Source organism: Eubacterium limosum (assembly GCF_000807675.2).
Taxonomy (GTDB): Bacteria; Bacillota; Clostridia; order Eubacteriales; family Eubacteriaceae; genus Eubacterium; species Eubacterium limosum.
Genome location: NZ_CP019962.1, coordinates 3,106,494 through 4,029,239, shown reverse-complemented (window position 1 = coordinate 4,029,239; position 922,746 = coordinate 3,106,494). Strand labels below are relative to the sequence as shown.

The window sequence follows — 922,746 nt, the reverse complement described above, 5'->3', positions numbered from 1 at the left end:
CCAGTCGTCAACGTCGGTTATCTAAATTATCTTCCAGATTTAAAAGGATTCACAACAGAGCAAAAAATGTTTTATTTGATTGCTATGTCTCTGAAGTATTGCAATCAGCGCAATATTATGTTAAAGGTAGATACCTTCCACATGCCTGAGAACCGTTCGGTTCGCGAGGTTACCCAGGAGGGCTACCAGCTTGTCAAGCGATTTTATGGCATTGACGGGTATGTAGCCCTTGGCGATATTAACCCGATTTCGCCGTTAACATATGATCATGATCCCATAGAAAAGCTATTGGGCATCTGTGCAGAAAACCAGCCAATCTGGATTTGTCCATGCGCTATGCCGATGATGACTGCGCCGGCATCGGTCGCTTCAATGATTGCACAGACAAACGCCGAGATTTTAGCAGGATTGACGCTTATACAGCTCATTAATCCTGGAACGCCAGTTTTATATGGAAATACTTCAGGCTCGACAAACCTTCGTACCATTCAGTTGAGTATTGGGGCACCAGAGACAGCGCTTGTCAGTTATGCTACAGCAGGACTTGCTGAATATTACAATCTGCCATTTAGAACTGGTGGCGGCTTGAGTGATGCTAAGGATATGGACATGCAGGCGGGTTTAGAATCGATGCTGATGATTCAGACAACAGAAGAGTGCAATCCTGATTTGGTCATGCATAGCTGTGGTACCATTGGATCATTCAATGTCATCAGCTTTGAAAAATTTCTGGTAGATGAGGAGATTTGGAATTATGTCAGACGCCTAATAAAAGGAGTGGATACCACTGAAAAGAAACTTTGCTTCAAAGATCTTCAAAAAGCCGGACCTCGTGGAACCTTCGTAACTGGCAGAACACCAAAAATGTATCGGGAAGAGTTTATTTTACCTAAATATCTGAATAAGGATGACCCCAATCAATGGCAGGCACAGGGAGGGACACCGCTGCGTGATACTCTTGAAGAAGCTGTTAGAAGCCGTATCTCCGGCTACATGCCGCCGGTGATCACCAGAGAACAAAATGAGCTTTTAATGCCATATCTGCCAGAAGCTTATAAGGAAAGAATTTAACAGGACAAAGAGGTTAAGTATGTGCGCTGAAAAAAATTACTTTGAAAAAAATGGGAACCTTCATGAACAATCAAAAGCCCTTTTAAAGAAAAACGGTCTGTTGTTAGAAGATACAAAACTGGCAGACTGGTTTAGGAAAAGAGGGTTTACGATAGAGAAAGGAAGAATAAAATTTAAGGATTATGAAATCGAGCATGCTCTCAAATTATGCCCTTCGATGATCCAGCTGAAAACAGATGTGTCTGATTTAGCTATTGGAAGATCAAAAAGCTATTATGGATTTACAGGTACACCAAAATTATTCTTAAAAAACAACAACGCACATACTTTTTATAAAACAGATGGTATTGATATTTTTAAGCTGATCGATACCAGCCGCATTATTAACTTTTCAACGTATTATCCCTGGTTTTCCAGTCATTGGAAACAGACCGAACAAGTAGCTTTTTTACTTAAATACAGTAATAAACCCTTGGTTGTTTTTCCAGGAAGATGTGATAATAAAACGGATTTGTATGAATCACTCAAACTCATCGGCGATTATTTTGAACAAAAAAATGTGTACCAGCTAGCTGTTCCATTGGAGGTATATGACGACAGCGCTGTTACATGGAAGCAGATGGAGTGTTTGGAGTGTGTAACCGGGTTTCACCAGGCAGTTTTATTGAGAATTCATAGCACTGTAAAAGAGAATGAATTGCTAACGGAAGAAGCCCTTTGTGTTCGGGTCAACGCTGCAGCTTTGGGTTACTGCTGTATTATCCAAAAGCTTTTTGCAGGGCATGCCGTGATCTTTACAGTATCTAATCAGATATCCTGTAGTCATAATGGTAAGAGGGCCGTAAACATTGCGAGCAAAAATGTTTTAAGGCTGGCGGCGCAAGTGTGGAGGTATTATCAAGTGCCGTTTATGATGGATAATCTTCCTTTTAGAGGACAGGAGCTGGATGCTGCTGCTGGTATTGAAGCCATGGCGCATTACCGGGAGGTGTTTGACGATCTTCAATGCGATATGATGAGCTTTTCATTGGGCAGTCTTGATCATGAGAAAATATTTTGTCTTGAAAAGTATCTGATCGATGAAGAAATTATTGAAATGCTGGCGCGGTTGTACCGTGGAATAGATTGCTCAGAGGAGACAAGCTGTTATGATGCTATAAAGAATGCAGGCCCCAGAGGAAGTTACTTTAACACCCATATGCTTAAAGTTATTAAAAAAGAATTTTATGACAGCCGTTATCTAAATAAAGAATCACTTGGAAATTGGCGTTCCGAGAGTGAACAGGATTTGATCGGTTATGTGGGGAAAGCCGTTCAAAAAAGATTGAATACCTATGTCCCACCAGAGGTTACGAGAGAAAAAAGAATACTTTTGGACAAGTACCTGAGAGATGAGGACCGTTGTATGACTCAATTTCAGAATATAAAAATTTAGAGGAGAAAATCATGGAATTATCAAAAGGGAAGAGGAATTTTCTGGTTGTACTGATCAGTTTTATGGTCGGGATCATTTACTTTATTCCATACATTCGTTTTACGTTTTATGATCAAACAATTGCCGCGTTTCAGCTTACCAATATGGAGCTTGGCAATTTAGGTGCGGTCTACGGACTTGTTGCGTTGTTTTGTTATCCAATTAGCGGTTTTTTGGCAGAAAAGTTTAGTCCTAAACTTTTATTGGCGGCGTCTTTTGTCGGAACAGCCGCGATGACCTTCTGGCAGGCAAGTTTTCCAAGTTATGGTGCATTGCTTGTTATCTATGTATTGTTTGCTTTTTTTACAACTGCAACACTGTGGTCACCATACATTGCTGTATTAAGGAATCTCGGAACTGAGGAGGAACAAGGAAAGCTTTTTGGGATCAGCGAAGCAATGCGCGGTATCGTCTCTACAGTAACTGGCTTTGTATTTGTCTGGATACTCAGTCTTTTTGCCGATGCCGTCGGCGGTTTTAGGGCTATTTTGATTATCGGGGCAGTTGTTTATATTATTTTTGCAGCTTTAGCCATCATTTTTCTGCCTAAGAATGTTTCACGCGATGTAAAAGAGACCGAAGATAAAAAGGAAAAGGGGAGTATCCTGAAAGCTTTGAAGCTGCCAGGTGTCTGGTTGATGGGACTTTTTATTTTCAGCTGTTATTCCATTATCGCTGCGGGCATTAATTACCTGGGAACGTATACCACACAAATTTTAGGAGTCTCAGCCTCTGTATCAAGCAGTCTGGCGATTATCCGCAGCTATGTCTTAACGGTTGTGGCAGGCATTGGGGCTGGAATTATCGCAGACAAGTTTAAATCACGATTGATCTTTCTGGTCTATGTTTTGATCGCGATTATCGTTTGTGCTGTCGCAACACCATTTTTGTCTAATCTCGTTACTATAGCAATCATTGTCACTATGATTTTATCATTAATGTATTTTATGATGAAATCCGTCTATTTTTCCATTATGGGAGAAAGCGGTATCCCTGTGGCCATGACGGGTATTGCCAGTGGTATTGTATCGTTTATTGGTTTTATTCCAGACGCTTTTATTACCTCTCTAATGGGATCATGGCTTGATAAAGACCCTGTAACAGGTTTTAATATGATTTTTGCCTGGATTGCAATTTGGGGTGTTATTGCAATTGTTTTGGCACTTGTTATCTATAAAAGAGGAAAAAAAGACAAGCTGATTCATGAAAAATAATGAAATTAAAAAAGCGGCCCAACTATTTGGCCGCTTTTTTCTTTAGGAGAAAACAATGAAGCATCAAAAGATTAATTTAATGGTTTTTTTACCGGCTGTGTTGCTTTTCTGTACCTGTATTTTATTAGCTTTCTTAGACAATGCGGCGTTTGTAAGTTTAACCGGCACACTGTATGCGTGGATATTGGACGAATTCGGATGGTTGTTTTTACTGACCGCTTTGGTCGTTTTTCTGGTATGTATTGGCTTGTATTTTTCACCCTTTGGAAAAATAGTCATAGGTGGAAAAGAGGCCAAACCAATGATGTCTGTTTGGAATTGGTTCAGTATTACGCTTTGTACCACTGTGGCTTCGGGCATTGTATTTTGGGGAGCGGCTGAACCCGTACAGCATATTCTTAATCCTCCGGTATCAAGCGGCATTGAGGCTCTGTCTTCAGAGGCGTCGTTATTTGCCATGGCAGCAGTTTTCAGACATTGGACTGTTCTGCCCTATGGACTCTATACAATTTTAGCGGTTGTTTTTGCGTTTGTTTATTATAATATGCGGCAGCCTTTCTCTTTGGGCTCTGTCATTGCCCCGCTTATTCCGGAAAAAGGAAGAAGCGGAGTGAGCAAAGCGGTGGATTTTATCTGTGTTTTTGCGTTGGTCACCGGTCTTGCCGCCTCTCTGGCTTCAGGCGTGCTCAGTATTAACGGTGGACTCAGTAAGCTGATGGGTGTCGACTCAAATGTGATGGTGTGGGGAATCATCATTCTTGTGATTGGAGGCATGACCGTTATTGCTGCAGTTACGGGGATCACTCGCGGTATAAAATACCTGTCGAATATAAATGTGGCAATGTATATTGTCATACTGGGGTTTATACTTCTGTTTGGGGGGACCGTTTTTATTTTCAGTTTTGGTATTGAAAGCATAGGACAGTTTATTGCAACCTTTTTCAGCGGTACACTGTTTACCGGAACGGCCGAGGGCGATCCCTGGGCCAAAAATTGGACGATGTTTTATTTGGGGAACTGGATGGCATGGGCGCCAGTGACCGCGGTATTTCTGGGAAGAATCAGCTATGGACGCCGGGTAAAGGATGTGATCGCAATGAACCTTTTTGTAACCGCTTTATTTAGTATTGTATGGTTTATGATTATCTCTGGAGCAACGGTCAATCAGCTGATGAATAACCCTGATTCGGGCCTTATTGATGCATATAATGCCGGGTATGAAAATGTAATTTATCAGTTGTTTAAAAATTTGCCTTTAAGCCAGATTTTTATTCCATTGTATTTGGTAGCGGTTTTGATTTCATTTGTAACCGCAGCCGATTCTACCACAATGGCCATTGCAGGCATTTGCAGTAAGGGAATCGCACCGGATTCGCCGGAGCCACCAACCTATTTGATTGCGGTTTGGGGTGTTATTGTAGCGGTGGTGACCTGGATTATGATGTCGGTGGGAGAAGGCATTACTGGTATTAAGATGCTCTCGAATATTGGAGGCCTTCCAGCCATGTTTTTGATTATTCTTGTGGTCATCAGTGCAATAATCATTTCGATACATCCAGAGAGATATAATCTCGTTGATAAAAACAATACAATTGATGAAAAGCATAAAACGAATTGATTTGTACGATGAACCTGTTTTTTAACGTGGTGCGGATAAGAATGTCATATCCCCCACAGCATAAGCCGTATAGGGTGTTTCCAGACAATACCCAAGACTCTCGGCAAGGTGCAGGGATTCCGGGCTGACGGCATCCCAGCTTGGATAGAGGTTTTCTTGCAGACATTCTAATATAAGGCGTGAGCCTACAATTCGCGCCAGGCCCTGTCTTCGGTAAGGCTGCTTGGTATCGATTTGGATTTCGATACCGTCGTTGTAATAAGTATAGGAGGAAGCACCAGCAATGATTTCATGGTTTTTTATGATAACAAAGCCAAGGCCGTTTTGTGTATAGTCCTGAGCATTTTTAAACTGAGAGCATAAATCCTTAGACCAATCCTCGTTTTGCAGAGCGTTATAAAGCAAATCGTCAATTTGATAAATTTCGCAGTCCTGGGGAAGCATTGCAAGATTAGCCCGCAGCTGTTCTAAATCGAAAGCTTCGGGTTCTTTTTTTAAGGCATAGCGCGTAAATTTTTTATATTGCCTATTATAGATAGATTCGATTAATGGATGCCAGTTTTCCTGGCGTGCGACTAAAGTAATAACAGGAACTTTGCTGGGATCGGGAATGTTTCTAATGAGCTCTGGATTGGGTATACCGGCAAAAAAACAGAAATCACCGATTGATATCTGAGCCGACTGGGGGTTATGTGGATCATCTGCAAAAGCCTGACCAAGATGGCCTTGAAGACAGGACCATACAGGTGTTTCACTCCAGCCTTCGAATAATGGGGCGACACACCACAGATTTTTTTTCGAAATTGTGTACAAAGCTATCCTCCTGATAATGCAAAATTAAAAAATCAGCCAGGAGAGGAATCTCCCGGCTTTGTAGTAACAAAATTGTTTTTTTAAAGGCTCTGCCCAAACGCCAGAACCTGTTCCAGCCAGCCGCTTTTCAAAATATCATCCTTTTTCCAGACATCAGAAGCGATAAAGATACCTTTATCCTCCCATTTCAAATAATCTGCGGTTAACTTGTAACTGTCAATAGCGGGAAGAAAATCCTTCAGATCACTGCTGGCGCCAGTCATCATCAGGACAGATTTTTTACCTGCCAGGGGCATCGGCTGATTACTCCTGCAAAAAGCGTACATTCGGTCGATGACAGCCTTTAGCTGGGTCGTCATATTAAAAAAATACAGCGGGGATACCAGCACAACCATGTCTGCAGCCAGAAGCATTGGGTAAATTTTCCAAAAATCATCTTTTTGAATACAGGGTGCCTCAGGCTCGGCATAGCATTGATCGCAAGCCAGACATCCGTTTATTTTCATATGACCAGCGGAAATCATTGTAACCACATGGCCATTTTGCTGAAGTCCCTGTGCAAAGGCGCGAGCCAGCAGTTCGCTGTTACCGCCTTTTCTGGGACTGGACGAAATAATTAAAACTTTCATGTTTAACCTCCTGATAACGTGAACAACCATTGAGTAAAATTATAATCCAGTACGCTGGTAAAAGCAATGAAAACGTAATAAATTATAGAGTGAATTTTAAAGCCTTCAGAGACGATAAAAGTGTTACTTACAAACACGATACATATCAAAACCACTTGTGTTTCATAATAATATAACTTATAATAAAATATAAACTGAACAAGTGTAGTTGGATTATTTGCTATGGAAAATGGAAATTAAAAGATGTTGTAAAAAATACAAAGCAGATCATACGGCTGAGGATAGTATACTTGTCAAAGGATGATTTAAGACACTTTAACCGGTATGGATGCTTATATGAGCAGGCCGGAAACATGAACCAGCTTTCAGAGGTGTTAAAGTGAATGCAGAAAAGGCGCCATGTGCTGAACGGAGGAGAACACCTTGAACGATAATGAAAAAATTATTTTAATAGCAGATGATATTGAGCTGAACAGAGCGATTATTGCTGAGATTTTCAATAAAAACTACCGGATAATAGAGGTCGAAAACGGGAAGAGGGTGCTGGACGCCATTGCTGTACATGGCCGTGCCATTAAAATGGTGCTTTTAGATATCATCATGCCGGAAATGGATGGCTATGAGGTTTTACAGGCGATGGCTGGAAATGGATGGCTGAAGCAGATACCGGTGATTATCATTACTTCGGATTCCTCGGAAAAAGCGGCATTGCGGTGCTATAATCTGGGAGTTTCTGATATGGTTAAGAAACCCTTTAATCCAGAAATTGTAAGGCGGCGTGTAGAAAACGTCATTGAGCTTTATGCGCATAAATTTGATCTTGAAACCATGATTAAAAAGCAGATTACAACCATGGAGGAACAGGAAGCACGTTTGAATCAGGCCAACAGCTTTGTCATTGATGCTTTAAGCACAGTTATTGAGTTCAGGAGTGGCGAATCTGGACAGCATATCCGGCGTATTCGTGGCCTTACGCGGTATTTAACCAATAATTTGGTCCACCAGTATCCAGAGTATGATATGCAGCCAGCGATGGTAGAAGCCATAGCCAGCGCAGCGACGATGCACGATATCGGAAAAATTGCAATACCAGATTCTGTACTTCTAAAACCCGGCAAATTGACTGATAAAGAATTTGAAGTAATGAAGACCCATACCATAAGGGGGTGTGAGATTCTCGAAACGCTGGACTATACTCAGGATGAGGATTATTTTAAGCTGTGCTATGAAATCTGTCGTTACCATCATGAAAGATGGGATGGTAAAGGGTATCCTGAAGGCCTTAGAGAAGACAAAATACCCATATGGGCACAGATTGTTTCATTGGCGGATGTTTATGATGCCCTGACCAGTGAAAGGGTTTATAAACCACCTTACAGCCATGAGCAGGCGGTGACGATGATTTTAAACGGAGAGTGCGGTGTCTTTAACCCTAAGCTGATAATGTGTTTTAAGGAATGTGTTGAACATATTCGAGATAATCTGGATGAAAATAGAGAGAAAGCCGAAGGAGAGCGGCTGGTACCTTATCGTCCCTCCTCTCATCTCAAGCCGCTCAGACTGACGGATATTGAAGAGATGGATACCATTTCTGAACGTGTAATGTGGCTTTTAGAAGTTGAACAGGAAAAATACCGGGTTTTGTCTGAAATGTCAGGTGAGATTATTTTTGATTATAATCTTTTAAATGATCGTATCGAATTTTCAGAAAAGGCCGGTGATATTTTTGGTATGGATACCCAAATTGAGCATTTTATAAAACGGATACAGGAAAGTGGATTTATAGAGCAGAAACAGCTTAAAGAATTGATCGACAGCATTAAAAAAATAACACCAGAACAGCCTTTTTTTCGGCAAGAGCTGCGGCTTAAACTGAAAGATAACAGCTATGAATGGTATGAACTGTATGCCAACGCTATTTTTGACAGTGATATGGGGCGTTGTATCAGTATTTTGGGTAAGATTACAAACATACATGAGCGCAAAAAACGTAGTGATCTATTATATCAGCAGGCAAATACTGACCCATTGACAGGGCTTTTTAATCGAAATGCTCTAAATGAGCATATTTATGCCGTTCTGGCGGATTCGGCGTTGAAAAATGCGGCGGTTATGATTATAGATCTGGATAATTTTAAGTCTGTAAATGATAATTTTGGACATTTATATGGTGATGGGGTATTGAAGGAGATCAGCAGAGAAATTCGGGAGAGAGTAAGGGAGACAGATACAATAGGTCGCATCGGTGGAGATGAATTTGTGGTTTTCATGGAGAATTACGGGGATGAAAGCGTACTGGAAAAAAGAGCCGATGCTTTCTGCCGTGCTTTGAGAAAATACTATGAGGAAGATGATGTTGAATGCACTATTTCCGGGAGTATTGGAATCGCATGTTTTCCAAGAGATGGAAAGACCTATGATGAATTGCTCGGTAAAGCGGATCAGGCGCTATATTATATCAAAAAAGAGCATAAAAATGATTATGCATTTTATCGTGACGAGATTCGCCAGATCCATTTTCATTCTGTTTTATCAGAAGTAGATGCATAAGAGAGAAGGAAATCAAAAAAGAACGGTTAACCGTTCTTTTTTGATGCTTTTGATTCTATGAGATTGCTGGATTTTGAAAATAAAGTATGTTAGAATGAAAAAAAGGAGGAGTTTTATGGCAGCAGAAAAAAGTCAACAGCAAATGATATATCATTTTCTTTTAAGGCAGATTAAAATGGGCAACTATAAGAGCGGTGACCGTTTTCCAACGGTTAAGGAGATCGCCGATCATTTTAACGTTTCCTACTGTCCGGCTCAGATAGCCCTGAAAACATTGGAAAGGGATGGATATGTTCGGTTAAGCAAGGGAAGAACAGCAGAAATAATATGGCAGCCAGATGAAAAGATTGAAGAAGCGCTGGACTTTGAAGAGCGCAGAGAGGTGCTAAAGGACCTTTATGAAAGCCTATGCCACTTTTCTCCCTTATTCAGGCTACAGGGATTAAGTCTAATGGACAAGGAACAGCTTGCTGAACTGGAACAGTTGCTTGCCAGTGATCAGGAACCGCTGTTGTTTAGTCTGTATAAGGGATTTGAAGGATCTTTAAAGCCTATGAAAAATCAAATGTTGATGTATTTATTTACAGATATTGATGCTTTTGTGGGAACTGCTCTCGTGGATCGGATGAAATATGTTAATGATGGACAGGGCGATATGGCTCTGGAAAAAGTGAGGAATTATTTACTTAATGCTATCCGCTGTATTAAAAAACAGGAATATAAAAACAGCTTTCAGCAACTTTTAGAATTAAGCCGGTATTTCAAAGGATTTTTTGATTTTGATCAGAAAAAAGCTTTCCAGCAGAAAGAGGCTGAAGTTTTTTCCTGGGAACCTCAAAAAGGCCGCAAGCGATACTGTGATGATATCGCAATTGATCTGATCTGTAAAATTAACCAAGGCGTATATCCGGTGGATAGCTATTTGCCGCAGGGCAGACTGTTGGCGGATATTTATCATGTATCCCCCATTACCATGCGCCGAACCATTAATATTTTAAATGAACTGGGCGTAGCTAAAAACATCAATGGCATTGGGACAAAAGTGGTTTACCCGGGCGACCAAACGATCTTATATAAAATGAAGGATATGACAATGGACAGAAATCTGATTCAGTTTTTAGAAGCCCTGCAGATTTTAGCCATCACCGGTGAATCAGTCGTATTTTATACCTTTCCATTCTTTAATGAGGTGGCCATTAAGAAAATCAGAGAAGCCTTAAAATTAAAAGGTGATGAGCGGTCAAAGGTACAGACCTTTGCGGCCTGTTTACAGGCCATTGTCCACTGTGCGCCATTTGCGGCTATGAGGGAGATATACAGTAAGCTGACGCTCATGACATTAAAGGGCAGCGTCCTGCGGCTGGAGAGCACCGGAGATGAAGGCATTGCGTGGTGGCCGGCAATGGCTGAACAGTTTGAGAACAGTCTGGATAATAAGGACGCAGCCTTGTTTTCCAAAACGCTTTTTAATTTGTTCTACAGAAGCTTCTGTTCAACCCGGGAGACACTATGTGAAATTGGAGTTGAACAAGCAGCCTCGGTTACTGTTCCACTTGTTTTCAGATAGGAGAAAAGGGATTTACGGTATCTTGTGTATGCTTACCGATAAAGAGAAAGATCAAGCGCGTCAGAAATAAAGCGAAGAGCCTTTTGTCCTCGGACGCTGTTGCCAATGGGGTCAAGCCTGGGACTGAAAGCAGAGAGCGCAAGCTGCCCAGGCACTACTGCCAGCAGGCCTCCGCCGACACCGCTTTTACCCGGAAGTCCTACAGTATAGGCGAAATCGCCGGAAGCACCATAGAGACCTTCCATGGTCATCTCGGCAAAAATATGAGGTAAAAATTCTGGATTTATGACAGCTTTTCCAGTGATTGGATTTACGCCGCCATTGGCCAGTGTAGAACCCATAACTGCCAGATCCTTACAGGTGATGGCGATAGAACATTGCCTGGTATAAATATCGCAGGTGGTATCCGGATCGTCATAAAGTGTGCCATAGCTCGACATGAGCCAGGCAATGCCTTTATTATGGCTGTTAGTGGCAGTCTCTGAGGTATACACAGCATCCATCACTTCCAGGCGGTGGCCGGCAAATTGGCTGTAACCATCAAGAATTTTCTGCCATTTTTCATCAGCGCTGGCGGCAGGCAGCAGGCTGACAGTAGCCATAGCGCCGGCGTTTACCAGTGGTGAAAGTGGTTTGCCACGGTGCAGCTCCAGTGCCATTACAGAGTTGAAGGGAAGCCCTGTCGGGTCTGCGCCCACCTTTTTCAACATTTCTTGCGCTCCGACAGCTTCCATGACAAGTGCCATGGAAAAAACCTTGGAAATAGATTCAATGGCAAAGGGATAGCTGCTGTCACCTGTTTCAATGACTGTGCCATCTGCTGTTACAGCGGTCAGCCCAAACAGATTGGATGGCACCTTTGCCAGAGCGGGAATATAAGAGGCGTTGGCGCCTGACTGATCACATTCTGCGGCGCTGTGGGCTTGCTTGAGAACAGCTTCAAGTTTTTTAGTATCAATGATGTTTTTCTGCATGATTAAAACCTCGCTTTCATAAATGCTATATACCCACACGATTCAAAAAAGAAAAGGAAGATAAAATGTTTAAATTTCAGGAAAAGGGTATATATTAAAATGAGCATACAACCTCTTACTTAAAAATTTTACTCTCCCCAAATTTTCCCTGAACAGGTTTCGGAGCAAAGTATCCGAGACCTGTTTTTTATACGCTGATGCATAATAAAAAAGCCCCTAACGGGGCTTTTAACTATTTATAATATTTATCCAGAATAGTAATAATTTCTTCAATCTTAATATTGCGCTCTTCTCTGCTGCCATTTTCAAAGGCATCCGTTACACAGTGATGCATATGCTGTTCAAGAATCTGCAAGTTGGCCTTTTTCAGAAGAGCTTGCACCGCCAGCACCTGTTTTGATACATCAATGCAGTAGCGGCCTTCCTCCAGCATCTTTATAATGCCATCCATTTGGCCTCTGGCGGTTTTTAAAAGATTGAGCTCCTTAGTGCGGTCAATACCTTCCATAGGATTACTCAGTAATGACAGAGGCCGGGTAGCCTGCCTCATCCAGGGCATCGCACAGCATTTTGTCGGTAACAGTATCTGTTACATCCATAGTAGCTTGGGCATCCTCCAGAGAAACCTGAACATTTGAAACGCCATCAATGGCGTTCAGGGTGTCTTCAACGCGTTTTACGCAGTGTTTGCAGCTCATGTCATTTACGTGTAATTTTTTAGTCATAATTGTTCCTTCTTTCTGTGATTCCATTATCGGATCACTGGTATTAATTTGATTATTGACAACCGTCACATCAGTATGGGCAGACGGCAGGTCATTCACAGGGATAAATTTGGGCTTGAAGCCTTTCAGGGACAGTGCGTTCAACACAACGGAAACGGAGCTTAAGCTCATGGCCGCTGCGGCAAACATTGGGTTCAGTTTGAGACCGAAGGGGAGGTAAAGAATCCCAGCGGCCAACGGAATGCCAATAGTATTGTAAATAAAGGCCCAAAATAAGTTCTGCTTGATATTTCGGATCGTCGCTTTACTTAGTTGTATAGCCGCCACGATCTGTAAAAGATCGTTCTGCATAAGGATAACATCAGCAGACTCGATGGCCACATCGGTTCCGTTGCCGATGGCAATGCCGATGTCACTTTGAGCCAGGGCAGGCGCATCATTGATGCCATCCCCAACCATAATAACCTGTTTGCCTTCAGTCTGGAGCTTTTTGATCAGGTCTGCCTTTTCCTCTGGCAGAACGTTAGCGATAACGTGATCGATATTGATTTTTGAGCCAATGGCCCGGGCAGTCCGTTCATTGTCGCCGGTCAGCATATATACCTGTGTGCCCATAGCCTTGAGCTGAGCGATGGCATTGGCTGAATTTTCCTTAAGCGTATCTGCAACGGCGATTATGCCAATCAGTTCACTGCCTTCACCGATAAAAAGAGGTGTTTTGCCAGCGTCAGAAAGCGTATTGTAAAGCTCGGTCTGTGTACTGGGATCAATTCCGGAGCCTTTCATGAGCTTTTGATTGCCGATAGAAATAAAACGGGTATCCACAGTACCCTCAACGCCGAGGCCGGGAATCGCATTGAAGTCGGACACATCCCGCAGCTCAATACCACGTTCATTAGCGCCCTCTACAATGGCTTCACTAAGCGGATGTTCGGACTTGGCTTCGATGGAAGCAACCAGCTGAAGCAGTGTTTCTTCATCCGTACTGCCCAGGGGGACAATATCTGTAATGGAAGGCTTGCCAATGGTGATGGTGCCGGTCTTGTCAAAAACAATGGCATCGGCTTTTCCAAGGGTTTCAAGGGCAGGGCCGTTTTTAAAAAGAATGCCCTGTTCAGCGCCTTTACCGGTGCCTACCATAATGGCTGTCGGCGTTGCCAGACCAAGGGCACAGGGACATGAGATAACGAGTACTGAAATACCCATAGACAGGGCAAAGGAGAACTCATAGCCAAGGAGGAGCCAGACGATAAAGGATAAGGCTGCAATACCCATAACAGCCGGTACAAAATAACGGCTGATCTGGTCGGCAATCTTGGCGATCGGGGCTTTGGAGGACTGAGCCTCTTCTACCAGATGGATAATCTTGCTGAGTGTGGTATCATCGCCAATCTTGGTGGCACGGAACTTAAAAGCACCGGTTTTGTTGATGCTGCCACAGATAACGTGGTCGCCTGTTTCCTTTTCTACTGGAATGCTTTCGCCGGTAAGCAGAGATTCATCCACGCTGGAATGGCCAGAGATAATCTCACCATCTACGGGAATACGATCACCAGGTTTAATGACAACGGTATCGCCGAGGCGCACATCATCAATGGGAATTTCGACTTCTGTATTACCGCGTTCTACGAGAGCAGTATCTGGCGCCAGGGCAATGAGCTTTTCAATGGCCTGAGAGGTTTTCCCTTTAGCGCGTGCTTCCATATATTTTCCCAGGGTGATAAGGGTTAAGATAACTGCAGTCCCTTCAAAATAAATCTCATGGGCAAAATGATGCACCATGGTCATATCACCATATGAGTAACCCCAAGCCAGCTGGTACAATACATAAATACCATAAAGAAATGAAGCACTGGTGCCGACGGCTACCAGAGAGTCCATATTTGGAATGCGTTTCCAGAGGGCTTTATAACCATCTTTATAAAAATGTGCACCCATATAAACAACAGGCAAGGTTAAAAGCATCTGTGTAATTGTGTTGACCAGGCGATTCATATCACCATCCAAAAAAGCAGGAATGGGCAGCCCTACCATGGGGCCCATAGAGAGATAGAATAAAGGAATGGTGAAAACCAATGAAATAATGAGCCGAGTCTGAAGCTCTTTCATTTGCTTTTGGGCGTTTTCACCGGCGGTGTTTTTGGCAGTACTTTTACCAGATAGAGAAGCATCTTGCTCGGGCACCGCACCATAACCGATTTTCTCGATGGCAGAAACAATCGCCGGAGCCTGAACAGCGCTGTCATTGTAGGTAACGGACAGGTTTTCTGTGGCATAGTTAACCACAGCATCCTCGACGGCGTCCATTTTGTTTACGGTTCGTTCGATGGCAGCAGCGCAGGCCGTACAAGACATCCCTTCTATTTTAAAATTTTTCTTCATATGATAACCTCCAAATGACACCCCTCGTGGGGTGGGGTATGTTCATATAATATAACAATTTAGGAGAATGGTCAAGTTCTTTTCAAAAAATTCTTACCCTGTTATCGTTAATCTTAACAAAAGCTTTAAAGTATTACTGTTGATTCAGACAATATTGACAGTCAATTAAGTAGATTTTGGCTTATAGCCGAATCTGTTGGGATGCTATAAATTTCATTATTTTTGATGAAAACGCAAAGCAATGCTTAATACTTGTTTATATTTTGTAAAATTTTCAATGAATGTTTGACGAACAGATAAAAAATTGCTATGATAATACTAAGCTAAAGTAAATCAAAATGCAGTGTAGAGATATTTTGATAAAAACAGTATAGCGTTATAATACTGTCTAAAATGATCAAAGGAGTTGGTAAAGTGAAACTGCAAGCAAATAAAGACTACGTCATTATGGCGCAGGAAAAGACGTTGGCTCTCGGAATTGAGAATGGCTCAGCCGAGAATGGTGCACTTATAAAATTACAGGAGGCTTCCCAAACAGGAGCAGACAGCCAGAAATGGACAGCGAAATATGTAGATGGTGAATGGTTTAAACTCATCAATAAACATTCGGGAAAGGCACTGGATCTGTGTATGCTGGGAACAGTAAACGGTACCTGGGTACAGCAGTGGGAATCTGTTGATACGGACAGCCAGCTTTGGACATTAGAAGAAACGGCTGAAGGCAGCTATCTGATCAGGTCACAGCGCGCTGGTATTTATCTTGACGTTGCGATGGGGGCTGCTGTACCAGGTGCACAGATGCAGATCTGGGAAAAAACCGGGAGTTCCAATCAGGTATGGCATTTTACACCGACTCAGATTGATGAGATTGCAAAGCCAGATGAAAAAATGACAGCTGAAGCAGCACCACGAAAAAAAACAGCCACGCGAAAAGCCACTGCGGCTAAAAAAACAGCTTCATCCAGAGCTAAGAAAACAACAGCGGCAAAGGAGAAGGCCACATCAGAAACAGCTGAAAAGGTAACGGTCTCCAAGACAACCGCTGCCAGAAAAACAACGGCTTCTAAAACAGCCGCAAAAAAACCTCCGACTAGCCGAAAAACCAGTACCGCTAAAAAGGCTGAAACAGTACAAGCTGTCCCGGAACCAGCTAAAAAGACAACACAGAAAACACGCTCCACCGCAGCTAAAAAAGTTGATACTGAAGCATAAAATTTTTATGAACGATTTTAAACCACCAGTTTGATTTTGGTGGTTTTTTTATGCTTAAAAATTCCGAGTGTTCTAAAAAAAATAGTCGTTTCTGAGAATAAAAGCTTGCTATTTCCTCTAAGATACGATAAAATATTATTATGTCATATAATAAAACAGTATTGTATCTTAAATAAAACACTGTGCAAAGTTTATCAAAAGAATAGCTGCCTGTAATCGTTCGGCAGATAAACAGAAGTGTGGAAAACAAGCATTCGGTATAATTAATCAATAAAGGAGTATCAGAAATGTACACGATTAAGGTCAATGGAGTTATACATGAGGTTGAACAGGATAAAAAGCTCATGCGCTTTTTAAGAGATGATTTGAGATTAACTTCAGTCAAGGATGGCTGTAGTGAAGGGGCCTGCGGTACCTGTACGATTATCATCGACGGCAAAGCGACCCGGTCCTGCATACCCATGGTATCTAAAATGGCAGATAAGGAAATTATCACGGTAGAAGGCCTTACAGAGCGTGAGAAAGAAGTTTACAGCTATGCCTTTGCAACAGCAGGCGCTGTGCAGTGCGGTTTTTGTATACCGGGTATGGTAATGTCAGGAAAAGCGCTCATTGATATTAATCCAGAACCGACGCGTTTAGAGGTAATAAACGCTATCAAAAACAATATATGCCGTTGTACCGGTTATAAAAAAATTATTGATGGTATTTTATTGGCGGCTAAAATTTTCAGAGAAGATCTCCCTGTGAATGAAGAAGCAGGTGAGGTCACTGTCGGCCAGGCTATGCAGCGTGTGGATGCCAGAGAAAAGGTGCTGGGAACAGGCGAATACCCGGATGATCTTTATCTGGACGGTATGATCTATGGCAGCGCTGTGCGGGCAGAATATCCGAGAGCCCGTGTGCTGGCCATTCATACAGATGAAGCGAAAGCACTGCCGGGTGTGATTGGTATTTTTACAGCGGAGGATATTCCGGGTAGTGTCAAGGTTGGACACCTTAAGCAGGACTGGGATACAATGATCCCTGTTGGGAAAACCACGCACTATATCGGCGATGCGATCTGTCTGGTAGCGGCGGAAACACCAGAAATTTTGGAAGAAGCCAAAAAGCTGGTAAAGGTTGAGTACGAACAGCTTGAAGGTGTCTTTGATCCGCGTGAGGCGATGAAAAAGGAGGCTCCTTTAGTGCACGAGGGCAGTGAAACCAATGTTTTGGCACATGAGCACCTGGTACGTGGAAATGCGGATGAGGTTATTGCCCGTTCAAAATATAAGGTTACACGCCATTATGAAACGCCGTGGACCGAGCATGCTTTCCTGGAACCGGAAACAGCTGTGGCAATGCCCTTTGATGGCGACGGTGTCTTTATCTATTCAACAGACCAGGGAACCTACGACACTCAGCATGAGTGCATGGCGATGCTGGGGCTGCCTCCCGAAAAGGTCATTGTAGAAAATAAGCTGGTTGGCGGCGGCTTTGGAGGGAAGGAAGACGTATCGGTCCAGCATCATGCTGCGCTGATTGCTTATCTGACCAAACGAACTGTCAAGGTCAAGCTTACGCGCAAAGAAAGCATTATGATTCATCCTAAACGCCATCCATTTTATATGGATGTCACATCTGCCTGCGATGAAAAGGGACATTTGACAGCATTAAAAGCAGTAGTCGTGTCCGATACGGGTGCTTATGCCTCTTTGGGGGGACCGGTACTTCAGCGGGCCTGTACACACGCTGCCGGACCTTATAATTTCCAGACCATTGATATTGACGGTAAAGCTGTATATACGAACAACCCGCCAGCAGGTGCTTTCAGGGGCTTTGGGGTAACTCAGACCTGCTTTGCCTCTGAGATGAACCTTAACCTTTTAGCTGAAATGGTGGGGATCACACCATGGGAAATCCGTTACCGCAACGCAGTACGGCCGGGTGAGGTGCTTCCAAACGGACAGATTGCCGATTCGGCAACGGGGATTGCCGAAACATTAGAAGCCGTTAAGGAAATTTACGACAGTGAAAAATACGTGGGCATTGGCTGTGCGATGAAAAATGCCGGAGTTGGCGTGGGTCTTCCAGACTGGGGACGCTGCCGGCTCCTGGTAAAGGGCGGACGTGTCGAGATACATGCTGGAGCTTCCTGTATTGGTCAAGGTCTGGGTACAGTCTTAACGCAGGTGCTTTCTGAGACCGCTGGCCTTACTCTGGACCAGATTGCCTATATGCCGCCGAATACAGCGAATGCACCGGACTCTGGCACAACCTCTGGTTCCAGGCAGACATTGGTAACGGGTGAAGCTTGTAGACGGGCAGCGGAGGATTTGAAGGCGGCAATGAAAGATAAAACACTGGCCGAGCTTGAAGGACAGGATTTTATGGGAGAGTATCTGGCAAAAACAGACGCCATGGGTACACCTGTGCCAAACCCGATTTCGCATGTAGCCTACGGCTATGCGACACAGATGTGTGTGCTGAATGAAGATGGTACCATTAAAAAAATGGTTGCGGCTCATGACGTGGGCAAGGCTGTAAATCCTATCAGTGTCGAGGGGCAAATTGAAGGCGGTGTAGTTATGGGCATGGGCTATGCGCTTACAGAGCAGTATGAGCTGGATCACGGTATTCCGAAGTCAAAATTTGGTACACTTGGCCTTTTTAAGGCAGATAAAGTGCCGGAGCTTGACAGTATCGTTGTTGAAAAACCAGGCATTGATGTGGCCTATGGTGCCATTGGTATTGGCGAGATTACCTCCATACCGACAGCGCCGGCCATTGCGGATGCATACTATCGTTTAAACGGCGAATTTCAGACGGTTTTACCGCTGAAAAATACACCTTATGAGAAAAAGAAGAAAAAGTAATGATCAGATACATCAAAAAAGCCAACATTGCGTTGGCTTTTTTTGCTGCTTTATAGTTTTGTTTAAAGCTGACAGATCCCCCGTGGGATATACTGCCCTTTGTTTTCAGCAATAACCCTGCCTTTTTCGACAACGGTTTCTCCGTTTAACAGGACAACTTCTGCTCGGCCCTTGGTTTTGACACCTTCGTAGGGTGTATAGTCAACATTTTGGTATTGGTCCTTCTGAGTAATAGTGCCCTCATATTCTGGATCCCAGATAACAATATCGGCATCACTTCCAGGTTTTAAGGCTCCCTTCTGCGGATACATGCCAAAAATTTTCGCTGGTGTTTCTGAGAGCTGGGCCGTCATCTGATTCAGTGTCATTTTGTTTTTACACACGCCAAAGGTATACATGAGTATCGGGCGGGTTTCCACACCGGGCATGCCGTTTGGAATTTTACTGAAGTCATTTTTACCAAGATCCTTTCCGCCTTTCATATTAAAGCTGCAATGATCACTGCCGATGGTATCAACAATTCCAGAGCTAACAGCTTCCCAAAGCGCTTTTTCGTCTGATGGTTTGCGTGCCGGAGGCGCAAAAACATATTTCGCACTCTCGAAACCCTCCAGTTCATAACAGCTGTCATCAAGCAGTAGATATTGCGGACAGGTTTCAATAAAGACTTTTTGTCCTCGCCGGCGGGCATTCAGGCACTCTGAAAGCCCCCGTTCAGTACTAAGGTGTACCACATAAACAGGAGATTCAGCGGCTTCTGCGATGGCTAAAAAGCGGTTGACAGCCTCTGCTTCCACAAAATCAGGCCTGGAAAGGGGATGGGCGGCAGGGCTCATGCGGCCTTGGCGTTTTTGTTCGGCAATCAGTGCGTTGACAAGATCGCCGTTTTCACAGTGCATGGAGACAAGCCCGCCATAGGTTTTAACAGCTTCTAAAATCTCAAAGATTTCACGGTCATTGGAGCGCAGGTTATCATAGGCCATATAGAGCTTAAAGGAGGTTACCCCTGAATCCTTCATTGTTTTCAGCTCTTTGCGTGTCGTTTCATTCCAGTCGGTAATGGCCATATGAAAGCCATAATGGCAGGAGGAGCGGTTATCCGCCAGCCCATGCCAGTTTTTTAAAGCCTCTGTCAGGCTGTGCCCTTTATCCTGAGTGGCAAAATCAATGATGGTGGTGGTACCGCCGGAGACAGCACCTTTTGTCGCGGAGACAAAATCATCTGCTGTGTGGGCTGTTCCGGTGTCCATATCCAGATGTGTGTGTGGATCGATAAAGCCTGGGAAAATGTACTTTCCAGCAGCGTCGATGATATTGGCTTCGGGGGCTTCGAGATTTTGGCCTATTTGAGCGATTTTACCATTTTCCACCAAAATATCGGCGTTAACCGTATCTGTGGAAGAAAAAAGAATACCGCCTTTGATGATTGTTTTTTTCATAATAACACCTCATTTTACATTGGAAATTTGCGTATGAAACAAGATCAGGGACGTCTTATAAGACGTCCCTGATATAAAATTTTTAAAGGAGATAGCTGTAATTATTGACTACCGCTTTAATAATATCATTGATACCCTGGGGCAGTGTACTGTCACCGATAGAGGCATCAATAACATTGCCTTCAAGGCGGACTTTAACACAATTGTCACCAGTGACCAGAAAACCACTGTTACTGCTGTCTTCAAAGTCGGAAAGGGTGTGATAGAGGGTAAACTTATCCTTGTAAGGCGCACTGTCATATGGACAGAAGGTCTGGCAGTTACCACATTCGTTACACATTCTGTCAACATGTACGATTTGGCGCATCTTATGGTGCGGTACAAAAAGGGCTAAATTTGCACGGTTTGGACACACATCCATACAGGATTCACAGACAGTTGAGCATTCCAAACAACGGCTGCATTCTGTTGATTCGCATTTTGGTTCAGCCAGAATTCCCCGTTTAGCCAGAGCTCTGTCATAATCGCCGGTATTTCTAGAATAGGTAGAAACGGCTTCGAGTGCTTCGGCCTTTACAATGGTATCGGTAACTTTGCGCGCGTCTGCAATGGCCTGTACAACGGTGGCAGCGCCTAATTGAGCGTCACCGGCTACAAATATATTGTCACGGGCTTCCAGCGTGTCTTTGTTCACTTCGACACGGCCACGGTCTGTCACAGCGATTTTATTCTGAGCAAACCATTCTTTGTCAATTTTTGCGCCAACTGAGGCAATGACAGTATTAGCTGGAATATCCATGAATTCATCTGTGTTTTCGGGACTTCTTCTACCAGACACATCCGGTGCGCCAAGTACCATCTTACGGCAGGAAAGGGTGCTGCCATCAAATTTTTCAGGTGAGAGAAGCTCATAGAATTTCACGCCGTCTTCCAATGCCATTGCAAGTTCTTCTTCGTCGGCTGGCATATAACGCTTTGTTCTGCGGTATACCAGATGGACATTTTCAACGCCCGGCGCTTTTTTGGCAGCTCTGGCGGCATCCATGGCGGTATTACCGCCGCCGATCACCACAACGTCCTTCCCGAGTTTCAGGCTGGACGCATCTTTTCTGAAGCTTTGTAAAAAGTCAAGTACGTTGATTGCCTGTTCACCCTCCAGCTTATACGGGCTTGGCCCCCAGGCGCCGGTAGCGGCAATAACATATTTGAAGCCTTTACTTTTCAGTTCTTCTACGGAGCCGATTTCTTTGTTTGTAATAACTTCTACACCATAGGCTTCCATGAGCTTTACATCATTTTCTACGATTTCGGCATCAACACGGAATTCAGGAACTACATGGCGTACAATCCCCCCCAGACTTTCATTGCGTTCAAAGATCGTGGCAGAGACTCCATTTCTTGTCAGGAAGTAAGCGGCGGAAATCCCGGTAGGGCCGCCACCGACAATGGCAACCTTGGCATCCGTACGTTTTTCAACGGGTTTGATCTCTTTGAGTAAATCATCATAACCCAGCTCGGCAGCATTAAGCTTTACATCGCGGATACACAGAGGAGATTCATAGAAATTACGTGTACATTTATCCATACAGCGGTGATTACAGATGGTACCGGTGATGAACGGAAGTGGATTTTTCGCAGTGATAACTTTAAGCGCTTCCATAGGCTTGTTTTCGCCCAGAAGTTCAATATAATCCGGGATATCCTGAGAAATTGGACAGGCTTCAGAACAGGGGGCTGCAAAACAGTCAACTAAGGGTACTTTTTTGTCGAATTTTCTGGATGGCAATGGTTTTATTGCGCCTTTTACATTATGAGGGTTGGTTCTGGCACGTTTTGCGAGCATGGATAAAGCCGAAGGCTTCAGATTTTGTACTTCCTTGAAATTATAAGAAACAAGATCCTCTGCCATTTGGTCAAGGCGGTTGTATCCGCCTGGTTTTAAGAGGGTGGTAGCCAGGGTGATCGGCCAAATGCCTGCTTTAAAGATGTCTTTAATGTTAAAGATATCCGCGCCGCCAGAGTAAGAAATACGCAGATCGCCGTCAAAGGCTTTTGCCAGGCGGTTTGCCAGTTCGATTGAACAAGGGAACAGGGACCGGCCGGACATATACATATCTTCACTTGGCAAAATACCGTCAACAACCTTCTGAGGGAAGGTATTCGTGATTTTCACCCCAAAGGCAACGCCTTTATCGGCGGCTTCTTTTTTCAGTCGGGTAAACATGGGTACAGCGTCCTTGAACTGAAGGTCATGAAGGAAATGATAGTCGTCAAAATCCATGTAGTCATAACCCATGCTGTCCAGAATTTCGCGAGCAGATTCGTAGCCTAACATGGTGGGATTACACTTAACAAAAGTATTCAAACCTTTTTCGTTAATCAGGTAGCTGGCGATTCGTTCAATTTCATCGGGTGGACAGCCGTGGAGGGTAGAAAGCGTGATGGAGCGGCTGACAACCGGAGTAATACTTCTGACATAACCAGCGTCAATATTATCAAACTGATCTAAATGAGTCAGGGTATAATCCATACATTCTTGCCATACAGCTGAGTTTTCAGCATTTTTCATCCCCTCGATATAATGATCAATTTTTTCAGTCTGAACGCCAGCAAAATCATAGCCGACACTCATGTTAAAGATAAACCCGTCTGGGCTTCCGAAGCCCATTTCCTTGGCTAAAAGCTTGATGGCAAACCAGGCCTTTACATATTCGTCATAGGCTTCTTCTACGCGCAGTTCGGTAGACCATTCACAGTTGTAGCATTCATCACCGGCTGTGATGCAGGGCTTGGAAACAAGCGCGGCAAGGTCTTCGCCGTCTACAGGCTGTACGGTTTTTAATTCAAAGAAACGGGCGCCGCCCACATAAGCGGCGATGATGTTCTGCGCCAGCTGGTTGTGTGGTCCTGCTGCCGGGCCAAAAGGGGTTTCCAGCATCTCGTCAAAAATTGAGAGTGTCTGCTGGTCGTTTTTTTTGTAAAGCTTGTGGACACCGAAAATACTTTTTTCTTTTTTGTATTCACTTAAGATCCAGTTGATCATTTCGCCAAAGGGGATAGGGTACATTTTATCGCTCATTTTGATACTCCTTTTTATGGTGGAACATATTTTTTTTATAACAGGGCAGTGGTATTATCTATGGTTAATGCGATCAGCTAATTTTTTAGCGGCTTCGCGTGATTTTGCCAGAATGGCTTCTTCGTCGATGTTCAGCAGCTCGCGGTCTTTCATAAGAACCTTGCCGTTAATCATAGTGGTGATGACGGAACGTCCGCACATACCAAACAAAATGTGTGAATTATAATTGTCAGCGTTCATCGGGGTAGTTGGGTTGTAGTCTGTTACGATGATGTCAGCAGCGGCTCCCGGGGCAAGAACACCTAAGGTTTTGCCAAAAAGGCGTTTTGCGATGGCTGGGTTATTATTAAACAGCATCTGTGGAATTTCACCCCAGGCCACGTTTGGATCACAATTAAAATGCTTGTGAAGGATATTAGCCACCTTGTAGGATTCGATCATATCATTGGTGTAGCCGTCTGTTCCAAGACCGAGGAGAATACCGCGCTTTACTAATTGAAGCACTGGCGGACAGCCAACAGCGTTTCCCATATTGGACTCTGGGTTATGTACTACCATAGTGTTGGTATCTTTGAGAATCGCCATTTCTTCGCCATTGATGTGAATGCAGTGTACAGCAATGGTATTTTCACCTAAAATATTTTTATCGAATAAGCGGTTGACCACACGTTTGCCATATTTTTCTAGAGAGTCATAAACATCGTCCAGTCCCTCGGCAACGTGCACATGATAACCGGCGTAATCCGGTTTCTCGGCGTTGCAATAATCCAGCGTTTCGTCGGTCAGGGTAAAGGCGGCGTGCAGGCCGAGCATACCGTGAACCATGCCGGTTTTATCCTCGTGGGCGGCCTTGATAAAATCGATGTTTTCCTTAACAGCGGCTTTCATTTTATCGGCACCGTCTCTGTCAGAAACCTCATAGCAAAGGCTGGTACGTACGCCCAGCTCCTTGGCGACATCAGCAATTGTAAAGAGGCTGTCTTTAATCTCGCCATAGCTGGCGTGGTGATCCACCACAGTGGTAACACCCTGCTTAATACAGTCGATATAAGTATCGTATGCGCTGTATTTATTGTCTTCGTTTGTCAGGTTGCGGTCAATGGTCCACCACTGGCCGTCTAGAATATCCATGAAATTTTGGGGGTTAAAGCCTTCAATGGAAAGTCCTCTTGCAAAGGTGCTGTAAATATGGTTATGGGTATTGATGAGCCCTGGCATGATGACGCCGCCTTTGGCATCAATAAATTCAGCATCGGGATACTGCTTTTTCATTTCTTCTGTAGAAGCAACGTTTACAATTTCATTACCTTCCACTGCAACACAACCATTATCTAAATACGTATTCTTTTCATCTCGGGTGATTAACCGACCATTTCCAATTAAAATCATTGTTCTCTCCTTGATTATTGTTATTTTTAATGGATATAGAGGGTAGTGAGTTTTTCTATATCACTGATAAATACTGCAAAACATTGAATATGCGAAGGTTTTTATATGAGATGCAGCAACCTTTTAATGGACTTACGAGACAATAATACTTTATTATCCTAACGATAATTTATCATGTTTTAAAACAAAAAGCAAGTCTTTTTTAAAAAATTTTATTAAATCTATTTTGGTGATATAATAAATTTTTATTTTTTTTAAAAATAGGGGTTGCGCTTCTTCAAAAATGGTGTTATGATAGACACATAAACCAAACAAATTGTCAGGTTACCTGATAAACTGTTTGATTATATGAAAAAGTCGATATGCGAAGGAATTAATTAAGATGCAAGGAGAAACACTGGATTTATTAAAAAATTTGGCCCATGGCATTGCTACCCAGTTTGGCAGCAACTGTGAAGTGGTAGTGCACGATCTTACGACTGAAAATAAAGAGAGCACGGTTGTCTATATAGAGAATGGACATGTTACCAACCGTAAGCTGGGAGACGGGCCCTCCCATGTTGTGCTGGAAGCTCTGAAAAAAAGCCCTGAAGATTTACAGGATCATCTGGATTATATGACAAAAACGGCAGATGGCAAAATTTTAAAATCAAGTACGGTTTATATCAGAGATCAAGGCAATAAGGTTATCGGTATTTTTTCGATTAATTATGACATTACAGGCTTATTGATGGTGGAAAACTCACTTCAGTCTCTTATCGGAACCAAAAAAGAAAAAGAGGAGGAAGTGGAGAACATTCCCACAAATGTTAATGACTTACTGGACGACCTGCTTGAGCAGTCTGTTCGTTTGGTTGGAAAGCCGGTGGCCTTAATGAACAAAGAGGATAAGATTAAGGCGCTTAAATTTTTAAATGATGCCGGAGCTTTACTGATCACCAAGGCAAGCGAAAAGCTGACAGCTTACTTTGGAATATCCAAGTACACGCTGTACAGCTATATAGATCAGAGCAGTTCTGATCCGTCAGAAAAGAAATAGGCGAGGACCATCACGGCCCTGAAAACAATTTAGTATTACACTTCAACAGGAGAGAACAATGGAAAAAATCAAATGGGTATCCAATGAGATGCCAAAAACGAACGATAAGGAATTATCGGTGATGTCCATCGAATCGGTTAAAAAGGCAAAAGCTTTTCATGAAAGCTTTCCGCAGTATTCACAGACGCCGCTTGTAAAGCTTGACAAAATGTCAGAGTATCTGGGAATTGGCAGCTTGTTTGTGAAAGATGAATCTTACCGTTTTGGTCTCAATGCCTTTAAGGTTTTAGGCGGTTCCTTTGCAATGGCGAGATATATTGCACAAAAACTGGGCAGGGATGTTTCCGAGCTGGACTATGATTATCTGACGTCCGATAAACTGAAAGAAGAATTTGGACAGGCCACTTTTTTTACAGCTACTGACGGCAACCACGGACGTGGCGTTGCGTGGGCGGCCAATAAGCTCGGACAAAAGGCAGTCGTCTATATGCCTAAGGGTTCCAGCCCGATTCGGTTGGAAAACATCTTAAAGGAGAACGCTGAGGCGTCTATTACAGATGTAAACTATGATGAATGTGTCCGTATAGCGGCGGCTGAAGCAGAAAAAACAGAGAATGGCGTGGTTGTTCAGGATACGGCATGGGATGGTTATGAAGAAATTCCAGCCTGGATCATGCAGGGCTACGGGACAATGGCGCTGGAAGCCGCCGAGCAGTTAAAGACTGCTGGCTGTGAACGTCCGACACATATTTTTATTCAGGCAGGCGTTGGATCTCTGGCCGGAGCAGTACAAGGATTTTTCGCAAACCTGTTCCCGGGAAACTGTCCCACAACGGTTGTGGTTGAAGCGGATGAAGCAGCCTGCTTATATAAATCGGCCTCTGCTAAAGACAGTAAGATCCGTTTTGTGGATGGAGATATGCAAACGATCATGGCCGGTTTAGCCTGTGGTGAGCCGAACACCATCTCATGGGAAATTTTAAAAAACAACAGCTCCTTTTTCGTTTCCTGCCCGGACTGGGTAGCGGCAAAGGGCATGAGAATGCTGGCGGCCCCAGTAAAAGGGGATATGCCTGTAACCTCCGGTGAGTCCGGAGCGGTATCCATGGGATTAATCGCAACCTTAATGGAAAGCGACGACTATAAAGAGCTGAGAGAGAGCATTGGTCTGGACCATAATTCTAAGATCATTATGTTTTCAACGGAAGGGGATACAGATCCTGAAAATTACCGCGCTATTGTCTGGAATGGCGCACACCCATCAATTTAAATTAAACAGGAGGCAATTGAAAATGGATTTTGAAGCAATCAAAAAAGCGGCACAGGGTTATGAAGAGGATATGACAAAATTCCTCCGCAATATTGTGAAAAACCCGGGCGAAAGCTGTGATGAGGAAAAGCATATTAATACCATTGCTGAAGAAATGCGTAAGCTCGGTTTTGACAAAGTGGAAATTGACCCACAGGGGAATGTCTTGGGATATATGGGAACCGGCGATACCCTGATCGGTTTTGACGCTCATATTGACACTGTTGGCGTTGGCAATATGGATAACTGGGATTTTGATCCTTATGAAGGGTTTGAATCGGATAGCGAAATCGGAGGGCGTGGAACCTCTGATCAGCTTGGCGGGATTGTATCCGCTGTATATGGCGCTAAAATTATGAAAGACCTTGGGATGCTGAATGACAAATACAGCGTGCTGGTAACCGGTACAGTTCAGGAAGAGGATTGCGATGGTCTGTGCTGGCAATATATCATCAATGAAGACAAGGTCCGCCCCGAATTTGTCGTTTCTACCGAGCCGACAGATGGCGGTATCTACCGTGGACAGCGTGGCCGTATGGAAATCCGGATCGACGTTGCAGGTGTCTCCTGTCACGGATCTGCTCCGGAGCGTGGCGACAACGCCATTTATAAAATGGCGGATATTCTTCAGGATGTCCGTGCCCTGAATGAAAATGATGCTGAAGAAGGTACTGAAATCAAGGGTCTGGTTAAAATGCTGGATGAAAAATACAATCCGGAGTGGAAGGAAGCCCGTTTCTTAGGCCGTGGCACTGTCACCACATCGGAAATCTTCTTTAGCTCACCAAGCCGCTGTGCAGTAGCGGATGGCTGTTCGGTTTCTCTGGACCGCCGTATGACTGCCGGGGAAACCTGGGAAAGCTGTCTGGAAGAAATCCGCAATCTGCCGAATGTAAAAAAATACGGGAATGATGTGAAGGTTTCGATGTATGAATATGACCGTCCTTCTTACACCGGATGTGTTTATCCGATCGAGTGCTATTTCCCGACATGGGTTATTCCAGAAGACCACAAGGTTACTAAAGCATTGGAAGAAGCTTACAAAGGAATGTACGGTGAAGAACGTATCGGCTCTTCTGAGACAGTGGCAGAACGTAAAGCCCGACCGCTGACAGATAAATGGACCTTCTCAACTAACGGCGTGTCCATCATGGGACGTAACGGTATTCCGGTAATCGGTTTTGGCCCTGGAGCGGAAGCGCAGGCTCATGCACCAAATGAAAAAACCTGGAAACAGGATCTTGTGACCTGTGCCGCTGTTTACGCTGCTTTACCGACTGTTTACACCAAATAAAAAACTTCGGCTGTGGATAAAGGATAATTTGCGACGTTGTACGTTTTATCCTTTATCCTGGGCTTTAAACTATGAGCATTAATTTATAAAAACCAAGGAGATTAAAAAATGGATAAAACTTTACAAACCTATATCGATAAACTGAATGCGTTGAATTTTAAAGAAATGTATGAAAATGACTTTTTCCTGACCTGGGAAAAAACACCGGAAGAGCTGGAAGCTGTGTTTACCGTGGCTGACGCTTTAAGATATATGCGTGAAAATAATATTTCGACTAAAATCTTTGAGAGTGGTCTGGGAATTTCTCTGTTCCGTGATAATTCAACCCGTACCCGTTTCAGCTTTGCTTCTGCCTGCAACCTGTTAGGTCTGGAAGTACAGGATTTAGATGAAGGTAAGTCTCAGGTAGCCCACGGAGAAACTGTGCGTGAAACTGCTAATATGATCTCCTTTATGGCAGATGTTATCGGTATTCGGGATGACATGTATATTGGCAAGGGTAACGCCTATATGCACGAAGTGGTCGACGCTGTGACTGAAGGACACAAAGACGGTATTTTGGAACAGAAACCAACCTTAGTCAACCTGCAGTGCGACATTGACCATCCAACACAGGCAATGGCCGATGCCCTCCACCTAATCCATTATTTTGGCGGTATTGAAAACCTTAAGGGTAAAAAAGTCGCTATGACCTGGGCCTACTCCCCATCCTATGGAAAACCGTTATCTGTACCGCAGGGGATTGTCGGTCTGATGACCCGTCTGGGCATGGACGTTACTCTGGCACATCCGGAAGGATATGAAATTATGTCTGACGTAGAAGAAGTGGCTAAAAAGAATGCAGCTGAAAGCGGTGGATCTTTTATAAAGACCAACAGCATGGCAGAAGCTTTTAAAGACGCTGACGTTGTTTATCCAAAGAGCTGGGCACCCTTCTCCGCAATGGAAGAACGGACCATCTTATACGGCAACGGTGACCAGGAAGGCATCGATCGCTTAGAAAAAGAACTGCTCGCTCAGAATGCAAACCATAAAGACTGGGAATGCACCGAAGAGTTGATGAAAACAACCAAAGACGGCAAAGCGCTTTATATGCACTGCCTCCCAGCTGACATTACTGGCGTTAGCTGTGAAGAAGGCGAAGTTGAAGCCTCTGTATTCGACCGCTATCGTACAGAATTATATAAAGAAGCCAGCTACAAACCATATATTATTGCCGCTATGATCTTCCTGGCAAAGGAAAAAGATCCTCAGGCAACCCTAAAGGCTCTGGAAGAAAGAGGTATTGACCGCTTCTTTACCAAATAAAAGCGAGCCGAAAAATAAATTTGAGGATGGCCGGGCCCTTTGCTCAGCCATCCATCCATTTTTCATTTAAAGGAGAAAACCATGAGCAAGAAAATTGTGATCGCCCTAGGTGGAAACGCTTTAGGCAACAATCTACCAGAACAAATGGCGGCGGTTAAAAATACGGCTAAAGCCATCGCGGATTTAATAGAGGAAGGAAATGAAGTTGTTATTTCTCACGGAAACGGGCCGCAGGTCGGTATGATCAATCTGGCCATGGGTGAGCTGGCAAAGGCAGACCCGGGAAATCCGGTGGCGCCTTTATCTGTTTGTGTGGCGATGAGCCAGGGATATATTGGTTATGATCTTCAGAATGCGTTGAGGGAGGAGCTCCTTAACCGGGGAATTCACAAACCGGTTTCAAGCATTATTACCCAGATGCGCGTCGATCCTGACGATGAAGCCTTCAGCCATCCAACAAAACCCATTGGCCGTTTCATGACAAAGGAAGAAGCGGACGAAATGGTCCGGGAAAGAAATTATGATGTTGTGGAGGATGCGGGGCGGGGCTACCGGCGTGTTGTCGCCTCACCCAAACCCGTTGAGATAATTGAAATTGAAACCGTTAAAGCTCTGGCAGACGCCGGGCAGGTCGTTGTGGCAGCCGGGGGCGGCGGAATCCCTGTTTATGCTCAGGGAAATCATTTAAAAGGCGCTGCCGCTGTCGTGGACAAGGATTTTGGAAGCTGTCTGCTGGCAAAGGAAATCGGCGCAGACTGTCTGATTATTTTAACTGCTGTCGAAAAGGTTGCCATTAATTTTGGCAAGCCGAATGAAGAATGGCTGTCTGAAATCAGTGTTGAAGAAGCTCAAAAATACGCTGATGAGGGACAGTTTGCTCCTGGTTCCATGCTGCCGAAAGTTCAGGCGGCAATGGAATTTGCAAAATCGGGTTCAGACCGTTTTGCGTTGATTACTCTGCTTGAAAAGGCAAAGGACGGTATCCAGGGAAAAACAGGAACTATTATTAAATAGATAAGTTAAATTTTTAACAAGTAACAAGAAGGAGAATATTATGAGTAAAACAGTTATCAATGCGGCGAAAGCACCAGCCGCTGTCGGACCTTATTCACATGCCAATGCCGCGGGAGAAACTATTTATATTTCAGGACAGCTGGGTCTGGATCCGGAAACCGGTGTTCTGGCAGAAGGTTTAGAAGCCCAGGCTAAAACAGGTTTTGAAAATTTAAAAACCATTTTAACCGAAGCAGGTGTTTCTTTTGAAAACGTTGTGAAAACAACGGTCTTTTTAACAGACATGAATGACTTTGCTGCGGTTAATGATATTTATGCGCAATACTTTACAGCCGACTACCCGGCGCGTTCCTGCGTTCAGGTTGCAGCATTGCCAAAAGGGGCTTCTTTTGAGATTGAAGCCATTGCAGCAAAATAACGATGCGTTAACACACCGTGCACAAAGTGTTCTTGGAGGGCTGCCCTTAACGGTCCTCTAAGGTCATGAGGAGAAAATCATGAATAACGATAAAGATAATGTCATTTATCAACTTAAGGGAATGCCGAAAATTAAAGAAGCGATCCCGTTGGCACTGCAGCATGTTGCAGCGATGATTGTTGGCTGTGTAACTCCAGCCATTATTGTGGCCGGTACGGGAGGCTTATCGCCGGCCGATACCCGGATTCTTATTCAGGCGGCGCTTATCATCTCCGGTATCGCCACGCTTATTCAGTTATTTCCACCCTTCAGAAAGGTTGGCTCTGGTCTTCCGGTTATTATGGGGGTCAGCTTTGCCTATCTTCCAACGATGATTGGTATTGTCAGCGATTATAATATTGCGACCATACTAGGCTCCCAGGTTATTGGCGGCGTTGTGGGAATACTGATTGGTATTTTCATTAAAAAGCTTCGAAAACTTTTTCCGCCGGTAGTTACTGGTACCGTGGTTTTTACCATTGGTCTGTCATTATATCCTACCGCCATTAAATATATGGCAGGGGGCGCGGGAAGCGAAAATTTCGGTTCTCCCATGAACTGGATCATCGCCATGATCACATTGGTACTGGTTATTTTCTTTAATAACTTTACCAAGGGCTTTGCCCGTCTGGCGTCCATTCTTTTGTCGATGATCATCGGTTATGTCATCGCCCTGTTCTGTGGAATGATTGATTTCACAACCGTACAGGAGGCCAGCTGGTTTATGCTGCCGGCGATAGGGCATTTTGGATATGAATTTCATTTGCCTGCGATTATATCCATGTCGATTTTGTTTGTGGTCAACTCGGTGGAATCCATCGGGCAGTTTTCCGCACTCAGTGTGGGCGCCATGGACCGTGAACCTACGACTGATGAACTGTCAAGAGGCCTGATGGGCAATGGTGTCTCCAGTATTATCGGTTCGATCTTTGGTGGGCTTCCGACTTCTACCTTTGGGCAAAATGTTGGTATTGTTGTAACGAACCGGGTTATTAACCGTGTGGTCATCGGATTTGCCGCAGGCTTTATTGTCCTGGCCGGTCTTTTTCCAAAATTTTCAGCTTTAATGATGACCATCCCGTACTGTGTACTGGGCGGCGCGACAATTTCAGTTTTTGCTACCATTACCATGACCGGGGTTAAGCTTTTTATGCAGAGTGAACTGACTCAGAGAAATGCAACCATTGTTGGTCTATCGGTTGCGCTTGGCATTGGCATTTCCCAGGTTCCCGGCGCGATGGAACAGCTTCCGGCCTGGATTGACAGTCTTTTTGGAGAGTCGGCCGTTGTGGTTTCAACCCTGTCTGCAATCCTTTTAAACTTAATTTTACCAAAGAATACACCCTTTGAAAATGAGGATCTTTAAAAAAATCGACACAATAATAAATTATTATTGAATTTTTCTCCGAAATCTGCGATAATAGGAATATAACATTTTTAAACAATGATTATAAGCGTTCTTTGTTTATATGAATTAAAGTTCAGAAGGAGAATAATTATGGCAAAAGATCTTGAATCCTACAAAGTACTGGTAGACTTTTTAGCAGATTATTTAGGAGAAAACACAGAGGTGGTACTGCACGACCTCTCGGACTGTCAATCATCGATTGTGGCAATCCGAAATGGCGATATCAGCGGACGTGAATTAGGGGCTCCGGTTACGGACTATGGCCTTAAGCTCATTAAGAATGAGGCCTACAAAGAAGCACCATACCGTGTAAACTATCGGGGAATGTCTCCGAGAGGCAACATTATACGTTCGGCAACGTATTTTATTAAGGATGATGACGGCGAGCTGATCGGCCTGCTCTGTCTGAATATGGATTGTCAGAAATTTGCAGAAGCCCGGGATATCCTCGAATCGCTCATTACGGTTGAACCACTCAGAAAAGATGAAGAGACTGAAGAAAACTTCAATATTAACGTCAAAGAACTGGTCATCAATAACATGAGCCGTGTGCTGCCAAGCAATCACGGAGACCTTAGGAAAATGGGCAAGCAGGAAAAAATTGAAGTGGTTGAAAGACTTCAGGGACTTGGAACCTTTATGGTTAAAGGGACCATCTGGCATGTGGCGGATATGCTCGGTGTTTCGGTACCGACCGTTTACCGCTACCTGGCTACCATTAAGAAGGAAAATGAATAAAAAACTTTGTGTGCAAAATGAGAACATGAAACTGTCAGCGCTGTTCGGTATCGAACAGCCTGACTTTGTTACGGTCACCGGAGGCGGTGGTAAGACGTCTTTGCTCTCCTGTTTAGGCAGTGAGCTTAAGGATAAGGGCAGAACCCTTTTAACCACCACCACAAAAATGCGTTATCCATATGCCTTTGACGGCGAGGTGATCATAACAGCGTCGTATAAGGCGCTGTTGAGCCGTTTAGTGAAACAGGACAGTGACCTGTATTATTTTGCAGAACGCTGTATTGAGGATCATAAGGTAAAAGGGGCGGCACCCGAGCTGTTGGACTGTCTGTTTAAAGAGCTGGAGGACTGGATTTTTCTGAATGAAGGAGATGGAGCTGGAGGAAATCCCTATAAAATATACAGAGAGTGGGAACCGGTTATTCCCCAAAACACAACGAAGCTGATTCATGTGATTGGCTGTGAGCTTTTAAACGAATCCATGAGCGATGTGAACCTGCACCGCTGCCCTCGGAATTTGAAGGGAAAGCGTTTTGATCTCGCTTTTTTCAGGGAGAGTATGGACTGGTTCGTGAGTGAGAAACTGAAAAACTTTAAAAATCCAAAATTTTTGCTTGTTAATAAGGCAGATAGTGGAAATGAAAAGAAAGCAGAGATGCTTTGTGAAGCGGCAAAACCTTATTTTGACGGTTGTATTGCTGCGTCTTTGCGTGAAGGGACCTGGTATTTATGTTAGGAGCTGTTATTCTTGGAGCAGGATTGTCACGCCGCATGGGCAGTGAAAAGCTTCTTTTGCCCATCGGCAGAAAAAGGATTCTGGAAAAAACCATTGATGGTGTGGCAGAAAGCTTTGGGGATGTAATCGTTATTGTAACGCGAAATGCCATTCTTGGCAGTATTGAGACGGGTAAAGGGCTTATTTATTTAGTCAATGATCAGCCAGAGCTTGGACAGTCGACTTCTTTAAAAATAGCAGTCGCTTATCTCGCGAAGCATTATCCGGAGTGTCAGGGTATTCTGGTGTTCCTTGGTGATCAGCCTCTGGTCAGCAGGAAGCTGGTGGGGCAAATAGAACAGGCGATTATGAAAAATCCGACGAGCATAATAATGCCGGAATATAAAGGCCAGAAAGGGCACCCCGTAGCTTTTGGAAAATGCTGGTTTAAGGAGCTGTTGACAGTCTCAGGTGATGCCGGGGGCCGGGGGATTATAAAAGAACACACCGAGGCGCTGATAAAAATTCAGGGAGACAGAACCTGCGTCATGGACGCTGACACGCCTGAGGACTATCGGCGTTTACTGGAATATTATGAAAAGGAATGGTCTGAGAATGAAAATTAGTGAAACGATTATTGTGCGTGGAGCCGGAGATATTGCCACCGGTACCATATACCGGCTTTATAAAGCGGGATTCAGAGTGATTGCCCTTGACATTGAAGCCCCTACTGTTATCCGGCGCACTGTTGCGTTTGCCCAGGCCATTCACGATGGTACGGCTGTTGTGGAAGGAGTGATGGCGAGGCGCTGTGAGTCCATTGAGGAGGCGTGCTATTGTTTGAAAAGGGATGAGATACCCGTCTGTGTCGATCCAAGAGGTGATATGATCCGGATGGTCCGTCCGGATGCGGTGGTTGACGCAATACTTGCAAAAAAAAATCTGGGAACGACCAGGGATATGGCAAAAGCCGTTATTGCTCTGGGACCTGGCTTCACTGCAAAAGAGGATGTTGACGCTGTGATTGAAACCAACCGGGGGCACCACCTTGGAAGAATTTTGTATGAGGGAATGGCGGCAAGAAATACCGGTATTCCTGGAAATATTGGCGGTTACACACACGAACGGGTAATACACGCGCCAGATTCTGGAGCGATCCGGCTGTGCCATGATATTGGGGATTTGGTAAAAAAGGGTGAATGTCTTGCCTTTATCGGAGAAACCCCGGTTATATCTAAGCTCGACGGTGTGCTGCGCGGTATGATTTCCCATGGTACGAATGTTAAAAAAGGATTAAAAATAGCCGATGTCGACCCACGAGGTGATACAGCCTATTGCCATACAATTTCGGATAAGGCCCGTAACATCAGCGGTGGGGTACTGGAGGCAGTTATGCATTTACTGAAGGAGTAGAAGCGGCGGTAATAGGGCAGCGAAAGCTTAAGGAGCGTGCAGGATGAAAGGGATTTATTTTGACAATGCCAGTACCAGTTGGCCAAAAGCTCCGGGAGTGGCGTCTGAAATGGCAGGCTATCTGGAGAATATTGGCTGTAATGTGGGACGGGGGAGCTATGGACGGGCGTATGTGGTGTCAAGAAAGGTTTATGAAACCCGTGAGAAGCTGCGCTGCCTGTTTGACGCCGAGGATAATAAAAACGTCATTTTTACAGCAAATGTCACGCAGGCGATCAACACGGTGCTTAAGGGTTTTCTGAGACGGGGAGACCATGTGCTTATTTCTGGTTTGGAGCATAATGCCGTGGTGAGACCGCTGGAACATCTGAAGCAGACAGGTGTTACCTACGATGTGATTCCATGTGACAATCTGGGTAACTTAGAAGTAACGTGTATTGAAAAGATGATAAAGCCAGAAACCAGGGCTGTTGTTATGACGCATGGTTCTAATGTAAGCGGAAATATTCTGCCCGTTGAGGCTGTGGGGCGGATATGCACAAGCCGTGGCCTGTATTTTATTGTGGATACGGCCCAGACAGCCGGTCTGCATGACATCAGTATGAAAAAAGCCAACATCAGCGCCCTGTGCTTTACCGGGCACAAAGGGCTGATGGGGCCACAGGGGATTGGCGGTTTTCTGGTGACAGACGAATTGGCAGAGCAGATGGTCCCACTGTTAGACGGAGGCACAGGAAGTGTATCAGACCAGCTGGATATGCCGGGATTTTTGCCGGATCGGTTTGAGGCTGGGACGCTGAATCTTCCGGGAATTTATGGACTCAGCAGCGCGTTGGATTATCTGAGCTCAGTTGATAAAAACGAGCTCCTTATGATTGAAGAACAGTTAATGGGTGCTTTTATCCGTGGTGTCGAAGCCATTGACAGCCTGCGCCTTGTCGGAACTGCGGATCACCGGAACCGTTGTGCCCTGGTTTCGGTAGATTGCCTGACAAAGGACAATGCGCAGATAGCTTTTGAGCTGGACAGGGATTACGGCATTATGACGCGGGTGGGAATGCACTGCGCTCCGCTTGCGCACAGGTCCTTGGAAACCTATCCCCAGGGAACACTGCGCTTTTCCTTCAATCATTTCAATACACGAGATGAAGTGGACTGCGCTTTGGAGGCTCTTCAAAAAATCACAACAGAATGAAAGGATAAATGCCATGTCAGAAAATAAACCGAAACGCTTGACCGAAATGGTCAGAAATTGCGGATGTGCCGCGAAGCTTGGACCAGGCGCTCTGTCAAAGGTCTTAAAAGACCTTGAACTTAAAGGCTGTGACAGCCTGATCATCGGGCTGGAAAATTCGGATGATGCTGCGGCTTACAGGATTAATGACAAGCAGATCCTGCTCCAGACCCTGGATTTTTTTCCACCCATTGTGGATGACCCTTATCTCTTTGGACAAATTGCCGCGACCAATGCCCTGAGCGATATTTACGCAATGGGCGGAAAGCCGCTGACCGCGATGAATATTGTCTGTTTTCCAGAAAAGGAAGACAAAGGAATTTTATCCGAAATTTTGAGAGGCGGCGCGGATAAGATACAGGAGGCCGGAGCTGTTTTGGTAGGCGGACACTCAGTCGATGATACTGAGCCCAAATATGGCCTGTCAGTGACTGGCATAACGGACTGCCTGCATCTTTGTGGGAACTGCCATGCGCGGGAGGGTGACAAGCTCATTCTTACCAAGCCTGTCGGTACCGGGATTATCGTATCCGCGATCAAGGGCGGCATTGCAACGGATGAATCGCGTGAAGCAGCGATTTTGTCCATGACGACGCTGAATAAGACAGCCTGTGAGGTTATGGGCTTATACGATGAGGTGCACGGCTGTACCGATATTACCGGTTTCAGCCTGGGTGGTCATGGAATTGAGATGGCCAAGGCCAGCCATCTGAGTATGGAGCTTGAGGCTTCGGCCATTCCGCTTCTGCCTGGAGTCATCGAACTGGCGGAGATGGGTATTGTGCCTGGCGGCACATATCGGAACAGGGAATACTTTGGACCAGATTACAGATCATCGGTGAGTGGACAGATGGAGGACATCATTTTTGACCCCCAGACTTCCGGCGGTCTGCTGATCAGCGTAGCGCCCTCTGAGGCGGAGAATCTTTTGAAAACCCTGAAGGTTGAGCTGAAAACAGACTGCGCGCTTGTGGGACAGCTTACAGACAGGCAGGACAAGGCCCTGATCATAAGAGAATAAAGGAGAAAGCATAATGACAAAAATAATTGATGCCATGGGTAAGGCGTGTCCCATGCCGGTCATCATGGCCAAAAAGGAAATTGAAGCAAATCATGACAGCTTTATCATAACCGTTGACAACGCCATTGCGGTGGAAAACCTGAAAAAACTGGCAACAAGCAAAAACTATGACGCTGCAGTAAGCGGTAGTGGAGAACGCTTTGAAGTCCGGTTTATTACAGATGGCCGGGAAATACCAGAGACAGAGATGAATGTAATGCCTGATGGCAGCTCCGCTGCCTTTGGAACAGGTAAGTGGGTCGTCTTTATGGGAAAGGACTATATCGGCGAGGGCGACTATGAACTGGGAAACGCCTTGGTAAAAATGTTTTTTTATACCCTTTCCCAGGCCGATGATGTGCCGGAGAGCATCTTGTTTATGAACAGCGGCGTTAAGCTGACAAGCCTGGATGAGCAGGTGGTTGCCCATTTACAGGCTCTGGAGGACCGGGGTGTAAAAATATTGGTCTGCGGAACCTGCCTTGACTATTATAAGCTCAAGGATAACCTGAAGATTGGTGAAATCAGCAATATGTATGACATTACAGAAAAGATGTCTGCCGCCTCAAAAGTCATTACACTGTAATTATGAAAGAACAAGATTATTATTTGCTGACCTTTGCCAATACCCATGCGGCAATGATGGCCGAAGGAATTTTAAAGGGCCTTTTTGAAATCACGATTATTCCGACGTTAAGGGAGATTTCAGCGGGATGCGGTATTTCAATCGCTATTAAGGCATTGGATATAGAAAACGTATTAAAACAGCTGAAAACAGCGAAATTTGATGAAGCACTGATGGACACCTACGCAGTGCACCACAGAGATGGAAAAATCTGTCCAGAACCAGTGTGTTCCAAATAAAACTAAACGAGGCAGTGAAAATGGAAAGTGTAAAAACAACAGAGGCTGTAGGTCTGATACTATGCCACGATATGACACAAATTATAAAAGATGCGTTTAAAGGCCCGAGGTTTCGGAAGGGCCATGTGATTCAGGAGGAAGATATACCGGTGCTTTTATCCATGGGAAAGGAGCACGTATATATTTGGAAAAACGACCCAGGCATGGTTCATGAGAATGCCGGGGCCGAGGTGCTGTACCGGATATGTGCAGGCGAGCATATGTCGCCTTCGGAGGTAAAAGAAGGAAAAATTGAGGTGATCGCAGAGATCGACGGATTGCTGAAGATAGACAGCGGAAAGCTGAAAGCGCTCAATGCACTGGGTGAGCTCATGATTGCCACCAGGCATGGGAATTTTCCAGTTAAAAGGGGCGATAAGCTGGCAGGAACCCGGATTATTCCACTGGCCATTGATCAGGATAAACTGGACCGCGCGGTAGCCCTGGGGGGCGGAGAGCCCATTCTCAAGCTGCTGCCTTTTAAAAGAAAGAAGGCGGCTGTCATCAATACTGGGAGTGAACTTTATGCGGGACGGATTGAGGATGCTTTTGGTCCTGTGATCAAGGATAAGCTGGATGAATATGGAGTCGAGGTTATAGCACAGGAGATTCTTCCCGATGATGAGGCGCTGGTTTCAGGAAAAATCAGTGAATTCATTGAAAAAGGCGCCGAAATAGTCATCTGTACCGGAGGCATGAGCGTGGACCCCGACGATATTACGCCAAACGCCATTCAAAAGACTGGCGCTGAGATTGTCAGCTATGGTGCGCCGGTATTGCCGGGGGCAATGTTCTTATTGGCTTATGAGGGCGAAATACCCATCATGGGGCTGCCGGGATGCGTGATGTACGCCAAAAGAACGGTGTTTGATCTGGTGCTCCCAAGGGTATTGGCAGGGGAAAAACTGATGCCGGAGGATTTGTCCTCTCTGGGTGAGGGCGGTTTGTGCCTGAACTGTGAAGTCTGCACCTACCCAAACTGTGGGTTTGGAAAGTAGAGGACGACATGAAGAATTTTTACAAAGCGCTTAAGCTTTCAAAAAAGAGAAATGAACCCCTGGCATTCGTTACGATCGTTAATTTTCATGGCTCTGCACCCAGAGGGACGGGTGCCTGGATGGCTGTTTATAAGGATGGCACCACCATTGGTACCGTGGGTGGTGGTGCCATGGAATACGATGCCCAGAAGGAAGCTCAGAAACTGTTTGAAACCAAAACTTCTTTTATGAAAGAATACATACTGAGGCCAAATGAAGCCGGTGATCTCGGCATGGTATGCGGCGGCAACGCCACACTGTATTTTCAGTATTTATCTCCCGATAATCGACAGACAGAAAATCTGATAGAGGGGCTGGGAAGAGTCTTTGAATCCAATGAGGATGCCTGGCTGTTAACTAGCTGGGAAAAGCCTGCGGCATTTGAGATGATCGTGGTTGATGAAAGGATGAAAGAAACAGCGCCTTTCGATGACGAATTGTTTCAAAAAGAAAGTCGATTGTTTAGGAAGAATGAAACCTGTATTTTTTCACAGCCATTGCTGCAAAACGAACGGGTTTATGTGTTTGGCGGCGGGCATATCGCTAAAGAGCTTGTGCCGGTGCTCAGCCATCTGGACTTTAAATGTGTAGTCATTGATGATCGGGAGGTGTTTGCCAACAAAGAGTCCTTTCCAGACGCGGAGGAGGTCTTTGTCAGTGATTTTAAAAATATCAGCACATTTTTAAAGATTGGCCCTTCAGATTATGTGGTCATCATGACCAGAGGACACCAGAACGATTATCTGGTAGAGGCGCAGGTCCTTAAAACAAATGCCCGCTATATAGGTGTTATTGGCAGCAAGAGAAAAACAGCAGCTGTTAATGAAAAGCTCATGAGGATTGACGGCTTTACGCAGGAAAGACTGAGCATGGTTTATACACCGATTGGAAAGGCAATCAAAGCAAAAACACCAGCAGAAATAGCGATCAGTATTGCAGCAGAGCTGATTGAAGTGAGGGCATCCGACAATGTATAAAAGCTTTTAAATCATGGAGGTGATTGTATGGCAGAGGGTTATTCGCCCCTTCTGATTTCATTAAAAACAGCCATTCTGGCAACGGCTGTTACTGTTGTCCTCGGAATTCTGGCAGCCCGGCTGGTTATCCGTCTTCCAGAAAAGGCCCAGTGGCTGACCGATGGCATCCTGACGCTGCCGCTGGTTTTGCCCCCCACAGTTATTGGTTTTTTTCTGTTGATGATTTTTGGCAAAAACAGCCCTTTGGGACAGGTACTGCTGCAGTTAGGGATACGCGTTGTTTTTTCGTGGAGCGGAGCGGTTATCGCCGCCATTGTCGTTTCCTTTCCGCTTATGTACCGCACGACCAAGGCTGCTTTTGAACAGATGGATCAGAACCTTATTGATGCCGGGAGAACGCTGGGGCTTTCAGAACGCTATATTTTCTGGCGAATCAGAGTTCCGGTAAGCCTGCCGGGGATTGGAGCTGGTATGGTACTGGCTTTTGCCCGGGCGATTGGCGAATTTGGGGCGACACTTATGATTGCCGGGAACATTCCAGGCAAGACACAAACCGTTCCCCTGATCATCTACACGGCGACAGCGGCTGGAGATATGCATTTAGCCATGCAGTGGGTAGCCGTTATCGTCGCCATCTCACTGCTTTCCATCGGAGGCATGAATATCTGGCTGGCCCGGCAGGAAAGAAAGGCAGGCGGAGCATGAGTATACTGGTAGATATTGAAAAGCAGTTTAAAGGGTTTAATTTGAAAGTACAATTTGAAAGCGGTGAGGGAGTGAACGGTTTGCTGGGTGCCTCCGGGTCGGGAAAAAGCATGACCCTGCGATGTATTGCAGGGATTGAAAAGCCAGATAAAGGACGAATCATAGTCGATGGTGTTACCTACTTTGATGCTGAAAAGAAAATCAATCTGTCGCCTCAAAAAAGGAACGCCGGCTATCTTTTTCAAAATTACGCGTTGTTTCCGAATATGACGGTAAGGCAGAATATCACAGCCGGTATGAAGAAAGGCGCGGAATGTACACAGAAAATCCTGCAGCAAATGCTTGAGCGCTTTCAAATTAATGAATTAGAGAACCGTTACCCGGCACAGCTTTCAGGCGGACAGCAGCAGCGTGTGGCGTTGGCAAGAATTTTTGCGCGCAGCCCGAAAGTACTCATGCTGGATGAACCCTTCTCTGCTTTGGACACCTTTTTAAAGTGGGAACTGCAATGTGAGGTTTCAAAAATTTTGAAGGACTATGAAGGGACTACGCTTTTTGTCTCGCATTCGAGAGATGAAGTCTTTGCCATTTGCGAGTGTGTTGCAGTAATCAACGACGGAAAAATCGATCGATTTGGTGCGTTGCGAAATGTTTTTGCTGATCCCATATCCATTTCTGCTACGAAACTAACTGGTTGCAAGAATATTTCAAGAATAATCCCTTTGCAAGACCATTGCTTTGAGGCAGTGGACTGGGGTTGTGTGCTTTGCTCGGACGTTTCACTTTCGAAGGATATTACCCATGCGGGTATCCGGGCGCATTTTTTTGAACCGACAGAACATCCTGGTGAAAACACCATTCAGATAGAGATTGAGAATGTTATCGAATCCCAATTTAAGGTGTCTGTTTTATTCAAACCTTATGGAAAGGAGGTGAACCGTCCGCTGTGCTGGGATTTTGAACGTGTTCACTTTGGAAAAGAACCTGGGCGTGAATTTCCCCAATATTTAAAAATTTCACCCCAAAATATCATATTAATGAAAGGATAAAAAACATGAAAAATGTAAAAAGATTAATTATTACTGTTTTGACAGGCGCCTTAGTTTTTGGATTTACCGCTTGCAGCACACAAAACAATGCACAAACAGGAGACAGCACAGACAATATCAACCTGACCATTTCGGCAGCTGCCAGTTTAAAAAATGCCATGGAGGAACTGACACCAATGTACCAGGAGGCCAATAAAGGGCAGACATTAACTTTTAATTATGGCGGTTCTGGTGATCTTCAGAAACAGATTGAGAATGGTGCGCCGGCAGATGTTTTTATCTCTGCTGCACAAAAGCAGATGGATGCTTTGGAACAGGAGGGGCTTTTGGCAGGTGGAACTCGTGAAGATTTGCTGAAAAACAATCTGGTTTTAATTGTGCCCCAGGGAAATACGGAGATCACGACCATTGAGGATCTTGGTACAGATAAGGCTGTTCAGGTGGCGTTAGGTGAACCGAGCGCAGTACCTGCCGGTCAATATGCTGAAGAAGCGCTGACCAACCTTAATCTTTTAGACAGCGTAAAGACAAAAGCTGTTTATGGTAAAGATGTTACACAGGTATTGACCTATGTAGAAAATGGGGAAGTGGATGCAGGGCTGGTCTACGAAACGGACGCAAAATCAGTCCCAGATAAGGTTGCTATTGTCAGCAAAGTTCCGGAAAGCAGTTACAAAACCGTTATTTATCCGATGGCTGTTCTTAAGGACAGTACCCAGCTGGACGCGGCTAAAAATTTTGAAAGTTTTTTAAAAAGTGATGAAGCTAAAGTTGTTTTTGAAAAATATGGCTTTGAGCCATTATAAATGGGAATAAAACTTTTTAAGAGGAAAACTCACCATTAAAAAAGCCCGGAGAATGCCGGGCACATGTAATGTGTGTCTAACGAGGGGTTCGCGGTTAAACAAATCAAGGAGTTAGGGAGAAAACCGCGTGTTGCTCATGAAGTAAGTTAGACTCATCGAACTCGTTTATATTATATCGGATTGTCAAAGAAATATCAAGCTGTTATTTTGAATTTTTTTAAAATATTTTGTTTAAAAAAACGATTCGAGGATATAAATATTTTCGAGCAATCATACTTCAATTAAAAATCTACCTCCCAAATTTTCTCTTTAGTAGTCCCCTGTCAAAAGACGGGGGGCTTATTTTATATTAAAATGATAAACAAAAACTGTGGTTGATTTTAACGCATTGTATGGTTTTGTATGAAGGCTGGCGATGGATTTATTTTCAAATGATTATTGCCATCACACTCTTTTATATATATTTAATAGGAAGGTAAATTTAATTTTTCGTGGATTTTCAGTGTAAAAGGGTATAAAATATCAACAGAGTGAATATAATTTCATTCTGGGAATCTATTATTTATAAAAAGCCACGCTATTATTACCGATTAGCGACAAAAGATACTACAATGATGGGCTTTTGTCTAAAATTTGCATTTAAAACCATTTCAAAAACAAAAATAGTGGTTGCTTTGTATACACAAAGTGCTATAATGGGTTCAGACTAGAATTAATTTTTGAAGAAGGAGGTCGTTATTAGGATGATAAATGAAGTGCTTCATCAGATTATCGATCTGGACAACCGGGCCAAGAAAATTAAAGCCAGCGCCACAGCCCGTGCGGAAAAAATCGTATCCGATACCAAAGACGAATTGAAAGAAGAAGAAACGAATGTTATCACCACTGCAAAAGAAGAAAGTAAACACAATTATGACGTTGAAATCAGGAAAGCTGAAGAAGAGAAAGATAACGCCATAAAAGAAATGTCTAGCTCGATTAAATCATTGCGAGAGCAGTACGAAAGTGCAAAACAAGAAAGTGCAAAAAGAGTTTTGGACGAACTGTTTCAGTCGATCTGATTCTTGAAAAATTTAAAGAAAAGTAGTGAAGATTAATGGCGAATAGTAATCATGCGTGTGTGAACACGAAATTATTGGCAATGAAGTCAAAGATGCTTGGAACTCAGGATTACGAGGCGCTGATTAAAGCCCCTTCGCTGAATGACCTTTTTTATTACCTGAAGGACAATACCTATTACGGGCCATTTCTGGAGGAGGTTCACACGGACCATCTTCACCGCCTGGAACTGGAAGTGCCCCTCACCCGGATGAAGATTTATGAAATTGAGAAGCTGATGCATTATCTGCAGGGAGAAGAAAAGACCTTTGTAAAAACTTTGCTGATCCGTTCAGATATTGAAAGCCTTCGTGTTTTGATCCGCGGGATTGCCCGCGGCGACAATCTTGAAGAACTCGCCGGGTTTTTGGTCTATTCAGAAAAGTATACCAACATACCCTTTGACAAATTGGTAAAAACAAAAGATTGGGACAGCTTTAAAAAAGCCCTGGTCGGCACAGATTATTATCGTCTTCTCGAAATCTACAAGCAGGTAACCGTAGAGGATGACCTCTTTCCCATTGAAAAAGGGCTGGAACGTTATTACTACGATAAGCTGAAGAACAACCTGAACAAGCTGGATCAGAAGAAGAACAAGGACCTTATCAAGACAACGCGCGAGGGCATTGATCTTTTAAACCTGGTTTGGTTTTATCGTGGGAAAAAGTTCTATCACCTTTCCCGTGAGGAGCTGCTGGCCTATGCGCTGCGCGGCGGTCTTAAGATTAAAGAGAAAGATATTCAGCATATGAGTGAGATCAAAAACATGGATGCCCTCCATGAAGTCATGAAATCCTACAGTGAATATGCTTTTCTGTTTAATCATTCGAAAACACTGGACCTGTATATGGAAAGAAGACGTGAACGATTTATGTACTATGCCTATCTGAAGCTGTTTAGCGGAACAGAAGCTGGCCTGGGAAAAGTCGTTGCATTCATACGGCTCATTGAATACGAAATTGAGGACATTACCTCCATTATCGAAAGCAAGCGCTACCGTATGTCTGTAGAAGAAACAGAAAAATTTTTAATCAGATCTTTTGAGTAAGATGTGAAAGGAAGTATTATATGGCTATAGAAAATGTTATGATGATGAACGTTGTAGGCAAAATAAACTACGTCGACCGTTTCGCTAAAGACATTTTTCTTTTCAATGATATCCAGATTGTTGATGCCATGAACGAAATTGATACCGGGCGTTTTACTTTGCCAGTCTGCGAAGAAAACATCGGTGAGCTGCTGGGATTTGCCCAGCTCGTTCCTGGCGAGAACATGGTGGATGAGAAGATTTTTGTGCAGAAGGTGCAAAAATTAAATGAGCTTTACGACAATAAGCTGACCCTGGATACAAAAGCCCTGTCCAAAAAGGAATACGACCTTGGTGAAATCCTTGAAAAAACCGATCGTTTCCAAAACTATCTGGATACGGAATTTGAAAATCTTGGAAAAGCGCGGGAAGAACTTAAAAGAGTTAACACGAGTATCGAAGCCTACGAATACATCAAAAATATTGATGTGAAAATGGAAAATTTAAACAACATGGAATACTTCACCTATACCATCGGCTCTGTCTCTAAAGACAATGCGGCCCGGTTAAAGAGTATTTACAACACGGTTACTTCCATTGTGTTCCATGTGGGGGACACCAGCCAGAACGAAGAAGTCTTTATGATTATTTCGCCTAAGGATTTTGAGGTGGAAACCAACCGTATTTTAAAGGCGCTGAATTTCAAGCTGGTTGAAGGCTATGATGATGCTTATGTAAAAGCACCGGGTGACATTTTAACAGACCTGGGGCTCGAAAAAGTAAAACTGGAAAAAACAATTTCCGAAAATGAAACGCTGCTTGAAAAGCACCGTGATGAAAACAAAGTGGAGGCCGAAGAAGTTTTTAATGTGCTCACACTTTATGCAAACTTGAATATTATTAAAAAGTACATGGCTTTCAGTGAAGAAAACTTCTATTTTTCCGGTTGGGTCTCCAAAAAAGACAGAGCGGCCCTGGAAAAGATCGCTGCGCAGTATGACAATATGATTGTCATGTTCACCGATCCCGACGCCGCTAACAAACCGCCGACAAAAATGAAAAACAACTGGGTTTTCAGGCCCTTTGAGACACTGGTAAAAATGTACGGGGTGCCAGCGTATAACGAGTTAGATCCCACCCCATTTCTCAGTATCACATATTTATTTTGCTTTGGATATATGTTTGGGGATGTAGGCCAAGGTCTTGTCCTATTACTGGCCGGCTATATCTTAGGCAAACGGGGAGTAGAACTGGGGCATGTTATTGCACGAATGGCATGCAGTTCCATTATTTTTGGCTTCATATACGGAAGTATATTTGGTAATGAGTCGATTCTGCCGACACTTTGGGTCAGGCCCTTTGAAAACATCAATACGGTGCTTTTGACGGCAGTCGTGCTCGGTGTAGTCATGCTGTTTATTGCTTATCTGTACAGCATTATCAACAAGCTGCGAGCGGGGGACATTAAAGAAGGACTCTTTGGCAAGAATGGTATTGCCGGCTTTGTCCTTTATATCAGCATCTTGTTGTGCGCGCTCTGCGCTACGGGAATTATCCCGGGCGGCAGTGCTTTTACACCGTTTTTGGCAGTTCTTGCAGTCGCTTTGGTCATCTTGGTGCTGCTGCGTGAGCCTATTGCCAATACCATCAGAAAAAGAAAATTATACGATACATCCGCAGGGGATTATTATGTGGAAAGCGGTTTTGAGCTTTTTGAGATGCTGCTGGCCATGCTCAGCAACACCCTGTCGTTTATCAGAGTCGGGGCCTTTGCGCTGACTCACGTTGGACTGTTTATGGCATTTGAAACCCTGGCCACAATGGTGGGCGGCGGTTTCGGTGGTGTGATTGTTCTGATCATTGGTAATGTTTTAATCATCGTGCTGGAAGGTCTGATCGACTTTATCCAGTGCCTGAGATTACAGTTCTATGAACTGTTCAGTAAATATTACACAGGCGACGGGGAAGAGTTTGTTCCTCTGAGCAGTGAAATCAGAAACACACTTTAATAAAAATAACATGATCAATATTTCTATCCCTGATGGGATACACGAAGAAAAAGGAGTTTAAAATGAGTATTTTAACAATTATTACAATTTTAGCTGGTCTTTTAGTTCTGGCAACCATTGCCGGTGGTGTTTATTTTATTTATAAGGACTGCACCTCTGAACAGAGCCGTCTGAAAAAGTTTTTGAGATTTAATTTAGCCGGATTCATCCCGACTATGGCGGCTGCTTTAATTATGTTTGCTCCATCTGCTGTTGCTGCTGCTACCAATCCTGCTGGCATGTCTGACGCTGGTCTGGGTTACATTGGCGCCGCACTGTCTACCGGTTTAGCCTGTGTGGGTGCAGGTTACGCTGTTGGTGTCGTTGGTTCTGCCGCTCTTGGCGCTGTATCCGAAAATGAAAAGATTCTTGGTAAAACTCTGATCTACGTAGGCCTGGCTGAAGGGGTTGCCATTTACGGATTAATTATCTCTATCATGATCATCGGTAGCCTCTAAGCCTTTAAGGATATGACAAAATGAAATCTTTTGTGATCAGCGAAAATCGTGATTCCTATTTAGGCATGAAATTAGCTGGAATCGAAGGCGCCTACGTCAGAGATCAGGAAACCATTGAAAGTACGTTTAAAGAAGCCCTGAAGAACAAGGAAATCGGCATTATCTTTCTGACCGAAAAGGCTTATTTAATGATCGAGGATCTCGTACTGGATACCAAAAAAAAGGTTCTCTTCCCTTTGATCACGGTCATACCTGACCGCTATGGTTATCAGAGAGAGCAGGGAATCATCACCCAATATATTAAAGAATCCGTAGGATTGTAAGGAAGTGAACACATGATATCAGTTGAAGAAAAACTTGGTGTCTTTACACAATATCTCCTAAGGAAACAACGCGAATGGGGCAAGCAGACCATCAATACAGCGAAGGATAAAAAGCTGGAAATGGTGAAGGCTTCTGGTGAAAAAATCAAGGAAGAAAAACGCAGTATCGAAGAACGCGGTTACCACGTTATTTTCCGTGATAAGAATAAAATCATCGCCCAGGGTAAAAACACTGCAAAAACAGAGCTTTTGGAAGAAAAAAGCCGTATTTTGGAGGATTTTAAACAGGCGGTGCTGGATGAAGCCAGAAATTATGTCGGCACAGAAATCTACCGCGGTTACCTTGTAAAATGTCTGGAAAAGGTTCCGAGCATTTTGAGAGACCGCAGGGATATTATTATTTTTGTAAATGACCCCGACAGTGCGTTTGTCAAACAAAACGCCTCAAGGGTTCTGCCCGATTACACCATCACATTTGATGCATTACCTGCAGGCACCATTGGAGGCATTGTCGTCAGAGACACAGACAATCGTATAAATTGTGACTTTACCGTTGAAAATCTTGTTCGTACCAACTACAAGACAATCGGTATGTACTTAAACGAAGTAATGGAAAAGCAGGTGGGTTAATTGAGTAATGAAGTAAAGAATGAAGTAAAAGGCGTTATTTCAGGCATCAACGGACCCGTTGTTACAGGGACCAATATGACCGCCTTCCAAATGCGTGAAATGGTCATGGTTGGCAAGAAAAAGCTGATCGGTGAAGTCATCGTTCTGGACGGCGACATTGGAACCATCCAGGTATATGAAGAAACCGAAGGCCTGATGCCCGGCGAGGAAATCCTGTCAACCGGGATGCCTTTAAGCGTTAAGCTTGGACCGGGGATGCTAAAAAATATGTTCGATGGTATCCAGCGGCCGCTGGAAAAAATTCAGGAAATCTCACCGGTGTTTATCCCGGAAGGGATCGGCCTGATGTCCATTGATGAAGAAAAATTGTGGGATTACAAAGCCAGACTGAGTGTTGGCGATACCGTAAAACCCGGACAGATCTTTGGGACTGTCCAGGAAACCCTGATGATTGAGCACCGCCTCATGGTGCCGCCGAACGTAAAGGGCACCGTCGTGGAAGCCAAAGAAGATGGCAGCTATAATATCGAAACAGTTTTAGTCGTTGTTGAGGATGAAAGAAAAAGACGCCATGAGCTCAAAATGTACCAGGAATGGCCGGTAAGAACACCGCGTCCAACCAAGTTCAGAAGAGAGCCGGAAAAACCACTGGTCACTGGCCAGCGTATCATCGACTTTTTCTTCCCCATCGCCAAGGGCGGTACAGCAGCCATCCCTGGTGGTTTCGGTACAGGTAAAACAACAACCCAGCATCAGCTGGCCAAATGGTCCGATGCGGATATTATCATTTACATCGGCTGTGGCGAACGTGGTAATGAAATGACCGAGGTTATCGAAGATTTCCCAGGCCTCATCGACCCGAAATCCGGCGAATCCATCATGGAACGTACGGTTATGATCGCCAACACCTCAAATATGCCGGTTGCGGCCCGCGAAGCCAGCATCTATACAGGTATTACCATGGCAGAATATTTCAGAGATATGGGTTATGACGTGGCCATGATGGCAGACTCGACCTCTCGTTGGGCAGAAGCCCTGCGTGAAATCTCCGGCCGTCTGGAAGAAATGCCGGCTGAAGAAGGTTATCCGGCCTATCTATCATCCCGTATCGCAGAGTTCTACGAACGTGCAGGCTCTGTAGATACCTTGTGCGGGGAAGAGGGCTCCATCAGTATTGTCGGCGCCGTATCACCGGCCGGCGGGGACTTCTCAGAACCCGTTACCGAAAATACCAAGCGTTATGTCAATACTTTCCTGGCGCTGGATAAGAACCTGGCCTACGCCCGCCACTATCCTGCCATCAACTGGATGGAAAGCTATTCCGGCTATGTGAAGCTGCTGACCGACTGGTATGAAGACAACGTGGCAGAGGACAGCATCCAGCTGCGGAATAAAATGCTGGATCTCCTGTTCCAGGAAAACAAGCTGCAGGAAATGGTTATGCTCATCGGTGAAGATGCACTGCCAGACGACCAGCGCTGGGTACTCAGTATCGCCAAGCTCATCCGAGTCGGCTTCTTACAGCAGAATACCTTTGACGATACCGATACCTATGTACCGCTCGAAAAACAGTACCGCATGTTAAAGATTATGGATTATCTCTATGAAAAAGGGCTGGTAGGCCTTAAGCAGGGGATACCGACATCCGTGCTGTACAATGAAAAAATCTTTGATGATGTCATCAAGATGAAATACAATATTCCGAATGATGATTTCAGTGGTATTGATGTCCTGAGACAGGATATTGATGAATACTACGATGATCTCATGCGCAGATATCAGGATTAAGGAGGCACAGTATGCAGAGAGAATATCTAAAAATAGACAACATTAACGGGCCTCTTATTCTGATCACAGACGTTGAGGATGTTTTTTACGGCGAGGTTGTAAACATTCAGGACCAGGCCACTGGCGAAGTGAAAAAGGGGAAGGTCATCAAAATTGACGGCACGACCATCACCGTCCAGGTGTTCCAGTCCACAGCCGGCCTGGCAGCAGAAAACAGCGTTACCCGCTTTACAGGCGACGCCTTTAAGATCCCAATGTCCATGGACCTCATGGGCCGTGTGTTTAACGGGATTGGAGAGCCCATTGATAACGGTGCGGATATCTTCAGTACCATTGAATCCAATATCAACGGTGCGCCCATCAACCCCATGAGCCGTGAATACCCGCGTAACTTTATTCAGACGGGCATTTCCGCCATCGACGTGCTGATGACCCTTATCCGTGGCCAGAAGCTGCCGATCTTCTCCGGAAATGGTCTGTCACATAACGAGCTGGCCGCACAGATCGTGCGTCAGGCAAAGCTGAGTGACGATGTGGACGAACAGTTCGCCATTGTGTTTGCCGCCATTGGTGTTAAGCACGATGATGAAAAGTTCTTCCGCAAAACCTTCGAGGAAGCCAATGTCATGGATCGGGTTGTCATGTTTGTCAACTATGCCGATGACCCGGTAGCAGAGAGAAACACCGCGCCGCGGTGTGCGCTGACGGTTGCCGAATATCTGGCTTTCCAGAAAGACATGCACATTCTGGTCGTCATGAGCGATATTACCGCTTACTGCGAGGGTTTACGTGAAATTTCGTCCGCCCGTGAAGAAGTACCAAGCCGTAAGGGCTACCCTGGCTACATGTACTCCGACCTGGCAGCACTGTACGAACGCGCCGGCATGCTAAAGAGCAGCAAGGGTTCTATCACCTTCCTGCCGATTCTGACCATGCCGAATGATGATATCACTCACCCGATTCCTGACTTAACGGGTTATATTACCGAAGGTCAGATCGTATTGGGGCGTGATTTGTTCCAGCGGAGTATTTATCCGCCGATTGACGTTCTGCCATCCCTTTCTCGTCTTATGAAGGACGGTATCGGGGAGGGATACACCCGTGAAGACCATCAGGATCTTGCAAACCAGCTGTTTGCCGCTTATTCCAGAGTTCAGGAAGTCCGTGACCTCTCCCAGATCATGGGTGAAGATGACCTTTCCGAAACCGATAAGCTGTATATGGAATTTGGCCGTGCCTTTGAAGATGAATTCCTGAGCCAGGACTTTGATGAAAACCGGACCATCTATGAAAGTCTGGACCTTGGCTGGAAGCTGTTAACCATTCTGCCAGTCACAGAGCTTGACCGTCTGAGTCCAAAACTGATCGAAAAATATCTGCCAAAGAAGAATGCGTAGGTGATCATTTATGGCCATTAAAATCACGCCGACTAAGGCAAATTTAATCAAGTCGAAGTCAAGCCTGGCCTTTTCAACCAAAGGGTATAACCTGCTCGATAAAAAGCGGACGGTTCTGATTCAGGAAATCATGAAGCTGGTCAAGCAGTCCGAGGAGATCGAACAGCAAATTACCGAAATTTTTAAGGAAGCTTATATTGCATTACAGCAGGTAACCATCAGCATGGGACTCAACCACGTTGAGGAATATGCTTTGTCTATCCCGCAGGAGGAAGACTTTGACGTTCGTACCCGAAGCGTCATGGGCGTCGATATTCCAGAGATCGTGGATAACGTGGACAAGAACAAAAATTTCAGCCTGCCCTATGGCTTCCATGAAAATAATCCGGCCCTGGATGTGGCCATCGAGAAATTTAATGAGGTAAAGCACCTTTCCTATAAGCTGGCAGAAATCGAGAGCACAGCCTTCAAGTTGTCCATTGAAATCAAAAAAACACAGAAAAGCGCCAATGCTCTGGATAAAATTCAGATTCCAAAGCTTAAGGATCAAATTAAATACATCGAAGAAAGCATCGAAGAAAAAGACAGGGAAGAGAACTTTCGTATTAAAAAGGTCAAAAAACACAATCAATCATAACGTAACGTTACAAAAACCACCGTTTTCGGTGGTTTTTCTTATTTTGCCTGTTTTTTAGGTCATCTTTACAAAGTCGACCAAATTTTTTGAAATTGTTACAATATTAAGATTTATTGACACTTTAGTTGAATTTTGATAAAATTTATAGTGAAATTATTATTTTTTCTATTATACTTTCAACCGTTTTTCCAAAAGAAGAACACAAGAAAATGAAAGGAAGCAATTATTTATGAGTGAATTCATGAGCAGTCATTGGAAAAAGATCGTCGGTATGATTTTCTTAATCGTATTGACCGTTGCCATGGGCATTGCCTGTGCCTTTACAATGACCAAGAACATTGAAGTATCACTGGACGAAAACACCGGAAACGGCAGCGTCCAGACCCAGACACTGGCCAGCCAGCGTCAGTCCCAGATCGGCGAAGTGCTCAAGCAAAAGGGCTATCCTGTCGATACCAGTGAGTACACTGTCAGCGTCCCCCTTGATACCAAGGTGAAAGACGTCGACAATGTTACCATTAAAAAGAACGCCAAGGGAACCTTAAACGTGGACGGAAACGGCCATACCTATGATTCCACAGCCGACACGGTCGGAGACCTGTTAAAGGATCAGAACATTACTCTGGGTGCGAGCGACGTCGTGGTGCCATCAGCGGATACCGCCCTGACCACAGAGGTTAAGGAAATCAAAATCGTCCGCCGTGAGGAAAAGGAAGAAAGCCGTATGGAGGCCATTCCCTTTGAGGTTAAACAGAGTGTTAATCCTGAGCTTGAAGATGGAAAACAGAATATCGTAACCGCAGGCGTAAATGGCAGCAAAAAAATTACTGATAAGCTAACCTATGAAGATGGCATTCTGGTCAGCCGTGAAACCGTGTCGACTCAGACCGTGCTGGAGCCCGTGACCGAAGTCATTGAAGTCGGCAGCAAGGTAACCACCGAAGTAAAACAGGAAACCCGTGAAGAAGCCATTGCCTTTACCAGTCAGAAGGTCGAAAACCCAGAGCTGGAACAGGGAAAAACCAATGTAAAAACCGCCGGTGTTAACGGCACAGCCAGGATCACCGAAAATGTAACCTACGAAAATGGCAAGGAAATTGCCCGTTCAGTCGTCTCTAAGGAAACCATTAAGGAGCCGGTGACCGAGGTCGTAGAGGTTGGAACAAAAGCCGCAGAACCGGTGCCAACCCCGACGCCTGAACCCACACCCGAAGCCACACAGCCAGAAGCTCCCGCAGAACAGCCTGCTCCTACACCGGAACCAGCTCCAGCCCCAACGCCAGAGCCCACCCCGGCACCTGAGCCAGAACCTGAACAGCCTGCAGAAGAAAGCAATGGGATTGATCTGAGTAATGCGACCCATTTTACCGCAAACTGTACCGCTTATGTGGCAACCGGTAACGCGACAGCATCCGGCGCATGGCCCACATCCGGCCATACCATCGCAGCCGATCTGACCAATTATCCCATTGGCACCAGAATCTATATTCCATATTTTGACACTGTATTTACCGTAGAAGACAGTGGCGGCGCTGTAAAAGGCAATGTCATTGACATCTTCTTTGACAGCTACGCCGAAGCCATCAGCTTTGGACGCCGGAATCTGGATGCTTATGTGTTAAATTAAATCGAAATTGTAAACCTCTCTGCGCACCGGGTAATCCCGGTTTTGCAGAGAGGTTTTTTTGTTGAAGAATATTGATGAAAGCTTTAAAGTGTACCCGGTCCTGAATTCTTGGAACGGTTGAGATATACTCATTATAAAAAGAAAAAGACTCGTGGACTATTCAAGGTCTACGAACAATACATTTAAAGGCCAAGCAATTACATGCTTTTCCGTTTCGCTGACCATATTTTTGACCAAAGAAGATTTTAGAATTTAAAAATAAAAGCATAAAGAAAACAGCATAAAATCAAGATATTCAAGCTTTACTCTGACCATGTTTTGACCACATCGGTCTTTTATAAATAAGAAACGAAAATTTGACGAAAAACACTTTTATTGTTAAAATATAGACATAAATTGACTTTGAAGAAAAATATTTAATTTTTTTAAAAAAGTTGATGCTTTTTTCATTACCTAATGTTATAATAGGTATCGCAGTTAAATTATAAAAAAGTGAAATTAAAAAAAGACTCGCAGACCTTGAATAGTCTGCGAACAAACGGAGGCCCCAAAATGAGTGCGGGATACGCCATCACGACGTACAAAATACAGCTAAATTACAAGCATTTAGACTGGTTTAAACAAACCCAGTCTCTCTTTGACGCTGTCCTGGCATTCTACTACAAACTGCTCGAGAAGCAGCCCGAAGCACTCAGTCTCTCCAATCAGAATTTACTGCGTCATTTAGAGCTGCAGACAATAAAACAGCGAGACGGCACCCCGCCCGAAACGCCCCTGCCCTTTGAGAAAATCCCCCTGTACTTCCGGCGCGCCGCCATCAACGCGGCCATCAGCATGTATAGAAGCTATGTGGGAAAGCTCAAGGCGTGGCAGGAAGGCCCGATAAAAAGCGGAAAGCCCAGACCGCCAAAGTGTCTGCATATGTCCATGCTCTACTACAAGGGCATGTACAAAGACTTTGACGAGAAAAGCATACTGCTTAAGCTCAACACCGGCAAAACCTGGGCCTGGGTCAAGCACCGTTATACGGGAAGGCCCTTTCCAGAAAACGCCGAGCTTATGAGCCCGACCATTGTCATTAAGAAGAAAAAAGTCATGCTACACATCCCCGTCAAGGAGATCGTGGAAGACAGCCGGACCGCCAAGGAGCGTGTACAGCAAAATGAAAAGTTTGTCGCCGTGGCCCTCACCGGTTCCGACAGTCTCGCGGTTTGTACCACCATCGAAGCAGACGGTCGCGCCACCGCCCCATATTTCATCAAGGGCGGAAAAGAACTGGCCCACCGTAGGAAGCTGCTTCTGGGGTATACCAAACGCGGCCTTGCTGGGAACAAGGCCCCCAGGCTTATAAAGCAACCTGAGGGGAACGAAGCCCTCGAGGTCTGCCCCCGAGGCTTGTCGTCTTATGGACAAGCCGAAGCGGGTATCGTTCCGCAAGGTCATCAACCAGGCCGCCCCAATGCAAAATATTATGACAAAATCACCCGCCTGACCGACCACTACGCTCATGAGGTAAGCCGTAAAATCGTCGATTACGCCATTAAGCAGGGCGCCAAACTCATCGTTCTGCCCGAGCTAAAAGAAAGCTTCAATCAGGCGAAAAAGCCCTATCTGGGCAAAACACTCTACGACTTTATCGGAAGGCGCATTGCCCGCTATGTCCAGTACAAATCCTGGCAGCAAGGCCTGGTCGCAATGACCAGCAAACCCTACTACGCCAGCACCCGGTGCTACCACTGCGATGCCCCCATCGCCAAGCACAACACCGAGTACCAGAACCCCAGCCCAAACTTTTACGGTGGGAAGAACTTCATGTGTAAAGAAGGGCACCGGGGGAGTACAGCGCTGAACAGCGCGAGAAATCTGGGGAAAGGGTTTTATTACAAATTTTATCAGGGTGTTGCCTGATAAACATAGTGGTTGAGCTAATTATAATTAAATCCTGTGAAGAAATTTATAGGTGTGCTTTTCGTCTATAAGGCCAGAAGTACAGGTTTAGCACCACCTATTTTTATTTCACATCGCATTGTGTTTGTCTTTTTCCTTATAGAGAAAGCAAACGCAATGCGATGAAAGTAAAGATCAAAGATCAGTTTTGATCATGAGTGCTACGAGTTTTAAATTATTGAATGAAATGTAGGGAATGCTACCCCCAGCGTTCCGAAAAGAGGATGCAATATGGAACAAGAAGAAAAGCTGAAAGAACCAGAAGAAGTCATAGAGGAAGAAGAACCAGAATACAGCTTTGAAGTAGGAGTGTAAGATGATCTATCAGAAATATCTCAAGCGAATACTGGATTTTACACTGTCCACGGTTGGACTGATCATCCTTTCACCCGTGTACGGTATCCTTGTGATCGCCATCAAAGCCGATTCCAAAGGACCGATACTTTTCAAACAAAAACGTGTTGGAATCCATAAACAGCACTTTAATATTTATAAATTCCGGACCATGTCCATCGATACGCCAAAAGATACCCCTACCCACATGCTCAAAAACCCCGATCAGTACATTACAAAGGTCGGCAAGTTTTTAAGGAAAACAAGTTTAGATGAGCTGCCACAGATTTTTAACATCATCAAAGGCGAGATGAGCATCATCGGACCACGCCCGGCACTCTGGAATCAGGAAGATTTGATTGCAGAACGAGACCAGTACAAGGCCAACGACGTGCGGCCAGGGCTTACCGGTCTGGCACAGATCAGCGGCCGGGATGAACTGGAAATCCCAATCAAAGCAAAGCTGGATGGACAATATGTAAAAAACATCAGCTTTCCCTTTGACTGTAAAATGTTCTTTAAAACCATCACCTCCGTTTTAAAAAACGAAGGCGTACAGGAAGGCGGTACCGGGGCCATGGGCATTGAGGAGGACTTGAAATGAAACGGATTTTAATCACCGGAAAAGACAGCTATATTGGCACCTCCTTTGAGAAGTGGGTGCGTCAGTGGCCAGAGGAGTACCCGATCGATACCCTTGATACCAAGGAAGACTGGCAGTCCTATGATTTTAGCGACTACGACGTGGTCTTTCACGTCGCAGGCATCGCCCATGTGGACGCCAAAGCCAACATGGAGGATCTGTATTATCAAGTGAACCGAGATCTGACCATTGAAGCCGCTAAAAAAGCCAAAGCCGAGGGCGTGAAGCAATTCATCTTCATGAGCAGCATCATTGTCTATGGCGACAGCAGCAAGCTCGGTGAAAAGCGCGTGATCACAAAAGACACCATCCCCACACCGACCAACTTCTACGGCAACAGCAAGCTGCAGGCCGAACAGGGCATCCAGCCCCTTCAGGATGAGCACTTTAAGGTTGTGATCCTCAGACCACCCATGATCTACGGCAAAGGCTCCAAAGGGAATTACCCAAAGCTAGCCAGATTAGCCAGAAAAACACCAGTATTCCCAGACATTGAGAATGAGCGGAGTATGCTCTACATTGAGAATCTCTGCGAATTTATCCGCTTGATGATCGACAATGAAGCGAGAGGCATTTTCTTTCCACAAAATAAGGAATACGTCAAAACCACTGAGCTGGTCAAAACCATCGCCGAGGTTTATGGAAAGAAAATGCGTTTAACCAAAGTGTTTAATGGATTGATCCGATGGGGCTTTAAAGAAGTGCCCATGATTAACAAAGTTTTTGGAAGTCTGGTGTATGAAAAAGAAATGTCCAATTATCAGAACTTTAAATATTGTATCTGTGATGTAAAAGATTCGATTATAAAGACAGAGAGTAAAGCGACAGTATGAAGAAAAGAATAATGCTTATTGGAAATCACGATATTGTCATCTACAACTTCCGAAAAGAAATCATTGAAAAACTTTTAGAAAAAGGGTTGGCGGTAGCAATCGTATTGCCGTATGGAAAAAAAGTCGATCGATTAATCCAAATGGGATGTACTTATTATGAAACCCCCATTGACCGCCACGGCACAAATCTCGTCACCGATATGAAGCTCCTTCAAAATTACAAAAAAATTATGCAAGAGTACAACCCCGATGCGGTTCTAACCTACACCATCAAACCCACAATCTACGGAGGCATGGCCTGTCAAAAATTGGGCATTCCTTACATTGCCAACATCACCGGATTAGGTACAGCCGTTGAAAATCCAGGTATCATGCAAAAAATAACCGTGGCACTTTATAAAAAAGCCTTTCAGAGTGTACGTTGCGTTTTTTTCCAAAACAAAGAAAACAAACAGTTTTTTTCAGAACGTCAAATCGCTAATGACAAGCATCGCCTCATTCCGGGATCAGGCGTCAATCTAAAACATTTCATCCTTTTACCATACCCGCCCGATGACACCATCGAGTTTTTATTTATCGCCCGAGTAATGAAAGAAAAAGGCATTGATCAATATTTAGAAGCCGCAGAAATCATTCGCGAGAAATATCCCCATACGCGTTTTCACGTCCTGGGTTTTTGTGAGGAAGCCTATGAGGACATTTTAAAGGCCTATGAAGCGCGCGGTGTGATTCAATATCACGGACTTCAAGACGATGTGAGGGTATTCCATCAAAGAGCCCATTGTACCATTCACCCATCCTATTATCCAGAAGGGATGTCAAACGTATTGTTAGAAAGCGAAGCTTGCGGACGTCCCGTGATCACCACCAACCGGAGCGGCTGTGGCGAAACCATGGAGGACGGAAAGACCGGGTTTCTTTTTGAGGCAAAGAATACAGAAAGCTTAGTTCAGGCCATCGAAAGATTTTTAGCCCTTTCAAATGAAGAGCGTGTACAAATGGGACTAAACGGCCGCAAAAAAGTAGAACAGGAATTTGACCGCCAGATTGTGGTTGACGCTTATATGGAAGAAATTGAAAAGTTTTTAATTGATAAAAATAAATAAGCATCAAATATTTGAGACAAAAAAGGAGTTTATATGTATAAAATCGCAGTAGCAGGCACTGGCTATGTCGGCTTAGTCGCCGGCGTGTGTTTTGCCGAAGTGGGACATCAGGTGCTCTGCGTGGACGTTGATGAGAATAAGGTCCGGCAGATGCAGTCTGGAAAAAGCCCGATTTATGAACAGGATTTAGAAGCCCTGATGGTTAAGAATTACAAAGCCGGACGTCTTGACTACACCACCGATTATCAGAAAGCCTACCGTGAAGCCGATGCGATCTTTATCGGCGTCGGTACACCCGAACAGCCAGACGGTTCCGCCGATTTAACCTATGTGGCCATGGTTGCCAGGCAGATTGCCGAGAGCATTGAGCATGACTGTCTGGTCGTTGTAAAGTCCACCGTGCCGGTTGGCACAAACGATAAAGTTGAGCAGTTTATCAAAGATTCACTGGAAAAAGACGTTAGCGTGGAGGTGGCCAGCAATCCCGAGTTTTTAGCCCAGGGAACCGCGGTGAGAGATACGCTGCAGGCCGCAAGAATTATCATCGGGACCGAAAGCAAAAAAGCAGAAAAAATACTGAAAGAAATCTATGAGCCTTTTCACCTGCCCATCGTATCCGTCAGCCGACGAAGCGCAGAAATGATCAAGTACGCCAGCAATGACTTCCTGGCACTCAAAATATCCTATATGAACGATATTGCCAATCTGTGCGAACGGGTCGGCGCAAATATTGAAGATGTGGCAAAAGGTATGTCTTATGACCAAAGAATTGGCCAACGGTTTTTAAATGCCGGCATCGGATACGGCGGTTCCTGTTTTCCCAAAGATACCAAGGCCCTCAAATACCTGGCCCGTCAGAATGGTTATCAGTTGAAAACCGTTGAGGCCGCTGTGGATGTGAATCAGGCGCAAAAGGTGCGGCTCTTTAAAAAAGCTTGTGAACGCCTGATTACCTTTAACGGATTAAAAGTCGCTGTTCTCGGTTTAACCTTTAAACCTGGCACCGATGATCTAAGAGAAGCTCCATCCTTAGAAAACATACCCCTGCTTTTAAAACAGGGCGCCCAGATTTTTGCCTACGATCCCGTAGGGAAAGAAAATTTTAAGAAAAAATACCCTGAAGGAAAAAATGATAAGGGAACGATCACCTATGTCTCCACCCCAGAGGAAGCCCTTGAAGACGCCAGCGTTACCTTTATCTTTACCGAATGGACAGAAATAAAAGAACTTCCTCCTGAAATTTATACAGCGAAAATGAAAACACCCCTTGTCTATGACGGCAGAAACATCTATGACCTGCAGCGTATGAAAGAAACAGGCGTTGAATACCACAGCATTGGGAGACCAAGCTTAAAGTAACGACACATTAAAAAAGAGAGTATAGAAATAATGGAAAATATCCTTGTTACCGGAGCAGCTGGCTTCATCGGATTTCATCTGTCAAAAAGGCTGTTGGACGAAGGGAAAAAAGTCATTGGGTTTGACAATATGAACCCTTACTACGATGTCCGCTTAAAAGAGAGCCGTTTGAACATTTTAAAAGAATACAGCAATTTTATTTTTATCAAAGGCGATCTGGCAGACAAAGAAGCCATAGACCGTATTTTTGAACAATATCAACATGAAATTGTCGTAAATTTGGCGGCACAGGCAGGCGTGCGCTACAGCATCAAAAATCCAGAGGCCTATATTGAATCCAACATCATTGGATTTTTCAATATTTTGGAAGCCTGCCGCTACCACAAACCAAAACATTTAATCTACGCATCCTCAAGCTCCGTTTACGGCGCTAATAAAAAAGTGCCCTTCTCAACCGAAGATAAAACCGATCAGCCCGTCAGCCTTTATGCGGCCACCAAAAAGAGCAATGAACTTCTGGCCTATGCCTACAGCAAGCTGTACAGCATCCCATCAACCGGCTTAAGATTCTTCACCGTCTACGGCCCTTATGGCCGGCCAGACATGGCCTACTATTCCTTTACAGAGAAGATCCTCAAGGGAGAGCCCATCAAGGTTTTTAACAATGGAGAGATGTACCGGGATTTCACCTATATCGACGATATCGTTGAGGGAATCTTCAGGCTTTTAACCTTTGCTCCAAAAGAGGACGAAAACAACGTGCAACACAAGGTCTACAACATCGGAAATAACCATCCGGAAAAGCTGATGGATTTTATTGAAATTCTGGAAGAGTGCATTGGGAAGAAAGCTGTTAAGGAATTTTATCCGATGCAGCCGGGGGATGTTTATCAGACGTTTGCGGATGTGAAGGAGTTGGTGGAGGATATTGGATTTAAACCGTCGATAGGATTGAAGGAAGGTGCGATTAAATTTGTTGACTGGTATAGCGATAGTTTGTTGACTTAAGCATAAAAGACCACTGGTAAATGCGATTAAATGTTCGCAAAAAATAGTGGTGGAAAATATATTTCGGAGATTAGATGATGGATTATAAAAAAATTATAAAGACACCTGAAGCAAGAGCAATTATTTTGAATGCATTGCGTTTTGTTCCAGATAAACTTATGTTAAAGTTTCAGTACAAAATTAAAACGGGAAGAAGTTTAAATTTAGAAGATCCTAAGCGATATACAGAAAAATTGCAGTGGTATAAGCTTAATTATAAAAATTCAATTATGCATCAATGTGTAGATAAATATAAAGTACGAGAATATGTAAAAAGCAAAGGACTAGATAATATACTGGTAAAATTAATTGCAAAATACGATTCTATTGATCAGGTAGAGTGGGAAAGATTACCAAATCAATTTGTAATTAAAACGACAAATGGTGGCGGTGGATTAAATGTAGTTATTTGTAAGGATAAAAAAAAACTTGATATAACGGAATTGAATAAGAAATTAAAACCCCAAATATTTAAAACAAGGACAGGAGGACGAGAATGGGCCTATTATAACCTTATACCAGGTATCATATTGGAAGAACTATTAGTGAATGAAGAAAACCCTGAAGCTGGAGTTAACGATTATAAGATTTTTTGCTATAAAGGGAACCCCAAATATATAATTGTGGATGTTGATAGATATGTAGGACACAAGAGGAATTTTTATGACACAGAATGGAATAATATAGCTGTTAAAAGCGATTGTCCTTCCGCGGACAGAGTACTGGAAAAACCAAAAAATTTCGAAAAGATGCTAGAAATAGCAAGCAAATTATCTGAAGAATTTCCGTATGTTAGAGTCGATTTGTATAATTGTAAAGGAAAGATATATTTTGGAGAACTAACTTTTTATCCATGGAGTGGTTATGTGCAGTTTGATCCAGACGAATTCGATTTTATTTTGGGAAAAGAATTTAAATTGCCTAAAAAATTAATAGATACTAATTAACTTAATAAAAACATAATTTATGCAATAACGATAATGTAACAAGAGATATATAATGATAAATAAAAAAGTATTAGTAGTTATTTTTGCATATATAGGGGTTTTCCAGAAAGACTCTCTAAAAAATAAAATTTTAGCAAGATAAACATTGTAATTGAAGAAAATAGTTATAATTATATAAAAATTAACTTTTATAGAATGGATAAAAAATGGATAAAGTAGTAGTGCTTATGTCTACATATAATGGCGAAAAGTATTTATCGCAGCAAATAGATAGTATTCTTTGCCAAAAGAATGTAGATATTTGTTTATTGGTAAGAGATGATGGGTCGTCTGATAATACAATAAAGATACTTCAGAAATATCAGGAGAACGGGAAATTAGAATGGTATTCTGGTCAAAATATCAAACCGGCAAAGAGTTTTATGGATTTGATATATAATGCACCGGATGCAAAATATTATGCTTTTAGTGATCAAGATGATTATTGGTTACCAGAAAAATTAAGTATATCAATTAGTGCATTAAAAAATATGAATGAAGATGAGCCGGCTATGTATTATAGCAATACAATATTAGCGGATGCTGAATTAAACTATATTTCAATGGCATCTAATGATAAAATTTTCACTAGTTTTGAAGAAGCAGTGGTTAGTAGTAATGCTACAGGATGTACGATGTGTTTTAATCGTAAATTGTTAGAAATGATAAAAATTTACAAGCCAAAATATCAAATAATGCATGACGGGTGGTTGCATAAAGTCTGTTTGGCTTTGGATGGGAATTTGTATTATGATAAAAATTCGTATATAAAATATCGGCAGCATGGAAATAATGTGATAGGTGGGAAGGCGTCACTGATTAAAAAATGGAAAAGAAGATACGGTACTATAAAAAAGGAAAAATGTCCAAGAAGTCGTGCAGTCGAAGAATTGCTATCGGGGTATGAGCAGTATATGTCCACTGAAAATATTGAACTGTGTCGACTTGTTGTTGACTATAAAATGAGTACTCGTGCGAGATTTAGACTTTTATTTAGTAAAAAAATTTATTCACCAAATTTTAGAATAGATATTATATTTAGATTAACGGTGCTATTGGGTCTATTTTGATAATCGTTATAGTTATAATAGATAGGAGACAGAATGATTCAATCATTGATTATTTATACATCTATCTTTTTTGCAGAATTGCTGTTGGGATTGTTTTTAGAAAAAAAAAATAATGGAAATAAAGATGTCTTGAATAGCATATATTTTGAAAAAAGAGAACCTCATTTGCGTGTAACTAATTTTGCGATTACATTGATTATGATTTTGATCCCGGCGATTGTATCGGGAATTAGATATAAAGTGGGCTCTGACTATAATACTTATGAATTAATATATAATACCTATATTAACGTGTCAAACTTTCATGATGTACATTCATTAAGTATGGAAATTGGTTTTTTCTATCTATGCAAAATTGCATTTATAATATTCAACGAATATCATGGTGTTTTATTTTTAAGTGCATTTTTGATATATTTGCTGGGAACTAAAGGGATAAAATATTATTCACAATTTGCAAGTGTTGGATTAATGACGTTTATTATGTTTGTCTTATATTGGGGGCCTTCATTGAACATTATAAGACAAATTATTGCTGTTATGATAGTTTTTGTAAGTCTTAGATATGTTGAAACACGGTGTCTGTTGAAATACTTGCTTTTAATTTGCATTGCGACAACGTTTCATAGTAGTGCATTGTTTTGTCTACCAATATATTTTCTGTATTATAAGAAAGAATCGACATATTCAGTTAGAGATGTTTTTACTATAATTTTTGTATTGATGCTTCCATTAGGATTTGAATATTTTTTTAATGTGATTTCCTCATTTAAGTTCTTTTCAAGTTATGCAAATGACTATTCAAACATGTTTGTGATGGATATTAGCTTTGGGAATCTACTATTTCGTATACCGATTTTTATCTTGATTGTATTAAATATACGTAGACTAATTATAGTAAGAGAAGAAAATAGAATATACATATTTATGTATATTTTGGAGTTTACGGCACTCATCATGAGTTTTTATATGCACTGGGCAATGAGATTGATCTATTATTGTTTTATCTCTGAGGTTGTACTTGTTCCGCAAATTGTTAAGTATAGCCAGAAACGTAAGAAAACTGTAATTGCTTTATACTCTATTGCCTATTATATGTACTATTTTTATATGAGTTATTATGTTTGGTTAAATGATAAGATTTTTCCATACAGAATATTTTTTTGAGTAAGAGAAGAGGTGAAAAATATGGAATTAGTTTCTGTAATTATCCCCACATATAATAGACAAAAGTTGATAAAAAGATCTATAGAAAGCGTATTGAATCAAACCTACAAGGAATTAGAAGTCATCGTGATAGATGATTGTTCTTTTGATAATACGGAGAAAGTCGTTAAAAATATTTTGGATAAACGATTAAAATATATAAAGTTAGATAGAAATTCAGGGGCTTGTGTTGCTAGGAATGTTGGAATTAATGCTTCAAGAGGAAGCTATATTGCTTTTCAAGATAGTGACGATGTCTGGCATGAAAATAAGTTGGAAATACAAATAGAATTAATGAAAAAGAAAAAAGCGGTAATATCGTTTTCAAATATGAATGAGTACAGAATAGGTAAAAATTGTACTAGAGTTATCCCAGTTAATTGTAAGGAAGGTTTTTTAGATTATGATTTTTTACTTCAAAAATCTGTTGTGAGCACTCAATGTATGGTTGCAAAAAAAGAGTGTTTTTCTAAAATACAATTTGATTCGAGACTTCCTAGATTGCAGGACTGGGATATAGTGCTACAATTATCTAAGAAATATCCGGTTTTACATATAAATATTCCATTAGTGAATATGTATCTTCAAATGGATAGTATTAGTAATAGTCCTGAAAAGGGAGTTCAGGCTATAAAAATATTATGGGAGAAGAATAAAGAGGGGTTGTCTATTAATCATAGTGCAAGGAAGAACTGGTATGTATATTTAGGGAATTATAAGCTTGCTTGCTTTGAAAATCCTGCGAATGAGTATAGAAAAGCACTAAAAATTAAATTTGATAAATCTTTATTTTTAAAATTTTTAATGGCAAAATTTTGTATAATCATACCAATATATAAAAGAAAAGGGATAATTTAACATGAAAAGTAAATATGCGGATTTGTTTTCTGTAGGGAAAATAGATATATGAGCAGTGTAAAAAAGAATTTTGCATATAATTCAGCCTACCAAATTTTAATCATGATTTTACCTTTGATGACTGCGCCATACATTGCGCGGGTCATCGGCGCAGAAGGGATTGGGATTTATTCCTTCACTTATTCTATTGCTTTTTATTTTTCCATGTTTATTATTTTAGGGCTTAATAACTATGGTAACCGTAGCATCGCAATGGTTCGGGACGATCCTGAAAAGCTAAGTAAAACATTTTGGAATATTTATGCAACGCAGTTTATGATGGCCGTTTTAGTTATTGCATTTTATTGTATTTATCTCTTTTGCTTTGTCAATCCGGCATATTTCACCATTACGGCCATTCAAGCCATATTTCTTTTAGCATATGCTTTTGACATTAACTGGTTTTTCTTTGGTGTTGAGCAGTTTAAACTAACCGTTACTCGAAATGCCATCATCAAACTTATTACTGTGGTCTGCACTTTTATTTTTGTAAAGTCCAGTGAGGACCTGTGGCTTTATACACTTATCCTAGCGTTGGGAATGTTTTTCAGCAATCTGATTTTGTGGCTATTTTTAAAGCGCTATATCTATTTCAGTAAACCGGAATGGAAGGAAATGAAAAGCCATATTAAACCCAATTTGGTTCTGTTTATTCCAGTGATTGCCATTAGTTTATACAAGGTCATGGATAAAATTATGCTAGGCGCCATGAGCAGCATGACACAAACGGGATTTTATGAAAATTCTGAAAAAATCATTAACATTCCTCAAGGCATCATCACAGCGTTGGGAACGGTTATGCTGCCAAGAATGTCGAATCTTGCAGCAAAGGGAGATAAAAAAAACAGCCAGCGATACATGAATCTATCTATGGAAATGGTGATGCTTTTAGCCTGTGCGCTGTGCTTTGGTATCGCGGGAATTGCACCAATTTTTGCACCAATCTTTTTTGGCGAAGCATTTCGAGTTTGTGGGGAATTGATTAGTTATTTAGCCATAATTATTTTATTTCTTTCCTGGGCCAATGTCATCCGAACCCAGTATTTAATTCCACAATGCCAGGATCGGGAATATATTGCTTCTGTATTCTTAGGGGCAGTTGTAAATCTTATCATTAACTTAACCCTTATTCCTAAGTACGGAGCATTTGGCGCAGTTGTTGGAACAATTTTTGCCGAGGCCGCTGTAGCGCTTTATCAAACGGTTATTGTCCGCAAAGAATTGCCGATTGGAAAATATTTTGTGAACAGTATTTATTTTCTTTTCATCGGCATTGCTATGTTTGGAATCATCCGGTTTATCGGCGTTAAACTTGGAGAATCTATTTTTACCATATGTATTGAAATAATAGCAGGTGGCGCTTTCTATCTGATTTGCACATTCGTATATTTTATCAAAAGAAAGAATCCTGTTGTTTTAAATATACTTAAGCAGTTTAAGTTTTTTAAAAATTAATCATGGTTTCCGGGACACATACCAATCAACCGGCAAACGAAAGCATAGCAATATGCCTTTCGCTTGCCGGTTTTTATTTTTTGCAAGCCCCAACCCAAAAACATTAGAAAACCCCGCCCATCCACTGTCCATCAAATTAAAAAACTCAAAAAACACCCTGAACCTACCGCAAATCTTAACAAAAATAACCCAAAATAAAACCAAAGGAGCGCCCATCATGACCATCCACCTACCCGAATCCCACTACACCCTAACCACCCTCATCACCCCAGAAGACATGCCGGATCAGGCCCTTCTCAAAGCGCCCACCCAGGCTGCGCAGGCGCTTGTGGAAACGATTATCAGCCGGACCGGCAAGGCTCCTTGCGTGAAAGAGTTAAACCTCAAAGAAGGGCTGGAGCTGCACTGCCAGAACGATATTTGGGTGGACAAAGAAGTTTTAAAGGACATGGAACCCGAGCCCGGGAAAGAGCGAAAAGAATCAAAACCGCCAAAGCGTAAAAGAAAGCGAAAACCCCGCTTAAAACGGACCGCCAGCGGCAAAAAAGTATTGACCAGCTACAACAAAAAATTGAAAAAACGGCTCAGGAAGAAAACACGCAAGTGTCTTAGAAAGCTGAACCGTAATGGTTTTGCGGTGCGCATTGTAATCAACCGGTATGAGGAGATCACCATCTTCCTCATACCGGTTCTTTTTTGCCCCGACTGTAAAAAGCGGCGGGAGTTCGAATGTTTTAAGAAGCTCCAGTACTGCCACCGGGTGCTCACCCTTGAGATGATCAAGCACTGCCGTTACGATTCCGAGGTTTATGAGAAGCTTTTGACCGAGGATATTCTGGAGCTCCTGGAGGCTGGCGAGCTGGTGGTTTACTTCGAGGAGGAGCAGGCTGAGGCCCGAAAACGGGATTTCCAGAAGAACGTTGCCTATGCGAAGCGGGTTGTTCAGGGGCCTATGGGTCTGCGGCCAGAGGTAGACCTTCCCGCCCCTAAAAAGGGCGAGAAGCCTGACCGCAAGGATGCTAAAAGAAACCGGCTGCGTCAGCTGGCAGTCTGGGCCCAGGCTTTTGCCGCCGGATTTATAGAGGAAATCACTTGTGTAAAAAACTGGTACAGCCTGCTGCGCCTGAAATGCTCAGACACCAACGGCGATCCGCTCTGGAAAAAGCCGGTTCCCAGAAGAAAGTCCAACTCTGAGTATATTCTCACACCGTCCTTCAGGCTGTAGAATAGAGTCAAGGTCAGCGCAGGAAAGCGCGGATCAATAATTGAATGAGGAGGTACTGAGGATGAAAAAATCAGTACAAAAGAAACAAAACACTTTTTCCAAAAAAACAGCGGAAAAAAGGGCGGTTCCATGCGGTCAAAATAACCACGGTTCCCAGCGGGAGCATTTTGTCGCCAAACTTTCGGAAAAAGTAAAAAGAGTTCTCCAGAGCTACCATAAGCTGGAGCACAGCGCCTATGGTAAGGTGGATACTCTGTGTGTAGGAGAGGGAAAAGTATTTTATTCTACTACCGATGTGGAACGGGTATTGGGTTTTAAAAAAACGAGGCGCTATACCAGCCGGCATTTTAAGAGGCTGGGTATGCAGGTTTTACCCATCCCACATCCGGGAAATGCAGAGCGGGTTCAGTACAAGAACTTTGTAGATGAAACGGGGCTGAGAAAAATGCTTGAGGCCAAACGCAGAACTGTGAGAAAAACCAAAACAGACCATCAAATTTTTAGAGAGTGGCAGACGCTGCGCAGCTGGCTGCTTAGTCTGGAGCCGGAGAAAGCGGGCATTGAGGTACGCTGTAATGTATCGGTTCCGGTTGTTTTAAAAGTGGATTAAAAGGTTAAAAGGAGAGTTTACAATGAACAGAATATTAAACCGAAAAATTGACGAAGAGACCATAATTTTGGAAGAAAAAACCCTGAAATCATCCGAATATGCAGATGTACGCTGTGTTTTGATCCAGGAAAAGCGCGAGCTGCACGTCTCTGTTTTACACCATGAGATATCAAAGCTTAAAAAGCGCCTGATGACCGCCCATGACAACGAGTCGGGCGCTTTGATGGATCAGATCATTCATCTCAAAAAGCTGATTAACGGCATGAAAGGGGATTATGATATCTTTGAGGTCAGGGCTTACTGGTATGTGGCAACAGACCTTTGTGATTATCTGGAACTTCGCTGTCATAGAGATTTTCTGGAGAAGATTGCACTCCCCGGCGGCCTGAGAATGGAACGGGTTCGGTGCTCGGACGGAAAGCGGCATTGGGCCTATCTGGTCAGCGGCAATGAGCTTCAGCTCATGGGTGTAGCCAGCTTCAGGGATGAGGCAAGGCGTTTTTGTTCGATCATTATGGACTATTATCCGCCCCTTGTGTATCTGGAAGCTCTGGGCAGCGTTGATTACGCTAAGGATAAAACTATATCAATTCTGACAGAAGCCCTTGAGAAGCAAGCGTCTACAAACGGGGCGCTTCACCGCAATCTTGCCCATCTTGACAAAGAGATCAGCCGCCTTAAGCATAAGGAAGCGCTGTTTGAGGATATCCGTTTTATTGTGGAGTATGGGGCTTGAGCTTTTTCAAGGAGATCCGCTATCTGTTTGAGTGGCTGGAGGATCACGAGCTGAGCCCGGGCGCTTTCTTCTTATGGGTGGTGCTCATGGTGTTTAACAGCTGGTGTGCGCTGCTCACTACCTCGGGCGAATGGCTCTGGCGGGTGGAATTCATTATCGGCAACAAGCGGATTATTGATGTGATGCACTGTTCGGAGCGGCAGATGATGCGCTACCGGCAGGAGCTTGAAGCTAAGGGGCGGATCATCTATCAAAAGGGCAGTGCCCAAGGCGCAGGGATTTACACGATGATCCCTCTGCGCCCCAATGTGGAGCCCCGGGAGATCAGGCATGTGTTATCCGAAAAGGTGACCATTGTTTACGATTACGTGGGTAATCCAGAGTCCTTTTCCCTGGAACCGGGGAAGGATGCCGGAAAAAGTTATCCACAGGCATGACCGACATCGGTGTCGGCAAATTTTGGCAAAAACAAAAAGTGGACGCCAAATCACCGACACCCGTGTCGACATAAATAACAATAACATTATTATTTTTATATATTATATATATACATACAGGAGGTGCGCCATGCACGCGCAGAATTTTTATGGAACCGGCCCGGGGATCATCGGGCGGAGACGAGCTTACCGGGTCAAGGCAGAATGTTTCTTGGATATGGGCTTTTTCGCGAGGAGTGACGAGGAGGCCGAGGATCTGTTTAACGAGTTTTCGGATTCGGTGGAGAGCCGTTATCCGGGGATTGTGCTGGAGCTTAAGAGCATCCGGGAGGAGGAATGAAGGAGGCGCGTTTGAAACAAAACGATGATTCAGAAAACTACATCGGCTTAGAGCGGCTGGTAAAAAAAGCGAAGGCGGGCGATCAACAGGCAAAGGAAAAGCTGATCTTTGCCTTCAGGCCGCTGATTTTAACGACCATACAAAAGTATGTGTATGATCAAAAGGAATATGAGGACGCTTACCAGGACGCTGTCTGCGTTTTTCTGGAAGCCCTCCGTGATTTTGAGCTGGACGCCCGGGTTTACTTTCAGGTGTTCATCCGGTTACGGCTCACCAACTACTTTAAAAAGCGGCGGGAGGGGCGGTTTGAAAGATCCGTCAAGCCAGAGGAATCCCTGGACCGGCAGATAGAAGGAGAAGGCGGAGCCATAGCGCTGATCGAGTTGATTATAGATGAGAAAACCGATGTGGCAGAGGCATATCTGCGAAAAGAGAAAAACCAGCGGCTGGTCCAGGTCTACGAGAAGCTGCCGCCCCGCCAGAAGGCAGCTTTTCAGTATTTTTACCAGCAGAAAGGGGATCTGACAGAGCTGGCAAGGGCAGAAGGTGTGAATCCGTCCATGATGACCCGGGCCTGCCGAAGCGCTTTTAGAAAACTCAGAGAAGTTCTCTAAAGCTTAATAAAAACTTAAATTATATTTTTTTAACCCACCATGTCCTTTTTGTACCCCAAAAACGGATTGTATAAGTGTAAGGCAAAACGCCAGACACAAAAAACAATTCAGGAGGTAAGAAAATGGCAACCATTGAAAAAAACATTGAATCCGTTGGCATGAAAGTCACCGTGAACCACGGCGAAAGAGAAGGGAAGATCGTCAAGTCCTCAAAAACCTATGGCGACGTCGATCCAGCAGTCACCGACGAAGCCTTTATAGGCACAGCCAAAGCCATCACCGGTATGCAGGAACCCATTCGGGAAAAGCAGGTAAAGGTGACTGCGGAAGAATTTATCGAAGTAGCGTAGTGGAAAAGCAGCGATTTAAGCCAGAACCACAAAATTTAAATTTAGAAGGAGACTAAAAAATGCCAACAACCAATAAAGATTTAACCATCTATTTCCAGCGAGCGGACGGGAAGGAATTCAAAATCACCATTCCCGATTATAAGGAGGGCATCACCGACGCCGAGATCAAGGCCGGAGCCCAAGCCATTGTGGACCAGGGCGCCTTTCTGCCCGACGGATTTGGGCTGGTCAAGGTGACCGGGGCCGTGAAGGTCGACACCACCAAAACCGACGTGGTCATTGAGGAAGCAGCATAAAAGAAGGGGCGAAAGCCCTTTTTTTAATAGCGAGAGGGACAAACTAGAGAAGAAATCCAGAAAAGAAAGGAAAATCGAATGAACACATATAAAAAAGGTGTGACTTTCACACTGATAGCTGCCTGCGCATTGACCGCCCTGGTCTTTTTGGGGCGGCTGGACAGGGAGGCAGCCCCGCCCGCACCCACAGCAGAGCGGGCAGTGGAGCAGACCCTAAAGGCGCCGCCCGCTGAGCCGGAAATCCCGGCCGGAGCGACAGAAGAACCAAAAGCGCCAGAACCCGAAGAAAGAGAACCCCTCATGGCATCCCCCCATTTTGCCATGGAAGAATATCGATGCGACTGTACAGGCTACTGTGATGGCTGGCCCTGCGCCATGCGGCCCGAGCTTTTGGAGAAGATTGAGGCGCTGCGGTGCAGTTATGAACGGCCAATCATCATCACCTCCGGGGTGCGGTGTGAGGCGCGCAACGAGGAGGTGGGGGGCGTCAGCTGGTCCTTCCACAAGCGGGGCTGCGCGGCGGATCTCTACTGCCCGGGGATCGGGGTTGGGGATCTGGCCCAGACTGCCAAAGAACTGGGCCTGAACGTGCTGCCCTATTACGGCAGCGGGTATATTCATGTGGAGATCATTCCCTGAGGTCAGAGCGTCCGGTTTGTTAAAAAATGTCTGAAAAAGCTCAAGATTTTTCTATTTTTTGCTGTTTTTTAAAACATATTGGGTGCAAAATATTTGGCGTTTTTTTAAATTGCGGTTTGTAAAACGTTGACAATGGCTTTAGTAGGGAGGGTGTCATATGATTTTGCGTGTAATGGGTTTATGCAGTAAAAAAGGTCTGTTAAAAGAATAAGCAGTCTGTTTTTATAAAATAATTGTGATTTTATAAGATATTTTAGGTATGATGAAAATCAGACTTTCCTTGAAAATATTGAAGGAACTGGCACGAAAATTGCATTGGTATAATGTCAGGAAATTTAGTTTGTTTTAGGCAGAAAAGGCTTGTTTAAAACAGGGAAAGGAAAGTATAATGAATGTAGAAAAAAAGCGGTTTAAAAAACCTCCATAAAACATAAACAGGCTATGAAGAAATGGTATGCGACGTTATAGAGACGCAGATTCCGGAGAGTTGGGAATCCGCGGATATTTTTAAAAACTGAATGACAGAAGGAAGGGATTATCATGACTGAAAGACGCAGAGAGCTTATTTATGTCTGCTGCCTGACAGGCTTTATCACGATTACCTTTGCTTTTGGAAGATATATTTTTTCGATGATTACCCCGGATATTGTCAGAGAGCTGGGGATTGACTATGAATTTGTAGGCCGGATTAACGCCTTTCATCAGGGCGCCTATCTGTTGTTTTCACTGCTTGGCGGGCTGCTCTGCAGCGTGGTCAGCGTCAGGCATTTGATTGGAGGCTCGGTAGTGCTCTGCGGCGTCAGCGTCACACTGCTGGCGTTTGTGAATAACCCATGGGTACTGCTCTGTATTGTTACCCTCCAGGGGATTTTTGCCGCAACCTCCTGGATACCCATGGTGGCCTTTGTGGCAGAAAATATCCAGGAGAAGAACCGGGGAAAGAGCCTGGGGATTATCTCAAGCGGAACCTCCTTTGGCTTGATTTTAAACGGTGTGCTTATTCCGTGGCTCCTTAAATACGGCACATGGCACACAGTGTGGCTGGTCTTTGGGATGATCAGTCTTATTCTGGGGGCCGTAGGAATTTATGCAGTTACAGCGCTCGGGAAAAAGAGCCCAGAGGGTCCTGGGCTGGCGGAGTCAGGGCATGAGCCCGGACCGGTTGCGCAGGGAGGACAGCCCGCCGGCAGTGTCTGGCGGCATTACTTGCTGCTGGTGGCTCTGCTTGTGGTTTCGGGTCTTTATCTGATCCCCTTTCAAAGCTACATTGTTCCCCTTATGCAGGAGGATCTGGGACTCAGTGAGCAGGTTTCAGGACTTTGCTGGAGCGTGTTTGGCTTTATCGGTATTTTCAGCGGTCTTATGGCCGGTATGCTGGCGGACCGCACCTCGGCTAAAACAGCCATGATCATAACCTACGGGATATCGGTGCTGTCCATTGCCTCAGTGGTCTTTTTAGGCGGTGCGGCTGCTGCGCTTTTGGCCTGTGCTATTTTTGGGCTGACCTACAATGGTATTTTTGGACTGCATCCTACCTATGTTTCAAGAATTTTGCCGCCGGATAAAACAGCCCGCCTGTTCGGGCTGTTAAACCTTTCGCTGGGGCTGGGCTCCATGATCGGCAATTATGCGGGCGGCGCAATTAAAAAGGCAACAGGCAGCTTTACTCTGGCCTATCAGCTGATGCTGGTAATGGCAGTTTTAGCCGTGGTAATCTGCTTGATGATAAAAAGTGATCGCGAGAAAGGCGGAAAACAAAATGGAAAAAATCGTATTTAATCCCATGGAAATTTTTTATGACATCGAGGCTTTTGCAGAGGATAAAAACATTGATCCCCAATCACAGGTTTACAGCGAGCTTCTACGATGGGCAGCAGCGGCCGAAAAGATTGTGAGGCCCAGGGCCATCATTAAATGGTGCGCTGTAAAGGCGCTTGGCGATGACCGGGTGCAGGTTGCGCATAAAACTTTTGAAAGCCATCTGCTGGCGGAAAAGCTGAAGGGAATCGAACGGGTTTTTGCCACAGTGGTAACTGCCGGCGACGAGCTGGACGCCCTCCGGCAGCCCTCAGATGAGGTGCGTAATCTGTTAAAATATGCCGCGCTCAGAGAGGCTCGTGCGGCGGTGGACCGCTATTTAAAAGAGCATTTTGCCTTTGACCATATGGGACGCTTGAATCCGGGCTCACTGCCAGACTGGCCGATCGCCAACAATCCTGCTCTTTTTGAGATCATCGGAGACGTGACGGAGACCATTGGGGTCCGGCTGACAGAAAAAAACTATATGGAGCCGGGATACTCGGTGTCGGAGCTGCTTTTTTCAAGCGATGCGGATTATGATAATTGTAGTCTGTGCAAGAAATATGACTGCATCGGGCGCAAGGTCCCCTTTGATCCAGAGGCCTATGAACGGATATTTGGATAAAATGGAGGTAAAAAATGAAAGGCGAAGAAACAGGAACACGTGACTTAAAGGAAGCCCTTCATGCCTATGAAAAAGAGCTTTTATTGGATGTGCTGGCCGAGAACTGCTACAATATTTCCAAAAGCGCCAGGATTTTGGGGATATCCAGACAAAACCTGCAGCATAAAATAAAGCTCTATCACATAGCCGTAAAGCACCGTCTGGCCGGCGGCAGCCAGGGTTGAGAACCATTGGGAATACAAGGACTTTATAGCAGCCTATTTGTTTACTGTGGGGGAGGCCAGCTCGTGCATTTGCTGTCCCCACATGGCAAGCTGAGAAAGAATAGGAATTAAGCCTTCGGCCAGCTCGGCCAGACTGTATTCTACCCGGACCGGCATTTCATCATATTGTCTTCGGTAGATCAGGCCGCTGCTTTCCAGTTCTTTTAATGAGCTGGCCAGCATGGTGTTGGTAATACCGGATATCTTTCGTTTCAATTCGTTATAACGTGTGGGGCCGTCCTGCTTCAAGGCACAGATGATCGGAATCTTCCATTTGCCGCCAATCAGGTTAAGCGCAATGGTCAGCAGGCAGTATTCGCCGCAGGGGCAATTGCCAGTACAGGTTTGGCTTTCAGTGTTTTTCAGGGTACTCATTTTTTTCTCACCTACTCATAATAAACTGCGTAATTGATTACATCTTTTTATGGTAGTATAATTATACCAGATAGTAAATCCGGAGTAAACAGCTGTCAATAAAACAAAGGAGTATTGTGATGAAAATACAGGAAGATGTCAAAAAAGTAATTGAAGGTTCCAGCTATGTAACCATCGTAACGGTTGGTGAAGCAGGAGAGCCCCATCCGATCATTGTGGGAAATGTCAAAGCAGGTGAAGATGCCATTATTATTGGCATATATAAAATGGAAGTTACCCAGAAAAATTTACAGAAAAATCCAAAGACCTGGATATTGGCAGCAACTGTAGACGGCGGCCCAAAGGGCTACCGTCTTGTCGGAAATGCAGTGGTTAAGGATAAAGAAGTCATCTTTACACCTGAGAGTGCGGAACTGTTGCTTTAATGTTTGAAATTTTGGATTCAAAAAAATCACAGAGCGAACGCCCTGTGATTTTTATTTTAGTCTTTAAAGCAATTTCAATCGACCTGATAGACATCTTCCTTTGGCAGAACAATAACGCCAGAGTTCTTGAGCACCTCGATGGCTTTTTCCTGGTCGCTTGTTTTCATGATGACCAGGGGCATGGCGCTCTGATTGCGCATGACAAAGGAATAGACGTATTCCACATTGATGTCGTTATCGGATAAAGTGTCAAAAATGCGGTACATGGCGCCGATTCGGTCTTCGGGCTCAACCGCCAGCACATCGGTCATTTTGGCCACGTGACCGGCCTCTTTCAGTAGCTCAGCGGCTTTGTAGGGTTCGTTGACGACCAGGCGCAGTATGCCGAATTCCGAGCTGTCAAAAACCGAGATCGCCCGGATATCAATTCCGGCGTCACAGATCACCTTTGTGATGCTGGCAAGATGTCCTTTTTTGTTTTCGATAAAAATGGATAATTGTTTGATTAACATATCGGGCCTCCTTATTTTTCATTGCGAAGGTCAAGGACACGCTGGGCCTTTCCTTCGGAACGTTTTAAGCTCTTTGGTTCAACGAGGTGGATGGTTGGGTGAATCCCCAGGATGGTATGAAGCTTGGTCTTGATTTCGGCATAGAGCGCGTCCAGCTTGGTGACAGAATCCAGCAGATCGTGGTCGATTACCTCCACATCAATTTCGATTTTATCCAGATACCCCTTCTTGCTGACGGTAATCAGATAGTTGGAGCCAATGCCGTCAATACTCAGCAGCACTTCCTCGATCTGGGACGGGAAGACATTGACACCGCTGATGATGAGCATATCATCGGTACGGCCTTCAATCTTGGCCATGCGGGCAGTGGTACGGCCACAGGCACAGGGGGAATAATCGAGATGGGTGATATCCTTTGTGCGGTAACGGATCAGCGGCAGTGCCTGCTTGGTGATAGGCGTGATGACCAGCTCGCCGGTTTCGCCTTCTGGCAGAACCTCCAAGGTCACAGGGTCAATGATTTCTGCGATAAAGTGATCCTCATTGATGTGCATGCCAGTGAGCGCCTGGCATTCGCCGGAAACACCAGGGCCGATGAGCTCGCTCATCCCGTAGTTTTCAGTGGCAAACAGGCCAAAGGCCTCGTTGATCTTGGCGCGCATGGCCTCGGTGGAGCCTTCACCGCCAAAACAGCCGACCCGCAGGTTTAAATCCGTCGCCGGGTCCAGGCCCATATCCTGAGCCACCTCAGCCAGGCGCAGCGCGTAGGAAGGCGTGCCGATGAGTACAGTGGCGCCAAAATCCTTCATGATTTTTATCTGCTTCTGGGTATTGCCGCTGGACATGGGCACAACGCCGGCTCCAACCTTTTCAAGGCCCTGGTGTAGGCCAAAAGCGCCCGTGAACAGGCCGTAGCCAAAGGATACATGCGCAGTATCCCGTTTGGTAACGCCACCCATGGTAACCAGACGGGCAATACACTCGGCCCAGGTTTCAAGATCCTTCCTGGTGTAGCCTACAACAGTGGGGTTGCCGGTGGTGCCGGAGGACGCATGGTAGCGCACGATTTTTTCCTTCGGCACTGCGAACAGGCCGAAGGGATAGTTCATCCGAAGATCCTCCTTGGTGGTAAAAGGCAGAAAACGCAGGTCCTCCAGAGAACGGATATCATCGGGCTTGATTTTATTGGCCTTAAACAGGTTTCTGTAGTAAGGCACATTTTTATAGACGTGCTTGAGTGTTTTTTTCAGACGTTTGAATTGAATTTCGCGAATTTCTTCGCGGGGCAGGGTTTCTTTTAATGACCAAATCATATTTACTCCTTATGATAAACGCGATTGAATGCGGATTACTTACCTGGACGCCAGGAACTTTTAAGCGGCACGACCTGATTAAAGACCGGATTTCCCTCGGTTGAATATTTAGGGTCAACGGAGAAATAACCCTGGCGGACAAACTGGAACTTGTCATAGGGGCTGGCTTCCAGCACACGCGGTTCTACCCAGGCGGTGATCTTTTTCAGTGAGTCCGGGTTAATTTTATCAAGGAAGGTGTCAGCGTCAAAGCCTTCTTCATCCTTAAGCAGCGGGTTCAGCATATGAACCTCAACCTGTTCTCCTTCGGAGGCTGATACCCAGTGGATGGTTCCCTTGACTTTGCGGCCTGTAAAACCGGAGCCGGATTTTGTTTCTGGGTCATAGGTACATTTAAGCTCGATGACCTCGCCGTTTTCATCCTTGATAACCTCGTTGCAGGTAATGAAATAGGCGCCTCTCAGGCGGACTTCATTGCCAGGGAAGAGACGGAAGTATTTTTTAACCGGAACTTCCATAAAGTCTGATTTTTCAACATAGATTTCACGTCCAAAAGGCATTTTGTGCATGCCCATTTCCGGTACATCCAGATTTGTCTCAATTTCAAGCCACTCGATCTGATCCTCAGGATAATTGGTAATGGTAACCTTGAGCGGATCGAGTACAGCATTGACACGCGGGGCTTTCAGCTTTAAGTCGTCGCGGATAAAATGCTCCAGCATGGCGATGTCGACAGTGGAGTTTGCCTTGGCGACGCCGATCTCCTCACAGAAAGCCTGAATAGCCTCCGGTGTATAGCCACGGCGGCGCATACCGGAGATAGTCGCCAGTCTCGGGTCATCCCAGCCATCCACAATGCCTTCATCGACCAGTCTTTTCAGGTAGCGTTTGCCCATAATGGTACCGGACAGGTTCAGCTTTGCAAATTCGATCTGGCGGGGGTGCTCGGCCTTAAAGTCGTCCAGGTTGGCCAGAACCCAGTCGTAGAAGGGACGGTGGTCTTCAAATTCCAGGGTACAGAGGGAATGGGTGATGCCTTCGATGGCATCCTCCACCGGATGGGCAAAATCGTACATGGGGTAGATGTACCAGTCTTCGTCGGTATTGGGGTGCTTGGTGTGCAGGATACGGTAAATGACTGGATCGCGCATGTTCATATTCGGGCTGGCCATGTCGATTTTAGCCCGGAGTACTTTAACGCCCTCGTCAAATTCGCCGGCTTTCATTTTTTCAAAAAGTTCAAGGTTTTCGGATACAGAGCGGTTGCGGTAGGGGCTTTCCTTACCGGGCGCCTTGAGTGTGCCGCGGTATTCACGAATCTGGTCTGCGTTTAAGTCATCTACAAAGGCCAGGCCCTTTTTAATGAGCTCTACGGCGTATTCCGCCATTTTTGAAAAATAGCTGGACGCAAAGTAGAGGCGGTCTTCCCAGTCAATGCCCAGCCAGGATAAATCCTCTTTGATCGAGTTGACATATTCAATGTCTTCCTTGACAGGGTTGGTGTCGTCAAAACGCAGGTTGAACTTTCCGTTGTATTTTTTGGCAATGCGGTAGTTCAGCAAAGAGGCCTTGGCGTGGCCAATATGTAAATAGCCATTGGGTTCGGGTGGAAAACGGGTGTGTACGCGCTCGTCGGTATACACATGGTTTTTGTTATCCTCATCAATGGCGTTGATAATAAAATTGGTTTTTTCGTTTGTCTCCATCTATTCTCTCCTGTTGTGATCCTTAATTTTTATACTTCCTAAAATAATATCATAAAATTGTGCAAAAGCCTATAGTTAAGATGGGATATTGTGGGAGAAATTGCGGCGGATTTCCATAATTTCGAAAAACGTAAAATATAGAATTTTTAAAATTTTGTCTTGACAAACGAAATTAAACGAAATATAATTTGAGCATACTCAAATTTAATCACGCTCAAATAATTGAAGGGAGTAAAAAAGTGTGTTACATAAAGAGGAGCAGAGGTTAATGCAGTAAATCAAGTATTAAGGAGAGAGTGTTATGTCAGTGGAAATGTCACAGTCAAAGAAAACGTTGGCAGTCATTGCCATTATGGCCACAGCCATTGCCGTTATGGCGGATCTGGCCATTAATCCTGTAATTGGTCTGTTATATCAGGCCTATCCGGATTCAATGGGGTATATTAATTATTTTATTTCGGGACCAATGTTAATTGTTGTCATTGCGTCTTTATTAACCGGCGTGGTTCTGAAAAAGGTTAACAAGCGGACCGTTATGATTGCGGGCGGCGTTGTTTTTGCCGTTGGGGCGATCTTAGGCGTTTTAGTCGATGATTTTTTATACATGTGTATCATGCGTACTCTGGTGGGGATTGGTTCAGGTGTTGTCAATGTGGTGGCTGTCGCCCTGATCGCGGATCTCTATGAGGACGAGACGAAAAGGGCTAAAATTACAGGCTATTATAATGCGGCCCTGAGTCTCGTAGGGGTTATCTTCAGCTATGCGGCCGGTATTCTGGCAGCCAGCGGTGTCTGGCAGAATGTCTTTAAGATTTACTGGTCAGCGGTGCCAATGGTAATTTTGCTGATCGTGTTTATTCCCAGTATCCGTCCAGAGAGCCAGGCCGCGCAGCAGTCCGGCGGCAAGGCTGAAAAGGAATCCCTGGGCTGGCGGTTTTGGTGGATGAGCTTTGGATGGTTTGTGATGAATGTGGTATTGGGGGGGACGGTCCTCTATTATCTGTCCTCCTACATTATGGAAAATGGTATTGGCGGGACCGAGCTGGCAGGAATTTCGGCCTCAGTTAAATCCCTGGCCGGGTTTGTGCTCTGCCTGGGCTTTGGATTTGTTTACAGCAAGCTCAAACGGCAGACCATTACCCTCTGTTATCTTGTAGCCGCGCTGTCCCTGTTTATTCTGATTCTTTTCCCATCAGTGGCAACGGTTCTGGTTGTGGGTACTATAGGGGGCTGTACCTACAAATATGCTTTCTCATATGCTTATGCCCAGGGATTTGCGATTGTACCAAAATCCCGGTATGACGATTCAGTATCCATCTCGACAGCGGTTTACGGCATTGGCTCTTTTGCCAGTACTTACTACGCAACATGGCTGACACAGATCATGCACACCGATTCCTTCGTAAAAACATGGATTATTTCAGCCATCATACTGGCAGTACTGTTTGTGGCAGAAATATTTGTATCGGCAATTGAAAAGAAACGTTTTACAAAGACCAGTGAAGCGTAAAAGCATCGGTTTAACAAATCAAAAGGAGATTAAAATAAATGAGAGATGACGTAAAAAAAACATGTGAAGAACGAACACAAAATATCAAAGATGTATTTGACAATAAAATTCCGAAACGGGTGCCTATTTCGGTCAGCCTGCCTTTAACAGCAGTGGCAGATTATGGTAAAGTAGACCGAAAGGCCGCCTACTGGGACCCTTCACTGCTTGAGCCGGCAGCGGAGGAGCTGTGCGAAATGATCCCGACCGATACCTGTATTTATGCGGGATCTGTCTACGCACCTTACTCATCCCAGACTCTGGACGCCAAAAACAAGCTGATGTCCAATACCGGGATCATGCAGCACCCCAACACAGAGTGCATGCAGGCCGATGAGTACAGCGAGCTCATCGAAGATCCCTATGCCTTTTTAATTGATAAATGTGTTCCGCGGCTTTATAAAAACCTTAATGTGGAGGAAAGTGCGGGAAAGGTTTTGTTTTCATTGTATGAGGAGATGGTTCTGGAGGGCGACTACTATGCAAAAACAGGGTCCATGGTAGAGAGGCTTAACGAAAAATACGGCTACCCATCAGATGTCGGCATTCAGGGCTTTGGCCGTGCCCCGATGGACTGGATCGGGGATCAGCTCAGGAGCTTTTCAGGAATCTGCATGGATGTCCGAAGACACCGGAAGGAGCTGTCAGAAGCCCTTGACGCCATTTATCCAATGATGTACAAAATGGGAAAATGCACAGACAGCCGTCAGATCAACCGCTATAATCCAACCATGTTCCAGCTGCATATGGCAACCTATATCCGTGAGAAGGATTTTGCAGAGGTGTGGCTGCCTTCTTGGAAACGCCTGGTAACAGATTACGCGGCCCTCGGAATGCGCTGCGGCGCCTTTTTAGAGCACGACTGGACAAGGCTGCTGGATTATCTGTATGAGCTGCCAACGGGTATGTACTTTACCTTTGAACTGACCGACCCACGCGAAATCAAGAAAAAACTGGGCAAAAAGTTTGTTTTGGGCGGCGGCTTCCCGCTGAACAATCTTTTAACCTGTACAAAGCAGGAGGTTATTGATAAAACAAAGGCCTGGCTGGATATTATGGCGCCCGGCGGACAATATATTTTCGGCTTTGACAAGGACCCCATCACACTGGCGGATATCAAGCTTGAAAACCTGGCGGCGGTCTGTGAAACAGTGCGGGATTATGGCGTATATGAAAATGACGGAACCGCCACGGGCGAAGTCTTCAGGAAGGAAGACTATCACCATTCAGAGGTTCCGGCATTTAAAAGCCGCTATTACCAGAGCTGGGACGATTATCTGAAATACTATCCCAATACGCCAGATAACGCCAGGGCATTGGTAATGGCAGCCCAGGACGCAGTATTTGAAAAATTTTTCTATATGAGCTGCTAGACCTATTCTTGAGGACAGGGTGCGATGGAGAGCTTGAAGTCCTCGGATATCCGGATATCCAGAGTGCCCAGATCCTCATAAACGCGGGATATGCGTTTGGAGAAATCCATTTTTTCCAGGAAGGAGTAGTGCAGCTCAATATAATAATTAAAGATTTCATCAAAGGTCAGATGGTCAATGTCCCGGTCGATATAGGACTCCAGGTAACCGTCCATTCCAATCATAGCGGCAAAGTAGAACAGGGCTTTCTGTTCGCTCATGTACTCCTTGGCGACAAGAAAGGGTTCCGAATAGCTGTAGACAAAACGTGACAGCTCCTTGTCATAAGCGCGCTGTGTGCAGACCTCGGCCGAAAAACGCCGGTATTTGGCGTTGTCATAAAGCAGACGTAAATGCATGGCAAGTGCCAGCATGCGCTGCTGTGTCAGATCGCTGTCGGGAAAAAGTGCCTTGGATTCGTTTGAGAGCGTCTCCATGATTTCCTGATAGATCAGCAGGGCAATGTTAATCTTGCTTTTAAAATGGTAAGAGACTGAGCCGGGGTTTGTATTTGTCGCTTTACAGATTCCAGCAAAGGTTACGGCAGAAAACCCTTCTTCATAAAACAGATGCCTGCAAGTGCTGAGAATTTTCTTTCGTGTCGAAATCCCGTTTTTATTTTCTGTTGCCATTTTGATTACGCCTCCTTTTTTAATCGCGGTCAAATAATAATGTACCATTATGATAACACAAAATATACAGAGATTAAAACAGAAGAATTATTTTATTTAAAGGATAAATCATCCAGAATCAGAGGTCTATTATGTTAGAGGCGTTCTCCAGAACAAGAAGGCTGCTGGCTTATGTCAGTATCTTGACCACCTCCTTTGCGGTGATGTACACCACCATTTTTCAGGTGATCAATTATAATATCTACGAAGCCTTTCCAGAACAGGCAATGGCTGTCAATTTCTTTATTTCCGGTCCATATATTGTAATAATGTGCGTATCCTTTATCTCACCAGCGATCTACAGCCGGACAAACCGGAAAAAAGCCCTGCTGACAGCCTGTGTGATCTTTACCGTTTCAGCGCTGCTTTTTACACGTCAGGTTAGTATTTATGGTTTTATCGCAGTAAATCTGATCTGTGGGACAGCCTCTGCTTATATCAATGTCGCGGCAGTTACGATGATCGCGGAGCTGTATGTCGATGAGCGTATCCGGGCAAAATACATGGGATATTACAATTCTGCCATGGCAGCGGCGGGGTCTCTTTTTTCAGTGGCGGCAGGCTATCTGGCACACCGGTCATGGGTCGGTGCCTTTAATGTTTACTGGACTGCGGCTTTGATGACTCTGATGGTGGCTTTGTTTATCCCAAGCCTTCCCAAAACGCTTTTCGACCAGGAGAAAGACAAAATGGAAAATGGCACGGGCATTGCCAGATTAGGCTCCAGGTTCTGGATAATGCTTTTAAATTTCATCGTGCTGGGCATAACCTATTTTGTTCCGGGTTTCTTTTTATCCTTATATATTGTAGAACATGGTCTGGGCGATGTCGGTTATGCCGGCATCGCACTTTCAGTCGATACCCTGGGCGGTGCCGTCTTTGCCTTTTTCTTTGATCGGACCTATCGAAAATTGGGAAGCTTTACCTCGGTTGTATCGGATGTCCTCATGTCTGTTGTACTTTTACTTTTATATCTTTTTCCGAACCGTTTTCTGCTGATTATAATTGTAACCCTGATGGGAGGGGCCTATATGACGTCCATTGCCTATGTCTATCAGGAGGTGACAGAGGTGGTACCCTCGGTATGTATGACACGCGCCATGGGAATTGTGGTCGGGGTCCAGTACATCGCCACCTTTTTGGCTACATATATCACCACCGGGTTGATGAAGCTTCTGGATACCGCTGAGCTCACGCCAATCCTTATTTTTCCAGTCATATGGATTCTGCTGTCTGCCCTGATGGAGTACCGCAGCGTAAGATGTGATCAGGCTTCCCGTTTCAGGGAGACTACTAAAACGAGCCATTAAAACTGAAAGTTTTCAAAGTGCCGGGTACTGTGATATAATAATCCTGAAAAACGAATCAGGAGGAGTATGATCATGAGCTGCAACACATGTCAAACACCCGAAACTGCCGAAGAGCGTATCTGCCGGAAGGATAAAAATGAACAGGGCTGTACCTGTACCGAATTTGGCTGTAAACAGCATGGCTACTGCTGTGAATGTATCGCCAAGCATCGGGGCCGGGGACAGATACCAGGCTGCCTGTTTTCCAAAGAAGGAGAAAAGCTCCACGACAGAAGCCTGGAAGCATTTTTAGAGGATGTAAAGAGAAGGCAGCAGGCTTAGGCCGCCCATTAAAAAGACCGATGGTTTTCTTTGGAAAAACCATCGGTCTTTTTCTTTTTGTGCCCGTGCTAAAACAAGCTTGACAAAAAAGAACGGCTTATCTATAATACTAAACAGATATAAAATGATAGGTACCTAACGATAATAAGCGTATTTATAAACTAAAAAAAAGAGGAGACTGCTTTGAATATCACAGATAATGAAATCATTGAGCTGTTTTTTAATGTTGCGAGAATGAACCGTTATATTCCATCCCGGGATACTGAGGGAGACAACCTGAGGCCATTTATGGGGCAATACCGGTGTTTGTTCTTTCTCGAAGACAAACATGAAATCAGCCAGAGAGAAATGGCTGATGCCCTGCAGATTCGCCCGCCTTCTTTAAGCGAGCTGCTGTCTAAATTGGAGGAGAAGGGATATGTGCAGCGTGTCCCGTCTAAAAAGGATAGGCGAAGCTTAATGGTCTCCCTGACCGCGGAGGGGATAGAGGAAGTAAAAAAAAGCCGAAAAAAGCAGAAGAAAGTACACAGCGATATGCTGGCGTCTTTAACAGATGATGAAAAGCGGACATTTTATGCTCTTTTAAATAAGATAAACAATCACAGCGCAAGAGGGGAAGAACATTGACCAACACCATTAACATTACCGACAGGAAAAGAACCCTGATTTTTATCAATATATTAATCACCTGTATTGCCTCGTCCATGCTGGCAACAGCCCTGACAACGGCTCTGCCGCCTATTATCAAAGCCTTCGACATCAGTGTGACGACAGGACAATGGCTCACAAGCGGTTATTCGCTGGCCATGGGAACCATGATGCCGCTGACAGCTTTTCTCATAACCCGTTTTCCAACCAGAAAACTTTATCTGTCCGCTATTGGCTGTTTTATCTTAGGATTGCTGCTCTGTGCTGCCGCGCCTAATTTTCAGTTCATGATGTTTGGAAGAATTCTTCAGGCCTGCGGAAACGGCGTCCTGACCTCCATGGCCCAGGTTATCCTCCTGACCATCTATCCGGTTGAGAAAAAGGGGAGCATCATGGGGTGGTACGGCCTCTCGGTTGGCGCCGCTCCGGTAATTGCGCCGACAATTGCAGGGCTTCTGGTAGACTCAGTGGGATGGCGGATGATCTTTTGCATTGCTATTTTTATTATGCTCATCTCGCTGGTCTTTGCCGTTTTTGTTTTTGATAATGTGCTGGAGAATGTTATTACCCGGTTTGACTTGCTGTCCTTTATCCTCAGTGCCTTTGCCTTTGGCGGCATTACACTGGGCATCGGAAATATGGGAAGCGGCGCTTTCGTCAGTTTTAAAATCCTCTTGCCCCTCGCGGTTGGCTGTACGGCCTCGGTCTTTTTCGTTCATCGGCAGCTCCATTTAAAAGAGCCCTTCCTGGAGCTGCGCGTTCTTAAAAATAAGGAGTATACCCTGAGTCTGATTGGCAGCATGCTGTTGTATTTTGTGATGATGGGGTCGTCCATCATCATGCCTCTTTACGTTCAGTCCATTATGGGCTATTCGGCAACACTCTCCGGGTTAGTCACCCTTCCCGGGTCGCTGGTTATGGCTATTGTGAGCCCTTTTGCCGGGAAGATTTATGACCGGATCGGAATCAAAAAATTATTTGTTGCCGGCGCGCTTTTCATGCTGACCAGTAATATCGGCATGTTCTTTATCACGATGAATACCTCTGTCTGGGTCGCGTCCCTTTACAATACGATTCGCTGTGCCGCCATTGGCTGCCTGATGATGCCGTTGGTAACCTGGGGCATCAGTGGGGTTAAAATTGAGCTGACCGCCCACGGCACCGCCCTCCTGACTTCGCTCCGGACAATTGCCGGCGCCATCGGTTCGGCTGTTTTTGTAGGTATTATGACCGCTGTGACAAACAGCTCCCTTACCAGCTATGGCGCGCGTGCGCCGATCCATGGATTAAATGTCACCTTTCTGGCCATGGCGCTCTCCACAACGGTTTTGCTGGCGGTTGCTGTATTTTTAGTGAAGCCGGGTAAAGAGTAGGCTTTATTGAGACAGACCGCTTTTTATCTTTGATTTTTGCTGAAATTCTTTGGCGTAAGGTGTATAATAGACGAGGAAAATTGACAGAATGAGGTGGAATGGATGGAATTTAGATTTGAAACAGAGCTGGGTGGTAAAAACGCCATGTTTGAACTTCGTACAGCCCCTTTAACCGATGAGGATGCCGCCAAGAAAACGACTTTGCGCGGTTATAAATGTGAGCAGGTCATGGTAAACGGTGAAGCCCTGAAAAATCCGGCTTTTATCAGCTGTTATGCCGAAACCAACAAAAAAGAAGGTCCTGCGCTATGCTTTAAGTTTGGTATGGCCAAGTGGATGGAAGAGCAGTTCGGCATTGAAAATAAAAAGGGACAGGCCCTCTATGTGGGTATCCCCGAAAACGTGCAGGCAGCTTATCTGGAGCAGATTGAAAGTCTTGATAAAGAGATAGAGGACCTGCAGGCAGAGGCCGAAAAACGGCGGGATGAAAATGACAAAAACGTGCGGGATGACGATATTATTGAGCTGTCCTACAGCCCGCGCTTTGTGGGGGTTCGTTACCCCTTCGATTCAAATAGGGAAAAGGCCGAGTCAAAAATATGGTCTCAGTTTGATGGTAATCTGGACCTGGACGACTGGATAGAAGTGAATTTGGAGCCATACTGCGTAGGGCTTGGCTGTGGCTGCGCAAAGAAGTACAAGGTTCCCTACAGGGAATACGCAGCACTGCTGGATGCGTATAAAGCACAGCTCTAAAAAAACCAGGACGCCTTCGTTAAAAGCGTCCTGGTTTTTTTAATACTAGTCATCAATACCGATCATGACAGAGGTCGCTTTGATCACCGCATAGGCGTCAGAGCCAACCTGTAAGCCCAGTTCCCTGATGGAATCCATGGAGATGGTGGAGGAAATCTGGTTTCCGCCGCCGATATCTAAAACAACAATGCCGTTTACGGCGCCTTCTTTAATCGAGACGACCTTTCCGGCCAATTGGTTGCGAGCACTTAATTTCATAAGAAATGCCTTCTTTCTATGGTTTATTTTATTATTATCATAATGAATATAGCTTAAGAATGACTTTAAGGAAAAGCGGAGTCCGATCTTTCAATGCTATCGGTCAACGGATGCCGGCAGCGCGGACAATCTCGGAAATGTCTGCCCATTTGTTAAGGGAGTAGATGTGCAGCCCGTCGATTCCGGCACTTATAAAGCGGTGAATCTGTTTGACGGTATACTCCATGCCGGCTTTTTTAAAGTCTTCAGGATTATCGCCATAGCGGGCAATAATTTCAGCCAGGTCTCTTGGAATGGAGCTGCCGTTGGATACCGCCATGCGGATGGTCGGGTCTTTAGCCAGAACGGGCATAATACCGACATCAATCGGCAATGTGATATGCGCTTTCCGGATTTTCTCGACCCACCACTCATAATGGGCAACATCGTGGCAAAGCTGTGTCATAATAAAATCAGCGCCGGCATCCTGCTTTATGCGCAGATGGGCAATATCTTCATCAAAGCTGCTGGCTTCAAAATGCTTTTCTGGATCTCCGGCCATGGCAATGCTGAACTCTGGAAACGCTTCTTTTATAAAAGAGATCAGCTCGTTGGCATAATCAAAATCTCCGCCCGTCGAAGCACTGCCCTTTGGAAAGTCGCCCCGCAGCGCCAGAATATGATCTACGCCCAGTGACAGATAATTTCTGAGTTCATCGCGGATCTTATCCTTAGAATTCCCAATACAGGTAAAATGGGTGATGGGGATCGTTGCGCCGCTGTCCTTAATGGCTTTACAGATTTCTACATTTCTGCCCGCGTTGGTTCCGCCGGCACCATAGGTACAGCTGATAAAATCCGGCTTGAACGCATAGAGATGATCAAGTGTGTCAAGCAGCGGCTCGAGTGGCTGGCCCTCCTTTGGCGGAAAAACCTCAAAAGAAAAACACATCCGATTCTTCATAATTTCTGGTATTGTCATAAAATCCCTCCATTTTTTTGATTTCTACTGAATGCGTAGAAGCTTAAAGCTTTGTATAAAGCATATCCCATTTCTCTGCGAATAAACAGTGTAAATGCAACGGAATTTAATCTAAAAGCTTAAGACGTTCATAAGTTTTTTTTATGGTTTGTATTTTGGTTTGAGGGAGGATTTTCTGGCAGTGTATCAAAAGCGAACAAATAAGTTGTTATACTTAAAAGAAAACGGTATAATGAAATTATAGTAATAAATTTAGAAATTTAAGACAGCGTGCATAACTATAGATAATAAAAATCAGTTTATTGTCAATAAAGTAATCATAAATGGAAAAATAAAAGGACTGAAAGGATGCAGGTGAACAGAGTGACCGTTAAAGTACAATATTCAACGATGATCGTAAAGAGTTTAGAGGAATCTGTGAAGTTTTACAGAGATGTTTTAGGTTTTAAAGAAGGGTACCATGTCGATCTTCCAAACGGCGGGTGCATTACCATCATGGAAAGTGAAGGTGCTAGTGTCGAATTGATCGAGAATACCAATTTTCCAGTAGGATTGTATTCAATCGGAACAGATGTGGATGATATTGATGAAACGATCCGACATCTTGAAAAAAACGGCTACCAGACAACCGGTCCTGTAATTCCCACTACAGTCGGAAAACAAACCTTTGTCTTAGACCCGAATGGCGTACGAATCTGTCTGATTGAGCACACAGATGAATATAAAGAAAAATATATGTTGGATGATTAAAAGAAAGCTGTCCAGATAAAAGGTAAGCCGAAATGGTGGGGTGCATTATTAAGCACCACCTGGAAAGTGTATCATAATTCCGTTATAAAAATAAGGAAAGACAAAAATTGGGGTATACTATCGGTTTAAAAACCAAAATCAGGGTATATTATTAATGCATACCTCTTACTTACATCTCCCCAAAATTTTCCTTATACCTTTTATTGTTAATATCCCCGGCTCCCCCAAGCCGGGGATATTTTCGTTTGATGTACTTTAGCCCGATTTAACAGAGCTTTAACCTTTTCTTTACCGATCCAAAACCAAAGTCACATTTTTCTCTGGTATGATTAATCTCGTAGTTAAGCACAACTTAAGAAATTAAATTTCAAAGGAGAAGAAATTAAATGGGATTAAAAAAACGTTTAGCAGGCCTGACCATGGCTTTAGTTGTCGGAACATTTGCATTTGCAGGATGCAGTGGCGGGGGAGACAGTACTGGAAGCTCTTCAGCGGCCATTTCTGGTGAAATCAATGGCGGAGGTTCCACCTCAGTCCAGAAAATCATCGAAGCGGCAGGCGATGAATTCGCGGCCCAGAATCCAGATGTCAAATTTACATACAGCGGTACTGGCTCATCTGACGGGATCAAGGGAGCAACGGAAGGCACCTATGCTTTTGGCTGTGCTTCAAGAGAACTGAAGGATGAAGAAAAATCCGGTTTGACCGAGCTGGTATTTGCCTATGACGGTATTGCCATGATCACACATCCATCCAACCCAGTCACCAACATCAACTCAGCAGACTTAACAAAGATTTATACTGGGGAAATCACGAACTGGAGCCAGATTGGCGGTAATGATGCCCCGATCGTTGTCGTATCCAGAGAAGATGGTTCCGGAACCCGTTCCGCGGTCGAAGAGCTGTTAAAATTTGAAGATAAACTAAAACCAGATGCTACCATCAAAGAAGGTAATGGAAACGTACAGTCCACAGTCGCTGGAAATGAAAATGCCATTGGCTATGTATCCTTAACCTTTGTAGACAACACCGTTAAAAAGGTAACGGTTGACAATGTCGAAGCTACCGTCGATAATGTTGTAAACAAAAGCTATCCGGTATCCAGACCGTTCCTGGCCGTTTATAAGACAGACAGCCTCAACAATCAGACAAAAGCCTTTTTAGATTTCTTAATGACAGATGAAGGACAGGCCATTGTAGAAAAAGAAGGCGGTATCAAGGTTGCGCTTGAACAGTAAATAAACACGCCACCTTCCCTCGTCCCCGGTTCGCCGGGGGCTTTTTTTGATGTTGGAAGCCTGTCTGGCCATTAAAAAGTTTAATGTTGTTTTTTGTAACAAAAAAGCATATGATAGGGGTAAGATTTTAAGAAGGAGGGAAGAAATGACAACCCTGAAATTGAATGCCGGCCCCTGCGGCTTTAACACAGTCATTAAAGCTGAAACCGAAAAGCCCTACAAGGTTAAGGTGACCGTTGAATCGGAATGCCCTCATTACAAGACAGTAAATGAGGACCTGAAAGAGCCGTTGGATGCTCTTGGAATCTGCTGTAAAGAAAAATATGACAGCAATACAGTTTATAAGATCTTTGCAAAGCATATGAAGCACCCGGCCTGTCCGGTAGCTGTTGGCGTGGTCAAGGCCATGGAGGCTGAAGCGGGACTGGCCTTAAAGACCGATATTGAAATGAAGTTTGAGTAGAACAGCATAAAGCCTGCCGGGTAAAAAGGCAGGCTTTTTTAAAAAGTTTTAAAACAGTGCTTGACTTTCCAGTAACTGGAATGTGTATACTTAAGTCATGTTCGAACAATGAATTGCAAAGGGAGGAACAAAAATGCTGACCATTGGTGCATTTTCAAAAATCAGTAATGTTACCACTAAAACTCTCCGGTATTATGATGAAATCGGCCTGATCAAACCGGTTTATGTCAATGATGAGAACGGATACCGTTATTATTCAACCAGCCAGCTGGAGACAGTTTTGCTCATAGGCAAGCTGAAATGGTATGGTTTCTCGCTGGACGAAATTGCCGAAGTGCTTAAGAATCCCGAGGATAACACCTTTATTCTCTCGCGGATCAGAGAGAAGGAGGCAGGTCTGAGGGAGGCGGCGCAGCATTATCAGATGCTTCTCTCTCTGCTGGAAAAAGATATTTCAAACTTAGAAAGAGGTAAACACATTATGGCCTATTTAGAACAGATTGAAGTCAAGCTCGTTGAAACAAAGCCCACGCCCATTTTATCCATAAGAAAGAAAATGAATGTCAGGGACTCACAAAAATATATGATGGAACTGATGACAACCGTTCAGGAAAAAGGATTGACACTTACAGCCGGCCCCATGAGCATTTTTCACGATGAGGTCTATGATCCTGAAAACTATGATATGGAGGACGCTGTCGCCATCAGGGAGGCGGAGGAAAGCACCCGCATCCTGGAGGGCGGCTTATGTGTCATGTCCGTATTAAGGGGAGCTTATACTGAACTGCCCTCTGTTTACGCAAAAATAAGAGAGTGGATTGAAGAGGAAGGCTACACTGTTTCGGGAGCCCCCTATGAAATTTATCAGACGGACCCCTCACAGGTACTGCCTGAAGAGAATATTACAGAGATTTATGTCCCTGTAAAAAAATAAACGTGAAAAGGGCCCTGGCTGTTTCGTGACAGCCGGGGCCCTTTATTACGGAAAACTATGCCAGATCACCGGCCGCCTTAACCTTCAGACGGCTGGTATTGCCGGGATAGTAGGCCAGAGGAACATCCTCAACATCAATGATGGCTACAGTCCCGGGGATGGCCCCGGCCGCAACAGCCAGGCTTGAGGCCTCTTCCCTGGCATTTTCCAGGGCTTCATCTCTGGGAACTTCATCGTAGGATACCAGTTTTTCATAGGTACCGCTGACCTTGGAGATGGCAGAGCCGATGGCATTGGCAATGCCAAAATGCTCTGGCTTTGCCACCTGGCGGGTACCCGCAAGCTCTTCCGGGACAATGATGGAGCCGCCTCCCACCAGCACCACGTCGATATCGTCGTTGGAAATTTTCATCTGATCAATACTGTCTTCGATCATTTCACGGATAACGGACATGGCCCTCTCGGCAAAATCCTGTTCAATGATATCCGCCTTTGATGGATCGCCCACCTCAGCCATACCCAGACGGACTGCGATGTCGGTGGCAGTTATGGTATTTCCGCCGAAAACCAGGGCTTTCTCAGTTATCTGATAGCCTACACTGTCTGGCCCGATTGTTATTTCACCGTTTTCTTCACGGACAATGGACCCGCCGCCAAGGCCGATGGATATAACATCCGGCATGCGGAAATTTGTCCGCACACCTCCGATGGTGGCGGAAACGCTGCTTTCGCGTGGGAAGTCATGCTGAATGACACCAAAGTCTGTTGTAGTGCCGCCCACGTCGATGACAACAGCGTCGTGGAGACGGCTCAGATAGGAGGCGCCGCGGATAGAATTGGTAGGCCCGCAGGCGATGGTGAGGATGGGATACCGTCTTGCAAAATCCATGGTCATGAGGGTCCCGTCGTTCTGGCTTAGAAAGACATCGGCGTTTTCGATGCCTTCGTCGGCCAGGCTTTTGGCAAAGCCCTCCGTAAAGCTCTCGGCAACTTCGTACAGGGCAGCGTTCAGGATGGTCGCATTTTCTCTTTCGATAAAGCTTAGTGTTCCGATTTCACTGGATTTTGAAATGTGAACATCAGGTCCCAGGACTTCCCGGGCCAGCTCGGCACAGCGCTCTTCATGCTCATTCCGTACGGGGGAGAAAACACAGGAAATGGCAATGGACTGGGTTTTATCCCTGATCTTTTCAAAGAATGTGCGCGCGGCGGCTTCGTCAAATGGGGCAATTTCTTTGCCGTCAAACTCGTAACCACCGGCTACTGTCGCAGTGGCAATGACAAAATCTGTCAGATCCTCTGGCCAGTCCACCATGGGCATGATTCCCTGCATGGCCGGTGCTGCCAGGCGGATTACGGCTACCGGAGCCAGTTTTTTACGCTCTACAATGGCGTTGGTACACTGTGTAGTACCAAGCATGGCATGATGGACCTGTGTGCGGTCAATATCGGCTTCACGGAGAACATCCTTCAAGGCGCCCAGAATGCCAGAATAAATATCTTCAGAGGTAGTGTGCTTAATACCTGCGATGATGTTCCGGTTTTCATCTACGATAACCGCATCGGTATTGGTGCCGCCAACGTCAATTCCTATTTTGTACATGATGCGTTCTCCTTTCCAGATAATCGTTCTTCCAGAGGAATATAGTCTGTATCACAGCCAAAATAACGCGGGCCGACCATCTCAAGCCCCTGTGGTGTGCGCCATAGATCATAGCAGGGCAGTCCCACAGCCATAACCCGTTTGCCGTATTTTAAGGCGTCAGTGGTCACCGGAATAAAGGTTTCCGTATCGACCAGGCAGATCAGGTCTGGAACCGTTGCCTTTATATGGCCGTTGACTGTTGCGGTCAGATTTTCATTTTGGAAGGTTACTTCGGCCTGCTGCCCCCGGTATTCAGAAATGCCGTCCAGCATAATCTGGCCAAGGTTAAAGGCGCCGGTGGTCTCACGCAGCACATCAGTAATTTTGCCTTTGAAGATTTTATACCCGCCGGTCTGCGTAAGAAAGCTTGCTTCGGGTGTTTGGCTTTTATCAAGCTGTTTAATGCCCCGGATAGCAGCGCCCAGCTTCTGGGAGCGGGTGATGATATTTTTGACTCCCCATTTTTTCATGGTGGCTCCATCCATGCCATACAGGGCAATACAGACAGACCCGCCGCAGGTCATAGTGACCGCCCGGGCAAGGTCTTCGGTCCATTTGTTTGTGATGGTTTCAAAAATACAGGTATTGCCTTTTTCATCGGTCAGGGCCATGGGTGTTGCGCTGACGCCGCCCAAGGTAAAGGTAACCATCTGGAGTTCTGGAAAGGCTCGCCCCATACCGTCAACATCCACGAGAGGGATGCCAAGCCGGGCCGAAGCCGCAATGGGCAGCATACTGTTGACACCGCCGGCTTCGATGGGGAAGAAGCCCTTGATTTCTCTGCCATAGAACTGGCTGACCATATCATAAAGGCGTTTGTACTCACTGCCGTTGATGCCTTTTTCGGCAAGTACAGTGGGTGCTCCCATCATGGCGATGGGAATAACCAGGTCATCGTCGGCGATTTCCTCAGGGTCAAGCATGGTGACATCGCCGCAGGTTTTGATGGCGTCCATAGCCATGAGCTTGCCAATATAGGGATCCCCCCCGCCGCCAGCCCCTAAAAGGGATGCGCCCAGAGCGATATCTTCAATTTCGTTAATACCAAGCGTTCTCAATTTTATTCTCCTTTTATCCGATTTATCTGCAATGGTTACAGTATAAACAAAGTGAAAATAAAAGTAATGGGCCAATGGGATAAAATAAAAAAGATGCTTTTGTCCAAAAGGACAAAGGCATCTACTGGCCATCTAACAGCCGCCTGACTGCCAGGGCTGTATAAAGCTGGTTGCTCTCCGGCATTTTAGTCACTGGATAGCCCAGAAGGCTGTTAATTTTATGGAGCCGGTACTTCACTGTGTTTTTATGCAGGTACAGAAGTTCAGCCGTCCGGCTGACATTGGCCTGGGTGTCGAGGAGATAGACTGACAGGGTTGCCAGCAGATCTTCCTGTATGGTGGAATCAGTATGGAGCAGCGGCTCAAGGGGAGCGGTGACCTGCCTGACCATGGCTTCACCCCTGGCGATAGTCTCGGCACAATCGGCGGTAAAACTCAGCTCTGCCTGGGAGAGAAAGGCGCTGGCAGGGTAGAGGATACGGGCGTTTTTTAGATGATTTTGATAGAGTAAAAAGCTTTTGCGCACACTGGAAGTATCGGGCTGGTTTGTAAAAAAGCCAAAGCTGACCGGAAAGGCTTCTTCCTCCAGACAGGCCATCAGGTTTTCGGCATGGGCCAGCATTTGTGAGGATAAAGGCGTGTCCTGGATAAAAAGCACCACTGTGTTGTCATAAATATCTGAGGGGCCTGCCAGATGCTGGCGCTGCATAAAATCGCGGCAGATTTTTAAAACCTGTTCGTTGAGCTGTGCCGAAGTGGTGGGTTTGAGACCATTTTCGGGCCGGACAAGCCACATGGTGTGAATCGACGCGACGTCAATGCCAAGAATATCGGCAAGGCGGCGCATTTTCAGAGGTTCGTCATTTAAAATGGAACGGATCAGCTCACTGTAGCCAATGGTGCCCTCTTTTTTATTCCAGATGTTGATAAAAAGACATAGAACCTCAGCAGCGTCCTCAAGAGCAGCCGTGCTTTGAACAGGATTTTCAGATACCAGCACCAGATTCATTTTGGGCGTATGGTCGGTCATAACCGGCAGGACAGTGCTGTACAGCGTTAGGTTTTCTTCCGCTAATACAAGGGGGCCGGAACTCAGGCCTTCCCTGGTGAGTTCTGGAAGAACATTGGCGATATACTCCGCTGCTGAAATAGGCCAGGCAGCAATTTCAGGGTGGGTGAGGGTATGGTCAAAAAGGATGAGAGAGGAACGCAGGCGGTCGCTGAGCATGCGCAGCACATTGCCCAGAGTACGTCTGTTGTCAGGAAGCTGGGTAATACGTTCCAGCATGGCGCTCACAAAATGCGGATCTTTGTTCTGATCCATAAAGATGGTTTCCATGGTCTGGGTAATAACCTCGCTGTATCTGAAATCCAGCCGGTTTTCCGGCATGCAGATAAGGGGAAAGCCCAGAGTGTCAGCCAGATCAACAAGCCTTTTATCAATGGAGGGCAGGTAAATACCAACATAATAAAGAATAAGGGCAGCCTCGCCCCCTTCACTCAGCCGTTTGAGCACACGGCACTGGGTATCGACATCGTCCTTTATATTGATAAAACCGCTGACCACAACCTCACTGCCCGGCACAAAGGATGGATTTTCAAAAAAGCTGTCCACTAGGGCGCCTGGATCGGCGTACTCCAGAACAGAGATGGAGCCCACAAAACGGCCAAGACCCGTGTGGCCGCCTGCCACGCGGGCTTCCCTGAGACAAGGCAGCTTTAATAAATCTGCTACAGTGACGCTCATTGTAAAACCTCCTAAGTGTTAATGCGATTATTATAACATAAAACGGCTTTTTATGCTTTCATTCAGCTTTAGCGTTAAATTTAAGACAATCCATCAGTTTTGTCACTTTTTTTGACAAATGTCCGGACTCGTAAGGTGACAGCCGGGCATTTGGGGTATTATACTTACCGTAACAAAAGTGAACAATCGAAGGGAGTTATGAATCATGAACAAAGATAAATTAGGTAAAGCTCTGGCTGCTGGTGCCGGTGCTGCTGCAGCAGCAGCGGTGGCGGCAACAACAGTGGCAGCAACTAAAAAAATGCGCAGACAGCAGGAAGAAGAAATCGAAAATGCGGTACAGAACCGTGATTACGGTGATAAACAGGTCTATTTTGTGGGTGGCGGCATTGCCAGCCTGGCCGGCGCTGCCTATCTGGTGCGCGATGCTAACTTTAATGGCGAAAATATCCATATTCTTGAGGGTATGGATATCCTCGGCGGGAGTAATGATGGTATCGGCACACCGGAAAAAGGCTTTGTATGCCGCGGCGGGAGAATGCTGAATGAAGAGACTTATGAAAATTTCTGGGATTTGTTTTCGTCTATTCCATCTCTGGACAACCCGGACCGTGATGTCACCACAGAAATCCTGAATTTTGACCATGCCCATCCAACCCATGCGCGGGCCCGTCTTATTGACAAGGATGGAAAAATTTTAGATGTTTACAGCATGGGCTTTAACAACGAAGACCGTATGGCCATGGCCAGGCTTTTGGCAACCCCGGAAAAGGATCTGGATAACCTGACCATTGAGGACTGGTTTAACCGTACCCCTCATTTTTTTGAAACCAATTTCTGGTATATGTGGCAGACCACCTTTGCTTTCCAGAAATGGAGCAGCCTGTTTGAGCTTAAACGCTATATGGAAAGAATGATTCTGGAATTCAGCCGTATCGAGACACTGGAAGGGGTTACCCGTACCCCTTACAATCAATATGACAGCCTGATTCTTCCTCTTAAGGCTTACTTAAAAGATCACGGCGTTCAGTTCGAGGTTAACACCAAGGTTGTCGATATTGACTTTAAAGACGGCGAAGGGATTACTGCCACTGCCATTCATGTGGAAAAGAAGGGTAAACCGGAAGAAATCACCCTGAAGGATGGCGATGTGTGCATTGTCACCAATGGCTGTATGACAGACAGCGCAACGCTTGGCGATATGAAAAAACCAGCGCCGGAGCCGGAAGAACCCTCCATGTCTGGTGAGCTTTGGGGTAAAATTGCCGTGAAGAAAGCCGGACTTGGCAATCCAGAGCCTTTCTTTGGTAACGTGCAGGAAACAAAATGGGAAAGCTTTACAGTTACCTGTAAGGGCAATCAATTCCTTAAGATGATCGAGGACTACTCCGGCAATATCCCTGGAAGCGGGGCCTTAATGACCTTTAAGGATTCCAGCTGGCTTATGAGCATTGTTGTGGCTGCTCAGCCGCATTTTAGAAACCAGCCCATGGACACCACGATCTTCTGGGGCTATGGTCTGTACCCTGACCGGGAAGGCGATTATGTTAAGAAACCGATGAAGGATTGTACCGGTGCGGAAATTTTGAAAGAGCTGATCCACCAGCTTCATTTTGAAGAACATGAAAAAGAATTGATGGACTCCGTTGTCAATGTGGTACCGTGCATGATGCCTTATATTGATGCCCAGTTCCAGCCAAGGGCCATGAGTGACCGGCCCGCTGTGGTTCCGGAAGGCTCCACTAATTTTGCCATGATCAGCCAGTTTGTAGAAATTCCTGAGGATATGGTCTTTACAGAAGAATACTCTGTAAGAGCAGCCCGGACCGCGATCTATACCCTGTTCGACATTAAGAAGCCCATTATCCCGGTGACGCCTTATAAGCGTGACCCCAAGGTTCTGGCAAAAGCGTTGAAGACAGCATACCGTTAAAATCAAAAAAGAAACGCCGATTTCTATGGCAGGCTTTTGCCTGCCTTTTGAGTGTCAAAAAACTGAGAGACGGAGCCTTTTACCTAAGGAAGAAAAAAGTGTCCTGCGGGCATTCCCCTCACAATAGTAACTTCTTCTCTAAAGTTGATGCTTTATCTCTCCAGTGTCCGGCTGTTCCGGTAGCGTGGCACGATTCCTGGCCGTTATCCACAGCGTCTGGACCTTTTTTCTTATCTGGATAAAAGGCACAGTCTCGGACTACGACACTTTTGACAGTCTCTGGCAGGCTTTTGCCTGCCTTTTTTATTGTGTAAAAGTAATATTCCCGGTATAATAGAGAGTAATAATAAAAAGGAGACGGTGTGGATGTTTAAAAAAATCATTAAAGTCGTATTTGCAGTGGTGATCGTCATAACCGTTGGGCTGGTAGGGGTATCCTTCTTCACCCCAAAGGATAAGGACGCCGTTACGGATGAACGGTTAAAACAGACAATGGCAGAGGATCACTTTTTATCCAACCCTTACAGCGGCTTTTCACAGCTGAATGAAGATGAGAGGAAAGCCTATCTTCGATTGACCGACAAGCTGGACAATTATGAGAGTACGGTAGAGCTTGGCGATAACAAAATATCGGTAGATAGCCTGAACCGTGTCTGGACAGCCATTCAACAGGATAAACCAGAGTATTTCTGGCTGGACAGCTACACCTATCACTATGACCAGGAAACAAGTATGGTGACAGATGTCAATTTTAATTATAATTATAATACCGATGAAATCAAACGGCGCCAGGGTGAAATTGATGCGGCGGTAACACAGATCAAGTCCGGTATTACGCCGGAAATGGATGACTATGCCAAGGTCAAGACCGTCCATGACGCTATCGTCAGCCATACCGAATACGATCTGAACTCAGAGGACAACCAGAATATATGCTCAGTTTTTTTAAATAACCGTTCTGTCTGTGCCGGTTACAGCAAGGCTCTGCAGTATGTGCTCAAAGACATGGGTATCTTTTCAAATTATGTCACAGGCAACGCGGTGGGCAGAGGCCCCCATGCCTGGAATTTGGTACAAATGGACGGTGAATACTATTATGTGGACGCAACCTGGGATGATCCAAGCTTTGACGACATAACCTGGGAGGACCCGGCCCTTCGTGCAGACCCACCGCTGAACATCGAGTATGTCTATTTTGGCCTGACAACAGAAGAACTTTTGAAAAACCATACCTTTGATAATACCCTGAGTACCTACCCGAGCTTCACGGCAACAGCGGATAATTATTATGTCCGGGAAAATATGCTTTTCGACTTAAATAGCGCAGATGAACAGACACGATTTATTGATACCCTGAGGGATACCCTCGACAACGGTGGTGTGATGGAGGCCCGGTTTACAGAGTCTGGCATGATGGACCGCGCCCTGACCGGCATTGAGGAAAGTGATATTTTAAATGAGTCTGGAGTCCGCTACCTGAGATATGATGAAAATCACGTGCTCATTATCTGGCGCCCCTGATATTACTTTTAAATTTAAGCTGAAAATGCTAAAATATGGCAAAATGCTTGAAAGAAAGGTGCCCCGGACTGATGATCCGGGGCGTGGCATGTCTTATGCAGTTAAAAGTAAAAAAAATAATGTCTCTTTTGGGCGTATTTCTGCTTATATCACCTGTTTTATTTTCACAGATGGTCATGGCGGAAGAACAGCCCACAGATACCCTGAATATTGAAAACGGCAATATCTCCATTTCGGAAGTGGGAAGAGCGACACAGGCGGGAAATACCTATACCTTTTCCAATGATAAAGGCCTCAGGCTGACCGGTACCAGTGACCAGTACGGTATCACCGTCCGTTACGGTGTCGGCACTGGCAACCCTGTCAATCTCAAGTTTGATAATCTTCAGATTGATACCAGTAAAAATGATTTGTGTGCCTTTTCAATTTTGGAAAATGCTTCGGTTGTCATTGAGCTGATGGACGGAACCGATAACCGGCTGGCCAGCGCGGATTATTATGCCGGCCTGCAGGCTCAAAACCTTGGCGGAAAGGCCGGAGAAGTCCGAATAACCGGAACAGGCGCCCTGACCGCCATTGGCGGCAGAGGCTCTGCCGGCATTGGCGGTGCCCAGAACATCACACACTGGTACGGAACAGGGGGAAACATCACCATTGAAAGCGGAACCATTACTGCCACAGGCGGTGAGGAAGGCGCTGGCATTGGCGGCGGCTACAAGGGAGACGGCGGTGTGATCCGGATTTCCGGCGGAACGGTAACCGCCCAGGGCGGCAAGAATGCTGCTGGTATCGGCGGTGGACATTATGGACTTGCAGGTAGCCTTGACACCACCTCTGAGAATATAACGGCCCTGGGCGGTGACGGCGCCGACACCATCGGAAATGGGGCGGACTACACCGAAAAGAACGCCGGTGAAACTGTCATTGATGTTCAGCAGTCAACAGATGTGAAGGTAGATGCAGCCCCAACAGCACGGCCCGCCCAGACAGCAGCGCCCAGGCAGGAAGAAGCCATACAGGATACCTCCGAGGCCGTCAGGAAAGCCGGGGCAGGCAGTATTATTCTCTCCTTTGGTTTGCTTTTGCTTCTGATGGGAGCAGAGCTTGGCCTGTGTAAAAGGATGGAAAAACACCGTCTGGAAGATGAGAACAGCCAGGGGCAATAGGGACCCTTAACAACCTAAATATAAAAAGTAAGGTAAGAAATGAAAGCAAAAGAAATTTTCAGCATTCCCAACATTTTATCCTATGTCCGCATTTTACTGATCCCGGTGTTCATCGGCGTTTATATCAATGCCCAGACGCCCCGGGATTATTATCTGGCGGCGCTTATTATTTTGATCTCAGGATTGACAGACTTTGCGGATGGTCAGATCGCCAGGCGGTTTAACATGATCACTGAGCTCGGAAAGGCGCTGGACCCGGTGGCAGACAAGCTCACCCAGGCAGCCATTGTTTTCAGCCTGATGTTCCGATATCAGGGCATGATCTTTGTGGTTGTTTTATTTGTGATCAAGGAGCTTTTCATGCTAATCAATGACCTTGTCCTTATGCGCAAGGGTAAGAAGCTGGGCGGCGCCATGTGGTACGGCAAAGTGTCCACGGCGGTATTTTATGTGCTCACCTTTATTCTCATTGCGTTTCCGGAAATCAGCACGGCCTGGGCTAATGTGCTTATGGGCGTCACAGGCTTTTTTCTGCTGCTGTCCTTTATTATGTATGGACGTGTATTTTTACAAATGCACCGTGAGGCGGCTGAGGAGAAAAAGAAACAGTAAAAAAACCGTGAAGTATTTTTAAATATGGTATAATGATATAGAAATGACAGAGACAGGAGGCATATATGCAGGAAAACAAAATTGGACGAAACGATCCCTGCTGGTGTGGCAGCGGTAAGAAATATAAAAAGTGCCACGAGGCAATAGATGAAAGGATAGCGGGCTTTGCCCTTAAGGGACATATGGTGCCCAGGCGGGGTATGCTCAAGACACCTGAGCAGATCGAGGGGATCCGGGTCAGCGGCAAGATCAATATCGCTGTTCTGGACGAGGTGGCCAGCCAGATAAAAGCCGGTATGACCACTGAGGAGATTGACAGGATCGTTTATGACACGACTGTTAAAATGGGCGGAAGGCCTGCGCCTTTAGGCTTTGAGGGCTTTCCAAAGAGTGTCTGCACCTCCATCAACGAGGAGGTTTGCCATGGTATTCCGTCAGAGCATATTGTGCTTAAGGATGGGGATATCATTAATGTGGATGTGTCTACCGAGTATAAAGGCTATTACTCAGACTCCTCCCGTATGTTTTGTATCGGAGAGGTAAGCCCCGAGAAGAAAAAGCTGGTCGAAGTGACCAGGGAGTGCATTGAAAAAGGATTGGAGCAGGTAAAGCCCTGGAATTTTCTGGGCGATGTGGGTTATGCGGTGCACCAGCACGCGCTTGAAAATGGCTATACCGTGGTTCAGGAAATCGGCGGACATGGCATTGGGCTCGATTTCCATGAAGAGCCCTTCGTCAGCTTTGTAACCAAGCCCGGCACAGAAATGCTGCTTGTCCCCGGCATGGTTTTTACCATTGAGCCAATGGTCAATATGGGAACTGATGAAATATACCAGGACGATGAAAATGGATGGACTATTTATACCGATGACGGCAAGCCCTCGGCACAATGGGAGGTTACCGTTGCCGTGACCGGGACAGGCCATGAAGTGCTGGTATATTAAAAGCAGGAGAACTAAAAAGGAGAAGGACCAGTGAAGCTGAAAAAAACAACCCTAAGCGCAGTTTTAGAACATTTTGATCTGAAACCATCCGATTTTGGAAGTGCGGTTGCCCGCGCCTCCGATGGCTACGCCATTGAAATTTCAGAGGATATGCTTTGGCAGAAAGATGTGATGCTGGTCTTTGAGGCCGATGACAGGCGGCTTTCCCTGCGGGTATATGTCCGCAGGGAAAGAGCTATGTACTGTGTGCGTGATGTGGTGAGCCTGACTCTGCTGCCCCGGGCTGTGGCAGTACCCGTGGAGTCGGTTCTGTTCTTTGATACGGCCGTGAAGGCCATGAAAAAGGAACCCTACGCAGCCTATGATGAAGAGGCTGAGGCCATTAAAGTATCTGATTTTCTCGATGGCTATTTTGAGGAGAAGCCAGAGTTTATCAAGGCAGAAATGATCGACGGACTGGTCAAGCGGGAGCAGTACTCTGTTTTTAGCAAGGGGTTTTTAAAGCTGACGGGAAAAAACGCCGTTCAGTTTACAGCGCCTGACTTGCCAGCCGGTATGCGGATGAAGGGCATACAGAACCTGCACATCGGCAAAGAAGTGTCTGTCAGCCTGAAGATGGCGTTTGAAAAAAGCGAGTGTTCGGAACTGCCGGGTAAAGACTTTCTGGAAGACATACTGCCAGAGACGGACTGTTTAAAGCTTATCGGCTCAGACAGCACTTTAGTTGAAATCGAACGTCAGGACGTGCTTGAGGCGCGGTTTTACCAGGAGACAGACGGGGCGGTATCCTGTGAAATAAATGGAAAAGTCTATAAAAATATCCTCAGGCTGGATTCTGGCAGGGAACGGCCAAAGGCCTCAGATCGTTCTGACCTTCCGTCTGGAAAAAAGCTGGTTATGCGTCTGGAGCCATCCTCTCAGATCGAGCCCTTTGGTGTCATTGACGGAGAAGCCTCAGAGCTTTACACACCAGGAGTCCTTTATCAAAAGGCCGGTACCCTTATGTTTTATCCACAGTGGGATGAAACAGGCGGACTCTGCGCAGTGGTCCCGGGAACCACTTTGACAGACGGCGCTTTCACCGGAGGGGCAGGCCGGAGCCATGCGGTTGGAAAGGATGGCGGGATGTTTAATATTGGCAGTAATCCCATTGAGCTTCGGGGAAATACGGTTTTTGGACGGCGTTTAGACGGCAGTCTTTTTGAGATGGCCGGCCTTTTCGTGAACGAACCGGAAACCACTGTCATGAGTACAGCCTGGGACGCCCTTGAATGTCTGAAAAATCATGAAAAAATCATGATTATTGAGCTGGACGGCTTTGGGCTGAATATTTACAGAAGGGCGCTGTCCTCAGGCAAGCTGCCCTTCCTGTCATCGCAGCCCATGCGGCCTGCCATGACAGTATTTCGGCCGGTATCGCACTCTGGACTGGCGGCTATGCTTACAGGAACAACGCCAGATGTCAATGGTATTCATAACCGAAAGGGCCGCATTCTTTTAATGCCCGATCTCTTTGAACGCTGTATGGCCATGGGGAAGGAGTGCGCCTATATCGAGGGCTACAGCAAGCTGATCAACACCTCAGAGGAGCCAGTGCTCAATCCCAGCAGGGGTGGCACCACAACAGATAAAGCTGTTTTTGAGTCTGCACTCAAGGCGGCGGAAAAACAACCCAACCTCCTTTTTATCCATTTTCACGGGATCGACGATGACGCCACCACCTATGGCCCCTATGCCAGCGAGACCATGGAACGGGTCTTGAAAAATGACATTATGGTCAGCCGTCTGGCAGAGGAATGGACTGGCAGCATTATAGTCACTGCCGACCATGGGCTTCATGAGGAGACAGGCTATGACAGCAGGGGAAGTCATGGCATATTCTGCGCAGAGGATATGCTGGTTCCCTATATTTATATTAAAAAGGACACTACAGAATGAAGATAAAGACAGAGGATGTGTGCAGCGCAGGCCTGATGACGGTTTGCGCGAGTTTTAAAAAGAGCGGGCAGGCTCCGGAAAACCGGCAGTATACTGGCGTTCCATTTAAAAGACTGGCAGAATACGCAGGACAGCCCCTATCAGAGGAAAGCGTCTGTGTTTTTAAAGCCCTTGATGGTTTCAGCATTGCCCTCGCCGGTGAGGAAGCAATGGACATAGAACAGTGCTTTATCGCGGTGAGCGAGGGAGGAGAAGCTTTGACGCTGGAGGATGGCAGGCCTTACTGTATGATGCTTATGCTGAAGGATACCACCAGCCAGCGTTGGTGCCGCTACCTTGATGAAGTAGCTGTCCGGGAATGATTGGGAGGAAAAAAGATGAAGGTAATATCCATCTGTGGTATTTCAGACAGCGGAAAGACAACGACCGCTGAGCATATTATAAAAGAATTGAGGCGGCGCGGCTACAGTGTGGGCTCAGTCAAGGAAATCCATTATGACCAGTTTAAAATGGATACAGAGGGCAGCAATACGGATCGTCACAGGCGGGCAGGTTCTCAACTGGTGACCGCCAGGGGAAAATATGAAACAGATATTTTATTTCAGGAAAAACTGCCGATTCGGGATATTCTGTCCTTTTATGACTTTGATTATGTGGTGCTTGAGGGCGTTGCCGACGCCGGGGTGCCAATGATACTAACGGCCCACGAAACACCTGAGCTTGACAATCGGTGGAGCGATTATGTTATCTGCTGTGCAGGGCGGATTGCCGGAGATTTGGACACCTACAGAGGCCTGCCTGTCTTTGATGCCAGAACTCAGGCGGAAGCCCTGGTCGATCGGATTGAGTTAAAAACCTACCATATCCTTCCGGATTTTGATAAAGACTGCTGTGACGCCTGCGGCTATGGCTGTGCTGGGCTTGGCCCTGCGATTTTAAAGGGCGAGGCCCGGGAAAAGGACTGTGTGGTAAGAACCCGGCCCGAGGTGGATGTGAAGATCAATGGACAGCCCCTCGAGATGGTTCCCTTTGTCCAGGATATTATCAGGAGCGCAGTGACCGGCATTGTGGGAAAGCTGAAGGGCTATGAGGAAGGGGCTGTCATTGAGATCAGCATTGGAAAAAAATAAAATCTTTGAAAGCCGACGAAATACTGTGAGCCTGGAAAAAGGGCAGATCAAAAAAGTTTTTAGCGACGCCGAAGCAGCACAGCATGAGTGGAACGTCCTCACACTTCTCCAGCTAAGAGGGGTGACGGTGCCGGAAGTTCTCGACTTGCGGGAAAATGTGCTGTATCTGCAGTACTGTCCCGGCCCATTGCTGCTTGACCGAGTGCTTGAGCTGGAGGAAAAAAACAGCGCGGAAGGTCTGTATGGTCTGTTTGCAGAGTTGGCAGACTGGTTTAATCAGTTTTACCAGGCAGTGCCTGGACATATCCGTGGCGATGTCAACTTCAGAAATTTTATTGTCGGCGTTTCAGGCATAACCGGCATTGATTTTGAGACGCTTCCAATCGGACAAAAAGAGACGGATATGGGAAACCTGCTGTCTTATTATGCAGCCTACAGTCCAGCCTTTACCACCCAAAGGACAAAGGGCGCAGTCATAATGCTCAACGCTTTTTCAGAAAAAATTACACTGGATAAAAGCAAGGTTTTGAAAGAAATGCGTTTTGCCTTTAAGCGTATGGAAATGCGGAGAAAGTGTTTTGATGTCAAAAGAGCGGAAGGATGGCTGAGAGGCTTTGAGAAAGAGGTTTGAAATGAAGGACAAACGATACCAGAAAAAACAAGTGCTGTATTTTTTATATAGAGGCGTAATGTGGACGCTTTGGCTCTTGATGTTTTGGAATATATTAATGCTTTTTAATGAAGCGCTGGCGATTGTTTATTTTCCGGCTTTGCCGGTATGGAATTTGTTTGTATTTCTTTTTATGCTGACAGCAGATTTTCTTCTTACACATTATTTTTTTAAGCGGTTTGAAAAATGGATTGGAAAGCACCGTTCGTTTAAAAACTATTTCAGGGAATTTCTGATTTAAAAAATGAATACTTATGTTATTTTCAATTGAATAAAAACCGCATGAACACCAATATTTACGGCGTTCGTGCGGTTTTTTATATTGCATCTTCTTTTTCATCGCGAATGTATTCCAGAATATCGCCGGGCTGGCAGTCAAGGACATCACAGATTGCGTTGAGGGTCGAAAAGCGAATGGCTTTAACCTTGCCGGTCTTTAAATTGGACAGGTTGACATTGGAAATGCCAACCTGTTTTGCCAGCTCGTTGAGGGATATTTTTCGATCTGCCATCACACGGTCCAGTCTTAAAACAATAGCCATAACAGCCTCCTATAAGGTTTCATCGGATTCCTGCTGAAGGTAAGTACCGTAGCGGAAGATGTAGGCAATGGCAAGAATGACAATACCGAAAAGCATAATAAGCATAGGCGTTGAGTTGTCCGAAAACCAAAGCGTGCTTTTAAAAAAGAGATTGGCAGCATAAATTTCCAGATTTCTTGGAATAATGGCCATAGCAACAACAAGGATACCTGTGAGACGGAGTTGATAAAAGGTTTTTATCTGAAACGGACTGATTTCTCTATTGATGCGCCGGAGAATTTGCCATACCAGAAAAAGTGAATAAAAAAGAAGTCCGTTTTTTAAAAGTTTGGTCCATATTTCGATTAGATAAGCAGCTTTTGCGGGATCAGGCGTCTCAGAAGGTATAAACAGAAGTGGGTCAAGGATAATTGTCCGCATGGATGTGAGAGAAAGCAGTTTAGTCATTGCGGCATTCTCTGGCAAAGAAATACTAATTGCAGCAAAATACTGATGATTTCTTTGAAAATTTGCTATTCCAATAAAAGCCTGATCATCTAGAAAGCTCATATAGACAGATAAAAATATCTGAACCAACAAAATACAGATACCAATAATTAAAACAAGTGCCAGAATATCACCGATTACCCAGCAGGAACGTTTTAAAGCTTTTAATTGTTTATCAATCATAAATTCTTCTACTATTTTCAAACAGGCAAATCCCAATGATCAAAAGAATAAGTGAAGGAAAACTGCCAATAACAGAGAATCCAGAACTGCCGATATTACCCAGGTCGATGAATGCAATATCAGCAAAAGAACCAAAAAACCAGTTATAAAGAAATGTCTCTAACGTATGGGGAACGGTGGCGATGATCATTAACAGGATGGAGACACAACGCAGTGCTTTTATTTTTTCTGCTGGAAGAGGCGGTTCAGCAGAAGTCATTTTGCTAAACAGTTTTCTGAGCTGCCACCAGATGACTCCAGATAAACAGGCGATGGACAGGTTGCTCCATAAAACAAGCTGAAACACAACCTTTGGATTTGAAGGTATATTTTTTGCAGAAAAGCTAACATGGTAGGATGGGTTTATCCAAATGGCAATTCTGCCAATAGCCTTAACAATAGGCTGAACAGACTCCGGATAATACTGGATAACCGTTTTTGTAATATCCGACGGTTTGGTAATTTCGGCCGCTTCATAAACCTCGCTGGGAACTGAAAGACTGAGGCCTGTAAAAGTTAATCCCGCAATTAAATTAAAAATACAAAGGGCAAGAAAGACTGTGACAATAGAGCGCAGAAGAATATAACGCTTTTTTAAACCGTTTTCCATAAGAACACCTCCTTTGTTTTCTTAAGTTCATTATAAAGCTTTAGTTGATGTGTGTCAAGTAAAAATTAATGTTTATCATTAAAAATTAAATGATAAAAATAAAAACATCCGAATTGTCATAAAGAAAACTTTTAAAAAAGCCATTCTTCAGACAAAAATCGAATGTTTATATTTATCATTTCAAAGAAAACTGCAAATGTATGCCAAACACATCATCGTCAAGCGACGCACTAATGCTGCCGCCCATGCGGGTGGCAAGGCGTTTGGCGATGGAAAGGCCCAGGCCGGTGGTCTTACGGCTTCTGGACACATCGGTTGTGTAGAAGCGGTCAAAAATACATGGAAGATCGTCGGGGGTAATGCTGTGCGTACTGTTCTCAAAGGTAATGTTTATGGCGCAGTCCGCTAATACGGCTTTTATGGAAAAATGGCCTTCGCCGTGGGTCAGGGCATTGCTTAAGATGTTGCTGAAAATCCGTTTGAAGGCATCGGCATCACCGGTGACGATAAAGGGATCATCAGGAATCTGGATTTCCGGTTCGCTGTCCTGACTGCAGAAATCATTGTAAAACAAAGCCAGCGTATCGCGCAGCACATTGCCGAGGTTGACTGGTTCCTCGGCAAGAACCAGCTCATCCGCCTCGATGCGCGCAAATTCAAAAAGCTGGTCTAAAAGCTTGCGCACTGCCTGAATCCGCTGCTGGACAATTTCCAGATACTCGGCTCGGGTTTCCTCAGGCAGATCAAAATCCTGGAGCATCTGGATATAGCCTGAGGCAGAAGTGAGCGGGGTACGCAGGTCGTGTGAAATGCTTGTGATGCTGTTTTTAAAACTGCGGTTTGCCTGAGTCATGCGGATTTCAAACTGGCGGTGGGTCTCCAGCAGAGTATTGATGCTTTCGATCAGAGCCTCCACCTCCTTATCGGGCATGGCGGCAGTGATGGGCAGGTTGGTATCCTCATTTTGTATAAAATGATTTTGCCGTATAATATCCCGGATCTGCCTTTTCAAAAGCAGACTGTGAATAATGGAAAAGAGGGCGGCTGCCCCGAGGATAATGCAGAGTATAATGAGTGATACTTCCATAAAAACCTCACATAATGTCCCGTTTTTTGAAAACGGCAATGCCTGCCAGCGTGGGCAATAAAATATAAACCACCATAAGCGCCAGGGCTTGAAGTACGACCAGGCCGCTGACTGTGTCAAATTCAAGGCTGGAAAGCGCTTCGGCGATCCAGATGGTGAGCAGGTTAAAATCTGTGGCGTGAAAAGCGTTGCCGACAGATAAAAAGGCGGTGACAAAAATAAGCAGACAGATGTTGACGGCTACGGTGGGGCCGGTCTGTTTGATGAATACAGCGGTCATGACAAAGAAGGAAGCCAGCCCGAGGTGCAGCAGGGTCTGTAAAAAGAGCCGGTAAGCCAGCAGACTGACAGTCTGTGAATCCAGGGAGCTAAAGCCCCAGCACAGGCCGCTGAACAGAACAGCGCTGAGTATGGCCAGCACAACGAGAAAGAAGGTTGCGGCCATGACGGTGATGAGTTTTGAAAGATAGATATCGCGTCTTTTAAAGCCCTTCGACACAGTGTTGCGGAGCGTTCCATCCCTGAAATCTGCACCGATGTACAGGGAGATAAAAACTGCCATTAAAACCGTGGTTACACTGCCGGAAAGAGCAGTTTCGATGAAGGAACTGGCATTGTAATTTTGCATGGCTTCAATCGTTTTAGCCAGATTTTCCGAGCTGTTCGACAATCCGAAACGGATGCCAAAGCTGTTGTTCTCTTCAATACGGTTCTCAGATTCCTGGAGGGCGGCAGGGGACATGTTTGAAAAAAGATCGGCGGAATAGAGCTGTCCAACAGCGACAAAGGCCATGAGCGCCACACAGAGGATCATGCAGACCCTGAAGGATTTTGCCTTAAAAAGCTTGAAAAGGTCAGAGCGCAGCAGGTTAAGCACGGTCTTCACCTCCCATCTTCGACATAAAATAAGCCTCGATATCCTGCCCGACCGGCGTGATGGATTCGACCAGGATGCCGTTTTGGTTAAGCTCCCGGTTGACAAAACCGCTCTGGTCCACATAGTCGAAAAGACGGATGGTGTTTTCTGGCAGAATGTCATAATTGTCCGTGCCCAGAAGGGTCTCGATGAGCATCGCGGCTTTTTTAGGCTGGTCCACAACCATTTTCAGGCAGCGCTGACAGCGTGTTTCCAGATCCTCCCGGTTAAACTCGTCAATGAGCATGCCCTCGCGCATGATGCCGAAGCAGGTGGCCAGCTTTGACAGCTCACCGAGGATATGGCTTGAAATAAGAACGGTCACACCCCGCTCCTGGCTGAGCTGTGTCAGGACAGTGCGGATTTCCGCAATCCCCCTTGGGTCGAGGCCATTGGTGGGCTCATCCAGAATGAGAAAGTCCGGACTGCCCAGAAGGGCCATGGCAATACCGAGGCGCTGGCGCATCCCCAGTGAGAAGTGCTTGACCTTTTTGCGGTCAGTGCTGCTCAGGCCAACGGCTTCGAGGGAATCGGCAACAGCGGTGCTGCTGGTGATGCCAAGCAGACGTCTGTGGGCCTTCAGGTTATCCGGAGCGCTCATGTTGCCGTAAAGCCCGGGCGCCTCAATGATACAGCCTGTCCGCTTGCGGTGCTGTTCCAGCTCTGTACTGTCAAAGAGGGTCATGGTGCCCTCGGTCGGGGGCATGAGGCCTGCGATCAGGCGCATGAGGGTGGTTTTTCCCGCGCCATTTCGCCCGATCAGGCCGTAAATATCGCCTTTCCGGATGGTCATATTTACATGGTCGACGGCATGGCGGCCCTCGCTCTTTCGTTTTTTATGCCGGGCAAATCCCGAGGGTGGAAAGATCTTTGTAAGATTATGGGTTTTCAGGATAGTGGACATGGTTTTTGATCCTTTTCTGTTTTTATTCAGGTGGCTTTCAATTTTATTGTAACACGCTGTTTTTTAAATTCTGTAAGCCAATCCTAAAGAAAAGATAAAGATTGACGCTATTTCATTTTAAAGCCAATGCCCCAGACCGTTTGGATATAGGCTTCGTCGGGGTCGATTTTAGCCAGCTTCTGGCGCAGGTTGCTGATGTGCACATTGATGGCGTTATCCTCGCCCAGGAACAAATCCTCCCAGACAGTCTCGTAGATGACATTTTTGGAAAAAACACGCTGTGGGTTTTGCATCAGAAGCTCCAGAATTTTGTATTCGCGCTTAGTCAGTGACAGGGGCTGCCCTTTCAGGTAGACTTCATAGGTAGAGGGGTTGAGGGTGAGCCCTTTATAGGTCAGGGTTTTGCCTGAAAGGCTTGTATTTCCTGAATTACGGCGCAAAAGAGCCTCGATACGGGCCAGAAGCTCTTCGTTGTTAAAGGGCTTGGTAATATAGTCATCTGCGCCGTTTTTGAGCAGGCTGATCTTGGTGGGAGAATCGTCCTTTGCGGACACGGCGATGACCAGGGTGTCCGAGGTCTGGCGCAGGCTTTTCAGCACTTCCTCGCCGCTCATTCCCGGGAGCATTAAATCCAGAAGGATTAAAGCATAGCTTTTCTTTTCAAGGCAGAATAAGGCCTCGGTACCAGAATAGGCGGTATCTGCCGTATAGCCGCTGTGTGTCAGCAGATCCACGAGCATGTTGCTGATGTTGACATCGTCCTCGACGATCAAGATATTGATGGATTCCATTTTGTTTGTCCTCTTTATTTAAATAGATTGATTTTCTGAAGCTGCCGGTACAAAAGGTTCGCCGCTACGCCTACCACGATCCCTGTCGGGATGGCGAGCAGCATAAGAAAGGGCAGATAAGACCAGAACAGGTTCATATTTTGTACCACAGCGGCCGCTACGGCCAGCTGGCCCAGGTTGTGGGACACTGCGCCGAGCAGGCTGATGGTGATGAGGGAGAGCTTTTCTCTGGCGGCCTTTAAAAGCAGGGCCATCACCCCAAGGCTCAGGAGTCCTCCGGCCAGGGAGTAGAGAATCGCGCTCATGCTGCCAAATAAAAAGCCGGATAAAAAGATCCGTGCGGTGACGATGAGCAGGGTCAGGGGAGTACCCAGAGTCAGCAGTGAGATGAGGGTCACGATGTTGGGCAGGCCGACCTTGGCTCCGGGCACAGGCATGGGGATGGGCACCAGGGATTCCAGATAGCTGAGAATTAAAGCCAGTGCGGTGTACAGGGCAATGACGACCAGGCGGCGCGTTTTGTTTTCCATTTTAAGGCTCCTGTATGATTTCAAGAATCAGCCGGTGGGGCAGGCAGGCAATGGTCTCTCCAGGGGACTGGATCGCCGGGCTGTGCACACACACCTGGTTATCGCAGTCTGCGCTTTCGACCCGGGCGCTGCGGTCTTTAATGACAATGGTGTTGCTGCCGAGATCGCTGGTGATGGTTTCGGTATGGTCCTGACTAAGCGGCAGCGTGCGGATAACCTCGCCGTTCTGGCTGACCCGCAGCATAAGGCCGGAGCTCTTGTTGTTCATGAGGTGGAAGATACCGAAGGCGATGAGGGCAACGGCCACAACCCCGGCAATAATGATCAGATCACGTTTTTTCATGTTTGATTTGTCCTTTGGTTCATTCTAAAGTCCATTTTAACGAAAAAAACAGTCTTGGTAAAGAGCAACTTTTTTGATATAATCACTTCTTAAGACGGGAGGCGACGATTTTATGGAAAATTATGATGATATCCGGCAGCTTAAGGTGACCACCGACGGCTATGTGGGAGATGGCTATGCGGCCTGTATTGATTTTGAAACAGGTAAGGCATGCTGGTCTGCCAGTGCGCTTTTTTATCAACCCCCCAAGTATTTAAAAACACTGGATACCGAGGCGCTGGACGCCTTTAAAAAAGGGATGGCGGAAGCTGGCGTACTGCAGTGGAAGAAAAAATATTATGATCTGAGCTGTCTGGACGGCCCAATCTGGGAGATGACGTTGGTTTTTGAAGATTCTGAGAAAAGACTGGGAGGCACCGCGGCATATCCTGAAAGCTGGGAAGATTTTTGCGTACTGCTCAGTGAAGCGCTGGGAAAAGACTTTAAATAATGGAGAATGAAAAATTCTCCATTAAAAAAGTGGCGTAGTCTGAGACTGCGCCTTTTATCCAGATAAGAAAAAAGGTCCAGGCGCCACGGTAAACGGCCAGGAATCATGCCACTTTATCGGAAGAGCCGGACACTGGAGCGATCAGGTATTTGCCTTACCTAATAAGAAGTGTGTGTAAAAGCAGTGGCCGCAGGACGCTTTTTTCTTCCTTAGATAAAAGGCTTCGTCTCTTGAGGTTTTTTGACACACGGTAATGGAGAATGAAAAATTCTCCTTTTTTTATATGTAAAAATCTGGCGACAAGGAAAGGCGGCGGCTAGAGTGGCGATTGGGGTGGCAAAAAATAAAAAAGCAGATGTTATTTTAACATCTGCCTTGTCACCAATTAAATGGTGCGAGAAACGGGAGTCGAACCCGTACGTGCGTAGCACACACGCCTCTGAAACGTGCTTGTCTGCCAATTCCAACACTCTCGCACAGCGCTCTTTTTTTTCTGAGCGGCGACTCATTTCCTGAGTGCTTGTATATAATAACTTTTTTTGTCCGCTTTGTCAACACTAATTTTAAAAATTTTTAACTTTTTTTTCGAAAATGTTTTTCAGCATAAAAAAATATGATTTTTCTGCATTTTAGCTTCAAAAATAAAGCGCTGCATTTGAAGAAAATCAATTAGTAATTGTAAAGTAGAGCAGGCTGAGATAAAATAGCCCTATAGCAAAAGGGAGAAATAATAATGAAAAAATGGGAAGATTTTTTTACAAAAGATATTTTAGATAATGGATATGAACTTTTTACAAACGACCAGGTTCTGGAGGCAGTGCGCTGTGATAATGGCTATGAGGCAGTGGTGCGCGATACAAAAGACTACCGGGTGATGATCGAAACAGAATTTGGCGAGGTCGCTGCCATGCACTGCGATTGTACCTATGCGTCAGAGGGCACTCACTGCAAACATATGGCGGCAGCGCTTTTTGCCCTGACGGAAAGTGTATCCGAGACGTTCAGGGACCCATGGCAGTTTGAAAACACTGAGCTGTACGCCCTTGTACAGGGGGCGAGAGAAAATGAGCTCAGAGATTTTATCTACGAGCTGGCCTGCACGGACAGGAACCTTGCAAACCGCCTCTGGCTCCGCTTTTTTAAGGGGGAGAGCATTGAGGAGCTTCGCCCTCTGGAACGCTCTCTAAACGCCATTTGCAAGAAATATCTGGGGCTGGAGCAGTTTATTCCATACTGGGATGTAAAAGACTTTTGTGAGGAGGTTGAGCAGTTTTATAATGATAATCTTGAGGCCCTGATGGTCCGGGAGCACTATGGGAGTGCCTTTGATTTTACCGCCATGGTTTACACCAAGCTCTGCCAGATAGAGATTGATGACTCCGACGGAGATATTGATTTTATTGCCCAGGACTGCGCAGAGGGATGGATGAAAATCCTGACTCATATCAATGATGAGGCAGAAGAGCGGAGGATGCACCATTGGTTTATGAATCGTCTGGGCGGCGACACGCTCGACTATCTTGAGGACTATGTCTTTGATGTCTTTATGAAATGGAACTGGAAGCCGGTGCTGCTTGCCGAGAGCATGAAAACCGTGGACTGGCTCATCCGGAACGCCACACAGGAGCGGCTCGATTACTGGCTTGAAACCTATGTTGTCTGCCGGGTACAGCTCATGGAAAAAATGGAGCTGCCAAGGGAAGCCATCGAGGCCTACCAGAAAAAATACTGGCGTTTTTCCGGAATACGGAATACCGCCATTTCCCTGAAAATCAAGTATGGTGAGATGGACGCCGCCATTGGGATGATCAATGAGAGTATGGAGATGGACCGGGATGACCCAGCCAAAATTGATGAATATCAGCGTGTGCTGGTTTGGCTGTATGAAAAGTTGGGCAGGCCCGAAGCCCTGAAAAAGGCACTGGCAGAAATGCTGGTGGGCGAGGATTTTGTCAATCTGGAGGATTTCAAAAAGCTAAAGGCTCTCTGCGGCGAGGCGGAATGGCACGAGCTTCGTGAAGAAATATTCAAAGCCGTGGATTATGGACATAATCTGCGCGACCTGTATGAGGAAGAGGGACTGTGTGAGCTTCTTCTGGAAAGCATCCGCAGCCAGGGAGAGCTTTCCGACTTGGATTACTATGAGGAAACGCTTAAGGCAGGATGCCCTGAGGACACTCTGGAGCTCTACGCCGAGCTTTTAAAGGCGATGGTTAAGAAGGCGGCAAACCGAAGAAAGTATCAGCAGATCGTGGATTATCTGAGAAAAATGCAGGACTACCCCGGCGGGCCAGAAAAAGTAAGGATCCTGACTGCGGATTGGCGTCTCCGTTATGCTAAACGGCGCGCACTTATTGAAGAGCTTGAAGAACTTTGACAAAATTTAGAATGCCATGGTGTTCCAGTGGGAGTACCATGGCATTTTTTGTTTAAAGAAACCATTCCGGTTCGGCCCGGCGCTTTAAGCCCTCCTCAAGCTCGTGCTTGTGGTAAAGGTAACCCGCGTCATCATAGTAACGCGCGTGAACCGGACATTTTTTTATACAGGCGCCGCATTTTATACAAATGCCTGTGTAAATCCGCACATCATCGTGGCTGATGGAGCCCATGGGACAAACCTCAGAGCATAGCTTACAGTCGGTACAGGTGTCGTCTGTAAGCGGTTTAACCTTGCGGATATCTACGGGAGTGCCTTTGCGGTCCCGCGGCTGATAATAGCCACGGTATGGGGCTGGTGTGCCCTTGACAGCCACAGGTGAGGCATCCTGGATATTGGTGATGGCAGCGGCTTTCTCATAGGTTAATCCGGCGAACACCCGGGCTTTTTCCATATCCTGCCCGTCCGGGCGTCCGGCTGCCAGTACATCAGAAAAAGAGTGTTCACCGATAAAGGCCCCTGCTGTAAACGTGTGAAAACCGGTTTTTTCAAGGATATCCCGAAGCTCGATCAGGGCATCGTCATAGTCTCTGTTGCCATAGAGTACCAGAGGAACAGCCGCGGCGCCGCCTCCCTCCAGGGTCATCAGGTATTTCAGCAGTACATTGGGCACACGCCCTGCGTAGACCGGTGTGCCGAATACCACCAGATCGTCAGCTTCAAAGCTTTTTGGCGCTTTTCGCTCCTCAGGCAGTGTAAAGTCAAAGATTTCACAGGGTCCCCCAAATTTTTGTGACAGGTTATCGGCAACCGCTGTTACCAGCCTTTTGGTGGTGCCGGTAGCGCTGAAGTACACGGCCCATACTCGATTGAATTTCATGATTTTTCTCCCTTGCGTAAAAAGAGTGGTTTTTATGCCTTAACTATATCAGAGGGTGAGATGGTTTTCAAGTAAAAGCCAAAAAAAGCTGGCAGTTTTCAGCTTGGGCCTCTGAAACCACAGGTTTGCGGTTTTCTTTATCCGAAGTTAATTTAAAAACAACAGCAGATACGTCGAAACGGCGTATCTCTATTGCTAATCTGTGGATAAGTAACAAAAAAAGGGGGTCAAAGGACATATATGTCCGCTATTTTGCCAAAAAAGCAAAAGTGGCGGCAGAATCACGGACACCCGTGTCCACCATTAATAATATATTAATAATATTATATATTAATCTTTTATTATTCATGAGTCGTAAGTTATCCACAGATCAGAATAGTTATGAAGTCTGCCTGGGCGCGTAAATAAGGTCGGTGATGCCATTATAGCTTTTAGTTTCGAGAAGCCTCAGCTTTATGGCTGTGCTGGCTGTTTCAAAGAGAGGGATGCCGTCTCCAAGGATTGTTGGAATCATTGAAAGATGAAACCGGTCGATCATGCCAGCGCGTATAAGGGGCTGAACCACACCGGCTCCACCGCAGATCCAGATTCCGCTGCCAGTCTCCTGTTTTAAGGCCCTTACAAGGCTACAGGTGTCTTCATTGGCAAATTTGACTGCCTTGGTCGAAGGAATACTTCTGTGGGTCAGGACATAGGTGGTGAGGCCGGTGTACGGCCAGTCCCCGGGCGAAAGCTCTGTGACAATCTGGTGATAGGTGTTATAGCCCATGACAACAGTGTCGATGTCCTTGATAAATTCAGAATAGCTGGTCATATCGTCTGCGTCTGGGGTATGGCCGCTCAGCCAGTCCACTTTTCCGTTTTTATCGGCAATATAGCCATCCAGGCTCATGGCAATAAACAGCGTTGTATCTCTCATGTTTTCCTCCTGCTGTGCGCTGTTTTTACGGCACACAGATTTTTATTATAACACATACCCAGAAAGGGACAGAACCTTAAGCATTTAAGTTTTTTGAAAATTTTGGGAACCTTTTGGAATTTTTTGCGATTGTATTAAGTGTAGGGCAGAATATAAAAGAATCCCGCTGTTTTCATTACAGCCAGCGGATGTTATAATGCAGGTAAGCAAGAAAAAGATTAAAGCCGAAAGGAGCAGTACCGATGAAAATGCCAGATACCATTGATGCCGACATGTTCGCTCCCTGTGGAATGAACTGCATGGTCTGTTATAAGCACTGTTACCATAAAAAGCCCTGTGCGGGCTGTCTGAACAGTGACAAAGGAAAGCCAGAGCACTGCAGGAAGTGCAGGATCAAGGCATGCGCCATGGAAAAGGGGGTTCAATATTGCTTTGAATGCGCAGCGTATCCCTGCAAGCCTGTAAAATCCCTTGAAAAAAGCTATAACACCCGATACCAAGCCAGCCTGATGGAAAACAGCCGCCGGGTTAAGGAATCAGGGCTGGAGGCTTTTATGGCACAGCAGAAGCAGTTGTTTACCTGTCCAGACTGCGGCGGGGTCATTTCATTACACGACGCAGAATGCAGTGCGTGCGGACAGAAGCTTGAAACAGCGGGCGGGGAATAAAAAAACTGCCCGGCCGCGCGGACAGTCCTTTATAAAAATCGGGCACACCGGTTAGATGGGCTTACCGGTAAAGGGGTTTCGCCCCCTGACAAAACAAAAAACAATGTGAATCATGCCCATTACAATACCGACAATCGCAATGCCTTCGGCAAAGCCAAGCCAGAAATCGGGCAGAAGGCGGCTCATAAACAGAGACATTGTAAAGCACAGCATTCCCACGAAATATAGAACCATCACGAAAGAGCAGTAGCCTTTCTTTTCAAAAAATTTCATCAGAGAATCCCTTCCTTTTCATCTTTCCTTTATGTTTTTTATTATAGCACAGAGAAGCCGAAAAGTCTAAAGCGATTTCATAAGGCTGTTTTGGGTATTTTATACCATAAATTCAATCAAATGCAAAGGAGAAAAAAATGACAGGCGTAGAAATCGATATGGTTGTGACCGACAGCCTGAAAGCCCTGGAGCTGTATGAAAAACTATTTGAGGTTAAGCGTATAGAGGTGACCGATTACCCGAAAGGTACCAATGAAGCAGTCTTTACCATCTACGATACCCGCTTCCACATGCTGGACGAAAACCCTGAGTACCAGCTAATCGCGCCAAAGCCCGGCCAGCCCCAGTCTGTCTGGTTTAATGTGCTGGTGCCAGACATTCAGGCGGTCTACGATAAGGCCATGGCAGCTGGCTGTGCTGAGATCCAGCCCGTTACCGAGATGCCTGAAATGGGCGCCGCAAACGCCATGTTTTCCGACACTTTTGGCTATGTCTGGATGCTCCACCAGATCCACCGGGAGGTGAGCTTTAAGGAGCGCTGTAAAGCCATGGAGGAAAAGCAGAAATAATAAAAAAGCAATCGGATTTCCGGTTGCTTTTCCAGGTTTTGCATTGAGGGAAAGCTTTATTCAGCACACCCCTTATCTGTTTTCAGAGATTAATCCGGTTGCTTATCCCTGTGTTCATGCAGCTTCCGCATAACCAAACGGGCGATGGGCTGTGCGAAGAGCGCCTCCACAGCAAAAGAGATGGCGAAATTGCGGGGCCATTTGTAAAAAAACAGGCGGATCGGCTCAAGGCTTATCTGACGGCTTCCAATCCAGGTACCGATAACGGTCAGGAAGACAGACATCAAAAAGACAGTGCACAGAATATTGACCACGATGTGGGCATTAAAGCTGTCATCCTTATCCACGATCTGCCCGGTCATCCAGTCGGCCGGTCTGTACGTCAGCAGCACCAGAGCGACAACGCTGAGCCAGATAAAAGGGATAACACGCAGGGTATCGGCCCATACCCCCAAATGAAAGCCAAGCTCAAAACAAGTGATAATCGGAGCAATAATGTTTACAGACAGGATGGAGATCACCCCAATAAACAGCACAAACTCTTTTTTGCTCCGAGGGAGCTTCATGTAAAATTCCATTTTTATTTCCTCACTTCTTAAATATTAAAACCAACGCAAAAAAATAAGCGTAAGACGAGAAATTGTCTTACGCTGAACCATTATACGCGTTTGTTAAGTTTTACAGTTATTATTATATCAAAAAGTCCAAATTTAAACAAGCTGTTTTCAGGTTTGAAAATCTGTTTTTTTATTGGCAAAAATGAACCGGCTTCCGATGACAGCAATAACAGCGGCCAGAAGCACATAGGCCAGACGAAGCTCAAAAACCTCAGACTGCTTCATGAACAGGGTGCTGAGCGCAATGGCGTAGCAGGTCATATAGGTGGCGCGGAAAAGATAGTTATCCACCGCGTAGCCAAGGAAGGTGCCAATGGAGAGAATGATCATATGTCCGGTAAAGCCGGTGATATAGTGGAGCAGAATGGCTGAGATAAAAACCCCGGCGATATTGCCGCCCACACGCTGTTTGATTTTGACCATGCTGTCCTCATAAAAATTGAGGGTCATGATAAAAACATTGAGGGGAAGCCAGTAGCCTTTCGGAATATTAAACACCTGCTCCAGGAAAAAGCTGAAGGTTACCAGCAGAGAGATGCGGATGGCAAAGCGGGTGAGACGGAAATCAAAGGTGCCGGATTCAAGGGGCTCGGAAGGGTCCCAGAACAGATGAAAGCGCAGCATGGCAGCCAGATTTTTAAAGGCACGGGCAGTCCCCTTTAAAAAATCGCGGGTCTTGCCGCCGAGGCGGACAAAGGGATTAAAAATGCGCGGATCAAGCTTAAAGCCCGTCTGCCTGCGCTTCAGAAAATACATGACCACAAGGCCAAGGGTCGCGATGGCACTGGAGACAACAATGGCCATCAGGCGCAGCCTGAGCTCAGGCACAGTGGTGGAGAAGCTCTGGTACAGCACAAGACCAAAGCCATAGCTGTAGTAAGCCTTTGAGGTGTCGGAGTCGGTGAGAAGAAAGACCATGAGATAGGTCGCGGCAAAGTCCAGGGTAACGCAGAGCCAGACGTTCATATCGGCCAGGTGGGCGGTGGTCGCCAGCACAAGGTTGATGAGCATGACGCTGTAGGGGTGCCAGCGGTCTGGCGAAAAGTCCTTGAGTCGGTTGAAAATAATGGTGAGTGGAACAGCGATGACAGCATTTTTATAGCCAAATAAAGCCATGTTCATAAAAAAGAGCAGCAGGCAGAGGGTGGTGGCTGGTATGGATTTCTTAGTTCCTTTCCAGGCTGCTTGCCACAGATGCTTAAAGTTCAGGCGTTTTATTTTTTCACTCATGACAGACTTCCTTTCATCATCATCGCTACCATAGTTTTTACCCAAAAAGGGAATTTTATTCGATTTATGTGCGTTAAACAGGCAGAATTGTGGTACAATAATTAACAGCCCCTTTTTCAGGGAATCCAAGCATCATTGATTGTAAAAGGAGATATTTAACATGCAAAATACAAACGATATTCCAAAAGGCCCCTTACAGCGGGTGGCCGCGATTCATGATATATCCGGCTTTGGAAAGTGCTCCATGACCGTCGTGCTGCCCATTTTATCTGCGGCAGGCATCGAGGTGGTCTGTATGCCTACTGCGGTTCTTTCGACCCATACCGGCGGCTTTGAGGGCTTTACTTACCGCGACCTCACCGAAGACCTCCCGGCCATTACCGAGCACTGGAAATCGCTGGATCTGCACTTTTCGTCAATCTACAGCGGCTTTTTAGGCTCACCGGAGCAGGTGGACATTGTATCTAATTTTATGGATACCTTTAATTCAGACAACACACTGGTCTATGTGGATCCGGTTATGGCTGATGAGGGTGAGCTTTACAGCGTTTTTGACGACCATATGGTGGATAAAATGCGCGAGCTCTGCGAAAAGGCAGACTTGCTGCTGCCAAACATCACCGAGGCATGCTTTCTTTTGAAGCAGCCTTATCAGCACGGTCCATACACCAGGGATTATATTGAAAAGCTTGTGCGCGGCCTGTCCGACATGGGCCCTGAAAAGGTCGTGCTGACTGGCGTGTATTTTGATAATGAAAAGCTGGGCGCCGCCTGCTATGACCGCGCCGAGGATAAGGTAGAGTACGCCTTCTCCGAAAAAGTGCCCGGACAGTTCCACGGGACGGGTGATATTTTCGGAAGCTTCTGCCTGGCAGCTCTGCTGAACGGTAAATCTCTGCTGGATTCCACACAGTTTGCTGTCGATCTGACCACAGAATGCATCCTCAGAACGGTTGCCCGTGAGACTAATCGCCGCGAAGGTGTGGATTTTGAAGGCGTGCTGCCAGAGATGATGAAACGTCTTGAGCTGGTCTAGAACAGAGAAGTAATTTAAAAAAAGAAAAAGCAGGTACGTCGTTTCGACGTACCTGCTTTTGTTCTGGGCAAAGCCAGTCTTTGTTTATTGTTCATCGAGCGTTTTAATCAGAGGGATCAGCTCGCTCAGATCCTGGATAACATAGTCTGCGCCGGCATCTCTGAAGGTTTTGGTTACCTTGTTGATGGCAGCGGCTTTGTCATCATCACAGAGATGATTAAATTCTTCCTCGGTCAGCCCCATCTCAGAACTTCCGCGCACAACTCCGATGGAGACAACGCCGGCGTTTTTTCCTTCCAGAATATCGGAGACCGTGTCGCCGATTTTTACAGCATTATGGACAGAATGAACGCCCAGAGTCTCCAGGTTTTTGAAAAGCATAAAGGGGTAGGGGCGGCCATAGTTTTCCACAGCGTTTGGGCTGTACCAGCAGTCCGGCGCATAACCCTTATCGGCAGCGATACGGGTGACTACGGCCATCATTTCATCGGTGTAGCCGGTGGTTGAGCCGATTTTCAGGCCCATGTCACGCAGGGCCGCAACGGTGTCCAGCACGTGAGGCTTGGGATCTGCAAACAGATCCAGAATGCTCATGAGCTTTTCCTCGAACTGGGCGTACAGGGCGTCAATATCCTCTTCGGTGTAGCCGCGCCCGTATTTTTCCTGCCAGAGACGGCTGATACGCGGCATATCCATCATGGTGTGGATATGGTCACGCTTGAGCATCCCCATGGGTTTTCTTGTTTCCGCCATGGTGGGCTCAATGCCGAAGCTTTTAAAAACCTCCATAAATGCCTGTACTGGAGCAAAACATCCGTAATCGACCGTTGTGCCGGCCCAGTCAAAAATAACCGCTTCAATCTTTTTCATCAATATGGCCTCCTAAGCGTTCTGTTTTAAATAATCATAAAAGATATTGTAGAGATTTTCAACATCTTCTTTATAAATTTCTCCGATATTGCCCATGCGGAAGGTGTCCACCTTGGTCAGCTTGCCGGGATAGATGGCATAGCCGCGTTCTTTGACAAAGTTGTACATATCGGTAAAGTCAAAGCCCTGCTCGGGATAGAGGAAAGTAGTGATAATGGGGGAGCGGTAGGCTTCATCAATATAAGCGTTGATGCCGAGCACTGCCATTTTTTCAATCAAAAGCTTATTGTTGGAGGCGTAGCGCTGATAACGGGCTTCGACTCCGCCGCGTTCCTCTAACTCATCTAAGGCTTTGGAGAAAGCCAGAACCGTATGTGTCGGGGAAGTAAATCGCCATTTTCCATCCTTGTTCATGGTCTTCCACTGGTCGTAAATATCCAGCGACAGGCTTCGCGCATTGCCCTTTGAGGCCTCGAGGGCGGCTGTGCGGGCCAGGATAAAGGAAAAGCCCGGTACGCCCTGGATACATTTGTTGGCGCTGCTGATCATAAAGTCGATATGGTCATCCTCTAACGGGATATCAATGCCGCCAAAGCTGCTCATGGCATCGACAATATAGGTTTTGCCAAATTCTGCGCAGAGCTCGCCGATGGCATGGATGTCGTTGAGAATGCCGGTGGTGGTTTCGCAGTGTACCATGGCCACATGGGTGATGTCTGGGTTTTCTGTTAAAATCGCGCGCACTTTGGTGGCGTCAGGGATTATGTTGTATTCCTCGTTGTAGGCAAGGTAGTTCAGACGGTGGTAGTCCGCGATGTCCAGCATGCGTTCGCCGTAGGCGCCGTTTGTGATGAACAGCACCTTATCCTTATCGCCGATCACGCTCGAAAGTACGGCTTCCACGCCAAAGGTGCCGCTGCCCTGCATGAGGATGGCGGTATATGCAGCCTCGCTGACATGGGCCAGCTTTAGCAGCTGAGCGCGGATTTTCTGTGTGATGGTTTTATATTCATTATCCCAGGTACAGTGGTCAAAGAGCATTTCTGCCTTTACCGCATCGCTGGTTGTCAGTGGGCCGGGGGTGAGTAACTTGTATTTTTTCATGAATGTTTTCTCCTCTGTAAGATATATCTTTGTATAAAATTTGTTTTTACTTGTTAAGTTTGCATTTCTCTGAAAACTCCTGGTGTTTTTGTAAAAGATCCACGGTCAGGGGCTCTGGGAATGTTTTGGGGTTTTTGGTGCACAGGGCAGGGTCGGTTGTTTCGCCGGGATACAGGGGCAGCGGATAGGTCTTGAGCAGCTCGGTTCGGGCGCTTTTTACAATACATTCAGCCATTTCTATGGCTTTGGCATTGGTTTTATCCCCTTTATTAATGACGGCGATGGATTCCGTGAGAGCATAACTGCCCTCAGACGGGTCGATGTAGTCGATGGGAAGACCTTCTTTTTTGGCCGCGACGGCCTGATGCCGAAGGCCGAAGGCCAGTGCGACCTCGCCGGCTTTTACCTTTTTAAAGGGGCCGGAGCCGGAGCTTTCCATGTGCGGCCCGGCATTTCGGATGATCCCTGTCATGATTTCAGCGCCTTCCGTCTCGCCGTAAGCGTCGATGACAGCCTGTACCAGAATCCAGCCAGTGGAGGAACCTTCAATATCCGGTATGGATACCTGGCCCGCGTACTTTGGATCAGCCAGATCCTTGATGGAGGCCGGTGCAGACAGGCCCTGTTCCCGCATCACCTCAGTGTTGACCATGACAGCGCCTTCCTGGGCTGTGATGGGGGAAGAATAGGATGGGCAGTCACCGCTCAGGGTGGTATGGTCAAAGCTCAGGTCAGAGAACATTTCGGATTCCTTTTGGGCAGTGTCCAGATAGTATGTGCTCATGGTCACCAGGTCGGCTTCGATTTTAGAGCCTTCGGCCATCATCCGGCCGCCCAGCTCGGAGGTGGCAAAGCTTTGGATGATATACTGGCCTTCGTAGCCGCCGGCAGTCAGAGCGTTTTCCATGGCGGTCAGGGCTTCGTCATCCGCATTGGAGTAGATAACGACTTTGTTATCCGCGTTTCCTGTACTGCACCCCACAGCGGTGAGGGCTGTGGCGGCAATGAGCAGTCCGGCAGCCAGGGCTTTTATAAGTTTATTCATCAGGCGGCCTTCCTTTCTGTTTTTTTCGACAAGGCTTTCAGGATCAGCTTGACAGCCAGGTTGGTGGCAAGAATAAGCAGGGATAAGACAAAAATCTGTTCAAAATCGCCGAAGTGCTGAAGCTGTTTGATTTTGGTGGTAACGACCATGGTGCGCGCGCCAACGATAAAAATGACAGCGGAGATGGTTACCATGGCGTTGATAAAATAATAGCTGAACATTTCAAAAACAGTGGACCAGGAGTTGGGGATTACAACTCTGAAAATGGTTTTTGTCCAGCTGTCACCCATGAGCATGCCGGTGGTTTCCCAGGAGGCGTTCATCTTTGACAGTGAGTTTTTGATCATCAGGTAAGGGGTTGAGAAATAATGGATAATGTTACAGATGATCAGTATAATAAAGGTACACTGGAGGCTGGTGCCGGAAAAAGCCAGGAGAAAGGCGATGCCAAGCACCATGCCCGGTACGGTGTTGGTGGTCTGGACCAGGCCGTCGATGGCGGCTTTGGAGGGCTTGCCCATTTTACTGCGGGCAGTGACCAGTGCGCTGAGGTAGGCAATGGCCGTCCCTAAAACCGCTGTGAGCGCCGCTACCAGAATGGAATTGAGGTAGACACTGGTCAGCTGGCCGCCAAAAAGAGTTTCCTTGATGTTGTCAAGCGAAAAACCAAGCTCATAGGGCCAGCTCTGCACAAAGGGAACAATAAAGATAACCGCGAAAATGGACAGAATACCGATCATTACCAAAGCGGACAGAACCGTGAAAAGGCCATCGCGTCCTTTGTTTTTTGTGAGCTCGATCTGGGAGATCTTGTTATAGCGGAAATTATATTTTTCCAGGTAGCGCAGGATCAAAATGCTGAAAACCGATGGGATCAGCATCATCATGGCAACAACAGCCCCCTTGCTGAAATTGGGGATAGAACCCAGCATCTGATTGTACAGCGTGGTGGCAACCACCTTGTACTCACCGCCAACCGATGCCGGAATCCCAAAGTCGGTGAAGCTCAGGAAAAAGGCCTGAATAAAAGAAGCCCCCAGGGTGGCGATCAGTGGCTTAAAGGTTGTGGTGAGAAAGGTTTTAAAGCTGTTGTCACCAAGCACACGGGATACCACAGAGAACTTCTTGTCAATGTACTTAAAGGTATTGTTAATGAGCATAAAGGCAATGGGAACCGTGTAGATTACATAACCCAGCAGCAGTCCGTTAAACCCATAAATCTCAAAGGGCTGAAAGCCCAGCAGCCGGGTGATCAGGCCCTGGCGGCCAAAGGAATAGATGATGGCGAAGCCATAGGTAATGGTGGGCAGGAGCATGGGCAGCACTGCGACACTGGAAACGGCGCTCTTGTACCAGCCGGGTACATTGGTGCTGTTGACTGTGTAGGCCAGCATAAACGCGATAACCGTGGTGACGAGCGCGCTGGTCCCGGCGATGATGAAGCTGTTAAGCAGGGCGTTCAGAAAGCCTGCGCTGCTCAGCACAGCGGCATAGCTTGCCAGGCTGAAGCTGCCGTCCACGTTAAAGGACTTGATGAGCAGCAGTGCCAGTGGAGCGGCAAGGAACACCGCGAAGATGGCGATGATGATCCAGAAAACAACCTTCAGCTCCAGCGGGGTACCCGTAACAGCCCGGCTCCGCAGCCTCGGCCGCGTTTTATCGGTGGCGGAATTACTGGGCATAGCATTCTCCGAACAATGAGAAGATATTGTTGCGCTTGATCATGAGCTGGTTGAGAATAAACTCCTGAACAAAGCTGTTGCCGGGCTTCGTGATGATTTCCTGCGGCTCGGCGTATTGTGAAATTTTGCCGCCGTTTAAAATGAGCACCCGGTCCGATAAGGTAAGGGCTTCTTCAGGGTCATGTGTTACAATAATGGTCGTCAGATCAAATTCCTTGGCAACTGTTTTGATCCGCTCCTTGATGGATTCTTTGATAACCCCGTCCAGCGCGCTCAGCGGCTCGTCCAGTAATAACACCTTTGGCTTCATGACCAGGGTACGGGCCAGGGCCACACGCTGTTTTTGCCCGCCGGAGAGCTGGTCAATGGGTTTGTCCAGATGCGGTCTGAGATCCAGAAGGTCGATGAGTTCGTCAACCTCCTCCTGGGTGGAAATACCCGGCTTGTTTTTGAGTCCGTATACGATATTATTGTAGGCATTCAGGTTGGGGAACAGGGCATAGTCCTGAAAAACAATGTTGAAGTCACGCTGTTCCATGGGTACATGGGTGATATCCTCACCATCGTACAAAAGCTGTCCCTCATCAATGTCGGTGATGCCGAGAATCAGGTTGAGGAGGGTGGTTTTACCGCCGCCGGATGGGCCGAGAATGGAAACAATTTCGCCCTTTCCGATATCGAGTGTGATGCCTTTCAGGATTTCTGTGCCGTCATAGGCCTTCTTTACATTTCTTAAACTTAACATAGTGTTATACTCCTTAACATTTTGGTTAAAACAAATGGCTTATTGGATAAAAGCGTTCTTTCAAAAGCCTAGGCGTATTTTAAATCTAAAAATCCCACAATTCAATAGACTTAACAAAGAGTTAACGGAATTTAACCGAAGCTTTACAAAATCATTGGTTTTACAAATCGCAGTCAGATTGGTATAATAATGAGAGAAAAGAATGAGAGAAAAGAATGGAATCTAAAAAATTCTTTATAAAAAATAAACAAATTCTTTGGTGGGGTATCCCTTTTCTGGCAGCTTTGGCAGTGGTGCTGCCCTTGCTTCTTAAGGATGGCATCCCCTTTGGAAATGATGCAAGCTTCCATCTTTCCAGGGTCGTCTCGATCGCAGAAGGTCTTAAAAATGGCATTTTTTTACCAGGAGTCTATGCCGATTACTTTAATGGCTACGGCTATGGCAACGGGCTTTTTTATCCGGATTTCTTTTTGTATATTCCGGCAGTACTGTCGCTTTTGGGCATGCCGGCCATCACGGCCTACAAGGCTTTTCTGATTTTGCTCACAGGCGCTATGGCCTGCACCATGTACCTTTCGGTCAAATCGGTATGGCGGTCTGATTTTGCGGCCTCGGCTTCCACTGTGCTTTACCTCCTATGCTCCTTTCACACCACTGACCTTTATCAGCGGTCGTCGGTGGGGGAGCTTCTGGCCTTTGTCTTTCTGCCGCTTATTGTGGCAGGCTTCTGGCAGGTGGTTTACGGCGAGAAGGAGAAGTGGCCCTTGCTGTTCAGCGGTTTTAGCGGTCTGGTGCTTTCACATGTCCTGACCGCCGTGCTGATGGGGGGATTCGCCGCTGTCTTTCTGCTGTTCAATATACCAAGGCTGGCGGCACTTGGGAAAGCAGCGCTTTGGAGCATTGTCCTGACTTTGTTTTTTCTGCTGCCCATGCTGGAACAGCTGGTGGTTAATCCTGTTTGGGGCGACACCGGACTGCTCGGGAGTATTTCGGACTGGGCCGTGCCTTTTAAAAATTTAATTCTGGCAATACCTCAAAGTATCGGCGAAAAATATGTACCGCCGGCGGGGATTGGTCTGGCGCTGACACTACTGATAATAGCGGGTTTGTTTTTTAACAGAAGTGACAGGTTGGTTCAGATTCTTTCGCTGTCAGGCCTGTTTTTACTGTTCTGCGCGTCAGTATATTTTCCCTGGCATTTGTTTGAGAATGTACTGTCAACCCTTCAGTTTCCATGGCGGTTCTATCTGTTTATCTCGGTGTTCTGGTGCTTTGCTTCTGGCAGGATTATTGAGAGCATGACAGAAAAAAGGGAAAACCAGGTGATCATCGCAGCCATCGCTGCTGGAATTATGTTCATAGCATATTTTGCAAATGTTGCGTATACTTATAAAAATTATGCGCAGATGGTTGTCAATACATACCCCACTTTTGCAGCAGGATGTGAGTATTTACCGGAGGATGTCACTTTATCACACATCCAGGAATCACAGAAAAACCATCAAAGCACTGTAAAACGCACTAATTATAGTTTGTATAAAATAGAATTAGAACGAAACGGTTCAAATGAACTGCCGCTCATTTATTATAGTGGGTATGAAGCCATGCTTAATGGCAATCGCGTCGAGGTTTACCGAAACGTAAATGGCATGGCAGAAGTAGCAGTTAATGAAACCGGTATGTTAATTGTCCAATACAAGGGAACGCCTCTCCGGCGTGTCAGTGAGACCATCAGTCTCATGGGCGTCATTGTGGGGATAGCCCTGCTCTTTAAAAATAGAAGAAAGGAAAATGATCAGAATGACAGAAAAGTTTTATCATCTCAGTAAAAAGGAAATCATTTTTCTGGTGGCAGTAATCCTGATTTACAGCGTTGTAGGCTACTGGAATCTGGGCTCAAGAGTTGAGCCCCAGACCTATTATGATATGGAGGAGGGGACACCCGCCGCAGAGTTTGAGCTTCAGAAACAGCCGGCGTCCATCGCGCTGTATCCAACGGTTAATGATTCCTCAAAATATGTGGGCATACAGATATTATGCTCAGATGATGGCGTGAACTGGAAACAGGCCTTTGATACCCGGGACGACGACACCGACTATACAGCGGCCATGATCTGGTACCACTACCCGCTGAACACGGATGAGAATACCCGGTACATCAAAGTTAAAAAGCTGGATACTGCCAACCGTCTGGTATTAAGCGAGGTAGCATTCTTTGACGAAAACGGGAACAGGCTGGCGGCAACGCCCCTTAACGAAGGTTCCGCGAGGCTTCTGGATGAGCCGGAGACAGTGCGGACCACCTCGGATCGGCTGAACAGCGCTTACTTTGATGAGAGCTATTTTCCCGCCTCGGCGCTGGAAATGCAGGATGGCCTGAGTGTGGCCGAGATGGATCATCCTCCGGTGGGCCGGCTGATCATTGGCCTGGGGATGGATCTTTTTGGCAGAACGCCCTTTGGATTCCGCTTTATGCAGGTGCTTTTCGGTATCGCCATGTTGCCGCTGATCTATTTCTTCGGCAAGGCACTTTTCAAATCACCGCTGTGGTCCGGTATTGCCACATTGCTGCTGGCTTTCGATTTTTTGCATTATACACAGACACGGATCGGAACCCTGGACGCCTTTCTTGTCTTTTTTATCCTGGCCATGTATGCCTTCCTGTACTTTTTTCACATCAGTACATCAAGGCCAGCCCGGTATGTGTTTTTGCTGCTCAGCGGGATTTTTACCGGCCTTGCCATTGGCACTAAGTGGTCAGGCTGTTACGCGGCCCTTGGACTGGCAGTTCTGTATTTTTACTGGCTCATCCGGGATATGGTAAAGGGCGATAAAGGTGTCCGGCGGCAAAGACTCGGCGAGTCCTTTTTCTGCTGCCTGGCTTTTATCGTCGTTCCGGTGACCATTTACACCCTGTCCTATATTCCTTATGCGGGCACCATACCCGATAAGGGGTTTTTCGAGGTGTTTTTCGGCCATCAGCAGCAGATGTTCGGCTACCACACCGGGGCTTCGACCCATTACCACCATCCCTATTCCTCCAAATGGTATACCTGGCTTCTGGCTTTAAAACCAGTGTTTTACTATTATCAGAAGGCGCCGGAAACCATTTATCTTTACGCGACTGGCAACCCGATGGTCTGGGGAATTGGCCTTTTCGGCACAGCCTTTGCGTTGGTCCACGGGATATGGAAACGCCATTCTGCAGGTATCGTCATCGGTGTTGGTTACTTTTCCCAGATGATTCCCTGGCTTTTTATCACGCGGGATACCTTTTTATATCACTATTTCCCGATGATTCCTTTCCTGATGCTGGGGGTGGCCTATCTGTTTAAGTACATGGGCTGTACGCCCCAGGCAAAGCCCTGGAAAAAAGCATATATCGGGCTGTTTATGGCCTTTACGGTCTTTTCATTTATCTGTGCTTTTCCGTTTATCTACGGCAGTCCCATGAAGTGGGAGACGGTGCTGTTTATGCGCCAGCTGTTTATGGTATTTGCCGGTGTGATGGGCGGCGCCCTGCTGCTGCTCATGGGCTATGATGTGTATCATCTGCGGCGCAAAAAGAAAGAAAGCGCCCTGCTGGATGAAAATAATGGAGATATGCTTTAAGACAGGGACTGATTATGGTATAATGCAGTGGGAACCATAAACAGGAGGAGACAATGCAACATAAAATTCAAAATAAGCTTTTGGGCTTTGTGCGGGTACTGGAGATTTTTATCGCCATCCTCATCGCCATTGCCATTATTATTTCAGCCCTTGCTCTGATTCCCGATCTTTGGCAGTTTATAGGAAATTATGGCGATTCGCAGGCCTTCCGGGTGTTTTTGGGTTATGCCTTTAACACGCTCATCGGCATTGAGTTCCTTAAAATGCTGATCAAGCACTCCACCGCGTCGGTCATAGAGGTTTTGCTGTTTGCCATTGCCAGGGAGCTGATCGTTGAGCACACCACGCCCTTCGAAAATTTGATGAGTATTATATCCATCGCCATCCTGTTTGCCATCCGGCGTTTCCTGTTCGTCTCAACCTTTGATGACGGAGAGGGCGGAGAAGGTATGTCCCAGGGTGGACTGATGTGGTTTAAGCATCGCTTTAAAAAGCACGAAGCACCAGCAGATGACAGCATTTTAGCTGTTTCTGAAGGCGCGGAAAACATTTTAAGTGACGACAAAGGAGAGAACAATCATGAAAACAAAAGTAGCAACAGATAAAGCCCCTGCGGCCCTTGGCCCATATTCTCAAGCGCTGGTAGTAGACGGCACTCTGTACGCCTCCGGGCAGCTGGGGATTGATCCGTCCACAGGCGAAATGCCGGAAGCCTTTGAGGCCCAGGCGAAACAGGTGATGCTCAACATGGGCGCAGTGTTAAAAGAAGCAGGATATGACTATTCTGATGTGGTTAAAACCACAATTTTTGTCGATGATCTTGCCAATTTTACTGTGCTGAACGACATTTACGGCGAGTATTTTACAGAAAACCAGCCGGCCCGTTCCTGTGTGCAGGCAGCCAGAATACCCAAGGATGCCAAGGTCGAGATTGAATTTATTGCGGTGAAATAATGAATGGAAAGCTGCTGCACAGAGTGCGGCAGCTCTTTTTTAACTGAGAAAGGAAGTAATTAATGACCCGTTTACTGGTACGCCTGTTTATTAAAGAGGGCGATAAAACCGGAGACCCGGATGTCCGACAGGCCTACGGTGTATTAAGCGGCGGTGTAGGCATTGCCTGCAATCTGCTGCTGTTTTTAGGAAAGCTTTTGCTGGGCTTTGTGACAGGCGCCATCTCTATTGTGGCCGATGCGGTCAACAACCTGTCGGATGCCGGCTCCTCCATCATCACGCTGCTGGGCTTTAAAATGGCGGGAAAACCTGCTGACCACGGGCACCCCTACGGCCATGGACGCATCGAGTACCTCAGCGCGCTGTTTATATCCGTTGCCATTATTCTTATGGGGGTTGAGCTGCTTAAATCGTCCGCAGAACGGATTTTAAACCCGGCGGAGACCTCGGTAAGCCTTGTGGTTTTTGTCATTTTGATCGCTTCGATTTTAGTGAAGCTCTGGATGTTTTTGTTTAACCGGAAGCTGGGCCGGAGGATCAATTCCTCAGCCATGGAGGCCACAGCCCTGGACAGTATCAGCGACAGCCTGGCCACGCTGGTGGTACTGATCGGTATGGCCATCAATTATTTTACAGGCTATGATCTGGACGGCTATATGGGTGTAATTGTGGCGGCCTTTATCCTGATAACAGGTATTAAATCTGCAAAGGACTCGGTTCAGCCTCTGATTGGCGCTCCTCCCGATGAGGGCTTTGTGGAGAAAATTCACCGCATCGTCATGTCCCATCCAGAGATAAAGGGAATGCATGAGCTGCTCATTCACGACTATGGCCCGGCACACGCCGATGTCTCCCTGCATGTGGAAATGTCCAGTCAGCTGGACATGGTCACCGCCCACGAGATTATTACCAGTATTGAGGACGAGCTTAAAAGCCAGTGCCACTGTGATGTCACAATCCATATTGACCCGATCGTGGAGGAAAAAACAGAGGAACAGTAAATCCATCGATGAAGGTACGTCGAAACGACGTACCTTCATCGTCTGCGCCCCTTGACTTTTAAAATAACTTAGGCTATGCTTAACCAATAGAGGAGGGAGAACGTTGAAAAATCCACGATTAGAACAAATTATTCAGCTATTGCAACAGCAGGGGACCGTTAGCGTTTCCCAGCTCAGTGAAATTTTTCAGGTAACCACGAAGACCATCCGCCGTGATTTGGAGCTTCTGGAATCCGAGGGAGAGCTTTTGAGAACCCATGGCGGGGCACAGCTTGTCAAGGAGGATATCCTCAGAGAAAAGCCTCTGGAGCTTCGTCTGAACATCGAGGCAGAGAAAAAGAAACGAATGGGGCTCAAGGCCACAGGCCTCATCGAGCATGGTCAGAAGATTTTTATCGGCGCCGGTTCATCACTCTATCATTTTACAGAGCATATTGACAATACCAAGCGGCTTTATGTTGTAACTGATTCGGTCACAGTGGTCAACCAGCTCAACAGCCGCAGTGAGATCGGTATCTTTCTGGTGGGTGGAGAAATCACAAAGCATACCCTCAGCACTTCGGGCACCATTGCGGAAAACACACTTCGGGATTTTTACTTTGACCTGGCCTTTGTATCCGCCACAACAGTGGATGAGCAGGGAAACCTTTTCCACCGCGGCCCGGCGGAGTACGGTGTATACCGGCAGTTGGCGAGCCATTCCAAAAGGCTGGTGGCACTCATGGACTCTGGCAAGCTTTTTAAACGTGATTTTATTAATGTGTCAACACTGCGTCCAGGCGATGTCCTGGTGACCGATGCAGAGGCAGACAAAGAAATGGTCAAGCACTATAAAGAAATGGGGCTGACCGTCATAATTGCTGAATAACAAATGATAAAACCGGTATGGGAAAATACGGAAATTTCCCATACCGGTTTTTTTAGTGCAAAAAAACTTAAGAAATGTTCAAAAAGGAAATATAAACCAAAAAAGCCTTGACAAAAAAGAAAAAATGTCCTAATATGTCCTTAAAAATAAACCTAAATGGACACAAACGGCTGACGTGGGAGAGAGAAGTATGAACAGCATAAAAAACACAGTAGAAAAAGCGCTCAGGGAAGCGTTCCCTGGGCTTGAAATCAAGGTTTCAGTCGACGAAAGGCAGATCGTAACACTGGCAGGAGAGTGCGGGGACTGGCAGCAGTTAATTGATGTGGGACACAGGGCAGCCAATGTGCCGGGAGTGAAAAATGTCGTCAGTGATATGTGGGTAAAAGGACTGGAGATTCCCAGAAAGGACTACCAGACCGGACGGGCAAAGGGCTATGAAGCCGGACTGGTGGGGGAAGCGGACATTGTCATTGCCGGAGCCGGTGTCATCGGCTGTGGAATTGCGCGGGAGCTGGCTAAGTATCCTCTGAAAATTATTGTTGTCGAAAAGAATGATGACGTCTGTACGGGTGCGTCTAAGGCCAATAATGGAAATATTCATCCGGGTCACGCGGCCAAAACAGGAACCCTTAAAGCCAGGCTCAATATATTGGGAAACCGGATGTATGACAGGTGGGCAGATGAGCTGGGGTTTGTATTTCAGCGGAACGGCCTGATGTACATTGCATGGGAGGAGGCTTACATCCCGGCCCTTAAGGAGCGCTATGACAAGGGTGTGGAAAATGGTGTGGACGGCATTGAAATGCTCGACGGCGAGCAGGCAATGGCCATCGAGCCAGAACTCAGAAAGCTGGACAATCCACCCATTGCGGCAGTCTGGCTTCCAAGCCTGGCTCATGTAGAGCCCTATGACGTCACCGTGGCACTGGCTGAGAACGCGGCCCATAACGGTGTTGAATTCTGGTTTAACACGCCGGTCTGTGATGTGCTGAGACATGACGGCAGAGTTGAAGGCGTGGTCACGCCAAAGGGTATGATCAAGGCGGGCTATGTCATCAACTGCACCGGCGTTTACGCCGATGATCTTTCAGAAATGGCGGGAGATCGTTCCTTTACCATTCATCCAAGAAAGGGGACCATCGCGATTCTGGATAAGGCCAAGCAGTATCCCTACAGGCCCCAGATGGGCTTTGTGGGAAACGCCCTTGAAAACCGGATGAAAAAAATCAAAAACGCTGAATCGAAGGGCGGAGGCTGCTGCAAAACACCAGAGGGAAATTACCTGCTTGGCCCGTCAGCCAAAGAAGTCTGGAATAAGGAGGACACCGCGACCGACCCGGATGGCCTGGAATATGCCATGAGCTGTAACCAGCACAAGAATGTGGGGCAGCAAGACCTTATCCGCGTTTTTACAGGAGTGCGGGCAGCGGATTTTAAAGAGGATTTTATCATTGAGATGTCTCCGGTGACCAACGGCTTTATCAATGTGGCGGGGATCCAGTCGCCCGGGCTGGCTTCAGCGCCAGCCATCGCCGAAATGGTCGAGAACATCGTGTTGGAGGATTCTGAGAAGAAAAACAGAAAACTCGAAGTCCGTCAGGACTATCAGCCGCGCGAAAAGCCAAAAACACTTTTCAGAAAGCTGCCGCCGGATGAGAAGAGGAAGCTGATCGAGAGAGAGCCTTCCTTTGGAAAAATTGTCTGCCGCTGTGAAACCATCACTGAGGGTGAGATATTGGAGGCACTCGACAGTCCGGTCATGCCGGCATCCATCGAGGCCATAAAACGGCGGACAAGAGCCGGGATGGGAAGATGCCAGGGGGGCTTCTGCCAGCCGCGGGTGATCGAGATCCTTGCCAAAAAACTTGGCAGGGACTGGAGTGAGATCAATTTTTCAGAACAGGGGACCAATTTTCTGGAAAAGATGAATAAATAGACACAAACGCAATGAGGGGAAAAGAGTAATGGATAAAAAATATGTGGTAGGTATTGACAGCGGCACACAGAGCACCAGAGTGATCATTTTTGATACCAGAGGCCAGAAGGTCTGTATGGGCATAGCCGCCCACCCGCCGTTAATTGCTGAAAAGGCAGGCTATGCAGTACATGACTATGACGATCTATGGAACGGCCTCTGCCATGCCTGCGACGATTTGTTTTCAAAATTCGAGGGTGACGTTCATGAAATTGCTGCGATCGGCTTGTCCGGGCAGCGGGGAACCACCTTTTTTGTCGGAGAGGATAACCGCCAGCTTTGCAGGCCCATCAGCTGGATGGATTTGCGGTGGCGTGAGAACGCTAGTCATTTACCGCCGTCCACTGAAGCGATGGACCCTTGGTGTGATTATCTCAGGAATTATTCAAGAATGAACTGGATGAAAACGAATTCTCCAGAGCTTGCCGGAAAAATACACAAATATCTGACGGCTCCGGGCTACATGGGCTATCAGCTTTTTGGCGGCTATGTGGATACCCTGGCCAACAATCTGGGAATGCCTGTAGACCGGGAGCAGTGGGCGCTTTATGAGGATGATGAGGTTTTTGAAAAAATGGGACTGAAGCGCAGTCAGCTGGCGCGGTTTGTGGAGCCTGGGCAGGTGATGGGTCATGTCACAGCGGAGGCGGCAGCGCTTACAGGCTTTCCAGAGGGCTGCCCGGTGGTGGCCTGTGCGGGTGATAAACAGTGTGAGGTTTTAGGCTCTGGCTCCATCAGTGACGGGCAGGCATACATTACACTGGGAACCCTGAGCGGCCTGGACATCGTAGGAGAAAAGTATATCCCAGATGCTTACAAAAAGCTGAAGCACCGCACCTATCTGGCATCTGTTCCAGGCACATGGCATGCTGAGGCGGCAATATCAAAGGGGTTTTGGCTGGTGTCATGGTTTAGGGACAATCTGGCTGAAGGGCTTGACGCCAAGGCGGAGAAGCTAGGTATGACCATTGAAGCCTACCTTGACAGGGAAGCAGAGAGCATTCCGGCAGGCAGCGAGGGGCTGGTGACGATTCCAGACTGGAAATCCAACTGGGATAAGCCTGCCGCCAAGGGTATGTTTATTGGTTTTGACCACCGCCATAAAAGAGCCCACATGTTCCGATCACTGATCGAAGGCATTGTGATGCAGCTTAAAGTCAGCACAGATGAAATGTGCGGCATCATTGGAAAATCCATCACAGAGCTTCGCGTGGGAGGCGGCGGGAGCAAGAGCGTCACAGCCGTACAGACCATTGCGGATGTATTCAATATTCCGGTTAAAAAATCTGTCGAAACAGAAACCTGCTCTTTAGGCTGTGCTATCTGCGCGGCGGTAGGCGCAGGGATCTTTCCGGATTTTCAGCAGGCTGTCGAAGCCATGGGGCAGCAGACAGAAACCTATACCCCGATCGCAGAGCACCATGCCGTATACCAGAAGCTGATGGACCGCGTGTTCAGCCAGTGCTACACCATTAATGAGGATTTATTGAAGGAAATCGCTGAAATAACGGCTTAGCCGTTTTAAATAAAATACACAACAGATTGGAGAAAGCGCATGAAACAGGAAGAGTTGATTTTAGGTCTTAAAAAGGTGGTCGGCGACGATCGGGTAATCACAGACGATGCCAGTATTGAGGTGGCATCCAGAGATTATATTGGTTTTCGCCGTTATCACAGGTCAGATGGGAAAATATGGGTGCCAAAGGCCGCCTGTGTTGTAAAACCCGCTGACACCCAGCAGGCTTCAGAGGTATTAAAATTTTTAAATGCAAACAAGGCCGATGTGGTGCCCAGAACCGGCGGTTCCAGCGTTACCATGGGCTTGGAGCCCGTGGAGGGCGGTGTGATTTTAGACGGCTCAGATATGAATGAGATTATTGAGATTGATGAGGAAAACCGGATTGTAACCGCCAAGTGCGGCACACCTCTGGAATACCTTGAAGAGGTGCTGAACAAAAAGGGCTTTACCACCGGGCACTATCCACAGTCCCTGCCCCTTGCCAGCCTGGGCGGCCTGGTGGCAACCCGGAGCATCGGCCAGTTTTCAACCCTTTACGGCGGTATTGAGGATGTGATCGTCGGGCTGGAAGCTGTGCTGGCAGACGGTACCATTGTCCGTATAAAAAATGTGCCGAGACGTTCCACCGGGCCAGATCTCAGACACCTGTTTATCGGCAGTGAGGGGATGCTGGGCTTTGTAACAGAGGTTTCCTTAAAGCTGTACCCCTACAAGCCAGAGAATAGATGGATGCGTGCTTATGGTGTTATCGGCATGAAGCGGGGGCTTGACTTTATCCGGGAAATTATGATTGCTGGCTACAAGCCGGCAGTGGTGCGCCTTCATGACAAATATGAGGTAGCGGAACGTATGGGAGCGCCAGCGCCAGAGGGTTATGCCATGCTTCTCTTTATCGCGGAGGGACCAGCGGAAATCGCGAGGGTTACAGGCGAAGCCATTGAAAAACTGGCAGGCGAATACGAGCTGTTAGATTTGGGTACCAAGCCAGTAGAGGTCTGGCTGGAAACACGAAACGATTCCTGCCCGAACATTGACAAGCCCATCAATTACAATAAGGGGCTGGTTTCAGACACCACTGAAATAGCAGCCAACTGGTCTGAAATCGGGGACATCTATGAAGCGATGATCGAGAGAATTCGGAATGAGATCAGCAATATTTCCTTTGTCGGCGCGCATTCCTCACACAGCTACCTTACAGGGACAAATATTTATTGCCGGTTTAATTTCTTAGCGGATAAGGGGGTCGATGCCGTACAGAAAGATTATATGGATCTGGTCAGCATTATTATGGAAGAGACACTGAAGCGGGGCGGAAGCATCGCACATCATCACGGCTCTGGGAAATACCGGACAAAATGGATGCCGCAGGAGCACGGCTCATCCTATGAATTGATGTATCGCCTCAAGGATGCACTCGATCCAAACCATATTATGAATAAGGGCGTATTGTTAGTCGAAAGATAATTTTAGGGGTAAAATTAAATATTTATATGAGGAGAGATAAAATGGGGAAATATGTATTAGTAATTGATGAAGGCACTACCGGCACCCGGGCTTTGATTTTTGATTCGGATTTTAACATTGCCGCCCAGGCCTATCAGGAATTTACGCAGTATACACCGCAGGAAAACATGGTTGAGCATGACGCCATGGAAATCTATGCCAAGAGTGTGGGCGTCTGCCGCGAGGCCATCGAGATGGCAGGACTTAGCAGTGATGATATTGCCTGTATGGGCATTACCAATCAACGGAATACCTGTGTTATCTGGGATAAAAATACCGGCGAACCGCTGTACAATGCCATTGTATGGCAAGACAGCCGAACAGGACAGGCCGTAGACGCCATTAAGCAGACCGAATGGGCGGAAAAGATTTTACAGGAGACCGGCAAGGTGATCGCGCCGCACAACAATGCCCTGATCATCAAATGGTACATGGACAATGTTCCGGAAATCAAAGAAAAAATCGAAAATGGCGAGGCGCTGTATGGAACCATGGATACATGGATGATCTGGAAACTGACGGGTGGAAAGACCCATGCCGTTTCCTGCTCTAACGCCTCCAGCAGCGGCTGTATTGATTTGAGAACCGGCGAATGGCACAATGAGTTTCTGGATTATATCGGTGTCCCGAAGGATATTTTTCCAGTTATTCAGTCAGAATCCTCCGACTATGGGACCACCGATCTTTTTGGCAGCGCAATCCCGATCACCGGGGCGGTTGCAGATCAGCAGTCCGCATTGTTTGCCCAGGGCTGCCTTGAGCCCGGGACCATGAAATGTACCAATGGTACTGGCAGCTTTATGGATATTAACATCGGCCCAGAATTTAATATTGCCTCAGGCGGTGTGGATAATCTGATCGCCTGGAAGCTTGGCGATACCATTACCTATGCGGTTGAAGGCTTTGTGTCTGTTACCGGCTCAGCAGTCCAGTGGCTGCGTGATGGCCTGAAAATCATTCGTAAATCATCAGATATTGAGGCTTTGGCGGCTTCGGTTCCAGATACCAACGGCGTTTACTTTGTACCGGCTTTGGTGGGACTGACCACGCCGCACAACGATCCCTTTGCCCGAGGTATGCTCATCGGCATTACCCGCGGAACCACAGAAGCCCATATCGCCCGTGCAACCCTTGAATGTATCGCCTTTGGCATCAAGGATATTCTGGATGTGGTAGAACGGGAATGCAGTGTAAAAATTGAGGAAATCAAGATTGACGGCGGCGCTTCTGAAAACAATCTGCTGGTTCAGATGCTGGCAGATTACTGTGACGCAAGGGTCTCACGTCCGGATACACTGGAAGCCACCAGTCTTGGAGCAGCGCTGATGGCAGCATTGTACGTAAATATGATCGGCCTGGAGGATGTCAAAAATGTATTGAACACAGACCAGGTCTTTGAGCCCAAAATTGACCCTGTGCTTCGTGACACCCGCAGCCAGGAGTGGAAAGAAGCCGTAAAACGTTCGCTGAATTGGATTAGACACTAACACTTAACCCCTGTTAGTATTTTATAAAAAAGGTTTTTGCTGGTTAATCGCCAGCAGAAACCTTTTTTAAATTGTTATGCCCAGGACAGGATACGTCGTTTCGACGTATCGTCAGTCTGTCAAAGAAGTGGAGCAACCCGAGACTGCGCCTTTTATCCAGATAAGAAAAAAGATCCAGGCGCTGTGGTAAACGGTCAGGAATCAAACTGCTTTACCGGAACAGCCGGACATTGACGAGATCAGGTATCAACATTCATGAAAAAGATACAGATGAGTAGGCAGTGCCCGCAGGACGCTTTTTCCTTCCTTAGGTAAAAGGCTTCGTCTCTCAGGTTTTTTGACCCGCTCAGGATACGCCGTTTCGACGTATCCTGTCTACGATGTGGCGGTGTCTCGCTTTGTAAGACGGCGGATTGCCAGCCCTGTGAAAACAAGGGTATACGCAGCGCAGAGGATAAAGAACAAAATATGCTCAAGTGGGCTGAGGGCTGCCTGGTTCAGCGCGCCAAAGCCCTTGACCAGCAGGGAAGTAGGATAGAGCATCCACAGGCCAGTGACGCAAAGCCCCAACCCCAGCACACAAGTGCCCAAACAGATGCCGATGGGCAGAGCAAAGCTTTTAACGATCATGGATAAATAAAGCTGAACGGCCGCTACTGCGATGGAGGCTGCAAGGCCGCAGAGGCTGAAATTTACAATATCCAGTGGAAAGCCGCCTTTGACGCCGAGGAGCAGTCCGGCTGTCAGATAGAGTATTACCAGAAAAGCCTGGACAATCAGGCTGACTGTGGAGGTGACAATAAGCTTTGACAGGATAACAGCTCCCGGTCGAACTGGGCAGGTCATCATTGCGTTCCAGTTATGGTTGCTCTTTTCAAGATGTATAGTGTACGCACAGCAGATGGAAATAATGATTGGATAAAAGAAATAGCCGTAAAACAGAGCGACCTGTGTCCAGAGACTGTACCACCCGTTGGTAAGCTCGTGAGGATTGGCAGCAAAGTTGCCGCTGCCAAGCAGAACACTGATCAGGGGCAGAAGGATTACAGGCAAAGCGATTTTTGAGCCCTTAAGCTTCAGGCTTTCAGCTAAAACAGCATTTTTAAACATAACAGACTCCTTTCAAAACTCTTTTTTGCTAAGGCAGTAACGCCCCGCAAGATAGAGGATAATGCCCAGAAAAAGCGCGACGGCAAATGGCCAGACAGGCACTGCTGTCAGCTGGATTTCCCCAGAGGGATATGCCATGACAGCCGGGGATAAATCCAGATAGTAGCAGGATAAAACCAGATGCCTCAAAGCGGAGGGAAGCAGGCTCCCCATGATTCCCAGAAAGCCGAAAACAATGCCTGCGACCATCACGATGAGCTGGTTTTTAAAATACAGCGCGATCGCCTGGAAAAGGGCGAGCAAAGCCGCGTTAACCAGAGCTGTCCCCACAAGGGTGGTCAGAAAGGCTGTGACGGGAAAGGAAACTGAGAAAGCCTTGACGAAAAAGCCATAGACGATCAGGGTACCAAAGGTGATGAAGGAGGATATTAAGAGCAGCAGGTTGCTGGCAGTAAATTTGGCAAGGTAAAGGCGGCTTCTGGTTTCAGAGGTGGTTTCCAGCCATTTCAGAGTATTGCCCATATGTTCAATATCGCATATGCGGCTGCTGAGCACTGCGGCGGCAATGGGAAAGAAAATCACCTGCATGGAGGTAAAGGTCATGAGCAAGGATTCCCAGGGGAAATCAAGCATTCGTCCTCTCGATAAATATTGGTCTGTAGCGGCAATGACCCAGACAGCCTGGATCAGCAGAATGGCTGTCGTTGTCAGAAAGATCCTGCGGCGTTTCAGTTTGTAAAATTCCAGTTTTAAATAGGTCATTATAACGCGCCTCCTTTACCGGTAAGCTTCAGGAAAATATCCTCGAGGCTCAATGCGTGTGTTTCAATACGGTAGACATCAATACCTTTTTCCATGAGCAGGCGGTTGATCCGCGCGGTCATTTTATCGTCAATACCATGGACAAGAACAGCGTCATCATCTATTTGTGGCTTCATACGGTGCAGAAGCGATTTTGTACCGACCGGATTGCTGGTTTTAAAAGCCACACTGGGGCTGCTGTACGCGTGCAGAGATTTCAGGCTCCCCTGAAAGATAAGCTCTCCATGATTGATAATGCCGCAGGTGGTGGCCATCTGGTCGATTTCGCTGAGCAGATGGCTTGAAATCATTACAGAAATGCCGTACTTTGAGGGAAGGGATTTGATTAATTCGCGGATTTCCTCGATTCCCGCAGGGTCAAGGCCGTTGGTAGGCTCATCGAGGATCAGAAGCTTCGGGAAGCCCGCGATGGCCATGGCGATGCCAAGGCGCTGCTTCATGCCAAAGGAGAACTGGCTGACTTTTTTGTCCAGCTGGTTGTCAAGCCGCACGATGCGCAGGGCCTCAAGGGCATCCTTTTCGGAAATATTTGAAAGCTTCTGCAAAATATGCATGTTCTCGCGGGCGGTCAGATGTCCATAATAGGACGGGGACTCAATGAGCGAGCCGGTATGCTTTAAAATATCCAGGCGGTTCTCTGCTGTGAAGGGTTTGCCGAAAACCGTAATATCGCCAGAGGTGGGATGCGCCAGGCCCAGAAGCATCTTCATGGTAGTGGACTTTCCGGCGCCGTTTGGCCCCAGAAAGCCATAAACCTCACCCTCACGTACTTGGAGATTTAAGTGTTTAACACGATAGATTGAATCGTATTCCTTGCAAAGTTTTTTTGTCTCAATAATATTTTTCATTTTTTCTACTCCTTTTTCTAAGCTGTTTATAGCTTACCATCGTCATACCACAGCTGCTTTACAGCCACTCTACTTTTAGTCTACTTTTTTGTCTGTGGCGTCGGCAGGCCCTTAGAATGTGGTATAATCCCTTTAGAACAGGAGGTAAAATTATGGATTACATCAAAGATAAAGGCATTCTTCTGGTTGACGATGAACCAGAGCTTTTAAAGCTGGTGCTTAAGATACTCAAAAATGAAGGCTTTGTGAAGGTTTATACAGCGTCGAGCGTGGCCGAGGGAATGACCGTTTTCCTGGAAAAAGCTCCTGATATGGCCGTGCTTGATGTGATGCTGCCAGATGGTGAGGGTTTTGAGCTGCTCAAATTCATCCGTGCCTCTTCGGATATCCCGGTGCTTTTTCTATCAGCCAGAGGCAATGCCGAGGACCGGTTCACCGGCTTTGGACTGGGAGCGGATGATTATATTATTAAGCCCTTTCTGCCGCAGGAGCTTGTGTTTAGGATCAATGCTATTTTAAAACGTGCCTATAAAAATGAAGCGCCGACCTTTACTCTGGCTGATGCCACAGTAGATCTGGACCGCGCTGAGATTATCAGGGGAGAGGAGCTTCTGCCCCTTACGGCCAAAGAGTATGCCATTCTTCAAAAGCTCTATGAAAACGCAGGGAAAATCGTAACCATCGGCGCCCTCTGCGATTTTGTATGGGAGGGCGACAGCTATGGCTATGAAAAACCGCTCATGGCTCATATCGGGCGTATCCGGGAAAAAATCGAGGCTGACCCCAGCCATCCAAAGTCACTTATTACAGTCAAAGGGCTGGGCTATAAAATGTTAGTAAATAAATAGAGGAGCAAGATTATGTTTAAGCATATCCGCTTTTTTTTCAGACGCTATATGGTTTTGATCATGCTTTCCATCGTTGTGCTCTTTGTCCTCAATCTGTATTTGGGCTATGCGGTCGCAGTCCATCCGGTAACTGGAAATCTGAAGGAGTCGCCAGGCGCGATTATCGAAAAGGTATCCGATGGCCTGCTGAAAAGCGAAAGTGGTACACTTGAGCTTTCGGAGGAGGGAAAAACCTTGCTTGCAGAGAGTGGCGCCTGGGCCATACTCATTGACAATGTAACCAGTAACGTTATCTGGAGTGACCACGCGCCGCCGGAAATACCCAGCCATTTCAAACCAACAGATATCGCTGGTTTTTCGCGCTATTACCTGAAAGACTACCCGGCCTTTACCTGGGAAAATCCCAATGGCTTGTTGGTTTTGGGCTTTCCAAAGGACAGCTATATGCGTCTCGGGGACAAGTATTACAGCATACCAGTGCTTCAAAAGACCATTACCCAGGCTCTGCCTCTTATGCTGGCGCTCAATCTGTTGGTGATCATGGTGATTTATATCATCAGCGGAACCCTGATGATGCGCCCTGTTAAAAATGTAGTAGCAGGATTAGAGGCACTATCCAGAGATCGTCCGGTTAACCTCAAAGAAAAAGGGGCATTCTCAGAGTTGTTTGCGAGCATTAATCAGACCTCGGTCATTTTGTCAGAAAAAAATGAAGCCCTTAAAAAAAAGGACAGCGCCCGCGCAAACTGGATTGCCGGAGTATCCCATGATATCCGAACGCCGTTGTCCATTATCCTTGGCTACGCCGAAGGGCTTAAGACAAGCGATGATACCGAAACCCGGCAGGCAGGGGAAACCATCAGCCATCAAACCCTGCGTATCCGTTCACTGGTCAATGATCTGAACCTGGCGTCAAAGCTGGAATATGAAATGCAGCCCCTGTGCCTTGAGCCCATAGATGTTATGGAATGCCTGCGCCAGGTTATCAGCGATACTTTAAACAATGGTCTTCCAGAGCAGTATACCATTGATTTTGATTACAGTGACGACTGCAGTGGATGTCTGGTAAAGGGGGATGCCAGGCTCTTTGAGAGGGCCCTTGTCAATCTGATACAAAACAGCATCCGGCATAACCCGGATGGCTGTGACATTCTGGTGAAGCTAGAAAAAAGAGCAGAGAATCTGGAGCTGGTAATATCGGATAACGGGATTGGGACCGGGCCCGAAAAGCTTGAGCAAATCCGAAACGCCACCCATTATATCCAAAACGAGCAGGAGAACGCTGTGCAGAATCACGGCCTTGGCCTTTTCATTGTAAAAAAGGTGGTGGGCGTTATGGCTGGCAAAATAACTTTTGAGAGTAAGAAAAACAAGTGCTTTTCTGTCAAAATTGTTCTGCCAGTGTTTCTCACTGCGCAGGGAAGCGATACAGAATTACCACGGGAGGAATAGCGCGTATTAAAAAACGAACGCTGACACAGTACAAAACTGCTCAGCGTTCGTCTCATTATTTTTCTTCTGTGATCCGTACATAAAAATGGCGGTTTCGAGGACCATCAAACTCACAGAAATAAATATCCTGCCAGGTTCCCAGCAGTAAACTGCCGCCCACCAGCATAATTGTCTCGCTTACACCAAGGGTGCTTGATTTTAAGTGGGCTGTGCTGTTACCCTCCGCGTGCTGGTATTCGGGAAGATCGGGATAGGTATGGCGCAGTCCGATAAGCATATCATGAACCACATCCGGGTCAGCGTTTTCATTGATGGTAATGGCGGCTGTGGTATGTGGCGCAAAGACTGTTACAGTGCCATCCTTAATACCACTTTTTTGAATGGCCTCCCAAACCTGAGGCGTAATATCGTGCATATTTTCACGGTCTGTTCTTAGCTTAAATTCATAGAGCATTGTCAGGAACCTTCTTTCATTTTAATTATCCGTTCATTCTTCTGGATTTATATTTTGCTGAAATAAAATAATTTTTTAATATTATACAATGTATTCTTGAAAATTATCTTTAAAAGGACGCATGCTTTTTCAGGAAAAAAGAATTGACATCTTGGATAAAGTGGATTAGGATATTATAAGATAAATATTGTCTGGAGAAGTATCGAAGTGGTCATAACGAGCCGCACTCGAAATGCGGTTGCCTTCCGGGGCACGTGGGTTCGAATCCCACCTTCTCCGCCATAAACTGCCTGAAATCAATGATTGAGGGCTTTTTTGTTTTCGCGTGACGGCAGCGGTCCCGGTGATATGAAGAGGTAAATAAGAATGTACAACATATTAGTCGTTGATGACAGAGAAGTTTTTCGAAGAAAGCTGAAGCGTATGCCCTATTGGGAGGAATGTGATGGAAAATTCAGGATCAGCGGCGAGGCTTCAAACGGCCTTGAGGCTCTTGAACTTCTCAGAAAACAGAAAATTGATCTGGTTCTCACAGACATCCGGATGCCGATGGTTGATGGGATTTCACTGCTTAAGCAGATCAAACAGGAGAAGCTTTGCAGCTGTGTTATTCTGCTGAGTGAATACGCTGAATTTTCATATGCAAGAGAAGGTATTTTAAATGGTGCCTTTGATTACATTGTAAAGCCAATTGATAACGCTAAGGTGGAGGATTCTTTTGAGCGGGCTTACACCTTTCTTTGCAGTATCAGCGAAACGGTGCCCTCCAGTGTACATTATATCGATGCCCTGGCAGAATATATCCTGAGCGGAAATCTGGATGACACCATGGTTTATGCGCGGTATCTTGATGATGAACTGGAAAAGGACACGCAGAGCAGAGAGGCGCGGGCTATCTGTATGAACGACCTGCTTAAAAAGCTCGAGGAGTCTCTTCTCAGCATAAAGCCTTATTTGAAAAAATATTTTATGATGAAGGATTTGTTTCATATCGACCTTCAGGAAGGAAGGTATGAAACAGAGGCGTTTACCTTTGCAGAATGGATTTCCCGGATATTTAAAGAGTTGAAGCCTTTTATCCCAAAAACCGGCAACCGAATGATTAGGGAGATGTGTGAGCTTGCACTTGAACAGCCAGAGGAAAAGCATAGCCTTGCTTGTTTGGCCAACACCTATTTTGTCAACCAGAAATATCTGGGAAGCTTATTTAAACAGGAAATGAAGGTCAGCTTTTCACAATATCTGACATTCTTAAAAATGCGGCGCGCAGAAATACTGCTGTCGGATAAATGCTTGAAAATATATGAAATAGCAGAGGGGCTTGGTTATGAGGATGTAGAGTACTTCAGTCGTATTTTTAAAAATACGACAGGCCATTCGCCAAGCAGCTATAGAGAGAATCTGCTCAGAAAATAGGCAGCTTTAATTACATTGTTATGGCGTGGGCACGCCTGACTTATTTCTGGAAAAAAGACAGATTTTGCATGGAATAATTTCCAGAGCACGTTTTCATCCTGTCTTTTTGAAATAATCTTTTGCCTAAATTGCATTCACTTTTGATAACCTTTCCAGTATCATTTAACCATAAGAAGTACATTGGTTATTAAGTTTTATTTTTCAGGAGGTAATTAAAATGTGTGATACTTTTGTAGCGTTGTCTGACGTTTCGGCATTGAATTCAGTTATTCTGGCAAAAAATAGTGATCGCCCGGCTTTTGACTGTCAGCCGATGGCTTATCATGAAGCAAAAACATTTGGTGATGGAGAAAAACTGCAGCTTGCGTACGTGGCAATTGATCAGGCTGGAGAACGGTATCGGACCTTTGGGTCGTCACCTTACTGGTGCTGGGGATATGAAGAGGGCATGAATGAGTTTGGTGTGACCATTGGCAATGAAGCGGTTTATACAAAAGATCTGACTGAAAATACAGAATCCGAGGAAGCAGGAAAGCCGGTCGACAAGGGAATTCTGGGTATGGAGCTTATCCGGTTAGGACTGGAACGGGGTAAAACCGCAGAAGAAGCCCTGGATGTTATGACAAAACTGGTTGAAGCGTACGGGCAGTGGGGCTCTGGCGTGCCGATGTCGGACACGGTTTCGGGCTCTTACAATAATTCTTATATTATCGCAGATAAAAAAGAGGCCTACATTCTTGAAACCGCTGGTAACCGTTGGGCTGTACGTAAAATTGAAAAAGGCTATGCTGCCATTTCAAATGAGGTCAGTATTCGCACAGATATGACAAGCGGCTGCAGTGATCTTATTGACCACGCGATTGAAAAGGGCTGGTGGCCAGAGGAAAAACGAGATGCTTTTGATTTTGCAAAGGCATATATCAATCAGAACAACCCACGCCAGCTTTCTCATATCCGCGTTCAGCGTGCCCGGCAATTACTTTCACAGGCAGCAGGCCGTGATGAAAAAATTGGTGTTACAGATATGAAACGTATTCTGCGCGACCACTATGAGGACACCTTTTTAGAAGGGCCATATTTCAATGCGTCGTCACCGGATTTTCTTACGATCTGTATGCACGATTCTCCGGCAGGATTCACCTGGGGGAATACTGCCTCCTCGATGGTAGCGGTTTTACCCGATGATGGCAAGAAGCTGCCTGTTATGTGGTGGGCGCCAGTGGTTCCATGCTGCAGCATTTATATCCCATTGTTTATTGACGCCAGAGGCTTGCCGGAATATTTACAGAAGGCAGGAACCTTTGGAAAAACCATGTGTGCACCGTCAGATGTCGACCGTGAAGACACCCATAAGGAAGGTTCATTCTGGTGGGATATGCGTTCACTGCTGGATGAAATCAACGGTGACGCAGATGGAGAAACCTACGAACAGCGCCATATGATTGTAAGAAGCTTATTTGATGAACTGGAAAGTAAATGGCTGACCGAGGTCGATGCTGTTGAGATGAGAGCGGCGGCATTGAAAAATGATGGAAAAGTGCAGGAAGCGGCAGATATGCTTTATGCTTATACCGAAAAATGTGTTGCGGAAGCGCAGGCAGCTATTGAGCGTGCTAAAAAGATGTTCCGCGTTTAAAAACAGATTCTAAGATCTGTGGAATAGCAGGATAAGCATAGCGATCCGGAAATATCCAAAATGAAAACAGAGGTTAAGAAAATGCCAAGTATCAGAGAAGACGCAGATTATATTATAAAAAAATCAATTGACGCCGTTTTGCCGGATGAAGCAGTCAAAAGGGCTCTTGAAAATAAAAATTTTGGAAATGGCCGGGTGCGGTTGGTAGCGGTAGGTAAGGCGGCTTGGCAAATGGCGCAGGCAGCAGATAAGGTGTTAGGAAAACGCATTGAGGCTGGCGTAATTGTGACAAAATACGGCTATAATAAAGGCCCTGTCGCCGATTATACCTGCATTGAGGCGGGACATCCTGTCCCGGATGAGAATTCTTTTAAAGGCACACAGGCAGCCCTTGAGCTGGTTAAGGGCTTAAGTCAGGAGGACACCGTACTGTTTTTACTCTCAGGAGGTGGATCGGCATTGTTCGAGGATCCAGTGATTCCAGGAAGAGAACTGGCTGATTTGACAGAACAGCTGCTGGCCAGTGGTGCGGACATCGTTGAGATGAACACGCTTCGCAAGCGTATGAGCAGGGTGAAAGGCGGGCGATTCGCCCTCGCCTGTAAGCCTGCCCAGGTATACTGTATTGTTCTGAGTGATATTGTGGGTGATCCGCTGGATATGATTGCCAGCGGACCAGCTTACCCGGATTCCTCAACAGCCGATGACGCTAAGCACGTAGCACGGAAGTATGGGCTGAAGCTTTCATCAGCTGCATGGGATGCTTTGGAACGGGAGACACCAAAGCAGCTTGACAATGTTGAGACAGTGATAACCGGAAGTGTGCGTGAACTCTGTACAGCGGCCAGAAATGCTGCAGAAGAGCTCGGCTATAAAACAGAGCTTTTAACAGATCATCTCGATTGCGTTGCGCGGGAAGCTGGAACACTGCTGGGGGATATTGCCCTGACACACCAGGAGACAACAAAAAGCTGTGCCTGGATCGTTGGTGGAGAGACTGTTGTCCGACTGACAGGTAAAGGAAAAGGAGGTCGCAACCAGGAGATTGCTCTGGCGGCAGCTGATAAGATTTCAGATTGTCTTGATACGGCTGTTTTCAGCGTCGGCTCTGACGGTACAGATGGGCCGACAGATGCCGCAGGTGGATTTGTGGATGAAAACACAAAATCAGCGTTATCCGAATTGGGAATTTCGATATTCGATACCCTTCAGGAGAACGATGCTTATAACGCCCTTAAGGCTTGTGGAAGCTTAGTGATGACCGGGGCGACAGGTACGAATGTCAATGATGTTGCAATGGTTTTGGTAAAACGTTAAGATAAGCTGTTGCCTGGAAGCATGAAGCGTGATACAGTATCATCAGGACTTAACAGCCTGAAAAAGCAGTGCCGGTGTTGAGCCGGCATTTTTTTGTTTGTATTTGGTCGGTTTGTTTGTGCAATTAACAAAGTATATGGAGATACAAGCCATGGAAGATAAAAAACAAATGGAAGAAAAAACGGCTGAGCAGCTCAATTCTTTTATCTATACCGTTGCCCACGAGTTGAAAACACCAGCCCGCGAAATCAGCCTATATGCTGAGTTTATTGAAGAAGATAACAGAGACCGGCTTGCGCCGCAGTCCATTGAGGACCTTCATGCCATTCGCAGAACCTGTGAGGGAATGACTGATATGGTGAAACGACTGATGGAGTACTCTAAAGCCGATCTTAAAAATATTGATCGGATACGCATTAATACACAACTGCTCATCCGCCAGTGTTTTGAGGAATTGATGCGGGCAGAGCCGGAACGGAAGGTTATCCTAAGTATGGAAGATTTGCCGGAGATTACAGGCGATCTGTTTCTGATCAAGCTGATGATCGTGAATATTCTTTCAAATAGTATTAAGTTTACAAGAAACAGAACAAAAGCGCAGATCAGGGTTTTTGCCACAGTACGTGATGGCGGTGTGGCGTTTCATTTTCGTGATAACGGCATTGGTTTTGATATGAACTATGCGGATCGCGTCTTTGAAGCATTTGAACGGCTTGAGAGCAATGAAACCTACGAGGGAAATGGTATCGGTCTGGCGACTGTTCGCAGGATTGCAGAGCGGTTTCATGGAAAGGCGTCGATTATAGGACAGCCTGAAAAGGGCTGTGAGGTGACCATTTGTTTTCCAGAAGAAATGACTTACCTGGATATAAAAATCGGACAGGACAGCCCTGTGGTTAAAATTGGCATTATCGGAGATTTGACAGGCATCGCCTCAAAGGAAGAACGGAGCAAGCAGGCGGCCTATCAGCTGGCAGTAAAGGAGATTAATGAGGCAGGCGGCATCGATGGAAAACAGATTCAATTATTGATTCGTGACGACCGTTCTCAGTCTGACCTGACAAACAGGGCGGCTCTCGAGCTCACTCAACAGAAGCATGTGGATGTACTGATGGGGTCAACACTGTCTCCCTCACGAGATATCATGCAGCGCTGTGCTCAGCAGACAAAGACGCTCTATCTCAATACCCAGCAGACCGAGGGTGGTGTTTCAGGGCACTATGTTTTCTGCTTATCGGCCATGCCGGAGCAGCAAATGGAAAAAATGCTGACTTACCTGTTTAAAAAGTATGGTTCAAAATGCTATATTGTGGCAGCAGATTATAATTATGGTATTTTATCTGCTGAGTGGGTGAAATACCTTGTGCCCAAACTGGGGGGAGAGGTTGTTGGTATCGAATATCTCGATGAAAAAATGATGGATTTTACATCAGTCATTGATCGTATTCTCCAGGTACAGACCGATGTTCTGTTTTCTATGTGCGTTTACCCCAACCAGGATCGTTTTTATCTCCAATGGCATGAGCGCGGACTGAATTATATTCCCAACGCAACCACACAGGTCGCCGCAGAGTACCCATTGAATGTTGAACTGAAAGCGCCAGTCCTTGAGAATATGTACGTGATGGCATCGTTCATTGAAGAATTAAAAACCCCAAAAGCGCAGCAGTATGTAAAGAAATTCCGCTCTGTCTACAACCATCAGAATGTACCATACATGAACATGGATACCGAAACCGCCTATACGGCCATGTACCTGTATAAACGGGCTGTGGAGATGGCCGGGACAACAGAAACCGAAGCGGTTATCTCAGCACTTGAGAGCGGAAATGTGTTTTTTGATGGCCCAGGCGGCCGTGTTACGGTCCGTGGGGAGGACCACCATACTATCCGCACTATGTCCTGCTTCCGCATTGATGAAGACCACCGTGCAGAGGAAATATTCCGAACAGGGCCTCAGCACTCCGATTATATCGAGTCGATGATCAAAAAGAACACTGGTGTGCAGGGAGGCATCAAATCACTGGGAATCAATGCAGAAAACCGCCAGTACAATATGCTTCTGGATAAGATCCGTTAGGCTGGCAGTGTGAGGTTATAGCGGTATTCTTCTCTTGACTTGAAGTGAATGCTCAGCGATATAATGACGAAAAGTTTTTCTTTTTCTTTTGAATTATGGAATTAAGTTCTATTATATAAAATGTCTCAATTAAAGCGGGACAGAGGCAGGCATTTGACAAAAACGAAAAATCATAGTATACTCTCTAGCTAGCTGGAATTTGTACTGCAAATTTAGTTTTAGGAGGAAATTTATGAAAATTGAAAAGATTATGACAGATGAAGCGAATATTGCAGTTGTTTCCAGTGAAGAGAGGATCATTGTAGATACGAACTCCGCACTTGATTTAATCATGACGGTACAATACGAAACCGGTGCGGACAGAATTGCGATTGATAAAGATGCTGTTTCAGAAGAATTTTTTATACTGAGTACAGGAATTGCCGGTGAGATCCTTCAGAAATTTATTAATTATCATATCAAAGCAGCGATATTTGGCGATTACTCAAAATATACGAGTAAGCCTTTGAAAGATTTTATTTATGAAAGTAACCATGGCAGAGATTTCTTTTTCGTGGCAACACGGGAAGAAGCCGTTGACCGGTTAAAGGAAAAATTATAGTATTAAGTGCAAATTCCAGATTTTTTAGAGAACTTAAACCTAAGGAGTGGCTAATGGCGTATATTATTTCAGGCGAGTGTATAGCCTGCGGCGGATGTGTGACAGAGTGTCCAGTCGAGGCAATATCAAAAGGGGATGACAGATATGTCATTAACACAGATGAATGTGTAGATTGCGGTGTGTGTGAGGAAACCTGTCCTACTGGCGCGATTATATCTGAGTTGGAAGCATCATCGCGTTAAATCGCGTAATAAAAAATGATTGAGCGTGTATTTTTAATATGCACGTTCTTTTTTGTTTAAAATAATAACGATAAACAGAATAGATATTTTCAACATGAGCTTGACTTGGAGTTCACTTCAAGTGTTAAAGTAATATAGAGGCCTGAAAGCACAGGTTGACGTTAGAAATTTTATAAGGAGTGTAAAAAATGAACGAAAATGATTATAAAAATCCAGGTATATTTCCAATTGGAGAAAAGAATGACGTCTTTGCGGAATACTTTGTTGGCCAAAGCTATCTGAGTATGCTGTCGACATCGGGTGTAGTGATTGGAAATGTTACCTTTGAGCCAGGCTGCAGAAATAACTGGCATATCCATCATGGGGGAGGCCAGATTCTTCTGGTCACCGGTGGTAAGGGATGGTACCAGGCATGGGGAGAACCCGCGCAGAAATTAAATCCAGGAGATGTTGTGAGCATTCCGCCAGAGGTTAAACATTGGCATGGAGCGGCAAAGGACAGCTGGTTTTCCCATTTAGCCATTGAGGTTCCGGCAGAGGACGCGGCAAACGAATGGCTTGAGCCAGTGGAGGACGAAGAATACGAAAAGCTTTGAGAAAAAAGAAACACAGCGCGAGATTAGAGACATCTCTTTCAGATATTCATAACTGGATAAAGAATATCCAATAGTATCCGCAAAAAACCGCTGGAATAGCAATCAGGCTATTGACAGTCAAAATAAACCGTGCTATACTACAAAGCAATTGAATAAGCAATCTTCAGGGCAGGGTGCAATTCCCTACCGGTGGTACAGCCCACGAGCCGTAAGGCATGATTCGGTGAAACTCCGAAGCCGACAGTACAGTCTGGATGAAAGAAGATAAACGATGGTTATGTTTTATTTGCTCTGGAATGATTTTATCATTTCAGAGCTTTTTAATTTTAAATATACCTTGAGTACAGGAAATTGACATCAAATGCCTTGAATGATTTTATTCAAGGCATTTTTCTTTTTAGGAGGTGTTATATTTGAACGACCAGGATTACATGCGGCTGGCTCTTGAGGAGGCTTGGAAGGGCTGTGGTTTTGTAAACCCCAATCCTATGGTGGGTGCAGTGATTGTAAAAAATGGCCGCGTCATTGGGAGAGGTGCCCATGAGCGCTATGGCGGCCCCCATGCAGAGCGCAACGCCATTGCTCACTGCACTGAGAATTTACAGGACGCCACCCTTTATGTGACCCTTACCCCATGCGGCCATTTTGGGAAAACGCCGCCTTGTACCGATGTTGTTTTAGAAAACGGCATCAGGCGTGTAGTGATCGGCTCTCATGACCCTAATCCTCTGGTGGCGGAAAAAAGTATAGAGATCCTTCGGCAGCATGGCGTTGAGGTAACGACCGGGATTTTACAGCAGGAATGTGACGCGCTGAATGACGCTTTTTTCCATTTTATCAGAACACATAGGCCCTACGTTGTCATGAAATACGCAATGACCATGGATGGGAAGGCCGCAACTGCTTCTGGAAAATCGAAATGGATCACTGGTGAGTTGGCAAGGGAGAGAGTACATCTGGACCGCAAGCGTTACACGGCGATTATGACAGGCATTGGAACAGTTTTAGCAGATGACCCGCTGCTCACCTGCCGTATACCAGGAGGTCGGAACCCCATTCGTATCGTCTGTGATACAAGACTGCGCATCCCATTGACAGCGAAGATAGTAAAAACGGCTGAGAAAACAAAAACCATTATTGTGACAGGAAGTGGTGATGATAAAAAAAGATTGCTTCTTAATCAGGCAGGGTGTGAGGTGCTCACGGTGACAATAGAAAACGGCAGAATTGACTTAAAAGCTCTGGTGAGACGGCTCGGTGAAATGAATATTGACAGTATTTTGTTAGAAGGTGGGCCACAGTTGAACAGCGCAGCCTTAAAAAGTGGGATCGTCAATAAAATACAGGCCTACGTTGCCCCAAAACTATTTGGAGGACAGCAGGCAAAAACGCCAGTTGGAGGAACAGGGGTCGATTCACCGGAGGCAGCGTGGCGTTTATCCGCACCAGTAATGACAAAGCTTGGAGAGGATATTCTTTTAGAAAGTGAGGTGGTTTCATGTTCACAGGAATTATAGAGGAAATGGGCACAGTCCAGTCTATCCGCCGGGGTGCAGCCTCAAGCTTACTGACGCTTGGGGCCAGGACTGTTTTGGAGGATGCTCAGGATGGTGACAGTATTGCGGTAAACGGTGTCTGCCTGACGATAACAGACTTTTCAGATTCATACTTTACAGTAGACGTCATGCATGAGACGCTGAAACGTTCCTCGCTCAGCAGCCTGTGTCCCGGAGATGCTGTTAATCTGGAACGCGCCATGCCCGCGTTGGGACGGTTTGGTGGTCATATTGTAGCGGGACATATCGACGGAACCGGTAAGATAACAGCCGTTAAAGAGGATGATAACGCCATTTGGTATACCATTCAGGCCAGTAGTGATCTTTTACGCTATATCGTTGAAAAAGGCTCCATTGCAGTGGATGGTATCAGCCTGACCGTTGCGGGCATAACCGGGAAGCAGTTCAGTGTCTCGGTCATCCCACACACCGTAAAAAATACCACATTATCTCAAAAAGGCGCTGGAGATTGCGTGAATCTTGAGAATGACTGTATCGGAAAATATGTTGAAAAGCTGCTGGGCACAGCGCCCCAACAGAGCGGCATTACAAAAGATTTTATAATGAAATTCGGCTATTAGGAGGCAGAAAATGATTGAATTTAATACGGTTGAAGAGGCGTTGGAGGATCTGCGTCAGGGCAAAATTATCTTAGTGACAGACGATGAGGACAGAGAAAATGAAGGCGATTTTGTATGTGCCGCAGAATTTGCGACAACAGAGAATGTCAATTTTATGGCAGTGTACGGTAAAGGGCTGATCTGTATGCCAATGGGTATTGAGCTGTGCAAAAAACTTCAGTTTCCACAGATGGTTTCTGATAATTCTGACAACCATGAGACAGCCTTTACGGTATCCGTTGACCATATTGATACGACCACAGGTATCTCAGCTGAAGAGCGGGGATTTACTGCACGCCGATGTGTGTGTGATGAAGCAAGGCCCGAGGATTTTCGAAGGCCAGGGCATATGTTTCCACTCATGGCAAAGAAAAATGGTGTACTGGAACGCAATGGACATACTGAGGCCACTGTTGATTTAATGCGCCTGGCAGGACTGAAGGAATGCGGACTCTGCTGTGAAATCATGAAGGATGATGGCTCTATGATGCGTACAAAAGAGCTGGCTGAGCTGGCCGGGAAGTGGAATATGAAGTTCATAACCATTAAAGCTCTGCAGGCTTATCGAAAAAGACATGACAGGCTGGTAGAGTGCGTCACCTCCACAGACATGCCCACAAAATATGGTGATTTCAGAGCTTTTGGATATGTGAACAGGATGAACGGTGAGCATCATATTGCGCTGGTTAAGGGCGATATCGGGGATGGCAGAGAGCTTCTCTGCCGTGTACACTCTGAATGTCTGACAGGGGATGCCTTTGGATCAATACGCTGTGACTGTGGGCAGCAATTTGCGGCAGCCATGACACAGATCGAAAAAGAAGGACGCGGTATTCTGCTCTATATGAGACAGGAGGGAAGAGGCATTGGTCTGATCAACAAGTTAAAGGCCTACGAGCTGCAGGACCGGGGAATGGACACCCTTGAAGCCAATCTGGCCCTGGGGTTTGCCGGTGATATGCGGGAGTATTTTATCGGGGCACAGATACTGCGTGACCTTGGCGCAAAAACCTTACGGCTTTTGACCAACAACCCGGATAAAATCTATCAGCTTTCGGATTTTGGTATGGATATTATTGAACGCGTACCAATCCAGATCGCCGCCACAGATTATGATTTGCGGTATCTAAAGACCAAGCAGACCAAAATGGGACATTTATTAAATTACTAAAATATTAAAGGAGAAAAACAATGAATGTATTTGAAGGAAAATTAGTATCAAAAGAAATCAAGGTGGGCATTGTGGCATCACGTTTTAATGAATTTATAACATCGAAGCTTCTTTCAGGCGCGTTGGATGGGTTAAGGCGGCACGAAGTTAAGGATGAGGACATTGATGTTGCCTGGGTGCCGGGTGCATTTGAAATCCCGCTCATTGCGTCTAAAATGGCAGGCTGCGGTAAGTACGATGCGGTAATCTGTGTGGGCTCCGTTATCAGAGGCAGTACATCCCATTATGACTATGTCTGTAATGAAGTATCCAAGGGCATTGCCCATGTATCCCTAAACAGTGAAATTCCTGTAATGTTTGGCGTACTCACCACTGAAAATATTGAACAGGCCATTGAACGAGCCGGTACAAAGGCAGGGAATAAAGGCTTTGACTGTGCCACCGGCGCCATCGAGATGGTTAATCTGATTCATGAAATTGAAAACTGAAGCCCCGCTGCTCATCTTTGATTATGACGGTACCCTGCATGACAGTATTGAGATCTATGCACCAGCATTCCGAAGAAGCTATAAGACACTGGAAAGACGGGGATGCGTACCGGAAAAACAGTTTACAGATATGGAGCTCAGCCGATGGCTGGGCTTCTCAGCTCAGGAAATGTGGCAGCTCTTTATGCCAGAGATGCCGCAAGAGTTCAGGAAAGAATGCAGTCAGATGATCGGTGAGGAAATGGTTCGTCTTACAGAAGAGGACAAAGCTCTTTTGTACCCTGGAGCCCTAAATATGCTGGAGCAGCTAAAAGCAGACTATCGACTCATTCTGTTGAGCAACTGTAAACGGCGATACATGGAAGCGCACCGCCGCTGCTTTGATCTGGATAAATATTTCGATGACTTCCACTGTGCGGAGGAATATCATTTTATCCCTAAATGGAAAATCCTCTGGACGATCCGAAATAACGCCGAAAAAGGCAAAGCTGTTGTAATCGGGGACCGGCTGCAGGATATGGAGGCGGCGCAGAAAAATGGACTGCCAGCCATTGGCTGTGCCTACGGGTATGGAAACAGAGATGAGCTTATTGGCGCCGCCAGAATTGTGAATGATTGTACGGCTCTTTATACAGCCATAAAAGAGACAGTGAGTCTCTGTACTTAACCTGAAAATTAAGATATTCAAATTGATGTGCATTTTCAATCGGGAATCTGTTATAATAAAAATCTAAGAAAGAAGGAATGTTATTTATGAGAAATGCACAAGAGTATAAAGGTTATTATTTGGATATTTTTTACACCGATGGATTAGTTAATGGAATTATCCAGCAGACTGAGGAAGAACTTCAGGGACTTACCTTTGAAGAGGTCATAAGAGAGTTTAAAAAGAAAGTAAACATGATCAGCTGATTCAGGGTTAAAAATTCACAAAAAGATATCCGTTACATAAAAAATTTATTACATCACATTGTTTTTTATGTTAGTATGGTTCTGTAAAACAATTGAATAAGAGTTGAAACTTTTTGGTATTTAATTGGAAACGACACATCTGTAAAATTGACAGATGACAACGAACAACACAGCTGTCGTTTTCAAACTTTTTTCGTTTTGTCAGAAAAGGAGAAATTTAAATGCCAAAAACAAAATTACAGAACATTATTTTTACACTTTTAATGGCCCTGGTTATGGTCTATGCCCTGATCTGCTACAATATTTCGCTGGACAAAGGCGGTCTGAGCAATGAGGTATTCCTGCTCGCTTTTCACGAGCTGATAATCATGTGGCCCATCGCAGTAGTTCTTGAGTTGTTTGTGGTTGAAAAACTGGCGCAGAAACTGGCATTTCAGGTTATTGCCACTGAATCCGCTGAACCGTTTTTTATCATTCTTGCCATATCAGCAGTGACGGTTTGTCTAATGTGCCCGATGATGAGCCTGATTGCGACTATTTTGTTCAAAAATCTCGGAAGTGAGATTATTGCCGCATGGTTTCAGACAACCGTCATGAACTTTCCAATGGCTCTGTTCTGGCAAATTTTTTTTGCAGGACCTATTGTGCGTTTCGTTTTCGGAAGGTTGTTCAGAAAGCAGCTGGCTGAAGAAATTGAATAAGTAATTATCTGAGTATCGGCAGGCCGAGAAGCCTTCACGGTGCTCTTTTTTATGGGCAGTGATTAATAGGAAAGAGCGCGGTCAGCAAACACAATTCCCTGTAAATGGTCGATTTCATGACAAAGGCATTTTGCCATTTCACCGCTGACATCCAAATGGATTACGACGCCGTTTTCATCCTGCGCGCGCACCTTGACAGCCCTGGGCCGCAGTGTCCTTATGTGACGCCCTGGGAAGCTCAGGCAGGATTCCATGCATTCCTGTGATCCCTCTGTGCCCAGAATTTCAGGGTTTACAAGCTTCAGGTGGTAGCCTGCGTAATTAATGACGATAAGCTGGAGAAGAATACCAGCCTGATTAGCGGCTAAGGCGGCAGCGCCAGGGGTGAGCTGCAGGGTGTCCATCATGGCATTCAGCAGACCTCGGATTGAGTCATCGACTACCTGAACCTTTTGGCATTTTTTCTTTAAAACAGGATCATCGTTATAGTGAAGCGGAAGTTTTGGCATGATGGTCTCCTTTGGCAGTTATTCTGAAAATATTGTATACCGAGGGATCAATGCTGTCAATGTTTCCCCTTTGCGTGATAAAAATGAAAAGTATGCTATAATAAGGTTAAAAATGAAAGCCTTGGGGAGGAAAGAATTTTGTACTATCGAAAAGCGACGATTGAGGATATTGACCTCTTATGTGAAATCCGAAAGACACAGTTAATTCATGAGGGACTGGATCCTGCAGTCAATATTGATGATGAACTTCAGGCCTTTTTCAAAAAGAGCTTTGAGGACAATACAATGATCGAGATACTGGCAGTGGAGGATGAAAAAATTGTCGCTACAGGTGCAGTCATTTTTTATGATTACCCTCCGAGCTATTCAAATAAGACTGGAATGTCTGCCTACATTACGAACATGTTTACAGACCCCGCATACAGAGGACAAGGCATTGCCACAAAAATATTAGATATGATGGTAAGGGAAGTAAAAAGCAGCGGTGTTACCATAATACGTCTTCGAGCATCAAAATTTGGAATGCCCGTCTACAAAAAATATGGTTTTGTCGAGGAATCGGACTGGCTGTGTATCAAGTAAATAAAATCATACTTGATTTTGGCAGAAAAAATATGATAGAATAAAGCTACCGAGTGGCAAATGCGTAAATCCAGGATTGGATTTACGCATTTTTTGTTGCAACGGATTAAGAGTTTATGGCAGCTTTTCTTAAAAGTCTCCAAAATATGAGCAGAGCTCAAAACAGGAGGTTGCTTTGAAAGCAGAGATTACAGAAAATAAAATGGGTGTGGCGCCAATTGGCAGGCTGATGTTAACAATGGGTGTTCCCATGATTTTATCCATGGTATTGCAGGCCTTTTATAATATTGTTGACAGCTATTTTGTGAGCTGTATGAGTGATACAGCCGGCATTACAGGAATGGGGGAATATGGTGTCAACGCGCTGACTCTGGCATTTCCAATACAAATGCTGATGGTCGGTATTGGTGTGGGAACGGGTGTAGGGATCAATGCCCTGTTATCCCGTTATCTTGGGGAAGGAAACAGGGAGAGAGCGAGTAAAATTGCAGGGAATGCCGTGTTTTTGGGTTTTTGTACCTACGCGGTATTCTTATCGGTAGGGTTATTTGGCATTGAGGCCTATATGAAATCCCAAACAAGCGATCCGGTTATTCTGGAAATGGGGGTTGGCTATCTTAAAATCTGTACGATTTTATCCTTTGGTTCGATTTTGTTTATGATTTATGAAAAGTTGCTGCAGGCCGTCGGCAGAACGGGACTTTCAACAATTGCGCAGATCGTTGGCGCGGTAACCAATATTATTCTTGATCCGATTTTTATTTTTGGCTATTTTGGCGTACCGGCCATGGGAATCGACGGGGCTGCCTACGCAACGGTTATTGGTCAGATGGTTTCACTGGTCCTGGGGTGTATCTTTCAGTATGGTTTTAATAAGGATGTGGATCCTGGCCTTAAATATCTGAAGCCGGAGGGAAAGATCATCTTGGAAATCTATAAAATTGGTATTCCTGCGATATTGATGCAGGCTTTGATGTCCTTTATGACCTATGGAGTCAATATTATTTTTGGCCGTGTATCAAGTTCAGTTGTAACGGCTTATGGGGTATATTATAAAATACAGCAATTTGTATTCTTTGCTGCCTTTGGTCTGAATAATGCACTTATTCCTATCATTGCTTTTAACTATGGTATGCAGGACAGGCAGAGAATAAAGGAGGGCATAAAATACGGAATGCTTTATACTATCGTTATTATGCTCATTGGGGCAGTCTGTCTCCAGATTTTTGCCTATCCACTAATCGGAGTTTTTGCGCTGTCTGCAGAGACTCAGGGCCTGTGCATCCGTGCTATCCGCATTATTACGTTCGGGTATCTTTTTGTGGGTGCGAACGTTGCTTTTCAAGGGATTTTTCAGGCGTTTGGCAATGGTGTGCGCTCGCTGATCATCTCGTTGATCCGTTTAATGGTGGTTGTCCTTCCCTTGGCCTACTATCTTACGACGTTTCCAAATGCACAGGATGTAATCTGGTGGGCATTCCCAATAGCTGAGGGGATCGCACTTTTGGTGGCATTGGTTTTTATGAAAGGCGTTGCGAAAGAAAAAATAAATGTGATACCAAAAAAATATTGACAGGAGAAGAATCATGAAAAAAATTACTACGATCAGCCGTGCCTGAGCAGGCGTGAGGAATGTCCCAGAATTACCACCTATCTTTAGACAGCGGGGAATTCGGCATTGGTAAATGTGTCGATATCATCGTGAATCTTGCGGAGAGCATTCAACGTCCGTAAAGTATAAAATTAAAAAGATGACTGGTGTTAAACACAAAACAAATATTCTCTTAAAAAAAGAACTGACAATAATTTTCTGTGAATGTTAAAATATAACTAAAGATCATACAAACGACAATAAAAAGCCTGAACTGAGTGAAAATCATAAAGATTAAAAAAACAGATTATATCTAATGCGATTTAACAGAAAGGATGAGAGGATATTGCTTAAAATTAATGACATTGTTTTGTATGAGGCAGAAGGCGTTTGTAAAATAAAAGACATCACCAAAGAAAACTTTGGCGAAGGAATAATGGAATATTATGTTTTACAGCCAATATATAAGGACAGTCTTATGATCTTTGTCCATACGGGCAATGATCATTTAATTTCAAAGATGCGCCGGGTTTTATCCAGAGAAGAAATTGAGAAAATTATCCTTACCATGCCGGAAGAAGAGCTGCTGAGCATTGAGGATGAGAGTGAGCGAGAAATAAAATATCAGGAAATTATTAACAGCGGTGACCGCAGAGCTGTTGTGAAGCTGATCAAAACCATTTATCTTCGTCAGAAAAATCGCAAAGAACAGAAGAAAAAACCCTACGTTATCGACGAACGTTTTTTAAAAGAGGCTGAGAAGCTTCTTTATGATGAGTTTGCACTTGTCTTAAATGTAAAGCCAAACCAGGTTTTACCCCTTATTATCAAACAGATTGAATATTCAAAAAAGGAGAAAGGCCAATGTATGCAGCCGGCGATTATATAATACTTGAAAAAGATGGAATCTGGCAGGTGTCAAAGCTTGAGACAGATGCTAAAAGCGGCGAGGTACTACGCTACATCCTCAAAAGCCCAAAGGAACCAGACAATACTAAAAATATTAAAGCGGACTCCAAAATGCTGCTCAGAAAGGTAATTTCAAAGGATGATTTGACAGATATTCTGAGCAGAATCCCATATACTCGAACCATTCAGGCGCCAAACAATAAAATTCGTGAAGAGCTATACGAGACAGCCATGGCGGCCTACGATGAACTGGAATGGATCCGTGTGATCAAAACGGCATATCTGAGAAAAGAGGAGGGTAGGCAGATGCCCTTTGAGGAAAAATACAGCCGTCAGGCCAAAAATTATTTTCATTTGGAGATTTCTGTGATTATGGACATTCCTTTTGATAAGGTGGAAGATTATATTGCATCGGCCATTGCGGATGATTTATGGTAATGTAGGCAACCAGAAAGACGGCTCTGTTATCCTAAAGCTTAAGAGACCGTATAATGCCTATGCCGTTGGCGATTATATGAACTAAAAATTAAGGTTAAAACGCACTCATGAACTGTTGTAGATCAGGAGTGCGTTTTTATTTTTGTTTATTAAGGATATTTTTAAACGTTAAGGGTAAGAATCTATAAAACAAAAAGCTGAATTCAAATAGATCTTTTTTGCTTTTATAAGCACGGCTCAATCTATAAATCTGCTGTTTTGTGTTATAATGGAAATACTATTTGAAAGCCAGGAGGAAAACATGAAAAAGAAGTCAATTTTCTCTTTGACATTGGTATTATTATTTTTTGTATCAACCGTTCTTTCGCCGGTTTATGCTGAATCTGAGGAAGAGCTTCAGAAAAAAAAGGCAGAAGCCAGTCAGAAGAAGGCAGAATACGAGTATCAAATTGATATGAAGCAGAATACTGCCGAAGGAATCGAAAATGAGATCAATAAGGCCGAGGAAAAGATTAAGACCATTACAGAAAAGGTGAACAGCTTTGACGGCCAGATCAGCGAGATCAATACAAATCTGGAAGCGAAAAACCAGCAGCTCGCTGGTACTCAGGCAAAGCAGGCTGAACAGGAAAAAGACCTGGAGGAACGCCTGAGAGTCATGTATATGTTTGGCAATGAGGGATATGCCAGCGTTCTCTTCTCTTCAACCAGCTTTACAGATTTTATCGCCAAGGCGGATATGGTTCGCCTGATTGCCCAGGCTGACCGAAACGCCGTCAACGCTCTGGAGACCACCGTAAAACAGGTCAAGACCCAGCAGGAAGAGATAAAAGCTGATAAGCAGAAGTTGGAATCCTTGAAACAAGAGCAGGAAATTGCCTTAGCCAGCCAGAATGATATTAAGGAACAGGAAAAGAAGCTCTTAGCTGAAAACCAGCATGTGCTTGATGAACTGCAGGCTAAAGCAGATGCTGAACAGGCAGTCTATGCTGCTGCGGATAACAGTTTAGCTGCCATTGCGGCTGAAAAAGAAGCTGAAGCACAGAGGAAACTGGAGGAATGGAAAAACAGCCAGAACGGCGGTAACAACAGTGGCAGCGGCAATGAATCCGGTAATACAAACGAGGGCTCCGGTTCAACGGAAGAGCCTGCGCCGGCTCCAGGTCCTGCCCCGTCTGTTGGTCTTATCTGGCCTATTGCTTCGCAATACCACCCCATTGAATGGGATGATATGTACGGCGATCGAATTCACCCAATTACAGGCGTTTGGACATGGCACAGCGGTTACGATATGGCAGCGCCTGAGGGAACCTCTGTCTTTGCACCAGGCGATGGTATTGTGACCTATGCTGACTGGAATGGTGGCTATGGTAAATGCGTTATGATTGCTGTGGACGGCGGAACCGTTTTGCTTGGTCATTTAAGCAGCATTGCTGTTTCTGAAGGTCAGTTTGTACGTCAGGGTGAACATGTCGGCGGTGTCGGCACAACAGGCAATTCAACCGGTAATCACCTTCATTTAAGTTTTCTGGTCAATGGGAACTATGTTGATCCATTAAACTATATGCACTGGTAATAAGACAACAATAAAAAACAAGGTACTGGATAAAATCCGGCACCTTGTTTTTTACTTTATCACGAGAGTTATTTGTTTTTGTACCAGACAGAGGCATTCAGGCAGAGTGCAAAAGAAACCCAGAGAATGTAGGGAATCATGAGTTTTGCGGCCGTTTTGCTTATCTTAGCGTATTCTTTAGAAGTATAGAGAATTGTCAGGAGAAGGATGGTCATTTCTATCAAAGCTGTGCCCCTTAAATGAAACTTGAAAAACAAAAAAGACCAGATGAAATTAAGACTGAGCTGAAGTCCGTCGGCTTTTTGAACAGTTGTTTCCTGTTCTTCATCAGCGGCTTCGAGAGCTTTGTATTTGGCAAGTCCCATCAGTGTATAAAGCGTTGTCCAGGCAACTGGAAATGCCCATTTAGGCGGTGCGAAATTAGGTTTATCCAACTCAGAGTACTCTTTGACATCTTTAGATATGGCCTTCCCAACTACAGAACCAATTGCCAGAGGGACAGCTAAACAGGCAGCCAGGCGTTTTGTGTTTGTTTTTTTTAGTAATTCAGACATGATAATCAATCCTTTCGATAATGTTTATAAATAATTTACCCCGAGTCTTTCCAGTAAAACTAAACGTACTAATAATCTGAAGTTTTACTAAAGCATGAGTTATCCTGAGCGCAAAAGGTATATATAGTAAAGAAAGTAAATAGAAAGCGAGTGGAAGAGCATGTATATATTGATCGGATCAGGAATTTTTTTAGCTGGCGTTTTTGCCGGTATTGTAATTACATCATTAATGGTCGTCTCAGGACAAAGTAATCGCAAACGGTTTTAATTTATACTATATAGAAAACAGAAGCAGATGGACTGCTTCTGTTTTTTTGCACAAAATTGGACTTAGCCGCAGGAATATGGGATAATAAATAAAAACATCACGAGGCAGAAATGAGAATAAATAAAATCGCATTAATCGGCGCTGGCGCGCTGGGTGTCCTGTATGGAAACCGTTTGACCGAAGCTTTTGGAAATGAACGTGTTTATTTTATCGCTGATCATGAGCGTGCAGCGCGTTATCAGAAAAATCCTTTTACTTGCAATGGAAGGATATGTGACTTTCGCTATGTTGAGGATGCTGTAAAGAATGAAACTGCGGATCTTATTATTATTGCGGTAAAATATACCGGCATTGACAATGCAGTAAAAAGTATCCGTAATTTTGTTGGTGAGGAAACCGTGATTATTTCTCTGCTCAACGGTATTGCCAGCGAGAAGGTGATCGCCGAGTCCTTTGGGCAGGAGCATCTGCTTTACTGTGTAGCCCAAGGGATGGATGCGGTGAAGGAAGGGCCGCATCTACACTATGATAACGGCGGTATTCTATTGCTTGGGAGCCAGGATAATACTAAAACAGCGCATTTGGAGGCCGTCGCAGAGATATTGGAAGAAGCAGATATTCCTTATAAAATTCCTCAGGATATTCACTATTGCCTATGGAATAAGCTCATGCTGAACACTGGTGTCAACCAGATTGCGGCGGTTTTTGCGACAAATTATGGAGGGCTGCAAAAAGAGGGCGAGGCCAGAAAACTTATGCTGAAAGCCATGGAAGAGGTAAGAACAGCGGCAGCGTACGAGGGAGTTCGCCTGACAGAATCGGATATTACAGAGTGGATGCGGGTTTTGGACACCCTGAATCCTGAGGGAATGCCCTCTATGCGGCAGGATACCAAGGCACACCGTAAAACTGAGGTGGATTTATTTTCGGGAACTATCTGCAGGCTTGGGAAAAAATATGGCTTTGAGACGCCAGTCAATGATTTTCTTTATGAGCAAATACTTAAAATAGAAGCATCATATGATTAAAAAGCCTTCATAGGGGTAAAATAAAAGCAGCCGTTTAAAACGCGGCGGGATCGAAGAGATCTCTGGGATACCCTTCAGTGTGACTGAGGGGTATTTTTTCGTGAAAAAAGCCAGCTTAGGCTGGCTTCTATAATCGGAAAAGTCTATCCATTAACGACTTCTCCGCCGTTTACATGAATCACCTGCCCAGTTACATAGCTTGAGTCACTGCTGGCAAGGTAGACATAAGCCGGCGCCAGCTCGTAAGGCTGTCCAGGGCGCTCAAGAGGAACATCTTTGCCGAACCGTTCAACGTGCTCTTGGCTGAAGGTAGCGGGGATAAGCGGCGTCCAGATGGGCCCAGGGGCAACGCCATTTACGCGGATCGATTTATCCAGAATCTCCTGATTACCTGACAGCGCACGGGTAAAGGAGACGATAGCCCCCTTTGTGGAAGAATAATCCAGAAGGGTAGAACTCCCGCGATAAGCAGTCACAGAGGTTGTGTTTACAATGGCTGCCCCTTTGCTGAGATGGGGAAGTGCAGCCTTAACCATGTAAAACATGCTGAAAATGTTTGTTCGAAAGGTTCGGTCAAGCTGGGCTGGCGTAATGTCAGTAATACTTTCTGCCACGTGCTGTTCACCCGCGTTGTTTACCAGGACATCAATACGGCCATACTGGTCAACGATCTGCTGGACGGCTTTCTGTGCAAAGGTATCATCACCGACATCGCCCTTTATTGAAAAACACTCTGCTCCCAGCTCCTTCACCCGCCTGACAATGGCTGCTGCGTCATCATCAGAGTCCAGATATAGAATGGCGAGATTGGCGCCTTCCTTGGCAAAAGCAATGGCTACAGCACCGCCGATTCCACTGTCTCCGCCAGTAATGACAGCGACTTTGTTTTTTAGCTTTCCGCAGCCCTGATATTCCGGGTTTTCCATTAAAGGCTCAGGGAAAACATTTTTTGTAGAATCGTCGATATAATAGCCCTTTTGAGGTACCTGAGTTTGTATGTTTACATGATTTTCATTTTCTTTTTTCATAATAGTATGCCTTTCTTTTAAGATATTTATATTAATTGGATACCCGATTCACCTTTTAAAGCGACAATAAAGTTTTTTGATTTTAGATTCACTAAAGCTTTTCCGTTTCTGAATAAAAGCTTGAACATTTGTAAGAAATGATAAAAGGACATGAAATTCGGGTAAACAATAGTTAACAATTATTAATGGAGGAACTTATTATGAAAGATGATAAAAGAATTGAACCAACCAATGACGGCGAAGGTGTAATTGAACAGCGTGCCGGTGAAAAGGAACGCCCGACCAATGATGGTAAGGGTATGGAAGGCAATGACAAGGATAAAAAATTCTTTGGCGCGAGAGCCTTAGAAGAAGACGAAAAGGAATAATTCTTAAGAGATACAAGCTGCGCGGCTGCGCAGCTTTTTTGATACAAAAAAAGAAGTCTGTCAGGACTTCTTTTGCTGAGGATCATAAATCCAAAAGCTGCCGATAGGCGTATTATTGTTATCAACCTGACAGCCAAGGGCTTCGGCTGCCTGCTGAACATCCTTTTGCGAGAAAATCTCAAAAATATTTACCTCTATCTGCCCATTTTCGTTAAATGCGTTTTTTACCATCTGGTCGGAGAGGTATTCTTTTAAAAATGTAGTTTTGTCCATGTTCAAACACTCCTTTTTCAAGTATAAATAAATCATACCCAAAACAGGTGAGAACAAAGCAGACGAGTCAGGTATTATTGGTTTTTCTCTTTTTCTTTCTGATATTTATAAACCTTCCAGCCAATGGGGATGGCAATAATGGCCAGAATGATTAAAATAAAGATAAGCCAGGTAAATGCTCGCTGCAGATAAAAAACAGAGGACTGAACAGCAAAACTAAAGCGAATGCCGACAACCATGCCAATGACAAAAATAATGGCGATTCCTACAACATATAAAATAATCTTTGTTTTAAAGTTGTTTTTCTTTTCAGGCTCTTTTTCCTGTTGGGCTTTTTCCATTTCTTGATCCTTCATAGGGACCTCCTTCTAACGTTTGATTTTAGTATAACCAATTTAGTTTAAAATTAACAGAAATTTCTAGTCAAACAGCGTTAAAATCTTAATAAATCTGTTGGTTAAATTTAAGAATTTTTAAGTTGTCTGTCGTGAGAGACAGGATTATACTGAAATTAAACTTAATGAATGAGGAAGAAAAAATGCGAGAGAGAATATTGATAATTGATGATGATGTGGAGCTTTGTTCCCTGCTTTTAAGATGCCTTGAGCGCGAGGGCTACGAGGTGTGTGCTGCCCATACCGGGGCTGCGGGACTAAACCGTCTGGATGAGAAAGAAGCCGTATTGGTTATTCTGGATGTGATGCTGCCCGAGATGAGCGGGTTTGCTGTTCTCTCCGAGCTCCGAAAAACAAAAAGTATTCCGGTATTAATGCTGACGGCCAGGGATAGTGAGAATGATAAGGTGCAGGGCCTGAAAACCGGCGCAGATGATTATCTGACAAAACCCTTTTCCATCAATGAATTCATGGCCCGCGTAGAATCCCTGATCCGGCGGTTTACTGTCTTAAATCGTGAAAATCCCTGCAAAGAAAAGAGCCTTATCTTTAAAGGCGGTTTGTTGATCAATCCGGTGGAGAGAAGCGTCAGCGTACAGGAAAAAGGAATCGAGCTGACGAACAAAGAATTTGACTTGCTTTATTTTCTGGCAAAAAACCCTGGACAGGTTTTTACGAAGAAACAGCTATACACACAGATATGGCAGGAGGATTATGCCTTTGATGATGGAAATATGATGGCTTATATCAGCAAGCTGCGAAGAAAAATTGAGAAAAAAGAGCAGGAGACAGCTTATATCCAAACTATCTGGGGGGTGGGTTACCGTTTTAACAAAGGGGCTGTTTTATGAGCGTCACAGCTTTAACCATCCTGTGTCTGGTACTTGCCGCGGTTGTTTTGATTCTGTGTAACCTGCTACTTAAAGTTAAAAAGCGCTTGATAAAAGCCTGTGCCATTCTTGAGGAGGTCGAGGTAGGCAACTTTAACCGACGAATTTTAGCAAGAAAAGGGGATATGACCGCAGAGCTGTGCTATAAAATCAATAAAATTGTCAAAAACAGTGAATGTGAGATTGCTTCGCTGAAGAAAAATGAAAAGGCAAACAGGCAGCTGATGACCAGTTTGTCCCACGATGTCCGTACCCCTCTCACTTCCCTTATCGGCTATTTAGACGTACTGAACAGCGGAAAGGTAGAAGCAGAGGAGCGAAAAAGATATCTGGGTATTGTCTGGTCAAAGGCTTATGATCTCAAGGACTATGTGGACATTCTCTTTGACTGGTTCAAGCTGGAATCAAAGGAATATCATTTTTATTTTGAAGAGCGCGGCATATGTGAGCTCACCCGAGATGGGATCATTGGCTGGATTCCGTTGTTTGAGGAAAACGGCCTTGATTACACGTTTCATATTCCAGATGAAGAATACAAGGTTTGGATTGATGCACGCTCTTGGAATCGTATTCTGAATAATCTTATTCAAAATGCTGTAAAGCACAGCGGCTGTTCCGCGCTGGAAATCGGCGTTGAGCGAACTCAAAACAGCATAAAGCTATGGGTAAAAGATGATGGAAGCGGCATTGTCCCCGACCAGCTTCCCTATATTTTTGAAAGACTGTACAAATGTGACACATCGAGGAGTGGTGGGGGCAGCTGCCTTGGACTGGCCATCACAAAAGAACTGGTTCAGGCAAACGGGGGAACCATTCAGGCAGACAGCGCTTTATGCCAGGGAACCATTTTTACTGTTACTCTGCCCTTGTGTTAAAAGTTAGAAAAAAGCAAGGTTTTGGCAATGGTTATACAAGCTGTTTTTCCTATACTGATAAGTAGAAAAAAACGAGGAGGAAAGCAGATGCAAAAACTGATCATTCAAACAAAAGATTTAACCAAAATCTATGGGGAGCAAACCGTAGCAGATCGTGTCAACCTTCATATAAGACAGGGCAAGATTTATGGCCTTTTAGGCCGAAATGGTGCGGGCAAAACTACGATTATGAAAATGATGATGGGCCTTACCCGTATAACGAAAGGAGAAATTGAAATTTTCGGCCAAAGAGTTGAGACGCATCAGAAAGACATTTATCCCCGTATTGGTGCGATCATTGAAGCCCCAGGCTTTTATCCAAATCTTACAGGAGCAGAAAACCTTAATGTGTTTGCCAGGCTTAGAGGAACAGTAAGTCTGAATGCAGTTAAGGAAGCGCTGGAGCTTGTGGGGCTTCCCTATAATGATAAGAAGCTTTTTTCAAAATACTCACTGGGCATGAAACAGCGCCTCGGAATCGCAAATGCCATCATACACGATCCCGAGCTGCTGATTCTCGATGAGCCAACTAATGGACTGGACCCCATCGGCATTACTGAAATCCGGAAGTTTATCCGTTTTCTAAGTGAGGAACGTGGAAAAACCATTTTGATATCAAGCCATATTTTGTCAGAAATCGCGCTTCTGGCCGATGATATTGGCATACTCCATAATGGTGTGCTTCTGGAGGAAAGCAGTCTGGCTACTTTGCAGAAAAAGAACGAATGCTACATTGCCTTTAGAGTCTCCTCGACTGCCAAAGCCGCCAGAGTGCTGGAGGAGTTTTTCGGAATCACATGTTATGTTATAGAGAACGACCACAATATGAGGGTGCTGGACACGAGCATGGATATCGCAGAGATTAATAAAGCCTTTATAATGAATGAAATCGCAGTGAGCCGGTCGGATCTGTGTGAGGAAACCCTCGAGGATTATTTTAAAAAAATTACTGGAGGTGAGGGGATTGCTTAGACTGATACAGGTCGAATTTATGAAAATCAAACGGCAGAAATTTATTATTTTGACCCTGCTGGCATCGCTTTTGGTGCCGTTTCCGTGGTGCATAGTGTGTATTCGTGACAACCTGGGCTTTCAAAACCTTTTTCAGGGTATGCTGGTTTACGGAGGTTTGCTGTTTCTGCCATGCGTGCTTTGTATTGCGGCGGCCACTTTGTTTTACAGAGAGGAAGATTATGACACCCTCAAAAATATTTTAATGGTGCCAGTGAGTAAAACCTCTCTTGTTCTATCCAAGATGACAGTACTGCTGGTCTTATCTGCGGTCTACTGTTTTTTAGGGCTGTTGGTCTGCATTCTTCTGAGTTTTTTTCTGCTGAACAGCGGACTGTCAGAGTTCAGAATAACAGCGGTGCAGGATACGCTGATGCTGGCTGTGTTTGTATTTTTGGCCATCACCCCTATGATTACAATCATGCTGCTGTTTAAAAAAGGATATATCTTTGCGGTAATCATATCCTTTATTTACGCCATCGTCAGCTTTTCGCTTCTTTTAATCGGTGTAAAAATTATGTTTCCCATGATGGCGGTTTTTCAGCTTGTTATCATGCAGCATAATTTGAATATCGAAAGACTGCCACAGGAGAGTATTGAATTTTACCATTATCTTATGTATCCAACCGGGGTATCGCTTGCCTGTTTGATTGCAGTAGCTCTGGCCTCGATCGGGCTGGCCGTCTTTATTTATAAACGACAGGAAGTTTAGGAGGGATTATATGAGTACTTTAATAAAGGTAGAAATTCTCAAGCTTAAGCGCTATGATATTTTAATTTTGGGAGTATTTACCACCTTCGGAACTGTGATGATCGCAGTATACCAAGCATGGAGTATGCGTTTTTATGGTATGGATTTTTCTGGGATAGCCGATTTTGTGCTCTGGGATGGGCTGACCCTGTTAATGCCCTTTACAATTACACTCATCGGTGGTTTTATTTTGAAGCGAGAACTCACAGACCACACTATGCCCGCTGTATTGATGGTGCCGGTTTCAGAATCAAAGCTGCTGGCAGCTAAGCTTATTATTACCGCTATTGTCACTGAGTTTTTAGTGCTTTTTGAGTACATCATGACCATTGGCGCGGCTTTTATGCTGGGCGTTGGCGGGAGTATCACAGGTATACTGCTGCTCAGCTATTTTTCTAAATTTATGCTCATCGGGATTACTACTTTCATCGCAGTGCTGCCCCTTTTTGTTGTCACAGCTTATTTTAGAAAAGGGTATCTGGGCAGCACCATCGTGGCTTTTTTTATGGGCTTTCTGGGAATTATGGCAGCAAACAGCCCCACCTTTGTAAATTTGTGGCCGTTGACCACAGGCCTAAGTCTCATTGATTATCGGAGCTCTGGGGCAAAATATGATTATTATAATCCCATCGTTTCCACGATGGTTCTGAGTCTTGTTTTGCTCTTCACTGTGATCATGGTACGCAGGACAGGGAAGCGGAAAAAGGACTTTTAAACCCAAAAAGGTGCCGGCATTTAAGCGCTGCCAGCACCTTTTCAGATTTCAGATTAACGGATAGCTTTATGCTTAATAAAGGTACCTTCTTCCAGCTCCTCAAAAGCATGCATAAGCTCATCGCGGGTATTCATAACAATGGGGCCGCCCCAGGCGACTGGCTCATCAAGACGTTTGCCGGAGAAAAAGACAAACCGGGAATCCTGTCCATCTGGAGCTTTAACTGTGATGGCATCACCAGAGCCAAACAGTACGGCCGTCTTTTCATCAATATTTTTCCCTTCGATCACTGCGTCACCTTGAATCAGGAAAATAAAGACATTGTCTTCCGTTTTAGTGGGAAGGGTAAGTGATTTTCCCGCCTTTACTGTAACATCGTAAAGAGTTGCCTGAATGTGACGGGGTTCTACGCCTTTGACACCTTCATATTCACCGGAAATCACACGGATCACTGCTGTATCACTTTCCTTTATTCTGATCATGTCGCCTGTGATATCAAAATAAGCGGGATCGGCCATTTTTTCATCTTTCGGAAGGTTAATCCAGAGTTGAAGCCCAAGCATGTGATCTGAAGGCTGTGGCATTTCCTGATGAAGAATACCACTTCCCGCAGTCATCCACTGGCTTTGACCAGATTTGATTGAGCCTTTATTGCCAAGGCTGTCCTGATGCTCAATATCTCCTTCGATAAGATAGGTGACCGTTTCAATGCCTCTGTGGGGATGGAAGGGAAAACCTTTTATATAATCGTCCGGATTTTTTGAATCAAAGGAATCCAACATTAAAAAAGGATCAAAATCCTGGACGTCATTGTTACCCAATACTCTTACCAGATGAACACCTGCGCCGTCAATGGCGTGCTGCCCTTTTACTGTTTTGGTTATTTTACGTTCTGACATAAAAACACCTGCTTTCGTGGTTTAAAATCATTTGTATTCCGTAATGAATACATCATGTAAGAATAGATTTACCCATAAAGCGAAGGTCTAATGGCTGCTTAAGAATTTATTAAGGTTTAAAAAGAAAATAATAGCTGGGCTTAGAAACCGTTTAAAAGGGTTGTGTCGCAGAGACCTTGCCCAGTAAGCGAATTTATGATATAATTTATAATCATTACGAAGTGTGGAGGAAGGGTAATGGATAAAAAAGATTATGAATTTGTTGACAAGCCTATGAAGAAAGCTTGCATTGATCCTGAACGTTATTATGGCGAAATGATGGCTATTATAAGATCCGGTGAAATCATTCCGTATCCCGCATATGCCGCCTTTACAACAACACCGGTGATTGAGCGTATCCAGAGGGCGTCTGAGGATGATAAGATCTGCATTGCACGGTATCTGTTTAAAAACGCACATAACGAACTGGAGGTCAACAATATTACAGAATTGCCCATGGCGATGATTAAAGAAATAAAAAAAGCCTTAGACTAGATAAAAAAGAGATGTACTCAGCTGCACATCTCCCGCAGGACCGTTTCAAACGGCCTTTTTTAATTGATACGGACGGCGCCTTCCACAACGCCTAAAATTTGTATAGTCTCTTTGGGGTAGGTCTCATCTTCATAAAACTCGGTGTTGAGCGGCTTTAGGATGATCGTATCCTCTGTAATGCATATCCGGCGCAGCCGCACGCTTCCATTTTCGAGAAGAACCAGTGCGTCCTGGCCATCGCTGCAGGTTTCCTGAAGGCAGACATTTAGAATATCGTCTTTATAGTAACGGTCAAACATGCTGTGGTCACGCAGAGTGACCATGATATAATCGCGGCCGTTCCGGCTTTTCCTGGGCAGGGTTTCCGCAGTGTATTCAGGAGGCTCTGGCGTTTCAACAGTGCCGTCAATATTGACGATGGCTGAGGTGATGTTAGAAGGAATAAAAAGTTCTACATTGTCATTCCAATTCATGTTTTAGTGACCTTTCTTTATAAAAAAACAACCTGTAAAAATATGTTTTCCACAGCGGCGTCCATCAATACCTGTCGCAGCTTTTCGGCATAAGGGCCCAGATGGGCTTCGGCGGCATTGAAATGAATTATTTCAAGTCTGGTGCTGGTACCGATGCCTGTGAGGGCGTCCCAGAGAGCATCAAGGTTTTTGCCGTAATAATCATGAATTTTAAGCTTTTTTTCAATATAAGTATGGGTGTCCTGGATGGTAACCATGTGCTGACCGTCAAGGGTAATAGTTTTCATGCTCAATCACTCCTTTAAAATGTAATTTCATCAAAGCTGTTGTAATGATCATCGGTATAATAAATCAAACCATCGTTTGAGTAAATGATCCGTTCCGCGCCCCGGTAGCCGCCTTCATAGTTGATGTCGCACTCTTTCCAGTTGCGGCTTTTAGCGTCAGGAAGTTTTTTATCATAGTTTCCAAACCGGTCACCGCCGATGCTTTTGCCCTTTGCTACCTTATCCAGATTTCCTTTCTGGCTGTCCCAGCCCAGCTTTTGAGCTTCTTTTTTAGTAATGAAGTTGGAGGGTAGCTTCTGATATGTGTGTATATAAAGCGCGACGTCCTCCTTGGAGGTGTAGGTGCCGTTTTCTGTAATTTGCGGGGTATTGCCGCTGGTAGTGCCTGTACCTGTTGATGATGTGCTGCTGCAGCCTGTTATCAGAAGTGCGATCATCAATAGCGGCAGGAGTGCTCTAAATAAACGCTTTAGCATTAATGATTTCCTTTCTTTAAAGTTTGCATCAATTATATCATAGTCACACTAAAATTTGAATGCTGTATATCCTATTGGATTTAAGGGGTTTTTAATAATCCCTCGTTATACTGTAACAAGTGTTAAAATTTTGTGAATACATAAGGGGAAAATGATGACTGAAGAAAGCTTTTTTGAAACAGCCGATGAGACATCCTTTGACGAAGCCTTTGAGATATTAGATGCTTCGTTTCCAGATACTGAAAAACGCTCCTATGAGGGGCAGAAAGCACTTTTAGAGCAGCCTGATTATAAGCTTTTGATTAAACGAACCGATATGGGCAGAACCATTGCGCTGTTGGGCGTCTGGGTTTTTGACGATTTTGATTTTATCGAGCATGCTGCAGTGTCTGAGAAGGCAAGAGGCGGTGGCATCGGAAGCCGGATATTCAAGGAATACTTTAAGGAAAATGACCGGATGATTTTTTTAGAGGTAGAGCATCCCAACGAGGAGGATGCTAAACGCAGGATCAAGTTTTATAAAAATCTTGGTTTTCATCTTAACCAGTATGAGTACTATCAACCGCCTTTGAGATCAGGCATGCCTGAGCTGCCGCTCTATGTCATGACCTATCCGGACCCAATTGATGAGGAACGTTTCGAGTACTGTAAAAGTGTTTTAATGGATACCGTTTATCACAAATCATTAAAACCGTGATTGTTAATACAAAAGCCTGCTGCTGTAGAATCTTACAGCGGCAGGCTTTTTATGTATCATTCGGCTAAAACATTCTTATAGGATGGGTTGTTTGCGAATTCGGATACGGCAAAGGAACAGAGCGGTGTAATTTTTTTACGCCTGTCTCTGGCGTACTGAACGGCCTTTTCCACCAAAGCGCCGCCGAGTCCTCTTCTGCGCGCGGCAACAGATACGCCTACATGCGTAATGATCCATTCGTCACCATTTTGAGTAAAATTCAATTCACCCAATTCGGTGCCGTGTTCATCAGTTGCCAGAATACGATTTTCTTCCAGTTGATACGTCATTGTAAAGACCTCCTTGGGATGGTTTATTAATGCCAAAAGGCATTATGCTTATTATTATACCGAAAATCCTTAAACTTAACCATAAAATGTGATATAATCATTTCAGGAAGAGGTAATCGGCTTCATATGGAAACATATGTATTGTATTTTTCAAAGAAGGGAAAAAACAATGAATGCGGAATACAAAAAAACAATGGACAAAAAGAAGCTTTGGATGCTGTTGGGGCTTATCGCTGCGGTGCTTATACTGTGTATTGCGGCAGTGATCATTTTTAATGTAAATAATACACCTGAAAAGGCTTTAAACACTTATGTCGAGGCAGTCAATCAACGGGATTATGAAAAAATGTACAGTCTGATCAGTGACGAAAGCCAAAATAGCTATTCTAAAGAAACGTTTATTGAGCGGAACAAAAATATATACGAGGGTATTGAAGCACAGAATCTGACCGTTACAAAGATACAAAACACCGAAAAAATTGATTCCGAATATATGAGAGTCACTTACGATTCTTCAATGGATACAGTGGCAGGGACACTCAAGGATCTGAATTTTGTGAATTTTAAAAAGAACGGCATGTTTAAACCTTACCAGATTGTCTGGGATTCTTCGGTCATTCTGCCAGCACTGCAGGATGGTGATAAGGTTAGTGTGGACACGAATGCCGCAGACCGTGGAAATATTGAGGATCGTAATGGAAATCTTCTGGCAACAACCGGTGTAGCTTCTTCTGTAGGGTTGGTTCCAGGGAAAATAAGTACAGAGACGAGGGACGCGGACCTGGCAAAGGTTGCAGAGCTTCTCGGTGTAACAACTGAAAATGTCCAGACCGCTCTTTCTGCGGGATGGGTAACCGATGAGACCTTTGTCCCCATAAAAACCGTGACTGCTGGCAATGCGGAGCTTGAAGCTGCACTGCTGCAGATACCGGGCGTTATGATCAATGATAAAACGGTCCGGGTTTATCCTTACGGAGAAAAGACATCACAGCTTACAGGTTATATACAAGGGATCAGCGCCGAAGAGCTTGAGGAGAAAAAGGACCAGGGCTATACTGAGGCCAGTGTTATCGGAAAAAGTGGTCTTGAAAGGCTGTATGATAAGCGGCTGAGAGGTCAGGAAGGAGCGACCATCTCTATTAATCATACTGAAAATAACGGTGAAGTAAAGGATATTGTTTTGCTGGAAAAAGCAGCTATCAGTGGAGAGAATATCAAAACTACCATCGATGTGAATTTACAGAGTACACTTTATGATCAGTTTGCAGGGGATAAGAGCGCATCTGCGGCCATTAATCCCAAAACAGGCGAAGTGCTGGCTCTTGTCAGCACACCGAGCTACGACGCCAACGCCTTTATTCTGGGGCTCAGCGATGAGCAGTGGCAGAGCATGAATGCCGACCCGGCCAATCCGCTGCTCAACCGCTTTGAAGCCACTTACGCGCCAGGTTCCTCCTTCAAGCCGGTGACTGGCGCCACTGGCCTGCAAACCGGTGCCTTTACGGCGGATGAGGACTTTGGCGCAAGCGGTCTTGTATGGCAGAAGGACAGCAGTTGGGGAGACTTTAATATCACCACGCTGGAAGAATACAGCGGATCGGCAAATCTGGAAAATGCCTTTGTCTATTCGGATAATATTTATTTTGCTAAAGCAGCTTTAAAAATCGGAGGAGACCGTTTTGCTGAAGAACTGAAAAAAATGGGCTTTGGTGAGGCTCTTCCCTTTGAGCTTGATATGACTGCCTCCCAGATTTCTGAAAGTGGCACCTTTGACAGTGAAGCTCAGCTGGCTGCAAGCGGATTTGGACAGGGACAGGTTCTGGTGAACCCGCTGCATATGGCTTCAATCTATTCGGCTTTTGTCAATGACGGTAGTATGGTCAAGCCTTACATTGAATACAGGGACAATGCGCAGGCTGAGTATTGGAAAACACAGGTTCTGTCAAAGGATGTGAGCAATACCATCCGCGATGACCTGGTACAGGTAGTGGAAAATCCGGCGGGCACAGGCCATGAAGCTCTAATTGAGGGCTTGAGCATTGCCGGTAAAACGGGAACTGCGGAAATCAAAGCGTCTCAGGAAGATACCTCCGGGACAGAGCTTGGCTGGTTTAATGCCTTTACAGCCGACCCTTCAAGCCCACAGCAGCTTATGGTTATCAGTATGGTCGAGGATGTTAAGGACCGCGGCGGCAGCCATTATGTTGTCCCCAAGGTTAAGACAGCCTTTGAGATGCTGGCGCGTTAATTTTTGGATTTTTATGAACATGGATTGACTTTTCAGTGACCGGATAGTTATACTTAAAAATACAACAGAGTGAAAGGACATTTTTAAAGATGAGTAAAGCACAATGGCGGGGTGCTACCCTGCTGGCGCCGGTACCGGCCGTAATGGTATCCTGTGGTACTATGGAGGAATCCAACATTTTAACCATAGCCTGGACAGGCATTATCAATTCGAATCCACCTAAAACCTATATTTCCATAAGGCCAGAGCGCCATTCCTATAAGGTCATAAAAGAAACCGGGGAATTTGTTATCAACCTGACCACTTCATCACTGGTGAGAGCTACGGATTTCTGCGGTGTGCGCTCGGGCCGGGATTTCGATAAGTTTGAAAAAATGGCGCTGACAAAGGAGTCTGCGGTGCATCTGAACTGCCCCATGATTGAGGAAAGCCCTGTGAATCTGGAGTGCCGTGTGACAGAGATAATCCCTTTGGGCTCTCATGATATGTTTTTAGCGGATATTCTGGCAGTTAATGTGGATGAACAATATCTGGATGAAAGAGGCAAGCTTCATTTGGATAAGGCGCAACTCATCAGCTATGCCCACGGTGAATATTTTGAACTTGGGAAAAAACTGGGCAGCTTTGGCTACACCGTTCGGAAGAAAAAGAAAAAAATCCGAAAAAAGAATGTAAAAAAATAGCAGAAAGTCTTCAATGTCGACTATATTTTAAAATAAGGTTGACAATGGAGACTTTTTCTTTTATACTTTTTTTAATTAAAGCTTAGGAGATTAAGATGGAAACAACGTTGACAAAAACCCGGTCTATGGTGCAGTGTGCATTGTTTGCTGCGTTAGTGGCGATCGGCGCCTTCATACAGGTTCCGGTGCCCTATATGGATTATTTTACGCTGCAGTTTTTGTTTGTGCTGCTTGCAGGTATGCTTTTGGGTTCTGCTCGAGGCGCCTTATCGGTAAGTGTTTATGTATTGGTGGGCCTTGTGGGATTTCCGGTGTTTGCGGCAGGCGGCGGCATCCAATATATTTTCAGGCCGAGCTTTGGCTATCTGCTCGGTTTTATCCTTGCGGCGTGGGTTGCAGGCTTTATCATCCAGAGAGGGCAGAAACAGAACTATGGCCGCTTTCTTTTGGCTGCCTTTGGTGGACTTTTGGCCACCTATGCTATCGGTTTGGTTTATAAGTATATGATCCTTAATTTCTACATGGCAGAGCCGACACCGTGGAGCATTGTTTTTTTGTCCTGTTTTCCCCTTGATCTTCCCGGAGATATTCTGCTCTGTTTTATTGGCGCGGGGCTGGTGCGCAGGATAAAACCATTATTGAGGAGAATATGATGAATATTGGTGATTTAGCAGAGAAAATAAAATACGGTTATGAGATCAGCAGGGAGGAAACACTGGAACTGGCGTACAGTTCCAGTACTGAAGCACTGAGTACATACGCAGGCGAGCTTAGAGAACAATTTTGTGGCAGAGATTTTAATCTGTGCACCATCATCAATGGAAAGAGTGGCCGCTGCAGTGAAAACTGCGCTTATTGTGCCCAGTCTGCATGGTTTAACACCTGTGTGGAGGAATATCCTTTACTTCCAGAGAAAACCGTGGTGGAAAGCGCTAGGTCAAATTACCGCCAGGGTGTTCATCGTTTTTCGATTGTGACCTCTGGAAAACGGCTTGAGGATGAGGAAGTGGACGCAGTCTGCCGTATATATAGAAAGCTTGCAAAGACCACCCCAATGGGGCTCTGCGCATCTCATGGTCTTCTGAGCTATGAAGCGCTGTTGAAGCTCAAAAAAGCCGGTGTAACACGTTATCATAATAATCTTGAAACCTCAGAGAGATTTTTTGGAAAAATCTGCACAACACATACTTATTCGGAGAAAAAGGCTGTCATCAGGGATGCCCAGAGAGCAGGCCTTGAAGTATGCAGCGGGGGAATCATTGGCCTTGGTGAATCCATGGAGGATCGTATTGACATGGCTTTTACTCTGAAACAGCTCAGTGTGAGCTCGGTGCCGCTCAATGTATTAAGCCCGATCCCCGGGACGCCTCTTGAAGGTAAGACAACCCTTGCCTATGATGAAATAGTCCGTACAGCCGCCATTTTCCGCTTTATTTTACCAAAAGCACAACTCCGTCTGGCCGGGGGGCGTGCACTGTTTCCAGATAAGGGAAAGCGCCTGATGAAAAGCGGTGTGAATGCAGCGATTTCAGGAGATATGCTTACCACAGCCGGGATTGCCACGCATGAAGATATTGCTATGATTAAGACCCTTGGATTTGAGGTGAAAGCAAATGTGTAAGGGGATTTTTATCACAGCTACCGGTACTGATGTAGGAAAAACCTATATCACGGCCAGAATTATTAAGGGGCTCATCGCGCAGGGGATAAACGCCGGATATTATAAAGCCGCGATCAGCGGCACAGAATTTGAAACTGGAACGAGGATCGCAGGCGACGCGGCCTATGTATTCCGCTTTGCCGGGCTTAAGGGTGATCCTAACCAGGCAGTGACGACATTGCTTGATTATCCAGCGTCACCACATCTGGCGGCACAGATGGAGAATAAAAGTATCACACTGGCGCCTATTCTACAGGATTTTGACAAAGCAGCCTCAGTTTATGACTATGTGGTTATGGAGGGGAGTGGTGGTATTATCTGCCCCTTAAACCTGGAGGGATCGACGCTTATGCTGACGGATGTAATAAACGCTTTGGCATTGGATATTGTGATTGTCGCAGATGCGGGACTTGGGACCATTAACAGTACGCTCTTAACTCTGGAATATGCCAGAAGCTTGAAAATAAATACACGCTGCATTGTGCTGAACCGGTTTGATAAAAACTCGACCATACACTGCGATAATAAAAAGGTGCTTGAAGCGATGACCGGCTTGGAGGTGCTGGTCTGCGAAACTCAGGGGAGCCTTGATATTTTGTCAATTAAAAAAATTTTACTTGCAAATTTACTTGACAGTATTTGAGACCTCCGATATAATTGATATTGTTAAAAGGGAGTAGTTGAAACGGTAAAGTCAACATACTGGTGCAGAGCATCTGGTTTTACCGCCTTTATTTATTCAAAGGTAATGAGACTTTTAGCGTATTTTTAGAATACGCTGGAGGTCTCTTTTTTGATGTTGAGCTTATTTTTTTGGAAAAATGGCAGCGAATAGGAATAGTAACGAAACAAATGCAGATTTCCAAGAAATTTGTGATCCCTATACGCTCTTTTAACAGGGTAAAAATTTAAAAAGGAGTATCGTTGATGAAAGCATTTCAAGAAACGACAAGTCAGACGCTTGAACGGTTAAATGTTGATCCGGAATTGGGGCTAAGCAAAAACCAGATCAAGGAAAGCCGTTTAAAGCATGGGGTTAATGCGTTCACCAAAGGAAAACCAAAATCTGTTTTCAAAAAGATATGGGATGCGGCAACAGAACCCATGATTGTTATGCTGTTGGTGGCAGCTGCAATTACTCTGGGTGTTAATTTTGTCCGCTATTTTACCGGAGGACAAACCGAATTCATTGAATGTATTGGTATTTTTGCCGCTATTTTTCTGGCGGTCGGCGTTACCGTCATTATGGAAGGGCGGAGCGAAAAAGCGTTCGAGGCGTTAAACCAGATTAATGAGGATGTGCAGGTCAAGGTCATGCGGGGGGGCAGCGTCACCCTGATATCCCAAAAAGATCTGGTGGTCGGGGATATTATGGAGGTAGCCACCGGTGATATGATCCCTGCTGACGGCCGTGTGATCGAGTCGCTGGGGCTGAGAGTTGATGAATCCTCTTTGACGGGAGAGAGCCTTCCGGTTAAAAAAGAAGCCGGATTGGTTTATGGTAATCCTAAGACTCCGGTAGCCGAACGTGCCAACATGCTCTACTCTGGATGCTTTATAACCGGAGGCAGCGGTACCATGGTTGTGACTGAGGTTGGGGATGGTACTGAGTTTGGAAGTATTGCACGTGAGCTATCCAAAACTGAAAAAGGTTCTACACCACTTCAGGAGAAAATGGACCGATTGGGGAAGCTCATTACAATTCTGGGTGCGACTGCGGCAGCGATTGTTTTTGTTATTCAGCTGATCATTTTTGCTTCAACAGGTACCTTTAATCTGGATACAGTATCTGAAGCTTTTATTACCAGTATCGTTCTGATCGTTGCAGCGGTACCTGAGGGGCTTCCGACCATTGTGGCGGTTTCACTGTCCATTAATATTATTAAAATGGCCAGACAAAACGCTCTGGTTAAAAAACTGATCGCCTGTGAAACTATTGGCTGTATCAATGTGATCTGTTCGGATAAAACAGGCACGCTGACTGAGAATCGCATGACGGTTACAGATATTTACTCAGATGGACACCTGATCACACCAAAGATTCTCGACAATGATGCTTTGATCCAGAATTTTACCATCAATAGCACAGCGGATATAGAGCAGGGGGACCAGCCAAAATTTATTGGAAACCCGACAGAATGTGCGTTGATCATGGCCTATGAAAAAGCAGATGCGCACCGTGCATCTTACAGCGATCTGCGAAAAAATGCAAAGATTAACTTTGTTTTCCCATTTTCTTCGGAGACAAAAAATATGACGACCATTGTAGAACGGGATGAGGGAAGTGTAGCCTACTCCAAGGGAAGTCCTGAAAAGATCATCAGCCAGTGTAGTCATATTATGATTGATGGACAGCCTGTTCCTTTTTCGGAAGAGCACATCCAGCAGATTGAAAAAGAAATGACTGGTTTTGAGAAAAAAGCCCGCCGTGTGCTTGCTTTTTCACACAAATCGCTTTCTGGTGTTCGGACAATAACCGAGTACGAGGAACGCCGTACACATATCGAGTCTAATATGATCTTTGATGGTTTTGTCGCTATTACAGACCCACTGCGCGAGGATGTCTATGAAGCGGTTAACCGCTGCCGTAAGGCGGGAATCGAGTTAAAAATTCTGACAGGGGACAATATTGTAACAGCCCGTGCCATTGCCGATGAGCTGGGCCTTCTGAAACCTGGAGACGCAGCGGCCGAGGCCCACAAGCTCGAGGATCTGAGCGAAGAACGCCTCATTGAGCTTCTGCCAAGGATCAAAGTTATTGCCAGAAGCACTCCTGTCGTTAAAATGCGAGTGGTAAACGCCTTAAAGAAAATGGGGAATGTGGTCGCTGTAACCGGTGACGGTATCAATGACGCACCGGCCATTAAAAACGCTGATGTGGGCATCGCTATGGGGATTACCGGAACTGAGGTTTCAAAAGAAGCCAGTGATATTGTGTTGCTTGACGATTCCTTTTCCACTATTGTCAAGGCTGTTCAGTGGGGACGTGGGATCTACGAGAATTTCCAGCGTTTCATCCAGTTTCAGCTTACTGTGAACCTCTCATCGGTTATCGTGGTGTTATCCTGTATTTTGCTTGGATTAAAATCACCATTTACCGCACTTCAGCTTTTATGGATTAACATTATTATGGACGGACCGCCAGCCCTTACGCTTGGCCTTGAACCGATCCGTGATGACCTCATGAACCGTCGGCCCATCTCCCGGGATTCCAATATTGTGAGTAAAGGTATGCTCTCACGCATTGCCTGTAATGGGATTTTTGTATCGATTGTTTTTATGATGCAGGCCCTGTTCAATATTCTGGGCGGCGCCGAGGGAGAACAGTATACCATTTTATTTACACTCTTTGTGGTCATGCACCTGTTCAATGCCTTTAACAGCCGTGAACTTACCGACACCAGTGTCTTTTCAAACTTCTTCAGCAATCGTCTGATGCTGCTGGTTTTTGGTCTGACTTTCATGCTGCAGGTGGTCATCACTCAGTTTGGTGGAATTCTTTATAATACCGTGCCGTTATCCTTAGGCATGTGGGTTAAGATCGTTACTTTAGGTTTATCGGTTATTGTTGTTTCTGAATCCTTTAAGCTTATCAAGAGAAAACTGTTTAAAACAGCATAAAATAAAAAGACTCTGTTTTTCTTTAATGGACAGAGTCTTTTTTTCTACGCTTTTTTAATTCTTTTCGTATGTTCAGCCAGATACGGATACTTGAGGAGACGATAATGATCCCCATGGCGAGTGCGCCGGCAATGCCAAGGGTATGCAGGCCTGTATTGATGGCATCATCCACACGTCCATTGATGAAATGTTCCATTGTATAGTAGATGCCGCCTCCGGGAACAAGAGGGATAAGGGCTGCTGCCAGATAAATGGTGGCTGGAGCTTTGAAACGCCTTGCCATGATTTCGGCGTAAAGCGACACAGCTAATGTCGCAATAAAATACTGAGGAATATCGTTGATAAAAAAGCCCTGCAGACCCATATACAAAAACCAACCTAAGGCACCGCCAAATCCAGCGATGACCAGTGCCCGACCGCGGATATTAAAGACGACACCAAAGGCGACCGTAGCGGCAAAGGCATAGAAGCATTGAAGTAAAAGACTGCTTTCCATAATCTATACCCCCAGAAAAGGACGCAGGAAGGTTAAGGGAATAGCGGCGCCTACAGCAATTCCGGCTCCGATCAGCAGAGCCTCTGTCGTTTTTGTCACACCGGCCAGCAGATCACCAGCGATAATATCCCGCATGGAGTTCGTGATAGCCAGTCCGGGTACCAGAGTCATGATGGTGCCAATAATGATTTTGTCCATATTAGCGGCAAAACCAGAGCGGACGAACCCCAGAGCGCACAGAGCAATCATTGCGCCGCAGATGACATTTTCAAAAAAAGCGTTGGTTTTGATTTTCTCCAAAGCGTTAAAAATCACCTTTGTTAGAGCGCTGATAAAAAATGCGGCAAAGGCGTCTGACAGCGTTCCTTTAAAAAGCAGAGTGAAAAAGAAGGCTACAAAGGAGAAAGCCAGTACCTGCTTGATAAGAGAGTAAGGAGGAAAACGGCGGATCGCCTCAATGCGCCTCTGAACCTCTTCGTAAGGCGGGATAGTCGCACACATTTCGCGGGATAGTGAATTCAGGCGCTCGACCTTATACAGGTCGGTTCCACGGCTGAAGATCCGCTTAGTCAGCGTCAATGGGGGATTGTCGCCGACACGGATCGTAATGATAATAGTTGTAGGAACCGCGAAAATCTCGGCGTTATCAACGCCATAAGCCTGGCAGATACGGCGCATGGAGTCCTCAACACGGTAGATTTCCGCACCGCTTTCCAAAAGCATATCGCCGATTTCCATGGCCACTGTGATGAGATGTGTAGGTGTCATGGCAGGCATTCCAAAATTGTGTCAAGAATCTGTCCCGCAACATTCTCCTTTGTCTGCTTTGGAAGTTCTGTAGCACGGTCTTTTGTGATAACAGTTACGACATTTGTATCCCCACTGAATCCAGCGCCTTCTACCTTTAGATTGTTTGCGATCATCATGTCAACATTTTTGCGTATCAGTTTGGCTTGAGAGTTTTCCAGGAGATTTTGTGTTTCCATGGAAAAGCCGCAGAGAAACTGCCCCGGTCGTCTGTTTGCGCCCAGCCAGGCCAGAATGTCCTGGGTGCGGTTGAGAGCAATGTTCATGGCACCTTCTTTTTTCTTTACCTTTTCATCAGAATAGTCGGAAGGGGTATAATCTGCTACAGCCGCAGCTTTGATGATAATATCCTGTTGTTCCGACCGGCTGGTGACCGCCTCAAACATATCTTTTGCGGAAACGATATCGACCATATTTACAAAAGGGACTGGAGGCAGCGCGGTTGGGCCGCTGACAAGGGTGACCTCAGCCCCACGAAGCATGGCATTGCGCGCCAAAGCATAGCCCATTTTACCACTTGAATGGTTGGTAATGTAGCGGACCGGATCAATGGCTTCACAGGTAGGCCCAGCAGTTATCAGTACTTTTTTTCCAGCAAGATCTTTTTCAAAAGCGATTTCCTTTAGAATATGATCGATCAGGACTTCTTCCTTAGGGAGCTTGCCATCGCCGATATCCTTACAGGCGAGAACACCGCTGTCTGGCTGAACGATTTCAAAGTTATATTTTCTTAAAATATCCAGATTGTCCTGGACGACCGGATTGTGAAACATGTTTGTGTTCATAGCTGGTGAGACGATTTTTTTGCAGGTGCAGGCCAAGGCGGTTGTGGTCAGCATATCGTCTGCCAGGCCATGTGCCAGCTTTGCAAGCACATTGGCTGTGGCTGGAGCGATCATGAGCAGATCAGCGCGTTTGGCCAGCGAGACGTGTGCAACATTGTAGTTGATGTTTTTATCAAAGGTATCGACGATACAATTGTTGCCTGTCAGGGTGGAGAAGGTCATTGGCGCAATAATTTCTGTTGCGTTGGGTGTCATGATAACATGGACGTCACATCCCCATTTTGCCAGAGTACTGGCGACATTTGCCATTTTGTAGGCTGCAATACTGCCACTGACACCAAGGATAACTGTTTTATTTTTTAAGTTCATCTTTTATGTACTTCCTTCGTTCAAATTTACTAGGAGATTATATCAAAAATAGAACCTTCCGTAAATGCAGTTTGGGTAAAAAAGACTTGAAAGCTGATCTTTTTTCATGTTAAAATAGTCACGATTAAGCATTGTATCCGGCTTGACTGGAACGATAGCAGGAGGAAAATCGAATATGAAAACACGAACGACCAAGGAATTGGTCCAATTGTCACTTTTTGTGGCAATCATTGTCCTGATGGCAGTTGTCCCATTTTTGGGATACATTCCGCTGGGTTTCACCCGTGCGACCATTATCCATATACCCGTAATCATTGGAAGTATCATACTCGGTCCAAAATACGGAGCATTTTTAGGATTTGTTTTTGGTCTCACCAGTCTCGTGAACAATACTTTTAACCCAACGGTAACCTCTTTTGTATTTACCCCATTTTATTCACTGGGAACTTATGATGGTAATTTCTGGAGTCTTGTTATTTGTTTTGTACCCAGAATTTTAGTGGGGGTTATTCCTTATTATATTTACAAGGGATTGAAGAAGGTAAAGGACAGCGATGCACTGGCTTTGGCTTGTGCCGGCGTTGGCGGCTCGCTCACCAACACACTGCTTGTTATGAACATGATTTATTTCTTTTTTGGACAGAGCTATGCATCTGCAAAGGAAATGGACATCTCAGCGCTTTATGGGGCCATTCTGGCAGTTATCGGTATTAACGGTGTTCCAGAGGCAATTGTTGCCGGGGTATTGACGTTGGCTATTTGCAAAGCGCTTTTAAAATATGGTGTTAAAAAGTAATAAATTATTTTATTTACCGCATTTTTTTAGAATGCGGTTTTTTTATTGTAAGAAGACCATTTACAATGCAGATAGTCTGGAAAAGGTAAGAGCGAAAAAATTTTATCGTCAGAATAATAAAGTAATATTGTTATATACTATTTGCTATTTGCAAGATAACCTATCTTAATCAATTTTTGAGTAAAATATTGTATAATTATTATAAAACTAAAAGGGATGTGATTGTTATGAATAATGAATTATGGATAAAGGCTGTTGAATTTCACGGACACGAATGTCCCGGGCTGGCCATTGGCGTCCGTGTCAGCGATGCGGCAAAAGAAATGCTGCGCATCGGTTCATCGGAAGATGAAGAGATTGTATGCGTTGCTGAAAATGACTCTTGCAGTGTGGATGCGGTACAGGCTTTGCTTGGCTGTACTTTTGGAAAAGGAAATCTATTGTACAGAAATACCGGAAAACAGGCTTTTTCGTTTTTTAACCGTGCCACAGGTGAAAAGGTGCGTATTTATCTGAAAGCCCGCAAAAAAGGGTTAATGAGTAAGCCTGAATATCAGGAGTACCTGTTAAACGCTTCGCTCGATGATCTGTTTGAGTATTCAACGCCAAAATTTGAACTTCCCGAAAAAGCCCGGCTTTTCACTACTGTCTTTTGTGAACTTTGCGGCGAAGGTGCTCCAGAGCATAAAATGCATTTACAGGAAGGAAAAATTGTCTGTGAGGACTGCTTCAAGCCTTACATCAGAGGCTGGTAAAAAAAAGAAGGCACCGGAATAAAAAATCCGGCGCCTTCTTTTTAATTTCGGCTGAGTTGGCGGTATCGGCTGATCATCAGGCCAACTGCGAAGATAGCAACGATAAAACCTGTCAGAACCAGCATATCGGCCAAAATAGGGGACAAGGCTTCCATGCTGAAGCTCTTCAGACCAATAATGGCATTGTTTGCTTTAATGTACCAGTAGGTTGGAGTAAAGCTTGCGATGGCCTTAACCGAGTCGCCCAACAGGTATTGAGGAACAAAAACACCGCTTAGGAAGCAGAGCCCGAGTGAGACCACATTGGCAACGGCGCTTTGAATATTATAGCTTTTTATAAACTGGCCTGTCAGAAAGGCAATGCCAAGTGCAGTAAAGGTCATGAGCAGAGCATTGACACTACAGAGCAAAACCAGCGGCAGATTGTCTGTCGTAATGTCGTAAAGCACAAAAGCAACCAGAAGCATAAAACCCCAGACAATGATACCAAAAATCGTGCTGGCGATTGCCAGCTGAGCATTAAAATTTTTAAGGCGCATAGGAGCACAGCTGTTACGGCGTTTGATATCCTGATTATTAAAGACCATCATAATCGATGAGATACCAAGAATCAAAACAGCCAGCAGGGCATAGGCCAGATAATTAAAGTAATAGGAATAGCTTGGAATCCCCTCCTCAATGGAAATTTGATCCAGAGTGACAGTTGTCTGATCATCCATACTGGCGGCTGTCTTTTTTGATAGCTCTGACTGGCTGATATCCGGAATCCCTTTTAGATAGAGCTGGGCCGTATTAAAATATTGGTTGACAAGCTGACCCGTCTGATACTCAAAATCACTGTCGGGAACTGTGCTTTCAATGATTTCGGGTTTTTCTCCTGCCATAAAGGCCTGAGTAAACCCTTCAGGAATAGTTGCGATATAGACGACCTCTCTGAAAAAAAGTGCATCCTTGAGTGTTGACGGATCATCCTTCAATGGGACAATGTCAGCATTCTGGTCGAGATAATCGGTAAAGCCACGGAGAAGCTCGCTGTTTTCATCGTGATTGATAACGGCCATCAATGGTTTTTGAGGTGTAAAACTCGTACTGCTACTTGTCTGTGACATTATTGAAAATAAAACAGCCAGACCGATAAAAATAACGATATAGATCATCATCTGCATGAGATTGCTTTTAATGATTTTAAAATAGGTTCTAAAGACTTGCATATTGCTGCCTCCGGGTAACATAGTATGTAACGGTAGAAAAAATCACTGCAAACATGCACAGAATAGCGATGCAGGTATAAAACTTTGGCCCACCGTCATAGTAATAAATACTGTAAAATGCGTTGGTAATCTGACTGACAGGGTTAACCACTTCAGCCCAAGGAGCACTCAGACGAATGCTGTACTTGATATCTGGCGACATCATACCAGCCAGAAACGACATGAGCATGGTGATTGCTACGAGGATGCCGGTCTTAAGGCCTTCGCTTCCTTTTACCAGAACACCGATCATTGTGCCGAAGGTAATGCCGCAGACCGATCCGACCAAGCTGATCAGAAGGATTTCAGGAATATGATTTCCCATCTCAACATCCAGCATAAAGACCATGTAGGCGATAAGGATAAGTATCTCAACAAAGTGGATAGTCAGTGTCGCGCAGAAGTTGATGCCCAGTAATTTGAGCTTATGTGTGGGAGCGACGGCCAGACGAGAAGCCTTGTCGGATAAATTTGCCTGAATATCAACCATATCCTGAAGTCCCAGAAATGCACCGTAAAAGCAGGCCATTGCCAAGAGCGCGTAATAGCTGATGAGAAGTGTGTTCAGGCTTTTGTCTGTCAGAGACCCAGCGACAGTGTAGTCTTTGGTGCTGCCAATCTCATCCATAAATCCCTGAGCAAAGGCCTGTGGATTTGACTGAGCAACATCAGCAACTGTGTGGTAAACCCGAATATACTGGTCTAGCACATTTTTGATAATCGTCTGATCGACACCAGATTCAGTCACTGTGAGCTCAGGTTTATCCCCGGTCATGGCAATGATGCCGGATACTGTACCATCAGAGAGCCATTCCAGTGCTTTGCTGGTATCTGAGGTCAGTGAGATCTTTAAAATAGACTCCTCCTCACTGGACACAGCTTTCATGGTTTCCTTGAAACTTTCGCTGTTTTGATAATCTTCATTATCAATCACAGCAACAGGAATTGCCTTGAAATTATGACCTGAGAAAATGTTGCTGAATGCAAAATGAAACAGGGTAGCTAGTATCAGCGGGAAGAGGAGGGTCCAGAAGACCAGTGCCTTGTCCCGTAAAAGGCATTTTATACGGTTGGTATATAAAAAGGAAAACATGTAAGGCCTCCTAATCTCTCAGCTCTTTACCCGTGATTTCGAGGAATACGTCGTTGAGTGTTGGCTCCTCAGAAGTGACACGGCCAAAGCTGATCCCATTATTTTGCAGATAGTTAAGCAGCTGCATCAGATTATTTTTCCCACCGGAATAATGGATTTCCAGAAAATTGTTCTGATAGTGTACCTTTGAAACAGAGTCTTGCGCCTCAATGATGCGAAGGTGCGCGTCAGAAAGATCAAAAATTTCGACATGTACGGTTTCTGCTGATCGAATCATGGCTTTCAACTCTTCCTTTGTGCCCATGGCCAAGGTTTTCCCTTTGTCCATAATGGCAATGCGGGTGCATATCTGCTCGACTTCTTCCATATAATGTGAGGTATAGACGATGGTTGCACCCTCCGCATTGAGCTTTTGGATACCTTCCAGAATAGCATTTCGGCTCTGGGGGTCGACAGCAACGGTCGGTTCATCCAGAATGATGAGCTTTGGCTTATGTGCAATACCGCAGGCAATATTTAAACGCCTGAGCAAGCCTCCGCTGAGTTTTTTTGGCAGAAAGCGTTTGAAGTCCTCAAGGCCGACAAAACGGATTGCCTCCTCGACCAAAGCTCGGCGTTCTTCTTTATCCTTAATGTAGAGACCGCAAAAGTAATTAATGTTTTCATAAACGGTCAGCTCGTTAAACACCGCGACGTTCTGCATGACAATTCCAATGTCCCTCTTGAGTGCATAAGAGGTGGGAGTCATGGGCTTTCCAAAAACCTCAATGCTGCCTTTGTCGTATTTGAGTAAGGATAAAATACAATTGATGGTGGTGGACTTTCCCGATCCGTTTGGCCCGAGCAAACCGAAAATTTCGCCTTCTCTTACCTGAAGATTAAGATGATCAACGGCGACGAGTTCACCGTAACGCTTAACTAAATTTTGAACATTGATGACCATGATGGTGCCTCCTGTATGTGATGCTTTTATTTTACGCTGCTGTATCGGCTTTCGGTAGTGTCTTACATCAATAAAACGTATGACAAATGTAATTAAGAAAATAAATTTGTGTAAAAACTAAAAGAGTGGTATAGTAAAGTATTAAGAATTTTATTGAGGAGGAAGTTTATGAACAGCCTGTTTAACCGTGTTACGCTATTGGTTTGTTCCTGCGCGCTGGTCGCTCTCGGCAGGATTAGTATCCTTTCAGTCGCTTCTTTTTTGGCTGCAGTGACAGTTTCGGCACTGAACTATTATTTTTCAAACCGATACTTTAAAATTGCGGCTATCGGCGTATTTACAATTGCTTCCTTTTACTGTACAGATTTTTTCTTTTATTATCCGCTTGTATATTATGATGCTTTCAGCAAGAGCGGCATTGGATTGTTTTTTCTGGCCGGTACAGCCCTTGTGGTTAATTTGAAAAGCTTGCCCTTTAATATTGGGCTGATCCTGATTATTCTCTTTGGTCTGTCAGGCCTGCTTCGCAGAAATGAGGAGCTGGTCAACCGGATGAACCGAGATTACCGGACACTTCGGGACACGACGCGTGAAAATGCAATGCTGTTAGAAAGTAAGAACAAAGACCTGATGGAAAAACAGGATTATGAGATCAATCTGGCGACTTTAAATGAACGAAACCGTATCGCTCGTGAAATACATGATAATGTTGGTCATCTGTTATCACGTTCTATTTTACAAGTGGGGGCGCTTATGGCAGTCCATCCAGAGGAGCCGCTTCAGGAAAATCTGGTTGAAATCAAGGATACGCTTTCCCAGGCTATGGACAGTATCCGGGATTCGGTGCACGACCTTCACGATGAATCCATTGACTGCCAGACACAGATATGCTCACTGATCGATGATTTTGATTTCTGTGAGGTTTTCCTTGATTACGGAATCGAAGGGAATCCCTCGAAGGAGCAGCGTTATGCCTTTATTACGATCGTAAAGGAGGCCCTTTCAAATGTTATGCGCCACTCGGACGCCAGCAGGGTAAAGATCTCTTTGAGAGAGCACCCAGCATTGTATCAGCTTATTATCGAGGATAATGGCACTAAAATGGTCTCAGGCCACAGCGGAATAGGCCTGCAGAATATCGCAGACCGGGTAGAGGCTCTAAACGGAAATCTGAACATTCGAAAAGAGCGTGGCTTTCACATTTTTATTTCTATTCCAAAGGAGGAACCCCATGAAAGTAATCGTCATTGATGATGACCGTCTGGTATCAGTATCCCTTAGAACTATTTTGGAGGCAGATCCTGAAATCGAGGTTGTAGCGCTGGGAAACAGCGGAGGAGAGGCCATCGCTTTATACGATGAGCATAAACCGGATATCCTGCTCATGGATATACGGATGGACGGTATGACCGGTCTTGAGGCCGGTGAGCTTATCCTCGCTGAGGACAGGGATGCCCGTATTTTATATCTCACCACTTTTTTAGACGATGAATATATTATCAAAGCGCTCAAAATAGGTGCAAAGGGTTATTTGCTCAAACAGGCCTTTGAGAGTATTGTGCCGGCGATAAAAGCAGTTTACAGTGGACAGAGTGTGTTTGGCGATGAAATTGTGACGAAAATCCCTACACTTCTTGGCGGCAAAGCGGCTGTAAATTTTTCCGCTTACAGCATCAGCGAACGAGATCTGGAAATTATTGAGGGAGTGGCTCAGGGACTGAGCAACCGGGAAATTTCAGAAACCCTTTTTCTGAGTGAGGGGACAGTGCGCAATTACATCAGCAATATTTTAGATAAACTGGAGCTGCGTGACAGAACCCAGTTGGCCATCTTTTATTTCAACCATAAATAAGGAGGTTCTCTCCATGGATGATGAGCTATTGAAAAAACCGGAAGAAAATAAAATCTTTTCTGGAGAAATTACACCTGAGGATATGGATGACTTATTGTATCCTCAGGAAGGTAACTCTGAAAAAAATAAAAAGCAAGTTAAAGAAACATTCAGATGGAAATTAAGCAGTGAAAAAGAGGAGCCCCGGGTTCGGCAGATGACCGACTCAGCAGCTCTCAGACTGATGGACCGTTACGCGGAAAAATCGAAAAATGCCGCTCTGGAGGCCGGCTCCGGGCAGAACGTTCGCCTTGAGCCCACGCTGATGATTACTGACAGCTATTGGTATGGCTCGTCCGCCAAGCTAGCTTTTAAGATTGGTGAAGACCGGCTTTACGTTGTAAAAGATTTGAGTGCTTTTATGGCGGCTTTTGAAAATGGAGATGAAATTAGGTATGGTAAATCCCTGATATTACGCCATTTTGAAGAAAATTTTGATGAGCGCGGCAGAAAGTATCTTCATTTTCTCAAAAGCTTTTATAACGAGAGCAACAACCGGGCTTTAGCCGTTTACAAAAAGAGCTTTAATGATAACGTAAAGTACATGTACCTTAACGGACCAACGCTTGACGCATATATGGCAATCTGGGACGAGGACCCAGAGATTCCCGTTGATATTGAAGGCTCGGCTATGTCCGCCACGATTGTTCATTCTAACGCACAGATCAGCATTCGGATTTCAGATACAGGTAAGTCCTACACCATCGAGCTTTTAAATGATGAGGCACTGGTATTAGATGGGCAGGAAAGGCTCTATATTTTCGAAAAAGGAAAGCTTTATTATTGTGACCCTTCCTACAGCCGCAATACGAGAGATTTTCTGAAGGCTATTATCCGCAATAAGCTGACGATGACTGTGATGAAAGAGGATATGAAGGGGTTCTATAATACGGTTTTATCCAATCTTGAACAGTATTTCTCCTTTATTTCAGATTGTGACATGAGTGCCTATGAGCCTAAACCTCTGGTGACTAAGGTCTATTTTGATGCGCCACAGGAGGACTTTGTAATGGGAAAGGTATTTTTTAGCTATGGCGATGAGGAGCATGAAGCATTTAAACCCAAAGACCTGATTAAAAGCCAGGATCTGCGCGGTGAGTATCGGGTAGAACAGCTTATAAAAAAATATCTGGACAGTTATGATGCCATCGGTAATTTTGCGTATATTGACGGTGATGAGAATAAAATCTTTGATCTTTTTAGTGAGGGACTGGAGACTATATCCTCAACTGCTGAAATTTTTGCGACGGATCAGTTTAAAGGCTTTAAAATCAAGCCGCCTGCTTCTGTCCGTGTAGGCATAAAAGTAAGCGGCGATCTGCTTGATCTGGAATTTGATTTGGACGGATTGGACATACATGAGTTGACCGAGGTGCTGAATTCGTATCGCCAGGCTAAAAAGTACCACCGGTTAAGGGATGGCAGTTTTATTAATATTCAAGATAATGCTTTAGGCGAGTTTTCAGAGCTGGCAGATGTATTAAACTTGAGCGCAAAGGAGATTGAGCGGGGGACCGTGTCGGTTCCGAAGTTCCGAGCGCTGTATCTGGATGCTCTGTTTAAGCAGAGCGAGGGAATTAAATATAATCGGGATACTGTTTTCAAGCAGATTGTCAGAGATATCAAGGATGTTTCTGATTCTGACTTTGAAGTGCCAGCCACGCTGAAGCCCATTTTGCGAAATTACCAGAAAACAGGTTTCAGATGGCTTAAAACCATTGCGGCATATGGATTTGGTGGTATCTTAGCGGACGATATGGGGCTTGGAAAAACGCTGGAAGTAATTTCTCTGCTGCTGTCTCAGAAAGAAAGCGGGGTTCAGACGATATCTCTGGTCATTTGCCCATCCTCGCTGGTATTAAACTGGGAAAGTGAAATCGCACGTTTTGCACCTGAACTTAAAGCAATTGTGGTCATGGGAACTGCTGCGGAGCGCCGAGATAAAATCGCCGGGGCGGCTGAGGCAGATGTGCTTATTACCTCATATGATCTGCTCAAAAGAGATATTTTGTATTATGAAGATTTGCATTTTCATTATGAAATCATCGATGAGGCCCAGTACATTAAAAATCATAATACGCAGAATGCTAAATCTGTTAAGGTGATTAACAGTGAGATTCGGTTTGCTTTGACAGGTACGCCGGTAGAAAACAGCCTGGCAGAGCTCTGGTCCATCTATGATTTTTTAATGCCGGGATATCTTTATACCTATCGGAAGTTCCGTGAAAAGTTTGAAATACCCATTGTCCGCGAACAGGATAAAAAAATTCTGGAACGGCTTAATAAGCTAGTGTCGCCCTTTATTTTACGCCGTTTGAAAAGTGATGTTCTCAAGGAGCTCCCTGAAAAGACTGAGACGACCATGTACGCATCTATGGATGGTGAACAGAAAAAGCTCTATCTGGCAAATTTGGCAAAAAGCAGAGAGGACCTTGCATATGAGCTGGACGGAGGAAATTTTGAACGCCGGAAGCTTATCATTCTGGCAATGCTGACTCGGCTTCGCCAGATTTGCTGTGATCCGTCACTTGTCTATGAAGATTATACAGATGTAAGTGCCAAGCTTGAGCTCTGTCTGGAAATACTCGAAACCTCTTTAGCTTCTGGACACAAGGTGCTTTTGTTTTCACAGTTTACCTCGATGCTGGAGATCATTGAAAGGGAGCTTGTTAAACGGGAAATTGGTTTTTACAAGATTACAGGACGAACAAAGGCTCAGGAGAGACTGCGTCAAGTCAATGCCTTTAACGAGGATAATACGCCAGTATTTTTAATCTCCCTTAAAGCTGGGGGGACAGGCCTCAACCTGACGGGCGCTGATGTAGTTATCCATTACGATCCGTGGTGGAATCTCAGCGCACAAAATCAGGCGACTGACCGTGCCCACCGTATAGGCCAGACAAGCAGCGTCCAGGTTTATAACCTTATCGCAAAAGACAGTATTGAAGAAAAAATACAAAAAATGCAGCAGGCTAAAGCTGAACTGGCAGATTCGATTATCCGTGAGGGTGAAGGAGCCATTGCCAGTATGTCTAAAGATGAGATTGTCGGACTTTTCGAATAGCTTAGAAAGGAAGTTCATATGGAAGAATACATGGAAGAATACATGGAAAATCTGGAAAAAAGTGCACTTTTTAAATCCGTTCAGAGGGATAATCTTTCTGCTGTGCTCAAGTGTCTGGGCGCTGTTTCAAAGCACTATGATAAAAATGAGCGTATCCTCAACAGCGGGGATGAAGTCATTGGTGTGGGAATTCTGGCTAAAGGGCATGCCCAGCTTATCAAAGAGGATGCCATGGGGAACCGCAATATTATCGGCGAGATAGAAGGGGGCGAGCTTTTCGCAGAATCCTTTGTCTGTGCGGGTATAAAGGAAAGTCCTGTAACCGTCGTGGCCCTTGAAAGCTGTGTGGTCCTTTTTGTTCAGGTTAATAAAATCATTGATGTCTGCAGTAATGAATGCAGCTTTCACAAGCAGATTATCAATAACCTTCTTAAGATTATTGCCAGAAAAAATCTGAATCTGAATCGAAAACTGGATTATCTGAGTTTGAGAACTACACGCGAAAAGCTTTTAGGATATTTAAATGACCAGCAGCGCCGAGCCGGGACTAACCCCTTCACGATCCCTATGAACCGGGTACAGCTGGCAGATTATCTGTGCGTTGACCGAAGCGCGATGTCGAGAGAGCTTGGCAGGCTGAGAGATGAAGGAATTCTTCGGTTTAAACGCAGTCATTTTTATCTGAGGAATATCGAGAATGACGCCCTATAGAGTACAAAAAAGCCGTCGTAAAACAATGGCGATCCCGATGGACAGGTGGAAGTCAGGGCGCCGTTAAAGACACCCAAAGCATTTCTGGACCGTTTTGTGATGGAAAAGTCAGAGTGGATTGAAATGGCCAGCGCAGAGGCCCGAAAAAGGCATGAAAAACGCCAGGCATTTATATTAAAAGATGGCTGTTCACTGCTTTATATGGGAGAAAAACTGCCACTGGTATGCTGTGAACTCAAAAAACCTCTTTTTGATGAGGAGTGCTTTTACATACCCGATAGATTCGCAGAAGAAAAGATTAAAGAGGCCGTTGTGAAATTATATCGCTCCGAAGCCAAAAGGGTTTTAAATGAGAAGGTCCATTATTATGCCGAGCAGATGCATGCGAGACCAACGAGTGTAAAAATTAATAACGCCCGTACACGATGGGGCTCATGCTCTGGAAAAAACAGTCTGAATTTTTCATGGAAGCTTATAATGGCTCCCGAAAGTGCCATCGACTATGTGGTGATCCACGAACTAGCCCATACCTTTGAGCATAATCATTCGGCAGCTTTTTGGAACATTGTCGCTGCATTCATACCGGATTATAAAATGCAGCAAAGTATTCTTAAAGAATTAGGGATTCTGTTGAGTACACAAAACTGGGAGGTCTGATCATCATTGTGTTTAAGGAATTTGCTCCCAGGTATATCAACAGAAAATTATTTTAAGGAGAGTAATAGTGAAAGAATTGTACGAGTTTGAGGCAGAGATTAAGAAAGTACCCGATATCAATGGTGCTTATATTGAAATACCATTCGATGTTAAAGAAACTTTTGGCCGTGGGAAGGTGAAAGTGCATGCTACTTTTGATGGCGAAACTTATGATGGAAGCCTGGTACGCATGAAAACACCTTGTCACATCCTTGGTGTTCGAAAGGATATTCGTGAAAAAATTGGGAAACAGCCTGGTGATATCGTCCACGTAACGCTCGAGGAACGAGAGAACAAATAGAAAATAAAATAATTTGCTTTAAAATACGAAAAGTTTTAACGATTTAAAGTGCCAAAATAAACTTTTGTGTTTGAAGGATTTGAAAAATAGTCTTTCAAATTTAGGTTTAAAAATTTCAAAAATTCATAAAAACTTAAGAAATATGCAAAAACAACAGATAAAGATTCATCTGTTGTTTTATTTTTTATCTTATTTTAAGGTTTGGAGGTTATAATAGATATATTATAATCTGATAAATAGACGAGGGAGAGTGAAAAAATGACAAATGTATTTTCAGAAGAAAAACCCGAAGTGCTCGACTATATTGAAAAATTAGAGAAAAACAATCATATTGATCCGGAATTGTTCGATAAATACAAGGTAAACAGGGGTTTACGTGACTTGAACGGAAACGGTGTTCTCACGGGATTAACAGAAATTTCTGAGATTATGTCCTTTATTATGGATGGAGACCAGAGAATCAACTGCGACGGACAGCTTTACTACAGGGGAATCAATGTTCAGGATCTGGTGAAAGGTTTTGTAAAGGAAAAACGTTTTGGCTTTGAAGAAGCGACCTATTTGCTTTTATTTGGCGAGCTGCCTAATAAACAGGATCTGGATATTTTTGTGAAGGTATTGTCGCATTACCGAACACTGCCAACAAGCTTTGTTCGCGATATCATCATGAAAGCACCCAGCCGCGATATGATGAATACTTTGGCTAGAAGCGTTCTCACACTTTACTCCTATGATGACCGTGCCAGTGATACGTCAATCCCCAATGTATTGCGTCAAAGCCTGGAGCTTATTGCTTTGTTTCCATTGCTCGCAGTATATGGTTATCAGGCTTACTGCCATTATGAGCTGGGACAAAGTCTTTATATCCATTCGCCGCAGCCAGAGCTTTCAACAGCCGAAAATATTCTGTATCTTTTAAGGCCAGACAGCAAATATACTGAGCTTGAAGCCAGAATTCTTGATATAGCCCTGGTACTTCACGCAGAGCATGGCGGTGGGAACAACTCAACCTTTACCTGTCATGTCGTTACATCCTCAGGTACGGATACTTACTCTGCCATTGCGGCAGCTCTGGGATCGCTTAAAGGTCCAAAGCATGGTGGGGCCAACATTAAAGTTTGTGAAATGTTTGAGGACATGAAGAAAAATGTCAATGATTGGAACGATGAAGAGGAAATCAGCATTTATCTGAGAAAGCTCCTGCATAAGGAAGCCTTTGATAAAGCTGGGCTAATTTATGGGATGGGCCATGCGATTTACTCTAAATCTGATCCGAGAGCCGAAGTTTTTAAAAAATTTGTACGTAACCTTGCGGAAGAGAAGGGACGTATGGACGAGTTTGCGCTGTATTCCAATGTAGAGCGTCTCGCGCCGCTTATTATTTCTGATGAAAGAAAAATGTACAAGGGGGTCAGCGCTAACGTTGACTTTTACAGCGGTTTTGTTTATCATATGCTGGAACTTCCTACTGAGCTTTATACACCGATTTTTGCAATCGCGCGTATTTCAGGATGGAGCGCTCACCGAATCGAAGAGCTTCTCAATGCCGGAAAAATCATCCGTCCGGCTTACAGAAATGTGCACGAGCGCAGAGAATATATTCCAATTAATGAACGTTGAAAATACTAAAAAGCATCAGGTTACAATCCTGATGCTTTTTTTAATTGCGGATCGCAACGGAACCCTTGTTGTAATACCTGGCAACACTGATATTCCGCCAATCATTTTTATCTGTCTTGATATCGTCGTAATAAAGAACATAAGGTTTTACTGTATAGGCAAGTACATCAGCATGATTAATGGACTGATTTTGGTAGATTTCCTTTCGTTCATTGGCTTCTAAGGCATACTGTGATGCAGAGCCGTCAACGAGTGACTGCAGAGCACTGAGACTTGTTACCGGTGTTTTAGCCATGGGAAGAGTCAAAACGAAAAGTATTATAGCAGCACTGCTATAGTACACTGGTCGCAGCGCTAATTTTTTTAATCGGGCGCGATTTATCCCGTTTTGAGCTTTTTTATTTTTTGGTCTTCGGTGGAATATCCATCCTGAAATATAGAAAAGCATAAAGCACCAGAGCCATAAAAAGTTAAAATACAAAATATTCATAATCCGCGTTTCCCAGATTAGGCTGCCTGCTCCCAGTGCATAAATAGGCGGTGTAAATCCGGCTGCAAAGACACAGAATGCGAGAATTAATACTGCAAAGGGATACCGGAAAGAAAAATGACTTTTGTACGCCAGTTTGACCAGAAGGACAGAGAGGATAAAAATACCTGCCGTAACTGGGATAGACATCCACTGCAGAAAATACTGTCCAGCATATTGAAAGGACTGTAAAATAGCAGAAATTGGAGAGGGTTGTGACGCAAGGGTCTTAAGTGTATCGGCCTGCCGTACGCCGTTACCGGGAGCAAGAGCGGAAATGAATAAGCCGACGAGTGAAAAAACAAAAACCAAAACAGTGCCAAAACAGTGTGTGTTTTTACGGTACCATAGTATGGTGGCCATTGCGGCCAGAAGTATAAGGTTCACCAGTGAGGATATAAAGTTACCTCCGGAAATAAGAAAACCGAGGATACATGCGCTGGCAAGGGCAAGATATTTGTGTCGCACAGGTCTTTTTTGATAGTAGATAAGCAGCAGCGCAAAAAGGGTCAATGACATAGCGTAAATAAAGGTATAGGAAACAGCGCCGTCAAACCAGTATAATCCCTGAACAGCAGAAGGCAGAAATTGAAGCTCTAATATTAAGAGTGCACAGCCGATGAAGAGCGTTGTATTTCGATCTGCGTTTAAATAATTTTCCAGCAAGACTTTTAAAAAGAAAAAAGTACCGAAGATAACAGATAATACCATAATGACCGGGACCCAGTGGTACAATCCGAAAACAGATGGCTGAAGCGCGCCCAGAAAGGTTGCGAAGAAATTGCCATCCCAAGTCATATAAGAGTGCACCATTTGATTCCAGGCAGTGAGCAGAGTCTGAAAAACAGAGCCGGTGCTCTCCCAGGTTTGTCGTGTCAGCAGCCCATAGACATAATCGTCTGCAGAAGGCTGATCATAAATCGAGATAGAGAAAATTGGAAGAAGCGTGGTTAAAAAAGCGAGAACGATCAGGAAATTTCCACCATTTTTTTTAGAGACAGGTGTCAGTAAAGCATATCTGTTCATAGCATTCTCCAGTTATAAATTATTTTTCCCATCATAGCACTTGAAAGATGAAAAAAGCTTAATCTTAAAACAGTTTAATATTAATTTTTTCATACAAAGCTTGACACAGTCACAAAAAGGTAATACACTACGTATATTAGATAATACATTACATAAAATAAGGAGAAAAAATGTATCGTAGAGAGTTAGAAACGATGGATCCTCGTTTTCGAGTTTTTGGAAGTCTTTTTTCGTTGGTAACAAGGCTGGAGGTCATGGGGAACAGTCAGGATTTCCTGGGAGAACTGACAACAAAGCAGTGGTATCTGCTTATTCATCTCATTACTTTTTTTAGAGAGCCGCCGACTTTGTCCGCACTGGCCGCTGAGATGGATACCTCACATCAGAATGCCAAGGCCATTGCCTTAAAGCTTCAGGAAAAAGGTTACCTTGAGCTTGTGAAAGATAAAAAAGATAAGAGGACCCTGCGGGTCATACCAGACAAAACAAAAATTGAAGCCTATGAAGCAGAAATGGGCGGTGAGAACAACGCCTTTGTCGAAAAATTTTTAAGCGCTTTGTCCGATGAAGAGCTTGAAATATTTGATCGCGCTCTGGTCAAATTAATGGAGAAGGCAGAGGATATTAGAAAGGAACGGATGATAAAATGAGTAAAATAGCAGTGGTTTATGCATCTGAATATGGAAGCGCAGAGACATATGCAGAATGGCTGGCGCAGGAGCTTGACGTACAGGCGCTTTCCATAAAAAAGACGAAGCCGGAATTGTTAAGCGAAAGTACTATTTTAATTTATGGTGGCGGTCTTTACGCCAGCGGTATTAAAGGGCTCAAAGAGTTCAAGAAAAAATGTGGGACATTTCAGAATAAAAAAGTAGTTATTTTTACAGTTGGGCTGGCCGACCCGCAGAAAACCGACTATAGTGAAATATTAAAAAATAGTTTTACAGAGGAGGAGAGGGGAGATTTTAAGTTTTTTCATTTACGGGGAGCTATCGATTACAAAGCGCTTTCACTGCCGCACCGTGTCATGATGGCGATGATGATGAAAATGCTCAAATCAAAACCTGAGTCCATTCAGGAAAATGAAGAGTTTTTTGCCAGCTACGGGAAAAGAACCGATTTTAAAGATAAAAAATTCATCATCCCTATCCTTGAATATGTTAAGCAGCTATCAGATTAAAAACAGAATTTAAGGGACAGCATCGTTATAAATATGTTATAATGCTTCCAGAATCCAACATACGAGAGGAAATACTATGAAAGTTATTATACAGGATTTGTCGGCGGAAGCTTTCAGTACGATCTGTCCGCCGTCTCTTGAGAATATTCAGGTAATCACAAACGAAAGTGATCGGATCAAACATTGCATTGGCTGTTTTGGCTGCTGGGTAAAGACACCGGGATTCTGTGTTATTAAGGATGGATACGGTGAGCTTGGAAAGCTGTACGCGAAATGTGACGAGCTGATCGTTATCTCAAAAGTGCAATACGGAGGATACAGCGCTTTTGTCAAGAATGTAATGGACCGGAATATTGGCTATCTACTGCCCTTTTTTAAGGTTCGTAAAAATGAGATGCACCATGCTGACCGCTATCCCAATCGGCTTAAAATGACAGTGATTGGTTATGGGGAAGACATTAGCGAGGAGGAAACCGAAACCTTTAAGAATCTGGTTTCTGCCAATGCTGTAAACCTTAATACGCAGGGCTATCGTGTGATTATGGTAAAGAGCCCTGAGGACATTAAAAATGTACTGGAGGCTCTGAAATGAAAATAACACTGATAAATGCCAGCCCTAAAAAGCGTGGCAGCTTTTCGAATTACATTCTGAATGAGCTGATGCCGCTTGTCAAAACAGAGGCTGATCCGGAAATTTTATCCATGTCTCTGTGGGATGATGATTTTTTCGATGATCTCTGCAGCAGTGACGCACTGGTCTTTGCGTTTCCCCTGTATGTGGACAGTCTGCCAGCAAGCTTTTTGCGTCTTTTAATACACTTTGAGGAAAAGCTTAAGGCTTCTCCGGCAGATATCTGCGTATATGGCATCGTGAATGCTGGATTTTTGGAAGGACATCAGAATCGTTACGCGCTTGAGATTTTATCACATTTTTGCCGCAGGGCAAAGCTAACCTGGGGCGGTGGCCTGGGGATTGGCGGAGGGCCTTTTCTTCATGGTATGGCGAATATCTCGTGGAAATTTTCTGCCAAACGTCCGGTTTATGAAGGGCTGGTTCAGCTTTCGAATGCCATTAAAAACGGACAGGCTCTGGAAAATGACCTGTTGATCACCCCAAAGATTCCGAGAAAAATATATATGGCCGCTGCAAACCATCAGTGGGTTACAGAAGCTAAAAAAAATGGGTTGAAGAAAAAAGAGCTTTACAAAAAGTAAAATATCCTAAAGTACCGGGTTTGTCTGCCGGTACTTTTTTAGGTTGACAGCAGACTTGACATGAGCTTCAAAATGCCGTATGCTGTTCTCATCATTGTTAAGGGAGCCCACAAATGAAGTATAAATTTCCAAAAGTAGGAATGCGAATGGTAAAAACAGCGGTAGCAGTTTTTATCTGTCTGCTTATTACCTTTATAAGACCTGAGAGTGTGCCGATATATTCAACCATTACGGCGGTACTTTGCATGCAGCCATATTTGTCAAATACCAAAGAGATTGCCATTAACCGAATCGTGGGAACATTGATCGGCGGTCTTGCAGGTATGCTTGTGCTTATGTTTATGCGGAGCTATGTACCGTGGCCCACGGTACAGTTTATCATTGTTTCATTGTGCATGATTCCACTGATCTATGTGACGCTGGTCATCAATCATTCGTCAGCTTCTGCTTTTACCTGCATCGTGTTTCTTGGGACAACCATTGCCGCAACACCGGGTACCGCGCCTTATATCATTGCCTCTTATCGCATGATTGATACACTGATCGGCATCCTGGTTGCTCTGGCAGTTAATGCATTTCATCTGCCGGTACACCGTAACCGGAGTGTCCTTTTTGTTTCAGAGCTTGACAATACTCTGCTGCATTCTGATGGAAAAATAAGCTCATATGCAGAATTTCATATCAACCGCATGATTGATGACGGAGAGTGGTTTACGATTGTTACAGACCGTACACCAGCCACACTTGTGCCTATTCTTGAAAATCTAAACCTGAATCTGCCCGTAATCGCGATGAATGGCGCTGTACTCTATGACGTTCAGGATCGTTCTTACTCTTTTTCACTGCCAATGGATCGCGAGGTGAGTGATGCAATCGAGAGCGTCTTTGAGGAGGAGGGCCGCAACTGTTTTGTGCACGCTATCATTAACGAGACCATGCACATTTATTACGGCGATTTTAAAAATACGGCTGAAGAACGTTTTTATCACCGGCTGCGCCGTACAAGCCATAAAAATTATGTTTTTGGCGGCTTGCCAGAGGATCAGCAGGCTGTAAACATTACCTCGGTCAATGAAGCATCTGTGAACAATCGAATCCGGAAAAAGATTGAAGCCTTGGAAATTGGCAACCGTATCGAGATTATAAATACACCCAGCCATGACGCAGAGGGTTACACGGTTATGGATATTTACAGTGCTGAGGCTACAAGGGAGAACGCGATCCTTAAAATGAAAAAAGATTTGTCGGTGGATCAGATTGTAGCCTTTGGCAGTTCAAGTCTGAACGTGCCGATTTTTAAGCTCGTCAATCGCGCATATGCGGTGGATAATGCAGCGCGTGCGTTAAAGGAGGCTGCGACCCAGACCATCAGCAATAACGACAGTGACGCAGTCGTGAAAATGATGGAAAAAAAATTTTACCGTAAAAAGGGTATTTAGCCCAATTCCGGCAGTATAAACAGGGAAGGAATGTTAAATGGAACGAAGAAGACTGTTGATGGCGACAAATATTCCACTTGAAAGCCTTAGTATTGTTATTTCAATTTTACTGATAATCTGTATTATTGCAAGCAGGGAGCATACAAAACTCAACCGCCTTTTTTTGTGGATGCTGGCCGTAAATGCTTTTATTTTGGGCTGTGATATTTTTATTTGGGTTGCTGGCGGCCATCCACAGCTTGTATGTGCGATGAAAGTGGCAAACTTTTTTGTGTTTAATTTAGGATATCTTCTTGTAGCACTGTTTACCGCATATATGGTCACCTACATACGCGGAAAGGGAAGTATTGTATCTGACAAGATCGTTCCGGCAATCACTGCTCTTTGTGGTGTGGCTGTTCTGCTGGTAATCATTTCAATGTTTAATAATATGTTTTTTTATTTTAGCGAAAAGGGTTATTTTATGCGGAGCCCGCTGCATTGGATCAGCCTGGTATACCCTATTATCATAATCTTGCTGGACATGGTAATCATCCTCAAGCATAGCAGAAAGCTTGGCATAAAGGATACTTTTGCGCTTTTATCCTATGGCATTTTACCAGCTGGAGCCATTGCTGTACAGATTTTTATAAATGGCCTTGCACTGGCTTATCCAGCTACTACGGTTTCTCTTTTGATCATTTATGTCAATATTCAGGTAGAGCAGAGCAAGCGGCTTCGTGAAAAGGAACTGGAGCTTACCCAAAATCGTATTGCGATGATGTTGAGCCAGATACAGCCCCACTTCCTCTATAATTCACTTACTTCCATCGCTCAAATGTGCAAGGAAACACCTGATAAAGCTGGCGAAGCGACCATTGCATTTGCAAATTATCTGAGAGGGAACTTGGACTCTCTTACGCAGAAAGGCATGGTACATTTTGATAGAGAACTGAGGCATATCAAGACCTATCTTTCGTTAGAAAAAATGAGGTTTGAAGAAAACATACAGATCGTTTACTCAATTGGTACAACAGATTTTATGCTGCCTTCTCTGACGATACAGCCATTAATTGAAAATGCAGTTAAACACGGAATCTGCAAAAAAGAAAACGGCGGCACTATCTGTCTTGAAACAATGGAAACGGCCGAAAACTATACCATTAAAGTATCAGACGACGGGGTCGGATTTGATATAACGGCACTTCTTCCAGATGAACGACAGCATGTTGGTATTGAAAATGTGCGTTTTCGTCTTGCAGCCCAATGCGCTGGAACGTTGAAGATTGAGAGCCAGCCCGGAAAGGGAACTATATCAGTTGTTACGATTCCTAAAACTAAATAAAAATATGGCAGTAAGTTTAAAAAGAGCTTACTGCCATATTTTTGTTAAAAGGTTAATTCGATATGGTCCTTATTACAGTTTTTACACTGAATTATTATAGACTTGAGTGCATTATTTTCGATGGTTGTCTCGTCAATGGAAAATTTGTGTTCATTAAGAATTTTTTTAAAATCTACCACGCTGTTTGGCTTTTTATCAATTTCGACTTTGTTTCCGCAGACACTGCATTGAATAATAATTTTCATAGAAATCCTCCATTTATTATATAGGGTTAGGTAAGCTTACAACTCTATATCTACCCTTTAAACAGAGAAAACAACAGAATCAAAGCCTTTGGTCCAAAACGATCCGTTCGTTTTTTCCAGACATAAAAGCAGATAATGCGCGGTAATTTTTAGAGAAAATGCTGCCCTTTTTCCAGATGAATGCAAAATCATGGGTGATATCAAACCCCTGGATAGGGATTTCCCTTAGCGTTTTGCCTGCCAATTCCCGGCCAGCAGCCACTTCGTACAAAAAGGTGACTCCGCAGTTTTTTTCGGCCATTTCTTTTAAAGCATTGACATTATTAACCTCTATAACTTTTGAAAAATCTGTAATAGCATAATTATTCAGTTTCAGGTATTGTTCAAGGATATTACGGCTGCCAGAGCCAGGCTCCCGCACTAGCAGCGGTTTTAAAAATAAGGCTTCAATGGGGCATTGGGCTGGCAGTGCCTCAGCGTCTGCGCTTTGGACGGCAATAAAACGCTCGGTCGAGTAGACCGCATAGTCATAATTTTCTTTGGGAAAATAGCCTTCGATGAGAGCAAAATCAAGATCATTGTTGTCCAGCTGCTTGAGCAGTGACTGGGTATTATCGACCGAAACACGTATTTTGGCTTTGGGATACTGCTCCAGACAACGTGATAGGATACCGCTTACCACGAATTCACCAATGGTAAGAGTTGCTCCAAAATTTAATGATCGAATATGCAGACGGCTGTTTTTCAAATGTTCTCTCAAAATCAGATCATCATGCTTCATGGCAGAAGCGGTGTGGAGCAGGGCAGTACCCTCAGGTGTCAGTTCCATTTTTTTGCCATGAAATTCAAAAAGACGAATGCCGTAATCCTCCTCGATGAAATGAATATGCTGTGAAACAGCAGGTTGTGTTATGCTAAGTGCTTCTGCGGCACGGGTATAATTCATGTATTGACAAACTGTTAAAAAGGTATTGATTCTAAAATCTAACATTTCGGCCTCTTTCTTGTACTTTTGTTTAACTATAACATATTTTTATGGCAGTATAAAGATAAATAATTTTTCATTATTGATAAGACGTGATATCCTTCTATCATAGCATAAAACATATTTACGAAAGAGGAAAAGACATATGAATTTTATCACAAGAAGCTGGAAAGGTATCCTGCTCTGCCTCGTTATCGCAATACCAGCATGGTTTGCAGGACAGGCGGTTCCCGTTATTGGCGGCCCCGTCATTGCGATTCTGGCAGGAATGGTGATCACACTCTTACTAAAAAATAAAGAGCCTTTACAGGAGGGCATCACTTTTGTCTCAAAAAAGATTTTGCAATATGCGGTTATCCTGCTTGGTTTTGGTTTAAATCTTTCGGTTGTTCTTGAAACGGGACGGCAGTCTCTGCCCATTATTATTGCGACGATCTCGACTTCTCTGATCCTTGCTTTTGTTCTGCACAAAGCGTTGAAGATTCCGGGGAATATCTCCACACTGGTGGGAGTTGGCTCCTCAATCTGCGGCGGGTCAGCCATTGCTGCGACTGCCCCGGTTATTGAGGCCAGTGATGAGGAAGTGGCGCAGGCCATTTCAGTTATTTTTCTGTTTAATGTACTGGCAGCGGTTTTGTTTCCGGCCTTTGGCACCATGCTTGGCTTTTCAACCACTGATGGTGGAGCCTTTGGTGTGTTCGCCGGTACAGCCATTAATGACACTTCGTCCGTTACTGCAGCGGCTGCAACATGGGACAGTATGTATCATTTGGGAACAGCGACGCTCGACAAAGCCGTTACGGTGAAGCTGACAAGAACCCTGGCCATTATTCCGATTACACTGGTACTGGCTTTCTGGAGAACACGGAAGGAGGAGGAAGCCGAGGGCGGTAAGGTAAGCTTTAAACAAGTCTTTCCGTTTTTTATTCTGTTCTTCATTCTGGCCTCGGTCATTACAACCGTAATGACCTCCTTCTTCCATGTTCCCATAGAATTCTTCACGCCGCTTAAAGAGCTGAGTAAATTTTTTATTGTTTTTGCCATGGCAGCCATTGGCTTGAACACCAATATCATTAAGTTGGTGAAAACAGGTGTGAAACCAATTTTTCTGGGGCTTTGCTGTTGGATAGGCATTACTTTTGTTAGTTTAATAATGCAGCATTTTCTTGGAATATGGTAATAAATTAAGGTTAAGTTTCTTTGAATCAAGGAGGTTTTCAAAGTGAGTTATGCATTAAGTTTTTCTGAGGCAAACAGTATTTTCAATGCACTGCAAAAGGAGTATGAAATCTGGGCGCCTAAACGCTTTATCGGAAAAGGACGATATTCTGATACGGATATTATCCGTTACGATAAGGTAGGCTGTGTTGAAGAAATTGAATTTAATGGAAAATCTGATTTCCCGGCCAAGGAGGTATTGACACCTGTTTCCGAATCGCTGTTTTATTTTACGGAGGATGCGTTCATGGAAAGCAGGGAAACCTCAAAAAAACTTTTGATTTTCATGCGTCCCTGTGATGTTCATGCAAAGTACCATCAGGAAAAGATCTACCTGGAAAATGGCGGGTTTGAGGACAGCTACTACAAGCGTATGAATGAGAGAGTAAAAATTGTTTTGATGGAATGTAAGGAAGGATGGGACACCTGTTTCTGTGTAAGTATGGGGACTAACAAAACAGATGATTATGCTGCGGCTGTTCGCGCGGAGCAGAATACTTTAAGCCTTGAAATCAAGGATTCTGAGCTGCTTCCTTATTTTGAGGGCTGTGCGTCCTGTGATTTTAAACCTGAATTTATTGAAAAAAACGATCTGACATTGGAGGTTCCGGAAATTAATGACCGGGAGGTTCTGGCTAAACTGAAAGTTCACCCCATGTGGAAGGAATTCGATAAGCGATGTGTCTCCTGCGGTGCCTGTACGTTAGCATGCAGCACCTGTACCTGCTTTACAACAACTGACGTCATTTACAATGAAAATACAAATGTCGGTGAAAGAAAGCGTACTTCTGCGTCCTGTCAGATCAGCGGATTTACCGATATGGCTGGTGGTATGTCTTTCAGACCAACTGCTGGTGACAGAATGCGCTATAAGGTACTCCATAAATTCCATGATTATAAGGCACGGTTCAAAGACTACCATATGTGTGTAGGCTGTGGGCGTTGTATTAGCCGTTGTCCAGAATTTATTTCAATCACAGCTACAGTTAATAAGATGGCCCAAGCTATTGATGAGATACAAGCTGAAACAAAAGCACAGGAGGTACGTTAAAATGGCAAACATTATGCAGCCACAGGCCTGTAAAATTATGGATATCAAAAGAGAGAGCCAGCACGAGTATACATTTAAGGTAAAAACGGATATACGCCCAAAACATGGCCAGTTTTTTCAGCTTTCACTGCCCAAAATTGGTGAAGCGCCTATTTCGGTGAGCTCATTTGGAGAAGGCTGGTTGGATTTTACAATTCGTTCTGTTGGTAAGGTAACAGATGAGATTTTCGAAAAACAGCCTGGTGATGAGTTGTTCCTGCGCGGCGCCTATGGCAATGGCTGGCCGATTGACCAGTTTAGGGGAAAGCATATGGTCATTATTACTGGCGGTACTGGTCTCGCGCCAGTTCGCAGTATGCTTCATTTTTTTACCAAAAATCCAGATTATGTTGAGAGTGTTAACCTGATCTGCGGTTTTAAAAATGAAGCTGGGATTGTTTTCCATCAGGAGTTAGAAAGCTGGCGTCAATCCTTTTCGACTCTCTATACCCTTGACAATGAAAAAATCGATGGTTGGCATAAAGGTTTTGTAACAGAATTTGTCTCACAGGTGCCTTTTTCAGAATTTGGTGATAATTATGAAGTCGTACTTGTAGGTCCGCCACCAATGATGAAATTTACAGGTATTGAATGCAGCAAAAACGGCGTACCGGATGAAAAAATCTGGCTTTCTTTTGAACGCCGTATGTCCTGCGCAGTAGGAAAGTGCGGACATTGCCGGATTGATGAGGTTTATGTCTGTCTGGATGGTCCTGTATTCAATTATACTCAGGCTAAGTACCTGGTAGATTAGTGAAGGGAGCTGCAAAAAATGAATCATGATATCGACGTTAAAAAAGTACGTACAAACTGCTTTAGACAGTCTAAAGTACCCGGTGAATTTATGCTGCAGATGCGTGTGCCAGGCGCAGTGATTGAGGCAAAGCATCTGAAGGCGGTAGCCGAAATCTGTGAGCGCTGGGGCAATGGCTCCTTTCATATGGGAACCCGGCAGACTCTGGATATTCCAGGTGTCAAATACGAAAATATTCCTGAAGTAAATCGTTATATCAAATCATATATTGAAGAGGTTGATGTGAAAATCTGCGATTGCGAGATGGAGGCAGACGATTACGGATATCCCACCATTGGAGCCCGGAATGTAATAGCGTGTATTGGAAATACACATTGTATTAAAGGAAATACCAACACCTATGAGCTCGCAAAAAAAATTGAAAAACTGATTTTTCCCTCACACTATCACATTAAAGTTGCTGTTGCAGGTTGTCCAAATGACTGCGCAAAGGCTAATTTTAATGATTTTGGTATTATGGGTGTTAACAAACAGGTTTATGACTATGATCGCTGTATTGGCTGTGGCTCCTGCGTGGATGCTTGCCAGAGTCATGCCACCGGCGTGCTTACACTCAATAAAGACGGAAAAATTGATAAGGATGCCTGCTGCTGTGTAGGCTGTGGTGAATGTACTCTGATCTGTCCTACTGGAGCTTGGACAAGAGATCCCAAGAAATTATACCGCGTGACCCTGGGGGGACGTACCGGCAAACAGAGCCCACGCTCGGGAAAACTGTTTATGAACTGGGTAACAGAGGAAGTCGTATTGGGAATGTTTTCAAACTGGCAGAAATTTTCAGCCTGGGCACTGGATTACAAACCTGAATATCTCCATGGCGGACATCTTATTGACCGTGTTGGTTACAAAGAATTTATCAAACACATTTTTGAAGGAGTTACCTTTAATCCTGAGGCAAAGGTTGCAGATGACATTTATTGGGCAGAAAATGAACAGAGAAGCAATATACATGTCATGCCTTTATCACAGCATAAACACGCAGGGCCACAGGAATCCAAATAAAATTTTAAAATCTCTGTATAAGAGGCGCGGGTATTTGTCCCACGTCTCTTTCTGTGTTAAGATAAGAGTAATCGGTAAACAGGAGGTAGAAGCATGAGAGTCATATCATTGAGGGAAGAGCCCGCTTATACACAAGCTGCCATCGGTTTTTTTCAAAGCCGGTGGGCGACAGAGCGCAGTAAAATGATTTATGAGGACTGCATTGTTCATGGACTTACAACAGAATCACCGCTGCCGCGTTGGTATCTTTTGCTTGAGAATGATACAATTATCGGCGGAGCTGGACTGATTACCAATGATTTTGTGAGTCGTATGGATCTATGGCCATGGATCTGCGCTGTTTATATTGAAGAGACACACAGAGGACATGCCTATGCGTTGCGTCTGCTTGAAAGGGCTCGCGAAGATGCCGGGAAGGCCGGATATTCTTATGTCTATGTCTGTACAGACCATGTCGGCTTTTACGAGCATTACGGTTATGAGTGTATTGGCACAGGCTATCATCCCTGGGGAGAATCCTCCAGAATTTATCGGGCCAGCACCGAAAAGGCAGAAAATATAAACGGTGCCGGAATATAGGTGAAACTGGTGGAAAATTTAAAGGAGAAAAAGCTAAATGGTAAAAAATGAACGAGCGTATCCGCAGTTTTCTATGTGCGGTCTTAATTGTGGCCTGTGTCCTATGTACCATGTGAGAGAAGCCGGCTGTCCCGGCTGTGGAGGAAAAGGACATCATTCCTGTGCGATTAAGAGATGCGGCCAGGAACATAACAATGTCGAATTCTGCTTTCAATGCAGAGATTATCCCTGCGAACGCTATGAGACAGTCAGTCCATATGACAGCTTTATTACATATCGCCACGTGTTAAAGGACTTTCAAAAAGCTGAGCATGACGGCCTGGAAAACTATAAGATAATGCTGAATGAAAAGATTGAAATTCTGCATTATCTTTTAGAGCATTATAATGACGGCAGACGGAAATCCTTTTACTGTACGGCTGTGAACCTTTTAGAACTTGAAGATGTAAAAAGTGTGATGGCGCAGATAAAGGAAAAAATTACCGGAGAGACACCAATAAAAGAGAGCGCTAAACAGGTTGTCAAATTATTTCAGACCATGGCGGAAGAAAAAGGAATATCATTGAAATTGAATAAAAAGAAAACAGAAAAGGCAAAATAATCTTGAAATTAAAATATCAGAGGGGTGAAAATGTATCTTCGTGAAACTGAATTTAATGATTTAGAAAAAATATGGAATCATTACGACAAAAAAGTCCTATTCAGGACTTTTTTTATTATACTTTTTAAGTTTTGGCATAAAGCGTTTTACAAAGGTTCCCTTACCACGTCCTTTAATGTAAAACAGACCAAAGATTGAAAAAACGACCGCCCCGATAAAGTTAACAAAGAGATCGGACATGGTGTCGATCAAGCCAATGTCAATATAGCCGCCATAATTCCATGTTTGTCCATTGACGACGACACTCTCAATTGGAATGGTGACCGCGACATTTTTACCATCAGGATTAAAAATCACCGAACTGATACTGTGGATAATGGTATCCTTCTGCATATCCGTATGAAAAAACCAATCCGCTGCAAATTCAAAAAATTCCCAGAGAACGCCGACCGTCATCGAAAAGCAAAACGCAAAGACTGCCACAAAGACGGGGGACAGGCTAAGGCTGAAATTTTCATTCTCGTTAAGAATATCGATGAGTGAAAAGCCAATTGCAGCCATCAGAAAGCCGTTAATAGTATGCAGCATTGCGTCCCAATGGTCAAAAATGAGGTAGTATTCCTGAATTTCACCAAGGATTTCAGCAGAAAAGATAAAAAGAAGTATAATAACCTCCAACGTGGTAGGCATTTTGATATGCAGCTCTTTATCTACAAAGGAAGGAATCATAAATAAAACCAGCGTAAACAGGCACAGAAACACATTATCCCAGTTTTTATTTATAATTTGAGCAATCATCACAACAACAACCATGGCTCTCAACAGCAAGTACAGCAGAAATTTTCCCTTGTTTTCCTGAATGTTTTTAACAGATTTTTCTTTTGATGTCTTATCCTTTTTCACAAAGTGCTCCTTTTATGTAATCTAATGATAGCATTATATCACAAAGGAGCAGAAAGCAATATTTATTTGTCCCGTTCTGTCATTATAGGTAAATAGTATGTTTTTAAAAATCTTGACAAAGCCGTTAAAGTCGGCAATAATGAATTTATTCACTGATACTACTGGAGGCCTATTATGTCACAACGCCGAAATCATATGCATAATCATAGAGGAAGCGCACCCAACAGCCCAACCCGCCCGCGCATATCAAAAAAACCGATGGAGCGCCGTCAGGAAATTATTCGAACGGCCTTTGGGCTGTTTTCTGAGAAGGGGTTTGAAAATACCACGATTCAGGATATTGCGGCACAGATGAATGTATCTGTGGGGCTGTGTTACAGATATTTTAAATCGAAAACAGATATTTTTGAAGCCGCCTGTGAGTTCTATGCGACCGAATCGCTCCGCGAGACTCAGATTCTCAATGAACCTGATATGCCTGCGGTTGATAAGCTTCATTATTTTATACAATATCTTTTTGATTATACTCTGAAGCATAAGGAGTTTGAAGCAAACTATCACGAAAACAGTGAAATAAGAGCCAGCCGAATTGATAAGGTAGCGGCTAAAATGGTGGAAGATCTGATTCCGGTTATACAACAAGGAATTCGTGAGGGGACATTTCATTGTGAAAACCCGGAGACGACCACAAGGTTTATCGTTTTTGGTATGCTGCACACCTTTCATGAGGAGATTCCAGCAGAAAATATTGAAGCTTACATACACCATTTCGTTATCTTCATCCGAAAAATGCTGGTCGACCTGTTAAAAATTGACAACCCTGAACAGCTGCTGGTATGGGATGAGAAGAATAAAAACTGATTTGTGAAGCCGCTTGGTAAAAACTGAGCGGCTTTTTCATTCTTTAATGAGTGAATATATTCATTTTTTATTGACAATAAAATCAAGCTGGGTTATCCTATAAATGAATGAATTCACTCGAATACAAAGTGAGGAGATTATCCATGTCAAATTATTCAGCAGGAGAAAATTATCTGAAGGCTATTCTGATTCTTCATCAGCGACTCGATAAAGTGCGAAAAACAGATATAGCCGATTTTCTGGGCTATACCAAAGCCAGTGTCAGCTATATGATTAAGCTTTTGGAGGAGAGTGATCTGGTCAGCGTGAAGAGTAATAATGTTTGTTTAACACAGACGGGACTCAAAAGGGCATTAAATATTTATGAGCGCTATCTGCGTATTCGTGATTTTCTTGTCTATTTTCTGGGAATATCAACCCAAACGGCTGAACGGGATGCTTGCCGATTGGAGCATGTCCTTAGTGTGGAAACCTTTGAAGCGCTTAAAATGAAAGAGATGACAGCATAAAAAATGGGACCTTTACAGGTCCCGACAAAAGGTATGAAGCTCTGCTGCAAAAAGCAGGTGTAGTGAAATGGTAAGCTTCACTACAATGTGATATTTGTTCCATTATAATCGATTTCATCTCTTTGTGCAAGCATTAATTCCAAGCATCAGGCAGATTAAAGCTTTATTGTTGCTGCCTGGATTTATCATTTAGAATATGGCTCATAATACCAGTTTTCTGAATGGCTGCAACCAGGACAGCCCCAAGAACCACACCGCCGATACAGCTGATGAAAAAAGGTATTACGTAGGCGAATAGAGCTGCTTCCTTTCCCATGACGATAGTCGCAATCGGGTAAGCCGCAAGTGCCCCGAGGATGCTGGTGCCCAAAAGTTCGCCAAGATAGGTGAAGGTCAGCTTTTCAGTATAACGAAACACCAAACCGCAGAGAAGCGCGCCGCACATACTACCGGGGAAGGCCAGAAGACTGCCGGTTCCAAGCATTACCCGGATAAGACTGGTGATAAAAGCCATTGAAACGCCATAAAAAGGACCGAGGAATACTGCTGAGAGAATATTGACCATATGCTGAACCGGAAAACAGCGCGCCGCCCCCAAAGGAATACTGAAGGGTGAGCAGACAACCCCTACAGCAATAAGAATACTGGCCATTGTCAATTTTTGCGTACGATTTTTTTCCATAATAGAAGCCTCCAGACAAAAAATGGGATACGCCTACGTGGCGTACCCCATAAAATACGATGTTGTCCCTACGTTGGCATTATCCAAATCAGGTTTTGAGTCGAAGCGACAGAGCTTCCTCTCAGCCCGCTGCGGCGAGCTCCCCTTGTATGATTCTATTTTTATTATAGCTTTTTTTGAAAAGAGATTCAAGCCTGTCCAGTTTTTTCTGAAGGAATCTTTGTGGTTTCAAAAGCCCTTTTAAGTGTTTCGCCAGCTCTGTGAATTTCAGTTTTAATGTGTTGCCATTTTTCTGGAGAAACGCCTTTTAAGCTTAAGTACATGCTTAAATGAACAGCTGATGCTAAAAAATGACGGCTTTTATCCATTATTTTTTTAAAGGATTCTTTTGATATAAGCTTTTGATCTTCTGACAGGCTCTCCAGCTGATTGCTGACCAGATGGAGGTTTAACAGGTTTTCGTAAAGCAAGGGACCAGCCTCCTGCTTTTCAGCCAGGTTCCACAGATTATAAAGAATAAATAAATCTGATTTAAAAAGACTCGTGAGCTCATATCGGAAGACATCCTGTTTGCGTGTTCTAAATATGAAAATCCCCCCAAGTACAGCGATAGAGACACCGCCGATAACACAGAATACTCGAAATAACACCAGATCCATGACGCCCAGCTGGGGTAAAAACATAACGGAGGTCATTTGTGTACTGATCATGGTGCTGACAATTGAACTTTTTATGGTCAGCATAAAAACCAGCCCGACTGCAACGGTGAGCGGCAGTCGTATTGAGGCGGGAATATATTGTGTGACAAGAATAAAAAATAGCATTCCCAGAATTGTACCGCTCACTTTATAAGCTGCTTTTTTTAGTGTGTCACGGATGTAAATGCTGGAAGATAAATAACCCATAAGTGGTATCCAGTAGCCGTGCCATTCATGGAGAGGAATATTAAACCAATGGGGGATAAAGTGTGCAATGATGGTGCAGACGGTGACAATAACAGCAGTCTGGAGTGCGAAACGCATCTGGAAAAAATCAAGGCTGAACCGATGCTGCAGTGTAAAGGCTTTATATTGGAGTCCCGTCTTAATGGAAGTGTTGAGATCCCTGTAATGACAGTCATCCATCAGACGCTCCCGAAGGGATTCCAACACCAGCAACAGTTCCTGATTTATCTGGTCGGTACTTAAAGTGGTTTTTTTCAAAAATGCCTGTAAATCTGCCGCCAGTGCTTTGGGATCAACGGCCGCCTCCAGCCGTTGACCTAAAATAGAGAATTGAGCCTGATCAACTTCCGAAAGCTCTTTTACAGAAGCACTTAAGGACTGCAGCACCTGTCCGAGTTGTTCGAGGCAGAGCATCAAGCCATAAGAATATTTCTGGCTGCCATTCATGAGTCCCATTTGTCTGAAAACAGCGGGATAAATATTACTGCTCAGCTTCAGAGACAGAGCATCAATTTTTTTACCAACCGCTTCGTCTTTGGAGTTTTTTTCTTGTCCCAGCGTTCTAAATCCAGCACCTGTGCAGCTGAGCGCTTCCTTTACAAGGGGATTGAAGGGGCCTGCCTTTTGACGCTTTTGCAACAGTATGCTTATTCCAATACAGATGACCAGACAATAAAGAAGTGCCAATATACGGATTGGGAGGTCTGCCAGTGTCCCAGGGCTGATCTGTACTAGGATAAATGCCATACCGGGGATGTAATAGTTTGTTTTCAAAAACTCATTGGCATCGGCATAGATCAAAAAGAAAATCAGCAGAAATCCTATAATAATCAATGTTGCAAAATGCATGGAGACCAGAGTCCCTAGAATGGCGTAGCCAACCAACCAAAGAGAATCGAGGAGCATGTTGACAATGGAGAGGCGAGTTTTAGCCATGGTCTGCGTGTATAAGAGAAAAACAAGAGCGATAACCGCATTATTTCTGCCGAAAAGCAGAATGACCGTTCCCATAAGAAACAAACCGAAGATAATGGCTGGCAATGTTTTGGGCAATGCCTTAAAGAAATTTTTGATGGCTTTTAAAATTGAAATCACTCCTTAAGGGTTTTCTTTTAGAATACCCTTTTAGGACAAAATAAAGCAATAAAAAACGGTTCTGGCATTTTCCGGAACCGTTTTTACACTTTAAAAGAAATTCATTACAAATCCCATAATCATCCCCAGCAGACCGCCGAGCCATATGATGGCATTCAATTCTTTTTTCATGATGCTCAAAATGATTTTCTCCATCTCCAACACGTCAAAGCCATTGATTTGGTCTTCTACCAGCTGAGGAATATCCAAAGCGATGAGCGCCTTGGATAAGTTGTTTTCGACCAGATTGTGATAGGCCTTAAGCAGACTCTCTTTTACCTTCGGTACACTTGAACCGAAACGATCGTAGAGCTCAGCCATACTGTAATCCAGTATTTCATGGCTCTCGCGGTCTACCAGATTGCAGATCATTTCCTCGCCGCGCTCAAAGACCATGTTGTTGACCGTATCCTTAAGCTTTTCACGGATACCGATCATGGTGTTATCACTGACCATAAAAGAAAAAGCTGAAAACAACGAATTATTCTTGATTTCATCCATCGCGGCATCGGCTACCATATCGCCGACGTCCATCTGGCATACCTTACGATACAGCAGTGCAGTTGCCTTTTCAGTAATTGTATTTGTCAGCGCTTCTGTTTTTTCCTCGTCGGTATAGTGAATAATAATTTCGCGAATGGTCATAGGGCTGTCTTTATAAGCCTCGATTTTATGATCGATGTAGCCGCTGATTTTAGCATCCATTTCCGGTGACAGAAGCCCGCGGCTCAGAACTTCTTCATTTACAAGTGTAGATCCAATGACAGCCCCCACAGATTTTGCGATTCGCGGTTTTTCTTTTGGAATGATCCCCGGTGTGAAGGGAAGCGTCCATCCTAAAATTTTGACAGGCTTCAGTGGCCGGAATAACATGCGTATGGCAATCCCGTTGGTGATAAGACCGATAACAGCACCGACCAAAGGGCCGATTAGAAAGTGTAGATCCAATATGATCGCTCCTTTAATAGAATGATTGGTTATTATAGTATTATAACGATGACGCTCATAAATGTCCATCCTCAAGTTTAACTTAAAACCATTTAAATTTACATAAATATTTTCAAAAAGGTGTTGAATCTTTTGGTGTTTAGGGGTATACTGTGTATAAATTAAACATTTAAAGATGATGACTGGGAAGAGTAAGTTAAATGAAGGTTACAGAGAGCAGGCATGGTGCTGGAATTGTCGCAACCGATATTTAATTGAAGACCATCCCACGAGTTGGCTGTCAAATGCAGTACCGGAACACTGTCCGTTATCAGTATCAGAGTGGGTATACCATGTATACCAATTTGGGTGGAACCGCGTAATGAACGTCCCATTGTCGTAGACAATGGGACGTTTTTGATATTCCGCCCCATTCAGAAAAAATATTTATTTAATCAATATTAACGTATCAATTTTATGGAGGTAATCTTATGAACATAACTTTAAAAGACGGTTCTGTTAAACAGTATGAACCTGGTATCACTGTTTATGATGTAGCGAAGGATATCAGCGAAGGTCTAGCACGCAACACAATGGCCGGTGAATTAAATGGCGAGCTGGTGGATATCCGCAAACCCATTACGGAAGACAGCACACTGAATTTATTGACCTTTGACTCTGAAGGCGGCAAACATGCTTTCTGGCATTCCGCGTCCCATCTTATGGCTCAGGCAATCAAGCGGCTCTGGCCTGAAGCGCAGTTAACCATCGGTCCGGCGATTGACAATGGTTTTTACTATGACATTGATTTAGAGCATACTTTAACCCCAGAAGATCTTGAGAAGATTGAAAAGGAAATGAAAAAAATTGTTAAGGAAGCGCCGGAAATTGAGTATTATACCAAATCCAGAGAGGATGCGCTGAAATGGGCAGAGTCAGAGGGCGAAACCTATAAAACCGAATTGATCAACAATTTGCCGGAGGATGCAGTCATTTCATTCTATGGACAGGGCGAATGGGCCGATCTGTGTGCAGGCCCGCATATCCGAAACGCATCTCAGATCAAGGCTTTCAAGCTTTTAAGTCTTGCAGGCGCTTACTGGCATGGCGACGCCAATAACAAAATGCTCCAGCGTGTCTACGGGATTGCTTTCCCGAAAAAGTCAGAACTCGATGAATACTTACAGCGATTGGAAGAAGCTAAAAAACGTGACCACCGTAAACTTGGTAAGGAATTAGATCTTTTCTCAATGCATGAAGAAGGGCCAGGTTTTCCATTTTTCCATCCTAAGGGAATGGTTCTGCGTAATGAGCTTGAAAATTTCTGGCGCAGTGAACATACGAAAAAAGGCTATAAAGAAATCAAGACACCGATTATGCTGAACGCAGATTTGTGGAGACGCTCTGGCCATTGGGACAACTATAAAGAAAATATGTATTTTACGGAAATAGACGGACAGGAGTTTGCTGTCAAGCCAATGAACTGCCCAGGCGGTATGCTTGTCTACAAAACAAGACAGCACAGCTACCGTGAGCTGCCACTGCGCATGGGCGAGCTGGGTCAGGTACACCGCCATGAGCTTCACGGTGCACTTCATGGCCTTATGCGTGTTCGTACCTTTACACAGGATGATGCACATATTTTCCTGACTATGGATCAGGTAAAGGATGAAGTCATTGGAATCATTGATCTGGCAAATGAAATCTATGATATTTTTGGCTTTAAATATAAAGTTGAGCTCTCTACCAAGCCTGAGAAGGCCATTGGCAAAGATGAAGACTGGGAAGTCGCGACAGATGCACTGCGCGAAGCGCTTGAAGCCAAAGGAATGGATTATCAGCTGAATCCGGGAGACGGTGCGTTTTATGGTCCTAAGATTGACTTCCATCTGGAAGACAGCATTGGACGCACCTGGCAATGCGGTACGATCCAGTTAGATATGCAGATGCCGGAACGTTTTGATTTAACCTATGTTGGCAGTGATGGAGAGAGACATCGCCCGGTTATCCTGCACCGTACGATCTTTGGCAGTATTGAGCGTTTCCTTGGTATATTAATCGAACACTTCGCAGGAAAATTCCCGCTTTGGCTGGCTCCAGTACAGGTACAGCTAATTCCGGTATCCGATGCACATGACGCTTTTACAAAAGAAATAGCCGCAAAACTGGAAGAAGCAGGCATTCGTGTAGAAATTGATTTCAGGGATGAAAAGATCGGCTATCGTATCCGTGAAGCACAGATGCAGAAAATTCCATACATGCTGGTCATTGGGGATAAGGAAGTTGAATCAGGACGTCTGAGTATCCGTAACCGCGATACCGGTGAGCAGGAAACTTTGAAAATTGATGAGTTTAAATATCGTCTGGCTCAGAATATTGCCCAAAAATCGCTGGTTTTAGATTAATTTTAAAAAGTGCTTGACAATTATTTATGGCTGATATATACTTATTAAGCAAACAAAGTAGAGGTGTCCACTTCTCACCTGGTCTTCTAACAAGGCGGGTTCATAGCAATTTAAGTAATTGATTGTTTAATGCAGGTGGACCATGTCTACCTGCATTTTTGTTTTAATAAATTCCTATAAATGGAGGTGTATTACTATAGCAAGAGAAGTTCAACACGAAATTAACGAGGAAATCCGCGATCGAGAAGTCCGCGTAATTGATGCAAACGGAGAAATGCTGGGCGTTATGCCAACCAAAGAAGCACAAAAAATGGCAGATGAAAAGAGTCTGGATCTCGTTAAGGTTTCTCCTAACGCGAAGCCGCCAGTCTGCAAAATTTTGGACTACGGTAAATTCCGTTATGAAGAAATGCGACGTGTTAAAGAAGCAAAGAAAAACCAGAAAGCGGTTGTTATCAAAGAAATCCGTATGTCTGTACGGGTTGAGGAACACGACATCATGGTTAAAGTCAAAAACTGTATCAAGTTCTTAGAACAGGGCAATCGTGTCAAAGTATCCATCCGTTTCAGAGGCCGTGAAATGGCTTATACGGATCAGGGTAGGGGTGTTTTACTTGACTTCGCTGAACGTGTAACTGATTATGGTACGGTTGACAAGCCACCAAAAATGGAAGGCCGCAGCATGGTCATGTTCTTATCCCCTAAGAAGGATAAGTAAGCTAAGCCTATAATGGTATAACTTGTTATACTTCATTATATAAATAAAATAAAAAAATAAGTTGACGAAGATAGGGAGGAGGAATCGACTATGCCAAAAATGAAATCCCATCGTGGTGCTGCAAAGCGCTTCAAAGTGAAAAAATCAGGTGTGATCAAACGCGCTAAGGCTTATAAAAGCCACATCTTAAATAAGAAAAGCCAGAAAAGAAAGAGAAATCTTAGAAAAGCTGGTTACTTAGTACCAAGTGACGCAAAAGTTGTCAAAAAAATGTTAATGAAATAATAGTGAGCAAGGAGGAAAATTTTAATGGCTAGAATTAAAAAAGGCGTTAATGCCAAAAAGAAGCATAAAAAAGTATTAAAACTTGCAAAAGGCTATTATGGTGCTAAAAGCAAGTTATACAGACCAGCGAACGAAGCAGTTATGCGTGCACTTCGTTCTTCTTACAGAGGTCGTAAAGAAAAGAAAAGAAATTTCAGAAGATTATGGATTACCCGTATCAATGCAGGTGCCCGTATGTATGGTTTAAGCTACAGCAAATTCATGTTTGGTCTGAAACAGGCTGGCGTTGAAATGGACCGTAAAATCTTAGCTGATTTAGCAATGAATGACATTAATGCATTCGCAAAATTAGTTGATGTTGCAAAAGCACATCAGGCTTAAGCTTTAAGAACCAAGACAAAAAACTTCTCAGTCCTTGGGAAGTTTTTTTTATGTGATATTTTCACCATGTTGGGTAATAATCTCCTTTAGAAAGATATTGGTTGCGGTAAACGGCCTTGCTTTTTTTTGACAGAATGGTACAATAGGTGAAAGCAAATAAAATATTTACTTGGAGCAGACAAATGATAAACATTGTTAAAAAAGGTGGCCGTATGACTACCTTTATGCGGCATCGTTCTCCAGCCGAAATTCTGATGTTCGGCTTTGCAGCAGTGATATTTCTGGGGGCAGTGATTCTGAACCTACCAATCTCCAGTGCCTCCGGTCAAAGTCCGGGATTTCTAAACTGTTTATTTACAGCGACCTCCAGTGTATGTGTTACAGGATTAGTAGTTGTGGATACTGGAACTTACTGGTCTTTGTTTGGTCAGATTGTCATTATTCTTTTAATTCAAATCGGTGGTCTCGGCTTTATGTCTTTAATGACTATTTTTTTCGTATTGGCGGGTAAACGCATTACGATTAAAAACCGTCTGCTTATTCAATCCTCTGTAAATTCAGACAGGGTACAGGGGGTTGTGAAATTCACCAAATACATTGTCTTTTCCTGCCTGGTGATTGAGGGAATCGGCGCGTTGCTGCTGTCCTTTGTTTTTGTTCCGGATTACGGGTTGGGGAAAGGTATTTATTTTGGTATCTGGCATTCGATCTCCTCGTTCTGTAACGGTGGTTTCGACTTGATCGGCGGCTTTCAGAGCTTTACAGGATATGCCAATAACTTTCTGCTGAACTTTACTGTTTGTGCGCTTATTATTGTCGGCGGTCTGGGTTTTGCAGTTACCAGTGAAATCGTCAGCTATCGGACAACCAGACGGTTGAGCATGCACTCTAAAATTGTTTTAAGCATCACCGCTATTTTGGTAGTGGGCGGTGCTGTCCTTTTTTATATTTTTGAGCATGCTAACCCTGAAACAATGGGGAATTTGCCATGGTACGGGAAAATTTACGCCGCTTTTTATCAGTCTGTAACGCCGCGTACAGCTGGTTCCAACACCATTAGTCAAACAGGGCTCAACCCGGTTTCTAAGGTGCTGACGATTGTTCTGATGTTTATCGGCGGTTCACCCGGATCAACGGCAGGTGGGGTTAAAACGACAGCTGTGGCTATGATGGCTATCACATTGTTTACTGAGCTGATGGGCCGGAAGGATGTCACTTGTTTTAAACGTCGTATTCCAGAGATCACGATTAAGCGGGCGGCATGTGTGCTGACCATTGGTATTTCCATCATTATTGTTATCATTATGGTTTTAATGGTCTGCGAACCTGGAGCTGACCCAATGGCCGTTACCTTTGAGGTATTCTCGGCTTACTCCACTGTTGGTCTTACCTGTGATTTAACACCGCACCTACATGCGCTCAGCAAGGTTGCGTTGATTATTACAATGTTTATCGGACGTGTCGGGCCACTCACGATCGCTTATGTTATTACGAGAAAAGAAAGAAAAGAACTTGAGAATAAAGGCCAGTTTAAGCTGCCTGAAGGCAATGTCTTGATTGGTTAAAAGGAGCATAAATTGAAAGAAAAACAATTTGCTATTCTGGGGCTTGGCCGTTTTGGCGAAGCGCTCGCCATCACTTTGAGTGAGTTAGGATCAAACGTGATCGTTGTTGATAAGAATGAAGAAAAGGTGCAGAATATTGCCAACTATGTCACCTACGCTGTGCAAGCCGACGTTTCGGATATTAATGCTCTGAAGTCTATCGGATTAAAAAATGTGGACGCGTGTGATTATCTCTATTACCTCCGATATCAACAGCAGTATCATGGGTGTTGTCAACGCGCAGGAGCTTGGGATTCAGGAAATTTATGGAAAAGCCAACAATGCCCAGCACGAAAAGGTTCTGCTCAAACTGGGGGTTAAAAAGGTCTTTTCACCAGAACGTGATATGGGGGAACGCGTCGGCCACAGTCTTTATTCCGGTGATTTTATCGATGCACTGGAGCTTGATACAGACCATTCGATCGTTGAGGTTGACGCCTTGCATAAATGGGAAAACCAGGCCCTGGAATCACTGGATATGCGTACAAAGTACGGGCTCAATGTCATTGCGATCCGGTCTCAGGATCATTTAAATGTTTCGCCGGTGGCAACAGATGTTATCCGGGCCGGCGATAAGCTGGTCGTGATCGGAGATAATGCAGATATTAATGATGTCACCCGCCTCTATCAGTCTGGAAATTAAAATGATGGGCCAAGAATTAATTACATCACGCCAGAATTTGACGGTTAAGAATGTTATCAAGCTAAAACAGAAAAAAAACAGAGACCGCGAGAAACAGTTTATTCTGGAAGGAAACAAGCTTTTCATGGAGGCTGAAGCCTGGAATGTGGCGATCACTGCGGTTTATGTAACGCCGCAGTGGATTGAGGGAGCTGAAGAGGCTGTAAAGTCAGCTTTTAAACGTCTGAAAGACATGGGTATCCCGGTTTTCACTGTTGACGCCAGCGTTTTTGAAGCCATGTCGGCTTTAAAGATGCCGGAAGGTATTTTATGTACGGCAGATAAATTTGATACCTCTGAAAAATTTTTTGAAAAAAAATGCAAAAAAAACGGGAAAAAATGTCTGAGTTATGTTATATTAGATGATGTGCAGGATCCGGGCAATGTTGGAACCATTATACGTACAGCGGATGCCGCTGGCTTTGACGGTATTATCTGCTCATCAAAAACCGCAGATATATACAATGAAAAAGTTTTGCGCGGGGCCATGGGGTCGGTGTTTCATTTGCCGGTGCTTCAAACCTGTGCCCTTGAAGAAACGGTTCTTTTTCTAAAGGAGCAGGGTACACGTATAATCGGGACTTCGCTTCAGGGAAAAACTAGTCTGTCTGCTTCGCTGGCTGCACAGAAAGCTGTGGGCATTATTCTTGGCAATGAGTCAAAGGGAATGTCAAAGTGTATTGCGGACCTCTGTGATGACTTATACAAGCTACCTATGTACGGACATGCTGAATCTTTAAATGTTTCGGTAGCGGCAGGTATTTTGATGTACGATATCGCGCGGGCGATGCACGAATAAAAAAGAATATGATAAAGACGATGATGGAGAAAGTAGGCGGCACGCCGCTCACTTACAGAGAGAAAACCCCGGCGGCTGAGAGGGTTTTGGTGAACAGTGCTACTGAAGTTCCCTCCTGAGTTTTGACTGCCAAGGCACATGGTGCTTGTAGTGGTCAACGTCAACGTGACGTTATACGTGAGGGGCTGCACCAAATAGGTTGCGGCAACAAAGGTGGTACCGCGGAATCTATTCGTCCTTTATGCAGTTTTGCATAAAGGGCTTTTTTAGTTTGCTGCCGCGATCCGATAAAATTGTTATTATGAAGAAGGAGATAAAAATGCAAGAGGAATTAAATCGCATCAGAGAAAATTGTTTGGAAGATCTGAAAACTGTCGGCGATATGAAATCGCTCGATGACATCCGCGTAAAATATCTTGGTAAAAAAGGTGTTTTAACCGCTGCCTTAAAGGGAATGGGCAAGCTTTCCAAGGAAGAGCGCCCTGTTATTGGCAAGCTGGCCAATGAGGTTCGGGAGGAAATTGAAACCGGACTGGCAGGAAAAAAGGAAGCGCTGGAGACAGCGGAAATGATGGCAGCCATCGAAAAAGAAAAGCTGGATGTTTCTTTGCCGGGTAAAAAACCTTCTGAAGGCAATCTGCACCCTTTAAATATCATCATTAACGATCTGGAAGAAATCTTCCTGGGAATGGGCTTTTCCATTGCCGAAGGGCCAGAGATTGAATGGTCAAAATATAATTTTGATTATCTTAACATGCCACAGGAGCATTCGGCCAGAGATTTACAGGAAACCTTCTATTACAATGACGAGGTTGTCTTAAGAACTCAGACTTCACCCGTTCAGGTTCGCGTTATGATGGATGAAAAGCCGCCACTGCGTGTTATCTCTCCGGGTCGCGTTTACCGTGCCGATGAAATCGACGCGACTCATTCACCGGTGTTCCATCAGATGGAAGGGCTTGTCATTGATAAGGGTATTACGATGGCCGATTTAAAAGGAACCCTTGATATGTTTGCAAAAAAACTTTTTGGAGAAACTGTTCAGACTAAATTCCGCCCGCATCAGTTCTATTTCACCGAGCCAAGTGCTGAAATGGACGTAACCTGCTTTAAATGTGGCGGCACCGGCTGCAAAGTGTGCGGCAACAGTGGTTGGATTGAGCTTTTAGGCTGTGGGATGGTACATCCTAATGTACTGCGCCACTGCGGCATTGATCCGGAGGTTTATAGCGGATTCGCTTTTGGCATGGGCCTTGAACGTGTGGCCATGACCAAATACGGAATCAACGACTTACGTCTGCTTTTCGAAAACGACATGCGTTTTCTGACACAATTCAAATAGGAGGAGCCCCATATGTTAGTATCACTCAACTGGTTAAAAGAATATGTAAAAATCGAACAGGACCCCAAAACTTTCGGGGATATCCTGACAATGTCCGGCACAAAGGTGGAAACCATTGAGCCCATTTCGGATGAAGTTTCCGGTGTTATCACTGGTAAGATTGTTAAAATTGAAAAGCATCCTGATGCTGATAAGCTGGTTGTTTGTCAGATTGATGTGGCAGCTGCGTCTCCTTTGACCATTGTCACCAGTGCGACCAATGTTTTTGAAGGGGCGGTTGTCCCGGTTGCGGTAGAAAACTCAGTGGTAGCTGGTGGGCATAAAATGAGCCGTACCGATTTTCGCGGCATTATGTCCTATGGCATGATGTGCTCTGTTGAAGAGCTGGGGATGAATACAGATTTGTTTTCCCCTGAAATTAAAAATGGTATCTATATTCTGCCTGAAAATACTGAGCTGGGTGTTGAGGTGCGTGAGCTGCTCTGGATTGATGACAGCATCATCGAGGTGGAATTAACGGCTAACCGCGGAGACTGCCAGTCTATTTATGGCATTGCACGTGAAGCTGCGGCAGCGCTTGACGAGTCAGTGGCTCCGGTTAAACTCTATGATAAAAAAGAAACTCAAAACCAAATTGCCGATTATCTGAGTGTTAAAGTCGAAACCGAGCTGTGTCCGCGCTATGTGGCTAAAATGTTCAAGGTTAAAAAAATTGAGCCTTCTCCGCTGTGGATGCAGCTTAAGCTTTTAAACAGTGGAGTCCGCCCGATTAACAATATTGTTGACGTGACAAATTACGTCATGTTAGAGCTTGGGCAGCCGCTTCATGCCTTTGATTACAAGAGCCTTAATTCTGACGAGATTGTGGTTAAAACCGGTAATAAGGAAAAGACTGTTGTCACACTGGATGACAGGGAACGTAATATTGATGAATCCATGATGATGATCACCAACGGAAAATACCCTGTGGCTGTCGCTGGGATTATGGGGGGCGCTAACTCAGAAATTACAGAAAATACGGAGTATGTTGTTCTTGAATCCGCCTGTTTTGACAAAACCAGCATCCGCTTGACATCTAAGAAGCTTGGCATGCGTACGGAGGCTTCTGGGCGCTATGAAAAGGGCATCTATCCGGGTCTTGCTGAAACCGCAGCTCTGCGTGCAACCTATCTGTTTGATCTGATCGGTGCCTGCGATGTTCTGGAGGGGATGATTGATGTTTATCACAACCCAGAAGAACCGCGTGAGGTTGCTGTGAATGTGGACTGGATCAATCGTTTCATTGGTATCGATCTCTCTGAGGATGAAATCATCCGTATTTTTGAAAGACTGTTCCTGACCGTTGAAAATATGGGCAAAGGCAATCTGGTTGTCAAGGTACCCGACTACCGACAGGATCTCGAAATTCGTGAAGACCTGGCAGAAGAGGTTGCGCGAATTTATGGCTATAACAGGATTCCAAGCACCATTATGGGCGGGACTACCCTTGTCGGTGGAAAGAGTGCTAAACAGAAATACCAGGATATGCTTCAAAGTCTTCTGGTAGGCGCTGGATATTACCAGACCCTTACCACCTCTTTTACCAGTGTCAACCGTATCAACGCTTTAAATATGGACTGCAGTGACGAGCTGGTTCCGCTTATCAACCCACTTGGTGAAGAAAACAGCATTATGCGTAATACACTGGTAGGTCACCAGCTGGAAGTGGTGAGTTTAAACCATAACCGTAAAAATCCACAAGGCCGTTTCTTTGAATTTGCCCAAACCTACCATAAAAATTCGAATAAGGATGAACTGCCTGTTGAGCGCAAGCACTTGGTCATTTCTTCCTACGGAAATACTGATTATTTTGATATTAAGGGCGTTGTTGAGCTCCTGATTGACCGTTCGGGTATTGCTGGATACGACTTTGTTCTGGCTGGACCAGACCTCTATCACCCAGGCAGAAAGGCGGAGATAAGAGTGGGGGATACCCTCGTTGGACAGATAGGGGAGATTCATCCGATGGTTGTCAAAAACTATGATCTGCCGAAACGTACATATGCTTGTGAGCTGGACTTTGACGTAATGGCCGGATTACAGCAGGACGCCATTAAATTTGTTGAAATGCCCAAGTATCCTGGTTCTTCAAGAGACATCGCTCTTGTCCTGGATGAGGACGTGCCGGCTTCAAAAATTGAGGCGACTATCAAAGCTCACGATACAGGTATTATGGAGAATGTTGAGCTTTTTGATGTATACCAGGGCGAGCAGATTGAAAAGGGCAAGAAGAGCCTGGCTTATTCGATTTTATTCCGTCATCCAGAAAGGACATTGACAGATGATGACATTAATCCAGTAATGGACGAAATTTTATCTGACCTCAAAAATGGATTTAATGCCCAATTAAGGGATTAATATGGTATAATAGTAGTGTGTTAAGATCGTATAAAGATTTTGCGAATCGCGTTAAGATTATATAAAGATTTATTTGCAGGAATTTACCGGGGCTGAAAAGCCCCGGTCTTAATGCATGAAATTTAAATACCAGGCAGCACCTTCGTCTGCCTTAGCAATAGAAGGGAAGAGAATTATGAATAAGAACGATTTAAACCGCAGTATTATAGCACTTTGCCAGCTAAAGGGCATTGGCCGAAAGAAAGTAAAAACCATTTTAAAATCCGTTGATAATCCGGCGGACTACCATCTTTTAGAGCTGGTTGAAATCGGTATATCTTTGAATGTTTTTTCACGCAATAGTACGATCGGTACCTTTTTAGATGCCCGAAAGCGTGCGGATGAGATTTTAAAATGCTGTGAAGAAAATGATATCAAGATGATCAATTCTTATTCTGAGAATTTTCCAAAAGCATTGCTTTTTGAGGATGGTCCCGATCTGATCTATTATAAAGGCGATTTGTCACCTCTTACCAATATGAACAGAGCGGCCGTTATCGGCACCCGTGTACCGTCAGACATCGGCTATCATTTTGCCTATAATTGCGGTAAAAGCCTGGCAGAACAGGGCTATACAGTTGTCAGTGGACTGGCTCTTGGCTGTGACACCGCAGCACATCTCGGTTGCCTGAAGGCCGGAGGAAAAACCGTTGCCTTTTTACCGTCAAATTTAATGACCATTACACCTCGCGAAAATATGGAGCTCGCAGAACGTATCATAGCAGGGGGAGGCTGTATCATCAGTGAATTTTCTCCTCTGTCCACTTCGAACGCCTATATGTTTATTGAAAGAGACCGGCTTCAGGCAGCGGCTTCTAATTTTGTGCTTGTATCTGAATTTGCCCGAAACAGCGGGACGCTTCATACTCTGCATTTTGCCCATACCTATGGGAAACCGATTTATGCCGATGATGCCATTGTCAAATCCGATGTCGATGGCTATGACGCCATGACGGAGGAAGGAATTGCGTATCAAGTTGGCAATATGGAAGAAATTAAGCAATTTATCCTTAAAAATCGACAATAATTGTAATATTTTAATATTTTATTTGAAATTTCTTACAAGATTACTTATAATGATAGAAAGAGAACTAATTAATTTTTATATACAGGAGGTAAGTTAATTGCCTGAAGAAAAAAAAGTTGTCGAACTTCGCATCTTAGAGAATGATTTTTCTGTAAAAGCTGGGGAAAGTGAAGATTACATCCGCGAAATCGCAACCTTTGTCAACGATGAACTGACAAAGGTTAAGGAACGCAATCCTTTCACAAACCACATCCGCATTGCAATTCTTGGCTGTATGAACATCACTGAGCTTTTATTTGAAGCTAAAAAGGATGTGATCATTGCTGAGCGTAAGCAGGAGGAAGAAGCCAATAATATTAATCTGGTAAAGGAAGAGTTAAAGACTGCTGGCGAAGAAATCAATGAACTTAAAGAGAGTAAGCTTCAGCTTGTCGAGGAAAAAGAACAGCTTCAAAAAGAAATTGAGGAAAAGAATGAGCTGCTCAATCAATACCGTGAACATCTGAAACAAGCTAAAATCGAAAGTGAATCTAACCGTAAGGCGATTCTTGATCTCCAAAACCAGCTGTTTGAAAGCCAGATTGAACTGGTAAAGGCAAACAAAAAAAATCCTGAAGAGATTGATCAGGATACACTTCAGACGGATATGGAACCAGAAGGCTCTTCGAATCGTCCGGAATTGTAAAATTAAAACCTCCAGCCAAAAACTGGAGGTTTCTTTTTATGGTTTTACATTTTGCGTAGAAGCCCGGTTACACGGCCCAGAATCTGAACCTCGGTATCTTTAAGTTCTCTCGGCTCAAAATTTGGGTTTTGAGGCTTCAGGATAACGATATCCTGATCACGGTAGAAAGTCTTAACGGTTGCCTCTTCATTTTCGAGTAAAAAGGCAACGACAATATCTCCATCGTTGGCGGTGTTCTGTTTTTTGACGATAATGTCGTCTCCGTCCAAGATTCCTGCATTGATCATACTGGTGCCTTTAACTCTCAACAGAAAATGTTCGCCGGTGCCGACAAAGCTAAGGGGAAGAGGAATCTGATCCATGACATCCTCAGTTGCCAGGATCGGGTCACCTGCAGTGATTTTACCAAGCAGAGGAAGTGTGACCATCTCCCGGTCAGTCTGGAAGTTTTCAAGACCGTCCTCGTTATCCTTGTTAATAACATCAATGGCACGCGTTTTGAGTGATGTTCGTCGAATATAAGAATGCTGCTCAAGTGTTTTAAGGTGAGAGTGCACCGATGACGTGGATTTAAAACCTACAGCCTCACATATTTCACGGACAGAAGGCGGATACCCACATTCTCTGGTCTGTTTTTTTATAAATTCTAATATTTGTTTTTGTTTTTCGGTTAAATCTTCGTACATTTTTGATACCCCCAGGTTTGTTGGGTTTATTATAACATAAAAGAAAAAAAAAGTAAACATTTGTTCTCGAAAAATGAAGCCATGTTTGTTTATTTTTTGTGTCCGGGGTTTCGTTTGGCGAGGGGATTCTGGTAGATCGCCTCCCGAACATCATCTACCTCGATGTGTGTGTAAATTTCTGTAGTGGAAATACTCTCATGGCCCAGGACTTTCTGGAGCGTACGAATGTCTACCTGTCCATATTTATGCATCAGCGTGGCGGCAGTGTGACGGAGCTTATGAACAGAGATCTTATCCGCATTCAGGCCAGCCTTTAAAACATATTTTTTTACCATCGACTGCACTGTACGGTTGGAAAGAGGGGTCTTTCGTTTGCTTAAAAATACGTAGGGCACCTCTGTATCTTCAGGCCGCACAGCCATATAAGCCTCCAGTGTTTCGACACAGGCATCGTTAAGCCTTATATTCCGCTCTTTATTACCTTTACCTACAATATGGATTGTTTCTTCCTGGATATCCTCAATTTTAAGGTTAGTTAATTCGGAAAGGCGAATTCCGCAATTTAAAAACAAAGTGATGATCGACAGATCGCGCTCATAAAATTCACCGTCAACAGCATTTAAAAGGCTTAAAGCTTCATCGAGGGTAAGATAGACTGGGTCTCGTGACTTAACCTTTGGTATTTCAAGACGCTGTGTCGGATCGTCCATTTTAGTGTCAATGACTGTTGTCAGATAGTGGTATAAGTTTTTGATGGCTGCGGTTTTTCTTTTTCGGGTTGAATCAATGTTGCTGCGTTTGGAGGTAGCGTAGCTCAGAAAAGCGTAAATATCCGGAAGCGTTACCTGTTTAATGACTCTCAGATCCACATCATCTATGGAAATGGTGTCGAATTCGGCCTCAGGATCAACCATCTGAAACCGTACCTTTAAAAAGCGGAAAAACTGCATCAGATCATTTCGGTATGAAATTAATGTGTTTGGTGAAAACCCTCGAATGGAGAGCAGATAATCGTCGAGTTCATCGAGAAGGGGATTATGTTTGAGGTCCATTTTATATATTCCTTTCAATCGCTATAATTGCGTATAACGTAGGTTATACGCAATTATAGCAAAAAAAATAACAAATATCAAGATTTTTTAATTTTATCGTCCAATTCCATTTAAAAACGGCTTTATGAAGAATTAAGTTACTTTGAGAAGCACGGCACAATTTTGCGCCGTGCTTCTTTTAAAATAAAACGCGCCTATTTATGTTTTAATTTTTCCAAGGTCTTACCTTCTCAAGCCAGCCATGTTCGGACCAGTATTTACCATCGTAGTATTCTGGATCATTTCTGCGCAGTGATTTTTGAATCATACGGCAAAAATAGAATTTCATCTTTGTGATTAGATTTGTCTGAGCAGGTTTCGTATAATTGATGCGGAGAAATTTTCCGGATAGCTTTTTCATCTTTTTATGAAACTTAGTCCGCTTTTTTTCGGTAAGCCGATCCCAGATGATATCACCCATCAACGCGCCTGTAAAGACGCTGATTTTTGATATTCCCCACCAGGAAAGGCTGTGTTTTATATCCTTTACCGCAGATTTTGCCCCGGCTCCAAGGCATTGAACGATGATGACAGCCCGCTTTCCAAACATTTCAGGAGCAGGCCGATGCGGCATCCAGCGATAGGCAAAGTGGTCAAGCAGTGCTTTCATGGCACCTGTTGTGTGAAAGACATAGGCTGGTGAAGTCATTACGATTAGATCAGCTTTTAAAAGCGAGTTTTCAATGGATTGTACATACTCTGCGTCTTTACAGGTTTGTTCTCCTTTCAGGCAGCAATTTGTACAGCCATTGCAGAAATGAGGACAGTCTCTTGGTAGATAGTATTCCATGATCTCAGCATGCTCTTTAAAAGGAGCTAAAAACATTTCTTTCAGACGATAAGTAACGCCGTGCTTTTCGGTTCCGTTTATAACTGTAATTTTCATGGGTTATATCTCCAAAATATCGTGTAATATCTGTGTATGGAATGCGCTGCGTGTTTCTTGTACGGACAGGTCAATTCCCTGGGTTTGTAAAATCACTTCACATCTTAAAAACGCCTGCTGCATCGCTGCAATCAGACAGTATGTTTTACGTTTTACAACTGTCTTGTCCCAATCTGGACGGCAGGCAGAAACAAGTGGTAGATAGGCTTTGTAAGTTCTGTGCGTATTATCGTTTTTTTCGGGCGAGCTCAAATCAGAAAGAATGGAAATTTTTGATATGGCATAATGATCAAATAAGAAAGTCAGTGTCATATTGCCAAGATAATCCAGTTTTTCAAAAGGAGCAAGCCGGTCTGTCTTTTCCTGAATCGAATGAAAGTGGTCAACGATACCACTGATCATACGCTCCACACATAATTCTATTAACTTATCCTTGTTTCCAAAATGGTAATTGACAAGCCCTAACCCAACATTTGCTTTTTTACAGATTTCTCGTACAGTTATTTCATTCAAACTTTCGCCCTTCTCACTGATAAGAGTAATTGTCGCCTCAATAATAGCTTCTTTACTATCCATTGTCGCCTCCCTGAACGTTGTTCAATTTTATTATACTGAACAATGTTCAAAAAGTCAATTTCAAGAGCTGTTATAAGTTGCTTGGGAACAAAAAAGAAGATAAAACTGATTTCAGTCTTATCCTCCTTGTATTGTTAATTTTACTTGTTATTACGACGATTCCCTATTTTATTTATCTGCCAATTTAATTCTCCTGTGAGAGAAACATGGTTTCCAAAAGGTGGATCCCTGTTCTTGTTTTAAAGAGACGGTCACGTATGCTTTCGATTTGAGAAGGTTTCATGCTGTCCTCGTAAATATTGACCAGAAAGTCCGCTTCGATGAGCACCTGGTAATCAACTGCTTGAATACTGCCGTAAGTATGATGGTTAGCGATCAAAAAGCTGACGCGTTCCATGATTTCATCGGATACGTTATATTTTTTTAAAAAAAGACGAGCCACAGGAGGTCCCTCGATTTCCTGGTAATTTCCGGCACTGGAGCCATATTTTTTCACACTTGGCTTTATACCGATATCATGCAAAACAGCTGCGATTTCAAGGGTATCTTGCGTTCTTTCATCTAAGCCCTCCTGTTCCGCAATGATTTTGGCAAAGGCATGAACCTTTAAAAAGTGTTGAACACGGCGGGGATTTCCTTTTTCATATACAATCATTTCGCTTATTAAATTATTCAAGATGTCTTTCATTTTTATGCACGTCCTCCTTTATATAAGCATTTTACCATGTAACATAAAGTCTACCGCTGACCAACCGTATTGTCAATGAAGCAAAAACAGGAATACAGGGAAAAAATTGACAAAAAAGAAAGGCCTGAGCCTTCTTTTTTTTAATAATGCTTTACTAATTTATTTTTTAAGGGTACTGGCATAACTTTAATAATGCCAAAGACCACCGAAAAGCAGATTGCCTTATCCAGCAGATCCGTAATAATCTGAGTTGAAAAAACTGAGGTGATAATGTTGACGCCGGAGTTCTTCAGAACAGCTACAATAAAGCTGGAGCCTGATGAGGTAACGCCGTTAAACACAAAGGCGACGATAACAGAGGACATGACTGAGACAAACAAGGTTACAAGCACAATTCCCAACACGGATTTTAAGCCTTCAAAACGGCCGCTTTTAAACAGCAGCCCTGTTGATACACCGGCCACTATCTGTACTGGTAAAAAGTAAAGAGAAATCGGATCAATAGTTGCGCTGTTAATCAATGCGGTCAGGCCGCCGACGACTGCTCCTGCTGCCGGTCCCATAAGCACTGCGGAAAGCAACGTACCCATAGAATCCAGATATACTGGAAGCTTAAGTACGAGCGCGACAAAGCATCCTACAAAATTTAATCCAACAGCCATGGCCATAAAAACAAGCATATTGGTTGTAAGCTTCTTCACAATAGCCACCGCCTACTCGTAGCCGTATTTCTCATTGGATAAAACGGATATTATATCCGTTTTATGCTCAGGAAAAAGGCGTGTCATAAACATTTCCATAAAGTCTTTGGCATGTACCTGGGTAAGGACAAGGCAGTTCGGGTCTTTTTTGTAAATACCACCTACGTCTACCATGCTCATCCCGATCGCCTTGCCTTCGGTGACAACATCTACATAATAGGCCTTCCCTGAACAGACGGAGGGATCAATAAAGTAAGCGATGGCCAGAGGGTCATTGATGACGCAGCCGAGAGTGCGCTCCTGTTCCCAGTGAAAATCCAAATAAAAACGGGTGATATCGACGATAAAATCTGCCACTGGATCATTAAACTGGCGTAGCAGCTCAATATAATTTGGTGTCAGAACGACTTCCCGGGTGACATCCAGCCCAACCATCGTAATGGGCCGGTCCAGTTGGTTCAGGACCATTTCAGCAGCATCAGGATCTGCCCAGAAATTAAACTCAGCCACCGGTGAGCAGTTTCCATGGCTTTTAAAAGCCCCGCCCATTAAAACAAGCTCATCCATCCGACTTAATGCAGATTTATCGGTCTGTAAGGCCAGCGCGATATTGGTTAAAGGGCCAACGGCCAGAACAGAGACATTATCTTCTGTCTTTAGAGTATTCAGAATAAAATCGACAGCCCCCTCACGATAACGGACATCTTCAATTTTTTCAAATTTAACACCGCCAAGGCCATCCTCGCCGTGTGTTTCCTCTGCAACAACCATATCTCTCAGAAGAGGGCGCGTCGCACCAAGATAAACTGGAATATCCAGACGGTCCATCACCTTTAAAATATGGAGCGCATTTTCAGCGCACTGATAACCGTTGATATTACCGGATACAATAGTAAGGCCTAAAATTTCCAATTCCGGAGAACGGCATGCCAGCATAATGGCCAGAGCATCGTCAATTCCCGGATCGCAGTCAATAATTACTTTTCTTCTTGTCATGATATTTTTCTCCTCGGTTAAGTTCAACCAGCGGATAAACGCAAAAAGGGCGCACGTGTAACCGTACGCCCTTTATAACGCTCTTTCCTTAGTTTTTTATAGAGGGATGGTTACGAACCTCTCCGTTTTAAAAACGGTTAATATGTGCAAAACAGCTTGCTTTACAGACAGCGCAAGCCATCATTTTCTATGGATACTATAGCATATTTTAAAAAATTTTACAACCTTCTTAAGCCAGGCGCTCCTCAATGAGTTTAGCCAGATCTGTGGCAATGCGGTTAAGTTCAGACTGGTCTTTGCCTTCAATCATGACACGCACCAGAGGCTCCGTGCCTGATGGGCGGATTAATACACGCCCCTGGCCGTCAAAATGCTTTTCAACCTCTGTGATTCGCTTCTGGATAATTTCATCTGTCAGGTAGTCATTTTTAGTCTGATTGGTCACTTTTGCATTCACAAGCACCTGTGGATAGGAGGTCATTAAGGACGAAAGCTCAGCTGAGGTGCGGGTTTCTTCCTTTAAGATCGTTAAAAGAGATACTGCGGTTAAAAGACCGTCGCCGGTGGTATTATGATCCAGCAAGATAACATGGCCAGATTGTTCCCCGCCGAGATTATACCCTTCTTTCAGCATTTCTTCCAGAACATAGCGGTCGCCGACATTTGTCTTAACACTTTTGCAGCCGCAGTCTTTCAAAGCGATATCGAGGCCGATATTACTCATAACGGTCACCACGACTGTATCCTTTTTCAGCCGGCCCTCCTGTTTCAGCTTTGCGCCGACCAGATGAAGGATCTTATCGCCGTCGATGATGCGGCCTTCATTGTCAACTGCCAGACAGCGGTCTGCGTCACCGTCAAAGGCAATCCCGATGTCGGCTTTTTCTGAGAGGACATGATCGCTCAGCTTGTCAAGACAGGTAGAACCGTATCCGTCATTGATGTTTTTGCCGTTTGGTTCATGACCGATCACAACCACATCGGCTCCGGCTTCCATGAAAAACTTCGGCGCAATGCGGTAGGAAGCGCCATTGGCACAGTCCAGCACCATACGGATACCGGAAAAATCGCAGGCGAATCCTTTTGTGATGTGCTCCACATAGATTTTTTCAGGCTGCTCAAGGGTTTCGACTGAACCATCGGTCCGGTCATTGATTGTAAGCTGGTCAATGATACATTTTTCAATCTGATTTTCTACGTCATCAGAGAGCTTGTAACCTGCGCCATTAAAAAATTTAATCCCATTAAACTGATAAGGGTTGTGCGATGCGGAGATGACAATCCCGGCATCTGCCTTGATCTCGCGGGCAATGACCGCGACAGCGGGTGTTGGTATAACGCCTGCCAGTACAACTTTACCCCCTACCGAGATAATACCGTCTGTCAGAGCTTTTTCAAGAGGATCGCCCGAAATACGGGTATCCTTCCCAATAACAATTTTAGGATTATGGCTGCCTTCTGATAATATATAAGCGCCATAACGTCCAAGCTGATAGGCTAATTCTGTGGTTAACTCCTCACCAAAGACACCACGAACACCATCAGTACCAAAAAATTTTCCCATTTTTTAACCTCTATTCCATAAATCAAATAAAATCAAATTCTATTATAGCTTTAAAACAAAAATAAATCAATTCATTTAAAGGATTATATCATGTTTTACTTATACTCGATGATTCCGCCGCCTAAAAGCCTGTCCCCGTCATAAAAGACTGCAGACTGCCCGGGCATAGGCGCTCGAACAGCTTTTTCACACTCCAGATAGCCTCTGCGGTCACCGGACAGGTGGAGCCTTCCCGGATAAAGGTAACCCCAGCGGCATACTTTAAATTGTATTTCTCCTGAATATAAGCTGCCGTCAATAAAGTGAAGTTCTTTTAAAAAGATTTTCTTCTGATAAAGATCGGATTCCTCACCGAGAATAACCTCATTAAATTCTGGACGCAGAGCAGTAACAACATATTTTTTTCCGGAAATCACCGGAACGCCGCGCTTTTGCCCAACCGTATAATAATAAAAACCGTTATGGCTGCCGAGAATTTTACCAAAACGATCCCGAAAACGTCCTTCGGGCATTAACGGTATTTCTTTTTTTATGAAACGGGCGTAATTTCCGTCCGGGATAAAGCAGATTCCCTGGCTTTCTTCAGATTTTGGAATCGCTATCCCCTCCTTCTCCAAAAAAGCCCGCACCGCATCTTTTGACTGAAAAGCACTCAGAGGAAAAATAAGACGGCTCAGATATTCCTGATCAAGGGTATAGAGATAATAGCTCTGGTCTTTTCTGCTATCCTCACTGGTCTTAATCTGAACCTGTCCATGACGTTTTTCAAGCCTTAAGTAGTGGCCAGTCGCGATAAATTCAGCCTCTTTTTCATTGGCGTACGCCATCAGCCCTTTGAATTTCATCCCTGCGTCACAGCGGACACAGGGGTTGGGCGTATGACCTCTGAGATATTCGCTTATAAATGGTTTTATGACCTTTTCCCTGAACTCACGCTGCCTGTTGATGCATTCATGCTGGATGCCGATTTGTTTTGCAAGGACACTGGCTTTTTCGAGAAGGTGTTCATTTCCAAAAAAATCAAAGGTTACGCCCAGTACCTCATAACCTTTGTTTTTTAAAATCAGAACAGCGGCAGCACTGTCTGCACCGCCGCTGAATCCCACAATTACTTTTTTATTTTTCATTTATCTTTTACAATTTGTCAGATGTGTTGTCTTTTTCAAAATAAACTGTTTTTTAGTCTCAAAGGATTTTTCTTCAAGCGTCATATTGACAGAGAAGTTTTCCAGGTCTGTTTCCTGATTATCTGCAATGATGCGGACAAAGGCTTCGGTCATCCAGGGATTACAGACAAGCACCGGACCAAGGGTATTTGTAAAGACCGCGTTTTTGATCTGGACGCCCTCATTGGTGTCTTTGCCGTTATTACCGTATCCATAGTTCAGCTTTCCAAAGGGCTCGTCGTCGCCGGTCAGTCTGAAATCAGCCATCTGGATCTGGTTCCCGATGATTTCCATTTGTGAGCCATTCAGGTTACAGCTGAAATAAAGATCATCACCGTAGACGGCTTTGTTTTCAGTGGTTTCCACATCAATAATGCCCAGGCCTTTGACGACACTGCCGTCATCTCTCCTGATTTCATTGCCCCAGAGAGCAATGCTGGTTCCAGTGACAAGCATGGGACGGCCAGCCTGAATGAAGCCGCGGAGTGAAAGGTCATAAGGCTCCAGATAATCAATGATGGAAGAAAAAGAAGCGATCTCTCCCGGTGAACAGAATAAGAAATCATAATCCATTGGTGTGAAATCTTCAGTGTCAAAATCAATTTTTTCGATTTCCACCTCAAACCCTGCGGCTTCGCCCATACGCTTTAAAGCCAGAACATTTCCGCGGTCACCGTGGAGGTACAGGGAATCGGGAAACATCCACCCGATCTTTAATGTTTTTTCATTCATTTAATTGCCCTCCTCGATGTATTTTTTCATTTTATTAAAGGTTTCAAGCCATGTAATCAGATAAATATTTGAAGTATCTGCTTTTTCAATTTCTTCAAAAATCGTTTTGATATCATCGGTATCCTTGATGGCGATTTTTGACGATTCAACGCCTTCGTAAATCAACCGGTTGGCGGTATCATAGCAGACATTTTGAGAGAAACAAAAATATTTTTCAACATTCGATTCCGCAAGTGGCTTGAAGTCACAGTCAAAGCTGTAAAAGGTGTTGGTATAGAATGGGATAAAATCCGAAACCGCATAGAAGCCAAAACAGACCATTTTTTCTTCCTGGTCTGAAGCCATGATGTTTAAAGCGCTCTGGAGTGTATCCGGGTTTTCCTGCTTGATTCGCATATATTTAATGGTTTTATCCTTGTAGTGAAGCACCTCAAAACGGCCGCCAATGTTTTTAAAAGAATTAAAGGCAGGGACCGCGTCCTTGACAGAGACGCCGGCAAAGCGTTCGCAAAGCGCCAGAGCACCGCTGTAGTTGTACAGCATAAACGGCAGGTCATAGGGCATATTAAAGCTTTCATCCTCAACGGTGAAAGTCTTATTTTCAAAATCAACATCCTTCACGGCATAATGGGGTGCCGCTTCACTGGAATACCCGCAGTTTGTACAGGTAAACGGACCGACGCTGTCGATGGTATAATAGTCAAAATCAACCTTATGGTAGCATTTTGGACAGGCGCAGGTCGGATAGGTTTCGTCTTTTTCAAAGGATTCAGAATGCTTTTCCACGCCATAATAAGTGACATGGTCGGTAAAGCGTTCAAAGGATTTTGTTCGAGGCTCTTCATTATTTAAATATAAATGCATTTTTGGATTCATAAAAGAGGTGAGCTTGCGATAGATAAAATCCGGGTCGCCGTTGCGCTGAACCTGATCCTTCTGCAGATTGGTGATTAACATGTTTTCAGCTGGCAGCTGGTCATAAATAAGGGGTAAATAACGCTCGTCTGTTTCAAAGACAAAATAGTCCGCCTTGAGTTTTCCGGTCATTGTCGATTCTTTTGCCAGAATGGTGGCGATGCCGGGCAGCAGGTTTGCGCCCTCCAGGTTTGATACAACGGTTTTTCCGTTTTCCCGTAAAATATGAGCCACCAGGTTGGTGGTGCTTGATTTACCATTGGTTCCTGTAATAAAAACAACCTTGGAATAGTCGATCCCCTTGAAATGCTCGACCATTCTCGGGTCTACCTTTAAGGCCTTCTCTCCAGAAAGGTTAGAACCTCTCCCCTTGCTGACAAGATTGATGAGGCCGTTAATGGCTTTAGCGTACCATAACGCCAAATAAAACTTCATACTTGTTCCTCCGTTAAACTAATCGTTAAAATATTGGTTAATGTCAGACAAATCATCTTTGTTAAAATCAGATACTAAAACTTCATGACGCTCCAGGTCGACTTTATATCCTTCTTTAATGGGCGCTCCTCCATAGCTTGAGACCGGTTCGCTTATAAAAACACCGTCCTCCCGCTCAATCACGGCTACTGTACCTTCAATCCGGTCCACAATCCCAGTCATGATGATTCCTCCTGTTTTTAACCCCTGTCCTAAGACAGAAGTATTGTTTCAGCCTTCCGAACCACAGGTATCCAGTTTGGCTTCAACTATAAAATTATAATATAAGGCAGCGGATAAGTCCAATCATATTTCCAAACTTCTTGACAAAAAAATTTACAAGAGGTATATTAGCAGTTAGCAGCTTAAAAAAGAATGATTGAAAGAAAGGAAAACCATGCTGACACTCGATAAAATCTATCATGCTTCCTATACGTTAAAAAAAGTGATTCGACCAACAGATTTGATATACGCCCCGGGGATCAAATCGGATGGAAAAATTTATTTAAAAACCGAAAATCTCCAGGTGACCGGCTCTTTTAAGGTGCGGGGCGCTTACTATAAAATTTCCCAGCTGACCGATGCGGAAAAGGAAAAAGGCGTTATTGCCTGCTCGGCCGGAAACCATGCCCAGGGTGTGGCCCTGGCCGCGACTAAAAATGGTATTAAATCCCTGATATGCCTGCCAGACGGCGCCCCGATTTCAAAAGTTGAGGCCACAAAGCATTATGGCGCCGATGTCTGTCTTGTTGAGGGTGTCTACGACGATGCGTATCAGAAAGCTCTGGAGCTCCAGCAGGAAATGGGCTATACTTTTATTCATCCCTTTGACGATGAGAATGTCATCGCCGGTCAGGGAACCATTGGCCTTGAGTTACTGGATCAGCTTCCGGATATGGATGCGGTGATTGTTCCCATTGGCGGCGGCGGGTTGATCTCGGGCATTGCCTTTGCTATCAAATCTTTAAATCCGAATATAAAGGTCTATGGCGTGCAGGCCAGCGGCGCTCCAAGCATGCTCAACTCCATCGTCGATAAACAGATCGAGCGCCTGGATGAGGTATCGACCATTGCCGATGGCATAGCGGTAAAGGAACCGGGCAAGCATACCTTTGAGATCTGCGGGCAATATGTGGATGAAATAGCAACGGTCACAGACGATGAGATATCAACTGCAATTCTTACCCTCATTGAACAGCAGAAGCTGATTACTGAAGGCGCCGGGGCTGTATCTGTCGCGGCCGCTCTGTTCAACAAGTTTCCCATCAAGGGCAAAAAGGTGGTCTGTTTGTTGTCAGGCGGCAATATTGATGTCACGATCCTTTCACGGGTTATCAAACGCGGTCTCCTGAAATCAGGCCGTACCTGTTCATTAAATATTGAGCTGGTCGATAAGCCCGGACAGCTGAAGGGCGTATCTGCTATCATCGCCGACATGGGCGGCAACGTGGTATCCATCCACCATGAACGTGCCAGCGAGAACGCAGATGTGAACGGCTGCTACCTCAGGATCGAGCTTGAAACACGAAATTATGACCATATCCACCAAATTGAAAACGCCCTTAAGGACGCTGGATACCGGCTCAAAGACAATTTACAGTAAAAACGGATAAAAAAAGAGAAGCACTTGCAGGCCTTTCAAGCTGCAGGGGCTTCTCTTTTTTTACTTTTTATCGGTTAAGCCATGGCTTTCGAACAGGGATAAAAGCGAATCAATATCAGAATGGAGATCAATGGTGGCGTTTTGTTCAAACTGGCTGATATAGTTGTTGAAAGACTCGATGATCGTGTCAAGGCTGGCCTCAATCTTTTCCCTTGCATGTCTGTTTTCAGCTGTCTCTTCCTCAGTCTGGTTGAGATTATTATAAGACCTTATAATGTCCAGTGTCATAGGAAGATAGTTGATCTCAAAAGAAAAATGATACTCCTTTGGATTTTCCTCCATATGGCCCATGATTTTTTCGGTAAGGTTTTTGATGGTTTTAAGCTTTTCTGAAACCTCGGGGTTCTTCGTGTTATGAATGGCTGTATCCAGACAATCGGTTGCTTCCTTTAAAAGCTTTTTCTGTTCAAGAACACGTTTTTTATCTGCGGAGAGGCTGTCAGATAAAATCTCATCAGAAAACAGTTCAGGACAGAGTTTATCGGTGTTTTCGTTATAGTAATTTAAAACAGCCGTTTCATTGACGGCTTCGCCGTCAGCAGCTGCGTTAAAGGGTTCGTCAGCTCCTGTCGGCAGAAGTCCGTCCTTTAGCTTAAAATCAATCATTTTTTTGATGGCATCCTGTTCGGCCTTTTTTACTGAGACAGCGGCTCTTCCGCGGTCATTGACCAGCGCAAAATTGTGCTGGTCATTAAAGCCTTCCGGATAAATGGTGTTTTCCAGCATCTGTTCCGATTTCTTGATAAAAGCAAGAGGCTCTGTAGTGAAATCTCCAGGAGTCGTTTCGACATAACCCGAGAGTCCTTTCTGGGTTTTTACAAGATAGTAGGCATTAATATAGTACAGCAGCCATGAAAAATCTTTAAAAGACAATTCTGAGTGATGCTTTTTAATGACTTCGGCACAGCCTTCGGCGGAAGGATTTTTGACCTCAGGATCAATTACCGGGTTATCGCTCAGGTCAATGAACAGGTTTCTTTCCTTGGCCCGGTACTGGACAACCAGGTCAGGCACTGCGGCGAAGCGGTTATCGCTCAGATCAAGTACAAAGGAGTAGAGGCTTAGGATGAAGCCGCCTTTATATTTGTTATTCAGACGATTGATATCCTCAAGGTTAAAGGGAATTTCCTGAATAAGGTTATGGCTCAGATCTGCTTCCTGTAGCTTGAATAAATATTCCATGCCCTCCAATGAACGAATCTCCATGCCTGACGCCTTCAGACTGCGGACTTCCTTTAAATCATCAATGGTCACAGTCTCGTTAATGTTTGATAACTTTTTTCCTGCACGTTTATTAAGCTCATTTAACACGCTGTGTGCGAGATTGACATCCGGAAAAATTTCGCCGAGCGGCATAGGACGGCTTAAATCCAGTTTTCCAGGCTTGTAAGAGGCCTTGCCGCCAAATAGTTTTTTAAAAATTCCCATATGATCGATTCCTTTCTTCGTATTCAATGCCTCATGGCTTGCAGATTCCACAGGGCGTATAGCCCTGCCCCACAGCATCATCACGGGTTTCAAAAGTGGTCTGATTATCTGCTTTTGGCAGCCCGCTGCAGCTTGTAAGATGAAATTTCTTTGTTTTTGTGTTTCCAATATAGACGATAGGTTTTACCGAGATGGCCGGGGATTCATCAGCAGGTGCCGGGTTTTCCATTTTGCCGCTGTTTTGTGTGATGAAGCTGATCCCATGGCCGTCGCTGATGGCCACCACATTGCCCTCTCTATCCGTTTGGAAAATGGTTTTTCCCTTCAGTTTGTTTAAAGTGTTTTCGCTCGGGTGGCCGTAGGTGTTATCCCGTCCAACACTGATCACCGCGTACTGCGGATTAACAAGGGAAAGAAAAAGTTCCCCTGTAGAGGTATCGCTTCCATGATGGCCGACCTTGAGAACATCGCTTTTAAGCTTTAACCCTGCCTGAGCGATGGCATCCTGCTCATCTTCATTTTCCCCGTCACCGGTAAATAAAAACGATGTCTCGCCATAGGCTACTCTGGCGATGGGCGAATAATCATTGAGCTCTGCATAGCTTTTCCCTTCAATTGGAGAAAAAAGATCAATAGAAACAGTATCGCCTGCCGGGATACTGACGCCGGCATAGGCGGCAGTGGCTTTTAAGCCTTTTTCACTCATAGCTTTCATAAAGTTTTCAAACAGCATCGTATTGTGTGCAACCTTTGGTAGATAGACGCTTCCGACAGTGTAGTTTTTTAGAATTTTTTCAGCAGCCCCCATGTGGTCACTGTGTGGATGGGTGATGAGCATAACGTCAAGCTTTTCGACTTTTTGAGCCTTCAGGTAAATGTTGATGGTATCATAATTCTCTGGATTGCCCGTATCAATCAGAATATTTTTATTGTCTGGCGTCTGGATCAGGGTACAGTCGCCCTGCCCTACATCAATATAGTGAACCCGCAGCGTTCCCTCCGCATCGACGGAAAGCCCGGGGTCATCCTTAAGCGCGGAGCATCCGAACACCGAGAATGCAAGAAAGACTGCAGTCAGCAGTAGGCCTAAAAATTTATGTTTTGTCACGATTCTTCCTCTTTTTTAATGGTTTGGTCAATTAATTTTTCCTTTGTATCTTCTTCCCTCGCCTGCTTTTCCCGGTTTTGCTGGCCGATGCTGTAAGCGCCGGAGATAATAGCGCCGACAAAGCAGGCTGTGCTGAAAATGCTGGTAACTGAAATAACAATGGCGGTAAACTGGCTGTAAAACATGCCTTCCACGCGAACCGGATAAATATCGCCATATCCGATGGTAGAAAAGGATACAAACAGATAATAGAGCAGGTCCAGATAGTCTAGAGGCCGTTCTGTGGCGTGCTGAAAGAAAAAGGGGTTGGTTTTCCAACAGCTGTAGATCATTAAATACAGGATTCCCAGTTCACATCCCATCAACGCGCCCATACCCTTTATGATACCAAAAGCCTCGCGGTTTCTTCGCCGTTCATTGGTGGGCTTCATTAAAATGTTGGGATTGATAATGGCGCGGATCATGACAGAAAAGCATAAAAACAGGGCAAAAAGGAGTCCGATAAAGGTCAGAAGAAGACTTGGCCGAGATACAAAGCTGGCAAAATAAACAAAGGAATGGCCCAATAGCAGATAAAAAATAACATCGACATAACGGCTGACCATGTCATCCTCAAATTGATCAAGCCCTACAAAAAGTTTTTGCACAAAATACATGATTACAATGAAGACGATGAAAGTAGCCACCAAACCCAGAATCTCGCGCACAGTGACCATATGGCTCATGGAGATAGCAATAACCGAGATGATTAAAAGCAGGGCGTTTACGGTCAGAAGCCCGTGACGGTCGTAATAGCGGGTTAATTTTAAGAGATAGCGGCGCACTGGACGGATCCGTGTCCCGGCTTCCATATTCTTGCGCAGAAGAGCTTTGTAGTGCTCTCTGTTGATATATAAAAACACCTCAAACAGAAAAAGACAGAGGACAAAAATATCATAAAAAATCAGAATGGCGTTGCCGTTTGCCAGAGTCTGATGCACGGTCAGATCATTTACTACATTATCCATTCTACGTACCTCTCTAATGTTTATTAATGAGCGCCAGTTTTTGTTTACGGGTGAGGCTTTTGATCGCGGCTTCACGCCGCAGCGCGTCGCTTTTATTGTCAAATTCCTCTTTGTATACCAGCTCAACCGGTTTACGGCTTTTAGTATACTTGGCACCTTTGCCGCTGTTGTGGGCTTTCAGGCGCTTTTCGATGTCGGTTGTCCAACCCGTATACAAGCTGTTATCTTTACATTTTAATATATACACGTAGTGTTTGTCCATAAACAGTATGTCATCCTTAACGATATTTTTCATTAAAAAAGATCCCCGGAGGGATCTTTAAATTCCATTTGGGACAGTCCTAGAATTCATTTCTTGGTCTTCTGGTAGACTGTTTTCTTTTAGATCTGCATTCTTTACATCTTTTAGGTTCGTTATCGAAGCCTTTTTCTTTGTAAAATTCCTGTTCACCAACAGTGAATACAAATTCAGCACCACAATCCTGACAAACTAAAGTTTTATCTTCCATTGTGTCTAGTTACCTCCATTTAAAATTTCTTGTACAGGGTCTGATTCAGTTTTTAAATGGAGTAGATGTTTCAGGACATGGTAACCATTTGAAATCAATGTAATCATTACTATACTATGGGTTTATTATACACTAATTATTTGTTGTTTGTAAAGCGATTTCTACCAGAATTGTGTTAATTTTACATTTTATGTTTTTGTTTTTTAAAGGGCACAGCGCAAAATTGTGCTGTGCTTACCATGTCTGTAAAATGAAAAAAACAGTCACTGCATAGCGTTATGCAATGACTGCCTTTGTATTTGTTGAAATTAATCACGAAACGTATTAATTTTGATTTTCCGATACCATCATTTCCTTAACCTTCATCAAACGGGTAATGTTTCCACGCTCGTTATCTTCCAGCTTCATGGTAATGTACTTGATGGTTTCCAGCATTTCCGGAATCATGACGTGTTCCAGTGCGTTGACACGGCGTCTTGTCTTTTCGATTTCATCAGCCAGCATGTTACAGGTTTTTTCAACCTCTGCCAGCTCGATGAGCAGCGGTAAAAGAGCTGCCATGTCCAGTACCGCGCCGTCCAGCTCGCCTGATGTAAAGGCAAAGCCGTACGGCAGATCTGTACCGCCTTCAATGGCTGTGTACTTGATGGTCGGCACATCGACATTCATGATGTTTTGTTTTCCAAGCTCTATGGTCGCTTCACGGGCCGGACACAAAAGCGCCTCGGTTACCGCTGCCTCGCCCATTCTGGCGCCGGCAATGGCAAAACGTCCCATGGCAGCACCCAGCTGCTCTTCAATTTCTTCCCGGAGTTCTTTATTTCTGCGGATATATCCCATAAAACGCCTTACCATTTCGTCCCGTTTATCCTTTAAGAGCTTATGGCCTCTTGTGGCTGTTTTAAGCCTTTTCTTGAGACGGGTCAGCTCCATCCGGGTAGGATTTACACGAATAGCCATGGCTTATTCCTCCTCGTCTATGATATCATTGTCTTCACTTAGCGGAGAGGGAATGTATTCATCAATATATTCGTCCTTAATACGTTTGAGCTCTGTACGCGGCAGGATGGATAAAAGCTCCCAGCCAATGGTCAGGGTTTCTTCGATGGTCCGGTTGGTCTCAAAGCCCTGGGATACATAGCGTTCCTCAAATTCTGTTGCAAAGCGCGCGTAGATTTTATCGACATCAGACAGCGCTGCGTCCCCCAGGATAACAGCCAGTTCCTTGGCGTCCTTCCCACGGGCATAGGCTGAGAACAGCTGGTTCATGGTATCAGCGTGATCTTTACGGGTCTTGCCTTCCCCGATTCCCTTATCTTTAAGACGGCTGAGCGATGGCAATACATCGATCGGAGGCTCAATCCCTCTTCTGTACAGATCTCTGGATAAGATAATCTGGCCTTCGGTGATGTACCCGGTTAAGTCGGGAATTGGGTGAGTTTTATCATCTTCAGGCATGGAGAGGATTGGAATCTGGGTGATGGAGCCTTTTTTACCTCGCATACGGCCGGCACGTTCATACAGGGTCGCGAGGTCGGTATACAGGTAGCCAGGATAGCCACGGCGGCCTGGGACTTCCTTTCGGGCTGCGGAGACTTCACGCAGTGCCTCGGCGTAGTTGGTGATATCGGTCAGGATGACCAGCACCTGCATATCCAGCTCATAGGCCAGATACTCGGCACAGGTGATTGCCATACGTGGTGTGGAAATACGTTCGACAGCCGGGTCGTTGGCGTAGTTCATAAACAGCACTGCACGTTCGATAGCGCCTGTACGGCGGAAATCCTTGACGAAGAAGTCTGCTTCTTCAAAGGTGATCCCGATGGCGGCAAAGACAACGGCAAAACCTTCGTCGTTGTCGAGAACGCGGGCCTGGCGGGCAATCTGTGCCGCCAGCTGCGCGTGCGGCAGACCAGAGCCGGAGAATACCGGCAGTTTTTGTCCACGAACCAGAGTGTTCAGACCATCGATGGCAGAAACGCCTGTCTGAATAAATTCAGCAGGGTAATCGCGGGCAACTGGGTTCATCGGTGAACCGTTGATGTCCAGTTTCTTTTCCGGAATAATTTCCGGGCCGCCGTCGGTTGGGCGTCCCATACCGTCAAATACACGGCCGAGCATATCCTTGCTCACGCCGAGCTCGATGCCGTGGCCCTGGAAACGTACTTTGGAGTTTGAGATTCGCAGGCCCTGGGAGCTTTCATAGAGCTGTACCATTGCTTTATCGCCATTGACCTCGAGAACTTTACCAAGACGTTTTTCACCGTCGGCCTGCTCGATTTCGACCAGCTCGTCGTATTTTACACCTTCTACATGGTCGACCAGCATCAATGGGCCGACGACTTCACTAATGGTTTTGTACTCTTTATTCATCGTCACCACTTCCTTCCATCAGTGCTAAGAATTCTGCTTCCATTTCGGCGGCAATGGCCGGGAAGCGTTCTTCCTTCTGGTCTTCCGGTACGTATTTCATACGGGCAATTTTTTCTCGGATATCCATGGTAATGATTTTAGCAAAAGGTACGTTCAATTCAAGGGCGGCAACGCCTTTTTCGTACCAGGCCAGAATCATACTCAGCATGGCGTATTGTTTTTCAAGAGAAGAATAGGTATCAATATCGTCAAAAGCAGACTGGTGCAGGTAATCCTCACGGATCGACTGAGCGCACTCCAGTGTCAGGCGGTCCTTAAAGCCCAGGGCGTCTACCCCGACGAGACGGACAATTTCATCCAGCTCAGCTTCTTCCTGAAGGATCTGCATGGTCTGGCGAACATGAACAGACCAGTCGGTCTCAACTGATTTGTCAAAATAAACATTCATTTTGTCACTGTACAGCGAGTAGCTCTGCAGCCAGTCAATGGCTGGGAAGTGACGTTTGTACGCCAAGTTGGCGTTCAGGCTCCAGAATACCTTAACGATACGCAGGGTTGCCTGGGATACGGGTTCGGAGATGTCACCACCCGGAGGTGATACGGCCCCTATGGCGGAAATAGCGCCATAACGATCTTCTGAGCCAAGGCATTTGACAAAGCCTGCACGTTCGTAGAATTCTGCCAATCTGGAGGAAAGATAGGCCGGGTAGCCTTCTTCACCAGGCATTTCTTCAAGACGGCCGGACATTTCACGCAGCGCCTCGGCCCAGCGTGATGTGGAGTCGGCCATAATTGCCACTTTATAGCCCATATCACGGAAGTATTCCGCGATTGTGATACCGGTATAGATGGATGCTTCACGGGCGGCTACGGGCATATCTGAGGTATTTGCGATAAGAACGGTACGCTTCATCAGGGACAGGCCGGTACGCGGGTCATGCAGTTCCGGGAATTCCATCAGAACATCGGTCATTTCATTACCACGTTCGCCACAGCCAATGTAGACAATGATGTCGGCATCGGCCCATTTTGCCAGCTGATGCTGTACAACGGTTTTACCGGAACCGAACGGTCCTGGAATAGCGGCGATACCGCCCTTGGCGATCGGGAACAGCGTGTCAATGACGCGTTGGCCGGTGACCATGGGTTCATCGGGTGCGATTTTTTCTGTATAGGGACGGCCGCGTCGCACTGGCCAGCTTCTGAGCATGGGCACTTCCACGATCTCTCCGTCCTTTTTCTTAATTCTGGCAATGGGTTCGACAATATTGGCTTCACCGTCGAAAACCCAATCAACGGTTCCTTCCAGTTTTGGCGGCATCATGATTTTCTGAAGCACTGCCGGTGTTTCCTGTACAGTACCGATCACATCGCCGGGTTTTAGCACATCGCCTTTCTGGCAGGCCGGTACAAAGGGCCATTTCTTTTCGCGGTCAAGCTTGGGAACATCAATCCCTCTGCTGATACGGTCTCCGGATTCGTTGTAAATGGTGGTCAGCGGTCTCTGGATACCGTCAAAAATACTTTCAATCAGGCCAGGGGCCAAATCAACGGACAGGGGTTCACCTGTCACATATACGGGTTCGCCTGGGCCTAGGCCGGCGGTTTCTTCATATACCTGGATAGAGGCTCTGTCACCTCTTAATTCAATTACTTCACCAATGAGTCGTTTTTCACTGACTCGGACAACGTCAAACATCTGAACATCGGCTAGTCCGGTTGCTACAATCAGCGGACCGGCAACCTTGACAATTGTCCCTACTTGCTTCATGGTTGATTGTTCATTGGGCTGAATCATCGTTCTATCCACCCCTTTCTATAGTTTATAAAATATCTGCGCCAATGGCTTTTTCAATGTTATCCTGAATCCCCTTCATGCCTAATCCGTTGGTTCCAAAACGGTTTGGAATTGGGATGATAGCTGGAAAGGGCTCTGTTTTATACTTTTCGATGGCTTCCGGCACCAGGGCAGCGGCCTGTTCGGTAATGTAAATGACAGCCGTTTCTTCTTTGGCCAGCGCGTGGATGGCTTTTTCGATATCCTTTGCTGCATTGGCATAAACGGTGCGAACCCCGAGCGCCTGAAAGACCATGATGGAATCCTGATCGCCGATAACGGCTAATTTAGCTTGTTCACTCATGATTTCCTCCTAAATAACGCCGAGTTCCGCGAGCGGTATTTTAATACCGGAGCGTTTACCCGCAAACATGACCCGAAGGGCCTTTCCTTCAGCCTGACGTTGGAACAGGTAATTCGCGATGGGGCCGATGCTGAAGGAATCACTCCTTCGTTCGTGAATCATGTTGAAAGCCGCATCTTCAAATTTCTGTTCGACTTCTGACAAATTTCCATCCTGTGCATAGCGTTCAAGAACAGACTTGATCAGAATACTGTGTTCTCCGTGTCCCAGCTGTTTTGCCAGCTGTTCATTTGGAATATCCGTTGCGTCAAGCAGTGCCTTTTCTTCGATTTCACCGCCTGGTATCAACAGGGGTTTTACCTTGAAGGTCCCCCAGTCCAGAACATTGGCTCTGAGCACTGTCAGAATATTGGTAAAATCAATTTTTGCTTTGTAATATTTTTTCAGCAGCTCACTTGAATGCTTCTGCTGTGATAAGGTTTCTAAGATCTGTGCATAAGCCGCGTTATCAATGGTCACACTGATGACTCTTGGGTCAGTGATATCCTCAAGACGCTTCAGTGGCTCTCTGAAGCATTCCGGCAAAAGACTGTAATCACCGTGCTCCAGGGCTTTCTGAAGAATATCCAGTGGAATGCCGCCGCCTTCAAGCAGAAGGTTTTCGACTTCGACCCGCTGCAGCTGTCCTTTTAAAATAGCTTTGATGTTGTGGACATCTGTTGGGATGAGCAGAAGATCCGTTACCGTTTTATCCGGGGTGATCTCATTGATGAGGTTCCGGGTCTTGGTCAGCTCTGCGTCAATCAGGTTATCGAGCTGGCTGTGGTCCTTGGCTTCTGCGCCATAGCCGATTTCATCCAGGAGCTTGAGCGCTTCGGTTTCATCGGCCTCCCAGAGGCGGTTCCAGCGTGTCCGGTCGATAAGGCCTGCTTCCTGCACCTTGATACGCCCTATTGCATAGGGATAACTGGTTTCAGACATGGCCTACACCTCCACTTCAAAAAGCATTTCTGCAACCTCTCGCTCATATTTTTCGCGGGCGTCATCGATGAGAACATCGAAGGAGCCGTTGACATCGCTCATTTCGCCGATGAGCATAACACCGGATTTAAAAGATGCCGGAGTTTCGTCAAGGGTCAGCTCTCCAATTTTTCCGGCTTCCTTAAGGGCGGCGTTCAGCTTGTTCAGCAGACCGTCCCTGTACCGCTTCATATCCTTTTCAGGGACTTGCAGTTTTTCGGTTCCGGTTTCAGAGCCATTCACGACAATCTTTGTCACGAGCGCTTCGTAGCGGCTTTCGTCAAGGGTGTCGAGAGCTGTTCTTGCTTTGTCAAAAACTTCATCAATAACCTTACGTTTGACGGCCAGAATGTTTTTTCTGGAATCCAAACGGGTCATCAGCTGGCTTCTGCGGTGGACTTCCTCCACATCGGCCTTTTCTTTATTTTTTAGCGCGTTCAATGTCAGCTCTGTACGGCGCTCAATGGCGGCCACAGAGGACTGAACCTTTTCTGCCGTTTCCTGTTCGATCAAAGCCACATCTTCATTGGCCTTTTCCAGGATTTTTTCAATAATTTTATCGGCACTCACACGCTGTCACCTCACTTTCACGTGTTTTGCAGTTCTTATAACTGGATGCTGTAGATTAACAGGATGGATACGAGCAAGGCTAAGATCGCGTAAGTTTCTACGATCGCGGTAATGGTGATCCCTTTTGCGAAAGCAGATTCATCCTTGGCGGTCATATGAATAGACGCTGCAGCGGCTTTCCCCTGGGCAATCCCGGAGAGTAAGCCAACGATGCCGATTGGGAAACCGGCAGCCAGGAAAGACATTCCCTGATATAAACTTAAATCAAGAGGGGTGCCCCCTAAAATACCGATCTGAACCATGATAAGAACCGCTGTCAGGAATCCATAGATCCCCTGTGTGCCTGGCAGTGCCTGGAGTACGAGCATTTTACCGAACATTTCCGGACGTTCCGCAACAACGCCTGCTGCGGCTTCACCACTAATCTGAACACCCTTGGCAGAACCAATACCTGCTAAACCGGCAGCGATTGCTGCACCAAAAATAGCTAATGCTAAACCTAAAGACATGATTTCATTCCTCCTAAACTTCTTTAGAATTGTCAATGACATCTATTGATTTTGTCTGAATTGCCAGTGGTTCGAAGTTATAACCACCGCCATCATAAAACTTATTAAAGAATTCAATATACTGGAGACGGCTGTCGTGTACATAAGCGGACAGGAGGCTCATTGTGATATTGAAAACATGGCCGATAAAGTAGATCACAAGGGACAAGATAAACCCAAGCACATTGATCTGCACCATTCCGGCCAGAATATTCATAACCATGGCGATAACGCCGGTGGCCAGCCCTAAAGCAAGAATACGGGCATAGGACAAAATATCACTCAGGTAGCTGGTGACATCGTAAAGGCCCATAATACCGCCGAATGCCTTGCCCACAATATTTTTCTTTTCACGGCCTGCTGTAAAGAGGATAATGACCGCACCCACAATGGCGAGGACCATTCCCACGGTTCTGGTCTGTTCTAGAAAGATCAAACCTGCGCCAGCAATCAGCAGCATCCAGCTGACCTGATCAAAGATCGCGTCCAGCACATGGCCGGCGCGGACCTGCTCTGTGATTTTGATGGCCATACCTGAGAAGATATGGAGCACCCCGATCACCAGAGAAAAGACCAGCATTGCTACCGGGTTATCCAGCGGCGAGAAGAGAATGGGATGAAAAGTTTCGCCAAAATAACTGCCGAAAAGTATCCCAAAAATCATGGTTGTAATGCTGGAATAAAACAAAAGTGTAACCAGCATACCAAACTGTCCCTTTGGTTTCATGATCTTTTTCATGAGTCCAAAGATAATGGCCATGAGCGCTCCGTAGCCAAAGTCCCCCATCATCATCCCGAAAATCACCCAAAACCACGGTGCGGACACTGGTGTAGGGTCGATAGTTCCCGGCTTTGGTGGGGAGTACATATCTGTAATTGACTCAAAGGGCTTCCAGAACTTTTTGTTTTTCAGTGCTGTCGGGGGCTGTTCGCCTTCCTCTGGGTCACTGTATTCCAGATCATATACGTCTGTTACCTGGCTGACGGCATTTTCAACCGATTCCATCCGGTCATTTCTTACCCAGCCTTCCACACAAACCGTTTCAACCGTTTCCATGAACTTTACAGACTGGCGTTCCTGCTCGGCTTTATACTGTTCACTCAGGAGTTCAAGCTCCTGCTGTGACCCGGCCAGCTCAGCCATCTGTTTTTCATAGGATTCAATATCCTTTTCCAGAAGCTCAATTTTTTCCTGATTGCTCTTGCTGATTTCAGACGCGGTTCCTGTTACTCTCGGGAGGGAAGCCTCCACAAAGCCAAGAACCTTGATACTGTCTGAAAGAGCGGCATCGTCCTCCATAAAGGAGACAATCAGAGCTGCCTGTCCTTCAGCGGTTTTTCCGAAAAGCTGAATTTCAGCATTGTGTTCCGCCACAGCGGCAACGATTTCTTCATGGACGAGAGGCGGCAGATAGCCAATATGAAAATTGGTGTACTGCGTTGGTCTCAGCTCTTCGATGGGAACATCCATCGAAAGCCATGGCTCCAGCTGGGAGCACTCGGATTTCAACGTCATAATTTCAGAATGTGCTGCTGAAAGCTTATCTGAGATCGCTGAGGTTTCCTGAACCAGAGCCTCGCCCTTTTCGTTACGCTTAATAAACTCATCGTAACCATATACCGGGCGGTCGCTGAAAAAGCTTTTCTTTTTCTGATAACGCTGCATAAACCGCAGCATGGCATCTGCCTGCTGTACGTCTAAATCAATCTGTTCATTTTTTGCGGTTTGTTCTGTCTCTTCGTCGGGTGGAATAGCCATGAACTCACCGCACCTCTGAAGTGAAAGCAGAAGAGCTTCCTTATCTTCCTTCAGGGCAATGAGCTTTGCTTTTTTCATTGGAATAATCATTGCGTTTCTACCCTTTCCAAAATAAATTCAACCGCCTTCGGGATACGAGTCCTGGCATTTGCAGCCATCTTCTCATCTGCGAGACTCGCATCGTGAAGGACGCGTTCCATTTCTTTTTCGGCCAATGCCTCCTCCTGCAGAAGAACTGCTTCAGAAGCTTCCTTGGCCTCAAGAATTAATGCGTCGCCCTTTTCCCTGGCTTCGGCCTCAGCCTGACGCAGGGTTTCGCGCGCTTTTGCTTTTGCCTCCGAACGCATTTCTGCTGCACGCTCTTCAGCCTTGTTGATTGAATCCAGAATCGACATTTAATCACCACCTTTACTCTCAAATTCACACAAATTCAGATTTTCTTTATTCTTTATGACCGCTTCTGTCTTTATACCCAGATTCTTTCAGCAGCAAAAGAAATAATTGGACTTAAAAGCAATCTTTTTTGTTGACGTTTACAGGCTTGTCTCTAAAATAAAAGACAGATAACATCTTTGACACCTGTTCGTTTCAAAAAAAAATTTAAAAGAAAACCCATGATAATATATTATCATGGGTTGAAGGGGTTTTCAACAAGAATTTATAGACATTCTCCAAAAATTTCAACGGCCCGATCAATTTCTTCTTTATTAATAGTTAATGGGGGAACAAATCTTATGGCGTCACTGCCTGCCCCTACTAAAAGAAGACCTTTTTCCATCGCTTTGTTTATAATTTCGCCAGTAGGGACTGAAACAGCGACTCCGATCATTAAACCCATACCACGCACATCCGTAATGCATTTATGTTCCTCTTTAAGTACACGCAGCTTTTCTGTCAGATAGTTTCCCTTTTCAGCTACTTCGTCCAGAAAACCATCGCCGGTGATCACGCTCAATACATAGCGGGAGGCAGCCGAGGCCAGTGGATTACCGCCAAAGGTGGAGGCGTGGGTGCCTGGTGTAAAGACCTGAGCCACCTTATCACAGGCGATGATGCCGCCCATGGGGAAACCGCCTGCGATGCCCTTGGCCATGCACACGACATCCGGTTTCAGATTGTAGTGCTGGTAAGCAAAGAATTTTCCGGAACGGCCCATACCACACTGCACTTCATCAAAAATCAAGACGAGATTTTCGTCGTCACAGAGCTTGCGGACTGCCTGTAAATATTCATGATCTGCCGGATAAATGCCGCCCTCGCCCTGGATGGGTTCAAGCAGCACCGCACAGGTTTTATCGGTCACCGCCGCCTTTAAAGCGTCAAAGTCATTGAAAGGTACGTGTGAGATGCCCGGTAGCATGGGCGAAAGGCCCTTGTGGTATTTTTCCTGGCCGGTGGCGGTGATTGCGCCGTAGGTACGGCCGTGGAAGGAATGATCCATGGCGATGATCTCAACCGCGTCTTCACTTTTAAACTGCTTGGCGTAAATCCGCGCAAGTTTTAAGGCCGCTTCATTGGCTTCGGCGCCGCTGTTACAGAAAAAAACTTTGTCCAGCCCGCTGGCCTTTACCAGCATTTCCGCCGCGTCAATCTGAGGCTCGGTCCAGTAAAGATTGGAAACATGCATGATTTTCTGGCATTGGTCCGCGATGGCGGCATTGAGGCCCGGGTGGTTATGACCCAGACAGTCTACCGCGATGCCGGCTACACAATCCAGATATTCTTTTCCGTTCACATCTTTTAAAACACAGCCATTGCCACTCTCGAAAGCAATGGGAAACCGTGCGTAGGTGGGCATGATCACTTTCTCTGCCCGATTAATCAGCTCTTCACTTTTGTTCATGTCTTTATCTCCTAAATGTTTATACTTATACCTGTGTCAGCGATTGGCGGATCATTGTCCCGCAGCCTGCCGCGGTAAAGAGTTCGAGCAGCAGCGAGTGCTCAACCTTCCCGTCCAGGATATGGACAGAATTGACCCCAGAGCGAATCGCGTCCACAGAATTTTCCACCTTCGGGATCATGCCGCCAGATATAATCCCTTCTTCAATAAGACGTTCAACCTCATCGACATCTAACCTGCGGATAATAGAGTCCGGATCATTGGCATCCATATAGACTCCGTCAGTATCTGTGAGGTAAACCAGCTTTTCAGCCTTCAGCTCTTTGGCGATGGCATAAGCCACATGGTCTGCGTTTATGTTGTAGCTCTGCCCGTATTTGTCGCTGCCAATCGGGGCAATGACTGGAATATAGTCGCTTTTGAGCAGTGTCTGAAGAAGGTCACTCTTTACCTTGACAATATCGCCGACAAAACCGATATCCAGGCCATTGACAAATTTTTTTCTCACCTTAAGCATGCCGCCGTCCTTACCGGAGATGCCGACCGCGGTGATATCACGGTCTTCCAAAAGCTGGACAATTTCCTTGTTGATTTTACCGGAGAGCACCATCTCTGCCACTTCGATGACGTCATCATTGGTGACGCGCAGACCGTCGATAAACTCAGTCTGAATATCCAGATTGTTTAAGAATGCGGAGATATCTTTACCGCCGCCGTGGACCACAATCGGGCGCAGGCCTACCAGCTTCATGAGGGCGATGTCGTCCATGACGGATTTTTTAATATCATTGTCATACATAAAGCTGCCGCCGTATTTGATGACAACTGTCTTCTTTCTGAATTGTTTGATATAGGGCAGCGCCTCGACCAGGATATTGGCCTTTTCGATGTACTGCGCCATGTTCTGTGTATTATCTGACATTTTTACTTCCTTTTCTGATTGATTGTTTTGTATGTGAATTAAGAGCGGTAATCGCCGTTGATTTTAACATAATCGTAGGATAAATCGCAGCCCCAGGCAGTCGCTTTATCTTCGCCCTCTTTGAGGGTTACCATGATGGAGATTTCTTTTTCAGACAGCACTTTTTTAGCCATATCCTCATCAAAAGCGATGGGTACCCCTTCGTTCAGGAGTGTGATCATCCCGGCGCTGCTGAAGAATACCAGGGTGACCTTAAGTGGGTCGAAAACGACCCCGGATGCTCCGAGTGACGAAAGAACACGGCCCCAGTTAGCGTCCTCTCCAAAGAGAGCGGTCTTTACCAGACTGGATTTAATAACGGCTTTCGCCAGGGTACGGGCGTCTTTATCTGTCGCTGCTCCAGAGACACTTACCTCAACAAATTTGGTTGCCCCTTCCCCGTCACGGATGATGGATTTTGCGAGGTGCTCATTGACATAATAAAGAGCCTCACTGAATACGGCGAAATCCTGTGAGGTTACGTCATTAAGAGTGATCTCTTTGTTTCCTGCCTCACCGCTTGCCATCACTACAACTGTGTCGTTTGTGCTCATGTCGCCATCTACGGACATCATATTGTAAGTATCCTGGGTGATTTTAGCGAGCAGCTTCTGCAGACATTCTGGTTCAATGGCGGCGTCGGTTGTAACGTAGGAAAGCATGGTGGCCATGTTTGGGCAGATCATCCCTGATCCTTTGGCCATCCCGCCAATATGAACCGTTTTTCCGTCCAGTTCGATCTCCACCGCAATGGTTTTGGTAGTAAGGTCTGTGGTGATAATGCCATGCGCCGCGTCATCCCCATGCTGCGCATCATCCCCGAGCTCATTTACCAGGGTCTGCACACCTTTTAAAATTTTGTCAATGGGCATCACCACGCCGATGACGCCAGTGGAGGATACCAGCACGTCCTGTGTGCTTACGCCGAGAAGCTCAGCCGCAGCACCGGCGGTCTGCTCCACATGGCGCATACCGGTTTCTCCGGTGCAGGCATTTGCGTTTCCGCTGTTGACCACGACCGCGCGCTTATAAGGTGACTCGGTCATCACTGCCTTATCCCATTGCACAGGCGCTGCCTGAACCATGTTGGAGGTGGTCATAATGGCTGTTGCAGCGGGCTTATTCGCAACCAGAAGCGCCATATCCTTATTTCCGTTATCCTTTATACCGGCGGCAATACCGGCGGCTTTAAAGCCTTTTGCGGCTAAAACGCCGCCATCAATTATTTTCATATCGTGTTCCTTTCACAATTAAACCGGGAAATCTGTAATAAAGTCGATTCCTGTTTTTTCATCAAAACCAAACATAAGGTTCATATTTTGAACAGCCTGTCCTGCGGCGCCTTTTACCAGATTATCTATGGCGCCAACGACGATCACGCGGCCTGTGCGCCTGTCAACCTTCAGGCCGATATCACAGTAATTTGAGCCTTTTACCCATTTGGTTTCCGGGAGCCTATCTTCTGTCAGCCGTACAAAGTATTCATCCTTGTAGAAGTCACGGTAAACCTGTCTCAGACTTTCCTCATCCATATCTGTGGTCAGGTTCGCGTAGCAGAGTGCCAGAATCCCGCGGTTCATGGGTGTGAGGTGCGGTGTGAAAAGCAGCTTCAGGTCGGTGCCTGAAAGCAATCCCAGCTCCTGCTCAATTTCCGGCGTATGGCGGTGTGATCCGACTTTATAGGCCTTGATGGATTCATTGACTTCACAATAGGAGAATGCGGTGTCACTGCTTCTCCCTGCTCCGGTGACGCCAGACTTTGCATCGATGATAATACTCTGCGGATCAACCAGATGGTTTTTAAGCAGCGGCGCCAGGCTCAGAATGCTGCAGGTGGTGTAGCAGCCCGGATTGGATAACAGACGCGCGCCCCGGATGTCCTCGCGGTGCAGCTCACACAGGCCATAGACGGCTTCCTTCAGCAGCGCTTTATTATAATGGTTGACTTTGTACCATTCTTCATAAATATCCACGTCCTTGAGACGGAAGTCTGCGCCGAGATCAATGATCTTTGTTTTTTTGAGGACATCTTCGGTCACTTGCTTTGAGGCAATACCGTGAGGCAGCGCCATAAAAATCACGTCAGATTTTTCGACCAATTCGTCCATATCCGCTGTTTCACACAGGGCATCTGTTACATTTTCATAGTTCCTATAGATATCTTTTAAAGGCTGCCCCGCAAAGCTCCTTGAGCCAACGGATACGACTTCCACCTCCGGGTGTCTGTAAAGTATTCTGAGTAATTCCTGTCCGGCATAGCCGGTTCCGCCGATAACTGATGCTTTAATCATAAAATCTCTCCAATTTTAGGTTTATTTTTTATCATACAAATGGTACAATAAATTTTCGATAAATCATTAATAATGAACAATTAATGCTGACCGTTTCATTTTAAGCCGGAAGACTTAATTATTAATTGTTAATGATTCATTTACAAAATAGCTTTTGTGAAAACTATTTTGTAATTATACCCCTAATCATTTGAATATTCAAGCACTTTTTATGAATATTTATAAATAATTTACGCATATTTTTTCAAATATTCCTTGCAATTTCGGTTTTGGTATTGTATAATCATTCACAGATTGTAAGTGCAACACGAGAATAAATCAAATGAAAACAATTAAGAGGAGGCACAGTGTTATGAGTGCAAAAAAAGTTATTTTAGCCTATTCAGGCGGGTTGGATACCACAACCATCATTCCGTGGTTAAAGGAAACCTATGATTATGAAGTTATCTGCGTATGCGTCGATGTTGGACAGGGTAAGGAAACCGAAGGTCTGGAAGAACGGGCTTTATCCTCCGGCGCCAGCAAATTATATATAGAAGATGTTACCGATGAATTTGTTGAAGAGTACTGCTGGCCGGCACTCAAAGCTGACGCCGTCTATGAGAAGAAGTACCTGCTGGGGACTTCCCTCGCCCGTCCGCTGATCGCCAAGGTATTAGTGGATATCGCTCATAAGGAAGGTGCAGAAGCCATCTGCCACGGCGCTACCGGTAAAGGAAACGACCAGGTTCGTTTTGAACTGGGGATCGGTGCTTTAGACCCACAGCTTAAAATTATCGCACCGTGGCGTATCTGGGATTTACAGTCCCGCGAGGACTGCATGGACTTCTGCATTGAACATGACATCAAAGTCAGCATGAGCCATGACCAGAGCTACAGCCGAGACCGCAACCTGCTTCACATCAGCCACGAAGGCCTGGAACTTGAAGATCCTTCACTGGAACCCAAATATGACCATCTGTTAAAATTAACCAAAACACTGGAAGAAGCGCCAGATACTCCGGAAGAAATCGAAATCGAATTTTTAAACGGCGAACCTATCAAGATCAACGGTGAAGCTATGAGCCCGCGCAAAATTCTTGAAACCTGCAATGAGATCGGCGGGCGTAACGCCATCGGCGTGGTCGACCTTATCGAAAACCGTGTGGTTGGTATGAAATCCCGCGGTATCTATGAAACCCCAGGCGGCACCATCCTGTACCGTGCCCATGAAGAGCTGGAGCACATGTGTCTGGACCGTGAAACCTTTGCCTTTAAGCAGCAGGCTGCCGTAAAATTCGCGGAAATCACCTACAATGGCCAGTGGTTTAACCCGCTGCGTGAAGCATTATCCGCTTTTGTGGATGAAACACAGAAAACGGTCACTGGTGTTGTAAAATTGAAGCTGTACAAGGGCAACTGTATTTTGACCTCCGTATCCTCCCCCTACTCCCTGTACAACGCAGAGATCGCAAGCTTTACCACCGGGGATTTATACGACCACAAGGACGCCGAGGGCTTTATCCACCTGTTTGGTCTGCCGCTTAAGGTGCGTGCTCTTATGCGCATGAGCCATGAAGAAAAGGAAAAAGAAGCAGAAAAGGAAAATAAATAATGAGTAAAATGTGGGGCGGTCGATTTAATAAAGGAACGGACGCGTTAACAGACGATTTCAATTCCTCTATTTCTTTCGACCAGCGTTTATATAAACAAGATATCAAGGGCAGCATTGCCCACGCAAAAATGCTTGGGAAACAGGGAATTATCTCTGTTTCCGAGTCCGAATTAATTGTCAAAACTCTGGGTGAAATTTTAGAGGATATCGAAGCCGGAAAAATTGAGTTTTCCATTGATATGGAAGATATCCATATGAATATTGAATCCATACTCACCGGGCGCATTGGTGAAACTGGAAAGAAACTGCATACTGGCCGCAGCCGTAACGATCAGGTTGCCACCGATATGCGTCTTTACGTTAAGGATATTTCCATGGAGCTCAAGGACTTGATAAGGGCTCTTGGCCTTACACTGCTGGATATGGCCAGCAAGCATACCAAAACCATTATGCCGGGCTATACGCATCTGCAGCGGGCTCAGCCCATCACCTTCGCCCACCACCTGATGGCTTATGTTGAAATGTTCAGACGGGATATGAAACGTCTTGACCAGGTATACGACATGGCAGATACGCTTCCACTCGGCTCAGGCGCTCTGGCCACCACCACCTACCCGCTGGACCGCTACTATGTTGCCAGCGAACTGGGTTTTAAAAATGTGTCCATGAACAGCCTTGACGGTGTGTCTGACCGGGATTTCTGCATTGACTTCCTGGAGGCTGTGTCTGTTTTCATGATGCATCTGAGCCGTTTTTCTGAAGAAATTATTCTGTGGTGCTCCTCAGAATTTAACTTCATCACACTCGATGATGCTTTCTCCACCGGCTCCAGCATCATGCCCCAGAAGAAAAACCCGGATATTGCAGAGCTTGTCCGTGGGAAAGCCGGCCGGACCTACGGCGATCTGTTGGGATTTTTAACGACGATGAAAGGGATTCCCCTGGCATACAATAAGGACATGCAGGAGGATAAGGAACCTGTCTTTGACGCCTATGACACGGCTAAAATATGCGCCATTACCTTTGAGAAGATGATCGGCACCATGACGGTCAACGGTGAGGTGATGTGCAAGTCGGCCGCAGGTGGCTTCTCCAACGCGACTGACGCTGCCGACTGGCTTGTCAAGCACGGCGTAGCCTTCCGCGATGCCCACGCCATTATCGGAAAGCTGGTTTTCTACGCACTGGAAAAGGGTAAAAGTCTGGATGAGCTGACACTGGAAGAATACAATGCTGTCGACCCGGTTTTTGACGAGAGCATTTACGAAGCCATCGACCTGCAGACCTGTGTTAACCAGCGCGATATTGTCGGAGGCCCGGCGGAGAGCACAGTCCGCCGCGCCATCGCCGTTAACCGAAGCTTATTTCAGAAGGCATAAAATAAACCCCAGGCACACAGTATTTAAACTGTGTGCCTGGGGTTTTTGATGTTAAAGTACTATTATAATATTTTCCTTGACTATCCCCCAGGGGGGTGCCTTACAATAGAGAAAAGACTAATCCACTAACAGGAGGAATAGACATGCATATTAAAGAGGCCTGCCGATGCTGCCGTTTGACGAAAAAATCCATTCAATATTATGAGGAAAAAGGCCTGATCTGCCCTCGAAAGCTTGAAAATGGGTATCGGGATTATAGCCAGGCGGATATTCAGACGCTCAAGGAAATCTCGGTGTTCAGGAGTCTCGGAATGAATATACGGGAGATCAAAGGAATTTTGGAAAGTGCCGATAAAAAGGCCGTCCTAAAAAAATATCAATATCTGTCTGATTTAAAACAGAAGCGACTTGAATTCCATCGGGAATCCCTTGTCAACCTTGTGGCGGATTATGATATTGAGAAATTCTTCCAAAATCTGCATATCTGCGAAAATGAATGGTATACTGTCAAAGAGAGGCTGCTGCTTGCTTTTCCCGGAAACTATGGTCTGTTTATCGCACTGCATTTCGGAAAGTTTCTGAACGGAAAAATTGACACTGATGAAAAGAAAACAGCCTACAGAGCAATACTGGAGTATCTGGACAGCATCGAGTTCTATCTGGACTCTGAGCTATCCGACCTTTTGGAGGAGATAACAAGTGACATGGACCCTGAATCGATGGCAGAAGAAACCAGCCAGGCTCTGGATACTGTCTGTCAGGACATCGACACTTATATAGCGGAAAATGGTGAGGCCATCACTGCTTATCTGAAATACAAAAAATCCGATTCCTTTCAAAAAACACCGGCTGCCAGGCTTGAACGCAGACTACGTGAGTTTCAGAATGAAAGCGGCTATACTGAGGTTTTTATCCATAATATGGAGCGGCTCAGCCCTGAGTATGAAGCTTATCTTGTCCAGCTGAAAGAAGCCGACCAGCTGTTGAAAGAAAAGTTTCCAGAGGCTGAGGATTTATACAGGGATGAAATGTAAAATGTAAAATGAGCACGGCGCAAAAATGTGCCGTGCTCAGAGTGCAGACAAATTTAATGGGATTGTCTGTTTATTGAGCCGTCCTTCTCCACAGCAATTGGTTGTTTTCAAAAAAAGCGCTAATCTCATTGGAGTCTCTCAACCATGAGAGATAAGAACGAACGGTACTGCCAATAAGAACATACTGTTCAAAATTCATCGTCAGGTTATAATCGGTAAACAGCTTTTGCAAAAGCGTTTCAAAGCATAAAGGCTCGACGCATCGCGCCGCAATATTTTCGGCAATTTCTTTCACCTTGTCGATATTGTACTGGGCCAGCGGCGCAATGTCCTCAGTGGCTTCTGCGTGGGCTGGCACAAAAATTCTGGCCTTTAGTTTTTTGACCTTCTCCAAGGTAGTAAGATAGGCGCCGACATCATAAATAAATCCGATTTGATATTTGTCCAGCGTTTCACGGCTGGAGAGACAGTCCGCCAGATAGACGACATTATCCGGCGTGCGGAAACCGACCATATCAAAAAAATGACCTGGCAGCGGAATGATTTCGAATTTATTGGGCAGTACCTCTTTGGTAAGATACTCCGAATTGCTTGCCTGTGCCATCAGAAATTTATGCCTCAAGTCTTTACATGGATACCCGCCGTACAAAAAAGAAGGTTCTAAAATGGGGTGTCGTGTAAAGTCACATTCAATTCCCGGCGCATAGATTTTACAGCCTGTCTGTCCCTGTAAATATTTATTGCCGCCTATATGGTCGGCGTTCGAATGCGTATTATAAATAGCGGTCAAATGCCATGCATTTGCTTCTAATATCTGGCGGACCTTGCGTCCGGCGTCTTTTTCGTTTCCACTGTCAATCAGACAGACTTCTGTGTCATTCAGCCTTACCAGCCCTATTTTTGCAGGACTTTGAATGTAATAACTGTTTTCTGAAACCTGAATTAATTCATACATGACAGGTAACCTCCTTTTATCCAGATAAGAAAGAGCATCAAGTTTAGTGAAGCTGTCGCGATTGTCATGTCATTAAAAGCCGAGGAGTGCGATTTCAGACAAGGCTGTATCATATTCGCCGTCCTCAGGACCCGAGTAGGTATCCTCAATGGTAAAGCCCAGGGTATCGCCGCCGTGGACGGTCACCACCTCGGGCAGTGCAAAGTACTGTGCGCCGCGGTCATTTTCCAGCTGGAGGGTACAGAGGGGCGAACCGTCATACAGGTGCACCTTCAAAAGGCGTACCCGCCCGTTTTCGGCAAAGGCTTTGTCATTTTTACAGTAGCCGTTTCGGATGAGAAAGCCCTTCATCTCCATGCTGTGGGCAGGTGTGATAAGAAGCCGCTCACCCACACCGGAGCCGGACGCGCCCTCTACCCAGGCGGTATCCAGGCTGTTATCCTTCAGATTTTCGGCGCCATAGGAAATCCCAGCCATGGGTGGCTTGGTCGAGGAAGCGCTGATCTGATAGTCCTGTGTTCTCGGGATGTTTTCTCCGCCTGAGGCAGCCCGCAGGATTCCATAATCCTCATACGCCTTGGCCGAGCCGGTGTCAATTTTCGAGGTGTCGGCAGTGGGTTCGGCTGTAGCGGCAGGTGCTGGCGTCTCCCCTTTCTCCTTTCCTTTGCCACCATCGGTGTAAATATTGACACAGCCTGAAAAACAAAGACAAGCTGCCAAAATGAGTGCTGTTGCTGTTAACCTTTTCACTTCGGATTCCTCACTTTCAAAAGATTTTCTTTTTTCATCATAGCACCTTTTCATAGACCTTGCAACTGAAAAATGAGCACGGCACACTTTTGCGCCGTGCTCATTTTTTCCGGTTTTCATAGTCCTCCATCTGCATGCGGTCCACAATTTCAAGATCACGCATGCCAGCCCTGGATTCCATGTGGTGCCGAAATTCGTGCCGGAGTGTTTTTTCCATCTGGTCTTTTAACGCCTCATCACTCAGATAGCCATACACCCGCTCAAAAGAGCCGTAGTAAATGACGATATAGCGCCCCATGACCTGGTCGCGATGATACTCCCCCATGATGTAGAGGTCGTCCCCTCTGGCTTTGGGGTGGCGTTTGGCTTCTGGAAGAAGCAAAATGCCGCCGTTCAGCTCTTCGTAAAAGGCTGGCGGCAACGTATTGGCAATGGTGTCCAGCGCTGCCTCAAACTGGTCAATATCCATCATTTTTACCCGACTCCTTTCGCTAATGCAATTTTGTATTCTTTACGGCGGTTCTTTAGTATGGTATAGTAAGAATATCATACCATGACATAAGGAGACCAGCAAATGAATTGTAAAGAAACCTTAAGCAGGCTGGATGCCCTGGGCATCATCTATGAAAAAATAGACCATCCCGCAGTTTATACCATCGAGGAGATGGATAATCTGGGGGTTACCTTTAAATGTAATGTGGTTAAAAACCTGTTCCTGCGTGACGCCAAGGGAAAGCGCCATTTTCTTGTGGTGCTCGACAAAGACAAAAAGGCTGATCTGGCAGGAATCCGCGAACAACTGGGCTGTTCAAAGCTTAGCTTTGCTTCGGAAGAGCGGCTGATGAAGCACCTTCAGCTGACCAAGGGCGCTGTCACCCCACTGGGCGTGTTCGGAAACCCTGAAGCCAATGTGGAGGTTCTTCTCGATAAGGATCTGGTGGGCTGCCCGAACCTTGGCGTGCATCCCTGTGACAATACGGCTACGGTTGTCCTCAGCTATGAGGATCTCGTTAAATGTATCGAAAGCAATGGCAACAGCATTGCATTGCTGAATCTGTAAAGGAAAGGTGAATACAAAATGCGTAAAGCAAACCGAGAGATTAAAGACGAACAGCTCATGCGCCAGACTCTTGAGACAGCGGATACCTGCCGTCTGGCATTGAATACTGGCAGTGCGCCCTATATCGTTCCGCTCAGTTATGGTTATACCCTGGAGGACAATCGCTTAATCCTCTATTTTCACTGCGCGGATGAGGGACGCAAGCTTGAGCTCATGACAGCTGATAACCGCGCCGGATTTGAACTGGACTGTGGACAAAAGCTGGTGACCGGGCCGAAAGCCTGCCATTATTCCACTCAGTTTATGAGTATTGTGGGATGGGGGCTTTTGGAAAGGCTGGCTGAGCCTGAGGCCAAAAAGGCTGCTCTCAGTCATTTGATGCGCCACTACAGCGGTCGAGACGACTGGGATTTTGATGAGAAGGTGCTGAACCACACCACCGTTTTAAAACTGACAGTCCATGAATTTACTGGCAAGGCCAACCGAAAGGAGCGCGTATGATTCTATTCAGCAGTGACTATTGTGAAGGAGGGCATCCGAGAATTATGGATGCCCTGGCCCGCACCAATTTTGAACAGACCGAGGGTTATGAGGAAGATCCCCATTGTGACAACGCGCGAGCCTTAATCAAAAGGGCGATCGGCTGTCCGGATTGCGATATTTATTTTTTATCTGGCGGTACCCAGACCAACATGACATTTATCGCCCACGCGTTAAAGCCGTGGCAGGCTGTGATTGCGGCTGAAACCGGCCATATCTGTACACATGAGACCGGCGCCATCGAGGCATCTGGCCATAAAATTATCGCTGTGCCATCAAAGGACGGAAAACTGACCCCGCAGCTCATCCAGGCCGCGGTAGATGCCCATACCGACCACCATATGGTTGCGCCTAAAATGGTCTATCTCTCGGATTCAACCGAGATCGGTACAATTTATACAAAGGCCGAATTATCGGCCATACGGCAGGCCTGCGACAGGAACAGCCTGTACCTTTATATGGACGGCGCTCGCCTTGCGTCTGCCCTCACTGCACCAGGCAATGATCTGGCGCTCACAGATTTCCCAAAGCTCTGCGACGCGTTTTATATCGGAGGCACAAAATGCGGGGCTCTGTTTGGCGAGGCGTTAGTGCTGGTTAACCCGGCATTGGCAGAGGACTTTAATTTTACTCTGAAGCAGCGCGGCGGCCTCTTTGCCAAGGGACGTATTCTCGGTATCCAGTTCGAGGAGCTTTTTAAAGATAATCTTTATCTGGAGCTTGGCGCTCACGCCAACGGGCTGGCAGCCCGGCTGAAGACTGCCTTTGAGGAAAAGGGCTTTTCCTTTCTGGTAGATTCTCCCAGCAACCAGATTTTCCCGATTCTTCCCAATGAGCTGATCGCTGAGCTGAGGCGAAAAACATCCTTCAGAGATCAGGAAACCATTGACGAGGGGCATACAGCCGTACGGTTTGTGACCTCCTGGGCCATGACCGACGACATGGTGGATTCGTTTATAAAGGATTTAGACAGGCTGTGCCATGAATAAACTAAATCGGACGTTCAGGGTATTTCTTTTGGTCACCGGGATTGCGGCGCTTGCGATCCGCCTTTCCACCCTGGTCGTTGACACTTCGCTGTCCATTGATTTTACAGAATTCCAGGCCTTTGCGCTTGTGAGTTTTGCCCTGTACGCAGCCTTTGCGGTTATCACCCTGATCCTGTCTTTTTTAGCGCTGAAAAAGACAAGCGGCTCAGCCGTTCCCGGACAGATTCTGTACATTGCCTGTCTGTTTGTGCTGCTGGCCGTTGTTTTAAACCTGCCAGCCTTTTTTAAAGCCGCCGCTTTAGATTTTTCGAGTGCCACACCAGCTTTTGTGGCGGTAAATTCGCCGTTTCTCTTTAATTATGGGAAAGGCTTTGGCAGTATTGCCATCGGTGAGTTCACCAATTATTTTCTGGGCCTTGCCGTTACAGTCAGTATGGTCATGGGGATTATTGCGCTGGTGCTGCTGGTGTATTCTGCCAGAGAAACACGCGGCTATGGCCGATCTGCTGCTTCCCGCAGCACATCGATGCCGGGCGCCCGTTCTCCCAGACAAACCAGAAGAGATGATTACCGCAGACCTCGTACAGCCGCCAGCCGCGTGAGTTCTGCGAAACAGGTGGATATCTTTGACAGCAGCAACGATTTTTTTTCGCGCCATACCGAGGATGACATCTTTTAACCTCATTTCCTGTATTTTAAGTTAAGGGCATTGCTAAGTCAATGCCTTTTCTTTATAATAAGATTAAATGAATCCTGAAAGGAGTCTTTTATATGAAATTGACTGTACTTGTTGATAATCATACCAGCATTGACCACTATTACCTGGGAGAGCCAGGCCTGTGCTACTATATTGAGGATGAGGACTCACGCTTTCTTCTGGATACAGGTTATTCAGATATTTACATCGAAAACGCCAGGCGTCTCGGTATTGATTTATCCGATATTGATACCATCGTCCTCTCCCACGGCCATAACGACCATACCGGAGGGCTTCCCGCCTATTTTGAACACTTTGACAACCCGGGGCTTAAAATCATCGCCCACCCAGAGGCCCTGTCTGAAAAACAGTTTGACGGCGAAAACATCGGGATGACCCTGTCGGAAATGACACTGCTTGAAAACAGCCAGCTGATTTTGACGAAGGCACCTTACAAGGTCAGCCCAAATTTTACTTTTTTAGGCGAAATTCCGCAGCTTACAGACTTTGAGCCGCGAAAGGCCATTGGGACGACCACGGCAGAAAACAGTGAAGGCGAATCCGATTTTCTGTTCGATGATTCCGCGTTGGTCTATACCACGCCTGAGGGGATATACATTGTGACGGGCTGCTCCCACTCCGGGATCTGTAATATTGTGGAGCACGCCAAAAGGGTTACAGGCGACAGCCGGGTGCTCGGTATCATCGGCGGCTTTCATTTATTTAAGCTGGGAGAACAGGTTGACCAGACGATCCAGTATTTTAAAGACAACCATATCAAAAGCCTGCTCCCCTGCCACTGCACCTCCTTCCGGGTGAGAGCGGCCATCCATCAGGAAGTTCCTCTTAAGCGGGAAGTTGGCGTCGGTCTGACGCTGGAGTGGTGAAGTTATGGACGATAAGGTTCGCTGGACTGCCAGCCAGAAAATTCTGCTGGCACTTACGCTGATCAGCTTTTTCGGTTTCATCATTTATCTGGTTCTGTGCTGGGACCAGATCCCGGAACGGCTGGTCTCAAAATTCAATGCCGGGGGCGAGGTGATCCGCTACAGCAAAAAAGCCTTTACGCTGGTTCCCATGATCATGATTGAGAGCATCCTGTTTGTGATCATCACCATTATCAGCTTTTTTCCGGCAGCGGTGACCAATATAAATGCCACAAAGCATATACAGGATGATCTGAACATTTATAATCAATCCGCCCTGGAGCATATACGCCTGCTGACACGCACCATTATCCTCATTTCGGATCTGCTTTTTGTCAATCTGTTTAACACGATCTTTCTGTCCATGATTTATTCGGACAGCGTTCTGGTACAGCACAGAGTGACACTCTATATTATCATTGGCTTTGCAGTTTTATTTGCCGGGGCGATCCTCTTTTATTATTTTCGTCTGCGGCAGATTATGAAAGGACATTCACGCTGAACATGAAAAAATACACGACGCTTCTCTTTGACGCTGACGGCACTCTGATGGATTTTAAAAAGACCGAGGCCCAGGCCCTGGACCAGACCTTCAGAAAATACGGCATTCACCCGACAAGGGAGATTCTGGATCTTTACGCAGACATTAACCACGGCCTCTGGAAGGATTTTGAGCACGGCCTGATCGACAAAGACACACTGGTCACCAGCCGTTTCCAGCTTTTGTTTCTGGAGCTTGGACTGGATATTGACGGAATGGCTTTTGAGGCGGATTATCAGCCAGCCCTGGGACGGGGCGCTTTTCTCATCGACGGCGCCTATGACCTCTGCAGGGCTTTAAAAAAGGATTTCAGGCTTTATATTGTCACCAACGGCGTCTCGAGCACCCAGTACAGCCGTCTTTCGGCTACAGGGCTTGACAGGCTCATGGCGGACATCTTTGTCTCTGAGGACGCTGGCGCTCAAAAACCCCAGAAGGACTTTTTCGACTATATCGCGGCCCGTATTCCAGACTATGATCCCGGCGAGGCGCTGGTGGTCGGTGACTCTTTAACATCTGACATCCAGGGCGGTATAAACGCCGGCATTGATACCTGCTGGTATAACCCTGACAGGGAGAAGAATCTTCTTGATATTCACGCTGATTATGAAATACACACCCTTGAGGAGCTTCCAGCGCTTCTAAAGCACTGAAAACCAGAGTCGGAAAATGACCGCAAGTAAAATCAAGCGGCGTACGTACAATTTCTTTATAATAGAGAAAGAGCGGATGAAACGAGGTGGACAGATACATGTATGAATGGCGAAAGCAGATTCAGACCATTGTTGATGAAATTGACAAATGCATTAAAAATTATAATGATGAAGCCCTGACACTGCGGTTTCTTTCCCAACATCTGGGCTATTCTGAGTTTTATACAACAAGGAAATTTAAAGAAATATCCGGTATGTCCTTTAGGGATTATCTGAGGCACAGAAAGCTGGCTTTTGCGCTTAAGGAGGTTCGGGACAGCGAAAAAAGCCTTTTGGATATTGCTTTCGATTATGGCTTTTCGTCCCATGAGGCTTTTACCAGGGCTTTTAAGAAAACCTATGGTGTAACGCCAAGCGAATACCGGAAAAATCCCAGGCCCGTCATTCTCCGTACAAAAATAAACCCCTTTGACCGCTACTTTTTAGGATTTGGAGAGATTGGCATGATAAAATCCACAGAAGATATTAAAATCTATTTTGTAACCATCCCCGCGCATAAATTTCTGCACATTAAAAACTATGAGAGCAACGGCTATTGGGATTTCTGGCAAAAACAAAGCCTCATTCCAGGACAGGACTGCGAAACAATCTGCGGTCTGCTCGACAGTATCAAGGGGAAGTTGGATGATGTCGGCGGGAGCGAGACCAACAGCGGCAGCGGCCAGATTATGGCGTACATCAATGACCCGGAAGGAAGACTCTGTGATTGGGGTTTTCCCCGCACGGAGTGCTATGGTGTACGGCTTCCTATTGACTATCAAGGCGAGGTTCCGCCGCAAATGCTCATGATGGATGTCCCTGAGGCCGAGTATCTTGTTTTTGAGCACGGCCCCTTTGACTATGAGCAGGAAAACCGTACGGTAGAGGAAAAGATTGAAAGGGCAATGGCAGAATTTGATTTTACGGATACCGGCTACCGCTTTGACACTTCTCCGGGCCGGATAATTTATTTATATTTTAATCCAGAACAATTTTGTAAGTATGTCCGGCCAGTGCGGCGATAAGCGGACAGGTATAAGAAAGCCGGTATCCCATAAACTTTGGGATACCGGCTTTTTTTAGTTCTGCTGATTTTTCAGGCTGTCCTTGATGGCGTTCAGGATATCTGCGCTCATGATGTTGCCAAAAACAGCGTTAACCGCGTTTGTATCAAGCTTTACGATCCATTTTCCGTTTTCCTTTACGACCGGGAGCTCAAGCTCAGTGGTATTGGTTTTTCCCTTTGCCTCCTTTACCAGGTTTAAAAAACGGTCTTCAGAGGGTTCTTCGCCAATCAGTTTATTGATGACCTGGGAGAGGTCACGGTTGGTAACCTGCACCTTAACAGTTGCTTCAACGCCGTTAGTCTGGCTGTCAAGAATCTTATAGGAAAAGTCTTCCGTCAGATTTGTGAGGAGCTCCTGGGATTCAGGGTCCTGCGCGTCGGTGAGCAGCTGATTGTCATTCGAAGTCAGGCCGCTCAGTGCGCCGAATTCGCTGCCAAGGCTTATCTTGACGTTTTCATTGAGGGTTTTTGCATCTTTGTCCTTAAGAGCGTCAAATACGATTTTTACCGTTCCCTCCGGGGTTGATGGGTCTGCTGTTACTTCCATACCGGCCGTATCGCCTGGCTGGGTCGTATTATTCTTTTTTACACAGGCTGTCAACGAGAAAACCATGAGTGCCGCAATGGCAAGGGTTAAAATTCTTTTTGCTTTCATATCATTTACTTCTCCTTATCATTTGCCTCTATTCTATCAGAATTTTCCTGAAAAAACTTATAATTTCAGATTTCTTCAGAATTCTTTAGAAATTAATCTGAAAAATAAAAAAGAGCCCGAAGGCCCTTTTTTAATAATCTTTCAATTCTGTATTGATGTTTTCTGTAATATCTTCACCGAACCATTTCTGAGACAGCTCAGCTAATTTACCGTTGTCTCTCAGTTTCTGAAGTGTTTCTTCGATTTTCTGAGCAAATTCGGTGTCGTTTTTACGCATGGTAATACCAATGGGCTCATTGGACAGCGTTTCAGAAGTAATGCTGTAAACATCTGGTTTTTTGCTGGTGTAGAACTGACCAACCGGTTTATCAGTTAAGATATAATCAATGGTCTTTCCTTCCAGCGCGGTGAAAGCATCCAGCATCGCGTCAAATTTGCTGAGGTTCATGTCAGTGCCGTTTTCAATCATTTTTTCAGCGGCATAGTCAGAGGTAGTTTCAATCTGAACACCTACTTTTTTCCCTTTCAAATCATCTGCGGTTTTTGCTGGTGTGCCATCATTTCTGGATACAATGACAATACCATTGGCAGTATAAGGTGAAGACATATTGAAAGTTTTCTGACGTTCTTCTGTGATACTGGTCCCTGCGATGATCATTTCATACTGGTTTGAGGTTAATCCATTGAAAATACCGTCAAATCCGGTATCGACCCATTCCGCTTTAACACCAAGTTCCTCTGCAATCGCATTTCCCATATCAATATCAAAACCAACCATTTCATTGTTTTCATCCCGGTATTCAAAGGGAACATAGGTTGCATTGGTACCGATTTTTAGTACACCGTCTGCCAGCGGATCTTCTGCTGTTTTACCGCCGCAGCCAGCCAGTGTCAGGGAAGCTACGAGCATCAGCGCAACAGAAACGCCGACTAGTTTTTTCTTCATTTTCATTTCTCTCCTCCTAATGATTTTAAACTCAAGTCTTATTATACAGCATTATGCATAATAATTCAAGCATTTAAGCAGATGGCGGATTCAAATGAATAAAAGTGCACTGATTATACGATTGTATACAATATTTTTACTTGCTTTTAACGGATGTTTATGCCTGCTCCAGCGCCTTTAGAGCCTCAGACAGCTGGTCCGGACAGGATGTGGTTTTATATCCGCAGGTGATACCGCTGAGTTTTGGAATGACATCCTCCACCCTCTGGCCTTCGACCAGAGCAGAGATGCCCTTGGCATTGCCATTACAGCCGCCCAGAAACTCAAGGTTCCTGATAATGCCGTCCTCCACATCAAAGCTGATGGAGCGGGAGCAAACGCCCTGTGTTGTATATTCGTATCGCATGATAATCTCCTTTGTATTTAAAAAATTCCAGAGATAACCTTACCATAAATTAATTTTTTTGACAAGCGCCTAAGTCCAAAAGAAAGCACAAAAAATAACTAGAACCGATCTGCTCTTTATGACTTCTGGCAAATCGGCTCTAGCGTTCAATCTCGGTTAGCATGTCTTTCGGACTCACTCCCTTCAATTGATTTTCAAATTTCAAAATCTTCTTCTGTTGTTAAGTAAACACCATCCCAACCTTATTCCCTATTCAATTGTAATCCTCTACTCGTATTTTTCAGTGCATCCTGTGTCTATCTTTTATTATTTATCTTTGCGAGACGCCTTACTCAACAACTTTCACATTTAAGACTCTATATGCTGTAAATGTAATACTCATTGTCCTTCAGATTTGTCTTCACACTCTTTAAGGTTACCTACTAAATTACTTTCGATTATCCGTTTCAATTCTTCACTCAACCGAAACATTAACGATAATTTGTGTTAAATAATTATGATCAAAATATATGATTAACGTGCCCTACTGTTTTATAATGAATTATTGTTTCCGAGTAAGTCACTGTTGCTCTTTATAGTTTAATCCTTGGTCGTTGGGACTTATTTACTTTTCAATGACCTTCCAAATCTGTCATTTTCAACTTCTGTTGATCTTGATCTTTGATTTATCTATATTATAATACGATTACATAGAAATGTAAAGGTTTTTCTTGTAACTAATTTGTAAAATTTAAGAAATGTTTAATTTCTACGAAATCTTGAGAACCAGTATAAAGGCCATGCCGTTTTCAAGAATCTCGGCTGACAGCTCGCCTTCCATCTGCCTGAGGTACAATCTGCTGATATAAAGACCCAGCCCGTTTCCACTCTGGCCCTTCGCATTGGCGCCTCTCCAGAAGCTGTTAAAAAGGCTGGCCATCTCGCTTTCATCTACAGGCCTTCCAGTGTTTTGGATACGGATAAGCTCATGCCCTTCTTCGAGTGCGCACCGGATTTGTATCGCGCCGCCGTCCCCGTATTTTACAGCGTTTTCCACAATGTTTCCGATCACCTCTGTCAGACGGTCGGGGTCTCCATGTACCAGCCGGTTCTCATCACAGCTCATCGTAAAAAGAATATGACGCTGCTCCAGCTGGGCGGTCAGGCTGTTCCTGATCTCTCGCATGAAATCAGCAATATAGAAATCCCGGTTATTGATCTGGACTTCGCTGATGGCTTCCGAGGAGCTTTTGATAATCTCATTGACCAATCCCTCGATCTGCACAGCCTTGTCCTCGATTAAGTGGGCGCACTCCTCCTGTTTTTCGGGTGTCTGGTATAAATGCGTGTAAAGGGCGCCTGCATAAAGGCGGATAGCGGCCAGTGGCGTCCGGATATTGTGAGACAGGGAGGCCACCAGGGTTTTACGGTCACGCTCAAGGCTCAGGCGCTTCTGCCTTTCATCGCTGAGAGCCTCACGCAGCATGTCTAGTCCCCAGATAAAACGGCCGAAATACCGGTTTTTTTCCTCTTTCAGTCCTTCACCCAGCTTTCCCTTTGCCAGCTCTTCAGGAAGCCTTGAAGCCCGGTTAAAGGGCTTTAGTATTTTCCGCTCCACATAGATAAGCATACCCACAGCGGCCAGCGTGATCAGTGCCACGGAGAGGGCGGCAGTCTTTACAAGGAGGTAAAGGCTGTCCTGTTCTGGCGTGTAGGCGAACCGGGCATAGCCGGATAAAGTGCCGCCGCGGTAAATGGGCATGACCTTGTAATCCTTAACCATGCCTGCACCGGAGAAAAATGCCGATATTTCCTGCGCATCAGCCACAGCTGGCAGCCAGTCATAGTTTTTTACCCGCTTCATCTGCGGGAGCAGCGCGCCGGCGCTGTCATCGTCCATGGAAAGAGCGTTTGTCAGACGGTTGATTTCTACAAGATATTCACGGCTGCTCTGCTCGAAATGAAGCTGTGTCTGTGAGATCAAAAATAAAACCGCGGCAATCCCGCCCAGAATCAGCGTGAGGATCAGAAGCCTATAGCGTCTCATAGCGGTAGCCTACCCCCCAGACTGTTTTGATACGCCTGGGCTTTTTGGGATCGGCCTCAATCTTTTCGCGGAGCTTGCCAATATGGACGGTTAAGGTGGAAGGCTCACTGAAGCAGTCCACGCCCCATACCATGTCAAAAAGCCAGTCCTTCTGCAGTGTTTTGCCGGCGTTTTCCAAAAGCAGTACCAGAAGCTCATATTCCTTAACCGTCAGACTGATGGGCGTTTCATTCAGACATACGGTGCGTGATGCGGTGTCAACCACCAGGTCTTTATCCCGCAAGAAAGGAGTTTCCGCCTGTTTCCCATAACTGCGGCGGAGCTGTGATTTTATTTTAGCCAGGAGCAGGCCGATGGAAAAGGGCTTGCCCATATAATCGTCTGCGCCCAGGTTAAGGCCTGTAATCTGGTCATCGTCACCGCTTCGGGCGCTGATAATGATCACTGGCAGGCTCTGGGTGCTCCGGATTTTCGTGCACACAGTAAAGCCGTCGATGTCTGGCAGCATAATGTCCAGCAGCACCAGTTTTACGGCTGTGTGCTCAAGAAAAGTTAAACCTTCCTCCCCGGTGGTGCACCACTGTACCAGATAGCCCTCTCTTTCCAAAAAGTCTTTTATCACAGCTCCCAGAGACCTGTCGTCTTCAATGAGCAGAATATCCCTTGCCATACGCCCTCCTTTGTTTTTCGTATTTTACCACCCCATGTCCATAAGCCACTGGTTCAGGCCGCGTTCCCTTTCTCTGGGATCGTTAGCTGTCTTTGCCGGATCGTATTCACCATTGATATTCCCATCTCTTATATAAAACACCCGGTCGGCCCGGGCAGCCACAGCTGGATCGTGGGTGACCACCATGAGGGCGGTTCCCTGGGCATTGACCTGATCCAGCACATTCATCACCTCCTGAGCGGCTCTTGAGTTCAGAGCCCCTGTGGGTTCATCGGCAAAGAGAATCTTTGGCCGGTTGATGAGCGCGCGGCAGATACAGGCCCGCTGAAGCTGGCCGCCTGAGGTTTCAGAAATATCATTATCGGCCAGCTCCATGATACCAAGCTGCTTCATAAGCGCGTCAGCATCGGTGTTTATCTCGGACCGGCTGCGCTTATTCGCCATATAGGCAGATAAGATGATATTATCATAAATAGAGAGATTTTTCAAAAGGTACATCTGCTGGAAGATAAACCCCATCTCTGTCAGTCTGAGAGAGGCCATGACCTCCTCCTTCATTTCGGACAGGCTTTTTCCGTCGAAAAATATTTCTCCGGCTGTGAGCCTGTCCATGCCGCTTACAGTGTAGAGCAGCGTGGATTTCCCGGATCCGGAAGGTCCCATCACCGCGGTATACTCTCCTTCCCCAATGCTCATGTTCACGTTGCGCAGCACATTGTTCTGCTGCTTATTGACAATATAAGTTTTACAGAGGTCCTTTACCTTAAGTAATGTTTTCATGCTATTCTCCTGTAATATCCCAGATATGGATCTGTTTGATTTTGCCGCAGCCGGTGAATACAGCCGTCATTACCACCACTAAAAGCGACAGCGGGCAAAGAATATAGATTTCAAAAAAGTTTCCGTTAAAGCTGATGTGTCCCCCAACGCCAAAGAGGCTGAACAGGCCGTTCATCATCGGTTCTCCAAAGACGCCGGAAAGAATACTTCCCACAACGGCTGAGGCCGCCAGCACCAGAAATACCTGAAGTGCCAGTCCGGTTTTAATCTGAGCGATACAAAAGCCGCTGCTCCTCATGATGGCAATACTCTGCTTTTGTTCCAGAATCCTCAGGCGGATAAACAGGGCGGTGATCAGGAATACAATGAGGGCGATGATCATCAGAACGATCAGGACAATGGTGTTGAGCTGGTCTGCAAAGCCGCCGCTGTACTGGGCTGAGTAGTCGGCCGGACTCATAACTTTCAGATCCTTATGGTTTTCCTTTAAGGTATTGACCATGGTTTCGTGGTCCCCTGTGGGCATCTTTCCCACAAAGTTCACATTATAACCCTGTTTGAGGGTGTTATCCGGCCCCAAGCGCAGCACATTCCCAAGATTCATGCCGCTGTTGTACAGGCCTGTAATGATAAAATCCCTTTCCGCCTGTCCATCGGTTGTGATCCGTATGGTATTTCCAACCGTTTTGCCATAGCGTTTTGCAATGCTTTCGGTGAGGGCAACCTCATTGTCCAGCCTCGGCGCTGTCCCCTTTGTATAGGAATACTGATCCAGGGGCCAGGCCATCATGGTTTCGCTGACGGTTTCCTTTGTTTTTTCATCGTCTGTACTGATTTTAACCGGGGAAATATACTCGCTCTGCAGCTCAAGCCCGGGGATATCCTTTCTAAGCTCCGTTTCCATGGATTGGCGCATGGACTCAATATCCGATGTATCCATATAGGTATTGCTGCCGGCGACATAAAAGTCACCGCCACTCATACCAAGGTAAGTCATCATTTCTGTGCCTGTAATAAAATGCCGGAGATTGAGCGGAATAATCATCACTGCGATGCAGAGCATAAAGGTGATGGCCAGTACCGTATAGCTCTTGAAACGAGACAGAAGATCGTTTACGGCCATAAACACCACTGGTGGCATTTTCTTTCTGCGGTACAGGACACTCCGCCCAACAGGTTTAAAGCGTTCCCCTGTACTGCCCTGGCGGATAGCGTCGATGGGTGAGATTCTGGCAAGCCGCCTCAGACAGATCAGACAGAACAGAAGGGTTGTGCCGATGACCAGCGCAGCCCCGAGCGCTGCCATAATTATGCCTGAACCATTTTGAGGTATGATCAGAGATTCAGAGATGCTTTTGGACATATAGCGAACAAAAGGAATACTGAGCAGAAAACCGGCCAGCCCCGCCGTAGCAGAGAGAATAATGTATTTTGAAAGGTACAGCCGCCTGATCTGGTGGTTTTTAAAGCCAAGGGCCTTCATGACGCCGATTTCGCGATAATCGTCCTCCACTGCCGAGACAATGGTGAAACGTAAAATCAAAAAACTAATGGCTATCAGAAAAACACAGACCAGAAACAGAAAAGCCGCCACAACGCCATCCACAGCCATATAGGCTACGCGTACCAGCTCTTTGGTCAGGTTGCCCACATCCGGCAGTCCTGCGTCACTGTAGCTGGTAAAAAGATCTGTGTCCCTGGTCCCCGGGGTGGTCTGCACAGAAAGCAGGCTTCCCTGCATTTGGCCGCTGTCCTCTGAGTATTGCCTCAGAAGCTCAAAATCGCTGTCAGATACCATGAGCCTTTTTACACCGACCATGGAAGCTCCCCAGGCGGCGTCCTTTGTAAAGGCCCTGATGCGGAAATCTTTCTCCGTTTTCCCAATCCTTACCTTTACGGTGTCGCCCAGTTCCAGTTCACATTGGCTTTTCAAGTATACCGGAATGGCGATCTCACCGGGGTTGAGCGTAAAGCGTGTGTCCTGCTCGTTAAAGACGAGATTCATGTCCTCCGGAATGGTCTGGAGATAAAGCATTGTGGATGAGGAGACTTCTTTTTCAGAGGCATCGCCGGTAAAAATAAGTTCCTCGGGCTTTATACTGATCACCCGGGCATTTTGATAATCTGTAATGATTGGGCTGTCTTCGGCCCACTGCTGTATTTTATCGGTCATTGCCGCTTCTGTTTCTTTTGGATAGCTTATGGTGAAGCCAGCATCCGATATTTTGGCCGTCTCAAAGAAATAATTCAGCGCTGTGGTTGTTGTGAACATGAGGTTCATGCTCCCTGCCGCCAGCATGGAGGCCAGAGCAATAAAAACCAGCAGCACAATATTGGTGGTTTTCTTTTTTCTCAGGTCATTTTTGAAAATTTTGAAAAACAAATTGACACCTCTCTCTTAAGTGATGCCCTTAGTATAGACGGAAAGTTATTAAAAAATCCTAAAGTGCCAAAGAATTTTGAAAATCGAAAACGCCCAAAACTGTTTTTTCAAATAGCTTTGGGCGTTTTCGATTATTCTGATTAATTTTTCTTGCACTTACAGCTTGCCAGAACAGCCTCTTCATTTCTGGATTCTCTGGATTCCTGAAGCGGATTGTGGTAGCCGGCGCCTGGTGCTTTGTCTACTGCGTTTTCGTCCAATAACGGATTGGCGTACATTTCAGCCTTCACTTCACTGACAGTTTTTTCTTCAGCTGGCGCTTCTGGCGCCATATCGTTTGGGTCATTCTTCTTGCATTTGCAGCTTGCCAGAACAGCCTCTTCATTTCTGGACTCTCTGGATTCCTGAAGCGGGTTGTGGTAGCCGGCGCCTGGCGCTTTGTCTACTGCATTTTCGTCCAATAACGGGTTTGCGTACATTTCAGCCTTCACTTCACTGACAGTTTTTTCTTCAGCTGGCGCTTCTGGCGCCATATCGTTCGGGTCATTCTTCTTGCATTTGCAGCTTGCCAGAACAGCCTCTTCATTTCTGGACTCTCTGGATTCCTGAAGCGGGTTGTGGTAGCCGGCGCCTGGTGCCTTGTCTACTGCGTTTTCGTCCAATAACGGGTTTGCATACAATTTTTCTTCCTGTGATCTCATTTCTCTTACTCCTTCAACTTTTTTAAATTTTACGGTAATTGTCTTTCTGATTAATTCGTAACTTTTTTTGTTACTGTTTATACTGTAATTATATTTGTTACATATAGATTTGTCAAGCATTTTTTTAAATTATTTGGAATATTTTTTAAAAAAGAATGAAAATAAAAAAAGCCCACCAATTTCACATAGAAATTAGGTTTGGCTTCAAAAAATAACTAAGACCAGTTCTACTTCGTTTCGGCGTTTCTGTAAAACCGGTCTTAGCGTTCAGATTCAGTTAGCATGTCTTTTGGACTCACTCCTTTCGAATCTTTAAACCAAATATCAAATTTTTCATTCAGTATCTCTATATCTTTTTGAATAGTTCCTCAACTTGCGATCCTTACAGTCCTTTACTGGGTTACACGTTCAAAATCCTTTTTGATATGGAACACGTTTATGTAATATCACCTACTCCATGGATTCTTCGACGCTTAAGTCTCTATATGCTATAAGTCGTGTACTCCTCCAGCTTTAGGCTATGCCCTATCTGATTTTCTACTTATGTACTTTTCAAGCCAGCAAGTGATACCATTAGATTGTTGTTATCTTAGGGTTTATTAAATTCTGAAATTCCATTCGACCATTAACATCTTGTTCCGATTATTGACTTATTGCATCAACATCTTATTATGGATATTTTTGGTTTTCCTTTTTTTCATACTTCTAATAAAAATCTTTTGGGGTTTACTTCTTTTAGGTGTTGATACAGCCTATTTTCAATAATCACCTTTTTGATTTTCATTACCAAAGCTGAGCTTCTATTCACTTGTTAAAGACCTTTCAAAGATTACTGATGTTTCTTTGATCTTTGATTTGTCTATATTATACCACGATTTCAACCTTTGTAAACGGTTTTTTCGTAAACAAAACGTAACAGTTTTGTAAACGTGCACATTAAAGTGGTAAATTACTGCAGAACCCTCTGTTTTAAAGGGTTCCGCAGCTTATGATATTGCTTAAACGTTTCTGTAAATACGATCAGGATTTAAGGTTCAGCGCTTCACGGGTCATGACAATGGTCGGGTCTATGACAAAGCAGGGTTTTACGGACTGGTTAACAGTCTGCAGAACCAGCTCGGGCTTTACGCTCTGCTGCTCAAGGTATTTAAGCCTGAGCTCAAGCTCGGCATTTCCTTCCTGTATGGAAAGAACCCGGATATCCTGGATAAAAGGCCGGATATTTTTGGGAACCAGCTTCCCCTTTTTATTTCTTTTTTCAAGTATTACCTCATCAAGGGACTTGTAGGTATTTAAAATATCCGATAGAGACGCCTCATCCATTCCGTCTTCCAACGCGACATCAATCCGGTAGCGGCTGTCTGTTAAAGATGCGCTCAGAGAGGTTTTTCCCTGGGGGATTCTTCTGGCCTCCACCACTTTCAGGCCCTCAGGCAGTGCAGCGTTCAGCCTTTTGGTAAATTCCATCAGATCAATATCGCGGGTCAGCACCACATCACCGTACTCGCTGTCGCTCATGAGCCCGACAGACATGGCCAGGGCAAAGGACAGTTTAGGATGTGGGTTAAAGCCGTTTGAGTGGGCAATATTGAGCCCGGCCCGGCGAAAGGCCCGCTGGAACAGACGCTGCTGATCTAAATGCGAAATAAAGCGCAGCTCCTCGCCGCGTGTGAATTTAAACCGTATAGTGCTCATGGCATTTCCATCCTTTACTGAATTGCATGACGCCGCAGTTGCTACAGCCCTCACGGCAATAAGGCGTCAGAGCCTCTTCTGTTGATTTTTCCCATTCCTTTTGCAGGAATTCCTTTGTCACACCGATGTCAATAAAATCCCAGGGCAGCAGTTCATCAAAGCTGCGGCTTCGCAGGGCATAGAAATCCGGATCGACCCCGGCCTCCTCAAAAACAGAGAGCCATTTTTGATGGTCGTAATGCTCCTGCCAGCCGTCAAACTTACAGCCTGCCTCGTGGGCTTTCAGGAGCACCCTGCCCAAACGGCGGTCACCCCTTGCAAACACGGCTTCCAGATAGCTCAGGGAGCCGTCGTGCCAGTTGTAGGAAATTTTGCGGTCTTTAATCAGGGATTTCAGCATTTTCTGTTTTTCGATAAACTGGTCACCGGTATTTTGTCCAAACCACTGGAAGGGGGTAAAAGGCTTGGGTACAAAACAGGAGGTGCTCAGCACAATTTTCACGGCTTTATTGCGTTCTTCTCTCGGCACAGCGTAGTATTCATCCAGAACCTTTTGCCCCAGGTCAGCGATTCCGGCAATATCGGCTTCGGTTTCTGTGGGCAGGCCGATCATAAAATAAAGTTTGATATGGCCCCAGCCGCGTTCAAAGGCGGTGCGCACTGTGCTTAAAAGATTTTCCTCGGTCACCCCTTTATTGATGACATCCCGCATACGCTGGGTACCGGCCTCCGGCGCAAGGGTGATGCCGGTTTTCCTTATTTTCTGAATCTGCTCCAGCATATCAATGCTCAGGGAGTCGATGCGCAGCGACGGCAGAGATACACCTATACATTGGTCTTCATAATCAAAAACCAGATCCTCGATCAGGGTCTCAATTTTTGAATAGTCACCGGAGCTCAGTGACGCCAGTGAAATTTCCTCATAACCTGTTGTTTTAAGCAGGGTCTTAATCCCCTCCTCGATGGTGTTCAGGCTTTTCTCGCGGATCGGGCGGTAGATCATTCCCGCCTGGCAGAAACGGCAGCCTCGGCCGCAGCCTCTGAAAATTTCATAGCTCACCCGGTCGTGGACGGTTTCGGTGTAAGGCACAACATATGCTTTGGGATAGTAGGCATTATCAAGGTTTTTTATAAAACGCTTGCGAATTTTGCGGGGCGCTTCTCCGATAAGCGGTGTGAAGGCCTTTAAGGTGCCGTCCTCATGATAAGCCGCTTCGTAAAAGGCTGGGACGTAGACCCCCTCGATGGCCGCTGCTTTTTTCAGATAATCTTCTCTTGTACCACCCTCTGACTTAAAGCGCCGGTATGCGTCCATGAGCTCAAGGATGGATTCCTCGGCCTCACCGATGACAAAAATATCCACAAAATCGGCCAGTGGCTCGGGATTGTAGGCGCAGGGGCCGCCCGCCATAATAAAAGGCATATCCTCGCTGCGGTCTTTTGAGAGCAGAGGGATGCCGCCAAGCTCCAGCATATTAATGAGATTAGTGTAGCTCATCTCGTACTGGAGGGTAAAGCCCACAAAATCAAACGCTGAAATGGGGTCCATGGATTCCAGCGCGTAAAGTGGGATCTCCCGGCTGCGCATCTGCTCCTCCATATCTACCCAGGGTGCAAAGACCCGTTCACACCAGATATCCTCTTGGTCGTTTAGCAGGCTGTACAGTATTTTCATGCCCAGATGGGACATTCCCACCTCGTAGGTATCGGGAAAGGCAAAGGCGTACCGGATCGTGGTATCCTTGAGGTCCTTATGGACGGCTCCCACCTCATTGCCCTGGTAGGTGATGGGCTTTGTCACCAGGGGCAGCACCTTTTTATTGATTAATTCTTTATCGTAATGCATTGGTTCCTCTTTGTTTTTTATTTCGTTAGCCCTCCTATCTTACAATAAGTACGGATAAAAGTCAAAAAGGATTCAAAAAAGCACAGCGCAAAAATGTGCTGTGCCCTTGTCCGGTTTATGGTTCGACAATATTGAAAAAATACTCAAAGGTCACCATGTGCTCTGTCAGTTTTTTTAGGATATCCTGATCTCCCTCGATCCGGATGGTCTCCTGCTGTTTGGCTTCATCTTTATTCAGAATGGTAAACATGGCAACCCTCGGCAGTGTCAGGGTTGCGTCTGCGTCGTCTGCCTGTACGCCTTTCTGGTACAGAAGCACACCAGAATCCACACGCAGCAGGTAGGGATCGGTATCGGTGAAATTGAGGTTGATTTTCAGGTTGACGTCCTGCGCCGCGTTGGAATCTGTCAGGATTCCCATATAATCCATCATCATCTCAGGCGTCATGGACTTTTTGAGGTCTGCACTGCTGTTGGCTTTGAGGGCTGTATCGGTTATGGTCCCCTCTCTCAGCTCTTTAGCGCCGGACAGATAAGCGTTGCGCCAGGTGCCCGATTCCGCCTGATAGCCAAGCTGCTCCAGAGCGTCAGCGCACAGATAGCGGGCTTCCTGATTGTCTGGATCGGCAAAGACCAGTACATTGGTGATCTCAGCGACCCATTGGTATTCGCCCTTGTCAAAATCGACCCTTGCCTTTTTGAGCACCTCGCCGGTATCGCCCATGTATTCGACATATTTTTTAGCGCTGTCGCTGGGTGTGAGCGGGTTCAGGTTTACCGGATTGGCGTCGTACCAGCCCATGTATTTCTGGTAGACGGCTTTGGCGTTATGGGCAACCGTGCCGTAATACTGGCGGGTATACCAGTTTTTTTCCAGAGACTCCGGCAGTGTGATCATGTTGGAAATTTCATCGGAGGTATAGCCCTGATTGATATACATCAGGGTTTGATCATTGATGAACTTATACATGGCCGCGGTGTTTTCCAGATAACGGTTGATCACGTCATTTCCCCAGTGCGGCCAGTTGTGAGACTGGAACACCACCTCCGCGTCTTTTCCGTAGCGGGTCATCGCCTCCATGATATACTCGGCCCAGGCGTTGCCGTCGCGTATCTGGGCGCCGCGCAGGGTGTAGAGATTGTGAAGGGTTCCGGTACAGTTTTCAGCGATCCAGAGCGCCTTTTTATCCGCAAACCAGGTGTTCATTTCCACAGGGGCTTCGGTTCCCGGTGTCAGCTGGAATTCCATGGTCACGCCGTCCACTGTCCGGGTTTCACCGGTCTGTTTAATGGTGTCGTTGGGTGAAATGTACGAAATGGTTCCGGTGGACTGCCCCATTCCGATACCGATGGACATGGAGCCAGTGGCGCTGTCATCCAGAATGGTGCCGTACTGATAGCCCGCGCGCCGCCCCATAGCGTTGCCGGCATAGACGTTTTCGCTGACCGCGTGTTCCTCAAAGCCCTCGGGCACAATGATGGGGATGTTTCTGGACGCAACCTCCTCCTCACTGATAATGCCCTTGATACCGCCGTAATGGTCTACATGAGGATGGCTCATGACCACAGCAGTGACGGGTCGTTCTCCCAGGTTTTCGTTGACCAGCTGCATGGCCGCTGCGGAGCACTCGGTGCTCATGAGCGGGTCGAAGACAATCCAGCCTGTATCGCCCTTGATAAAGGTAATATTGGTCATATCATAGCCCCGCACCTGATAGATACCGTCAGCCACCTCAAAGAGGCCGTATAAATGGTTAAGCTGGGTATTCCGCCACAGACTGGGGTTGACTGTGGCGGGCGCGTCCGCGTTCTCCACAAAGCTGTAGGCCTTCTGGCTCCAAACCACCTTGCCCTTTTCATCTTTGAGCTCAAGGGACTCTGGCGCCGCGATGAGCCCTTTTTCGGCAAAGGATTTTTCCTGCTCGTCGGAGAAGTCCAGCAGGGCGTAGACCTCTTTGTTTTTATCCTGAGTGGTTTTGGTGGCTTCCTTGGCTGAGGCATCAAGCGGCGTCCCTGTTTTTCCACCTGTACAGGATGAAAATGTAAACAGCGCAGCCGTAAGTCCCACGAATATGAATAGCTTTGATCTTTTCACTTTGCTACCTCCTATTTTTCTAATATTTTAAAGGCTTTTTCTCTGTTTGTCGAGCTTTTTTCGTCGTATCAGATAAACCACTGTAAACGCCGCAGCCAGAGCTGTCAGCAAAGCAGCTGGCAGTAGAGCGCCTGAGCCGGAGGTTATACTGACAATGCCAAAGAGTGAGAGATGATTTGTCACAACATGATACCGGCCGTCTGAGTCCATTTTTGCAGTGTATATCTCGGAATTTTCACTGGACTGGTGAAGAATACCGATTTTATCCGTCTCTTTGTCTGTAAATGGGAATGCCAGGTCCAGTGTCCCCTCAAAGGGCACATCACCTGTCGGCGTGGTCAGAGAGATATCGTACAGGCCGAGCAGTCCGCTGTTTTTCTCTAGCAAACTCTGATAATCCGGCGAGGAGGCTTCAATCGGTGTGATGGTCAGCACAGCCGCAGCGTGGATCTGTTCTCCGGTCAGGCTGATACCAGTGGCCGGATCCTCCAAAATACGGGAGCTGTAAGTGTTCTGATTGATATATGGCAGCCCAAGGTTGATCTTGTCATCACGGTGCCAGTAATAAGCGCCCTCTGTTACCCGGCTGTTGAGCTGGTCTTTAAAAGTATCCGTCTTCATCTCGCCTACTGGAACGGACTGAGCTGTGGCGTTTCCTTCACCGCTCGCGTCATCCATGCTGTTGTCATAATAGCAGGCGTCCAGGGTTTCAGAAATATTTCTTCCGGCAATGGCCCCATCGGCGCCACCACTGGCATGGCCGCCAAAATAGACATTGCGCATTGTCCCCTCATTGTTTCCGGCAATGCCGCCAGTATAGAGTATTCCCTCAATGTCCGCTATGACTGTGCCAAAACTGTTGCGTATTTCTCCACTGTTTTCTCCTGCCAGCCCGCCGGCAATCTGGGCGGATACCCTGCCCGCCGACGATGTGTTGATGATTACACCGCTGTTTTTTCCGGCAATACCGCCGGCAGCAGTGCCTGATTCAATGTGGATATTCATATCATCCAGATCTGGCGCGTCAGCGTTATCGGTCAGAAGATGGCCTGCACCGGCCTGGCAGTACTCAATGCGGCCCTCGTTGATGGCGGCAACAGCCCCGGCGTAAGCGGTGCCCGATCGGATATCTGTATCAAAAATTCTCAGGTTCTTTACTACTCCCTGAGGCCCGACGCGTCCGAAAAGTCCCTGAAGCCCATTGCCATCGGCGGTCATACCGCTGATGCTGTGGCCTTTTCCGTTAAAGGTGCCATTGTAGGCGTTGACTGCGGTGCCGATGGGCAGCACCCATTCCTCGCCGTCCGCGTCAATGTCATTCATAACGGTGAAGTTAGCGTGTGCATAGGTCTCGGGCTCTTCTGCCACGGCTTTGGCAACGCGTTTCAGATCCTCAAAGGTATAGATGTCTGTGGGTACGATTTCTTTTGGCCCGCTCTGGACATCCATTTTCACAATGCTGCCCCGCTCATTTATCACGGGAGTGGTCTCCTCGGTTTTTTTCCCGGTGGTAGCCCGCACCGTATAATTCTGGTAGGGCGCGGTGAAGCTGAATTTGATGGTATTGTCCTTCTTTTTAAAATATTCGAAGGCATCAGCTGTCAGCAGTGTATCAAGAACCTTTCCCTTGGAATCGAGCAGCTCCACACTTTGCACGCGCTCGTTTTCAGCCAGACCTGAACAGTCAACCGTCAGGGTCACAGGATGCGAAGCAAAGGAAGAACCATTGAGGTCATAGCCATTTTCATCGAATAACCGTACAACAGTGCCCTTTGCCGATTCTGCTTTGGCCATATAACGGGGAAGTGAACTTCCCATCATAAAGGAGAGAAGCGAGATACCCCTCAGTTCTTCTTTAAAATGTTCCTCGCTTGCCACCATACTTTTGACCCGCTTATTAATTTTTGAATCGCTGTCGTCCAGCCGATAGCCGGTGAGTCCATCAATGTAGTAGTATGTGCAGCACCAGCTGCCGTTTACCTTCACGCCGCCTTCAATGGAGGTGTGATCCGCTGCAGAATCCCATTTGTTGATTACTGCGTAATCAACACCCTGGGGCAGATGCTCAGCCTTGATGCCGCCATAGTTTACCAGATAGTCCACAATACTGGACTGTCCTGACAATCGGTAAGCCGGCGTATTCAAAAGATATCTCAAGGAGCTGGCCTGACTGATACCCGTATAATTATAATCGGCAGAGTACTCTAAGTTAAGAAAATCCTGGCTCACAGTGCTGTACTCAAAATGGTCGACCTTTCCGCCGCTTGCGTGGTGGACATACTCCTGGTCTAGCTTAAACAGGGCATCGTGAGTCAGATAATCAAACGCATTCCCCTCTTTTAGGAGTACAAAAGGGGAAGCAGCACCCAGGGCTTTCATCTGATAGGCGGGCATTTCCGGCTTTGTCCAGGAGGCGCTTCGAACAATGTCATGAGGCCGGTAGTAAAGATTTGGCCAGAGGCCCTTGCCTTTCATGTGCTCGATGCTGGAGGTTTCATAGCGCAGCGGCAGATCAATCTCTGCGTCATAAGAGCGCATCAGCCGGTCGGTATAGGTTTTTCCCTGGGAGGAAATATCATTGATGGACTGAACCGTCTCATTGATGACGGTCTCCTGCTCAGTCATGAGCTTGTCCAGTGTGTTGGTGTCCACATTGGCGGAGACATTGTATTCTACCCAGATATGGTTGACCATGGACATATAGATAAAAGGCTGGATACATTCATCCATCTGCTGAAGCAGAATATCACACTGCTGGTGCTCAAAGGCGACGGTCTGATCTGTGACGCGTTTGGCGTTATCCAACAGAGTGATACTGTTGGTAGGGCTCAGCACAGGGTTGGGTTTGCTCCGGTCATAGGAGGGATAATAGCGGCAGGCATACATCGCCATTCTGCGCAGATCGCTCTTAAAGCTGATGGGATCGCCAGTCTTGGTGGGGTCGAAATTTTCCGTAAAGTTGACGAGATACCCGTTCATCTTATGCATTTCACTGTCCATTGTCTCGGCATCCCCATCCTCCAGGGCTTTCGTATACTTCTGGGAGGCGTCCAGATAATTGGTATAATCGGTGTAGGCGCTCTCATACTTGCTCATGATTTCTGAGTATTCCCGCCGGTTATTATACCAGATGTTCTCATTGATCAGCTTTTCCAGCCCGCCAACCAGAACATCGAGTTTATCGCTGATGGCATCCATCTCTTCCTGTAGGGCGTCCAACTCACCCTTCATCTCCTGGCACAGCTTCAGAATCTGGGAGGTGTCCTTTCCGGAGGGGAAAGTCAGGAGATCGCCCATGGTCGAAAAGAAATTGACGCCGGTTTTATCCGCAGCGTAATAAAGTCCGGAAACAACCCAGCCGTCGATAATTTCAATGCTCTCATCCGCAATTTTGGTGACGATATAATCAGTGACCGGGCCTCCTGTAATCTCGTTGTTTTCCGGCTCTGCAAAAACCGGAGAAACCGCCGATAGGGTCCACATTGCAGCGAACAGCAGTGTGAAAATTTTTAAAGCTTTACGATACCGCATGTTCTCATCTCCTTAGGAATAAATTGATAATTCATTATATCGGATTGCAAAGCTTTCTTAAATCATCCGGTATGAGGTTTTGGAAAATTTTTCTTTTTTATTAAAATCGGAAGCTCTTACAATTAAACATGGATAATTTTAAACGATTATGATAAAATTTGATAAAATGACCTTAAAAGGAAATACCTATGAATAATACGACATTGAATTTTCTGAATGATAAGTTTGAACCCAACCTGCTCCCCGAGGTATGCGCACCGCGCGGCAGACTGCTGACCGCCTTGCGCAGGGCGGAAGCGGGGCGATTTATTTACATCGGGGCTCCGGCTGGAAGTGGAAAACCGTCTCTGCGCTTTTATGGCTCAACGCTTCAAAGCGGAAACCTGTCTGGATTGGTCTTGATCCCTATGACAACACGCCGCCGATATTTTATAAACAGCTGGCCACAGGGCTTTTTTCATTGCAGCCTGAAAACGAGGCCATGTACAGAGTATTGGTAAGCCCTGCCTTCTCAGCCTCGCCGGTGGAGCACACGGTGCGTCTCATATCTGAAATGCTGCCGGATAATGGCCAGTATGCGCTCGTCCTGGACGATATGCACCTGATCACCAACGCGGAAGTCTTAAAATCCCTTCCTTTTCTGCTCAGGCGGCTGCCTAAAGGTTTTGTCGTCCTTCTGCTCTCCCGCCACAATCTGCCGGAAGCCTTTACCTCGCTGGTTTCGAATGAGAACACCGGCATTATCACTCCCGAACAGCTTCGATTTTCCAGAGATGAGATACTGAGCTATTTTGAACGCCTGGGCTTTCCCATCACACAGGAGCAGTCTGCCTTTGTGCTCGATGCGACAGATGGATGGGCTATCGGTGTCAACGCCATGGCAAAATCGGGTGAAGTCCGTCCGGGAAAGGGCGGACAGGATTTTGCCTGGTATTTTGAAACCCAGCTCTGGGACAAATGGGAGCCTGAGCTGCGGGAATTTTGTCTAAAAACAGCCGTCGTCAATGAATTTGATCCCGAGCTTGCCGAGGCAATGACCGGCCGCGCGGACGCTGCGGAAGTCATGTCTTATTTGAGCCGCACCAACTCTTTTTTAAGCCTGCTTCATGGAAATACTTACCGTTTCCACCATCTTTTTCAGGATTTTCTAAGGGAACGGCTGCTTAAAAGCGGTATTAATGCTACTTCCCTGTATAAAACAGCGGCAATGTATTACAGAGACCGTCGCGACTATTCCCGGGCGCTGCGATTCTGGATGGACAGCGGTGATTATAAAGGCATTGACAGCTATCTGTATCTATTTCTCTTTGAAAATAACCGCGGCGTGGTGGCCGAGTATGCAGATTTTCTGCGCGCTTTTTTTGTAAAACCGATCCCTGAAAGGGCTTACCGTGAATTCCCGGCACTCCATGTCCTGAGCGCATGGTACTACTACCTGACCAGCTGCTATGAGGAATATGGCCGTCATATGGATGCCATTATAAGAAAGCTGCCGGCCATCGCAAAGGCAGACACCAAATTTGTGGAATACGCGATTCTGGCCTACAGCGTAGATCATCGGGTGAGTATGCGGACCAAGGTGCGCCGTTTCAGTCTTTTCAGCCGGTTTGTCCAAAAATATACGCCTGGGGGGCTGGCCACCTCCATCGCATCCTTTACTCACAATCTGCCTTACATGCACCGAAGTAATCTTGACTATTCGGAGCTGTCCGCTGACCCGGGCATCCTGGATAAAATCGATAAAACCTTTGCCCCTCTTCTGGGGGAGGAGTGGCTGTATATTCGTCCCGGGATTGAGGCCTGTTTCATGTATGAGCGCAGCCAGCTGAGCGAGGCACTGGAGCAGCTTAAGGTGACCACAGCCCATATGTCTGAGGAAAGTAAAATTGAGGGGCGTATCTGCGTGACGCTTCTCTGGCACCGTATCCTATGGCAGCTTGGAAGGTTTCAGGAGGCCGAAACTGCATCGCGTGAGCTGACGCTGCTGGTGGATCGGGAGGCACAATTTTTTCTGCCAAACCTGGCGGCCTACCAGACGCGTCTGATGCTTATGGATGGCGATGCACCATCGGCACGGGAATGGCTTGATCACTATTTTGTCGTTGAGACCAGTCACATTGAGTTGTTTCGGGTCTACCAGCACTTCACAACAGCGCGCGCTCATATTATTTTGGAAAATGCAGAGGAAGCCCACAGACTGTTAAGCCTTCTTCTGGACTACGGTGAAAATTTGAACCGTCCTCTGGATGCTGCCGAAGCAGGTACTCTGCTGTCCGTTCTAAAATGGCAGCAGGGAAGCCATGAAGAGGCTGCAGATTTGCTGGAAAAGGCGCTGTCCGTTCTTCAGCCCTACCGCTTTATCCGAGTGGTTGCTGACGAAGGCGCCGCAGTCCTCCCTGTCCTTAAACGACTGATGACCAGGGTAGAAAAAGAAAGCTACGAAGGCCGCCTGACGCGCGCTTTTGTCCAGGAGCATATTCTGGCTGCCTACAGCCAGTCCAAGACGCACAGAGGATTGCTTTCCAGGCCAGCCACCTCCCCAAAAAATATTAAACTTTCCAGACAGCAGAAGTATATGCTCGAGCTGTTGTCCCAGGGCTATAGAAACGCCGATATCGCCCGAATCACAGGTCTGGCGCTTCCAACCATCAAAAGCCACACTTCCCTTGCCTACAAAAAGCTGGAGGTAAATAACGCTCTGGATGCAGTGCTGAAAGCACGGGAGCTGGGTATCATAAAATAAAAGTAAAAAAAGCACAGCGCATTTTTGCGCTGTGCTTTTTCAATCATCAATGCCAAGCTGGGTTTTATACATGCGGCTGTAAATGCCGCCCAGGGCCATGAGCTCCTGATGGCTCCCCATCTCGGCGACATGGCCATTTTCCAGCAGGAGAATCTGGTTGGCGTCCCGGATCGTGGACAGTCGGTGCGCGATGATGAAGGAGGTTCGGCCCTCGGTAAGCCGCAGCATGGCTTTCTGTCTCCGGCTTTCAGTCCGGGTGTCGACAGAGCTGGTGGCCTCATCGAGGATGAGGATGGGCGCGTCGGCCAGAATCGCGCGGGCAATGGTGATGAGCTGGCGCTCACCCTGGCTCAGGCTTCCGCCGCCGTCGGTGATAAGGGTCTGATAGCCCTCAGGCAGGCGGCTGATAAAACCGTGGGCGCCTGCGGCTCTGGCTGCTTCGATAACAGCGCTGTCCTCTGCATCCTCCCGCCCATACCGGATATTTTCAAGAATACTCATATGAAACAGCGCTGTATCCTGAAGTACAACGCCGAAGCAGCGCCTCAGGTCCTCCAGTCGGTAATCCCTGAGGTCATGGCCGTCCAGAAGAATCTGTCCATCTGTGACATCATAGAAACGTGTCAGGAGACTGATGATCGTGGTTTTCCCGGCTCCAGTCGCGCCGACGACCGCCATGCGGGTTCCGGCGCTGGCTTTAAAGCTTACATCCTTAAGGATGGGGATGTCTGGATCATAACCGAAACAGACATGTTCAAAGGCCACGTCGCCTTTTGGACTGACAATGGGCAGTGCGTCTGGAATATCAGGAGGTTCCGGGATCTCATCAAAAATTTCAAAAATCCGTTCGGCGCCGGCCACAGCGGTCTGAAAGACGTTATAGATGCTCGCGATATCGTTGAGGGGGCGTGTAAACTGTCTTGAGTAGAGCAGAAAGCTCGAGATGGTCCCGATGCTCACCATTCCTCTGGCAGCCATGACACCGCTGGCAATGGAGACCGATATAAAGCTGAGGTTTTTAATCACATTCATGAGCGGCATGAGATAGCCGGACCACACCTGTGCCTTGGTGCCAACATCGCAGAGCGCCGCGTTATTTTTCTCAAATTCCTCGATGACCGCCTCCTCTCTGCCGTAGGCCTTAACCAGAGTGAGCCCCGAGATGGTCTCCTCAATTTCTCCATCCAGACGGCCCAGAGCTGCCTGCTGCTTTTTAAACAGCCTGCGGGTAACGCGGGTGACGGTGCGGGTCAGTAAAAAGACCAGAGGCACCACCGCCAGGGCGGCCAGTGTCAGCCACACATTGAGGGCGAGCATAATACCGAGGACTCCCGCAAAAGTAAAGACCAGCATCATGAGCTGCGCCAGCGAATCTGAGATGGTGGAGCTGATATTGTCGATATCGTTGGTCAGGCGGCTCATGAGATCACCGTGAGGGCTTCGGTCAAAGAAGGCCAGCGGCAGGTCCTTCATCACGTCGAACAGTGCTTTGCGGATATAACAGATCATGCGCTGGGATACTGAGGCCATGATGTAGTTCTGGGCAAAACGGACAGCCCAGTCACCGATGTAGGCCAGGAGCAGAAAAGCGAGGAGCATGACGGACAGGTGGCCGTTGTTGATGCTGTCAATGATCTTTCCGATCAGCAGAGGTGTCAGCATGGCAGACAGTGAAGCCAGCCCCGACAGGGTAAAAACCAGCCACAGGCCCTGACGGTGGCCTTTGGTCAGGCTCCAGAGCCTGGACAGTGTCCCTTTCATGTTTTTAGGCTTGACCACCTCAGCCATCCTGTGTTTGCCGGGAGAGCGTTTGACTGGGGGCAGTCCTGCGGGATCAGCGGCTGGCATGTTCATCATCTCCTATCTGGGATTTATAGATTTCACGGTAGACCGGGCTTTCCGCCATAAGTGCTTCATGGGGGCCGAGCCCGGAGACGCGCCCCTCATCCATGCAGAGGATTTTATCCGCCCGCATGACCGAGGCGATGCGCTGGCTGATGAGGATCACCGTGGTTCCTCTGGCGTATTCCTGGATACGGTTCATAACAACCGCCTCGGTGGTGGCGTCAAGGGCGCTGGTACTGTCGTCCATCACCAGTATGGCGGGATGGCGGATCAGCGCTCTGGCGATGGAGAGCCGCTGCTTCTGCCCGCCGGACAGGTTTACACCGCCCTGCCCCAAAACCGTGTCGTAACCCTTGGAGAAGCTGTTTATAAATTCATCGGCACAGGCCGCATGCGCTACGGCATCGAGTGCCCTATCGTCAGCGTCAGGATCTCCCCACTTCAGGTTATCCCGAATAGTGCCGGAGAACAGCAATGACTTTTGGGGGACCATGCCGATGGCTTCGCGAAGCTCGGAGGTTTTCTGGTTTCGCACATCCCTTCCCCCCACGAGCACCCGCCCTCCGATGACGTCGTAAAATCTTGGAATCAGGCTGACCAGAGTGGATTTGCCGGAGCCTGTTGCCCCGATGATACCCAGTACCTGGCCGCTTTCAAGACTGAAGGATACATTGTCCAGCGACTTTTCAGGTGAGTGAATATAGGAGAAAGAAACATTCTCAAAGGCCACGCTGCCATCAGGCCTTTCGGCTATGGGCATTTCCGGTTCGCGCATGGCGGGCTTTTCAGAAAGAACCTCCTGCACACGCTCGGCCGAGGCCGTAGCCCTCACCATTGTGTTGAGGATATTGGAAACCATGGACAGGGCAAAGAGCACCTGAGTCATGTAATTAACTGAGGCCATAAGCTTTCCCACATCCTGCTGTCCTCCGGTGCCGCCCAGCCACAGCAGCACCACAATTCCAATGTTGACCGTCAGGTTAATCATCGGCCCAAACACCGCGGTCACCCGGGTGGCTGAAATGCCAGACGCTGCCAGCTCCTCAGCGGCAGTGCTAAAACGGCCGGTCTCATAATCCTCTCGCCCAAAGGCCTTGACGACCCTTATGGAGGTCAAAAATTCGCGGCTTACGCTGTTCAGGCGGTCCAGCCTGCGCTGAAGACGGACAAATCTCGGGTAGCCAAAGCGCATATTCCCGGCGATGAGCAGAGTCGAGATGACCAGGATAACCACAATCATAGGGATCTGTCTCGGCGTCTGGGTTACAATGAGGATAATGGCGCCGATACAGGTAATGGGCGCCTTGACCAGAATACGCATGGTCCCATTGATAAAATTCTGGATCTGGGTGACGTCGTTGGTGATGCGGGTGATCAGCGAGGCAGGGTGAAATCGGTCGATATTTTCAAAGGAAAAGGACTGGATTTTCTGGTATAGCTCTGAGCGGAGCTCCTTTCCAATCTGCTGGGAAGTGCGGACGGAAAGATTGTTTCGGATCACTGCGCCCGCCGCCCCTATAAAGGCTACCCCCAGCATAATGCCCCCAAAATAGAGCACTGTGCCCACGTCCTGGTTTTTCACACCGTCGTCGACAATATGGGACATGAGCGTAGGCTGGAGAAGGTCGCTGAGGGACTCGACCGTCAAGAAAAAGATGGCGGTGAGAAACAGTCCCAGATGTTCTTTGATTTTGGTTAAGATCAGCTTCATGGTAATTCCTGCCTTTTATTTTCAGATAGATACTATTGTAGCATAAAAAAACAGTTAAGGGGGTAAAAGTAAATCCGTTATTATGCTTTTCAGGGCATTTTTATGTTTGTAACAGGCGTGGCTTTATTGATTGAAAAAATTTTTTGAGGTTCAAAAGACCTTATTCTATATATTTCCTTTAATTTGCATTAATTTTGTGTTAAAATTGGCTTGTTTGTGGAAGCAAATATAAAAAAATAAGGAGGAGTATTTATGGAAACAATCGATGTTGGTTTCTTATCGCTGTTACCACCGATCATTGCGATCGTTCTGGCGTTATGCACCAAAGAAGTTATTTCATCGTTGTTAATCGGAATACTTTCAGGGGGACTTATCTACGCGTTAAACACAGGCGGCGGCATCATTGAGATGAGCAGCGTAGCCTTCGGCGTTACTGCTGAGACCGTTGGTTCGCCTGGCAAGTTTAACATCATTCTCTTTTTGGCCCTGCTGGGGGCGCTGGTTTATGTGGTCACTATGGCCGGGGGCTCAAGGGCCTACGGTAACTGGGCTTCAACCAAGCTGAAAAGCAAGAGAAGCGCACAGCTGGCTACCAGCTTTCTGGGAATGCTGATTTTCATTGATGACTATTTCAACTGCTTAACGGTCGGTACCGTTATGAAACCCGTCACAGACAAGTACAATGTATCCCGTGCAAAGCTGGCCTATATCATCGACGCCACCGCGGCGCCGGTCTGTATCATTGCCCCGATCTCAAGCTGGGCGGCGGCTGTCGGGTCAACCCTGTACGAAACCGGTGCCTTCACCAATGAATTGCAGGCTTTCTTCGCGACCATCCCATACAATCTTTACGCTATTTTATCCATTATTATGGTACTGGCGCTGGCCGCAACTAACCTGGAATTCGGACCGATGGCTAAAGAAGAGTACAAGGCTGAGAAAAAAGGCGATCTTGGCGCTGTGAGCGATGACCTTGAAAGCAATCAGGAGGTTTCTGATAAAGGGACTGTCTGGGATCTGATCATCCCCATCGGCGCGCTGATTGTGTTCTCAATCATTTCCATGCTGTGGAACGGCGGCTACTGGGCAGGCGAAGGCCTGACCATCGGTGAAGCCTTTGGAAACTGCGACGCCTCTGCGGCTCTGGTACTGGGCGGCTTCTGGGCGCTTGTTGTAACCTTCCTGCTGTTTATCCCGAGAAAGCTTGTGACCTTTAAGGAATTCATGGGCGGCATCGGCGAAGGCGTTAAGAGCATGGTTCCGGCATACATTATCCTGACTCTGGCATGGACCATCGGTTCCTTATGCCAGGATTACCTGGGTACAGGCATTTACGTTGGCCAGCTTGTAGAAGCCAGCAACCTGCCGATGGGCCTGATTCCAGCCATTGTATTCCTGGTAGCTGCCGGCCTGTCCTTCTCGATCGGTACTGCCTGGGGAACCTTCGGGATCTTTATCCCAATCGTTGTGTTCATCTGTCAGGCATCCGCGCCGGAGCTGATGGTTGTTACCCTGTCCGCAACGCTGGCAGGCTCTGTTTTCGGAGACCACTGCTCACCGATCTCCGACACCACCATCCTGTCTTCTACCGGGGCGGGCTGTGACCATATCAAGCATGTGGCCACCCAGATGCCTTACGCCTGCCTGGTAGCGGCGTGCTGCTTTTTCGGCTACATTGTCGCTGGATTCTCGTACGGCAACATCGCCCTGACACTCGGCACCGGCATTATCCTGCTGGGCGTTACCCTGTTCGTGCTTCACCGTCTCTCCAGCAGAAAACTGGAAAGAACAGAAGTGACTGCCGAGCCGGAAGCTTAAAGCAGACCATTTGATTTTGTGGAGAATCCAGAACTTTCGGTTGTGGATTCTTCATTTTTTTACCCTTAATAAAAAGAATTTTTCAAGCAAGTCGTTTACAGATATGTTATAATAAAGAAAAAAAGGGGGCTTGAAAATGGGTGAAAAAGTATTGTTTAAAGAGTGGCTTTGTGCCAGGTACTCAGGCGACGCGTCTTATTTTGGTGACCTGGCAAAGGATGTGGCCGAGGATAAAGGCTTTCCGGACGACGGCTCAGCCGATGATTTTATCAGCTATATTGAAAGCCAGGGCGCCAGCGAGGAAGCACTGAAGGTGATGAGCGACGCCTACGCACTCTTTATAAAGGGTGATAACTAAACCAAAGAGAACCTGTCTTTTAAAGATGGGTTTATTTTTTTGCCTGGAAGGCACGGCGCAAAATTGTGCTGTGCTTCCCTACCGCCTGCGACGGAGTCTTTTTTGGATATTTCGGCCCAGATCCCTGAGCCCCGAGCTTTTCACAAGCCGGGTCGGAAAATCCGGCTCACGGTCGTAGACAATCTGAAAATACTGGCTTTTGTTCTCTGCATCCATACTGGTAAAGGCGATCCCGTACTTCAGCGCGCCCTCTTCGTTTTCAGCCACACGGGCCATCCGGGCATCCATACTGGCACGATAGCGTTCTGTCCAGACAAGAACTTCCAGCGGCAGACTTTGATCCAGTATTCTCCCGTCATCGAGCGCTATTCCCATGCCCCTTTCGGAGATATCAAGGGTGTGGCCCGAAAAACGTCCATAAGGCGTCTTTACTACGACAGGTATATTCGCGCTAAAACGCACGTTTTTCCGGCTGTTTTTCCGCCCTAAAATGAAAAATACGGCCATGATAAGGATAAAGGTGTTGAGGATCAGCCAGCACATGACCACCAGAGCTGCCACAAAGCTGGCAGGCATCCAGACCGTGTAGCACTGGTAGATGGCAAAGGCAGACAGCAGAATAAAGAACAGGTGCGGGAGCGCCAGAGTAAAATTGCGTGAGTCAGTCACTGCGTCCTTACGGGTGACAGAGAACTTCTTTTCACGTATGCCCAGGGTTTCCAGGATAATGGGAAACATCAGGTATGGAAACAGAGCGGTGTCGATAATATTGCTCCACCTTGTGCTGCGCATACTGCCGGAAAGAAAACGCAGGGACAGACCGTAGAGCAGATAGGCAGGTATTGAAAAGATCAGAAGCTCAGGCACTGTACAGTCCACGATAACGACCTGAAAAAGGGTGAAAAGGATCGGGGCAGAAATATAGACAAAACGTCTGAAAAAAGTCCACCAGTATAAAAAAGAGCTGTAATAGCTGAAGCGTGTTCTGAGAGGCAGACCCATATGCCTGAGCCAGCAGGATTGGCGGAGGGTCTGGATGCACCCTCTTCCCCACCGCCTGCGCTGGCCGATAAGATCCCGCAGGGTGGCCGGTGCCAGCCCGTGGGCCAGGACTGTCGGAATGGCATAGCACCGGTACCCGGCAGCCTGGATGCGGATACCGGTGGCAAAGTCCTCGGTGATACTGTCCGTGGCAATTCCGCCAACCTCTGTGACAGCCTGGCGTGAAATAAGGGTATTTGACCCTGCGTAAATAGGCGCGTTGGCGTAGTTTCGGTTGACATTGACCTCCTTGAAAAAATAATCCTGCTCGTTGGGCAGCTTTTCCTTAGAATACAGGTTGTACTGGAAAAGGTCGGCGTTGTAAAAGCTCTGGGGTGACTGGATAAAGCCGACGGGGCCGTTATCCAGGAAGAAGTACGGCACGGTTCTCATGAGAAAATCGTGGGTGGGAATCATATCCGCGTCAAATGTGGCGATGAGGGGGGAATGGGTTTTAAAGATCGCGTTGTTGAGATTTCCGGCTTTTGCATGCTGATTTTCACGAAGGCCAAAATAGCCGGTGTCCATCTGCTCAGCGAGCGCAGCAATCTCTGGGCGGTCAGAGTCGTCACAGAGATAGATATGGACTCTGTTTTTGTCCGGATACACCATATATTTGCAGGCGTTGACGGTTTTATAAAGGAGCTCTGCCGACTCATTATGAGTGGCGATGAAAACGTCCACCTCCGGGTAATCCGCAGCCGGATCACCGGGAGCTCTGACAGAGCGGACCGGGAATAGTTCCGGTACAGCTCGAAGGTTTCCACTGCGCCCGTAAGCTCTGTGATAAGCAGGATAATGCCAATGACTGAGGCCAGCGGGCCAAACCGGAAGGGCAGTGTAAAAAGGATCCGCCAGCCGAAATAGATGGTCATGGCAGCCATCGTGAGTATAAAAATTGTCTTTTTAATCCGTGTTTTGTTTTGTTCTTTCATGCTTTCCTCTTTAATTTTATGTCTCATTTAAAGTTTACCCTCAGACGTTGCCGGAAAACAAAAAAAGAAAAGCGGAAACCCGTTAAGGTTTCCGCTCGGTTTCCTATAGAAAAAGGGGAGTAATTCTAAAGGAAAAAGGATTATATGTGATATTTATTATTATAGAGTTATCGATCCCAAGTTGCAAGGCCAAATTTTGCAATATCGTTTGCAGATTTTAATTTGTGAACTGAGATAAATAAAAAGAAAAACCTGTGAACAGAATGCCTCTGAACATCAGGTTTTTCTTAGCTTTCAAGGGTTTTTTCGCCCCCTGTCAGATTCCAAGATTTTTATTGGCGGTTTCCATCATCAGCTTGATCCGGTTGATCTGATTAACCTCGGAAGCGCCGGGGTCATAATCAATGGGAGCGATATTGGCCTTCGGATAACGCTTGCGGATCGGCTTGATCATCCCCTTGCCCATAACGTGGTTCGGCAGGCAGGCAAAGGGCTGGACACAGACGATATTTTCAACGCCCGACTCGATGAGCTCCATCATTTCAGCGGTCAGGAACCAGCCCTCCCCGCCCTGGTTCCCCAGCGCGATGAGCTCCTTGGCTTTCTCCGCTTTTTTATAAATGGTAGAAGGCGCGTGGAAATGACGGCTCTTATCCAGGGCTTTTTTCATATTTTTACGGTACATTTCCAACACCTTAATCCCAGCGACGCCCGCAGTCTTGCCCGATTTGCTGCCGGACAGCTCGTCATACTTGTAAATCGAGTTATAACAGCAGTACAGGAAGAAGTCGATGAGATCCGGCACCACCACCTCGGCCCCCTCGTTCTCCAGCACCTCGATGAGGTTGTTGTTGGCGGTCGGATGGTACTTGACCAGAATTTCCCCGACAATGGCGACCTTGGGGATTTTTTTCTCAATTCTCGGCAGGCAGTCAAAGTCCTCGACAATCTGAGTGACATTGCGCTTAAAGACCGACCATTTCGGCTTGCGGATATCAATCTTGACCCGCTCCTTCCACTTATTATACAGGGCCATAGCGGAGCCGGGCACCTGCTCATAGGGCTTGGTGGCGTAAAGCACACGCTGGAACAGGTCGCCGTAGACCATGCCGATCATGGCTCGGTTGGCCAGGCCCGGCGTGATCTTAAAGCCCGGATTGTCCTCCAGGCCCACCAGGTTCAGAGAGATAACCGGCACCTGCTCCATGCCCGCTTCCCTCAGCGCCTTGCGGATAAAGCCCACATAGTTGGACGCGCGGCAGGGGCCGCCGGTCTGAGTCATGAGCACAGACACGTTGTCCAGATCATATTTGCCGGATTTCAGCGCCGCCATGATCTGACCAGTGGTGATGATGGTCGGATAGCAGGCGTCATTGTTGACATAGGTCAGCCCTTCATCCACAGCCTTCTCATCTACGCTCGGCAGCACCTCGACATTATAGCCGCTGGTGGCCATGGCGTCCGCGATAAACTCGAAGTGAATCGGCGACATCTGGGGCGCCAGCAGCGTGTGGCGTTTGCGCATTTCCTTAGTAAACACCACCTTTTCAGGCAGTTCTTCACACGGGAGCTTGACGTGGTTCTTTTCACGTTCCTCCATGGCAGCCTTCAGCGAGCGCATCCGGATACGGACCGCGCCCAGGTTGTTGACCTCGTCAATTTTGATGAGGGTATAGATGTTGCCCTTGCTTTCCAGGATTTCCTGAGTCTGTTCAGAGGTGACCGCGTCCAGGCCGCAGCCAAAGGAGGTCAGCTGTACCAGCTCCAGAAAATCATATCGGGCGACAACTTCTGCTGCCTTGTAAAGGCGGCTGTGGTATTTCCACTGGTCAAGCACCCGGAAGTTTTCTTCGTCGATGTCTGTGACCAGATGGGCAATGCAATCCTCGGTGAGTACCGCCATGCCAAGTCCGGTGATGATGTTGTCGAGCCCGTGGTTGATCTCAGGGTCGATATGGTACGGCCGTCCGGCCAGCACGATGCCTTTTTTATTGTTCGCCTTCAGCCATTCAATGGTTTCCTCGCCCTTTGCGCGCATGTCATCTCGGAAGCGGTCCTTTTCGCCCAGGGCCAGCTTGAGGGCGACGCTGATCTCTTCCTTTGGAATACCCAGTTCGCCAAAGATTTCGATGAGCCGTCCCTCCAGCCGTTTGTGGTCATCCAGCGCGATGAAAGGATTCAGGAAGGTCACGTCGTTTTCCCTCAGAGATTCCATATTGTGCTTGATGGTTTCTGGATAGGACATGACAATGGGGCAGTTATACCAGTTGTCCACTTTTTCAAATTCCCGTTCCTCATAAGGGATGCAGGGATAAAAAATGGTTTTGATCCCCCGGTCGATCAGATCCTGGATATGGCCGTGCACCAGCTTAGCGGGATAGCAGACCGATTCGGATGGTATGCTGGCCATGCCCTTTTCATAAACCTTACGGTTGGATTCCTCAGACAGCTCGACCCGGTAGCCGAGGCTGGTCAGGAAAATAAACCAGAAGGGATAGTTCTCATACTGGTTGAGCACACGCGGGATGCCAATCACACCGCGGGACGCCTGGTTGGTGGGCAGCGGCTGGTAATCGAAAACACGCTTGTATTTATACTGATACAGGTTGGGCAGATCCTTGTTTTTACGCCCCTCGCCCGCCCCAATCTCGCAGCGGTTGCCGGTAATGTGCCGGCTGCCGTCATTAAAACGGTTGATGGTGAGCAAGCAGTTGTTGCTGCATCCGCCGCACCTTCGGTGGCTGACTTCAACCTCAAAGCTGTAAAGCCTGTCCAGATCCAGAAGCGTGCTCCTGTCCCCCTCGGTATAGTTTTCCCGGGCGATCAGCGCCACCCCGAAGGCACCCATCAGCCCGGCGATGTCGGGCCGCACCACGTCCTTATCGGTAATTTTCTCAAAGGCACGCAGCACTGCGTTATTGTTGAAGGTACCGCCCTGGACAATGATATTCTCTCCCAGATCCTTGGGATTATGCACCTTGATAACCTTTTGCAGGGCGTTCTTGATGACCGAATAGGATAAGCCGGCGGAGATTTCTCCAACCTCGGCCCCTTCTTTCTGGGCCTGCTTTACCTTGGAATTCATGAAAACCGTACAACGTGTGCCCAGATCTACTGGCTTTTCGGCTAGGAGCGCCTGAGACACAAAGGCCTCCATGCTCAGGTTCAGGGACTTGGCAAAGGTTTCAAGGAAAGAGCCGCAGCCTGATGAGCAGGCTTCATTGAGAATGATGCTGTCAATGGTACCATTCCGGATCTTCATACATTTCATATCCTGTCCGCCGATGTCCAGGATAAAGTCGACCTTTGGCATGAAATATTTGGCGCCCTTATAGTGAGCGATAGTTTCAATTTCGCCGATATCTACTTTGAGGGCTGTCTTAATCAGCCCCTCACCGTAGCCGGTGACTGCGGATTTCCCAATGAATGCGTCGTCGGGCAGCTTGTTATAAACATCCTCCACAATCTTGATGGCCTGACCCAGGGGGCTGCCCTCGTTGCTGCCATAGTAGTGATACAGAAGCTCACCCTCACGGCCAATGAGTACGGCCTTAGTGGTGGTAGAACCGACATCGATGCCCAGAAAGCACGCGCCGGTATAGGCTTCAAGGTTTCCCCGCTCCACACGGTCCTTTTGGTGACGTGAGAGGAAGCTGTCCAGCTCATCCTGGTTTTTAAAGAGAGGGTCGAGACGATTGACCTCGCTGTCACCCGCCCCGTCAGTGTTCTGCACCCGTCTGACCAGCTCGGAGAGCGGCAGTGTGCCGTATTTATCGGAGGAGTAAGCAGAGCCCACAGCCACAAAAAGGTTGGAGCCTTCCGGGAAGATCACCTGCTCTGGCGACAGCTTCAGGGTCTCAATAAAACGCTGTCTGAGCTCAGACAGGAAGTAAAGCGGGCCGCCCAGAAAGGCGACATTTCCCCGGATGGGGTGTCCGCAGGCCAGGCCGCTGATGGTCTGGTTGACCACTGCCTGAAAAATGGAGGCCGCGATGTCCTCCTTGGCTGCCCCCTCATTGAGCAGAGGCTGTATATCAGTTTTGGAAAATACCCCGCAGCGTGAAGCGATGGGATAAATGGTCTGGTGGGTTTTCGCCAGTTCATTGAGGCCGGTGGCATCCGTTTTTAACAGGGTTGCCATCTGGTCAATAAAAGCCCCGGTTCCCCCAGCGCAGGTGCCATTCATCCGCTGCTCGATATTGCCCTCAAAGAAGGTGATCTTGGCATCCTCACCACCCAGCTCAATGGCACAGTTCGTTTCGGGAATCAGCCTTTCAACCGCGACGGTCCCGGCCACCACCTCCTGAATAAAGGGAATGTCCAGCCATTTTGAAATCATCAGCCCGCCGGAGCCCGTCACACAGACCCTGGTCGTAATGTCGCCCACCTTTTCAAAGGTTTCCTTTAAAAGCTCTGCCATGATCAGCTTGATATTGGACAGATGCCTTCGGTATTCTTTGTAGATAATCGTGTCGTTCTCGTCCATTACCACCACCTTAATGGTGGTTGAGCCTACGTCCAGGCCCATTTTGTAAGTTTTGTTCATGTATTATGCCTCATTTTTATTAATCATCAATCATTATTTGTAATGCTTGCTTATTATTGCGCGCTCTCGATTTTTCCCAGCCGTTTATAGAGCGGTTTATAGCGCTTATACGCTCTTTTGTACACCTTGCGGTATAAATCTGCGTAAAGCTTGTTTTCTTCGGAATCTGGCAGGAAACGGCGTGATTTTCGCACCATCTCCGCTCCGGCTGCCTCGAGGTTCGGGTAAACGCCTAATCCCACATAGGTAGCCATAGCGCCGCCGAGCCCGGTTGTCTCATAGGTCTGAACCCTGTAAACCTCCCGGCCAAAGACGTTGGCCATGATCTGGGCGATATTGTCGCTGCGGGAGCCGCCACCGGACAGGCCGATAGTTTCCACCCGTACGCCGGATTTCTTTTCAATGGTTTCAAGGCCTTCCAGGAGCGCGAAGGCCAGTCCTTCGATGATGCTTCTGTAAATATGGTATTTTGTGTGGCGTTCGCTGAAGCCGATAATTGAACCCTTTGCCTCAGGCTTAAAAGATTCCTGACCCCAGTAGGGCTGAAGCACCAGGCCGCCAGCCCCCGCAGGCACAGTAAGCAGCTGCTCATTCAGAAAATCGAGCAGATTCTTACCCCGCTTTTCGCAGTCTTCCCGCTCCTTACTGGCAAATGTTTCGATAAACCAGTTGATCATCCAGAAACCGTGGTAAACGGTGATTTCAGGGTTATAGGCCTCTGGGTCCACCCCGGGGAAAGGCGGATAAAAGGGAACCAGTTCGTAATAACGCTTGGAGGTCGTCTCCACAGTAGCCTGGGTGCCAAGAGATACGCTGGCGCAGCCCTCGTTCACACAGCCCACACCAATGGTCTCACAACCCTTATCGGTGCCGGAACCTACGAGGGGCAGCCCTTCTGGGAGCCCTGTTTTTTTGGCAGCCTCGGGTGTAATGACACCGATGACCTGGCAGGAATCCACCAGGTCACAAAGCTTTTCGCGCTCAATCTGGATGATCTGGCGCTTGATTTCGTAAGGACCGCACCATTTCTTATGCTTGAAATCAAAGGGAAAGTGGCCCGCGATATTGGAGGTCGCGTCCACCATCTGGCCGGTCAGTTTATTGATCAGGTAAGTCGAAAGAAAAATGTATTTATCCGCAGTACTCCAAAGCTCCGGCTCATGCACCTTGATCCAGTGCGCGTGCGTGCCTGTATTAAAGCTCTCAGTAAAGGCTTTTTTGCCAGCTATCCAGAAGGCAAAACGGTAAGGCTGAGGAATCGTCAATGGTTTTTCCAGCGTCCGCCGGTCCATCCAGCTGATAAAATCCCGCAGTCCCTCGCCTTTCTCGTCCACAATGGTGGCGATATCGCGCTGCACCGCGATATTCATACCCGAAAGCGCCGCAATGTATTCAGGATAGCGGCTTTTCATCTCCAGGGTAACCGAAGCCAGATCGTCCCAGAACATGGCCGGCGGCGCCTCCACGTAATGCGGCTTCTTAGAGTAGTATCCCTCAAACCTTTTCTCGGTTTTCGCCAGCGCCCGGCCTGTTTTGTCAAATACAATGGCCCGAACGCCCTGGGTGCCACAATCAATGGTTAAAACTAATTCCTTCTCCAAACCTTAACCTCAAAATCAAATTTCTTCTTATTTATTATATAGCACTTCTTAAACGACCACTATTATAACAAATCTTCAAGAATTTATCAAAGTTTTCTTTAGAACTATTTAAATTAGGAAAGGGTTACAATTAATTGAAGTTTTCCCCAGGTAATTAAAAACTTCTTTCAGTCTTTTCAGTTATAATAAAAAGAAACCGCAAATTACGGCGAAAAACCGGAGGTTCCCATGAAAATAAAATTTGCCTGCTGTCAGATGCCGCTGACAGCGGATAAGGAAACAAATATGAACACTGCTGAAAAAATGGTTCGTGCCGCTGTGGAGGATGGAGCCGAGATGGTGCTGCTGCCAGAAATGTATGTATGCCCCTATGCCGGAAGTGATTTCCTGACCGCGGCCGAGCCTGCGGACGGGCCTGCCAATACCCGTATGTCCGCCCTGGCCGGTGCGCTGGGAATCACTCTGTTTGCCGGCTCCATCCCCGAGGTGGAGAACGGGCATATCTATAACTCTTGTTTCGTATTCGGTCCGGATGGCAGCCTGCTTGGACGGCACCGAAAGGTTCATCTTTTTGATGTTGACGTCAAAAATGGCATCTCCTTTAAAGAGTCACATGTATTAACTCCTGGTGATTCCATCACCGTTGTAGAGACCCCCTTTGGCCCTGTGGGCGTGGCGGTTTGTTTTGACATCCGGTTCCCTGAACAGTTTCGCATTATGGCAGAACACGGGGCAAAGCTGGCAGTGCTGCCAGCCGCCTTTAACATGACCACCGGGCCGGCCCACTGGGAACTGGCACTGCGCTCCCGCGCTGTGGATAACCAGTTCTATATCGCGGCCTGCTCCTCTGCCCGGGATGAAAACGCCAAATACGCAGCCTGGGGACATTCCTGCGTGATTGATCCCTGGGGCGATAAAATCGCCGGTCTTGATGAAAAACCCGGAACGGTCTCGGTCGAAATCGACACTCGTGTCGTTGACACAGTCCGGGAGGAGCTGCCCATCCTGTCAGCCAGAAGAACAGATTTGTACAGAGTGGAAGAAATAAAGTGATTGAGCTTATTTTCGGAAACAGCTCGGCTGGGTGCCTGAGCTATGCAAAGTCTATGAAACATGGACAAGAGATAAAAGACACATCTATGCTGCGGCGCAGTGGCTATACCATCCCCACCCACTGGCCCGGCCTTTCCATGGACGGCAGCCCCGAGGACGTGGCGCCCCTGTGGCAGTCTCTGGACATCGGGGCGCTCGACAACGCTGAAACAAGAGAGGGTACCCGGCTTTCTGTGCTGAAAACCCTGTACGGCGATTCGCCCGGCGTGGCTGAGGAAATTGCGGGGCTGAACCGCAAAACCCTTGACCGGCTGGAAAAAACCAGAGAAACCCTTGAGCCTATCCGCGTCTGGCTGTCAGAAAATGATCCGGCCGAGGTTTGTGGTTTTCTTTTCATCTGTCACTTTTTCAGGGAGAGCCCGGTTCCTTTATCCGCAGTCTTTGTCTCCCGAAAGACTGTATTTGAAGGAAAAGCACGCCAATATCTGAGTACAGGCGAGGTTTTTCCCGAGGACTTCGGGATACTTGCGCAGCTTGAGGAGCCGGTCAACCCCATCCAGCAAGAAGCCTGCGCGGCGCTGTGGGAACAGCTCGTCAAAGAAAACGCCCCTTTGCGCGCGGTGGTAAACGGCCGCGTTATGAGTGTGCGCGAAGATTTCTATGACGCTGTCCTCCGGGCAAATATACCCGACGGTGACTTTTTAACCGCTGTTGCCATCGGCAGAACCCTGCTCCGCGTCAAGGGTGTGAGCGCGCAATGGCTGTTCATGCGGCTGCAGGCCATGGCTGACGCCGGGGATCTTGAGGAGGTTGCTCCGTCAAAGGATGAAAACCCATATAGCGGGGTCATGCGGCGAAAAGACTGAACAACGTAAAAACGACCGGACAACTCCGGCCGTTTTTGTTTCGTTTACGGATCTACTGGTCCTGGTGGGAATAATTATTCCGCATTTTCACATAGAACAGGCGCCAGTATATCGACTCAATCAGGTTTTTTAACACTATTTTTCCACCCTCGATTCTTTAGTTTTTGTAAACGAATTTGTACTTGTATTATATACCCTGAACTCAGAAAAATCAATTGTATTCAGAAAAATACACCCAGGCTTTAAGAGAGACCACTCTATAAGGTTGTGTTACGTAATATATGCAGAAGATACCTGCTTTAATATTGTGTTTTGCACTTGTTTGGTGTATGATATACAAAAGCGGAGGTGTACAATGGATAAAAAACATACCGTCGATAAACAGGTCTTTGGCCAGCGTCTAAAATACCTGATGACGAATTTCAATGAAACCACCTATTCGATGTCACGGAAGTTCAACCTTTCTCCCCCAAGTATTTCACGTTATACCCGGGGTGAGATGGCTCCAAAAATTACCACCATCCGGGAGATGGCAGCGTACTTTGATGTCAGCCCCCTGTGGTTGATGGGCCGTCCGGTCTCTATGTATGAGCGCGAGGTACTTAGCGACACTCAGGCCTTTGGAGCGGAGGTGACACTTTCGGTTTTCGGGAGTATCAAATATCAGCTGCCGGTTTTTTCCAACGAGAAAACAATCCACACCCTCACGCTGCCCAGCGACCAGCTGGCAAAATGGGGCCCGGTCTTTGCCATGGAGATCACAGACGCCAGCATGGAACCCACACTGATGAAAAACGATTATGTGGTGGTCAAGCTCAACACCTTTTTAAAATCCGGTGATCTGACCGCGCTGCATGTGGGCGAGTCGGACCTCAAGATCCGGAAGGTCTCTTTCCGAAAAAATCAGGTTATTCTTCAGCCCCACAATCCTGCCTTTGAAGTGGAGATTTATGACCTTAATAAGGATAATGTTCAGGTCATTGGTTCCGTTGTTTACCAGAAACGCGTCTATGAGCGCTTCTTTGAATGTTATTAATTTTATTTATAGGAGGATTTATGAAATCTTATCGAAAAGAACTGCATTTTAACCTGCCGACCCGCAGAGGTCTTGTCAATATTACACCGGATGTCGAGGCAGCACTGGCCGACAGTGGAATCCGTGAGGGCCTGGTGCTGGTCAACGCCATGAACATCACCGCCAGTGTGTTCATCAATGATGACGAGAGCGGCCTGCACCACGATTATGAGGTATGGCTCGAAAAACTGGCTCCAGAAAAGCCCTACAGCCAGTATCACCACAACGGTTTTGAGGATAACGCTGACGCGCATCTCAAGCGGACCGTCATGGGCCGCGAAGTGGTCGTAGCGGTCACAGATGGCCGTCTGGATTTTGGAACCTGGGAACAGATCTTTTATTTTGAGTTTGACGGCAAGCGCGATAAGCATGCGCTCATTAAAATTATTGGCGAATAGGCAAAGCACGGCGCAAAAATGCGCCGTGCTTTTTTAGTAAACCTCTTGTTTTTTGTAGGACCAGACTGTCAGCACGCTGAAAAGCGGGATCTCCACCGCAGCAAAAAGGACATAGGCGTAAGGCAGCCACAGGGTAAATGCGCCACCGTTTAAAAATTCCAGGCTGTTTTGAGACAGTGTCTGATAAAAGCCATTGCCAGAGATGATACCACCAGAAGGCAGCAGCGAAGCCAGCCCTCCCTCCAAAATATGGAGAAAAGAGAGAAAAGCGGGCAGCAGCGCGATCATTACACTTCCCGCCAAGGCGGCCACTGGTGATCTGCATCTTGAGGATACAAATACGGCGCAGGATGCCGTAGCCAGTAAGGTAAGAATGCCCGACAGCACTGTGGCACCCATAACGCCGCCGATCGTCATTGGTGTGATTGCGGTTGTGAAATAGCGGGTCTGAAGGGATGCCTTTAACCCCTCCCAGCCAAATAGCGTATTCAGTGAAACCAGATAAATTCCGGTACAGACCATTACCAGCAAAAGAACCAGGGTATATACTGCTAATATTCGGGCGGTTCCAAGCTGTTGCCTTCCATAGCGGCAGCAGCGCTGAATATCGTCGGCCCGGCTGCTGTAATCCTCTGAAAAGACCGGTGCGGCAATGACCGCACAGAAAAAGACCAGCACAAACAGAAGAAAAACCAGAAATTCCGGCCCATCGCTGTCGCCATAACCATAGGCGTAATAAAACGGGGTTCTAACCCTTTGGTTAATGTTTTTTACGTTATCCTGGACCGCGGGTGAATCGGGGTACTGCTCATCAACGGACTTTTCAATGATTGTTTCACGCTGCTTGTAAAAATCCGCAGCCGTTTCAACAGATACATCAAGGGTATCGTAAGTATACAGCAGCAGCCGGAGCACAGGAGACAGAGGCGCTGTTTTCTTTTCTCTTACAGCGTCCGGTATCTGGCCCTCCGGGTAATCTACTGCAGTATCCTGATAGACTTTAAGGGATGCCGCCAGTTTTTCCGGCGTAACGAAGCCATATGACGGTTTGTAGACCGTTTTTGCGTGGGCGATGGCATCCAGGCCGCTTCGATATGCCCGGCTGCCATAAACGCCATAATCAGTGTTTGATATGACCACATACACCAGCAGGACAGCAAACACGACTGAAAGGGCCGACAGCACCTGAACCGTACGGTTCAGGCACAGCCGTTTAAATTCGTGTAAAAAGACTTTTATCATGGCCGCTCCCCTTTCACCGCTCAGGCGACCTGCCGTCCCTTGTGGGACAGTATGGTCAGCAGGATAAACAGCGGGATCTCCACTGCAGCAAAAAGAATATAAGCGTAGGGCAGCCATAGGGTAAAGCTCCCAAGGTGAAGGAACTCAAGGCTGTTGAGTGTCAGAGCGTAGTAAAAGCTGTTCTCTATGGCCGTTCCGCCTGAGGGCAGCAGCGCGTACAGCCAGCTTGCCTTAATGCCCGCGAACCCCAGAAAAACAGGCAGGAGGCTGACGCAGAAGCTGACGATGAGCGCTGTTGTGGGCGATTTGCACCGGGAGGACACAAACAGGCTGCAGGAAGCTGTGGCCAGCAGGGTGAGAATACCGGCAAAAAAAGTCATACGCATCATATCGCCCACGTTCATGGGGGCGATACCCCAGGCCGCAAAGGCGGTCTGAAGGGAGGATGAAAGCCCCTCCCAGCCAAAAATGCTGTTTAAAATAATCATATAAACGCCCATGCTGGCGACTGCTATGGCCAAAACCAGGATAAGCACCGCCAATGACCGCGCGGCGCTCAGCTTGCCCCTGCCGTAGCGGGTACAGCGCTGGATATCATCGGCCCGGCTGTGGTAGTCCGCGGCAAAAACCGGCGCGGCCATGGCGGTGCAGAACAGCCCAAGAACCAGGAGCAGCAAAACAATGATATCCGGACTGGTATCCCCATAGCCGTAGGCATAATTGAAAGGGGTTTCTACCCTGCTGTTAAGTTCCAGTGCCGCCTGCTTTGCCTGTGGCGCGTTGGCGTATTTATCCGCCAGCTGGTTTTCAATATTGTGGAATCGCTGGGCGTAGAAACCTCCCACCTGGTCGGCGCTTGTGATTTCAGAATCGTCAAAGGCGCTGAAAATCCAGTTGAGGGCCGGCTGAATTGGCGCTATTTTTTCTTTATAAACCGAGGCCGGCATTTTTTCCTCATAAGCATTTGATGTATTGATATAGGTTTCAAAGGCGGACTCCAGCTTTTCAGGTGTAACCGCCCCATAAAGAGGGCTGTAGGCTTCCTTGACCGCTGCGACTGCCTCCAGGCCGATTTTGGCGTCTGGGTCATCCCGGCGGCCGTAGCTTACGTTGTCCACCACCATCACGCAAAGCAGCAGAGCAATCACCAGAGACGCGGCGCATAGTATCCATACCATACGGCTTTTGAAAAGGCGTTTAAATTCCATACAGAGTACGTTAAACATCACTGCACCTCCTCTGTTCCTGAATCTTCCGGGAAAAGCCAGAGGTATAAGTCCTCGAGACGCGGCGTTTCCGGCGCTGAGCCCGGCAGTACCGGGTTTTCGGCCAGATAACGAAGCGAGGCCCGCCCTCCGGATTCGCTCCGGATATTGGCGACACGGACAAGGCGTTCGCATTTAAACAGATCGCTTTCAGGCACCTCGGTACGCCATACGCGGCCCTTCATGGCAGCCACCAGCTCATCGGTGCTGCCTGCCGCAATAATCCGTCCCTCTTTCATGACAGCGTTTCGGGTGGCAATGTTTTCTACGTCGGATACAATATGGGTGGAAATAAGGACGATTCTCTCCTGGGCAAACTCGGCCAGTATATTTCGGAAACGCACCCGCTCGCCCGGGTCCAGGCCGCTGGTGGGTTCATCCAGAATCAAAATTTCAGGATCATTGAGCAGGGCCTGGGCAATTCCTACTCTGCGCTGCATGCCGCCGGACAGCCTGCGGATCTTTTTGTTTTTCACATCGCTCAGCGCAAGCACCTGGAGCAGGCTCTCGATTTTCCGGGAAGCGTCCTTTTTGCCAATCCCCTTCAAAGCGCTCATATATTCCAGATAATTTTTTACTGTAAATTCAGGATAAAAGCCAAAGGTCTGGGGCAGATACCCGAAGATATCCCGGTAGCTCTCCCCCAGGTCGTCAATGCTTAGACCATCGTAAAACACACCGCCGGAGGTCGGCTTTAAAATGCCTGCCACCATGCGCATCATGGTGGTTTTTCCCGCACCGTTGGCACCCAGAAGCCCCCAGATACCCGGCGTTAACTTCAGGCTGACACCGTCCACGGCCAGCTTATCCTTATATCGTTTAGTCAATCGGTTGATTTTAAGTTCCATCGTTTCACTTCCTATTCAATGTTATAATCTCTGATGAGCTTCCGGCACTGTATTAAAACAGCCGCGCCGCAGAGGATCGCGAGCACAGCCAGCGCCCCGGTCTGCTGATAGATGCCTGGTTTCAGGCTTCCGGCCAGCCACAAAGCCAGAAAAAGTACGCCGCAGAACAAAGTGCCAAGGAACAGCAGGCGCTCTCCGGGCGCATGCCGGATAATCAGGAGGCTGCCAAGGCAGGCGGATAAAAAAGGCAGCAGCAGATACACTGCAGTGTCCAGCCCGCTCAGGCTGGTCTGCCAGATGGCTGCGGCAAAGGTAATGGCCAGAATGAAAAAGTCCGCCAGTCCCAGGATGAGCAGCCGGCACAGGATGAGGCCGGGCAGGGATAAACGCGTTGCTGCCTCCATCTCAACCATCCGGTATCTGAAAGAGCGGCTGATGCCCGGCAGGCTTGTAGCTGCGATCAGCACTGCGCACAGGCTGAGCACCTCTGGCAGGTGATGTGGCTTTATGGCGTTTAAATCACCGCCGAGAATGCTGTTTAAAACCAGAAAGAGGGCAAACAAGACGCCGCCCTGCAGAAGCCAGACCCAAACGCCGCAGAAACGTACCTGCGCAAACAGGAACGCGGGAAAGGATATTTTCTGCCGCTGCCTGCGGCCGGTATAAAGCCTGTATGCAGCCTCCTTTGTCGCTTCCAGATGTTCCTCAGATACCGGAACCGGCGCTTTTAAGGTACTCCTCATTTTCTTTTCTAATTTATGATTCATGGCATAGCTCTCCTTTTAGCAGCTGTTTTTTAATTTTTTTCAGGGCTGCCCGCAGGCGTGACTGTATGGTGCGCATTGGCAGCCCGGTGACCTCCGCGATCTCCCGCAGGGTAAGGTCCTGAGCAAAGCGCAGGAGCACCAGTTCACGGACTTCATCCGGCAGATACTCCACTATACGGATAAAATCCGCGTCCGATTCCGCGAGGCCAAAGCCGGCTTCATCATAGGTGAGGTTTTCCGGCAGAGGCTCTTCATTGGATTTGCGCCACGCGTCGCGGCACACATTGGCGGCTATTTTGTAGAGCCAGGCTCTGAAATGCCCCTGGTGCCGGTAGGCATCCCAAAAACGCACCACTTTCAGAAAGGTTTCCTGGGTAGCGTCCTCAGCGGCGGTTTTGTCCCTGGTGTGCCAGAGGCAATACCGGAAAATATCCGGATAATAGTCATTAATCAGCTTATCCAGTGCCTGCCGGTCTCCATTTTCAATTTTTCTCAGTAAAATATCTTCACGCGTCAAGTTTTTCCTCCTCCGGGCGTCCCCTTGTATTATATAACGTTTGAACAGGCCATGAGGATTTAATTTAAGAAAACTTTTTTTAAAAAGAGCACAGCGCAGAAATGTGCTGTGCCCCAGCGTATCAAAAAACTGAGAGACGAAGCCTTTTACCTAAGGAAGAAAAAAGCGTCCTGCGGGCACTTCCCCTCGCATGTATCTTATTCATGAATGTTGACCCTTGATCTCGCCAGTGTCCGGCTGTTCCGGTAAAGTGGCACGATTCCGGATCGTTTACCACAGCGCCTGGACCTTTTTTCTTATCTGGATAAAAGGCGCAGTCCCGGGCTGTGCGTTACAGATATTGACGGTAAAGGATCAGGGAGAAGTGGCCGATAAAGCTTGGAGGCTCTTCTGGCAGGGGCTTACCAAAATATCGGACAAGCTGATCGAGAGTGTAAGCGCTGAGGGGATCGCCCCGCTCAGCCCTGAAGATTGTTTTATCGCTTACGCCCACAGCTTCTGCCAGCTGAGGCTGGGTAAGGCCTCTGGCGTTTCGATTGTCGCGTACCCAGCGGGCAAGCTCAATGCTCATTGTTCGTCTACCCACTGGAGCCTGAGCTTAAGACCCGGTACATTGTCCTCGGCATGCCCCAGGATATCGGCAAAGGCATCCTCGGCCTCGGAAAGGGTGCGTGCCATCAGGCTGATGTGCAGGGCACCCTCGGCCATGCAGTCATACTCGGTGTAGGCGGGGTTGGTGTCGAAGCGTTCGCCGTAAAGATCCGCGTAAGTATCTTTCAGTAAGCCCATTTGGCTTCCTCCTCTCTTGCTTTCTGTTCTCTTAAAGCCTGTTCTGCCCAGAAACGCTGAATATCATTTGGGTATTTCAGGGCCAGTTCTCTGCGCTCCTCCTCGGTGAGGGCCGGGGGAATCCAGAATCCGCAGGGATTCCCGGACTTAGCGGGCTTCCCGCCGTTATTCCCTGCCGCCGTCCATACCCGCAGACTGGTGTGGTCCTCCAGACAGATGGTGGTCTGGATTGTTCTGCGGTCAAAGGGCTTTAAGGCATATTGATAAATGCCGCCGGCCTTCCGGTAGTCGATACGATCATCCCGGATCAGCCGGCTTCTGTAGTAGGCGACCTGCCGCCGGTCCTCAATATTCAGAAAGGCCTTGAGCCCGGGATTATCCACCTCAAACCATACGGGCCAGTGCCAGTCGCCGTCTGGATCTCTGACAGCGCTCTGGTTGTTCTGGTACAGCAGATAAATCCAGAAACCCTTGTATTCCAGCCCTCTTTTGGGATGGCGGCTGAGCCAGGCAAAAAAGGCGAGAAATTCAGCGAGCAGATTCATGCTGTCCACGCTCCAGTACAGGATACAGGTTGTTTTCTGCAAGCAGATCGTACAGGAAACGCCGGCCTTTCGGTGTCCACTGCAGGCTCTCCACCACCTTGGCGGTGCCATCCTTTTTATAAATGGTGTCGGTCTTGGTAGCCGCGTAGCCGTCGGCCTGGTAGTCCGAGTAAAGATACCAGCGCTTGCCGATGCGGTACTGTACGCCCAGGCTGTGCAGGAGTCGGTTCATAAACTCGGCGGTCATACCGTAATCCTTGGCGATACCGGTAATGGGTGTCAGGCCTTTATTGTCGAGTACTTTTCTGGCATAGTCGGCTTCAGGCTTCAGGTTTTTGATGATGTCTCTTGCCTCCAGTACCGCCATGGCCATAAGGGCGTCGCCCTCGGGCAGCGCTGGCGCCTGGTTTCGCAGCTTTTCCTCCATCTGGTTAAAGGCCTGCATATAGCGGATCTTCCATTCCAGCGCCCGGGAGCCGGTAAAGCTCATGATGAGCAGGGTGAAGCCATCCCGGGTGATCTGATAAGCCTTTCGCTTTCTGCCCGCCGCGTCGGCGTAGGACCAGGGGATAAAAAGACCGGCGCAATTCTGCGCTGTGGTCTCCCGGTTAAGCTGGGCAATACGCCGCAGCACACTTTTGTGCTCCTTGCCAAAATCCACGGCTACCCGGCGGCTTGATACCACAGGCTGCTCGCCGCACAGGGTGACCACCACATTGGCGCATTCCATGTCTGTCTGCGCCGTATTTTCCGTTATTTCCTGATTTTTTGCACCATGAACAAGGCCGCGGGTGTTTCCCGGGCGCTCTCTGTTGTCTTTCATCACTGTACCTCCAGTTTGATTTAAAAATTTCATCGCTTTTAGGATGATACAGACATCTTAGCACGCAGACTCAGCCCGTGTCGTTGCATTTCCAGTACAAAGCGCCAAAACGGTTAACGGTCATTTTGAGTGCCCGGAGATACCAGCGGTCAAATCCAGCCACAGCGTTTCTTAGAATAGGCCATAAATCCATGGCTTTACACTCCTCTTTACAAATGGACAGATGAATTCCCATCTGAGTGAGAGCCCACAAAAGCATCATGAGCTGGTCTGCTATTTTTTTAAGCATCCGTTTTATCGTGCTCGGTGAACAGGGCACCTCGTTGCTGCCGTCGGCGACCGCCTGGTGCACTTCGGCGTCGTAACGGCCGTAAGGCACCAGTATGTCTGGAAGGTTGCGTTTAGGGTGGTTATGGTTGTAGCAGGCTTTATCATCACAAACGACACGGCGTATTTCGACCTTGCTGAGGGTGCCGTCCATACCGGTAAAGTTCCGTCTGTCTTTACCGCTTAAACGGTCTCTTTCGTGCATGGGAGCGCCGCAGTCCGGGCATCGGGGCATTTCATCGTAAATGAATTTATAACAGTTCAGTGGGGTTCTTCCATCCTCCTTCAGGGTCTCCTCCACCAGCTCCAGTTTTCCCTTTGAGATCAGCATTCTACTGCTCCCGGTGGGATGTTAAGTTTTTCACAATAAAAAAGGAACCGCTGGCGATCAGCCTTCAGTTCCTTTTTGGGTGACAGCAAGTGTCCCTTTAGTGTTTTATTCGATTATGCCCGGTGTGCAGTGGGAACAAAAAGATGTAAGCACTTCCCTGCATGACGATCCCCTTTATTTTAATTCAAGTATGATAATTTTCTCTTTAAGTAATGTGCTTTTATTTTAACATATCTTGATTAGAACAGGCAATCTTTTTTGGCGTAAACTGCGAAATTTCCGAAACTGCTTCAAGTCCTCGCGCTGGTACCGGGACAGCGCATTGCTTTCAGGTCTGTTCTGAATTATAATAGGGTTACTCTATGGACAGGAGGTTCATATCATTGAGAACTTTTGAATTTAACGGAGAAAGGTATGCGCGGGCTTCCAGACATCAGAAGGAATGGGGCAGCCGGCTGATATCCGGGCTCAGGCTCAGGGGTTGTGAATCCATTCTGGATCTGGGCTGCGGCGACGGAGCGTTAACAGAAAAGCTGGCGTCACTGGTGCCGGACGGTGCAGTTCTGGGCATTGACGCGTCACAGGGAATGATTGACGCTGCCAGAAAACACGCACGGGACAATCTGAGCTTTCGTCAGGAGGACATCAACAGCATGGATTTCTCGGATGTCTTTGATGTCATTTTTTCCAACGCTGCACTGCACTGGGTCAAAGACCATGACCTGCTTCTGAAAAATGCCCTGGCTGCTTTGAAGCCAGGTGGCTTGATTTCATGGAATTTCGCAGGTGACGGCACCTGCTCCCACTTTTTTGAGGTCATTCGTGAGCTAATGAAAGCAGAACCTTACAACGCCTGTTTTCAAGAATTTATATGGCCCTGGCACATGCCGTCAAGGCAGGATTATGAAGATAAAGTCCGAAGCGCCGGCTTTTCTGAGTTTGTGGTGCTGGAAGAAAAGGCAGATCGTTTCTTTTCGGATGCTGATGAGATGATCCGCTGGCTGGACCAGCCAACCCTTGTTCCTTTTATGGACGCTCTCCCCGAAACCTACAAGTCCGACTTCAGATCGAAGGCTGTTCAAGCCATGCTTCTCAAAACACAGCAGGCTGACGGCACCTGCTTTGAGACCTTTCGCAGGATCAAGGTGACTGCGGTAAAGTAAACAAACGCACACAAATCTAAAAATAAAACAGCTCCTCGAATTTCTTGTCCAGGGCAATGCACAAAATTAACGCTAATTTTGCCGTTGGGTTAAACTGGCCCGTCTCGATGGAGCTGATGGTGTTGCGGGAGACACCAACCAGCTCGGCCAGAGCGGACTGGGACAGTTTCTTTTCCTTTCGGATTTCCTTTAAGCGGTTTTTTAGAATTAATTCCTCGTTCAAGACCCTTTACCCCAGTACAGACAGTACAAAGCTTGCGAGTGATGCCAGAGACGCCACCCCGCCCGCGATGGTTGTGACAAGATAAGCCTTTTGTTTTGTAAAACGGTATTTAGGATAGGCCTCTGCTGAAAGGAAGGCCCAGAACATGGCCATGGGTGCATAATTTGGCTGGCCATTGAACAGGTTAAACAGCACAATAAAGATAAAAATAGCGGAAAATGCCATTACCCCAATTCTGCGTCCTCTGTTTTCAGCCTCAGTCATGCCCTCATCCTTTTTTTCCTGACGGCTTTTAGCTAAAATTTCTTCTTTATCCATAATGCTCATCCTCCATCTTTCTGCCAAGTTTTATTGGCACTATTATCATATCACCGCCAAGTGTACTTGTCAATATTTTCGCCGGATTTTCTGGACAAAATAAAAAAGCAGGAGAATGCTCCTGCTTCAATGTGGCAAAAACCTGAGAGACAAAGCCTTTTACCTAAGGAAGAAAAAAAGAGAGCTGCGGGCATTCCCTCTCATAACAGTATCCTCTTCTCTAAAGTTGATGTTTTATCTCACCAGTGTCCGGCTGTACCGATAGCGCGGCACGATTCCTGGTCGTTATCCACAGCGCCTGGACCCTTTTTCTTATCTGGATAAAAGGCACAGTCTCGGGCTGCGAGCCTGAAGCAGGAGAGTACATCTGTTTTTCTAAAGACTCATATTAACGCACCGGCGTATAGTTGATGTGCCCCTCCTCGTCAGTGGCTTCCAGCTTGAAAATAACCGGCCGCAGCCCGTCATTACAGCTGCAGATGGCTACGCCGGGTTTTTTGATCCAGTCGCCGTAATAAAACAGCTCTTTATCCGCGCCGTGGGCCTGAAGCAGGAGAGTACATCTGTTTTTCTAAAGACTCATATTAACGCACCGGCGTATAGTTGATGTGCCCCTCCTCGTCAGTGGCTTCCAGCTTGAAAATAACCGGCCGCAGCCCGTCATTACAGCTGCAGATGGCTACGCCGGGTTTTTTGATCCAGTCGCCGTAATAAAACAGCTCTTTATCCGCGCCGTGGGCCAGAGCAAAGGCGTACTGGTAGATCGCTTTCCAGGCCTCATCACAAAACCCCTCAGGCTTTGCGTAGTCGGCATAAAAGGTCTGTCCCTCCCTGAGCATGGGACAGGCGGTAAGGCCCTCTACCCCGTACTCCTCTGCCAGATCCTGATTCAGCATTGTTCTGAGAACAGTGATCTTTACTTTTTTCATGATGATTTCCTCCTTTAATTTTAGAATACAGTTGTTCACTCAGCTTTTTTTGCGCCCCTTCTGTTAGGCCGGACAGGCTTGCTTTTGCATGTCAGATTCGCCAGATAGACACCGCCGATGACAAAGAAAGCTCCTGCCGCCTGAAGCGTGGAAAATTGTTCCTTCAGGAAAAACACGCCCGCCAGAATGGAAACCACGGTGGATATGCCCACAAAGGACGCTGAGCGGTTGGTACTAATCGTAGCGATCGCCAGATTGTAAAGTAAAAAAGCCAGGATTGAGCAGCCAATGCCCTGATACAAAACCGCGGTTAAAAGAGCGGGATTCGTAAAAGGCGCGGATAAAAATTCCGGCAGTGTGCCGGTTCTCAGGTTCTGGACAAGGGCGGCAGCCGTAAAAGCGACGGCGCCGAAGGCGATCATCACATAGGTTTTTTCCGCGCTGGAAAAGGAAACCGCTTTTTCAGAGAAAACAGAATACAGGCTGTAGGAAATCACAGCCATGAGCAACATAAGATACCCCAGCGGGTTAAAGGAGGCCTCCATCCCCTTGGAGAGGACACAGACCATCACCCCGGCCATGGTGACGCACACTCCCGCTGCCTGCAGCTTTGTGGGCTTTTCCTTTAGAATCAATCCCCCTGCCACCAGGGTCGCTGCCGGTATGACAGAGAGGACTGCGCCGCTTTCCGAGGCGGTGGTCAGGTTGATGCCCACGGTCTCACCTACAAAATAGATCACCGGCTGGAAAATGGCAATCCAAAATAAAGGCAGCAGCCGCTTTCCTCTCAGGCTGATCTTAACCACTCCCACAGCCACACACAGATTGATGACCAGAAAAGCGATGGCAAAGCGCCAGCTCAGCAGAGTGAGCGGACTCACCGACGTGGTGGCATGCTTGGTAAATAAATAGCTCAGCCCAAATAGTATCTCACAGAAAATGGCGCACAGGCAGCCTTTGATTGTTTTCTTTTTTTCCATGATTCCCTTGTCTGACCTTTCATTATATTTTTAAATAGAGAAATAATGGGAGTGTCTGTGCTTATCGTTTCCTCAGGACGCTTATGGCAGCGTAGTGCAGGACCTTAAATTTCTCTGGCGCGGCCGTGGCCAAAAGACGTCGGTGTTCCGCATCAAAGGCGGCGATCGCCTCCTCGGGCAGAGACGCCTCGATCCCTCGGCAGGCTTTCATCCGCCCGTTCCAGCTCTCCCGGCTAAAAGGCACCCTTAAGTCAAAAACCTCCTGGTTTTCAATGGTAAAATACTGGCTGTAGATTTTGGGTATGGCAATGGGGTGTCTTTTTTCTCCGCAGCCGGTCCATTCAGGATTATACTTTAAAACAAGAGCCTCGCTCTGCCCCGCAACGGGGTCTTCAAAAGGGAGCCAGGCCATGTACAGGACAATCACGCGCCCCTGGGGGCAGAGTATTTTAGACAGTCTGGGCGCGAGGGCTTCATGGTCAAAGTAGGTGAAGCACTGACACGCGGTGACCACATCAAAACTTAAGTCTGGAAAATCCATTTCCTCGGCAGGCATACAGAAAAAGTCAATCTCTGCCCGCTGCTCCCCTGCCAGGAGGATGGCCTGCTGAATCTGGTTTTCCGAAATATCAACACCTGTAAAAGCTGCGCCGTATGGATATAAATTGCGGGGCAGCACGCCGGTGCCAGTGCCCATATCCAGCACACGCTGGCCTTTGACGCACGCGCCCATGTCCAGGATTTTCTGATAAAACTCGTGGGGGTAGATGTCCCGGTATTTAGCGTAATCCTGCGAGGTACGCCTCCAGTCAAAGCCGCGTCCGTTGTCGATCTCTGCTTTTTTAATCATGTCCCGCCTGTTCTCTCATGCCTGTAAACCGCATGTCCTTTACACTTCAAAATCTTCTGAATTAAAATTACTGTAATAGCTGCCTTTCGTGGCTGTGAATTTCAACACACAGTAGTCAGGGTCCGTAACGCCCTTACTGTAATACATGGTATCACCGTCCCGCCAGATCCGCTCCTTGGCCTCGGGCGTCTCTAAAACCTCGACGGTTCCGCTCAGGCTAGCTCCACGGAAATAACACCTGTCGACGAAATAGATACTCGCCTTAGGGTTTTGACGGAAATGCTTTACCTTATTGGAGGAGGTATTGGTGGTAAACCAGAAAGTTTTTATCCCCTCCCGCTCTCTGGGCTTCAGCATGGCCCTTGTGACCGGATACCCCTCCCCGTCAATATAGCTGATCAGAGCCATACTGGCTTTATCCGCCATATTGCCGACTGTCTGTTCTGGGTTTCTCATCATTTTTGCAGCCTCCCTGCTTTATTCGACTTTTTGACTAAGGTAAGTATAGCATAAAACAAGCCTGATAAACAGGCTATTCCTCTGTTTATCAGGCTTCTAATGGGTCAGAATATGCTGCGCACCTTTGGTACAAGGTAATGGCTTCCGCCACGGTCCTTGACATCCTCGACCATGCTTACTACCAAAAGCTGCTCTGGACTGTCCGAATCCGCAATAAAAGCGTTGAACCAACCAAGCTCAGTGCCGCTCGTATCCTCCTGTGAGGCTTTGATTTCCGCTGTACCCGTTTTACCTGCCAGGGTCACACCATCCAAATGGGCTTCATGGGCAGTGCCGGCCGGATTTTCAATGACCTGGATCAGATCGTTGCGTATGGTGTCGGCGGCCTCCTTAGAGAAAGCGTCCGGATACCAGAACTGCGGGGTTTCACTGTATTCTAACACGGGTTTAATCATACTGCCATCATTGACAAAGGCCGAATAGACTGAGGCCATGTGTACTGGATTGACCAGAATCTCCCCCTGACCATAACCGCTCTGAGCAAGCTGTCCTTCATCCGCGAAATTACCGGAATTGGAAATCTGAGACTTGGCCAGTGGCAGCGGGAAGTCCAGTTCCTGACCAAAGCCAGATTTTTCCAATCCATTTTTAAAAGCTGCACCACCCATCTGCAGTGCTGCCTTGGCAAAATAAATATTGTCTGAGTAGACCAGCGCGTTTTCAAGATTAGCCGGCCCGTCATATCCCTGGAGGGTCGTGATCAACAAGTCTCCCCAGGATGGGTCTTTCTGCCAGCTGCTACCGCTTGGGCCAAAGTCCGCATTGGGGTCAAGCTTCCCGCTTGTCATGCCTACCCCCGCGGTCAGTGGTTTAAAGGATGAGCCCGGTGTGTAGGCGGACTCAAAGCGGTTTTGAAGTGGCATGGAGGGATCCGAGCTCAGCGCGTTCCACGCCTCCTCGGAGAATCCGCTGATGAAAGTATTGGCGTCAAAGGAAGGCGTACTGACAAGTGCCAGCACCTCTCCAGTTTTGGGGTTTATGGCTACAGAGCTGCTTCTATCTGATGCAAACTGATCATAAATTTTGGTCTGGAGTGAAGCGTCAATGGTTACAGTGATATCCTCTCCCTTTTCGGCCGGGTCCTCGACCACTGTCCATATTCTGGGCCTTTGAATCCAGTTCCCCGCTTCATCCTGATAATTATCAACGCCCTGGTCAACCACAATCTTACATCCGTCCTTCCCGCGGAGCCGGCTTTCATAGGCGGCCTCCAGGCCTGTCTTTCCAATGACAGAGCTCTCCGTGTATCCTTTCTCCTTGCGGTCCTCCAGCACCTCAGGGGATATACTTTGTACATAGCCGGTCAGCTGAGAGGCCTTTTCACCATACGGATAAGTCCGCACCTCGGTTGTATCCGTATAGATGCCGGCAATGCCCAAAAGCTGTGCTTCGAGCGCCGTGTCTGACAGATCAATGGTGGCGATAGGCACACGCACATCATCGGTCACCCAGCCCTGGGAAAGCTTTGACTGGATATCCTCTGTTTTTATGTCAAGCAGAGCCGCCATAGACTGAAAGTCTGCGTCCTTCGTCTCAGCATTCAGCTTCCCAGGAACAATGCCAACCTCCAGAACCTGCCCTTTTCCCGCCAGGAGATTTCCATTGCGGTCATAAATGCTGCCGCGTTCCGCTGTGGTCGGCACCACAGAAACCGTCTGCCACTTTGAAAAGCTGGGAAGAATCATCCCCTCATTCCATTCGATGGTCCAGCCGTTTGTTTTTTTGGTGATGCGCGCACTGGTTCCGCCCTTATAATGGCCCGCGACGGTGTCCATCTCATAATCATATTTGAGATAGGTGTAATTATCTGTGCTCTCATCGCTTTTTACGATATTGCTTATTTTTATATTGCGCGCCTCAATGCCGCCGTAAATATTTTTGTACTGGTCAATAAAGGTCTGCCGGTCTGCGTAGCCCTTGGCTTTATCGGATAACAGTTTGTCATACACCGCCTCATAGCGGCCTTCATTGACATATTGGACATACCGGTTCAATACCCTTTCCGGTGTCTGCCGGTTACTCCAGACAACCAGACCGATCAATACCACCAACAACACAACGCCGCCAATCATAAAAGGCAAATACTTTTTCATACGGTGCATTTTTATCCTCCTCTATTGAATTTATAACAATTATATCACATTTTATCTCCGAAGGCACGTTGTAACTGAAGACTGAAAAAGCACAGCGCAAAATTGTGCTGTGCTCAGTTTATAACAGGTTTTTATTCCGCCCTATTCGATTATTGCAGCCCTAATTTTCTGGTTTACAGCGCCGTTCCCTTTTTAGGAATAAAAAAGCCCGACATCTCTGCTTTTTCCAGTGTAAGCAGCTTTACTTTTTTATCAATGCCTCCCGCGTAGCCTGTCAGGCTGCCGCTCGTTCCCACTACCCTGTGGCAGGGCACAATAATGGAAATCGGATTGTGTCCCACAGCGCCCCCGACCGCCTGCGCGGACATTCTGGCAGCGCCCCTTTGCTTTGCGATTTTATCCGAGATTTCCCCGTAAGTCATAGTTTCCCCAAAAGGAATCGTAAGCAGTATTTCCCATACTGCCCTGCGAAAGGGGCTGGCATCAAGCAGCAGCGGCGGTGTAAAATCAGGTGACTTCCCCTGAAAATAAATATCCAGCCATTTTTTTGCCGCATCAAAGACAGGCAGTTCCCCCGCTTCGTATTGCTCTGGCAGCGTATCCCCAAAGTATTTCTGTCCGTCAAACCAAAGCCCCGTCAGCGCTGAGCCGTCGCTGGCCATTGTAATCCCGCCCAGGGGCGAAGCGTATTGACAAGTATAAATCCTTACATCTGACATTTTTTATCCTCCTGCTTTCAATCATTCTGCGGCTTTACAAGCCTTTTTCTTTTTAACAGGCTTTCTCTTTGGCGCATAATCTTTCATCTCGGGAACCGCGCCGCCTGCTACGGCCCAAAGGTACAGGCTCGCGACACTGCAATAGGGACTGTAGCGCCTGCGGTACCGCTCAAAACGTTCCCTGTCAATCTCCCGGTGATGGTACACCATCCGCAGGCCGCGCCTGATGGCCAGATCGTCATAGCTGAAAACATCTTGACGCTCCATACAGAAAAGTAAAATCATTTCTGCTGTCCATACGCCAATGCCCTTTAAGGACACAAGGCTGGCGATGGCCTCCTCGTCGGATTTATCCCAGATTCCCTCCAGATCAAAGGCGCCGGTCTTAACCTTTTCTGCAAAGTCGGTAATATACTCCGCTTTGCGGAAGGTTATGCCAAAGCCCTGCAGCCTGTCGATGCCTGCGCCTAAAATGACGTCAGCGTTTAGCACACCGAAAGTGTCGTTAATCCGCTGCCATATCGTCGCCTGAGCCTTTGTTGAAATCTGCTGGCCAACAATATGGTGAACAACCGATGCGAACAAATCCGTATCTGCGGCGCGCTCAATTATACCAATTTTCTCAATGACTTCACCCAGTTTTTTATCCTTTTGCTTCAGATAATCGGTTGCTTCTGTGCCGTAGCGGAAATTCATTTGCCGCGCACCTCCAATCTTGACTTGTACGATTACAATATAACAAATCCAAACGATATATTACTAAAATATCGCCCAATGACTCCTCCAGACAGCTTATTTATTTAACACGTATTCGTCAATTCTGCGAACAATGCTATTTGTATATGGAGTAAAATATTTATTCCACACACCACTTGCCGTGGGATTAAAGCTTTCAAAATCAACCCCTAAGTATCGTACCCCCTGCTGATTTAACTGTCTTATCACATAATTTAACAGGTTCTGAAAAATGCCCTTTCCACGATATTCTGACAGGCAGAACGCTGCGCAGATATTTTTCATTCCTTCTACTTCTGTAACAAAATTCTCGCCAGTGTTACTGACAGCAATAAACGAAACGGGCTTCTGATCAATTTTCGCAACATACACTTTTGAACTTTTACTTTTTATTTTTTCTGTAATCCATCTTGAAAAACTCCGTTCTCCTGTATATAAAAAGCATGGACTCTTTCCTAAATGCTCGGACAGCAGTTCATACATCTCCTTAATTTCCATCATTTCTTCTATCGATAATTCTTTTAATGTAAGTTTTTTCTGTGGCAGACTTTCAATATTATTACTTATTGCTCTTATTGCATCAACGCACCGAATACCAAATCCGTACATACTAAATGCATGTAACGCTTGTTTATCGTGTGCATACATTGCAATTGCATGGTAAGTAATTTGGTGCTCTATCCATTTTTCTGCAGCCGCTTGATATAATTTCTAATAGATCAGTTTTCTTTTTTCAGATACTGCACCATGAGCGTAGATTGGTGAAAAAGTACCTTTTGCGGTTGATCCGAAAGCATGATCCCATGGGCTGTAACAGCATAAAAACCCGATCATTTTATAATCTTCAAATGCTGAGACTCCTAATCCATTCTCCGAAAAAATCCGTAAATCGGGAATCTCATTTATTCGTGGTAATTCTTTTACAGATTTTTGCTCTTCATAATAATTTTCCAGAGCAATTGCCATTGCCTCTTTGATGTGTTCCTTTTTAAAACTTAAAATTTCCATGGATACCCTCCTTGTTTAGTGACAAACGGAGAGTCAGTGCTTTTTCTCTCCATGATTGAATTGGACAATTATTATTTTCATTTCACATCGCCTCGTATGTATCACAGAATGTCAGAATTCTTCTATAAACATTAATTCCTCCGGACAGATTAAAATAATCTTTGTTCCATTAACACGACTATTAGCTCTAAGTTTAACGTTTCACAAAAAACTCAACGACTTCGATCTCTTGATCCATTCTTTTATTTCCTTTTTTAAAACCACATTTTTGGGTGTAGAAGTTTAGATTTTCTTTTTTATCAACAGGCGTAATCAGAGTGATCCGTTTCCAATCAGAACATAAGGATAGCATATACTGAAAAGCATGTGTACCAATTCCTTTTTTTTGATAGGGCGGTATAACACAAAGACAACCTAAATAATATGAACCATCCCCTTGATTTTTAAAAGAAATAACACCTACAGGCGTGCTTTGACAGCTTATAATATATTTAGAAAAGGTTGAAATTGATGTTTCCATTTCTTTTTTAGATTTTCCATAGCCAGGACATTTGCCATAATGAATATAATCTTCGTAAAATGCTGAGTTATAAAGACTTATCAGCAAAAAAACATCCTTAATACCGGCTTTTCTGTATGTCAGCATACTGAATACTGCCTCCGTTTTTGTATGAGTTTCTCAAAAAATTTCCAGTTGTTTTTTTTGCATTTCTCAATGCGTATAATCAATAAAGCGAATTTTTTCATCCTTCAGGTCTTTCTGGACAATATCCTTCATTTTCCTGGCGAATGGACATGGATAACCAATAGGGTTTCCGTTTTGGATACAGGAGGCAAAGGCGATGGTGTCCGCCCCTCTTTTCACAAGCTCTCTTGCCCTGAGAACGGCTTTCTTTCCAGGGCACCCACCACAGCTGGTAAAGCCGATAAGCTCAATATCCTCTGTTACACTTTCAAAGGCGCCTTTTCTTTCCTTAATCACTTTAAAATCCATGGTTCCCGGACAGAAATCTTCTGTCTGCATGCATCGGATAATACCTAATTTCATCGTGTGTTCTCCTTTCACCTCTCAGCGTCCTCCTAATATCTGAACCCGCTCGCCCTCGACAAAGACAGTCTGGCGGTCGTTGATTACCTTTAAATCCAATGCCTTGCCATAATCCGCCACGATCTTTTCGACACTTTTTTTAAACTCCCGGTTCTGAGCGTGGGGCAGCACATAAAAATCAATCAGGTTCAGGCCAGTATAATCCTTTAAATCCGGGGCCTTTTCCACCTTATCCATGATGGCGGAGTATCCTATGTCCGGCGCGGCCACAATGGCGCCGGCCGATTCCCCAATATACAGCTTTCCGCTGTTTACTGCCTGAACCAGCAGCTTGTCTGCGCCTGTCCTTCTCAATTCCTGAAGCAGAAAAAAGGTATTGCCGCCAGTGATGTATATACAGTCATTTTTTTCTAATTTGCCTTTTATGGTTTCATAGGACGCAGTGGAAATTTCAAGCTCATCCACCAGCATTCCAAGCTTTTTCAGGCGCCAACGCCCAATTTTCACAAAGAATCCCAGAGGTTCCACCCGGCTGGCGGTTGGAATGTAGGTGACGGTTTTATTTTTGAGCCCAGGCTCCACACGCTTTAATAAATGCTCAACGTTCTGGAACATTGAGACAAGCAGCATTTTTTTCATTCTTTTCCTCCATAATAGAAAACGAACCTGCCCGGCGCCTTAGCTTCCCAGGCCTTCATAGAAATCATTGAGGCAGTCTGCCAGTTGTTCCGGCGCGTCGGTATTGACCTCATGCCCGGCATTTTTGATGAACTGGAGCCTCGCGCCTTTTATCCCCTGCGCAAGCCGGACCGCGGCCTTTTTATTCGCTTTGTCCCGGGCACCGCAGAGCACCAGTGCCGGGCATGCGACCTTTCCCAGCTTTCCGCTGAAATCCAGGTCTGCCATGGAGCTGGTCAGCGTGATAAAATCATTTTTACTAAAACCGGTGCTCTCAAAGGAGTGTTTTGGCATGAGGCGGAAAAACCAGTTTTGCAGCTTCAGCAAATTCCCGGGCATTTTATCCTGTCCTGCGATGAGCACCAGGGTGCTCACATTCTCGGGATAGTCGATGGCGTAGTTCAGGGCCAAAACAGCGCCCAGCGAAAGGCCGCACAGGCTTATCTTATCCGGGCAGTGGCCGCAGTATTCCACAAGGCTGTGGTACAGGCCGGTGTAGGTACGCTCTTCGCCTTCCAGGAAGGTGGATAAATCCGGGCACATGATTTTCCCGGCACCAGCCGATAAATAGTAAAGCAGCGGGTCCCAGCTCAGTTCGTTCTGGCCGAGCCCGTGAAGAAACAGGGTGGACATATTCTGATTTCCTCCGGTTCAGTAAGTATGGCTTTAGTATAACATAAAACGAGAGGCACGGCGCAAAAATGTGCCATGCCTCTGTTTTGATCATTCTATAAATTTTATTTCAGCTGTCCGGTACAGCCCTTTTGTATGGCGGCGAGATTCCGGGCGATTTTTTCCCTTGGCCAGTTCCACCACCTTATTTCAAGCAGATCGGTAATGGTCTTGTCAGAAAAACGCTTTTTAATGGGCCGGGCGGGCACCCCGCCCACGATGGTGTAAGGCGAAACATCTTTTGTGACCACCGCCCGGGTGCCGATGACTGCCCCGTCACCAATGGTCACGCCGGCCAGTATGACCGCCTCATAGCCGATCCAGACATCATTGCCGATGACGATGTCTCCTTTATTGTCCCAGGACGCTGCCACGTCTCCTGGGTCGAGGCCCCACTCCTCAAAGAAAAGCGGGAAAGGATAGGTTGAGAGCGAGCGCATGGTGTGGTTGGCGCTGTTAAACAGAAAACGCGCGCCGCAGGCGATGGAACAAAATTTCCCGATCAGCAGCCGGTCGTGGTTTACAGGGTACTGGTATAAAACATTGTTTTTCTCAAACAATGCGGGGTCTCCGGTAAAGTCATTATACATGGTATAATCGCCAACCGTTATGTTGGGGTTGGTGATAACATTCTTTAAATAGATCGTTTGTCTGTCACCCGTACGGGGATAGATCTTTTTCTCTGGAATAGTCATTTTATCCTCCTGTTATGTTAAAATGATTTGCACGCTATTCCAGTCATTACAATGCAGCGTTTCAAGAAATACCACCTCTCTTTTCAGTTGCTTCAAGCATAACACAGATGCCGCTACTCCACAATCTTTATTTTACCCCAGTGCCGCTTTACTTTAACCGCATACTTGAGGGTATAAGCGGCGCAGCCACCAGCCAGGGCCTTTTGAATTTCCAAAATTTCCTGCTCAAGGGCCTCTTCATCCCGATACCAGCCCAGCACAGTAGTATTTTCTCCCCAAAAAGAGCTGCTGTCCACGCCGAACAAAGCGTACTTAGCCTCATCCTTCCTTGTCCTGAACCGAGGTGATGCCTGCACACGGTAGCAGTTCACAATTGATTTTCCATCAAAAGAGGCGATTAAAATCCGCCGGGCCTGATCGCTGCCTTTGATGCTGGCGCATTCCTCTTCACCGGCACCTGTATTCCCGCCCATCAGACGGTCCAGAGAGACCGATAACACCTCTGACAGCAAAAGGAGCTTCTCGACCTCAGGATAGCCATTTCCCTGCTCCCATTTCGATACAGTCTGGCGGCTGACTTTCAACCGTTCTGCCAGCTCCTCCTGGGAGAGGCGCTGCTCCCTCCGGATCTGCCTTAAATTATCGCTAAAGCCCATGTTTAGACACCTCCATCTTTTTTCTTCTTATTTTAACCGAAAGCGCCCCGGCCGTCTACCAGCTGCTGATTGCATATCCGCAACCTGAGGTGGCAGCCCACAGGCACAGATTTGCATCACGACTCTGCCTGCCCCGCCATGAGAGGTTCGATCTCATCGAAAATACGGTGCGTAAATAGCGTAACCCCCAGCATGATGAGCGCCGCCGCGTAGAATGGCAAGTAAGCGCTGTTTCCAATATGTTCGAAAACAATGCCGTAAATAAACTGCCCCACAGGATTAGTGCACATGCAGACACACAATACACAGGAGACTACCTTCCCGGTCAATTCCCTGGGAGTGAGCATCTGCAGACAGGTCATAAGTTGGACGGTAAACAAGGTCGAAAAGATCAGCAGCAGGCTGGACCCGGCAACCAGAACCGTATAGACAGCCATGCCGCTTAATACCTGGAGCGCCACGCCCACCACACCGACAGACAGAGCGCACCCAGACAAAAGAAACGGCATGGAGCCTGGTTTCAGCCGCTTTGCGAGAATTCCCGCGAGCAGCCCGCCAAGCACACTGCCACCTGCCATGATGCCCTGGGCAAACCCATAAAGGCGGTTTGCGATGGCCGGCTCAAACCCCAGGCGCTGGGTGATCAAAACCGGGGCTGCAATTAAAACCAGGGTTGTCAAAAGCAGATTGACGCACGCAAACACCAGCGGCATCTTCCACAGGATCGGCCGCTCATTGAAAATAAAGCCGAAGCTCTCCCGAAGATCACTGATACCTATGGAGATAATGTTTTCCCGGCTCTGTATCCGCTTAAAGGGCATGTGGATAAATGTTTCCATAACCGCTGACGCGAGAAAACAGCCGATACTCACATACAGAATGGGCGTGAGCCCCACCACAGAAAACAGGATACCGCCAATGACAGGCCCGGCCATGCTCGCCAGAGAGCTGATTAGATCGACCACTGAGTTCCCCTGCATGATGTGATCTGCCGCTACCAGATCCGGTACACAGGACTGAACCGCGGGCTGGTAAGCGCCCTGTATGCCGTACAGGACAATCATTGTTACAGCCATAAGCGGTACGATGCTGACCTTCCCAACCAGAAGGCAAAACAGCATCGTCAGCACAGCGGTACCGAAATCCAGCGCCACCATGATGTTCTTTTTATTAACCCGGTCGGCAATGATTCCCCCGATGGGAAAGAGTAGAATCATGGGGATAAAAGAACAGGCCAGGACGGTTCCAAACAGAGCTGATGAGCCAGTTTCGTTGAGCAGATAGAGCGGCAGAGCATACCTCAGAATCTGATTGCCAAAAAGCGATATGATCTGGCCAACGGCGACCAGTATAAAATCCTTGTGAAAGATTGATTTTCTGTTCATTGTTATTTATTCTCCTTTAAAGACATCTTCCATTGCAGTGGTATTTCATTTTTGATTCCTTGGAAACATATTTATCATACCATCATTATGTTTCCTTGTCAACAAAATACAGGCAATAAAAATGCAACCTACCGCGTTGGCGCCAGACTGCCTGTGCTTTTTAAGGAGTTAAACTATTTTTCTTTGCGCCCGGTATCCAGCTTTTCGATCTCTGCATCCAGATGGCCGGCATATCGTTCCATAAAGCTGAGCATGTCATTGAGCTGCTCCTCAGTGATGGTTTCAAAAACGGTCTTGTCCCGTTCCTGAAATTCACGGTGCAGGGCTTCATGGACAGCGTAAACCTCTCTGCCCTTTTCCGTCAGCCTGAAGTAGATTTCCTTTTTATTATCCGGCTTCTGATAGCTTTCGATCACACCCTTTTCCATGAGCTTTCGGGAAATCTTGCTGATGGCGCCCCGGGTCATGTAAAAAGATTCGGCGAGCCTTGTCACGTTGGCATCGGCATTCCTCCCAATATATTCGATGAAATGCACCTCGGAAGGCTTATAGCCCTTAAGTGCGACCTCCATCTTAGATTTATTGAGCCAGGTCATCTTGTCCATCAGTTCCCTGAAGCCCACCAGCACCTGTTCCTGTTTGTTCACGGCCTGTCCTCCCATTTCTCTGTTATTCACTCTATTATATTAAACTTTTGTTTCTATTTCAACAATATCCTGAAAATTTCGGTAAGAGGGCGTAATCATGATAAGGGAGCACAGCGCAAAAATGTGCTGTGCCCCGTAGATTTTCCGTCAGACTTCCAGCTCAGTCTTTCGGACAGTTTTATCAACGTATTCGTAGCTCTTGAGCTTCTGGTAGGCAAAGCCGCCGGGGTGGAAAATATTCTGTGCGATGACGATGTCGGCCGCTGCGGTGATCTGCTCATGGGTGAGGCCGTCCAGATAGTCGGGCAGGCTCAGGGTATCTGTATCACCGTTTTCTAACAGAAATTCCAGATCCAGGCTTTTTGTGGTGACAGTTTCCATTTTTTCTCCTTTCTTGTTTTTTATTTAATCTTAACACCGGGTCAGGCGGTTTCAATATTATCGTAATACATCACATTGGTAATATCGCTGATGATGGGGTCCATCAGAGTGCCCAGGGCTTTGGCGGTACGCACCACTGCCTCGGGTGTGGCAATGGCTTCATCGGTACTCAGACCGCTGAAGGTCTTGAGCTTTTTCTTGATCTTTCCGTTAATCTCTCCATAGTTCAGATTAATCTTAAGCTCGTTTTTTAGCTTCTGTCTTTCATAGGCCATCGAGGGGATCTCCTTTCGTTTTGATGGCTTTAGTATATCACCTGTTTGCTCCCACTGCCTATGGACAGCTGGCAGTGGCGGGTTTGTCGGATTTGTCGCATGCCGATACATCCCTTAAGTTATTTACTATTTACGCATTTATATTTATTCTAATAGGAAGAAAACCGCCGCGTGTCACCGGGCTGTCCATAGACGTGAAAAAAGCCGTCCGGATTTTGTTAAGGCTGGACGGCCGCTAGTGTCGTTCTGAGGACAAGCGCGGAATGCCTACTCCTGTAAGGCCCTCGGAGTTTTTAAACATCTTGCCTCTGTCCTGATTTGACATGGGAGGAGTGTCCTGTTTAACCTTCCTGCCTTGCGGGCTTTGAATTAAAGGCTGTCAAAACCGCGTCGCATCTCCTCGATGAGTTTCTGGGTTGGGTAACTTTTATTGCTTTGGCTGTATACACAGCCGCTTATAATGCGTATAATTATAACATAACATTCTTATTTTAGTTGGTATCAGGAGGTCTTTATGCATTTTCTTCAAGGGCTTACCATGGGCCTGGCCTACGTGGCGCCCATCGGCCTTCAAAATCTGTTCGTCATCAATACTGCGCTCACACAGAGCCGCAGGCGTGCTGCCGCTACAGCACTCATCGTTATCTTCTTTGACATCTCCCTGGCCCTGGCCTGCTTCTTTGGCATCGGCGCGCTCATGGAACAGTTTCCCTGGGTTCAGAAGCTTGTGCTGCTGGCGGGCAGTGTCATTGTCATTGTTATTGGCGTTGGCCTGCTGCGGGATAAGGGAACCCTGGATACCTCCGCGGAGGTGAACCTGCCGCTGCGCCAGGTAGCGGCCACAGCCTTTGTGGTCACCTGGCTCAACCCCCAGGCCATCATCGACGGCACCATGATGCTGGGAGCTTTCCGGGTCACCCTGCCCGCAGAGCAGGGCCTCGCCTTTATGGCCGGGGTCGCATCAGCCTCCTGCCTCTGGTTCCTGGGCCTGACGGTTTTCATCACCCTGTTCAGCCATAAATTTAACGACCGGCTTCTGCGGGCCATCAACGTGGTCTGCGGCGCGGTCATTATTTTCTACGGCCTGAAGCTGCTTCTCAGCTTTATCAAAATGGTGTCTTAAGCTGCCTTTTTTGCTGTGCTGGGCTTTAACCAGGTACACCCCACTGCGTAAGCCGGCTGAAAACCGCCTGGTCGCAATGGCTTTAGAATATTTTATTTCCATAACAGACCGCCGTCATACACTGCCAGAGGAAAGCAGTTATACGCCCTCCATCTCATCCAGGGCATTGCCCGGCGGTACAATGGGCAGCACATTGGACTCAGCCTCAAGCATAAACTCGATGAATGCCGGACCGGCAGCGTGGCCGATGGCTTTTTTGAGGGCCGGCTCTACATCCTCTGCTCCGGTAACCCGCCAGGCAGATATACCATAGCTCTCAGCCAGACGGATAAAATCCGGCGTGTACTCGGGACAATCCCCGGACGGCCCGGAGCAGCACTGTTTGCAGCTTCTTCTGGCCCGCAGGCAGGTGCTTGAGTAACGCTTTCCGTAAAACAGCTCCTGCCATTGGCGCACATTTCCCAGCCAGCCGTTGTTGAGCACACAGAGGATAACAGGCAGGCCGTAGACCACAGCGGTGGCCAGCTCCTGACTGACCATCTGAAGCCCGCCATCTCCCATGATAGCCACAACCCGCCGTCCCGGATTTCCCAGACTGGCTCCGACAGCAGCAGGCAGCCCATAGCCCATGGTGCCCAGACCGCCGGAGGTGATGAGCCGCCTGCCGCCGCTTTGTTCCAGAAACTGGGTGGTCCAGAGCTGGTTCTGCCCCACATCGGTTACCACAATGGCTTCAGGCAGAAGTGTGCTGACCGCTTCGATGATCTGCTGTGGCGTCAGCCCCTTACCTGCCATGCCAAGCGGATGCCGGGTCTGCCAGTCTCTGATCTGGCGCTGCCAGCATCCGAACTCCGTTTTGTCCATCTGCCTGTCCAGAGCAGCGAGGGCCTTCCCCGCGTCTGCTGTCACGGCCAGAGAGGCAAGTACATTTCTGGACAGGATCGAGGGCTCAATGTCGATATGGATAAGCTTTGCGTGTTTTGCGAAATCTGCAGTGCGCCCGGTTATGCGGTCATTCAGGCGAGTGCCCACCGCCAGGAGCACATCACATCCCGACACTGCCGAGTTAGCCGCAAAGCTGCCGTGGATGCCAATATTGCCTGCAAACAGCGGATGCCTTGTCGGCAGCGCACCCCGGCCCATAATGGTGGTGACAACCGGAATCCCGGTCTTCTCCGCAAAGGTCTGGAGCGCGGCAGAAGCACCAGCGATATGTACACCGCCGCCTGCCAGAATCAGTGGCCGCTGGGCCCTGGTTATCATACCGGCCGCCTCTGCCGCCCATGTGTTACCTTTCAGCCCTGGGTTTTCTGATCTTTTTTCAGTTCTGGAAGGTGTATAGTCTTCACTGCCAAGGGCCTGTTGTACATCCTTTGGAATGTCGACCACAACCACACCTGGCTTGCCGCTTTTAGCAAGACAAAAGGCTTTTCTGATCTCACCAGCCAGGTCCTCACGCCGTAAAACAGTGACCGCATATTTCGTGATGCTCCCCACAATACTCACAATGTCAACCTCCTGGAAAGCGTCTCTCCCCAAAAGTCCAGTTGCAACCTGGCCCGTAAAGCAAACCATGGGTACGCTGTCATAATTGGCAGTGGCGATGCCTGTGACCAGATTGGTGGCGCCGGGCCCGCTGGTCACCAGACAGACCCCTGTCTTTCCCGTAGAGCGCGCGTAGCCGTCAGCCGCGTGGGCAAGCCCCTGCTCATGCCTTGTCAGGATCACCTCGACGGACGGGTGGTCATACAGCGCGTCAAACAGGTCGATGGCCTGCCCGCCGGGATACCCGAAAACCATGTCAACGCCCTCTGCTTCTAAAGCCTTTGTAAACAAGGCCGCTCCTGTTATTTTCATTATTCCCTCCTGTATTGCAAGTGCTTGCTTGCATTATGGTTATTTTTTTGGCACCTCCGGAAAGAAGGTGCCGTACTTTACTGCTGCTCAATGCCTCTGACAAAAAGAGCGGCGCTTTTTTCGATGTAGGCCTCCTGCTCAACAGGAGACAGCCGGTTCTCGAAGGACGCAGTGAGAAAGGTATAGCCAAAAGTTGCGGAAAAGATGGTCATAGCCAGGCTGTCAAAATCCATCGCTGCAATTTTCCCCCGGGCGGCCATCTCCTTAAAATACGCCTTTAAAGCGTCCATAAAAGACTTTGGGATTTTCATTATCAGCGGGGCAGTCTCCTCATAGATCTGCGGTGCCCGCAGCCCGATGGATAGCCCCACAAATTCGGCTGTGATCCGTTCCAGATAGGTGCGCATAAAAAGCCTGAGATCCGGCTCAAGTTCATAGGACACCTTCTCTAAAATACCCGGCCCGATCTCAGGCAGCCAGCGTTTTTCCTCCATGGCGCTCAGGATAATATCCTTTTTACCTTTGAATTTGCGGAAAATAGTGCACTCGTTCACTCCGGCCTCCCGCGCGATATCTTTTGTGGTGGTAGCCGCATAGCCTTTATCCCGCACCAGTCCCATGGCCGCGTCCATGATTTTCTGTTTTGTCTCGTCCAAAGCCTCCGCCTCCAATGCAAGTGTTCACTTTCATACATTATATACGAAGGCGCATGCCTGTGTCAACAAGAGAAAAAGCACAGCGCAGAATTGTGCTGTGCTTTTCTGGAAAATGAACACTATTTGTCTATATACACAATATGAGCCTCAAATTGCTTCAGCCTTGACAAAACGATTATTAAAAATTAAAATGAGGGGTAAAAATAACCCAGAGGTGTAACGTGAAACAAATATGGAATATCTTTAAAAGGGACGTCCAGCGGCTTTGTAAAAATCGCTTTGCGCTCATTGTAACCATCGGCATTATTGTTATCCCCTCTCTTTACGCCTGGTTTAACATCGGAGCAAACTACGACCCTTACAGTAATACAAAGGGGATCAAGGTCGCTGTGGCCAACGAGGACACCGGAACCAAAAACGCAGCCACTGGCGAACTCAACGCTGGTGACGAGATCATTGCCAATCTCAAAGAAAACGACCAGCTCGGCTGGACCTTTGTCGATACTGAGAAGGCGGTCGATGGCGTAAAATCCGGCAAGTATTATGCGGCCATTATCATTCCCGAAGATTTCAGCAGCCGGCTGACTGATTTTTTAAACGGGCGGATCGAGAAATCCGAGATTATTTACTATGTTAATGAAAAGAAAAATGCCATCGCGCCAAAAATTACCGATACCGGCGCACAGACGCTGGAAGATGAGATCAAAAGCACTTTTTCCTCTGTGGCGTCCGAGAGTGTGTCAAAAGTCATGGCCGCCTCGGCAGTGGGCATATCTGGAAAGCTCAACCAGGCCAGCGCGGACATCACCGTTGCCATCGACACCACCCGGGGCGATCTGGACACCTACCGTGTGCTGCTGGAAAACTTCAGGGGAACCATCTCTGATGGCCAGGGCAGCATTGATGGCGGTAAGGCTACGCTTGACAGTCTTAAGGACGCCGCCGCCTCGGGCCAGAAAGGACTTGAAAGCGCACAGGCCCGTCTAAGCCAGAGCCGTGAAAGTGTTGGAAAATTTTCTGGCAGCATGTCAAATATCCTGAATCAGGGGCAGAGTGTGCTGGGGCAGATAGGCGGCACGGCCGCGTCTCAGTTGGGGAACCTGGAAGCACAGGCCCTTGAGATAAACGCAGGCTTTGAGAACAGTATCACCTCTGCAAAGGAGATGCTGACCCTCAACCAGGAGATTGTGGACGCGCTGAAAAAGCTTAATGAAGAACACCCTTCCCCCGAGCTTACCAGACTGATCCAGTCTCTGGAATCGGAAATCGAGAGCCAGCAGAAAATTCTGGACCGCCTGGATACTGGAAACGCCAGCGTTAAAAACATGATTACACAGACCTCGGAAACGCGCAAAAGCCTGAACCAGATCGCCACCGACAGCGGCAGGGCTCTGGGAGATGTTAACACCAATTTTCAGCAAAGCCTTCTGCCGCAGGTCAACCAGACCCTTGACAGCTTTGCCGCCCTCTCCGGGAAAACCTCTGGGATTCTGTCCGGGGTGACCCCGGCGGCGGGCCAGCTCCAGGGCATCCTCGATGACCTGGGCACCGCGCTGACTGAGGCAGAGAACGCTCTCGACAGCACCCAGGGCGCTCTGGTGGACCTCACCAGCCAGCTCAGCCGGGTCTCCACAGATTTGAATGCCATCAAAAACTCCAGGCTGTACCAGAATTTTCTCTCAACCACAGGTATAAAACCCGAGCAGGTCGCAGCGTTTATGGAATCACCTGTGGAGGTCGAAACGGAAAAGATTTATCCTGTTGCCAATTATGGTTCTGCCCTCGCGCCTTTTTACAGCAACCTGGCCATCTGGGTCGGTGGTATTGTTCTCATCGCCATCTTTAAACTGGAAGTGGACGAGGATGAAAACATTAAAAACCTCACACCCACACGAGCCTACTTTGGCCGGTGGCTCCTGTATATCACGGTTGGCCTTTTGCAGGGACTGGTGGTATGCCTCGGAGACCTGCTCCTGATGAAAATCCAGTGTGAAAGCCCACCGGCTTTTATATTCGCCGGACTGCTGGCCTCCTTTGTCTATGTGAACCTGATCTATGCCCTTTCGGTTACCTTTAAGCACATCGGAAAAGCCATCTGTGTTATTCTTGTTATTTTACAGATTCCCGGCTCTGCGGGCACCTACCCTATCGAGATGACGCCGGGCTTCTTTCAGGCGGTTCACCCTCTGCTGCCCTTTACCTATGGCATCAACGCCATGCGTGAGGCCGTGGCGGGCATCTACGCGGCGCACTACGTTTCAGACCTGCTTCACCTGCTTATCTTTATCCCTGTGGCATTGGTCATCGGCCTGGGGCTCAGGCCGATGCTTTTAAACCTCAACCACTTCTTTGACAGGCGGCTCTCCGAAACTGAGATGATGGTCAGCGAGACCGAGGGCGGTATCAAACAGAAAAAGGACCCTATCTCCATCATCGCCAGAGCTCTTGCCGTGGAGGGCCGGACGACTGAAGAACGGGAAGCACGCCAGGCGGCCTTTGAGGAGAGCTACCGAAAAAAGATAAAGGCAGGCTTCCTGCTCATGTTTATTTTGCCCCTTGTTTTCATGGTGCTCATGTTCAGCCTGGACTCGAAAATTATCTATCTGGTGCTGTGGATCATATCTCTGATTGGTATCTCAGTGTATCTCATCTGTCTCGAGTACTTCCGGGATAAAATGCGCAAACAGTTTGAGATGGAGCAGCAGCTCTGCGGCATGACCGATGAGGAAATCCGGGCAATGTTTAAGGCTGACTGGAAAGGGACTGAAAAATGAAAAAAATCTTGAAAATCTTTATGGGAGACGTCAGCCGTATCCGGAATAACACCATTGCCCTTATTGTCGTGATGGGTGTCTGCGTGGTGCCTGCCATGTATGCCTGGTTTAATATTGCGGGGAGCTGGGACCCCTACAGCAACACAAAAGACATAAAAATCGCGGTTGCCAACACCGATGCCGGCTATCAGGGCGACATTCTCTCTGTAAGCATGAACGTGGGCGATGAGGTGGTAAATGCTCTGAAGGCCAATGACCAGATGGACTGGCAGTTTACAGGCAGGGACGAAGCTCTGGAGGGTGTGAAATCCGGCGCCTATTACGCCGCCATCGTGATCCCCGAGGATTTCAGCGCCAATATCATGAGCCTGTTTTCCCCGGATATTAAAAAGAGCGCGATCATCTATTATACCAATGAGAAGGAAAATGCCATCGCGCCCAAGGTGACCGATAAAGGAGCCACCGCTGTCCAGGAGCAGGTCAACAGCCTCTTTGTGGAAAAGGTGTCCGAGATCTCCCTCGAGGCGCTGCAATCTGTCTATCAGGCAGCGGATAAGCAGGGCAATCAGTCCCTGACCGAGAGTCTCAAGACCAATCTCCAGCGCATAGAAGCTGAGGTGGAGACCTCCGCAAAAACGGTGCGGGCCTTTGCGGCCATGACTGACTCTACCCAGAAAGTTTTGACCTCGACCACTGGCTTTCTGGAAACCTCTGGGAACAGTGTCTCAGAAAGCTCAGGCATTCTGCAGGAGGCAGAGGGCACAGCCCGGGGGCTTCAGGGCGCGATGGACACGGCCTCCCAGGGCATCGAGACCGTCTTTGACGTGAGCGGTGAGAGCTACCAGAAAATATCATCCGAAATCGACAAGGCTTTCGCCTCTGTGGACAAAAATGCCGGGGAGGCTGCCAAAAGCTTAGACAGTCTGGCCGATGAAGTACAACTGCTCATCAACCATTACACCGAGCTTCGGGACACGCTTCAAAAGCTCAGCGATGAATTTCCGGATATGGCGCCCGCGCTCCAGCCTGTGATCGGCAAGCTCAATCAAATCATCAGCCAGCAGGAGGCCCTGCGGGACAAGCTGACAGAAACAGTGGAAAAAATCTCTGAAACCACCGGCATGGCAGCGTCAGATTATCAAACCCTCAAGGGGCTCACAGACCAGGCCAGTAAAGTCATCGGCGACGCAAAAACAGACTATCAGACAAATCTGAAGCCGCAGCTGGGAACCCTGTTTTCAAGCCTTGATTTTGGCAGCGGCGAGGTGGCCGGTATCCTCGGCCAGCTAAACGGCAGTATCCGCGACATCGCGTCCCTTTCCGGCGAGACTGCCTCAGACCTGGGTACGGCGAGAGATCTCCTGACCCACTCGGCCGATCAGCTGGACGCTGTGAAGGCAAAGCTGGACAGTGTTCTCAAAGAGGTTGAAAAGGCCGCCGCCAGCGGTGACATGGCTGAAATTGAGACATTGCTCTCCGGCAGCCCCGCTGAGCTCAGCAGCTTTTTGGCCGCTCCGGTCGAGCTCAAGACTGAAAAGATATATCCTGTGGCAAATTACGGTTCCGCCATGGCGCCGTTCTACACGACGCTTGCCATCTGGGTCGGCGGCGTTGTGCTCGTAGCCATGATCAGCACCACCGTTTCGGAAAAAACGGAAAAAGCCCTCTCCCTGAAGCCCCACCAAGCCTATTTCGGGCGGTACATCACCTTCCTGATTCTGGGGCTGATCCAGAGTACCATCATTGTGCTGGGAGATCTTTTCTTCCTGGGAATTCAGTGTGAGCATCCCATACTTTTCCTACTGACAGGCTGGCTCACAAGCATTGTCTATGTCAATCTGATCTATACCCTCACGGTCTCCTTCGGTGACGTGGGCAAGGCCATCGCCGTTGTCCTGATGGTTATCCAGGTGGCAGGCTCAGGCGGCAGTTTCCCCATCGAGGTGCTCCCAGAGTTCTTCCAGAGGCTCTACCCGCTCATGCCCTTCGCCCACAGCATGAACGCCATGCGCGAGTGCATTGCAGGCATGTACCAGAACACCTACTGGATCGAGATGGGCTATCTAGCCATCTTCCTGATCCCTTCCCTGCTCCTCGGCCTTGTGCTCAGAAAACCGGTTATCCGGCTGAACCACACCTTTACCGAGAAGCTGGAAAGCACACATTTAATGTAAAACATAAAAGAGAGCACGGCACATTTCTGCGCCGTGCTCTCTTTTTACTCACTTATTTTTCTCCAGCCTGCTTTTCCAAAAGATTAACCGCGTCATCATTGATGTAGCGGTACCGTTTGGAGGTGTGATGGTCGTGGTAAAATACCTGCTTGTCCGAGTACATCCTTTCATCCGCGGCGGTAACAGCTTCGTCAATGCCCGACCCGCAAGGCGTCCAGTATGCGCCGATGGCTGTGCTGATATGAGAGCTGTGGTCAAAGTAGGCGCGCAGTTTTTTAACCTTGTCAAAGAACGCTGCCTCAGTGTCTCCAAGGGCGATCACCACAAACTCGTCCCCACCCACGCGGTAAAAATTGCTCTCGCCAAACCCTTCACGAATACACCGCGCGCATTCAACCAACAGCCGGTCTCCTTTTCCATGTCCATACTGGTCGTTAACCATCTTCAGGCCGTTCATATCCAAAAAGACAATGCCCACCGAATCCTCATAGTCCGAAAAAACTTCAAGGTCCTGTGTATAACGGTTACGGTTGTAGAATGAAGTCAGGGTATCATAATAACTCAGCTTGGTCAGCTCGGCCTCATCCTCGGTACGCCGGATAGCAAGCATCAGGAAATAGCGCAGAGTTTGCAGGATCGAGACTGCATTCTGCATCAGCTCTGGAGGCGGATTGTCCACGCCGATACAGGCGTAGAGTTCGCCGTCCCGTTCCAGCGGAACCGCCACAAGCCGTTCAATGTTCTGGAATGAGAGGACTTCATATTCAAGAGGGGCAATGACCTTAAGGCTTTCGCAGTCGTCAACGACAATACATTCCTGCTCGACAAAAGCTTCAAACCAGCGGTTGAAGTAATGTCTTGGAATAGTCTGCAGCTCCTCCTGTTCCGATTCGATACCTTCGGCGCACCACTCATAAGTGTTTTTCAGAAGCTCACCTCTCAGATCAAAAATATAGCTGCGGTCTGCCCCAAGAAATTTTCCGATACGCTCCAGAAAAAGAGGAATGGCCTTGGACAGGTCATGGTTCTGGTAGAGATCACGGATACACTCCACAATAACCTGCTCGCTTTCTAGCATGTTTTTCAGGTTCTGCTTTTCCCTCATCGCCTCGGTCAGGTCAAAGGCGATCTCGAACCGGGCTGGCCGGCCCTCCCATTCGATCAAACGGTCTTTTAAGAGGTAGTGCCGCCCGGTCAGGGGGTTGGTATGCTCCCAGTTATAATATTCTTCCGGCTTCAGATTTGGCGTTGAGCAAAAAGGACAGGGAGTGTCAAACCCTTGTAGCAGTTCATAGCACTTCTTTCCCTCTGTATCCTTAAAGTTAAAGGTATCCTTACCGGCCTTGTTAATGAACAGCAGGTCATAATTCTCCAGATCAGAAACATACATGAGCTCGGGCAGCTCATCGAGCGGTGCCCGAATATCGTTCAGCATCCTGAGGATAGCGGGAAATGCCAAGGCTTCCAGTAATACCGTAGCTGTTAAAGCGCTTGTTCAGCTTTTTGCAGATGGCCGAAACACGTCTTTCAATGTCCTTCTGGTCGATGATGTCATGGAATAGGATCAGGAACTCGTCACCACCTACACGCCCCACCAGATCCGTATGACGCACGCTGCTGGTCAGGATTTCAGCCACTTCCTTAAGTACCATATCCCCAAACAGATGGCCGCGCTCGTCATTAACCGACTTAAAATTATCAACGTCGGCAAAGCAGAGTGCCGCATTCTGTACACGCCGGTCCTTGAGTACCAGAATCGACTGTTCCCGCATGGCCCTCTGGTTTAAAAGCCCTGTAAGCGGATCGCTTTCCGCTTCTTTTTTAAGCATCAGATTACGCTGCTTGCTCTCCTCAACATTGATGAGCTTGCCGATATAGCTCACGCATACCGGTTCAAACTCCATATCCCAGATAGGGTAAAGGTACACCTGATACCACTGGAAGCCCTCCCCGTCCAGATTGATGCGCAGTTCCGCCTTGCAGGTCGGCCTGTCTGGTGTAATGCGTTCAAGCTTTTTAAAAAGTCGGCTGTGATCCTCGGCGTTGACCAGCGCCTCATCTGACAATAGCCGGCTTATCTGCGGAAACACCGGATCTCTTCCGGTCAATATTTGAAAACGGTCAGAAAAAGTCAGCTTGTCTGCACGCAGATCATATTCAAAAATGAGCTCATCAGAAAGTTCGGACAGTATCTGGTACTTCTGGCGCTCCTGTTCTAACAGGTATAGGGTCCGGCTTGAAAGATCGCCGTGAGCTTCTTTTTTCTTCTTTTCGGGGATGGATACCTCACCGGGTGCAGTCACTGTCGATGTCAGCATTTCGCCGCCCTTCATAGAACGGTTAAGCTCGGGAAGCGCTGTCAGAAAGCACTTGATCAGCTGTGGGTTAAACACACCGCACTCTCCGTCCAGAATCATCTGAACAGCCGTCTCATGGGGGTAAGCGTCCTTATAAACCCGTTTGCTGGTCAGGGCATCGTAAACATCGGCTAACGATACCGCCTGTGCCCAGATAGAGATTTCGTTGCCCGACAGGCCGTCGGGGTAGCCGCCCCAGACTGTGTCAAAACACAGTCTCTTGTTGGTGACTCCGTCCCCAAACCCCTGGGTAAAGGTTGAACTTTGAAAAAAGAGCAAAAAAAGAAGCGCTATGCTCGGATTGCTTGGATTAATGGCTGGATTCCCATGATATGGATGGCTCTTTTAAGATTAAAGGCAAGAAAAGCAAGCGCAATCTCACCTTCTACCTTTTGCTTGCCTTTCAGTAAAAGATAGGAGATGCCCATTGCGCGTTTTACGGTTCCAAAGGGGTGCTCAACAATGGCCTTTCTTTGTCGAACGATCTCTTTATTTTGAAAGATGTGAACTTTTCGAAGGAATAAGTCGGAATCATCGAAGGCCTTGGTGTATTCTGACGGTTTCATGACACGCTCGGCGCGGTAATAGCGCATTTTTGTACATTTTTTAGGACAGTGTCTACAGGCTTGTGTATTATCGTATTTGGCAACATGTTTATTTTTATTATAAGTACAGGGCCTTAACACTTTTCCTAGTGGACAGATGAAAATATTACGCTCTGGAAGATAAATCGCGCGTGCAACGTTCGAATCATAGTCGGTAATCTTTTCAGTATTTGCCGCATCTGTAGGAATACAAAATTCATAATCCCCTCCAGCAACAACAGGACGATGACCACTGAGATAAAGTTGAGCCACATCACTTACACTGTCGTAGCCGTTATCTGCAACGACGGTCATGGCGGGCACTTCCAATAAATCTGCCGCTTTTTGAGCTAAAGGACCCATTAAATTTTTATCCTGAGCTTGATTTTCAACCGTGAATTCAACAATCATTTTGTTTTTACTGTCGACAGCGGTTTGAATATTCAAACAGACATCAAGCCCGTTTTTAGTTTTCATCAGACGGCTATCGGGATCGGTAAGCGAAATTTGGGTTTCGTCGCTTTCAGCGAGCTCCGCTAAAAAAGATTCATAAAGTGTTTTGCGGTCAGTGAGCTGATGAATAACTTCGCTTATATCGCTGGATATTTCAGAAGTGCTTTGATTTTCAAGTGCATCATTCTGATTTAAAGCATCAAGATAGCTTTCGATTTTTTCTTCGATATGCTGAATCCGATCCTTTAGTTTGTTTTTGGTGAAGTTGCGGTCTTTGGTATTCCAGGCTTTAAATTTGCTGCCATCAATCGCAAGCAGTTCTTTACCGTAAAGCTCCCATTGGGTACAGAGCTGTACAAAGTTTTTAAAGACATTCTTAAGTGCCGTTGGATTTTGCTGGCGAAAGCGGGCAATGGTTTTATGATCCGGGGAAAGTTTTTGAAGCAGCCAAATCACTTCGAGGTTTCGTTTGGTCTCAATTTCCAGACGCCTGGAAGAACGCACGTGATTCATATAGCCATAAATATAAAGTTTTAGAAGATCACGTGGCGAGTACATCGGGCGGCCTGTTTGATTGGGTTTCCACTTATTAAATCCGAGATTTTCGAAATCTAAGGTATCAACATAAGCATCAATGACACGTACAGGATTATTTTCATCGACATAATCCTCGATACAGTCTGGAAGTAACATCCCTTGATGACGATTATTTCCAATAATGAAATCCATAAGAATACCCTCCCGATTATTTTAAGATTATGTATTAATTATACCACGATTTTGGGGATTTAGGTGGACTTTTGACACAAACTCGCCCCCATCCCACCGTTCATGGTGGTGGCGGCAGATATCGTAGCAGTAATCATAATAAGCCAGATCCTGGACGCCGGACAGCTCCATCAAAATCTCGCTCCCCCGGGAGGTGTGAGTTTTCATGATCTCAAATTCCTCATCGGTCAAACGGCCAGGCTTGTTGAGAATATTGTCTGGTATGGCCACCTTACCAATATCATGCATGGCCGCCGCCTCAGAAATAATCTCAATCAGAGAGTCGGACAGTCCGTATTCACTGTGGTTTTTCGCAAACTCAGCCAGCAGCAACCGGGTGATCACGCGCACGTTATGTATATGGGAAACCGATTCGGTATTTTTAAATTCAATGATACTACTGAGCGTATCAATCATCTGCGCACTGTTTTCACGCATTTTTTCTGCCTGCTCCCGCAACGCCCTTGTCTGCTCAGCCACCAGCTGACGCAGGTGGAGCTTCTGGGTATACTGCTCAATGATGTTGTGGACGCGCTGGATCACAATATTGGGGTTAAAGGGCTTGGTGACGATATCCGCTGCCCCCATCTCATAGCCGCGCTGCATCACACCTTCACTGTTCTCAGCGGTGATCATGATGACCGGCACACGTCCAGTCAGACTCATACGCTCCATTTCTTCCAGGACGCCAAAGCCGTCGAGCACTGGCATGATGAGATCCAAAAGCACAACTGCAATATTATCGCTCTCCCGCTCCAGGATTTCCAGTGCGTGCGCACCGTTTTCAGCTTCATATATGGTATATTTTGTCTGGAACATCTCGCACAGCAGCGCACGGTTCAGCTCCATATCGTCAACGATGAGTATCTTTCTTTTTTCTGTCTGATTATCCATAAACAGCCCCCTTAAACGGACTTGAGTCTCTCTGTATACTGCTTTGTAATAAATCTAAATTCATTATAACTTAATCACAGAAAAAGTTCAACTTTTAGCGCACATTTAAAAAAACCTCAGGATATTTTACCGAAACAGCCCATAAAAAAAGGCCCTACAGGCCTTTTTAATCTCATCCGCTTAATTGACAGTGGCAATCACTGCGGCCACCATAACCGCCATAATATCGTCGATATATCCAACCATCTCCCGGATTATTTTGCTGTCCTGCTGGTTTTTGATGGCCTTTAGTTTTTCTTTCATCCGATCATTTTCGTGCCTTGAAAAATACGGCTTAAGATTTCTGGTTTCTTTCAAAAGGCTGGCAAGAGCCGCGTCGTGCAGCGAGAGACTTTCCGCCTGAATGGCCGCCGCTTTCAAAGCCTCGATCAATGCTTCCTTATAGGTTTTTTCAGGCACAAAGAGCTCCCGATTCCCGAAAAGCCCCCCTTTACCCTCTGTAGCGGCTCCGGCCACTCTCAGCGAATTTCCAGTGTCCGCCAGAAGCTGATTGATACGGCTGCTGGAAAAGGACATACAATAATCCTCGATCACCTTGGTAACAGAACGGGACCTATCGGCGAGGTAGGCGTAGAGCCCATCCAGATGGCCGAGGCTGTCTGGCAACGGACCGACGACTTCCACCTTTTTCCCTTCAATCTTTATAATGCCCTCCAAGAGCAGATCCATTATTCCTGCGGCCACCAATCCCGCCTTTGTCTCTGTACTATTTGTCATTGGCAGCTTTCCCTTATCGTTGGTGGTTAAAATCAAATATTCCTGTGTGAGTGCTTTTCTTTCCATAGCGCTTCTCCTTTTCTTAAATGTCTGCCTTCAGTATAGCACAGGTTTAACCAGGGCTAATATATATTTCGCTAACGGTTTATTTCATTTGTTTTCACTAGGATCCGGCTTACACGGTAAACATTCACCAGATACCCCCCAGTGACACCCCAACAGTTTTGGATGTACCTGTCTGGTAATTCTACATGATAAGCATTGTCAGAATGACTGTGTGACCGCTGTACAGCAGAATATTCCAGACAAAGCTGAACTGCTTCTCATATTGGCGTGTCCAGTCTATTTAGACACCATTATACCAAATAATGAAATAAGAAACCATAGAGGGGGGATAATCTATACAACACAGGAGCGTGGAGCACTTCAACCAATGCATCGATTCGCTGTTTTTACGATGCAAAATAACTCTAACCTGTCCTTTTATTTTGATTATCCCCTCAAAGAAAAGTGATGACATTCTTATTATACAAACATTCGTTTCAAAAAGCAAGTATTTTAAGAACGAATATTCTTCTCATGGCTTATCACTGCCAAAAATCTTCTATAACACTACATCATCAGACTTTAATGAAAGAAGCCCGTGATCCAAGATCAGAGGCTTCTTTTGGGGAGAGTAAATTGGGGGAGAGATTAATTGATTTAAGTAAGAGGTATGTGTGTTCAGTTATATTGATACCCGGAAACCTGTATTATAAACATCTTATATTGCAAAACATATCTAAACCTTAACTTAACTGGTCTTGCAAAAGCCCAGGATATCTGATATATTAAAATAGGTGCATCTAACATTTTCAATGAGCGCGATACTCTCCTATCCCTTGGTAGACCGTAGCTTTTGAATACTCCTGTTAGGTGCACTTTTTTACAATTGTTTACTTTAACAGTAATGGAAGAAATGAGATGATGTCAAAGGCAACATGCGCTGCCCAGGTTGTCCATATTGAATTGCTCTTTTTGAACGCCTCGTTTAAAATTAACCGTGGTGCCACAATTGTAATCAGTATTTGAAGTACATTGTATTCATATGAGGCAATATGCCAAAAGGCAAAAAGAACGGCACAGACCAGAGAAGCCTGCCAAAATTTCCAATTTAGTTTCTTCCAGAGCGCAAATAACAGCGTGATGCTGAGCAGCTCCTCCCCCATCAGCATAAACGGTATATGCGTCGCAACATATCCCCAGGTAATCATAGAATTAATCGCATTTTCAACTAGCGCTTCCCCGCTGATAAGCTGCCATATTTTACCGAGGGCAAAGGATGCGACAAGCAAGGAGGGAATTGTTATCAATGTCCATTTTATACTGAAATGCTTGAACCATTCAATAAACTCATCCTTTAGCACAATAAAGGCCAGTATTCCAGTCAGAAATAAATTATATACTGCAGAAATCGGGTCCAGTATTTGGTAGCTCACAGGAAGTAACCTGAGGCATTGGTATGTTACAGCGATTATGATGACGCCCAAAATAAGAATAATGGCGCTTCTGTTTTCTGCTTTTATTTTCATAAGATCCTCCGTAATATTTTTATATTGTACTATATACCGTTTTATATGTTTTATAACACACTCTTCCGGAGGAAAAGCAGCAGAATTATGCTATATGCGGATATGCTTTTACCGAAAATGACGGTGAGTGAGACACACGCTCCCCTTTTTAATATAAAAATATACAGAATTTCTTGACAGATTCATCCCTTTTACTTTAGAGTATAGAAAGGATAGCCGCCATTGGCGAATAAGCCCAACAGCAGATTATTTATATTAGCGGAGGAATTAACGCATGCAAGACTTTCTCAAAAAATTGACAAGTGAATGTAAGAATACAGAGCTGCCCGAAGAATTTAATTATTTTGGGAAGCTTGTCGGGAGCTGGAAAATCGACTATATTGATAACAGCACCTCTCGCACAATTAAAGGCGAATGGCATTTTTCATGGGTTCTTGAGGGAATGGCAATACAGGACATCATTATCCTGCCCGGTTATGAATGCGGAACGACGCTTCGCGTCTATAATCCTGGCACGCATGCCTGGGATATTGCCTATTGTTTTACGGGAAAAATCATTCGGCTTGAAGCAAAAAAAGAAAATGGCTTAATCATCCTTACGGACATTGAGAATAAAAGGAGAAAATGGGTATTTGCTAAAATCGAGGATAATAATTTTCATTGGCAGGACGTTACTGTAAAAGATGACGGCGAATGGCATATTAATTTTGATTTATATGCCGAACGCATTTAAGGAGAAAATAATATGACAGTTGCACTCGAACTAAAAAATTTAAAAAAAACCTATGAATCAGGGGTCGTAGCGCTGCGCGGCATTGATTTAGTTGTGGAACAGGGCGATTTCTACGCACTCCTTGGACCAAATGGCGCTGGAAAATCCACTACCATCGGAATCGTTACCTCCCTGGTCAATAAAACAGCTGGGACTGTGAAGGTATTTGGATACGACCTCGATAAGGATCTTGTGCAGGCAAAGCAGCAGATCGGCCTGGTTCCACAGGAGTTTAACTTCAACCCATTCGAAACAGTCCAACAGATTGTCGTTAATCAGGCTGGTTATTACGGCGTCCCACACAAAGAAGCCCTGAAACGCAGTGAAAAATACCTCAGGCAATCCGGACTGCTTGAGAAACGCCATGAACGGGCACGGATGCTTTCAGGAGGGATGAAGCGGCGCCTGATGATTGCCCGGGCATTGATGCACGAACCACGCCTGCTTATTTTGGACGAGCCTACCGCAGGGGTCGATATTGAATTGAGACGTGAAATGTGGGATTTTCTAAGAAATTTAAATGCACAGGGTACGACCATCATCCTGACGACCCATTATCTTGAAGAAGCAGAAATGCTTTGCCGCAATATCGGAATCATCCAATCCGGTGAGCTGATTGAGAATACCAGTATGAAAAACCTTTTATCAAAATTACAGTTTGAAACCTTTATTTTTGATTTAGAGCCTTTTGAAACCAGGCCTGTTATCAATGGATATAAAAATTATTTTGAGGACAGCCGTACTCTCGTCGCCGAGGTCCAGCGCGATCAGGGAGTCAACGGAATCTTCGAACAGCTCACGAATCAGGGAATAAAAGTCGCTTCTATGCGAAACAAATCCAACAGGTTAGAAGAACTGTTTTTAAAAATTACCGATGTTAAACATCAATCGGAGGAAGAAAATGTTTAAGCTTTATTTTACCGCACTAAAACGTCTGGCAGCAAAAGAAACCAACCGTTATCTGCGCATCTGGGTACAAACCCTGGTGCCACCGGTCATCACTACCTCATTGTATTTTGTTATTTTCGGAAATCTGATTGGTGGGCGGATTGGAGAGATGGGTGGCTTTTCCTATATGGAATTCATTGTTCCCGGGCTCATCATGATGTCTGTCATCACCAGTTCCTACAGCAATGTCGCCTCCTCCTTTTTCTCTCAAAAATTTCAGAAAAATATTGAAGAGCTTCTGGTTGCACCAGTACCGACTCAGGTTATTATTCTGGGATTCGTCACCGGCGGCCTGGGACGAAGCATCATGGTTGGAGCACTTGTCACTGTGATTTCGTTATTTTTTGTACCCCTTCATGTCTTCTCCTGGCCCATCATCCTCATTACCCTGCTTATGACTGCTGTTTTATTTTCGCTGGCTGGACTGCTCAATGGAATTTTTGCCAAATCCTTTGATGATGTTTCTATTGTGCCAACCTTTGTGCTGCAGCCACTGACGTACCTGGGCGGTGTGTTTTATTCCATTTCGATGCTGCCGCCGATCTGGCAGGCCGTTTCAAAGGTTAATCCCATTGTCTACATGGTCTCGGGCTTTCGTTTCGGATTTCTTGGCGTAACAGATGTTCCGATCGTATGGTCCTTAACAATCCTTGTCCTTTTCATCATTGTGCTTTACGCCATTTGCTGGTATCTCATTGAAAAAGGGGTCGGCTTGAGAAGCTAACCCCTTAACAAAAGAGAATCAAATCATTCAAAAAAGAAAAAACCCTTTCAAAAAGCCTGTTTAAGCGTTTGAAAGGGTTTTTCATTTTTGTTTAAGGTTACTGAGTCTGTCTTCAATTGGATGATCAATACATTGCTTTTCCTCATATATGATATATTAAGATATTTCATGGACTTTCTTTTTAAACTCCCGTACAACTTCCTCAACCGTCAGCCCCTGGAGTCGGTCCTGTGTCTGTTGAATAATGCCATTTACAACCCCATCCTTGTAGAACACATCCAAATAGTAGCCTTTATACTCTTGCGCGATTATCATTTTTATCCCCCATTTTAATTTAGATACTTCAGATCATTGAGTATTTCTTTTTTCTCTCCCGAAGGGTCACAGACAATGGCTGTCCAGCGTTTGGTCCTGTTGTCGAAAAGCAGCTCTGCGTTTTTTTGTCTGTTATTACAAGATAACGAAGCCCAGGCGACCCGCAGCGAATAAAACCATTTCTTACTTCCTTGATCTCCTTCATCTCGTATTGCTTTCCATCTGCGCAGAGACTTTTTGGGATGTATTTGTTACGCATTTTCAACAGATCCACTCTCACATTATTGTATTTATGCCTCGTAAGCTCACTTCGTCGGAGAACATTTGCACCTCTATTATAGAACGAACGTTTCAAAAAGACAAGCGAGTTAAATTCTATCTATTCTTAGGTTTTGTTTTTGCGAGAAGGAAAAGCGCAAATAAAAAACCCCTTCTTCATGAAGCAGATCGCTTACATTAAGAGGGGGAATAAATACTAACTAAATCCTTAATCCATAATTTCCATGGGTTTTCCGCAGCAGAAAGGGATTAATTCACCTTCTTTTACAGTTTGGATTTTATTACAGGTTAAGCAGTAAACCTGGCAATCAAAAGGTGCCCGGAGTTCTGGTGCAGCTTTTGCTTCTGCTTCTGTTAAGCCGCCAATGTGAAAGCGTGCCACATTGTTTTCAGTTGGGATATATACGCCGATCGGTGACAATTTCTTATTATCCCCTACGCAGTTCCCCATTTTAATCCAAAGTGCTTCAAGTTCAGCTGTTTCAATTGGGTTTTCTGGAATAAATTCAACAACAGCCTTATCCATATTAATTTTCATAATCTTTTCCTCCTTCGTTCTTCAATAGATGTATTTTATTGTCCTTATTATAGCACCTATTTTAATTTATGTCTATTATTAAATAGGATACATTTTAATATAATAACAATTCTGCCTTCTTTATATAAGAAGCCCTGCCCAAGGAGCAGGGACCTAAAAAAGAAAAATCCCCTTCAAACAGCCTGTTTAAGCCGTTTGAAGGGGTCTTTCGTTTTTGATTCATGTTACTAAGTCTATAAGCCGAGTTCTGTCTTAGATAATCATCTGTCTAGATCCATTGTTACCAATGGATTCAAGCGACCTACCATTTGGACGGCGACGAGCAGCCGCCTTTTTTACATCCGTTCTTGGTCTTGCACCAGGTGGGGTTTACATAGCTGACGGATTACTCGCGCCACTGGTGAGCTCTTACCTCGCCCTTTCATCCTTACCGGCCAGGCCGGCGGTTTACTTTCTGTTGCACTTGCCTTGGAGTCACCTCCACCGGGCGTTACCCGGCACCCTGCTCTGTGGAGCTCGGACTTTCCTCAGACAGCTTACGCTGCCCGCGATTATCTGGCTTAGTAGCTTAGTAAGTATACCCCAAAACGCCTGTAAAATCAACGTTAATTTTCATTTTTTTCGGCGTTATCCTCTACGATCTTCATTTCAAACCAGAAATTACTTCCCATCCCTGGCGCGCTGTTAACACCAAAACGAAGATGATGCAGCTCCATAATATTTTTAACAATGGAAAGCCCCAGCCCGGTTCCGATGGAAGCCTGCTTATGAGCCTTGTCAATTTTATAATAGCGGTCCCATACATAGGGCAACAGCGCTTCCGCAATGCCATCTCCGTGGTCCAGCACCTCAATCCTTACTGTATCTTCTAAAACGGTCTGGCGGATTATAACTTCTTTATCCTCACCTGCATAGTTGACGGCATTATTTACCAGATTGTAGATGACCTGTTCCATTTTAATCTCATCGGCTTTTACAAAGACATCCCTGTCCGCCTCAAAGCGTATATGATACCCTTCCTGCTCGATGAGCTTGGTATATCTTGTGAGAATCCGGCGGATGCTCTTGGTCAGATTATACGGGGCTTCATTTAAAACCTGTACACCGGCCTGAAGCTTGGAAATATCCAGCATATCATTAACCAGACTTGTTAAACGGTTGGCCTCATCAATGATAATCTGCACGTTTTCCGGGGTGTTTTCTCCTGGAATATCCCGCATCACCTCGGCATAGCCGGTGATCATGGTCAGGGGCGTACGCAGGTCATGAGAAACATTGGCGATCAGCTCACGCCGTAGATTTTCTACCTTTGAAAGCTCCTCAGCTGCATAATTCAAGGTATCGTTGAGCTCTGTAATTTCCCGGTAGCCTTCTCCGTCAAAGTGAACCTCCACATTACCCTTTGCGAGCTCCTTGGCACTTTCATTGATCTTGATAATAGGTTTTGAAACCTTCCTCGACATAATGGCCGCAAAGATAAGAGCCAGTACCATAAATACCACACTGATATAAAAAAGCTGGGAACGCAGGGTCTGTACGGTGGCGTTGACAGGCGAAATCATGGTGTTAAGCATGATTACATACTGGTTGCCGCTGCCGCCTGTAATGATCTGGGTGTAAATCAGATTTTCATCCCGCTCAAATTTCTTTTCGGGAATCACGCCCTGGCGGCCATCACTGCTCTGAATATTTATCAGCTGGTAGCTGTCCTTGGAAAAACTCTCAAAATAAGAGCCGCCGTGCTGCTTTGCCTGTAAGTACAGGTTCGCCAAATCCTGGGCAGTCATCTGGTGCAGCACACAGCGCGGAACAGTGTCCACATTGATCTCCACATTGTTTTGGGTATCGGTGATTTTCGCACAGATATTATTCCGCCCTGCCACCTCGGTTACAATATTACTCAAATCATTGCTGTCAATATTGGCTGAGATGGTGTTCGCCAGAGATTTGAGCTCACTGACCTTTGTCTGGCGGTAAAAGCCGTTTAAAAAGACAATCTGGAACAGCCAGATCACAAAGATCATTACCGCCGCAAAAAGGGCAATATAAGCGAAAAGCTTCCATTTAATGCTGGTATTCTTAAGCCTCAAAGCGGTATCCTACTCCACGCAGTGTCACGATGCACTTGCTGTAATCGCCCAGACTTTTTCTCAGCAGCTTAATATGGGTATCCAGGGTGCGGTCATCGCCGTAAAAATCATAGCCCCAGACATTGGTGATGAGCTTTTCCCGCGTCAGGGCAATGCCCCGGTTCCGCACCATGTAAAAAAAGAGATCATACTCTTTTGGCGTCATCTCCACCGGTTTTCCGGAAATCGTGACACGGCGTCCGGCAAAATCCACCTCCAGATCTCCGATTTTTACCACATCCTTGTTCTCCTGAACACCGCCTCTCCGTTTGAGAATCGCGCCTACACGCATCATCAGCTCCTTGGGCGAAAAGGGCTTGACAACATAGTCGTCAATGCCCAGTTCAAAACCGTGGATCCGGTCATACTCCTCACCTCTCGCGGAGAGCATGATAACCGGTGTATCCTTATATTTGCGGATCTCCTTACAGGCTGAGAAGCCGTCAAGCTCTGGCATCATAATATCCAGAATAATGATGTCAAAGTCCTGGCTCTTAGCAAGCTCCACCGCCTCCATACCATCAGCGGCCTCAACGACCTCATTGCCTTCAAATTCCGCGTATTTTCTTACAATCGCCCGTATTTTCTCCTCATCATCAACCATTAAAATCCGGTACATTTCTTTACCTCGTTTTTCTGTTAGTTATTCGTGGTTGGTGTTTCCTCTCCCAGTGTGGCGTTTAAGGTCAGCATACTGCCATTCCGCTGTACTTCTATTTTAACGGTATCGCCCACCTGATGGCTCTTGATGGCTGTCTTGACATCTGCGGCACTTGACACAGCAGTGCCGTCTACGGAAACGATCATATCGCCGGACTGAATACCTGCGGCTGACGCTCCGGAATTATCCGCCACCTTGGCCACATACACGCCCATTTCAGAGACACGATACTGCATGGCGGTTTCAGCTGAGTTGACATCCACCAGAGACACACCAAGGCTTGGGCGACCCTTTACATAGCCGTTTTGAGATAAGGATTCCACCACTGTTTTTACATCATTGATCGGAATGGCAAAACCAAGGCCTTCTACGCCAGTTCCCGTTGACTTGGCATCCACGATTCCCACCAGCTCGCCATATTCATTGAACAGGCCGCCGCCAGAGTTACCAGGATTAATGGCCGCATTAGTCTGAAGGAGGTTCATGGTATCCCCATCGATGGTGATTTCACGGTTCAGGGCAGAAACAATACCATCGGTAACCGTTCCGCCCAGCTCTCCAAGTGGGTTTCCGATCGCGACAACGGTCTCGCCCACGCTCAGCTTATCTGAATCGCCCATGACCGCCGGCTGCAGATTGCTCGCGTTAATCTTGAGCAGTGCCACATCCGAGGTAGCGTCAGTGCCGACCAGTGTGGCCTCGTAGCTCTCGCCAGATTTCAGAGTTACAGTAATCTTGCTGGCGCCGTCAATGACGTGGTTATTGGTCACCACATAGCCATCATTCGTGACGATAACGCCGCTGCCCGCACCTTCGGATACTGCCTGCTGAAGCCGGCTGTCTTTAGTCACTGTTTCAGTCTTGATTTCTACGACAGAGTTTCCCGCCGATTCAGCGATCTGCTGGGTGGTCATGGCACCGGAATTACTGGTTTCACTAGAGTTTGTGCTGGTACGCTCTACGGACTGGTACATCACGCTTTTATTGTTACCGCCAAGGTTGCTGGCCAGCATACCGCCGCCAAAACCACAGGCACCGGAAAGCACCAGGCCCACTGCCATCATGGCGCCGGTTTTTTTCGCGAATACATTTTTACCCGCAAACCATTTTTTCTTTTTCTTCTGGTCACCGTCAATAGGCACCAGAGCGTTTTCTACCTTTGGTTCTTCATCATTATTGTTTGTAAATTGATTATTCGTATATTGATCGTTCATTTGATCCTCCATTTATTTAAGTCGCATATCGCTTTTATTTTTGTTGATAGCCTTATTCTAAATGGAGAATGTGACGGTTTTATGAACGCTTCGTGAAAGGGCGCTGAAATTTGGGCTTTTTTCGCATTTTTTACACGGTTACCGCCATCTGTATCCTTTCTTCTTTATTTTACCCCAATCACTGCTTTAAATCAATGACTGGTAAATTTTTAGAAAAGCGCCACAAAATAAGATGAACGTGCTATAATAAGATTAAGAAAGGAGATATAAGAAATCAAGATGTTTGAAATGGTTATTTTAAAGGAGGTAAGCCGTGAAAATTGAAGATGTCCTGCCTTATATCCGGGATAAATCCGCCTATACATTAAAGGAAGCAGAGGAGCTCCGCCTGCTGACCTGGGATGAAATCAATAAAGTCCAGGATCTGGCGGAAAAAAACAAGAATTTTGAGACTATTCAGCTCTGCATTACCTGTAAGGTACTCATCCAGAAGCTGGCTGATAATCCCGAAACTTACAAATTAAAGATCGACCCTGACGACGCACATTAAACACAAAAATTTTTGAGAGGAAGGAAATTATCATGTTTACATTTATTATTATCGGTATTGTTATCATTGCTGTGGTTATATTATTACTAACCGGCTATAAAAAAGCCCCGCCCTCCGAGGCGCTGCTTATTTCATCGCCTTTTTCCCATCCCATCAAGGACGCGCAGGGAAATGTTATCGGCACCAGCAAGATCAAGGTAGTGCCGGGTGGCGGGGCTAAAATTGTTATTCCCTATCTGGAAAAAGCTTATCGCCTGAGTCTTTCTACAATGCAGGTAGATATAGATACCTCAGAATACATTCCTACCAAGGACTACATTGGTGTCAAGGTCAACGCTGTAGCCAATGTTAAAATTTCCAGCAAACCCGAGTATCTGCTGTTAGCCGCTGAACAGTTTTCGACTAAGCGTATTGATGAAATCCGCGATATGGTCAAGCAGATTCTGGAAGGAACAATCCGAAGTGGTATGGGCGGCCTCAGCGTTGAAGACCTTGTTCAGAACCGCGAAAAATTTGCCAACCAGTGTGTCACTTCTGCCGAAGAGGACCTTCAGAAAATGGGGATGGAAATCATTAACCTGACCATTCAGTCCTTTACAGACAACAATGAGGTTCTTAAAAACCTGGCGGTTAAAAACTCTGCCGAAATCAAAAAAGAAGCGGATGTGGCAAGAGCACAGGCTGAAAAGGAATCCCGGATCAAGCAATCCCAGGCCGAACGCGAGAGCAAGGAAATTGAACTGGCCAACCAAGTGGCCGTCGAAGAAAAAACCAAGGAAAAAGACGTACAGATTGCTGGCTATCATCGTGAGAGCGCCATCGCTAAGGCTCAGTCTGATGTGGCCTACGACATCGAAAAAGAAGAACAGAACAAGGCACTGGTCAGTAAGCAGCAGGAAGTTGAGATCATCAAGGCTCAGAAAGAGGTTGAACTGAAGCAGCAGGAAATTCGTATCCGCGAAAATGAATACATGGCGGATATTGGGAAGAAAGCCGAAGCCGACAAAGCTAAAGCAGAATTCGACGCGGACGCCAAGCTCTATGCCAGCCAGAAGGAGGCCGAAGGGATCCGTGCAATTGGCGAGGCCAAAGCCGCTGCCATCGAAAAGGAAGCTCTGGCCATGCGAAAAATGACAGGACCTTCTGTTGTCAAAATGGTCATTGAAAAGCTGCCTGAAATGGTGGAGGCAGCTGCCAAGCCGATGGAAAAGGTGGACTCTATTACCATGTACGGCAACGGAAACGAAACCAAGATGGTTCAGGATGTTACCGGCGCCGCCAGCCAGATTTTTAACGCAGTCAAGGATGGCACCGGCCTCGACCTCAAGGATCTGATCTCCAGCTGCCTGAGCGGCGAAGTTCTGGATGATCTGGAGGATACTCCGCCCGCTCCCGAGGCATCATCAGAAAAAAAGACACAACCAGATGCTGCGGCTGAACCAAAACAAACAAAGCCAGCGCCCGCTTCTGAGGAACCTGTTGAAACACTGACTCCTGATCTGGATGAAATTTCGACGCTTGACGCTTTGCGCCAGATGGCAAAGGATGTCCAGAAATATGACTCGGAGCGCAAAAACAAATAAGAAACAAATAAAAACAGCAGATTCCCGGATCTGCTGTTTTTATAATACATTAAAGTATATCGAATAAAGCACACTCATAGGACTTCAACTTTAACTTAATTTCAGGTTATACCTGTTATAACTTTAATTCAATATGAATCTGTCTCAAATAGGTGTATTATATATGTAGCGAAAGAAAACGCTGTATCGTTCTTATTACTACACCCCCGCAGAACAGTTTTGCTTTGCGACCGTGTAAACGCTATTATTTTTCTATTTACAATTGAATAAGGAGGGAATATCATGGAAGTCACTATGCTTTCATACATGTCTGAATTTATCGGAACTGCACTACTCGTATTATTAGGGGACGGCGTTTGTGCTGCTGTAAACCTGGAAAAATCTGGTTTTAAAGGCGGCGGCGCTGTTTACATAATGCTTGGCTGGGGTCTCGCAGTTATGTTGCCAGCCATGGCCTTTGGTGCACAGTCCGGTGCACATTTTAATCCCGTTCTGACAGTCGGTTTAGCCGTTATCGGTGCATTCCCGTGGGCAGCCGTCCCGGGTTACATCGTAGCACAGATGCTTGGCGGTTTAGTCGGCGCAATCCTTGTCTGGGTTGTTTACAGACCTCAATTTGCTGCCACCGAAGATGCGGATACCATTAGAGGTACTTTCTGTACAAGTCCTCAGATCCGTAATATCCCCCAGAATATCCTGTGCGAAGCTGCAGCAACCTTCGCACTGGTATTCTTTATTGTAGCTGTCGGCCATGCAGGCATGACAAATGTGAGTGATGTTGGTTTGAATTACTTCTTCGTATACGCCATCATCATGTCCTGTGGTTTCTCACTTGGTGGTACCACCGGATTTGCCATGAACCCTGCCAGAGACTTATCTCCACGTATTGCTCATGCTATTCTGCCAATTCCGAACAAGGGCTCCTCTGATTGGGGTTACGCACTGGTTCCTGTTGTTGGTCCATTGATTGGTGCAATCCTGGGTGCTCTGCTTGCCAGCGCAGTCGTTTTAGGATAATCTTCTTTTTATAAAACTTATACAGCGAACTTTCCAAAAAGACCCACCCGATTCAATCGGATGGGTCTTTTTCTTTACCCTCTGTTTTCTCCAGAGCTGTTCCGGTATAAATAATAGCGTCACCATACTTTTCTTTCAGCTTGTCCATGGCGGCCTCGACTTTTTCCAGCTTTTCACGCTTCTCAAAGCTGTCTGAACCAAAGAGAGTTATCTGTTCCGGTTCACAGGTGTCTGCGCTCACCAGGTTGATCCCCGTTACCGTAAGCATACGAATTCCTTTGGTGAAATCCCAGTATTTACCGACCAAAGTGACTGCCGCGTCAAAGATTTCCTTGAACAGCTGAGTCGGATGGCTCAGGGTCATCTGCCTCGAAATCTGACGGAATCCCGTATCTTTTATCATTACCTGCACACCGCGGCATTTCAGGTGGTAGCCTTTAAGGCGCTTGGCAACCGTCTCTGCCAAAGGATAAAGGCCTTTTTTTACCTCCTCCATATTTTCAAGGTCTTTTCCAAAGGTGTTCCCATGCCCCACAGACTTAACCTCCCGAGGCTCGGTGGCTGAACGCACTGGGCTATCATCCAGTCCATTGGCATAATCGTGGAGCATCTCCCCCATCTTGCCCATATCATGAGAAAGCACAGAACGATCTGAGACAGCCAGATCGCCAATGGTCCTTATGCCATAGCATTTCAACTTTTTGAAAGCGCTCTTGCCAACATAGATAAGATCCGTAACTGGCAGGGGCCACAGCAGTTTTTTATAGTTCTGCGGTGTAATAACGGTCACCGCGTCTGGTTTTTTATAGTCACTGCCCAGCTTGGCAAAAATTTTATTATAGGAAACGCCTACCGAAATGGTCAGTCTGGTGCGCTCCTTGACGGTTTCGCGCACCAGATCACCCACGACGGTACCGCTGCCGCCAAAAAGATGCATGGTATCTGTTACGTCCAGCCAGGACTCATCAATGCTGAAAGGCTCTACCCGATCTGTAAACTCGTTATAAATCTCATTGATTATTTTTGAGTAATGGCGGTACAAGTCGTGATGGGGCGGCAACAGGATCAACTCAGGACATTTCCGCTTTGCCTGGTATACGGTCTCTGCAGTCTGAATTTTAAATTTTTTTGCCGCTTCATTTTTAGCCAGAATAATGCCGTGGCGGTTTTCCGGATTACCACAGACGGCCACTGGCTGCTCCTTAAGTTCCGGATGAGATAAAAGCTCTACCGACGCGTAAAAGCTGTTCAGATCACAATGAAGAATTCGACGAACTTTTTCCATTTTCTCACCTCTGAGCATTAAAAGTTTACAGCAGAGCACGGCGCAAAAATGTGCCGTGCTCTGCGGGCTACTAAAAAAGGGCACATACAGGACTGTACGCACCCTTTTCTGTCAGCTTTATTATTTGTCTGCCGGTTCCCATTTACAGCGAACTGGCGATACGATGGCGCCTTCAGCTTTTAATTCTTTAAAGGCTTTATCAATCTCTTTGCGGTCAACGTCCAGCGCTTTCTGAACAGCGCCGACATTCATCGGCGCACCGTTTTCACGCATGGCTTCCAGTACTTTTTGCTTTAATTCTGCTAATTCCATATTTTCCTCCTGCTTATTCTTCCTCGAACTCATTCAGCTCAAAAAACTCATCCATATCCTCATCAGATAATTCCGCGGCCATTTCAGCCTGATCCTTGGCAAGAGCTTCCGAACCTTCCTCAGGCGCTTCGGGCTCATCCTTCTTTGCAAAATGATCACGGATTTTCTGCTCAACCGCATCGGCAAATTCCGGGTTTTCTTTAAGGTATTCCTTCACCTTGTCTCGTCCCTGTCCCAGGCGTTCCTCGCCGTAGGAAAACCATGAGCCGGCCTTTTTAATAATATTCAGCTCAACCGCTATGTCCAAAATATCCCCTTCTCTGGAGATACCCTCGCCGTACATGATATCAAACTCGGCAGTTTTAAACGGTGGCGCCATTTTGTTCTTGACAATCTTAGCACGGGTACGGTTCCCGATCATATCGGTTCCTTTTTTCAAAGTTTCAATTCTGCGGATATCCATCCGGACAGAGGAATAGAATTTCAAAGCACGGCCGCCAGTTGTAACCTCTGGATTTCCGTACATAACCCCAACCTTCTCGCGCAGCTGGTTAATAAAGATCGCCGCGGTATTGGACTTTTTGATAATCCCTGCCAGCTTTCGGAGGGCCTGGGACATCAGTCTCGCCTGAAGCCCAACATGGGAGTCCCCCATTTCCCCATCAATTTCCGCACGGGGTACCAGAGCCGCGACAGAGTCCACAACGGCCACATCGATGGCCCCGCTCCGCACCAGGGCTTCAAGAATTTCAAGCGCCTGCTCACCTGTGTCCGGCTGGGATACAATCAGGTTATCCACATCCACACCGAGGGCTTTTGCGTATACGGGATCGAGCGCATGTTCGGCATCGATAAAGGCCGCGTTGCCTCCGGCCTTTTGGGCTTCCGCCACAATATGAAGGGCAATAGTGGTTTTACCGGAGGATTCTGGTCCGTAGATCTCAATGATCCGGCCACGGGGAACCCCGCCAATTCCAAGCGCCATATCAATACCGATGGATGAGGTGGAGATAACGTCAACGTCCATCTTCGCACTCTCGTCTCCAAGACGCATGACAGCTCCCTTTCCAAAAGTTTTTTCAATATTCTTTAAAGCAGCGTTTAAGGCTTCCTGCTTTGCGCTGTTGTCAGTTTTTTCTTCTACTTTTTCTAATGGTTTGCGTTTTTCAGCCATACTTTTCTCCTCTATTTTCACAAAGCGTTCTGTGAACGTTCGTTCTATCACTATCTATATTATAAAGAAATCATTCTGTTTTGTCAAGGATTGCTTCGCGAATTAAGTGAAAAACTTTATTGGCGGTGCGCAATTGAACAATCTTTCGACTGCCTTCAAAGAGATATTTTTTAATGGTGGTTTTTCCATTGGCGCAAACCCCGACGTATACAAGTCCCACGGGTTTTTCTGGCGATCCGCCGCCAGGCCCGGCAATACCAGTGACAGACGCAGTAATATCACAGCCTGAAATTTCCTTAAGGTGCTCGCACATCTCCCGTGCGGTCTGCTCACTGACTGCGCCATAGCGTTCAAGCGTTTCGGCCCTCACCTTTAAAAGCTGCATTTTAGCTTCATTGGAGTAGGTAACCAGTCCCATTTTTAACGCCGCTGAAATTCCGGGAATCTCTGCCAGCTTTGAAGCCACGAGACCTCCGGTGCAGGATTCTGCCAGAGCGACAGTCAGGCCCTTTTCCATTAAAAGTTTACCGACCGTCACATCCAGGCTGTCCTGGGAATGTGTGAAAATATGATCGCCAAAACGTTCGATGATGATCTTCTCATACCGGTCCAGCAAAGCGTTAATGGTTTCAGGATCATCCCCGTTGGCCGTCAGGCGGATCATCACCTCGCCCAGCTTGGCATAGGTGGCAACCGTTGGATTATCCTGCCGGTCAATGATATCCATGATGGTGTCCTCAACAGTGGATTCACCAATATCCGAAAGATTGTAATAGCGTGAAATCACGAGCTGGTTTTTCAGCTGGTGCAGGATGGGTTCCACACAGTCCTCATACATGCCCATCATTTCATGTGGTGGTCCCGGCAGCATGATTACAGTTTTTCCGTCCTTCTCAATCATAATTCCCGGAGCGGTACCTCTGGGGTTGGGCAGCATGACGCCCCCCTTTGGCACGTAAGACTGACGCAGGTTATTCTCTGTCATTTCTACCCCGCGGCGGTCAAAAAACGCTTTGAGCTTCTCGACAATTTCTGGCCGCTGTTCCATTTCCATACCAAAAATTTCCGCAATGGTCTCCTTTGTCAGATCATCCTGGGTCGGTCCGAGGCCGCCGGTCGTGATAATCAGGTCACTGCGGGTCAAGGCCCGCATAATGACAGATTTCAGACGCCCCGGGTTATCACCCACTGTTGTATGGTAAAGCACCGAAAAGCCATTTATAGACAATTCCTTGGACAAAAACATAACATTGGTATTTAAGGTGTCTCCCGTTAAAAGTTCTGTTCCAACTGAAACGAGCTCACAATTCATAATTCCATCTCCTTATGTCAATTCAGCCGGGATTCATAAAACTCCGGCCCTTATCATTATACTGTTTCTGGTAAAATTCTGCAATGTTATTAAACTTTGATTCAGAGTTGTTTATCTGAATAATGACAAAGAATCCTTCTCTAGATGCCCTGATCCTGATACTCTGTGAATCTTATCGCATCCACACATCTTCTTACTTCGGTACAAATCCTTCTATATTTTTTATCTCCACCGAGATGGTACCATCTGGATTATTTCTGAATTCTACAATGTCCTCCCGCATGAGGTAGTCCGTTGGAATCGAGAGCTCTATGCCTGAGACAGTAACAAACTTTTGTTTCTTAAAGATTTTGCTCTCAATATTATCGCTTACCTCTACTTTGCGCTGGGTAAGCCCTTTTTTGGCAGCCTCCTCCCTGAAGCGTTCCTTCACTGTAAAATCATCGCCAAAGGTGGCTTGGGCAATACTGTCCATATCAATGACCGAGTCCGATTCGTAGTCGTCGGCGATGACCCGCTTGACGGTATTCAGCTTTTCAATGTCGCCGTTATATTCGCTGGCAATAATTTTTTTAACGGTCTTTTCCACAATATCAAATGTCTGTTTTTCGGAGAGCACATCCTCACATAAAACCAGACGGTTGGAGAGATAGTACTCCTTTTTGTCATCAATCTCAAACTTTTTTTCCTTTAGAAAAATCTGACCGGTATTTAAATTGATGATCACAAACTCATCCAGCCGCTGCCCTTCTGTGGGCAGTGAGCAGGGCTGACGAAGAATATCATTTAAACGGCCGTCCTCGTGATCGACATAGTGGATATAGCTATGCTTGTAATTCAGCTTTAAAACACCCAAATAAGGCTCTCCGTCGCCAATAAAATCGACCACCAGCAGATCTGCCGACGGCACCCCGACATTCTCCACCATAAAATCAAAGAGCAGGCTCGCGATTTCCTGGCTGACAGATGTAAAGCTTTCGTCATCCTTTTTATACTGCTGTACCAGCTCACAAAAACGGCTTGGCGGGTCCACAAACTGGGTTCTCTTAATATCCGGATCCTTCATCGCCCGGGTCAGATGTTTATACAAGTATTCCTGAATACCGATGGGCAGCCCCAGCAGTGTATCCGAAAGCACCGGAATCCCCGCGCCCGTATCCAGAATGTGTAAAATTGCTCTTTTAACATGAACGTCAATTTCCATAAAAACTCCTCACACAAAAGCGCGGCTTCCGCCGCGCTCGTTTGTTATTCTCATTTATTTACTTTCAAATGCCTACATACTTCTAAAGACACCCTTGTTCAGTCTGAAATAATCAATACCTGAAATAAGGGTCAGGGCCAGGGCAACATAAACCATGATGTTACCGAATAGCAGCAAGGCGGGGAATGCCATAACCGGCCAGTTGACCAGCAGCAATGCGATGATTGCAATCATCTGGGAAATGGTCTTGGCCTTGCCCCATTTGCTGGCAGCAATGACAATGCCGTCGGAAGCCGCCAGCGTCCGGAGACCTGTAATGGCGAATTCGCGGGCAATGATGATGATAACCACCCAGGACGGGATCATCTGCAGCTCAACCAGACAGATAAACGCTGAGCAGGTCAGCAGCTTATCTGCCAGCGGATCCATAAATTTTCCAAAATCCGTAATCAGATTCCGGCTTCTGGCAAGATGCCCGTCCACCGCGTCAGAGGCAGAGGCGACAATAAAAATCACCACCGCAATGGGCTCGTGGAATGGGAAATTGACCAGCAGGGCAATAATAAAGAATGGAATCATAATAATTCGGGCCATGGTAATTTTGTTAGGTAAGTTCATTTTCTACATCTCCTATCAAATCATAATCCAGTGTCTGGATTATTTTTACTTTATAGAAATTGCCAATGTCTAATACCTCTTCCCCGCTATTGGCAAAAACCATACAATCAATTTCTGGTGCATCACCATAGGTTCGCCCGGAATAGGTTCCCGGCGCCTCCATTTCCTCTATTAAAACGTCCAGGCTTCTGCCGACAAAGGCTTCATTGGCTTCAGCTGTTATGCCCTCCTGCTGTCCGTATATTTCATTCCAACGTCTTTCCATAACCGCTTCATCCACCTGATCCGGAAACTCCGCCGCAGGGGTTCCTTCCTCCTGCGAGTATTTGAACACACCCAATCGGTTGATTTTAAGCGCTCTTAGCGAGGCGAGCAGCCCCTCATGGTCTTCCTCTGTCTCACCGGGAAAACCAGTGATAATCGCGGTCCTGAGTACCGCGTCAGGCAGCTTTTCGCGGATCAGCCCGATCTGTTCAAAAAGATGCTTTTTGTTAACTGGACGCCCCATGCGTTTTAAAATTTTATCCTCAGTATGCTGGATGGGAATATCAAAATAATGGCAGAGGTTGTCATGGCTGGCGATCACATCCAGAAGCTCTTCTGTGATGCCCTCAGGATACATATAGAGCAGACGTATCCAACGGAAGGAAAAATCCTCCGACAGCCACGTCAGCAGCCCTGCCAGATTTATCTCTCCCTCCAGGTCGTTCCCATACTGGGTGATGTCCTGGGCGATAATGATCAGCTCCCTGACACCCTTTTTCTCCAGATAAGCCGCTTCTTTATAAATAGCCTCTGGACTGCGGCTCCGGTGTCTTCCACGAATTTTGGGAATCACACAGTAGGTGCAGTGATGGTCACAGCCTTCACTGATTTTCAGATAGGCTGTAACGGTGTTGTCCTCGATATAGCGGGGCATTTCTTCCACATAAGGGCGGTCGATATTTCCAGAGAGCGTTTCTCTTCCCCTTCCGCCTTCAATATCTTTAATCAGGTCAATGATGTTGTCAATATGCCCCACGCCTAAAAAGCCGTCAACCTCAGGCATTTCCTCCGCAAGCTCTTTATGATAGCGCTCTGCCATACAGCCTGCTGCTATCAGGATCTCACACGGCCCGCTTTCCTTATAGCCGGCGTATTCAAGAATATACTCGATGGATTCCTCCTTGGCCGCCTGGATAAAGCAGCAGGTATTGACCACAATCACTTCAGCCCGTGCCGGGTCGGGTTCAATGGTATAGCCGTTTTCCGCGAGCATTCCCAGCATCTGCTGAGCGTCTACGGTATTTTTATCACAGCCCAGGGTTGTGATATGGATTTTCTTCACTCTGTCACCTCCTGTAGTATTCTTCCTGTGTCATCAGCAGGGTTCGCGGTTTGCTGCCGTTTGGCCCTGAGATAATGCCCTTTTGCTCAAGGGAATCAATAAGCCTTCCCGCCCGGGCATAGCCAACCTTCAGCTTACGCTGGAGCATGGAGGTCGATACCTGATTATAGGTAAAGGCTGTCTCCACTGCCTGGTCAAACAGCGGGTCCAGGTCATCCTCTTTGGCTTCCTCTTCTTCCTGCGGCTCGTTAATCGCCTCCTCAATCTCATCATTATAGGTTGGCTGTTTTTTGGGTTTGACCGCATTGATTACGCGGTTGATCTCCGCGTCAGATACAAAGGTACACTGTACACGCAGGGGTTTTGATTTTCCGACGGGGTAATAAAGCATATCCCCCTTGCCCAGCAGCTTTTCAGCCCCGGCCATATCAAGAATGGTTCGGGAGTCTGTATTAGACGCCACCGAAAAGGCAATACGGGATGGAATGTTCGCCTTGATCAGCCCGGTGATCACATCCACCGAGGGTCTCTGTGTCGCGATGATCAGATGAATCCCACAAGCTCTGGCCAGCTGAGCAATACGGCAGATCGCATTTTCACATTCCTTGGGCGATGTCATCATCAGGTCGGCCAGCTCGTCAACCACAATGACGATCCGCGGCAGCTTTTCTCCGCCCTGGCCAGCCATCAGTTCATTATACCCGTCAATGTCACGCACGCCGTTTTCCTTAAACAGCTGATAGCGGTCTGTCATTTCCTTAATGCCCCAGTTCAAGGCATAGGATGCCTTCTTGGGGTCTGTGACCACTGGAATCAGAAGGTGCGGTATGGCGTTGTACTGGTTCAGCTCGACCATTTTGGGGTCAATCATGATAAAGCGTAAATCCTCGGGTGAAGCCTTGTACAAAAGACTGATGATAATACTGTTGATGCACACACTCTTACCAGAGCCTGTGGCACCCGCGATAAGTACATGGGGCATTTTGCTGATGTCCCCGATAATGTTCTGGCCAGACAGCGTTTTGCCGAGCGCGAAGGGCAAGGGCCCCTTGAAATTTTCAAAGGCTGGTGTCTCAATGATCTCGCGCAGCCCGACAATGACGCTCTCCTCGTTAGGCACCTCAATGCCGACCGCAGCTTTTCCTGGAATGGGCGCCTCAATACGAATATCCGAGGTTGCCAGATTCAACGCCAGGTCATCTGCCAGATTAACAATCTTATTGACCTTGACACCCGGGTCTGGCTGAAGCTCAAACCGGGTAATACTCGGGCCAACATCCACCCCGACGATTTTGGCATGTACGCCAAAATTAGAAAGTGTTTCCTCGATAATCTTCGCCTTTTTAACCACTGCGTCCTTTCTGTTTTTAGAGCCGGAGGCTGGCGGATTTAACAAAGTCGTTTCCGGAAAATGATAAACCTCGTCAGCCTCCATTTGAGGGTTTACAGGGTTCTCCCCGTCATCGGATAAATCCAGAAGCTCATCCACAATTTTATTCTGCTTCTGCTTCTTTTCAGGAAGCAGAAAAAGGCTTTCCTGCTGTTCTTCTGGCAAAGTCTCGTTGGAATCCTCCAGGGGTTCCGATTCATCCAGCTCTTTATTGACATCATCAATAAAATCAAGAATCTCTGTATCAATCGAAACCTTTCCGGTCTCTGAGCGCTGGAACAGGCCATCATAGCTGTCGCTCGCTGGCTCTTCCTGTTTTTCCTTATTCTTCTTGGCAATTTTGCTTTTTTCACTCAGTTCTTTTGAAAGCTTGCGTTCTTCTACCAGATCGTCAACCTTATTTTTCAGAGGTGCGACACCAAATTTGTTTTCCTTCATTTTCTGATAATACTCGTTAAAATTTGCCCGTACAATCAACAGGGCTTCGGCGACAGACGCCAGTATCAGAAAAACAATCGTACCGACCTTGGTCACCAACATCTGAAGGAAATAGGAAAGCAGTATCCCGATAATTCCGCCATAGCCGCCATAACTGGCCACACTGAAAAGATCGAGCACGCTGTAGGTCATAAGCCTTGGAATATTCAGGCTGAAGACCACCATCAGATTAACCAGCAGTAAAAACACCATGACCAGTGTCTGTATGTTTCCCTTATGCTTGTCAAAAAACAACATGATTCCCCAGGCGATCATATAAAGGGCAATCATGATGGTTGTATTGCCAAACATATAGGTAAAGATAACCTTCCCCACAATTTTATCTAAAATTCCGGGCGTTGCTGTCAAAAAAGCATAGCCGACATAAAGGCCCAGAACGGCCAGAACCGCACCGGTTATTCTCTGCTTGACCATCGGGCTCATGCCAGCCTGCTTTTTAACGCGGCTGCCAGCACGGGCCTTTGACACGCCTGCGCGCTTTTTAGCCGGTTTCTTTTTGCTTGCTGTTGCCACCTTATTATCACCTCACTTACTTAATAAAAAAAGGCACAGATCTTCTGTACCTTGTATTCCTACATACCGGAATGTCCAAATCCACCGTCGCTGCGTTCTGTTTCTGTCAGAGCCTCTACACTGTCGACCTCTACAAAATCAGCAGTGACATAGGATTTTATTACCATTTGCGCGATGCGGTCACCGGGATGAATGGTATGGGAAAAGGCCTTCAGATTTGTTAAAATAACCTTTATTTCACCACGGTAGTCTGAATCAATGGTACCAATCCCATTGACCAAGGCAATGCCGTGCTTCATGGCCAGACCCGAACGCGCCCGGATCTGAGCTTCGTATCCCGGCGGCAGTTCTAGATAAATTCCCGTCGGAATCGTGTAAATATTCTGGTTTGAAATCTCAATCGGTTCGTCAATATCCGCGTATAAATCCACCCCGGCGGCACCGGAGCTCTGATACTCCGGCAGCGGGTATTTGGATGCGTTGTATATTTTTACCTTGCACTTTTCCATATTATAACACTCAATCCTTAGGTAAGCACGCTTTTCTTGATAAATTGATGCGGCCCTTATCGTCAATTTCAACAACCTTGACGGTTACGACATCACCAAGCTTTACAACATCCTCTACGGATTTCACGCGTTCCTTGGCAAGCTTTGAAATATGGATCAGGCCGTCTTTACCACCTGGCAAGGATACGAAAGCACCGAAGTTCATAATCCGAACAACCTCGCCTGTATAAACCTCTCCGACTTCCACTTCCTTGACGATATCTTCAATAATCGCCTTCGCTTTATCTGCGGCAACACCGTCTTCAGAAGCGATATAGATGGTGCCATCGTCCTCAATATCAATCTTAACGCCGGTTTCCTCAATAATCTTATTGATGACCTTTCCGCCTGATCCGATAACGTCACGAATCTTGTCAGGGTTAATGGTCATGGTCATAATACGCGGTGCGTATGGTGATAACTCAGCGCGTGGTTCAGAAATTTCTTCATTCATGATACCCAGAATATGCATGCGGCCAATGCGGGCCTGTTCCAGTGCCTGGGTTAAAATCTCTCTGTCGATACCGTGGATCTTGATATCCATCTGAATCGCGGTGATTCCGTCTTTAGTACCGGCAACCTTAAAATCCATGTCCCCAAGGAAGTCTTCCATACCCTGGATATCTGTTAAAATCGCCAGCTTTTCATCTTCCTTGATCAGCCCCATTGCCACACCTGCAACCGGCTTCTTAAGCGGTACACCCGCTGCCATCAGAGCAAGACTGCTGCCGCATACGCTGGCCTGAGAGGTCGAACCGTTTGAACTTAAAACCTCAGATACGACACGGATAGCATAGGGGAATTCTTCTTCCGGAGGAATCATTGGCAGCAGCGCGCGCTCTGCCAGTGCGCCGTGGCCGATTTCGCGGCGGCCCGGGCTTCTCATTGGTCTTGCTTCGCCAACACTGTAGCCTGGGAAATTATACTGATGCATATAGCGTTTTTCCGTATCGTTGGATAAGCCATCCAGCACCTGAGCATCCCTCAGGACACCTAAAGTAGCGATGGAAAGCACCTGGGTTTCCCCTCTGGTGAAAAGGCCAGAACCATGAACTCTCGGGATATAATCGATTTTTGCAGTGATCGGACGAACTTCATCCATCTTACGGTTATCGGGACGGATACGGTCTACCAGAATCAAACTGCGGACTTCTTTTTTCTGCAGAGCAGTTAAAATTGTATCAATATCATTTAACTGTTCAGGATAAAGCTCGCCAAAATGTTCAACAACTTCAGTCTTAACCGCATCAATATTTTCAAGACGTTCTGTTTTATCTTCAGTGTGAACGGCTTCATGCATTTTACGGCCCACAAAAGCTTCTACCTCTGCGGTCAGCTCGTCTGTTGGCAGATAAAGAGTATAATCCTTCTTTTCCACGCCGACGGCTGCGACGATCTCTTCCTGGAAAGCCACGATTTTCTTAATTTCTTCATGCGCGAATAAAATCGCTTCCAGCATGGTTTCTTCAGAAACTTCGTTGGCGCCAGCTTCTACCATCATGATGGCGTCCTTGGTACCGGCAACGGTCAGGCTTAAATCGCTGACTTCGCGCTGGGCTTCTGTTGGGTTCAGAATAAATTCACCGTCGATCAGGCCGACAGCTACTGAACCGGTAGGACCGTCAAAAGGAATGTCTGAAATGCTGAGGGCAATGGACGCGCCGATCATTGCGGCGATTTCCGGTGCGTTATCCTGCTCAACAGACATAACCGTAGTGACCACCTGGACATCATTGCGGAATCCCTTGGGGAACAGCGGACGAATTGGGCGGTCAATTAAACGTGAGTTTAAAATTGCTTTTTCAGAAGGACGGCCTTCTCTTTTTAAAAAGCCACCCGGTATCTTACCAACCGCGTATTGTTTTTCTTCATAATCCACGCTCAGCGGAAAAAAATCCATGCCTTCACGGGGTTTTTTAGATGCAGCGGCTATGGCCAGAACACTGGTTTCACCATAGCGGATCATTGCAGAGCCCTTAGCAAGCTGTGCAACCTCGCCGATTTCCACGCTAAAAGGGCGACCGGCAATTTCTGTTTCAAATATTCTCATTAATACCTCCAATGATATCAGCCGATTTACGAAGCGGCTGGACTCCGTTTATTTCAAAACCATCTGCACAGATGTTCGAAAATTCAAAGAAAAAAGGCGGAATACTCCGCCTCACAGTACTATTTTCTCAAGCCTAATCTCTGAATTAATTCACGATAGCGCATGATATCTTTCTTTTTGAGATAGTTTAATAAACCTCTACGCTGACCGACCATTTTCAGAAGACCTCTTCTTGAGTGATGGTCTTTTTTATGAACGGCAAAGTGTTCATTTAAACCATTGATTCTTGCTGTTAAAATAGCAATCTGTACTTCTGGAGAACCAGTGTCACCTTCGTGTGTCTGGTACTCTGCAATAATGCGTTCTTTTTCTTCTTTTGAAATCATTTGTGTCATTTCTCCTTAAATTATAAATAGACTCCGTAATCACAGTATTTCGTTGGAGTTTCGAAAAACCAAGAGAACGGGCTTAACGTAATAATGATACCATAACCGCAGAGCGGTGTAAAGTTTTTTTATCAGAGTTCCGGGATTATTTCTCCTGCTTCATATTCTGAAATCAGTTTTTTGCAAAGCTCAATGGTTTTTTCCATCGAATGGTTTCTGGCTTCCTCGGACATATTTTCAGCCATCTGCTGAATAATGTATTTATTCTCAATGAGAAAGTCGACCATGGAAGTCAGCTCCTTGATCTTATCTACCTTGATGGCCATGCCGCTTTCCACCAGGTAATCCGCGTTCTCCTCCTCCTGTCCCGGATAATAATACGGGATAATCATCGGGATGCACTTGACAATCGCCTCTGTGCTTGTCAGGCCGCCTGGCTTGGAGATAATGGCGTCAGACTCATCCATAAGCTCGGGAATATTGTCGACAAAGCCATGAATCTCCACCACCTTATCTTCTGTTTCATAGACCTTGTTTAAAAACTCTATGGAGCGCTCAACCTTTTTATTGTTGCCGCAAACCACAATAATTTTAATTTTTTCCTGAACCTTCATCAGCGCGACAAAAGCCTTTTCCATCTGTCTGGTCCCCATACTGCCCGCCATGAGCAGAATTGTACCGCGGATGGCCGGATCTTCGATCTCGGCCTTTTTCCTGGTGTCCTCCACAAATTCCTGTCTTATGGGAATGCCAAAGGGATAAATGATATCCGGGTTTACACCCTTTTCAATCATGGTTTCTTTTGTATATTCGCTGCCTACCACATAGGCATTAATTTTTTTATGCAGGTATACGCTGTGGATTTTATAGTCTGTCACAAAAGAGAGCACTGGCAGGTCAAAGGCCCCGTGCTCTTTTAAAGTTCCTAAAATATTGGTGACAAAGGGATGAGTTGAAATCAGCAGATGTGGCTGTTCCTTCTGAATCATGGGAACGATCTCTGGATTCATTACCTTTGTCATCATTTTAAAAATATTCTGCTGAAAAGGCGTCATATGATTAAACTGGTTATAAATCTGCTCATAAAGCTTTGGCACATTTTCAACCAGCTGCTTATAGCCCTTTGTTACGATTTTGTCTAAAACGGCGCTGCTTTCCTTGAAGGCATCATAAACGTCTACCTCAAAACCATATTCGGATAAAGCCTGGGCAATAGATTTTGCCGCCAGGTTGTGTCCCGCACCGGTGGATGCTGTGAAAATAAAGATCTTAGACATTGACCCCTCCAAATTTTTCGTCTGTTTTATTTTGTTTAATGCTTGATTTTAGTCGTCAAAATCCTTGGTGAAACGGTACTGTACTTTCATTAACTTACCGCCGACTGCCTTTTCACGGCGTTTTTCTGCCACATAAAAAGCGCCCAATACGGTCAGCATACCAGCTGCTACTGCAGACAAACTAATCATTACTTTTTTTAACATTTTGGACCTCCTGTAAATCCTGTTTAATAAAAAATGTTCCTATTTCATTGCCTTCTAAAATATCATAAATCACTTTGACATCCTCACCGGATGCGATGATCGTGTCTATTCCTCGGTCAGTGGCGTATTTTGCCGCTCCGATTTTGGTTACCATGCCGCCTGTTCCAAGGCCGGAGGTAGAACATCCCGCGCTGCTCAAAATATCGGAATCAATCGTCTCAACGGTCTGGAGCAGTCTGGCATCCTCATTTTCATTGGGATTTGAGTCGTACAGCCCATCCACGTCTGAGAGAATAATCAAAAGGTCAGCATCCACAATATCAGCAGTCATGGCAGACAGAATATCATTATCCCCAAAGCACTCCTCTTGAATTTCATCCGTAGCGATGCAGTCATTTTCATTGACGATCGGGATAATATTACGGTTTTTCAGCGCCTTGAAGGTGTTGATGGCATTGTTTCTTTTAATGGAATGTTTAAAAACATCCTTGGTCAGCAGAATCTGTCCCACATTCTGGTGGTATTCATCAAAGAACTTATGGTAGATCTCCATCAAAAGTCCCTGTCCTACCGAAGCGGTGGCCTGTTTGGCCTCCAGTGTCTTTGGCCGTTCCTTTAACCCCAAACGGTTCATTCCACAGCCGATGGCACCCGAAGATACCAAAACCATCTTCCTCCCACTGTTTTCTAGGTCCGTCAAAACCCTGGCCAGCTGGTCAAGCTTTTTTAAATTGAGGGTACCATTGGCATGGGTTACCGAGGTGGTCCCCATTTTGATGACAATGGTCTCTGCTTCCTTAATTGTCTGTCGCATTTAATGCGCCTCCATTTGTCTACTGTTGTCTTCCACTCAGGCGGCTTGGTCCATCCATTCTTGATGAGTGACTTTTGCCGTCAGTCTGGTGACTATTCTGAATTCTTATCATATCAAACTTAACTTAATTTTGCAAGTTTGTTTTATCATACTACGCCGGGTAGTCCTTCTGTTTTTCCATGCGTTTTCTACTTATTTATTGTATCATAACTTTTAAACTTCTTAATACTCAATCAATAATTACTCTTTTTTCTCTCCGCTTATCCTATACAAAACTAAAGCCTTCCTTAGAAATAGTCCAGCGATTGTTTTTATCGATTGTCTGAGGGTATATAAGAACTAACAATTCTTATTAAGGAGGCTTTATTATGAGCAAAGATACAGGATTTGTCGATCAGGCAAAAGGTGAAGTGAAAGACCGTGTTGGCGGTGCAACAGGCGACAAAGGCCTACAGGCCGAAGGCATGATGGACAAGGCAGCCGGAAAAATCAAAGAAAAAGCAAATGACATCAAAGAAAAAGCAAAAGATGTTGCTGATGATGTAAAAGATCGTCTGAATAAATAAAACATTGACATAAAAAACCGGGATATTCCAAGCTGAATATCCCGGTTTATTTATTTTTTTGATTTTCACTTAATCAACTGCAGCCTGTAGTGGTGCCACAGTCCATACAAACTTTACAGGTACCGTTGCGGACCATGCGGTCACTGCCGCACTGGCTGCACACTTCCCCATAGAGTTTTTCACCTTCAATTTCCATTTCCATCTGAAGCGGCACAGTTTCCGGTGTCGGAGCCGCTGCGCTGGCGTCTATCTTTGCAAGTGGTGCCTTTGGCTTCACCTGGCATTTGGAATAATCGCCGCATTCAATATCAATCACCTTGGAGATCAAGTCAGAAATAGAGGACGCGTATTTAATGTACGGATGTCTCTGTACAAAGCCTGACGGCTCGTACTTCTGGCCTCTCAGCATAATGGAAATTTTTTCCGGCGGGATATTGTACTGAAGCATATTGGAGATGGACTTGGACAATGAAGCCAGCAGCCCTTTAACCACTGTACCATCCTTATCGGTGGATACAAAAATTTCTGCAATTTTACCATCATCGTAGAAACCGATGGTGATATAAAGCTCGATATCGCCGATTTTAGCCGCATGGGTACGGCTCATACGCATACCGTCTGGCTTACGCCGGTTGGGTACCCCCTGATTACAGTCTCGGGCAAATTCCAGGAGCTCTTTATAAGAACAATCCTCCAAATGCTTTTCGCCTTCCTCCTGCTTACCTGAGCTTAAAGGCTGTGAAGCCTTACAGCCGTCGCGGTAAACGGCGATGGCCTTGGCACCGGTAGTATATGCCAGAAGATGAATTTTCTTAACATCCTCTATCTCTGCGTTTGACGGCAGATTAACCGTCTTTGAAACCGAGCCGCTGATCATTGGCGTGATGGCTGAAACCATGAGCACATGGCCCTCTGGACGGATGGTATTAGCTGTATCAAAAACCGGAATATGCTCTGGCTTGATATGCGGCGCACCGGACAGTGTGTCATGGCGCAGATAGCCCTTTTCGTCCTTATCCAGCATATAGCCGAGAATATCGGAAATTTCTTTTGGCTTATAGCCCAGATTCTTGAGGGCAATCTCCATCACAGGGTTCACGATTTCCATGGAACCGCCGCCTACCAGCTTTTTGAACACCACATGATTGTAGAAGGGCTCAACGGAGGTTGCTCCGCAGTCCATAGCGAAGGAAATGGTACCGGTCGGTGCGATTACACTAACCTGTGCGTTGCGGTAGCCGTTTGCTTCACCATAATCAATGGCATCCTTCCAAGCGTCCTTGATACGGCTGCTGACATTCAGGAAGCCCATATTTTCTAAAAGCTCATGATTGATTTTAAGCGGTTCGTAAGTCATTTCCTCATAATCATCGGTCAGATGGCCCGCGACACGGCTGTGATTGCGGATAACACGCTTCATATAGGGGCTGTTGATCTCATATTTCGCAAAAGGACCAACTTTTCCTGCCATCATCGCTGAAACATAGTAGGAATGCCCAGTCATAATACCGCATAAAGCCGCGATCAGGTTACGTGCTTCATCAGAATCATAGGGATAGCCCAACGCCAGGATCAGTGATGCTGCATTGGCAAGGCCCAGGCCTGTTGTGCGGAAAAGGTAGCTTTTTCTGGCAACATCTTCTGTCGGGAACTGTCCCCAGTAAATGGAAGCCTCCAGCACCAGCTGGATCAGTCCTGCCAAATGAGAAAAGCGCTCGATATCAATTTTGTTGGTTTCCGGATCAAAGAAACGGAAAATATTGATGGATGCCAGGTTACAGGCAGTATCATTTAGGAAAGCATACTCTGAACATGGGTTTGTCGCATTGATCCGGTTTTCTTTTTTGGAGGTATCGCCGTCCTCACCGCCGGGACAGGTGTGCCAGGCGTTAAACAGGTCGTCGAACTGAAGTCCAGGGTCGGCGCAGGCCCATGAGGCTGTATTAATTTTCTGCCAGAGCTCTTTAACGGATACTTCGCGGTTAACCGCGTCGTCCACACGGCCATTCAAGGTCATCTTGTGATCGGGCTCGTGCTCAAGGTTGATGACAGCGTCCATGAACTCTTTATTCAAACGGACGGAGTTGTTTGAGTTCTGCCCCGCAACCGTGCGGTATGCCTCGCCATCCATAGAGGTATCATAGCCCATCTTTCCAAGGGCGCGGACTTTATCTTCTTCCTTAACCTTCCAGTCTACAAATTCTTCAATCTCAGGATGATCGACGTCTACAATGACCATTTTGGCCGCACGTCGGGTTGTACCGCCGGACTTAATGGCACCCGCATTACGGTCAAGCCCCTGCAGAAAACTCATCATTCCTGAGGATTGTCCGCCGCTTGACAGCTTTTCATTCACGCCGCGAAGCGATGAAAAGTTCGTGCCAACACCAGAGCCGCCTTTAAACAGCTTGGTTTCACTCACATAATGCTCAGAAATGGAGTGATGGCCGAGCAGTTTATCCTCGATGGATAAAATAAAGCAGGCGCTGGATTGTGTCCGGGTATAGCGGTCGTCTGATTCTTTAACCTCACCGGCTTCCTCGTCATAGTAATAAAGATCGTCCTTATCACCCTTGATACCATAGCTTCTGGCCAGACCCGTATTGAACCACTGCGGTGAATTTGGCGCCCACATCTGTTTCAGCAGGGCGTAAACCATCTCATCGTAAAAAATCTGCCACTCTTCCTCAGTCTCAATGATGCCTTCTTCTTTCAAAGCATCTGCCCAGAAGCCAACCATACGGTCAGCCACTTCACGCATGCTGTGTTCATAGCCCAGACCGTTAGGGATTCCCCGTCGTCTGAAATACTTGCTGGCTATAATATTGCAGGCATTTTGCGAATAATCAACTGGAAATTCAAGATCTTCCATGGATAAAATGGTCGCGCCCGTCTGATAATTTGTTAAATTGACGTCAACATTCTGCCACTCGAAAAGATCGTAGACAGTCTTATCACTGCCCTCCAGCTCTTTCGTAAAATGTCTTTTAAATAGATCTTTCAGCTCTTTCAATCTTAAACTCCTTATAAAATCGGTTTGTAAAGGCGTACACAAGATGTGCTGCACCGATTTCTATTATAACATATATCTGGTATAATACGTGGAATAAATTCTTGTAATCCACATCAACTTTCTTGTAAAAAGAAAACAGAAACAGTAAAAAGAGACTCTCTGCTTTGAGAGTCTCTTTGAAACACTAGTCAGAATCAGGCTTTTCGGTTTTCTTCCTGTTCTTCTAAAACATCTAAATCTACGGCAGCGTTGGTCGCCGCTTCTTCAGTTCCAATAACATCTTTTTCAAAGGTACCGGCTTCATGGGTTTCTTCCACTGAAACAGATTCCATTGCATCATCTGTCAGGGATTGACGTCTGACATCAGGCTCTGCTTCGCAGATGGATTTTTCCTGTCCAGCAACAACTACTTTTTTATGATTTGACATCTTCATGTCTCCTTTCAAAGTTTAGTTGCCTTTCTTATCGTCTCCACCCATTTTAACTTTCTGTCCTACCTTGCTCTCAGTACCAGCTGCAATCCGCTTAATGTTGGCGCGGTGCTGGAATACTGTTGAGCAGCAGAGAAACAAGGCAAAAACCAGTTCAGGTGTAAAAACAGCCCCATGTGTAATAAAAATGCTCTTAATAAGAACCGCAATCGGAAGGGATACCATCCCAATAATGGAAGTCAGTGACATCATTCTGAAAATGGCCAGGAAGATCAGACCAACGGCAATACAGATTAAAGCAATCTGCCAGTCAAATACGATAAACACGCCGATGGAGGTAGCTGTTCCCTTTCCGCCTCTAAAGCCAAGGCAGACCGGCCAGTTATGACCACAGACCACTGCAATCCCCGCAGCCGCTACCCAGGCTTCACTGAAGCCGAGCAGTCTGGCGGCAAGAATCACGACAGAACCTTTAAGCGCATCCAGAATAAAAACAGGAATGGCGTATTTCAGGCCCATTGTCCGGAGTACATTTGTTGTACCCGCGTTACCGCTTCCGTAATTACGGACATCCTCACCCTTTACAGCGCGAACCATAATATAGGCAAAATCAAGATTGCCGATAAAATAGGCCGCCACAACCAAAATCAAGCCAATAAGTATACTCATACTAAACTCTCCTCACACATAATCCTGAGCTACTGCTCTCTAACGCGCTCAATAAGGATCAGGAGTTTTTCAATGATCCGGTCATAGTTCTCTTTTTTATGGGGAACAAGGCAATTTGTACAGTTCTTTATACCCTTTTCCGTGTATTCAAAACCACCGCCGCAGTCCCTCCCCAGCGCATATAAAGGACAGTAACAAAACAAACAGTTAAACTCATCTGGGGTTTCCGTTTTGTGACAGGGAAAGTATTCACAATCCCTGTTCTGGAAAAATTTAAAGTTTTCTGTTTCAAATTCTTTTTTACACATAGCCTTTTAGTTGACGGCGTCCATTCCGACAGCCATTGCTTTAATATTCAAATCAACAAATTTAGGTTTTACATTATTTCGGATGATTTCATCCCAGTCAATATCCTGAAGCCCCATGGATTTGATGATGGCTCCCAGCAGAATCACATTCATAACCTTGAGGTTGCCCATCTCTTCTGCCAGAGCAGAAGCGTTCATCACGCGGACATTGGCCTTTTCCTGCAATGTATCCAGGATTTTTTCCGGATAAGTCGCTTTTCCTATAACAACCGGCAACGGCCAGATCTCTGCATCATTGACAATAATCTTTCCGTCTTCCTTTAAAAAATCAATATAACGCAGCGCTTCCATTTTTTCAAAGGCAACGATAATATCCGCTGTTCCCATCTCGATAACCGGTGACTGAACATCATCTCCATAGCGAACCTGAGAAGAAACAGAGCCGCCGCGCTGGCTCATGCCGTGAATCTCACTCATCTTTACATCATAGCCGGCTTCCATCAAACCAGTGGTCAGCAGCTTTGCCGCTGTGATGGTTCCCTGGCCGCCAACGCCAACCAATAATATATTTTTTGTTTTCATTCTACTTTTCCTCCTCTACATAAATGGCATGTTTCGGGCAGATTTGCAGGCAAACCTCACAGCCCAGACATGATTCTTCCAGAATACCGGATTTTTTCGGTACGGTAGAGTTAAAGGCTAAAGCAGGACAGCCGGATTTCAGGCATTTCTTACAGCCAATACAAAGATCGGTATCGACCTTGCAGTGGCGTTTGAAGGCTTCCGGGAACTCTTCCTTATCGGCCTGAGAGAAACGCTTGAGCGCACACGGCCAGCGTGTGATAATGACAGAAGCTTCATCATTGGATAGGCCCCAGTCAAGGGCCGCGTCAGTTTCCTCCAGATTGTTTGGATCGACTGTGCGGACATTTTTAACACCAAGTGCGCGGACAATGGTTTCGATATCCATAATCGGTGCTGGTTCGCCCTTTAAGTCAAAGCCACTGCCGGGATTTTCCTGATGGCCGGTCATACCGGTGATGCGGTTGTCTAGGATAACGGTCAGAACATTGCTCTTATTATAAGTAACATCCATGAGACTGGTCATTCCAGAATGGAAAAAGGTTGAATCACCGATGACAGAAACGACCTTCATGTCGTTATTCTTAATGCTCATTGCCTTTGCCACACCGTGTCCTCCGCTGATGCTGGCGCCCATACAGATCATGGCGTCTGTTGCATTGTACGGCGGTGTCAAGCCTAAGGAATAGCATCCGATATCACTGAAAATCATAATATTTTTACGGCGGCCCAGCTCATAGAAAATACCGCGGTGTGGACAGCCTGCACAGAATGCCGGCGGACGGCCGACAATCTTCTCAGGATCGGGCGCAATGGTCACTTCGCTTTTACCGTAGAGGACTTCACGGATACGTTCCGGTGTCAGCTCTCCCATGGTCGGGAACAGGTCTTTTCCGATAACGTCAATGCCCATGGCCTTGATTTCGGTTTCAAGAATGGGATCATTTTCTTCAAGGACATAGATCTTTTTAACCTTACCTGCAAATTCAGCGATCAGCTTCTTTGGCAGTGGATAAGAAAAGCCAAATTTCAGATATGAGGCTGTATCGCCAAAAACTTCCTTTGCGTAACGGAAGGCCACGCCAGACGCGATAACGCCAATTTCCTTCTGATTGTCTTCGATATAGTTCCATTTAGAAGTTTCAGTATATTCTGCCAGCTTTTCAAAATTTTGGGCAAGCTTAACCTGCATGACGCGGGCATGAGCTGGCAGCGGACAGTTTTTCATAATATCTTTTACATATTCTTTATCGTCCACTTCCACGCGGTCTTCACATTGGACAATGGATTTGGAATGGCAGACACGGGTGGTCATGCGGTAAAGCACCGGACAGTCATAGGTTTCACTTACTTCATATGCATCCTTAAGCATATCTTTGGCTTCCTGGCTGTCGGATGGTTCAAACATCGGCATTTTAGCGTGGCGCGCATAATTGCGGTTATCCTGCTCGTTCTGGGATGAGTGCATGCCTGGTTCATCGGCAGTTACGATAACAGAACCTCCGTTAACGCCAAGATAGGCAAAAGTAAAAATCGGGTCAGCCGCAACGTTTACCCCAACATGTTTCATTGCAGCAAGGGTACGGATACCGGCAATTGAAGCACCTGCAGCCGCTTCAACCGCTACTTTTTCATTTGGCGCCCATTCGGAAACAATGCCATCATAGGTCGCTACATTTTCAAGGATTTCTGTACTTGGTGTTCCCGGATAAGCAGTAGCAAACTTAACGCCGGCTTCCCAGGCTCCACGGGCAATGGCTTCATTACCTGTTAATAATTTCTTCATATTCTCTCCTCTCCTGTAAGGGCGGGAACCGCCCGTCCTTGTGACAGAATAAAATTTTACTGTTTCATAACTTATTTTTATAATTATACACTAAACCATACACGAATTCAAAGAATCAATCTCTGTTTCATGTTTTTTATAAGGCACATTAAACAAGGCCGTAGCCCTCAGGATGTCCCTGATGCCATTTCCAGGCGGTTTCTATGATGTATTCAAGTGATGAATTGACCGGTGACCAGCCCAGTGCTTTCTGTGCTTTTTCTGAACTGGCAATTAAGACTCCCGGGTCGCCTGCCCGGCGGTCTGCGATTTCAACCGTAAAGTCTTTTCCGGTAACCGCTTTAACCTTTTCAATGACTTCCAGAACTGAGAAGCCATTGCCGTTGCCAAGATTATAAACATCACTGGTTTCGGATTTCACCAGATCCTCCATGCCCAGAATATGGGCCTCCGCAATGTCCATGACATGGATATAATCGCGAATACAGCTGCCGTCTGGGGTATCGTAGTCATCGCCAAAGACATAAATCTTATCGCGAATGCCCTGAGCTGTTTTTAAAATCAGCGGGATCAGATGGGTTTCAGGCGCATGGTCCTCGCCGATCTCCCCGCTCGGGTGTGCCCCGGAAGCGTTGAAATAGCGGAACACCTTGTAGTGAAGTCCATAGGCAACCTCCATCCAATGCAGCATTTTCTCAACAGCCAGCTTTGTTTCACCATAGGTGTTGGTGGGATGCTTGGGCGTGTCCTCATCAATGGGAAGGCGTTCCGGCTCTCCGTAGGTTGCCGCGGTCGATGAGAAAATAAAATGTTTAATATCATTGTTGACCATGGAACGCAGCAGGCACAGTGTCCCGTAAACGTTATTGTCATAATACTCAATGGGCTTTTCCATGCTCTCACCCACCAGTGAATTCGCACAGAAATGCATGACACAATCAACCTCATGGCGTAAAAACAGTCTCTCAAGACAGGCGGCATCACGAATATCGCCAACCTCCAGTGCTGCCTCTTCTGGAACCGACTGGCGGTGTCCGGTGGATAAATTATCCAGTACCACGACCTCGTAACCTTTATCCAAAAGCACTCTGACTACATGGGAGCCGATATAGCCGGCCCCGCCGCAAACTAAAACTTTCATCTATCTGTCTCCTTATACTCTGTCAATTCTGCTTAATAATAGCGCATAAAATCTTCATTGTAATTTGATCGAACATACTCAATCTCCGGATCGTTCACATTTTCCCGAAGCAGGTTTTCAAGCAGGCCCACGACCATTTTTTCTGTCCCGAAGTGACCGGCGTCAATGACCCACAGGTTATTTTCAGCCGCTCTCTGGGCGTCGTGGTATTTCAAATCGCCAGTAATGTAAACATCCGCCTTTTTGACCTTTGCCAGTCCGATAAACTCTGCTCCGCTGCCCGTGCACAGAGCCACCTTTTTGACTTTTGCCGGCTCATTCCCCGCCGCCCTCACATGGGAAAGATTCAACGCTTTTTTTACATGCTCAATAAAGGCAACGGGCGCCATGGCTTCTTTTAAGGTGCCAATTTTGCCAAGGCCATTCTGGTTTAAAAGCAAACCGTTCTCAAGGGGATATAAATCATAAGCCATCTCCTCGTAAGGATGGACTTTTTTAAGCTTTTGAATGAGGGTTTTCATCATCTTACCGTCAATAATGGTTTCCACACGATCTTCTTTGACGGTTGCCACCTCACCCTCCTCACCGATAAAAGGATCTGTACCTTCAAGGGGCTTGAAGGTTCCCTGACCTACGGTGCGGTAGGTGCAGTGGCTGTAATTGCCGATAAAGCCAGCGCCGCTGTCCCCCATCACTTCAACAATTTTATCCGTGTAATCCACAGGCACATAAACCACGATTTTATAGAGCTTATCCTCATCGGAAGGGTCCAGTGGCTGGCGTTGCTCAATGCCGAGTGTTTTCGCGATATAATCATTGAGGCCGAGCTCCGCCTTATCCAGGTTGGTGTGCGCTACATACAGGCTGATATCATTACGGATCAGCTCTGCCACAATTTTTCCCTTCAGCTCATCGGTACAAATGGATTTGATGCCATTAAAAATAAAAGGGTGGTGTGCAATAATCATATCCGCTTTTTCCATAACGGCTTCCCGCACGACAGCCTCTGTAACATCTAGCGTCAGCAATACTTTCTTTACTCTTTTCTGAAAAGAGCCGATCTGAAGGCCGACGTTATCCCATGATTCCGCGAGGTTTCTCGGAGCCACAGTCTCAATCACTTTTGTTATTTCACTGCATTTTACAGCCATTTTTCACCTCCATCAGCGCAGCCGCAATGGCTGTGCTTTTATGATACTGTTTTCTGGCCATTTCTGTCTGCTTGTTTTTTGTATTCTCAATTATTTTATTTTCAAGCTCCAGCTTACGGTCGATCAGCTCTGGCAAAAGCGGGTGTTTACGCCTTTTGGCCTCATAGCCAATCAGGTAATCCAGATCGTTTTCAATGGACATTTTACCCTTTTCAGCTACTATAATTTCATAGACCCTGCGTTCTTCTTTTGCCAGATCCTCATTTACAATCATAAAGCCATTGTCCTCCAGAAAATGCCTGACAATAAAGGCGTTGTTCATGGGCTGGAGCACCAGGCGTTTTGCCGAGGCCGCCACCTCTTGAGATTCTGTCAGAAGATCTCTTATCAGGTAGCCGCCCATGCCCGCCATGACAATCGTCCCGGCTTCTCCGGGGCTTAAGACAGAAAGACCTGTACCCAAACGCGTTTCAATCTGCTTCTCATAGCCCGACCGGGCCACAAGCTGCTCTGCTTTCTTGAGAGGCTTTTCATTGATGTCCGCCGCGACGGCGCAGGGAATAAAGCCCTGCTCCATTAGATAAACAGGCAGATATCCGTGGTCTGTACCGATATCTGCCATGCTTTCATTTTTTAATACATTATCTGCAATCACCTGCAAACGTGGTGTCATCATTTTAGGTCAAATAATCCTTTAATTTTTTACTTCTGCTCGGGTGTCTCAGCTTTCTGAGCGCCTTGGCTTCAATCTGACGGATACGTTCTCTTGTAACATTGAACTCCTTGCCAACCTCTTCGAGGGTACGGGCGCGTCCGTCATCCAGTCCAAAACGCAGGCGCAGTACTTTTTCTTCACGCTCGGTCAGCGTGTTGAGTACTTCCATGAGCTGTTCTTTCAAAAGAGCATAGGACGCTGCTTCTGAAGGCGCCGGGGCATTGTCATCCTCAATGAAGTCCCCCAGATGGCTGTCTTCTTCCTCGCCGATTGGGGTTTCCAGGGATACCGGGTCTTGAGCAATTTTCTGAATTTCTCGGACCTTTTCTTCTGAGAAGCCCATCTCTTTGCCGATTTCTGCCGGCGTGGGTTCACGCCCAAGCTCCTGAAGCAGCTGTCTGGACACACGAATGAGCTTGTTGATGGTCTCAACCATATGCACAGGAATACGAATGGTTCTGGCCTGATCCGCAATGGCGCGGGTGATGGCCTGACGAATCCACCAGGTCGCATAGGTGCTGAACTTAAAGCCCTTGGTATAGTCGAATTTTTCTACCGCTTTGATCAGGCCAAGGTTTCCTTCCTGAATGAGGTCCAGAAAAGACATGCCGCGGCCCACATAGCGTTTGGCGATGCTGACAACCAGACGCAGGTTAGCCTCAGCCAGCTCTTTCTTGGCTTCGTCATCGCCAGCTTCCATACGCTTGGCAATGCCCATTTCCTGTTCCGCAGTCAAGAGCGGCACCTTGCCGATTTCCTTTAAATACAAGCGCACCGGGTCATTGACACTGACGCTATCCCCCAGGTCTATATCCTTGACGGGATCCTCCTCAATCTCAATTTCTTCCAGCTCTGCCACATCAATGTCGATATCCAGATCAATATCATCGGTCTCAATATCCATATCCTGGAAGGTTAAGTCAATGCCTTCCTTCTGTAAAAGCAGATAGATGGAATCAATCTCTTCCGGGTCCAGATCTGTCTTTTCAAGCACTTCCTCAAAATCGGCGTTGTTTAAGGAACCCTTTTCCTTGCCGCGCTTGATCAGTGTCTGAACTTCCGGCATTGCCTCCAGATCGGCGATTGCATCAACCTCGTCGAGCAATTCCTCCATATCTGGTTTTACTTTTTTCTTCTTTGCTTCAGCCATTTATATCCTCCTGACTTTCGATCATAACTTGCTACATTTCTTTTTTCAATGTGATCATTTTATCCATTAAAACGGCGGCTTCTTCCTCGCTCGCTTTACTGATTTCCTGTTTGATCCGCTCTATTTCGGCAGACCGGTAAAAATACATGATGGTCTTGATACATTCCTCAAGCTTTGCGCCTTCGATGGGGGTATCGTCCATCAAAATAGCGGATACTGGCTTCACCTGCTCCACATCCTCAAAATGATTCATGAGCGCTGCCGGCGACAGCTGCTCTCCTTTTTCAAACAGCCCTGTAATAAGCTCATAAAGCTCTCTGAAAAACCCCGGACTGAAGTGCTCTGCCCTCAGCCTTCCAGATTTAAAGACCTCCGGCTCCATCATGCCCTTTCTCAGAAAAAGAATCTGGGCTTCCTCATAGGCTTTTGGCATTTTCTGCCAGTAGTCAACTTTTTCGCCAACATCCTCTTCTGTCAGATCCATGGGCTTTTTGCGGTAAACCTCTCGTCTTATAACTTTCAGGTCAATCCCGGTTTCTCTGGCAAGGCGTTTACTGTAAAGATCAATCTGAACCTCATCGGAGAGCTGTCTGAGTACCGCGATGGCCTGATTGATATATTTAATCCGGCCATCGGTCTGGCTGAGATCAAATTTCTTTCTCAGAAGACCGATTTCGTACTCGACAATGGTGATGGCTTCAGTGATTTTTTTTTCAAAGGCATCTCTGCCATGCTTCTGGATATAGGTGTCTGGGTCATCCTCAATGGGTAACCTTAATATTTTAACATTCAACGGTGTATTTTTCAAGATCGTTATGGCTTTTTGCGTAGCGCTTTCTCCGGCAGCGTCGCCGTCAAAGCAGAGCACCACCTCACCCACATAGCGCCCCAGAAGAGCGGCATGATAAGCCGTAAAAGCGGTGCCGAGCGCAGCTACCGTATTGCGCACGCCGTGTTGATAAAGTGAGATCACATCCATATAGCCTTCGACGATAAGCATCTGCCCACCGACGATGCTGCTTTTAGCGTGATTCATATTAAAAAGCTCGGTTCCTTTTGAAAAAACCATGGTTTCCGGTGAGTTCAAATACTTTGGTCCATGATCATCCTCATTGATCCGCCTGCCGCCAAAGCCGATAATCCGGCCTGTAGCGTTCAGAATCGGAAACATGATGCGGTTCCTGAAGCGATCGTACATGCGCCCATTTTCACTGCGCATCACAAGTCCGGAATCCAGCATCTCCTGATCAGTATACCCCTTTTGGCGCAGGAACCCCAGAGCGTTCTGCCAGCCGTCCGGCGCCAGGCCCAAGCCATAAGCCTTGATGGTTTCCGGCGTGATTTTACGGCCCGCCAGATAGTACTGCGCGTTTCGGTTCTTTTTAAGACAAAGATAATAATAGTTGGCCAGCTCACGGTGCAGTTCATAGAGGCGTTCTTTTTTTCGGTATCGTTCACTATCCTCAGCACTGCTGCCGTTTTCTGGAAGAATAATATGCGCCCGTCTTGCTAAAAACTTCAGTGCATCCACAAAAGGAAGATTTTCAATGGCCATGACAAAGCCAATAACATTCCCTCCTACGCCGCAGCCAAAGCAGTGATACAGCTGCTTGTCCGGCGACACTGTAAAAGAAGCGGTCTTTTCGTTATGAAAGGGACACTTGCCCTTATAGGAGCTTCCAGCTTTTTTCAGTGTCACATATTCTGATACAACGTCGACAATATCGTTGGCCTGCAGCACCTGGTTAATAACCTCTTCACTATAACGAGGCGCCATCTTCTCACCACTTTCCCTGTAATATCTTATATTTGTACCAAAGGTACTTTAATACTATTCTTTTTTTTACATGAATATCCTTTAAAAAAGAATAACTTTTTTTAAAACGTAAAAATGCAGAGGATTTTCTTAATTTTTTTAAGGTTTAGCCGTCTTTTATTCTCTTGTGTTTGTGCTATAATATAAATACTATAAGGAGGATTACATGACCATACGCGAAGAACTGTTTTTGTTTGCAGAAGATGATTATCGCAGATTTCAGCAAAAATTACTGCCAGATTATTGCGAATTGATAGGAGTTCGTCTCTCCGTATTAAGAAAAATTGCGAAACGTATTGCAAAAGAGAATTATTTGCTTTTTTTGGCCCAAGGACCTGAAGAATATTTTGAAGAAAAAATGCTCAAAGGAATGGTAATCGGCTACCTGAACCCTGAAAAAACAGGACTGGATTCTATTCTTGAATCTGTCAATAATTTTATACCCAAAATCGACAACTGGTCTGTATGCGACAGTTTTTGCAGCGGTTTGAAATGTGCTAAAGTCTACCCGGAGCAGTTCTGGACATTCATTTATAAGACACTTCAGAAAATTATTGAATCCAGACAGGTTTCACCAGAAAAAAAGAACCGAATAAAACTGATGAAAAAAAGAGGTTAAAGCGCCCCTTCGATTTTCAAGAGCTGTTCCTTGATATTTATTCCTCCGGCATATCCCACCAGCTTGCCATTTGAGCCAATCACCCGATGGCACGGTATAATAATGCCGATAGGATTGCGGTTGTTCGCCATGCCTACAGCCCGGCAGGCTTTTGGATTACCAATGGCTGCCGCTACCTGTCCGTAGGTTTTTGTCTCACCATAAGGGATCTGGCGAAGCGCTTCCCAGACCTTTTTCTGAAACGCTGTGCCTTCTGGCGCCAGCGGTATATTAAACGCTGTTCTCTCGCCGCAAAAGTATTCCTCAAGCTGGTTAAACGTTTTTTTGATCAGCTCTGTCTCAGACACATCCGCATTTTTTCCAAATTTTTCCATTTGAAATCCAAGCCTTATAACTGCAAAGCCGTTATCTTCTATACCCAGCATTCCCAGACTGGTTTCATAATAAAATACATTTTTCATGATCTTTTCCCTCGTCCTCCTTTGGTTAACTCGTCCACCCCTCCTGCAGGTGCAGGGCTTCCCGAACGGCTGCTTCAACGGTTTGGCCGATCAGCTCTCCGAGCTTAAAATGCTTCCCGGCGTCTGTCATACGCAGTCCTGAGCCGGGCCGCGCAATAATAACCACACCGTCGGTACCGGTGCCGGTCGCTCCATTTTCTGAAACCACACTTTTGCAGCCCAGACGTTCAAGCGCGGCTGTTTTAGCCTCTGTACAGGTCATAAAAGCCTGAAGCATGGTGCCATCCGGTAAATCCGCGCCGATTGCAAGAATCACATTGATAGTTCCGCCAAGTATGAATGGCCGGCCATCCTTCTGGTCGAGGGTAGCCCGGTCACCCGCCCGCAGAGCATTCCCCGACACGCCTGCTGTCACCAGCGCCGATACCGCCATCGCACCGTAAGCGGCTTCACAGAATGCCGCATTGCGGATCTGTGCCGCGGTAGTCAGCCCGGTAGTCTGGCACGGCGGCAATTTTAAAATACTTTCCGCCACAATCTTCAGATGCTCCTCATGGGTAGGGGCCAGCATTTCACAACGCTTGGTTTTTTCTTCCTGCTCGTCATAGTTAAACACAAAACTCAGATCACTCCTCAGTCCGCCATTTAAAAGCGAGCTGCTGAGTACCCGCCGCTCATCCTCAAGAGTGATAATAGCGGCCCGGTGGTCAAGACGCGCCGTATCGCCGGTTGCCAGCTTATATTCTCTCATTCTCACTATCCTTATCCTTTACCCCATCATCTGCCGGTACCAAAAAATAACACATACCAGAAAAACTCCGTTTAAGATGTCTGCCAGCATTGCAGCCATATCGGCCACATATATATAAAAAAGGCCGAGGCAGATACTGATAACCGAGTAGATGATAATATTAATAAAGGCAGCGGTCGTGATGGCTCTGAGGTCTTCTTCATTCATCCACCCCTGAAAAACATGGAGCCCCATGGGCACCACAAGTACGATAACCTGAATGGTATAATATAAAAATAGTAAATCACCATAATCCTTAATGACCATTCCTGCTATTTTGGCATAAACTAAAAAAGCAGCGTAAAGAACGCTTATCAAGCTGATAAAGAAAAAGATTTTTCCTGTTTTTGTCATTTTTTGTAGCATTGTTCTGTCCTGATTTTTCATAAAATGTTTTTTGTGACTATTATAGCACAAAAGATTGCAGTCGGGGAACAATTCTAAATGTTGACGTATACAACATCCTATTATAAAATATAAGGAAAATAAGCTTTAGAGCTTTAAAGGAGGATTCAGAATGGCAACACCAAAATTATGGTCTCTGCTTGCAGAACTAAAATCTCCGTCCTACAAATGGGTAGACCTGACCCATGCTTTTGATGATGACAGCCCACACTGGCAAGGCTTCCCGGCCATGACAACCAAGCTTGTCTATGATTACAAAAACGGTGACATCTTTCAAACGCAGCAGTTTACCGTTGTCGGCCAGTATGGCACCCACGTAGACGCACCCATTCATTTCTATCCGGAAGGCCGGACATTGGATGAAATTGAGGTGACCGAGTTCACCTATCCCCTATGCGTCATTGACGTGCATAATCAGGTCGCCGCCAATCCCGACTACGCGCTGAGCATCGCGGATATCAAAACCTTTGAAGAAAGCTACGGGCAAATCCCAGACGGTGCCTTTGTCGCCATGCGCTCGGACTGGTGTAAACGCTGGCCTGATGAAAAAGGCTGCATGGAATTTGACGAAAAGGGAACTGTCCACTATCCGGGCTGGAGCCTTGAAGCCATTAAATTCCTCGTTGAAGAACGCAACGTCGGCGCCATTGGCCACGAAGCCTTTGACACCGCTCCGCCAGCCCTTGAAGAGGATAAACCCATGGAAAGCGAAACCTATATTTTAAGCCAGAACCGTATTCAGATTGAGGTCATGGCAAATCTTGACAAGGTCCCGCCAGCTGGCGCAATCATCTTCTGTACCTTCCCCAAGGCAAAGAACGCGTCCGGTTTCCCGGCAAGATGCTTTGCCCTCTGTGAAGCCTGACCCGTTCGAGGTACGTCGTTTCGACGTACCTCCTTTATTGTTCAATTTCCACCTGACCGTACAGATACCTCGAAGTATCCAGCAGGTGCCCGTAATCCTTAAACACCTCATCGACAATGGTGTTGGATTTTTTCACAATCTCTTTGATTTTTGGTTTTCCATAGTTTAAATCCAGCGCAAAACTGTAGGTTTTTACCATATATTCAAAATAATCCTGATAGCTTAGGTTCATTCCGTCGTTAATATTCCACTGCAGGGCCCTCTGAACGCCAAAAATTGTTCCAAGAGCCAGCTTAAGTTTCTTTTCATAGGGGATGTCCTCTTCCATCAGTTCCATCAGCGCTGCGTATTCATGCTTCTGGTTTCCGTCATAAATAGAGGCCTCAAGAATATCATCCTTCATAATCTCAGTTGTAAAGCGCGCCATCTTATAGTCATGTTCACGGATTCTCAGCGTCATATTGGTAAAACAGAGGACATAAAGCAAAATATCCTGGTCCGGTGTCAAATAATTTTTGAGATGGGCTGATAAAATAGTATAGTCCTCTTTCAGAATTGCGACAGCAATATTGCGCTTGCTGCTAAAATGATAGGCGATCAGCCCAAGGCTGACGTTAGCCTCTGTGGCAATCCGGCGGTTGCCAATGAGGTAGCCTTCCTCCAGAAACAGCCGCTTAGCTGTTTCATATATTTTCTGCTTGCTTTTCTTCCCCTTCATTCCCGCAACCTCCCTCGGTGTCTCTGTGATTTAATTTAAACATATTTTTTATCCTTAATCAAGCCTTTATTCAAATAACTGGACGCGTTCAAAAATTATTGACTTTAGTAAAAAATAATGTTATTATTATTTTATAACAAAACTGAACGCGTACAGTAAATAATCTAGGAGGGTTCTTCTATATGAGTGAAAATCAATTATCTGCTGGAGTACTTTCAAAAAACAAGCTTTTTGAAGATGTGTTTGACGGAAAGGTTCCTAAGCGTGTACCACGTCTCGTCTTTGGTGATAACGCTTTCTGTCTTGAGTATGCCGGTTATGATCTAAGAAAAGAACAGTACAGCCTGGTGAAAAATCTGGATGCCATCGACCTGGCAACAAAAGATTTTGATTCCGATGTTGTTTTTGGTATGTTTTTGAGAATGCCGCATCTTTACAAAATGCTGGAGGCCATTAACTTTGTAATGGGTACAGACGGCTTTATCCAGCATCCTGAGGTCCAGGGCTTAAAAGATGATGAGTATGATGACTTTATCGCTGATCCCATCAAAACCCTTTGGGACAAAGTGCTGCCAAGACTGTACCCTGCTTTGGCAAAACCAGGTTTTGAAGGCCAGAAGGCCCTGTCCAAGGCGTTCTACACTTTCTTTACCTCCATGGGTGTCATGCAGCAGGGCTTTGGCAAAATTGCCGAAAAGTATGACAAATCCGTCTATTCTATGGCCCCCGCCGCTTCCTGCACCCCGCTCGACATCCTTTCCGACCAGCTGCGCTCCTTCTCAGGCATCAGCACGGATATGCGCCGTCGTCCCGAAAAAGTAGAGGCCGCCTGCAACGCACTGCTTCCTGTCGCGATCAAGGCCGGCTCCGGACCAAACGCCAACCGCTATGTACGGACCTTTATTCCTCTCCATATGGCGCCGTATATGCGTGAAAAAGATTTTAAACGCTTCTACTGGCCGACTTTTAAAGCCTATGTTGAGGCGCTGGACGCAAGAGGTATCGGCGCAAACCTGTTTGTTGAACATGACTGGATGCGCTATCTTGACTATCTTAACGAGCTGCCACCGCTGACACATATGAGTTTTGAGTTTGGCGACCCCAAACTGATCGCTGAAAAAGTGGGAAAACGCCATGTTATCTCTGGTCTGTACCCGCTCACTCTGTTGAAAACAGGAACTGAACAGCAATGTATTGACAAGGCAAAGGAATTGATCGATATTCTGGCGCCGGGTGGACAGTACATCTTTGCGCTTGATAAAAACCTGCTCAAGGCCCGGGATATTAATCCTGAAAATCTAAAAGCAGTTCTGAATTTTGTAAAAGAATACGGAAAATACTAAGGAGGGTTCATTATGGAAGATTTTAAATCCGAATATTATACAGACCTTAAGGAAACCATGGAAAAATATGATATTCCGCCGGAAGCAGTCGAGTTTGCGGCTGAACCGATGCAGTCGCTCGAGGAAATGTTTTTCTCTTTTGCAAATTATCTGATTTCATAAACGAAAAGCCAGGATATCTCTCAATGAGAATCCTGGCTCTTATTGATTATTTAAATAAAATTGCTTCTTAATCATCACATTTCGCAAGTGCTTTTGCGGCTAAATCAGCGGCGATAAAACTATAGAACATCATAATAAAATCTCTCCTTTCTCAAAGCACTATTTTTTCTTTGCTTTATTAACTGAATTCTAGTTTACACTCTATTCCGCTTTTGGTCAAGCATCATTTTCATTTATTTACAATTCGTTACAATTTTTTACAAAGATGCGTAAAAAGGCGATTGCTGTTTTTTTCTTGATAATGCGTTTACAGCCGCTTTAACAAAGGCTTTGCAATATTTTTTTATTAATTCGTTAAATTTTAAACGCATTTTTTACAACAATTATAGTTAAGAATTTATTAAGTTTTTGTTTGGATATATTTATACTGGCAAAAAAACACGTCAAGGGTAAATTTATGTCTATAAGAAAAATATTTTTTTAAACTCGCTTATAAATTATTCTTCTTAGAATTTTTAGATTCCATTGTTTCACAATTTTCTATTTCTTCTTAAGCCGCCATCCATAAGGGTTTGTTCTCAACTTCCAGATAACGCAGCAGTTTTCAGTTAAAAACATTATTTCTATTTTGATCTGCTTTTGGATTCTCACCGCAAATATCCACCCCCAGGACAGCCCCTTTATTAAAAAGACAGCTTGCCATTTTTTGAAATTGTTCTAGCTCTCTGTAGAGATCGTCAAAATTAAAAATTGTTATTTTCATTTTTCACCTCACTGCAAAAAGAGGGATGTCCTAAAACATCCCCCTGGATCACTGTTCCTATTCGTCTTATATACACTATGAACTTTTCCTTTGCGGGGATTTTCACTTCATAATATACCTTTAATCTATATTAATATTATATTCAAACATAATATTAATGTCAACTCAGCCTTTATGCTTAGCAATTGCCTGTATAAACATATTCCAGATGATTCCTTGCGATCTCAGCCAGCCGGCAGACTGTTTCGATCTCAGTCGGGCCTCTGTCCAGCATTTGATAGCATGGGAAAAACCGCGACACATGCAGTGGGATTTCAGGATTAATACCGGCCAGCCACTCTGCCAGTGCGTCCATTTCCTCATCACTGTCATTTTCTCCGGGAATGACCAGCGTTGTTACCTCAACATGGCAGTGTTCTACCGCCAGGCGGATATTTGCCTTAACCGTTTTAAAATCGCCGCTCACCGCCTCATAAAAGGATTCATTAAAAGCCTTTAAATCAATATTCATGGCGTCGATCAAAGGGAAAAGCGCTTCAAAATAGTTTGAACAGATATTGCCATTGGTCACCACCACATTTTTCATGCCTCTTTCATGGATCAGCACTGCGCAGTCCCGCACAAACTCATAGCCGATCAACGGTTCGTTGTAGGTATAGGCAATACCGATATTTCCTGCTTCTTTCAGGCTTTCCGCCTTGTCCGCCAGCATCTCCGGCGTGACATGGATCGTTCGGGTGTCGCGTCCACTCATGGAAATCGAGCTGTTCTGGCAAAATGAACAGCGAAGGTTACAGCCATAGCTGCCCACTGAAAGAATTGAGGTTCCTGGAAAAAAACGCTTCAAGGGTTTCTTTTCAATGGGATCCATAGCTGCTGAGGTAAGTCTGCCATAGTTTTCACAGACAATCCGTCCGCTATTGTTGCCCCGGGCCTGGCAAAAGCCTGTCCGGCCTTCCTCAATAACGCAGTGGTGAGGGCATAAATCACAGGTTAGCTTCATGAATGACGCACCACCTCAAACCGTTCCAGTTCACAGGTTTCATCAACTGGTATTCCGGCTTTTTGCTTCACAATGGCGATCTGCTGTTCCACACTGTCTACGCCATCAAGGTTCGGCAGGAGTAATCCCCGCTTGTGCCCTTTTGTAACGATCACCCCATAGCGGCGGGTATCAAGAGCATCGGGCGAATCAATGGCCTCCGGCGGACTTAACACATCCACACTGTAGACAAGCTCTTTCAACTCTGAAGCCTTAACCTGCGGAAACCGTGGATCTGACAGCCCTGCACTGACAGCATTCCTCAAAATTTCTTCTGCCACGCTGGCCGTTACTGGAGAAATTGTTCCGATACAGCCGCGGAGCTTTCCATTTTTTTTGAGGGAAACAAAGACGCCTGCCTGCCTGTTTGTCAGCTCTTCTGGCAGGTCTTTTGGCATCTTGGCCGGCATGCCAGTCTTTATGTAGGCTTCAAGCGCATAACGCGCCAGACGGACATAAGCATCCTCCTGGCTTTTCAGGTCTTTCAGCCGATTTCTTTCCTGTTGTTCATATTGCTTTTCAAAATGGCGGTCTGAATCCTTGCTTACTGGGTAAAAGGCCGCTACCGCATAACCTACCCCAAAGGGGCCTTCATAGGACAAAAGCTCTGGGTCTACTGCCATTCCGTCCAGTGCACCCGCCATAATGGCAAAAGAACCAAGCCCACATTCGGCCGCCCTTTCACAAAAACCCGGCTCATAGGTCAAAAATCTCAAAAAATCTGCATGCCTCATGGCTGTTGTCACATCTGCGTCAAACGCTGGCCCTTCAGGCGCAAAGCCGTAAGGCCCGTCCGCCTTTAATTTATGGGACAAATCGCCGCTGGCAATGATCACAATCCGGCGGTCAAGCTTGTCGGCCGCCTTTGCAATACTCTCGCCAAAGCGGTAGTGGTCAATCATCGGCAAGCCGGACAGGCCTATACGTACCACTTCAAAGGAAAGGTTAAAAGGTTCAAGAAAACGCAGCGGAATCAGCGTGCCGTGGTCAAGCCTTGAATCCTTTTCGCCGAGCGTCCCGGCCGGGATACCATCCTCCTCTGCCTGAATGCCAATGGATTTTGCAAACACTTCGTCATAGGAGGCTTCTACCGTAACACCGCTGACACCAAAGGCACGCAGATCACCCCTGGCTCCGCTCCCCGGCGAAATATGAAAATAATCGGCATACATGATTGAATGGGGAGAGGTCATCACGATGGTTTCCGGCTTTAGCTCTGCAATGTGTTTTGCCACAGCCCTGTAAGCCCGGGCTGTTTTTTCAATCTTCTGTTCCTCGCCGCGCCCCACTTCCGGCAAAATAATGGGTGGATGCGGCACAATAAAAGTACCAACCACAGACATCTTCAACACCTCTTTTTCTTTTTAATATATCACAGCAATAAAAAAATCTCCTTAAGTTTCGACAATTTCTTTAAACCTTAATTTTTTATACAGCAATAAAGAGTACAGCCTTTTCACAGGCTGTACTCTTTGAGGTGAACATTTATAATATTTTAAAAGCTTTTAGACCATCGCAATGGGCCTTACGTACATTCCTGTCGCGCATTTAACCTTTGCGGGCAGGCAGATGAAGCAGAATTCATAGCATTTATCCTTTGCCAGCTGGTCCAGCTGCAGGTATTCGATAATATGAACAGCCTGCTGGATCAGCAGATAGTGGTGCACTGGCTGCGGGTGCTCTGGCACAGAGGATGAACCATCTGCGTTAAAGCCGTCAATACAGGCCATATCATCGCCAACAAGGAAAGCACCATTGCCTTCTACCAGGTATCTGGCGGCGGAAATACCCAGGCCGGCATCACAGCAGGCTTCAGGTCCCGGCCAGTTTTCACCGGTTCTCAGCATTACAGCGTCACCTTTTTTCAGCTCAACGCCTTCCCATTTCGCGCAGCCGTCGCAGTCCTCAGCGGTTATAATATAGTTGGGGTCCAGCCGCTCTACTCCCTTATAGCCTGCAATGTCCAAAAGCACGCCCCGCATCACCATTGGCGGAATCTTAGAAATATCGCATTTAACCGGGCCATAATTGGTGCTGTAACGGTCGGCGGAGTAGCCATTATACCAATGGTTATCCTCGCCGGTTGTCCAGTGGCACAGTGCGTCAATATGGGTGCCCGCATGGAGCGGCGCAATGAGCATTTCCGTATTGAGCCCCATTTTATAGCCGTCCTTGCTGCTGTCCAGCATTCCCCCGTCTTCAGACCAGTTGAACTCAGGACTCAGCCCGCTGCCCTTCATGTTTTTACGGCCAGACGGCGACGCGTAGGCTAATATATCGAAACCGCAGTGCCCTGCCCAGACAGGCATGCCCTTAAAACGTTCGGTCTCCAAATCATATATTTTCCCCTTTTTAATGTACTGGACTGCCTTCAGGACAAGTTCTGGTGTCAGATCATTCATGACGCCGACTTCGTCTTCTTCACCCCATTCACCCCAACGGTTGCTTTCCATCCAGCTGTTATCATAGTAATCTTTCATTTTACTTCTCTCCTCTATCTCTGTTTAAAATAATTTTTTCATATATCCCTGTTGATCCCAGTTGATCTGCACTTTTCCCATGATTTCAACCCTGCCCTCAAGCTCTGGCAGCAGTGTTTCTGAAACGATAAGCTCCTGCAGCTCCAATGTGTTTTTAGCCAGAATCATTCTTGCATTTTGAGCTGTGACATACCGGTTACAGCAATTCAGCGCGGTTTCAATCGCCTCCCGGTCGCTCTGTGCGACAACCGGCATAAATCCACGTTCCAGAAACCCTGAGGTCATTGTGTTGACATAGGTAGGCTCAAGATCAATCTTTTCATACATTCTGCGGGTAATCAAATCCGCGATTCCCACACCGATGGCATTGTGGTGGCTTTCTTCGGTCAGATCAAGGCAGACTATGCGGTAAATATCCGGAAGCTGGTCCGACATATTCCGAATAAGGTAACGGCCGACAATGTTGGGATCAATCCCTGTTCCGCTGATGTTTTTGCCCATTTCCTGTAAAACCAGAACATCCAGCTTATCACAGGGAAGCGCGGGAAGAAGCGTCTTGGCCTCCTTCAGCAGCTCACGCTCACGCGCTTCAATACACTCCACAGGAAGCACCTCAATTTTAGCTGTCCGATCCTGCTGGTTTTCTAAAATGGCTACCCCCATCAAAATCGGCATTTTATCCATGATAATCCGGGCCGATTCTGGCATGAGAACACTCAGGCCATAGACGCCCCGGCGGTGGATGGTGGATGCGCCACGCTGTTTTCCAAGCCCAATGACCATCTGCTTCATGATGCCGCTCTCGATTTCACCATGAAAATCTGTGTGCGGCTTAATCCGGTTGACCATAATGATACCATCCATTGAGCAGGCATTTTGATCAAAATGTACTGGTACCCCCTCTTTTGTATAACCGATCGTATTCGTTTCCATCGAGGAAAGAATTGGCGCGCCCATGTTCTCTTCGGTAATGCCATAGCCTTTCAGAACTTCCAGCTGCCCCTCTGCCGTGGCGCCGCCATGGCTTCCCATTGCAGGAATGATAAAAGGCTCTGCCTTACTTTCCCTTACAAAATCTACTACTGCCTTTACAATCCGGCTATAGTGATAAATTCCGCGGCTCCCTGCCGCGATACCAATCCGGCTGCCTGGCTTGATCCGCTCTTTATAGCGGCTCATCTGGCGCACAACCGTATCTTCTGGCTCCTCTAAAAAAACAGTTCTCCACTTTTGCCGTATGCGGTACAATTCTGGTATTAATGACGGTCCAAATTCAATCAACGCATCCCCTCCTTTACCTGTACGTTGTTTTCAGGAGAGGTTGTTTCATTTCAGAACACATTTGGTTCTCTACGCTCCCTCCCTTAGGTCACACGTATTCTATCACCATGATTTAGGGACTTCAAGAAAGTAAAGAGCCGAAAGTGTTTTATTATAAATCATTTTTCAGCTTTCGCCAGAGTGTGCTTCTGCTAATCCCGAGCCTTTTTGCCACCTTGGACTGGTTATGGTTTTCCCGCTTCAGTAAAATCGTAATAATATCCCGCTCAATGTCTTCCAGAGGCTGGTCGAGATTTAACCCTGTATTTTTTTTTTCTTTTTCCGCCGGATATCGGTTTTGGTTTTTTAAAAGATACCCAAGCCTGTCCTTAGATATATAGAGGGTATTGGACTCTAAAACCAGCTCCTTGACCAGATTCCGAAGCTCCTTAATATTAAAATGCCACGGAAGTGTTTCTAAGAGACTGTAGGCTTCCTCCTGAAACCCAACAATTTCTTTGCCGTATTCGCTGTTAAACTGTGTTATAAAAAGACTGCTGAGATTGCGGATATCTTCTTTGCGGTTCCGCAGTGGCGGCAAGAAGATCTGAATACCGCTGAAAAAAGTATACATTTCAGAGTGAAGAATCCCCTTTTGGATCATTTCCTCAAGGGATATTTCCGAGGACGCCAGGAGCTTCAGCCTCTTAATCGAGGCAGCCTGATGCAAAAAAGACAACAAAAGAAGCTGTGTGGACAGATCCAGATGATCAATGTCATTAAAAAAAATAATTTTGGATTTTTTATTATCAATGAGTGAAAACAGCGTGTCAAAGACTTCGTCACTCTCACTGCAGTTCAGTGCCATGCAGTTCACCTGGATGAATTCTTTGTTTTTTTGCTGTTTTTCACGGTGAATGGACAGGGCAAAATCCTCCCGGCCGGTGCCCTGCTCACCATAAATTAGAATCGGCTTATAGTTCTCGCAATTTGCCTGTGCTGTCTGTATGGCCCTCTTCATCATCGCGTTACTGCTCTCAAACCGGGAGAGAATCATCGTATTCCTGCCAAAATCATTATCCAGCTTGATAATATTTTTTTCCTTTAGCCGCTGGCTCAGGTATCGTTTTCCATATAAAAGATAGCGCTTCTCTTTCCCCTCGATCAAAGATCCCTCGACATGCCACAGCTCATCGCCCATCGTCAGATTAAAAACAACATGCCCTTTCAGATCAATCTGATCCTTGTAGCGCTGGATGTCAGAATGGGCTTTAATTCCGTCAAACATCTCCGCTTTGTCATTGGTGAAAAAGATATTCCCGCCCTCATCAAACACATCAATGCGAACTGCCTCATTGGCGATAAGCTTTTTATAAAAATTGCGCTCTTCACGGAGATAGGAAAGCTGTCCATACATTTTCTTTGCCTGCTCCAGCGCCTTGGAAACACTTTCTCGGCCAGAGGTGATCATAGCATGGTTCAGCCCGATGCTGTCCGCTGCCTTTGCTGTGATCACATCGCCGGCGACAAAATTATAGCCCTGGCTCTGCAAACTGGAAAGCATGGGAAAAAGCTCATTTTCGCTGTTGATCTCAAAACAGTCAATTTCATACTGGAGCAAATCGCACAGCACATAAATACTTTTGATAATGGCCGAAAAACCCACCACAGCTGTTTTTCCCGTATAGGTCTGAAGCAGGCGGATCAGGCGCACCATATCATAACCGGAAATATCAATATAAACAACCGGGATATGGGTCGCCTCCTCAATCAGACCAGCGGTGCGCCCCCGGGAGATCACAAAATCATAAGCGTCATCCTGATAATGCTCCTTAAATATTTTCAGGCCTTCATACATATCGCCGACAAAAAGGTCGGCCGAAATATTCGGCTCCTGCTCAAGGACTTCTGCCACTGTTTTCATCAGGCCTTTGTAAGGCAATATTCCAAGAATTTTCATAAAACGGCTCCTGTATAGGCTAACATTCTCTCAACCACATCTTCTCTTCCCAATCCACCGGCCTTTGAAATGACGCGGTAGCCTCCTGTCTCGGATAATACCACTCCCGGCTCAATTTCCTCGACTGGCCTCAGCTCGCTGAGCTTTAAATGGTTAAGCACTGCCAGAAGTGTATCCCCGCCAAAAACAGCAAGATCCTTATAGCCAAATGTTTCGGCCGCGAGCTTTGTAATGTAGCCCAGCCGGTCTGCAATCAGCGCTCTCTCTGAGCTGTGTCCAGGCCGGAAAGGACTCTCACTTTCAACATCAGAGCTCGCCAGGATCATTGTATGCCCAGCCTGGCTTTCCATATCTCTAAACAGCCGGTTCAACCCCTGATACCCATTTTCACTCAGATCAAGATAATCCGAAAGCTTGAAAAGGGGAATGCCCAGGGCCTTCGCTTGTTCAAGCTGGCGTGCCGAAACCGGACAGATGCTGCCACACATTAACAGTAAAGGCCGCGGCATCTTCAAAGCTTTTGTCGCCTGTGTCTTCATCTCCAAAAGCGACGGCAGAAAGGCTGCGAAGCCCGCGCAGCCGGAAAAAACACTGAGATGGCTGAAGACTTTTAACTGCCCGGCAATCTTTTCCATCTCTCTCTGGCTCCCGGCATCAAAAACATAGATCCCCTCTGCTTCCAGATCAAGGCGCGCAAGCCCAGTGACTGGAATTTCATAAACTGGAATCGCGCACTGGCTGTGAATGATCTCTGAAACACGACTGGAAATGACTGGATTAAAAGGATCCTGCGCAAAGGTTGTCTCTGAAAGCGGCGTCTTATCAATATACTGCAGGCCGCCCCATGTGTACCTTTTGTTTTCCGGATAGGCCGGCACCAGCATTACCTGTTCTGCTTTCATTCCCTTCATGCAGCCGTACAGCTCTGCCCCGATGTTTCCCCTGAGGGTTGAGTCTATTTTTTTATAAAGAAAAGGAACGCCCGCTTTCTTAATACTGTCTGAGATCTCATAAAGCCTTTGGCCAGCCTTTTCTTTTGTTAGATGTCTCGACTCTGTGTTGATGACCAGCACCTCGCAGTCACTGCCTGCGCACATGCAGGCATCAACCTGCTGCGTTACAATGGTATTGATCCCCAGCTTTCCAAACTGTATGCCTGTATCGAGCGCTCCGGTAAAATCGTCCGCCAGCACGACAAGCCTGATCATCGCCGTTTCTCCCTGCCGCGCGCCATAGCTGCCGCCATGTGCAGCGCGTCAATCATGGATTCCTCATTGGCTTTTCCTGTCCCTGCCACCTCAAAGGCGGTTCCATGGTCTACGGAGGTTCTTATGATTGGCAGGCCTACCGTACAGTTCACACCGCTCATACTTGTAAAAGCGCCAGTTTCAGCGTCCATCTTAAACCCGCAGAGCTTAAGCGGAATATGCCCCTGGTCATGATACATGGCCACCACCATATCATAGGCGCCGCCGAGCGCTTTTACAAAAACCGTGTCCGGCGAAACTGGGCCAATGACCCTTATGCCTGCCTTTTTAGCGGCCTCTATGGCTGGAATAATCTCAAGGGCTTCCTCATCACCAAAAAGGCCGCCTTCTGAACAGTGCGGGTTAAAGCCTGCCACGCCTATTCTGGGAGAATCAATCCCCAGGAGCCGCAGCGTTTCATTCGCCAGACAGATCGTGTCATAAATCCGGTCTTTTTTAACCATATCGCACACCTTGCGGATTGACGCATGAGTAGTCACGTGGATCACCCGAAGCTTATCACTCGTCAAGACCATACGATATGTTTTTGCGCCAGTATAATGCGCGAAAATTTCAGTATGCCCCGAAAAATGATGCCCGGCAAGGTTCAGCGCTTCCTTGTTAATCGGGCCAGTCACAACACCGTCGAGAATGCCCTCCATTGCAAGTGTAATACCCTTTTTTATAAATTGGAATCCCGCGTCGCCGCAGCCCGCGTCAACCTTACCGTACTGCCAGCCATTCTCCTTGAAAATTTCCATATCAATATATGGCAGCGCGTCTTTCTCAAGATGAGCCAGGGTTTCCTTTAGGCTGTCCTCCTTGACGGCGACCAGTTTCTTTTCAATTTTCGTGATTTTCAGAGCATTTTCCAGTACTTTTTTATCCCCGACAGCCACCGGGCTGCACACTCTCAAAATCTTCTGACAGGCCATCGCTTTCAGTGTGATCTCTGGGCCAATGCCTGCCGGATCACCAATCGTAATCCCTAAAATAGGCTTCATATTCTTCTTCCCCCTTTTTAAAACTGTTTGAATATCAAACACCTTCAGGTATATCCTTTTCTGGTTTTTATACTATCGGATTCCATATTCTTTTTCAATCCGCCACATGTTTCATAACGAAACATCTCTCAAACGTAAAGCCCGCCGAGAAAATAAAAAAGCACAAATGCTCTGAGCTCTCATACTCAGGCATTTGTGCTTTTTATTATTTATAAAATTCTAGAATACCAGGGACCGGTCCTTGAACCAGAAGGATTTTTTATCCCAGGTGTACTCCAGTTCTGTCCCCATTTTCTCAAAAAAAGTATTGATCACTTCATACAGGGCTTCATTCGCCTTGGGATCACCAGCATTGTTCAGGCTTTCGATCCACATGCTCTGGGAACCGCAGGCATCGCTCAGATGAATTTTATAATCCAGATGTTTTTCCTGTAAAAGCTGATTTAACGCGCCAATTTCTCTAAAAGTAACAATCATATAATAACCTTCTTTCCTGATTTGTATATTTTAAATTTTTATTATATTTTTTATCCTATGAATTAAGACCTGCCAGTTGAACGCTGAAGCGGTCGCCAATTTCAAAATTCAGCGTTTCTACGACCTTTCTGGATTTTCGCAGATTATCCTGAATCCGCTTTTTATCAAGTACCAGGAATCGGTAATACTCTGTCAGAAAAATATCAATCGCGTCGCCATAGGCAATATCAATCTTTTTCCCAAGAATATCTCTGAAAAACTGAATCTCCATTCCTGATGTCAGAGAGGCGATGGCGTCAAAGTAGGTCTTATCCTTAATCATCGCGCTGGTCTCAAACTTCAGACCGTTCTCGAATCGCTTCTGTATGAAATAATCTTTTAAATCAATGGTCATCTGCGCAAAACTTTCGAGAATCGAAATATCTTTATAAAAGCGCTTTATCTCCTCATTGGCGTTTATACACTCGAAATAAGCGCGGTACTCAATCATATCTACGAGCAGATAATCATTTTTAGCCGTATATTCCTTCAAAGGCTCCTCAAGCACCAGGGCAATATCATTGACAAAATCCTTGAAAATACTGATTGCCACAGATTCCTTGCCCTCAAAATAATAAGTAAACAAGCCTAATTTTGATTCTGCGTCTGTAATAATATCTTTAATGGTCGTCGCGCCATAGCCCTTTAAGTAAAAAAGCTTTTTCGCACTATTATACAGCGAAGTCTTTGTCTCAGTTCCATTTTTATAGTTTGCCATAATTCACCTCATGTTTATTATAGCATGACTTTTTGTAAAAAAAAGATAAATTTAAAAAAGACTTGACAAATTTGTACACATACTATATATTGTAATCATACAATATTGTATATATACAAATCGTGAAGGGAAAATTTGAGATGGAAGAAAAAATTGAGCGGATAAAAAGTACAATGGCTGGAAAACCCACCGACAGGGTGCCCGTGATACTGGATTTTGAAATCAGCTATGCCTGTGAGTACGCGGGCATTGATTTTCTGGAAGCAACCTGGAATTATGACAAAATCATTGAAGCCTATGACAAAATTTTAGACACTTTTGAAATGGATGCCAATCTGGGCATGGGGTGGCTTCCTCCCCAGCGCAGCGAAATTTTAGGGAGTAAAACGTGGATTCAAAACAGGAAAAACGGAACCATGCAGCATCCTGAGGTCATGAGTCTGAGTGAGGATGATTATCCTGCACTGATTAAAGATCCTCTGCGCTGCATTGTTGAGAGAGTACTCCCCGGCATGTACAGCGCCCTTGGCAAGGACAGCCTCAAGGACATTACAGCCATTTCCAAAGCTTTACTGTTTGAAAAAAGGCAGGTCGCAGATTTTTATAATAAGCTCTATGACCTTACTTACGCTAAAGGCGTTCCCATTTACTATGGCACCATGTTTTATGCCCCCTTTGATCTGCTGGGCGACCATTTGCGCGGCATTACTCAGATTTCTATGGATCTTCGGCGGAAAAAAAGCGAGTTGGAAGCCGCCTGTGAGGCTCTTGCGCCGGTTATGACCGACTATGTGGAAAATACTCTGCCCGTTGACGCCGATGGTATTTCCTGCGCCTGCTCCTGGGTACACCTGCCGCCAATGATCAGCCCCAGGCATTTCGAGAAATTTTTCTGGCCTACCTTTAAAAAGTTTTGTGACGCGCTGGCTGCAAAGGGGCATACCCTGTATTTACAGTTCCAGGGCGATTACACAGACGGACGCTATTTTGATTATTATTCCGAGCTTCCTGAAGGAAAAGTTATTTTGGCTGTGGAGCACCAGGATTTTAAGAAAACAATTGACATTCTCGGCTCAAAAAACATGGTCTGCTGCTCTTATCCTCTGGATTATCTGACGAATTATTCTACAAAAGAATGTCTGGAAAAAGCCCGTGAGCTTATGGATATTGGCATGAAAAGCAAACGGTTTTACTTTGGTTTTAACAAACCTGCCTTCAGCTTTAAGGACGCGCCGCCTGAAAAAATGAAAGCAGTGATCGATTTTGTCAATGCGTATGGAAAATATTAAGGAGATTAGCGATGCTGGAAGAAAAAGAGAAAATTGAAGTTCTGGTCAGTGAATATAATGAAATGTATCAAACACTGATCCGGGATTGTATGACCGAAACGGAAAAGGAATTTGAAACCTTTATTTTAAGCTTAATTATGTAGGGAGTCTATAAAATGAACGAAGTAAATAAAAGTAATTTTACAAAAGGAATTATCTATGGCGGGATTGCCGGTGTTTTGTGGGGAACCCTTGGCGTTTTTATCGCATTACTCCAAAATCTGGGGCTAAACGATGTGGCTGTCTCCTCTATGGGGCCAATGATTGTTATCTTGTTCTATGGGATAAAAACCCTGATCAAAAACCCAAAAGCCTTTAACATTGGGTGGAAACGCGTACTGATCGTCCTGGTGGGCGGCGGAATTGCCAACGCAGTGTTCTACTACTCCTACGCACGAGCTCTCAATTATCTGAGCACCGGTGTTTTTTCCATCCTTGAGTTTTCCCATGTTTTTATCCTGATGCTTCTGTCCTCCTTTATTTTTAAATACAAAATAACCAAAGGCAAGATTGCCTCGCTGGGACTGGCTATCATCGGTCTGGCACTGGTTCTGAATGTCTTTTCACCCGATGCCTTTATTGCACCCTCCGGTATTATGTGGATGGCGCTTAACTGGGTAGCCAACTGCGCTATTGCCCTGATCATCAAATGGGCTTTAAATAACGAGATTGACAATGATGTGGTCATCACCTATTATAACCTTGGAGCGGCTTTGATCTACTGGGTCGTCTGCCCTCCCTGGGCTGTTATTGGGCAGATCGCTTCCGCCCAGAATGTCCTGCTTCTTATTCTGATCATCGCTGCCTATGGGCTGCTGACACAGATTCTTTCATCTTATGTCTGGGTAAAATCCTTTTCGCTGGTCGATCCTGCCATCACCAACATGATGAATGCTTTCTCACCGATCACGGCCTCAATCCTCGGTTATTTTATCTTTGGACAGGTCATCTCATTGCCGCAAATCATTGGTATTGCCGTTGTCATTCTCGCGGTTGTTATCCTGAACAAGACTGGAGCGGCTGAAGAGCTTTAATCCTATTCGACATACACAGCGCTGATATAAAAAAGACATTTTCCACACAGTATAACTGGGAAAATGTCTTTTTCTATACTTTTTATGATATTAGAGCCGGATTGCTTCACCAAGGGCTTGAACAACCGCCGGATCATACAGGCTGCCGCTTTCCTTACAGATGTTTTCGTACGCTTCATCTGGCTGCCTGCCCGACTCCCGCAAATGGTCAAAAGCATTGGCAACTGCACAGACTCTGGCAATGACAGGTATATCCTGTCCGCTTACCATTTTGGGATTATCCCTGCCGTCATAACGATAATGATGGAAACGGCAGAGATCTGAAGCGACACTGCAGAAAATCTGTTCTGCAAAACAGGTCGTTTTTGTTTCATAAAGATTTCTGAAAAACTGCGCGCCCATTGTACAATGGCCAGGAGTCTCTCCTGTTTCCGCTTTTCCAATGTCGTGATAATCTATCGGAGACATTTCTTCCAACTGCCAGATTGAAAGCAGTTCTTCACGCCCCAATTCTTTTATTATTTTCCTTATCCAGCTGCCTGTACGCAGGCAATGCTGCCGAACGCTTTCTGAACAGCGCTCAAACTGAGTCTTAATCAATGCTTGCATGCTCTCTACCTTTATTGTGATTCCTTAGAATACAGGGTATATTTTTAAATGAAAGTTCGTAGAATACCATATTTCACGACAATTTACGCCGCTTTTCCATATATTGTTGAGTTTAGTTTGTCCAAAAGCACCATCTCTTGTTTTTTATGGAGATCTGTAATATGCAGATAGATGTTCATGGTGACAGCTGTTTCCGAATGGCCCAGGATTTCACTGATGATCTGTATGTCCATTCCGCTTTCCTTCGCCCTGGTCGCAAAGGTGTGCCGTAGATCATGAAAACGGTAATTATCTATTTTCAAGGCAGAAATAATCTTTTTAAAATAGCGCTGTATCGTTCTTACATCATAGGCTGAGCCACCTTTTTTTGCAATTACAAAAGCTTCCGGTTTTACACCCTTTTTTTCATATCCTTTGAGTGATTTCATTAAAATGGATGTAATGGGAATTGATCGAAAGGCTTTTGGGGATTTAGGCGTGCCAATCTGGTTAATGGTTTTGCGCTGGCCGGCTTCATGATTTTTTACACGCTGAACATTTCTGCGAACTTGAATAAACCCACTTTTCAGATCAATGTCCTTCCATTGCAGCGCCGCAATCTCACTGATGCGCATCCCCGCGAAGAGACCGAGCTGTACGGCAAGGCTCAGGCTATGCTCATGTGATAAAAGCCAGTGTGTCAGGGCTTTTTGATCCTCAATTGTTAAAATTTTTCCTGTTGTGGTCTGCCATTTTTTCTGAATGACAATGTGCCCACAGGGATTTTTATTAATCAATCCCGTTTCCACTGCCTTTTCCATAATTGATGATAACCTGCCGATAATGCCCTGAATCGTGGATGTCTTAAGGGCTCTTTTCTCCAGTTTTTTTACAAAATCCTGTACTACTTCACCGGTCACAGTATCCAGCCTCAGACCACCGAGTTCAGGTAACAAATAGCGTTCAATAATACGCTGATAATTGGTGAGTGTAGACTCCTTAATCTTTCCTTCATTGCTACGTTCTCTTATCCATTCGCGGCTGAACGCTTCCAGCGTTACTGATCTTTTTGAGAAAAAACGACGAATTGATTCTGACCACATTGAAAATGTCTTTTTCATAATCATGCCTCCCTACTAAAAATTAATTAGAATTTTGCTAGTAATAGCAATTTATAAATGATATAATAGAATCCATAAAAAGTAAAAAAATGACGTAGAATATGGTATTCTACGATCTTTATTTTTACCGCTTACATACACTTCATATGGATTGTTTTATACTAAAAGATAACTCTGTATTGATTTTTATCTTTATACTTTTAATCTGTTTTCTTCTATAGGGCGTGCAATAACACCTGTCACAAACATACCGATTTCATCAATTAATTTTATCGTTATTAAAGGACCACAAAAAAACCGGATTGCTCCGGCTTTTTAATTTTACTGTATTGTTGAACAGCGCGCTATACAAATGCTTCGGTTCTATGGTAAAATGAGGGCAACTCATGTAAATCGTGGAGGTTGGTTTTGGATCAATTCGCTTTTGCTGCACTGCTTTCACTTATTCAGCTCCTGCCGGCGCTTTTTCTATACTGCGCAGTTTTTAAAGGCAATTTTCGGTTTGGTACTGGCGTTAATATTTTGATGGTTGCTGTGCTCCTGATTTCAAGCACTGTCACCTATGCTGCTGTCTTTACGCTTAATGTCATGCCCGATTCCGGCAATGCGCGGATCGTTGTCAGTGTGTTATTTAATGTCACCATCGGCCTGATCTTTCTGTTAAGTGTTAAAGAAAATTTTTTCCTTAACTTTTTTGTGGTATTTATTATTAAGAACTATCTGGATATCGTGGTATTTTTCAGCCAGATATTCTGTAAGCCTTCTCTGCTCGCTAACCCATTTTTGTCTGCTTTTATTCAGTTTTTAATTTTTGTGTTCACGCTGCCCTTTGTTGGATTCTTCACTGTAAAAGTCATTAAGCCCACTATTCTCGAGACAGGCAATATGTCTTACTGGCGGTATTTATGGATCGTTCCCGTCTGCTTTTTTCTGCTGTACCGGTTCTGTATCTATCCCGGTTCTTTAAATCTTACATCTATTCCAGCGCATCTTTTGCCTTTTGTCTGGTTTATCGGCACTTTTTTAACCTATTATGTTATTTTAAGGCTGATCCAGGAAAACCAGCGGACTGCTGAGCTTCAAAACAAACTGGAAATATCAGATTATCAGGCCAGTATGCAGCATGAACAGTATAACCGCCTGAAAAAAAATATTGAGGAAAACGCGAAGGCCCGCCATAATCTGAAGCACACCCTGCTCATGCTCAAAGGCTATGCAGAAAACAGCGCTTTTGAGCAGATCGACACCTGCCTGAGCGTCAGCCTGCAGTCTGCAGAATCGGACAGGGAACTGCCCCTATGCAGCAATGCTGCCATTGATGCCATTGCACAGCATTATGCCGCTCTCGCACGCCAAAATGCCATCGACCTGCGGATTGACATTAAGCTTCCCGATCCGCTGCTTTTTTCTGAGGGCGATCTCTGTGTGGTTTTTGGCAACCTGTTTGAAAACGCCGTGGAGGCCTGCCTGCGCCAGAAGGGCACAAACCGCTTTATTTATGTAAAGCTCGGTATCTCGGGTAAAGGTTCGGTAGTGATTTCCATTAAAAACAGTTATGATCATACAATCTGTAAAAAGGACGGTGCCTTTATGTCCTCCAAACGCGATGCTGAGGGGATCGGTATCCACTCGGTTCGACGGATAACTGAGAAATACAGCGGCTTTGCAAAATTTAATGATGACCCTCATGTATTTGAAGCCTCTGTTCTCCTTAATCCTGCCGCGCAGACGGCAGGCCGCCGGTAAACATCATAAAAACAGCAAAGTGTTCAGACAATAAAAAAACAGAAGCGGTTTTGTGCAGCACCGTTTCTGTTTTTTGTGTTTTTATTTCAACTGTATTATCTAAATCTTTTCTTTTTCTATGAGTGTTTCCGGAGGATATTTCAGGCTATTTGGCAAAACGAAGTAAAGCAATGCGATGATACCGGCCGTGGCAATCACATCAAAAACTTTGATGACCATGGTGCCAATGAAGCAGGCCAGCACCCAGGGGATACCGGCAGACACCGCTAAATCATAAAAATAAACCTCCCAGGGATGGGTAAGCGTCCCGCCGGTCTGCCAGATACTGAGCAGGGCGGACAGGACACCAGTGACTAAAACCAGCAGGCCCATGGTTGGAACTGTGCGCTTCCAGTCGATCTCTCCGTTTCGGCGCATATTCACCCCCACCACCAGGGCGGCGGAGGCACTGACCGCATAGAAAATCAGCGAGCTGCTGCTGTAGTTAAACACTGCCAGCCCAAAATTATTCACAAGCCCCACCAGAAGCCCGGCTGTGGGCTCAAGCAGCAATGCTGCCAAGACGGTGCCGGACATGTCCAGCCAGAAGGGCAAGTCAAAATGCATTGAGAGAACATAGAGCAGCCGGTTCATTACAACGCCCAAAACCATGATGATTAAATAGCGTGTCTTATTACTCATTCTGTTCCTCCAGTTCCTCCTCGATGACTTCCTCAAGGTTCTTCCCGTCTTTTTTAGCCTTTTCAAGGCGTTCCAGCTCTTTCGCACGTCCGATTTCATCCATAAACCCTGCGGTAACAACACCGGCTGGCATTGCGATCACCGCGATACCAAAGAGTGATGAAATCATACTGATCAAACGCCCCACCTCGGTGACGGGGTATACATCCCCGTAGCCAACAGTGGTCAGGGCAGTGGTTGCCCAGTAGAGCGCCTCGAAAAAATTATCAAAGGTGTCCGGCTCATAGGCAAACATGGCCAGCGCAGATACAAAGATATAGGCCAGCGCGATGATGAGCACATAACCCAGAGTTTTGCGCTCATTTTTGAAAACATTGGCTACGTAGGAGAAGGTCTTGGAATAATACAGCACCTTAAACACACGCAGCACACGCAGAATACGGAAGCCTGCGCCCAGCAGTCCCAGGGACGGCAGGATTGAAAGCAGGTCGATCAGCGCAAAGGGTGTAAAGGGATAGGCCACAAACACCCAGGGTGAGTCTTTTTTAATCTTGTAATCATAGGTAATCCAATTAAAGATATAATCGGTAAAAAGAATATAAACAGTGATGGTGTCAATCATCACCAGCAGCGAATTGGATTCCTTAAACATGAGCGGGCAGACACTGATGAAGGCTACCACCATGATGAATACATCATAATATTTGCTGATAACATCTCCCGGCTCCGCTTTTTTAACAATTTTGTATATCTGTTCACGCATAGATCAACGCCCCGGTCCTTAGAACATATACGCAGATATGGGCAGGATGATGTTTCCGGCTACAACAAGGACGACAATGGTGTAGAACATGATGCGCCCGTAGAAGCTTGCGAAATCACGATCCTCATATTTGTTCCGAATCCGGTTGATATTGATGATTGTCATCGCCACTGCCAGAATGGTCACAATGCCGAAAATATTGACAAATTCAAGCAGACCAAGCTGAAGGGCATCCGGAAGCAGGTTTGCCCCAACCATAATATTGGTAACGGTCCCGAAAAGGGCTGCGGGAATCATGCTGAGCGGGTCGACACGGTGATAGGTACAGATAAACAGGGTGATGAGTACCCAGGTAATGGTTCCAACCAGCGCGATAAAGCATTTGACATACAATCCCATGCTGTCGCGGTTGAGCTCCAGCGCGGTAATATGCTCTGAGTTGATGATGCCTCCCGGTATCTCAGGGTCGCCGTGGTTATTGTCGTATTCGATCATGGTTGTTCCGGTTTCATTGCGCCTCAAATCATAGCCGGAGATTCCCAGCGAGCCGTTAACGCCGCTGTTTTCACTGTCGTTAACAAATACAACCTCATCCACCGGCAGTTCGGATTCCACATACATACGAAGCTGATGGGATTCCAGCGGGAAACGACGGTTCCAGTAGTTCTTAGTAATGGACACATCACACCGGACCGCCTGATAATTTTCGCCATTTTCATGATAATTTTTAACGGTTTCTGTCTTGTTAATGGTTCCTTTATAGATACGGAAATGCTTGGCCATATCCAGATTATCATTTCCCTCCCATTTAAACCAGATCAAAACCACCATGCGGAAGCTTGAAGTTTTCAGGTTGACTTCCTTTAGGTTCTCGACATAGGTACCGACCTGCACCCTGGTCGCATTCTGATCAAACTGAGCCGCCCTCTCCTCAATGTCTTTTGGCGTCTGCAGCATTGAAACCCAGTAGTCATCTTCTGCTTTTTTGTCGGTGTACATGGTTACCGCAGCGTACGCCAGAAAAACAACAATGACAATAACATAGGTTAATAAGCTGAAAAGCAGTCTCTTTTTCTGCCAACTTTTCAATTCGCCGAATTTCATTTTTCTCTCCTCTCGTCTTTTAAAATCTATTTTGAATACCTGCTTGGGTATATCAAACATAAAAAGGGAGACAACCTTTCCTGTCTGCCGCAAAGCGGAATCGGAACACCATTGTCTCACTGTTTCTAACTTCATGCAGCGCGGGCAGGGTTTACTGCATTACGATTGGATGAGAGGATATGTGTTCACACTGTGAAAGCATATTGATGTAATACAAAAACAGAGCGCCGCGTTGCTATCTTAATGGATGAAAAGCGTCTGCTTCTCATTTTCTTAAGATCTTATTAAGTAACACTATAATCATAACTGTCTAAAAAAACAGAATCAACACTCTTACCGAAAACGTCTTTTTTTTACCAATTTTGTCATCTGAATTTCCAGTCTTTTTTAACATAATGTGTTAAAATTTGATTGCAATAATTATGAAAGGGGGATGTCTTTATGAAAATCGCGATTATCGATGATTTAAGAACAGAATGTGAACTGCTCTCCGAGTACATCCACCGTTACTGCGCCGATCACCAGCTTGATGCGGAGGTTACGCTCTTTAAAAGCGGCAGCCATTTTCTTGAGTGCTTTACCCCGCACACCTTTGATCTTATTTTTTTGGATATTTACATGGATGGTTTGAATGGCATTGAAACGGCAGAAAAAATCCGTGAGACAGACAGCGATTGTCTGCTCATTTTTTCGACCACCAGCCAGTTTCACGCGGTAAAGGGATTCAGGGTCCGGGCTTTCGACTATCTGGTCAAGCCTTACAGCTATGAGGTTTTTGAAGAAACCATGCGCTATTGTGACGAAACGCTGTTCAAGCAGAGCCGCTACATTGAGGTGAAGGAAGGGCGGACCCATGTAAAAATCTTTTTAAAGGATATCGTTTATACGGATTACTCCAACCACTATATCTACATCCATACTAAACGGCGCATTGTCAAATGCTATATGCCTTTTTCAGATTTTTCGGCGCTGCTGCTGCCCTATCCTCAGTTTGTCAACTGCTACCGAAACTGCATTGTAAACATGGATGAGGTCGATGTGCTTGACGAAAAGGATTTTGTCATGCTTTCAGGCGAACGGGTACCCATCAACCGCGGGCTTCGCACAGAGATCAGGCAGCGCTATGCCAACTATGAATTTGACAAATTAAACAGGAGGCTTTGATTTTGGACGCGCGAATCGCTGTTGTGACCTGCCTTGCTCAGCTTATCCCCTGTTTTTTTTGTTTTTTTGCAGTCTTTATCGAGCATATTCGGGTTCCCAAATGGGTTTGGTTTGTTATAATGGTCTCTACCCTTGCCTTCAGCGTGTTTATTACAAATATTTATTTCACGCCAGGCAGTACCTTTTACAGTATCCGCGGTGTTCTGAGCTTTGTATTCCTGCTCTTTATCGTTGCAGCGGCTCTTTTCTGTATACGGGATAATTATTTTACGAATCTTTTTGTTTTATGCTTTCTGACCAACTACAACGACTATATTCAGCTTCTGGCAAAAACTTTTAATATTGTCTGGAGTAGTCGTTTCGGCCCTTTTGATTATCCGCTTGATTTTACAATCACCCTTGTGCTATTGGAATTGGCCGCTTTTCCATTCCTGTTTTGGTTTATGCAGAAAATTATCAAGCCTGTCATCGAGCAGACCAGCGACATGCACGCATGGCGTTACCTTTGGATCATACCCATATCCTTTTACTGCATTTTCCGAATCGGCCTGTACCCCACCTTCTGCGACAGCAGCCTTGTCTGGCACAACAGCCTTTTTTTGCTGCCTGTCGCGTGGATTATCGGTACCATCATGACTTACTACATTGTCATGCGCACTCTGTTAGAGAGCTTCACCAATTCCAGACTGCAGTCAAAGCTGAGCGTTATGGACCTTCAGATCGAGCTTCAGAAGGAACAGTACGAGCATCTTCAGAAAAATATTGAGGGGACGCGGGCTGCAAGGCATGACCTCCGGCATAACCTGCTGGCTCTCAAGGGCTATGCCGACCAGAGAGACACCACCGGGCTTCTCCGGTATATCAACCATTACCTGAAAATACTCGACACCGATGAGGTGACTTCCTTTTGTGAAAACTACGCGGTCGATACCATCCTGCGTCATTACTACCTGATGGCGCACAAGGCCGGCATTGAGGTTGGCATCACTGTCAATCTGCCAAAGGAACTCCCTATCACCGAGATGGACGCCTGCGTGGTACTGGGAAACCTTTTGGAAAACGCCCTGGAGGCCTGCCTGCTCCAGACAAGGCTGCACCGCTTTATCCATGTCAGCATCGGTATTGCCGGACAGCGGATGGTGGCCATTAACATAAAAAACAGCTACGAAAATGAAATCCGACAGGAAAGAGACATCTTTTATTCCAGCAAACGCGATGGCGAAGGCATCGGGCTCACCTCTGTCCGCCATATTGCTGAAAAGCATCACGGCTTCGCCCATTTTGACTACGCCGATCATATTTTCAAAGCCTCTGTTTTACTGATGCCGGACAGCAAAAGCAAATAAAAAACTCCTGCCAAATGCAGGAGTTTTTTTGTTTATGGCTTCAGATAAACCAGGTAAAATACATCAGGTTGAAAGCATGTCTGCCCTTTCCATGAAAATTCCCCGTTTTATGGAAAAGGCACAGCGTCAAAAATCAATGACCGGCGCTCTGGATAACACCGGCCTTCCAAAAGCATCATATATGGAGGCACGTTTTGGAATATGATCAAAATGAATCGGACCAACGTTTTCAATCAGCTTGATGCACCCGTCCCGGCTGCCAAAAATCGGAATTTTTTCAAATGATTCTGCTGTTATTTTCTGATGCCGCCCCCCAGTTTGAGATTGTGGTATATGGCCAAGGGGGGCCGGTCCGCCGGCCGCAGTGATGAAAATGATAATGTTAAAAGCGTGTTATTTTTTTGAACCAGTTCTATGGCTTCAAGGTGATGAAGCTGTCTGGAGGAGTCCCAAAATCACAGCCCCGCTGGTTCGGCAGGACTACCCCTCATGACTGTGTTCCATAGCACAGCCATTTTTACCGGCGCCATCAGAAAAATCAGAAACAGCTGATGTGTCATGAGATTTTTTTAAAAAAAGCCTCATCTCCCCATCAAAAACAATTTGCTGCATTTTTTTACAAGAACACAGCGAAAAACTTGTTTTCATTATAAAAATGAAAATAAACAGCACAAATGGAGCGTCTACAACCAGACCAGAGATTTGATTTGGTATGGATGAGAGGATTTTATACTTGCTTTCACAAATATAGTCAAACCTCTGGAATGGCAGGGTGTGCTTATCTCAAAAGGCGTGAGCATATGGGGCTCTTCCTTTTGTGATCCATCGGACAACTAAATTATAGCACTTCAAGTCACCTTATTGTAAAATATTACGGTAAAAAATTACCCGTTTCGGTAAAACCTGGGGCAACTATCACTATTTGGGTATATGGTTGACGGATACTCTAGCTCTGTATTACACTTGCTTATCCATCCCTTTTCCATTATAATGAAATGGAATACAAAGACAGGAGATGACCTTTTGAACGCTTTCAGCCAAAAAATCTATTTAGAACTGCCGGCACCGGGCCAGGTCGACATCACAGCAGACCGCGAGCGGCTTCTGCAAGGCCTTGAAGCTACCTTTTCACCGCTGGCGCTCTCTTATAAAACCTATAAAAAATATGCTGCCGTCTGTCGGGAATCCGATTTCAAGGTAACCTGCACCCTGGTTTACGCCGGAAACCACTGGGAGCTGACGCGCATTGAAGCCGGCGACACCACCGCACAAAACTACGGTCTTGCCGTGGATCTTGGCAGCACCACGGTTATCATGCAGTCCATTGACTTAAATACCGGACAGGTGCTGGCGGAAAAAAGCCGCTTTAACAGGCAGATTGACTACGGCGATGAGATATTGAGCCGCATTTTTTACACCAAGGGCAGGCCCGACCACCTTGACGAGCTTCAAGCCAGCACTGTCCGTACTTTCTGCGACCTGCTTAACGACCTCGCCGCCCAAACCGGTATTGCGCCAGAAGCCTACAGCATTATGATTGTATCCGGCAACACTACCATGTCCCATCTTTTCCTCGGCATTGACCCCTGGCCCATTTTTGAGGTTCCTTTTACCCCCATGTTCAACCATACTGATTTCATACCTGCCGACGACCTGAGCCTGCCCACCGGCGGACTGGTTTACTGTATGCCCTCAGCCGCCAATTACCTGGGCGGTGACATCATCAGCGGACTGCTGGCCGCCCGGCTCGATAAGCAGAAAAAGCCTTCCCTATTTATCGACATCGGTACCAATGGTGAGATGGTGCTGGGCGATGAAAACTTTCTGATCGCCGGGGCTGGCGCGGCAGGGCCTGCGCTGGAGGGCGGTATCAGCAAGAGTGGCATGAAGGCCGGACCGGGCGCCATCGACCATGTGTCCATCACGGAGGGCGTTCTGAGCTACACTACGATTGAAAATGCGCCGCCTAAAGGCATCTGCGGCTCTGGCATTGTAGATCTGCTGTCAGAAATGCTGCTGAATGGCTGGATTGACTTTTCCGGAAAGTTTAATCCTGACGCCACAGACCGCATCGAGGCCACCGATGACGGCTATGCCCTGCGGTACGCCGACGCAGATGTGACCGCCGACGGCGCCTCGCTTTTTTTCAACCAGACAGATATCATCCAGTATCTGGACACCAAGGCCGCTGCCAACACCATGGTGGCCTACCTTCTGGAAGCTGCGGGCCTTGGGCCAGAGGACATTGACCAGGTCTTTATCGCCGGAGCATTCTGCGCCCATATCAACCTGGAGGCAGCGGTCAATATCGGCCTCTACCCCGACCTGCCAGCCGAACGCTTTACGGTCCTGGGCAACAGCTCTTTGACCGGCGCCAGAGCGCTATTATTGGATTACACCCTTTTCGATACTGTGGGCGCACTTCAGCACAACATCCAATATCTGGAGTTTGGCGCGGCATCGGATTTTCTGACCCGTATGTTTGCCGCGCGATTTCTGCCCCACACCGATCTGAGCCTCTACCCCACCGTGCGGCAGCGCTTAAAAGAACGCGGCGTCCTGCGCTGAACACAAAAAATCCCACGAATCATTCGTGGGATTTTTTAATGCTTATTCCTATCTTTTTCCGGGCATCTCAAGGCCTTCCAAAGCCTTGTTGATAAAGTCATTAAAGGGTTTAATCCGTCTGAACACATCCACGGCCTCCTCTAAAAAGGCCTCGCGGTCCAAAAACAGGTCTTTTCCTATAGGGTACTCCACATACCATGACTTATGCTTTAAAAGTTCGCCATAAGGATGTTCTTTATCGTAACCACGCGGCACATTTTTAAGCTTTTCACCCTGGAGCGTCAGCTTTTCGCAGAAAGCCGGCGACTCTAAAACACTCTCAAAGCTGCTGCCCTCCAACACAATCTGATCTCTTATACGCCTGGTAATCTCGGGCATTTTGCCATGAAAGACGCCGCCGCCCAGAAAAATCTGGCCTGGCGATACAAAAAGATAGTCCCCCACTGGCACCATCCCCCTGCCCTCCGGCGAAATATGCGCGCGGAACGCCGGCGTGTAAGGGCTTTTATCCTTGCTGAAGCGGGTGTCCCTGTTGAGCCTGAAAACAAGGTCGCTGGGATTTATGAGGCCCAGGCCGGGCTCGTCAGGCAGCAGCTTTTCCATTAAATCTGACACAAGGCTGACAAAGGCGGCGCGGGCGGCCTTGTACTCTGGCTGATGGCTGTGCATCCATTCCAGCGAGTTATTATCCCGCAGCTGTGCCAGGAAATCCAGCATTTTTTCACAATCGTTCATCTTATATCCTCCCTGCTTCCTGAATCGAGGCCATTGAGTCTGAAGCCACCAGGCTGTCGATAAAGGCCCGGGCATTTTCCGGCACACGATACTCTGGCAGGCTTTCAAACACACCGGCCAGGGCGTCCATGTTTTCCATTTCCCTTTTACAGACCTCTAAAGCGCTGTACTCCAGTCGCGCAGGGTCCAGGCGCTTCTGTCCCACTGCGTAGCCAAGGCGCTTGTTACAGGCGCACATGCCGCTTCCGCTGAGGCCGCAGTATTTTTTCAGGAAGTCATTGACCTGTCTGCGGATGCGGGAGAGCTTCTGGCGGTAGTTTTCCGGCGTTGTGTCAAAAATATCCGCTCCCATGGCGCTGTCAATCCTGAACATGGCGCCCAGCACGTAGATGCAGCGGCTTTCTGCGTCCAGGCATTGCAGCATGACATTGGTACAGGAAAGCTTCAGCTCCTCGGCCAGAAGCTCGGCGTCCACCCCAGCCTGGGGGTCCGGGCAGCGCTCGGCCATGCCCTGCTCAATATCGCGGGCATAAAAATCAAAGGTGAGGGGCTGACGGTCAAAACGCGAACGGCGGTAATCCACCAGATAGTTTTTGGCGATGCGGTAAACCCAGGTGGAGAAAAGGCTCTCTCCCTTGAAGGACGACAGGCTTGTCATAACACGGATCATGATCTCCTGGGTGGCGTCCTCGGCGTCCTCAATCATCCCCATCATGCGCAGTGACAGGTTAAAAACCATATCCTGGACCGATTCCAGCACTGTCCCCAGTGCGTCCTTATCCCCTTCTACGGCGCGTCGGATAAAAGTGTTCATCTCTTTTTCTGAAATCATCATGTTTCCTCCTTTATGCTTATACAGGATTAGACGACCGCCAAAGTCCGCTGTGACAAAATTTAAGTATTTTTTTCGCTTTTTTGGCGCCTAAATAAAAAGAGCAGCCTCTAAGCCGCTCTCACTGCCGTTTAACCGGCGAATACATAGCCGTTTTTACTGTTTTTCTTGCGCGCGTACAGGGCCTGATCGGCCGAACGCACCAGTGCGCTGTAGGTGCTGCCGTTGTCCGGCGACTGGGCAATGCCAATGCTCACAGTGATGCTGCAGCCGGGAATATCCATGACAGGCTGTGTGACAATCTCACAGAACTTTTGCGCAGTCTGGCCGATGCCTGCCCGGTCAGCTGTCTTTTCTGCAAAGACCACGAACTCGTCGCCGCCCACACGGCCCATGATGCTCTGGCCGCCAAAGCTCTCGCGTATCCGGTTGGACAGGACCTTGAGCACAGTATCGCCGGCCAGATGGCCGAACACGTCGTTAATCTCCTTAAAATCATCAATATCAATCATCAGCAGCACACCCCTGGTGCCCTGCTCGAGGCAGGTGTTGATCTCCTGCTCGACACTGACCCGGTTCAAAAGGCCGGTCAGCGAGTCCAGCTGAGCCAGCCGCCTGAGTTCGTTGGTTTTCTGCTCAAGGGCGTGACGGAATTCCTCGTTGCGTTTTTCCGTAATGGTCTTAGGAAAGAACTCTCCCTCCAGCTGTTCTAAGTTTGGGACTGAGTGGTGCAGGTGGATAATCTTAAAGGTATCACCGCTTACCCGCAGTGTCAGGGAAAATCGGGTGTGCATGGCCGCAACCAATGGGTTGTCACTGGCCTCATGGGCGTCAAAGCCTCCAAAAACAACGACAAATTCGTCACTCATGACCCGTACCTCATACCACTGGTCATCAATGGTAAAATGGCCGCTCCACTCCTTAGTCTCACCCAAGAGCGCTGTGCGAACCTGTTCCAGACTATAACAGATTTCGCCGTCTCCGGTGCCGATATAGGAAGCGTTGTCATCAAATACACTGGTCAGCTTCAGCAGATCGCGGTTGATGAGATAATCCTCCCATATGGATTTTGCAAAGGCGACTGCCTTTTCCTCAATCTTTTTCATATACAGGCTCCTCAGTTTCTCATTATATCTATTATACAGTGCTTTTACGCCTGGGGCAAGGATTAATTAAACCATCAGAGTGAGGGTTCTGTAAGAGATTGATACGCTCCGCCTGGAGGTACGCCGTTTCGGCGTATCTCCAGTGAATGCTGAAAAAGGATGCCCCTAAAAGAGGGCATCCTTTTTTACTGTTAAGATGCTTACTGTTAAATGTTAAAAATTTTTTTGAAGGGTTATTTTCTTAAATGATTGATTCAATTGATGAGCAGCCAGCGGCAACCTGCCGCCGGCCATAGAGGGGTGATCATTTCACTTGGAGAATGAAATCATCGGGTTACGCGTCAGGCGATGCGTCAAGCTTGCCCTTTCGGTGGGCTTTAATATATTTGCTGCAATAGTTATCCTTGCCCAGGAGGGCTGTGGCGGTGATGATATCCGCCATCATTTTGCCATTGGTGGGGTCAAGGACGTAGCCGTCCATCCCCAGGGTCATTGTCTGGACAACAAACAAACGATTGAGGATGCTGCGGTTCGGCAGGCCATAGGAAATATTGCTCAAACCGCACATAAAGTGTACATCAGGGTAATCCTGCCGGATCTGCCGGATGGTGTCAAGCACTTCCTCTCCGGCGCTGGTAACGCTGCTGATGGGCTTGACCAGCGGGTCAAAATACATGTCGTCATCGGCGATGCCTTCGGCCTTAAGCTTGGCATGGAGGTTCTTTACAACCTTCATGCGGTCGGCTGAGGTTTCGGGCATACCAGTGGAGTCCATGCACAGCACGACGATTTTTGCGTTATACTTTTTAATCAGAGGAAGAACCGATTCGTAACGCTCGTCCTCGTCGGAGATGGAATTGATCATGGGACGGCCATTCTTACAAAGCGCCAGACCCACGTCCAGCGCCCTGGCGTCGGGGCTGTCAATGCACAGGGGGGTGTCGACCTCGTCCTGAACAATGTTCACAAGCCATTCCATTATTTCCAGTTCATTCTTGACCATATTACCACAGTTGACGTCGATATAGGTCGCACCGGCGTCTGCCTGCTTTCTGGCAAGCTCCCGGATGAACGCTTCATCTTTGTTGTTTACCGCCTCCTTGACTGCGGGGCGGCTGGTATTAATGAGTTCACCAACAATTGTCAGCATATAGGATGCCTCCTGTTCGTCAAAATTTTATTCGCTGTCTGCTACATTGCCATCATGCGGTCGCAAAGCTCAACGGCGGTGGAGGCGTCCTCTGAGTAGCCGTCCGCGCCCACATCATCGGCAAATTCCTGTGAGATGGGCGCGCCGCCGATGATGATCCTGACATCGCCCCGGACGCCTGCGTCGTTGATAACCTTGATGGTATCGTCAATCTTCATCATGGTGGTGGTGAGCAGTGAGGACATGCCTACAATGTCCGGCTTGTGTTCTTTGATGGCTTGTACAAACTGGTCTTCCTTCACATCCACACCCAGGTCTACTACGGTGTAGCCCCGGCTTTCCATCATTAAGACCACCAGGTTTTTACCGATGTCGTGCAGGTCACCGTTGACGGTGCCGATGATGACCTTACCCTTGGTGGGCATATCCGCATCGGTGATCAGGGGCTTAACCACCTGCATGCCTTCGTTCATGGTATCCGCGGATTCCATGACTTCCGGGACAAACATTTCACCGCTCTTAAACAGCGGCGCGACAATGTTCATGCCGCCGATCAGGCCGTCGTTGATGATGGTGGCAGGGTCGATTCCCTCATCCACTGCCTTCTGCACCAGATCCTTGATTTCATCCAGCTCGCCGTCTAACACACAGTTTTGAATATCTTCTAAAATTGCCATTTTTATATCCTCCGATTTTTGTTTTTATTCCTGATTAAAACTGCTTACCTGCTCTTCCGGCGCGCAGTGTGTACTAAGCCGCACCGGAAGGAATTATCCAATTTTTAAAAATGTTTAATAGTGAATTTTTTGTTCTGTTTTTAGATTATTAATATCAAAAGTTAAGCCTTTAAGCCGTAGCCTTCAGGATGCCATTTGTCCATGTCCAGCTCTGGTTTGATTTCTGCATAGAACTGTTCCGGATCGTCTGGAATCTTGTCCACTGCTTTTTCCATCTTGTCGAGCCATTTCATGTCGCGGCGGTCAGCCTTAACCTTTTCGGCCTGGATGGCGTCGCGCAGCTCGTTAATGGTTAATTTGGCGGCCAGTTTGGTTCTCAGGAAATTATCCTGCTCTTTCACCAGCCCGCCGGCGATCTTAATCACAACATCGGGTCTTAAAACCCATGCCTGGACATCCAGCGGCGCGTCAGATTCAACGAGCAGGTCGCGCATCATAAGGCCCTGGCCCTTTTCCTTGGCCACGTTCATGAGGCGGCAGTCGTACACAAGCTGCTCCATGCCAACTACAGGCGCCATTTCGGATAAAAGCTTAACCTGCTGGATGGATTCATTACTCCAGGTATCGGCCACCGCTGCCGCGATGTTGCCAATGGGGCTCAGGTGGGCGCCAGCAGCGCTCTTACCTTCCATGGCGATGGGGCTGCCGGTAATGGCCTTGAGGTATGGGCCTTCATAGGCGCAGTCCTTGCTCGGGCCAACCGCGCCCTGTTCAAAGGCCACCAGCGCTCTCGGCACTGCCACAACACGCATAACGGCTGCGAACACATGGGGGATAAAGCCTTTTTCAGCCAGCACCATGGCGGTGTTGGCAAAGCCGCAGGCAGAGTCGCCAGCGGCGAAGCAGCCGTTAGCGTCGGATAATTTAACCAGGTTGCCCCAGAGGTATTCCATATCACGGCAGCCCAGCACGCCCATGGCGAAAATGGCTTTTCGGATATCGGCCTTTACGAGGGCTTCGTCATTGATTTCCTTACCCCCGGTCGATTCGATGGATAAAAAGTCCGATCCATCCTTGGCGCACTGTTCGTACAGCTCCAGCATGGTATCCCAGTACTTGCCGCCGCGCATGACCGGAGGACGGCTCATTTCGCGCAGGTCGTTGGGGGTGGTCCGCAGTGATGCCTTAAGACCGTACTTGTCTGCCGCTTCCTTAATGCCATTGATTAAAATACGGTTGGCGTCAATCCCATATTTAGGATGCTCGGTAAAGTCCGGCACAGTTTCAAATTCGACCAGTACGCCGGGCGCGTAGAGCTCTGCCGCCCTTTTGAGCACACCGTCAATGATGTTTGAATAAATGCCCAGAGCCTTGTTGATGGTCGCATCGTTGACATCCATGCCTGGAAGCGTGAAGTTGATTTCCGGATAGATGGTGCCGCCGCCGATGACCATGCCGCTCTTGGTGGTGACTGGGTTCGGGCAGGAACCGTAAATAAAATCATCCAGATTATTAATTGCCAGTTTATCAAATTTCTTTGCCATTTTTGTATCCTCCACTTTTTAGTTCGTTGAATGCTGAAGGGAGTCTTTGTAACAAGGGTTGATGACAATGAACCCGGCCATTTCCACCAGGCGCCGGAAAATCGCATTCCCGTCCCCCTGTCCATCTCCATAAACAGGGCCAAGGGCAATGGCGCCAGACTTCAGGTCATCCATTTTGCTGCCGACCACAGGTTCCAGCCGTTTTTTTACCTCTTTAAAGAGCTGGCCTGCCAGTAACAAATCCCCTGCAAAGTATTCCCCAGTCTCAAAAAGTGTTCCGACCTTCTCCGTTCCCCGACGGCAGGCTTCAATCACATTTAATCCTTCTTCCCTCGATGGATCTAAAGCTAAAAATTCATCCACAAACACTATGAGCTTTTCTTCTTCCAGATCTGCCATCAGATTTGTGATTACTTTAAATTCCATAAGAGCCTCCCTAATCCTAAATTATACTTTTTTAATACATCTCTTTAACGCTTTAATACACTCCTCTTTATTAAAATATACATCATTATAACCCCGCGGGACTTATTAAATAATTATTTATGATATTATAATACACCCAGCAAGGCTTTCTGTCTTTGGACGATTCCTATACTTTTCGGTAATATCTTGCTTTTTATAATTACTATACTAAAATATCATTAAAAAAAGACATTGTTATTTTAAAACATCGTCTTTTTAAGAATTTAAATTGCGCCAGCGGTCTTGTATCCGCAGCTTTAATGGCTTTTGACTTTAGCAAAAGCATTCCGAAATTTTTCATTTTCCATTTTCAATTTTCCATTTTTATGGTGATGGCCGTGGCAGATGGGACAGTCCTCTCCATCGTGGTGATGGTGTTCATGAGCTTCCTCTGTAAAAGTTTCTGTCACCCGCATGACCACCTGGCTATAGTCCTTCTCGACAAGCAGCCAGGAAAGGTTTAAAAGCTTCCGGCTCTCCCCGGCAGTGATGCCGCTGACCAGGGAATTGATGACCATCTCCACCTGGCCCGACATTTCCTTTCCGCCGGTGTACTCGTGATGGACGCCGGACAAGGCGTTGACACAGCTGAACTTGATAAAGGCTGTGTCCGAAAGCTCTGCCAGCCCCTTGATATGGCCGATAAAGGTCTTTTCCTTTTCAGAGATGCGCTTAGCGTACACGCCCATCAGGCTGCCGATCATTTCCTCCCAATCCTCTGGCGTCATAGGGCCGTCGGATTTAAACTGAAGCTTGAAAACCGCTGGAATAAATTCATTTTGATACATTATTTTCTCCTGCCTAACGGACTAAATATGTCTTGAATGCCGGTGTCAGCCCAGTGCTGACATCCATTTTAAAGACCGGCAGCCTGTCCTCAAGCTCCCGGACCATGCCCTCCGCCTCGCGCACAGCGCACTCGGGGGCCTCATCAATCTTGTTGATCACCACCGCCCGGGCCAGCCCCAGGGAACTCCTGAGCAGGCTGTTCAGCCGCACGCGGTACAGATCTACCCGCAGCGGGTCAAAGATAAACACATTGCGGATATCCTCGGGCGTGTACCCGCAGTTTTCCATGGACGGGTACATGGAGGCCGGATCGGCCATGCCGGACGGCTCAAACAGGATATAGTCAAGGCCGTCGTATTCTGTCAGCAAATGGTTGATGGTGGCCTCCAATGTCACCTTGAGCGTGCAGCACACACAGCCGCCGAAGAGATCGAGCACGTCATAGCCCAGCTTGCGCATCTGCCGGTTGTCGATGCCCACCTCGCCGATCTCGTTGACGATGATGGCGCACTTTTTATTTTCCGCCGCCAGCAGTTTGATTGTCTTAAGCAGCATGGTTGTCTTTCCTGAGCCTAAAAACCCCGTAAACAGGATGATATCCGGCTTTTTTTCACACATTTCTCACACCTCACTTGTCCCAAAATAGCCGCTGCCCCTGCCAAGAATATGGTTGACCGTGTCGATGGCCCCAAAGATATCCTTGCCGTAGCCGTTGGCGCCCACCTCGTCGGCAAAGTCCTGGGTGACGGGCCCGCCGCCCACAATGATCTTCACCTTGTCCCGGAGGCCTTCGTCAGTCACCTCCTGGATCACATTGCGAATCTCGCCGATGGTGGTGGTCAGCAGGGCAGACATGGCTAAAATATCCGGCTGGCATTCCCGGATGGCGACCACAAAGCTGGCGGGCAGCACATCGATGCCAAGGTCGATGACCTCATAGCCCTCGCCCTGAAGGCTCCAGGTGACCATGTTCTTCCCGATATCATGCAGATCGCCGGCCACCGTGCCGATGACCACCTTACCCTTGTGATGGCTCATGGCCTTTGTGAGCAGCGGCTTGAGCACATAAAGGCTGGCGTGCATGGCCCGGGACGACATCAGCACATCGGGGATATAGATCTCCCCTTCTCTGAACTCCCGGCCGATTTTGTCCATGGTCGGAATCAGCGCCTTTTTAATGATGGCTTCCGGGCCGATTTCAAGCCCCAGGGCGGCCTCGGTTTTGCCCTTTACATACTCTGCGTCACCGTCCACCAGGCCCTGCTGTATTTCCATAATAATCTGATCCATGCGTTTTCCCCCTATCCACATGCTCTGCACGCCTACCGGCTCTGCCTGAACTGCGTCGGCGTCATGCCTTCATTTTTTTTGAACACCTTTGAGAAATAGCTCGCGTCACTATAGCCCAGCCGCACAGCGATCTCGTCGATTTTATACCGCGTGTTGCCCAGCATCTTCTTAGCCTCGTCCAGCTTGACCCGTGTCACATAGTCCATGACGGTGATGCTCTGGCTCTCCTTGAAGATCCGGCTGACATAGTACGGGCTCAGATAAACCGAATCCGCGATTTCCTCGAGGGTCAGGTTGCGGTTATAATTGTTGCGGATAAAACCCTTGATGCCCTCGATGGCCAGACGGTTCTTGGCCTTGCCGTTGGTCTGAATCTCTTTAAAATAGCGCTCCAGCACCTTCAGCGCCGCGGTATTGATCTCCTCGGTCGAATAGCAGGTGCCCAGCTCCTGCATAAAGGCCGCGTTGATGCCAATGGGCCGTTCCGAGTTGACCCCGGCCTCCACCGAGGCCCTGGACACCACGACCACCAGCTCAAAGACCCGCGCCCGGACCACGGCCAGATTACTCTGCCCGGTATCGGCAAAAATGTCGGCCAGCATGACCTTGAAAATTTTGCGGCATTCGTCAAGGTCACCCAGCTTGATCTTGCCGACCAGGCTTTTTTCCTTTTCGAGATAATAGTTCATGCTCTGGCTGTTCAGCTTTTCCTCCAGGCTTTTGCGGGTGGCGATCTCGTCATTTAAGAGCGTCTGCTGAAGCTCAAGTTCTTTTTTGCGCTGCATACTCTGCCAGGCCGCGTTCACGATGTAATTGGCCATGACCGACAGCAGTGAGGCTGCGCTCTGCACCTTTTCACCCGACACCACCTGAAGCTCCTTGGCGGCCTTAAACAGCGGCTCAAAATCGTCGGTGAGCAACCGGTTCATTTCCTCAAGCTCGATCCAGAAAAACTCCTCAGGCTCCCACATGAGCACCTGCCCGCAGATAACGCTGCCCAGGTGCTCGCCGTCCACGATGATGGGCGCCGCCCATTCCACCAGGCCGCCCGGGCACCTGAAGATATAGGGCTCGTTAAACAGGGCCGCCTGCTTGCCCGCGCGGGCGTAAGCGCCCTTGCAGCGCTGGATGCCCTTCTGCTTCTCCAGCTTCCAGATCAGCTGGCAGAAGCTGCAGTTGATCTGGGCGTCGGCCTTTGAGAAAATCGAGCGTCCTTCTGTGTCCACGATGTTGGCGGTCAGGCCTGTCACATTGGTAAAGGCGTCCAGGATCTCGACCAGCAGATTTTTATCCACCAGCTGCAAAAGGTGCGCCCGTGTGGACGGCCCGTTCCGGCCCTCCCTCGCAACGCTGTTTTTCATTTCCGCGCCTCCTTGTTTTCGTTTTCATCTTCCGCTATCTTTCTATCTATAGTTATATAACAAAAAACGCGCTGTGGATAGGAAATTTCTTGTCATTTTCTGTACTATTTTGTGCTTCCTTCATGGCGTGGAAAAAGCGGCAAAGGACACTCTGGTCTTTTACCGCCTGATTGAATTGAATTTCTATTTATTTTTGTGTGTATTTTTCAAAGTGAACCCGGTCAGCATCGTACCGTTCTTCCACCTCATAGGGCCGTTTGGCATAGCCAAAAGGAATGATGGCGTAGGGACGGATGTTATCCGGCAGGTCAAAGACCTTTGTGATGTGGTCCATGCGTTCCTTAAGTGGGGCCACACCCAGCCATACTGCGCCCAGCTCCTGGCTCACAGCCTCCAGCAGAATATTTTCGCAGGCAGCGCCCAGATCCTGTTCCCAGTGTTCCGGGAAACGCATTTCATCGGTGTTGCCAAGCGCCACGATGGCCGCCGGCACCTTGGCCACAAATTTGGCGTAAGGGTCGGTTTCGGACAGCTGTTCCAGTGTCTTTTTGTCCTCGACCACAATGAATTCCCAGGGCCGCTGGTTTCCGGCAGACGGTGCCTGCATGGCTGCCTTTAACAGCATTTCTATTTTTTCCTTTTCGACCGGCGCGTCTTTAAACACTCTGACGCTGGCGCGATTAAAAATCTCGTTCATATCATATCCTCCTATGTGTTAAGCTATTATAACTATTATATACCCAAATTCAAAAAAGGAAATGAAAATTTTTAAATTTCAAGCCGTTTTTTTCAGATAAAATCGCAGACGCGCTCAGCCAGCACACTGCTCCCTGCCGCGGGTCTCTCCTCAGCCAGGGTCTGAACGGCTGTCACCGCAGAAGCGGCCGCGCTTCCACGGCTCTGAATGAGCGACTGTGTGGATTGAAATAGCCCTGCAAGGGCAGCGGTCATTAAAATCAACAGCGCGAGGACCATAATGGTCAGCTGGTCTGTCTTTTTTGTCTTCGTCATTTCGTACACCCCCAAGGTTTATTTCCTAAGTATGTGCTTAGTATAACAAATCATTGTGATCTTTCTGTGAATAAATTCTGAAATATTTCTGAAGAATTAAATTTCCACATGGATATAGCCGCTGCTGTAATAGGGCAGCACGTTCAGCCCGCAGTCCTTTGCCCCGGCGGCCAGATCCCCGACCCCCACCCCAGGGCAGTACAGGTCCGCCGCACAGCCCCGCTTGTGGAAGGACCAGCTGACGCCTCCCACCTCCTCATTGCGGGCCTCGCACCGCACGCCCGAGGTGATGATGACCGGCCGCCCAAAATAGCACCGCAGGGCTTCGATCTTCTCTAAAAGCTCCGGTTCCACAGCGCAGGGCCAGCCGTCGCAGTAGCCCGGGCAGTCACACCGGTATTCCTCCATGGCAAAGTGGGGCGTTGCCATGGGGGGCGTCCGCGCTTCTGCATCTCCACCTGGCAGGGCGCTGTCACTGTCCTGAGGCGGCGGAAATACCGGTTCCCCGGACTTTTCGGGTACGGGAGCGTCTGTTATCCCTGCGGGCGGGGCCTCTGGGATGGCGGCATTCTCAGCTCTTTTGGGGCCAAGGCTTCCCAGAAACATCATTGAAACCACCGCGCAAACCATGACCAGCCCGATGATAAATGTTTTTTTCAATCTTTTCATGTTTTCCTCCCTGTTTGATCAATAAAAAAGGGGCTTTCGCCCCTTCTCCTACACTGCTTCCTCGATGACCACATCGGTTTTGGTGGTGTCGGTCCGGACCGCTCCGGTCACCTTGACCAGGCCAAAGCCGTCGGGCAGAAAGGCGCCCTGGTCTAAAATAGCCTTAGCCCCTGTCCTGATCTCGGCATCTGTGATGCCCTCCTTGTAATCGGGAATGGTGATTTTAAATTCCTTCCCGTCCGCGCGCTGAAAATAGATGGTTAAATCTTTACTGGTTGCTGCTGCCATGTTTGTTTCCTCCTGATTTTTAAATTGGTGGTTCTGGTTTAAATCGCTGCTTTTTTAGTGGAAGATTGAAGGTGAAAAGTGGAAGGTTCTGGTACAAATCAGCTTTGCGAATTTGCCCTGTAATCTTCCATTTTCAATTTTCAATTGGTGAAAGCGGCCTACGCCACTTCCACCATCTCCTCGGCTGTCACCTTCACCTGCTTTTCTCTGATGGGCTCCTGCATGCCGGCGATGGCTTTGGCGGTGCCTACAAAGGACGCGTCGGTGACTGCGGGATCGACATCGCCATAAGTCTTTGAGGACTTGACGATCTTTCCTTCCCTCTCGCCATGGTTGACGGTGATCTTCATGCCAACGGATTCTACACTTTTTTCAATGGTTGCCATTTGCTGTACCTCCTGATTTTTGATTTGGCGTTTCGGCCTTACACTTAATACAATCGCTCAAAAATCAAAAAGGTTCCCGGATTTTTAAAAAAATCAAAAAATTCTGTTCAGCACGAAGGATACCATTGTTTTTTTATATTCTTTTTATAAATCTGTGGTATGATTAAAAATAAATACAAACGCTATGAATTGGAGGCGGCGGCCATGCTCTATTTAAAGGCATTGAACACAGCGGATACCCGGCAGGAATACCAGTTTTTTCAGGAAATCCAGAGTGAAAGCGGCTTTTTAAACCCATATCACGGCATTTCCTACAGCGATTTTGTCCATCAGGCGGTTCCAGAGCGCATTGACGCCTCCAGAGGCATTGGTGTGGCCGAGGGCCTTGTCCCGGACACTTATTTTTTCCTGTGGGAGGATAGAAAGATCGTCGGCCTGTTTAAAATCCGGCATTACCTGAACGATTTTTTAAAAAAGGACTGGGGTCATCTCGCCTATGCCATTCTGCCAGAATACAGAGGCCGGGGCTATGGCACAAAGGGTCTGGCGCAAGCTATTGAAGTCTGTAAGGAACTTTTGCCGCCCGATGAGGATGAAATTTATCTGTCCTGCTATCTTGACAATACAGCCTCTTTAAAAATAATGCTCAAGAACGGCGCCACCATCCACCACCGCAATTCGACAGACTGTTTTACACGAATCAAAATCCGATAAAAAAGCCGGAGCCTTACACTCCGGCTTTTTCAGCTATTCCAGGGCATCCCGCTGCTGCCGCAGAGCCTGAAGCCCACGATGAAGCCGGGTTTTGACGGTGGCAGGCGCAACACCCTGAATACCGGCGATGGCCTTCAGGCTTTTGCCGCCATAGTAGTGCAGGCGCAGCACCTCTGCCCGCTCTGGCGGCAGGGCGTCTACCATGGCCCGAAGCCGGGCGCTGCGGTCAGACGCCTTGTCAAGCAGGCATTCCTCGGGCGTGGGGTCCGGGTCGGCAATAGCTTCATCCCCGGGCAGAAGCGGCCTTGTCTCCATCCTGCCGCTTCTGGCCGCTCTGCGGCCCGCGTCGGCAAAGCGGTAGCGCAGGCGGGCGCTTAAAAAGGCCGGAAAGGGCTGGCTGCTCCCGGCCCGGTAATCGGCTGCGGCCTCCAGCAGGATCACACCCCCGTACTGCACAGCGTCCTCCAGGCTGTCGTGATGGTGCCTGTATTTGGCGGCCTGCTTGTAAATCAGCGGCTTAAAGCTCATGAGAAGCATTTCCTTGGCGGTCTGGTCGCCCTCGCCGGCCCTGCGCACCCACTCATCCAGGGCGCTGTATTTTTCATCCTTCAAGTAATTCCCCCTTTTGGGCTGTTCGTTTAAAACAGCACATCATCCTCCCGGACATCCTGTATGGCAAACATCACCTCGGGATGGGTGCCCTGCAGGGCGGCCAGGTAGTCGTTAAACTGATCCTCCGCGTCCTCCGCATCTCTGGCGTGAAAGCCAACCCGGACACAGCACTCTGCCGTGACCACATAGTCTCTTTTCCGCCTCACAAGATTTCCTCCGATACCGTAACGATTTGTGGACAAACTGTACCTCCTGAATAATAAAAGATTAATATAGTATATTATTTAATATATTATTAATGGCGGACACGGGCGTCCGTGATTCTGCCGCCACTTTTGCTTTTTTGACAATATTGCGGACATAAATGTCCCTGAATCCTGTTTTGTGAAATTTTCAGCCCGACTTATCCACATGCCCGTAAACGGACACCTGCTCACCGGAAAGATTTTCAAGAATTACAGGGGCCACGTTGTCGGCAAAGGGAATCAGCGTGTAAAAACCAACCTGTCTGTTTTTAACGGCCCGCTGGTATTTCAGACGGCCCGAGGCCTCCAGCTCACTGCGATAGCGGCGGATATGGCGTTCAGAGCATTTTAATACCTGTTCCAGCTGTTTTGGCCGCACCCAGAATGCCACCCGCCACAGCCACCGCCCGTCTAAGGACGGCAGCGCGCAGGCATTACAGCGGTACAGCAGGTAATGCCACAGTGCGATGGCCCCGGGCGACAGCTTTTTCTCATCGGGCAGACTGGCGTGCCATTCATAAAAGGCGTCGAGCTCTGTGAAATAGTTTATAACGCCGCCTCCCTGTCCCGGGCTAAAAACCAGTCCACCAGGCAGGCCTGGCCTATGGGTGTGACACGGGTCACCGACCAGAGCGCCTTGCCCTCCCCGCCCAGGGGCCTGTCAAAGAAACCCTCCTCAATCTCAAAATAGCCCTGCTCCATGGTCCATTGAAGCGGCTTGTTCCAGCTGCCTTTCTGGGTGCTTAAAAAACCGCCTTTGCGCAGCTTTGTAAACAGGCGGTTCCGCCCAATGTTCACGCCGTTCTGGCGCAGGAGCTTAGCCATGTCCCCCATGGAGATGGTACCCTCGGAGGCTGTGATGGCCTCGCCGAATAGGGCGTTTGGCGTAAGCGCCTTTATCCGCATCTCCAGCTTGTCCACTTTTGCGCTCAGAGCCTTGTTTTTAGCGGTCTCCGCCCTCAGCATGTCCATCAGCTCCCGCATGGCCTCGGGGTCGTCCTGCACCCGGTCCATCACGTCGGCCTCCATATAGGCCCCGTACCTGCGGATACTCGGCAGAATGACCGCGGTCACATAGCGTTTGAAGGTCTGGGCCTCCGGTCTTGTGCTGCCAAAGATCAGCGCGTACAGGCCGCTCTCGTTGATGACCAGCATGTTCTGAGGATGCCCGTTGGCGTCGGAGATACGCCGTTTCGACGTATCTGCCGGGTTGACATGGCGCTTTACAATGCTTGAAGCGTCCTTGCTGTAGCCAAGGGCAGCGCACACATCCGCGGCCACCAGCCATTCCCGGACCTCCGTGCCGTCTGCGGCCTCCCGCTCCACCAGCGTGCGGATTTTTCCGAAAAGAGCGCTCTCAAAGGTCTGGGTAAAAATTGCCGCGGCCATTTTACATTTCCTCCTTTTCGATCATGACAAAATACTGCTCCTCATGGTCGAGGATTGTTTTAAATACCATGCGCCCCATTTCGACGCTGTCCAGCAGCAGTTCCACGTCGGTGGTGGCCCGCAGAGCAGGGTTTCGAAGCGCCTCCCAGTCCTTTTCAAAAAGATGATTTGTCTCTGTGCCCGGCACCTCGGTGACCGTACAGCACTCCCGGCTGCCGTCAGGCTTTATGTTTTCCAGAACACACCCGCCGCCAGGGGCCGTCACATAAAAATCATAGGGATTGCTGCTCACAAACATGCGAACCTTTGAGATTTCCCGCACCAGGTTCATCCCCTCTAAAAACGCCGGCGTCGCCTCAGGCTTCCAGCCCTCCGGACGGCAGACCCTGGGGTTGTCCACCGAAAAGACTGGTGGGATAAAGCCCGGCACTTCCTCCGTACTCGAAAGACCCAGGTACTTTAAAAAGCTCGGAAGCGGCGTCAGCTCTCTGGCCGGTATATGGGTCTTTTTCGCTTCGCTCGCAGCTGCCGTGGTGGATGATGGTTTGTTTTGGTTCATATCAGAACCTCCTTAAAAATTTTTCTTCAGCGCTCACCGCTGAGGTTGAGATCATTATACGAAATTGCCCCGCTGCCGTCACCTTTCATTCAGCCCCCAAAAAGGTCTCTAAAACGCAAAAAAAGCCCCATATCTGAGACTTTTTTGCTTTAAAAAGATATTATTTTGTCTAAAAAGCGGTCTTTTTGAGCTTTTTCTCTTCCTGAAGGCAAACATTAAAATACTCACACCGCAGGCACTCCCCGTCCCGCACAACGGAAAACCCACTGCCTGTCAGCAGGACCTGAGCCGGCAAAAGCGCCCTGCACAGCGCAGAACCCTGTTCGATCTTCCGCTCCATGGCCATGCTGGTGCCGGCATAACAGACCGCCATTCCGCTCTCAGCCACAACACACCCACGCTCTTGGTCGTGCTCTTTAATTAAAAAAAATCCGGTCGACGTAACTGTTTCCCGTTCCGTCACCGGGGAGGCTCGTGTGAGCAGGCATAACCTGAAGGTTCTTGCCAATATAAAAGCAGAGGTTCCGCTTAGTTTTAAAGCGCTTGGCGTTAGCCCGCCCGCAGGCCCCCATATCCTTCTTAAAGAGACGCCCGACAAGGTTAATCAGACGCTTAGGCGTGCAGGGCCAGAGCGTGACCGAGCCGTCCCGGTACACAATGCCCGTCATGGGATCAGTGACACTGCTGAGGTTGATATACGCCACCGGCAGCCCCAGCTCCGGATCGCGCACCAAACGCTCCAGCTGCTCCTCCGTCAGGTAAAACTGCCCGTCCCCCAGCCCAAAAGCCGCATGCTCCAGATCAATGCCTGGAAAGCACTCAAGATTGTTGAAATTGTACATTTTTGCTCCTCCAAAGATATAATATTTATTTGAAAACCGGTTGAACCTGTGAGGTAAACGGTTTACATATGATGAAAAAACCGGCAGGCGGGAGATGCCGCCTGCCGGGTGGGGTCTCGATAAGAATGGGGCAATTATTAACTTTTTAACAATTTTTTAATTTTAGGCTTTATCTTACGTGGAATAATTTTATTCATGTATGCTCTTAATATTCTATGCCTGTTAAATCTTTTTTCAACAGCAATATAACCTCGTTCTTTATATAATTTTAGTATTTTATCGCGTTGCTTCCCTCTTTGACTTGGATTTTTTAATTGCTGGTTGCCTTTCGCTACTTTCTCAAACGTTGACGGATATAAATACAGAACATCTTTGCACTTATCAACTTGTTTTTCCCCTTTTTCTGTATTCACCAAAATACAAGAAATTCCTAACTTTTTATCTAAGTTACCGCCGTTTATTTTCAAATATTCTGGATGCTGCTCTTCAATTCCCCAATAATCACCAATCGTGATGTCTCCTGGACGATTTCTGTTGGCATATTTGCATGAATAACAACTGTCTCTATGAATCTCTGATCTTAAAAACATTGTATAGTAAGAAGAATCTAATGAAGGAATCAATAGAGTTTGAACATCTCTTTTATCGTCATTATATATTACTTTTGCTGTATATCCTTGATTTTTACTTTTTTCTCTAAACTTAAAGTTTTGAATACTTCCTTTTATTTTATTTTGCAACATGGTTATATAATCTTGAAACATTTTTAAAGAGGGAACCCCATGACAGACTAAGTCAATCGTCAATAAATGATCATAGTCTTTTTGAAGAAAGCCTTTTAAACCGGCTACCTGGCAAGGCGTTCCTGAAAACAATATAAATTGTCCATTCATCAATTTATCTTTAATTTCTTTATATGTATAATTTATGTTGCTCTGTACATATTTTGATCCCAATAATTCATGTAAATCTTCAACATTATCGACACCTTTATGTTTTATAATTAAATTATTATTTACATAAACAATACCCGCGCCATATACAGTACCTTTTTCAGCGAGAACAGACTTTGCAATAGCAGCAAAAACACCACCGGATGCCGATTGCTTAATTTTTTCAGCATCTCTTTCTGCTGCAGCATAAACACAAATAGCACCAGAAGATTCTTCCTTATATTGAAACGCACAGACTTTTTCGCACAGGCCACAGTCAACACATTTCTCTGAATTAATTTGTGGATATAAAAATGAACAATCATCCTCAACCATTTGTATAGCGTTCTGTGGGCAGATATTCATGCATGCACCGCAAGCAGAACATAAATATTTCATTGATTTTCTCCTTTTGTTGTTGTTATTTTTTTGAGTATATTTTTTAATATTTTTTTATTCATTATTATACAAATACACATACCAAAAATCAGAGTTACAATATGTAAAAAAATATTAGTACTGTAATAACAAATAGTTGAGATACTCATGAAAAACAGAAGAATAAACAAATTTTTATTTTCAATCTTGACTTTAAAATACTTTTTCATTTGAAACATTCTAATAAGCCATTGAATAAAAAAGGACATAGCCGTTCCTAAAGCTGGTCCATAGAGTCCAATATATTTAATCGACAATGTTGCTATAATTACATTAATACCTGCTGCTATCACCGTAGTTGTAAAAGCACCATTAGTTTTTTTAAAAACTAAGTAGGCGCTACCGTAAAATTGCGAGAATGCAGAAAAAATTGCACCCAAAAGTAATAATGGATTGTAAAGATATCCTTCTTGAAAACCATCAGAAACAAGTAATGGCATAACCAATCTAATTATAGGCAAAATCACAAGATATCCCCCCAACAACAAACGCATATAAGTATTAAATGTCGTGGAATAAAAATCATCTCTGTATTTATTGTTTTTTTCTATTATTGCACTTTCTTGCCAGGCGAGTTGAAATACACTTGTTGCAAATGTTAGTAATTGTGAAAATTTACTTGCTATAGAATAGATCCCGTTAGCAGTAGCCCCCAGAAAAAAAGTAATTATATATCTATCTGATGAAGATATAAGCCACCAACAGATACTATTCGGAACTAAAGGTATGGAATATTTAAATAATTCTATAAAACGGCTTTTGTCAATATTTTTTATGGAAATTCTTTTCTCCACACGTACATAATATTCTAGATATATGCTTGCAACTAAATATGATATACAGTTGGCTAAGAGCATACCCTGTACTCCTAAATGCAAAACTAATAATGCCACAACTTGACATATTAACATTGTAAAAGTATTAATCACTCCCGAGAGAGCAAACTGTGCATTCATTTGTTCACACCTTGAGAGTTTTTGCATATAATTAAAAACTATTGCTGAAAAATAATTAATATATATATATAACAAATATTTTAAATTGGGAATCATATAATGAAGCATTACGATAATACATGCCAACACTACTAACCCAAATAATAAAAAAGCTGTTACGGTTGATACTGTTTTTTCTTTTTCTTTTTCAGAAGCATGAAATAAATATCGGAACAAACCTTCAATAAATTGTAAGGTAAACACAGGCGTTATCAAACTTATTGTTGTAATTATAATATCATAATAACCATATTCACTTGCCAGTAATGAGGTTGTAATAATAGGAAGAATAAGCATTTGTAACACTTTGCTCATTAAATTACCTAGCATATAAATTATTGTTCCTTTTGCCAGTCTCTTAGAGGCATAAACATTACCATCCATTGTATACTTTACCTAACTTTTTAATCACTTTCAAACAAGTTTAACTAACGATTAAATGTTAGAAACTTTAACAGTTATTTTTCTGAGCTTTTTCAAGATTTAAATTAATAAAGCTTTTCGATTTTTTTCTCGCATTTTCTATCCAATTATCGTAATATTTATAATCAATATCTTGTATTAGCACTTTTGTAATTTCATCTTTTTTGATTCTATCACTCATATGTATATTATCTAACAAATACTTTACTTTAAATCCATTTTTGCTAATTATTGTTACAAATTTTTTGTGTAATATAAGGGAAAAAATCGTTCCATGAAAAGTATCAGTAACGACATATTTAGCGTATTTAAACATTTCCAAAAATTCTTGTGGTGAAGCTGGAATATTTTCATCACACCAGCTATGATAATACCCACAAGATATAATGTTCAACTCTTTTTCCTTAGAAAACTTTTTAAGCTGAGATATCGTTTTTCTTTCGTTTATTAAAGAACCGTAAGCATATATTAAAATATATTTTTTCCCTCTCCATTTCTTTGAATCCCATGCAGAAATTTCTTTTTCGAAGCCGTAGCACAAAACAGGATCGATATTTTCTGTCATTTTAACTGAAATATTAAGCTCTTCACATATTTTTTTTGTATTTTCATCTCTATAACCAATAGCTTTCATTTTAGATAAACCCTCAACAATCTGGTTATAGTGGTCATCTGTTTTTATTTCGTTAATCGTTGTATATCCAAAACTGGCAGCATATGAAAAAATATAATTTGATGGTACCCCAAGTCCATACATATATGGATTATATCCTTGCGTAATATCGAACACCATATCGCTACCAATATAAACTGCATCAAGATTTTTTTCTTCATAAAATAGTTTTCCAATAGGTAATTTATTTGTCACAAATTCTTCAAAATTTTTAATTTTCTCTTTATATAGTTTCTTATGATGATAAAACCATATTGCCTTTTGAGGTGAGAATGTTTTTACTCTCCTAAAAAATTTTTGTAATTTTCTTTTATCCTCATACAAATTCCACGAATAATTCAATATTTTCGGATCATATCCAAGAACTTTAATAATTTCACAAGAAGCATAAGCTTGTAACACTGCACCATGATTAATTGCTTTATGCCAAGTTAATATTCCTACTTTCAATATATTTTCCTCTCATATGATGATTTTTTGACGTTATACTCAAAAAACTTAATTTATTTATATTATTTTTTTATTTTAATAATTTTTTTAGTTTTCTTTCATACACAATTCGTATTAACAAAAAAACAGGAATAGCTATATAGAAAAAACTTCTTATTAAACTTAAGAAATCGTTTCGAACAAACGTTAAAGTAGCATTAAAAAAAATAAGTGTCATTGCTACTTTGTCAGGTTGAATTTTAGCTGTATCTGTGTCTATCATAGTATATATTTTTCCAAATATAATTCCAATGATAACTAAAAATAAAAAACCAATTTCCCCAAAGTTTTGATATGCCTCGGCTGTAACTGAGAAGCCCGGTCCATATGTCATATTTAAAACAGACATTAACCAACTCGACCCATTTGCATATAAACGTGCTGGATGGATTGACCAAAAACCTAAATTTGGTATTATTGTTGTCAAAGCATATAAATATGTTGAACCATATTTAAACCCCAATGCGGGCATTATTGAAAACAAAGAGCATAACGGAAACATACTTCCACCAAGCTCACTAATTGTGGTCAAAAACAAATTTTCTTTCCCAAATGAGGCTATAAATTCCGTTAAATAAAGAGAAATTGATCTATTAGGGAGTCCTCTTACATTTCCAATAACAGATAACAATGAAATAAAAAAATATCCAAAAATTATTAATTTAAATACAGCTTTTTTATCAAGCTTTTTTATTAAATAATGAAATACGCAAATAATCGTAATAAGTAATTTGACAGCATCGCTACGGCCACCAATATAAAATTGCTCAACCATATATATGAACATTAATCCTAAATATATATTACGTTGCGTTTTCTTTTTTGAATCGCCAATTACTAAACAAATAAGAGCTGGCACAAAGTATGATGAGACAAAATCTATAATTCTCGATCCTAAAGCACTACTTACTACTTCTCCTCTTACACCCCCTACGCCATAATTATATAACGCGCCATAACCACCTTGTGCTACTGTTTCAATTGTCTTCAATGTATTATAAAAAAACGCTGGCATAGACACAATCAATAAAATTATTCCAGTAAATCTAATGGCAGAAAGCAATATATCACCGCTTACTTGATTGCAATTTCTTGGATTATTATTCTTTAATACTAAGTTCGGTTTTTTCTTGCATATTAAAAGAGCTCCAAAATGAAAGGCTAAAACTGATAGCAATGTATATATCTGCGCATTAACTAGTGTATTATAGCTAAAAATATTTGTTAATGCCCCCTGTTGGTCAACTGCATCAAAAACAACAACTAAGCTTTGCCCAAAGTTAAACAAAAAGAAAACTACTATCTGCGCAGTATATAAACAAATCACTTCATCTCTAATTTTATACCATGAGAAGATACACCAAAAAAGAACCCCCCATCCAATAACTCCCCAAATAATGTATGTTTTTTCTAAATTATTTACTCCTCTTAATGTGAAAAAATAATTTATTATAAAAATAACTCCACAAAAAATACACGTTAGGATACTAAAGACTACTTTTTTAGTATTAAATGATATTGTCATTTTAATTTTCTAGCTTTCTTTTAAATAATAACTATATTTACAGTACTCATCTTCTAACTTTCGAGCAACTTGCCTTATATCAAATCCTTTTTGAATAATATTTCTTTTCGAATTGATTCTTTTGTATTTTTTTTCTTTATATGCTAAAATATTGTTAGCCCATACAATTGGATTATCACTAATATCTTCAAAAAAAACATTATCGCAAATTTTCACAGATTTTGTTATATGATCTGAAATAAAACAAGGTAGACCGGACACTTGTGCTTCAACTAAAGTAACGGGAAAACCTTCATAAAAAGAAGGAAATACAAATGCGTCCATTGCTTGCAAATAATCTTCAGGATTCTCTACCAAACCAGTAAATTTTACATTATTATTTAAATCATATTTATTTACTATATCTTGGATATGAGCTTTCAGTCTTCCATCTCCTACAAGTAACAATAATAATGAAGGTTCTATTTTAAGCATTTCCTTGAATATCTCTATTACATACTCATGATTTTTGACCTCGACAAAGTTCCCAATATGTCCTACTACAAACTGATCTGATTGTATGTTCAGTTTTTTTCGTATTTGTTCTCTTTTTTTAGGGTTATAAGAGAATTTGTTTGCGTCTATTCCATTATTTATAATTTCAAAATCATGCTTCCCATACATCCATTGGCCAGCCAAGTCTGAACATGCAAAGCAACGTGTGGCTGTATTTTTATGAACTACTTGATTGTATTTATGAATATATTTATGAATTTTACTCCCACCTTGTTTTGTACTATGGCTATGCAATATACGTACTGGCACGCCAGCTTTTTTAGCGGCCTTTAAAGGTTCAATATTGCTTTGTGAACTAGCATGTTGATGAACTATTTTATATTCAGAATGCTTTTTAAAAAATGTCTCTAGACTTTTTTTATTTTTAAAAATGCTTTCTTTTCTTGGAATATAAAAAAATATTTTACCACCTAACGCTAGAATTTCTTTATCATAAGCTCCTTCTTTCTGAGCTTCTAGTAAAAAATCAAATTGTACTTCATCGCGATTAATATGACGATAGACATTCATAATAAATGTTTCTGCTCCGCCTCTATTCATTGATCCAATCACATGTAATACTCTAATCATTTTTTCTCCATTATATGTTCTCCCGATACCACTCAATCGTCAACTCAATCCCCCGCTCAAAGCTATACTCCGGCGCATACCTTAGAAGTTTTCTCGCCTTTCCAATATCCGCATTGGAGTGTTTGATATCCCCTGCCCGCTCCGGGCCATAGACGGGTTCGATCTTTTTGTTCAGCAGTTCGCTGAGCTTCTGGTAGAGCTCATTGAGGTTAACCTGGCCGCCGTAGGCGATGTTGAAGGCTTCCCCGGCGGCTTCTTTGGGGGCCTGCATGCCTTTCAGATTGGCTTCGATGACATTTTCAATATAGGTGAAATCTCTGGACTGGGTGCCGTCTCCGTTGATCTTTGGTGCTATGTTATAAAGCAGTGAACTCACAAACTTTGGGATGACGGCAGCGTAGGCGCCGTCGGGATCCTGTCTTCTGCCAAAGACGTTGAAGTAGCGAAAGCCGATGGTTTCCAGGCCGTAGAGTTTGGTGTAAAGCGCGGCGTATTCTTCATTGGTTCTTTTGGTCAGTGCGTAAGGGGAGAGCAGATTGCCCTCTCTGCCTTCTCTTTTGGGCAGGGTGGGCTCATCGCCGTACACGGATGAAGAGGAGGCGTAGACAAATTTTTTCACGTTGTTCTGTCTGGCGGCTTCGAGCATGTTGAGGGTGCCTTTGATATTGATTTCTTCGTAGAGCAAGGGCATCTCGATGCTTCGGGGCACGCTTCCCCAGGCGGCCTGGTGGGAGACGTAGTCGATGGTTTTGCAGGCGTTCATGCAGGTATCGAGGTCCCGGATATCGCCCTTGATGAATTCAAAGTTTGGGTTTTCTAAAAAGGGCTGGATGTTTTCTGCTTTTCCGGTGGAGAGGTCGTCCAGGCATCGGACAAAATGTCCGCGTTTTAGCAGGGCTTCGCAGAGGTTGGAGCCGATAAAGCCTGCGCCGCCGGTGATCAGAAATTTGGTTTCTTGGGGAAAGGTGATGTTTTCATATCCCATTTTTATAACCTCCAATAGGTATAGTTTTGCTTTTCACAGGTTTGTTTATCCAGGATGCCTTTCAGGTCCATGAGGATTTTGGCTTCTGGATTTTGATAGAGTTTGTCGAAGTCCTTGAGGGTTTTGTCTTTAAAGCTTTGGTGGGCAACGGCGATGACCATTAAGTCTAAGGCTTTCAGGTCTTTGTAGTCGGTGAAGGTGACGCTGTATTCTCGTTTGGCTTCTTCGGCGTCAGCTTCGGGGTCGCAGAGGATGGGCTCAATGCCGTAGTCTCTGAGCTCTTTGACGATGTCGATGACTTTTGTGTTTCGGGTATCGGGGCAGTCTTCTTTGAAGGTAAAGCCCAGAATGGCGACTCTGGCGTTTTTGACGGAGATATCTTTTCTCAACAGCTGCTTGACGATGTTTTCGGCCACATATTTTCCCATGTCGTCGTTGATGCGCCGTCCGGACAGGATGATCTGGGAGTGGTAGCCTAACTGCTCGGCTTTGTAGGTCAGGTAGTAGGGATCGACACCGATGCAGTGACCGCCGACGAGGCCGGGATAGAAGTTCAGAAAGTTCCACTTGGTGCCGGCAGCTTTTAAAACCGCCTGGGTGTCAATGCCCATCTTGTTAAAAATGATAGACAGTTCGTTCATAAAGGCGATGTTGATATCCCGCTGGCTGTTCTCAATGACTTTGGCCGCTTCGGCAACTTTGATGCTCTCGGCCCGGTGGACGCCGGCGTCCACCACCAGTTCATAAACTTTGGCGATGGTGTCCAGGGTTTCTGCGTCCATGCCGGAGACGATCTTGACAATGGTCTCGAGGCGGTGGACTTTGTCGCCGGGGTTAATGCGCTCTGGGGAATAGCCGACTTTAAAATCCTTGCCGCATTTTAAGCCGGATGCTTTTTCTAAGATGGGGATGCAGACTTCTTCGGTAACGCCGGGATAAACGGTGCTTTCATAGACCACGATGGAACCTTTGGTCAGGTTTCTTCCCAGGGTATGGCTGGCGCCTTCCACGGGGGTCAGGTCGGGGGTTTTATCGTCTCTCACCGGGGTTGGAACGGCCACAATGTGAAATCGGGCTTCTCGGAGTTTTGTCTCATCGTTTGTAAAATCCACGGTACAGCTTTTAATAGCTTCATCCCCCACCTCTTTGGTGGGGTCGATACCTTTTTGATAAAGACTGACTTTTTCAGCGTTGACGTCAAAGCCGATGACGTTGACTTTCTTTGAGAAGGCAACGGCAATGGGCATGCCCACGTAGCCGAGACCTATGAGGGATAGTTTTTCTTGTCTGTTTTTAAGTGCTTGATATAAATCCATTTTTTCTCCAGAATCGAATTTAATTGTTTATTTATGTTTGTTTTTTAAATTCTCTGTAAAAATCTATTCTTCTTTGATCCAATACATTTTTTGTATATTCTTGAGAAGCATAGAAATTTCTTTGTGCTTCGACTAATTTTTTTTCCGTATCGAAATTTTTTATTAATTTTACTAATTGTCGAATATCTCTTTTGGGAAATAAGCAACTCTTATCTAAAAGCTCAGGTATTCCGCCACTATCACTTCCCAAAGCTGGGCATCCTAAACTCATGCTTTCTATTAAAGCTCTAGGTAGCCCCTCCGTAAGACTGGGTTGTATATAAATATCAATTGTACTTAGCCATTCAAAAACTTTTTCATGTGGTAATTCTCCTAAAAACTTTACCTGTTTACTTACCTTTTCCTTTTGTGCTATTTTTTTCAAATAATCCTTACTTCCACCTCCAACTAATTGGTATTCTATTTCATATCCAGCTTCATACAACATTTTTATTGCTTTTATTACAAATTGTTGCCCTTTATATTTAACATTTACTGCCGCTAAAGTTCCTATAACAATCTTTTTTTTATCAGTATTTTTTATTTTTTTTAATCTATTTTGTAAAATTATTCCATTGGCCTTTTCTAATTCAACATTAGAACAATTGATTTGTCTACCATAGGTTTTATACCGTTTTTGAAGAAAATTTTTTGAAACATATAAAACATAAGGTGCTCGTTTTACAATTTTTTTCATATATATCATATATATCGGTGCTAATAATTTCCCAATAGTGTTATAATTTGATAAAGAATCAAATGGGCAACCTACGACTTCTATTAAATAAGGCTTACTGTATTTTTTTGCATACTTAATGGCTAAAAATCCTAGATCACTGGGTATTCTAGCTACAATATATTCTGCATCTCTAACACATGAGTTAACTTTTTCTTTGATTGTCTTTAGTCCTAAATACCCTTTTAAAGTTTTAAAATTATCAACCCCTTGAAAGGAAAAATTACTTTGCTCTATATGATTAGTTTTTTCTTTTAATTTTGTGTCATTTTTATAATCTTTCTTTCTTACTAAAAAAATAACATTTTGTGATATTTCTTTGTATCTTTCAATAATTTTATTATCATAGGTATCACTGTAAATTTCTTCATTAATAACACCCATGTATCCGTCATGCGCAAATAAAACGGCCATTAGCACTCTCCCAAAATTTTTCGATAGATCTGATAAATACTTTCACAGCATCTATTAATGTCCAATAAATCTCTAACCAATTCTTTTCCTTCTTGGGCGTAACATGTCATTAAATTCATATGTCCTACAGCATAATTAATTTTTTCACTTAAATCTTCTGGATTTTTCATTTTACACAGCAATCCTGTTTGATTATCGAGAACGATATCTGGAAATCCTCCAACGTCTGTGGCTATTGTAGGGACGCCTGCTGCTAAGCTCTCAGCAGCTCCACCTAAATTCTCACTATGTGATGGATGGATAGCAATATCAAGCTCACGGTATATTTTTTTCATATCGTCTCTGAATCCTGTAAAAATAATGCCATCTCCACATTTTTTATTGGCATAATCTTTTACTTTTTTTTCATACCATTCTGCATTATCCCAAGCTTTCCCAATAATAATACCTTTTACATTTTTATTTTTTTTTCGAACTAAACGAATTGCATCAATAAAATCTTCATGACCTTTCAATCCTCTTTTTTGGAATAAATATCTTTTTGGAGAATAGAAATACGCCACCATCCCAACTAAAATATCATTGTTTGATAAATTGAATTCTTTATGGAGGATATTGGTTGATTCTTCATAGGTATCACATGTTTTTCCGCCATAGCCTGAATAGTAGGTCAAAAACACTTTATCTCTACTTATATTTTCTTTTAAATAAATTTCACATGTCTTTTTACAGGTACCTATCCAAAAATCATTTTTGTTGCTTAAACAAACATCTACCTTTTTAAAAAAGAAATTTTCTAAATGTAATGGCCCAGGCACTTGAAAAATCCTCGGTATGTTTCTGCTTTTCAATGCGATTCTTAGCATCAAAATGTTTGTTACAAAATGAGTATGTATAATATCTGGTTGATATAAATCGACAATTTTCTTAATATTTTCAATTCTTTTTCGTAGTAACCAAGGCTGCTTTGTCGGTAACGAAAAATCACCTTTAACCACTGGCATTTTTGCCTCTTTATATTTTTGTGCCATCCCCTCTTTTTCATCGGGCAACACAGTAATGATTTCTATACCATACTTTTCAAAAAGAAATTTAGCTTGTTCAAATGCCCAATTGGCTCCATTATTCGTTTTAATAACTTGTAGAATTCTCACACTTTATTTTTCCTTGATATCTTTTTTATATTTGGATTTACTTGCAGGCATACCCATATAAATTCCTGATTCAAGTAAATCCGTCACTACAACGCATCCCGCACCGATGACCGTATTTTTAACAATCATTTGATTATTAATAATTGTTGCCCCGGCCCCAACATGGCATTCCTCACCCACATACACATTTCCGCACAAGCAGGCCTGTGGCGATATATGGGTATAGTCTCCAATCACACACTCATGCTCAATGACCGCCGAAGTGTTAATGATACAATGTTCACCAATGTTTGCATCGGCATTGATCACGGTACCCGCCATCACGGCTGTACCCTTACCAATACGGACACCCTCTCCGATAACTGCAGTGGGATGAATGGCTGTATAGTAGTTTAATGCTGGATTTCTTTCTGCTATTTTTTTACGGATTTGATTATCTCCAATTCCGATAATGAAACAGAAATCGTCTTTGTATTTCTGTGTATCTTCTATCTTTCCCAATACGGGAATCTGGTGGATCTCTTTCTTTGTCGGATCATCGTCTAAAAAGCCCATGACTTGATCTCCTGATTGATGGATGATATCAGCAATCACTTTTCCATGGCCGCTGGCTCCGATGATCATAACTTTTTTCTCAGGCATTGGCTTTTTCACTTCCTCTGAATACTTCCATTGTTACCGCTGTATCTGCGTTGATGTCTTCCCGCTTGAAGGCTTTGATCATGGTTTTTATGACAATACTGACATCGAGGGCAAAGCTGACTTTTTTTACATATTCAACATCATAATTGAATTTCTGCTCCCAGGTGATGGCATTCCTGCCATTGACTTGTGCCAATCCGGAGAGGCCTGGTCTTACTTTGTGTCTTTTTCGTTGTTTTTCATTATATAAGGGAAGATACTGCACTAATAAAGGCCTTGGCCCAACAATACTCATATCGCCTTTAAAAATATTAAACAGCTCGGGCAATTCATCCAAACTGGTACTCCTAAGCATCTTTCCAAACTTGGTCAGTCTGATACTATCCGGTAACAGTTCACCTTTTTCGTCCCGCTCATCGGTCATGGTTCTGAACTTGTACATGGTAAAGATTTTTTCATCTTTGCCGGGCCGTTTTTGTTTGAAAATGACCGGGCCTCCCAGCTTCTTTCTGACTAGGATGGCGGTGACGCCCATCACGGGTGACAGCACGATGATGGTTGCTCCGGACAGGGTGATGTCGAGTATGCGTTTGATATATTTCTGATAGATCATTTTGAACCTCTGTATTTCATCGGAACGATACCCACTTCGACTTGTCCATAAGGCGACAAGTCTCGGGGGCAGACCCCGAAGGCGTCGTTCCCTACACGTTTGTTATAGACTAAAACAGTGCTTTAATAATTTTGATAATACGCTGCTGGTCTGTCTCGGTCATTTTGGTATCACTTGGCAGGCAGATGCCCCGGTTAAAGATATCTTCCGCGATGCTTTGTTCACTCATTTGATCCCAATGGCTGAAGAAAACATAATTCCTAAAATAGGGCTGTAGGTGCATGGGCTTCCATATAGGGCGAGATTCGATGTTTTCTTTTTCTAAGGCTAACATGATATCTAAAGGTTTGACTGCGCTATTTTCTTTTAAAGTTATACAGCTTAACCAATAATTGGGCTTGCCTTTATCGGAAATGGGCATCATTTCAATATCGTTGATTTCTTTAAATGCTTCTCGATAGGTCTCAAAAATTTGCTTTTTCTTCGCAACTCTTTCTTCCAGCACTTTTAGCTGTCCTCTTCCGATACCGGCAACGATGTTGCTCATGCGGTAGTTGTAGCCCAGTTCTTTGTGCTCATAGTGGCGTTCATTCTCTCTGGACTGGGTGGACCAGAAGCGGGCTTTCTGAATGACCGCTTCGTCATTGCCGAGGAGCATACCCCCGCCGGAGGTGGTAATAATCTTGTTGCCATTAAAGGACAGAACAGACAAGTCACCAAAGGCACCGCATTTCTGTCCTTGATAGGTCGCGCCTAAGGCTTCGGCGGCATCTTCCAGTATTGGCGTGTGGTGGGTTTTACAGAGGGTTGACAGCTCTTCATAGTCGGCGGCCTGGCCGTATAAATCCACAATGATCACGGCTTTTGGATTAGGATATTTTTCATAGGCTTTTTTAAGAGCAATTGGACTTATGTTCCAGGTCTCGGGTTCGCTGTCAATAAAAACAGGCTTTGCCCCCAGGTAAATAATGGGGTTAGCGCTGGCTGAAAAGGTCAGGCTGGAGCAGAAGACCACGTCGCCTTCCCCCACCCCCAGTGCTTTTAAGCCGAGATGTAAGGCAGCTGTGCCAGCAGACAGGGCGGCGCCTGTCCTAACGCCTACATAGTCTGCCATTTCTTTTTCAAACTGATTGACATTTTTGCCCAGCGGAGCAATCCAGTTGGTGTCAAAGGCTTCCTGTATGTATTTCATTTCCTCGCCGCCCATGTGAGGGGAAGCGAGGTAGATTTTTTCGGATTTTTCCATGTTAGTTCCTCTTTTCGGAACGCTGTAGGCAGCGTTCCCTACATTACATCACTATTTATCATTTAATTTAAAACTCGTAGCATTCATGATCAAAATTTGATCCTTTAATCTTTACTTTCATCGCATTGTGTTTGGTTTCTTACTTATATATAGAAACCAAACACAATGCGACGCGAAATAAAAACAGGCGGTGCTAAACCTGTACTTTTGGCCTTATAGACGAAAAGCACACCTGTGCATTTCTCCACAGGTTTTAAACAACTAAAATTTCATTATTAAAACATTACTCATCTATTTATATAAACAAGACCATCAAGCAGCTTTTTCATAAAAAGCCCCATAAAAACTTTTACCGATATTTCTGGCAGTGTTCAGGGCGGTGCTGCCCTTATGACCTTCCTTACACCGGAAGTTTTTTCCGCCGTAAAAGTTTTGGCTTGGCGGTTGATATTCGGCATTGTATTTATAGATCACGCTGCCGCAATGGTAGCATTCTTTTTTGGCATTCCCCACACTGTTAAAGGTGACGACAATGCCGGCCTGCCAGGCTTTGTAACTGGTGTAACGGATGATCCGACGACCGATGAAGTCCATGACGTTTGTCTTAAGGTATGGCAGTGTGCCTTTGGCGAAGCTATTGCTGTAGCCGGGCATGACAATGAGTTTGGCGCTCTGACGGACGGCGTAGTCAACGATTTTCCTTGAGACTTCATGGGCATAGTGGTCGGTGACGCGGGTGATTTTTTGATAATATTTTGCGTTGGGGCGGCCATTCACATTCTCTGGTGCGCTGCTGCGTTTGGTATATCCCAGAAGCTGCTTCCTACGGTGTGCCAGTTCTTTTCCGCCCTTGATGAAATAAGGGTGGCTGGCGCGACCGTCAGCTTGTATGGTGGTACAAACGGCAAGGCTGTCGGAGGTGGTGAGTGCCACAGCGACAAAACTTTCGTGCTGTTTTACGCGCGCTTTAGCGGTTCTGCCATCCTCCACGATCTCCTTGACGGGGATATGGAGCATGACTTTTTTCTTCTTGATGACAACAGTCGGACTCATGAGCTCGGCATTTTCAGGAAAAGGTCTGCCGGTATACCGGTGCTTAACCCAGGCCCAGGCTCTGCCAGTGTAGAGCTTGAGCAGAATGCTTTTCTCGTCAAAGTCCTTATACATGCCTTTGTAGTAGAGCATGGACATGTGCAGGCGCTTTGGCGGGCTTGGCTTTTCATTTTTAATTTGTTTTTCTGCCCAGGTTTTTAGCTTGCCCATATAACTTCTGTACATACTGATGGCTGCGTTGATGGCAGCACGTCTAAAATACAGGGGTATTTTTTCAAAGGGCAGCGGTATTTCTGGCTTGGTGCCATCACGCTGTTTTATTGTCTGCAGCTCTAAATAACGCAGTAAATTCTGATTGGAAAGTTCGAGGGTTTCGGGCTGCTTCTCGAGCAGTTTATAGTAGAATGCCAGAACAGCGTCAAAGAGAGACTGGGTTTGCTTAAACCAGTCTAAATGCTTGTAATTCAGCTGTATTTTGTACGTCGTAATGGCGTATCCGGCTTTCATTTTTAACTCCTCTGTTCTTCGCAGACTATTCATGGTCTGCGAGCAGTTGCCTGAAAAACCAGAGGATATGAGAGCTTTAGACAATCCTGACCATTTTTCTGACCAGAGTGGTTAAGAAAGAAATTTTAAAACTAAAAGAAAAAATCAAGTAAATCAGCCATTTTTCGTATGTTTTTGACCAGACTTCAGACCAAATTCACTCTTATATAATTAGGAAGATTTGTTTGACGAAAATTTGATTTATTGGTAAAATATAGTTGTAAATTGCCTTTGAAGAAAAATATTTAATTTTTTATAAAAAAGTTGATGCTTTTTTCATTAGGCAATGTTATAATAGGTAACGCAGTTAAATTATAAAAGAATTTGGAAGTCAAAAAGACTCGCAGACCATGAATAGTCTACGAGTCTTTTTCAATTGGTTCCCAGCACACCAACCCCATTAAAAATATATCTACAAACGTTAAAAACGCCCGCTGCCTTCACAGCAGCGGGCGTTTTTTATCTTATTTTTTCTTTGTGTTTTCCGCTACCCTGAACTGGACAATCGCTGCGATCAGATCCTTTGGTAAGGGTTTGTCCAGCGGAAACTGGATCGCTCCCTTGGAATGCCGGTAGTCCTTCAGCTCTTTCTCAAAGTGCTCTATCCCGCTGGGTGTGGGATAAAAGCCAAGGTGCGCTTTGTTCATGGCAAAGTGCACCAGGTTACCGTTCAGGAAAAAAGTAGGCATATTCCAGCTGATTTTTTCACTGGCCTCTGGCGCGTTCTCTCTGATGAGCGCGCGGATTTCCTCCAGCTTTTTTCGCTTATCACCTGTAAACTGGTCGATGTAGCCATCTATTGCGTTCATTGTTTTATCCTCCGGTTTGGCATTATTTAATGCCTCTATTATACCCCGGAGCGCTCGTTTTTAAAACACATCAGATATCAGGGATAAACGCCGATTCCCATGGAAGCGCTTTTCTTTTGGCCTTTCCGGAAAGCGGCAGAGCCCATACTTCTGTATGCACTTTAGCAGCCTGGCCGCCTCGGCGGGGGCCATGTCGCACAGCGGCAGACGGCAGCCTCCCACATCCAGCCCCATAAAGTTCAAGGCCTGCTTGACCGGAATGGGATTGATGTCTGAAAACAGCGCCTCTGCCAGCTCCAGATAGTAAAGCTGGAAATAACGGCTTTTACCCACATTACCCTCAAAATAGCTGGCGCAGATCTGATGAACCTGGCCGGGGATCAGGTTGGACAGCACCGAGATGACGCCCGCAGCCCCCAGCGCCAGCGCCGGGACAATCTGGTCGTCATTGCCGGAATAAATGTCCAGGGCATCGCCGCACTCAGCAGCGATCTGCGCCATCTGGCTGAAATTGCCGCTGGCTTCTTTGACCGCGGCAATGTTGTCAATCTCAGACAAACGCTTATAGGTATCCACAGCGATATTGACGCCAGTGCGGGAGGGCACATTGTAGAGAATGATGGGCAGTCCGGTAGCCGCGGCCCCTGCCTTAAAATGCTCGTAAAGTCCCTGCTGTGACGCCTTGTTGTAGTAGGGTGTTACCGAAAGCAGAGCATCGGCTCCGAGCTTTTCCATTTTGCCGGCCAGCTCCACGCTGTGGGCAGTATTGTTGCTGCCCATATTGGCAATGACAGGGATATGCCCTCTTACCGCCTTAACGGTAAATGCCGTCAGTTCAAGCAGTTCCCTTTCCGAAAGAGACGCGGACTCACCCGTGGTGCCGCCGATAACCACCGCGTCGGCATGGTGCTTAAGCTGGTAGTCGATCAGTCCTGACAGGGTCTCGTAGGAAATGGACCCGTCGGGCTTCATCGGGGTTACCAGCGCGGTGGCTGCCCCCTTAAAAATTTTAGCTTTCATGATTTTTCCTCTTATCGTCCACTGGGCTATATTGCCGAAGCATGGTCTGCGGAACAGCGTTTCAGCTGTTCACGGCTCTGGTTTCCACTCAGCCTTGCGTAGACGCGGCCCAGGTGATAAAGCTTTTCGGCCTTGCGTGACAGGGTAAGGTTGTCGGCATCGTTTCCGGTCGCGGCCACGAAAAGCTTAATATTGTCAACCCCTAAAGAACGAAGCGCTGCCAGATCCTGGCCATCGCCCAGGAACTCTGTTCCCAGAAAATGCCGGTCAATCCTTTCAAAGGCGTGGTAATCCTTGTCCATGATCACAACCTTATAGCCTTTGTCCGATAAAGACATTGCCAGGCGGGCGCCCATCTGGCTGCACCCCACAATGACAGCTGTTTTCTTCACGCTTGTTTTCAACTTGATACTTCCTCACTTTGATAAGATTTTTGTTGTTTCTTATTATAGGGTCTTCTCTGTAAAGATGGGATTAAAATCTGGGGCGCCGCATTAAAAAGTTCTAAAAAGAAAAGGAACCGTCAGTTGCGCTTGACGGTTCCTTCTCTCAGGTAAAATTTGTCATACGATTTTATCAGAAGCCTAAGAGTGGGCCTCCGAAGAATACTACGATGCCGATAATCACGACATACACCGCGCAGAACTTCATGGTCGAGGTTAGGATCTTGCCCTCCTGACCAATTAACCCAGTGGCCGCTGTAGCAACAGCGATACTCTGGGGTGAAATCATTTTTCCGGCTGTGGCGCCAGCCATATTGGCTGCCGCGATCCAGAATGGGTCTGCCCCAATGGAACCCGCAGCCTGTACCTGCAGCTCGCCGAAAAGGACATTGGCTGAGGTATCACTCCCTGTCACAAAGGTACCGAGCGCACCGATGATGGGCGCGATAAGGGGATAAAAACTGCCTGTCACGGCCACCAGTACCATGGCGATGGAAGTAATCATTCCGCTGTAGCCCATAACCTTGGCCAGGCCTACAATGGAACAAACTGTGATTGCTGTCTTTCCCATCTGCTTGATGGTTTTACCAAACACAACGGAAATTTCTCTGAATTTTAACCCCTGCAGCAGGCCGCCCAGATAGGTGGCGAGGATGATCAGGGTTCCCGGACAGGCGATCCATGCAAAGGTGTAGGGCTTCGCGCCCTCTCCGGTATAAATGGGGATTGAAGTTTTAATGCTGCCCAGCGGCTCACTGATAAACGGGAACAGCGATGAGCAGAGAATGATAAAAACAAAAACCAGAATAAAGGGCAGCCAGGCCATGAAGGCAGTTTTCAGGGGGACCTTCACAGCCCCGGCAGCTTCTTCTCTGTTATAGAATTTTTTGGCGACCAGTACGGTCACGCCCATACAGATCAGCGATCCCACAATGGCAGGAAGCTCTGCTCCAAGGAACTTCGCCACAAAAATCTGAGGAACCGCAAAGGACAGGCCGGAGATCAGCGTGATGCCGAACACACCCTTAATGGCCTTGAATCCCCCGCCGGTAAGCATGACCAGCACAAACGGGATGATGAGTATGAGCACAAAAAGCTGAATGGAAACCGTATAGGACAGCTGCATAACGTTCAGGTCTGTTACCTGGGCCAGCGTGGTGACTGGCAGGCCGATGGCCCCAAAGGCAGTCGGCGTGGTATTCGCAATCAGGCACATGACCGCTGCCGAGACCGGGTTAAAGCCAAGGGATGCCATAATGCCGGCAGGGATGGCCACCGCAGTGCCAAAGCCTGCAATGGCTTCCAGAAAGCCGCCGAAGCCCCAGGCCAGTATGAGTACGAGGATGCGTTTATCTGAGGATACGCCGGTCATCATGTTTTTAATGGTTTCCATACTTCCCGAATAAGTGGTAAGGTTGTAGGTAAACACCGCCGCAATGATGATGTAGACAATGGGCCAAAGCCCCATGACGATGCCCTCAAGGGCACCGGTAAAGCTGTCAAGCGCCGGCATTTTCCAGACAATTATACTGAGAACCAGAGTGATCACCAGGGCCACGGGACAGGCCTTATGCCCTGGTATTTTCATCACACCCAGTGAAACAATTAACCAAATGATGGGGATGAGCGCCAATATGAAAAGAACATAAATGTTGTCCATCTCCATACCCCCTTACATCTGGCAGACTTTTTTAGGGTTCAGAATATTCTTCGGGTCAAAGGCATGCTTGATGCCGTCCATCAGACCCATTTCATATTCGCCATAATCGTTAAAGAGGTATTTTCGTTTGGCATAGCCGATGCCGTGCTCGCCCGAGACAAGCCCGTCAAACTCAAGGGATTTAGCATAGAGCTTATCCATGGCAGTATCCAGCATTTCTTCCCATTCCTTCTGGCCCAGCTCATCACGGCAGATGTAGAGGTGCAGGTTGCCGTCGCCGGCATGGCCAAAGCTCGGGATTCGGATATTCAGTTCCTTTTCAAGGTCGTGGGTGTAGTTGATAAATTCTGCCACACGGTTTCTCGGAACCACCACGTCACATTCGTCCATTTCAGTGGTAGATGCCTTGATGGCTTCCAGGAAAGCGCCGCGGGCGCTCCAGACAGAGTCCTTACGCTCGTCAGTATCGACAATATATACATCCTTTGCCCCTTCACTCAGACAGAGGTCTGCCACCACTTCGTACTCTGCTTCCACCTGTTCTTTGGTGTTGCCGTCAAAAGTAAGCAGGATGTAGGCATTGCTCTTGGTATCCGGGAATTTCTTGCCCAGGAAGTCTTCGGCAAAGAGAATGGTCTGGCGTTCCATGAACTCAATGGCTGTTGGAATAGCCTTGGATTTGATGATCTTTGGCACTACGGCAGCCGCTTCTGTAAAGGTATCGAAGGGCACCAGAAGGCTCAGGGTTTTTTTAGGCAGGGGCAGCAGCTTGAGCACAGCCCTGGTAATCACACACAGGGTTCCCTCAGAGCCGATGACCAGATCCTTCAAGCTGTAGCCAGAGCTGTTTTTAACAATCTTGCCGCCAAGCTCCAGCACTTCCCCATTTGGCATGACCACCGTAAGCCCGCGGACATAATCACGGGTGACGCCGTATTTTACCGCGCGCATACCGCCGGCGTTGGTGGAGATATTGCCCGCGATGGTCGCTGATTTTTCACCTGGGTCCGGTGGGTAGAACAGGTCGTTTTCTTCCACAAATTTGGAAAGCTCCATGAGCAGAACGCCGGGTTCGACGGTCACTGTCAGGTTTTCAGTATCCAGCTCAAGGATATGGTTCATCAGTGTGGTTTCCAGCATGATGCCGCCATAGATCGGCACGCACGCGCCCACCAGACCAGTGCCGGAGCCTCTGACCACCACAGGAATATTCTGTTCATAAGCATATTTCATGATGGCGGAAACCTCCTCGGTGGAGAGCACGCGCATCAGCACTTCCGGATAATTGGCGACAGTGCCCAGCTCGTCATGGCTGTAATCCTCAGAGATTTCATCCCCTACCAGGATGCGGTCCGCGTCCACCAGGGTTCTTAAATATTCAACGTCCTTTTCATCAACTTTTTTGTAATCCATGGTTATACAGCCTCACTTTCCAGGGTTTCGTTCACATTTTTATTGTTTCGTATTTCTTCCATCAGCTCAGGGATGACTTCGTACAAATCCCCGACAATACCACAGTGGGCAATATTAAAGATGGATGCGTTCTTATCATTATTAATGGCCACAATGTATTCGGAGTTCTGCATACCAGCGGCGAACTGGACTGAGCCGGACACACCCACTGCGATAATCAGCTTAGGCTTAACGGTACGACCGCTCAGGCCGATCTGCAGGCGCGGGTCAAACCAGCCGTTTTCAATGTTCGGGCGGGTACAGGCCATTTTCGCGCCGATGGCGTCAGCGAATTCCTGCACCATCGGCAGGTCTTTTTCACTCTTGACCCCACGGCCAACCGCGACGATGACATCGGCCTCGGAGATGTCAAAGCCTTTTTCCTTCTTGATGATTTCAAGAACCTCGATGGCTGAGGCAAAACGTTTTTCTTCTAATGCCATATTCACAATCTCACCCTTGGCCTCTTCAGAGCGTTCTGGCGCTGAGAAAATCTTGTAGCGCACTGTGCAGAACTGCGGGCGGTTGTTTTCGGTGACGATCTGAGCCATGATGTTCCCGCCGAAAGCAGGTCTTATCTGGACCAAATCGGTATTTTCCTTCATTTCCAGGATGGTACAGTCTGCGGTTAAGCCCGTGCGGAAGCGGGCCGCGACACGCGGGGCCAGCGAACGGCCAACGTTGGTAGCGCCCACCAGGATGGAGGATGGGTTTTCCTTGCGGATGAAGTCCTCAAAAGCATTGGTGTACGGCTCGATGGAAAAATGGGCCAGCCGGGCGTCGTCGTACACAAAAACCTTATCAACACCATAGTGTAACAGCTCTTTGGCCTTTTCACCGATATTATGGCCGATGAACAGGGCATATACCGGATGGTCGATGACAGAAGCCAGCTCCTTGGCTTTTCCGATCAGCTCCAGGGTTACCGGATGAATCTTGCCTTCCACATGATCTACATAGACGGTGACGCCGCGGTATTTGCTTTTGTCAATCTCTTCCTTTTCATCCTCTTCCAGCTCTACATAGCCTTCAGGGCCTTTTTTCAGGCACAGCTTACACATTTTACAGGCAGCGCTTACTTCCATCTTGTTATTTTCAAAAGTAAAGGCGCCGAAGGGACATATTTCATTAAACTGATCAAAAATCTCCTGTCCGCAGTTTTCATTGATTACTTTAATTCCAGCCATTTTATCTCTCCCCTTTTATACGTATTTCTTTTCAGCCAAAATGCCATACAGCGCCTGGGCAACTTCTTTTCCAGCACCCTCATAGGTTGTTTTTTCCACATTGCTTTCCGGTGGGAAAATTCGTTCAACCTGGGTGGCGGAGCCGTTCAAGCCATAGTTCTTTTCATCGGTGTCATACATATCTTTAAGGGTCAGAACCTTGATTTCCTGTGTTTTTTCAAGATCAAGCTTGCGCTTGTAGGAGGGCAGTCTTGGTGTATAAATGTCTTTGTCAACGGTGATCAGGCAGGGATACGGCACATGCTGGATCTCAACCGTGTCTTCCATGTTCATCTGAACCGTCAGGCCCTTTTCATCGGCCTGTAGTATTTTACCAACGTTGGTAACATGCGGGATACTCAGGAACTCTGCCATTTCCGGGCCAACCTGTGCGGTGTCGCCGTCGGTTGTCTGCTTACCGCAGATGATCAGGTCAAAATCGCCCAGCTTCTTGGCTCCCTGGGCCAGTGTATAGCTGGTGGCTACCACATCGGCGCCGCCGAATTTACGGTCTGACAAGAGGCAGCCGTCATCGGCGCCCATGTAGAAGGATTCATAAATCACTTCCTTTGTCTGCATGGGTCCCATGGACAATGTGGTGATTGTCCCCCCAAGGTCTTCACGCAGACGCAGCGCTGCTTCCAAAGCGTACAAATCATAGGGATTCATTTTTGATTCAATACCATCACGGATTAATACACCTGTTTCCGGATCGACTTCGACATTGGAAGTACCCGGTACCTGTTTGATACACACTAAAGTTTTCATAATGACTCCTTAATTACTCCTTTTTAAACTTTCAATGGTAAGTGGTCTGACCACTTAAGTTGATTTCATTATAGAATCTTTGTAAAGGAATGTCAAGACTTTTTTACTCGTTTTCATGTTTATTTTTTAACAATCTTTTGTTTTTACGAAATAAAATCACAAAAATCCGCATGATTTAGCCGTTTTCAGGCGTTTTTATTTTCTTTTAATATTTGTAAAATAATTACTCCTATGATAGAATAAGTTGATAAACTTAGGAGAATGAATGATGTATACTGAGATACCACAGAAAAAAATATATTTGCAGATTTTAGAGCAGATAAAAAATAACATCGTCACAAAGCAGTTAAAGAGTGGCGACCGCCTCCCCTCCGAACGCCAGCTGTCCGAGCAGCTGGGTGTTTCCCGCGCAACTGTGCGGGAGGCCATCCGCGCTCTGGAGATGATCGGCCTGGTACACTGCCGCCAGGGCGAGGGCAACTTTATCACCGAGGATTTTGACAACACCCTCACCCAGCCCTTATCCATTATGTTCTGGCTGAACGACGGAAAAGTCACAGAAATCCACGAGCTCAGGCGCTCTCTGGAAACCGAGGCTGCCAAGCTGGCTGCCCTCCATGCCACCAGGGAGGATATCCTTCGCCTGGAGGAAATCTGCGCTGCCATCGAAAGTGAGCCAAACGAAGCTAAAAGTGCTGAGCTGGATAAAAAGCTCCATGACTCCATTGCACTGTACTCCCGCAACAAGCTCATCAAGGATGTCTTAAACTCAGCCTCTACCCTGATCGAAGAGCTGATCAAGGACATGCGCACCCTTATCCTCATGGAGGAGGTGAGCGCTTCGGCCATCAACAAACAGCACCGCGACATCGTCGCCAATATCCGTAAGCACGACCCCGATGCCGCCGCCCGCGCCATGCTCACCCATATGAGCTTTATTGAGGATTTTGTGACTGAGGTACAAAAAGCCATCGACATTAAGAATACAGAGGAAGATTAAAAAAAGAGGGGCGTCGTTTCGACGTACCTCTTTTGCCTGTCCGCTTTATTCTATATAAAAATTTTTCAATTCAAGTCCTCGAAAGTCTGCGTATTCACCAGCCAGCCTCTCGATTGCCTTCTTTTCTGCAGCCTGAAAGGCCTCAAACAAACGTATTGAAATCTCCACGTTGTCCTTCTGTGTTTTTGCTTTCCATATACCGGCTGCCCGGCCATTCTTCAGGACAACACCCGGATTTCCAACGGTTTTCCATACCAGCTTCTGAAGGGCCCTATCCTCTAAAAGCACTGCTCTGTCCTTAATATCGAGATAAGGATCGTGCGGACCCAGTAAAATCAGCCGGTCATCGCTCTTTTCTGAACTCAGCAGACTTTCCATATCCATCGTCAGCATGCTGGCGGTTTTTTTCTCCACCATAACCGGTTCCATTTCATCCGAGATGGTATGCCACAGGCGCTTTGCCTGTCTTGGGGAACAGCCCAGCCAGGCCATCAGGCCTTCCTTGGTTGATGGCCCGTAGCAGTGCAGAAATTTACGCACCAGGGCTTTTTCAGCATCCGGCGTTTTTTCTGGCAGGCCGCCTGTCCATCTTTTGAATGAAGTAAAGTTTGGACTGTTCCCCTGCCGCTTGCCAAAGACCACCAGTGACGCAAAGGAACAGGGGCGCAGCAGGAAAGAAACTGCCGCTCCCCCAACAGTCTGCCGGTCAGGGCTGCCATACATGGACGGCGCGCGCCAGAGCTTTCGTTTTTCCTCGGGCAATTCCTTCTCGATGATTTCTGCCAGTGTTCTGTCCAGAACGTCCTTGCTTTTGATAACACAGTCGTCCAGGTGCCCTGCGGCTTTCTCTGTCCGTTCTAATAAATCCTCAAAGGACATCTGCAAAAAATCAAGGGCGGCTGTGATGCCGCGGGTATAGATCCAAGGCGACTCCCCCTCCTGTGCTCTCAGAGCGGTCAGAAAGACTGCGCTTTGCTCCGCTGGAAAGACAACAGGCGCGCCGCGGAAGCTCCAGGCCTGTATCAGACTTTTTTCCAGGTACAGCGCGTTTTGTGCAGTCTGCAGTGTGCATCCCTCCAGCCTGTTAAATAAAGCTGTTTCCCACGCGCCGGGCGGAGAGTTTTGAAAACCGCAGGCGCCGGCTGCTGCCGTCAGGCCTGTCATAGGCTGTTTTTTATCCAGATGGTGTGCCCTCAGCCGATGCCTTCGGATTTGTTCTGTCTCTATATTCATTGACTTCTCCAACAAGGTACGTCGTTTCGACGTACCTTGTTTTTTTACCACTCGATGCGTTCCACCGACATGGGCTCAGCGTTCAGGTACATGTCCTCAACCTTGCCGTTCTTCATCTTAATAACCCGGTCTGCCATGGGGGTGATGGCCTGGTTATGTGTAATAAGGGCAACGGTCATTTTTTCCCGCCGGCAGGTATCCTGCAAAAGCTTCAGAATATTTTTACCGGTGCTGTAATCCAGGGCGCCAGTGGGCTCGTCACAGAGCAGCAGCTTTGGCCGCTTTGCCAGTGCCCTCGCAATGGCCACACGCTGCTGTTCCCCGCCGGACAGCTGAGATGGAAAGTTATCCATACGATCCTCAAGTCCAACGCTCGCCAGCGTTTCGCGCGCGTCCATAGGGTCTTTGCAGATCTGTGTTGCCAGCTCAACATTTTCCACAGCCGTCAGATTCTGGATCAGGTTATAAAACTGAAAGACAAAGCCGGTATCATAGCGCCTGTAGGTTGCCAGCTCTCTGGCGTTCAGCGCTGAGACCTCCTTATCGCCCACAAACACCTGGCCCTCATCACACCCGGACATACCGCCCAATATGTTGAGTACGGTTGTCTTTCCGGCGCCGCTGGGACCAACCACAATGGCGAACTCACCTTCCTCGATGCCAAATGAAATGCCATTGGCAGCGTTGATGGTCACCTCGCCCATTTTATAGCGTTTATATACATCGTTAAATTCGACAAATTTTCTCATTTATTCTACCCCTTATCGCTGTTTTTCTTATTATACAAAAACAACCTGAATTAAAACCATATACAATATGGTTCCCACACCGATGCTGATAAGATTGTTCCGCTTCCAGACATGCAGTGCCACCACAGCTGCCATGGCAATAAACTCGGGCAGCCCAAAGGGCCACGCGTTCAGGGCGACGTTGCGGTAACAGTACACCACAAGAATCGCAATGACTGCCGGCGGCAGAATCCTTCCAAGGTACAGCACCCACTCTGGCGGGTCCTTACGCCCAAAAAGCGCAAAGGGCAGCACTCTGGTGATAAAGGTACAGACCGCCACCACCGCCACAATCAAAAAAGCCTGTGAAGTTCCAATCATTGCACACCCTCCTGTTCTTTATCTGCCTTATCGGCTTCCTCTGTTACGTCCAGCCGCGCCTTAAGCAGCATCAGCAAAAGCACCGAGCTCAAAAGAGAAGGCAGAATAAAATTGCCAGGGCCAAAGATCAAAAGGCAGATGATCCCAGCTGCCAGGCCGACCAGGGCAGGAAGATGGTTTTTTGCCTCCAGCCACTGCTCAACAAAAATAACAATGAACAGGGCTGTCATGGCAAAGTCGATCCCTGTGGTGTCAAAGGTAATGAGCGCGCCAGCCGCCGAGCCAAGCACACTGCCGATAATCCAGTAAATCTGGTCCATCAGAGCGATGGCCATGTAATACCGCTTTTCATCCACCCCCTCCGGTGTCTTTGCCGAGCAAAGCAGTGAATAGGTTTCGTCGGTCAATGAAAAGATCATGTACAGGCGTTTTTTCCCCATTTCCTTGAACTTCTGAATAAAGGACAGCCCGTAAAAGGAATGGCGGATATTGATGGCAAAAGTCATCATGGCGATGGTGAACAGGCTCAGCCCGCCGTCAAAAAAGGTTACCAGTACAAACTGCATGGAGCCTGCGTATACCACCGTGCTGATGAGCGCTGCCCACAGCACGCCGTAGCCGGCCTTGCTTAAAAGCAGACCAAAGGCAATGCCGGTAAACAGATAGCCAAACAGGACCGGAAGGGTGGTGACAAAGGCGCTTTCAAGTGTTTTTTTCATATGCCCTCCGCATTTTTTAGGATAGAGAAAAACAACGAGACCCTCAGGCCCCGTTGTTCAGATGTTTTTATAAAGCGGCGACAACGTCTGCGGCGCCGTCCAGCCAGTCTCCCTTAAAGTCTTCGATTTTGCCGGCATCCACCAGTGAGGCGGTTTCCGGGTCGATTGGCAGCTTGGCCAGAACCTTCAGGCCCTTTTCCGCTGCGACTTCGTCAATATGGCTTTCGCCAAAAACAGCAATCTTTTTACCACAGTCCGGGCATTCCACATAGCTCATGTTTTCAACAACGCCTAAAATAGGAATGTCCATCATGTTTGCCATGTTTACAGCCTTTTCAACGATCATGGATACCAGCTCCTGAGGAGAGGTCACAATGATAATCCCATTGACAGGCAGTGACTGGAATACCGTGAGCGGCACATCGCCGGTTCCCGGCGGCATATCCACAAACAGATAGTCTTCGTATTCCCAGATAACATCACTCCAGAACTGCTTTACCGCGCCGGCGATTACCGGGCCTCTCCAGACAACAGGATCGGTGTCGTTTTCCAAAAGCAGGTTCATGGACATTAAATCAATGCCGGTTTTTGTCTTAACCGGATAAATGCCCTTGTCGCTTCCCTGAGCCTTCTGGGTAATTCCAAAAGCCTTGGGGATGGACGGGCCTGTGATATCGGCATCCAGAATGCCGGTAGATAATCCTTTACGTCTGAGCAGTACCGCCAGTGTGGAGGTTACGAGGGATTTACCAACGCCGCCCTTGCCGCTGACAACGCCAATTACTTTTTTAACCTGACTCCAGGGATGCGCCTTGACCATAAAGTCCGGTGCACCGCCCTCACGGTCAGCACAGTCTGATCCGCAGGTGCTGCAGTCATGGGTGCAGTTTTCTTCATCAACCATTTCATTCACTCCTTCAAACAAAAATCTTATAAAATGACATCGCCGTCAGAAAGAGCTTCCTGACGGCAATGGTTAAACTCATTTGAGCCTTATTATAACATATCTTTCAGCTTTTGTTAACTACTTTTTGGGCATTTGCCCAAATCAATGTAAAGAACGGCTTCCTTCCGGGCCAATATAATCCGCACTTCCGAAGCCAAGCACCAGAATAAAGACAGGCCGCAGTATGATCAGACCAATGGTAAAGGCCACGTCCTGTCCAAAGGACTGCGCCAGCTTATAGCTGATGCCAACATAAAGAACGGCTGACAGAAGGTTCAGCACACCGGCAATTAAGATGAGGAGGCCCATATCGCTATTGCCGAGCAGTCTGCTCAGCACCACACAAATAAAATTGATCCAGAAAATCATTGTATTCCACGAAAATTTGTACACCGTGTACTCATTGTAGAAAGGAATAAAAGATTTCCATCCCGGCTCGCCGGCCTTCTCGAACATCTTCCATCCCGCCGCCAAAGTCAAAATATACCACAGCAGCAATAAAAGCGGTACGATTGTTATCATAGCTATTGCCCCTTTCTTTTTCAAAACCCTCAGGTTTTACTATATCAGAGCTTTTTATTTCTTTTAGCGGACACCAACAGCATCATAGGGCGCCGCATTTCATCCTTCATACCCGGCAAATCAAGCATTTCCACCGGAGGCTGGGGTTCGACAATGTGCTGCAGCTCAAAGCCATTTTGCAGCAATGTATCGAGATAGGTGGTGAGTGTCCGATGGTATTTGGTCACCTCTTCCCCCAGAAAAACAGCCTTCCTCTTACCTTCATAATAATAATTGTCTACCGGAAAATGTAAAATTTCACCCGCGTCATCATAATACCAGTCCTGCGTGCCGTAAGCGGTAAAGACCGGGTGCTCCACCGAAAAGATAAAATCGCCGCCCGGGGCAGTAAAACGGCTTATTTTCTCCGCCAGTGCAGAAAAATCCTGTATATAATGAAACGCCAGCGAGCTGAGCACCACATCAAAGGAATTTTCTGCAAAATCCAGATCCTCCATGGCACACTGTCTGTAGCAGATTCGCTCGTGGCTGTTCTTTTCCCTCGCTGTATTCAGCATCTTCTCAGAGATGTCCACGCCCAGCACGCTGGCCGCGCCGTGCTCTGCGGCATACAGGCAGTGCCAGCCATAGCCGCAGCCTAAGTCCAGCACACGCTTATCCTTGAAATCCGGCAAAAGCTTTTGCAGCTCAGACCATTCCCCTGCGCCTGCCAAGCCCTGACGGGAGCGGTTCATTTCGCTGTATTTTTTAAAAAACACATCATCATCGTATTTATTTTCTTTCATGCTCACTCCTTAAGCCTGCACACATCCACCCAGCTCAGTGCGCCGGAATACTGAAACAGGTCGTCACAGGAAAGCTCGATCATGGAATTGCTGCTGCCAGCGGCCGGAAATACTGTATCGAAGCGCTTGAGAGAGTCATCCAGATAGACCTCCACATCCGGGTTTTCAATGCCAAAGGGGCATACACCGCCAACTGCGTGGCCTGTAAATTCCAAAACCTCATCCGGCGACAGCATTTTTGCTTTTACGCCAAACTCATCCTTGAATTTTCGATTATCAATTTTTGTGTCGCCTGCTGCCACAACGAGAACGCACTCGTCATATCGTTTAAAGGACAGTGTTTTTGCGATTCGGGCAGGGATCACACCTACAGCCTCTGCGGCCAGCTCAACGGTCGCAGTTGAAGCTGTCAGCTCCTTAACCTGATCTTCCATACCGTACTGTTTAAAATATGCCTTTACCTTATCTACTGCCATTTTCTTTACTCCAATCCTTATTATACTCTACCAGTTTACCGCGAATTTACCCCAAATGCAAGCGGTATCACTTCTCCACACACAAAAAAGCAGCACGGCTTTGCCTATGTGCTGCTTTATATTTCTCTTTATTTATTTCGTAAATTCAGAAAGCTTGTCAAAGACCCCGGTCAGCGCAAAATAAGCTTCGTCAAAAATTGGCTTCATGGCACTGTAAACCGGCTGATTATCTGTATTTGGTGTCTTTGTCTCTTCAATCTTCAGGAACTTGTCAATGACGTCAAAGTTTTCAAAGACGCCGACGCCCACACCTGCTGTAATGGCTGCACCCATGGAGGTCGCCTCTTCCAGGTAGTTTGGTTTCTGGATATTGATGTTGTAAACATCCGCTAAAATCTGGAGCCATGCATCGCTCTGTGCGCCGCCGCCAATGACGATCATGTCGTCAATCGCAACGCCCTTACCCTTGAAAACATCCATGACCACGCCCAGGTTAAAGGCAACGCCTTCCTGCACCGCGCGCACCATATCCTTCTTTTCGGTTTCCATTTTAAGACCGATAAAGGCGCCCTTTGCCTTTGGATTCCAGCGCGGGCTTCTCTCGCCGATCAGGTAAGGTAAGAACAGCAGTCCATTGGCTCCTGGCTTAGAATCGTTAATTTCCTGTTCCAGAAGGTCATATTTGCTGATCCCCTGCTGTTCGCCCAGCAGGCTTTCGTACTTGCACAGCTCCTTTGTAAACCAGCTGTAGGAGCCGCCGCCGCACTGCATGGTCCCAGTTGGCAGTACATAGCCCGGCACAATGTGCGCCCAGGTAAAGGTGCGCATTTCTTCATCGTAGATTGGGTTTTCTGTGGTGATGGAAATCCATGAGGATGTACCCATACAGCTGTGGGCAATGCCTTCCTTGGTACAGCCAGTGCCAACGGCCGCGCAGACACCATCGCCACCGCCGCAGACAACAGGGATTCCAGAAACCAGTCCGCAGGCTTTTGCCGCTTCATCTGTGACGGTCCCCGCAATGTCTGTGGATTTTAACAGTGCCGGCATTTTTTCACGGTCGATCCCCATGACTTCCAAAAGGCGGTCAGACCATTCCAGCTTGTTTAAATCCAACAGGTTGGTAGAGGAGGCGTCCGTATACTCCGTGACGAATTCACCGGTAAGCTTTAGAATGATATAATCCTTGCAGTTGAGCATTTTATAGGTGTTTTCATAAATTTCAGGCTCGTTATTTTTAACCCACATCAGCTTCTGTCCGCCGTAGGACGGGCTGATCTTATGGCCTGTGAGATGATAAAAATCTTCCTCGCTGATGCGCTCACGGATCATTTCTTCTTCTTTAGTAGCGCGCATATCTGCCCAGATCAAAGCGTTTCTAAGCGCCTTGCCCTCTTTATCCACACAGATGCACCCCATCATCTGGCCACTGAAGGATATGGCGGCAATGTCGTTCACGTCGATGTCCTGCACTAACTCTTTTGTGGATACGCAGACAGCGTTCCAAAAATCCTCCGGACGCTGTTCAACCCAGTTGTTATTGCTGACAAGCATGTCATAGCTGTGAACACAGCTTTTGACCAGTTCCCCTTCTGTGCTGTACAGAGTCGCCTTGTTTCCAGATGTTCCCAAATCGTGTGCCAGTAAATATTTTTTCATTTTAACCTCTCCTCAAAAATGATTGTTATAATGTTTTTGCGTAAGCTTCTGTAATTTCAATACTGCTGCTGCTGCCGATTCTTTCTGCGCCGGCTTCGATCATTGCCAGGCAGGTTTCAAGATCGCGGATACCGCCAGCGGCCTTGACCTTCACGTCGTCACCGACAATGGATTTCATGAGCTTTACATCCTCCACGGTCGCTCCGCCTGTACCAAAGCCTGTTGAAGTCTTGATAAAATCCGGCTTCACTTCTCTGGCGATCTCGGCTACCTTTGCAATTTCGTCCTTTGTCAGATAGCAGTTTTCAAAAATAACCTTTGACAGCACGTCGTTTTCACGGCAGACTGCCACAATGGCTTCCATTTCACGTTTAATATAATCATAATTCTTATTTTTCAGCTCCACGATATTGATGACATAATCAATTTCGTCCGCGCCGTTTTCAATGGCATTTTTAGTCTCAAAAACCTTGGCTTCAATGGTTGTCTGTCCAAGGGGGAAACTGATGGCTGCGCCCACGTGCACAGGTGAATCCTTCAGGTACTCCTTACACAGCGCTACCGGAGCCGAGTTGATGGCAACCATCTTAAAGCCGTACTTGTCGGCATCATCACACAGCTTCTTAAAATCCTCATCCGTGACAAAGGCCTTTAAGAGTGTATGATCAAAATAGCCTGCCAGTTCTTTAACAGTTAGTGTTTTCATGTAAATCCTCACTTCATTTATTGTTCTTATGTATTTACATAATAACATCCTATTGTATAACTGTCAAGAGCAAAAAAGAAAAAACCAGCGAATGCTGGTCTTTTTAAGGTTAATTGCGTTTTAATCTAAACGTAAAATGGCTCCTGTCCCCGCGGTAATGGGCCTTGGAGTACTCTACCGGCGTCTCGTCGGTCAAGTAGGCGATGGTCTGAATATACTGGATCGCGGAGCCTTTGCTGATGCCCAGGGTTTTAGCCGTAGAGCTGTCCGCCAGTATGGCTTCAAGTCGCCTGGTGGCATAATCAATGGTCAACCCCAGCTCGGTCTCCATCACATGATACATGGAAACCCTGGTAAAATCCTTTTCCAGCATTTCATTGCACAGGCTGTGCGGCAGATGGCTGACCACATGGACAATGGGCTCGTCATTGGCGTAGCGCAGGCGCTCAAGCCGTACGACCTCTGTCCCCACCTCAAGCTGCAGGGCACGCCCCACCTCTTCGTCACAGGCCACTACCACCAGGCCGAGCACTTCAGTTTTAGGCGTCAGCCCTTTTTCCTCCATTTCCTCGTTAAAGCTCTGGATCGATTCCAGAAAATTCTGGTGAATCTTAGGCCGGGTCACAAAGGTGCCTTTGCTCTTTTTGCGGTAAAGCCTTCCCTCTACCACCAGCGAGTTGATCGCCTGGCGTACCGTTGGACGGCTGATTCCAAAAGCCTCACTGATCTCCATTTCCGTTGGAATAGGTTCTTCGTAACTGGTATGTTCCTTTTCAATATACTCCTCCAGCAACGTTTTAAGCTGGTAATAGAGCGGCACCGGTATATTTTTATCGAGTTGATGATCAAATAATCCCATATTATAATAGCCTTTCTTATGTCATTACCATCTAGTATAGCGCATTTTTTATAAAATGTCCATATGTCATGACATTGCGAACTCATAAAAGAAAACCCGGATGAATATCCGGGCTTTAGTGTGTCAAAAACCTCAAGAGACGGAGTCCTTTACCTAAGGAAGAAAAAAGTGCTCTGCGGGCACTGCATTAACACTTGTATCTTCTTCAATAAAGATGACCTTTGATCTCTCCTGTGTCCGGCGTTTCCGGTAAAGAGGCATGATTCCCCGCCTTTTACCGCAGCGCTTGAACTTTTTTCTTATCTGGATAAAAGGCGCAGTCTCGGCCTCCGCCACTTCTTTAACAGCCTGAAACCCGGATGAATATCCGGGCTTTAGACGTGCCATTTATTTTTCAAGAATTTTTTTCAGGTCTTCTTCCGGCGTGGAAATTGGTGTCAGACCAAAACGTTCAACCAGCACATTTAATACATTCGAAGAAACAAAAGCTGGAAGTGTTGGTCCAAGGTAGATATTTTTGATGCCAAGGGACAGCAGCGTCAACAGTACACAGACGGCCTTCTGTTCGTACCAGGACAATACCAGTGTGAGCGGAAGCTCGTTGACGGTGCAGTCAAAGGCATCTGCAAGGGCAAGAGCGATCTGGATGGCCGAGTAAGCGTCATTGCATTGTCCAACATCCATGATTCTCGGCAGGCCAGCGATAGTGCCAAGATCTAAATCGTTGAACCGGTATTTGCCGCAGGCCAGTGTCAGGACAATGGAATCGTCTGGTGTCTGCTTAACAAACTCTGTGTAGTAGTTCCGTCCTGGCTTCGCGCCGTCACAGCCGCCAACCAGGAAGAAATGGGAGATGCTGCCGCCTTTTACAGCCTCTACAACCTTATCGGCCACAGACAGCACAGTTCCCCTTGCAAAGCCCGTTGTCAATACAGAGCCGCCGTTGATACCGGTCATTTTATGATCTTCCGGATAGCCGCCAAGCTCCAGGGCCTTTTCAATAACAGGTGTAAAATCTTTATCTGGTCCGATGTGCACCATTTCAGGATAAGAAACCACTTCGGTGGTGAAAACACGATCGCTGTAGGAATCCTTGACTGGCATCAGACAGTTGGTCGTGTAGAGAATAGGCGCCGGTACACCGTCAAATTCCTTTTGCTGATTCTGCCATGCCGTACCAAAGTTTCCTTTGAGGTGCGGGTAAGCCTTGAGCTTCGGGTAGGCGTGGGTCGGCAGCATTTCACCGTGGGTGTAGATGTTAATCCCCTTGTCCTTCGTCTGTTCCAGAAGCAGATAAAGATCATGCAGGTCATGGCCTGTGATGATGATAAACGGCCCCTTCTCAATGGTCATGGAAACCTCTGTCGGCTCAGGTATTCCGTAGGTTTCTGTGTTGGCTTTATCCAACATGGCCATACACTGCAGATTGACATTGCCGGTATCCATGACCAACGCCAGCAGCGTATCCATATCTTCTTCACCGCCAATGGCACGCAGCGCAGTCAGGAAAAAGGCGTTGACATCCTCATTGTGATACCCCAGCACATCGGCGTGATAAGCGTAAGCTGCCATACCGCGCAGTCCAAACAGAATCAGCGATTTTAAGGAGCGGATATCTTCATTGGCGTTCCAGAGCTCCTGCATATCAAAATCACGGATTTCACCACCAATGGCCTTTTGCAGATTGTGCAGGTCCTCCACCTGTTTTTTAATGGTTGGATCGTTAAAATTAACATTTGTCACAGTGGTAAATAACCCCTTCATCACCAGCTTGCTGACTTCATCATTGGGCGCTTCTTCCTTTTCCATCACCCGTGCCAGACCGATCATAGCGCCTGTCAGCTCATCCTGCAGATGTGCGGTGTGATCCTTCTTGCCGCAAACTCCCTGGTGCTTGGTACAGCCCTTTCCTAAAGCAGTCTGTTCGCATTGAAAACAAAACATGGACATTTGTATTCCTCCTTGATAACTTATTTCTTTGACTTGTTATCAAGTATACCCATCTGCAGCGAAAATGTATGTTGCATATGCAATGATATTTAAAAAAGCTTGATTTTTTTAGGGTTTTTCGATATTTTGTTTTCTATTTTTCTTTTGCTACATTTTAAAATCAACTAGCCTTGACTGAAAGTTTCAAGCGATATCAATCTTTTTCTGCCCAAGATTTCTGCCCAAATATTTATTTCATATATTCTAACATCTTTTCCTGTTTTTATCAAACAAATGATAACAGGTTACTGCTTTCTGGATTATCCGGAACCTGCATCGCTTTTTCAATCGTTGATGCCAGTGGGATCATATCGGATACTTCCAAATGCGAATAAATATCAGCTGTTGTTGCAATATTGCTATGCCCAAGCCATTCCTGTATGTATTTCATTTGAACACCTTTTCTCAAAAGAATACTAGCACAACTATGCCTGAGATCATGAAACCGAATGTGTCGTAATCCATGTTTTTTTAATAGTTTTCCAAAAGAGGTCGTAAGCCAGTTTGGAGTATACAATCTTCCTACTTCATTTACGCATATGTATCCTTCCGTATCTTCATAAGCATTACCACACACCAGGCGGTTATTTAACTGGATTGCTTTTAGCTTGATCAGCTTACCCTTTACCGGATCAATCAAAGGAAGTGTCCTTCTACTGCTAATCGTTTTTGTCCTGTTTTCCTTGACATAGATATAACTTGACTCACTATATACCGGAACAATCGTATGGTTAATATTAATTAAGTTATTCTCAAAGTCAACCGCGCTCCATTTCAACCCTATAATTTCTGATCTTCTCAGGCCATAAAATGCACCTAATAATATCGGTATCTCCAGTAATGTACCTTCACTTACTTTGAATAATTTTTCGAGTTCAAGCTCATTATAACAGCTGTGTGGTTCAATTGATTTTCTAACTGAAGGTCTATATACCAGACGAAGCGGGTTAGCCAAAATCAGCTCAGAACGAACTGCGTAATTTAGTGCGGTATTCATTAATTCATGATAACACTTAATTGTACAAGGTTTCAATTTTTCATTTTCTAAATGAATATAGAACTCCTGCACATGCGCAGCTTTTAAAGACCCCAGCTTCATCTTGCGCTCATCAAAATAGGGGGCAATTTTTCTTTCGATCCTAGTTTTATACGAGTGGTAAGTTGTAATCGCAATAGCCGATTTTCTGTATTCCAGCCACTTTCTTAAATAGTCACCAAAAAGCATCTCCGTATTGAGATCATTCGCCGCATTTGGAATAATGTATTTACTTCTTACTTCCAGTAGCTTCTTTTCTGCTTTTTTCTTATTCCCCTTTACTCTTAAACCAGTTGGTATCCACTTTCTGATCCTTTTACCTGGTCGCTCATAATAACTAATAACACAATAATACAATCCGTTTTTTTCTTCTAAATGTCCTGCTACCATGAAATTACCTCCAACTCATGGACAAACAGATACTTGTTAATATCTAAAATTTTATATGAATATGGTCTATTTGTCTATGCATTTTCTTCGTTTTCTAAGATATATTTAATAACATATATTTTTGGAACCAAGTATCCCTTGCCAATTTTTTTACCTGGAATCCTGCCAGTTCTTATTAATTTGCATACATATTGTCTGCTTACATTATGAAGCATTTTTTGTATATCTTTAACATTTACAACATCATCAAGATCTTTAAACATGTTGTTTTGAAGTTTAGTATTTTCACAAGTTTGTCTATCATTATTTCGATTCATAGCTTTTACCTTATTTGTAACCAACTAATTTTAAGCCATTACCAGTTGAGGAAAAATGCAAAGTCTTCTCATTCTTTCTTTAATACCAAGATATTCAATAAACTGTTTAAACGTCATTAATGCAGGATTTAAATTTTCCATTGCACTCTCCATTCATTATTTTTACTCAAAAACATCTTCCGTTCTCCAATATAAAAAGCCACTAGATAACTCTAATGGCTTTTTTCTGTAAAACATTATTTTGATCAACGATCAGCTTCATATTCGTCTTTTTCTTTGTTTTCTCCGATGGCCACTGCCATTTCCCAACTGTCTAAATCTTTGACCGTATCGCCGGAAAGAACCGTTGTGAGAAATTTTTCAAGGTACTCACTTGTTGGCTGAATCCCTTCATTCATATTATAATAGTTTGCCCTCACCAAGGCATTTCTAAAATACAGGGAGCCTTCTTTGAAGGGCTCGTTGTTCACAGAAAAACCTAAATGGTTTAAATATTGTATTAGAAAAACAGCGATTGTCCGCATGTTTCCCTCCCTGAAGGGGTGCAACTGCCAGATCGAATTTATAAATTCTGAAATACGGCGGATAGCCGATTCGTTGTCCATTGATACGTAATTTTGCTTTTTTTCCTGCGCAAAATCATAATCCAAGGTATCCTCAAGCATACGGAAATCTCCATAGGTTACGGATTCCCCACCGAGGATCGGCTCTTTTTTCCAGATATTTGTATCCCTAAAAATGCCATTGAAATCATAAATACTATCAAATAAAATTCTGTGTATACTCTTAAGGGCTACAGGCGAAAACGAAAAACCACCTGTCTCCAGCAATGAAACGATTCGCGCAGATACTAAGTCACATTCCATTTCGTCATGATTGACAATGCTCTTTTCACGGTAATAGGCTTTTAAAGAATCTTCGACTTCCTTATTTGATGCTGCGCCATAAATATTTTTAGGAATGAGTTTCTTTAAGTATTGTGATGGTTTTAAAGCATCCACTTGATTCAACCCAATTGCAACATCCCAATAAAGCTGTTTTTCACAGGTATCATAGCTTTCATGTTTTTCTTCATAAGTGTAAGGAATGTGTTCATCCATATTTTAGCCTCCATTCAAACTGTGGTTTGCTTTTGTGAAACCACTTGCTCTCAGCTTGTCAATTACTTTATGATCCTATTATATCGATTGGAATAGAATAGTCAAGAAATTAGTGTGTCTGCTCCATTCTTATCCAAATCCAACTAACTTCATTTCATTTCCTGATGATGAAAAATGAAGTGGTATCATCGGGTTTGCCACGAAGGTATACAGATCAGTATTATTTTCTTTACAATATGTGGTTAATTGATTATTTCCATCATTGTTTTCTGTAATATTAGCAACGACAAACTTTGGATGTTTTCGCAATAAATCGCTGCAAAAATAAGCATTTTCGCCATTCTTAGCTGCAACGATCCCTGTAATACTTGAATACTTCAAGTCATCAGAGAGCAGCATTTTCGTTGCATTCTCAGGCGTTTGATCCCCCTGGTAAATTAAGCGGTCACTTCCGTGAACAACCATATATGCAATGTTATTTTCTGTAAAATCAATGGGTTTTATGACCACATCATCCATTTCATATTGCTCATCATTTGAGATCGAAATCTCATGCGCTGAAATTAACGCTGAAACATCATCATATGCGGCAAGACCACTGCTGCCGGGAAAGAAGCATTTCTCGACCGGGCAAGTGTCCAGCAAGGATGTCAATCCGCCAATATGGCCAACGTCCAGACTGGTTAGTAAAAGAATATCGACTTTCCTCCCTTGTATGTAGTCCTGCAAAAAAGGATTCTCTCCAGTCCCAGTGTCAATAACCGCAATTCCTCCGTTTGAAGTCTCGATCACGGACGCCATGCCTTCGCCGCTATTCATAAAAGTAAAGGTGACATTTCCCTGAACTTCAGTCGTCATTGCTGCCTTACTCGTGTCTTCGGAATGATTAGAGTCCTTGTTCATTAACAAAGCACTCGTTACAAGCGTAGAAAATATGACGATTAAGCCAAGGATGCTGTACAGTATTATTGCTTTTTTATCGTTCATTTTGAACCTCATGTAATATTGTCTTTCTAAGTTTATCAATAATCATCTGATCTTCACGTTTTAAAAAGCTTTTCTTATTATTTTCCTGTGACACTGTGCGGATCGGCTTCGCATCCGCGTTCTCATGAGCGGGCTTTGCTGTTTTCATATAGTGTGAATTTATAATTTTGGTGAGCTTTCCTTTGTAGTCTTTTTTATTAAAAACATCAATGCCGTGTTTTTTTATCTCTGCCAGGGTACCCGATAGATCTTTATCATTTGCGCTCGGCAGATAAACAACCGGCGTGGTGCCACAAAATGAATGCAGATTAATTAAGCTGTTGATTAACTCCTCCTGTGTGTCATGAACGACCATGATATCCAAAATCAAATATTCAAGGTTCACATATGTATTTGCTTCATCTAAAAAGCGTCGCACTGAAAACTCAGATGCAATTTTACAGTCTACTTTATCAAAATCATTTAGGAAGTCCATATCATGAGCGTTTTTTTTATTTCCACAAATATATAAGATCATTTTGTACCTCTCTCATCGTAAAAAGAGCACGATTAAAAGTAAAATCAAGTTGATCAATGATATTATTGAGCCGCCATACACCAGTGTCTGTTTCCAGCCTTCTCTACGGATTGTATCCGCCGCCTCTTCTCTGATCCGGTTTGAAACAGCTTCCATTTCCTTATTCTGATTCTTAAGATCTGTCAAAATTTCTTTAAAATCCATTTTATTCTCCTTCATATTCTCTTTAACAATGCCGAATGTATCATTGAGTGATTGAATGGATTTTTCGATCTCACAGTCTGGAAGCGACTCGATCAACTCTTTTATATTTTGATTGATCACCTTACAAGCCTCGATATTCTTTTCCAGATTATCATTGACATTTTCTAGTAACATCGTCTGCTTCACTGAAACATTCTGATTATATTCCATTTTTTCCTCCTGTTTTTCTTCATCTTTTTTGTCCTCAAAATTTACCAAGTTCACTATAAAATCCTTGACGCTTTTATTCATCTCCTTGTAGAGTAAATACTTTTTGCGTCTGATTTTTTGTTCTTCTTCCTGATCGGCAGGTTCTTCCAGATTTAAATTCTTATTATCTTTTAATAACAAATACAGATCTCGTATTAACTTTTTACTATTTTCAACAACTATATCCATCATTATCTCCTATTAATATCCATGGCCTTCTCCAAGTCCATTCAAGTTATTTCCATATCTGTTTTTTGCATAGTGCAGCGCAGCCAGCAGATTGTCGTAACCATCGAAAATATTATCATGGCCATCATGCTTGTGTCCGTTGAAGGTTTCTGGTATGGTCTGCATCAAACCGTGGCCAATATTAGTGTTGCCACAGCTGTCCCCGGCACTATTCGGACACCATGGACAGATACCATTATTAAATGGAATGGGTGCCCCACTGTTTACGTCGCTGATCCCCTGCACGGCCAATGGATTTCCACCGGATTCTGTTTCGATCTGCCTTAGTACCTTTTCAACCATTTCGTTGTCTGTGCTTAATCCGTTGGCTGCCAGTGCCTTAACAACCGTTTGTCTCCAAGACTCGATATCACCGGATGTTCCATTGTTTGCAGGATTAATTAATGGCCAGGGATTAACGGTAACATTTTCGGAGGTATCGAAAATGTCCCGATAAGCCGTGTTGCCTGCATCTGTTTTATGGCATCCAAAATGTAAATGGGCTGCATAATTACCCAGGCCATCACCAGAGTATCCCACAATCTGGCCCTTCGTGACGTGATCGCCAGCCTTAACGGTGATACTGCTCTGTGAATTCATGTGCGCATAGAAAAACCAGTATCCAGAACCATCACCGGCGAGTATCCCCACAGCATATTGGTAGCCACCGGTATAACCAGCCAGAGTGACTGTACCGTCGCAGACAGCGTATAATTCTGATCCCAGCGGACAGGACAGATCAATGCCATCATGAAATTCCATGCCATGATATTCACAGTTTCTTTGACCCCATCCACTATGAAAAACGTATGGATCGATCACAGCATAGGTTTCTGGGTCAAGACCGGCTGTGCCATCGGATATACCATATTCCGTGCTGCATGGATAACCATAAACGCCACCGCCGGTTCCGCTGTTTTTTGGTGTCAGCATTGATACAAATCCGACAAATAAAATGAACCCGACAAGTAATTCAATGATTACCTCTCGGGTTCTTCTGTTCTTCAGGAGAGCTAAGGCCGCTTTTATTGCAATGGACAAAAGATTACCTCCCGCCTTTATCTCCGAAATAACTTAATTTGAAATCGTCAATTTTAATGCTTAAATCCAACCGTCTGCTACCAATCATAAACAGAGCACGCCCTCTTGTTTTCTGCTCGATCAGCTCTCTTTCTGCCTCTTTGAGTCGATATAACCTGGCAACATCGACCAAATCCTGACCGTCCATCCCAAGAATCAGTTTGTAGGTTGGCTGATTTAGAATGGCCGATCCATATTGCTTGATGGCCGGATCGACAAAATCGTTGACCTGCTGGCTGGCTACCCAGATCGCTGCTTCATATTTTCTTGCGCGTCTTTCCTGTTGGCTGAGAGTTTTCATCGGCTGCGGGACATCCTTATCAATGATCATATGCGCTTCTTCGTAAACAATGATGGATCTCTCTTTATTCGACCGCGTCGCTCGTTGCCAGGCAAGGTTCTGCAATAGAAAATACTGAGCAGATTTGATGTTGTCCGGCCTGGAATTCAAGCCGAAGGTATCAACGCAGACCACATCAGCGTTGATCTCCAGTGTCGTATAACTGCCCCATAGAAAGCTGTCCGATCCAATGGAGATATCCCTCAGCAAAAGCGCCAGATCTGCATATTCCTTGCTAAGACCCATATTGTCACGCTCTTCCGCTTCTCTTGATTTATCGATCAAGTGTTGATGGAGGTCTTTAAAAAGCGGAAAATCTGTATTCTTTAGTTTTGAGACATCGGTGTCCCAGGTGATGTCAAATTTGAGGTAAAGCTCTTCTATTTCCTGTTTCAGCAAAGCCATCTGATATTGGGTGATTTCTTTCAGATAAAGACTTAAAAATACTTCCAAGAGCTTCATATGATTTTCCAGGTCATTCGTGATGGTTTCAGAATCATCATCGTACTCATCACCATCTTCATCATCCTTACTGAGATACTTAGTGTTTCCAATGACCTGCAAGGGATTAATCACTTTTCCGTTTCCCCCGGAAGCATTCAGCCACTCTCCATTTAGATTCAACGTCAAATCTTTGTACTCACCTTCCGGATCAACAAAAAAGATGGATGCGCCTAGTGCCCGCTCCATGATGGCCATGGCCTTGATCGTTGCCGATTTGCCCATGCCAGCGTTACCAGCTATGACATAATTTGAATTAGTTCGATCCCTTCCTCGATACCAGCTGTTAAGATAAACCGTTCCGCCAAGGCCGTCATGACCGCGGTAAAAACCAGAATGATCATTAAAGCCAGAGGATGCAAAAGGAAAGCCACCGACAAAGGATGAGATGGGCATCATCCTCCCTGTCTGCCGATGGACGTTATTTTCTTCGGTATAGGTCGGAAGTACGAACTTGACACCTTTCTTTTGTTCACTCGCCATCTTTCGACATTTACAGTTTGCAATCGACGAAGCATTTTCGACATTCTTACAAATCTTATCAAATGATTTTTCATTTTCTGCAAGCGGCATGAGCACAAAACACATTCTTCCGACAACTTCGCCGTTTTGATCAATGCGGCGCATCGCTTCCTCTGCATTCCGAATGCTTTGCTCCGCGCGCTGCCGTTCCAGTTCATCTTTTTTTCCATCATTTGCGTCCATCCGGTAATTTCTTATGTTATTATTCAGGCTTTTCAGCACTTCATCTGTATTGAGTGGCGTAAAATGAATGGCTGCCACTGTCCCATGAATATTTGTCAATCGACGGAGCCATCCATACTCTGCAAACTGCGGATAGCGAATCACACCGTAACAGCGTGCTAAATTATCGCCAATTACTGCGTTAATACGATTGAATGTTATACCGATAGGTGCGATAATACTCTTAAGCTCCTGATTTTCTGGAATGACGGCTTTACTCTTCTTTTTTTCTTTTTTTTCTTCAATAATTGGTCTTCCGTGAATATCCTTCTTTATAGCTTTCTGCTTTCTCCTAAACATTTACACATCGCCTCCATATTGTTTGATTAAAAATGAAAAATTAATCTCTGGTTTTAGATCTTCAGGAACAGCATATTGTGGATTCGCAACCATTTCGATAAACTCAACGATTTCTGTCTGGGAAATAATCTTTGCCTTAATGCCGCAGTTATCAAGTTTTTCTCGCAAGCTTTCCACACGTTTTTTGAATTCCTCATCCGTTTCACGGTCTGCCCACAGATGAAAATAATATTTACGCGTCGGCATTTCCGCATTTTGTACCTGCGTCTGCCTTTGCTGAATCTCATTACGCAGAATATTTCGAATTACTGGATCATCCGTTGACTGAATAATTTTACTGTATTGTGCCATGATGCTTCGATTATCTTCTGGTTTGCTGAGGGCGTAGTATTTAAACGGATAACGCAGCTCCGACAACTCAGCTGTCAGGCTTTCGGTTATGCTCGCCATATCTTTGTCACTCAACAGGTCGATATTTACTGGTTCGATTTCAATGTAACTGCACCTTTTATCGTCTTTAGTAAAAAGTACCTGGCGACGGATATTTTTGGTATTCATAAAATCATTCGCCGTTTCACCTTTGTACATATTTTCTTCTTCTGCTTTTTCTTTCTTTCTTTTCCGATAAAAAAAGTAAAGGCACAAGGCACCAAAAGCAATAATGATAAGATAAATAATGATATACATTATTTCACCACCCTACCTTTCAATATCATCATCCTGAGAATTATCCTTCGATAAAATATTAGCATCAATGGCTTCAATATTTTCCAATCCACTGAATATGCCATGGCTTACGACTTCTGCGTCAGCGCTTTTTTCAACGCTTTCCTGAGTATTTTCTTCTGTTTCTTCATCAAAAATCTCTTCTGCTTCATCATTTCTATCTTCGGCGTCGTCTCCCTGAATGATGTTATAAATTCGGTTCATGGACGAATCTTCTTTAATCTGTTCGGGTGATAGACCTTTAATATTTTCCAGTGCCTTTCTAATGCTGCTGTCCAGTTTGTTCAAACACGAACGCTCCGCTTTAAAGTGCGCCGTAACGGCTTTTGAAATGATACCTGGCCCCTTAATATCCGCTATCGGCTCTTTTCCCGCGATCATGCGACCAGTATTTTTGAGATGCTGCCCTGATTTATGGTATTCTTTTGTGATAGCCTCAATCTCTTTTAATGTTTGATCATTTTCGCGAAGGTTCACTGTAACATGTTCCTGGGCTTTTTCCAACGCACTGTCAATGTGCAGAAAACTCAAAAAATCTTTCAGGGCTTTCTTGCCATGTTGCTTAAAATTATCCAAAGCTTTTCGGCACCCTTCTAAAATGCCTCTCTTTAGCCCAATAACATCTTGCTGCATAACAACTACCTGGTCTTCCATGTTCCGATTTTCCTGCTGCACCATTTCTTTTTCAGGTGATGGCTGCATCTCTTTAATTTCCTGTCTTAAGCGAATCGTCTCTTCAGAGAGCGACTTTACATGCACCTCCATTGTAGAAACACACGTTAAAAGTGCTTCAAATGTTCTTCGTGTCAACGGATCATTGGCGTCAAGAACACCGATGATCGCCTTTACTTCTGGTTCTTCATGTAATTCTTTTTTCTCTGCGGGTATGTCCTGAACGCTTTTATCAGGCACTATATTTTGTTGATTTCCAACGGATTCAAGCGATAATTCTTCTGCTCTATCATTAAGTTTTGTCGTATTGCCGACCGCGGCAGTATTTCGAGGCAATTGCTGAACTTTATCCTCAATATTTGCTGTATGATCTGGATTTGTCACATGAGGATCTTCAGAAACATGTGATGCTAAATCCTGACCTTTAGCCATATTATCTTGCATTTCAGGAGCTTTAACCTCCATTGTACTTATTTTATTTTTATCCTGTTCTGTTGTGAATTCACTCTGAAGCGGCTCTCTAGATACGTCTGGTGCAGGATTTTCAGGGGGATTGGTCTTCCCTTCCTCGGCTGCTGCAAGATTCATTCTTAAATTTCCTGAATAGCGTGCTGCATTTAACAAGATATCTCTTTCCTTAATTGTATTTGTGATGTCTTCGTTGGCGATCCAGTGCCAGGAAATATCTTCCAAATCCTCAGCTTTTTCGGGATAATCTTTGTTTGCGAGGGTATCCAAAAGTGTTAATTCCAAAGGTCTGGTTTTTCGCGCTTCTTGATCTGCTGAAGCCAGCTTTTCATCGGCATTTCTGCAGATTTCCACGTAAGCGTTTATTGCTGGTCTGGAGAGTGTGAGTAAATCCGTATGCTGACCTGTTTCCGGCCACATGTTTTCCTGTGCACGATTGTATACACCTTCCATTGCTTTATTTACCTGCATTTCACTATCAATCACTTCTGCAAGTCCCTCATCAATATAATCGCCTATGGACGCTCCGTACTGCGAAACCAGTTCGTCATTTTGTTTAAGCAGGGAGTCTATTTTTTCCAGCGAGTTCCGGGTATCGTCATTCATTTTTTTTACAAGCGCTGCCTTCTCAGATTCCACTTTACTTCTTTTAACCTGTTCTTCGTTATACTGACGTTCTCTTTGCATTTGTATAACTTCCTGTAAAATAATATTTATAATCTGTGATATTTCCCGTCCTAATTCAGTATCAACTGACATTTCAATCCTCCAATCATTTTATCGCTCTAAATCTTCTTCAATTGTTATTTCTTCGACCATGTATTCCTCAATGGCCTCCTGATTTGAATCTCCGACTTCTCCAATGCCATACTCAACATCTTCTTCGAGCTCATCCTGAACACTGGCAGCTGTCGGTTGTTTTTTCTTTCCAAGGGCATTGATGGATTCCCGTGTCCCAACATCCGGATCAATCTCAGTCCGGTAATCTGTTACCTCTTCTGTATACAGATCTTCCTGCTCCATGCGATTTTCATACAACGTATCCTCAAATTGCTGCTGCAGAAAAGCGGACAAGTCGCTCCGGCTTATATAAAAATCATGGTTTGGAAGCGCCACGGCAATTTTTTCGACTGCATCTACACGTTCCCAAACTTTGGTATTTTGGTCAAAATCATAAATGGTCTGCTCTTCATTTTGAAAATGGACTGCTTCCTCACGGGTTAGCGCACAATAATCATGATGATCACGAGACAATATTCTGTCAGCCATTTGGGTCAGGTTGGTATCCCTCCCTACATGGTACCGCTCTTCGATCTGTTCTCGAAGGGCCTGTTTATACGCTGATTCTTCTTCTCTCGAACCATAATATATTTTGTTTTCAAGAATTAGGACATTTCGTTCATGAATTTCCTGGATTTTTCGGTTAACAGCGTCATCCAGCCACAGATCATGATTTTCACCAAGGAATTTTAGTTCAGCATCTGATTGATATAAGCTTTCAGTTGTGATTGCTGTATTTAACGTTAATACTTTCGCCACCTCCGCTTTTCTAGTTTCCAATCGCACTTTTTCAGATTTAAGCCACTGTAATGATAGAGCTGCCTTTTCATTCTTTGGTATATAATTTGCTGCCTTCAAATTCATGCCAGCGTTAATTGCTGGCCAGCCTTCATTCTCAATTGATTCAGAGATACTGGTATTGGGTGCGCTCATCATACTCAAAGTACGTAAATCACTTTCCTTTTCTGGATAATCCGTATTGGCCATCGTGTCCATAACGACAAATTCAAAACGCATCTGTTCCTTTGGTTCTTTAAAGGCTGTCCTTGCATGTATCGCATCCACCTCTCTCCGAAGCTTGCTGTAAACGCTCATTTCATTCTTTGTTATCGCATAAGGTCTTTCTTTTTGGCTGGCAGACTGAATCTGTCTCGGATTTGGATCTGACTCTTCTGTTTCCGGCTTTTCCTGAGATTCGTTCTGATTTTCAAAAGTATCATCCATTCCATACGTTTCGACCAGAGATTCGCTTTCAGATAAAAACGCTTCAATGCGCTCTTTCACTGCTTGAGTGTCTTTATCCATATGGTTTTTTATTTCTTTTTTTTCTTTTTTCTCGCTTTGCAGCATCGCATTTTCAAGTGCTTCAATATCTTTGATTCGGTTATCTTTATACCGGATCACTTCACCAACAAGCAAAGCTGAAATTTCGTCAATCCTCTTACTTACTTTGTTTTCGATGGCCATGTTTTTCCTCCATATCATCTAAAGTATCATAAAAAAAATACTCATATTTCTGTTGCTCACCTGCAAACCGGAACAAAACCATGAAGTAATCCACCATATTCATGTTTAGCTCGTTTTCATGAAAAGCGACCGCTAAAGCTCCAATGGTGAACATCCACAATAAAATGCCATATGAAAACTCCTTGCTTATGAGCCCTACAATTAAACAGAAAACAGAAGCAATGATCCCTGAGATAAGAAACCATTTCAGTGATCGGCTGCTAAAGCCTTTAAGCGGTTCATTTTCCACCTTAATTCTTGCTGGAATATACAATTTTTTTCGATCTTCAATTTTATTTTCCATGTGTCACCTCAAATGTTTATGTGGTAATAATACTGGAGTATCTCGCTAATAAGAGCTAATCCTCCAAGTACATTTGCTATAATCGCCGCTTTGAAGCAATTCACAATTTGCTTCATAATTTGCCCATTTTCGTCTCCTTGCGATCTTTCCATAAAAAGATAAACAATTCGCACCACGATTATAACGTCGAACAGAAAGAGAAGTGCTCTGGCTAAAAGCATAATCCCATCCTGCACAGTGCCAGCACCAAAAAAGAACTGACTGTTTTTTACCAATTCATAGTTCGGGTCCAATAATCATCACCTTCTATTTAAAAATATTGACGGCGCGAATAACATTTGCGCCAGTGTTTATTGTCGACGAGAATCCAGACGATCCACCACCCCACAACAAGAATTCCTGCAAAATGTGAGGCACTGAAAATGCTGTCCATAAGCAACAACAGGCCCATATTGTATTGGTCATTGTAATTGAAGTATTTGCATCGACAATCGGCATCAGGATTAAACCCAACGACAAGTGGAGTAATCCGATTTGAATAATAATTGACGTTGCTGCCTGAAAAAATTTCTTAATATAGGGTTTAAAAACACCATAGTCTGAATCGATGATTCCAACACAGCTGATCGGAAAGCCTATGCGCAGGAAGACCAGTTCACAGGAACGCATAATGAATTTAAAATACATGATAATGCACGAAATAATGTACAAAATCAGTAATATCGACGTAAATGGCGCTGAAAAAATATCCGCTATGTTTTTGATTAAATTAAATAATGTTTCTGTCCAATCGCCAGAAAGAAAGCTATCCTGAAAGGCTTGACCCAAGCTGCCAATTACCATGCCTGAGATCGTGCTTACAGTTCCCGCCACAATTCCAAATAAAACAAAATACAGAATGCTGTTAAATCCCACAGCAACAATAACTGCCTGCAACATTTTCTTAAAAAGAAAAATTGGGTCTTGAGACGGATCATCATCACCGAGGCCATATGTTTTATTCGCTTTATGTACTACTTTGAGTACGATCAATGCAATTGCAATGCCGAGAATCAATCCATAAATATTTCCAAACAAGGAATTGATTGAGTCCCCCAGTGAAACTTCTGGATACATAATGGTCTTTACAAGTCCAACTCCAGATGCAAGATCCTTAAATACTTGTATTATTGAGTTTTGGGCGTCACCAGAATTGACAAATTGATTTGTGATGAGTTTTCCTAACCAATCCAACTAATCATCCCCTTTCAAAGAACCTTCAGAAAAACACTTTTCTGAAGGTTCTTTTGTTCAAACATTAATATTGTAATAAGATAAAATCACGCGCAAAATAACGACACTTAGCTCTCCACCAAGTAAACTAACTAATACAGTAAACAGACGTTTTTCCCATTTCTTCTGATCCATTTCATCTGAGTGCGCTCTCCTCATCCAATAATAAGTAAAAAAACAAAGACACACTACAAAGATTACGGCCATTAGTCCGTTAAGTGCTGCATTTGCTAAATTTACTGTTCCGGTTACCAGTATTGAATTATCAAGCATTTTATCCACCTCCTTTCTTAACAAATAAAAAAAAGTGCCGTTTTGGCACTTGATTGAATGGCTCCAGATTAACTTTCATCGCCACTATTTTAATCAGTATCAGGTGAAATATCACTTACTGAAAAATAGGTCTTATTCAGTTCAGTCCGATAGATATCATCGATCCGATACTTTATGGGATCAAAATTCTGCTCGGTCATTTCTAAATAGCTAATACTCTTCAGCATTTGAATATCCCGGTAAGAATTCCATATTCCCCATGAATTGAGCTCTCCAGAAATATCCATAACCCCGCGAGCTTGATTGCGGTATTTTCGGAGTTTGATATTATGTTCTTTGTCGCCCATTCCAAACATTGTATTAAAATACCACTCGCTTAAGTCAGGTGATTCCATAATAGCTGGCTTTACGCGACTCGTAATCAAGAGATAGGGGCGATCGATTTCCTGCAATTCATTTATTTCCAGTAACTTTCTGGTCATTTTATTGGATGAATTAGAGCGGCTAAAGCTTCTGTTCCCCGCATTTGACGATGCATTATAGACGGTACAGGTATAGTTCGCAAGCTTATCGGAAATTCTCTTAAGTGTTTCTGGGTCATCGCTTCTCAGATAAGCCCACGTTTCACAGTTAGACCGAACGATACGAGATGTCTCATGGCCGTATTTTTCGTCGGTTTGTGCAAAGTCCTGAAGAAAAATACCAAAAAGAACCCCCCTTGATCCACCGGCAGTTTCCATGTTTGAAAACGCGTTTAATTTTGCAAAATTGCCGAATTCATCTAAAAGGAATCGGATACGACGATCTAAACGCCCTCCTTGCTGATCTGCTTTACGGATCAATCCATCATAGGCATTGGCGACGACCGCTGTCGCAATTTTATAATAGGTATCCTTCTGATCAGGTAAGATGATAAAAACCGCAGTTTTTTTGTCGCCCAGCTCACTCATGGAAAAATCCGAAGTATTGGACATGGCATTCATCTTTCCGGTTGAGAAAATTTTCAGTGTTGTCATTGCTGAGACAAGAAAAGAACTCACTGTTTTCGGTGATCCGGCTCCCGCCTGAATGGTCGCATATGCCAAAACGGCTTTATGATGTGGGTTCTTTCGTTTCAGGTCTTCCATGAAAAGATCCAGGATAGAAATGCGGTTCTTATTAATGACGACTTGATTATTCATTTCCGCGATAAACCGATAGATATTATAAAGATTCTGGTACTCGGGATGATCTATATTTTCCAAAACCACGGACAGAATGGCCATTTCAATGACTGCTCTCTCTCCATTTGACCATATTGGTTCAGACTTGTCATTGTCTGGTACCAGCATTTTCGCCAAATCCGCTGCACGTTCTTCCGCAGTATCAAAATCACCGTCTCTCGCCGCCTCAATCACAAATTGAAGCACGTTATATTTGTTGCTCTTTTCTGGTTCTTTATAGTCAAGAATATATACTTCATAACCCAGACGCTCCAAATAAGGACGTGTATAATCTGCCAGCTCCCCTTTCACGTCGGTTATCAGCATCGACTCACCCGATAAGGCCAACAAACCGATGGATTGCAGAACAATGCAGCGTGTTTTCCCACTTCGCGTTGCACCCAATGCCAAAAAGTGAGAATCATGGTCGATTGAATAGATAACCTCTTTTTTGCCTTTTAGCGTTCTCCCGATAACAAGCCCTGCTTCGTCGAATATTTCCTGTATTGCATCTATCTTTTTGATTTTTTCAAAGTCTGGAATCATACCATTTTCTATTTCCTCAAAATCTTTTCTGCCTTCCTTTAACAACAAACGAATGGTTCGATTGTTGGGATCAATCTCGTGTGCCCCGAATGCTCTGCCGTACTCCTTTTTACTTAAGAACCATGCGCTCCCATGCTGATATTCCCCTGAAGGAATGGGGATTGATATTCGATCTGTCACTTGATACATATCTGATCGAAGTTCTGTATCCATTTTGATAACGCACATAATGACCGTCATTAACAAGATGCATTCTGACAATAAAAAAAGCAGCCCACAAGGTTCTTTATATAGAATCTTTTGAACTGCTTCAAAATAGGAAAAATCTGATAGTGTGATGGAAGTTACTGTTCCCGATATCATGACATCAGTAAACGTAACGATCCAAGGCATTGCAAGGGTGCCTAATATGAAAAATACGATCCCTAACCGTATTTTTTCCTTTGCGTGATTTTTCATTAAATCTGTTACTCCTTAAAGCTTATTTCTGAATTTATTTAGAATTATTATATTATTTGAAAGTTTCGGACTAAAATGGTTGTCATAAACCTTTTTCCTTTTCCGGTATCATATGATCCCACACTAATTTCTCCATTTGTAACAATCAAATATTTTCCCTTCTGAGCCTCCTCAATCAGTGCTTCTGCGGTTTCTTCCATTGCATAAATTGGCACTACCATTCCTAAATTTGTGGAATGATCTTTTTCATCGCCGCCTAATGCCAATGAAAAATTACAGAGTTTCTTACCAGCATTTGAGGTTTGCACTTCAATATCCGTAATAATTTCACCAGACAGCTTAACCTCATTGTAATTATCCATACGATCAACTCCTTTTAAATAAAAAAGACCCTTGATAACTCAAGAGCCTGAATCTTTATGCCTTATTTATCTTTCTTCGTCAAAATCATCACTTACTATTTCATCAATCAATTCTTCTTGATCCTGAACCATGAAGTAGTACATAGTGATGTTTTTTTTACAGAACATACTAAGCTTTGGAATATCTTGTTCTGTGGTAGCCCAAACTGTTGATAAATCCGCAGCATTATAGTTATGTGCAAACAAGTTTCGCATTCCTTTTATGGCTTGCCAAGGAATAATTTTTTTCGTGTTTTCTCTAAAATCTTTTGAAAGATGTCCTGATAACTCTCCAATTTGGATCAGACTCATACATATCGAATTTTTATAGTCTCTGTCATTTTCAAAGTCTACAAATTTCCGCCCAAATCGATCCTTTGTCTCTTCGATCTGCTCACAATATTTTGAAATATGTTCCAATACATCAATATTCTTCTTCATAGATGAGTTGTTCTTCCTTTATAATGTTTCTATTAATCTTCTCCGTAATATCTTTATTCATTGGATGTGATAATGCTTCATCTGTAACCAGATCCACATCTGTATTAAACGCATCATTGAGATCCTCATATAAAGCCCCAAGTTCAAATAAAGTTTCTATTTTCCCTTTTTCGATTTTAATATCAATATCACTTTCTGCATTTGCTTCTCCTCGAGCATAGGAGCCAAACAGAAAAGCACGTTTAACACCATGTTTTTTTAGAATCGGCCTCGCTTTTCTTCGTATTTCATCTATTGAATACAAAACATCATTCATTTGTTGTTCACGTCCTTTGGAAGTAATATTTTCTTCATCATATCACGTTACAATCGCTTCTACAACTGATTATTCAAATTTCATTTTCACCTTATACTGATCTGAATCATCTAAATAAAGAATTGCGCTGAAAGTACCATTTCCCGACTTCTTTTTGAATCCCTTGATCTCGCCGGTATGCCCTCTTTTTATTAGCTGCTCAATCTGATTGTCTGATAATCTTTTACCACAATAAGGGTTGAAAATCATAAATTTACAGCCCTCTTTCCAACCTGAACACCCCATTCCTGCTTTATTTCTTTTCAGCGGCTTTCCGCATAAGGGACAGGCTAAATCTGTTTCGCTTTTTTGAAATTCAAATTTAATTTCATATTGATGATTCAGAACCAGCATTGCATCGAATTTAGTATCTTTTTTACTCTTAAAACCCCGGATAATCGGTGTTTTTTTGTTAATTACTAGCAGTGCTATCTGCCGATTTGACAGTGTCTTACCGGCAAAAGGATTGGCGATAAAAAAATCGCACCCGTTCCCTTCCTTTTCATAGCCGGTACAACCCACGCCACTTTTTGTTTTATGTAAGGGCTTTCCACACTTCGGGCAGCGCAGCTCTTTAATTGAAATATCTTCCCCAGCATTCAATACGGATTGTTCTGTTTCTAAAATCATTTGTACATACTCCTTTGTTTTAATTTTAACGTCTTCAAGGTAAGCCCTGGGATCTGCTTTCCCCTCTTCAATATCTTTTAGTCTCATTTCCATTTTCCCGGTTGTCTCAACATTAAAAAGAGACTTTACCGGAAATGCCTGAATCAAAGACTTTCCACGATCTGTTGTGACCAGTGATTTTCCTTTCTTTATGACGTAATCTGAATCAAAAAGCTTTTTGATCACAGCTGCTCTCGATGATGATGCTCCAATGGTAAATCCGGAAAGTATCGATGTTTCCAATTCATCCTCTGTTTTGTATTTTTTACCACACTGTAACATTGCTTTTATCAGCGTTTCCTCTGTATGAAGCGGATTGGGCTTTGTTTCGCCTTTGTTTACCATTACTCTGTCAATCGTGACACTTTCATTTTCTCGCATCCTCGTAAGCAACGTCTCTTTTTTTGTGGCGTTTCTATTCTCAATAAGCCGCCAGCCTGGACTTCTTTCTACAATAGATTTTGCCGAAAATAAAAAAGCACCATCCTCTGACGGTACTTTACCTTCAAAAGCAAGTGTTACCTCAACTTCTTCATCAATGGCTAATGGCATAAACTGTTCTAAAAAGCGATTTCGGATCGCTTCATATACAATATGTTCGTCCTGCGAAAGTCCTCTGGGTTTCTCTTTTGTTATTGTGATTGCGCTATGGCTTTCAACCTTTTCACTGTTAAAGATTCGCTTAGTATCCTTAAATTGGAGCATCTCAGCATATTGGCTCTCTATTTTATGGATATTCAGTACCATTGACATGTTTTCCTTCAGGGTTTCATCCAGATAAACGCTATCTGTTCGGGGATATGTAATCAATTTATTCTCATACAGTTTTTGTGCGATTTTTAAAACCTTGTCCGAACTCCAGCCTTCATACTTCGTTGTAATATGCCCCTGTAGTGTTGGTAAACTGAAAAGCCTTTGAGGATTCATCTTTTTTTCCGAACATTCATAACCCACGACAACAGCCGTTTCGGTGTTTATTAATCGCAGGATCTGAACCAGATGGCTGTCATGATCAAATTTATAGATTTTCTCATCACCTTCAATATATCGGAAGATGATTTCCTCACCTGATACATCCTTAACATAGGCATTTAAGTAGTAAATCGGAATGGATTTGAAGTTTTTTACATTCATTTCCCGGTCATAAACAAGTTTAAGCGTAGGAAGGATGACCCTTCCGATGTGAAGCGTATCTTTACCGGTTCCATTTTTTAAAAGCTTCAGGGTCGCCACACTGGTTAAATTAATCCCCAGGAGCCAGTCCATTTGCTGCCTTACAAGTCCCGCATAGAAAAGACTCTGCTTCGATTTATTCGGTACCGTATTTTTTAATCCGTAGCGTATGGCATCTGTTGTCCATTCATTGGTTATGAGCCGTCGTATGGGCTTTTTTACGCCCAGATAACGAAAAATCAGATCTGCTATTAACTGTCCTTCACGGTCATTATCGGTCGCAGAAATAATCTCCTGTATCTCATCAGATAAGATAAGCTCTTTGACGATCTTAAATTGTTTTCTCGTTGATTCCGCTATTTTGTACTTAAATGTATCTGGAACAAATGGATAATGGGATATTTCCCATTTTTCGCCATATTCAGGATGATAATCTTTTACATCATACAATTCTAAAAGATGTCCAATCGCAAAAGTAATCACATACTGACTATTTTCAAAATAGCCGTCTTTTCGACTGGTCATACCGACAGCTTTTGCAATATTCACAGCTACGGTTGGCTTTTCTGCTAATATTAAATCTTTCAATAAAGCTCCCCCTCATTTCGTCTCTCCAAAATAAATGCCTCCTTCATAATAAAAAAGCCAGACACATGTCTGGCTTGACAGTCAATTAGTTTCCTGAGTGATACTGCTTAGATCTCAAATAGATATTGTAGTAGGTTCCTTGATCCACCATTTCTAAATTCTCCTTTTTTCCAGGGCTAACAAAGAAACTGTCTGGTTGACTATAGATGTACATTTGAAAATTACGCCCTGCATTAATATTGTCCAGGTAGTTTTGAAGACCACTGTCTTCAATCGAAGTGGGTGTAAAAGTCAGATAAATACGCTTTGTATCAGGGCTGTAATTCAATTCATTAATTTCATCAACTCTATCCGCCTGATAAGTTCCCACTTCACGAACCAGCACCGCGTCCTCATTGGTTGAATAGACCATACCGGCGTATGTGCCGTCATTCTTTATTTCTAATACGCCATAACAATCCGGCATCGTGTTATTGTTATCTCTGATAGAATCTGTCCGCCATACATTTTCCGTTATTAGTTTATACGCGTTATCGTATCGCTCACCAATAATTTTGTCATGGCTTTTACGCGCTTCTTCAATATTTTTAAAATAAGCATATCCAGAATTTATGTCTTTTAACGATCCATCATCCTGCATGGTTAATGTACCACTCTGATCAAATAAAATCCCCTCTCGTTCTAAATAAACTGTTTTTCTATCTTCGCTTAAAGAATAAGTAATTTCATCGCTATATCCATTGGCCATAAACATAGCTTTTCCTTCATCTTTAAACTCGATACGATTTTTGTCCGGATTACTGTTTTCATACCAGTTCCCTTCAATGCTGCTCGCATTACATCCACTCATCGCAATCAAAATTCCAAACAGACATACAAGCATTAAACAAATTTTACGTTTTTTCATTTCCTTTACCTTCATTCTGACCCTACATCACCAGTTTCATGTTGTTCCTTATTTTTTTCTTTTTTATTAATTAACATTTGCTGGTATTCCATCACAAGTTTTTGTTTTTCAACTGGCAAGGATTTATATTTTTCAAAGAATGCTTCAACTTCCAAATATTCGATTTCTTTATTCATAAGTCCCCCTTTCCTCAAAAAGGCCAGTTTTGCAACACTTTTAATATGGTTATGCTCATTATTATACATTCCTTTCTAAAAGAATGCAAACTATTTGACAGATCAATTTTCTTGTGCAAAAATGAACTTAATTTGCTTGAGTGGAGGATTGATTAATGAATAATATTAAAAAAATTCGCAAGATGCTGAATATGTCGCAGGAGGAGTTCGGCAAACGCATTGGCCTTTCCCGTGCCACGGTCGGTCGTATTGAAAGCGAAGAAGCTCGACCGACAGAACGAACAATTGTTACGATTTGCTCCGTTTTTCATATCCGACGAGATTACTTACTCTATGGAAAAGAGCCTATTTGGGAAAAATCACAAGGCGGATATGGTGTTACGGAATCTTTACTGATCAGACTTCAACAAAAACATCATCTTACTACGTCCGATATCCGTTTGATCCAGGCTTTCATTGATTTATCACCCCAAGACCGTATATCAATCGTCAAATTCATGGAAATGTTCAGCGAAAAAAAATGACTATCTTTCTTCCTCCTCAATGTTTTATACGTATACAAAAAGCACAGGACTCCTCCTGTGCTTTTACTAACGTTCTTCTTCCTCTTCATAGCGATTGAATGCTATATCAATATCAGGTTCGCGATTATCCGATTCTCTTTCAAGCTTTACTTCAACCCCAAGTTCATCACATCGTGTTCTAAATACCTCGTAGTCAACATCGTTTAAAAAGTAATCTTTTCTAATCGGGTGCTTCATTTCAATATCAACATAATTGATAGCCTCTAAAGACGCTTCCTGAAGCGTTTTACTCGAAGGGTCAGGCTCATAGAACAACTCATTGGATTCGTCTGATATTATTTTTTTTAATTCTGGAATGCACCAGCCACCATCTTTTTTATCATAATTTTCAAATGCGCAATTGAAATCAAAAAGTGAATGAATTCTCAAAAGTTTACCTGTATCATTATCTCTGAAAAATCCCCAATTACCATCGTGATTATCACTGTTCCCAATCAGATAGGTCATGATATTCATAGTATAGTAACCTGTGGTATCAATTTTTTTCACTTCATTAATAATGTTATCCACATCATCAATTCCTTTACGCTTGCAAGCTGCAATAAAATGGCGATATGGCACAATGGAACGATCTTCGTTAGTCATGCACTTACACATGCTGACGCGATGGCCATCAAAACAAGCGAGCTCATACGAAACATGATCAACGCCGAAGCAATCCAGAATCTTGCTGGCGTTTACCTCCCTTATCGTTTCATTGCCTTCGATGTCATCAGCTTTATACATAATGATCTGATCATCCACACGATTCCATGCTTTGGCGTATCTTCCATTTGTCGTAATATCCGGCATACGACTGTATAAATCCTTATTTCTGAGTGTCAAGCTCCTGCCAAGTAACGAAACAGATACAAAAGCGTTAGAAAAAGAATTTGAAAATAAATTTACATCTTTCCATGAAACCTTCTCGTCTTCTTTTTTCACCCAATAACTATCTTGCAGTGAAAGACAACGGTATAGCCGTGAAATTCTTGCTTTATCCTCTGTAGACTGGCTCTGAGTTAACCCGAGTTCATTGAGTATTCGCTTTGCATATCTTCGGTCAATTGACAATACCCGTTCGGCACACCAGGCGTCAAAAGAATTGATATTCGAGATCCTTTGTTTAATGGTGCCATGGAAATCTGAAAGACTTAGATTTAAAGGCATTAATGCTTGATTAAAAATAAAAATATCGCCCGTTTCCTGATCGATTTCGCAGACTCTATGAGCTTTACATAACAATTGCATCCTCAATTTTCACTCTTAACGCTCCGGTTCTTCCTCTGCTGCTTTAGTTGGCAGTTCTTTTGCAAGTCGATCATAACCATTTAAGATAAAGGCTTTAATTGTGTCGTAATGTACGTTCATTCCTACTAATTCAAAAGCTTCATCAATCATTGATTCCGATAATTCAGGTAAATAATATGTACTGTTTGTCTGATCCAGTAAATCTAAAAAATCGTTGATAAAAAGATCATTTTTCCTCTTTATGGATACCTGCGAAGGATAGCCATTGGCAATAAGGGCCAGATTATTATCAAAATTAGGGGCCATTTTTAAATATAAGCCAGTGTCTGAATCCCTCAAAAAGCCATAATTGTGTGTGTGGCGGTCAAAATTGAAAAACAACGCATCACATGCCAGAATATCTAAATACTCCTGCGCCAATTCAGGGCTTAATGCGTGGATCGCAGTATAATTGGTAAAATAATCCACCTCTTCCCCGACTAAACTAAAAGCCGGTTCAAAATCATACTTTGCATTTTCTGTAAAGTCCAAAGTCTTCGTGCCGCTTTCCCACGGTTCAAAATAGGCCATGTCAAAACCAAGCATACTGCCCATTTCAAATATAAAAAGCTCTGAAAAAGTTTGAAACGCATTACTCAGTTTATACAGCCACCATTCCTGATTCTCCAGTTTCCAGCACTTTTCAAAGCTGCCGATATTGGTCAGTTCTGGACTCCTGCTGGTGAGAATTTCCGGATGATTGATCCGCTCAATGCTGTCCGGATCACCTTTAAGAGCAAGGTTATCAAAATAATTCACTGAAAATCGGACATCTTTGTATTTCAGACTCTCTTCTGCTGTTTGCTTGATCCACCAGTTATCGGTAATCGTAGCGGCATTGACTTTAAGGGCGACTTCGCAATCATCCGCTGCAGAAAGGCGCAAAATGCGCTTGATTAGCCTGGAATGTGGGCGATGGGCATCAATTGCCCGACTTGCTATCCATGTTTCTAAAGAGCCGTTTCGCTTCAAATATAACGGTAACAGCCCTTGGTTGATGATCTCCAATTCGTTATTTTTTATATCCGCCACTACGGTGTCTTTGTGCATTAATAAACCATTTAATTGCATAGCTTTAGCCTTTCGTATTTATTTCATTCAGATAAAAAGCTTTATTCTTCTAAGTCATATAAACTTTTGTGTCCACATAGGTTTCTTTACGATATTTTATCGCTCGAAATCATCCTGTTCCCCACTGTAAGCAATGTCTTCAGATACATCATCATGACAGTTGCTCACTGATACAAAAATTTTATGGTCATTCACGACTTCAGTCAACGACGCCACCCTCCGTTTCAAGGCTGAGCAGAGGGCATCACAACGTGCATCGTCGATGAATATCGACCCACGCATAAGCTCCCGCAGTTGTTCGTCTATACCGTCAAGTGCTTTCAGGTCGAGCCAGTCAAAAGAAGATACCAGCTTAATCTGTTCCTCATGTCGGTTCTTAAAGGGCTTGCTATTTATTTTCGACTGACCAATTAAAGCTATAGGCTTATCAAACCAAAGAGATGTACCGCTATCAAATATCGGTGCAGCTCCTTGGTATTCCAGCGTCTCCGCATTGCGAACCACACCGAAGTTATTCTGATGCCGGTCTTCATTCGCAATTAGATAGTCCAGCACAATCATTCGGTCAAGGGCTTCTTTTACACCTGAAATGTTTAGTGCATCACAGCAATTCAAATAGTGCTGATAAACGGAAACATGATTTTCCTTTTGCTGTGTCTGCATGATGTACCATGCAGAAATCAACTCTGTCTGTGGTGTGATAAAATCTATGCATACACTATAGGGATAATCATCCTGAATCATCAGTGTATAAGGTACATGCGGAATACCCAATCGCTCCATAATATAGCTTGCCAGCACCTCATTATATGGCTCTTGCTGAGTAGCGCCGCTGCCACCTTTAATCAGACAGCGTTTTTCATCGATGATTTTCCATTTCTTTTTCAACCACCCATCCGAGGTATTATCAGGCGACATCAAGCTGATTTTATCACTGGACGAGCCTTTTCCGAACAAAATATTGCCTACGTCATCTGAGAAGTCATTTTGAAAAAAATTTACAGATTCCCAACTTATTCCAGAATCGACAGGGCATATCCAATATTGATCCGACAATGACAACCCAAGGCATTTATCAAGAAGCTTTTGTGTCGAAGTGACATTTAGTTCGATTAATGCACTTTTAATACCATCACGACTGGCTGGAATCGCTCTGCTTTTCCACCATTCATTGAGTGCAGCACGGTCAACTTTTCCTTTTTTCACTGCTATGCCCACCGGCACATGTTCCGGTGTGTATATTTCGCCAATGGCAGAAATTGTCCCAGATGCATTATCCAGGACGATCTCTGCAACTGGTGTGTTTTTATGCATAAGAGTATATCCTTGATAATAATCATTTGCCATATTCCTCACCTCCAATCGTCATTTTTTATAGTATTTGTTCGTTTTATCCGTATCGTTGTGCCTATATATCTGATTTACACGATTATTTCTATACTCATCTTTTTCTGTACTAAAATTTTACCATTTTAATCAAGACTTTACAACGTTAACGCTCTTCTTCACTATCTTCAATACTGGAAAATCTTATGTCTTCTATCTCTTTATTATTTACCTCATTATCAAAGAGTTCAATCATTACTTCCTTTAACCGCTCATTTTTTTCCTCAAGTTCCTCCTCATAACCAAAAGGTGTATCCAGTAACTGACTGGCATCCTCAATTTGCTTTTCAAGGCTAACCATTGCGTCATTAATTTCCTTTTTTTGATCAACAAAAAAATCATCAACTTTGTCCAGGGCTGTAATTGCAGCAGCTGCGCTTCGGCCAAAGTCGTATTTATAAAATGATCCATGTTTTGTTCGGATCGTCATTTCCCGTTTTTCGGCCTCAAAATCGTACTTCACATAAATATCCAGACCACAATACTCCGCAATCTTCTTTTCCAGCTGCCCCACGCCTAAAAGCTCATAATGCGCTTTTTGAAAGGCTTTTCCGGCTTCCTCAGGATTAAAGTAATCATGGCCATTCACATTCAGTTTAAATTTGCTGCCCATTGACACTTTCTGTTCCAGAAAAAGGCCGTGGTCACGCTCGATATTTTTCTGTCGTGCGGTTAAAGCTGTCTGGCGTTTAGGATAAACCTTTGCCAGATTATGCTCCATTTCATACTTTTGATTCCGGTATGCTGCTTTCATTGTGTTCAGTTCGGTCAGCCGGATCTCCAGCTCCATTTTTTCTTTTACTAAAGGGTTGCTGGTAGCCAGGGCTTTTATTTCTGCATAATTCAATGTCTGGAGATCAACATCTTCAATGCTCCGGGCCGGTGAACGGCTCGTCATGATCTGGCTGATGAATTGTTGTTTCTGCTCAATGACCTGCCAGCTGTACGCGTCAAAGGTGCCCTCCGTGATATAGCGGTATACGTTCACTTCCTCATATTGATTTCCCTGTCGGACAATGCGCCCTTCCTGCTGTTCCAAATCCGCTGGCCGCCACGGACAATCCGCATGGTGCAGCGCAATTAATTTGTCCTGCGCATTCATCCCGGCGCCCATTTTTTCGGTACTTCCCATCAGTACCCGAACGTCAGCTTTTCGCACTTTTTTAAATAATGCTGTTTTCTGTTTATCGGTGCCTGCATCATGAATAAAGGCGATTTCTTTTTCGGGTATCCCCAAACGTATGAGTTTACTTTTAATATCATCATACACATTGAAGTGATCCGGTTTTGGTGTCGACAAATCACAAAACACGAGTTGTGCGCCATCCGTTTCAGACCAGATTTTAAAGACATTTTGTGCAATGGCCTGGGCTTTGCTGTACTCATCTTCAGGAAGATCGGGATCGAAGAGACGGATATCGAGCGCTGCCTTTCTGCCATCCGAAGTAATTTTTAAGAAATTATCCTCGGAACGGTCCACTGCACCGGCATGGACGCGATCCGCACGCGCTCCAAGGGATTCGACTAAAGCCTTTTGCGCCGGTGATGGTTTTAAAACGATGTTTTCAAAGTGTACCATCGGCACCGGCAGATTCAGCATATCTGGCGTTTTAATATCCGCGCTGTTCTTAAAAAAGGAAATCAGCTCAGGCAGGTTGTTATATTTTCCGAGACGCGATTTCATCCGGAAGTTATTTCCACCCTGCGGCGCCAGCTCCATTTTTGTGACTTTTTCGGTAAAGACCGATGCCCAGCTGTCAAAGGATTCCATCCTCAGTTCACGCAGCAGATCTGCCTGTAAATAGCGCATCATGGTGTGTAATTCAGAGATCGAATTGCTGACGGGTGTGCCTGTCAGAAAAGTGATCCCCCGGCCGCCGGTTATCTCATCCATATACTGACACTTCATGAGCATATCTGAGGCACGCTTTGAATCGGTCTGGTTAATACCTGCGACATCGCCCATTTTGCTGTAGGTAAACAGGTTTTTGTACCGCTGCGCCTCATCCACTACCAATGCATCAATGCCCAGCTGCTCAAAGTTAATGACCTGATCCTTTTTACTTTGATCGGTCAGCTTTTTCAGACTTGCTTCTACTCTTTTCCGGGCAGCGATTAGTTGCTTTTTCGTGTATTGGTTCTCTGAAAAATCTATCTCAAGATCAATGGCGTCGATCTGTTCGTTTAGTAACCTTTCCTGACGCTCAAAGGAAACCGGTATTTTTTCAAATTGGCTTTGTCCGATAATGACCGCATCCCAATTGCCCGTTGCGATTTTTGAGCAAAAGACTTTGCGATTAATCGGTTGAAAATCTTTTTTGGTGGATACCAGGATTCGTGAAGCCGGATAAGCGCGCATAAATTCGATTGACCATTGCTCGATCAGGTGATTTGGAACCACAAACAGCGCCTTGTGCGTCAGACCTAACCGGTGACTTTCCATGATGCCGACAATGCTGGCCAGCGTTTTACCAGCTCCGACGCAATGAAAAACGCCTGTATTCTCCCCATAAATGATCCGTGCCGCAACATCTAATTGATTTTGCCGAAGCATAATATCTGGATTGAGTCCAACACAAGGCAAATTGCTGCCATCATACTCCCTTGGCCGATTATTATTAAAAAGTTGGTTATACGTATTGACCAGATCCTCGCGCCGATCAAAGTCCTCATAAATCCAGTCCTTAAAAGCTTCACGGATTAGCTTCTGCTTATTATTGGCGAGTACCGTTTCATCCTGGTTTACAACCCTTTTATTGTCTACCAGGTCATAGATTTTGGCGTCTTTCAGGTTCATACAGGACTCGAAAAGGTAATAGGCGTTGACGCGTTCGGTACCATAGGTGCGCAGGGAGAGAATATTTCCAAAATCTAAATTCTTTCCGAGTATTTGCCAGCTGCCTGTTTCCTCAGAGTAGAACAATTCAATCTTTTCTTTGATCCGTTCCGCAGGCTGTAAAAGCTCAAACAGAAACTGTTCATAATACTTTTTATCAACCCAGGTACTCCCCATCACGATGGAAATTTCCGATGCCTTTAATGGCTCCGGCATGACCTTTTTTAAGGCTTCCACATTTTCCAGGTATGTTTCTTCTCCCTTTTCAACGGCTGCCTGAGCTGCTGAAAGCTTTTGACGAATATTTCCGGATAAATAGGCATCCGCACTTTCCCAGGCATCACTTTCAGGATTCTTAAAAATGAATCCCTTTAATCCGCTTTGCAGGGTTCCTTCATCCTCACCGGTCAGCTGCTGCATATATTCAAAATCGACACCGCCCTTTTCTGCTAGTGAGATGGATAAAGCGTCCACTGGATTGTCCGCGTGATCAATTTCTTGTTTTTTGCGGATGGTAATCTTTGAAAAAATATCAGCTTTTCTTAAAAAATTGCCCTCGCCGTCATTGACTTCCAATGACAGCAGCATCGGGTAAGTGCAGTCCTCGGAAAAAGCCAGCTTATTTGCCTGACGACCGATTCTGCCGTATTTCTTGGCGAAATGATCATAAATCCGATTCAGCTCATTCTGGTATTCTTTGATAAGCCTGGGGCTTTCACCCGAGACTTCTGCGTCGATCAACCGGTATACTGCGTCGCGTACTTCAATCAGGTGCTCGATCCGTTCGGCTTTTGTGCCGGTTACCTCCTGCTCGATCAGAACAGAATTGTTTCGATAATAGATGCTGCCGTTCACCATCGTATAGGTGAAATTTCTTACATCTGGGGTCGCTGGAATGACGTCCTGATCTTGGGTCGCTTCTGCCATTGTCCGGTTTTCATAGATATTTCGGTGCGAAACAGCCATATCAAAAATAACATCACGCACATTCTGAATGGTATCGCTGCCCTTAGCTGCCTGGCAAGCAAGCTCCGAGCCATACGGCCCTGAGATTTCCACCATTTCACCGACGACATACTCTGGGTGGTCAACAAAATAGGCATTATACTTCAGTCCGTTTTCATCTTCTTTGAGATCAATCCAGTCAATGGCATTCAAATCACGCATACTTTCCAGTTTCTGGAAAAAGAGCACATCCGCGGTTACTTTCGTATTTGCGCCGGAAAAGGCATTGTTCGGTAAGCGTACCGCGCCGATCAGCTCCGCCCGTCTCGCAATATATTGACGAACACTGCTGTTCTGCTTATCCATTGTTCCCTTGCTGGTGATGAATGCAATGATGCCGCCTGGACGTACCAGATCGAGTGTTTTGGCAATAAAATAATCGTGTATCTGAAAATTCAGTTTATCGTATTTGGTGTCTGCTACTTTGTAGTTTCCGAATGGCACATTTCCAATGGCCAGGTCAAAGAAATTGATCGGATAATGTGTATTTTCAAAGCCGTTTATGGTAATCTCTGCCTTCGGATATAGTGCTTTGGCCATGCGGCCGCTCAGCTCATCCAACTCCACACCGTAGACTTTGGATTCACGCAATGCCATGGGCATTGTGCCAATAAAACGGCCTGTTCCACATGCGGGTTCCAGCACGTTCCCAATCGAGAAACCAAAAAGCTGAACGGCCTCATACATGGCTGAGATAATCCCCGGATCGGTATAGTGGGCATTTAGAATGGAGCCCTCAGCTGCTGCATACTCACTCGGTGAGAGCATACTTTTCAGTGCTTCTTTTTCTTCCTTCCAGGTCTGTTTCCGGTGATCAAAAATATCCGCAAGGCCGCCCCATCCAACGTAAGCATTGATCACGGCTTTTTCATCATCATCTGCCATTCGGCCTTCGGCTTCAATCTGCTTCAGCATTTGTATGGCTGCGATGTTTTTTCGGATGCGCTCGGTGGGATTAAAATGCGAATCGCCAGTATCTGGCCCGATGATGAAATTCTCACCTTGCTGCGGAGTAACATCGCTCTGGCGATTCTGGGGTTCATCATTGCTTCCACCCTGGGATACCTCAAATTTTGGCGTCCATCCTGTCTCTTGTGGAGATTCCTCAGTATTTTCTTTTTTTTGATCAAAAGAAAATGCCGCTCTGTCGGTTGCCGATTCTTCTTCCGCATCCTCCGGGATTATTTCCGCTTCGGTAAAGCCAATGGTGACCTTCTCGGTCGCTTTGCCTTGACAGATGTCGTCTGCCAGTTCATAAAAAGCTTGGCGAAAAGCGTTTCGGTATTTTATCCAGGACAGGGCTGCTACATCAGCATTGGCTGTTTGAGCGTAATCCTGTTGCGCCCTGTTCATCAGGTTTGACAGTTCGCCACGATCATCCATATCCTGTTTCCCTGGCTGGTGGTGTTGCATCATGATTTCAAGGCTTTCAAAGGTCGTGCAGTTCTCTAAGCCCCAGGTTCTCATAAAGCGACGAATGGGATGCGTCGGGCTATCGCGCTCCTCCTTGATTTCCCCTGGCTCTGTGGGCAACTTGGAGATCTCCGCTGCATTAGAAAATGCTGCTTCGTCCGTTTCCTGTCCTTCCTCCGCATCCTCCGGGATGACCTCTGCCTCGGTAAAATCAATGGTGACTTCCTCGCCTTCCCGGTTGACCACCCTCTTAACCGGTTGGTATCCTTGCTCGGATATGTTATCCAGCCAGGAGGAAGAAAATTGTTGAAGGGAATGAACTAAGCCCTCGTTGATCTCTCCTTCTTCGATCACAGATTGATAGATACCTAAACCACCGTTTTCATAGGTCAATGGCACTAATGCTTTTTTTTCGACATCGAAAAGATAAACAATTTCCGGGTCTGTGACCAGATCCCCGTTTTGGCGATAATAGTGGGTCATGACAAAAGTATTGTATGAAGTATCGTATGCAATTTTTTCGAGTACCAATGGCATAAAAGCATCGTTTTCGGTCTCCCGGCGCTCATATAAGCAGTCATTATCCAGAAATTCCGGAAAAAGGCTCTGGAACTGATCAAATAGTGTTTTTGCCTGCCCGTTTGTTTGCCCATACTTGTCGATCAATTCAGTATGCAGCGCCTGTTCAGCCGCTCTTTCATCTTTGATTTCCTCAATAACCTGGCTGAGTTCTTCTTTGATCGCCTCAATATCGGTTTCCGGATCGGGTGTTTCGAACCTCTCTGCGGGTTGATCATACTCTCCGTGGTTTTCATCTGAATTCCCGGCTGGCTCCTGTTGCTCCGTTGGCTCTGCTGGCATGACTGACCGCTGCGGCTCAGGTGTCTGAAAAAGATTGTGCTCAATTAAGTAACGGATACGTTTGGCCACCTGTCGATAATTAATGTTAAGTTCTATCTTCTGGCCGTTCGGCAATCTTTTGGCGATTTCAATTCCTTTTGATGGTGCGTAATGAATATTTTCAATCGTTTTACGACCAAATGTTCCACCTTCGCCATATTCTTTTGCTAAAAAAGCACTATCATCTTTAGCATCTTTTTTATGCTGACTAAAATGATTGTAAATTCTTTTAAAACTACCTTCGACATTTCCTCCTTCTTTTAAAGCATAGTCAACTTCGTCCTGAGTAATGAAATTTTCATAAAGGAGGCTTACCTTTTCTGTTTTTTGAATCTCTTTGGGATCTTTTAATAGATCTTCAAGTTCCGCCATTATCGATTCTGGCGTATATACCAGTCTAGATCGAAGTTTAATCTCACCTGTTTTAATTTTATCTATATCGCTTTTTAGAACAGCCAGTAGTTGATTCACGCCTTGGGGTGAACTAAGCATCTTTTCAAAATATACAAAATGCTCTGGCGCACCAGAATACGGAGCAAGATCGTTAAATATATCTTTATGCATATCTGCTATGGTATCTCTGAAAACAAAATAGATTTCTTCACCGATCCTTTTAAGCTCATGCTGACGAATGGCATCAACTTCCTCAGAAGATAAATATGCTCCAGTGCGTATGAGACGGTCTGTTCTCGATGCAATTTCTGTCCATGTCAGGGTCTTCATGGGATTTTCAACAGCTGACGGAAAGTAGGATAGTCTCAAACCGTTGGAGTCATACCATGCACATAGTTTTTTGCCGTCAAATTGAAATCCCTGTCCGGCTATTCCAATTTTATCTTCTAAAAAAGCAGCAAAATCGTTGATAGAGTGCCCTTTTTGCCAGTAAGCGGCAATCTCAAGTCGACGGTCAGCTGCACCTCTTCCGCCGCCAGCGCTCATCAGAACACGATTGATTAACGCGTCTGTCATCAAGCCTTCGGATATGTCGGCTGCTTTTGGGGCCTCTGTGGCCAACGTCCCCCGCTGCTCCTCGATGCTCGGCAGCGGCTCAAACAGTGTGAGCTGTTTCTGATCCGGTTTTCCATGCACTTCGACTTCTACCGGCACACCTGGCGTAATTTCCTCCAGTGTATTTTCTTCTTTTTGATCTTCGACGTCCGGTTCATGAACCGGCGGGTTTGTTTCAGATTCGGCCTGCGGTATTTCTTCTGCTTCTGTCGTTTTTTCCGCTTCATCTCTGCGGTGCTTTATGGCCAGCTTGTTGCTTTCTTTTTCGACAAATTGGAGAATACTCTGGGCATAATCTGTGTAGATGTTCCCAAAATTGATTAAAGCGCTCTTACTGGTTAATAAAGAAACTTCTTTGAATTCCTCTCTGCTGATATAAGCTCTGGGATCTAAGCCGCACCGGCCAATCATCAAGTAGGCGGCTGAAGCTACGATCAAGGCACTTAGGCAGCTGCTTTGATCGTTTTTTTCTTTTTTCGATAGTTCTGACCCCTTAAGCGCAGTGCTATCCACCAATTCATCTACATCCTCCTGATCCGATACAGTGGCGGCCGTTACATAGTAAAAAACATCTTCAATAGCAGATTCATTCGGCACTTCGATGCCCGTGGCATTGACAATGGCGTCAGCAATCATGGCATAGTCTTCCGTTTTTTCAACTTGCCATGGATGGACTTCGTGTCCTCCGTACCACGATCGTTCGGTATCGCTTCGATCATAAACGTAACGCAGCTTTTGATTTGAATCTGTTTTCTCCGTAAAAACCGCAATTCCGGTGCTATTTTTTTTCACATAGCGTCCCATTTTTTTGTTCCAGAATGCAATATCCGCGACTGCCGTCGCATCAGGACGCTGCGCAGCGATCATCAGCTGTTCTTTAAACGAATATTTATAGATTCCCTGCGATGCGTCTAAAAACTGCATCCACTCCTCTGGGCTCTCAATTACTTTTTTGCATATGTCATTGTAAATCTCTAGCGCTTCATAGTATTTCAACTCTACACCTCTCTAAAATAAAAAAACACCACATTTCTGTGGTGTTGGCTCATTCAGTATGGTTATTCGATTAATCCGATCCTCTCAGATCATCACGCTTCTGGAAGCCAGTCAAGATCATCGTCATAGACAACTTCCTGCAGTACGACTTCCTCGGCTTCCGCTTGAATCTTTTCTAAAAGCGTTACCGCACTCCGGTAGTCGGTCTTTTTAATTTCTTCTATCTTTTCTTCCTCGCACATCCGACAATGGATATTCTGGTACATTTCCTCCGCCCGTTCACCGACTTCGTAGCAGTGTTGATTGAGGACGCCTTCCATCAGCGCAAAATCGTAAGGGCCTCCTTTCAGAATACCCCTAAAGTATTCAGCATATTGGTGACCCCAACGATTTAATTTCTTTCCTTCCTTTGGAGAATCAATTATGTTTGGAATACGATAATCTCCATTTTGAACATATTGTAATTCCGGCGCTATCTGCTCCAGGATTGTTTTCTTAGCTTTTTCCATTTAACTTCTCCTCTTTTTTATATTAATTATACACTGTTTTATTAGAAAATCCATGGCTTATCTTTCTTCATCCATTTCCGAATCAAAATTATATTTTTCATCCAATATATTCAACTGTCCGGTTTCACGCTTATATCTTTCTCTATAGTTTTCAAGCGAAGCAATCGTTTCGTTAATCAAATCATTATTAAAACTGATTTCACTGGGATTTATGGTTGTTTTATGTGCGTGATAAGCAGAAAAGTTTACCTGCTCATCTGTCAAAAGATTAGCAATACTTTTCAAGGCTTCGGGGCAATTAGAAAAACTGCTGGCAGCATTCTGAAGCGTCTCATATCGCTCATACCTTCCACCTCTCCAAAAATCAAAGAATTGGTTTTCTGTCAAGAATCCTTCAATTTCGTCCTTGTTCTCTCGTAATAGATTTGTGATAATTACATGGTTTCGATATAAATTCAAATTATCCTCTGGCATAATTTGCTTTTGAAGCAAATCAATTTTTGAATCTATGTGGGCAAGGACATATTCCTGCAAAGTGGCCACACTTGCACTGTGATTCCAGTCCTTACTCATCGTGACAATTATTTCTCCAACAAGACTGTCTTTAGTTTCATCTTCGTCGAGATACTGCTCAAAGTCCAAAGGCTTACTCTGTGTTAAGTCCACCATAAACACACTGTTCTGTGTTATTTTTTTCTTAAAAGTATCCATATATACCGGATAGGCATCATGTATATCATCATACATTTTCCGCATACATCCAAAGTTTATTGATATTTCTTTTTCTGTCTTAAAAAAGTTTACACCAACGAGCTCAGCACTACTTTCCAGCCATTTCGAAACCGCATTTAAATCACCTTTATATTGCCCGTTCGCGACTTCTTTTATCAAACGAATAACCCTGTTTTTATCCGGGTAGAAATCAATATCCATAGTCATCACCTCTCACTGTCTTTTCCATAATCATAACCTTTTGATTCCCAATCCATCTTTTCGGACGATGCCAAACGAATGGCTAATTCTTTCAGCGCCTGACCTTCCAATTGTTCGTATTGCATGCCGCCTGCAGATGCGTGATACGCTTCAATTTGATGTGCGATTTGACTGCGTACATTTCGGCAGACCCCCACTGTCCTTACATATTTTTTTCTCTCATATTCTGACTTTACAGGAGCCTTTTTCTCGTAGTAGGTATTTCGATCAAAAGTATCTTTCATCTTCGATATAGTCCAAAAATCGCCATCACCATACCGATTCAGACGCTCAATTGGCACAGTCAAATGATCGTTCACTTTGATTTCATAAGAATCGGTTGTTTTAACCATACGGTAACCCAAGTTTTGCATATGGTTAAACAATTCAGATTCATTCAGTGAATAACGCATCGATTGATTAAAGCTTGCTTTTAGCTGTTTATCTATATCATTGAAATCAAAGAGATCCTCCTGTTGATCACGATCCGGATTAATATGACTATTTTCGACTTTCAGATTATCACCTAATAAACGATTTTTTTCAAACTGCGCCATCAATTTTTCTTTGTCCCATTCCTCTGGGCGCATTAAGGTGGCTAAACGAAAGGTCTTATTCCCTTTTTTGATGGTGATATTTTTACGCTCATTGATCCAAGTCACATCATATCCTTTATTTTTGAGGAAAAGAATAAAATCTTCACGACTTGTTGCGTGCTGAATGGCATAATTGACAACTCCTTTAGCCGTTTGTGTGTCTTTAGAAAGGGCTTTTTTATCACCAAAATCACTTTTTTGCCCTTCCATTTTTGATGCTTCCTTATCTTCTTTAAGCAAATTTTCAAGTTCAGTTTTGCACCATTCAGGATTGAGGGTTGTGCTTCTACATCGGAAATTGTGCGGGTTGATAAATGTCACATAATCACGATCATCCCACCAATTCGTCCGATAGCCGAACTCCTGCATTTTAAGCATAAAGCTCCATTTATCTGAGGATTGATCAAGCGCATAGATCACGGTCTTATACATTTCCGTTTTCCAGGAAGTATTATTTTTTTGGTTTTCAAACTCACCACGTGTTTTCGTCGAAATCGTTGCTTTTCCTTTATCTTTTACCCAACTGAGGGTAATGCCCTTTTCCTCACAGAGCTGTATGGATTTTTCTTTTAATCTTCTAAGATCTTCCTTACTTTGATGCCAACGCTTACCGGTTAAAAAATTTGTTCGATTCAAAACAAAGTCATTATGCCAGGTGCCTGTGTCCATATGCGTTCCCATAATGATCTCAAAACCATTAAATATTTCCGGCAAGCTGTTGATAAGCTCAACGCCTATTTCATGTGCCAAATCTGGTGAAATGCCCTGATCATTTGGAAAACTCTGGATAAAATGAACGTACAAGAAGTCGGCATTTTGCTGATCATAAAGTCGCTGAGTAGTGCGCATAAGCTGGTAAGCTTCCGCCGGGTCATCGCTGCAATTCCATGAATGCTTAAGCTGATCCCCATTTTCCAAGCTAACTTTTGCATTTTTGACACAGTATTTTACCGCTTCAAAAAATCGGCTGGGTTTGTCTTTTGTTTTTCGTGAAATCATTCTTATTAGCGCCAAAATTCACCTCTCATCATTTTGTCTTAGCACGATTATTGGGCAGTTGCTTTGATATTCTTTCCAGCATTTTGACGATTTCGGCCAGTTCTTTCTGGCACTCCTGCAAATAAACTTCTTCAATTTTGTGCATATTGGCCAACTTCGCGATTTGGTTCAAATTGGTTCCAATTTTTCGGATCTGCATTAAAATTGGTTTGAATTCCTTGAAAATATAAACCTTTCCCTCATTCAGCACACACAATCGAATAAATTTGGATACGCAGGGCTTTTTATTCCAAATGCAATTACTATCAAGGGCTTTCTTTTCCAAATACTCTATTTCCTGATCGGTAAAACGAATGCTTACCTTCACGCTTTTAGGATCATCGGAAATGTTCATCTTAACCTCCTTTATTCGCTTTTATATTAACGTTCATCGTCTATCACCGGCATATCATTGACTTTTAAATAATCCTTATCTTCCTGAGATCTTCAACCTGCTTTGCTAAATAAATCGTTATTCGGATCAACGCCATTTCTTTTGAATTCTTTAATAAAATCAGTCACCTGATCAAGTTTATCTCCTGATAAATGATTGATTAAGTACACACTCAGATCATCATCTTTGCAGGCGTTTTGAGTCACCAATTGATACATTTCATTTCTGTAAGCCTGGTATTCCGGATTACTTTTATCAATTTCTAAAACAGGAAGATCCACATAACCATACTCTTCATATCGAACGACTTTTCCAAAATGCGCTTTTTCATGCCATTCTAAACTTTGCAATGCGTTATTCCCCTCAAAATAGCCTATTGCATCATATTCTGGAAAGCTATCTCCTAGTTTTTCATCTTTAAAAAATTGTAATACTGTATCCCATAAAAAATCTCCAGAAAGACTGTTCATATCAAGTCGTTCATCTATTTTGACTAATTCTTCACATAAAGCATTATCAGACTGATTTAAATAATCAAAAGTCTGCTCTGGGTCTTGCCGACGAAGGTATTGATACAATGCGTTTTGTATATCTTTTAACTTTAAGTTTCTGACTTGACTCATCTTCGCGCAGTTTAAAACGGCTTTTTCTTTTTGCTCCAACTTAACCAAATCGGAAACATCAAGAAAATTAAAATAGTTTACATATATTTCGCCATCTGCATCCGTTGAGCAATAAAATTGTCCATATTTTTCCCATCTCCCTTGACCCTTATCGGGATCAGGGATTATCCAGTTGTCTTCATCATCGTAAGTCATTGGTGGCATCCCGTTATTATCATAAAGCGCTTCCAAGTAAATCTGATCATCATCAAAATTTAGTCTGTGAATACTCTGTAAACCCTCAAACCAGCCTGGATGCTGTTTAAAAGGAATCAGTCGTTGATCGCTGATCATCTCAAACAAGTCGGCAATATTAGCAATCCTATGTGCCACTTCCTCGGGTAATCCTAAATCTTTGACCCACCTTTTTTCAAAATCAAAAACATTCGTATTATCCATTTTTATCCTTTCACTTTTAGCTAATAAAAAAAGCGCCATAACAGGCGCTCATAAGCTAATACAATTACAGACAAAAATATTAATATAAATCTAACGTTCTTCTTCAATGTCATATTTAGGGTATTCCCCCTCATATTCATTTTCATATTCCTGAGCTGCTTTTACAATCGCTATATGCTTTTCCAGTTGCGACATCTCGTATTCAGCGATGAGTTCCGTCATCATTTCCGGGTTCAAGTCATTAACGCGATAATCATCAAAGCACATATAATACCGTGCTGCATCGGTAACCTTAATATCTACCGGAAGGTAGCCATGCTTTACAAGTTCCAGATTTAGGATTAATCGGCCTGTTCGCCCGTTACCGTCGATAAAGGGATGAATGGACTCAAACTCAAGATGGAAGCGTGCAATGGCTTCAATTGTCGGTAACTTCTTTAGCCACTCTGAATAGTTGAGTATCAGTTTCTCCATATAGGGTTCAATTAAATATGGTTGTGACGGCTTGTGTGTTGAACTAATTATATGAACTGGTACCCTTCTAAAAACGCCTCGATTCCTTGCATCGTTCATCAAAACAAGGGCATGGATTTCCTTTATTAGCCCCTCGGTTAGCTCCCTTTCTCTTTCAGCACAATCCATGATAAAATCAAACGCATCTTTAAAACCAATGATGTCCAAATGTTCACGGAGCGGCTTCTGGCTAATGGTGATTCCCTCCTGAAGGATTAATGCTGTCTCTCTCAAAGTCAAGCTATTTCCTTCAATCGCATTTGAGTTGTAAGTGATCTCGATCGCGAACTCATCGCGAAGCCTTTTTATTTCTGTTTCATTCAGTGGTTTTAAACTACTAAGCTCATTTTTAAGTACATCGACCGTTCGCAGCAATTTTTTCATTTGATAGTCCTTTCTGAAAACATTGCTTTTATTATTCAGATAAATTTATCGTTATTATAACATAGTATACCCATACTTTTAACTTAATTCGTTTTTGATTCTTACCAGAATACCGGTTACATTATCGGTTTCTCCTGCATCACGAACACTTTTTAATAACGTTGGCAGCACTTTTTTATTTTTGCCCTTTTCAATCAGGTTGATATGACTTTGAATATCCAAACAGTTAAAAAAGCCGTCCGATCCAATAAACAAGACAGAAGGTGCCGCCAGTTTAATTTCCTGATTCTGGAAAAGCGTGACTGCTTCATTCGTCCCGATACAGCTGGTAAGGTAGCTTCGATGATTCTTTTGTTGGGTATGCTTATCGGATATACGATAGGCCTGACGCTTTTCAATTAAGTAGGCAATGCTATCGCCTACCTGTAAGATACGTCCCTCTTCATTAATAATAACAATCATGGTCAGTGTTGTCCCAAGTTTTATATTTCTCTTTTTTCCATAACAAAAAATATGTTTGTTGATCTGTTTTAGCAACTCCGTCAATTCTAATTCGAGGTTCACTGCCTTATCTGTTAAAAGATGCCGACAGGTATTTGCAGCCCAATGGTTTATTTCATCAATGGCAATACTGCTGGCCGCTTCTCCTTTATCGAGCCCGCCTACACCGTCGGCAACAGCAAAACAATAAAAAGTATTCCCCTTAATATCTTTTTCACTCCAGTAGGTAAAAGCATCCTCATACCGATCTCTTTTTCCTTTATCATCTAATTTTTCAATCGATATATTAAAACTCATATTTTTCCCTTTCAACAATAAATTCAAGCTGTCCAAGTCGAAGGTTGTCTCCTTCCTTCAACTCATAGTATTTCATGTGGTTCAAAGGCTGTCCGTTAATCCGATTGGTATTTTGCGAACAATCACCAAAATAAGCATGGTCACGATCTGTGGAATAGATCAGCCCATGGCATTTTGAAATATAAGAAAAAGCCTGTAGATCCGGTATCCTTCTTCCAATGGGATAATAATCCGTAAAGATAACCAGATCACTCACGTCACTTTGACGGCTCTTTAATATCAAATAAGGAATATCGTCGTCAAGTATTGTGGTTTTAAAATCCGAGGGCTTAAATTCAATTTCTTCTGTCAATTCTTTTTTGGGGCGTTTTTTCTTTCGCCTGAAAAAATGAAAAATCGAACGCTTTTCCGTTTTTTCCTTTATGTCTGGCTTTTTTTCGGATTCCGACAAATACACTTCACTGAGCATTGCTTCCTCTTCTTCTTTGAAACTCCCTAAATCTGGAGCCCCTGGTAAATCAACCGGGGCTCGTTTGGATGAATGTTCTTCTGAAGCACTTTTATGATCTTTGTCTTTGAAAATATCCGGCACAAAAATCGGCGGACATAGCACATTGAAAGATTTATCCTCAATGGTTATTTTCATCGGCTTTTTTTCCTTTTCTTTTGTTCATCAAAAAGAAGATCAGAAGCGTACAGAGTGCTGCAACAGCTGCAATTCCAACGTAGATTAAAGGATTTACCATACTTTCTGGCGCGGTTACAGAAATTTTTTCTGAGTTCACAGCCATTTTATAGGTTACCTCACCAAGTTCATTCCCGACTTCATCATTGGCCGCAACGGTAAGCTGGTAGTCGCCATCTTCATGCAGCTGATAGAGTGTTTTACTAATCTGATCTTGATTTTCAAGAAGGTTTACCACTTCACCTGAATCCATATTCTTTATTTCCATTTTCGTGAAATAATCTGGCTTCTCATTGCCGATCCAGATTTTATCCAGTTCAATATTGATTCGTGCATCTTTAGACAATTCGGTCTTCTTGTTTTCAGGAATCGGTGTGTTTGTATTTTTTTCAGTCACTAAGGGCTTTGGTGCAGTGCCATCGACAAAAAAGCCATACTCCAGCTGATTGGACTGGTTTTTGGCTTTATCCAAGGCACTCAGCTCCATCCCTTTTTCTCCTTCTGTATCAATGTGATCATCGAGATTCCAGGCGATGGTCTTCATTAATCCGGTTTTATGAGTTAATAAACAGTTGATTGTATCCAGATGATCATCTTTGACCAGGAAATAATCCGACAGCTTTACTCCGCTTTTATAAGCGGGCTGCTTATCTAAATCAATATTCATGGTTACAATTTCCGGTTTTGTCCGGTCAATTACAACGGTTCCACCGGTGCTTTCGCTGCGGTTACCCGCCATGTCTTCAATTTGAGCGGATATACTATATGTCCCATCCTCACTGAGTTCAACAGAGGATGTTAGCGCATTTTGGCCGCTGTTTTTTTGCTGAAGTCGATCTTGATCATTAACTTTAAATGCTGCTGTGCTGCCATCCAGATTAGAATCCTCATACACCGCATTAATGCTGATTTTTTGATTCATAAAACCATTAACAATTGGATCAATTTTGATTGTTGGAGCAATATCGTCGTAAATAATATCGGACTGTTTTTCGATTGTCCGCGTATTTCCAGCAGCGTCTTCAATCCTAAAGAATGCACCGATATTTCCCTGGCTGCCCCCTTCAAGCTGTAATGAAGCCTGAAGTGTTTCACCCTTTCCGCCAGTGTTTGCTCTAAAACCGTGCAGCTGAGCATCCGTTGCGGTTACTTCGTGATTTGCGGTAATAACGCCGCTGATCGTATCTCCTGCTTTGGCATATTTACTGTTTTTTGCATTGTTAGAAGTGATTGCAGCCTCTGCCGTGATGGGCGCATAATAGATGATTTGAACCCCGGCGTCTGCTTCTGACACAGTTACTGGCGTATTTCCTGCAAGGTCTGAAGCCACTAAAGAAAAACCAATTGCTTGCTGATCAATCAGTCCCCGGACGTTCTGGGTGGCGGTATAGGTTTTATCGTCCGCGGCGGCCGTCACGTTACTTCCGGCGATCTGACCAATACAAGTAATCCGGTGATTGGCCGCAACACTGGCTGTAAGAGTATCGCCATCTTTTGCATATTTACTCCCATCGCGCTCATTGCTTGACATAAACTTCAAATCCGATAATTGTATCGGTGCATAGTAAATAATCTGTGTTGTGTCATGCTGCGTTTTGGTCACATCCTCATTATTCGCGTCATCACCAGCAGTAATGGAAAACGGGATACTTTCCTGATCGGCTGCTAAATTACCGGTTACTTCAATTCTTGCTGTATAGTCGATCCGGTTTCCAGATTCAACTTCAACACTTTGCCCCCCTATCTGACAGTTTTTAATATTTGATTCATGGTTTGTTGAAAATGCAACGGTGAGAACATCACCATTTTTAGCCAGCTCCATCCCATTTTCATTGCTGGATTGATAGCTCAATTGATTAATCTGAAGGGCCGAATAGAAAACGCACGTCGTGAAATGATCACCGGAAACATTATATGGCGGCGTATCGTATATATCCTGTAAAGTTAACGCAGTATTGATCACAGAACGATCCTGAAGATTTTCAACCGTGTATGTACCTGTCCAGGAAAAGCCGTCCTCCGACTTCATTTCGATTCTCTGATCAGCGATACGAAGATCCGTATTGGTCAATGGCCGGTTACACTCTAAGGACACTGTAATCTGGTCATTGTTTTTCACATAGTAGGTGTTTCCAACTTTGTTGCCGGTACAAGAGAAATTCAACTTGACGATGTTATTCATTGAAAGTGCCTTATAATACGTGATAACTTCCTCTGTATGAACTCCTGCCTCCTGACCAGCTGCATCTTTCACGCTCTCAATTTTCGAATCGTCTAAAGTGATTGGGCTTGCATCCTGATAGTCTTCACTGACTTTATGATTTGCAAAATACCGGAAATGATCGCCTTCTTTTTCCATTTCTAAGGCAAGTTCGCTGTTTCCGATCACAATTTTGCCGAGATTCATTAACTCATGATTGGAATAAAAAGAAAACCTCAGTGTACTGCCATTGATGGCCACTGAGGGATTGTTGTGATCAGATTCAAACGTGACATGACTAATTTCGAGTGGTGCATAGTAAACAATTTTATCATCTGTCTCTATAGTTGCTGTATTGCCATATTGGTCTGAAACGGCATTGATCTGTGAAAGATCAAGGGGAATATCGGTGAGATCTGAGAACATATTTTCCCTCACGATTAAATGGCAGTCATAGGATATGTTTCCCTCATGCTCCGTTTCATTCATTTCCAGTGTATTTTTTCCGATCCGAATTTGTCCAAGATTGACAAGTTTTCGATTTGATGAAAAGGAAAACGTCAGCTCGCTGCCATTTACGGCAATGCCCTTTTCAGGCTGATTTGAAGTGAAATGTACATCCTGTATTGATAATGGCGCATGATAAACGATTTTTGCGTCTGTCGATACCATTGCAATATTACCGGCAATATCTTGTACAAACTGGAGCGATGATAAATCCAGGGGAATCAGCACGCCATCCTCGTACTTATCTTGCGGCACAGTATACTGAGCGCTGTAATGATTTTTTCCTTCAACCACTTCATGCTTAAGTTCTATCGACGTATCCCCTATTTTTATCATCGAAAGATCTACCAGCTCCTGATTTGACAAAAATGAAAATGTAAGAACGCTTCCATTAATAGCCGACTGTGTTTCCTGATTGTCTGAAACGTATTTTATTTCTGTAATTTCAATGGGTTTATAATATTGGATACTGTCCTTTTCCTCGTTTGAATAAATGAACTCTTTTTCTTGACCATCTTGCGTAACAACGCATTGGATCTCGTAATTTATTTTTTCAACTTTTGTGGTTTCATCAATATTGTATTCAGCTAAAAACGCTCCTGTAGCTTCAGGATTCTCAACAGGTATCACTTCCTGTCCTCCGATTTTAACAGCCTTTACGAGCGTTTCTGGTGCGATTTTATAGGATAGATTTATCTTTTCTCCTTGTTTACATATCATTGGATTCGCGTTCGTCGATTGAAACACAATTTCTGTAACGGCTTCAGCAACGGGGTTTTCCTGTTCCGGTGTAGCAGCTGCAACAGGCATCTGCAAACATAACATCAATAATGCAAAAGTAAACAGCAGAATTTTGCATAAATCCGAGGTTCTTTTTTCCTTAGTCATCTTCTCCTCCAACGATTCTAAAAATTTTTTGTTGTTCTTCATCTTCATCTAAAAGCACCGTCGGATGTAAAACATCTTTCTTTAACGGGTCGGTGCTGCTTTCATATTTTTTCACTTGCTTTTTATATTCTTTTTTTTGTGCTTTATTTTTAAAAGAGCGTCTGATTGCTCTTATAGAGAGCACATTGTACAAAATGATCGACGCAATTAAAAAAATAATGCTTAAAACAAAAAATACATTTGAAATGTCCATTTTTGTTCCTCCTTTACTTAATTCATGTTAAAAATTTGTCCACTAAATTACTAGTTCCTATTCCAAGTTTGACTCCTTTACTTTAATATATTTTTTATAAGCGCGTTGTTTAGGTAATATTTATTGAATACCAAACATTTCCAGCTGAAGCTGTAAGGCGTTATATTGGTATAAAAGATTTGCGGATAATTTTTCGTTCTGCTTTTCCTTTAACGTTTTTGCTCTTTGCCACAGATTGCTTGCCTCGCTATTATTTCCTGATTTTAGCAGGGCATCAATGGTATAAAGATAACTTAAGAGATCACTGTCGTCTTTTCCAATGGCCGCCTTAAAGCTTTCTGCTGCTTTTGGATAATCACCTTCCGCATAATAGAGCTTACCTTTTGTAATATTTTCTTCTTTTGTATATTCCGCATGAAGATGGTCTAACTTATTCCACCACGAGACAGCATCCTTTCGTAGGTTCATATCTTCTAAGTTATTTGAAAGCCCTAATGCGATCAACTTATATGAAGGTATCAGTTTCTCATGGTTATTAAGGGCTTCCTGATCCATTGCTTTGAAAGTATTCTCAATAAAATTCAGATCTGTCTCTGTCCAAGTGTTTAATTTTGAATAGACATTGAGTAAAAGAAATAATGCATCCATTTTTTCATTTGTATCATCAGATGTCTCAATCAAATTTTTAATCTGCTCAACAATTTGTCCTGTGTCACCCTCTCCACTCACAATATTCCGAAGGATTTCTACTTTTTCACCTTTCATGTTTTTTAAAAGGTCTTTTGCGTAGTCCTGGTAAACAGGACTTTCTTGTTCGATACAAAGTTCCGCTAAACGAATTCGGAGAGACTCATCCAAATTCTTTATTGCAGTTCTTTCTCTGAAGACATCAAGGAGCGCTTTATTCTTCTCCCGGAAATTCTCGTCCGTTTTCTGCGGCAGCATGAGCTGATATATCTTTTCATATACATCACTCTGCCCTGGGTCTTTAATCGAAGCATTTAAATAGGCTTCAATTGCATTGCTGTTCTCTCCGGCCTGCTCATACTTTACAGCTTGATTAAAAAAAGAATTGAACTCATTGCGATAAGCCTGAACATTGCTGTAATAGCCAAACATTCCGAGTGTAAAGAAGGCGATACACAAAATGACACTGCTCAGAAAAATGGCCAAACGTGCTTTATACCCTGAAATCGGATCACTTTTTTGTTCAATACGCTGCAAAGCTGCATAAACGTCTTCCGCACTTTTGATCCGCTGCTCATAATTAGCTTCACAACAAAGGTTCAATAAAGATACTAGTTCAGAAGGTTTTTCTTTTTCGTCAAGGAAACTGCAAATGTATTGGCCAAGCTTGCCAATTGAGTATACATCTGTATACGTGCCCACTGGTATTGAACGGTCTGCATACTCCGGCGGTGAAAACTCTGCGGTTCCAGCTCTACGGTTTGTGGTATCTCCTATTTTCTTACAGGCGCCAAAATCAATCATCTTTAAAAATTGATTGTTGATAACAACATTGTCCGGCTTAAGATCACAGTATACATAGCCCTGCTCATGGAGATATTCCATCCCCTGGCAAATCTGTTTCAGCCAATTGATCGCCTGCATAACCGATATTACATTGTTTTCTAAAAATTCACTGAGCTGTACTCCATGAATGTAATCCATGACGATATACAATGCTTCAGGTTGATCGTAAATGGTCGGTAAAACACGCGGGAACATTGGATTTGAAAGCTTTGAGAGCATGATGGCCTCTTCCTTTTGACGCTGATACCCTTGAATATTATCCTTTTTATTTAATACTTTGATTGCCCACATTGCTCCCATCTGCAGGTCGGTGGCCAGATAAACAGTGCTGGTCGCACCTTCACCGATAAGCGATATGAATTTGTAGTGATCATCCAGGGTTGTTCCAATTAATTTTTTCATAACTTTTCACGCTCAGAACTTTTCAGAAGCAGTATATTTTCTTCAATCTGCTTTCGATCTTCAAGGGATTGCGCATTTTCAACTGAGTCTTCCCACCGGTGAATGACAATCGCATAGGTTTTTCTTTTTAGTCCATATAAAGCTAAAGCTCGGTTTGCTTTTATACGAATCGCATAAGCGGTATCGCTTTTGAATTGCTCTTCATTGCTGAGCTCGCAATACTGATCATATGCTTCTCTGAAAAAACCGTCTTTAAGACTAATAGCAGCCTTTCTTTCCCGAATCATGGTGTTCAATTCTGGGCAGTGTCTTTCTGCCAGGTTGAGCATTTCGGTAAAATAGGCATTGATTCCGTTAATATCTCCAAAATGCACCGACTCTGTAAAAAATAAAAATACACCAATGTAACATCTAATCACATCGGTGTATGGAGCCTGACCACTTTTGAGATGATCCAGCTCATTCAACAGGTTAACTCCATCTGCTTTTTGATTCAGTAACATTTACACTCTCCTTTCAAATTTCAAGATGTTTCAGTATTTTCAAATTATTTGATAACTCTATCTTGTTTTGATATACTATTTCTATAAGTATTTAAAAACAAGGTGGGTGAAATAATATGCACATTGTCAACAAAAAACGTTTTATCGCCTGTGTCATTTTAATTGTCCTGATCTTCTCTCTTGGCGGTATCGCACTGTATCGAATCATCAACCGATCTCAGCCAACAAAACCCGTTTTAAATGAGATCAACCATGAATAGCGTACTTACACCGCGCAATGGAATGACACTTCTGAGCCGGTTGAAATCCGAAACAACTATATCGTCAACATGACATTAGACACGGAAGAAAAAAGCTATTCGGCAGATATTACCGTCGATGTCTACAACGATTCAGAAGATCCCTGGCAGTCCATTTATTTTCAGGATTATCCCAGCCAGTTCAGGGATATTGAAAACGGGCGGATCAGTGAGATTTCGTCCGCTTCAAATGTATTAACCGGGAGCGCTCTTGAGTTATCAAGAGAAGCTGATCCAACGGTGTTCAGCTTCAAGCTGGATGAACCATTGCCTCCTGGATATACTGCTTCGATTTCCTTTCACTATAAAGCTTTTGTCCCTGTTCTCAATGCCCGTTTTGGTTATCAAAGTGTGGGTGAGGGAGCTGCTACCGTGTGATCGGAACCGGTGATGCCATCATCGCTGACGATACTGTCATGGCAGACTATCATTTTACAGCCAATGCTGTGCGTGATGTAATCTTTGTGATCGGCAATGACTATCATGTCGCAACTGATGTTGTCGACGGTATCACAGTCAACAGCTACTATCACTCCGGCCGCGAAGAAAAGGGGCAGGAAGCACTCAATGTTGCCATGGACACACTTAAGGACTGCAATTATCGCCTCGGAACATACCCCTATTCGCGATTCAATGTGGTCGAAACCCAGATGGAAATGCTGGGAATGGAATACCCGCAGGTGGTTTTAATCACAATGGCCGATGAGGGCGTTCCCTCCTCAGTTCATGAAATCATGCATCAGTGGTTTTACTCCTTGGTTGGCAGCAACTCCTATACCAGCGCCTGGCTGGACGAAAGCCTGGCAACCTACCTTGCAAATCCTGGGCTCGTCGGTTATTCCGGTTACATCACACAGCCTTACAGCGCATTTGCCAGCGATCCGGATTACACACTGGCCATGTACTTCTGTGGCGCATCAATGTACAATCGTCTGGAGGAAGCATATGGCAAAAGCACCATGACTGATTTCATGCGCCAGATCCTTGAGCAATACGCTTATAAAGAGATCTCAACACAAGATTTAGTCAATCTTTTAGCGGATTACTTCGGCGCTGACAACGAGATTTTAAAAGAATATATTGAGCCGCAATATTTAGAAAATATACCAAAGTGATCCAATGCATTCTCAAGCCCCTGTATTCTGCGCGGGGCTTTTATTATCGAATTCAAGGTGGATTATGATGTATTCAAACCTTTTAAAAAGTTTCGGTAATCCTTAAAATCTTTGACGCGCTGTACGATAATGTAAAATCCTTCTCTGGCTTTACTCTCCTCGTCAGATAAAAACAGCTTTTTATTACAAGGCGAACACCTGTCCACCAAACGGAGAATCACAACGCCCTGAAGTGTCCCTTCCGCTAACGCAATGTAATCAGGGTGTGTTTGTTCCCATTGTGCCTGACTAAAATACAAAGTACTCTCATTCTCTGTTTTCAATACATACATGGCTCTCCCCTCAAAACTCTTAAATAAAAACAAAAAAGCCAGACTTTTTGTTAAGCCTGGCTTTCTTAATTTTTCGCTATCTTGTTAAAGACTAATTATCGCTCATTTTCCTCATCGTATGCAAGTCCATCCTTAAAAAATAATGGATTTTTTGCCTGCTGCTTTTCTGCGAGTTTAATAAAACCTGAATGGAGAATCAAGTTATATCGCAATCTCAGTATGGTTTTAATCAATTAAATACATACTATTCTTCCTTCTTTACAAATATTTTTTTCTCAGTTCTTCCGCTTGTTCCCAACTAATACAATGGTCATAGTAAGCTAAATTAATTGATCCTTGTACTTCATCATAGAGACAATCAAGGTAGTTAACATTATCGTCTATTCCCTTTTGAAGCCTGACAATATCATCGTATAAATATTCTGGTATTTTGAAGCTAAGACTGCTATCTATTTTCATTTTTATATTCAAATTTTCATTTCTCCGATATATCATTTTAGTTATAGTATACTATACAATAATTAAAAATTGGTATAAAACCCTAATCTTCATACGATCTTTCCACTTCGAAATATTTTTCCTTTTGTTGAGGACTGAGCTTCCCCAGTATATTCATCGCTCTTATTTCACCTATATTTTTTACATATAGAAAATCATAAAAGGCATCATTCGCTTTTAAATGCTGGCGAAATCTTTTCGTCATTTTTAAGGTTTGTCCGAAAGCGGGATCACTTTCAGAATTACCCGCATATATGTAATATAGATCTTTTAAAAGGGCTCTATATTCGTCACCATCAACTAATTCATATAGAAAAAAACAATTCAGTTCTCCAAGAAATATCCCAAAAGTTCGATCTGGAAGAAGCTCGCCGCCACTCTCAACCTTTTCTTTCCAGGACTTAATTGAATTTTCCAACGTTTCGACATAAAATTTTTGCCTATTATTTAAATCAATTCTTAGAAACATAAAGCTCTCCTTTCAATATTATTTATTTAGTTAATACTGTACCGGAAGACTTTGTCTTCCGGTACTTAAGGAAAAGAAATGAAAAAGTGTGGCAATGTCCAGAATTGAACTGGAATAAGCCCATCTATACGCTCATTGCCATGTCTGGAAGTGGCAGGAGGTTACCACTTCCATTAAAAAGGAAAAGATTGAGGGAACTGCCGGAATTAAACCGGCACTATCATTCAAGTTGTAGGCTTTTGCGTTCCCATATTACTTTGATGATCACTTTTGATCAATAAAAAACCGCCTGATTGCGTTCAGACGGCGTGTTATGCTATAATCATAGTGCAGGGATACCTGTGGCACCAGTGCGGTAAATTGTGCCCCAGAAATGGGGTGATGCTTATGGACAGTAACCAGTTAATTCTGATTCTGGCGTTAATCGCTTTTATCCTTGAATGCATCAGAAAAAACAAATAACCGTCGAGCCCTAAGAAAACTTTGACGGTTATTCGTTGATAAAGTATTGGGGCTACCGTGCCCGGTGTCCCTGTTTCTTTTTATATTATACCACCTTTTTCTTTATCTAACAACCTTTCTATTTCCTCTTGCGTCAATTGTCTTTGTTTATTTAAGGCTTCTATGATTGTGTCCAATGCATCTTTGTTGGACGATAGTATTTCCTTTGTTTCTTGATAAAATTCGTTTGACAATTTTATAATTTCATCGGATAATTCTAAATCTATAAGCGATTTGCTTTTTGTACAGTCATTCATGACGATGTATGCTTTAATTAATTCAGTTGCTTTTGAAAAATCGCTCTCTTGATCACTGATTGTGCCAATGCAGCCATAATGAAACTCGCCTAATACTAACTCTTCAGCAACGGCGCCTGCATATGTTATCAAAATTCGGTTTTTTACACCTTCCAAATCCTGATTTTTATAAACATAAACAATTTTAGCAGATGTATGAGCGACATATACGGAATAATACTCCAATTTTTTTAAGTAACCCATTACGGCGTGTCCAGCTTCATGAATAACCGAAATATTGATGTTATAATCCGCAATTTTATCATCCGCTTCACAAGGAACTTCCTCCATTTCTGATGCAATTGCGCCAATCCCGGTTGGTGTCATATTGTCACCATCAGATTGCTTTTCTCCAAGAAGTCTATCAATACCTAAAAAATATACATATTTTAGTGTTGTGATTGTAATTAAAAGAAAGAAGATCGCTCTTACTTCATCTATAATCACATTTTTTGAAAGTTCCTCTGTAACATTCAAAAGTTCTGTGGCTAAACCAAAGAAATTGATTAACAATGTAATGCCGCAAGCAGCAACAAAACTTTGTATTAAGTCAATAAAAGCTCCAAGCACTGTTAGTTTTTTCATATGGTTCGTAGTCTCTGTCTTTCAAATTTCATTGTTCAAATACTCTACTTCTTTTTAACTTTCTTTTGAATTATCCAATACAGAATTAAAAGAACAATCGGAACCAGGATAACCGTCGCTGCCGCTAAGAGAACATAGCTGCGGTTAACCGTTTCTTTGATTTCTTCTGCCTGCGGCTCTAAAAAAATCCGTTCCCCTCTGACCAAAAGCCGGTGGCTGTTGACACCAATGGGTGTACAGGTCAGCAGGGTCACATAATCCTTGCCTGGTACAGCCTTTAATTCGTCCGTTTGATTGGGTTCGACCACTTTGATCTGATCCACCTGATAGGTCAGAATTTCATCCAGCACATGGATCTCAAAAGTATCTCCCTCGGTGAGCTGATCCAATTCGGTAAAAAGCTTTGCCTCGTTAAGCCCACTATGGCTTGTGAGGACAGCGTGGCTGCCTTCCCCGCCGATGGGCAGTGCGGTTTCTTTGATGTGTCCAACACCTTTTTGCAGCACCTCGTCACGGGTGCCATGATAAATCGGCAGATTGATCTTAATTTTGTCAATGACAAGCGTTCCCATGATCCCATCCACGTTTAAGCAGTCCAGATAGTTTTCGGGAAGGACATAGCCACTGCCTTCGATAAACGGGTCATGTGCGACCAAACCATTTAAGCCCTGGTTGTAAGCCAGGGCTTTTTCTTTTTCTTCGGCCATGACAGAAGCGTTCATCTGCTCCACCGTGATTTGATAATCCTGAATCACTTCCCCATGCTGCCGATTTGACAGCAGATTCGCAATGATCGGGTACGCCAAAAAGCAAGCTCCGATGATGAACATTAAAGTGATGGCCATATTCGATAGAATCCGCTTCATCTGCTGTCTCCTTTCTTTTATGATGCGCTATTATTCGATTATTCAGCCTTTTTCGACTTTTTAATTCTTATTACAATCAATGCACCCGCAGCAATCAAGCAGATCCCAGCTCCAATGATGAACGTCGTACCGCCATTTGCGCCTGTAAATGGCAGGTCATATTTGGGTACATTGGTGATGGTTACGCTGTTGGCAGTTAAGTGTGAAACAGAATCGGCTCTCACTTTGAACGGTTTTTTCGAAAGCTGATAATCCACACCATTGACGTTCTGAGGGGCCTGTGTTTCCACGAGCCAGTACCAGGTGACCGCGTCTAAACTGTTATGCTTGTCGCCCATGACGCCGTACTCAATTCCGTAAAAATGTGCTTTACCCTGGGCGTCAGTTGTCACTTCCCAATCTTTGGCGTGATCGGTCGGGTCAACGATGGCATTAATCCCTTTATTCGCATCACTTTCACTGCGATAGATTTTGAACTTCGCACCCGGCAATGCGATATTTCGGTTGGTGCTGTCTACCTTCACCAGGTTAATACCGGTTGTATGTGTCTCCGGTTTTTTGTCGTCGGGTACGGATACCTGATCATATTTGACATGCAGGTTGTTGGTGTAATCCAGGGAAGCGCCATTGTAAATCGCCTGTCCCATGGAACCCTCAGCGGTTTTGTTTAAGACCGTTCGGAATTCAATGTTGATGGTACCCACATTGTTATCCTGACCTAAACTGTAAACACTTGGTTTTTTAATGTCTTGCAGGGACTGCGCGGCTTCCTTTTTGCCCGTGTCATTCAGCGTGACGGTTAATTTTCTGCCATTTGCAGTTGTTGGCTCATTGACAGTGTAGCCGCCGGTGCTCATCTTTACACGGTTTCCGTGAATATCGACACGATACAGTTCCGTACTGCCCGATACAAAATCAAGTCTTGTATCCAACACATCGGTAATCTGGTAGACATCGCAGGTGGCCATGTCATCCGGCATAGTTGTTTCGATGATCCACTTATTTTCCTGGCTGATATCGCAGGTATCATGTTTGTTGTCTAATTCGGTGATGAATTTATCAATTTCCGGGCCTGGCTTCAGTTGGTTTTTGGGATAGATATGCACATCATAGATCCATCCGTCACCTGCCGGATTCGTCAGCGGTAAACTGACCAGACAATCGGCTGCTTTGATGTCCACAGCGGGGTTGTCGATTTCCTGCACCAGATAGATCCCCATTGGGAGCTTACTGTTGCCGGTAATGGTTGCCGTTCCCTGGGCATTGGTCGTCAGCGTAACCGGTGTCCATGACGTATCCTGTTTGGTAACGTCGCTGTCCTGCATTTTCGTGATTTTAAATTGTACGTCCTGCAAAGCAACAGCGGTACTCGGCACCGTCTGAACGGTTCCGTCACACCTTACCTTTGCCTCTGTAATATCGTCCATCCGGTATTTGTGGATGGTGATGCTGCGGTCGATAGCAGGATCTGGAATCCCTTCGCCTGCCGCAAAGACACTGGCCACAGATGAAAACAGCATGGTCAGGGTCAGCGCCGCGGTCACTGCTTTTTTAAATCCTTTCTTTGATATTAATTTTTTAAATTTCATTCTACTTTTTACCTCTTTCCTCAAATTTTTTGTAACCAGCTACAAAAGCCATGCCTAATAACAATGCGCCTAACAAGCTGAAAAGCAAGCGGTTCGAATCATTTGTCCCCGCATAGGGCATTTGAGGATTCGGATAATTGACAAGCTGCAAGCCTGTAGCTGTTTTCTTGACTGCCGGGGCCAGTGGTTTTCCTTTTGCTTTAATGTCAATGGTGTTTGCTTCAGCGTCAATCGTTACCCGCCACTGTCCCTTTGGCAGCTGATACCCGGCCTTTGTTTTCACTTCAACCAGGTTATATTCACCACTCCGAAGCTCACCAAAATTGACATTTCCGTTTGTATCGGATGTCAATTTCTTAATCACAGTCGTCCAACATGAATCGTCTGCTCCTGCCAATTCGCTGTGACTGTGTTTATCGGATTCCCCTGGTTTTATTCCTGTTTGGTCTGAATATGCTTTGTCATATTTGCAGGCGTATAACTCGAATTCAACTCCCGGCATTGCCTGCCCGTTTTCATCCACTTTTTCAAAGGAAAACTCCACCTTTTTGGCCGCATTGGGGACGTCCATGGTCATGGCGTCCTCTGTCCCTGTTACGATAAAGTAAATGGGGTCGGTCGATAAAACGTGATCGTGTGGCGCTTTTGTCTCTTTAATGTAATAATCTCCCGGGAAAAGCTCCACATGAAACCGTCCCAGCTCGTCCGTATCCGCCTCTGCAACCAGTTCATCCGTGTCTTTGTTATAGATCTGAAGATGGGCGTTCTGCAAGCCGTCAAGGGTTTCTTCATCGGTTTTCGTGAATTGACTATAGACGTTCTTCCCTTTAAAAGTTGCCTTATAGCTTGCGGACATGTTCCCTGATCCCACGGCAAGGGACACAAAAAGGCGCTGTGTATTGGGAACATCTGGATAATAGATCACACAGGCATCGGGAATACTGGCATCGGTACTGAAACGCTTGGCGGTGGTTGGGGTAATGGTTGCGCTCACGTCGCCGCTATAGCTGCCATCAGCATAAAGCATAAAATCATCGTCGTCATAAATGCTAAAGCTGCCCGTATAGTCTCCATAGGTCTGTCCGGAAGTGTTCCGGGCAATCGCGTGGACACCTTGCGGCAGATTCACAGTGTATTGGCCATGCTCTGAAATATTCGAACATACTGTCTGAAACCACCCGGTTTCCTGTCGCTGGGTTGCTCTGTTCCAGGTCGCTTCCTCTCGCTCCGCGACAATGCTCCAGCTCGCATTCCAGTTGGGTGGGTCTTGATAGCTCTTGGTGTTGACCAGATCAGCGACGACAGGATCGGTCATGTAATAACTGCTGTAACTGGATATTCCGGCAAGCACACGAATGGCAGCCCAGGTCTGGACATAGTATTCTCCGCTCTGCCCATCATGGTAGCCATGATACATGACATTTCGAATTCGGTAGCTCTGTACGTTGGCGCTGTCCCGGATATAGGTGATTGGAATATTCGGCCCGGTTGTTTCAGACGGAATATTCAACGTTGGATCGGCGCAATACGCGATACCATCAACGCCGTTATCACTGATCCGGATGATCGGTGTCGTGGTGGTAATAATGTCGGTGCCGTCTGGGCTTGCAAAGTCTGAACTGTAGATCACCCCATCATCCCAGCCTGCAGCATAAGTACTGATCATAGACTTTTTGTGATCCCCAAGGGGAACCGTCTTTAAATATTCTGGATTGGCCGAGAGTGTGACAACCCCTTCTCCGGAATTTCCGACAATATAGTTGCCCTGATCATCTTTGGGAGATGCGCCCTGCGCATCCTTTGAATCCGTCTGTGGTACCGTCGTTTCTGTTGCCGGTGCCGCCTGACGCTCCGATGCAGCCCAGGCCGTATGAATGGACAGGAGAAAACCACTCAGGAAGGAAAACATTAAGAACAGACACAGGGTTGTGACCCCTATTTTCCGCAAATGTTTTTTCAATTTAGACCTCCTTATTTTTTCTTTGGGCTTAAAGAATAAATTGCTCCTTTATTGCTCATTCTTAAGCCCACCGTTTCGGTTGGTGCGGTGCATGTTGGTGCTCTCACGTAGCACATGGATCTTCTCCCCTTTCACTTTTCTTTTTGATCAATAAAAAAACAGCTCCCTGAGCTGTCTGTTATGGCTGTTTGAAGCCTGATCAATCTGCGGTTATCGTTATTTAATTTAAAAATCGGCATCACCTCCACTAAATGGTGCTTCTTTGAAAGGATTGCCGAAGCGGCGTAGCCGCCCCGGCTATTTCAAAGAAATAAAGGAAATGAATGGCGGTGTCTGGTACTGCCCCAGATACGATACAAACCAAGCGTATAATCTGTATCAAAAGACTGAATCTTCACCGCCCTGTTATCAAGGACTCTCTCGTTATCTTTGTTTCGATTAGTAACGTTAGCGGCAAATTTCTCCGCCGCATCATACAATGCCAGTTTTCCTTCCGCAGGCTATCCTCCGTTCTATAGCATTGACCACATATGACTATATATGATAGTTACTTGCATTCCCATAATTGAAAAGAGTGCCCGGAAGCACCAGGCACTCCAATGTGTGTAATAATTACATTCGCTCAGATTATCTCTTTGCTTTTCGGCGGTTATGAACACCTAAAGTGATTGCACAAACCAAGGCAGCGCCACCAATCAGACCAATGTAAAGTGGGCTATTGTTTGAATCAATCCCGGTATCCGGAATATCTTCTTTCACATTGCCCAGCGTGGCGGTTGCATTTTCATGATCCACGACTTTCAATTCATAGATGGTTGGATCAAGAACATAGCCGTCCGGTGCTTTGGTTTCATGATAGAAATACTGGCCATCTGGCAGCTTGCCGATTTTCAGGTTGCCCTGCTCATCGGATTTTCCCTTGAAGATCACCTTTTGATCCGCATCCATCACGCTGATCTCTGCGTTCGGAAGGGCTGTTTTAGCTTCGGTATCTTCTTTGTAAAGAACAATGTCTCCGCCTTTGGCTTCGTTGAAGCATTCAAGCTCAACTTCCACCAGTGGGGTTTTATTGTCTTTGAAGCTCAGCTCCACGGTATGGATGGTTTCATCCAAACGATAACCGTCCGGGGCTTTGGTTTCGACCACATCATACTTGGCCGTGCCGCTGCCAAGGAATAAAGCCGTTTCGGATTTTACCGGAACGGTCGATGTTTCATCGACTTTGGTGAGATCCATCGGCTCAACCGCTTTTGCTTCGGTGTCTGGTTTGTCAGTGCCCGGTGTCTCTGTCCCTTCAGACTTCACATCTGGTTTTTCCGGATCTTCCGTCATCCGGGCAGCCGCACCCTCTTTGGTCATGAAGAAAGCTTCTGTAACCGTGGCTTCCCCTTTTTTGTCCGTGACCATACGGGCGACAGTATCGCCTTTAAAGGCTTTGACGACACCCTCCGGTATGACGATGTCTTCCGCTGCTTTCACTGCGTATTCGGCCCCTTCAAGGTCTTTTTCTTTGTAGTTAACCTTTCCGGATGCCTCAATGGTGTAATTATTCCGGTCTTCAGCGGTTTTGTGTAACCGGATATTCCCCATGGCCAGCTCATCGGTCATGAGTGCCTGGGTTACTTTATTGTCTTTGGTGATTTCAAACGGGTATAAATCGTCCGGGCATAAGTACGGCGCCGGAGCATCGACTTCCTGATAGAAGTATTTGCCTGCTGGCAGTGTGATGGTAATTTCGCCGTTTTCATTGGTTTTTCCGGTAAAGATGATGTTCTCCCCGGTTTCGTCGTAAACATTGACGGTGACGCCCGGAATCAACATGCCATCCGAAATATCCTTTTTCGTAAATTCAAAAGGACGCTCTACATAGTAATTTTTGATAGCTTCACCTTTATTGGCCTGAACTACCACCAGCGGATCGTTGCCCTGGATGGCATAAGTGACTTCATAACGGAAATTGTTATCTTCCAGATGATCCTTGGTGCTGAGTTCTTTCAGGTAGTAGTTACCGACAGGCAGGTTTTCAACGGTGTTTGCCTGGCCTTTTTTCACGGTCTTCACCGATACCAGTGTGTCCGCGGCGATGGTGCCGCCTTTACCGTCACTCATGGCTTCTTTGGTGTAAAGGCCAAAGTCGATGTCATTGGCCGGAACATCCTTATAATGGATGGTGACGCCGTCACCTTCCTGTTCAATCTTGTCGATTTCCTGTTCCAGTTTTGTCAGTTGAAACTCAACGTTCTGGCGGTCATTATGGAAGGTCGTGTTTTCGACATTGTCGGATGCCTGAACGGTTTCACCTTTATACTTCAGGGTGACTTTCTGCTCCGTTCCATCATTGACAAAACCTTCCGGCGCAGACTTTTCGACCACCTTATATTTGCCTAAGTAAAGGTCTTTGGTAATGGCCTTTCCATTATCTCCGGTGGTCAGGGTATCCGCCAGATCGCCTTTGTGCAGGCGAACGGTGCCGTCGGGTGTCGTAATGTCTTCGTCCGCATAAACTTCAAATACCGTGCCTTTTAAGGCTTTTTCATTGAAGATAAATTCTGTGACATTGCCATATTTGCTTGGAGTGGTTTTAGTACCGTCCAGCTGGTCGCCGGTTTTGGTGACTTCAATCCGTCCTTTGGCTGGTTGATCGTAGACACTGACCGTGCTGCTGTATTCGGTTTTGCCGTTAATTTCGATTTTATCGCAGGTTGTCGGACTGATGGTGACCGGGATACCCTGGTATTCCTTGCCGTCAACCATATATTTTTGCGTGTTGTTGCTGGCGGTCAGTCCTGCGGTTAAGTATCCGTCTGGAGACGAAACTTCCACCACGGCGTAGCTGCCGCTTTTGAGTTTTTTCGGAAGGGACAGTTTCCCTTCATCGTTGGTCTTAAAGGTGTCGGTCGGTATAAACAGGGTCGCTGCGCTGGACTGTTTGACAAACTGCATGGTTGCCAGGTCAATGACCTTGAATTTGACCCCGGATACCGGGATCTCTTTCTGTGTTTCCGAATCTTTCTTCACGATAATAAGATCGCCGTACATCATTTTGTTGGTGAGCGGGATCTCAATTTCTTCGCCGCTGCCGTCAACGACAACGATCAGATCATCAATGGGAATAAAGCCCTCTGGCGTTTTAACTTCGTGAAGGACATAAGTCCCCACAGGAACATTTTCCCAGCGGATACGGCCATTTTCATCGGTTTTTCCGCTAAACAAATTGTCCCCTTCCGTCAGCTTTTCGCCTTTGTCGATGGCCGACTTTAAGGTCAGGGTAAAATCAACGTTTGCCAGGGGATTTAACACGTCATCCACATTGTCTGGATCGGTGATCGCATATTTAACAATGCTGACAGGATTGGTTTTAACATCATTGGGGATCTCCGTAACGCCCTGCATGCCTTCTGCCCATACGGTGACCGGATAGACGGTTTCATTGGTTTTATAGCCCTTACCGGCACTGATTTCTTTGTAAAAATAGTCGCCTAGGACAACCGCGCCAAAGTCAGCAATCCCATTCGTTACGGTTGCCTGAGTCACCAGCTGGGTGCATTCCGGATCTTTGTAAAGGCCAAAAACGGCTCCGTCAAGACTAGCGTCCCCGGAAGGCTGTGTTTTGCTCAGATCAAGTGCCAGATGGCGATTGTCGGTTTTTTGTACATCCGGGTAAGTCACACGCTTCACAAAGTTTGCACTGGCGGAAGCTTCCTGTCCCTGCCCCTGAACACTGGCACCGGCCACAACACTCTGTGTATCCGGTTCAGAAGCCGGAATAAACATCAGGCTTGCATAAGCCACGCCGGTGGCTTTGATCGGTACCGTGACGGTTCCATCTTTTTCCGGGCCTGCACACAATTTGAAAGCCGTTCCTACTGGAATACCTGAAGTGGTGGAAGTGATGGTGCGGCTGTCACTCAGTTTGGCAACAATACCCAGACCATCGAGTTCAAGGGTAAAGGTACCGGAGCCGCTGGTAGTGTACCAGTCTGTTTCCTGCATCTTTTCGCCAACGTTCCACCGGGTATCCGGTGAGCCACTTACCGTAATGCCCCCAACTTCAACTGGCGCGTGGTCAAGCAGCCAGCGGATATTGGGATCGTTATAAACCGCGGGGTTTGATGACGTTTCTCCACAGGCCAATCTTACTGCCCACCAGGTATCCATGAAAGCGCTCTGCGCATCGCCGCCTTCACGGGCCATGAATTCAGCCCCTCCCGGGCCGTCATAGCCGTAATAGAGCACGGTTCTCAGCTGAGCGTTATCCGTGATCTGCTGATTATAGATGGTTCCATTGGGCGTATTCTTATCGGGCTCAATACAGTACGCGGTATGCGCGACACCGGAATCGTCCACGACGGTGATAATCTGGGTGTAACTCGTATATCCCCCGTAATCTTTCGAGACAGACACGCCGGAGCTGCCGGATGCCCGCGTCATGGGATTGTAGTTAGGATCTTCAGACGAGTAAATGACCCAGCCCTGATCGGATTGTCCGACTTCGTTCACTGCGTACTGCGCCAGGTCACCCGTCGGTGGCAAATCCTCACCTTCCTCGGCTTTTGCCACCATTGAGCTCAGCGGTGACAGAAGCGTCAGCAAGGTGAATAAGAACGCAAAAAGCAGCGAAAATGTTTTTTTCAAAGCTTTGTTTTTATACATACTTTTTCTTCCTCTCTTTAATTTTTCAATTTTAGCAATAGGATTGCTGTCAGGTTGGTGCTCTGATCTTGTTGGGGCTTCTTTTGATCATCTTCTTTCACCTCCGGTGTAATGGATCTATTCTTGCCGGGAAGCTGCGGACATCAGGGACATGCAGCTTAAACCGGCCAAAAAACCAAAAAGGACAATGCCATAGTAAAAACTTGGCATTGTCCCAAATGCAGTGAGCATACCGAAAAGCCCTAAAATCAAACAGATCAATAAAAAAACGATCACTGCCAGACTAAACTTTAAGGTATGGTCTATTTTCATTTCATATCGGACGTTAACATACAGTACGACACAGGTTCCAATCAGACTGGACAAGATAAAAATTCCGATTGCTATGAGCACAGTTATAATGATATTCAAATAAATTTTCCTCCTTTTGCCCTAAGACGATCTATTCTCAGATCTAGACCATAAGAGCAATAAATCACTTCCCTACACAGAAAAAGGCCACCTTTTGAGACGCTATCAAAGGGTGGCCTTAACTTTAAATCAATTTTTCATTTTCAAGAATATGACATATATCTCGAAAATTTTCATAGGTAAAACACGAAATTTGATGTTCGACACAGTATTTCTCAAGTCGTTTATCTCGTTTTGCTAAAACAACATCTGCCGCTTCTGCACCTTCAAAATCAGATATACCATCTCCAATAAAAATCACAGGAATATTGTAACTTTGATAGTTTTGAATGATTTTTTTCTTATCGATCCCATTTTTATGAGGATACTCTGATGGATGCAATTTTAGACATCCTGACAAAAATTGGATTTGATTTGATAGGATTCTTGATGGCGGTATATCGATACTAGCAGCTTTTAAACTATAAAAAATATTTTGAAATGCTCCTGCACTAACAATGGTATAATCATATCCTTCTTTAATAAAGTCCTTGAAAGTTGGATCAATAACAATATTTTGTTCTAAAAAACGGATATAAGTTTTTTCTGTTAAATTGGAAGCTTCTAGCAATTCTTGAATATATTTAGCAATAGATATCTCTTTTTTATGGAGCCTTTCTTCATATTTTTTTTGCATTTCAGGTACAAAATGCCTGGCAATTGTTGTTGTGCTGTCATTTACAGAGATTGTACCATCAAAATCAATAATGAATTTATATTTTTTTCGATTCTTCATCTATCAGCAGACATTTGCATCTTTTCTAAATTTCTTAACCTCATCCATGAACGCTTTAACTCGCTGTTTGTCAACATGATTTTCAAATATGCCATCTTTTTTAAAGGTTGTCCCTACTACTGCACCATCGGCTAAAGAAAGTTGTTCTCGAACATTTTCCAAACGTACTCCTGTATTCGCAAAGACAACCGTATCAGGAACTGTATCTTTAACACGTTTTAGCACTGCTGCGTCCGTTTCTGTCCCCGCGGTCAAGCCAGAAACACATAATGCATCTGGACGATTGTTAAATACTGTTGATTTTGCAATTGATACAATATCGCGTTCACCCAAATAAGCCGCAGCTTCTGGAACAATATTGAACAGTAATTTTACATTCTCTGCACCAATATATCGTTGGTGACGAATTGTCTCCCCAACATTTGTATCCCACAGACCAAAATCCGACCCATAGACACCAGTAAATATCTCCCTAACAAAGCATGCGTCAACTGCCACAGCCAGATCTAAGGATTTTTTTGCATCCCAAAGTACATTCACACCATACGGAATCTCGATCAACGGTTTAATTTCTCCGATGACACGTGCCATAGCCGCAACGGTTTCTGTTTTTACATTAGTTAGATATGGTAGAGAAAATTCATTTGAAAACATTACTGCATCCACGCCACCTTCCTGAAGCGCTAAAAAATCTTCTCTTGCATGACGGATTACTTTTTCCATCCCACCTGCTTTGTCAAAATGAGGATCGCCTGGAAGTGCATCCAAGTGACACATTGCAATTACCGCTTTTTCTGTAAATAATTTATCTTTTAACCAAGTCATTCTTTATTTCTCCTTTATTATATATTATTCTTTCATTGCATATTTTTTTACAAAAACCATCAATCCGATGGTAATAATAACCAATATTCCTAAACCGGCGTATCCTAAAAATCCTAAATTTGCGATAATAAAATCAAAAACATTACCTGCCCACAGCGAACTAACCTCTTGTCCGGCTTCAGAGACACCACCTTGAACTGCCAATGTCGTAAAGTAAGGAGATACCCAGGTAGCAATATATAAGATACCGATCATATTGATAATACCGCTTATTAATGTTTTCAAAATATTTCCCTTATGGATAATGGTGGCCATACAGATATAAAACGCTGCAAAAGCCAAATCTGCCAGTGGAAGAACCTTATTGCCTGGAAGAATCGTTGCAATGACCAGTGTAATAGGAATAATAAGGGTTCCTATAATCATTGTTGTTGGATGACCAAGCGTCACAGCTGAATCCAAGCCAATGTACACTTCCCTACCAGAAAAATGTTTAGCAAAGAATCCTTTGGCTGCTTCAGAAAGAGGCATTAATCCCTCAACTATAATTTTAATCATTCTCGGGAAGAGAACCATAATCGCACAGACGCCCATAACAAGGTTCGCGCTGTCTTTAAATCCATACCCTGCCAGTAGGCTTAGAATAATACCAAGGATTGCCCCAATGATTACTGGATCTCCTATAAAGCCCACTTTATTTTGGAGTTTTTTGATATCAAGTTCTGAATTATTAATAAATGGAATCTTTGAATAAAGTTTATCTAAAATCACAAATAGTGGTACACTACTTGCAGCATAACCTTGAGGGATCGATATACCTTCTACACCAATCTCATTTTGAACACGCTTCGCTGTATAGTCAGCCGAAAGCAACGACCAAGTCGCTTGAATTAGTGCAGCACCCATCCCTACAATCACATTTCCAGTTATCAGATTAACTACGGCACCAGTAAAAGCATAATGAGAATAGTTGAAAATATCAATATTCATCGTCTTTGTAGCGCCAATTGCCAGTAAGATAACATTTAACAGAAAAACACAAGGGATGATTAATGCGCCAACCATTGTCGAAAAAGCAACGCCTGCGCCTGCAGCTGAGCCAAGATCAATTACAGTCAAATTGAACCCAAAACGTTCAACTATTAAATTTACCGCTGGTGACAAAATACTTGAAATTAGACCAACGGCTAGATTAAATCCAATAAAACCTACACCTACGGTAATGCCCGATTTCAATGAACGAAAAAATCCCAAACCAAAGAATAATCCGATCACAAACAGAACAATAGGAACAAAAACGGTCGATCCTAATGATAAAATATAATCAAAAACTGCTTCCATACTCTCTCCCCCCTGACAGTTTAATTTTTCAGAATATCCAAAATCTTTTGAGCCGCTTCATCCTCGCCAATTCCAATGAGAAACGGGGTACCAACCACAACCGGCAGCCCGTAATCCTCCTGCAATTTCATCGATGTGATAAAAAGATCCGCTCCTTTGTACATCTCAAGTTCACTCAGTTGCACTTGACTTAATGTATATTGAATATCATTTTTGTCGAGAATCTCCCGAACTTTCTCTGAAATGATCGAAGACGTAGCCATACCTGTTCCACAGGCGACAATTACTTTTTTCATGATTTTACTCTCCTTTCAAAATCAACATCTTTTCCAAAACGGGTCTTTTCATCTACACCCATTAAAAATCTTTCTAAAATAGTCACTATTCCTAAAGCATCTTCAAGGTTAATTACTTCCACTGGACTATGTGTATATCGGGTAGGTAGAGAAAGATTCGCCACCACTACCCGACTATTCTCAATCGCGATGTAGGCCGTCTCGGTCAGTATTCCGCAAGCAACTTCACGATTTAACGAAATTCCTGCATCCTTTGCTATTTCCTCTAAATGTGAAAGAAAACGCTTATTAGGAACAATCCCTGCCAAAGTACCACGGCTGTGGTGATTCATGTATGTTATTGCTGGTCCTTTTCCCAAAGCTATTTCCGACATTCCTTTAAGATCTGGCGTATCTGTCGCTGGTGTTACATCAATTCCCAAAACGATATCAGGGTCAATTGTCCGTACAGCAGGCATAATTCCTCGAGTGTTGAATTCTTCTTGAACGCTGAAGACCAAATAAATATCTGCTTTACATGCTTTGACATCTAAACATTCAGCAAGGTAAATCAATATTCCAACAGCTGCCCGATCATCCATCGATTTATTCGCAATACAATTGTTTTGGAGTTCCATAAATTCCGGTTTAAAACTTACCGGCGTTCCAACTTGAACCCCAGCTTCAAGTACATCTTCTTTGCTTACTGCTCCAATATCTATATATTGTTCCTGAACTGTCTTTTGTCCCTTTCTATCTGTTTCCGTCAACAAATGGTGCGATTTTACTCCAATGATTCCATTAACTTTTCCAAACTCTCCATCCAACTGAACCCTCTGCCCAGCAAGACATGTCGGATTTAATGAACCAAGTTTTTCACAGTAAACAAAACCATCGTCTGAAATGGCTTTAACCATCATACCTACTTCATCCGTATGCCCAAATAACATTACCTTCTTTTTTCCTACATTTTCTGGTGTCAGATGACAGATCAGGTTACCGAGATGATCAATTGTTACCTTTCCAAACTTTTCCAAGTGATCAGCCACAGAATGAATTACCGCGTCTTCATAACCGACATTGCCTTGCAGATCAGTCAATTCTCGAATGATTGTTTTTAATTTTTTCATTATTCTACTCACATTCTCTAAAAATTTCTTTCATCGTCATTACCAACTGTTTTGGTGTATTGCTTTCCTTGATTTTATGAATACACAGTGAATCTGATAAAAGTCCAGCCAAAAACGACAAGATTTTCAGATGCTCTTCACCACTTGAAAATACTAGTCCAATGACCAGATCCACATCAATATCTTCGAGTGTTTCAGCATTTTTAAATTTAATTGCGTGCTTTGGTCTGACAAAGAATAAGGTATTTTTGAGTACATATTCTGGATCCGTGTGACATATCGCAATATTTAAGCCATCCAGTTTCAATCCTGTGGGGTACTTTTTTTCACGTTCTATTATTTTTTTTCCATACATATCTGTAACAAACCCAGCTATAAACAGATCTTTTGAAACTGTGGTTAACATTTCCTCAGATGTCGAAAAATCAACATTACAATATACAAACTCTTCGTTAATCATCCCTCTCCCCCTTTCTCCAGTTTTTTAGATACGCTGCTAAACAACGTCCCTCTTTAATCTTTTGATCAAAAACATCATAAAAATTCAAGTCATTTGAAAAAGCATTAATTCGCATTACTGTATTAATTAAGAGCTCTTTTTCTTTCGATGCAATGAAAAATATCATCCGTACTTTAAGATTATCAGGAAAAATCACACCGTCCTTAATATACAATACGTGCATTCCAGAGCCCAACACACCAGCTTTCTCACCAGCATGAGGAATTGCCATGGAATTACGCAAGATAAAGTGTGCACCATATAGATGAATTGAATTTTCAATTTCTTCACAATAAGCTGTGTTAATAACATTTTTTCCAATTAATACCTGACTACATAGATGAAGCGCTTTACTCCAGTCTTCAATATGATCTATAATGGTAATATCATTTTCGGTCAAATGATCAAACAAACTCTTTTCCAACTTTTCTTCTTCAATGATCCCAGGAAAATTTTGTTTTAACTCACGAGTCAGACAATTTAAATCCGAAACTTTAACATACTTTTCCAGGACCTCTACTAATTTTTCCATCGGAATTTTTTGAGGATTTTTTCTTTGAATAATTCCAAATTCTTTTAGGTTTTTATCGTCTTCAAAGGTCAGAAAAGGAGAGATTGTCAAAACTGGAGTATCAATACCTTTTTTTACTTCAAAAGGTAGTTTAATTGTACTTATAACCACGGCAACATCATTGGTTAAATATTCAGAAATCTGATAGATTGATGCAGTTGCGACAATCGTTACATTGTAGTTTTTTTCCATAAAGTTTTTTAAAAGAACGGATGTCCCATAACCTGAAGGACAGACCAAAAGTACAACAATGTTTTTTCTGTTTTCTTCATCATGTCGTCTGATGGCTCCTAAAAAATGAATTGCAAAAAGGGCGATATCCGCATCATCATAACTAACCTTCAGTGGTTGAGATAATTTTCCAACATGTGCATTTAAACTTTCAATCAAATCCTGATAAGCTTCAGTTGCCTGAATATAAGTTTGACGATCTATTTCAAAAACACCTTTTGAACGATAAATCGTTCCCTTAACATGCTGATAGAGCCCTTCCAATAATATGGTATCCTCCGACAGATTAATCTCGAGATCTTGTCCAACCGCAGTGACCAACTTCGATACAAATATCTTAATAGCCAGTAGGTTTTTCTGATACGCACTATTGTAAAATTTATCACTATACTTAACAAGCATCGTCGTCATCTGATGCTTTTCTTCATCATTGATATCAACGTTCATTTGAGCAGCAAAGAGCTCTATGATTTTTTCAACATGCCGTTGTTCTTCTTTTGAAATCCGTTGTTGCTCTTTTTGTCTTGAGACAGCTTTGAGGCTGTATCCATATTTTATTCGATGCACATTCACTAGAATTTGTAACAAAAAATCTTCGAAAAAGCCCGTAAAAAGATAATTAGATGCAAGATCATTGATATGCATAAGCAATTTTTCAATATCCAACAAAGAAAAATCTTCAATCACCAAATGGTCTGCCGGATTAATCAATTCTTTTTTTCCTATTCCTGAAAAAAGAACCATATAAGAACTTTTATATTTGCGTGAGATGAACCTTCGTATGATTTTTTCATCCCCAGAAATCAGACGGCCAGTATCGATGAGAATTCCTTCTTTTTCCAAAATTGGTCGGATTTTTCGAAGATCAGACTTTATTGTATTTCTAGAAACTTCAAGAAAATCAGATTCTTTTCGGATATTGATCTTTCCAGTAAGGACAAGTTTAAACATTAAATAGTTTAAACGTTCCTGGGGATCAGATTTATAGATCGCCCGCAATTTTTTACCAAGTCCTTCAAAATCCTCAATTGTAGAATGGTAAACACCATTATTTGTCTTAATTATTTCAGGATATTTTAGTACAGACAGGTAGTAATTTAGATTATCCATTTCATAACGCACCGCATTTTCTGACAGACTCAGCTGATGTTGGATCTCTCTCATTGTTGTCTGAGGATGACTTTCAAAAAAATAAACCAGCTCAAGCAGTCTTTGATTCACTTTCATTGTTCCACCTCCTTTTTTCCGGTAGCGCCTTTGCACTTTAATCATAATGCCCGAGACGTATTTACACAATATTCATTTTTTTAAACTTTTTCCTGAAAAATTGACCCCTGAAAAATAAAAAGAGATCTGATATGCTGTAATCAATAAATTATCAAGGAGGTCTTTATGCAAAACTACATCATACCATCGCTGGCTTCGGCCAATCAACTCTGTCTTGGCACTGAAGCAGAATTAGTGGAACAAAAAGGGTATTCTGAACTTCATCTTGATATTGAAGATGGTAATTTTATCCATAATATCACTTTTGGAGAGAGAACATTGTTGTCCCTTCGCAATGTGAGTCCTCTTCATTTTAATGTTCATTTGATGGTCACGGAACCAGTGGCCTACCTTCCACTTCTGAAAAAGCTCAGCCCATGCAGTGTCTTTTTTCATGCTGAATCCACCCAACATATTGCAGAAGTTCTTTCTCTTTTTGAGGAAAATAATATAACCGTTGGGTTGGCCTTTTTGCCTTTTACTGCTCTTAACAATTATGCATATCTTATCCAACGTTGTCATTCGATTTTGTTAATGACTAGCGAACCTGATGGAAAAAACCAGTGTTTTATTGACACTATGGTCGATAAAATTAAAAAAGCTAGTCAAGATTTCCCTCAACAGGCAATCTGGACTGATGGAGGCATTTCTTTTAATCGAGCCAAAACCCTTTTATCTGCTGGCGTAAAAAAGGTTGTAATTGGTAGGGATTTTTTTAGTAATCTTTAGTCCAACTTAAAATCACCTTCCAACATTAACTTAGCATAGATCAAACCTTTATAATAAGAAGCCACTCTTGAAACGGATTGTTTATATTAAAAATTCTGTTTCAGGTACCTAGATTTATTATATTTTGAAATATCAAATCACTTCAACGCAAAAAATGAAAAAAGGCGCTATGCGCCTTTTTCAAGTTTTTGTCCATTTCTGCTTTTTATTTGCTGGCTTTACGTTTTCTTCTGGCGAATAAACCCGCACCGCCAATTCCGAACAATGCGAGAATGCTGGCGATTAATCCAGTGCTGCGTGTCTGGCTGATCCCGGTATTCGGACCGTTTGTACCATTATCCGTACCGTTCTGATCAACGACGGTGCCAGTGCCGGTTGTCGAACCACCAGCTCCACCGTTGCTGCCATCATTCACATTACCGGCTCCGCCATTTCCATCTTGTCCTGGATTTTGTGCGGCTTCATTATCGGCAACTAATTGATCCATCTGTTTCACCAGATCGGCTAACTTTTGTACCATGGCAGGATCAACTTTCGATTTCGCATTTTCGGAGAGTGCATTGTACATGTCTCTGGCTGCATAGACTGCGCCTTTATCATCCAATGTGAGTTCACCCGGATTTTTCAGCGCGCCGACCACTGTTTCAACCTGATCGGCTGCTTGTTCGTCTTTCAGATCGGTGATTTTATCTTCGGCCTGATCCAGTTTATCATAAACTTCTTTGTCCATCATCGCTTTGGCTTCAGGAGAAAGTGCGTCGTAGGCATCGGATGCCCGCTGTACGGCTTCTTTGTCTTCCAGTGTCAGATCATCAAGATCCTTGAGGTCATTGATGATATTCGTCACATTTTCAACGTCAAGCACATCAATCTGGTGTACCAGACTGTCAAGAGCTGCCTTGGTATTGGCATCCATGTACTGTTTCTGTTCGTCGGTCAGGGCATTATAGGCATTAACAGCAGCTTTCACAGCCTCTCGGTTTTCTAAGGTTAAATCATCGACCGAAGGTAACGCTTCAATCTGATCAGTAACCGCGTCTGCGGTATGAATATTGTCAATCACCTTAACCGCAGCTTCCAGTTTGTTAACGGCAGCTGGATCGACTAATGCTTTCTGGGTATCGGTTAATCCGTTATAGGCTTCGCTGGCTTCTGCCACCGCTGTTTCCGCATCACGATCTATAACTGAAGGTAAGCTGTTGATCTGATCAGTGACCGTTTTTGCGGCTTCAACATCAATCTTGTGTTGTTCAATGAGTTTGGCCATCTGGGTTTTTGCATCTTCTAATTTCTGAACAACGGCCTGTTCCATCATATCTTTCTGAGTGTCGGTCATGGCGTTGTAGAGATTCGCCGCGTCGTTGACCGCTACTTCATCGCTCAGCTGTAACGCGTCCGTCCCCGGTAATGCATTGATCGCCTCGGTGACCGTTTTAACCGCTTCTTCGTCCTGCATATGCTGAAGCTTGACTTCGGCCAGTTTCTTTTCCGCATTGGCAAGGGTCTTCACTGCGCCTTCTTTTTCAACAATGGCTTTCTGATCATCCGTTAAACCGGCATAAGCGGCTCTGGCAGCTACGATTTCAGCTTCATCCTCAAGCTCAATGTCATTAACGCCTGGCAGGGTATTGATCTGATTGATCACTTTGGACGCTTCTTTCAGGTCATTGGCTTCTTTTTCGAGCTGAGCAATTTTTGACTCTGCTGAGGTCAGCTTACTTACGGTCTGGCTGCTGACCATGGCTTCTGCCTTATCGTTTAGTGCATCATAGGCGGCTCTTGCTTCTTCAACCGCTGCTTTATTTTCCAAGGTAATGGTATCCGGCAGAGCATTGATCAGGTCGGTTACTTTCTGTGCCGCTGCCTGATTTTCTGCCTGTTCTTTCTTCAATGCTTCGATGGTTGATTCCGCATCGGTCAGCTTCTGGTAGTTATCGACCAGATTTTTCTGATCCTGTGTCAGCTGATCGTATTTTTCTCGAGCCGAGGTAACACTGTCTTCGGCATCCAGTGTAACGTCTGCTGGTATCTGGTTGATGGCAGCTTTTACTGCGTCCGCTGCTTTCTGATCGGCTTCATGATTCGCTTTCAGTTCTGTGACTTTCTGAACAGCTTCAGTGAGCTTCTGGACGTTGTCCTGAGAAACATAATCCTTCTGAGATGCGGTCAAGCCATTGTAGGCTGATTCAATTGCTTTTACGGGATCGTAATCTTTATAGGTAAGCTCATCTGTTGGTTTAATCCCGTTAATCTGATCCGTCACCTTCTGCGCAGCTTCCCGATCCGCTGCCTGGTCTTTAATGGCCTGCTGCAATGAGAAGAAGTTGATGGTGTAGGTGATGGTGGCCGGGTTGCCATCTTTATCAGTTAGTCCAGTAATGGTGAAAGTGAATGAATGACCGGCAAGGGCTTGATAATCGCCTAACCAGCTGTAGGACGGGTTAATGATAATGGCGGAGCCGCTGCCATAACCACCCGTGTTGACTGTCCACCAGTTATCATTAAAATCCGGATTGGAGCTTGAGCTGACATAATTAAATTCAGTGGTAGTGCCATCATCTTTTGTGATGGTCACTTTCATACCGCTTGGACTGGTGACTTTATAGTCTGTTCCCAGAGATACGTTGAAAGGTGCACCGTACATGGTTGAACTGCTGATCAAAGCTTCAATGGGGAAGAAACCGTTATTAGGGAATGCGACATTTTCCCGGTCTGGATTGTCAACTGCCGTGTAAGTCAGTACAAAATATTTCCAGCTGCTTCCTTTGGCTGCTCCAAAGCCCACAGTCTTCAAATCGGGATCGAGTAACCATCTGCGGTGACCGAGGGAAGTCCCATTTTGATCATCATCGTCACCAAACTGCATGAGTAACAGATCGTAAATGCTGTAACCATGGCTTCCCATGGAAATATTGGACGAGTGCAGCCCTTTGATCGCGTCCTCGTTTCCACTGCCATCAGCTGCATTATGTGGGTTACCGCTTTCAAAGTTTGTGTCTGCCAGATAGTCGGAACCGGCCTGGGCATATTTGTTATCCTCTTGAGAAATCGTCACTTCACCGAGTCCGCAAAGCGCACGGAAAAAGTTAATGAGTCCCAATGCGGCTTCCTGGCTCTGCTGCGACAAGGTGCCGTCTGCATTATAGGTTTCTTCAATCATTGCAAACAGGTCGCCTTCCTTCGATGCGTCATGATATGGGGACACGTACTTGTTATACAGATCCACAATATCTTTCTGGGTTAAACTCTGGCCATAGTTCTGGGCCGTCTGCATTGCGGCTTCCATGAACTGCTGCGTATTCTGGGCTGCCTGAACTTGGGCGTCCTGTACAGTTGTGTTCTGTACATTTGAATCTACTATCATATTTCCTTGTTCCTTTTCCTCTTTATTTTTGATCTCGTCTTTAACTTTATTGTCCTCAGTTACCGTTGGAGTTTTATCATCCTCCTTTACTTCGGCATCTGTTTTTTCATCCTGAATTTGTTCACCATCGGTTTTGTCTGCGTCCAGATCACTTGTGTCTTTATCTGTGCTGTTTTCATCCTGAATTGTTTTATCGGTGGACGCATCTACTGGTGGCTGCACCAGATCGTTTGCGAGATCATTCTCAATGGACTGATCGGTATTGATGTCTGTATCCGGTGTTTCCATCGTATCATCTACGATTTCTTCGTCTGCTGAAGCATTGCTGTCCTCAATCAATTCATCTTCAAAACCAGTGTCCTCAGTGTATGAATCCTCTTCCCCGTATCCGGCATCTTCCGCATAAGAGGTGTCTTCTTCATATTCTGGTTCTTCTGAACAAGAATAGTCTTCATCATTGGCGGACACTTCTGTTTGTGTGTCTGCCAAATCGGACGTCTCTGCTTCAACGTTAGTGTCTTCAACGCTGTTAGCAATGACCTCATTAGCTGCTGCCAGCTCTTCGTTTGATACGTTATTAACTTCCTGCTGTGCCTCTTCGGTTACGACCATTTCCAGGTTTGCCCGATCCGCGGGTAATTCTTCTGCTAATACTTGCCCACCTGACAATACTGAGAATGCTGCCACGCCACTAACAACGCCTGCTCCGATAGCTACTTTCTTTGCTGATTTGATTACGCTTGATACTTCATTATTGTTCTTCATTTTTTATTTCCTTCTTTCTTGAATTTAAATCGTTAATTTTTGAATTCTCGCGTAAAATCATAGTTATATTTTACGCTCATTTTGTTACATAGTCAACATAAATATGCTCTTTTTGAAACATCTCTCTTACGCTATTTTTACAATTTTCATCCCCCCTTTCTATGCTTAAATAGACCTTAGCCATTTTTTTAATATGCTTCTATGTCTTTATTTATGGGGCTTTCAAGACTTTCGGTCACGTGACCGGTTATTATCTCTCAGCCGCACATTCTATATTTTGTGTATGTATTGATAAGCTTTGGGTTTTCATATAAACTAAATCTTCATTCCAATCCTTTGTGTATTTTGGAGTATCTATTTTTAGTTCATATCTTCCAGGATATTTTTCTTCGATCAGTTCCTTGAATTTAATACAAAAATCAGGCCCTCTTCTTTTTCCAAATCTATCTGGTGGATCATTATCAACGGATAATACAACAACATTGATTTCCGGATGATTTTCCAGATAATGAAAAACTTTCTCATGTTTTAATCCGTTCATACTAAACCATGTATCTTCTAGCGCTGTTTTAAGTCGATGTGGTGCAAATGTTTTAAATATGGTCATTCTGCTGAGAAGATCAATAGGCGATTCAAAGATTCGCATCCGGTCGTTTATTCCTTTTATTTCAAAACCATATTTTTCATCATCCCCAATACATTTCTGGAATTTCTTTCCATCACGGTCATAGGTTCCTCGCAAGAATGCACCAACGACTTCCTGATTGAAATTTTTGTAAAGAAACACACAATTGTGAAAATCACCACTTTCATAAAGAACATGGTGATCTACGAGCTTTTGAACAAAAGCTTTATCCAGCATTCTTTTCTTTGTTAAATAAGCAAAAAGCCGATTGTAGGTATTGCTTTTGGGAGGCAGTTTAAATTCTTTCTTTTGATTTATTCTGCTTTCCTTGTTTTCCCATCTCTTTTTCGTATTGCCTATATTTTGGCGGATCAATGCTTGATAATCCTTTTTTGAAATTTCTTCGGACAAGTCATAACCTTTGAGTTTTACCATTTCATTGATAGCTTCTACTTGATCATAGGCTTCACCAGTTTGAACTTCATGCAGCCAACGGACAAAGAGAATCGGGCCGCCACGGTCAAATGCAACACTGTCCGGCGAGAAGTTTTTCCAACCCCAACCGTCCAAAGTAACATTAAGACCATTCCAATCCCCTTGCGGGTCTGGATGCTTATAATCACTGCCGACTTTCTTGAGCTCAAAGCCAATTAACTGACAATATTCAAAAATTGACATTGTGTTCGCTATTTGAACTTTCTCTTGATACCGCATTGATCTTCCTCCTGTATTTAGACAATAAAAAAATCACTCAACTGAGTGATAAAATTTAGTGCCAGAAAAGGCTATTTTTTTAGATTTTATTTTTACTTCCATATTTAGGGCAACAGATTATCTTAGCACGATAACTCTGTTTACAGTCAAACCTACAATCATTGCATTTAGACGCATAGGATATGTTTTTATTTTCATCAAGAAAAAAAGCATTGCTGGATACTTTTCTTATTTTTGAGCATTTATCGTTCTGTGGGTATATATCCATGAACGTTATTTGTTTCATAGTCCGGAATGCCAATATTCCTTTCTATTATTTTTAATTTACTTTCCCATGCGGATAACTGCTGTCGTTTTGCCATATAAGATTTTTGTGCTTTTCCTAACTGTTCATTAAATTTTTCGATCCTTACACTTAAAAAATCAGCTGTTTTTTGTAGTTCATTGTGTCGATAATTAAGCCCTTCTTCTCTTTTATTAAGTTCTGCTTCCCACTGTTTAAGGTAGGCTTCCTTCTCATTCAGTTGAGCTTCTTTCAGGGCCATATTCTTGTATTTCATAATGATACCTCCATAATCATTTAAACATTAAGCATTTTTTTAAACCGGCTCAAACCTACTCAAATAGCGGGATGCACGACTTCCGGTCACGTGACCGGCAGTGTATTCTACATTTTACCGCCCATCTTCATCTATCTCGTTAGAGCCGATGTATCCCTCCGATTCAAATGTTTCTCTCCATTCTTCCTGATCATTAATTTCTTTTTTAAGATTCTCAAGGCTCACTTCATAATCCCTTGAGGCTGATGCATTTTCTGATACAGCCTGTGCTGCCAATTCTATAAGATCACAGTCTTTTGATTTGAAAAGATCCATTACCTCATCTGCTTCGCAACCAAGCATGGCAGATAACACAGTGGTTAATTCTTCCTCATAACTTTCTTTGACTTTTGTCATTTTTTTCTCCTTAGGATATTGTTAGATTTTTGGGGTTTTGGGGTCTAAGGGGGAGTTTGTGTCAAAAGTCCACCTAAATCCCCAAAATCGTGGTATAATTAATACATAATCTTAAAATAATCGGGAGGGTATTCTTATGGATTTCATTATTGGAAATAATCGTCATCAAGGGATGTTACTTCCAGACTGTATCGAGGATTATGTCGATGAAAATAATCCTGTACGTGTCATTGATGCTTATGTTGATACCTTAGATTTCGAAAATCTCGGATTTAATAAGTGGAAACCCAATCAAACAGGCCGCCCGATGTACTCGCCACGTGATCTTCTAAAACTTTATATTTATGGCTATATGAATCACGTGCGTTCTTCCAGGCGTCTGGAAATTGAGACCAAACGAAACCTCGAAGTGATTTGGCTGCTTCAAAAACTTTCCCCGGATCATAAAACCATTGCCCGCTTTCGCCAGCAAAATCCAACGGCACTTAAGAATGTCTTTAAAAACTTTGTACAGCTCTGTACCCAATGGGAGCTTTACGGTAAAGAACTGCTTGCGATTGATGGCAGCAAATTTAAAGCCTGGAATACCAAAGACCGCAACTTCACCAAAAACAAACTAAAGGATCGGATTCAGCATATCGAAGAAAAAATCGAAAGCTATCTTGATGCTTTAAATCAGAATGATGCACTTGAAAATCAAAGCACTTCTGAAATATCCAGCGATATAAGCGAAGTTATTCATCAGCTCACTGACCGCAAAACACTTTATGAATCTTTTTTAGCGGAGCTCGCTGAAAGCGACGAAACCCAAATTTCGCTTACCGATCCCGATAGCCGTCTGATGAAAACTAAAAACGGGCTTGATGTCTGTTTGAATATTCAAACCGCTGTCGACAGTAAAAACAAAATGATTGTTGAATTCACGGTTGAAAATCAAGCTCAGGATAAAAATTTAATGGGTCCTTTAGCTCAAAAAGCGGCAGATTTATTGGAAGTGCCCGCCATGACCGTCGTTGCAGATAACGGCTACGACAGTGTAAGTGATGTGGCTCAACTTTATCTCAGTGGTCATCGTCCTGTTGTTGCTGGAGGGGATTATGAATTTTGTATTCCTACAGATGCGGCAAATACTGAAAAGATTACCGACTATGATTCGAACGTTGCACGCGCGATTTATCTTCCAGAGCGTAATATTTTCATCTGTCCACTAGGAAAAGTGTTAAGGCCCTGTACTTATAATAAAAATAAACATGTTGCCAAATACGATAATACACAAGCCTGTAGACACTGTCCTAAAAAATGTACAAAAATGCGCTATTACCGCGCCGAGCGTGTCATGAAACCGTCAGAATACACCAAGGCCTTCGATGATTCCGACTTATTCCTTCGAAAAGTTCACATCTTTCAAAATAAAGAGATCGTTCGACAAAGAAAGGCCATTGTTGAGCACCCCTTTGGAACCGTAAAACGCGCAATGGGCATCTCCTATCTTTTACTGAAAGGCAAGCAAAAGGTAGAAGGTGAGATTGCGCTTGCTTTTCTTGCCTTTAATCTTAAAAGAGCCATCCATATCATGGGAATCCAGCCATTAATCCAAGCAATCCGAGCATAGCGCTTCTTTTTTTGCTCTTTTTTCAAAGTTCAACCTTTACCCAGGGGTTTGGGGACGGAGTCACCAACAAGAGACTGTGTTTTGACACAGTCTGGGGGCTTGCCCCTTTCAATTTTTTCTGTTTGGAACAAACGGAAAAACAAGATTGCGATTGTTGGACGTTTTGGTGAAACCAAAATGTCCGACAATGGCGTATCTTGCCCATCCCTCTTACGAGGGTTGGTAGGCTTTGCCGATAAAATAAACCCATGCTCGGTTTTCAATGCTTCTAAAATTGTTCTGAATTTTCATTTTCTTCTCCTTTTTTATCGAATCTATTGTACAATCTTAGCGCATACTCTGGCAGATCGCCTATTGGCATATCTTTATAATTCTCAGCTTTCGCGTAAAAGCCAATTGTTGGTAGCCATATATCATCTACCGGACAGTACGCCTGGTATTCACCATAACATATTTCCATAACTAGGCTGGTACCCATACTTTCTATATAATCATGCTCGAAAATCAATTCATTTTTGACATTACGCTTTACTGTGCAGCGGCAAAGCGTTTTAACATCAATCTTGTAATTCCTAAAATCATTTTCACTACGAATGTACCATTCATTATCTATGATCAAAGGAAATCCCATAATCCACCCACTACCAACTTTTCTTTTTGCTTTGTAAATGTGAGCTTCTTTATTGATAGCCATATCTATATTGTTTTCCATTTTACTGTCCTTCATTTTCAATTTTTTAACTTAAGCATGTAATATATATTCTATTTATAACATATCTCGCACTAGATAAAGCAAAATGGCGGTTGCGATCAACCACACTAAGAAATTAAATTCTCCGCAATGCAAACCTCCGTAATATTCCTCCATTCCGAAGCGAATGTCCATCCGTTCTGATCGTGGACTATATACAAAAGTTCCTTTTTCATCTTAATCTTCTCAATTATTTTATTTCTAAAAATTCTATTTTTTCGTTGGGATTGTTAATCTTCATCTGTAGTCCAGCGGGCTGACCAAACTGTATATGACGGTCTGGAGCTGAGTAGGTACACTAAAGTTGCCTGTGAACAAAACGCTTTTTTTTTGATCTCCAAGTTCTTCAAAAAATCCCTTTTTTATTCTTTTTTAAAAAGAGGCTCAAGTATTGCCCTCTCTTCACGATACAATTCTTCTAATTTCTCGTTGTATTTTTTCAATACTTCGGCGATTTTCATTTTCTTATTTCTCCTAACAAGATTTTACAACTTTATTTTTGTACAGATAACTTTTCGGTTACCGTATTTTTATCAATTGATCCCTTTTGTCCATTCAACTCTTCGATCAGTTCGCTTTTTAATTTCGGGTATAATTTTATTTCAAAAAACATTTGGGCTGCTTTAATAACCTCCTGCTTAATTCTTTCTTCACTGCAACAGGCACGATCCACCAAATCGTGAATTGTCTGTGCTACCATTTTAATACTTTCACTTTGTTCATTGAGTCTTTTCGCATAAGCTTCTAGGCTGACTTCTTTTTCGCCCACTAAAGCCTCACGAATTCCAGCTTCAATTTCTGTTTTGTCGGCATACATAAACGCATCTCTTATTTCGTTCTCTTTCTCTAAATTAATTTGTTTTTCTTTTATTTTAAAAAGTTCGTTTTCCTTTTCTTTTATTTTAGAGTTCATTTCATGAATTTCTGTCTCATACTGTTGCTGTATTTTTGAAATTTCTTGATTATATTGTTCCGACAATTTACGGCGTTCATCTTCTAAGTTTCGGGTCTGGCTAACTGCAATGATCTGACTGTTTTTTACCATCTCATTTTGCAGATTTTCGATCTCGATATTTCTCTCACTTAACTGTTGTTCTAGCGCATCTATTTTCTTTTGCGCTGCCTGAAGCTCAAGCAAGACTTTTTCATTTTTTTCAGCTTTGATTTTTTCCCACTGGTCTTTAATTTCTTCGTGCCCTTGTTCCCTTGCAATTTCTGCAAGGAAATCTTTTAACAGCTCCTCAAGCACTGAATCAACACCATCAAAAAGACCATGCTCGTCGCTGAAGATCATCTCGTACAGTTCTTGGGTCTGTTCTTCTGTTAAAAATTTTTCTTCATTTTCATCATCCAGTTCCAATGCTGCTACTTCTTCAGCAATTTCGTAATTTACATCCATTTGTCCCTCCATAAGGATTTTTTCAACATGGCTCTAGACCAGACTACAAGCGGGTTTCAAGACTTTCGGTCACGTGACCGCTTTTCCGGAAAACAAAAAAGGGCTTGTCAGCCCGATGTTATTTCATCCATTTCATCATCATACTCATTCATATTTGCAAAATATATTTTTAATGCTTTTTCAATAATTTCTTGAATTTCTTTAGGCTTTTTCTCACTAAAATACTCATTCTTGATTTCTTTTGGCAGTTTTACACTAAATGAAGCATTTCGGTTGTTTTGCTTCTTACCTTCGAAAACTTCTCGAATCATCTCTTCATTCAGCTCTCTTTTTTCCATTTTATCTTTAAGTATTTTAGAGATTTTTTCATCAATTGGCTTTTTATATTCCCGGCTCATTTGCATGACAAATTTCTGATCTTCCAGAGAGAGTACCGATAGATTTAAAGCTACCTTCATGGCCATTTTTTTATCATCTACTTCGCCTTTTATTTCCTCGCAGCATTTGTATAACTGTAAGTATCGACGTCGTGTCCGTTCTGAGATACCATGAAACACTCCCGATTCTTCTTCATCATCCGATGATAAGCTTTGCTGTATTTTTTCACTGAGGTTTTCTTTCTTTACTTCTTCAACCAGTAAATGAACAATCTCAGCTCGTTCAGAAAACTTCAAGTCGTTAAAGCCCCTCTGTTGAATGATGGCATCCAAAGTGACGTACTGCGCATCAGCATCTGAGTATTCTTCCAGAATGTACGGGATCGTTGTCTTTCCAGCAAGCTCTGAACAATGTACTCTATTTCTGCCATTTAAAATCTCATATTTACCAATTTGAATTTTTGACTCTCTGATGAGAATTGGCTGAAGCACACCAAAAGCTTTAATGCTTTCAACCATCTCCTTCTCTTTCTCCTCACCATATAATGGTATTGGATGAAAGGGTGAAGGAACCAATAAAGATATGTCAATCTCGTCTCTGGTTGTTTTATCTTTATTATAACCTGCTATATATGTATTATCGGGTTTTGTTGCTCCCAAAAATTCTGACATATCAAAATCAAATTTTTCATCCATACAAACACCTCCTAGTAGTTTGAATCAATTTCTTCGGCTAATTGTTGATAAGCAAGCCCTACCGGGTTTTTCTTGTCATAAGCTCGCACAGCCGCCTTTGCAAGTACAGATTCAGGTGCTTTAACAGATGTTGGGATCATTGTTTTAAATACATTTAAATCTTCCCCAAATCTGTTTTTTACCTGTTTTTCTAAATCCTGAGTCAAGCGCAATCGCCCTTTATACATTGTAAAAAGTATTCCTTCAATTTCTAATTTTGGGTTAAGACCACCATGGCCGAAACCCCTTTTTATAATCTCTATGTTCTTTAATAGCATGTTGAGGCCATCAACCGCATATGGCTCAGACTCGATTGGTATAATGACAGAGTCTGCTGCTACAAATGCATTTAAAGTTAACTTAGAAAGTGTCGGTCTACAATCAATAATGACATAATCATAACCTTTGCCATATTGTTTTACTATTTCATCAAGAATTTGCTCTGTATTGGGCGTAACGTAAAGGGCTCGCTCAGCTACTTCCAAAACCACATTCGCCGCTATAAATTCAAAGCCATTTTTGAAAATAACCACTTCTTCTGCAGGCGGCAGTATATCTTCATAAGACACACCATTATCAACGCCAGTAACATAGTTAATCATGTTTTCGATCAAATTTGTCAACGTGATATGATCCTTACTGTGTGGGTTCGTACCACAATGCCGCGTCATATTTGATTGCGGATCATTGTCGATTAAAAGAACCTTTCTTCCTCTTTGCTGTAACTCATAGGTAAGGTTTATGGCTGTCGTTGTCTTCCCGACACCGCCCTTTTCGTTTGCCACCGCAATTACTTTTGTTTTCATTCTAATCTTCTCCTTTGTAAAAAAAATACACTCCCTCCCGAGTGTTATTGGTGGTGATTTCCGGTATCGAACCGGTTCAGTTATTTTCTTCCAAAGAATCACCATAAAAAATAAAAATGACGTAAGTATTGCTGCTTTATATTTGATTACTGCTATGAGATCACAAACTCGATAACAAAACAATACGCCAGGAATATAACATGGTTAGTTTTTGAACGCGGCTCATTCCACCGCCCTGGAGATTTACCCACACACCTTGCTTCACCGCCAAGCTTTGCTCTACGTCACGCCATTGATGTGCTGCCCTTTCTATATGGACACCAAGTTCTACTCCGTTATGTGTCTTCGCTTATTTGCTCAATAATGACTTATTGAAGGATTTACCATGATTATTTACTTCAACATATTGCTTGAGCTTCAAGAGTGTCCATTGGCAACTCTCTGGCTAAATACAGAACCCATTCTTTTAGCCAGGCTATATATCCCTATTGCGCTGTTGTGGTTACAATGTTTTCCACATAAATCTTTTCCCCGTCCTTCATCCGAAAGATTTTTCACCATCTAGATTCATCGATAAAATAAAGCAAATCTAATGCTGTGCAGTTGGCTCGAACCAACGCCACATGCAGGAGCGTTTCTCAAAAACTTTCTTATTAAATTTCATAAGACCAATTTATATGTGTTTTGGCAAGTGGGAGATTTGAACTCCCATTCTTTATAGCTAGAAAAATCTACAAAGCGTCTGCCATTGACTTAACTTGCCACGCAATTAATTCATTGATTCTGTTAAGTCTTCTAAATTCAGATCTAAAACTTTTGCGATTTTCACAATTGTTGTAAATCCAGGATTACGTTTACCTGTTTCCAGGTAGTTCACCGTTGCCTGTGAAATGCCGGCTTTTGCCGCCAGCTGGCTCTGATTTAGGTTTTTTTCTTCTCTGGCAGTTCTAATAATTTCACCAATCGTCATCATGTCACCTCATTTAGCAGTCATACATATAGAGCGCTTATCTTTAAACGTATACATTTTTAGAAATAAAATCCTTGACAATTTTTATAACAATTGTTATAATATGGTCATAAAGAAAATAATAAATACAAAAAAGTAGTAAACAAAATCAAAAGGGTTTGTTATAAAACAAAAAAAATAGGCGTCTAAAAAATTATAATTTTTTAGACGCCTATTTTTTTTACAGGTTATACATTTTCACTATTTTATAAAAGTGGGCACGGCTTATATCCAGCATTTCTGTGGCTTCTTCGCATGTGATCTTCTTACTCCTCCAGTCAGAAGTGATCTGCTGGAAATATTTCATGTCAATTTTCTTTTTAGGTCTTCCGAATTTAACGCCTCTTTTTTTTGCTGCTGCAATTCCTTCTCTCTGTCGTTGATTAATTTTTTCTTTTTCTAATTGTGCAAAATATGATAAAATCTGTAATACAATATCGGACAGAAATTTCCCCGTCAAACCATTTTTATTTACTCTGGTATCCAGTAATGGCATATCTAAAACGACAATATCAGCTTCAATTTTTCGATTAATTACATGCCAATTTTCTATAATTTCGTCATAATTTCTGCCCAATCGGTCGATTCCATGAATAAATAGAATATCTTCTTTTTTAATTATTTTTAGTAGTGCTTCATATCCAGGCCGTACAAATGTCCCACCTGTAATTTTATCTGTAAAGATATTTTCTTCACAAATCCCCTGCGCTGTCATTGCATCAATTTGCCGCCAAAGATTCTGATCTTTAGATGAAACACGTATGTAACCATATTTTTGAGTCATAATAAATCCCCCTTTTGACTAAGAATGTTTATTTGCACTCTATATGTACGTGTTCATTATATGCTATTTTTTTCCTTTATTAAATTCTACGCTCACGTGACTGAATCTCTCAAAAGCTATATAAGAAAAGGAATTTGGGACTTTTTATAATATTCTTACCTTCAAAATAAAATAATTATATAGTGTTACACAAATTTTCATTAAATTATAGCTAAATAGAAAAATCTATAAAAAGATATAAAATAAAAACAGCTTTAAAAATCTTGATATTCTATCTTTGTAGTTATCCAAGATTTCGAAGCTGTTTTATATTTACTATTTCAGATGCAAGTATGCAAAAATCTTATTTATATAATTATTTTTCTAACTTCTGCGTAATACAAATGAGAATATTCAGTGTTTATTTTCTTTCTTTCGCTTTCTTGCAAAACTTAATCCTAATAATGCACCAATGGAGCTAAGTAACCCAGCAACTTGTAAGCTACCATTTCCCGTGTATCCTGTGTTTGGACCAAAATTAACACTTTTATTTTCGTCCTTACTAATAGTATCTTTATTGCCAATATTTTTGTTATTATCACCTGCAACTTCTGACTGTTTTACAATAACTTTAACATTTACTTCTTCCTTGCTTCCATCTGGATATGTCACTACGATCGTTCCTGTGGTTTCTCCCGCTGTATCCGTATCCACTGGGGTCTTCCACTCATACCTTGTTCCCTCTGGAAGATCGTCTTTGTTCTTGATTCCGTCTTCTGCATTTGGCTGACTTCCTTTGCCGGCTGTGATTGCTTGCCCTGATGGGTTATATGCATCTGCTGCCAAGCCATAGTTGACCGTTACAATAACTGTATCATTGGTTCCATCAGCATAAGTTACCTTTACATTCACTGGCTGGTTCTGCCCTGTCGTTGGAATAGCATCTACTACCTCTTTCGATTTTACTTTATCAGCCGGTGCATCTGTTGTTACCTCTGCGATGACTTCATCATTCGTAGCTGTCTGTCCATATGGTTTATTTACAACTCCCCCTTGCGCCGTATACAGTTCTGTATCAGTAGCCTGTGGTGTTGTGTCAACAACATTGACTGTAACATCCACTTCTTCCTTGCTTCCATCTGGATATGTCACTACGATCGTTCCTGTGGTTTCTCCCGCTGTATCCGTATCCACTGGGGTCTTCCACTCATACCTTGTTCCCTCTGGAAGATCGTCTTTGTTCTTGATTCCGTCTTCTGCATTTGGCTGACTTCCTTTGCCGGCTGTGATTGCTTGCCCTGATGGGTTATATGCATCTGCTGCCAAGCCATAGTTGACCGTTACAATAACTGTATCATTGGTTCCATCAGCATAAGTTACCTTTACATTCACTGGCTGGTTCTGCCCTGTCGTTGGAATAGCATCTACTACCTCTTTCGATTTTACTTTATCAGCCGGTGCATCTGTTGTTACCTCTGCGATGACTTCATCATTCGTAGCTGTCTGTCCATATGGTTTATTTACAACTCCCCCTTGCGCCGTATACAGTTCTGTATCAGTAGCCTGTGGTGTTGTGTCAACAACATTGACTGTAACATCCACTTCTTCCTTGCTTCCATCTGGATATGTCACTACGATCGTTCCTGTGGTTTCTCCCGCTGTATCCGTATCCACTGGGGTCTTCCACTCATACCTTGTTCCCTCTGGAAGATCGTCTTTGTTCCTGATTCCGTCTTCTGCATTTGGCTGACTTCCTTTGTCGACTGTGATTGCTTGCCCTGATGGGTTATATGCATCTGCTGCCAAGCCATAGTTGACCGTTACAATAACTGTATCATTGGTTCCATCAGCATAAGTTACCTTTACATTCACTGGCTGGTTCTGCCCTGTCGTTGGAATAGCATCTACTACCTCTTTCGATTTTACTTTATCAGCCGGTGCATCTGTTGTTACCTCTGCGATGACTTCATCATTCGTAGCTGTCTGTCCATATGGTTTATTTACAACTCCCCCTTGCGCCGTATACAGTTCTGTATCAGTAGCCTGTGGTGTTGTGTCAACAACATTGACTGTAACATCCACTTCTTCCTTGCTTCCATCTGGATATGTCACTACGATCGTTCCTGTGGTTTCTCCCGCTGTATCCGTATCCACTGGGGTCTTCCACTCATACCTTGTTCCCTCTGGAAGATCGTCTTTGTTCCTGATTCCGTCTTCTGCATTTGGCTGACTTCCTTTGTCGACTGTGATTGCTTGCCCTGATGGGTTATATGCATCTGCTGCCAAGCCATAGTTGACCGTTACGGTAGCATCTTCCTTGGTTCCGTCTGCGTAGGTTACTTCCACGGTCACGGTCTGGTCTGCACCATCTGCAGTAGGAGTAGGAATCTCACCTTTGATCGCTTTGGATTTCACTTTCTCTGCTGGTGCCGGAGCCTCTTGGCCATCCTTGGTTTCTGTTACTGTGACTTTGTCCAGAATTGCAGCCTCTTCCGCTTTCTTTCCGTAGTCCTGATTCAGTGTACCACCTTTAGCATCGTATTTGTCCTTATCTGGTGTAGTGAATGTAAATGGGTCTCCCATAACGGGATTGTCTGCATTTGGACTATATGCAACCAGAACAACCTCTGTACCATCTGGCACTAGGTTTGCGTTAACATCCAAAAAGAAATTTCCGGCTACCAGATCCTTATATGGAATCTTGACTGTACCGTATTCATCAGTTGTGTATGTTTTCGTATCTTTATCATAGCCTTGAAGCTTGACGATCACATTTCCAGCATCTTCATTTGTGATTTGGATCAGTCTTGCCGGGTCTGCTGGATCAGCAATCAATGGCTTTGGAACAGTTCCTTCAATCGTTGTCTTTTTAGTGGAATCAAATGTTGTCGTTGTAGTAGTTGGTTTTGATACTAGATAATCGGCAGCGTTGTTTGGTTCTGTCTGATCTGTCATAAATTCCTGTCCATCAGGTACTCCATCACCATCTGTATCTACCTTAGTAGTATCGGTACCAATCTTCCATTCAACAAAATCAAATAGACCATCTTTGTCCGTATCATTCGCATCCAGATAAGCATTTGCATACGAATCATTCAACTGCTTTGGATCATCTCCATTATCATTTGTTGATATACCTTGTTTAGTGTTCAGATAGTCTGCTTCCATCCAGCTATCAAATAAGAAGGATTGCTGATTTTTCTCAATATATTCATTAGCTGCATGTGCAAAATCAGAAAGAGTTACGCTATCTTTTAGTTTATAGGAAATCGTATAGTTACGGCTTTGACCAAGCGTTCCAAAAAAGATTCGGTCCAAATTCTTTCTTGCTGCATCTAACTGCGCCTTTGTATCATTCCCGATGATGCTTAGTTCTGGAACCTGACTTGTATCCACTAAGCCTTGGTCGTTAATTGGTACCGTGAATTCTTCATGGTTTTCATTAATCTTTACGCCGTCCAAATCAGAGCAATATATTTTAATATTATCTGTATCAATATATGGAAGCAACTCTGGTGGTATCTGTTCTTTCACATACACAACCCAGCTATAATCTGTCTGTAGGAAATTCTCAGCAGGTTTGAAGATGTGTATAGAACGAATGGTCATATCATCAGCATTAAATTTAATTTTTTGATTCACTTTACCTTTTGTAAAATCTGTTTCCTTTTCATTCTTATTCTTATTATTACTTTGCAAGATATAACCATTAGAAATACTGTTTGAAGCTATAGCTCCTTTATTGGTCGTCAAAACAGAATTAAATCCAATTGGAGTATCCTGTAAATTAAGACTTTCCAATGTCTGTCCATTTTTCAGCGTGATTTTAACAGACTGTTCACGTGAAAAACCTATCAAAGCATAGTTAGGCAGTTCTGTAACTGGCAGAGACCACATCGCGCCATCGTTATGCTTTTCCAGACTAATATCATCTAAAATAACTTTATCGATTTGTTTATAAAAGGTATCGTTAGTAAAACTCAAAAGATATTTCCCAGCATATTCGTTCGCAGGGTCTGTCCCCCATCCTGTGCTTCCATTAAACCAATATGTAAATATCATAGATAAACTTCCGTCATCCTCAACTTTATTGAAAACAGTAGAGCTATAACGTAGGTTGGTCCCGTTATCAATTCCGGTTGCCGTATAATGTGTTGTAGTATCCAGTCCTCTGATTTCCTGTGCATAGACGGTACCCAAAGACGGCACCATTAGCGTGATGCCCAGTAATACAGAGCACACGCCAATACTCAGTTTTCTTATACCGTATCTTTGTCTTCTTTTGGTCAGTATCTGTAAACTTCTTTTTCTATAAATTGAGTTATTCTTCATAAAAATCAATTTCCTTTTAACTGTAAAATATCGTTTAAAGATAGTGCATTTTATATCCTCAAAAAATTTTTTTTAAAAGTTAGATACATATAAAAAAATTTAATTCTAGATTTTCATATATTTAATTTATATAATAATAAAAACTTACAAAAATGGATTTTCTATAGTCACCTTAGCCTTTCCCTTTTAAAAATAAATTTTTTTCGCATTAAAAATACATATTATTTTTTATCTTTAAACTATAAATAAAATAGTTCATAATTCATAATAAGTCTATACTATTTAGAAGTTATAGCTGTTTTTTACATATTTTTATATATTTTATACATATTTATTATTTTTCTAATTAAAAATAAATCTACTGTCTCTTAGATATATCTTCAAAAAAGGAACGCCTACTTTAACAACTATATTTTTTGCCAATTGCATTTTCCTGCTTTAATGTATAATAGATTTTGTTAAATTAAACGTCATATGATTAGCTCCTATTAGGAAAACACACTGTCAAAGGGGTATGTAGCGGGGGTTAGCCCGCTACTGCGGGTTTTGTGGTGTTGATTTCAATGTATTCTGCTATGCGTCTAAATTCATCCGCAAACTTAAATCTCACACTAATGTTTCCATTCTCATAAACCTTGATATGGTCGATCAGCTCAACGAGAAGTTCCCGGGAAAGCTGGTCGATATTTTGATGTTTTGTAAAGGCCACCAATGCGGGATGCTCACTCTTTACACCGTTTGCCAGTTCCGCCCGTTCAGCGTTCAGCCGGGCCAGAACATCCGTAAGAGCGATGGTCTGTCGTTCATAATCGGCTTTCATATCCCGGTAGTCCTGCTGGGTAATTTCCCCGTCTTTCCAGTCCTGATAAAGGGACTGCTTGTAGCGGCTGATTTTTGCCAGTTCCCGCTCTTTCGCAGCAATCAGTTCTTCCAAACGGATGGACTGGCTCTTTTTGACCGGGGCGGTGTTAATGCGGGCAATCATTTCCGAGTATGAAACAGCCAGATGGATTTGCTGTTGTACCGCAAAGAGGACAGCGGCCTCCAGACGGTTATGCTTGATTGAGTGCATTGTGCAGGCTGTCCGGGAGCGGTTCTTGTAGGTGGAGCAGGCATAGTACACATTATTGTTGTTGCCTACGCTCCGGGTAATTGCCCGCCCGCAGTCAGCACATTTCAGAAAACCGCTGAACAGGTGGACTTCCCGGCCTTTTGGAGAAGTACGGGTATCCCGCTGTAAAAGGGCCTGTACCTTATCAAAGGTTTCATAATCAATGATTGCCTCATGCGTACCAGCTACTTCCACCCATTCTTCACGGGGAACGCTTTCAACCTCGTGTACCTTATAGCTTTTTACCCGACTGCGGCCCTGTGCCAAATCCCCGGTATAGGTGGGGTTCGTCAGAATGGAGTGGATCATGCGGGCTCCCCACATAGGATCGTCATATCCTCTTGTTGAAACGGGTATGCCCTTTTGCAGTTTATAAGCCGAGGGGCTGGGTACGCCGTGTTCATTCAGATACAAAGCGATGGCCCGTTTCGATGTCCCTTTTAGGAACAAAGAGAAAATAAGTTTGACGATTTCAGCGGCATCGGGATCGATGATCAACTGGTGTTTGTCCTTTGGGTGCTTCACATATCCATAAGGAGCAAATGCGCCGATGTACTGCCCGTTGCGCCGCTTATAGTCAAATACCTGGCGAATTTTCTTTGAGGTCTGATAGCAGTATTGATCGTTCATCACATTTGTAATCGGGACGATAATACTGGAAACGCTGTCCGGGTTGAGATAGCTGTCCACATTTTCAGCAAGACTGATGAAGCGAACGCCCATCTGAACAAACAGGTTATCAATCAGACTTCCCGCATCACTGTAATTTCTTGCAAAACGGGAAAGGTCTTTTACTACCACGCAGTTTATTTTCCCGCTCATTACATCGGAAAGGAGCCGCTGGAAATTCTCCCGGTTGGCGTCCGTTCCTGTGTGTCCATCGTCTACATATTCGGAAACACTTTCAAATTCTCCGATATGCTTCTGGTAAAAGTCATTGAGCAGATCACGCTGGTTGATGACGCTGTTGCTGTCGTCCTTTCCCTTTTTCAAGTCCTCCTTGGAAAGCCGGATATATTCGCCCAGCCGCCAGCGGCGGACGGTATAAGAGGGAGAGAAACTCTGTTGCAATCCTCTGTTTTTTGCTCGTGCCATTGTTCCTCCTTCCCTATCACATTACATCTATATTATACCTCTGCCCGGGCGGGACAACAAGGATGCCTCCGCCTCGGGACACTTTGTCTCGAAGTAGAAAGGGGCCATAACCGAAGTTACAGCCCGCTTTTTTGCCGGAGCAGAAAGTCCGTCAGCGTGTCCTGCAAGGACGGCCCGCTTTCCGCAAATTCAATTTTTACACCGATCCCGCCGATGCAAAAGCAGTATGGATTTTCTACCGCCTGCAAAAACAGAGCGATCCGCTCCTCCCGGGGGAGAGAGGTGTCAAAGGCCATACCGCTCACATCCGGCAGGGACTCAGGAGCCACTGCGCCTCGGGGCCCGTGTTCAGTTTTTCATCTGCCATTCACTAACCTCCTTTTCGTGAAAGTTGCACAATTTTTGGGCTTAAATTTCTGTAATTATTTTTCTGCCTCCTTCCGGTCTATCCACGCAAAAAAGCCGCCCAAGATAGCACCTGGACGGCTTTCTGCGTAATGTGATAGATCAAATATTATTTTTTTCGGATTGCAGGCCCCGAAAAGCCTTGTATTTACAGTGTTCCTAATAAGAAACAATCATATGTCTTTTATATTTTTCTCAAGTAATTAAGAATTTTAAGTTGTTATTTTGATTTTTTTAAACACAAAAAATATTTTAGTATGTATATTCTTTTAAAAATTTTCTTATTGAAAAAACTTCATATAACGATTAATACTCTGTTTTAAAAATATTTTTTTTGGTATAAATAAAAAAAGCAAATAAAAAACTGTGGAGGTGTTAAAATGTGTACTGCAGCAACATACGTAACAAAAGATCATTATTTTGGCCGTAATCTTGATTTGGAATTTTCTTATAATCAAAAAGTAACGATTGTGCCACGAAATTATGAATTTAATTTTCGGAAAGTGAAGCCCATGAAGTCTCATTATGCTATGATTGGTATGGCTTTTGTTGTTGAAAATTATCCATTGTATTATGATGCCACCAATGAAAAAGGCTTAAGTATGGCTGGACTAAATTTTCCTGGAAATGCAGATTATAAACAAGAAGTAGAAGGGATAGATAATATAGCACCTTTTGAGTTTATTCCATGGATTTTAGGTCAATGCGCTACTATTGCTGAGGTAAAAAGTTTGCTCGATCGAATTAATTTAATTAATATCGATTTTAGCAAAGAGTTACCTTTATCGCCTTTGCATTGGATTATTTCAGACAAAGAAGTATCTATAACCGTAGAATCAGTAAAGGCAGGCTTAAAAATATATGATAATCCAATAGGTATTTTGACTAATAATCCTACTTTTGATATTCAGATGTTTAATCTTAATAATTACATTAATATTACCAAAGAAGTTCCAGAAAATCGTTTTTCAAGTAAATTAGACCTCGATATATATAGTCGTGGTATGGGTGCTATTGGCCTTCCAGGCGATCTTTCTTCATCATCTCGTTTCGTGAAAGCAGCCTTTACTAAACTAAACTCAATTTCTGGAACTTCTGAACCTGAAAGCATTAGTCAGTTTTTTCACATACTTGGTTCAGTCAATCAAGAACGCGGATGTGTTCGTCTGGCTAAAGATACGTACGAAATCACTATTTACAGTTCATGTTGCAATACAGACAAGGGAATTTATTACTATAAAACTTATGAAAATAGTCAAATAACAGGGATTGATTTGTATAATGAAAATCTTGACAGTCAAATTCTTATTTCTTACCCGTTAATTAGTGGACAGCATATAAAAATGCAAAACAGATAATAACATTTTTACCTTTATATTCGATATTAAAAAAATGAAGTTCTATGTTTTTTATCAACTATCAACAATTTGAGCATCTATTGTATGAACCTATTTTAAAAAAACTTTTATATTTGTTTAGAGTTTTCAAATTTTATTTTAACGCTTAACATTATTATACCTTTTAGAATATTTCGACATTTAATAAGTTTCATCAAAAAATCCAAAAGCATGAACCGTTTATAAAATAGATTTTTCCATTTTCTTATTTCAATGGTTCAACCGTAAACAGGTCAATATGTTCTTTCATCTTTCTATTTGGGTTTTTGGTATAGATATTAAACTTTACTTTAACTCCATATTACTTACATAAAAGGTGGTTTTCCTTACAATGCAAAACCCTCTCAATATATAAAATTGAGAGGGTTTTATGAGAGGATGAGGCGCAAATTTTAAACGTTATTATTATCTATACTACCTAAACTTCAGATGAAATAAATGGTCGATCAGTGACATTGAATTAATTAGGTTAGGAGGGCACCTCGAACTCCGATTGTTAGTAACAACATGCTTTGGAGCCATTCATATTGTTACTGAGATAATAATATATTAATTAAAACATCAAAGCAAGTAATTTTAGGTGTGAAAATGTAAAAAACAATATTTTTTTCTGTGTAAAATTTCAATATATCGATATTTTTTTAAGCTAATGTAATTATCTAATTTATCCTTTTCCATTTTTTGTAGATTAACCCTGTTGTATGTATCTTTTTTCAGTACTATAGTCCATTATTGATTGATTTTTAATGCTATTATCCGTCATTTTATCCATAAATGGCTATTTTACATTTTTATAAACAGCGGTCAGTACTTCATTAATTTATTTCTAACAAAATTATAAAAATATTCTCAATAACAATAAATACTCCTACTACTATAAAAGCTCATTTTCAGGGATAAATTATACCATCTAAAATATAATAATCTACTTTACATATGATCCTATTTGCCAAGATTCAACCTGTTTATAAATTTTTTTGTTTACTCTACTAGATAATTTATAAAAAGATATCGCTATTATACAAACCATAAACAAATTTGTTTTAATCTACTTTCTATTTTTCTGTAATATTCTTTTCGTTCTCTTTTTACACATACAAATTTTGAATATTAAAAATATTTAGTAAAAATTTATAAAATAATCAGATACTTTTAAAAAAACAAAAATTTTACTCAGTATATCCAATAACTTTAATCATAACATAAAATATTTGCTCTGTAATTTTCAACAAATATATGTAAATAATATTTCTTTTTTGTATGACTATTGAAAAGTATTTTAATTTTTTTATACTAACAATATGCCATATTATATCAATTCTTTTTTAAAAGACAAGGAAAGGAAAATACCAATGAATAATTTTTATAAGATCATAAAATCGATTCACGTAATATCTAAACTCCCAATACATGTTTTTGATAAAAAGTTTTTATTAAAAAATCTATATGTTTCAAACCAAGTATACATACTTCCATATGACTTCAAAAAGCATCTTACTCAACCTAATAGCAAGAAATCTCCTTACTTATTTTCTGGAATATTTGACGAAGTTTTCTTACAGTTTTGTTTCAAAGATATTATTCTAATACTTGGTCCATTCATAACCAACCATCTCGATGAAAATAATATACTAAAAAAAATTCGAACAATCACTCGAGACGAAAATTATGAAAACCATTTATCTCGTTACTTACATCACCTACCTGTTTTTCCTTTAGGAGATATTCGTGATATTCTTATTTTATTAAACTTTATATTTAATGGAGATGATGAATGTCCATATTCTAAAGAACTACATCAACAAGTTTCTTTAAATGAAATTAAAATCAAAAATAATACTATTAATAACTATACTAATCGTATTTTTAATGCAGAAAATTATTTATATTATTATGAAGCACAATTATTGGATCTTGTTAGAAAAGGAGATCTGAAAAGCTTAAAAGAAAATTTAGCCAAAACAAGTAACAGTATAATACCCAATGTTAGCGGAGATTTTATCCGTACAGAAAAAAATTATACAATTATCATTTTAGAAAAGCTCTCTTCCCAATCAATTCAATTGGGTCATGATATTACCAATATTTATCGACTTCGTGATTTTTATATTAAACAACTGGAAAATATAACAGAATTGATGGATGTTCTTTACGTTAGGGATACTGCAATTATACATTTCACTAAAATAATGCACGATTTTTTAAGTGGAAGTTGCTCATCTTTTGTAAAATCTGTTATTCAGTTTATTGGCCTTAATTTATATAGTTCGATTAAAATATCAGATATTGCAAACAAGTTTTTTGTATCCGAATCGACTCTCCGCTCTAAATTCAAAAAAGAAACTGGACTTAGTGTCATAGAGTATATAAATAAACGAAAAATCAATGAAGCAAAATTATTACTACGATCTGGCCTCTCCCCTCTTGAAGTTTCTGGTACTCTTGATTATTATGACTATTCTCATTTTTATAAAACTTTCAAAAAGTTTACAGGAATATCTCCTAAAGATTATCAATTTTCTACCAATCTACTTGATAAAGAAAAGATCATTTAGCAAAAAATTTCAAATTTTAGAATTCGACCGATATCATTAAAACTATACATTAATATCTACTTATGATATACTATAGAACAACTTATTTTATGTAAATAAGGCATAACTATATAATTTTTAGGTTTTTATTTCCCAAATTCTGTCCTAAAAAATTATGAGTGTTTTTCAAATGAAAGGAGCTAGCAACCTTTACTTAACAATCCGAGGAAAAGATAATATATATCTCTGAAAAAGAGCTGAAATTAATTTAATAATCTAGCTGTGTGATTATATAATTATTAATCTTATAAGTATTTTTTAAATATAATTATGGTATAACTGTGCTGTGACAGCGAGCTTATTATATATATAATATTGTATGCAATTGTGATTGTCAATGTAAAGTAAATCATGCTATGAGAAAAAAATATCTTCAACAAAATGTGTATCAAGCCTTATTAACTCGACTCCATTTTATATTTAAGGAGTTCGATACTATTTATATATCTTTTTCAGGAGGGAAAGATAGCGGTTTATTGTTGAATATTCTTTTAGAATTTCGAGATCGTTACTATCCTTTACGAACAATTGGTGTATTCCATCAGGATTTTGAAGCACAGTATAGCATGACAACAGAATATGTAGAAGAAACTTTTCATACCTTAGAAAAGCGCGTAAATGTAGAGTTATACTGGCTTTGTTTACCTATGGCAACACGAACTGCTTTAAGTAGTTATGAAATGTACTGGTATCCTTGGGACGATACAAAAAAAGACTGTTGGGTACGCCCGATGCCACAACATGATTATGTCATCAATTTAGATCATAATCCTATAACAACTTACCGTTATAAAATGCACCAAGAAGACTTAGCTAAACAATTTGGCCGTTGGTATCGACAATCACATGGACATAAAAAAACGATTTGTTTGTTAGGAATCCGTGCGGATGAGTCGTTGCAACGTTATAGCGGTTTTATTAATAAGAAATATGCTTATAAACAAAAATGTTGGATTACGAAACAGTTTAAAGAAGTTTGGACAGCATCACCATTATATGACTGGTCAGTTGAAGATATTTGGCATGCGTATTATCTTTTTAACTACCCTTATAATAAGCTATATGATCTATACTACAAAGCCGGTTTAACGGTTTCTCAGATGCGTGTTGCTTCCCCTTTCCAAGATTATGCAAAAGATTCCCTTAATCTTTATCGAATAATCGATTTTCAGATGTGGGTAAAACTATTAGGAAGAGTTCAAGGCGCAAATTTTACTATGATTTATGGTAAGACTAAAGCAATGGGATATCGTAAAGTTACTCTTCCTGAAGGTCATACATGGAAATCTTATACACAATTTTTGCTTGCTACACTTCCAACACGGTTACGTCAGAACTACATAAAGAAATTTAATAAATCTATTACGTTTTGGCATACCGTTGGTGGTGGTCTTGAAGAAGAGACCATCCAAGAGTTGGAAGAACATGGCTATCGAATCAAAAGGAATGGGATTTCTAATCATACAATTTTTAAGAATTCAAGAATTATTTTCTTAGACAAGATTCCAGATAATACAGACGACATCAAGTCAACCAAAGATATCCCTAGTTGGAAACGGATGTGTTTTTGTATTTTGAAAAACGATCATATTTGTCGATTCATGGGATTTGGATTAACTCGAGAACAACAGAGGCAACTAAATTATCTTAAGGAAAAATATAATAGTTTGGAGGAACTAGGTAATGAGTAAAAGTCCTGTATATAATATTCAAGCGGTTCCAGTAGAAAAAATCGTACCAAATGATTATAACCCAAATGCTGTTGCACCGCCTGAGATGAAATTATTGTATGATAGTATTAAATCGGATGGCTACACAATGCCTATTGTTTGTTATTATGACAAGCTAAAAGATTCTTATATCATCGTCGATGGCTTTCATAGATATAGAATTATGAAAGAATATACAGATATTTATGAACGAGAGAATGGGCTGCTGCCTGTTTCTGTCATCGATAAACCTCTTGATCAGAGGATAGCAAGTACGATTCGACATAACCGCGCTAGAGGAACTCATGATGTTGATTTAATGAGCAATATCGTGAAAGAACTCCATGAATTCGGACGTTCAGACACATGGATCGCTAAACATTTGGGAATGGAGAAAGACGAGATTCTTCGTCTGAAACAGATCACAGGCGTTGCAGCCTTATTTAAAGAGGTCGACTTTGGACAAGCTTGGGAACCCCTGGAAGAGGAAGAACTGTTAATGGATAGTTAATCCCAAAGGGGTGAATAAGAAAAATAGATATATTGAAGCCGATGTGCTTTTTGTGCTAAATTTATACGATAAGCTATACACTCATACATAAACCCAAAATTAAGGCGTTTTTCCTCATCTGATAGTGATTCAATGGCTTTCTTTTAGCTACGTATCTCGTAGTCTAGTACTTACAAGGTGTTATTGGATAGCTTTTAACAAGTATGATATACTTCTTTGGACTATATTCTGGGGACAACGAAAAATATTTTGCTAAAAAACCGTACATCATCGTTCTTTTGTTTTTGCGAAAGCTTTCTAAAGAGTTTTAATATATTTAAAATTTTTTATCCGACAATTAAATGCCCTCTTAGTAAAATATGTTTTAAACCAGACAAAAAGCACACACTCTTATAACTTTTACCATCTAGATACTTTTCTTGTATCCTTCAATATTAATATAAGCGGCCTTTAAAACCATGCTGTTGCAAAATTTTGCATCCCATTGCTTTTTAAGCAAATTTCATCTACATAGACATAATGATAAGTTTTGAGAGTTGGTTAAATCCACTATGTCACAATTTGTTCATAATCTTTTTTCTTCAGATCCCTTAGGATACCGTACTGTCTCAGAGATCTTCGAAAACATCTTCAATCCGGTAAATAGAAAAGTTGGCTAGATACTATACTATCTCTAACAAACAGCATGGGATTATGTCTTTTTTATTTTGCAAAACTTCCCCTAACATCCCTTTTTTAAAAACTGAATATCACAAACATCCCCTTATTTACTTAAACTTTTGTAATAATAAGAAACGCGGTAACAAAAATGCCTTTATCTCTATATTCAACAAATACGTTGTTTTTTCTTGTAGTATCTATCGGTTTGATATGAGCCTCTAATTTGATTAATTATTACCTTACATACGAGCAAGTTATCTTCATGTTTGATTAGTATCAGTTTACTGCTATATGCTCTCTATCAACAACAAATATCATGGACATATTGAATAAATTACGTAAATACAATTATTTTTTACACAAAAAATTTTCAAATACATGACAAAAAACTTTTTTAATAATTTATAAGACAAGTACTACCAAACCAGGTATTTTAAACTCACCTATAACTCTATAATAGTGTACTTTTAGAAAGCTACACAACTAGAAGTATGGCGAGTAAAATATAACAATATTCATACTTTTAAATAGTTAAATTGTAGTGATTTTATTAATTTAAATTAATAATTATATATTTTACGATAATATTTTTTAGTATTTTATAATTTATTTAAATAATTTCTCATAAATAGTCATTTGATATCTACGATAATCTTATCTTTTATATGAAATTTAATTTTACGAGCTACTAGGTTCACGGGATAGACAGTAGCCTATAACTTATGTTATACTAGCCATGCAAAAAAAAGATTTTCGATATTTATCCATATTTACAATGATCCTGTAAAAAGCAAAAAGTATTCCCGCTTTAAGTACTCAGTCATAACATAATAAATTTTCAAAAATCAGAGCATTTTGTTTTTAAATATATTTCAAGGAAAAGAATTAAGAAAAAGGAGGTAAACACATGGTTATTGATCGGTTTAATGGAGATGATGAAAGTTATATTCTATACTATTTGGAGGTACATAAACGTGTATCTAATCGCGATCTTTGTGAAGCATTACATTTATCGACTTCAACCATTCGTAAAAAGCTTGCTAAAATGGAGGAAAAGGGTCTTCTCATAAGAACTCATGGTGGTGCTGCTAGTATTGATGCCGACCGCGATGAAACCATGAAGCGAAAATCCAGAATCAATATTTTAAATAAAAAAGCCATCGCAGCAGAGGCTTGTCGATTAATCAATGATGGTGATGTCTTGGCTCTTGGAGGTGGCTCCACAGTAGCAGAGATGGCACCCTGGCTTTTAAAGCTAAAAGAAGCTGTGATTCTAACAGATTCCACCGTTATGTCGACACTTACCATTCCCAACCAAAAATTGGAGGTACACATTAACAGTGGGATTGTTCGAGGACGTACCGGTTGTGTCGTTGGTCCAACATCGGATATTCTTTTTCAGTCGTATAGCGCAGACAAAGCATTTATTGGTTGTGATGCTTTTGATATTGAATTCGGTGCAGGAAGCGATAATATTCTTGTGGGAAAAGTAGAAAAGGTGATGCTAAAATGTGCAAGAGAGCGCTATATTCTCTGTGACAGCACAAAACTCAATCAAAATGCCCTTTGTTCTTTTATCAAAATTTCAGAGATCACAGCGCTGATTACGGATGATGACGCAAACCCAGAATATATCAAACGGATGAGAGACGCTGGGCTTAAAGTAATTCTTGCCACAATTCCGCGTTTGTCAGAGCCAGAAACGGACATTAAGGGAAAAGATGTCCCCTTAGAGAGCAAAACGCTCAAAAAAACGGAATAAATCTCGATATGACCTTTTTGAACGAGTTATTATCAAAAGCCTGGAAACCTTTTATTTTAAAGGGTTTCCAGGCTTTTTGGTTTTCTTGACATTTTAAAAAAATCCATTCATAATAAAAGTAATCGATAACCCCAAACAGACATTTTGGACAATTCAAACATCCAAAAGAGGTGATATTATCGAAATTTTACATGAAAAATATCGAGTAAATCAAGATGCAAATGCGCTGATTTCTCAAATACAAAATTTTGCATTAGACATGGATGGAACCATTTATCTGGATGAAACATGGATTGATGGTGCCAAGGTTTTTCTGGAACGAATTGAGCAAACGGGCCGGAATTATTGTTTTATGACAAACAACTCATCTAAAAATGCAGAAATTTATGTGGAAAAATTACATAAAATGGGTCTCGACATCGATCCACAAAAACAGTTGATCACTTCTGGGCATGCTACCATTGACTACCTAAAACGAAATTTTCCCGAGAAAAGTGTATACCTTTTTGGAAATAAGGCACTTATGGATGAATTTGAAAAAAATGGCATCTGTCTGGAAGAAGACCATCCTGATGTATTGATTTCTGCATTTGATACTTCTTTCAACTATACAAAACTATGTAAATTTTGTGATTTAGTACGCGAAGGCCTTCCATACATTGGTACACATCCAGATTATAACTGTCCAACCCAAAATGGATTTGTCCCAGATATTGGAGCCTTTCATGCCTATGTAAGCGCATCGACAGGACGAATGCCGGATAAGATCATCGGAAAGCCAAACAAAGAAATAATCGACTATACCTTAAATGTGTTGAGTGCTAAACCTGAAAATACAGCAGTTGTAGGTGACCGGCTGTATACTGATGTAAAATCTGGTGTTTTCAACGGCCTTTTTGGTATTTTGGTACTTAGTGGAGAGGCCCGATTGGCTGATCTTCCGGGATCGGATGTAAAACCACATCTCGTTTTCGATTCCGTGAAAAATATCACACCATTATTGTAAGGTGGCCATCAGGCGAGATCGGAGGGAAAAAATGTATGTAATAGGAATCGATTTGGGAACACAAAGTTTAAAAGGCCTTTTGGTCGATATAAATGGAAAAATCATAATGGAGGCAAATTGCGTACATGATCCGGTATATCCATACCCAGCATGGGCAGAACAAGTCGTAGCAGACTGGATCCATTCTTTTAAGAAAGTGGTACATGAATTAATACAAAAAAGTGGAGTCGCACCAGAGGAAATTGGAACAATCGGGATGGATGCGATTAATGACAGTATTGTTGTCATTGATCACGAGGGAAATCCGATGATGAATTCAATTATCTGGCTAGATCGTCGCGCTGAAACAGAAATTAAAACAATTGAAAAAAAAATTTCTTCAGAACGCGTATTTGAAATCACAGGTTTAAACCTGGATTCATCTCATACTGCTGCAAAGATGCTATGGGTTAAAAAACATCATCCAGAGATATATGAAAAATGCAAAAACATCCTAAATGTGGATAGTTTTATGGTACATTGGATGACCGGAGAAAGTGTGGTGGATTATGCCCAAGCGTCAGCATCAATGTTATACAACGTTACAGATAAATGCTGGGACGCTGAGATGGCAAAAGTCTTTGATATTGATCCACAGCTATTAGGCAGAATCGGAAAACCGGAGGAAGTTTGCGGTCATTTAACAGAGCAGGCCGCAAAAGAGCTAGGTTTGACCACAAAGACGAAAGTGATCATCGGTACAGGTGACGAACATTCTGCCTGTGTAGGATCTGGACTCGTGAAACCAGGCATGGTGTGTGATATCACGGGAACTGCAGAACCTGTGGCAGCTGTGGCGGACAAACCAGTATTTGATAAGATTGGAAATTTAGTGGAAACTCATCATCATGCGGATGCAAGATGGTGGCTAATCGAAAACCCTGGCTTCGTATCTGGCGGCTCCACACGTTGGTTCCGCGACAATATTATGCGATATGACAATTACGACATAATGAATGTTATGGCTGCGACATCTCCAGTAGGTTCTAATGGCGTTATTTTTCTCCCATGCATGCAAGGAGCAATGACGCCGACTTGGAATGGAAACGCAAGAGGAACCTTTACCGGATTAACATTGAACAATAATTTTGATGATTTAGCACGAGCTGTATTTGAAGGCATTGCATTCGGTCTCAGGGACAATGTGGACCGCTTTGAAGAAATCGGTATGGATTGTTCAAATGTACGTATCGTCGGTGGCAGTACAAAATCACCTTTATGGTGTCAGATGAAAGCAGACTTACTGGGTAAACCCATGACGGCAACTAAAAGCGCGGAAGGTGCGGCGATTGGTGCAGCAATGTTAGCAAGCGTAGCAGAAGGTAATTTCAAAGATCTGGACGAAGCAGCAGAAGCCATGGTCGAACTAGGCGCAACCTATGAACCAGACGTACAAAAAAAGGCATCCTATGATGAAGCTTATGGCCGCTACAAAGAGTGTTATGCTGCGATGGAACTATTTTTTGATAAATGTTACAGCTAGAAAGGAACAAAATGATCATGGCAGATCCAAGACTGATTTATGCAGATCCTAGAGATTTAGATACGCTCAGAAATGCATTAAAAGACAATGATCCTGAGGGTAAACTCTGCCCTATTTTAATGGATCAGATTTATATTCAAAAAAAAGCGATAGAATTACTGCCTGAGATTATCTCAGAGCATACACGTGGCAAAAAGATACTCATGGTATCCGACATGACCCCCTACTTCCGTGGAAAAGATAGTTTAAAGGAGCAAATTTATTATCTGTTAAGTCAAAATTTCGATGTACTCTGGCTAACTTTAGATAATCATGACCATGTATTGCACGCAGTCGATGAAGAAAGTACTCGAATCCAGGAAGTAATCCGCACACATCAGGCAGACTGTGTACTAGGAATTGGTGGAGGCACTATAACAGATCTTTGTAAAGATGCATCGCACGCCGTCGACGATTCTATTCCGCTAATCATTGTACAAACGGCATTATCCGTAAATGCTTTTTCGGACGGAATTTCAATTATGCTGAAAAATGGTGTAAAATGTTCACTCCCAACTCGTTATCCTTCTGTTCTGGTGATTGACTTAGACGTAATCGAACAGGCACCTATGGAAAGAAACCTTGCAGGATACGGTGATGTACTGGCAACTTGGACTGCACCGGTGGATTGGTATTTATCTTATAAATTAGGAATGAACAACACCTACAATGATCCATCTTGCGACATCTTACGCACGCAAAATTCAGAGTTGTTAGAACAATCTGCACGGTTGGCAGCAAAAGACCAGGAAACATTTGAACTGTTGGCCAAAGTGCTTACATTAAGTGGTTTGGCCATGGGAATTGCAGGGGAATCCAGCCCTTCCTCAGGAACAGAGCATATCATCACGCATTTACTGGATATGGCCGCAGATAAGCAACATCGTGATGTCGCATTCCACGGTGCCCAGGTGTCCATTGGCACAATTTTTACTGCAATCGCTTGGGATATTTTGTTAAATGAATTTGATCCCACATCCGTAGATCTTGAAAAATGCTTTCCTACAGAGGAAAAAATGAAATCCATGGTCTATGAGTCCTTTGAATGGATTAAGAAAGAAACTGCCGACGAATGCTGGAAAGGCTATCAAAAAAAGCTGGAAAACTGGAAATCAAACAAAGAAAATTTCAAAAAATTTTTACGCAACTGGGATATTATTAAAACAGAAATTCAAAATGTTGTCGTGCCACCGCAACATTTATGTGAACAGATGCGTGCCGCCGGAGCCCCCACCCATTATTCTCAAATGACACCGTCTATTGATGAAAAAACAGCTCGCTGGGCGCTTCGCAATTGCCACTTATACCGGAATCGTTTTACCCTGTCCGACTTGCTTTTCTATATAGGATGGTGGAACGATGATTTTATTGAACGCTTGATTCAGCGTGCATCGGAACTAGATGCAGGTTTGTAAAGCGCGAGAAAATTCTTTTTATTGACCCCCTTTTATTTAAAAAACACCCCTGTGGAATTTTTATTCCACAGGGGTGTTTTGATATATTATATTTAATCTCCAAAAATTTCTTTGTGAATAAAAGCAGCTACTCCATCTTCGTCACAGCTAGGAATGATTTCATCAGCTAGTTCTTTCACAGAGTCCAGAGCGTTGCTCACAGCATATCTCCGATCAGCCACTTCAAACATTGATAGATCATTCAAATTATCTCCGAAAACGACGACTTCATCACAATGTAACATGCTTTTCAGTTCGAGTAGTGCATTCTTTTTAGTTGCCTGATCTGAAAAAATTTCAATACAGTAAAGCCCATTATAAATATTTAAATAAAAAGCACAGGATACGCCTTTTATTTTTTGTATAGCTGTATAAATTGGCTTGAGCTTTTCTTCAGTATCAGTGCATGCAAGATACACAATGTCTGACACGGAAACAAATGATTTAAGGTCTGGTTGACAGTCCACTTTTGAACAACATTTCAAGGCTCTATCGCTGTAATATTGCGTCTGCTTTATCATTGCCTCCCGATTATAATAAATCTGAATCTGGTTCTGTGAGAAGCTGTAAAGAAAAACGCCTGTGTCCATTTCATTAAATACCTCCAAAACATCAAAAACTGCCTCAGGGTACATTTTTTTTGCTTCAAGATACGAATGCGTACTAAAATCGTAAAGAAAGACACCATTCGTTAAAATGGACGGCGTAGTTAAATTAAGAGGCTCCAACCGATAATCACAACCATATGGCATACGTGCTGTCGCAACTGCAAAGTTCACATTCTTAACCAAACAATCGTTCAAAAGCATGATTGTTTTTTCGGACAAACTTTTTTTTGTCGTAAACAGAGTTCCATCCAAATCAGATAAATAAAGTGTGCTCATAAATATCTCCTTTTTCTTTGAATGCTTATTTCCTAAAATAAGCATCAAAGAATAACTTCTTGAGTAGCAATAATATCTGTTCCACTGCCACAGACATCCGAAATAATTACATCACCCACATGAATGGGAAGTTTTGAACGCTCAACCGGATTTGAAAAAATTTGCTCAATGCAATCAAAAAGCATACGTTTAGGAATCGGTGAAGATGTTTTGACACTGAATGGCTTTTCATACCCTTCAATTCGCATCAAAGAAGTCAAAATTCTAAGCGGTTCCAACGCCTCCTGAAACGCAAACTTTTCACCGCGCTTACAGATATTACCATTAACAGAGAGAACGCGGCTTTTATCTATCTCAACATTTAAGCGACATCCCATAGGACAGTTGATACAAATTAACTGCTTTGTTTTCACCATTTTCATACCTCCAACCGAACCGTAATATCTTGTTCTGCCTGATTAAGCAAAGTGCGTTCAACCCTAAATGAGCACATTTCTCCAGGCGTCACCACCATTTTTTTCATCTCCTTAATACAGTTCCCATCTACATCAATACATATTTTGCAGTTTTTATACTTATTCTTTGGTCGAAACATAAACTCTACCTCATCATCGCCATCAAAAAGAATCTTTTGTGGAACGACACCATTGACACCAAATCCATCCTTTACAGAAACAGCTTTGTTTTCAACCGCCCCCATTTTCAGATAACGCGCAGCATTTCTGCCTGCTTTTGTCCCTTCCATGCTCACAAAATCTACTAAATCATGTACATGGAGCACATTTCCACATGAAAAGACTCCCTCAAGAGAGCTCATCAGATTATCATCAACAACTGCACCTTTAGTCGTTTCGGATAATTCAATACCGGCAGCTCTAGTTAACTCATTTTCTGGAATCAAGCCAGCTGAAATCAAAAGTGTATCACAGGGGCGTTCAAACTCTGTACCTGGAATTGGACAGCGATTTTCATCCACTTTAGCGATAGTCACCTGTTCCACACGCCCTTTTCCTTGAATGTCAACAATGGTACTATTATAACTAATCGGAATGTCAAAATCCTCTAGACATTGGGAAATATTTCTTGCTAAACCTCCAGAATAAGGCATAATTTCTACAACATGTTCTACACGGGCTCCTTCCATAACAAACTGTCTCGCCATGATAAGCCCAATATCACCAGATCCTAGAATAACAATATTTTTCCCTGGAAGATAACCATCTATATTTAAATAATGTTGGGCCGTCCCCGCCGTGATAATACCGGCAATACGTTTTCCTGGGATCATTAGGGCGCCTCGGGAACGTTCCCTACATCCCATGGCAAGAATAATCGCTTTGGCCTGAATCTCAAAAAGTCCTTTTTCTGGATGAATGACACTGATAACTTTTTGATGAGAAATATTTAAAGCAAAAGTGTTTGTAAGACACTCAACGTCGGCATTAAGTGCCTCCGACGAAATTCTATAGGCAAACTCAACACCCGTCAAATCCTCTTTATACTTGTGAACGCCAAATCCATTATGGATACACTGTCTCAAAATCCCTCCGAGATAGGGACTACGTTCAAGAACAAGGATATCTCGAATTCCCTGCTCTTTAGCTTCCACGGCTGCTGAAAGGCCTGCGGCACCTCCACCAATAATTACTAGATCTTTTTTCATGATCAGACATTTCCTCCGTTTTTCATACATGCTTTTTCCATTAAAATATAAGAATTGCCACCTGACTGGGTGATTTCCAAAGGTGTTTTTCCCAATTCCTCACAAAGGATCTCCATAACCCGGGGGCTACAAAATCCACCTTGACATCGTCCCATTCCGGAGCGTACCCGCATTTTTACAGCTCCAATACTACGTGCCCCTACCGGACGTCGGATTGCATCACGAATTTCCGCTTCGGTGATCTGTTCACATCGACAGACGATACGCGCGTAATCAGGATCTTTAGCTATGGCTTTTTTCCGCTCTTCTACGTTCATGGTACGAAAAGTTTTTTTGACCTCACGGCCGATTTTATAATTTGGATTTACAGGAGGCTGTTCACGTTCAACCAGTATTTTAACCATATCAATCGCTATCGCAGGAGCCGCCGTTACACCGGGCGATTCAATTCCAGCCAAATTGATAAAATTCAACGCATCCTCCGGTTCGCCCAAAATAAAGTCATCACGGTCAGGGTGTGCACGACTCCCGCCGTAAGCTGTGATCACAGCATCTCGAGGAAATTTTGAAACATGCTTGCTAATTGGAAGATATTGCCATTTTTTTTCAAAATAATTGAGAATTTTGTCCATCCCTTCTTTAGTATTATCAGAAAAATCAGGATCCTCCACATCATCAGCATTACAGCCAAGGATAATTGTGCCATCCACGGAAGGCATCAATCCCATGCCTTTGGTATGCCCACCAGTTGTAAGTTTTTCCGGAGTCTGACAAATGGTTGTTTTAGTGTATTGCGAAAGATCGCGATCTAAGATTAGATGTTGTCCCTCACGTGGAATAATCTTGAACGTATCTCTTGATACCATATTATTAAATTTATCTGCATGTGTACCTGCACAATTAAAAATGTAGCGAGTTCGTTCTTCACCCTCAGAAGTTGTAACAACCCAGACGTCATCACTCATTTTTACTTTCAGAGCTGCACAACCTGTTTTAAAAACCACACCATTTCTAGCGGCATTTTCAGCCATCGCGAATACCAGATTGTAGGGACAAACCATCGCACTTTCTGGAACCCAAAGACCTCCAATAACGCCTTCCCCCATATCCGGTTCAATTTCCAAAACGCGCTTTCTATCGCATATTTCTGTTTTTACGCCATTTTGACATCCCACTTTGTAAAGCCGCCTTACTTCCTCCATTTGCTCATCGTTAGTTGCAAAAACGATCATACCATTTTGAACATAAGGAACATCGAGTTCTTCACAAAGTTTTTGATACATACGACTGCCTTGTACATTATAAATCGCTTTATTGGATCCAGGATCAGGATCATATCCAGCATGAACAGTCGCAGAATTTCCACGGGTTGTGCCAGCGCATAGATCATGCCCTTTCTCTAAAACCAGAACTTTCAGATCATATCTGGCAAGTTCTCTTGCAACAGAGCATCCACTAATTCCCGCTCCGATTATAACTGCATCCCACATGAATATGTGCCTCCTTCTTAATCTTGAGATTTGTCTGTTTGGTTGATTTCATCATATCGGAGTCCCCTTAAAGCGTCAAGGAAGATCCCCATCCAAATACGTCACGATTCAGATGGAAACGCTCATAAAGAGCTTATTCTTATCGTTTTGGTAAAAATGGAAAAATATAAATCACTTTAGGCAACCGTTATTACATAAAAGAAAATTGAAGAAATCTTAAAAAATCATGATGTTAAAACCAAAGGATTTTTTTAATTTCAACCGGATATATTTTCATTTTTTAATCAAAACGAGAAATTATCCTATTAGTGTGAGCGATTCATACAAATTTTTTTCCAGCACGACCGATTCAGGACAATTTGACTGTTTGACGGGTGTGAAAAATTTATGTATATTTTTTGTAGCGGGCGAGTTTCCTATTTGCTCAGAAGAAATCGTCTGCTGATGTCTGTTTGGGTTTTGAGATTTTAATAAAAATGCACCGCGGCTTAGCCCGCAGAAAGAGAGATACTAAAATGGCAAAACCAAATTTAATTGTAATGCTGACACATAATGATGTAACCGTAAAGGACGCTTACGATATCTTCGAATCATGTAAGGACATTGATAGCGTACAGCACTGGGGTTTTAAAAATGTCGGACTCCCTAAAGATGAAATGAAACGAATCGTACAAGCAATGAAGAAAGCTGGAAAAACAACATATCTTGAAGTTGTTACCTATGACGAAGCTTCATGCTTGGAAGCTGCAAAAACTTGTATTGACTGCGGATTTGATACCCTAATGGGAACTGTTTACTATGAGTCCGTGCACAAATACCTGAATGAACATAATATGACGTATAGTCCATTTGTTGGAAAAGTTTCTGGTTCTCCTAGCATCCTAGAAGGAACTAACGAGGAAATCATCCAAAATGCCAAGGATTTGATGGCAAAAGGTATCACCGCTTTTGATATTTTAGCTTATCGTCATGTTATCGATGGCGAAAAACTTGCCAGGGATTTCTGTGCAGCGATTGACGCACAGGTTGCTGTTGCAGGAAGTATTTCCAATTACGAACGTATTGATACCATGTTTGATATTGGCCCTTGGGGCTTTACAATGGGTAGCGCTTTGTTTACAAAGAACTTTGTGCCAGATGGGAGTTTTAAAGAAAACTTACAGGCAGTTGCCGATTATATGGATAAAAAATAAATAAGGATACAGGCTGCCGCGCTGTCAAAAGCCATCAAGCGGCAGCCCTTAAAATAGGAGGGTAATATGATTAGTCAAATAATTGTTTATATTATGGTCATCTTCATGGCGGTTGCTGCCATTGATCGGATGTTTGGGAACAGACTCGGTCTTGGTCAGGAATTCGAAGAAGGCTTCAACGCCATGGGTGCTCTGACTCTTGGAATGGCTGGGATCATGGTTACAGTAGACTTAATTGGCGCTGTGCTCACACCAACTGTTGGGGCTCTGTTTTCAGCGATCGGAGCTGACCCAAGCATGGCGGGATCACTAATTCTCTCTATTGATACCGGAGGATATGCATTAGCTCATGCCATTCAACCAAACAACGCTGACATTGCGAACTTTTCAGCCATCATTTTGGCATCAATGATGGGACCAACGATCGCTTTTGGAATTCCCGTTTGTCTTGGAATTATGCAACCAAGTGATAAACGTTTTCTAGCTATTGGAACTATGTCTGGAATTGTCTGTATTCCTTTCGCATGTATAGTCGGTGGCTTAGTTGCTGGCTTTGATATAGGGATGGTATTGATCAACATGGTACCTGTGCTGATCTTTGCAGTTTTGATTGCGTTAGGACTAAAATTTATTCCGACAGGCATGATCAAAGGTTTTAATATTTTCGCAAAATTTATGATTGCATACCTAAGCTTTTTCCTCGGTTTAGCAATTGTACAAGAACTGACTCCAATTCACCTGATTGAATTACGTCCATTATCTGAAGTATGGGGCGTTATCGGATCAATTGCCATGATGCTGGCCGGTGCTTATCCACTGGTTAAAGTCTTAACAAAAGTCTTAGGCAAACCGCTCGGTAAACTCGGTGCGATGATCGGTATTAACGATGTTGCCGTAGCAGGACTGATTGCCTGCTGTGCCAACTCAATTCCTGCATATAGTATGCTAAAAGATATGGATAATAAAGGTAAGGTCATTAATATTGCTTTTGCTTGTTGTGCAGCCTTTGCACTCGGCGATCATCTAGGCTTTTGCGCAGGTGTAGAACCCGATTTAATTGCAGCGATGGTGGCCGCAAAACTTTTTGGTGGTGTTCTTTGTGTACTTTCAGCGATTTTCTTTATGAATTTAGATAAAAAACAGTTGGAGGATATTCCCGAAGCAACCATTTGAAAAAATAATTTATTATTATAAAAGGTAAACGATATTAAATGAAAAGGAATTCTACATTATCGAATAAAAAATATATTCTGCTTTTATTGGGAGTTTTTATTGCTGCCATCGTCCTGTTCTTTCTCCTTAAGGGAACAATTGATCTGACAGAGCTTGGTAAAACAGTAAAAAGTCCAACCGATACGGAAGATAATCTCTCTTATGGAAAAAAATACCACCCATCCTCCAATCATATACTTGAAAGGGATAAAATTGTCATCAAAAATTTTGGTTCCGAACTGAAAGCACAGGATCTGGCGACGGGCACCTGTGTGGAGGCATGCAGTATTGCTGAAAAGAGTAATGAAACTATTTGTTATTTTTCAGAATACTCAGGATATTTTTATATGTTTGACGGAAAAAATGTGTATCGTGCCGTGGTCAACACGCCACAGCAACTTAGAACAACGGTAGAAAATTGTATAAAGTTTGAACCAATGGGAAATTATCTTTATTCACTAAAAGAACATCACGGAGAGCGTCATCTCTTTCGTTGCAGTATCACAGGAGCCTACGAAGAAATGCTCTTCCAAGATACAATAGAGAATTTTTGGGCCAGTGACGGCAATCTACTCATGCAGCTTTCCAACGGGCACTACCGCTGGTATAATCTCATATCACAAAACAATTTAGAGCATACCTTGCCAGAATCCGCACAAAATATTAGTCTGAATGGCGATTATATGTTTTATTTATCAAAAGCAGATGGTGTTGTATATCGACGGTTCTGTAATTCAACCGAAGATACTGCTCTTCCCTTTTCGTCTGTTACGAATTATAACGCTGCCAATGGGAAAGTTGGGTTGCTTATATCGAATTCAGATAGGCGTATACAGGCCGCTTGGTGTCAAAGCGATGGTTCAAGTGCACATATTTTTGAAGATCGCTTCTTTTCTCAGGAAAGCATTATAGATATAGCAGAAAATCATCTTTTTGTAACAGAAGAAAATGGTGCAACTTGGGCCACATCGTTAGATAACGAAGAATGGTATCAATTATTCGATGATGCAGATTCAAATTAGGAGGTATATATGAATCCGTTGATTGCAGGCATTGACCTTGGCACTACTGCCATGAAAATTGCCATTTTTGATACAAAAGGTAAAATACAAGGTAACGCAACAATAGAGTACCAGCTTTATACACCACAGAGTTATTTCGTAGAATCAGACCCAACCATCTATATGGCTGCCATTGAAAAAGGGTTTAAACAGCTTGAAGAACAGGGAGTGAATTTAAATGAAGTGACCGCAATTGGCTTTTCCTTACAAAGTGAAACAATGTTCTTTGTAGATGGAAACTGTAATCCGTTGCGCAACTCTATTAGTTGGATGGATAACCGTGCAGTTAAACAATCCGAATATTTAACACAAAAATATGGTAATGAACTTTGCTATAAACATACCGGGCAAGTAAGTTGGGGAGCAAATTGGCCAATCACGAAAGCACTGTGGGTAAAAGAAAATGAACCGGACGTCTTTGCTAAAACAAAGAAAATTCTTCTGATTGAGGATTTCATAATCCATCATCTAACAGGCCGCTATGTATCAGATTGTTCAATGCTCAGCTCTACATTATACTGGGACATCACTACAAAAAAATATTGGCAGCCAATGTTGGATGAGTTGGGCATGACAGAAGAAAACTTTCCTGAAATCTTAGAACCAGGTGAAGTAGCAGGTACTATCTTACCAGAAATGGCCGAAAGGCTAGGTTTGAATTCCAACGTAAAAGTTTGTACTGGTGCTATGGACAACGCCATTGGTGCTGTAGGCGTTGGTGCAGTTCGTCCTGGTATGTTTTCGGAAAGTATCGGATCTACTCTGGCAGTATGTGTGCCAACCAATAAAATCATTTATGACGATAACCGCCAGATGCCAATCCATTATTATCCAGTCAAAGATACATATATGATGCATACTTTTACTTCAGGAGGAATATGCCTGCGTTGGTATCGTGATAATTTTTGTCAGCTTGAAATGGCCTGTGCAAAAATGCTCAAAGAAGACAGTTACGATCTGATGACAAAACAGGCGGCGCAAACACCCCCAGGAGCAGAAGGGTTAAGCTTTCTGCCGCATTTAAGTGGCTCTCTTGCGCCCGATGTGAATCCCCACGCAACGGGAATTTTCCTTGGACTTACAATGATACATAAAAAAGGACACTTTATCCGCGCGATTATGGAATCCTTGGGTTATCTTGTCCGTAGAAATATCGAGGCGCTCTCTGCAATGGGAATCGAAGTGGAAGAAATTCGTGCCTTTGGCGGCGGATCCAAGAGTTCTGTATGGAACCAAATTAAAGCTGATATTCTTCAGAAACCTATTTGCATCACGAACAGCAAAGAAGCGGCTTGTTTAGGTGCTGCAATTTTAGCCGGTAAAGCTATTGGATTATTTGAAAGCGTAGAAGAAGCTGCTGATAATATGGTAGAAGTAGTTGAACGGTATGAACCAAACCCAAATAATCAATCGATTTATGATAAAGGTTACGCCATTTATAAAGAAATGCAAAGTGACTGCGTAGATCTTTTTGAAGCGATTGTACAAGAATAAAATTCAAAAAATATAATTATATTCCCTATGGACCGCTTTATGGTCAAGGACATTCTTTAAAATATTGAAAATTTAAAGAATGTCCTTATATTTTTTTATTTATTATTTTTCCATATATTATGTGGAACCATCATCTGTTTCAAATACTCTTATCGTTTCAATCTCTCCAATATGGGTCATCAATCTATCGCTTTTTCCAGCTTGTTTATTGGAATATTCTTCTCATATTCTTCTAAATATTTTATTTCCACAAAAAGTCTGTGTTATCCATATGAACTTGACGTGTAGTTCTTTTATTAACGCGATACTTTTTCAACGCCTGATCTGCTGCTTCTTTGGAGGTAAAACTTTCTCACTTTGACTGTGTTCCGGGCCCTGTTCAATTTCAAAAGAACACTCAAAATACTTTTGAGGTTGATGCACCAGTTCCTTTCGATGCGAAAGTATCAGCATCCTTCCACGGCGGGGAATTTGTGAAAACATAACGGTCTTTCCCAGCCCTTTCGCCATACGGACTAAAACCGCATCTTCTTCTGGTAACGCTTCAATGTATTTTTTTTGATAGGGCCTCAATGTGTATTCATTCACTCTTCTCCCTCACAGCTTTTTCCTCTTTTTCTTTCATTATATCCTATCAACACCCTCTGTAAAAGCTTTTCAGTGGTTTTTTTTCAGGTTTAAAGTTCGTAAAAATCTCTGTATATTATGCATATATATACAAAAGCATATAGGATGAAATTTTCGTTTCACTCAAATTTCTCCAATCAGATCATCCCAACAGTGTTTTTTTCCTTCGTCAAAAACCCCCCCTAAATATCACGAAAAAATTATACTTATATTACTGTGCTAATCAGCGATATATATAAGTAATTCTATATTTTTTTCGTGTTATTTAGGTAAAGTATTTCGACATTCTATGTTTTCTTAAATCAAACACCCGCTTTGCTTCAACAGAAAGTATCTCTCCTTCTTTCCTCCACATCAGCAACCCACAAGAGATCCCGCCCATGCTTTTGAATCATTTCAGATTTGGATGCATTCTCCTACGTCATTCTTTGTTTAAAAGAAAACTCATGTCAAAAGATGATACGTACATAAAAAAAGAGAAAACCAATGTACGGACTGAGTGACGGGCAATTCTCTGCATGGGCTTGCCAAACCCCGATGGCTGTTCTTTTTATCCCGGCAACAGCATTGCTCTGGAACCCGGGTTTACCACACATAAATGCCCGGTGCAAGCCGATTTTCTTAAAATCGGCTTGCACACTATTGACAGATTTATACATACGCTATATAATAATTACATGTAACTATAGCGTATTTGTTTTTTCTGTGTGCTAAAACAAATATTAAGTTGTCGCCGCTGTTCCAGCAGCGGCTTTCTTTTTTATATGGTTTTTCTAGTATTTCTAATTCCTATTTGTTCACCTCCATCATATTATTTCCTTCTTATTGCTTAACCTTTCTTTGATTAATCGAACAAACTTGAACACCTGCACATTCTAAGGCACCATTCCACGAACCAAACCGTCGAATAATTGTCCAATATCTTGGAACCTCTCGGCATTTTGGCGTTCTACCTAACTCTTCAGTTTTAAATCTCAAAATATTCAGCAAACATTCGTCACTATACTTTTTTTCTCTTCGCATATTAATCTTTTCCTTAATCAATATTTCATTAACAAGTATCTTATTCGTTTTTCTGCCCAATCTTCTGCCCAAATAATTTTTTTGCACTCAAATTTACGCTACCTAAATATTGGCATAAAAAGAAGGGCATCAGAATTATTCTTCTAAAACCCTTTTAAAACTGCGCTTTTTTACACAGGTTACTTGTATTATAAAAAAACATGCCAATTCAGGAAGGTTTACTAAATAACTCATGCCATCAAAACATGGACATTTGTATTCCTCCTTGATAACTTATTTCTTTGACTTGTTATCAAGTATACCCATCTGCAACGAAAATGTATGTTGCATATGCAATAACTTTTAAAAAAACAAAAAATTTTTTGTCGCTTTGTCAGAATTTAGGCATTATAATCGTATTGTAGGTAAGTAACGTTACTGACACGGCCAACCGGCCGATTTAAAGGAGTTGAAAAACCCATGAAATCATTTGACAAGGACGAGGCCGAACGGATTGTAAATGCTTATTCCGATTTAATCCTCAGGCTTAGCTATACATATCTTAAATCGACACATGACGCAGAGGATATCTGCCAGACCGTCTTACTAAAGTTTATGACAAACGAAAAAGCCTTTGACAGCCCTGAGCATGAACGCGCATGGATCATCCGGGTCACTGCCAATGCCTGTAAGGATCTGCTGCGGAGGCTTCAGCGCTGCCACACAGTCTGCCTTGAGGACGTCGCTGAAATTCCTGCGCCACAGGTGCCTGAAAGTGATGTGCTGGAGGCGGTAATGGCACTGCCGCTAAAATACCGTGAGGCCATCTATCTGTATTATTACGAAGACTATACAGCACGCGAAATCGGAAAGGCACTTGGCCAGAGTGTTGCCACTGTCAACGCACATCTGAGCCGGGGCCGTAAAAAATTACGCACTATATTAGGAGGCGAGTATTATGAAAAAACCATTTGAATATGAAAAAGAATACACCGAAGCTTTAAACGCGCTTCATTTTTCAAAAGAAACAAAGGAACGCCTGGCTGAAAAACTGATAAAGGAAGAAACATCAGGCGGTACAAAAAAACACAAACAACATACACATCGCCTTCCAAAGCTGGCAGTAGCTGGCCTGGCGGCAGCTCTGGTGCTGTTTGTCAGCGCCAGCGCCTACGGTATAATGGATGCCAGCGAGGCGTTGCGCGGTGTGTTTGGTCCAACTGCGGACACTGAAATCATCGACAAAATTGGCCGCCCCATCGGTGCATCTGCTACAGACAACGGGGTGACAATTACCGCCGACGCCGTTATGTGTGATGGGTATAATTTCGCAATCACCTACTCCATTGCCAGAGATGACGGAACCGCCTTTGACATTGCCCAAGTAGATGGCAGCAGCGGTCTGCTGGATGTGTTCTTCGGGATGGAAAACACAAATTTTGGTACTTTCAGCGGTTCACACGGCAGCTCATATTTTTATGACGCAGATCCAGGCGACCACACTATCCAGTATGTTGAAAAGTGGTCCTATGACGAGCCGGTTAATCCTGGAAAAACCGTGAAGGTCACATTTACCGATCTTAAAACCTCTGCGGACACAGGTGATAACAGCGACAGCTTCCGCACAATCGCCCAAGGTACCTGGACCCTGAAATTTGAGATGAATTTTGAAACCCTTTCGGCAGAACTACCGGCCGGACAATCCTTTGAACTGAATAGTATGGTCGGGACCATCAACTCCGTTATGGTCTCTCCTCTCGGCTACCGTTTTGAATACACCCTCAATGATAAAGCCCGTTTTGATGAAGCGCCAAACGGAAAATCGCCAGACCAGCACGGACAGGAGTGGGCAAAATTCGATGTGCCAAGATCTCTTAACCTGTCCGACGGCACCGTCTATGATTTATCTGAGGGCGGTGGTAGTATTGACACCACTGGCGATAAGACCGTCTGTATCCGCAGCGGTGTATTTGACGAAATCATTCCCCTCGAAAAAATTGTATCCGTCAATATCGGTGGTGTGGATATCCCTGTACAATAATGATTATCAGACAGAAAAGACAGAAGAACTGTCTTTTCTGCTTTTAGCTTCCAAACGCCTTTTATATTTTTCCCGAAACCTTGACATAAGCCTTTTTAAGGGTTATCCTATTAAATTGTGATGCTTTAAAAATAATTGAGGAAAATGTATGATGTTAAGGAGGTTCTGAGTCCGGCTGTGCAGCGCCGGGCCAGTAAAAGCTATGGAAAAGAAAGAGGAACAGACAAAAAAATATGAAATGGATATGTGCAGCGGTTCCATCCTGAAAAAGATGCTGATTTTCGCAGTGCCTTTAATGTGCTCAGGGGTGTTACAGCTGCTTTTTAATGCTGCGGATATTGTAGTGGTTGGTCAGTTCGCCGGCAGCAACTCTCTGGCGGCAGTGGGGGCAAACACCTCGCTTATCAATCTTCTGACCAATCTATTTCTGGGTATGTCCATCGGGGCGAATGTACTGGTCGCCCGCTACTACGGGGCAAATCAGCAGAGCCAGCTGTCAAAAACCGTTCACACCGCCATTGTGCTCAGCATTGGAAGCGGTGTGATCCTGACCTTTCTGGGTATATTCGGGGCAAAACAAATTTTGATCTGGATGCAGACCCCGGCGGAGGTTCTCGATCTTGCGGTGCTTTATCTGCGGATTTACTTTATCGGCATGACCGGCACCATGCTCTATAACTTTGGCGCGGCCATTCTTCGGGCCGTTGGTGACACCAAACGGCCGTTATATTACCTTATGGGCGCTGGTGTTGTCAATGTTGTTTTAAATCTTATCTTTGTCATTGGTTTTAAAATGGATGTGGCAGGTGTCGCTGCGGCTACCGCCATCGCTGAGTGTATTGCTGCGACACTGGTAATCCGCTGCCTCATGCGTGAACAGAGCGGTATCCGCCTGATTCCGGGAAAACTTCGTATCGACCGCGGCAGCTTCATCAAGATTTTACAGATTGGCTTGCCTGCCGGGTTTCAGGGTGTGATCTTCTCGCTGTCCAATGTGGTTATCCAGTCCTCCATCAATCTGTTCGGGCCTGTGGTGGTCGCTGGCAACTCGGCCTCGGCCAATATCGAGGGCTTTATCTACATTGCCATGAATGCTCTGCACCAGGCTACCATCTCCTTTACCAGCCAAAATCTGGGTGCCGGACAGTACAAGCGGCTTGACCGCATCGTCATCACCGGCGAGGTTTGTGTTCTGGTGGTCGGGCTTGTTCTCGGCAACCTGACCGTGTTCTTTGGAAACGGTCTTCTCGGTATTTATTCCTCCAGCCCAGAGGTCATTCAGGCAGGCATGCAGCGTCTTCTGGTCATTGGTACTGCCTATGCCATCTGCGGGATGATGGATGTCATGGTTGGGGCGCTCAGAGGGATCGGCTACTCGGTTGTTCCGATGGTGATCAGTCTCATCGGCGCCTGTGGCTTACGGCTTCTATGGATCGCCACAATCTTTCAGATACCGCAGTATCACTCGCCAGCGGTTATTTACTACTCTTATCCCATCACCTGGATCATTACTCTCGGCGCGCTGATTGGCTGTTATGCTTATTTAAGGCGGAAGATGAATCAAAAACTCGCCTATTCTGCCCACCAAAGTACAAAAGAGCCAGCGTTTTAACGCATAAAACGCTGGCTCTTTAAATTTATCTTATCCTTTTTTCTTTTCTTTTTTCACACGCTCATGCTTATCCTTGTAAAACAACAGCACCGCGAGGGCAAAGGCTGATGCAATGGCAGTGGTCATGTAAACCTGCTTAAAGCCTGTTTCCATGGTTTTCTGGTAGACATTCTGAATCTGAGCCCCCATGGCCTTCACTTCACCCAGATAGTTCTGGAAGCCCTGGTTTACAGCGTCGGGAAGTGCGTTTTTCAGCTCTGTCATCTGTGACACCATCGTGCTGACGCCCTGTGTTACCTGAGCCGGAACCTCTGGCGAAGCGGTAATCCGGTTAAGACCGTCAATACCGTTCTGTACACCGGACTCTGCCTTTTCAATGACCATGGGCTTCATGGTATCTGCCATGTAGGCTACCATGTTATCCACTGCCTGGTCGATGTTCGTGACATCGGCGTCAGAGAGCTCTTTTGTCAGATTTGCAGGCAGCTTCATATCGCTGACGCCGCCATGTGCATCCAATGAGATTTTTTCCATGGCCTCAAAATCTGGAAATTGTACGGATGAGAGATAGGTCTTTCCGAAATCCGAATCCTTCAGAGCTGTAGTTTCCTCATCCAGCTGTGTGACATAGGGCAGAGAGGGCAATACCAGTTCCTTCGGCAACTGGGCGGTGATATTGGCCTCTGCGGTTACACCCGCGTGGGCGATAAATCCAACCATGACTGCCGGAGCAATGGCCGTACCTACCGAACGGATCAGGGAAAGCGTCGCCAGCGCTGAGTTGGAATCGGCTTTTTTCGTATTGTCAAGCATCATGTAATTGAGCGGCGTCCCCATGGTAAAGCCCATACCAAGGCCGATAAGAATCAGACAGATGGCCACTGTCAGCAGGTTGGGATAGCTGGTGGTGATAAGCACCAGGAACAGCGAGCCGATGATGGAGAGCAAAAATCCCGCTCCCATGATCAGCTTCGGTCCATAGCGGTCGATGAGCCGCCCTGAAACCGGCGCGCCGACACCTGCGAAAATCCCAAGCACCATGACAAAATATCCGCCGCTTCCCTGCTGCATGCGCAGCGCATTTTCGGCAAACTGCGGCACAAAGACCATCCCCATCATAATAACACCAGTAATAAAGGAAATGATCAGTGTAATAACTATGGGCGCTTCCCTGAAATAGTCAAGATTCATAATGGGATCGGCCGCCTTCTTTTCGGCAAAAATGAAAAACGGCAGCAGCACAATAAAAATAATCAGGAATGGATACACATCCGTGCTGGTAAAGGATTTGACAAAGTTAAAGAAATCAATATTGCGAAGCCCATACAAAAGGGATAGAATCATCATGACTAAAAATAATGTGCCCCACTTATCAATTGGTTTTACATCATCAATCTTGGTATTGGGTAAAAAGATGAACCCGCAGATAATAATAAAGAGAGATATCGGTATATTGATAAAAAAGATAAAGCCCCAGTTCTGAAGCCCAAAGGCGCCTAAAATGGCGCTTCCCAGAGAACCGCCGACAACAGTGGCGATGCCGTAGACGCCGCCGACCATGCCCAGGGCCATACCCCGCTTATCCTCAGGAAAAGTCGTCCCAAACTCGGCCGAGGCGATGGGCATAATACCGCCGCCGCCGATGGCCTGTATGGCCCGCGCCATTAAAAAGAATCCAAAATGACCGATATACTGAGACAGGCCCGCCAGCAGTGAGCCGGTACCGAATAAAATAATACAGATCAGATAAATGGTTTTACGCCCCAGCCGGTCCGCCAGTTTACCCATAATAGGGATGCTGGAGGCGTAAGCCAGCGTATAAATAGTGATCATCCAAATGCCTGTCTGGTCGCCTACCCCCAGGCCGTTCTGGATAACGGTTCTTGCCGGGGTCACCACGCTGGTATCAATGGCCCCCATAAAAATACCGCACAGATAGATGACCATGATCAGCCCAAAATGCAAAGGCTTTGGATTAGTTGCTGTTTTAGCTTGCATTGTCTGCTCCTTTCATTGCAAAATACAACTTTCATTAAACTAGAAAAAGTTATACCCAAAACAGCCGCTTTCAAAGCAATAAAAAGGGAGATACGTCGTTTCCACGTATCTCCCTTTTCTTTATTTTGTATTATCAATGGCATACCTTACGCCATCCCAGTATACACGGTCTCGCACCACGGCCTTGTCTGGAAGGACGACATCCTTAAAGGCCCACTTTTTCCACTTTTCAAACCCGGTACGGTCGATGATGTAGCCGATGTGTTCCTTTCCGCCCGGCGCGTCCAGGTCAATGTATTCCTTCACGTAATCATAAGTGTTCAGGATGATCCTGATAATGCTTTCCTCATCGGCCCAGATAATAAAATCTTCGCCCAATCTTGGATTTTTCTTGCCTGTACGGCCCATGAGGGTCAGACGGTAATATTTCTTTTCGCTTCTGCGCCACGCGCCTACCGGGCAGGCCAGCACGCATTCGCCGCAGCCGATACACTTGCTCTCGTCGCGGACAATCTTATAATTTTCCATGCGCAGCGCGCCTGTGGATTTCCTGCTACATGCCTTGACACAGGCATTGCAGGACACACATTTATCCTTGTTGTACTGCGGCTCCGTCATGCCCATAATTCCAAAGTCGTGCATACGCACCTTCATACAGTCATTGGGACAGCCTGTCAGGGCAACTTTGAAATGCAGATCGTTCGGGAAAATGGCTTTTTCAATCTTTTTGGCAAAATTAGTGGTATTGTAGCAGGCGTAAGGGCAGACATTATTCCCGATGCAGGCCGACACATTGCGCGTACCGGATGCTGGATAACCTGTGCCCGGGTCGGTCTGGTTGATATCCAGCTTTTCAATGATCGGCTGGAGCAGGGTATTGACCTCTTCCATATCCTTCAGATCGATCCCTGGAATCTCAAAGCCCTGGCGGGTGGTCAGATGGACGGTTCCATTACCGTAGGTTTGTGCAATCTCCTGAATTTGCGAAAGAAGCTCAGCATTCAGGTAACCGCCTGGCACACGCACACGTGATGCGGTTTCACCGCGGTGCTTTGACACACGAAAAGCGTTCTTTTTTAGTTTTTTAGTGTTGATATCCATGAAAGCCTCCTAATCCACAAGATTTTTTCCAAAACTGTAATTGAAAACCGGACCGTCCAGACAGACGTAGGTGGAGTCGATCTTACAGTGTCCGCATTTTCCCAAACCGCAGCACATTTTACGTTCCTGGGATATCCAGATTTTATCCTCAGAGACTTCCCGTTTCAGGAATTCCGCCACTGTAAATTTCATCATAATCGGCGGCCCTACCGCGATAACCGCCAGATTATCCTTATCACCGAGTACAAGTCCTGGAATGTACTCTGTAACCAGACCCACATTGCACACATAGTCATCACTGTCACAGTCTACGGTCAACACGACGTTAATGGTCTTTTTCCAGCGTTCGATATCATCTTTAAAAAGCACATCCGACGGCGTTTTAAAGCCCGCGATCAGCGTCACAGAGGCGGCTTCCTCAGGGTGTGCGGCAAAATAATCGACCACACCGCGTACTGGTGAAAGGCCAGTACCGCCCGCGACCACGATGATATCCTTGCCGCGGTATTCATCAAGATCAAAACCATTGCCGTAGGGGCCTCTTAAAAAGAGTTTTGAGCCCACATAGTTTTTGAAAATCTCACCTGTGACTTTCCCAACCTTACGGATGGTCAGATCCACAGTGTCCTCACCAATGCCGCTGACAGAAATAGGCGCTTCACCAAATTTAGGCAGAGATACCTCAAAAAACTGTCCTGGCTTTACATCGCCGGTATAACGCATCCGAAAGGTATACTCGATTTCGGTGTGTTTAATCACCTCTACAATTTCCGATAAAAACGGGATATACTCATTCTTCATTGTCATCGGTCTCCTTCTCTTTTATTGCATTGTTCAGCTTGTTAATACAGCCCGAAAAAGAAATATATTCCGGGCAGATATCATCACAGCGTCCGCAGCCGACACACATGTGATAACCAAACCGTTTTTTATAATCATTCACCTTATGCATGACCTTAAAGCGCATTCGTTCCGCTTTGCTGTTTCTGAAGCAGTGCCCGCCCGCCATATCGGTATAGCCGTCCACATGACAGGAAGCCCATACGCGGCGGCGCTCACCGACCTTGCCGTTTTCCTGATAGAAGATATCCTGCATGGTAAAGCAGGTGCAGGTTGGGCAGACAAAATTACAGCGCCCGCAGGCAATGCAGCGGTTGTTGTATTCTTCCCACATAGGCAGTCCCAGCACATCCTTTAGCTCGATGCCTTCCGGGATTTCAACATGCACAGGATTTTCCTGAACGAACTCCGGAGTAACCGAAACCACTTTGGATTTGCCCTCCAGTTTTTCAGTAAGCGCTTCCCAGCCGCTGTCCACAAACACAAAATCTTCGTCTGCTTTGACATAGGCGTCATAGGCGTCGCAGGTATTGGTGCCCATATCCACACAGAAGCAGTTTTCAAAGCTCTTTGGGCAGCCCATGAGTATAAATTTTGTCTTATTACGCAGTCTTGCGTAGTATAAATCCTCAAAGTCATTTTTTAAATAGATTTCGTCAAACCGGCGCACGGCGTGCAGATCGCAGCTTCTCAGGAAAATAATATTTCCCTTTGGCTCCTCGCTGGCTGTTTTCACCTCATCCTCTGTAAAGTAAAACAACACCTCTGACTGAGGAAACAGTACCTCCTTAAATGAAAAATCGCTCTTTTTGTCAAATTCAATGTCCCCAATACTGCCAATCTCACCGTACTCCACGCGGTCTGTGTCCGAAAAAGCCCCGGCTCCCGCATACAGGCGCGGCGCAAAAATCCGGTAATTCTGAGACAGGTCTTTTAAAACCGCATCAAAATCTTCTGTTTTGATCTGATAACCCATAGCAACCTCCTTTGGATCAACTCGTTCTTTACGTTAATTTTATAACGAAATCAAAAAAGACACCGTGACAATTATCACGATGCCTTAAATTTATACCCCTATTTTCGCTTTCCATTCTCGTCAAAGGTATCTTTCAACGCTTTTTCTACGGGAAAAAACGATAAAATCAGCAATACATCCTGTGAAATCTGGATATAGAGCGATGCTTCTGCGTACTGTTCCCTAAAAAGCAACAGGGCCAGTCCGAGCACCGCCAGCATGACCAGGCCCATGATCAGCCAGATTTTGCCGCAGACCGCGTGGGCAAAGGCCCAGGTGTCCTCATTCTTCATGGAGCGGGAAGTGCGGTAGCCATACAGGCCATTGATGTCTTTAGGCGGATGCCACAGAAAGAGCGCGCCAAAGACAATACAGACTGCGGGAATTAAAAAGGTGAAAGGTGTCAGATCCATGAAATTCTCCTTTGCTACTTGATGAAAAAATTGTCAATTTTCATGTTTTGATCAAAACCGATGGTAAACTGGGCTTTGCCATTTTCGTACTCCGCAACAGCTACCACCAAAGCGCTTTTGTTATTCGGCGCTGTTTCTGTCTGTTTGATGCTTCTGAATTCCCCCAGCTTAGGCATGGTTTGATTCCAGGCGTCCTTCAAGACATTGGCATTTAGTTTATCTTTAAAATTCTCGGACACTTCAGCCGCTATGGCATCAAACTCCTGGCTGTTCCACTCGTCAATAACCTTTTCTGCCGACTGCTTCAAGGTATCCTCACTGAAGGCAGGGTCGAGCTTCTGATTGGAGGCTGACCCGCCTGAACAGGCCGACAACACGGTCAAAAGCATTAATACAGCCAAACCGATAGCAATTATCTTCTTTTTCATCATAAATTCTCCTCTCCATTTATAAACACCGGACGTATTTTTACTGTCCAGATCATTAACCCTGCCGCCGCAAAGAATAGCACCACTTCTATCCAGACGCTCGATAAGCCAAAGGCGCCTGGTAGAATGACAATGGCGGCGTCTACAACGGTATGTATGACCAGAGCATACACAAGATAACGCCATTCTTTCGACCGCACAGAGTAAAATACCAGCATTGAAAGGCCGACCTGCAGAGCCATGGCACAGACACGCTCAAAGACCGCTGTAAAAACAGCCGCATAGCTCAGCTGTGCAGCAATGACTGGCGCTAAAAACGATTGGCCATCCAGCAAAACAATCAAATTCGCAATATTATTCACACCGATGAGCAGCATTGCCTCTATACCGCCATGCCCCAGCCCATAGGCAATGCCGTCTGCATAGCGCCGGTTCTTTTTTAATAAAAACCGAACAGCAATATAACGCCCGAATTCCTCCGCAATGGCCGCTGTACCGCCCATAAAAAGGCCGTAAAGCCAGGGATTGTGGCTCATGGATAAAAACCATGCTGTCTGCGGCAGTACAATCTGTATAATCGGCAGACGGATCACCATCTGAAAAATAAAGAACACCAGCATACCGATAAAGAAAGGCTTAGCGACACGCTTTTTCTTGACACTTAGATAAATAAATCCTCCGACAGGAATGGCAAAGCATAAAAAAATCAATACGATCAGACTGGCAATAATCCCTGAATCAACCATCATTTTTCACCTCTGTTTGAACTGGAATGAACAGGCTTACTTTAAAGGTATTCTCGCCTGTCTCGATACGCAAATGTCCATTGTACTTTTCCAGGGCGCGTTTTACATTTTCAAGGCCATAGCCCTGATGCCCCTCCTTGTTTGAGTTCAGCCAGCTTTCGTTTAAAGCCGGGCTTTTTTTCATACTGTTCTCGACAGAAATCACAATAAAATCCCGCACATTATCGGCCTTCAGCTTTGTCCAGGGCTCTCTGGCCTCACAGGCCGCCTCAATGGCATTATCTAACAGGTTAGCAAAAATCGTTGTGATATCCATCTCTTTCATAAACGACAGATCGATCTGGTTCAGGGCACAGTCTACCGGGACAGATGACATTTTGCCGCGCTTTGCCTTGTCGTTGATCACAATATTCAGAACGCGGTTGTCCGTATAATAATCCTGGCTGAAGCTGTTTAAAAGCTGTCTTAAATCATCGCCGTATTGTCTGCCTTTTTCCGCCTCGCCGGTCTGGTACAGCCGCTCCATGGCCTGGAGGTGGTTTTTCATATCGTGCACTGTTTTTCTGGAATCCGCCAGCTTTTGCTCCATTTCCTGATAGTAACGGTACTGGAGGCCCGACGCCTGATCATACAGGGCCAGCTGCTTTTTCATCTCGTTATTTTGAACCACCTTGTTAAAAAGATAGAATAAATACAGGTTTAAAAACGGCACCATAAAGATATCACAAATCAGGAAAAAGGTGATCAGCGGCGGCAAGAGATAGGCTGCCAGAAAGTACATCAACACAATGTTCATCACACTGAATACTGGCAAGATGATAAAGCCAAATATTTTGATACTACCATTTACCAGGATTTTTTCTTTGTGGAAACGCGTGACAAATATGCGGTAAAGAAGAAAGATAATCACCTGATTCAGGAGTATCCCCAACCCGTTCTGCCATGGATTAAATGGAATGAACGTGATAAACATACCCAGTAAAAACGGCATGACAATACATAACAGAAAGTCAAACAAACCTAAAAAGCAGCTGAAGGCAAATATATAATAGAGCTTTACTTTTTTTCGATTCTGGTACAGGGCTGCTCCAAGCAAGACACTGAAAACAGGCATTGCTGCAATCTTGACAAAAGGATAAATAAAATAGCTGGCAGCTGTCAGAATAATTTCATAGGCGGCGACCAGCGCTATCTGAACACCCCGGGAACGGTCAAAGGGGCCCAGTAGCCAGCGCATAAAATCGAAGGTCATATAAACCGTAAAAAAATTAATAACGACCGCAAAGCACATAAAAATGAATGCATCCGTTTCTGACATTTTGAATTCCCCTCCTATCCGATCAAATGCTCCAGATAAACATTGAGCTGCTCCCTGAACGCCGCAGACTTCTTTTGCGACAGCGGTACCACATCGCTGTTTGTCATCTGGATATCATAGCCCTTGATGGCTTTGACGTGGAAAAGATTCACACAGAAGCTTTTGTGGGGCTGGCTGAAAGCATAGGGCTTCATCACTTCTGCAACCTCACCCATTTTACGGCGCAGATAAAAGGTGCCCCTCTGGGTGCACATGCGTACCTTGCGTTCTGTGTACTCGAAATAAAAAATATCCCTTATATCGAACCGCACAATTCCTTCCTCTGTCTTAAACTCAAGAAATAAAGGCTGCTCTGTTTCCTGCTTGTACGCCTCCACTTCCTGGAGAATGGCTTTAATGTCACTCTGAGTCACAGGCTTTTCAAGATAGCCAAAGGCATGCACATCCATGGTATATTTCTGGTAATCGGGCAGATGGGTCACATAGACAATATAGACCTGCTTATCCCATTTTCGGATTCTGCGGCCAGTCTCGATCCCATCCATGCCGCTCATATCAATGTCTAAAAACACCAGATCATAGTGACCCCGCTTCTGAAGAAAGGCTTCTCCGCATTCAAAACAATCGATGGCTTCTACATTGGGGTAATTCTTTAAAAACCCACAGATTATTTCCCGCATTTCTTTTTCATCGTCACAAACCGCTACCCTCAGCATGATGCATTCTTCTCCCTTCGATGTAATTTCATTATAAGTCATTTTATCTGCAAAAGCAATAAGGTTTGCCTGACAGACGGATTTTCAGTCTGAAAGACAGAAAAGGCAGGCTTTAGCCTGCCTTTTACTGCTTAAAATAATCGGATAGAATGTCCATATCCACAACTGTAATCCGGCCTTTATCCTGCCGGATAAGCTTTTGTGTATTCAAAAGCTTTAAGGCTCTTGAGATTGTTTCTCTGGGCGAGCCCATTAAATCGGCCAGATAAGTGATGCTGATATCCAGGTCAATTGTACGGCCCTGCGGGGTATCCACGCCGTAGTCATTGGCTAGCTTCCACAGCTTTGCGGCTACACGTCTCTCCATTTTCAGTACACCGGTTGTGTTTTTCAACTGGCGGTACAGCCGCCGGATCTTTCGGTTGCCCGCGTTCAGTATGATCTCTGTCAGTCCAAAATCCCGCTTCATCCACTCTTTCAGCTCTGTTTTTTCAATGCACAGAACCTCCAGGTTCTCAAAAGCCTCACAGCTCACAGAGGAGGTGGTCTCGGGGTGGATATCCTCATTGATGAGCTCACCCGGCCCCAAAATAAAAGCAACCTTTTTCTGCCCGCTCTCTCCAATTTTATAAAGGGACGCCTTGCCCGATAAAATCACAAACACAAAGGGCGTTGCCTCACGGTCTCTGAAAAGATGCTCCCCCTTTCGGTAGCAGCGCACCTTTCCAGGCTGCATCAGGGATCTAAGCGTATCACTGCATACTCCCTCAAAGGTTTTGGCAATCATTTTATCCATCCGTTTTCTCCCCTCAGCGGCTCTAAAATCACACGATAGGCCTGCTTTAGATCTTCATATTTTAAGCGGCAGTTGGCCGGGCTGGTGGATGGCAGCAAAATGGAAGGCACACCCGTTGTGGGATAGCAATATTTTTTATAGAGCGACGTTGCCTTTGCCCCGGTTGTAAAAACAGCTTTTATCTTTCCCCTGCCCAATACCTCTGTAAAATCATTGGGAACAGGATTTTTAATGCTGCTGTCACTGGCTCCGTCGATATTACAGGAAGCCAGCACATCCCAGAGGGCGATGTTATTTCGCTTCAGAAAATCCTTCTTTTCTTCGTTGGTCTCTGGCCTGGGCTGGTTTAGAATATCGGACAGCACCCGCCAGAAACGGTTTTGGGGATGTCCGTAATAAAAACCAAACTCTCTGGATTTAGGCGAAGGTATGGTGCCTAAAATCAATATCCGCGCGTCTGGCTGGCAAAAGGGCTCGATGGTATGCGTCACTAAATTATTCATTGGGGATCACCTTGTTTCTTTAGCATATTGCTATTATACCAAATTTCCATTTCAACGGTCAAAAAAAGAGCTGTTTAAAACAACTCTTTTCAGGCTTCACGGCAGCACTGCTTCGACGCAGAGCCTGCCTTTTGTGCCTCTTCTCCATCTTTGTTCAGATGAATGTATTTATTTTCCCTGAGCGTTTCAAGAAAACGGATCAGCCGTTCATAGAGAGGCTCTGCATTTTGCCCAAAGCGCTCTTTCATTACACAGGCCAGGGCCTGCACATCCCTCTTGCCGTCTATCTGCTCCCAGACATAACTGCCATAGGTGTCCAGGCGAATAGTACTGACTTCCGGCATACCAAAGAACCGCTGCGCCACCCGGTTAATCCATCCGGTATTTGGCACACGAATGGTTATGAGTCCACGCTTGTTTTTAGTATAGGTATATGCGGCATTGTGTACTGGAATATAATCCAGATAATTTGCTTTTTTATGTAAATGTCTGCGTTTTATTTCAAACACCTCCAATTTATTTTTATTGTACTGCTTTTTTATCCTTATTCCAGATTGAGAACTTAAAAACAGATAAAATCAGGAGGATAAAAAAGGCAATGGAGCCTGCGCTCCCCAGCGAGAAGCGGCCAGAAATGTTTAAAACATCGCCAAGGTAGCCGGCGCCAAAGGGAACCACAGCAAAAACAGCCAGCAAAATCCCCACAAGGCCTTCCCCCGCGATCATGCCTGAGGTGTAAAGCAGACCTTTGTTTAAGAATTCTTTTCGCTGATCCTCGGTCACCTTTTTTTTCTTTTCAAAAAACAGGCGCACCAGCCCACCGATCATAATGGCTGTGTTTAAGTGTACCGGCAGGTACAGCCCAACAGCAAAAGGCAGTACAGGAATACCAAGGATTTCAACCACCACTGCGATACCCGCGCCGATAAAGACAAGGGTCCACGGAAGATTCCCATCCATAACACCCTCAACCACCATTTTCATTAAAACAGCCTGCGGCGCGGGAAGCTCGGCAGAACCGTAGCCCCAGGCCGCGTTGAGCAGATAAAGAATCCCACCGATGGCCAAGGCTGAAATGATCACGCCCAGCAGCTCGCCGATCTGCTGCTTCTGAGGCGTCGACCCCACAATATAGCCGGTTTTTAAATCCTGCGAGGTGTCACCGGAAATCGCTGCGATAATGGCAATAATCGAGCCCACGGCAATAGCGCCAGTCATTCCAGACTGTCCGGTCATCCCAATGGCTTTAAAGATAACCGTCGCGATAAGCAGTGTGGCAATGGTCATCCCAGAAACCGGATTGTTGCTGCTGCCCACCAGACCTACGATTCGAGAGGCAACCGTTGCAAAGAAAAAGCCGAAAACGGTAATGATCAGCGCGCCAAAAATATCGACTGGAATCACAGGCACCAGCCAGATAACTAAAATAATGACTAAAACCATGGCTGCAACCAGCTTCATATTCAAATCACGATCTGTCCGGATCTGTACCTCTGGACCGTTGTTGCCCGAATAGCTTTTCATAGCCTGCTTAAAAGTGCTGACAATGAGGGGCAGCGATTTCACCAGGCTGATTATCCCACCGGCTGCCACCGCACCAGCGCCAATGTAACGGACATAGTTACTCCAGATTCCAAAGGAATCCAGTGTTGAAATGGGCACTGTCCCCGGGAAAATCACCGCATCACCGGCAAACATACTGATAAGGGGCATAATGACCAGCCAGCTTAAAACGCCGCCGGAAAACATATAGGATGCGATCTTCGGGCCACAGATATAGCCAACGCCCAAAAGCGCCGGCAGCACATCACATCCAAAGGCTGCACCCTTGTAGCCCTTAATCTCCCATGAGATTTCAGATGGAAACAGCTTCAGTCCATCTGTGATAAATTTATAGACACCCGCGATGCCAAGACCAGCAAAGACGATGGACGCTTTGGAGCCTCCCTCCTCACCGGCAAGTAAAACCTCGGCGCAGGCAGTGCCTTCCGGATATGGTAAAACACCGTGCTCTTTGACGATCAAAGCCCTGCGCAGCGGAATCATGAACAATATCCCAAGGAAGCCGCCGCAGACAGCAATGAGGGCGATCTCAAGCAGCGAAGGGCTGGCGGTTCCCCATTCCTGGCTCCACATAAACAGAGCAGGCAGCGTAAAAATCGCACCCGAAGCCACCGATTCGCCCGCTGATCCAATGGTCTGCACAATGTTATTCTCTAGAATAGAATCTTTTTTAAGAATAAGACGGATGACCCCCATCGAGATAACCGCTGCCGGAATTGACGCCGAAATGGTCAGTCCAACGCGCAGGCCAAGGTATGCATTGGCTGCTCCAAAGACCACTGCCAGTATCAACCCGAGGATAATAGAGGTGGCTGTAAACTCTGGCATGATCCGGTCCGCTGAAATAAAGGGCTTAAATGATGATTCCTCTTTCATTACAGACCTCTTTTCGATACACCAAGAGCCGCCAGAGCACCCGCAATAATCTGAAGATTTATCATCATATCCTCTACGCTCCAGTATTCATCCACCTGATGGCACATATCCGGTTCATCCGGAAACAGCACGCCAAAGGCCACAGCATTATCAAAAGCCCGGGCATAGGTACCGCCTCCGATGGCGATGGGCTCTGTCCTGTCACCGGTAATATCCCGGTACACGCCCAGCAGTGTCTGTACCAGCGGGCTGTCCTTCTTAACATAGAGTGGCGGTACCATCTGCATTGTGTCTACCTCGTAACCGACAGGGTCTACAGACTGGCGGATACGCCCAACAATATCGTCAACATCTGCTGTTACCGGATAGCGGATGTCACACTCCAGCCTTGAGCCCTGCGCATCGACCCTGCCGATGGCTGGGTTAATGGTCAGCTCACCGGAGATCTCGTCTGAAATTGCAATATTGAAGCCCTCTACATTGGCTTTGTCCAGCAACTCTAAAAATGGATGTACAATTCCAGCCTCTTTAAGCTCACGCCCCAGCTTTAAAAGAGCATTGACGCCATTTTGCGGTTCCATGGCGTGGGCAGGCCTGCCCTTTGCTGTAAACCTTCGCCCCTGGACTTCTGCCTCTGCGAAGTCCGGTACAATATTGATCTGTTTTCCGGCTTTCAAGGTCATATCCTCGCCGGTAACATCAGTCTTGTTGTGAATCTGAATCTTGAGAATGCCCTTTTCGGCAAAAATAACCGGATAGGACGCATCTGGTGAAAAGGCATAATCCGGTATAATCTCGGTTTCCTTATAACGATCCATACAGCGCCAGGTTCCGCTTTCCTCGTCACCGCCAACGATCAGGCGAATACGCTTATTTACTGGCACACCACTGTCCTTCAGCGCCTTCATCGCATACAGTGCCACCATAGCTGGCCCTTTGTCGTCATTGGTTCCTCTGCCATAAACCTTGCCATCAATCACCGTTCCGTCGAAGGGGTCAACACTCCAGCCTTCACCAACCGGAACTGTATCAATGTGCACAAGAACGCCGACCATTTCCTCTCCCTCTCCCATATCAATAATGCCGCAGCAGCCGTCCAGATTCTGGGTTTCAAAACCAAAACGCTTTCCAACAGCCAGCATATAATCAATGGCGTCGTTAATATTTTTGCCGAGCGGTGTCATTTCATCGATGGCGCCGGCATCTCCGTTTGTACTTGCGATGCTTAGCAGCCCCTTGAGATCACGCAGCATTTGTTTCTGATCCACCTTAAAATTCATCGTGAATACTCCTTTCCACGTATCATTTTCATCCTACTTTTTAAAAAGTCCTTAAACTAAATAAAACACCGTTTTGATATACCCAAAAACGGTGTTTAAAAAACATGGTGATGACAGAAACGCCCTCATTCCATTATATATTTTCTTTAATTGCTGCTATTCTGCCAGCACACTGCTCAATGGCCCGCTCATCAATAGACGCGAGAGGATGACCGCTTCCCTGTGACTGGCGGGCTACGGTTGTCGCAATCATGCGGTCCGAGCCTGTTAACCGCGCAAGATCCATTTCACCGCCGAAGTTAAAACAGCCCAGCGTACGCTTCCTGAGCTTTTCAGAAATATTATCCTTATAATATTTTTCCCTGTTTTCCGGAAAAGCACAGTTGATGAAATAGATCACCTTTTTCCGTTCCAGAACATCTTCATACTTCTTGAGAGCCTTTCGCACCGGACGCGTATACATTCCCATGCGGATGGAGCCGCCAATAACAATAAGATCATAGGACTCAAAATCAGGTGTCTTTTTCTTAAGATCGGCCAGGTCTGCAGCCCCCACCTGCTTTAATAAAAGCTGGGCGCATTTCTCAGAGGTTCCGTTTTTGCTGTGATATGCGATCAATATTTTCATCTTAAGCTCCTTTATCCATATTTAAAAGCATCGCTTTACCCATAACCCGAACCATTATAACATAAGTTCAGCTTTAAAAATATGCTTTCTCTGTAAAATTTATTTTCTTCCTGCGTAAAAAAGATGCGGCATAACGCCGCACCTTTCTGCTCTGTGTCTAAATCTTTTCGTTCTTTAATGCATTGGGCGCTGTATCCGGCTGTACCTTTCCAAGAAGCCTGTTGTCCAGCAGGCTCAAGCCCTTGGTCACCAGCGTAACCAGGCCGATCAAGGCCGGCGCCACAAGAAGCCAGTACCAGGGATAGGGAATCTGGTCGATCACCGGGACACCATGTGCTCCCAGCATCAGAAGATAATTTTCGTTCAAAGCATGTGACATGATAAAAGCGATAACCGCAATGATACCAAGTCCGATCATCGGCTTCCATGCCCTCCGCACTTCCGGCCTGTAATCCGCCGCAAAAGGCATGGTCAGGGCAATTAAAACCATGAGGCCATGAGACACCATGCTCTGTACTGCCATAGTGTGAATACCGCCATAATCATAGAAAACCCACAATGGGTAGATAAGTACCATGAGCCCGCCCATCACAGCCAAAACGTCAATGTAAGGGTAAGCCTTCTCCCGCTTAAACAATACGATCAGCGGCAGGGCGATACACACCTGGTTACACCAGTCAAAGCGGATATTCCTGAGGTCAAAACCAAAATAGCAGGTTCTCCAGCTGATTCTGAAAATCTCCAGGGCCAGCATAACGGCGGCGAGAACCCGGATCAGCTTCTGGCTGAAGCGCCGGTCATGTTTTTTGGTCTGTATGACCATAACGGTCACGATAAAAATCATCAGCAATGATGACAGGATAAGATGCTCCGGTGAAAAAATGCGATTGTGCGGCTCAACGTTCTGTGGTGCAAAGTAATGTTCGTAAAAATAATCCATGCTGCTTCCTTCTCTATTACATAATGTGCACAGTATAACATACCCCAAAAATTAATTCATTAAAATTTTAAAAAGCATGCGACAGAAAAGCCCCCGGCACCTTGGTACCGAAGGCTTTTCTGGTTAAGATCTCCTACTCAATCCCATATGTATGGGCAAGCACATCAGCCATGCTCTTCTTACGGCAGCTCTCACAAAGGGAATTGGTCTCCACACCTGCCCTTTCTCCCGCAAAACGAAGCTCAGCTTCTGTACTTATAATACTACCACAAGATTCGCATTTTGCCAATGCAAAATTTTTTCCCCAAATCGTCCTTGTTTCGCCATCTTCAGACCATTCAATTGCGCCGGTAGGGCAAACCTGAGCACAGCTTGTGCAGCCTATGCAATCAACCGAAGGATTTTCGTAGGGTGTCGCAACTTTTTTAGTGACTCCACGGTTAATGGTTGAGATCGCGCCAGTGCCAAGGGCATCACAGGCTTTTGTACAAAGCCCGCATAAAATACACTTTTCACCATCCACAGGTTTCAGTCTTGATGTTTCAAAGGCGCCGTACTTGTCACACATCGCCTGTATTTCAGAGCTGGCAGGCGCCCTTGTTTTGAGCAGCATCAGAATAACTGAGCGTTCCTCTTTTATCCTTTCACTGTCTGTGTAAACCTCACAGGGACGCTCTAACGGGTAAACACAGGAGACAACTACCTTGCTTCTTCCATTTTCCACTACTTCTACAATACAGACTCTGCAGCACCCCTGTTCCGCAAGACCAGGGTGATGGCACAGCGTTGGAATATCAAACCCATTACGTTTCGCAACTTCTAACAGAAATTCGCCCTTTTCACAGGTACATTCTTTGCCATTGATGCTGATTTCCATTATGCTTCACCCCTTTTCACTGCAACCACCGCATCAAAATTACAGGCCTCACGGCAGCTGCCGCAAGCAATACATTTAACCGGATCAATGTGATGCGGCTTTTTGACTTCACCGCTCACCGCTGCGGCAGGACAGGCTTTGGAGCAGCGCATACAGCCTTTGCAGGCTTCCTCATCGATCACAAAGGCTGTCAATTTTGGACAGACACCGGCAGGGCACCGTTTTTCATGGATATGCGCCTCATACTCGTCCCGGAAATATTTTATGGTTGTCAAAACTGGATTCGCAGCGCTTTTTCCCAGACTGCACAGGGATGCGTCCTGCATGGTATGGCAGATTTTTTCCATCAGCTCAATATCGCCTTCCTGTCCTCTGCCTTCACAGATATCGGTCAGTATGGTTAAGAGATGACGCAGTCCCTCACGGCACGGCGTACACTTACCACAGGATTCATCACACAGGAATTCAATATAATAGCGGGCAACCTCGACCATACAGCTTCGGTCATCCATGACAATCACACCGCCTGACCCCATCATGGCGCCATAGCTGGTGAGGGTATCAAAATCCATGGGCAGGTCTAAAAGCTCGGCAGGGATACAGCCGCCCGACGGGCCGCCGGTCTGCACCGCTTTAAAGGGCCGGTCTCCCGGAATCCCTCCGCCAATGTCATAGATTAAATGCCTCAGGGTACTCCCCATTGGTATTTCAACCAGGCCGGTACGTTTGACCTTGCCAACCAGGGCAAAGACCTTTGTACCGCTGCTCTTTTCTGTTCCTAATTCCTTAAATTTCGCGCCGCCATCCTGGATAATTCTCGGAATATTCGCCAGGGTTTCAACATTATTCAATACGGTCGGCTTGTTCCACAGCCCTCTCTGGACAGAACGGATATATTTTGCTCTCGGCTCACCTACCCGGCCCTCTACCGACGCCATCAGCGCAGTGGATTCGCCGCAGACAAAGGCGCCGCCGCCTCGAACGATCTGAATATCAAAGGATTTGCCTGTTCCCATGACAGAATCTCCCAGGAATCCTTTTTCTCTGGCCTGCTGCAGCGCGATTTTGCAGTTTTCTACTGCCAGGCCGTACTCATCACGGATATACATATAGCCTTCCTGCGCATCAATGGCGCAGGCACAGATAATCATGCCTTCAATAACAGAGTGCGGGTCGCCCTCCAGTATTGACCGGTCCATAAAAGCCCCGGGATCACCCTCGTCGCCATTACATGCCACATATTTTACATCCGAATCATATTTTAACGCCTGGCGCCATTTGGTTCCTGTCGGGAACCCTGCACCGCCGCGGCCCCGGATACCTGAGGCTTCTACCTCCCCAATGATCCTGTCCGCATCCATGGATAAGGCTTTTTTTAAAGCACTGTAGCCTCCCCTGGCGATATAATCGTCGATATTGGTCGGGTCAATCTCCCCGATGTTATGCAGTACCCACTTTTTCTGTGGGGCGTAGAATGGATTTTCATTCTGCGAGCGCACGCGTTTTCCATCATTTCCTTTATACAAAAGCTTCTCAATGATTTTTCCGTCAAGCACTGTATCCTTTATGATGCTGTCCGCGTCCTCTGGTTTAACCTTGTAATAGGAGATATCCGCCGGCTCAATTTTAACAATCGGGCCGTTTTCACAAAAGCCGTTGCAGCCAGTGGACTTGATCATAGGGGATACCTCAATATCAGATTTATGCTTTCTGGCAGCTTTTTGAAGCGCTTCTAAAACCAACAGACTCCCATTGGCCCGGCAGCCGGTACCGCAGCAGACTAAAACGTTTTGCTTCATGCTTCTGCGCCCCCTTCCGAAAGCTCCCTGTACTGGTTCAATATCTCGGGCAGCTTTTCAAGCGTTACCTTTCCGTAATATACACCGTCGATCACCATTACCGGCGCCAGCGCACAGGAGCCGAGACAGTTCACGGTTTCCAGCGAGAAAAGCCCATCTCCCGAGGTTTCACCCGGACTGATGTCCAGCTCACGCTTAATACCGGTGATCAGATTGATAGAGCCTCGAATATGACACGCGGTTCCGTCACAGAGCTTAATGATATGCTTTCCTTTTGGCTTTAAGCTCAGCGCCCGGTAAAAGGTTGCCATTGAGTATAATGACGATAACGGGCAATCCAGATATTCGGCCAACGCTTGCATTCCTTGCTCTGGAATATAGTTAAAATGATGCTGCATATCCTGCATCATTGCCAGAGAATGCCGCTGGTCCCTGGGATATGCTGATAAGATTTTGTCGATTGATTCTTTTGTTATTTCCTGCATGGGCTCACTCCCCTTCCTCATCCTCCCGCAACAACGGGAAAAATTGCCACAGCACTGTTTTCGTTCAGAGGTGTCTTAAGCCCCTGCAAATGCTCGATATGACGACCGTCGACCATCAGGATAATCTCTTCTCCGGGCGCCTCCCCATCTGGACTTAAAACATGATTCCTGAAAGCATCGCCATAGGTTTCAGAGAGGGTATGCAAAAGTGTGTACATATCCTTACAGACCGGTACCTCTGCCTGACGGCAGCCTGTATAATTCCGGATGGTAGCGAAAAATTTTACTTTCATTTTAATCTCCTCTTTGCGTTATGATGCATGAAAGGAGACAGGGCTGTGCCCCATCTCCAGTATCTGTCGTTTAAAGTCCTAGCTCCTGAACTTTTTCCTCGGTTGGCACACCTTCCGTGCTCCAGCCGCGTACTTCATAGTATTCTTTCAGCATGACGTCAAGCTCAGCCACTTTGCCTTTTGCCGGGCCTTCCGGCAGGGCTTCGCGCAGCAGTCTTGGCGGCAGAGTATCCTTCTCAACACCTGCTGCAATATTAAACTGCTTTTCAATGTTCCAGATGCGTTCTCCTTTTAACAGGAATTCCTCATCCGTTTCATCTGAGCCTACAGCCTCGCGGTACTGCGCCGCAATCTCAGGCAGGCCGATGCCAAAGGTGGTGAACAGGCAGATGCCGCTGGAATCCACCGCTGCTGTGAGATCCTGGAAGGTCTTGAGAAGCGGTGCCTTGCCTTCAGTTACAAGCGGGTCCGTCTTTAACGGAATGCCCAGAACCTCGGGTGAGGTCAGGTAACCACGGACATGGCAGCCTCCACGGTTTGAGGTAGCATATTCAAGAGCCATCCCCTGGACAGCACGTCCATCATAAGCCGGCATTTCCTGTTTTTTAACAGACATGGACAGCTCTGGCGCACCGTGTTTTTCTGCCAGGCGGTACGAGCCCTGAGCCAATTCAACACCAAAGCCCTCCATTTTTCCCGTGAGTTCTGTCAGATCAACTACTGCCTGTGCGTCGCCAAAGGGCAGCGGACGGCCAATCTCTTCCTCACTCAGAAGTCCCTTTTCATAAAGCTCCATGGCACAGGCGATGGTTGAACCGAGTGTGATCGGGTCCATACCATACTGGTTACAGAGGAAATTCGCCTTGCAGATAGCAGCCAGATCATTGACACCGCAGTCTGCACCATAGGACCAGCCGGCCTCGTATTCCGGGCCTTCACCCATGGACTTAAATGGCCCGTCTGGTATTCTGGTCACACGGCCGCAGCCAATGGAGCAGCCAAAGCAGCCCTTGTTTTTAACCAGATAAGAATCGACCAGCGCTTCACCGGAGGTATCATCGGCTTTATCATAGACGCCGCCGTCACGCCAGTTGCGAAGCGGCAGACCACCGACTTCGTTGATCATATTGACCAGAACCTCTGTGCCGTAGGTCGGCAGGCCTCCACCGGTAACCGGGTGTTCCTTGAGCTTGGTGCGGGCATCGGTCATCGCTGCCATAAAGCCCTCAGGCCGCGCCACTGTTACCCCGCCGCTTCCGCGGACCACAACAGCCTTTAGCTTTTTGCTGCCCATTACAGCGCCCATACCACCACGGCCTGCTGCACGGTGCTTGTCATTCATGATAGCAGAATACAGGCAGCCCTGTTCACCGGTCGGGCCAATACAGGCGACACGTGCGCCTTCTCCGCAGGCTCCCTCCAGTGCTTCGGTCGTTTCATAAACGTCTTTGCCCCAGAGGTCTGAGGCGTCTCTGAGCTCCACTGTGTCGTCATTGATATACAGGTAAACCGGACGGTCGCTCTGGTTTTCAAAGATAATCCCGTCATAGCCTGCAAATTTCAGTTCGGGGCCAAAATGCCCACCGGAGTTTGAAGCACCAATGGTTCCCGTCAAAGGCGCCTTTGCCACGACCTCATACCGTCCGCTGCAGGAAGCAGCCGTACCGGTTAACGGCCCTGTCATAAAAATCATTTTATTATCCGGACCAAGCGGGTCTACCTGCGGGTCTACCTCGTCGCAGAAATATTTTGTACCCAGGCCACGCGCGCCAATAAAATCATGGGCGGCCTGCATGTTAAGCGGTTCCTTTTTGATGGTTCCTGCTGCCAGGTCAACGCGGATTAATTGTCCCATCCATCCATTCATCGTTATCCCTCCAATCCATAAACGTCTTTCAGCTGATCCGCAATGGCCTTCTTGCGTTCCATCTCAACCGCTTCGCCATAGACAATGGCGCCGGACGGACAGAACTTGGCGCATTTTGGATCGCCGTCACACAGATCGCATTTAAACACTTTTCTCTTAACCGGATTAAAGCTGATGTTGCCGAGTGGGCAGGCGTTCATACACATTTTGCACACGATACATTTTGCTTCATCCATAACAAACGCACCGTTTTCATTCCTTGAGATCGCGCCCACCGGACACACCTTCATGCAAGCTGGTTCCTCACATTGCATACACATCACAGGAATGGTTATGGCTGCTTTTTCATAATCCATGACTGTTACATTTGACAGTTTTGGATTAAATTCCTGATAGTGCCCAAAAGAGCAGACCAGTTCGCAGGTTCTGCAGCTTATGCACTTTTCAGGTTTAATCATGAGTTGTTTGCTCATACGCTTCCGGATACTGCTGACGCAGTACCCTCACACCTCCTTTGTGGTAAGTTTACAAAATGAGAATCGCTTTGTGTTTTGGAATTCTGGAAAACACAAAGCCCGCAGAAATAGCTTTGTATATAATACAAACAGTTTCTACGGGCTCCTTTGCAAAGATGGCAGACAACAGGGTTGCCCCTGTTACCCATTGGCTGAAAAGGCCCCGGAAGGGTCTTTCCAGCTTCAGAGCAATTCTATTGTTATCATTATCATAGCACATTTTCAAATCCTTGTAAACGTTCTTAAAATTTTTTAAAGATTTATTATGCTTTCATTTTTATTAAATTTTTGTTTGACAAATATTTTTGTCAATGTTAAACTATTTTTGACAAGAATATTTGTCAAGATGACAAAAATCATATACAAAGGAGGCCTAAGCATGCCCCTCGAAAACCGATTAAAAGAGTTCCGGGCCCGGGATAAAATCAATCAGTCAGAGCTTGGTAAGCTGGCCGGTGTATCCAGACAAACCATCAGTTTAATCGAACGCGGAGATTACTCTCCTTCCGTCACGCTGGCACTTAAAATTGCCCGAATTTTTAATACAACCGTTGAGGACATCTTTACCTATTCAGAAGAGGAGGAATCGCAATGAACACGCACAAAAACCACCTGAAAGATTACAGAATCCAACAAAAGCTTACGCCCGCACAGCTTGGCAAGCTGGCTGGTGTATCCAGGCAAACCATTGTTTTGATCGAGGAAAACCATTATTCTCCCTCTGTCCGGCTTGCCGCAAAATTCGCGGATATTTTTAATACCACCATCGATTCCCTTTTTACCCATACCCTCGAGGAGGAAAACTGACATGAAAGCAAAAGAAAGCAAACACATTTACCTTAAATTTTTTACCCTGATCATCATATGCGGCTTTTTAGGCGGGCTGGCTAGTTTCCTGCTGAACTATCCAGGCTTTGACGTTGTTGATAGCGTACAGCTGCTGCAAAACAATATTCTGGCTTACGGGCTTTATATTTCCTCTGCCGGTTCTGCTGTTTTAATGCTTATCACCGCGCTGTTTTACCTTTCAGCAAGAAACACTTACAGACAGCTGGAAACAAACGATTCGGATGCGCTCTATGAAAAAGCTGACCATCTCTGTGATACAGGGATAATCTTTGGCAATATCACGCTGATCTTCACCTTTGCTTTTTACGGTATCAATGTCAGCAGCATACACAATAGCAGCTCCACTTCCCTTTTATGGGCACTCGCGGCATTTTTACTGCCGATTATCTTCTGCGTTATTCTCCAGATTCTCTTTGTGAATCTGACCAAAAAGATGAATCCGGAAAAACAGGGAAACCCACTGGATTTAAACTTTCAAAAGGTATGGATGAACAGCAATGATGAGGCGGAAAAATTCATTCTCTACAAGGCTGCCTATAAAACCTTTCAAATTATGCAGATGGCCTTTCTCATTGTCATGATGCTGCTCATGTTTGCGGCCCTGACCACCCCCATTGGCGCGTTCCCCTTTATTATCATCGGTATTTTATGGGGACTGCAGAGCACACTGTGCTGTATCTTTTCCATGAATCTTCAAAAAAGTAAAAAAATAGACAGAGATGGCTGCTAAACCAAAAGGGAGGTACGTCGAAACGACGTACCTCCTTCGTTTTTGTCAGGCCTTCACGGCGTTCTTAATGCTTAAATCCATCCATTTCCTGCGTTTCCAACGGACTAAAAACATGGCGGCTCTCAGGATTTCATCACAGGCCATGGCGATCCATATCCCGACCAGTCCCCAGCCCAGTATAATGCCTAAAACATAACACAGAACCACCGACACAAACCATTGTGAGCTAATACCAAGGGCAATGGGAAACAAAATGTCATTGGCCGCCTGAAGTGAGCGGACCATCACCATATTTACCGCACGTCCGAGCTCCAGAAAAATATCGATGAACATCACCTGCTTGCCGAGGGCTATGACTTCCGGGTCTGAGGTGAAAAAACCAAAAATCTGATCACTGAACACAAAAAGCAGAAGCGCCACGCAGAAGGATACCAGCACAGATGACCGGAGTGTAGCTTTCACACGCCTGTCCGCGCTGTCATATTCCCTCGCTCCGATCATATAGCCTACTAAAACCTGGGAGGACTGGGAAATCGCATTGCTGTACAGGTAAGTGATCATGGCAAACATCACCGCGTACACACGGGTTGTAATGACCACCGCGCCGCAGAGATTCACAAATCCCATTGTCACGGTCTGGCTCAGCGTCCATGAAAGTGTCTCACCGCCCGAGGGAATCCCGATAAACAATAATCTTTTGAGCATCGCAGTTGGGAAAGGCCTCAATGTTTTTAAAGACATTCCCGGTTTGATTTTTTTAACGAACAGACAGACGACAATCACCACCCCGACAAGCTTGGCGATGTTGCTGGAGATGGCAGCTCCGGTTACACCAAGGGGGCCTGGCAGGCCAATGCCGTTAATCAGAATGTAGTTTCCACCGATGTTGAGCACATTCATAATAATGGAGACAAACATGGTTTCCTTCATCAGGCGGTTGCTCCTGAAAATAGCCGAAAAGGTCAGAAACACAGCCTGCAGAAAAAGACCCGCGCCAATGATTCGCGTATAGGCAACCGTTTCGGGCATAATGGTGTCTGGCACCTGCAGCATATGATAGATGGACTCTGTAAAAAACAGCAGAATCGCACTGATGATCACTGAGAAAATCAGGTTGACGATCAGTGCCAATGTATAGATTGTCGACACATTTTTATAATTTTTTGCGCCCATATTCTGAGAAACCAGAATTGTGGTAGCCAGTGATATGATGCTGAAAGAAATCAGCAGGACATTGATAATCTGGTTAGCGTTCCCGATGGCGCCCACACCAGTCTGTGACACCTGCCCCACCATCATCTGGTCCGTATTCCCCACCAGCATCTGCAGAAAAAGCTCCACAAAAATGGGCCATGTCAGCTTGAATAAGGATTCCTGTCTTGTATTTTCTGGAAAAGTTGTGGTCATTTTTACTCCTGTCATATAATAAATTGCTTTGTTATTATAGCATAAACAAGGGTCAGATAATGCTTCCAGTTTAAATTTGTGCACGTTTACTGTCATTAAATTATCAATTTTTAACCTTTGTGATTTTTCGTTTTGTTTTTCTTTCATTTAAGAGCAAAATATTTTCATTCTTTCCGCTTTGCAAAAACACTTGCCATTTACAGATGAAAACGTTAATAAATATTTGCATCAAATGAACATTAATCTATCTTGAGAATTTTACGAAAATTGAATAAAATAATATTAATTTTATTAGTTAAGGGAGATTACTATTATGGCAAATCGATTCGTTCTAAATGAAACATCATATCACGGCAGCGGCGCAATCAATGAAATTGCAACCGAAGCAAAGGCGCGCGGCTTTAAAAAGGCCTTTGTCTGTTCTGACCCTGATTTGGTGAAATTTAATGTGACAAAAAAGGTAACGGATATTCTTGACGAAGCAGGACTTGATTATGACGTTTACTCTGAAATCAAACCGAATCCCACCATCGAAAACGTACAGACTGGTGTTGCAGCCTTTAAGGCTTCCGGCGCAGACTATCTGATCGCCATCGGTGGCGGCTCCTCCATGGATACCGCAAAAGCCATTGGTATTATCATTACCAACCCTGAATTTGAAGATGTCCGCAGTCTGGAAGGTGTTGCCCCGACAAAGAATCCCTGTGTTCCGATCTTTGCCGTTCCAACCACTGCCGGTACCGCAGCAGAAGTCACCATTAACTACGTTATTACCGATGTCGAAAAGAAACGTAAATTTGTCTGTGTCGACGTACATGACATCCCGGTCGTTGCCTTTGTAGATCCGGACATGATGTCCAGTATGCCAAAGGGTTTGACCGCTTCCACAGGTATGGATGCCCTCACACACGCCATCGAAGGCTATACAACCTTGGGTGCCTGGGAGCTTTCAGATATGTTCCACTTAAAAGCCATTGAGATCATCGCACGTTCCTTAAGGGGTGCTGTCGAAAACACTCCTGAAGGACGCGAAGACATGGCACTCGGCCAGTACGTCGCGGGAATGGGCTTCTCCAATGTCGGTCTCGGCATTGTCCACTCCATGGCCCATGCCTTGGGCGCTGTTTATGACACGCCACACGGTGTTGCCAACGCGATCCTTTTACCCTCCATCATGGAATATAACGCGCCTGAAACCGGCGAAAAATACAGATACATCGCGCAGGCCATGGGTGTTGAAGGCACTGAGAGCATGTCTCAGGAAGAATACCGCAAAGCCGCTGTGGATGCGGTTCGCCAGTTGTCAATCGACGTCGGTATTCCTCAGGATTTAAAGGAAATCGTCAAGGAAGAAGATATTCCTTTCCTCGCACAGTCCGCATTTGATGATGCCTGTAAACCTGGCAATCCAAAAGATGCCAGCCTGGAAGACATTGTTGAACTGTACAAAGCTCTGATGTAAATCCTTTTTTACCATTCATTCTCCAACAATACCTCATCAAAAAAGAACCCACCGGATCATCCCTCCAGTGGGTTCTTTTAATATTTATTAACTTTCCTTTTTAAAACGTGCAAGACCAAGCCGCAGGGTAAGGCTTCCCCATTTAAAAAGCTTTTCTCTCAGTGTTACCGGAACTTTTCCATTGAAAAAAGACATGTCTCTGGAAATAAATCGATCATAAAATAGCTCCCGCTGCTCACATCCTTGACAGAGCTGTGAGCACTGCGCCAAGAGTTCGTAGCATTTATGCCTTTTCGCTTCAACTTCATCTACCCTTAGTGCTCGCAGTAATGCTGTATTACAATAGATAATGTCGTAAGTCTCCGCATTGATGATATAAACAAAGCTGTCTAATTCGTCCAGGATAGCTGTGTCCATATTAAAATAAGCATGCTGCTTTTGAAACTGCAACGCATGATAAACTGCATAGGTGTTTTTACCTCTGCATTTCGCCACATACAGAGCCGCATCTGCGTTTTGGTAAAGCGTTTTAAAGTCCCTTATCGCTTCCTCTACAAAAGCAATCCCCACAGATACCGTAATCTTTTTATCCTGAACCTCCAGCTCGCTAAGACGCTCGCAAAACTTTTGCGTCAGACTGCAGATATCACTTTCATAATCCTCGCCCGTCACAAAAACAAGGAATTCATCACCACCAAGGCGCCCTGTAAGTGCCTTGTCACCAAAAACCTCTGGGATTATCCGTCCAATTTCCTTTAAAACGTGATCCCCCTCTGTATGTCCGTAAAAATCATTAATCTGTTTAAAATTATCAATATCCGCTATGAGTATAGCCGACACACCCTTGTCCAAAACGCTGATCTCTAAGCTCTGCTTTACCATTTCTTCAATGGTTTCTCTGTTATAAAGCCCTGTCAAAAAATCCTTCTGTGCTTTGAGTAAAAGTTTGTCAATACGTTTTTGTTTTCGTTTTTCCTCCTCAATATTTTCGGAGGTACCGATGGCTTTCATGGGCTGTCCGTCCTCGTCCAGCACCATCGTATAGGTAATGCGGTACCAGCAGTACTTGCCGTCTGGTTCCTGAATCTGTACCTCCGCCGAGGTTTTGAGCTTGCCCCCGCTGATATCCTCATAAAGCCGCAGATACTCACCGAGAGATTCAGGGGACACATAGCCCTTTGTCACGCTTTCGTCAGGCATATTGGGATACACCAGGCGCCGGCTTCCTTCTTTGTTCCACTTAGTTTCCTTTATCAGGCACTTTGTCTTTATATCATATTCCCAAATGCTTATATCCAGATGCTCAATGGCGGCTTTAAAGCGTTCTTCAGAAAGCTTCAGCTTTTCTTCTTTTTTCTTGAGCTCAGAAATATCAGTAAAAATACCATGGTAGACCATACAGCCTTCATCGGTTCCGTAAAACTCAGCCGAAAAATTGATCCAGCCAAATCCACCGCCTCTATTTACTGATCTGAAATCAATGTTGATGGGCAGCCGCTCCGCTGCGCTTTTATAAACTGCGTTAAAATAGTACGCCCTGTCCTTGGCATATATCAGTTTCAAACCGTCCTCACAGGTCAGCAGCCTCTGGTACTCCTTTTCCTCATAGCCCAGAACCTTTGCGAGTCCAAAGCTCATGTACTTTGTTTTAATATTTTCCCCATTAATTTTTAAGACGACAACATCACCTGGCGTACTGTTCAGCACAGTTTCAAACTCATTCTGAAGCTCAACCTGCTCGGTAATGTCAATACAGGCGCTCACGATAGCCAGCCGGCCATCCTCCGCGCGCACCACCCGCCCCCGGTCAATAACCCAGAAATAACTGCCGTCCTTGCGCAGCGTGCGGTAGCGGACAGTATACTCGTCGCCTTCCTTATCTTTTGGCCCGACTATCTGTGCAACATACTCGTGATCATCGGGATGAATCGTATTGTTGACAAAGCCGCCAGTCCCCTCTATAAAATCATCATAGGAATCATAGCCCATGATCTCAAGCATTTCCTTATTGATGAAGTAGAGCGGAAAGCCAGGCTCACAATAGCCGCCGATAAGTCCATTTGGTGATGACTCGCCCAACAAAGAGAGAACAGCCTGCTGGTTTTCCTTTTTTAAATTTGAAAGGGATTTTTCTTTTTGAAGAATTTGGTTTTCCATTTCCTTTTCTCTGGAAATATCCTCAACCAGGCCAACTGCCCTCACTGGCTTTTGCGTTGAATCATAGATATTGGTCAGCGTGATCCTGTTCCAGAGATAACTGCTGTCATATAGTTTAACCCGCACCTCGCAGCTTGCTTTGGGAGCGCCTTTAAATATCTTACGGTACATCTCCAAAAAGCACACCTTTGAATCCGGATGGATCACACCTTCATCGACCAGGCTGTTCGGCACATTGACAAGGTGTGGCTTCAACCCGTATTTTTTCGCAAAATAATCTGAATAATCAATGGTTCTTTTCTCAATATCAAAATCAAAAATCGTATTGTTGGTCGCCTCCATGGCGATCCGGAACCGCTGCTCCGAAAGGCGGAGCGCCTCCTCAGACTGCTTCTGCTTTGTCACATCAATAATCGACGCATAAAAGAGCTGGCGATCTCCCCGATCCGCCAGGAAAAAGAGGCGCATGTACATCCACATGTATTCACCGTTCAGCCGTTTCCGCCTGAACTGAATATCTATTCCCTTTTCAGGCGTTTTTGGCGCTCTCTGCAATGCGTTGAGGACAATAGGCTTATCTTCATCAGGTACGCGGTCCAGAATATGACGTCCGTTCGTTTTTAAAGCCTCCGCATTACAGCCCGTCGCCTGGTAATACCCCTCATTGACCCTTAAAACCTCAAGATTGCCCTGGAAGTACTCATAAAAAGCCACACCGCCTATCAGATTATTTAAAAGCGATCGGGTCATACTGTCCGAATGCACCAGCTCATCATAGCTGATCGTATTGCTCTTTTCACGTTCCATTCCCGAAAAATCAAGTTTATCGGCATCCTGTAATAACAGCGCTTCAAATTCATCTGTGGGCATGGGCTTATAGTAGTAATATCCCTGGGCGTAGTGACAGCCGATATCCAAAAGAAAATCAACCTGCTCTTTTGTCTCTACCCCTTCTGCAATCACACTGAGGTCAAGCCATTTTGTCATCCGGACCACCGATTCCAGAATATTGCCGGCACGGCCCTTTAAATGTTCCATGTCGGAGAGAAAGCGCATGTCGATCTTCAGCACATCGACATTGATATCCTTCAAAATGTTGAGTGAAGAATAACCGCTGCCAAAATCATCCATCAAAATGGTAAAGCCCAGGTCGCGAAGCCTGTTCACAAGGCTCAGCAGCTGATCCAGATTTTTGGTGTAAGCACTTTCGGTAATCTCCAGCTCCAGCAGATATGGAGGCAGATTATACTTCTTCACCATATTTGCCAGCAGGTCGCTCAGCCCCTGATGGTACAGATTAACCCTCGAAACATTTACCGAGGTTGGTATGGGCTGGTGTCCATTATCAATCCAGTTTCTCATTAAACGGCAGACTTCTTCCCATACATAAGCATCGAGCTTTAAAATAAAACCATTCCGTTCAAAAACAGGAATAAAGGCCGCAGGACTGATAATGCCCTTTTCCGGATGAATCCACCGGACGAGGGCTTCACAGCCGACAATTTTATTGGTGCGCATATCGCATTTTGGCTGTATGTACACCTGAAACTGGCGTTCTGCCAGAGCATGAGCCATCTCGTTAACAATTTCCTGTTCCTCAATCAGCGAGCTTCTCAGATGATTGTCATAAACGGCCGCACGTTTCAGGTAGTTTCCCTTTACAGAGTTGAGCGCAAGGATCGCCCGGTCACACATCCTGCTGACTGGGAGGTTCACATCATCAATATGATATAGGCCTGCAGCTATGGATATCTCCATATCCAATGGGTATTGCTCCAGACTATCCGTCAGCCTCTGCGCAGTACTGTCTGCATCACCCTCCATATCCGGCAGCAGGATAGCAAATACATCTGCCACAATGCGCCCGGCACAGCCTGCCTTTTCCGCTGCCCAGGTATTCAGCTCATCGCCAATATACTGGAGCAGACGATCCCCCTCCTCTGCACCGAACAGGTCATTGATAACCTTGAAACGCTCAATGTCAAAACAGATAATGCTGTATGCTTTTTCAGGAAAACCCATTAAAATTTCATGGACATTTTTGTAAAAGGTATCTTTGTTCAACAGCCCTGTCAGAGAATCATATTCTTCCAGAGTTTTTAAATTACTTTGAAGCGAGGTATTTCGGACACGCTGCCTGATCATACGCGGATCAAGGGGCCTGGGCAAAATATCCGTCGCGCCAAGTTTGAGGGCCTGCTCCTCCATGATGGGATTGTCCGCATCTGTCAGCACTAAAACACCTGTCCCCCGCGATGCCTGTATGTCCCATAGAACAGTCCGAAGCGCCGTCGGCATTTCATTAAACAAAGCATAACTAAAAATAATCACTGCCACCGTTGACTTATTCTGTTGGAGAAACCTCAAAGCGGCATCGTTTTCTTTTGAGACAACAACTTGGTAGCTCTTGTTTAAAACATTGTCCAGCAAAGTGTTTTCAGCAGGATTTTCATCGACAACTAAAACTGTCTTACCAATCATTACTTTACCCCCGGCGTCCATCATGCCAATAAATTTCAAATATTAATTATATTATAGTATAAATAACCCTCAAAATAAAGTTAAAACGATTCTGATGCTTTGTATGTCTTAATTTTTGCTGTTATTCCATCATCGGCTGTGTTAAAATAGTGTACAAGTCTAAATTTGAAATTATTGACAGGAGCCTTTTAAATGAAGTCTTTTAAAGCATCTGTATCGAACGATCTCCAGGATCTGTTACTGCTCAATAAGAAATATAACCGTTTCAGCATGGGGCCTTCCGAGCCGCTGCGCATTGTGAGCTATTTTGTTCTTATCTATACTGTCTATGCCCTCTTTATGGTCTATCTGCAGATCAAGCTTTTTGCAGGCGGTTATTTTGTCTATCTCGGCCTGTTTGCTTTTCGCCTGATCAGCGGTGTGCTTGGCGCTTTGTTCTTCCTCGGAAAATTCAACCCGCTGCTCATCAGGCTCTTGGCTCATTTCTGGCCAGACCGTTACTTTTCAGTAAGAACCTTTACCTTTACACCCAAAAAGCTTGAAATTCTCTTTCGCGATAAAAAGGTGATCTTTGCCTATGGCGAAATCATTAAATGCGACATGACCGAAAGCCTTATCACACTGCAGACAAAATACCAGAACTTTGTGATCCATGAAAATGACATGACCCAGGGCACCTGGGCCGAATTCAAGAGCTTTCTGAAAGGCAAAAAGGATCAGTTCAACAAAGACCCAAAACTGTTCCGGAAAGAGGCTTTAAAGGATTTATAGAAAAGCCGCCGGCAATTTAATATGACCCCTTCAAAACTTTACTTCGTAAGTACCCGCATCTTATTCTTAAGAGCAAGATGTTTTACTTTAGAAGGAACAAAATTGTGATGAAATTAATTGTAATCGTATGGCAAACCATGTATAATATAGTTGTTAGTATCTGTTTGGCAAATTGGTAGATTATATTAGAAAAGGAGATTAAAATGACTCAGACAGGTAAACTATTGGAAATGGCCAAAAAAATGGCCGAAGCAGCCGAAAAAAAGGCTGTTGAAATTGATGTACCCATGGTAATTGCAGTATGCGATATGGGCGGAAACACCGTTTTAGTCCACCGCATGGAGGATTCTTTACTGGCAAGTATCAGTATTGCTCAAAACAAGGCCTACACAGCCGCTTCATTAAAAATGCCGAGCTCTGTTGCAGGGGATGCTGCAAAGGAAGCCGGAGAACTCTTTGGTCTTGGTAATTGCTGTGAAGGCAGAATTGTGACATTTGGTGGTGGATTCCCGATTATAGACGGAGATCGCATCATTGGCGCCATTGGTGTCAGCGGCGGCAGTGTCGCTGAAGACGAGAGCGTTGCCCAGGCAGGACTTGCGGCTCTCTAAGATATTCTTTTGATATAAAAATCTGCCCCCAACCTCAAAATTTCAAGTCTGAGGTTGGGGGCAGTTCTTTTAACCGCATTTTCACCCCGCCAGCAGCAGTCCAAAAGTGCCGCTCTTCAACAAAATATAAAGCCCCAGCCCGATAAAGACAAGGGGGATCAGCATATCCTTATATTTTTCAAGAAACACCTTAATCAGGGGATACTGGCCTATTTTCATTCCCAGAAAACACCATACGCCAATCAAAACCACAAAAATCACGATAATTGTTATGATTTCTCCAGCCCCCAGATTCGTGAACAAGGGGATATAAACACTCACATTGTCTGCACCGTTTGCCAGAGTTAAAAAGTAAACGTACAAAATATCTGCCGGAAATATTTTCTCGAGAAACTGTCTTAGCCTTCCGGGTTCCCTTTGCGCTTTGTCTGTCTGCTGGCTTTGATCACGCCCTTTATTTCTGAGCTGCCGCACTGCGCCCAGCCCAAGCAAAATCGGAACCAAGCCGAACAGGCCGATATACGCGTGGGGCACAAAGGAAATGCTGTAGCCAAAGAAAAGGCTGAAAAAGGTCAGTGTCAAAACTGCCAGGTACTGGCCAAGGATAATTCTCCACTTATCCGCCGCTGTCTCTGCCCTTGAAAAAAGCAGGGTCAGGATTAAAATATCATCAATATTTGTCCCCGCAAAGGACAACAGCGCAGTCATAACAATGGGCATACTTTCCTCCCTAATCTATAATATCTTTTTATTCCACTATTTTATCCTTTTTTATCTGTAAAAGAAAGGGCTAAATAGCATCATGTGATTTCAAAATGGCCTGCTTATGTTATAATCATACTATCTCAACCTGTCTGTTCGACAAAAAGGAGGCGCATCATGGCGATTATAGGGATTGATTTAGGCACGACAAACAGTCTTGTCACCGTGTGGAAAAATGGACAAAGTATACTGATTCCAAATACTTTTGGCCATTTCCTGACACCAAGTGTGGTCAGCATTGACCATGAAACCATTTATGTGGGCGAGATTGCAAGGGAACGCCTGATCACCCATCCAAAGGAAACTGCCAGTATTTTTAAACGTTTTATGGGTTCAGACAAAACCTATAACCTGGGGAAACAGCGTTTCAGACCTGAAGATCTTTCTTCCTTTATTCTTAAAAAACTGAAGGAAGACGCAGAAGCCTTTTTAAAGGAGCCGGTGGAGGAAGCCGTCGTCAGCGTCCCCGCTTACTTTAACGACGCTCAGCGCTCTGCCACAAAGCGGGCCGGTGAGTTGGCTGGCCTGAAGGTGGAACGGCTGGTCAATGAGCCCTCGGCTGCCGCTCTTGCCTGCCAGCTGATGAATGCCGAGGAGGACGCAAATCTCCTTGTTTTTGATTTTGGCGGCGGTACCCTTGATGTGTCCCTTGTCGAGTGTTTTGACAATGTTATCAACGTTCTGGCTGTCAGCGGCGATAATCGTCTTGGGGGCAGCGATTTTGACCGGCTGCTGGCCCGTTATTTCTGCCAGGAAAAACGACTTGATTTTGAGGCGCTCAACGAAAATACCAAAGGGGTGCTCCTGCAGAGTGCGGAAAAATGCAAATTTGACCTCACTGACGCCGAAACGGCAAAGATGACGGTTTCTGCCGAGGAGCTTCACGACACACTTCCAATCAGCCGTGAGCAGTTTATTGAAATTGCCGCGCCGCTTTTCACGCGCCTTACAGAGCCCATAAAAAAAGTGCTCATTGACGGCAGTCTCTCCCTCGATGAAATTGACCAGGTCGTTCTGGTTGGCGGCTCCTGCAAGATGCCTGTGGTCAAGCTCTATGTGAATTATGTCCTCGGCAAGGAGGCGGACAGTATTGGCTCGCCAGATACCATTGTGGCTTTGGGTGCCGGTGCTTATGCTGGTATCAAGGCGCGCCACCAGGATATTCGGGATATTCTCCTGACAGATATCTGTCCTTTTTCTCTCGGCGTTAATATTGTTAACCCTCTGGAGCACTCCAGAGATTTGATGTCTGTCCTTATTGAGCGCAACACGACGCTTCCTGCCAGCCGCACGGGTATCTACTGCACAGCCAGCGATTTCCAGTCAAAAATCGAACTTAAAGTCTACCAGGGCGAAGGGCGCTACGCAGATGAAAACAGCTTTCTCGGCAAGCTTGATCTGCCCGTGCCCAGAAAGCCAAAGGGCCAGGAGACCGTTGATGTCCGTTTCACCTATGATATCAACGGCATTTTGGAAGTGGAAGCCACTGCCCTCCTAACCCAAAACACCAAAAGCCTTCTGCTCATCAGCGATTCCAACACCATGGATAAACATGAAATCGAAAAAAAGGTTGCGGCGCTGCAGAAATATAAAATTCATCCAAAGGATAAAGATGAAAACAGACTTCTTCTCGCCAGAGGTGACCGGCTGTTTACTCAGACAGTGGGCGAACTCAGAAAAGCCGTGGAATTTGAGCTTTTCCTGTTTTCCCACGCTCTGGAAAGCCAGAAAACGCACGCAATATCAAAGGCCCGGGAGCGCTTTTCTTATTTTCTTGATCAGGTTAGCTGGGAGCTTGAAAATGGCGGCTTTGGGCCGTCACTCACAAACCCGGATAAAAACTGGTATCAGACATTCAAGACTGAGGATACAGGCGACAAGACAGGAATCCCTTCAGAAGAGGACTTGAAAAATCTGTTCCTGAACTGGCAGTTGAACCGAAAAAAGAGGGATGACTAAATGGATATCTGGAAGATACTTGATATCAACCCAACCCGGGATCTCAAAGCCATCAAAAAAGCTTATGCCCGTCTGTCAGTAAAATATCATCCTGAGGAGCACCCTGAGGAATTCAGGCAGCTCAACGATGCCTACAAGGCAGCGGTTAAATACGCAAAAGGCAGTCTTACAGCACAGACCATCCCCGGGCCGTCACCAGCATCGGTCTTTCCTGTCTCTGAAAATGAAAAAAATATTCCAAACCAGGCTCAGGAGAAAGACGAGCCTGATTTTGAACAGCTGATTGAGCAGGGTCAGAAAAAGGCTCAGGAGGCAAGCCTCCGTGAAATCGACACAGGCCTTTCCTGTGTGAAAAATCTTTATCTGAAAACAAAAAAACAGCGGCTGAAAACGCTCAATTCATTTTTACAGTCCGATTTTTTTGCCGAATTTCACCAAGACCCTTATTTTATCAGTCAGTTTATCCATATTTTAAAAAGATGCCCCATCGACGCCACAGTAAACCATCTGATCAAAAGCGCTTACACATCCACCTTTTTTACTGCTGACAGCGAATTGCCCTGTCAGCCTCTATTCGACTTTTTGGATAAACGCATTAAGCGTGACAGCCGGACACGCTCTTTTATCACCTTTGGAATCGTCCTTATTGCACTCGGGGCAATGATGGTTTATCATTTCACCCAATCCGCCCGTGACGCTGAAAAATACAGCGCTGCCAATGTCGAAGCCTATCTGGAAGATTTATATCAGATTGATTTAACCGTGGATGAGCCCAAGAGCGTTAATCCTGAAAAGGACCCAACCCGAAGCCTTTATCCTGAGGGCCGGCTGTATACGGTCAAGACTGCTGACCAGAGTCTTCAGGACGCCACTGGCTTTGAAGCGCTCTGGAAAAAGAACAATCCGGAAATTGATCTGCTGTCCGATACCTATGCCCGGGAAACCTCTGATTATTTCGCTGCCCAGTGCGGCATTGACCCCAAGGGACAGTGGGCCATGCTGGACACCAGTTTTACCAACCTGTGCCACCTTTATTACAGTCCTTCTGAAGGAAAGGAGGCTTTTGTTGAAAAATTCGAGCAGTATTATAACGCGGTTCAGACGAGCCATTACCTGAGACAGACCGGGCAGATGACCGTCCGCATTCAGGCGTCTGGCAGCTTTAGCGCCTCATTGCCATTAACCGTGGATATCATTAAAGACGTTCCCCTGGACAAAGATGCCTTTCAAGCTGATTTCTCAGCCTATTGGGATGAGGACGCCTCGAAAAATCAGCTTGCTTATCAGCTTCTTAATCCTTAAAATTAATCCACCCATTAAAGGAATATCGTTCAAGCCTTTTTTCTTTTTAACGTGTAAAATGAATTTCAGCAACCAAAAAGGAGACTGAAAATGAACTTGGAAAATGAAAAAAGTGTCATGATTATTGACGAAGCACTTCCTCTTGGCATCATCGCCAATACTGCCGCTATCCTGGGCATTACGCTCGGCAAAAAAAGGCCGGACATTGTGGGCTGCGATGTAACAGACCAAAACGGAAACGCGCACCTCGGCATTATCGCCTTCCCCATTCCTGTTTTGAAGGGAAACAAAGACAGCATCCGGGAAATCCGCCAAAGGCTCTACACATCCGATTTCAGCGATGTGACCGTTGTGGATTTTTCAGATTTAGCGCAGGGCTGTAATGATTACGATGAATTTATTGACCTCATGGCAGGCGCGCCAGAGGCTGATCTTCAGTATATGGGCGTTGCCATCTGCGGCCCCAAAAAGAAAGTGAACAAACTTACTGGCAGCATGCCGCTTTTGAGATAGCTTACATTTCCGCCGGATAACCTTCAGCGGGCGGAACAGGATATTCTTTGGGCGATCAAAAGCATATGGCGTCTCGGATGTTCCCCATTTGGGCTTATGCTGTGGCAGCAGCTCAATGATCCTTGCGGTCCGCTCGCTGTCCTTAACCTCATGTCGGCACAAACAAAATAAGGCAATAAAAAACGATGTGTTCTCAACACATCGTTTTTTATCCGAAACCATAAAATCTCAGCCTTTTGAAAGAATGGCGTTTACCGGACAGTTGTGATAGCAGTTGCCGCACTCATCGCACCGGTTTCCGTTAATTTTGTAGGGTTCACCCTCCTCAACCGCGTCAAAAGAGCAGATTTCCGCGCATTTTCCACAGGAGGTGCAGGCGTCTGTTATGGTCAGGCCCGGATTTACACAGGGCATTCCGCCATAGGCAAAGCGCTCACGTTCCAGCTTATGATCACGCTTTTCTTTTGCGTAATCAAAGTCATAGCGTTCTCCCCAGGCCCGGTAGAGCACAAAAATGCGTGTCCTGGGATATTTTTGGATGTCATAGACCGCCACGTTAAAATCCCGGCTTCCCCTGGCTTTTTCCTCCACCTCGTCCATTGTGAGCTCCCGCATGTCCCCGGTGATCCGCATGGTATAGCCCGGCACAAAGGAGGGCAGATTATTTTCATCATGGCTCACCTGACTGCTGGGGTACATTCCGCACACACTGACCTTACCCGTCTGCTTCAGCTCTCTGTAAAACGGCTTAACGTCCATGGTTCGAAAGTACAGCCCGTCTTCATCAAAGGCGAAAAAATGGGCGATCCGCGATTCCACATAACCGTTCTCCGCCAGGGTTGAAAAAGTCACACAGCCAATCTGATCAAAATTTTCATATATTTCTTTTATCGTCATCATTTCTTTTCTCCATTTCTCTAAAGCGCTCTGCAATATAAGCTGCGGTCTCCCCCATCAGGTCAAAGCCAAACATCTCGGTATTGTCCTCTGACGCATTGGAGACAGCGTTCACATCAATAATATAAAAGTCCCTTTCTGTCTCAATAATATCAAGGCTTCCGAATTCAATGTTCAAAAGCTCCATTGCCCTTACGGCTGTCTGTCTGAGCTTTTCGGGGCAGTCTGTATAGTGGGTGTAGGCAGAACCCAGGTGATAGGCCGACAATCCATCCGCTGTCACACTGCGCTTTAAAATGAGACGGCATTCTCCGCCGATCACCTCGACCCGTGTGATATAGCCATAGACAGGACGGATGTATTCCTCCGCGATCATGCTGACCGCTGGTATCTCCGCCACGGCCCCTGCCAGCGCCTCTGCCTCACTGATGATAACCGTACAGGTGGTCCTTCCCCCGCAGTCTGGTTTGATAATGCAGGGGTAGCGAAGGCTTCCCGGGTCAATCTCATTGGGCAGAAACACGCCGTAGACATCTGGAACCGCAATCCCCTTCTGTTTGAGAATGGCCGTACTGAGGGCTTTGCTGGTTTCATAGAAATGCGCCCTGGGCGGATTGAGTATCGGAATGCCTTTACACTCTGCCTGTTTTATAACCTCCGGCATGCGCTCCAGCGATTTGTGATGCGCTCTGAACTGCGCGCTGGCAAATATCCGGCTGACAAGCAGATCACAGCTGTTAACCAGCTCAAAGGCGTGATCCTCCTCAAGGCTGATGAGACAGGCCTCAATTCCAAAGGACTGGATTTCCTCAAGGAGCTTATAGCTTGACCATTCCTCTGACTCGTATAAAATCCCAACCATTTCCTATTCCTCCCTTCTCAGAAATGCAGCCAGCTTCTTTGTCTCAGGCGACTCGAGCAGCCCCGCCGGCCCATGCTCAACGATTTCTCCCTGATCCATGAACACAAAATAATCGGCAAACTTTTTGAGAAAACCAATCTCATGCGTGACAAAAATACAGTCTTTTCCCAGATGCTTAAGCTCGGTGATGGCCTCCAGAACCTCGCCTGTCAGAATCGGGTCAAGGGCTGCTGTCGGTTCATCCAGAAACAGAAGATCTGGCTCTGTGCACAGCGCTCTGGCGATGGACGCCCTCTGGGCCTGTCCACCGGACACATGTCGGGGCAGCTTATCGGCCTGCTCCGTGAGATGAAACTGGTCAAGGAGACCGCTGGCCTTAAGTTCAGCCGCATCCGGGCTCACACGCTTAATCTTTTCAAGGATCAGAAGAATGTTTTTCCTGAGGGTCAGATGGGGAAAAAGGTTGTGCTTTTGAAACACAACACCGATCTCCCGCTGGTATGCCTGAACCGTTTCCCGGTTAACCACTGTGTCATTCACCTTGATGGTTCCCTCCTCTGGAAACTCGATCCCTGCCAGCTGGCGCAGCAGGGTTGATTTGCCACAGCCCGAAGCGCCCATAATGCCAACGGCCTTTTTATCTTTAATTAAAAGATTTAAATTTTTTAATACACGGATGTCATACTTTTTTGTAACCTGCTGCAGCTCTATTCTCACTTTGAAAGCCTCCTTCCAATAACCTGAGCCAAAAGCGACAGCGGGATCGTCACAGCCAGATAGGCGATCCACATCACCAGATATCCCTCTACCGAGGCCCAGTTTTTGGCTGCGATCACTGTGATCACATAGGCGATTTCCGGAAAGGATACAACCTTTAGCAGCGCGGAGCCCTTGATGATCCCTGAGAGGTGATTGATGAACGCCGGCAGCAGAGGCTTTACCATCTGAGGCAGAATCACATAAAAATACTTCTGAAAGCCCGTGAAATGGTAAAGCTGCATGACCACATACTGGTCCTCATCAATCACCTCCGCTGCGCTCTGGTAGGAGTTCGCCACATAGGGGGCTGTGTACAGTGTTAAGGCCGCAATGCCAAGTACAAACTTGTTGTTTACATGCACGGCCTCCCCCAGCACATAGACTGCCAGAAAAACCATGACTAAGAGCGGCGTTCCCATGATGATCTCTCTGAAAACAACCGCGATCCCTTTGATAAAAGGAATGCGGCTTTTCATCATCAGGTAAATAATAAATCCAAACACAGCGCTCAGAACCAGGGTGATGGCGCTTACCATCAGCGTATAGCCTACGCCGCTCAGAAGCAGGGGCCACTGGTCAAGAATCAGGTGGTACCGCGGGTGATCGGTGGTATGGCTCAGAACATAGAGGATCAAAAGAAAAAACAGAACGCCTGCCGCCAGGTATTGAAGTGGCCTGCTGTACTTTCTTACCATATTCCGCACATCCTTCCCTATTGCTGCGGCGGATAAATGATAAAATCAAGGCCCAGGCTGTCATCCTTCAAATAATTGTGGATCGCCTCGTCGTATTTATCACCGGCTGTCCTGTAGAATCCGCCGTCCTCGTACATGCTTTTTACAAAAGCGTTGGCCTGGTCCAGCAGCTCGGTATTGCCCTTTTTAACCGCCATTGCGGACTGGCTGTATTCTTTAATGCCCCAGTAAATCTCTGTGGTATCCGGATAAGCATCATGATCGCCAATGATCGTGTTTGCCCCCACCAGCACATCCGCGGTTCCGTTGTTTACTTCCATTAAACCGCTGGCCACATCTGTGATCTCCTCAACCGGGACACCATAGCTCTGGGGAACCGACACGGAGATCGTGCCTGCCAGCCCGACATATCTGGCGTCCTTAATGGCAAAGAAGTCCTCTGGCTTCATTTCATCTGTAACATTGTTCCGTACAGCAAAATCTTTGCCCACCAGCGCCAGAGTCCGGCCATACAGATAAGGCTCTGAAAAATCAACCACTTCTTTCCGCTCCTCATTGATCGTCATATCACAGATGACGATGTCAGCCTCTCCGGTTTCCAGCGCTGGAATAAGCATGGAAAAATCCGTATTGATAATCTCGACCTTACGCCCGAGGTAATCGCCAAAAGCTTTGGCGATATCCACCTCAATCCCTTTGGGATTCCCATTTTCATCCATTTCTGTAAAAGGCGGAAATTTCAGATCCATGGCAACCTTAAGCGGGGCTTCATCGCCTTGCGCTCCGCTTCCCTGACCAGAACAGCCTGCAAAAACCAAAACCGCCATCAAAATACTCACAAACACGCCTGTTATCTTTTTCATTGTCTACTCCTTACTTTTTTAATCTCTATACACGCCAGAGACTATACCACCTCGGCCTCAGTGCAACGACTGTTTTTAACTTCTGAGAGCACTTTCCCGATATCACCGTCGATACAGACAGACTGCTTCGCCATACCCTGCGGACAGGCTGCCTCCCCCAGATTGATACAGGCGTAAGCCGCCCTCGGATTTTCTGCGGTCATCTGCCAAAATGGATACTTAATGATCACCGGCGTATTGCTGCCTACCCCAAGCTCCAGAAGTAAAAGCCTCGCGTTTTTATGCTGGCGGATGAAACCCTCATATCGGCTGTGCGCCGCATACCAGCCCTCATCCTGGACAAAGGTATTGTCACAGCGGAGATTCATTGCCATCGATGCGCCGCATACCGGACAATGCGGCAGAAGCGCTGATGGAACCCGCCGGTCCTTCTGCTCTGCGACCATTCTCCTGACTGCGGCCTCATTGTCCCAGGTTTTACTGCAGCAGGGTTTTGAGCACTGCCACAGGCCATAGTCTCCCTGCGTATAAAACAGCCTTTTCTTATCAAAGCCTGACAGCTGGAACTGATGATCCACATTGGTCGTAAGCACAAAATAGTCCTTATGTCCGACAAGCTCAAGGAGTGTTTCATAGGGCTTGCGGTCATGCTCTTCGTAGCGGTTATGATAGATATACCGGCTCCAGTAGCCCCAGTGCTCCTCTGGCGTGTCATAGGGATAAAAACCTGCCGAATACATATCCGGGAAATGGTAAGCCCTGATAAAATCCGGAAAAAGCCTTTCAAAACGCTCACCCGAATAGGTCATACCCGCAGAAGCCGACAAACCAGCCCCTGCGCCAATCAGTACCGCATCCGCTGTCTCAATGGCGTTTCTCAGCCAGCAAGTCTTTCGCGCTCTATCCTCTTCTCCTGTCATCGTATTTTTAAAAAGCAATATGCTCACCTCGCTTCATGTTTCATGATTTCTTTTCATACCTATATCATAAAACAGAGTCTGCTGACTGTGAAGAAGGCACAATATTGTGGGGTAGTTTCCAAATGGTAACCATTGGGATTTTACAGGCTTTTTTCTTTAAGCTTTCCTTAAGGCTTTTTTGAAAAGTGCCATTAAAAAAAGCCTTTCATGATCCTCATCCAATCATGAAAGGCCTTTTTACCAGCGTCCGTACATTCTCACAGTGTGTCAAAAATCCGGACAATTTCTTTTGCTACCTCATTCACAAGCTCAAGCTGCTCATCGGTTAAATCTTTTGTCGAAACCAGGCTGTCATTTAGCGCGATCCTTTTTCCCAGAAGCGTCTCCACATCGACCATTCCTGCTACTGCACCGCTGTATTTTTCAATGGCGCGTCTGGCGCAGCACCGCCTGCAGCCATCCACTGATATGGTTGGATGGTTTTGAGCAAATGCCCGTTCCTGCTCACCGCCTGCAATAAACAGCGGCAGGCACAGGGTGCTGACCTCTCCAGTCCTCAGCTCCTCCATCATTTTGCGGACTGCCAGCCGTGAAAGGGTTCCGCCCAGACATTCCTCACCGCTGCACGCGATAATCCCAATATTCTGTTCGCTCATTGCCTATTCTCCTTCCATCACTGCTTTCGCTTCTTCTGCCATAACTCCTGCCAGCTCATCGGCAAATCGCCAGCCATCCTCTGACAGACGGGTGCCGGTGCCGTGTTCCTCACCTCGGTGCGGTTTCATAAAATCAATCACACGGTGCTTATTACGGATGTTTCCTCCTGCGGCCTCCACACTTTTCTGTGCGCAGCATTTGGCACAGCCATCAATGGTAATACAGGGCTGTCCTTCTATTTTCGCAATAACTTCGTCATCGCCGGTGACAATGTGGGCCAGGCACATACTTTCGGTTGTCTCAGGAAGCAGCTCACCGGTCACCTTTAAGGCTGCTTCACGGGCAATCAGCCCAAGCACTTTTCCAATACCGCTGCATGGAATAATCTTTACCTTAGATTTCAATTTCCTCCACCTTCCTTTTCATGATTTCATAATACACCTCATCACGGATAAGCATTTCGGTATCCTCCTCCCATTTCTCCAGCCTTATCTCCGCGATCCATCCCGCTTCATAGGGACTTTCGTTAATAAGCTCAGGGGCTTCCTCCAGGGCCTTATTGATGGCTGTAACCACACCGCTGACCGGTGAAACCAGCTCAAAGATTGATTTCCCAGATTCTACTGAGCCCGCATCGTCAAACTGCGCAAGCTTTCGCCCAACCTCTGGAAAATCTACAAACAAAATATCGGACAGGTTCTGCTGGACAAAATCTGTTACACCTACACGGGCGATGCCGTTTCTTACAAGAGCCCAACAGTCATTCTCATTGAAGTAATAATCGCTTTCAGGAACTTTGAAAACAAACTTCCCTTTGGAAAAAGATCTGTAATGGATGGGACCTGCCATCTCAAAGACAGAGGCTTCACCCTCATCGGGCTTTGACTCAAAACCTTCGGCGAGGGCATTTACAAAGTCCTCGATGGATTCATCCATTTCCAGATAATCGGTTAACGAGAGGCCCTTTTCCCTGGCGCGCTCACTTACATTAATCCGTTCCGATACCTTTAAATTTTTTTCGGCAGCCAGTTTGCTGGCACACTTCGTATTACAGCCGTCGATGACCAGCAGCGGCTTTTCAGCCAGTGCTTTCCTGTATCGTTTCTCTGCGGCATGGTACAGCACCGGGCAGATCAGCTCATGATCGCCATTCCCCAAAAGCTTAAGGGCGACTTCGCGGGTCAGCGATCCCGCGAATTTGTCCAGCCCGTTACAGGGAAGCACACAAAAATCCTTTTTCATGATTTTTTATCCTCCCTCCGCATGGCTTTGATGGCCTGGGTTGTCGCTGCTTTATCTGGAAATGTGATGGCCTCCGGACCGCAGGTCTTTCCGCAGGCACGGCAAAAAACCACACAGTTTACCGGATTTTTTACCACCAGCTGATGCACGCTGCCCTCCTGCACTTCAAATACCCGGTGCGGACAGAAATCCACACAGTCCATACAGTCGTTGCATTTGCTGTAATCAATGCGGGGGGACCAGTCAATCCGGTTTCTTTCCACGCCCATAAATGTTGTGTCACTCATACTTAAACCTCCAGTCCCATAGCTTCAAGGGCTTTTTCAACCTTTTCAAAGGCCTGCTCGTTTGTCATATCCCGGATATCCAGCATGACCGCGTCCTTTTCAATATCCAGCCCAGCCTCCTTAAAGGCATCCTTAAACATTTTTCGCTGCATATTCGGCGCACAGGCGCCAATCATAAGTTTTCGATGTGTTTTTAAAAAATCTGCCCAAAAACGGTCTCCATCCTCCTCACACAGCTGCGGATGAATGACGGCATATTCCACTGGCAGCTCCACACGCACCTGATTGATAAAATCCCATATATCCATCGCCTGAAATCCCGGACATTTTCCCGTACACACACACATTATAAATCCCGGTAATTCTTCATTCATATTAGCACCTCTTTATATAATTATTTAATTATATATTTATGATATTATGTTTTCAGGGGAAAGTCAAGGCATTTTATACCGGGAATACGTCAATTTCTTTTTATTAATCACAGGGCCTCTTGTTTTTTAGCTGTACATCCTCTATAATCATTATATAATAGATCAATTATATTATTATAGAAAAGAGGCTTAATATGGATATTGAAGCGTTATCCGTCAAAATATTAAAAGCAATGGGCCACCCCATCCGACTAAAAATCGTTAAATTTTTACTGGACAAGCCCCACTGTGTCTGTGAGCTGAAAGAGAACCTTGAGTTCAGCCAGCCCAATCTTTCCCAGCACCTGAAAATACTAAAGGAAGCTGGCATCATTGAGAGCGAAAAGGTTGGCGTCCAGACACACTACCATGTCGCCTTAAAAAGCACCGCTGCTCTGATTGCCGCGGCAGAAGCCATGGGCCAGGAATATCTGAGCCAGTTTAAATAAATAAAAAACGCGGCGGGTACCTGTCACTGGGTATCCGCCGCGTTTTTTAATTTACAGTTTTTTCATCCATTAAATCCCCGATATACACACCTGGCGTTTCAGCTCATCCGAATAAAACACACAGACTCTTTCCTGATAGAGCTGTGTGAGAGCTGGCTCTGTGAGGATATCCCCGGGCACTCCGCAGTGCAGTTTTCCCTGCCGGTCTAACAGGGCAACAAAGCCACCGGTATAGAATACCTGATCGGGATTGTGCGTTGTCATGATAATGCCAAATCCCTTTTCAGCCAGCTTTTTGACAAGGCGCATGGTCTTAATCTGGTTGCCAAAGTCCAGATGGGCTGTCGGCTCATCCAGAAGGATAAAATCCGGCTCCTGCACAATGGCTCTGGCAATGGTTACAAGCTGTCTCTCACCGCCGCTGATCTGCGTATAGGGCTTTTCAATGAGATGCTTTATACCTACCATATCCAGCGCCCGCTCCACCTGCTCGTAGTCGGCGTCGCCCGGGGAGCGCATTTTTCCCAGATAGGGTGTGCGTCCCATAACTACAAACTCTCTGACGGTGTACTCGTAGGTGGGAATATGAATTTGCGGCACATAGCCAATTCTCTGTGCCACCTTTTTGGGCGGCATTTTATCGACGGCTTCCCCGTTCAGCCGAATTATCCCTTTCTGCGGTGTCATCAGATTTCCAATACAGTTCAGCAATGTCGATTTTCCTGCGCCGTTTGGCCCTAAAACAGATAATATCTGACCTTTTTCAAGTTCGAAATTCACCTGATCAAAAATAACGCGGCTGTTTAAATATTTAAAACTAAGATTATTGACTTCCAGCTTCATGAGAGGTTCATCCTTTGCTTCTTAAGCAGATAAAAATAGAAGGGCGCACCGATCAGTCCGGTTAAAATGCTCAGGGGCAGCTCGGCGCTTGTGAGTGTTCGGGCAATGGTATCCACCACCAGCAGAAAAATCCCGCCGACCACAAAAGAGACTGGCAGCAGTTTCATATTATCAGGCCCTACCAAAAGCCTGCCGAGATGTGGTACGACCAGCCCGACCCAGCCGATGGTCCCGCAGATACAGACAGAGCAGGCTGTCAGCAGTGTCGCACAGACAATTACGATCATCCGTGTTGTTTTGATGGTGATCCCAAGGCTTTTGGCCTCTGTCTCTCCAAGGGACAACACATTAATCCGCCACCGCATGGCCATCAATACCACGGTGGAGATGAGCACTGCGGGGCAGATCATCAGAAGGCTGTTTGGCAGCACCTTTGCAATGCTGCCCATCTGCCAGTAGGTAATCTCTGCCAGCTGTGTCTCGGGATCGGCAATATATTTGATAATCCCCATAATGGAGTTCATAAGCCCTGTAACAATGATACCCGCCAGCACCAGCATCATATTTGAATTGTTTTTGATGATTCTGGGAATAGCGGTTGTGATCATGACTGCGATAATACCCCCGATAAAAGCACCAGCCTGCACACCAAAGGTACCGACACTGAAAAGAATGGCAAGGGCAGCGCCAATACAGGCTCCTGAGGATACCCCCAGCAAATCCGGCGCCACAAGAGGGTTTTGGAAAACGCCCTGATAAACTGCGCCGGATAAAGCCAGCGAGCCGCCAACCAGTACCGCTGCTGCCACACGCGGCAGACGAAGGGTCATGACCACGCTCTCTGTATTGGCGTCCCAGCTTCCCGGAACCGGAAAAACTCTGGACAAAAGCACTTTAACCACATCGGGAAAGGGTACCCAGTAACGCCCCAAGCACAAAGCCAGAATCCCGGCCAAAACCAAAACGAGGATCAGTCCAGCGAAAACAGCATAGTATTTCTGGTTGATTTTCTTTTTAAGTCCCGCTGTATTCATATTCTCTCCTCTTCAAGCTTTACTGGTTTACTTTTACATTATAAATGGTGTCGATTTCTTCGTCGGTTAAATCGTGATTAAAAAACTTTTTGTAGAAATCTTTAATGTCGCTCCGAATATCATAGTCCGAAAAGATTTCAGGCTGCTGGATGCTGCCCATCCACTTAAGCATCAGCGGTGTTTCCACACAGGGGGCATCCCAGCGCAGAGTCCCTACCGGGGTTTTGTAAACACGATGGTTTTTGACTGCGTCGATATTGCTCCAGTCCTGGCCCTCAATTTTGTTTTCATATAAATCCTCAGGCATGGTGTCGTCAAAATTTGAGAGATATATAATCTCAGGGTTCCATTCCATGATCTGCTCCATATTGACCTCTGCCCACTTTTTCTCTAAGCCAGCGGCAACATTGCGTCCGCCTGTCAGCTCAAGGAGGTAGTTGTTAATATTTTTGGACCCGGCGACGCTCAGCTTATTATTCTGCAGATAGAGAACGCTCTTTTGATCTGCCGCGGCAGTCATATCTTTTTTATTGGTAAAATATGTCTCGGTATCATTGTGGTAATCGATGAGCTCCTGGGTAAAATCCTCCTTGTCCAGAACCTTACCCACCAGGGCTAAGTCCTTTTTCAGGTTCTCAAGGTTTTCGGCGTAGTTCAGCATCACAGGGGTAATGCCAACAGCTTTCAGCTTTTCGGCCTCAGCCTCCTGGTCATTCCAGATAAATGCCACCTCTGGCGAAAGCTTCATAAGCTCTTCGATGTTAATGGAAAAATCCTGGGAGATTTCCCCTGTGGAAATATCCGCAAATTCCGGCGCCAGCTTAGTCATAAAGCTCTTTTTATACTGGGCCATCGCGCTGGGGTTAATGGACACAATCCGGCCGCTTCCCCCGTCAATCGTCCACACTGCCGATGCCCACGGAATCGGGGTAATGGCCACCTTGGTGATCTTTTCCGGCAGCTCTACCTGATTACCGCCCTCATCGGTTATGACACGCGCCTCCGCTTTGGCTGCATTTTCTGCGGTATTTCCGCTGCTGGCGCAGCCTCCAAAAATCAAACTGACAGCCAGACACAGGCCTGCTGCTTTTAACCATGTTTTTTTCATTTTAAACTCCTTTATTTTAGATTACATAAAAAACTGTTTTAAATACTGGTGTCCTCTTCGGCCAATGATACAATAGTCCCGTCTTACATAACGGTTTCCGCTAAGTGCGGGAAAGGGTAAAGGAACCCTGACCGCTGCACCTTCAGGAAGATACTGAAAATACAGCGGATCTCCGATGACATAGTCCACTTCTTTATCCAAAGGCCACCCAAAAGAATAAGTCTCAGCTATGGTGCATTCAACATTAAATTCATTTCTCAGAACTACGCTTACCTGGCGGTTCAGCTCATGGCTGCCGATCATCACTGCGTTTCTTACCGGCTGCTCTAAAGGCGCCGGATCCTCGGTAATGCCCTGAAACGCGGTGTCTCCGGTGATGCTTTCCAGGTACTGGTAAGCTGTCCGAACGCCGCTCACGCTGACAGGCATCTGATAAAACCATGGCGTGCCATACTGCTTTTCCATCCATTTTGCCAGCTCAAGGCCTGCTTCTGAGATGACCCAGTTGGCCTTTGCTTTTGGCGCGTCTTTAAAGTCCGAGAGCGTTCCGCCGCCCAGCCAGTAAACAGCATAGCCCAATCGCTCCAGATCGTGCGCGATCGTCTCAAATTGCCGCTGGTTTCCAAAAAGAAAGGGCGTATATCCCACAAGATTAATGCGCTTTTCGGTGTATTCACAGCGCCGCATCTCCTGTCTTGAAACGGAGGACAGTGCTTGCCGGGTGCCGTCTAGGGCATCTTGAAACCCATCGGTCTGTATGAATATTTTTTTCTTCAGCGCTGGGAAAGAACTGTCGTCAAGACCTGTCATGGCAGTCAGCGGTGTGCCGGCAATGAATGCCGATTGCCTCTTTTCTTCCCGCATGACAGCCCCGATGCCCTTCTCAATGCTCTCAGCCGCACCCAATGTCACCTGAAGGTCATTCATCTTTGAATACCAGAAGGTCTTCCCGCTGAAATTGTCAATGGATTTGGGGCAGGAGGCACAGCCTGAGCCTGTTACCAGGCAGGTACAGAGCGCACGGTCCTTTTCAAAAGCCGTCATCGCACCGGTGTAATCTGCTGCCAGGGGCGGCAGTGGACAAAGGCGCGCATCCTTTCCAACCCAGTGGTTTTCCCGAGCCGTCTCAAAGCTCCGGAGTATTTCTTCAAGCCGCTCCACAGGCTTCCTCTTTCGTTTTTCCATGGGGCCTCGCCTGAAAACAGCGACCGGCACATGATGAGGGTTATCCGCTTCTGATATCAGGGCTTCAAAATCCGTCTGTGTGAGCAGATCTGGACAGGAGACATAGAGCACCACCCCTTTTGTCCCACTGGTCATGACAAGCTCCTCGATCATCCCACGAACCCTGGGTGCATAACTGCCAAGTGTGTACTCCAGTCTGGAAACAGGGCAGAGCCTCAGACGGCTGAGCGCTTCCTTCTCCATCGCTCTGAAATAAAGAATTCGGAGACAGGCCGGCGGCCCCACTGCCAGAACACGCACACCCTCGGTCTGGAAAAGAAGTCTGGACAGCGTTTCATCTCCCATGCCTGGCTGCGCCTTCTCAACAGCTGCTGCGCCCATGACGGTCCTCCTTCTCAAGCTGATAGAGAGTCTCACCCAGGTTATCCATATCCGCGTCGGCAAGCGGCTTCGGGCATATCCCCCCTGTCTGGCTGGCTATGGCTTTGGCCAATGTCATAAAGCTTTTTTGCAGCGCCTCTCCCTCTCGCTGTTCAAAAACAGTTGTCCTCCGATAGTCCGCAAGACGAAGCGTGTCACTTTGGCAGACAGAAGCCGTAATCGGGCTGCCTGTCTTGCCGCCAAAGCACTCAACAACCTGGTGATCCGTACCGGGACGTGCCCGGTTGTGGATCAGTCCTCCAAACAACGGCTGTGTCCCGGCAGAGTACCGGACAATGCTCTTCATGATATTATTGGCGGCGTAAAGCGACATCAGCTCAGAGGAGGTGACAATATATACCTGATCCACACACTTTTTTCTCATAGGCATTGAAAACCCACCGCAGACCACATCGCCCAGGACATCATAGGTGATTAAATCCCAGCCCGCTTCAAATATCCCAAGCTTTTCCAATGTCTCCAGAGTAGTGGCGATCCCCATTCCCGCACAGCCAATACCTGCCTCCGGCCCTCCGGCCTCTACACACGCCACACCCGTCTCACTCATAAACAGGATATCCTGAGCTGTCAGCTGTTCCCCCTTCTCATTCAGCCTTTGAATGACTGTGGGAATCCGCTTTTTCATCAGACACCGCGTTGAATCAGACTTAGGATCACAGCCTATGTGCAGCACCCTTTTTCCCATTTTGGCGAAGGCGGCGGATACATTGGCCGCAATGGTCGACTTGCCAATGCCACCCTTTCCATAAAACGCAATTCTCTTACTGCTTTTTTCCATAATTTCTCCCATTAAAAAAACTCTTCTGACCGATTCATCAGAAGAGTTCCTCAACACAAGCAACACCCTCTCCCAATGATCCGTTAGGTTAGGTATAAACAAGAAATGTTGAAGTATCCTGACTTGGGTTCATTGCCAGCTGTAACAACTTCCCAGAGATTGCTCTCCAGTGTTGATAAAACTTACAGCGGCTCCCCCTTACAGTGGCGGCACCGTACCGGATTCTCACCGGTTTTCATGCAACAAGTCTCCTATGTAATTTTGCTATATTATATCACGATATCTGATAATTCACAACCACTGCAATTAACTCAATTTTTGATTGCCAGCTATCGTATTTTTTGATAGTATAATTAAAACAGAGGAAAGGAATCGTATCAATATGATCTCTATGCAGAATATGAAATACATTGTCGAGATCGCAAAGCACCACTCGATCTCCGCTGCCGCCAAGTCGCTTTTTGTCTCACAGTCAACGCTCTCCACCGCGGTTCGTGAGGTAGAGCAGCAGCTCGGCATCTCAATTTTTAAACGAAACAACCGTGGCATTGAGCTCACCTTTGAGGGACAGGACTTCTTAAACCACGCCAAGGATATTGTTGAGCAAAGCGAGTATCTTGAAAGGCGGTACAAGCATCGGAAAACAGTGCCCATGCGTTTTTCCGTCTCCACTCAGCGGCTTCCCTTCTCGGTCATGTCTTTTATACAGATTATCGAGGATCTTGAGCTCAGGCATTATGACATTGCCATCCGCGAGTGCCCGACCCATGAGGTCATACACGATGTGGCGTCCAGGCGCAGTGAGCTTGGCATCCTGTGTATCAACGAGCATTATCTCAACACCATGCAAAAGCTCCTTGATTCCAGCAATTTGAGCTTTTATGAGCTGGGACAGCTCACCACCTATGTTTTCCTGCGGAAAAAACACCCCTTGAGCGGCAATACATCCCTGACGCTGGATATGCTCAGGGAGTACCCTTTTGTGACTTACGACCAGGGGGAGGACAGCATGATGCATTTCTCGGAGGAGATCCTGTTCAATGAAATCTGGGATAAAAATATCCATGTGATTGACCGCTGCTCCAAAATTGCCCTGGTCCGCGGCACAAACTGTTTCAGTATCGGTCCGGACCTGACCAACAGCGACGCTGACCGTATGCATTCCAACATGAGCGAAGTAAGGGCTATCCGTCTTTTGGATAATGACCAGCGGCTCCACGCCGGATATATTCTCAGAAACGAGCACAGCTTAAGCGCGATCGGCGAAAAATACATAAAAGTCCTGACTGAAAAAATAAAAGCCTTTGAGAAATGGGACTGAAAAAGCATAATAAAAAGCCGTATCCACAGGAATACGGCTTTTGTAACCTTCTGCCAGGCGATTTTTTATGAAACACGGCGGGCAATAACGGCTAAGCGGCCGTCATTGAGTCCGACATTAAAGATACAGGTGGACAGCGTGAGGATCTCGTCACCCGGCTGTACACTCACATTGCTTGCGACAATGCTCTGATTCTTTATGTTTTGATAGTAGCTCAGAAAGCTCTCGTCGTCGGCAAATTCCAGCTGTCTGTAATCATAATCCTGCTCAACCACCAGCACGGCAAAAATTTCCCACACGCCGTCACCGCCCAGCTCCGGCGGTCTTCTGTACACAATTTTATTGTGCTCTGTGATAAAATTGGGATCTTTATAGTAATAAAGCAGATCGTCAAACATAACGTGCACACCGCTGCGCATGGTGCTGTGCCCATAAATCAGAGAATTCTGGCTTTTAGGCTGCCATTTATAATTCATATCTAAAAAGGGCACGCCTCTTTCATCCGACTCTCCGTTAAATGAGGTGTACAGATATTTATCATTATCGGTTGTCTGTACCACAGGGGTATCAATATTTGTCCCCTCAATGCTCAGCCAGCCAACGGTTTCGGGGTTCACCTCACGCAGTGCCGCCCAGTCAATGCTGTTATCTTCACGGTTTGTAACCTGCATTTTAAGGATCGGCGTATTGTTGGGGAAAAACTCTTTATAGAGCATCCATCCTGCCGCCCCCAGAAGGGAGAGAATGATCAGAATGATGACGATGTCTCCAACAATGCGCACCGCGCTTCTTTTTTTCTTCACTTTCTTTTTTGTCATATTTATATTCTATAGCCTTCGAGCCTGCTGTCCTTACGCATCCATATTTTAGTCCATTCAGATTTTTAAAACCCAAAGGCTTTCCACCTCCTTTTATGGTTATTCATTATATCAAATCTTTCTAAATTGATAAAGACTTAAATGATAACAAAAAGGATTTTATGCCTGTCTTAAAAAAGAATAAAGCTAAAATACGTCAGAGTTTCGGAGCCGTGGGTATAGCGCAGACCGGTTTTAATCACAATGTCCATTACGATGATCCCATACCCCTCCACCGAGGGAAAGAGCTTATCCGGATACCGGCAGGGCTCATCAGGGTAAGTACACCTGTCACAGACCAGACATCCCTCTGTCGATAAAACGAGACTGTCCGGACGATGTGTCCGAAACTGCTGAGCGACTCTGTCGGTGACTGTCTCATGCCTGACGCGGGCTTCATGCCAGCCTCTCACATTATATCGCCCCTTCAAATCCGCGACGGTAGAAAAAATCATCACATTTTTATAGGAAAGGCATTTCATCACACAGCTTTCATAGCTTCCCACAGCCGGAGGGCACGCCCAGGTCGCGTTAAATTGTCCGCAGCTGTTGCGTTGGCACAGGGTTCGTGTCTGGTCTGAAAAAAGCAGCTGGTCAGTCGTTGAAAAGGCGCATTCCTCTACGCCGATTTCCTGTGGTGATGGATGCATGAACACGCCCGGATGATTCACAATTTTTTCATCAGCATGATATGCTGTTCTCAAATTATTCATTGCTACCTCAAATCTAAAATGGGTTTAAACGCCGGTGCAGTTCTTCGCAGCAGCGCGGGCCCCGGTCTCCAGCGTCTCCTTGCATTGGGCACTGCAGAAATGGCAGAGCGCGTCTGGATTGCCCAGCTCCTTGGCCTTCTGTGGGCAATAGTACTGATCAAACTGCTGCTCCAGGAACTGGCCGTCGAAATGACTTCCTACGGGGTGGAGCGGTTTTTCTTCGATAAAAGCCAGATAAGTGCACGCAAGCCTGATCATGCTCTTCTGTAACGCTCCGCCAAGGGCATAATCCTCCAGGTATTGGTCAATCAGTCCTTTAAAGGCGTATAACCTCTTTTCACTGACGCTTTTCGCGGAGCCGTCATCCAGGACTGCAGTCTTCAGGCTGATCAGCGCCGTTACATTGTAAATGGTATTGAGCATGGTCTGATGGGCCAGAGTCCCCGGCCTGAACCTAACCTTCTGTACTTCCTCGCGCTGCTGCATCAAAACTTCCAGATCAAACATTTCTGCTTCCTCCTGAAGCTGAAGGACCAAATCATACTTTGTCATTTTTCTCCTTTCCCGCTCCTTTGACCACAAAAAAACCTTCCCTGATCCAGAGAAGGTAAAAAAGACACAAGACTGCCTGTGGTTTGTCCTATTACTCTAAATCGGAGCTTTAAGAACCTGCTTCTGAGTCGGTCTTCTGGCTCTGCAATATCATCCTTCTCCCTTCCCGCCGGCAGGCAGTGGTTACTGAGAGGCATTTTGCATTACAGCTGCGATTACAGCAAGGGAGTCGCACCCTTTTCCCATTACACAGAACAGTTTCGCTATTAAATTTTCTTTATCATATCGCTTTCTGTTGTCTTTGTCAAGAAAAAGCGCCAGAGAATGCTACTTTAAAGCAAGGAGCTGCTGATCCAGCTTCTGCCCATGCTCAGCTGAGTCGGCGCTTACAAGTTCAAGCGTCAGGTATTCGGGCGATATTCTCTGTATCAGCGCTTTTACCTCAGGATGCCTAAAGGGCAAATGGGCGTCAATCTTAAAAATATGCTCTGAACACTGCCAAAAGCGATCCCAAAAGGACTCCTTTAAATCTGGCGGATTCTGAACAATGCTCTGGACATACGCTCCTGTGAGTGACTGCTGGAGATGCATTCCATAAATATAATCACAAAGCACTCCGTGGGCATCAAGCATTTTGTTGATGTAATCAATGCCTTCCTTTTCTGTCCTCAGTTCTAAATTGGTATGCAGTAAATGGCCGGTATCGAACATGATCCCCTTTTTATCGGTATGTATTCCCCTCAGCAGCCGCTCCGTCATTTCCGGTCGGGTAAGGGTCAGGCCTGGCCACCAGAGGTTCTCGACCAGGAATTTAAATGTGTAATTTTTACCGTCCAAAAGCGTATTGATCACCTCACAGCTCGCGTCAATCACTGCCTCGTCGCTGTAATGAAATACATTGTGGTAGGTCTCTGTAAAACGGCAGTCCGAGACATGGAACACCACATACTCGGCGTTCAGCGCCTGCGCTGTTTCCAGCTCCTTTTCTAAACGGTTGAGGATACAGGATTTATCCCTTCCCTCATAGTATGTCTCCCAGTTTTCCGGTTTATCAAACTCCTTCAGCAGGGCTGCTTCGTCATTACGCCAAAGATCCATCCAACAGGGAAACATTCTCAGGTGCACCCCCACAACATCCTCCTGCGGTATTTTCTCAGGAAGGCGCTCATTCCATAACACCTGAAGCTCCAGGCCGTCCAGCCCGCGGGACTTGTAAAAGTCTTTCAGGGCATCCTGGTTTTCAAACCGGTCCATATCATGGTTGAACACGGTCATATTAATCATTTTTTTCATACTGGCAGCTCCGCTTTTCATATATTTTCAAGATTATGCAGTGTCTGATTTGTCTTTATCATAGCCCTCATACTCTGTTTTGTCAAACGCCTCTTAAAATTCTGCAGTTTTAAACTGCTTCTGAACAGGATCGGAGTTTTTAAGAATTGAATTTTTTACGTCTATTATGTATAATAGTTTTAATAGGAAAAACTCGCATAGATGACTGAAAGGAGGTTTTACGATGAAACAGCACCGTTTTTGGGCTTTTGCCGCACTTTTCTGCTTTGCCATGACCATGCTTACAGGCTATGAACGAAAATAAATTAAGTCTGACTGTTCCCATGTGTAATGCCCTGTTACCGCTGCAAAAGCATTGACACCTGATTAAGAATATGATAAAGTTTTTATAGTTATACGACTGACGGAAGTGGAATAAACCACATGAAGTATAATAATCAAGAGCCGACCGTCTGGGCAAAAGAGTCCGGATCTGTCGGCTCTTTTTATATGACATGGAGGATGATAAAATGAAAGAACTGGAATTAAAGTATGGCTGTAATCCCAATCAGAAGCCTGCCCGCATTTTCATGAAGGATGGTGAGCTTCCGCTTCAGGTGTTAAACGGAAAGCCCGGCTTCATCAACCTGCTGGACGCCTTTAACAGCTGGCAGCTCGTCAGGGAATTAAAGGAAGCCACAGGCCTGCCGAGCGCCACAAGCTTTAAACACGTCAGCCCTGCCGGCGCCGCTGTGTATGTTCCCCTGACCGACGTCGAAAAGAAAATGTACTTTATTGAGGACATGGAGCTCACCCCTGTCGCCACAGCCTATATCCGGGCAAGAGGCAGTGACCGCATGTCAAGCTATGGCGACTTTATCGCCCTGAGCGACGAATGTGACGCGGCCTGCGCCCGTTATATTTCGATGGAAGTCAGCGATGGTATCATCGCCCCTTCATTCTCGGAGGAGGCTTTAGCGCTGTTATCCGAAAAGAAAAAAGGGAATTATGTTATTCTCCAGATCGATGCCGATTATGAGCCCGCTTCACTGGAATATAAGGATGTTTTTGGCATAACCTTTGAACAGGCCAGAAACAATCAGGCCATCACCGAGGCGCTGTTTCAGAAAATTCCAACCAAAAACCAGACGCTCAGCGCTTCGGACCGCGTCAATCTCCTGATCGCACTGGTCACCCTAAAATACACTCAGTCAAATTCCGTCTGCTATGTCAAGGATGGACAGGCCATCGGCATCGGCGCCGGGCAGCAGTCCCGTGTCCACTGCACTCGCCTGGCGGGTAATAAAGCAGATAACTGGGCGCTGCGTCACCACGAAAAGGTGCTGAACCTCCCTTTTAAGGAAAATATGCAGCGGGCTAACCGGGACAATGCCATCGATGTCTATATTTCAGACGACGCTGAGGACATTTTGACCGATGATGTATGGCCAGAGTTCTTTACAAGCAAACCCGAGCCCTTATCCCGTGAGGAAAAGAAAGCCTGGTTGTCCCAGATAAGCGGTGTCGCGCTGGGCAGTGATGCCTTTTTCCCCTTTGGCGATAATATTGAACGCGCGCACAAAAGCGGCGTCACCTGTATTGCCCAGTCCGGCGGCTCGATCAGAGATGACCTTGTCATTGAAGCCTGTGACAAATACAATATCTCCATGGCCATGACCGGAATCCGCTTATTCCATCATTAAACATTAAAGCCGGGCAGCGAGGCCTTTTAGGGGCTCGCCGCTCAGCTTTTTATGGTTTTTTGACAGAGAACAGTATTAACTGAAAATCATCGCAAGAGGCTGTTTTTCCATAATAATCACAAAATGAGCTGATCACATTGATTCCTCTCTCATCCATTATTTTTTTCAGTTCTTCAATTGTATAGATTCTGAGCGGTGTCCCATATTCAAATTTGGGTTTTGTAGCTACTTCACCATATACAAAATCCCAATTTCCAAAAATATAGGTCCTTTTTTCTCTGTCCCACTCAAATTTTGATAAAGATATTGCTTTTTCTCCAATGTCCCATGCTGTACATGGAAAATGATGGTCTGCATATTCTGCATTGGCTATTTCCATAAAATGCTTTCCGCCGGGTTTTAATGCCCTCGCAATCTGATCAAAAATTTTATTATTTTCATTTTCATTTTCCAGATAACCGATTGCGCCATCAGCTAAATTCAGCACAACATCAAATTCGCTTTCAAAATTTAATTCTCGTAAATCAGCCCGGATAAAGGCTACATTTTCCAATTCTTCCTGCCTAGCGCTTTTTATGGCATCCTCCACATAGTCTTTAGTAATATCCACACCGACAACCTCATACCCTCTTCGAGCAAATTCCAATGAATGCCTGCCAAAGCCACAGGCCATATCAAGAATTTTTTCCGTACCGTTCAACTTTAAGGTTTTTATAATAAAATCAACTTCATCAGCTGTATTTTCTACCCACGACTGGTTTTTGATGTCCAGGCTCCATATTTCTTTATACCAGTTTTTTCCTAATGCTTTTAAGATTGGATTCACTTTTTCCCCTTTGCACACTATAATTTTACCCTCAAATTAATCATACTGTATAAATTAAAAAAATACTAGTCTTATATTATATTTTATGCTATTATTATCCATTAATTGTAGCTATTAATCGGAAGCATATCTTTCTACTCTTAGAACGCATTTTTAGGCACTTTGCATCACTTTAAACTATCGAAGATTTTATCTCTAAGCTTACCCGCACTTTGTCATCCAACAATTCCTTAAGGTTTCTCTTTTATTGAATTTTAATCATTGACACTTATTCAATTGCTGTGCTATCCTATATGCGAGGTGATGAAATGCGAGTATCTAAGGACCCGGAGATCCGAAAACAGGAAATTCTGGATGTTGCCATGCGTGTTTTCGCAGAAAAAGGCTATGAGAGCACAACAATGAAGGATATTGCTAAAGAGGCCGGTGTTGTAGCCGGTTTGTGCTATCACTATTTTCAAAACAAGCATGCGCTGTACCAGGAAGCCCTCACACAATATGCCAAGGCGTGCAGCAAGCCCTTTGCAGATGTTTTTAAACAGACCGGGCTGCCCTTAGCCGAGTGTATCAAAATATTGGAAAAAATATCCGAAAACGAAGCAGAAAACTATAAATACCGCGACTTTTTCGATAAAGACGGCAATGAACTCTTTCATGCCCAGCTGGAAGTATATATGTCAAAAGAGATTTTTCCACATCTTGAAGCCTATATTAAAAGCCTGATGGCGCGCGGAGAAATCGAAAAACAGGACGCACATATGCTGTCGCGCTTTATATGGGGCGGCCAGATGGCCGTCACTAACAATGCCGTCGGCTCTGTCAAAGAAAAAAACCTTTTTATACGGCAGATGCTCACCTTAATCTTAAAATAGCACCATAACCACACCCCGCCTTTACAGGCGGGTTAAAAAATAACCATTCATTGAATATTTGTCAATGAATCTAAATCAATGGAGGAATTATTATGAAAAACACCAAGAACACTAAGCAGACCACCATCGACTATTTTAACAGCACCGCGGAGGATTATGACCAAAGTCATGATGGAAAATTTGTCGAATGTATGTATGACGCTATCGTGAACCGCGTTCTTGATTTAAATCCAAAAACAATTTTAGACCTGGGCTGCGGCAATGGCAATATCATCGCCCGCCTTCAAAAGCGTCTGGACGCTGATTATTACGGATTGGACATTTCAGAGGCCATGATCGCTCAGGCCGAAAAACGGCTGCGTGATGTTCATTTTGTGGTAGGTGACGCCGAAAAACTGCCTTATGAGGCCGATAAGTTTGACGTGATTGTCTGCAATGCTTCCTTTCATCACTACCCCCACCCAAAATCGGTTATCTGTGAGATACAGCGTGTTTTAAAAAAAGACGGGACCCTCATACTGGGCGATCCAACGACCCCTTTTAAAGTGTTGACTGGCTTTTTAAACAGCGCTATGGCCCACAGCAATTCCGGTGACCACCACATCTACCATAAATCTGAAATCATTGATCTTCTCAGCCAGGAAGGATTTCAGGTCTACGGATGGGCCAAGCCCAACTATAAAACCTTTGTTTTAAACGCAAAGCTTTCATAACGCGCCACCCATCCTCTCTGCCTCAGGGCTTAATCTCCACATGGATGTAGCCACTGCTGTAATAAGGCAGAATATTCAGCCCGCAGTCCTTTGCCCCGGCGGCCAGATCCCCAACGCCCACCCCCGGGCAGTACAGATCCGCCGCGCAGCCCCGCTTGTGAAAGGACCAGCTGACGCCTCCAACCTCCTCGTTGCGCGCCTCGCACCGCACGCCCGAGGTGATGATGACCGGCCGTCCAAAATAACAGCGCAGGGCTTCGATCTTTTCTAAAAGCTCCGGCTCCATGGCGCAGGGCCAGCCATCGCAGTAGCCCGGGCAGTCACAGCAGTATTCCTCCATGGTAAAGTGAGGTGTTGCCATGAGGGGCAGAGCTTCCTCCGCCAATTCCGGCACTTCCGGCTCCTGTGGCATTTCCGGAGTAGCCGGTCCCGCAGAAGCCTCCGGCACCGGCTCCCGCCCCTCTTCCGGCGCAACGCAGAGGCTTGTTAAAAAGACGCAGGAAATTAGGATGAGAATTGACAGGATTAATCTTCGACTGATACGTTTGTAGTGATTTTTCATTGGTACTCCCTTCTTTATTTAGTAGAAGGTGGAAAGTTGAAGAAAGGGGCTTTCGCCCCTTTTTTAAACCGCTTCTTCAATGACCACCTCGGTTTTGGTGGTATCGACTCTCACGGCGCCGGTCACCTTGACCAGACCGAACCCATCGGGCAGAAAGGCGCCCTGGTCCAAAATGGCCTGTGCCCCTGCCTTGATCTCGGCATCGGTGATGCCCTCCTTGTAATCGGGAATGGTGATCTTAAACTCCTTCCCGTCCGCTCGCTGAAAATAGATGGATAAATCTTTGTTGGTTGTTGGCATTTTGTGAATCTCCTCTCGAATTTTAATTTTGTAGGGAACCACGCCCCCGTGGTTCCGCGTCATTTGATCCTTTTTACGGCACGACGGGGGCGCCGTGCCCTACCCTTTCATTCTCCATTGTTGAAATCGCTATGCGATTTCAACCAGCTCTTCCGCTGTCACCTTCACCTGCTTTTCCCGAATGGGTTCCTGCATGCCGGTGATGGCTTTGGCGGTGGCCACAAAGGCAGCATCGGTCACTTCGGGATCGACGTCGCCGTAGGTTTTAGACGATTTTACGATCTTTCCACCCACTTCCCCATGGTTCACGGTCACCTTCATCCCGACGGATTCGACGTTTTTTTCAATTGCCATTTTTCTTACCTCCTGAAATATTTTTTGTGTCTGGCGTTTTGCCTTACACTTATACAATAGGATTCTGGCTTCAAAAACGTCCTTTTCTTAAAAAACTTTTTTAAAAATTTTATGGCTCTATGCCAAATGCCTTTCTCAGACGTCGGATACCGGCCTTTCGACGCTTCTCAATGGTGCTTACTGGCGCATTCTTCATCGCAGCGATGGCTTTGACGGACATTCCGCTATAATACCGCAGCTCCAGTACTGTTTTCTGCTCTGGAGGCAGCTCCCGCATCGCTCTGTTCAGCTTCTGGCATCGCGCTGCCTTTGCCTCCTCTTCTCTTGCTGTCATGCTGTTTTCCACAGCCTGACGCTCCTGCTGGGCGCTCAGGTTGGTATCCTCCATGGTGCACCGCCTTTCTTTTTCCCTGGCGTTTTTCTTGGCCTGCTCCACAAAGTGGTGGAACAGCCGGTTTTTCAGATAAAAGGGAAACACCACGCCCAGCTCAAACTGGTAGGCCTTCAGTGTTTCCAGCAGCACCACGCCAGCCTCCTGCATGCCATCCTCATACTCTGCCGGGTTGTAGACATATTTTTGCACCATGGACAGCATTAAAGGCCGAAAGGTGTGCAGCAGCAGTTCAGAGGCTTTCTGATCCCCCGCTTTTGCTTCCCTTACCCATGTGTCTACCAGCTTGTACTTTTCCCTCATTCATCGTCCTCCCGGATGCTTTTAAGCTCCAGCACAATCCCCGGATAACGGCTCTCCACCGAATCCGAAAACTCGTTGAACAGCTCCTCGGCTTCCTCATCACTCCTTGCGAAAAAACCCATGTCTAAAAAACATTCTGCCTTGACACGGTAGGCTCGTCTCCGACGGATGATCCCCGGGCCGGTTCCATAAAAATTCTGCGCGTACATGGCGCACCTCCTGTATGTATATATATAATAAATAATAATAATATTGTTAAGATTATTAATGCCGCCGCAGGCGCCGGTGCCTTCGCCGCCACTTTTGATTTTTGGCCCGGTGAACCGACACCCGTGGCGGTCCCTCAAAATAAAATTGTGGATAACTTTTTCTATTTTTGCATCAACATTTGTTCCTCCATGCCCTCGTAATCATAGACCAGAGTCGTCTTATCCGACAGGCAGTGCGGCAGCTTCCGCGCGACCACGTTTGGACGAAGCGGAACCAGGGTATACACGCCTGCTTTCCCGCCAGTGCCCTTTTGATAACGGAGCCTGCCGCATTCAATGAGCTCGCAGCGGTAACGGATCAGCTGACGCTCTGAACAATGCAGCAGATCCATGATCCGCCTGTTTGCAACCGAAAACGTCACACGCCACAGCCATTCACCCGATACGGTCGGCAGCGCACAGTCATTATTAAACACCATCAGCACCAGCCACATGGACAGCGCGCCAACAGTAAGCTCGTGTTCTTCCAGCCATTCAAGCAGATAGTGCAGTTCTTTAAAAAAGCTCAAGCCGAACGCTCCACAACGCTGCGGATATCCTCAAACAAGTCCGCTTTGCGCTTAAGGCGCATGTTTTCCTCCTGAAGCAGCGTAAGCTTTCCTGAAAGGGCCTCATTCTTTGCGGTCTCTTGCTCAAGCGCTTTTGACAGGACTTTTACCACCCGATTATCAGCGCTCTGCTCATCCTCTGTCAGAGAATGTATTCCTCTGGTGTATTCCTCATTTTTAAATCCTGTGTTCCGCCGCGTCAAAGCCCCCGGCCTGCAGGCGTTGATGAGCCGGTCCACCCCTTCAGTGTTAATGAGCAGGGCCGTGTGCGGCCTGCCATCTGAGCACAGAACCATTGCCTTTTTCAGCATGTCCGGCTTCAGCCATTTTCTCAAAAATTTACGGTGAAAGCTGAGTTTTAAATGTCTGCACACATCAATGGCCACGTACCAGTGTGTTTTAATGTCAAAGAACAGCGGAGCTTCTTTATAGGCCATCTGCTTTTTGATCAGTATGATCATGTCCATCAGCGCTCCGGCTTCTTTATCCACGGCCCTTATCAGTTGACCTTTAAGCCACTTCAGGGCTTTGATGCACTCTGTTTCCTTCAGCGGCCGATGCTCCTGCAGCAGGACGCAGCGGATGCTGCCCAGATGGTTCATCGACAAGGTTTTCTGTTCCAGGATGATTTCTTTTTTGTTCATGGTATTGCTCCTCACTTTCAATTTACGCCCAACCTTCATACTGCTCATTCCACTGGCGGTTTTGCATCACCGCATCCACCTCACCCGGCCCAAAACCTACCAGCCAATCACGAATCTCAATCCAGCCGGTGGGGTCACTGGTATCCCCCAAATCCACATTCCAGCTCTTGCGCATGACATCCAGAAGCTTCCGGACACCCTCCATATCCACAAAGTTCTTGTACTGGAGCCTTTTCGGGTTTCCCGGATGCGGTATGGGTAAAAGCCGTACCTTCAGCTTTTTAAAATGCATTCTGGTGTAGCGTCCTGGATACTTAAAGTGAAGCATGCGCTCCACATCTGTGCTTGAGAACAGCATGTCCCCTGTCCCCAGCCAGATCATATCCACCTTGCCCATGCGGTAGTGGTCCATACAATAATAGCGCTTTTGCACCATCCCCAAATTTTGGCCGCAAAAAGCCACGGGACATCCACACTCGTCCCAGGAATGATTCTTTCGTACCAATTCTTTCATTGTGTACCTCCTCATAAAATGTGTTTTTCGCCATCGCTGACGTTAAACCCATTATAGACCCGCTAAGGAGATTGATCTTTATACTCCGCGTTGGACGAATGATGTTCGCAGACGATCCATTAACCTATCAGATCGCCGTTACTGTCGGAGCAGCAGAGACGAAGCCGGTTATACCAGTTTTTTACGGGCTGTTCCTCCCGATCCGATGCCACCATTGTCTGCACAAAAGCCACCATGCGCTTAAGCCTGAGCCTCCTGTGGTCCTTGCGGCTGGGCTGCTCCCCTCTGTGCCGCTCAAGCGTTACCGTCTCCGGGTCCACCCACAACACCACAGGCCCGTGAAAAGTGTTATAAACCATGCGGACCTTGCGCTGAAAATCACGCACAATGGCGGTCTCATGGTCCATCTCAAAGCAGTAGCCCACATCTTCAAGCAGTGTCTTAAATTCCCGGACAATCACATCCTCAAACACCTCCGATAAATACCGCGACCGCTTGACCATCTCGGGCAGCAGAAGCCGATGGCAGTACTGTAATTTTCTGAAATACTCAAGCCGCCTCCGATTGCGGCAGTCCGGACAAAAAACAACCGGCACCAGGAAGATGATGACTCCCTGGGACCGGTTGATTGTAATGCGCACCGCGAAACCATTTAAATTTAATTTTCTGCCGCACTTGCGTGTACCTTTTTTACTGTGTTTTTTCTTTTTACGCCGGTTGATGACAGTGTACCGGCTGTTTCCTTTCCGTTTTTGCTTTAATCTGCGCTGCTTTCTCCTCTGGGATTGGGGACGTTTGCATTTTTCTGCAGAGGACTTCACCCCTTCCTCAAGCACATCCTTTTTCGGGTCAATGTCGTTATGGCACCGCAGCACGACATCATCCTTCAGAAAAACCTGAATGACCTCCGGGACATAGCCGAAAAGGGTCTTGATTAAAATGAGCACTGTCTGCAGCGCTTTATTGGGGTATTTTTTGATCGCAGCCGATAAGGCCTCCCCTTTTTCGATGATGGTCTGCTCACTGCAGAGATGGTGTGGGATGGTTTTGGACATGGTGGGTTCTCCTTTGGGATTGTATTTTTATTTTTTGTTGATTTTTTCGGGCAGTGGGCGGACAGTGTTTTACAGGTTTTGGGCTGGCGTTTTGCAAAAAAGAAAAACCGGCAAGCGAAAGGCGGGTGCCTTTGCTTGCCGGTTGATTGGTATGTGTCCCGGAAACCATGGTTGAAATATTATTTACAATAATTATATACTCGCTTTTATTATTTAAAGAATCCTTTTATTAATTTAATCAATTCAAAATTTCCTGTTTTAATCATTTTGAAGTAGTTGATTTTTAACTCCTTTAATACAACACTCGGCCATTTCCAATTGTTATAACATAATTCAACGGTTGCCTGCAATATAATCAGAGCATAAATCCCAAAATTTGTTTGTGTTGCAATTAGAAGCTGACCGATTAGTATAAAAAACGCTGATACTATTGATGCTTTTACATAAGGAATCTTGTTTGAAAAGCTTATATACAAAACGAAAAGTGAATGCTGTCCTTCAAGGAGCCAATGGGCGCTAAGTAATAAAAACATTTGAAATGGTAATTCTGTATTAGAACGTATTAATTTCAAAAAGGGAATTCCAACAAACGTCACCCCAATAATTCCTATTACAAAAATCAATAAATAAATGACCACTGCTAAAGATAATTCTCGTAAACTTTTTTTAGTATTTCCACTAATTTTGGTATTAATCATTTTAGGCTCATTGGTGGCAAAGAAGATTTGTGCAACACCTTGTATGACCGCTACTAATTGCATACACAATCCATAAGACGCTGTAGCTTCCAATCCAATAAAAGCAGAACATATTAAAGTGTTGCCCTGCGTTACAACGAAAGCACATAAATTAACAATTCCTGTTTTTTTAGCATTGTACCAAATTTTTTGTATTAATCTTTTTACCTCATCAATCTTTATTGAACCTGAAATCTTTTTTCGATTTTCTGAAACTTGCTTATTTCGAAATAAAAATTGTTTTGATAAAAAACGTAACACAAAACCACTTAACATATATGCTAAAGAAAGAGCAATAATGCCTCCTCCTAAAAACAATCCTATCAATGACACCAAAATTTGAACCAGCTTAGAACAAATTACTGAAATTTGTGCCTGCTTAATGTCACCAATTCCCTTTAGCGAAGTTGTCCAATAATTGTAAAAAATATTTAAGAATACGGCAAAGCTATAGATAACCCACGCAGGTGCATATACAGCAAATGACATATTGGCAGAAATGAACATAATATAAGCGCTGCCAATTGTTAGCATAATAACCAAAGCTAACCCTGCAATAATCAAGCTTACATATTTACATGCTGATAATACTTGGAAAAAAAGAACATAATTTGGCTCTGTATTAGAAATTGCTGAAGAACCTTCTTTCTTTATTTCTGAAACTCCGCTCCAAGCATAAGTGATATTCCGTATTAATGTAGGACTAAATCCAAAGTCAAGCAAATTGACCAATGCTCCCACACTTAAAAATGTATACCAAAGCCCCAGTTCATTTCCCTGAACTAATCGTAGTATGAACGGCATTAAGAGGACATTCGTTCCTAGATTAAAGAAATATCCCAAATAACTCCAAATTACATCCTTTTTTCCTATTTGTATTGCCATTAAGAACCATCCATTTTTTTGTATTTAAAATTTTTCTATCTTTTCCGCAACCGATGCAGCATCAATCCCTTTTAAACAATGCATATGCTCACGACCACCGTATTCATAACAATAGCCTTGACTATGGTCAAGAGCTATTCTTTTTACTTTTGTATTAATTCCATTATCCATAATGATTTCACATATCATTGATCCCATACCACAAGGGTATGAATGCTCCTCGAGTGTTATAATTTTATCGTAATTTTGAAGTTCTTTAATAAGCGCTTGTTTATCGGGCATAATTCGAAACATATCTATTATGCTGACACTTTTTTCTTTTAAAATCTGTTGTACTTCCAGAGCCGTTTTCACAGTGCTTCCAATTGCGATTAAAAGCGTCTTTTCAATGTTTCCAAAACGATAAAAGCCTTTATCTAAATCAATTAATTCAGTATTTTTATAAATGTTTTCTGGTGTGGCTTTATCCACACGCACATATGCACCTTCATCCGATGCGAGTGTGTATTCGGCAACTTTTTGGGTCAAGCAGTTATCGGATAAAGAGAAAATATTCATATTTGGTAACATTCGCATCGCTCCAACATCCTCAACAATATGATGGGTCGGTCCGTATTCTGCAAAGCTGTAGCCCATTCCCTGTCCAACAATGGTTATTGGCAATTTCATACCACTAATTAAAAGACGTATTTGTTCATAACATCGTAAGACTATGAATGGGACACAGGCATATACAAACACTTTTTTACCAGATAGCGCTAAACCAGCAGCCACGGTTATCGCATTTTGTTCAGCAATTCCTACCGAAATAAACTGGGCAGGCATATCTCTACGGAATTTATCTAGAGAAGCAGCCCCCAAGTCAGCTGAAACAATGACAATATCACTATCGTTTCGTGCCCGCTCATAAATCACATCCCAGAATGTATCTCTTAAATTTGCATTCATTTTATTTTTTCTCCAAAATTTGTTTCCTTGCTTTATCAATATCCGCTCCAAATAAGGCTGTCCCATGCATTAATGGAACATTTTCGATAAAGTCAACCCCTTTACCTTTTACTGTTTCAGCAATAATTACCAGTGGCTTTTTCGACCGCCGACTATGTACGCCTTCAAAAGATTCAATAATTTCATCAAAATTATGGCCATTAATCACTTGGGTTTCCCACCCAAAGGCTTTCCATTTTTCTTCAAAATCGCCTAAGGATAACAGTGATTCCGTAAAATCTGTACAACACATATAATTACGATCAACAATTGCAATTAGATTATTTAAACCATAATGCGCTGCAAACATGGCTGTTTCCCAAATGCCGCCCTCGTGGCACTCTCCATCGCCAAGCATTGTAAACACCAATCCTTTATTTCGATTAAGACGATTTCCAAGCGCGATTCCGGCTGCTACGCCAAACCCTACACCCAGAGAACCTGAAGAAATTTCTGCACCGGGAACTGCCTGCTTGAGCAAAAGACCTAGCATTGCCTGAGGTTGCATACACTTATCCAGTTCTTCTTTAGCAAAATAACCCAAGTCTGCCAACACAGGATACAAAATTGTACTGGAATGTCCTTTGCTTAAAATAAAACGGTCTCGTTCTTCCCATTCGGGATTATTTGGTTTATACTGGATAATATCTGTATAAAACAAAGCCACCATCAATTCAGTACACGAAAATCCTGATGTAATATGGCCGGAGCCGACATTGCAGCACAATTTTAAAGTCATCAATCGCAATTGTTTTGCTTTATCTTCTAATTCATTTTTTGATAATATGGTCATTTCTTTATTCATTTTTTACCGCCTCATTTTCTAAAAAATATAGATATGTTTTGGTCAAACCTTCTCTTAAAGAAATCTGTGGTCTCCATCCAAGACTGAAAAGCAAAGACGAATCTAATGTTTTACGATACATACCATCTGGTTTTTGTGTATCAAATTTTAATGTGCCTTGATATCCTATAATTTCTTTCAATAATTCAGCTGTTTCGTATACCGAAACTTCTTTACCACCATTACCTAAATTAATAAAAGAATAATCAAAATCCTGTTTCATTAAAAAGATACAGGCATCTGCAATATCATCAACATATAAGAATTCTCTTACCGGTCTTCCCGTACCCCAAATTAAAAATTCTGATTCTTTATTTATAAAAGCATTATACATACGGCGCATCATTGAAGGAATTAAGGTTGCTTTTTCTGAATTAAAATTATCATTTTCACCATAAAATACACAAGGCATAACCGAAAAGAAAAAATCTCCGTATTGTTTTCTATAATATTCACATAATTTAACACCACATATTTTAGCAATAATATATGGTTCATCGACAGCACCCGGAGTACCAGCTAAAAGTTTATCCTCGCTAATTGCATTTTCTAAATCATTGGGATAAACAAATGAACTACCCATAAATAATAATTTTTTTACTTTGTACTCATGGGCTGCATTAATAACATTTGTTTCCATTTTTAAGTTATCCATGATAAATTCACACGGATATTTAATTTTGTCGCTTATCCCTCCAATTCGCGCAGCACAGAAAAAAACAAATTCTGGCTTTTCTGTTTCAAAAAAAAGATTTACTTGATTTTGGTTTGTAAGATCCAATTCTTTATGTGTTTTTAAAATAAGATTTTGATATCCGTTCTTTTTTAAATCTCTAATCAAAGCACTTCCAGCACATCCCCGATGTCCTGCGATATATATTTTAGCGTTTTTATTCATTTTTTAAATACCAATCGTAGACGCTTTGTATTCCAGTCTGCAAATCCGTTTTTCTTTTCCATCCAAGCGCCGTAATTTTTGAACTATCGACGATTCTTCGCATCATGCCATCAGGCTTGCTTGTGTCAAAAACAATATTGCCGTCATATCCAACAACTTTTTTGATCAACATTGCTAATTCATGCATGGATATCTCTTCACCAGTACCAATATTTATAAATTCATCCTTGTCATAATGCTCCATTAAAAAAACACATGCGTCAGCGAGATCATCAACATATAAGAACTCTCTGAGCGGCTTTCCGGTTCCCCACATTTCGACTTCTGATATATGATCTATTTTTGCTTGGTGGAAGCGTTTGATTAATGAAGGAATGACATGTGCATTTTCTGTGTCAAAGTGATCATTGATGCCATAAGCGTTTGCGGGCATTGCTGTTATAAAATTTGTTCCATATTGCTTATTATAATAATAGCACGCTTTTAATCCTGCAATTTTAGCCAAAGCGTATCCTTCATTTGTAGGTTCTAGTTTTCCTGTTAGCAGGGCTTCTTCTTTGATCGGCTGTTCACAATTTTTAGGGTATATACAGGCACTTGCTGTAAACAAAAGCTTCTTTACTTTATATTTATGCGCCGCTGATAAAACATTGTTTTGTATTTGCAGGTTTACCATTAAAAAATCCGCTATTAAATCAGCGTTTGCTTTTATGCCTCCTACTTTTGCGGCAGTTAAAAAAACATATTCCGGGCTTTCATTTTCAAAAAACGCATTAACATTGTCTTGGTTCGTTAAATCAAGCTCAGAATGTGTTTTTAAAACTAGATTCAAATACCCCTGTTCTTCCAAGCACCTTACAATAGCAGAACCAACCATCCCCTGATGTCCTGCTACATAGATTTTAGCTTTTTTATCCATGAATGACCTCTTTTATCACTTTCCAGAAAAGCCTGAATTCCTTGTCCATCGGAGTTGAATGATTGCCGACAAAAAAACCATTTTCGTGAATATACTCTGCATTTTTTAAATCTCCAGTGATTTTATAATCCAGATATTTCAATGCTCTCTGTCGCGTAAAATTTCCAGCCACAACGGGGCGAACCTCTATTCCATTTTGCCTGAATTGTTCAATCAATAGATTTCGTTTGCCTTGCATCTCATCACACAGAACAACAGCAAAACCAAACCATGATGATTTCTCAACTTCCTTTTGTGGCTGTAGCATCGGATATTTTCTGCTTTCATTTAAAAACAATCCAGCATTTTGTCTTCGCTGTTCAATAAATTGATCTAATTTTTTTAGTTGTTCAATACCTACCGCCGCTTCAATTTCTAAAGGCCTTACATTGTATCCGGGTACAATAAAATTAAAGCTTTCATAAAAATCGTTGCTCTCTTTAGAATAAATTCTACTGTTTTGTGGTAAATGCCTTGTCCATCCATGGGAACGAATTGACAGCATATAATGATATAATTCCTCGTCGTCTGTAACCGTAACGCCGCCCTCCATAGTACAAATATGATGAGAAAAATAGGTTGAAAATGTGCCTAACAAGCCAAGTGTTCCTGTTTTTTTTCCTTCATATTCCGCACCCATTGCCTCGCAGTTATCTTCAATTAAAATTAAATTGTTGCTATGGCAAATATCTTTTAAACACTCAAATTCATTTGGATTCCCCAATAAATTTACAGCAAAAATCGCTTTTGTTTCAGAAGTAATGGCTCTTTCTACCTGATTCAGATCAATATTTAAAGTCTGCCGGTCAATATCGACAAAATTTAGTTTAAGGCCTAACTGCGATATTGGAAAATAGGTCGTGCTCCACGAAACAGCCGGTACAATCACCTCATCCCCTTTGTTTAATCTCCCTGAATAAACGAGCGCTGCTATGGCCAGCAAATTGGCTGATGAGCCAGAATTTGACATGACCGCATATTTTGAGCCAAATTTCTCTGCAAAGGCTTTTTCAAAATTTTGAACATTATTGCCCATACTAAAATATTTAGAATCCAATACCTTTTTGGCAACAGAAAGTTCTTCGTTATTCCAAGTATCGTTTGACAATGAATAATTTATTTCCATAATTACCTCTTAACATATTCCAAATCATGTTTAACCATTAAACCGATTAATTCCTCAAAGCTTGTTTGTCTGGGATTCCACCCTAATTTTTCTTTAGCTTTTCTCGGATTTCCCAATAAAAGATCAACCTCCGCAGGTCTAAAAAATGCTTTACTTACTTCTACAACTGTCTTTCCCGTTTTAGTATCGATTCCTTTTTCTTCAATCCCCTCACCGTTCCATTCAATATCAATTCCCACACCTTTAAACGCTAATGTACAGAATTCTCTTACTGTATGCGTTTCTCCGGTGGCGATGACAAAGTCTTCCGATTTATCATATTGTAAAATTTTCCACATACACTCCACATAATCTTTAGCGTAACCCCAGTCGCGTTTTGATGATAAATTGCCTAAGTACAGCTTATCCTGTAAACCCTGTGCGATTCTGGCTGCCGCAAGGGTAATTTTACGTGTCACAAAGGTTTCTCCCCGACGCTCGGATTCGTGGTTGAACAAAATACCGTTTGAAGCAAAAAGATGATACGCTTCGCGGTAATGCTTTGTAATCCAGAATGCGTACATCTTTGCGACCGCATAAGGTGAGCGTGGGTGAAAGGGGGTATTCTCCGTCTGGGGAATTTCTTCAACTTTCCCATAAAGCTCAGATGTCGATGCTTGATAGATGCGTGTTTTCTTTTCCAGCCCCAAAATTCGAACGGCTTCTAAAATCCGCAGCGTACCAACCCCGTCCGCATTGGCCGTATATTCTGGCTCATCAAAGGAAACGGCCACATGCGATTGAGCGGCTAAATTATAAATTTCATCAGGTTCAATTTCTTTGATAATTCTGGTCACATTGAGCGAGTCCGTTAAATCACCATAGACGAGATGAATCTTTTTAGGGTTCTGGTGTTTTTCTAAATTGCTTTCATCTAATAAATGTCGGATTCTCTCGGTTGTATTGACCGAGCTTCGTCTCAGTGTTCCATATACCTCATAGCCTTTTTCCAACAAAAATTCTGCCAGATAGGAGCCGTCCTGTCCATTAATGCCTGTTATAAGTGCTTTTTTCATCCTCTATTCTCCAGTATTCATTGTCTGATCTTTGTCACTTTTACTTAAAGCGTTACACATCAACAAAATTTTATCCCAGTTCTTTTCAATCCGGACAATATCTTCTTCGATTAATTCTGTCCCGATTTGTACCTCGATCATTGTTAAATCTTCGACAGCGCGCATCGCATGTTTATCTCCAACATCAATCTTAAAAACGGATCCTGGTTTGGCAACCTGCAGCGTATCATTAAGGACAAAAATTCCTGTTCCTTCAACAATGGTCCATACTTCGCTTCTTTTTTGATGATACTGATAACTGATATTCTTACCGGCCTTTACCGTTAATTTTTTGGTGATACAGCAAGAGCCGTCTTCATGCTCACTATGTTCCAGGACGTAATATTTCCCCCAAGGTCTTTTTTCGACCATGGGTCTCAGCGCTTTATCACCCAAATATTCTTTAATATAGCTGCTTTCCTTTTTATCTGAAACAAGAATACCATCGTGTGTGGCCACAACAACGGCCTCTTCGATACCGATGACCACAGTGGGAATATCGAGCTCATTGATGACATGCGTATTTTTACTCGTATCGGATAAAACGACATTGCCGGTTGTGGTCTCGGTCACATGGTCACAAAGGGTGTTCCAGGTGCCAAGATCTTTCCAGATGCCGTCATACTTGACAACGGCTACCCTCTCTGCTTTTTCAACGACCTCATAATCAAAGCTGATTTTTTTCAGCTGGCCGTAGCTGTTTAAGACATCCTCATAACTTGAGAAATCAATGTTTTCAGCCAGTCTATCCATCAGGTAGCCTACCTTAAAAGCGAAAACGCCGCAGTTCCAAAGAGCACCTTTATGGTTGATCAGATCGGTCGCTTCTTCTACCGATGGTTTTTCTTTAAAATACTGAACGGCACGGGCGCTGCCGGTTTCGTTCTGTACCGCCATCTGAATTTCATGATCGGGATCGGGAATGATATAGCCGTATTTTGCCGTTGGGAAGGTAGGCTTAACGCCCATCAGGGCAATATCGGCAAAACCATTGTCAATGACCGCTTCCAAATGGTTAAGTAGTTCAAAGTAACGATCCTCCGCATAAGGATCAATGGGTAAGACAACTGCAACGTCGTCATGAACACAACCTTCTTTAAAATAAAGATGTGCTGCTGCAAGAGCGATGGCAGGCCAGGTGTTGCGGCGTTCGGGTTCAATCACAATGCTGATATCCTGCCCTATCTGGGTGCGGATGGAGTCGGCCTGATTGACGTTGGTGGCAACGAGAATGTCTTCATGACCGGCTTTCCTAAGCTGACCGTATACACGCTGTACCATGGACTGATGGTCGCCTTTTTCGTTTTTGAGTATTTTTAAGAACTGTTTGGAGCGGGCTTCGTTGGACAATGGCCAGAGGCGTGTACCGGAGCCGCCGGATAATAGGATTATTTTCATAGCCATTCCTTTTCTAATTTCGATATATCGTATTCCACCTTATTGTCTTCATTTTTTTGGGGTTTTATAATGAGGTATAGTTTAATAGTTAAATCAAAAAGTTTTATTCTTTTTAATCTTTTTGCAATTACTGCTTTTAGGTATACTCGTTTAATATGTTTTGTTTCGCAATTATTTTTTTTTAAAATTTTATAAAATTCTTTAAACAGTTCTGGACCTTCAGTTGAAGAAATTCCCCCTAATTGAAATATAGCTATTTCTTTGTCAATGTATTTAAATTTATACTTAGAAAGGTACAATCTCAAATTCAAGTCAAAATCACTCGCAATTTTATAAGATTCATCAAAGAGAAAACCATTTTCAACAATTCGTTTTGAGTAAAAAGTACTTTCTGTATTAAAAACACTTCCACAGCTTTTTAATTGAGATAATGGTAATGGGCGAGATAAAAAATACTTATTAGAAAAACAGTCATTTAAAACACAATTACCGTATAGAACATCGCATGTTTCGTCAAAACAATCATCTACCATCTTTAAAACATTCGGTAATAATAGCGTTCCGGTTGTAAAAAACAAAATAATATCACCCGAAATTTTTTTCAAACCTTTATTAAGCGCATTATAAATTCCATCATCTGGTTCAGAGATGAATTGAGTGATATAATCTTCATATTTTCCTACTATTTCCTGTGTATTATCACTGGAACCACCATCAATGATAATAAGCTCTAAATTTTTGTACTTTTGATTAACAATACTTTTTATTGTTTTTTCAATTTCATAACCCCGATTATATGAAATTAAAATTATCGATATTTTTTTCATAAATAAACATTCCTTATAAAGTTTCTGAGTATTTTAAACTACTGAATTGAACCTTAATATTTGATTTTTATTCCAACATCATAAAAAAGAGCTAATATAAGTGGTTTCTTATACTTATAACAATAACGTATTAACCAATTTTTTTGTGTGAATTTTGTTAAACAGCAATATTTTTTTAAAATTTCATCTTCCAAAATTTTATTTATAACTTCTTTTTTATATTTAAAATTAGTTTTTTTATTGCAGATAAATCCAGTTGCTAACGTCTCGTGTATCATTGCCACTAAAAATCCAAAATCATCAAATATTTTGAGACCATCATGCAGTTGAAACAATTTTTTTGTTTCTTTATAAACTATTTTGTTCGCTTCCCAATGTTCTAAAATATCACAGGATTGACTTCCACTTAGTGCATTTTCTCTGGATTGTCGATAGTTATATATTGCTTCTTCCACATTAGAAATCGTGTGAACCTTCTTTAGAATCCCAAGATTAAATAAGTAATCTTCAGCATAGGAAACTCCTTCTTTGTACCTTACCGTATTGACTATTTCTTTTTTATATAACTTATTACATTGTGATCCAAAAAAGGGAGATGTCTTTCCCCTATTTAAAAAATATAAATAGTCTTTAATTGAATAAACTTCTTTATCTAAATAGGATACTTTTGTTTTACTTTTTTTTATGTGATCATATAAATTATAGGCTCCAACTGCTAAATCCGTATTGTTTTTTTCTATAGAGAGCACTAATTTTTCAACGCCGCTTTTCTCCCATATATCATCACTATCGGAGAAAGTCACGTATTCACCCTTTATATGATCTAAACCTAAATTTCTAGCAACACTCACTCCTTGATTATTTTGTGTAAACACCCTAACACGCTTGTCTTCTAATTCATATTTATTACATATTTCCAAACTTTTATCACTAGAGCCATCATTCACTAAAATAATATCTAAACTATTGTATGTCTGAGTAATTATACTATTCAGGCACTCTTCCAAATATTTTTCTGCATTAAATATTGGGATGATCACAGAAACTTTTTTGCACATCTCTCACCTCATATTATCTACAACTAAAAAAAGCAATATTATTATAAAAGAATATTTATTCCAGCATTGTATTTAAAAACAGAATAAAAAATGCTATCACTATAATTACGATAAATAAACCAGTAAAAAAATAGAAAAACTAATACAAAAGTACACAATACAAAAAGTATTCTTTCCAATGAATTTCTTTTAGTTAAAAAAACAGTATTTATTAAACTTATATAATATATCGGCAGCATGTTAATTATAATCCTCGCAAAAATAGTTGATATCATAAAACAAGGTAAGAACGAAAAAGATATAATGTTACACCAGTAAATCTTTGTGAATATATTCTTGTCCTTTAAATCTAAATTTGAATCATTTATTTTTTTAGCCCAAATAAACAGCAATGTTGTAATGCTTTGAAAAAAAAGTGGCCCCAAAAATTCATATGTCGTTCTACTACTCAATGTACGACTTCCATCATCTGTACCAAGAATTGAACTGATTGAATTTGTAATGAAATTTAGTGAGGTATTTTTTGTAACAACAATTATTATTGATAATATTACAATACCTATTACAAAATATTTAGAATTTTTTTTATAATCAATTTTGTTATTAAAAAGCAAAATCAAATAAACAAGTGCTACAGTATGAAAAGATGATGCTACTAAAATGCAAATAATATATTTTATGTTATTACTTTTAGAGCTATCTATTAAATATCTTAGTGCATAAACTAAAATTGCCATAATTATAAAGTTTCTTATTTGAACAATACACAAAAGAAATGGAAAAATAAAAAACAAAATGTAATAAATATGGGGGTTTTTTACATATTTCTGCACAGTACTATTAATCAGAAGCATACATGCTAAAGCTATAAAAAATAAAAATTGATTATATTCGAGACCTAATTGAACAAATATTTTCATTAAGAAATAAAATCCATATTGTTTATTTCGATAAAAAATAATATTTTTAGGCGAAGTGGACACTAAACTATATTGTTCAGAATAAGTAAAGTAATCCGGATTATTGTAATTACCAGCAAAAAAAATGCACGAAGCTAATATTGTAATTAATATAATAAGTTTACTATTTTTTTTTAATACAATAGCAAATAAATTTAATATAATAATTGAAAAACTGTATAAATATATCACATTAATACCTTTAATCTTTTCTACTTAGTAACAGAGTTATTTTTTATGAAATACTCAATATAAATTTTTATCATTTTTACTCTAAAAAGAATTTTGTTGATAAGACTTAACTTTTTTGTCTGATTACTGTTATGAATCCTATGATGTATAAGTACGTCTTCTATGAATAAAATGCCTTTTTCTCTTTCTGCACATAGGCCTATCCATTGGTCATGTGCCATAAGCCCTGATGGAAAGGGAAGATATTTTTTTATAAATTCTGTTTTAAAAGCCATTAAACACCCCACATATGAACTGTCTATCATATTTAAAAAAACTCCTCTATGAGTTTTCTGAAATACTTTCTCAATTTTATTGTTTTTCAAAATATTGTATCCATGCATCACTAAATTAACTTCTTCTTTTTCAAAGGTTTCTAAAACTTTTTCTTTTTTATTCTCCAACCATATATCGTCTTGATCACACAAGAAAATAATCTCATTGCTACAATTTAAAAGTGCATTTTCAAAATTTTTAACAAAACCCTTTTGTGGCCCCTCTAAAAGCTTTATACGAGAATCTTCTTTTATATATTTTTTTATAATTTCTGTCGTTTGGTCTGTAGACTTATCATCCGAAATTATTATTTCATCATCTTTTCCTAACTGTACTAAAATTGAATCCAATTGATCTTTTATGTACTTCTCACCATTATATGTGGCCATTGCAATTGATATACTCATTCTCTTCCCCACACCGTCTTCTTCACAATCCCCGCATAACTCTGAATCACCTTTACCACCTTCACACTCACGTTGGTGTCCGCGTAATCCTCAGCCATCACAGTCTCTTCCTTATTTTCATCCATCTGTACCGCCAGCTCCACGGCCTGCTCCACTTCTCTTCCGGTGATCCCACCGATAACCATGGTGCCTTTGTCTAAGACTTCTGGGCGCTCGGTGGATGTTCGGATGAGCACACCTGGAAAATCCAGCATGGCGCTCTCCTCGGACAGGGTCCCGGAGTCGGAAAGCACGCAATAAGCGTTCTTCTGAAGCTTGTTGTAGTCAAAGAAGCCAAAGGGCTTCATGTTTGTGACTAAAGGATGAAACTTGAATCCCCGCTTCTCGATGATCTTCTTGCTCCGCGGGTGGGTGGAGTAGATGACAGGCATCTGATACTTTTCGGCGATGTTGTTGACAGCTTCCATCAGGGACATAAAGTTATCCTCATTGTCGATGTTCTCTTCCCGATGGGCGGAGAGCAGAAAGTATGCTTTTGGCTTAAGATTCAGCGTCTCAAGAACTTTAGAATTCTCGATCTCCTGCTCATGGTCTCTGAGCACTTCGCGCATGGGGCTGCCGGTCACGAAGATGGTCTTTCCGTCCATGCCTTCGTTTAAGAGGTAGCGTCTGGAGTGCTCGGTGTAGGGCAGGTTGATGTCGGCGATGTGGTCCACGATGGTGCGGTTGACCATTTCGGGCACGTTCCAGTCCCAGCACCGGTTGCCGGCTTCCATGTGGAAGATGGGGATCTTGAGGCGCTTGGCGCTGATGGCGGACAGGGCGGAGTTGGTGTCACCGAGGACTAACAGGGCGTCGGGTTTTTCTTTGTTTAAGATCTCATAGGATTTGGCGATGATGCCTCCCATGGTCTCGCCCAGGTCTTTGCCCACGCTGTCCAGGTAGTGGTCGGGGGCTCTCAGGCCCAGGTTTTCAAAGAAGACCTGGTTTAGGGTGTAGTCCCAGTTTTGTCCGGTGTGGACGAGAATATGGTTAAAGTACTGATCGCATTTTTTGATGGTGGCGGAGAGTCTTATGATCTCGGGCCGTGTGCCTAGAATGGTCATGAGTTTGAGTTTTTCCATCTTTTCTCTTGCTTTCTTTTTTCTTTTATTTTTACACTTCTAAAAAGTAGGTATCGGGCTTTTCGGGGTCGAAGGCTTCGCTGGCCCACATGACGGTGACCATGTCCTCATCGCCTTCGTTGATGATGTTATGGGTATAGCCTGTGGGAATGTCGATGACTTCGAGCTTGTCGCCAGTGACTTGGTAGCTGATGACGGCTTCTTCCTCTTTTTCGCTATCTTCTTGATCGTTTATGACTTTTCGGAACTGGATTTGCCCTTTTCCTTTGACCACCAGAAACTTTTCGTTTTTGGTGTGGTGCCAATGCTGGCCTTTGGTGATGCCGGGCTTTGAGATGTTGATGGACACCTGGCCCCGGTCGGGGGTTCTTATGAACTCGGTGAAGGAGCCGCGGCTGTCCACGTTCATTTTTAAGGGATAGCTGAACTGATCCGTTGGCAGGTAGCTCAGGTAGGTGGCGTAGAGCTTCTTGGTGAAGGTGTCGGACAGGTCGGGGACCTGGAGCTTTTCCCGTCCTTCTTTAAAGGACTTAATTAACTGAGCGACGTCTCCCAGCTTGACTTTGTAGGATACGGGCACGGTGCAGAACTGCTTTCCGGTCGCGACGCGTTCTCTGTTGATTTTCACGACGTTGATGACATCGTCTTTGAAGGCTTTGACTTGTTCTTTTTCTTCCCGGTGTTCTCTGCCGCACAGGGCGCCGATCAACTCTTCGACCACGTCGTCGATGTAGACGAGATACAGCATCACCTCGGGATCGTTGACCTGGATGGGCTGACCGCTTGCGATGTGGTGGCAGAAGGTGGCCACAGCACTGTTGTAGTTGGGGCGGCACCATTTGCCGAACACGTTGGGAAACCGGTAGACGAGGACTTTGACGTTGTTTTCTCTACCGTAGTCAAAGAGCCGGTCTTCCCCAGCTTTTTTGCTCGTGCCGTAGGGGTTGTCAAGGGCGGCCTGGATGGAGGAGGCGAGCATGACGGGGGCTTTGTTGTTGGCCTTTTTTAATAAATCTAATAATGTGCTGGTAAAGCCGAAGTTGCCGGCTTTGTATTCTGCTGGGTCTTTGGGACGGTTGACGCCGGCCAGATGGAACACGAAGTCACATTCCTGGGTATAGGTCTCTAAGAGACTGGGGTCGGTGTCCACATCAAAGGGCAGGATTTCCAGGGTGTCAGGATCGATGCCGGGATATCGGTTTGTTTTCTTTTCTTTGATATTGTTAAGCTCGACGATGAGGTTTTTTCCAATGAATCCTCTGGCGCCGGTGATGAGTATTTTCATGTTTTTACCTCGCTTCCCATTCGGCGAGTTCATTGCGGATGTATTCTAAACTCAAAAGCTTTTCTTTGACCTGTTCTACATTTAACAGCTCGGTGTTGTCGGAGTTGAACTCGGTGAGCTCGGTGCGTTTCTGGTCGCCTTCTTTGAAATATTTATCGTAGTTTAAATCCCGTTTATCGGCTGGGACGCGGAAGAAGTCGCCCATGTCGATGGCGTGGGCGCACTCTTCGTTGGTTAGAAGGGTCTCGTACATTTTTTCACCGTGGCGGATACCGATAATCTTGATTTCGTTGTCGGCGTGGAAGAGTTCTCTGACGGCCTGTGCCAGCACTTCGATGGTGCAGGCCGGGGCTTTCTGGACCATGATGTCCCCGTTCTCAGCGTGCTCGAAGGCGAAGAGGACGAGCTCCACGGCTTCTTCCAGGCTCATGATGAAACGGGTCATTTTGGGTTCGGTGATGGTCAGGGCCTGGCCGTTTTTGATCTGTTCGATGAACAGGGGGATCACGGAGCCCCGGGAGCACATGACGTTCCCGTAGCGGGTGCCGCAGATCAGGGTCTTCTCCGGGTCAACGGTTCTTGATTTTGCCACAAAAACTTTTTCCATCATGGCTTTGGAGGTGCCCATGGCGTTGATGGGATAGGCGGCCTTGTCAGTGGACAGACAGATGACTTTTTTGACGCCCTCTTCGATGGCAGCGGTCAGCACGTTGTCAGTGCCGATGACGTTGGTCCTGACGGCCTCGATGGGAAAGAACTCGCAGGAGGGCACCTGCTTTAAGGCGGCGGCGTGGAAGACGTAATCCACGCCATGTACGGCGTCTTTGAGGCTTTGAAGGTTCCGCACATCCCCGATGTAATATTTGATTTTGTCATCATTGTACTGATGGCGCATGTCATCCTGTTTTTTCTCATCCCTTGAGAAAATGCGGATTTCTTTGATGTTGGTTTTTAAAAAGCGGTTGAGCACGGCGTGGCCAAAGCTGCCTGTGCCACCGGTGATGAGTAGGGTTTCTCCTTCAAACATTTTCTGGTCCTTCCTGTTCAAAATGTTTCATAATAATTTCATAGGTTTGATCAACGGTATAGTGGGTTTCCAGATAAGCCCTTGCATTTTCGCCCATCTCGGAAAGTTTTTCTTCTTCTGCACACAGCTGATCAATTTTTTCTTTAAAACTTTCTGCTTCCCGGCTTTCACACCAGTAACCAAACTGTCCTTGTTCAATGATCAGCCCGATATCGGTGTGGACATCGGTACAGGCTAATACAGGCATAGATGCCTGCATGTAAGACAGGAGACGTGACGGGAAGTTGGGGATGGTGAAGCGATGGTCTAGAAAAATCAAGCCTACGTCACAGGTGTTGGCGAGCAGCTCGTAGTCTTCTTTTGGCAATTGGTATAAAAGCTGGACGTTGGATAAAGGTGTTTGATCCAAAAATCCTTTTAGTTTTGTATATTCGGTTCCTGAGCCGGCAATGACAAAGTAAGCCCTCGGATGGTCAGCGCAGGCTTTCAGGCAGGCGATGATATGCTCCATACCCTGGGGCTTGCCAAGATTGCCGCCGTAGATAAAAATGGTTTTATCCATGGGAATGCTGTATTTTTCGCGGACCTTCCGGATTATTGTCTCATCTTTTTCAATGGTTATCGGTTCAATGCTGTTGGGGCAGATCTCTACTTTTTTCGGGTCGATCCATGAGTTGTGTTTTAAGAGATAATTCACGTTGGCTTGAGACATGCAACCGATAAAGTCAGACTGGTCATAGAGCTTTTTCTCCTTGCGTTTGAAAAAGGTGTGGAGTAACCCTTTTGAGGAAAACATGCCCAGATCTACTGCGTTTTGCGGAAAGATGTCTTTCAGCAAAAGATAGGATTTGGCGTGGTCTCTTTTTTTAATGTGCTCAATAACTTTTCCAAAGGTGATCGGTGGCGTGGAGTAGAGGATCAAGTCAAAGTGAACATCGGCATAATATTTTTTGATGGCTTTGATATACTGGGCTTCTATCCTGAGGGTTGAGATGCCTTTTTCGATTAAGCCGCATTTGGTGATGTTGCCGATTTTAACTTTTAGTATTTGAGCGTTATCATTTATAATTGTCTGTGTTTCAACCTTATTTCTTTTTTCTGCCGGTGAAACAGCGTATACACAACGACCTTTATTGGAAAAAGAACGTAATATATCGGTGTATATACCTGATTTTTTTAATGAATCAAAGTCTGAAAGTGATAAAAAAAGAATATTCACACTGATCAACTCCTATACAAAGGGAAAAAAGAACTTTCACCAATATCTATTTTTTCATTAAACGCTTGGTATTCTTTTTCTAAAAAGACTCTTTTGCCAATCGAAAACCTCACATCTGAATTTCGGTTAAAAGCACTCTTAAATTTATACAAATTGTCCTCGCAAGACCCTAGCCCCCCGCCTAAATGTAAAGTTTTAAACCCATTTTCTGCCCCCCAACAGGCCACTTCATAAAGAAGAAGGTTGGTCGGCGCATACCTTAAATAAGCTTGTCTCGAGGCGGACAAATGATAGTGCATCTGTTGGTTGCAGAACAGAATAATTGACATTGCAATGATCTCATTTTCCAATTGTGCGTAGAAAATCAGACTGTTATCTTTTAAATCGTCAAGGACACTTTTATAAAAACTTGGTTTAAAATAGTAGTAGGAATCTGCCTTGTCTTTATCCATTGTTTTATTATAAATATCTGTAAAAATTTCAAACAGTTCCGGATTACGTCCCCAGTAAATCTTGACACCGGATTTTTGGGCTTTGCGGATCATGTTCCTGTTTTTGCTGGTGATGTTTCTCCAGATTACTTCCTGATTATTTAGATCCATCAGAATGGTTTCTCCCAATTCTGTCACTTCATAAAAATCGGTCAGCGATCTGGCATTTTCCAAAACAGGATGAAAGCGGACAAACTCACAAACGATATTATGTTCAATACAATATTCACAGTAGATACGATTTAGTGTTTCTATGTTTTCTTTTGTCTGTGTCCCTTCAACTAGAAAGCCACCATAACCATAAGGGGTTGTGAAATCATAATATGTGTCAATGGGAATTTTGTTGACTAAATTAGGCGAGCGGCCAATATCTCGTTTCATGGTCACATTCATTGCTTTAAAGTCATGATCATGATAAAAGATAAGAACCGGTTCTCCATCTCCGTGGATTTGAAAGGCTTTTACATAATCAATGAGATAATAAACGTCATGATTTTTAAATGATTTGACAATTTTATTCCATTCTTCTGCTTGATCGCTTGTGATGATTTCTAATTGACTCATTTTATTTCCTTTCAAAAAATTGTATGATCGCATTGACAATCAATGCCATATCTTCTATGTCATATCGTTGGTCGCACACTAAGCTGAGTGTATTTTTATAAAGTGCTTCTGTTCCCACATTTAGCTTGTGCATTGGTGAAATTGGCCAGTGGATCGGACAATAAATATTCTGCTGGATTAAAAATGCTCTTAATGGATCTCTCTGATGTTTTTTTACGATAATCGGAATGAACAAAGGGCAATCATCCTGTTTTATTTCTTTGTAAAGCAACTCAATACTTTCACAAAATCTCAATTTTCCACAGAGAAAAGCTGCATTTTCTTGTCGTTTCTTTTTAATTTTTGCAATATCTAAATGCTCAATTTGTTCTTTTATTTCCTGACCACAGCCGTAGCTGCGATAATCCTTGCCTAAGATTTGCTCGGCTTCATCGAATAAAGTTAAAAAGGTGTTTTTTTCGATGGGTTCGCCCTCAATGTATCGACGTTTTAATTGATAGGCGGCTTCCCGCTTTTCAATGTATGCTTTGCTGGGATCTATCTTTGATGCTGGATTACCAAGAGTTTCCTTTGACCATACCAATGCACCGCCGGGCAGCCCTGTCCATTTGCGCAGGCTTGCAAAAACATAATCGGCTTCTGTATGAAATGCTTTAGCTGTGAATAAGGAGTGCGTGGCATCTTCAACGATTAGTTTTCCCTGTTGTTTTATTTTTTTTATAAAATCATCCAATTGTTCATCAACGAATCCAAAGTATTGAATGCTATAAAAAAGATCACATTCTATATTGGAATCAACTTTTATCGTTAATCGATTTTCTGCGATGAGAACATTATAGAAGATTACTTCGATATCATTATCTAAAAAAGGCTGGATCATGCTGTGACAGCAATAGGACGGAAGGTATGCTTTTCTTATGGGCTTCTTTGCTTTTATATTTTTTATTAGAAAATCCAAAGCTGTTCGACCGGATAAAAAGAAGCGTTGATTTCTTTTAAAAGCATTGAATAAATGCTGTTTCTCTGCTGTCTGTTCGACGGTCCAAAATTCACTGCCGATTTCCTTTTTCATATTTTTAATCTTGTTTTCTTAGTTCCATAAAGCGATTAAGTTTCATTTCTTTTTTGTAATCTTCAAACAGTTTTTTACAGTCATACTCGGGCGCGTAACCTAACTCCTCTTTTGCGTTCTCGATATCCATCAAAAAGCCACCGCCATTGGATACTTCGGGATGATAAATAATTTCAGATGGTTTATCTTTAGGAGAGAACACGTCAATGATCGTTTCACATTGCTCCTGTAATGTAACTGGAATGCCTGTCCCTACATTATAGAATCCTTCATCCCGATCGACGTTTATCGCTTTACACATCATCTGCGCGCAATCATAAACATGAACCATATCTTTTGCATAATTTGGATCTCCCCATATTTCTATTGGTTTACCTTCCATTGCGTTATTTATGGTTTTATATAGGGGACGCATTGTTTTTACACCATTTGGGAAATAGTACTGATAAGGGCTGTATCCATAAATTGTCGGAAATCTAAAAATAAACTTTTTAATACCGTACTCCTGATGATAATGTTCAATTAACTCAATGGCTGTATTTTTCGAAATAACATAAACCGCATGATCTCCTTTGTAGCTAAAATTTTTGGGCATATCCGGTTTTAATATCATGCCTTCTTCAGCGTATAATGAAATATCAAAAACAGTCGTACTAAATAAAATTCTATCCACATTGTTTTTACGACAATATTCTAAAACATTGTACGTGCCCATAATATTTGTATCTAAATAAGCTTTAGCATTATAATTATTCATATATGAAGGAATCACGGCTGCCAGCATAATAACTGCATAAACATCATCCTTTGGAAGTTTATCAAAATCACTTGATTTTGTAACATCCACATCAATATATTTCACACCAAACTGCTTAAAAACATTTGTCTTTCTTCTCCCAGAAGCAATAATTTCAAAATCTGAATCCTTAAAAAATTCAGCTGCATATTTGGTAAAATAAGATCCTACATTGCCTGAAGCACCAAAAATAACTATTTTTTTCATAAAAATTCCTCTTTTCTCGATTACTGTAATTTATCATTAAGTTCTCTTTGTCTAACGATATGAAATGCTTCCGGTTTTTCTCCTCCTTGCCCGATATCATTGTGGGAAAGGACAACACGAACCGTTTTTAAAAGTATTTTTAAATCTTTTATAAAGGTTACATTTTCCACATACTGTGTGTCATAATAAAATTTTTCTTTCCATGATAATCCATTTCTTCCGTTAACTTGCGCTAAACCTGTTAACCCAGGCCGTACGTTATGCCTTTTCTTTTCATATTCATTATAATAAGGCAAATAAATTGTGACTAAAGGCCGCGGCCCAACAAAACTCATATCTCCTTTAAAGATATTAAACAGCTCTGGCAATTCATCTAAACTCATTGCTCGCATTTTCTTTCCAAATGGTGTTATACGATTTTCATCTTTTGAAATATTTTTTTCTTCTTTCTTTTGGAGTGCGATCCTTTTTAAACGCTCTTCATCTGTCAAATTATTTCCCTTGCTATCTTTTGCATCTAGCATCGTTCTGAATTTATACATCGTAAAGATTTTTTCATCCTTGCCGGGCCGCTTCTGTTTGAAAATGACCGGGCTCCCCAGTTTCTTTTTAACCAAAATGGCGGTAACACCCATCACGGGCGACAGCACGATGATAGCTGCACCGGACAGGGTGATGTCGAGTATGCGTTTGACGTATTTCTGATAGATCATTTTGAACCTCTGTATTTCATCGGAACGACGCGGCGTCGTTCCCTACATAACTGTTATTACTTAAAAGAATGCCTTGATAATGTTAATAATTCTCTGCTGATCTTCTTCAGTCATCTTTGTATCACTCGGCAGGCAGATGCCCCGGTTAAAGATATCTTCTGCAATGCTCTGTTCATTCTCCCAATCGTAGTCACAATGGCTGAAGAAATCATAAGCCCTAAAATAAGGTTGCAGATGCATGGGCTTCCAAATGGGGCGGGATTCGATATTTTCTTTTTCCAAGGCCTGCATAATATCTAATGGTTTTATCTTACTACCCTGTTTTAAGGTCATGCAGCTTAACCAGCAATTGGGTTTGCCTTTATCGGAAACAGGCATCATTTCAATATCATTTATTTCTTTAAATGCTTCTTGATAGGTCTCAAAGATTTGCTTTTTCTTTGTGACTCTTTCATCAAGGACTTTTAACTGTCCCCTTCCGATACCAGCAACAATGTTGCTCATGCGGTAGTTGTAGCCCAGCTCTTTGTGCTCGTAATGCCGCTCATTCTCTCTGGACTGGGTGGACCAGAAGCGGGCTTTCTGGATAAGGGCTTCATCATTTCCGAGGAGCATGCCCCCGCCGGAGGTGGTGATGATTTTGTTGCCGTTAAAGGATAGAACGGACAGATCGCTAAAGGAGCCGCACTTCTGCCCTTGATAGGTCGCGCCTAAGGCTTCGGCGGCATCTTCCAGTATTGGCGTGTGGTGGGCTTTACATAGGGGTGACAACTTTTCATAGTCGGCGGCTTGTCCGTATAAATCCACAATGATCACAGCTTTGGGATTGGGATATTTCTCATAGGCTTTTTTAAGAGCTTCTGGGCTCATGTTCCAGGTTTCGGGTTCACTGTCGATAAAGACTGGCTTTGCGCCCAGATAGATAATCGGGTTGGCGCTGGCTGAAAAGGTCAGGCTGGAACAGAAAACCACGTCTCCTTTTCCTACTCCCAGGGCTTTTAAGCCGAGATGTAAGGCGGCTGTTCCTGCGGATAAAGCCGCGCCTGTTTTTACTCCCACGTAATCTGCCATTTCTTTTTCAAACTGGTTGACATTTTTGCCCAGGGGGGCGATCCAATTGGTATCAAAGGCTTCCTGTATGTATTTCATTTCCTCGCCGCCCATGTGAGGGGAGGCGAGATAGATTTTTTCGGGCTTTTCCATGCTAGTTCCTCTTTTCGAAACGCTGAGGCCAACGTTCCCTACATTACATCATTATTTATAATTTAAAACTCGTAGCACTCATGATCAAAATTTGATCCTTTAATCTTTACTTTCATCGCATTGTATTTGGTTTCTTACCTAATATGTAGAAAACAAACACAATGCGACGCGAAATAAAAACAGGTGGTGCTAAACCCGTACTTTTGGCCCTATAGACGAAGAGCACACCCATGAATTTCTCCACAGGATTTAAATATTAAATCTATAATTTACTTTTTTGTTCTTCTTATCAGGCAGCGCCCAAATAAAACCGCTCATAAAACCCTTTTCCCAGATTCCTCGCGCTGTTCAGCGCCGTACTCCCCCGGTGGCCTTCCTTACAGACGAAATTCTTTCCGCCATAGAAGTTGGCGCTGGGGTTCTGATACTCGGTGTTATGCCTGGCGATGGGGGCATCGCAGTGAAAGCATCGTGTGCTGGCGTAGTAGGGTTTGCTGGTCATGGCGACCAGGCCTTTTTGCCAGGCTTTGTACTGGACGTATCGGGCGATGCGCCTTCCGATAAAGTCATAGGGTGTTTTGCCCAGGTAGGGTTTTTGAGCCTGCGCGAAGCTCTCTTTGAGCTCGGGCAGGACGATGAGTTTGGCGCCCTGCTTAATGGCGTAATCGACGATCTTTCGGCTTACCTCATGGGCGTAGTGGTCGGTCAGGCGGGTGATTTTGTCGTAGTATTTTTTGTTTGGTCGTTGCTCTTGAGGAACGCTGAGGGCAGCGTTCCCTACAGGTTGCTTTATAAGCCTAGGGGTATTATTCCCAGCAATGCCGCGTTTGGTATACCCTAAAAGCAGCTTCCTACGGTGGGCCAGTTCTTTCCCGCCTTTAATGAAATATGGGGCGGTGGCGCGACCGTCTGCTTCGATGGTGGTACAAACTGCGAGACTGTCGGAACCAGTTAAGGCCACGGCGACAAACTTTTCGTTTTGCTGTACACGTTCCTTGGCGGTCCGACTGTCCTCCACGATCTCCTTGACGGGGATGTGGAGCATGACTTTTTTCTTTTTGACGACAATGGTCGGGCTCATAAGCTCGGCGTTTTCTGGAAAGGGTCTGCCGGTATAACGGTGCTTGACCCAGGCCCAGGTCTTGCCAGTGTAGAGCTTGAGCAGTATGCTTTTTTCATCAAAGTCTTTGTACATGCCTTTGTAGTAGAGCATGGACATATGCAGACACTTTGGCGGGCTGGGCTTTCCGCTTTTTATCGGGCCTTCCTGCCACGCCTTGAGCTTTCCCACATAGCTTCTATACATGCTGATAGCCGCGTTGATGGCGGCGCGTCTAAAGTACAGGGGGATTTTCTCAAAGGGCAGGGGCGTTTCGGGCGGGGTGCCGTCTCGCTGTTTTATGGTCTGCAGCTCTAAATGACGCAGTAAATTCTGATTGGAGAGACTGAGTGCTTCGGGCTGCTTCTCGAGCAGTTTGTAGTAGAATGCCAGGACAGCGTCAAAGAGAGACTGGGTTTGTTTAAACCAGTCTAAATGCTTGTAATTCAGCTGTATTTTGTACGTCGTGATGGCGTATCCCGCACTCATTTTGGGGCCTCCGTTTGTTCGCAGACTATTGGTAGTCTGCGAGTAGATGACCCAATAACAGACGCCTACTAAGTTTCAGGGAAACGTGACCATTTTTCTGACCAGATTGTAAAATTTTATTCGGCAATGAATATATAAAGAAAAGTAATAAAACTAAGGCTTCTGGCTGTTTGATTTGACCAGATTTTGACCATTTTGCCTCCTTATAAATAGGAAAAAGAAAAATTGACGAAAATCTTATTTATTGTTAAAATATAAACATAAATCGACTTAGAAGAAAATTATTTAAATTTTTTAAAAAAGTTGATGCTTTTTTCATTACTTAATGTTATAATAGGTCACGCAGTTAAATTTAATAAAACAAAAAATAAAAAAAGACTCGCAGACTACCAATAGTCTGCGAGTCTTTTTTCTGTCTTTTTCAAGCAGCATGCCATAAAATCAACCGATGCTTTTATAGCTTTATACTTTAGAAATCGTATTATTTACCGATCATCCCATCACTCGTCGTCCTCACCGGAGACGGTTATCTTATACCCTTTCTTCACGGGCTCGTCCTCATCATCCAGTGACAGCCGCACGGGCTTTTTGATCTCTACCAAGCTCATCTGGCTGATCTCCCGTTTGACGGCCCGGTCGATGGCGGCGCAGGTGCCTTCAAAATTGGTGTCAATTTCACGGTAGGTATAGGCGATGCGTTTTAAGCCTAAGTCTCTGAGCGCGTCGCCCTTTTTTCCCAGTGAGCCGCTGCTGGTGTCCCCAAACTGTTTAAATTTCTCCAGCTCCACCACCAGTCTGGCAGAGGGGCAGAAGAAAAGAAAGCCGTCAAAGCCCGGCAGCGCGCTGCGCTTAAAGGGCTCGGGATAGGTTTTAAGGTAATCATTCCACAGCTTTTTTTCCTGGGGTGAGGTTCGTTCTTCAAAGTCTTTTAAGGTTGGTTTGTTTTTTTCTGTCTGTTTTCCATAAGCCATGGGTTCCTCCTTTAAAAACGCTGGCCTGTTATAAAATAGCAGGTCAGCGTTTTTGTTAATTCATCATTCTATTTATTTTTCATTTCCAGTGCGGCCTGTGCAGCGGCTAAGCGCGCGATGGGCACACGGTATGGTGAGCAGGAAACATAGTTGAGTCCTGCACTCTGGAAGAAGTGGATGGACTTGGGATCTCCGCCGTGCTCGCCACAGACACCGATCTTGAGGTCTGGTTTTGTTGTGCGGCCTAGCTTGACGCCCATTTCGACCAGCTTGCCAACGCCACCTACATCAATGCTCTGGAACGGGTCATTTGGCAGGATGCCTTTTTCTTTGTATTCACCAATGAATTTGCCCGCGTCATCTCTGGAGAAGCCGTAGGTCATCTGAGTTAAGTCATTGGTACCAAAGGAGAAAAATTCTGCTCTTTCGGCAATTTCATCCGCGATCAGGGTTGCTCTTGGGATTTCCATCATGGTCCCTACTTTGTAGTCAATGTCGGAGCTCTTTTCTGCTTTGATCTTTTCAGCGGTTTCTCTGACAACATTTTCGACATAGTCCAGTTCTTCTTTCATGCCGATCAACGGAATCATGATTTCCGGGACGATGTTATAGCCGTCTTCTTTTTTCACTTCGATGGCCGCTTCCATAATGGCTCTTGTCTGCATCACCGCAATTTCCGGGAAGGTGACTGCAAGACGGCAGCCCCGGTGCCCGAGCATTGGGTTGAATTCTTCGAGGCCGTGGATCGTGCTCATCATTTCATCCATATTCATATCCATATCTTTGGCTAAGGCTTCGATATCTTCCGGTTCGGTGGGCAGGAATTCATGCAGTGGCGGATCCAGCAGACGGACTGTTACTGGCAGATCCTTCATGGCTTTGTAGATACCGATGAAGTCTTCCTTCTGCATTGGCAGCAGTTCGGCCAGATATTTTTCGCGCTGTTCTTTAGTCTTTGACAAGATCATACGGCGTACACTCGGGATTCTGTCTTCATTGAAGAACATGTGCTCTGTACGGCAGAGCCCAATCCCCTCTGCGCCAAAGTCTACCGCTACAGCGGCGTCTCTCGGGGTATCGGCATTGGTTCTGACGTTCATGGTTCTGCAGGCGTCTGCCCATTCCATGAGCTGTCCGAAATGTCCGGAGAGTTTGGGTTCTTGTGTTCCGATGCTTCCCTTATAAACCTTACCGGCGGAGCCGTCTAAAGAGATATAATCGCCTTCGTAAATATATTCTGTGCCGACTCTGAACTGCTTGGCGTCCTCGTCTACCTTTGCATCTTCACAGCCTGCAACACAGCACTTACCCATGCCGCGCGCAACAACCGCTGCGTGTGAGGTCATACCACCGCGTGCGGTCAGGATACCATTGGCGGCATACATGCCTTCAATATCTTCGGGAGAGGTTTCTTTTCTAACCAGGATAACTTCCTCGCCATTTTCTGCAGCGGCCTTTGCTTCTTCCGCTGTAAAATAAACTTTACCGGTGGCAGCGCCTGGAGAGGCTGGCAGGCCGCTGGCCAGAACGACCGCTTCCTTCAGGGCGACTTCATCAAAAGTGGGGTGGAGCAGCTGGTCTAAGGATAACGGCTCAATGCGCATAACAGCTTCTTCTTTGGTGATAAGGCCTTCTTCTTCCATTTCTACAGCGATTCTGAGTGCAGCCGGGGCGGTTCGTTTACCATTACGGGTCTGGAGCATATACAGCTGGCCCTTTTCAACGGTAAATTCCATATCCTGCATGTCTTTATAATGTTTTTCAAGAAGCTCTGCGGTATCGTGGAACTGCTTGTAGACTAAAGGCATAATTTTCCGGAGTTCATCGATTTCACGAGGGGTACGGATACCTGCAACAACATCTTCACCCTGGGCATTTACCAGGAATTCTCCGAAGAGCTTGTTTTCGCCTGTTGCCGGGTTTCTTGTGAAGGCAACGCCGGTACCGGAGTCATCACCCATGTTGCCGAATACCATCGACTGTACATTGACAGCTGTACCAATGTCATGGGGAATATCATTCATGTCACGGTAGACAAACGCACGCGGGTTGTTCCAGGATCTGAATACTGCTTCAACAGCCATCAGCAGCTGTACGTTCGGGTCCTGTGGAAAAGGTTTACCTGTTTCGGCTAATACAATTTCTTTATAGCGCCCTACAACTTCCTGCAGGTGACCGGTCGTGAGCTGTGTGTCAATCTGGAAGCCTTCGCGCTCTTTGATTTCATCCAGAACGTTTTCAAATTTATTTTTGTCAATTTCCTGCACAACATCACCGAACATCTGGATAAAACGACGGTAGCTGTCATAGGCAAAACGTTCATTGGCTGTCTTTTCAGCCAGACCTACAACGGTTTCATCATTAAGGCCAAGGTTTAAGATGGTATCCATCATACCAGGCATAGAGATTCTTGCGCCGGAGCGTACTGATACCAGCAAAGGATTGTCTTTATTGCCAAATTTTTTCTTGGTAATATCTTCCAGAACAGACATATGGCTGTTGATCTGGCCGATCATTTCATAGGTCAGCTTATTTTCCTTCAGATACTCGATACACGCTTCGGTCGAAACGGTAAAGCCCTGTGGCACAGGCAGGCCGATTCGCGTCATTTCCGCCAGATTCGCGCCCTTTCCACCTAACAGGTTCCGCATGTCCGCATTGCCATCACTAAATAAATAAACCCATTTTTTATCCATATTGACTACCTCCTCATAATGGTTGCAAGTATGAAATTCGCAATTTCTTCAATTGCTTTGGATGTAACGTCGATAACCGTACACCCTAATTTATCAAAGAGCTCCTGAGCCTTGTCAAGCTCATATTCCACTCTTTTTAAACTAGCATAATTTGAATCTCCGGTAAGCTTCATGGTTTTTAAACGCTCTTCTCTGATGCTGACAAGCTTATTGGGATTTAAAATCAATCCGAATATCTTTTGATTGGATATCTCAAAAAGTTCTCTTGGCGGTTCTACCTCAGGCATGACCGGTATGTTGGCGACCTTGAAGTTATTGTTTGCCAGATAAACACTGATCGGCGTCTTTGAGGTTCGTGAAACCCCAAGCAGAATAATGTCTGCTTTATTAAGATGGTCCATACGCTTGCCGTCGTCATATTTGACGGCAAACTCAATGGCTTCCACCTTTTTAAAATAATCCTCATCCAGCTTGCTTCTGCTGAAAGGGTCAAGATTCGGTTTAACGCCTGTTAAAATCCTCAGTTCATCCAGAAAAGGATCCAGCACATCGTAAACCGGCACCTGTTTTTCTTTTGCTCTCTCTTTAACACATTTTAATAACTCCGGCGTTGTGATCGTACAGACAAGCAGGGCGTTTTTGCCCTTCGCCTCGGCTAAAATCTGATCTATTTCTCTTTTTTCATGGACAAAGGAAAATACCTTAACATCCTCAATCGAGTCCTCAAAATGGCCTCTCCCCGCCTTTGCCAGCACTTCACCCGGCTCGCCAAGGGAATCGGAGACAACATATAGGGTTAAAGGCTTGTTGTCATTCATTCGTATCATCGTCTTTACCTAAATTCACAACATAACGTGTAATATTGGTACGGGAAACCTTTCCGAGCAAGATTAAACGCAGGTTGTTTTTTTCATCCATTTCTTTTTTCACAATGGGCAGCGATTCGACTTCGTACTCCATGGTTTTAACCGCAGCGTCATAAACCGATTCGTGCTCCTCCAGATAGACTATATTGGGCATTCGGGTCATGATAATCGGAATCGGCAGGGTTTCAACATCCTTCCGGCCAATCATCGACTTGATGAAATCCTTACGTGAGACAATGCCAGACAGGTATTTGTCCTTCACCACATAGAGCGTTCCGGCGTCTTTCGTAAACATGGTGATTATTCCGTCATAAATGGTTGTGTCTTCTTCGACGGTGGTCGGCTCAGACTGGATGTCCATGACGCTGATGGTTTTAATGTAGCTGCCCATAACATGCAGCAGCGAACGCCCCGTATAATTATACCCGACTTTTCGCTTTGCCTCCAGGATGCCCATCATGGTAAGCACCTTTAAATCAGGCCGGATCGTCGCTCTGTTGACGCCGAGCTGCTCTGCAATTTCGACACTTTTCACGGGCTCTCTGGCCTTAACAATTTCCACAATCTGATTTTGTCTTTCTGATAGCTCCATTCAACCACCTGCCATTCATGTAACTTTTATAATATAAAGTATAACACATATGGCCAAAAAGTAAATAACTAATCCTGATACTTTTCTGTCATTTCATCTTATTATTTTGTTAAAACTTTGTCAACCTTTTCACAAACTCGTAAAAAAATAATTTTTATAGTGTGATTGAATCCTTCAGCTTCTCAAAAACCTTATCACCGATGCGGTCAACCTCCTTCAAATCTTCAAGGGATCTGAAAGCGCCGTTTTTCTCCCGGTAGTCGATGATACTCTTCCCGATGGCGTCGCCGATTCCCGGCAGGGTTTTCAAATCCTCCAGACTGGCTGTATTAATATTGACTCTTCCCGTTCCAGATGTACCAGACACACTGACGGCGCCTGTCTCTATGGTTTCGTCTTTGGTGTAAATGTGGATTTTATCCTCATCCTCCAGTACTGACGCGAGGTTAACACTGTCGGTATCCGCGTTTTCTGTCAGGCCGCCCAGTTTTTCAATGGCGTCGATCAGTCTTGCTCCCTGGTCCAGCTTGATAACGCCTGGGTTATTGACCGCCCCGGTAATATGCACGTAGATCTCCGTGGCGTTTTCAGGGTTGTTTTCGGCATGGACAGCTTCTGTATCAGATGCCTTAAGGACTGCTTTCTGCCGGCTGTCCTCCTGAAAGAAGAGCCACAGAACAAAGATCACCAGAGCCGCTGCCATGGCGCCGACATAAATCCACTTTTTCAGGTTCTTAGGCTTTTCCATGGCGCTCAGATACTCTCCTCAGCCCAGCTGCCCTTTTTTCGCACCATAATGGCTTTAAAGCCGACTTTTTTCAGAAGCGCTAAAACGTCCTCATATGCATAGCGGATTCCCTCTGTCGTATGCGAATCGCCGTTTAAGGTGATGGGGATCTCTTTTTCCAGGATTTCCTCCATCAGCCAGCGTTCTGGATAAAGACAGCGGTCTCCATAGCGAATCATGCCGCCAGTATTCACCTCGATGATTGAGCCTGAAGCCTTAATCTTATCAAGACAGGCACCTGCGGCTTCCTGATACCAGGGCTCCTGGTCGTCAAAAAAACGGTTATCCGCATTGTTTTTCTTGATGATATCCATATGTCCGATAATATCGGGCTGAATCGTGAGGGCCATGTTTCCCAGAGCCTCATAATAACGCTGGATAAAGGCCGGAACCGAGCCGTCAAAGCAGTCTTTTATCCCCGCTTCAAAGATCTCGGGAGTGTGGTCAATATCTGCCATCAATCCATTTTTCATCTTTCCGATGGTGTGGATCGAGCCGATGAAGAAATCCAGCTCAGGGATCAGCGCCTTTGAATCGCTGCTGATGTCCTCTGTGTCCAAGAAATAGTCGATTTCCATGCCCAGGCTGATGTCGATGTGTTCCTGATACTTTTCTGCCAGAGTCCGGACCTCGTCCATATAGCTGTGGACTGTTTCCTTTTTCATGGTCCAGTCGTTCTCATAGGGCAGGGGCGCGTGGCCTGTAAAGCCAATGCTTGTGAGCCCCTCCTGTACAGCTGCCTGTACCATTTCTTCCAATGAATTTTTGCCGTCACAATAGTTCGAATGAATATGATAATTTGAGTGTACCATAGCTCCTCCTTTAGAAGACATATCTGAAATGCGACATCTTTATTATTGTAGCATAAAAAGATGTATAAAAAAAAGCCCCTGAGGGCATTTTTTGAAATACATTACACCACTAAAGAATCTTATTCAGGAAGCTCTGTGTACGTTCTTCCTTCGGATTAAGAATAACCTCCTGGGGTGTTCCCTGTTCGCAGATCACACCTTCGTCCATGAAAATGACGCGGTCGGCCACTTCACGGGCAAACCCGATTTCGTGGGTTACGATCAGCATTGTCATGCCGTCATTGGCGAGTTCCTGCATGGTGGCAAGCACTTCCCCTACCAGCTCAGGGTCAAGGGCTGAGGTCGGTTCATCAAACAGCATGATCTTCGGGTTCATGGCCAGCGCTCTCGCGATGGCTACACGCTGCTGCTGACCGCCGGACAGGCGCACCGGGTATTCATCCCGCTTATCGGCAAGCCCAACCATGTCGAGCAGCTCCAGGGCCCGCTTTTCTGTCTCAGCCGAATCGGCCTTGCGCACAATTCTGGGGGCTATCGTAATATTATCTAAAACGGATAAGTGTGGGAAAAGGTTAAAGTTCTGGAATACCATCCCTAAATCGCAGCAGAGATTCTGTAATTTTCCAGGGTCAATTTTTTCCAGATCCTTTCCGTTTTTGCGTTTTTCCATCAGCTCGTCTTCAATATAGATTTCGCCTTCTGTGATGCGTTCCAGGCGGTTAAGGCAGCGCAGCATTGTACTTTTGCCGGAGCCGCTTGGCCCGATGATACAGACCACTTCACCGGATGCTACTTCAAAATCGATTCCCTTTAAAACCTCAAGGGAGCCGAAAGATTTTTTTACATTGACTAATTTTACCATACTCATTGTTGTTACCACCTATCTCTTTTCATATGCGCCAAGCTTATTTTCCAATTTGTCGAATACCACCTGAAGGATGGTTGTCAGGAAAAGATAAATGACGGCCGCATAGATATAGTAGACCCAACTGCCTGTGGCACTGGCCATTGTTTTGACTGTCCTAAGCAAATCAAACAATGCGATCGTGGAGACAAGGGAGGTATCCTTTAAAAGCATGATCAGCTCGTTGCCCACCGGGGCTACCAGACGTTTAAAGGTCTGGGGAATAATGATCTTACCCATCGCCTGTTTATAGCTCATGCCCAAAGCTTTGGCGGCTTCCATTTGTCCGTGGTCAATGGATTCGATGGCCGCACGGATAATTTCTGCCAGATAAGCTGTGGAGTTCAGGGAAAAAGTAATGAACGCACAGATCATCGGATCAATTTCAAAGGTCGCGCCGGTCATATCCAGATAAACAATCGGTACCGCATAAAAGATAATGAATAATTGCAGTAAGAGTGGTGTTCCTCTGAAGAACCAGATATAGAACCATGAAAGTCCATTAAAAATCTTATTCTTTGAGATTCGTCCCAGGGCTATGACTACCCCAAAAATTGCACCAAAGATAATCGCGACAACCGCAATCTCAAGGGTAACAATCGTTCCGTCAAAAATCGCCCACAACTGGGTTTGGTTTAACAAATTAATCGCTCCTTCTTAAGTAATAAGTCCGGCAAAGTGGTTTGCCGAACTTATAACCGTTTTTTTCTATGGATTATTCAATGACTTTGATTTCGGAGTTGATATTATTTGTCATATCTTCTCCAAACCATTTCATAGAAATCTCTGTCATTGTACCATTTTCTTGTAATTTTTTCAATGTTTCATTTAATTTTTCGGTAAATGCATCTTCACCTTTACGTACAGTAACTGCAATTGGTTCATTGGTTAAAACTTCAGATGTTACTTCAAACAGCTCTGGCTTCTGGGCCACATAGTACATGGCAACGCCCACATCGGTCATAACATTATCAATCTGTTTTCCTTCAAGAGCGGCGAAAGCGTCTAACATACCGTCATACTGTTTGATTTCTACATTGGTTCCAGTCTGTTCCTTCAGCTTCTGGGCGCCGTTATCAGCGGTTGTGGCCAGCTGTACGCCGACTGTTTTACCAGCAAGCTCTTCAAAGGTTTTTACAGGCGTGGCATCCTTGCGGGATACGATGACAATACCGTTGGATACGTAAGGATTTGTCTGATTGAAACCTTCCTGTCGTTCCGGTGTGATACTGGTACTGGAGATAATAGCGTCATACTGCTTTGCGTTTAAGCCGTTGAAGATACCATCCCAGGCCACGGTTGTAAAGTCAACCTTTACACCAAGATCCTCGCCGATCGCCTTTGCGAGATCCACGTCAAAGCCGACCAGGTTGTTCTGATCATCCCTGAATTCCATTGGAAGATAGGTATCATCAACAGCAACGGATAAGGTACCGTCTGCAATCGGATCGTCATTTGAGGCGGAATCGCCTTTACCGTTACCACTACAACCAGCCAATGTCACGGAGAACACCAGCATAAATGCCAAAGACAACACCAAAAATTTCTTTTTCATCATTTCCTCCTTTTATATACGAAAATTGATTAAAAGCATTATATCGCATATTGTATACATACACAAGTATTTTTTATAAAAATTACTTGTTTTTTCATTTTTCTGCATGTTTATACAATAATTCATGCGGTAGATTGGGTTTGTCAGGAGAATGTTTGTATAAAAATACCAATAATGTTGAGGCTGCCCGTAATATTGCCGATGGCGCAGCCGACATTGGTCAAAATAACCACCAGCAGTATTTTTGTCACCTTATTATGCCAGAGGCCCTTTAGCGAACCCAGATCCTTTGGCAGAGATTCAAAATCCTCCACCTTGGGCTTTCTGAAATGAGCCTCCGTGATACCGGAAAACCATCCGGCGGCCAAAACGGGACTTAAAGCGGAAATCGGAGCCGCAACAATGGCGGTAAGGATCGAAAGGATATGCCCTCCTGCCAGAAGCGCGCCGACGCCAGCCAGCGACGTGGTCCACAAAAGCCAGTTGCGCGTTTGCTCCCAGCCCGACCCGGGGTTGACCGTAAAGGTGGCCAATACCAGAAGCACTAATAAAATCGGGATAGACCAGCCGATGATCTTACCAGCCTTTGACTTGGGCGGTAAAGACTCAAGCTCTTTAATATCCTGTTCTTTGTAGAGCTCTTCTCTGATCCCGGGGACATGTGCCGCGCCCAGAACCGCGACGACCTTTTTACCCGGAGCGTTTTTAATCTTGTACGCCAGGTACTGGTCCCGTTCGTCAACCAGATATTTTTTTACACCCTTGAAGGAATTTCCAAGTTCGGACAGCGCCGCTGACAGCATGTCCTCCGTTTTCAGTTCCTCAAGCTCTTCTTCGGTAATCTCTTCGTCATCAATGATGCTCATGATGATGGTGGTCAGCAGCTTCATCTTTTCCCAGAGGCTGCAGCCCTTCCAGATACGGTTAAAGGTAACCTGGATACTGCGGTCTGCCAGCACCAGCTGAGCCCCGCATTTTTCAGCGGATTCAATTCCCTGCATCATCTCCTGGCCAGAGCGGATATCAAACTGCTCGGCCAGCTTTCTCTGATAATTTGACAAGATGATATTGGCAAATAAAAAGCCTGCCTTTCCAGCCTTTATTACTTTTACAATGTCTGTATCTGCCCACTGCTCTTTTTGGTTCATGGACTCGTACCTGCCGGCATCCAGCTCGATGCAGACAGAATCGGGACACTCTGTCTCGATGAGTTCTTTTACCTCAGATACACTTGTGGGGGATACATGCGCTGTGCCAATCAAAATGATCTCTTTATCATTTGCCTGCAGGCGCGTTATATTTTCTGATTCCAATCGTCCATCACTCCCTAATAAAGCATCAGATCGATGAACTCATCATCTGTCATGCCATTGATGTAATCCGACAGATCATTATCCTGCAGCAAACGGCGCAAAACACTTTCCTCGGGCTTTGATCCTACCAGCTGCCGCTCGAGCTTTGTAATATCGCCATTGCCAAAGAAATCACCGTAGAAGTGTATGTCTTTAATAATACCCCTATCGACTGTCATTAAAACAGTTACAAGGCCGCAAGGGTATTTTCTTTCTCTTCTCAGGTTATACTCCGGTGATCGGCCGTAGTTCCACTCCCAGGTGGCGTACTTTTCTTCCTGCAGCTTTTTGATGGCCGCAATATCTTCTTGGGTAAGGCTGCGCTCTTTAAGCTCACCGTCCTCAAACATATAGCTGACAAGGGCCTTTTTAAAATCTTCCAGTGTAAAATCCGGGTCCAGATAGTCAGCAATATTGGTCACCCGGCTCTTGACGGATTTTACGCCCTTTGATTCAATTTTATCCTTTTTTACCTTCAGGGCGCTCTGAACCGTGTCCAGCTTTGAATTAAAGAGGACGGTTCCGTGGTGGAGGACCCTGCCGCGCTTGGCGTACTGGGAGTTGCCTGAAAACTTTTTCCCGTCAATGGTAATGTCATTGCGCCCGTTAAACTCGGCATTGACACCTAAGCTCTGCAGTGCTTTGACAACCGGTCTGGTAAAAGACTGGAAATCAAAGGGCTTGCCGGAATCATTGTTCACGATGAAGGTAAAATTCAGATTGCCCAGGTCATGGTAAACCGCGCCACCGCCGGTTAAACGGCGGACCACCTTGATACCCTGCTCCTTGACAAAATCCTGATTGATCTCCTCAATCGTATTCTGATGCTTGCCAACAATGATGGCATGGTCATTTTGCCACAACATAAAATAAGTTTCATCCTGGTCCATGGATTCAAAGACATATTCTTCAAATGCCAGATTAAACGTCGGGTCCGTGCTGTAAGTATTATTAATAAAAATCATTTTTAATATCCTCAAATACATGGATCGGCTGCCATAAAGACAGCCGACAGTTCTTTTTATTCACTTTTCAGATCTTTGACAGAATTGCGCATCAGCATTTCGTAAGGGACAAAGACGGTTTTTGTCTCACGCTCTTCCTTTTCGCACATCTTGATCAGCATTCTTGTGGCAATGGCCCCAATATCATACATTGGCTGGCCAACAGTTGTGATCTGTGGTCTGGTCCACTCTGCGATCCAGAAGTTGTTAAAGCCGCAGATGCTCACATCGTCTGGAATAACCTTTCCGTTATCCTCAGCCGCACGCATTGCGCCCAGGGCGATCTGGTCATTGAAGCAGAATACATTCGTGAATTCTCTTCCGCTGGCCAGGGCTTCTTCCATCATGTGATACCCGCCCAGTGTGCTCTGGCTTCCAAAATAGACAAGGTCATCGTCCAGTTCAACATTCCATTCGCCAAGGGCTTTCTTGATCCCCTGAAGGCGTTTCTGGTTAATGTAGCCTTCCTTATACTCATCGTAGAAAATCGCGAATTTAGTGTGCCCCATCTTCAGGCATTCAATGGCCAGGTCATAAGCGGCGGCTTCATTGTCAATCAGGACGCCGCTCAGCTGTCCGGATTCATCCGGCACACAGCCCAGAACAATCTCGCTCGGAGCGTCGATCAGATCATCTCTTAACTCATCGGTCAGATGCTTGCCGACATAGATGATCCCATCACACTGTTTTTCAACAAGAACGCCCAGGGAGTTCTGTTCCTTTTCGTGGTCAAAGTCTGTATTACTCAGAATGATGTTGTAATTATAAATACCACAGACATCCTCTGCACCACGCACCATTTCTGTATAGAAAGGGTTGGTAATATCCGGGATCATGATTCCCAGAGTGTTGGTCTTCTGGATTTTCAGGCTTCGCGCAATGGCATTCGGCTTATACCCAGTTTTTTTGATGGCCTCCAACACGCGTTCCTTTGTCTCTTCATTGACCAAAGGAATGTTGTTTACAACACGCGATACTGTTGCCACCGATACGTTTGCTTCTTTTGCAACATCAACAATTTTTACTTTCAAAATAACACCTCCGTTTATTTTATTTTTAGCATCCTGCTACTTCTTTAATGGCATCTAAAATAAGCTGCGGCGCTTTGCGGCATTTTTCTTCGGATACGGCACATGGTGCAAAACGTAACCCCTTTGCCAGCGCGACAATGAACACATTTTTTTCCATCAGCAGATCGCTGACAGCCTTTGGATCTTCACAGGGGATGCTGATAAAGAATCCATCACAATAATTACAGAGCTTCAAACCAATTTTGTCTGCTTCGTCAAGGAATGCCCTGGCGCGCTTCTGTAAAATTCCCTTATGAAAATCCTGCTCTGCGATAAAGCGGTCGAGCAGATTGTCATCAGACATAATATCTGCCAGCGTCTGCATGGCGCCTCTGGTTCCATTTGACCAGGTACCGCGGTTTGAATAGGCGCAGGCCGCTGCAAATTCCTCTGCGATCTCTTCCGTCGGCGCGACACAGATAATGGCGCCATTTCTCAGGCCATACATGGTAAAGCCCTTTGAAGCGCTGTAAGCGTAAAGCGGCAGAACATTCTCCGGCAGTCCAGAAAGCAGCGGCATAAAAGCCCGCGCGTCCTCACCTTTACCCGCAAAATCAATATACGCGATATCACACAGAATGATGATTCTCGCATCAGGATTGGCTTTTGCCATTTCAGTATAAAACGCGGTCAGTTCTTTCCATTCATCCAGCGAAATACTGTAGCCGGTCGGGTTATGCGCCGGTGTATTCAGGATGCTCAGCACTCTGTTCTGCTTTTCAAGCAGCTCAGTGAACGCCGCTTTATAGGCTTTCATATTAAAATTGCCCGCTTCATCAAACAGCTCAAAGGTTGTAGTCTCACGTCTGTTTTCATCGGCAATGGTGCTGTAGGGCGCCCAATACCAGTCTGGAATCAGAATCTGGTCGCCAAACTCGGTGTAATTGCACACCGCGTGGCGCACAGCACCAGTCCCGCCCGGTGTTGCCACTGCGCGGATATGGCCTTCTGGCCTGTAGGACTTAAAGCAGGCGTCAACCACTTTATCCAAAAACTCTGGAATCCCCGGAATCCCGGCATAATCACAGATCTGCTCATCCGGCAGTCCCTTCAGAACATCAAACACAGATTTGAAGGCAACCAGATCGCCGTGATCATCCATCAATGCCCCAATCGTTGAATTGATAACTGCCTCGGTTCCCAGTTCCTTTGTTCTCTGTGCAGCCTCGCCTGCAACTCTAAAAATCGGATCTGTTCCGGCCTCCCGGACAGAACTCTCGATAACCATACGTGACATTTCCTATTCCTCCTAATCAATAAATTTATTCGTGTATTTCTGACGTTCCGTTTCGTACAGGTTATTGCCCTTGGAATCGATGACGACCAGCGCCGGAAAATCCTCTACTTCCAGCTTACGCAGCGCCTCGGTCCCCAGCTCCTCGTATGCCAGAATCTCGACAGATTTTATACAGTCCTGCAGCAGTGCGCCCGCGCCGCCAACACATCCAAAATAAACACACTGGTTGATCATCATGCTGTTGATGACCAGCTCCCCGCGGTTTCCCTTGCCGATCATGCCGCGCAGGCCGTGTTCCATCAGCACAGGCGCATAAGCGTCCATACGGTGGCTTGTGGTCGGCCCAGCAGAACCGATGATCTCGCCCGGTTTTGCAGGACAGGGCCCTACATAGTAGATAATCTGATCGGTAAAATCGACAGGTAATGCGCCGCCGGATTCAAGGGTTTCAACCATTCTTTTGTGTGCCGCGTCCCTCGCCGTATAAATGACTCCGGAAATCAGAACCTGATCCCCGGCTTTTAATTTTACGGCGTCTTCCTTTGAAAGCGGTGTCGTTAATCGTATCACACTCATATAAGCCTCCTAAAGTGTCCGTTCCACATGACGGTTAACATAACAGCAGATATTGACAGCAACGGGCAAACCGGCAATATGCGTTGGGAAAACGTCCACATTGACACTCAAAACCGTGTTGATACCGCCGAGCCCCATGGGGCCGATTCCCAGATTGTTGCACCGTTCGATCAGTATTTCCTCAAGGCCCTGAATGTGCTGCCTGGCATTGCGCACCCCGATGGGCCGGCTCAGAGCCTCCTTGGCTAACAGCGCGGCCTTTTCAAAGGTACCGCCCACCCCCACACCGACAATGATCGGTGCGCAGGCGTTTGGCGCGCCCTTCTCAACGGTTTCCAGCACAAATTCCTCAACACCTTTGATCCCGTCCGATGGCTTAAGCATCTTCATGGCACTGGTGTTTTCTGAACCAAAGCCCTTTGGCATCACCTTAATCTGAAGATCATCCCCCGGGACGACCTTATAGTGAATGATGGCCGGGGTATTGGTGTTTGTGTTGTTTCGGATAAAAGGGTCGTCCACGACCGATTTTCTCAGATAGCCCTCGCGGTAGCCCTTTTCGACACCGTCCTGAATGGCGTCCTCCAGGGAGCCGCCGGTTATCTGCAGGTCTTGTCCCATGGTAACAAAGATAACCGCCATTCCCGTATCCTGACAGATGGGAATCTCTTTCTTTTCTGCTACCTCAAAGTTTTCAATCATCGTTTCCAAAATGGCGATGGCGCTCGGCGATTCTTCCCGCGCCAGAGCGACTTCCATTTCTTTGAGAATATCATCGGTAAGTACAGTGTTTGCTTCAATACACATTTCTGCGACAGTGTCTCTTATGTACTTAACATCAATTTTCTTCAAATTTATCTCCTTCTTTCAGCTGTTCTTTCTTCTTAAATGATTCTTCTAATTCTTCCTGTTTGATGACATGCTCAATGTCCAGAGCCTCGGTCCGCGTAATTTTTTTGTATTCCTTTTTCCCCATGATGACAGACCTCAGGGAAAGGAAGATACCCCCAAATAAAATAATGAAGTAAAAAGTGATAATACGCCACAGGATCAGGGCCACCGACATGTTAACAGCGCCGTAAATCGGCCCGAACAGCAGGGCAAAGCCCGCTTCGGCGCCGCCTGCCGCCCCAGGTGTCGGGATAAAAGCAACCGCTACATAGAGGATCGCCTGCATGGATATGACCAGAAAAGCACTGGAACCGCTTAAGCCCAGCGAACAGTAAACCCAGTAGTTAATGCTGTAAAAAATCATGATCTGCACAATGGAGACAATGAAAAGCTTAAAGGTTTCCAGCTTGTGCTCCTTGAGCGCAGTGATGGCTTCTGAGTATTCCCCGATAAAGTGGTCCACCTTGGCATAATATTTATCCGGGTCCTTAAAGACACGGATAAACAGCAAAAACCGAACGACGCCATTCATGATCCCGCGGGCCATTCTCGGGCTTAAAGCCAGGATAAAAACAAGGATAACCCCAGCGATATTAATGATGAGGCCAAAGGCAATCAGCCATCTCGCCGCAACCAGGCCGCTGTTAATCTCAGAAAGATTGAGCAGTGTGGCCAGAATGGCAAGGAGTGTGACCGTAACCTGGTACAGCGCGTATTTCTGGACCAGCACGGCGGTTCCTGTCCCCATACTGTAGCCCCTGCGGGACATTTCGTAGAGCTGGAGCGGCTGACCGCCAGAGGAGCCGGGTGTTATCAGGTTATAATATTGCCCTATAATGGTGACGATCATCGCAAAAGACAGCTTCTCCTCGGGATAATCGCGCTGCATCAGCTTCAGGAGCATGTACCCTTCCAGAAGCCAGTAAATAAAAACGCAAACGATTCCCAGCAGAAGAAAACCGATATTCGCGCGGCGCAGGGTATCTGCAAACTCCTTGAGATCCACCTGCGTCAGGATTACAATAACGGTCGCGCCGATTAAGAAAACAAAAAAGATATAGTTTGAATACTTTTTCCAAAACTCAGAAAAGCGGCTTTTCGCTTTTCCACTGTTGCTGTCATTCATAGTCACCTACCCGTAAACGTTTCTCACTCTAATGACGAATCGTTTACTTTTTCATTCAAATATTATAACACATAATTAATGGAATTTAGAACACTTTTTGAAAATTTTTTCAGTTTTTTTCATTGTTTTTCATGATACGCTGCACAAAGCTTAAATCAGCTCAGGGAAGCCCTGTTGTCTGAGCGCCTCATATAAAACAATATTGACCGAATTCGACAGGTTAAGCGAACGGGCCCGTTCGTGGTTCTTCATGGGAATACGGAACCGGTGGTCTGGATAAGCGCTGTGGATCTCATCCGGCAGGCCGGCAGTCTCGCGCCCAAACAAAAGGTAAGCGTCCCCGGTGTATTCAATGTCCGAATAAAACGCCTTGGCGTGGGTGGTGAGCACATAGATTTCGGGATCTGGATTTTTGGCCAGAAAATCCTCAAAATCATCGTAGTCCGCTAAATCCAGGAGATCCCAGTAATCCAGCCCTGCGCGTTTCAGGTGTTTCTCGTCCAGTGAAAAGCCCAGCGGCTTTATCAAGTGCAGCTTTGTGTTTGTCAGGGCGCAGGTACGCGCAATGTTTCCAGTGTTTTGTGGTATTTCCGGTTGATACAGTACAACATTCATTTTTATTTCATTACTCTCTTTCCTTATTTAATGTCCGTTTTATGGATGTTAAAACCATAAAAAAAGATAAATCTCATTCCGAACACTCAGAACGTCATGAAATTTATCTTTATTGCTATTTTAAGATGGTCTTGGGCAGTACAATCGTAAAGGTGCTTCCCTGATCGGGCACACTGTCAATCTTTATTTTGCCGTTATGCTGCTTCACAATCATATCCGCAATGCTTAAGCCCAGGCCCACGCCGCCTTTTTCACGGTTCCGCGCGTCATCCACACGGTAAAAGCGGCTGAATATTTTCTTTTTCGCCTCCTCTGTCAGCCCAACGCCCGTATCCTTAACCGCGATACAGACATTCCGCTTCGACATAGTCAGAGAGAGCGTCACTGTCCCTTCTCCAGGCGTATACTTAATGGCGTTGTCAACCAGAATACGGATCGCCTGTTTTATCCGCTCCTCATCGCCTTTATAGTCAATGCCCTCTGCGATGCTGCCCTTCAGCGCAATCTCATTTTCCCTGGCAACATCAAACATCAAGTCGATAATCTCGGCGCAAAGCGCGCTCAGATCAAATACTTCCTTTTTCATGATAACCTTTTTATTGTCCGCCTGGGCGATCAGCAGCAATTCCGATACCAGATGCGCCATGGTCTCGCTCTCAAGGCTGATGTTGTTGAGCCACCGGATATTATCCTTAAGCACCTCATCCTCCTTCAGCTTTAAGACCTCCACATTGGTCTGGATCACCGTCAGCGGTGTCCTGAGCTCGTGGGAAGCATCGGCGATGAATTTCTTCTGATTCTCAAAGGTTTCCTTGATCGGCTGCAAGGATTTCCCGGCCAGAAAATAGCTGATCGGAATCAGCAGGAGAATTCCCCCGCTGCCGATGAACAGCAGAAAGGAAATGACATAGGTAATCATTGAGCGCTCGGTCGTGATCTGCTGAAAAACCTCCAGTGTGTGGGATTCATCATCACGGCTGAAGCGTGTGACATAAACTCTGTAATCTGCCCCGTTAAGATTAAAAACCTTAAAATCATTGTTAAAGCTTTGATCCATTGCCAGTTCGTAGCCATGCATAATCAAATCATTATCTTCGACCTTCATGCTGACGGTCTGGTTATTTTCATCCCATTCAATGTATTCATACCCCATTTTGTCGTGCATGGAATTATTATTGAAAATACCGTCGCCCTTTTCAGACTCCGGGGAATTATTGATGATACCCTTAGCGGTATCCATCAGGTAAACCTCCCCGGTGAGTCCCAGGCTCCACTGGACGAGAAAGCCCAGCAGCAGGATAAATAAAAAAAGAAAAGCAATGAGAATCAAAGTGTTGAACAGCGTAATTTGCCTCTTGATCTCTTTAAACATTATTTTTTACTCAAAGTGTAACCTACACCACGGATTGTGTCAATCTTAACGTTCGTATTGGCGAGTTTCTTACGGAGATTATGGACATATATTTCAATGTTGTTTTCATTGACTTCTTTGTCAAAGCCCCACACCCGGTCTAAAATCTGTTCTCTTGTAAATACCTGGTTCGGACGCTTCAGCAGCATTTCAAGGATTTTCGCTTCCTTCACAGAGAGCTTATACTCATTTTCCGGCGTCTGCATCATGTTCTTCTTGGTGTTAAAGCTGACGTCCTCAAAAGAGATGATTTCTCCTTTTATTTCATGGTCGGGGCGTCTGCTCAGCGCGCGGATTCTGGCAAAGAGCTCCTTGGCGGAGAAAGGCTTGATCAGGTAATCATCTGCGCCGAGGTCAAGACCCTTGACCTTATCGTCAACCGTCCCCTTGGCAGTCAGCATTAAAACAGGCGTTGTGATGTCCCTGTCCCGTACCTCCTTGAGAATCTCAAGGCCGCTCTTCATGGGCAGCATAATGTCCAGTACAATGACGTCATAAATCGGATTCAGGGCAAAGAGAAGCCCCTCCTCACCGTCGTTCGCCACATCACAATCTATATTTTGGATTTTACACAGCTCCTGGAGAGCATCTGTAATTTTCACTTCATCTTCTATAAATAATATGCGCATTTTATTCTCCTATTTTTTGGAATTTTATTATTATTAAGTATATAGGCCAATCCTTAAATTTGGATAAATTCAAGAGCTAAAGCGCCTGAACAAGCGAAATTCATTGCAACCCACCCCCAGAATCCTTATAATAAAGAAAGATAAAAGGAGGAGGTACCCCATGGATTGCATACTTATTGTTGAGGATGATAAAAAAATTTCCCGTATCATCGAGCTTCAGCTGAACCACGCAGGCTTTGAAACAGCCAAGGCCTTTAACGGGCGTGAGGCCATTGATGTTTTCAATAATACCCCGGACATCGGCCTGGTTCTGCTGGACATCATGCTTCCCCAGCTTAACGGCTACGAGGTTCTAAAATACATACGCGAGCATTCTCCCGAGCTGCCCGTTATATTTCTCACCGCAAAGGACGATACCGGCGATGTTGTCAACGGCCTCAATCTCGGAGCCGATGACTATATCACCAAGCCCTTTATTTTTGACGAGCTACTGGCGCGCATCCGGGCGAATCTCCGTAAAAAAGCCGCTGTCTCGCCCAGGAACAGTGTTTGCTTTGAGGATCTGTCCATCGACCTTGATACCTTTATGGTCACCCGCGGCGGCGATAGCATCGAGCTTTCAAAAACAGAGTTTGACCTTCTGCACTACCTCGTGCTCAACCACGGACTTGTCCAGTCCCGGGAACAGATTCTGGACCAGGTATGGGGCTTTGACTATTTTGGAAATGACAATATCGTAGACGTTTATATAAAATACCTGAGGGACAAAATTGACAAACCCTTTGAAAGAAAGCTGATCCAGACAGTGAGAGGGCGCGGCTATGTCATCAAATAGGGTTCGGGAACCAAAACCGATGAAGCTCTACACGCGCATCGTCCTGTTTTTTGTGCTGGCGTTCTCCATTCTGCTGATCATTTCCTTTGTGATGGTGTTTTACTTTTCCCAGCAAATTGTTTTAAACGAAAACCGGAGCAATCTCATAAAATTCAACAGCTATATCATCAACGTGATCAAGGAAAACGAAGAGTCGCTGCTGTCACTTCCCACCAGCAGCCGGCTGGACTTTATCTCTGAAAAAATATACCCCAATATCAAGGATAATACCTTGATTTCTTATAAAATCTCGGATAACTACGGGGATGTGTATCTGTCCTCCGAGGGCGTGGAGGATCTTCTGAACCAGGATAACTTTTCGGAATACAACATCGACATCTTCAAGCTGCACATTGACAACCCCGCCGACCAGACCGAGGACAATGTGGACGTGGATTCTTTCCGCTACAATAAAAACGAGTATTATTATCTCGGCTCAAGCTATCTTGTCAGCGACGACTACACCATTTACATCCAGGTCGTAAAAAATCTGAATGACAGCTTCGTCTACATGACCGCCCTGTTCAGTATCCAGATTGCCATCAGCATTGTCTGCCTTGCGGTCATTATCTTTATCGGGATTTACGGCACCAAGCGCTCTCTTAAGCCGCTGATCGAGATCGCCGAGACCGCTAAAAACATCACAGAAAACAACCTGAACACCCGTATCAAAGAGACCGGAAACGACGACGAGCTGGATCAGCTCATCAAATCCCTCAATCAGATGATCGGCCAGCTCGAATCAGCTTTTGACGCTCAGAAGCAGTTTGTCTCAGACGCATCGCACGAGCTTCGGATTCCTCTGACCGTCATCCAGGGCTACTCGGACATCCTCTCCTCTTGGGGCAAGGAAAACCCGCAGCTCCTGGAAGAATCTGTGGATTCTATTAACGAAGAGATACAGAATATGAAAAAGCTGGTGGAGGAGCTGCTCCTGATCACCCGCCTTGAAAACAACTATTTCACACAGAAATTTGAGCCGGCGGACCTGGGCGAGCTTGTCACAAAGGTATACAATGAATGCGAAATGATCGACGCCACCCATTCCTTTGAGCTGACCCGGGCCGACCCCTGTCTGGTAAAATGCAATGAATCGCTCATATTACAGGCTTTAAGGGCACTTGCCGACAACAGCATGAAATACACCCCGGCGCAGGGAAAAATCTGTTTCAGCTGCACTGAGACGGCAAACAGGTGTATCCTGTCTGTCATCGACACAGGCATCGGCATTCCTGAGAGCGAACTCGAAAATGTGCGCCGGCGTTTCTTCCGGGTCGACAGCGACCGTTCAAGGGAAACCGGTGGTACAGGCCTTGGCCTCTCCATCATCGAGAGCATTGTAAAACTCCACCGGGGCGAGCTCGTGATCGAGAGCACCCTGGGACAGGGAACAGCCATGAAGATTATTTTAATGCGGTAGAGGGAGGGCGCTATCCTCTCTCTCAGAGTGTAGACAAATGTTATTATGAAGTGCTAGAGCAAGCCTCCACTTTAGCTTTACAGCTTCATTTAAACTTTGTCTACACGCTCTCCGGGTGCGCCCTCTCTCTTTGGTTTGGTTTTATTTGGTTTGGTTTATATAATGTGTCCGGTTTGCTATCCGGAACCATAACCGGAACCGTGTCCGGTTTACTATCCGGTTTGCTGTCCAGACACGCATGTTTTTATGCCGTAAAATGGCGCGTGTGATTACCCGGCCACCCGGATCATCGCACCCTCATAAAAGACGCAGAGGCTTCCCCTGCCCGGCTCTGTCCCCAGATACCTCTGGGCAAGGTCAAGGGCGTTTTCTTCAAAATACTGGAAAAAGACGCGCTTGATCACCTGCTTGGCAGGCTGTCCTGAGAGCGCAGGCACACAGGCAGCCACAAAACCTTCGTCCTTCAGCTGCTCAAAGGCCGCTGTTTTTGAGAGGGTCCGGTTTTCAAAAAAAACGGGAAGGGAGCGGTGCCCCTGCCTGAGATAATCCATTTTGATCAGCTCCCCGAGCATTTCTTTATGGGGCGACTCGTCGCCTGAGGTCGTAAATGTCTGCAGAATCCCGTAGAGCTGTTCCTTTGATTTTCCCAGCTCATAGAAGCCTTCCTCCCGCCAATAGTCCGAGAAAGCCTCAAAAAATTCAAAGGGTGAGCCCCAGCACTGGTTTTCAAAAATATACTTCAAACTCAGATAAAAGGCGCCGGAATTGTAATAGCGGTCTACCAGGTCCTCAATGTCCTTTAAGCGCATAAGCTCATCCGAGGAGATAAAATCATTACTGATCACCTCATAAGGCGGAAAGCTCGCGTAGCGGTAATAAAATTTATCCGCTTCTTTTCGGATCTTTGTCCCCTTCAGCAGCTTTAAAAATCCCAGCTGCAGCATATCTGGCTCAATGGCAATGGTCTCGTCAAAGGACTTTTTAAAAACCGCATAGGTTTCCTTTGGCAGCCCGGCGATCAGGTCCACGTGCACATGGCAGTTTTTAAACCCGATGAGACGCTTCACATTTTTCCGGATCTTTTCCAGATCAGTCTTTCGCGTGATCGCCTCCAGCGTTTCATCATGAGTGCTCTGGATACCGATCTCAAACTGCATCAGGCCCTTTGGTGCTTTTGCAATCATCTCAAGAAGCTCATCGTCCAGCAGATCCCCCGCGATCTCAAAATGAAAATTCGTAGCGCATTCCTTTTTGACCAGGTAAGCGATGATGGCCTTGGTCCGCCGGATATCGACATTGAAGGTGCGGTCCACAAATTTCACCTGCTTTACATCGTGGCTGATGAAAAAATCCAGCTCTCTGAAAACACGCTCGAGGGGCAGAAAACGTACCTTCTGCAGGGTGGAAGAAAGGCAGTAGGAACACTGGAAGGGGCAGCCCCGCATGCTTTCATAATAAATGATTTTGTCTGAAATCGGCTGGATATTTTGGTCGTCATAGGGGAAGGGCAGTGCGTCCAGATCCTCGACAATCCCCACCTTTTCGCCGCTTACATGCGAATGGGACACATTGCGCCCAAACCAGTTGACGTTTTCCATTTTCAGAAGCGGGGTTTTATCCCGGCTCTGCAGTGTCTTTACAAATTCAGGAAAAACGGTTTCCCCCTCGCCGGAAATAATATAATCCACGAATGGGTGATCCTCCAGAAGGCGCCCGCTGTCATAGGAAACCTCAGGCCCTCCCCAGAAGACAATGCAGTTGGGCCTGCTCTTTTTCAGCACTTCACTGATTTTTGCAATAAAGTCCATATTCCAGATATAGCAGGAAAAGCCATAGTAATCTCCCTGCATTCTCAAAAGCCTGCCGACCACCACGTTCATCTGGTCGTTAATGGTTACCTCACAAAGCTCGATATTTTCCGCCTGCGCGGCTGCTTTCAGAGCTCTTATGGCAAGATTGGTGTGCACATATTTTGCATTGACACCCACTAATACACATTTACTCATTTGTTTCCTCTTTTACAGAAAAATCCCGAAACATGCAGCACACGCTTCGGGACAATTTTATTATACATTAAACCTGAAAAATGTGACATCGCCATCCTGCATGACGTAGTCTTTACCCTCGATCCGGGTCACTCCAAGTTCTTTGGCCTTGACGTCCGAGCCGGCTTCCACCAGCTGTTCATAGGTGGTAATCTCAGCCCGGATAAAGCCCCGCTCAATGTCGGAGTGGATCTTTCCGGCTGCCTGCGGCGCTTTTGTGCCCTTTCGGATGGTCCAGGCGCGTGTTTCCTCTGGCCCGGCGGTCAGGAAGGTGATCAGGCCCAGCAGCTTGTAACCCGCGCGGATAACCTGATCCAGCCCAGAGGCTTCAAGACCCAGATCTGTCAGAAACAGGGCTTTTTCCTCATCGTCGAGCTCAGCGATCTCTTCCTCGATCTTGGCGGAAATTTTAATGACCTCACGGTTATCACCGGACACCTTTTCTTTTAAAGCTTTGACCATGGCGTTGTCTGAAATCAGGTCGTCCTCAGACACATTCGCAATGTACAGGACTGGCTTTGTGGAAATAAGCTGAAGTCCGGAAACATACTGCCATTCATCCTCCGAAAAATCCGTATCCAGAGGCATTCTTCCCGCTTCCAGAATAGCCTTCAGCTTTTCCAGAATTTCGAGGTTCGCCTTTTCAGCTTTATCGCCCTTTGCGGCTTTACGCGTTTTTTCAACCCGGCGGTCTACCATTTCCAGATCGGCTAAAATCAGCTCAAGGTTGATGGTTTCAAGGTCGTCCAGAGGGTCGATCTTTCCCTCGACATGAACGACATTCTCGTCCTCAAAGCAGCGAACCACATGGGCGATGGCATCAACCTCACGGATATGGGACAAAAACTTATTGCCCAGACCCTCGCCTTTGCTGGCGCCTCGGACCAGGCCCGCAATGTCCACAAATTCAATGGTGGTGGGCACCACTCTCTTGGACTGATACATTTTCTCAAGCACTTCCAGACGTTCATCCGGTACGGTCACCACCCCTACATTGGGGTCGATGGTACAAAAGGGATAGTTGGCGGATTCTGCGCCGGCTTTTGTTATCGCATTAAAAATTGTACTTTTACCGACGTTGGGTAATCCGACAATTCCAATTTTCATCTGTATACCTCTCTTTTTACAATTCGGTGTTTGTTAACTTTATAATTATACAATAGGAAAAGCATAATCGCAAGCGGACACGCCCCATAAACAAAGAAAAAGGACCGAATAAATATCCGGCCCCTTGCTTATTCAAAGGTAGAAGGTCTTGTTCCGTCTTTCCAGAGGCGTTCCAGGTTGTAGAACTGGCGTTCCTCCGCATGGAAAATATGGACGATCACGTCATAGTAGTCCAGTAAAATCCAACGGGCTTCCCGTGCTCCTTCAACGCTTTTCGGGACAATACCAAGCTTTTCGGCTTCATATTCGACATTGTCGGCAATGGCCTTAACCTGGCGTTCCGAATTACCGCTGGCGATGACAAAATAATCGCCCAGGGTCGAAACCTCCGCAATATCAATAATTTCAACGTCGGTTCCATTTTTAGCGTCAATCCACTCTTTTACTTTTTCTGCAAACTCTTTTGGTTCGATATCAATCACTCCTTTTCATTTTTTTCACGATCCATTTTTTCAAGGATCAAATAGTTACGTGCCGAGACGGTCCTTTCGTGAATCAGGCCGCCGATTCCGCTGATATAGCGGACGGTGTTGGTCAGCGCCTGGATCATCGCGTCATCCAGATTTTCAAAAGCCATCTTCCTGAGCTTATCCACGCCCGGGTAGCTGCGCCCAGGCTCGATAAAATCAGCGAGATAGATAATTTTTTCGAGAACACTCATGTTTTTCCGCCCGGTTGTGTGGTATTTGATGGCGCCGAGGATTTCCTTGTTCTCAACGCCGTACTCCGTCCGGGCTACCACTGCCCCCACGGGGCCGTGCAGCAGCTGCGGCTCACGCAGGGTGATCTCATCAACATTGAGGTAATGCTTCTCCGCTGTTGCCAGAAGCTCTGCGTCACTGTAATTTTTGGCACAGTCGTGCAGCAGGGCCGCGTATTTCACCTTGTTCGCGTCACAGGGATAGATTTCCGCCAGCTTCAAGGCTGAGTCCACCACGTTTAAGGTGTGCTCATAACGCTTGGGCTTTAGTTCTTTTTTTAATTTTTTTTGAATTTCCGCAACGTTCATTCTGCATCTCCCAGGGGCTGCTTCGCTAAATAAAGTCGATTTTCAGTAATATACTGCTCCACCGTTTCTGGCAGAAGGTATTTTATGGAATAACCATTTTTCACCCTTCCCCGTATATCGGAGGAAGCGATGTCCATTTCTGAGGTAAATAGTTTATAGATCCTGGCGCCGTAAATTTCCTGGAGCTCCTCGATCCGCGCGTCCAGCTTGTTGTGTGAATAGCCCGGCCTGAAGGTCGTGATAAAATTGACAGAGGCCAGCAGCTCTGGCGCTCCCTTCCAAAGCGTGATCTCAAACATAATATCCGCGCCGGTGATAAAATAAAACTCACTCTCCGGATAAGTCTGTTTGATCTGCTCGATCGTATCGACGGTGTAGGTCATTCCTGGCCGGTCGATCTCAATGGACAGCACTTCAAAATAAGGGTTGGACCGGGTCGCAAGCTCCACCATTTTCAGGCGGTGCCTGCGGTCGATCTCCTTATCCATCTCTTTAAAAGGATTGTTGCCGGCAGGTATAAACAGCACCTTATCCAGACCATACTGGTCTCTGGCCGATTCTGCCAGCAAAAGGTGTCCGGTATGAACCGGATTAAAGCTCCCGCCTAATAAGCCTATTTTTTCCATACTTACCTCTTTAAAAAGCTACCGTTTGTTTTTCTTCTTCAGTGTCTTAGAATTTTTGGACGGCACTTCTATCTTTGTTTTCAAAAGATTCTTTTTATATAATATGAATTTATTGCCGATGGTGCAGACAATCTCTGACTTAGTCGCCTCGGCCAGTGTCCGGGCGGCGTCTTCCACCTCTTCCATGGAATTCTGCTGAATTTTGCCCTTTATCAGCTCTCTGGCCACAATGGCGTCTCTTGTCTGCTGAATAACCTCAGGGGTGATCCCGTCTTTCCCGATAAAAATAATATCGGGAATATCCATGGCAAGCTTTCTCAAATAGCTTCTCTGTTTACTTGTTAGCATTTTTCTCTCTTTCTATTATAGCATATCTCGCTCAATTTTATTTAAAATATTCAAACTCAATATCCTGGAGCCGGACGGTATCCTCGTCCTGTATTCCCATTTCTTCAAGCTTTTTGAATATGCCCTTATCCTTGAGCACTCTCTGGAAATATCCGATGGAGTCAAAGTCCTCAAAGTTGACGGAATTGATCAGCCGTTCAAAATCACCTTCGACCACATAGACATTGCCATCTTTATGCACCGTGAAAGGTTCTTCATCAAAATCAGCCTTGTATACCACATCCTCGTCAGCTTCCACCTCAAAGATCGGCTCTACCTCGCCAATTTCGTCCAGCAGCTGAATCACGCGGCTCAGCAGGGCGTCAATGCCTTTTCCTGTAGCGGCGGATATAGGGAATACCTCATAGCCCATCGCTTCAAATTCTGACACCAGAAGCTCCAGCTCCTCAGGATCCGCGATCAGGTCTGTCTTATTCAGGGCGACCACCTGCATCCTCTGCGCCAGGCGTTCATTGTATTCTTTTAATTCTTCATTAATCGCTTTAAAATCTGCCAGAGGGTCCCGGCCTTCACTGCCCGAGGCGTCCAGCATGTGGATTAAAAGCTTCGTCCGCTCAACGTGGCGCAAAAACTGGATTCCCAGGCCGGTACCCTCATGGGCGCCCTCAATAATTCCCGGAATATCCGCGATGACAAAAGGATCATAGTCCTTCCATGCTACCACGCCAAGGTTTGGAACAATGGTCGTAAAATGGTAATTCGCGATTTTGGGCTTGGCTGCTGTTACCATGGACAGGAAGGTTGACTTTCCAACATTTGGGAACCCCAGCAGTCCAACATCTGCCAGAAGCTTTAATTCCAGCACCAGCGTTCTCTCCTGGCCCTTGACACCGCCCTGGGCAAATCTCGGGGCCTGTCTGGTGGAAGTCGAGAAATTCATGTTCCCGAGTCCGCCCCGGCCGCCCTGGGCCACGATACAGGATTCGCTGTCCTCGCTTAAATCGCAGAGAATCCTGCCTGTTGTCTTATCCTTGACCACTGTGCCTACCGGCACCTTTATGAGCAGGTCCTCACCGGATTTGCCAGTCGAGCGGCCTCCGGTCCCATTACCGCCGCTCTCCGCCTTGTATTTTTTACGGTATTTAAACGCCAGCAGCGTTCGCAGGCCATTATCGGCCTGGACAATGACATTGCCGCCCCGGCCCCCGTTTCCACCATCTGGCCCGCCGTTTGGGACATATTTCTCCCGGCGGAAGCTCATTCCGCCATGACCACCGTTACCGGCAGTTACATATATCTGCGCTTGATCAACAAACATTATAGCACCTCATTTCCAATGTTTATATACCCATATATAAGAAAAACCTCTTATCATAAAAATACAATAAGAGGTTTTTGATATTATTCGACTGTCGTCCTAAAAGAACTACATTGCTTCTCGAGGATAAATGCTGACCTGTTTCTTGTCTTTGCCTTTACGTTCGAAAGTTACGACACCGTCACACATCGCAAATAAAGTATCATCGCCACCGCGGCCTACGTTCTTGCCGGGATGAATATGAGTTCCTCTCTGTCTTACTAAAATGTTACCAGCCAATACGAACTGACCGTCTCCTCTTTTAACGCCAAGACGTTTGGATTCACTGTCACGACCGTTTCTAGAACTACCTACCCCTTTTTTGTGGGCAAACAGTTGAAGGTTCATTTTAATCATTATTTTCACCTCCTGTTAATTATCAATTATTTTAACATAATCTCTATAAGCGGCTTCTGTGGCACACAGCCCTAAATGGAAGGTATCCATCAAGGCGTCTGCCTGAATTTTCTGCACCGGGTCTTTGATCTCAGGGATTTCGAAGGACGTATAGCCCTCCTCTACCCGACGGTTTATATCTTTTAAACCAACGATCTCACTCAAGCCATTCAATATGCTGATGGTTAAGATCGAGACTCCTGCGCATACAATATCTTCGCCCGAATCCGCATATTCTCCATGTCCGGATACCTCTACTTTTCGTATCGTATCCCGGTCTCTCTCAAAAGTTACTGTTATCATTACGCTTCGATTGCTGTAATTTTAACTCTCATAAACGGCTGTCTGTGGCCCTGTTTTTTACGGTAATCTTTTTTAGATTTGTATTTATAAACAATTACCTTTGAAGCCTTAGCAACTTCTAAAACTTCGGCTTTAACCACTGCATTTTCAACAACCGGAGTACCAACGGTTAATTCGCCGTCTTTGTTTACAGCTAAAACTTCGTCAAAAGCAATATCTTTTGCGCCGTCTTCGAGATTGATTTTTTCAATTTCGATCACGTCGTCCTGCTGAACACGGTACTGTTTACCACCTGTTTTAATGATTGCGTACATAATAAAAACACCTCCTCATACCAGTCTCGCCACGAAAGGTGCATTTCTGACTTATAACCTTACATGTGCGGCTTCATAACTCGTTAATTATAACACATGCTCAAAGTCTTTGTCAATCACAAATAAAATTTTTTTCTTTTTAAAACACAGGTACTTTCTTTTTAAGGTAATTATGCTAAAATAAACCCGTTACTATTTTTGACAAAGGAAGCCAAAATGAGCAAAAAACCAAAGACCGAAAATAAGAAGGCAAGCAACCGGATCATAAACAGCATCTGTATTATTGTCATCATCGCCTCACTGGCTGGCCTGATCTACTACAGCCTGCCCTATATCCGCCAGTATTTTAAAAAAGAAGAGGTTGTGAGCATTGCCCAGCCAACCGCAGAGGATGCCGGCATTGATTTCGATGCCCTCAAAGCCGTTAACCCGGACACAGTCGGCTGGATAAAAATAGAGGGCACCACCATTGATTATCCGGTTGTCCAGACCGACAATAACGAAAAGTATCTGTACACCACCTTTGAGGGCGAGGAATCCCAATGGGGCGCTGTTTTTCTCGATTATACCTACAACTTTAACCGTGTGCCAAAGGCCCAGAACAGCGTTCTATACGGGCACAGCCACAACATCCAGAAATCCTCCACTTTCGGGGATCTCCACAGCTATCTGGATGAGAATTTTTTCAAAGCGCACCAGACCATCGAGTATGACCGTGCCGGTGATCCGGGAAAATGGGAAATCTTCTCTGTCTATAAAACCGAGGCCGACTATGACTACAGACGCCCCGATTTTGCGGGTGACGAGGACTTTCTCTCTTACTTCCAGCGCATCCAGGCCCGAAGTCTCTACAAAACCAATGTGGTTCTTGAGCCTGACGATGAAATCCTGACCCTTTCCACCTGTGTTTTTGACATGGATGACGGTCGGCTGGTCGTCACTGCCAGAAAAATTAATTAAACAAAAACCCGCCTGCATTTACTTACAGGGGGTTTTTTCAGTTCATCTACTTCTTCTTGAGCTTTCGCATTTCCCTTTCAGGAATCAGGATATTTTCCTGATAATCAAAGCATTCCCGGGCGATCACCTTGTTGAGCACCAACAGGCAGATAAGATTTGGAATTGCCATCAGGCCATTCATGGTATCGGAAAAATCCCATACAATCTGCAGTGCCGTTGTCGCGCCAAAAAACGTGACGACTGAAAAGACAAATCGGTAAATTTTAACCGCCACAGTTGAGGGGATCAAATATTCCAGTGACTTTTCGCCATAGTACTCCCAGCCCAGTATGGTCGAAAATGCAAACAGCATAATACCGATGGTAACGATCAAAGCCCCTACTGGTCCAATGGCTGACTCAAAGGCCCTGATGGTCAGGTTCGCTCCGGTATAGATCTCACCTGCCGCATCGGTCATTCCAAGTACACCTGAGGATGCGATAACAAGGCCGGTAATCGTACAGACAACCAGTGTGTCAAAGAAGGTACCCGTCATATTGATATAGCCCTGTCTTGAGGGATGGTCTGTTTTAGCCGCTGCCGCCGCTATCGGCGCAGAGCCAAGACCCGCTTCATTTGAAAACACCCCCCGCGCGACGCCCCAGCGCATGGCTGAAAGCATACTCGCAATGATGGAACCGCCCACACCGCCGGCAACTGCCTGAGGTGAAAAAGCCATGCGGAAGATCTCAACGATTCCAGCCGGTACATTGTGAAAATTAATGATAATAACAAGGATTCCGGCTACAAAATAGAACACCGCCATGATCGGAACAATAAAACCGCAGACACGGCCAATACTCTTGATACCGCCCAAAAGAACGATCAACGCCAAAACAGTCAGGACAACACCAGTGATCCAGGTCGGCACCCCAAAGGTATTCTGTACCGCATCAGAGATGGAATTCGCCTGCGTCAGGTTACCGATACCAAAGGACGCGATAACAGCAAAAAGTGAAAACAAAAACGCCAGCAGACTTCCCAGCCATTTAACCTTGAATCCCTTTTTCATGGCGTACATAGGGCCGCCAGCCATCTCACCAGACGAGTTGGTCTCACGGTATTTGACCGCCAGAACACTCTCACCGTATTTGGTGGAGAGCCCAAACAGCGCGCTGATCCACATCCACACCAGAGCGCCCGGGCCGCCCAATACCATGGCAGTGGCAACACCGACAATATTGCCGGTGCCAATGGTCGCGGCCAGAGCGGTCATCAGAGACTGGAACGGCGAGATATCCCCGCTGTGCTCCTTGGCATTTTCATCCTTGGACGGACGGGTAAACACCGATCTCAGGGCATACCCCAGATTTCGCCACGGCAAAAACTTCAGGCGTATGGTCAAAAAGACACCTGTACCCACTAACAGCACAAGCATGTATGGTCCCCACACAAAGTCATTGACCACCGCAATAATTTCAGAAAAACTCATTTTCTCCCTCCCTTTTCTAAATATACCTGTTCATTTTACCACATTTCATGTTAGTGCACAAGTTGCGGGTACAAGTGTCCTCATTATACGGTCTTTTTGGCCTGTAAAAAAAGATCAGGCTGAATATTCCCAATCTACTTTAGACATTTCTGCCCTGTCCTGATTTGTGATGGAATGGATATATAACTGTAATGTCAATGCTGCGTTGGAATGTCCCAATATCCTGCTCAAGACAGATATCTGCATGTTTTTGCTGGCGGCGATGGTGGCAAAGGTGTGGCGGAGCGCGTGAAAGTTGACCTCCTTGACCTTTGCCTTTTTCAGGACGACTTTAAAATACTGCTGGTACACCCTCGGGTCAATAAAGCTCCCCGACTGATTTTGAAAGACAAAGGTGTTTTCATTGATGTTTCCCCAGGAGTCGGCTACGACCATCCGGCGATAGGCCTTTTAAATACTCATACTGCCCGTTGTTCATGGGAATATCCCGTACAGAGTTTGTCGTCTTCGTCTCTGAAACGACCAGCTTTGTCTTTGGTCCCTCCGGGTCAAAGGTCTTAACTCGCTGAAGCGAATGCCGCACATGTATCACCCGGTTGGAGAAATCAACATCGCCCCATTTGAGGGCCGCCAGCTCACCGAGCCGCATCCCGGTTTTCAAAGCCATCAAAATCGCGACGGATTTGGGGTTGTCATCTGTGTGCAGCAGCACATACTCCAACCGTTTACACTCATCCGGCTCCAGATAAACCGGCTTATGGAATCTTTTGGGCGGCAGCGACACCTTTCTGCAGGGATTTTTGATCATCAGCTCCTGATCCACTGCCAGCTCCAGCGCGCTCTTTAGAATCATCATATAACTCCTGACCGTTGCGGGCGACAGGCCTGTATCGTCATTTTTCCCGTCCTCACATAAATACTTGACAAATTTCTGAATGATATCCGGCGTCAGCTCCAGCAGGTTATAACTGCCTATCTGCGGGATGATATGCTTGTAGATCACATTGTAGTAGCGCATGTAGGAGGTTGGCCGAATCGTATTTTTCTTATGCCCCTCCAGCCACTCAATCATCCATTCCTGAAGCGTCAGTGTCCGGACTACCTTCAGCATTTCGTCGTGGCTGAAGGCTCTCTGTAAAATCCCGGTTGTCTGTTGCTGTGTTTGTTGTCTGCGCAGCAGCCGCTGAAGCTCAACCTCCTCGTGAACCCTTTCCTCCGCCTCTTCCAAAACTTCTACCGCTTCCTCATAGGTATGGGCGTAGACTGACCGGTATATGGCCTTTCCGTACACGCCTTCATACCCTACAATGTAACGCCCCTCGTAACGGCCGTCTTTCCGCTTGTAGATGTTTCTTCTCTGTTCTTTCATGATTTCCTCCTGATAAATAAAATTTCTATATCATTTTATATTCGGAGATCAAAATCGGCTGAGATTTTTTTTGATAAACTATGTTTATTTGTTTTAAACCCTTTTTTACGCAAAAATAAAAAGAGCCTGCAGACTTACCTTCTCTGCAGGGCCCTGTTGCTCATAGACTTAAGGGTTTACCGGATGAACTTCAGCACACTCTGCTTAAGCAGTTCCGCACTGTTCTTTCCCGCTTTACTTTCATAATATTCCTTAAAGCGTTCATCTTCTGTGTATATCTGGACCAGCCCGCGGTGCGCGTCCGGGCTGGCGCTTCCCCACGCCAGCGTGATCCACTGTTTATGAAGCTGGGCAAGCTCCTCACCTTCCGGATTGTCGATGGTTCCCAGCCGGGTTACTTCCTTTAAAAGGTCGAGGATTTTTTCTTCCAGACCGGCAAATTCACTGTATTTTTCAGGTGACATGTTCTTAAACTGGGCGTTGCTTCTGTCAATCGCCTCATCGCCATATTTTTTACGGATCTCCTCACCGTAACGATTCTCGTTTTCGTCAATCTTGTTCTGAATAAAGCCTTTGAACTTTTCGTGATCTTCCATTGTCATTTTTCCTTCCTTGCTCTCAATCGTTTTGGTCACAGTATTGATCAAATCGTCAATCTGCTTCTTTTTAAGAAGGAGCTGTTCCCTGTGGGTTTTTAAAGCGGCCAGGCTGTCAAAGCCCGGGGCGTCCAAAATCTGTATGATTTCTGCCAGCTCAATCCCAAGCGCACGGTAAAATAAAATCTGCTGAAGGCGGTCGACCTCATGCTTCCCGTAGATCCGGTAGCCTGAGCTGTTGATACGCGCTGGCTTCAGCAGCCCAATCTCATCGTAATAACGCAGTGTTCTCGGCGAGACCTTTGCCAGGGCCGCCAGCTTTTTAACCGTATATTCCATCATTCTGCTCCTCCTGTCACCCATTATAGACGTTGACGCGGCGTAAAGGTCAAGGCCTTTTTTCATTTGCTGTAAAAAAATATTTAAGCTATAATAGAGGCTAATAATACAATCCTATAAAATAAAAGGAGTCCGTATGAAACAGCATCCATATCTTCCCGATTTAGATACCCCGGTCGACTACAGCCTCACTCAAAACTGGCTGTGTCTTCCTAAAAAAATAGCAAAGCCTGACGACAAGCCCGTCGATATTTTTTACCTCTACCCCACAGCCTACTATAAAACCCCGCATGGTCCCAATATCTGCGAGGTAAACAATGAGGCCATGCGTATCCGGGCCGCAGAGCATCTCCAGACAAAGGCTTCTGTCTTTTCAGCCTATGGCAATTTTTACGCGCCTGCGTACCGCCAGGCTGCCCTCGAATGCCTTCTTGACAATACGCCGGAAAACAACCTGCTCTTTACCAAGGGGCCTGTCACCTGTGTGCTGTCAGCCTTTGATTATTACATTAAGCACCATAACAACGGCCGCCCCTTTATCCTGGCCGGCCATTCCCAGGGCTCGCTGCTGCTCCAGTTTATCCTCAGCCTCTATTTAAAAGAGCATCCAGAGGTTCAGGAGCGGATGATTGCCGCCTATGTGATCGGCTACTCCATCACCCGGGGATATTTAAAAGACAATCCTCATTTAACCTTTGCGCGGGGAGCAAAAGACACAGGCGTTATCATTTCATATAACACAGAATCCCCAGGTGTCACGGGTGACAACATCACCCTGCTCCCAGACGCAGTATCCATCAACCCCATCACCTGGACCCTCACCGGCAAAAAAGCCGAAGCGTCACAGAGCCTTGGCTCGCGCCTGGTCATACGTGACAGCGCCGGTTCGCTCGTCGGCATGCAGGATCTTCCCCACTATGCCGACGCGGCCCTTGACCTGGAACGCGGCACAGTGATCTGCAGCACCGCAGACCCCGATGCCTTTAAGGTCATCGGACAGGAGGAAGCCTTCCCCTCCGGTGTTTTACACACTGGTGATTATCCGCTTTACTACTACGATCTCCAAAACAATGTTAAAACACGCATAAAATCCTACTTCGCGAGTCATCCCCAGACGGACAAAAAATACGCCCTTTAATCGAGAAAAGCTCCCTCAGCATGAGAGAGCTTTTTAATGTCAAAAAACTGAGAGACGAAGCCTTTTTCCTAAGGAAGAAAAAACGTCCTGCGGGCGCTGCCTTTGCATCTGCAATTTCTTCACTAACGTGGCTGTTTGATCGCTCTTATGTCCGGCTATTCCGGTAAAGCGGCGCGATTTTTTGTCGTTATCCGCAGCGCCTGGACTTTTTTCTTATCTGGATAAAAGGCGCAGTCTCACGCTGCGCCACTTCTTTAACAGTCTGAACCTCACTCAAACCGAGCAGGCTTTTTTCTTATTTTACTTCCTTCATCCAGGCATCGTAAACAGCCTTGGCAACCGCTGGAGCCACACGTTTATCAAAAGGGCTCGGCATAACATAATCTTCATTCAGTTCCTCTGCGCTTACGAGGTCAGCGATGGCATAGGCTGCCGCTACCTTCATGCCTTCAGTGATGCGTGACGCCCTTGCGTCCAGCGCGCCTCTGAAAATCCCTGGGAACGCCAGGACATTGTTGATCTGGTTTGGAAAATCAGACCGGCCAGTGCCAATGACACGCGCGCCCGCTTTTTTAGCCAGATCCGGCATAATTTCAGGAATAGGGTTCGCCATAGCAAAAAGAATGGCGTCTTTATTCATAGAAGCGACCATCTCCTCTGTGACAATACCAGGGCCAGACACACCGACTAAGACATCAGCGCCTTTGATGGCATCTTCCAGACTTCCGGTAATGTGTTCCTGATTGGTGTGCTCAGCCAGCCAGAGCTTATGGCCGGTCAGACCGTCACGGCTGATATCAATGATGCCAGTGCGGTCACACATGACGATATTTTTTACATTTAAGGACATCAGCATTTTTGCAATGGCTGTCCCAGCAGCCCCCGGGCCGCTGATGGCTACCTTGATCTCAGAAATGTCTTTCTTAACAATTTTCAGGGCGTTGATGAGCGCAGAGGAGACAACAATGGCCGTACCGTGCTGGTCATCATGGAAAACCGGAATATCCAGGGCTTCCTGAAGCTTTTCCTCAATTTCAAAGCATTTCGGCGCAGAAATATCCTCCAGGTTAATTCCCCCAAAGGTCGGCGCGATATTGATGCCTGTCTGAATAATCTCATCAGCGTTCTGTGTGCTCACACAGATCGGGAATGCGTCGACATTGCCAAAGGATTTAAACAGGACAGCCTTGCCCTCCATAACAGGCATAGCGGCTTCACCGCCGATATTGCCAAGGCCTAAAACCGCCGAGCCGTCAGATAAAACCGCGACCAGGTTTCCCTTGGCAGTATATTTATAGACATCCTCTTTATTCTCCGCGATTTTGCGGCAGGGTTCGGCAACACCCGGTGTGTAGGCGATGCTCAGATCATCTTTATTTTCAAGTTTCATCTTAGAAACGACTTCTACTTTGCCTTTGCACGCTTCATGGGCTTTCAGCGCTTCTTTATTGTAATCCATATTTTCCTCCGGTTTCTACATTTATGTAATGAAATAACGGCCTTATTATAACACAACCCCATGTGGGTTTAAAGCCGATTTGCAAGAAACTTCTAATCTTATCGGCAGCAAAAGAAAAGGCTCGCTTGGGGATGCGAGCCTTTTCCGGGTTAGAACAAGTTATGAATGGTAAAAATTCATAAAATCAAGGAGTATAGTTGGAGTTAGAAAAATTAATTTGTTATGTTTATCTAACTTTAAATATATTATAGTGCCTCACGCCTGCTTTGTCAACCCTATTTTTTAATTTTTTTTAATTTAAGTTTCAGAGGCTTATCAAAACCTTATTGTTCATGAACAGAACCTGTTTTTTCTTTTTCTTTTAATAAACTTCTGATATAATTGATAGAAACAAATAAAACACTTTTGATGAGAGGACACATGAAAAAGCGATTATTTATATTGTTAATGATTGTCACCACCCTGTTTACAGTGAGCAGCTGCGGCCAGTCCGAACCTCTGGTAAAATTCGATGAGGGCAGCGGACTTTTTATCACCTACGGATTTGTCCCTGTCGATGATAAGAACACACAGATCATCAGCACAGCAGTCAACAATTCAGATTATGAGATTACCGACCTGAAGGTTACCTACGGCATTAAGGATTCTTCCCATACCATTGAGGAGAGTACAGACAGCGTCAACTCCAAATCCAGCCGTGACCTCTCAAAGGTCACCCAGAGCTATGTGCATTCCCTGGATGAAGGAAAGCTCTACATTTCTCAGATTGACTATACCGTAAAGAAGGATAAAAAGACTCAGAAAATCACCTGCTATCCCGATTCCGACACCTATGACCTGAAATAAAAATACCCCCGGCGGGAAATGACCGGGGGTAAGCAAGAAGAGGTATCAGGCTTGTTAGGAGATCACAGTAATAAAATCTGTCTTTACTGTTATACCCATCTGGCTGTTCTGTAAACATCTTGCACACGTAACCCATATTATTTTCTGTTACTATCCAAACAAAAAACAGGCGTCTGGCGCCTGTTTTCTTTTTATTCAAACTGTTTTTTAAATTGACGGAGGTCACCATTGTAAAGGTCCATATCAATAAACCGTTCCTCGCCGCTGTAGCCGTTGAGGATCTCTCTCTGGGAATACTGCCAGAACAGCCACTCATGGCCGCCCTTCAGATCAGGCTCCTGATCTGAAATATCGCAGATCCAGATTGGAATCTCAGCAAAAGCGTCGGACAGATAGGTATTGTAGGTATTGTAATTGGTATAGATGATTGGTGTCTTTTCATAATAATCCTTAAACCTTACGATCATATCATTGACGATGGCCTGTACCTTGTTCTTATCCATCGGTTTATTCAGATAATCCCCATAAAGCTCAAGGTCGATAACCGGCGGCAGACTGTCGTTTTCTTTGGGAACTGTGTTGATAAAATGATCGGCCTGTGTTTTTCCATCCTGGTCAAAATTCACAAAATGGTATGCGCCGACTTTCAGGTGAGTCTTGCGCGCTTCTTTCCAGTTCTTCTCAAAATTTTTGTCCACATGGTCTTTTCCCTCTGTCGCTTTAATAAAGGCAAAGTATATGTCCTGGTCCGCCAGTTTTTTCCAGTCAATATCACCCTGATAGGCCGAAACGTCTACACCCTTTACGTGGTTTCCGCTGTTTCGCACACTGTTAATCGCAAAGAAAAGGACTACTGCCACCAATACTGCTGCGGCTGCACCGGCAACGATGATCAGGCCCTTTTTGCTCAAAAATGTTTGTTTAAATTTTTCCATATAACCGCTACTCCTTTAAATTCTGCTTTACAGTATATCGATTCATTCTTAATATTAGCTGGTAAAAGCCCTTTCCGGCACCTTACCAACGGCGGTGCCGGCGGTCTTCATTGTCATCATGATCATCGTCCTTATGCTTGTTGCGGTAAAAAATCGCAACACAGAAGCACAACAGCACAACGCCCCACATCCATGCCGGTAGCTGCATTTTCCGCCTCCTCAGAACTCACGGTGCTGGCTTTCATCAATAGCGATGGCCTCCAGCTGTGTTCTCAGCCAATGTAAATATTCTGCCTTATTAGGGTCCGTCTCCTTGCGCTCCGCATGGTTGACCACCATCACCAATTTATCAAACTGCATTTGTATCTTAGGGAATTCTTCCACTTATTATGTTCCTCCTGTTCTCTATTTTCGGCTCTATTGTAACATAAGTTTTCAAAAAAACAAAGAAGATGTCACAGCTGGATGACATCCTCTAAGGTAATTAACCATTTTTTTTACAGGCCGCTTTCATTTTTCGGACGTATTCCTCGATGACCGGTCCTGCGGCTTCACCGTTCGCTTCGATCATCTTCACAATTGCTGACCCTACAATCACTCCGTCTGCGTATGCGCTGATGCTCTCTGCCTGCTCCGGCGTAGAGATACCAAAGCCGACAGCTGCCGGTGTGCTTGTATTCTCCCGTATGACCCTGATCATCGACTGAAGGTCTGTTGTGATCTCAGACCGGACGCCGGTAACCCCGAGGGAGGATACCGTATAAATAAAGCCCGAAGCCTCCCTGGCAATTTGTCCGATACGTTGCTCAGAGGTCGGCGCGATCAGCGAGATGACATCCACATCGTATTTCTCTGCGATGGGTCGGACCTCCCCATTTTCTTCAAAGGGCAGATCCGGAATGATAAGACCGTCGATTCCCGCCTCCTTGCACCTCGCGCAGAACCGGTCAATGCCATAGGTAAAGATCGGATTGACATAGGTCAAAAACACCAGAGGCACCTGGACCTTTTCACGCACCCGGGCCACCATGTCAAAAATTTTGTCGGTTGTGGCGCCCTGACTGAGCGCGCGGATATTTGCCCGCTGGATCACTGGTCCTTCAGCGATGGGGTCAGAAAACGGAATCCCCAGCTCAATGAGGTCTGCTCCCGCCCGCTCCATGAGCGTGATGAACGCCTCTGTTTTTTCAAGGGTCGGGTCACCCGCTGTGATAAAGCTGATAAAGGCTTTGCCGTGGTCAAAGGCCTTTGCGATACGATGGTTACTCATGTAAATCTACCCCCTTATAGCGTGCGATGGCTGCCACGTCCTTATCTCCGCGGCCCGATAAACAGATAATGATGCTCTCATCCGCTGACATGGACGGCGCCAGCTTTCTGGCGTAAGCGACAGCGTGAGCGCTCTCAACTGCCGGGATAATCCCTTCTGTCCGCGAGAGGTATTCAAAGGCGCCGATGGCCTCGTCATCGGTGACAGGCACATACTCCGCCCTGCCAAGATCGTGCAGGTGGGCGTGCTCCGGGCCGATACCGGGATAATCAAGCCCGGCTGATATGGAGTATACCGGGGCGATCTGGCCATATACATCCTGACAGAAATAGGATTTCATGCCGTGAAAAATGCCGAGTGTGCCCTTGGCGATGGTGGCTGCGTGTTTGTCGGTATCCACACCCTTCCCTGCCGCTTCACAGCCGATCAGCCGCACATCCCGATCCTCTATAAAATGGTAAAACATCCCCATGGCGTTGCTGCCGCCTCCGACACAGGCCAGAATTGCCGCAGGCAGTTTTCCTTCCCTTTCCAGAATCTGCTCCCTGGCCTCTCTGCTGATCACAGACTGAAAATCGCGCACCATCATGGGAAAGGGGTGCGGCCCCATCACTGAGCCCAGCACATAGTGGGTATCAATGATCCGGCTGGTCCATTCCCGCATAGTTTCATTGACGGCGTCCTTTAAAGTCATGGTGCCGCTTGTCACCGCGTGGACCTTTGCGCCAAGCAGCTCCATCCGGTAAACATTCAGGGCCTGGCGGTCGGTATCCTCCTTCCCCATGAATATTTCACATTCCATATCCATCAGCGCTGCGGCGGTGGCGGTTGCAACACCATGCTGTCCGGCGCCCGTCTCTGCAATCACGCGGGTTTTGCCCATTTTCTTTGCCAGAAGCACCTGCCCCAGCACATTGTTAATTTTATGTGAGCCTGTATGGTTCAGGTCCTCACGCTTCAGATAAATCTTTGCGCCTCCAAGATCGCTTGTCATTTTTTCTGCATAATATAATAATGAGGGGCGGCCTGCGTAGTTTTTCAGCAGGTCATTCAGCTCGGCATTGAAGGCCGGGTCCTTTTTATAATGCTCGTAGGCCTCCTCAAGCTCAATCACAGCGTTCATTAATGTCTCAGGGATATACTGGCCCCCGTGCTGTCCGTAACGTCCTTTTGTCATTGATCGAATCTCCTTATTCTCTTGATAATTTCCTCTATTTTACCGGGGTCTTTGCACCCGTTTGTCTCCACGCCGCTGCTGATATCCACACCGTATGGCCGGACGGTCCTTATGGCCGTTTCAATGTTTTCAATCTTCAGCCCGCCTGCCAGAAAAAAAGGCTTTTTGCTCCTGTTTTCATCTAACAGCTCCCAGTTAAAAGCCCTGCCTGTGCCGCCATAAACATTCTTATTATAGGCGTCCAACAGCAGATAATCTGCCTGGTTGTAGGCTTTGAGCGCCGCCAGGCTTTCTTCCCCTCTGATTCTAAATGCCTTTACCACCGGGCAGCCGGTCTTGCGGCGCACCCTTTCGGCAAAGGCGGGGGGCTCATCGCCGTGAAGCTGGACGATGTCAAGAATACCCTGGCTGGTAATGTCCAGAACCGTCTCCAGACTGGCGTTGACAAAAACACCCACACTCTGGATTTCCGGGTCGAGCTGTCTTTTCAGCGAAAGGGCCTGCTGTGGTGTCAGACGGCGTCTGCTCTCGGCAAATACAAAGCCGATATAGTCTGGACGGGCCGCATTGACTGCTTCGACATCCTGGGGCCTTGTCAGGCCGCATATCTTAATCTTTGTGTCCATACTAGACTCGCTCTCCCCGCAGCCTTGCCAGCTCCTCCGCCTTGCGGCTGCTGCGCATCAGAGTCTCGCCGATGAGCACTGCGTCTGTTCCGTTTTTCCTGAGCGCGTCAATATCTCCGGGGGTTTTAATGCCGCTTTCCGAGACAAAGGTGATATGCTCAGGCACCAGCTGCCTGAGACGCGCACTGTTTTCGATGTCGACCTCAAAGGTTTTAAGGTTCCGGTTGTTAACGCCGATCACCCGGGCGCCTGCCTCAAGGGCCGAGGCGACCTCTGCCGCATCATGCGCCTCCACCAGCGCTGTCAGACCCAGGGTATCGGCAATGCGGATATATTCTGTCAGGACTTCTGTGTCGAGAAGCGCACAGATCAGTAATACAGCGTCTGCCCCGATGATCCTGGCCTCGTAAATCTGATAGGGGTCAATGGTAAAATCCTTTCGGATAACCGGGATGTTCACCGCCCTCTTGACCGCACTCAGATAATCGTCGCTGCCTAAAAAGTATTCGGGCTCTGTGAGGACTGAGATCGCGTCTGCGCCGGCAGCCTCGTAATCTCTGGCGATATGCACATAGGGAAAATCCGGAGCGATAAGCCCCTTTGAGGGGGATGCTTTCTTGATCTCACAGATAAAAGCAATGTCCTCTTTTTTCAGCGCTGCCTCAAAGCAAAAGGGCTTTTCGGGTTTTATTGACAGGGCTTCCTCTCTTACGCTTTCCAAAGGCCGTTCTGCCTTTAACCGGTCGACCCGCACCCTGGCGCTGGCCGCTAATTTATCTAAAATCATCACTCTACACCTCGTTGGACAAAGCGATAAAACGATTCAGCTGTTCCATTGCTTTTCCGCTGTCGATCAGGTTCTCCCCATAGCGCACACATTCCCGGAGCGTCATCTGGTTATAGGTCATATACAGGCATACCGCGGCGTTTAAGAGCACCACATCGCGTTTGGGGCCGTGAACACCACTCAGGATCTCCCGGGCGATCTCAGCGTTTTCCTGAGGATCTCCGCCCACCAGCGCATCCTTTGTACAGCGCGCCAGCCCCAGCTGCTCCGGTGAGAGGAAAAAGCTGTTGAGCTGGCCATCGTTTATCTCGCAGATGGTGGTTGTGTCGCACAGGGTAATCTCATCCAGCCCGTCGTGTCCGTGAACTACCATTCCCCGCTTAACGCCCAGGTTTGAGAGCACTCTGGCAAGAGGCTCTACCAGATTCTCGTCGTAGACGCCCAGCAGCTGCATATTCGCGCCGGCAGGATTGGCCAGAGGCCCCAGTATATTAAAAATGGTGCGGACTGCAATTTCTTTGCGGACTGGGCCAGCATACTTCATGGAGGCATGGTAAACCGGCGCAAACATGAAGCAGATCCCTGCCTCCCTCAGCATCCGCGCGTTCTGCTCTGCGTTCAGGTCAATCTTTACGCCCAGGGCTTCCAGGCAGTCCGCGGCGCCGCATTTGCTGGAAACACTCCGGTTCCCGTGCTTGGCAACCGGCACCCCGCCGGCTGAGACCACAATGCCTGAAACCGTAGAAATATTAAAGGTGTTGGCTTCATCACCCCCGGTGCCCACAATTTCCAGCACGTCCATCCCCGGGTCGAGCTTTGTGCATTTTTCACGCATCACTGTTGCGCAGGCCGTGATCTCCTCAATGGTCTCGCCTTTCATCCGCATGGCGGTGAGGAAGGAGCCAATCTGAGCGTTGGTCGCCTTTCCTTCCATAATCTGGTTGAAGGCCTCTTTAGTGGCGTCCAGATCAAGGTCCTGTCCGTTTAAAACAGTGTAGATCGCATCCTGTATCATTGTACTTTACCTCCCAGCGCTAAAAAATTTTCAATAATGATGTTTCCCTTTGGTGTCAATATGGATTCCGGATGAAACTGGAGCCCGTACACATCAAAATCCCGGTGCTTGACGCCCATAACCTCATCGGCATTGTCCTCAGCGATGATCAGCAGCTCGTCGGGCAGGCTGCTCCGCCTGACAGCCAGCGAATGATAGCGGGCCGCGTCCATAATGGGCGGCAGGCCTTTGAACAGCGGGCTCCCGTTGGCAATGTGAATGCTGCTCCTTTTCCCGTGGATCAGCTCGCTGGCGTAGGTGACCTCTGCGCCGAAGGCCTCGCAGATGGCCTGATGCCCAAGGCACACGCCTAAAATCGGAAGCTTCCCGAAAAACCGGTGAACCACTGCCTCACAGACTCCGGCGTCGGCAGGCCGCCCGGGGCCTGGTGACAGAATGATGTGGGATGGGTGCAGCGCCTCGATTTCGTCCAGGCTCAAAGCGTCGTTCCGGATGACTTTCAGGTCAGGGTTTACCCTGCCGACCTGCTGCACAAGATTGTATGAAAAGCTGTCATAGTTATCAATGATTAATATCATCAGTCCATTACCTCCACCGATTGTTTTACCGCTTCAACCACAGCCATGGCCTTGTTGATGCTCTCCTGGTATTCCTTTTCCGGATCGCTGTCTGCGACCACACCGCCGCCTGACTGGATGTAGACCCGGCCGTCCTTCTTCACTGCTGTCCGGATGGCAATGCAGACATCCATGTTTCCGGTGAAGTCGATATAGCCGATGGCGCCGCCGTAAATGCCCCGCCGTATCCCTTCAAGCTCATTGATGATCTCACAGGCTCTTATCTTAGGCGCACCCGAGAGTGTACCCGCTGGGAGCACTGCCGCAACCGCGTCAAGCTGATCCATGTTTTCTCTCAGCTGCCCGGTTACCACAGAGGTGATGTGCATGACATGGGAATACTTCTGGATTTTCAGATATTCCTGCACATTGACGCTGCCGTACCGGCTTACCCTGCCGAGGTCGTTCCGCCCGAGATCTACCAGCATATTGTGCTCTGCCAGCTCCTTGGGGTCTTTGAGCAGACGCTCCTCAAGCTCAGCATCCTCTTCACTGGTCCCGCCCCTCGGGCTGGTGCCGGCAATCGGAAAGGTCGAGAGCTCACCGTCCTGAAGCTTTACCAGCGTCTCGGGGGATGCCCCGGCGATTTCAAGGTCATCGCACGCAATATAATACATATAGGGCGAGGGGTTGATGGTCCTCAGCACGCGGTAGGTATTAAGGAGGCTCCCCTCCATCTCAGCGGTCAGGCGGTTGGAGGGCACTGCCTGAAAAATATCGCCCTCGCGGATATAGCCCTTCGTCTTGTCCACGATCTCACAGTAGGCTTCCCTAGCAAAATGGGGCTTGAAATCGCTGAGCAGTCTTGGCGGCTCGCCGCCCGCCGGCACATCGCTGTGGATCAGGCCCACCAGGTAATCCAGCTCCCTGACGGCCCGGTTATAGTTCACCGCCAGATGATCTGTTTTGATGGTAACCATGATCACGATCTTCTGCCGCAGCTGGTCAAAGGCAATGACCTTTTCAAACAGCATAAGGTCAAGATCGTTAAAGCCTGCGCTGTCGTCACCGCTAAAGCGCAGGGTCGGCTCGCTGTACTTCAGATAGTCGTAGGAAAAATATCCGACAAAGCCGCCGGTAAAGGGCGGGAGCTCGGCCACCTTAGGGCTTCTGTATTCGGACAGGATGCGTCTTATCTCCTGTCCTGGATCATCGGTCTCTATCCTGACCGCAGTGCCGTTTTTGATTTCCATAAGCCCGTCCCTGCACTTCACCTCAACCACCGGGTCAAAGCCGAGAAAAGAGTAGCGTCCCCACTTCTCAACACCCTCGACGCTCTCCAGCAGGTAGCAGCGTGAGCTGATGCCCTTTAATATTTTCAGCACCTGAATCGGTGTCTTGATGTCCGCAAAGATTTCACAGCTGACAGGAAAGGCCGCAAAGCCCTCTGATTGTCTCTGTACTGTTTCTAATGATGGTATTTTCATAGGATTCTCCTTTATGTAATGATCACAAAACACTGCTGAAATAACTATGCGGATTGGTCAATTTCCGCAATGTTTTGCGTTCGTTTTGTTACCGGGGTAACCGCTAACGCTCCTTTACCCCTGCCAATTTTTTCAAAAATTGGACAGATATTGATCACAAAACACTGCTGAAATAACTATCTGGATTTGTGAATTTCCGCAATGTTTTGCGTTCGTTTTGTTACCGGGGTAACCGCTAACGCTCCTTTACCCCTGCCAATTTTTTTCAAAAATTGGACAAAACATCAAAAAAACACCCGCCCTGTAATATAAGCTTTATATTAAAGGACGAGTGTTGTAAATTCTATGAAAACACCCGCGGTGCCACCTTTATTCACGGGACGCAAAAAGATCCCATGCTCTTTGCAGCGGTCCATCAACCGCCTCTTCAATAACGCAGAAGGTGCGTCGCAGAGTAATGGGAGCTTGCGCTCTGTTCACTGCGCCCTCGGTGATCCATTTAACAGGCTGCGTTCTGCCAGGCTCTCAGCATTCCCGGCTCTCTGTAAGTGCACGAACTGTTTTTATCTTCACGTCAATGGTTTTTAAGGCAAGTATTCAGTTGTTGTTTTAATTGTGCTTTATTTTAGCACTCAAGATTTATGCTGTCAAGCTTTTATGGGTTAAAGTTTTTGTTCTTTTTTTTGAGCAATCTAGTTTTTGACCGATTCCGAATAATATCCAAAATAATCCTTTCCCTTAAAATCGCTGCATTCCTTTGGTGTGCCACGGTGGAATTTACCGGTCAGCGGCACATCCGGTGTCTCTCTTTTATCCGGATTATCATAAAGCCAGAGTATATCGCCCTCCACCCTATAATACCTTTCCATTCGGCTAGGGTACTGCTCCTTTAATTTCTGGGCGATGGTCTGTGCTTCGATCTCCACATCGTCATCCGCGCTGTAGTTACTGCCGGAGCACGCGAAAATCAACTGTTCCTCTGTATCGCCATAGGTACCACTCGGCCCATAAGCATAGTATAAACCATTGTCGGCTTTGTGAATCTGATGTGCTCTAAAGGTTCCGGTATTCCGAAGTTCGACGACCTGTGGCGTGTCGCTGAAATCCTCATGCCACACATTTTCCAGGGGCGACTTTTGGTCGCCACACCCAGACAATAGCAGTACCAAGCCTAACAGTGCGGCGGCGGTGATGATACGTTTCATTCTGTAACCTCCCTTTAATATGAAAAACTTCTACCGGACACGGCGGTACCGACCGCTTAAGGTGCTGCCCATCCCTTTTTCCAGCTCCACCTTTAAGTCCGTAATACAAAGCGTATCGCCGCTTACACGGTAACCATAACTTCCGCCTCTTGTCATAAGGCTGAAACTTTTATCCCATCCCCCATATCTTTCAAACTTTCCCGGCAGCAGATCCAAAACAGGTGTTTTAATTCTTTCTTCCCGAACACTCCCGCCACCGCTCATGACCGTTGTATTGAGCTGATTACCGTAATCGCCGTATCCACCGCTGACAGAATCACTGACAAAGCGTCCATTTTCATTGAAAAACAGTGTTTCATCATAGGAGCCGTCATCGTAAAATACGACTGCATGATACTGCGTTTTATCTGTGCTTTCCGGGCAGGTCTTCTCAAAATAATCCTCCTGCCATGTCCCAACAAGGGTGCTGTCCTGGCCGCACCCTGTCAGGATGACGCAGGCCAGCACTGCCATCAGCGCTGCCCAATGCTTTTTCATTCCGCCACCCCTTTCCTTCATTTTACAGGTCTCGAGCCTGCTCTTTTTTTATCAGTCATAATGATAATACGCTTCGTATATGCTGCATTTATTAATTTCTCCGCGGTGGAAGGTGCCGGTCAGAAAGACGCCCGGCGTCTCTCTTTTTTCCTCTGTTTCATAGAGATACAACGTATCGCCGTCGATTTCATAATAGCGCTCAGTCCGCTCGGGGTACGCTTCACGCATTCCGGACTGGTACAGATCGCTGTAGGAGTCGTCGCTGGCATAGCCTGAGGCACCCGTGGCGGTAAAGACCAGGTGGTTATCCGCGATGGCGTAGGTACCGGAAGGACCATAGCCATAATAATCGTGTCCGCCAAACACAAAATTCCTGACAGCATCATATTTTCCAACATCACTAAATTTAATTTCCAGACTCTCCATTGGCAGTTCCCCGGCGTTATCCTCATGCCAGGCGCCGACTAACGGTGATTTCTCGGGCGCGCAGCCTGGCAGCAGTGCCAGGAGGCCCACCATCACCATGATTAGCATTACTCGTTTCATTTCAGCCTGCCTCCTCTCCATACCCTTATCGCACAAACGTATATATTCCACTGACCATACTGCCCTTCTCAACATTTACTTTTTTGCTCATAATGTAGAGCTTATTGCCCAGCAACTTATAGGAAAATTCGCGATTATCCATTCTTCTGGCATAGTTCGTCAGGGCCAGTCCCTCGTCAAATTTACCGGGAGGCGCGTCGATCAGAGGCTTCTTCTCCCAATCGTCTGACCCTGTCATCTGCTTTTCATAAAACGCAGTCGCGTCCTTGTCAATAAACAGGGTTTCCTCAGACGGCAGGTAGGATATTCGGCTTAATTTCAGATAACCGGAGTCGGGATTGCTGCCGTAGCTGCCTTCAAAGGACAGAACTTTGTAGTGCCCGTCCACATTAACGCCCCGTCCGTCTGAAAACGTTCCGTCGTCGTTGAACACGATTTGGTGGTTCTGCATATCATCCTCTATCGGGCAGGTCTTCTCAAAATATTCTTCCTTCCAGGTTCCGACGATATCGCCGCCCTGCCTGCACCCGGTAGAAACAAAGCACACAGCCAGCACGGCCATTCCAATCAACAGCTTTTTCATTCCGCTCACCCCTTTCCTTTTCCTCATTATAGCACATTTGAAAACGAACGTCATTCTGCTTTTAATGAAAATCAATCCATTTTCAGGTATAATGTGCTTTACGATATAAGGAGAAGACAACATTCTATGAAAAACATCACGAAATTTGATCTTAAAATATTGAAAAAAATACAGAAAAACCTCTGCTCGCCGGCGCTGGACAAGGTGATGATCGGGGCGACAAAGCTCGGGACTGCCGGCGCTGTCTGGATTGGCATCGGCGGGCTGATGATGCTCTCAAAAAAATACCGCCGTTGCGGGTTTACGCTCGCAGCGGCGGTATCCTTTGACGTTTTCGCCAACAATATTCTGGTTAAAAATCTTTTCCACCGCGCGCGGCCCTGTGACGTTGACCAAACAGTAGCTCTGAAGATCCGGCGCCCCTTTGGCGCGTCCTTCCCCTCCGGCCATACGCTGACCTCAGTGACTGCCGCCACTGTCCTGACACTGAACAAAAAGTCCTTTGGCCTTGGCGCCATTCCGCTGGCAGCGCTCATCAGCTTTTCCAGGATGTACCTTTTTGTCCACTATCCCTCAGATATTGCGGCGGCTACCGCTCTGGGGATCGGGCTTGGCTCTGCCGCCTATGCCCTTGAGACAAAGGCCCTGCCAGCCCCTAAAGAAGAGGCTTAAGCCTGTCTGCCCACAGCGCGTAGGCCGGCGCTGTCAGATGTACGCCGTCGGTGGTGTACTCGGGCAGCAGCTCTCCGTTTTTCGTCAGGACATCCCACAGATCGACGCATTTTGCGTCGTATTTTTTTGCCAGCCGCTCAATTTCCCGGTTGAGAGCTGTTACCCGGCTGTTGTCAAAAACAAAAAAGAGCTTTTCGGGGCTGCAGGGCAGAGCCTTGTGCACAAAGACGGCGTTTTCAGGCGAGAGCGCCTTTATTTTCTCCAGGATCGCCTCGTAATTGCGGGAGATAAAGCCAGTGCTCTCCCCGGTGATGATGTCATTCACCCCGACCATTAAAAAGATTTTGCCCGGCTCCCGCTTCAGGCTCCTGCCGATGCGCATGAGCACACCCTCTGTGGTATCGCCGCCCATGCCCCGGTTGATAACCTCTGTTCCCAGCAGATCGTCCCAGTCGCCATATTCGATCAGGCTGTCGCCGATCATTAATATTTCATCACTTTTCATTTCTCACCTCAAAATCCATTACCCGCGGCGCTGCCGCTATACAGTATGACAAAAAAACCCAGCAGACGAAGCCTTTTACCTAAGGAAGAAAAAGGCGGCCTGCGGGTACTGCTTTCACGCCTGAAGCTTCTTGGCTGGCGTTGATACCTGATCTTGCCAGTGTCCGGCTGTCCCACTAAAACGGCACGATCCCCGGCCTTGTCCACGGCGCCTGGTTCCTTTTTCTTATCTGGATAAAAGGCGCAGTCCGCACTGCGCCGCCGCTGTTCAGTTCGCCAAAAAACCTCTTGAGACGAAGCCTTTTATCTAAGGAAGAAAAAGGCGGCCTGCGGGTACTGCCTTCACGCCTGAAGCTTCTTGGCTGGCGTTGATACCTGATCTTGCCAGTGTCCGGCTGTCCCGCCAAAGCGGCACAATTCCCGGCCGTGTCCGCGACGCCTGATCCCTTTTTCTTATCTGGATAAAAGGCGCAGTCCGCACTGCGCCGCCGCTGTTCAGTTCGCCAAAAAACCTCTTGAGACGAAGCCTTTTACCTAAGGAAGAAAAAGGCGGCCTGCGGGTACTGCCTTCACGCCTGAAGCTTCTTGGCTGGCGTTGATACCTGATCTTGCCAGTGTCCGGCTGTCCCACTAAAGCGGCACAATTCCCGGCCGTGTCCGCGGCGCCTGGTCCCTTTTTCTTATCTGGATAAAAGGCGCAGTCCGCGCCGCTGCTCTTAAAAGTTTACCCTACCCTCTGCCTGCCGTCAACCTGCCACTTACCGGCTGTTTACGACCACTTAGCGAAAAAGCCTTGCGTCCGGGCTGGTTTCACGTATAATTAAATCAACCGTTAACGGAAACACCAAGGAGGCTTCTCAAAATGGATGTTGAAATAAAAATTGACCCTGGGCTGCAAAAACCCCGGGTGGTTATCTGCACAAACGCCCTGACCGCTGAAATCACTGCCCTGGCTGATCGCCTTTCGGCTGACCACCCCAGCATGATCACCGCAATTTCCGGCGACCGGATCTACCTGCTGGACAAAAAGGAGATTTTCCGTTTTTATACGGAGGATCAGAAAACTTTTGCCCGGTGCGCCCAGCAGACCTACCGGGTAAAGCTCCGGCTGTACGCGCTGGAGGAAATGCTTTCGGGTAGCAGTTTTGTCCGGATTTCCAACTCTGAAATTGTCAATTTTGGCCATGTCACCAGCCTGGACACCAGTATCAGCGGCACCATCAGCCTGCGGATGACCAACGGGGACAAGGCCTATGTGTCAAGACGCTATGTCTCCAAAATCAAAAAATATTTAGGATTGTGAGGTAATTAAAATGACTGTAAAAAAAGCACTGGGCTTCGGACTTCTGGGCATTCCCATCGGCATTGCCATCTCCACGACCATCGCGCTGGCGATTTCTCTGGTCTTTGACAGCTACTCCCCGGTATCCCTCGAGCTCATCGATTTGATGGGCGGCCTGATGAACGCGGCTCTTTTCCAGTACCTGGCCAGCGCGGCTCTTGGCTTTATCTGCGGGTTCGGGTCTTCCATCTGGGCAGTGGAGCGGTGGAGCCTTCTGAGGAAAACGGTCATCCATTTTCTGCTGCTGACCTTTACCCTGCTGCCCATCTCCATTGCCTGCCGCTGGGTAACCCCCGGTTTTATCAGCATACTGATCTATTTCGTGATCTTTGCCGTCCTTTACCTGATTATCTGGATCGTCCAGTACCTGATCATCCGGCGAAAAATTTCCAAAATAAACGCCCGTCTTTATGAAAAAAGGCCGTAAACGTGCTATAATAGAGACACCTACTTTATCGAAATGAGGTGTTAAAATGAAAGTGGCATCCTTTGTGCTCAGCATTGTGGCGCTGGCGGCGGGCACGACTGGTCTGGTTCTCAGCTGTGTGGCCCTTGGAAAATCCAAATAATGAACCCATAAAAAATACGCAGGCAGCTCCTGAGGCTGTCTGCGTGTTTTTTTATTTTCTGGAGTAAACCGTGATCCCGTTAAACAGATAGACATCGGAGGTGATCATGGCGTAATCCATGAGGGCGGGGTCAAAGGGGTTGGCGGTAAAGACGCCGTGTGTCCAGTCATAGTCCTTAAAGACCTTAAACTCTCTTATATCGCTGCAGTTTTCCACAAAATCATCGTAGGCTTCCATGGTGTAGGGCTTGTTGCTGTACAGACAGTCGCCTAAAAAGATGCGCTTGCGCTGTTCGTCCACTGCCACAATGTCCACAGTTTCCTCATTTTTGTTCCAAAATGTGCCGATGCGGTCGATTTTAAAGGGGATGCCCCCCTGCTTGCAGGCCGCGGCAAAAATCTCCTTGCAGGCTGTTTTAAACCAGAATTGGATATAGCCTGGAAAAGCGCGCTTGATGGCTTCAAAAATCTGAAGCTCCTGGCCTGCCTCCAGGTGTTCTTTATTTTCAAAAATGAAGGTATACCAGAAATCCATAAAGGGATCGGAAAAATAGTACTGGACTTTACGGTTGGAGGGACCGGTCTTTTTCTCCGTAATGGGCACTCTGGCCTCCAGGTAGCCCAGGACCGCCAGGTTGTTCAGGCAGTGGCTCACTGCGCCTGGCTTCATCTCCAGATACCTGGCAATATCGGCCGGGCGGTGGTAATTGTCGGCTACGGCCTTTAACACCGCGTTGTAGTAGGCTGGTTCCCAGACATCCCGCTCGATCAGGTTCATGGGCTCCTCGTATAAAAGGCTGTTTTGGCCCAGCATGTCCTCACGGACCACGCCCATGTAGTCTATGGTCTTTTCGCAGGCGGCAAAAAATTCCCAGTATTTGGGAACTCCTCCCGCAATGGCGTACAGGGTCATCAGCTGGTTAAAATCCTGATGGGGGTAGTCCTTGATCATCTCCACAAAGCTGATGGGCTTCAGCTTCAGCTGGGTGGTCACGCAGCCGATCAGGGTGTTGCTCTTGCTTTCAAGATTGACTAAAAGGCTGTTGTTGGGCATTACCACGATCAGCATCACGGACGCCTGCTTGAAGTAACGCTCCCACGCGTATTTTAAAGCTCTGGCAAAGGAAGGGTCGGCCAGCATCAGGTAAGCGATATTGTCGATGACCAGCACTTTTCTGGAGGTCTCTACCCGCTCGGCAAAGGCCTTGAAAATTTCCTTCCAGTCCGGCAGCTTTGCCGAAGAGCTGAGGGTTTCTCCGCAGTATTCTGCAAAAGTTTTAAGGAAGCGCCGTCGGCTTAAAACATCAACCTCTTCTTTCGCGGTAAAGTAAAACGCCCGCTTGCCCTTCAGAAAATGACGGACAAGGGCGGTTTTGCCCACACGGCGCCGTCCGTTAACCATGACAAAGGCATTTTTACTGGTATACGCGTTTTCAAGAAGCTGAAGCTCCTGCTTTCTGCCTATAAAAGGTCTCATATTCGATGCCTCCTAACAAAAAATTATCCTATGATAATTATACGCTTAAACCCGCAGAGGTTCAAGATTTTTATGGACTCTGGCGACATTTTAAGAGAAACACAAGCAATTCAGCCTCACTTAGCAGGATGAATTTTACATCTTTTTTACTAAGTGGGGCTACATTATGATATAATAAAGAGATAAATAAAGATTATTCGAGGTGACACGATGAAAAATATCAGTATCATAGGCTCTACGGGGTCCATCGGCACGCAGGCGCTGTCGGTGGTCGACGAATTTCCTGAGGAGCTGAACGTTGTCAGTATTTCCTGCTTCAACGAAATTGACGCCATGGAGGAACAAATCCGCAGATACCAGCCTGAGCTGGTGGGTGTGATGGACCCGGACGCTGCTTTTGACCTGAGAAAGCGTATCCAGGCGGAGTTTCCGGACATCGAGGTGCTCTCCGGCATGGAGGGGCTCATCGCTGTGGCGACCTGCGACTCTGCAGAAATGCTGCTGACCGCTGTGTCCGGCATGGTCGGCCTGCGGCCCACGCTGGCCGCCATTGAGGCCGGGATCGACATCGCCCTGGCCAACAAGGAAACCCTGGTGGCAGGCGGCTCCATTGTCATGGAGGCTGTGGCGAAGAAGGGCGTGGCCCTGCTGCCTGTGGACAGTGAGCACTCCGCCATCTTCCAGTGCCTCATGGGCAATGCGCACGAGGAGCTGAAGAAGGTCATCATCACGGCCTCCGGCGGCCCTTTCCGCGGTAAGGACCGCGCTTATCTGGAGCAGGTGACCCTCGCCCAGGCGCTGAAGCACCCCAGCTGGTCCATGGGGCCAAAGATTACCATCGACTCCGCCACCCTGATGAATAAAGGGCTGGAGGTGATCGAGGCCAAATGGCTCTTTGACCTGGAGCCGGGCCAGATCGACGTGGTGGTTCACCCCCAGAGCATTATCCACTCCATGGTTGAGTACAAAGACCGCGCGGTCATGGCGCAGCTTGGTCTGCCGGACATGGCCCTGCCGATCCAGATCGCTTTCTTCTACCCCGGCCGTGTCGAAAACACAAAGCCGACTCTGGACCTCGCCGAGGTGGGCACCCTGACCTTTGAAAAGCCGGACAAGGACACCTTCCGCTGCCTGGCGCTGGCCTATGAAGCCCTGAGGGCCGGCGGCTCCATGCCCGCGGCCCTGAACGCTGCCAATGAGGTTGCGGTCGCCCGTTTCCTGAAGGAGGAAATCGCCTTCCTGGATATCCCGAGAATCAACGAGGCGGTCATGAACCAGCACGTTCCGGTTAAAGCCCCAACCCTTGAGGACATCCTGGACGTGGACGAGTGGGCCCGAACGGTGGCTAAAAGCCTGTAAAACCAACATAAACCCTGCCGCACAGCATCATCCAGTTGTGCGGCAGGGCTTTTTATTTTTCTCAGGCGGCCGCGCTAGAGCAGGCCCTCGCCCCGGATAAAGGACAGCAGCTGGTCTGCCGCCGCCTGGGGGGATGGATCCCTCAGGATTTCCCCTTTTCTGCCGCGCTGGCGGTTCACGATCGTCTTTACACGGAGGGCTCCCTCCCTGGCGGCTTCTCTCTTATATTCAAGGCGCCGCAGCGGCTTATCGTAGGCTTCTCTGATGCCCGCAAAGGTGGCGTAGCGCGGTGCGGCCAGCTTATCAGTCACCGTGGCCAGGCAGGGCAGCGGCGCTTCCAGAAGCACCTCCCGGCCATCGAAAAGGCACTGCGCGCACACCTGCCCTCCCCTCAGGGTAAGCGTCTGGGCCTGGGTGAGCTGTGGCAGGCTCAGCGCCTCTGCCAGCAGTGCGCCGGTCTGGGCCACATCGCTGTCAATGGCCTGCCCGCCCATCAGGATCAGGTCCCAGCTGCGGTTTTCCAGGGCGGCCTTCAAAGCGCTGGCCGCCGCCCCGGCGAAGGTACCGTCTGGAAACGGCACCTCTGCCCGGACCGCCTCGTCACAGCCCATGGCCAGAGCCTCCCGCAGGATTTTCTCTGCTGTCTTTTGCCCGGCGCAGAGGACCGCCACGGTGCCGCCCTCGGCCTCCCTCAGCCGGAGAGCTGCCTCCACCGCCGCCTTATCGTCCGGATTCATGCCTCCTGGGGCGGACGGGGCTGTCAGCTTTTCCTCCGCCGAATCGGCCAGCACAGGCACATTGTCCGAGAGCGGCCGGATACATACCACACATTGGATCATTTCACGCTTCCCTCTTTCCTCTGGAATTTGAAGCTTCGCTTAAAATAAACGGCTCTCTCTGGGTCTTATGCCCCTTTTCCTGGCAGAGGCAGCTTTAGTGACAAGCTTCTTTTGTAATACTAATATTTAGCATACTAATTGTCAAGAGGTTTTGCCGATGCGGCGGGATGATAACATCGCAGGGCGCTCTGAATGGGCCGCCTGATTTAAAAACGACATTTGCGTCATTTTTAAACATTATTATCAAAACCCTCTTGCAGCAATTCTTTCAGGGCATACAAAAAGCAGATACGCCGAAACAGCGTACCTGCTCAGAGGTTTGAATTTTTATCAGCGAGCCATAGAGCCAAAAGAGTGCGCCCCATTTTCCATCCGCTCAGATCCTGCCGGGATGATACGTCGTTTCGGCGTATCGTCTTGTCTCTGCCGGAGATGAGGCGGCGTTTCGGCACATCATCTCTGCTCGCACTATTTTTCGTCAGGAGCGTCAAAGCGGAAGCGGTCGTCCTTTTCGGCGTTGACGTCATCGTCAGCATCAGCGTTAAGCTTGGCGCCGAAGAAAACCTCGTCCTCGCGTTCCCGTTCGTTTTCGGATTTTTCCTCGCGCTGTTCTGCTTTCTTTTCTTCAGTGGCGGTCACTGGCGCTCCAAAGCGGAAAGCGTCATCCTCCTGGGTATTGACATCGGCGTCACGCTGATCCTGGTTAACCTTTGCGCCAAAAAATATTTCATCGTCGCGTTCGCGGGCGTCTTTTTCTGGTGAATTGTTTTTATCCTTCATGGTAAATTCTCCTTTCAGTTTGTTATTTTTCTATTTACCCGAAAGGGCTTTCTTTAAGCAGACCACGATTAAAAGTTTAAGGGACCCTGGAGACAGGCGCGCCGTCCAGCCTGAGGCGGATTATCCCCGCGCCGGGCAGCCGCTCTGCGCCGGAGATGCGCAACACAGCGGCACTGCCGCTGTCCCCAAAGCCCCGCGTATCGGCCCGGCTGCGGGCCTGCAGCTCCCAGTCCAGCGCCAGGCTGACCTCTGGGCAGTCCCTCGGCAGCGACAGGGTGCCTCTCGGGTAGGTGATGGTGTAAGCCTCCGCGGTAAAGACAAGGTCCTTCCGGCGGTTTCTGGCAATGAGAGGCCGTATTTCAGCGGGTGTAAAAATCCATTTCCGGCGGATATCCACCGCGTAAAAGGAGCGGTCCCTCGGGCTTTGCCGCGCCGGGCTGTTTTCAGACCCTGTCTCCTGCCGGACAAGGGCTTCTATGTCTTCGGGGGTCAACACCTCGGCCTCGTCGATCTCCATGAGGGATACGGGGCCGATCTTCCCGGTGGTGGGGTCCTCGCGCGCAAGCTGGTGCCTGAGCCGGCCGGCCCGTGCCAGCATAAATTTGCGCTGGCGATGGAAGGCGTAGGCCTCCATCATCGCCCCGGCCAGCAGTATGGCGCCCAGCTGCCAGAGGCAGAAGCTCCTCAGGATACCGGCGATGCCGGTCTCGGCCAGAAAGCGGATATAGCTGTCGGCTGCGCCCAGCCGCCCGGGCAGGTTGATGGCGGTGAGGAAAATCCCCACGATCATCAGCACGCCGGAGCTGATGGCCAGGGAGCTGCCCGCCCACCAGAGGGTGCGCATAAAATGCTTCCAGTTGAGTAAGGCGAGCAGGGCGGTGAGCACAAGGGCCGCAAGGGCCAGGCCAAGCTCCAAGCTGCCAGCCAGGCCAAAGCCCCGGCGGATCATCCCGGCCACGCCAAACTGGGTCAGGAGGTCGGGATTGAGGATCATGACCGTATTGTTGAGCGCGTCCACCGAGGCGTCCACAATGCTGGTGACCTGGGCGGCGGCGTTCTCGTCATAGCTGAGCCCTGATTCGGCCAGGTGTTGGGCCACGTAGTGCTCGACCGAGCTCTGCAGGGCTGTCCGGTCAAAGGAGGGCTTATATTCGCGGCTTTCTCCCCTCAGATACGCGATCAAATGCTCGGTGCACTGCCTGGCGTAGCTTTTCAGAAAAGCCTCGTCCACGGGCGCCTGGAGGATCTCCTGGGGCACGTTGTTGTACCGGGCGATGATCTCCAGCTTGTTGTCGGATTCTGCGGCCATACGGCCAAAATAATCGTCCCGGGTGTAGTAGGGTTCATAGGTTCTGGGGTTAAAAATCACCTTGTCGGTAAAGAGCACGAGCTGCAGGCCCAGGAGCACAAACACCAGCCCAAAGGACAGGAGCATCCTGAAAAAATCTTTTCCGTCATTCACGGGCGGCGGCCTCCTCTCCAAAGCTGTGGGGCGGCCCGCTCACCAGGTGGCATCGGACTGCGTAGCGCTGGGGCGCGCCGCCGATAAAATTAAAGGGATAGCAGGTAATCAGGTACAGGGTCTCCTGGCTGGCGTTCAGCAGGCCTGCAATGTCCGCCGGGTAAAGAATCATGGCCTCGTCCACGGCGTATTCGTAAGTCCCCCAGGAGGTGTCCACAGTCACGCTGTCGCCGGGCTCGAGGGCGCCGATGCCTGAGAAGTGGGTGGTCCGGTGGGCGGTGAACAGGATCGAGCTGTTTTCGCCGGGCAGGTCGGAGCCGTAAAAATGGCAGACACCCTGGCTCAGCAGGGCCTCGGTATCGCCCTGCATAACCGGATAGATCAGATTGATCGACGGGATCTGGACCGTGGCGAACTCGGTGCCAAAGGCCGGGTATTTTCCCGCCTCGGCCGGGGCGATCTCGGTGCTGCTGTCGTTCAGGTATACCTTAAAGGCGGACACTGCCATATCCACATAGGGCAGGCAGGCCACGCAGAGGACCGCGACCGTCGCAATCAAAAGAAAGACAGGGGCTAACCAAAAAACCCCTGTCTTATGGGCGCGGGTGGGGGCGGTGTTCGCCGCGATCCCGCTTCTTTTTCTGCGAGCGGATGATTTTTTCACTTCGTCGATGGTCACTCCGGACGCGGGCTGTGGCAGCGCGCGCGGAAAGTGCTGTCTTTTTCTCTTTCTTCCCGACGAGCCTGACGCCGGAGCCGGCAGATTGCGCGGCTGGGTCCGCCGGTGTTTTTTTCTGGTATCATCCATCGCTTTTCCTCTCAGCGGATGGCTTTTCTTCTCAGAGCAACGAACCCGGCGGCCGCCAGGGTAGCAGCGCCCAGAACGCCTGCGAGAATAAAGGCGGTGTTGTCCACCGCGGTCTTGCCCACGCCGGTGACAGTGGTGGCTGCGCTGCCACTTTCACTCACGCTGCCGCCGCCTACAACCACGCCGCCGCCGCTGGCCGCGGATACGGTAAAGGAAACGCTCTTGCCCGGCGCGGTGACGGTAAAGGTCACGGAGCCGTTGACAATGTCGCCGACAGCGCCGGAAAAGCCGGCTTCGTTACAGGCTGCGGTAAAGTAGCCGGACACGGCGTTTAGCATCGCGGCGTTGCCCTGGTCCTTCACGGCAGCCGCCGCTTCTCTGGCCGCGCTGATGTTTCCCACAATGGCGTCGGCCTGAGCCTGTGTGAGGGTAGTGGCCGGATCGGCCTTCAAAAAGTTTTCGGCGATGCCGACAAGGTCACCTGGCACACCCGCGCCGCTTAAGGCTGCGATCACCTGGTCGTTGGGCGTGGCCGCAAAGGCGGAGCCGCAGGCCGCGAACAGCAGGGCCGCAGTGGCCAGCAGAGTGACGAGTTTTGTTCTTAATTTTTTCATTTTGCCTCCTGATATGGTTGCCGCGCGGGCGGACGTCACGCGCCCCCGCGGCTTTTTCAGAAAAATCATAAAAAAAATGCTGCATGGGGAGGCACCACCACACAGCAATAATAAAGTCATTAAATACTGAAAATACGTACACAAAACAAAGCTTACTGAATATTTCTTTGTCATTATTATAACGAATCGCCACTTCCCTCTTGTTTTTGAAAGAAAAATAGCCTATAATATTCAGTATGCGGTACGCCCCGGCTGGGACGTTGTGTATGGTGGTGCTATCACCCTGCGCAAGCCGAATCGTGGTACCAGCACGGTTCGGATGCCGCTTTTTTTATTGAATTTTTCTTAATCCTTATTATATCCTCTCCACCGTTTTATTGCAACCAATTTATTTTATTAGGGCTGAAAATCTTACTTTTTAATACAAAGTTTCTCTTATTGTTACTTGAAGGGCTTTATTTTTCATAACGCAAAATTCCCGGACATGCCCATGTGTTATGAGAAATCGCTCAAACCCGCATAAACAGGCGGTTTGCAGGACAGCAAAACTCATAACCTCATAACGCACATCGCCCGGGCCGTTTTTAGCCGGGGCGGTCCTCAGACTGAGCGATCCATTTGGGATTGACAATATATTTGTAAAAAACACGCCTGCCATTCTGGTCCCGCTCTATTTTTAAATAACCGTAATCTACCAGAATATTCAGGAAAATTTCCGCGTCCGCGCCTTTTTTGAAGCTCAGGTCTCTCAGATTCCTCGCAGCGTCGTAGGCGGTAAAGACCTCAAAGTTATGCTTATCAATGGCCTTGAGCAGTTTTCCGGCTTTCTCCATGTTTTTGTCATCGCCCATGATCTGGTGGGCGTGCCGGGCGTGGTCGATATAGTAAGTCCAGGCCAAATCACAGGCCTCCTTCATGCTAAAATAGTCCACAGGCGTTTTTCCTGCCTCTTTTCGGTATTTGGCCACATGCATGAGCCCTGCCAGTCGCAGCACCTGTCCGGGCAGCTTGGAGGTCCACTCCTTGAGGTTGGCGAGATCGCCGTTGTTCCGTTCGTCCGCGGCTTTTCGGAAGCCCTTGAACAGCTCGGCGGCATCCTCACTCAGGGTCAGCATCTCATAGGCATCCTCCTCGGCCAGGGCGATCAATTCTTCCAGCAGATTTTCATAACGTTTTTTTACTTCCTCATCGAGCTTGGGCGCGCCCTCAATTTTGCGCTTGCCCAGCTTGCTCTCCGGCAGGCTGAACAGGAAACGGGCGGGCAGGCCCCTTTCCAGCAGGATTTTGTTCTTGACCACCCGGTCCAGCACATCGGGCTGAACCATGAGGTTCATGGTCAGGCGGGGATCGTTGATATACTCCCCGGGGCGGCCAACCCGGTCCACGATGATGGTCTCGCCGGAGTAGGCCTGGAGGTAGTTGGTAAAATTGGGCTGGCTGTCGTAAAGGCCCGCGATGTTGGAGAACACGGCGCCCTCGGCGGAGATAATGCTGATCCGGCCCTTGTTTTCCTGGAGCAGGCCTGCCAGCTTCTGGGAGGTGACGTCGTTGGCCACCAGCCTGGGCGGCGCGGATTTTTCCAGGGCTTTGATCTCGCGCAGCTGATCCTCCATCTCGATGAGCTTGGCCTCCTTTTCATCCCCCTTAAGACCGCCGCACGCCTTGCGCATGGCCTCGTAGGCGCTGCGGGCCATGTCCAGCCGCACCTCCACCGAGATGGCCTTGTCGGCATAGTCTCTAAAGAGCTTTGTCTGGTGCTTAAAAAGAGGGTTGGTCACTGCTTTCATAAGGTGGCTTTTCCCCTCTCCGGGCCGGGCCACGCCCAGGACAAAGAGGCCCAGGGGCTCGTACCATCCGGTTTCGGGGCTGATACCGTAACGCCCCTGCAAAAGGGCGGCCAGGGTGCCCAGCATGGCGGTGCCGGCCAGATCAGCGGACATCTCCATGGATTCGGACAGATTCTTGCAGTACTCGAAAAGCTCGATGGGCAGATTCTCCATCGGGAACCTGGGCAGGGTAGTATTCTCCTCCAGGGGACGCAGCGGCTTGAAGCCGTCTTTCCAGGCCTGTGCCTGTTTAATGGCCTCAAGCGTTCGCTTGTATTCTTCCTGGTCAAGCTGGCGGCATTCCCCTTCGTAGTAGATTTCTCCCTGATATTCCTTTATTTCCTCTTCGCCATAGCCGTACCGGGTCTCACCGTTCTCATCAATTTCCTCGATGATGGGCAGACTGACGGTTCTTCTGGGCGGCACCACTGTGATACCCGCCTTGTCCTTCCACCGCTCACGCTCTTCTTCCTCATCATCAATCATCACCACCTCCAGCATCTCCTCAGGCGGCTTGGGCGCTGTTTCCAGGCGCGCGTCTTTTTCATCTGTTTGCATCATTATTTCCTCTCTTCAAAACGCGCCATGCTATGTGCGTTATGACGTTATGTATTTTGACAGGCCGCAAAGCGCCTGTTTATGCAGGTTTTGGCCATTTCTCATAACACATGGGCTGACTTCGGAAAATTGCGTTATGAAAAAGCGGCCTGTTTTAGGCTGTCGGCAAAAGTTGAAGGGCAAGGGAGAATGACGGTGAGTCCAAAGTTAGAATAACTTTGGGGAACAAACCTAATGCAAAGCTGGAGAATGACAGGAACAAAATGCTGCGCATTTTGATTAGATTTGCGGCCTCAGGCCGCTGTTTTAATCGCTTTTACGTAAGTAAAAGGGGGCTTTCATTCTCCATTTTCAATTCTCCATTAATACCAAACCGCTTCATGACAAGCTTTGTCGACACTCTATTTCTTTGGCAACTTCGGCCTGCAGGCTTCACAGGGCACTGCGGTCTGGCATTTGCCACAGCCGTATCTCGGTGAAAACAGCTCCATTGTGTGGTCTAAAAAAGCGGCGCAGGGCGGATGCGCCTTGCCCTTTTCCAGGGTGATGGCCCCGGCCGGGCAGCGGCGGACGCAGGCGCCGCACTGGGTGCAGTATTCGTAACGGTCTGTGTAGGGCCGCAGGCTGGGCGCGATCGCCTGAGTGGTGACCACGCTGAAAAGCCGGCCGGCCATGCCCTTTTCGGTAATGATTCCCCTGGATAAGCCAAAGCTGCCCAGCCCGCAGGCGTAGGCGGTGTGCCGCTCGGACCAGTTGCTGGTAAAGGCCGGTCCGCCCGGCTCCTCTGGGCCGCCCGCGTCGGACCAGGAGCGGAAGCGCGGGTCCAGCATAGGGGCATTGACTGAGCCGCCGCTGCGCCTGAGCGCGTCCATCAGGGTTTCACAGAGAAGATTCTGGATGAGCTGCTGGCCCTCGATGCGGCCGATGAGCCACTCCTGGCTCGGCAGGGCCTTATCCGCGCGGTTGGACACCCGCACTGCCTCGGTATAGGCCAGAAAAACTGACACAACGCTCCGGGCGCCGGGCAGCCAGTCCTCTGGCAGGAGGTAGTGGGGTCCCACCACGCCGGGCTCCCTGAAACGCCTGAACAGCGGATCATCCGCTGCGGCCACGCCCACCAGAGCCTCCTCATAAAGCATGAGCCCTCCTGGCCCGGCATTGGCCTCGCCCGTCTCACGGCTCCGCACATTGAGGCCGCTTGTTTGCAGCAAAGCATCCATCAAAGCTTTTATTTCCTTCACTTCCATTTTTTACTCCTCCTTATATCCTGCTTTTTCAGCCGGGTTCTGTTCTTTAATTAAGCTGACGGGCGACCGCGCGGCAGAGCGCGCAGGGGGAATCGTAGTCCCCGGGGCTCACCTCGACCCCGCAGTCTCTGGCGGCGGCGATCAGGCCGCGGATGCCCCGCTCGAGCAGGGCGCGCATGAGGGGCTGCCGGTTGGGGTTATAGCCTCCCAGTATATCGGCCATCGCCTCACGGTGCAGATTCCCGATGACAAAGCCGCACACCCGCACGCTGCCGTCCGGGTCCACCGCCAGAGCGGTCGGGGCGTCGGGACGCTCGGTATAGGCAGCCGTGCCGCACTGAAAGGCAGTATCCAACGGCGTCCTCTGGAAATAATCAGCGAGGTAAATGCTGGCGTTCCCCCCAGGAAAAACGCGGTTTCCCGCCCCCACAGGCAGGCGCAGCGGCTCGAACCGGCTGAGGCATGCCCTGGTTTTCGCGTCATAGGGATCGCGGCTCTCCGGGCCTTTAAGCCACGCGGGGTGCAGGGCGGTGACGCTGCCCAGCCCGGCTTCACACAGGGCACGGGCAAAGGCATACTGCTCCGCCAGCGGCAGGTGCTCGGTGTGAAAGGCATCCACAGATAAAAGGATTTCATTGACGCTGCTGGCCTCCAGCCGGTCGGCTGTATGCTCCCGGAGCGCCTTGTCGTGGGTAAAGCAGCCGCTGGTGATCAGCTGCCGCCTGGGGATGCCAAGGGCCTCTGCCCGCTGGTGCACAGCGCAGACAGTGGGCACGCACAACAGCGGCTCGCCGCCAAAGGTCAGGACCGATTCCAGCGCGCAGGCGCGGTCCACCGCCTCAAGGGCAGCGACGGCCTCCTCTGGCGAGAGCGCCCCGGCAAGCCTGTCCGGGCCCAGTGAGCAGTGCGCGCACCGGCTCCGGCAGCGGTGTGTCACGCTGAATTCGATCCGCTTTACATGTTTTAAATAGGGATTCCTCTGGTTCATATTATCCTCCTCCCACGCCTGTTCCCCAGGCTCTCACGATGGCTTCTGTACGGGCTTCCGCGGCCATACCGTTATAAGAATTTTTATTCAATCTAATAATTTATTATATCCATTATAGCACCCAGCACCTTACTGGTAAAGCTTTATTTGAATTGATATTTTTTTAACTTTCTATTCCGGCCAAAACTGCCCGCGGCCATAAAAAAAGATGATGTGCCAAAACAGCACATCATCACAGGATGCTTTTTTCTTCCTTAGGTCAAAGGCTTCGTCTCTCAGGTTTTTAGACAGCCCAAAGCGGCCAAAGGCCACATATTATCAAATCTGCAAGACGGATTTGCACCATAATTTTCCATTTTCAATTTCCATTCTCCCCTGACTTCCGCCTTTGCATCACGCGTCACAATTCTTTGGCAGGGTCACCTTAAAAGTAGTGCCTATTCCCACTGAGCTGGTCACCTCGATGGTTCCCTTGTTGTTCTGGACAATGTGCTTGACGATGGCAAGGCCCAGGCCGGTGCCGCCGTTTTCCTTGGATCGGCTCTTATCCACACGGTAAAAACGCTCAAAGATCCGCGGGATGTCTTCCTCGGGGATACCGCAGCCGGTATCCTCTACCAGAATGCAGAAATACGCGCCGTTTTCGTAGACCGACACATCTACCCTGCCGCCCTCGTCCGTGTATTTGATGGCGTTGTCCACCAGGTTAATCATCATCTGCCTGAAATCGTCCGGGTTGATGATGACGCTGATGTCGCCCTCCTTCTGATAGCGCAGCTCGATACGCTTGGACTCGGCCGTCATTTTGAGAATGTCGAAGATCCGCAGGATTTCCTGGTTCACACCGATGACCTCGCGCTTGTCCTCGCCGCTGCGCTGGTTGTTTTCCAGGTGCGAGAGGATCAGAATATCGTTGACCAGGCGGGTCAGGCGTTCACTCTCATCGGCGATGATGCTGTAAAAGCGGTCCAGGGTGGCCTCGTCGGTAATGTGGTTTTCCTGAATGGTCTCAATGAAGCCGCGGATGGTGGTGATGGGGGTCTTCAGCTCGTGGGACACATTGGCCACAAAGTCCCGGCGGATATTTTCCAGCCCCTTAATCATGGTAATATCCTCCAGAATGATGATATTGCCGTTGTAGGTCTGGTCGCCCTTGTCCAGCATCTGGGAGCTTGTGACCTTGTAGACACGCTCTTCGATGCGGGTTTCGTAGTCCAGCCGCCCGTCCTCGGTCTCTGCCAGCTTATCCTGAAGCTCGTACACAAAGGGATCGCGGTAAACCTCCAGAATATTCTTCCCCTTGATTTCCTTCTTCAGGTCGATGTTAAAGATGCCCCGGGCCGTATCGTTGATCAGGATGATCTTGTTGTCCCGGTCCACAGCGATGATGCCCTGGTTCATGCTGGACAGCACAGAGGACAGCTCAATATTCTTGCGGTTGATCTTGCTGAAGGAAGCGTCCAGCTGCTCGGCCATGGTATTGAGGGAGTCGACCAGGTCGCCGATTTTATCGTCCCTGAGCATGGTGAGCTTTGTCTTATAATCGCCCCGGGCAATCTTTCTGGCGAAAATGGTGACCTCGTCCAGGGGCCTTGTCTCGTTGTTTAAGAGGAAGGCAAAAATCACAATGGCGATGAGGATACTGGCCAGAGCCACAAAAATCAGGTTGTTGATAATGCTGTAGCTCACATCCTCCATGACGTCAAGAGGCACCGCGATTCTTACAATATGCGTTATCTGCCCATCCTGATAGTATGGCGCTGCCAGATAGAGCATGTTCTTCATAATGGTGTCGGAATAGCGCACCGAGGTGGTGGGCGTCCCCTTCATGGCGCCCTGGACCTCGGGCCGGCTCAGGTGGTTATCCAGCGAACCGATACCGCTCAGGGACTCAAACAGGACGTTCCCCTCCACATCAATGATGTTGATGCGCTGGTTGGTGCTGTTGGCATAATGCTCCAGCCCGGTGACGTCGCCGGTCTTGATGTAGCCGGGCATCAGGTCCTCGACAATATACTCGCTGTTGCTTTTCAGGTTGCTCTCAGTGGATTCATAGTAGGCATTCTTGAAGATCACATAGGAGAAAACGCCTGAAAAGGCAGTGACCAGCACGATCAGGATTGAAAAGACAATGGTGATGCGTTTTTTCATTGATCACTTCCCAGGTTTTCTACCAGGCGGTAGCCCACGCCGCGCACGGTTTCGATGTATTTTTCCTGGTCGTCCTCAATCTTCTTCCGCAGGTAACGGATATGGACATCCACTGTCCGGGTCTCGCCGTAATACTCATAGCCCCAGATTTCGTCCAGCAGCTGATCCCGGGTCAGCACCTTGTTCTTATTGTTTGCCAGATACAGGAGCAGCTCGTACTCCTTCAGCGTCAGCGACAGTTTTTTGCCGTTTTTGTATACCTCGAAGGAGCCGGGCAGGATGCGCAGGCTGCCCACTGCGATCTCCTCTGTGTCTGAGCTTTTGATCATCTCGGTGCGCCGCAGGACAGCCTTCACCCGGGCGTAGAGCTCCTTCACGCTGAAGGGCTTGGTCATATAGTCGTCCGCGCCCATCTCCAGGCCAAGAACCTTGTCAAACTCCTCGCTCTTGGCGGTGAGCATGATGACTGGAATGTAAGACAGGTTTTTATCCGCCCGCACCTCACGGCAGATGGTAAGCCCGTCCTTGCCCGGCAGCATTAAATCCAGAATGATCAGATCTGGCCGGATGTCCACGATTTTCTCAACCGCGCCGGTCCCCTCATGGACCCCCGCCACCTCAAAGCCCTGGGCTTCCAGATTGAATTTAATCAGCTCAAATATATTAAGTTCATCTTCTATAATCAGGATTTTTTTCATTTTCTCTCCAATTCTCGCTCAATTTTAACATAATATGATTATAGCATATGTTGTGTTAAAGGCATGTAAAATCTAGATTAAATTTAGTTTATTAAAAAAAAGAGAGGCTACGCACTAAAAAGTGACAGACTGCCGCCCGCAGATACCAGCGATGTCTGCCCCTAACTTGCTTTAGCATGGCGTTTACGCTGATCTCAAAAGCGACTTAGTCCCGTTTCAGGCCATCGGAGTGATCAGTTTTTACAAGTTCTCATTTAAAAAGGCAGGATATTTTTGTAAAACACATCACCGATCAACCACTGACCTGAAACGGGCTGCGCTGCTTTCTCGACAGAGATCACACCACGCTAAAGCAAAACGGGACAGACGAGAAAGAGGGTATCTGCGGGCTTTGTTTGTGTCGAAAACCGCTGATATTAAGGACGCGGCAGCCTTCTAAGTCAATGGATTGTACAAAAAAAGCTGTCCGCGGATTAAAGAACACCCGGTTCGAGATTAAAGTGCACACCGCAGGTGTCGCATTTTACGGAGAGAGGGTGTTTTTAATTCACGGACAGCGGCAAGGGCCTCAAGCTTTCGTAATCCTTTGACCTTCAGCCAGTATACCTGTCACTCCCTAAGCTCCCGAAAATGCTGCCAGTGAATCCCGATATGCCCGATGCCCAAAATCACCACAAACACCACCATCCAGATGACCCTCCCGTAGATCCCCAGGAGCAGAAACGAAACCACCGGCAGCGTAGCACCTGCCAGCGGCACACCGCAAAAGCTTGAATAAAAATCCTTAAGCTTCTGCCCGCTTCTAAAATACCGGACCCAGTAGCCCTCGTACAGCAGCATCAGCCCAAAGGACAGCGCCAGCCACAGGCTCCAGGGCGTCAGGGGGCGAAGATTAAAATCCGTAAAGATCAGGGCGCAGCAGCTCACCCCCACCTGCCCGACGCGCTCGCACCACACCAGCAGTTTATTCTCATTTCTGAACTCATAGCCCTCCGGCTGTCTTCTTGTCCAGATCAGGTTGGGGATGAACAGCATCAGCAGATACAGTACACCGATGTATGAAAATCCAAAATGTCCCATTCTTTTCCTCCTCATTTTTTATAAACAGCGTCGCCGCATAGTTAATACCGCTATTATATCACGTTTGGATTAAAACTTTTACATTTTATCTTGACACCCAAAGCAAATGTGATATGATAATAAAAAAGCATAAAACATTTCAGGTGCTGCATGGCAGATAATAGGGAACTAAGTGAGATTCTTAGACGGGCCCGCCGCTGTAAGTGGATTGCCCGGCTCATCACCACTGTCCAATAGGATGGGAAGGGAGCCCGGCGTTAATCCTCAGTCAGAAAACCTGCCTGAAGTGGTTTGACGGTCTTTATCTGAGCGATGGAGGCCTGTGGGAATGATGGAAAGTTCGCACCTTAGATTAAGGTCGGGCTTTTTTTGTTTGAAAAAATAAGGAGATACCAAATGAAAGCAGTTGTTTTAACAGGCCCCGGCCAGCTGGAAATGACCGAAAGGCCCATTCCGGCCTGCGGCGACCACGAAGTCCTCGTCAGGGTCATGGCCTGCAATTTATGTAAAACCGATCTCAAATGCCTGACCATGGGTCAGCGCGACCTGGTATACCCGCGTGTGCTGGGCCATGAAATTTCCGGTGTTATCGCCGGAGTGGGCGCTGCGGTCACAGGCTACCAGAAGGGGCAGCGGGTACACGTGCACCCAGGGATTGCCTGCGGCGAGTGCGCCTATTGTAAAGAGGGCGATGATAACCTCTGCGACCACATGCGCATCATGGGCTTTAACTATGACGGCGGCTTCCAGGAATACCTGGTGGTGCCTGAGGAAGGCGTCCGCGGCCAGATCATCAATATCATTGAAAATGACGCGCTGAGCTTTGAGGAGATCTCCTTTATCGAGCCCCTCTCCTGCTGCGTCAACGTCCAGGAAAAGCTGAAGCTTGTGCCTGACGACACCCTGCTGATCATCGGCGCAGGCCGAATGGGCATCCTCAACCTGCGTGTGGCAAGAGCCCTGGGCGTGCGTAAGGTCTTTCTGCTCGAGACCGACCCCGAACGGGCAGCCCGGGCCGAGACGCTGGGCTTTGACGCGGTTTTCGCGAGCGGACAGGACGCCGAGGGCGCCATTAAAGAACAGACAGACGGCCAGGGCGTGGACGCGGTCATCCCCTGCTGCGCGGCCGCAGACGCCATGAACCTGGCGCTCCGGGTGCTCAAAAAGCAGGGGCGCTTCGGCCATTTCAGCGGTATTATCCCAGACGGCGCCACTCAGCCCGAGATCAACACCCTTCACTACAAGGAGCAGATCATGACCGGCGCCTACGGGTGCAGCATCGCCCACAGCCGCCGGGCCAAGGCGCTGCTGGAGAACGGCAGCCTGGTCGTAAAGGATCTGATCACCGAGCGCATTCCGCTCGAGGAGCTGCGGCACGGCCTTGAGCGCGTACGTCAGCTTGAAACCCTGTCAACCATCGTCGTTTTTGATTAACACACCATATGGAGGAGTAAAATAATGGAAGCAGTGACTATGAAAGAATACGGCCAGGTGATCACCGGCCTCATTAACCGTGAAAATCTGACCAAAGAAGAATCCAAGGAAATGTTTATGGAGATCCTGGGCGACCGCCAGACGCCCATGCAGCAGGGGGCTTTTCTGGCCGCCCTCAGCGCCAAGGGCCCGACCGCCGCAGAAGTAGCCGGCAGCTTTGAGGCCATCTACGAAATTGACACCTGCAAGGTCGCGCCTCAGACCGCTGTGCCTGTGGTGGAAAACTGCGGTACCGGCATGGATACCTTTAAGACCTTTAATATCAGCACGGTCGCTGGCATCATCGCCGCCGCAGACGGCGTCCCCATGGCCAAGCACGGCTCACGGGCGCTCACCTCTGTGTGCGGCACCATCGACGCGGTGGAGGCCCTGGGCGTGGATGTGGACTGCAGTGTGGACATAGTAAAGGCCAGCATTGAGAACGCGGGCATCGGCATCTTTAACGGCATGAGCCCAGAGGTCCACCCCACTGCCCTCGGCCGGGTGCTGTCACAGATCTCCTTCGGCAGCGTTTTAAACATCTCCGCCTCCCTGGCCAATCCCGCCCTGCCAAAATACGCGGTCCGCGGGGTCTACTCCCTGGATATGCTGGAATTTGTCCCAGACATCATGCACGAAATCGGCTATGAGCACGCCTTGGTCGTCTACGGCGAAGCCGGTGACGGCTGTATCGACGAAGCCTCCACAGTCGGCGCCACCCACATGGCTGAGCTGATGCCCGACGGCACTGTGAAACGCAGTACCCTGACGCCGGAAAGCCTGGGAATCGAGCCGGGCAGACTGGAAGAGCTGGCTCCCTGGAGCTCTGTGGACGCGGCAGCCCAGGGCATTGTCCGTATCCTGAAGGGCGCCTCCACTCCCACCCGCACCAACATCGTCTGCCTGAACAGCGCGCTGATCCTCTACGTTGCCGGAAAAGCCTCAAGCATTCAGGAGGGCTATATGCGCAGCCATGAGCTCATCGCAAGCGGCGCGGCCTACAAGGCGCTGGAAAAATGGGTCGCTGCCCAGAACCGCGATCCCCAGGCCGGTCTCGCGAAGCTGAAAGCCGTCACCCAGGCCGCAGAGGTGTAAAATGAATCTCTATGCCTTAAAATCCGACAATGGTTACCTGAAAACAGCCCCCGACGGCACCTACACCCTGGTCGGCATCCATAAAGCCAGTGTCTATGACGACAGCAAACTTGACAGCCTGAAGGAGCAGCTCGCCGCCCTAAAACCCGAGCTCGAAAATCTGAGGATTGTTAAGCTCGTGCTTGAGGAAGAGGATTATTTTTGGGTGTAGATGAGAGAGATCGTGTGGAGGTTAAGGGCTAAGGTGAGACCTGCCCAATTGAAAGTTGATCGTGGAAAGTGGAAAGTTCAGGTGCAAATCCGCCGCTGCCAGATTTGATTGGATGCGGCCTGCGGCCGTTTTGGCTATATTGCCCGCTGTAAACGGTAGGGAACCACGCCCTCGTTGTTCCGCTTTTTGCCTCTGCCCTGTCTATAATCGCTTTGGCGTCAGACAAAGGGTTCCTCAGCCTTCCACTTTCAACCTAAATCGTTCCAAAGCTCCTTTTGTAAGAAACAGTCCGCCGTAAGCGGCAAGCATAAGCGCCGTACAGTAAGCGCCACTCCAAAAAATCTCGGGTTTAAAATAAACCTGGCTCCAGTTTGTCAGGAAAAACCAGCCCAACGAAAAGGCCAGGCAGAGAATACCCACTTTAACACTGCCTGTCCCCCATGCTATCTCGGCCTTTGCCGCCCCTGCTATCAGCGACACAGCGATTCCAAACAGAAGAAAGCGGACAAAATAAAGCATTACATAAATCTGCTGCCCAACTCCATCTGGCGTTTGAAGCACTGTATACCCAAGCTGTCCAAGCGGAAATAGAAACAACAGAAACAGCAAACAGGTAATCCACTCCCGCTTCCTTCCACTTTTACTGTTCGTTGCATGGCTGACCGCCAATCCTAAAAACAACAGCAAACCCGCAATAGCAAAAAACCAGTTATCATAGATTCTAATTGAAATCTCCTGTGCGTAGAACCAATCCATCACACCGTGTGGAATAATCCCATAAATCTTTTTTGAACAGGCGCCAATCAGAAAAACCATCACCGCACCGATCAGATATGCTTTCGATACCCGGATTCCCTTCATTCTGCCGCCGTGGGCCAGCAGCCCCAGCCCAAAGCCGATGCCTGTCCATTCGACGACATACAGCACATTTTTTACCGTCAGTAAAAACTCATAGGGATACCAATTCCCCGCCAGATAATGCCCAGCCGTGTCCATAAAAGTCATAAATACAATCCCGCCGAGCATGAGCAACATCATCGTTTTCCGTTCCTTTTCCATGGCTTTCCTCTCATAAAGAAATCAAATGTCCGCAGAAATATATTTCTATTATATCATATTTTCGACTTCGATCTACTCATATACCACAATATGCTCCACTTGCTCGGGAATATCCCGGATGCAGTCTCTGATAAATATGGGATATAAATAAGCCTGTGGCACTGCATCAAGCGGTATCCACGAAAATTTCAGTTGGTTTCCGTTATCCTCAATATGCTCAAAAGCCTCACCCTGTCTCAGGAGATTTTCATCCGCCGCATCCACCACATAGTAAAACCCGATCTCATGGAAGTGCTCCCGGCTCATATCATCCGTGAAAAAAGTCTCCGCCACCCAGGCCAGACGCTCGATCTTTAAATCCAGCCCCATCTCCTCCAAAAGCTCCCGCCTGAGCGCCTCCTCCGCCGTCTCCCCAAAGCTTACACGCCCGCCGGGCAGATAGCAATAAGGATTGCGCCTGTCCCGCATGACCAAAAGGCGGTCCTCATGTATCATCAGAGCCGCCGCACGAAAATTAAAGCGCCTGTTTCCCACACAGTAGGTGATGTCCCCAGTGGTCTGCGCTCCTCTTTCCATATGCAAAATCGGAAAACCCCGCCCCTGCTCATCTAAAGGCGACCTCGACGTTACCCAAAATCCCATATGCTCATAAAAACCTCTTGCTCCGGGGTTCTGCTCATTCACATCTACGGCGGTGGCGCCGCAATTGTCGATGGCATGGCGGATAAGAAAACTGCCAACGCCCTTTCCAAACCACCTTGGCTCCACAAAAAGCATTTCAATTTTCTGTTTGTCAATCCCGATAAATCCAACGGTCGTGCCCGCACTGTCTTGGGCCAGCATCAGCTTCTCCACGCCCTTCAGGCCGGCCTTCACCTCAGGGGCGAGTCCCTGAATATCTGTCTCTCCCAGAAAATCATGGGTGGCCCGCACAGAGGCCTCCCATATTTCAGCCAGTTTTTCGATCTCCTGATCGGTTCTGCGGCCGATCCTTTCAATGCTATATTCCTGTTTCATTTTATCTTCCTTACAAAAAAGCCCTCTCCACCGCAGTGAAGGGGCCTGTATTCGTGTTAGTCGTTTCGTTCCCGCACAAAGAACCGGATGGGCGTGCCATCGAAGTCAAAGGTATCGCGGATTTTGTTTTCCAGATAGCGCTGATAGGAAAAGTGCATCAGCGTCGCGTCATTGACAAAGACCACAAAGGTCGGCGGATTCACGCCAGTCTGTGACGCGTAAAAGATTTTCAGGCGGCGGCCGCTCTTGGTCGGCGGCTGCTTCATCATGATAAATTCTGTCATGGCCTCGTTGAGCTTACCGGTGGTAATGCGTTTTTCCGTCTGGCTCTTGACAAAATCAATGGTTTCGTAAATTTTGCTGACCCGCTGCCCGGTTTTAGCCGAGATAAACAGGATGGGCGCATAGTCGATAAAAGAAAGGGTATCGCGGATTTCCCTTTTCATCTTATCCATGGTCTTGGTGTCCTTTTCCACAATGTCCCATTTGTTGACAATGATGATGGACGGCTTGGCGCGGTTGTGGGCGATCCCGGCAATCTTAGCGTCCTGCTCGGTCACACCCTTTTCCCCGTCAATCAGCACCAGTACCACATCGCTTCGGTCAACAGCGGCGATGGCGCGCACAATGCTGTAGCGCTCAATATCCTCATAGATTTTCTTTTTCTTCCGCAGCCCCGCAGTGTCAATGAGGGTGTAATCTCGTCCATTAAAGCGCACCTCTGTATCGATGGCGTCCCGGGTGGTGCCGGGTACATCACTGACGATGAGCCGGTCATGGCCCACCATTTTGTTGATCAGAGTGGATTTACCCGCGTTTGGCTTTCCGATCACCGCGATTTTCAGGTTATCATCCTCCTGCGCGTCCTCATCATAGACCTTTTTAACCCGTTCGATCACCTCGTCCAGGAAATCGCCAAGACCAAGACCCTGCTCGGCGGAAATGGCGATTGGCTCACCAATGCCGAGATTGTAAAATTCAAAAATATTGTTTTCCAGCTGCTGGCTGTCCACCTTGTTTACGGCCAGCAAAACGTTTTTACTGTGCTTGCGGATCATGTTGGCCACCTCTAAATCGGAGGCGGTCATCCCCTCGCGCCCGTCCACCAGAAGCACGATCAAATCTGCCATGTCGATGGCCAGTTCTGCCTGGACACGCATCTGCAATAAAATATCATCCTTAGTGTGGGGCTCGATCCCACCGGTGTCGATGAGTGTAAAATGATGGTTCTGCCACTCCGCATCCGCAATGATACGGTCTCTGGTAACGCCGGGCGTGTCTTCCACAATGGCGATACGCTCGCCCACCAGCTTGTTGAACAGGGTGGATTTGCCCACGTTCGGGCGTCCCACCACTGCGACAATCGGTTTTGCCATAGTATTCCTCCTTATTTCATCGCTTCCAGAAAGGCCGCGCCGTCCACCGGGACAATGCGCACCTCTGCCTGAAGCGACTTTTCAATATCTTCTGTTGTCACATCGTCCAGCAGGTCATGGGTATGACTGCGGACCATATTTTCCGGGATCAGATAACGGTCTGCCCCCGGAGGCACCTGCCTGATAATATCCGTCCCCGTAATCAGGCCGGACACTGTGATGTCCTCGCCAAAAAAATCATTGGTGACCGGATAAACAGACAGCTCCACGCCGCAGACAGCGCTTGCCTTTTGGGCGCAGTCCCGCATAAAATCCGCAGCCAGCCGCCCGGTGATAATGCCGACTCTGCGGGGTACGTCGTTTCCACGTACCGCACAGGCTTCGCTCAGGGCGGCGTCCAGACCTTCCTTAAAATCCGTCATCATTCCCACGCCATTTTCGATCTGCGGAAAACCGTCGTAATAGCTGGAATCCGGCAAGGCTTCGCCGGCCAGCAGGAAAAACTCGTCGCTGGCGTAGACAAAATTTGTACCGTATTGGCTCCGCATCTGAGTCTGGATGCCTCCGATGATGGACAGGGTTTCTCTGGCGCCCTCTGCGTCAAATTTATCGAGCTTTGCCAGCCCCTCACGGTATTTGGACAGGCCCACGGGCACCACAGAGACTGAGGCCATCTGTGGGTAAAAGCCCATGAGGTCGTTCAGCGTCCGACTCAGCTCATCGCGGTCATTATAGCCTGGGCACAGCACGATCTGTCCGTTCATACCAATGCCGTTATCGGCAAAATACCGCAGGGATTCCACAATCGACCCGGCAAAGCGGTTGTGCAGCATGGCGCACCGCAGCTCCGGGTTTGTCGTATGCACAGAGATGTTGATGGGCATGATCCGGTAGCGTACAATGCGCTCCATTTCCGCCTCGGTCAGGTTGGTCAGTGTGACGTAGTTGCCCAGCAGAAAGGAGAGCCGCTCATCGTCGTCCTTTACATACAGGGTTTCCCGCATTCCCGGCGGCATCTGGTCAATGAAGCAGAAAACGCAGTTGTTTTTGCAGGTCCGGGTTTCCAGCATATTCTCATCAAATACCAGCCCCAGATCCTCCTCAAAATCCTTTTCCACATCCAGCTCCCAGATCTCGCCGCTGGGCTTTTCAATTTCGATCATGAGCTGCTCGTCCGCCTGCAGATACCGGTAGTCCATGATGTCGGCCACAGGCATTCCGTTGATGGTGAGCAGTGTATCGCCCTTTTCAATTTCCAGTTCTTCAAAGATGCTGCCCGGGGCAACACCCTCTATTTTAAATTTACCCAATGTTTTTCTCACTTAATCTATTTTTCTTCTATTCAAGACCTCTGTCAAAGGCCTGCAGCGCAGTTTTTTATTATATCATACTTTCCCCTTATTTGGAAAGCTTAGTTTTGCTTCTGGGCCATAAAACGATCAATAACCGCCTGCCGCTCTTCCTTCAGGCCCATATAAAAATTGGCGAAGGTGGCATTCAGGTAAGGCCCCACCACAATGATGGCAATGCCCAGGGTCACAATGACCAGGAGCCACCACCCGATAAAGGTCAGGCACAGCAGAAAATATTCCAGCTTGTAATCCCGCATCATCAGCTTGCTCAGGGTGATGGCGTCCATAAAGGACAGCTCCTCATAATCGTTCAGCAGGTAGTAGGCCTGGGAGTAGCTGATGGCCGCGATAATCCCCGGAATAATGAGCAGCAGCGCCCACAGAAAGGTAAAGACACCCATGGCCAGATTGGCTAAAAAGCATCGGGCAAACCGGTTAAAACCTGTGAACAGATCTGCCACTCCTGCCTCCCGTCCATGGTACAGGTTCATATAGAAGCGTGTGGCCCCATAGGACAGCGGGCCTGCCAAAACAAACGATACGATGTTTGAAACCCGGTCATAGATTTCCGCGTCCAGGTCCACGTTAAAGATCACCTTTTCCAGTAGAAGCATGATGGTCGGCACCCCCGCGATGGCCAGCCATGTGATGAACATAATCAAAATCGCCGGCCCCCAGTGTCCCTTGAGCTGTACCTTAGCAGACAGCTTCATGTCCTGGCTTGTCCTGTTTCTCATTTATTTCTCCTTCGGCACTAAAAAATGCCTCCATTGTATTTGTGCTGTGCTTTCACGAAAAGAACAGCCCCTATTATAAATCCAAGGCCAAAAAATATCCAGCCGAAGTGGGTACGGGTAATAAAGTCCGCCATACCTGTCAAAAAGCAGCCAATCCCCATAATCAGCAACGCCTTCCCCATCTTCTCTGTATAGGGTTTTTTATCCGCCTCAGATACACGCGCATAATGATGACTGTGGATCAGATTGATCCGCTCTTTTTTCCATATCAGCCAGCCCAGATAACACATTAACAGGCCTATCAGGCCCATAAAAATCAATTCAAAAATCAAAGTGCTGTCCTTCTTAAGCGCACTCACAGATTTTTCCTGAAATGCGGACAGCTCACCATACACAGCCCGCAGACCGAGCCGCGGCCAATGTGCTGGTAGGCTTCCTTCATATACTCGCTGCAGCTGTGGGCGTCTAACAGATAGCTGCGCTCCATGCCCGGCTCCCAGAGGGTTCCCTCGATGGACATGGACGGACAGGCCTGCACACAGGCCTGGCAGCTGCCGCATTCACTCTCCGCCAGGGCCGCCACAGTGTCAAGCGGCGCGTCGGTCAGTACGGTTCCCAGCCGCACCGCGGGCCCGTAATCCCTGTGGATAAACAGAGCGCTCTTCCCAATCCAGCCCATGCCGGCAATGACCGCTGCGGTTTTGTGCGCGAAGAGCCCGCGGTATGGGTTCTCGCCCTTTACAGACGGCAGAGACTGCGAGGCCGGAACAGCCACCGCCATCGCGCCCTCTTCCTCGAGGGCCAGCGCCACCCTCAGGGTAATCTCGTCGATCAGACGGTTGACAATGCGGTAATGGCTGAAATAGGTGGCTGTCGGCGCGTCCTCTATCTGGGCTAAAATCCCCTTTGACAAGCGCACCACCACCGACACAGCGCCGGGATAGCCCATGTTTAACCCGTCCGGCAGGCCGCTTAAATCCGCAAAGCCAACCTGCGCCGCCCCGAGCCCCTTTCCCAAGGCCTCTATTTTTTCATTTAATGGATTCATAAAAATCTTCTCCTTTTACCACATTTGTTTTTAAATCTGTGCTATAATGATAGGGTAACTTCAATTTTTCCAAGGGAGGTTCATCGCGTGCTTAACACTCAACATCAGGCTGAAGATAAGCTTATTATACTATACGTACTCAATAAAATCAAAACCGGCATCACCCGCGAGCAGGTGGCCTTTATCATTATTGAAAACCTGCAAATGAGCTATTTCGACATTCAGCTCTACATCGACAACCTCATCGAGGATGATTTTATCCGTTTATACCAGATGGATGATGATAAAACCGTGGTCGCCATCACCGCCAAAGGGCGGGAGACCCTGAATATTTTTGAGAAGGACATCCCCACCTATATCCGCGAAATGCTGGAGCTCTACATCTCACAGAACCGGGACCGCATTTTCAGAGAAGTCAAGGTCATCGGCAACTATACAAAAAATACCGACGGCGATTACCAGGTACAGCTCAAGCTCCACGAAAACAACATTGTCCTGATGGAGCTGAACATCAACACGCCGTCCCAGAAGCAGGCGCTGAATATCTGTGACAACTGGAAAAATGACACTCAGAATCTTTACGCTTCCATCATCAAGCTGCTCACGCAGACCAGCTAGCTCAAATAGAAAAGCCCGCAGACCTTTCCTGTCTGCGGGCTTTATTTTTATTTGTCCCGGCGTACAAGCCGGCCGATGAGCTTGGTGATTTCCACAACCAGCAGCGGCGCCAGTGACGCGGCCACAATGATCAGCCATTCCTGAGGGTTCAGGAAGGTCACGCTGAACAGCGGGTGGGCTGCCGGTATCAAAATGACGGACAGCTGCAGGACTGCTGAAATCAGAATCGCGCCCCAGAGGTACCGGTTGGTGAAAAACTGCTTGCTGAACACAGATTTGCTTTCAGACCGGACATTGAGCACATGGGTCAGCTGGGATAAGCCCAGAACCGCGAAGACCATGGTGCGGCCCTCATCCAGGCCAAAGTGAGAATTGCCGTAATTAAAGACAAACAACGAGATGGCCGCCAGCACAACGCCCTGGAAAATAATGCGTCCGCCCAGTCCGTGGGCAAAAATGCTTTCTTTGGGATCTCTTGGCTTTTTGGTCATAATGTCATCGTCGTTCTTTTCAACCCCCAGGGCCAGCGCCGGCAGGCTGTCGGTAATCAGGTTGATCCATAAGATATGCACAGGCAGCAAAGGCTGAATCCAGCCGATGAGCGTGGCGATAAACAGGATCAGTATTTCTGCAATGTTACAGGAGAGCAGGAAGTGGACAGCCTTCTTGATGTTCTCGTAGATTCCCCGGCCTTCCTTGACCGCGGAGACAATGGTGGAGAAATTATCGTCTGTCAGAATCATTTCAGCCGCCTCCTTGGAGACGTCGGTGCCCGTAATGCCCATGGCACAGCCAATATCGGCCTTCTTGAGCGCCGGAGCATCATTGACCCCGTCGCCGGTCATGGCAACCACTGCGCCCTTTTTCTGCCAGGCGTCCACAATCCGCACCTTGTGCTCAGGCGACACCCGGGCATATACGGCCACATGGTCGATCTTTTCCTCAAGCTCCGCATCCGACATGCTGTTAAGCTCAGTGCCGGACAGGGCGATGCTGTCCTCGCCGTAGATGTCCAGCTCCTTCGCGATGGCCACCGCGGTATTCTTGTGGTCCCCGGTGATCATAACGGTTTTAATGCCTGCGGTGTGGCACTCATGGATCGAATCCTTGACCTCCACGCGCGGCGGGTCAATCATGCCCGTCAGCCCCACAAAGGTCATATCATTTTCGAGCTCTTCCATGGTTACTTCAGGCTCGCTGTCATAGCGTTTAAAGGCAAAGCCCAACACCCGGAAGGCGTCATCGGACAAGGTTTCGTTGGCCTTTTCAACCTCCGCTCTGGCTTCTGCGTCAAAGGGCAGGGCCATGCTTTCATAGGGAATACTTCCCGTCCCTTTAAGATAATTTTTGCAGCGGCCCAGCAGCACATCCGGCGCGCCCTTGGTAAAGCTGTAATAATGCTCGCCGTCCTTATGCACTGTGGTCATGAGCTTACGGTCCGAATCGAAGGGAATTTCATTGATCCTTGGATATTTTTCAAGATACTCGTTTTTCTGATAGCCGAGACTGGCCGCATAGGCCACCATCGCCACCTCTGTGGGATCGCCGATCTCCTTCACGCCGCTGTCGTCTGTCACGATGGACGCGTCATTGCAGAGCAGGCCGATCCGCACGACCAGGCGCTCACTGTCGGTAAAGCCATCATCCTTGATATCCTCGGCACTTACGATCCCGTCATTGGCATAGACCTTCTTGATGGTCATCTTATTCTGAGTCAGCGTCCCGGTTTTATCTGAGCAGATCACAGACGCTGCGCCCAGGGTTTCGACCGCGGGCAGCTTTCTTATAATGGCGTGCTTGGCCACCAGCCGCTGGGTGCCCATGGCCAGCACCACGGTAACAATTGCGGGCAGTCCCTCTGGAATAGCGGCCACAGCCAGGCTCACAGCGGTCATAAACATTTCCAGCATATCGCCGCCCCGCACCAGGCCGATAAAGAAAATCACAATACACGCGCCCAGACAGCCCACCGCCAGGATTTTTCCCAGCTCCGTCAGCCGTTTCTGCAGCGGTGTCTGCATGGACACTGTGCCCTGGATCATGCCGGCGATCTTGCCGATTTCCGTGTCCATGCCGGTCTTCGTCACAATAAATTTTCCGCGGCCATAGGTTACGGTGCTGCTCATATAAACAGCATTCAGCCGGTCACCCAGCGGCGTCTCGGGGTTGCTCAGATCAGCGAGGTTTTTTTCAACCGCCACCGATTCCCCTGTCAGGGCAGATTCCTGTATCTGCAGGGCCGCGGCCTCGATGAGCCGACCGTCCGCAGGCACGTTGTCCCCGGCGTCCAGGTAGACCACGTCGCCCGGCACCAGATCCTCGGCCTTAATGACCGTCTGCACGCCGTTCCGCAGCACCTTGGCTTCGGGTATGGTCAGCTTTTTAAGCGCCTCCATGGAGTTCTCAGCCTTATTTTCCTGCACCATCCCAATGACGGCGTTGAGGATAACAATGATTAAAATTAAAATAGCATCGCTGATTTCTCCCAGAAAGCCGGATATGACCGCGGCAGCTACCAGAACCAGAATCAGAAAATCCTTAAACTGCTCCAGGAACATCCGCAGCAGTGATTTCCGCTTTCCCTCGGCCATTTTGTTTTTGCCGTAGGTCTGCTGTCTGGCGGCAGCCTGGGCGTCACTGAGCCCAGTGCGCGCGTCGGTGTCATAGACCTTCTCGGTTTCCGATACGGATAGTAAGAAAGATTCCTTTGACTTGTTGCTTTCTTCGTTTGTCATTCTGTCCTCCTTGAATTATAAATAAAAGACCCTTATCTCTAAATTACCCCGCCTGCCCAAAGACAAACGCGAAATTAGAAATAAAGGTCTTACTCTCAAGTATAACGCTTGATGCTTAGCCGGAGCTTTCGCTCGAAATGACGACTAAGCAGCTCCTTAATGGTTGAGTTACTCCCCTTCAGGGTGCTTTTTATTTAGTTAATTTACTATATTTTAGCACTTTAACCACAGGAAGTAAAGATAAAATTTAGCCAATGGCATCAGGATCACATTTTACAGAAAAAGCTTTTATCCAAGATCAGAATGCTTTCCCTGTAAAATGTATTTTCTTCGTTGCCGGATGCCCGCTCACGCTCTTTGCATCCTACCGTTTTTTAAAAACAGACTCAGCATCATTCATACCTCAGAGCTTCGATCGGATCAAGCTTGGCGGCTTTATTGGCCGGGTAGTACCCGAAGAACACGCCGATCGCCATTGAGAAGCCCACAGCCAGGGCGATAGAGCCAAGGGACGGCGCTACCGCCGTATTGAGCAGCAGACCGCCAAGGGCGCCAAAGCCTGCCCCAAGCAGGATACCAAGAATACCGCCGATGATACAGATGATCATAGATTCAACCAGGAACTGTATCCGGATGGCGCTGTTGGGCGCTCCCAGAGCCTTGCGCACACCGATCTCCCGCGTACGCTCAGTGACAGATACCAGCATGATATTCATAACCCCGATACCGCCAACCAGCAGTGATATGCCCGCGATCACCGCGATGGCCATGGATACCTGTGACATGGCAGTGTTCATTTCCTTCATAATGCTTTCCATACTCTGCGCTTCTACCTTGCTGTTGCTGCTTTCAGGATAGAATTTATTGAAATAAGCTGCCGCCTTGGTGGCAAGCTCTGTCGAGCTGACATTCGGCGAAGCCATGAGCATGATCATGCTGTAGCCTTTTGTTGTATCGTTTGTGATGTTCTTAGCGGTTGTGTAGGGAATATAAGCGGTCGAACGTCCGCTGCCGCCCATCGCCACCATCATGGCGCTCTGGGTCGCGTCTTCCATGGGGTCCTGATAAACTCCTACCACGTAAAAGCTCTCAGTTCCATAGGTGGTTTCCACCTTTATTTCCTTACCGATAGGGTCGCTGCCCTCGCCGTACAGATTCTTCTTCATAATACTGGAGATGACAATAACGTTTTTTTCGCCCTCCACATCCCGGTCGCTGATAGCGCGACCCTGGATGATCTTGACATTTTCAACGGTGAAGTAATCATGGTTGGCCCCCGTGATTTTCATCTCCTGCTGCGGGATAACATCAACGGTTTTGGCCGCCCCCACGTTATTGCTGATCTCAAGGCCTTCAATCTCATCGCCGTAGCGTTGTCTGAAACGCTCGATCATCTCATCGGTAATGTTGTCCTCATCACTGTTGGAGTAGGTGCCGTCCACATCCTTGGGCATGACGTACAGCTGAATGTTGCGCCCGCCCACGTTGGAGAGCGTCTCGTTCAGGGTGTTGGACATAGCGTCACCGAGAGAGGTGATGGCAATGACCGAGGCGATCCCGATAATAATGCCCAGCATGGTCAGCAGCGCCCGCATTTTGTTGGCGCGCAGCCCTTCCAGGGCCAGTTTAATATTCTCAAGCAAGTTCATGGTGTCGCTCCAATCTCACCCCTGTGCCTGCCCGGGTACCGACAATGCTGCCGTCGCTCAGGGTGATAATCCGCTCGGTTTCATCAGCCAGCTCCGGATTATGGGTGATCAAAATAATGGTTTTGCCCTGTTTTTCATGCAGCTCATGGAAAATATCCATGACCATGCGGCCCGTTTTACTGTCCAGCGCGCCGGTGGGCTCATCGGCCAGGATAATGGACGGATCGTTGGCCATGGCCCGGGCGATGGCGATACGCTGCTTCTGTCCGCCGGAGAGCTCGTTGGGGCGGTGCTTTGCCCTGTCTGACATATCCACAAGCTCCAGCAGCTCTTCTGCCCGCTCCCGGCGTTCCGCCTTGGGCATGCCAGCGTAGAGCATGGGCAGCTCAACGTTGCTGAGCGCTGTGGAGCGTGGAATCAGGTTAAAGGTCTGGAACACAAAGCCGATTTTCTGGTTACGGATCTTAGAGAGGCCGCTGTCCTTAATGGTGCTGACCAGCAGCTGATCCAGATAATACTCACCTTCTGTGGGCCTGTCAAGGGCGCCGATGATGTTCATCAGCGTGGACTTGCCTGAGCCTGATGCCCCGATAATGGATATAAACTCGCCCTCTAAGACTTCCAGATCAAGGCCATGAAGGATTTCAAGCTCATTGGGCGAACCCACATAGAAGCGCTTCACAATGCCCTTCATCTCGATGATCTTATTGCGCATTGGTGACTCCTTGGGCGGTGCTGTTGTCGCCCGCCTGCTGCAGTGTGACAGAGTCGCCGACCTTAACCTTGTCGATGTCGGTGATGATCTGCATACCGTCTGTCAGCTGGTCTCCTGAAATCTCAATGGCAAAGTCCGTTTCTGTACCAGTGGTGACAGGTACTTCTTTCACGGTGTAAACACCATCCTTGGGGTCGGCGGCTACCAGCACACAGCTTTCATTGTTCGCACCTGTGGTCAGCACATCAAACGGAACACTGTAAACGCCGTTTCTTTCCTCAACGATAATGTTAAGGCGCGCCTTCATCCCGATCAGCAGACCGCTGATGTCGGAGTCAATGCTCACCCGCGCTTCAAATTCCGGATTCTGATTGCCTGAGGAAGCGGCAGCTGTCGCGCCGGTACCGGACGCGCTGGACTGCTTGACAGCAGTGGGCGCAATGCTCTGCACAGTACCAGTGTATTCCTTGCCTCCGGTCGCGTCGGTTTTGATGGTTACCTTCATTCCCGGCTGCACGGTTCCCACATCTGCTTCCTTGATGTTTGTGACCACACGCAGGCTGTTGGTATCCTCAATGGTAAAGAGCACACCGTTGGCCGGGGCGCCGTTCTGTGCGTTGATGGCTGTCACCGTACCGGAAGTCGTGGCTTCTACACGTTCCCAGGTATCGCTTTTTTCATCGTAAAGGCGGCAGAGACGGTCGCCCTTTTCAACCCATTCGCCGACGGACACGTCGATATCCCATACCGGAATACCGGTCATATTGCTGACCTGCTCTACATAGGTGCTCTCAACCGTACCGTTGGTCGAAACCGTTCTCTGAAGATTGGTCTTCTCAAGGGCTGTGGTTTTGACAGCGGCCGCCTGCGGCTGGCTGGTGCGCGTACAGGCCCAGACGCCCAGCGCTACGACAACGACTGCCAGTATGACAAGCGTAATAATGATACTTTTTTTCTTATTCATGGTGCCTCCATTATTTGTTTTGTTGTGAATCATTTTAACATAAAAACATGAAGAAATTCGGGATGAAATCTAAAGATTTTATTAATATTTGATCTGTAATCGTACATCATGTGTTCTTTTTGCGGAACAAATTAAAAAACAACACTGAACCGCCTGACGGCAGGGTTTTGGCTAATACAGCGGCAGAGTCCAGATCGCCACAAACTCACCTTTCTCAATCCAGCTTTTAAAGGTCCCTTCATGGCGCTCCGCAATTTTCTCACAGGTTTTCAGTCCTATGCCAAAGCTCTCACCGCCGCTGTTTTTTCGCACCTGGTTTGTCTGGATAATACGCAGGGTGTCAGGCTCCAGCATAACGTCAAAGCTGATGGGCCGCCGGGGATCAGCGTATTTCAGGGCATTGGAGCAGAGATTATCAAAAACGCGCCGGAACTGCTGAATATCCACATTGATGGCAAAGCCTTCCGCAATGCTGTCCTTTACCTGGACGGTAAGTCCCTTTTCCTCCAGCAGAAAAACGCTTTCTGATAAAACCTGTGCCAGCAGCTCGTTGCCGTCGATCAGCTCGTAATGGAACATGACCTCCTCATTCTCTGCCACCGAATGGCTGAAAAGGGCTGTGGTAAGATTTTTGATCTGACAGGCCTTTTCCAGAGCGTTATTGATATAAACAGCTTCTTCCTCCGGGCTTTTGACTTTGCCGTCCCTGATCAGATCCAGATAGCAGATCACCGAGGTTAAGGGTGTCCGGATATCGTGGGATATGGCGGTGACCATCTCATGATTTTCACGGATCGCTGTCTCACGCTCGTTTATCTGCTTTTGCAGTGTGCGCCGCATATCGTTGAGCTGTATGGCCAGAGCGGTCAGCTCATCGTCGCCCTCCACAGGAATGGGATACTCCAGCCCGCCGCCCTCAATGATCTCGATCCCATGCTCCAGGGTATGAATGTAACGGATCTTTTTATGAAACAGCTTTAAAAACACGACGAAAAGCACCGCAATGGTCACCATGTAGGACAAAAGCTCCACCGTCTCGCCTGAGATGCCGTTCTCACGGATAAAGCAGGTCAGCAGCAGCGTGGTGGCAACCCCTGAGGCCAGCGCAATGGCAAAGGAAATGCCAAAGTATTTCATGATTGTCAGCCCGAGCTTCGACCTGAAAATACTTTCCTCCTGCTTAGTCAACATAATAACCTTTTCCCCAGGCGGTTTTAATATACTGGGGCTCCTGAGAGTTATCTTTGAGTTTTTTGCGCAGGTTGCGGATGTGCACCATGACCGTGTTGTTGGCAGAGTAAAAATAAGGCTCGTTCCAGATGCTTTCGTAAATATTCTGGGCGGAGAATACCTTTTTCCGGTTGTCCATCATAAGCTCCAGTATCCGGTACTCAATGTCGGTCAGGGTGACGATCTCTCCGCCTATCTCAACATTCTGCGCATCCTTGTCCAGCACCAGGTCGCGGATTACCAGCTTGTTGCTCTTTTCCGCCGGCGCGCTGCCCTGGTACACATAGTAGCGGCGCAGCAGAGATTTCACACGGGATACCAGCTCGGTATAGGAGAAGGGCTTGGACAGGTAGTCATCACCGCCCACTGAGAATCCCATCACCTTGTCGGAATCCTGGTCCTTGGCTGTTAAAAACAAAATGGGCACCCGTGTTTTTTCCCTTATCTCCGAACAGGCCTTATAGCCGGATTTCTGGGGCATCATGACGTCCAGTATGATCAGATCGATGGAATCGTCTGTCCTGTCCACTGCCTCCTGACCGTTTTTAGCCTGAACGACCTCAAAGCCTTCTGCTGTCAGCAGAATTTCCACCAGCTCACAAATATCCTGATTGTCATCTGCAATCAAAATCCGTTTCTTTCCTTCTTCGTTCATGGGAACTCCTTTCATTTAGTCGGCAATAAATACAACTTTCCTTTAAAGAAAAGGCGGAAGTCTCCTTCCGCCCTGTTCTGTTTTATTTTCTTACTGATTGTAATAGGCCAGGCGTTCCAGCACTTTATCCAGCATTTCCTGGTATTTGCGCTGTTTTTCACGCTCGCCCTCCACGACCTTTTCAGGCGCCTTATCTGTAAAGCCCTTGTTGGACAGCTTTTTGTCCACACGGTCCAGCTCCTTCTCAAGCTTGGCTTTTTCGCCGTTCAGACGCTCAATTTCTTTTTCCTTGTCTACCAGCTCGTCCATGGACAAAAACAGCTCTGTGTCTTCAACAACAGCGCTCACATAGTTTTCCTGGACATCTTCCTTGGCAATGGCGGAGATTCCGGAGACAGAGGCCAGTTTCTCGAAATAAACAGCCGACTTAAGCATCAGCTCTCCATGCGCCGCACTGTCTGTGATGACAAAAAGCTGCGTTTTCTTGGCGTTTGGCACATCCATCTCGGAACGGATATTGCGGATACTCTTGATACAGGCCATCAGGAAACGGACATCCTCCTCATCCTGCATAAAATGCAGGCTTTCGTCGTATTCCGGCCATTCCGCCACAATGATGGCTTCGCCTGCGCCGGGCAGGTAGCCATAGATCTCTTCGGTGATAAAGGGGATGACCGGGTGCAGCAGCTTAAGGATGTTGGTTAGTACCATGTTCAGAGTGTACTGCGCGGCCGCCTTGGTGGTTTCATCGTCACCGTATAATCTTGGTTTTACCAGTTCGATATACCAGTCACAGTATTCGTTCCAGGCAAAATCGTAAACCTTCTGGGCTGCGATTCCCAGCTCGTATTTATCCATGTTCTGGGTCACATCGCGCACAACGTCGTTCATACGGCTCAGAATCCATTTATCGGTATTTTCCAGATTGGCAAGCGCAATATCCTGCTGATCCATGATATTCTCATCCAGGTTCATCAGCACAAAGCGGGCGGCATTCCAGATTTTGTTCAAAAAGTTTCTGCTGGCTTCCAGCTTTTCGTCCTGCCAGCGGATATCATTCCCCGCAGAATTCCCTGTGATGATTGAGAAGCGCAGCGCGTCTGCTGAGAACTGCTCGATGATTTCCAGCGGATCAATGCCGTTGCCCAGAGATTTGCTCATCTTGCGGCCCTGAGAATCACGGATCAGGCCGTGGATATAGACATCGGCGAAGGGAACCTCACCCATTGTGTGCAGTCCCATAAAGATCATGCGGGCAACCCAGAAAAAGATAATATCATAAGCGGTAACCAGTACGCTGTTGGGATAAAACTTTTCAAGATCGGCAGTATCTTCCGGCCAGCCCAGTGTTGAGAAAGGCCAGAGGCCAGAGCTGAACCAGGTATCCAGAGCATTTTCATCCTGAGTAAAGTGGGTGCCGCCGCATTTCGGACAAACTGCCGGCATTTCCTTGGCGACAACCATCTCGCCGCAGTCATCACAGTAATAGGCGGGAATCTGATGTCCCCACCACAGCTGACGGGAAATACACCAGTCGCGGATATTTTCCATCCAGTTAAAGTAAATCTTACTGAAACGGTCCGGCACAAACTGGGTGTCACGGTTTCTGACTGCCTCGATGGCGGGTTTTGCCAGAGGTTCCATCTTTACAAACCACTGCTCAGAAGTCATGGTTTCAACGGTAGTGCCACAGCGGTAGCACTCGCCGACATTGTGGACATGATCCTCAATTTTTTCAAGCAGACCCAGCGCCTTAAGATCCTCTACAACCGCCTTGCGGCATTCATAGCTGTCCATGCCAGCGTATTTTCCGGCCAGCTCGTTCATGGTGCCGTCCTCATTCATGACATTGATCTCTTCAAGGTTATGGCGTTTTCCAACTTCATAGTCATTGGGGTCATGGGCAGGGGTCATCTTGACCACACCGGTTCCAAATTCCACATCCACATAATCATCGGCAACTACCGGAATCTCCTTGTCCACCAGCGGCAGGATAACGGTTTTGCCCACCAGATCCTTATAGCGTTCATCATTCGGATTAACCGCTACGCCGGAATCGCCCAGCATGGTTTCCGGACGGGTGGTGGCAACGGTAACGTAATCGTCGCTGCCCGCGATGGGATAACGGATATGCCACAAATGGCCTGCCTGCTCAGCGTACTCTACCTCCGCATCGGAAAGGGCGGTTTTACAGTCCGGGCACCAGTTTATAATACGGCTTCCCTTGTAGATCAGGCCTTCTTCGTACAAACGGACAAAGGTTTCCTTGACTGCCTCGCTGCAGCCTTCATCCATGGTAAAGCGCTCGCGGTCCCAGTCACAGGAGGCGCCAAGCTTTTTAACTTGCTCACGGATGCGGTCCTTATAGGTCAAAGCCCAGTCCCAGGCACGCTTGAGGAACTCCTCTCGTCCCAGTTCTTCCTTGGTTTTGCCTTCCTCATTTCGGATTTTTTCAACGACCTTTACCTCGGTAGCGATGCTGGCGTGGTCCATCCCCGGCACCCACAGCGCCGCGTAGCCCTGCATTCTCTTGAACCGGGTGAGCACATCCTGAAGGGTATCGTCAAAGGCGTGGCCCATGTGCAGCTGCCCGGTAATATTCGGCGGCGGCATCACAATGGTAAAAGATTTTCCGCCTTGGTGTACCTCGGGTTTAAAATAGTCCTTTTCCTGCCACCAGGCATATATACGGCTTTCTACGTCCTTCGGATCATAGACTTTTGACATTTCTTTTTTCAATCTGCTTACCTCTCTCTATGTTAATGTTTTTAAACCGTGATAAATTTTTCGATATTTTATTATTATACCAAACCATCGGCTATTTTGAAAGGGTGGACTGAAAATTAGTTGTAAAATTAAAGACCGCTTTCAAAATGGAAGCGGTCCTTTTTTATTACTGCTGAACTGCGAACATCAGCTCACATTTCACAGCCTTTTCGCCGTCGACGGTTGCCAGCGCATCCGCAAAGCCGATCCCCGCCCGGAACCCTTTGAAGGTGACGTCCAGAGTCAGTTTATCCCCTGGAATGACCTGACGGTGAATACGGGCTTTGTTGATGCCTGCAAACAGCGCAATCTTGCCCTTGTTTTCCTCTTTAGACAGAAGCAGCACCGCGCCTGCCTGGGCCAGCGCTTCAATAACCAGAACGCCAGGCATGACATGCTGTTTTGGAAAATGCCCCATAAACTGCATTTCATTGGCCGTAACACATTTGACGCCCACGACATGGTCGCCCTCCATCTCAATGATCTGGTCTACCAGTAAAAAGGGATAGCGATGCGGAATAATTTCCTGTATCTGATTTGAGTTTAGCAGCATTTTCAGTCCTCCCATTTCGTAAACGCCAGGGTTGCGTTGTGTCCGCCAAATCCGAAGGAATTGGAGATGGCACAGTGAATATCCTTTTTCACGCCCTCATTTGGCACCACATTCAGATCGCATTCGGGATCAGGCACCTGATAGTTCAGGGTTGCGGGCACAAAGCCATCCTGAAGGGCCTTAACAGTGATAACAGCCTCTACAGCCCCGCTGCCGCCCAGCAGATGCCCGGTCATGGACTTGGTAGAGGAAATCATCAGCTCTTTGGCGTGATCGCCGAAAAGCGCCTTTACTGCGGCTGTTTCACCTTTATCATTCAAGGCAGTGCTGGTGCCGTGGGCATTGATATAATCCACATCGCTAACCGCCAGTTCGCCGTCCCTCAGCGCATTTTTCATGGATTTTACTGCCCCGCTGCCGTCCTCAAGGGGAGCGGTAATGTGGTGAGCATCACAGCTGGTGCCATAGCCCACGACTTCGGCGTAAATCTTCGCGTCTCTGGCCTTTGCGTGCTCCAGCTCCTCGAGCATCAGGATACCGGCACCCTCGCCCATGACAAAGCCGCTGCGCTCCTTATCGAACGGGATGGACGCGCGTCTGGGGTCATCACCGCTGTAAAGCGCGCGCATGGACTGGAAGCCCGCAATGCCGAGGGGCGTGATGGTGGATTCGCTGCCGCCGGCCGCAATAACGTCCTCGTAGCCAAAACGAATGCGGTGGAAGGCCTCCCCGATGGAATTCGTTCCTGAGGCGCAGGCTGTCACACTGCTGGAACAGATACCTCTTGCCTGTAAATCAATGGCAATGTTTCCCGGCGCCAGGTTGACAATGGCCATCGGGATAAAAAACGGCGATACTCTTCCTGGTCCCCGGCTATTTAATGTTTCGGTGGATTCCTCAATCTTGCGCAAACCGCCGACGCCAGAGCCCACAATAACGCCAAAGCGGTCACGGTCGAGCCCGGAATCCTCAAGGCCTGCATCTGCATAGGCCTGTTTGGCTGCAATACGGGCGAACTGCGTAAAGCGTTCGTTAAATTTCATCTCCCGTTTACTGAAATACTGCTCAGTGTCCAGATCCTTAACCTCAGCGGCCAGCTTAACCTTGTAGTCACTGGTATCAAAGGCGGTGATCTCGCCCACACCGCAGCGGTTTGCCTTTACACTCTCCCATGTTTCGTCAAGGGTGTTTCCAATCGGGCAGACAATGCCCATGCCTGTTATCACAACACGTCTCATATGCTCATACCTCCATCAATACTGAAAACCTGCCCGGTCATGTAGCTGCTCTTATCCCCTGCCAGAAAAACGGTCAGGTCGGCCACATCCTGAGGGGTGCCATAACGTTTAAGCGGGATCTGGCTCAGGATCTCTTCCTGCACCTTTTCGGACAAAGCGCCGCTCATATCACTCTCGATAAAGCCCGGCGCAATGGCGTTGGCAGTAATATTTCTGGATGCGAATTCCTTGGCGGTCGTCTTTGTCAGAGCGATGACCCCCGCCTTGCTGGCCGCATAGTTCGCCTGTCCGGCATTGCCGCCGATACCGACCACTGAAGCCATATTGATGATTTTACCCTTCTTTTTCTTCAGCATTACCTTGGATACATGCTGTGTGCAGTTAAAGCAGCCTTTAAGATTCGTGTCGATAACCCGGTCAAAGGCTTCTTCCTTCATGCGCAGGATCAGCGCGTCATCGGTAATACCGGCATTGTTGACCAGCACGTCGATGGTCCCAAACTCAGCGACCACCTGGTCCACCATCGCTTTGACCGCTGCGTTATCTGCCACGTTGCACTGGCAGATCATGGCACGTACGCCAAAGGCTTCGCATTCTTCTTTAACGGCAGCGGCCTTCTCAGCGTTTCCGTTGTAGTTGATGGCTATGTTATAGCCTTCCTTTGCCAGATTCAGAGCAATGGCTCTGCCGATTCCCCGGCTGGCACCGGTGATCAATGCTGTTTTATTTTCCATTTCTATCTCCTGATTTAACGAAGCGCTTCACACACCGCTTCAAAAGTTTCCATATTTTCCACGTTCATCACTTTCACCGACCGGTCAATCTTCTTGACAAAACCGCTGCATGCCTTGCCCGGGCCCACCTCGATAAAGGTATCCACCCCCATGTCGATCATGCGGCGGATGCCCTTTTCAAAATAAACCGAGGAATGGATCTGCTGTACCAGCACGTCTCTCACAGGCCTTGTCTCAATATCGCCGCTCACGTTGGAAACCACCGGAATTGATGGCGTTTTGATCTCAACCGTATCCAGCAAATCGGAGAGCTCCTTTGAAGCCTCCAAAAGTAATGAGGAATGAAAAGCGCCGCTGACATTAAGCGGCATGACACGCCGCACGCCGCGTTCAAGGAGCAGTGACCTGGCCTTTTCTACCGCCGGGGTTTCACCGCTGATCACGATCTGTCCCGGACAGTTATAGTTCGCCACCTCACAGACGCCTAAATCAGAGGCGTCTGTGCAGGCCTGCTGAATGGTTTCAGCGTCAGCTCCAAGCACTGCCGCCATCATGCCTGTACCCTTTGGCAGTGCGTGGGCCATGAGCTGACCTCTTTTACGTACGACCTTCAAAGCATCCTTCAGCGTAAACGCGCCGCCGTAGGTCAGAGCTGTATACTCGCCAAGGCTCAGTCCTGCGGTAATATCCGGGATAACGCCCTCCTTTTTCAGGCAATGCGCCATCACATAGGATGTAATCAGCAGACAGCTCTGGGCATAGGCGGTATCATTAATCCTGTCCTCCGGCCCTTCAAAGCAGCACCTGGCCAGGTCAAAATCCAAATCGTTATTTGTATAAAAATCCCGGACCTCTGGAAAAGCATCGTAAAAATCCTTTCCCATGCCTGCCTTCTGGGCACCCTGTCCGGCAAATAAAAATGCAGTTTTCATATTTCCTCCATTAATCCTCTGGCTTCATTCATACAGCTTTCCATGATCTCTCTGACACTGGTCAGCGCCTTCATACGGTACGCATTAGTTCCGCAGAAAAACAGGCCCTTGTCCGTATTCCCCTCAACAGCAGCTATCAGCGCGCTTTGAATACAGTAGGGCGCTTTTGCCGGATCGCAGGGCTTCAGACAGTCCACACATCTGTCCGGCGGAATACGGCCCTCGCGGGACAGCCGCTCAATCAATGCTGTTTTCACAGCCCTTCCCGGAAAACCGACCGGGCTTTTGACGATTTCGATGTCCTCTTCCTCTGCGTTCAGCAGTACAGCCTTGTAGGCGTCCGCTCCGTCACATTCATAGGTTCCGATAAACCGGGTAGCCATCTGTACACCGTCCGCGCCCAGCTTCAGAAAACGGGCAATATCTGCTCCGTCATAGACACCGCCTGCTGTAAAGACAGGAATTTTCCGCCCAAACTTTTCTTCAAAGCCGGCGGTTTCCTTTTTAACATCCGCGAGAATCTCCTCGAGGGGCGGACATTTGCCTTCAAGCAGGTCGTCTGCCTTAAATCCAAGGTGTCCGCCTGCCAGGGGGCCTTCAATGACAATAAAATCTGCGGTACGCCCGTAGTGCTTGTCCCATGCTCTTAGGATGAGCTTGGCGGCCCGGCCGCTGGACACAATGGGCGCAATGGCGATGCTGTCATCCTCCACATATTTAGGAAGCTCCAAAGGCAGCCCGGCCCCAACGATAATAGCGTCCACTGCGGCGTCTGCCGCAGCCCGCACATAGGTCTCAAAATTTTTGAGGGCCGCCATGATATTAACGCCCAAAAGTCCTCTGCCGCCTGCGATCTCACGCGCTTTTTTTACTTCTTCCCCAAAGCCGCGGATATTGGCAGCTAGGTTGTCCGCCAAGAAGTCGGACTCACGATAGCCTGGATGGGCCATGGATAAAACACCCATGCCGCCGTTTTTCATCACATTACCCGCCAGATTCGCAAGGGACACGCCAACGCCCATGCCGCCCTGAATAATGGGAATCTCCAGTAGCTTATCTTTAATCTTAACACTCTGTATCATAGATCAGTTCCTGACTTTTTTTCTCAAAGTCCTTCTTATCTTCTGCCGCTTCTGACAAAAGCGTGTCGATAATCTGTGAGAAGGGCTTGACTTCCTTACACATGGCCGCAACCTGGCCCATCATCAGAGAGCCGTTTTTTACATCGCCCTCCACAACCGCTTTTCTCAGGGAGCCCAACGTCAGGCGTTCCATCTCTTCCCGCTCAATCCCTTCACGCTCGATTTTCAGGTACTCTGTTGTCATGGCGTTTTTTAGAACACGCACCGGCGCATTCAGGCTTCTGCCTGTCACCACAGTATCACGGTCCTTTGCCTTGATCACTGCTTTTTTATAGTTTTCGTGGATCGGGCATTCCTCCGCCAGAAGCAGGCAGGTCCCGATCTGAATCCCCTCTGCTCCCAGGCAAAGCGCAGCGTTCAGCTGTCTGCCGGAAGCGATGCCACCGGCTGCGATCACAGGTATGTCCACTGCTGCGGCTACCTGCGGAACGAGGGACATCGTGGTAATATCGCCGATATGTCCGCCGGATTCGGTTCCTTCAGCAATGATGGCGTCCGCTCCGTTCTGTGCCAGCCGCTTGGCCAGTGCAACGCTTGCCACCACTGGAAAAACTTTAACGCCAGCCTCTTTCAGCGCGTCCAGATATTTGCCCGGATTTCCTGCGCCGGTAGTTACTGCCGCAACCTTTTCCTCGATTAAAACTGCCATGATATCATCGGAATAGGGGTTCATCAGCATGACATTGACGCCAAAGGGCTTGTCGGTCAGCTCACGGCAGCGGCGGACTGCCGCGCGTGTTTCCTCGCCCGTCATGGAACCGCTCGCGATGATGCCAAGACAGCCGGCATTTGAGGCCACCGCCGCAAATTCCGGTGTGGCAATATTTGCCATTGCCCCCTGGATGATGGGATACTTTATGTTCAGTAGTTGATTGATCAATTTTATACTCCTTGCTACTTTTTATGCATAATATTTATGAATGGAAAATTGAAAGTGAAAGAACAAATCGGCAGAACCGATTTGATTATAATCAAATTTGTCCCATAATTTTTCATTTTCAATTTTAAATTTCGATTAAAGCTCCAGCCCAGGTAAAGCCTGCGCCAAAGCCAGCCATGATCACCTTCATGCCAGGCTTCAGCAGGCCCTTTTCCGCCATCTCCGCATAGGCAATCGGAATACTGGCAGAGGAGGTGTTGCCGTAACGGTCAATGTTGACATAAACCTTGCTCCGGTCAATCCTGGCCTTTTTAGCCACATAGTCAATGATGCGGATGTTGGCCTGGTGCGGGATGATCCAGTCAATGTCGGCGATGGTGAGGCCGGATTTTTCCAGTGCCCTGTCCACTGCCTCTGACATGGCTTTGGTGGCAAAGCGAAAAACCGCGTTGCCGTCCATGGTTACCGGCCGGTGCACTGGCAGCGATTTTGTCTCCAGCGCCCCTGAGGAATCCCCTCTGGCCGCCGCATAAAAACAGGACTGCCTGGCCGGGTCTGCCTTTAACACCATTGCTCCTGCGCCATCTCCGAAAAGCACGCAGGTACTCCGGTCCTCCCAGTCCAGCACATTGGAAATCACCTCAGCCCCCACCACACAGACATGGTTTACCTGTCCTGTTTCCAGCAGGGCTGAAGCCACATTCATGGCGTAGAGATAACCCGAACAGGCTGCGTTAACATCAAACGCCATAACCGGCAGCTCTTTTATACCAAGCTTTTCCTGGATCAGGCAGGCACAGGAGGGCGTGAAATTTTCCGGCGTAAAGGTCGCGGTGACAATACAGTCAATATCCTCTGGTTTTAGCCCGGAACGCTCAATGGCTTTGGCTGCCGCCGAATATCCCAGATCCGAGGTAGTCTCATGCGCTGCGATAAAACGCGCGCCGATTCCGGTACGGCTCCTGATCCACTCGTCGCTGGTATCAACCCTCTTGGCCAGATCATCATTGGTCACGCAGTTTTCCGGTACGGAAAAAGCGCTTGATAATATTTGTATACCCATTGCTACGCTCCTATTTTTCGGAACTTTTCATAGCGTTCTGCTGTCAGCTCCATTGTCTTTTTCCGGCCCAACGCCCTGAGATCCCGCTCGATCAAAGCGTCCATCTGTGAGACGACGAAATCCACGCACTGCTCCACACCATCTGCCGGTTCACTGATGATTTCATCTACAATACCCTTGCGGTGCAGATCCTGGGCAGTAAGCTCCATGACTTCAGCCGCCTCCTGCACGCGTGAATCATCTTTCCACAGGATACTCGCAAAGCCTTCGGGCGACAGCACCGAGTATACCGCATGCTCCATCATATAAATCCGGTCTGCCACACTCAAGGCCAAAGCGCCGCCGCTGCCTCCCTCACCGATAACCAGGCACAGCACCGGCACTCTGAGGTCTGAAAAAACCTTGAGACATTCGGCAATGGCCGAGGCCTGTCCCCGCTCCTCTGCTCCCTTGCCCGGGTAAGCGCCGGAGGTGTCCACAAAGGTGATGACCGGCCGTTTAAATTTTTCCGCCTGCTGTGCGAGCCGCAGCGCCTTTCGGTATCCCTCCGGGTTCATCATTCCAAAGTTGCGGTCAAGGTTTTCCTGGAGGTTGGTTCCTTTATTCTGTGCCAGAATGGTAACCGGCTGTCCATGAAAAAAACCGACGCCCGCCAGAAGCGCCTGGTCATCACCATACAGACGGTCGCCGTGCAGCTCCATAAAGCCGTCAAACAGCGCGTCTACATAGGCCTGAGCGCGGGTGCGTTCCGGCCGTCTGGCCATCATCACCTTATCCCAGGCCGTCCATTTTTTGTTTTCTTCTGTCATCAGCCTCTCCTCTCATGAAGGACCAGCAGCCTTTCGATGGTTGATTTCATCTGGCTGCGGTGTACAATGGCGTCAATGGCGCCCTTTTCCAGTAAAAACTCTGCCTTCTGGAAATTCTCTGGAAGCTTTTCCTTGATGGTATTCTCAATCACACGCTTGCCCGCAAAGCCGATAAGGCTGTCCGGCTCAGCGATGAGAATATCTCCGAGCGTCGCAAAGCTGGCGCTGACGCCTCCGGTGGTCGGATTGGTCAGAACACTCAGGTAAAAACCGCCGGCTTCTGAAAAACGTTCAAGGGCCGCGCTGGTTTTAACCATCTGCATAAGAGAGATGATTCCTTCCTGCATCCGCGCTCCGCCGGAGGCACAGAAGATTACAAGGGGGAGTCTCTTTTTAGTGGCAAGCTCGATCAGGCGCGTGATCCGTTCGCCAACGGCACTACCCATGCTGGCCATCATAAATCGGCTGTCCATGACAGCCACTGCTGTCTTTCTGCCGCCAATTTTTCCAATGCCGGTCAGCACTGCCTCAGACATGCCCGTCTGGCGCTGGCAGGAATCAATTTTCTCTGTATAGCCTGGAAAAGCGTCGGTATCCGGGTTGACCAGATTTTTGTCAATGGCTGAAAAGCTCCCTCTGTCACAGATCTGGCGCACTCTCTCTCTGGCGCTGAGCTTGTAATGATAGCCGCATTCAGGGCAGACATACAGGTCGTGCATCAGCGATTCGGAGGGAGTGCTTGCCTTGCACTTCGGGCAGGTAATAAACACGTTGTCCGGTATGTCACGGCCCTGCTTGTCCTTGATGGCGTGACGCAGTGTCTTGAACAGCGTCAGCTTGTTTTTTCTTTCCTTAAACGATTGTTCCATTATCCTTCAGCTCCTGTACAAAGGTATCGACATAGCCGGTGTCAAAGCGGCCCTTGATAAATTCCGGCTCGTGCATCAGCACATATAAAAATTCCACATTGTTGGGAACACCCTCAACGATCAGCTCTTCCAAAGCGATCCGCATTTTCTTAATGGCCTCCAGACGGGACTCACCGTTTGTGATACACTTTAAGATCATGGAATCGTAATAGGGTGGGATGTCATAGCCGTTGTAGATGGCTGTGTCCACACGCACACCTCTGCCTCCCGGAAGGTTCAGAAAACTGATATGTCCCGGTCTTGGGGCAAAATCCGCGCTCACATCCTCGGCGTTGATCCGGCATTCGATGGCGTGGCCCAGACAGCGGATATCCTCCTGCTTCAGGTTACACTTCTTCTTATCCGCAATGCGGATCTGCTGCTTGATCAGGTCGATGCCTGTGATCATTTCGCTGATAGTGTGCTCAACCTGTATGCGGGTGTTCATTTCCATAAAGTAATAACGCTCTGCGCCGTCCCACAGAAATTCAATGGTTCCAACACTGTTATAGCCCACGTAGCGGCTGGCCTTGACCGCATCGGCGGTCATGGCCTCCCGTATCTTTTCCGGAAGACAGCAGCAGGGTGCTTCCTCAACAATTTTCTGGTTGCGGCGCTGAAGCGAGCAGTCCCGCTCAAAAAGATGCAGGACATTGCCGTAATGGTCTGCCAGAAGCTGTACCTCGATATGCTTGGCGCTCTGCACGACCTTTTCGACGTAGACGCCGTCGTCGCCAAAGGCTGTCCTCGCCTCTGCCCGGGCTGTGGTATAGGCGTCAATAAAATCCTCCTCGGATTCTGCGATGCGCATGCCACGACCCCCGCCGCCGCTTCTGGCTTTAATGAGCACTGGAAACCCAATGTCCCTGGCGACCTGAAAGGCCTCGTCCAGCTCTACCACACCTCTGGAACCGGGAATAACAGGCACTCCTGCCTCAATCATGGTCTCCTTGGCTCTTGCCTTGTTGCCCATCATCTCGATGACATCGGCATCCGGGCCAATAAAAATAAGCCCGCATTGTTCAACCAGACGCGCAAAGGCTGGATTTTCGGATAGAAACCCAAAGCCCGGATGGATCGCATCGCAGCCGGTGAGACAGGCGGCGCTTAAAATACGCTGCATATTCAGATAACTTTCATCAGATCTCGGACCGCCGATGCACACCGCCTTGGTGGCGTACTGTACATGCAGCGCGTCCTTGTCTGCTGTCGAATAAATCGCCACCGTTTCGATGCCCATTTCCTTACAGGTCCGAATAATCCGGACGGCGATCTCTCCGCGGTTGGCGATTAAAATACGTTCAATCATTGGACCTCTCCAATACAAATGATTTTTTCATCATATTCCACCATGGTTTCATTTTCGACATTGATGGCTGTAATGACGCCGTCGCGGTCGCTGCGGATTTCATTCATCATCTTCATGGCCTCAATAATGCACAGAAGGTCTCCCTTCCTGACGGTATCCCCTACCTTTACCAGCGGTTCTCCGTCTTTGATGTTGGAACGGTAAAAGGTACCCACCAGAGGCGATTTCACCCAATGGCCTTTGGCTTCCTCGCAGACTTCAGCCGCACTGGCATCCGGCACTGCCGCCGGAACCATTGTCTGTTTAACAGCCGGCACTGCAGCCACGACGGCGCTCTCTGTTCCTTTTTCTAATTTTATGGTAACGTCCCCGCTCTGCAGCTCCATTTTTGAAAGGGCGGAACTGTCAAAGATCTGGACTATTTTTTCAAGTTCGTTAATGTTCATCCGTTTACCTGCCTGTGAGCGCCGGGGAGCTTGCTCCCCAGCCCCTTATTTATTTTCAACGATATTCAGAATATCCTGAACTGTTTTTAAATTTGCCAATGCGTCGTCTTCGATACGGATATCAAATGCGTTTTCAAGTTCCATGGCCAGTTCAACGGCAGATAAAGAGTCAATGCCGAGGTCTTCCTGCAATTTTGCTTCAGGTACAATTAAGTCCTCATCTACATTGATCGCTTCTACAATAATTTCTTTAACCTGTTCTAACACAATTACGTCCTCCTTAAAATTACTTACAGGTTAAAAGTATATCCGAAATGTTTTCAATTGTAAATAGTTTTATGTTAAAATATTTTGAGGTTACGATTTCATTCTTATTTCTTAAAGATTTTTAAGGCAGTCTACAAAGCTACTACCTTTGTCGCCACATTTTCCATAAACATGCGGTCATGCTCCACAAAAAGCATGGTCGGCTCATACTGACAGATCAAATGCTCGATCTGTATGCGGGACAGCACATCAATAAAGTTCAGCGGCTCGTCCCAGATATAGAGATGGGCCGGTTTGCACAGGCTTGCTGCCAGCAGCACTTTCTTTTTCTGACCGCTGCTGTAGTCCTCAAGACGTTTGTCAAACTGCTCTCTGGAAAAGCCCAGCTTTCTGAGAACCGCCTTGAGCAGGCTCTCGTCAAGGCTGTTTTCACGGATATAATTTCTCAGGCTCCCGGCCAGAAATGAGGTGTCCTGGGAAATATAAGAGTATTCAAGATTTGTTCCAATGATGAGATCTCCTCTGTGACAGATTTTCTCACCCAAAACTGCTTTCAGGATACTGGATTTTCCACATCCGTTTTTACCGCTGAGGGCCACCCGGTCGCCCCGGTTCACCTCAAAGCTGACATCCTCAAAAACCGCATCTCCATCGTAGGTGATGGACAGCCCTCTGGCTTCGATCAGCCTGTTTTTAGGATAGCTCAGGGTTTTTATGGCAAGCTCATCGGCCCAGTCAATATTTTTCAGCAGCTTTGACTTTTCCTCAATGGCTTTTTCCTTTCTCGCCTCTGTAACCTTTGAGCGCTTCATCATTTTTGCGGCCTTATGCCCCACGTAGCCGCGGTCTGGCTTCAGGCCTGCTACAAGCTTTCTGCTCGCGCCTTTCTTTGTTTTTTCCACAGCGTCCGACCATCCGGCGGTCCGTCTGGCTGCTGTGGTCATTTTCGCAATTTCTTTTTTCAGTTTTTCATTTTCCCCCATCTCGTACTGGTCCTGCCGCTCTTTATTCTGCACCCATGATGTGTAATTTCCCCGCTGCACCTCAATATCTGTATTGTTAATGGACAGAATATGGTCCACGCACTGGTCCAGAAAATAGCGGTCATGAGAAACCAGGATAAACCCGCGCTTGGTGTTCAGGTACTGTCCTACCAGCTCTCTTGACGCCATATCCAGATGATTGGTGGGCTCATCAATGAGCAGGAACTGGTTTTCTCTCAGAAAGAGAACCGCCAGCAGCACCTTGGTCTGTTCTCCCTCGCTTAATGTGCTAAAGGGCCGGTACAGGACATCGTAGTCAACCTCCAGCATGGAAAGCTCTCTCTGGAGCTCCCAGAACGCGTAATTTCCATTTAGTGAATCCACCATGTCGATAGTATTCCGCTCTCTCTGCTCAACTTTAAAGGGAAAATAAGAAAAATCAACCGACGCTGCAATGGTACCGCTGTATTCATACTGGCCCATCAAAAGCTTTAAAAAAGTAGTCTTCCCTTTACCGTTGCGCCCGGTAAAGCCCAGCTTCCAGTTGGTGTCAAGCTGAAAGGACACTTTTTCAAAAATCGTATCATAGCTTCCGTCGTAGCCAAAAGTCAGATTCGATACATTTATTAAAGACATATTTAACCTCCTGATAAAAAGGATCACATGCCGCAGTGAAAGCCTTTCTCTGCAACATTCATTCGTTTCATCCGCTAACGCTTCTTATTTGCTGCCAGATTTGCTCTGGCACATTTGGACAAAACATCAAACGCCAAAAAACCGCAAGAAAGTATAATAACCTTCTTGCGGTTCAAAAAATGCGCAGATGTCATCAGGAAAGTATCCTGACATACCGTGACGGACCGAATTTGTCTGTCACCTCTGTCTATATTTTATGAGCGATCAGATCGTTATCTTTCTTGCTGAAGCACACCAAAAAGACCCGGCAAAGCGGACTGGCACACTTCCATATTAAAATATTTAGCAAGAAAAATTACGCATCTTCACATCTCCTGTTCTCTTTTAGATTTCGAAGTCATTATAACAGCATTTCGGACAGCTGTCAACACGGTCTGTCAAATTCCAATGAGCCTTTCGGCGTTTTCGTGAAAAATCAGCTCCCTTTCATCCCGGGTCAGACCCACTGCCTCAAAAAATGCCAGATCTTTGGCCGCGTCTCCCCAGGGGTTATCTGTGGCAAAGATAAACCGTTCGGCGCCGTAGATGTCGATCAGACGCCTGTAGGCTTCAGGGGAAAAGGTATAGGATGCAATGGCCGTATCAAAGGTTACGTTGGGGGTATCCAGATAAATATCCTGCGGCGGATTGCCAAAGTACAGACCGCCAGTGTGGGCGGCGATAATAGCCAGCTCTGGAAATTCCCGGGCCATTTCTACCACGGCCTCTGGCGTGGCATGGATGCAGCCAGGTGAGATGGGGTCATACCCGGTATGAAATACCACCGGCAGCTTTCGGTCACTGATGGCCTGGTACATTGGGTACAGCCGCTTTTCATTGATGAAAAATCCCTGGTAATCGGGGTGGAGCTTTATGCCGTGAAATCCCATTTCCACAATGCGGCTGAGCTCTTCAATATAGTCTGGCGCGTCGGGATGGATGGTGCCAAAGCTGATAAACGCATCGCTGTGATCCTGGACATAGGCCGCAAAATCGTTGACGCTTTTCTGCTGGTGCGGGTTGGTAGCGATGGGCAGCATAACGCCCAGATCAACGCCCCATTCCTTCATATTTTTTTCTGCACAGCCCAGGCTCCCGTCGCCATAATAGGTCAGATGGTGGTTTGGGTCGGTCTTTGCCAGCTTTTCAATGGTTTTCGGGCAAAGCTTGTCCGGAAACAGATGGACATGTGTATCTATTAACATAACTTTCACCTCTGTTAATCTTTTCTACCTATTATAACCTTGATTTTTCCTTGCCGCAATCCCAATATTTTTAACAGTTTTTTAATTCTCCTTGACCCGCACACTTTTAGCGTTTAAAATGAGACTATAACAAAGTGAAGGAGTGAATCTTATGAACCTGATGACGATTCCGTACCGGACATCGCATATTATGATGAAAGGTGTATTAAATGTACTCAAGCTCCCCATTCCACCAAGCCTGGTAGGCCCTGGAATGGTCAAACGTTTCCCGGAAATTATTTCGCTCTGTGATGTCCACAAAGCGCTCGTTATTACTGATAAACCTTTAATGGAGATGGGACTGCTCGACGGATTCCTTGAAGCCCTGAAAAAAGCGGGCATCGACTATTCTGTCTTTGACGGCGTTCAGCCCAACCCGACCTTCGAAAATATTTATGACGGGCTGGAAGCCTACTATACCGAAGGCTGTGACGGTGTCATTGCCTTTGGCGGCGGTTCCTCCATGGACTGCGCTAAAATCGTGGCCGCCAAGGTCACCAATGACAAGCCGATCCCAAAAATGAAGGGCCTGTTCAAGCTGACACACCGCCTCCCGCCGTTCTTTGCCGTTCCTACCACGGCAGGCACCGGCTCTGAGGCCACTGTTTGTGCGGTTATTACCGATACCTCAAATCACGAAAAATTTGCCATCAACGACCCCAAGCTCGTGCCACTGGCAACCGTGCTGGACCCTGAGCTCATGGTCGGCCTGCCGCCGGCTCTCACCGCCAGCACCGGCATGGATGCGCTTACACATGCCGTCGAAGCCTATATCGGCCACTATGACGCGCCCTTTGTCAAGGAAAAAGCGCTCGCGGCTACCGAGGTCATTATACGTGATCTGGAAGCAGTTTACAAAGACGGCTCTAACCTGAAGCTTCGCCAGAATATGTCTGTCGCCTCCTTTGACGCAGGCCTTGCCTTTACCCGGGCCTATGTGGGCTATGTCCACGCCATCGCCCACAATTTAGGCGGTTTTTACGGTGTGGCCCACGGCTTTGCCAACGCGGTTATCCTGCCGCACATTCTGGAGTTTTCCAGAGACGCGGCCCAAAAAAAGCTTTCTGAGCTTGCCCTGTGCGCCGGCCTTGGCGAACCTTGGGACAGCGAGGAAATTCTGTCCTATCGCTTTATCGACCGGATTAAGGAAATGAACGCCAATATGGGGATTCCGGAAACCATTGATGCGCTGCGCATCGAGGATATTCCTGAGCTGGCCAAGCGTGTGCTCAAGGAAGCCAATCCAACCTATCCAGTCCCCAAAATCATGGATTATGACGAATGTGTCGCCATGCTTGAAGAGCTGGTTACTCCTGAGCAGCCAGAGTAAGGAAACAAATATGAGCAGGCATATAAATTGCCTGCTTTTTTATTGATTTTTTCTGAAGCGTTAAATAAATTACAGTTTTTTACAAGTATTCAGGCGTAAACTAGACCATAAAAGGGAGGAGGCGCGGCATGGCTAAGCTCAAAGCATTTTTAAGAGACACCGATGGTTTTTATCTTCTGTTGATAGCAGCCTGTTCACTGCTGTCTGTCACGCTGCTCCTTTCGTGGTGCAACAGCGTCTCCCCTGCCCCTGCTCCCGGCTTCTGGGAATTTCTTGTAAAATATCGTGTAGCCCTGATCCAGCTGCTGGCTGTGGCGGCAGGTCTCTCCTGCGCCCTGATCATAAGCCGTATGGACTATCACCGGATGACACCGCTCTGGATAACCTACACGGCTGCGATCTGGCTGTTGGTGCTGCTGACCTTTCTGCGGGCGGGCCCTTTTGGCGTAAGCCCCGGCGATACCGGCGCCTATTGCTGGATACGCCTGCCCTTCGGCCTGGCCCTTCAGCCCACCGAGCTGGCAAAATCAAGCTTTATCCTGACTTTTTCTCTCCATCTGTACGCAGTGCGCCATACCGATGCCCCCCTGGCAGTCGCTGGTCTGATCGCCCATCTGCTGACTCCGGTTGTCCTGATTCACCTTCAGGGTGACGATGGCACCGCGCTGATCTTTTTTGTCACGGGGCTGGTCATGTTTTTGTCGGTTAAGCACAAGCTGCGTTATTTTATCGGCACTGCGGCTGCGGCACTGGCAGCTGTGCCGATCGTCTGGCATCTGATGGCTGGTTACCAGAGGGCACGTATACTGGCAGTTTTTGCCCCCGGAAGGCTGGACAGCCTGACGCTGGAGTCCATTCTATACCAGCAAAACCAGGGGCTGGCCGCCATTAAGGCAGGCGGGCTCTTTGGTCTGGGCCTTTTCAAACCCGATACGACCTACATTCCCGCCGCTAATAATGATTTTATCTTTTCGCATCTGGCTGAGGTCATGGGTCTTGCGGGCTGTGCCATCCTGATTTTGTTGCTGGCAGGCATTCTGTACAAAACCCTGTCCATCGGCATAAGAAGCCATGACTTCAGAGGACGTACCATTGCTGTTGGCGTCTTTACCCTTTTTCTTGCTGAAGCGGTGATCAACATCGGAATGAACATTGAACTGATGCCGGTTATCGGGCTGCCCCTCCCATTCTTCAGCAGCGGAGGCTCCTCACTTATGGGCGCTTTTCTCTGTGCGGGCTTTATTCTGAGCGTAAAAAGAAACAGCTTCTCTGAAAAACTCTGAGAAGCTGTTTCTTTTTTATTGTAAACATTCAAGGTAGTAAAGGACTGTCTTGTCAGGCATCGCTGTCTTTAACGCCGCATAGGCATAGGGCTCAAAGACGACAATCTGCTTTGCTCCGGCTTTTTCAATGTCTGCGAGGGCATCTTTCTGAATAAGCGCTGCCATCTCCGCGTCAAAACCGATCAGGTGGTATTCTGCGCCAAGGGGTTTCTGCCAGATATTTAAAACATTGACGCGCTTATCTGCCTTCAGCAATGGTAAAAATTCCATACTGGTGGCGATTGGTGTCTCGTCGCTGTTGATGGCAAGCGCATTGAGGGCCTGGCCGTTTCTCAGGAAACGGCAGTTAAAGCTGCCGCCGTAAAAGTAAGAGGGCGCTTCGATTTTAAGCAGCTTCAGCTCGTCAGGAAGGTAAACTACCTCAAAGGGAACGCTGATCCCCAGCTTTTCTGCAAACTGTGTCAGCAGATAGGTGGTCTGGCCTGAAAGGGTATATACGACTTCTATCCCCTTTTCCTGAAGCCCGCTGACCAGGCCTTCCAGATATTTAATCCCCTCGTCCACCATACCATAGGCAAAGTATTCCCAGCCTGCAAAAACCGGCGCAGTCTCCGGCTCAAAGGCAATGCCTCTCGCCTTAAACCACTGGCCCAGCCCAGACGCGCTGTCAGCGGCGAGGGTGGCTGTGGCGTCGTCCAGGAAGAGAAAATTACCGCTGCCCTCAAGCACCGGGACAGCCTCCTGCCACTGTCTGAGTGCCTCTGCGTCGGTTTTCAGGATATGTCCACCGCCTGCCTTCAGGGTATCTTTAAGCGATTCGGCGATTTGGGTGCCAAAACCCTTTTTTAACATCAGCTCACGGCTGAGGATCATGACGTCTGTCAAATCCTCGGGGTTTTCGCCAAAGTTCTGCCAGCGCTCTCCCTGGCGTGACAGGATACTCTGGAATACCAGCCCCGCGATGTAGTCATTGGGGGCCATTTCGTCTTTGAAAACCGCCCGTGCCAGCTGAAGCCTGCGGGAGGGATAGTCGTGGAGCATATGGCTCGCCCGGAATTCCGGACAATAGCACACAGCCTGGTCCATATGGATCACCTGGTGGTTCAGCTTGTCTTCGTAATGTTCTAATGTAAATTCTCTCATAATCCCAGCACTCCTTTGTTCACTAATCCCTTGGGGTCAAGGGCGTCCTTGATTTTCTGCATGACCTCGATACCTGCTTCACCGTGCTCCAGGGGTAAATATTCAGCCTTGGCTTTGCCGCTGCCGTGGTGGTGTGAGACGTTGCCGCCGTATTTAAGGCTGGTACGGATGGCGGTGTCCAGACATTCCATATAGCGCTTTTCACCGTCGTAATCGTCACCGCCGGTCTGGGCGTGGAAGATCACATAAACACTGGCGCCAGTATGGTATACATGTGAAAAGTGGCAGTCAACGCTTTCGCACATGGGCTCAAGGGCTTTGCGCATTTCACGCCACACATTGGCAATGCAGTCCCAGGGTGCCGCCACCTCGATGGCATCGGCTGTGCCACCCTTCATAGCGTCGTGATCCAGCATTTTTTTCGTGGAAAAACGTGAGTGGAACCAGTCATAGCCCGGCTTCGGCCCCTTAGGCACACCGCCATTTAAGGCACAGTAATGATGGACGTATTCCCGTTCCAGATCCACCTGCTTTTCCAGACCTTCGTAGCCGATGACCAGAAAAACGTGGCCTTTTTCAAAGCCGTATTTTTCCATTTTAGGAACACTTTCCTCTTCATCATAAAGACGGACCACTGCCGGGTGGACATTGTTCTGGACAAACTGGCGGATGGCTTCCAGACCGTCCTCGGTACGGTTAAAGGTAAAGGCTTCAAAATAGCGTTTTTCGGCTACTGGATAAATTTTCATTTCCACCTTGGTGACAATCCCGTATACACCCTCGCTGCCCAAAAACAGCTGGTCCAGCTCTGGCCCGGTTGATGCCTTCGGCGTTTTGTGTGTGTTCAGCACATGTCCGTTTGGCAGCACCACCTCAAGGGAGTTAACCATGTCGTCCATCTTACCGTATTTGGTAGAGAAGGTTCCTATGGCGCGCGTGGCGACCATGCCGCCCAGCACGGCGCTCTGGAAAGACTGTGGGTACTGGCCGCAGGTATAACCTGCTTCGTTCAGCATGTTTTCAAAATCTGCCCCGGTCAGGCCCGCGCCGCCCACAGCAGTGCAGTTGACAGGGTTAATTTCAAATTCCTTTAAATTTTTAATATCGAGCATGACCTCATGGTTTTCAGCAATACTGCCGCCCACAATGCCAGAGCCGCCGCCAAAAGGAATGACGCCGACACTGTACTCCTGAGAGAGTGCCATGATCCGGCTGACCTCATCAGTGCTTCCAGGCATGAGAATAGCTTCTGGCAGAACCTTGTAAGGCCCCTGAAGCAGCCATTTATACTCTCTGGGATAACAGCCATGGGCATAGATAAGGCGTTCCTCCTCGCGCCGGAGCACTGTAACCTCTGGCAGCTCTTCCTGAACCGCTTTCAAAAAACCTTCAATATTTTCTTTCATTGTATTCTCCTTACTTTGCTTTAATGTCACGTGCCGCTATAATGTCAACACCTGTGTCCAAAATATTCGAGACCACCACATCGCCCGCCCGGACCGGCGCTTTCACTGCAATGCCGTAAAGGGCATGGATGCAGTCTCTGAGCTTCGTTTTACTGACTTCTTCACTGCTGACCACAGGCAGCAGGTTAAAGATACCGTCCTCTATTGCAACCGTTGTGGTCAGCATCCGTTTGGGATCGGTATACTCATTGACCGCGTATTTTTTCCCGTTATTGCAGTCAAAGCCAGCGGTTTCAAAGGTACCATCATCCTTGATGGTCAGCTCACCCTTGCAGCTTTTGGGGCAGACAATGCAGGTATAATTTCTTTTTTCCATTTTCCATCACTCCTTTGCCACGCTGATACAGATGGGGCCGTCTGTTGTTTTGCCGAGGTCAATGACCTCACAGACCATTTCCGGCGGCTTGACCACCGCGTGTTTTTTCAGCTTTTGGGACTGCCCATTCTGGCTAAATACCAGCCTTACCTTTTCGTCAGGCTTTCTGACCCGCATAAAGACCGGAACCTCTCCAGCTGTCCCGCTTATTTTCTGGGGAACCACAAAACTGATGTTATCGCCGGCTTCCACAGCACGGTACTCATTACCTCCGCTCTCACCCTTTATGTAGCGGACTGCGCCGCGGGCCGCCATCTCTCCGGTTTGGGAGACATAGTCCACCAGGTCAAACACTGTAACCACATTGCCTGCCGCAAAGACACCGGGAACGGAGGTCATCATCCGCTCGTCCACCACCGGACCGCGTGTCCTCGGGTCCATTTCAATATTCAGCTGTTCACTGAGCTCATTTTCAGGGATAAGGCCGACTGAAAGCACCAGAAGATCGCAGTCAATATATTCTTCGGTTCCTGCGATGGGCTTAAGGTGTTCGTCTACCTTTGCGACAGTAACGCCCTCGATCCGGTCCCTGCCGTGGATCTTGGTCACGGTTGTGCCCAGATGCAGCGGTATGTTGTAATCCTCAAGGCACTGGACAATATTTCGGGTCAGTCCGCCCTCGGTATGCATGATTTCATAGACGCCCTTCACCTCGATATCCTCAAGCGTCATACGCCTTGCCATGATAAGGCCAATGTCGCCTGAGCCTAAAATTACAGCCTTCTTACCCGGCAGATAGCCCTCCATATTTATGTAGCGCTGAACCGCTCCGGCAGTCAGTACCCCAGCGGGACGCGTGCCGTAAATCATGACCTGTGAGCGCGTGCGTTCACGGCAGCCCATGGCCAGAATAACAGATTTGGCCTTGATCTCAAGAAGGCCATCCTTTTCGTTGACCGCATAAATGGTCTTATCCGGCCGGATTTCCAGCACCATGGTGTCCAGCTTGACTTCAATCCCCTCGTCCTCTACCTCATCGATAAAAGCCTGGGCATACTGGCCTCCTGTCATGCGGCGTTTAAACCGCAGCAGGCCAAAGCCATCGTGAATACACTGCTGCAGAATACCGCCAAGGGAAAGGTCCCGTTCAATAATCAAAGTGTCAAGTCCTGCCTTATGCGCTTCTACGGCTGCTGCCAGCCCTGCCGGGCCGCCGCCGATAATGGCGCAGTCTGTCTGTATCCGATTCATTCTTCCTCCCCCTTTCTGGATGCTGTGGTCAGCATTTCTGAGCCCGCGCCACGCTTGGTAACTTCCTCGGGCGCGATCCCCAGTTCCCTGGCAATGATTTCCACAACCCTCGGGCCGCAGAAGCCTCCCTGGCAGCGCCCCATGCCTGCCCGGGTACGTCGCTTCACCGCATCCACGGTTGTGGCCGGTATTTTACCGTGTATGGCGTCCACAATCTCGGCCTCGGTAATGGTTTCACAGCGGCAGATCACATGCCCATACAGCGGATTTTTGGCGATGAGCGCTTCCTTTTCTTCCAAGGTACAATCTCTGAAAGCCTTGTGCTCAGGACGGATGGGATCATAATCCTCACGCACAGCGGCTTCGGGGTGAAGCGTTGTGTAAATCCCCTCGACCCGTTCAGCGATGGCCGGTGAGGACGCCAGCCCGGGAGACTGGATGCCTGCCGCATGAATAAAGTTGTCCAGCACTTCAGACGCTTCGATGATAAAATCCTCAATATAGTTCGATGCCCGGCAGCCGCTGAAATAGGTGATAATATCTCTTTCGGAGGCGCCCTCGGTCAGGTGCTTGCCCTTTTCCATAACAAAGCGTACATCCTCTTCGTCCACTGCCAAATCATCTTTTTCTGGCACCTCGATGGCTGAGGGGCCCCACAGTGGGTTGCCCTCGGGTGTCTGGGTCGGGCCGCCGCCCTTGGTAAAGTTTTTAGGCGGTGTGCCGATAAAGCATTTGTTGGTGGTTTTGCCAATCTTTTTATCCAGAATGACCAGTGTGCCCCGGCGCGGATGAATGGTGTAAAACCGGTCGCCTGCCAGCTCTGCGATTTCGTCGGCATACAGGCCTGCGGCGTTGATGACACAGTCGGCTTCGATGATTCCCTTATCGGTGACCACGCCGTTTAAATGGGCGCCTTGTCTGGTAAAGCCCAATACCTCTGTATTCAGCATAAGCTCTGCCCCATTGTCAATGGCGTTTTCCATTAGGGCTTCAACGACCTCGTAAGGCTCAACATAGGCCGCCGATGGGGTCCATAGTGCCTTTACCACGTCATGATTGACTGCCGGGTCAATGGCTCTGGCCTCGTCGCCGCTTAAAATGGCAATGCCAGGCACACCGTTCTTTTTTCCCAGCTCGTAGTACTGCTCCAGATAGGCGTCGTCTGATGCGTCAAAGCCTACGACAAAGGAGCCGCAGCGGTTCATTTTAAAATGAAGTTCTTCCTGCCACTGTGTGTACATGGCATTGCCCTTTACATTGAGCAGGGCCTTCAGAGAGCCTGCCTTTGAGTCGTAGCCTGAGTGGATCATCCCGTTGTTTGACTTGGAGGTCCCTTCAGACACATCCGAGGCTTTTTCTACCACGATAATGCGTTTATTGTATTTCGACAGCGTTCTCGCAATACCGCTGCCGGTTACCCCCGCACCAATGACCACAATATCGGCTTTGTCGATCACACCGACGGCCTCTGCTTTTTTCACTTCTTCTGCCCGGTCTCTTCGGGCTGTCTCTGCCCCCTTGACGGTCAGCCTGTTGACGACCCCTTTTACGCCGCTTTTTCCAGCCGCGTGGCCGATGTCAACCACATGCTGCCAGACATCCACTTCGCCAGTCAGGGTGATCACCCCGCGCGCATCGGCGCTGGCTTCAATTTTGTAATGTTTTAATGACGGATCGTCCTCTAGTTTCTGATAAAATTGTGCAACACAATCGGACACGATTGTCTCTCCTTTCTGCTTTCAGGCAGAGGGGCGGCTTATGGGCTGCCCCTCTGCTTGTGTTTATTTCTGTTTTTTTCCTTATGCCTGCTTACGCCAGCCGACGGAGCGCTCGATGGCTTCACGCCAGCCTGCGTACAGCTCTTCGCGTTTTTCCGGTGTGATGGCCGGTTCAAAGGATTTGTCGATTTCAAGAGACTTGTCAAAATCGGCTTCGGTCCAGAGGCCGGCTGCCAGGCCGGCCATTTCGGCTGCGCCAAGACTGGTGGCTTCGACGGATAACGGCCGGTCGACACGGGCGTCGAGCATATCTGCCATAAGCTGTGCCAGCAAATCGTTCATCGATGCCCCGCCGTCAATACGGATATCGGTCATTTTTACACCAGATTCCTTTTCGACGACATCCAGAATGTCCTTTAAGCGGTAGGCGACCCCTTCCAGCGTTGCCCGTACAATGTGGGCTTTAGTAGTGCCGCGGCTGATGCCAAAAATGGTGCCTCTGGCATAGGGATCGTGATAAGGTGCGCTGAGCCCTGCCAGCGCAGGTACAAAGTACACTCCGTTAGAGTCCTCAACTGAACGTGCCAGCGGTTCTGATTCACTGGATTTGCCAATGACCTGAAGCCCGTCACGCAGCCACTGAACAGCTGAGCCGGTAACGGCTTCAAAGCCTTCCAGAGCATAATTGATTTCATCCCCGATCTTCCAGGCAATAACAGTGTTTAAGCCCTGATCGGACACAACACATTCGTCGCCGATGTTGATATCTAAGAATGAGCCTGTACCGTTGGTGATTTTACAGGTTCCCTTGGAACGACAGCCCTGGGCATAAAGCGCGGCGTGCTGGTCGGCAATGGCGCCGCAGATGGGAATCTCTGCCCCGAAAATATCCGGGTCTGTGGTGCCGTAGTTGCCGGAGTCGTTGACGATTTCGGGATAAATATCGGTTGAAATCCCCAGATAGTCTAAGAATTCGGTGTACCATTCCCCTGTGCTTAAATCCAGGCTGCCCATGACAGAAGCGTTAGAATAGCTGACCACATGGCTCTTTCCGCCGGTCAGCTTCCAGATCAGCCAGGTGTCAATGGTGCCGAAAAGCGCTTCGCCGGATTCAATCTTTTCTTTAATCTCCGGCACATTTTCAAGATACCAGTGCAGCATCAGGGAGGAATAAACCGGCGCTACCGTCCAGCCGGTGGCCTTGCGCGCTTTTTCTCCCCATTCACTGTCATTGATTTCCTGACACAATGCCGCGGTGCGGTTATCCTGCCAGACAATGGCGTTGTACAGCGGCACGCCGGTGTTCTTATCCCAGACCAGACAGGTTGCCCGCTGGTTGGTAATGCCGATGGCGGCAATGTCGCTGCTGGCGATTTTCGCTTTTTCAATGGCTTCACGGCACACGCCCACGCTCTTGGCGTAGATTTCCATGGCGTCGTGCTCAACCTTGTCCTCACTCGGTGTGTACTGTGTGAATTCTTCATAGCACTGGGATACAATATTAAATTCCTTGTCAAAAATCAGCGCTCTTGTACCAGTTGTTCCTTCGTCAATGACTAAAACATAGTTTTTCATTTTTTTACTCCTTTACTCCTCAAAAAATGATTATTCAGTTGTCTTCTTTATGCTCAGCTTTGCTGTCAGAAACCTCCTTTCCTCCTTCGCCTGTAAATGCTTTACATATTCACTTTTTATGTATTTTGTATTGACTTTATGTTAATATTATATGCTTTTTGATGGTTTGTCAACTAATTTTTAAATTTTGCAAAATTTACAATAAAAAAGCACACTGGTCTCCACAGTGTGCTTAAAATGTCAAAACTTTGAGAGACGAAGCCCTTTACCTAAGGAAGAAAAAAGGGTTCTGCGGGCATTACCCTCACCCAGATATCTTCTTCACTAAAGTTAATGCTTTATCTCACCAGTGTCCGGCTGTTGCAGTAAAATGGCACAATTTCCGGCCGTTATTCACAGCGCCAGGACCTTTTTTCTTATCTGGATAAAAGGCGCAGTCTCAAACCACGCCACTTCTTTGACTGGATAAACACACTGGTCTCCACAGTGTGCTTAAATCCTGTTAATTCCGGCAGATCTGTACGGCAGCCTCAGCGGCGCTTCCTGCGTCCTTGGCAAAGGCGTCACAGCCCGTTTTATCGCAGAAATCCTGCGTAATGGGCGCTCCGCCAATCATAATCTTAAACTGTTCCCGGACACCCGCATCCTCAAAAGCCTTAACAATTTTGGGGATTTCGGGCATGGTGGTGGTCAGCAGCGCAGAGCAGGCCACAATATCGGCCTTCTCTTTGACAGCGGCCTCCACAAAACGCTCCTCGGGCACATCAATGCCGATATCCACGACTTTAAAGCCCCGTCCCTCAAACATCATTTTTACCAGGTTTTTACCAATATCGTGCATGTCTCCCTTTACGCTTCCCAGCACAATGATTCCGGTCGCGGTCTGCTGGTTTTCTAAAAGCAGAGGCTTCAGCACCTCTGACCCATTCTGCATGGCGTAGCATGAGCACAGCACCTCCGGTATATAGATCTCCTCGTTTTTAAACTCCTCTCCCACCATCTCCATCGCTTCCATCATGGTATCCAGAATGGCCTGCGGACTGGTCCCCTTGTCCACTGCCGCCTGCACCATGGAAGGTGTCTCATCCTCTAATCCTTCATAAACCGCATTTTTAATCTGATCCAGTATCTTCATTCTTGTCTCCTCTGTTTTCTCATTTTAATGCCAGCTTCACCAGGCGCTCATAGACGTCTGCCTTTCTCAGTGCCTGGTAGGCATCCTTGTATATTTCAAAATATTCATTATACAGCGCGTGCCGCTGCATATCCGGCTCACAGACCGCCACGATCTTCACCATGTGGGCAACGGCTTCGCCTACGTTTGCGTAGAGCTCTGCTCCAAGAGCTGCCAGAATCGCCGCACCCAGTGCTGTGGCCTCCTCTACAGCCAGAATACTGCAGGTCTTGCCGTAAATATCTGCCTGGATATGATTCCAGACATCGGATTTTGCGGCGCCGCCACTCAATACAATCTCATCAACCTCGACGCCGTTTGTGATCATCTGGTCGATGATTTCACGGGTTTCGTAGGTAACGCCCTCCATAATGGCCCGTGCCATGGCCTGCCGGCTGTGGCCCAGGGTCAGGCCGATAAAGGTTCCCCGCGCAAATGGGTCCCAGTTCGGCGCGGCTGAACTGGCAAAATACGGGATACAGATGAGCCCGTCGCTGCCGGGACGTATGCCCTCTACCTGTTCATTGATCAGGTCGTAGGGGTCGATTCCCAGTGCTTTTGCCTTTTCAATCTCTGGTACGGCAAATTCATTCCGGTACCATTTCAGGGAGCTTCCAGCCGCGTTCTGCAGGCCTTCTGTTTCCCACTTGCCCGCTACTGTATGGGCCGAGCATGGCAGACGCATACTATCGTCGTAAATCGGCTCGTCCATATAGGCCAGGGTGACGCCTGCGGTGCCGATAGTCACCTCAATGGTTCCTTTTTTCACAGCGCCTGCACCAATACCTGCGCATTGCTGGTCGCCGCCGCCCGAAACCAAAAGGGTTCCCTCGGCAAAGCCTGTGAGCGCACTGCTCTCTTTGGATATTTTCCCAACGACCTTGCCTGATGGCACCAGGTCGGGCAGCTTGGATTTGTCAAGCTCCAGAGCGCCTACGAGCTCATCGCTCCACTCAAATGCCTTGATGTCCATCAGCCCCTGGAGGGAGCCGTTAGACCAGTCCTCAAAGTAGCCCTCTGCGCCGAGCTTGTTTAAAATACGCTCCTGATCCATGGCAAACTTGTAGGTTTTCGCGTAAATTTCCGGCTGGTGTTTCTTGATCCACATGATCTTGCTGACCGACCAGGTCGTGCCTACAGGCAGGCCGGTGATCTCATAATAGCGCTCCGCCCCCACCAGACGGCTGATCTCCTCACATTCCTCAAAGGAACGGCTGTCCTGCCATGAGATGGCAGACCGCAGCGACATGCCGGCTTGATCCACCGGGGTAAAGGTACAGCGCTGGGTGGAAAGGCCAATGGAGCGGATTTCCGCAGGATCGACGCCTGCTTTTGCGATGGCTTCCCGGGTGGCCTCACAGGTCTGCTGCCAGGTCATCTCTCCGTCCTGTTCTACCCATCCCGACTGCGGAAAGGTACAGGGATACTCACGGTAGGCACTGCCGACAGTGGCGCCCTCCATATCAAAAATAATTACTTTTACGCCGGTTGTTCCGATATCGATTCCACTAATATAATTTTTCATCTCTACTCTCTCCAAAAATTATTTTTTATTCGCTTACAATTGAATGGGATAGACGCCGAATTCGTGGGCACATTCGATCATGTGCACCAGATTTTCCGCGCTCACATCGCTCTGAACATTGTGGGCCGGTGACAGCAGAAAGCCGCCGCCCGGGGCCAGCGCCTTAATGGCGTCGCGCACTTCCTCGGTGATTTCATCCTTTGTGCCAAAGGGCAGCACCTTCTGAATATCAATATTGCCGTGAAAGACGATTTTATCGCCGAATTCCTGTTTCAGCTCGTAACGGTTCATATGGTTGGCGCCTGGCTGTACCGGGTCCAGAATGTCGATGCCGCAGTCGATAAGATCCGGGATAAAGGGGCGGATGGAGCCGCAGCTGTGCAGCATGGCCTTACCCTGCGGATTTTTCTTAAGCAGCTCTGTCTTCGCGCTTACCCAGAGCTCCTCAAGATGTGGTTTTACTACTTTCCGGAAGGTTCTCGGTGAAATGAGCGGGCTGTCCTGTGTGCCCAGATCTTCGCCGCTCAGGCGCAGAATATCCACGTATTCGCCGACAGCGTCGATACAGACACGGTCGATTTCCTTCTGTATTTTACAGACCTTGTCAAGCAGCGCGTGGGCAAATTCCTGATTGTTGACCAGATCGCGGTACCAGCGTTCATGGCCGCGCATATAGGTAGCTACCTCAAAAACCGCGCCGGCAAATTTTGCCAGAATGGCCAGATCACTTTTGTCCCGGACCATCTGCATTTCCTCACGCAGGCCCTCAAACCGTTTGGGGTCGCTGGGATCCGGCCATTCATAGTTCTCCAGATCTTCGATGGTGGCGTCTGCCAGCGGCGGGTTCTGCAGTTCAAAGTAAAAATGTCCGCCGTCGATCATGGTCTTTTTCCAGTAGCAGCCCCATTCATCGGTAAAGCTGCCGTCCTCAAACTGTCTGGAATGGGCTGATTTTGCCGACCTCGGCGAAATGTAGTACATGTCCAGATCCAGCGCCTGGATCATCTCCAGCGGCATCTGTACATCGGTCCAGTGGCCCATCCGGGGGGTGTCTGGAAGATGGTCCATCTTCAGCAACCTTTTCATATCTCTGTATACATCAATGGTCAGGACCATATCCACAGGCACCCGGTCGGGCTCCTGGTGGCTGGCCGCTGCCATCACACGTTCTCTCGAATTCATTCTTGTCTCTCCTTTTTTACAAATTCCAAAGCGCCTCGCAGCTGCACACAATGTTCATGGCGCCTGCCTGTATCATTGTTTTTACATCACTCGGCTTTGAAACCAGCCCGCTTGTGATCACAGGCTGTTCAAATTCATTGCTCACCTTTCGCACGATCCGCGGGATCAGCCCTGGCGTCAGCTCGATAATATCTGGCTTCGACGCCTTAAACAGGTTGATACCGCTTTCCAGCGCCTGATTGTCCATGAGGAAAATCCGGTGCACTGTGATTAGATTTTCCTTAGCCGCCAGCTTTAGAATATGGCTTTTGGTCGATATGACGCCATCAATCCCAGTGCGCTCCACCGCGTGCCGGATGCCGCCAATATCCCGTCCAATGCCCTCAATCAGATCCATGTGCAGGAATACCAGTCCATTTTGTTCTTTAAATTCCTTAATCAGGTTTTCTGCCTTAAAATAATCGCCTCCTACCATAAACAGCACCCGAACCTTTGAGTCGAGAGCCTGTCTGAAATTCTCCGGCGTCCGCACAGCAGCGATAACCGGGTATGCCTTAAAAGTCTTCATTTGTTCCTTAGTGATCATTGGAGTGGCCTCTTTCCAATGATTCAAGATAGAAAAAAACCGCGATAAACAAACAGGAAAACACTCCCATTTATTTATTGCGGTTTCTACAATCTCAAACCAATACGTATTAATTTATTTCATAATAGCATGTTTGTAAATCGATGTCAACAGTTTTTTCTGTTATTAAGGATACTTTTACGATTTCACAGGATGTCAATGCCGTTGTTCCGGGCGTATTCCCTGTAAATTTCCGGCTCTTTACCATCGACAACAAAGGCCTCAAAAATATTCAGGTCAAACATCTTGGCCAGGGATATTTTATCGAACTTGGTATAGTCGGCCATGAGATAGCATTTCTGGCTGATTTCGGCCAGCGTCTGGTTAACCTCGATCTCCTCCAGCGAGCTGTGGGTCACGCCCTTGGGAATGGAAACAGCCAAAACCCCCATAAAGGCTTTGTCAATGTTAAACTTCCTGAGGAAATCATCCGCGTCCTTTCCGTAAAAAGCGCCTGAAATGCTGCGCAGCCGCCCGCCGGGCATAAAGACATTCACACCCTTTACAGTGGACGCCTTGAGGGCCACATTCAGCGACAGCGTTATGACGTTCAGGCTTTTCATATCCTCCAGATAATCAAGAACCAGCTCAACTGTGCTTCCAGAGTTCAGCGCGATGGTGTCCCCATCCTTAATCAGCCTTGCCGCCTTTTGCGCAATGATCCGTTTTTCATCCAGGTTTTGCAGCTTCTTCTGGGCAATGTTCATCTCCACAGTGGTCTGGCTTGCCAGGCTTTCCTTGGCATAGGCGCCTCCGTAGGTCAGCTCAATGCCGTATTCCTCTGCCAGGTATTTTAAATCCCTCCGGATGGTTGGCACGCCCACCTCGTATTTTTTTGCCAGCGCGTCGGCCTTTACAGAACCCTCTTTCAGGATTTTATTGAGTATTTCTTTTCTGCGTTCTACATGCAGCATTCACTTCACCGCCCTTTTCTACCAACACTATACCATTTCTTTCATACCTGTGCAAGGGGTTCAGCCGGCTGTTCCCTGCCATTCACGGCGCAGAATGCTGTAAACGGCCGCGTCGCAACGCCCATAGTTGCTCACATTGTATTCCCGGAGCACCCCTTCCTTTGTCATGCCACACTTCTGCATGACTCTCCCGGACGCCGGGTTTTCCACCGCGTGCAGAGACTCAATGCGGTTAACACCCACGCGCTCAAAGAAAAAACGGATCACCGCTGACAGCGCCTCAGATGTAATCCCCTGGTTCCAGTATTTCCGGCCAATGCAGTAGCCCACATGCACATACTCAGCCGCCTCGTCGACACGGACAGCGCCAATGCTTCCAATGGGCTCGCCGGTTTCTCTGCGTGTGATGCACCAGTTATAATCATCCAGCAAAATAGCGTTGTTCTGCCACGCCTCAATGACCGCCCGGGAGTCTTCAAGGCTCTCGTGGGTGGGCCAGCTCATAAATCGGGTAACCTCCGGGTCTCCTGCCCAGCCCAGGTACATGGCCTCTGCGTCGTCAATGGAAAACTGACGCAGCACCAGCCGCTCGGTTTCAATTCTACGCGTTCCCTGATGGTTCATATGAATCCCTCACTTTCTTTTAGCCTATTATACCACGATTACAAGCCTGTGTATCGGTTTTCTTTTATGTTTTAAAGGTCCAATTCCCAAAGGCTTTATGGTATAATAGCTCTGAACTTTATACGAATCAGGAGGTTTTTACAGATGCTTACATCAACCACGCGCGCATTTGGCTCCCCCAGCCGCTACATTCAGGGCTACGGCGAGCTTGAGCGCCTTCAGGACTATACAGCCGACTACGGAAAAAAGGTGCTTGCCATCATCGACCCGTTTTTTTACGACACTCTTTCCCCATCCCTAAAGGAAGCCTTTGAGGCTGCAGGCTCTGCCATCGAGTCCGTTAAATTCGGCGGCGAAACCACCATTACCGAGCTTGAACGCCTGGCGGCTGCCGCCTCGCAAAATGGCAGTGATGTCATTGTGGGGATCGGAGGCGGCAAAACCATCGACGCTGCCAAATACACCGGCATCGCGGTATCGGCAGCCATTGTCATTGCCCCGACTTCTGCCGCCACCGACGCGCCGACCTCTGCGCTCTCGGTCACTTACACCGAGGAAGGCGTCCACGCTGAAACCATCTATTTCAAGCGCAACCCCGACCTCATTCTGGTCGACAGCAAAATTGTCTCCAGGGCGCCGATCCGTTTGCTGGTATCTGGTATGGGCGACGCGCTGTCTACCTATTTTGAAGCCCGGGCGCATCTGGAGTCCAACACCGCCAACCGCATCGGAAAGGGCTACCGAACGACCCTGGCAGGGATGGCGGTGTCTGAGCTGTGCTACCGGGTGCTGCTTGAGGACGGCCTGAAGGCCAGGCAGGCTGCCGAAGTCGGTGCCTGTACCGAGGCGCTTGAAAACATTATCGAGGCCAACACCCTGCTCAGCGGGCTGGGCGTAGAATGTGTGGGCTGCGCAGGAGCGCACTCGCTAAACAGCGGCTTTTCCGCTGTGGAGGCCTGCCGGAATTACACCCACGGTGAGATCGTCGCCTTTGGTACCCTGTGCCAGCTGGTGCTCGAAAACCGCCCAAAAGCGGAAATCGAGGAGGTTCTGGACTTTTCCACCAGCGTGGGCCTGCCTGTCACCCTTGCCGAAATCGGTCTGGATGCCCGTATGGAGGCTGACCTTCGTCTGGTCGCCGAGCGCGCCGCAAAGGCGAAGCACATCGCCGCCGAGCCTGTCACTGTTAACCCTGAAATCATCTACCATGCCATCCTGGCCGCTGACGCAATGGGCCGGGGGTGGAAGACGGAAGGTTGATTCAAGGTTAAATCCAGAGGCTGTTTTAATGGAAAATTGAGAATGGAGAATGACGGTGAGTCCAAAGTTAGAATAACTTTGGGGAACGAACCTAATGCACAGCTACAAGAACAAAATGCTGCGCATTTTGAATGAAATAGCGGCCATAGGCCGCTGTCTTAATCGCTTTTGCGGCAGCAAAAGAGGTCTTTCATTTTCAATTCTCAATTAACAGTCCTCTTATTCACGCTCTGCCTGTTTATAATAGCATTTGTCTACACGCTGCGACCGCTTTATGCGGTTTTTTTTAATATCACAAATTTTTACCCTTTCTGAACAAAAAAAACTGGAATATTTTCTCTTTTATTTCCATTGTATGGATAGAGGCCTTTACACGTGAATATGGGCAAAGACAAATGAAAGTTGCTCATTTAGCACCAAAACGCAAAAACATTTTTAAAAGTATTTTATACTTCATTTTATAATAAATTCACTTAAACCAGATGGTTGTTATTTTTGCCCAAAAAAGTATGTATGTAGTAGAAGCATTTTTTACAATGATCAATGAAACACCCTGCCATTTTCAAAAAACTCGGTATGTATATAGTAGAACCATCTCAAGAGGAGGAAAAAATATGGATTATCTCAAACAGCTCAACGCTTATCGAAGAAAGCGTCTGGCCAGCCCGCTCTCATCCAACGCCATTGCCCTTTACGCCATTCTTCTGGAATACGCCAACGACCTGTATTTCCCAGACCGCTTTACCGCAGCCAATTCAGTGATCTGCGGCCTCAGCGGCCTCAGCCTGACACGGATGCAGGCCGCGCGTAAGGAACTCTGTGAAGGTGGTTTCCTGGCTTATACGAATGGGCACAGGGACCAATGCGGTACCTATCAGCTCACCAATCTGGTTCAAGCCTCCAGCATGCCCCAACAAGACGCAAAACCGGACAACAAACCAGTTAGTAAACCGAATACTAAACTGGTTAGCAAACCGGTTAGTAAACCGGATAACAAACTGGTTAGCAAACCGGACACATTAAATAAACCAAACCAAAGCAAACCAGACCAACTAAAAGAGTGCTACGGCGACTTCGTCACCCTCACCACCGATGAACGGATAAAGCTGAGGGAACGCCTGGGCGAACCGGACACCGTGCGCTACATCGAAAGACTGAACGAGTACATTGGCCAAATCGGCCAGAAAGCTGCCAATAAGCGCTACAGAAGCCATTACCATACCATTCTCAGCTTTTACCGCAGAGACTCGGAAAAGCGGCATGAACAGCCAAATAGCCCCATTCCAGATTACACCGCACGCAAAGGAGAAAGCCTGTGAATTTTGAAACCAGAATCCCCGATCCCAACGCCGGCAGCCCGGAATTTTATATGGAGAACGGACTCAAGCACTGTCCGCTTTGCCACACCCCCATGGAGACATGGGTGACCCTTGGCGCCATCCGAAAAAAAGTCCCCTGCCTGTGCCAGTGCAGAACCGAAGCCCGCGACCAGCGTGATCAGGCGTTTAAGGCCCGTCAGGAAGCAGAGCGGCAGAAAATCCGAAAAGCATCCCATATTCACGACCCCGCCCTGCGCAGAATGACCTTTGAGGCCGACAATGGCGCCTGCCCTGGGGCCATCGAAAAGGCAAAGCGGTACGTGGCGCAGTTTGAGGAAAACCTCAGAGAGAACATCGGCCTGTTGTTTTACGGTGACGTGGGCACTGGAAAGACCTTTACCGCCGGCTGTATCATCAACGCTCTGGACGACAACGGCTATAACGTCCTGGGCACCAGTCTCACCAAGCTGAGAGACGACATGCCCGGCGAGTTCGATAAGGACCGGAGCCGCAATGCTTACTATAACCGCCTGGCCGGCTATGACCTGGTGCTCATCGACGACTTCGGCATTGAGAGACAAAGCGAATACACCCTGGAACAGATCTACAACCTCATCGACGCCCGGTACAAAAGCGGCAAGCCCACCATCATCACCACCAACCTGACGCCCGATCAGCTCAATCATCCCCAGAACATGGCCACACGCCGCATCTATGACCGCATCACAGGAATGTGCTGTCCCATGCTTTTCGAGGGTCAAAGCCAGAGACAGGCACAGCACCGGGAAAAGATGGCAAGGGCCCGGGAGATGCTATCCACTGCCATTAAAACTTTTTCTTGACAAACCTTTCAAGCGAGTGTATACTGTGTATATCGTATATATACAGTATAACTTTCGAAAGGATCATCCATGGATATTATCATCAGCAACAGCAGTGGGAAGCCCATCTATGAGCAGATCACCACGCAGATAAAAAATAAGATCATTACAGGCGAGCTAAGGCCCGGCGACGCACTGCCCTCCATGCGCGTTCTGGCAAAGGAGCTGCGCATCAGCGTCATCACCACCAAGCGGGCCTACGCCGATCTGGAACAGGACGGCTTTATCGAGACCGCTCCGGGCAAAGGCAGCTTTGTCGCCCAGAAGAATACCGAGTTCATCCGTGAAGAAAACTACCGGCAGATACAGGACCTGCTGGAACAGGCCATTGACCTCTCAAAGAGCTGCGGCCTCACCCTTTCTGAGCTCACCGAACTCATCACATTACTCTACAAAGGAGACAGCTAATGGACACTCAAAACGCCATTGAAATTAAAAACCTCAGCAAACACTACAGCGGCTTTTCCCTGGAGGACGTCAGCTTCAGCCTGCCCTCCGGCAGCATCATGGGCTTTATCGGAGAAAACGGCGCAGGTAAAACCACCACCATCAAGGCACTGCTGGGCCTGATCCATCCCGACAGCGGCACCATGCAGATTCTGGGACTGGACACTGCGCAGAATGAAAAAGACATCAAAAAAGAACTGGGCGTTGTTTTTGCCGACCAGAACTTTCCCGATGACCTCCGCCCCCCTGAAATCACAAAGATTATGGGGAACATCTATAAAACCTGGGATAAGGCTCTGTTCGAGGATTACCTCTCACGCTTCAGCCTTCCCGCGGACAAACGGCTCAAGGACCTCTCCAAAGGGATGAAGATGAAGCTTTCCATCGCCGCCGCCCTGTCCCACAGGCCCAGGCTCCTGATTCTGGACGAGGCCACCAGCGGGCTGGACCCGGTCGTGCGCAACGAAATACTGGACATCTTCCAGGAATTCATCGAGGATGAGGATCACTCGATCCTTATGTCCTCCCACATTACCAGCGATCTGGAGCGTGTGGCCGACTACATCACCTTTATCCACGACGGACAGATCCTGTTCAGCGAGCCCAAGGACGCGCTCATCGAAAACCACGGCATAGTCAAATGCAGTCCGAATCAGTTCGAGACCCTTACCCTCACAGACGTTGTGGGTATCCAGCGCTCCAGCTTTGACGTCCAGGCCCTGGTCAAAAATCCAGCGGCCGTAAGAAACCGCTACCGGGACATGATCATCGATCCCCCCAGCCTGGAGGATATCATGCTGTTTTATACCAAAGGAGAGCAAAAATGAAAGGCTTAATCATCAAAGAATTTCTCGGCCTGCGCCGATATTTCAGAATACTGGCTGTGCTTATGGTGCTGTATATTTTTATGGCCTTTGGCATGACCTCGGTCAGCATTTTCGCTGCTATCAACGCCATTCTGGTCATGATCTGTTCGCTCAGCAGCTTCAGCTATGACAGCTACAACCACTGGAACGAATTCGCCATGTCCCTGCCCCTGAGCCGGGCCGACCTCGTGAAAAGCAAATACCTTTTCATTCTTCTGCTGTGCGCCTTCGGCACAGCGGTCACCCTTATCCTCAGTCTCATTGTAGGCCTGATCATCCACCTGCCCATGCAGGAGATTTTTATCGCTACCCTGTGCTCTGCGCTGACCGCACTGTTTCTCGGCGCTCTCACCACACCCTTCATCTACAAATTCGGGGTCGAAAAAGCACGGTACATTCTGATCATTATCGTGATGATCCCAACCCTTGTCTTTGTGAGCTTTGGCAGCTATCTGCCCACGCTCCATCTGCCCTCAGCCCAGACCCTCACCCTTCTGGCCTGGTGCTCCCCGGTATTCGTGCTGGCGTTTGTGTTCCTGTCTTATTTGATTTCAAGGCATATCTTTATGAATAAGGATTTGTAGAATGCCTGCCACACAAAAAAGGAGTAAAAATGAAAGGCTTAATCATCAAAGAAATCCTTGGACTGCGCCAGTATTTGAGAGTGCTCGGCTTTCTGCTGCTTGCGTATGGAGCCATGGCTTATATTATGAGAACCACTGTCTTTATTCCAGTGGTCAACGCTTTTCTGATCATGATCTGTGTACTCAACAGCTCTAATTATGATGACAATAACCGCTGGGAGCAATTTGTTCTTACTCTACCAGTGTCAAAAAGTGATCTAGTCACCAGCAAATACCTTTTTATCCTTCTGCTATGCATTGCCAGCACTGGTATTACCCTGGTACTGAGCCTGAGTCTCAGTCTGCTGTTTCCTGCTTCTTTAACCACCATCCTTATCGCTTCAGTGGCGTCAGCTTTTGCGGGACTCTTTCTAGCTTCTCTGAGTATGCCAATCATCTACAGATACGGTACTGAGAAGGCACGCTGCATACTCGTCATCATCATGGTGCCCACACTCCTTCTGAGGGCCTTCAGCGATAGTCTAAATAAACTGTGCCTTCCCAGCGCACCGGTTCTTGTCCGGATAGGTTCAAGCGCTGCGGCCTTTGTCGTTGTCTTTGCCCTTCTCTCCTATGGTCTGTCACAAAAACTTTTTGCGGCACGGGAGCTCTGATTCTTAAATAAACATTTGCTCATTATTTGCCGGTAGGTTATAATAAGGTACAAACAGGATGTCCAAACATCCTACTAGATGACCTTAGGAGATTTGAAATTATGCCAAGCGACAGAAAAAAACCGGCAAATGCCCTTTCACCCATTGATAACTCCTCCATTGTTGACAAGATTATCGACCGGATTGTCAAAGCCATTTCTACCGGACAGTTTAAGGTAGGGGAAAAACTCCCCAGTGAATTTGAGCTCATGGAAGAGCTGAACGTAGGGCGGAACTCCCTGCGTGAGGCCATGAAAATTTTATCCGCACTGGGCGTGGTAGACATCAAACGCGGTGACGGCACCTATGTGTGCGACCACATTGCCCCCACAGTCTTTAACCCCATTATCTACAGCATCATCTTCCAGGCCGAAAGTGACCCGGACATGGTGGAATTCAGGGAGTGTATGGAGGAGATGGTCCTGCGCACAGCCATGAAAAAGGCTACCGACGGCGACATCGTCCACCTGAGCCAGATCATCAAGGATATCCGCAAGTCTTATGAGAGCGGCGACAAGGAAAAAGCCGCCTACCTGGATTACAAGTTTCACGTTGCCATTGCCGATATCTGCGGCAACCCCTATATTTCCAAGCTGGTCAACGGCATCTATGAGATCTTTTCCCTGTCCATTGAGGATACCATCAATACCCAGGAGCTTTTCGACAAGGCCGAGGGCTATCACAAGGAAATCCTCCGCTGTATTCAGGAAAAGGATGTGAAAAGCATCGACGCCGCAGTGGAAAAGAGCATGACCTTCTGGCACGACAAGGATGCCTGAGTCAAAATGGCCAAAAGCAACTAAAAAAGAGCCCGAAGGCTCTTTTTGTTTTAATCTAAATCTGCAATAACGCTGACCTGGCTGCTGTCTACGCCTACGATACGCAGCGGAGCGGCAACAACAAAATTGATTTTGCCCTTTAATTCGGACAGGTTCATGTCTTCGATTGCAGTGATGAATTTTTCAGTGTTCAGGCCTAACAGATTCTGGTGAGCCGGCGCTGCCAGATCATTACAAGGCGAGCCGATTGCCAGGAAGTCAAAGCCCACGCATCTCAGGTTTTTGTAGGTGTTGACCATGTACAGGCAGGTTTCCGGTGTCAGGAATGGGCCTTCCATCTGATATTTCTTAGGATCTGTTTTTCTTACTTCGCCAAAGCCAGTGCGGATCAGCAGCAGGTCGGCCTGCTGGATTTCGTCTTCATGCTTCTTTAAATCTTCGATGGTTACGCCTTCGCAGGCATTTTTCGGAATATCTAAAAGCAGTACTTTTTTGAACACAAAGTAGTCAATGGGGAGCTCATTGATTCTCAGTCCGTCTGGATTGAAATGCTTCGGTGCATCATAGTGGGTGCCGCAGTGGTTTGGCAGCTCGGACATAAAGCTGTTGAACGGGGTTTCATCACCGATTTCAGTACACTGTCTTACTTTGATGACCGGTTCGCCTGGCCATGCTAAATCGTTCGGGTCCAATGGATAGGATAAGAAAATGTTCATAAAGTTCACCTCATATAAATTTTTTATTTTATTAAGCGGAGACTCTTTCCGCCAATAATCTTATGACTGCGATTTCAGTAAAACGCTTATTTTTGGGCGCCCGCCCGGTATTTTTACCGGACAGGCCGCCCGAATCATTCACCCATCAGAGTCTCAACAGCTTCTCTCAGTGTGGTGTTGGTGCCTACATTGCCCGGGAAGATCACATAGGGCAGTCCAGGGAATTTGCTTTCTTCCCCGGTCATCCATACAGGAATCCCCGGTTTAATCTGGCCCATGACATTGGCCTTCTGCACCCGCAGTGCCTTAGTGCCGATGTCGCTGGAGGTAATCCCGCCCTTGGCCACAATAAAGTTGGGGCGCACAGACAGGTTGGTGATAATGCTGGTGACCGCGTCGGATATTTTGACAGACACCTTAAGCTGTTCATCCTTATCGTCAGTATCCAGGTCAAAGCGGTCCCGTCGGGTATAGACGGCGACGGTTTTACCAGCCTTAATATCTGCGTCCACAATGGACACTACCCGTTCTACTTCCTGTTCCAGTCCGTTTTCTTCCAGGACACGGTGCTGGTTAAACTCGATAAACTCAATGGGCTTGTCCGAGTTTTTCAGTTCCTCAAGCTGCGCGGTCGTCTTGTTGACATGGGAGCCGACAACGATGATGCCGCCATTCCTGTTTTCTGTTAAAATCAGCTCGTCATGGCTGAGAATCGGCTTATCCGGCACGCCGCCGAGCACCTTTGTGATGGCTGCGGCTGAGCGGAATATAAAGTTTTTACCCTGATTCATGGCTTTTACCAGTGCGATGGCAAAAACCTTGACATCTGCGTAGTCGATAGAATTGACCACGATTTTATTGAAATCCTTCACCTGCATGAGCTGATCTGCGATCTTGTCGATTTCCAGATTTCTCAGATCCTCCAGTGAAATAAAGGTCACATCTCCGGCCTTGTATTTACCGCCGGATTTTTCTTCGCACCACTCACCCAGATGGGACGCCTTGTACCCAAAGGATTTGTCCTTCGCAAACTCGGTTTCGCCCGCCGGTACCAGCACATCGCCCTCCTGTACATAATGAACGTTGCCGATGGTAAAACGGCCGCCCTCTTTAAAGAAGGGATAGATAATTTCGCCGTCAATTTTCTGGTCTGAGCCGGACTCAATGACGTCCTTTAAAATCTCTGGCTCCAGCGGATAATGACCGCGGAGGGTAGAGTCGCTCCGGCTGATCACAACAAATTTCTTGCCGGTTTCCTTTGCCACCTGTAAAATGTTCTCAGCCATTTCCCGGTGAGCCTTTGTGGTCTCGGGAGCCGTCAGCCCTCTGGAATTGGTCAGGATAAAGAACATGCTGTTTTCCTCGTCAAAGCCCTTGCGCATGCTGTCAACCGACCAGTCGGTGTAGACGGAAATGTCGTGAACGGTCTGTACCCCGGTAGGGTCATCGTCCAGAACCACAATCTTGCGGTCAAAGCCCTTTAAGGCTTCATCGAGCTGTGCGGTAACAGCCTTTTCGTCAATGGGCTTAAAGGTTGTTAAAATGGATGCATCTAATCTTTCTGCCATATCACTCACCTACTGTTCCTTACGTTTTACTTCGACACCGGCCAGCTTTTCAAAATACTGTACAATACCGCCGTGGTCGTCTTCCAGATGGCCGTCTACCTTCAGGGCCTGCATGATTTCCAACAGCTGGCTGCTCATGGGCAGCGGAACGTCAATGTCGTGAGCGGTTGCCATGACGTTTTTAATATCCTTCAGGTTAATGGAAATTTTACCGCCGGGTACAAAGTTTCGGTCGATCATCAGCGGCGCCTTGGCGTCGAGGACGGTGCTTCCCGCAAGGCCGCCCCGGATCGCCTTGTAAACCAGCTCTGGATCAGCCCCGGCCTTTGTGGCCAGTACCAGCGCCTCCGATACAGCTGCGATGTTCAGGTTAACAATGACCTGATTGGCCAGCTTGGTGACAGAGCCGCTGCCAGTTCCGCCGACCAGCAGTGCCGATGCGCCCATGATGTCAAAATAAGGAGCCATTTTGTCAAAGGCTTCCTGTTTACCGCCAACCATAAAAGCCAGTGTCCCGTCGATCGCCTTGGGTTCCCCGCCGCTTACCGGAGCATCCAGGAAATCAACCCCCAGAGACGCCAGTTTTTCGGCGCAGGCCTTGGATTCTGTGGGTGTCACTGAGCTCATATCCACAACAACGCTGCCTTCTTTGATGCCCTCGGCCACGCCGTCAGCGCCAAATAATACCGACTGGACAATGGCGCCATTGGGAAGAATGGTGAAGATAACCGGGCATTTTTCGCCAATCTCTTTCAGTGTTGCCGCCTGAGCGCCCATATCTGTCAGTTCCTTTACTGCGTCCCCATTCAAATCGTTTACCAGCAGGCTGCACCCTCCTTTAACCAGGTTTTTAGCCATTGGTTTTCCCATAATACCGAGTCCGATAAAACCAACCATACGATCCATTTCAGTACCTCTTTTCTGTTTTCTTAGTAGGTCATCCTACCTTTATGATTAAAATTTTTAATAGAACGCCATTTGTTAAATGTGTAACGAAGAACGTCCTATGTATTGCTTTTCATAACTCAATGATAAAGCCCTCTTCCCTTTTTGTCAAGTCTTTTTTATAAATCTTAATAAAAAAAGAAAGGAGGGTTTAAACACCTTTCCTTTCTTTACCGGGAACCAATCAGTTCCCATAAACCGCTTCTTTTGTGTAATAGCCATTGTCAATGAGGATTTTATCAATATTCTGTTTCGTGACCACCTGGCCGTTGATCAGGTAGGATGCAACGGTGCTCTCACCCTGGTTGTTGAAGTCTGCGTTGACATCAACTTCCTGGTTTCTGCCCATTTTATCTGCTTCCTCCACTGCTTTTCGCGCCAGATCCTTCAGATCCATATAAACCGTCATATCCTGTCTGCCGCCGACAATACGCTTAACCGCGTCCAGTTCCGCGTCCATACCAGTAATCACAACGGGTGTGGTAACTCCAAGCTCTGTGAGCGCATCGGCACAGGCTCCTGCCAGCTTGTCATTGGGTGCGAGGATGGCATTGACACGGTTCCCATTTTGGGCCACAGCGTTCTTAACTATTTCCTTTGCCGTATCGGCAGACCAGCCAGGAACGGCCTCATCCATGAGAATGTTAATGTTTCCTCTGATCGGGTCGATATAACGCATGGCGCCTTCATACAACAGCGTAGCGTTATGATCGCCGGAATCACCCCTCAGGATAATATAATCCCCTTCATAAACCTTTTCGCTGAGGTACTGCCCCATGCTCTGTCCGATGCGTCCGCTGTCATAACCGACAAACAGATCCACATTGTCTCCGAGCACCACTCGGGCATAGTTGACAACCTTAACGTTTTTCTTTTTGGCATAGTCTAAGATCTCCTTGGTGTTGTTGACATCACGCGGGGTCAGAATCAGTACGTCAATCCCGTTGTCAATCATCTCAAAGCAGTCCTCTTGCTGGGTTTTGGGCGTATCGGTTGTATTCAGCCGCACCTCTATCTCATCACCCAGCTCCTTCGCGCGCTCCTCCATATACCCCTGCTCCAGAGGCCAGCGTGAGGCGCTTCCAACACCAAAGGACACGCCTATTTTCACCGCATCCTCCTTTGTACTGCAGCCGCTTAATAATGTTGCCACAAGCAACAGGCTGCCCAGACAGCACAGAAATTTTTTCATCCTGTTTTCCTATAATATCCCTTCTTTATATATTTTCCCAAAGGACTCTTCGTCCATTGGTTTGGCAAAATAATACCCTTGCGCAATGTAGCAGCCAAATTCCTTCATCAGGTTAACATTTTCAATGGTTTCCACGCCCTCGACCACTACCCGGATGTCCAGGCGTTTTGCCATATGGGCAATGGCGGAGAGAATGACACGCTGCTTTTTACTGTCTGAAGTCTCCTCCAGAAAAGCGCGGTCAATTTTCAGAACATCAATGGGGATATCCTTCAGCATATTCAGCGAAGAATAGCCAGAGCCAAAATCGTCCATGGAAATCTGAAGACCGTATTGGTGAAGCTGGTTTGTAAATTCGGATATGATCTCATGGTTATCGAAAATCGCACTTTCTGTCAGCTCGATTTCAATCAGCTCTGGTGGAATATCGTACTGGTGAATCCGTCTTGTAATCTTGTCAAAGAAGCCATCATCCAGCAGGTGCAGCCTCGAAAAGTTGATGGAGATGGGCACGCACGGCACCTTTTCGTCCAGATTCTTCCTCAAAAACGCCAGTGTTTTCTCAAAAATAATCATATCCAGCTCGGTGATGAGGCCGGTCTTCTCACACAGCGGGATGAACTCAGCCGGTGAGCGGAGCCTTCCCTCCTTGGTGATCCAACGCGCCAGCACCTCTGCTCCGACGATTTCTCTGGTGTTGATATTGACCTTTGGCTGGAAGAAAGGCACGATTTCATCGTTGGTCAGGGCCTGCTCCACTGAGCGTTTAAGCTGCTCGCTCTCAATCATCTGCTCGTCGAACTGAATGGAGTAAAAAGCGATTTCCTTGCGCATCATCCCTTTATTGACCTGTGCGGCGGCGCTGGCCTTATCGACCATCAGGCTGATGCTCTCATCCGGGTCTGCGATTTCGTAAACCCCGGCCGTATAGTACAGCATAACCCCCTGATCATTTTCCATAGATGCCTTCAGCATTCCATTCAGGCGTTCAGGAGCGGCTTCTTGCAGCAGTACGATAAAATGATCGCCGGATATACGCGCGAGGCTCTCCCCGGTCATCAGCTGTTCTGCCATCTTATCGTAGATATGGCGGAGGATTTTATCACCCACATCAAATCCATAATAATTGTTGACATACTTAAAATTATCAACGTCAAAGGTCATCAGATAGCCCGGGTGCTCCGGATTGGCGGCAAGCGCTGCCTGAAGATCGACCGTAAACTTATTAAAGGTGTTACCGCCGGTCACCGTATCCACAAAGGCGATTCTCCTAAGATTGGCCTGCTGTCTGTTCTTGTAGGCCAGAAAAACAAACATGATGACCCCTAGTACACCCACGACCACACAGAGGATCACATAAAACATTTTGGCGTTCGGCGATACCGCGCTGGTCGGTATACTCGAAATCAGGTACCAGTCATGGATCTCCTCCACCGGTGTATAGGCTGAGAAAATCCTTTCGCCGTCCTCAGTGGTCTCCATGAAGCCTGCCTGTTCATTCTTGATCCCTTGTTCCAACTCGCGTGAAGCATCCTGGTTTCCCTTCTGATAGAGGCTGCGGAAATAGTTGTCGGATTCCTTGTTGTATTCTTCCTCTTCCGAGCTGATTAAGATATATCCCTGGCTGTTGATAATATACATTGCACCCTGATCTGAAAACAGGGACAGTGAACACAGATTATACATTTCCTCGGGGGTATACTGCTTCTGAACCGTTCCGACAATCTGGTTTTTAAAATACATGGGAACACTGATCACAAACAGCTCCTCACCTGTGACACGGGAGATTGTTTTATCCGATATATTCTGAACCCCCTCCAAAGCCAGCCTGAAGTATTTTCGTCCCGCTACGCTGACACTGCTGCCATCCGTAAAAGAAGCGTTTCCCGCACCATCCGCGATAAAAAGATCCGGGTCCAGGTTCTCCGTTATATAACTTAAAAAAGCGGATTTGAGCGCATTCCCATCCCCCGGGGCCTCCTGACTCATCCGGTCGGTGAGCTGTTTGGACACATTGTCCAGATTGTTGACCTCGACTTTCAGCTTACTGGTAACCACATCCTTATTTTGAGTCACCACCTCAGTCAGGTTGATCTGCACATCCGAGTACAGCAAGTTCTGGACATAGCGCATCAAAAAAAACACCGCGATAAACAGCAAAAGAATCAGCGCAATCAAGGCGACCCGTGACAACCTCTTACTCATATTGCTAATACCTCAACAGGCTTTTAAGGCCCCTTTCTTTTACACTCCCGTTATAATCTTTCGAAACAATTGCCGATTATCCCTTAAAATGATGTCTTATTATAACACATTTTGTGAAAAGAATCACCTTTATTTAGAAACGTTTTCGGTAATTTTCATATCTTTTTATTACACGTCAGAATATAAAAACAGCAGCCGGGCTAATTCCAGGCTGCTGATAGGCTATTTACATCATGGTTAAAAAGCTCATCTGATTAGAGTCTGGCAGGCTGTTGAGGCAGCCAAACTGCTCGAGCTTTTCGATATTGGATTTATTGACCTTGGCCCTGGTCTGCAGATCCTCCTTGGAGATGAAGGGCCGCTTTTGGGCTTCCTCATAAATCTGCATGGCCGCCTTATCACCCAGGCCATCAATGGCGTTGAGCGGTGGCAGCAGATCATTGCCGACAATTTTGAACTCGCTGTAGTGGGACTCGTACACATCCACATTTTTAAAGCCAAAACCACGGCAGTACATTTCCAGCGCCAGCTCCAGCGAAGTCAGGAGCTGCTGATCCTTGTTGCTGGCCTTGTTCCCCTGAGAGCGAATTTCCGCCAGTGTTTTTTTGACCGTTTCCTTGCCGTTGGTCATCTTTTCCAGATTAAATTCCTTGGCGCGGATACTGAAATAGGTGGCGTAGTAGGCCAGCGGATAGTAAACCTTGTAGTAGGCGATGCGGAAGGCCATCATAACATAGGCTGCCGCATGGGCCTTAGGGAACATGTACTTGATTTTTTTACAGGAATCAATATACCAGGCCGGTACATTATTTTCCTTCATATAGGCTTCCTCATCCTCTGTCAGGCCCTTCCCTTTACGGACATGCTCCATAATGCTGAAGGATTCCTTGGGCGCCAGTCCCATTGAGATCAGTCCGAGCATAATATCGTCACGGGTACAGATAACGTCCTTGATGGTCGCAGTCCCGGAACGCACAAGGTCCTGCGCATTGTTGGTCCAGACGTCTGTGCCGTGGGATAAGCCGGAAATACGGATCAGGTCTGAAAAGGCAGTGGGCTTGGTGTCCAGCACCATCTGACGGACAAAGTTGGTCCCAAACTCAGGGATACCGCAGGTACCGAGGGGGATGTCAAAATCATCATCTTTCAGATCCAGGGCGCTGGTGCCTGTGAACAGGCTGATGACCTTTTCGTCGTCCAGCGGAATCTCCTGCGGGTCAAGTCCTGTGATGTCCTTGAGCATGCGGAGCATGGTCGGGTCATCATGACCCAGAATATCGAGCTTCAGGAGGCGCCCGGAAATGGAGTGGTAATCGAAATGGGTGGTCATGGTGCCACAGTCCCGGTCATCGGCTGGATACTGGATCGGTGTAAAGTCATAGATATCCTTATCCTTTGGCACAACCATTACCCCGCCGGGATGCTGGCCTGTGGTGCGCTTAACGCCCGCACAGCCTTCAATCACACGTTCCATCTCTGCTCTGGGCGCAGTAACGCCATTTTCATCAAAGAAATTCTTCACATAGCCAAAGGCTGTTTTATCTGCCAGTGTCGCAATGGTTCCCGCGCGGTAGACCTTTCCCTCGCCAAAGAGCACCTCGGTGTAATGATGGGCCTCCGGCTGGTTTTCGCCCGAGAAGTTAAGGTCAATATCGGGCTCCTTATCCCCCTCAAAGCCAAGGAAGGTTTCAAAAGGAATATCAAAGCCGTCCTTATTCATGGGATGGCCGCATTCTGGACAGTCAGCGTTGGGGAGGTCTGGCCCTACCCCCACCTTTGTACTGTCAAAGAACTCATAATGCTTGCAGTTCGGGCAGACATAGTGGGGCGCCAGAGAGTTAACCTCTGTGATCCCACAAAGCATGGCAACCAGCGACGAGCCGACCGATCCTCTGGAGCCTACCAGGTAACCATCCTCCAGAGAATGGTGTACCAGCTTCTGGGCGATCAGGTACAGGACCGAATATCCGTTGCCGATAATGGAGTCCAGCTCACGCTTCACGCGCTGTTCCACAATGTCGGGCAGCGGGTCACCGTACATCTCATGGGCCTTTTTATAAACCATATCCCGGATCTCGTCATCCGAGCCCTCAATGATGGGCGGGAAGGTGCCATCGGGTATGGGCTTCACATCGTCAAACAGTTCTGCCACCTTGCGCGGATTGGTAACGACCAGCTCATAAGCGGTCTGCGGGTCTACATAGGTAAATTCGTCCAGCATTTCCTGGGTCGAGCGATAGTAAAGCGGCGGCTGCTCATGGGAATCTTTGTAGCCCTGGCCGGCCTGCAGAATCTCTCTGAAATAGGCGTCACTGGGGTCCACAAAATGGACGTCCCCGGTGGCAACCACAAGCTTGCCCTTTTCCCGCCCAAGCTCGACAATCCGCCGGTTAACATCTGCCAGCTCTTCCATGGAGTGGACGGTCTCATTCCGAAGCAGGTATTCATTGTTTCCCAGAGGCTGTACCTCAAAGTAGTCATAAAAATCAGCGATTTCATCCAATCGGTTTTTGGGCACATTTTTCAGCACTGCCTTGTACAGCTCTCCAGCCTCGCAGGCGCTGCCAATAATCAGATTTTCCCGGTGAGCCGCCAACAGGGATTTTGGTATCCTCGGGCGTCTGTAGAAATAATGGATATGTGCCTCAGAAACCAGCTTGTACAGATCCTTCAGCCCCGCCTGGTTTTTGGCGTAGATGATAATATGATAGGTATCGCCAGATTTTATGATCTGTTCCACATCCATCAGGCCATTAAGCCCAGCGACCTCTTCCACATCCCGTTTCTGAGCCAGCTCCATCAGCTTAACAAAAATTTTCGCCGAGCATACTGAGTCATCCAGCGCCCGGTGATGGTGCCCCATGTCCACTTTAAAATAGCTCGCCAGCTTTTTGAGATTATGTTTGTTGATGGTTGGAATCAGTGTTCTGGACATTGCCAGCGTGTCAATATAGGTGATGTTGTTTTCCAGGTGGTGCGCATTCAGCGCAATCTCCATAAAACCCATATCAAATTTTGCGTTGTGTGCCACCAGGATCAGATCGCCGCAAAATTCGCAGAAGGCTTTAACCGCAGCTTCTTCCTCTTCGCCGTCCTCAACCATCTGATTGGTAATCCCGGTGAGATTGGTGATAAACGGTGGAATAGGCCGGTGTGGATTGACGATTTTGGAGAAGGTGTCCACAATATGCTTGTTTTTAATTTTGACGGCAGCAATCTCAATAATATTGTCCTTACCGGGAATCAGGCCAGTGGTCTCAAGGTCAAAGAATACAAATTCACCCTCAAAGCTTTCATTCTGTTCCCCTGTTACAATGTACTGGTCATCATCCACCAGATAGCCCTCAACGCCATACAGCACTTTGATACCGTATTTTTTGCTCAGGGACATCATTTCAGGGTAAGCCTGAAGCACACCGTGGTCGGTGATACCGATGGCGTCGTGGCCAAAGTCATTGGCCTGTTTCATGATTTTAGCCACCTTGCTCACTGCATCCATGGAGCTGTACTGGCTGTGAAGGTGAAGCTCGACACGCTTTTCCTCTGCGTTGTCACGGCGTACCGGCGATGCGGCTACCTCCATATTTTTGGGTGTCAGCACCTTTTCGTGTGAGTACTCGTCATAATTAATATTTCCCTCAACCTTAAACCAGCGGTCTTTTTTCAGATTTTCCTTGATCATACCCACATTCTTCTTCCGGGCAAAAATCTTACAGGAGACACTGCCGTGTTCATCGGTAATGTTAAAGGTAAAGAGGGTTGTTTTGTCGGTAATTTCCCTGGAGTCAATACCAAAGACACGTCCGCTGACCACAATGTTCGTGCTGTCCAGCACCGCGCCGGTACTGAAGTCAATTTCTCCCATGGACTGGGCTGGACGCTTGATCTTGTCCCCCATGACAACTTCGCCAACGCCCAGCACACGGGCTTCCTCCTCTTTGCCATCCTTTTTCCCCGGCGAGCCACTGCCAGCCTTAGCCGGCGGCGTATCCTTTATGACCTTTAACCGCTTGTTCAGCGCGTCCTCTTTCTTTTTAGCCAGAGCGTCGTAATCCACGTTTTCCATGAGCTTGTGGACTGATTTCTTAGCCCCAGCCTCATTATTCCCCTCAGCCTCTGGCGAAATAATGACGCTCAGGCTCTTGGTGTAGTCAAAAATATCCACAAGCTCTCTCTGGACCGAAATGCTGTCACACTCCGGGATTCGGGTTTTAAAAGTAAAAACCAACTCCTGGCTCGCGGAGTTCACCTCGACACGCTGGGGCTCCAGTCCGTATTTTTTTATGAGTTCTTCCAAATCATTCTGTTTATGTATAATCGGATTCAAGGCGTCCACCTACATTCTTTCGATTTCTTCCATCAGGGCGTCAATGATCTCATCCTCTGCCACTGTTTTAAAGATTTCCCCTTTTTTAAAAAGAACCCCTTTTCCTTTTCCACCGGCAATGCCGATGTCTGCTTCCTTCCCCTCGCCCGGACCATTGACCACACAGCCCATCACCGCGACCTTCAAGTCCTTTTTGACATGCACGAGCCGGCGGTTCATTTCCTCTGCGATGCCGATCAGGTCAATTTCTGTGCGGCCACAGGTCGGGCAGGACACGACCTCGACCATGCCCTCTCCGCTCTGGTACAGGCCGATAGATTTTAAAATATCTCTGGCCACGTAAATTTCATCCACCGGATTGCCTGTGATGGATACCCGAATGGTATCCCCGATGCCGCCCAACAGCATATAGCCGATACCGATACCCGACTTAACGGCCGAAGTCCGCAGCACTCCAGCTTCTGTAATTCCCAAATGCAGCGGATAATCATATTTCTGGGAAAACAGCGTGTAGGCGTCAATGGTAAAGCGCACATCCGACGCCTTCATGGATACCACAATGTTGTTAAAATCAAGCTCTTCGAGATAGGCGATATGTTTTTCAGCGCTCTCCACCATTGCTTCCGGTGTAGGGTGCCCGTATTTTTCAAGCAGTTCTTTTTCCAAAGAGCCTGCGTTCACCCCAATGCGGATGGAAATATCCGCTTCTCTGGCCGCTTCCACCACCAGGCGCACCTTCTCCTTATCCCCAATATTTCCGGGGTTGATCCGGAGCTTGTCCACTCCGCCTTTAATAGCCTCCAGCGCCAGCTCATAATTAAAATGGATATCCGCCACCAATGGAATAGAGATCTGTTTTTTTATGTCCGCGATGGCTTTCGCTGCCTCCATATCTGGCACCGCCACCCGCACAATGTCGCAGCCGGCTGCCTCCAGATCCTTTATCTGTCGCACAGTCGCCTGGACGTCCCTCGTGTCTGTATTGGTCATGGACTGGATCAGGATTGGATTATCCCCTCCGATCATCCGGTTTCCGATGGGTACCTCTCTGGTTTTATGACGTCGTATTTCCATATTTTTCACCTTACTCATTAATATTTTCAAAATTAAAAGCCCCAATTCACTGCTGCTTCATTGGGGCAAAACGTAATTATACTTTACTTTTAAACAGGCCTGAAATAGAAACTGAATCACGGCAAGACCGCGGCCCTTCTTTCTCAACCCTTTCTCAGCCCATTATCCGCATTACATCATTCACCGCTATGACCACCGCCAAAAGCATCAGGGCCATAAAGCCGATGTAATTGATCATGTTTGCCTTTTTAGGATCAAGGTCACGTCCAACCAGCTTTTCAATAATGATGATCATGATCTGTCCACCATCAAGAGCCGGAAGCGGCAGTAAATTGATCACCCCTAAATTGACTGAAATTAAGGCCGTAAAGGACATCAGCGCAATGATTCCATACTGGAAAAAATCGTGGACCATGCTGACCATTCCGATCGGACCTGCCACATCGTTCATTCCTACCTGCCCGGTCACCAGCATGTAAAGGCTCTGGTAAATGGTAATCCCAAACTTTCCGGTTGTCGTAAGGCCAAGACCCAACGCCTGCAGAATGTTGGCTCCTTTAAACAGGTAGATCAATACCAGCAGCACAAAGGCGAACACAATGTTCATTGCCGCCCCGGCCACCAGAATGATAAAGCGCTGTCCCTTTGTTTTATTGGAAAAGCTTCTCGGATCATCCGGGTCCACTGGCTCACGCACTGCCGCATCCTCAGCGGCTATCTCTTCATCCTCTTCGCCGGCGTCACCTTCTCCGCGCATTTTGCAAAAGCCGCCCAGGGGCAGCGCACGAATCGAGAACTGGGTTTCCTTACCCTGTTTAGCGTAAATCAGCGGCCCCATCCCAATGGAAAACTCCTCAACGAAGACGCCAGTTTTTCTGGCTGCAATAAAATGGCCCCATTCATGAACAACTACCAGAACAGATAAAATAAGCAGTGTCAAGAGAACCATCAAAATATTTGTTAATATACTCATCTTTCAATACCTCACGCAAGTCCAGCGGTATAGGTTGCAAAAATATAAACAAGGGGGATGATAAAAAGAATACTGTCAAAGCGGTCTAAAATGCCGCCATGTCCAGGCAGTATCTTTCCAAAATCCTTAATTCCCATCTTACGTTTAATCATGGAGGCTGTCAAATCGCCGCACTGGCCCGCAATAGACCCTACAAAGCCGACTGCCGCGTATAAATAAACCGGCAGATCCATCTGAAAGCCAAACTTCATAATAATGCCGTAAAGCACCATAAACACAGCCGAGGCAATTAAACCGCCAACTGCTCCGGCAATGGTCTTTTTAGGGCTTATCTCTGGCGCCAGCTTGGTTTTACCAATGGCGCGCCCGACAAAATAGGCCGCCGTATCGGTTGAAAACGCAATGACAAAAACCATCCACATATAGTAGATGCCCAGCTTAATATTTTCAAACATCATCAAATAACCAAACAGCACTGGAATGTAAATCAATCCAAAAAATGTTATAATCCCACGGTAAATATCTGTTTTTCCATTTAATATTTCAAAACAGAATACAATGATCAGAACGACCATCAGAGTCGGCATCAGCGAATAATAATCCAGCTTCATCGATACCAAAATGATCACACTCAAAATCTCAACAAAGGGCAGGCTGATTTTGTTCTCAAGCTGCCGGTTAAAGGCATTTGAGAATTCAATCAAAGCAACTCCAGAAAGCACGAGACAGGCCACAAAGAGAAAGTAACCACCCAGATAGAGCAAACCGAAAAGAACCGGCAATCCAACAACCGCCGTCAATACTCTCTTTTGCATCTCAACCTCCTGCCTAAGCCGTACCGAAGCGTCTATTTCTCTGCTGATAAGCCTCTATCAGCTTATAAAAGGCGTCGTCGTCAAAATCAGGCCACCAGATATCATCAAAGAAAAACTCCGTGTAAGCGTTCTGCCAGAGCAGAAAATTGCTGAGCCGGCTTTCCCCGCCTGTCCGGATCATAATATCCGGGTCCGGCAGATCTCTTGTATACAGATGAGCTGAGATCATCTCCTCAGTCACATCCCCCGGTGCTGTCCCTTCTTCCATGATTTCCCTGACCGCGTGCACAATTTCATCACGTCCGCCATAGTTTAATGCGACGTTTAAAATTAAACCGTCATTGTTTCTTGTCAGAGACTCCGCGTTATCCGCTGATTTCTGGACATCCTTTGGCAGACGGCTTTTCTCCCCGATGATCCGAACCTGTACATGGTTGCGGTGCAACTCTGCGATTTCCTTCATAAAATATTCGACGGCGATCCGCATTAAGCCATCGACCTCTTCCTGACTGCGCTTCCAGTTTTCTGTAGAAAAAGCGTATACTGTCAGTATCTTAATTCCCATATCAGAGGCCAGGTGTACCGTGTTGTGTAATGCCTTCATCCCGGCATTATGGCCAAACAGCCTTGGTTTTCTGCGCTGCTTTGCCCAACGGCCATTGCCATCCATAATAATGGCAATATGCACCGGCATATTTTTTTCTGATATATTATAGTCTTCTATTCCCATGTCACACCTCATTCATTGTATCTTGTAACATTATAATCTATTTGAACCCTTTTGTAAATTAACAGTTCGGACAGATTGATAATTTATCTTTTGTTTAAGCTTCAAAATAAAGTTAACATTCAAAAACCATTGTGCATATAGAGCAAACCTTATTATATTAATGTTATACTTAATAAAAAATATGTTATTTTTTATCCAAGAGCCCTTTACATTTTTCGTAAAACGTGCTATATTATACAATATAATTCTCATTTTCACACATTTCCCAAAGGCCTCTGGTATTATACCAGGGGTTTTTACTTTATCGGGCATTAAAAAAATGCCCCGAGAGGCATTCTTTTACCTGCTAAAAAATAGGACCGTTTAAATGCAGACCGCATTCTTCGTTTTCACAGATCCAGTCTTTCCCGTTGCCATTCACTTTAGCGCCACACACCGGACAAATGCCGACACCGCCTTTAGGCCAGGTGAACTCTGTAAGCTCCATTTCCAAAAATTCGGTTGGCGCGTCCTCACCCTGTACCTTGACAAATTTCAAAATCGGCTTCTTTCCTAACATATTAAGCATCTCCTCACTAAACAAATTTATAAGCTAAGTGTAGCATAAACCCCATAGTGATTAAAGATAAAATGTAAGCGTGTTATGTGTTTTTTTTACCAAGGCACCTGATATTATTCTTCCTTACGCACCGCGAATCTTTTGATGATGGCTTCGGCCACTCGCAGTCCGTCACAGGCGGCACTAGTGATTCCACCGGCGTATCCTGCCCCTTCTCCGGCAGGATAGAGCCCTCTCAGCGCACTCTCGTAATCTTCGTTTCTGAGAATTCGCACCGGTGATGAGCTTCGAGTCTCAACGGCTGTAACACACGCGTTGTCTGCGTCAAAGCCTTTAATCCGTTTTCCAAAAACTGGTATGGCCTCTCTCAGAGCTTCCACGGCGAAATCCGGCAGGCATGCTGCAACCTCCTGCCCCTTTCCGGTATTATCGCGAAACTCTGCAAAGGTGCACTTTGGCGGTGCAAACCGGCCGCCTCCGTATTCAAAGGCACGCCGTTCCCAGTACTCCTGAAATTCAATGCCTGCCAGGACATCCTCCGACGGAAAATCCTCTGTTCGGACATCTACCAAAATTCCGGCATTGGCAGTACCACTGTCACGTTTCCGGTTGCTCATGCCATTGACACAGACCATACCCGGTTGTGTGGAGGCGGTCACCACCTCACCGCCAGGGCACATGCAGAAGGAGTAAACACCCCGGCCATTCTGCGCGCGGCAGGAAAGCTTATAGCTTGCAGGAGGCAGACCAGTCTGATCGCCATACTGTGCCTGATCGATGATACGCTGGGGGTGCTCCAGCCGTACCCCAATGGACAGCGGTTTCTGCGCCATCGGAATCCCCATATCCTTTAAAGTGCGGAACGTATCCCTCGCAGAGTGCCCTAAAGCCATCACAACAGCATTTGTGCGGTGCTGCCATTTCCCTTCTCCTGTCTTCAGCTCAACGGATATCAGCTCACCATTCTCATTTTGCTCAAGGCCTGTCATTTGTGTATTAAAATGAATCTCTCCGCCTGCGGCTACAATGCGTTTTCTCAATGCCACCACAACCTTACGGAGAATATCTGTCCCGATATGCGGCTTCTGAGAATAGGCGATGTCCTCCGGCGCTCCGGCTGCCACAAAGGAAGTGAGCACCTGATGGATATGAGGGTCTTTGATCCCGGTGCTCAGCTTGCCATCGGAGAAGGTTCCGGCGCCGCCCTCTCCAAACAGCACGTTGGATTCAGGATCAAGCTTTCCCTCTTTCCAAAAAGCATCTACATCAGGCACACGCAGTTCCATAGGACAGCCCCGTTCCACAACAACGGGCGCATAGCCTGCTTCGGCCAATGAGAGCGCGGCAAAAATACCACACGGACCAAAGCCAACCACTAAAGGACGGCCCATTAGCGTTTTTTCTCCCGATATAATGGCTTTTGGCCTTAAATCCGGCGCCGCTGACACTCTTTTTTTCCCACGCGCAGGGATCTTTCCAGCATATTTAAAATCAAGGGTAAGTACCCGGTGAATATCCTTTTTCTTCCGGGCGTCCAGTGATTCCTTGCGGACAGCAATGTCCGATTCGGTCAGCGTTCCAGGACGAAGGCCGCAGGCTTTTTCCACCTTTTCTGGCAATACACTCCAGTCCTGATCCAGTTCCAGGCGGATATTGGTGATTCGATAATTATACATGATAATCTCCTTGTAGGATGGCAACCACTGCGGCCTCAGCGGCACGGCGGCCTGTATTAAAAGCATGATCCAGATTATAACCGCCGCAAGGACCGTCGTAATCCAAAATTTCTCCGGCAAAATAAAGACCCGGCACTATTTTGGAGGCCAGTGTTTTTCCATCCACCTCCGTATCTGCGATACCGCCTGCTGTGCACTGGGCCATCTTAAAGCCCATTGTGGAAACCGGCTTAAAGCTCAGATGATGCAAGTGCCCATCCATGGTGGATATTTCAGACGCTGAAAGCTCTGACAGCTTTCTTTTTTCCTTGATGCCCGCCTGCTTGAGCAGCAAAGCTGCCAACGGCGGCTTGATGATCCCAGATACAGCATCTATGCAGGCTTTCTCCCCAAGCACTGTGTCCTGACGCCATGAAGAAAGCACTGCGGCAAAGCTTCTCTCCGGTGCAAGGTCAAGAACGATTGTATAGGGTGTAAGTTTTTCTTCACCCAGATATTTTAAATAGCGGCTCAGATTAAAAACGCAGATTCCCGAAATGCCGTAATCCGTAAACTGTACCTCTCCTTGCTCCGAGAATACTACCCTGTCACGGCAGATCAGGCTCAGTTTTCCTTTTACCCGGATGCCTTTTAAGGCTTCCGGCATATCCGCACAGCAAATTCCTGTCAAAACCGGCAGTGTTTTTGTCACATTATGGCCCAAAGCCTTTGCCAGCGTATACCCGTCGCCACTACAGCCATAGGCAGGCCCCGCCTTTCCCCCAGTCGCCAAAATCACCGTTTTCCCCAAAAGCTGTTTCTTCTCCGCCCCTACGGCAAAACAGCCCTTCTCAATCGAAATCGCTTTAACTGGCGTGTTGGTCTGGAGCTTCACGCCGAGTGCCTTCAGCTGATCTGTGAAAATCTCCGCCACACCCGGCGCGCTTTCTGAAAAGGGATAGACTCTTCCTTCGCTGTCCTCCCGCGCAGGGATTCCCAGCGACTCAAAAAAAGCAATGGTGGACGGCGCTGTCTCAAGCGCAGTATTGGTGATATTACACCGGCCATTTCCTGTGGCCCTGAGCTTTTTGCCTGGTTTATCTTTTTTTTCGAGCACTGTGACCTGCATAGACGGGGCTGAGCGTTTGGCTGCAACAGCTGCCGCCAGACCGGCGGCCCCGCCGCCGATAATAATAAGGTCATTCATATATTTTTCCATGATCATTCACCTGTCTTTAATAATGTAATATTATACCTATTTTTACAAAACATCGCAAGGAAGCCTTCCGCCTTCCTTTCAAAATAAAAAGCTTCAGCGCACCCAGGAGCACGCTGAAGCTTTTTAATCTTCTTTCAAAATTCAAATTTCATCTACAAACCGGTATCCCACACCCACCTCTGTCAAAATATACTTTGGCTCTGCTGGGTTTTCTTCAATTTTCCGGCGGATGTTCGCCATATTCACCCGAAGCGTCTGGTTCTCATTGGTATAAGGCCCCCATATATCCTTAATAATCTGATCATAGGTGACCACCTTTCCGGGATACTGGGTCAAAATCTCTAATATTTTATACTCAATGGGGGTAAAATGGACTGGGTTTTTATTCAGGGTTACCAGCCTTTTATCGAAATCAATGGTCAGGTCACCCACTGTAAAATTTGTCCGCTCCGGCACCTCCACTGTTACCTGCTGATGGCGCATGGCTGTACGAATACGGGCCAGCAGCTCCGAAGTCCCAAAGGGTTTGGTGATGTAGTCATCTGCCCCCAGGTCAAGCGCCTCAACCTTTTCACGCTCATGGCCCCTTGCCGAAACGACAATAATCGGTATGCCCGACCAGCCCCGGATCGTTTTTAAAACCTCTATGCCGTCCATATCTGGAAGCCCCAGATCCAGCAGGATTAAATCCGGACACCGAGAGGTGAAAAGCTCAAGGGCTTCTTTGCCGTCTCTTGCCTCCACTACACGGTAATTATTAACATCGAGAACCGTAGATATAAAATTCCGAATTCCCTTTTCATCTTCAACCAAGAGTACTAATGCTTTATGACTCATTATTGTCATCCTCCTCTATGGGCAGTTCAAAACTGAATTCTGCCCCGCCTTCCTGTTTATTTCTAGCTTTCAATGTGCCGCCGTGGGCATCGACAATGGATTTGCATATGGTCAGTCCAATGCCCATGCCGCGGCGTGAATCGCTGCTTTTTTCTTCATCACCCATGTAGCCTTCAAAAATATGCGGCAGCATGGTTTCGGAGATTCCCTCTCCATTATCACCCACGATAAAACGGGCTTTTGTTCCTAAATTCTGCACCTTTACATCTAAAACAGGATGAGAGCCTGCGTATTTTATAGCGTTTTCCATCAGATTGATCATGACCTGTTCAATCAATGTGCCGTCCATCGACACCATCAGAAGGGTATCCGGCACCTCAACTTTAATATCGGTATGGTCAAACCGCTTGCGGATAATGGCAACGGCCTCGCCGACAATCTCTTCCACCGCCTCAGGATGCTTCTTCAAATCGACCTTTCCCTCGCCGATCCGCGTCACTGAAAGCAGGTTCTCAACCATGCGGATAATCCACTCAGAATCGTCCTTGATATCCCGCAAAAGCTTTTTCTGTGTTGAGACATCCAATTCTCCGATATTTTCAAGCAACGCTGAGCTGGAGCCTAAAATGCCGGTCAGCGGTGTCCGAAGATCATGGGAGATGGCTCTGAGAAAATTGCTCCGCATTTTTTCCTTTTCTGTTTCCAGCCGGGCCTTTCCCTGTTCATCAGAAAGCCGCTGCCGCTCAAGAGCCATGGCAACCTGTGATACGATCATTTTTAAAAACGCCCGCCGTTTTGGCGGAAGCATTTCCTCGACACAGGAAACGCCAATGACGCCTAAAACCCTGCCCTGCGAAACAACCGGCATATAAAAGCCCTTTGCGCCTACCAGCGTATCTGTACCATTTCCGGCCGCCTTTTTATTCTGGAAAACCCAGTGCGCCACTGCCTCTTCCTCCTTGGACTGCATGAAGGCACCGCTTGTCTCCTCTGGTCCCTGCATAAAAGTTCCGCGGTTCTTTTCATCTGGATTCTGCGTATAAAAAATAACAGAACGCTCAAAAATTGAAGTCAGGGATTCGTTGGTGAGCGTCACTATATTCTCAAGGCCGCGGGTAATCAGCAGCTTTTTACTCAACTCATAGAGAATCTCAGTGCGTCTTTCATTCATCACTGCCATTTTGGCCTGAACCTTAATCCCATTGGTCAGCGCACTGGTCATCAACGCTACCAGAAGCATGACAATAAAAGTCACCGGGTAGGTCGGATTAGTGGCATTAAAGGTAAAGTAAGGCTCTGTAAAGAAAAAATTAAAAAGCAGCACGCCAAAAACAGAGGCACACACACCATATAAATATCCAACAGTTAATCTGGAAATCACCAAAATCGAGAGAATATAAACCATAATAATATTCTGATCACCCAGATTAAGATCCCTGAGTCCAAATGAGATCGCGGTTGCCAGCACCAGCATCAAGACCGTTTTTCCAAAATCCTTCAATGAAAAGTGCAGGCTCAAAATTCGTTTACTCAGCCAGCTAAGCCGCTTTTTGGGGATACCGCCACCAGTTTTCTCGGCCTGGCTGTCCGGCACAATGTGTATCTCGATGCCAGGATTCATGCTTAAAAGCTGATCTTCCAGATCCTCTTTAAAGGGATTTGGCTTGTTTCTTCCCTTGCCGATCACAACATTGGTGATTCCGGACTGCTTGATATACTCCGATATAACCATGGCCATATCATCACCCTGCATGGTGACAATCTCTGCCCCCAGCTGCTCGGCCAGGTTCATGTTATCCTGCAGATTTTTTCGCTCGCTGATATCCGCATAGGTCCGGTCTGAGGTTTTGACATATAGTGCGACCCACGGAATATGGAAAGCATCGGCTATTCTGGCCGTGGTCCGTATACAATGCGCCGAGGACGGCGACGGCCCCACACATACCAGCATCTTAGAAAAGGGCACCTTCTTTTTTTTAGTACCTGCTCCGCTGACAATGCGGTCTGCCGCCTTACGCATGGCGATTTCACGCAGAGCGTTCAGGTTCTCAACGGTAAAAAACCGCCTTTTCGCCAGATCGGCCTTTTCCGGCGCGTAAACCTTGCCCTCCTCAAAACGTTTCAGAAGCTCCTCGGGATCAATGTCCACCAGCTTGATTTTATCTGCTTTGTCAAAAACATAATCCGGCACGCGTTCATGTACGATGATCCCGGTAATACTTCCGACCACATCGTTCAGGCTTTCAATATGCTGGACATTGACTGTGGTGTATACGTCAATTCCCGCATTCAGCAGCTCCTCAATATCCTGATAGCGCTTTTTATTACGGAAGCCCTCGGGGTTGGTATGGGCAAACTCATCGACGATAATGACCTTTGGTTTTTGCTCCAGCGCCTTATCCAGATCGAAATCTCTGAGGGTGATACCCTTGTAATCTACCACCTGAGGCGGGATTGCTGGCAGGCCCTCAAGCATTGCCATGGTTTCGGGCCGGGTATGGGGCTCCACATAGCCTACCAGTACATCCACACCCTTCTTATAAAGCTGCTGCGCCTCCTCCAGCATGGCATAGGTCTTACCCACACCCGCGCAATAGCCAAAAAAGATTTTCAGATGTCCGATACCCTCTTCATCTTCCCGGCTGCGCCGTTCTTCCTCGTTTATTTCTTCTAGTAAACGTTCCGGATTTGGACGTTCATCCTGAAAATCCATATTTTACCTCCACTATGACATTGCCTCTCTTTTATCTCTCAATATATCCTCCAACGTCTCAAAGGATAGAGCTTCCTCTATCCCTTAATACTATCATAGACGATTATTCTGTTTCAATACCATCAAGTGCTAAATTTACTTTTAATACATTGACCGTCGGCTCACCCAGCACGCCAAAAGCACGGTCTGTTGTGTTGGCAGTGATGATTTCTCTCACCTTTTCCTCACCGATGCCCCGTTCTCTCGCGATGCGTGCCACCTGGTACTCAGCTCCGGCCGGTGTGATTTCCGGATCATAACCGCTGCCGCCCACAGTGACAAGCTCCATTGGAATGTCTGCGGTGTTCTCCGGGTCCAGCTCATGCCACCAGTCGATTCTTTCCTGAACCAGCGCTGCCTGCTCATTGCCCACCGGGTTTAAGTTTGTGGGGACGCCATCATTCCAGGGTCTGCCAATCAGATACTTAGGATCTGTAAAGGGCTGGGCTAAAAATTCAGAACCGTATTGTACCTCCTGCCCATTGCCCGTTCCAGTGATTATGCTTCCATTTGCTTTATGATTAAACAAAAGCTGCCCAATGCCTGTACACACAAAGGTATAAATAACCCCTGTGATGAGTGCCAGTATCAAAAATCCGACAATGGCCGGTCTCACTACCGATTTATTTTCAGTCATTTTACTCACCTCACACTAAACCGAAAACGGTCAGGATCATATCAATCAGCTTGATGGCTATAAAGGGCGCGATAAGTCCTCCCAGCCCATAGACCAGCATATTGCGGCGCAGGAGCTTTCCTGCCGGCTGTTCCTGATATTTAACCCCTCTTAAAGCCAGCGGGATCAATGCGACTATGATCAGCGCATTATAAATGATGGCCGAAAGCATGGCGCTGGTACCACTGGTCAGCCCCATAAAATTCAAGGCTGAAAGCTGGGGATAAATGGCAAAGAACAGAACCGGGATAATGGCAAAGTATTTGGCCACATCGTTGGCGATGCTGAAGGTCGTCAATGACCCCCGGGTCATCAGCAGCTGTTTTCCTATCTGCACGACTTCAATCAGTTTGGTGGGGCTGGAATCCAGGTCCACCATATTCCCAGCCTCCTTGGCAGCCTGTGTACCAGTATTCATGGCAACAGCTACATCCGCCTGGGCAAGTGCCGGGGCGTCGTTGGTGCCGTCACCGGTCATGGCAACCAGATAGCCCCTGGACTGGTAATCCTTGATTAAATCAAGCTTGGTTTCCGGTGTGGCCTCTGCCAGAAAATCATCTACGCCCGCTTCAGCCGCAATGGCCGCGGCCGTCATAGGATTATCACCGGTGATCATAATGGTTTTAATACCCATTTTTCTCAAATCATCAAACCGTTCCTTAACGCCGTTTTTTATAATATCCTTCAGGTGGACAACACCCATTACCTGTCCGTTTTTAGCCACTACCAAGGGCGTACCGCCCTGGTTCGCAACATTTTCAACAATCTTTTCACATTCATCCGGATATGGATAGCCCTTTACCATCACATACTCTTTTATGGCGTCTGCCGCGCCTTTCCGGATAACATTATTATTATAATTGATCCCACTCATGCGGGTTTTGGCTGTAAACCCCACAAAATCCGCGTTGAGCTTTTCCATATCCCGTCCCCGGATATTGAATTTCTCCTTGGCCAGAATCACAATACTGCGTCCCTCGGGCGTTTCGTCGGCCAGAGAAGCCAGCTGTGCCGCATCGGCCAATTCTTCCTCGCTTACGCCTTTTACCGGTAAAAATTCACTGGCCTGACGGTTTCCGAGGGTGATGGTACCCGTTTTATCCAAAAGTAGAACATCCACATCGCCTGCGGCTTCAATGGCGCGTCCGCTCATTGCCAGTACGTTAGCCTGGTTTAAACGGCTCATACCTGCAATCCCAATACAGGAAAGCAGCGCGCCGATGGTGGTTGGCGCCAGGCAGACCAGTAAGGCGACAAGATTGGTGATTGAAACCGCTTCGCCCTGCCCGCTCTGCGCCGCGGCAAATCCTGAAAATGGGAACAGCGTAATCGTAATGGCCAAAAATATAATGGTCAAGGTTACCAGCAAAATCTGAAGGGCAACCTCATTGGGTGTTTTCTTTCTGGAAGCACCTTCTACCATGGCGATCATTTTGTCCAGAAAGGTTTCACCCGCTTCGGCTGTTACACGAACCACCAGCCAGTCCGACGCCAGCGAGGTGCCGCCGGTTACAGCGCTTCTGTCTCCGCCCGATTCGCGGATTACCGGCGCCGATTCTCCGGTAATGGCACTCTCGTCGACCGACGCCGCTCCGATAATAACCTCACCATCCATCGGAATCTGTTCTCCGGCTTTTACCATGAAAATATCGTCTTTTTTTAGTTCAGAAGCCCTGACTTCTATATAATCGGCGTTAACATCTGCTGTTTTCAGTTTTCTCGCCATTACATCCTTCCGGCTGCTCCTCAGGCTTTCTGCCTGAGCGCGCCCTCTTCCCTCCGCCAGCGCTTCAGCAAAATTGGCAAAAAGAACCGTCAGCCAGAGAATGACAGCGATGGTCAGTGTATAGCTGCTCTGGGCATCACTGATACCAAAGAGCGACAGAACAAATAAAACGGATGTGAGTATGGCTCCGAGGTATACCACAAACATGACAGGGTTTTTGATCTGCACGCGCGGTGTTAATTTTTTTAAAGACTGAACGAGCGAGTCCTTCATAATGTCTTTGTTAAACATACTTTTTTTCTTCATTTTCTCACCTTTTCACATCATAGCATGGTAAAGTAATCCGCAATTGGGCCAAGAGCTAGTGCTGGTAAGAAGCTGAGCGCACCGATGATTAGAAAAACACCGATCAGCAGTCCCACAAACATAGGGCCTGTGGTACTGAGTGTGCCGTCGCTTTTGGGCACTGCTTTCTTCGACGCCAGATTTGCGCCAAGGCAAATAACCGCAGCCATCGGAACAAAACGTACAATCAGCATTTCTGAGCCGATCATCACATTGTTAAACACGTTATTGGCCGCGTAGCCCGCGAAGGCACTCCCGTTGTTGGCTCCGCCGGAGGTGTAGGCATAAAGGATTTCCGAAAATCCATGTGCCCCACTGTTCGTCAGCCAGTCAGAGACCTGCGGCATCATGGTGGCAATGGCCGTACCGCCCAGTATGAGCAGCGGCGGAACCAGAATGATAATACAGGTCATTTTCATGTCATAGGGCTCTATTTTTTTGCCAAGGTATTCCGGTGTGCGCCCAACCATCAGCCCGGCGATAAAAATCGCAAGGATCGCAAAGGCCAGCATTGCGTAAAGTCCTGAACCGACGCCACCGAAAATAATTTCCCCCAGCTGCATCATAAACATAAGAAACATGCCGCCCAACGGCGTAAAACTGTCGTGCATTGAGTTCACCGATCCATTGGAAGCCGCTGTGGTGGTTACACCCCAAAGCGCTGAACCGCCCGCTCCAAACCGAACCTCTTTCCCCTCAATACTGGCGGAAGCTTCTACATTATTAAACTGCGGCCCAAGATTATATTCACTCATGGTAGTCAATGTTAAGGCCACAATAAACACCAGCGTCATGGCGATTAGAATACTCCGCCCCTGTTTGGTGTCCTTTACGGCTTTTCCAAAAGTAAAACATAAAGCCGCCGGAATGACAATGATCGCCCAGCATTCCACAAAATTGGAAATGGCTGTTGGGTTTTCCAGCGGGAAGGCTGAGTTAACACCAAAGAAACCGCCGCCGTTTGTTCCCAGCTGTTTAATGGCAATTTGACTGGCTGCCGGTCCCAGAGGAACTATTTGAGAACCGCCTCCCTCCAAAAACGCTGCCTGAGCGTATGGCGCCAATGTCTGCACAACGCCCTGGGACATCAGAATAATGGCAACGATCAGAGATAATGGCAGCAATAAATACAGAACTGTCCTTACCAGGTCACACCAGAAATTTCCGACCGTTTTTGATTTTTTGAGAATGAAGCCTCTGATCAAGGCAAACAAAACTGCAATCCCAGTTGCCGCAGATACAAAATTCTGAACCGTTAGCCCAAGAAACTGTGACAGGTAGGAAAGTGTTGTCTCGCCACTGTACGCCTGCCAGTTCGTATTGCTCACAAAGCTCGCCGCCGTGTTATATGCCAGATCCCAGCTCAATCCTGGCAATCCTTCGGGGTTAAAAGGAAGAAAGCCCTGGCACATCAGCAGCGCGATTAAAAAGATCAAACCAAAGAGGCTGAACAGGAGGGCGGCAATGGCGTATTGTCTGCCGCTCATTCCTCTGTTTTCGTCAACACCCATTGCTTTGTATACGCAAAGCTCCACCGGTCTTAAAAAACCTAAAAATTTTATTTTTCCGCCTTCCATAATTTTATAGGTCAGTTTTCCTATGGGAACCCCAAGCCCTATAACAGCGACGAGAAAGATAATATCCTGAATGATCGCGCTGTTCATAAATTTTCACCTCTGAATAAGACATAAAACAGATATCCCATTAATCCTAATCCGAGAACACCTGTGATGATCGTTATAATTTCCATAACACATCTTCACCCCTTTCGATGTTAGCATTATACCCGCGCTGAAATAAAGATAGTGTAAAGAAAGTGTATATTGCCATTAATGTTTTGTTATGATCGCCCCACCACATAAAAAAGAGAGATGAAAAGCACTCTTTTCATCTCTCTTTTTCAGGCTGTTAAAACATTTTCATTTTTTTTATTTTTAGAGAGAACAGCCTGCTCCAACACCAGTGTGACCATCCCGATGACCCTGCCATTCTTGCAGATCACCTCTGTTTTATGACCGAGTGTGCGGGCTGTTTTTTCTGCCACTATACAGGCATCTGGAAACGCATGGCCAAGAGCTAGGCAATAATTCTGTACAGCGTCCACACTGCCCTTCCTTATAATGTTTCCATCAATGTTTACACCGCTCAGTCCTGTTTTATCATTATAACCAACCCGTCTGCATCCCGTATTTTGTAAAAAACTATCCGTATTGAGATACTGCTGGCATACCTGTTTATAAACTGCCTGTCCAACATCGCTGTCATCATCTTTATAGCATAGCGCTGTCATAGCCGCCAGCTCTTCCGGTTGTGTTCCGGCAAAAAACTGACAGCTTACCTGCCACTTACTTACCTGTTTTGTGATCACTTTTTCTGTAAATTCCGCATTCATCTTTACCCTCTTTTCTACCACATCCTGTGGCTTCGCTTTTCTGCTTTTATTATATTCAAAAGCCCGTAAAGGTTTTGTTAATAAATGCGTCTTTCGAATCAAGGTTCTGTAAATTCCAGTGTATACTGGTCACCATTGTTCCGCTCATCAAAGACAAAGGTATCCTTCATCCCTTTTGTCGCCACGATACGGTTGTCTGTTGTCACAAAAACAGCCTCAATTCCCTCCGTTTCACGGACATAGGTCATGGCCTGATCCAGCCCCATCACAAAGAAAGCGGTTGACAGCGCATCGGCATCGGCCGATGTATCTGTTATCACTGTGACCTGGTGCAGGCCTGACTCCGCAGGATAGCCTGTTTTAGGGTCCAGAATATGGTGATATCTTTTACCGTCCGGCCCGATAAAGTAGCGCTCATAATCTCCTGAGGTAACAATGGAATTATCCCTCTCTCTTAAAACACCAAGGGTCGACGCATCACTGATGCTGCCGTTGCTCAAGGGGTCTTCAGGGTTCTCCAAGCTCACTGTAAAGGGCTCTCGGTTTGACTTCCCGCCGATCAGCACCACATTGCCGCCGAGATTAATAATGGCTCGTTCTACGCCCTCCGATTGCAGGACCGCCTTTACCGCATCGCCGGTATACCCTTTTGCGATGGCCCCAAGGTTAATCTTCATTCCCGGTTCTTCCAAAAACACTGAATGTGCTGCTTCATCCAGCACCACCTTTCGGTAATCCACAAGGGATTTGGCCGCGTCAATAGCGGACTGCTCAGGCACAACACCTTCTCCCGGCGCTTCAATTTTCCATAAATCCACGAGCGGGCCAATGGTGATGTCAAAGGATCCAACTGTCTTTTCGCTGTACTCAAGCCCTTTTTTTACAGCATTAAAGGTATCCTCCGACACCACCACAGGCTGCTGGCCGGCGGCAGCATTAATTTTAGAAATCTCACTGTCCTCTGAAAAAGCGTTGAGCTTGCTGTCAAGCTCGCGTATCCGGTTAAAAGGTTCCTTTAGAATGCCTTCATCCGACTGTCCATAGGCCGCGATGGTGATCACTGTATCCAGCGCAAAATCCGTACGGGTTGCCACCTTTTCCTTTCCGCACCCTGCCAGGCTCACAACCGTCACGCACAAAGCCATCAGCAGACCGGCCGCTTTAATGTATTTCCTCTCCATATCTCCTCCTAGCTCAGGCTCAGCTCATCATAGTCTTCATTAAAACCTTCGCCCAGCACCTCATGGACATCACCAATAATTAAAAATGCTCTGGGATCAATGGCTGTCACAATCTGGCGCAGCTGAACGACTTCCTTCTGAGAGACAATCACCATCAGCATTTCCTTTTGCTCCTCGGTATACATCCCTTTGATGGGGATACCCGTGTTGCCGCGGTCCAGGTACTCAAAAATCGCTTCAGATATTTCCTTGCTCTTTTCGCTGATAATCAAAGCCTCCTTGGCAAAATGGACGCCCTCCAGCATGCTGTCAATAATTTTTGAGCATACATAAACGCTGATGACCGCATAAACCGTCCGCTCCGGCCCAAAAATGAAAAAGCCAAGGGCGATGATTGCCGCATCAATAAAAAAAATCAGCTTGGCGATGGGGAAATGGGGATGGATATATTTGACGATGGCCGCCAGCATTTCTGTCCCGCCAGTAGTTCCGTTAACGCGCATTACCATACCAATACCGACGCCGGATAATACACCGCACGCCAGCGCCGCCAGCAATAAATCATCCTTAAAATCAAAGATATTGGGAATGTACTCAACTACCCATAAAAACAGCGTCATCAATAAAACCGCGTAGATGGATTTTTGTATAAACCCAAAGCCTCTCTGCTTCAGGCTGATGAGATACAAGGGCACATTGAGGACAAGATTCGTAACTGCAAGGGGCACCGCAAAACCAAACCAGCTCTCTGTTACCGCTTTTACAACAATGGCGAGCCCGCTGATCCCCCCTACGACCAGGCCAGCCGGGTCCGCAAACCAGCTGACGCCCAGGGATAGCAAAAATGACCCGACTGCGATCATACCAAAATCCTTTAATGAGCACCCCCCAAAGGGCATTTTTTTATTTAATTCTGTCTTCATCCTACTGTCTCCTTTATTTTAAACTCACTGATTTTGATTATAACATTTTAGCTGTGGCGCGGAAACCCCATCGACCTAAAGTTTTCTTGATATCTACTTTCATGTAATAAAAAAGAGACAAGATACTTGTCTCATCTCTTAAAAGGCCTGCACTTTCCGGGCTACCGCACAGATTGTTTTACTGTCCTCTGACAGAGGCGCTCCGCATACATCATCAAAGAACATGACCGTGTTAAATCCTGCGTTTCTTAATTCCTTTTCCATCGAAGCTTTCGTAAAAATCTGGTTCCAGATGTTAAAGCACTGGCATTCATCCGCTGTAATGATAATGCTCTGTTCCAGTGTGTTTTTGGTTTCAGGGTAATGCGCATTCCTGCTCAGGCATACATGGGCATCCGGCGACCAGAATCCGCTCTCCACATAAGAAATCTCATGTTTTACCGGGACATCCTGCCAGAATTTTTCTGTAAAACCATCCATGATAAAGAGCCCTCCGGGCTTCAGCGCCCTTATGATTCTTTTTAGCAGCTGCCCCCGGTCAGCAGGGCACAAAACACCGTAATCACAGTAGATCAGTGTAATGATGTCAAAAGCTTCCTGATAATCAATCTCCAGATAATTCTGGCATCGGTACTCAATGGGCCTCTCCTTTAAAGCCGCCTGAGATCTCGCGTATTCAATGGAGCGCTGTGAGAGGTCAATCCCTGTAACGGTGAAGCCACTTGCGGCAAACAACTCCGTGTACAGGCCAGGCCCACAGCCAAGGTCCAGCAGCTGGCTCCCCTCCGGCGCTTTCAACCCTGCGATCCATGCGGCCGATTTTTTTATAAAGCTGTGCTTTCTGGAGGCCGAATCGATCTCCGGCTCCAGATGGGCTTTCAGCATCTGTTTGGAAATGTGCGGATCATCCCAGAACTTTGAGGTACACGGCGCATAGACCTCCGGCTTTTGCCGCAAAAAATTCATTAATTTTTCGTACAACTTTTCTCCTCTTTTTCGTCTTTTTCTAATGAAAAAAGCCTCCGTTTATAAGCGAAGGCCTCATGATCTTCCAGAAATTATTGAACGCTGGTATTTCCTGCGTTTGCCAGCATCACCTGGCGGAGCATGTTCATGGCTTCAGTAAACTCTTCCAGGCTTAAACCCGGCATCTTTTCTGCAACCAGCTCATAGCCGGCTTCAAAAGTCGGCGCTACATTTACACTTGCCATTAAATCAGGATCGCCTAAAAAGGCATCTAATATCTCTTTAAATCGTTCTTCTGTCATTTCAGTTCTCCTATTTTTTCTTTTTGAAGAGCCTTGCAAAAAAGGATTCTTTTTTAGCCGCATCGCCCTTGATTTTTGACCGGGCGTTATCTGCCTTGTCGGGCATATCCAATTTCTCGTAAGTATCTGCTAGAGCGCTGTAGAGGTCATTGCTGCCAATGGGGCTGACCTCATGGTTTTTCAGGCGTTTTTCACCCTCCTCCAGAATACCCGCGGCCTTTTCAAAATCATTCTCATGCCTTACACCGTTCGTAAAGGTCCTGGCATAATTAACCCACACCGTCAAATCACTTTCCGGATTTTTCATCAGCTCTCTGTAAAAGGCATCGCCCTTTTTAAGATCGCCTTTTTCCAGATAGGCGGATGCCAGGGTATTATTGATAATCCGTCGGCTGACATTGCTGATATCGTCATAATTCTTCAGCATGGTCTCACAGTAGGTGATCCGCTGATCCAGCCGTCCGTAATTGACAAAGGCATCCTCAAAATCAGTCATCCAGGTAACGGGTGACGTATCCCAGCCGGACCAGCCGTCCAGCACAGTGTAAAAGCTGCGGCTTCCGTTTTTCTGGTTATAATTGTTAATTTTAGTCCATACCTGCCACCAGTAGTTGACGGATTTTTCAGGGCTCTCTGAAAAAAACTCATATCCTTTTTTGATGGCAGTGTCCATCTTTCGATAATCCTTCTCAGTCCACTGCATTTTTATTCCCCACTTAACATTATAATAGTGCTATTATAACGTATAAAGAAAAATAAATCAAAACCAAAGCCCGGAAACAGCCTGAAACCTTGAGTTTTTCTTTATTCTCTACCGGCATCACTGTTTTCCGGATGATAGAGCTTTCGCGCTACCACTATGGAATCCCCACGTTCATAGAGGCTGTCGAGATAATCGAGGTAGGTGCCGGGCGTGATGATCCCGTTTACCCGCAGCAGATCTATCCCCGATTGCCCGACAATGCTGTCCGCGAGCTTTACACAGTTCGTACCCACCGCGTAGTAGGTTTTAAAGGGATTCCCTTTTTTAAATTTATAAAAACGTCCCCTGGAGTTGCGATAGGTCTGGCTCGCAACATCCTGGTAATCCTCTGGATTTCCTTCGATTTCACCCTTTTCTGCCTGCTGTGCCAGCGGCTCCCAGGGAATCATATCTGCTTTTAACGCTGCGATACGCTCTAAAATAGCTTTCTTTTGCTCAGGCTTCAGAGCAAGGCCATAGACCATCAGGACTTTTTTCTCAACCTCCAGCGACATGCGTATATGTGTCTCACGGTCCATTTCAACCATTACGCCGTCGGCAAAGAAGCCTCCCAGCTTCCAGGTGGCATCATCATAATTTCCATAGGTATATACCTGATCGCCGACCGCGATGTCCACGTGTCCCATGCCCGGGATAAAACCCTCTCGCGTATGAATATAAATTTCCATATCTGGCTCATGGCGCTGCTCAGGCTGCTCAACCAGCAGCAGCTCATCGGGATCTTCTTCCACCAGATGGTTGACAGTCCTCAGCATCTTCATCGGCAAAAATGCCGCGATAAAAGTCGGCAGCGGAACGCGGACTTTCCGTTTGTATTTTTGAGCCGCCGTATTATTTCCCATCAAGGAAACCAATGCATCCCCAAAAATATTAAAAGAAAAAACCACAAAATACAGGCCCAGCAGCACGCTGAACAAACGCCCGCCAGCTTCCGCGAAAAACATGGCAAAGCCAATGAGAAGATAAGCGGCCGCTGTAATCAGTGTACCTACCCAGCCCGCCCCGTCTCTGCGGAGCTTAAAGGCATTCAACAGCACCAGAAGGCCAATGATAATGGCCAGAACTGCAGATACCAGACCAAAGGTACCGCCGATTAAACGCGGCATGGCAAACAGGGCGGCACTGCCCAAGACACAGAGCGCTCCGATTCCAAGGGCTTTTAATTTCTGCTCTGTTGTTTTAATAAAAACCGAAAACAGGTACATCAGCCCAACCGCCAGAATGAGGGCTGCGACGCTCCATTCGATGATACTCCAGGCCAGCGTCGTATTAAAAATCAGGATCAGGCCCGCGCACAAAACCAAAACAGCGATAATGATCCAGATCACCGGCGTGATATTTTTTAATGTATGCATAATGCTCCCCTTAATCATAAGTTTATCAAATTCATTATACAATAAAACCGCCCCGCCATTTCTTCAAGACTTCTTCAAGAATTTAAGACGGAGCGGTTACTTTTTATTCCATTTCTCCCATGTTTTCACCATAAGGCAATTTAAAGGCTTCTTCCTGGGGCATCTGTAAATATTCATAGGCCATCACCGCTGCGGCGCCGATAAGCTTAAGACACGCCTTTTTCCGGTCTTTGCTGTGCCAGTCATCATATTTTGAACAGATTTCCCGGCAGAGCACACCGCCATTGGCCGCCTCAAAATCGTGCACCATTTTATTGTAGCGCCGGTAATACTTGGCCGCCACTTCGTGGCCCCTTTCCTCATCCGGTACTGACCATGGGTCCGGCCGGCCATATATGGCGCTGTTTGCCATAACCGCACCGGAAAGTGCGCCGCAGGTATAACCGCTGAGTCCGATACCGCCGCCAAAGGCTGTGCACATCGCTCTCGTTTCAGGCGCGACCTCCAGCACCCCTGCCCTGATCAGCGCATCATAAACACACTCTGCACAGTTTAATCCATTTTTAAAATTCTCAACCGCATAACTGAAAATCTGATCCTTTTTTTCCTGATCTTCCATTTTTACACTCCCTAACTAAAATTTTGTTCTTCAAAAGTACTTTCCGGCACAGGTTTTCCAAAAAGATATCCCTGTATAAAATCGACATCATGGGGTTTTACAGCCTCATACTCGCCCTCTGTCTCCACCCCTTCCAGGCAGACCTCAATGCCCACATCATGGCACAGCTCTACAATGAATTTTATAAAGGTCAGATCAAAATGGCTTGTCTGAACATCTTTTACAAATATCCGGTCAATCTTCACGATATCTGCCGGAATTTTCTTCAGGATTCCCAGTGATGAATAGCCTGTTCCAAAATCGTCCATAGCGATTTTCATACCAAAACTGCGGATTCGGTCAAAGATCCCCTCAATCCGGTTTATATTTGAGGCGATGTAGCTCTCCGTCATCTCTACCACCACGTTCGCCGGGGGAACTCCACTGCTCAGCACTGCCTGCTCCATAAAATCAATAAATCCGGCGTCCTCTAGCTGGACGTAGGACAGGTTAACGCTGATGACAAAATCCGGGTCTTCTTTTATCCAACGGGCACAAGCGCCCAGCGCCTGTTCAAAAATCCATTTACCGACCGGGATAATAAGGCCGCTTTCCTCCAGAATCGGGATAAACTGGTCTGGTGGTACCTGCCCGTATTTTTCACATTTCCATCGTGCCAGCGCCTCCGCTCCTTTTATCTTTCTGGTATCAGCATTGACCTGAAGCTGATAATAAACCTCAAAACTTTCAAAACCCTGCTCCACACTTTCGCGCAGCAGCTCGGTCAAATCCAGCTGACGGGTTTTTCCAATCAGGATTTCCTCTGAGAAAAAGGCAATCTGGTTCTTCCCTTTATTTTTAGCGTATTCCAATGAATACCCTGCATACTTAATTAAATCGAGATAAGTTCTGCCATCTAACGGATAAAGGGTACATCCGGCAGAAAGCGTACAGTAAAATTTCTTACCGTTGAACTCCTGCTGGTGATTGACAGCCTGATATATTTTTCCGTAAATGTTTTTCAGGCCATGCCCCGTGCCGTTTCTGAGAATAATACCGAACTCATCACCATCCATCCGGTAAACGCTGGCGTCCGGCGGCAGAAATGTCTGTATCTTCTGGGAGGTAATCCGTATGACCTCATCGCCAAAGCTCCGGTTATAGAGATCATTGATGCGCTTAAACTCATCCATTCCCAAAATCATTATCCCAATGGGCTGATCTGGCTTTGTACTGATCAGCCGCTCGATTTCTTCCTCAAATTCAAACTTATTAAAAAGTCCGGTCAGGTGGTCTATTTTATTTTTTTTGCCCAGATTTGTGATAATGCCGGCAAAAAGCGTCGGCTCTCCGGCTTCGTCACGTTCCAGATGGCCCCTGCACCGCATCCAAACCCATTCGCCCTTGCGGTTTTTAGCGCGGTATTCGACGCTGTGGCAGTCTGTACGGCCGTCCGTTATTTCCTGATTTGATTCAAGAAAGGCCTTTTTATCCAGATCGTGAACTCTCGCTCCCCAAACGGCAGCGGCGTTCTCGACCACCTCGCCGGGAAGCTCAAACTCCTCCACCATGGCCTTTGGATAACGGAAGGTGTTCGTCTTCATATTGCACACATAGATATAATCATCCGTGCTCTGGACCAGCGCATCGTAAAGATGCTCCTTATCATAACTGAAGTTTTTTGTCCGCCCCTGCTTTTCCCCATCCTTTCGGTACTTTTCTTCTGCCTTTTGAATGTGGAACAGCCTTTTTTTCTCATACATTTTCTCATCAACGTTTGTAAGAATCTCCGTGATGGTCCTTTGGTCCCCGGGCTCAATTTCTTCATAACCACAACAGAAGTTCATCTCATAAGGCTTTTGACTATCCTCCTTAAAAAACTGTATCCGCTCTCGGGCGCGGCGGATTTTTTCCTTGGAGGCGGTGAGGTCAGTATCTTTGAAAACAATGATAAACTCATCGCCGCTCAGCCGGAATATGTAATCCTGCGGCGTCAGGCATTCCTTAATATTTCTGGCAATGGTCTTCAGTAAAACATCGCCTTCCGCGTGTCCATAAGTATCGTTGACCTCCTTAAGGTCGTTGACATCATACATGCCCACAATCACCCGGATTTTATCCCGCTTTGCCTGGCTGAGCGTATGGCCCAATGCCAGCTTTCCCGCCCTCCGGTTCAGCAGGTCGGTCAGCTCATCGGTGGCAGCTGCCTTTTCAAGCTGCCTGGTGGTTGTATTGTCGACGGATTGCTGGAAATGAACGGTGCGCCCATCTGTCCACTGCATAAAGCTGTCATAATTTTTATAGGTAATGCCAGTTCGCGTATTTTCTTCCTCCCAGACAATAGAAGGGTGCTCGTCCTCATCCTTCAAAAGCGCCGGCACAGGACAAAATGGGCAGGGGCCTCCCATCCCCTTTTGAAGAACCTGCCAGCAGATTTTCCCCTCAGGCTTTTCAATTCCAAAGGACTTCTGCATCGCCTTGTTCATAAAGAGTATTTCATTAGTCTCAACATCTGTGACATAGATATTTGTGCTGGTATTGTCCATCAGCTCATTGAAAACATAGCCCTGAAGAGCATACTCCTCATAACGCGCACGGTTAACCAGCGTCACGCTGATCGTGGACGCCATCAATTCGAGAAGGGCCGTTTCCTCCTCACTCCACAATCCTGTCTGTTCAGGCTTCTGTACCAGGAGTGCGCCTGCAAGTTTATCCTCACAGGCCACTGGAAACAACGCATAAATGGAAGCTTTATCGCTGTCTGCCTCCACTATATCAAAAACAGACAGGATGTCCTTTTCATTCTGCCACTTATCCATATGTTCATGAATAACAGCCATCCAAAAATCCTCATTCTGGTCATTTTTCCAGAAAGCGCTTTCCTTTATGCTGCCTTCATTCGATATCTGCGCCAGCGCCAGCTGGTTTATGGGCAGATAACGCCTTAAAAATTCTGCCAGATAATCCGCATTTTCCTTTAAGCTTTTATTATCGATCAACAAAGGTTTTAGCTCAAATAAATCTTGATCAATTTGTAATAAACGTTCTTTATATTTTTTTCGTTTGTCCATTGGATTCACATCCTTATTTATCCTCATCATCTGTTTTAATTGTTTACAATTAAATTAATTCTATTATAACATTTACTAAGAAAGAATAAAAGCTGACAAAATAAAAAAGCCATAGGCTGTCAGCCTCTATTCCCTTGTACATTCAGGGGAAAAAGGCTATAATTAAGCATATCTTAAATTAGAAGCAGGTGATCATTTTGTTTATTTCAGATTTACATATACATTCCCGTTACTCAAGAGCCACCAGCAAGGAGTGTACGCCAGAGCATCTGGATCTCTGGTCAAGAAGAAAAGGTATTGATATTCTTGGAACCGGCGATTTTACCCATCCGGCGTGGCGTGAAGAACTAAAGGAAAAACTTGAGCCAGCCGAGCCGGGCCTCTATACCTTAAAAACAGACTTCCGCTTAAAGGACGATACCGCAGGCGTCAAAACCGACCCGCGTTTTGTCATCACTGGGGAGATCAGTTCAATCTATAAAAAGAATGGTAAGGTGCGCAAGGTACACAGTGTTATTCTGCTGCCAAGTCTTGAATCCGCCGAGCTCTTTGCCAAAAAGCTGGAGGCCATCGGCAATATTCACTCCGACGGACGGCCTATACTGGGGCTTGACTGCCGCGACCTCTTGGAGATCATGCTTGAAACCTGCCCGGATGCCATCTATATTCCCGCCCATATCTGGACGCCGCATTTTTCCCTTTTCGGCGCTTTCTCAGGCTTTGATACCATCGAAGAATGCTTTGAGGACCTCACACCCCATATCCGTGCGCTGGAAACCGGCTTATCCTCTGACCCTCCCATGAACTGGCGTCTTTCGGCCCTCGACGGCTATCAGCTCATCTCAAATTCTGACGCTCATTCTCCCGCCAAGCTGGGGCGTGAAGCCAATTTAATGGACATTGAGCTCAGCTATGAAGGGCTCTCCGGCGCGATCCAGGAAGGTAAAGGACTGGCAGGGACCATCGAGTTCTTCCCCGAAGAAGGAAAGTATCATTATGACGGACACCGGAAATGCCATTTGTGCTTAAGCCCACAGGAGGCAGAACCGTACAATGGGAAATGCCCGGTCTGCGGCAGAAAGCTGACCATCGGCGTCTCCCACCGTGTCGAGCAGCTCGCGGACCGGGAGGATGGTTATCTGCTTAAAAATGCCCGCCCCTACGAAAGCCTTGTCCCCCTTCCGGAAGTCATCGCCGCCTCCACAGGACGCTCAGCAGCCAGTGTGAAAGTGCAAAAAGATTACATGGAAATGCTGCAAAAGCTGGGGCCAGAGTTTTCGATTCTTCGCGAGACACCCGTCGAGGACATTAAAAAAGCCGCGGGCTTTCTCATCTCAGAGGGTATTAACCGCCTGAGAAAAGGTGAGGTTGAACGAATCCCCGGTTACGATGGCGAATACGGCAAGGTCAAACTTATTGACGATTCTGAGCTAAATGCCCTTGACGGCCAGGTCAGCCTCTTTGCGTCTTCAGAACTGGCGCAGATGCCCAGGAAAGAAAAAGCCGCAAAGCAGCTGCCCGCCGCAGGCAAACCCGAAGAACCCGAAGCCGCCCAGTCTCCGCATCCCATTGTGACAGAATCGCTCAACGCAGAACAGTTGGAAGCTGTCATAACAGCGCGGAGAGCCATCGCCGTCATCGCAGGTCCGGGAACCGGAAAAACAAAAACCCTGGTTTCCCGTATCCTTCATTTACTCAATGAGCGGCGCGTTAAGCCAACGGAGATCACCGCCGTCACCTTTACAAATAAGGCCGCTGCCGAAATGCGGGAACGGCTTGAAAAGGAGCTGGGAAAACGAGCTGCCAGACAGGTAAACATCGGAACCTTTCACAGCCTTTGCCATAAACTTTTAAAGGAACACCGGGGAGGTTTTACACTGGCTGATGCGTTTGAAACCCTTGAAACCGCCGAGGAAACCATCTGCCATTTTGGCCTGAGCCTTTCCGCAAAGCAATTTCTGAAAGAAGTTTCCCTTATGAAAACCGGACTTTCAAAAGGATCCGATATCCTCTCAGAAGCCGCCTTCGATTATTACGGCCAGCAGCTTAAAGCCTTATCTGTACTGGATTTTGATGACCTTCTCTCCGAAACGCTGGTGATGCTGGAAGACGAAGATAAAAACAACATCCGCAAAAATCATTACAGCTTTTTACTGGTTGATGAATTCCAGGACATCAGTCCCATCCAATTTGAACTCATCAAATCCTGGAACCGCGATGGCCGAGAGCTTTTCGTCATCGGTGATCCCGACCAGTCCATCTACGGCTTCCGCGGCTCAGACGCCCGATGCTTTGAACGCCTGTCCGCCGATTACCCAGAGCTCCAGACCATCCGGCTTGTGAACAATTACCGTTCCACTCCTGAAATTGTCACCTCAGCCTGCCAAGTCATCAACCACAACGAGGGCGCAAAGCGTGAAATACAGCCTTTCCAGTCAAAGGGAACACCGCTCAAACTGGTGAGCGCTCCCAGCGAGCTGTCAGAGGGGATTTTTATCGCCCGTGAAATCAACCGGCTCATCGGGGGGATCGATATGCTGGACACCGAAACCGCCGATAACCGCCAGGACAGCCAGACCATGCGCAGCTTTTCAGATATTGCCGTGCTCTACCGTACGCACAGACAGGCCGAAATGCTCGAAACCTGCCTGAAAAAAGAGGGCATTCCCTATGTTATTACCGGCAGAGATGATTTTCTTACGAATCGGAATGTCCGGGGAACCGTCTGCTTCTTCAGGACACTCCTCGACCCCGAAGACCAGCTTTCCCTCAGAATGTGCCTGAAGCTTCTCTGGGATCTCCCGGAGGAAACCGCTGATATTTTGATTAAAACACCTGATCAGATTGACACCAGCCGCTGCCCCTACCGCTATCTGAAGGAAAAATACCAGTCCAAAACAAAGCGTACAAAGCCACAAAAACTTTTAGAAGACTGGGCTGCCGAGCTCGGATTGAATGAGAGCAAGGCTTTCACAAAATTTCTGGATATGACCGTCTTCTACAAAACGCTGGCTGAGTTCATGGATACACTGACCTTCGGTGAGGAAGGCGACCTGAAGAGAAGCGCGAACAAAACCTATACCTCAGACGCGGTTACCCTTATGACCCTCCACGGTTCCAAAGGGCTGGAATTCCCCATTGTATTCCTCTACGGCGCCAAAAAAGGCATAATGCCCCTGGAAGTCGGCAAGCTGCCATCCGATATTCAGGAGGAACGGCGGCTGTTCTTTGTGGGGATGACCCGGGCAAAAGATGAGCTGATCCTCACCACCTCGTCAGAACCTTCGCCGTTTCTAAACGAATTGCCCGAGGCTGTGCTGAAACGCCAATCTGCCGGGAAACCCCAGAATCCAAACGAAGGCAAACAGATCAGCCTTATCGACCTCTTATCCTGAGAGCATGAATAAAACCGGTGAATACATCCAATTAACTGTATTCACCGGTTTTCTGTTTTATTTTTCCTGTTGAGCAACCTGTTTTCTATCCTGCCTCCTTGCATAGACAAAACGGATAACGGTTAATAAGGCTCCAACGAACACAACAACCGCCAGCATGATATAGACTGCGCGCAGGCCGTATAAAAAGACATCCGGCTGACCAGGAATATAATTGGTAACCCGGTAGCCCGCCATATCACTCATCCGGCTGTACAGCAGGGATGTCCCGGCCGTGATTCCCACCGACATGCCCATATTCCTCACCAGTCCCGCCAGACTGCCTACCAGACCCAGCTCATCCCGGGAGACACTGCCCATAACCAAAGAGTTATTTGGAGACTGGAACAAGGCGCTTCCCACCGCGATAACTGCGAGAAAAAGAATGATCACCGCTATGGTGGTATCAATGCCGAGCATTGTCATCAGTGCCAGCCCGACCGTCGTAAAGATAAGGCCGATCATGGTTGGCAGCTCACTGCCGATATGGTCAGACATGGTGCCGCTGATGGGACCCATAACCGCTGTGATCAGCGGGATAACCGTCATCAAAAGTCCCGCCATTCCTGGGCTGAACTGCCGGGCATCCTGGAGATAAAAAGGCATGATAATATTGTTTGCCCCAATGGCGATAAAAGCTGTCAGCATGGTAAAAAGATTCAGGGAAAACATCTTGTTCTTGAAAATGCCGATGGGAACCAGCGGATCGTCCATCCGCTTTTCAACCATAATAAATAATACCAGAAAAACCGCACCGGCGATAATGCCGATGATAATCGGCAGGCTGACACCATTCTGCAGCAAGGTAAACGAGCCGAACAGCAACAGTATTGAAAGCAGCAGCAAAACCGATCCCTTAGCGTCCAGACGTCCTGGCTTTGCCGGTTTTTTGTTCGGCAGCGTTCTCAGGCCGATTAAAAAGGAGAGCACCCCAACCGGTATGTTGATCAAAAAAATATAAGTCCAAGGAAGCACCGTGAGGATCATCCCGCCAAGGGTCGGGCCGGTCATACTCCCCAGCGCCACAAAGGTGCTGACAAACCCAAGGGCTTTTCCCCGCTCATCGGGCGGAAAAGACTCTGTAATGATTCCCTGATTGTTGGCGAGGGCTGCCGCACTGCCCAGTCCCTGCACCACCCTTGCGCCAATTAAGAGCGGCAGCGTACCGGAAATACTGCACAGCAATGATCCAATGGTAAAAAGAATGACCCCGATTTGAAAAATCCGAACCTTGCCAATCATATCCCCTAATCGGCCAAAAATCAAAATCGTGGCACAGGTGACCACAAGATAGATACTGGCCACCCATTCGATATCCCCCATGCTCGCATTCAGCTCGCCAGACATGACCGGAAGCGCCACGTTCACAATACTTCCATCCAACGTCACCATAAACGTCATAATCAACACAGTGAACAGAATGCTCCACTTACCATATGTCCTGTTTTTACTCATTTATTCATCCCTTTTCTGTAAAAATGTGCTTTTTATTCATTCTTTTGGAATCTTTTTTGTTTAATAGTATATACCTTTTTGAAACTATATTTTATCATACAAATTCTGAAAATATTCTGAAAAATTTCAGGGCCGCCTGCCATTGAGGTTTTAGGCAGACCGTGTTAAAATAAAGAAAAGAAAAGTATCGCTAAACACTTTCAGGAGGTAACTTTGTGAAAATCAAAGAAAATGACACTGTCCGTCTTAAAGAAATAAATGAACATTTTGAAGCCCTAGAAGCCATTATGTCCAAGCTGTCCCCGGAAACGCTTGACGCACTCAATGCGTTTCATGATGAATCTTTTTCGATTCCATACTGTGTAAAATGGGGCGCAACCGGTATCGCTGAAATACTGGAAGCCGTTAAATCTGAAAATTAACTAACCGGCCAAAGCAAAAACCCCCTGCCTTTATCGACAGGGGATTTTTTATAATGACTTTATAAATCTGAGCCCCTCAGCATTAAAGTTTTCACCCAGATGCTGCGTAATATCTGGTTTGTAGCCATGCTTTTTATAAAACATGCAGGCATTTTCATTTTTTTCAAAAGCCCAGATAACCATTTCCTGATAATTCCGCTCTTTTGCCAGCGCTTCTCCAAACGCCAGCAGCTTACTGCCGATCCCCTGCGCCTGAAACGCCGGATCAACATATATCCGCCAGAGCTCAAAGGCCTCGGGCTTATCCGCATCTGCACTTTTGCCACAGGAGAGTATGCCTTTCACTCCTTTTTCGTCAAACACATAATTCCCCAGCCCGTTTGTCCGGAATTCGTCTTTAATGGCCTCTCTGCGTTTGCCGCACCACACTTCACCAAGCTGCACAGGGTCCACATAGCCCGCATAAGTGGTTTTCCAGCAACGATTGACGATTTCCGCTGCACGTTCCATATCTTTTTGTATGAGCCTGCGGACAGATCCCTCCTTGATGGTAATCCAATAAATGCACATGGGCTTTCCATCAATATAAGGCTTCTCCTCTTTTAATACACCACCACATTTCAGCATCGTTTTGATTGATCCCATATTATCCGCGTAGCAACCCAGCATCACTGCCTCAAGCCCCAGCTCCTGAGCCGCCTCCAGCGCCAGCGATAAAATCTGCACCGCATAGCTTTTTCCGCGCTCCGAAGGGCGGACAGCATAGCCAATATGTCCCCCGTATTCCGCAAGAAAAGGCTGACCCAGACTGTGACGAAGATCAACAATCCCCACAATCCGCTGATCTTGTTCACGAACTGCCAAAAACGTCGAGGACACCACCCAATCTTCCCGTACTGTTTGAGACTCTCCATTTCTTCTAATGTTTTCCAGCCACTCCTCATAATCCATCTGATCGAGAAGCGCGCTGCCGTTGATGACTCTTTCGCCGGCTTGAAAAAATTCATTTTTGAACGCCAGTATTGCAGTTTTGTTTGCTTTGGTGGGTGGGATGAGGATTAAGTTCTCCATGAGGTGTCCTTTCTATGTAAGTGAAGGTGTAATCTAAACAATCTATTTTTTCCGATAATGTTCAAATTTCATTTTTCTTTTAAGGTATGGTATCCATCCATTTTAATTCATTTACATCTTTAATTTGTATCTATAATTAAAGCATCTATCTACATAATATCGATTTATCTGAACCTCAAAATAATATCCTAAATATTTCATCTGACTGTAATTGTTTTTTCTGATTTTAATCAGCCTGCATTCGATAAGACTGCTCAATTAATTCCATCACATCATCTATTTCAGATGTATGTTCAAAAAATAACTCAACATCACCATTGCCCCACCGGCCAATACCTGTGATATCTCTGCACACTCCTTTAGGGTCGATTATTTCTGGGTATTTCATATTTAGCGAAATACGCAAGCGCTGTTTCTGCACTACGATATCTGTAAAGTTTGTGTCTAGTTTATAGGCTATGTAAAGCTTTTTAAACTCTCTCTTTACGTCCGGTGACAAATTCATAATACGTCGGTCAAGCATTTCAAATAGCATTTTTGTAAAGGCGTTAATATTATAGGATTCTAATGTGTAACGCTGCGTAGGCTTTTCTTCTATCTGGTATGGAGCTAATTCTTCTGGTTCTAAATCTGGGTATTGCCATATCTGTTTTGCTTTATCACTTAGTAAAGCTGCGCGTTCTTTAATTCGCTGTTCATTCCACTCTGTAAGTTTAACAAGGTAAGCATTCAACCGAAGCGCACTCTCCTTAAATCCGCCTTCCATCTCCATCTTTATCATGAACGGATTATCGCTCATTTCAGAATTATAAGCAGTAAGCGTAAGATTACCAATTGTATGAAGATAAGTTTTTTGTATTTCACGCCAGTTTGGGCCAAGCATTGTTTTCCATTCATCCTTCAAATTGCTACTCTGCGGCATAATATGCTCGATTGTATAATTTTCTATAATAATTGGAGCTTTGTTCCCGAAATTCTCCAAATGACTCAAGATAAAATTTCTGGAGCGCATATTATAAATATCCTTTGTAACAAGGGCTTTTCCAAACTTGTCGTCATCAGGAAACTCCTTGTAATCGTCCCTTAATATGAAGAATGCTTTAATAGAATTAACATAATCATCTGTACGAATTTTATTGCGCAGAGTTGCAAACGTCTTGTTCAGTGAATTTGTCGGAATATCACAAATACTTCTACGGAAAACATAACTGATGCACATTTTCATGATTTCAATCAGGTTCTCCTCAGTAATGGCTCCTTCTGCACAATCGCTATGCACTTTCAATAGAAATGGATATGCAACATCCATTCTCAAAGCATGGATATCCGTATATAACGCTTTGACATTCGGATTTAAACTACGTCTAAAAATCATATCTGTATAATATTTCGCATAGGTCAGCAAATCCTCACACAATTCACGAACGGAGGCAAACTCACAATTCAAATGATATGCTTTAAATTCCTCATAGACACAGTTAATCTTGGGAATGCGTGTCAATTTCATGGTCAGATAATCACGGAAAAATTTATCCATGATCGAATCCTGCTTTTCATAATCAAAAAGCAACTCCATAGGCCTCCATTGATGCGTATACACATAATTCTGCTCACTGGTTTCCAATCCCATCAAAACATAATTTCGAATTAAATCAGACTCTGACAGCTCTTTGCCTGTGGAATTCAGGCTTTCAAAAATGGCCTGTGCATCATCCACCGCACGATCAAGAGTGATGTTTACAATCTGAAGTTTTCCGATAGATTCATAAATTTCTGCCGGTTTCAATTCCATATCTACAATACAATCTGAAAAGAATTGATAATTTTCCAATATTCGTGATGAGCTTGTGGTTTGAATTAGATTTCTTTCTACCAAACCTATCAGCATTGCACGGTCAGTCTCTGTCAATAACAATTTATACTGCTCATCGCCAATTTCATACTCGTTTTTTAACAACATACTATTAATACGTCGAAAATTTATTGTAGTATCTTCTGGATGTTCTATTGCATAATCTCTTAAAGAAATCAGCAGCAAGGCCAACGTCGTCATTCGCTGCTGTCCGTCGATAATCATAAACTTCTGAACGCCAGTAGGCATAGCCTGTTCCGCAATATTAACAATCGAACCTACAAAATGACCTGCTTTGTTCTTCTTTTGCATTTCTACAATATCATCCCACAGCCGTTTGCACTGTTCTAGGTCCCAACTATAGTAACGCTGATAGACAGGAATCAAAAACTGTTTGTTTCCGTTCAATATTGCATATATATTTCCTTTTGTCGCATCCATCTTGGCAATCTCCCCTATTATTCTTTTTCGTATGAAGTAGTACACTCAGCAACCATTGATACAGTCTGGGCCTCTATGTCGTAAGTGGCTTCTTTATAAAAAGGGATCGTTTTTTCTTCCATATCAGAGTTATCTGTCCACAGTTCACACTGTGTCATAACAGTTTGTACTGCATCTTCCATACCTTCAGGCGGATAACGATGCCTTTTCAATAGTTTTTTTATCATCATTCGCATCTTAGCTCTGGCAGAATCACGCTTTTGCCAGTCAATTGTTCTGTTCTTTCGAAGTGTTTCTGCCAACTCTTTAGTAATCGCAATCAGCTCTTCATTTTCATAAAAATCTTTAATGGCCTGCGGCTTCGTCAGCGCATCATAAAAGGCAAGCTCATCAGCCGTTAGTCCAAGTTGATTTCCTTCCATCTGTGCAGCCGCTATCTGCTTAGCCAGATTTAACAGTTCTTCAATGACCTGTTCGTTTGTCAGCATCCCATTCAGATACCTGTTCATTGCACTCTGTATAATTTCACTGAATTTTTCTGATTTTACAACGTTGGTGCGGCGATAAATCTGTACTTGTTCTGCAATCAGTTTTTTCAACAGTTCGACAGCAAGATTTTTCTCTTTCATTTTTGATATTTCATCAAGAAATTTTGGATCAAACAAGGAAAATTCCTCAGAAACATCCGAAAACAAATTGATAACGCCATCACTCTTAATACTCTGTTTTAAAAGTTCATTGATTCGGGCATTCATTTCTAGCAAAGAAATTTTCTTACCTTCTCCTTTATTCATTAAGCGCATTACTAAAACACGCACTGCCTCAAAAAACGCCGCTTCTATTCGTAACTGTTCTTCAACCAAAGACGCACATAATGATAATGCCTGACGGAGCATCAGAGATTCCTTGATGAAGTCATCTCGTTCCTTTTCTCTGTCTACTGCAACAATAAAATTAACTGCACCGCTTATCGCTTTAGAGCGTTCCAAGTCGGACCCTGTCATAAATTTTGAGTAATCATATCCATGAAATATATCACGGCAAACAGACAATTTTTCCAAAAACTTCGGAAATGCTACTTTTGCGACGTCTGTATCGCCATAGTTCTTCCTATCACGATTCGTATAATCATTCATCGCTTCCTTCAGAGCGGAAGCAATCCCAACATAATCTACAACCAGTCCACCTTCTTTATCTTTAAACACACGATTGACGCGTGCAATCGCCTGCATCAGGTTGTGCCCCTGCATCGGTTTATAGACATACATGGTTGCAAGAGAGGGAACGTCAAACCCAGTCAGCCACATATCGACAACAATCGCTATCTTTAATGGGCCATTGTTATCCTTAAACTTCTTTGCAAGTTCATCTTTATGCCGCTTATTGCCAATCACCTGACGCCATTCCTCAGGATCTTTATTGCTTTCTGTCATAACGACCGCCACTTTTTCTGTCCATCCCGGACGAAGTTTCAAAATGCGGCGATATATTTTCATAGCGATAGCACGAGAATAAGCAACAATCATAGCTTTTCCCGTCAGCATATTTTCACGATAATTCTCATAGTGATCAAGAATGTCATCAACCAATGATGCGATCGTCTGGTCATTTCCAAGAACTGCATCTATTTGTCCTAGCTCACGCTTACTTTTTTCAATGACCTTTGGATCAGCATTGTTTGCCATAATGTCATACTCGGCATCAATCAATTTCAGAGTTTCCGTGTTCAACTTTAAATTGATAACACGACTCTCATAGTAAACCGGTTTAGTTGCGCCATCTTCCACTGCCTGTGTCATATCATAAACATCAATATAATCACCAAAGACCTCACGCGTACTTCTGTCCTTTGTAGAAATCGGCGTTCCGGTAAAACCAATATAGGTAGCATTTGGCAGACTGTTGCGAATGATGCGCGCAGTCCCGACCTTGATTTTTCCCGTTGTAGCGTCTACTTTTTCTTTTAGACCATACTGTCCACGATGTGCTTCATCGGCCATAACAATAATATTTCGACGTTCAGATAGCGACTCTTGGGATTCTTCAAATTTTTGCATAGTGGTAAAAATAATACCGTTCGCCTGTCTGCCATCTAATAAAGTTTTTAAATGTTCTCGGCTTTCAGCCTGCACTGGTTCCTGACGAAGAAAATTTTTACATTTCGCAAATTGCCCATAAAGCTGGTCATCAAGATCATTTCTATCCGTAAGAACAACAATCGTAGGACTGTCCAGAGCATCTTGCAATAAATGCGCATAGAATACCATCGACAGGGACTTTCCACTGCCCTGTGTATGCCAGAAGACGCCGCCTTTTCCATCGGTCAATGACGCCTTCTTTGTGGATTCTACCGCTTTATTAACAGCAAAATACTGGTGATAGCCAGCAAGTATTTTAAACTGTATTAATCCTTCATTGGAAAAGCAGATAAAATTCTTTATAATATCCAGCAACCGTTCTCTGTCAAACATTCCTTCAAAAAAAGTATCGAACTGAGCATATTGCGTATTTTCATAATTTCCATCTTTGGTTTTCCACTCCATAAAACGGTCTTCGCCGGAGGTAATCGTTCCGGCTTTTGAGGTCAGGTGGTCGCTCATAACACAGATACAGTTATAAATAAACATGGATGGAATTTCCTGCATATAGTTACGTATCTGCAAATAAGCTTCTGATGCATCTGTTTCATCTCGTGACGGAGATTTCAACTCCACAAGTACGACTGGCATCCCATTAAGAAACAATAGTATATCTGGACGCTTATTGCTATTTTCAACAAATGTCCACTGATTTGCTACAACAAAGGAGTTGTTTTCAGGATTTTTAAAATCTGCAAGATAGACGAGACCGGAGCGTTCCTCGCCTTCTAAAAAGTAGCGCACTTCGATACCATGCTGCAGGTAGTCCATAAACACAGCATTCTGTTGTACCAACTCGCCATTCTCAAAATTTTTGAGCTTATATAGTGCATCCTGAATCGCATCTTCAGGCAACATATCATTCAGGCGATGCAGCGCCTCATTAAGCTCATCTTCATATAAAGGGCAATGGAAATCCCGCTCAAGATCCGGGGCATAAACATAGCGGTACCCCATATTTTGAAATAATTCTATGATCGAATTTTCATAATCCGCTTCTGTATAAAATCCTGGCATAGTTATCACTCCTTTGTCGTTTTTTCTATCGCAACGCCTCCATCTGAGGCTTGATTTTTATTTATCGTTTCATTTTAAACAAGAATTTAGAGCAGCAAGCATTAGCAATCTTTAACTCATGGTTTGGTCCTTACATATATGGAGATAAGCCTTTGCCGATAGTTGGTCTAAAAAAAGTATATCCGAACTCGATGTGCTAGTTACTGATTATGTCGCGAATGGCAGCTTTAAATCACTAGCAGAAAATGTAACTTATTTATCAGAGGAAACAAACAATGTATTAATACGTTTAACTGACTACAATAATAATTTTGATATTTCAGAAATGATATACATTTCTGATGAATCTTATGATTTTTTATCTAAAAGTAGTCTACATGGTGATGAAATCATTATTTCAAATGTAGGTGCTAATGTAGGAACAGTTTTTCGTTCCCAGATTCAACCAAAAATGACAAATGGTTCATCTGGACAAGATATATATTTAATTTCCAGTCCATACGGTACTGGCGAATAACTTGGGGAACTAAACCTAAATTCCACAACGCTCATTGAACGTCGTTATTCCAGATACAAATGCTTGAAAAATTCAATGACATATGCGGAAGTATGTATGAGCAATAACCTTAAACATTACAGAAAACAGAAATCTTAAGATGCTCAGAGATAGTCTTCTTCCGAAACTTATGTCTGGTGAATTGAATATCTCTGAAATCGACCTTTAAGCTACCAATTGATAGTCTAAATTCTTGTTTATCGCTTTATTTTCTCTTATTTTATTATCAATTGATATAAGAATTGATACAATTTTCTTCTGTCTTTCCATATCAGGCAAAAACACTTCTATGTTTTCAATATCTGTAGGTTTAATTGATGGATAAGCAGAAACACTTTGTTCACCAATTGCCTGCAAATGCTCAGTAATTTCATTCTGTGTAAGGAGATAATACACAAAATCAGGAACAGCCTGTGTGGTATCTACATCAACAACAATAAATCCTGTTGAAACCAAAAAATTTTCAGGCTGTTTCTTTACTATTCCATAATGTAGCTGATTAGGTCTAACAGTCGAATAAAGGATGCTATCAAACTTAACCTTCCTTTTTGCTCTGCTCGGAAGTTTTTCGCAAGTTAAGTCTATAAACTGAATGTTTCCAATTTCATTCTTAGTGATATTTCCTGTATCTAAATAATTCACAAAACTCCAGTCATCTTTTGAAGAATAGGTACTACCATTTGCTTCAATGATATCTCCGAGACAAACTTTCTTCCACCCTGTCATTTTTTCATATCTCTCTATCCTATAAATTTTCTATGAGCAATTTTTACGTTGCTCTGTTTTACCATTGCATATTGCAATGTCGTATCTATCCGCTGGTGTCCCAGCAGTTGTTGTAGCTGCTCAATCGGCATTCCTTTATCAATTGCCATCGTCGCAAGCGTTCTCCTGAACTTATGCGGGTGCATTTTGTTGATTCCAAGCTGTTTTCCAAGATTACGAAGTCTTACCTCAACGCCGCCAATTTTCAAGCGATTATATGGTGCCTTAAGTGAAACGAACAATGCTGGATTATCATCTATTCTACTATCCAAGTAGTTTTGCAAATGTATCTTTGTTCTGGCATCAAAATAAACCATGCGCTCCTTGCTGCCTTTACCAAATACAACGCACTCTCTTTCTTCGAAATTGATATCTCTACGATTTAATAGCACCAGCTCACCGACACGCATTCCAGTTGAAGCAAGCATATCAATCAACGCCAAATCCCGAAGTTCCACACAATTATCACGCATGGTTTCCAGATTTTCATCTGTGTAAGTTTCCTTGATCGTCAATGCCGCTTTCACCTTATGAATCCGACGTACTGGACTTTTGATGATATAATCTTCATCTTCCAGCCAAGCAAAGAAACTGGATAGAATTCTTCGAATATTATCAATGGTCACTTTACTGGATTGCTTCTCTTTTTGATACTCTGTGAGATAAGTACGAAGGTCTTCTGTTTCGATTGTTTGAATACTTTTATCCACCTTTTTCTGCATTGTTTCTATCGTGGTTTTATAATATGTCAACGATCTTTCAGAACAGCCTTCGATGCGTTTTGCCGCAAGGAAAGCATCTAAAAGTTTTGTATTGGGTGCAACCATATCATCTGATACAGCCTCAGTGACTTCTTTGTCAAACAAGGTATGCTCCAGCACTTTTTGCAATTTTTCAAGCTGTGCATTATTCAAGGTGCCAAGCATCCCCTGTAAAACTTCTGTGATTAGTTTTTGTTTCATAGTCATTTCTCCTTTTCATTATAGAGAACGACTATGGAGTGGCAGTCCCTTAATTCAACTCTCACCACTCGCAAGAGCTATTGGTATATTTTAAACAAGAATTTAGCGGCTTAAATGTCGATGTCTGAAACATCAAGCTCGCCGGACATGAGTTGTGGCAAAAGAATATCCCGTAATGTAACCAATTTGCGATTTTCAATGCGATTAGTAATTATCAATTTATAAATTGGAGCAAGAACGCTACCAATGCGAAAATAGTCTGCATCAGATGGAATAAAGACCTCTGACTTGGAAAGTTCTTCACGTTTTATATGCCCCATAGTTGTTGCCATGTCAGCCGCAATGGCTGCAAACTTAGACAGGTGATAATTAGTCCACGCATAGTAGAACCATTTGTCATATTGACTTGAAGATACTTTGAACAAGTGCTGGTTCAATCCACAGATATCTCCACACCAAAAATCGACAAGAAGGCTACCGGACCAAGAGAATATCACGTCCCCATCATGGACGATATATTCTGGTTTGATACTCGGGGAACATAAATCGCTGTTAGCGTCACAAGCGCCTTGCCGAAGTTCCTTTATTTTCAGAACAGGGATACCTTTTTCAACATCTTTTGGACGATACTTTTGCATTGCAAGACCATTTAGATAGTCAGCAATATCAAGCAAACTGCCTTGTTTCCAACCATTTGGCAGTTCGTCAAATTCAAGGAATTCCTGAGTGAATATTGCATCTGCTTGCTGCTCTAAATTCTTGTTTATCGCAGTATTTAGTTCAATTTTCCGTTCAATCGGTTCGATAACAGATATTACTTTATCCTGTTCTTTTAAATATGGCACATCGAATTCTAATCGGTTAAGGGTTTCCGTTCTCAAACTTGGGATTGTAGTTCCCTCATTAAGCTGAAGCAAATCGACCTGTTTCATAAGATAATACAAATATTGAGGTCTTACAATTTTTTCATTTATTATTGTGTAGAACAAAGTATCTACCGTCCAGAACGGATGCGTAACATATCTGACTTTATCTATTGACCCTTTTCTTCCAATCAGGACAGACGGTTTATCATAAAGAGGTTCCATAGCATATGCCATCAATCCCCCTGTGCCATAAATTGGTATAGTACCATTGTCAGATACGACTTTTTTCTGATTTTTCCCATACTTAATTCTGGCAAGTTGCTCTAATTTATATTTCATACCCGATCGCCTTCAGCTTTCTTCGAATTTCCTCCTCCAATTCATGCGACTTGGCAAACATATCCGACAGCTCAGATGTAAGCCTGTTCATTTTTTCTTCAAAGGGCTCTCCATCATCCTCTTGCTCCTCAATACCTACATAGCGTCCAGGGGTGAGGATATAATCCTGCTTTTCAATTGCGGCAAGATCAGCGACTGAGCAGAAGCCCTTCACATTTTCCAGAATACCATCTTGGAAAGCCGTAAAGGTATCTGCAAGCTTAGAGATATCATCATCTGTGAAATCACGATGCTTACGATCAACCATATATCCCATTTTACGCGCGTCGATAAACAAGATTTTTCCCTTTTGCTTTTTGTTTTTACTGATAAACCACAATGTCACAGGAATCGTAACACTATAAAAAAGCTGCGTTGGCATGGCAATGATCCCTTCTACCAAATCAGCCTCTATAATTTTTTTACGGATTTCACCCTCGCCACTGGACTGAGTCGATAATGCACCATTGGCAAGTACCAAACCAATTTTCCCGTTTGGGGCAAGGTGATGGATCATATGTTGAATCCAGGCGTAGTTGGCATTTCCGGCGGGTGGTACTCCATATTTCCAGCGGACGTCCTCCAACAGCTTATCCTGTCCCCAGTTCGACAGATTAAACGGAGGATTTGCCATAATGAAATCAGCTTTCAATGTCGGGTGTAAATCGTTAAAAAATGTGTCCGCTTGATATGGACCAAAGTCAGCATCAATGCCACGTATGGCCATGTTCATCTTGGCCATTTTCCATGTATCCGCATTGGACTCCTGACCATATACAGAGACAGAGCCTCTATTTCCACTATGGGCCTGAATAAATTTTGCACTCTGGACAAACATACCTCCAGAACCACAACAAGGATCATATACCCGACAATTACTATATGGTTTTAAAACAGCGACGAGTGTCTTTACGATACTTGATGGCGTATAGAATTCTCCACCCTTAACGCCTTCATATGCCGCAAACTGTGCGATACAGTATTCATAGGTACGTCCTAAAAGATCTTTGCTGTCTTCTGTACCACCCATATCCATATTGGTAAAAAGGTCGACTACATCGCCCAATACCCGTTTATCAAGGTCAGGGCTGGCATAATTCTTTGGTAATACATTTTTAAGGCTGGCATTTTCTTTTTCGATTGCTCTCATTGCATTATCAATGACAGTGCCAATCTCTGGTGCGTGAGCTGATGAAGAAATAACACTCCATCTTGCTTTTTCTGGTACAAAGAATACATTTTCCATTGTGTATGCATCATGGTCGTCCTCAAACCCATCACCATCAGCGACAAGCTCTTGATAACGACGCTCGAATGAACTGGAAATATAACGCAGGAAAATAAGCCCTACAATTACTTTTCTATATTCTGCTGCCGGAATGTGCCCCCAAAGGACACAGGCAGCATCCCATATTTGTTTTTCAAAACCAATATTGGCGTTGTTCTTTTTAGCCATGATTTTTTCCTTTCTTTCATCCGGTCGTTTTTTCGATATTTTTATTTTTGAGTCAACGAACATACCGTCTCCACATGCCCCGTCCCAGGAAACAAATCCACAGGCTGTACCTCCTGCACCTGATACCCATACTCACGCAGAATTTTCAGGTCGCGGGCCAGGGTAGAGGGGTTGCAGGAAACGTAGACGACTTTGGGGACTGCCAGGTTTTTGATCATTTCCAGGAGCGCGGGGTCGCAGCCTTTTCTGGGCGGGTCGAGGACAATGACATCGGGGTGGATGCCTTCGTCTGCCAATTTCGGGGCTTCTGTTTCGGATTTTCCCTGGATAAAGCGGATATTTTCGATCTGGTTGCGCTCAGCGTTCTCCTGGGCGTCGAGGACGGCGTTTTCCACAATCTCGATGCCATAGACCTGGGCGGCTTCGCGGGCCAGGTACAGACCGATGGTGCCTGTGCCGCAATAAAGGTCGAAAAGTGTTTCGGCACCGGTTAAGGCGGCCATCCTTTTCACCAGATCATACAGCACCTTTGTCTGGCGGGTATTCACCTGGAAAAAGGAATTGGGCGAGATCAGAAAGCTCAGATCGCCAATGCGCTCCTCAATCTGCGGTGTGCCCAGCAGCAGGTGGTTTTCTCTGCCCAGCACGGCGTTCCCTCTGGTAGTATTGACATTCAGGTAGACGGAGCGCACGTCTGGAATTCTCTCGGTAATGGCCTGAAGAATTTTATCTTTATGCTTGAGTTTTTTTCCGTTTCCCACGATCACAATCATATTTTCGCCCTGCTCGTTGGTTCTCTGGACAATTCCTCTCAAAAAGCCTGTATGCTGCTGCTCGTCGTAAAGCTCAAAGCAGCCGTCTTTCAACAGCGCGTTAAAGGTTTCAATGACCTGTACACAGCTTTCGGGCTGGGTCAGGCAGTCTTCGATGGGGACGATCTGATGGCTTCGCTTGGCGAAAAAGCCCACGCCTTTACCGCTGATTTTAAACTGGGCTTTATTGCGGTAGCGGTATGGCGTCTCCATGCCGATCACGGCGTTTACCGGAACGTCCTTAATCCCGCCGATTCTTTCCAGTGCGTCGGTGACGATTTTATGCTTGATGGCAAGCTGGGCATCGTACTGCACCTGCAGGAGCTGGCAGCCGCCGCAGCGGCCAAAATAAGGGCACGGCGGCTCCTGCCGTTTCCCGGAAGGGATAATCAATTTTAAAATCTTTCCGGTCATATAGGTCTTTTTGATAGCTGTTATCTCAATTTCCACCGTGTCGCCCGGCACGCCGCCGTCCACAAATACGATCATATTGTCGACCCGGCCAACGCCCTCGCCGCTATGGGTAATATCCTCTAACACGATGGTGATTCTCTCTTTTATCTTCAATGGTTTCTTTTCCTTTCTCGGTTAGGATTATTGTAACAGAAAATGCCTGGTCTGTCATATAAAAAACCGCGCCGCTCACGGTGAACGGCACGGTCTTTTTTATTCGCTATCCTTCAGATAGGCTTTCATCTTTTCAAAGGTTTCATCGCTGATGATATGCTCAATACAGCAGGCGTCATTTTCTGCCACCTTGGGGCTGACATCCAGAACCTGGTTTAAAAACTTGGTAATAATGCAGTGTTTTTCATAGATTTTGATGCCCATGGCCTCGCCGCTGTCGGTCAGATAGATCTGGCCATAGCGTTCATGCTCTACATAGCCCAGGGATTTCAGCTTTTTGACAGCGTCGTTGGCACTGGCCTTGCTCACCCCCATGGCCTGGGCAAGGTCGGTGATGCGGACGCCCCGATTATCCTGTGAAAAATCCAAATATATGGTTTCAATATAGTCTTCAATTGATTCGGTTAGTTTTTTTTCCATTTCCATTTTTACCACCATTTTTTCTTTTATTTTTACCTTTGGTTCCCGGCTTTTTCTCTGGAGCCTTTCCCCCGGCCATTTTTGCGCCGCGGGGTTTTTCGGGGATCAGCGCCTCTTTGTGGCTGCCGATCAGGTCCCTCCGGCCGGCCTTTATCAAAGCCTCATGAACCAGCTTGTAGTTCTCCGGCCGATTATACTGGATCAACGCGCGCTGCATCAGCTTTTCCCTGTCCTTTGGAATATGCATGGACTCCATGGTAAAGGGATTATAGCCTGTATAATACATGGCTGTGGCAATGCTGCCTGGCGTCGGATAGAAATCCTGCACCTGCTCGGGCACAGCGCCATGGTCCCGGATATACTCACTCAGGGTGATGGCATCGCTCAGGGTGCAGCCTGGGTGGCCGGTTATAAAATAAGGAACCACAAATTGATTGGTCTTGAACTGTTTATCATACTGGACAAATTCCCGGTGAAAACGCTCATAAACCGAAAAGTCCGGTTTTCCCATGCTGCGGAGCACAGACCCCGCCACATGCTCTGGCGCTACCCGCAGCTGTCCGCTGACGTGGTATTTCACCAGCTCTTTAAAAAAGCTTTTATTTTTGTCCTTCAGGAGAAAATCGTAACGAATGCCGGAGCGGACAAATACTTTCTTGACGCCCGGCAGCTGCCTTACTGCCCGCAGCACCTCCAGATATTCACTTTCGTCCGTGTCCAGATTTTCGCAGGGCTTGGGAAACAGACACTCCCTGTGCGGGCAGACGCCCTTTGTTTTCTGTTTTTCACAGGCCGGATTTCTGAAATTAGCGGTTGGACCGCCGATATCATGGATATAGCCCTTAAAATCCGGATCTTTAATCATGCGTTTTGCTTCGGCCACAATGGAGGCCTTGCTTCGCTTTTGGATATACCGCCCCTGATGAATGGCAAGGGCACAGAAATGACAATTCCCAAAACAGCCCCTGTTGGCTGTAATACTGAATTTTATTTCCTCAATTCCCGGAATCGCGCCGTCTCCCAGCGAGCTTTCGCACTGGCGAAAGGTATAGGGCAGTCCGTAGATTTCGTCCATCTCTGCCTCGGTCAGCGGCATCTGCGGCGGATTCTGGCACAGGTACCGGTTGCCGGTCGCCTGGATAAATGGCCTTGGGTTAAAGGGATCATTGCTCCCATGAATGACTTTTGCCGCTTCGGCATAAGCCTTTTTATCCGCGGTCACCGCTTCGCAGCCCGGCAATTCCACACAATCCGAAAGCATTTCTTTAATGATACAGGCTGTACCTTTAATGTAGTTTAATTCGGATACCGGAATGCCGGCATTAAGGCTGTCCGCAATCTCGACAATGGCTTTTTCGCCCATGCCATAGACCAGAAGATCGGCCCGGCTGTCAAACAGTATCGAGCGCCGCACCTTATTCTGCCAGTAGTCATAATGGGCAAAACGCCGCAGGCTGGCTTCGATCCCGCCGATAATCAGCGGAATATCCTTGTAGGCTTCGCGTATTTTACCGCAGTAGACAATGGTGGCCCGGTCTGGCCGCCGGCCGGCAGCGCCTCCCGGCGTATACACATCTTTTTTCCGCCTCTTTTTATTGACAGTATAGTGGCTGACCATGGAATCGAGGTTCCCGGCTGTCACCATAAACCCCAGGCGCGGGCGGCCAAAGACCTCGAAATCCCCGGTGCTGTGCCAGTCGGGCTGGGCGATAATGCCCACCCGGTAGCCATGGCTTTCCAAAACCCGGGAGATCACCGCCGCCCCAAAGGAGGGGTGATCCACATAGCCGTCCCCCGTAACCAGGGCAAAGTCAATCTCTGCCCAGCCGCGGTCACGCATTTCCTGCCGATTGGTTGGTAAGCATTGGTTTTTCATAGCCATCACGCTGCCAGAAGCATCCAATTCGCCTGAATAACTGCCAGCACCACCAGAAAAATCGTCTGGGTCAGTTCAATGGTCAGGCCGATGGTATCGCCGGTAATGCCCCCGATTTTATGCTGTAGATAGAGCATGAGCCCTAAATTGATGACTATAGTTCCCAGTGCGGCCCAAAAAGCCACCGGCCCAATGGCAAACCAGGCAAAGGGCAGGATCAGCACCAGATAGAGCAGCACATGCCAGGGCTTGGTCATCTCGACAATCCGGCGCCCCAGTCCGCCGCCGCCCTCGGCGTAGGTTGAGAAGCAGCAGGTCTGTATGGCGCAGTATCGGCCGATAACTGGCATAAGGATCAGAATCAACAGGTTTTCGGGCAGGATGACTGTATAGCAGGACCAGATGGTCAGAAACAGCAGGATCAGGCCGATGGCCCCAAAGGAACCCAGGCGGCTGTCCTTCATAATCTCCATCATTTTCGCGTGATCCCTGGCCGAGAACAGGGCGTCCACTGTATCGGCAAAGCCATCGAGATGCAGGCCGCCGGTAATCCAGATATAGACAATCATGGTAAAGAGGGCCTGGAGCTGGATGACATGAATATAGGATAGTGCCCAGGAGACCGCGAACAGGATCGCCCCAACCAGAAGACCTACGAGCGGCATAAAAATCATTGAATCATAAAATTCTTCCTCGCTCACATCCTTCAGCTTTATGGGAAAGCGGGTAAAGAAGGAAATGGCGATCAGTATTTTGCGCATAAAAACTCCTTTGTTGTCATTAAAATCGTAAAAAGCGCGGTAAATGCCGCGTTAACAAAAGAAAAGTATGAATGAACCCATCCATACTTTTCTTAGTTTACATTTTGTTAAGATTCATCGGGCAGACCGAATTTATTATTAATGAGTTCTATTAACTTTTCGACCGCGAGCTTTTCATCATCGCCCGAGGCTTCAATTACGATCTCATCGCCCTTTTGAACAGCTAAAATCATTACACCCATAATGCTTTTAGCGTTTACACGTGTTGAGCCTTTACTGATGTAAATTTCGCTCTTGAACTTATTGGCCGTTTGTACAAACAAAGATGCTGGTTTTGCATGGAGTCCAGCACGGTTTTGTACCACTACTTTGTCGGTTATCACATTATACACCCCTTTATAGAAAATTCCCCTATCGTATATATTATACAACGGCCTCTTATTTTTTTCAAGTAATTGCCTTTCTTTTTTCTTTATACTCTTGCCAAAATCTTTTTCAAACTATATAATAAGGGTATAGTATGATTATAATAACCATTTGGAGGTGAACAATATGGATAGAGTAACAAAAGATATGGGCATCTTAGAAGCCGTTGAAAAATATCCTGATTCTGTGCCGGTTTTCCAGGCATATGGAATGCACTGCTTTGGCTGTATGGCTGCCCGCTTTGAAAATATTGAACAGGGATGTCTTGCCCACGGCATTGATCCGGAAGCAATGGTCCGTTCCATTAACGATGCGTTAAACGCTGTTGATGCAACCAAATAATTAAATTCTTAAGAAAAGCGACGTTCCTTTAAGGACGTTGCTTTTTTATTTCAGGTTATCCCGGAATTTATTAAAATCACTTGTCATTTTCTTAGTTTTAAGGGAAAATAAGGTTAGTTCTATTTAGAGGGAGGTAAACATGAGTAAAAACGAAACCAAAAAAATGTTTAATGAGGAATTGACGGATTCCTTCGACGGGATTGTTGATATTTCCAAGGGAAGCCTTCAAACTCTGACCGACACCGATGAAAATATGTACCTCAGCTTTTATACGGACAGTCTGCTGTGGAGCTGCGGTTATAATAACCCCACCATTAACCGGGATATCAACGCCATGGTTAAGGATTATCAAAGGGAAAATAAGCCTGTGGATCTGGAGGCGCTCCTGCATGACCTGGACGCGCAGCTCAAGCCGCATTTACCTAAAAAGCTGGCTGTAACCTATTTTAACTCTGAAAACCCCTACCCACGTCTGCTCAAGGCTCTGTCCTCCAAGCGCGGCAAGACGGAATTTCTCTGCCTTGAAAAGCTCCCAGGTGTTTTCCCCGAGGAATTTGCCGACCAGATTTATTCATTCGAGGAGCTCATCGCCGATGATCCAAAGGTCAACATTGACGGCATCAAAAATACGGTTTTTCCTGAGCTCAAAACCATACGTGTCATTCTCAAAAAGCACCGGAGCGCTTTGGCGGGCTGTATCATCAACCCCATTGTCACAAGTGACGCCTCCATCGCGAAAAAAGACCTGCTGGAGCCGATCCTGGACCTGCTCGCCAAGTTTAACATCCCCATTATCTGGGATGATTCTACAGCCGGTTTTTACCGGACCGGGCCGATTTTTTCCTATAAGCTCTATGACGTCCAGCCCGATGTCCTCATTTACAACGGCAGCCTGTACAACCACCGCACCGTACACTTTGTGTCCATGACAAAGCGGATCAACAAGCTTTTCGCCATTCAGGAATCCAGGGTTGTTCTGGAGGACGTGCCCAACTATATCATGCTGAAGGTTGTCCTCGGCTTCATGGAATCCTCAAACCTGTCTAAAAAAATTCAGGCGCTGGGTACTCGGTTCCAGGGTAAGCTGCGGGCCCTTGAGGCCAACTGCGGCCGAAAATTCAGCATTAAGGGAAAAGGCCTGATTTTGTTCATTGATTTTAAAAAGGAAGCGGTCGCAGGCAGCTTTGTGCAGTTTATGAAGGAAAAGGGTATTCTTGTAAAAAAATTCGCGGCGGTTCCACAATTTGTGATGATCTACCCGCCGCTCATCCTCACTGAAAAAAATATTGATGAGATTGTCGAAAACTTCAAACGCTTTTTCAACCAGCCCGCATAAACAGAGCCCGGTACAGTTTTGTGCCGGGCTCGCTTCATTTTACATCCCGCTCAGGACTTCCGGCACATGACTGCCGTATAGATCAGGTTCAGGCCCACCCCGTTGGTGTTGACCTGTATGCCGTCCTTATTGATATGGTAGCCCTCCTCATGGGCTTCATTCAGCTGCTTTTCAAATGACTTGCGGTCATTAGCCGTCACTACCTTGTAAAAATCCATGTTTTACCTCCTGCTATCATTTCATATTTTCACAGCCCGGCTCCGGCCCGCCGGAGGGCTAAAAAAAGAACCTCCACCTGTTTTCGGTGGAGGTTCTTCAAAATTTACCTCTTTGATGCTTCCACGCGAAACTGACAAAACACGTATCTGACTTTCACAGTTGCGGTGGAGCAGTCTGCCCGGGGCATTCTTCCGTTGGTATGCTTTGCTTGAGGTTATTATAGCAAAATCCGGGTAAAATTTCAATATTAAATGATATTTTTTTGTTTATTCCTTAATCAATCTTCTGGATATTGACTACCATGGCCTTTGGCCGGGTCATGGCTTCGATGGAATATTTTACCCCCTGGGTGCCCATGCCTGAGGCTTTTACACCTAAAAACGGGAAATGGTCGGGGCCGCGCTCGGTCTTATTATTGATCTGTACGGTCCCCACCTCCAGGTGGTTGGCAATGTAGAAAGCCTGGTTGATATTATTGGTAAAAACAGAGGACTGAAGGCCGTATTCTGAGGCGTTGGCGATCTCGATGGCTTCCTCCACGCTTTTTATCCGAATAATGGGCAAAACAGGGCCAAAGGGCTCTTCCCATGCAATTTCCATATCTTTGGTCACATGGTCCAAAAGCGTTGGATAAAACAGGTTTTTCTCGCGTTTATTCCCTGTCAGGAGTTCCGCCCCCTTGTTCAGCGCGTCATCCACCAGCCCCTGGACAAAATCTGCTGACTTGTCGTCGATAAGCGGAACCACTGCAGCGTTTTTCCAGGGGTCACCGACGTTCAGTTTTTCGACACGGGCTTTCAGTTTTTCAGCCAGAGCGTCTGCCACTTCCTCCTGTACGAGGATCCGCTTAACTGCGGTACAGCGCTGTCCTGAGTAGGAAAAGGCACCGGACACAATATTATTGGCCGCAAAATCCAGGTCTGCGTCGGGTAAGACCACGGCGGCGTCCTTGCCGCCCAGCTCCAGGAGCAATGGCACCATCTCGGATATTTTTGAGATATGGCGTCCCACCTCGGTGCTTCCCGTAAAGTTGATAAAGTTAATGCCCTTGTGCGTGACCACATAATCGCCGATTTCACTTCCCCGGCCGGTTACGGTATTCAGCACGCCGGTTGGCAAGCCAGCCCGATTGAGGATTTCCACCAAATGCAGCGAGCTGATGGCTCCCTGGGTCGCTGGTTTTAAAATCACGGTGTTGCCGCCGATGAGTGCCGGGGCGATTTTAGACATGGCCAGATTTACCGGATAGTTAAAGGGTGAGATGGCCAGAACCGTGCCAAGGGGAACTCTGGTCACATAGGATATTTTGTTGCGGGTGCCGCCTGGAAAATTATCGCCGCTGATGGCTTCGCCGGCCATACTCTTTCCCACGTCGGCGGTATATCTTAAAAAGTCCGCGGTGCGCTCGACCTCGGAGCGGGCTGAGGCCAGATCCTTTGCGACCTCCCGCACCAGAACCTCTGCCATCTCGTCCAGATGTTTTTCAAAAAGATCCGCGGCAGCATAGAAAATTTCTGCCCGTTCATAGATGGGCATTTCGGCCCATGCCTGAAGGCTGTCCTTTGTGCTGGCAATGGCCTCATCCACCTCTTCTCTGCTCATGGCCAGTATCCGGCCCACCAGAGAGCCGTCGATTGGCGATTTAATGGCAAGGGTCTGCCCCTCATCACTTCCGCCTAACCATTCTCCATTCAGGTAGCGCTTATAAACGCGTTCTTCCTTATCATTTATATCAAAAATTCTGTCAAAAAACATGCTTGCTCTCTCCTTTCGGTATTTCTCTCTATAAGATACCCTTTTGGAGAATAGACAAACGCAAAACTTTATCTGTACCGGCAATAACCATAAAAAAGCCCCCGGATTCCATATGGAGTCCGGGGGCTTTGTATGTTTTAGCTTGGATTAGAATTCCTGTGCAGCCATGCGTTTGTAGCCTGCATAGCGTTCTTCAGCTTCTTCCTGTGCTTTTTCATATAACTGATCAGCAACTTCTGGGAAGCTTAAACGTAATGAGGTGTAACGAACTTCGCTGTTGATGAAATCCTGGAATTTACTGAAATCTGGTTCTTTAGAATCCAGTGTGAATGGGTTCTTGCCTTCGGCTTTCAGCATTGGGTTGTAACGGTATAAGTGCCAGTAGCCGCATGCAACAGCATCTGCTTCATGAGACTGGGTACGGCCCATACCGCCCTTGATACCGTGGTTGATACATGGTGCGTAAGCAATGATCAGGGATGGACCCGGATAAGCTTCTGCTTCCTGTAATACCTTCATGTACTGGTTTTTGTCAGCACCCATGGCAACCTGGGCAACATAAACGTAGCCGTAGGTAGCTGCCATCATACCAAGGTCTTTTTTCTTGATTCTTTCGCCGGATGCTGCGAACTGTGCAACGGCACCGGTCGGAGTAGATTTAGAAGCCTGGCCGCCAGTGTTGGAGTAAACTTCTGTATCCAGAACGAATACATTGATGTCTTCCTTGGAGGCTAATACATGGTCTAAACCGCCGTATCCGATATCGTAAGCCCAGCCGTCACCACCGAATACCCATACGGATTTCTTGACATAGTGATCTGCGTTGTCCTTAACGAATTTCAGTTTATCTGCCAGTACCTGGTCGTCTACAGAGTAGCCTTCCAGAGCGGCTTTTAATTCGGCAGATGCTTCTTTAGAGCCTTCTGCGTCTTCTTTATTTTCAATCCACTTGTTCGCTGCTGCTTTAACTGCTTCAGGTGCAGTTTCCGCAATTGCTGCTAAGTAGTTCGCAAGGGTTTCTCTGATCTTGTTGCTTGCCTGTAACATACCGAAGCCATATTCTGCATTGTCTTCGAACAGGGAGTTCGCCCATGCAGGACCCTGACCCTTAGCGTTCTTGCAGTATGGTGTGGACGGTGTTGAAGCGCCCCAGATTGAAGAACAGCCGGTAGCGTTGGCGATCATCATGCGGTCACCGTATAACTGGGTAACAGCCTTGATGTATGGTGTTTCACCACAACCAGCACAAGCGCCGGAGAATTCAAGCAGCGGCTGGCAGAACTGGCTGCCCTTAACGGTGTATTTATTCATACGGTCGTCTTTAACTGGAACAGTTGTCGCATATTCCCAGTTAGCAACCTGATTTTCCTGAGTTTCAAGAGGTTTCATTTCCAGTGCTTTTGTCTTAGCCGGACATGCGTCAGCACAGTTGCCGCAGCCTGTACAGTCTAATACGCTGACCTGGATTCTGTACTGTAAGCCGTCGAACTGTTTACCGTTCGCTTTGATGCTGTCAAAGCCTTCCGGAGCAGCCGCTTTTTCAGCTTCGTCCATTAATACCGGGCGGATCGCAGCGTGTGGGCATACGAATGAACACTGGTTACACTGGATACAGTTTTCCGGAATCCACTGTGGTACATTTACAGCGATACCACGTTTTTCATAAGCGGAAGAACCAGCCATGTAAGTCCCGTCTTCATTGTCGACGAAAGCGGAAACTGGAATGCTGTTGCCTTCGAAACGGTTAACCGGACGCAGGATTTCCTTAACGAATTTTGGTTCGTCTTTGGCTTCTACTGCTTCGTCCTGTGCGTTTGCCCAGTCAGCAGGAATTTCTACCTTGGTTAAGATATCCGGGTTGATACCAGCGTCAACAGCTTCGTAGTTCATGTTGACAATCTTGTCACCCTTCTTACCGTAGGATTTCATGATCCCTTCCTTCATGAACTTAACCGCGTCATCAATTGGAATGATGTCGGCCAGTTTGAAGAAAGCTGCCTGCATGATGGTATTGGTTCTGCGGCCAAGACCAATTTCTTCTGCAACCTTGGTTGCGTTGATGATATAGAACTCAGTATCATTTTCAGCCATGTAGCGTTTCATGCTCGCTGGTAAACGTTCGCCCAGTTCATCGACAGACCAGACGGTGTTCAGTAAGAATGTGCCGCCTTTTTTCAGGCCGTTTAACAGGTCATACTGGTGTACATAAGCCTGTGTAGAGCAGGAAATAAAGTCAGAGTTAACGATCAGGTATGGTGACTTGATCGGCTGTTTACCGAATCTTAAGTGAGAAACGGTGATACCGCCGGATTTCTTGGAGTCATAGTCAAAGTAGCCCTGAGCGTATAAGTCGGTGTGGTCACCGATGATTTTGATGGAGTTTTTGTTGGCGCCGACAGTACCGTCAGAACCCAGACCCCAGAATTTACAGCCCTTGGTTCCTTCTGGAACAGTATGGATGTTGTCTGTTACTTCCAGGTTAGTGAAGGTAACATCATCGACGATACCGATGGTGAATTTATCTTTCGGTGTATCTAATTTCAGGTTGTCATAAACAGCCTTGATCTGGCCAGGAGTGGTATCCTTGGAGCTTAAGCCGTAACGGCCCGCAATGATCAGAGGCGCGTTTTCCTTGCCGTAGAAAATGGTGCAGACATCCTGGTATAAAGGATCGCCGAGAGCGCCAGGTTCTTTTGTTCTGTCTAAGACACAGATACGTTTAACATTTTTCGGTAATGCTTCAAAGAAGTATTTTTCAGAGAAAGGTCTGAACAAGTGTACCTTCAGCACACCAACCTTTTCGCCCTGTGCAGCCATGTAGTCAATGGTTTCTTCGATACAGTCTGTAACTGAACCCATAGCAACAATGATGTTTTCAGCATCCGGATCGCCGTAGTAGTTGAACGGATGGTATTCTCTGCCGGTTTCTGCGGAGACTTTGTCCATGTATTCTGCAACGATGTCTGGAACAGCGTCGTAGAATTTGTTGCAGGCTTCACGTGCCTGGAAGAAGACATCGCCATTCTGGGCGGTACCTCTTGTTACAGGGTGTTCCGGATTTAAAGCGTGGTCTCTGAATGCCTGAATTGCATCCCAGTCAACCATTTTCTTGTAAGCTTCATAATCCATGACTTCAACCTTCTGAACTTCATGAGAGGTTCTGAAGCCGTCGAAGAAGTGTAAGAACGGAATTCTTGATTTGATGGCAGCTAAATGCGCAACGCCGCCTAAATCCATGACTTCCTGTACAGAACCGGTCGCCAGCATTGCGAAACCAGTCTGGCGGCAGGCCATAACGTCGCCGTGGTCGCCGAAGATAGATAAAGCGTGAGCAGCCAGTGTACGGGCAGATACATGGAATACGCCTGGTAATAATTCACCGGCGATTTTATACATATTCGGGATCATTAATAAAAGACCCTGAGAAGCTGTAAAGGTTGTTGTTAAAGCACCGGCAGCCAAAGAACCGTGGACTGTACCAGCGGCGCCCCCTTCAGACTGCATTTCAGATACTTTGACGGTTTCTCCAAAAATGTTTTTTCTTCCCTGTGCAGACCAGGCGTCAACGTGTTCGGCCATTGGGGAAGACGGGGTGATTGGGAAAATGCCAGCTACTTCAGTAAAGGCGTATGCCACGTGAGCAGCAGCCTGGTTCCCATCCATTGTCATCATTGTTTTGGACATGATATTCCTCCTTAGAAATTAAGCATTTAAAAATGTATTAATTGTGTATAACAAATTTTTACCTTTAACGATTATAACACAATTCAATTAGGGTGTATACACACCTTTTCGGATAATTTTTTGTCCTATTTTTCGTACAGAAATCTCTGTTAAAAATTTGACAGGTAAAATTTTGATTTCGGGTATTTTTTGGACAAATTTTGACGTCTCTTCGCCGTTTTGAACAGGTTTTCAGCGCCATTCTTTTCACTTCACGCTTAAAACAGCGCTTCTTTCCATTTTTCAGGCATCCAGCTCTGCTATTTTCTTCTCGATGGCCTCGATGACGGTTTTCAGCACCTTGATGCGGGCGTAGTACTTGTCATTGCCCTCCACCACGATCCAGGGCGCGTTTTCGGTTGAGGTTTTTAATAGCATCCGGTCCACAGCCACCACATAGGCGTCCCATTTTTCGCGGTTGCGCCAGTCCTCATCGGTAATCTTCCACTGCTTGTCCGGGTCGTTTTCCCTCTCCTTGAAGCGCTTCTCCTGTTCGTCCCTGCTGATGTTCATCCAGAATTTCAGCGCCACTGCCCCAAAATCGGTCAGCTGTTTTTCAAAATCGTTGATCTCCCGGAATGCCCGTCGGTAATCGTCGGCAGTACAGAAGCCTTCAATGGGCTCAACCATTACCCGGCCGTACCAGGTGCGGTCGTAAATGCTGAAATGCCCGCGCTTGGGCACCGTTTTCCAGAAACGCCAGAGCCAGTTGTGGGCCAGCTCCTCACTGGTGGGCGCAGCGGTGGGATAAACGCGGTAGCCCCTGGGGTCCAGGTTTTCACAAAGGCGTTTGATGGCCCCGCCCTTGCCTCCGGCGTCCCAGCCCTCAAAGCCGATAATGACGGGGATACGGCGGCTGTAAATCTGATACTCGAGATCCCGCAGCTTTTTCTGGCATTTTCTCAGTTCTTCCTTGTAAGTCTCCCGATCCATGCCCTTGTCCATGTCCACAGATTCCAGCACCGGGGTGCGGTATGGGTCGTCCTCTGCTGAGATGAGGGGCTGGAGCACTGGCTTTTCAGCGTTTTCTACCTTCTCGATTTCCTTTTCGAGCCGGAATGCAAGGGTATTGTAAATTTTCAGGCAGGCGTAGTCCTTATTATGGCCTTCCACCAGTGTCCAGGGCCCGCAGTCGGTGTCGGTGGCCTCCAACGTGTGGTTGAGCTTTTTATATATTTTGTCATAGTTCTTATTCTCACGCCAGTCCTCCCCGGTCACACGCCAGCTGGTGGATGGGTTTTCCTCCAGCTTTTCAAAGCGCTTTTTCTGCTCCTTCTGGCTGATGTGGATAAAAAACTTAATGATGACTGTCCCGTTTTGTGCCAGAACCTTCTCAAAATCATTGGCCTGGTGCAGGAGCAGCTTCAGCTCGTCCTTGTCCAGCTTTTGCCGGTGAACCAGGTCGCTGTAATAGCTGCGGTCAAACAGGACCATCCGCCCTTTTTCCGGTGTTTTGGTCCAGTAGCGCCACAGCAGGGGCCGGTTGATTTCATCATCGTTGGGCTTGATGGCATTGTACACCACAAAGTTTCTGGGGTCCAGCGGGATCATCAGGTCGTTGATCAACGTCCCCTTGCCCGCGGCGTCCCAGCCCTCAAAAATAATCAGCACCGGTATTCCCAGCTCCTTTATCCGGCGCTGCAGGGCGCCCAGCTTAATGGACAGGGCATCTTTTTCTTCCTTATAAACCGCTTTTTCAACTTCGACATCAAGATTTAATTTTTCGAGCATACGCATCGCTCCTTCATCGGGATTTTATTGCACGATCACTTCTATTATATACGGCCAACCTAAATTTTATATAAAAACCGACTAAAAAAGACTTGTTCGTCTAAACAAGTCTTTTCTCAAATGCTGATTTATTTTTGATAGCTGTTAAACACTTCTTCCAGATTATCCTGAGAAAGGGTATTCATCAGGTATTCGGCATATTCCGCGCCGGTGGCGCCGGTATCGCGGCCGGTAATCGCCAGCTTCTTTTCAAAATTGCCGCAGATGTCCAGAGCCATCTGGAGCTTTCTGGCTTCGTTCATATAGCCGATGTGTTCGAGCAGCATGCCGGCAGCGCGGATAATGCTGCACGGGTCCGCGTACTGGCCGCGTCCCTCGTCGACCATTCTCGGCGCTGAGCCGTGGATGGCTTCAAACATGGCGTAGCGCTTGCCAATGTTTGCAGAGCCCGCGGTGCCAACACCGCCCTGGAACTCGGCCGCCTCATCGGTCAGGATATCGCCGTAAAGGTTGGGCAGTACCATCACATTGAACTGGGAACGGCGTTTTTCATCGACCAGCTTGGCGGTCATGATGTCAATATACCAGTCATCCATTTCCACTTCCGGGTATTCCTTCGCGATGGCCTTGGCGGTATCTAAAAACTTGCCGTCGGTTGTTTTGATGACATTGGCTTTGGTGACCACTGTCACCTTATTCTTACCGGATTTTTTCGCGTAGTCAAAAGCCGCGCGGATAATTCTCTCTGAGCCCTCCTGGGTGGTGACGGTGAAGTCAATGGCCAGGTCGTCATTGACATGGACGCCCTTACTGCCGACTGCGTAGCCGCCCTCGGTGTTCTCACGGTAGAAGGTCCAGTCAATATCCTTTTCGGGAACAGAAACCGGACGCACGTTGGCGAACAAATCCAGCTCACGGCGCATGGCTACGTTGGCGCTCTCGATGTTCGGCCATTTATCCCCTTCTCTCGGGGTGGTGGTTGGCCCTTTTAAAATAACGTCACATTCCTTTAATTCTGCCAGGACATCGTTTGGAATGGCCTTGCCGCAGGCTGCGCGGTTTTCGATGGTCAGGCCGTCGATTTCCTTAAAGACAACCCGTCCCTTTTCCACATCATCCTTTAGCAGAAACGCCAGAACCTTTTCGGCTTCCGCGGTAATGAAAGGGCCGATGCCGTCGCCGCCGACAATCCCGATCACGATTTGATCTTTAGACGCATAGTCGACAAATTCGCTTTCGGCTTTCATGCGGTCAATACGCACGAACTGTTCTTCCAGAATTTTACCAAAATGTGCTTTCGCTTTTTCAATCTCTTCTAAATGTTTCAAACCCAATGTCTTCCTCCAGAATCTCTATTTTATTTAAAAAACTAAGCCAGGCTAGTCTTGAAATCTTAACTTGTAGTACAGCTTGCGCGGAGTATGCTCGCAAACCATCTCTTTAATGGCAACACCCTTGTCCACCGCTGTGACCACCCAGCTTTCGCGGTGCATCGGCGGGGTAATGGTGAGCGGAAACATGTGCTTGACAATCATGTCTGCCTCTTTATCGTTGATATTAAAATATTTCCTTGCGTTTTTAAGGGCTGTCTTGGGATGGCTGAAGCCGTGCATCTGACGGATACGGTCAAATCCCCTGCCGTCTTTCTCATTATCGCGCCAGTCCTGGAAAAAGAAGTCGTGCAGCAGAGCGCCGCGCGCCACTGAGACATAGTCAAGGCCCAGCTTTTTGGCAATGAGGTATGAGTTGTAGCCAACCGCCACCGAATGCGCGTAAAGCCCATTGCCGTGGTGGTCGATGTCTCTCAGCTCCTGAAATTTAGGATGATCGATGATGTCGCTCACGATTTCCAAAAATTCTTCACTGTATTTTCTTTTATATATATATTCCAAATGTTCTGCATCTCACATTCTTTGTTATTTTGCTTACTCTGTCTGAATAAAGCTTCGCACTTATTATACCACACTTTTTTAATTTTAGATTAAAAATTGTATACAGCAACGTTTTCATAATCATCTTCGCTTAAATCGGTTAAGAATCCTCCGCCCCTATTCTATTTTAAAGAAAAAGGTGCTATTATTAATCGTAACATCATATGCAAGGAGATTTAACATGAAATTCAAGGACCTACTACTCGGCACCGCGGCCTTTACCTTTGCCGCCTCCACAGCCTTTTTCGCCTGTGTTCTGAAAAAGGGGCACGATTTTGAGGAAAGCATGGATAAGACCGGAAACGCTCTGGACCAGTGCGTTATCTGCGGCGGTAAAAATAAAATCGTGGGTGACGTGCCCATGCAGGATATGAAGATCGGCGTGTTCTGCGGCGGCATGAGCGTTGACCTTTCCCAGGTGAAGGCCGACAAAAAGCAATATGACCTGGACATTGAGGTGAGAAATGGCGGCGTCAATGTGATTATACCGGAGAACTTTAAGCTGAACGTGACGGATCGCTGCCGTATGGGCGGTATCTGCGACGATACCAGGCATCCTGAGGGCGACGGCATGGTCGTGCTCACCGTTTATGCCGACGTCTGCGGCGGCGCCCTGCATTTTGAAAACCCCATCAGTGACAGCGAGACCATTGAACCGGATGACGAAAGGCTGACTGCCTGCCCCTGCGCACCGCTGGCCTGACCCGAATATGCTTAAAAAAAGATCGGCGCAAAATTGTGCCGATCTTTTTTTAAGCTGTCAGAAAGATGCGCTGCCCGGGACTGCGCCTTTTATCCAGATAAGAAAATGACAATTTTTTATACTTGACTATTTTTATCCACATTGCTATAATGAGTTTATAAATTTGAAAGGATTACATTTGTGCTGATTACGAGAGAAACCGATTATGCATTGAGACTTGTCCGTTCTCTGGCCGACGGCGAGCGCCGTTCTGTGAGCCAGCTTTCGGACGAGGAACAAATTCCGAAGGCCTTTGCCTACAAAATCATCAAAAAACTGGAACGCGCCGGCCTGGTGAGCATCGCCCGCGGCAGCGAAGGCGGCTGCAGCCTTAATAAGCCGACCAGCGCCATATCTCTGTATGATCTGATGTGCGCCATTGATGGAAGCTGTTCTCTGTCCCCTTGCATGGAATCGGGATATCGCTGCGAATGGTGTGAAAAACACGGCAGCTGCTGCTTTCATAATCACCTCATGGTTATCCAGGAAGAGCTCAACGACCGATTGAAGGCCAGTAGCTTAGAAGAAATTTTAAAATGCGGGTGACCGCATGGTTTTTTCGGCAATATTGGACTAAAATTATCCAATATATGGTATTGATTCATTTATATTTCAAGGAGGATCTATGATGTTATTTAAAACGACCGAGCAGCATGAAGCCCTGCGCAAAAAAATTCGTGAGTTTGCTGAAAAAGAAGTGAAGCCCCATGCTTTCATGATGGACAAGGAAAATATGTTTCCGGACGAAGCCGTCAGGCAGCTTGGCGAAATGGGTGTAATGGGTATTCCATTTGAAAAGGAATACGGCGGACAGGGCCTGGACGTTTTGAGCTATGCCATTGCCGTTGAAGAGCTCTCCCGCGTGGATGGCGGAACCGGCGTTATCCTGTCGGCGCATACCTCACTTGGGACCTGGCCCATTGCCGCCTTTGGAAACGAAGCACAAAAGCAAAAATATTTAATTCCTCTGTGTAAAGGTGAAAAAATCGGCGCCTTTGGTCTGACAGAGCCAAACGCGGGCTCCGATGCCGGCGGAACCGAAACCACCGCCATTGACAAGGGCGACCATTACCTGCTCAACGGCAATAAAATTTTCATCACCAACGCGCCAAAAGCCGACACCTACGTTGTTTTCGCTGTCACCACACCTGATATCGGAACCCGCGGCATCTCCGCCTTTATTGTTGAAAAGGGCTGGGAAGGCTTCACCTTCGGGGATCATTACGACAAACTGGGGATCCGCTCCTCCTCCACTGCTGAGCTGGTTTTCAATGATGTGAAGGTTCCCAAGGAAAACCTTTTAGGCGAAGAGGGCCAGGGCTTTAAAATCGCGATGGCAACCCTGGACGGCGGCCGGATCGGCATTGCCTCCCAGGCACTGGGGATCGCCCAGGGCGCTTTTGAGGAAGCGGTAGCCTACGCCAAGGAACGTGTCCAGTTTGGCAAGCCCATTGGCTTTCAGCAGGCCATCTCCTTTAAAATCGCAGATATGGCCACCAAGCTGCACACTGCCCGCCTGCTCATCTACCAGGCGGCTGAGCTGAAGGAATACCACGAGCCTTACGGCATGGAATCCGCCATGGCTAAACAGTATGCCTCCGATATCGCTCTGGAGGTCACCAACGACGCCCTGCAAATTTTCGGCGGCACCGGCTACCTGAAAGGGATGGAGGTTGAGCGGATGTACCGAGACGCCAAGATCACGACCATCTATGAAGGTACCAACGAAATACAGCGTGTGGTCATCGCCTCCCATATTCTGGGAAAGCCCCCAAAAAAGGCCGGCGGCTCCGGCAGCGCTCCTAAAAAGCCTGCGCCCATCACCGGCGTTCGCAAGCACATTATTCTGAAAGACGGTGATATTCAGGCAAAGGTTGACGCTTTGATCGCAGCGCTTGAAAAAGACGGCTATGATTTCTCTGTCGGGATTCCCATCGACACCCCTATTGTCGACGCTGAACGTGTGGTTTCGGCCGGTGTGGGCATTGGCGACAAGAAAAACATGAAGCTCATCGAAGATCTGGCAAAGGCCGCCGGGGCTGCCATTGGTTCCTCCAGGCCAGTGGCTGAAACCTTAAAATACGTGCCGCTTAACCGCTATGTCGGAATGTCGGGACAGAAGTTCTCAGGCAACCTGTATATTGCCTGCGGTATCTCCGGCGCGATCCAGCATCTCAAGGGGATCAAGGACGCTTCCACCATTGTCGCCATCAACCAAAACGGCAACGCGCCGATCTTTAAAAACTGTGACTATGGTATTGTGGGCGATGTGAACGAAGTTCTGCCTGTTTTAGCCAAAGCTCTGGGAACCGGCGAGAAAAAGCCAGCCCCCGAAATGGTCAAGATTAAACGGCCAAAGGCTCCAAAGCCGACGCCGGCAGGCCCATCCTATATCTGCGGCGGCTGCGGTTATGAATATATCCCCGATCTGGGTGATCCGGAAAATGACATCGCTCCGGGCACACTGTTTGAAAATGTTCCGGAAGACTGGGTTTGCCCGCTGTGCGGCGCCGAAAAATCTGAATTTATTATCGCCAAAAAGGAGGCCTAATCAATGTATGCAGTTAGAAATGTAACCGAGGACTTAATCTGGGTTGGCGCCAACGACCACCGCCTGGCCCTGTTTGAAAATGTTTATCCCATTCCGCGCGGCGTCAGCTACAACGCTTATGTCCTGCGCGATGAAAAAAACGTACTCTTTGACACGGTCGACTGGTCGGCCTGCCGCCAGCTCTTAGAAAACCTTGAGTTTGTTTTGGAGGGCGAATCCCTGGATTACCTTGTGATCAACCATCTTGAACCCGACCACGCGGCCAGTATTGAAGAAATCCTGATCCGATACCCGGGGATTAAGATTATCAGTAATGAAAAAGCCTTTTTGTTCATGCGCCAGTTCGGCTTTCACGTCGACGACCATGACTGCATTGTCGTGGAAGAGGGCGATACCTTCTCCTTCGGCAAACACACCGTCACCTTTGTTTTCGCGCCCATGGTGCACTGGCCCGAAGCCATGGTCACCTTTGATGTGACAAACGGTGCCCTGTTCTCTGCTGACGCCTTTGGTACCTTTGGCGCCCTGGACGGCAAGCTTTTTGCTGACGAGGTGGATTTTGACCGTGACTGGCTTGACGACGCCCGCCGCTACCTGACCAATATTGTCGGAAAATATGGCCCCCATGTACAGCTTCTGCTGGGCAAGGCTGCCGGCATTCTCGACAAGATCAAATTTATCTGCCCGCTTCACGGGCCGGTCTGGCGCGAGGACCTGATGTATTTTATCGAAAAATACGATTTATGGAGCCGCTATGTGCCAGAGGAAAAAGGCGTTATGATCGCCTACGCGTCAATGTACGGCAATACGGAAAGCGCCGCCCAGGCCCTGGCTGCCCGTCTCTGCGATAAGGGCATGACCAATGTGGTCATGTATGATGTGTCCTCGACGCATGTATCCCAGCTCATTTCTGAAAGCTTCAAATACAGCCACCTGGTTCTCGCCTCTACGACCTATAATCTCGGCATTTACCCGGCCATGCATAACTTCCTGATGGACATGAAGGCCCTGAACGTGCAGAACCGTACGGTCGCCATTGTGGAAAACGGCTCCTGGGCTCCCTGCTCCGGTGATTTAATGCAGGAATTTGTCGAAAATGAACTGAAGGACATGACCGTCATCAATGACCGCCTGTCCATGGCCTCCGCTCTCCATCCTGAAAAAGCAAAAGAGCTCGACATGCTTGTGGACGCGATCCTTGAATCCATGGAAACACCCGAAGCATAAGAGTCATAAAAAGATCGGCGCAAAATTGCGCCGATCTTTTTGTATCTCCGGTTTTACACCATGGCGACAGCTCTTGCCGGTGCGCCGCCAAAGCCCTGAAGCTTGAGCGGGAAGCAGCAGAAGTAAACCCGTTCGTATGCCATCACCTCATCGGGGAAGTCGATCTCTTCTAAAAGCCACACTTCCTTTGAGAGCAGAACCACATGGGGCTGCGGTCCCTTATCCGGTCCCCATCCGCCAATGCTCAGGCCGTCGATGCCAACGCCCTTTACACCTTTTTCATGCAGCCATTCCGCGCCTTCACCAGTGAGGTAAGGCCATTGGTAATAGTATTCCTTTGTCATGGCTCTCTTCTTGCACCAACCCGTGTTCATGAGGACAATATCCCCTTCTTTGATCTTATCCGCGTAGGGTTTCAGGTGCTCGCTGGTAATGCCTGTATCCGGCGCAATGCCCCGGAGGTCAATGATTACCGCTTCGCCCTGGAAGCCCTCGATGGGCATTTCATCAATCTTCTTGCCTTCCGGGAAGAAATGGAAAGGCGCGTCCAGGTGGGTGGCGGTATGGGCGTTCATCTTAAAGACTTCTGCCGTAAAGCCGTCCTTTGGGTTAATGGCCTCATAAGTCACCTCTGTGAGCTCATAGGTGGGCCATCCCGGACAATTGTGAAATACCGGCTGTGACATGTCAAACACTTTTTCAAACTTCTGCATCATAAATACCCCCGTATTTTAATATATTTTTGCAATGCTTACATTGCCTGCAAACTTTAGGACTCGCGCTTGAAATTGGGCGCGTACTCTACGGCCAGGCGGATGGCCTCAATCATGCTGACTGGGCTGGCAATGCCCTTACCCGCAATGTCCAGCGCTGTGCCGTGGTCTACTGAGGTTCTCAGTATGGGCATCCCGTTGGTAATGGAAATGGTGCGCTCAAAATCCACCATCTTTGTGGCGATGTGCCCCTGGTCATGATACAGGGAGAGCACCGCGTCGTAGCGGCCGTTTAAGGCCTGGTAAAAGACAGAATCCGCGCCGATGGGGCCTTCGATGTCAATGCCTCTGGCCTTTGCCTCCAGAACCGCCGGAATCACATGGTCGACCTCCTCGGTTCCAAACAAGCCATGCTCACCGCTGTGGGGATTTAAGCCCGCCACGGCGATTTTCGGGTTCTTAACACCCAGCACCTCCAGCGCTTTCACACAGTCGCGGATAAATGTGAGCAGGCTGTCCTTTGTCACCAAATCACAGGCCTTTCTCAGTGAGACGTGGCGCGTGAGGAAAAACACACGCAGGTTCCGGACCTGGAACATGGTCAGCGGATTCTTTGTCCCTGTCAGCGCGCCCACAATCTCGGTATGCCCAATGTAGGGCACCTCTGCCAGCTTCAGGGATTCCTTGTTAATGGCTGTGGTGGACAGCACGTCCGCCTTGTGGGCCAGGCACAGCTCTGTGGCTTTTTTAATATACTCATAGGCCGCCTGTCCGGTCATGGCCTGGATTTCTCCGATTTTAAGGGCGTTCATGTCAATGTTGTCAAGGTCGATCAGGTTTAGAACACCGGGTGTGTAGTCGCCGTTTGCCGGCTCCTCGATACATTTGATCCTTAAGTCCACACCGCTGAAGCGGATGGCGTCCTCCAGCACGTCTTTATCGCCCACGACCACGCAACGGGCAATCTCCTGTATCATCTTATCGGCCAGGGCCCGAACGGTAATCTCCGGTCCGATGCCTGCCGCGTCTCCCATAGGTATTGCAATGATTGGTTTCATTTTCTTACTCCTTTTCGGCTAATTTTATCTGTAAATAGGACATGGCGCTGCGCAGTGTCTCCACTTTTCCGGCCAGTCCGCCTTTTGTCACAATGGGCAGGCCGCTGTAAGGGCCGCCGATCAGTTCTCCGTACATGGTAAAGGGCTCGATCTCATCCAGCACGCAGATGCCTGCGCTTTCCAGGGCTTCGCACACGCCCAGGGTAATGTCCCCGCCGCTGGTATAAAGGGCCTGTATCTCGCGGCTGTGGGCCTCGAGATACGCGGCGGCCAGCTCTGCGATGGCTGCCCCGATGCGTTCGGACAGGGTCTCGACATCACAGCCAAAGCGCGCCGCGGTCTCCCTGAGGTCCAGCACATCCTCTTCCTCTTTAGCGGTCATAATGCCCACAAAATCGCTGTGCAGCGCGCAGGCGTCCAAAGCTCTGAATATCCGCTGTTTTTCGGCGTCTCTGCGGTTTTCATCCAGCAGGGCCAGCACATCGGCCTGCACCAGCTCGGTTTTGAAAAAGGCTTCAAAGGCTGCTGCCTGCTGCCTGACAATGGGCACCACGCTGCCAATGGCCATGAGCACGCGCCTGCGGGTGCGCTGTTCCTTTCCCGCGTTCAGGCAGGCCAGCGTCAGCGGCCCCGGATCCACCGTGATAAAGGGACGGTCAAGGGCTGTGCCCGCCTGGGCAATGGCGGTGATGTCCTCCCCCGCCACCGCGTCAAAACTGATGATCCGCGTGCCCTGCCGGATAAGCGCTTCTACCGCACCCCGGATGGCTTCCGCTCCCCTGGACACGACGTCCATACCAACAGTGCCGACCGGGTAGCGGGTTTGTTTTTCCAGTATAGCCTGGACCGACGACAGGGTCACCGGGCATTTAGGGTCCCTGCTGACCCCGGTACGCTCCAGCAGGTTTCCCTCAATTAAGAGATAGCCTCCGGCCACCAGCTTATCCACATCCGGGTAAGCCGCGCAGACAAGAGCGACGGCTTCACCGCCAAGGGCGTCCAGCAGGCCGTCCGTCTCGGCGCCGATGTTGCCCCGCAGGGTGCTGTCGATCCGTTTTTGATAAAAACAGCCCTCGGGAAGCACAAAGGCCTGGGCTGTCTTTTTCACCCTGTCGTAGGCCGAACCTGCCCCGATGCCCCGGCTGTCTGTGCTGACAGCTACGGCGTCATAGCCTGCTAAAACCTCAGGCCCGACGGGCACGCCGTGCCGAAAAGTCGCAAAACGGTAGCCGTTTTTTCTGAGCAGGGCCCCGGTAACATTGGCCCCGGTCAAATCGTCGGCGATGATTACTGCCCTTGCCATCTGCTCTTTCCTCCTATGCTTTAATCCATTCGATTTCTGTTTCCATAAGCCGCGCTTCGCTCTCGGCGTCCAGCCCCGCATCGGTGATGATCCGGTCGAAACGGTCAATCCCGCAGATTTTGGCAAAGCTGACCCGGCCAAACTTTGAGCTGTCGGACAGCAGCACCTTTTCTCTGGCGCATTCCAGAATCTGCTGCTTCAGCGCCGCCTTTTCCATGGATGGTGAGCTCACGCCCTTTTCCACATCCACAGCGCTGGCCCCCAGAAAGGCGATGTCTGCGTTGATGCCTTCAAAAAAGGCTTCGGCGTGTCCGCCGAGGCATACCCCCACATCCTTCTGGACATGGCCGCCGGTACAGTGAACGTCCACAAGGGGCGCATCCAGCAGCCTGGCAGCAATGAGGATATCATCGGTCACCACGCTGATCTGCTTCGTGCCGCGGGCCAGCAGCAGAGCCAGCTCCATATTGGTGGTGCCGGCGTCCAGCACAATGGTCTGTCCGTCCTCCACCAGTTTTTCGGCTTCCCTGGCGATGCGCTTTTTCTCGGCCTGGTAAGCGCTGGCTTTTTGGGAAACCGCGATTTCCTCCACCAGCCCTTCCTTTACCACCGCCCCGCCAAAGGTACGGGTAATGCGGTCGTTATCCTCCAGGTATTTCAGATCCCTTCGGATGGTTGTGGGTGTGACCTCGAGCTTCTGGGCCAGCGCCTCAACTGTGATGCTGCCGTTTTTCTCAAGGTTTTCGATTATTTTTTCTCTTCTCTCTATTGGAAACATGGCTTCTCTCATTATCCGGTCACACTTGAACCGGTCATTCTGTTCAATTATGATCATCTACGTTTTCTTTTGTTTATCATAACGCATTTTCAGGGTGTTGTCAATTCAAAAAAAGAACATATTTAATCATTTTTAAGCATTTTCAAACATACCTGAACGCAACATAAAAAGCGGACGATCAGCTTTGTACTGACCGTCCACCTCTCATACAAACTCAGCGATCACGATCTCGTTTCCGTCAATATCCTTTAAGCGGACCTCATAAGTTCCCCAATCATATCGGACAGCTTCCGACAGGGAGACCCCTTTTTTCTTCAGGCTTTCCATTGTTAAATCAAGGGTTTCTGTTTGAAATACAAAGGATTGATTCCCGGTCGGCTCTACGCCGCATTTTTTGCAGTCCCATATACAAAGAGTGGGCGCGTTTTCGATAAAACCAAGATAAACCCCATTTGAATTGTCATCATCGGTCTTAATAAAGGGGATCTCCAGCATTTGCGTATAAAACGCGATCAGCTCTTTCGCTTGCTCAGAAAAAATATTTGTGCAGTAGTATCCTGTTATCATCTTTTCACCATCCAATCATTTTTTTATTCAATCACAAAAGCATACAATCTGCTGTCCAACGCATCGGCAGAGCAGGCCAGCGCAGCGCAGACTGCTGCCCTGCCCACATTCTACCATAAGCCGCCGCCTCCGTCTATTCTGTTACCGCCTCTTCCCCCGCTGTTGTCAGAAAGCGCGCCGAAATCAAAGCGCGAACAGCAAAACGGCATGGCCAAAAACTGACCATGCCGTATGCTGTGACAATACCGCTTTATTGGGAGCTTGCCCTTATAGCATATCGTCTTTTCCATCATGATTATTATTGCTGAACCCGGCTTCTGTCCGCCTTATAAGCTTCACAGATCAGGTAAACGCCGTAAAAACACAGGGCTATTGCTGAAAACATACACATCCCTCCTTTTCGGCTTTAAAAACAGCTGCCTCGTGGAGCTGCCGGATCATTCGTCCTCTGGATCACCAGGTCTGCCAAAGCCGCCAAAGGGTCCAAAGCCCGGGCCGCCCTGCCCAAAGTGATTTCCAAAGGAGCGGCCGCCCATCCGCATGTTCATGAGCCGTTCAAACTGGTCTTTACCCATACGCTCACAGGCGCCGCGCATCCATTCTCTGGTGCCATCATCCATGCTGTCTCCGCACCTTTCCTCAAAGGCTGCGATCATCCGGTCCAGGTATGCGTTAAACTGGTCTTGTTCCCCGGGCGACAGACAGTCAAAAATTCCGGCGTCATCGGTCTCGCTGTTCTGGTCCTGGGCCTGCTTTCCCTGCTCGGTCAGGCGGACAAGCATGACCCTGCGGTCTGTCTCTGAGGGTACGCGTGTCACATAGCCTTTCTTTTCCAGCTTGTTCAGCAGCTCGTTCAGGGACTGCTGCCGTATGCCCAGCAGATAGGCCAAATCCTTACTGCTGATTTCAGGCTGTATCCTGAGCATGGCCAGCACTCTGCCCTGACCCCGTGTCGGGTCACCCACCGGGCCGTTTTTAACATGATTTTTCAGGCGGCTGCGCTGTATCAGCCACTGAAGCCTTGACAGCTTCTCATATAATTCCATCTCTTTTTCGTCCATTTTGTTACCTCCTTTAATTTATAACAGGTACCTTATGCTTTATATTATACAGGTACCTGTCGCAGATGTCAAGAATTTTATACAGGTACCTTAAATAAATTAAAGGCATAAAAAAGACGGCTGCTTTCCAGCCGTCCTATGTGTTTCTTATTCAGCCCTGATGGCTTTCATTTCTTCCAGCACTTCGTCGAATTCTGTTTCTGCTGTCTCATCCGGTTTGGAGAAGGCATTGACGATCAGGATGGTGATCACATTCAGGAAAAATCCTGGCACGATCTCATACAAGGTATTGCCAAGTCCGGTCTGCTTCCAGATAATGACCGTCAGCGTCCCGACAATCATACCCGACAGGGCCGCTTTCCAGCTTGTTTTCTTAGAATACAGGCCAAAGAGCACCAGCGGGCCAAAGGCCGCGCCAAAGCCGCCCCACGCGTAGGAGACCAGCCCCATAACCGTGGAGTTTGGCACCAGCGCCATGAACAGGGCGATGACTGCGATGATGATTACCGACAGCCGTCCCAGATTCACACTCTGCTTTTCTGTCAGCTCCTTTTTAAAGAAAATGCGGGCCAGGTCCTCGGTGAGGGCCGAGGAGGAAACCAGCAGCTGTGAATCAATGGTGGACATAATGGCCGCCATGATCGCCGCCAGGAAAATCCCCCCGATCCACGGTGGGAAAAATTTGCGGATCATGAGCATAAACACGGTTTCCTGGGCGCCATCTGTCAGGCCAGGGAACAGCGGAATGGACAATAAAGCTACAAAAATCGCGCCGGTCAGGGCGATGATGACCCAGACAATGGCAATGGTCATGGATTTTGGCAGCTCCTTGATGCTCTTGATCCCCATAAAGCGGACCAGGATATGAGGCTGGCCAAAATAACCCAGACCCCAGGACGCAGCGGAAATAATGGCCATGACCGAGATTCCCCCGCCCAGCAGGTTCATGCTCAGGCCCTGGGCCGCCATGGCGTCCAGGGTGGGCTGCATGCTGCCAAGGTGGCTCATGGCCAGAATCGGCACCACCACAATGGCAATGATCATCAGAATCCCCTGGATCAGGTCGGTCCAGCACACAGCCAGGAACCCGCCGAGGAAGGTGTAGGCCACAATAACCAGCGCGCCGATCAATACCGCGGTGGTGTAGTCAATGCCGAACATCATCTGGAACAGCTTGCCGGAGGCCACCATACCGGAGGATGAATAAATGGTAAAGAAGATTAAAATGATCAGTGCAGAAATCACACGAATCGCTCCGGTCGGGTCTTTAAACCGTCTTTCAAAAAAGGTGGACAGGGTCAGGGAATCGGTTTTTTCTGTGTAGGTCCGCAGGCGCGCGGCCACGAACTTCCAGTTCAAAATTGTCCCCACACACAGGCCAATGCCGATCCATACCTCGGGCATGCCGCCCAGGTAAATGGCGCCGGGCAATCCCATCAGCAGCCAGCCGCTCATGTCGCTGGCCTGTGCAGAAAAGGCGGTAACCCAGCTGCCCAGACCGCGGTCTCCCAAAAGGAACCCCTCAATGCTCGAGGTCTTTTTGTAGAAATAGAGTCCTATGCCAACCAGCATGATGAGATAGATCACAAAAATAATAAATTCAGGATTTAATATCGTACTCATAACTCCTCGCTTCCTTAAAAAAATATTAATGTACTTATTTTATTAGAAAACTTGGTTAAAGTAAAGCAATTTTGCATATTCTTTCATTTTTATGCATAAGTCCTCAAAAATAAAAACCGGAGAAACTTGTCTTTCTCCGGCTTTTAAAGGGATCAGCCTATACCGCCATAGACCAGGCCGAGTATAAATACAACCACTGCCAGCGGCACATAAACATACTTGGCGAGTGGGCCGAAATAAGCGCCCAGGGGCTTTTCTCTTCCCAGCTCCAGCTCCTGCTTGATGTCCCTGTAGCCCAGGACATAGTAGATGGACACCGCGCCCAGCACTGCGCCGAAGGGCACGACAATAATGGTAATGAAATCCATCCAGGAGCCAACATTCGGCTCTGCCTCAAGGAAAATCCCGACGAGCAGCGCCACACCCGCACAGATGGCAACCGCGGCCTTGCGCGGCAGCTTGAAGCGGGTCTGGAGCGATTCGCTCACTGCCTCAAACATATTGATGAGGCTGGTAATGCCCGCAAAGGCCACCGACAGGAAAAACACCGCCGCGAAGAGCTGGCCGAAAGGCATCTGCTTAAAGATGTTGGGCAGCGTGATAAAGATAAGCGGCGGGCCCGCGTTGGGCTCAATGCCAAAGGCAAAAACAGCGGGCATAATAGCCAGCGCTGCCAGCATGGCCGCCAGGGTGTCGAACATGGCCGTCCGCATGGAGGCCTTGGGGATATCCTCGGATTTGTTCAGATAGGTACCGTAGACGATCATGCCTGAGCCTGTAATGGACAGCGAGAAAAACGTCTGGCCCATGGCCATAACCCAGGTATCTACCTTCAGCAGATCACTCCATTCCGGCATAAACAGAAATTTATATCCCTCGACCGCACCCGGAAGAAAGGCCACGCGGATGGCCAGGATGGCAAAGAGAATAAAGAAGGACGGCATTAAAACCTTGTTGATCTTCTCGATCCCCTTAGTGGCCCCGAACATGAGAATGCCCGCTGCGATGACAATGACCAGCACGTGCCACGGCACACTGCCGAAATTGCCTGTCGCCTGGCTGAAGTAAACCGCCGCGTCTGTGTTGAGGATGGCGCCGGTGACCGAACCGGCCAGGGCGCGGATGATCCACCCCACGATAATGGCATAGCCGATGGCAATCCCAAGAGATCCCAGCAGCGGAATCCAGCCCAGAATGTAACCCAGCTTCCCTTTTCCGATTTTATTAAAACAATACTCATAGGCTCCCAGGGTTCCGGTTTTTGCGCGCCGGCCGATGGCGAACTCTGCTGAGAGGCCCACCAGGCCGAAAATAACAATAAATAAAATATAAGGCACTAAAAATGCGCCGCCCCCGTACTGCCCTACCCGGTAGGGAAACATCCAGATATTGCCGAGCCCAACGGCGGAGCCAACACAGGCCAGCACAAACCCAAGGCTGTTGGTAAAGCCGCCGTTCTGATGGGTATGCCTGCTCTCGGACATCTGATTTTCGTTTTTTTCCATAATTCCTCCTTTAACTTCCAATTTCTTTATCTTACCATAATCCTCCTGTTCTGCCAATGGTGTTTTAACATCGGGCGGGCACAGACGCACAAAAAAAGATCGGCGCAATTTTGCGCCGATCTCTGCATGTTAAAAAAATCTGAGGGGCGAAGCCTTTTACCCAAGGAAGAAAAAAGCGTCCTGCGGGCACTGCCCTTACACGAATTGCTTCTTCTCTAACGTGGATAACTGATCTCGCCAGTGTCCGGCTGTTACGATAATGCGGCACGATTCCTGGCCGTTTACCACAGCGTCTGGACCTTTTTACTTATCTGGATAAAAGGCACAGCCCCGGGCCGTGCCTTTTGTGACAGCCTGAGATCGGCACAATTTTGCGCCGATCTCTGTTCGTGTTTTTATTTGTTGGGAAGGCGTTTTTCCAGCGCTTCGGTCAGCTCCTCGTAGCCTGGCTTGTGAAGCAGGGCAAACATATTTTTCTTGTAAGCTTCGACACCCGGCTGGTTAAAGGGATTAACGCCCAGGAGGTAGCCGCCCAGGCCGCAGGCCTTTTCAAAGAAGTAGACCAGCTTGCCGATGTGGAAAGCGTCCAGCTTGGACAGGTAGATGATGCCGTTTGGCACATCGCCGTCGACATGCGCCAGCAGTGTGCCCAAAAAGGCCTTTTCATTGACGTCCTGCATGGTGCGGTTTTCGAGGTAGTTCAGGCCGTCCAGGTCTGCTTCCTCATGCCCCACCATCATATCGCCGTCCAGCTCGTCCACTGCCAGAATGGTTTCAAAAATATTTTTATGGCCGTCCTGGATAATCTGCCCCACAGAGTGCAGGTCAGTCGAGAAATGGACAGACGCCGGGAACAGGCCCTTGCCATCCTTGCCGTCGCTCTCGCCGTAAAGCTGTTTCCACCACTCGGAGAAGTAGCGCAGGGAGGGCTCGTAATCCACCAGGATCTCAATGGCCTTGCCGCGGTTGTACAGGCAGCTTCTGTAAAGGGTGTACTGGTAGCAGGCGTTATCGGCAAGAGAATCCACGCCGTATTCTTCATAGCCGGATTTGGCACCGTCCATGAAAGCGTCGATATCAATCCCCGCGACAGCGATGGGCAGCAGGCCGACAGCGCTGTAAACCGAGTAACGGCCGCCCACATCGTCCGGAATCACAAAGGTTTCATAGCCCTCCTGGTCGGCCAGGAACTTAAGGGCGCCCCTCTCCTTGTCTGTGGTGGCAAAGATACGGTCCTTGGCGCCGTCCTTCCCGTATTTCTTTTCCAGCATTTCCTTAAAGAAACGGAAAGCGATGGCCGGCTCGGTCGTGGTGCCGGATTTAGAGATAACATTGACACAGATATCCTGATCCTTGACCAGGTCGATGAGGTCTTTCATATATTTGCCGCTGATGTTTTCACCGGCGAAATAAATTTTAGGAGCTTTTCGGTCTGTTTCTTCATTGAAAAAAGTACTCGTAAGCGCGGTAATAACAGCCTTAGAGCCCAGGTAGGAGCCGCCGATGCCAATGACGATAAACGCATCGCAGGAACCCTTGATTTTTTCAGCCGCTTTTTTGATACGGGCATACTCTTCCTTATCATAAGCCACCGGGTAATCATACCAGCCTAAAAAATCACTGCCAGCGCCTGTTTTTTCCTTTAACATTTTGTCCGCCAGGCTGATCTGTGCCGCCTTGTTGTCAAATTCTTCCTGAGACAGTCCCGCATAGGAATAATCAAATCGAATACTCATATTTTATCCTCCTGATAAATAATTAATTTAAACATCGGTTTTCACTATTTGTACGGTTACCTTATAATTGTAATATAAGCGGCGAAAAGATCAAGCAAAATCACCGAATTTACAATTATTTATTTTAGCACAAGATAGTAATCGTTTTACATGCCTATTATAGCATAAATTTCACCGGATTTAAAAGCCTTTCTTTAAAAAATATACCCGCCAGACTGTTTTTTATTGACCGCCTGCCGGGTAAATGTGTATTCGCTTAATTTTTAACCCGCGCACCGCTTGGGAATCACATACTGCTTGTCCTGATAGGCCGCGAATTCGACGCGGACATCAAAAATATGCTCCAGACTTTCTGTGTTCAGAATTTCGTCGGGATGTCCGGTGGCGTGGATGTTCCCGTCCTTCATGAGCACCACCTGGTCAGCGAAGGTGACCGCGGTGTTGACGTCATGGATAACCGCCATAATCGTCATTCCCTTATCCTGGCAGAGGCCCCGGACAATCTCCATGGTTTCCAGCTGGTACCGCAAATCCAGGTTGCTGGTGGGTTCGTCCAGAAGCATGACCACAGGCTCCTGGGCCAGGGCGCGGGCGATAAAAACCCGCTGCCGCTCGCCGCCGCTCAGCTGGTTTAAAAGCTTGGTGCTGTAATCGCTGAGCGACATTTTCTCAAGAACGGACCGTACAATCTCATAATCGGCGTCCTTCATCTTACCCTTCATATGGGGCACACGCCCGGACAGCACCATCTCAAAAACATTCAGGCCGCTGTCCTCCACCTCGGTGCTCTGGGGCACATAGCCGATGAGCTTGGATTTTTCCTTTTGCGGCAGCCTCAGAAGGTCGGTGCTATCCAGGTATATCTCCCCTTTTTCGGGCTTCAGGATCCCGTTGACACACTTGATCAGCGTGCTTTTACCGGCCCCGTTTGCCCCCAGCAGCACGCACAGCCTTCCCGGCGCCACCTCGATGTTAACGCCTTTTAAAATACAGGTTTTTCGATAGCCAAAGCTTAAATTTCTGATTGTAATTTTCATCAGACCAACCGCTCTTTCTGTTCTTTTACAATTAAATAGATAAACACCGGCACCCCGATAAAGGAGACCACAATGCCCACCGGGATGATCACCGGTGAGACGACCACACGGCCCACTGTATCCGCGGCGATGAGCAGGATCGCGCCCGAGAGGGCGGTGAGCGGTATGAGCGCCCGGTAGTCGCCGCCGATCAGAAGCCTGGCGATATGCGGCGCCACCAGCCCCACAAAACCGATAACGCCTGTAAAGCTGACAATGGCCGATGAAATGAGCGTGACCGCAATGCCCGAAAGCAGCCGCAGCCGCATGACATTGACGCCCAGGGCCACCGCGCTTTCATCCCCGGTGGATAAAAGGTTGTAATGCCAGGCAAAACGGACGATAAACGGAAAAGTCAGGAGCAGAATAACACTGACCACGAGGATCTGCTCCCAGGTGATCTCCGAAAGGCTGCCGAAGGTCCAGTGGACAATGGCGGAGAGCTGCTGCTCGTTGGCCACATACTGCATGCTGGCATTCAGGGCTGAAAAGAAATAGTTGAGGGCAATGCCGATCAGGATGATCGTCGTTTTTCCCATGCCCTTGGCCGAGGCGATGCCGTACACCATGGCGGCACAGATAAAGGCCAGCACAAAGGCCATCATGACAGTGCCCACCTGATTGCTGCCAAAGGGCATAAAGCCAAAAATAATGGCCAGCGAAGCCCCGAAGGCCGCGGCGTTTGAAAGCCCGGTGGTAAAGGGGCTGGCCATCTTATTGCCGGTGATGGCCTGCATGACCAGGCCGCTGATGCCCAGGCCGATGCCGGAAACCAGCGCCATGGTAATGCGCGGCAGGCGCAGCTGCATGAGCACAGTGAGCTCGGTCTGGTTCAGCGCCGCCGCGCCCATAAAGTGGCCGCCGGGCAGCAGGGTCGCGAACACCCGCCCCACAGTCACATTGGCAACGCCGACAAAGCAGCTGGAAAAAGCAGCAATGATCAAAAGGATCACTGCTGCCAGCATCAACGCCGCTCTTTTTTTATGATAGGCTTTTAATGTCTGCTGCTTTTCCATCACTATTGATGCTTAACCTGGAAAACATGCCCTTCTATCGGATCAACCCCCTGGATTTCCATCCATTCGTCAAAGATCGCGTCGGGGTCAACATCCTTCATCTGCTCAGGGTATAACCATTTCGCGGTATAAACCGTCCCGATCATTTTGCCCAGTCCGCCGGCGCAGAAGCCTGTTGTCACATAGAAATCGTCATTCTGGACCGCCTTTAGATCGGACCAGCCTGCGCGGCTCAGCATTTCGGTGGAGATGGTGCTGTAGTCCTCCGCTGTGGGCGGCGTGTAGACGCCGGTATTTTTGAGGGCCGGGCCGGATGAAGTCTTGATGATAAGGTCCGGGTCCTCTAACAGAATCTTTTCCGGGTCAATGGTCTTGCCGGTAATGGTGGGATCGCCAAAAATATTGACAGCCCCGGCGTTTAAAAGCATGCTGTTCCAGCCGTCATTGCTGGTTCCCGGTATGCAGGTGGTATTCGGGTCACCGTATTCCCAGTACACTTTTTTCGTTCCCTTGACGTCCTTGATTTTTTCGGCCACCATATCCATGTTATCCTGGTAGAATTTCGTCAGCTTCTCGGCTTCCTTTTCCTTGCCGAACAGCTTGCCCAGAATCTCGATTTCCTTTGGCAGCTCGGCATTGTTATAGCCGGATACCACGACAACCTGAATGCCGAAAGGCTCCAGCTTTTTAATGTCCTCTTCCCATGTGCCGTTGTCCGGGGTGATGAGTACCTGGGCGCCCAGCTCGGCAATCTTTTCATAATTCAGCTCGCTCTGTCCCTTGCCGATAACATTATCCGGGTCAAACTGGCTCCAGTACACGCGGTCCTGGGCTGTGTTCTTATCCACCGCCACCACCTTGTCGATGGCGCCGATCCCGCGGATCAGCTCAGAATTGTAGCGGTTGGCGACCACAACCTTTTCAAGGGGCTGGGGAATGGTTACCTCGCGCCCGGTATCATCCACCACGGTAATGCTTTTCGCCTCACTCGAATCCCCGCTCTGGCTGCACCCGGCAAAGACCGGAACCAGCAGAAGCAACGCGCACATCAGTGCAATCACTTTCTTCTTCATTTTTTCCTCCATTAAATTAAAAATTTATGTTAAATCCTTTTGGATGTCAACATCTCCCAGAAAACGCAGACGTATCTAACTTTTCGGCAAATAAAAAAACCGATAAGCACTCTGCTCATCGGTCCCATTTTCCGAGATTTCATTTATTCAAACACGCCGCTGCATTCTCCCCCTGCACGTATTTCTTCTTTAAGGCAGGTCTCCTGGCTTACAGCTCGTCCGCGGCCCGCCTTCCCGGATTGCTCCAGTGGCTTTTCAGGCTTTGTCCCTGTTTACAGTGATGGGTTCGCACCGGACTCACACCGGTTTCCCTATTCTCTTATTGCTAAGCACCTCAAAGGTTATTCTGTTTTTATCATTATACCTGCTTCTATTATACTTGTCAATATCCAATCGGACGGATTTATTTTCTGACGGTAAGGCTCCAGTGGCTGCTGTAATACTGCGGCTCCTCAGGGTTATAGACGCAGGATTCTCTCAAGCTGTCCTCAAGGTGCCAGGCTTTAAAAAAGCGTTTTATATCTGCCAGGTCCACATAGAGGTGCGGCACGCCCGTCTCCGTATCGCTTTTTTCCGAGAGCAGGGTGTTGGCGTCAACACGCCGGCTGCTGTCTGCCTGTTTGTAACCATAGGTACTCTTAGAGATGAGCGTGAGGAACAGCTCGCCCCCGGGCTTTAACACCCGGCGGATTTCCGCCAGGGCGGCCTGAAAGCCTGGAATATCGGTATGGTAGATAACATTGTAGGCCATAGCGCAGTCAAAGGTGTTGTCCTCAAAGGGCAGGGACAGCATGTCCGCCACGCAGGCAGTGAGCGGCACCTGCTCCTCCCCGGCCCATTTTTTTGTGTGCTCGATACCGTATTCGGACAGGTCTGCGGCGGTTACCTCAAAGCCTTTTTTAGCCATATATACCGCGTGCCGCCCAAGGCCGCAGCCCAGATCCAGAAACCGCAGGAAGCCCTTCGCCTGCCAGCGTTCCGCGAGATAGGGGCTCTCCACGCAGGGGATGAGCCAGTAATCCGACTGGTTCTTTTCCCAGTCCCATGCTTTAGACTGCATTGATTTTCTCCTCCTTTTATCCGTTTTAATTTAAAGGATTCCTGTAACCTTCAACAGGCAGGAGTCATACCCCTGCTTGATGGTCTGGAGCAGCTCGACCTCCACCGGGCGCTCAAATATGGCTTCAAAGAAGGCTTTGCTGTACCCGGCAGTACAATAGCAGCAGGTCAGCGATGGGGAGGTCCCGGCCTTTTCCAGCATGGGGCACTCGCAGGTAAACATCCTGGTATAGAGTGCGCCGCCCTCGATGCGCCAGCCTGCCCCACTCTCGTTGAGGTGGCTGACAAAGCGTTCCAGATCCTGCCCTTTGGACTGGTATAACGCCTTGAAAGTCTCGGCGGTTTCCTCCAGACGGCCGTTTTCGTTGCAGTGGCAGCCCATTCTTATTTTGACAATGGTCTCCTGGTCAAAGTTTGTCTCCAGCTCCTCTGCCAGGCGCTCAACCCACCTGGCTCTCTCTTCAGGCGCTGCCCCTGACCGCAGCGGGACCCGGCGGAGGAATGCCTCTGCCTCTTCCCGGGAGACGTTTTTCTCAAGGCTCTGGCTTAACCGTTCCAGCTCCTCCTGCTCCAAAAACGGACTGACCGTTTCCGGCATACTAAAATTTTTCATGCTTCACCTCGCTTATCAATCTCTGAGGACCGGCTTTTACCCATACCCACAGCTCACCACATACCAGCCACTGCCTTTAGGTTTTGGAGCGGCCCAAAAGCCCCAATACACCATACTGCGCGGCGGGACGCTGCCATCTGTCAGAAAGCCGGTACGGATCACTGATTTAAAAAATACGGCGCTTTTTCCATTTTCCAAAACACCGCAGTCCTCATATGTCAGTTCGAGAAGCTCCCAGCCAAACCGCCGTTGAAAGTCCCGCTTAACGGCATCCGCCGCGGCTTCTATCTGCTCCTGTGTGTAGGGTGAAGGCTTATCGGCCACCACCTTTGTTTTACTGGTGTTACCCCGCAGGCCCAAAAATACGGCTGCTATCAGGCAGAGGATGGCAGCGCCGCAGACAGCGTGAAAAAGCGCTCTTGATTTCATAAACGATTCTCCTGGTTTCCCTGATCACATTGGCTTTAAATTTTTCTCCAGCCGCCCGGTCATCCACGCCAGGCGCTTGGCCTGGCCGGCTTCCGTTTTGGCGTCAAGATAGGCTCTTGTGTAGGTCTTTTTCACAGATGGCGGCATATTCAGGAAGTTTTCATGGGCCTGTTCGTTTTCCCGCAGCAGCTGGGCCACTGCCTCAATCTGCTCCTCGGTGACGGCTGAGGGCCCCGCGGCGCTGTCCCACTGGCCGTTTTTCTTTGCCGCCTCGATCTTTTCTCTGCCGATGTCTGTCATCAGCCCGCGTTTTTCAAGGCTTTCTGCCAAAGCCTTGTTTTTTGCGGACCACTTGCTGTTCTTTCTGCGCGCGGAAAAATACTTGATGTAGGACTGGTCGTCAACTTTTTTCATCTGGCCGTCGATCCATCCAAAGCACAGGGCTTCCTCCAGCGCCTCGCCGGCTTTTACGGTCACCAGGGCTTTTGTCTTTCCAAACACCAGCCAGACGCCCTCGCTGGACTGGCAGTTGTGGGCCAGCCAGTCCCTGAACGCGTCCCGGGTCTTAAAATATAAGGGCTCACTCATCGTCATTCCTCCAAAAATCAAATTCTTTTCCACAGCGTCTCTGCAGATAAAACCAGTCGGCCTTACCCATTGCCTGCGGCGGTTTATGGTTTGATTATAGCATGGTTTCCGGCTCTGGTCATGTCTTTTCCGGCTGTTTAAAGCTTTTGCCTTCCTCTTTTTTACATAAAAAAAGACCAGCGCAGGTTTGCGCCGGTCACTGCTTACCAAAAAATCTCCCCTAAGAGACGAAGCCTTTTACCTAAGAAAGAAAAAGTTGTCCTGCGGGCACTGCTCCTTCACTTTTATCCTTTTCACTAAAATTTATACGATATCTCGCTAATGTCCGGCTGTCTCAATAAAGCCGCTTGATTCTTGGCCGTTATCCAAAGCGCCTGGACACTTTTTCTTATCTGGATAAAAGGCGCAGTCTCGGGGCTGCGCCACTTCTTTACAGCAAAAGACCAGCGCAGGTTTGCGCCGGTCTCAGACTTTGCTCTTTTATTTTTCGATGACAAAGTGGCCGTCCTTAAAGTCGACGGTGACCACCTGGTCCTCATCCAGGTTGCCCCGGATAATTTCCTTGCCGATCATGGTTTCAATATTCTTCTGTAAGAAACGCTTCAGCGGACGTGCGCCGTAGCTCGGGTCATAGCCCTGGTCGATGACGGCTTCCTTGGCGTCTTCGCTGAGTTTTACCACAATGCGCTTATCATCCAGGCGTTTCTGGAGCTCGGCCATCATCAGGTCGACAATTCTGCCGATGGAGCGCTTGGTGAGCGGCTTGTACAGCACGATCTCATCAATACGGTTGAGGAATTCCGGCCGGAAGTAATTCTTCAGGGAATTCATGACCGCTTCCTCGGTTTCGACCAGAATGTTGCCTTCGGCGTCGATGCCTTCCAGCAGGTATTCGGAGCCGATGTTGCTGGTCATGATGATGATGGTGTTTTTAAAGTCGATGGTCCGCCCCTGGGAGTCGGTCACACGGCCGTCGTCCAGAATCTGGAGCAGCACGTTGAACACGTCCTTATGGGCTTTTTCGATTTCGTCCAGGAGAATAACCGAATAGGGTTTACGCCGCACAGCTTCTGTCAGCTGGCCGCCTTCTTCATAGCCAACATATCCCGGAGGCGCGCCGATCAGGCGGCTCACGGAGAATTTTTCCATGTACTCGCTCATGTCGATACGGATCATATTGTCCTCAGAATCGAACAGGTTGGCGGCTACGGCTTTGGCCAGCTCAGTTTTACCAACCCCGGTAGGCCCTAAGAACAGGAAGGAGCCAATGGGGCTGTTGGGGTTTTTGATGCCCGCGCGGGAGCGGATAATGGCGTCTACCACCTTTTCGATGGGTTCTTCCTGGCCGACCACGCGTTTTCTGAGAATGTCTTCCAGATTCAGGAGCTTTTCCCGCTCGCCAGCCATCAGCCGGCTCAGGGGGATGCCGGTCCAGTTGGAGATGACTTCGGCGATTTCGTCCTCAGTCACACTCTCGCGGATCAGGGATTCGCCCTCGCCTCTGGCTTCGGCGGCTTCTTCCATTTCTTTCATCTTCTTCTGTAATTCCGGCAGCTTGCCGTAGGTCAGCTCTGCGGCCTTGTCATAGTCGGACTCGCGCTGGGCCAGATCGATCTGGTGGTTAACCCGGTCGATTTCTTCCTTGATCTTCTGGACAGATTCCACCGCGTTCTTTTCGTTATCCCACTGGATCTTCATTTCATTGAAGCGGTCGCGGTATTCGGCCAGCTCCTTCTGAATCCGTTCCAGGCGCTCTTTACTGAGCTTGTCCTCTTCTTTTTTGAGGGCGGTTTCCTCGATTTCCAGCTGGATCATCTTACGGTTGACCTCATCCATCTCTTCGGGCATGGAGTCAATTTCGGTACGGATCATGGCGCAGGCTTCGTCCACAAGGTCGATGGCCTTATCCGGGAGGAAACGGTCGGTAATATACCGGTTGGAAAGCACTGCCGCGGAGACCAGGGCGTTATCCTGGATCTTAACCCCGTGGAAGATTTCATAGCGTTCCTTTAAGCCCCTGAGGATGGTAATGGTGTCCTCAACCGTCGGTTCATCCACCAGTACCGACTGGAAACGCCGTTCCAGCGCCGGGTCCTTTTCGATATACTGGCGGTATTCGTCCAGTGTGGTGGCGCCGATACAGTGGAGCTCGCCCCGGGCCAGCATTGGCTTGAGCATGTTGCCAGCGTCCATGGAGCCCTCGGTTTTCCCGGCCCCCACAATGGTGTGGAGCTCATCAATAAACAGAATGATGCGTCCGTCGCTGTCCTTGACTTCCTTTAAGACGGCTTTGAGCCGCTCTTCAAACTCGCCGCGGTATTTGGCGCCGGCGACCAGCGCGCCCATATCTAAGGAGATAATGCGCTTGTCCTTTAAGCCCTCGGGCACATCTCCCTGCACAATCCGGGCAGCCAGGCCTTCGACAATGGCGGTTTTACCAACGCCGGGCTCCCCGATGAGCACCGGGTTGTTTTTGGTTTTTCTGGATAAAATACGGATGGTGTGCCGGATTTCGGAGTCACGGCCGATCACCGGGTCCAGCTTATTGTCAATGCAGTCCTGCACCAGGTCGTGCCCGTACTGGGTCAGGGCTTCATAGGTTCCTTCGGGGTTGTCGCTGGTGACCCGCTGGCCGCCGCGCACATCCCTTAATACTTTTAAAACCTCATCCTTTGTGACGCCGTGACGATTCAGCAGCTCAAGGGCTGCGTTCTGCCTGCTCAGGCTGTAAAAGCCCAGCAAAAGGTGCTCGACAGAGATGTACTGGTCTTCCATCTTCTTGGCTTCCTTATAAGCCTCATTCATGATCTTATCGGTGTCACGGCTGATATAAACCTTTCCGGGTTCGCGGCCCGGGCCGGTAACGCTGGGCATATTGTCAATATCGCCCTTTAATTCTTCAATAATCGGATAGGTATTTTTACCCAGCCGTTCAAACAATCTTCCGACCACGCCGTTTTCCTGGGTCAGCAGCGCCAGGAGCAGATGCTCTGGCTGAATTTCCATGTGGTCATGGTCTATGGCAATCTGTTCGGCATTTTTAACCGCTTCGATTGATTTCTGTGTTAACATGTTCATGTCCATTAAATATCACCTACTTCTCTTAAATTTTATATGTAAAGCCGCCGGGCGGCCTGACTGGAGCGCACCCAAACCGCGCCCCGATATGTGATTCGATCCCCGCCTTTATTTCTTTGGCCTGGGATTTCCTAAAAACTGACCGTATAATTCCTCGAGCTCCTGATCCAGATTTTCATCCTCGTTGCTCTCAAAATAGAGGTTCATGGCAGAGTCAATCATCCGCAGGTACTCGGTCAAAAAATCGGTAACGGTGCTGACACCGTTTTGTACCGCGCCGTTTTCCTTAAATTCACGGATGAATTTGTGGTTGGTCAGATGTTCGCTGTCCTTGTCATCCACCTCATTGTTTTTGCGCTCAATGTTACAGATTTTCTGGAAAAACTGGTCAAAATGCTCGTTCAAATCCTCGGACTTGGTACGGGAGCTTACCTTAAGCACCGCGTATTTCTGCCCGTTGTCATTGACAAACTCATAGCTGTACCGCACCTTTGGGCGGTACTTGTATTTCAGGCTTTTGCCAAACTGGATGCTGGAGTTTTTGTTGATCTGGCTCACCGACAGGGTGTCGCTGAGGTTTTGGTCCAGCTGCTCCAGTATTTTCTGCACCTGCTGCTCAGGTGTCTCCAGACCGATCTTCTCAGCCAAGATATCATTGATGAGCTGAGAGCGGTTGGTATTATTTTCATATGCCAGTTGATCGATCTTTTCAACGATCTCATCAAAAAGCATCAGGCTATATACACTTTTTTTCATAGTTTCCACCTCGTCTATGCATTAATAATACACCCTAACCAATATTTTGTCAAATGATTTATGTAAAACATATGACATTTTATTGTATTTCTTAATCCACTTTAAGAATTAAAAGGCTTCATTAATAGATATTACCCAAAAAATTGAAAAACGGACGAAAATTTATGGAATCACTTAAAAAGCTTAGGAAAATGGCTGATTGGGATTTCAAGGTTTATTATTTGGGGGAAACGTGATATGATAAGAACAGAAAATACGCATACAGCAGAATATAGGATAAAAATACACATGGGATGTATAAAATGGAGCTAACAATTAAAACGCTGAGAAAACTTTGTAACAATAATACTATTTTTATGACAAGACATGTTATACAACGCTGTTATGAACGCGGCATTACAAAAAAAGATATTGTATATGCCCTCCATCATGGTGAAATCATTAAACAGTACGCCGACGATAAACCTTACCCCAGTTGCCTGGTCCTCGGACGTTGTCAAAACGAAAAATGGCTGCACGTTGTCGTCAGCTCGAATGGCGAAGGTCTTTTTTTCATCACCGCATATTATCCGAATCCAGAAGAATGGGAAGATGATCTTAAAACGCGAAGGGAGAAATAAATATGAAGTGTTTTACCTGTGGCGGAACCATGGAACCCGCGCAGACAACTTTTTTTTCACAATTAAAAAACTGCATCCTGATTGTTAAAAATGTACCCTGCTCAAAATGCTGCCAGTGCGGTGAGGAATACTTCGATGGTAACACCGTTGACCGCCTGGAGGATTTAATGCAAACCGCGGAAAATCTGGCAAGCGAACTGCTGATTATCGAATACAACAATAACGCAGCAGCCTAAAAAAAGATCGGCGCAAAATTGTGCCGATCTTTTTTAGTTTCATCCTCACGCTTTATTTTTAAGCGCCCTGCACAGCGTGGCGCGCAGGACTTTCATATCGACGGGCTTGGCGACATGGGCGTTCATGCCGGCGTCCAGGGCGGCCTGTATATCCTCCGCGAAGGCGTTGGCGGTCATGGCGACAATGGGAATGGTCCGGGCGTCGGGCCTTGGCAGGCTGCGGATGGCCCGGGTGGCCTCAAAGCCGTTCATCTCGGGCATCTGAATATCCATCAGGACGGCGTCGTAGGTGCCTGGCGCGGCGCTCTCAAAGGCCGCTACGGCCTCGGCGCCATTGACCCTGACCTGGGAATCCGCGCCAAGCATTTTCAGCAGCTCGCTGAGAATTTCAGAGTTGATCTGATTATCCTCAGCGATGAGGAAGCAGCGCCCTGCAAACAGGCTCTCATCCGGAAGGCCGGAGCAGTCGTCCTCACGTTTTTCAAGGTCTTCAGACGCACTCTGGGCGGCTGCGAATTCCAGCTCTACCCGGAAGATGGTGCCTGCGTGCTCCTGGCTTTCAGCGGTAATCTCACCCTCCATCAGGTCCACCAGCCCCTTGGTAATACTGAGACCAAGGCCGGTTCCCTCAACCCGCGTCACGTTGCGGCCTCTGGTAAAGGGTTCGAACACATGGATGAGGAACGCGTCGGACATGCCCACCCCAGTGTCGCTGACGCTGAACCGGTAGCGGACCGCACCGGGCGTTTTGACCGGCGGAATTTCCTCCGCCAGCAGTTCTACCCTGCCGCCCTCAGGTGTGAACTTGATGGCGTTGCTCAGCAGGTTGATCAGAATCTGATTGATGCGCAGCGGGTCGCCGTAAAAATAAGGGTGGCGGATATTTTTCGGCCGGGCGCTGTAGCTGAGGCCATTGTTCGCGGCCTGGGGCGCGATCATGGCGTTTAGCTGGCTGATCAGGTCGGAAACGGCAATGGCGGAATGGTTGAGGGTGATCTGTGACTGCTCGATCTTACTCATGTCCAGAATGTCATTGATGAGACTGAGCAGGTGTCTTGAGGCCACAGCGATTTTATCCAGGCAGTCCCTGACCCGCGCGCGGTCATCCAGATGGGCCGCGGCCAGGGTGGTCATACCCATGACCGCGTTCATGGGGGTGCGGATGTCGTGGCTCATGGATGAGAGAAAATCGCTCTTGGCCTGGTTGGCCTTTTCCGCCAGTGACAGGGCCTTTTCCAGCGCTGCCTTTGTCCGGCGCTCGGAGGCCAGCATGTCGGTGACGTCTGCCCGCACCAGGCACACGGTTTTCTGGTTCCGGTCGCCCCACAGCACGTTGATCTGCTTATACCGTGTCTGGTCTCCCACACGGTAGGGCAGCACAAAATCATAGCCCTCGGGCTTTTCCTTCAGGCGGTCACGCAGGGTGTCTAGGGAAAACTGTTTCCGGGCGTTGTCCTGTCCCCCGTCCGACTCGTAAAACTCTGCGATTCGGCCAGCGGATTTTGTGTAATCCTCCACCACATAGGCTGGCAGGTTCTCAAGGACGATCTGGCGCGTATACATGGTCGTACGGCCGCTGTCAATATCAATAAAACCGATCATCTCAAAGGTATAGGCGATCACGTTCAGCAGTCCCTGCTGCTCTCTTATGGAATCGGTGATGTCGGTTCTCGCCAGGCAGACGCGGCCCAGCCGCATATCCAGGGCGGAGACGGTCATATTCTTAAAAAGCAGCTCGCCCTTTTCGCCGATGACGGAATAGGAAAAGGAATAATCATCTTTTTCGGTGAGCTGGCCCGGCAGGGTATGGACATCCAGCAGCCTCGCAACCTGGGCTTTGTCCTTGGGCACAACCCGGGTATTTAGCAGGTCGCCAATCCATTCTGAATAAATCCCCTCCTGCTCGGGTGTATCGCTGTAGGCGTCGTCCTTTGAGATAATCCGGTAGCGGTCCTGGAAAACATCCACCTCGGCCACCAGGTCGTAGCTGGCCACAGCCAGTTTGCCCATCATGCGCTCCGAGATGGTCTGCCGGGTAATGTCTGTCACAGTGAGGATACCGGTCACATCCCCGGTGTCTGGCGTTTCCACCAGGTTTACCTTAAATTTAACATAGCGCCCCTGGGCTTCCTTGGGCAGCTTGATATAGCTTTTCAGAACCACTTCGGTCTCATTCCGCTCAAAGGCGGCCAGCGAGGGCGCGTTGAGGTAGGTGTTCAAAAAGGTCTGCTGCTCATCCGGGTCCACCACCAGCCTGGAGATTCCGGTGAAAAAGGATTCCCGGACGTTTCCAAAGGTCTTCAGGAGATCGGAGCCGGTGTGGTCCATGATTTCAATGATCTGGTTCTGGGTCACATTGCAGTGGCCGATGATGAGGGCGTCGGGGTCGGGCCTGCGGTAGTGCTGCAGAATGAGGTCATTGTACTTTCTGCGCAGCTGCTCCTGCTCCTCACGCTCACTGGTAATATCATGGTAGCCTGCGTAGATGCGCTTTTCCCCGCCGCTGCCCTGGATGAGCGACAGGGTGTTTTTAACCCAGAGATAGCTGCCGTCACCCTTTCTCAGGCGGTAGACCATTTCACAGTAGTTCTCGTCGTTGCGGATATACTCGGCCATCCGCTCATCAACCCTTTTGTGGTCTTCGGGGTGCACGCCTGCCATGACATCCTGTTCACAGGTTTGCCAGACCGCGTCAAGAGACATTCCAGACAGCTCGGCAAAGCCGTCGGAGATGTATTCGGGCGCCATGCGGCCATCCTTCATGCAGCGGATAACAACCACACCGCCGGGCAGGTTTTTGACCACTGTCTGGAAGTATTCCTCCATCCGTTCCTTTTCCTTCTGGGCGCGCACTTCCTCGGTCACGTCCTGCACATACTTGATGTAGGAGGGAATGCCATTCCAGTCGGTTTCCTTAAATCGGGTGCTGTAGAACCGCCCCGGCTCTCCCACATCCATGCTGTGGGTTTTGCCGTCGGGCGCGTGGGTCTTGAGGGTACAGAAGCCGCAGGGCGCGTCCTTGCCATACAGGGCCTTGTAGCATTTCTGGCCCGCGCAGCTCTGTTCCTCTCTGAACAGGGCGCCGGACTCATTCACATAGAGCAGGTCATAGTTTGCCTTGTCGATGACGTAAACCCCGTCGGCAATCTCGTTGGCAATGCTCTGGAAAAGGCGGGTCTCATCCGATATGCCGGTAAACACCGCGTAAAACCCGGTATCCCCGGACAAAGGCCCCATGCGCTGGCCGTTGAGGTGAATCCAGATCAGGCTGCCATCCTTATGGCGCATGCGGTAGGAGACGTCCAGGACGCCGCCGCTCTGGACCGCGGCGCGGGCAGCTGCGTGCACCCGTTCCCGGTCGGCCTCGTAAATAATATCGAAGACATCGTCCTGTACCATATCCCGGTATTCCTCACGGGTATGGCCTGAGAGGGCCATGATGCCGTCGGAATAAAAAGTCGGGATAAAACAGTCCCCTTCCACCCGGTAGCTGGCCACACCGCCGGGAATGGCGTTGACAATGTGCTCCAGCTTCTCGTTGGCAGCGGTCAGCTCCTTTTCCAGGCGCACTGACTCGCTGACATCACTGTAAACCCCATACAAAAGCTTTGTGCCATCCTCTTTTTCCTTGACTGAGCCGTCAAGCCGAATCCAGCTGTACTCGCCCTTGCGGTCGTTAAAAACACGGTAGGTGTGGTGTGTGGTCCCATTGCACAGAATGGCCTGCTGGATTTTTTTCCGCAGCGTATCCGCATCCTCGGGATGGACGCCCAGAAAATCAGTGGACTGCTCCACATCCTGGATGTGCTCCTCGGAATAGCCCATGATCTCATAAAAGGCCGGATTGTGAAACACCGGTGATATCCGGACGCCGTCGAACTGGTAAACGCACAGGCCGCAGGGAATGCTGGTAAAGGTCTCCTCCAGCTCAGCCCTGAGGGATCTGGAACGCTCCTCCTCCCGCTCTCTGTCCGTAATATCCACGATGTACTCGATCTGGGCCGGGCGGTCTGCCCAGTCGACAATTTTGCCGCTGAGCTCATAGACCCGTCCGTTCTGGGGATGCCTGAACTTTCTGACTAACAGTGTTTCCCGGCTCATTTTCTCCGCGCTGCAGAAGGGACACGGACAGTCCTGGCCCGCGGCCTGATAGCAGGTGAGCCCCGGCTTTAACAGCTGCCCCGAAAAATGCGCTCTTGCCATCCTGTTCGCGTAAAGCAGCTCCCAGTTGTCCAGTGCGCTGACATAAATCGCAACCGGCGCATTATCCAGCACAGACGCGGTCTGATCCGCCTCCAGCACGGACAAATAATCTTCCATTATCATAATTCCCTCCTGCCCGGGCTTTGACCAAGCGCCGGGTTCTGCTGTAATTGATTAATTCTACCACAGAAGGGGCTTAAACGCAATCCACCAGCCCGAAAAGCCGGAAGGCGTCCTCAAGGTGGCGGGGCGAGGTTTCATGGCTGCCCGGCGCCCCGGCCGTGACAGCAATATACTCCCGCCCGTCCTTTTCGGCCAGGGATGCCAGGCACAGCCCGGCCTCCTCAGTATACCCGGTTTTTCCGCCGAGGAGGGTCACCCCGTTTTGATACGACGTGCCCATGAGACTGCTCAGCGTGCTGCTGAGGCCCACACCCCCGGGGTGCCTGTTGGTGGGCTCTGTCTGATAATCGAAGGTGGTGAGCAGTTCCCGGAACTCTGGGTTTTTAAGCCCTGCCCTCAGCAGGACCGCCATGTCCATGACAGTGGTGTAATGGCCGGGGTCGTGCAGGCCCGTGGCGTTTTTAAAATGGGTGTGGGCCATACCCAGCTCCGCCGCCTTACTGTTCATCAGCTCCGCGAAATTTTCCTCGGAGCCTGCTGTGGCGCAAGCCAGGCCCATGGCCGCGTCGGCCCCCGAGGGCAGCACGCAGCCGTACAGCAGGTCCCGGAGGGTGAGCTGCTCACCGGGTAAAAACCCGGCCACAGAGGCCCCGGAGCCGCTCAGGCAGTCAAAGACCTCCCCGGACAGGGTGACGGTGTGGTCCAGATCCTCAAACTGGTCCAGGATCACAAGGGCTGTCATGAGCTTGGTGAGCGAGGCAGGATATATCTTTTCACCGCTGTTCTTCTGGAAAAGCACCTCGCCGCTGTCCAGGTGCATGAGCACTGCGCTCTCGCTGTACAGGCCGGCACCGCCCATGGCGTTCACCAGGTGTGCTGGCCCTCCGGGGCTTACGGCCTTAAAGGCAAAGACGACCATGTAAAGGCAGAGCCCCGCGATGATCAAAAACAGCGCCGGCTGCCGCCTGGCCTTTCTTTTTCTTCTCCGGGTGATGATATTTCTTCGGTTGTCATTCATAAAAAAACAGCTCCTTTCTGATGGTTTCATTAAACCACAGAAAGAAGCCGCGTTTTTTAACCTTTGTTTCTTTTTCCATTAAGATTTTCTTAACTTCGCAGGGGTAGCGTGACCGTAAAGGTGGTGAGGCCGGAAACGCTCTCGGCCTTTATGCCGCCCCCGTGGGCCAGGACGATCTCCCGGGCGATGGCAAGGCCAAGGCCGGCGCCGCCCGAGGCGGTGGATCTTGCTGTATCGAGCCGGTAGAACTTTTCAAAAATGCTCTCGAGCTTGTGGGGCGGGATGGTCCTTCCCCTGTTTTTAAAGGTGACGACCGCTGTGTCCTGAACTTCCCTCGCCTCAATTTCGATGACTGTGTCCGGATCGCTGTAGGCCACGGCGTTTTTGAGGATGTTGTTAAACACCCGGGCCAGCTTGTCCGCATCGCCCTCCAGATCAATGTCGCCGTCTGTCTTAAACTCGGCCTGTTTGTTCTGGGCTGTAAAAATGGGGTAAAACTCATCCACCATCTGCATGAGCATGTAGGAAAGGTGGACCTGTTCCTTTTCCAGCACCACAGTCTGCAGGTTAAAGCGCGTGATGTCAAAAAACTCATTGATGAGCTGCTCCAGGCGGCAGGCCTTGTCCAGAGTGATCCTGGTGTATTTTGCCCGCTGTTCCAGGGGCATATCCGGCGCCTCCTCCAGAATATTCAGGTAGCCGATGACAGAGGTCAGCGGAGTTTTGATGTCGTGGGCCAGGTACACCACCAGGTCGTTTTTGCGCTGTTCGGCCTCCCGCGCGTCCCGGGTGCGTTTTTCCAGCGACTGGCGCACCTGGTTCATCTTCTTTTCCATGAAGTCCAGCTCCCCGGGCAGCTCGATATACTCAGACTTTTCGTCAGCCAGGGCGTCGATCCCCTGGCTGATTTCATTGAAATACCGGGTGAAGCGCGTCATGCCCCAATAAAAAATCACGCAGAGCAGCAGCACATAGCCCGCGGCCATCCAAAGCCCCTTGTTGTTCTGGAAAATACCCCGGTAGAGCATCTCGGCCTCCTCCCCGCTGGTGAAATGAGCGAAAATATAAACCATGCCGTCGGCAAAGCGGTCCTGGAGAACCCCATCCACAAACAGGGCCATGAGCACCCAGCCCACCAGCAGAGCGGCCAGCGCAGTCAGCAGCACCTGGAGCAGGATTTTGCGCTTCAGTCTTTTAAACGAATCATCCAATTTTATACCCCACGCCCCACACGGTCTTTATGTACCGCGGGTTTTCCGCCGAATCCCGCATTTTTTCCCGGAGGTGGCGGATATGGACCATGACAGTGTTGTTGCCCGTAAAATATTTCTCACCCCAGACTTCCTTAAACAGCTCCTCGGAGCTGATGACCCGCCCCTTGTTTTTGCAGAGTGTCCACAGGATGGCGAACTCAATGGGCGTAAGCTCCACAGGCTTCTCGTCTAACGTGCACACATGGGTCTCCCGGTTGAGCACCAGACCGCGGTAGGCGGCAATGGCCTCGGCCTCCTGCTGCCCGCCGTTGTAGCGCTGGGAACGCCGCAGCTGGGCCTTGACCCGGGCCACCAGCTCCAGCGGCCGGAAAGGCTTGGTCACATAATCGTCCGCGCCGATGGCAAGTCCTGTGATCTTGTCGATCTCCTCCTCCCTGGCGGTGAGCATGATAATGGGAAAGGTGTACTTTTCCCGGAGCCTGCGGCACAGGGTAAAACCGTCCAGCTCTGGCATCATCACATCCAGCACGGCCAGCTCCGGCGGGTTTTCAAGACCAGACGCCAGCGCTTCCCCGGCGCTGTAAAATTTGCGCACAGTGTAGCCCTCGTTGCCCAGATAAAGCTCCACCAGATCCGCGATTTCCTCTTCATCGTCTACTACTAATATTTCCGTCTGCATTTTTCATTTCCTCTTTAAGTGTTATGGTTTCTCTTTTATTGTATCTGAACTTTACCTGAATGTCCTTTTCTTTTCCTTAGAGACCTCTTAAGATTTTATTAAATTAAAAGCCGCCCTGCCCTCTGGCCTGTTTCGGGCCGGGACAGGACGGATGTTTTTAAATCAGGCGACCTCTAAAAGCAAAAGCGCGTGTCCTCAAGGAATTTCCGCCTGCCGGGGTTGCCCTCAGCCCGGTAGATGGCCGGCGCGCCTAAATCGTAGACCACTGACCACACCGTGTCCTTTCCGGTTTTCCGGTCATACTGGCAGATGAACCCATCGCGGCCGGACAGCAGCGCCATGACCCCGGGCAGGCCCATGTCCCCTGCTTTTTTGTCCAGGGCGCGGGTGAGCGTCTGGTAGCGGGGCTCTGCCTCCCAGTCGTCCAGGATTTTGTCGCAGTAGTCGGCCATGGGCGCAGAATGGAAGCGGTTGGTCGCGCACACATAGGGCTTTTCCTCTGTGGGGCGGATCACCTCCACGCGGTCCCGGTTGGCCTCCAGCACAGCGATACTGCCGCTCCGGTCCGCCACCGTAAAGGTCTGGGCCGAGCTGATGGGCAACTCATGGATACATTGGATAACCGCCTCGGTGCTCCGGCATTTTTCCAGAAAATACCGCAGCAGCATGCCCGCGTTCATCCCTGGCTTTATGGCATGGGGATAGACCGCGGTAAGCCCGACCGCCAGACCGTGGGCGTTCACGCCGTCCTCCATCTCAATAAAGGCCGTAGAATTGCCGGTAAAGTCGATGGCTTCACCCGAGAAGCGGTAGATGGCATTGGTGTTGGTTTTTTCCAGGGATACCAGAAAATCGCTGTTTCGGCCAAAGAGAACCTTGTCCCCGCCAGCCACGGCAAAGCAGGAGCAGTGACAGGCCGGAGGCATGGCGTACATACTGAATAAAAAGGCGCGCAGCGGCTCCACAGCACATTTCTGCCCATCGGCCACGCCCTGTATTTCCGCCAGAATCTCGGGAAAATACTGCTGATACACAGGCACGCAGTCGGCCGCAAAGCGCAGCCGTTCCTCTGTTATTGGAAAATCAATGCGCTCCAGAAGCCTGCTGCCATGCTCTCTGAGCAGGGTTCCCCAACGGAACCCGATGTCATAATGGTTCCCTTTAAATCGGTTGTGATACATGTTTTTGCTCTCCTCTTCTTTTATCGTTTTAGAGAGCTACCGGTAACTCTGGTTTAATGGTAATTGAATAAAAATTTATTGTCAACAGGTTTATTAATAAAGATTTTTATCATCCACCAAAGCAGTATCCAGGTATTTTTCAAGATAACCCTGCTCGACGACTCTTTTCCCCAGCAGGGTGATGGCCTGGGCCGGGCATCTGCTGATGCAGCGGTAGCACATTGTACAGGCATCCGCAGCAGCCGCCTTACTGTTCTCCAGGTAAATGTTCTTCATGGGGCACAACTCAGCGCATTTTCCGCAGCCCATACATTTATCCGCGTCGATTTTCAGCTGATCCGAATAATGCTTCGTCCTGTTATAAAAATACAGCCGCTGGCCAAACAGCCCCGCCAAATGGTAAAAAAGCCCTAAACCCTCCTGGGGCGGGGTTCCCTGTCTGAGCGCACGGGCTGCCCTTTCTGTTTTCAACTCCGCGGCCGCTATGAGCTTCCGGTTGTCCCCCAAAGGCCTTTTCAGGGCTTTCTCATCACAGATGCTGTCAGGCATTTTAAGGTGCAGGCCGCCAGTTACAATGGCGCCATACCTGCGCAGCAGACGTGCCAGAACACCGGCGCCGTCACCGCTGAACAAGCCCATTGTGGCCATTACAAAGATTTTTTTACCGCTCCAGGCCCCTTGGTTCTAAACGATATAATCCCTCAGGATTTTAGGTACATTGCTGTACTGCACCGGGTAGCCCATCACGATCTCGTCCTGCTCCCTGATTCTGTATAGTGCTGTCTCGTCCTCGATGGAAAAGGCCTTGCCGCCTTTGCCGTATGCTTCCAGAAACCGCTCCACACAATGCTTTGAGTTTCCGGTTCCACTGAAATATATGCCGATCATGTGTTTTCCTGGCCTTTTATTTTGTGGGCGGTGATGATCGTATAGCTGTGGGCATTGACGGTAATTTCGCAGCCCTCTGTCCGGACGTACCAGTTCTTGCCCCTTCTTTCCATCGCCGCGTCCTGATTTAATATCCCCGCCCTGCACCACCGCACAGGGTCCACGTCCCCGATGGACAGGTTCTTCCTTATACGCGCCGCGCCCATTTCGGTGGTATGCAGCTTATCAATATTGGCCACTAAATCATTCATTGTCCGCCAGCTCCTTTACCATGATGTACTCCTCGCTGTTTTCGTCTGCCACCTCAAAGCCAAGGCGCTGGTAAAGCCTGACCGCGCCGTTAAGCTTCTGGACAGACAGGGAGACCTGCCCCCAGCCCTTTTTCGCGAGACTGGAAAGCATTGCCCGCATCAGCTCTGTGCCGATTCCAAGGCCCCTGTACGCATTAAAAAGGGCGATGGCAAGGGACGGCGTTTGGGCGTCGACATGCCCATAGTCCTCCATGATCCGCGCCCACACCGCTCCAATGACCTTTCCGTCCACCTCGGCCACCAGGGCAAAATCCGCCTCCTGGCCGCCGAAGCCACATACATAGACCTGCAGCTCCGGGGCGTTTACAATGGCCTTTGGCGGAGCCTCAGCCCCCTCTGGCATAAAGATCGCCTCGTATAAAAAATCCTTTAGCAGCGGGTATTCCTGTTCCCGGATCTCCCGGATGGTTTTGTTCATTGTCTGGCTTCTCCTTATCTCCCGAACTTTCCCGATATGAGGTATTTTAACATAATCCGCACACCCCGTCTATTTTGCCTGGGCGGATTCTGGATTTTTAAAGGGGGCTGCCGCACTGAAAAAGTGGCGAAATGACGCCCGTCAATATTAAAGCTGCGGCGGCCTTTTTAAGTCAATGGATTGTACAAAAAAGCTATCAAGCTTCCGTAATCCTTTGACGGTATTTTCTGCTTAACGATGCACGACAATCCCCATCGTTAAAGTTACGGCTTGATTTTCTCTTTTTTAGTGATGGCGAAGCCCATTTGCCTGTAGAGCGTGACCGCCCGCGCATTCCACTGTGCCACATGCAGGGTGATGGGTGCTTTGTTCTCCTGTCTTATGCGCTGTATTGCCCATAAAAGAAGCTTCCTTCCATACCCCTTTCCCTGACTGGCTTTCCTCACCATCAGGTCATCAATTTCATTGCCATAGCAGGACACTGCGCCGATGATGCTGCTGTTATCCAGAAGAATACAAATATTGTCCAGCCTGTCTTTCAGATCGTCACTATCTGTGTAGACATTGACTGGCTTGATTCCCAGAGCCTTTCTCATTTCACAGAAGCAATCATTGTATATTTTCCTGTACTCCTCCAGATAACCATAATCTAACGGGACGCAGACAATCCCTGCCGCTCCGACAGTCTCGTAAGGATAACACATCTCATAAACAATCATTGAGTTCACACATCTTTTCCAAAATAACACGCGAGCGCCCGCCCCACAAACACCGACGCCCCAGGGCCTTTCTGCCCGTCGATGGTTTTGATCAGCGCGTCGTTGTGGAGGTACCAGTCGATCATCATATCCCAGTAGTGCTCGCCCTTGTCAATGTTCAGATTCGCGGTCTCCCCCAGGGCGATGAGATCGCCTACAACGGCCTGTACCTCCGGCGATTCGGGGGCCTTTTCCCTGCTGCTGTACAGCTTTTCCATGAGGGCCGCATTTTTCTGGACCGTGCCGTCGCTTTTCATGGCCTCCATTTTTTCCATGTTCTCGGAAAAATGGCCGATGCTGTCCCTCATGGCCGCGGTGTATTTCTCAACGCTGCCATACTGCCTTATTGCGAGTCCCGCGATATGTGCTTCATCTGCTTTTACCTTTTTTATAAACTGCTCAAAGGCCTCCACACTGCCCCAGTGGCGGGTGACAACTCCGGCGTTTTCGGTTTTAAATTCCTCCAGTATCTGCAGATATTCGCTCAGGTCAAAGGCGTCAAAGCTCGCGCAGGCTTCCCCTTTTTCCAGCTTATCCAGAAGGGCGAGGAGCTTATCCAGCCGGTCGCGCCTTGCCTTAAGCAGCTCCCGCTGTTTTTTAAAGGCCCTTGCCCTGTCAAAGCCCGGGTCCGCCATGATTTCCCGGATATCCTTTAACGGAAAATCCAGCTCCTTAAAAAACAGAACCTGCTGCAGGGTTTTCAGGGCCTCATCGTCGTATAGCCGGTACCCCGCCTCTGTCACCTCGGTGGGCTTAAAAACGCCGATTTCATCATAATACTGCAGGGTCCGGACACTCACGCCGGTCAGCGCCGCCACTTGTTTTACGGTTCTCATTAAAATCAACTCCTGTCTCATTGATGGTCAAGAGAGCGCCGCAGACGAACCGGCCGTTGTTCTCTCTGCTTTCCCTCTTTAACCCGATTGTACACTATCACGCAGCGTGAGGGTCAATGGGTTTTGGAAAGAAATCCGGTTCGCTTAAGCCAGGCTTCAAAAACCCGCAGCTGCTCGGGCGTATGGAAGTAGTGCTCGCCGTCCGGCACGATCTCGAGGCCGCAGGAAAACCGGCTGGCAAAGGCTTCGACAGTGTCGCGCCCGCAGGTGTCGTCCCTGCCGCCGTACAGGATCTCGGTCGGCGCTGTCCATTTACTGACAGGGTGCTCAATCACATAGGTATAGTAGTCCCAGTACAGGGTCTGGCCGATGGGAGTAGCGATGGCCTGCTCCCGCCGGAGCTGCTCCCCGGTGATCCCAAATCCGCCCATCATGTTCTCGATCATGCGCCGCATATCCAGCAGAGGCGACAAAAACCATGCCTTTTCCAGGGGTTCGCTGGAATAGGCCATGAGACTGAAATACGCGCCGATGCTGTTTGCGAACAGGCTGACAGACTGCCACCGGGCCCTGGCCCAGCGCATGACCGCGGCCAACTCCGCCACGCACGTCTGCACCTTGCAGAGGGTAGCCTCATTCCTGCGGTCACCGTGCTCTGGGAGGTCAAAGCTCAGAACCTGGCAGCCGCCGGCCATCGCATTGGCGTTTTCGGCCAGTATGCGGATGGGCTCGTCGGCCTTGTGGGACTGGCTGCCGTGAACGGCGATGATGACCCTGTCCGCCGGACAGCCCCAAAGCAGGGCGGGGATGTTCTCAATTTTCATGGGTTTTACAATCATGGCTTGCGCTCCTCTCTGTTTTCGGCTTTCTCCCCGCCGGACAGGGCCTCAAGGTCTGCCCGCTCATAGCCGTTGTGGCCGGGAAGGCCTTTCTTATACTTCCAGCAGACAATGGCCTCCTCCAGGGATTTGCCCGCGTTGTCCGCGAAAAAATCCCGGATATAGGTATTGTACTCAAACTGCTGGCCGATGGCGGTTTTGCCCTTTTTCTTCTCTTTTAAAATCTGATCATAGGCGGCGACGGCGTCCCGGTAGGTTTTTCCGGTATTGGCCTTCAGCCACTTCTGGAAGGCCACGTTAAAGGAAAAGCCCTGGCCGATCTTCGCCTTAAAAAAGGCCCGGTGCCTTTCGGAGCAGACAAAATCCGGCTCGATGGCCATCTCCTCTGTGATGGCGCCCTCCCGTGCTTTTCCCGGCCGGCTTTTGGCCGCTGGGGCCATCACCCTGCCGGTATCCAGAAAACAGGCGATGCGCTCGGTCAGCTCGAGCTTCCCGCCGGAAACCGGCAGGCCGTTCTGCCTGCAAAAGGCTGTCAGTTCTTCCTTCAGGTAGTAATAGCTTCGGAACGTTTTGCTGTCCAGACGCTTATCCAAATCGGGGCGCTCACTCATACCGCGTCCCCTTCCGCCCAAGCCTGGCCGCACAGGCCCTGGGCAAAGACCCGGGCACGCTCTGCCTTTTCCGCATCCATAAAAATGGTTCCGTAGCCCATATGCCTTTCGGCCAGCATGCCCGCGTAGCGCAGCTGGGAGTGCCGGCAGTACCGCGTCACTCCGGCCTCCCATAGGTCGGCCCCGGCTTCGGGCCTGTAGCCGCAGGTGGTGATGAGGGCCAGCTGTTTCCCGGCCCACAGAGAGGGGCCTTTCTCATCGCCATAGTATTTGTTCATGCCGTAAACCAGCCGGTCCAGCACTGCCTTCATGGGCGGGGTGCAGTACCATGAATAGATGGGCGTGGCCAGCACCAGCAGGTCGCACCCGAGCACTGCGTCAAAGATTTCCTGCATGTCGTCCTCCAGCGGGCAGCCGAAAATGCGCCAGTCCTTCTGGCAGCGCCGGCAGGCCACGCAGGGTTTTAAATCCCGGTCATACAGCCTTATGGACCCGCAGTCCCAGCCGTTTTTTTCCATTTCCTCCGTAAAGGGCGCCAGCAGCTGCGCTGTGTTGCCGCCCTTCCGGGGGCTTCCCTGTAATATACACGCTTTCATCATTTCCTCCTTGGGTTTGTGCTGCAGAATATGCTTCCGCATTTTTTCCAAAACAGTCTCGGCCAGGTCGGCTCAGCCCAGGCCGTACTGCGCCCTCAGCGCCTCCCGGACAGCCGCAAAGGCCTTCACCGGAGGCTGGTTTCTCTGATGCGCGCCGATATGCTTTTCCATCCACAGCATGTTGTACCACCGGTCAAATTTGCAGCCGCACTGGTGAAACACGCCAACCGGGCGGTAGCCCAGGCGGGTGTGAAAGGCCACGCTGTCCATGCTCAGGTATGGGTCCTCCCCCTCCGGCACTGCGATGCAGGCGTTAAGATTCAGGATATTCTGGGCAGCCAGGCAGGTCTCAAGGGCTTCGTAAAGCCCCCGGCCAACGCCTGTCCCCCTGGCCTCCCGGCGGACGTAGACCGTGGTTTCTACCGCCCAGTCGTAGGCGGCCCGCTCCTTAAACGCCGTGGCGCAGGCATAGCCAAGGAGCCTGCCGTCCTGCTCGGCGGCCAGAAAGGGGTACTTCCCGCTGATGGCTTCCACACGCTCTGCGAAGGCCTGCACCGATGGCGTCTCGTACTCAAAGCTGACGGCTGTCTCCTCCACATAGGGCCTGTAAATATCCAGAAGCGCCGCCGCGTCCTGCGCCGTTGCCACCCGTATGCCCATCTTCTTTTTATCCATGCTGTCCTCCCTCTGGGCCGCGCGCCCGGGCGGCCGGCCCTCGATTTCATCTTTCTCCCATTCTAACACACCCCGGCCCTGCCGTCCATCGGCCAATAAAAAAGGCCGGCGCGAAGTCGAGCCGGTCTTTTCTGCCTTAAAAATTAAACACGCTTTCCCAGTCAAAATCGCCGGATTCCTCCAGGCTTTTGGGCCAGTGGCTGCACCAGTCCGGCACCGCGGGGCTTTCGACCCGGTCCAGGCTTGGGGTGTAGGGCTTAATGTCCAGCACCGGAGTCTGGTTGTCGGCGTCGGTGTAGGCGATCTGGATCACGCCTGACGCGTGGTCGATACGGATAACCTGGGCAGTGCTCAGGGCGATAGGATTGGGCCGCGCGGGTGACCGGGTGGCGAAAATCCCCATGACTTCGGGCGATCCCTTATAAGGGCTGGGGGCTTCGAGAACACCGCGGGCCGCGGCGGTGTCGCAGCCGTCAAACCAAAAGAGCAGGCTGATATGGCTAAAGCCCTCCAGGGCCTGCAGGGCCGGAATGTAGGCTGGCTCAAGCCGGATAAACATCCCCTCCTCGTTAATATCGACGGTTCCGACGGGCTTTACTGTAAACTGGTTCACTGTGTGACCTCCTTTATTTGTTGTGCCTCCAGTTTAAACCATGACATCATGTCAAGGTCAAGGCCCGGACGTTTTTTATTTTCCGTCCCTCAGATTTCCACATGAATGTACCCGCTCCCGTAATAGGGCAGCACGTTCATGCCCAGCGCCTGAGCCATCTGGGCCAGGTCACCCACCGGCACGCCCGGGCAGTACAGGTCCGCCGCGCCGCCCCGTTTGTGGAAGGACCAGGGCACCCCGCCCACCTCGTCGTTACGCGCCTCGCACCGCACGCCGGAGGTGATGATAACCGGCGACCCGCAGGCGCAGCGCAGGGCTTCGATCTTATCGAGGAGTACTGGGTTCATCTCGCAGGGCCAGCCGCCGCAGTAGCCCGCGCAGTCGCACTGGTACTCGTCCCGGGCGAAATGGGCAGTGGCCATGACCGGGCCGGCCTCCGGGGGCGGCAGCTCCGGCGCCTCCTCTTCCGGGCTTTCGGCAGCGGCGGGCAGCTCCCCTCCGGCGGGCGGCGGTTCCTCGGGCTCTCCGGGCGCCACTGTAGAAAACCCGCCCTCACCCGCCGCGGCGCTGTTTCCCACACCCCCGAAATGCCTGATCTGGGCGGTGAAGAAACATATGGAAACGACAATAACAATCAATAAAATGAGCATCATCAGATGCTTTTTTACTTTCATAAGAACCCCTTTTCTGAATTTTCTATTAATATAAAAAAGAGCCTGCGCTCCCTTTCTGAGTACCAAAAAACCTGAGAGACAAAGCCTTTTACCTAAGGAAGAAAAAAGTGTCCTGCGGCCTTGTCCCTCACAATGGTCTCTGCTTCTCTAAAGCTGATGCTTTATCTCGCCAGTGTCCGGCTGTGCCGGCAGCGCGGCACGATGCCTGGCCGTGATCCACAGCGCCTGGACCTTTTTTCTTTTCTGGAAAAAGGCGCAGTCTCGGATTACGACCCTTTTTTGCCGGCCTGAAAGGGAGCCTGCGCTCCCTTTATCTTAAACTTCCAGTTCTTCCTTCCGGACGGTTTTATCAATGAATTCATAGCTTTTAAGCTTCTGGTAGGCAAAGCCATCGGGCTTAAAGATGTTCTGGGCAATGACAACATCGGCCGCGGCCTGAATCTGCTCCTTCGTGACGTCGGGCAGATAGTCGGGCAGGCTGATGGTATCGGTGTCGCCGTTCTCCATCAGAAATTCCAGATCCAGTGTTTTGGTGTTGACGGTTTCCATGGTATTTCCTCCTTTCTTTTATGGGGTTGATCGCTCTGCTCTGCCTCAGGCAGTTTCCACATTATCGTAGTACATGACATTTGTGATGTCCTGGACAATGGGCTCCATGAGGGTGCCAAGGGCCTTGGCGGTTTTGATGACAGCTTCGCTGGTGGCGATGGTCTCGTCGAGATTAAGACCGCCGATGGTTTTTAATTTCTTCTTGATTTTCCCTTCATTTTCCCCATAGTTCAGGATTACCTGAAGCTGGGCTTTTAGCTTGTACTGTTTGTATGCCATTTTTCTTCCTCCTTTATTTTCCCGCTCTTGGCGGGTTCTATAAATAGAGACCGGAAAATGGGGTGGCTGTAACGGGGGATTTTAAATTTTGATTAAATTTTAAAATGGGACGGCTAAGGCTTGTGTTGAAAAGATTTGAATGGAAAATGGAGATAGGTTCGTTCCCCAAAGTTACTCTAACTTTGGACTCACCGTCATTCTCCATTCTGCATGCTCCATCCCATTACTTCCCTTTTACTCTGTCATTAAGGCTCTCAGCTTTTTAAGCGCCCGCTTAAGGCAGCGGTCGACGGCCATGTGGGAACAGCCGCGCCGGGCTGCGATCTGGCGCAGGGTCTGGCCTTTGTGGTAGCGGGCCTGGAGGATTTCTTTTTCGGCCCTGGTGAGGCTGCCGCAGGCCTGGCTGAGTCTTGCATAGCGTTCGGCGGCCAGGTAATCGGCCTCGGTGCGGGCAGCGGGATCGGGGATTTCCAGGAAGCGGGCGCCCGCCTCCCCCTCGGGCTGGTCGAGGGAGACGCCGGGTCTCACGGAGCGGTCGTAGCGGCCCTCCTGCTTCTGGCACCGGTACAGGCGCAGGTGCTCCTTGATAAAGGCGGTAAAGCCCCAGGGACCCTCGAACCGGCGGACGCCTGTGAGAAAGGCCAGGTAAATATCCTGCAGGGCGTCCTCAAAGGGCTCGTCCGGTGCCTGGCTGCTCTTGGCCGCGCTCAAAACCAGAGGGCGCAGAAGGCTCAGGAGCAGCTCGGCGGCGGTTTTGTCCCCTGCTTTGGCCTGATGGGCCAGGGTGTCGATTTCGTCATAGGTCATCCGTCCTCCTCTACTTTCAGGTGGTCGACGATCAGCCCGGGCAGGGCATCCTCGGCGGCCTGCACCTGGTCGTTAAAGGCGTCCTCGACGGCTTCGGGGTCTGGGGCGCACAGGGTGGCGGCAAAGCGGCAATAGGCAGTGATGTGGTAGGGACGGGATGTCCTCAGGTGTGTGGGTTTCATGCTTCTCCTTTCTGTCTGTGAGGCGGTGGATAAAACAGGCCTCAGGAATAAATAAGCATAGAATACAAATATTATTAATATATTATTAATGGTGGACAGTGGTGACACGCTGGCCGCACCCAAAACGGGGATTTGGACGTTTTAGGTGTCATGGCTGTCGGCTATGGGCAGTTATCCACAGGGGGGCTGTCCGCCTCGGGCAGGTCCTTGACCACGTAGACGGTGGCCGGGCGGCCGGTGAGGTCGGTGAGGGCTTCGGGGCCGACGTTTGGGGCAAAGGGCAGCATGGTGTACTGGCCCGGACTGCGGCCCCGCCGGGCGTTCTGGTAGGACAGCCGCCCGGCGTTCACCAGCTCGACCCGGTATCTTGCCACGTTGCGGTAGGTGGTGTGGAGGGTGCGCTCCAGCAGCTCGGGCCGCACATAGAACTGGACCCGCCACAGCCACTGGCCCTGCAGGGTGGGCAGCGCGCAGGCGTTGTTGCGCCAGAGCAGGTAGATCCAGAGCAGGGCGGCGCTGTGGCTGATGGGGGTTTCGGTTTCCCCCATCCATTCAAAAAAGGCTTCGAGCTCTTTAAAAAAGTTCACGTTTTTCCTCTGGCCCGGGCTTTTCGGTAAACTGGCGCAGGAAATGCTGCTGGCCTTTGCCGGTGATGAGCGGGCACAGGTGCACCTGGTGCCGGCCCCTTTTCAGGGGGCGCTCGGCCAGCACCATGAGGCCCTGGTCCAGGCTGGCCTGGGTGGGGTGGTTCCAGTAGTGGGGCGCGCTGCACAGGTAGCTGTTTTGCCGCAGCCATTCAAACAAACGCTTGCCGCCGGTATTGACGCCGGCGCTGCGCAGCAGCCGGGCCATGGCGTAAACGTGGATGCTGCCCTCCCCGCTGTGGAGCACCTGCCTTGCAAACCGGGCCTGGGGCCGCAGGCGGCGGAGTTTGGCACGCTGGCGGGCCGCCCGGTTTCCGGCTGTTTTAAGGCTCTTTTGGGCTGCGTCCAGCTGCTGTTCTTTATCCTTAAGCATGGCCTCCAGGCCTTTGCGGCGTTCGCTTTCCAGGGCCAGGGACTTGATGAGGGCGCTCAGGGCTTCGGGGTCCTCCTGCACTGCCGTCAGGGTCTGGGGCTCGATGTGGGCGCCGTACTTGCGCACAGCGGGCAGGATCACGCTGGTCACATAATGGCGGAAACGGCGGGCCTCGGGCAGCCGGCTGGACAGAATCAGGGCGCCCAGGCCGCTCTCGTTTACGTACCAGGACTGCTGGACGCGGCCGATGCTGTCGGTCAGGGGGCGTTTGGCCCGCTCGCCGGGCTCGGTATGGCGCTGCACCGCGCGGGTGATGCTGCCCTGGTAGCCGAGGATACGGCACAGGTCCCGGCCGGCGAACCAGACGGTGCCTGTGCTCTCCTGGGGGCCTGCCGGGTCGATAAAGGTGCTGATGTCGGCAAACTCGGAGGTGTGGAATACGGGGCCTGCTTTGAGGGTATTATGCTTCATTGGTAACCTCCTTGAGCGCCAATGCCTGGGGAATATCGTAGACAAGGGTCTGCATGAGGGTAATGGTGTCTGGGTACTTACCCTCGCAGATAACGCTGACCAGGCCGCTCCGGTCTACGCACACCCGGGCCTGGAAGGGGTTTTCGCCGCAGCCGCAGGGCTCCAGGAACACGCGGCTCCCCGGACGCTTGTAATGCTCGCGGACGATCTGGGCCAGGTTTTCGACCTTTAAGATCCTTGCGATATCGGCCACATCGTACCAGAGCGCGCCTTTTTTCCCTCTAAAGACCCGCAAAACCTCTTCGCCGTACTCGACCAGGGTAATTCGCTCGCAGCGGCCGGTCATGGCCATGTGCATGCCGGGCGCTTTCAGGTTGTTTTCAAATTGGTTTAACTGTTTTTTAAACGTCTGTTTTTTCATTTTGCTTCCTTTCAGAAGCACCGGTGCTTTGGTGATTTTTGTTTTTTCAAGCTTGTGGGTCTATTATAGCGCGCCAATGCCGGATGGCGAAATGGGGACGATTGGGGAATTTGGCGGAAATCGGGAGGGGCGGAGATGATGTGAAAGGCTGGCTGGAAAATCTTAAAAATTGAAAATTGAAAATGAATGAACGCTTTTACGGTCGTAAAAGCGATTGAAACAGCGGCCTGCGGCCGCAAATCCATTCAAAATGCGCAGCATTTTGTTCCTCTAATTCTCCATTCTCAATTTTCCACTCTCCACTCTCCATTTCATTCAAAAAAGCGTCCCCCTTTTTCAAAAAATTTAGGGGACGCTTTTATCCTTTGTTTAAAGGGCCTGTCTTTTTCAGATCTGGTTGCGGGCCTGCCACTCTGCCCGGACGGCGCGGGCGCGGCGGACGGCAGTGCTTACGGCAGCGCGGGCGGGGCTGGCCAGGTCGGCGTAAAAGCCCTTGTCCAGCAGCAGGCGGTTTCCCTCAAAGCAAAGGCCCATAAATAAATAAATCCAGATTTATGAACCCATAAACCCAGTCTTTTTTGTGGCCTGCGCCTTGCCGCTTCCCCCGCACCTTGACGGCGAAGAAATACCGGCCGCCGTGAATGTGCATGGGACCCATGTTGCTGCCGATTTTCAGCAGCCCGGCGATTTCTTTTTTCATATCCTCATAGTTTGTGGAAAAGTGCCGGCAGAACGCTGGCATGACGCGGTCGATGGTGCTCTCCACCTCCCGCACGCTCCGGTCGCGGTACACGACCCTCGTGAGGTCCTCCCCGTCCCTGTAAAAGGGCAGAATGAGCATGGGCTCACAGTCAAACAGCTGTCGTCTGATCTTATCTGTCAGATTCATTGCCTTCCTCCTGGCATAAAAAAACCGCTTAGCACGCGGGAACCGTTATCGGTTCTGTCTCTATGCTAAGCGATATATCACAGGCGAAACAACATAACGGTGACGAGCCGCCTGTTTTTAATGATGAATCCGCTTTATATCCGTATTTTATGAATAATTTCTGCGATCGCAGTATTGCTTAAAGGCTAACATAACATCTTTTTTAAAGCTTGTTTTGACTGGGAGCGTTTCGCCGTCTGCCAGGACCACCTCCCCGGCGCCGCACACGCGCACATGGAGCAGGTTGACAACGCATCCCCGGCTGATCTGCACAAAGCCGTCGTCCGAAAGCCTGCGGAGCGCTTCCTTGAGGGACATGCTGACAAAATCGGTGGTGCTCCCGCAGACCAGGCGGATGTCGATAAAATTGCCATTGCTCAGGATATAGGCAATCTCGGAGATGCCGCAGGCGTTCAGGCAGCCGTCCCGGCGGTAGGCGAAGCGTTTGGGGCTGTTCAGGTACGCTTCCTCTATCTCGTCCCAGAGGACGTCTGCCGCCCCGGGCATCAGGGGCTTTTCCAGAAAGCGGAAAGCCTCCACCCGGAAGGCCTTAATGGCGTGCTCAGGAGTGTCGCTCAGAAACAGGATGAGGGCGCGGCTGTGCTGCTCCCGGATGCGGGCCGCGGCCGCGAGCCCGTCGCTCCCGTTGACGCAGGTGTCCATGACGATCACATCCTGGGGCTCTTTCTCCATATCCCGGACGAGCTGGTCGCAGCTTTCACAAATCCTGAGGGTATCCCTTCCCCTGATAACATGCTTTTTGAACAGCTCAGCAGTCTCCTCGGCGTGCTTCCGGCTGCCGTCGCAAATAACAATTTTCATTTCTTCACTCCTTCCAAATTCCGCTTCCGGCGGTTAGGTAAAGTCATCTCATTTATAAAAATAAATTTTTTTTACCATTACGGATAATTATACATGAATATACGAAAAAATGCCACTATTTTTTTTGCATTTAAACACTTTTATTAGTAAAATAACGTGAATTGATCTTTTAGCGGGTCTGGAGGGGGAAATGTTTTTTATCCGCTAAAAAAAGACGACCTGCCAAAAGGCAACAGCCTATAAGGAAGGATTGAGAACAAACTAACTTAACGGCTGACAAACAGGTTGCTGCGAAAGACGAGCGAGAAGCATAACGCTTTTTGCTCGTCTTTTCTATGCCTTTAACACGCTGCCATACAGGAATTTGTTACGCAGTAGAACGTCATTTTGAGGGGTATGAATATAAAACCCTTACCATGCCCTTATCACGCCTGCCATGCCGCATAAATTAAGCACTTTTCATGCCCTACCGCGTAACATCCCATAATGAATTGAGGGCGCAAGCGGTCTATCCGTTTGCGCCCTCTTGATTACCAAACAGCAAGGACATGAAAAGCCGTCAAGGGCGGGCACAGCCCGTTCATCTTGACCCTTGACGGCTTTTCGCGGCTTTGCTACTTATGCGGTGGCTGGTAGTCCAGTCGGAACTTCAAAACCGCCATAAGCAACTTCTCGTTTAATCGCTCTGTCATATCGGCGTTTCCTCGGCTTAGTCTGCCTATGTAGGCTTTGTGCCGTTCCTGTACCGCAAGGAGCGCGGCGGTATTGCTTGCGATTGCCCTTTCAATCACTTCATAGGGAACAAGGTTGTATTTACTATTCATCATTATTCGTCTTCTCCATTTCTTTCCGCAACTGTTTCAAGGCAGCGTTTTCCTGATAGTTGACCGTTGTGCGCGGCTTTCCCAATAACGCCGCAATTTGCTTATCCCGTAATTGCAGATAATAGCGCATAAGGATAATTTCCCGCCAACCTTCCGATAGGCATAATAAGGCTTTTGCTAACTTTTCGCTGCCAACAATTACCGTCTGTTCGTTGACTACAAAGGCAGTCGGCTTGTCCTGCAAGACAAAGTTTTCGTCCATGCTGTGCGGCGCAAAAGGCGTGTTCTCTTGCAGATATTCATAGGATATTTCATGCTGTATTTTGCGTGTCCTTTCTCTGTAATAATTGCAGGCTTCATTGTGCAATACGGCTTTGCAAAAGGCATGAAAGCGGCGCTCAACACGCTCTTTGTATTCTCTGGATAACATCATTCTCACCCCCTTTCCGTTTGGAATGGGGGCTATAACAAAAACCGCCTGTGCAGCACGAAACTGAACAGGCGGTTATGCTATATGATGTAACAAAGCATATATGATGATGTGTGTATTCCTCTTGATAGCCGCAATATCCCGTAGACAGGAACGGACTTTTTTTGATAAGCAGTCGTTAGGCGGCATGGAGCAACTATAAAAGAACATGGTGATACCCCCTTGATACCGCCATATCCTTAAAAAAGGGTGACTTTATTACACCCACCTTGTTTTGCTTTTGAAAAAGAAAAACGGCGGCTTTGATTTTTTATTACAAAGCCGCCGTTTATATCAAGTTACGCAAGGCAACAGACCTAAACGCAGCTTATCATTTTGAGAGTAAACTATTCGCCCTTAAGACGCTTCTTCGCTTCCTCTACTGTCTCGCCCTCCTTTGTTAAGTAGCGGTCAACAAAAGTGTCCTCAATTTTTGTATATCCGCCCACAACGGTACCTTCAATCTTTTCGTAAGTGCCTACTACCTTTTCTGCTATCTTTTCATTCACCTTTACAAGTTTTGATTTTGCCATTTTCATTTATCCTTTCTATTTTTCACTAATAATGTAATTCCCAGCCCAAGCACGAATAGACAAACAGCCGCGCCGGTTGCTATGTTTAGGATATGTTTATTTGCGTCGTTCATTGACCCAAAGGACACGAGCATTGACCGTTGTAAGGTCAAGACTGACACCGCGACTTCGGCATACCCAATACTGCGTATTGTGGCAAGCAATGGCGAGGGATTGTTTCGTTGCTTAACTGCCCTTATGATTGCCATTGCGATTTTCCCAAAGGTATAGGTTGCGATCGTAATCATAATGATTTCATCATATTTCGCAGCGTTATTCTGCGATAAGCTGATATAGATTACGCCTGTTAAAACAACGCTTAACACCGTAAGCATAATGCCGGAGAACTTCATCACGAAAAACTCTGTTTGAAAAGAAACCGTATCGTCGTTTTTCCGTTCACACAGAATAGCGGAAAAGCGCATTGTGCCTAAAATGATATAATAAGCGCACGTCGCGGCAAACCACAGGGATTGATTGAAGACTCCAAGTATGCCATTATAGATTGCGTACAGCAGATTAAAGAAGAAGCCAAATGTTGCGGCAAAAATTACCCTGTATCGTTGTTCATTCATAAGCCGATTTCCGATTTTCGTTTTTTGGGCAATTCTGAACAGTTTTTGCTTCATCTTTATACACCGCTTTATCTGCTTATTCCTTGATACCCTTTGTCAAAGGGATAAGGCAAAGCAGCACGACAATTCCAATCAGCCCAATCACAATCCCCATAACCATTTTGCCCCACACCATACTGAAGCACATACCCACACCGAGAGCCAACGCACCGACAACGCCAACAATAACCGTCAGTACGGTTTTTCCGGAAAAATGGATGGGCGCTTTATGCTCCATTTTGCGCCAGATAATCAGCGCAATCAGACCAAGAAGCAAACCGACACAACCGAATATGACACCCGGCCGAAACGCCCCCCATTCTGAAATCAACGCCATGCACATTCCAAGTGCAAAAAACACGCCGCTAACCGTTCCTAATACCATTGCTACAAAACTGCTTTTTTTCATATATCAGTACCTCCATGTTTATTATTAAAGCAACTGTTGTTGTTTTAATCTAATTATAGTATAATGAATACAGGAGAGAGAAAACAATCATCAATTTTGATACAGATGTTGGGATAATAAAAAGAGAGGTTGCAAACTATGAATACAAAAAATAACCGGCGGCGGAGAGCGTCCATAGAACGCATAGAGAAAGTATTTATTGAATTGCTGCAAACAAAAGAATTGCAGGAAATCACCGTTTCAGATATTTGTAAACTATGCGAACTAAACAGAAGCACTTTTTATGCCAATTTCATTGATATTTATGACCTTGCGGATAAAGTGAGAGAGCATTTAGAAGAAGAAGTAAACCGTCTTTATGAAGCGGAAAAAACGCAGGGATTTAACAGCAATGACTATCTAAAGCTGTTCCGTCATATCAAAGAAAATCAGTTGTTCTACCGCACCTATTTCAAACTCGGATACGACAATCAATTTAAGTTGGAATATTATGATATTCACCAAGCACAGAGGGATTTTGATGACAAACATATCGCATACCACGCTGAATTTTTCAGGTGCGGTTTTAACGCGATTGTTAAAATGTGGCTTGCCGGCGGCTGCAAAGAAACGCCGGAGGAAATGGACGGTATTATCCGTAGCGAATACAAAGGACGCGGATAGTTTGAATAGAGCAAAGCCCCCACTCTTTCGCCTTGAAAGAGCGGGGGCTTTCTATTTTGGACGTTGTTGAGAAAGATTAAAATATTTGCTGAAAATCTTTGGCATTTTTCAATTTTCTCCGTATTAAGAAGTGAGAAAACCTTTTTGAAAATTTTCTCAAAACTTTGGCAAAATCGCCTTGCGCGGCGTTGTAGGTAGTGAAAGGAGCAATGCGAATGGAAAAGAGAAAACGGAACGTGCAAATCATTGTGCGGGTAACAGAGGAAGAACGGGCATTGATTGAGGAAAAGATGAAGCAGATACCGACCATGAACCTATCCGCCTATTCCCGCAAAATGCTCATAGACGGGTACATTATTCTGCTTGACCTGCCGGAGATAAAAGTGCATACGGTGCAGCTTCAGAAAATCGGCGTCAACGTTAATCAGATTGCAAAGCGTATCAATGAAGCAGGGCGTATTTCTGCCGACGACATGGACGAGGTAAAGCGGCTCATGGAAGAAGTATGGAGATTGGAACGCCGGCTGCTTCTGCAATTCAAGGGGCTTGTAAAATGAGGGTATGGGATACTTCCCAAGAAGCAAAAATGGGCGGCGGCAGACGGTCATTTTACGGGAACGGCTATCCGTTCCCTATGCTTGCTACGAAACTGTAAATCTCTATTTCAAAGGAAAGGACGAAAAGGAATGGAACGGGAAAGAAAACAGGACGAAAGCGAATACTTACCAAAACGGGGCAATCCGCTGAACGAAACGGTCTATTACAAAATCGGCGGCACTATCTTTGAAATTGAAACCTCCTGCGGCGGCTCTGAATTGCTGTGTGACAAAATGGAACGGTTGATAAAATCGGAAACCGTCACATCGCCTACTGACAAGGACAGGAAAGTCCGCTATAATAAAGACAGCAACCAGTTTGTCGGGCGTTCATTACAGGAGGAATGAACATATGACGAATACAAATTATCCCGACAACATTACCGCTTTATATGCCCGTTTAAGCCAAGAGGACGCATTGGACGGGGAGAGTAATTCCATAGCCAACCAGAAGAAAATCCTGCTCAAGTACGCCAAAGACAATGGCTTTCCAAACCTTTTGTTTTTCATCGACGACGGAGTATCTGGAGTAACTTTCGATAGACCCGGCTGGAATGAGATGATACGCCTTGCGGAGAGTGGCAAGGTCAAAACGGTCATCGTCAAGGATATGTCCAGAATGGGGCGCGATTATCTGAAAGTCGGCTACTACACGGAAAGTTTCTTTGCCGAGAGGGATATTCGCTATATCGCTATCAACGACGGCGTAGACAGCGACAAGGGCGACAACGATTTTACCCCTTTCCGCAATCTGTTCAACGATTTTTACGCACGAGATACGAGCAAGAAAATCCGCGCCGTTATGAGGGCAAAGGGCAACTCCGGCGAACACCTTTGCACCAACCCGCCCTACGGGTATAGGAAAAACCCGGAGGACAAAAAGAAATGGATTGTGGACGAGGAAGCCGCCGAAGTAGTCAAGCGGATTTTTGCGCTGTGCGTGGACGGGAAAGGGCCTATGCAGATTGCAAAGCTGCTGACCGCCGACAAGGTTTTGACCGTCAAGGCGCACTATGCAAAACGCGACGGAAAAGCCATACCGGATAAGCCGTACCAATGGAGCGCAAAGTCTGTTGCAGGGATATTAGAGCGTCCCGAATACACCGGCTGTACGGTCAATTTCAAGACCTATTCCAAATCCCACAAGCTGAAAAAGCGGCTGAACAACACGCCCGAAAATTACCGTATCTTTCCCAACACCCAACCGACTATCATTGATGAAAAGGTGTTTGAGAGAGTGCAGGAATTGAGGGAAAACAAACGCCGCCCCGCCAAGCAAGCGGAACGGCAAGGGCTTTTCTCCGGGCTGCTGTACTGCGCCGATTGTGGGAACAAACTGCATTTTGCAACAGGGAAGAACATGACCCCGGAGCAGGATTGCTACCGCTGTGCAAGGTATAAGAGCAACACGGGCGACTGCACCATGCACTACATACGGGAAGAAACATTGAAGTTGTTCGTTTTACGCAGGATATTCGATGTAACGGCGATGTTCATAGACAACGCCGATGATTTCCGCCGGGTGGTGCAAAAGCAGCGTTTCGAGGAAATGGAAAAGGCGGTAAAGCGGCGCAAGAAAGAGTTGGAACAGGCAAAGAAGCGGATAGCGGAACTCGACCGTATTTTCAAGCGTATCTATGAGGACGACGTAACGGGCGCAATCAGCCATGAGCGTTTTTTGAAGCTGTCCGCCGAGTATGAAGCGGAGCAAAAGGAACTGATAGGGTTTGTCAAGACAGAGCAAGCCGCCGTTGATACCTACGAGCAGGACAGAGCAGACTTTGACAGCTTTGCCGCCGTTATCCGCAAGTATGTGGGTATCAAGGAACTGACGCCTACCATCGTCAATGAGTTTGTAAAGAAGATAATCGTCCATGCTCCCGACAAGTCCAGCGGACACCGCCGCCAAAAGGTGGAGATTGTTTGGAACTTCATCGGCACATTGGAACAGGACGAAAATACGCGGACGCTTGAACGGCAAAGAAAAAGCAGAACGGCATAGCCTTTCGACTATGCCGTTCCACTAAAACGAATTTACTTCCTTATGAGTGCTACGCTAAACGGCACGTCGTCTTTTTCTTATACCAGCAGGTCCATGATCCCGTCAAAGAACTGCTTGCTGTATTTTTCTACCCTTGGCCGGGCGCTTTCCGGGGCCAGGGGGTTTTCTTTTTTAAATTCCTCCCAGGTCAGCAGGTACTTCGATTTTACGGGCTTCATGATATCCGGGTCAAAGGTGAAGCCCTCGCTGTTCAGGGGCATGCCAAAGGGCTGTCCGGGGTTTTCGCAGGTGCCGTACTCGTGTACGAACGCTGCCACCGCCATATAGTTTTCCAGGTTAATATCGCCCAGGGTCAGCGGGTCCTTGTCAAAGCCAAAGACATAGCCGCCGCCGGGCATCATGATGTCCAGAAGCTCCTTGGCCTTGTCAATACATTCCTGGCGTGTGCCCTGCTTGATGAGTGAGATCGGGTACAGGCCGTGGAGGATAAACTTGTCGCCCAGCTTGTCCTTGATGGCTTTTGGGTCGCCGTATTCAAACATGAGGTGGGTGCCAGCAGGCAGCTCACGCAGGTGGTCGAGGTAGCGGGACCAGTCGTCCTCGCAGAAGGCCATGACCCGCACGCCCTTGCTGGCGAACTGTTCCAGCATGGTCTTGTAGGTTGGGAGCCACAGCGCTTCAAAGTCTTTTTCTCGCATAAAGGTCGGCATGTGCAGCGGGGTAATCACACTGCCCTCAGGATGAGGCGCTTCGGGCAGGCCCCAGTAAAACATCAGGGGCAGCACGGCCTCGCAGGCTTCCCTGAGCTGGGCGCGGTGGCGGCGGATATCCATGCTCACGCCGCTGAAGCTGCGCAGCTGGTCGGCGATGAAATCAAAGGGCGCCTCGCAGAAGCCTGAGGAGCCCAGGGGCGCGCCGGGATAGTAGCCCTTGGTCTCAATGAGCTCCATAAACCAGGGCAATGACGCCAGGGTGTCCTCCTCCAGAGCTTTCTGGGCCATGTTAAAGCGCTGCATGGCCTTGACCGGCTCATTTTTAAAGTCCAGATTCTGGTACTGTCTCGGGATCACCTTGTCCACCAGAAAGGTGAAGGGGTCCTCGATGAGCTGGGGGTATTCGTCATCGTTCATGCCGGTTACCTCAGGGTGCTGCACGAAGCCGTTTTTGCCCATGACAAAGGACTGGGAGCCCAGGAGCTGATAGAGCAGCGGCGTGCGGCCAGTGGTCAGGTTGACTGGAAAGCTGATACAGCCATCCGAATAAACCTGGTCGGCCAGGGCCAGCACCGGCTCACGCAGGCGGCTGTAATCGTACTGGAAATCAAAAGGGTTCTGCTGCCCATACTCGGCCATAAGGTGAAAGGGCAGGACCATGGACAGGGGTACCTTTTTGGGCATCCGGTTCTGATAAAAATCGCTGAAATCCTTGCAGCGTTGTTCCTGTAATTCTTTGACGGATTGATTGTTATTCATATTTTTTCTCCCTCTATTTTATTTAGAAATCGCTTTTCTGCCGAACTCGGGCAGAAAAAAGACCGTTACGATGGACATGCACACGCACAGGCCGCAGAGCAGGTAGTACAGGGTCATGTTTCCCCCTGCCAGCGGTGTCAGGACATAGGTGGGCAGCAGCACAACGCCCAGCAGCTGGATGGTGGTGACAAAGCCGCCGGCCGTACCGCCGTACAGGGGCCCGATTTCCTTAATCTGGACTGGAATGGGCATGAGCAGCGGTACCATGCCGCTGAGGCAGGCGCCGGTTAAAAACAGGCTGGCGATGAGCAGCGGCCCCTCGGGCGCCCGCCAGGCAAAGGCTGAGCCCACTGCGGCAAGGATGGCGCAGGCGGCCAGAACGGGTTTGTTCTTCCCCAGCCGGTTGGCGATAAAGGGCACTGCCAGGCAGCCGCAGAGATTGCCGATGGTCATAAAGGAGGCCATCACACCAGCCTGCACGGCGTCGATGCCGCGCTCGGCAAGGGCGGTGGGCAAAAAGGCGTTCATGGCTGTGGCGCTGGTGATAATGCCCATAAGGCAGAAGGCCGTCAGCCAGACATGTTTGTTCCGGACAACGATCCTCATGGCCTCTGCGATTGTGGCCCTGGGCAGCTCTGCTGCCCCGGCGCCGGCCTCCTGTTTCGGGTCTCTGGCAAAGACAAGCCACAGGATCAGGGCCGCCAGGCTGATGCCGGCCGCAAACACAAAGGCGCTGCTGACAGACGAAAAAAGGCTGGTGGTGCCCATGGCCACTGCCATCGCCAGTGTGGCCGAGGCCTGAAAGATGCTCATCATGGTCACGTTTTTCTCAGGCGGAAAGTAGCTGCCGATAAACTTGGCCCCGTTGGCGTTCAGGAGCGTGGCCCCGATCCCGGTCATGAACATAAACACCACCAGGGTGCCGTAGCTGCCGGCAAAGATCCGCAGGCAGGTGCCCAGGGCGGTGAAGCCCAGGCCGACGCCTACCACCCGCTTTAAGCCAAAGCGGTCTGCCAGTATCCCGGCGACCAGGCTCAGAAAAATGGCCGGCATCATGACGGCTGTAAAAATACTGCTGAACTGAGACGGCGTCATGCTGAACATTTCCATGAGCTGGGACGCCAGGGGCGACAGCTGGTACTGGGAATAGTTTGGCGAAAAATTGGCGACACAGGCCGCAAACAGAATGAACCCCGCTAAATACTTTGTTTTTTTCATTTTCCCCTCATTTTGGAACAGAAGATCTTCTTAAAACACAATCTCTTTTATTTTCCGAATTTACTGGCCAAACTAAATTTAGAACGATGATTGTATTTTCTATGGGCATTATAGCACGTAAAAAAAGACCCTTTTGTCTCATATGAGACATAAAGGATCTTTTTTTCAAAATTTTCTAGTTTTTTATGATTAATCGTCTTTAATCTCGCTGTATTCGCGCACTTTTTCAATATTTTTTATGATTATCCGGTTTCTTCCGGTTTCCAGGGCGCCCTCCTCCCGCAGTTTTTTCAGGTAGCGGGCTGTATTGGACCGGGTGACGCCTATGTGGGAGGAAATATCCTCCTGGGTACAGAACAGGACCTCCCCTGGGGTTTCCTCGTAGGTGCGGAGCAGGAAACGGCTGAGCACCTGCATGCCGGACAGGTAGATCCGGTCGGACAGCTCGCCCAGAATCTGGTTGAGCATGCGGTTATAGCACCGGTACATGGCCCGGTTAAAGCTGGCGCTGCCGTTGACGCAGCGGTCCATGACTTCTGGCGCCAGGGTCAGCAGCACCGTATCTGTATCGGCCACAAAGCTGGTGGCCATTTCAAAGACTGAAGCGCTTGGGCAGTACAGTGGAAAAAGCGCGCCTTTGCCATAATAGGTGAGCACCGTGCGGACATTGCCTGTCTCGTGAAAATAAAAAGAGCGGACTGCCCCCTCCAAAACGTAAAAATAACGGTCGAACACGTCGCCGGCGCCGTTGAGCACCTCGCCCTTTTTGCGCCGGATGATCCCATGCTCCTCCCCCATCAGAAAATCCTCAAACTCCGAAAAATCATCATTGATAAAATCTGGTTTATCCATGAGCCCCTCCCTCTCTGCGTTGCAG

General features: G+C 46.3%; 895 protein-coding genes, 2 tRNA genes, 1 other RNA gene, 3 pseudogenes, 8 riboswitches and 3 other annotated features (1 of these 912 cut by a window edge). Of the genes and pseudogenes, 287 read left to right on the top strand and 614 right to left on the bottom strand.

What is annotated here, in order from left to right; all coding sequences use genetic code 11:
• The 4 genes in view from B2M23_RS18960 to B2M23_RS18945 are tightly spaced (at most 55 nt apart) and all read left to right on the top strand, a layout consistent with a single transcriptional unit that may run on beyond the window.
• On the top strand, window positions 1-1,071 hold the 3' portion of the coding sequence (locus B2M23_RS18960; RefSeq protein ID WP_038351450.1) for a trimethylamine methyltransferase family protein. It extends 366 nt beyond the left edge of the window; 1,071 of the gene's 1,437 nt are visible here — the last part of the coding sequence; its start codon lies beyond the left edge, outside the window; its stop codon occupies window positions 1,069-1,071.
• A gap of 19 nt (window positions 1,072-1,090) precedes the next feature.
• Entirely contained in the window at window positions 1,091-2,506 is a 1,416-nt protein-coding gene (locus B2M23_RS18955; RefSeq protein WP_038351451.1) for a trimethylamine methyltransferase family protein, read from the top strand.
• An 11-nt stretch (window positions 2,507-2,517) separates the two neighbouring features.
• Complete coding sequence (locus tag B2M23_RS18950) at window positions 2,518-3,759, top strand: MFS transporter (protein ID WP_038351772.1); 1,242 nt, start codon at window positions 2,518-2,520, stop codon at window positions 3,757-3,759.
• Window positions 3,760-3,814: 55 nt separating this feature from the next.
• Window positions 3,815-5,377, top strand: a complete 1,563-nt coding sequence (locus B2M23_RS18945; RefSeq protein WP_038351452.1) for a BCCT family transporter — start codon at window positions 3,815-3,817, stop codon at window positions 5,375-5,377.
• Between the two features lie 21 nt (window positions 5,378-5,398).
• On the opposite strand, the gene B2M23_RS18940 is transcribed toward B2M23_RS18945, so the two are convergent.
• A complete protein-coding gene (locus B2M23_RS18940) occupies window positions 5,399-6,190 on the bottom strand; it encodes a GNAT family N-acetyltransferase (protein ID WP_052237132.1) in 792 nt (263 codons plus the stop codon).
• An 80-nt stretch (window positions 6,191-6,270) separates the two neighbouring features.
• Window positions 6,271-6,819, bottom strand: coding sequence for a flavodoxin family protein (locus tag B2M23_RS18935; protein WP_038351454.1), 549 nt, complete (start codon window positions 6,817-6,819; stop codon window positions 6,271-6,273).
• A gap of 423 nt (window positions 6,820-7,242) precedes the next feature.
• Here B2M23_RS18935 and B2M23_RS18930 point away from each other — a divergent pair, with 423 nt between their 5' ends.
• A complete protein-coding gene (locus B2M23_RS18930; protein WP_038351455.1) occupies window positions 7,243-9,369 on the top strand; it encodes a diguanylate cyclase domain-containing protein in 2,127 nt (708 codons plus the stop codon).
• Between the two features lie 115 nt (window positions 9,370-9,484).
• Window positions 9,485-10,936, top strand: a complete 1,452-nt coding sequence (locus B2M23_RS18925) for a GntR family transcriptional regulator (protein ID WP_038351456.1) — start codon at window positions 9,485-9,487, stop codon at window positions 10,934-10,936.
• Window positions 10,937-10,968: 32 nt separating this feature from the next.
• On the opposite strand, the gene glsA is transcribed toward B2M23_RS18925, so the two are convergent.
• From glsA to B2M23_RS18910, 3 genes are all read right to left on the bottom strand, one after another.
• Complete coding sequence (glsA, locus tag B2M23_RS18920) at window positions 10,969-11,910, bottom strand: glutaminase A (protein ID WP_038351457.1); 942 nt, start codon at window positions 11,908-11,910, stop codon at window positions 10,969-10,971.
• Window positions 11,911-12,142: 232 nt separating this feature from the next.
• Window positions 12,143-12,418 carry a metal-sensing transcriptional repressor gene (locus tag B2M23_RS18915; RefSeq protein ID WP_038351458.1) on the bottom strand — a complete coding sequence of 92 codons (276 nt, stop codon included), beginning with the start codon at window positions 12,416-12,418 and terminating at the stop codon, window positions 12,143-12,145.
• 4 nt (window positions 12,419-12,422) lie between these two features.
• On the bottom strand, window positions 12,423-15,017 hold the full coding sequence (locus tag B2M23_RS18910) for a heavy metal translocating P-type ATPase (protein WP_038351459.1): 2,595 nt from the start codon (window positions 15,015-15,017) through the stop codon (window positions 12,423-12,425).
• A gap of 414 nt (window positions 15,018-15,431) precedes the next feature.
• On the opposite strand from B2M23_RS18910, the gene B2M23_RS18905 reads away from it, so the two are divergent.
• A complete protein-coding gene (locus B2M23_RS18905; RefSeq protein ID WP_052237133.1) occupies window positions 15,432-16,229 on the top strand; it encodes an RICIN domain-containing protein in 798 nt (265 codons plus the stop codon).
• 287 nt (window positions 16,230-16,516) lie between these two features.
• A complete protein-coding gene (gene xdh / locus B2M23_RS18900) occupies window positions 16,517-19,087 on the top strand; it encodes a selenium-dependent xanthine dehydrogenase (protein ID WP_038351460.1) in 2,571 nt (856 codons plus the stop codon).
• A gap of 62 nt (window positions 19,088-19,149) precedes the next feature.
• Here the strand turns inward: xdh and hydA are convergent, their stop codons facing one another.
• From hydA to ssnA, 3 genes are all read right to left on the bottom strand, one after another.
• Entirely contained in the window at window positions 19,150-20,526 is a 1,377-nt protein-coding gene (gene hydA / locus B2M23_RS18895) for a dihydropyrimidinase (protein WP_038351461.1), read from the bottom strand.
• A gap of 82 nt (window positions 20,527-20,608) precedes the next feature.
• Complete coding sequence (gene ygfK, locus B2M23_RS18890; protein ID WP_038351462.1) at window positions 20,609-23,605, bottom strand: putative selenate reductase subunit YgfK; 2,997 nt, start codon at window positions 23,603-23,605, stop codon at window positions 20,609-20,611.
• 54 nt (window positions 23,606-23,659) lie between these two features.
• On the bottom strand, window positions 23,660-24,994 hold the full coding sequence (ssnA, locus tag B2M23_RS18885; RefSeq protein WP_038351463.1) for a putative aminohydrolase SsnA: 1,335 nt from the start codon (window positions 24,992-24,994) through the stop codon (window positions 23,660-23,662).
• Between the two features lie 382 nt (window positions 24,995-25,376).
• Here ssnA and B2M23_RS18880 point away from each other — a divergent pair, with 382 nt between their 5' ends.
• From B2M23_RS18880 to B2M23_RS18615, 53 genes are all read left to right on the top strand, one after another.
• The gene (locus B2M23_RS18880; protein ID WP_038351464.1) at window positions 25,377-26,033 is read left to right on the top strand and encodes a helix-turn-helix transcriptional regulator; all 657 of its coding nucleotides are present in this window, start codon (window positions 25,377-25,379) and stop codon (window positions 26,031-26,033) included.
• Between the two features lie 58 nt (window positions 26,034-26,091).
• Complete coding sequence (gene dpaL, locus B2M23_RS18875; protein WP_038351465.1) at window positions 26,092-27,303, top strand: diaminopropionate ammonia-lyase; 1,212 nt, start codon at window positions 26,092-26,094, stop codon at window positions 27,301-27,303.
• Window positions 27,304-27,325: 22 nt separating this feature from the next.
• Window positions 27,326-28,636 (top strand): YgeY family selenium metabolism-linked hydrolase, encoded by a 1,311-nt coding sequence (locus B2M23_RS18870; protein ID WP_013380746.1) that lies wholly within the window; start codon window positions 27,326-27,328, stop codon window positions 28,634-28,636.
• Window positions 28,637-28,744: 108 nt separating this feature from the next.
• Window positions 28,745-29,944, top strand: a complete 1,200-nt coding sequence (ygeW, locus tag B2M23_RS18865; RefSeq protein WP_038351466.1) for a knotted carbamoyltransferase YgeW — start codon at window positions 28,745-28,747, stop codon at window positions 29,942-29,944.
• An 81-nt stretch (window positions 29,945-30,025) separates the two neighbouring features.
• Window positions 30,026-30,958 carry a carbamate kinase gene (arcC, locus tag B2M23_RS18860; protein ID WP_038351467.1) on the top strand — a complete coding sequence of 311 codons (933 nt, stop codon included), beginning with the start codon at window positions 30,026-30,028 and terminating at the stop codon, window positions 30,956-30,958.
• Window positions 30,959-30,998: 40 nt separating this feature from the next.
• A complete protein-coding gene (locus B2M23_RS18855; protein WP_038351468.1) occupies window positions 30,999-31,376 on the top strand; it encodes a RidA family protein in 378 nt (125 codons plus the stop codon).
• Window positions 31,377-31,455: 79 nt separating this feature from the next.
• Window positions 31,456-32,781 carry a uracil-xanthine permease family protein gene (locus B2M23_RS18850; protein WP_038351469.1) on the top strand — a complete coding sequence of 442 codons (1,326 nt, stop codon included), beginning with the start codon at window positions 31,456-31,458 and terminating at the stop codon, window positions 32,779-32,781.
• A 132-nt stretch (window positions 32,782-32,913) separates the two neighbouring features.
• Window positions 32,914-33,561, top strand: coding sequence for a helix-turn-helix transcriptional regulator (locus B2M23_RS18845; RefSeq protein WP_013380741.1), 648 nt, complete (start codon window positions 32,914-32,916; stop codon window positions 33,559-33,561).
• A complete protein-coding gene (gene yqeC / locus B2M23_RS18840; RefSeq protein ID WP_038351470.1) occupies window positions 33,554-34,297 on the top strand; it encodes a selenium cofactor biosynthesis protein YqeC in 744 nt (247 codons plus the stop codon). Before B2M23_RS18845 ends, yqeC begins: the two co-directional genes overlap by 8 nt.
• A complete protein-coding gene (locus tag B2M23_RS18835) occupies window positions 34,291-34,902 on the top strand; it encodes a nucleotidyltransferase family protein (RefSeq protein WP_081571298.1) in 612 nt (203 codons plus the stop codon). Before yqeC ends, B2M23_RS18835 begins: the two co-directional genes overlap by 7 nt.
• A complete protein-coding gene (yqeB, locus tag B2M23_RS18830) occupies window positions 34,892-35,689 on the top strand; it encodes a selenium-dependent molybdenum cofactor biosynthesis protein YqeB (protein ID WP_038351472.1) in 798 nt (265 codons plus the stop codon). The genes B2M23_RS18835 and yqeB overlap by 11 nt, the downstream gene beginning before the upstream one ends.
• Before the next feature lie 43 nt (window positions 35,690-35,732).
• Window positions 35,733-36,884: an aminotransferase class V-fold PLP-dependent enzyme gene (locus B2M23_RS18825; protein WP_038351473.1), complete on the top strand. Its 1,152-nt coding sequence runs from the start codon at window positions 35,733-35,735 to the stop codon at window positions 36,882-36,884.
• 13 nt (window positions 36,885-36,897) lie between these two features.
• The gene (gene selD, locus B2M23_RS18820) at window positions 36,898-37,944 is read left to right on the top strand and encodes a selenide, water dikinase SelD (RefSeq protein ID WP_038351474.1); all 1,047 of its coding nucleotides are present in this window, start codon (window positions 36,898-36,900) and stop codon (window positions 37,942-37,944) included.
• A gap of 13 nt (window positions 37,945-37,957) precedes the next feature.
• Complete coding sequence (yedF, locus tag B2M23_RS18815; RefSeq protein ID WP_038351475.1) at window positions 37,958-38,569, top strand: sulfurtransferase-like selenium metabolism protein YedF; 612 nt, start codon at window positions 37,958-37,960, stop codon at window positions 38,567-38,569.
• A gap of 2 nt (window positions 38,570-38,571) precedes the next feature.
• A complete protein-coding gene (locus B2M23_RS18810) occupies window positions 38,572-38,847 on the top strand; it encodes a putative Se/S carrier protein (RefSeq protein WP_038351476.1) in 276 nt (91 codons plus the stop codon).
• Window positions 38,848-38,867: 20 nt separating this feature from the next.
• Complete coding sequence (locus B2M23_RS18805) at window positions 38,868-39,884, top strand: molybdopterin-binding protein (protein ID WP_038351477.1); 1,017 nt, start codon at window positions 38,868-38,870, stop codon at window positions 39,882-39,884.
• Window positions 39,885-39,892: 8 nt separating this feature from the next.
• Window positions 39,893-40,900 carry an XdhC family protein gene (locus B2M23_RS18800; RefSeq protein WP_038351478.1) on the top strand — a complete coding sequence of 336 codons (1,008 nt, stop codon included), beginning with the start codon at window positions 39,893-39,895 and terminating at the stop codon, window positions 40,898-40,900.
• Between the two features lie 27 nt (window positions 40,901-40,927).
• Window positions 40,928-41,605 (top strand): molybdate ABC transporter permease subunit, encoded by a 678-nt coding sequence (modB, locus tag B2M23_RS18795; RefSeq protein WP_038351479.1) that lies wholly within the window; start codon window positions 40,928-40,930, stop codon window positions 41,603-41,605.
• Window positions 41,602-42,654: a sulfate/molybdate ABC transporter ATP-binding protein gene (locus tag B2M23_RS18790; RefSeq protein ID WP_038351480.1), complete on the top strand. Its 1,053-nt coding sequence runs from the start codon at window positions 41,602-41,604 to the stop codon at window positions 42,652-42,654. Before modB ends, B2M23_RS18790 begins: the two co-directional genes overlap by 4 nt.
• Window positions 42,655-42,659: 5 nt before the next feature.
• Complete coding sequence (modA, locus tag B2M23_RS18785) at window positions 42,660-43,460, top strand: molybdate ABC transporter substrate-binding protein (RefSeq protein ID WP_038351481.1); 801 nt, start codon at window positions 42,660-42,662, stop codon at window positions 43,458-43,460.
• 743 nt (window positions 43,461-44,203) lie between these two features.
• Entirely contained in the window at window positions 44,204-44,521 is a 318-nt protein-coding gene (locus B2M23_RS18780; RefSeq protein ID WP_038351482.1) for a hypothetical protein, read from the top strand.
• Between the two features lie 35 nt (window positions 44,522-44,556).
• A complete protein-coding gene (locus tag B2M23_RS18775; protein WP_038351483.1) occupies window positions 44,557-45,606 on the top strand; it encodes a V-type ATPase subunit in 1,050 nt (349 codons plus the stop codon).
• 20 nt (window positions 45,607-45,626) lie between these two features.
• A complete protein-coding gene (locus tag B2M23_RS18770) occupies window positions 45,627-47,594 on the top strand; it encodes a V-type ATP synthase subunit I (protein ID WP_038351484.1) in 1,968 nt (655 codons plus the stop codon).
• Window positions 47,595-47,656: 62 nt separating this feature from the next.
• On the top strand, window positions 47,657-48,091 hold the full coding sequence (locus B2M23_RS18765) for an ATP synthase subunit C (RefSeq protein ID WP_013380724.1): 435 nt from the start codon (window positions 47,657-47,659) through the stop codon (window positions 48,089-48,091).
• A 20-nt stretch (window positions 48,092-48,111) separates the two neighbouring features.
• The gene (locus B2M23_RS18760) at window positions 48,112-48,414 is read left to right on the top strand and encodes a V-type ATP synthase subunit F (RefSeq protein ID WP_013380723.1); all 303 of its coding nucleotides are present in this window, start codon (window positions 48,112-48,114) and stop codon (window positions 48,412-48,414) included.
• 12 nt (window positions 48,415-48,426) lie between these two features.
• Window positions 48,427-49,044 (top strand): V-type ATP synthase subunit E, encoded by a 618-nt coding sequence (locus tag B2M23_RS18755; protein WP_038351485.1) that lies wholly within the window; start codon window positions 48,427-48,429, stop codon window positions 49,042-49,044.
• Window positions 49,045-50,832, top strand: coding sequence for a V-type ATP synthase subunit A (locus tag B2M23_RS18750; RefSeq protein WP_038351486.1), 1,788 nt, complete (start codon window positions 49,045-49,047; stop codon window positions 50,830-50,832). It abuts the gene before it with no gap.
• An 11-nt stretch (window positions 50,833-50,843) separates the two neighbouring features.
• Window positions 50,844-52,229, top strand: a complete 1,386-nt coding sequence (locus B2M23_RS18745) for a V-type ATP synthase subunit B (protein WP_038351487.1) — start codon at window positions 50,844-50,846, stop codon at window positions 52,227-52,229.
• A gap of 10 nt (window positions 52,230-52,239) precedes the next feature.
• Entirely contained in the window at window positions 52,240-52,866 is a 627-nt protein-coding gene (locus tag B2M23_RS18740; protein ID WP_013380719.1) for a V-type ATP synthase subunit D, read from the top strand.
• A gap of 229 nt (window positions 52,867-53,095) precedes the next feature.
• A complete protein-coding gene (locus tag B2M23_RS18735) occupies window positions 53,096-54,493 on the top strand; it encodes a 3D domain-containing protein (protein WP_038351488.1) in 1,398 nt (465 codons plus the stop codon).
• Between the two features lie 552 nt (window positions 54,494-55,045).
• Window positions 55,046-56,401, top strand: a complete 1,356-nt coding sequence (locus tag B2M23_RS18730) for a hypothetical protein (RefSeq protein WP_038351489.1) — start codon at window positions 55,046-55,048, stop codon at window positions 56,399-56,401.
• Between the two features lie 355 nt (window positions 56,402-56,756).
• Window positions 56,757-57,377, top strand: coding sequence for a sugar transferase (locus B2M23_RS18725; protein WP_081571297.1), 621 nt, complete (start codon window positions 56,757-56,759; stop codon window positions 57,375-57,377).
• Complete coding sequence (locus B2M23_RS18720; RefSeq protein WP_038351490.1) at window positions 57,374-58,249, top strand: NAD-dependent epimerase/dehydratase family protein; 876 nt, start codon at window positions 57,374-57,376, stop codon at window positions 58,247-58,249. The genes B2M23_RS18725 and B2M23_RS18720 overlap by 4 nt, the downstream gene beginning before the upstream one ends.
• 11 nt (window positions 58,250-58,260) lie before the next feature.
• Complete coding sequence (locus tag B2M23_RS18715; RefSeq protein ID WP_242945838.1) at window positions 58,261-59,355, top strand: glycosyltransferase family 4 protein; 1,095 nt, start codon at window positions 58,261-58,263, stop codon at window positions 59,353-59,355.
• 33 nt (window positions 59,356-59,388) lie between these two features.
• Complete coding sequence (locus tag B2M23_RS18710) at window positions 59,389-60,714, top strand: UDP-glucose dehydrogenase family protein (protein WP_038351492.1); 1,326 nt, start codon at window positions 59,389-59,391, stop codon at window positions 60,712-60,714.
• Between the two features lie 30 nt (window positions 60,715-60,744).
• Window positions 60,745-61,722 carry an NAD-dependent epimerase gene (locus B2M23_RS18705; protein ID WP_110060276.1) on the top strand — a complete coding sequence of 326 codons (978 nt, stop codon included), beginning with the start codon at window positions 60,745-60,747 and terminating at the stop codon, window positions 61,720-61,722.
• 74 nt (window positions 61,723-61,796) lie between these two features.
• The gene (locus B2M23_RS18700) at window positions 61,797-62,708 is read left to right on the top strand and encodes an ATP-grasp fold amidoligase family protein (RefSeq protein WP_242945836.1); all 912 of its coding nucleotides are present in this window, start codon (window positions 61,797-61,799) and stop codon (window positions 62,706-62,708) included.
• Window positions 62,709-62,914: 206 nt separating this feature from the next.
• Entirely contained in the window at window positions 62,915-63,817 is a 903-nt protein-coding gene (locus B2M23_RS18695; RefSeq protein WP_038351495.1) for a glycosyltransferase family 2 protein, read from the top strand.
• 33 nt (window positions 63,818-63,850) lie between these two features.
• Window positions 63,851-64,984, top strand: coding sequence for an EpsG family protein (locus tag B2M23_RS18690; protein ID WP_038351496.1), 1,134 nt, complete (start codon window positions 63,851-63,853; stop codon window positions 64,982-64,984).
• Window positions 64,985-65,005: 21 nt separating this feature from the next.
• Window positions 65,006-65,881, top strand: a complete 876-nt coding sequence (locus B2M23_RS18685) for a glycosyltransferase family 2 protein (protein WP_052237134.1) — start codon at window positions 65,006-65,008, stop codon at window positions 65,879-65,881.
• 48 nt (window positions 65,882-65,929) lie between these two features.
• Window positions 65,930-67,375, top strand: a complete 1,446-nt coding sequence (locus B2M23_RS18680; protein WP_038351497.1) for a flippase — start codon at window positions 65,930-65,932, stop codon at window positions 67,373-67,375.
• A 217-nt stretch (window positions 67,376-67,592) separates the two neighbouring features.
• Window positions 67,593-68,600, top strand: a complete 1,008-nt coding sequence (locus B2M23_RS18670) for a hypothetical protein (protein WP_038351499.1) — start codon at window positions 67,593-67,595, stop codon at window positions 68,598-68,600.
• A 61-nt stretch (window positions 68,601-68,661) separates the two neighbouring features.
• Entirely contained in the window at window positions 68,662-69,210 is a 549-nt protein-coding gene (locus B2M23_RS18665; protein ID WP_038351500.1) for a hypothetical protein, read from the top strand.
• A 22-nt stretch (window positions 69,211-69,232) separates the two neighbouring features.
• Window positions 69,233-69,946, top strand: a complete 714-nt coding sequence (locus B2M23_RS18660) for a hypothetical protein (protein WP_038351501.1) — start codon at window positions 69,233-69,235, stop codon at window positions 69,944-69,946.
• Window positions 69,943-70,383 carry a hypothetical protein gene (locus B2M23_RS18655; protein ID WP_038351502.1) on the top strand — a complete coding sequence of 147 codons (441 nt, stop codon included), beginning with the start codon at window positions 69,943-69,945 and terminating at the stop codon, window positions 70,381-70,383. Before B2M23_RS18660 ends, B2M23_RS18655 begins: the two co-directional genes overlap by 4 nt.
• 130 nt (window positions 70,384-70,513) lie before the next feature.
• Window positions 70,514-70,723, top strand: coding sequence for a hypothetical protein (locus B2M23_RS18650; protein ID WP_038351503.1), 210 nt, complete (start codon window positions 70,514-70,516; stop codon window positions 70,721-70,723).
• Window positions 70,724-70,734: 11 nt separating this feature from the next.
• Window positions 70,735-71,337: an RNA polymerase sigma factor gene (locus B2M23_RS18645; RefSeq protein WP_133965475.1), complete on the top strand. Its 603-nt coding sequence runs from the start codon at window positions 70,735-70,737 to the stop codon at window positions 71,335-71,337.
• 122 nt (window positions 71,338-71,459) lie between these two features.
• Window positions 71,460-71,687, top strand: coding sequence for a DUF1659 domain-containing protein (locus B2M23_RS18640; protein WP_038351505.1), 228 nt, complete (start codon window positions 71,460-71,462; stop codon window positions 71,685-71,687).
• A 59-nt stretch (window positions 71,688-71,746) separates the two neighbouring features.
• Window positions 71,747-71,983: a DUF2922 domain-containing protein gene (locus B2M23_RS18635; protein ID WP_038351506.1), complete on the top strand. Its 237-nt coding sequence runs from the start codon at window positions 71,747-71,749 to the stop codon at window positions 71,981-71,983.
• Window positions 71,984-72,061: 78 nt separating this feature from the next.
• Entirely contained in the window at window positions 72,062-72,622 is a 561-nt protein-coding gene (locus tag B2M23_RS18630; RefSeq protein WP_081571296.1) for a YcbK family protein, read from the top strand.
• 540 nt (window positions 72,623-73,162) lie between these two features.
• Window positions 73,163-74,401, top strand: coding sequence for an MFS transporter (locus B2M23_RS18625; protein WP_038351507.1), 1,239 nt, complete (start codon window positions 73,163-73,165; stop codon window positions 74,399-74,401).
• On the top strand, window positions 74,382-75,047 hold the full coding sequence (locus tag B2M23_RS18620; RefSeq protein WP_052237135.1) for a hypothetical protein: 666 nt from the start codon (window positions 74,382-74,384) through the stop codon (window positions 75,045-75,047). The genes B2M23_RS18625 and B2M23_RS18620 overlap by 20 nt, the downstream gene beginning before the upstream one ends.
• A gap of 14 nt (window positions 75,048-75,061) precedes the next feature.
• Entirely contained in the window at window positions 75,062-75,271 is a 210-nt protein-coding gene (locus B2M23_RS18615; RefSeq protein WP_038351508.1) for a helix-turn-helix domain-containing protein, read from the top strand.
• A 33-nt stretch (window positions 75,272-75,304) separates the two neighbouring features.
• On the opposite strand, the gene B2M23_RS18610 is transcribed toward B2M23_RS18615, so the two are convergent.
• Window positions 75,305-75,685, bottom strand: a complete 381-nt coding sequence (locus B2M23_RS18610; RefSeq protein WP_038351509.1) for a winged helix-turn-helix transcriptional regulator — start codon at window positions 75,683-75,685, stop codon at window positions 75,305-75,307.
• A 119-nt stretch (window positions 75,686-75,804) separates the two neighbouring features.
• Between B2M23_RS18610 and B2M23_RS18605 the strand changes: the two genes are divergently transcribed.
• Window positions 75,805-76,110 (top strand): pyridoxamine 5'-phosphate oxidase family protein, encoded by a 306-nt coding sequence (locus B2M23_RS18605; protein ID WP_038351510.1) that lies wholly within the window; start codon window positions 75,805-75,807, stop codon window positions 76,108-76,110.
• Window positions 76,111-76,184: 74 nt separating this feature from the next.
• Here the strand turns inward: B2M23_RS18605 and B2M23_RS18600 are convergent, their stop codons facing one another.
• Genes B2M23_RS18600 through B2M23_RS18590 form a run of 3 tightly spaced genes read right to left on the bottom strand, consistent with a single transcriptional unit; the run spans window position 76,185 to window position 79,641 of the window.
• On the bottom strand, window positions 76,185-76,622 hold the full coding sequence (locus B2M23_RS18600; protein ID WP_038351511.1) for an ACT domain-containing protein: 438 nt from the start codon (window positions 76,620-76,622) through the stop codon (window positions 76,185-76,187).
• An 11-nt stretch (window positions 76,623-76,633) separates the two neighbouring features.
• Window positions 76,634-77,935 (bottom strand): phenylacetate--CoA ligase family protein, encoded by a 1,302-nt coding sequence (locus B2M23_RS18595; RefSeq protein WP_038351512.1) that lies wholly within the window; start codon window positions 77,933-77,935, stop codon window positions 76,634-76,636.
• A gap of 35 nt (window positions 77,936-77,970) precedes the next feature.
• Window positions 77,971-79,641 (bottom strand): glutamine--tRNA ligase/YqeY domain fusion protein, encoded by a 1,671-nt coding sequence (locus tag B2M23_RS18590; protein ID WP_038351513.1) that lies wholly within the window; start codon window positions 79,639-79,641, stop codon window positions 77,971-77,973.
• A gap of 301 nt (window positions 79,642-79,942) precedes the next feature.
• On the opposite strand from B2M23_RS18590, the gene B2M23_RS18585 reads away from it, so the two are divergent.
• Both B2M23_RS18585 and B2M23_RS18580 read left to right on the top strand, forming a co-directional pair.
• Complete coding sequence (locus B2M23_RS18585; RefSeq protein WP_038351514.1) at window positions 79,943-81,151, top strand: MFS transporter; 1,209 nt, start codon at window positions 79,943-79,945, stop codon at window positions 81,149-81,151.
• A gap of 38 nt (window positions 81,152-81,189) precedes the next feature.
• Window positions 81,190-82,563, top strand: coding sequence for a uroporphyrinogen decarboxylase/cobalamine-independent methonine synthase family protein (locus tag B2M23_RS18580; RefSeq protein WP_038351515.1), 1,374 nt, complete (start codon window positions 81,190-81,192; stop codon window positions 82,561-82,563).
• A 2-nt stretch (window positions 82,564-82,565) separates the two neighbouring features.
• On the opposite strand, the gene B2M23_RS18575 is transcribed toward B2M23_RS18580, so the two are convergent.
• Window positions 82,566-83,234 carry a TetR/AcrR family transcriptional regulator gene (locus tag B2M23_RS18575; protein ID WP_038351516.1) on the bottom strand — a complete coding sequence of 223 codons (669 nt, stop codon included), beginning with the start codon at window positions 83,232-83,234 and terminating at the stop codon, window positions 82,566-82,568.
• Between the two features lie 131 nt (window positions 83,235-83,365).
• Here B2M23_RS18575 and B2M23_RS18570 point away from each other — a divergent pair, with 131 nt between their 5' ends.
• The 5 genes from B2M23_RS18570 (at window position 83,366) to B2M23_RS18550 (ending at window position 87,681) form a co-directional block, all read left to right on the top strand.
• The gene (locus B2M23_RS18570) at window positions 83,366-84,583 is read left to right on the top strand and encodes an MFS transporter (RefSeq protein ID WP_038351517.1); all 1,218 of its coding nucleotides are present in this window, start codon (window positions 83,366-83,368) and stop codon (window positions 84,581-84,583) included.
• A gap of 72 nt (window positions 84,584-84,655) precedes the next feature.
• Window positions 84,656-84,904, top strand: coding sequence for a DUF6485 family protein (locus B2M23_RS18565; RefSeq protein WP_227205241.1), 249 nt, complete (start codon window positions 84,656-84,658; stop codon window positions 84,902-84,904).
• A 183-nt stretch (window positions 84,905-85,087) separates the two neighbouring features.
• The gene (locus B2M23_RS18560) at window positions 85,088-85,531 is read left to right on the top strand and encodes a MarR family winged helix-turn-helix transcriptional regulator (RefSeq protein ID WP_052237136.1); all 444 of its coding nucleotides are present in this window, start codon (window positions 85,088-85,090) and stop codon (window positions 85,529-85,531) included.
• A complete protein-coding gene (locus B2M23_RS18555) occupies window positions 85,528-86,925 on the top strand; it encodes an MDR family MFS transporter (RefSeq protein ID WP_038351518.1) in 1,398 nt (465 codons plus the stop codon). The genes B2M23_RS18560 and B2M23_RS18555 overlap by 4 nt, the downstream gene beginning before the upstream one ends.
• A gap of 102 nt (window positions 86,926-87,027) precedes the next feature.
• Window positions 87,028-87,681: a hypothetical protein gene (locus tag B2M23_RS18550; protein WP_038351519.1), complete on the top strand. Its 654-nt coding sequence runs from the start codon at window positions 87,028-87,030 to the stop codon at window positions 87,679-87,681.
• 45 nt (window positions 87,682-87,726) lie between these two features.
• On the opposite strand, the gene B2M23_RS18545 is transcribed toward B2M23_RS18550, so the two are convergent.
• A complete protein-coding gene (locus tag B2M23_RS18545; protein ID WP_013380675.1) occupies window positions 87,727-87,939 on the bottom strand; it encodes a TOBE domain-containing protein in 213 nt (70 codons plus the stop codon).
• Window positions 87,940-88,042: 103 nt separating this feature from the next.
• Window positions 88,043-88,900 carry a methylenetetrahydrofolate reductase gene (locus B2M23_RS18540; RefSeq protein ID WP_038351520.1) on the bottom strand — a complete coding sequence of 286 codons (858 nt, stop codon included), beginning with the start codon at window positions 88,898-88,900 and terminating at the stop codon, window positions 88,043-88,045.
• Window positions 88,901-89,263: 363 nt separating this feature from the next.
• On the opposite strand from B2M23_RS18540, the gene B2M23_RS18535 reads away from it, so the two are divergent.
• From B2M23_RS18535 to B2M23_RS18520, 4 genes are all read left to right on the top strand, one after another.
• Entirely contained in the window at window positions 89,264-89,650 is a 387-nt protein-coding gene (locus B2M23_RS18535; protein WP_201261609.1) for a VOC family protein, read from the top strand.
• Window positions 89,651-90,036: 386 nt separating this feature from the next.
• Complete coding sequence (locus B2M23_RS18530) at window positions 90,037-90,888, top strand: phosphate ABC transporter substrate-binding protein (protein WP_038351522.1); 852 nt, start codon at window positions 90,037-90,039, stop codon at window positions 90,886-90,888.
• Between the two features lie 145 nt (window positions 90,889-91,033).
• Entirely contained in the window at window positions 91,034-91,351 is a 318-nt protein-coding gene (locus B2M23_RS18525; RefSeq protein WP_038351781.1) for a DUF6951 family protein, read from the top strand.
• 133 nt (window positions 91,352-91,484) lie between these two features.
• Window positions 91,485-92,285, top strand: a complete 801-nt coding sequence (locus tag B2M23_RS18520) for a MerR family transcriptional regulator (protein ID WP_038351523.1) — start codon at window positions 91,485-91,487, stop codon at window positions 92,283-92,285.
• 55 nt (window positions 92,286-92,340) lie between these two features.
• Here B2M23_RS18520 and B2M23_RS18515 read toward each other — a convergent pair whose 3' ends face one another.
• The 3 genes from B2M23_RS18515 to B2M23_RS18505 form a co-directional block, all read right to left on the bottom strand.
• Window positions 92,341-93,888 carry a hydantoinase/oxoprolinase N-terminal domain-containing protein gene (locus B2M23_RS18515; protein ID WP_038351524.1) on the bottom strand — a complete coding sequence of 516 codons (1,548 nt, stop codon included), beginning with the start codon at window positions 93,886-93,888 and terminating at the stop codon, window positions 92,341-92,343.
• The gene (locus B2M23_RS18510; RefSeq protein ID WP_038351782.1) at window positions 93,876-94,988 is read right to left on the bottom strand and encodes an S-methyl thiohydantoin desulfurase family protein; all 1,113 of its coding nucleotides are present in this window, start codon (window positions 94,986-94,988) and stop codon (window positions 93,876-93,878) included. Before B2M23_RS18510 ends, B2M23_RS18515 begins: the two co-directional genes overlap by 13 nt.
• Window positions 94,989-95,109: 121 nt before the next feature.
• A complete protein-coding gene (locus B2M23_RS18505; protein ID WP_038351525.1) occupies window positions 95,110-96,735 on the bottom strand; it encodes a PucR family transcriptional regulator in 1,626 nt (541 codons plus the stop codon).
• 205 nt (window positions 96,736-96,940) lie between these two features.
• Here B2M23_RS18505 and B2M23_RS18500 point away from each other — a divergent pair, with 205 nt between their 5' ends.
• From B2M23_RS18500 to B2M23_RS18460, 9 genes are all read left to right on the top strand, one after another.
• A complete protein-coding gene (locus B2M23_RS18500) occupies window positions 96,941-98,668 on the top strand; it encodes an oleate hydratase (RefSeq protein WP_038351526.1) in 1,728 nt (575 codons plus the stop codon).
• A gap of 366 nt (window positions 98,669-99,034) precedes the next feature.
• Window positions 99,035-100,189: a transglutaminase domain-containing protein gene (locus tag B2M23_RS18495; protein WP_052237138.1), complete on the top strand. Its 1,155-nt coding sequence runs from the start codon at window positions 99,035-99,037 to the stop codon at window positions 100,187-100,189.
• Window positions 100,190-100,284: 95 nt separating this feature from the next.
• On the top strand, window positions 100,285-101,355 hold the full coding sequence (locus tag B2M23_RS18490) for a hypothetical protein (protein WP_146209110.1): 1,071 nt from the start codon (window positions 100,285-100,287) through the stop codon (window positions 101,353-101,355).
• Window positions 101,356-101,394: 39 nt separating this feature from the next.
• Window positions 101,395-101,967, top strand: coding sequence for a CDP-alcohol phosphatidyltransferase family protein (locus B2M23_RS18485; RefSeq protein WP_038351528.1), 573 nt, complete (start codon window positions 101,395-101,397; stop codon window positions 101,965-101,967).
• Between the two features lie 65 nt (window positions 101,968-102,032).
• Window positions 102,033-102,911, top strand: coding sequence for a methionyl aminopeptidase (locus tag B2M23_RS18480; RefSeq protein WP_038351529.1), 879 nt, complete (start codon window positions 102,033-102,035; stop codon window positions 102,909-102,911).
• A 30-nt stretch (window positions 102,912-102,941) separates the two neighbouring features.
• On the top strand, window positions 102,942-104,849 hold the full coding sequence (locus tag B2M23_RS18475; protein ID WP_038351530.1) for an alkaline phosphatase family protein: 1,908 nt from the start codon (window positions 102,942-102,944) through the stop codon (window positions 104,847-104,849).
• Complete coding sequence (locus B2M23_RS18470; protein ID WP_038351531.1) at window positions 104,846-105,211, top strand: molybdopterin-dependent oxidoreductase; 366 nt, start codon at window positions 104,846-104,848, stop codon at window positions 105,209-105,211. Before B2M23_RS18475 ends, B2M23_RS18470 begins: the two co-directional genes overlap by 4 nt.
• A 15-nt stretch (window positions 105,212-105,226) precedes the next feature.
• Window positions 105,227-105,979 carry a molybdopterin-guanine dinucleotide biosynthesis protein MobB gene (locus B2M23_RS18465; protein ID WP_038351532.1) on the top strand — a complete coding sequence of 251 codons (753 nt, stop codon included), beginning with the start codon at window positions 105,227-105,229 and terminating at the stop codon, window positions 105,977-105,979.
• Complete coding sequence (locus tag B2M23_RS18460; RefSeq protein ID WP_038351533.1) at window positions 105,966-106,610, top strand: RIO1 family regulatory kinase/ATPase domain-containing protein; 645 nt, start codon at window positions 105,966-105,968, stop codon at window positions 106,608-106,610. Before B2M23_RS18465 ends, B2M23_RS18460 begins: the two co-directional genes overlap by 14 nt.
• Before the next feature lie 356 nt (window positions 106,611-106,966).
• Here B2M23_RS18460 and B2M23_RS18450 read toward each other — a convergent pair whose 3' ends face one another.
• From B2M23_RS18450 to B2M23_RS18410, 9 genes are all read right to left on the bottom strand, one after another.
• The gene (locus B2M23_RS18450; RefSeq protein WP_038351535.1) at window positions 106,967-107,191 is read right to left on the bottom strand and encodes a helix-turn-helix domain-containing protein; all 225 of its coding nucleotides are present in this window, start codon (window positions 107,189-107,191) and stop codon (window positions 106,967-106,969) included.
• Window positions 107,192-107,200: 9 nt separating this feature from the next.
• Window positions 107,201-107,860: a DUF2975 domain-containing protein gene (locus B2M23_RS18445; protein WP_038351536.1), complete on the bottom strand. Its 660-nt coding sequence runs from the start codon at window positions 107,858-107,860 to the stop codon at window positions 107,201-107,203.
• Entirely contained in the window at window positions 107,853-108,509 is a 657-nt protein-coding gene (locus tag B2M23_RS18440) for a hypothetical protein (RefSeq protein WP_038351537.1), read from the bottom strand. Before B2M23_RS18440 ends, B2M23_RS18445 begins: the two co-directional genes overlap by 8 nt.
• A 175-nt stretch (window positions 108,510-108,684) precedes the next feature.
• Window positions 108,685-109,596: a sensor histidine kinase gene (locus B2M23_RS18435; protein WP_038351538.1), complete on the bottom strand. Its 912-nt coding sequence runs from the start codon at window positions 109,594-109,596 to the stop codon at window positions 108,685-108,687.
• A gap of 7 nt (window positions 109,597-109,603) precedes the next feature.
• On the bottom strand, window positions 109,604-110,473 hold the full coding sequence (locus B2M23_RS18430; RefSeq protein WP_038351539.1) for a DUF2705 family protein: 870 nt from the start codon (window positions 110,471-110,473) through the stop codon (window positions 109,604-109,606).
• Window positions 110,466-111,416 (bottom strand): ATP-binding cassette domain-containing protein, encoded by a 951-nt coding sequence (locus B2M23_RS18425; protein ID WP_038351540.1) that lies wholly within the window; start codon window positions 111,414-111,416, stop codon window positions 110,466-110,468. Before B2M23_RS18425 ends, B2M23_RS18430 begins: the two co-directional genes overlap by 8 nt.
• A gap of 107 nt (window positions 111,417-111,523) precedes the next feature.
• Complete coding sequence (locus B2M23_RS18420) at window positions 111,524-112,207, bottom strand: response regulator transcription factor (protein ID WP_013380649.1); 684 nt, start codon at window positions 112,205-112,207, stop codon at window positions 111,524-111,526.
• Window positions 112,208-112,221: 14 nt separating this feature from the next.
• Window positions 112,222-112,737 carry a Gx transporter family protein gene (locus B2M23_RS18415; protein ID WP_013380648.1) on the bottom strand — a complete coding sequence of 172 codons (516 nt, stop codon included), beginning with the start codon at window positions 112,735-112,737 and terminating at the stop codon, window positions 112,222-112,224.
• A 1-nt stretch (window position 112,738) separates the two neighbouring features.
• A complete protein-coding gene (locus B2M23_RS18410; protein WP_038351541.1) occupies window positions 112,739-113,080 on the bottom strand; it encodes a NusG domain II-containing protein in 342 nt (113 codons plus the stop codon).
• Between the two features lie 112 nt (window positions 113,081-113,192).
• Here B2M23_RS18410 and B2M23_RS18405 point away from each other — a divergent pair, with 112 nt between their 5' ends.
• Window positions 113,193-113,570 (top strand): hypothetical protein, encoded by a 378-nt coding sequence (locus B2M23_RS18405; protein WP_038351542.1) that lies wholly within the window; start codon window positions 113,193-113,195, stop codon window positions 113,568-113,570.
• A gap of 390 nt (window positions 113,571-113,960) precedes the next feature.
• Here B2M23_RS18405 and B2M23_RS18400 read toward each other — a convergent pair.
• Window positions 113,961-114,046, bottom strand: a tRNA-Leu gene (locus B2M23_RS18400).
• Window positions 114,047-114,303: 257 nt separating this feature from the next.
• Between B2M23_RS18400 and B2M23_RS18395 the strand changes: the two genes are divergently transcribed.
• Window positions 114,304-115,947, top strand: coding sequence for an SWIM zinc finger family protein (locus tag B2M23_RS18395; RefSeq protein WP_038351543.1), 1,644 nt, complete (start codon window positions 114,304-114,306; stop codon window positions 115,945-115,947).
• 52 nt (window positions 115,948-115,999) lie between these two features.
• Here B2M23_RS18395 and B2M23_RS18390 read toward each other — a convergent pair whose 3' ends face one another.
• Together B2M23_RS18390 and B2M23_RS18385 are read right to left on the bottom strand one after the other, a co-directional pair.
• Complete coding sequence (locus B2M23_RS18390; protein ID WP_038351544.1) at window positions 116,000-116,827, bottom strand: EFR1 family ferrodoxin; 828 nt, start codon at window positions 116,825-116,827, stop codon at window positions 116,000-116,002.
• A 379-nt stretch (window positions 116,828-117,206) separates the two neighbouring features.
• Window positions 117,207-117,746, bottom strand: a complete 540-nt coding sequence (locus B2M23_RS18385) for a dihydrofolate reductase family protein (RefSeq protein WP_038351545.1) — start codon at window positions 117,744-117,746, stop codon at window positions 117,207-117,209.
• Window positions 117,747-117,988: 242 nt separating this feature from the next.
• Here B2M23_RS18385 and B2M23_RS18380 point away from each other — a divergent pair, with 242 nt between their 5' ends.
• The gene (locus B2M23_RS18380) at window positions 117,989-118,414 is read left to right on the top strand and encodes a DUF3795 domain-containing protein (RefSeq protein ID WP_038351546.1); all 426 of its coding nucleotides are present in this window, start codon (window positions 117,989-117,991) and stop codon (window positions 118,412-118,414) included.
• A 51-nt stretch (window positions 118,415-118,465) separates the two neighbouring features.
• On the opposite strand, the gene B2M23_RS18375 is transcribed toward B2M23_RS18380, so the two are convergent.
• Window positions 118,466-118,687 (bottom strand): hypothetical protein, encoded by a 222-nt coding sequence (locus B2M23_RS18375; RefSeq protein WP_038351547.1) that lies wholly within the window; start codon window positions 118,685-118,687, stop codon window positions 118,466-118,468.
• Window positions 118,688-118,824: 137 nt separating this feature from the next.
• Between B2M23_RS18375 and B2M23_RS18370 the strand changes: the two genes are divergently transcribed.
• Complete coding sequence (locus tag B2M23_RS18370; RefSeq protein WP_038351548.1) at window positions 118,825-119,256, top strand: VOC family protein; 432 nt, start codon at window positions 118,825-118,827, stop codon at window positions 119,254-119,256.
• 89 nt (window positions 119,257-119,345) lie between these two features.
• Here B2M23_RS18370 and B2M23_RS18365 read toward each other — a convergent pair whose 3' ends face one another.
• A complete protein-coding gene (locus B2M23_RS18365; RefSeq protein ID WP_038351549.1) occupies window positions 119,346-119,834 on the bottom strand; it encodes a DUF2798 domain-containing protein in 489 nt (162 codons plus the stop codon).
• A gap of 147 nt (window positions 119,835-119,981) precedes the next feature.
• Window positions 119,982-121,103, bottom strand: a complete 1,122-nt coding sequence (locus B2M23_RS18360) for an FUSC family protein (RefSeq protein WP_038351550.1) — start codon at window positions 121,101-121,103, stop codon at window positions 119,982-119,984.
• A 160-nt stretch (window positions 121,104-121,263) separates the two neighbouring features.
• Between B2M23_RS18360 and B2M23_RS18355 the strand changes: the two genes are divergently transcribed.
• Window positions 121,264-122,139 carry a pyridoxamine kinase gene (locus B2M23_RS18355; RefSeq protein ID WP_038351551.1) on the top strand — a complete coding sequence of 292 codons (876 nt, stop codon included), beginning with the start codon at window positions 121,264-121,266 and terminating at the stop codon, window positions 122,137-122,139.
• A gap of 84 nt (window positions 122,140-122,223) precedes the next feature.
• Here the strand turns inward: B2M23_RS18355 and phnX are convergent, their stop codons facing one another.
• From phnX to B2M23_RS18330, 5 genes are read right to left on the bottom strand one after another with little or no spacing between them, the layout of a single operon-like run.
• Complete coding sequence (phnX, locus tag B2M23_RS18350; RefSeq protein ID WP_081571294.1) at window positions 122,224-123,009, bottom strand: phosphonoacetaldehyde hydrolase; 786 nt, start codon at window positions 123,007-123,009, stop codon at window positions 122,224-122,226.
• 12 nt (window positions 123,010-123,021) lie between these two features.
• On the bottom strand, window positions 123,022-124,113 hold the full coding sequence (phnW, locus tag B2M23_RS18345) for a 2-aminoethylphosphonate--pyruvate transaminase (RefSeq protein WP_038351553.1): 1,092 nt from the start codon (window positions 124,111-124,113) through the stop codon (window positions 123,022-123,024).
• A gap of 46 nt (window positions 124,114-124,159) precedes the next feature.
• On the bottom strand, window positions 124,160-125,158 hold the full coding sequence (locus tag B2M23_RS18340; RefSeq protein WP_052237139.1) for an extracellular solute-binding protein: 999 nt from the start codon (window positions 125,156-125,158) through the stop codon (window positions 124,160-124,162).
• Window positions 125,158-126,840 (bottom strand): ABC transporter permease subunit, encoded by a 1,683-nt coding sequence (locus tag B2M23_RS18335; protein WP_052237140.1) that lies wholly within the window; start codon window positions 126,838-126,840, stop codon window positions 125,158-125,160. Before B2M23_RS18335 ends, B2M23_RS18340 begins: the two co-directional genes overlap by 1 nt.
• Entirely contained in the window at window positions 126,830-127,585 is a 756-nt protein-coding gene (locus tag B2M23_RS18330) for an ABC transporter ATP-binding protein (protein ID WP_013380627.1), read from the bottom strand. Before B2M23_RS18330 ends, B2M23_RS18335 begins: the two co-directional genes overlap by 11 nt.
• A 215-nt stretch (window positions 127,586-127,800) precedes the next feature.
• Here B2M23_RS18330 and B2M23_RS18325 point away from each other — a divergent pair, with 215 nt between their 5' ends.
• From B2M23_RS18325 to B2M23_RS18280, 10 genes are all read left to right on the top strand, one after another.
• On the top strand, window positions 127,801-129,414 hold the full coding sequence (locus B2M23_RS18325) for a 6-pyruvoyl-tetrahydropterin synthase-related protein (protein ID WP_038351554.1): 1,614 nt from the start codon (window positions 127,801-127,803) through the stop codon (window positions 129,412-129,414).
• The gene (locus B2M23_RS18320) at window positions 129,377-131,197 is read left to right on the top strand and encodes a phospholipid carrier-dependent glycosyltransferase (RefSeq protein WP_052237141.1); all 1,821 of its coding nucleotides are present in this window, start codon (window positions 129,377-129,379) and stop codon (window positions 131,195-131,197) included. Before B2M23_RS18325 ends, B2M23_RS18320 begins: the two co-directional genes overlap by 38 nt.
• A gap of 53 nt (window positions 131,198-131,250) precedes the next feature.
• Entirely contained in the window at window positions 131,251-131,802 is a 552-nt protein-coding gene (locus B2M23_RS18315) for a phosphate-starvation-inducible PsiE family protein (protein WP_052237142.1), read from the top strand.
• Window positions 131,777-132,151, top strand: a complete 375-nt coding sequence (locus B2M23_RS18310; protein ID WP_038351555.1) for a RidA family protein — start codon at window positions 131,777-131,779, stop codon at window positions 132,149-132,151. The genes B2M23_RS18315 and B2M23_RS18310 overlap by 26 nt, the downstream gene beginning before the upstream one ends.
• Window positions 132,152-132,213: 62 nt before the next feature.
• Window positions 132,214-133,152 carry a cation diffusion facilitator family transporter gene (locus B2M23_RS18305; RefSeq protein WP_038351556.1) on the top strand — a complete coding sequence of 313 codons (939 nt, stop codon included), beginning with the start codon at window positions 132,214-132,216 and terminating at the stop codon, window positions 133,150-133,152.
• 103 nt (window positions 133,153-133,255) lie between these two features.
• A complete protein-coding gene (locus tag B2M23_RS18300; RefSeq protein WP_038351557.1) occupies window positions 133,256-134,020 on the top strand; it encodes a DeoR/GlpR family DNA-binding transcription regulator in 765 nt (254 codons plus the stop codon).
• 190 nt (window positions 134,021-134,210) lie between these two features.
• Window positions 134,211-135,959 carry an FAD-dependent oxidoreductase gene (locus tag B2M23_RS18295; RefSeq protein WP_052237143.1) on the top strand — a complete coding sequence of 583 codons (1,749 nt, stop codon included), beginning with the start codon at window positions 134,211-134,213 and terminating at the stop codon, window positions 135,957-135,959.
• A gap of 28 nt (window positions 135,960-135,987) precedes the next feature.
• Window positions 135,988-137,514 carry an FGGY-family carbohydrate kinase gene (locus tag B2M23_RS18290; RefSeq protein ID WP_038351558.1) on the top strand — a complete coding sequence of 509 codons (1,527 nt, stop codon included), beginning with the start codon at window positions 135,988-135,990 and terminating at the stop codon, window positions 137,512-137,514.
• 39 nt (window positions 137,515-137,553) lie between these two features.
• Window positions 137,554-138,981: an FAD-binding oxidoreductase gene (locus B2M23_RS18285; protein ID WP_038351559.1), complete on the top strand. Its 1,428-nt coding sequence runs from the start codon at window positions 137,554-137,556 to the stop codon at window positions 138,979-138,981.
• A gap of 41 nt (window positions 138,982-139,022) precedes the next feature.
• A complete protein-coding gene (locus tag B2M23_RS18280) occupies window positions 139,023-140,507 on the top strand; it encodes an FGGY family carbohydrate kinase (RefSeq protein ID WP_038351560.1) in 1,485 nt (494 codons plus the stop codon).
• 375 nt (window positions 140,508-140,882) lie between these two features.
• Here the strand turns inward: B2M23_RS18280 and B2M23_RS18275 are convergent, their stop codons facing one another.
• From B2M23_RS18275 to B2M23_RS18265, 3 genes are read right to left on the bottom strand one after another with little or no spacing between them, the layout of a single operon-like run.
• On the bottom strand, window positions 140,883-141,617 hold the full coding sequence (locus B2M23_RS18275; RefSeq protein WP_038351561.1) for an ABC transporter permease: 735 nt from the start codon (window positions 141,615-141,617) through the stop codon (window positions 140,883-140,885).
• A gap of 12 nt (window positions 141,618-141,629) precedes the next feature.
• Window positions 141,630-142,379 carry an ABC transporter permease gene (locus B2M23_RS18270; RefSeq protein WP_038351562.1) on the bottom strand — a complete coding sequence of 250 codons (750 nt, stop codon included), beginning with the start codon at window positions 142,377-142,379 and terminating at the stop codon, window positions 141,630-141,632.
• The gene (locus tag B2M23_RS18265; protein WP_038351563.1) at window positions 142,379-143,287 is read right to left on the bottom strand and encodes an ABC transporter ATP-binding protein; all 909 of its coding nucleotides are present in this window, start codon (window positions 143,285-143,287) and stop codon (window positions 142,379-142,381) included. Before B2M23_RS18265 ends, B2M23_RS18270 begins: the two co-directional genes overlap by 1 nt.
• Before the next feature lie 152 nt (window positions 143,288-143,439).
• On the opposite strand from B2M23_RS18265, the gene B2M23_RS18260 reads away from it, so the two are divergent.
• Window positions 143,440-144,135 carry a response regulator transcription factor gene (locus tag B2M23_RS18260; RefSeq protein ID WP_038351564.1) on the top strand — a complete coding sequence of 232 codons (696 nt, stop codon included), beginning with the start codon at window positions 143,440-143,442 and terminating at the stop codon, window positions 144,133-144,135.
• Window positions 144,136-144,147: 12 nt separating this feature from the next.
• Window positions 144,148-145,587: a sensor histidine kinase gene (locus tag B2M23_RS18255; protein ID WP_052237144.1), complete on the top strand. Its 1,440-nt coding sequence runs from the start codon at window positions 144,148-144,150 to the stop codon at window positions 145,585-145,587.
• A gap of 55 nt (window positions 145,588-145,642) precedes the next feature.
• Here the strand turns inward: B2M23_RS18255 and B2M23_RS18250 are convergent, their stop codons facing one another.
• Entirely contained in the window at window positions 145,643-146,041 is a 399-nt protein-coding gene (locus tag B2M23_RS18250) for a secondary thiamine-phosphate synthase enzyme YjbQ (RefSeq protein ID WP_038351565.1), read from the bottom strand.
• Between the two features lie 193 nt (window positions 146,042-146,234).
• Here B2M23_RS18250 and B2M23_RS18245 point away from each other — a divergent pair.
• From B2M23_RS18245 to B2M23_RS18180, 15 genes are all read left to right on the top strand, one after another.
• A tRNA-Ser gene (locus tag B2M23_RS18245) sits at window positions 146,235-146,323 on the top strand.
• 84 nt (window positions 146,324-146,407) lie between these two features.
• Window positions 146,408-147,457: a response regulator transcription factor gene (locus B2M23_RS18240; protein ID WP_038351566.1), complete on the top strand. Its 1,050-nt coding sequence runs from the start codon at window positions 146,408-146,410 to the stop codon at window positions 147,455-147,457.
• Between the two features lie 217 nt (window positions 147,458-147,674).
• The gene (locus tag B2M23_RS18235; protein ID WP_038351567.1) at window positions 147,675-149,093 is read left to right on the top strand and encodes a C69 family dipeptidase; all 1,419 of its coding nucleotides are present in this window, start codon (window positions 147,675-147,677) and stop codon (window positions 149,091-149,093) included.
• 81 nt (window positions 149,094-149,174) lie between these two features.
• Window positions 149,175-150,410: a glycerate kinase type-2 family protein gene (locus B2M23_RS18230; protein ID WP_038351790.1), complete on the top strand. Its 1,236-nt coding sequence runs from the start codon at window positions 149,175-149,177 to the stop codon at window positions 150,408-150,410.
• Window positions 150,411-150,561: 151 nt separating this feature from the next.
• The gene (locus B2M23_RS18225) at window positions 150,562-152,490 is read left to right on the top strand and encodes an ABC transporter substrate-binding protein (protein ID WP_038351568.1); all 1,929 of its coding nucleotides are present in this window, start codon (window positions 150,562-150,564) and stop codon (window positions 152,488-152,490) included.
• A gap of 232 nt (window positions 152,491-152,722) precedes the next feature.
• A complete protein-coding gene (locus tag B2M23_RS18220) occupies window positions 152,723-153,091 on the top strand; it encodes a DUF4180 domain-containing protein (RefSeq protein WP_038351569.1) in 369 nt (122 codons plus the stop codon).
• A 53-nt stretch (window positions 153,092-153,144) separates the two neighbouring features.
• The gene (locus tag B2M23_RS18215) at window positions 153,145-153,333 is read left to right on the top strand and encodes a 4Fe-4S ferredoxin (protein ID WP_081571293.1); all 189 of its coding nucleotides are present in this window, start codon (window positions 153,145-153,147) and stop codon (window positions 153,331-153,333) included.
• A 188-nt stretch (window positions 153,334-153,521) separates the two neighbouring features.
• Window positions 153,522-153,929 carry a cupin domain-containing protein gene (locus tag B2M23_RS18210; protein WP_038351570.1) on the top strand — a complete coding sequence of 136 codons (408 nt, stop codon included), beginning with the start codon at window positions 153,522-153,524 and terminating at the stop codon, window positions 153,927-153,929.
• 155 nt (window positions 153,930-154,084) lie between these two features.
• Window positions 154,085-154,199, top strand: a riboswitch (FMN riboswitch).
• 143 nt (window positions 154,200-154,342) lie between these two features.
• Window positions 154,343-155,446 carry a bifunctional diaminohydroxyphosphoribosylaminopyrimidine deaminase/5-amino-6-(5-phosphoribosylamino)uracil reductase RibD gene (ribD, locus tag B2M23_RS18205; protein ID WP_038351571.1) on the top strand — a complete coding sequence of 368 codons (1,104 nt, stop codon included), beginning with the start codon at window positions 154,343-154,345 and terminating at the stop codon, window positions 155,444-155,446.
• On the top strand, window positions 155,428-156,066 hold the full coding sequence (locus B2M23_RS18200) for a riboflavin synthase (RefSeq protein ID WP_038351572.1): 639 nt from the start codon (window positions 155,428-155,430) through the stop codon (window positions 156,064-156,066). The genes ribD and B2M23_RS18200 overlap by 19 nt, the downstream gene beginning before the upstream one ends.
• A 10-nt stretch (window positions 156,067-156,076) precedes the next feature.
• Window positions 156,077-157,276 carry a bifunctional 3,4-dihydroxy-2-butanone-4-phosphate synthase/GTP cyclohydrolase II gene (locus B2M23_RS18195; protein WP_038351573.1) on the top strand — a complete coding sequence of 400 codons (1,200 nt, stop codon included), beginning with the start codon at window positions 156,077-156,079 and terminating at the stop codon, window positions 157,274-157,276.
• Window positions 157,277-157,296: 20 nt separating this feature from the next.
• Complete coding sequence (ribH, locus tag B2M23_RS18190; protein WP_038351574.1) at window positions 157,297-157,764, top strand: 6,7-dimethyl-8-ribityllumazine synthase; 468 nt, start codon at window positions 157,297-157,299, stop codon at window positions 157,762-157,764.
• Entirely contained in the window at window positions 157,748-158,431 is a 684-nt protein-coding gene (locus B2M23_RS18185) for an HAD family hydrolase (RefSeq protein ID WP_038351575.1), read from the top strand. Before ribH ends, B2M23_RS18185 begins: the two co-directional genes overlap by 17 nt.
• A gap of 86 nt (window positions 158,432-158,517) precedes the next feature.
• Entirely contained in the window at window positions 158,518-158,676 is a 159-nt protein-coding gene (locus B2M23_RS21350) for a hypothetical protein (RefSeq protein WP_167617945.1), read from the top strand.
• Between the two features lie 221 nt (window positions 158,677-158,897).
• Complete coding sequence (locus B2M23_RS18180) at window positions 158,898-159,377, top strand: DUF2798 domain-containing protein (protein ID WP_038351576.1); 480 nt, start codon at window positions 158,898-158,900, stop codon at window positions 159,375-159,377.
• A 62-nt stretch (window positions 159,378-159,439) separates the two neighbouring features.
• Here the strand turns inward: B2M23_RS18180 and def are convergent, their stop codons facing one another.
• Window positions 159,440-159,886, bottom strand: a complete 447-nt coding sequence (gene def, locus B2M23_RS18175) for a peptide deformylase (RefSeq protein ID WP_038351577.1) — start codon at window positions 159,884-159,886, stop codon at window positions 159,440-159,442.
• Between the two features lie 138 nt (window positions 159,887-160,024).
• Between def and B2M23_RS18170 the strand changes: the two genes are divergently transcribed.
• The 5 genes from B2M23_RS18170 (at window position 160,025) to B2M23_RS18150 (ending at window position 164,982) form a co-directional block, all read left to right on the top strand.
• Window positions 160,025-160,468, top strand: coding sequence for a GNAT family N-acetyltransferase (locus B2M23_RS18170; RefSeq protein ID WP_052237145.1), 444 nt, complete (start codon window positions 160,025-160,027; stop codon window positions 160,466-160,468).
• A 175-nt stretch (window positions 160,469-160,643) separates the two neighbouring features.
• Entirely contained in the window at window positions 160,644-162,041 is a 1,398-nt protein-coding gene (locus B2M23_RS18165; protein WP_341455931.1) for an MATE family efflux transporter, read from the top strand.
• A 364-nt stretch (window positions 162,042-162,405) separates the two neighbouring features.
• Complete coding sequence (locus tag B2M23_RS18160; protein ID WP_038351579.1) at window positions 162,406-162,948, top strand: CarD family transcriptional regulator; 543 nt, start codon at window positions 162,406-162,408, stop codon at window positions 162,946-162,948.
• Window positions 162,924-163,406, top strand: a complete 483-nt coding sequence (locus tag B2M23_RS18155) for a hypothetical protein (RefSeq protein ID WP_038351580.1) — start codon at window positions 162,924-162,926, stop codon at window positions 163,404-163,406. Before B2M23_RS18160 ends, B2M23_RS18155 begins: the two co-directional genes overlap by 25 nt.
• A gap of 301 nt (window positions 163,407-163,707) precedes the next feature.
• Window positions 163,708-164,982, top strand: coding sequence for a murein hydrolase activator EnvC family protein (locus B2M23_RS18150; protein ID WP_038351581.1), 1,275 nt, complete (start codon window positions 163,708-163,710; stop codon window positions 164,980-164,982).
• Between the two features lie 68 nt (window positions 164,983-165,050).
• Here the strand turns inward: B2M23_RS18150 and B2M23_RS18145 are convergent, their stop codons facing one another.
• Window positions 165,051-165,536, bottom strand: coding sequence for a TspO/MBR family protein (locus B2M23_RS18145; protein WP_038351582.1), 486 nt, complete (start codon window positions 165,534-165,536; stop codon window positions 165,051-165,053).
• Between the two features lie 378 nt (window positions 165,537-165,914).
• On the opposite strand from B2M23_RS18145, the gene B2M23_RS18140 reads away from it, so the two are divergent.
• On the top strand, window positions 165,915-166,832 hold the full coding sequence (locus tag B2M23_RS18140) for a ketopantoate reductase family protein (RefSeq protein WP_038351583.1): 918 nt from the start codon (window positions 165,915-165,917) through the stop codon (window positions 166,830-166,832).
• A gap of 143 nt (window positions 166,833-166,975) precedes the next feature.
• Here B2M23_RS18140 and B2M23_RS18135 read toward each other — a convergent pair whose 3' ends face one another.
• Window positions 166,976-167,860, bottom strand: a complete 885-nt coding sequence (locus B2M23_RS18135) for an SDR family oxidoreductase (protein ID WP_038351584.1) — start codon at window positions 167,858-167,860, stop codon at window positions 166,976-166,978.
• 200 nt (window positions 167,861-168,060) lie between these two features.
• Here B2M23_RS18135 and B2M23_RS21345 point away from each other — a divergent pair, with 200 nt between their 5' ends.
• Window positions 168,061-168,228, top strand: coding sequence for a hypothetical protein (locus tag B2M23_RS21345; RefSeq protein WP_013380587.1), 168 nt, complete (start codon window positions 168,061-168,063; stop codon window positions 168,226-168,228).
• 60 nt (window positions 168,229-168,288) lie between these two features.
• Here the strand turns inward: B2M23_RS21345 and B2M23_RS18130 are convergent, their stop codons facing one another.
• Complete coding sequence (locus B2M23_RS18130) at window positions 168,289-168,501, bottom strand: hypothetical protein (RefSeq protein WP_038351585.1); 213 nt, start codon at window positions 168,499-168,501, stop codon at window positions 168,289-168,291.
• A gap of 74 nt (window positions 168,502-168,575) precedes the next feature.
• Window positions 168,576-168,857 (bottom strand): hypothetical protein, encoded by a 282-nt coding sequence (locus B2M23_RS18125; protein WP_038351586.1) that lies wholly within the window; start codon window positions 168,855-168,857, stop codon window positions 168,576-168,578.
• 182 nt (window positions 168,858-169,039) lie between these two features.
• On the opposite strand from B2M23_RS18125, the gene B2M23_RS18120 reads away from it, so the two are divergent.
• The 5 genes from B2M23_RS18120 to B2M23_RS18100 all read left to right on the top strand — a co-directional run bounded on the left by B2M23_RS18120 (window position 169,040) and on the right by B2M23_RS18100 (window position 173,177).
• A complete protein-coding gene (locus B2M23_RS18120; protein ID WP_038351587.1) occupies window positions 169,040-169,747 on the top strand; it encodes a response regulator transcription factor in 708 nt (235 codons plus the stop codon).
• Window positions 169,744-170,661, top strand: coding sequence for a sensor histidine kinase (locus B2M23_RS18115; RefSeq protein ID WP_038351588.1), 918 nt, complete (start codon window positions 169,744-169,746; stop codon window positions 170,659-170,661). The genes B2M23_RS18120 and B2M23_RS18115 overlap by 4 nt, the downstream gene beginning before the upstream one ends.
• An 87-nt stretch (window positions 170,662-170,748) precedes the next feature.
• A complete protein-coding gene (locus B2M23_RS18110; RefSeq protein ID WP_038351589.1) occupies window positions 170,749-171,672 on the top strand; it encodes an ABC transporter ATP-binding protein in 924 nt (307 codons plus the stop codon).
• Window positions 171,665-172,423: an ABC transporter permease gene (locus B2M23_RS18105; protein ID WP_038351590.1), complete on the top strand. Its 759-nt coding sequence runs from the start codon at window positions 171,665-171,667 to the stop codon at window positions 172,421-172,423. Before B2M23_RS18110 ends, B2M23_RS18105 begins: the two co-directional genes overlap by 8 nt.
• Before the next feature lie 10 nt (window positions 172,424-172,433).
• Complete coding sequence (locus B2M23_RS18100; RefSeq protein ID WP_038351591.1) at window positions 172,434-173,177, top strand: ABC transporter permease; 744 nt, start codon at window positions 172,434-172,436, stop codon at window positions 173,175-173,177.
• A gap of 53 nt (window positions 173,178-173,230) precedes the next feature.
• On the opposite strand, the gene B2M23_RS18095 is transcribed toward B2M23_RS18100, so the two are convergent.
• Window positions 173,231-174,076 carry a pirin family protein gene (locus tag B2M23_RS18095; RefSeq protein WP_038351592.1) on the bottom strand — a complete coding sequence of 282 codons (846 nt, stop codon included), beginning with the start codon at window positions 174,074-174,076 and terminating at the stop codon, window positions 173,231-173,233.
• Window positions 174,077-174,313: 237 nt separating this feature from the next.
• Between B2M23_RS18095 and B2M23_RS18090 the strand changes: the two genes are divergently transcribed.
• The gene (locus B2M23_RS18090) at window positions 174,314-174,610 is read left to right on the top strand and encodes a hypothetical protein (RefSeq protein ID WP_038351593.1); all 297 of its coding nucleotides are present in this window, start codon (window positions 174,314-174,316) and stop codon (window positions 174,608-174,610) included.
• Window positions 174,611-174,669: 59 nt separating this feature from the next.
• Here B2M23_RS18090 and B2M23_RS18085 read toward each other — a convergent pair whose 3' ends face one another.
• Genes B2M23_RS18085 through B2M23_RS18075 form a run of 3 tightly spaced genes read right to left on the bottom strand, consistent with a single transcriptional unit; the run spans window position 174,670 to window position 175,846 of the window.
• The gene (locus B2M23_RS18085) at window positions 174,670-175,083 is read right to left on the bottom strand and encodes a LexA family protein (RefSeq protein ID WP_038351594.1); all 414 of its coding nucleotides are present in this window, start codon (window positions 175,081-175,083) and stop codon (window positions 174,670-174,672) included.
• Window positions 175,084-175,100: 17 nt separating this feature from the next.
• The gene (locus B2M23_RS18080) at window positions 175,101-175,370 is read right to left on the bottom strand and encodes a barstar family protein (RefSeq protein WP_038351595.1); all 270 of its coding nucleotides are present in this window, start codon (window positions 175,368-175,370) and stop codon (window positions 175,101-175,103) included.
• Window positions 175,371-175,384: 14 nt separating this feature from the next.
• On the bottom strand, window positions 175,385-175,846 hold the full coding sequence (locus B2M23_RS18075) for a ribonuclease domain-containing protein (RefSeq protein WP_038351596.1): 462 nt from the start codon (window positions 175,844-175,846) through the stop codon (window positions 175,385-175,387).
• A 151-nt stretch (window positions 175,847-175,997) separates the two neighbouring features.
• Here B2M23_RS18075 and B2M23_RS18070 point away from each other — a divergent pair, with 151 nt between their 5' ends.
• Window positions 175,998-176,543 (top strand): GNAT family N-acetyltransferase, encoded by a 546-nt coding sequence (locus B2M23_RS18070; protein WP_038351597.1) that lies wholly within the window; start codon window positions 175,998-176,000, stop codon window positions 176,541-176,543.
• Window positions 176,544-176,599: 56 nt separating this feature from the next.
• On the opposite strand, the gene B2M23_RS18065 is transcribed toward B2M23_RS18070, so the two are convergent.
• Window positions 176,600-176,872 (bottom strand): GNAT family N-acetyltransferase, encoded by a 273-nt coding sequence (locus B2M23_RS18065; protein WP_038351598.1) that lies wholly within the window; start codon window positions 176,870-176,872, stop codon window positions 176,600-176,602.
• Between the two features lie 169 nt (window positions 176,873-177,041).
• Here B2M23_RS18065 and B2M23_RS18060 point away from each other — a divergent pair, with 169 nt between their 5' ends.
• From B2M23_RS18060 to B2M23_RS18030, 6 genes are all read left to right on the top strand, one after another.
• Window positions 177,042-179,120 carry a penicillin-binding transpeptidase domain-containing protein gene (locus B2M23_RS18060; protein ID WP_242945834.1) on the top strand — a complete coding sequence of 693 codons (2,079 nt, stop codon included), beginning with the start codon at window positions 177,042-177,044 and terminating at the stop codon, window positions 179,118-179,120.
• 89 nt (window positions 179,121-179,209) lie between these two features.
• On the top strand, window positions 179,210-179,803 hold the full coding sequence (locus B2M23_RS18055) for a flavin reductase family protein (protein WP_038351599.1): 594 nt from the start codon (window positions 179,210-179,212) through the stop codon (window positions 179,801-179,803).
• Window positions 179,804-179,898: 95 nt separating this feature from the next.
• Window positions 179,899-180,456 (top strand): biotin transporter BioY, encoded by a 558-nt coding sequence (locus B2M23_RS18050; protein ID WP_038351600.1) that lies wholly within the window; start codon window positions 179,899-179,901, stop codon window positions 180,454-180,456.
• A complete protein-coding gene (gene bioB, locus B2M23_RS18045; protein ID WP_038351601.1) occupies window positions 180,453-181,424 on the top strand; it encodes a biotin synthase BioB in 972 nt (323 codons plus the stop codon). Before B2M23_RS18050 ends, bioB begins: the two co-directional genes overlap by 4 nt.
• Window positions 181,417-182,106: a dethiobiotin synthase gene (gene bioD, locus B2M23_RS18040; RefSeq protein WP_038351602.1), complete on the top strand. Its 690-nt coding sequence runs from the start codon at window positions 181,417-181,419 to the stop codon at window positions 182,104-182,106. The genes bioB and bioD overlap by 8 nt, the downstream gene beginning before the upstream one ends.
• Before the next feature lie 284 nt (window positions 182,107-182,390).
• Window positions 182,391-185,084 carry a calcium-translocating P-type ATPase, PMCA-type gene (locus tag B2M23_RS18030; RefSeq protein WP_038351603.1) on the top strand — a complete coding sequence of 898 codons (2,694 nt, stop codon included), beginning with the start codon at window positions 182,391-182,393 and terminating at the stop codon, window positions 185,082-185,084.
• A gap of 22 nt (window positions 185,085-185,106) precedes the next feature.
• Here B2M23_RS18030 and B2M23_RS18025 read toward each other — a convergent pair whose 3' ends face one another.
• Genes B2M23_RS18025 through coaBC form a run of 3 tightly spaced genes read right to left on the bottom strand, consistent with a single transcriptional unit; the run spans window position 185,107 to window position 187,541 of the window.
• Window positions 185,107-185,580 carry a threonine/serine exporter family protein gene (locus tag B2M23_RS18025; RefSeq protein WP_038351604.1) on the bottom strand — a complete coding sequence of 158 codons (474 nt, stop codon included), beginning with the start codon at window positions 185,578-185,580 and terminating at the stop codon, window positions 185,107-185,109.
• A gap of 3 nt (window positions 185,581-185,583) precedes the next feature.
• The gene (locus B2M23_RS18020) at window positions 185,584-186,348 is read right to left on the bottom strand and encodes a threonine/serine exporter family protein (RefSeq protein ID WP_038351793.1); all 765 of its coding nucleotides are present in this window, start codon (window positions 186,346-186,348) and stop codon (window positions 185,584-185,586) included.
• Window positions 186,345-187,541, bottom strand: coding sequence for a bifunctional phosphopantothenoylcysteine decarboxylase/phosphopantothenate--cysteine ligase CoaBC (gene coaBC / locus B2M23_RS18015; RefSeq protein ID WP_013380560.1), 1,197 nt, complete (start codon window positions 187,539-187,541; stop codon window positions 186,345-186,347). The genes B2M23_RS18020 and coaBC overlap by 4 nt, the downstream gene beginning before the upstream one ends.
• 175 nt (window positions 187,542-187,716) lie before the next feature.
• On the opposite strand from coaBC, the gene B2M23_RS18010 reads away from it, so the two are divergent.
• Both B2M23_RS18010 and B2M23_RS18005 read left to right on the top strand, forming a co-directional pair.
• On the top strand, window positions 187,717-188,337 hold the full coding sequence (locus tag B2M23_RS18010) for an ECF transporter S component (protein WP_038351605.1): 621 nt from the start codon (window positions 187,717-187,719) through the stop codon (window positions 188,335-188,337).
• Between the two features lie 227 nt (window positions 188,338-188,564).
• Window positions 188,565-189,092 (top strand): FmdE family protein, encoded by a 528-nt coding sequence (locus B2M23_RS18005; RefSeq protein WP_038351794.1) that lies wholly within the window; start codon window positions 188,565-188,567, stop codon window positions 189,090-189,092.
• 41 nt (window positions 189,093-189,133) lie between these two features.
• Here the strand turns inward: B2M23_RS18005 and B2M23_RS18000 are convergent, their stop codons facing one another.
• Genes B2M23_RS18000 through B2M23_RS17990 form a run of 3 tightly spaced genes read right to left on the bottom strand, consistent with a single transcriptional unit; the run spans window position 189,134 to window position 192,378 of the window.
• The gene (locus B2M23_RS18000; RefSeq protein WP_038351606.1) at window positions 189,134-190,303 is read right to left on the bottom strand and encodes an ABC transporter permease; all 1,170 of its coding nucleotides are present in this window, start codon (window positions 190,301-190,303) and stop codon (window positions 189,134-189,136) included.
• On the bottom strand, window positions 190,290-191,435 hold the full coding sequence (locus B2M23_RS17995; protein WP_038351607.1) for an ABC transporter permease: 1,146 nt from the start codon (window positions 191,433-191,435) through the stop codon (window positions 190,290-190,292). The genes B2M23_RS18000 and B2M23_RS17995 overlap by 14 nt, the downstream gene beginning before the upstream one ends.
• Window positions 191,436-191,445: 10 nt before the next feature.
• A complete protein-coding gene (locus B2M23_RS17990) occupies window positions 191,446-192,378 on the bottom strand; it encodes an ABC transporter ATP-binding protein (protein WP_038351608.1) in 933 nt (310 codons plus the stop codon).
• 168 nt (window positions 192,379-192,546) lie between these two features.
• On the opposite strand from B2M23_RS17990, the gene B2M23_RS17985 reads away from it, so the two are divergent.
• The 7 genes from B2M23_RS17985 (at window position 192,547) to B2M23_RS17955 (ending at window position 200,661) form a co-directional block, all read left to right on the top strand.
• Window positions 192,547-193,629, top strand: a complete 1,083-nt coding sequence (locus B2M23_RS17985; protein WP_038351609.1) for a sensor histidine kinase — start codon at window positions 192,547-192,549, stop codon at window positions 193,627-193,629.
• Window positions 193,610-194,230: a response regulator gene (locus B2M23_RS17980; protein WP_038351610.1), complete on the top strand. Its 621-nt coding sequence runs from the start codon at window positions 193,610-193,612 to the stop codon at window positions 194,228-194,230. Before B2M23_RS17985 ends, B2M23_RS17980 begins: the two co-directional genes overlap by 20 nt.
• 13 nt (window positions 194,231-194,243) lie before the next feature.
• Window positions 194,244-197,333 carry a DEAD/DEAH box helicase gene (locus tag B2M23_RS17975; protein WP_052237146.1) on the top strand — a complete coding sequence of 1,030 codons (3,090 nt, stop codon included), beginning with the start codon at window positions 194,244-194,246 and terminating at the stop codon, window positions 197,331-197,333.
• An 18-nt stretch (window positions 197,334-197,351) separates the two neighbouring features.
• Window positions 197,352-198,044, top strand: a complete 693-nt coding sequence (locus B2M23_RS17970; RefSeq protein WP_038351611.1) for a Crp/Fnr family transcriptional regulator — start codon at window positions 197,352-197,354, stop codon at window positions 198,042-198,044.
• Window positions 198,045-198,089: 45 nt separating this feature from the next.
• Window positions 198,090-198,701 carry a M48 family metallopeptidase gene (locus B2M23_RS17965; RefSeq protein WP_052237147.1) on the top strand — a complete coding sequence of 204 codons (612 nt, stop codon included), beginning with the start codon at window positions 198,090-198,092 and terminating at the stop codon, window positions 198,699-198,701.
• Between the two features lie 67 nt (window positions 198,702-198,768).
• Window positions 198,769-199,041: a DUF1905 domain-containing protein gene (locus tag B2M23_RS17960; RefSeq protein WP_038351612.1), complete on the top strand. Its 273-nt coding sequence runs from the start codon at window positions 198,769-198,771 to the stop codon at window positions 199,039-199,041.
• Window positions 199,042-199,299: 258 nt separating this feature from the next.
• Window positions 199,300-200,661 carry a citrate/2-methylcitrate synthase gene (locus tag B2M23_RS17955; RefSeq protein WP_013380547.1) on the top strand — a complete coding sequence of 454 codons (1,362 nt, stop codon included), beginning with the start codon at window positions 199,300-199,302 and terminating at the stop codon, window positions 200,659-200,661.
• A gap of 40 nt (window positions 200,662-200,701) precedes the next feature.
• On the opposite strand, the gene B2M23_RS17950 is transcribed toward B2M23_RS17955, so the two are convergent.
• The gene (locus B2M23_RS17950; RefSeq protein ID WP_038351613.1) at window positions 200,702-202,216 is read right to left on the bottom strand and encodes a DUF6056 family protein; all 1,515 of its coding nucleotides are present in this window, start codon (window positions 202,214-202,216) and stop codon (window positions 200,702-200,704) included.
• A gap of 170 nt (window positions 202,217-202,386) precedes the next feature.
• Here B2M23_RS17950 and B2M23_RS17945 point away from each other — a divergent pair, with 170 nt between their 5' ends.
• The 6 genes from B2M23_RS17945 (at window position 202,387) to B2M23_RS17920 (ending at window position 207,374) form a co-directional block, all read left to right on the top strand.
• Window positions 202,387-202,866: a MarR family winged helix-turn-helix transcriptional regulator gene (locus B2M23_RS17945; RefSeq protein WP_038351614.1), complete on the top strand. Its 480-nt coding sequence runs from the start codon at window positions 202,387-202,389 to the stop codon at window positions 202,864-202,866.
• Window positions 202,863-203,396, top strand: coding sequence for a flavodoxin domain-containing protein (locus tag B2M23_RS17940; RefSeq protein WP_038351615.1), 534 nt, complete (start codon window positions 202,863-202,865; stop codon window positions 203,394-203,396). Before B2M23_RS17945 ends, B2M23_RS17940 begins: the two co-directional genes overlap by 4 nt.
• 76 nt (window positions 203,397-203,472) lie before the next feature.
• Window positions 203,473-203,988 (top strand): flavodoxin family protein, encoded by a 516-nt coding sequence (locus B2M23_RS17935; RefSeq protein WP_038351616.1) that lies wholly within the window; start codon window positions 203,473-203,475, stop codon window positions 203,986-203,988.
• Entirely contained in the window at window positions 203,985-204,611 is a 627-nt protein-coding gene (locus tag B2M23_RS17930) for a hypothetical protein (protein WP_052237149.1), read from the top strand. Before B2M23_RS17935 ends, B2M23_RS17930 begins: the two co-directional genes overlap by 4 nt.
• Window positions 204,612-204,724: 113 nt before the next feature.
• Window positions 204,725-206,050 carry an HAD hydrolase family protein gene (locus B2M23_RS17925; protein ID WP_052237150.1) on the top strand — a complete coding sequence of 442 codons (1,326 nt, stop codon included), beginning with the start codon at window positions 204,725-204,727 and terminating at the stop codon, window positions 206,048-206,050.
• A gap of 37 nt (window positions 206,051-206,087) precedes the next feature.
• Window positions 206,088-207,374 carry a sensor histidine kinase gene (locus B2M23_RS17920; protein WP_081571284.1) on the top strand — a complete coding sequence of 429 codons (1,287 nt, stop codon included), beginning with the start codon at window positions 206,088-206,090 and terminating at the stop codon, window positions 207,372-207,374.
• A gap of 44 nt (window positions 207,375-207,418) precedes the next feature.
• On the opposite strand, the gene B2M23_RS17915 is transcribed toward B2M23_RS17920, so the two are convergent.
• Window positions 207,419-207,619: a hypothetical protein gene (locus B2M23_RS17915; protein WP_038351618.1), complete on the bottom strand. Its 201-nt coding sequence runs from the start codon at window positions 207,617-207,619 to the stop codon at window positions 207,419-207,421.
• A 79-nt stretch (window positions 207,620-207,698) separates the two neighbouring features.
• On the bottom strand, window positions 207,699-208,610 hold the full coding sequence (locus B2M23_RS17910) for a LysR family transcriptional regulator (protein WP_038351619.1): 912 nt from the start codon (window positions 208,608-208,610) through the stop codon (window positions 207,699-207,701).
• Between the two features lie 139 nt (window positions 208,611-208,749).
• On the opposite strand from B2M23_RS17910, the gene B2M23_RS17905 reads away from it, so the two are divergent.
• The 6 genes from B2M23_RS17905 (at window position 208,750) to B2M23_RS17880 (ending at window position 213,908) form a co-directional block, all read left to right on the top strand.
• On the top strand, window positions 208,750-209,784 hold the full coding sequence (locus tag B2M23_RS17905; RefSeq protein WP_038351620.1) for a YeiH family protein: 1,035 nt from the start codon (window positions 208,750-208,752) through the stop codon (window positions 209,782-209,784).
• 42 nt (window positions 209,785-209,826) lie between these two features.
• The gene (gene asrA, locus B2M23_RS17900; protein WP_038351621.1) at window positions 209,827-210,873 is read left to right on the top strand and encodes an anaerobic sulfite reductase subunit AsrA; all 1,047 of its coding nucleotides are present in this window, start codon (window positions 209,827-209,829) and stop codon (window positions 210,871-210,873) included.
• A gap of 1 nt (window position 210,874) precedes the next feature.
• Window positions 210,875-211,666 carry an anaerobic sulfite reductase subunit AsrB gene (gene asrB, locus B2M23_RS17895; RefSeq protein ID WP_038351622.1) on the top strand — a complete coding sequence of 264 codons (792 nt, stop codon included), beginning with the start codon at window positions 210,875-210,877 and terminating at the stop codon, window positions 211,664-211,666.
• A gap of 18 nt (window positions 211,667-211,684) precedes the next feature.
• Entirely contained in the window at window positions 211,685-212,728 is a 1,044-nt protein-coding gene (asrC, locus tag B2M23_RS17890) for a sulfite reductase subunit C (RefSeq protein ID WP_038351623.1), read from the top strand.
• Between the two features lie 93 nt (window positions 212,729-212,821).
• On the top strand, window positions 212,822-213,307 hold the full coding sequence (locus B2M23_RS17885) for a GNAT family N-acetyltransferase (protein WP_038351624.1): 486 nt from the start codon (window positions 212,822-212,824) through the stop codon (window positions 213,305-213,307).
• 37 nt (window positions 213,308-213,344) lie between these two features.
• Complete coding sequence (locus tag B2M23_RS17880; RefSeq protein ID WP_038351625.1) at window positions 213,345-213,908, top strand: DUF3795 domain-containing protein; 564 nt, start codon at window positions 213,345-213,347, stop codon at window positions 213,906-213,908.
• A gap of 96 nt (window positions 213,909-214,004) precedes the next feature.
• Here the strand turns inward: B2M23_RS17880 and B2M23_RS17875 are convergent, their stop codons facing one another.
• Window positions 214,005-214,811: a DUF2238 domain-containing protein gene (locus tag B2M23_RS17875; protein ID WP_038351626.1), complete on the bottom strand. Its 807-nt coding sequence runs from the start codon at window positions 214,809-214,811 to the stop codon at window positions 214,005-214,007.
• Between the two features lie 174 nt (window positions 214,812-214,985).
• Between B2M23_RS17875 and B2M23_RS17870 the strand changes: the two genes are divergently transcribed.
• Together B2M23_RS17870 and B2M23_RS17865 are read left to right on the top strand one after the other, a co-directional pair.
• The gene (locus B2M23_RS17870) at window positions 214,986-215,672 is read left to right on the top strand and encodes a TetR/AcrR family transcriptional regulator (protein WP_052237151.1); all 687 of its coding nucleotides are present in this window, start codon (window positions 214,986-214,988) and stop codon (window positions 215,670-215,672) included.
• Between the two features lie 143 nt (window positions 215,673-215,815).
• Window positions 215,816-216,181 carry a metal-dependent transcriptional regulator gene (locus B2M23_RS17865; protein WP_038351627.1) on the top strand — a complete coding sequence of 122 codons (366 nt, stop codon included), beginning with the start codon at window positions 215,816-215,818 and terminating at the stop codon, window positions 216,179-216,181.
• A 163-nt stretch (window positions 216,182-216,344) separates the two neighbouring features.
• Here B2M23_RS17865 and thiW read toward each other — a convergent pair whose 3' ends face one another.
• The 3 genes from thiW to B2M23_RS17850 form a co-directional block, all read right to left on the bottom strand.
• Entirely contained in the window at window positions 216,345-216,863 is a 519-nt protein-coding gene (thiW, locus tag B2M23_RS17860) for an energy coupling factor transporter S component ThiW (protein WP_081571282.1), read from the bottom strand.
• 188 nt (window positions 216,864-217,051) lie between these two features.
• Complete coding sequence (locus B2M23_RS17855) at window positions 217,052-218,902, bottom strand: FUSC family protein (RefSeq protein WP_038351629.1); 1,851 nt, start codon at window positions 218,900-218,902, stop codon at window positions 217,052-217,054.
• 90 nt (window positions 218,903-218,992) lie between these two features.
• Window positions 218,993-219,889, bottom strand: a complete 897-nt coding sequence (locus B2M23_RS17850; protein ID WP_038351630.1) for a DUF445 domain-containing protein — start codon at window positions 219,887-219,889, stop codon at window positions 218,993-218,995.
• 169 nt (window positions 219,890-220,058) lie between these two features.
• Window positions 220,059-220,265: a binding site (T-box leader), on the top strand.
• A 94-nt stretch (window positions 220,266-220,359) separates the two neighbouring features.
• Between B2M23_RS17850 and thrS the strand changes: the two genes are divergently transcribed.
• From thrS to B2M23_RS17795, 12 genes are all read left to right on the top strand, one after another.
• A complete protein-coding gene (gene thrS, locus B2M23_RS17845; protein ID WP_038351631.1) occupies window positions 220,360-222,273 on the top strand; it encodes a threonine--tRNA ligase in 1,914 nt (637 codons plus the stop codon).
• A gap of 49 nt (window positions 222,274-222,322) precedes the next feature.
• Window positions 222,323-222,441: a sequence feature (ribosomal protein L20 leader region), on the top strand.
• On the top strand, window positions 222,416-222,991 hold the full coding sequence (gene infC, locus B2M23_RS17840) for a translation initiation factor IF-3 (protein WP_052237152.1): 576 nt from the start codon (window positions 222,416-222,418) through the stop codon (window positions 222,989-222,991). It overlaps the preceding feature by 26 nt.
• Before the next feature lie 90 nt (window positions 222,992-223,081).
• Entirely contained in the window at window positions 223,082-223,276 is a 195-nt protein-coding gene (gene rpmI / locus B2M23_RS17835; protein ID WP_013380523.1) for a 50S ribosomal protein L35, read from the top strand.
• Between the two features lie 24 nt (window positions 223,277-223,300).
• Complete coding sequence (gene rplT, locus B2M23_RS17830; RefSeq protein WP_013380522.1) at window positions 223,301-223,657, top strand: 50S ribosomal protein L20; 357 nt, start codon at window positions 223,301-223,303, stop codon at window positions 223,655-223,657.
• 182 nt (window positions 223,658-223,839) lie between these two features.
• Window positions 223,840-225,222, top strand: coding sequence for a TrkH family potassium uptake protein (locus tag B2M23_RS17825; protein ID WP_052237153.1), 1,383 nt, complete (start codon window positions 223,840-223,842; stop codon window positions 225,220-225,222).
• Between the two features lie 12 nt (window positions 225,223-225,234).
• Window positions 225,235-225,582: an NAD-binding protein gene (locus B2M23_RS21570; protein WP_242945830.1), complete on the top strand. Its 348-nt coding sequence runs from the start codon at window positions 225,235-225,237 to the stop codon at window positions 225,580-225,582.
• Entirely contained in the window at window positions 225,485-225,904 is a 420-nt protein-coding gene (locus B2M23_RS21565; protein ID WP_242945829.1) for a potassium channel family protein, read from the top strand. Before B2M23_RS21570 ends, B2M23_RS21565 begins: the two co-directional genes overlap by 98 nt.
• A gap of 1 nt (window position 225,905) precedes the next feature.
• A complete protein-coding gene (locus B2M23_RS17815; protein WP_167617943.1) occupies window positions 225,906-226,742 on the top strand; it encodes a TrmH family RNA methyltransferase in 837 nt (278 codons plus the stop codon).
• A gap of 11 nt (window positions 226,743-226,753) precedes the next feature.
• Window positions 226,754-226,985 (top strand) — a binding site (T-box leader).
• 76 nt (window positions 226,986-227,061) lie between these two features.
• On the top strand, window positions 227,062-228,084 hold the full coding sequence (gene pheS, locus B2M23_RS17810; RefSeq protein ID WP_038351633.1) for a phenylalanine--tRNA ligase subunit alpha: 1,023 nt from the start codon (window positions 227,062-227,064) through the stop codon (window positions 228,082-228,084).
• Between the two features lie 12 nt (window positions 228,085-228,096).
• On the top strand, window positions 228,097-230,481 hold the full coding sequence (gene pheT / locus B2M23_RS17805) for a phenylalanine--tRNA ligase subunit beta (RefSeq protein ID WP_038351634.1): 2,385 nt from the start codon (window positions 228,097-228,099) through the stop codon (window positions 230,479-230,481).
• Between the two features lie 175 nt (window positions 230,482-230,656).
• Window positions 230,657-231,547 carry a DNA-processing protein DprA gene (locus B2M23_RS17800; protein ID WP_052237154.1) on the top strand — a complete coding sequence of 297 codons (891 nt, stop codon included), beginning with the start codon at window positions 230,657-230,659 and terminating at the stop codon, window positions 231,545-231,547.
• A 97-nt stretch (window positions 231,548-231,644) separates the two neighbouring features.
• Window positions 231,645-232,232, top strand: a complete 588-nt coding sequence (locus B2M23_RS17795) for a cell division protein ZapA (protein WP_242945827.1) — start codon at window positions 231,645-231,647, stop codon at window positions 232,230-232,232.
• A gap of 44 nt (window positions 232,233-232,276) precedes the next feature.
• Here the strand turns inward: B2M23_RS17795 and lexA are convergent, their stop codons facing one another.
• From lexA to B2M23_RS17735, 12 genes are all read right to left on the bottom strand, one after another.
• On the bottom strand, window positions 232,277-232,918 hold the full coding sequence (lexA, locus tag B2M23_RS17790; protein ID WP_038351805.1) for a transcriptional repressor LexA: 642 nt from the start codon (window positions 232,916-232,918) through the stop codon (window positions 232,277-232,279).
• 89 nt (window positions 232,919-233,007) lie between these two features.
• Window positions 233,008-233,970, bottom strand: a complete 963-nt coding sequence (locus tag B2M23_RS17785) for a tyrosine-type recombinase/integrase (protein ID WP_038351635.1) — start codon at window positions 233,968-233,970, stop codon at window positions 233,008-233,010.
• 205 nt (window positions 233,971-234,175) lie between these two features.
• The gene (locus B2M23_RS17780) at window positions 234,176-234,895 is read right to left on the bottom strand and encodes a flavodoxin family protein (RefSeq protein WP_038351636.1); all 720 of its coding nucleotides are present in this window, start codon (window positions 234,893-234,895) and stop codon (window positions 234,176-234,178) included.
• Window positions 234,896-234,898: 3 nt separating this feature from the next.
• Window positions 234,899-235,471 (bottom strand): TetR/AcrR family transcriptional regulator, encoded by a 573-nt coding sequence (locus B2M23_RS17775; RefSeq protein ID WP_052237155.1) that lies wholly within the window; start codon window positions 235,469-235,471, stop codon window positions 234,899-234,901.
• Between the two features lie 184 nt (window positions 235,472-235,655).
• A complete protein-coding gene (locus B2M23_RS17770; protein WP_038351637.1) occupies window positions 235,656-236,159 on the bottom strand; it encodes an HD domain-containing protein in 504 nt (167 codons plus the stop codon).
• A 140-nt stretch (window positions 236,160-236,299) separates the two neighbouring features.
• Window positions 236,300-236,860 (bottom strand): ECF transporter S component, encoded by a 561-nt coding sequence (locus B2M23_RS17765; RefSeq protein WP_038351638.1) that lies wholly within the window; start codon window positions 236,858-236,860, stop codon window positions 236,300-236,302.
• Window positions 236,861-236,872: 12 nt separating this feature from the next.
• Window positions 236,873-237,856, bottom strand: coding sequence for a nucleoside hydrolase (locus B2M23_RS17760; protein WP_038351639.1), 984 nt, complete (start codon window positions 237,854-237,856; stop codon window positions 236,873-236,875).
• An 82-nt stretch (window positions 237,857-237,938) separates the two neighbouring features.
• A riboswitch (PreQ1 riboswitch) is annotated at window positions 237,939-237,983 on the bottom strand.
• A 102-nt stretch (window positions 237,984-238,085) separates the two neighbouring features.
• Entirely contained in the window at window positions 238,086-239,420 is a 1,335-nt protein-coding gene (gene glmM / locus B2M23_RS17755; RefSeq protein WP_038351640.1) for a phosphoglucosamine mutase, read from the bottom strand.
• Window positions 239,421-239,515: 95 nt separating this feature from the next.
• The gene (gene mnmA / locus B2M23_RS17750; protein ID WP_038351641.1) at window positions 239,516-240,547 is read right to left on the bottom strand and encodes a tRNA 2-thiouridine(34) synthase MnmA; all 1,032 of its coding nucleotides are present in this window, start codon (window positions 240,545-240,547) and stop codon (window positions 239,516-239,518) included.
• Window positions 240,548-241,318: a type 1 glutamine amidotransferase gene (locus B2M23_RS17745; RefSeq protein ID WP_038351642.1), complete on the bottom strand. Its 771-nt coding sequence runs from the start codon at window positions 241,316-241,318 to the stop codon at window positions 240,548-240,550. It lies immediately after the preceding gene.
• Window positions 241,319-242,668, bottom strand: coding sequence for a Mur ligase family protein (locus B2M23_RS17740; protein ID WP_038351643.1), 1,350 nt, complete (start codon window positions 242,666-242,668; stop codon window positions 241,319-241,321).
• A gap of 18 nt (window positions 242,669-242,686) precedes the next feature.
• The gene (locus tag B2M23_RS17735) at window positions 242,687-242,890 is read right to left on the bottom strand and encodes a hypothetical protein (protein WP_038351644.1); all 204 of its coding nucleotides are present in this window, start codon (window positions 242,888-242,890) and stop codon (window positions 242,687-242,689) included.
• A 214-nt stretch (window positions 242,891-243,104) separates the two neighbouring features.
• Between B2M23_RS17735 and ilvA the strand changes: the two genes are divergently transcribed.
• Entirely contained in the window at window positions 243,105-244,310 is a 1,206-nt protein-coding gene (ilvA, locus tag B2M23_RS17730) for a threonine ammonia-lyase (protein ID WP_038351807.1), read from the top strand.
• A 60-nt stretch (window positions 244,311-244,370) separates the two neighbouring features.
• On the opposite strand, the gene B2M23_RS17725 is transcribed toward ilvA, so the two are convergent.
• The 18 genes from B2M23_RS17725 to argC all read right to left on the bottom strand — a co-directional run bounded on the left by B2M23_RS17725 (window position 244,371) and on the right by argC (window position 261,928).
• Window positions 244,371-245,798: a 5-bromo-4-chloroindolyl phosphate hydrolysis family protein gene (locus tag B2M23_RS17725; RefSeq protein ID WP_038351645.1), complete on the bottom strand. Its 1,428-nt coding sequence runs from the start codon at window positions 245,796-245,798 to the stop codon at window positions 244,371-244,373.
• Between the two features lie 31 nt (window positions 245,799-245,829).
• On the bottom strand, window positions 245,830-246,906 hold the full coding sequence (locus B2M23_RS17720) for a ComEC/Rec2 family competence protein (RefSeq protein ID WP_038351646.1): 1,077 nt from the start codon (window positions 246,904-246,906) through the stop codon (window positions 245,830-245,832).
• Entirely contained in the window at window positions 246,903-247,913 is a 1,011-nt protein-coding gene (locus tag B2M23_RS17715; RefSeq protein WP_038351647.1) for an ion channel, read from the bottom strand. Before B2M23_RS17715 ends, B2M23_RS17720 begins: the two co-directional genes overlap by 4 nt.
• Window positions 247,914-247,926: 13 nt before the next feature.
• Complete coding sequence (locus tag B2M23_RS17710) at window positions 247,927-248,208, bottom strand: GIY-YIG nuclease family protein (RefSeq protein ID WP_197731412.1); 282 nt, start codon at window positions 248,206-248,208, stop codon at window positions 247,927-247,929.
• A gap of 46 nt (window positions 248,209-248,254) precedes the next feature.
• Window positions 248,255-248,422: a zinc-ribbon domain-containing protein gene (locus B2M23_RS17705; protein ID WP_013380498.1), complete on the bottom strand. Its 168-nt coding sequence runs from the start codon at window positions 248,420-248,422 to the stop codon at window positions 248,255-248,257.
• 324 nt (window positions 248,423-248,746) lie between these two features.
• Complete coding sequence (locus B2M23_RS17700; protein WP_013380496.1) at window positions 248,747-249,382, bottom strand: V-type ATP synthase subunit D; 636 nt, start codon at window positions 249,380-249,382, stop codon at window positions 248,747-248,749.
• A gap of 3 nt (window positions 249,383-249,385) precedes the next feature.
• On the bottom strand, window positions 249,386-250,795 hold the full coding sequence (locus B2M23_RS17695) for a V-type ATP synthase subunit B (RefSeq protein ID WP_038351648.1): 1,410 nt from the start codon (window positions 250,793-250,795) through the stop codon (window positions 249,386-249,388).
• Window positions 250,788-252,593 carry a V-type ATP synthase subunit A gene (locus B2M23_RS17690; protein ID WP_013380494.1) on the bottom strand — a complete coding sequence of 602 codons (1,806 nt, stop codon included), beginning with the start codon at window positions 252,591-252,593 and terminating at the stop codon, window positions 250,788-250,790. Before B2M23_RS17690 ends, B2M23_RS17695 begins: the two co-directional genes overlap by 8 nt.
• A 25-nt stretch (window positions 252,594-252,618) precedes the next feature.
• Window positions 252,619-252,936, bottom strand: a complete 318-nt coding sequence (locus B2M23_RS17685) for a V-type ATP synthase subunit F (RefSeq protein ID WP_013380493.1) — start codon at window positions 252,934-252,936, stop codon at window positions 252,619-252,621.
• A 9-nt stretch (window positions 252,937-252,945) separates the two neighbouring features.
• Window positions 252,946-253,917, bottom strand: coding sequence for a V-type ATPase subunit (locus B2M23_RS17680; protein ID WP_038351649.1), 972 nt, complete (start codon window positions 253,915-253,917; stop codon window positions 252,946-252,948).
• 3 nt (window positions 253,918-253,920) lie between these two features.
• A complete protein-coding gene (locus B2M23_RS17675; protein WP_038351650.1) occupies window positions 253,921-254,526 on the bottom strand; it encodes a V-type ATP synthase subunit E in 606 nt (201 codons plus the stop codon).
• 35 nt (window positions 254,527-254,561) lie between these two features.
• A complete protein-coding gene (locus B2M23_RS17670) occupies window positions 254,562-255,035 on the bottom strand; it encodes a V-type ATP synthase subunit K (RefSeq protein WP_013380490.1) in 474 nt (157 codons plus the stop codon).
• A 13-nt stretch (window positions 255,036-255,048) separates the two neighbouring features.
• A complete protein-coding gene (locus B2M23_RS17665; protein WP_038351651.1) occupies window positions 255,049-256,923 on the bottom strand; it encodes a V-type ATP synthase subunit I in 1,875 nt (624 codons plus the stop codon).
• Window positions 256,920-257,228 (bottom strand): hypothetical protein, encoded by a 309-nt coding sequence (locus B2M23_RS17660; RefSeq protein WP_038351652.1) that lies wholly within the window; start codon window positions 257,226-257,228, stop codon window positions 256,920-256,922. The genes B2M23_RS17665 and B2M23_RS17660 overlap by 4 nt, the downstream gene beginning before the upstream one ends.
• 263 nt (window positions 257,229-257,491) lie before the next feature.
• Window positions 257,492-258,676, bottom strand: coding sequence for an acetylornithine transaminase (locus B2M23_RS17655; protein WP_038351653.1), 1,185 nt, complete (start codon window positions 258,674-258,676; stop codon window positions 257,492-257,494).
• Between the two features lie 25 nt (window positions 258,677-258,701).
• The gene (argB, locus tag B2M23_RS17650) at window positions 258,702-259,598 is read right to left on the bottom strand and encodes an acetylglutamate kinase (protein ID WP_038351654.1); all 897 of its coding nucleotides are present in this window, start codon (window positions 259,596-259,598) and stop codon (window positions 258,702-258,704) included.
• A 38-nt stretch (window positions 259,599-259,636) separates the two neighbouring features.
• Window positions 259,637-260,869 carry a bifunctional glutamate N-acetyltransferase/amino-acid acetyltransferase ArgJ gene (gene argJ / locus B2M23_RS17645; RefSeq protein ID WP_038351655.1) on the bottom strand — a complete coding sequence of 411 codons (1,233 nt, stop codon included), beginning with the start codon at window positions 260,867-260,869 and terminating at the stop codon, window positions 259,637-259,639.
• An 18-nt stretch (window positions 260,870-260,887) separates the two neighbouring features.
• Window positions 260,888-261,928: an N-acetyl-gamma-glutamyl-phosphate reductase gene (gene argC, locus B2M23_RS17640; RefSeq protein ID WP_038351656.1), complete on the bottom strand. Its 1,041-nt coding sequence runs from the start codon at window positions 261,926-261,928 to the stop codon at window positions 260,888-260,890.
• A gap of 352 nt (window positions 261,929-262,280) precedes the next feature.
• Here argC and B2M23_RS17635 point away from each other — a divergent pair, with 352 nt between their 5' ends.
• From B2M23_RS17635 to B2M23_RS17625, 3 genes are all read left to right on the top strand, one after another.
• On the top strand, window positions 262,281-263,522 hold the full coding sequence (locus B2M23_RS17635) for an argininosuccinate synthase (RefSeq protein ID WP_013380482.1): 1,242 nt from the start codon (window positions 262,281-262,283) through the stop codon (window positions 263,520-263,522).
• Window positions 263,522-264,901, top strand: a complete 1,380-nt coding sequence (argH, locus tag B2M23_RS17630) for an argininosuccinate lyase (protein WP_038351657.1) — start codon at window positions 263,522-263,524, stop codon at window positions 264,899-264,901. Before B2M23_RS17635 ends, argH begins: the two co-directional genes overlap by 1 nt.
• Window positions 264,902-265,044: 143 nt before the next feature.
• Entirely contained in the window at window positions 265,045-265,935 is an 891-nt protein-coding gene (locus B2M23_RS17625; RefSeq protein ID WP_038351658.1) for a MerR family transcriptional regulator, read from the top strand.
• 70 nt (window positions 265,936-266,005) lie between these two features.
• Here B2M23_RS17625 and B2M23_RS17620 read toward each other — a convergent pair whose 3' ends face one another.
• The 3 genes from B2M23_RS17620 to B2M23_RS17610 all read right to left on the bottom strand — a co-directional run bounded on the left by B2M23_RS17620 (window position 266,006) and on the right by B2M23_RS17610 (window position 268,112).
• Window positions 266,006-266,890 (bottom strand): MBL fold metallo-hydrolase, encoded by an 885-nt coding sequence (locus B2M23_RS17620; protein ID WP_038351659.1) that lies wholly within the window; start codon window positions 266,888-266,890, stop codon window positions 266,006-266,008.
• A gap of 72 nt (window positions 266,891-266,962) precedes the next feature.
• A complete protein-coding gene (locus B2M23_RS17615; RefSeq protein WP_146209112.1) occupies window positions 266,963-267,640 on the bottom strand; it encodes an NADase-type glycan-binding domain-containing protein in 678 nt (225 codons plus the stop codon).
• A gap of 100 nt (window positions 267,641-267,740) precedes the next feature.
• Window positions 267,741-268,112, bottom strand: a complete 372-nt coding sequence (locus tag B2M23_RS17610; protein WP_052237156.1) for a metallopeptidase family protein — start codon at window positions 268,110-268,112, stop codon at window positions 267,741-267,743.
• A gap of 102 nt (window positions 268,113-268,214) precedes the next feature.
• Here B2M23_RS17610 and B2M23_RS17605 point away from each other — a divergent pair, with 102 nt between their 5' ends.
• The 8 genes from B2M23_RS17605 to B2M23_RS17570 all read left to right on the top strand — a co-directional run bounded on the left by B2M23_RS17605 (window position 268,215) and on the right by B2M23_RS17570 (window position 274,110).
• A complete protein-coding gene (locus tag B2M23_RS17605) occupies window positions 268,215-268,700 on the top strand; it encodes a prolyl-tRNA synthetase associated domain-containing protein (RefSeq protein WP_038351661.1) in 486 nt (161 codons plus the stop codon).
• An 18-nt stretch (window positions 268,701-268,718) separates the two neighbouring features.
• Window positions 268,719-269,201, top strand: coding sequence for a pyridoxamine 5'-phosphate oxidase family protein (locus B2M23_RS17600; RefSeq protein ID WP_038351662.1), 483 nt, complete (start codon window positions 268,719-268,721; stop codon window positions 269,199-269,201).
• Window positions 269,198-270,229, top strand: coding sequence for a threonine aldolase family protein (locus tag B2M23_RS17595; protein ID WP_038351663.1), 1,032 nt, complete (start codon window positions 269,198-269,200; stop codon window positions 270,227-270,229). The genes B2M23_RS17600 and B2M23_RS17595 overlap by 4 nt, the downstream gene beginning before the upstream one ends.
• The gene (locus tag B2M23_RS17590) at window positions 270,222-270,908 is read left to right on the top strand and encodes a hypothetical protein (protein WP_038351664.1); all 687 of its coding nucleotides are present in this window, start codon (window positions 270,222-270,224) and stop codon (window positions 270,906-270,908) included. Before B2M23_RS17595 ends, B2M23_RS17590 begins: the two co-directional genes overlap by 8 nt.
• Window positions 270,909-271,000: 92 nt before the next feature.
• Window positions 271,001-271,813, top strand: a complete 813-nt coding sequence (locus tag B2M23_RS17585) for an MBL fold metallo-hydrolase (RefSeq protein WP_038351665.1) — start codon at window positions 271,001-271,003, stop codon at window positions 271,811-271,813.
• A 4-nt stretch (window positions 271,814-271,817) separates the two neighbouring features.
• Window positions 271,818-272,354, top strand: a complete 537-nt coding sequence (locus tag B2M23_RS17580) for a DUF1648 domain-containing protein (protein ID WP_038351666.1) — start codon at window positions 271,818-271,820, stop codon at window positions 272,352-272,354.
• 2 nt (window positions 272,355-272,356) lie between these two features.
• Window positions 272,357-273,046, top strand: coding sequence for a YjjG family noncanonical pyrimidine nucleotidase (locus tag B2M23_RS17575; RefSeq protein ID WP_038351667.1), 690 nt, complete (start codon window positions 272,357-272,359; stop codon window positions 273,044-273,046).
• 98 nt (window positions 273,047-273,144) lie between these two features.
• Window positions 273,145-274,110 (top strand): helix-turn-helix transcriptional regulator, encoded by a 966-nt coding sequence (locus B2M23_RS17570; protein WP_038351668.1) that lies wholly within the window; start codon window positions 273,145-273,147, stop codon window positions 274,108-274,110.
• 54 nt (window positions 274,111-274,164) lie between these two features.
• Here B2M23_RS17570 and B2M23_RS17565 read toward each other — a convergent pair whose 3' ends face one another.
• From B2M23_RS17565 to B2M23_RS17510, 12 genes are all read right to left on the bottom strand, one after another.
• Window positions 274,165-274,806: a hypothetical protein gene (locus tag B2M23_RS17565; protein WP_038351669.1), complete on the bottom strand. Its 642-nt coding sequence runs from the start codon at window positions 274,804-274,806 to the stop codon at window positions 274,165-274,167.
• Between the two features lie 130 nt (window positions 274,807-274,936).
• Complete coding sequence (locus tag B2M23_RS17560) at window positions 274,937-275,758, bottom strand: basic amino acid ABC transporter substrate-binding protein (RefSeq protein WP_038351670.1); 822 nt, start codon at window positions 275,756-275,758, stop codon at window positions 274,937-274,939.
• A gap of 151 nt (window positions 275,759-275,909) precedes the next feature.
• The gene (locus tag B2M23_RS17555) at window positions 275,910-276,158 is read right to left on the bottom strand and encodes a TIGR03905 family TSCPD domain-containing protein (protein ID WP_038351671.1); all 249 of its coding nucleotides are present in this window, start codon (window positions 276,156-276,158) and stop codon (window positions 275,910-275,912) included.
• A 748-nt stretch (window positions 276,159-276,906) separates the two neighbouring features.
• A complete protein-coding gene (locus B2M23_RS17550; protein ID WP_052237157.1) occupies window positions 276,907-278,184 on the bottom strand; it encodes a sensor histidine kinase in 1,278 nt (425 codons plus the stop codon).
• Window positions 278,171-278,854, bottom strand: a complete 684-nt coding sequence (locus B2M23_RS17545; protein WP_038351672.1) for a response regulator transcription factor — start codon at window positions 278,852-278,854, stop codon at window positions 278,171-278,173. The genes B2M23_RS17550 and B2M23_RS17545 overlap by 14 nt, the downstream gene beginning before the upstream one ends.
• Window positions 278,855-278,878: 24 nt before the next feature.
• A complete protein-coding gene (locus B2M23_RS17540) occupies window positions 278,879-279,634 on the bottom strand; it encodes an ABC transporter ATP-binding protein (RefSeq protein WP_038351673.1) in 756 nt (251 codons plus the stop codon).
• 1 nt (window position 279,635) lies between these two features.
• Window positions 279,636-282,017 (bottom strand): ABC transporter permease, encoded by a 2,382-nt coding sequence (locus B2M23_RS17535; RefSeq protein WP_038351674.1) that lies wholly within the window; start codon window positions 282,015-282,017, stop codon window positions 279,636-279,638.
• A gap of 140 nt (window positions 282,018-282,157) precedes the next feature.
• A complete protein-coding gene (locus B2M23_RS17530; RefSeq protein ID WP_038351675.1) occupies window positions 282,158-282,718 on the bottom strand; it encodes a hypothetical protein in 561 nt (186 codons plus the stop codon).
• A 1,020-nt stretch (window positions 282,719-283,738) separates the two neighbouring features.
• On the bottom strand, window positions 283,739-284,413 hold the full coding sequence (locus tag B2M23_RS17525) for a TIGR03936 family radical SAM-associated protein (RefSeq protein WP_052237158.1): 675 nt from the start codon (window positions 284,411-284,413) through the stop codon (window positions 283,739-283,741).
• Window positions 284,394-286,259: a TIGR03960 family B12-binding radical SAM protein gene (locus B2M23_RS17520; RefSeq protein WP_038351676.1), complete on the bottom strand. Its 1,866-nt coding sequence runs from the start codon at window positions 286,257-286,259 to the stop codon at window positions 284,394-284,396. Before B2M23_RS17520 ends, B2M23_RS17525 begins: the two co-directional genes overlap by 20 nt.
• Before the next feature lie 115 nt (window positions 286,260-286,374).
• The gene (locus B2M23_RS17515) at window positions 286,375-288,354 is read right to left on the bottom strand and encodes an alkyl/aryl-sulfatase (RefSeq protein ID WP_038351677.1); all 1,980 of its coding nucleotides are present in this window, start codon (window positions 288,352-288,354) and stop codon (window positions 286,375-286,377) included.
• Window positions 288,355-288,381: 27 nt separating this feature from the next.
• Window positions 288,382-291,885, bottom strand: a complete 3,504-nt coding sequence (locus tag B2M23_RS17510) for a hypothetical protein (protein ID WP_038351678.1) — start codon at window positions 291,883-291,885, stop codon at window positions 288,382-288,384.
• A gap of 250 nt (window positions 291,886-292,135) precedes the next feature.
• Between B2M23_RS17510 and B2M23_RS17505 the strand changes: the two genes are divergently transcribed.
• The gene (locus B2M23_RS17505) at window positions 292,136-294,628 is read left to right on the top strand and encodes a winged helix-turn-helix domain-containing protein (protein WP_242945825.1); all 2,493 of its coding nucleotides are present in this window, start codon (window positions 292,136-292,138) and stop codon (window positions 294,626-294,628) included.
• A 39-nt stretch (window positions 294,629-294,667) separates the two neighbouring features.
• On the opposite strand, the gene B2M23_RS17500 is transcribed toward B2M23_RS17505, so the two are convergent.
• Together B2M23_RS17500 and B2M23_RS17495 are read right to left on the bottom strand one after the other, a co-directional pair.
• The gene (locus B2M23_RS17500; RefSeq protein WP_038351679.1) at window positions 294,668-296,476 is read right to left on the bottom strand and encodes an ABC transporter ATP-binding protein; all 1,809 of its coding nucleotides are present in this window, start codon (window positions 296,474-296,476) and stop codon (window positions 294,668-294,670) included.
• Window positions 296,463-298,184 carry an ABC transporter ATP-binding protein gene (locus B2M23_RS17495; protein ID WP_038351680.1) on the bottom strand — a complete coding sequence of 574 codons (1,722 nt, stop codon included), beginning with the start codon at window positions 298,182-298,184 and terminating at the stop codon, window positions 296,463-296,465. The genes B2M23_RS17500 and B2M23_RS17495 overlap by 14 nt, the downstream gene beginning before the upstream one ends.
• Before the next feature lie 252 nt (window positions 298,185-298,436).
• On the opposite strand from B2M23_RS17495, the gene B2M23_RS17490 reads away from it, so the two are divergent.
• Window positions 298,437-300,002 carry a Na+/H+ antiporter NhaC family protein gene (locus B2M23_RS17490; RefSeq protein ID WP_038351681.1) on the top strand — a complete coding sequence of 522 codons (1,566 nt, stop codon included), beginning with the start codon at window positions 298,437-298,439 and terminating at the stop codon, window positions 300,000-300,002.
• 136 nt (window positions 300,003-300,138) lie between these two features.
• A complete protein-coding gene (locus B2M23_RS17485; protein WP_038351682.1) occupies window positions 300,139-300,360 on the top strand; it encodes a YozE family protein in 222 nt (73 codons plus the stop codon).
• Window positions 300,361-300,438: 78 nt separating this feature from the next.
• Here the strand turns inward: B2M23_RS17485 and B2M23_RS17480 are convergent, their stop codons facing one another.
• From B2M23_RS17480 to B2M23_RS17470, 3 genes are all read right to left on the bottom strand, one after another.
• Entirely contained in the window at window positions 300,439-302,085 is a 1,647-nt protein-coding gene (locus B2M23_RS17480) for a glycosyltransferase family 2 protein (RefSeq protein ID WP_052237159.1), read from the bottom strand.
• 567 nt (window positions 302,086-302,652) lie between these two features.
• On the bottom strand, window positions 302,653-306,882 hold the full coding sequence (locus tag B2M23_RS17475) for a 2-hydroxyacyl-CoA dehydratase (protein ID WP_038351683.1): 4,230 nt from the start codon (window positions 306,880-306,882) through the stop codon (window positions 302,653-302,655).
• A 53-nt stretch (window positions 306,883-306,935) separates the two neighbouring features.
• Window positions 306,936-308,483 carry an FGGY-family carbohydrate kinase gene (locus tag B2M23_RS17470; RefSeq protein WP_038351684.1) on the bottom strand — a complete coding sequence of 516 codons (1,548 nt, stop codon included), beginning with the start codon at window positions 308,481-308,483 and terminating at the stop codon, window positions 306,936-306,938.
• Between the two features lie 228 nt (window positions 308,484-308,711).
• Here B2M23_RS17470 and B2M23_RS17465 point away from each other — a divergent pair, with 228 nt between their 5' ends.
• The 4 genes from B2M23_RS17465 to B2M23_RS17450 all read left to right on the top strand — a co-directional run bounded on the left by B2M23_RS17465 (window position 308,712) and on the right by B2M23_RS17450 (window position 311,875).
• Complete coding sequence (locus B2M23_RS17465; RefSeq protein ID WP_038351685.1) at window positions 308,712-309,536, top strand: carbon-nitrogen hydrolase family protein; 825 nt, start codon at window positions 308,712-308,714, stop codon at window positions 309,534-309,536.
• Window positions 309,533-310,402, top strand: coding sequence for a DUF3658 domain-containing protein (locus B2M23_RS17460; RefSeq protein ID WP_038351686.1), 870 nt, complete (start codon window positions 309,533-309,535; stop codon window positions 310,400-310,402). The genes B2M23_RS17465 and B2M23_RS17460 overlap by 4 nt, the downstream gene beginning before the upstream one ends.
• Before the next feature lie 355 nt (window positions 310,403-310,757).
• Window positions 310,758-311,438 carry a helix-turn-helix domain-containing protein gene (locus B2M23_RS17455; RefSeq protein ID WP_038351687.1) on the top strand — a complete coding sequence of 227 codons (681 nt, stop codon included), beginning with the start codon at window positions 310,758-310,760 and terminating at the stop codon, window positions 311,436-311,438.
• Window positions 311,439-311,458: 20 nt separating this feature from the next.
• Window positions 311,459-311,875: a secondary thiamine-phosphate synthase enzyme YjbQ gene (locus tag B2M23_RS17450; protein ID WP_038351688.1), complete on the top strand. Its 417-nt coding sequence runs from the start codon at window positions 311,459-311,461 to the stop codon at window positions 311,873-311,875.
• 33 nt (window positions 311,876-311,908) lie between these two features.
• On the opposite strand, the gene B2M23_RS17445 is transcribed toward B2M23_RS17450, so the two are convergent.
• From B2M23_RS17445 to B2M23_RS17395, 10 genes are all read right to left on the bottom strand, one after another.
• Window positions 311,909-313,117 (bottom strand): ABC transporter permease, encoded by a 1,209-nt coding sequence (locus tag B2M23_RS17445; protein ID WP_038351689.1) that lies wholly within the window; start codon window positions 313,115-313,117, stop codon window positions 311,909-311,911.
• A gap of 20 nt (window positions 313,118-313,137) precedes the next feature.
• The gene (locus B2M23_RS20990) at window positions 313,138-314,343 is read right to left on the bottom strand and encodes an ABC transporter permease subunit (protein ID WP_038351690.1); all 1,206 of its coding nucleotides are present in this window, start codon (window positions 314,341-314,343) and stop codon (window positions 313,138-313,140) included.
• Complete coding sequence (locus B2M23_RS17430; protein WP_038351691.1) at window positions 314,343-315,230, bottom strand: ABC transporter ATP-binding protein; 888 nt, start codon at window positions 315,228-315,230, stop codon at window positions 314,343-314,345. The genes B2M23_RS20990 and B2M23_RS17430 overlap by 1 nt, the downstream gene beginning before the upstream one ends.
• 11 nt (window positions 315,231-315,241) lie before the next feature.
• Window positions 315,242-315,997: a hypothetical protein gene (locus B2M23_RS17425; protein WP_038351692.1), complete on the bottom strand. Its 756-nt coding sequence runs from the start codon at window positions 315,995-315,997 to the stop codon at window positions 315,242-315,244.
• Window positions 315,987-316,514, bottom strand: a complete 528-nt coding sequence (locus B2M23_RS17420; protein WP_038351693.1) for an RNA polymerase sigma factor — start codon at window positions 316,512-316,514, stop codon at window positions 315,987-315,989. The genes B2M23_RS17425 and B2M23_RS17420 overlap by 11 nt, the downstream gene beginning before the upstream one ends.
• 331 nt (window positions 316,515-316,845) lie before the next feature.
• Window positions 316,846-317,085, bottom strand: coding sequence for a helix-turn-helix transcriptional regulator (locus B2M23_RS17415; protein WP_038351694.1), 240 nt, complete (start codon window positions 317,083-317,085; stop codon window positions 316,846-316,848).
• Window positions 317,082-317,303 carry a hypothetical protein gene (locus tag B2M23_RS17410; protein ID WP_038351695.1) on the bottom strand — a complete coding sequence of 74 codons (222 nt, stop codon included), beginning with the start codon at window positions 317,301-317,303 and terminating at the stop codon, window positions 317,082-317,084. Before B2M23_RS17410 ends, B2M23_RS17415 begins: the two co-directional genes overlap by 4 nt.
• The gene (locus B2M23_RS17405; RefSeq protein ID WP_038351696.1) at window positions 317,291-317,848 is read right to left on the bottom strand and encodes a hypothetical protein; all 558 of its coding nucleotides are present in this window, start codon (window positions 317,846-317,848) and stop codon (window positions 317,291-317,293) included. Before B2M23_RS17405 ends, B2M23_RS17410 begins: the two co-directional genes overlap by 13 nt.
• On the bottom strand, window positions 317,832-318,671 hold the full coding sequence (locus B2M23_RS17400) for a phage regulatory protein/antirepressor Ant (protein ID WP_052237160.1): 840 nt from the start codon (window positions 318,669-318,671) through the stop codon (window positions 317,832-317,834). The genes B2M23_RS17405 and B2M23_RS17400 overlap by 17 nt, the downstream gene beginning before the upstream one ends.
• Window positions 318,672-318,741: 70 nt before the next feature.
• The gene (locus B2M23_RS17395) at window positions 318,742-319,329 is read right to left on the bottom strand and encodes a DUF6431 domain-containing protein (RefSeq protein WP_038351697.1); all 588 of its coding nucleotides are present in this window, start codon (window positions 319,327-319,329) and stop codon (window positions 318,742-318,744) included.
• A 383-nt stretch (window positions 319,330-319,712) separates the two neighbouring features.
• Between B2M23_RS17395 and B2M23_RS17390 the strand changes: the two genes are divergently transcribed.
• Entirely contained in the window at window positions 319,713-320,492 is a 780-nt protein-coding gene (locus B2M23_RS17390; RefSeq protein WP_201261608.1) for a class I SAM-dependent methyltransferase, read from the top strand.
• 16 nt (window positions 320,493-320,508) lie between these two features.
• Here the strand turns inward: B2M23_RS17390 and B2M23_RS17385 are convergent, their stop codons facing one another.
• From B2M23_RS17385 to B2M23_RS17280, 22 genes and pseudogenes are all read right to left on the bottom strand, one after another.
• The gene (locus tag B2M23_RS17385; RefSeq protein ID WP_013380428.1) at window positions 320,509-320,715 is read right to left on the bottom strand and encodes a helix-turn-helix transcriptional regulator; all 207 of its coding nucleotides are present in this window, start codon (window positions 320,713-320,715) and stop codon (window positions 320,509-320,511) included.
• Window positions 320,716-320,721: 6 nt separating this feature from the next.
• Window positions 320,722-321,033, bottom strand: coding sequence for a DUF6442 family protein (locus B2M23_RS17380; RefSeq protein WP_013380426.1), 312 nt, complete (start codon window positions 321,031-321,033; stop codon window positions 320,722-320,724).
• Between the two features lie 388 nt (window positions 321,034-321,421).
• A pseudogene (locus B2M23_RS17375) lies at window positions 321,422-321,577 on the bottom strand (TIGR04076 family protein); the annotation flags it as partial.
• 40 nt (window positions 321,578-321,617) lie between these two features.
• Entirely contained in the window at window positions 321,618-321,962 is a 345-nt protein-coding gene (locus tag B2M23_RS17370; protein WP_038351699.1) for a TIGR04076 family protein, read from the bottom strand.
• Window positions 321,963-321,997: 35 nt separating this feature from the next.
• Window positions 321,998-322,942, bottom strand: coding sequence for a DMT family transporter (locus B2M23_RS17365; RefSeq protein ID WP_038351700.1), 945 nt, complete (start codon window positions 322,940-322,942; stop codon window positions 321,998-322,000).
• A 61-nt stretch (window positions 322,943-323,003) separates the two neighbouring features.
• Window positions 323,004-323,792: a class I SAM-dependent methyltransferase gene (locus B2M23_RS17360; protein ID WP_038351701.1), complete on the bottom strand. Its 789-nt coding sequence runs from the start codon at window positions 323,790-323,792 to the stop codon at window positions 323,004-323,006.
• 39 nt (window positions 323,793-323,831) lie between these two features.
• Entirely contained in the window at window positions 323,832-324,251 is a 420-nt protein-coding gene (locus B2M23_RS17355) for a pyridoxamine 5'-phosphate oxidase family protein (protein ID WP_181396942.1), read from the bottom strand.
• A 104-nt stretch (window positions 324,252-324,355) separates the two neighbouring features.
• Window positions 324,356-326,413: a penicillin-binding transpeptidase domain-containing protein gene (locus B2M23_RS17350; RefSeq protein WP_038351702.1), complete on the bottom strand. Its 2,058-nt coding sequence runs from the start codon at window positions 326,411-326,413 to the stop codon at window positions 324,356-324,358.
• Window positions 326,414-326,577: 164 nt separating this feature from the next.
• Window positions 326,578-327,123, bottom strand: coding sequence for a methylated-DNA--[protein]-cysteine S-methyltransferase (locus B2M23_RS17345; RefSeq protein WP_038351703.1), 546 nt, complete (start codon window positions 327,121-327,123; stop codon window positions 326,578-326,580).
• Between the two features lie 21 nt (window positions 327,124-327,144).
• Complete coding sequence (locus tag B2M23_RS17340) at window positions 327,145-327,819, bottom strand: DNA-3-methyladenine glycosylase family protein (protein WP_038351704.1); 675 nt, start codon at window positions 327,817-327,819, stop codon at window positions 327,145-327,147.
• 96 nt (window positions 327,820-327,915) lie between these two features.
• Entirely contained in the window at window positions 327,916-328,506 is a 591-nt protein-coding gene (locus B2M23_RS17335) for a GNAT family N-acetyltransferase (protein WP_081571273.1), read from the bottom strand.
• A gap of 63 nt (window positions 328,507-328,569) precedes the next feature.
• Entirely contained in the window at window positions 328,570-328,866 is a 297-nt protein-coding gene (locus B2M23_RS17330; protein WP_052237163.1) for a hypothetical protein, read from the bottom strand.
• Window positions 328,867-329,059: 193 nt separating this feature from the next.
• Window positions 329,060-329,512, bottom strand: a complete 453-nt coding sequence (locus B2M23_RS17325) for a GNAT family N-acetyltransferase (RefSeq protein WP_038351705.1) — start codon at window positions 329,510-329,512, stop codon at window positions 329,060-329,062.
• 66 nt (window positions 329,513-329,578) lie between these two features.
• Window positions 329,579-329,914, bottom strand: coding sequence for a CGGC domain-containing protein (locus B2M23_RS17320; RefSeq protein ID WP_038351706.1), 336 nt, complete (start codon window positions 329,912-329,914; stop codon window positions 329,579-329,581).
• 21 nt (window positions 329,915-329,935) lie between these two features.
• The gene (locus B2M23_RS17315) at window positions 329,936-330,553 is read right to left on the bottom strand and encodes a Type 1 glutamine amidotransferase-like domain-containing protein (RefSeq protein WP_038351707.1); all 618 of its coding nucleotides are present in this window, start codon (window positions 330,551-330,553) and stop codon (window positions 329,936-329,938) included.
• 39 nt (window positions 330,554-330,592) lie between these two features.
• Window positions 330,593-331,225, bottom strand: coding sequence for an alpha/beta fold hydrolase (locus B2M23_RS17310; RefSeq protein ID WP_038351708.1), 633 nt, complete (start codon window positions 331,223-331,225; stop codon window positions 330,593-330,595).
• 104 nt (window positions 331,226-331,329) lie between these two features.
• Window positions 331,330-331,959, bottom strand: coding sequence for a CatB-related O-acetyltransferase (locus tag B2M23_RS17305; RefSeq protein ID WP_110060279.1), 630 nt, complete (start codon window positions 331,957-331,959; stop codon window positions 331,330-331,332).
• Between the two features lie 113 nt (window positions 331,960-332,072).
• Window positions 332,073-332,615, bottom strand: a complete 543-nt coding sequence (locus B2M23_RS17300; RefSeq protein ID WP_038351709.1) for a helix-turn-helix transcriptional regulator — start codon at window positions 332,613-332,615, stop codon at window positions 332,073-332,075.
• 116 nt (window positions 332,616-332,731) lie between these two features.
• A complete protein-coding gene (locus B2M23_RS17295; protein ID WP_038351710.1) occupies window positions 332,732-334,000 on the bottom strand; it encodes an MFS transporter in 1,269 nt (422 codons plus the stop codon).
• Window positions 334,001-334,173: 173 nt separating this feature from the next.
• The gene (locus tag B2M23_RS17290; RefSeq protein ID WP_038351711.1) at window positions 334,174-334,647 is read right to left on the bottom strand and encodes a MarR family transcriptional regulator; all 474 of its coding nucleotides are present in this window, start codon (window positions 334,645-334,647) and stop codon (window positions 334,174-334,176) included.
• 147 nt (window positions 334,648-334,794) lie between these two features.
• Window positions 334,795-335,028, bottom strand: a complete 234-nt coding sequence (locus tag B2M23_RS17285) for a DUF2922 domain-containing protein (RefSeq protein WP_038351712.1) — start codon at window positions 335,026-335,028, stop codon at window positions 334,795-334,797.
• 41 nt (window positions 335,029-335,069) lie between these two features.
• Window positions 335,070-335,303, bottom strand: a complete 234-nt coding sequence (locus B2M23_RS17280; RefSeq protein ID WP_038351713.1) for a DUF1659 domain-containing protein — start codon at window positions 335,301-335,303, stop codon at window positions 335,070-335,072.
• Window positions 335,304-335,817: 514 nt separating this feature from the next.
• Between B2M23_RS17280 and B2M23_RS17270 the strand changes: the two genes are divergently transcribed.
• On the top strand, window positions 335,818-336,426 hold the full coding sequence (locus tag B2M23_RS17270; protein WP_038351714.1) for a LysE/ArgO family amino acid transporter: 609 nt from the start codon (window positions 335,818-335,820) through the stop codon (window positions 336,424-336,426).
• Window positions 336,427-336,564: 138 nt separating this feature from the next.
• On the opposite strand, the gene ilvB is transcribed toward B2M23_RS17270, so the two are convergent.
• Both ilvB and B2M23_RS17260 read right to left on the bottom strand, forming a co-directional pair.
• Window positions 336,565-338,283: a biosynthetic-type acetolactate synthase large subunit gene (gene ilvB / locus B2M23_RS17265; RefSeq protein WP_038351715.1), complete on the bottom strand. Its 1,719-nt coding sequence runs from the start codon at window positions 338,281-338,283 to the stop codon at window positions 336,565-336,567.
• Window positions 338,284-338,360: 77 nt separating this feature from the next.
• Window positions 338,361-338,939 (bottom strand): TetR/AcrR family transcriptional regulator, encoded by a 579-nt coding sequence (locus B2M23_RS17260; protein WP_038351716.1) that lies wholly within the window; start codon window positions 338,937-338,939, stop codon window positions 338,361-338,363.
• Between the two features lie 221 nt (window positions 338,940-339,160).
• Between B2M23_RS17260 and B2M23_RS17255 the strand changes: the two genes are divergently transcribed.
• Entirely contained in the window at window positions 339,161-341,713 is a 2,553-nt protein-coding gene (locus B2M23_RS17255; protein ID WP_038351717.1) for a YhgE/Pip domain-containing protein, read from the top strand.
• Window positions 341,710-343,887 carry a YhgE/Pip domain-containing protein gene (locus tag B2M23_RS17250; protein WP_038351718.1) on the top strand — a complete coding sequence of 726 codons (2,178 nt, stop codon included), beginning with the start codon at window positions 341,710-341,712 and terminating at the stop codon, window positions 343,885-343,887. Before B2M23_RS17255 ends, B2M23_RS17250 begins: the two co-directional genes overlap by 4 nt.
• 52 nt (window positions 343,888-343,939) lie before the next feature.
• Here B2M23_RS17250 and B2M23_RS17245 read toward each other — a convergent pair whose 3' ends face one another.
• The 6 genes from B2M23_RS17245 to B2M23_RS17220 all read right to left on the bottom strand — a co-directional run bounded on the left by B2M23_RS17245 (window position 343,940) and on the right by B2M23_RS17220 (window position 351,291).
• On the bottom strand, window positions 343,940-345,346 hold the full coding sequence (locus B2M23_RS17245; RefSeq protein ID WP_146209113.1) for a GGDEF domain-containing protein: 1,407 nt from the start codon (window positions 345,344-345,346) through the stop codon (window positions 343,940-343,942).
• Entirely contained in the window at window positions 345,291-346,523 is a 1,233-nt protein-coding gene (locus B2M23_RS17240; RefSeq protein ID WP_081571271.1) for a bifunctional diguanylate cyclase/phosphohydrolase, read from the bottom strand. Before B2M23_RS17240 ends, B2M23_RS17245 begins: the two co-directional genes overlap by 56 nt.
• An 11-nt stretch (window positions 346,524-346,534) precedes the next feature.
• The gene (locus B2M23_RS17235) at window positions 346,535-348,010 is read right to left on the bottom strand and encodes an IS1182 family transposase (RefSeq protein WP_038354278.1); all 1,476 of its coding nucleotides are present in this window, start codon (window positions 348,008-348,010) and stop codon (window positions 346,535-346,537) included.
• A 27-nt stretch (window positions 348,011-348,037) separates the two neighbouring features.
• Entirely contained in the window at window positions 348,038-348,943 is a 906-nt protein-coding gene (locus B2M23_RS17230) for a response regulator (RefSeq protein WP_081571270.1), read from the bottom strand.
• Between the two features lie 180 nt (window positions 348,944-349,123).
• Window positions 349,124-349,786 (bottom strand): GOLPH3/VPS74 family protein, encoded by a 663-nt coding sequence (locus B2M23_RS17225; protein ID WP_038352442.1) that lies wholly within the window; start codon window positions 349,784-349,786, stop codon window positions 349,124-349,126.
• A gap of 869 nt (window positions 349,787-350,655) precedes the next feature.
• The gene (locus tag B2M23_RS17220) at window positions 350,656-351,291 is read right to left on the bottom strand and encodes a CPBP family intramembrane glutamic endopeptidase (protein WP_052237256.1); all 636 of its coding nucleotides are present in this window, start codon (window positions 351,289-351,291) and stop codon (window positions 350,656-350,658) included.
• A 274-nt stretch (window positions 351,292-351,565) separates the two neighbouring features.
• On the opposite strand from B2M23_RS17220, the gene B2M23_RS17215 reads away from it, so the two are divergent.
• Genes B2M23_RS17215 through B2M23_RS17205 form a run of 3 tightly spaced genes read left to right on the top strand, consistent with a single transcriptional unit; the run spans window position 351,566 to window position 353,735 of the window.
• Entirely contained in the window at window positions 351,566-352,024 is a 459-nt protein-coding gene (locus tag B2M23_RS17215) for a hypothetical protein (RefSeq protein WP_038352441.1), read from the top strand.
• 12 nt (window positions 352,025-352,036) lie between these two features.
• Complete coding sequence (locus B2M23_RS17210; protein WP_038352440.1) at window positions 352,037-352,972, top strand: ABC transporter ATP-binding protein; 936 nt, start codon at window positions 352,037-352,039, stop codon at window positions 352,970-352,972.
• Window positions 352,965-353,735: an ABC transporter permease gene (locus B2M23_RS17205; RefSeq protein ID WP_038352439.1), complete on the top strand. Its 771-nt coding sequence runs from the start codon at window positions 352,965-352,967 to the stop codon at window positions 353,733-353,735. The genes B2M23_RS17210 and B2M23_RS17205 overlap by 8 nt, the downstream gene beginning before the upstream one ends.
• 156 nt (window positions 353,736-353,891) lie before the next feature.
• Here the strand turns inward: B2M23_RS17205 and B2M23_RS21340 are convergent, their stop codons facing one another.
• From B2M23_RS21340 to B2M23_RS17175, 7 genes are all read right to left on the bottom strand, one after another.
• Complete coding sequence (locus B2M23_RS21340) at window positions 353,892-354,050, bottom strand: hypothetical protein (RefSeq protein WP_167617940.1); 159 nt, start codon at window positions 354,048-354,050, stop codon at window positions 353,892-353,894.
• Window positions 354,051-354,078: 28 nt separating this feature from the next.
• Complete coding sequence (locus B2M23_RS17200) at window positions 354,079-354,309, bottom strand: hypothetical protein (protein WP_242945822.1); 231 nt, start codon at window positions 354,307-354,309, stop codon at window positions 354,079-354,081.
• 228 nt (window positions 354,310-354,537) lie between these two features.
• Window positions 354,538-354,867, bottom strand: a complete 330-nt coding sequence (locus tag B2M23_RS17195; RefSeq protein ID WP_038352438.1) for a hypothetical protein — start codon at window positions 354,865-354,867, stop codon at window positions 354,538-354,540.
• A gap of 220 nt (window positions 354,868-355,087) precedes the next feature.
• An RNA gene (gene rnpB / locus B2M23_RS17190) (RNase P RNA component class A) lies at window positions 355,088-355,434 on the bottom strand.
• Between the two features lie 38 nt (window positions 355,435-355,472).
• Window positions 355,473-356,957: a HAMP domain-containing sensor histidine kinase gene (locus B2M23_RS17185; RefSeq protein ID WP_038352437.1), complete on the bottom strand. Its 1,485-nt coding sequence runs from the start codon at window positions 356,955-356,957 to the stop codon at window positions 355,473-355,475.
• Entirely contained in the window at window positions 356,947-357,615 is a 669-nt protein-coding gene (locus tag B2M23_RS17180) for a response regulator transcription factor (protein ID WP_038352436.1), read from the bottom strand. The genes B2M23_RS17185 and B2M23_RS17180 overlap by 11 nt, the downstream gene beginning before the upstream one ends.
• A gap of 20 nt (window positions 357,616-357,635) precedes the next feature.
• Complete coding sequence (locus B2M23_RS17175; protein WP_038352435.1) at window positions 357,636-358,871, bottom strand: S1C family serine protease; 1,236 nt, start codon at window positions 358,869-358,871, stop codon at window positions 357,636-357,638.
• Between the two features lie 313 nt (window positions 358,872-359,184).
• Here B2M23_RS17175 and B2M23_RS17170 point away from each other — a divergent pair, with 313 nt between their 5' ends.
• The 3 genes from B2M23_RS17170 to B2M23_RS17160 all read left to right on the top strand — a co-directional run bounded on the left by B2M23_RS17170 (window position 359,185) and on the right by B2M23_RS17160 (window position 362,021).
• Window positions 359,185-359,421 carry a hypothetical protein gene (locus B2M23_RS17170; protein ID WP_038352434.1) on the top strand — a complete coding sequence of 79 codons (237 nt, stop codon included), beginning with the start codon at window positions 359,185-359,187 and terminating at the stop codon, window positions 359,419-359,421.
• Window positions 359,422-359,453: 32 nt separating this feature from the next.
• Window positions 359,454-361,004, top strand: coding sequence for a flotillin family protein (locus tag B2M23_RS17165; protein ID WP_038352433.1), 1,551 nt, complete (start codon window positions 359,454-359,456; stop codon window positions 361,002-361,004).
• A gap of 294 nt (window positions 361,005-361,298) precedes the next feature.
• On the top strand, window positions 361,299-362,021 hold the full coding sequence (locus B2M23_RS17160; protein ID WP_038352468.1) for an MIP/aquaporin family protein: 723 nt from the start codon (window positions 361,299-361,301) through the stop codon (window positions 362,019-362,021).
• A gap of 52 nt (window positions 362,022-362,073) precedes the next feature.
• On the opposite strand, the gene dinB is transcribed toward B2M23_RS17160, so the two are convergent.
• The 14 genes from dinB to proB all read right to left on the bottom strand — a co-directional run bounded on the left by dinB (window position 362,074) and on the right by proB (window position 376,933).
• A complete protein-coding gene (gene dinB, locus B2M23_RS17155) occupies window positions 362,074-363,306 on the bottom strand; it encodes a DNA polymerase IV (RefSeq protein WP_038352432.1) in 1,233 nt (410 codons plus the stop codon).
• A gap of 120 nt (window positions 363,307-363,426) precedes the next feature.
• Window positions 363,427-363,618: a hypothetical protein gene (locus B2M23_RS17150; protein ID WP_038352431.1), complete on the bottom strand. Its 192-nt coding sequence runs from the start codon at window positions 363,616-363,618 to the stop codon at window positions 363,427-363,429.
• Window positions 363,619-363,631: 13 nt separating this feature from the next.
• On the bottom strand, window positions 363,632-364,792 hold the full coding sequence (recA, locus tag B2M23_RS17145) for a recombinase RecA (protein ID WP_038352430.1): 1,161 nt from the start codon (window positions 364,790-364,792) through the stop codon (window positions 363,632-363,634).
• Window positions 364,793-364,862: 70 nt separating this feature from the next.
• Window positions 364,863-366,104: a competence/damage-inducible protein A gene (locus B2M23_RS17140; RefSeq protein ID WP_038352429.1), complete on the bottom strand. Its 1,242-nt coding sequence runs from the start codon at window positions 366,102-366,104 to the stop codon at window positions 364,863-364,865.
• Between the two features lie 193 nt (window positions 366,105-366,297).
• Window positions 366,298-367,308, bottom strand: a complete 1,011-nt coding sequence (locus tag B2M23_RS17135; RefSeq protein WP_038352428.1) for a nucleoid-associated protein — start codon at window positions 367,306-367,308, stop codon at window positions 366,298-366,300.
• 72 nt (window positions 367,309-367,380) lie between these two features.
• A complete protein-coding gene (gene pgsA, locus B2M23_RS17130; RefSeq protein ID WP_013380371.1) occupies window positions 367,381-367,926 on the bottom strand; it encodes a CDP-diacylglycerol--glycerol-3-phosphate 3-phosphatidyltransferase in 546 nt (181 codons plus the stop codon).
• Window positions 367,913-369,253: a 30S ribosomal protein S12 methylthiotransferase RimO gene (rimO, locus tag B2M23_RS17125; protein ID WP_038352427.1), complete on the bottom strand. Its 1,341-nt coding sequence runs from the start codon at window positions 369,251-369,253 to the stop codon at window positions 367,913-367,915. Before rimO ends, pgsA begins: the two co-directional genes overlap by 14 nt.
• A 4-nt stretch (window positions 369,254-369,257) precedes the next feature.
• A complete protein-coding gene (locus B2M23_RS17120; RefSeq protein ID WP_081571269.1) occupies window positions 369,258-371,654 on the bottom strand; it encodes a DNA translocase FtsK 4TM domain-containing protein in 2,397 nt (798 codons plus the stop codon).
• Window positions 371,655-371,713: 59 nt separating this feature from the next.
• Window positions 371,714-372,163 (bottom strand): dUTP diphosphatase, encoded by a 450-nt coding sequence (dut, locus tag B2M23_RS17115; RefSeq protein WP_013380368.1) that lies wholly within the window; start codon window positions 372,161-372,163, stop codon window positions 371,714-371,716.
• A 10-nt stretch (window positions 372,164-372,173) separates the two neighbouring features.
• Window positions 372,174-374,252, bottom strand: a complete 2,079-nt coding sequence (locus B2M23_RS17110; protein WP_038352426.1) for a polyribonucleotide nucleotidyltransferase — start codon at window positions 374,250-374,252, stop codon at window positions 372,174-372,176.
• Between the two features lie 119 nt (window positions 374,253-374,371).
• Window positions 374,372-374,638 carry a 30S ribosomal protein S15 gene (gene rpsO, locus B2M23_RS17105; RefSeq protein ID WP_013380366.1) on the bottom strand — a complete coding sequence of 89 codons (267 nt, stop codon included), beginning with the start codon at window positions 374,636-374,638 and terminating at the stop codon, window positions 374,372-374,374.
• A 131-nt stretch (window positions 374,639-374,769) separates the two neighbouring features.
• Entirely contained in the window at window positions 374,770-375,915 is a 1,146-nt protein-coding gene (locus B2M23_RS17100; RefSeq protein ID WP_038352425.1) for an MGDG synthase family glycosyltransferase, read from the bottom strand.
• A gap of 48 nt (window positions 375,916-375,963) precedes the next feature.
• Window positions 375,964-376,119: a hypothetical protein gene (locus B2M23_RS17095; RefSeq protein ID WP_013380364.1), complete on the bottom strand. Its 156-nt coding sequence runs from the start codon at window positions 376,117-376,119 to the stop codon at window positions 375,964-375,966.
• Window positions 376,097-376,933, bottom strand: coding sequence for a glutamate 5-kinase (gene proB / locus B2M23_RS17090; RefSeq protein ID WP_038352424.1), 837 nt, complete (start codon window positions 376,931-376,933; stop codon window positions 376,097-376,099). Before proB ends, B2M23_RS17095 begins: the two co-directional genes overlap by 23 nt.
• A gap of 368 nt (window positions 376,934-377,301) precedes the next feature.
• Between proB and B2M23_RS17085 the strand changes: the two genes are divergently transcribed.
• Window positions 377,302-377,499, top strand: coding sequence for a CsbD family protein (locus tag B2M23_RS17085; protein ID WP_038352423.1), 198 nt, complete (start codon window positions 377,302-377,304; stop codon window positions 377,497-377,499).
• Window positions 377,500-377,572: 73 nt separating this feature from the next.
• Here the strand turns inward: B2M23_RS17085 and B2M23_RS17080 are convergent, their stop codons facing one another.
• From B2M23_RS17080 to dnaG, 11 genes are all read right to left on the bottom strand, one after another.
• Window positions 377,573-380,512: a vitamin B12-dependent ribonucleotide reductase gene (locus B2M23_RS17080; RefSeq protein ID WP_038352422.1), complete on the bottom strand. Its 2,940-nt coding sequence runs from the start codon at window positions 380,510-380,512 to the stop codon at window positions 377,573-377,575.
• A gap of 194 nt (window positions 380,513-380,706) precedes the next feature.
• Complete coding sequence (locus B2M23_RS17075) at window positions 380,707-380,940, bottom strand: hypothetical protein (RefSeq protein ID WP_038352421.1); 234 nt, start codon at window positions 380,938-380,940, stop codon at window positions 380,707-380,709.
• A gap of 21 nt (window positions 380,941-380,961) precedes the next feature.
• Complete coding sequence (gene plsY, locus B2M23_RS17070; protein WP_038352420.1) at window positions 380,962-381,612, bottom strand: glycerol-3-phosphate 1-O-acyltransferase PlsY; 651 nt, start codon at window positions 381,610-381,612, stop codon at window positions 380,962-380,964.
• Between the two features lie 29 nt (window positions 381,613-381,641).
• Window positions 381,642-381,920: a cysteine-rich small domain-containing protein gene (locus B2M23_RS17065; RefSeq protein WP_038352419.1), complete on the bottom strand. Its 279-nt coding sequence runs from the start codon at window positions 381,918-381,920 to the stop codon at window positions 381,642-381,644.
• 6 nt (window positions 381,921-381,926) lie between these two features.
• Entirely contained in the window at window positions 381,927-382,502 is a 576-nt protein-coding gene (locus B2M23_RS17060) for an indolepyruvate oxidoreductase subunit beta (RefSeq protein WP_038352418.1), read from the bottom strand.
• A 1-nt stretch (window position 382,503) separates the two neighbouring features.
• On the bottom strand, window positions 382,504-384,288 hold the full coding sequence (gene iorA, locus B2M23_RS17055; protein WP_038352417.1) for an indolepyruvate ferredoxin oxidoreductase subunit alpha: 1,785 nt from the start codon (window positions 384,286-384,288) through the stop codon (window positions 382,504-382,506).
• A gap of 148 nt (window positions 384,289-384,436) precedes the next feature.
• Window positions 384,437-385,429 (bottom strand): UDP-glucose 4-epimerase GalE, encoded by a 993-nt coding sequence (gene galE / locus B2M23_RS17050; RefSeq protein WP_038352416.1) that lies wholly within the window; start codon window positions 385,427-385,429, stop codon window positions 384,437-384,439.
• A 32-nt stretch (window positions 385,430-385,461) separates the two neighbouring features.
• Window positions 385,462-386,580, bottom strand: coding sequence for a Nif3-like dinuclear metal center hexameric protein (locus B2M23_RS17045; protein WP_038352415.1), 1,119 nt, complete (start codon window positions 386,578-386,580; stop codon window positions 385,462-385,464).
• Window positions 386,561-387,256: a tRNA (adenine(22)-N(1))-methyltransferase gene (locus tag B2M23_RS17040; RefSeq protein WP_038352414.1), complete on the bottom strand. Its 696-nt coding sequence runs from the start codon at window positions 387,254-387,256 to the stop codon at window positions 386,561-386,563. The genes B2M23_RS17045 and B2M23_RS17040 overlap by 20 nt, the downstream gene beginning before the upstream one ends.
• A 1-nt stretch (window position 387,257) precedes the next feature.
• Window positions 387,258-388,445 carry an RNA polymerase sigma factor RpoD gene (rpoD, locus tag B2M23_RS17035; protein WP_392889457.1) on the bottom strand — a complete coding sequence of 396 codons (1,188 nt, stop codon included), beginning with the start codon at window positions 388,443-388,445 and terminating at the stop codon, window positions 387,258-387,260.
• A 31-nt stretch (window positions 388,446-388,476) separates the two neighbouring features.
• A complete protein-coding gene (gene dnaG, locus B2M23_RS17030) occupies window positions 388,477-390,222 on the bottom strand; it encodes a DNA primase (protein WP_038352413.1) in 1,746 nt (581 codons plus the stop codon).
• A 205-nt stretch (window positions 390,223-390,427) separates the two neighbouring features.
• Between dnaG and B2M23_RS17025 the strand changes: the two genes are divergently transcribed.
• Window positions 390,428-390,880, top strand: coding sequence for a DNA alkylation repair protein (locus B2M23_RS17025; RefSeq protein WP_038352412.1), 453 nt, complete (start codon window positions 390,428-390,430; stop codon window positions 390,878-390,880).
• On the opposite strand, the gene B2M23_RS17020 is transcribed toward B2M23_RS17025, so the two are convergent.
• From B2M23_RS17020 to B2M23_RS17010, 3 genes are read right to left on the bottom strand one after another with little or no spacing between them, the layout of a single operon-like run.
• Window positions 390,877-391,341, bottom strand: coding sequence for a methylated-DNA--[protein]-cysteine S-methyltransferase (locus B2M23_RS17020; RefSeq protein ID WP_038352411.1), 465 nt, complete (start codon window positions 391,339-391,341; stop codon window positions 390,877-390,879). The two genes, B2M23_RS17025 and B2M23_RS17020, sit on opposite strands and share 4 nt — an antisense overlap.
• Window positions 391,342-391,366: 25 nt before the next feature.
• Window positions 391,367-392,092, bottom strand: coding sequence for an adenosylcobinamide amidohydrolase (locus B2M23_RS17015; protein ID WP_052237253.1), 726 nt, complete (start codon window positions 392,090-392,092; stop codon window positions 391,367-391,369).
• An 18-nt stretch (window positions 392,093-392,110) separates the two neighbouring features.
• On the bottom strand, window positions 392,111-392,497 hold the full coding sequence (locus tag B2M23_RS17010; protein ID WP_133965928.1) for a hypothetical protein: 387 nt from the start codon (window positions 392,495-392,497) through the stop codon (window positions 392,111-392,113).
• Between the two features lie 151 nt (window positions 392,498-392,648).
• On the opposite strand from B2M23_RS17010, the gene B2M23_RS17005 reads away from it, so the two are divergent.
• A complete protein-coding gene (locus B2M23_RS17005) occupies window positions 392,649-393,401 on the top strand; it encodes a cyclase family protein (RefSeq protein WP_038352409.1) in 753 nt (250 codons plus the stop codon).
• Window positions 393,402-393,435: 34 nt separating this feature from the next.
• Here the strand turns inward: B2M23_RS17005 and B2M23_RS17000 are convergent, their stop codons facing one another.
• Entirely contained in the window at window positions 393,436-394,119 is a 684-nt protein-coding gene (locus B2M23_RS17000) for a TetR/AcrR family transcriptional regulator (RefSeq protein WP_052237252.1), read from the bottom strand.
• Window positions 394,120-394,301: 182 nt separating this feature from the next.
• Here B2M23_RS17000 and B2M23_RS16995 point away from each other — a divergent pair, with 182 nt between their 5' ends.
• The gene (locus B2M23_RS16995) at window positions 394,302-395,462 is read left to right on the top strand and encodes a uroporphyrinogen decarboxylase family protein (RefSeq protein WP_038352408.1); all 1,161 of its coding nucleotides are present in this window, start codon (window positions 394,302-394,304) and stop codon (window positions 395,460-395,462) included.
• 12 nt (window positions 395,463-395,474) lie between these two features.
• A complete protein-coding gene (locus tag B2M23_RS21335; RefSeq protein ID WP_167617938.1) occupies window positions 395,475-395,624 on the top strand; it encodes a hypothetical protein in 150 nt (49 codons plus the stop codon).
• 604 nt (window positions 395,625-396,228) lie between these two features.
• Here B2M23_RS21335 and B2M23_RS21330 read toward each other — a convergent pair.
• The 10 genes from B2M23_RS21330 to B2M23_RS16950 form a co-directional block, all read right to left on the bottom strand.
• Entirely contained in the window at window positions 396,229-396,387 is a 159-nt protein-coding gene (locus B2M23_RS21330) for a hypothetical protein (protein ID WP_167617936.1), read from the bottom strand.
• 178 nt (window positions 396,388-396,565) lie between these two features.
• Complete coding sequence (gene amrS, locus B2M23_RS16990; RefSeq protein WP_038352407.1) at window positions 396,566-397,390, bottom strand: AmmeMemoRadiSam system radical SAM enzyme; 825 nt, start codon at window positions 397,388-397,390, stop codon at window positions 396,566-396,568.
• A complete protein-coding gene (amrA, locus tag B2M23_RS16985; RefSeq protein WP_038352406.1) occupies window positions 397,387-398,772 on the bottom strand; it encodes an AmmeMemoRadiSam system protein A in 1,386 nt (461 codons plus the stop codon). The genes amrS and amrA overlap by 4 nt, the downstream gene beginning before the upstream one ends.
• 162 nt (window positions 398,773-398,934) lie before the next feature.
• A complete protein-coding gene (locus B2M23_RS16980; RefSeq protein ID WP_038352405.1) occupies window positions 398,935-399,909 on the bottom strand; it encodes a cyclase family protein in 975 nt (324 codons plus the stop codon).
• A gap of 24 nt (window positions 399,910-399,933) precedes the next feature.
• The gene (locus tag B2M23_RS16975) at window positions 399,934-401,190 is read right to left on the bottom strand and encodes a nickel pincer cofactor-dependent isomerase, group 22 (RefSeq protein WP_052237251.1); all 1,257 of its coding nucleotides are present in this window, start codon (window positions 401,188-401,190) and stop codon (window positions 399,934-399,936) included.
• A 151-nt stretch (window positions 401,191-401,341) separates the two neighbouring features.
• Window positions 401,342-403,129 (bottom strand): sigma-54-dependent Fis family transcriptional regulator, encoded by a 1,788-nt coding sequence (locus tag B2M23_RS16970; RefSeq protein ID WP_038352404.1) that lies wholly within the window; start codon window positions 403,127-403,129, stop codon window positions 401,342-401,344.
• Complete coding sequence (locus B2M23_RS16965) at window positions 403,126-404,337, bottom strand: four-carbon acid sugar kinase family protein (RefSeq protein WP_038352403.1); 1,212 nt, start codon at window positions 404,335-404,337, stop codon at window positions 403,126-403,128. Before B2M23_RS16965 ends, B2M23_RS16970 begins: the two co-directional genes overlap by 4 nt.
• Entirely contained in the window at window positions 404,334-405,380 is a 1,047-nt protein-coding gene (pdxA, locus tag B2M23_RS16960) for a 4-hydroxythreonine-4-phosphate dehydrogenase PdxA (RefSeq protein ID WP_038352402.1), read from the bottom strand. Before pdxA (B2M23_RS16960) ends, B2M23_RS16965 begins: the two co-directional genes overlap by 4 nt.
• A gap of 219 nt (window positions 405,381-405,599) precedes the next feature.
• Complete coding sequence (locus B2M23_RS16955; protein WP_038352401.1) at window positions 405,600-405,857, bottom strand: RDAC family protein; 258 nt, start codon at window positions 405,855-405,857, stop codon at window positions 405,600-405,602.
• Between the two features lie 55 nt (window positions 405,858-405,912).
• Window positions 405,913-406,614: a TetR/AcrR family transcriptional regulator gene (locus tag B2M23_RS16950; protein ID WP_038352400.1), complete on the bottom strand. Its 702-nt coding sequence runs from the start codon at window positions 406,612-406,614 to the stop codon at window positions 405,913-405,915.
• A gap of 140 nt (window positions 406,615-406,754) precedes the next feature.
• Here B2M23_RS16950 and B2M23_RS16945 point away from each other — a divergent pair, with 140 nt between their 5' ends.
• The 3 genes from B2M23_RS16945 to B2M23_RS16940 are packed head-to-tail and all read left to right on the top strand — an operon-like array spanning window position 406,755 to window position 408,976.
• A complete protein-coding gene (locus B2M23_RS16945; protein WP_038352399.1) occupies window positions 406,755-407,903 on the top strand; it encodes a uroporphyrinogen decarboxylase family protein in 1,149 nt (382 codons plus the stop codon).
• An 11-nt stretch (window positions 407,904-407,914) separates the two neighbouring features.
• Window positions 407,915-408,046 (top strand): hypothetical protein, encoded by a 132-nt coding sequence (locus B2M23_RS21700; RefSeq protein ID WP_278286439.1) that lies wholly within the window; start codon window positions 407,915-407,917, stop codon window positions 408,044-408,046.
• 12 nt (window positions 408,047-408,058) lie between these two features.
• Window positions 408,059-408,976, top strand: a complete 918-nt coding sequence (locus B2M23_RS16940; protein WP_038352398.1) for a DMT family transporter — start codon at window positions 408,059-408,061, stop codon at window positions 408,974-408,976.
• 90 nt (window positions 408,977-409,066) lie between these two features.
• Here the strand turns inward: B2M23_RS16940 and B2M23_RS16935 are convergent, their stop codons facing one another.
• Window positions 409,067-409,585 (bottom strand): HD-GYP domain-containing protein, encoded by a 519-nt coding sequence (locus B2M23_RS16935; protein WP_146209129.1) that lies wholly within the window; start codon window positions 409,583-409,585, stop codon window positions 409,067-409,069.
• A gap of 83 nt (window positions 409,586-409,668) precedes the next feature.
• The gene (locus B2M23_RS16930) at window positions 409,669-410,685 is read right to left on the bottom strand and encodes a tyrosine-type recombinase/integrase (protein ID WP_038352396.1); all 1,017 of its coding nucleotides are present in this window, start codon (window positions 410,683-410,685) and stop codon (window positions 409,669-409,671) included.
• A gap of 408 nt (window positions 410,686-411,093) precedes the next feature.
• Between B2M23_RS16930 and B2M23_RS16925 the strand changes: the two genes are divergently transcribed.
• The gene (locus B2M23_RS16925) at window positions 411,094-412,431 is read left to right on the top strand and encodes a sensor histidine kinase (protein ID WP_038352395.1); all 1,338 of its coding nucleotides are present in this window, start codon (window positions 411,094-411,096) and stop codon (window positions 412,429-412,431) included.
• Between the two features lie 99 nt (window positions 412,432-412,530).
• On the opposite strand, the gene B2M23_RS16920 is transcribed toward B2M23_RS16925, so the two are convergent.
• From B2M23_RS16920 to B2M23_RS16910, 3 genes are read right to left on the bottom strand one after another with little or no spacing between them, the layout of a single operon-like run.
• Window positions 412,531-413,112 (bottom strand): hypothetical protein, encoded by a 582-nt coding sequence (locus B2M23_RS16920; RefSeq protein WP_038352394.1) that lies wholly within the window; start codon window positions 413,110-413,112, stop codon window positions 412,531-412,533.
• Window positions 413,105-413,875: an ion transporter gene (locus B2M23_RS16915; protein WP_242945820.1), complete on the bottom strand. Its 771-nt coding sequence runs from the start codon at window positions 413,873-413,875 to the stop codon at window positions 413,105-413,107. The genes B2M23_RS16920 and B2M23_RS16915 overlap by 8 nt, the downstream gene beginning before the upstream one ends.
• An 18-nt stretch (window positions 413,876-413,893) precedes the next feature.
• Window positions 413,894-414,979 (bottom strand): ligand-gated ion channel, encoded by a 1,086-nt coding sequence (locus B2M23_RS16910; protein WP_038352393.1) that lies wholly within the window; start codon window positions 414,977-414,979, stop codon window positions 413,894-413,896.
• Between the two features lie 441 nt (window positions 414,980-415,420).
• Here B2M23_RS16910 and B2M23_RS16905 point away from each other — a divergent pair, with 441 nt between their 5' ends.
• From B2M23_RS16905 to B2M23_RS16890, 4 genes are all read left to right on the top strand, one after another.
• A complete protein-coding gene (locus B2M23_RS16905; protein WP_038352392.1) occupies window positions 415,421-416,143 on the top strand; it encodes a LytR/AlgR family response regulator transcription factor in 723 nt (240 codons plus the stop codon).
• 2 nt (window positions 416,144-416,145) lie between these two features.
• Window positions 416,146-417,489, top strand: a complete 1,344-nt coding sequence (locus B2M23_RS16900) for an ATP-binding protein (protein ID WP_052237250.1) — start codon at window positions 416,146-416,148, stop codon at window positions 417,487-417,489.
• 34 nt (window positions 417,490-417,523) lie between these two features.
• Window positions 417,524-417,694 carry a hypothetical protein gene (locus tag B2M23_RS21325; RefSeq protein ID WP_167617934.1) on the top strand — a complete coding sequence of 57 codons (171 nt, stop codon included), beginning with the start codon at window positions 417,524-417,526 and terminating at the stop codon, window positions 417,692-417,694.
• An 818-nt stretch (window positions 417,695-418,512) separates the two neighbouring features.
• Complete coding sequence (locus B2M23_RS16890; RefSeq protein ID WP_038352390.1) at window positions 418,513-420,057, top strand: ASKHA domain-containing protein; 1,545 nt, start codon at window positions 418,513-418,515, stop codon at window positions 420,055-420,057.
• Window positions 420,058-420,105: 48 nt separating this feature from the next.
• Here B2M23_RS16890 and B2M23_RS16885 read toward each other — a convergent pair whose 3' ends face one another.
• The 16 genes from B2M23_RS16885 to B2M23_RS16810 all read right to left on the bottom strand — a co-directional run bounded on the left by B2M23_RS16885 (window position 420,106) and on the right by B2M23_RS16810 (window position 432,360).
• Window positions 420,106-420,792 (bottom strand): DUF2461 domain-containing protein, encoded by a 687-nt coding sequence (locus B2M23_RS16885; RefSeq protein WP_038352389.1) that lies wholly within the window; start codon window positions 420,790-420,792, stop codon window positions 420,106-420,108.
• 1 nt (window position 420,793) lies between these two features.
• Window positions 420,794-421,627, bottom strand: coding sequence for an RNA polymerase sigma factor (locus B2M23_RS16880; protein WP_242945818.1), 834 nt, complete (start codon window positions 421,625-421,627; stop codon window positions 420,794-420,796).
• Window positions 421,628-421,755: 128 nt separating this feature from the next.
• Window positions 421,756-422,730 carry a GGDEF domain-containing protein gene (locus tag B2M23_RS16875; RefSeq protein WP_038352388.1) on the bottom strand — a complete coding sequence of 325 codons (975 nt, stop codon included), beginning with the start codon at window positions 422,728-422,730 and terminating at the stop codon, window positions 421,756-421,758.
• A gap of 334 nt (window positions 422,731-423,064) precedes the next feature.
• Window positions 423,065-423,877, bottom strand: coding sequence for a methyltetrahydrofolate cobalamin methyltransferase (locus tag B2M23_RS16870; protein WP_038352459.1), 813 nt, complete (start codon window positions 423,875-423,877; stop codon window positions 423,065-423,067).
• Between the two features lie 44 nt (window positions 423,878-423,921).
• Window positions 423,922-424,557 (bottom strand): cobalamin B12-binding domain-containing protein, encoded by a 636-nt coding sequence (locus B2M23_RS16865; RefSeq protein ID WP_038352387.1) that lies wholly within the window; start codon window positions 424,555-424,557, stop codon window positions 423,922-423,924.
• Between the two features lie 161 nt (window positions 424,558-424,718).
• Window positions 424,719-426,101 (bottom strand): methanol--corrinoid methyltransferase, encoded by a 1,383-nt coding sequence (locus B2M23_RS16860; RefSeq protein WP_038352386.1) that lies wholly within the window; start codon window positions 426,099-426,101, stop codon window positions 424,719-424,721.
• A gap of 18 nt (window positions 426,102-426,119) precedes the next feature.
• Complete coding sequence (locus B2M23_RS16855; RefSeq protein ID WP_052237249.1) at window positions 426,120-426,527, bottom strand: B12-binding domain-containing protein; 408 nt, start codon at window positions 426,525-426,527, stop codon at window positions 426,120-426,122.
• Window positions 426,528-426,823: 296 nt separating this feature from the next.
• On the bottom strand, window positions 426,824-427,354 hold the full coding sequence (locus B2M23_RS16850; protein ID WP_038352385.1) for a hypothetical protein: 531 nt from the start codon (window positions 427,352-427,354) through the stop codon (window positions 426,824-426,826).
• 13 nt (window positions 427,355-427,367) lie between these two features.
• Complete coding sequence (locus tag B2M23_RS16845) at window positions 427,368-427,973, bottom strand: GTP-binding protein (protein ID WP_038352384.1); 606 nt, start codon at window positions 427,971-427,973, stop codon at window positions 427,368-427,370.
• A 3-nt stretch (window positions 427,974-427,976) separates the two neighbouring features.
• Window positions 427,977-428,645, bottom strand: coding sequence for a cobalamin B12-binding domain-containing protein (locus tag B2M23_RS16840; protein ID WP_038352383.1), 669 nt, complete (start codon window positions 428,643-428,645; stop codon window positions 427,977-427,979).
• Between the two features lie 32 nt (window positions 428,646-428,677).
• Window positions 428,678-430,006: a PocR ligand-binding domain-containing protein gene (locus B2M23_RS16835; protein WP_038352382.1), complete on the bottom strand. Its 1,329-nt coding sequence runs from the start codon at window positions 430,004-430,006 to the stop codon at window positions 428,678-428,680.
• Window positions 430,007-430,193: 187 nt separating this feature from the next.
• Complete coding sequence (locus B2M23_RS16830; protein WP_038352381.1) at window positions 430,194-430,703, bottom strand: nitroreductase family protein; 510 nt, start codon at window positions 430,701-430,703, stop codon at window positions 430,194-430,196.
• Between the two features lie 92 nt (window positions 430,704-430,795).
• On the bottom strand, window positions 430,796-431,017 hold the full coding sequence (locus B2M23_RS16825; RefSeq protein ID WP_038352380.1) for a hypothetical protein: 222 nt from the start codon (window positions 431,015-431,017) through the stop codon (window positions 430,796-430,798).
• Window positions 431,018-431,113: 96 nt separating this feature from the next.
• On the bottom strand, window positions 431,114-431,686 hold the full coding sequence (locus B2M23_RS16820) for a YcbK family protein (RefSeq protein ID WP_081571263.1): 573 nt from the start codon (window positions 431,684-431,686) through the stop codon (window positions 431,114-431,116).
• Between the two features lie 48 nt (window positions 431,687-431,734).
• Window positions 431,735-431,974: a DUF2922 domain-containing protein gene (locus B2M23_RS16815; RefSeq protein WP_038352379.1), complete on the bottom strand. Its 240-nt coding sequence runs from the start codon at window positions 431,972-431,974 to the stop codon at window positions 431,735-431,737.
• Between the two features lie 158 nt (window positions 431,975-432,132).
• On the bottom strand, window positions 432,133-432,360 hold the full coding sequence (locus B2M23_RS16810; RefSeq protein ID WP_038352378.1) for a DUF1659 domain-containing protein: 228 nt from the start codon (window positions 432,358-432,360) through the stop codon (window positions 432,133-432,135).
• Between the two features lie 204 nt (window positions 432,361-432,564).
• On the opposite strand from B2M23_RS16810, the gene B2M23_RS16805 reads away from it, so the two are divergent.
• Window positions 432,565-433,074, top strand: a complete 510-nt coding sequence (locus tag B2M23_RS16805) for a GNAT family N-acetyltransferase (protein ID WP_038352377.1) — start codon at window positions 432,565-432,567, stop codon at window positions 433,072-433,074.
• 33 nt (window positions 433,075-433,107) lie between these two features.
• On the opposite strand, the gene B2M23_RS16800 is transcribed toward B2M23_RS16805, so the two are convergent.
• From B2M23_RS16800 to lctB, 27 genes are all read right to left on the bottom strand, one after another.
• A complete protein-coding gene (locus B2M23_RS16800; protein ID WP_052237248.1) occupies window positions 433,108-433,686 on the bottom strand; it encodes an RNA polymerase sigma factor in 579 nt (192 codons plus the stop codon).
• 26 nt (window positions 433,687-433,712) lie between these two features.
• Window positions 433,713-433,928, bottom strand: coding sequence for a hypothetical protein (locus B2M23_RS16795; protein WP_038352376.1), 216 nt, complete (start codon window positions 433,926-433,928; stop codon window positions 433,713-433,715).
• A 151-nt stretch (window positions 433,929-434,079) separates the two neighbouring features.
• Window positions 434,080-434,310: a hypothetical protein gene (locus tag B2M23_RS16790; protein WP_038352375.1), complete on the bottom strand. Its 231-nt coding sequence runs from the start codon at window positions 434,308-434,310 to the stop codon at window positions 434,080-434,082.
• Window positions 434,311-434,477: 167 nt separating this feature from the next.
• Window positions 434,478-435,320: a phage antirepressor KilAC domain-containing protein gene (locus tag B2M23_RS16785; protein WP_052237247.1), complete on the bottom strand. Its 843-nt coding sequence runs from the start codon at window positions 435,318-435,320 to the stop codon at window positions 434,478-434,480.
• A gap of 1 nt (window position 435,321) precedes the next feature.
• Window positions 435,322-435,879: a hypothetical protein gene (locus B2M23_RS16780; protein WP_038352374.1), complete on the bottom strand. Its 558-nt coding sequence runs from the start codon at window positions 435,877-435,879 to the stop codon at window positions 435,322-435,324.
• 169 nt (window positions 435,880-436,048) lie between these two features.
• A complete protein-coding gene (locus B2M23_RS16775; protein WP_146209128.1) occupies window positions 436,049-436,267 on the bottom strand; it encodes a hypothetical protein in 219 nt (72 codons plus the stop codon).
• A gap of 28 nt (window positions 436,268-436,295) precedes the next feature.
• Window positions 436,296-436,721 carry a hypothetical protein gene (locus B2M23_RS16770; protein WP_038352372.1) on the bottom strand — a complete coding sequence of 142 codons (426 nt, stop codon included), beginning with the start codon at window positions 436,719-436,721 and terminating at the stop codon, window positions 436,296-436,298.
• A 137-nt stretch (window positions 436,722-436,858) separates the two neighbouring features.
• Window positions 436,859-438,052, bottom strand: coding sequence for a Coenzyme F420 hydrogenase/dehydrogenase, beta subunit C-terminal domain (locus B2M23_RS16765; protein WP_038352371.1), 1,194 nt, complete (start codon window positions 438,050-438,052; stop codon window positions 436,859-436,861).
• Window positions 438,049-439,470 (bottom strand): lipopolysaccharide biosynthesis protein, encoded by a 1,422-nt coding sequence (locus B2M23_RS16760; protein WP_038352370.1) that lies wholly within the window; start codon window positions 439,468-439,470, stop codon window positions 438,049-438,051. The genes B2M23_RS16765 and B2M23_RS16760 overlap by 4 nt, the downstream gene beginning before the upstream one ends.
• 67 nt (window positions 439,471-439,537) lie before the next feature.
• Window positions 439,538-440,632 (bottom strand): polysaccharide pyruvyl transferase family protein, encoded by a 1,095-nt coding sequence (locus B2M23_RS16755; RefSeq protein ID WP_038352369.1) that lies wholly within the window; start codon window positions 440,630-440,632, stop codon window positions 439,538-439,540.
• Window positions 440,633-440,702: 70 nt separating this feature from the next.
• Window positions 440,703-442,196 carry an O-antigen polysaccharide polymerase Wzy gene (gene wzy, locus B2M23_RS16750; RefSeq protein WP_038352368.1) on the bottom strand — a complete coding sequence of 498 codons (1,494 nt, stop codon included), beginning with the start codon at window positions 442,194-442,196 and terminating at the stop codon, window positions 440,703-440,705.
• Window positions 442,197-442,205: 9 nt separating this feature from the next.
• Entirely contained in the window at window positions 442,206-443,321 is a 1,116-nt protein-coding gene (locus tag B2M23_RS16745; protein ID WP_038352367.1) for a glycosyltransferase family 1 protein, read from the bottom strand.
• Between the two features lie 10 nt (window positions 443,322-443,331).
• A complete protein-coding gene (locus B2M23_RS16740) occupies window positions 443,332-444,306 on the bottom strand; it encodes an SDR family oxidoreductase (RefSeq protein WP_038352366.1) in 975 nt (324 codons plus the stop codon).
• 2 nt (window positions 444,307-444,308) lie between these two features.
• Entirely contained in the window at window positions 444,309-445,622 is a 1,314-nt protein-coding gene (locus tag B2M23_RS16735) for a nucleotide sugar dehydrogenase (RefSeq protein ID WP_038352365.1), read from the bottom strand.
• Between the two features lie 31 nt (window positions 445,623-445,653).
• Entirely contained in the window at window positions 445,654-446,811 is a 1,158-nt protein-coding gene (locus tag B2M23_RS16730; RefSeq protein WP_038352364.1) for a glycosyltransferase, read from the bottom strand.
• Window positions 446,811-447,965 (bottom strand): glycosyltransferase family 4 protein, encoded by a 1,155-nt coding sequence (locus B2M23_RS16725; RefSeq protein ID WP_038352363.1) that lies wholly within the window; start codon window positions 447,963-447,965, stop codon window positions 446,811-446,813. The genes B2M23_RS16730 and B2M23_RS16725 overlap by 1 nt, the downstream gene beginning before the upstream one ends.
• A 3-nt stretch (window positions 447,966-447,968) precedes the next feature.
• Entirely contained in the window at window positions 447,969-448,607 is a 639-nt protein-coding gene (locus tag B2M23_RS16720) for an acetyltransferase (protein ID WP_038352362.1), read from the bottom strand.
• Window positions 448,600-449,220 carry a sugar transferase gene (locus B2M23_RS16715; RefSeq protein WP_038352361.1) on the bottom strand — a complete coding sequence of 207 codons (621 nt, stop codon included), beginning with the start codon at window positions 449,218-449,220 and terminating at the stop codon, window positions 448,600-448,602. The genes B2M23_RS16720 and B2M23_RS16715 overlap by 8 nt, the downstream gene beginning before the upstream one ends.
• A 109-nt stretch (window positions 449,221-449,329) precedes the next feature.
• Entirely contained in the window at window positions 449,330-450,466 is a 1,137-nt protein-coding gene (locus B2M23_RS16710) for a DegT/DnrJ/EryC1/StrS family aminotransferase (RefSeq protein WP_038352360.1), read from the bottom strand.
• A gap of 312 nt (window positions 450,467-450,778) precedes the next feature.
• Window positions 450,779-452,026 (bottom strand): hypothetical protein, encoded by a 1,248-nt coding sequence (locus tag B2M23_RS16705; RefSeq protein ID WP_038352359.1) that lies wholly within the window; start codon window positions 452,024-452,026, stop codon window positions 450,779-450,781.
• A 503-nt stretch (window positions 452,027-452,529) separates the two neighbouring features.
• On the bottom strand, window positions 452,530-452,874 hold the full coding sequence (locus tag B2M23_RS16700) for an iron chaperone (RefSeq protein WP_038352358.1): 345 nt from the start codon (window positions 452,872-452,874) through the stop codon (window positions 452,530-452,532).
• Between the two features lie 60 nt (window positions 452,875-452,934).
• Window positions 452,935-453,894, bottom strand: a complete 960-nt coding sequence (gene dapA, locus B2M23_RS16695; RefSeq protein ID WP_038352357.1) for a 4-hydroxy-tetrahydrodipicolinate synthase — start codon at window positions 453,892-453,894, stop codon at window positions 452,935-452,937.
• Window positions 453,895-453,920: 26 nt separating this feature from the next.
• On the bottom strand, window positions 453,921-454,298 hold the full coding sequence (locus B2M23_RS16690) for a potassium channel family protein (protein WP_013380259.1): 378 nt from the start codon (window positions 454,296-454,298) through the stop codon (window positions 453,921-453,923).
• Window positions 454,299-454,470: 172 nt separating this feature from the next.
• Entirely contained in the window at window positions 454,471-455,997 is a 1,527-nt protein-coding gene (locus B2M23_RS16685; RefSeq protein WP_038352356.1) for an L-lactate permease, read from the bottom strand.
• A gap of 12 nt (window positions 455,998-456,009) precedes the next feature.
• Window positions 456,010-457,410 carry a lactate dehydrogenase subunit LctD gene (gene lctD, locus B2M23_RS16680; RefSeq protein ID WP_013380257.1) on the bottom strand — a complete coding sequence of 467 codons (1,401 nt, stop codon included), beginning with the start codon at window positions 457,408-457,410 and terminating at the stop codon, window positions 456,010-456,012.
• Window positions 457,411-457,412: 2 nt separating this feature from the next.
• The gene (gene lctC / locus B2M23_RS16675) at window positions 457,413-458,636 is read right to left on the bottom strand and encodes a lactate dehydrogenase subunit LctC (RefSeq protein ID WP_038352355.1); all 1,224 of its coding nucleotides are present in this window, start codon (window positions 458,634-458,636) and stop codon (window positions 457,413-457,415) included.
• Between the two features lie 15 nt (window positions 458,637-458,651).
• Complete coding sequence (lctB, locus tag B2M23_RS16670; protein ID WP_038352354.1) at window positions 458,652-459,443, bottom strand: lactate dehydrogenase subunit LctB; 792 nt, start codon at window positions 459,441-459,443, stop codon at window positions 458,652-458,654.
• 265 nt (window positions 459,444-459,708) lie between these two features.
• Here lctB and B2M23_RS16665 point away from each other — a divergent pair, with 265 nt between their 5' ends.
• The gene (locus B2M23_RS16665) at window positions 459,709-460,443 is read left to right on the top strand and encodes a FadR/GntR family transcriptional regulator (RefSeq protein ID WP_052237246.1); all 735 of its coding nucleotides are present in this window, start codon (window positions 459,709-459,711) and stop codon (window positions 460,441-460,443) included.
• A gap of 45 nt (window positions 460,444-460,488) precedes the next feature.
• Here the strand turns inward: B2M23_RS16665 and B2M23_RS16660 are convergent, their stop codons facing one another.
• From B2M23_RS16660 to B2M23_RS21320, 34 genes are all read right to left on the bottom strand, one after another.
• Window positions 460,489-461,676: a winged helix DNA-binding domain-containing protein gene (locus tag B2M23_RS16660; protein ID WP_038352352.1), complete on the bottom strand. Its 1,188-nt coding sequence runs from the start codon at window positions 461,674-461,676 to the stop codon at window positions 460,489-460,491.
• Between the two features lie 44 nt (window positions 461,677-461,720).
• Window positions 461,721-462,425, bottom strand: a complete 705-nt coding sequence (locus B2M23_RS16655; protein WP_038352351.1) for an ABC transporter ATP-binding protein — start codon at window positions 462,423-462,425, stop codon at window positions 461,721-461,723.
• A 30-nt stretch (window positions 462,426-462,455) separates the two neighbouring features.
• Entirely contained in the window at window positions 462,456-462,785 is a 330-nt protein-coding gene (locus B2M23_RS16650; protein WP_038352350.1) for a branched-chain amino acid transporter permease, read from the bottom strand.
• Complete coding sequence (locus B2M23_RS16645) at window positions 462,782-463,504, bottom strand: AzlC family ABC transporter permease (RefSeq protein ID WP_038352349.1); 723 nt, start codon at window positions 463,502-463,504, stop codon at window positions 462,782-462,784. Before B2M23_RS16645 ends, B2M23_RS16650 begins: the two co-directional genes overlap by 4 nt.
• A 67-nt stretch (window positions 463,505-463,571) precedes the next feature.
• Window positions 463,572-464,408 (bottom strand): Mrp/NBP35 family ATP-binding protein, encoded by an 837-nt coding sequence (locus tag B2M23_RS16640; RefSeq protein ID WP_038352348.1) that lies wholly within the window; start codon window positions 464,406-464,408, stop codon window positions 463,572-463,574.
• A gap of 144 nt (window positions 464,409-464,552) precedes the next feature.
• Window positions 464,553-464,972 carry a DUF5684 domain-containing protein gene (locus tag B2M23_RS16635; protein WP_052237245.1) on the bottom strand — a complete coding sequence of 140 codons (420 nt, stop codon included), beginning with the start codon at window positions 464,970-464,972 and terminating at the stop codon, window positions 464,553-464,555.
• Between the two features lie 44 nt (window positions 464,973-465,016).
• The gene (locus B2M23_RS16630) at window positions 465,017-465,757 is read right to left on the bottom strand and encodes a class I SAM-dependent methyltransferase (protein WP_038352347.1); all 741 of its coding nucleotides are present in this window, start codon (window positions 465,755-465,757) and stop codon (window positions 465,017-465,019) included.
• Window positions 465,758-465,759: 2 nt separating this feature from the next.
• Entirely contained in the window at window positions 465,760-466,233 is a 474-nt protein-coding gene (locus tag B2M23_RS16625) for a YbaK/EbsC family protein (protein ID WP_038352346.1), read from the bottom strand.
• Window positions 466,234-466,365: 132 nt separating this feature from the next.
• Window positions 466,366-467,892, bottom strand: coding sequence for a xylulokinase (gene xylB, locus B2M23_RS16620; RefSeq protein ID WP_038352345.1), 1,527 nt, complete (start codon window positions 467,890-467,892; stop codon window positions 466,366-466,368).
• A 25-nt stretch (window positions 467,893-467,917) separates the two neighbouring features.
• The gene (gene deoC / locus B2M23_RS16615) at window positions 467,918-468,598 is read right to left on the bottom strand and encodes a deoxyribose-phosphate aldolase (protein WP_038352344.1); all 681 of its coding nucleotides are present in this window, start codon (window positions 468,596-468,598) and stop codon (window positions 467,918-467,920) included.
• A gap of 109 nt (window positions 468,599-468,707) precedes the next feature.
• Window positions 468,708-469,457 carry a GntR family transcriptional regulator gene (locus B2M23_RS16610; protein ID WP_038352343.1) on the bottom strand — a complete coding sequence of 250 codons (750 nt, stop codon included), beginning with the start codon at window positions 469,455-469,457 and terminating at the stop codon, window positions 468,708-468,710.
• A gap of 387 nt (window positions 469,458-469,844) precedes the next feature.
• A complete protein-coding gene (gene hcp, locus B2M23_RS16600; protein WP_110060324.1) occupies window positions 469,845-471,407 on the bottom strand; it encodes a hydroxylamine reductase in 1,563 nt (520 codons plus the stop codon).
• A gap of 265 nt (window positions 471,408-471,672) precedes the next feature.
• The gene (locus B2M23_RS16595) at window positions 471,673-472,872 is read right to left on the bottom strand and encodes a tyrosine-type recombinase/integrase (protein ID WP_052237244.1); all 1,200 of its coding nucleotides are present in this window, start codon (window positions 472,870-472,872) and stop codon (window positions 471,673-471,675) included.
• 74 nt (window positions 472,873-472,946) lie between these two features.
• Complete coding sequence (locus B2M23_RS16590) at window positions 472,947-473,189, bottom strand: helix-turn-helix domain-containing protein (RefSeq protein ID WP_013380241.1); 243 nt, start codon at window positions 473,187-473,189, stop codon at window positions 472,947-472,949.
• Window positions 473,190-473,434: 245 nt separating this feature from the next.
• Window positions 473,435-474,289 carry a Fic/DOC family protein gene (locus B2M23_RS16585; RefSeq protein WP_052237243.1) on the bottom strand — a complete coding sequence of 285 codons (855 nt, stop codon included), beginning with the start codon at window positions 474,287-474,289 and terminating at the stop codon, window positions 473,435-473,437.
• A 129-nt stretch (window positions 474,290-474,418) separates the two neighbouring features.
• On the bottom strand, window positions 474,419-475,276 hold the full coding sequence (locus B2M23_RS16580; protein WP_038352341.1) for an MBL fold metallo-hydrolase: 858 nt from the start codon (window positions 475,274-475,276) through the stop codon (window positions 474,419-474,421).
• The gene (locus B2M23_RS16575; protein ID WP_038352340.1) at window positions 475,266-475,793 is read right to left on the bottom strand and encodes a hypothetical protein; all 528 of its coding nucleotides are present in this window, start codon (window positions 475,791-475,793) and stop codon (window positions 475,266-475,268) included. The genes B2M23_RS16580 and B2M23_RS16575 overlap by 11 nt, the downstream gene beginning before the upstream one ends.
• A 12-nt stretch (window positions 475,794-475,805) precedes the next feature.
• A complete protein-coding gene (locus tag B2M23_RS16570) occupies window positions 475,806-476,438 on the bottom strand; it encodes a hypothetical protein (protein ID WP_148430356.1) in 633 nt (210 codons plus the stop codon).
• 9 nt (window positions 476,439-476,447) lie between these two features.
• The gene (locus B2M23_RS16565) at window positions 476,448-477,515 is read right to left on the bottom strand and encodes a transglycosylase SLT domain-containing protein (RefSeq protein WP_038352338.1); all 1,068 of its coding nucleotides are present in this window, start codon (window positions 477,513-477,515) and stop codon (window positions 476,448-476,450) included.
• A 4-nt stretch (window positions 477,516-477,519) separates the two neighbouring features.
• Window positions 477,520-479,439 carry a VirB4 family type IV secretion system protein gene (locus B2M23_RS16560; protein WP_052237242.1) on the bottom strand — a complete coding sequence of 640 codons (1,920 nt, stop codon included), beginning with the start codon at window positions 479,437-479,439 and terminating at the stop codon, window positions 477,520-477,522.
• Entirely contained in the window at window positions 479,440-480,126 is a 687-nt protein-coding gene (locus B2M23_RS16555) for a TraC-like domain-containing protein (RefSeq protein ID WP_038352337.1), read from the bottom strand.
• 12 nt (window positions 480,127-480,138) lie between these two features.
• Entirely contained in the window at window positions 480,139-482,064 is a 1,926-nt protein-coding gene (locus B2M23_RS16550; RefSeq protein ID WP_038352336.1) for a DUF6674 family protein, read from the bottom strand.
• Window positions 482,065-482,082: 18 nt separating this feature from the next.
• A complete protein-coding gene (locus B2M23_RS16545) occupies window positions 482,083-483,552 on the bottom strand; it encodes a hypothetical protein (RefSeq protein WP_038352335.1) in 1,470 nt (489 codons plus the stop codon).
• Entirely contained in the window at window positions 483,527-483,895 is a 369-nt protein-coding gene (locus B2M23_RS16540; protein ID WP_013380230.1) for a hypothetical protein, read from the bottom strand. Before B2M23_RS16540 ends, B2M23_RS16545 begins: the two co-directional genes overlap by 26 nt.
• Before the next feature lie 8 nt (window positions 483,896-483,903).
• The gene (locus B2M23_RS16535) at window positions 483,904-484,188 is read right to left on the bottom strand and encodes a hypothetical protein (protein ID WP_013380229.1); all 285 of its coding nucleotides are present in this window, start codon (window positions 484,186-484,188) and stop codon (window positions 483,904-483,906) included.
• A gap of 13 nt (window positions 484,189-484,201) precedes the next feature.
• On the bottom strand, window positions 484,202-485,128 hold the full coding sequence (locus tag B2M23_RS16530; protein WP_038352334.1) for a conjugal transfer protein TrbL family protein: 927 nt from the start codon (window positions 485,126-485,128) through the stop codon (window positions 484,202-484,204).
• A gap of 57 nt (window positions 485,129-485,185) precedes the next feature.
• Entirely contained in the window at window positions 485,186-485,440 is a 255-nt protein-coding gene (locus B2M23_RS16525; RefSeq protein WP_052237241.1) for a hypothetical protein, read from the bottom strand.
• Between the two features lie 89 nt (window positions 485,441-485,529).
• A complete protein-coding gene (locus tag B2M23_RS16520; RefSeq protein ID WP_052237240.1) occupies window positions 485,530-487,647 on the bottom strand; it encodes a VirD4-like conjugal transfer protein, CD1115 family in 2,118 nt (705 codons plus the stop codon).
• 47 nt (window positions 487,648-487,694) lie between these two features.
• A complete protein-coding gene (locus B2M23_RS16515; RefSeq protein WP_038352333.1) occupies window positions 487,695-488,009 on the bottom strand; it encodes a single-stranded DNA-binding protein in 315 nt (104 codons plus the stop codon).
• Window positions 488,010-488,075: 66 nt separating this feature from the next.
• Complete coding sequence (locus B2M23_RS16510; RefSeq protein ID WP_013380224.1) at window positions 488,076-488,489, bottom strand: HepT-like ribonuclease domain-containing protein; 414 nt, start codon at window positions 488,487-488,489, stop codon at window positions 488,076-488,078.
• Window positions 488,473-488,805, bottom strand: coding sequence for a nucleotidyltransferase family protein (locus B2M23_RS16505; RefSeq protein WP_013380223.1), 333 nt, complete (start codon window positions 488,803-488,805; stop codon window positions 488,473-488,475). The genes B2M23_RS16510 and B2M23_RS16505 overlap by 17 nt, the downstream gene beginning before the upstream one ends.
• 69 nt (window positions 488,806-488,874) lie before the next feature.
• Complete coding sequence (locus B2M23_RS16500; RefSeq protein WP_052237239.1) at window positions 488,875-491,274, bottom strand: type IA DNA topoisomerase; 2,400 nt, start codon at window positions 491,272-491,274, stop codon at window positions 488,875-488,877.
• Between the two features lie 85 nt (window positions 491,275-491,359).
• A complete protein-coding gene (locus B2M23_RS16495; protein WP_146209127.1) occupies window positions 491,360-492,181 on the bottom strand; it encodes a hypothetical protein in 822 nt (273 codons plus the stop codon).
• A gap of 11 nt (window positions 492,182-492,192) precedes the next feature.
• On the bottom strand, window positions 492,193-492,357 hold the full coding sequence (locus B2M23_RS21320) for a hypothetical protein (protein WP_154557635.1): 165 nt from the start codon (window positions 492,355-492,357) through the stop codon (window positions 492,193-492,195).
• 155 nt (window positions 492,358-492,512) lie between these two features.
• Between B2M23_RS21320 and B2M23_RS16490 the strand changes: the two genes are divergently transcribed.
• On the top strand, window positions 492,513-492,881 hold the full coding sequence (locus B2M23_RS16490; RefSeq protein WP_013380218.1) for a helix-turn-helix transcriptional regulator: 369 nt from the start codon (window positions 492,513-492,515) through the stop codon (window positions 492,879-492,881).
• 66 nt (window positions 492,882-492,947) lie between these two features.
• Here the strand turns inward: B2M23_RS16490 and B2M23_RS16485 are convergent, their stop codons facing one another.
• From B2M23_RS16485 to B2M23_RS16410, 16 genes are all read right to left on the bottom strand, one after another.
• Window positions 492,948-494,165 (bottom strand): HipA domain-containing protein, encoded by a 1,218-nt coding sequence (locus tag B2M23_RS16485; protein ID WP_123876052.1) that lies wholly within the window; start codon window positions 494,163-494,165, stop codon window positions 492,948-492,950.
• Between the two features lie 21 nt (window positions 494,166-494,186).
• Entirely contained in the window at window positions 494,187-495,281 is a 1,095-nt protein-coding gene (locus B2M23_RS16480) for a hypothetical protein (RefSeq protein ID WP_013380216.1), read from the bottom strand.
• A gap of 96 nt (window positions 495,282-495,377) precedes the next feature.
• Window positions 495,378-496,628 carry a HipA domain-containing protein gene (locus B2M23_RS16475; protein WP_013380215.1) on the bottom strand — a complete coding sequence of 417 codons (1,251 nt, stop codon included), beginning with the start codon at window positions 496,626-496,628 and terminating at the stop codon, window positions 495,378-495,380.
• A gap of 145 nt (window positions 496,629-496,773) precedes the next feature.
• Complete coding sequence (locus tag B2M23_RS16470; RefSeq protein WP_052237238.1) at window positions 496,774-504,825, bottom strand: helicase-like domain-containing protein; 8,052 nt, start codon at window positions 504,823-504,825, stop codon at window positions 496,774-496,776.
• A 92-nt stretch (window positions 504,826-504,917) separates the two neighbouring features.
• A complete protein-coding gene (locus B2M23_RS16465; RefSeq protein WP_038352331.1) occupies window positions 504,918-505,334 on the bottom strand; it encodes a TnpV protein in 417 nt (138 codons plus the stop codon).
• A gap of 57 nt (window positions 505,335-505,391) precedes the next feature.
• Window positions 505,392-506,267, bottom strand: coding sequence for a hypothetical protein (locus tag B2M23_RS16460; protein WP_038352330.1), 876 nt, complete (start codon window positions 506,265-506,267; stop codon window positions 505,392-505,394).
• A gap of 5 nt (window positions 506,268-506,272) precedes the next feature.
• The gene (locus B2M23_RS16455) at window positions 506,273-507,916 is read right to left on the bottom strand and encodes a relaxase/mobilization nuclease domain-containing protein (RefSeq protein WP_038352329.1); all 1,644 of its coding nucleotides are present in this window, start codon (window positions 507,914-507,916) and stop codon (window positions 506,273-506,275) included.
• 13 nt (window positions 507,917-507,929) lie between these two features.
• Window positions 507,930-508,295 (bottom strand): MobC family plasmid mobilization relaxosome protein, encoded by a 366-nt coding sequence (locus B2M23_RS16450; RefSeq protein ID WP_038352328.1) that lies wholly within the window; start codon window positions 508,293-508,295, stop codon window positions 507,930-507,932.
• A gap of 92 nt (window positions 508,296-508,387) precedes the next feature.
• Window positions 508,388-509,434 (bottom strand): hypothetical protein, encoded by a 1,047-nt coding sequence (locus B2M23_RS16445; RefSeq protein ID WP_038352327.1) that lies wholly within the window; start codon window positions 509,432-509,434, stop codon window positions 508,388-508,390.
• A 51-nt stretch (window positions 509,435-509,485) separates the two neighbouring features.
• Window positions 509,486-510,292 (bottom strand): Fic family protein, encoded by an 807-nt coding sequence (locus B2M23_RS16440; RefSeq protein ID WP_013380207.1) that lies wholly within the window; start codon window positions 510,290-510,292, stop codon window positions 509,486-509,488.
• Between the two features lie 78 nt (window positions 510,293-510,370).
• Entirely contained in the window at window positions 510,371-511,126 is a 756-nt protein-coding gene (locus tag B2M23_RS16435; protein WP_013380206.1) for a PP2C family protein-serine/threonine phosphatase, read from the bottom strand.
• Window positions 511,080-511,736 carry an FHA domain-containing protein gene (locus B2M23_RS16430; RefSeq protein ID WP_038352325.1) on the bottom strand — a complete coding sequence of 219 codons (657 nt, stop codon included), beginning with the start codon at window positions 511,734-511,736 and terminating at the stop codon, window positions 511,080-511,082. The genes B2M23_RS16435 and B2M23_RS16430 overlap by 47 nt, the downstream gene beginning before the upstream one ends.
• Complete coding sequence (locus B2M23_RS16425; RefSeq protein ID WP_038352324.1) at window positions 511,720-515,370, bottom strand: Ig-like domain-containing protein; 3,651 nt, start codon at window positions 515,368-515,370, stop codon at window positions 511,720-511,722. The genes B2M23_RS16430 and B2M23_RS16425 overlap by 17 nt, the downstream gene beginning before the upstream one ends.
• Entirely contained in the window at window positions 515,363-515,623 is a 261-nt protein-coding gene (locus B2M23_RS16420) for a hypothetical protein (protein ID WP_038352323.1), read from the bottom strand. Before B2M23_RS16420 ends, B2M23_RS16425 begins: the two co-directional genes overlap by 8 nt.
• A gap of 120 nt (window positions 515,624-515,743) precedes the next feature.
• Window positions 515,744-517,558, bottom strand: coding sequence for a protein kinase domain-containing protein (locus tag B2M23_RS16415; RefSeq protein ID WP_038352322.1), 1,815 nt, complete (start codon window positions 517,556-517,558; stop codon window positions 515,744-515,746).
• Window positions 517,555-518,061 carry a hypothetical protein gene (locus B2M23_RS16410; protein WP_038352321.1) on the bottom strand — a complete coding sequence of 169 codons (507 nt, stop codon included), beginning with the start codon at window positions 518,059-518,061 and terminating at the stop codon, window positions 517,555-517,557. The genes B2M23_RS16415 and B2M23_RS16410 overlap by 4 nt, the downstream gene beginning before the upstream one ends.
• Window positions 518,062-518,177: 116 nt before the next feature.
• Between B2M23_RS16410 and B2M23_RS21315 the strand changes: the two genes are divergently transcribed.
• The 3 genes from B2M23_RS21315 to B2M23_RS16400 all read left to right on the top strand — a co-directional run bounded on the left by B2M23_RS21315 (window position 518,178) and on the right by B2M23_RS16400 (window position 519,475).
• Window positions 518,178-518,321, top strand: a complete 144-nt coding sequence (locus tag B2M23_RS21315) for a hypothetical protein (RefSeq protein WP_167617931.1) — start codon at window positions 518,178-518,180, stop codon at window positions 518,319-518,321.
• Between the two features lie 69 nt (window positions 518,322-518,390).
• A complete protein-coding gene (locus B2M23_RS16405; RefSeq protein ID WP_038352320.1) occupies window positions 518,391-518,738 on the top strand; it encodes a gluzincin family metallopeptidase in 348 nt (115 codons plus the stop codon).
• Entirely contained in the window at window positions 518,735-519,475 is a 741-nt protein-coding gene (locus B2M23_RS16400; RefSeq protein WP_038352319.1) for a gluzincin family metallopeptidase, read from the top strand. Before B2M23_RS16405 ends, B2M23_RS16400 begins: the two co-directional genes overlap by 4 nt.
• A gap of 62 nt (window positions 519,476-519,537) precedes the next feature.
• Here B2M23_RS16400 and B2M23_RS16395 read toward each other — a convergent pair whose 3' ends face one another.
• From B2M23_RS16395 to B2M23_RS16320, 16 genes are all read right to left on the bottom strand, one after another.
• Window positions 519,538-519,807 (bottom strand): hypothetical protein, encoded by a 270-nt coding sequence (locus B2M23_RS16395; RefSeq protein WP_038352318.1) that lies wholly within the window; start codon window positions 519,805-519,807, stop codon window positions 519,538-519,540.
• Between the two features lie 258 nt (window positions 519,808-520,065).
• Window positions 520,066-520,278, bottom strand: a complete 213-nt coding sequence (locus B2M23_RS16390) for a hypothetical protein (RefSeq protein WP_038352317.1) — start codon at window positions 520,276-520,278, stop codon at window positions 520,066-520,068.
• Between the two features lie 70 nt (window positions 520,279-520,348).
• The gene (locus tag B2M23_RS16385) at window positions 520,349-520,774 is read right to left on the bottom strand and encodes a hypothetical protein (protein WP_038352316.1); all 426 of its coding nucleotides are present in this window, start codon (window positions 520,772-520,774) and stop codon (window positions 520,349-520,351) included.
• A gap of 542 nt (window positions 520,775-521,316) precedes the next feature.
• Window positions 521,317-522,156 carry an FtsH/Yme1/Tma family ATP-dependent metallopeptidase gene (locus B2M23_RS16380; protein WP_052237237.1) on the bottom strand — a complete coding sequence of 280 codons (840 nt, stop codon included), beginning with the start codon at window positions 522,154-522,156 and terminating at the stop codon, window positions 521,317-521,319.
• Window positions 522,157-522,200: 44 nt separating this feature from the next.
• Window positions 522,201-523,022, bottom strand: coding sequence for a class C sortase (locus tag B2M23_RS16375; RefSeq protein WP_038352315.1), 822 nt, complete (start codon window positions 523,020-523,022; stop codon window positions 522,201-522,203).
• A gap of 38 nt (window positions 523,023-523,060) precedes the next feature.
• The gene (locus B2M23_RS16370; protein WP_038352314.1) at window positions 523,061-524,611 is read right to left on the bottom strand and encodes a SpaH/EbpB family LPXTG-anchored major pilin; all 1,551 of its coding nucleotides are present in this window, start codon (window positions 524,609-524,611) and stop codon (window positions 523,061-523,063) included.
• Window position 524,612: 1 nt separating this feature from the next.
• Window positions 524,613-526,571 (bottom strand): MSCRAMM family protein, encoded by a 1,959-nt coding sequence (locus B2M23_RS16365; RefSeq protein ID WP_038352313.1) that lies wholly within the window; start codon window positions 526,569-526,571, stop codon window positions 524,613-524,615.
• A 627-nt stretch (window positions 526,572-527,198) separates the two neighbouring features.
• Window positions 527,199-531,224: a SpaA isopeptide-forming pilin-related protein gene (locus B2M23_RS16360; RefSeq protein WP_038352312.1), complete on the bottom strand. Its 4,026-nt coding sequence runs from the start codon at window positions 531,222-531,224 to the stop codon at window positions 527,199-527,201.
• A gap of 117 nt (window positions 531,225-531,341) precedes the next feature.
• Window positions 531,342-531,635 carry a hypothetical protein gene (locus B2M23_RS16355; protein ID WP_038352311.1) on the bottom strand — a complete coding sequence of 98 codons (294 nt, stop codon included), beginning with the start codon at window positions 531,633-531,635 and terminating at the stop codon, window positions 531,342-531,344.
• Between the two features lie 124 nt (window positions 531,636-531,759).
• Window positions 531,760-532,410, bottom strand: coding sequence for an HAD-IB family phosphatase (locus B2M23_RS16350; RefSeq protein WP_038352310.1), 651 nt, complete (start codon window positions 532,408-532,410; stop codon window positions 531,760-531,762).
• A 3-nt stretch (window positions 532,411-532,413) separates the two neighbouring features.
• A complete protein-coding gene (locus B2M23_RS16345; protein WP_038352309.1) occupies window positions 532,414-533,235 on the bottom strand; it encodes a BtpA/SgcQ family protein in 822 nt (273 codons plus the stop codon).
• A 24-nt stretch (window positions 533,236-533,259) separates the two neighbouring features.
• Window positions 533,260-534,576: a PTS galactitol transporter subunit IIC gene (locus B2M23_RS16340; protein WP_038352308.1), complete on the bottom strand. Its 1,317-nt coding sequence runs from the start codon at window positions 534,574-534,576 to the stop codon at window positions 533,260-533,262.
• 20 nt (window positions 534,577-534,596) lie between these two features.
• Complete coding sequence (locus B2M23_RS16335) at window positions 534,597-534,872, bottom strand: PTS sugar transporter subunit IIB (RefSeq protein WP_013380183.1); 276 nt, start codon at window positions 534,870-534,872, stop codon at window positions 534,597-534,599.
• The gene (locus tag B2M23_RS16330) at window positions 534,869-535,981 is read right to left on the bottom strand and encodes a M42 family metallopeptidase (RefSeq protein WP_013380182.1); all 1,113 of its coding nucleotides are present in this window, start codon (window positions 535,979-535,981) and stop codon (window positions 534,869-534,871) included. Before B2M23_RS16330 ends, B2M23_RS16335 begins: the two co-directional genes overlap by 4 nt.
• Before the next feature lie 4 nt (window positions 535,982-535,985).
• The gene (locus B2M23_RS16325) at window positions 535,986-536,441 is read right to left on the bottom strand and encodes a PTS sugar transporter subunit IIA (protein WP_013380181.1); all 456 of its coding nucleotides are present in this window, start codon (window positions 536,439-536,441) and stop codon (window positions 535,986-535,988) included.
• Window positions 536,434-538,509: a BglG family transcription antiterminator gene (locus tag B2M23_RS16320; RefSeq protein ID WP_038352307.1), complete on the bottom strand. Its 2,076-nt coding sequence runs from the start codon at window positions 538,507-538,509 to the stop codon at window positions 536,434-536,436. Before B2M23_RS16320 ends, B2M23_RS16325 begins: the two co-directional genes overlap by 8 nt.
• 165 nt (window positions 538,510-538,674) lie before the next feature.
• On the opposite strand from B2M23_RS16320, the gene B2M23_RS16315 reads away from it, so the two are divergent.
• Window positions 538,675-539,277 (top strand): beta/alpha barrel domain-containing protein, encoded by a 603-nt coding sequence (locus B2M23_RS16315; RefSeq protein ID WP_038352306.1) that lies wholly within the window; start codon window positions 538,675-538,677, stop codon window positions 539,275-539,277.
• Between the two features lie 205 nt (window positions 539,278-539,482).
• On the opposite strand, the gene B2M23_RS16310 is transcribed toward B2M23_RS16315, so the two are convergent.
• The 4 genes from B2M23_RS16310 to B2M23_RS16295 form a co-directional block, all read right to left on the bottom strand.
• Window positions 539,483-543,406 (bottom strand): CAP domain-containing protein, encoded by a 3,924-nt coding sequence (locus B2M23_RS16310; RefSeq protein ID WP_038352305.1) that lies wholly within the window; start codon window positions 543,404-543,406, stop codon window positions 539,483-539,485.
• A 250-nt stretch (window positions 543,407-543,656) separates the two neighbouring features.
• Complete coding sequence (locus B2M23_RS16305) at window positions 543,657-544,745, bottom strand: DUF3991 and TOPRIM domain-containing protein (protein ID WP_038352304.1); 1,089 nt, start codon at window positions 544,743-544,745, stop codon at window positions 543,657-543,659.
• Window positions 544,746-544,987: 242 nt separating this feature from the next.
• On the bottom strand, window positions 544,988-545,305 hold the full coding sequence (locus B2M23_RS16300; protein WP_038352303.1) for a hypothetical protein: 318 nt from the start codon (window positions 545,303-545,305) through the stop codon (window positions 544,988-544,990).
• 114 nt (window positions 545,306-545,419) lie between these two features.
• Complete coding sequence (locus B2M23_RS16295; RefSeq protein WP_038352302.1) at window positions 545,420-545,701, bottom strand: hypothetical protein; 282 nt, start codon at window positions 545,699-545,701, stop codon at window positions 545,420-545,422.
• A 136-nt stretch (window positions 545,702-545,837) separates the two neighbouring features.
• Here B2M23_RS16295 and B2M23_RS16290 point away from each other — a divergent pair, with 136 nt between their 5' ends.
• Entirely contained in the window at window positions 545,838-547,313 is a 1,476-nt protein-coding gene (locus tag B2M23_RS16290) for an IS1182 family transposase (protein WP_038354278.1), read from the top strand.
• A 268-nt stretch (window positions 547,314-547,581) separates the two neighbouring features.
• Here B2M23_RS16290 and B2M23_RS16285 read toward each other — a convergent pair whose 3' ends face one another.
• The 11 genes and pseudogenes from B2M23_RS16285 to B2M23_RS16245 form a co-directional block, all read right to left on the bottom strand.
• Window positions 547,582-548,025: a hypothetical protein gene (locus B2M23_RS16285; RefSeq protein ID WP_052237439.1), complete on the bottom strand. Its 444-nt coding sequence runs from the start codon at window positions 548,023-548,025 to the stop codon at window positions 547,582-547,584.
• Between the two features lie 54 nt (window positions 548,026-548,079).
• Window positions 548,080-548,220: pseudogene (locus B2M23_RS21310) on the bottom strand (DUF5348 domain-containing protein); the annotation flags it as partial.
• A gap of 337 nt (window positions 548,221-548,557) precedes the next feature.
• A complete protein-coding gene (locus B2M23_RS16280; protein WP_038353768.1) occupies window positions 548,558-549,463 on the bottom strand; it encodes a hypothetical protein in 906 nt (301 codons plus the stop codon).
• A gap of 107 nt (window positions 549,464-549,570) precedes the next feature.
• The gene (locus B2M23_RS16275) at window positions 549,571-550,536 is read right to left on the bottom strand and encodes a ParB/RepB/Spo0J family partition protein (RefSeq protein WP_038353769.1); all 966 of its coding nucleotides are present in this window, start codon (window positions 550,534-550,536) and stop codon (window positions 549,571-549,573) included.
• A gap of 11 nt (window positions 550,537-550,547) precedes the next feature.
• Window positions 550,548-551,381, bottom strand: a complete 834-nt coding sequence (locus tag B2M23_RS16270) for a ParA family protein (protein ID WP_038353770.1) — start codon at window positions 551,379-551,381, stop codon at window positions 550,548-550,550.
• 685 nt (window positions 551,382-552,066) lie between these two features.
• Window positions 552,067-552,144: pseudogene (locus B2M23_RS20980) on the bottom strand.
• 6 nt (window positions 552,145-552,150) lie between these two features.
• Window positions 552,151-552,354, bottom strand: a complete 204-nt coding sequence (locus B2M23_RS16265) for a helix-turn-helix domain-containing protein (protein WP_013380164.1) — start codon at window positions 552,352-552,354, stop codon at window positions 552,151-552,153.
• 217 nt (window positions 552,355-552,571) lie between these two features.
• On the bottom strand, window positions 552,572-553,174 hold the full coding sequence (locus tag B2M23_RS16260) for a recombinase family protein (protein WP_013380163.1): 603 nt from the start codon (window positions 553,172-553,174) through the stop codon (window positions 552,572-552,574).
• A gap of 393 nt (window positions 553,175-553,567) precedes the next feature.
• Entirely contained in the window at window positions 553,568-557,485 is a 3,918-nt protein-coding gene (locus B2M23_RS16255) for a Rib/alpha-like domain-containing protein (protein ID WP_081571259.1), read from the bottom strand.
• Between the two features lie 526 nt (window positions 557,486-558,011).
• The gene (locus tag B2M23_RS16250; RefSeq protein WP_038353772.1) at window positions 558,012-559,691 is read right to left on the bottom strand and encodes a recombinase family protein; all 1,680 of its coding nucleotides are present in this window, start codon (window positions 559,689-559,691) and stop codon (window positions 558,012-558,014) included.
• Window positions 559,692-559,807: 116 nt separating this feature from the next.
• Entirely contained in the window at window positions 559,808-560,020 is a 213-nt protein-coding gene (locus B2M23_RS16245; RefSeq protein WP_038353773.1) for a DUF6870 family protein, read from the bottom strand.
• Window positions 560,021-560,476: 456 nt separating this feature from the next.
• Between B2M23_RS16245 and bsh the strand changes: the two genes are divergently transcribed.
• From bsh to B2M23_RS16205, 8 genes are all read left to right on the top strand, one after another.
• Window positions 560,477-561,454, top strand: coding sequence for a choloylglycine hydrolase (bsh, locus tag B2M23_RS16240; RefSeq protein ID WP_038353774.1), 978 nt, complete (start codon window positions 560,477-560,479; stop codon window positions 561,452-561,454).
• A 1,391-nt stretch (window positions 561,455-562,845) separates the two neighbouring features.
• Window positions 562,846-564,048 carry a YSIRK-targeted surface antigen transcriptional regulator gene (locus B2M23_RS16235; protein WP_038353775.1) on the top strand — a complete coding sequence of 401 codons (1,203 nt, stop codon included), beginning with the start codon at window positions 562,846-562,848 and terminating at the stop codon, window positions 564,046-564,048.
• A gap of 395 nt (window positions 564,049-564,443) precedes the next feature.
• Window positions 564,444-565,778: a phosphoadenosine phosphosulfate reductase gene (locus B2M23_RS16230; protein ID WP_038353776.1), complete on the top strand. Its 1,335-nt coding sequence runs from the start codon at window positions 564,444-564,446 to the stop codon at window positions 565,776-565,778.
• Complete coding sequence (locus B2M23_RS16225; RefSeq protein WP_038353777.1) at window positions 565,771-566,307, top strand: IbrB-like domain-containing protein; 537 nt, start codon at window positions 565,771-565,773, stop codon at window positions 566,305-566,307. Before B2M23_RS16230 ends, B2M23_RS16225 begins: the two co-directional genes overlap by 8 nt.
• 1,567 nt (window positions 566,308-567,874) lie before the next feature.
• Window positions 567,875-568,729 carry a DeoR/GlpR family DNA-binding transcription regulator gene (locus B2M23_RS16220; protein WP_013380155.1) on the top strand — a complete coding sequence of 285 codons (855 nt, stop codon included), beginning with the start codon at window positions 567,875-567,877 and terminating at the stop codon, window positions 568,727-568,729.
• A gap of 151 nt (window positions 568,730-568,880) precedes the next feature.
• Complete coding sequence (locus B2M23_RS16215; RefSeq protein ID WP_333559718.1) at window positions 568,881-569,735, top strand: HAD-IIA family hydrolase; 855 nt, start codon at window positions 568,881-568,883, stop codon at window positions 569,733-569,735.
• A gap of 31 nt (window positions 569,736-569,766) precedes the next feature.
• Window positions 569,767-571,257 (top strand): xylulokinase, encoded by a 1,491-nt coding sequence (locus B2M23_RS16210; RefSeq protein WP_038353779.1) that lies wholly within the window; start codon window positions 569,767-569,769, stop codon window positions 571,255-571,257.
• Between the two features lie 17 nt (window positions 571,258-571,274).
• Window positions 571,275-572,711: an iron-containing alcohol dehydrogenase gene (locus tag B2M23_RS16205; protein ID WP_167617929.1), complete on the top strand. Its 1,437-nt coding sequence runs from the start codon at window positions 571,275-571,277 to the stop codon at window positions 572,709-572,711.
• A 92-nt stretch (window positions 572,712-572,803) separates the two neighbouring features.
• Here B2M23_RS16205 and B2M23_RS16200 read toward each other — a convergent pair whose 3' ends face one another.
• Genes B2M23_RS16200 through B2M23_RS16185 form a run of 4 tightly spaced genes read right to left on the bottom strand, consistent with a single transcriptional unit; the run spans window position 572,804 to window position 576,787 of the window.
• Window positions 572,804-573,634, bottom strand: a complete 831-nt coding sequence (locus B2M23_RS16200; protein ID WP_038353981.1) for an HAD-IIB family hydrolase — start codon at window positions 573,632-573,634, stop codon at window positions 572,804-572,806.
• Between the two features lie 44 nt (window positions 573,635-573,678).
• Window positions 573,679-574,050, bottom strand: coding sequence for a DUF1667 domain-containing protein (locus B2M23_RS16195; protein ID WP_013380149.1), 372 nt, complete (start codon window positions 574,048-574,050; stop codon window positions 573,679-573,681).
• 2 nt (window positions 574,051-574,052) lie between these two features.
• Entirely contained in the window at window positions 574,053-575,297 is a 1,245-nt protein-coding gene (locus B2M23_RS16190; protein WP_038353781.1) for an NAD(P)/FAD-dependent oxidoreductase, read from the bottom strand.
• 2 nt (window positions 575,298-575,299) lie between these two features.
• Complete coding sequence (locus B2M23_RS16185) at window positions 575,300-576,787, bottom strand: NAD(P)/FAD-dependent oxidoreductase (RefSeq protein ID WP_038353782.1); 1,488 nt, start codon at window positions 576,785-576,787, stop codon at window positions 575,300-575,302.
• Window positions 576,788-577,302: 515 nt separating this feature from the next.
• On the opposite strand from B2M23_RS16185, the gene B2M23_RS16180 reads away from it, so the two are divergent.
• The 4 genes from B2M23_RS16180 to B2M23_RS16165 all read left to right on the top strand — a co-directional run bounded on the left by B2M23_RS16180 (window position 577,303) and on the right by B2M23_RS16165 (window position 581,747).
• Window positions 577,303-577,980 carry a hypothetical protein gene (locus B2M23_RS16180; protein WP_038353783.1) on the top strand — a complete coding sequence of 226 codons (678 nt, stop codon included), beginning with the start codon at window positions 577,303-577,305 and terminating at the stop codon, window positions 577,978-577,980.
• A gap of 66 nt (window positions 577,981-578,046) precedes the next feature.
• On the top strand, window positions 578,047-579,153 hold the full coding sequence (locus B2M23_RS16175; protein ID WP_013380144.1) for an ethanolamine utilization protein EutH: 1,107 nt from the start codon (window positions 578,047-578,049) through the stop codon (window positions 579,151-579,153).
• A gap of 38 nt (window positions 579,154-579,191) precedes the next feature.
• Window positions 579,192-580,214: a DUF5050 domain-containing protein gene (locus B2M23_RS16170; protein ID WP_038353784.1), complete on the top strand. Its 1,023-nt coding sequence runs from the start codon at window positions 579,192-579,194 to the stop codon at window positions 580,212-580,214.
• Window positions 580,215-580,223: 9 nt separating this feature from the next.
• Window positions 580,224-581,747, top strand: a complete 1,524-nt coding sequence (locus B2M23_RS16165; protein WP_038353785.1) for a xylulokinase — start codon at window positions 580,224-580,226, stop codon at window positions 581,745-581,747.
• Between the two features lie 312 nt (window positions 581,748-582,059).
• On the opposite strand, the gene B2M23_RS16160 is transcribed toward B2M23_RS16165, so the two are convergent.
• Both B2M23_RS16160 and B2M23_RS21835 read right to left on the bottom strand, forming a co-directional pair.
• Window positions 582,060-582,335, bottom strand: coding sequence for a DEAD/DEAH box helicase family protein (locus B2M23_RS16160; RefSeq protein ID WP_038353786.1), 276 nt, complete (start codon window positions 582,333-582,335; stop codon window positions 582,060-582,062).
• Between the two features lie 861 nt (window positions 582,336-583,196).
• Window positions 583,197-583,397 carry a homing endonuclease associated repeat-containing protein gene (locus B2M23_RS21835; protein ID WP_253287583.1) on the bottom strand — a complete coding sequence of 67 codons (201 nt, stop codon included), beginning with the start codon at window positions 583,395-583,397 and terminating at the stop codon, window positions 583,197-583,199.
• Between the two features lie 459 nt (window positions 583,398-583,856).
• On the opposite strand from B2M23_RS21835, the gene B2M23_RS16155 reads away from it, so the two are divergent.
• From B2M23_RS16155 to B2M23_RS16145, 3 genes are all read left to right on the top strand, one after another.
• Window positions 583,857-584,351, top strand: a complete 495-nt coding sequence (locus B2M23_RS16155) for an RNA polymerase sigma factor (RefSeq protein WP_038353787.1) — start codon at window positions 583,857-583,859, stop codon at window positions 584,349-584,351.
• Window positions 584,335-585,417: a DUF4179 domain-containing protein gene (locus B2M23_RS16150; RefSeq protein WP_038353788.1), complete on the top strand. Its 1,083-nt coding sequence runs from the start codon at window positions 584,335-584,337 to the stop codon at window positions 585,415-585,417. The genes B2M23_RS16155 and B2M23_RS16150 overlap by 17 nt, the downstream gene beginning before the upstream one ends.
• Before the next feature lie 202 nt (window positions 585,418-585,619).
• Window positions 585,620-587,029 (top strand): MATE family efflux transporter, encoded by a 1,410-nt coding sequence (locus B2M23_RS16145; RefSeq protein ID WP_038353789.1) that lies wholly within the window; start codon window positions 585,620-585,622, stop codon window positions 587,027-587,029.
• 30 nt (window positions 587,030-587,059) lie between these two features.
• Here the strand turns inward: B2M23_RS16145 and B2M23_RS16140 are convergent, their stop codons facing one another.
• From B2M23_RS16140 to B2M23_RS16035, 22 genes are all read right to left on the bottom strand, one after another.
• On the bottom strand, window positions 587,060-589,027 hold the full coding sequence (locus tag B2M23_RS16140; protein WP_038353790.1) for an MFS transporter: 1,968 nt from the start codon (window positions 589,025-589,027) through the stop codon (window positions 587,060-587,062).
• Between the two features lie 120 nt (window positions 589,028-589,147).
• Window positions 589,148-590,128: a sulfite reductase subunit C gene (asrC, locus tag B2M23_RS16135; protein ID WP_013380078.1), complete on the bottom strand. Its 981-nt coding sequence runs from the start codon at window positions 590,126-590,128 to the stop codon at window positions 589,148-589,150.
• 9 nt (window positions 590,129-590,137) lie between these two features.
• Entirely contained in the window at window positions 590,138-590,929 is a 792-nt protein-coding gene (gene asrB / locus B2M23_RS16130; RefSeq protein ID WP_013380077.1) for an anaerobic sulfite reductase subunit AsrB, read from the bottom strand.
• Window positions 590,919-591,944 carry an anaerobic sulfite reductase subunit AsrA gene (gene asrA, locus B2M23_RS16125; protein ID WP_013380076.1) on the bottom strand — a complete coding sequence of 342 codons (1,026 nt, stop codon included), beginning with the start codon at window positions 591,942-591,944 and terminating at the stop codon, window positions 590,919-590,921. Before asrA (B2M23_RS16125) ends, asrB (B2M23_RS16130) begins: the two co-directional genes overlap by 11 nt.
• A gap of 98 nt (window positions 591,945-592,042) precedes the next feature.
• Entirely contained in the window at window positions 592,043-592,396 is a 354-nt protein-coding gene (locus B2M23_RS16120; RefSeq protein ID WP_013380075.1) for an SdpI family protein, read from the bottom strand.
• A gap of 14 nt (window positions 592,397-592,410) precedes the next feature.
• Complete coding sequence (locus tag B2M23_RS16115) at window positions 592,411-592,824, bottom strand: DUF3887 domain-containing protein (RefSeq protein ID WP_038353791.1); 414 nt, start codon at window positions 592,822-592,824, stop codon at window positions 592,411-592,413.
• Window positions 592,824-593,573: a YhfC family intramembrane metalloprotease gene (locus B2M23_RS16110; protein WP_013380073.1), complete on the bottom strand. Its 750-nt coding sequence runs from the start codon at window positions 593,571-593,573 to the stop codon at window positions 592,824-592,826. The genes B2M23_RS16115 and B2M23_RS16110 overlap by 1 nt, the downstream gene beginning before the upstream one ends.
• Window positions 593,563-594,888, bottom strand: a complete 1,326-nt coding sequence (locus B2M23_RS16105) for a sensor histidine kinase (protein WP_052237442.1) — start codon at window positions 594,886-594,888, stop codon at window positions 593,563-593,565. Before B2M23_RS16105 ends, B2M23_RS16110 begins: the two co-directional genes overlap by 11 nt.
• A gap of 14 nt (window positions 594,889-594,902) precedes the next feature.
• Window positions 594,903-595,646 (bottom strand): LytR/AlgR family response regulator transcription factor, encoded by a 744-nt coding sequence (locus B2M23_RS16100; protein ID WP_081571258.1) that lies wholly within the window; start codon window positions 595,644-595,646, stop codon window positions 594,903-594,905.
• Window positions 595,647-595,728: 82 nt separating this feature from the next.
• Window positions 595,729-596,400, bottom strand: coding sequence for a Crp/Fnr family transcriptional regulator (locus B2M23_RS16095; RefSeq protein WP_038353793.1), 672 nt, complete (start codon window positions 596,398-596,400; stop codon window positions 595,729-595,731).
• The gene (locus tag B2M23_RS16090) at window positions 596,388-596,903 is read right to left on the bottom strand and encodes a DNA-deoxyinosine glycosylase (protein WP_013380069.1); all 516 of its coding nucleotides are present in this window, start codon (window positions 596,901-596,903) and stop codon (window positions 596,388-596,390) included. The genes B2M23_RS16095 and B2M23_RS16090 overlap by 13 nt, the downstream gene beginning before the upstream one ends.
• 89 nt (window positions 596,904-596,992) lie before the next feature.
• The gene (locus B2M23_RS16085) at window positions 596,993-597,412 is read right to left on the bottom strand and encodes a PqqD family protein (protein ID WP_143074394.1); all 420 of its coding nucleotides are present in this window, start codon (window positions 597,410-597,412) and stop codon (window positions 596,993-596,995) included.
• A 13-nt stretch (window positions 597,413-597,425) separates the two neighbouring features.
• Window positions 597,426-599,342, bottom strand: a complete 1,917-nt coding sequence (locus B2M23_RS16080; protein WP_013380067.1) for an OPT family oligopeptide transporter — start codon at window positions 599,340-599,342, stop codon at window positions 597,426-597,428.
• Window positions 599,342-600,622, bottom strand: a complete 1,281-nt coding sequence (locus B2M23_RS16075; protein ID WP_038353794.1) for a Sapep family Mn(2+)-dependent dipeptidase — start codon at window positions 600,620-600,622, stop codon at window positions 599,342-599,344. The genes B2M23_RS16080 and B2M23_RS16075 overlap by 1 nt, the downstream gene beginning before the upstream one ends.
• Before the next feature lie 133 nt (window positions 600,623-600,755).
• Window positions 600,756-601,250 (bottom strand): flavodoxin domain-containing protein, encoded by a 495-nt coding sequence (locus B2M23_RS16070; protein ID WP_052237443.1) that lies wholly within the window; start codon window positions 601,248-601,250, stop codon window positions 600,756-600,758.
• Window positions 601,251-601,407: 157 nt separating this feature from the next.
• On the bottom strand, window positions 601,408-602,190 hold the full coding sequence (locus B2M23_RS16065; RefSeq protein ID WP_038353795.1) for a YwaF family protein: 783 nt from the start codon (window positions 602,188-602,190) through the stop codon (window positions 601,408-601,410).
• A 133-nt stretch (window positions 602,191-602,323) separates the two neighbouring features.
• Window positions 602,324-603,067, bottom strand: coding sequence for a 4Fe-4S dicluster domain-containing protein (locus tag B2M23_RS16060; protein ID WP_013380063.1), 744 nt, complete (start codon window positions 603,065-603,067; stop codon window positions 602,324-602,326).
• Window positions 603,067-604,866, bottom strand: a complete 1,800-nt coding sequence (locus tag B2M23_RS16055; RefSeq protein WP_038353796.1) for an NADH-quinone oxidoreductase subunit NuoF — start codon at window positions 604,864-604,866, stop codon at window positions 603,067-603,069. Before B2M23_RS16055 ends, B2M23_RS16060 begins: the two co-directional genes overlap by 1 nt.
• Window positions 604,863-605,351, bottom strand: a complete 489-nt coding sequence (locus tag B2M23_RS16050; RefSeq protein ID WP_038353797.1) for an NADH-quinone oxidoreductase subunit NuoE family protein — start codon at window positions 605,349-605,351, stop codon at window positions 604,863-604,865. Before B2M23_RS16050 ends, B2M23_RS16055 begins: the two co-directional genes overlap by 4 nt.
• A 17-nt stretch (window positions 605,352-605,368) precedes the next feature.
• Entirely contained in the window at window positions 605,369-605,644 is a 276-nt protein-coding gene (locus tag B2M23_RS16045; RefSeq protein WP_038353798.1) for a MoaD family protein, read from the bottom strand.
• A 70-nt stretch (window positions 605,645-605,714) separates the two neighbouring features.
• Complete coding sequence (locus tag B2M23_RS16040; RefSeq protein ID WP_038353799.1) at window positions 605,715-607,511, bottom strand: aldehyde ferredoxin oxidoreductase family protein; 1,797 nt, start codon at window positions 607,509-607,511, stop codon at window positions 605,715-605,717.
• 2 nt (window positions 607,512-607,513) lie between these two features.
• Window positions 607,514-607,984 (bottom strand): 4Fe-4S dicluster domain-containing protein, encoded by a 471-nt coding sequence (locus B2M23_RS16035; protein WP_038353800.1) that lies wholly within the window; start codon window positions 607,982-607,984, stop codon window positions 607,514-607,516.
• Between the two features lie 129 nt (window positions 607,985-608,113).
• Window positions 608,114-608,227, bottom strand: a riboswitch (molybdenum cofactor riboswitch).
• Window positions 608,228-608,405: 178 nt separating this feature from the next.
• Here B2M23_RS16035 and B2M23_RS16030 point away from each other — a divergent pair.
• The 3 genes from B2M23_RS16030 to B2M23_RS16020 are packed head-to-tail and all read left to right on the top strand — an operon-like array spanning window position 608,406 to window position 609,605.
• Window positions 608,406-608,621, top strand: a complete 216-nt coding sequence (locus tag B2M23_RS16030) for a helix-turn-helix transcriptional regulator (RefSeq protein ID WP_038353802.1) — start codon at window positions 608,406-608,408, stop codon at window positions 608,619-608,621.
• Entirely contained in the window at window positions 608,618-608,833 is a 216-nt protein-coding gene (locus tag B2M23_RS16025) for a helix-turn-helix transcriptional regulator (RefSeq protein WP_038353803.1), read from the top strand. The genes B2M23_RS16030 and B2M23_RS16025 overlap by 4 nt, the downstream gene beginning before the upstream one ends.
• A gap of 1 nt (window position 608,834) precedes the next feature.
• On the top strand, window positions 608,835-609,605 hold the full coding sequence (locus B2M23_RS16020) for a DUF3169 family protein (RefSeq protein WP_038353804.1): 771 nt from the start codon (window positions 608,835-608,837) through the stop codon (window positions 609,603-609,605).
• A 45-nt stretch (window positions 609,606-609,650) separates the two neighbouring features.
• Here B2M23_RS16020 and B2M23_RS16015 read toward each other — a convergent pair whose 3' ends face one another.
• Window positions 609,651-611,012, bottom strand: a complete 1,362-nt coding sequence (locus B2M23_RS16015) for an MATE family efflux transporter (protein ID WP_038353986.1) — start codon at window positions 611,010-611,012, stop codon at window positions 609,651-609,653.
• A 313-nt stretch (window positions 611,013-611,325) separates the two neighbouring features.
• Between B2M23_RS16015 and fucO the strand changes: the two genes are divergently transcribed.
• Window positions 611,326-612,474 carry a lactaldehyde reductase gene (gene fucO, locus B2M23_RS16010; RefSeq protein WP_038353805.1) on the top strand — a complete coding sequence of 383 codons (1,149 nt, stop codon included), beginning with the start codon at window positions 611,326-611,328 and terminating at the stop codon, window positions 612,472-612,474.
• An 87-nt stretch (window positions 612,475-612,561) separates the two neighbouring features.
• Here fucO and B2M23_RS16005 read toward each other — a convergent pair whose 3' ends face one another.
• Window positions 612,562-617,112 (bottom strand): EAL domain-containing protein, encoded by a 4,551-nt coding sequence (locus B2M23_RS16005; protein ID WP_052237444.1) that lies wholly within the window; start codon window positions 617,110-617,112, stop codon window positions 612,562-612,564.
• 192 nt (window positions 617,113-617,304) lie between these two features.
• Here B2M23_RS16005 and B2M23_RS16000 point away from each other — a divergent pair, with 192 nt between their 5' ends.
• Both B2M23_RS16000 and B2M23_RS15995 read left to right on the top strand, forming a co-directional pair.
• Window positions 617,305-617,883, top strand: a complete 579-nt coding sequence (locus tag B2M23_RS16000) for a hypothetical protein (protein ID WP_013380047.1) — start codon at window positions 617,305-617,307, stop codon at window positions 617,881-617,883.
• 203 nt (window positions 617,884-618,086) lie between these two features.
• Window positions 618,087-618,494 carry a GlcG/HbpS family heme-binding protein gene (locus B2M23_RS15995; RefSeq protein WP_013380046.1) on the top strand — a complete coding sequence of 136 codons (408 nt, stop codon included), beginning with the start codon at window positions 618,087-618,089 and terminating at the stop codon, window positions 618,492-618,494.
• Window positions 618,495-618,575: 81 nt separating this feature from the next.
• Here B2M23_RS15995 and B2M23_RS15990 read toward each other — a convergent pair whose 3' ends face one another.
• Window positions 618,576-619,214 (bottom strand): cadmium resistance transporter, encoded by a 639-nt coding sequence (locus tag B2M23_RS15990; RefSeq protein WP_013380045.1) that lies wholly within the window; start codon window positions 619,212-619,214, stop codon window positions 618,576-618,578.
• A gap of 159 nt (window positions 619,215-619,373) precedes the next feature.
• Here B2M23_RS15990 and B2M23_RS15985 point away from each other — a divergent pair, with 159 nt between their 5' ends.
• From B2M23_RS15985 to B2M23_RS15975, 3 genes are all read left to right on the top strand, one after another.
• Complete coding sequence (locus B2M23_RS15985) at window positions 619,374-621,215, top strand: molecular chaperone HscC (protein WP_038353806.1); 1,842 nt, start codon at window positions 619,374-619,376, stop codon at window positions 621,213-621,215.
• A complete protein-coding gene (locus B2M23_RS15980; RefSeq protein WP_038353807.1) occupies window positions 621,216-622,517 on the top strand; it encodes a J domain-containing protein in 1,302 nt (433 codons plus the stop codon).
• A gap of 90 nt (window positions 622,518-622,607) precedes the next feature.
• Window positions 622,608-623,030, top strand: a complete 423-nt coding sequence (locus tag B2M23_RS15975) for a DUF2000 domain-containing protein (protein ID WP_038353808.1) — start codon at window positions 622,608-622,610, stop codon at window positions 623,028-623,030.
• A 228-nt stretch (window positions 623,031-623,258) separates the two neighbouring features.
• Here the strand turns inward: B2M23_RS15975 and B2M23_RS15970 are convergent, their stop codons facing one another.
• The 11 genes from B2M23_RS15970 to B2M23_RS15920 form a co-directional block, all read right to left on the bottom strand.
• Window positions 623,259-623,930: a 4Fe-4S binding protein gene (locus B2M23_RS15970; protein WP_038353809.1), complete on the bottom strand. Its 672-nt coding sequence runs from the start codon at window positions 623,928-623,930 to the stop codon at window positions 623,259-623,261.
• Entirely contained in the window at window positions 623,905-624,789 is an 885-nt protein-coding gene (locus tag B2M23_RS15965; RefSeq protein ID WP_052237445.1) for an ATP-grasp domain-containing protein, read from the bottom strand. The genes B2M23_RS15970 and B2M23_RS15965 overlap by 26 nt, the downstream gene beginning before the upstream one ends.
• 3 nt (window positions 624,790-624,792) lie before the next feature.
• Entirely contained in the window at window positions 624,793-625,506 is a 714-nt protein-coding gene (locus B2M23_RS15960; RefSeq protein ID WP_038353810.1) for an amino acid ABC transporter ATP-binding protein, read from the bottom strand.
• Window positions 625,503-626,243, bottom strand: a complete 741-nt coding sequence (locus B2M23_RS15955; protein WP_038353811.1) for an amino acid ABC transporter permease — start codon at window positions 626,241-626,243, stop codon at window positions 625,503-625,505. Before B2M23_RS15955 ends, B2M23_RS15960 begins: the two co-directional genes overlap by 4 nt.
• 17 nt (window positions 626,244-626,260) lie before the next feature.
• Window positions 626,261-627,106 (bottom strand): transporter substrate-binding domain-containing protein, encoded by an 846-nt coding sequence (locus B2M23_RS15950; RefSeq protein ID WP_052237446.1) that lies wholly within the window; start codon window positions 627,104-627,106, stop codon window positions 626,261-626,263.
• 41 nt (window positions 627,107-627,147) lie between these two features.
• Window positions 627,148-628,026 carry an SIR2 family NAD-dependent protein deacylase gene (locus tag B2M23_RS15945; protein WP_038353990.1) on the bottom strand — a complete coding sequence of 293 codons (879 nt, stop codon included), beginning with the start codon at window positions 628,024-628,026 and terminating at the stop codon, window positions 627,148-627,150.
• A gap of 257 nt (window positions 628,027-628,283) precedes the next feature.
• On the bottom strand, window positions 628,284-628,682 hold the full coding sequence (locus B2M23_RS15940; protein WP_038353812.1) for a putative zinc-binding protein: 399 nt from the start codon (window positions 628,680-628,682) through the stop codon (window positions 628,284-628,286).
• A gap of 3 nt (window positions 628,683-628,685) precedes the next feature.
• Entirely contained in the window at window positions 628,686-629,087 is a 402-nt protein-coding gene (locus tag B2M23_RS15935; protein WP_038353813.1) for a putative zinc-binding protein, read from the bottom strand.
• Window positions 629,077-629,925 carry a glycine cleavage system protein GcvH gene (gene gcvH, locus B2M23_RS15930; RefSeq protein ID WP_038353814.1) on the bottom strand — a complete coding sequence of 283 codons (849 nt, stop codon included), beginning with the start codon at window positions 629,923-629,925 and terminating at the stop codon, window positions 629,077-629,079. The genes B2M23_RS15935 and gcvH overlap by 11 nt, the downstream gene beginning before the upstream one ends.
• Window positions 629,922-630,212 (bottom strand): 4Fe-4S dicluster domain-containing protein, encoded by a 291-nt coding sequence (locus tag B2M23_RS15925; RefSeq protein ID WP_038353815.1) that lies wholly within the window; start codon window positions 630,210-630,212, stop codon window positions 629,922-629,924. Before B2M23_RS15925 ends, gcvH begins: the two co-directional genes overlap by 4 nt.
• 2 nt (window positions 630,213-630,214) lie before the next feature.
• Window positions 630,215-630,586 carry a hypothetical protein gene (locus B2M23_RS15920; protein ID WP_038353816.1) on the bottom strand — a complete coding sequence of 124 codons (372 nt, stop codon included), beginning with the start codon at window positions 630,584-630,586 and terminating at the stop codon, window positions 630,215-630,217.
• A 194-nt stretch (window positions 630,587-630,780) separates the two neighbouring features.
• Here B2M23_RS15920 and B2M23_RS15915 point away from each other — a divergent pair, with 194 nt between their 5' ends.
• Window positions 630,781-631,074, top strand: a complete 294-nt coding sequence (locus B2M23_RS15915) for an ArsR/SmtB family transcription factor (RefSeq protein WP_038353817.1) — start codon at window positions 630,781-630,783, stop codon at window positions 631,072-631,074.
• Window positions 631,075-631,143: 69 nt separating this feature from the next.
• Here the strand turns inward: B2M23_RS15915 and B2M23_RS15910 are convergent, their stop codons facing one another.
• From B2M23_RS15910 to B2M23_RS15890, 5 genes are read right to left on the bottom strand one after another with little or no spacing between them, the layout of a single operon-like run.
• Complete coding sequence (locus tag B2M23_RS15910) at window positions 631,144-631,917, bottom strand: ABC transporter ATP-binding protein (RefSeq protein WP_038353818.1); 774 nt, start codon at window positions 631,915-631,917, stop codon at window positions 631,144-631,146.
• Window positions 631,914-632,951, bottom strand: a complete 1,038-nt coding sequence (locus B2M23_RS15905; RefSeq protein WP_038353819.1) for a FecCD family ABC transporter permease — start codon at window positions 632,949-632,951, stop codon at window positions 631,914-631,916. Before B2M23_RS15905 ends, B2M23_RS15910 begins: the two co-directional genes overlap by 4 nt.
• A 19-nt stretch (window positions 632,952-632,970) precedes the next feature.
• On the bottom strand, window positions 632,971-634,059 hold the full coding sequence (locus tag B2M23_RS15900) for an ABC transporter substrate-binding protein (protein WP_038353820.1): 1,089 nt from the start codon (window positions 634,057-634,059) through the stop codon (window positions 632,971-632,973).
• 21 nt (window positions 634,060-634,080) lie between these two features.
• Window positions 634,081-635,625: a nitrogenase component 1 gene (locus B2M23_RS15895; RefSeq protein WP_038353821.1), complete on the bottom strand. Its 1,545-nt coding sequence runs from the start codon at window positions 635,623-635,625 to the stop codon at window positions 634,081-634,083.
• A complete protein-coding gene (locus B2M23_RS15890; protein ID WP_227207240.1) occupies window positions 635,606-636,463 on the bottom strand; it encodes a nucleotide-binding protein in 858 nt (285 codons plus the stop codon). The genes B2M23_RS15895 and B2M23_RS15890 overlap by 20 nt, the downstream gene beginning before the upstream one ends.
• Before the next feature lie 93 nt (window positions 636,464-636,556).
• Window positions 636,557-636,722: riboswitch (cobalamin riboswitch) on the bottom strand.
• Between the two features lie 123 nt (window positions 636,723-636,845).
• Here B2M23_RS15890 and B2M23_RS15885 point away from each other — a divergent pair.
• Window positions 636,846-637,784: a LysR family transcriptional regulator gene (locus B2M23_RS15885; RefSeq protein ID WP_038353823.1), complete on the top strand. Its 939-nt coding sequence runs from the start codon at window positions 636,846-636,848 to the stop codon at window positions 637,782-637,784.
• A gap of 65 nt (window positions 637,785-637,849) precedes the next feature.
• Here the strand turns inward: B2M23_RS15885 and B2M23_RS15880 are convergent, their stop codons facing one another.
• From B2M23_RS15880 to B2M23_RS15865, 4 genes are all read right to left on the bottom strand, one after another.
• The gene (locus B2M23_RS15880) at window positions 637,850-638,602 is read right to left on the bottom strand and encodes a class B sortase (protein WP_038353824.1); all 753 of its coding nucleotides are present in this window, start codon (window positions 638,600-638,602) and stop codon (window positions 637,850-637,852) included.
• A 170-nt stretch (window positions 638,603-638,772) separates the two neighbouring features.
• On the bottom strand, window positions 638,773-639,354 hold the full coding sequence (locus B2M23_RS15875) for a DUF2284 domain-containing protein (RefSeq protein ID WP_081571256.1): 582 nt from the start codon (window positions 639,352-639,354) through the stop codon (window positions 638,773-638,775).
• A 24-nt stretch (window positions 639,355-639,378) separates the two neighbouring features.
• Window positions 639,379-639,906: a DUF2115 family protein gene (locus tag B2M23_RS15870; protein ID WP_052237447.1), complete on the bottom strand. Its 528-nt coding sequence runs from the start codon at window positions 639,904-639,906 to the stop codon at window positions 639,379-639,381.
• Window positions 639,907-640,015: 109 nt separating this feature from the next.
• Window positions 640,016-640,174: riboswitch (cobalamin riboswitch) on the bottom strand.
• A 59-nt stretch (window positions 640,175-640,233) separates the two neighbouring features.
• Window positions 640,234-641,199 (bottom strand): TIM barrel protein, encoded by a 966-nt coding sequence (locus B2M23_RS15865; RefSeq protein ID WP_052237448.1) that lies wholly within the window; start codon window positions 641,197-641,199, stop codon window positions 640,234-640,236.
• A 386-nt stretch (window positions 641,200-641,585) separates the two neighbouring features.
• Window positions 641,586-641,664: riboswitch (ZMP/ZTP riboswitch) on the top strand.
• A 44-nt stretch (window positions 641,665-641,708) separates the two neighbouring features.
• On the opposite strand from B2M23_RS15865, the gene B2M23_RS15860 reads away from it, so the two are divergent.
• The gene (locus B2M23_RS15860; protein WP_038353825.1) at window positions 641,709-642,881 is read left to right on the top strand and encodes a phosphoribosylaminoimidazolecarboxamide formyltransferase; all 1,173 of its coding nucleotides are present in this window, start codon (window positions 641,709-641,711) and stop codon (window positions 642,879-642,881) included.
• A gap of 49 nt (window positions 642,882-642,930) precedes the next feature.
• Here B2M23_RS15860 and B2M23_RS15855 read toward each other — a convergent pair whose 3' ends face one another.
• Window positions 642,931-643,707, bottom strand: a complete 777-nt coding sequence (locus B2M23_RS15855; protein WP_242945817.1) for a class I SAM-dependent methyltransferase — start codon at window positions 643,705-643,707, stop codon at window positions 642,931-642,933.
• 308 nt (window positions 643,708-644,015) lie between these two features.
• Here B2M23_RS15855 and B2M23_RS15850 point away from each other — a divergent pair, with 308 nt between their 5' ends.
• On the top strand, window positions 644,016-644,579 hold the full coding sequence (locus B2M23_RS15850; protein ID WP_038353826.1) for a TetR/AcrR family transcriptional regulator: 564 nt from the start codon (window positions 644,016-644,018) through the stop codon (window positions 644,577-644,579).
• A 92-nt stretch (window positions 644,580-644,671) separates the two neighbouring features.
• The gene (locus B2M23_RS15845) at window positions 644,672-645,292 is read left to right on the top strand and encodes a class I SAM-dependent methyltransferase (protein WP_038353827.1); all 621 of its coding nucleotides are present in this window, start codon (window positions 644,672-644,674) and stop codon (window positions 645,290-645,292) included.
• A gap of 22 nt (window positions 645,293-645,314) precedes the next feature.
• Here B2M23_RS15845 and B2M23_RS15840 read toward each other — a convergent pair whose 3' ends face one another.
• From B2M23_RS15840 to B2M23_RS15595, 50 genes are all read right to left on the bottom strand, one after another.
• A complete protein-coding gene (locus tag B2M23_RS15840) occupies window positions 645,315-645,854 on the bottom strand; it encodes a YcbK family protein (RefSeq protein ID WP_052237449.1) in 540 nt (179 codons plus the stop codon).
• Between the two features lie 63 nt (window positions 645,855-645,917).
• Window positions 645,918-646,154, bottom strand: a complete 237-nt coding sequence (locus B2M23_RS15835; protein ID WP_038353828.1) for a DUF2922 domain-containing protein — start codon at window positions 646,152-646,154, stop codon at window positions 645,918-645,920.
• Window positions 646,155-646,283: 129 nt separating this feature from the next.
• Window positions 646,284-646,508 (bottom strand): DUF1659 domain-containing protein, encoded by a 225-nt coding sequence (locus tag B2M23_RS15830; RefSeq protein WP_038353829.1) that lies wholly within the window; start codon window positions 646,506-646,508, stop codon window positions 646,284-646,286.
• Window positions 646,509-646,617: 109 nt separating this feature from the next.
• Window positions 646,618-647,202 carry an RNA polymerase sigma factor gene (locus B2M23_RS15825; protein WP_038353830.1) on the bottom strand — a complete coding sequence of 195 codons (585 nt, stop codon included), beginning with the start codon at window positions 647,200-647,202 and terminating at the stop codon, window positions 646,618-646,620.
• Complete coding sequence (locus B2M23_RS15820; RefSeq protein WP_038353831.1) at window positions 647,199-647,411, bottom strand: hypothetical protein; 213 nt, start codon at window positions 647,409-647,411, stop codon at window positions 647,199-647,201. Before B2M23_RS15820 ends, B2M23_RS15825 begins: the two co-directional genes overlap by 4 nt.
• Before the next feature lie 161 nt (window positions 647,412-647,572).
• Window positions 647,573-647,980, bottom strand: a complete 408-nt coding sequence (locus tag B2M23_RS15815) for a hypothetical protein (RefSeq protein ID WP_038353832.1) — start codon at window positions 647,978-647,980, stop codon at window positions 647,573-647,575.
• Window positions 647,977-648,663, bottom strand: a complete 687-nt coding sequence (locus B2M23_RS15810; protein WP_038353833.1) for a BRO-N domain-containing protein — start codon at window positions 648,661-648,663, stop codon at window positions 647,977-647,979. The genes B2M23_RS15815 and B2M23_RS15810 overlap by 4 nt, the downstream gene beginning before the upstream one ends.
• 22 nt (window positions 648,664-648,685) lie before the next feature.
• Window positions 648,686-649,177, bottom strand: coding sequence for a hypothetical protein (locus B2M23_RS15805; RefSeq protein ID WP_038353834.1), 492 nt, complete (start codon window positions 649,175-649,177; stop codon window positions 648,686-648,688).
• 119 nt (window positions 649,178-649,296) lie between these two features.
• Complete coding sequence (locus tag B2M23_RS15800) at window positions 649,297-650,232, bottom strand: hypothetical protein (protein ID WP_038353835.1); 936 nt, start codon at window positions 650,230-650,232, stop codon at window positions 649,297-649,299.
• Window positions 650,233-650,441: 209 nt separating this feature from the next.
• Entirely contained in the window at window positions 650,442-651,854 is a 1,413-nt protein-coding gene (gene wzx / locus B2M23_RS15795) for an O-unit flippase-like protein (RefSeq protein ID WP_038353836.1), read from the bottom strand.
• A gap of 24 nt (window positions 651,855-651,878) precedes the next feature.
• On the bottom strand, window positions 651,879-652,802 hold the full coding sequence (locus tag B2M23_RS15790) for a transketolase family protein (RefSeq protein ID WP_038353837.1): 924 nt from the start codon (window positions 652,800-652,802) through the stop codon (window positions 651,879-651,881).
• Between the two features lies 1 nt (window position 652,803).
• Window positions 652,804-653,646, bottom strand: coding sequence for a transketolase (locus B2M23_RS15785; protein ID WP_038353838.1), 843 nt, complete (start codon window positions 653,644-653,646; stop codon window positions 652,804-652,806).
• Window positions 653,639-654,583, bottom strand: a complete 945-nt coding sequence (locus B2M23_RS15780; protein ID WP_038353839.1) for a GDP-L-fucose synthase family protein — start codon at window positions 654,581-654,583, stop codon at window positions 653,639-653,641. Before B2M23_RS15780 ends, B2M23_RS15785 begins: the two co-directional genes overlap by 8 nt.
• Window positions 654,576-655,502: a GDP-L-fucose synthase family protein gene (locus B2M23_RS15775; protein WP_038353840.1), complete on the bottom strand. Its 927-nt coding sequence runs from the start codon at window positions 655,500-655,502 to the stop codon at window positions 654,576-654,578. The genes B2M23_RS15780 and B2M23_RS15775 overlap by 8 nt, the downstream gene beginning before the upstream one ends.
• Window positions 655,495-656,667, bottom strand: coding sequence for a DegT/DnrJ/EryC1/StrS family aminotransferase (locus tag B2M23_RS15770; RefSeq protein ID WP_038353841.1), 1,173 nt, complete (start codon window positions 656,665-656,667; stop codon window positions 655,495-655,497). The genes B2M23_RS15775 and B2M23_RS15770 overlap by 8 nt, the downstream gene beginning before the upstream one ends.
• Before the next feature lie 2 nt (window positions 656,668-656,669).
• Entirely contained in the window at window positions 656,670-657,722 is a 1,053-nt protein-coding gene (gene gmd, locus B2M23_RS15765) for a GDP-mannose 4,6-dehydratase (RefSeq protein WP_038353842.1), read from the bottom strand.
• Between the two features lie 3 nt (window positions 657,723-657,725).
• Window positions 657,726-659,159, bottom strand: coding sequence for a sugar phosphate nucleotidyltransferase (locus B2M23_RS15760; protein ID WP_038353843.1), 1,434 nt, complete (start codon window positions 659,157-659,159; stop codon window positions 657,726-657,728).
• The gene (locus B2M23_RS15755; RefSeq protein ID WP_052237450.1) at window positions 659,156-659,986 is read right to left on the bottom strand and encodes a glycosyltransferase family 2 protein; all 831 of its coding nucleotides are present in this window, start codon (window positions 659,984-659,986) and stop codon (window positions 659,156-659,158) included. The genes B2M23_RS15760 and B2M23_RS15755 overlap by 4 nt, the downstream gene beginning before the upstream one ends.
• 53 nt (window positions 659,987-660,039) lie before the next feature.
• On the bottom strand, window positions 660,040-661,044 hold the full coding sequence (locus tag B2M23_RS15750; RefSeq protein WP_052237451.1) for a glycosyltransferase family 2 protein: 1,005 nt from the start codon (window positions 661,042-661,044) through the stop codon (window positions 660,040-660,042).
• A 41-nt stretch (window positions 661,045-661,085) separates the two neighbouring features.
• On the bottom strand, window positions 661,086-662,195 hold the full coding sequence (locus tag B2M23_RS21830) for an EpsG family protein (RefSeq protein WP_038353844.1): 1,110 nt from the start codon (window positions 662,193-662,195) through the stop codon (window positions 661,086-661,088).
• A 20-nt stretch (window positions 662,196-662,215) separates the two neighbouring features.
• Window positions 662,216-662,917 carry a glycosyltransferase gene (locus B2M23_RS15740; RefSeq protein ID WP_038353845.1) on the bottom strand — a complete coding sequence of 234 codons (702 nt, stop codon included), beginning with the start codon at window positions 662,915-662,917 and terminating at the stop codon, window positions 662,216-662,218.
• A complete protein-coding gene (wecB, locus tag B2M23_RS15735; RefSeq protein WP_038353846.1) occupies window positions 662,914-664,041 on the bottom strand; it encodes a non-hydrolyzing UDP-N-acetylglucosamine 2-epimerase in 1,128 nt (375 codons plus the stop codon). Before wecB ends, B2M23_RS15740 begins: the two co-directional genes overlap by 4 nt.
• Window positions 664,042-664,072: 31 nt before the next feature.
• The gene (locus B2M23_RS15730) at window positions 664,073-665,326 is read right to left on the bottom strand and encodes a capsular polysaccharide biosynthesis protein CapF (protein ID WP_038353847.1); all 1,254 of its coding nucleotides are present in this window, start codon (window positions 665,324-665,326) and stop codon (window positions 664,073-664,075) included.
• A 4-nt stretch (window positions 665,327-665,330) separates the two neighbouring features.
• The gene (locus tag B2M23_RS15725) at window positions 665,331-666,353 is read right to left on the bottom strand and encodes a nucleoside-diphosphate sugar epimerase/dehydratase (RefSeq protein WP_038353848.1); all 1,023 of its coding nucleotides are present in this window, start codon (window positions 666,351-666,353) and stop codon (window positions 665,331-665,333) included.
• On the bottom strand, window positions 666,346-667,572 hold the full coding sequence (locus B2M23_RS15720) for a glycosyltransferase family 4 protein (RefSeq protein ID WP_038353849.1): 1,227 nt from the start codon (window positions 667,570-667,572) through the stop codon (window positions 666,346-666,348). Before B2M23_RS15720 ends, B2M23_RS15725 begins: the two co-directional genes overlap by 8 nt.
• A 5-nt stretch (window positions 667,573-667,577) precedes the next feature.
• On the bottom strand, window positions 667,578-668,627 hold the full coding sequence (locus B2M23_RS15715; RefSeq protein ID WP_038353850.1) for a lipid II:glycine glycyltransferase FemX: 1,050 nt from the start codon (window positions 668,625-668,627) through the stop codon (window positions 667,578-667,580).
• A 1-nt stretch (window position 668,628) separates the two neighbouring features.
• Window positions 668,629-669,699 carry an aspartate aminotransferase family protein gene (locus B2M23_RS15710; RefSeq protein WP_038353851.1) on the bottom strand — a complete coding sequence of 357 codons (1,071 nt, stop codon included), beginning with the start codon at window positions 669,697-669,699 and terminating at the stop codon, window positions 668,629-668,631.
• Window positions 669,700-669,703: 4 nt separating this feature from the next.
• On the bottom strand, window positions 669,704-670,702 hold the full coding sequence (locus B2M23_RS15705) for an NAD-dependent epimerase/dehydratase family protein (protein ID WP_038353852.1): 999 nt from the start codon (window positions 670,700-670,702) through the stop codon (window positions 669,704-669,706).
• A 20-nt stretch (window positions 670,703-670,722) separates the two neighbouring features.
• Window positions 670,723-671,415, bottom strand: coding sequence for a sugar transferase (locus B2M23_RS15700; protein ID WP_038353853.1), 693 nt, complete (start codon window positions 671,413-671,415; stop codon window positions 670,723-670,725).
• A 60-nt stretch (window positions 671,416-671,475) separates the two neighbouring features.
• On the bottom strand, window positions 671,476-672,618 hold the full coding sequence (locus B2M23_RS15695) for a DegT/DnrJ/EryC1/StrS family aminotransferase (protein WP_038353854.1): 1,143 nt from the start codon (window positions 672,616-672,618) through the stop codon (window positions 671,476-671,478).
• Window positions 672,619-672,907: 289 nt separating this feature from the next.
• The gene (locus B2M23_RS15690) at window positions 672,908-674,206 is read right to left on the bottom strand and encodes a hypothetical protein (RefSeq protein WP_038353855.1); all 1,299 of its coding nucleotides are present in this window, start codon (window positions 674,204-674,206) and stop codon (window positions 672,908-672,910) included.
• Window positions 674,207-674,706: 500 nt separating this feature from the next.
• The gene (locus B2M23_RS15685) at window positions 674,707-675,177 is read right to left on the bottom strand and encodes a putative endonuclease domain-containing protein (RefSeq protein WP_038353856.1); all 471 of its coding nucleotides are present in this window, start codon (window positions 675,175-675,177) and stop codon (window positions 674,707-674,709) included.
• Between the two features lie 68 nt (window positions 675,178-675,245).
• Complete coding sequence (ppdK, locus tag B2M23_RS15680; protein ID WP_038353857.1) at window positions 675,246-677,873, bottom strand: pyruvate, phosphate dikinase; 2,628 nt, start codon at window positions 677,871-677,873, stop codon at window positions 675,246-675,248.
• A 5-nt stretch (window positions 677,874-677,878) separates the two neighbouring features.
• The gene (locus B2M23_RS15675) at window positions 677,879-678,700 is read right to left on the bottom strand and encodes a pyruvate, water dikinase regulatory protein (protein ID WP_052237452.1); all 822 of its coding nucleotides are present in this window, start codon (window positions 678,698-678,700) and stop codon (window positions 677,879-677,881) included.
• Window positions 678,684-679,331: a helix-turn-helix transcriptional regulator gene (locus B2M23_RS15670; RefSeq protein WP_013380015.1), complete on the bottom strand. Its 648-nt coding sequence runs from the start codon at window positions 679,329-679,331 to the stop codon at window positions 678,684-678,686. The genes B2M23_RS15675 and B2M23_RS15670 overlap by 17 nt, the downstream gene beginning before the upstream one ends.
• Window positions 679,332-679,485: 154 nt before the next feature.
• Window positions 679,486-680,079 (bottom strand): helix-hairpin-helix domain-containing protein, encoded by a 594-nt coding sequence (locus B2M23_RS15665; RefSeq protein ID WP_038353859.1) that lies wholly within the window; start codon window positions 680,077-680,079, stop codon window positions 679,486-679,488.
• A 5-nt stretch (window positions 680,080-680,084) separates the two neighbouring features.
• The gene (gene hisJ / locus B2M23_RS15660) at window positions 680,085-680,930 is read right to left on the bottom strand and encodes a histidinol-phosphatase HisJ (protein WP_038353860.1); all 846 of its coding nucleotides are present in this window, start codon (window positions 680,928-680,930) and stop codon (window positions 680,085-680,087) included.
• Window positions 680,931-681,039: 109 nt separating this feature from the next.
• Window positions 681,040-681,798, bottom strand: a complete 759-nt coding sequence (locus B2M23_RS15655; protein WP_270505053.1) for an amino acid ABC transporter ATP-binding protein — start codon at window positions 681,796-681,798, stop codon at window positions 681,040-681,042.
• Between the two features lie 12 nt (window positions 681,799-681,810).
• Window positions 681,811-682,476, bottom strand: coding sequence for an amino acid ABC transporter permease (locus tag B2M23_RS15650; protein ID WP_013380011.1), 666 nt, complete (start codon window positions 682,474-682,476; stop codon window positions 681,811-681,813).
• 73 nt (window positions 682,477-682,549) lie between these two features.
• Complete coding sequence (locus B2M23_RS15645) at window positions 682,550-683,389, bottom strand: substrate-binding periplasmic protein (RefSeq protein WP_038353861.1); 840 nt, start codon at window positions 683,387-683,389, stop codon at window positions 682,550-682,552.
• Between the two features lie 143 nt (window positions 683,390-683,532).
• Window positions 683,533-684,702: a TraB/GumN family protein gene (locus B2M23_RS15640; protein WP_038353862.1), complete on the bottom strand. Its 1,170-nt coding sequence runs from the start codon at window positions 684,700-684,702 to the stop codon at window positions 683,533-683,535.
• A 14-nt stretch (window positions 684,703-684,716) separates the two neighbouring features.
• Complete coding sequence (gene lplA, locus B2M23_RS15635; protein WP_038353863.1) at window positions 684,717-685,706, bottom strand: lipoate--protein ligase; 990 nt, start codon at window positions 685,704-685,706, stop codon at window positions 684,717-684,719.
• A 56-nt stretch (window positions 685,707-685,762) separates the two neighbouring features.
• Window positions 685,763-686,776, bottom strand: a complete 1,014-nt coding sequence (locus B2M23_RS15630; protein ID WP_038353864.1) for a LacI family DNA-binding transcriptional regulator — start codon at window positions 686,774-686,776, stop codon at window positions 685,763-685,765.
• Window positions 686,777-686,801: 25 nt separating this feature from the next.
• Window positions 686,802-688,052, bottom strand: a complete 1,251-nt coding sequence (locus B2M23_RS15625) for a pyridoxal phosphate-dependent aminotransferase (RefSeq protein WP_038353865.1) — start codon at window positions 688,050-688,052, stop codon at window positions 686,802-686,804.
• Window positions 688,053-688,064: 12 nt separating this feature from the next.
• Window positions 688,065-688,628 (bottom strand): Fe-S-containing hydro-lyase, encoded by a 564-nt coding sequence (locus tag B2M23_RS15620; protein ID WP_038353866.1) that lies wholly within the window; start codon window positions 688,626-688,628, stop codon window positions 688,065-688,067.
• Between the two features lie 9 nt (window positions 688,629-688,637).
• The gene (locus B2M23_RS15615) at window positions 688,638-689,480 is read right to left on the bottom strand and encodes a fumarate hydratase (protein ID WP_038353867.1); all 843 of its coding nucleotides are present in this window, start codon (window positions 689,478-689,480) and stop codon (window positions 688,638-688,640) included.
• Entirely contained in the window at window positions 689,467-690,645 is a 1,179-nt protein-coding gene (locus B2M23_RS15610; protein WP_013380003.1) for a lysylphosphatidylglycerol synthase transmembrane domain-containing protein, read from the bottom strand. The genes B2M23_RS15615 and B2M23_RS15610 overlap by 14 nt, the downstream gene beginning before the upstream one ends.
• Before the next feature lie 150 nt (window positions 690,646-690,795).
• Window positions 690,796-691,266 (bottom strand): tRNA (cytidine(34)-2'-O)-methyltransferase, encoded by a 471-nt coding sequence (locus tag B2M23_RS15605; protein ID WP_038353868.1) that lies wholly within the window; start codon window positions 691,264-691,266, stop codon window positions 690,796-690,798.
• A gap of 109 nt (window positions 691,267-691,375) precedes the next feature.
• Complete coding sequence (locus B2M23_RS15600) at window positions 691,376-692,632, bottom strand: sensor histidine kinase (RefSeq protein ID WP_038353869.1); 1,257 nt, start codon at window positions 692,630-692,632, stop codon at window positions 691,376-691,378.
• Window positions 692,632-693,300 carry a response regulator transcription factor gene (locus B2M23_RS15595; protein WP_013380000.1) on the bottom strand — a complete coding sequence of 223 codons (669 nt, stop codon included), beginning with the start codon at window positions 693,298-693,300 and terminating at the stop codon, window positions 692,632-692,634. The genes B2M23_RS15600 and B2M23_RS15595 overlap by 1 nt, the downstream gene beginning before the upstream one ends.
• Window positions 693,301-693,460: 160 nt before the next feature.
• Here B2M23_RS15595 and B2M23_RS15590 point away from each other — a divergent pair, with 160 nt between their 5' ends.
• Together B2M23_RS15590 and B2M23_RS15585 are read left to right on the top strand one after the other, a co-directional pair.
• Entirely contained in the window at window positions 693,461-694,135 is a 675-nt protein-coding gene (locus tag B2M23_RS15590; RefSeq protein WP_038353870.1) for a response regulator transcription factor, read from the top strand.
• Window positions 694,122-695,594: a sensor histidine kinase gene (locus B2M23_RS15585; RefSeq protein ID WP_038353871.1), complete on the top strand. Its 1,473-nt coding sequence runs from the start codon at window positions 694,122-694,124 to the stop codon at window positions 695,592-695,594. The genes B2M23_RS15590 and B2M23_RS15585 overlap by 14 nt, the downstream gene beginning before the upstream one ends.
• Before the next feature lie 269 nt (window positions 695,595-695,863).
• Here the strand turns inward: B2M23_RS15585 and B2M23_RS15580 are convergent, their stop codons facing one another.
• The 10 genes from B2M23_RS15580 to rplU form a co-directional block, all read right to left on the bottom strand.
• Complete coding sequence (locus B2M23_RS15580; RefSeq protein WP_052237453.1) at window positions 695,864-697,600, bottom strand: B12-binding domain-containing radical SAM protein; 1,737 nt, start codon at window positions 697,598-697,600, stop codon at window positions 695,864-695,866.
• Window positions 697,601-697,660: 60 nt separating this feature from the next.
• A complete protein-coding gene (ychF, locus tag B2M23_RS15575; protein ID WP_038353872.1) occupies window positions 697,661-698,746 on the bottom strand; it encodes a redox-regulated ATPase YchF in 1,086 nt (361 codons plus the stop codon).
• Window positions 698,747-698,874: 128 nt separating this feature from the next.
• Complete coding sequence (gene rsfS / locus B2M23_RS15570) at window positions 698,875-699,228, bottom strand: ribosome silencing factor (RefSeq protein WP_172611064.1); 354 nt, start codon at window positions 699,226-699,228, stop codon at window positions 698,875-698,877.
• Window positions 699,225-699,815 (bottom strand): bis(5'-nucleosyl)-tetraphosphatase (symmetrical) YqeK, encoded by a 591-nt coding sequence (gene yqeK, locus B2M23_RS15565; protein WP_038353873.1) that lies wholly within the window; start codon window positions 699,813-699,815, stop codon window positions 699,225-699,227. Before yqeK ends, rsfS begins: the two co-directional genes overlap by 4 nt.
• A complete protein-coding gene (gene nadD, locus B2M23_RS15560) occupies window positions 699,812-700,441 on the bottom strand; it encodes a nicotinate-nucleotide adenylyltransferase (RefSeq protein WP_038353874.1) in 630 nt (209 codons plus the stop codon). Before nadD ends, yqeK begins: the two co-directional genes overlap by 4 nt.
• Window positions 700,442-700,459: 18 nt before the next feature.
• Entirely contained in the window at window positions 700,460-700,789 is a 330-nt protein-coding gene (locus tag B2M23_RS15555) for a YhbY family RNA-binding protein (protein WP_038353875.1), read from the bottom strand.
• Between the two features lie 37 nt (window positions 700,790-700,826).
• Window positions 700,827-702,107, bottom strand: a complete 1,281-nt coding sequence (gene obgE, locus B2M23_RS15550) for a GTPase ObgE (RefSeq protein ID WP_038353876.1) — start codon at window positions 702,105-702,107, stop codon at window positions 700,827-700,829.
• A gap of 108 nt (window positions 702,108-702,215) precedes the next feature.
• On the bottom strand, window positions 702,216-702,503 hold the full coding sequence (gene rpmA / locus B2M23_RS15545; protein ID WP_013379990.1) for a 50S ribosomal protein L27: 288 nt from the start codon (window positions 702,501-702,503) through the stop codon (window positions 702,216-702,218).
• A gap of 15 nt (window positions 702,504-702,518) precedes the next feature.
• Window positions 702,519-702,845, bottom strand: coding sequence for a ribosomal-processing cysteine protease Prp (locus B2M23_RS15540; RefSeq protein ID WP_038353877.1), 327 nt, complete (start codon window positions 702,843-702,845; stop codon window positions 702,519-702,521).
• Window positions 702,845-703,159 carry a 50S ribosomal protein L21 gene (gene rplU / locus B2M23_RS15535; RefSeq protein WP_038353878.1) on the bottom strand — a complete coding sequence of 105 codons (315 nt, stop codon included), beginning with the start codon at window positions 703,157-703,159 and terminating at the stop codon, window positions 702,845-702,847. The genes B2M23_RS15540 and rplU overlap by 1 nt, the downstream gene beginning before the upstream one ends.
• Before the next feature lie 216 nt (window positions 703,160-703,375).
• On the opposite strand from rplU, the gene srtB reads away from it, so the two are divergent.
• On the top strand, window positions 703,376-704,119 hold the full coding sequence (gene srtB, locus B2M23_RS15530) for a class B sortase (protein WP_052237454.1): 744 nt from the start codon (window positions 703,376-703,378) through the stop codon (window positions 704,117-704,119).
• Window positions 704,120-704,165: 46 nt separating this feature from the next.
• On the opposite strand, the gene B2M23_RS15525 is transcribed toward srtB, so the two are convergent.
• The 4 genes from B2M23_RS15525 to B2M23_RS15515 form a co-directional block, all read right to left on the bottom strand.
• Complete coding sequence (locus B2M23_RS15525; protein ID WP_038353879.1) at window positions 704,166-705,590, bottom strand: alanine/glycine:cation symporter family protein; 1,425 nt, start codon at window positions 705,588-705,590, stop codon at window positions 704,166-704,168.
• A 114-nt stretch (window positions 705,591-705,704) separates the two neighbouring features.
• Complete coding sequence (locus B2M23_RS21695) at window positions 705,705-706,025, bottom strand: tyrosine-type recombinase/integrase (protein ID WP_038353880.1); 321 nt, start codon at window positions 706,023-706,025, stop codon at window positions 705,705-705,707.
• Entirely contained in the window at window positions 705,991-706,959 is a 969-nt protein-coding gene (locus B2M23_RS21690) for a site-specific integrase (RefSeq protein ID WP_038353881.1), read from the bottom strand. The genes B2M23_RS21695 and B2M23_RS21690 overlap by 35 nt, the downstream gene beginning before the upstream one ends.
• A 176-nt stretch (window positions 706,960-707,135) precedes the next feature.
• Window positions 707,136-707,894 carry a MerR family transcriptional regulator gene (locus tag B2M23_RS15515; RefSeq protein ID WP_038354003.1) on the bottom strand — a complete coding sequence of 253 codons (759 nt, stop codon included), beginning with the start codon at window positions 707,892-707,894 and terminating at the stop codon, window positions 707,136-707,138.
• Between the two features lie 136 nt (window positions 707,895-708,030).
• On the opposite strand from B2M23_RS15515, the gene B2M23_RS15510 reads away from it, so the two are divergent.
• A complete protein-coding gene (locus B2M23_RS15510; protein WP_052237455.1) occupies window positions 708,031-709,032 on the top strand; it encodes a DUF3089 domain-containing protein in 1,002 nt (333 codons plus the stop codon).
• Window positions 709,033-709,327: 295 nt separating this feature from the next.
• On the opposite strand, the gene B2M23_RS15505 is transcribed toward B2M23_RS15510, so the two are convergent.
• Entirely contained in the window at window positions 709,328-710,491 is a 1,164-nt protein-coding gene (locus tag B2M23_RS15505) for an NAD(P)-dependent malic enzyme (RefSeq protein WP_038353882.1), read from the bottom strand.
• A gap of 420 nt (window positions 710,492-710,911) precedes the next feature.
• Between B2M23_RS15505 and B2M23_RS15500 the strand changes: the two genes are divergently transcribed.
• Window positions 710,912-711,337: a hypothetical protein gene (locus B2M23_RS15500; RefSeq protein WP_038353883.1), complete on the top strand. Its 426-nt coding sequence runs from the start codon at window positions 710,912-710,914 to the stop codon at window positions 711,335-711,337.
• Window positions 711,338-711,528: 191 nt separating this feature from the next.
• On the opposite strand, the gene B2M23_RS15495 is transcribed toward B2M23_RS15500, so the two are convergent.
• The 14 genes from B2M23_RS15495 to B2M23_RS15440 all read right to left on the bottom strand — a co-directional run bounded on the left by B2M23_RS15495 (window position 711,529) and on the right by B2M23_RS15440 (window position 722,062).
• Window positions 711,529-712,272: a GH25 family lysozyme gene (locus B2M23_RS15495; protein WP_038353884.1), complete on the bottom strand. Its 744-nt coding sequence runs from the start codon at window positions 712,270-712,272 to the stop codon at window positions 711,529-711,531.
• An 82-nt stretch (window positions 712,273-712,354) separates the two neighbouring features.
• Entirely contained in the window at window positions 712,355-712,480 is a 126-nt protein-coding gene (locus B2M23_RS21685) for a hypothetical protein (RefSeq protein ID WP_264474044.1), read from the bottom strand.
• 11 nt (window positions 712,481-712,491) lie between these two features.
• The gene (locus B2M23_RS21305; protein ID WP_013379977.1) at window positions 712,492-712,656 is read right to left on the bottom strand and encodes a hypothetical protein; all 165 of its coding nucleotides are present in this window, start codon (window positions 712,654-712,656) and stop codon (window positions 712,492-712,494) included.
• Window positions 712,657-712,756: 100 nt separating this feature from the next.
• Window positions 712,757-713,542 carry a tryptophan synthase subunit alpha gene (gene trpA / locus B2M23_RS15490; RefSeq protein WP_038353885.1) on the bottom strand — a complete coding sequence of 262 codons (786 nt, stop codon included), beginning with the start codon at window positions 713,540-713,542 and terminating at the stop codon, window positions 712,757-712,759.
• Window positions 713,535-714,719, bottom strand: a complete 1,185-nt coding sequence (gene trpB / locus B2M23_RS15485) for a tryptophan synthase subunit beta (protein WP_038353886.1) — start codon at window positions 714,717-714,719, stop codon at window positions 713,535-713,537. The genes trpA and trpB overlap by 8 nt, the downstream gene beginning before the upstream one ends.
• Complete coding sequence (locus B2M23_RS15480) at window positions 714,716-715,345, bottom strand: phosphoribosylanthranilate isomerase (protein ID WP_038353887.1); 630 nt, start codon at window positions 715,343-715,345, stop codon at window positions 714,716-714,718. Before B2M23_RS15480 ends, trpB begins: the two co-directional genes overlap by 4 nt.
• 1 nt (window position 715,346) lies before the next feature.
• Window positions 715,347-716,132 carry an indole-3-glycerol phosphate synthase TrpC gene (gene trpC / locus B2M23_RS15475; RefSeq protein ID WP_038353888.1) on the bottom strand — a complete coding sequence of 262 codons (786 nt, stop codon included), beginning with the start codon at window positions 716,130-716,132 and terminating at the stop codon, window positions 715,347-715,349.
• Between the two features lie 4 nt (window positions 716,133-716,136).
• The gene (gene trpD, locus B2M23_RS15470; protein ID WP_038353889.1) at window positions 716,137-717,147 is read right to left on the bottom strand and encodes an anthranilate phosphoribosyltransferase; all 1,011 of its coding nucleotides are present in this window, start codon (window positions 717,145-717,147) and stop codon (window positions 716,137-716,139) included.
• Window positions 717,144-717,725 carry an anthranilate synthase component II gene (locus B2M23_RS15465; RefSeq protein WP_038353890.1) on the bottom strand — a complete coding sequence of 194 codons (582 nt, stop codon included), beginning with the start codon at window positions 717,723-717,725 and terminating at the stop codon, window positions 717,144-717,146. The genes trpD (B2M23_RS15470) and B2M23_RS15465 overlap by 4 nt, the downstream gene beginning before the upstream one ends.
• Window positions 717,725-719,191, bottom strand: coding sequence for an anthranilate synthase component I (gene trpE, locus B2M23_RS15460; protein WP_038353891.1), 1,467 nt, complete (start codon window positions 719,189-719,191; stop codon window positions 717,725-717,727). The genes B2M23_RS15465 and trpE overlap by 1 nt, the downstream gene beginning before the upstream one ends.
• 692 nt (window positions 719,192-719,883) lie before the next feature.
• Window positions 719,884-720,396 (bottom strand): hypothetical protein, encoded by a 513-nt coding sequence (locus B2M23_RS15455; protein ID WP_038353892.1) that lies wholly within the window; start codon window positions 720,394-720,396, stop codon window positions 719,884-719,886.
• Window positions 720,397-720,426: 30 nt separating this feature from the next.
• Window positions 720,427-720,933, bottom strand: a complete 507-nt coding sequence (locus B2M23_RS15450) for an LptM family lipoprotein (protein ID WP_146209117.1) — start codon at window positions 720,931-720,933, stop codon at window positions 720,427-720,429.
• Window positions 720,934-720,984: 51 nt separating this feature from the next.
• Entirely contained in the window at window positions 720,985-721,479 is a 495-nt protein-coding gene (locus tag B2M23_RS15445) for a hypothetical protein (protein WP_038353894.1), read from the bottom strand.
• A 25-nt stretch (window positions 721,480-721,504) separates the two neighbouring features.
• Window positions 721,505-722,062: a hypothetical protein gene (locus B2M23_RS15440; protein WP_038353895.1), complete on the bottom strand. Its 558-nt coding sequence runs from the start codon at window positions 722,060-722,062 to the stop codon at window positions 721,505-721,507.
• 126 nt (window positions 722,063-722,188) lie between these two features.
• Here B2M23_RS15440 and B2M23_RS15435 point away from each other — a divergent pair, with 126 nt between their 5' ends.
• Window positions 722,189-722,734 carry a phosphatase PAP2 family protein gene (locus B2M23_RS15435; protein WP_038353896.1) on the top strand — a complete coding sequence of 182 codons (546 nt, stop codon included), beginning with the start codon at window positions 722,189-722,191 and terminating at the stop codon, window positions 722,732-722,734.
• Here B2M23_RS15435 and B2M23_RS15430 read toward each other — a convergent pair.
• Both B2M23_RS15430 and B2M23_RS15425 read right to left on the bottom strand, forming a co-directional pair.
• Window positions 722,718-723,239, bottom strand: coding sequence for a GDSL-type esterase/lipase family protein (locus B2M23_RS15430; RefSeq protein WP_038353897.1), 522 nt, complete (start codon window positions 723,237-723,239; stop codon window positions 722,718-722,720). The genes B2M23_RS15435 and B2M23_RS15430 overlap by 17 nt on opposite strands.
• A gap of 306 nt (window positions 723,240-723,545) precedes the next feature.
• Window positions 723,546-723,869: a hypothetical protein gene (locus tag B2M23_RS15425; RefSeq protein WP_038353898.1), complete on the bottom strand. Its 324-nt coding sequence runs from the start codon at window positions 723,867-723,869 to the stop codon at window positions 723,546-723,548.
• 231 nt (window positions 723,870-724,100) lie between these two features.
• Between B2M23_RS15425 and B2M23_RS15420 the strand changes: the two genes are divergently transcribed.
• Both B2M23_RS15420 and B2M23_RS15415 read left to right on the top strand, forming a co-directional pair.
• On the top strand, window positions 724,101-724,541 hold the full coding sequence (locus B2M23_RS15420) for a LytTR family DNA-binding domain-containing protein (protein WP_038353899.1): 441 nt from the start codon (window positions 724,101-724,103) through the stop codon (window positions 724,539-724,541).
• Window positions 724,542-724,551: 10 nt separating this feature from the next.
• Window positions 724,552-725,007, top strand: a complete 456-nt coding sequence (locus B2M23_RS15415) for a DUF3021 domain-containing protein (protein WP_038353900.1) — start codon at window positions 724,552-724,554, stop codon at window positions 725,005-725,007.
• A gap of 193 nt (window positions 725,008-725,200) precedes the next feature.
• Here the strand turns inward: B2M23_RS15415 and B2M23_RS15410 are convergent, their stop codons facing one another.
• Window positions 725,201-726,625, bottom strand: coding sequence for an ATP-binding protein (locus B2M23_RS15410; protein WP_038353901.1), 1,425 nt, complete (start codon window positions 726,623-726,625; stop codon window positions 725,201-725,203).
• A gap of 210 nt (window positions 726,626-726,835) precedes the next feature.
• On the opposite strand from B2M23_RS15410, the gene B2M23_RS15405 reads away from it, so the two are divergent.
• Complete coding sequence (locus B2M23_RS15405; RefSeq protein WP_038353902.1) at window positions 726,836-727,984, top strand: 1-deoxy-D-xylulose-5-phosphate reductoisomerase; 1,149 nt, start codon at window positions 726,836-726,838, stop codon at window positions 727,982-727,984.
• Window positions 727,985-728,058: 74 nt separating this feature from the next.
• Here B2M23_RS15405 and B2M23_RS15400 read toward each other — a convergent pair whose 3' ends face one another.
• The 11 genes from B2M23_RS15400 to B2M23_RS15350 form a co-directional block, all read right to left on the bottom strand.
• A complete protein-coding gene (locus B2M23_RS15400; RefSeq protein ID WP_052237456.1) occupies window positions 728,059-728,823 on the bottom strand; it encodes an electron transfer flavoprotein subunit beta/FixA family protein in 765 nt (254 codons plus the stop codon).
• A 468-nt stretch (window positions 728,824-729,291) separates the two neighbouring features.
• Window positions 729,292-729,603 carry a hypothetical protein gene (locus B2M23_RS15395; RefSeq protein ID WP_038353903.1) on the bottom strand — a complete coding sequence of 104 codons (312 nt, stop codon included), beginning with the start codon at window positions 729,601-729,603 and terminating at the stop codon, window positions 729,292-729,294.
• Window positions 729,604-729,679: 76 nt separating this feature from the next.
• Complete coding sequence (locus B2M23_RS15390; protein WP_038353904.1) at window positions 729,680-731,065, bottom strand: hypothetical protein; 1,386 nt, start codon at window positions 731,063-731,065, stop codon at window positions 729,680-729,682.
• Entirely contained in the window at window positions 731,058-731,873 is an 816-nt protein-coding gene (locus tag B2M23_RS15385; RefSeq protein ID WP_052237457.1) for a class D sortase, read from the bottom strand. Before B2M23_RS15385 ends, B2M23_RS15390 begins: the two co-directional genes overlap by 8 nt.
• Before the next feature lie 11 nt (window positions 731,874-731,884).
• Window positions 731,885-732,487 carry a hypothetical protein gene (locus B2M23_RS15380; RefSeq protein ID WP_146209118.1) on the bottom strand — a complete coding sequence of 201 codons (603 nt, stop codon included), beginning with the start codon at window positions 732,485-732,487 and terminating at the stop codon, window positions 731,885-731,887.
• Between the two features lie 584 nt (window positions 732,488-733,071).
• Window positions 733,072-734,874 (bottom strand): YfjI family protein, encoded by a 1,803-nt coding sequence (locus B2M23_RS15375; protein ID WP_038353906.1) that lies wholly within the window; start codon window positions 734,872-734,874, stop codon window positions 733,072-733,074.
• Between the two features lie 398 nt (window positions 734,875-735,272).
• Window positions 735,273-736,118: a 4Fe-4S binding protein gene (locus tag B2M23_RS15370; protein WP_038353907.1), complete on the bottom strand. Its 846-nt coding sequence runs from the start codon at window positions 736,116-736,118 to the stop codon at window positions 735,273-735,275.
• A 46-nt stretch (window positions 736,119-736,164) separates the two neighbouring features.
• Window positions 736,165-737,106, bottom strand: a complete 942-nt coding sequence (locus tag B2M23_RS15365; RefSeq protein WP_038353908.1) for a radical SAM/SPASM domain-containing protein — start codon at window positions 737,104-737,106, stop codon at window positions 736,165-736,167.
• 393 nt (window positions 737,107-737,499) lie between these two features.
• Window positions 737,500-739,257: a sensor histidine kinase gene (locus B2M23_RS15360; RefSeq protein WP_038353909.1), complete on the bottom strand. Its 1,758-nt coding sequence runs from the start codon at window positions 739,255-739,257 to the stop codon at window positions 737,500-737,502.
• Window positions 739,254-739,955: a response regulator transcription factor gene (locus tag B2M23_RS15355; RefSeq protein WP_038353910.1), complete on the bottom strand. Its 702-nt coding sequence runs from the start codon at window positions 739,953-739,955 to the stop codon at window positions 739,254-739,256. The genes B2M23_RS15360 and B2M23_RS15355 overlap by 4 nt, the downstream gene beginning before the upstream one ends.
• 609 nt (window positions 739,956-740,564) lie before the next feature.
• Window positions 740,565-741,035 carry a hypothetical protein gene (locus tag B2M23_RS15350; protein WP_038353911.1) on the bottom strand — a complete coding sequence of 157 codons (471 nt, stop codon included), beginning with the start codon at window positions 741,033-741,035 and terminating at the stop codon, window positions 740,565-740,567.
• A gap of 124 nt (window positions 741,036-741,159) precedes the next feature.
• Window positions 741,160-741,334, top strand: a riboswitch (cobalamin riboswitch).
• A 97-nt stretch (window positions 741,335-741,431) separates the two neighbouring features.
• Between B2M23_RS15350 and B2M23_RS15345 the strand changes: the two genes are divergently transcribed.
• From B2M23_RS15345 to B2M23_RS15335, 3 genes are read left to right on the top strand one after another with little or no spacing between them, the layout of a single operon-like run.
• A complete protein-coding gene (locus B2M23_RS15345) occupies window positions 741,432-742,469 on the top strand; it encodes an alcohol dehydrogenase catalytic domain-containing protein (protein WP_038353912.1) in 1,038 nt (345 codons plus the stop codon).
• A gap of 24 nt (window positions 742,470-742,493) precedes the next feature.
• Window positions 742,494-743,603, top strand: a complete 1,110-nt coding sequence (trpD, locus tag B2M23_RS15340; protein ID WP_038353913.1) for an anthranilate phosphoribosyltransferase — start codon at window positions 742,494-742,496, stop codon at window positions 743,601-743,603.
• A 1-nt stretch (window position 743,604) separates the two neighbouring features.
• The gene (locus tag B2M23_RS15335; protein ID WP_038353914.1) at window positions 743,605-743,814 is read left to right on the top strand and encodes a hypothetical protein; all 210 of its coding nucleotides are present in this window, start codon (window positions 743,605-743,607) and stop codon (window positions 743,812-743,814) included.
• A 234-nt stretch (window positions 743,815-744,048) separates the two neighbouring features.
• Here the strand turns inward: B2M23_RS15335 and B2M23_RS15330 are convergent, their stop codons facing one another.
• The 7 genes from B2M23_RS15330 to B2M23_RS15300 all read right to left on the bottom strand — a co-directional run bounded on the left by B2M23_RS15330 (window position 744,049) and on the right by B2M23_RS15300 (window position 750,403).
• The gene (locus B2M23_RS15330) at window positions 744,049-744,873 is read right to left on the bottom strand and encodes a hypothetical protein (protein WP_038353915.1); all 825 of its coding nucleotides are present in this window, start codon (window positions 744,871-744,873) and stop codon (window positions 744,049-744,051) included.
• A 72-nt stretch (window positions 744,874-744,945) separates the two neighbouring features.
• Window positions 744,946-745,890 (bottom strand): GNAT family N-acetyltransferase, encoded by a 945-nt coding sequence (locus B2M23_RS21300; protein WP_110060288.1) that lies wholly within the window; start codon window positions 745,888-745,890, stop codon window positions 744,946-744,948.
• Between the two features lie 56 nt (window positions 745,891-745,946).
• The gene (gene der, locus B2M23_RS15320) at window positions 745,947-747,266 is read right to left on the bottom strand and encodes a ribosome biogenesis GTPase Der (RefSeq protein ID WP_038353916.1); all 1,320 of its coding nucleotides are present in this window, start codon (window positions 747,264-747,266) and stop codon (window positions 745,947-745,949) included.
• 11 nt (window positions 747,267-747,277) lie between these two features.
• On the bottom strand, window positions 747,278-748,576 hold the full coding sequence (locus B2M23_RS15315) for a DUF512 domain-containing protein (protein WP_242945815.1): 1,299 nt from the start codon (window positions 748,574-748,576) through the stop codon (window positions 747,278-747,280).
• A gap of 101 nt (window positions 748,577-748,677) precedes the next feature.
• Complete coding sequence (locus B2M23_RS15310; protein WP_052237458.1) at window positions 748,678-749,355, bottom strand: DUF975 family protein; 678 nt, start codon at window positions 749,353-749,355, stop codon at window positions 748,678-748,680.
• Between the two features lie 17 nt (window positions 749,356-749,372).
• Window positions 749,373-749,714, bottom strand: a complete 342-nt coding sequence (locus tag B2M23_RS15305; protein ID WP_242945814.1) for a DUF3784 domain-containing protein — start codon at window positions 749,712-749,714, stop codon at window positions 749,373-749,375.
• Window positions 749,711-750,403, bottom strand: a complete 693-nt coding sequence (locus tag B2M23_RS15300; protein ID WP_038353918.1) for a 4Fe-4S double cluster binding domain-containing protein — start codon at window positions 750,401-750,403, stop codon at window positions 749,711-749,713. Before B2M23_RS15300 ends, B2M23_RS15305 begins: the two co-directional genes overlap by 4 nt.
• An 87-nt stretch (window positions 750,404-750,490) precedes the next feature.
• On the opposite strand from B2M23_RS15300, the gene B2M23_RS15295 reads away from it, so the two are divergent.
• Window positions 750,491-751,021 carry a DUF4364 family protein gene (locus tag B2M23_RS15295; protein ID WP_038353919.1) on the top strand — a complete coding sequence of 177 codons (531 nt, stop codon included), beginning with the start codon at window positions 750,491-750,493 and terminating at the stop codon, window positions 751,019-751,021.
• Between the two features lie 47 nt (window positions 751,022-751,068).
• Here the strand turns inward: B2M23_RS15295 and B2M23_RS15290 are convergent, their stop codons facing one another.
• The 21 genes from B2M23_RS15290 to B2M23_RS15190 form a co-directional block, all read right to left on the bottom strand.
• Window positions 751,069-753,756, bottom strand: a complete 2,688-nt coding sequence (locus B2M23_RS15290) for a calcium-translocating P-type ATPase, PMCA-type (protein ID WP_038353920.1) — start codon at window positions 753,754-753,756, stop codon at window positions 751,069-751,071.
• Between the two features lie 392 nt (window positions 753,757-754,148).
• Window positions 754,149-755,405, bottom strand: a complete 1,257-nt coding sequence (locus B2M23_RS15285; protein ID WP_038353921.1) for an ABC transporter permease — start codon at window positions 755,403-755,405, stop codon at window positions 754,149-754,151.
• Window positions 755,392-756,120, bottom strand: coding sequence for an ABC transporter ATP-binding protein (locus tag B2M23_RS15280; protein ID WP_038353922.1), 729 nt, complete (start codon window positions 756,118-756,120; stop codon window positions 755,392-755,394). Before B2M23_RS15280 ends, B2M23_RS15285 begins: the two co-directional genes overlap by 14 nt.
• Complete coding sequence (locus tag B2M23_RS15275) at window positions 756,110-757,084, bottom strand: efflux RND transporter periplasmic adaptor subunit (RefSeq protein WP_052237459.1); 975 nt, start codon at window positions 757,082-757,084, stop codon at window positions 756,110-756,112. The genes B2M23_RS15280 and B2M23_RS15275 overlap by 11 nt, the downstream gene beginning before the upstream one ends.
• Before the next feature lie 171 nt (window positions 757,085-757,255).
• Entirely contained in the window at window positions 757,256-758,275 is a 1,020-nt protein-coding gene (locus B2M23_RS15270; protein WP_052237460.1) for a sensor histidine kinase, read from the bottom strand.
• Complete coding sequence (locus B2M23_RS15265; protein ID WP_013379926.1) at window positions 758,265-758,969, bottom strand: response regulator transcription factor; 705 nt, start codon at window positions 758,967-758,969, stop codon at window positions 758,265-758,267. Before B2M23_RS15265 ends, B2M23_RS15270 begins: the two co-directional genes overlap by 11 nt.
• A gap of 90 nt (window positions 758,970-759,059) precedes the next feature.
• On the bottom strand, window positions 759,060-761,696 hold the full coding sequence (locus B2M23_RS15260; RefSeq protein ID WP_038354013.1) for a valine--tRNA ligase: 2,637 nt from the start codon (window positions 761,694-761,696) through the stop codon (window positions 759,060-759,062).
• A 166-nt stretch (window positions 761,697-761,862) separates the two neighbouring features.
• Entirely contained in the window at window positions 761,863-762,288 is a 426-nt protein-coding gene (gene fabZ / locus B2M23_RS15255) for a 3-hydroxyacyl-ACP dehydratase FabZ (protein WP_038353923.1), read from the bottom strand.
• Window positions 762,289-762,290: 2 nt separating this feature from the next.
• Window positions 762,291-763,526 carry a beta-ketoacyl-ACP synthase II gene (gene fabF / locus B2M23_RS15250; RefSeq protein ID WP_038353924.1) on the bottom strand — a complete coding sequence of 412 codons (1,236 nt, stop codon included), beginning with the start codon at window positions 763,524-763,526 and terminating at the stop codon, window positions 762,291-762,293.
• Window positions 763,523-764,260, bottom strand: coding sequence for a 3-oxoacyl-[acyl-carrier-protein] reductase (gene fabG, locus B2M23_RS15245; protein ID WP_172611067.1), 738 nt, complete (start codon window positions 764,258-764,260; stop codon window positions 763,523-763,525). Before fabG ends, fabF begins: the two co-directional genes overlap by 4 nt.
• A 14-nt stretch (window positions 764,261-764,274) precedes the next feature.
• Complete coding sequence (gene fabD / locus B2M23_RS15240) at window positions 764,275-765,192, bottom strand: ACP S-malonyltransferase (RefSeq protein ID WP_038353926.1); 918 nt, start codon at window positions 765,190-765,192, stop codon at window positions 764,275-764,277.
• Complete coding sequence (locus B2M23_RS15235) at window positions 765,189-766,274, bottom strand: NAD(P)H-dependent flavin oxidoreductase (protein WP_038353927.1); 1,086 nt, start codon at window positions 766,272-766,274, stop codon at window positions 765,189-765,191. The genes fabD and B2M23_RS15235 overlap by 4 nt, the downstream gene beginning before the upstream one ends.
• On the bottom strand, window positions 766,258-767,214 hold the full coding sequence (locus B2M23_RS15230; protein WP_038353928.1) for a DUF561 domain-containing protein: 957 nt from the start codon (window positions 767,212-767,214) through the stop codon (window positions 766,258-766,260). The genes B2M23_RS15235 and B2M23_RS15230 overlap by 17 nt, the downstream gene beginning before the upstream one ends.
• A gap of 124 nt (window positions 767,215-767,338) precedes the next feature.
• Complete coding sequence (locus tag B2M23_RS15225; protein ID WP_038353929.1) at window positions 767,339-768,277, bottom strand: beta-ketoacyl-ACP synthase III; 939 nt, start codon at window positions 768,275-768,277, stop codon at window positions 767,339-767,341.
• A gap of 2 nt (window positions 768,278-768,279) precedes the next feature.
• A complete protein-coding gene (locus B2M23_RS15220; RefSeq protein WP_038353930.1) occupies window positions 768,280-769,086 on the bottom strand; it encodes an acetyl-CoA carboxylase carboxyltransferase subunit alpha in 807 nt (268 codons plus the stop codon).
• The gene (accD, locus tag B2M23_RS15215) at window positions 769,086-769,955 is read right to left on the bottom strand and encodes an acetyl-CoA carboxylase, carboxyltransferase subunit beta (protein ID WP_038353931.1); all 870 of its coding nucleotides are present in this window, start codon (window positions 769,953-769,955) and stop codon (window positions 769,086-769,088) included. The genes B2M23_RS15220 and accD overlap by 1 nt, the downstream gene beginning before the upstream one ends.
• Window positions 769,939-771,303, bottom strand: a complete 1,365-nt coding sequence (gene accC / locus B2M23_RS15210) for an acetyl-CoA carboxylase biotin carboxylase subunit (RefSeq protein WP_038353932.1) — start codon at window positions 771,301-771,303, stop codon at window positions 769,939-769,941. The genes accD and accC overlap by 17 nt, the downstream gene beginning before the upstream one ends.
• Window positions 771,300-771,749 (bottom strand): acetyl-CoA carboxylase biotin carboxyl carrier protein, encoded by a 450-nt coding sequence (gene accB / locus B2M23_RS15205; RefSeq protein WP_038353933.1) that lies wholly within the window; start codon window positions 771,747-771,749, stop codon window positions 771,300-771,302. Before accB ends, accC begins: the two co-directional genes overlap by 4 nt.
• A 45-nt stretch (window positions 771,750-771,794) precedes the next feature.
• Complete coding sequence (locus B2M23_RS15200; protein ID WP_013379911.1) at window positions 771,795-772,016, bottom strand: acyl carrier protein; 222 nt, start codon at window positions 772,014-772,016, stop codon at window positions 771,795-771,797.
• Window positions 772,017-772,147: 131 nt separating this feature from the next.
• On the bottom strand, window positions 772,148-773,635 hold the full coding sequence (gene abc-f, locus B2M23_RS15195) for a ribosomal protection-like ABC-F family protein (RefSeq protein WP_038353934.1): 1,488 nt from the start codon (window positions 773,633-773,635) through the stop codon (window positions 772,148-772,150).
• Window positions 773,636-774,072: 437 nt separating this feature from the next.
• Window positions 774,073-774,879 carry an amidohydrolase family protein gene (locus tag B2M23_RS15190; protein WP_038353935.1) on the bottom strand — a complete coding sequence of 269 codons (807 nt, stop codon included), beginning with the start codon at window positions 774,877-774,879 and terminating at the stop codon, window positions 774,073-774,075.
• A 151-nt stretch (window positions 774,880-775,030) separates the two neighbouring features.
• On the opposite strand from B2M23_RS15190, the gene B2M23_RS15185 reads away from it, so the two are divergent.
• Complete coding sequence (locus B2M23_RS15185) at window positions 775,031-776,248, top strand: iron-containing alcohol dehydrogenase (protein WP_038353936.1); 1,218 nt, start codon at window positions 775,031-775,033, stop codon at window positions 776,246-776,248.
• A 128-nt stretch (window positions 776,249-776,376) separates the two neighbouring features.
• Entirely contained in the window at window positions 776,377-777,531 is a 1,155-nt protein-coding gene (locus B2M23_RS15180; RefSeq protein ID WP_052237461.1) for an FtsW/RodA/SpoVE family cell cycle protein, read from the top strand.
• A 15-nt stretch (window positions 777,532-777,546) separates the two neighbouring features.
• Here B2M23_RS15180 and B2M23_RS15175 read toward each other — a convergent pair whose 3' ends face one another.
• The 12 genes from B2M23_RS15175 to B2M23_RS15120 all read right to left on the bottom strand — a co-directional run bounded on the left by B2M23_RS15175 (window position 777,547) and on the right by B2M23_RS15120 (window position 791,044).
• The gene (locus B2M23_RS15175; RefSeq protein ID WP_038353937.1) at window positions 777,547-778,674 is read right to left on the bottom strand and encodes a hypothetical protein; all 1,128 of its coding nucleotides are present in this window, start codon (window positions 778,672-778,674) and stop codon (window positions 777,547-777,549) included.
• Window positions 778,671-780,080, bottom strand: coding sequence for an FAD-binding oxidoreductase (locus B2M23_RS15170; RefSeq protein WP_038353938.1), 1,410 nt, complete (start codon window positions 780,078-780,080; stop codon window positions 778,671-778,673). Before B2M23_RS15170 ends, B2M23_RS15175 begins: the two co-directional genes overlap by 4 nt.
• Before the next feature lie 10 nt (window positions 780,081-780,090).
• Complete coding sequence (locus tag B2M23_RS15165) at window positions 780,091-780,456, bottom strand: DUF1667 domain-containing protein (protein ID WP_038353939.1); 366 nt, start codon at window positions 780,454-780,456, stop codon at window positions 780,091-780,093.
• A gap of 6 nt (window positions 780,457-780,462) precedes the next feature.
• Window positions 780,463-781,707: an NAD(P)/FAD-dependent oxidoreductase gene (locus B2M23_RS15160; RefSeq protein WP_038353940.1), complete on the bottom strand. Its 1,245-nt coding sequence runs from the start codon at window positions 781,705-781,707 to the stop codon at window positions 780,463-780,465.
• Window positions 781,704-783,425: an FAD-dependent oxidoreductase gene (locus tag B2M23_RS15155; protein WP_052237462.1), complete on the bottom strand. Its 1,722-nt coding sequence runs from the start codon at window positions 783,423-783,425 to the stop codon at window positions 781,704-781,706. Before B2M23_RS15155 ends, B2M23_RS15160 begins: the two co-directional genes overlap by 4 nt.
• An 81-nt stretch (window positions 783,426-783,506) precedes the next feature.
• Entirely contained in the window at window positions 783,507-785,000 is a 1,494-nt protein-coding gene (locus B2M23_RS15150) for an FGGY family carbohydrate kinase (RefSeq protein WP_038353941.1), read from the bottom strand.
• 502 nt (window positions 785,001-785,502) lie between these two features.
• Window positions 785,503-786,135 (bottom strand): cobalamin B12-binding domain-containing protein, encoded by a 633-nt coding sequence (locus B2M23_RS15145; RefSeq protein WP_038353942.1) that lies wholly within the window; start codon window positions 786,133-786,135, stop codon window positions 785,503-785,505.
• A gap of 19 nt (window positions 786,136-786,154) precedes the next feature.
• Window positions 786,155-787,699, bottom strand: coding sequence for an FGGY-family carbohydrate kinase (locus tag B2M23_RS15140; RefSeq protein WP_038353943.1), 1,545 nt, complete (start codon window positions 787,697-787,699; stop codon window positions 786,155-786,157).
• A gap of 33 nt (window positions 787,700-787,732) precedes the next feature.
• Window positions 787,733-788,881: a uroporphyrinogen decarboxylase family protein gene (locus B2M23_RS15135; RefSeq protein WP_038353944.1), complete on the bottom strand. Its 1,149-nt coding sequence runs from the start codon at window positions 788,879-788,881 to the stop codon at window positions 787,733-787,735.
• A gap of 16 nt (window positions 788,882-788,897) precedes the next feature.
• Entirely contained in the window at window positions 788,898-789,467 is a 570-nt protein-coding gene (locus B2M23_RS15130) for a glycerol-3-phosphate responsive antiterminator (RefSeq protein WP_081571250.1), read from the bottom strand.
• 185 nt (window positions 789,468-789,652) lie between these two features.
• The gene (locus B2M23_RS15125) at window positions 789,653-790,420 is read right to left on the bottom strand and encodes a DeoR/GlpR family DNA-binding transcription regulator (protein WP_013379896.1); all 768 of its coding nucleotides are present in this window, start codon (window positions 790,418-790,420) and stop codon (window positions 789,653-789,655) included.
• A gap of 60 nt (window positions 790,421-790,480) precedes the next feature.
• Window positions 790,481-791,044, bottom strand: coding sequence for a GNAT family N-acetyltransferase (locus B2M23_RS15120; protein WP_038353945.1), 564 nt, complete (start codon window positions 791,042-791,044; stop codon window positions 790,481-790,483).
• A gap of 144 nt (window positions 791,045-791,188) precedes the next feature.
• On the opposite strand from B2M23_RS15120, the gene B2M23_RS15115 reads away from it, so the two are divergent.
• From B2M23_RS15115 to B2M23_RS15080, 8 genes are all read left to right on the top strand, one after another.
• A complete protein-coding gene (locus B2M23_RS15115) occupies window positions 791,189-792,304 on the top strand; it encodes a glycerol dehydrogenase (RefSeq protein WP_038353946.1) in 1,116 nt (371 codons plus the stop codon).
• Window positions 792,305-792,918: 614 nt separating this feature from the next.
• Window positions 792,919-793,623 (top strand): hypothetical protein, encoded by a 705-nt coding sequence (locus B2M23_RS15110; protein ID WP_038353947.1) that lies wholly within the window; start codon window positions 792,919-792,921, stop codon window positions 793,621-793,623.
• Window positions 793,620-794,465 (top strand): ATP-binding protein, encoded by an 846-nt coding sequence (locus tag B2M23_RS15105; RefSeq protein WP_052237463.1) that lies wholly within the window; start codon window positions 793,620-793,622, stop codon window positions 794,463-794,465. Before B2M23_RS15110 ends, B2M23_RS15105 begins: the two co-directional genes overlap by 4 nt.
• Before the next feature lie 69 nt (window positions 794,466-794,534).
• Window positions 794,535-794,912, top strand: coding sequence for a GntR family transcriptional regulator (locus B2M23_RS15100; protein ID WP_013379891.1), 378 nt, complete (start codon window positions 794,535-794,537; stop codon window positions 794,910-794,912).
• A complete protein-coding gene (locus B2M23_RS15095) occupies window positions 794,912-795,778 on the top strand; it encodes an ABC transporter ATP-binding protein (protein ID WP_038353948.1) in 867 nt (288 codons plus the stop codon). Before B2M23_RS15100 ends, B2M23_RS15095 begins: the two co-directional genes overlap by 1 nt.
• Entirely contained in the window at window positions 795,775-796,401 is a 627-nt protein-coding gene (locus B2M23_RS15090; RefSeq protein WP_038353949.1) for an ABC-2 transporter permease, read from the top strand. The genes B2M23_RS15095 and B2M23_RS15090 overlap by 4 nt, the downstream gene beginning before the upstream one ends.
• A gap of 29 nt (window positions 796,402-796,430) precedes the next feature.
• Window positions 796,431-797,054: an ABC-2 transporter permease gene (locus B2M23_RS15085; protein ID WP_038353950.1), complete on the top strand. Its 624-nt coding sequence runs from the start codon at window positions 796,431-796,433 to the stop codon at window positions 797,052-797,054.
• 101 nt (window positions 797,055-797,155) lie between these two features.
• Entirely contained in the window at window positions 797,156-797,872 is a 717-nt protein-coding gene (locus B2M23_RS15080; protein ID WP_052237464.1) for a FadR/GntR family transcriptional regulator, read from the top strand.
• A 50-nt stretch (window positions 797,873-797,922) separates the two neighbouring features.
• Here the strand turns inward: B2M23_RS15080 and B2M23_RS15075 are convergent, their stop codons facing one another.
• The 28 genes from B2M23_RS15075 to B2M23_RS14935 form a co-directional block, all read right to left on the bottom strand.
• Complete coding sequence (locus B2M23_RS15075) at window positions 797,923-798,588, bottom strand: cyclase family protein (RefSeq protein WP_038353951.1); 666 nt, start codon at window positions 798,586-798,588, stop codon at window positions 797,923-797,925.
• Window positions 798,589-798,722: 134 nt separating this feature from the next.
• Entirely contained in the window at window positions 798,723-800,156 is a 1,434-nt protein-coding gene (locus B2M23_RS15070) for a four-carbon acid sugar kinase family protein (RefSeq protein WP_038353952.1), read from the bottom strand.
• Between the two features lie 9 nt (window positions 800,157-800,165).
• The gene (gene garR, locus B2M23_RS15065) at window positions 800,166-801,062 is read right to left on the bottom strand and encodes a 2-hydroxy-3-oxopropionate reductase (RefSeq protein WP_038353953.1); all 897 of its coding nucleotides are present in this window, start codon (window positions 801,060-801,062) and stop codon (window positions 800,166-800,168) included.
• Between the two features lie 223 nt (window positions 801,063-801,285).
• Window positions 801,286-802,293, bottom strand: coding sequence for a sugar ABC transporter substrate-binding protein (locus tag B2M23_RS15060; protein ID WP_038353954.1), 1,008 nt, complete (start codon window positions 802,291-802,293; stop codon window positions 801,286-801,288).
• Window positions 802,294-802,302: 9 nt separating this feature from the next.
• The gene (locus B2M23_RS15055) at window positions 802,303-804,498 is read right to left on the bottom strand and encodes a bifunctional diguanylate cyclase/phosphodiesterase (protein WP_081571249.1); all 2,196 of its coding nucleotides are present in this window, start codon (window positions 804,496-804,498) and stop codon (window positions 802,303-802,305) included.
• A 226-nt stretch (window positions 804,499-804,724) separates the two neighbouring features.
• Window positions 804,725-808,834 carry a PolC-type DNA polymerase III gene (locus B2M23_RS15050; protein WP_038353956.1) on the bottom strand — a complete coding sequence of 1,370 codons (4,110 nt, stop codon included), beginning with the start codon at window positions 808,832-808,834 and terminating at the stop codon, window positions 804,725-804,727.
• Window positions 808,835-809,899 (bottom strand): flavodoxin-dependent (E)-4-hydroxy-3-methylbut-2-enyl-diphosphate synthase, encoded by a 1,065-nt coding sequence (gene ispG, locus B2M23_RS15045; RefSeq protein WP_038353957.1) that lies wholly within the window; start codon window positions 809,897-809,899, stop codon window positions 808,835-808,837.
• Between the two features lie 154 nt (window positions 809,900-810,053).
• On the bottom strand, window positions 810,054-810,872 hold the full coding sequence (locus tag B2M23_RS15040) for a M50 family metallopeptidase (RefSeq protein WP_038353958.1): 819 nt from the start codon (window positions 810,870-810,872) through the stop codon (window positions 810,054-810,056).
• An 11-nt stretch (window positions 810,873-810,883) separates the two neighbouring features.
• The gene (locus B2M23_RS15035) at window positions 810,884-811,687 is read right to left on the bottom strand and encodes a phosphatidate cytidylyltransferase (RefSeq protein WP_013379877.1); all 804 of its coding nucleotides are present in this window, start codon (window positions 811,685-811,687) and stop codon (window positions 810,884-810,886) included.
• 13 nt (window positions 811,688-811,700) lie between these two features.
• Window positions 811,701-812,417, bottom strand: a complete 717-nt coding sequence (locus B2M23_RS15030; RefSeq protein WP_052237465.1) for an undecaprenyl pyrophosphate synthase — start codon at window positions 812,415-812,417, stop codon at window positions 811,701-811,703.
• Window positions 812,418-812,763: 346 nt separating this feature from the next.
• Window positions 812,764-812,976: a hypothetical protein gene (locus B2M23_RS15020; RefSeq protein WP_013379874.1), complete on the bottom strand. Its 213-nt coding sequence runs from the start codon at window positions 812,974-812,976 to the stop codon at window positions 812,764-812,766.
• Between the two features lie 113 nt (window positions 812,977-813,089).
• Complete coding sequence (locus tag B2M23_RS15015) at window positions 813,090-814,652, bottom strand: NAD(P)/FAD-dependent oxidoreductase (RefSeq protein ID WP_038353960.1); 1,563 nt, start codon at window positions 814,650-814,652, stop codon at window positions 813,090-813,092.
• Window positions 814,645-815,850, bottom strand: coding sequence for a BaiN/RdsA family NAD(P)/FAD-dependent oxidoreductase (locus B2M23_RS15010; protein ID WP_038353961.1), 1,206 nt, complete (start codon window positions 815,848-815,850; stop codon window positions 814,645-814,647). Before B2M23_RS15010 ends, B2M23_RS15015 begins: the two co-directional genes overlap by 8 nt.
• A 141-nt stretch (window positions 815,851-815,991) precedes the next feature.
• On the bottom strand, window positions 815,992-816,687 hold the full coding sequence (locus tag B2M23_RS15005) for a response regulator (protein WP_038353962.1): 696 nt from the start codon (window positions 816,685-816,687) through the stop codon (window positions 815,992-815,994).
• A complete protein-coding gene (locus B2M23_RS15000; protein WP_038353963.1) occupies window positions 816,677-819,400 on the bottom strand; it encodes a DUF4118 domain-containing protein in 2,724 nt (907 codons plus the stop codon). Before B2M23_RS15000 ends, B2M23_RS15005 begins: the two co-directional genes overlap by 11 nt.
• A gap of 103 nt (window positions 819,401-819,503) precedes the next feature.
• On the bottom strand, window positions 819,504-820,076 hold the full coding sequence (locus tag B2M23_RS14995; RefSeq protein WP_038353964.1) for a potassium-transporting ATPase subunit C: 573 nt from the start codon (window positions 820,074-820,076) through the stop codon (window positions 819,504-819,506).
• 10 nt (window positions 820,077-820,086) lie between these two features.
• Window positions 820,087-822,147, bottom strand: coding sequence for a potassium-transporting ATPase subunit KdpB (gene kdpB, locus B2M23_RS14990; RefSeq protein WP_038353965.1), 2,061 nt, complete (start codon window positions 822,145-822,147; stop codon window positions 820,087-820,089).
• A 17-nt stretch (window positions 822,148-822,164) separates the two neighbouring features.
• A complete protein-coding gene (gene kdpA / locus B2M23_RS14985) occupies window positions 822,165-823,850 on the bottom strand; it encodes a potassium-transporting ATPase subunit KdpA (RefSeq protein WP_038353966.1) in 1,686 nt (561 codons plus the stop codon).
• A complete protein-coding gene (kdpF, locus tag B2M23_RS21825; RefSeq protein WP_073382438.1) occupies window positions 823,847-823,936 on the bottom strand; it encodes a K(+)-transporting ATPase subunit F in 90 nt (29 codons plus the stop codon). The genes kdpA and kdpF overlap by 4 nt, the downstream gene beginning before the upstream one ends.
• Before the next feature lie 150 nt (window positions 823,937-824,086).
• Entirely contained in the window at window positions 824,087-824,578 is a 492-nt protein-coding gene (locus B2M23_RS14975; protein ID WP_038353967.1) for a hypothetical protein, read from the bottom strand.
• 98 nt (window positions 824,579-824,676) lie between these two features.
• A complete protein-coding gene (locus tag B2M23_RS14970) occupies window positions 824,677-825,759 on the bottom strand; it encodes an FAD:protein FMN transferase (RefSeq protein ID WP_038353968.1) in 1,083 nt (360 codons plus the stop codon).
• Window positions 825,760-825,767: 8 nt separating this feature from the next.
• Complete coding sequence (locus B2M23_RS14965; RefSeq protein ID WP_052237466.1) at window positions 825,768-826,682, bottom strand: YitT family protein; 915 nt, start codon at window positions 826,680-826,682, stop codon at window positions 825,768-825,770.
• Window positions 826,683-826,820: 138 nt separating this feature from the next.
• On the bottom strand, window positions 826,821-827,663 hold the full coding sequence (locus B2M23_RS14960) for a class I SAM-dependent methyltransferase (protein ID WP_038353969.1): 843 nt from the start codon (window positions 827,661-827,663) through the stop codon (window positions 826,821-826,823).
• 77 nt (window positions 827,664-827,740) lie between these two features.
• Window positions 827,741-827,950 (bottom strand): hypothetical protein, encoded by a 210-nt coding sequence (locus B2M23_RS14955; RefSeq protein WP_013379861.1) that lies wholly within the window; start codon window positions 827,948-827,950, stop codon window positions 827,741-827,743.
• Window positions 827,951-827,960: 10 nt separating this feature from the next.
• The gene (locus B2M23_RS14950; RefSeq protein ID WP_110060291.1) at window positions 827,961-828,653 is read right to left on the bottom strand and encodes a tetratricopeptide repeat protein; all 693 of its coding nucleotides are present in this window, start codon (window positions 828,651-828,653) and stop codon (window positions 827,961-827,963) included.
• A 101-nt stretch (window positions 828,654-828,754) separates the two neighbouring features.
• Window positions 828,755-830,068 (bottom strand): HdeD family acid-resistance protein, encoded by a 1,314-nt coding sequence (locus B2M23_RS14945; RefSeq protein WP_242945813.1) that lies wholly within the window; start codon window positions 830,066-830,068, stop codon window positions 828,755-828,757.
• Between the two features lie 103 nt (window positions 830,069-830,171).
• Window positions 830,172-830,687: a C-GCAxxG-C-C family protein gene (locus B2M23_RS14940; protein ID WP_038353972.1), complete on the bottom strand. Its 516-nt coding sequence runs from the start codon at window positions 830,685-830,687 to the stop codon at window positions 830,172-830,174.
• 11 nt (window positions 830,688-830,698) lie between these two features.
• Window positions 830,699-833,737: a bifunctional diguanylate cyclase/phosphodiesterase gene (locus tag B2M23_RS14935; RefSeq protein WP_038353973.1), complete on the bottom strand. Its 3,039-nt coding sequence runs from the start codon at window positions 833,735-833,737 to the stop codon at window positions 830,699-830,701.
• Window positions 833,738-833,934: 197 nt separating this feature from the next.
• Here B2M23_RS14935 and B2M23_RS14930 point away from each other — a divergent pair, with 197 nt between their 5' ends.
• Window positions 833,935-837,132, top strand: coding sequence for a UvrD-helicase domain-containing protein (locus B2M23_RS14930; protein ID WP_038353974.1), 3,198 nt, complete (start codon window positions 833,935-833,937; stop codon window positions 837,130-837,132).
• Between the two features lie 57 nt (window positions 837,133-837,189).
• Here the strand turns inward: B2M23_RS14930 and B2M23_RS14925 are convergent, their stop codons facing one another.
• Entirely contained in the window at window positions 837,190-838,626 is a 1,437-nt protein-coding gene (locus B2M23_RS14925; RefSeq protein ID WP_038353975.1) for an MFS transporter, read from the bottom strand.
• 215 nt (window positions 838,627-838,841) lie between these two features.
• On the opposite strand from B2M23_RS14925, the gene B2M23_RS14920 reads away from it, so the two are divergent.
• Window positions 838,842-839,048 carry a hypothetical protein gene (locus B2M23_RS14920; RefSeq protein ID WP_038353976.1) on the top strand — a complete coding sequence of 69 codons (207 nt, stop codon included), beginning with the start codon at window positions 838,842-838,844 and terminating at the stop codon, window positions 839,046-839,048.
• Window positions 839,049-839,096: 48 nt separating this feature from the next.
• On the opposite strand, the gene B2M23_RS21560 is transcribed toward B2M23_RS14920, so the two are convergent.
• The 3 genes from B2M23_RS21560 to B2M23_RS14905 all read right to left on the bottom strand — a co-directional run bounded on the left by B2M23_RS21560 (window position 839,097) and on the right by B2M23_RS14905 (window position 845,567).
• Window positions 839,097-840,119, bottom strand: a complete 1,023-nt coding sequence (locus B2M23_RS21560; protein ID WP_110060292.1) for a GNAT family N-acetyltransferase — start codon at window positions 840,117-840,119, stop codon at window positions 839,097-839,099.
• Between the two features lie 226 nt (window positions 840,120-840,345).
• On the bottom strand, window positions 840,346-842,412 hold the full coding sequence (locus tag B2M23_RS14910) for a DUF262 and DUF1524 domain-containing protein (protein WP_038353977.1): 2,067 nt from the start codon (window positions 842,410-842,412) through the stop codon (window positions 840,346-840,348).
• A gap of 17 nt (window positions 842,413-842,429) precedes the next feature.
• Window positions 842,430-845,567 (bottom strand): type I restriction endonuclease subunit R, encoded by a 3,138-nt coding sequence (locus tag B2M23_RS14905; RefSeq protein ID WP_038353978.1) that lies wholly within the window; start codon window positions 845,565-845,567, stop codon window positions 842,430-842,432.
• A 193-nt stretch (window positions 845,568-845,760) separates the two neighbouring features.
• Between B2M23_RS14905 and B2M23_RS20975 the strand changes: the two genes are divergently transcribed.
• Complete coding sequence (locus tag B2M23_RS20975; protein WP_152025455.1) at window positions 845,761-846,084, top strand: restriction endonuclease subunit S domain-containing protein; 324 nt, start codon at window positions 845,761-845,763, stop codon at window positions 846,082-846,084.
• A gap of 204 nt (window positions 846,085-846,288) precedes the next feature.
• Here B2M23_RS20975 and B2M23_RS14900 read toward each other — a convergent pair whose 3' ends face one another.
• The 9 genes from B2M23_RS14900 to B2M23_RS14860 all read right to left on the bottom strand — a co-directional run bounded on the left by B2M23_RS14900 (window position 846,289) and on the right by B2M23_RS14860 (window position 855,429).
• A complete protein-coding gene (locus tag B2M23_RS14900; protein WP_081571247.1) occupies window positions 846,289-846,849 on the bottom strand; it encodes a restriction endonuclease subunit S in 561 nt (186 codons plus the stop codon).
• Window positions 846,850-846,863: 14 nt separating this feature from the next.
• Window positions 846,864-847,850 (bottom strand): site-specific tyrosine recombinase/integron integrase, encoded by a 987-nt coding sequence (gene xerA, locus B2M23_RS14895; RefSeq protein WP_038354281.1) that lies wholly within the window; start codon window positions 847,848-847,850, stop codon window positions 846,864-846,866.
• Window positions 847,851-847,960: 110 nt separating this feature from the next.
• On the bottom strand, window positions 847,961-849,055 hold the full coding sequence (locus tag B2M23_RS14890; protein ID WP_081571246.1) for a restriction endonuclease subunit S: 1,095 nt from the start codon (window positions 849,053-849,055) through the stop codon (window positions 847,961-847,963).
• Window positions 849,045-850,550, bottom strand: a complete 1,506-nt coding sequence (locus B2M23_RS14885) for a type I restriction-modification system subunit M (RefSeq protein WP_038354233.1) — start codon at window positions 850,548-850,550, stop codon at window positions 849,045-849,047. The genes B2M23_RS14890 and B2M23_RS14885 overlap by 11 nt, the downstream gene beginning before the upstream one ends.
• A gap of 41 nt (window positions 850,551-850,591) precedes the next feature.
• Window positions 850,592-851,929, bottom strand: a complete 1,338-nt coding sequence (rlmD, locus tag B2M23_RS14880) for a 23S rRNA (uracil(1939)-C(5))-methyltransferase RlmD (protein ID WP_038354162.1) — start codon at window positions 851,927-851,929, stop codon at window positions 850,592-850,594.
• Between the two features lie 99 nt (window positions 851,930-852,028).
• Window positions 852,029-852,415 carry a metal-dependent transcriptional regulator gene (locus B2M23_RS14875; RefSeq protein WP_052237498.1) on the bottom strand — a complete coding sequence of 129 codons (387 nt, stop codon included), beginning with the start codon at window positions 852,413-852,415 and terminating at the stop codon, window positions 852,029-852,031.
• On the bottom strand, window positions 852,381-854,285 hold the full coding sequence (locus B2M23_RS14870; RefSeq protein ID WP_242945812.1) for a YgiQ family radical SAM protein: 1,905 nt from the start codon (window positions 854,283-854,285) through the stop codon (window positions 852,381-852,383). The genes B2M23_RS14875 and B2M23_RS14870 overlap by 35 nt, the downstream gene beginning before the upstream one ends.
• A gap of 5 nt (window positions 854,286-854,290) precedes the next feature.
• Entirely contained in the window at window positions 854,291-855,046 is a 756-nt protein-coding gene (gene cobS, locus B2M23_RS14865; protein ID WP_038354164.1) for an adenosylcobinamide-GDP ribazoletransferase, read from the bottom strand.
• A gap of 107 nt (window positions 855,047-855,153) precedes the next feature.
• Window positions 855,154-855,429 (bottom strand): HPr family phosphocarrier protein, encoded by a 276-nt coding sequence (locus B2M23_RS14860; RefSeq protein WP_038354235.1) that lies wholly within the window; start codon window positions 855,427-855,429, stop codon window positions 855,154-855,156.
• Window positions 855,430-855,598: 169 nt separating this feature from the next.
• On the opposite strand from B2M23_RS14860, the gene B2M23_RS14855 reads away from it, so the two are divergent.
• Both B2M23_RS14855 and B2M23_RS14850 read left to right on the top strand, forming a co-directional pair.
• Window positions 855,599-855,814 carry a DUF1858 domain-containing protein gene (locus tag B2M23_RS14855; RefSeq protein WP_038354165.1) on the top strand — a complete coding sequence of 72 codons (216 nt, stop codon included), beginning with the start codon at window positions 855,599-855,601 and terminating at the stop codon, window positions 855,812-855,814.
• A 139-nt stretch (window positions 855,815-855,953) separates the two neighbouring features.
• Window positions 855,954-857,150 (top strand): aminotransferase class III-fold pyridoxal phosphate-dependent enzyme, encoded by a 1,197-nt coding sequence (locus B2M23_RS14850; RefSeq protein ID WP_038354166.1) that lies wholly within the window; start codon window positions 855,954-855,956, stop codon window positions 857,148-857,150.
• Between the two features lie 50 nt (window positions 857,151-857,200).
• Here the strand turns inward: B2M23_RS14850 and B2M23_RS21290 are convergent, their stop codons facing one another.
• The 6 genes from B2M23_RS21290 to B2M23_RS14825 form a co-directional block, all read right to left on the bottom strand.
• Window positions 857,201-857,368, bottom strand: coding sequence for a hypothetical protein (locus B2M23_RS21290; RefSeq protein ID WP_013379836.1), 168 nt, complete (start codon window positions 857,366-857,368; stop codon window positions 857,201-857,203).
• 274 nt (window positions 857,369-857,642) lie between these two features.
• Window positions 857,643-859,124: an NADP-dependent glyceraldehyde-3-phosphate dehydrogenase gene (locus B2M23_RS14845; RefSeq protein ID WP_052237499.1), complete on the bottom strand. Its 1,482-nt coding sequence runs from the start codon at window positions 859,122-859,124 to the stop codon at window positions 857,643-857,645.
• Between the two features lie 147 nt (window positions 859,125-859,271).
• Window positions 859,272-862,808, bottom strand: a complete 3,537-nt coding sequence (gene nifJ / locus B2M23_RS14840; protein WP_038354167.1) for a pyruvate:ferredoxin (flavodoxin) oxidoreductase — start codon at window positions 862,806-862,808, stop codon at window positions 859,272-859,274.
• Window positions 862,809-863,090: 282 nt separating this feature from the next.
• Window positions 863,091-864,578 (bottom strand): polyphosphate:AMP phosphotransferase, encoded by a 1,488-nt coding sequence (gene pap, locus B2M23_RS14835; RefSeq protein ID WP_038354168.1) that lies wholly within the window; start codon window positions 864,576-864,578, stop codon window positions 863,091-863,093.
• A gap of 128 nt (window positions 864,579-864,706) precedes the next feature.
• Window positions 864,707-865,912: an isocitrate/isopropylmalate family dehydrogenase gene (locus tag B2M23_RS14830; RefSeq protein WP_038354169.1), complete on the bottom strand. Its 1,206-nt coding sequence runs from the start codon at window positions 865,910-865,912 to the stop codon at window positions 864,707-864,709.
• Between the two features lie 45 nt (window positions 865,913-865,957).
• Window positions 865,958-866,470 (bottom strand): HDIG domain-containing metalloprotein, encoded by a 513-nt coding sequence (locus B2M23_RS14825; RefSeq protein WP_052237500.1) that lies wholly within the window; start codon window positions 866,468-866,470, stop codon window positions 865,958-865,960.
• A 220-nt stretch (window positions 866,471-866,690) separates the two neighbouring features.
• Between B2M23_RS14825 and B2M23_RS14820 the strand changes: the two genes are divergently transcribed.
• From B2M23_RS14820 to B2M23_RS14805, 4 genes are all read left to right on the top strand, one after another.
• Window positions 866,691-867,212, top strand: a complete 522-nt coding sequence (locus B2M23_RS14820) for a hypothetical protein (protein ID WP_038354170.1) — start codon at window positions 866,691-866,693, stop codon at window positions 867,210-867,212.
• A gap of 180 nt (window positions 867,213-867,392) precedes the next feature.
• Window positions 867,393-867,797: an RrF2 family transcriptional regulator gene (locus B2M23_RS14815; protein ID WP_013379829.1), complete on the top strand. Its 405-nt coding sequence runs from the start codon at window positions 867,393-867,395 to the stop codon at window positions 867,795-867,797.
• Between the two features lie 82 nt (window positions 867,798-867,879).
• Complete coding sequence (locus B2M23_RS14810) at window positions 867,880-869,802, top strand: acyl-CoA dehydrogenase family protein (protein ID WP_081571245.1); 1,923 nt, start codon at window positions 867,880-867,882, stop codon at window positions 869,800-869,802.
• 3 nt (window positions 869,803-869,805) lie between these two features.
• Window positions 869,806-871,029, top strand: coding sequence for an FprA family A-type flavoprotein (locus B2M23_RS14805; protein WP_038354171.1), 1,224 nt, complete (start codon window positions 869,806-869,808; stop codon window positions 871,027-871,029).
• 53 nt (window positions 871,030-871,082) lie between these two features.
• Here the strand turns inward: B2M23_RS14805 and B2M23_RS14800 are convergent, their stop codons facing one another.
• The 18 genes from B2M23_RS14800 to B2M23_RS14710 form a co-directional block, all read right to left on the bottom strand.
• Window positions 871,083-871,745 carry a cyclase family protein gene (locus tag B2M23_RS14800; protein WP_013379825.1) on the bottom strand — a complete coding sequence of 221 codons (663 nt, stop codon included), beginning with the start codon at window positions 871,743-871,745 and terminating at the stop codon, window positions 871,083-871,085.
• A gap of 53 nt (window positions 871,746-871,798) precedes the next feature.
• On the bottom strand, window positions 871,799-872,800 hold the full coding sequence (gene pdxA, locus B2M23_RS14795; RefSeq protein WP_038354172.1) for a 4-hydroxythreonine-4-phosphate dehydrogenase PdxA: 1,002 nt from the start codon (window positions 872,798-872,800) through the stop codon (window positions 871,799-871,801).
• 4 nt (window positions 872,801-872,804) lie between these two features.
• Window positions 872,805-874,103: a four-carbon acid sugar kinase family protein gene (locus B2M23_RS14790; RefSeq protein ID WP_038354173.1), complete on the bottom strand. Its 1,299-nt coding sequence runs from the start codon at window positions 874,101-874,103 to the stop codon at window positions 872,805-872,807.
• 13 nt (window positions 874,104-874,116) lie between these two features.
• Window positions 874,117-874,938, bottom strand: coding sequence for a DeoR/GlpR family DNA-binding transcription regulator (locus B2M23_RS14785; protein WP_052237501.1), 822 nt, complete (start codon window positions 874,936-874,938; stop codon window positions 874,117-874,119).
• Between the two features lie 147 nt (window positions 874,939-875,085).
• Window positions 875,086-875,448 (bottom strand): VOC family protein, encoded by a 363-nt coding sequence (locus B2M23_RS14780; protein ID WP_038354174.1) that lies wholly within the window; start codon window positions 875,446-875,448, stop codon window positions 875,086-875,088.
• 437 nt (window positions 875,449-875,885) lie between these two features.
• The gene (locus tag B2M23_RS14775) at window positions 875,886-876,509 is read right to left on the bottom strand and encodes a MarR family winged helix-turn-helix transcriptional regulator (protein ID WP_038354175.1); all 624 of its coding nucleotides are present in this window, start codon (window positions 876,507-876,509) and stop codon (window positions 875,886-875,888) included.
• A 147-nt stretch (window positions 876,510-876,656) separates the two neighbouring features.
• On the bottom strand, window positions 876,657-878,132 hold the full coding sequence (putP, locus tag B2M23_RS14770) for a sodium/proline symporter PutP (protein ID WP_038354176.1): 1,476 nt from the start codon (window positions 878,130-878,132) through the stop codon (window positions 876,657-876,659).
• 152 nt (window positions 878,133-878,284) lie between these two features.
• Window positions 878,285-879,637, bottom strand: coding sequence for a sodium-dependent transporter (locus B2M23_RS14765; RefSeq protein ID WP_038354177.1), 1,353 nt, complete (start codon window positions 879,635-879,637; stop codon window positions 878,285-878,287).
• 395 nt (window positions 879,638-880,032) lie between these two features.
• Window positions 880,033-881,373 (bottom strand): glucose-6-phosphate isomerase, encoded by a 1,341-nt coding sequence (locus B2M23_RS14760; RefSeq protein ID WP_038354178.1) that lies wholly within the window; start codon window positions 881,371-881,373, stop codon window positions 880,033-880,035.
• A 263-nt stretch (window positions 881,374-881,636) separates the two neighbouring features.
• Window positions 881,637-882,410, bottom strand: coding sequence for an ABC transporter ATP-binding protein (locus B2M23_RS14755; protein WP_038354179.1), 774 nt, complete (start codon window positions 882,408-882,410; stop codon window positions 881,637-881,639).
• Window positions 882,410-883,465: a FecCD family ABC transporter permease gene (locus tag B2M23_RS14750; RefSeq protein ID WP_038354180.1), complete on the bottom strand. Its 1,056-nt coding sequence runs from the start codon at window positions 883,463-883,465 to the stop codon at window positions 882,410-882,412. The genes B2M23_RS14755 and B2M23_RS14750 overlap by 1 nt, the downstream gene beginning before the upstream one ends.
• A 2-nt stretch (window positions 883,466-883,467) precedes the next feature.
• On the bottom strand, window positions 883,468-884,538 hold the full coding sequence (locus tag B2M23_RS14745) for an ABC transporter substrate-binding protein (protein WP_038354181.1): 1,071 nt from the start codon (window positions 884,536-884,538) through the stop codon (window positions 883,468-883,470).
• Between the two features lie 176 nt (window positions 884,539-884,714).
• A riboswitch (cobalamin riboswitch) is annotated at window positions 884,715-884,890 on the bottom strand.
• 51 nt (window positions 884,891-884,941) lie between these two features.
• Window positions 884,942-885,598 (bottom strand): class I SAM-dependent methyltransferase, encoded by a 657-nt coding sequence (locus B2M23_RS14740; RefSeq protein WP_038354182.1) that lies wholly within the window; start codon window positions 885,596-885,598, stop codon window positions 884,942-884,944.
• Between the two features lie 30 nt (window positions 885,599-885,628).
• Entirely contained in the window at window positions 885,629-886,210 is a 582-nt protein-coding gene (locus B2M23_RS14735) for a DUF6144 family protein (protein WP_038354183.1), read from the bottom strand.
• Between the two features lie 36 nt (window positions 886,211-886,246).
• Complete coding sequence (locus B2M23_RS14730) at window positions 886,247-886,639, bottom strand: hypothetical protein (RefSeq protein ID WP_038354184.1); 393 nt, start codon at window positions 886,637-886,639, stop codon at window positions 886,247-886,249.
• 24 nt (window positions 886,640-886,663) lie between these two features.
• The gene (locus B2M23_RS14725) at window positions 886,664-887,227 is read right to left on the bottom strand and encodes a YdeI/OmpD-associated family protein (protein WP_038354240.1); all 564 of its coding nucleotides are present in this window, start codon (window positions 887,225-887,227) and stop codon (window positions 886,664-886,666) included.
• 480 nt (window positions 887,228-887,707) lie between these two features.
• Window positions 887,708-890,311, bottom strand: coding sequence for an ATP-dependent chaperone ClpB (gene clpB / locus B2M23_RS14715; RefSeq protein WP_038354186.1), 2,604 nt, complete (start codon window positions 890,309-890,311; stop codon window positions 887,708-887,710).
• Window positions 890,312-890,413: 102 nt separating this feature from the next.
• Window positions 890,414-891,061 (bottom strand): hypothetical protein, encoded by a 648-nt coding sequence (locus tag B2M23_RS14710; protein WP_038354187.1) that lies wholly within the window; start codon window positions 891,059-891,061, stop codon window positions 890,414-890,416.
• A 302-nt stretch (window positions 891,062-891,363) separates the two neighbouring features.
• Between B2M23_RS14710 and B2M23_RS14705 the strand changes: the two genes are divergently transcribed.
• Both B2M23_RS14705 and B2M23_RS14700 read left to right on the top strand, forming a co-directional pair.
• Window positions 891,364-891,681: a DUF4258 domain-containing protein gene (locus tag B2M23_RS14705; protein ID WP_038354188.1), complete on the top strand. Its 318-nt coding sequence runs from the start codon at window positions 891,364-891,366 to the stop codon at window positions 891,679-891,681.
• 2 nt (window positions 891,682-891,683) lie between these two features.
• Complete coding sequence (locus B2M23_RS14700; protein ID WP_038354189.1) at window positions 891,684-891,917, top strand: type II toxin-antitoxin system MqsA family antitoxin; 234 nt, start codon at window positions 891,684-891,686, stop codon at window positions 891,915-891,917.
• Between the two features lie 45 nt (window positions 891,918-891,962).
• On the opposite strand, the gene B2M23_RS14695 is transcribed toward B2M23_RS14700, so the two are convergent.
• From B2M23_RS14695 to B2M23_RS14585, 24 genes are all read right to left on the bottom strand, one after another.
• The gene (locus B2M23_RS14695; RefSeq protein WP_038354190.1) at window positions 891,963-896,243 is read right to left on the bottom strand and encodes a PAS domain-containing protein; all 4,281 of its coding nucleotides are present in this window, start codon (window positions 896,241-896,243) and stop codon (window positions 891,963-891,965) included.
• Window positions 896,244-896,316: 73 nt separating this feature from the next.
• On the bottom strand, window positions 896,317-897,261 hold the full coding sequence (locus B2M23_RS14690; RefSeq protein ID WP_038354191.1) for a D-alanyl-D-alanine carboxypeptidase family protein: 945 nt from the start codon (window positions 897,259-897,261) through the stop codon (window positions 896,317-896,319).
• An 89-nt stretch (window positions 897,262-897,350) separates the two neighbouring features.
• Window positions 897,351-898,472 carry a vancomycin resistance histidine kinase VanS gene (vanS, locus tag B2M23_RS14685; protein ID WP_038354192.1) on the bottom strand — a complete coding sequence of 374 codons (1,122 nt, stop codon included), beginning with the start codon at window positions 898,470-898,472 and terminating at the stop codon, window positions 897,351-897,353.
• On the bottom strand, window positions 898,465-899,154 hold the full coding sequence (vanR, locus tag B2M23_RS14680; RefSeq protein WP_038354193.1) for a VanR-ABDEGLN family response regulator transcription factor: 690 nt from the start codon (window positions 899,152-899,154) through the stop codon (window positions 898,465-898,467). Before vanR ends, vanS begins: the two co-directional genes overlap by 8 nt.
• Before the next feature lie 173 nt (window positions 899,155-899,327).
• Entirely contained in the window at window positions 899,328-900,335 is a 1,008-nt protein-coding gene (locus B2M23_RS14675; protein WP_038354194.1) for a C45 family autoproteolytic acyltransferase/hydrolase, read from the bottom strand.
• 93 nt (window positions 900,336-900,428) lie between these two features.
• Complete coding sequence (locus B2M23_RS14670) at window positions 900,429-900,992, bottom strand: EFR1 family ferrodoxin (protein WP_341455949.1); 564 nt, start codon at window positions 900,990-900,992, stop codon at window positions 900,429-900,431.
• A 27-nt stretch (window positions 900,993-901,019) separates the two neighbouring features.
• Window positions 901,020-901,223, bottom strand: a complete 204-nt coding sequence (locus tag B2M23_RS21755; RefSeq protein WP_341455923.1) for a flavodoxin domain-containing protein — start codon at window positions 901,221-901,223, stop codon at window positions 901,020-901,022.
• Window positions 901,220-901,474: a DUF3781 domain-containing protein gene (locus tag B2M23_RS14665; RefSeq protein ID WP_038354195.1), complete on the bottom strand. Its 255-nt coding sequence runs from the start codon at window positions 901,472-901,474 to the stop codon at window positions 901,220-901,222. Before B2M23_RS14665 ends, B2M23_RS21755 begins: the two co-directional genes overlap by 4 nt.
• Window positions 901,467-901,952 carry a GNAT family N-acetyltransferase gene (locus B2M23_RS14660; protein WP_038354196.1) on the bottom strand — a complete coding sequence of 162 codons (486 nt, stop codon included), beginning with the start codon at window positions 901,950-901,952 and terminating at the stop codon, window positions 901,467-901,469. Before B2M23_RS14660 ends, B2M23_RS14665 begins: the two co-directional genes overlap by 8 nt.
• Window positions 901,953-902,215: 263 nt before the next feature.
• A complete protein-coding gene (locus tag B2M23_RS14655) occupies window positions 902,216-902,671 on the bottom strand; it encodes a GNAT family N-acetyltransferase (protein ID WP_038354241.1) in 456 nt (151 codons plus the stop codon).
• A 5-nt stretch (window positions 902,672-902,676) separates the two neighbouring features.
• Entirely contained in the window at window positions 902,677-903,546 is an 870-nt protein-coding gene (locus tag B2M23_RS14650; RefSeq protein WP_038354197.1) for a MerR family transcriptional regulator, read from the bottom strand.
• Window positions 903,547-903,659: 113 nt separating this feature from the next.
• Window positions 903,660-904,385, bottom strand: a complete 726-nt coding sequence (locus tag B2M23_RS14645) for an alpha/beta hydrolase (RefSeq protein WP_038354198.1) — start codon at window positions 904,383-904,385, stop codon at window positions 903,660-903,662.
• On the bottom strand, window positions 904,382-904,996 hold the full coding sequence (locus B2M23_RS14640) for a DUF6434 domain-containing protein (protein WP_038354199.1): 615 nt from the start codon (window positions 904,994-904,996) through the stop codon (window positions 904,382-904,384). The genes B2M23_RS14645 and B2M23_RS14640 overlap by 4 nt, the downstream gene beginning before the upstream one ends.
• Complete coding sequence (locus B2M23_RS14635; RefSeq protein WP_038354200.1) at window positions 904,993-905,592, bottom strand: flavodoxin family protein; 600 nt, start codon at window positions 905,590-905,592, stop codon at window positions 904,993-904,995. Before B2M23_RS14635 ends, B2M23_RS14640 begins: the two co-directional genes overlap by 4 nt.
• A gap of 72 nt (window positions 905,593-905,664) precedes the next feature.
• Complete coding sequence (locus B2M23_RS14630; protein WP_333519694.1) at window positions 905,665-906,336, bottom strand: GNAT family N-acetyltransferase; 672 nt, start codon at window positions 906,334-906,336, stop codon at window positions 905,665-905,667.
• A gap of 67 nt (window positions 906,337-906,403) precedes the next feature.
• Window positions 906,404-906,880, bottom strand: a complete 477-nt coding sequence (locus tag B2M23_RS14625) for an SAM-dependent methyltransferase (RefSeq protein WP_038354201.1) — start codon at window positions 906,878-906,880, stop codon at window positions 906,404-906,406.
• Window positions 906,881-906,969: 89 nt separating this feature from the next.
• The gene (locus B2M23_RS14620; RefSeq protein ID WP_052237503.1) at window positions 906,970-907,554 is read right to left on the bottom strand and encodes a YcbK family protein; all 585 of its coding nucleotides are present in this window, start codon (window positions 907,552-907,554) and stop codon (window positions 906,970-906,972) included.
• 315 nt (window positions 907,555-907,869) lie between these two features.
• Window positions 907,870-908,103 carry a DUF2922 domain-containing protein gene (locus B2M23_RS14615; RefSeq protein WP_038354202.1) on the bottom strand — a complete coding sequence of 78 codons (234 nt, stop codon included), beginning with the start codon at window positions 908,101-908,103 and terminating at the stop codon, window positions 907,870-907,872.
• A 45-nt stretch (window positions 908,104-908,148) separates the two neighbouring features.
• Entirely contained in the window at window positions 908,149-908,382 is a 234-nt protein-coding gene (locus tag B2M23_RS14610; protein WP_038354203.1) for a DUF1659 domain-containing protein, read from the bottom strand.
• A gap of 234 nt (window positions 908,383-908,616) precedes the next feature.
• Complete coding sequence (locus tag B2M23_RS14605) at window positions 908,617-909,189, bottom strand: sigma-70 family RNA polymerase sigma factor (protein ID WP_038354204.1); 573 nt, start codon at window positions 909,187-909,189, stop codon at window positions 908,617-908,619.
• Window positions 909,186-909,371 (bottom strand): hypothetical protein, encoded by a 186-nt coding sequence (locus B2M23_RS14600; protein ID WP_038354205.1) that lies wholly within the window; start codon window positions 909,369-909,371, stop codon window positions 909,186-909,188. Before B2M23_RS14600 ends, B2M23_RS14605 begins: the two co-directional genes overlap by 4 nt.
• 161 nt (window positions 909,372-909,532) lie before the next feature.
• Window positions 909,533-909,958, bottom strand: a complete 426-nt coding sequence (locus B2M23_RS14595) for a hypothetical protein (RefSeq protein WP_038354206.1) — start codon at window positions 909,956-909,958, stop codon at window positions 909,533-909,535.
• Entirely contained in the window at window positions 909,945-910,859 is a 915-nt protein-coding gene (locus B2M23_RS14590) for a BRO family protein (RefSeq protein ID WP_052237504.1), read from the bottom strand. The genes B2M23_RS14595 and B2M23_RS14590 overlap by 14 nt, the downstream gene beginning before the upstream one ends.
• Entirely contained in the window at window positions 910,849-911,280 is a 432-nt protein-coding gene (locus tag B2M23_RS14585) for a hypothetical protein (protein WP_038354207.1), read from the bottom strand. The genes B2M23_RS14590 and B2M23_RS14585 overlap by 11 nt, the downstream gene beginning before the upstream one ends.
• A 186-nt stretch (window positions 911,281-911,466) precedes the next feature.
• Between B2M23_RS14585 and B2M23_RS21285 the strand changes: the two genes are divergently transcribed.
• The gene (locus B2M23_RS21285; RefSeq protein ID WP_038354208.1) at window positions 911,467-911,820 is read left to right on the top strand and encodes a hypothetical protein; all 354 of its coding nucleotides are present in this window, start codon (window positions 911,467-911,469) and stop codon (window positions 911,818-911,820) included.
• On the opposite strand, the gene B2M23_RS14580 is transcribed toward B2M23_RS21285, so the two are convergent.
• The 7 genes from B2M23_RS14580 to B2M23_RS14550 all read right to left on the bottom strand — a co-directional run bounded on the left by B2M23_RS14580 (window position 911,798) and on the right by B2M23_RS14550 (window position 915,918).
• Entirely contained in the window at window positions 911,798-912,169 is a 372-nt protein-coding gene (locus B2M23_RS14580) for a hypothetical protein (RefSeq protein WP_038354209.1), read from the bottom strand. The two genes, B2M23_RS21285 and B2M23_RS14580, sit on opposite strands and share 23 nt — an antisense overlap.
• A gap of 147 nt (window positions 912,170-912,316) precedes the next feature.
• Window positions 912,317-913,030, bottom strand: a complete 714-nt coding sequence (locus tag B2M23_RS14575) for a LytR/AlgR family response regulator transcription factor (protein ID WP_038354210.1) — start codon at window positions 913,028-913,030, stop codon at window positions 912,317-912,319.
• Between the two features lie 614 nt (window positions 913,031-913,644).
• Window positions 913,645-913,857 (bottom strand): helix-turn-helix domain-containing protein, encoded by a 213-nt coding sequence (locus tag B2M23_RS14570; protein WP_242945806.1) that lies wholly within the window; start codon window positions 913,855-913,857, stop codon window positions 913,645-913,647.
• A complete protein-coding gene (locus B2M23_RS14565) occupies window positions 913,847-914,287 on the bottom strand; it encodes an RNA polymerase sigma factor (RefSeq protein WP_038354212.1) in 441 nt (146 codons plus the stop codon). Before B2M23_RS14565 ends, B2M23_RS14570 begins: the two co-directional genes overlap by 11 nt.
• A 383-nt stretch (window positions 914,288-914,670) precedes the next feature.
• Window positions 914,671-914,856: a hypothetical protein gene (locus B2M23_RS14560; RefSeq protein ID WP_038354245.1), complete on the bottom strand. Its 186-nt coding sequence runs from the start codon at window positions 914,854-914,856 to the stop codon at window positions 914,671-914,673.
• A gap of 2 nt (window positions 914,857-914,858) precedes the next feature.
• The gene (locus tag B2M23_RS14555) at window positions 914,859-915,470 is read right to left on the bottom strand and encodes a hypothetical protein (protein WP_242945805.1); all 612 of its coding nucleotides are present in this window, start codon (window positions 915,468-915,470) and stop codon (window positions 914,859-914,861) included.
• A 76-nt stretch (window positions 915,471-915,546) separates the two neighbouring features.
• Window positions 915,547-915,918, bottom strand: coding sequence for a hypothetical protein (locus tag B2M23_RS14550; RefSeq protein ID WP_038354214.1), 372 nt, complete (start codon window positions 915,916-915,918; stop codon window positions 915,547-915,549).
• Window positions 915,919-916,056: 138 nt separating this feature from the next.
• Here B2M23_RS14550 and B2M23_RS14545 point away from each other — a divergent pair, with 138 nt between their 5' ends.
• From B2M23_RS14545 to B2M23_RS14530, 4 genes are all read left to right on the top strand, one after another.
• Complete coding sequence (locus tag B2M23_RS14545) at window positions 916,057-916,581, top strand: TetR/AcrR family transcriptional regulator (RefSeq protein ID WP_038354215.1); 525 nt, start codon at window positions 916,057-916,059, stop codon at window positions 916,579-916,581.
• A gap of 215 nt (window positions 916,582-916,796) precedes the next feature.
• Window positions 916,797-917,138, top strand: coding sequence for a MobC family plasmid mobilization relaxosome protein (locus B2M23_RS14540; RefSeq protein ID WP_038354216.1), 342 nt, complete (start codon window positions 916,797-916,799; stop codon window positions 917,136-917,138).
• A gap of 129 nt (window positions 917,139-917,267) precedes the next feature.
• Window positions 917,268-917,525, top strand: a complete 258-nt coding sequence (locus tag B2M23_RS14535; protein WP_038354217.1) for a hypothetical protein — start codon at window positions 917,268-917,270, stop codon at window positions 917,523-917,525.
• 4 nt (window positions 917,526-917,529) lie between these two features.
• Window positions 917,530-919,179, top strand: coding sequence for a recombinase family protein (locus tag B2M23_RS14530; protein ID WP_038354218.1), 1,650 nt, complete (start codon window positions 917,530-917,532; stop codon window positions 919,177-919,179).
• Between the two features lie 77 nt (window positions 919,180-919,256).
• Here the strand turns inward: B2M23_RS14530 and B2M23_RS14525 are convergent, their stop codons facing one another.
• The 3 genes from B2M23_RS14525 to B2M23_RS14515 form a co-directional block, all read right to left on the bottom strand.
• Window positions 919,257-920,651, bottom strand: coding sequence for a uroporphyrinogen decarboxylase family protein (locus B2M23_RS14525; protein ID WP_038354219.1), 1,395 nt, complete (start codon window positions 920,649-920,651; stop codon window positions 919,257-919,259).
• An 18-nt stretch (window positions 920,652-920,669) separates the two neighbouring features.
• Window positions 920,670-921,869, bottom strand: coding sequence for an MFS transporter (locus B2M23_RS14520; protein ID WP_038354220.1), 1,200 nt, complete (start codon window positions 921,867-921,869; stop codon window positions 920,670-920,672).
• Window positions 921,870-922,058: 189 nt separating this feature from the next.
• The gene (locus B2M23_RS14515) at window positions 922,059-922,721 is read right to left on the bottom strand and encodes a Crp/Fnr family transcriptional regulator (RefSeq protein ID WP_038354221.1); all 663 of its coding nucleotides are present in this window, start codon (window positions 922,719-922,721) and stop codon (window positions 922,059-922,061) included.
• Between the last annotated feature and the right edge of the window lie 25 nt (window positions 922,722-922,746).

Bases quoted from the DNA above. Each gene is read 5' to 3' on its own strand.
- B2M23_RS18955 (WP_038351451.1), top strand. From the start codon at position 1,091: ATGTGCGCTGAAAAAAATTACTTTGAAAAAAATGGGAACCTTCATGAA.
- B2M23_RS18950 (WP_038351772.1), top strand. From the start codon at position 2,518: ATGGAATTATCAAAAGGGAAGAGGAATTTTCTGGTTGTACTGATCAGT.
- B2M23_RS18945 (WP_038351452.1), top strand. From the start codon at position 3,815: ATGAAGCATCAAAAGATTAATTTAATGGTTTTTTTACCGGCTGTGTTG.
- B2M23_RS18935 (WP_038351454.1), bottom strand. From the start codon at position 6,819: ATGAAAGTTTTAATTATTTCGTCCAGTCCCAGAAAAGGCGGTAACAGC.
- B2M23_RS18925 (WP_038351456.1), top strand. From the start codon at position 9,485: ATGGCAGCAGAAAAAAGTCAACAGCAAATGATATATCATTTTCTTTTA.
- glsA (WP_038351457.1), bottom strand. From the start codon at position 11,910: ATGCAGAAAAACATCATTGATACTAAAAAACTTGAAGCTGTTCTCAAG.
- B2M23_RS18915 (WP_038351458.1), bottom strand. From the start codon at position 12,418: ATGGAAGGTATTGACCGCACTAAGGAGCTCAATCTTTTAAAAACCGCC.
- B2M23_RS18910 (WP_038351459.1), bottom strand. From the start codon at position 15,017: ATGAAGAAAAATTTTAAAATAGAAGGGATGTCTTGTACGGCCTGCGCT.
- xdh (WP_038351460.1), top strand. From the start codon at position 16,517: ATGTACACGATTAAGGTCAATGGAGTTATACATGAGGTTGAACAGGAT.
- hydA (WP_038351461.1), bottom strand. From the start codon at position 20,526: ATGAAAAAAACAATCATCAAAGGCGGTATTCTTTTTTCTTCCACAGAT.
- ygfK (WP_038351462.1), bottom strand. From the start codon at position 23,605: ATGAGCGATAAAATGTACCCTATCCCCTTTGGCGAAATGATCAACTGG.
- ssnA (WP_038351463.1), bottom strand. From the start codon at position 24,994: ATGATTTTAATTGGAAATGGTCGGTTAATCACCCGAGATGAAAAGAAT.
- B2M23_RS18880 (WP_038351464.1), top strand. From the start codon at position 25,377: ATGCAAGGAGAAACACTGGATTTATTAAAAAATTTGGCCCATGGCATT.
- dpaL (WP_038351465.1), top strand. From the start codon at position 26,092: ATGGAAAAAATCAAATGGGTATCCAATGAGATGCCAAAAACGAACGAT.
- B2M23_RS18870 (WP_013380746.1), top strand. From the start codon at position 27,326: ATGGATTTTGAAGCAATCAAAAAAGCGGCACAGGGTTATGAAGAGGAT.
- ygeW (WP_038351466.1), top strand. From the start codon at position 28,745: ATGGATAAAACTTTACAAACCTATATCGATAAACTGAATGCGTTGAAT.
- arcC (WP_038351467.1), top strand. From the start codon at position 30,026: ATGAGCAAGAAAATTGTGATCGCCCTAGGTGGAAACGCTTTAGGCAAC.
- B2M23_RS18855 (WP_038351468.1), top strand. From the start codon at position 30,999: ATGAGTAAAACAGTTATCAATGCGGCGAAAGCACCAGCCGCTGTCGGA.
- B2M23_RS18850 (WP_038351469.1), top strand. From the start codon at position 31,456: ATGAATAACGATAAAGATAATGTCATTTATCAACTTAAGGGAATGCCG.
- B2M23_RS18845 (WP_013380741.1), top strand. From the start codon at position 32,914: ATGGCAAAAGATCTTGAATCCTACAAAGTACTGGTAGACTTTTTAGCA.
- yqeC (WP_038351470.1), top strand. From the start codon at position 33,554: ATGAATAAAAAACTTTGTGTGCAAAATGAGAACATGAAACTGTCAGCG.
- B2M23_RS18835 (WP_081571298.1), top strand. From the start codon at position 34,291: ATGTTAGGAGCTGTTATTCTTGGAGCAGGATTGTCACGCCGCATGGGC.
- yqeB (WP_038351472.1), top strand. From the start codon at position 34,892: ATGAAAATTAGTGAAACGATTATTGTGCGTGGAGCCGGAGATATTGCC.
- B2M23_RS18825 (WP_038351473.1), top strand. From the start codon at position 35,733: ATGAAAGGGATTTATTTTGACAATGCCAGTACCAGTTGGCCAAAAGCT.
- selD (WP_038351474.1), top strand. From the start codon at position 36,898: ATGTCAGAAAATAAACCGAAACGCTTGACCGAAATGGTCAGAAATTGC.
- yedF (WP_038351475.1), top strand. From the start codon at position 37,958: ATGACAAAAATAATTGATGCCATGGGTAAGGCGTGTCCCATGCCGGTC.
- B2M23_RS18810 (WP_038351476.1), top strand. From the start codon at position 38,572: ATGAAAGAACAAGATTATTATTTGCTGACCTTTGCCAATACCCATGCG.
- B2M23_RS18805 (WP_038351477.1), top strand. From the start codon at position 38,868: ATGGAAAGTGTAAAAACAACAGAGGCTGTAGGTCTGATACTATGCCAC.
- B2M23_RS18800 (WP_038351478.1), top strand. From the start codon at position 39,893: ATGAAGAATTTTTACAAAGCGCTTAAGCTTTCAAAAAAGAGAAATGAA.
- modB (WP_038351479.1), top strand. From the start codon at position 40,928: ATGGCAGAGGGTTATTCGCCCCTTCTGATTTCATTAAAAACAGCCATT.
- B2M23_RS18790 (WP_038351480.1), top strand. From the start codon at position 41,602: ATGAGTATACTGGTAGATATTGAAAAGCAGTTTAAAGGGTTTAATTTG.
- modA (WP_038351481.1), top strand. From the start codon at position 42,660: ATGAAAAATGTAAAAAGATTAATTATTACTGTTTTGACAGGCGCCTTA.
- B2M23_RS18780 (WP_038351482.1), top strand. From the start codon at position 44,204: ATGATAAATGAAGTGCTTCATCAGATTATCGATCTGGACAACCGGGCC.
- B2M23_RS18775 (WP_038351483.1), top strand. From the start codon at position 44,557: ATGGCGAATAGTAATCATGCGTGTGTGAACACGAAATTATTGGCAATG.
- B2M23_RS18770 (WP_038351484.1), top strand. From the start codon at position 45,627: ATGGCTATAGAAAATGTTATGATGATGAACGTTGTAGGCAAAATAAAC.
- B2M23_RS18765 (WP_013380724.1), top strand. From the start codon at position 47,657: ATGAGTATTTTAACAATTATTACAATTTTAGCTGGTCTTTTAGTTCTG.
- B2M23_RS18760 (WP_013380723.1), top strand. From the start codon at position 48,112: ATGAAATCTTTTGTGATCAGCGAAAATCGTGATTCCTATTTAGGCATG.
- B2M23_RS18755 (WP_038351485.1), top strand. From the start codon at position 48,427: ATGATATCAGTTGAAGAAAAACTTGGTGTCTTTACACAATATCTCCTA.
- B2M23_RS18745 (WP_038351487.1), top strand. From the start codon at position 50,844: ATGCAGAGAGAATATCTAAAAATAGACAACATTAACGGGCCTCTTATT.
- B2M23_RS18740 (WP_013380719.1), top strand. From the start codon at position 52,240: ATGGCCATTAAAATCACGCCGACTAAGGCAAATTTAATCAAGTCGAAG.
- B2M23_RS18735 (WP_038351488.1), top strand. From the start codon at position 53,096: ATGAGTGAATTCATGAGCAGTCATTGGAAAAAGATCGTCGGTATGATT.
- B2M23_RS18730 (WP_038351489.1), top strand. From the start codon at position 55,046: ATGAGTGCGGGATACGCCATCACGACGTACAAAATACAGCTAAATTAC.
- B2M23_RS18725 (WP_081571297.1), top strand. From the start codon at position 56,757: ATGATCTATCAGAAATATCTCAAGCGAATACTGGATTTTACACTGTCC.
- B2M23_RS18720 (WP_038351490.1), top strand. From the start codon at position 57,374: ATGAAACGGATTTTAATCACCGGAAAAGACAGCTATATTGGCACCTCC.
- B2M23_RS18715 (WP_242945838.1), top strand. From the start codon at position 58,261: ATGCTTATTGGAAATCACGATATTGTCATCTACAACTTCCGAAAAGAA.
- B2M23_RS18710 (WP_038351492.1), top strand. From the start codon at position 59,389: ATGTATAAAATCGCAGTAGCAGGCACTGGCTATGTCGGCTTAGTCGCC.
- B2M23_RS18705 (WP_110060276.1), top strand. From the start codon at position 60,745: ATGGAAAATATCCTTGTTACCGGAGCAGCTGGCTTCATCGGATTTCAT.
- B2M23_RS18700 (WP_242945836.1), top strand. From the start codon at position 61,797: ATGATGGATTATAAAAAAATTATAAAGACACCTGAAGCAAGAGCAATT.
- B2M23_RS18695 (WP_038351495.1), top strand. From the start codon at position 62,915: ATGGATAAAGTAGTAGTGCTTATGTCTACATATAATGGCGAAAAGTAT.
- B2M23_RS18690 (WP_038351496.1), top strand. From the start codon at position 63,851: ATGATTCAATCATTGATTATTTATACATCTATCTTTTTTGCAGAATTG.
- B2M23_RS18685 (WP_052237134.1), top strand. From the start codon at position 65,006: ATGGAATTAGTTTCTGTAATTATCCCCACATATAATAGACAAAAGTTG.
- B2M23_RS18680 (WP_038351497.1), top strand. From the start codon at position 65,930: ATGAGCAGTGTAAAAAAGAATTTTGCATATAATTCAGCCTACCAAATT.
- B2M23_RS18670 (WP_038351499.1), top strand. From the start codon at position 67,593: ATGACCATCCACCTACCCGAATCCCACTACACCCTAACCACCCTCATC.
- B2M23_RS18665 (WP_038351500.1), top strand. From the start codon at position 68,662: ATGAAAAAATCAGTACAAAAGAAACAAAACACTTTTTCCAAAAAAACA.
- B2M23_RS18660 (WP_038351501.1), top strand. From the start codon at position 69,233: ATGAACAGAATATTAAACCGAAAAATTGACGAAGAGACCATAATTTTG.
- B2M23_RS18650 (WP_038351503.1), top strand. From the start codon at position 70,514: ATGCACGCGCAGAATTTTTATGGAACCGGCCCGGGGATCATCGGGCGG.
- B2M23_RS18640 (WP_038351505.1), top strand. From the start codon at position 71,460: ATGGCAACCATTGAAAAAAACATTGAATCCGTTGGCATGAAAGTCACC.
- B2M23_RS18635 (WP_038351506.1), top strand. From the start codon at position 71,747: ATGCCAACAACCAATAAAGATTTAACCATCTATTTCCAGCGAGCGGAC.
- B2M23_RS18630 (WP_081571296.1), top strand. From the start codon at position 72,062: ATGAACACATATAAAAAAGGTGTGACTTTCACACTGATAGCTGCCTGC.
- B2M23_RS18625 (WP_038351507.1), top strand. From the start codon at position 73,163: ATGACTGAAAGACGCAGAGAGCTTATTTATGTCTGCTGCCTGACAGGC.
- B2M23_RS18620 (WP_052237135.1), top strand. From the start codon at position 74,382: ATGGAAAAAATCGTATTTAATCCCATGGAAATTTTTTATGACATCGAG.
- B2M23_RS18615 (WP_038351508.1), top strand. From the start codon at position 75,062: ATGAAAGGCGAAGAAACAGGAACACGTGACTTAAAGGAAGCCCTTCAT.
- B2M23_RS18610 (WP_038351509.1), bottom strand. From the start codon at position 75,685: ATGAGTACCCTGAAAAACACTGAAAGCCAAACCTGTACTGGCAATTGC.
- B2M23_RS18605 (WP_038351510.1), top strand. From the start codon at position 75,805: ATGAAAATACAGGAAGATGTCAAAAAAGTAATTGAAGGTTCCAGCTAT.
- B2M23_RS18600 (WP_038351511.1), bottom strand. From the start codon at position 76,622: ATGTTAATCAAACAATTATCCATTTTTATCGAAAACAAAAAAGGACAT.
- B2M23_RS18595 (WP_038351512.1), bottom strand. From the start codon at position 77,935: ATGATTTGGTCATTAAAAGAAACCCTGCCCCGCGAAGAAATTCGCGAA.
- B2M23_RS18590 (WP_038351513.1), bottom strand. From the start codon at position 79,641: ATGGAGACAAACGAAAAAACCAATTTTATTATCAACGCCATTGATGAG.
- B2M23_RS18585 (WP_038351514.1), top strand. From the start codon at position 79,943: ATGTCAGTGGAAATGTCACAGTCAAAGAAAACGTTGGCAGTCATTGCC.
- B2M23_RS18580 (WP_038351515.1), top strand. From the start codon at position 81,190: ATGAGAGATGACGTAAAAAAAACATGTGAAGAACGAACACAAAATATC.
- B2M23_RS18575 (WP_038351516.1), bottom strand. From the start codon at position 83,234: ATGGCAACAGAAAATAAAAACGGGATTTCGACACGAAAGAAAATTCTC.
- B2M23_RS18570 (WP_038351517.1), top strand. From the start codon at position 83,366: ATGTTAGAGGCGTTCTCCAGAACAAGAAGGCTGCTGGCTTATGTCAGT.
- B2M23_RS18565 (WP_227205241.1), top strand. From the start codon at position 84,656: ATGAGCTGCAACACATGTCAAACACCCGAAACTGCCGAAGAGCGTATC.
- B2M23_RS18550 (WP_038351519.1), top strand. From the start codon at position 87,028: ATGGAATTTAGATTTGAAACAGAGCTGGGTGGTAAAAACGCCATGTTT.
- B2M23_RS18545 (WP_013380675.1), bottom strand. From the start codon at position 87,939: ATGAAATTAAGTGCTCGCAACCAATTGGCCGGAAAGGTCGTCTCGATT.
- B2M23_RS18540 (WP_038351520.1), bottom strand. From the start codon at position 88,900: ATGACAATACCAGAAATTATGAAGAATCGGATGTGTTTTTCTTTTGAG.
- B2M23_RS18530 (WP_038351522.1), top strand. From the start codon at position 90,037: ATGGGATTAAAAAAACGTTTAGCAGGCCTGACCATGGCTTTAGTTGTC.
- B2M23_RS18525 (WP_038351781.1), top strand. From the start codon at position 91,034: ATGACAACCCTGAAATTGAATGCCGGCCCCTGCGGCTTTAACACAGTC.
- B2M23_RS18520 (WP_038351523.1), top strand. From the start codon at position 91,485: ATGCTGACCATTGGTGCATTTTCAAAAATCAGTAATGTTACCACTAAA.
- B2M23_RS18515 (WP_038351524.1), bottom strand. From the start codon at position 93,888: ATGTACAAAATAGGAATTGACGTTGGCGGCACCAATACCGATGCGGTT.
- B2M23_RS18505 (WP_038351525.1), bottom strand. From the start codon at position 96,735: ATGAGCGTCACTGTAGCAGATTTATTAAAGCTGCCTTGTCTCAGGGAA.
- B2M23_RS18500 (WP_038351526.1), top strand. From the start codon at position 96,941: ATGAACAAAGATAAATTAGGTAAAGCTCTGGCTGCTGGTGCCGGTGCT.
- B2M23_RS18495 (WP_052237138.1), top strand. From the start codon at position 99,035: ATGTTTAAAAAAATCATTAAAGTCGTATTTGCAGTGGTGATCGTCATA.
- B2M23_RS18490 (WP_146209110.1), top strand. From the start codon at position 100,285: ATGCAGTTAAAAGTAAAAAAAATAATGTCTCTTTTGGGCGTATTTCTG.
- B2M23_RS18485 (WP_038351528.1), top strand. From the start codon at position 101,395: ATGAAAGCAAAAGAAATTTTCAGCATTCCCAACATTTTATCCTATGTC.
- B2M23_RS18480 (WP_038351529.1), top strand. From the start codon at position 102,033: ATGCAGGAAAACAAAATTGGACGAAACGATCCCTGCTGGTGTGGCAGC.
- B2M23_RS18470 (WP_038351531.1), top strand. From the start codon at position 104,846: ATGAAGATAAAGACAGAGGATGTGTGCAGCGCAGGCCTGATGACGGTT.
- B2M23_RS18465 (WP_038351532.1), top strand. From the start codon at position 105,227: ATGAAGGTAATATCCATCTGTGGTATTTCAGACAGCGGAAAGACAACG.
- B2M23_RS18450 (WP_038351535.1), bottom strand. From the start codon at position 107,191: ATGGCTATTGTTTTAAGACTGGACCGTGTGATGGCAGATCGAAAAATA.
- B2M23_RS18445 (WP_038351536.1), bottom strand. From the start codon at position 107,860: ATGATTGATAAACAATTAAAAGCTTTAAAACGTTCCTGCTGGGTAATC.
- B2M23_RS18440 (WP_038351537.1), bottom strand. From the start codon at position 108,509: ATGGAAAACGGTTTAAAAAAGCGTTATATTCTTCTGCGCTCTATTGTC.
- B2M23_RS18435 (WP_038351538.1), bottom strand. From the start codon at position 109,596: ATGGAAGTATCACTCATTATACTCTGCATTATCCTCGGGGCAGCCGCC.
- B2M23_RS18425 (WP_038351540.1), bottom strand. From the start codon at position 111,416: ATGTCCACTATCCTGAAAACCCATAATCTTACAAAGATCTTTCCACCC.
- B2M23_RS18420 (WP_013380649.1), bottom strand. From the start codon at position 112,207: ATGGAATCCATCAATATCTTGATCGTCGAGGACGATGTCAACATCAGC.
- B2M23_RS18415 (WP_013380648.1), bottom strand. From the start codon at position 112,737: ATGGAAAACAAAACGCGCCGCCTGGTCGTCATTGCCCTGTACACCGCA.
- B2M23_RS18410 (WP_038351541.1), bottom strand. From the start codon at position 113,080: ATGAAAAAACGTGATCTGATCATTATTGCCGGGGTTGTGGCCGTTGCC.
- B2M23_RS18405 (WP_038351542.1), top strand. From the start codon at position 113,193: ATGGAAAATTATGATGATATCCGGCAGCTTAAGGTGACCACCGACGGC.
- B2M23_RS18395 (WP_038351543.1), top strand. From the start codon at position 114,304: ATGAAAAAATGGGAAGATTTTTTTACAAAAGATATTTTAGATAATGGA.
- B2M23_RS18390 (WP_038351544.1), bottom strand. From the start codon at position 116,827: ATGAAATTCAATCGAGTATGGGCCGTGTACTTCAGCGCTACCGGCACC.
- B2M23_RS18385 (WP_038351545.1), bottom strand. From the start codon at position 117,746: ATGAGAGATACAACGCTGTTTATTGCCATGAGCCTGGATGGCTATATT.
- B2M23_RS18380 (WP_038351546.1), top strand. From the start codon at position 117,989: ATGAAAATGCCAGATACCATTGATGCCGACATGTTCGCTCCCTGTGGA.
- B2M23_RS18375 (WP_038351547.1), bottom strand. From the start codon at position 118,687: ATGAAATTTTTTGAAAAGAAAGGCTACTGCTCTTTCGTGATGGTTCTA.
- B2M23_RS18370 (WP_038351548.1), top strand. From the start codon at position 118,825: ATGACAGGCGTAGAAATCGATATGGTTGTGACCGACAGCCTGAAAGCC.
- B2M23_RS18365 (WP_038351549.1), bottom strand. From the start codon at position 119,834: ATGGAATTTTACATGAAGCTCCCTCGGAGCAAAAAAGAGTTTGTGCTG.
- B2M23_RS18360 (WP_038351550.1), bottom strand. From the start codon at position 121,103: ATGAGTGAAAAAATAAAACGCCTGAACTTTAAGCATCTGTGGCAAGCA.
- B2M23_RS18355 (WP_038351551.1), top strand. From the start codon at position 121,264: ATGCAAAATACAAACGATATTCCAAAAGGCCCCTTACAGCGGGTGGCC.
- phnX (WP_081571294.1), bottom strand. From the start codon at position 123,009: ATGAAAAAGATTGAAGCGGTTATTTTTGACTGGGCCGGCACAACGGTC.
- phnW (WP_038351553.1), bottom strand. From the start codon at position 124,113: ATGAAAAAATACAAGTTACTCACCCCCGGCCCACTGACAACCAGCGAT.
- B2M23_RS18340 (WP_052237139.1), bottom strand. From the start codon at position 125,158: ATGAATAAACTTATAAAAGCCCTGGCTGCCGGACTGCTCATTGCCGCC.
- B2M23_RS18335 (WP_052237140.1), bottom strand. From the start codon at position 126,840: ATGCCCAGTAATTCCGCCACCGATAAAACGCGGCCGAGGCTGCGGAGC.
- B2M23_RS18330 (WP_013380627.1), bottom strand. From the start codon at position 127,585: ATGTTAAGTTTAAGAAATGTAAAGAAGGCCTATGACGGCACAGAAATC.
- B2M23_RS18325 (WP_038351554.1), top strand. From the start codon at position 127,801: ATGGAATCTAAAAAATTCTTTATAAAAAATAAACAAATTCTTTGGTGG.
- B2M23_RS18320 (WP_052237141.1), top strand. From the start codon at position 129,377: ATGATCAGAATGACAGAAAAGTTTTATCATCTCAGTAAAAAGGAAATC.
- B2M23_RS18315 (WP_052237142.1), top strand. From the start codon at position 131,251: ATGCAACATAAAATTCAAAATAAGCTTTTGGGCTTTGTGCGGGTACTG.
- B2M23_RS18310 (WP_038351555.1), top strand. From the start codon at position 131,777: ATGAAAACAAAAGTAGCAACAGATAAAGCCCCTGCGGCCCTTGGCCCA.
- B2M23_RS18305 (WP_038351556.1), top strand. From the start codon at position 132,214: ATGACCCGTTTACTGGTACGCCTGTTTATTAAAGAGGGCGATAAAACC.
- B2M23_RS18295 (WP_052237143.1), top strand. From the start codon at position 134,211: ATGAACAGCATAAAAAACACAGTAGAAAAAGCGCTCAGGGAAGCGTTC.
- B2M23_RS18290 (WP_038351558.1), top strand. From the start codon at position 135,988: ATGGATAAAAAATATGTGGTAGGTATTGACAGCGGCACACAGAGCACC.
- B2M23_RS18285 (WP_038351559.1), top strand. From the start codon at position 137,554: ATGAAACAGGAAGAGTTGATTTTAGGTCTTAAAAAGGTGGTCGGCGAC.
- B2M23_RS18280 (WP_038351560.1), top strand. From the start codon at position 139,023: ATGGGGAAATATGTATTAGTAATTGATGAAGGCACTACCGGCACCCGG.
- B2M23_RS18275 (WP_038351561.1), bottom strand. From the start codon at position 141,617: ATGTTTAAAAATGCTGTTTTAGCTGAAAGCCTGAAGCTTAAGGGCTCA.
- B2M23_RS18270 (WP_038351562.1), bottom strand. From the start codon at position 142,379: ATGACCTATTTAAAACTGGAATTTTACAAACTGAAACGCCGCAGGATC.
- B2M23_RS18265 (WP_038351563.1), bottom strand. From the start codon at position 143,287: ATGAAAAATATTATTGAGACAAAAAAACTTTGCAAGGAATACGATTCA.
- B2M23_RS18260 (WP_038351564.1), top strand. From the start codon at position 143,440: ATGGATTACATCAAAGATAAAGGCATTCTTCTGGTTGACGATGAACCA.
- B2M23_RS18255 (WP_052237144.1), top strand. From the start codon at position 144,148: ATGTTTAAGCATATCCGCTTTTTTTTCAGACGCTATATGGTTTTGATC.
- B2M23_RS18250 (WP_038351565.1), bottom strand. From the start codon at position 146,041: ATGCTCTATGAATTTAAGCTAAGAACAGACCGTGAAAATATGCACGAT.
- B2M23_RS18240 (WP_038351566.1), top strand. From the start codon at position 146,408: ATGTACAACATATTAGTCGTTGATGACAGAGAAGTTTTTCGAAGAAAG.
- B2M23_RS18235 (WP_038351567.1), top strand. From the start codon at position 147,675: ATGTGTGATACTTTTGTAGCGTTGTCTGACGTTTCGGCATTGAATTCA.
- B2M23_RS18230 (WP_038351790.1), top strand. From the start codon at position 149,175: ATGCCAAGTATCAGAGAAGACGCAGATTATATTATAAAAAAATCAATT.
- B2M23_RS18225 (WP_038351568.1), top strand. From the start codon at position 150,562: ATGGAAGATAAAAAACAAATGGAAGAAAAAACGGCTGAGCAGCTCAAT.
- B2M23_RS18220 (WP_038351569.1), top strand. From the start codon at position 152,723: ATGAAAATTGAAAAGATTATGACAGATGAAGCGAATATTGCAGTTGTT.
- B2M23_RS18215 (WP_081571293.1), top strand. From the start codon at position 153,145: ATGGCGTATATTATTTCAGGCGAGTGTATAGCCTGCGGCGGATGTGTG.
- B2M23_RS18210 (WP_038351570.1), top strand. From the start codon at position 153,522: ATGAACGAAAATGATTATAAAAATCCAGGTATATTTCCAATTGGAGAA.
- B2M23_RS18200 (WP_038351572.1), top strand. From the start codon at position 155,428: ATGTTCACAGGAATTATAGAGGAAATGGGCACAGTCCAGTCTATCCGC.
- B2M23_RS18195 (WP_038351573.1), top strand. From the start codon at position 156,077: ATGATTGAATTTAATACGGTTGAAGAGGCGTTGGAGGATCTGCGTCAG.
- ribH (WP_038351574.1), top strand. From the start codon at position 157,297: ATGAATGTATTTGAAGGAAAATTAGTATCAAAAGAAATCAAGGTGGGC.
- B2M23_RS18185 (WP_038351575.1), top strand. From the start codon at position 157,748: ATGAAATTGAAAACTGAAGCCCCGCTGCTCATCTTTGATTATGACGGT.
- B2M23_RS21350 (WP_167617945.1), top strand. From the start codon at position 158,518: ATGAGAAATGCACAAGAGTATAAAGGTTATTATTTGGATATTTTTTAC.
- B2M23_RS18180 (WP_038351576.1), top strand. From the start codon at position 158,898: ATGCCAAAAACAAAATTACAGAACATTATTTTTACACTTTTAATGGCC.
- def (WP_038351577.1), bottom strand. From the start codon at position 159,886: ATGCCAAAACTTCCGCTTCACTATAACGATGATCCTGTTTTAAAGAAA.
- B2M23_RS18155 (WP_038351580.1), top strand. From the start codon at position 162,924: ATGTATGCAGCCGGCGATTATATAATACTTGAAAAAGATGGAATCTGG.
- B2M23_RS18150 (WP_038351581.1), top strand. From the start codon at position 163,708: ATGAAAAAGAAGTCAATTTTCTCTTTGACATTGGTATTATTATTTTTT.
- B2M23_RS18145 (WP_038351582.1), bottom strand. From the start codon at position 165,536: ATGTCTGAATTACTAAAAAAAACAAACACAAAACGCCTGGCTGCCTGT.
- B2M23_RS18140 (WP_038351583.1), top strand. From the start codon at position 165,915: ATGAGAATAAATAAAATCGCATTAATCGGCGCTGGCGCGCTGGGTGTC.
- B2M23_RS18135 (WP_038351584.1), bottom strand. From the start codon at position 167,860: ATGAAAAAAGAAAATGAAAATCATGTAAACATACAAACTCAGGTACCT.
- B2M23_RS21345 (WP_013380587.1), top strand. From the start codon at position 168,061: ATGAAAGATGATAAAAGAATTGAACCAACCAATGACGGCGAAGGTGTA.
- B2M23_RS18130 (WP_038351585.1), bottom strand. From the start codon at position 168,501: ATGGACAAAACTACATTTTTAAAAGAATACCTCTCCGACCAGATGGTA.
- B2M23_RS18125 (WP_038351586.1), bottom strand. From the start codon at position 168,857: ATGAAGGATCAAGAAATGGAAAAAGCCCAACAGGAAAAAGAGCCTGAA.
- B2M23_RS18120 (WP_038351587.1), top strand. From the start codon at position 169,040: ATGCGAGAGAGAATATTGATAATTGATGATGATGTGGAGCTTTGTTCC.
- B2M23_RS18115 (WP_038351588.1), top strand. From the start codon at position 169,744: ATGAGCGTCACAGCTTTAACCATCCTGTGTCTGGTACTTGCCGCGGTT.
- B2M23_RS18110 (WP_038351589.1), top strand. From the start codon at position 170,749: ATGCAAAAACTGATCATTCAAACAAAAGATTTAACCAAAATCTATGGG.
- B2M23_RS18100 (WP_038351591.1), top strand. From the start codon at position 172,434: ATGAGTACTTTAATAAAGGTAGAAATTCTCAAGCTTAAGCGCTATGAT.
- B2M23_RS18095 (WP_038351592.1), bottom strand. From the start codon at position 174,076: ATGTCAGAACGTAAAATAACCAAAACAGTAAAAGGGCAGCACGCCATT.
- B2M23_RS18090 (WP_038351593.1), top strand. From the start codon at position 174,314: ATGGATAAAAAAGATTATGAATTTGTTGACAAGCCTATGAAGAAAGCT.
- B2M23_RS18085 (WP_038351594.1), bottom strand. From the start codon at position 175,083: ATGAATTGGAATGACAATGTAGAACTTTTTATTCCTTCTAACATCACC.
- B2M23_RS18080 (WP_038351595.1), bottom strand. From the start codon at position 175,370: ATGAAAACTATTACCCTTGACGGTCAGCACATGGTTACCATCCAGGAC.
- B2M23_RS18075 (WP_038351596.1), bottom strand. From the start codon at position 175,846: ATGCTAAAGCGTTTATTTAGAGCACTCCTGCCGCTATTGATGATCGCA.
- B2M23_RS18070 (WP_038351597.1), top strand. From the start codon at position 175,998: ATGATGACTGAAGAAAGCTTTTTTGAAACAGCCGATGAGACATCCTTT.
- B2M23_RS18065 (WP_038351598.1), bottom strand. From the start codon at position 176,872: ATGACGTATCAACTGGAAGAAAATCGTATTCTGGCAACTGATGAACAC.
- B2M23_RS18060 (WP_242945834.1), top strand. From the start codon at position 177,042: ATGAATGCGGAATACAAAAAAACAATGGACAAAAAGAAGCTTTGGATG.
- B2M23_RS18055 (WP_038351599.1), top strand. From the start codon at position 179,210: ATGAGTAAAGCACAATGGCGGGGTGCTACCCTGCTGGCGCCGGTACCG.
- B2M23_RS18050 (WP_038351600.1), top strand. From the start codon at position 179,899: ATGGAAACAACGTTGACAAAAACCCGGTCTATGGTGCAGTGTGCATTG.
- bioB (WP_038351601.1), top strand. From the start codon at position 180,453: ATGATGAATATTGGTGATTTAGCAGAGAAAATAAAATACGGTTATGAG.
- bioD (WP_038351602.1), top strand. From the start codon at position 181,417: ATGTGTAAGGGGATTTTTATCACAGCTACCGGTACTGATGTAGGAAAA.
- B2M23_RS18030 (WP_038351603.1), top strand. From the start codon at position 182,391: ATGAAAGCATTTCAAGAAACGACAAGTCAGACGCTTGAACGGTTAAAT.
- B2M23_RS18025 (WP_038351604.1), bottom strand. From the start codon at position 185,580: ATGGAAAGCAGTCTTTTACTTCAATGCTTCTATGCCTTTGCCGCTACG.
- B2M23_RS18020 (WP_038351793.1), bottom strand. From the start codon at position 186,348: ATGACACCTACACATCTCATCACAGTGGCCATGGAAATCGGCGATATG.
- coaBC (WP_013380560.1), bottom strand. From the start codon at position 187,541: ATGAACTTAAAAAATAAAACAGTTATCCTTGGTGTCAGTGGCAGTATT.
- B2M23_RS18010 (WP_038351605.1), top strand. From the start codon at position 187,717: ATGAAAACACGAACGACCAAGGAATTGGTCCAATTGTCACTTTTTGTG.
- B2M23_RS18005 (WP_038351794.1), top strand. From the start codon at position 188,565: ATGAATAATGAATTATGGATAAAGGCTGTTGAATTTCACGGACACGAA.
- B2M23_RS18000 (WP_038351606.1), bottom strand. From the start codon at position 190,303: ATGCAAGTCTTTAGAACCTATTTTAAAATCATTAAAAGCAATCTCATG.
- B2M23_RS17995 (WP_038351607.1), bottom strand. From the start codon at position 191,435: ATGTTTTCCTTTTTATATACCAACCGTATAAAATGCCTTTTACGGGAC.
- B2M23_RS17990 (WP_038351608.1), bottom strand. From the start codon at position 192,378: ATGGTCATCAATGTTCAAAATTTAGTTAAGCGTTACGGTGAACTCGTC.
- B2M23_RS17985 (WP_038351609.1), top strand. From the start codon at position 192,547: ATGAACAGCCTGTTTAACCGTGTTACGCTATTGGTTTGTTCCTGCGCG.
- B2M23_RS17980 (WP_038351610.1), top strand. From the start codon at position 193,610: ATGAAAGTAATCGTCATTGATGATGACCGTCTGGTATCAGTATCCCTT.
- B2M23_RS17975 (WP_052237146.1), top strand. From the start codon at position 194,244: ATGGATGATGAGCTATTGAAAAAACCGGAAGAAAATAAAATCTTTTCT.
- B2M23_RS17970 (WP_038351611.1), top strand. From the start codon at position 197,352: ATGGAAGAATACATGGAAGAATACATGGAAAATCTGGAAAAAAGTGCA.
- B2M23_RS17955 (WP_013380547.1), top strand. From the start codon at position 199,300: ATGACAAATGTATTTTCAGAAGAAAAACCCGAAGTGCTCGACTATATT.
- B2M23_RS17950 (WP_038351613.1), bottom strand. From the start codon at position 202,216: ATGAACAGATATGCTTTACTGACACCTGTCTCTAAAAAAAATGGTGGA.
- B2M23_RS17945 (WP_038351614.1), top strand. From the start codon at position 202,387: ATGTATCGTAGAGAGTTAGAAACGATGGATCCTCGTTTTCGAGTTTTT.
- B2M23_RS17940 (WP_038351615.1), top strand. From the start codon at position 202,863: ATGAGTAAAATAGCAGTGGTTTATGCATCTGAATATGGAAGCGCAGAG.
- B2M23_RS17935 (WP_038351616.1), top strand. From the start codon at position 203,473: ATGAAAGTTATTATACAGGATTTGTCGGCGGAAGCTTTCAGTACGATC.
- B2M23_RS17930 (WP_052237149.1), top strand. From the start codon at position 203,985: ATGAAAATAACACTGATAAATGCCAGCCCTAAAAAGCGTGGCAGCTTT.
- B2M23_RS17925 (WP_052237150.1), top strand. From the start codon at position 204,725: ATGAAGTATAAATTTCCAAAAGTAGGAATGCGAATGGTAAAAACAGCG.
- B2M23_RS17920 (WP_081571284.1), top strand. From the start codon at position 206,088: ATGGAACGAAGAAGACTGTTGATGGCGACAAATATTCCACTTGAAAGC.
- B2M23_RS17915 (WP_038351618.1), bottom strand. From the start codon at position 207,619: ATGAAAATTATTATTCAATGCAGTGTCTGCGGAAACAAAGTCGAAATT.
- B2M23_RS17910 (WP_038351619.1), bottom strand. From the start codon at position 208,610: ATGTTAGATTTTAGAATCAATACCTTTTTAACAGTTTGTCAATACATG.
- B2M23_RS17905 (WP_038351620.1), top strand. From the start codon at position 208,750: ATGAATTTTATCACAAGAAGCTGGAAAGGTATCCTGCTCTGCCTCGTT.
- asrB (WP_038351622.1), top strand. From the start codon at position 210,875: ATGGCAAACATTATGCAGCCACAGGCCTGTAAAATTATGGATATCAAA.
- asrC (WP_038351623.1), top strand. From the start codon at position 211,685: ATGAATCATGATATCGACGTTAAAAAAGTACGTACAAACTGCTTTAGA.
- B2M23_RS17885 (WP_038351624.1), top strand. From the start codon at position 212,822: ATGAGAGTCATATCATTGAGGGAAGAGCCCGCTTATACACAAGCTGCC.
- B2M23_RS17880 (WP_038351625.1), top strand. From the start codon at position 213,345: ATGGTAAAAAATGAACGAGCGTATCCGCAGTTTTCTATGTGCGGTCTT.
- B2M23_RS17870 (WP_052237151.1), top strand. From the start codon at position 214,986: ATGTCACAACGCCGAAATCATATGCATAATCATAGAGGAAGCGCACCC.
- B2M23_RS17865 (WP_038351627.1), top strand. From the start codon at position 215,816: ATGTCAAATTATTCAGCAGGAGAAAATTATCTGAAGGCTATTCTGATT.
- thiW (WP_081571282.1), bottom strand. From the start codon at position 216,863: ATGGAAAAAAATCGTACGCAAAAATTGACAATGGCCAGTATTCTTATT.
- thrS (WP_038351631.1), top strand. From the start codon at position 220,360: ATGAACATAACTTTAAAAGACGGTTCTGTTAAACAGTATGAACCTGGT.
- infC (WP_052237152.1), top strand. From the start codon at position 222,416: ATGTCTACCTGCATTTTTGTTTTAATAAATTCCTATAAATGGAGGTGT.
- rpmI (WP_013380523.1), top strand. From the start codon at position 223,082: ATGCCAAAAATGAAATCCCATCGTGGTGCTGCAAAGCGCTTCAAAGTG.
- rplT (WP_013380522.1), top strand. From the start codon at position 223,301: ATGGCTAGAATTAAAAAAGGCGTTAATGCCAAAAAGAAGCATAAAAAA.
- B2M23_RS17825 (WP_052237153.1), top strand. From the start codon at position 223,840: ATGATAAACATTGTTAAAAAAGGTGGCCGTATGACTACCTTTATGCGG.
- B2M23_RS21565 (WP_242945829.1), top strand. From the start codon at position 225,485: ATGGGTGTTGTCAACGCGCAGGAGCTTGGGATTCAGGAAATTTATGGA.
- B2M23_RS17815 (WP_167617943.1), top strand. From the start codon at position 225,906: ATGATGGGCCAAGAATTAATTACATCACGCCAGAATTTGACGGTTAAG.
- pheS (WP_038351633.1), top strand. From the start codon at position 227,062: ATGCAAGAGGAATTAAATCGCATCAGAGAAAATTGTTTGGAAGATCTG.
- pheT (WP_038351634.1), top strand. From the start codon at position 228,097: ATGTTAGTATCACTCAACTGGTTAAAAGAATATGTAAAAATCGAACAG.
- B2M23_RS17800 (WP_052237154.1), top strand. From the start codon at position 230,657: ATGAATAAGAACGATTTAAACCGCAGTATTATAGCACTTTGCCAGCTA.
- lexA (WP_038351805.1), bottom strand. From the start codon at position 232,918: ATGTACGAAGATTTAACCGAAAAACAAAAACAAATATTAGAATTTATA.
- B2M23_RS17785 (WP_038351635.1), bottom strand. From the start codon at position 233,970: ATGGACCTCAAACATAATCCCCTTCTCGATGAACTCGACGATTATCTG.
- B2M23_RS17780 (WP_038351636.1), bottom strand. From the start codon at position 234,895: ATGAAAATTACAGTTATAAACGGAACCGAAAAGCACGGCGTTACTTAT.
- B2M23_RS17775 (WP_052237155.1), bottom strand. From the start codon at position 235,471: ATGGATAGTAAAGAAGCTATTATTGAGGCGACAATTACTCTTATCAGT.
- B2M23_RS17770 (WP_038351637.1), bottom strand. From the start codon at position 236,159: ATGAAAGACATCTTGAATAATTTAATAAGCGAAATGATTGTATATGAA.
- B2M23_RS17760 (WP_038351639.1), bottom strand. From the start codon at position 237,856: ATGACAAGAAGAAAAGTAATTATTGACTGCGATCCGGGAATTGACGAT.
- glmM (WP_038351640.1), bottom strand. From the start codon at position 239,420: ATGGGAAAATTTTTTGGTACTGATGGTGTTCGTGGTGTCTTTGGTGAG.
- mnmA (WP_038351641.1), bottom strand. From the start codon at position 240,547: ATGAAAAATAAAAAAGTAATTGTGGGATTCAGCGGCGGTGCAGACAGT.
- B2M23_RS17745 (WP_038351642.1), bottom strand. From the start codon at position 241,318: ATGAATGAAAAAACATTAAAGATCGGGTGGATGTTTCCCGATTCCCTG.
- B2M23_RS17740 (WP_038351643.1), bottom strand. From the start codon at position 242,668: ATGAAGTTTTATTTGGCGTTATGGTACGCTAAAGCCATTAACGGCCTC.
- B2M23_RS17735 (WP_038351644.1), bottom strand. From the start codon at position 242,890: ATGACTGGGATTGTGGACCGGATTGAAGGTACAGTAGCCGTGATTGAG.
- ilvA (WP_038351807.1), top strand. From the start codon at position 243,105: ATGCTGACACTCGATAAAATCTATCATGCTTCCTATACGTTAAAAAAA.
- B2M23_RS17725 (WP_038351645.1), bottom strand. From the start codon at position 245,798: ATGGGAATTTTTAAAAAACTATTTGGCGGCAAGGCCTCTTACAAGCCT.
- B2M23_RS17715 (WP_038351647.1), bottom strand. From the start codon at position 247,913: ATGGATAATGTAGTAAATGATCTGACCGTGCATCAGACTCTGGCAAAC.
- B2M23_RS17710 (WP_197731412.1), bottom strand. From the start codon at position 248,208: ATGAAAAATATCGTTAAGGATGACATACTGTTTATGGACAAACACTAC.
- B2M23_RS17705 (WP_013380498.1), bottom strand. From the start codon at position 248,422: ATGGAAGATAAAACTTTAGTTTGTCAGGATTGTGGTGCTGAATTTGTA.
- B2M23_RS17700 (WP_013380496.1), bottom strand. From the start codon at position 249,382: ATGGCTATTCGTGTAAATCCTACCCGGATGGAGCTGACCCGTCTCAAG.
- B2M23_RS17695 (WP_038351648.1), bottom strand. From the start codon at position 250,795: ATGAATAAAGAGTACAAAACCATTAGTGAAGTCGTCGGCCCATTGATG.
- B2M23_RS17690 (WP_013380494.1), bottom strand. From the start codon at position 252,593: ATGATTCAGCCCAATGAACAATCAACCATGAAGCAAGTAGGGACAATT.
- B2M23_RS17685 (WP_013380493.1), bottom strand. From the start codon at position 252,936: ATGAGTGAACAAGCTAAATTAGCCGTTATCGGCGATCAGGATTCCATC.
- B2M23_RS17680 (WP_038351649.1), bottom strand. From the start codon at position 253,917: ATGTCTGAAACCAGTTATCCCTATGCAATAGGGCGTATCAAGGTGCAG.
- B2M23_RS17670 (WP_013380490.1), bottom strand. From the start codon at position 255,035: ATGTCTTTAGGTTTAGCATTAGCTATTTTTGGTGCAGCAATCGCTGCC.
- B2M23_RS17665 (WP_038351651.1), bottom strand. From the start codon at position 256,923: ATGATTATTCCAATGAAAAAAGCAAAGCTCATTGCCCTGAAGGAAGAT.
- B2M23_RS17660 (WP_038351652.1), bottom strand. From the start codon at position 257,228: ATGTCGATTCTGGATTCAATCAACAAGGCTGAAGAGCGTGCAGCAGAA.
- B2M23_RS17655 (WP_038351653.1), bottom strand. From the start codon at position 258,676: ATGAACAAAAGTGAAGAGCTGATTAATCGGGCAGAGAAAGTGATCATG.
- argB (WP_038351654.1), bottom strand. From the start codon at position 259,598: ATGTCAGATAATACACAGAACATGGCGCAGTACATCGAAAAGGCCAAT.
- argJ (WP_038351655.1), bottom strand. From the start codon at position 260,869: ATGAAAATAATTGATGGCGGCGTTTTAGCCGCAAAAGGCTTTAAAGCC.
- argC (WP_038351656.1), bottom strand. From the start codon at position 261,928: ATGATTAAAGCATCAGTTATCGGCGGAACCGGCTATGCCGGACAGGAA.
- B2M23_RS17635 (WP_013380482.1), top strand. From the start codon at position 262,281: ATGAGTGCAAAAAAAGTTATTTTAGCCTATTCAGGCGGGTTGGATACC.
- argH (WP_038351657.1), top strand. From the start codon at position 263,522: ATGAGTAAAATGTGGGGCGGTCGATTTAATAAAGGAACGGACGCGTTA.
- B2M23_RS17625 (WP_038351658.1), top strand. From the start codon at position 265,045: ATGCATATTAAAGAGGCCTGCCGATGCTGCCGTTTGACGAAAAAATCC.
- B2M23_RS17620 (WP_038351659.1), bottom strand. From the start codon at position 266,890: ATGTATGAATTAATTCAGGTTTCAGAAAACAGTTATTACATTCAAAGT.
- B2M23_RS17610 (WP_052237156.1), bottom strand. From the start codon at position 268,112: ATGATGGATATTGACCAGTTTGAGGCAGCGCTGGACACCATTGCCAAT.
- B2M23_RS17605 (WP_038351661.1), top strand. From the start codon at position 268,215: ATGAATTGTAAAGAAACCTTAAGCAGGCTGGATGCCCTGGGCATCATC.
- B2M23_RS17600 (WP_038351662.1), top strand. From the start codon at position 268,719: ATGCGTAAAGCAAACCGAGAGATTAAAGACGAACAGCTCATGCGCCAG.
- B2M23_RS17595 (WP_038351663.1), top strand. From the start codon at position 269,198: ATGATTCTATTCAGCAGTGACTATTGTGAAGGAGGGCATCCGAGAATT.
- B2M23_RS17590 (WP_038351664.1), top strand. From the start codon at position 270,222: ATGAATAAACTAAATCGGACGTTCAGGGTATTTCTTTTGGTCACCGGG.
- B2M23_RS17585 (WP_038351665.1), top strand. From the start codon at position 271,001: ATGAAATTGACTGTACTTGTTGATAATCATACCAGCATTGACCACTAT.
- B2M23_RS17580 (WP_038351666.1), top strand. From the start codon at position 271,818: ATGGACGATAAGGTTCGCTGGACTGCCAGCCAGAAAATTCTGCTGGCA.
- B2M23_RS17575 (WP_038351667.1), top strand. From the start codon at position 272,357: ATGAAAAAATACACGACGCTTCTCTTTGACGCTGACGGCACTCTGATG.
- B2M23_RS17570 (WP_038351668.1), top strand. From the start codon at position 273,145: ATGTATGAATGGCGAAAGCAGATTCAGACCATTGTTGATGAAATTGAC.
- B2M23_RS17565 (WP_038351669.1), bottom strand. From the start codon at position 274,806: ATGAAAGCAAAAAGAATTTTAACCCTTGCCATTGCGGCACTCATGGTT.
- B2M23_RS17560 (WP_038351670.1), bottom strand. From the start codon at position 275,758: ATGAAAATGAAGAAAAAACTAGTCGGCGTTTCTGTTGCGCTGATGCTC.
- B2M23_RS17555 (WP_038351671.1), bottom strand. From the start codon at position 276,158: ATGCGATACGAATATACAACACAGGGCGTTTGCTCCCGCTCCATCAGC.
- B2M23_RS17550 (WP_052237157.1), bottom strand. From the start codon at position 278,184: ATGAGACGCTATAGGCTTCTGATCCTCACGCTGATTCTGGGCGGGATT.
- B2M23_RS17545 (WP_038351672.1), bottom strand. From the start codon at position 278,854: ATGGCAAGGGATATTCTGCTCATTGAAGACGACAGGTCTCTGGGAGCT.
- B2M23_RS17540 (WP_038351673.1), bottom strand. From the start codon at position 279,634: ATGAAAACATTACTTAAGGTAAAGGACCTCTGTAAAACTTATATTGTC.
- B2M23_RS17530 (WP_038351675.1), bottom strand. From the start codon at position 282,718: ATGAGATCACAGGAAGAAAAATTGTATGCAAACCCGTTATTGGACGAA.
- B2M23_RS17525 (WP_052237158.1), bottom strand. From the start codon at position 284,413: ATGAGCACTATACGGTTTAAATTCACACGCGGCGAGGAGCTGCGCTTT.
- B2M23_RS17520 (WP_038351676.1), bottom strand. From the start codon at position 286,259: ATGCATTACGATAAAGAATTAATCAATAAAAAGGTGCTGCCCCTGGTG.
- B2M23_RS17510 (WP_038351678.1), bottom strand. From the start codon at position 291,885: ATGCGGTATCGTAAAGCTTTAAAAATTTTCACACTGCTGTTCGCTGCA.
- B2M23_RS17505 (WP_242945825.1), top strand. From the start codon at position 292,136: ATGCGCACCGCGCGGCAGACTGCTGACCGCCTTGCGCAGGGCGGAAGC.
- B2M23_RS17500 (WP_038351679.1), bottom strand. From the start codon at position 296,476: ATGCCAGCCGCTGATCCCGCAGGACTGCCCCCAGTCAAACGCTCTCCC.
- B2M23_RS17495 (WP_038351680.1), bottom strand. From the start codon at position 298,184: ATGAAGCTGATCTTAACCAAAATCAAAGAACATCTGGGACTGTTTCTC.
- B2M23_RS17490 (WP_038351681.1), top strand. From the start codon at position 298,437: ATGGAAACAATCGATGTTGGTTTCTTATCGCTGTTACCACCGATCATT.
- B2M23_RS17485 (WP_038351682.1), top strand. From the start codon at position 300,139: ATGGGTGAAAAAGTATTGTTTAAAGAGTGGCTTTGTGCCAGGTACTCA.
- B2M23_RS17475 (WP_038351683.1), bottom strand. From the start codon at position 306,882: ATGAACAAAACTTACAAAATGGGCCTGGACGTAGGCTCAACCACCATT.
- B2M23_RS17465 (WP_038351685.1), top strand. From the start codon at position 308,712: ATGAAAATAAAATTTGCCTGCTGTCAGATGCCGCTGACAGCGGATAAG.
- B2M23_RS17455 (WP_038351687.1), top strand. From the start codon at position 310,758: ATGGATAAAAAACATACCGTCGATAAACAGGTCTTTGGCCAGCGTCTA.
- B2M23_RS17450 (WP_038351688.1), top strand. From the start codon at position 311,459: ATGAAATCTTATCGAAAAGAACTGCATTTTAACCTGCCGACCCGCAGA.
- B2M23_RS17445 (WP_038351689.1), bottom strand. From the start codon at position 313,117: ATGATAAAAGTCTTTTTACACGAATTTAAACGGCTGTGCCTGAACCGT.
- B2M23_RS20990 (WP_038351690.1), bottom strand. From the start codon at position 314,343: ATGTTTAACGTACTCTGTATGGAATTTAAACGCCTTTTCAAAAGCCGT.
- B2M23_RS17430 (WP_038351691.1), bottom strand. From the start codon at position 315,230: ATGGAACTTAAAATCAACCGATTGACTAAACGATATAAGGATAAGCTG.
- B2M23_RS17425 (WP_038351692.1), bottom strand. From the start codon at position 315,997: ATGAATCATAAATTAGAAAAGAAAATGAGGAGTACCTTAAAAGCGCCG.
- B2M23_RS17415 (WP_038351694.1), bottom strand. From the start codon at position 317,085: ATGAGCATTGAGCTTGCCCGCTGGGTACGCGACAATCGAAACGCCAGA.
- B2M23_RS17410 (WP_038351695.1), bottom strand. From the start codon at position 317,303: ATGGGCTTACTGAAAGATACTTACGCGGATCTTTACGGCGAACGCTTC.
- B2M23_RS17405 (WP_038351696.1), bottom strand. From the start codon at position 317,848: ATGAATCTGCTCGCTGAATTTCTCGCCTTTTTTGCCTGGCTCAGCCGC.
- B2M23_RS17400 (WP_052237160.1), bottom strand. From the start codon at position 318,671: ATGAAAGACAACAGAGAGCGCCCGGGAAACACCCGCGGCCTTGTTCAT.
- B2M23_RS17395 (WP_038351697.1), bottom strand. From the start codon at position 319,329: ATGCTGATCTCAAAGGGAAAACTGGAGCTGGTGGAGGAGACCCTGAAG.
- B2M23_RS17380 (WP_013380426.1), bottom strand. From the start codon at position 321,033: ATGGATAAAGAAGAAATTTTAGCTAAAAGCCGTCAGGAAAAAAAGGAT.
- B2M23_RS17370 (WP_038351699.1), bottom strand. From the start codon at position 321,962: ATGAAAAAAGTAAAGATCACTGTTCTCAGAACAATGCTGAATCAGGAT.
- B2M23_RS17365 (WP_038351700.1), bottom strand. From the start codon at position 322,942: ATGGAAAAAAAGAAAACAATCAAAGGCTGCCTGTGCGCCATTTTCTGT.
- B2M23_RS17360 (WP_038351701.1), bottom strand. From the start codon at position 323,792: ATGATTAAAAAAGCAGAGATCGACAACGGACGCGGCTTTGACTGGAGG.
- B2M23_RS17355 (WP_181396942.1), bottom strand. From the start codon at position 324,251: ATGATGAGAAACCCAGAACAGACAGTCGGCAATATGGCGGATAAAGCC.
- B2M23_RS17350 (WP_038351702.1), bottom strand. From the start codon at position 326,413: ATGCACCGTATGAAAAAGTATTTGCCTTTTATGATTGGCGGCGTTGTG.
- B2M23_RS17345 (WP_038351703.1), bottom strand. From the start codon at position 327,123: ATGTCAGATGTAAGGATTTATACTTGTCAATACGCTTCGCCCCTGGGC.
- B2M23_RS17340 (WP_038351704.1), bottom strand. From the start codon at position 327,819: ATGAATTTCCGCTACGGCACAGAAGCAACCGATTATCTGAAGCAAAAG.
- B2M23_RS17335 (WP_081571273.1), bottom strand. From the start codon at position 328,506: ATGTATGCACACGATAAACAAGCGTTACATGCATTTAGTATGTACGGA.
- B2M23_RS17330 (WP_052237163.1), bottom strand. From the start codon at position 328,866: ATGGAAATTTTAAGTTTTAAAAAGGAACACATCAAAGAGGCAATGGCA.
- B2M23_RS17325 (WP_038351705.1), bottom strand. From the start codon at position 329,512: ATGCTGACATACAGAAAAGCCGGTATTAAGGATGTTTTTTTGCTGATA.
- B2M23_RS17320 (WP_038351706.1), bottom strand. From the start codon at position 329,914: ATGAAATTAGGTATTATCCGATGCATGCAGACAGAAGATTTCTGTCCG.
- B2M23_RS17315 (WP_038351707.1), bottom strand. From the start codon at position 330,553: ATGAAAAAAATGCTGCTTGTCTCAATGTTCCAGAACGTTGAGCATTTA.
- B2M23_RS17310 (WP_038351708.1), bottom strand. From the start codon at position 331,225: ATGTCCACCCTGTTTCTTCACGGGCTCGGCCAGAACGAACTGAGCTGG.
- B2M23_RS17305 (WP_110060279.1), bottom strand. From the start codon at position 331,959: ATGACTATTCCAGAGAAAAAGATCTATCCCCGTACGGGTGACAGACAA.
- B2M23_RS17300 (WP_038351709.1), bottom strand. From the start codon at position 332,615: ATGGGCTTTAGCGATAATTTAAGGCAGATCCGGAGGGAGCAGCGCCTC.
- B2M23_RS17295 (WP_038351710.1), bottom strand. From the start codon at position 334,000: ATGAACAGAAAATCAATCTTTCACAAGGATTTTATACTGGTCGCCGTT.
- B2M23_RS17285 (WP_038351712.1), bottom strand. From the start codon at position 335,028: ATGGAAACTGTCACCACAAAAAGCCTGGATCTGGAATTTCTGTTAGAA.
- B2M23_RS17280 (WP_038351713.1), bottom strand. From the start codon at position 335,303: ATGGCCTATGAAAGACAGAAGCTAAAAAACGAGCTTAAGATTAATCTG.
- B2M23_RS17270 (WP_038351714.1), top strand. From the start codon at position 335,818: ATGCATTTTCTTCAAGGGCTTACCATGGGCCTGGCCTACGTGGCGCCC.
- ilvB (WP_038351715.1), bottom strand. From the start codon at position 338,283: ATGAAAATAACAGGAGCGGCCTTGTTTACAAAGGCTTTAGAAGCAGAG.
- B2M23_RS17250 (WP_038351718.1), top strand. From the start codon at position 341,710: ATGAAAAAAATCTTGAAAATCTTTATGGGAGACGTCAGCCGTATCCGG.
- B2M23_RS17235 (WP_038354278.1), bottom strand. From the start codon at position 348,010: ATGGATTTCATTATTGGAAATAATCGTCATCAAGGGATGTTACTTCCA.
- B2M23_RS17230 (WP_081571270.1), bottom strand. From the start codon at position 348,943: ATGGATAATCAGACAGAAAAAAGAAAGATACTCATCGTTGACGATATG.
- B2M23_RS17225 (WP_038352442.1), bottom strand. From the start codon at position 349,786: ATGGAAAGAAAAGCACTCACACAGGAATATTTGATTTTAACCACCAAC.
- B2M23_RS17220 (WP_052237256.1), bottom strand. From the start codon at position 351,291: ATGAAAATAAAAGCAGAAAACAGAAGCGCCATTATTCTTATTTTGGGC.
- B2M23_RS17215 (WP_038352441.1), top strand. From the start codon at position 351,566: ATGCAAGACTTTCTCAAAAAATTGACAAGTGAATGTAAGAATACAGAG.
- B2M23_RS17210 (WP_038352440.1), top strand. From the start codon at position 352,037: ATGACAGTTGCACTCGAACTAAAAAATTTAAAAAAAACCTATGAATCA.
- B2M23_RS17205 (WP_038352439.1), top strand. From the start codon at position 352,965: ATGTTTAAGCTTTATTTTACCGCACTAAAACGTCTGGCAGCAAAAGAA.
- B2M23_RS21340 (WP_167617940.1), bottom strand. From the start codon at position 354,050: ATGATAATCGCGCAAGAGTATAAAGGCTACTATTTGGATGTGTTCTAC.
- B2M23_RS17200 (WP_242945822.1), bottom strand. From the start codon at position 354,309: ATGCGTAACAAATACATCCCAAAAAGTCTCTGCGCAGATGGAAAGCAA.
- B2M23_RS17195 (WP_038352438.1), bottom strand. From the start codon at position 354,867: ATGAAAATTAATATGGATAAGGCTGTTGTTGAATTTATTCCAGAAAAC.
- B2M23_RS17180 (WP_038352436.1), bottom strand. From the start codon at position 357,615: ATGTACCGGATTTTAATGGTTGATGATGAGGAGAAAATACGGGCGATT.
- B2M23_RS17175 (WP_038352435.1), bottom strand. From the start codon at position 358,871: ATGAACGATCAATATACGAATAATCAATTTACAAACAATAATGATGAA.
- B2M23_RS17165 (WP_038352433.1), top strand. From the start codon at position 359,454: ATGTTTACATTTATTATTATCGGTATTGTTATCATTGCTGTGGTTATA.
- B2M23_RS17160 (WP_038352468.1), top strand. From the start codon at position 361,299: ATGCTTTCATACATGTCTGAATTTATCGGAACTGCACTACTCGTATTA.
- dinB (WP_038352432.1), bottom strand. From the start codon at position 363,306: ATGGAAAAAGTTCGTCGAATTCTTCATTGTGATCTGAACAGCTTTTAC.
- B2M23_RS17150 (WP_038352431.1), bottom strand. From the start codon at position 363,618: ATGGAATTAGCAGAATTAAAGCAAAAAGTACTGGAAGCCATGCGTGAA.
- recA (WP_038352430.1), bottom strand. From the start codon at position 364,792: ATGGCTGAAAAACGCAAACCATTAGAAAAAGTAGAAGAAAAAACTGAC.
- B2M23_RS17140 (WP_038352429.1), bottom strand. From the start codon at position 366,104: ATGAATTGTGAGCTCGTTTCAGTTGGAACAGAACTTTTAACGGGAGAC.
- B2M23_RS17135 (WP_038352428.1), bottom strand. From the start codon at position 367,308: ATGGAAATTGACGTTCATGTTAAAAGAGCAATTTTACACATTCTGGAT.
- pgsA (WP_013380371.1), bottom strand. From the start codon at position 367,926: ATGAACTTACCTAACAAAATTACCATGGCCCGAATTATTATGATTCCA.
- dut (WP_013380368.1), bottom strand. From the start codon at position 372,163: ATGGAAAAGTGCAAGGTAAAAATATACAACGCATCCAAATACCCGCTG.
- B2M23_RS17110 (WP_038352426.1), bottom strand. From the start codon at position 374,252: ATGAGAATATTTGAAACAGAAATTGCCGGTCGCCCTTTTAGCGTGGAA.
- rpsO (WP_013380366.1), bottom strand. From the start codon at position 374,638: ATGATTTCAAAAGAAGAAAAAGAACGCATTATTGCAGAGTACCAGACA.
- B2M23_RS17100 (WP_038352425.1), bottom strand. From the start codon at position 375,915: ATGTCTAAGATCTTTATTTTCACAGCATCCACCGGTGCGGGACACAAC.
- B2M23_RS17095 (WP_013380364.1), bottom strand. From the start codon at position 376,119: ATGTTAAAAAAAGTAATGATTAGTTTGTCTGCAGTAGCAGCTGGTATG.
- proB (WP_038352424.1), bottom strand. From the start codon at position 376,933: ATGCGACAGACAATTAAGGAAGCAGAGACCATTGTCATCAAAATGGGG.
- B2M23_RS17085 (WP_038352423.1), top strand. From the start codon at position 377,302: ATGAGCAAAGATACAGGATTTGTCGATCAGGCAAAAGGTGAAGTGAAA.
- B2M23_RS17075 (WP_038352421.1), bottom strand. From the start codon at position 380,940: ATGTCAAATCATAAAAAAGTAGTTGTTGCTGGACAGGAAAAATCCATC.
- plsY (WP_038352420.1), bottom strand. From the start codon at position 381,612: ATGAGTATACTTATTGGCTTGATTTTGGTTGTGGCGGCCTATTTTATC.
- B2M23_RS17065 (WP_038352419.1), bottom strand. From the start codon at position 381,920: ATGTGTAAAAAAGAATTTGAAACAGAAAACTTTAAATTTTTCCAGAAC.
- B2M23_RS17060 (WP_038352418.1), bottom strand. From the start codon at position 382,502: ATGAAAACAAAAAATATATTATTGGTTGGCGTTGGCGGCCAGGGAACC.
- iorA (WP_038352417.1), bottom strand. From the start codon at position 384,288: ATGAAGAAATTATTAACAGGTAATGAAGCCATTGCCCGTGGAGCCTGG.
- galE (WP_038352416.1), bottom strand. From the start codon at position 385,429: ATGAAAGTTTTAGTTTGCGGCGGGGCCGGCTATATCGGCTCCCATGTA.
- B2M23_RS17045 (WP_038352415.1), bottom strand. From the start codon at position 386,580: ATGGCTGTAAAATGCAGTGAAATAACAAAAGTGATTGAGACTGTGGCT.
- B2M23_RS17040 (WP_038352414.1), bottom strand. From the start codon at position 387,256: ATGATGACACCACGTTTGCAGGTGATTGCAGATAATGTATTAAAAAAT.
- rpoD (WP_392889457.1), bottom strand. From the start codon at position 388,445: ATGGCTGAAGCAAAGAAGAAAAAAGTAAAACCAGATATGGAGGAATTG.
- dnaG (WP_038352413.1), bottom strand. From the start codon at position 390,222: ATGGCGCCTCGTTATAGTGAAGAGGTTATTAACCAGGTGCTGCAGGCC.
- B2M23_RS17025 (WP_038352412.1), top strand. From the start codon at position 390,428: ATGACCATACGCGAAGAACTGTTTTTGTTTGCAGAAGATGATTATCGC.
- B2M23_RS17020 (WP_038352411.1), bottom strand. From the start codon at position 391,341: ATGAAAAATGTATTTTATTATGAAACCAGTCTGGGAATGCTGGGTATA.
- B2M23_RS17015 (WP_052237253.1), bottom strand. From the start codon at position 392,092: ATGAGAGAATATAAGCTGGCAACCGGCGATACGGCGCGTCTTGACCAC.
- B2M23_RS17010 (WP_133965928.1), bottom strand. From the start codon at position 392,497: ATGCTACAAAAAATGACAAAAACAGGAAAAATCTTTTTCTTTATCAGC.
- B2M23_RS17005 (WP_038352409.1), top strand. From the start codon at position 392,649: ATGGCAACACCAAAATTATGGTCTCTGCTTGCAGAACTAAAATCTCCG.
- B2M23_RS17000 (WP_052237252.1), bottom strand. From the start codon at position 394,119: ATGAAGGGGAAGAAAAGCAAGCAGAAAATATATGAAACAGCTAAGCGG.
- B2M23_RS16995 (WP_038352408.1), top strand. From the start codon at position 394,302: ATGAGTGAAAATCAATTATCTGCTGGAGTACTTTCAAAAAACAAGCTT.
- B2M23_RS21335 (WP_167617938.1), top strand. From the start codon at position 395,475: ATGGAAGATTTTAAATCCGAATATTATACAGACCTTAAGGAAACCATG.
- B2M23_RS21330 (WP_167617936.1), bottom strand. From the start codon at position 396,387: ATGAAAATAACAATTTTTAATTTTGACGATCTCTACAGAGAGCTAGAA.
- amrS (WP_038352407.1), bottom strand. From the start codon at position 397,390: ATGAAGCTAACCTGTGATTTATGCCCTCACCACTGCGTTATTGAGGAA.
- amrA (WP_038352406.1), bottom strand. From the start codon at position 398,772: ATGTCTGTGGTTGGTACTTTTATTGTGCCGCATCCACCCATTATTTTG.
- B2M23_RS16980 (WP_038352405.1), bottom strand. From the start codon at position 399,909: ATGAAAGATTACTATGATAACAGCTGGATGGAAAGCAACCGTTGGGGT.
- B2M23_RS16970 (WP_038352404.1), bottom strand. From the start codon at position 403,129: ATGAAAATTCTTGGAATATTGCCTTACAAAGGCCTGATGAAAACAGTG.
- B2M23_RS16965 (WP_038352403.1), bottom strand. From the start codon at position 404,337: ATGATCAGGCTTGTCGTGCTGGCGGACGATTTTACCGGAGCGCTCGAT.
- pdxA (WP_038352402.1), bottom strand. From the start codon at position 405,380: ATGAAGCCTATTTTAGGGATTACGATTGGTGATCCGGCAGGCATTGGC.
- B2M23_RS16955 (WP_038352401.1), bottom strand. From the start codon at position 405,857: ATGATTGTTACTTTTAGAGAAATTGGCGCGTTAAATCAGCTTTTACAG.
- B2M23_RS16950 (WP_038352400.1), bottom strand. From the start codon at position 406,614: ATGGCAAACTATAAAAATGGAACTGAGACAAAGACTTCGCTGTATAAT.
- B2M23_RS16945 (WP_038352399.1), top strand. From the start codon at position 406,755: ATGGAAGAAAAAATTGAGCGGATAAAAAGTACAATGGCTGGAAAACCC.
- B2M23_RS21700 (WP_278286439.1), top strand. From the start codon at position 407,915: ATGCTGGAAGAAAAAGAGAAAATTGAAGTTCTGGTCAGTGAATATAAT.
- B2M23_RS16940 (WP_038352398.1), top strand. From the start codon at position 408,059: ATGAACGAAGTAAATAAAAGTAATTTTACAAAAGGAATTATCTATGGC.
- B2M23_RS16935 (WP_146209129.1), bottom strand. From the start codon at position 409,585: ATGCAAGCATTGATTAAGACTCAGTTTGAGCGCTGTTCAGAAAGCGTT.
- B2M23_RS16930 (WP_038352396.1), bottom strand. From the start codon at position 410,685: ATGAAAAAGACATTTTCAATGTGGTCAGAATCAATTCGTCGTTTTTTC.
- B2M23_RS16920 (WP_038352394.1), bottom strand. From the start codon at position 413,112: ATGAGTAATAAGACACGCTATTTAATCATCATGGTTTTGGGCGTTGTA.
- B2M23_RS16915 (WP_242945820.1), bottom strand. From the start codon at position 413,875: ATGCGTGAACAGATATACAAAATTGTTAAAAAAGCGGAGCCGGGAGAT.
- B2M23_RS16910 (WP_038352393.1), bottom strand. From the start codon at position 414,979: ATGAAATTCGGCGAATTGAAAAGTTGGCAGAAAAAGAGACTGCTTTTC.
- B2M23_RS16905 (WP_038352392.1), top strand. From the start codon at position 415,421: ATGAAAATCGCGATTATCGATGATTTAAGAACAGAATGTGAACTGCTC.
- B2M23_RS21325 (WP_167617934.1), top strand. From the start codon at position 417,524: ATGGCTTCAGATAAACCAGGTAAAATACATCAGGTTGAAAGCATGTCT.
- B2M23_RS16885 (WP_038352389.1), bottom strand. From the start codon at position 420,792: ATGAACGATTGTGAAAAAATGCTGGATTTCCTGGCACAGCTGCGGGAT.
- B2M23_RS16880 (WP_242945818.1), bottom strand. From the start codon at position 421,627: ATGATGATTTCAGAAAAAGAGATGAACACTTTTATCCGACGCGCCGTA.
- B2M23_RS16875 (WP_038352388.1), bottom strand. From the start codon at position 422,730: ATGAAAAAGATTGAGGAAAAGGCAGTCGCCTTTGCAAAATCCATATGG.
- B2M23_RS16865 (WP_038352387.1), bottom strand. From the start codon at position 424,557: ATGGCAATTTTAGAAGATATTCAAAACTGTGTGTTAGACGGCGAGCTG.
- B2M23_RS16860 (WP_038352386.1), bottom strand. From the start codon at position 426,101: ATGGCAAAGAAATTTGATAAACTGGCAATTAATAATCTGGATGATTTT.
- B2M23_RS16855 (WP_052237249.1), bottom strand. From the start codon at position 426,527: ATGGAATTTAAAGTAATCACAAATCTGATGGCAGATCTGGAAGAAGAA.
- B2M23_RS16850 (WP_038352385.1), bottom strand. From the start codon at position 427,354: ATGTATCAAAATGAATTTATTCCAGCGGTTTTCAAGCTTCAGTTTAAA.
- B2M23_RS16845 (WP_038352384.1), bottom strand. From the start codon at position 427,973: ATGTGTGAAAAAAAGCCGGATATCATCCTGTTTACGGGGTTTTTAGGC.
- B2M23_RS16840 (WP_038352383.1), bottom strand. From the start codon at position 428,645: ATGGATCAGATTATTATGGAAATACAGCAGGGCCTGGTGGACGGTGAC.
- B2M23_RS16835 (WP_038352382.1), bottom strand. From the start codon at position 430,006: ATGAAAAACAGCGTTGCGAGGGAGGGCCGGAACGGGCCGTCCACACGG.
- B2M23_RS16830 (WP_038352381.1), bottom strand. From the start codon at position 430,703: ATGAACGAGATTTTTAATCGCGCCAGCGTCAGAGTGTTTAAAGACGCG.
- B2M23_RS16825 (WP_038352380.1), bottom strand. From the start codon at position 431,017: ATGACGAAGACAAAAAAGACAGACCAGCTGACCATTATGGTCCTCGCG.
- B2M23_RS16820 (WP_081571263.1), bottom strand. From the start codon at position 431,686: ATGAAAAGATTGAAAAAAACATTTATCATCGGGCTGGTCATGGTTTGC.
- B2M23_RS16815 (WP_038352379.1), bottom strand. From the start codon at position 431,974: ATGGCAGCAGCAACCAGTAAAGATTTAACCATCTATTTTCAGCGCGCG.
- B2M23_RS16810 (WP_038352378.1), bottom strand. From the start codon at position 432,360: ATGGCAACCATTGAAAAAAGTGTAGAATCCGTTGGCATGAAGATCACC.
- B2M23_RS16805 (WP_038352377.1), top strand. From the start codon at position 432,565: ATGCTCTATTTAAAGGCATTGAACACAGCGGATACCCGGCAGGAATAC.
- B2M23_RS16785 (WP_052237247.1), bottom strand. From the start codon at position 435,320: ATGGCCGCGGCAATTTTTACCCAGACCTTTGAGAGCGCTCTTTTCGGA.
- B2M23_RS16780 (WP_038352374.1), bottom strand. From the start codon at position 435,879: ATGAACCAAAACAAACCATCATCCACCACGGCAGCTGCGAGCGAAGCG.
- B2M23_RS16770 (WP_038352372.1), bottom strand. From the start codon at position 436,721: ATGTACAATTTCAACAATCTTGAGTGCTTTCCAGGCATTGATCTGGAG.
- B2M23_RS16765 (WP_038352371.1), bottom strand. From the start codon at position 438,052: ATGAAATATTTATGTTCTGCTTGCGGTGCATGCATGAATATCTGCCCA.
- B2M23_RS16760 (WP_038352370.1), bottom strand. From the start codon at position 439,470: ATGGATGGTAATGTTTATGCCTCTAAGAGACTGGCAAAAGGAACAATA.
- wzy (WP_038352368.1), bottom strand. From the start codon at position 442,196: ATGACAATATCATTTAATACTAAAAAAGTAGTCTTTAGTATCCTAACG.
- B2M23_RS16745 (WP_038352367.1), bottom strand. From the start codon at position 443,321: ATGATTAGAGTATTACATGTGATTGGATCAATGAATAGAGGCGGAGCA.
- B2M23_RS16740 (WP_038352366.1), bottom strand. From the start codon at position 444,306: ATGGGATATGAAAACATCACCTTTCCCCAAGAAACCAAATTTCTGATC.
- B2M23_RS16735 (WP_038352365.1), bottom strand. From the start codon at position 445,622: ATGGATTTATATCAAGCACTTAAAAACAGACAAGAAAAACTATCCCTC.
- B2M23_RS16730 (WP_038352364.1), bottom strand. From the start codon at position 446,811: ATGGCCGTTTTATTTGCGCATGACGGATACATGGGTGTTATTAATGAA.
- B2M23_RS16720 (WP_038352362.1), bottom strand. From the start codon at position 448,607: ATGCCTGAGAAAAAAGTTATGATCATCGGAGCCAGCGGCCATGGAAAA.
- B2M23_RS16715 (WP_038352361.1), bottom strand. From the start codon at position 449,220: ATGATCTATCAGAAATATATCAAACGCATACTCGACATCACCCTGTCC.
- B2M23_RS16710 (WP_038352360.1), bottom strand. From the start codon at position 450,466: ATGGAAAAATCCGAAAAAATCTACCTCGCTTCCCCTCACATGGGCGGC.
- B2M23_RS16705 (WP_038352359.1), bottom strand. From the start codon at position 452,026: ATGAAAGCCGGATACGCCATTACGACGTACAAAATACAGCTGAATTAC.
- B2M23_RS16700 (WP_038352358.1), bottom strand. From the start codon at position 452,874: ATGAACGCAATAGATGGCTACATCGACCAGTTTACAGGTGATAAGCGA.
- dapA (WP_038352357.1), bottom strand. From the start codon at position 453,894: ATGAAAGCTAAAATTTTTAAGGGGGCAGCCACCGCGCTGGTAACCCCG.
- B2M23_RS16685 (WP_038352356.1), bottom strand. From the start codon at position 455,997: ATGGACAACATTTATGTTCTTTTCATATTGGCGCTCATCCCCATCATT.
- lctD (WP_013380257.1), bottom strand. From the start codon at position 457,410: ATGGATTACAAAAAAGTTGATGAAAAGGACGTTGAATATTTAAGAACC.
- lctC (WP_038352355.1), bottom strand. From the start codon at position 458,636: ATGGCTGGAATTAAAGTAATCAATGAAAACTGCGGACAGGAGATTTTT.
- lctB (WP_038352354.1), bottom strand. From the start codon at position 459,443: ATGAAAACTTTAGTGTGTATCAAACAGGTACCGGGTACTTCCAATGTC.
- B2M23_RS16665 (WP_052237246.1), top strand. From the start codon at position 459,709: ATGATGTATACTGAGATACCACAGAAAAAAATATATTTGCAGATTTTA.
- B2M23_RS16660 (WP_038352352.1), bottom strand. From the start codon at position 461,676: ATGAATATAGAGACAGAACAAATCCGAAGGCATCGGCTGAGGGCACAC.
- B2M23_RS16655 (WP_038352351.1), bottom strand. From the start codon at position 462,425: ATGAGAAAATTTGTCGAATTTAACGATGTATATAAACGCTATAAAATG.
- B2M23_RS16650 (WP_038352350.1), bottom strand. From the start codon at position 462,785: ATGATTGGAACTTCACAGGCTTTTTTGATTGTGGCGGTGGTGGCGGTC.
- B2M23_RS16645 (WP_038352349.1), bottom strand. From the start codon at position 463,504: ATGAAAAAAACACTTGAAAGCGCCTTTGTCACCACCCTTCCGGTCCTG.
- B2M23_RS16640 (WP_038352348.1), bottom strand. From the start codon at position 464,408: ATGGTTGATGAAGAAAACTGCACCCATGACTGCAGCACCTGCGGATCA.
- B2M23_RS16635 (WP_052237245.1), bottom strand. From the start codon at position 464,972: ATGATAACAATCGTACCGCTTTTATTGCTGCTGTGGTATATTTTGACT.
- B2M23_RS16630 (WP_038352347.1), bottom strand. From the start codon at position 465,757: ATGAAAGAAAATAAATACGATGATGATGTGTTTTTTAAAAAATACAGC.
- B2M23_RS16625 (WP_038352346.1), bottom strand. From the start codon at position 466,233: ATGGCAGTAGATAAGGTAAAGGCATATTTTAAACAGTACGGTATGGAA.
- xylB (WP_038352345.1), bottom strand. From the start codon at position 467,892: ATGAAAAAATATTTACTGGCACACGATTTGGGAACATCTGGAAACAAG.
- deoC (WP_038352344.1), bottom strand. From the start codon at position 468,598: ATGAAAACACTAACTGTTAAAGAACTGGCAGGCTATTTTGATCATACA.
- B2M23_RS16610 (WP_038352343.1), bottom strand. From the start codon at position 469,457: ATGGGATTATTTGATCATCAACTCGATAAAAATATACCGGTGCCGCTC.
- hcp (WP_110060324.1), bottom strand. From the start codon at position 471,407: ATGTCCATGTTTTGTTTTCAATGCGAACAGACTGCTTTAGGAAAGGGC.
- B2M23_RS16595 (WP_052237244.1), bottom strand. From the start codon at position 472,872: ATGGTAGCAGGACATTTAGAAGAAAAAAACGGATTGTATTATTGTGTT.
- B2M23_RS16590 (WP_013380241.1), bottom strand. From the start codon at position 473,189: ATGAATCGAAATAATGATAGACAAACTTGTGAAAATACTAAACTTCAA.
- B2M23_RS16585 (WP_052237243.1), bottom strand. From the start codon at position 474,289: ATGGATGAACACATTCCTTACACTTATGAAGAAAAACATGAAAGCTAT.
- B2M23_RS16580 (WP_038352341.1), bottom strand. From the start codon at position 475,276: ATGAACGATAAAAAAGCAATAATACTGTACAGCATCCTTGGCTTAATC.
- B2M23_RS16575 (WP_038352340.1), bottom strand. From the start codon at position 475,793: ATGATCTTATATATTTGTGGAAATAAAAAAAACGCTCATGATATGGAC.
- B2M23_RS16570 (WP_148430356.1), bottom strand. From the start codon at position 476,438: ATGATGGATATAGTTGTTGAAAATAGTAAAAAGTTAATACGAGATCTG.
- B2M23_RS16560 (WP_052237242.1), bottom strand. From the start codon at position 479,439: ATGTTTAGGAGAAAGCAGAAAGCTATAAAGAAGGATATTCACGGAAGA.
- B2M23_RS16555 (WP_038352337.1), bottom strand. From the start codon at position 480,126: ATGTATATCATTATTTATCTTATCATTATTGCTTTTGGTGCCTTGTGC.
- B2M23_RS16550 (WP_038352336.1), bottom strand. From the start codon at position 482,064: ATGTCAGTTGATACTGAATTAGGACGGGAAATATCACAGATTATAAAT.
- B2M23_RS16545 (WP_038352335.1), bottom strand. From the start codon at position 483,552: ATGGCCATCGAAAACAAAGTAAGTAAGAGGATTGACGAAATTTCAGCT.
- B2M23_RS16540 (WP_013380230.1), bottom strand. From the start codon at position 483,895: ATGGAAAATAAAATTGAAGATCGAAAAAAATTGTATATTCCAGCAAGA.
- B2M23_RS16525 (WP_052237241.1), bottom strand. From the start codon at position 485,440: ATGCTTGATAATTCAATACTGGTAACCGGAACAGTAAATTTAGCAAAT.
- B2M23_RS16520 (WP_052237240.1), bottom strand. From the start codon at position 487,647: ATGAAAAATCACGCAAAGGAAAAAATACGGTTAGGGATCGTATTTTTC.
- B2M23_RS16515 (WP_038352333.1), bottom strand. From the start codon at position 488,009: ATGGATAATTACAATGAGGTTAAGCTGTCTGGTGAAATTATTACGGAT.
- B2M23_RS16510 (WP_013380224.1), bottom strand. From the start codon at position 488,489: ATGAAGAAGAATATTGATGTATTGGAACATATTTCAAAATATTGTGAG.
- B2M23_RS16505 (WP_013380223.1), bottom strand. From the start codon at position 488,805: ATGAATGATGTTTTGTATTCAATAGATGAAATACGAAGAAAAGCGAGG.
- B2M23_RS16495 (WP_146209127.1), bottom strand. From the start codon at position 492,181: ATGAAAAAACGTAAAATTTGTTTAATGCTTGTATGTCTGTTTGGAATT.
- B2M23_RS21320 (WP_154557635.1), bottom strand. From the start codon at position 492,357: ATGAATAAAGAAATCGAATATTTGGAAGTTGAAGCATTCTTTGAAAAA.
- B2M23_RS16490 (WP_013380218.1), top strand. From the start codon at position 492,513: ATGAATAATATTAAAAAAATTCGCAAGATGCTGAATATGTCGCAGGAG.
- B2M23_RS16480 (WP_013380216.1), bottom strand. From the start codon at position 495,281: ATGCAATTAAATGGTTTATTAATGCACAAAGACACCGTAGTGGCGGAT.
- B2M23_RS16475 (WP_013380215.1), bottom strand. From the start codon at position 496,628: ATGGCAAATGATTATTATCAAGGATATACTCTTATGCATAAAAACACA.
- B2M23_RS16465 (WP_038352331.1), bottom strand. From the start codon at position 505,334: ATGGAAAAAGCTAAGAAAACAATCCTGGAGCAGATAGCGCCGGAATTA.
- B2M23_RS16460 (WP_038352330.1), bottom strand. From the start codon at position 506,267: ATGGATATTGATTTCTACCCGGATAAAAACAGGGTTATTCGTTTGATA.
- B2M23_RS16450 (WP_038352328.1), bottom strand. From the start codon at position 508,295: ATGAACATTTCCGATGATCCTAAAAGCGTGAAGGTAAGCATTCGTTTT.
- B2M23_RS16445 (WP_038352327.1), bottom strand. From the start codon at position 509,434: ATGGCGCTTTTTTTATTAGCTAAAAGTGAAAGGATAAAAATGGATAAT.
- B2M23_RS16440 (WP_013380207.1), bottom strand. From the start codon at position 510,292: ATGAAAAAATTGCTGCGAACGGTCGATGTACTTAAAAATGAGCTTAGT.
- B2M23_RS16430 (WP_038352325.1), bottom strand. From the start codon at position 511,736: ATGAAAATAACCATTGAGGATAAATCTTTCAATGTGCTATGTCCGCCG.
- B2M23_RS16425 (WP_038352324.1), bottom strand. From the start codon at position 515,370: ATGACTAAGGAAAAAAGAACCTCGGATTTATGCAAAATTCTGCTGTTT.
- B2M23_RS16420 (WP_038352323.1), bottom strand. From the start codon at position 515,623: ATGGACATTTCAAATGTATTTTTTGTTTTAAGCATTATTTTTTTAATT.
- B2M23_RS16415 (WP_038352322.1), bottom strand. From the start codon at position 517,558: ATGAAAAAATTAATTGGAACAACCCTGGATGATCACTACAAATTCATA.
- B2M23_RS16410 (WP_038352321.1), bottom strand. From the start codon at position 518,061: ATGTTACTGAATCAAAAAGCAGATGGAGTTAACCTGTTGAATGAGCTG.
- B2M23_RS21315 (WP_167617931.1), top strand. From the start codon at position 518,178: ATGCACATTGTCAACAAAAAACGTTTTATCGCCTGTGTCATTTTAATT.
- B2M23_RS16405 (WP_038352320.1), top strand. From the start codon at position 518,391: ATGACATTAGACACGGAAGAAAAAAGCTATTCGGCAGATATTACCGTC.
- B2M23_RS16395 (WP_038352318.1), bottom strand. From the start codon at position 519,807: ATGTATGTATTGAAAACAGAGAATGAGAGTACTTTGTATTTTAGTCAG.
- B2M23_RS16385 (WP_038352316.1), bottom strand. From the start codon at position 520,774: ATGTTTCTAAGAATTGATTTAAATAATAGGCAAAAATTTTATGTCGAA.
- B2M23_RS16380 (WP_052237237.1), bottom strand. From the start codon at position 522,156: ATGAAAAAACTAACAGTGCTTGGAGCTTTTATTGACTTAATACAAAGT.
- B2M23_RS16375 (WP_038352315.1), bottom strand. From the start codon at position 523,022: ATGAAGCGGATTCTATCGAATATGGCCATCACTTTAATGTTCATCATC.
- B2M23_RS16370 (WP_038352314.1), bottom strand. From the start codon at position 524,611: ATGAAATTTAAAAAATTAATATCAAAGAAAGGATTTAAAAAAGCAGTG.
- B2M23_RS16360 (WP_038352312.1), bottom strand. From the start codon at position 531,224: ATGTATAAAAACAAAGCTTTGAAAAAAACATTTTCGCTGCTTTTTGCG.
- B2M23_RS16350 (WP_038352310.1), bottom strand. From the start codon at position 532,410: ATGAAGAATCGAAAAAAATATAAATTCATTATTGATTTTGATGGTACA.
- B2M23_RS16345 (WP_038352309.1), bottom strand. From the start codon at position 533,235: ATGACTTGGTTAAAAGATAAATTATTTACAGAAAAAGCGGTAATTGCA.
- B2M23_RS16340 (WP_038352308.1), bottom strand. From the start codon at position 534,576: ATGGAAGCAGTTTTTGATTATATTTTATCATTAGGATCGACCGTTTTT.
- B2M23_RS16335 (WP_013380183.1), bottom strand. From the start codon at position 534,872: ATGAAAAAAGTAATTGTCGCCTGTGGAACAGGTATGGCTACGTCTTCG.
- B2M23_RS16330 (WP_013380182.1), bottom strand. From the start codon at position 535,981: ATGAAAAAATTAAAAACAATCATTCGAGAATTGACTGATCTGCAAGGC.
- B2M23_RS16325 (WP_013380181.1), bottom strand. From the start codon at position 536,441: ATGATTAACGAAGAGTTTGTATATTGTAATGTTGATTTTTCGACATCT.
- B2M23_RS16320 (WP_038352307.1), bottom strand. From the start codon at position 538,509: ATGAAAGTGAATCAAAGACTGCTTGAGCTGGTTTATTTTTTTGAAAGT.
- B2M23_RS16315 (WP_038352306.1), top strand. From the start codon at position 538,675: ATGCAAAACTACATCATACCATCGCTGGCTTCGGCCAATCAACTCTGT.
- B2M23_RS16310 (WP_038352305.1), bottom strand. From the start codon at position 543,406: ATGAAGAACAATAATGAAGTATCAAGCGTAATCAAATCAGCAAAGAAA.
- B2M23_RS16305 (WP_038352304.1), bottom strand. From the start codon at position 544,745: ATGCGGTATCAAGAGAAAGTTCAAATAGCGAACACAATGTCAATTTTT.
- B2M23_RS16300 (WP_038352303.1), bottom strand. From the start codon at position 545,305: ATGAAATACAAGAATATGGCCCTGAAAGAAGCTCAACTGAATGAGAAG.
- B2M23_RS16295 (WP_038352302.1), bottom strand. From the start codon at position 545,701: ATGACAAAAGTCAAAGAAAGTTATGAGGAAGAATTAACCACTGTGTTA.
- B2M23_RS16290 (WP_038354278.1), top strand. From the start codon at position 545,838: ATGGATTTCATTATTGGAAATAATCGTCATCAAGGGATGTTACTTCCA.
- B2M23_RS16285 (WP_052237439.1), bottom strand. From the start codon at position 548,025: ATGGAAAACAATATAGATATGGCTATCAATAAAGAAGCTCACATTTAC.
- B2M23_RS16280 (WP_038353768.1), bottom strand. From the start codon at position 549,463: ATGGATGTAAATTACGAAATTGCTGAAGAAGTAGCAGCATTGGAACTG.
- B2M23_RS16275 (WP_038353769.1), bottom strand. From the start codon at position 550,536: ATGGATGAAAAATTTGATTTTGATATGTCAGAATTTTTGGGAGCAACA.
- B2M23_RS16270 (WP_038353770.1), bottom strand. From the start codon at position 551,381: ATGAAAACAAAAGTAATTGCGGTGGCAAACGAAAAGGGCGGTGTCGGG.
- B2M23_RS16265 (WP_013380164.1), bottom strand. From the start codon at position 552,354: ATGATGACGATTGGTGAAATTATTAGAACTGCCAGAGAAGAAAAAAAC.
- B2M23_RS16260 (WP_013380163.1), bottom strand. From the start codon at position 553,174: ATGACTCAAAAATATGGTTACATACGTGTTTCATCTAAAGATCAGAAT.
- B2M23_RS16255 (WP_081571259.1), bottom strand. From the start codon at position 557,485: ATGAAGAATAACTCAATTTATAGAAAAAGAAGTTTACAGATACTGACC.
- B2M23_RS16250 (WP_038353772.1), bottom strand. From the start codon at position 559,691: ATGGCACGAGCAAAAAACAGAGGATTGCAACAGAGTTTCTCTCCCTCT.
- bsh (WP_038353774.1), top strand. From the start codon at position 560,477: ATGTGTACTGCAGCAACATACGTAACAAAAGATCATTATTTTGGCCGT.
- B2M23_RS16235 (WP_038353775.1), top strand. From the start codon at position 562,846: ATGAATAATTTTTATAAGATCATAAAATCGATTCACGTAATATCTAAA.
- B2M23_RS16230 (WP_038353776.1), top strand. From the start codon at position 564,444: ATGAGAAAAAAATATCTTCAACAAAATGTGTATCAAGCCTTATTAACT.
- B2M23_RS16225 (WP_038353777.1), top strand. From the start codon at position 565,771: ATGAGTAAAAGTCCTGTATATAATATTCAAGCGGTTCCAGTAGAAAAA.
- B2M23_RS16220 (WP_013380155.1), top strand. From the start codon at position 567,875: ATGGTTATTGATCGGTTTAATGGAGATGATGAAAGTTATATTCTATAC.
- B2M23_RS16210 (WP_038353779.1), top strand. From the start codon at position 569,767: ATGTATGTAATAGGAATCGATTTGGGAACACAAAGTTTAAAAGGCCTT.
- B2M23_RS16205 (WP_167617929.1), top strand. From the start codon at position 571,275: ATGGCAGATCCAAGACTGATTTATGCAGATCCTAGAGATTTAGATACG.
- B2M23_RS16200 (WP_038353981.1), bottom strand. From the start codon at position 573,634: ATGAGCACACTTTATTTATCTGATTTGGATGGAACTCTGTTTACGACA.
- B2M23_RS16195 (WP_013380149.1), bottom strand. From the start codon at position 574,050: ATGGTGAAAACAAAGCAGTTAATTTGTATCAACTGTCCTATGGGATGT.
- B2M23_RS16190 (WP_038353781.1), bottom strand. From the start codon at position 575,297: ATGAAAAAAGATCTAGTAATTATTGGTGGAGGTGCCGCAGGCCTTTCA.
- B2M23_RS16185 (WP_038353782.1), bottom strand. From the start codon at position 576,787: ATGTGGGATGCAGTTATAATCGGAGCGGGAATTAGTGGATGCTCTGTT.
- B2M23_RS16180 (WP_038353783.1), top strand. From the start codon at position 577,303: ATGGCAAAACCAAATTTAATTGTAATGCTGACACATAATGATGTAACC.
- B2M23_RS16175 (WP_013380144.1), top strand. From the start codon at position 578,047: ATGATTAGTCAAATAATTGTTTATATTATGGTCATCTTCATGGCGGTT.
- B2M23_RS16170 (WP_038353784.1), top strand. From the start codon at position 579,192: ATGAAAAGGAATTCTACATTATCGAATAAAAAATATATTCTGCTTTTA.
- B2M23_RS16165 (WP_038353785.1), top strand. From the start codon at position 580,224: ATGAATCCGTTGATTGCAGGCATTGACCTTGGCACTACTGCCATGAAA.
- B2M23_RS21835 (WP_253287583.1), bottom strand. From the start codon at position 583,397: ATGCGAAGAGAAAAAAAGTATAGTGACGAATGTTTGCTGAATATTTTG.
- B2M23_RS16155 (WP_038353787.1), top strand. From the start codon at position 583,857: ATGAAATCATTTGACAAGGACGAGGCCGAACGGATTGTAAATGCTTAT.
- B2M23_RS16150 (WP_038353788.1), top strand. From the start codon at position 584,335: ATGAAAAAACCATTTGAATATGAAAAAGAATACACCGAAGCTTTAAAC.
- B2M23_RS16145 (WP_038353789.1), top strand. From the start codon at position 585,620: ATGGAAAAGAAAGAGGAACAGACAAAAAAATATGAAATGGATATGTGC.
- B2M23_RS16140 (WP_038353790.1), bottom strand. From the start codon at position 589,027: ATGCAAGCTAAAACAGCAACTAATCCAAAGCCTTTGCATTTTGGGCTG.
- asrC (WP_013380078.1), bottom strand. From the start codon at position 590,128: ATGGATATCAACACTAAAAAACTAAAAAAGAACGCTTTTCGTGTGTCA.
- asrB (WP_013380077.1), bottom strand. From the start codon at position 590,929: ATGAAGAATGAGTATATCCCGTTTTTATCGGAAATTGTAGAGGTGATT.
- asrA (WP_013380076.1), bottom strand. From the start codon at position 591,944: ATGGGTTATCAGATCAAAACAGAAGATTTTGATGCGGTTTTAAAAGAC.
- B2M23_RS16120 (WP_013380075.1), bottom strand. From the start codon at position 592,396: ATGGATCTGACACCTTTCACCTTTTTAATTCCCGCAGTCTGTATTGTC.
- B2M23_RS16115 (WP_038353791.1), bottom strand. From the start codon at position 592,824: ATGAAAAAGAAGATAATTGCTATCGGTTTGGCTGTATTAATGCTTTTG.
- B2M23_RS16110 (WP_013380073.1), bottom strand. From the start codon at position 593,573: ATGATGGTTGATTCAGGGATTATTGCCAGTCTGATCGTATTGATTTTT.
- B2M23_RS16105 (WP_052237442.1), bottom strand. From the start codon at position 594,888: ATGTCAGAAACGGATGCATTCATTTTTATGTGCTTTGCGGTCGTTATT.
- B2M23_RS16100 (WP_081571258.1), bottom strand. From the start codon at position 595,646: ATGACTTATAATGAAATTACATCGAAGGGAGAAGAATGCATCATGCTG.
- B2M23_RS16095 (WP_038353793.1), bottom strand. From the start codon at position 596,400: ATGGATAAAATGATTGCCAAAACCTTTGAGGGAGTATGCAGTGATACG.
- B2M23_RS16090 (WP_013380069.1), bottom strand. From the start codon at position 596,903: ATGAATAATTTAGTGACGCATACCATCGAGCCCTTTTGCCAGCCAGAC.
- B2M23_RS16080 (WP_013380067.1), bottom strand. From the start codon at position 599,342: ATGAAAGAGGAATCATCATTTAAGCCCTTTATTTCAGCGGACCGGATC.
- B2M23_RS16075 (WP_038353794.1), bottom strand. From the start codon at position 600,622: ATGAATTTTAAGGTGGATCAGAAACAAATGCTGCGTGATCTCAAGGGG.
- B2M23_RS16070 (WP_052237443.1), bottom strand. From the start codon at position 601,250: ATGAAAATATTGATCGCATATCACAGCAAAAACGGAACCTCTGAGAAA.
- B2M23_RS16065 (WP_038353795.1), bottom strand. From the start codon at position 602,190: ATGGATTATTTTTACGAACATTACTTTGCACCACAGAACGTTGAGCCG.
- B2M23_RS16060 (WP_013380063.1), bottom strand. From the start codon at position 603,067: ATGGAAATCAGCATCAATGGCAAAGAATGTACCTGTGAAAAGGGCGAA.
- B2M23_RS16055 (WP_038353796.1), bottom strand. From the start codon at position 604,866: ATGAAGCAAAACGTTTTAGTCTGCTGCGGTACCGGCTGCCGGGCCAAT.
- B2M23_RS16050 (WP_038353797.1), bottom strand. From the start codon at position 605,351: ATGCAGGAAATAACAAAAGAATCAATCGACAAAATCTTATCAGCATAT.
- B2M23_RS16045 (WP_038353798.1), bottom strand. From the start codon at position 605,644: ATGAAAGTAAAATTTTTCGCTACCATCCGGAATTATACAGGCTGCCGT.
- B2M23_RS16040 (WP_038353799.1), bottom strand. From the start codon at position 607,511: ATGAATGGATGGATGGGACAATTAATCCGCGTTGACCTGGCAGCAGGA.
- B2M23_RS16035 (WP_038353800.1), bottom strand. From the start codon at position 607,984: ATGAGCAAACAACTCATGATTAAACCTGAAAAGTGCATAAGCTGCAGA.
- B2M23_RS16030 (WP_038353802.1), top strand. From the start codon at position 608,406: ATGCCCCTCGAAAACCGATTAAAAGAGTTCCGGGCCCGGGATAAAATC.
- B2M23_RS16025 (WP_038353803.1), top strand. From the start codon at position 608,618: ATGAACACGCACAAAAACCACCTGAAAGATTACAGAATCCAACAAAAG.
- B2M23_RS16020 (WP_038353804.1), top strand. From the start codon at position 608,835: ATGAAAGCAAAAGAAAGCAAACACATTTACCTTAAATTTTTTACCCTG.
- B2M23_RS16015 (WP_038353986.1), bottom strand. From the start codon at position 611,012: ATGACCACAACTTTTCCAGAAAATACAAGACAGGAATCCTTATTCAAG.
- fucO (WP_038353805.1), top strand. From the start codon at position 611,326: ATGGCAAATCGATTCGTTCTAAATGAAACATCATATCACGGCAGCGGC.
- B2M23_RS16005 (WP_052237444.1), bottom strand. From the start codon at position 617,112: ATGATTGGTAAGACAGTTTTAGTTGTCGATGAAAATCCTGCTGAAAAC.
- B2M23_RS16000 (WP_013380047.1), top strand. From the start codon at position 617,305: ATGAAGTCTTTTAAAGCATCTGTATCGAACGATCTCCAGGATCTGTTA.
- B2M23_RS15995 (WP_013380046.1), top strand. From the start codon at position 618,087: ATGACTCAGACAGGTAAACTATTGGAAATGGCCAAAAAAATGGCCGAA.
- B2M23_RS15990 (WP_013380045.1), bottom strand. From the start codon at position 619,214: ATGCCCATTGTTATGACTGCGCTGTTGTCCTTTGCGGGGACAAATATT.
- B2M23_RS15985 (WP_038353806.1), top strand. From the start codon at position 619,374: ATGGCGATTATAGGGATTGATTTAGGCACGACAAACAGTCTTGTCACC.
- B2M23_RS15980 (WP_038353807.1), top strand. From the start codon at position 621,216: ATGGATATCTGGAAGATACTTGATATCAACCCAACCCGGGATCTCAAA.
- B2M23_RS15975 (WP_038353808.1), top strand. From the start codon at position 622,608: ATGAACTTGGAAAATGAAAAAAGTGTCATGATTATTGACGAAGCACTT.
- B2M23_RS15970 (WP_038353809.1), bottom strand. From the start codon at position 623,930: ATGATGACGATAAAAGAAATATATGAAAATTTTGATCAGATTGGCTGT.
- B2M23_RS15965 (WP_052237445.1), bottom strand. From the start codon at position 624,789: ATGGTTGGGATTTTATACGAGTCAGAGGAATGGTCAAGCTATAAGCTC.
- B2M23_RS15955 (WP_038353811.1), bottom strand. From the start codon at position 626,243: ATGGTAAGAAAGTACAGCAGGCCACTTCAATACCTGGCGGCAGGCGTT.
- B2M23_RS15950 (WP_052237446.1), bottom strand. From the start codon at position 627,106: ATGAAAAAGATAACAGGCGTGTTTGTGAGTATTTTGATGGCGGTTTTG.
- B2M23_RS15945 (WP_038353990.1), bottom strand. From the start codon at position 628,026: ATGACAGGAGAAGAGGATAGAGCGCGAAAGACTTGCTGGCTGAGAAAC.
- B2M23_RS15940 (WP_038353812.1), bottom strand. From the start codon at position 628,682: ATGAGCGAACAGAATATTGGGATTATCGCGTGCAGCGGTGAGGAATGT.
- gcvH (WP_038353814.1), bottom strand. From the start codon at position 629,925: ATGAAAAAGGATTTTTGTGTGCTTCCCTGTAACGGGCTGGACAAATTC.
- B2M23_RS15925 (WP_038353815.1), bottom strand. From the start codon at position 630,212: ATGAGTGACACAACATTTATGGGCGTGGAAAGAAACCGGATTGACTGG.
- B2M23_RS15920 (WP_038353816.1), bottom strand. From the start codon at position 630,586: ATGAATGAAGAATTACCGGGATTTATAATGTGTGTGTGTACGGGAAAA.
- B2M23_RS15915 (WP_038353817.1), top strand. From the start codon at position 630,781: ATGGATATTGAAGCGTTATCCGTCAAAATATTAAAAGCAATGGGCCAC.
- B2M23_RS15910 (WP_038353818.1), bottom strand. From the start codon at position 631,917: ATGAAGCTGGAAGTCAATAATCTTAGTTTTAAATATTTAAACAGCCGC.
- B2M23_RS15905 (WP_038353819.1), bottom strand. From the start codon at position 632,951: ATGAATACAGCGGGACTTAAAAAGAAAATCAACCAGAAATACTATGCT.
- B2M23_RS15900 (WP_038353820.1), bottom strand. From the start codon at position 634,059: ATGAAAAAAACATGGTTAAAAGCAGCAGGCCTGTGTCTGGCTGTCAGT.
- B2M23_RS15895 (WP_038353821.1), bottom strand. From the start codon at position 635,625: ATGGGCGCAGCAGCTGTTGAGAAGGCGCAGCCAGGCATGGGAGATGAA.
- B2M23_RS15890 (WP_227207240.1), bottom strand. From the start codon at position 636,463: ATGGAAAAAAGCAGTAAGAGAATTGCGTTTTATGGAAAGGGTGGCATT.
- B2M23_RS15885 (WP_038353823.1), top strand. From the start codon at position 636,846: ATGATCTCTATGCAGAATATGAAATACATTGTCGAGATCGCAAAGCAC.
- B2M23_RS15880 (WP_038353824.1), bottom strand. From the start codon at position 638,602: ATGACAAAAAAGAAAGTGAAGAAAAAAAGAAGCGCGGTGCGCATTGTT.
- B2M23_RS15875 (WP_081571256.1), bottom strand. From the start codon at position 639,354: ATGAATAATTTGAGAACAGCATATCATGCTGATGAAAAAATTGTGAAT.
- B2M23_RS15870 (WP_052237447.1), bottom strand. From the start codon at position 639,906: ATGACAAAGTATGATTTGGTCCTTCAGCTTCAGGAGGAAGCAGAAATG.
- B2M23_RS15865 (WP_052237448.1), bottom strand. From the start codon at position 641,199: ATGAAAAAAATGATTAATATGACCGTGTTCAACCATGATATGGACCGG.
- B2M23_RS15860 (WP_038353825.1), top strand. From the start codon at position 641,709: ATGAAAGAACTGGAATTAAAGTATGGCTGTAATCCCAATCAGAAGCCT.
- B2M23_RS15850 (WP_038353826.1), top strand. From the start codon at position 644,016: ATGCGAGTATCTAAGGACCCGGAGATCCGAAAACAGGAAATTCTGGAT.
- B2M23_RS15845 (WP_038353827.1), top strand. From the start codon at position 644,672: ATGAAAAACACCAAGAACACTAAGCAGACCACCATCGACTATTTTAAC.
- B2M23_RS15840 (WP_052237449.1), bottom strand. From the start codon at position 645,854: ATGAAAAATCACTACAAACGTATCAGTCGAAGATTAATCCTGTCAATT.
- B2M23_RS15835 (WP_038353828.1), bottom strand. From the start codon at position 646,154: ATGCCAACAACCAACAAAGATTTATCCATCTATTTTCAGCGAGCGGAC.
- B2M23_RS15830 (WP_038353829.1), bottom strand. From the start codon at position 646,508: ATGGCAATTGAAAAAAACGTCGAATCCGTCGGGATGAAGGTGACCGTG.
- B2M23_RS15825 (WP_038353830.1), bottom strand. From the start codon at position 647,202: ATGAGGGAAAAGTACAAGCTGGTAGACACATGGGTAAGGGAAGCAAAA.
- B2M23_RS15820 (WP_038353831.1), bottom strand. From the start codon at position 647,411: ATGTACGCGCAGAATTTTTATGGAACCGGCCCGGGGATCATCCGTCGG.
- B2M23_RS15810 (WP_038353833.1), bottom strand. From the start codon at position 648,663: ATGAACAAAAAAGAAATCATCCTGGAACAGAAAACCTTGTCGATGAAC.
- B2M23_RS15805 (WP_038353834.1), bottom strand. From the start codon at position 649,177: ATGAAAGAATTGGTACGAAAGAATCATTCCTGGGACGAGTGTGGATGT.
- B2M23_RS15800 (WP_038353835.1), bottom strand. From the start codon at position 650,232: ATGTCCAAAACCATCCCACACCATCTCTGCAGTGAGCAGACCATCATC.
- wzx (WP_038353836.1), bottom strand. From the start codon at position 651,854: ATGGCAATACAAATAGGAAAAAAGGATGTAATTTGGAGTTATTTGGGA.
- B2M23_RS15790 (WP_038353837.1), bottom strand. From the start codon at position 652,802: ATGAATGCAAATTTAAGAGATACATTCTGGGATGTGATTTATGAGCGG.
- B2M23_RS15785 (WP_038353838.1), bottom strand. From the start codon at position 653,646: ATGAATAAAGAAATGACCATATTATCAAAAAATGAATTAGAAGATAAA.
- B2M23_RS15780 (WP_038353839.1), bottom strand. From the start codon at position 654,583: ATGAATAAAAACGCTAAAATATATATCGCAGGACATCGGGGATGTGCT.
- B2M23_RS15775 (WP_038353840.1), bottom strand. From the start codon at position 655,502: ATGGATAAAAAAGCTAAAATCTATGTAGCAGGACATCAGGGGATGGTT.
- B2M23_RS15770 (WP_038353841.1), bottom strand. From the start codon at position 656,667: ATGGAAATAAATTATTCATTGTCAAACGATACTTGGAATAACGAAGAA.
- gmd (WP_038353842.1), bottom strand. From the start codon at position 657,722: ATGAAAAAAGCACTTATAACAGGCATTAATGGACAGGACGGCTCCTAT.
- B2M23_RS15760 (WP_038353843.1), bottom strand. From the start codon at position 659,159: ATGAAAATAATCCTATTATCCGGCGGCTCCGGTACACGCCTCTGGCCA.
- B2M23_RS15755 (WP_052237450.1), bottom strand. From the start codon at position 659,986: ATGAAAAAAATATCGATAATTTTAATTTCATATAATCGGGGTTATGAA.
- B2M23_RS15750 (WP_052237451.1), bottom strand. From the start codon at position 661,044: ATGTGCAAAAAAGTTTCTGTGATCATCCCAATATTTAATGCAGAAAAA.
- B2M23_RS15740 (WP_038353845.1), bottom strand. From the start codon at position 662,917: ATGAGTATATCAATTGCAATGGCCACATATAATGGTGAGAAGTACATA.
- wecB (WP_038353846.1), bottom strand. From the start codon at position 664,041: ATGGAAAAACTCAAACTCATGACCATTCTAGGCACACGGCCCGAGATC.
- B2M23_RS15730 (WP_038353847.1), bottom strand. From the start codon at position 665,326: ATGAAAATACTCATCACCGGCGCCAGAGGATTCATTGGAAAAAACCTC.
- B2M23_RS15725 (WP_038353848.1), bottom strand. From the start codon at position 666,353: ATGTTTGAAGGAGAAACCCTACTCATCACCGGTGGCACAGGCAGCTTT.
- B2M23_RS15715 (WP_038353850.1), bottom strand. From the start codon at position 668,627: ATGAGTCAATTAGAAATCATCACAAGCGATCAAGCAGAAGAATGGAAT.
- B2M23_RS15710 (WP_038353851.1), bottom strand. From the start codon at position 669,699: ATGAAAAAGGAAATCGGCAGTGAATTTTGGACCGTCGAACAGACAGCA.
- B2M23_RS15705 (WP_038353852.1), bottom strand. From the start codon at position 670,702: ATGAAAAAAATAGTTATTTTTGGTGCTTCAGGCAATGTAGGATCTTAT.
- B2M23_RS15700 (WP_038353853.1), bottom strand. From the start codon at position 671,415: ATGATCTATCAGAAATACGTCAAACGCATACTCGACATCACCCTGTCC.
- B2M23_RS15695 (WP_038353854.1), bottom strand. From the start codon at position 672,618: ATGGAAAAGCCCGAAAAAATCTATCTCGCCTCCCCTCACATGGGCGGC.
- B2M23_RS15690 (WP_038353855.1), bottom strand. From the start codon at position 674,206: ATGAGTGCGGGATACGCCATCACGACGTACAAAATACAGCTGAATTAC.
- B2M23_RS15685 (WP_038353856.1), bottom strand. From the start codon at position 675,177: ATGGCTTATGGAAAACAGACAGAAAAAAACAAACCAACCTTAAAAGAC.
- ppdK (WP_038353857.1), bottom strand. From the start codon at position 677,873: ATGGATAAAAAATGGGTTTATTTATTTAGTGATGGCAATGCGGACATG.
- B2M23_RS15675 (WP_052237452.1), bottom strand. From the start codon at position 678,700: ATGATACGAATGAATGACAACAAGCCTTTAACCCTATATGTTGTCTCC.
- B2M23_RS15670 (WP_013380015.1), bottom strand. From the start codon at position 679,331: ATGGAGCTATCAGAAAGACAAAATCAGATTGTGGAAATTGTTAAGGCC.
- B2M23_RS15665 (WP_038353859.1), bottom strand. From the start codon at position 680,079: ATGGAAAAGCCTAAGAACCTGAAAAAGTGGATTTATGTCGGCGCCATG.
- hisJ (WP_038353860.1), bottom strand. From the start codon at position 680,930: ATGGTACACTCAAATTATCATATTCATTCGAACTATTGTGACGGCAAA.
- B2M23_RS15655 (WP_270505053.1), bottom strand. From the start codon at position 681,798: ATGAGTATGGTAAAATTAGTCAATGTAAAAAAATCTTTCGGCTCCCTT.
- B2M23_RS15645 (WP_038353861.1), bottom strand. From the start codon at position 683,389: ATGAAAAAGAAATTTTTGGTGTTGTCTTTGGCATTTATGCTGGTGTTC.
- lplA (WP_038353863.1), bottom strand. From the start codon at position 685,706: ATGATTTTTATTAATAATACTTACAGCACGGACCCGACGTTTAATCTG.
- B2M23_RS15625 (WP_038353865.1), bottom strand. From the start codon at position 688,052: ATGTCACGTATGGTTATCGAGAGTTCTGTCCGGGAGGCCGGAACAGAT.
- B2M23_RS15620 (WP_038353866.1), bottom strand. From the start codon at position 688,628: ATGAGTGTGATACGATTAACGACACCGCTTTCAAAGGAAGACGCCGTA.
- B2M23_RS15610 (WP_013380003.1), bottom strand. From the start codon at position 690,645: ATGAATGACAGCAACAGTGGAAAAGCGAAAAGCCGCTTTTCTGAGTTT.
- B2M23_RS15600 (WP_038353869.1), bottom strand. From the start codon at position 692,632: ATGTTTAAAGAGATCAAGAGGCAAATTACGCTGTTCAACACTTTGATT.
- B2M23_RS15595 (WP_013380000.1), bottom strand. From the start codon at position 693,300: ATGCGCATATTATTTATAGAAGATGAAGTGAAAATTACAGATGCTCTC.
- B2M23_RS15590 (WP_038353870.1), top strand. From the start codon at position 693,461: ATGGATTGCATACTTATTGTTGAGGATGATAAAAAAATTTCCCGTATC.
- B2M23_RS15585 (WP_038353871.1), top strand. From the start codon at position 694,122: ATGTCATCAAATAGGGTTCGGGAACCAAAACCGATGAAGCTCTACACG.
- B2M23_RS15580 (WP_052237453.1), bottom strand. From the start codon at position 697,600: ATGAGTAAATGTGTATTAGTGGGTGTCAATGCAAAATATGTGCACACC.
- ychF (WP_038353872.1), bottom strand. From the start codon at position 698,746: ATGAAAATTGGAATTGTCGGATTACCCAACGTCGGTAAAAGTACAATT.
- yqeK (WP_038353873.1), bottom strand. From the start codon at position 699,815: ATGAACGTTGCGGAAATTCAAAAAAAATTAAAAAAAGAACTAAAGCCC.
- nadD (WP_038353874.1), bottom strand. From the start codon at position 700,441: ATGGAAAAAATAGGCTTATTAGGCGGGAGCTTTAATCCGGTTCATACC.
- B2M23_RS15555 (WP_038353875.1), bottom strand. From the start codon at position 700,789: ATGCTAACAAGTAAACAGAGAAGCTATTTGAGAAAGCTTGCCATGGAT.
- obgE (WP_038353876.1), bottom strand. From the start codon at position 702,107: ATGTTTGTTGATCAAGCGCAGATATATGTAACTGCCGGTAACGGTGGT.
- rpmA (WP_013379990.1), bottom strand. From the start codon at position 702,503: ATGATTAAAATGAACCTTCAACTGTTTGCCCACAAAAAAGGGGTAGGT.
- B2M23_RS15540 (WP_038353877.1), bottom strand. From the start codon at position 702,845: ATGATAACAGTAACTTTTGAGAGAGACCGGGATACGATACGAAAAGTA.
- rplU (WP_038353878.1), bottom strand. From the start codon at position 703,159: ATGTACGCAATCATTAAAACAGGTGGTAAACAGTACCGTGTTCAGCAG.
- srtB (WP_052237454.1), top strand. From the start codon at position 703,376: ATGAGCAAAAAACCAAAGACCGAAAATAAGAAGGCAAGCAACCGGATC.
- B2M23_RS15525 (WP_038353879.1), bottom strand. From the start codon at position 705,590: ATGAGTTTTTCTGAAATTATTGCGGTGGTCAATGACTTTGTGTGGGGA.
- B2M23_RS21695 (WP_038353880.1), bottom strand. From the start codon at position 706,025: ATGGTCGTAGCCGACTCCTGGGGAAACATCAATGAAAACACCTTTGTC.
- B2M23_RS21690 (WP_038353881.1), bottom strand. From the start codon at position 706,959: ATGAAAGAACAGAGAAGAAACATCTACAAGCGGAAAGACGGCCGTTAC.
- B2M23_RS15515 (WP_038354003.1), bottom strand. From the start codon at position 707,894: ATGGAATATACGGTTAAAAAGCTGGCGGCCCTGGCAAAGGTCTCGCCG.
- B2M23_RS15510 (WP_052237455.1), top strand. From the start codon at position 708,031: ATGAAACAGCATCCATATCTTCCCGATTTAGATACCCCGGTCGACTAC.
- B2M23_RS15505 (WP_038353882.1), bottom strand. From the start codon at position 710,491: ATGGATTACAATAAAGAAGCGCTGAAAGCCCATGAAGCGTGCAAAGGC.
- B2M23_RS15500 (WP_038353883.1), top strand. From the start codon at position 710,912: ATGAAAAAGCGATTATTTATATTGTTAATGATTGTCACCACCCTGTTT.
- B2M23_RS15495 (WP_038353884.1), bottom strand. From the start codon at position 712,272: ATGGAAAAATTTAAACAAACATTTTTGAGCAAAAAGGGCCTGATCATC.
- B2M23_RS21685 (WP_264474044.1), bottom strand. From the start codon at position 712,480: ATGCAGCTACCGGCATGGATGTGGGGCGTTGTGCTGTTGTGCTTCTGT.
- trpA (WP_038353885.1), bottom strand. From the start codon at position 713,542: ATGAGTAACCATCGTATCGCAAAGGCCTTTGACCACGGCAAAGCCTTT.
- trpB (WP_038353886.1), bottom strand. From the start codon at position 714,719: ATGACAAAAGGACGTTACGGACAGCACGGGGGCCAGTATATCCCTGAG.
- B2M23_RS15480 (WP_038353887.1), bottom strand. From the start codon at position 715,345: ATGGACACAAAGATTAAGATATGCGGCCTGACAAGGCCCCAGGATGTC.
- trpC (WP_038353888.1), bottom strand. From the start codon at position 716,132: ATGATTTTAGATAAATTAGCGGCCAGCGCCAGGGTGCGGGTCGACCGG.
- trpD (WP_038353889.1), bottom strand. From the start codon at position 717,147: ATGATACAGGATGCGATCTACACTGTTTTAAACGGACAGGACCTTGAT.
- B2M23_RS15465 (WP_038353890.1), bottom strand. From the start codon at position 717,725: ATGATATTAATCATTGATAACTATGACAGCTTTTCATACAATCTTGTG.
- trpE (WP_038353891.1), bottom strand. From the start codon at position 719,191: ATGAAAATACCATCATTAGAAACAGTACAGAGACAATCAGAGGGCTTT.
- B2M23_RS15455 (WP_038353892.1), bottom strand. From the start codon at position 720,396: ATGAAACGTATCATCACCGCCGCCGCACTGTTAGGCTTGGTACTGCTA.
- B2M23_RS15450 (WP_146209117.1), bottom strand. From the start codon at position 720,933: ATGAAAAAGCATTGGGCAGCGCTGATGGCAGTGCTGGCCTGCGTCATC.
- B2M23_RS15445 (WP_038353894.1), bottom strand. From the start codon at position 721,479: ATGAAACGAGTAATGCTAATCATGGTGATGGTGGGCCTCCTGGCACTG.
- B2M23_RS15440 (WP_038353895.1), bottom strand. From the start codon at position 722,062: ATGAAAAAGCTGTTGATTGGAATGGCCGTGCTGGCTGTGTGCTTTGTT.
- B2M23_RS15435 (WP_038353896.1), top strand. From the start codon at position 722,189: ATGAAAAACATCACGAAATTTGATCTTAAAATATTGAAAAAAATACAG.
- B2M23_RS15430 (WP_038353897.1), bottom strand. From the start codon at position 723,239: ATGAAAAGTGATGAAATATTAATGATCGGCGACAGCCTGATCGAATAT.
- B2M23_RS15420 (WP_038353899.1), top strand. From the start codon at position 724,101: ATGGATGTTGAAATAAAAATTGACCCTGGGCTGCAAAAACCCCGGGTG.
- B2M23_RS15415 (WP_038353900.1), top strand. From the start codon at position 724,552: ATGACTGTAAAAAAAGCACTGGGCTTCGGACTTCTGGGCATTCCCATC.
- B2M23_RS15410 (WP_038353901.1), bottom strand. From the start codon at position 726,625: ATGAGACCTTTTATAGGCAGAAAGCAGGAGCTTCAGCTTCTTGAAAAC.
- B2M23_RS15405 (WP_038353902.1), top strand. From the start codon at position 726,836: ATGAAAAATATCAGTATCATAGGCTCTACGGGGTCCATCGGCACGCAG.
- B2M23_RS15400 (WP_052237456.1), bottom strand. From the start codon at position 728,823: ATGATCCAATGTGTGGTATGTATCCGGCCGCTCTCGGACAATGTGCCT.
- B2M23_RS15395 (WP_038353903.1), bottom strand. From the start codon at position 729,603: ATGAAGGATAAAAACAATTCACCAGAAAAAGACGCCCGCGAACGCGAC.
- B2M23_RS15385 (WP_052237457.1), bottom strand. From the start codon at position 731,873: ATGGATGATACCAGAAAAAAACACCGGCGGACCCAGCCGCGCAATCTG.
- B2M23_RS15380 (WP_146209118.1), bottom strand. From the start codon at position 732,487: ATGAAAAAATTAAGAACAAAACTCGTCACTCTGCTGGCCACTGCGGCC.
- B2M23_RS15375 (WP_038353906.1), bottom strand. From the start codon at position 734,874: ATGATGCAAACAGATGAAAAAGACGCGCGCCTGGAAACAGCGCCCAAG.
- B2M23_RS15370 (WP_038353907.1), bottom strand. From the start codon at position 736,118: ATGGAAGTGAAGGAAATAAAAGCTTTGATGGATGCTTTGCTGCAAACA.
- B2M23_RS15365 (WP_038353908.1), bottom strand. From the start codon at position 737,106: ATGAACCAGAGGAATCCCTATTTAAAACATGTAAAGCGGATCGAATTC.
- B2M23_RS15360 (WP_038353909.1), bottom strand. From the start codon at position 739,257: ATGAAAAAACGCATCACCATTGTCTTTTCAATCCTGATCGTGCTGGTC.
- B2M23_RS15355 (WP_038353910.1), bottom strand. From the start codon at position 739,955: ATGAAAAAAATCCTGATTATAGAAGATGAACTTAATATATTTGAGCTG.
- B2M23_RS15350 (WP_038353911.1), bottom strand. From the start codon at position 741,035: ATGGGACATTTTGGATTTTCATACATCGGTGTACTGTATCTGCTGATG.
- B2M23_RS15345 (WP_038353912.1), top strand. From the start codon at position 741,432: ATGAAAGCAGTTGTTTTAACAGGCCCCGGCCAGCTGGAAATGACCGAA.
- trpD (WP_038353913.1), top strand. From the start codon at position 742,494: ATGGAAGCAGTGACTATGAAAGAATACGGCCAGGTGATCACCGGCCTC.
- B2M23_RS15335 (WP_038353914.1), top strand. From the start codon at position 743,605: ATGAATCTCTATGCCTTAAAATCCGACAATGGTTACCTGAAAACAGCC.
- B2M23_RS15330 (WP_038353915.1), bottom strand. From the start codon at position 744,873: ATGGAAAAGGAACGGAAAACGATGATGTTGCTCATGCTCGGCGGGATT.
- B2M23_RS21300 (WP_110060288.1), bottom strand. From the start codon at position 745,890: ATGAAACAGGAATATAGCATTGAAAGGATCGGCCGCAGAACCGATCAG.
- der (WP_038353916.1), bottom strand. From the start codon at position 747,266: ATGGCAAAACCGATTGTCGCAGTGGTGGGACGCCCGAACGTGGGCAAA.
- B2M23_RS15310 (WP_052237458.1), bottom strand. From the start codon at position 749,355: ATGAGAAACAGGACAAGCCAGGACATGAAGCTGTCTGCTAAGGTACAG.
- B2M23_RS15300 (WP_038353918.1), bottom strand. From the start codon at position 750,403: ATGAATCCATTAAATGAAAAAATAGAGGCCTTGGGAAAGGGGCTCGGG.
- B2M23_RS15290 (WP_038353920.1), bottom strand. From the start codon at position 753,756: ATGACAAACGAAGAAAGCAACAAGTCAAAGGAATCTTTCTTACTATCC.
- B2M23_RS15285 (WP_038353921.1), bottom strand. From the start codon at position 755,405: ATGAACTTGCTTGAGAATATTAAACTGGCCCTGGAAGGGCTGCGCGCC.
- B2M23_RS15280 (WP_038353922.1), bottom strand. From the start codon at position 756,120: ATGCGCAATAAGATCATCGAGATGAAGGGCATTGTGAAGCGCTTCTAT.
- B2M23_RS15275 (WP_052237459.1), bottom strand. From the start codon at position 757,084: ATGAATAAGAAAAAAAGTATCATTATTACGCTTGTCATACTGGCAGTC.
- B2M23_RS15270 (WP_052237460.1), bottom strand. From the start codon at position 758,275: ATGTTGACTAAGCAGGAGGAAAGTATTTTCAGGTCGAAGCTCGGGCTG.
- B2M23_RS15265 (WP_013379926.1), bottom strand. From the start codon at position 758,969: ATGAACGAAGAAGGAAAGAAACGGATTTTGATTGCAGATGACAATCAG.
- B2M23_RS15260 (WP_038354013.1), bottom strand. From the start codon at position 761,696: ATGTCAAAAGTCTATGATCCGAAGGACGTAGAAAGCCGTATATATGCC.
- fabZ (WP_038353923.1), bottom strand. From the start codon at position 762,288: ATGCTGCTAAACTCAAATCAGATACAGGAAATTATTCCGCATCGCTAT.
- fabF (WP_038353924.1), bottom strand. From the start codon at position 763,526: ATGAGACGTGTTGTGATAACAGGCATGGGCATTGTCTGCCCGATTGGA.
- fabG (WP_172611067.1), bottom strand. From the start codon at position 764,260: ATGGAAAATAAAACAGCATTGATCACCGGTGCCAGCCGGGGAATCGGC.
- fabD (WP_038353926.1), bottom strand. From the start codon at position 765,192: ATGAAAACTGCATTTTTATTTGCCGGACAGGGTGCCCAGAAGGCAGGC.
- B2M23_RS15235 (WP_038353927.1), bottom strand. From the start codon at position 766,274: ATGATACAGAGTGTTAAGATTAAAGATAAGCTACTGGAGATTCCCATT.
- B2M23_RS15225 (WP_038353929.1), bottom strand. From the start codon at position 768,277: ATGGGTATACAAATATTATCAAGCGCTTTTTCCGTACCGGAAAACTGC.
- B2M23_RS15220 (WP_038353930.1), bottom strand. From the start codon at position 769,086: ATGACAGAAGAAAACAAAAAATGGACGGCCTGGGATAAGGTGATGATG.
- accD (WP_038353931.1), bottom strand. From the start codon at position 769,955: ATGGAACAATCGTTTAAGGAAAGAAAAAACAAGCTGACGCTGTTCAAG.
- accC (WP_038353932.1), bottom strand. From the start codon at position 771,303: ATGATTGAACGTATTTTAATCGCCAACCGCGGAGAGATCGCCGTCCGG.
- accB (WP_038353933.1), bottom strand. From the start codon at position 771,749: ATGAACATTAACGAACTTGAAAAAATAGTCCAGATCTTTGACAGTTCC.
- abc-f (WP_038353934.1), bottom strand. From the start codon at position 773,635: ATGTCTTTAATAAATGTATCGAATCTGACTTTTGGCTACGACGGAAGC.
- B2M23_RS15190 (WP_038353935.1), bottom strand. From the start codon at position 774,879: ATGTTAATAGATACACATGTCCATCTGTTTCCGGACAAGCTTTGCCCG.
- B2M23_RS15185 (WP_038353936.1), top strand. From the start codon at position 775,031: ATGAACCTGATGACGATTCCGTACCGGACATCGCATATTATGATGAAA.
- B2M23_RS15180 (WP_052237461.1), top strand. From the start codon at position 776,377: ATGGCTAAGCTCAAAGCATTTTTAAGAGACACCGATGGTTTTTATCTT.
- B2M23_RS15175 (WP_038353937.1), bottom strand. From the start codon at position 778,674: ATGAGAGAATTTACATTAGAACATTACGAAGACAAGCTGAACCACCAG.
- B2M23_RS15170 (WP_038353938.1), bottom strand. From the start codon at position 780,080: ATGAAAGAAAATATTGAAGGTTTTTTGAAAGCGGTTCAGGAAGAGCTG.
- B2M23_RS15165 (WP_038353939.1), bottom strand. From the start codon at position 780,456: ATGGAAAAAAGAAATTATACCTGCATTGTCTGCCCCAAAAGCTGCAAG.
- B2M23_RS15160 (WP_038353940.1), bottom strand. From the start codon at position 781,707: ATGAATCGGATACAGACAGACTGCGCCATTATCGGCGGCGGCCCGGCA.
- B2M23_RS15150 (WP_038353941.1), bottom strand. From the start codon at position 785,000: ATGAAAAACTATGTTTTAGTCATTGACGAAGGAACAACTGGTACAAGA.
- B2M23_RS15145 (WP_038353942.1), bottom strand. From the start codon at position 786,135: ATGAAGATACTGGATCAGATTAAAAATGCGGTTTATGAAGGATTAGAG.
- B2M23_RS15140 (WP_038353943.1), bottom strand. From the start codon at position 787,699: ATGAAAAATTATATTAGTGGAATCGATATCGGAACAACCGGCGTAAAA.
- B2M23_RS15135 (WP_038353944.1), bottom strand. From the start codon at position 788,881: ATGAATTCGAGAGAACGTGTGATGGCAGCGGCCAGCCACCAGGAGCCC.
- B2M23_RS15130 (WP_081571250.1), bottom strand. From the start codon at position 789,467: ATGATCACTAAGGAACAAATGAAGACTTTTAAGGCATACCCGGTTATC.
- B2M23_RS15125 (WP_013379896.1), bottom strand. From the start codon at position 790,420: ATGCTGCATGTAGAACGCAGAAAAGAAATACTCAATAAAATCCTGAAA.
- B2M23_RS15120 (WP_038353945.1), bottom strand. From the start codon at position 791,044: ATGAACCATCAGGGAACGCGTAGAATTGAAACCGAGCGGCTGGTGCTG.
- B2M23_RS15115 (WP_038353946.1), top strand. From the start codon at position 791,189: ATGCTTACATCAACCACGCGCGCATTTGGCTCCCCCAGCCGCTACATT.
- B2M23_RS15110 (WP_038353947.1), top strand. From the start codon at position 792,919: ATGGATTATCTCAAACAGCTCAACGCTTATCGAAGAAAGCGTCTGGCC.
- B2M23_RS15100 (WP_013379891.1), top strand. From the start codon at position 794,535: ATGGATATTATCATCAGCAACAGCAGTGGGAAGCCCATCTATGAGCAG.
- B2M23_RS15095 (WP_038353948.1), top strand. From the start codon at position 794,912: ATGGACACTCAAAACGCCATTGAAATTAAAAACCTCAGCAAACACTAC.
- B2M23_RS15090 (WP_038353949.1), top strand. From the start codon at position 795,775: ATGAAAGGCTTAATCATCAAAGAATTTCTCGGCCTGCGCCGATATTTC.
- B2M23_RS15085 (WP_038353950.1), top strand. From the start codon at position 796,431: ATGAAAGGCTTAATCATCAAAGAAATCCTTGGACTGCGCCAGTATTTG.
- B2M23_RS15080 (WP_052237464.1), top strand. From the start codon at position 797,156: ATGCCAAGCGACAGAAAAAAACCGGCAAATGCCCTTTCACCCATTGAT.
- B2M23_RS15075 (WP_038353951.1), bottom strand. From the start codon at position 798,588: ATGAACATTTTCTTATCCTATCCATTGGACCCGAACGATTTAGCATGG.
- B2M23_RS15070 (WP_038353952.1), bottom strand. From the start codon at position 800,156: ATGGCAGAAAGATTAGATGCATCCATTTTAACAACCTTTAAGCCCATT.
- garR (WP_038353953.1), bottom strand. From the start codon at position 801,062: ATGGATCGTATGGTTGGTTTTATCGGACTCGGTATTATGGGAAAACCA.
- B2M23_RS15060 (WP_038353954.1), bottom strand. From the start codon at position 802,293: ATGAAAAAATTTCTGTGCTGTCTGGGCAGCCTGTTGCTTGTGGCAACA.
- B2M23_RS15055 (WP_081571249.1), bottom strand. From the start codon at position 804,498: ATGAGTAAGAGGTTGTCACGGGTCGCCTTGATTGCGCTGATTCTTTTG.
- ispG (WP_038353957.1), bottom strand. From the start codon at position 809,899: ATGGAAATACGACGTCATAAAACCAGAGAGGTACCCATCGGAAACCGG.
- B2M23_RS15040 (WP_038353958.1), bottom strand. From the start codon at position 810,872: ATGAGTATATTAACAAATATTTTGATGGTTCTCTTGACACTGCTTATT.
- B2M23_RS15035 (WP_013379877.1), bottom strand. From the start codon at position 811,687: ATGCAAAAGAGAGTATTGACGGCGGTTGTTGGATTGCCGGTTCTTTTC.
- B2M23_RS15030 (WP_052237465.1), bottom strand. From the start codon at position 812,417: ATGGGAATAGAAGACTATAATATATCAGAAAAAAATATGCCGGTGCAT.
- B2M23_RS15020 (WP_013379874.1), bottom strand. From the start codon at position 812,976: ATGTTAGGAAAGAAGCCGATTTTGAAATTTGTCAAGGTACAGGGTGAG.
- B2M23_RS15015 (WP_038353960.1), bottom strand. From the start codon at position 814,652: ATGTATAATTATCGAATCACCAATATCCGCCTGGAACTGGATCAGGAC.
- B2M23_RS15010 (WP_038353961.1), bottom strand. From the start codon at position 815,850: ATGGAAAAATATATGAATGACCTTATTATTATCGGCGGCGGGGCCGCC.
- B2M23_RS15005 (WP_038353962.1), bottom strand. From the start codon at position 816,687: ATGAGTCATAAAGCATTAGTACTCTTGGTTGAAGATGAAAAGGGAATT.
- B2M23_RS15000 (WP_038353963.1), bottom strand. From the start codon at position 819,400: ATGGATTTTCAGGATGAACGTCCAAATCCGGAACGTTTACTAGAAGAA.
- B2M23_RS14995 (WP_038353964.1), bottom strand. From the start codon at position 820,076: ATGACTGAAAATAAATCGGTAGTGAGACCGGCCATTGTCGGATTTTTG.
- kdpB (WP_038353965.1), bottom strand. From the start codon at position 822,147: ATGAAGAAAAAAAGTATGTTTAACAAAGACATTATGAAGGACTCGCTC.
- kdpA (WP_038353966.1), bottom strand. From the start codon at position 823,850: ATGAACAGCGCGATCATTCAGGATATTATCTTTCTCGTCGCTGTTATA.
- kdpF (WP_073382438.1), bottom strand. From the start codon at position 823,936: ATGGAAATTATAACGATCATCACAGGTGTTCTCGGATTAGGATTAATG.
- B2M23_RS14975 (WP_038353967.1), bottom strand. From the start codon at position 824,578: ATGAATGCGGAATTTACAGAAAAAGTGATCACAAAACAGGTAAGTAAG.
- B2M23_RS14970 (WP_038353968.1), bottom strand. From the start codon at position 825,759: ATGGAGAGGAAATACATTAAAGCGGCCGGTCTGCTGATGGCTTTGTGC.
- B2M23_RS14965 (WP_052237466.1), bottom strand. From the start codon at position 826,682: ATGAAGACAGAATTAAATAAAAAAATGCCCTTTGGGGGGTGCTCATTA.
- B2M23_RS14955 (WP_013379861.1), bottom strand. From the start codon at position 827,950: ATGACAGAAGAACGATTTAAAGAGATATTAGATGCCTTTTTAGGCGAT.
- B2M23_RS14950 (WP_110060291.1), bottom strand. From the start codon at position 828,653: ATGCAGTGGACTGAGAAGGATTATCGAAAGATGGACACTGCCATCAAA.
- B2M23_RS14945 (WP_242945813.1), bottom strand. From the start codon at position 830,068: ATGCATACATTAAAAAATATCACGCCGGTGATCTGGATCATTATCGCT.
- B2M23_RS14940 (WP_038353972.1), bottom strand. From the start codon at position 830,687: ATGGAAGATCAGGAAAAAAAGGATCAGATTTTCAGTTATGCGGTTGAG.
- B2M23_RS14935 (WP_038353973.1), bottom strand. From the start codon at position 833,737: ATGGACAAACGAAAAAAATATAAAGAACGTTTATTACAAATTGATCAA.
- B2M23_RS14925 (WP_038353975.1), bottom strand. From the start codon at position 838,626: ATGAGTAAAAACAGGACATATGGTAAGTGGAGCATTCTGTTCACTGTG.
- B2M23_RS21560 (WP_110060292.1), bottom strand. From the start codon at position 840,119: ATGGAGAACTTAATCCTCATCCCACCCACCAAAGCAAACAAAACTGCA.
- B2M23_RS14910 (WP_038353977.1), bottom strand. From the start codon at position 842,412: ATGGATGCGACAAAAGGAAATATATATGCAATATTGAACGGAAACAAA.
- B2M23_RS14905 (WP_038353978.1), bottom strand. From the start codon at position 845,567: ATGCCAGGATTTTATACAGAAGCGGATTATGAAAATTCGATCATAGAA.
- B2M23_RS14900 (WP_081571247.1), bottom strand. From the start codon at position 846,849: ATGACAGGGTGGAAGAAAGTTTGTCTCGGAGATATCATTGAAGCAAAT.
- xerA (WP_038354281.1), bottom strand. From the start codon at position 847,850: ATGAAACAAAAACTAATCACAGAAGTTTTACAGGGGATGCTTGGCACC.
- B2M23_RS14890 (WP_081571246.1), bottom strand. From the start codon at position 849,055: ATGAAATATAAATTAGAGCAACTTGCCAGAATTAAGTATGGGAAAAAT.
- B2M23_RS14885 (WP_038354233.1), bottom strand. From the start codon at position 850,550: ATGGCTAAAAAGAACAACGCCAATATTGGTTTTGAAAAACAAATATGG.
- B2M23_RS14875 (WP_052237498.1), bottom strand. From the start codon at position 852,415: ATGGAAATGGAAAAAAAACTAACCGAATCAATTGAAGACTATATTGAA.
- B2M23_RS14870 (WP_242945812.1), bottom strand. From the start codon at position 854,285: ATGAAAAACCAATGCTTACCAACCAATCGGCAGGAAATGCGTGACCGC.
- cobS (WP_038354164.1), bottom strand. From the start codon at position 855,046: ATGCGCAAAATACTGATCGCCATTTCCTTCTTTACCCGCTTTCCCATA.
- B2M23_RS14855 (WP_038354165.1), top strand. From the start codon at position 855,599: ATGGATAGAGTAACAAAAGATATGGGCATCTTAGAAGCCGTTGAAAAA.
- B2M23_RS14850 (WP_038354166.1), top strand. From the start codon at position 855,954: ATGAGTAAAAACGAAACCAAAAAAATGTTTAATGAGGAATTGACGGAT.
- B2M23_RS21290 (WP_013379836.1), bottom strand. From the start codon at position 857,368: ATGGATTTTTACAAGGTAGTGACGGCTAATGACCGCAAGTCATTTGAA.
- B2M23_RS14845 (WP_052237499.1), bottom strand. From the start codon at position 859,124: ATGTTTTTTGACAGAATTTTTGATATAAATGATAAGGAAGAACGCGTT.
- nifJ (WP_038354167.1), bottom strand. From the start codon at position 862,808: ATGTCCAAAACAATGATGACAATGGATGGGAACCAGGCTGCTGCTCAC.
- pap (WP_038354168.1), bottom strand. From the start codon at position 864,578: ATGCTCGAAAAATTAAATCTTGATGTCGAAGTTGAAAAAGCGGTTTAT.
- B2M23_RS14820 (WP_038354170.1), top strand. From the start codon at position 866,691: ATGAAATTCAAGGACCTACTACTCGGCACCGCGGCCTTTACCTTTGCC.
- B2M23_RS14810 (WP_081571245.1), top strand. From the start codon at position 867,880: ATGTTATTTAAAACGACCGAGCAGCATGAAGCCCTGCGCAAAAAAATT.
- B2M23_RS14805 (WP_038354171.1), top strand. From the start codon at position 869,806: ATGTATGCAGTTAGAAATGTAACCGAGGACTTAATCTGGGTTGGCGCC.
- B2M23_RS14800 (WP_013379825.1), bottom strand. From the start codon at position 871,745: ATGATGCAGAAGTTTGAAAAAGTGTTTGACATGTCACAGCCGGTATTT.
- pdxA (WP_038354172.1), bottom strand. From the start codon at position 872,800: ATGAAACCAATCATTGCAATACCTATGGGAGACGCGGCAGGCATCGGA.
- B2M23_RS14790 (WP_038354173.1), bottom strand. From the start codon at position 874,103: ATGGCAAGGGCAGTAATCATCGCCGACGATTTGACCGGGGCCAATGTT.
- B2M23_RS14785 (WP_052237501.1), bottom strand. From the start codon at position 874,938: ATGATCATAATTGAACAGAATGACCGGTTCAAGTGTGACCGGATAATG.
- B2M23_RS14780 (WP_038354174.1), bottom strand. From the start codon at position 875,448: ATGATAACAGGATACTACTGCACAAATATTTTTTCTGAGCAAGCGAAA.
- B2M23_RS14775 (WP_038354175.1), bottom strand. From the start codon at position 876,509: ATGGACGAAAAAGAGATGGAATTATATGAGAAGCTGTCAAGGCTTCAG.
- putP (WP_038354176.1), bottom strand. From the start codon at position 878,132: ATGAGTACGATATTAAATCCTGAATTTATTATTTTTGTGATCTATCTC.
- B2M23_RS14765 (WP_038354177.1), bottom strand. From the start codon at position 879,637: ATGGAAAAAAACGAAAATCAGATGTCCGAGAGCAGGCATACCCATCAG.
- B2M23_RS14760 (WP_038354178.1), bottom strand. From the start codon at position 881,373: ATGAGTATTCGATTTGATTATTCCTATGCGGGACTGTCTCAGGAAGAA.
- B2M23_RS14755 (WP_038354179.1), bottom strand. From the start codon at position 882,410: ATGAAAATTACAATCAGAAATTTAAGCTTTGGCTATCGAAAAACCTGT.
- B2M23_RS14750 (WP_038354180.1), bottom strand. From the start codon at position 883,465: ATGGAAAAGCAGCAGACATTAAAAGCCTATCATAAAAAAAGAGCGGCG.
- B2M23_RS14745 (WP_038354181.1), bottom strand. From the start codon at position 884,538: ATGAAGAAGAAAGTGATTGCACTGATGTGCGCGTTGCTTCTGCTGGTT.
- B2M23_RS14740 (WP_038354182.1), bottom strand. From the start codon at position 885,598: ATGCAGTCTAAAGCATGGGACTGGGAAAAGAACCAGTCGGATTACTGG.
- B2M23_RS14735 (WP_038354183.1), bottom strand. From the start codon at position 886,210: ATGAAAAATTTTAGTATGCCGGAAACGGTCAGTCCGTTTTTGGAGCAG.
- B2M23_RS14730 (WP_038354184.1), bottom strand. From the start codon at position 886,639: ATGAAATCAAGAGCGCTTTTTCACGCTGTCTGCGGCGCTGCCATCCTC.
- B2M23_RS14725 (WP_038354240.1), bottom strand. From the start codon at position 887,227: ATGAGTGAGCCCTTATATTTTAAGACCCGGGACGCGTTCAGGGACTGG.
- clpB (WP_038354186.1), bottom strand. From the start codon at position 890,311: ATGGACATGAACATGTTAACACAGAAATCAATCGAAGCGGTTAAAAAT.
- B2M23_RS14710 (WP_038354187.1), bottom strand. From the start codon at position 891,061: ATGAAAAAAAGTGTATATAGCCTGATGCTTTTTGATGAGATCGTTGAA.
- B2M23_RS14705 (WP_038354188.1), top strand. From the start codon at position 891,364: ATGGAGCTAACAATTAAAACGCTGAGAAAACTTTGTAACAATAATACT.
- B2M23_RS14700 (WP_038354189.1), top strand. From the start codon at position 891,684: ATGAAGTGTTTTACCTGTGGCGGAACCATGGAACCCGCGCAGACAACT.
- B2M23_RS14695 (WP_038354190.1), bottom strand. From the start codon at position 896,243: ATGATAATGGAAGATTATTTGTCCGTGCTGGAGGCGGATCAGACCGCG.
- B2M23_RS14690 (WP_038354191.1), bottom strand. From the start codon at position 897,261: ATGAATGACAACCGAAGAAATATCATCACCCGGAGAAGAAAAAGAAAG.
- vanR (WP_038354193.1), bottom strand. From the start codon at position 899,154: ATGCAGACGGAAATATTAGTAGTAGACGATGAAGAGGAAATCGCGGAT.
- B2M23_RS14675 (WP_038354194.1), bottom strand. From the start codon at position 900,335: ATGTATCACAACCGATTTAAAGGGAACCATTATGACATCGGGTTCCGT.
- B2M23_RS21755 (WP_341455923.1), bottom strand. From the start codon at position 901,223: ATGATCGGCATATATTTCAGTGGAACCGGAAACTCAAAGCATTGTGTG.
- B2M23_RS14665 (WP_038354195.1), bottom strand. From the start codon at position 901,474: ATGAATGATTTAGTGGCCAATATTGATAAGCTGCATACCACCGAAATG.
- B2M23_RS14660 (WP_038354196.1), bottom strand. From the start codon at position 901,952: ATGAACAAAACCATCCGGGAGATCCGGGAACAGGAATACCCGCTGCTA.
- B2M23_RS14655 (WP_038354241.1), bottom strand. From the start codon at position 902,671: ATGATTGTTTATGAGATGTGTTATCCTTACGAGACTGTCGGAGCGGCA.
- B2M23_RS14650 (WP_038354197.1), bottom strand. From the start codon at position 903,546: ATGAGAACCGTAAAACAAGTGGCGGCGCTGACCGGCGTGAGTGTCCGG.
- B2M23_RS14645 (WP_038354198.1), bottom strand. From the start codon at position 904,385: ATGATTGTAAAACCCATGAAAATTGAGAACATCCCCGCCCTGCTTTGG.
- B2M23_RS14640 (WP_038354199.1), bottom strand. From the start codon at position 904,996: ATGAGTGAGCGCCCCGATTTGGATAAGCGTCTGGACAGCAAAACGTTC.
- B2M23_RS14635 (WP_038354200.1), bottom strand. From the start codon at position 905,592: ATGAAAGCGTGTATATTACAGGGAAGCCCCCGGAAGGGCGGCAACACA.
- B2M23_RS14620 (WP_052237503.1), bottom strand. From the start codon at position 907,554: ATGAAAGTAAAAAAGCATCTGATGATGCTCATTTTATTGATTGTTATT.
- B2M23_RS14615 (WP_038354202.1), bottom strand. From the start codon at position 908,103: ATGGAAACCGTCAACACCAAAACACTGGATCTGGAATTTCTGATGGAG.
- B2M23_RS14610 (WP_038354203.1), bottom strand. From the start codon at position 908,382: ATGGCATACAAACAGTACAAGCTAAAAGCCCAGCTTCAGGTAATCCTG.
- B2M23_RS14605 (WP_038354204.1), bottom strand. From the start codon at position 909,189: ATGACCTATGACGAAATCGACACCCTGGCCCATCAGGCCAAAGCAGGG.
- B2M23_RS14600 (WP_038354205.1), bottom strand. From the start codon at position 909,371: ATGAAACCCACACACCTGAGGACATCCCGTCCCTACCACATCACTGCC.
- B2M23_RS14590 (WP_052237504.1), bottom strand. From the start codon at position 910,859: ATGAAGCATAATACCCTCAAAGCAGGCCCCGTATTCCACACCTCCGAG.
- B2M23_RS14585 (WP_038354207.1), bottom strand. From the start codon at position 911,280: ATGAAAAAACAGACGTTTAAAAAACAGTTAAACCAATTTGAAAACAAC.
- B2M23_RS21285 (WP_038354208.1), top strand. From the start codon at position 911,467: ATGAACGCTTTTACGGTCGTAAAAGCGATTGAAACAGCGGCCTGCGGC.
- B2M23_RS14580 (WP_038354209.1), bottom strand. From the start codon at position 912,169: ATGAATCTGACAGATAAGATCAGACGACAGCTGTTTGACTGTGAGCCC.
- B2M23_RS14575 (WP_038354210.1), bottom strand. From the start codon at position 913,030: ATGAAAATTGTTATTTGCGACGGCAGCCGGAAGCACGCCGAGGAGACT.
- B2M23_RS14570 (WP_242945806.1), bottom strand. From the start codon at position 913,857: ATGATGAATAGTAAATACAACCTTGTTCCCTATGAAGTGATTGAAAGG.
- B2M23_RS14565 (WP_038354212.1), bottom strand. From the start codon at position 914,287: ATGATGTTATCCAGAGAATACAAAGAGCGTGTTGAGCGCCGCTTTCAT.
- B2M23_RS14560 (WP_038354245.1), bottom strand. From the start codon at position 914,856: ATGGCAAAATCAAAACTTGTAAAGGTGAATGAAAAGATAGCAGAAAAG.
- B2M23_RS14555 (WP_242945805.1), bottom strand. From the start codon at position 915,470: ATGAATGAACAACGATACAGGGTAATTTTTGCCGCAACATTTGGCTTC.
- B2M23_RS14550 (WP_038354214.1), bottom strand. From the start codon at position 915,918: ATGAAAAAAAGCAGTTTTGTAGCAATGGTATTAGGAACGGTTAGCGGC.
- B2M23_RS14545 (WP_038354215.1), top strand. From the start codon at position 916,057: ATGAATACAAAAAATAACCGGCGGCGGAGAGCGTCCATAGAACGCATA.
- B2M23_RS14540 (WP_038354216.1), top strand. From the start codon at position 916,797: ATGGAAAAGAGAAAACGGAACGTGCAAATCATTGTGCGGGTAACAGAG.
- B2M23_RS14535 (WP_038354217.1), top strand. From the start codon at position 917,268: ATGGAACGGGAAAGAAAACAGGACGAAAGCGAATACTTACCAAAACGG.
- B2M23_RS14530 (WP_038354218.1), top strand. From the start codon at position 917,530: ATGACGAATACAAATTATCCCGACAACATTACCGCTTTATATGCCCGT.
- B2M23_RS14525 (WP_038354219.1), bottom strand. From the start codon at position 920,651: ATGAATAACAATCAATCCGTCAAAGAATTACAGGAACAACGCTGCAAG.
- B2M23_RS14520 (WP_038354220.1), bottom strand. From the start codon at position 921,869: ATGAAAAAAACAAAGTATTTAGCGGGGTTCATTCTGTTTGCGGCCTGT.
- B2M23_RS14515 (WP_038354221.1), bottom strand. From the start codon at position 922,721: ATGGATAAACCAGATTTTATCAATGATGATTTTTCGGAGTTTGAGGAT.